Below are 917,615 nucleotides of genomic sequence, written 5' to 3'. Positions count from 1 at the left end.
ATCGTGGCCTGCATTGCCCGATATGCGCCAAGTACCTCCTGGAACTCGAACGCCTGGCGCCCGAGTTCGAAAAACGCGGCGTGCAGGTCGTCGCCATCAGCAGCGACGATGGCGAGCGCGCCCATGCCATGGCCGACAAGGTCAAGGCCGGTGCGCTGAAGATCGGCTATGGCTTGAGCCTCAAAAGTGCCCGCCAATGGGGGCTGTACATCAGCGCCTCGCGTGGCAAGACCTCCATCGGCATTGAAGAGCCGGCGCTGTTCAGCGAGCCGGGTGTCTTTCTCGTTCGTCCGGATGGCACGCTGTATTACGGTGCGGTGCAAACCATGCCCTTCGCTCGTCCGCAGTTTCAGGACGTGCTCGGCGCCATCGACTTTGCCATCGCCAATGACTACCCGGCACGCGGCGAATATGCCGGGAGCGTCTGAATCAAGGTCCCGATTCGCAGATTGCTACGGTCAACCGGAAAAAAGCAGCAAAATCAAAATGGCGCCGATCGGATCTGCGCCACTTTATCAAGCTAGACAGGGAACTTGCCCCGCCGGATGCCGCTCAGGCGAGGGCCGCCAGCCAGTCCTGCAGCTTGCTGGCGGCGTCAGACCATTGCGGGTCGAGCATCAGCATGTGGCCGGCCCCGTCGATGACCTGCGTTTTGGCATTCCACGAGGCGGCGGTGAAGTGAAGCATCGAGGCCGGGAAAACCTGGTCGGACGAACCACCCATGACCAGCGCCGGAATGCGGGCCCGGCCACGGGCCATGCGAAAGGGCGCGGTCAGCATTTCGGCAACCGCCTTTTCCGATTCCGGCTGGATCAGCGGCAGATATTCGACCGTTTCTTCCGGCGCCATGCTCGGCGAAAAATAAACCCGGGCCATCGTGAGCATGGTTTTTTCGCTGGCCGTGCCGTTGACCGCATTCGGCAATTCGGCAAAGAAATCCGGCATGGTCAGCGCCAGGCGGCTAGCCGTGCCCCCCGTCCCCGTCGGCGGCACCGGCGCCAGAAAAGCCACAGCACGCGCCGTACCCCGTTCAAGAAAACGCTGGCTGACCAAGCTGCCCATCGAATGGCCAATCAGCACCGGCGCCGCCGGCAGGCTGGCGACCGCTGCCGCCAGATCTGCGACGTAATCGTCGAGGCCGAAATCATCGAGATCTACCCGATCCGCCGGGCGGCTGCCATGGCCGGAAAGCTCAAGCGCGTAGCAGTCGTAACCCTGATCCTGGAAATACGGGATGAAGCGAACGCCCCATAGCGCGGCGTTGCTGTAACCGCCATGGACGAAAAGCAGCGGTGGATTGGTGCTTGGCTGACGGGCGGGGTGGTGGTGAATGACCGGGGGTTTTGCAGGCATCTGGAAATTCTTCGTTAAAAGGTGGGGCGGCGGAGGACGAGTTTAGAGTAATTCGGATTTTCAATTCACACGTGACCCACGGTTGTCGTTCGCGTGCTTTCGGTTAATTTCAAGCAATGCATGGCATGGAACTCATCATCATATGATGCTATTGTTAATGTGTATTAGAAAAGGAGAACACCATGCGCACGACGCTCGCCCTCGACGATGATTTGCTTGCCAAGGCCCATGCCCTGACAGGTGTTTCGGAAAAAACCGCCTTGATCCGCGAAGCCCTGCGCGCGCTGATCCAGCGCGAAAGCGCCAAGCGCCTGGCGCTGCTCGGGGGATCCGAGCCGCAACTCGAGGACGCACCAAGGCGCCAGACGGAGCCGGCATGATCTTGGTCGATACCTCGATCTGGATTGACCATTTACGCCAGCGTGACGAGCGCCTGAGCAAACTGCTCAATCAGGGCCAAGTGCTGGCCCATCCTTTCGTGATCGGCGAATTAGCCTTGGGTAGCCTGCAAAACCGCACGGCGATCCTCGGCGCCCTGCAGGATTTGCCGCAAGCCACGGTCGCCACGGAAGGCGAAGTACTGAGTTTCATCGAGCAAAATGCCCTCTACGGTATTGGCATCGGCTACATCGACGCGCATTTGCTCGCAGCAGTGCGCCTCTCGCCGGGCGCCACATTGTGGACGCGTGATAAACGGCTGCTGGCCGCCGGTACGGGCTTGGGGTTGGTGGAAAACGCGGTGCATTGAACGAAGGTTTTGTCGTTGTGGGCGCAAGCTAATGGTGCAGCCCCCTTCGATATTTCGTAAATGTCTCCGCCCCTTTGGTCGGCGTTATCTAGAGGCTGTTTCCTTCGAAGTAATCGGAATCTACTCTCTTGAGTTCAAATCTGCTTACTGGAGACACGCCCACATTGTGATCAACCATCAGGGAGACCAGTTGTTCGCCATCGATGAGGATGATTTTAGAAGAGATGATCGAGGCGTATTCCTCAGCTTCCCTTGAGAAATTTGATGTAGTGATGAACACACCTTTATTGGCACGTTGCCCTTGAAGAGCACCGGCAAATTTCTGAATCTCTGGGCGACCTACTGTGCCCTCCCAGCGCTTTGCTTGAATAAAAATTGCATCTAGACCAAGTTTGTCTTCTTTGATGATGCCATCGATGCCTCCATCGCCGCTTCTGCCAATCGCCTTTCCAGCATCGTGTCTGGAGCCCCCATATCCCATACCAACGAGTAAGTCGATAACCAAACGCTCAAAGAATGCTGGTGTAACTACCTTGACCTGCTCCAATAGTTCCGACTCGAGGTTGCTGCGTAGTCTTTGATATGCCTGAGAGAAAAGTTCTTCTGGAGTCGAGTCTGATTGTGTAGCGATTTGGAGAGGTGGCTCGTCTAGCGTTAGCAACTCCTGCGAATATTTAGGAGAGGATCTCTCTTCACCTCTACGTAATTTGAACGCAATAAATTCAGGATATCCCTCAAGAGTGCTGTTATCTATGCGAGCCGGATGAGTGGCCAGCAGTTCTTTGCCTCGAGCCGTAATATGGAAGAAGCCCCGTTTCCTAGACTCAATCAGACCAGCCTGTTTTAGGTAGGTTCGAGCCCAGCCCACTCGATTGTCAAACATGGGGGCTGTGCCGCTGGGAAGCATTACATTCCGCTCGTCGTCCGAGAGGCTAAATTCCACTGCCAATTTCTCAATTGCATCGCGGAAGCGATACTCAGAACCGTCTCCGGCAATCCGAAGGAATGGGAGCATCAAGGTTTGATAGTCTGGAATGGACATAACTGTTTTGGTGAGATGTGGGCAACGAGGGGCTAGAAAGTCCAGCCATACTCAGGTGGAAAGCAAACTATTGTATGACGATCGCAGTGAATGGGTCAGGGACATTCGGATTTTGAAATGCTAAACGTCATTCACGCGATTGGTCGCTGTAGGCGACGGGAAAAATTACGGTAATTGCTGTCCGCTGCCTAAATCCTCAACCGCGAATACCCAACCCCGCCGCCCTTTTCCACCCGAATCTGCGCCGGGATGCGCTCCTTCATACCTTCGACGTGGCTGATGACGCCGATCATCTTGCCGCTGGCGTTGAGGGTGTCGAGGGCGTTCAGGGCGATTTCCAGAGTGTCGGCGTCGAGGGTGCCGAAGCCTTCGTCGAGGAAGAGCGAGTCGATGCTGGTCTTGTGGCTGACCAGGTCGGAGAGGGCCAGGGCGAGTGCCAGGCTGACGAGGAAGCTTTCGCCGCCGGAGAGGGTGCGGGTGTCGCGGGCGACTTCGCCTTGCCAGCTGTCGACAATGTCGAGTTCGAGTTCGCCAGTGGTTTTGCGGCGCAGCAGGTAGCGGCCGTGCAGGCGGGCGAGGTGGGTGTTGGCGAGGTGGAGCAGGTGGTCGAGCGTCAGGCCCTGGGCGAACTTGCGGAATTTGTCGCCTCTGGCTGAGCCGATCAGGCTGTCGAGGCGTTGCCAGAGGTCGGATTCGGTTGTTTGGGCGGCGACCTGGGCGAAGAGGGTTTGCTGGTTTTGGCGGGCTTGTTGGTCGCGGGTTAGGAGGGCGCGTTGGGCGCCGAGTTGTTCGCTTAGGGTGCGGCGGTGGGTTTCGAGTTGGGTGAGGATTTCTTCTAGTTCGGCAAGCGGCGGAATGAACCCATCCCCACCCCGGCCCTCCCCTTGAAGGGGGGGGAACAAGGCGGGGGGCGGGGCAAGGTGTTTGTCTCCTCCCCCTTCAAGGGGGAGGCTGGGTGGGGGATGGGGCGAATCTGGCGGGTTGCTTTGCAAGCGCAGCAGTTTTTCGCTGGCGGCCTTGAGGACGGCGGCAGCTTGTTGCTGCGCCAGTTGCCGGGTTTCCTTGATTTGCTGCAGGCGCTGGCGTTCTTGTGGCGGTAGCAGCGCGGCGCTGTAGGCGGCGAGGTCGGCGAAGGGGCTGGTGGCGAGGGCTGTTTGCCAAGCGGTTGTGGCCTCGGCGAGGGTTTTTTGCTGTTGGGCGAGGTTGGCGTCGAGTTGGGTCTGGCGGCCTTGTTGGGCGGCGAGTTGGCGGGTCAGGTCGGCGATGGCGTCGGCGCAGCGGGCTAGGGCGGTTGCGGGATCGGCGGTGAACGATTCGGGATTTTGATTTTGGCCGATATTTCCGGTTGACCGTAGCAATTGAAGGTTGGCCAGTTGTTCTGACCAGTGCTTTGCTTGGGCCTGCGCGGCGTTGAATTGTTCCTGTTGTTTGACGAGGATTTCGGCCAGTTCGTGGCGGCGTTTCTGCGTTTGCTGCCAGTGTTGCCATTCGCCGTCGCGTTCCTGCAGCCAGGAGGCGGGTTCGGTCGGGATTTCGTAGCTGGCGGCGGTCAGCGTTGCGCCCAGTTTTTCGTCGAGTTCGGTCTGTTCCTGAACCAGTGCCTGCGCGGCTTTGGCCAATTCTGTCTGGCGTTGCTGGCCGGTTTGCGCGGTTTGTTGCAGCAGATCGAGCTGATTGCTGGCGTTGAGCAGGGTTTGGGCGGCTTCGGCGGCGGTTTTGCGGGCGGCGTTTAGGGCTTGTTCGCCCTGATCGGCGGCGTGCAGGCGCTGGGTGAGTCGGGCCAGCGCTTGTTCGGCGGTGCTGCGCGCGGCGGCAAGGGTTTCGGCTTCCTGCCATGCGCTGTCCGCCAGCGGCGTAGCGTTGGCGAGGCCAGCCAGCAGTTCGGACCATTCCGTTTGCAGGCGGCTTGTTTCCTGCGTGGTCTTGGCCTGCTGGGCCAGCCATTCTTTTTGCGTGGCCTGCGTCGCGGCTTGCTCGGCCCTGGCTTGCTGGCCTTTCTGGACAAGCGCGTCGAGCGCTGCCTGCTTTTCCTTGAGGGCGGTTTCGGTGGCGGAAATGTCGAGCGCGGCGTAGTCGGCAATGGCCGGGTGGTCGTGGGCGCCGCACAGCGGGCAGGCTTCGTCCGGTTGCAGTTGGCGGCGATGCGCTTCTAGGCTCTGGATGCGGCGTTCCTGGTCGAGCAGCTTTTGCTTGTCGGCGACCTGGGCGGCGAGTTCTTTGTGCTGTTCGCGCAGGGCGGTCAGGCCCTTTTCCTGCGCCGCGATCTTTTCCTGAATCTGCTGCAGTTGCGTGCTTTGCGTCGTTTGCAGCGCGGCCAGTTCGCGGCGGCGTTGGGCGAGGGTTTCGAGTTGTTGCCAGCGATTCAGGCCGGCTTGTTCGCCTTGCCAGTGCTGGCGCAGTTCGGCCAGGGTCTGGCCGGCGAGGCGCTGATTCTGCTCGGTCTGGGTTTTTTCCAGCGCGGCGTCGGCTTTGGTTTTTGCCTCTTTTTCCCGGTTGACCGTGGCAGTCTGTTTTTCGATCTGCTGCGCGGTTTCAGCGAGTTCCCGGGCGAGCTTTTGCTGCGCCTGCTGCTGGGCGGCGAGGTCGCGGACTAGTTTTGCCCGCTGCTCGAACTGCTGGCGCCAGACGCCGAGGCGTTCGCCGAGTTGGGCGCGTTGCGGCTGAGCGGCGCAGAAGTCGTCGAGTTCTTTGGCTTCGCGCTGGCTTTGTTGCAGGGCTTGCTGGGTCTGGGCGGCGAGCTGGGCGCTGAACTGGCTGGCGGCTTGGTGTTGGGCGAGTTGTTCGGCTTGCCGCGTTTCGCGTTCGGCGTGCAGGGCCTTGAGTTCGACTTCGCTTTGCTGACAGGCGGCACCGGCCTGTTGCCATTGCAAGTGCAGTGGTTTCAGGGCTTCGGCCGGCTCGCTGTCGGCGAGTTTTTTGAGGTCCGGGGCGGCGGCAGTCAGTGCGGTGTCGGCTTCAAGTAGCCTGCCTTCTGCGGTTTTGATTTCCTGCTCGCTCTGCGCCAGATCGAGGCGCCACTGGCGCTGGGCCTGGGTTTGCTGGTGGCGGCGCTGGACGTCGGTAAGTTGGCTGTCGAGGCGGGTGACTTCGAGTTGCATGGCGGCGCGTTGCTCGTCGCTGAGCAGTTCCATGCCGTCGGCGCGGGCTTTGAGTTGGTCGAGCTGACTTTTGGCCTCGCGCGCCTGCTCGAAAACCTTGCGCGAAATTTCGCCGTAAATCTCGGTGCCGGTCAGCTCTTCGAGCAGTTCGGCCCGCTCGTTGGCGCTGGCATTGAGAAAGGCCGCGAAGCCGCCCTGGGCGAGCAGCATGGACTTGGTGAAACGGGGGAAATCGAGGCCGGTGATTTCGGCGATGCGTTTGAGTTTGTCGTTGGTCTGCGTGCTCAGGATGGTGCCGTCACCAGTGGCCAATTCAACCTTGGGTGCCTGCAGCGCGCCGTCGATCTTGTCGCGGGCCCGGCGCTGGCTCCAGAAGGCGCTGTATACGGCGCCCTTCACTTCGAATTCAACCTCGGCCAGGCAGTCGGCGGTGTGCCGCGTCATGATGTCGTTGTCGGTGGCCGAGATGGTCTTCAGGCGCGGCGTCTGGTGGTAGAGGGCGAGGCAGATGGCGTCGAGTAGGGTCGATTTGCCGGCGCCGGTCGGGCCGGTGATGGCGAACAGGCAGTTGTCGGTGAAAGGCGGCTTGGTGAAGTCGATGGTCCATTCGCCTTTGAGCGAATTGAGGTTTTTCAGGCGCAGGGTGAGGATTTTCATGCTTCTTCCCCCTGCAGGCTGGCGACGACGGCGCGGTAGCGTTCGTTGAGGGCGGATTGCAGCTCGTCGCCGAGCTCTTCCTGCTGCAGGCGGCGGGCGAAGACGTCGTGCGGGCTGAGTTCGTCCAGGGTTTCTTTTGCTGCTGCCGCCAGGCTGGCGACCGCGTTGCCGCGCTGGCGGCGGATGCGCAGGACTTCGACCGGCCAGCCTTCGGTGAGCGCTTCGATGCGGGCCGGCAGGTCGGCCAAATAGTCGTCTTCGGCGACGGTGACTTCGAGCCAGGCCGGGCATTCGCGCGTGCCTTGGGCGGCGGCGGCACCGATGGCGCCGGCCAGCGTGTCGAGATTGCCGCTGACGGCGACGAGGGCCTGAAAGCTCGGCACGGGCAGGACGGTAACGGCTTTGAGGCCGTCGCTGTCGAGATCGACGAGCAGCATTTCCTTGGTTTGTTTCGCTTCGTCGAAGCCGAGCGGGATGGGCGAGCCGCAGTAGCGGATGTGGTCGAGGCCGCCGACTTTTTGCGGCCGGTGGATGTGGCCGAGGGCGATGTAGTCGGCTGGCGGGAAGGCTGCGGTCGGGAAGGCTTCGAGGGCGCCGACGTAGATTTCGCGGACCGATTCGCTGGTGCTGGCGCCGACTGTGGTCAGGTGGCCGGTGGCGATGATGGGTAGCGGACGGCCGAAATTCGGGCCGAGTTCGGCGGCAAGTGCGGTCTGGCGTTCGACGGCGGCAGCGAAGACAGTGGCGTAATGTTCATGGATGGCCGCTTGCAGCGACAACTGCTTGTCTTCGGCGCTTTGCCCGGCCTGGCTTTGCAGCACGTCGCGCGGGCGGATGAAGGGGATGGCGCAGACGATGCAGCCGGGTTCGCCGTTGCGTTGCGGGAGGACGATGACTTGCGTGGTGGGGTCGGCGTGCGTCGCGGCGATGACCGTGGTGCCAAGGTGGGCGAGCAGTTCGCGGCTTTCTCCCAGCGTGGCCGGCGAATCGTGGTTGCCGCCGAGAACCAGCAGCGGCACGCCGGCCTTGTACAGTTGCCCGACGAGCTGGTTGTACAGCTCGCGGGCGTAGCTGGGCGGCGTGCCGGTATCGAAAATGTCGCCGGCGACGAGCACCGCATCGACCGCCTGGGTTTCCACCTGTTCGAGCAGCCAGGCGATCAGCGCCTGATGCTCGGCCTGCCGGCTCTTGCCCATGAAGTGCTGGCCGAGGTGCCAGTCGGAGGTGTGAAGGACGCGCATGCGGGGCGGAGGAATTGGAAAGGCTGAAGTCTAAACGGTGAATATCGGGATTCGATGGCCGCCGGCGCATTTTGGGCTTAAGCGCGAATTCGCACAGACGGCGTTGGCGCCGCCGACTAGTCTTTGTTTCGCATCCCGGAACGCCCAACAGACATTCCGGTTGCCGCTCCCGATCTGCTTTGTGGTCGGGGCGGGCGCCGGGCAATTTCGCCCGGGGGCCGAATACAAGGAGTCGGATATGAGCTGGGATATTGATGCAGCAAGCTGGACGTCGGTTGGCGTGAAGATCAAGTCGCGCTGGGGCAAGATCAACAATGCCCGACTGGCTGTCATCGACAGCAAGCGCGAAGTTCTGGTCAGCCAGGTCCAGGAACTCTATGAAGTGACGCCTGAAGAAGCCGAAAATCAGGTCGCTGGCTTCGAAAAGCACACCAAGGAACTGCGTCCCAAAGTCGCCGCCTGATCGGCCTTGCTGGCCGGGCGACTGCGTTCGCCGTTGTTGTCCGGCCAAGCGCAGGTCAGTTGTCGTTAGGCGGTTTGGCGGCGGCGTCCTTGCCAAGCGGCAGGTCGTCAATGAACTGCCGATAGCGAATTTCCGAATGCTTGAGTGCCCGCAGCGCACTGTGCTGTTCGGTCATGTCCATGAGCACCATCCGGCATTCGGTACCGTCTTCATCCGGGACAGCTTCGACCCTGAGCGTTGATGCCGGGCGTTGCGCGCTGGCCGTCAGCGTAATTTCGCAGAAGCCGCTTTTTTTCTCGGCGAGGACTTTGTCGACGAACTCGGTGAAGGCCGCCTGACATTCGGGCGCCAGATAATTGATGAAGCGGTGCCGGCTTTTCTGCGAGCGCTTGAGCCCGAGCAGAATGGCGCCAGCCAGGTTGAGGTCGAGAATGTTGCCCTGGGCGTCGAGCGTGAAGTAGCCGATCGGCGCGAAATCGTAGATGTCGGCGTAGCGCTCGCTCAGCGCGTCGGCCTGGTCGTTGGCTTCGTGCAGCGCCTCGTTGTCGATTTCCAGTTCGATCTTGCGAATTTCCAGTTCATGCCGCAAATACGCGGCTTCGCTCGGGTCTTCCGGCGCGCTTTCGGGACGTTCACGCCAGCGGGCCTCGGCGCGATGGTGCAGGGTGAGGGGGTTGGGGCGCAAGCGGCTGGGCAAGTCGGCTGCCACGGTCGACCGGAAAAAACGCTCAAATTCCAAATGCACCACGTCATGGCATTCACAGCCGCGTGCCTCGAGCGCCGGCCGGTCGAGGACGTCAATCTGGCCGCGGGCGTAGCGGATCAGGCCGGCCGCCTGCAGCTTGCCGGCCGCGTCGGTGATCGCCTCACGGCGCAGGCCGAGCAGGCTGGCGATGCGCTCCTGGGTCATGGCGATCCGGTTGTCCAGCCGCCGATCCAGGCAGAGCAGCAGCCAGCGGCCCAGTTGCTGTTCGACGCTGTGGTGGCGGGTGCAGAGCAGGGCCTGTGCCGTCTGGACCATGAGGGCCTGGGCGTAACGCAGCGCCATTTGTTGCAGGCGGCCGCCTTCGGCCAGTTCCCAGCGCAGGGTTTCGGCTTTCAGACGATAGGCATGGCCGGCTCCTTGGACGACCAGCTTGTGGCTGGAGATTTCGTCACCGAGCACCGCTGAAATGCCGGCCAGCCCTTCGTTGCCGACCATGGCCAGTTCGGTGGCGGCGCCATCGCGCGTCGTGGCGATCAGTGAAATGACGCAACTGGTCGGGAAATAGACGTGGCTCAGCAACTCGCTGGCGTTTTGCAGGACGCTGCCTGCTTGCAGCGAAACGGGTTCCAGATCGTTGTGCAGCCGCGACTCTTCGGCCAGGCTCAGGCCGGCCAGAAGCTGGTTCTGGCGCTGTTCAGGCCGTGTTGCGGTGGGCATGGCGTTCCTTGGTGGGCTGCCGGCGGCAGTCGGGACAGCCTAACCGGAAAAGCGTCGGCCGGGGACAGTTGATTCTGGCGGAGTTTTGCCTTCGAAGATTGTCGCGAAGGCTACAAGTCAGGATGCCGGGATGCCAGAAATTCACGGCAAATAGCGGCTTTCAGCGATTCCGGCGGGTGGCATCGCTCTTGCATCGCAGGGTTTATCGCCTTTTACCGCCGCCAATCATGACCACCGTTGAAAAACCCGCTTTCCGCTGTATTTCCGCCAGTGAGGCCATCGTCTTGATCAGTGGCGAGCCGCCGGCCATCGTCTTCGACGTGCGCGACATGGCCAATTACCAGAAGGGGCATCTCGATGGTGCCGCGCATTTGTCCGAAGATCGCCTGCTGGCCTGGATGAAACGCCTGCCGAAGGAGGCGCCGGTGGTGATCTATTGCTACCACGGCAACGCCAGCAAGGTTTTCGCCCAGATGTTCATCGATTTCCGCTATTCAAATGTGTTCAGCGTCGATGGCGGCTACGAGGCGCTGGTCGCTGCCCAGGCCACGCCGGTCGCGGCATGACGGCAGCGCATGTCGCCGGCTGGGTGCAGGCGCATCCGCTGTCGCCGAGCGATGTCGATTGCGCCACCACGGTCATGCTCAAGATCATCGACGGCAAGTGCAAGATGGGGAGCGTCGACAAGATCGTCATGGAAGCGCTCTACGACGCCGTCAAGGACCGACCCGGTCAGCGTTTCGGCGACGAATTCCATGCCCTGATCGCGGAGGCCCGACGCGAGTCGAGCGAGGCGCTCAAAAATTTCATTTACGAAAAACGCGTGTTGGCTGAAACCGAACTCTCCCGCCCGGTGATGAAGGCCTTCAAGGCCATGATCCGCCAGGAAGGGTTGTTCGCCGGCCTGGCGCTTGAGGAAGAAGTCGAATGACCATGAAGTTCTACATGACGCCGGGTTCGTGCTCGACCGGCATCCATATCCTGCTCGAAGAATGCGGTCTGGTCTTCGAGGCCTATGTCGTCAACCTGCTGGCCGGCGACCAGTACAAAAAGGAATACGCCGCGATCAACCCCAAGGGCAGCATTCCGGCGCTGGTTCTCGATGACGGAACGGCACTTACCGAATTCTCGGCCATCGCCTGGTGGCTGGGGCGCAACTACCCGAAGCGCAAGCTGCTGCCGGAAGGCTTGAAGGACGAGGTGCAGGTGCTCAGCGTCATGAACTACGCCGTGCACACGCTGCACACGCAAGGCTTCGCCCGCATTTTCACCACCGAGCGCTTCGCGCCGAGCAGTTCCGACCACGAGTCGGTCAAGGCGCAGGGCCGGCAGATCATCGACAAGGCTTTCGCCATCGTCAATCGCGAACTGGCCGGGCGGCAATACGTCGTCGATCACTTCACGATTGCCGATGCGGCCTTGTTCTACGTCGAGTTCTGGGCCGATCGCATCGGCATTCCGTTGCCGGAAAACTGCGAGGCCCACTACCGGCGGATGCTGACCCGGCCGGCCGTGCGCCAGGTGCTGGCAGAAGAGGGCTACGCTTCGGTGCTGCGTTGAGGGCTGAAAGCCCTGTAACATTTGCAGGACTTTTCTGACCTGTACAAAAACGCTGCTACGAGAGATTCAATGATCGCCAACCCGGAACGCTTCACCAAAACCATCGCCCTGTTCGACGCCGCCAATGGGCAAGACCCCAATCAGGACGAAGGCCAGCCGAAAGAATTGCTTTACGCCCAGCGCATGACCAACATGATCGGCCGTTTCGCGCCCGAAGCCAGCGAAGTCGCCCAACTCGCCGTGCGCGCCCAGCACATTCAGCGGTGGACGGTGCCGCGCAGCAACTACCCGCTCGGCAAGCCCGGCTACTTTGCCTGGCGCACCGGGCTCTATCAATTCCACGCCGAGACGGCGGGCGAATTGATGCGCCAGGCCGGGTACAACGAGGCGATGATCGAGCAGGTCAAGGCCGCAATCGGCAAGGTCGGCCTCAAGACCAACCCCGATACGCAGATGCTGGAAGACGTCAGCTGCCTCGTCTTCATCGAGCACTACATGCTCGGCTTCGCCGGCCAGCAGCCTGATTACAGCGAAGAGAAATGGCTCGGCATCGTCCGCAAGACGTGGAAGAAAATGTCGGGCGCCGCTCAGGCTTTCGCAACAACCGGTGGTATCAAGCTGCCTGAGGCGCTGGTGCCGCTGATATTGAAAGCGGTTGCCGAGGGCTGATTGCTACGGTCAACCGGAAATAACGGCCAAAATTGAAATGGCTTTCCAGCCGCCGTGGCGGCTCCGCGAGCCCCTAGGCTCGACGGTCAACGCCCGGCCGTGGCTGGCTGCGGCGTTCCGGCCGGGAAGGGTCGCGCACACCGCGCCCCCGCATAACCAGCGCCGGCACCCCGATCAGAAATACCAGAATGAGTGCCGCGAGCAGGTAGTGATTCTGAAGAATTGCTTGTAACACTGAGCGCTCCGTTGGGCTTGTTGCGACTGCTGTCCTGGTTCGACATACGCCAGCGTCGAGTCATGCTGGCCTCTTTTCATTCTAGGTTATTGCTGCACGAATTACGTGTTCAGCCTGAAGCGTCCGGCGCTGTTGCGCGCCGCTTCGATCATCGCTGCCAGTTGCTCGGGTGAGGGCTGCAGTTCTTCCACGAATATCCCGGCAATGCGTTCGATGCTCGCCTCGGCTGCGGCCGCATCGTGAAAGAGGGCGCGGGTTCGGCGGGCCAGGATATCGTCGATTGTTCGCGCCGCTTCGTGGCGGATGGCGAAGCGGATCATGGCTTCGCTGTACGGCAGGTTCGGGTGGAGCAGCCGGTCGTGGCCGGGCAGGACGGCGAGTTGTGGGGCGTCGGTGCCGTAGGCGTCGTTGGCTGGTCCATCTGTGTAACCGTGCAATTTCAGGGTTCTGGTTGGGCAAGGCGCGGCGTTTAACCCGGCAACTTCGCTGGCCCGGTCGATGACCTGTTCGGCCATCAGCCGGTAGGTCGTCCATTTGCCGCCGGTGAGCGTGATCAGGCCGCTCGGGCTGACCAGCACGGCGTGTTCGCGTGACAGGGCGGCCGTGTTTTTCTCGTCGGTGTTGTCAGGATGGATGAGCGGGCGCAGGCCGGCGAAGGCGCTGCTGATGTCGGCCCGGGTCGGCGGCCGGGTCAGGACGCCGGCCGCCGTGCGCAGCAGGAAGTTGATTTCCTCTTCGAGCGGTTGCGGGTCGTTGAGTTGCTGCAATTCCGGGCGCGGCGTGTCGGTGGTGCCGAGCAGCACCTTGCCCTGCCAGGGAATGGCGAACATGACGCGGCCGTCTTCGGTTTTCGGGATCATGAGCGCCTGCTGGCCAGGCAGGAAATCGGCATCGACGACGAGGTGGATGCCCTGGCTGGGCGTCAGCAGCGGCTGGGCTTTTGCGTCATCCAACTGGCGAACGCTGTCGGCGTGAACGCCGCTGGCGTTGATGATGGCGCGGGCGGTGACCTCGAATTCCTCGCCGGTTTCGGCGTCGCGCAGGACGGCGCCGGTGACGCGGTCATTGGTTTTGCGCAGGCGGATGGCCGACAGGTAATTGAGGCAGGTGGCGCCGAGGTCGGTGGCCGTGCGCATCAACGTGATGGCCAGCCGGGCATCGTCGAACTGGCCATCCCAGTAGCGAATGCCGCCGCACAGGCCGGCGCTTTTCAGGCCGGGCAGGGCGGCGATGACTTCCTGCCGGTTCAGGCTCTGCGAGGAAGCCAGGTTGTGCCAGCCGGAGAGCAGGTCGTAGAGCTTGAGGCCACCGGCGAACATCAGGCGGTCGATCTGATTCCAGGCCGGGATGATGAAGGCGAGCGGATGGACGAGGTGCGGCGCGTTGCGGAGCAGGAAGGAGCGTTCGCGCAGCGCGTTGCGCACCATGCCGATATCGCCCTGACGCAGATAACGCACGCCGCCATGGATGAGCTTGGTGCTGCACATCGAGGTGCCGGAGGCGAAATCACGGGCTTCGACGAGGAGCGTGCGATAGCCGCGCGCTGCGGAATCGACCGCCGCGCCAAGGCCGCTGGCGCCGCCGCCGATTATCAGGACGTCCCAAGGATGTTGGTCGCGCAGGGTGGCGAGCTTGTCTTCGCGGGTCATGATTTTGCCCAGCCGAGGGTGCGCTGGATGGCGCGGCGCCAGTCGGCGAACAGGGCTTCGCGTTGGTCATCGGCCATCGACGGCTCGAAGCGGCGTTCGGCCTGCCACAGGGCGCTGAGTTCGGCTTCATCCTGCCAGAAGCCGACGGCCAGCCCGGCCAGATAAGCGGCACCGAGGGCTGTGGTTTCGGTGACTTTCGGGCGCACGACGGGCACGCCGAGCAGGTCGGCCTGGAACTGCATGAGCAGGTCGTTGCGGGCGGCGCCGCCGTCGACACGGACTTCCCGGATCGGCTGGCCGGCGTCGTTCTCCATGGCCTGCAGCACCTCGGCGCTCTGGAAGGCGATGGCTTCGAGGGCGGCGCGGGCAATGTGGGCGCGGGTGGTGCCGCGTGTCAGGCCGAACAGCGCGCCGCGCGCGGTCGGATCCCAGTAGGGCGCGCCGAGGCCGGTGTGGGCCGGCACGAGGTAGACGCCGCCGTTGTCGGGCACACTCGCGGCCAGCGTTTCGACCTCGCCGGCGCTGGCGATCAGCCCGAGGCCGTCGCGCAGCCATTGCACGGTGGCGCCGCCCATGAAGACGCTGCCTTCGAGCAGGTAGGTGGTTTTGCCGTTGCGCTGCCAGCCGACTGTCGTGAGCAGGCGATGCCGCGAGGCCATGGGCTGCTGGCCGGTATTCATGAGCAGGAAACAGCCGGTGCCGTAGGTGTTCTTGGCCATGCCGATGTCGAGGCAGGCTTGGCCGAAGGTGGCGGCCTGTTGGTCGCCGGCCATGCCAGCCAGCGGAATCGCGGCGCCCAGCCATTCGGCGTTGAGCGTCGCAATTTCGCCGCTGCTGGCGACGAGGCGCGGCAGCAGGGCGGCGGGAATGTCGAGCAGCGCCAGCAACTCGTCATCCCAGCATTGGCGGTGGATATCGAAAAGCAGGGTGCGCGAGGCGTTCGACGGGTCGGAGACGTGCTCGCCGGTCAGCTTCCAGGCCAGCCAGCTGTCGATGGTGCCGAAGGCCAGCTCGCCGCGCTCGGCCCGGATGCGGGCGCCGGGGATGTGGTCGAGCAGCCACTTGAGCTTGGTGCCGGAGAAATAGGCATCGAGGACGAGGCCGGTGCGCTGCTGGAAAAGGTCGGCGTGGCCGGCGGCGGTCAAGTCGTCGCAAATGCCGGCGGTGCGCCGGTCCTGCCAGACAATGGCGCGGTGCACCGGCTGGCCGGTGGCGCGATCCCAGAGGACGGTGGTTTCGCGCTGGTTGGTGATGCCGACGGCGGCGATCTGCGTCGCCAAGATGCCTTTGTCGCGCAGCACGGTGCGGGCGACGGCAAGCTGCGCCTGCCAGATTTCATCGGCGTCGTGCTCGACCCAGCCGGGTTGCGGGTAATGCTGGGTGATTTCCTGCTGGGCGAGGCCGTGGAGGTTGCCCTGACGGTCCAACAGGATGGCGCGCGCACTGGTCGTGCCCTGGTCCAGCGCGAGGACGAACTGCTCGGACGGTGCAGGCATGAAGAACTCCGGCAAGCGGGATACGGCCAGTATAGCTGGCTGGGAGATTGGTTGGCGGGCTTCTAAGAGGCTGTCCACGATCTTTTGAAAACCGAGAAGCCATTTCAATTGAAAAGACCGAAACCCCTCCCGGCCTCCCCTTGTCAGGGGAGGAGTACAACACAAACTGCGTGCGGACGGGCTCCCTCCCCTGACAAGGGGAGGGCTGGGGAGGGGTTTGAACGGCCTATCTGCGAAGCGCGGCTTACAGAATGGCCAGCACGTTTTCCGGCGGGCGGCCGAGGGCGGCGTGGTCGCCATTGACGACGATGGGCCGCTCGATCAGCTTGGGGTTAGCGACCATGGCGTCAATCAGCGCATCTTGCGAAAGCGACGGGTCGGCCAGATTGAGTTCCTTGTATTCGGCCTCGCCCTTGCGCATCAAGGCGCGGGCATCGGCGAAGCCGAGTTTCTTGAGCAGGCTGCGCAGCGTGGCGGCGTCGGGCGGGGTGTCGAGGTAGGCGACGATCTCGGGTTCGATGCCTTTTTCCTTGAGCAGGGCGAGGGTGTCGCGGGATTTGCCGCAGCGGTTGTTGTGGTAGATGGTGATGGTCATGTTTTGGGCGGTTCGGGGATTTCGATTTTGGGCAAAATTTCCGGTTGACCGTGGGAATGCGGGTTCAGGTGCCGCAGAAGGTCATGTAGCCGGTGGTGAATTCGGTCGGCGCCGGCTCGGCATATTCAGCGTCTTCCAGGCGCTCGTCGAACGGGGCGCGGATGACGGCGAGCAGGCGTTCGAAGGGGGCCAGGTCGTTGTGATCGACGGCGGCATCGAGGGCGGCTTCGACGCGATGGTTGCGCGGGATGTAGCACGGGTTGGCGTGTTGCATGGCGGTGAGCAGTTCGGGCGAACGGGTCTGTTGGCGGGACTGCCAGCGGGTTTGCCAGTCGGCGAAGTCGGTGGCTTCGGCCATTAGCGCGTTGAGGCGCGTGGCATCGCCGGCCGCCGCGTGGAACAGGGCGCGGAAGGCGACGGTGAAGTCGAGTCGGTTTTGCTTGAGGATGCGCAGGAAATCGTCGATCAGGGCGCGGTCGGCTTCGGCGTCGCCGGTTTCGTCGAGGCCGAGCTTGGCGCGGAAAACGCGCAGCCAGTGCACGGCCTGGCGCTCGGGCAGGGCGTCGATGACGGAGGTGGCGGCTTCAACCGCGCGTTGCGTGTCGGCGTCGATGAGCGGCAGCAGGGTTTCGGCCAGCCTTGCCAGATTCCAGCGGGCGATGCCGGCCTGCTTGCCGTAGGCGTAGCGCCCGGCGCTGTCGATGGAACTAAAGACGGTGCCCGGGCTGTAGGTTTCCATGAAGGCACACGGGCCGTAGTCGATGGTTTCGCCGGACAGCGTCATGTTGTCGGTGTTCATGACGCCGTGGATGAAGCCGACGCCGAGCCAGCGCGCGACCAGGTTGGCCTGCCGCTCGCCGACGGCGGCCAGCAGGTCGAGGTAGGGCTGCGGGCTGGCGGCCAGCGCCGGGTAATGGCGGGCGATGACGTAATCGGCCAGGCGCCTGACCTGTTCCGGCCCTTGGTGGGCGGCGAAGTACTGGAAGGTGCCGACGCGCACATGGCTGGCGGCGACACGGGTGAGCACGGCGCCGGGCTGGGCGCGGTCGCGGCGCACCATGTCGCCGGTTGCCACCACGGCCAGCGAACGGGTGGTCGGAATGCCCAGGGCGTGCATCGCCTCGCTGATGATGTATTCGCGCAGAGCCGGCCCGAGCGCGCATTTGCCGTCGCCATTGCGCGAAAACGGGGTGCGGCCGGAACCCTTGAAAGCAATGTCGCGGCGCTCGCCGTGGCGGTCGATCACCTCGCCGAGCAACAAGGCCCGCCCATCGCCCAGCTGCGGCGAAAACTGGCCGAACTGGTGGCCGGCGTATGCCTGGGCAATCGGCTCGGCACCTTCTGGCACCAGGCTCCCCGCCAAAATATCGATCCCCGCCGGCGATGCCAGCGCTTCCGGATCGGCCCCCAATTCGCGAGCCAGTTCATCGTTGAGGCGGATCAGGACCGGCTTGCTGGCCGGCGTCGGCTTCCAGAGAACGTAGAACTCCTCCAGATCGCGGACATAGGTGTTGTCAAAGGCAAAAAATTGGGGAGCTGGTGCGTTCATCGAAATGGGCTTTGTCGGTTTTCCATCGGCCACCGGCGATTTTGTCGTAAATCGCGGCACTGGCCGTGGTTGAAGCAATTTCGATGCTAAGCGACGGCTTTGGTTCCCTTGGGAGAGGCGCAAGGCGTCCATACGGAAATTTCAATTTTGGGCGAATTTTCCGGTTGACCGTGGGAGTGGTGGCCGGGGCTTGTTAGTGCCCTGGACAGGAAGGGCTCCGAAAAGGAAACCGTGGTCTAATATTGCATCGTCATCCTGCCGTCGAGGCAGCCAGCAGAACATCGACCTCTCGCCCAAGCCCTGAGCCTCCCACCACGCATTTGAAAGGACCGTAAATTGAAATCGCCAGTACAGATGTTTGCCGCCTCACAACAACGTAGAAGCACCGGGGCAAAGCTCAAGTTGTTGGCCGCAACGCTCAGCGGGGTCTTTCTTGCTGCCGCCTTCGGGCCGGTTGAGGCTGCCAACAAGTCGAAAGTCAGCGTCTACCAGCATGGAAAGCCCGTCGGTACGCTGCCCTGCGAGTCGAATCCTGGTTCCTTGCCGCGTAGCAACCCGCTGTTTTCGCGTACGGCGGTGCTGATCAGTTTCCTGGGGCGCACGATCGTCGAAAACAAAGCAGACAGCAGCGTGGCACAGGCCATCGGCGTCGATCAGGAAACAGCTTTGCTGCTGGAGTGTGAAGACATGTCCTGCTCGACACCGCCAGCAATCAAGGCTGTAAGCAACCCCAAAAGCTTTGGTGCGGCCTACATTCTCAAGCCTTCGGCAAATAGCAGCCTCACCGTGGAACCGGCAACGCCGCTGACGTTTACCAACGTCGAGGTGAAAAAGTTCCAGGCGAACAGCGCACCAACGACTTACAAGATCAACGTTAACAACGGCGTGATGACTTCAACGAATGCCAACGGTAGCGTCTATTGAGTTTGTGTGCCATTGCGGCGAACGGCAAAGCAGCGGACAGCAGATGCTGCTTTGCCGTCCTGTAGCCCGGCGCGGAGCCTGGCGTACTCGTTGCAGAAGTAGGCGATGGACTGGCGCTACGTCACATTCGAGCGCAGGCCGGGCGATGCGGATTTCAATTTAAGGTATTTTTTTCGGTTGACCGTCGGATAGGCTGGAAAGGTTTGTTTGTGCCACCGGCAGAGGGAGGAGGACGGTCTCGAACGGAGGTGGGGATGCGCGATCTGGAGCGTCTTACCGTCTATTCATCGATGACCCGCCGATAGTGCCTGGCGGGTAGCATGTCCCAAGGCGTGTATTCAAATTCGACGAGCGTGTCGCCCGCCAGAACCAGAAACCTAGCCCGGAGCGAGTCCGGCTCTTCCGCGCCGACGCATTGCATCAGCACCTGTTTATAGCGTTTCCTCACATCGAATGGCGCGATGACCTCGGGATGCGGGGCATGTGTCGGGCCGAGCAGGCTGCTCATCTCCTCGATTTCGCCATTGGCTTTGAGCTTGGGCAAGTACGTCGATCCGCCGCTGTAGCGAAGCGTGCATCCGGAAACGTCGATGAATGGGCCCGCTTCGCTCCCGGATGCGGTGTTGATGCGGACGAAGTCGCCGTCACGGTAGATATCGGCTTTACCTGCGCGGCGGCTCATCGATGACTTCCAGTCCGTCGTTTCCTTGACCAGCGCCCATTTACCCAGCCAGGCGGCATCGAGTTTGTGCGTGTTGCTTTGTGTCCCTTCCGGCACCCATTCATGGTGACCAACCCGATGCAGCAAGAAAACCCGCCAGCGCGGATCCTGTTGCAGGTAGCGATCGATGTTCGCGTCAATGTCAGCCAACAACGCTGCCCGTTCCTTGATGAATCGCGCATCACCCAGGCCGCCGACGGTCACATCACGGTACCCTCCGATGCTTTCCCGGATGATGCCTTTTCGCCAATAGTCGAAACCGGAGTAAACACCATTGCTACCATCGTGAAAGCGTGGCCCCTCAGTGAGTTGACCCGGCGTCGATGGTTTGCGCACCAATCGCAATTCACCCAAATAGGTCGCCGGGTTTGAGAAGGTAAATGCCCGCTGGACATCCTGCTGAACCGCTTCGAGCAGGACCGAGCGCCGCATGTTTTCAATCGGATGTGGCTCGGAAGGTTGGCTTCCCGGACCGCGCGCGATACTTCGGTCGTAGCCGAGCGCGCCGCCGCGCACCTTCTGCAGGATGGCCAACTGGCTGATTTCCTTTTGATTCGGCTTGGCGTTCGGGTTGGATTGATCCCTGGCGACCTGCTCTGAATTGTCGGTTGCCGGCAGGAAGCCAATGCTGTCCAGGCGCCGGATGGCGACGCGGCGCCGCTCGGGATTTACGTCGCACGTTGACTCAATGGCGCTGCGGTCGAGCACGATGGTCGTTTCGCATTGGCGCAGGATCACTTCGGCAACGCTATCGCCCTTGCGGACGGCCGCCAGCAATACCGGCCCCCAGGCCTGGTTGAGCTTCCGATATTCGCCGAGATAGCTTTGGTAAGCCGCCTCGTGCTGCCGCTGACATGCCGCTTCGGCGAGTTGCCGGCGAATGAGCTGTTGCGGGCTTAATGACTCGTCAGGATCGCCTCCACGGCTGCACGGATCGATATCTTCCCGGACATAAAGCGGTTCGACATGAGCGACGTCGGCACGCAATGCCCAAACGTCGATGTAGCCTCGAGCATCGACCTTGGGCGAGGGCGCCCAGGCGTTGGCGGGCGGCGGTGGGCTCGTGTCATTCGCCTCTGCGAGCAAGGTCGTGACGTAGAGCATGGTTGCAAACGTCAGGGCGCAACGCACCACGAACCTGGTTTTCATTTCCCCACCTTGTTATGTTCCGGAGCCGGAGGTATTCCGCTGGTCGCGGCCCAAAGCGTGCCGCTTAGCTGAGCTTTATCCCAAACGGCATTGCCGCAACGTTTTCGAATGACATGGAGATTATCCGAGGACTCTCTGCCTATCAATCAACAATCGCACGAACAAAGGAAAGGTCGCCTTTCTTTTTGAGCCGATATCGGGCCAAAACGCCTAATTTCTTAGTGTTTTGTCGAAACCCGTTTGGCAGTTCGCGGCTTCTTCTCGCCCTCGGTGTTTGCGGTTCGCCCGGCAGTAGGTTTCGTCGGGTCGGCATGGTCGAGCCAGATCAGCGTGTCGATGTAGCTCATGAAACCCTGCAGGTAGTCCGGGGCGATGTCGCGCATGCGTTCCAGGCTGCGCAGGACGAGGTGCTGGGAATTCATGGGGCCGGCGTTTTCGGGGGCCTGGGCGAGCGTTTGGGTGAGTTGTTGTTCGGTGCTGAGTTTTGACCACTCGTTGCGGAAGATGGCGACGGACTTGAGTTCGGGGCCTTGCTGGCGAGGGGTTGCCGAGGCGGATTTTGATTTTGGGCTAATTTTCCGGTTGACCGTGGGATTGTCGTGGGCGGGTTCGATGGTGCCCGGTTGGCCGTGGGCTTGTCCGCTGATGTAGGCGAGGAGGTCGGCGAGCGGGCTGGCAGGGCTTGTCTCCACAATCTCGGCGGGTATCGGAGCCGGGCGGCTGGCGAGTTCGTTGGCGGCGGCGCTGATTTTGGCGTTGAGCGACTGGCGGATGGCTTCCGGCTGCGTGGCGGCGCGGCGGCTGAGTGCTTCGAGGTAGGTGAAGCGGATGGGGTCGCGGTCGGCGGCGCCGCTGGCACGCAGGGCGTCGAGTTGGGCTTGCAGATCACCCGTTTCAGCCATTGGCTTCCTTGCCGTTGGTTCTGGACTTCGGCACCGGCGCCATTTCGACGCGGCGATTCCGGGCGCGGCCGTCGGCGTCGGCGTTGTCGGCGACTGGCTGCTGCGAACCGAAGGCGGCGGCGAAGATGGATGACGAGGGCACGCCGTCCTCGATCAGCGTTCTTGTGACAGTCAGGGCGCGCTGGGCGGAGAGTTCCCAGTTGTCGGCGAAACGGCTGTTGCTGCCGCGCACCGGCATGTCGTCGGTGAAGCCGCTGACCATGAGCATCTGTTCGCTGGCGCCGAGGTAGGCGGCGATGGGTTGCGACAGGCTCTTGAGGAGCTGTTTGCCTTCCGGTTGCAACTGGTCGGAGTTGAGCGCGAAGAGCACATTGCCGCTGATGCCGATCTTGCCGTTGTTGAGCGTCACGCGGCCGGAGGCGAGCGGGCCGGCGAGCGCTTTTTCGAGTGCTTCGCGGCGTTGTTCTTCCTGCTGGCGTTTCTGGATTTCGGCTTCGAGGCTAGTGACCAGTTCGAGCTGCACGCCGAGCACGCCGACCAGAATGAGCACGAAGGCGCCGAGCAGGCCGGCCATGAGGTCGCCGAAGACGGCCCAGACGGGCGTGCTGTGGTCGACGCTGGCGTCGATGTCTTCCATCGTTATGCCTCGCTAGCGGCGACGCGCTGCAGGTCGTCGACCATCTTTTTCTGCGACATGATGCTGAGGTCGATGATTTCGCGCGCCTGGGCGACGTAGTAGGCGAGCTGTTCGTCGCTGCGCGTCAGCGACTTGGTCAGCCCGCCTTCGATGCGTTGCAGGGCAGCCATCATCTTGTCGTTCGATTCGGTGAAGAGCTTGACCGCGACACCGAAAGCCTCGCCCAGGCTGGCCACTTCGAGGGCGCCGCCGGTGATGCTGGTGCCGATGTCGACCAACTTGCCCGCTTCGCTCTCGACCTTGGCGGCGAACTGGCTGCCAGCACGTTCAAGCAGGTCGGCCGACGAGGCGACCAGCGCGTCGATGGCGCTGCGCTGTTCGGTCGAAGCGTGGTTGATGGCATCGAGCAACGCGCCCAGGGTTTCCATGATGCGGCTGCGTTCTTCGAGCAGGCTGTTGTCGCGCGCCATGCTGGCCGACAGTTCGTGGCGCAATTGGCCGATGACTTCGGCCGCCGCCTTGGGCGCCTCGGCGGCGGTCTGCATCAGGCGGGTGACTTCGGCAATGGTCGCTTCGGCCTGGCGCTGGTGGGCGGCGACGAGGTCGCGAGCGGTGTCGCCGAGCGTTTGCGTGATCTTTTCCTGCTGCGCCAGTGTGGCGTCACCAGCCTGTTGCCATTGCGTTTCGAGCTTGCCGGCCATGGCGGTGAGGGCGTCGGTGAAGCTGGTCTGGCGGGTCTGTTCGCCGGTCGCCCATTCGGTTTGCCAGCTAGCCTGTGTTGCGCGCATGTCAGCGAGCAGGGCGGCGGTGCGCTGGGCGAAGGTCTCGGCGAGGCTGGTTTGCGTTTGTTCCAGCGCCTGGGTGAGGCGGTCGCTGGCCTGTTCGTGCATGGCGAGGGCGCCGGTCCAGGTGGCGGAGACAGTCTGCACGGTGCCGTCGAAACGCTGGGCGATGCCGTCGAGCTGGCTGGCGACCTGGTCGCTTATCGCCGACTGCTGGGCTTGCGTGGTCTGCGCGAAAGCAGCATGGCTGGCATCGATTGAGCAGAGCAGCGCCTGCGTGCGTTCGCCGAAGGTGTCGGCGACCTGGCTGACGGCCTGATCGAGGCGGGCGGTGACGCCATCAAACTGGCTGGCCAGCGTGGCGGCTAGTTGTTGCTGGCTGGCGGCGGTGGTTTCGGCCAATGCGGCGTGATGCTGCGCGGCGTCGGCCTGAAGTTTGGTTTGGGTGTTTTCGACCGAGGCGAGCAAGGCGGCCGAGCGTTGCTCGAAAGTGTCGGCGTAGGCGGTGAGGGCTGTTTGTAGTTGCTGGTGCTGGGTGCCGGTGGCCTGTTCGTGGTGGCTCAGGGCCTGTGTCCAGGTGTCGCTGACGGTAGTCACGGTCTGCGCAAACTGGCCGGCAATGCCGGCGAGCTGCGTTTCGACGGTGCCGAACAGCTTGTCGTGCAGGCCGCGCGTTTCGTTGGCGATACCGGCCATGGTGGCGGTGACGACCGGCTGGATGGTTTCGGCAGCGACCGTCGCGCTGTCCTTCAGGCTAGCCTTGAGCGACTGGTCGACGGATTGGGCGAGACCGGTGTACAGGCCCTTGGCTTCTTCGTGGAAGCGTTGCTGACCGGCTGCCAACTGCTCGCCAAGCAGGCGGCTCTGTTCGGCCATCTGGCTCATCATGGCGTCAAGCTTGCTGACCAATTCGGGCAGCGCCTGGGACTGGGCCTGCAGGGCCTTGAAGGTTTCCTGGCGCTGGTAGGTCAGCGAGAAATCGCGCAGCACGCTGGCGATCTTGCTGTCGAGGAGTTGGCCGACCTGCAGGCGGTCGCGCCGGCACAGCGCCGAGATCAGGCCGAGCATGGCCGAGGTGGCGACGCCGGCCACCGAGGTGCCGAAGGCGACGCCCAAGCCCTTGACCGGCGCGGCCAGCGCCGAACGGATGGTTTGCAGGTCGGTGGTGCTTTCCAGCGCCAGCACGGCGCCGTTCAGCGTGACGACCATGCCGAGGAAGGTGCCGAGCATGCCGAGCAGGACCAGCAGGCCGACGAGGTAGGGCGTGATGCCCGGGCCGGGGAGGGCGACACGTTCGCCTTCGATACGCAGGCGGACGGCGTTTTGCAGGGCGGCTGGCACCTGTTGCAGCCATTCGCCGAGGTGGCCGATGTCGTCCGGGATATTGCGCAGCGCCTTGGCCAGCGCCGTGGTGTTGTCGTGGAAACGCCGCATTTCAAGGGCGCCGGCGACATAGACGATGGCGATGATGCAGGACACCGTAAAGGCCAGCGTGTGGCCGCCGATGTAGCCGATGGCGACCCAGACGACGGCGAACAGGCCGAGGATGAAGGCGAAGAGACTGAGGTTGCGGTTCATTGGGGCTTTGTTTCCTTGTGTTCTGCAGCGCCGCCAAGCGCGGCGATCAGGCCGGCGACCGGCTTGAGGCGCAGTTCCAGTTCGGCGAGCAGCGCGGTCTGGGCGTCGTGGCAGAAGGCTTCGAGCCAGCTGCCCGGCTGCGTCCAGGTGGTCGGATCGTCGGCGGTGTTGTCGGCCAGGGCGGCGCGATGTTCGGCGTAGCGCTGGTCAAAGCGCTTGCCGAGCATGATCGGGATGTTCGACAGCAGATTGCGTTCGCGGGTGAACAGAAATTTCTCGAAAGAGGCGTCGAGGTCGGCCAGTTGCTTGCCCGCCGTCGAGTGGCCGGCCAGCGCCTTCCGGGCGTTGGCGCGCAGGGCCGTGATGGCAGCGTTCATGTCGCGCTGGTGGGCGAGGTAGTAGCGGTGGTAAGGCGAGAAATCGGCAGCGCTTTCCGGCGTAGCGTTGGGCAGCGGCGTCGGGAACGGAATGCGCGCCGGCTCGGTGCTGAAAACGCCGTCGTTGTGGATCGAATCGTTCAGATTGCGGCGAACGCGGGCCAGTTGGGCCGGCAGGTCGCTGTTGGCCGAAGCGATGGGCGTGCCGCTGCCGGCCTCGGTATTGAGGACCGAAAACAGCGTCAGCGCATCCGAAAAGTCCAGCCACTGCCCGAGCCGTTCGCCGAAATCGTATTTCGGATCAGGGACTTCCGGGAGGGTGTCGGACAGGACGCGGACGAGGGCAGAGCGATTGAAGGTGGCGCGTTGCAATTCACGCGTCATGATCATGACCTGGTTCGACGTCGAAAGGGGTCGCAAGGCTACTACAACTTTGCGACGCGGTCAGCGGTCCGCGTTTGTCCTTGTGCGAGCGGCGATGCCGGCGGAAGGTGTCGAGCATCCGCACGAGGCGCGCGATTTGGGTGGCATGGCGAATTTCAATTTTGGCCATTTTTTCCGGTTGACCGTGGAATTCCGGGGTTTTAACAGCCCCCGCAGTCGCGTTGCATTGCTGATTAGCCGCCGAGAGCAGGGCCGGGCTCGGGTATAATTTCGCCCTTTCCGCTACCGCCGAATTCATCCCATGGCCGACATTCTTTGCCTCAAGGGCGACGCCGCCTTTTCCGCCTTCCGTCTGCAACGCTTGACCAACCGCTTGACGGCAGCCGTCGCCGATATTGAAGCCGTGGTGGCCGATTACTGGCATGTCGTGGCGCAAAAGCGTGCGCTGAATGCCGACGAGCGTGCCAAGCTGGCGACGCTGCTGGAAGAGAAGGCGGCTGGCAGCGATGCCGGCGAGCTGTTCCTCGTCGCGCCGCGCATCGGCACCATTTCGCCGTGGTCGTCGAAGGCCACCGACATCGCCTGGAACTGCGACCTCGACGCCATCGAGCGCATCGAACGCGTCATCGCCTTTCATGTTGTCACCAAGAACAATCGCGCGCTGAGCGCCGATGAAAAGAAAACCGTCGCCGGCTTGCTGCATGACCGCATGACCGATTCCGTGCTGCCCGGCTTCGACGCTGCCGGCGAGCTGTTCCGCCATTTCGAGCCGAAGCCGCTCAACACCGTCGATGTGCTGGCCGGCGGCAAGGCTGCGCTGGTCGACGCCAACAGCTCGCTCGGGCTGGCCCTGTCCGACGACGAAATTGATTACCTGCTCGACGTCTTCACCAAGGCCGGCCGCAACCCGACCGACGTCGAACTCATGATGTTCGCCCAGGCCAACTCCGAGCACTGCCGCCACAAGATTTTCAACGCCTCCTGGGTAATCGACGGCCAGGCCAAGGACAAGACCCTGTTCGGCATGATCCGCGAAACGCATGCAGCCGCGCCGCAAGGCACGATCATGGCCTACGCCGATAACGCCTCGATTATCGAAGGCGCGACCATCCAGCGCTTCTACCCGGATGCCGACCGCGGCTACAGCTACAAGGAAGAGCTGACCCACATCCTGACCAAGGTCGAGACGCACAACCACCCGACCGCCATTTCGCCGTTCCCCGGCGCGTCGACCGGTTCCGGCGGCGAGATCCGCGACGAAGGCGCCACCGGCAAGGGTTCCAAGCCGAAAGCCGGCCTCTGCGGTTTCTCTGTCTCCAACCTGAATCTGCCCGATGCCCCGCAGCCCTGGGAACACGCCTACGGCCGTCCGTCGCGCATTGCTTCCGCACTCGACATCATGCTCGAAGGCCCGATTGGCGCGGCAGCATTCAACAACGAATTCGGTCGCCCGAACCTGACTGGCTATTTCCGCACCTATGAGCAGGATGTCGCTGGCACGGTGCGCGGCTACCACAAGCCGATCATGATCGCCGGCGGTCTGGGCAGCATCCAGGCCGAGCAGTCGTTCAAGGATGAAACCTTCCCGGTCGGTACCAAATTCGTGCAACTCGGTGGTCCCGGCATGTTGATCGGTCTGGGCGGCGGTGCCGCTTCGTCGATGACCGCTGGCTCGAATGCCGAAGACCTTGATTTCGCCTCCGTGCAGCGCGGCAACCCGGAAATCCAGCGCCGTGCGCAGGAAGTCATCGACCGCTGCTGGCAGATGGGCAAGAACAATCCGATTCTTTCCGTGCATGACGTCGGTGCCGGTGGCGTCTCCAACGCACTGCCGGAACTGGCCCATTCGGGCGGCGTCGGCGCCATTTTTGATCTGCGCAAGGTGCCGACCGAAGAGCCGGGCATGTCGCCGGCTGAAATATGGTCCAACGAATCGCAGGAACGCTACGTGCTGGCCATTCCGCCGAACCGCATCGCCGAATTCCAGGCCATGTGTGAGCGCGAGCGCTGCCCGTTTGCCGTGGTTGGCGAAGCGACCGGCGACGGCCACCTGACCGTCACCGATGCCCATTTCGGCGTCAATCCGGTCGACATGGAAATGGAAGCGCTGCTCGGCAAGCCGCCACGCATGACGCGCGACGTCAAGCATGAGCCGGAAACCTTCGTCTCCTTCGACGCCACCGCCATCGAACTCAAGGACGCGGCCTATCGCCTGATGCGTCTGCCGACCATCGCCGACAAGACCTTCCTGATCTCCATCGGCGACCGCTCGGTCGGCGGCATGACGGCGCGCGACCAGATGGTCGGACCGTGGCAGGTGCCGGTGGCCGACGTTGCCGTCACCACGATGGGTTACCAGGGTTACCTCGGCGAAGCCTTCGCCATGGGCGAGCGCACGCCGCTCGCCGTGTTCGACGCTCCGGCTTCCGGCCGTATGGCCATCGGCGAAGCGCTGACCAACCTGGCTGCCGCCGATGTCGGCGCACTGGCCAAGGTCAAGCTGTCGGCCAACTGGATGGCACCGTGCGGCGTCGCCGGCGAGGATGCCCGCCTGTTCGACACCGTCGAAGCCGTTTCTGACCTGTGCAAGGCCATCGGCGTGTCGATCCCGGTCGGCAAGGATTCGCTGTCGATGCGCACCGCCTGGGAAGATCAGGGCGTCAAGAAACAGGTCGTCTCGCCGCTATCTCTGGTTGTCACCTCGTTTGCTGCGGTCGACGACGTGCGCAAGACGAAAACCCCGCAACTGGCCGTCGATCAGGGCGAAACCGAACTGCTGCTGCTCGACCTCGGCCAGAGCCGCCTTGGCGGCTCCTGCTTGGCACAGGTCTACAACGCCACCGGCAGCGATGCGCCGGATGTTGACGATCCGGCCAAGCTCAAAGGTCTGTTCGACGCCGTGCAGAAACTCAATCGCGACGGCCTGTTGCTCGCCTACCACGACCGTTCCGACGGCGGCTTGTTCGTCGCGGCCTGCGAAATGGCCTTCGCCACGCGTCGCGGCGTCTCGCTCGATCTCGACGGCATCTGCTACGACGCCGGGGCCGGCGATGTCGATGGTTCCGAGAAACTGACCAACCTGCTGGCTGGCCGCGATTTCGAGAACATCGTCCGTGCCCTGTTCAACGAAGAACTCGGCGCCCTGATCCAGATCCGCCGCGCTGACCGCGAAAAGGTCACGCCGATATTGCGTGCCCTGCGCGTGCCCTACCATTTCGTCGGCACGATGAACGAGTGGGACGAAATCCGCGTCACCCGCAACGCCAAGCGCGTGCTGCGTGAAAAGCGCGTCGACCTGCAGCGCGCCTGGTCGGAGACCAGCTACCAGATGCAGGCCATGCGCGACAATCCGAGCTGCGCCCAGCAGGAATTCGACCGCATCCTCGACGTCGCCGATCCCGGCCTGACACCGAAGCTGACTTTCGATCCGCAGGACGACTTCACCAAGGTGTACCGCGAACTCGGCGCCAAGCCGCGCGTCGCCATCCTGCGCGAGCAGGGCGTCAACAGCCACTACGAAATGGCCGCCGCCTTCGACAAGGCCGGCTTTGCCTCGGTCGACGTCCATATGAGCGACATCCTGGCCGGCCGCGTCAGCCTCAAGGACTTCAAGGGCCTGGTCGCCTGCGGTGGCTTCTCGTATGGTGACGTGCTCGGCGCCGGCCTCGGCTGGGCGCGGACCATCCTGATGCACGACGGCTGCCGCGACGAATTTGCCGCCTTCTTCAATCGCCCAGATACCTTCGCGTTGGGCGTCTGCAACGGCTGCCAGATGATGAGCGCGCTCAAGGCTATCATCCCGGGTGCCGAAAACTGGCCGGCCTTCCGTCGCAACAAGGTCGAGCAGTTCGAAGCGCGTTTCGTGATGACCGAAATCCTCGATTCGCCGTCGATCTTCTTCGCCGGCATGGAGGGCTCGCAAGTGCCCATCGTCGTCTCGCACGGCGAGGGCAGGGCAGTCTTCGATAACGCCGACGACAAGGCCAAAGTCTTGTCAGCCGTGCGCTACGTCGACAACAAGGGCGAACCGACCGAGGTCTATCCGTACAACCCGAACGGTTCGCCGAACGGTCTGACCGCGGTGACCACGGCCGATGGCCGCTTCACGATCATGATGCCGCACCCGGAGCGCGTGTTCCGTACCGTGCAGATGTCGTGGCATCCGGAAAACTGGGGCGAGGACAGCCCGTGGATGCGCATGTTCCGCAACGCGCGGCGCTGGGTCGGTTAAGCGACCGGGAAAATCAGAAAAGGCGGCCTGCGGGTCGCCTTTCTTTTTTTCACAAACGTATATTGTTAAATTACAATATACGCAATCACTTATAAATAGTGGTTGCCAATTGAATTCCAATGGAGGAGCAAATAAATGATCAAAAAAGCTTTGCTGGGTGCGGCGATTCTCGCCGTGTCGATGGGGGCCATGGCGCAGGAGAAGGAACTGCTGCGCATCATCGGCGAGGATAAGCAGTTCGTCGTTCAGACCAAGAACGGGCCGTTCGTCATTACCCGTACGATGACGCCGTGCGCCAAGAACAAGGGCTGGCTGCAGCCGCTGATTCCGGTTCCGGGCGTGCATCCGGTCACCGAGATCGAAATGCTGCACGCGATGAATGACAAGGATTCGCTGATCGTCGACATGCGTGAGCCGGACGACCGGATCAAGGGCACCATCCCCAACTCGTATCACATCCCCTACACTCTGGTTTCCGGTCGCATGGATGAACTGGGTTGCGCCAAGACGGCCGGCAAGTGGGACTGCAGCAAGGCCAAGAAGGTCTATGCCTTCTGCAATGGCCCGGTCTGCCCACAAAGTCCGTCAGCCATCAACGCTATGGTTCGCGATGGTTTCCCGGCCGACAAGATTTATTACTACCGCGGCGGCATGCTCGACTGGGATGCGCTGGGCTTCCCCATCGTCAAGGACGATTTCTAAGCACATCCAGCTTCTTGGCTCGCTTGCTACCCGAACGGAACTCCACGGAGTTCCGTTTTCATTTTTGGCCATTTTTTCCGGTTGACCGTGGGATTGCCTGCTTTGAGCCTGCAGGGGTTCTCGCAACCGACTTCCACGGTCAACCGGAAATTTTGCCCAAATTTGAAACAGGGGCGCGTCCGCTGTCAGTGGATGACAACGCGCGGACTGCGTCGCCAGCAGGCCGGCATCTGCAATTGCTCGACGTCCGGGCCGGTGGCGCTGAAGATGGCCTTGGCCCGTTCCAGGCGTGCATGTTCATCGTGGGAAATGCCGGCGATCAGATCGAACCATTGTTGAAGACGTTTCATGATGGCGACTCCTTGTTAGTGACTGTATGAATACACAGTAGTGTGCGTTCGGGTGCAGAATAGCCGAAAGCTGTATGGATGTACAGTATTCGAGAAATCTTTTTTCCGCGGTAGGCTTTGGCCACCCGAAAGCATGAAAGGCCCCCAATGTCGCGCCCCAAGCCTGCCTGGTTGCCTCCCGCCGGAACGCTGGCGACCTACCGCGGCCGCACACGCAAGGCGACGCGCAATGTTCGCGTGGTGGCCGAGGCCTCAGCCGGGCGCATGGTGGTCGAAGCGATCGGCAAGCAGGGCGTGCCCGTTCGCCTGACCGTCAAGCGGGAAAACCTGTTGCCGATGGAACCGGATTTGTTCGACTGATTTCCGTCACCGACCCGGCCCGAACTTGAGGTGCCGGATTAGGCCACTGAGCCATCCGCCTGCTTGTCGCCTCTCCAGTTGAATGCTGCTGTTGTCTATCCGTTCAACAAGGCTCAGGCCATTGCGCGAAATCAGATAGCTTTGCCCGCTCGCGAGAAATACGTCGTCGGGCTCGTTGGCGACGGTAATCCAGATGGTGCCGTGCAGGCAGCGGACTCGGGTGCCGGCGGCGTCATTGAGGCGGACGGGGTGGCCCGGTTGCAGGCATATTTCCTCCGAAACCCGATGGCTGTTCATGGCGCTCTCCGCTTTGATTGTCGAGAAATTTTAGGTTCGGGATAGCGGGTGGTACAGTTGCAATGAATTAAAATTGTGACCAATACAGTTGCCGCGAATGCAAACTGTGCTGGTCATCACCAACACCAACTGTATGGGTGCCCATGGCTGAAGAACTGTTGCGCTACGAGCAACTGGCGGCGGAATTAAGCGGCATGATCGCCAGCGGCGTGTTGAATCACGGCGACCGCCTGCCATCGGTGCGGCGTTTGTCGAGCCAGCGCCGCCTTTCGGTGTCGACGGTGGTTCAGGCGCTGCGTCTGCTCGAGGATCGCGGCCTGGTCGAAGCACGGCCGCAGTCCGGGTTTTTCGTCCAGCGTGCCAAGGCCGCGCGCGCCGAGCCGGTGGTGCGCTCAACGCCGGAAGAGCCGAGCCCGGTCGATATTTCGCAACGGCTGGTCAGCGTCTTGCGCGCCGGGGCGAGAAATGGCATCGCGCCGCTCGCCGCTGCCTTGCCGGCGCCTGAATTGTTGCCGGTCGCCGCGCTGCAGCGCCTCTATGCTGGCATAGCAAGACGCCATCCCAAGTTGCTCGAAGGCGGCAGTCACATCAATACCGACGAGCCGGCGCTGGTTCGTCAGCTGGTGCGCCGCTCGCTGGCCTGGGGCGGGCCGCTGCCGGCCGAGGAATTCGTCATCACCAATTCCTGCACCGAAGCGCTCGGCTTGTGTTTGCGGGCGGTAACCAAACCCGGCGACACCGTGGCGGTCGAGTCTCCGGCCTATTATTTGATGCTGCAGTTGCTCGAAACGCTCGGCCTCAAGGCGCTGGAAATCCCGACCGATCCGCGCACCGGCATGTCGGTCGAAGCGCTCGACCTGGCAACGCGCAATGGTGGCATCGCCGCCTGCCTGATCGTCTCGAATGGCAGCAACCCGCTCGGCTGCGTCATGCCGGACGACAGAAAACGGTTGTTTTCGGCGTTGACCGCAGCAAGAGGCGTCGCGGTGATCGAAGACGACATCTACGGCGACCTTCACCTCGGCAACGAACGGCCGTGGCCGATCAAGGCCTTCGACAAGGTGGGCAACGTCATGCTCTGTTCGTCGTTCTCGAAAAGCCTGTCGCCCGCCTTGCGCATCGGCTTTGTCGCCGCCGGTCGCTACCACTCGGCGATTGCCTTGCAGAAAACCATCACCAGCGGCGGCACCAATCCGATCACCCAGCACGTGCTCGCTGAATACCTCGAATCCGGCGCCTATGAGCGTCATCTGCGCACCCTGCGCCGGGCCTACTCGCAGCAAGTCGAAGCGATGCGGCTGGCGGTCAGCCGTTATTTTCCGGCGGCGACGCGCATCACCCAGCCGCAGGGCGGCTACGTCCTGTGGGTCGAGTTGCCCGAAAACATCGACACCACGCGCCTCTACCAACGGGCTATCGGCGAAAACCTGGCCTACGTGCCGGGCGATCTGTTCTCGCCCAGCGGCATGTATCGCAATTGCCTGCGCCTCAATTGCGGCAACCCGCACACGCCGGCAATCGAAGACGCCGTGCGTCGCCTGGGAGCGATCTTTTCCAGCGCCTAAATCAACGGGAGGCCAGGGAAATTACGGTATCATTCGGCCTTTTGGGCAAGCTGCCTTTGCCTTTTTGAACGCATTCGAAGGATTTTTCTCCTCATGTTCGACGCAGTCCGCAACAACAAAAGAATCGTCCAGGTATTTCTCGCGCTGATCACGCTGCCGTTCGCCTTTTTCGGCGTTGATTCCTACATGCGCAGCGACGGCTCCGGCGGCGATGTCGCCACGATTGGCGACGTCAAGATTACCCAGCAACAGTTCCAGCAGACCCTGCGCGAACAACAGGAGCGCCTGCGCACCCAGATGGGCGCTCAGTTCGACCCGAAGATGCTGGAAAACCCAGAAGCCCGCAAGGCGATTCTTGACGACCTGATCAACCAGCGCCTGCTCGTTATCGAGGCTGGCAAGAAGAACATGGTGGCTGGCGACAACGCCATCCGCCAGGCCATTGGCGCAATCGAAGCCTTCAAGGTTGACGGCAAGTTCTCCGTCGAACGCTACGAAGCCGCGTTGCGTGCCCAGGGCATGTCGCCGGCCGGTTTCGAGGCGCAACTGCGTCAGGACCTGACCCTGCAGCAGCTTGCCGGCGCCATCGGCCAGTCCGGCGTGGTATCGCGCTCCGTCGCCGACCGCGTGCTCGCCCTGCAGACCGAGAAGCGCGAGGTCATGGAAGTTCGCCTGAGCCGCGACGCCTACCTCGGCAAGGTCAAGCTGGCCGACGATGCGGCCAAGAAGTTTTACGACGAGAACGCCAAGGAGTTCGAAGTTCCGGAGCAGGCCAAGGCCGAATACGTCGTACTCTCGATGGAATCCATCGCCGGCCAGCTGGCCGTTACCGATGCCGAGATCAAGGCTTGGTACGATGGTCACAAGGATCGTTTCCTGGTGCCGGAAGAGCGCCGCGCCAGCCACGTCCTGATCGCCTCGGAAAAGCTCGGCAAGGACAAGGCCAAAGCCAAGGCCGAAGCGCTGCTGGCTGATATCCGCAAGAATCCGGCAGCGTTTGCCGACCTCGCCAAAAAGAACTCCGACGATCCGGGTTCGGCCTCCAAGGGTGGCGATCTCGGCTTCTTCGGGCGCGGCATGATGGTCAAGTCCTTCGATGACGCGACGATGAGCCTCAAGGAAGGCGAAATTTCCGGCGTGGTCGAGTCGGACTTCGGCTTCCACATCATCAAGCTGACGGGCATCCACGCCGCCAAGGAAAAGCCGCTGGCCGAAGTGCGTGGCGAAATCGAGGCTGAGCTCAAGAAGGCTGCCGGTGCCCGCAAATTTGCCGAAGCCGCTGAAACCTTCAGCAATATGGTTTATGAACAGTCGGACAGCCTCAAGCCAGTGGCCGACAAGTTCAAGCTGGCCATCAAGTCCTCGGACTGGCTAGCCCGCCAGGCCAATCCGGCCAACGGCGCGCTCGGTAATGAAAAACTCATGGCTGCGCTGTTCTCGGAAGATTCCGTCAAGAACCGCCGCAACACCGAAGCCGTCGAAATCGCTACCAATACGCTGGTTGCGGCGCGTCTGGTCGATTACAAGGCGAAGGAATTGCAGCCGTTCGACGGCGTCAAGGCCAGCATCGAAACCCTGCTCAAGAACAAGGAAGCCCAGGTTCTGGCCAGCAAGGATGGCGAAGCACGGCTGGATGCCCTCAAGAAGGGCGATGACAAGCTGACCTGGGGCGCTGCCAGGAGCGTATCGCGCATGGACGCCCGCCAGCTTCCGCCGCCGGCCGCCCAATCGGTTTTCCGCATGGAAACCGGCAAGCTGCCTTCCTACACGGGGGGCGACCTGCCGGGTTCCGGCTACGCACTGTACAAGCTGACCAGGGTCGACGCCGGCGAAAAGCTCGACGATGCCCGCAAGCAGGCGATGCTCAAGCAACTGGACAATCTGGCCGCCCAGGAGGAAGTTCAGCTCTATCTGGCTGCCCTGCGCAGCCGTTACAAGGTGGAAATCAATCAGGCCGCACTGGAGTCGAAAGACAAATAAATAGTGGATTGGTCAATAAAAAGCGGGCTGCGGCCCGCTTTTTCATTTCCAGATGCCGTTTGACTGCAATCTCTGTAGGCACCCCATAAGGGGAATGCTATCCTCCTTGAAGTAGGTAGATGCTCAATGGAAGCGGGTTTTGCCGGCTTCATGGAGCGCGCACTCAGGAATGCAACTGCTCAGGAACGGGTATGACAGGTGATCCAGGCTTGATCGCGTCCACAAAGAGGCGGCATGGCTACATTCGGCTGCTGTGGCTGGGCGTCTGCTTGATTAACCTGTTCGTGATCGGCATGACTGTCCTGGTGATCGAGCGGAACCGTGCCGAAAAAGTCGCCCAGGCGGTTACCCTGACCGAAAATTACTCAAGAATTCTCGAAGAAAGCCTGTCCGGCTTTATCAGCAAGATCGACTTCTCGCTGCACATGCTCGGTGACGAGATATCCCGGCAAATAGCCAGCGGGGGAATCAAGCGGGAGGCTCTCGAGTCTTTCATGGCGCATCAGGATGCCCTGATTCCGGAAGCACTGGGTCTGCGTGTTGTCGACGCCGATGGCATCATTCGCTATGCGGTCAATGATGTGAAGGTGCGCAATGCCAGCATTGCCGATCGTCCCCAATTCATTCGTCTGCGCGACGACCCGGATGCCGGCCTGGTCTTTTCGGCGCCGATCATGGGACGGGCTGCCGAAAAATGGATGATCACCCTCGGGCGGCGCATCAACAACCCTGATGGTTCATTTGCCGGTGATGTTCATGTGGCGGTTTCTGTCGATAATTTTATTGCCATGTTTTCCAAGGTTGATCTTGGGGAACGTGGAAATGTCGGGCTGTGGGATAAAAGCAATCTGATCGCCCGCTACACGAAAGCGGATTCCCGGGGCGCTACTGTCGGTCGCAGCACGCCGTCTGCAGAGTTGCGGGCCCTGCTCAATTCGGATAAGCCTGCCGCCCAGTACCATACCCGTTCAGGGGTTGACGGGATTTCCAGAACCTTCCATTTTCGCCAGGTAGGTCAGTACCCGCTCTATTTGGTGGTCGGTCTGGCCGATGACGATTATCTCGAGGATTGGCGCAATGATTCACTGGGTATCAGCGCACTGAGCGGACTGTTTTTGCTGGTGACCCTGATTTCAACGATCTTGATCAGTCGCGGCTGGAAACGCAGTGAGTCCGACCAGGAAGCGCTCATTCGTCAGGATGCCGAATACACGGCCAAGCTGGAAGCGTCTAATCTCGCCACGGAGGCAGCGTGGCGGCAGAGCGAACTGATTCTTTCATCGGCAGCGGAAGGTATCTGCGGCGTCGATCTCGATGGCATGGTGGTTTTCGTCAATCCGGCAGCACAAAAAATGTTCGGCTGGAGCGCGGGGGAGGGCGTTGGCCTCGATCTGCATGCCTTGACGCATCACCACGATGCCGATGGCAATCCGGCGGCCATTGCAGATTGTGCCGTTTTCAAGACGCTGCACGATGGTCAGCGCCGACATGTCAGCGACAGCCTGTATTGGCGCATGGATGGCACCTCTTTTCCGGTCGAATTTACGGTTTCACCCGTTGAGCGTGATGGAAAAATCACCGGGGCGGTCAATGTCTTCAGGGACATCTCGGAGCGCAAGCAAATCGAGGCTGAACTGGAACAGCATCAGCGTCACCTTGAGGGGCTTGTTCAGCAGCGCACTTCCGAACTCATGCAGACCGAGGCACGCGCCAGCCACATCCTGCATTCCAGCGCCGATGGCCTCTACGGGATTGATTGCAATGGCGTCATCACGTTCATCAACCCCGCGGCCTGTGCGATCCTTGGCTATTCCACCGAGCAGGTGATTGGCCGCAAGGCGCATGCGCTTTTACATCATAGCCGGCCGGACGGTTCGCCGTACCCGGCCGCCGATTGCCCGAGCTACAACGCTTTGCGGGTTGGCCAGAATGTCCGCGTTGACGACGAGGTGTATTGGCATGCCGATGGCCATCCTATCCCGGTCATGTACGCGACTCACCCCATGCTTGAGAATGGGGTGATCGTTGGTGCTGTGACCAGTTTTGTTGATGTCAGCATTCAGCGCGCGGCTGCACATGCCAGGGAGCAAGCCCTGGTGGCAGCTGAGAATCTGGCCCGGGTGCGGAGCGAATTCCTCGCCAACATGAGTCATGAGATTCGCACGCCGCTCAATGGCGTGCTGGGTTTCGCCCAGATTGGTCACCGTAATTTCCAGAATGCCGAGAAGGCCCGGGACGCCTTTGCCAAGATCCAGCTTTCCGGCAATCGTCTGCTTGGCGTGATCAACGACATCCTCGACTTTTCGAAGATAGAGGCCGGCAAGCTGCGCATCGAACAGACGGAGGTCGTGCTTGCCGAACTTGTCGAGCATTCGCTCGATCTGCTGCGTGACCGGGCCGAGGCCAAGCAACTTGATCTTCAGGTCGAATTGGCGCCTGATCTTCCACGCACTTCTATCAGCGACCCATTGCGCATGGGCCAGGTGCTGCTCAATGTTCTTTCCAACGCGGTCAAATTTACCGCCGCGGGCCATGTCAGATTGTCGCTGTCACTCGAGAATGACTGGCTGGTGTTCAGAGTTGGCGATACGGGTATCGGCATGGACTCGGCGCAGCTCGCGGCGCTGTTTAACCCCTTCCAGCAGGCCGATGCTTCGGCCAGCCGAAAATTTGGCGGAACGGGGCTGGGCCTGGCCATCAGCAAACGTATCCTCGAATTGATGAATGGCGATATTCAGGTTACCAGCCAGCCCGGCACGGGGACCAGCGTTGAGTTTCGTTTTCCGTACATCAAGCCGGAAGTGAAAGACGAGGCAAACAGCACTGGGCCGGAGGGCGTGGCGCAGTTTGCCCGGAAATCACTGGCTGGAGTTTCCATCCTCGTCGCCGAGGACGAAAAGATCAATCAGCTGGTCCTGCAAGAGGCGCTCAAGGAATGCGGCGCTCTGGTCGTGATGGTCGATAACGGCCAGGCGGCAGTCGAACGCGTGCTGCGTGATGGCAGGGACGCTTACGATGTCGTGCTGATGGATCTGCAAATGCCGGAGATGGATGGTTACGAAGCGGCGAGCCGCATACTGGCGGCCTATCCCGGGCTTCCCGTGATCGCCCAGACCGCTCATGCCTTCAGCGAAGAGCGCGAAAAGTGTCTTGCCGCCGGCATGGTCGACCATGTCGCCAAACCGGTGGATATTGATACTTTGGCCAGAGTCGTCCGGCAGCATCTGGCAAGCAAACAGCCCAAATAAAAACGCCGACCGGAATTAACCGGGTCGGCGTTTTTGATTTTTGACGTTTTTTCCGGTTGACCGTAGAAGCGTCAGGCGCGATCGATCAGGCCGGCAGCGGGTCGGCGTTGCCCAGTGCGACGGTGTTCATGCCACCATCGACGTACATGATTTCGCCGGTGATGCCGCTGGCCAGATCGGACAACATGAAGGCAGCGGCGTTGCCGACTTCATCGATGGTCACGTTGCGACGCAGCGGGGCGTTGTGCGAGTTGTAGGCGAGCAGCTTGCCGAAGTTGCCGATGCCGGAAGCCGCCAGGGTCTTGATCGGACCGGCCGAAATGGCGTTGGCACGAATGCCTTCAGGGCCGAGGCAGAAAGCCAGGTAGCGCGTAGCCGCTTCGAGGCTGGCCTTGGCCAGGCCCATGGTGTTGTAGTTCGGCATGGTGCGCTCGGCGCCGAGGTAGGAGAGGGCGAGCGCGGCGCTCTTGCGGCCCTGCATCATCGGACGGGCAGCCTTGACCAGCGCCGGGTAGCTGTACGACGAGATTTCGTGGGCGATGCGGAAGGCGTCACGCGAGATACCGTTCAGGAAATCACCTTCGATGGCTTCGGTCGGCGCGTAGGCGATGGAATGAACCAGGCCATCGAGACCGTCCCAGTGCTTGGCCAGTTCGACAAACAGGTTGTCGATTTGCTCGTCGCTGGCGACGTCGACGGGAATGGTGATGTCGCTGCCGAACTCAGCGGCGAACTTCTTGATACGGTCTTCGAAACGCTCAGTCTGGTAGGTGAAAGCGAGTTGAGCGCCCTCACGGTGGCAGGCCTTGGCAATGCCATAGGCAATGGAATGCTTGGACAGCAGCCCGGTGATCAGAATTTTTTTGTCGGCGAGAAAGCCCATGTGTTGTTCTCCCTAAGGGGTTTAGCCGCAGGATTATAAACCGGGAAACCGTGATTCGCGTTATGCGAACACCGTTTCCCGGTCTGGGCTTACATATTCGGGTAAGTCGGGCCTTCGCCGCCTTGCGGCACCACCCAATTGATGTTCTGGGTCGGGTCCTTGATGTCGCAGGTCTTGCAATGCACGCAGTTTTGCGCGTTGATCTGCAGGCGTGGGTTGGCACCGCTCTCGTCGCGCAGGATTTCATAGACGCCAGCCGGACAGAAACGCTGTTCCGGCGCGTCATATTGCGCCAGGTTGACGGCAATCGGCACGCTGGCATCCTTCAATTGCAGGTGGCAGGGCTGGTCTTCCTCGTGGTTGGTGCTGGACAGGAAGACCGAGGACAGGCGGTCGAAGGTGATGACCCCATCCGGCTTCGGATACGTAATCGGTTGGCATTCGGAAGCCGGTTTGAGTTTGACGTGATCCGGCGTGCGATTGTGCAGCGTCCACGGTGCCTTGCCGCGTAGCACCACCTGGTCAATGCCGAACATGATGGAGCCGAGTGCCAGCCCCTTGTTCATCCACGGTTTGAAGTTACGTGTTTTATGAAGTTCATCGTATAACCAGCTGTTTTTAAATGATTCAGGATAGGATGTTAGTTCGTCGCGCTGGCGTTCGCTGGCCAGTGCTTCGAAGCAGGCTTCGGCCGCCAGCGAGCCGGTCTTGATGGCGCAGTGCGAGCCCTTGATGCGTGCCGCGTTGAGAAAACCGGCGTCGTCACCGATCAGCACACCGCCCGGGAAAGTCAGTTTGGGCAGCGATTGCAGGCCACCGGCGGTCAGCGCGCGGGCGCCGTAGGCGATGCGTTTGCCGCCTTCGAGGAACTTGCGGATTTCCGGATGCGTTTTGAAGCGCTGGAATTCCTCGTAGGGCGATAGATGCGGGTTGCTGTAGCCAAGGCCGACGACGAAGCCGACGGCGATCTGGTTGTTTTCCAGGTGATAGAGAAAGCCGCCGCCGTAGGTATCCGGCTGCATCGGCCAGCCGCCACTGTGGATGACGAGACCGAGCTGGTGCTTGTCCGGCTCGATTTCCCAGAGTTCCTTGAGGCCGATGCCGTAGGTTTGCGGATCGACGCCATCGCGCAAGTTGAATTTGGTTTCGAGTTGCTTGCCGAGATGGCCGCGACAACCTTCGGCGAAAAAGGTGTATTTGCCGTGCAGTTCCATGCCCATCTGGAAATTCGGCCCTTCCGAACCGTCATGCAAACGTCCCATGTCGCCGGTGGCGACGCCCTTGACGGCCCCATTCTCGTCAAACAGCACTTCGGCGCCGGCAAAGCCGGGGTAAATCTCGACGCCCAGCGCCTCGGCCTGTTCGCCGAGCCAGCGACAGACGTTGCCGAGCGAAATGACGTAATTGCCTTCATTGTGGAAGCAATTCGGCAGCAGGCTGTTCGGCACCTTGGTGGCACCGTTTTCGGAAAGGATGAAGAAACGGTCTTCGGATACCGGGGCGTTGAGCGGCGCGCCGTCTGTCTGCCAGTTGGGCAGCAACTCGCTCAGGGCGCGCGGGTCCATGACGGCGCCGGAAAGAATATGGGCGCCGATTTCGGCGCCTTTTTCGATCAGGCAGACGCCCAGATCGCTTCCTTTTTCTGCCGCCAGTTGTTTCAGGCGGATCGCCGCAGCCAGACCGGCCGGGCCGCCACCAACGATAACGACGTCGAATTCCATGGATTCGCGCTGCATGCTGTCTCCTGATTTTATTGTTGACTTGATTTCAATACGGTACAGTATGGAAATATTTTGATCAACACCACTCTAGTATTTGGGATTATGGAACACAAGAAAAAGCTCATTCACGTCACGAAGATGCCCATCCGCTGGGGCGACATGGATGCCTACGGGCATGTTAACAATACGGTTTATTTCCGTTACATGGAGCAGGCGCGGGTCGAGTGGGTGGAGGAAATGAATATCCCCGTCCGTTCGGGCGGCGCCGGGCCGGTGATCATCAACGCCAGCTGTACCTTCCTGATTCCGATGAATTATCCGGGAACCGTCGAGGTGCGCACCTTTGTCGGTGCCATCGGCCGTTCCAGTTGCGAGACCTACGTTGAAATGCGCATCGAAGGCGATGAGCGCATTTATGCCGAGGGGGCCGCCAAGGTTGTCTGGATGGACACGCAGACCGGAAAATCGGTGCCTTTGCCCGATCACGTGCGGGCTTTGCTCGAAGCGGAGTACGAAGGGGAGTAGACTCGCAGCCCATCGCATCGTCGAAACAAAAGAGTATGGGCAAACGCAAAGTCTGGGAAAAACTGCTGTCGAGCGAACGCCTGGGGGCCGGCAAGGCGCCCGGTACGGCGGAACGCACAGCCTTCCAGCAGGATTACGACCGCATCGTCTTCACCTCCGCCTTCCGGCGCATGAAGGACAAGACGCAGGTTTTCCCGCTCTCCAAGAGCGATTACGTTCGCACCCGCCTGACGCACAGCCTTGAAGTCAGTTGCGTCGGCCGCTCGCTGGGTGCCGTGGTCGGCCGCGAGATCATCGCCCGGCACGGCCTGCAGCACGTTGAGTCGGGCGATTTTGGCGCCATCGTTGCCGCTGCCTGCCTGGCCCACGATATCGGCAATCCGCCTTTCGGCCACGCTGGCGAGGACGCTATCCGCGAGTGGTTCCGCCATTCCGGCTTGCTTGATCGCCACCAATTCACATCAGCACAGAAAGCCGACTTCGAGCGCTACGAAGGCAATGCGCAGGGCTTTCGCATTGTCAGCCGGCTGCAAAGCCCGGCCAATCCCGGCGGCCTGCAACTGAGCAGCGCGGTGCTGGCGACTTTCACCAAATATCCGCGCCCGTCGCATATCGAGACCGAGCTGGATGGCAAGAGCGGCAAGAAATTCGGCTTCTTCCAGCAGGATGCCGATAATTTCCGGCGAGTCGCACGGTCAACCGGATTAATCGAGCGAATTCCAAATACCGCCTGGCACCGTCATCCGCTGGCTTTTCTCGTTGAAGTGGCGGACGACACCTGCTATTTGATCGTCGACCTCGAAGACGCCGCCCGGCTCGGCTTTGTGCCCTACAAGGATGCCGAATGCCTGCTTGCCGACCTGGCCGGCAACACCATCAATGGTGCTCGGCTACACCATCTGCACGACCCGAAGGAACGCCTCGAATACCTGCGCGCCAAGGCCATCGGCTGCCTGCTTGAAAGCGCCGCCGCCGTCTTCCTCGAAAACGAGGACGCCATCCTGAGCGGCAAGTTTGACGACGAACTGCTCGAAAGCTCACCCATCGCCCACCCGTTGCAGGCCATTCTCAAATTGGCCAAGGAAACGATCTACACCGCCCGCCCGGCGCTGGAGATCGAAACGGCCGGCTTCGAGGTCCTCGGCGCCTTGCTCGGCCTGTTCACCAATGCAGTCGAGGCGAGGGCAGGGCACGCCCGCTACACGACCCGCGAGCGCATGCTGCTCAAGCTGCTGCCGACGCAGTTCCTCGGCCACGGCGGCGAGCCGGATGCCGACCCGTACATTCGCCTGCTCCAGGTGGCCGATTTTGTCGCCGGGATGACCGACTCCTACGCCGTCGACATGTTCCGTAAATTGAAGGGTTTCGATCTGCCGACCTGAATTTTCGCTTGCCAAAAACAGATTACTGTACAAAAATACAGTCATTGGTTTTTAGCGGAGGCCGGCCATGAAACTCACGCCACGTCAGCAGGAAATTCTCGACTTCATCAAAAATACGCTGGAAGTGCTCGGCGCCCCACCGACGCGCATGGAAATCGCCAGCGCCTTCGGCTTCGCCTCGCCGAATGCGGCCGAAGATCACCTCAAGGCCCTGGCCAAAAAGGGTGCCATCACGCTCGAACCGGGTTCGGCGCGCGGCATCCGGCTGGTCGAGCAGCTTGGCCTGCCGCTGATTGGCAGCGTCGCCGCCGGTTCACCGATTCTCGCCGTCGAAAACGTCCAGGGGCGCTACGCCTTCGATGCCAGCATGTTCTCGCCCAAGGCCGATTTCCTGCTCAAGGTGCGCGGCACTTCGATGATCGATATCGGCATGTACGACGGTGACCTGCTCGCCGTGCACAAGACCAACCAGGCACGTGACGGGCAGATCGTCGTCGCCCGCATCGACGAGGAAGTCACCGTCAAGCGTCTGGAACGCAGCGGCGGTCAGATCAAATTGATCGCCGAAAATCCCGATTTCCAGCCCATCATCGTCAATCCCGAAGAGGTCGAGTTTGCCATCGAAGGCATCGCCGTCGGCCTCATTCGTGGAGCCGTTTCAAAACTGTCATGAACACCCAGCCGTTGCCGGTTGCCTTGGCGGATGTGCTGGCCCGAGGCGATGTCTGGCGCGGCGACACGCTGGCCTCGCTGCCGGAAAGCGCCATCCCGAGCGGCCATGCCGAACTTGATGCCGAATTGCCCGGTGGCGGCTGGCCACGGGGAAATTTGACCGAAATTCTCGTTGACCGTGGCAGTGTCGGTGAAATGAGCCTTCTGCTGCCGGCACTGGCCCACTTGTCGGCCGATGGCGGCTGGCTGGCACTGGTGGCGCCGCCGTGGTTGCCGCATGCCCCGGCCTGGGCGGCGGCCGGCGTGACGCTGGAACGGCTGGTCGTCGTCAAGGCAGGCAAGAGTGTTGGCTGGTGCGTTGAACAACTGCTGTCCAGCGGCGGCTTTGCTGGCGTGCTGGCCTGGCCGGAAGCAAACATCGATGCCCGGGCCTTGCGCCGCCTGCAGGTCGCCGCCGAGGGGCGTTCGGTTTTTGCCTGTTTATGGCGGTCGACCGCAGCAGCCGGGGTGCCGTCGCCGGCGCCGCTGCGTGTCATGTTGAACGCGGCAGACGGCGATAGCGCGTTGTCGGTGCGCATCATCAAGCGGCGTGGCCGGCCGGTTTCCCGGCCGCTCGCCTTGTCCATTCCTCGTCCTGTTGCCGGGAGACCTTCGCGTGCTGTGGCTGGCCCTGCACTTTCCCTTGTTGCCGATCGAGGCGCTGCCGCTGCGCCAGTCGCCTAGCGCGGTCGTCGCGCGCGGGCGGGTGCAGGTGGGCGATGCCGAGGCGGTGGCAGCGGGCGTTTGTGCCGGGCAGAAGCTGTCGACGGCGCTGGGCCTGCTGCCTGGCCTGAGTGTTTTCGAACGTGTCGAGGCGCGCGAAAAACAGGCGCTCGACAGCCTGGCCTGCTGGGCCGGTCGCTTTACGCCGACGATCAGTTTGGTGCCACCGGATGCGCTGCTGCTTGAAATCGGCGGCTGCCTGCGTTTGTTCGGCGGCGCCGAGGCGATCATTACGGCGGTGCTCGCTGGTTGCGTCGAACAGTCTTACTCGACCCGCTGGGCGGTGGCGCCAACGCCGCTCGGGGCTGGTTGGCTGGCACGGATGGGCGCCAGCCAGATTCATGTGGAACCGACAACCATGCACTCGGCCTTGGCCGCCTTGCCGTGTGCCGTTCCCGGCTGGCCTGATGACGTCACGAACCGGCTCGAATCATTCGGCCTGCGGCAACTGGGCGATCTGCGCAAGCTGCCCGGTGCCGGCTTGCGGCGGCGCATCGGCAACGGGCCGGTCGACGATCTGCTGCGCGCCTGGGGCGATCTGCCCGATCCACAAAAATCCTTCATTTTCCCGGAAAGCTTCGCCATCGATATCGCGCTGCCGTCGCGTGTCGAGCACGCCGAGGCGCTGGTTTTCGCTGGCCAGCGCCTGTTCGCGGCCTTGGCCGGCTGGCTGCATGGCCGGCAGTTGCTGGTCCGCCGTTGCTCCCTGCAACTGACGCACGACGACGGACCGCCAACGTCGCTGGCCCTCAATTTCGCCGAGCCGGCCGCTGACGAAGGGCGTTTCGTCCGCCTGCTGCGCGAGCATCTTTCCCGGCTGCACCTCTCAGCGCCGGTCGAAGCCTTGCGCTTGCAGGCCGATGAACTGGTAGCCAAGCCCGGCGCCAGCGCCCATCTGTTCGAGCAGGCAACGGCCGGTGAGGGGACGCTGGCCTGCCTGGAACGTCTGCGCGCGCGGCTCGGCGAAGGGGCGGTGCAGGCGCTCGGCGAGATGGCCGATCATCGGCCCGAGTGTGCGACGCAAGCGCATGAAGTCGATTTCAATTTTGGCCGTTTTTTCCGGTCGACCGTAGGAATGCAAAAAGCCGGCAAGGCGGCAGCCGAGAGCAAGCAATCCCGCCCGCTGTGGCTGCTGCCGACCCCGCAAGCGCTGGCCGAACGGGCCGGCAGCCCGCAATGGCACGGCCCGCTCAAGCTGCTGTCGCGCGCCGAGCGGCTGGAAAGCGGCTGGTGGGATGAAGGCGAGGGCGGGGCGACGGGCGATGTGCGGCGCGACTATTTCGTCGCGCGCAATCCGCTCGGCCAATGGGCCTGGGTGTTCAGGAACGCCGACGGCTGGTTTTTGCACGGCCTGTTCGCCTGATCGAACGCCGGTGACATCATGTCCTTGCCCGACTATGCCGAGCTGCATTGCCTCTCCAATTTCAGTTTTCTGCGCGGCGCTTCGCATCCGGCTGAACTGATCGAGCAGGCTGCGGCACAAGGCTATACAGCCTTGGCGCTGACCGACGAATGTTCGCTGGCCGGCATCGTGCGGGCGCATCAGGCGGCCAAGCAAGCCGGGTTGAAACTGATCGTCGGCAGCGAAATGACGACTGTCGATGGCCTCAAACTGGCTTTCCTGGCCAAAAACCGTGAGGGCTACGGAAACCTCTCTGCGCTGATTACGCTGGCTCGGCGGCGGGCGGAAAAGGGCGCTTACGCATTGCAACGGCACGACCTCAATGTCGTGTCGCCGAATGGCGCGGTGCCCGACTGCCTGGTCCTGTGGGTGCCGGGCGAGGCTGCCTCGGTCGACGATGGTCGCTGGCTGGCCGAGCGTTTTCCTGGCCGGGCGTGGATCGCCGTCGAACTCCACGCCGGGCCGGATGATGCGGCCAAGCTGGCCGATCTGCAATCGCTCGGCGCGGCTTGCGGTCTGCCGCTGGTGGCGGCAGGCGATGTCCATATGCACGTCAAGGCCCGGCGGCCGGTGCAGGATGTGCTGACCGCTCTGCGCCTCAAAACGACGGTTTTCGAGGCTGGTTACGCGCTGTTTCCCAACGCCGAGCGGCATGTGCGGACACGCCTGCGCCTGTCGCGCCTCTATCCGCCAGAACTGCTGGCGGAAACGCTGAAAATCGCCGATCTGTGCAGCTTCTCGCTCGATGAACTGCGCTACGAATATCCGGAGGAAATCGTCGAAACCGACCATACGCCAACCTCCTGGCTGCGCCATGAAACCGAGCGCGGCTTGCTGAATCGTTATCCGCAAGGCGTTCCGGATCAGGTTCGAAAGATCGTCGAGCATGAACTGGCCTTGATCGCCGAGCTCAAATACGAGGCCTATTTCCTGACGGTGTACGACATCGTCTGCTTCGCCCGCAGCGTCGATATCCTGTGCCAGGGGCGCGGCTCGGCGGCCAATTCGATTGTCTGCTTTGCGCTGGGCATCACCGAAGTCAGTCCGGATCGTTCCGGCATGCTGTTCGAGCGCTTCATTTCCAAGGAGCGCGGCGAGCCGCCGGACATCGACGTCGATTTCGAGCACGAACGCCGCCCCGAGGTCATCGCCTATATTTACAAAAAATACACCCGCGAGCGGACGGCGCTGGCCGCGGCGCTGATCACCTACCGGACCAAGGGCGCGCTGCGCGATGCGGGCAGAGTGCTCGGTTTCGAGACGGCGCGCATCGACGCCCTGACCGCCTCGCTGGCCTGGTGGGACAAACGTGAGCAACTGCCCGAGCGCTTCGCCGAGCAGGGTCTCGACCCAACCTCGCCACGCGTCGAGAAATGGCTGTGGATTGCCGGCCAGTTGCGCGGTTTTCCGCGCCACCTGACCCAGCACGTTGGTGGCTTCGTCATGTCACGCGGCCCGCTGGCCCGGCTGGTCCCGGTCGAAAACACGGCGATGCCCGAGCGCACGGTGATCCAGTGGGACAAGGATGATCTCGACGCCGTCGGCCTCATGAAAGTCGATGTGCTGGCCTTGGGAATGCTCTCGGCCATCCGCCGCATGCTTTCGATTTTGAGCCAAATTTCCGGTCGACCGTGGAAGATGGCCGACATCCCGGCCGAAGACCCGAAAACCTATGAAATGCTCTGCCACGCCGACAGCATGGGCGTCTTCCAGGTCGAATCGCGCGCCCAGATGGCCATGCTGCCCCGCCTGCGGCCAAGAAATTTCTACGATCTGGTCATCGAGGTATCGCTCGTCCGCCCCGGGCCGATCCAGGGAGACATGGTGCATCCCTACCTCAAGCGGCGGCAGGGCAGGGAACGTATCGAGAAAATCACGCCGGCCGTCGATGAGGTGCTCAAACGCACCTGCGGCGTGCCGATTTTCCAGGAGCAGGTCATGCAACTGGCCGTCGTCGCCGCCAATTTCACGCCCGGCGAGGCCGACCAGTTGCGCCGGGCGATGGCCGCCTGGAAGCGAAAGGGCGGCCTCGAACCCTTCGAACAGAAACTGCTTGCCGGCATGGCCGCCAACGATCTGCCGGAAAGCTTTGCCCGGCGCATCATCCAGCAAATTCAGGGCTTCGGCGAATACGGCTTTCCCGAATCGCACGCCGCCAGCTTCGCGCTGCTTGTTTACATCTCGGCCTGGCTCAAGCGCCACCATCCGGCCATCTTCCTGTGCGGCCTGCTCAACAGCCAGCCTATGGGTTTTTACTCGCCGTCGATGCTGATCCAGGACGCCCGGCGCCACGGCGTGACCGTTTTGCCGCCCGACGTTACGGTCAGCGACTGGGACAGCATCATCGATGAGCGCGGCGCCGTCCGTCTTGGCCTGCGCGAGATATCCGGCTTCTCGAAAGCGGTCGCCGAGCGCATTGCCACGGTCAACCGGAAAAATCACCCATTTTTGAATATTGCCGATCTCAGCGCACGGGCCGGTCTGCAACGCCGCGACCTCGATCAACTGGCCGCCGCCGATGCCTTGCAGAGTCTGGCCGGCCACCGTCGGCAAGCGGCTTGGGCGGCTGGCGTGGAAAAACCAGCGGCGGCGGTGCAGGGCGATCTCTTCGCCGGCACAACAATCAGCGAGCCGGATGCCGAACTGACTATGCCCAGCGAAGCCGAAAACCTCGTCGCCGATTACCGCAGCCTCGGCCTGACCCTGCGTCGTCACCCTCTGGCGCTGCTCCGCCAGCATCTGTTTGAGCGTCGATTCGTCACGGCAGCCGATCTCAAAAACGCCGGCCACCGCGCCCTGATCCGTGCCGCCGGCATCGTCGTCGGTCGCCAGCGACCGGGCACCGCAACCGGCATCGTGTTCGTCACGCTCGAAGATGAAAGTGGACTGGTCAATGTCGTCGTCCATCCGCAACAGGTCGAAAAGCAACGCCGCGAATTGCTCGGCGCGACACTGCTCGGTGTCTATGGACAATTGCAGATTGAAGGCGAAGTCGTTCATCTCGTCGCCAAGCGACTGGTTGACCTTTCCGCCTGGCTGGGCCGGCTCGAAACGTCGAGCCGGGATTTTCATTGATCTAGTCGATTCGACCCATCAAATTAGCGCATAATTTGTATTATGTTAAATAATGTAGCGAGAAGAAAAAGAGGATCAGTTCAGATCCTCATCCTTGGGCAGCGGCAAATTAAGAATCTGGATGCCCTCGTCCCTCAGCTCTTCGCATTCATCCTCGCTGGCGTGGCCGCGAATCGGGCGCTGAGGCGCTTCGTTGTAATGAATCTTGCGTGCCTCATCGGCAAACGAGTGACCAACATCCTCACTGTGACTGACGATGGTCTGGATGAGCTGGCGATAAAGCGCCATGGCTTGCGTCCCGACCGGCATCAAAGCGGTACTTGTCGGTGCTTTTGCGGCACTGACCGACGTCACCCCAACCGGCTCGGCATGATGCCCGGAAATGGCGACCGCCGACGGCACGCGAAGGACGTTGTGGCTATCGCATTGCGGACAGCAAACAAGCTTATCCTCCAACTGGGATTCAAAAGCGCCGGCATTCTGGAACCACCCTTCAAACCGGTGATTGTTCTCGCAGTTAAGGTCGTAGATGATCATGTGTTCATTCGTGGTGCCCGGGACGGGAATCGAACCCGTACACTCAAAGAGCGAGAGATTTTAAGTCTCTTGTGTCTACCAATTTCACCACCCGGGCTGGGTGCAATCATTATATCGGCGCCCGATATGAAAAAAGGGAAAGCGACCAGCGCTTTCCCTTTTCTATTTGGAGCGGCAGAAGAGTCTCGAACTCTCGACCTATACCTTGGCAAGGTATCGCTCTACCAACTGAGCTACTGCCGCAAAACCTTGGAGGCGCGAGCCGGAGTCGAACCGACCTACACGGATTTGCAATCCGGTGCATAACCGCTTTGCTATCGCGCCGTGCCTCTTTTACTACTAAAAACCGGACTAACCAAAATCCAATTTCAGAAAATCTGGAGCGGCAGAAGAGTCTCGAACTCTCGACCTATACCTTGGCAAGGTATCGCTCTACCAACTGAGCTACTGCCGCGCTGAAACAGAGCGCGCATTATAGGCGACACAAGGGAATTGTCAACATTGGCCCCCTACTTTTCTGCGGTTCTTTTTGCAATTTCTGGCCAGGCCATGCGCAGGTAGTAGCCCATTGACCAGAGCGTCAGCAAGGCGGCTATCCAGATCAACCAGTTACCGAGTCTTTGCGTATCAGCGCCAAACAGCGGCTGGTAATAAAGGAGGATGGGAATGGCGAGCATTTGTGCGGCTGTCTTGATCTTGCCGAGCATCGACACAGCGACACTTCTTGCTGCGCCAATCTTGGCCATCCATTCACGCAGTGCTGAAATGGTGATTTCTCGGCCGATGATGATCGTGGCGACGATGGCATCGGTTCTGCCTAGTTCGACGAGCACGATCAGCGCTGCAGCGACCATCAGTTTGTCGGCTACCGGGTCGAGAAAAGCACCAAAGGCCGATGTCTGGTCGAGCTTTCGCGCCAGATAGCCGTCGGCCCAATCGGTCAGGGCGGCAGCGACGAAAATGGAGGTTGCAGCGAGATCGCGTTCATGCGACGTCGCCCAGTCTGCCGGCAGGTAGTAAACAGTAATCAGCAGCGGTATCGCCACGATACGAAGCCAGGTCAGCAGGATGGGCAGATTGAAGGGCATGGTTCAGTGTAATGCGGAATGTATCTTTTCAGCCATATCCCGGCTGATGCCCGGCACTTCGGACAACTGTTCCGGGCTGGCGGCGAGTACGCCAGGCAGGCCGCCAAATCGGGCAACGAGTGCTTTTCGGCGGGCCGGACCAACGCCCGGCAGGCTTTCCAGTGTTGAGGTTTTTCGCGCCTTGCCACGTTGGGCACGATGGCCTGTGATGGCGAAGCGATGAGCTTCGTCGCGTATTTCCTGGATCAGGTGCAACGCGGGGTGTTCCGCCGGCAATTGTAATGGCTCGCGACCATCCGGGAAAATGAGTGATTCCAAGCCTGGTTTGCGTCCTTCGCCTTTGGCGACACCGATCATCGGCAAATGAGCCAGGCCAAGATCGGCAAGGGCGGAAAAGGCGGAAGCGACCTGCCCTTTTCCACCGTCGATCAGGATAAGGTCAGGTGCCGTACCCTCACCGGCAGCAATGCCATCGTAGCGACGACTGACGGCTTGGCGCATGGCTGCATAGTCGTCGCCGGGCGTGATGTCGCGAATATTGAAACGCCGGTAATCAGCGTTTTTCATGCGGTTTTCCTGGTAGACCACACATGAGGCTACGGTTGCTTCGCCCATCGTGTGACTGATGTCAAAGCATTCGATACGTACGACGGGTTCAGGTAGCTGCAAGGCTTCCTGCAGTGCTGCCAGACGTTTTTCCTGCTGCTCGGTTGCCTGACTGCGCGCCAGAATTGCCAATTTGGCGTTCTGCAATGCCATCTCGACCCAGGCTTTGTGCGAAAGGCTGCGCGCCTGCATGACAGGAACCAGGCGCCCGGCCAGTTCTGCCAGCACCGCTTCGCTCTCTCCTGGCTCATCTTCGGCCGGCCATGAGTTAACCAGCAAGCGTGAAGGGGCCGGGTGAATAGCGTAGTGCTGACGGATGAAAGCGGCGCAGGCGTCGGCCGGATCGGATTCGCCAGCATTGATCGGAAAGAACGGGCGGTCGCCGAGATGTCGGCCGCCCCGGACCATGGCCAGGTTGACGCACAACTGCCCTGCTTCCTTGTGGACGACCAGGATATCCATGTCCTCGCCCTTGTTGCTAGAGACAAACTGTTTTTCTTGTACGTGGCGCAGTGACTGAATCAAATCCCGATAGACCGCGGCCTGTTCAAAGGCGAGGCGTGCGGAAGCCGCTTCCATTGCTTGATTCAGGCGCTTTGAGACTTCCTGCTGTTTGCCGAGCAGGAACATCGAGGCCAGTTGAACATCCGTCGCATAATCTTCCGGCGTGATCAATCCGACACATGGTCCGCTACAGCGTTTGATCTGATACAGCAGGCATGGCCGCGAACGGTTTGCGAACACGGACTCTTCGCAGGTGCGCAGGCGGAACATTTTCTGCATCAGGTGGATGCTGTCGCGCACCGCCCAACTTGATGGATAGGGGCCAAAGTAGTCGGCCTTGCGATCGGGGTTGCCGCGAAAGAAGCCGAGCCGGGGGAATTTTCCTTTGGTCAGAACGATGTAGGGGTAGGACTTGTCGTCGCGGAAAAGGATGTTGTAGCGCGGCGAAAGCGACTTGATCAGGTTGTTTTCAAGCAACAGCGCCTCGGCCTCGGTGCGCGTTGCCGTGGTTTCCACGGTAGCGATCTGGCTGACCATGTGCGCTATGCGCGGGCTGGACACATTTTCCCGGAAATACGACGAAACCCGCTTCTTGAGGTTTTTGGCCTTGCCGACGTAAAGAACGGCGGCGTTGGCGTCCAGCATGCGATAGACGCCGGGTAATTCAGTCAGCGTAGCCAGAAAGGCTTTGGCATCGAAACTCATCGAGCGGGTTCAGGCGAGGTGGGTTTTGACCCCGGCAAACACCGCTTCGAAGCTTTCACGGGAAAGCCTGCCGGTGCGCCAGTTATAGCCACTGCAATGATAGCTGTCGACAAGTATTCGCCCGTCCGGCAAGGCGTGGCTGACATTGTGGCCGAAGGTGAATTCCTTGAGTTTGAGGCCGTATGCCCAGAGCAGCGCCTGGTGGGCGATTGCGCCAAGGGCGACGATGACTTTGAGTCGGGGCATCGCGGCCAGTTCGTCCTTCAAATGTCTGTTGCACTGGCGGATTTCAGCCGTTGTCGGCTTGTTCGCTGGGGGCAGGCAACGCACCGCATTGGTGATGCGGCAATTGCTCAGTTGCATGGCTGGATTGGCCCAATGGTCGGCCCCCAGCGGTTCAGGTTGGCTGGCAAAACCGAAGCGATGCAAAGCGGGGTACAGCAGTTCGCCGGCGACGTCACCGGTAAAGGGGCGACCGGTCCGGTTGGCCCCTTTTTCGCCAGGGCCGAGGCCGACGACAAGAAGTTCTGCATCAAGGGAGCCAAAGGCTGGAACCGGCAGGGCGTGCCAGTCGGGATCGCGCTGACGAATGTTGGAAAGGTGCTCGGCCAGTCGTGGGCAGGCTGTACAGCCGGTGGGATCTTGAAATCTTGACATGGCAGAGATGTTAGCATGGCGGCCATGCAGCTTCATTGGGACATTTTTTGCCGGGTTATCGACAACTTCGGCGACATCGGCGTTTGTTGGCGTCTTGCCAGGCAACTGGTGGCCGAGCACGGCCGTGAGGTACGTTTGTGGGTTGACGATCTGGCCAGCCTGCAACCCTTGTGTCCGTCGGTGGATCCGTCGAAAGCAAGGCAGTCGTATCAGGGCGTTGAAATTTGTCTCTGGGCTGAGGATGCTGCGGTCGACTGCTCGGCGGATGTCGTTATCGAAGCTTTCGCCTGCGACTTACCAACAGAGTATCTGGCGGCAATGAGCCAGTCTTCGCCAAAACCGTGCTGGATCAATCTTGAATACCTGAGCGCAGAATCCTGGGCTGAAGAGTGTCACGGCATGGCGTCGCCCCACCCCACCCTTCCCCTGATTAAATATTTCTTTTTCCCGGGGTTTTCTGCAAAGACCGGTGGATTGCTGCGGGAAAACGGCTTGTTTGCCGAGCGTGATCGCTGTATTGCGGCCACTCCGGCAAGCGACTCGCTTGAGGTCAGCCTGTTTTGCTATGACAAGGCACCTGTGGGCGCCTTGCTGGACGCATTCCGGGATTCGGCTACCCCCCTTGTTTGTCATGTGCCACCGGGTAAGCCATTGGCGGCAGTGCAGGCTCATTTGGGCGGAAGCGGGCCGTGGCAACTTGGCAACGCGCTGATTCAGCCGATCCCTTTCATGCCGATTGACGATTTCGATCGCTTGCTTTGGCGCTGCGACATCAATTTCGTGCGCGGCGAGGATTCATTTGTGCGTGCCCAGTGGGCCGGCAAGCCGTTTGTCTGGCACGTTTACCCGCAGGACGACGGGGCGCATCTGACCAAGCTGGAGGCGTTTCTCGGGTGCTATGGCGAAGGACTGGATGAGCAAATGAAAACAGTCGTCCGCAGGATGTTTGTCGCATGGAATCTGGGCCGCAATATCGCTTCAGCCTGGCAGGGCTTCGTTGACAGCAGGGTTGCCATTGCCCGCCACAACCGGCATTGGGCCGAAAGGCTGGCCGCGAACCCCGATTTGGCCACGGCACTCGTCAAATTCTGTGCGGCCAATGTATAATTTAACGTTTTTCCCTTTTCTGATCTTAGAGAATCCCGAATGAAAACCGCAATGGAACTCCGCTCCGGCAACGTCATTATGGTCGGTGCCGACCCGCTCGTCGTTCAGAAGAGCGAATACAACAAGTCCGGCCGCAACGCCGCTGTTGTCAAAATGAAACTCAAGAACCTGTTGACCGGTGCCGCTTCCGAAGCGGTTTACAAGGCCGATGACAAGTTCGAACAGGTCATTCTCGACAAAAAGGAAGTCACCTATTCCTACTTCGCTGATCCGATGTATGTGTTCATGGATGCCGACTACGAGCAGTTCGAAGTCGAAGCCGAGAACATGACTGACGCGCTGAAATATCTGGAAGATGGCCTAGCTTGCGAAGTCGTTTTCTACAACGGCAAGGCTATTTCCGTCGAACTGCCGAACAGCGTTGTGCGCGAGGTGATCTACACCGAGCCGGCCGTCAAGGGCGACACTTCCGGCAAGGTCATGAAGCCGGCCAAGCTGGCTACCGGCTTTGAACTGCCGGTTCCGGCTTTCGTCAGCATTGGCGACAAGATCGAAATCGACACCCGTACCGACGAATACAAGAACCGCGTCAAGTAATCCGCGGCTTCTTCAGTGTTTTATTCGGGCAGCTTCGGCTGCCCGAATGCATTTCAGGCCATCAGTTTTGCGATGGTCTGCTGGGCGGCGGTATACCCGCTATCAGATTGCAATGCCTGCCAGTCCTTGGCGGGCACATCGGGAATCAGTGCCTCGACTCGCTTGCCGCGCACCGGATCGATTTCCGGTTTCCAGTTTTCGAGTACTTCGCCGACGACATCCGGCGCGTTACATACCAGCAGCATGTCACAGCCTGCGTTGTAGGCTGTCTCGACGCGGTTGAGCATGCCACCGACCACACCGGCGCCGGCCATCGACAAATCGTCTGTAAAAACCACCCCATCAAACTTGATGTCATTTCTCAAATAACTTATCCATTTATTTGAAAATACGGCAGTATTACAATCTACGCAGTTGTAAATGACGTGTGCCGCCATGACGCCATCGAGTGGTAGTTTCCGGTAGGGAAGGATGTCTTCCTGCATGGCTTCCAGTGCCCGATCATCGACCGGCAATTCGACGTGCGAATCAGGAATGACGTAGCCGTGCCCCGGAAAATGCTTGCCGCAGCTGCCCATCCCGGCCAATCCCAGGCCTTCGCCAAGAGCGGCGGCCAAGGTGATGACGGCTGCCGGCTCGCGATGGAAGGCCCGGTCGCCGATGACGCGCGACGGGCCGTAGTCTAGGTCGAGGACCGGCGTGAAGGAGTAATCGACGCCGCGGGCACGCAGTTCGGCGGCCAGGACATAGCCTACCTGGCGGGCGGCGGCGAGTGCATCTTGAATATTTTCGTCCCACATTTTCCCCAGCGTAGCCATCGCCGGCAAACGGGTGAAACCGTCACGGAAGCGTTGCACCCTGCCCCCTTCGTGATCGACGGCAATCAGCAGCGCGGGTGTGCGCAGGGCGTGGATTGCCGCGGTCAAGACCGACAGTTGCTCGGGATCGGCATAGTTCCGGGAGAAGAGGATGATCCCGCCAACCAGCGGGTGGCAGAGCCGTTCGCGGTCGAGGTCAGTCAGTTCGGTGCCGGCGATGTCAATCATCAGCGGGCCGAGCGGCAAATGCGTCATGCGTGCTCCAGAATGACGTAGGCGACGGCGTATTCCGCTTCGTCGCTGATCGAAAGATGGGCGTTGAGGTTTTTGTTTTTGAGCATTTTTTCCAGTTGACCGTGGAAGATCAGTTCCGGCTTGCCCAGATCGTTATGACCGACCGCAATCGCCGTCAGCGTGGCCGGTGGGCGCACGCCGGTGCCCAGCGCCTTGCTGAAGGCTTCCTTGGCGGCAAAACGTTTGGCGAGAAAGCGACCTTTGTCGGCCGCCTTGGCAAATTCTTCCATTTCCTGCGGCGCCAATAGTTTCTCCAGCGCCTTGTCGCCATGCCGCTCCCACATGCCGCGCAGGCGGGCAACGGCGACGATGTCGGTGCCGATGCCGTAAATCATTCGGGGGAATTCGCTGCTTCGCGCATCAGGACTTCCATTTCGCGGACCGCCTCGCGCAGACCAACGAAAATGGCGCGGCTGATGATGGCGTGGCCGATGTGGAGCTCGCGTATTCCGGCCAATCGTGCAATTGGCTGGACGTTGTAGTAATTGAGCGCATGCCCGGCATTGAAACGCATGCCGAGTTGGCGTACAGCTTGCCCGGCCACCCGTACCTTGTCGAGTTCGGTGAGCACAGCCGGCGCTTCGGCATCGCGGCCTTTGTCGTAAAAGGCGTGTGCATAGGGGCCAGTGTGGATTTCGCAGACGCTAGCGCCAATCCGGGCGGCGGCTTCGATTTGCGCCACTTCGGCATCGATGAATACGCTGGTCACGATGCCGGCATCGGCCAGGCGCGAGATGACATCCTTTAGTCGAGCCTCCTGCGCCAGAATATCGAGGCCCCCTTCGGTCGTGACCTCGTGGCGTCCCTCGGGAACCAGCATGGCCATTTCCGGCTTGAGAGCGCAGGCAATGCCGACCATTTCGTCGGTCGCCGCCATTTCGAGATTGAGCTTGATCTGGGTAGTTTCACGCAGGCGACGAACATCTGCATCCTGAATATGACGGCGATCTTCGCGCAGATGCACGGTAATGCCATCGGCCCCGCCCAAGTGAGCTTCAACAGCGCCCCAGACCGGGTCTGGCTCGTAAGTCCGGCGGGCCTGGCGGATGGTCGCCACGTGGTCGATATTGACGCCAAGTTCGATCATAACTCCTGTAACTCCTTGAATATCTTGCGTGTTTCCAGTTCTTTTCCAGCTAGATAATAGGCCATCAGCGTGCGCATCAAGGCCTTGCTTTCATAGCGCGAACGCGGGTCGGAAAAGTCCTCAGCCTCGAGATCGAGCAAGGTCTTGCCAATAACGACCTGGGCCGCTGCCTCTTCGTGTTCAAGGCGCACCGGCCCTTGTTCCATGCGGTAAGTGTAAAACGCTTCGGGCTGGATCGGGCTGCCGGCGCTGTCGTGATTCAGCGTTAGGCCATAGCCCAGTTCCTGCAGGAGGGCTTTTTCGAAGCTGCGCAAGTCAGCCTCGCGGACTTTACCCGATGGATCTGCCGCCAGTCGCGCCAGCATTTTGGTGTAGTGGGCGAATAGCTGCTCATGCGCATCTTCGCGCGGCAACAGGTGCATCAGCAGTTCGTTGAGGTAATAGCCACAGAACAGTGCCTCGCCGGAGAGCAAGGGCTGCCCGCCCTGCCATTCGGCTTTCATCAGGGTCAGCACTTCGCCCTTGCCGGCCCAGCCGATTTCGATCGGCTGAAAGGCCATGAGCAGCCCACGGATCGCCGAACGAGGACGGCGCGCACCGCGTGCCAGCAAAGCCATCCGCCCGAAATCGCGGGAAAATACTTCAACAATGAGGCTGGTTTCCCGAAAGGGATAGCTGTGCAGAACATAAGCCGGCTGGCCGTCGACTTTGCTGCGCAGGTTCATTCGTAGCCGAGGCTCTTCAGCAGGCGCTCGTCATCGTTCCAGCCCGACTTTACCTTGACCCAGATTTCAAGATAAACCTTGCCGCCGAACAGGCGTTCCATATCCTGTCGCGCCTCAGAGGCAATACGTTTGAGCTGCTCGCCGCCCTTGCCGATCACGATGGCCTTGTGACCCTCACGGTCGACAACGATAGCGGCAAAAATCCGGCGCAAATCGCCTTCGGTTTCAAACCGCTCAATTTCGACTGCTGTGGCATACGGCAGTTCGTCGCCAAGCAGGCGAAAGACCTTTTCGCGGATGTATTCGGAAGCAAGGAAACGTTCGCTTTTGTCAGTCAGGTCATCTTCCGGGAACATCAGGCCATCGTTGGGCAGATGCTTCTTGGCCTCATTCAGCAGATCCTCGGTTTGCCGGCCCTTGGCGGCGCTGACCGGGATGATGGCCGCGTAATCGTGATCGGCTGCAACCTCGGCCAGGAATGGCAGCAAGGCTGCCCGATCCTTCTGTAAATCGGTCTTGTTGACGACCAGGATGACCGGTCGGTCTTTTGGCAGCAGGCGAACGACAGCCTTGTCCTTGGCATCATAACGGCCTGCCTCGACGACAAAAATCACGACGTCGACATCGCTCAGCGTTTGCGTCACGCCGCGATTCATCGCCCGATTCAGCGCATTGGAGTATTTAGTCTGAAAACCAGGCGTGTCGACAAAGACGAACTGTGCATCATCCTTGGTCAGAATGCCGGTGATGCGGTGCCGCGTAGTCTGCGCCTTGCGCGAGACGATGCTGATCTTTTCGCCGATTAGCTTGTTGAGCAGTGTCGATTTACCAACATTGGGACGACCGACGATGGCGATATATCCGGAACGGAATTTTTTCATGCAGTGAGTTCTTTCAGCGCCTTGTCGGCAGCAACCTGTTCGGCAATGCGCCGGCTTGAACCATGGCCGACAGTTCGCAATAAAGGGGATTCGATTTCGCAGGCTACCTCGAAGCGTTGCTCGTGGGCTGCCCCGGTAGCTTCGAGCAGTTGATAGCGTGGCAATGGCTTCTTACGCCCCTGCAACCATTCCTGCAAACGGGTTTTTGCATCTTTTTGAAACTCACCGGGCTTCAGCTTGGCAAGTAATGGCGCATAGAGTTTATCGATGACGGCCTGCGCCGCCAAAAAACCGGCATCGAGATAAATGGCGCCGAACAGGGCTTCCAGCGCATCGGCCAGAATGGATGGACGTAGCGCCCCACCACTTTTCAGCTCGCCCTCGCCAAGACGCAGGGCATCGCCGATATTCAGACCAACAGCCAGTTGGTGTAAGGCATCCTGATTGACCAGGTTGGCGCGTAATCGGGAAAGATCACCTTCCGGCAGGTCCGGGAAGCGATGGAACAAGGCTGCAGCGATGGCGCAGTCGAGAATACCGTCACCGAGAAACTCAAGGCGCTCGTTGTTTGGTATCCCGAAGCTACGATGGGTCAGCGCGGTCCGAAGAAGAAGCGGGTCGGAAAACGAGTGGCCGAGTTGACGGGCAACAGAGGATGCGGTCATGCCTTATCCAGCGGTCGACCCCTTGTAGTTAATCAACAAGCTGACGTTCCAGAAAAGCGGGATGCGTTTTTCATAGTCAAATGAAATGACGATCTTGCCATTATCCTTCGAAATATCGAGTTGATTGGCTTTGAAGTCCAGAGCATCAATATCGGCAAACTTGTCAAACGAATTACGGACGTCAGATACAGTCGAATCAGGCCCGGCTTTCGCCGCAGTCGCCTTGATATCCTTGAGAATTTTCTGGTATTCAATAAAAGTCGGGGTTACTTTCATGCCCAACACGGCAACCAGAATGAGAACGATGCTCCAGAACATCAGCCCGGACAGGGCAACGCCACGTTGATTTTTCATCATATCCTCTTACCTGAATGAACCGATCCGGCTGAAATCGCTGAAATTTAACCAGATAAAGAACGCCTTGCCGACGATGTTCGCCTCGGGTACGAACCCCCAGGCCCTGCTGTCACGGCTGTTGTCACGATTGTCACCCATCATGAAGTAGTGACCGGCTGGCACCTTGCAACTCACGCCTGCTGCATTGTAAGTGCAATTTTCACGGTACGGAAAGCGGGCAGCATCCGGAATAAAGGCAGGAGCATCAGCATCGTTCAGAGCAAGATGCTCGGCATCTCCAAACTTTTCGATAAACTGCTCTGAGTAATAAAGTCGCTCCGGATGCAGATAGTCCCCTGTCTTTTGCGTCGGGACAGCCTGACCATTGATGGTCAGTCGCTTGTTCTGATAGGTCACGGTGTCACCGGGCAAGCCAACAACACGCTTGATGTAATCGAGCGATGGATCTTCCGGATAACGGAAAACCATGACATCGCCCCGCTGCGGAGTGTTTATGTCGATAATTTTTTTGTTTATCACCGGCAGACGAATACCGTAGGTGAACTTGTTAACCAGAATAAAGTCACCAACCAGCAAAGTCGGAATCATCGAGCCCGAGGGAATCTTGAACGGCTCGAACAGAAAGGAGCGCAGAACGAAAACGATCAGGATGACGGGAAAGAAACCAGCCCCCCACTCCACCCAGAGAGGCTCCTTCGCATCTCTTGCCCGCAACTTTCGAAATTTGAGGACATCCACCGCATACAGCACACCGGTGACGACCAGCAGCACAAACAGAATCAGGGCAAAGTTCATCGCTATTCTCAGTTATCGACACGCAGCACGGCCAGAAAGGCTTCCTGCGGAATTTCGACGCTACCGACTTGCTTCATTCGTTTTTTGCCGGCTTTTTGTTTTTCCAGCAGCTTCTTCTTGCGAGAGATATCGCCGCCGTAGCACTTGGCCAGCACGTCCTTACGCATTGCCTTGACGTTCTCGCGCGAAATAATGTGTGAGCCGATAGCTGCCTGAATGGCTACGTCGTACATCTGACGGGGAATAAGCTCACGCATTTTGCTCGCCAACTCGCGACCGCGATACTGCGCATTGGCACGGTGCACAATCAGCGACAGGGCATCGACCTTTTCACTGTTGATCAGGATGTCCAGTTTCACAACATCGGCCGCGCGGTACTCCTTGAAATCGTAGTCAAGCGAGGCATAGCCCTTCGAGCAGGATTTCAGCTTGTCGAAGAAGTCCATCACGACTTCGGCCATCGGCATCTCATAGACCAGCTTTACTTGGCGGCCGTGATAGTGCATGTCGACCTGATTGCCACGTTTCTGGTTACATAGCGTGATGACATTACCCAGATAGTCCTGCGGCACGAAGATGGTGGCCGTGATGATCGGTTCGCGAACTTCTTCCGTTTTGGTGATATCCGGCAGTTTGGCCGGGTTCTCGACCTCGACGATCGAACCATCACGCATGACGACCTGATAGACCACCGTTGGCGCAGTGGTGATCAAATCCTGATCGAACTCACGCTCCAGACGTTCCTGGACGATCTCCATATGAAGCAAGCCAAGGAAGCCGCAGCGGAAACCAAAACCAAGCGCCTGGGAGACTTCTGGTTCGTAGTGCAGCGAAGCATCGTTGAGCTTCAGCTTCTCGAGCGATTCGCGCAGCGAGTCGTACTGGTTGGATTCGATGGGGTACAACCCGGCAAAGACTTGCGGCTTGATTTCCTTGAAACCAGGCAGCGCTTCGGTGGCCTTGCGGTCCATTCTGGTAATCGTATCGCCCACCTTGGCGGCCTGCAGTTCCTTGATGCCGGAAATCACGAAACCGACTTCACCTGCTCGCAGTGCTTCACGTGACTCGGACTTCGGGGCGAAAACGCCAACCAGCTCGCACAATTGCTGAGCCCCCGTCGCCATGAAGAGTATTTTGTCTTTGGGCCGCAAGACACCATCAACAACGCGTACCAGCATGACAACGCCGACGTAATTGTCGAACCACGAATCGATGATCAATGCCTTGAGTGGTGCTTCAGGATCACCCTTGGGCGGCGGGATGCGGGCGACAACGGCCTCCAGGATATCTTCGACACCCAGACCGGTCTTGGCGGAAGCAAGCACAGCTTCGGAGGCGTCAATCCCGATGACATCTTCAATTTCCTGGCGGGCATTTTCCGGATCGGCCGAAGGAAGGTCGATCTTGTTCAATACCGGCACAACCTCTACATCAAGCTCGAGCGCCGTGTAGCAGTTGGCCACAGTCTGTGCTTCGACACCCTGAGATGCATCAACGACCAGCAAGGCGCCTTCGCAGGCCGACAGGGAACGGGAGACTTCGTAGGAAAAGTCGACGTGTCCCGGTGTGTCAATCAGGTTCAGATTGTAAATCTTGCCATCACGCGCCTTGTAACTCAGGGCTGCTGTCTGGGCTTTGATAGTAATACCGCGCTCGCGCTCGATATCCATGGAGTCGAGCACCTGCGCTTCCATCTCGCGATCGGAAAGTCCGCCGCAGAGGTGAATGATACGATCGGCCAGCGTTGATTTGCCGTGGTCGATATGCGCAATGATCGAGAAGTTTCTAATATGATCCATTGGTGCCAGTAAAAAAGGGCGCTGTCCGGCGCCCTTCCCTTTTCAGAAGACCCTGAATTTTAGCGGATTCCAGCCAAATATTCACGGGTTTTGGCTTCATCCAGAAAGTAATGGCAAAGCTCGATCTCGCCATGTAGCAGCACCGGTACCAACTCGTCGTACCTGGCCTCAAGGACGGGGTCTGCATCGACATCAAGCACGGTGATTGAAGCACCAAACTCTTCCGCTAGCGGCTTCAGCGCCAACTCCATGTCGTGACAGAGGTGACAGTAGCCGCGACTCATGAGGGTTAGCTCAATTGGCGCCATTCAAACCTTTGATCGTAATGAAGGTCTGCAGTTCGCCGCGCCGGATCAGCAGCGTGACATTGCTTCCTTTCTCGAACTGGGCGAGAAGCTTGTTGAACTGATCGGTCGCCTTGACCTCGGTTGTCGCACCTTTGCTGATGACGGCAATGATGATATCGCCCGGCCGCAAGTCGGCTCGGGCGCCTGTGCCACGGACATCCTCGATCAGCAAACCGGAATTCATCTTCAATTCGCGTTTCTGTTCTGCAGTCAATTCGCTAACTACCAAGCCGAGACGATTTGCTGTCTGCTCAGCTGACTTGGTGCTACGTTGTGGTTTTGCACTAGCCAATTTGTCATCGGGCACCTCGCCAATGACGACACCGATTTCGCGAGTTGTCCCCTTCCGCCAGACCTGAACAGTCGAGCGTGTTCCGGGTTTGGTGATGCCCACCATGCGGGGTAGATCCGCCGAATTGTTGATGGTCTTTCCGTCGAATTTGAGGATGACGTCACCAGCCTCGATGCCCGCTTTTTCGGCCGGGCCATTGTTCTCTACTGAGTTAACCACGGCGCCCATTGGCTTTCCCAAGCCCAATGACTCGGCGAGTTCCTTGCTGACTTCCTGAATGACGACCCCCAGTCGACCTCGGCTGACCTTGCCAGAGGCGCGCAACTGGTTCTGGATTTCCATGGCCACATCGATCGGAATGGCAAAGGAAACGCCCATGTAACCGCCGCTACGACTGTAAATTTGAGAATTAATACCGACTACTTCACCGCGCATGTTGAATAGCGGCCCACCGGAGTTGCCGGGGTTGATCGCAACATCGGTCTGAATGAAAGGCACATAGTTTTCCTGCGGCAACGAGCGGCCTTTGGCCGAGACTATGCCAGCGGTTACCGAGTTATCGAAACCGAAGGGGGAGCCAATCGCCACAACCCACTCACCAACCCTCAGTTGCGCCGGATCACCTAGCTTGACAACCGGGAGACCGGTTGCACTGATCTTGAGCAACGCGACATCCGTCCGCTTGTCGGCCCCAATGGTCTTGGCCTTGAATTCGCGTTTGTCGGTCAGGCGCACCGTTACTTCGTCGGCACCATCGACAACGTGGGCGTTGGTCAAAATATAGCCATCACCGCTGACGATGAAGCCAGACCCAAGCGACTTGTTCTCAAAATCACGCGGCATGCCACCGCCAGGGTGACGGGGAACAAACCGCTTGAAAAACTCAAAGGCCGGATCGTTCTCATCGAACGGAAACGGCATTACCTGGGACTGTCCGCGCACGACGTGTGTCGTACTGATATTGACGACAGCCGGACCTTGTTTTTCAGCTAGTTCGGAAAAGTCTGGCAATCCTCGCATCTGAGCAAAGGCAAACGAACTGAGGAACCCAATGAGAAAAAAAGTAATCAGGCGCTTCATGGACGACATAACCTCCGAATTCGATCAGGAACGGGAAATGATATGAGGGCGTTCAGTAAGATTTCCAGTCTTGCCGTGCGAATGAGCTATGACATACAAGAATGCAATGCTCAGTCCAATGCCGGCTCCGATAATGGCGCTCAAGTCGCTACCGAATAATGCGCCCAGCGCTGCGCCGACGATTGTTACGGTCAACGGCAAAATATAGGCAAAATTCGCAGTGCGGCTCACACTACCTGCTGCGATTCCGATCGTTACCCGCTCACCGATATCGGCACCGATAGTATTTTCGACCCGGTAGGTTTTCTGTCCACCACAGAACATCTGAGTAAGCTGCTGGCCACCGCAGCCCCCTTCTTCATGGCAGCGTCCGCAGCCCCCATGCTCGACCTCGACGTTGGCAAACTTGCCATCCAGAGTGCGGACAATGGCTTTGATAGTAGTTTGTTCGGAAACCATGCTTACCAGCGCTTGTCTGAAGCGGTGTCGAGCAATGGACGCAGTTTCCCTGCTACCGCCTCACGAGCGCGAAAAATCCGGGAGCGCACCGTGCCAATCGGGCAATCCATGATGCCGGCAATTTCCTCGTAGGACATGCCGTCAATTTCACGAAGCACAATGGCCGTTCTCAACTCTTCAGGAAGCGCATCCATGGCTGCGTTGATTGTTTGGCCAATCTGCTTGGTCAGAAGCAGGCTTTCCGGCGTGTTGATATCGCGCAACTGCGACGCATCATCGAAAGTCTCAGCCTCGTCGTTGTCAAATTCGGTTGTTGTCGGTGCCCTGCGGCCCTGTGAAACAAGGTAATTTTTGGCGGTGTTTATGCCAATGCGATACAGCCAGGTATAAAAGGCACTATCGCCTCTAAATGACGGCAGGGCTCGATAGGCCTTGATGAATGCCTCCTGGGAAACGTCCTCAACTTCTGCCGGATCGCGAATGAAACGCGACAGCAAACGCCCCAGCTTGCGCTGGTATTTGCTCACCAACAGGTCGAAGGCGTGCTTATCTCCGCCTTGCGCCCGCTCGACCAGTATTTGATCGATCTCGCGCTCACTCATGGCTCTCGTTTTCCCTGGGGTTTGGTCGTTGCTTTCTTTATGGCACAAGTATAGCGCAGCCATTTTCACGAAGCCGATAGGTATTTATCCCTATTTGTGACTATCTGTAACCGGATGAATCGTTTTCTGCGTGCTATATTTGGCGCAAAATAACTCTTATAGAGAACAGCGTGCAGAAATTCGATGTCCTTATTATTGGTAGCGGGCTGGCGGGCCAATCCGCTGCCTTGCGACTGGCTTCATCCCATTGCAGTGTCGTTCTGGTCAGCAAACGCAGCCTTGAAGACTCTGCCTCCGGCTGGGCTCAGGGTGGAATTGCTGCGGTTCTCGACAGCCGTGATTCAATAGAAGCGCATATTCAGGACACGCTGATCGCGGGCGCATGGCTGAACGATGAAAAGGCAACGCGTTTCGTCGTCGAAAACGGCCGACATGCCATCGAATGGCTGATCGAGCAAGGTGTTCCCTTTACCAAAGACGATGCAGGCTATCACCTGACGCGCGAAGGCGGACATAGTGCCCGTCGCGTCATTCACGTAGCCGATGCCACCGGAATGGCAGTCCAGGACACCCTGACCAAAAAAGTCCGCGCCAACCCGAACATTACGGTGCTGGAAGACCACATCGCCATCGACCTGATTACTGGCGACAAATTGGGGACCGGTGAAAAACGCTGTTTTGGTGCGTATATCCTGAACAACCGCGACGGCGAGGTCGTCACCATCGGCGCAGCCAACACCCTGCTGGCGACCGGTGGCGCAGGAAAGGTTTATCTTTATACGACCAACCCGGATACCTCGACTGGCGATGGCATCGCGATGGCCTACCGTGCGGGTTGCCGAGTGTCCAACATGGAGTTCATTCAATTCCATCCAACCTGCCTGTATCACCCGCAGGCCAAGTCCTTCCTGATTTCAGAGGCGGTGCGTGGTGAAGGTGGCCTCCTCCGCCTGCCCGACGGCACCCGTTTCATGCCCGAACATGATGATCGCGCCGAATTGGCACCACGCGACATCGTCGCCCGGGCTATCGACTTCGAGATGAAGAAGCGCGGCCTTGATTGTGTGTTCCTCGATATTTCCCATAAGGGTGAGGACTTCATCCGCAATCACTTCCCCAATATTCATGCGCGCTGCCTGGAGCTGGGGATCGATATCGCGCAGGAACCGATCCCGGTCGTTCCAGCGGCGCACTATACGTGCGGCGGCATTGTCAGTGATTTGCGCGGTCGAACCGATGTTGCCGGGCTCTATGTCGCTGGAGAGGCATCGTGCACCGGGCTGCACGGCGCCAATCGTCTCGCCTCGAACTCCCTGCTCGAATGCCTTGTGTTCGCGGAAGCGGTCGTCCAGGATATTCTGGAGAAAAAAACTACGACCGTCCCTTCATTGCCACTGTGGGACGAAAGTCGGGTTACCGATGCCGACGAAGAAGTGGTTATTTCCCACAATTGGGATGAACTTCGCCGCTTTATGTGGGACTACGTCGGAATTGTCCGTACAACCAAGCGCCTGAAACGCGCCAAGCACCGCATTGGCCTGTTGATGCGCGAAATCGAAGAGTTCTACGCCAACTTCCGGGTCAGCCATGACCTGATCGAATTGCGTAATCTGGTCGTTACCGCGGATTTGATTGTTCGTTGCGCTATGCAGCGCAAAGAAAGCCGCGGGTTGCATTTTTCCCGGGACTTTCCGGAAATGGCTAGCAAGGCAAAAAATACGGTGCTCAGGCGTCGTCGTTCGGCCCGCTGAAATTCGCTTGCCAGCGTATAAACATCCGCAAGCGTCTTAAATTTTCGCTATTTTTCCGGTTGACCGTAGCAATCAGCGTTGAGGTTCGACCGTCCTCTGTCGTCAGACGGATGATGCTCAGCCAAGGGTGAATGGTTGCCCCTGGTTTGGGTATCGCCTGTACAAAATCACCTTCGCCGACCCGTGCGATCAAAATGTCTCCGTTGCGTTCGAGTCGGATTGCCTTGATGCTTGGCTTCAGGGCATACCAAGCCTGTATTCCCAAAACCAGGACGGCAATCAACAGACCCGCACGCATTGAGTCCGAACACTGAAAGCCCAGGATCGTTGCACTTGTCAGCATGGTGATAATCAGAAGCATCACATCCAGAATGCGCGAACGGTGCAGTCCGATGGTGATCGGAAACTGCACCGTTCGTTTTCCTGCAGAACTGGCTTAGATGCGCTTGAAGACCAGCGATCCGTTGGTTCCGCCGAAGCCGAAGTTGTTCTTCAGGCCATACTCAATATTCATCGGCCGTGCCGTATTGGCACAGTAATCAAGATCACATTCCGGATCCTGATTGAAGATATTGATCGTCGGCGGCGAGATCTGATTATGAATGGCCAAGACCGTAAACAAGGACTCGATACCACCGGCACCACCCAGCAGATGACCAGTCATCGACTTGGTTGAGTTAACCACCAGCTTGTAGGCGTGATCACCGAAAGCTGCCTTGACGGCGTCCGATTCGTTCTTGTCGCCAAGCGGCGTCGAAGTCCCATGGGCATTCAGGTACTGGACATCAGATGGAGAGATGCCGGCATTCTTCAACGCATTGACCATGGAACGGCGCGGGCCATCCATATTCGGCGCGGTGATGTGATAAGCATCGGCACTCATACCGTAACCGACCAGTTCGGCATAGATCTTGGCGCCACGAGCCTTGGCGTGCTCGTACTCTTCAAGCACCATGACGCCAGCACCCTCGCCCAGCACGAAACCGTCGCGATCCTTGTCCCATGGCCGGCTGGCCGTGGTCGGATCGTCATTGCGGGTCGATAGCGCACGAGCGGCGCAGAAGCCACCCATACCCAGCGGCGATACGGTTGATTCGGCACCGCCGGCAACCATGACATCCGCGTCGCCGTATTCGATGATACGTGCCGCGTCGCCAATGGAGTGCGTACCGGTCGTGCAGGCTGAAACCAAGGCGATATTCGGTCCCTTGAAGCCAAACTCGATCGACAAGTTGCCAGAGATCATGTTGATGATCGAACCCGGCACGAAGAATGGCGACACTTTACGTACGCCGCCGGCGGTATATTCTTCCTTGGTCGCTTCGATCAGTGGCAGGCCACCGATACCGGAACCGATGGCAACGCCAACGCGTTCGAGATCCACGACGTTTTCTTTGTCCAGGCCGGCGTCTCGAACGGCCTGAATGCCAGCAGCCAGGCCAAAATGGATAAAGTGATCCATCCGGCGTGCGTCTTTGGCGGAAATATATTGAGTAATGTCAAAGTTCTTGACCTCGCCGGCGAATTGCACCGGGAAGGTTGTGGTATCGAACTTGGTGACAGCGGCAATACCGGATTTGCCAGCAAGAATATTCTGCCAGGCTTCTTCGACGGTGTTTCCGACCGGGCTAACAATGCCCAGACCGGTAATTACGACTCTGCGACGTGCCAAGGTGCACTCCGAAAGCAAATGTAGCAAGGCCGGCCATGGGGGCCGGCCTTGCCTAAGTCAACGAGAATGAATTACTTCTTGTTGGCGAGGATGAAATCGACAGCCTGCTGGACCGTGGTGATCTTTTCAGCCTGGTCGTCAGGGATTTCGCACTCGAACTCTTCTTCGAGTGCCATGACCAGTTCAACGGTGTCCAGGGAATCCGCGCCCAGATCGTCCACAAAGGAGGACTCGTTCTTGATGTCCGCTTCGTTCACGCCCAGTTGTTCGGCGACGATCTTTTTGACGCGCTCTACGATGTTATCCATTAGAAAAACTCCTTCCCCTCAGGGGTACGAAAAAAAACGTTACTAGTTTACCAAAAGCCGGGGCTTCGGGAAATCAATCCATGAACATACCGCCATTCACATGCACTGTTGTGCCTGTGACATAGGCGGCAGCCGGGGATACGAGAAAGCCGACAGTGCCGGCAATATCTTCTGGCGTACCAGCGCGACCCAGTGGAATGGTCGCCAGCATGGCCTGCTTCTGTTCTTCGGTCAACGCATGCGTCATGTCGGTTGCTATAAAGCCCGGTGCAACACAGTTGACCGTGATGTTGCGACTACCAAGTTCCCGCGCCAGCGAACGGCTCATCCCTGCGACGCCAGCCTTGGCTGCGCAGTAATTGGCCTGGCCGGGATTGCCCGAATAGCCGACCACGGACGTAATGTTAACGATGCGCCCGAAGCGCGCTTTCATCATGCCGCGCATGACGCCCCGCGACAATCGAAAAACTGCTTTCAGATTGGTGTCGATAACCGCATCCCACTCATCGTCGCCCATGCGCATGGTCAGGTTGTCGCGGGTGATGCCGGCGTTATTGACCAGAATGGTGATGGCACCAAGTTCCTTGGCGATATCGGCAAGCGCCGAATCGGTCTGCGCAACATCACACACGTTAAGCGCAATGCCCTTCCCCTTGATACCAGCCTCGGCCAAATAGGCCGAAATTTTGGCAGCACCGTCATCGCTAGTTGCCGTGCCAATTACGGTGGCACCCTGCTTGCCCAGTTCTAGCGCAATGGCTCGGCCGATGCCGCGTGTGGCACCAGTGACCAGCGCGATTTTAGCGTTCAGCATCTATTACTCCAGGCCCAGGTTGGCGTCGATGGCTGTTGCATCAGCCAAGGCGACACCAACAATACCATCGGCGCAACGCTTGGTCAGGCCGGCCAGTACCTTGCCCGGGCCACATTCGGCTACGGTGGTAACGCCCAGCGCAGCCATCGACTGGATGGTCTCAACCCAGCGCACCGGATTATAAGCTTGGCGAATCAGGGCATCCTTGATACGTGCCGGTTCGTTTTCGATGGCGACATCGACGTTGTTGATCACCGGAATCTGCGGTGCTTGCAGCGTCAATTCGGCAAGGCGTGCAGCAAGCTTGTCAGCTGCCGGACGAATCAGCGAAGAGTGGAATGGTGCAGACACCGGAAGTGCCTTGGCCATCTTGGCGCCCCGAGCCTTGCAGGCTTCCATGGCACGTTCGACAGCCGCCTTGTGACCGGCAATCACGGTCTGACCATTGGCGTTGAAATTGACAGGTTCAACCACTTCACCCTGCGCCGCTTCAGCACAGGCAGCGGTGATCCCTGCATTGTCCAGTCCAAGGATGGCAGCCATGGCGCCGGTACCAACCGGCACGGCCTCCTGCATGGCAGCAGCACGCAGGCGAACCAGCGGTACGGCATCCTTGAGTTCAATCACGCCAGCAGCAACCAGTGCGGAATATTCGCCGAGGCTATGGCCGGCAACGACAGCAGGCTTCTTGCCTCCCTTGTCGAGCCACAAGCGCCAAGCAGCGATACCTGCAGTCAACATCACGGGCTGGGTATTGACCGTTTGGGTCAGCGTTTCAGCCGGCCCTTCGGCAACCATCGCCCACAGATCATCACCCAACGCTGCAGAGGCTTCATCAAAAGCTGTACGAACCACGGCTGAGTCGCCGTAGGCTGCCATCATGCCAACGCTCTGCGAGCCTTGGCCGGGAAATACGAATGCAAAAGACATCGTTTCGTCTCCTGGTTCAGAATTCGAGAAGGGCTGCGCCCCACGTAAAGCCACCACCAACGCCTTCAACCAGTACTTTCTGGCCACGCTGGATGCGTCCATCTCGCACAGCTTCGTCCAATGCAAGCGGCACGGATGCGGCAGATGTATTGCCATGGCGATCAACGGTTACGATCACTTTGTTGCGGTCAATACCCAGTTTTTTGCCAGTGGCGTCAATGATGCGAATATTGGCCTGATGCGGAATCAGCCAATCGACATCGCTCGTTTGGATACCAGCGATCTCGCAGACCTCCGCAGCAATGTCGGCCAGAACTCGTACGGCAAACTTGAAGACGGCCTGACCATCCATACGCAGGAACGGATCACCGGTGACCTGTCCGCCACATATCTGCCCAGGAACATTCAGGATGCCATTCTGGCTACCATCGGCATGCATTGCCGTGGCCAAAATCCCTGGCCTGTCTGACGCTTCCAGCACAACCGCACCGGCGCCATCGCCGAATAACACGCAGGTGCCGCGATCGTTCCAGTCAAGGATGCGCGAGAAAACTTCGGCACCAATCACCAGCGCTCTTTTGTGGCTGCCGGAACGGATAAATTTTTCCGCGATGCCCAGTGCGTAGGTAAACCCGGCACAAACTGCCTGCACGTCGAAAGCGGCAGCACCTTTGTTGCCCAGTTTGGACTGAATCAGGCAGGCAGTGCTCGGGAAAATAAAATCGGGGGTCGATGTCGCAACAATGATCAGATCGAGATCGGCAGCCGAAATGCCAGCCATTTCCAGCGCGCGTTGCGCGGCAATCAGGCCAAGTTCGCTGGATGTCGTGCCGGGACTCGCGAGATGGCGACTGCGAATGCCTGTGCGGGTAACGATCCACTCGTCGTTGGTGTCGATTCCTCGTGCAGCCAGATCGTCATTGCTGACAGGACTTCCCGGAAGGTAACTGCCGGTACCGATCAAGCGTGCGTACATTCAGACATTCTCCTCGACGACAGCCGGGATTGGCGTCATTTGTGCCAAGCGGCTGGTAATGCGCTCCACAACACGATTTTCAGCTGCATCGTAGGCCCGTGAAATGGCATTGCCAAAGGCCAGCACATCAGCCGAGCCGTGGCTCTTGACCGAAATACCCCTGAGACCAAGCAGGATCGCACCGTTGTAGCGGCGATGATCAAAGCGCTTTTTAAAGTTGTTGAGTACTGAAATTGCAATCAGCGCGGCAATCCTGGTCAGCCAGTTACGCTTGAATTCGGTGCGCAATGACGACGCCAGCATCTGGGCAAGGCCTTCCGAGGTCTTCAATGCAACGTTGCCGACAAAGCCATCGCAAACGATAACATCGGCTTCGCCTTTGTAGATGCCGTCTCCCTCAACATTGCCGATGAAATTGAGGCCCGAGGTACGGAGCAATCCGGCCGCGGCCTTGACCACTTCGTTCCCCTTTATATCCTCTTCGCCGATATTGAGAATGCCGACCGTCGGCTGATCCTTGTGCTCCATTGCTGAAATCAGCATGGCACCCATGATACCGAACTGAAGCAGATGCTCCGGTCCGCAATCGACATTGGCACCAAGATCCAGCATGTGCGTATGGCCATTGACCGTTGGCAGCGGCGCACAGATCGCCGGCCGATCGATACCCGGCAGCATCTTCAGGACAAAGCGGGAGATGGCCATCAGCGCACCGGTATTGCCGGCGGAAACGCAAGCATCAGCATCCCCGGACTTGACCTGGTTGATGGCAACCCGCATCGACGAATCTTTTTTGTTGCGCAGGGCAAGCGCCGGCGACTCGTCCATGCCAATTATTTCCGAGGCGTGAACAAGGCGAATGCGTGAATCGTTGACATGGTTGCCGAGCAACGGGCGCAACACATCTTCCTGACCGACCAGGACGAGATTGGCTGACGGATGCTCCGCAAGAAATTGAATGGCCGCGGGTACCGTCACCGACGGACCGTGGTCACCCCCCATGCAATCAATAGCAATGCGGGTTGTCATGGCAAAATAAAAGGCAGGCGGCTCATTACGAACCGCCTGCCCTTCATTGAACGATTACTCGCCCTTGCCCTTGACGACTTTTTTGCCGCGATAGAAGCCGGCCGGGGAAATGTGGTGACGCAGGTGTGCTTCGCCGGTGGTCGACTCGACGGCCAGCGGGGGGGCGGTCAGGAAGTCATGGGCACGGTGCATGCCACGCTTGGACGGGGACTTTTTGTTCTGTTGAACGGCCATTTTCTTACTCCAAAAAAATCAGTTCGGCTTGCCTTTTAGCCCGGACAATTTCGCGAACGGATTGATCCGCTCGCCAGCATCGGCCGCGCCAGGCAAACCACATTTTTCGTGCCGCGGCGCCACCGGCAGGGCGAGGAGGATTTCATCCTCAACCAACTCGACCACATCCAGTTCGCGTACCACCGGCAAGAAATCCCGGGTGTCGTCTTCCAGTTCATCTTGCGATAACTCGGTACCCTCTGGAACAAGTTCCAGCAGACTATCGACATCAAGATCGCAAGGTACGGCTTCCAGGCAGCGCTGACAGGCAAGCGAGAGTGTTCCCGAAACCTCCAGATGCAGCATGGATTCTCCGCTATCGCCCTTGTATCCTTGCAGACGGAAAGTTACCTCTCCATCGATCTCTGCCAGCAAATCATGCAGGCGATCAAGGTCCACGACGGCGAATGTTCCCTCGAGAACACGACCATCTCTGGCAAATGCGAAAGCGTCCGAAATCCTTTTCAATCTTGAGCTGTTGCGACTTAAACATTGAATGATATTATTTTTGGCTTTCCAAGTCAAAACAAAGTGCTGCTTGAAGTGTTCAACGCAAGGCTTTGTTGTAACGGATTTTTATGCCGCAGAATCTGATTCTCGCCTCAACCTCACCATTTCGCCGGGAGCTCCTTGGTCATCTTGGCATCCCCTTTGATGTTGCCAATCCACAAACCGATGAAAGCCCATTTCCTGGCGAAATGCCGGAACAGATTGCCTTGAGGCTTTCCGAAGCCAAGGCCAGAGCGGTCGCAGAGACATATCCCGATGCCCTGATTATCGGTAGCGACCAGGTTGCTACGGTCGACGGCAAAATTTACGGAAAACCGGGAACGCACGAGCGCGCTATCGAGCAGTTACGAGCCCTGTCTGGAAAGACTGTCAATTTCTTCACTGGCCTCTGTCTGCTGAATGCCAGAACGGGTGAGATGCAGGTTCGCGGGGTGCCAACGCTGGTCACGTTCCGGCAATTGAGCAATCAGGAAATCGAAAATTATCTTTGCCGGGAGCCGGCGTATAACTGCGCAGGCTCTGCCAAGTCGGAAGGTTTGGGGATTGCGTTGTTGAGCAGCATGCGTGGCGACGATCCGAATGCGCTGGTTGGCTTGCCGTTGATTGCACTGTGCGACATGTTGCGTAATCAGGGTGTGGCGGTTCTCTGATGGCCGGTATCCTCTATCTCATTCCCGTCCCCCTCGGTCCGACTGCGCCGCAAGAATCCCTGCCCGCCAACGTACTTGCCGCCATCCGGCCATTGACTCATTTTGTCGTCGAACAGGCCAAGACGGCACGCGCCTTCCTGAAGGCGGCAGGCACCGATTTGCCGCTGCAGGAATTACAGCTTCAGGAGCTGAACGAGCATACCAAGGCGAACGAACTTGACCGCTTGCTGGAACCGTTACGCGCCGGTCACGATGTTGGCTTGCTTTCAGAAGCCGGCTGCCCGGCGGTTGCCGACCCTGGCGCCAATTTGGTTGCACTGGCCCAAAAGGAAAGCATTCGCGTCGCGCCGCTCATTGGGCCCTCCTCGCTTTTGCTGGCCCTGATGGCCTCGGGACTGAACGGGCAACGTTTCGCTTTTCAGGGCTACCTGCCCGCCAAGGAAGTTGAGCGCACGAAAATGCTGCGCGACTTGGAAAGCGAATCGAAAAAACGCCAGCAGACCCAGATTTTCATAGAAACACCGTATCGCAACCGGGCAATGTTCGACGCCATTCTTCAGGCCTGTCAGCCGATGACCAGACTGACCGTGGCTACTGATCTAACCTTGCCGGGTGAATCAGTGCTGACGCGAACAATCCAGGCCTGGAAAAAACAAACGCCGCCCGAAATCGAGCGGCGTCCGACAGTTTTTCTGCTGCTGGCCTGAGCTTTAGCGAAGGCTGACGCCGGCAGCACTTTCCGAGAAGCCCTTCCAGAAACCGGCAAAGGTGCTGGCACCTAGGCGCTTGGCGAAGCGTTCGGCGATATTGTCCTTGACCGAATAATCGAGAACCTTTTCGGCCTTGATGACATCGCGGGCCACCGACTCGACGCTGCCAAAATCGTCAGCCAGCCCCAATTGAACACTCTGGGCGCCGGTCCACATCAGGCCGGAAAACATTTCCGGCGTTTCCTTGAGCCGCTTGCCACGCCCGGTTTTGACAACATCAATGAACTGCTGGTGAATATCATTGAGCAGCGTCTGGGCATGGGCCTTGTGCTGCGGCGCCTGTGGTGAGAACGGGTCAAGGAAACCCTTGTTTTCGCCGGCAGTCAGCAGGCGACGCTCAACACCCGCCTTGTCCATCGTGCCAGTGAAGCCGAAGCTGTCCATCAGCACGCCAATAGAGCCAACAATGCTGGCCTTGTTGACGTAGATACTGTCGGCTGCCGCAGCAACGTAATAACCACCCGAAGCACACATATCCTCGACCACAGCATACAGGAGCTTGTCCGGATATTTGCCACGCAGGCGGCGAATTTCATCGTTGATGATTCCTGCCTGAACCGGGCTGCCGCCCGGGCTGTTGATGCGCAGGATGATGCCAGCAACATTTTTTTCCTCGAAGGCGCTGTTCAGTGCGGCAACGAGGTTCTCCGCGTTGCTCTCCCCCTTGGCCTCAATGACGCCATTGAGGGTTACCAAAGCGGTATGGCGCTCCTGATGCTCAGCGCCAGCCCCCCAGTCAACGACCGCTATTAACACAACCAAGAGGTAGACAAAGCCAAGTGCCTTAAAGGCGATACCCCAGCGTCGGCGGGCCCGCTGCTCGTCAAGGGCGGCGAATACCAGTTTCTCAAGGGTTTTCCGCTCCCAGGCGGAGTCGTTGTTGGGCGGTTGGGGGCTATCCATGATTGTTTTCTTGCTCTAAAAATATCTGTCCATCGATCTCTTGCACCTTCAAGGATTTCAAACCTTTACCCTGACACCGGCCGCCGAGACATCTGCCAGACTCTGGAGCATAAAGTGCGCCATGAATCGAGCAAATCAAGTATAGCTTGGAATCGTCGAAGAATTGGCCTGGTAGCCAGTCGAGTTCAGCTGGAACGTGGCCGCATTCATTCAAATAGGCATGCACCTGCCCATGAAAGCGTATGACAAATGCCGGCGTCGTACGACCGTAGCGCTCCACAGTAAAACGAAACCCCGGCCCGGCATTCGCAACCTCACCGCTGGTGCAGATCAGGCGTAATCCTGTAACCACTGATCAAGCTCTTTCACGCTATGCAGACAGGTCACCGGCTTATGTTCCAACAGGTGGTCGTGCGGATGGGCACCATAGGTTACCGCCAGGCTGTCGACGCCGGCATTGGTCGCCATCAGCAGATCATGCGAGGTGTCGCCGATCATGATCGTCGACTCGGCGGAAATGCCAAACTCGGCCATCAGCTCCTGCAGCATCTGCGGATGCGGTTTTGAATGACACTCGTCGGCGCAACGAGAGGCCTGAAATAGCGGACGCAACCCCGAATGATCGAGCGCCCGTTCAAGTCCAAGCCGGCTTTTCCCGGTCGCCACGGTCAATATGTGCCCGGCTTCCTTCAGGCGTTGCAGCATCTCGGGCACGCCGTCGAACAAGGTGAGAGTCTTATCGCCAGACAGATAGTGAAAACGATAGCGCTCGACCATCGCCTGCGTACTTTCGGGAGGCAAATCCGGTACGGCATGGCGCAAAGCGTCAGCCAGCCCAAGTCCAATAACATGGCGAGCACGGGCATCATCCGGGACTGATAAGCCCAGATCGCGGCAAGACGCCTGGATGGCATGAACGATGGCGCCAGCCGAGTCGAGCAGCGTGCCATCCCAGTCAAAGACTACCAGTTCGTATTTCATCGTTTGTTCAATATCTCGTCCAGATTGTCGGATTTGAATTCCGGGTCTTTTTTCCGGTTGACCGTGGCAATGTAGCTACCGAAGCTATCCGGCAGTGGCGCAATACACTCAAGCGGAGTTGCCATCAGCGGGTGGCGAAAAGCCATCCGCCAGGCATGGAGCGCCATGCGTTTCAGGCCATCGCGTTTCAGATTCTTGTTCAACGCGAAATCACCGTACTTCTCGTCACCAAGGATAGGAAAGCCAAGATGCGCCAGATGAACTCGAATCTGGTGCGTGCGCCCGGTTTTCAGTTGCGCTTCAAGTAGGCTCATATCCGACCAGCGAGCCAGCAAACGGAAGATCGTATGTGAAGCCTTGCCCTCGGGATTTACCGAAACACGCCGCTCACCGCCCTCAGTCAGATATTTGTGCAGGGGCAACTTCACGTGCTGGGTGACGTTCATCCAACGCCCTTTGACCAGAACCAGATAGCGCTTGTCAGCCCCTGCCCCGTGTTCGCGAAACATGTCGTGCAACGCAGTCAGCGCCAGTCGCTTCTTGCCAACGAGCAGCACACCGGAGGTCTCGCGATCAAGTCGGTGCGCCAGCTCAAGAAACTTGGCTTGCGGTCGCTGTCGGCGCAAAGCCTCGATCACGCCAAAACTGACGCCGCTGCCACCATGGACGGCAATACCTTCCGGCTTGTCGATGACGAGCATTGCCTCGTCTTCGTAAATAATCGGCAGATCGACGCGCTCCTTGGCGACTTCGTCGACCTCGTTTTGCGGCCGCTCAGCAATGCGAATCGGCGGAATTCGCACATTATCGCCAGCGCAAAGACGATAAGTTGCATCAACCCGGCCGCTATTCACCCGTACTTCTCCGCTCCGCAAAATCCGGTAGATATGGCTCTTCGGAACCCCCTTGCAACGGCGAATCAAAAAGTTGTCGAGGCGCTGCCCCTCTTCTTCTTCGCCGATGACTGCGTGCGTGACTGAATTGTTACCTACCCCGGTCATTTTCTAATATACTGCCTGCGTTCTACGTCTCGGTTTGCAAGAGATGCCGAACCGTCAGACCGTTTGTGACCTTGCGCTAAATGCGCGACCGCCAAGCGGCAGGCTCGAAAGTCTCACCTGTGCCAACTGCCCAGGCCAGACCAACGTAAAACGACTGGTTAAGTTCACTCACCAAAAGTAGTGATGTTAATGGATAAGCCCACTGTAAGCACGCACGGATTGCCCGTTGCAGGAATTTTCAGGTCGCGCATTTCAATAAAAAGCACGCGGCCGTCTGTTGATCAGCACATTCACCATCGCCTTTGCCAACCATTTATGACGCAACCCGAAAACTGAAACTGTCGCTGCCTGCCCGGGCGTTTCGTTGCAGCGTGCTGCCGTGCGCTGGAGCCCGAAAATAATGAAACGCATGCTATTCAATGCGACACAGGCGGAAGAACTCCGTGTCGCCATTGTCGATGGTCAGAAACTGATTGATCTCGACATTGAATCCGCCGCCAAGGAACAACGTAAAAGCAACATCTACAAGGGTGTAATTACCCGCATCGAACCGTCGCTCGAGGCCTGCTTCGTCGACTACGGTGCCGACCGCCACGGATTTCTCCCCTTTAAGGAAGTCTCCCGCGCCTTCTTTCTGCCAGGCGCAGAAGCCGGCCGAGCCAGAATTCAGGATGCGCTGAAGGAAGGCCAGGAGCTGATCGTCCAGGTCGACAAGGACGAACGTGGCAACAAGGGCGCTGCCCTGACCACCTACGTTTCTCTGGCCGGCCGCTACTTAGTACTGATGCCGAACAATCCGCGCGGCGGTGGCGTTTCCCGTCGCGTTGACGGCGACGAGCGCGCTGAACTGCGTGACGTCATGGATCAGCTCGAAGTGCCCAACGGCATGAGCCTGATTGCCCGTACCGCAGCTATTGGCCGTCAAGCCGAAGAACTGCAATGGGACTTGAACTACCTGCTGCAACTGTGGACCGCCATCGACGGTGCCGCCCAGCAGCAGAGCGGCGCTTTCCTGATTTATCTGGAAGGCAGCCTGGTCATTCGTGCCATCCGCGATTACTTCCAGCCGGATATCGGTGAGATCCTCATCGATACCGACGAGGTTTACGAGCAAGCCCGCGCCTTCATGGGCACGGTCATGCCGGGCAACGTCAATCGCGTCAAACGCTACCGCGACGACGTACCGCTGTTCTCGCGCTTTCAGATCGAACACCAGATCGAGACCGCCTTCGCCCGTCAGGTCAATCTGCCATCCGGTGGCGCCATCGTCATTGACCACACAGAAGCACTGGTCGCTGTCGACGTAAACTCCGGTCGCTCGACCAAAGGAGCCGATATCGAAGAAACCGCGCTCAAGACCAACCAGGAAGCGGCCGACGAATTAGCCCGCCAACTGCGCTTGCGCGACCTTGGCGGCTTGATCGTCATCGACTTCATCGATATGGAAAGCCAGAAGAACCAGCGCGACGTCGAAAACCGCCTGCGCGACGGCCTTCGTTTTGACCGTGCCCGCGTTCAGATGGGCAAGATCAGCCGATTCGGCCTGATGGAACTGTCCCGTCAGCGCCTGCGCCCTGCATTGGCCGAAACCAGCTACATCCCCTGCCCGCGCTGCACCGGCACCGGACACATCCGCTCGACCGAATCCGCTGCGCTGCATATCCTGCGCATTCTGGAAGAGGAGTCGATGAAGGAAAACACCGGCGCCGTTCATGTTCAAGTTCCGGTCGATGTCGCCACCTTCCTGCTCAATGAAAAGCGTCCGGACATCCAGGCCATCGAGTTGCGCCACAAGGTCACCATCCTGCTCATCCCGAACATCCATCTCGAAACGCCGGCCCATACCATCACCCGCCTGCGCCACGACGACCTGAATCAGGATGACATCCGCGAGCCGTCCTACCGCATGGTTGATATGCCTCTTGAGGAAGCCATCAAACAGGCAACTCAGCAAGAGATAGTCAAACCCCGTCAGGAGGCGGCAATCAAGGGAATTTCGCCCGACCAGCCCGCGCCTAACCTCCCGGAGAAGACAGAGGCACCGGTTGCAGCACCAGTCCAGCCGGAAGCCGGTATTTTCTCCAAGCTTTTTTCGTGGTTCCGTACTCCGGCAAAGCCGGTCGAAACGGTTGTTGCGCCTGAACCGGCGAAGAAACCCCGCGAAGGTCGCGGTGATGGTCGTCGAGACCGCGACGGTCGTCGTGGCGGCCGTAACGCTAACAAGCGCGAAGAGGAACGTGGGGAACGCGGCGAACGTAACAAGGATCGCGGCAACCGCAATGAACGCGGCGCAGAAAAGGCACCTTCAGACGAGTCGACCGCAGGCAACACCGAACGTCAGGAACGCCGTCCGCGTGGTGAGCGCAAGGGGCGTGGTGAACGTCCGCAAGCAGAGGCGGCTGAAAACAAGCTGGCGCAACAGGCATCAGGTGCGGATTTGTCCGTATCAGTCACCCCGCTGACCGGCAATGAAGCGCAAGAAGCCAACGGCAGTGAAGAACAGGGCAATCGTCGTCGTGGCCGTCGTGGCGGACGCGGTCGTGGTGAGCGTCGCCCCGAAGCGGAGACAGTCATACCAGTCATCGAAACTGGCGAGATAGTCGCCCCGGCTCAGGAAACCGCAGAACCTGTCAGCCAGGAGCCGGTGATCGTTGTTATCCCGGCAGCCGAACCAGCTATTGCCCAAGCCACTGCACAGATGATTGAGCCGATCCCGGTAGTTAGTGAGCCAGAAATCGCCTCTCCTGACTCTGTTATCGAACTTGACCAAGCTGCACCGGAACCCTCATCGGCCCAAGCTGCAGCAATCGAAACTGCGGTGGTCGAGACTATTGCAGTCAGCGCCCCGCCAATCGCCGAAACCGTAGCCCAGCCGGTCGCTGTTGCTTCTGAACCGATCGACTTAACCTCGGCTTTGGCTGAAAGCGGATTGGTTCTGGTTCAGACAACAGCACCCGCTGCAGCTGTTGTCCCTGCTGAGCCTCCGGTCAAGCTAGGACGTCCGCGCAAGCAGAAGTCCATTGCCGAGCAAGCCGAAAACGAACCGCTGGTGATGGTTGAAACTGGCAAATAAGACGTCCATGACGTAATGCAGAAGGGGCTCCCATGGGAGCCCCTTCTTGTTTCTGGTAAAAAACAGTTCAGGAGTGTTCCAGTTTCTTTTTTATTTCCTCGACCAGCCCCAGTGAAGCATCCTCAACCATGTCGAGAACAAGATCAAAGCCATGACCCAATCCATAGTATGGATCGGGCACTTCGTCATCGTCGAAATTCTGCGAGTAGTCCATGAATAGCCCGATTCGTTTTTGCTGATCCGGCGTCGCCATGCGCATCAAGTTATCAAGGTTACTTTTATCCATGGCCAGAATGAGATCGAAATAATCAAGATCCTGGCGCGCGACCTTGCGAGCGCGTAGCTGGGAAAGGTTGTAACCCCGCGCCGCTGCCGCGCGTTGCGTCCGGGAATCGGGAGCTTCGCCGACATGGTAGCCGTGCGTTCCCGCAGAATCTACTTCAACTTTACTTCCAAGATTATTGATTTTTATGAAATATCTAAAAACACCTTCAGCTGTCGGCGATCTGCAGATATTGCCCATGCAGACAAGTAGCACGCGATAGCTCATTTTGTCTCTCCGTCAGGGTCGTGTCGCACCACGCCGAATATCTGCTCCTTAAGTCGGAACAATTCGTCGCGGGCAGCCGCCGCTTTTTCGAATTCCAGGTTTCTTGCGCACTCAAGCATCGCTTTCTCGAGTCGCTTGATCTCCCTGGCCACTGTCTTTTCATCCATGGCTTCGTATATTGCCAACTGCTGAGCGGCTTTCAGCTCTGTTTGCGCCGTTCCTGCATCATAAACGCCATCGATGATGTCCTTGATTTTCTTGGACACGCCGCGTGGTGTGATGCCGTGTGCCAGATTGAAGCTGATTTGCTTCTCCCGTCGCCGCCCCGTTTCGCCAATAGCCAGCTGCATGGACCGTGTAATCGTATCAGCATAGAGGATGGCTGTGCCATGGATATGGCGTGCGGCGCGACCGATTGTCTGTATTAGTGATCGCTCTGAACGCAGAAAGCCCTCCTTGTCCGCATCAAGGATCGCGACCAGTGAAACTTCCGGAATATCCAGTCCTTCACGCAGCAGATTGATGCCAACAAGAACGTCGAACTCACCCAGGCGCAGGTCGCGGATGATTTCGACACGCTCGACGGTATCGATGTCCGAGTGCAAATAGCGAACCTTGATACCGTTGTCAGCCAGAAAATCCGTCAGGTCTTCGGACATGCGCTTGGTCAGCGTCGTAACCAGCACCCGCTCACCTACGGCAATCCGCTTGCCAATTTCTGCCAACAGATCGTCCACTTGTGTCGATGCCGGCCGAACGATGACCTCCGGATCAATCAATCCGGTGGGACGAGCCACCTGCTCTACCACCTGACCGGCATGTTGCTGCTCATAGTCGGCCGGCGTAGCCGAAACAAAGATGGTCTGGCGCATGTGCGCCTCAAACTCATTGAATTGCAATGGCCGGTTGTCGAGCGCTGATGGTAGGCGGAAGCCGTAGTCAACCAGGTTTTCCTTGCGCGAACGGTCGCCTTTGTACATCCCGCCGACTTGTCCAATGCTGACATGCGATTCATCGATGAACATCAGCGCATCAGCTGGCAGGTAATCGATCAGCGTCGGCGGAGATTCGCCTGCCTTGCGCCCGGAAAAGTGTCTCGAGTAATTTTCGATACCCTTGCAGAAACCAATCTGGTCGAGCATTTCCAGATCGAATCGGGTGCGCTGTTCGATACGCTGAGCCTCAACCAACCGGTTGTTCCGGGCAAAAAAGTCGATACGCTCGCGCAGTTCATCCTTGATCGCTTCAATGGCACGCAGGACGGTGCCGCGCGGCGTCACGTAATGGGATGCGGGGAATACCGTAAAGCGGAGCGCCTTGTGCAGCAGATGGCCGGTCAGCGGATCGAAAAACTGCAGTGCTTCGAGCTCATCATCGAACAACGAAACGCGAATGGCGTGTTCGGCATGTTCCGCTGGAAAAATGTCGATGATATCGCCGCGAACGCGAAAGGTGCCACGATGGAAGTCCATCTCGTTGCGCTCATACTGCATGTCGGTCAACCGCTTGACTATGGCACGCTGATCAAGCCGGTCGCCAACGCGCATGGTCAGGATCATGTTGTGATATTCGTCGCGATCACCAATGCCGTAGATGCAGGATACAGTGGCGACGATGACCACATCTCGCCGTTCGATCAGACTCTTGGTCGCGGATAAGCGCATCTGTTCGATGTGCTCGTTGATCGAGCTGTCCTTCTCGATAAACAGGTCGCGGGATGGCACGTAGGCTTCCGGTTGGTAGTAGTCGTAGTAGGAAACAAAGTACTCAACAGCGTTCTCGGGGAAAAATTCCTTGAATTCGGAATACAACTGAGCCGCCAGCGTCTTGTTGGGCGCCAGAACCAGTGCAGGACGACCGGTGCGGGCGATGACGTTGGCCATCGTATAGGTCTTCCCTGAGCCGGTAACGCCGAGCAAGGTCTGGAATGACAGACCATCCTCCAGTCCCTCGACAAGTTGCCGGATCGCCTCAGGTTGGTCACCAGCCGGAGGAAACGGCTGGTGCAGTCGAAAGGGACTGCCGTCAAAGCTGACAACGGGAATGATGTTGTTGGTTTCGCTCATGCTAAAATTCTTCGATTTTTCGTCGCGCAGCAAATCGGTTGCGCGGACATTGTTTGTATTATTTCACGGAGTTCCTATGTCCTCTTCGATCTTCGCAGCGGTGGAAATGGCCCCGCGCGATCCTATCCTCGGCCTGAACGAAGCTTTCAACGCCGATGCGCGTACCACCAAGGTCAATCTCGGCGTTGGCGTGTATTTCGACGACAACGGAAAGATTCCGTTGCTGGCTGCCGTCAAGGCCGCAGAAGATGCTCGCGTGAAAGCTGCACTACCGCGTGGCTATCAGCCAATCGAAGGCTCCCCGGCCTACAATCAGGCAGTTCAAAATCTGTTGCTGGGCAAAGACTCCACGCTGATCGCCAATGGTCAGGTTATCACCGCTCAAGCCCTCGGTGGCACCGGCGCCCTGAAAATTGGTGCCGACTATCTGAAGCGCCTGAACCCCGATGCCAAGGTCTACATCAGCGACCCGTCCTGGGAAAATCACCGTGCCCTGTTCGAGTCAGCGGGTTTTGTCGTCGAAAATTATCCGTACTACGACGCAGCAACGCGTGGAGTTAACTTTGCCGGCATGAAAGCTTGCCTGAACGGGCTGCCTGCCGGCTCGATCATTCTGCTGCACGCCTGCTGCCACAACCCGACCGGCGCTGACCTGTCGGACGCCCAGTGGGGCGAAATCGTCGCCATCTGCCAGGAGCGCGGTCTGGTGCCCTTCCTCGACATGGCTTATCAGGGTTTTGCCGACGGTATAGACGCTGACGCCGTCGCGGTTCGTGCCTTCTCGGCTTCCGGCCTGCAGTTCTTCGCTTCCAGTTCTTTCTCCAAGAACTTTTCGCTGTACGGCGAGCGCGTCGGTGCCCTGTCCATCGTCACGTCCGGCAAGGAAGAGTCTGCCCGCGTCATGTCGCAAGTCAAACGCGTTATCCGTACCAACTATTCCAATCCGCCCACCCACGGCGGCGCCCTGGTGGCTGGTGTGCTGGCTTCTGCAGAACTGCGCCAGATGTGGGAAGCCGAACTGGCCGGCATGCGTGACCGCATTCGTGCCATGCGTACTGGCTTGGTCGACGCCATCAAGGCGCAAGGCGTGGCACAGGACTTCTCCTTCGTTGCCCAGCAGCGCGGCATGTTCTCCTACACCGGCCTCAGCGCTGCGCAGGTTGATCGCATGCGCGATGAGTTCGGTATCTATGCCGTGTCGACTGGCCGTATTTGCCTGGCGGCACTGAATACCAAGAATCTGGATTACGTAGCCAAAGCGATTGCGGCAGTCACCAAGGCCTGATCGAGTCAATACCCAAAAGCAGAATGGGCGGAACTTCGGTTCCGCCCTTTTTATTTCCGGGTCGTTGCGCTCAGGTCGGGCAAGACGCCATAAATCCGAACCGCCGCACTCTGGCTCGATACTGATGTTTGCATGGTGACGGCCATATTGCCTTCGATCTGTCTGTTGCGCGGAGAATTAAACTGACCGACTGCGGTCACCATCCCGGCATCCATTCTGACATCACGACCAATGACCTGTTTGGGGGTGATATTGATCGTAGAGCGCAGGCGATCGAATTTTGTTGACCCCGCCCGCACCTCGGATACGCCACTGCGGCGAACCGCCTCGCCGAGATCGACACCATGGAAGGCGCCGCGGGTTATTTCTGTACTCAATACCGCTTCAAGATTGCCCCACAGGCTCTCCCAGTCGCTTCCGCTGGAGCGTAAGCGCATTGTCCCGCTCATATCACCGTCGATTTTCAAGGATGGTGCGAAAGCTGCGCTGACCTTTCGGGTATCAAGTCTGCTCAGAATGCCGTCACCAGCCATCACCAAGCCATTGCTCCAATCGAGAAGCCAGTTCCCGCGCAGAATGCCGCCCAGAAAGGTGGTATCAATGTTCTGGATCAGCAACTTGTTTTTCTGCAACAAGCCTTGGGCTTGCAGGGAAGCGAATGAAATCTCTGTGCCAAATGGTACCCAAGCCCGGCCTTCCAGACTAAGAGCCAAACCCTGACTACCCGCTTGGGCATTGATGAGCATGCTGCGGTCAGCTGTTTCGAACATGGCTTTTTCGATTGATCCATCCTGTCGAAATGCTATCTCGCCAAAAAGGTCATTCAAAGTGAGGCTGTCACCGAACGTCAGTTGCAAATGGTCAATCAACATTTTCTGAATGATCACCTCGTGGCTGCCGGCCGCTTGACCAATGAACATCGGCAATGCCACAAGGCGGTTGGCGGCCAACGTAGCTCCCGATACTTCAACCCTTGCAACTTGATGTGGCGCACTCCCCAGCAGTGAGAGCAGCGAAGAAATACGCACTTCGGCAATCTTCCCATCCGCAGGTTCGCCAATTTTGACCCCAACCAATTTCAACGATGGGCTTGGAAAAAGTGTTACGCCAACCCGGTCTATTTTGACGGGTGCATTGAGCATTCGCGTTGCCGATGCCTCAAGGGCCGGCTTGAATTGCTCGTAGGGGTAGAAGATAACGGTAACGACCAGAATGGCCAGAAGTGCTGCTATCGCCAATAGCCCCTTGCGTCCTGCTGACATACCTTGCCGATAGGGACAATCTTCCGGTTCTCGCACGTCGGCGATAATGGCTGGCTGTACAGCCTCTGGAGCGATCTGAGATGGTGACGGAAGAATCGGCTTGCCAAACGAAGAAAAGCCAGTACCCGTGCTCTCACCTTTTTTCGACTCGGAAGCAGCCTGTGATTTAGGCCCGAAAGTGGAAAACTCCGACATCGGCGGCATTTGTTCCTGCTCAGCCTCCTGTTTGGCCGCCTTTATACTTTCTTCCCACACAGACACTGCATCCGCGGTTGGGGCAATAAAGCCACCCTCCTCAAGCTCGCGCAGTGCAGATTGAACCAGCCGAGGATTGCCGATCTTTGCGGTTAAGTCCTCAACACTCATTTTTCCGTCGACTTGCACCAAAACCATGCGCAGATTGCGCTGAACGACGCGTGTACTCTGGCGAACCGCCTCATCGCCAGTTGGCGTTTTTGCATAAACCAAATTGGAATCCATAACCCTGTTTTTTCTTCTTAAAAAACCACAAGATGCTTGACACGAGGGGATTCTACTCCTATAATGCCGATCTCTGTTCCTCGATAGCTCAGTTGGTAGAGCGCCGGACTGTTAATCCGTAGGTCCCTGGTTCGAGCCCAGGTCGGGGAGCCAGAAAAACACATCAGAAAGCCCAGCCAATTTGGTTGGGCTTTTTGTTTTGTTTTGGCATTTTCAACTCCTCCCTGCGTTTATTGCAATATGGCCTAGTGGCGTGACAAGTGATGATAGCATCATCCACACGGCATCTTCGGGGGTGGGCTTTTTCTTGGCCAAGCGGGTCTATTTCATTGTGGCAAGAAACTTTCTGTATTTTTGATGTCTCTACTTGTTTGAGGGCACGCTGCCATCGATAATCGCCGACCAGACAGCAGCCTCAATCTTTGTGGGCCATCAATGAAACATCCGCCATGCAAAATGAAACACTACGGCAGGAAGTAACGCCCGTCGGCCTTGCCGACTTCACGCCACGCATCGATCCCTCGTCAATGGGGTATCAGGAAGGCACGCTACTCGACAAGTACGGGCGGCGGATTTCCTATGTTCGCCTGTCGATTACCGATCGCTGCGATTTCCGCTGCACGTATTGCATGGCCGAGGAAATGACCTTTCTGCCACGGCAGGCGGTGATGAGCCTTGAGGAGTGCTTGCGCGTAGCGTCGGTGTTCGTTGGTCTGGGTGTTACCAAGCTGCGGATCACTGGCGGCGAGCCACTGGTGCGCAAGGATGCCATGTGGCTGATTGAACGCCTCGGCGCCCTGCCCGGCCTGGAAAATCTGGTGCTCACCACCAACGGTTCGCAGCTTGACCGGTTTGCCGCCCCGTTGCGGGCGGCCGGCGTCAAGCGCATCAATATCAGTCTCGACACCTTGAATCCGGAGCGCTTCAGGCAAATTACCCGGATCGGCGATCTGACCAAGGTTCTGCGCGGTATCGAAGCAGCGCGACAAGCCGGATTTCGGCGCACCAAGCTCAATGCCGTGATGATGCGCGGCACCAACGATGACGAATTCGTCGATCTCGTCAGGTTTGCCATCGAAAACGAACTGGATATTTCGTTTATCGAGGAAATGCCGCTGGGCGAAATTCACGGGCGCAGCAATACCTATATTTCGTCCGAGGAAACGCGGGAAATGCTGTCGCGCCATTTCGAGCTGATTCCATCGACGGAGGATTCCGGCGGACCGGCGCGTTATTGGCGCATTCCAGGCAGCGAATCACGCGTTGGATTCATTTCGCCGCACAGCCACAATTTCTGCGACAGCTGCAACCGGGTCCGGATTACCGCCAAGGGCGAACTCTACCCATGTCTCGGCCAGAATGATGCGGCCAATCTGCTGCCGACTTTACGGGCCGGAAATGATGATACGGCCCTGCGCCAGGCCATCATCGACAGCATGGGCATCAAGCCCTACGGGCACGACTTTACCAAACAGATGGATGCACCCCAAGTCGTCCGCTTCATGTCGATGACCGGCGGCTGATTTCGATTTTGGCCGTTTTTTCCGGTTGACCGTGGAATTTACGGATAAACCTTGCAGAAACCGATGGCGTTGATCGGCGTCGTAAATTGGCCGAGCAAGGTAAAGAAAAGCGACAACAAAAGTAAAAAGGCGACCCAACGGGCCGCCTTTTTGTGCTGTCCGACCCAGTTGCGACAGGGTTGGCAGAAACTCATGCTACATCCTTACAGACCGCGCACCGCGCGCTTGCGCTCGATTTCGGTCAGGTAGCGCTTGCGCAGACGAATCGACTTCGGCGTCAGTTCAACCAGTTCGTCTTCTTCGATGAACTCGACAGCTGCCTCCAGGCTGAGCTGGACGGCCGGCACCAGGCGAACCGCTTCGTCGGTACCGGAGGCACGAACGTTGGTCAGTTGCTTGCCCTTGATCGGGTTGACCACGAGGTCGTTTTCACGGCTGTGAATACCGATGATCATGCCTTCGTACAGCTTGTCGCCAGGCACCACGAACATGCGGCCGCGATCCTGCAGCTTCCACAGCGCGTATGCGACGGCTTCGCCGTTGTCCTGGGAGATCAGCACGCCGTTGCGACGCTCGGCAACCGTACCGTCCTTGACCGGGGCGTATTCGTCGAAAACGTGGCTCATCAGGCCGTTGCCGCGGGTCAGGTTCATGAATTCGCCCTGGAAACCGATCAGGCCACGGGCCGGGATGCGGTATTCGATACGGACGCGACCGCGACCGTCCGGCACCATATCCTGCAGGTCGCCGCGGCGCATGCCGAGGCTTTCCATGACGCCGCCCTGGGTGTCTTCTTCGACGTCAACCGTCAGCAGTTCATACGGCTCGCACTCGACGCCGTTGATCGTCTTCTTGACGACGCGCGGACGACCGACGGCCAGTTCATAGCCTTCGCGACGCATGTTTTCGAGCAGGATGCCGAGGTGCAGTTCGCCACGGCCAGCCACGTCGAACACATCGCCGTTACCGGTGTCATGAACGCGCAGTGCCATGTTGGTCAGCAGTTCTTTGTGCAGGCGATCACGGATCTGGCGGCTGGTAACGAACTTGCCTTCGGTACCGGCCAGCGGGCTGGTATTGACCATGAATTGCATGGACAGCGTCGGCTCGTCGATCTTGAGCAGCGGCAGGGATTCCGGCTGCTCCGGATCGGTCACGGTACAGCCAAGAACCAGGTCTTCAATACCGGTGATCTGGACGATGTCGCCAGCGTGGCCTTCTTCGAGCTCGATCTTGTTCAGGCCCTTGTAGCCGAAAACCTGGCCAATCTTGGCCTTGATCGGGGTGCGCTCGTGTTCGGCCGCTTCTTCTTCGGTACCGAACATGACCAGCACGTTCTGACCGGTCTTGACCTTGCCACGATTGATCTTGCCGACGCCGATTCGACCGACGTAGGACGAATAATCAAGGGCGGTAATCTGTAGTTGCAGCGGGGCTTCGATATCGGTATCCGGAGCCGGCACGTGACGCAGAATCGTGTCGAACAGCGGAATCATGTTTTCGCGCGGCTGATCCAGTTCCATGGCCGCCCAGCCATTGAGGCCGGAAGCATAAACGATCGGGAAATCGAGTTGTTCGTCGGTCGCGCCGAGCTTGTCGAACAGGTCGAAGGTCAGATTGACGGCTTGGTCAGGATCGGCGCCATCGCGGTCGACCTTGTTGACCAGCACGATCGGGCGCAGGCCGAGGGCCAGTGCCTTCTTGGTAACGAAACGGGTTTGCGGCATCGGGCCTTCGGCCGCATCGACCAGCAGGACCACGCCATCGACCATGCCCAGCACGCGCTCGACTTCACCACCGAAGTCCGCGTGTCCCGGCGTATCGACGATGTTGATGTGAACGCCCTGGTATTCAACCGCGGTGTTCTTGGAAAGAATCGTGATGCCACGTTCTTTTTCCAGGTCATTGGAGTCCATGACGCACTCGACCAGTTGCTGGTGAGCGGCGAAGGTGCCGGACTGGCGGAGCAGTTGGTCGACCAGGGTGGTTTTACCGTGGTCAACGTGCGCGATGATGGCGATGTTGCGGATCGGACGAGCGGACATGGGAAGGCCTGAAAAATCAAAGGCGTGATTCTATCACCGATGGTGCGCCGCAACATCCCCGGCCGAGTTTTTATCCTTCTTTATTGCGCATAAAGTCAGCAGTGTTGAAGAAATTGGTCAGCAACACCTTGCGAACATCTTCGCTCAGACCGACATCTTCCATCGCCAGCACCATGCAGGCGACCCACTGATCACGCTCCTTGGTGCCGATGGCAAAGGGCATGTGACGGGCGCGCAGCTTCGGATGGCCGAATTTCTCGACGAAAAGATCCGGACCGCCGAACCAGCCGGAAAGGAACATGAAGAGTTTGTCCCGGGAACCCGAAAGATCGGCCGGATGCATGGCCCGCAGTTCCGCAAAATGGGATGTCGTGTCCATCAATTCGTAAAACCGCGCGGTCAGCTTGGCAACGGTGGCTTCGCCACCGATTTTTTCGTAGGTCGTGGGCGTCTTGGCCTGGTCGGTCATGAATCAACTCTTAGGGAATCGTGGGAAATCCGGCAAGTGTAACGGAGGCGACGACGATTGCCGATAGCATGCCAGCTCCTCAGGAGGAGACGATTGCGCTTTCGGCATGCAGGATGCCGCCCCGTCCATTTTCCGACTTGCTGCGGTACATGGCCTTGTCGACCGAGGCGATGACAGACTCCAGATCGCGGCCATGCTCCGGATAGTTGCCGACACCAATCGAAACATTGAAGTCGATGGCGTTTTGTCTGGCCCAGTCATTGATTTCCTGCCGCACGCGCTGAGCAACGATTTCACCACCCTCACGCGAGGTTCTGGGCAGCACGAGCAGGAACTCATCACCGCCATAGCGCGCCACCAGATCGATATCGCGAACGTTGTCAAGGATGCGCTCAGCCACGGCAACCAGGACTTTGTCGCCTACATGATGGCCGTGCGTATCGTTCACGCTCTTGAAACCATCCAGATCGGCAAACAGCACAACAATTTTGCCGCCATGCGCCGCTGGCGACTGGAAAAGCTGGGCAGCCCGCTCAATCAGCGCCCGCCGGTTGAGCATGCCGGTCAGCGCATCGACATTTCTCTCGTGCGACAGCTTCTGGCGAGCCCGTTCTATCTTGGCTGTCAGCGAATACGAATAGAGAACGACGATGGCAAAAAACACCAGGAAAAAGATGGCGCTGACTGAGAAAATGGCGAGGTAGTCGGGCAAACGCAGCCAGACAATCAGAATCGAGGCCCCCAGGCTGCCGATCACGGCTTCGCCGAAAAGCCGGAGGCCATAACGCATTCCGTTGCCGAGAATGACCATCAGAAAAACGAGAAAGCCGGGGGAACTGAGCGTGGCGTCGGCCAAAGCAGCGAAAGCAGCCGCGCCGATATCCACCCACATGGTCAGTCGCTGCCGCCACGGAGCGTGCGGCACACGCGTCGCATGCCACATGAAAAACAGGATCTCTAGGCCATAAACCGTCATCACCAGATTGACGATGGGCAGACTTGCCCAAGGCCGAACCTGGGCATCGCCACCAAAATTGAAATACATCAGGGCCAGTACGCAGAACAACAGGCGCGTCCAGTACTGCCCTCTCTGGTCTTCCCATGACAGCCGATGTGGCGCCCCATCAAGCAAGTGGAGATCAAGATGCCGGGCGAAACCGGGCCGTCGATCGGTCACCCGTCGACCGTGGCACCCGCCCCGCTCGTGGTCTCGTCCTCTGTACATGTCTGCTCCGGCCATCCTATCTTGATGCCGCCCAAGCTGTCTGCTCCCGGTCTTATGACAACAAGAACGGGCGAATAGCTTTCAAAGCTACAGAAAATGCGGCGTTTTTTTAGAGTATCACCACTTCCCGCAGCCCCGTCAAACTCACAATGGATACTTATTTGTTCTTGGAACGCTGTTGCCGCTGCACGCCGGAGCGAGGCACCGGCGTACTCCGCCGAATATTTCCGGTGGATACGGCCGAGGTGCCGCCCGTACCGGCCGGTTGCCAGGCTGGAATGAGTTGTTTTTTGCCATTGCCAATCAGATCGGCGCGCCCCATTTCCTTGAGGGCTTCGCGCAACAACGGCCAGTTGGCCGGGTCGTGGTAGCGCAGAAAGGCTTTGTGCAACTTACGCTGGCGACCATTGCGCACGGTGTTCACATGCTCGCTACTACGCGTGACTTTGCGCAGCGGGTTACGTTCGCTGTGATACATCGTCGTCGCCATCGCCATTGGCGTCGGAATGAAGGTCTGCACCTGATCGAGGCGGAAGTTGTTCTTTTTGAGCCACAGCGCCAGGTTGAGCATGTCCTCATCTTCCGTTCCTGGGTGGGCGGCGATGAAGTACGGGATCAGGTACTGCTCCTTGCCGGCCTCGCGCGAGAAACGGTCGAACAGCTGCTTGAAGCGGTCGTAGGAACCGATACCCGGCTTCATCATCTTGGATAGCGGGCGTTCTTCGGTGTGTTCCGGAGCAATTTTCAGGTAGCCGCCAACGTGATGGGTGACCAGTTCCTTGATGTATTCCGGTGAGCGCACGGCGAGGTCGTAGCGCAGGCCGGAACCAATCAGCACTTTTTTGACGCCTTTCAGCGAACGCGCCTTGCGATACAGCGAAATCAGCTTGCTGTGATCGGTGTTCATGTTCTCGCAGATGTCCGGATAGACGCAGGACAGCCGACGGCAAGCCGACTCGATCTTCTCGTCCTTGCACTTGAGGTGGAACATGTTGGCGGTCGGCCCGCCGAGGTCGGAGACGATGCCGGTGAAGCCCGGTGTCTTGTCGCGCATTTCCTCGATTTCGCGGATCACCGAGTCTTCGGAACGACTCTGGATGATGCGCCCTTCGTGCTCGGTGATCGAGCAGAAGGTACAGCCGCCGAAACAGCCGCGCATGATGTTGACCGAGAAACGGATCATTTCCCAAGCCGGAATTTTGGCCTCACCGTAGCTCGGGTGCGGACGACGGGCGTAGGGCAACTCGTAAACCTGATCAAGCTCTTCGGTAGTCAGCGGGATCGGTGGCGGATTGAGCCAGACATCGCGTTCGCCGTGGCCCTGCACCAGCGCCCGGGCGTTGCCGGGGTTGGATTCGAGGTGAAAGGTACGCGAGGCGTGGGCGTAGAGCACCGGATCGTCCTTGACCTGCTCGTAGGACGGCAGGCGGATGGCGGTATGGGCGCGCCGGTCCTGGCGGGCCGCCAGCCGCTCGGTGCGCGAGACGATGCGGATTGGCTGGCCGACGTTTTGCGAGCCCGCTTGTGCGTCCATTCCCACGGTCGACCGGATATTTTGGCCATTTTTGGAATCGCCTTCCATGGCGTACGGGTCGGTGTGCTTGACCAGCGGCCCCGGTGTATCGACCGAGGACGAATCGACAGCTTCCCACTCCCCGGACGGCAACCAGCCGCGCGGCACCATGAAAGCCGTGCCGCGCAGATCGCGGATTTCACCGATTTTCTCGCCCTTGGCCAGACGATGGGCCAGTTCGACGATCGCCCGCTCGGCATTGCCAAAGACGAGCATGTCGGCCTTGGAGTCGGGCAGCACCGAACGGCGGACCTTGTCTGACCAGTAATCGTAATGTGCAATACGGCGCAGGCTGGCCTCGATCGAACCGACCACCACGTTGCAGCCAGGGAAAGCCTCGCGGCAACGCTGGGCATAGACCGTCACGGCATGATCCGGGCGCTTGTTCGGCTCGCCGTTCGGCGTGTAAGCATCATCGGAGCGAATCTTGCGGTCGGCCGTGTAGCGATTGACCATCGAGTCCATGTTGCCGGCCGTGACGCCGAAGAAAAGGTTCGGTTTTCCCAGTTTTTTGAAGTCGACCGCAGAATTCCAGTCCGGCTGGCAAATGATGCCGACGCGAAAACCCTGCGCTTCGAGCAAACGCCCGATCAAGGCCATGCCGAAGCTCGGATGGTCGATGTAGGCATCGCCGGTGACGAGAATGATGTCGCACGAATCCCAGCCCAAAGACTCCATCTCGGCGCGCGACATGGGCAGGAAGGGGGCAGGCCCGAAACGATGTGCCCAGAATTTGCGGTAAGCGAAGAGCGGGCGGGTGTTTTGCTGATTTGAATCCATGCAATATTTTACCTGAGAGCGCCTAGGGGCATGGCATACTTGCCCTTTGTCCAAGAGCCCAACCCCTACGCGATGATGAATCTTCCCACCCGCGAACAGGCCGGTGTCCTGATCGTTTCCGTCAGCGGACGCATAGACCACACAGCGAGCGAAGAGTTCACAAAAGCGCTCGATCCCCTGCTCGATCGTTGTGCCCAGGGCCATCCTTCCGTCCTCCTCGACTTTTCCGGGGTCGACTACATCAGCAGCGCCGGCCTGCGCGTCCTCATGATGGCCTCGCGTCGCGCCAAGGCGCAAAAAGGCGTCTTCGCCATCGCCGCACTGCAGCCTCTGGTTCAGGAAGTCTTTGCCATCAGCCGCTTCAATCTGATCGTGCCGTGCTATGTGAACGTCGAAACCGCCTGCAAGGTACTCGGCTCATGAATCAGGTCGTATTTTGGGGAACCCGCGGTTCGCTGCCGGTTTCGCTCTCGCACCGCGATATCCGGGAAAAAATCGTCGCCGCCCTGACCGCCGCCAACGGCAAGACCTTCAAGACCCGCACGGCCCTCGACGAATTCGTCGACAAGCTGCCCTTTTCCGTGGCCGGCACCTTTGGCGGCAATTCGTCGTGCGTCGAGATCGTTGGCGACAGCAACGATCATTTCATCTGCGACATGGGCAGCGGCGCCCGGCCGCTCGGTCAGGCAAAGATCGCCCGCTTCGGCGTGCCCAATCCGCAGACCTACCACATCTTCATTTCCCATCTGCACTGGGATCACCTCATGGGCTTCCCGTATTTCACGCCCATGTACATCCCGGGCAACCGCATCGTCGTCCATGGTTGCCACCCCGATCTCGAGCAGGCCGTCCGCCTGCAGATGCAGTCGCCCAACTTCCCCGTCGATTACTCGATGGCCGGCGCCAAGATCGAATTCGACGTCATGACGCCGGATCAGCCGCGTTATATCTCGGGCATCAACGTGACGCCCAAGCGCCAGATGCACGCCGGCGACTCCTACGGCTATCGCTTTGAAAGCCTGGATAAAACGGTCGTCTATTCGACCGACTCCGAGCACAAGCTGGAAAACCCCGACGAACACGCTGAATTCAGCCAGTTCTTCCGCAAGGCCGACCTCGTCATCTTCGATGCCATGTACTCGCTGGCCGAGGCCGTATCGGTCAAGGCCGACTGGGGGCATTCGAGCAACATCGTTGGCGTCGAGCTCTGCCAGGCGGCGGCCGTCAAGCGGCTGGCGCTGTTTCACCACGAACCGGTCCATGACGACAAGCAGCTCTCCCGTCTGGTCGCCGAAACGCGGCGGCTCGAGCAGATCACCCGGGGCAGCCGGGCGCCGCTCGAGATCATTTCCGCCTACGACGGCCTGACTATCGACCTGTGAGGCATCCGGCCGGACTGCTCCTCGCGGCGATCCAGGCCGGACGTGGTCGGGCCCTTCCCCTGCTGTTGCTCACGGTTGGCGCACTGGTTCTGAACGGTATTGACCGTACACCGCTACTCAACGTCCGCGAAGCCTTGTTCGACCAGTATCAGCGCCAGATGCCACGAGCGCGAGTCAACGAGCCGGTCATCGTCGTCGGCATCGACAGTCAAAGCCTGGTAAAACACGGCCAGTGGCCGTGGTCACGCGATCTGGTGGCCCAACTGGTGCGCAAAGTTCACGCCGGCAAGCCGCTGGCGCTGGGCATCGACATCGTTTTTGCCGAGCGCGACCGATATAGCCCCGAAATCCTGTCGGCCCGATTCCCCGACCTGTCGCCGGATGCGCTGGCCGCACTGCCCGATCCCGACCGGGAACTGGCCAGCGCCTTGAGCGGCCATCCGACCGCCCTCGCCGTCGTCGGCCTGAGCAAGGCCCTGCCCGGCTCGACACAACCGGCCCGCCCGTTGCCGGAGTTCAACCCGGGCGCCGGTCTCGAACAGCATCTGCCTCAATACGCCGGGGCGCTGGCCAGCCGCCCGCTCATCGAAAAGTCGGCTGCCGGCGAAGGCCTGATCAATGCCAGCCCGGGCCTGCTGCAAGCGAACAGCGAGCGCGGCGTACTGCGCCAGGTGCCGACCGTCGGCAGCATCAACCAGCTGCCCTTCCTTTCGCTGCCGCTCGAAATGGTCCGTCTGGCGCTTGGTGGCGGCGCCGTTGTTCCCGAAAGCGGGCCACAGGGCATGACGGCGATCCGCATCGGCGACTATCGGCTACCCACCCAGGCCAATGGCGAAGTACTGCTCCATTTCGGGCGCGCCAGCTCCAACTACTACCTGTCGGCCGCCGATGTGCTGGCCGGCGTGCATCCCCCGCACATTTTCGACGACCGTTTCGTCATCATCGGTTTCAACAGCACCGGGCTGCAGGACCGCATCATCACGCCGCTCGGCGAAAGTCTGCCCGGCATCGATATCCACGCCCAGGTCATCGAAAGCCTGCTCAGCGGCCAGGCCTTGCAGCGCCCGGTCTGGATGTCGCATCTGGAAACAGCCACGCTACTGCTTGGCGGCCTGCTGCTCATCGCGACGATTCCGGTGCTCCGGCCACGCTACGCCGTGACCAGCTTTACCGCCCTGGGCCTGCTGCTGATCGCCAGCGGCTACCTTGCCTTTTTCGGCGGACGCTGGTTGTTCGATGGCGTCTCGCAAGTGCTGCTGCTCGCCCCGGTGTTCATCCTGCTGCTTGGCAATACACTGGTTGTCGCCGACGGCCGGCGGCGCGATGCCGAATTGCAACTGCAACGCAGCCGCGAAGAGTCAGCTCGGGTAGCCGGCGAACTCGATGCCGCCCGGCGCATCCAGATGGGGCTGTTGCCGGACCCGGCGACGGTCTTCGCCGCTGAGCGACGATTTTCCATCGCCGCCCTCCTTGAACCAGCCGCGGCCGTGGGTGGCGATTATTACGACTGTTTCATGCTCGACGACCAACGGCTCTGCGTGGCAATCGGCGACGTTTCCGGCAAGGGTGTGCCGGCGAGTTTGTTCATGGCCATCTCGAAAACGCTGACCGGTGTCCTGACGCGGCGCCAGGCCGACCTTGGCCTGGCAGTGCGCGAACTGGAATGTGAGCTGAATCGCGAAAATGCCGAGTATCTGTTCGTCACAGCCTTTATCGCCGTGCTCGATCTGGCGTCAGGCGACATGGAATACGTTTGCGCCGGCCACGACGCGCCCATCCTGCAGCGCGCCGGCCAGCTGTCGCGGGTCGATACCTCCGTCATCGCCGGCCCGCCACTTTGTGCCGCTGGCGACTTCCCCTACCTTGCCGGTCGCATGCAATTGCTGCCGGGCGACCGGATTTGCCTGTTCACCGATGGCGTTACCGAGGCCAGTAATGGCCTGGAGATGTTTGGCCTGGGGCGTTTGCTGTCGGCCATCGAGGATTGCGCCGAGGCCGAACTGGGAATCACCGCGACGACGCTACGCGATGCCGTGCGCCGTTTCGAAGCCGGTCAGCCACCAGCAGACGATCTGACCTTGCTGCTCATGCAGTGGCACGGTCCGGCGGCTAGCGAACGCTGATTTCAACACGCCGGTTTTTCGGCTCGTCGACTTCGTCGTCGGTCGGCACCAGCGGGTCGCGTTCACCGCGACCGACCGCTTCCAGCTTGTCGGCAGCAACGCCAGATTCAATCAGCAAGTCACGAAGACCTTCGGCCCTGGTTTTCGACAAACGGTCGTTGCCGTCGACGCTGCCCACGCGGTCGGTATGGCCGATGACCATGACTTCGGAGGCCGGACGCTCGGCGATTTCCTTGCGGATATTGGCCAGCGCCGCCTGCGACTCTGCCGTCAAAACATTGCCGCCGGCTTCGAAATACAGCACGTAGCTATTCGGCCGTGGCGGCTGTGCCCCAAGCGCCTGCCCGAAGCGCTCCGTGACCTCTTCTGCTGACGACTGGTAGATGCTGTTGGCCCCCACGCTCCGCCTGACCGCCGCATAGGGTTTGTCGAGCACGATCTCGCCGCTGGTGTCGCGGACGACGATGGCGCTGGCCCGGCCATCGGCGGAGGGCATCAGGACGACGCGTTCGCTGACACAACCGGCCAAGGTCAACAGCGCGACCAATATCAGGGAAACAGTCGGCTTATTCATCGCGATCACCTTCGACTTCAATGACGAACTCGGTACCGCGCACGCCGAGAACCGAAGTCGGCGTATGGAAATCGACCGATTCCGGCGTCCGTTTGGCGATCTTGCCCGAGGCCACGGAGAGCGTTCCCTTGCGGATGCGAATCGACATGTTGCCGTCCTGGGTCGCGTTGTCGAAAGCGAATTTGTCGATGACGATCAGTGAGTTCGGCCCTGCCGAGAGCAGTGTGTTGTCGCGCAGCGTGACCCCAACCGAACCATCGGCGCCGGTCCGCACGCGGTCAGCGACTTCAATCGTGGCACCAACGGCGGCCGGCAATTTCTTGCCACTCCGTTCGATGCTGACCTGCCCCTTGGCAACCTTGACCATGCCGGCCGGGTCGGCAGCCTGGGCGGGCGAGCCGGACAACAGGGCGAGCAGCGCACAAAGCGCAGCCCAATGTGCTTTAATCATGGCGAAAACCTTGATGATTCGATGACTGCACATTTTACGGACATTTCCGTCAGCGCGCGCTATGACGAGCTTCCCGGGCTGATTGCCCGCATCGCTGAACAGGCGGCCGGGCTGGGCCTTGCCGCCGACGATTCGCTGCGCCTGCAACTGGTTGTCGAAGAGCTATTTACCAACACGATCGCCCATGGCCATCAAGGCGACAGCGAGCACCGGGTTAGCCTCGCCCTGGGCCGTAACGATGGCATCCTGACCCTGCGCTACGAAGACGATGCGCCGCCTTTTGACCATTCCAAATTTGGGCAAAATTTCCGGTTGACCGTGGAAGTCGGCGGCCAAGGTCTTGGCCTGATCCACGGCATGAGCAAAGCCATCCGCTACCAGCGGTCGGGGCAGCGCAACATCACCGAAATCGAGTTCTAGGCGCCGTTGCGCAATGCCAGCAAGGGCGGCGTGGCGATCAACTGGCGAATCGCCAGCCAGCCAATGACTACCGCCAGCAAGCCACCGCCGACGGTCGATAGCGCCGGCAACCAGAGACCGAACGACAAATCGAGCTGAAACGCCTGCTGGCCAACAATGCGCCCGAGCAACATGGCGCCGATCGCCGCCATCAGCCCGGCGACGCTGCCAATGACGCCCAGTTCAACGAGCATGGCCTGGCGCAGTTGCGCCCGTTGGGCACCGAGCGAGCGCATCACGGCCAGTTCATAGCGCCGCTCGTCGAAACTGGTCAGCAAGGCCGAATACAGAACAATGCCGCCGGCCAGCAAGGCAAAGACGAAAACGAACTGCACAGCGCCGGCCACCTGGCCGATGACCGCCTGCAACTGGTGCAGGATGGCGCCAACATCGATCATCGTCAGCCCGGGAAAACGCCGGACCAAATCAGACGCGGCATCGGCCCGTTCGGCCGGCAGATGGAAACTGGTGATGTAACTGGCCGGCGCGTCTTCAATAACGCCGGGCGGGGTCAGCACGAAGAAATTGACGCGCATCGAATCCCAGGACAGCTTGCGCAGATTGCTCGTTTTGACGCGTTTTTCTACGCCAGCAACCATGAACACCAGTTCATCACCGAGCTGGATGCCCAGCGTCTTGGCTAGCCCTTCCTCGACCGAGGCCAGCCCCTGCCCGGCATCCTCCGGCGCGAACCAGCGACCGGCCGTGACCCGGTTGCCGGCGGGCAGATCGCCACGCCACGACAGGTTGAATTCGCGTTCGATCAGACGCTGGGCACGTTCGTCTTCAGGAAAGCTCGCCGGGCTGACTTCCCTGCCGGCAATCCTGACCAGGCGGGCGCGAATCATCGGCAACAACTCAGCCTCGACGCCGCTGGCGCGCAGCATGTCAGCCACCGGCTGGCGCTGATCGGGCTGGATATTGATGACGAAACGGTTGGGGGCGTCGACGGGCACGGATTGTTGCCAGGCATCGAGCAATTCAGCGCGAATCACCGTCAGCAGGAGCATGGCCATCAAACCGATGGCCAGCGCGACGATCTGCACGGCGCTCGACGACGCGTGACGGGTCAGGCTGGCCAGTCCCTGCCGCCAGCCGAAGCCGGCCCCGCCCCGCAGGCGGGCGATAGCGGCAATGATCAGCCGGGCAATGACCCAGAAGCTGCCGAGGGCGACGACGAAGCCGCCGACGGCATAGGCGCCGAGCCGGATATCGCCAGCCACCCAGATGATCAGGCCAGCGAGCAGGGCCAGCCCAAGGGCGTAGCCGCTAAGCGATGAAGCCTGCGGCGGCCCGAGTTCGCGGCGCATGACACGCAGGGTCGGCACGCTGGCCAGTTGCATGAGCGGCGGGAAAGCGAAGCCGAAGAGCAAGACGCCAGCAACGCCGAGCCCACCGACCAGCGGCAACCAGCCCGGCACCGGCAATTCGAGCACGAGCAAGGCGGACAGCCAGTGGATCAGCACGAAATGGGCGGCATAGCCGACGATGCTGCCGACGACGGCAGCGAGCAAGGCCAGCCACAGGAACAGCCAGCCATGCAGGCGAAGCAGGCCGCCCTGCGTCATGCCCAGGCAGCGCATGACGGCGCAGGCATCGAGATGGCGCTGCATGTAACGGCGCGCCGCCATGGCCGCAGCAACAGCGGCCAGTACCACGGTCAACACGGTGGAAAGGCCCAAAAACCGCTCGGCCCTGTCCAGCGCGCCGCGGATTTCCGGCCGGGCATTGCGCGTGTCTTCAAGTCGTTCGCCTCGGTCCAGACGTCGCGTCAGCCAGGTTTGATAGCCAGCAACCGCTTTCGCCTCACCGGCCGCCAGCAAGCTGTAGCGAATGCGCGCGCCGGGCTGGATCAGGCCGGTGGCCGGAATATCGTCGACGTGCATCATGAGCCGTGGTGCCAGGCTGAAAAAATTGACGCCCCGATCCGGCTCGCGGGTCAGGATAGCGGCGACCTGCAGTGTTTGTGCGCCGACAGTTACCGATCCACCCGGCGCAACCTGCAGCGCCGCCGAGAGTCGTTCGTCGAGCCAGACCGAGCCCGTTGCCGGGCCACCTTCGGCGGGTGCGCCGGGCTGGTCTTCATCTGCACTTATTTCCACCCGGCCACGCAGAGGGTAGCCCGGGCTGACCGCCTTGATATCGGCCAGTTGCGCCTGTTCGGGGCCGATGACCATGCTCGGAAAAATCAGTGTTTCGGCCAGCTTGAGCCCGCGCCGCCGGGCTTCGGCGGCATAGGCTTCCGGCAAGGCATGATCGGCGATGAGGATCAGGTCGCCACCCATCATCTGCTGCGCCTCGCGTTCCAGCGCCAGGCGGACCCGGTCGGCAAAGAAGCCGACGGCGGTGACGGCAGCGACGGCGATGGCCAGTGCCGCGAAAAGCAGGCGCAGTTCGCCGGAGCGTAATTCGCGGCCGAGGGTGCGCCAGGCGTGTCCAGCAATCACTGGGGAACCGACCAGCGGGCGCGGAACTCCGCCGGCGCGACAGCTTTTCCGTGCAGATGGCCCTGCAGTTGTTCGCAGCCGAGCGCGGCCAGAAATTCAGATTGCTCGATCGTCTCGACGCCTTCGGCGATCACCTCGAAATCGAGGCTGCGCGCCAGCTCCATGACCGTCCGGATGATCGCCTCGTCACCCGAGTTCTTGCCGATGCCGTCGATGAAGGACTTGTCGATCTTGAGTTGCTGTACCGGCAGCATTTTCAGATAGCTCAGCGACGAATAGCCCGTCCCGAAATCGTCGAGCGACAGGCTGATGCCGAGGTCGCGCAGGCGTTCGAGCAGATCGAAGGTATCGCCGACGGCCATGACGACCGACTCGGTCAGCTCAAGCTTGAGGCTCGCCGCATCCATGCCGGTTTCGTCCAGGATAGTGCTGAGGACTTCGATGAATTCCGGGCGCTCGAGCTGCTTGGCGGACAGATTGACCGACACCTGCGGCAGGTCGAATCCGCTGGCGCGCCATTGCATGACCTGCCGGCAGGTTTCGCGCAGCACCCAGTTGCCGAGCCCGATGATCAACCCCGAATCCTCGGCCAGCGGAATGAAGCGCATCGGCATGACCAGGCCAAGTTCCGGGCTGTTCCAGCGGACCAGGGCTTCGGCACCGACCAGCCGGCCACTGCTGGTCTCGACCTGGGGCTGCAGGTGCACCGACAGTTCTCCGTTGTCGAGCGCCCGGCGCAGCAGGTTTTCCATGCGGATGCGTTCCTGCGCATCGCGCGTCATTTCCGGGGTGTAAAAGTGGAAATTGCCGCGCCCCAGCGCCTTGGCGCGATACATCGCCGTATCGGCATTGCGCATGAGATCGAGCACGCTGTTGCCGTCGCCGGGAGCAAGACAGATACCGACCGATGCACTCAGGAATAGCTCGTGGTCGTCCAGTTTGAACGGGAACTCGAAGGCGCCGATGATCTCGCCGGCGAGGATTTCGACGTCGCCTTCGCTGCGCACGCCTTCCATGAGGCAGATGAACTCGTCGCCGCCAAGCCGGGCCAGCATGTCGATCAACCGGACATGCTCGGACAGTCGCGCCGCGACCGCGATCAGTAGTTCGTCGCCGACGCCGTGGCCGAGCGAATCATTGACCTGCTTGAACTGGTCGAGGTCAATGAAGAGCACTGCCAGCCGCTCGTTGCGCCGGGCCGATTCGCGCAGGCTTTCTTCGAGCCGTTCGATGAAGCTGCGGCGGTTGGAGAGTCCGGTCAACGGATCGTGGTAGGCGAGATAGTTGAGTTTGCTCTGCGCCTGCCGGCGCTCGACGATTTCGCCTTCGAGCTGGGTATTGGTTCGTTTGAGTTCGTCAGTGCGCGCAGCGACCTGGATTTCCAGCGTATCGCGGGCGGCCGCGATACGCCCTTCCTGATCCTCCAGAATGCCCTGGGCGCGGCGGACGACGAGAAACTGCATGAGGTAGAGCGCGGCAAAGACGAGCGCCACGCCGCCGGTAACCAGCCACATGTTGCGATGCAACTGGGCAACATAGGGCGTGACGTTCTGGTTCAGCTCGAAAACGCCCTCAATCGAATTGTCCTTGGCGCGGATGGGGATGTAGCTGGCCAGAATATCGACCTCGGCCAGCGTCCCTTCAAAACTGTCGATGCTGTCCCGATGGGTCAGGTTGCTGGTAATCGTCCCGCTGATTGCCGAGCGAAAACCGGGATTGCTCAGGCGGCTCTCGCCGATTTGCCCGGCGTCGCTTGAAAAAACCGTGTTGCCGAGGCGGTTGTAGATCTTGATCTTGACGATGGCGGTATCGTGCATCAGGCCGAGAACGCTGACTTGGAGCCGACGGGCCTCGTCCGACTGGCGGAGAAATTCAAGCTCCCGGCCGACCGAATCGCTCATCAGCGTATCGAGCGAATTACGCAGGGCGTTCTGGAAAACCTGCGCCATGGCCAGATTGCGTCCTTCGGCCAGATCCTGCATTTGCTGCAGCGACAGCTTCTGGTAAAGCGGCCCGAGAACCCCGGCCGCCAGCACGATAAGAATGAAACTGACCGTCGAAAAGTAGCGCGAAAGATTGAACATGGTGGCCGAATGAATTATCCGGCCAGCTTATTCCAACTCGCGGATCCGCGCCACCGCCTCCTCGACGCGTTTGACAGCGATGACTTCCATGCCGGCAATCGCCTGTTTGGGCCGGTTCGCCTCAGGAATCAGGGCGCGCGTGAAACCGAGCTTGGCGGCTTCCTTCAAACGCTCCTGGCCGCGCGGTGCCGGGCGAATCTCACCGGCCAGACCAACTTCACCAAATACAATAAGTTTCGACGGCAATGGTTTGTTTTTTAACGATGATGTAATCGACAACAAGACTGCCAAATCGGCCGCAGGCTCGGTAATCTTGACGCCGCCGACGGCATTGACGAAAACATCCTGATCGAAGCAGACGATACCGGCATGACGATGCAAAACCGCCAGCAACATGGCCAGGCGTTGCGGATCCAGGCCGACCGTGAGCCGGCGCGGATTGCCGTGCGAGGTATCGACCAGCGCCTGGATTTCGACAAGCAGCGGCCGCGTGCCCTCCTGCGTCACCATCACACAAGAACCCGCCACGTCCTGCCCGTGCTGCGACAGGAACAGGGCTGAAGGATTGCTAACGCCTTTCAAGCCGGTTTCCGTCATGGCAAAAACGCCGATTTCATTGACCGCGCCAAAGCGGTTCTTGACGGCGCGCACGAGGCGGAAGCTCGAGTGCGTGTCGCCCTCGAAATAGAGCACGGTGTCCACGATGTGTTCGAGCACGCGCGGCCCGGCCAGGGCGCCCTCCTTTGTCACGTGACCGACCAGAATCACCGTGATGCCGGCCTGCTTGGCCAGCCGGGTCAGTTGTGCGGCGCATTCGCGCACCTGGGCGACTGAGCCGGGGGCGCTGGAAAGCTGGTCGGACCATAGCGTCTGGATCGAATCGATGACCGCAACGACCGGCTTTTCTGCCTGCAGCGTGGCGAGGATGCGTTCGAGGTTGATCTCGGCCATCAATTGCAAACGCCGGGTATCGAGGCCAAGACGGCGGGCGCGCAGGGCGACCTGTTCGCCGGATTCCTCACCGCTGACGTAGAGCACCTTGTTGTCGAGCGACAGGTGGGCCAACGCCTGCAGGAGCAAGGTGCTCTTGCCGATGCCGGGGTCGCCGCCGATCAGCACGACGGCGCCGTTGACCAGCCCGCCGCCGAGCGCCCGGTCGAATTCGCCGACACCGGTGGCGATGCGGTCGACTTCGCGCGCTTCGATTTCCGAGAGGTTCTGCAGCCGGGCGGTGGGCGCCAGCGATTCAAAGCGGCTGTTGGTCGGGGCTTTTTCAGCGACGGTTTCGACCAGCGTGTTCCAGTCGTTGCAGCCCGGGCACTGGCCTTGCCATTTCGGGCTGGTGGCGCCGCATTCAGTGCAGCTATAAATTGTTTTGATTTTGGCCATTATTTCCGGTTGACCGTAGCAGTCTCGTCCAGGCTGACCGGGACGCGGGGCGCCAGGGCGCAGAACAGTTCGTAGGCGATGGTGCCGGCGGCCGCAGCGACTTCGTCGGCCGGCACGCTGCCAGCAATGCCCTCGCCCCACAGCGTAACCGGCGCGCCGATGCCGGCTTCGGGAATATCGGTCAGGTCGCAGGCCATCATGTCCATCGAGACGCGGCCGACCGTCTGCGTGCGTTTCCCCATGACGGCAATCGGCGTGCCGCTAGTCGCGTGGCGCGGGTAGCCGTCGGCATAGCCGCAGGCAACGACACCAATGCGCATCGGTTTGTCGGCCGTGAAGGTGCCGCCGTAACCGACGCGGTCGCCGGCGACCAGATCCTGGACGCCGATGATGGCGCTCTCCAGGGTCATCACCGGCTGCAGGCCGAGCGACTCGGCGCTGATCTCGGCAAACGGGCTGGCGCCGTAAAGCATGATGCCCGGCCGCACCCAGTCGCCGTGCGTTGTCGGGTGGCGCAGGATGGCCGCCGAGTTGGCCAGGCTGACCGGACCGCGCCAGTCGCCAGCCATTCGGCGAAAGCGCTCAAGCTGTTCGCTGACGCCACGCTCGCCATCGGCTTCGGCAAAATGGGTCATCAGCGAGACGTCGACCTGCGGCAGTTGCTGGAGGATCGCCCAGGCCTTTCCCAAGGTTTCCGGCGTAAAACCAAGGCGGTTCATGCCGGTATTGAGCTTGAGGTAAAGCGCAACGGGTGCCGTAAACTGGCCGTTGCGCACGAGCAGTTCCAGTTGTTCGAGGCAATGGACAACGCAGGTCAGCCGGTGTTCGATGACGGCGCGCACATCGCGGGCGCTGAAGACGCCTTCGAGGAGCAGGATGGGCTGGGTGACGCCGGCTTCGCGCAGGGCGACAGCGTTTTCGCATTCGAGCAGGGCAAAACCGTCAGCTTCGCCGCGCAGGGCTTCGACCGCCCGCCATTGTCCGTGGCCGTAAGCGTTGGCCTTGACGACCGCCCATGCCTTGGCCTGCGGCGCATGACTTTTGGCCAGCCGGTAGTTGTGGAGAATCGCCGCCGGCGCGATGCGCGCGCGAATGGGACGCGAGGTTTTCATGAAGCCATTTCTTTCAGTTTGGAGCGGGTGAATTCAATGAAGGTGCCAGTCAGTCGGGACTGGAAGCGATCCTTCTGGAAGACGAGATAGAGGCTGCGCTTGAGCGGCGGCTTGAGCGGGATGGCGAGCAGTTCGCCGAGCTGGATTTCCTTGGCGACGACGGCCTTGGGCACGATGGCGAAGCCGAGGCCGGTCGCCACGACGCCTTTCAGCGCTTCCGGACTGCCCAGTTCCATTTGCGTCTTGAGGCTGGCCGGCGGCACCTTGTGGGCGAGAAAATAGGCGTCGGTGATTTCCCGCGTCCCCGAACCTGGTTCGCGCGAAATGTATTCGTATTCAGCCAGCGCTTTCGGCGTCACCGATGTCATGCCGGCCAGCGGGTAATCGGGCGCGCAGATGACGAGCAATTCGTCTTCGCAGCAGATCTGGCTGGTCAGGCCGCCGAGCTTGGCCGGGACTTCGATCAGCCCGACATCGAGCGTATGTTCGGCCACCCGGCTCTCGATGCTTTCCGAATTGGCAACAATCAAGCGGGCGCGCACCTGCGGATAGGCCGCGTTGAATTCGCCGAGGACGCGCGGCAGCATGAACTCGGCAATGGTCGTGCTGGCGCCGACGAGCAGCGGGCCGCGCATTTCGCCGGTCATTTCGGACAGCCGCGTCTCCATTTCATCGGACAGCGCGAGGATTCTATCGGCGTAGGAGAGCACCATCTCGCCGGCCGGCGTCAGCGAAATGCCGCCGTGCCGCCGCTCGAACAGGCGCGTGCCGTACTGTTCTTCCAGTTGCTTGATCTGGAAGGTGACGGCCGGCTGCGTCATGAACAAGGCGTCGGCCGCCCGCGTAAAGCTCAGATGTTTTGCGACGGCATGAAAGACCTGCAAGCGCCGGTCAGCCATGATTTCTCTCCTGGAGGGGTGCGGCCGATATTCAACCACATTCCGCCCTGCTTCCGGCGGCCAACTTCAATTTCGGGCCAAATTTCCGGTTGACCGTGGAGGTGTCGAAATAGCCGCCGCACGTTCGACATTGACCGACTGTCATCAAGCCTTAACCGGCGCTCCATACGCTTGATTGATTTGACCCGGGCTGGCGCAACGATGCATAACGGCGACGATCGCGCAAGCCTTGCGCCGAATCCTGAGCGTGGTATAAACCTCGCCCAAAGTCATATAAGAGACAAATATTTCGTGCCGTTCGGCTTCTACATCATCATGGCCGCGCAGTTTTTTTCCGCGCTGGCCGACAACGCCCTGCTCATTGCCGCCATCGCCGCGCTGCGCGAGATGCAGGCGCCGTCAGAGTACGAACCGCTCCTCAAGACCTTCTTCACCGTTTCCTATGTAGTCCTCGCCGCCTTCGTCGGCGCCTTCGCCGATTCGATGCCCAAGGGCCGGGTCATGCTGATCAGCAACGGTATCAAGATCATCGGCTGCAGCATGATGTTCTTCGGCGCCCATCCGCTACTCGCCTACGCCGTCGTCGGCCTCGGCGCCGCTGCCTACTCGCCGGCCAAGTACGGCATCCTGACCGAATACCTGCCGCACCGCCTGCTCGTCGTCGCCAACGGCTGGATCGAAGGCCTGACCGTCGGCGCCATCATCCTCGGCGTCGTCATCGGCGGCACCCTGATCCGCCCGGAGATCGCCCAGCACCTGCTGGCTTTCGACTTCCCGGTGATCGACACCGGGGTCGACAGCATCGGCGAAATGGCCCTCTCGGTCGTCGCCGTGCTCTACATCCTCGCTGCCGTCTTCAATCTGTACATTCCCGACACCGGCGTCGACCACAAGGCGCTCAAGAAGAATCCGATCTTCCTGATCCACGAATTCAATCACTGCCTGACGCTGCTCTGGCGCGACCGCCTCGGCCAGATTTCGCTGGCTGTCACCACGCTGTTCTGGGGCGCCGGTGCAACGCTGCAATTCATCGTCATCAAATGGTCGGAAACCGCGCTGGGCCTCGGTCTGTCCAAAGCCTCGATGCTCCAGGGCGTGGTCGCCGTCGGCGTCGCGGTCGGCGCCATCATGGCCGCCAAGTTCATCACCCTGCGCAAGTCGGTCCGGGTCATCCCGCTCGGCATCGCCATGGGCCTCATCGTGCTCATCATGAACTTCGTTCATGAAATATGGCTGGCCGTGCCGCTGCTCATCCTGATCGGCGGCCTGTCCGGCTTCTTCGTCGTGCCGATGAACGCCCTGCTCCAGCACCGCGGCCACATCCTGATGGGCGCCGGCCACTCGATCGCCGTGCAGAATTTCAACGAAAACATCTCCATCCTGATCATGACGGGGCTGTACTACCTCATGGTCAAGATGGACCTGTCGATCTACTGGGTCGTCACGCTGTTCGGGCTGTTCGTCAGCGGGCTCATGTATATGATCCGCCAGCGCCACCTCGCCAACCAAGCGCAGCAGGACGACGTCCAGCATCTGGACGACTCGTCACACCACTGAGGTCCGCCGTTCCCACGGTCAACCGGGAAAAACAGCCAAAAATGAAATCTGCTGTAGGCGCCTAGAACGGCAGTTCGGGTGCCGAGGCTTCGCGCAGCAGACGACGGGCGAAGAGCAAGTCTTCCCAGGCCTTCGCCTTGTCCGGCAAATTGCGCAGCAGATAGGCCGGGTGATAGGTCACCACCAGCGGAATCCCCGCGTATTCGTAACGCTTGCCGCGCAGCGAGGCCAGCGACTTGTCATCGTGCAGCACCGCATGGACGGCCGCCTTGCCGAGCAGGACGATGATCTTCGGCTTGAGCAGCGCGATCTGCCGTTCCAGGTAGGGCCAGCAGGCGGCCATTTCGGCCGCTTCCGGCGTCCGGTTGCCGGGCGGCCGGCACTTGACCGCGTTGGCGATATAAACCCGGTTGCCGCGCGCAATATCGAGCGAGGCGAGCATGGCGTCGAGCAGCTTGCCGGCCTGACCGACAAAAGGTTCGCCCTTGACGTCCTCCTCGGCGCCCGGCCCTTCGCCGATGAACAGCCAGTCCGGATTCAGATCGCCAACGCCAAGCACGGCCTGCTTGCGCTGCTCGCACAATGGGCAGGCACGACATTCGGCGACCTGCTTGGCCAATTCAGGCCAGTTCAGGTTATCGACCGGCGTCATCGGGCGCAGTGCCGCAGCGGGCGCTGGCCTGGCTACCGGGGCGGGCTCTTGAACGATCGCAGTTGCTTTTTCTGGCGTCGGCACACGGGCTTCCGGCTCGGCCGCGACCGCCTCGTACTCCTCAACGGCCGGTGCGCTTGGCTCGTTATCGCGCAACACCCAGATCGGCGTAATGCCCATCTCGACCAGCATCTGCTCGCGGCTCAGGCTCATGCCAATTCCTTATCAAAAACCAGCGCATCCTCGCGCCCGATCACCGCCGGATAATAGCCTTTGCGCAGGCCGATCTGGTGGAATCCGAAGTGGCGATAAAGTTCGACGGCCCGCTCGTTGGACGGCCGGACTTCGAGAAACAGCTTGCTGGCGCCACCGAGCCGGGCGCACTCCATGGCGTGGCGCAGCATCCGCGCACCGTAGCCCTGTCCCTGGTAACGCTTGCAGACGCCTATGGTCAGCAGATGCGCCTCGTCGATAACGCGCATGACCACCGAAAAACCGATCAACTCGCCGCCCACGCGCAACACCCAGACGCTATAGCCGGCCGTCAACGAATCGGCGAAATTGCCACGCGACCACGGAAAAGTCTGCAGGGTAGCTTCGAGCGCCGCCACCGCATCAAGGTCGCGCTCGTTCATCGGGAAAAACTCGGCCGGAATGCTCAAGGCGCTCAAGCCCGCCCGCCTTCACTGAGGCGTTCGGCCACCGTTTTGGCCACTTTGTCACGGATGTAAAGTGGTGCGGCCAGCGCGGCATCGATGCCTTCACCACGAGCGGCGCGTGGTGCCGCCAGACGTACCACGGTGGTGGCAGTCGGCAAGACATCCACTTGCACGGCGATGCCGGCGACGCTCAGGCGCTCAGCCAAAACCGGATAGGCAGCGATGGCATTGCCGCAGGCGATCCAGCCTGGCTCGGTAGGCAACGCGACCGCATCCGGCGCCGATACACGAATATCGCCCTGCAGAACGTATGCGCCGTCGATCAGTTGATAGCAGCCCGAATAGACCTCGCCCATGCGCGCATCGAGCAGGGCCAGGACGCGCTGGCCGCCGGCCTGCGCGGCCAGCGTTTCAAGACTGGTCACCGGAATCAGCGGCAGGTTGGCAGCCACCGCCAGACCCTGCGCTGCGCCACAGGCAACGCGCAAACCGGTAAAGGCGCCGGGACCGACACCGAAAGCAATTGCATCGAGTTGTCCGACCTTGACGCCGGCTTCGGCCAGCAGTTCGCGGACCAGCGGCAACAGCGTTTCGGAATGAGATTTCCCCGCCGGACAGATACGTTCGGCTACCACGCCATCGCGCCAGAGGGCGCAGGAGCCAAGTTCAGTTGAAGTTTCGAGTGCGAGGATCAGCATGGGCCGGCATTTTACCGGAGGCGCAGCCCAGTCGGGATTCAATCTCGGCGCCAGCCCCGGCCGTCACCCCGACGTTCACGTTGCTCACCCCAGCCGCGTTGCTCGCGCTGTTCGGCCCAGCTTCCTCGCTCACGCTCCTGCCAGGCGCGCTGCTCGCGCATGTCGTCGCGCAAGCGGCGGCGGTCTTCCGGCGGCACATCGCGCCAGCGCGGTGCACCTTCCTCGCGGCGGATTTCGCGTTCCTGCTGCCAGTGTTCACGCATCTGCTGACGCAACTGGCGCCGCTCATCCGGCGGCAGGTCGCGCCAGTAACCCTGCGCCCAGACGCCACCGGCCGAGCCCAGAAGGCTCAGCAGCAACAGGGAAAGGGCGAAAAGACGTTTCATGGCAGGCATTGCGGCAGGCGTTTCAGATGCCACCATTGTCCATCTGGCGGCGCCCGACAAACGCTTCAAAATGTAAGAATATGTTTCACGGCCCGCCCCGGCAAAAGCTTGTTACCATTTGCCGCGTTCCATTCACTGTCCGCCATTATCCTTGCCAGCATGAACGAACAACAACACCAACACATCCTTGTCGTCGACGACGACGCCCGTCTGCGTGACCTGCTCACCCGCTACCTCGGCGAACAGGGCTTCGAGGTCAAGGCTGCCGCCGACGGCCAGCAGATGGACAAGCTGCGCGCCCGCGAACATTACCACCTGATCGTCCTCGACCTCATGATGCCGGGCGAAGACGGCCTGACCATCTGCCGCCGCCTGCGCGGCCAGGGCGACCGCACGCCGATCATCATGCTGACCGCCAAGGGAGACGAGATCGACCGCATCGTCGGCCTCGAAATGGGCGCCGACGACTACCTGCCCAAACCCTTCAACCCGCGCGAACTGCTCGCCCGCATCCACGCCGTATTGCGCCGCCAAGGCAGCCGCCCGCCCGGCGCGCCGGAAGACGACCAGGAAAAAATCACTTTCGGCAACATCGAAGTCGATCTCGCCGCCCGCACGCTGACCCGCGACAATGAGCTGCAAGCCCTGACCACCGGCGAGTTCGCCGTGCTCAAGGTGCTGCTCCAGCACCCGCGCCAGCCGCTGTCGCGCGACAAGCTCATGACCCTGGCCCGTGGCCGCGAACAGGGCCCCTTCGACCGGGCCATCGACGTCCAGGTTTCCCGCCTGCGCAAACTCATCGAAGCCGACCCGGCCCAGCCGCGCTACCTGCAGACAGTCTGGGGCTTCGGCTACGTCTTCGTGCCGGACGGCGCTGCGAAGGAATAGTCCTGGTGCTGATGCCACGCACGCTGCTGGCGCGCACCTTTCTGTTGCTCGCCATGCTCGTGCTGCTGACCACGGCGGGCTGGCTCAGCCTGTTCCGTTACATCGATGCCGAACCGCGAGCGCGGGAAACGGCGCAACTGGCCGCTTCGGCAGTCAACCTGATCCGCGCCTCACTGTTTGCCGCAGCACCGGCGAAACGTCTCGGGCTGTTCAACGAATTCTCTACACGCGAAGGCATCCGCCTGCTGCCGGCCGAACCGGAAGACAAGATCGAGGCCATGCCAGATTCGCGCTTTTTCCGGCTCCTGCAACGCGAGCTGACGGCGCGCCTGGGCGACCACACGCGGATTGCCGCCAGCGTCGACGAGGTTTCCGGATTCTGGGTCAGCTTCCGCCTCGATGACGCCGATGACGAAGAATACTGGCTGGTCCTGCCGCGCGACCGTGCGGCCCGCGATTTCGCCAGCCACTGGCTGGCCTGGGGGCTGCTCGCCGTAGTCCTGGCCCTGGCGGTCGCCTGGCTCATCGCCTCGCGCATCAGCCGGCCGCTCAAGGCCATGGCCAGATCGGCCGAGGCGGTCGGCCGCGGCCAGACGCCGGCGCCGCTGCCGGAGGATGGCGCTGAGGAACTGAGTCGTCTGGCCGTCGCCTTCAACACCATGGCGGCCGACCTCGAACGGCATGAAAAGGATAGATCGGAGGTGCTGGCCGGCATCTCGCACGACCTGCGCACCCCGCTCACCCGGTTGCGTCTGGAGGCCGAAATGAGCGTCGCCGACAATGCCCGTCAGGCTGTGGTGGCCGACATCGAACAGATGGAAGCGGTGATTTCGCAGTTCATGGATTACGCCCGGACAGAATCCGGCGAGGCGGCAGTGGCGACCGATCTTGGCGCCCTGCTGTCGAGCATTGTCGAGCGCCAACGCTATGTTGGCCATGCCCTGACCACGGCAATTGAAGCCCTGCCCGAAACGACGCTGCGGCCAAAGGCGATCACCCGCGCCGTAACCAACCTGATCGACAATGCCGTCAAATACGGCGGCGGCGAGATCACTTTGTCGGCTGCTACGGTCAACGGGGAAATTTGGCTGGAAATCAAGGATCGCGGTCCCGGCGTGCCGGCAGACGAGATCGAACGCCTGAAACGCCCCTTCACCCGGCTCGAGAACGCCCGCACCGACGCCACCGGCACGGGGCTCGGACTGGCCATCGTCGAGCGTATCGCCCGTCTACATGAAGGACGGCTCGATCTGCTGCCCAATCCTGGCGGCGGCCTGCTCGTTCGCCTGGTCCTGCCGATCAGGCCCTGAGGCCCGTCGTCAGCGGGAATTCGTCGATGATCCGGTAGGACGAGCCGAGCGCCGACAGCGTCGAACAAACCAGCACGAAACGTTCGTTGCACCAGATGAAGGGTTCAATTGACGGAAGCGGGTGGCTTTCCGACGGCTCAGTTACCTCCGGTACGCGGCGGACCAGCGTGACATGGGGCACGAAATCCCGGCCTTCGCCCCCGACCCGGAATCCGGCCCGCGCCAGCGCCTGGCGCAACTGGCTTGATAGCGCGTCCAGATGAGCCGATGGTGCCTTGCACCCAGCCCACAGCAAATGGTTGTGCGCCCAAAAGCCGAGCTGATTCACGTTGATGGCGAATGGCTCGGCGCGAAGGCTGGTGACGGCCTTCGACAATTCAGGCAGACGCGCTTCGGGAACGTTGCCGAGAAAGGCCAGCGTCAGGTGGATGGTGTCGCGCCGGGTGGCGCGGCCGCCGAACGACAGGGCGGCGTTGTCGGCGATTGTGCCGAGGCGCTCGGCCACCTCAGGCGCTGGCCAGAGGGCGAAGAAAACTCTGGCCGTGGCCGGTTTGGGTTGTTTCTGGTTTCGCCGCTCAGCCAACACGTTCGACCAGCGCGATGGCCTGCGCTTCGATGGCTTCCTCGCGGCCGAGGTAGCCGAGGCGCTCGTTGGTCTTGCCCTTGATATTGACGCAGTCGGGCGCGATACCGAGGTCGGCGGCGACGTTGGCGACCATCGCCGCGGCGTGCGGGGCGAGTTTCGGCTGCTGGGCAATCAGCGTCGCATCGACATTGACCGGCCGCCAGCCGCGTTCGGCCAGCAGGGCGACGGCGGCGCGGAGCAGGACGCGGCTGTCGGCGCCCTTGTAGCGTGGATCGGTATCAGGAAAATGGCGGCCGATGTCGCCGAGGGCGACGGCGCCGAGCAGCGCATCGGTAATAGCGTGGAGCAGCGCATCGGCGTCGGAATGGCCAAGCAAGCCGGTCGAATGCGGTATATCGACGCCGCCGAGAATCAGTTTGCGGCCTTCGACCAGCTGGTGCACATCGTAGCCCTGCCCGACGCGGAAATTGATTGGCGTGCTCATTTGCGTGCTCTCAAGATCATCGCGGCCAAGGCGAGGTCGGCCGGATAGGTGACTTTCAGATTGGTCGAATCGCCGCGCACGAGTTTCGGCTTGAGGCCCATGGCCTCGATGGCACCGGCTTCGTCGGTGACGGCCATTTCATTTTTGAGCGATTTTTCCAGTTGACCGTAGCGAAACATCTGCGGCGTCTGTGCCTGCCACAAACCGTCGCGTGGCTCGGTGGCAGCAACGCGCTGCCCGGCATCGGCCCGCTTGATGGTGTCGGCGACCGGCACGGCGAGGATGCCGCCAACCGCATCGTCAGCCAACTCGTCGAACAGCGCCTCGAGCATGGCCGCCGACAGGCAGGGCCGCGCCGCGTCGTGCACGAGGATCCAGTCATCGTCGGCGGCAACCATCGCCGCCGCCCGCAATCCGTTGCTCACGCTCGCCGCCCGCGTCGCGCCGCCGCAGCGCACGGTTTCGAGCTTGGGGCCGAGCTCACTCCAATCGTAGCGCGGCCACCACGGGTCATCCGGAGCCAGCACGACCCATACCCGTTCGATGTCCGGGCAAGCCGTCAAGGCCTTCAAGGTATGGAAAATCAGCGGCCGACCGAGCAGGTCGAGATACTGCTTCGGCTTCTCGCTTCCGAAGCGGGAACCGCTGCCGGCAGCGGGAACGATTGCGTAATGGCGTGGCATGGCTTAATTTTACTTAAGAACCATCGTAAAAGAGGATTCGTATGACCTTCGTGGTCCCGGAACTGGCTGCCCCCGTCGAGGCTTTTGCCACCGCGCTCGGCATCGGCCTGCTCATCGGCATGGAGCGCGAACGGCGCCCGGACGCCGCGGCCGGCCTGCGCACCTTTGCCCTGGTCGCCATGCTCGGCTGCCTGTTTGCGCTGCTCGGCGAAAAAACCGGCGGTCCCTGGTTGCTGGTGACCGGGTTGCTCGTCATCTCGGGGAGCATGGTCGCCTCGAATTTTTCCGCCCAGCAGGAAGAGCAATATCGCGGCTTCACCTCCGAGGCGGCCATCATCGTCACCTATGGCCTGGGTGCCGCCGTCTGGTTCGGCTACTCGACGCTGGCCGTCATGCTCGCCATCACGACCACCGTGCTGCTCTACTTCAAGGCCGAACTGCGCCAGTTCAGCGAACGGACGACACCCAAGGACATCAACTCCATCCTGCAATTCGCCGTCCTCTCGCTGGTCATCCTGCCCATTCTGCCGAGCGAGGATTTCGGGCCGTACAACGCCATCAACCCGCGCCAGGTCTGGTACATGGTTGTGCTGATCTCTGGCCTCGCCCTGTCCGGCTACCTCGCCCTGCGCATCGTCGGCGCCCGCCACGGCGCGGCGCTGCTCGGCATTTTCGGCGGTCTGGCCTCGTCGACCGCAACGACCATGATGTTTTCCCGCCACGCCCGCGACCATGCCGACCTCATCCACATGTCGGCCATCGTCATCCTGATCGCCAACGTCATGGTCATGATCCGTTTGTGGCTGGTCGCCAGCGTCGTCGCGCCCAGCCTGGCAACCCAGATCGCCATCGTTTTCGCGTGCGGCATCGTCCCCGGCGTGGCAATGGCGCTGTATCGCTGGAAGGTACTCAGCGACGCCGGAGACTTGCCGATGCCGGAAGTCAAGAACCCGACCGAAATGCGTACCGCCGTTTCCTTCGGTCTGCTCTACGCCGTCGTGGTCCTCGCCTCGGCCTGGCTGCAGGACATTGCCGGCAGCAGCGGCCTGTACATCGTGGCGCTGGTGTCAGGCCTGACCGATGCCGACGCCAGCGTCCTGTCCACCTTGCGCATGTTCAACCTCGACAAGGTGGTCAGCGGCGATGCCGTCATTGCCGTCACGCTGGCCCTGCTCGCCAACCTGGTCTTCAAGATCGGGCTGGTCCTCAGCATCGGCGGCGGCAAGCTGGCCCGTCACGCCCTGCCCGGCCTGTTCGCCATCGGCGCTGGCATGGTGGCCGGGCTGATGATCATTTGAGGAGACGACCATGCTCAACACCCGTCCTCCCGCCGTCGCCGGTGCTTTTTACCCCGGCGATCCCGCCAAGCTGTCGGGCACCGTCGACCAACTGCTCGCCGAGGCCAACGCCACTCCGGTCAGCCAGCCCAAGGCCCTGATCGTGCCCCACGCCGGCTACGTCTATTCCGGTTCGACAGCCGCCACGGCCTACGCCGCGCTGGCCCCGTGGTCGAAGCATATTCATCGGGTGATCCTGCTCGGCCCGACCCACCGGGTGGCCGTCGACGGCATCGCCCTGCCCGAAGCCGAGGCGTTTTCGACGCCGCTCGGCACCATCCGGCTCGACGCCCAGGCCATCGCCGCCATCGCCGATCTGCCGCAGATCGTTTTCAGCGATCACGTTCATGCCTTCGAGCATTCGCTGGAGGTGCATCTGCCTTTCCTGCAGCGCGTGCTGGAGCATTTCACGCTCGTCCCGCTGGCCGTCGGCCACGCCACGCCGGAGGCCGTTGGCCAAATCCTTGACCGGCTCTGGGGCGGGCCGGAAACGCTGATCGTCGTCAGTTCCGACCTCTCGCATTTCCTGGGCTACGCCACCGCCCAGCAAGTCGATGCCGAGACCTGCCGGCACATCATGCAGCTCGATACCCACATCCATCCCGAACAGGCCTGCGGCGCCTACCCGATCAACGGCCTGCTGCTCGCCGCCCGCCAGCGCGGCCTGAAGCCGACACTGCTCGGCCTGTGCAATTCCGGTGATACGGCTGGCGACAAGGCCCGCGTTGTCGGTTACGCCGCCTTTTCCTTCACTGAGGCCGACGATCATGTCTGAGCTCGGCACAACCCTGCTGACCCTGGCCCGAAATGCCATTTCCGGCCGCTTCGGTCTCGGGCAAACCCCGACCAATGACTACCCGGAATTGCATCAACACGGCGCCACCTTCGTCACGCTGACCCAGCATGGCGACCTGCGCGGCTGCATCGGCAGCCTCGAAGCCTGGCGACCGCTGGCCCAGGATGTTCACGAAAATGCCCTGGCCGCCGCTTTTCGCGACCCGCGTTTCGAGCCGCTGACGGCCGACGAATTGCCCATCACCCGCGTCGAAGTCTCGCTGCTGACGCCGGCCGAGCCAATATTATTTACCAGCGAGGCCGATGCTCTGGACCAACTGCGCCCGGATATCGATGGCGTGATTTTCACTGCGGGCCGTCGTCGTTCGACTTTCTTGCCGCAAGTCTGGGAGCAACTGCCCGCCCCGGTCGTCTTCATGGCCCACCTCAAGCAGAAAGCCGGGCTGCCGGCCAATTACTGGGGCTCGGACGTCCGCCTCGAACGCTACGGTGTCAAGAAATGGAAGGAGGCCGCACCATGAGCGCCACCGAATCCCTGTTCCCCGGCCGCTGGTGGCACGCCCTGCCCGACGGCCGCGTGCAATGCGACCTCTGCCCGCGCGACTGCCAGTTGCACGAAGGCCAGCGCGGCGCCTGCTTCGTCCGCCAGATGGTCAATGGCGCCATGCAACTGACAACCTATGGCCGCTCGTCGGGCTTCTGCATCGATCCCGTCGAAAAAAAGCCGCTCAATCACTTTTATCCGGGCAGCAGCATCCTGTCCTTCGGCACCGCCGGCTGCAATCTGGCCTGCAAGTTCTGCCAGAACTGGGACATTTCCAAGTCGAAGGACATGGACCGCCTGATGGACACGGCCAGCCCGCAGATAATCGCCGCAGCCGCCCGCCGCTACAGCGCCGACGCCGTGGCCTACACTTACAACGACCCGGTCACCTTCGCCGAGTACGCCATCGACACGGCACTCGCCTGCCGCGAACAGGGCATTCGCAACGTCGCCGTTACCGCCGGCTACATCCACCCGGAACCGGCCCGCGAGCTGTTCGCCGTCATGGATGCCGCCAACGTAGACCTCAAGGCCTTTACCGAGAGCTTCTATCACAAGCTCTGCGTCGGCCATCTGCAGCCGGTGCTCGACACGCTGGCCTACATACACCACGAAACCGACTGCTGGCTGGAAATCACCACCCTGCTCATTCCCGGCCAGAACGACAGCGCCCAGGAGATCAACGAACTGGCCACTTGGGTCGCCCGCGAACTCGGGCCGGACGTGCCGCTGCACTTCTCCGCCTTTCACCCCGACTGGAAAATGGGCGACCTCCCGCCGACGCCACCGGCAACGCTCATCCAGGCCCGCCGCATCGCCCTCGACGCCGGGCTGCACCACGTTTTTACCGGCAACGTGCACGACCCGGAAGGCGGCACCACCTTCTGCCCAAGTTGCCACGCCGCGCTGATCGTCCGCGACTGGTACGACATCCAGCGCTACGACCTGACGCCGGAAGGCCGTTGCCCGCATTGCTTGACCGCCATCGCCGGCCGCTTCGGCAAGGTTCTCGGCCACGCCGGCAAAGCCTTCGGCCCGAACCGCATCGCTGTCCGACTATCCGAATGAACCGCTTCATCACCCTGCAAACTCCGCATGGCTCGCTGCATGGCCATCTGGAGTTCCCCGACAACCCCTGCGGCCTGATCCTGATCGCCCGCGCCCACCATGCGGCGGAAGACGCGGCCATTTCGTCATGCTTTGCCGAATTCGGCTGCGCCACCTTGACGATGGAACTGCTCACCGCCCAGGAGGTGCAGTTCCCCGATGCCACGCAAAACGTGCCACGCCTGACCCAGCGCCTGATCGACATCCTCGACATGACCCGCAAGGACGGCGACATGGAGGCCTTGCCACTCGCCATTTTCACCAGCGGCGACGTTGCGCCGGCCGCCATCCGCGCCGCCGCCCAGCGCGACACACTGGTCAAGGCCGTCGCCTGCCACGGTGGCCTGATCGACCGGGCCGGCGCCCAAGCACTCAAGCTGCTGGTCGCGCCGCTGCTCATGCTGTTCGACGCCGATGACTCCATCGGCAAAACCGCCTACCAGCGCGCCACATCACACCTTGGCGGCGTTCACGCCATGCAGCTTGTGGACATCGGCAAAGATCCGGCCGCCCCCGCCGCCATTTGGTTTTTGGGCCTTTTTTCCGGTTGACCGTGAGATTTATCACGGTCATGGCAAATAGCCGCATCGCGACTAGACTGAGTATGTAAACAACAATTCAGGAGACTCCGATGTCCTTCTTCGACTCCCCCCTCGCCCGTTGCGAAGCTGTCCGCCAAATGGTTCTGACCGATGAAACCCAGGCCGAATGTGCCCGCGAACACGACTGCCCGCCCGGCTTCAAATGCCCGCTATGCGGCTATTTCACCGAATCCAGCGGCCTTAGTGAAGAAGCCAGCCTGCAAGCCCTGGCCACGCCTCACCTGAAACACTGAGATCGGCCCCTGACGGCTTGGCATTCCACTCCCTGACGGGAGCCGCCGTACTCAGCCACGCCACGCCGCCATCCAGCCCCAGGTTGAACAGCCGACGCTCGATATTTACCCGACGATCATGCACGCCTGTCGGCGGCCCGCTGTCCGCCAGGCGTCGCTCCTGGCGATGACGGCGCTCCTGCTTCGCGTGGGTATCACTCATCGATTTCACTGTATTCAACGGGTTGGGGTTGGCAAAAAATGGCCGGGTTTCCCCGGCCCTCAGCTATCTCCCCGATTTCCGGGGAGTTCGCAAGCACTCGCAAGAACGGCTGGCGTTCAGGCGCGGATGCGCCGACGCCGGGCAACCGCCCCCAAAAGGCCCAGACCGGCCAGAAACATGGCGTAGCTTTCCGGCTCAGGCACCACGGTAGCCTGCGGCCCGGCAACGCCCTGAGCAAATAGGGTCGCAACCGCTGGAACGGAGCCAGTTCCATCTCTCAAATCGTAAGAAGCTGTCGAGGTTTTGACGAATTTTCCGGTCTTGTCCTGCGACCAGTAATCCAGCGTGACCTTGTCATAGGCAAAACTTCCTGCCAGATTGACAAAGCTGTCGTTGCTCGCCGAGAAATCCAGATCGGTTATGAATACGTTCTCAAAACTCAGGCGAAAATATGTCTGACTTTGTCCACTGCCAACCTGTGTTGTGAAATCGACGACGGCCGTCGCAATCGACTTGCCATTCCACAGCGCGGTGGACAACCCGCCAGCACTGCTATCGACCGGATCCTGAGTCCAGAAAAAATCCGAGAAAACAGCTTTCCCGGCGCCGCCACCAGAACCAATTGGGGGGCGGGCAATCGAGATTCCCCAGTTGAACGAATCGAATTCAATCGCTTTTTCGTGGCCTTTCTGAACGCTACTGCCGTCGATCCCATCAAACTTCAGAAAATAATCGTTCGCCGCGATGGCCGGCAAACTGCTGGCCAGCAAGATAACGCCGGCAAGAGCGGAAAACAGGAAGCGCTGGGGTTTTGAGTCGGTGTTCATGTGACCTCCGAAAAACTTCAATAGGCGTCAGGGGAAAAGCGTCGCGGCGACAACCGTGAATTCATATGGAATTATCGCAACGTCATTGTATTCAAGGGACGGATGAATACAAGCGCCGCCGCGAAATGGTCGGGGCGTATAACGCTATAATTCCTGCCCCGTAACGCTGCCTTCTCCCGAGTGTCCGCTCCCCAGCCCCTGCTTTCCCTTCCCGCCCTGCCCAAGGCAGGTAACCGCGTGGACCTGCCCCTGCTGGCCGGTTCCGCCGACGCCTTGGCGCTGGCCGAAATCGCCGGGCGTAACCCCGGCAAACTGCTCGCCGTCGTTACTGCCAGCGCGGCCGATGCCCAGCGCCTGCTCGATGAAGTTCCGTGGTTCGGACCGACGCTGCGCGTCCGTCTGCTGCCCGACTGGGAAACGCTGCCTTACGACCATTTCTCGCCACATCAGGATCTCGTCTCCGAGCGCCTGGCCACCTTGTGGGCGGCCACCCAGGGCGAAATCGACATCCTGCTCGTGCCGGCCTCGACGGCGGTTTACCGGATCGCCCCGCCGGCTTTCCTCGCCGCCTATACCTTCGCCTTCAAGAAGGGCCAGAAACTCGACGCCGAGAAGTTCCGCAGCCAGGTCACGCTGGCCGGCTACGCCCACGTCACACAAGTTGTGACACCCGGCGAGTATTCGATTCGCGGCGGCCTGATCGACCTCTTCCCGATGGGCTCGCAACTGCCCTACCGGCTCGACCTCTTCGACGATGAAATCGAAAGCATCAAGACCTTCGACGTCGATACCCAGCGCACCGTCTATCCGGTGCCGGAAGTCCGCCTGCTGCCGGCCCGCGAATTCCCGATGGACGACAAGGGCCGCACCCATTTCCGCCAGTGCTTCCGCGAGCGCTTCGAGGGCGACCCGGCCAAGTCGGGCATCTACAAGGATATTTCGACCGGCATCGCCAGTGCCGGCATCGAGTATTACCTGCCCTTGTTCTTCGACGAAACGGCAAGCATTTTCGATTACCTGCCCAAGGACGCCGTCTTCGTCACCCACGGCGACGCGCCGGCCGCCATCGCCGCCTTCTGGAACGATACCCGCTCGCGCTACAATATGCTGCAGGGCGACAAATCCCGGCCGCTACTGCCGCCCGATGAACTCTTCCTGTCGGACGAGGCCTTCTTCACGGCGGCCAAATCCTACGGTCGACTGGCATTTGAGGCCAAAAATGAAAACGCTTCGGGAAAACTGCCCAATATTGCCGTTGACCGCAGAAGCGAGGCGCCGCTCGGCGCCCTGAAAAATCATCTCGCCGGGTTTTCCGGCCGGGTTTTGCTGGTTGCCGAAACGGCGGGCCGCCGCGAAACCCTGGCGGCGATGTTCGCCGAGCATGGCCTGAAGCCCGAAGCCATTGCCGATCTGCCAACCTTCCTCTCGGGCAAGGCGCAACTGGCACTCGGCATCGGCCCCTTGCAGGCTGGCTTTGCGCTGGAAAAGCTCGCCTTCATCACCGAAACCGAACTGTTCGCCGGCAGTCCGCGGCGCACCCGGCGCGAAGCGCAGAAGAAAGCCACCTTCGACAACTGGCTGAAGGATCTCACCGAACTCAAGGTCGGCGACCCGGTGGTTCACGAAAGCCACGGCATTGGCCGTTATCAGGGCCTGGTTCGCATGGATCTCGGCCTCGGCGAGCAGGAGTTCCTTGAACTGCACTACGCCAACGAAGCCAAGCTGTTCGTCCCGGTCGCCCAGTTGCACGTCATTTCCCGCTATTCGGGCGCCGACCCGGAAAGCGCCCCGCTCCATACCCTCGGCTCCGGCCAGTGGGAGAAGGCCAAGCGCAAGGCCGCCGAGCAGGCGCACGACACCGCTGCCGAACTGCTCGCGCTGTACGCCGCCCGCGCTGCCCGCGAGGGCCATGCTTTCGATTTCAAGGAAACCGATTACGAAGCCTTCGCCGACGGTTTCGGCTTCGAGGAAACCAATGATCAGGCCACGGCCATCGCCGCTGTCATCGGCGACATGCGCTCCGGCAAGCCGATGGACCGCCTGGTGTGCGGCGACGTCGGCTTCGGCAAGACCGAAGTTGCCCTGCGTGCCGCCTTCTGCGCGGTGGCCGGTGGCAAACAGGTCGCCGTGTTGTGCCCGACCACCCTGCTCTGCGAACAGCATTACCAGACCTTCGCCGACCGCTTTGCCGACTGGCCGGTCAAGATCGCCGAAATCTCCCGCTTCAAGACCGCCAAGGAATCAGCGCAAGCCTTGCAGGAACTGGCCGAAGGCAAGATCGACATCATCATCGGTACGCACAAGCTGATCGGCAAGGACGTCAAATTCAAGCGCCTCGGGTTGGTCGTCATCGACGAGGAACACCGTTTCGGCGTGCGCCAGAAAGAAACGCTGAAGTCGATGCGCGCCGAGGTCGATGTCCTGACGCTCACCGCAACGCCGATCCCGCGCACGTTGGCGATGTCGATGGAAGGCCTGCGCGACTTCTCGGTGATCGCCACCGCGCCGCAAAAGCGCCTCGCCATCAAGACCTTCGTCAGCAATTTCTCCGACGGTATCATCCGCGAAGCCGTGCTGCGCGAACTGAAGCGCGGCGGCCAGGTGTACTTCCTGCACAACGAAGTCGACACCATCAACAACATGCAGGAAAAACTGGCCAAGCTGGTGCCGGAAGCGCGCATCGTCATCGGCCACGGCCAGATGAACGAGCGCGAGCTGGAACGCGTCATGCGCGACTTCACCGGCCAGCGCGCCAACGTGTTGCTGTGCACGACCATCATCGAAACCGGCATCGACAATCCGCACGCCAACACCATTCTGATCAACCGTTCCGAGAAATTCGGCCTTGCCCAGTTGCACCAATTGCGCGGCCGGGTCGGCCGTTCGCATCACCAGGCTTACGCCTACCTCTTGGTGCAGGACGAAAAAGCGTTGACCAAGCAGGCGAAAATGCGCCTCGAAGCCATCCAGGCCATGGAAGAACTCGGTTCCGGCTTCTTCCTCGCCATGCACGACCTGGAAATCCGTGGCGCCGGCGAGGTGCTGGGCGACAACCAGTCCGGCGAAATGCAGGAAGTCGGCTTCAACATGTACGCCGACATGCTCAATCGAGCCGTCGCTGCCCTCAAGCAGGGCAAGCATCTGGCCGCGGTCGATCTGACCCAGCCGCTCGGTATCGGCACCGAGATCAACCTGCGCACCCCTGCCCTGCTACCCGATGCCTACTGCCCCGACGTGCACGAACGCCTGACCCTCTACAAACGCCTGGCCAACGGTGAAAGCACCGAGGACATCGACACACTGCAGGAAGAGCTAATCGACCGCTTCGGGGAACTGCCGCTCCAGGCCCAATCGCTGCTCGCCACGCACCGCCTGCGTCTACTCGTCAAGCCGCTGCTCATCCAGAAGCTCGACGCGACCAACGACCAGATCACCATCCAGTTCAGCCCGGAATTCTCGAAGAATCCGCCAATCGAGCCGATCAAGATAATCAATTTGATTCAAAAAGACCGCAGCTATAAGCTGGCGGGACAGGATAAACTTTCCCTTTTACGCCACTGCCCGACCTTGAACGACAAGGTCGTAGCGGTGAAAGACATGATTCGCCAGCTGAGCAAATGACCATGACCACACACCACATCGACAACATCAACGTCACCGCCTTCGACGAAATGCCGACGCCGGAAGAAATCCACGCCAGCCTGCCGCTTTCCGAGAAAGCCGCCAAGACGGTCACCCATGGCCGGCATGTGCTGCGCAACATCCTGGATCGCAAGGACCATCGCCTGTTTGTCGTCGTTGGCCCCTGCTCCATCCACGACCCGGTGGCCGGCCTCGACTACGCCCGTCGCCTGAAGGCGCTGTCCGAAGAAGTCGGCGATACCCTGCAGCTGATCATGCGCGTCTATTTCGAAAAACCGCGCACGACCGTCGGCTGGAAGGGCTACATCAACGACCCGTTCATGGACGACAGCTTCCGCATCGACATCGGCATGGCCAAGGCCCGCGAATTCCTGCTCCAGGTTGCCGAAATCGGCATGCCGACCGGCACCGAGGCACTCGACCCGAACGCCCCGCAATACTACGGCGACCTCATCACGTGGACCGCCATCGGCGCCCGTACCACCGAATCACAGACCCACCGCGAGATGTCCTCCGGTCTCTCCACGCCGGTCGGCTTCAAGAACGGCACCAGCGGCGACCTCAGCGTTGCCGTCAACGCCGTCCTCTCCGCCTCCAAGCCGCATTCCTTCCTCGGCCTGACCAGCCAGGGCCGTGTCGCCGTCGTCCGTACCAAGGGCAACGGCTACGGCCACATCGTGCTGCGCGGTGGCGATGGTCGCCCGAACTACGATACCGTTTCCATCGCCATGGTCGAACAGGCGCTGGACAAGGCCAAGCTTCCGCACAACATCGTTGTCGACTGCTCGCACGCCAATAGCTTCAAGAAACCCGAACTGCAACCGCTGGTCATGGCCGACATCGTCAATCAGGTCCGTCTCGGCAACAAGTCGCTGCTCGGCGTCATGATCGAATCCAACATTGAAGCCGGCAACCAGTCGATTCCGGCCGATCTCAGCCAGCTCAAATACGGCTGCTCGGTCACCGATGGCTGCGTCGATTGGGCGACCACCGAAAAGATGATCCGCGACGCCGCCATCATGCTCCGCGACGTGCTGCCGGAACGGCTTTCCTGAGGTTTCCACGGGGATAACAGGCCGGGATGCCATTGGACAAATCGGCCTGGCGTAACGCGGGGTGACGCCTCAAGAGTTGCCACGGTCAACCGGAAATTTCGGCCAAAATTGAAATCGCCCGACACATAAATTTGAAGCCAAAAACCAGAAAACCGCGTCACGTTCCCCCTGGCAGCGAAAAAGGCATGGCGCTCGATTCCTTTTGCGCCATGGATGGCCAGATTCTGGTCCTCAATATTCTCGGCGAACCGAATGCCAAGCGCGATTCGATTGGCAAGCCGAAAGGCAAGCAGTTGCAGGTCAGCGTCACCGCGACACCGGTCGCCGGGCGAGCAACTGACCACATGGTGCGCTTCCTGGCCGGCGAGTTTGGCGTCACAGTGACCGACATTGAGGTCGTCTTCGGCCGCTACAATATCAACAAGAAGTTGCGCATCCGCTCGCCGCAGAATCTGCCAGCGGTGATCGCCAGACATCTGGCACACGAGAATCTGTCTCTAGACCTCTAACCCGGTTTTCTCACACAACATTTCGCCCATGAATACTCAATCTGAAGCTCCGACAACCGTTCATCCCTCCGTTCGCCGCTGGATTTACCTGCGGGGACTGTTGATCGGCCTGCTGGTCGCCGCCTGGTGGATTCTGTTTGCGCCCGATTCGCTCATGGAGCATGACCTGAAAATTGTGCTCGGGATTGCTGCCGGTCTGGTCGGCGCCGGCAGTTACCTGTTCAATCTGCGCAAGGCGCTCTTTCCGCCAAGCAAGGACTAGCCGGGGAACGCCTGCCATGCCCCTGATCGCAACAGCCACGCCCGCTGATTCGCTGGTCTCCTGCATCATCGGCGAATAGAATGCCGTTCCGTACCGGCAAAGCGACCGCCATCGCCACGCTACCGGCACAAGAATTCCTGCAATCCGACTTCCGAACCTGAACCATGAACCTGATCGTCCAGGGCGGCGCCCTGCCCACCTTCCTGCTTGAGCGCATCGTGGCTGCCACCGGCGCATCTGCCGTCGAACCACTGCCCCCCCAGGTCGTTCGCCTGAAGAACGCGACACGCACAGCCGACTTTGATGCGCTGATCCCGCTCATCGAAGCCGAGAAACTGGACTGGGCATTCTTTCCGGCGAACAAGAAGCTTTCCGACTATGGCCTGATCTGCTTCGACATGGATTCAACGCTGATCACCATCGAATGCATCGACGAACTGGCCGATTTTGCCGGCAAGAAGGAAGAGGTTTCGACCGTGACCGAAGCCGCCATGCGTGGCGAAATCGATTACCGCGAAAGCCTGCGCCGCCGACTGGCCCTGCTCGCCGGGCTGGATGCCCGCGTCCTGGCTCGTGTTTTCGGCGAACGCCTGCTGCTTTCACCGGGCGCCCGCGAACTGCTCGAAGCGGCACAGAACGCCGGCCTGCGCACCGCCATCCTGTCGGGCGGCTTCACCTATTTCACCGAGCGCCTGCGCATCGAACTCGGTTTCGATTTCGCCACCTCGAACGAGCTGGAAATTTCCGGTGGCAAGCTGACTGGTCGTGTCGTCGGCGACATCGTCGATGCCGCCGCCAAGGCCCACCACCTCGCCCGACTGGCTGACGAACTGGGTTTGACCAGGGAACAGGTCATCGCTTGCGGCGATGGCGCCAACGACCTGCTGATGATGGCCCAGGCAGGCTTATCGGTAGCCTACCGCGCCAAGCCGGCAACACGCGCCAAGGCCGATGTGGCGATCAATTTCGGCGGACTGGATGCACTGCTCAAGCTGTTCGCGGAAGAATAAGGGAGTCTAGATTTCCGGACACCACACCTCGGGTGGTGCCAGCTTTTCGTAGGCAGCATTGGCCGACAGGAAAACCTCGCCAGTCAGCGCCTTCCACAGCGAAGACTTCATCAGCCTGTCCTGCACCGGCCCTTTGACCTCGGCCAGGTGCAGCTTGATGCCACGCTCGGCAAGATCCTGATTGATTTCGCCGAAAACCTCGACCGCAGTTGTGTCGAGCAGGTTAACGCCGCTCATTACCAGGACCAGATCATGCGCACCAGCGACGCGTTCCAGCTCCTGAGTCAGGCGTTGCTCGACAGCGCCCAGGTTGCCGAAAAACAGGCGCTCATCAATGCGGACGAAAAGCACGCCAGGAAGTGTTTCGACCTCGTAACGGGCGACATTGCGAAAATGCTCGGTCCCGGGCACCCGCCCGACGACGGCAATATGGGGGACGCTCGTGCGATACAACAAGGTCGCCATCGACAACACGATACCCATGCCAATCCCTGCCTCCAGGCCAAAGAGCAGCACGCCACCGGCCGTGCACAACAAGGCCAGCGCATCGGCCCGGTCGTAGGACCAGGCCTGGCGGAGCGCCTGCAGGTCGATCATCGAGATTGCGGCCATCATGATGCTGGCCGCCAGCACGGCCAGCGGCAGGCGCTCGAACCACTGTGCCGCACCAGCCACGACGCCGATCATGGCCAGTGCCGACAGAATGCTGGCCAGCGGCGTCTGAGCCCCCGCCGCGACATTAATCGCCGAACGCGACAGGCCACCGCCGACCGGCATGCCACCGTAAAACCCCGCCACAACATTGGCCGCGCCGAGACCAACCAGTTCGGCATTCGGATCGATCCGCTCACGCCGCTTGATAGCCAGCGCCTGGGCCATGGTGATGCTCTGCACCATGCCGATCAGCATCATCACGAAGGCCGGCAACAGCAGGCGATGCACGGTGTCGAGGCCGGGAACGAAGAAGGTGAAGCCGGGCAGGCCCGCCACCACCGAACCAACGACCGCTACGCCCTGCCCGTGGTCAAGATTAAATTCGATAACGGCCAGCGTGCCGACAATGACCACGACCAGCGGCATCAGGCGCACGATGAAATCGGCCCCTGCCTTGCTCAGCCCCACCCTGACCAGCCAGTCGGCCAGCGCCAGGCGAACAATGGCAAGGATGCCGAAGGCGAGCAGTCCGATGGTCAGCGTCGGCAAATGCGCCTGTGGCAGTTTCTCAAGCAGGTCGAGCAGCAGTTCACCGCTGTTCGATCCGTGCGGCACGACGCCGGTCAGATATTTCAGCTGGCTGATGATGATCAGCACGGCCGAACCCGAGATGAAGCCGCTGATCACCGGTCGACTGAGCAGTTGTGACAAGAAACCTAGGCGCAGAGCGCCACAGGCCAGCAGCATCAACCCGGATAGCAGCGACAGTGCGGCAGCCAACGTGATGTAGAGCGACGAACCTGGCGGTGCAATCGGACTCAAGACTGAATAGGTCATGATCGCGGTAATGGCCACCGGCCCGACGGCCTGCACCATGCTGCTACCGAGCAGCGCGTAGGCAATGACCGGGAAAATGCTGACATACAAACCGAGTTGCGGCGGCAGGCCAGCCAGAAGCGCGTAGGCCAGACTCTGCGGAATGACCAGGATGGTGACGATGAGGCCGGCAGCGATATCCGCGCCCAGCTTGTCCTTCGGGTAATGGGCCAGCCAACCCGGGATCAGCCTAGCCATGTCATTCAGTTTTTCTTGACCAATTGACGGGCGAAAGCAGCGTCGTTCTTGGTAACGCGCGGCACGACCTGTGGGCCTTGCGCGTTCACAAAGCGAACAAAATCGTCGAGCGCCAGCGGCTCGGAAACTTCCTTATCGACACCCTCAACCCGCTCGCGCAAGACAAACAGGCTGTTGCTGGTGATCACCATCACGTAATGACGGCCTGCGCTGCGTTGATTCAGCCGCGCAACAGCAGCAGTGGCACGAGTCGAGCGCATTCTGGCTACTTGTACTTCTTGAAAACTGCCTTGGCGTCGAGATGGGCACGATCCAGCGTGCAGATCGATTCATCATCGTCATGGCCGGTAAAAAAATCGTCAGCCTGGGCGCGCATCACCATTTTTATCGCCGCATCGTCCGCGATGTCGTATTTTTCGGTGATGAGTGTCGTTACTTCGTCGAGATGTTCTTCGTAAGTCATGGCAGGTCAAACTCAGTAGAAACGTAGAGCGCCTCAACCTTTTCCCGCGCCCAAGGCGTGCGGCGCAGGAACTTCAGGCTGGAAGCAATGCTTGGATCGAGGTTGAAACAGCGAATGTCGATGATCTGACCCAGTTCGGCCCATCCATACCTGGCCACCAGCCTATTGAGAATCTTCTCCAAGGTCAGGCCGTGTAGTGGATTGTTGGCTTGTTTTTCTGACATGGGTGGCAACGTTTGGTTAGTGGAAAACTCAGGCCGGGGCGTAGAAAAGTTGCCGTTCGCGCTGGCAATCGCTGTCGCCCATTTCAAACACCCGGCAATTATCGGGTCGGCGATCATAAATTGTGCAACGCATGGTGTCACGATCAAGCGCTGCACACCAGCCGTCATCAAGGCGTCGCATGACCCAGCCACCCCAATCGTCCTGAGTGGAGAAGCGGCGAGGCACATCATCTCCGTCCATCAACATGACTTCAAGCTGGCAGCAACAGGCTGCGCATTGCTCGCAGGTAATGGAGGGCGATTCGACAGCCAGGATTACGCGACCTCGTCGATCCAGGCCTGCTGGATCGCTTCGAGAATCTTTTCACCGCAGTGTTTGGGGTCGTCGTTGAAATCGGGCAAAGCCATCACCCAGTCACGCAGATCGACGAAATTGACTGTCAGCGGATCCTTGTCCGGGTGGGTATCGGTCAGTTCGATGGCGATATCGTTGATGTCGGTCCATTTCATTTGCGATGCCCCTCCTTCGCCATGTTGATGCTGTATTTCGGAATTTCGACCGTTATTGGCGTTGACCGTACGATTGCCTGGCAGCCGAGACGGGAATTGGGTTCCAGGCCCCAAGCCTTGTCGAGAAGGTCTTCTTCAATGTCTTCAGCCGGCTCCAACGAGTCGAAGCCATCGCGCACGATGACGTGGCACGTCGTGCAGGCACAGGACATTTCGCAGGCATGATCGAGTTCGATCTCGTTGGCCAGCAGATTCTCACAAATCGATTTACCCTCTTCCGCTTCAATGACGGCGCCATCCGGGCAAAGTTCAAGATGTGGCAGGACGATCAATTGCGTCATGCGTCTTCTCCCATTTTGATGTCGTCCACGTTGCGGCCGGCCAACACCTTCTTGATGCTTTGGTCCATGCGGCGATGGGCAAAGGCCTGTGTCTCGAAACCCAAGTCGTCCATGGCAATATTGATCAGGCGCCGATTCTCGCCAGCGATGGTTTCGCGCAGCTTGGCGATGGTAGCGAAGATCTTGGCGGTTTCAGCCTCATTCAACAGATGCGGATCTTCCGCCATCGCGGCTTCGGTAGCCTCTATCATCCGTTGCGCTTCCACCTGTGCCTCCTTGAGGGCACGGCTCATTGCGTCGTCCTTAGCGTGCTCCATCGAATCCTTGAGCATGCCGGCGATCTCGTCATCCGTCAGGCCGTAGGACGGCTTGACGGTCACGCTGGACTCGATACCGGTCGTCTGTTCACGCGCCGCTACCGAAAGCAACCCGTCGGCATCGACCTGAAACGTCACGCGGATACGCGCTGCACCAGCCACCATCGGCGGAATACCGCGCAGCTCGAAGCACGCCAGCGAACGGCAGTCGCTCACCAGCTCCCGCTCACCTTGCACAACGTGAATCGCCATCGCCGTCTGGCCATCCTTGAATGTCGTGAATTCCTGGCCCCGTGCCGTCGGAATGGTGGAATTGCGCGGAATCACCTTTTCGGTCAGGCCGCCCATGGTCTCCAGGCCAAGCGACAGCGGAATGACGTCAAGCAGCAGCCAGTCATCCTTGCCGGTCTTGTTGCCGACCAACAAGTTGGCCTGGGTCGCCGCGCCGAGAGCAACGACCTTGTCCGGATCGAGATTGGTCAGCGGATCCTGGCGGAAGAAATCGCCAACAGCCTTCTGCACCTGCGGCATGCGCGTCGAGCCACCAACCATGACCACACCCTTGATGTCCTCAACGCGCAAGCCGGCATCACGCAGGGCCTTCTTGACCGGTTGCAGCGTCTTCGAGATCAGCGTCTGGGCAATCGCCGCGAAGGTTGGCACATCGAGCTTTATGTCGACCATTTCGCCCGAGGTCAGTCGAACCGTGATCTGCGCTTCCGGGTTGTTGGTCAGGTATTCCTTGGCCTCGCGGCAACGCATCATCAAATGACGGCCATCTTCCGGCGACAAAGGCTGCAGCTTGGCTTGTTCAATAACCCAGCAGAAGATGCGGTGGTCAAAGTCATCCCCGCCCAGCGCCGAATCGCCGCCAGTAGACATGACTTCGAAAACACCCTTGGTCAGTTTGAGAATGGAGATGTCAAAAGTACCACCGCCGAGGTCGTAGACCGCATAGACGCCTTCGGCAGCGTTATCGAGGCCATAAGCGATGGCTGCAGCCGTCGGCTCATTGAGCAGGCGCAGAACATTCAGACCGGCCAGACGCGCCGCATCCTTGGTGGCTTGGCGCTGTGCGTCGTCAAAATAGGCCGGTACGGTAATCACCGCCCCGACCAGATCGCCACCAAGCGCTGTCTCGGCACGCTCCTTGAGACTTTTCAACACTTCAGCCGAGACTTCCACCGGGCTTTTGATACCGGCAATCGTCCTGACCTTGACCATGCCCGGAGCTTCGATGAAGTCGTAAGGCATCGATTCAACGTGGGCAATATCCTTCAACCCGCGCCCCATGAAGCGTTTGACCGAAACGATGGTGTTGCGCGGATCGATCGCCTGCTTGGTCTGGGCGTCAAAACCGACTTCGGTGCTGTTGTCAGCATGGTAACGAACTACCGACGGCAGCAAGGGACGTCCCTGCTCATCGTTAAGGCAGACGGCCATACCACTACGAACCGTGGCAACCAAAGAGTTGGTCGTACCAAGGTCGATACCGATGGCAAGTTTGTGTTCATGAGGGGCTACCGACTCACCAGGCTCGGCAATTTGAAACAGGGCCATTTTTATTCTTCCAGCGACGCCAGCGCGTCGTCGATTTCGTACAAAAGTTTTTCCAGGAACATCAGCCGACGAACACGATCCGTGGCCAGCGCAAGCTCGCCCAGCTCGAATAGCTCGCCCAGTTCTTGATAACGCGAATTAATGTCGCCACGGAGGCGGTTGTGCAGGCGCTCCAGTTCGTGGTGATCACCACCATCGCGAGCCTCCATCACCGCTTCGCGCCATTCCATTTGCTCCATCAAAAAATCGGTGGGCATGGCGGTATTGCTCTCCGCCTGAATGTCGTGGCCAGCCAGATGGAGCATATATTTCGCCCGCTCGAGCGGCTTTTTTAGCGTCTGGTAGGCTTCATTGGCATGCGTGGCCCACTGCATCGAGAGGCGGCGGTCGGCATCACCAGCGTTGGCAAACCGATCCGGATGCACCTGCGCCTGAATATCGCGATAGCGGGAATCCAGGTCAGACAAATCGAGCCGGAAGCCCGGATTCAACCCAAACAGGGAGAAATGGTCGGCTCGGAAATCCATCAGACGTTAAAGGATTCGCCGCAACCGCACTGATCCTTGACGTTCGGATTGTTGAACTTGAAACCTTCGTTCAAGCCCTCGCGAGCGAAGTCCAGTTCCATTCCATCCAGATAAGGCAGGCTCTTGGCATCGACAATAACCTTGACGCCATTGTGTTCAAACACCATGTCATCAGGATTCACCTCGTCGACAAATTCCAGTTTGTACGCCATGCCGGAACAGCCACTGGTCCGCACGCCGAGACGCAGGCCAATGCCCTTGCCACGCTTGGTCAGGTAGTTGGCGACATGTTTTGCCGCCTTGTCGCTCAAGGTCACAGCCATGCTTATTCTCCGTGCTTTTTCTTGTAATCGGCCACAGCTGCCTTGATGGCATCCTCGGCCAGAATCGAACAGTGAATTTTAACCGGCGGCAAGGCCAATTCTTCGGCAATTTCCGTGTTTTTGATCGACAAGGCCTGATCGACCGTCTTACCCTTGACCCACTCGGTCACAAGTGAAGACGATGCGATGGCCGAACCGCAACCGTAGGTCTTGAACTTGGCATCCTCGATCACGCCGGCCTTGTTCACCTTGATCTGCAGTTTCATGACGTCGCCGCAAGCCGGTGCGCCGACCATGCCGGTACCTACGTCATCATCTTCCTTGCCGAAGGAACCAACGTTGCGCGGATTCTCATAATGATCAATGACTTTTATGCTGTAGCTCATGCTGTTTCTCCTTGAATTTCTTTAGTGTGCAGCCCATTGAACGGTACTCAGGTCAATGCCGTCCTTGAACATTTCCCACAACGGAGAAAGCTCTCGTAATTTACCAACTTTCGTATGCAATAATTTGATTGCATAGTCTATTTCTTCTTCTGTCGTGAAGCGGCCGATGCTGAAACGGATGGAGCTATGGGCCAATTCATCATCGCGCCCCAAGGCGCGCAGCACATAGGATGGTTCCAGACTGGCCGAGGTACAAGCCGAACCGGAAGAGACTGCCAGATCCTTGATGGCCATGATCATCGATTCGCCTTCAACGTAAGCGAAGCTGATATTGAGGTTGTGCGCCACCCGTTGAGTCAGGTCACCATTGACGAAGGTTTCCTCGATGTCCTGCAAACCTTTCAGCAACTTGTCGCGCAAGGCGCCGATGCGCTTGTTCTCTTCTGCCATTTCCTCACGAGCCAGACGGAAGCACTCGCCCATCCCGACGATCTGGTGCGTCGGCAGGGTGCCTGAGCGGAAACCGCGTTCGTGGCCACCACCATGCATTTGCGCCTCAAGACGAATACGCGGCTTGCGACGGACATACAGCGCGCCAATACCTTTCGGACCGTAGGTCTTGTGAGCACAGAAGCTCATCAGGTCGACCTTGAGCTTGCTCAGGTCAATATCCACCTTGCCGGTAGCCTGAGCAGCATCGACGTGAAAAATCACACCCTTCTCGCGGCAGATCTCACCCAGCTCGGCAATCGGTTGGATGACACCGACTTCGTTATTGACGAACATCACGGAGGCAAGGACGGTATCCGGTCGGATGGCGGCCTTGAAGACCTCCAGGTCGAGCAGGCCGTCTTCCTTGACATCAAGATAGGTCGCTTCGAATCCTTGGCGTTCCATTTCGCGCACAGTGTCGAGCACGGCCTTGTGCTCGGTCTTCACCGTGATGATGTGCTTGCCCTTGGTCCCTGCGTAGAAATTCGCAGCCCCCTTGATGGCGAGATTGTTGGACTCTGTTGCACCGGAGGTCCAGACGATTTCCTTGGGGTCCGCATTAACCAGTGCGGCCACCTGCTCGCGTGCTTCCTCAACCGCCGCATCGGCTACCCAGCCAAAGCTGTGCGAGCGCGAAGCGGGATTGCCGAAATGCTCGCACAAGTAGGGAATCATTTTTTCAGCGACACGCGGGTCGACCGGGGTAGTTGCCGAGTAATCCAGGTAAATAGGGAGTTTCATCGTCATTCTCGCTAAGTCGGGTTGTTCAGGCAGCCATCTTTTCAGCTAATGGCTGTCAGTCCTTGCAGTCGTCCGACTGTCACCTGCAAGGCGTTGATAAATTGTTCAATCTCAGCTTCCGTATTTGCCACACCGAGGCTAACTCGCACAGCCCCGCGAGCAATATCAGGGGCGATACCCATGGCGCGCAAAACATGCGATGACTCCGGATTGGCGCTTGAACATGCCGCACCACTGGCCACAGCGAATCCTTCGCGGTCCAGCTTACCGACGAGCGTTTCGCCATCAATATTCGGGAAGGCGAAATAGCTGGTATTCGGCAAACGCGTCACGTCCGTCGCAAAAATCCTGGCGCCTAATCCTGCCAGTCCAGATTCCAGCTTTACCTGCATAGCCCGCATCCGAGCAGGTAGTTCGGCAACGCGAACTGCGGCAAGTTCCGCAGCAACGCCGAATCCAACGATCGCCGGGATATTTTCGGTGCCCGAGCGCAGTCCGCGTTCATGACCGCCGCCGGCAATCAAGGGCTGCAATTCGACGCGCTTGTCAAGAACCAGCGCTGCCGCGCCCTTGGGGCCACCTGCCTTGTGCGCAGACAACGTCATGGCATGAACGCCAGCTCCGTTGAAAGCGCGAAAATCGATAGCCAGCTTGCCCAAAGCCTGTACGGCATCGGAATGAAACCAGGCCCCGGTGGGACTTGCAGCATTCGCTAACGCCGCAACATCCTGCACGACACCTGTTTCATTGTTAGCCAGCATGACAGAGAGCATTTTCGGCTTGTCGAGCAGTGCCTCGGCATAGTCTTCGATTTTTACCCTTCCAGTACCGTCGACCGCAAGACTCCTGACTTCCCAGCCCTGCCGGACCAGCTGAGCGGCCGGCTTGAGTACGCAGGGATGCTCTGTAGCGCTGACGGCAAGTATACCGGGCTTGAGGCAGGCCGCAGCTCCTTTGAGGAATAGGTTATTGGCTTCGCTGCCCCCGCTGGTAAAAATTACCTCTGTGGGGTGTGCATTAACCGCCACAGCAACTTTCTGGCGCGCCTCGTCGATAGCCTGTCGTGCCTGCCGACCATATTCATGGCGGCTCGACGCATTGCCATACTGGCTTTCCAGCCAAGGCAACATCGCAACCAGCACCACCGGGTCGAGCGGTGTCGTGGCATTGTGGTCGAGATAAATGGGCATCGACATGGTTTTCTCAGGCCGCAGCCGGCACCTTGTCGCGACCGCTACGGGGCCGGGGTTGCGGGCCAAGGCGCTTATCCTCAAGGACGATCATACCCACACCACGCTTTGCTTTTTCACGCCCGACAAGCTCAGCGAGCGTTACGGAAGCAAGGTAATCGAACATTTTGGCATTCAGCGTCGACCACAGATCATGTGTCATGCAACGGTGTTCGTCATGGCAGTTTTCGCGGCCACCGCATTGAGTGGCATCGAGTTGTTCATCGACTGCCCGAATGATGTCTGCCACCGCAACCTGATCGAAAGGTCGGGCTATACAATAACCGCCACCTGGGCCACGCACGCTATCGACCAGCTTGTGACGACGCAATTTGCCAAACAACTGCTCAAGATAGGACAGCGATATCTGCTGCCGCTCACTGATGCTGGCCAGCGCCACGGGCCCGCCCTCGCCCCGCATGGCGAGATCCATCATGGCCGTTACGGCGAAACGTCCTTTGGTTGTCAAACGCATTCCGAACCTCTATAAATAACCTAGTGTTGCAGTCAACTATATCCAAATCAGACAAAATTAGTCAACTATTTTACTCAGGTATTTCGGATCGAATATATCGGACTGATCGACGTCTTGATCACACTTGACGCCTTGTGCATCAAGCTCCTTGACCAGCGAGGCCAGCCTCCGATCAGTCTCGGCAGCGTGATCCAGCAATGCGTGGATCGCTTTGGCCAGCGGATCGTCCTGATCGCGCCCAACCGCATAGGCAGAAAAGCCCAATTTTTCGGCTTGAGCCTCCCGTTGGCGGGTTTGCTCAGTGTTATCGAGAATCCGTGCCGGGTTCCCAACCGCGGTTGCTCCGGCAGGTATGGGCTTTGTGACCACAGCATTTGAACCAACTTTAGCACCGGCACTAATAGTGATCGGCCCAAGCACCATTGCCCCAGCTCCGACAACCACACCATTTTCCAGAGTCGGATGACGCTTGCCCTTGTTCCAGGAAGTGCCACCGAGAGTAACCCCGTGGTAGAGCGTGACGTCATCTCCGATAACAGCCGTTTCTCCAATCACAACACCCATGCCATGATCAATGAAGAAACGGCGACCGATGGTTGCGCCAGGATGAATTTCGATGCCAGTCAGCATCCGTGACAAATGAGCCGTAAAGCGGCCCAACCAACGAAGACGATGCCCCCATAGCCAGTGGGCCAGGCGATGCATGATCAATGCATGAATGCCCGGGTAGCAGGTGAGTACCTCCCAGAATGAGCGGGCGGCCGGATCGCGGTCAAAGACCGCACGGATGTCCTCACGCAGATACCGGAACATGAAACCTGATCTCCCTGTTGAATGGAGGGCGATTTTAGAATACTCGACTGAATTTGTCAGCTATTTTCCCAACGAGCTGCGAGTCGTATAAGTTTATAATCCGAAATCCGCCGCAATTCGCTAGCTCTCCATGCCAAACCGCCTCGCATCGCTACTTGTTGCCATCATTTTGCTTGCCGGTTGCGCAACGCCACCACCGGTCGCAACAAGAAATACACGCGGCGATTACAGCCACACCCAAAAATACCTTTCATGGCTGATAGACCGTGAAATGGCGCAAAACGAGATTACCGGCATAAGCATCGCACTCGTCGATGACCAGAAAGTGATCTGGCAGCAAGGCTTTGGCTATGCCGACCTTGAAAATAAAATAGAGGCCACACCAGATACCGTCTATCGAGCCGGATCAATTGCCAAGGTCTTCACGGCCGCAGCAGCAATGCAACTAGCTGAACAAGGCAAGCTCGACATTGATCAGCCACTCTCTGCGGCACTGCCCGAATTCACGATAAAGACTCGATTTCCGAACGCAGCACCGGTGACGCCACGCAACATCATGTGCCATCACTCGGGACTGCCATCCAATTTCCTGCAAGGCCTGTTCGTTCGCGAGCCTGATCGTTTCGAGTCGGTTGTTGCCAATATCCGCGACGAATACCAGGCCTTTCCACCTAACTACGTTTTTTCCTATTCCAATCTCGGCATGGCGCTGCTTGGTGCCGCAATTCAGAAGGTTAGCGGCGAACCCTTTGACAGATACATGGATCGTCAATTCTTCCAGCCTCTAGGCATGCGCCATAGCAGTTTCGTACCACGTCCCATCGCCAAAGCTTACGACCGCAACAAGGAAATCGAGGTATTTTCTCTTCGTGATATGCCGGCCGCGAACTTGCTGAGTAACGTTGTTGACCTCGGCAATTTCATGAAAATGCAGTTCGCTGATGGCAAGGCTGGTGAAAACCGAATTCTTTCGGCTGCTTCAACCCATGAGATGGTGCGCATCCAGAACAAGAATTTCCCGATGACATTCGGGCAATACGTTGGCTTGGGCTGGATGATGAGTGGCATCGACGTGCCCGGTGGCGGCAGCGTTGCCAGCCACGGCGGTTCCCTGCCCGACTCTCACAGCATGATGGCCATCTTGCCTGAGCACAAACTGGGCGTCGTCATCCTCTCCAACTCATCCTCGTCCCACGTTGCGGTCTCCAAAATCGCCACCGAGGCCTTGCGCCTCATGCTTGAAGCAAAGACCGGAATTCGCCAGGATGCAACACCACCAGCACGAGCTGCAGAACGCGCACCAACTACCGAGGAATTGCGCCAGTTTGACGGCAACTTTGACACCATGGTTGGCTTGGCCAGAATCAGCACAAAAAATGGCCAGATTGACGTTGAGGCTGCGGGCCATCATTTCCGTCTGGTGCCGCACGAAGACGGCTTGCTGACTATCAAATATCGATTGTTTGGAATGATGGCTGTACGCGTCGGCGCATTCGAGGATATTCACTTGTCGATGGCCAATGTCGACGGTCGGCAAATCATCGTCGGCCGTATCGGCGCAGAATCGCTGATATTTGGCGAAAAACTGAAGCCAACGAAAATTCCTGAGCGCTTCTGGAACAATCTCGGCCACTACGAGATCATTGGAAAGATAGACGGCCCTACTCCTGACAGACTTCTGCTCAAGGAAGACAACGGGCTACTAGTCGGTGAAGCGCACTTTCCGGAGGTACCCGACCTCCTTTTGCAGATCGCCTTTCATGCAGTCTCCGACAACGAAGTGGTAACAGCCGGCTTGGGTACCGGTCGCGGAGACACGCTACGACTGATTGGCGCCGGAGACGAAGCCATGCTGGGCTTTTCCGGAATTCAACTACGCAAGAAATAAACTAGAAATGAACGATCTGCATCACGAATTGAAGGTATTCATCATAGAAACGATGAATCTTGAAGACATCACCCCTACCGACATTGGCGAAGGCACACTGCTCTTTGCCGATGATGGTTTGGGCTTGGATTCAATTGATGCACTCGAACTTGTACTGGCACTCAAGAAGAAGTATGGCGTTGTGCTTGAGGCCAATGACGAAACGGCACGCCAGCACCTAAGTTCAGTCGTAACGCTGGCAGCTCTGATCGAATCACAGCGCTGAAATCAAAACGGCACCAAAAGGTGCCGTTTTGATTTGACCATCTGTTTAGCGCCTCTTGCGCAAGCGAAGTAATCCAACCAATCCAATCCCCATCAATGCCAGCGAACCAGGCTCGGGAATTTTATTGTCATTAGATCCACAACCCGTCGTACAAACATTACCGCTTACTGATGAAAGTTTGATGTAGTCGTAGCCGGTATTTGACTTAACAGCGGTTTGATAATAATTCAACTCCCCCGTTCCCATATTTGGATTACCAACCGTAGGCCCACCAACCAACGGATTGTATGCACCGATCAGCCAATAAGACGAATAGACATTGGCATTTGCCGGAGTGTAAGTGATGCCTCGGTTAAATTCCCCTGATTTCTCGCCATTGTACGAATCTCCATCGTAGCTACCAATAACTGTCCACCCTGCCATGCTACTGGTAAACGTTTTACCTACGATAGATGCCGCACTCATCGTATCCGTCGGATTTCCTGACCCCGTATAGGCCATAACCGTATAGTCAGAGTCATACTTATACCAAGATAGCTCCAGTGAAGTCAGCTGCACCAGCGAATCGAAGCTAACCAATACCATATCGTAACGCTGATTGTTGTCCATCGCGTGCTCTGGATTACCACCTTCGTTTTGGTCACAACTCAATCCAGACGTACACTCTGCGTTAGTAACTCCGCCATATCCAGCATAGGATCCCACCCATTGGGCCGCCTGAATGGTTTGCGATGCACCGTTATTAGCCGACGAAGAAGCATCATCTACAGTGCTGCCAGTGTTGGCATACGCGTTGATAGCCGAAACACCCGCTGTTGGCGTTCCTATCAACTCCCACGTCGCAGCAGAAACCTGGCTCGCAAACACCAACGCTACTGAACAGAACGATGCCTTGAATTGAATTTTCATTTCCCACTCCTAACGCGACTCTTGCTTTGTAAGCTAGCAAATATCAAGCCAAATATAATTTATCTATTAATTCAATTTGTTAGATACAAACATTCGACGAACCAGAGTCTACTGTAAAAAATTCCGACACTCAATTTCAAAAAAATTAAAGCCCCAAATCTTTTTTCAGCAAACCAAGTGCCGCACCATCCAAAGCGACACGTGGATTCTCAAGAACAGCTTTCAACTCCTCACGAGCTTCGCTTTTTCTCCCAAGTTTGGCCAGTGCATACGCCAAGTGAAAGCGAATCTCTCCGTTATCCGGGCTACGTAGGCGAGCATCGCGCAAGTACCGCAAACCAGCCTCAGCCTGGCCTTTGCTAACAAGCACCCAGCCTAAAGTATCGGCATAGGCTGGATGTGTCGGCGAAAGTTTCAGTGCGCGCTCTGCCATTTCCTCCGCAGCTGGGTCATTGATCAGTAGAAGCAGGTTAGCGTAATTATTGAGTGACACAGCGTCGTTTGGCGTGGCAGCGATAACCTGCTGATAAGTCTTTTTCGCTGCAACTAGCTGGCTAGACTGGAACTGCGTTTCGGCCAGAGCTTTGAGTGCTCGCTTGTCCTTAGTGTGGTTTTTAGTCCAGCCTTCCAGAAAGGTAACAGCCTTAGCTAGCTCACCCGCCGCGAGCTGGGCCTCAACAAGCGCCAAAGCATTGGCGGTGCTTTCCTGGCGCGAGAGGAGCTTGCGATAACCAGCTATAGCCGCCGGGTATTTGCCGCGCGACATGGCTAGATCGGCGCTTGCCCTTGCTGCATCCAGGCTGGTGGGATGCTTTGCATTCAGCATTTTGAGTGCCTCATCGGCCTTGGCGGCATTACCACGTCGTGCCTCGACCTGCACAGCCAAAGACAATGCCGCAACGTCATCGGGATTACCCTGTAGTGCCTTGGATAGACTGTAGGCCGCACCATCCAGATTGGCGGCGGCTATTTGCAGGCGGGCGATGGTGACCTGCGAACGCGGCTCGAATTCGGCTAGACGGGTCGCGCCAGTCAATACTGCGCGCGCATTAGCAGCATCGCCAATTGCCAGATAGGTTTGCGCCAGTGCTAGTTGAACCTTGAGGTTGGCTGCAAACTTGCTGGCCAATAGCTTGGCGGCAGTCAGCGCCTGATCGCCTTGGCGCTGCTTCAGATAGATATCAATCAGCACTAGTGTCGGGCTGGGGTCGTTGCGCTGGACATCACCGGCCTTGGTCAGATGGCGAATGGCTTCCACCGGCCGCTCTGCACGTTGTTCGAGAATGCCGTACTCATACAAGACCCTGTAATCGTTACTGTCCTGCTTCAAAAGCATATCAAGACGGCGACGGGCCTCATCGAAACGCTTTTCACCCACATCGAGCCTAACCATGTTCAATGCGGAAGGCGCAAAACTTGGGTTCTTGGTCAGCACCTGCGTGTAAGCCGCTCGCGCACCGGCCTTGTCACCACTTGCCCCCTTGAGGGTACCAAGGAAATTCAGGGCAGTCAGATTCTCTGGATTGCGCTTGATCAGTGCTTCGGCAATCTTTAGTGCCTTGTCTTTTTTGGACTGTTGAATATAGATCGTCGCCAGCGCCATGCCGGCCCGGGCATCGTCAGGATTCGCCGCATATGCCTTTTCGAGGCTTGCCACGCCTTTGTCGGCCTGCCCCAGACCAAGCTGGCTGAAGCCGAGCGAGCGGGTCATTTCGGGCGCCCCGGTCCGCGCTGCCGCCTGTTCGAACAGATTGGAGGCCTGTGCATAGCGCCGTTGAGCAAGGTTGACCGAACCGAGCAGGAACATGACCTGCGGATCATCGGGCTTAACTCTTTGCAGCGATTCGAGCAGAGGTTGGGCTCGTCCAAATTCCTTGGTATCAACGTAAATCGATGCCAACAGTTTTTTTGCGCCGAAATTGTTCGGGCTGCGAGCGATCAGTGCATCCAGATATTCGCGGGATTTCTCGTGATTTCCTAGTCCGTAATGCGCCAGCGCTGCGGCCATCAATAGCTGCTCCCGACGCATCAGCCAAGCGGGTGGAAGGGTGTCGATGGTCCGGGTGACTTCCGTCAAGGCTTCGTTCGTCGCCTTGGCATCATTCTGCTGGCCGGCCATAACCGCGCGCAGATAGGCTGCCCGTGGTTCGTCGGAGGCGTTTATTTTCAGGTAATCAAGATCGCTGCGTGCCTCTCCATCGCGTTTGAGGTCGATCAACAGTGCGGCGCGCGCGATACGTGCATCAACATGATTGGGAGCAAGAGTAAGCGCCTTGCCATAGGCTACCAATGCACCGCTGGCATCAAACGAGGCATGCTGCACAGCGGCTTTGACGTTCCACGCAGAGGCATCGTTCGGCGCCAGTTCGACAGCCTTGTTGGCCTTATCCTTTGCCTGCTCGAGTCGCCCGGCGGCCAGCAACATCGGCACTTCGGCAACTAGAGGTGAAGCCGATTTCGGGTCGATGGCTCGTGCATTCTCAAAGCTCTCGACAGCGAGTGTATTTTTTCCTGATTCGATATAGGCGTTGCCGCGCATGGTAAGCACTTCAACCTGAAGTGCCGGCGACAACCCGGCGGCAGATATCCGTTCGATGACCATTTCCGGGCGCCCAAGGGCGAGATAGACTCGCCCCAGCGGAAGGGCGACCTCGCCCCTGTTGACGCCTTGTTTAAGCGCCTCCTCAAACGCCGCTTCGGCTCCTTTGAGATCACCATTCCGGAGCAATGCCTTGCCGAGCAGGAGATGGGCAGCAAGCATTTTAGAGTCCTGCTGCAGGGCATTCTTCAACTGAATAACCGCCGCCGGCATTTCATTTTTTTCGTATCTTTTCAGGGCATCTTCGTAATAGCTTGATGCCTTTTCCGGTGTTGCCAAGGCGCTCGCCGACAGTCCGATTCCCATGACAAATGCCAAGGAGACTCGCGTTACGAAATCAATACGCCACCGTGTCGAAGGCTGGTCAAATTGCTGACTAGAATGTGTTTGGAAACTCATTGTGGTCCGAGCGCCTGAGTGAATGGATTGGCTTAATGAGGAAATGACATGTGCAATACGTCAACTCCTATACTAGCGAGCTCCAATAAGCAGCGACTGTGCTTTTTTCACGAATTCCGGTTAATTTCTGGGCGACTCATGATGCATGGAGCACCAACCGGTCTTACCGAACCTCAATAGTGACTGTTTTCCCGGACTTTCCGCCGGCCTTGCGAATCAGCTCAGCAATATCCGTATTGTTGAAGCGAGATGCGATATCGAGAGCGGTTTCGCCGCTATCGACGGTACGGCCCAGGTCGGCCTTGCTGGCGATCAGGAATTGAACGACTTCGAGGTGCCCGCTACGTGATGCGGCAATCAACGGGGTAGTGCCATTCTCCGAGGCTAGATTGACGTCTGCGCCTGACTTGACGAGTAGCTTTGCAATTTCCAGATGGCCGCTGAATGCCGCATAGGCCAGAGGTGTCCAGCCCTGCATGTTGACTGCCGCGCCGCCGGCCAACAGCAACTCGACCACTGCCTTATGGCCGCGAAAGGCAGCCAGACGGAGCGCCGTGTCACCGGCCGAATTTCGGGCGTTGAGCTTGGCGCGGTTCCTGATCAGATAGTCCACCATTTCGGCATGCCCGTCGCGGGCTGCCAACATCAGCAGCGTGTTGCCATCAATATCGGTCGTATCGAGGGACGCACCCTTGGCAGCTAGCTGCGTGATTTCCTTGACGTCACCCATCTTGGCAGAGGTGATCAGGTCGTCGTAGGTGGCCGCGCCGACGATGGCCGGGACAGCCAAGGCAATTGCTACGGTCAACCGGAAATTTTGGCTAATTTTCATATCTGTTTTGCGCCTTTGAACAACGAAAAGAAATTATCGGTTGTCGCTTGGTGGACTTCATCAAGGCTAATCGAACGCAGTTTGGCGATTTCCTCGGCGACATAGCGCACGTAGGCCGGCTCGTTTGGTTTGCCACGATAAGGCACTGGCGCCAGATAGGGCGAGTCGGTTTCGACGAGAAGGCGGTCCAACGGACATTTCTGCGCCACCTCCTTGACGATGGCGGCGTTCTTGAAGGTGACGATTCCTGAAAATGAGAGATAGAAGCCAAGATCAAGCGCCAATCGGGCGATATCCCAGTTCTCGGTAAAACAATGCATGACACCGCCGACCGCATCGGCACCCTCTTCCTTCAGCACGCGCAAGGTATCAGCAGCGGAATCGCGGGTGTGCACCACCAGCGGTTTGCCGCAACGCTTGGCTGCCCGAATGTGAGTCCGAAAACGGTTCCGCTGCCACTCAGGCTGATCCTTCTGCCAGTAGTAGTCGAGCCCGGTTTCGCCGATGGCGATCACTTTCGGGTGCACGGCAAGTGTTAGAAGCCGCTCTTCATCGGGCTCTTCGACATCGGTATATTCGGGGTGCACGCCGACCGTGGCATAAAGCTGCTCATGCTGCTCGGCCAGCGCAAGCACCTGCGGAAAATCTTCAAGATTGACACCGATGCAGACAGCCAGGCCAACCTGATTCTCCTGCATGCGCAGCAGGACATCCAGCATGCGATTGGCCAGATCGGGAAAATCGAGGTGACAGTGGGAGTCGACCAGCATGCCGGCCAATCAGAGCGTATGCGTGGGACGGGCCGACTGCATGACACCGCCGAGCAGGCCTTCGATCTTGCGCCGGGCTTCCTGGCCGCTTTCGTCATTATTAAAATGCACGCCAATCCCCTGCGCCCGGCCATTCTGGGCACCCGCCGGGGTAATCCAGACGACGGTGCCGGCGATTGGCAGTTTGGCCGGATCGTCCATCAGCGACAGCAGCATGAAAACTTCATCGCCAATGGTGTAGCCGCGGGTCGTCGGAATGAAGATGCCGCCGCTGCGCAGATGGGGCATGAATGCGGCGTAAAGCGCAGATTTCGAATTGATGTTGAGCGAGAGGACGCTAGGGCGCTGCGGAGCTGGTTTTGCTTCACTCATCGTTGATCAATTGGCAAACAGGGCTCGATAATCCAGAAAAAGGCTTTCCAGGAAGAGGCGCGCATTGAGCGGCTGCTCGGCCTCCTGGCGACGTGTAATCAGGGCCCGATAGAACTGAATCAGGCGTGCAGGCGGAATCATATCAGCCAAGCCTGAAATAATGGCCTGTTGCGGCAGAAAATATCGAACAGACAGGCCATTCTTGGCCAGAGTCAGGTCAACCATCCATTTCTGCAAGGCTTCGGTGATGTGTTTCAAAGCCACCTTGCCCTTGCTGTCCTTGACGGCTTTTTCGAGTTCGGCAGCTGTTGCCAGAGGATCACCCTTGCGACCGGCGCCGAGTTGCGCGGTCAGCAACTCAAGCCAAGCGCCCTGCCCGGATGTTGCCAATTCCATCGCCAGCCCGGGCGAACCACCCGCCAGCGCCAGCCAGCGTTCGGCCTGGGCAATACCTTCGTCAGCCAGAACCTTTTCCGCAAGCTTCATCGAGGGCACCGGAACCGGCACTACCTGACAGCGGCTGCGTATGGTTGGTAGCAAGCGCATCGGCTCACTGGAAACCATTAAAAACAATGTGTCTGGAGCTGGTTCTTCAAGTGTTTTAAGAAGAGAATTTGCCGTGCTGCGATTCATTGCCTCGGTTGGATTGACCAGAATGATCCGCAATCCGCCGCGGTGAGTACCGACGTTAAAAAATTCGTCGAGCCCGCGCACCTGATCGATGGTGATCTGCTGGCTGGGCTTTTTCTTGCCGTCCTCGACCTCTGCCTCTTCGCCGAGCGCATCGGGCTGCAGCAAGCGAAAATCGGGATGATTGCCTTGCTCGAACCAGTTGCAGGCCAGGCACTTGCCGCAAGCCAGGCCGTCGATTGACGGTGACTCACAGAGCAGGCTGGCGGCGAAACGCCTTGCCAGCTCATATTTTCCCAAGCCTTTTTGGCCCACCAGCAACAGCGAATGCGGCAATTGCTTCCGCCTTGCCTGCAATCCAGCCCAGACCTTCGAATGAAGATCAATAACGTTCATAAACAAATCGATGCAATTATTTGTTCAAGTTGTTTGCGAATATCGGCAATGGTGTTGTCGGCGTTAACGACACGCATTCTGCTCGGACTGCCATGCGCTCTTTCCAGATAAGCCTGACGGACTCGCTCATGAAAATCGACCCGCTCCTGTTCGAACTTGTCGAGCACCCGATTGGCCAGCACGATGCGCTCGCGGGCAATATCAAGCGGCAGATCGAACAAAAGTGTCAGATCCGGTTGCAGGTGTTCATGCACCCAATGCTCCAGAATCAGGAACTTGGAACGATCCAGTCCGCGACCACCGCCCTGATAGGCGTAGGTCGCATCGCTGAAGCGGTCGCAGATCACCCATTCGCCGCGAGCCAATGCTGGCTCGATCAATTTGGCCAGGTGCTCGCGCCGGGCGGCGAACATGAGCAGCGTTTCGGTTTCCAGGTGCATGGGCTCGTTGAGCAATAATTCCCGCAACTTTTCACCCAGTTCGGTCCCGCCCGGTTCGCGCGTCACTTGCACGACTATGCCGCGTGCGCGCAGCAATTCGGCCAGCCACTCAACGTGACTGCTCTTGCCTGCACCATCTATGCCTTCGAAAGTGATGAATTTACCTTTCACTTCCCACCCCTTTGATATCGGTTAACTGCGTTGTTGTGTTCTTCCAGCGTCTGCGAAAACTGGCTGCTGCCATCGCCGCGTGCGACAAAATAGAGCGCATCGCTTTGAGCCGGGTTGAGTGCCGCACGCAGCGAAGCCTGCCCGGGCATGGAGATCGGCGTCGGCGGCAAGCCGGACCGGGTGTAGGTATTGTACGGGGTGTCGGTTTGCAGGTCGCGCTTGCGCAGATTTCCGTCGAAGTTCTCGCCCAGACCATAGATCACCGTCGGATCGGTTTGCAGAAGCATGCCCTTGCGCAGGCGATTGACGAACACTGCGGCGACGAGATTCCGATCCGCTTCGCGCCCGGTTTCCTTTTCGACAATCGAGGCCATGACCAGCGCCTCTCCAGGCGTATTGAAGGGCAACCCGGCCGCCCGCTGAGCCCACTCGGCATCGAGTTTGCGCTGCATGGCCCGATTGGCGCGCGCCAGTAGTTCCAAATCGCTCGACTGCTTGTCGAAAAGGTAGGTATCCGGAAATAGCAGACCTTCGAGGCTCCTGACATTGAGCCCCAGCTGGGCAATGATTTGTGCTTCGCTCAAGCCGCTAGTTTCGTGACTCAGATCGGGATGTTTATCCATTCGCCCGCGCCACTGGCGGAAAGTCCAGCCTTCAACCAGGGTCAGTTCGCCCTGCGTCACCTTGCCTTTGAGCAGCTTGTTGAGCAGTTGCATGGGGGTAACCCCTGTTTTGACCGCATAGCTCCCTGCCTTGATGGCCGTATCGGCCCGGTTAAGGCGGGCTAAGGTGGCGAGCAGCGTTGGCTCGACATTGATACCGGCCTCGCGCATCTGGGTGATCGCCGAGCGCAAGCTGCTGCCGGCCGTCACCCGAAAATCGAGCGGCGAACTACTCAATTGCAGGGGCTGATTGGCCCACCACCACAGGCCACCGGCTGCGGTCGCCAAAAGCAGAAATATCGGGAGGAAAATCCTGGGGAAGAAGCGCACGGGAACTCGAAGGGAGCAAGCAGGTCTTGCCCGTGTGGAACGAGCACGTTATAACGAGCGATATAATATCCGAAACCCCCTCAGGAGCCCTCATGAATCCCCACTGGCGCAGCTTTCTGGAATCGACCGAAGGTGTCTTCGACAACGATTCGACCGAGCTTCTCAACTTCGGCGATGCAGCCGGCGAATTGCTTGCCGCAACGCAGCAGACGGTCGTCGTTCCGCTGACTCACCTCGGCCTCATCGAAGCCACGGGTGAAGAGGCCAAAGCCTTCCTGCACAGCCAGTTCACCAGCGACATCAACCATCTGGCCGATGGCCAGGCCCAGCATGCCGGTTGGTGCACGGCCAAGGGGCGGATGCAGGCGAGTTTCGTCGTCTGGCGCCAGGGCGAGCGCTATCTCCTCGCGCTGGCCGCCGACCTCCAGGAAGCAACGCAAAAGCGCCTGCAAATGTTCGTCTTGCGGGCAAAAGTAAAACTGGCCGCGCAGACCGACAGTACCGTCATGCTCGGCCTCTCCGGGCCACAGGCCGAAGAAGCGCTGGTCGATGCCGGGCTGCCCTGCCCGGCTGAAGCAATGGCTACAGCCACCGCCGACGGCGCAACCGTCATTCGCCTCGATACCACGCGTTTCATGATCGTGGCGCCGGAATCGGCGATGGCTGTGCTGTGGCAAAAACTCACCGTCAAAGCCCGTCCGGCTGGCCTCCCTGCCTGGCGCTGGCTCGATATCCAGGCGGCCTTCCCGCTCGTCACCCTGGCCACCAAGGAAGAATTCGTGCCGCAAATGGCCGATTTCGAAAAGATTGGCGGCGTCAGTTTCCACAAGGGCTGTTATCCGGGTCAGGAAATCGTGGCCCGCACCCAGTACCTCGGCAAGGTAAAACGCCACCTGCATCGCGTGACCAGTGCGCAGGCGCTCAAGGCCGGCGATATCCTGCATTCGCCCGACAACCCGGATCAGTCCTGCGGTACTGTGATGACCGTTGCCCCGTCACCGGCTGGCGGCTACGAAGCCCTGGCCGTCATCCAGAGCAATTTTGCCGGTAATGTGCGTCTTGGTTCGCTGGAAGGCCCTTCTGTACAGGCTGCTGCGGTCAACCCGTAAAAACGGCCAAAAATGAAATGTGCCTGATCGTCGTCGGCTGGCGGGTTCATCCGGATTACCCGCTGGTCGTCGCGGCCAATCGTGATGAGTTCTACGCCCGCCCGACGGCGTCTTTAGCGCGCTGGTTCGATGCGCAGGAAGTCATCGGCGGACTCGATCTCGAAGCCGGCGGCACCTGGCTGGGCATCAGCGAATCCGGACGCTTTGCCGCAGTCACTAACGTGCGCGAACCCGGCATGGCCAAAGGCGCGCAATCCCGCGGCGCCCTGACACGGGGCTTCCTGACTGCCCGCTCATCGGCGGGCGACTACGCGGCGGGAATCGATGGCGACCAATACTCCGGCTACAACCTTTTGCTGGGTGACGGCGATGAGCTGGTCTATTGCTCGAATCGGGATGGCAATCCACGCCCACTGGCACCAGGCGTTTACGGCTTATCGAATCACCTGCTCGACAGCCCGTGGCCAAAGCTGCTGGCCGCCCGCCAGCGCTTTTCCGAAGCACTGCCCCGCCTGCCTGATGAGTCGGCATTTTTCGATCTGCTGACCGACCAGGCTATCGTCGCCGATGAAAACCTGCCAAGCACCGGTGTTCCCATCGAATGGGAACGCCTGTTATCGGCCATTTTCGTGAAATCGGAAAGCTATGGCACGCGAGCCTCAACGCTGATCTGGCAAGACGCTGGCGGTAACATCACGGTTCACGAAAACAGCTTCGGCCCGAACGGCCAGCTACTTCAGTCTTCGGTGATCTCAACTTCCGAATAGCAGGGCACGAGGTCGAACAATTCGACGATGTCGGCGTTGCGCATGCGCACACAGCCGTGCGAACCGGGCAAACCCATTTCCGCCGCATCCGGGCTGCCGTGGATGTAGATATAGCGGCGCATGGTATCGACGCAACCGAGCCGATTGCAGCCGGCTTCGCGTCCCGACAGCCAGAGAATGCGCGTCAGAATCCAGTCGCGGCCGGGAAATTCCTCGCCCAGCGCGGATGACCAGAGTTCGCCGGTCGGGCGACGACGAACGAAAACCGTATTTTCCGGCTGACCGGCGCCGATTTTGGCGCGAATGATGTGCCGCCCACGCGGCGTCTGATAGCTGCCAGAAACTTCGCCAACCCCGGCTTTGGCCGTCGAAACCGGGTACTCGCGCAGGATCTCACCGTGATCGTCGAAAACGGTCATCGCCTGACGCGCTACCGAAATGTGCAGTTTCATGATGATTTCTTGCGCCGGCCAGCGAAAAAGGCAGACAGCATTGCGCTGCACTCATCGGCCAGAACGCCGCCTTCGACGGTCGCGTGATGATTCAAACGCTCGACGCCGAACAGATCGACCACGCTGCCATGCACGCCGGTCTTGGCGTCACGCGCACCATAGATGACGCGGCTGATCCGCGCATGCATGATGGCACCGGCACACATGGCGCACGGTTCCAGCGTGACAAACAGTTCGCAGCCCGGCAGACGATAGTTGCCGAGCACCCGCGCCGCATCGCGCAAGGCAGCGATTTCGGCATGGGCCGTCGGATCGCTCTCGCCAATCGGCGAATTGAAGCCGCGACCAACAATGGCGCCATTGAGGACCACGACGGCGCCAACCGGCACCTCGCCGAGACACTCGGCAGCGCGGGCCAGCGACATCGCTTCGCGCATGAAAAACTCGTCGCTGAGACCGAGTGCGGCTTCGTCGCTCATGCCGACTCGCCTGGAAAAACCGGATCCATCATAAAAACATCGCCAGAAAATGGGTTGTCGGAAGGGCGGCAAGTATAGCGCCGCCGGGCTGGCTCGCTCTAGTTCCCCTGCAGCAACAGGCGGATGTCGGCAGCGATGTCATCAACGCTGCTCGTGTCCTTGACATAAAGCCGCAGACGGCCGGCCGGATCGAACGCATAGGCCCCCGTCGAATGGTCGATGACATAGCCCAGTTCGCCCTCCACAGGTTTACGCGCGGCGAAGACGCGGAACTCTTCGGTCGCGGCCCTGGTTTGCGCCGCATCGCCGCGCAGGCCAAGAAATGTCGGGTGGAACCACGGCACGAACGCTTTCAGCCTTTCCGCGCCGTCGCGCTCCGGATCGACCGTTACGAACAGCACCTGGACCCGCTCGGCATCGCTGCCCAGTGCCTTCATAACATCAGCCAGCTTGGCCAGCATGGTCGGACAAATATCCGGGCAGGAGGTATAGCCGAAGAAGACCACCGCCGCCTTGCCCTGAAAATCCGTCAGGGATCGCTGCTGACCGTGGTGGTCGACCAGCGTCAATTGGCGCCCGAAAGTGGCACCGGTCAGATCGGTATTGCGAAACGTCACCGGCTGCCGCTTGCATGACAGCAAGGCAGTAGCAGACAGCGCAAGAAAGAAGCGGCGATTCATCGTGAAAATTATTTCTGAACTATTTCAGGAACATTGATTCTCAACCCAGAGGTCGGTTCTCACAAGGGGAGGGAACGGAATGGCGAGTTGTACGCTTGAGACTCAGGCTGCGCAAAGCGCAGACGCAAATCTTGTTGCCCGGCTGCTACGCAGCCTTTTCCCTCCTTCCGCCCTGCTCTTGCCGGCTTTAGCCAGCGCTGAGTACAAGTTTAATTTCCCCGAGCCAGTCACGCCCATTGCCCGGGAAACGCTGCACATCCACAACGAGTTCATGCTGATCATCACCATCCTGTTCGTGGTGGTGTTCGCCATCATGATCTACTCGATGATCAAGCACCGGAAAAGTTCCGGCCACGCCCCGGCCAAGTTCACCGGGCCGACTGGCGCGCTGCAATGGTTCTGGGCGTTGATTCCGTTCGCCATCCTGCTTTTCATCGACTTCGTACTGATGGGTATCCCGGCCGTGCAGGCCATCATCAACATGGAAGACACCCAGACCAAGGCCGACATGGTGCTCAAGGTCACCGGCATGCAGTGGAAGTGGCAGTACGAGTACCCTGAATCCGGGGTCAAGTTCATCAGCACGCTGGCCACGCCGCGCGACCAGATCGCCAATGCCGAAGCCAAGGGCGAACATTACCTGCTGGAAGTCGACAAGCCAGTGGTGCTGCCGGTCGGCAAGAAAGTGCGCATCCTGCTCACCTCGACCGACGTTATCCATACCTGGTGGGTGCCGCAATTCGGCGTCAAGCGCGACGCTATACCCGGCTTCCTGCGCGAAACCTGGGTACTGATCGAAAAGCCCGGCATCTACCGCGGCCAGTGCGCCGAGTTGTGCGGCAAGGACCACGGTTTCATGCCGGTGGTCGTCCATGCCGTACCGGAGCCAGAGTATCTCGCCTGGGTGGAAGCACAAAAAGCCGAAGCCAAGGCCGCCGCGGGCGGTGCCGACCGGACCTGGAGCAAGGACGAACTGGTCGCCGAGGGCAAGGCGGTCTATGAAAAGGTTTGCGCCGCCTGTCACCAGCCCGACGGCAAGGGTTTGCCCCCGGCCTTCCCGGCACTGGCCGGCAGCAAGATCGTCAATGATCTGCTGCTCGACATGAACGGCAAGATCGTCAAGGACAGCCATGTCGACCGGGTCATGCACGGCAAGGCCGGCACGGCGATGCAGGCCTTCAGCGCCAGCCTGTCAGATGTCGAGCTGGCGGCTGTCATCACCTACGAACGCAACAGTTTCGGCAACCAGGCGGGCGACATGATCCAGCCAGCCCAGATCAAGTCACTGCGCTAGGAGACGAGCCATGAATACAGCCACTACCCACGCTGCAGAACATCATGGCGAATATCACCCCGGCGGCCTGATGCGCTGGCTGACGACGACGAATCACAAGGACATCGGCACGATGTACCTGACCTTCTCGCTGATCATGTTCTTTGTCGGCGGCCTGATGATCCTGGCGGTGCGGGCCGAGCTGTTCCAGCCCGGCCTGCAGCTCATGCAGCCGGAGTTCTTCAACCAGCTGATCGGCGTGCATGCGCTGGTGATGATCTTTGCGGCGCTGATGCCGGCCGCCACCGGCTTTGCCAACTGGATGCTGCCGCTGATGATCGGCGCCCCCGACATGGCGCTGCCCCGCCTCAACAACTGGGGTTTCTGGCTGCTGCCGCCCGCCGCCATCTTGCTCACTCTGCCTTTCACGCTGGCCCTATTCGGCATCGGCGATGGGGCGATCGCCACCGGCTGGACCTTCTACGCGCCGCTCTCGGTGCAGGGCGGCATGGGGGTCGATTTCGCCATCCTCGCCGTGCATATCCTGGGCATCTCGTCGATCATGGGCTCGATCAACATCATCGTCACCATCTTCAACATGCGCGCCCCCGGAATGACGATGATGAAGCTGCCGCTCTTTGCCTGGGGCTGGCTGATCACTGCCTTCCTGCTCATCGCCACCCTGCCGGTGCTGGCCGGCGCGGTGACCATGCTGCTCACCGACCGCCATTTCGGCACGCATTTTTTCGACGCAGCCGGTGGTGGCGACCCAATCCTCTTCCAGCATCTGTTCTGGTTCTTCGGCCACCCCGAGGTGTACATCCTCCTGCTGCCAGTCTGGGGCCTGATGCCGCATGTGCTGTCCACCTTCTCGCGCAAGCCAACCTACGGCTACAAGGCGCAGGTGTACAGCTTCATCGCCATCGGCCTGCTCTCGGTCGTCGTCTGGGCGCACCATTTCTTCACGGCCGGCATGCCGGTGCCGGCGCTGATTTACTTCATGTTCAGCACCATGGCTATTTCGCTGCCGCTGGCCGTGCTCTTTTTTTGCTGGATCGCCACCATGTGGAAGGGCGCGATGACTTTCGAGACGCCGATGCTGTTCGCCGTTGGCTTCATCGTCCTGTTCGGCATCGCCGGCCTCACCGGCCTGATCCTCGCCGACGTCGCGGCCGACGCCCAGTACCACCACAGCTATTTTGTCGTCGCCCACTTCCATTACGCGCTGTTCGCCGGCGGCATCATGGGCGTAATGACCGGGGTCTATTACTGGCTGCCGAAATGGACCGGCCACATGTATAGCGAAAAGCTCGGCAAGCTGCATTTCTGGCTGACCGTGGTCTCGTTCAACCTGACTTTCCTGCCACAGTTCTTCCTCGGTCTGGCCGGCATGCCGCGACGCATTCCCGACTATGCGTTGCAGTTCGCCGAATTCAATGCGATCTCGACCTTGGGCGCCTTTGTCCTGGGTTTCAGCCAGTTGCTCTTTGCTTGGAACATCTGGTCTTGTGTACGGGGCGGCCCGAAGGTCGAGAGCCGGGTCTGGGAGGGTGCGGAAGGGCTGGAATGGGAGCTGCCATCCCCACCGCCCCACCATACCTGGGAAATTCAGCCGGTGATCAAATGAGTGGGGAGCACATGACGCCGGCCTTCACCGATGCCGACCTCGCCCGCCGCCGCGCCGCGTCGCGCCGCCTTGGCTGGTTACTCGGCACCGTCGTTCTGGTCATTTACCTCATCGGCTTGTTCATCAAGCGTTAGCATCATGGAACAGGCCCAGCCCACCCCAGCCAGCCACAATCGTCTGATCGGCAAGCTGTTGCTGATGGTGGCCGGGGCCTTCGTTTTTGCCTTCGCACTGGTGCCGCTCTATGACGTGCTCTGCGCGGCCACCGGCTTCAATGGCAAGACGGCCGGCCCAGGCGTGATTCGCGACGGCTTCGGCGTCGGCGGCCTGCAAACCGCAGCAGCCCCGGCCTCGAAGGTCGATACCGGGCGCACCGTCCGCGTCGAATTCACCGGCACCGTGATGCCCGGCCTGCCCTGGGACATGCGGCCACTGACCATCAGCCTCGACATCCACCCGGGCGAGCTGCAGCAGGTCAGCTACCTGGTGCGCAATACCTCGGACCGGCCGATCACCGGTCAGGCCGTGCCGAGCGTAACGCCCGGCCAGGCCGCACAGCACTTCGAAAAGATCGAGTGCTTCTGCTTCTCGCAGCAAACGCTGGGGCCAGGCGAAGCGCGCGAGATGCCGCTGGCTTTTATCGTCAAACCCGAGGTCGACCGCAGCATTCGCCACATCACCCTGTCCTACGCCTTTTTCAGCATCGACGGACAACGCCAGACACTGACCAGCAGCAGGGAGGCCCGATGAAAACCAGTCCAGCTCACACCGCACACGCGGATCACTATTTCGTTCCGCAGCCCAGCCTGTACCCGGTCATCCTGTCCGCCGGCATGTTCCTGCTCGCTTTCGGCTTCATCCAGGTGATCAACAACTTCGGCCCCGGCAAATGGTTCATGTTCGGCGGCACGGCCGTCATCCTTTATGTCCTGTTCGGCTGGTTCGGCAAGGTCATCGGCGAATCGCAGAGCGGCGCCTACCGCGACTGGGAGGACCGTTCATTCCGCTACGGCATGATCTGGTTCATCGCCACCGAGGTGATGTTCTTTGCCGCCTTCTTCGGCGCGCTGTTCTACGTGCGAGTGATTTCGGTGCCTACCCTGGGTGGCATGGAAGGCGCCCACGGTTTCAGCCTGTGGCCGGAGTTCGCCGGCACCTGGCCGACCAGCGGGCCGAAAGGCGCCACCTTCACGCCGATGGGCGCCTGGGGCATTCCGGCGCTCAATACCGCCCTGCTGCTCAGTTCCGGCGCCACCGTCACCTGGGCGCACTGGGGGCTGTTGCGCAACAACCGCAGCCAACTGGCGCTCGGTCTGGCGGCAACGGTGCTGCTGGGCAGCACTTTCCTCGGCTTTCAGGCTTACGAATACCACCACGCCTACACTGAACTCGGCCTGACCATGGGCGCCGGCGCCTACGGGGCAACCTTCTTCATGCTGACAGGTTTCCACGGTTTCCACGTCACGCTCGGCACCATCATGCTGGCAGTGATCCTGCTGCGCAGCTTGAGCGGCCATTTCAGCGCCGACCGCCACTTCGCATTCGAGGCGGTGGCCTGGTACTGGCACTTCGTCGATGTGGTCTGGCTGATTCTGTTCGTCTTCGTTTACTGGGTGTAGCCGGGAATGAGACCGAACCTGAACCCGGCCAGCAGCACCAGGAAGAGCGCAATCGACAGCCCGATGCGCAGGGTCAGCGCCCGCACCGTCCGCTCGCCGGCTCCCCGGTCGCGGTAGAGATAGAAGAGCCCGGAGAACAGGCTGCCGACGATGGCCAACAACAGCAAAACAACCAGCAGCTTGAGCATGGACGACGCCTCCGCAGGGATTTCCGTGGCCCAGTATGCGCGCCGGCCGGGCCGAGCGGCAAGGGCCAGCCGCAAGCAGGCGGCGATCCTTGGCGCCCTGGTGCTGGCGGTGCTGCTCCCGGCTTTCATTTCGCTCGGCCTCTGGCAATGGCGCAAGGCCGAGAGCAAAACTGCGTTGCAGGTCGAACTCGACACCCGCAGCCACGATGCTGCCATCGCCATGCCAACCACGCTGGCCGATGTTGATTCCCTGCGCCATCACCGGGTCATCCTGCGCGGCACCTACGACGCCGCCCACCAGGTACTGATCGACAACCGCCTGCATCAGGAACAGGCTGGCTATCACGTCATCACGCCCCTGCAGCTGGCCGGATCGAACATGCATGTGCTGGTCAATCGCGGCTGGCTGGCCGCCCCGGCCGATCATCAGCAGCAGCCGATCGCCGAGGTGCCGACTGGTGAAGTCGAACTGACTGGCATCGCCGTACTGCCTACCCAGCGCTTCTTCAACCTGGCGCCGCAACCGACCAGCGGCTGGGCGCCGGTGTGGCAGAACCTCGACATCGAACGCTTCCGCTCGGCTGTGCCCTATCCCCTGCAAGGCCTGATCATCCAGCTCGACCCGACGGCACCGGGCGGCTATGTCCGTGAATGGCCGCGCCCGGACGAACGAGCCGACCGCCACCGCAGCTACGCCCTGCAATGGTTCGGATTCGCCGTGTCCAGCCTCGGCATCTGGGCCTATTTCCTGATCCGCCGGCCATGAACAGCGTCGCCATCGATCCGCTCCCCAACCAGAGCCAGGGCCGGCTCATGCTGGCGCTGATCGTCGGCCTGCTCGCCTTGCCCTTCATCATCGGCGCCGGCCTTTACTTCGGTGGCTGGCATCCATCCCGGATCGGACATCACGGCCACCTGCTCAACCCGCCACTGCAACTGCCTGAGCAGATTCCACGGTCAACCGGAAAAAATGCCGAAAAATGGAAACTCGTGCTCCACGTCCGCGGCCCCTGCGCCGCCGACTGCATGAGCCGTCTCGATGAAATGCGCCGCATCCACGTCGCCCTCTACAAAAACATGGGCCGCCTGAGCCGCGCCGTGCTGACCGACCAGCCAAACGATCCCGCCCTGATCGCCCTACACGCCAGCCAACCCGACCTGATTGTGCTGATCGCCCCGCCCAGTGCCCTGGCCGGAATCACCGATCCCCTGCTACTGGTCGATCCGCAGGGGCTCGTGATCATGACCTACCCCCCCGACGCCAGCCCGCAAGGCATGCGCGCCGACCTCGACCGCCTGCTCAAATACGCCTGGACCGGCTAGGAGAATCTCCATGCACACCGCGACAGTCCCCACCCTGAGCCTCGGCCAGCGCCTGGCCGCCTTCAGCCACCTGTGCAAGCCACGGGTCAACAGCCTGATCGTATTCACCGCGATGATCGGCATGTGCCTGGCGACGCCGGATTTCCCGCCGCTGCTCCGTTTCACGGTCGCCTCGCTCGGCATCGCCCTGGTCTCCTTCGCCGCCGCCGCATTGAACTGCCTGGTCGAACGCACCGTCGACGCCAAGATGGCGCGCACCAGCTGGCGCGCCACAGCCCGCGGCGACATCTCGCCGCTCGAAACGGTCACGCTGGCCACCGCCCTCGGCGCCACCGGCCTGTGGCTGCTCCACAACTTCATCAACGACCTGACCATGTGGCTGACGCTGGCCACCTTCGTCGGCTACACCGTCATCTACACGCTGATCCTCAAACCGGCGACGCCGATGAACATCGTCATCGGCGGTGCCTCCGGCGCCATGCCGCCGCTGCTCGGGTGGACGGCGATGACCGGCCATGTTTCGGCCGAACCGCTGGTCCTCTTCCTGATCATTTTCCTGTGGACGCCGCCACACTTCTGGGCCCTGGCCTGCTACCGGCGTGACGACTACGCCCGCTCCGGCCTGCCCATGCTACCGGTCACCCACGGCATCGCCTTCACCTGCCAGCACATCCTCTGGTACACCGTGATGCTCGCCGCTGCCAGCCTGATTCCGGTGTCGCTCGGCATGAGCGGGACGTTCTACCTGATCGCCATCAGCCTGCTCGACCTCGTCTTCCTCGGCTACGCCATCGCCCTCTGCCGCAACTACAGCGATGCCCTGGCCCGCCGCACCTTCCGCTACTCCATCCTCTACCTGACCCTGCTCTTTGCCGCCCTGTTCATCGACCGCCTGTTCTGATCCGCCCGCCGTGCCCCTGACTCGCCTCTACCACCGCCTGCTGCTCGTCGCCACCCTGCTCGCCTTCGCCGTCATCGCCCTCGGCGCCTACGTCCGCCTGTCCGACGCCGGCCTCGGCTGCCCCGACTGGCCCGGCTGCTACGGCCACTGGCTGGGCGTCCCCGAAGCACACCACGAACAGCAGGCCGCCGCGCAAGCCTACCCGGACCGGCCACTCGACACCGGCAAGGCGTGGAAGGAAATGCTCCACCGCTATCTCGCCGGCACCCTGGGCCTGCTCATCCTGGCGCTATGCATCCTCGCCTGGCGCAAGGAATCCCGCAGCCGCCAGTCGCCAGCATTGCCGACCGCACTGCTCGGCATTGTCGGCCTGCAGGCGGCGCTCGGCATGTGGACCGTCACCCTGTTGCTCAAGCCGGTCATCGTCACCCTGCATCTGATCGGTGGCATGACGACACTCTCCATCCTCGTCGGCATGGCCGTCGCCGGACGCGAAGCAAGACCTGACTCCGCTGTCAGTCCCGGCATGCGCCTGCTGGCGGCCGGTGCCTTGCTGGCAATTGCCATCCAGATCGCTCTCGGCGGCTGGGTCAGCAGCAACTACGCCGCTCTTGCCTGCCCGGATTTCCCGACCTGTCAGGGCCAATGGCAACCGGAGATGGACTTTGCCCACGCCTTCAGCCTGCACCGCGAACTGGGCGAGACGGCCAATGGCCAGTTACTGCCGCACACCGCCCTGACGGCGATTCACTGGAGCCACCGTCTGGGTGCTGCCTTGGTTTCAATGGTGGTCGCCATGCTCGCACTCACCCTGTTCAAAACCGGCAGGCTACATTGGCAAGTATGGGGCGGCTTACTGGCGCTGCTACTGCTGGCACAACTCAGTCTGGGCATTGCCAACGTCCTGCTCGGCCTGCCACTGGCTATCGCCGTCGCCCATAACCTCGGCGCCGCGCTGCTGCTGACGGCGACGCTGACGCTCAATATCAGCCTCTATCGCCAGCGCCTTCCGGCATCGAATGCATCAGCCCTGAGTGGCCCATCGAAAACCGCAGCCGGTTGAATGATCCCCGGCCGGAAAAAGACAAAGCCCGGAAAAACCGGGCTTTGTCTGTTCTGCCTGTGGCACTACCTCATTCCCACTCGATGGTCGCCGGCGGCTTCCCAGAAACGTCGTACACGACCCGGTTCAGACCACGGACTTCGTTGATGATCCGGTTCGAGACGCGACCGAGCAGTTCGTAGGGCAGATGCGCCCAGTGGGCGGTCATGAAATCGCTGGTCACCACTGCGCGCAAGGCAACCACGTTTTCGTAAGTGCGCCCGTCGCCCATCACGCCAACGCTCTTGACCGGCAGGAAGACGGCGAAGGCCTGGCTGGTCAGGTCATACCAGCTCTTGCCGATGTCGGCCGCAGTACAGGCACCAGCCGCGACATCGCGTTCGGTAGCGTGCGTGGCGCGTAGTTCTTCGATAAAAATGGCATCGGCACGTTGGAGTAGATGAGCGGCCTTCAGCGTAACTTCGCCAAGAATACGAACACCCAGGCCCGGCCCGGGGAACGGATGGCGATAGACCATCTCGCGCGGCAAACCGAGCGCGACGCCAAGTTCGCGGACCTCGTCCTTGAACAGTTCACGCAGCGGTTCGAGTAGCTTGAGATGCATGTCTTCCGGCAGGCCACCGACGTTGTGGTGACTCTTGATGGTATGGGCGCCCTTCTTGCCCTTGCCAGCCGATTCGATCACGTCCGGATAAATGGTGCCCTGGGCCAGCCACTTAGCTGCGGGCAATTTTTTGGATTCAGCCTGGAACACCTCCACGAATTCCTTGCCGATAATCTTGCGCTTCTGTTCCGGGTCGGAGACACCGGCCAGCTTGCCCATGAAGTCGTCGACCGCATCGACCCGGATGACCTTGACGCCGAGGTTGCGGGCGAACATGTCCATGACCATGTCGCCCTCGTTCAGGCGCAGCAGGCCGTGATCAACGAAGACGCAGGTCAGCTGGTCGCCGATCGCCTTGTGGATGAGCGCCGCAGCAACGCTGGAATCGACGCCGCCGGACAGGCCAAGGATGACTTCCTCGTCACCAACCTGACGCTGGATGGCATCGACGGCTTCGGCGATGTAGTCGCCCATGACCCAGTCGGTACCGCAACCGCAAATGCCATGCACGAAGCGTTCGAGAATGGCGCGGCCCTGCTGTGTATGCGTAACTTCCGGATGAAACTGGACGGCGTAGAACTTGCGACTCTCGTCGGCCATCGCGGCGATCGGGCAGGATGGCGTCGAAGCCATCTTGACGAAGCCGGCCGGCAGCTCCATCACCGAATCACCATGGCTCATCCAGACCTTGAGCATGCCGTGGCCTTCCGGGCTGTAGAAGTCGGCGATATCGTTGAGCAGCGCCGTGTGGCCGTGGGCGCGGACTTCCGAGTAGCCGAATTCGCGGGACTTGCCGGCCGCTTCGGCCGTCATCACCTTGCCACCCAGTTGCTGGGCCATGGTCTGCATGCCGTAGCAAATACCCAGCACCGGAACGCCCAGCTGGAAAACGATTTCCGGGGCACGCGGCGTATCGCCTTCGGTCACCGAACTCGGCCCGCCGGACAGGATGATGCCCTGGGCGCCGTAGCTGCGAATGAATTCGTCCGAAACGTCGTACGGATGGATTTCGCAGAACACCTTGGCTTCGCGCACGCGGCGGGCGATTAGCTGGGTAACCTGAGAACCGAAATCGAGGATGAGGATTTTCTGGTGAGCCATTTTCAAAACCTTGAATAAAAAGGGCGGCTCCCGGAGCCGCCCTCAGTAACACGGAAAAGATCAGTCGAGGTGGTAGTTCGGCGCTTCCTTGGTGATCTGCACGTCGTGGACGTGAGATTCACGGATGCCGGCCGAGGTGATTTCGACGAAACAGGCATTGTCATGCATGTGGGCGATGGTCGGGCTACCGAGATAACCCATCGACGAACGCAGGCCACCCATCAACTGGTGGATCACGGCAAGCACAGAGCCCTTGTAAGGAACGCGACCTTCGATACCTTCCGGCACGAACTTGTCGACATTCGAGGTGGCTTCCTGGAAGTAGCGATCGGACGAGCCAGCCTGCATGGCACCGAGCGAACCCATGCCACGGTAGGACTTGTAGGAACGTCCCTGGAACAGTTCGACCTCACCCGGCGCTTCTTCGGTACCGGCAAACAGACCACCGAGCATGACCGTATCGGCACCTGCGGCAATCGCCTTGGCGATGTCGCCGGAGTACCGGATACCACCGTCGGCAATCATCGGTACGCCAGTCCCCTTGAGCGAATCGGAAACGTTCTGGATAGCCGTGATTTGCGGCACGCCGACACCGGCAACAATGCGCGTCGTACAAATCGAACCCGGGCCGATGCCAACCTTGACGCCATCGGCACCCATATCGACGAGTGCCCGGGCGGCATCAGCAGTCGCGATGTTGCCACCAATGACTTCGATCTGCGGATAGTTCTTCTTGACCCACTGAACGCGGTCAAGGACGCCTTGCGAGTGACCATGGGCAGTATCGACCACGATGACGTCAACACCGGCTTCGGCCAGCAACTCGACACGCTCTTCGGTGCCAGCCCCGACGCCGACCGCCGCTCCGGCGCGCAGGCGTCCGGACGAATCCTTGTTGGCCAGCGGATGCTCGGTGGACTTCAGGATGTCCTTGACCGTGATCAGGCCACGCATATGCCATTCATCATCGATAACCAGCACGCGCTCCAGGCGATGCTTGCGGATCAGTTCCTTGGCATCCTCGACGCTGGCGCCTTCACGGACGGTAACCAGTCGCTTGCGCGGCGTCATGATGGCCTTGACCGGCTGATCGAGATTGGTCTCGAAGCGCAGGTCGCGATTGGTGACGATGCCAACCACCTTGCCCGCACGATCGATCACCGGCAAACCGGAAATCCGGTACTGGCGGGTGATCTCGATCACATCCCGCACGGTCATGGTCGGCGAAACGGTGATCGGATCCTTGAGGATGCCGGATTCAAAACGCTTCACCTTGGCCACTTCGGCCGCCTGGGCCTTGGGTGACAGATTCTTGTGAATGATGCCGATACCCCCCTCCTGGGCCATCGCGATGGCGAGGCGGCCTTCCGTCACGGTATCCATGGCGGCGGACAGCAAGGGCAGGTTCAGAGTAATGTTGCGGGTCAGCCGGGTAGCCAGGCTAACGTCGCGGGGGAGAATCTGGGAGTGTGCGGGGACGAGCAGTACGTCGTCGAAAGTCAGGGCTTTTTGCAGCAGTCGCATGGCCTTTAGCCTTTAATCCAAGGTCACAAAATCGTATTATACAGAAAAGCCAAGGAAACCCAGATGACCTCGAAATCCACCTTCATTTTTGCCCTGTTTTTCCCGTTGACCGTAGCAGCCATGTCAGCCCAGGCGGAAACCTACCAATGGAAGGACAGCAATGGCCAGACGGTTGTTTCGGACGTTCCACCACCGGCAACGGCCAAGGGACGGCGATCCATCGGCGGCGTAAAGCCTGCGGTCGTGTCGGAGGCCATTCCGGAAAAAACGGCTGATGCCCCAAAAGTTGCTGATGCGCCGAAGACCATCGCGGAAAAGGATCTCGACTTCAAGAAACGGCAGCAGGAATCCAGGGAGAAGGCCGACAAGCAGGCCAAGGAACAGGCGGCCGAAAAGGAAAAAAGTGAAAACTGCGACCGCGCCCGGCGCAACCTGGCAGCACTGGAAGCCAATCAGCCGCTCACTGTTTACGATGACAAGGGCGAACGCAAGCTGATGGACAGCACACTGCGCGAACAGGAAATCGAACGGGCTCGCAAATTCATGGCTGACTCCTGCAAATAAGCAGAAGGTTCAGCTTCAGCCCTCGGCGTCGGAATCCCCGGCGCCTTTTTTCATGACCTTGCCCTCGGCAGCCCGCTGTTTGCGAACCTCTTTCGGATCGGCGATCAGCGGCCGATAAATTTCGACGCGATCCAGATTGCGCAACACAGAGTCTGGCTTGGAAAGCTTGTTCCAGATACCGAACTTGTTTTTTTTCAGGTCGATTTCCGGATACTTTTCGAGCAACCCGGAGGCCTCGAGCGCCTGCTGCAGCGTCGCGCCTTCATTCAATTTGATGCGGACAAGCTCCTGCTTGTTTGACTGGGCATAGCAAACTTCGACACTCAACATTTCAGCCATTGCTGACTCCATAAACCTGCGCCGCACGGCGCACGAAGGCATCGACAAACGTGTTGGCAATATGGCTGAACACCGGGCCGATGACCTTCTCGAACAATTTGCTGGAAAACTCGTAGTGCAACTGGAATTCAATCTTGCAGGCGTTTTCGGCCAGCGCCTTGAAATGCCATGAACCTTCGAGGCGACGGAATGGCCCATCGACCAGGCGAATTTTCATCAGCCGGGGAAACTCCTTGTCGTTTTCCGTCGTAAAACAGGATTTCACCGAATGGTAGTTAATGTGCAGCGTCGCTGCAGTTTTCACCGCATCGCGAAATTTGAGCTCGGTATGACTGCACCAGGGCAGGAATGCGGGGTAATCCTCGCAACGGTCCACCAGTTCGAACATGCGTTCGGCGGATTGCTCGATCAAGACGGTCTTTTCAACGAGGGCCATGCAGCGGCAGTATTCCTGTTTCCTGTAGAATCGCGATTTTAAAGGAACAGCCGGTAGCATGAGCATTACGGTCAACAAAAAAGCCTTTCACGACTATTTTGTCGAAGAAAAGTACGAAGCTGGCATTGTCCTCGAAGGTTGGGAGGTCAAGGCCATTCGCGCCGGCCGAATGAACATCAAGGAATCCTACGTCATTATCAAGAGCGGCGAAATCTACTTGATCGGGATGCATATCAGCCCGCTGGCGACCGCCTCCACCCACAACCAGCACGACCCGATACGTACGCGAAAACTGCTCCTGCACGCCAACGAAATCGGCAAACTGATCGGCAAGGTTGAGCGCGCCGGATACACGCTGGTGCCCATCGACCTGCACTTCGTGCGCGGCCGGATCAAGCTTGAAATCGGCCTGGCCAAAGGCAAGAAACAGCACGACAAACGCGCCGACGCCCTGGACAAAGACTCGAAGCGAGAAGCCCAGCGCGCCATGAAAGAACGCCTCCACTAAAGCCGTCCAAGTTTCGCAGTAACATTTTTGTTCGTTGTATTGCCATACTCACAAATGACTATGTCGTTTAGTAACCCTGATTGTGGCTCTTTGGCATATCCTTGTGATAACCATGAAAACGATACGAATTGTTCTCGCGGATGACCAGTTACTGATACGCGCCGGCATCCGCGCCATTATCGAGACGCTTCCCGGATATCTGATCGAAGCCGAATGCGCTGATGGCCACGAAACCATTGCCGCCATTCGCAAGCTGCAACCCGACGTCGTTCTGCTTGATATCGCCATGCCTGGGCCTTCAGGCATCGAGGTGGCACGTACGATTCGCCAGTTCGACCGGGAAACGAGAATCCTCGTGCTGTCCAGCATCGACCGCCAGGAAATCGTCGAGCAGGCGCTGGCTGCTGGCGTCAATGGCTATTTGCTGAAAGACTTCGTGCTGGCTGAGCTAATTCAGGCCTTGGCCATGGTGCTCGAAGGTGAAAGCTTCCTGTCACCAAAACTCAGTGCGATGAACTTGCGCTCGGAGGCCGAATCCGACTCAGGCCAGATATCTCGATTGACCACACGGCAAACCGAGATTCTGCGCCACGTGGCCTCCGGCAGAACCACCAAGGAAATTGCCCGCGAACTCGGTATCAGCCCCAAAACGGTCGAGTTCCACCGCAGTCGCCTGATGGAAAAAATTGGTGTCCACGACGTAACCGGACTAACCCGATTTGCGCTTCACACTGGCATCGTCAGCTGCCCCTGAACGGATAGCGACTCAGCCTTCCCTTTCGACCAGAAAGCCCGCCAGTTCGGCTTCCATGCACTGTATGCAGAGGACCAAAGGAGCCGACATCGAAGGCCAGTCGGGTACTGACGTACCAATCGGGGTTTCGAGAAGATGTTCGCGGACAAGTTGTTCGATGTCGCGAGCCTGATCGAGACATCGGTTTCCGGAGAAGAGGACACAACTACTCCGAATGTCATGCAGTACGTCTCTCAGGGCCGGCAAATCGCCCTGTGCTGCTGCATTTTCCAATCGCCGACATAGCGTCGGGGCATTTTCAAGAAAAATGTGAATGAGCCGTTCTGCGGCGGCCTGGTTTCGTCCCAGATTTACCAGCAAATACTCCAGATTGCAGAAGTCGCCACCCTTACGATTGCTGCTGCTCTCAGACATTACCGAATACCTTGGCTTATTTGTATTATTCGGTCATAGCTTATGCCAGCGGAAAAATACAGGGAACCCGGTGTTACCCTAGGGAAGCGTCCCTGAAAACAGAAAAGCCCGAAAAGCAATAGCTTTCGGGCTTTACGGTAGTTGGCGGAGTGGACGGGACTCGAACCCGCGACCCCCGGCGTGACAGGCCGGTATTCTAACCAACTGAACTACCACTCCGCATCATGGCGCCCGCGGTTTTGGCGGGCGGCAACGAGCGGCGAATAATAGCACGGGGCTATGGTTCCGGGTGCCCGGCTACGACTACAATTTGACGTTTTCAGCCGTGCAACGGAAACGATGACCGATACCGGTACGCTCAATTTTTCCTGGTCGCAGGCCATGATCGCCGGCTTTGTCGCGGCGGGTGCCAGTGATGCTGTCATTTCCCCCGGCTCGCGCTCGACGCCGCTGGCGCTGGCCATGTTGCGCCAGCCCCGGCTGCGCTGCCATGTTGCGGTCGACGAGCGAAGTGCGGCATTTTTCGCGCTTGGCATCGCCAAGGCCAGCCGGCGGCCTGTACTGGTGCTGGCCACCTCCGGGACAGCGCCGGCCAACTGGCTGCCGGCCGTTATCGAGGCCAGCCAGTCCGGCGTACCTCTGCTCCTTATCTCGGCTGATCGCCCGCCGGAACTACAAGACTGTGGGGCCAATCAAACCGTCGTCCAGATCGGGCTTTTCGGCGCGCACGTCCGCGCCAGCCATGCGCTTGGCACTCCGCATGATGGATTTGATCCGGCTTACCTGCACCGCCTCGCGGCCCGCGCCTATGAGTTGGCGACCTGGCCCCACCCCGGCCCTGTCCATATCAACCAGCCGTTCCGCGAGCCACTGATGCCTTTGGCGGAGACTGCCGAAGCAGAAATTCCGGAATCCATCCGCGTCGCCCCCCCGACGTTACACCCGCCCCCAGAAGCTATTCGCGACTTCGCCGGCTACATCAGCGGACAGCCCGGCATCATCGTCTGCGGTGAAATGCCGGGACTTCGCGAAAACAGCAATGCCATTGCCGCCCTGGCCGAACGGCTCAACGCCCCGATCCTTGCCGAACCGCTGTCCGGACTGCGCTACGGTGATCATGATCGCTCGCATTTGTGCGTTCGTTACAACCACTGGCTGGCGGATCAGACCTTTGTGGAAAAGCAACAGCCAGAATGGGTGTTGCGCTTTGGCGCCTTCCCCGTCACCCGCAACCTGCAAAACTACGTGGGCGGAATTCGGCAGAACCATGCCGTAGTCGAACCATGGCCACGCTGGAATGATCCCGCGCATCGGCTGACCCATTTGTTCCGCGCCGAGCCGGCCGATGTCTGTATCGCCCTGCTGGCAGAATCGCTCGTCGCCGCCCCCGGTAGCTGGCGACAGGACTTTGCCGATCAGGATGCGGCGGCAGCGAAGGGGGCTGACGCTGGCCACATTGCTGCCATGCTCGAAGAAATCCCGGATGCCACGCCGTTCTTCATCGGCAATTCGCTGGCTATCCGCCAACTAGACAGCCTGTCCGGCAGCGGCGACAAAGCCATCCACTTTTACGGCAACCGCGGTGCCAGCGGCATCGACGGCAACATCTCGACAGCCATGGGGATTGCCGCATTTCATGGCAATGTCGTTGCCCTGCTCGGCGATCTGACCACCCAGCATGACCTTGGCGGACTAGCGCTGGCCCAGGGTCGAAATGCCGTGATTGTTGCGGTCAACAACGCCGGGGGCGGCATTTTCGATCACCTGCCCCAGCGCCATCTACCTGAATTCGAGCAAGGCTGGCGCACCCCGCAGCAAATCAATTTCGAACATGCGGCGCTGACTTTCGGTCTTGGCTTTGGCCGTGCCGACTCGATTGACGACTTCAGAAGGGTGCTGCGCGCGGCGCTCGCCGCCGGCGGCCCGCATCTGATCGAACTGCAGATGCCTTGAGGCCTTGCGGTAAAATCAGCCCCCATGAATTCGCCGATCAACACCGCCGACCCGAGCAGCGCCTCGCCCTTGGGCAAGGCCACCGAATACCAGAGCCACTACGCACCCGAGTTGCTCTACCCCATTCCGCGCCAGCTCAAGCGCAGCGAACTCGGCATTGCCGATGGCGCCCTGCCCTTTGTCGGCGAGGATTTGTGGAATGCCTATGAACTGTCATGGCTCAACCCGAAAGGCAAACCGGTCGTTGCCGTCGGCACCTTCAGCGTACCGGCCAACAGTCCGAACCTGATCGAATCCAAGTCCTTCAAGCTCTACCTGAATTCGTTCAACCAGAGCACTTTCGCCGATGTTGAAACCGTCTCGCAGACGCTAGCACGCGACCTCTCGGCTGCCGCCGGAAAGCCGCTCCGCGTCGGGATAGAACCACTTTCTGACCGCCCGCAAGCCGTGATCGCCATCCCGGAAGGCACCTGTCTCGACGATCTGGATATTGCCTGCGAGCGCTACCAGCCAGCACCGGAACTACTGACCACGCAAGCCGGCGAAGTCGTCGAAGAAACGCTGTTCTCCCACCTGCTCAAATCGAACTGTCTGGTCACCGGCCAGCCCGACTGGGCGATGGTCGTCATCCGCTACCGTGGCCGCCCCATCGACCGGGCTGGGCTGCTGCGCTACGTCGTCTCCTTCCGCAACCACAACGAATTCCACGAACAGTGCGTCGAGCGGATTTTCACCGACATCCAGAAGCATTGCGCGCCCGAGGCGCTGGCCGTCCACGCCCGCTACACCCGCCGCGGCGGCCTCGACATCAATCCCTTCCGCAGCAGCGGCGATTGCTACGGTCGACCGGAAAATATCCGCGAAATCCGCCAGTAATTTTCGCCCGCTCTCCAATAACAATAATCGACAAGCTCATGGTTAAAGACGCCGCGCCCGACCTTTCCAAACACACGCCGATGATGCGTCAATATCTGGCGCTCAAGGCCAGCCACCCGAACACGCTGCTGTTCTACCGGATGGGCGATTTCTACGAGCTTTTTCATGAAGACGCAGAAAAGGCAGCGCGCCTGCTCGACATCACGCTGACCACGCGCGGCCAGTCGGCTGGCGTGCCGATCAAGATGTGCGGCATCCCCTTCCATTCGCTGGAGCCTTACCTCGCCCGTCTGGTCAAGCTCGGCGAATCGGCCGTGATCTGCGAGCAGATCGGCGACCCGGCGACCAGCAAGGGGCCAGTCGAGCGCGCTGTGGCACGTATCGTCACGCCCGGCACGCTGACCGATGCGGCGCTGATCGACGACAAGCAGGACATCTGGCTGCTGGCTGTAACCACCATCCGCAACACCGCCGGTCTGGCCCGGCTCAACCTGGCCAGCGGCGAATTCGTGCTGCTCGAAGTCCCGACAGACCAGATTCCGGCTGCTTTGGAACGCATCCGCCCGGCCGAAATCCTTTACCCGGAAAGCTGGACGCCCAATTTCGGCCTCGACGTTGCCCGCACCCGGCAGCCAGACTGGTATTTCGAATTCGACTCGGCCCGCCGCCTGCTCTGCGATCAGTTTGAAGTCGCTTCGCTCGCCGGTTTCGGCGCCGAAGGGCTGAAGCCGGCCGTTGCCGCTGCCGGCGCCCTGCTCCAATACGCCCAGGCAACGCAGGCCGGAAAATTGACCCATTTACGCGGGTTGACCGTGGAAATCGAAGGCGCTTACCTCGGCCTCGACCTCGCCACGCGGCGCAATCTGGAATTGACCGAAACCCTGCGCGGCCAGCCATCGCCGACGCTGTTTTCACTGCTCGACAACTGCGTGACCAGCATGGGCTCGCGCCTGCTCCGTCACACGCTGCATCACCCGTTGCGCGAACGCGATCTGCCTGCCGCTCGCCACGGCGCTGTCGAATTCCTGCTCGACGATTACGGCCGCATCGCCGGCGAAATCCGTCGCGGCCTGCGCGGCATCGCCGACATTGAACGCATCGCCGGCCGTATCGCCCTGCGCAACGCCCGACCGCGTGACCTAGCCAGCCTGCGCGAATCGCTGGCCCGCCTCGATGGCCTGCGCGCCCCGCTGGCCGGCACTATCTCGCCCTTGGTCGCGCAACTATTCGGCGATCTCGACACACCGTTCGCCACGCTCGATCTGCTCATCCGTTCCATCGGCGCCGAACCATCCGCCCAGATTCGCGACGGTGGCGTCATCGCCCCGGGCTTCGATGCCGATCTCGACGAATACCGCTCGCTAAACGACAACTGCGGCGCCTATCTGGTCGACATGGAAGCCCGCGAACGCGAGCGCACCGGCATCAGCAGCCTCAAGGTCGAGTACAACAAGGTGCATGGCTTCTACATCGAAGTCACGCACGCCAATACCGAGAAAATCCCGGAAGACTACCGCCGCCGGCAAACGCTGAAGAATGCCGAGCGCTACATCACGCCGGAGCTCAAGGCTTTTGAGGACAAGGCACTGTCGGCCCAGGAACGCGCGCTGGCCCGCGAAAAGCTGCTCTACGAGGCCATTCTCGACGAACTCCAACCGGTCATCCCGACCCTGCAAGTCATCGCCCGCGCCGTTGCCCATCTCGACCTTCTGGCCGGCTTTGCTGAAACCGCCCTCAAGCGCAACTGGTGCAAGCCCGAATTTGCTGAAGAAATCGGGTTGACCGTGGAAGGCGGCCGTCACCCGGTGGTTGAGGGCGAACTGGCCAACAATGCCGAAACCTTCATCGCCAACGATTGCCTGCTCGCCGAAAACCGCCGCCTGCTGCTCATCACCGGCCCGAACATGGGCGGTAAATCGACCTACATGCGGCAAGTCGCGCTGATCGCCCTGCTCGCCCACATCGGCTGCTACACGCCGGCCGACCGCTGCGTGCTCGGCCCGCTCGACCGCATTTTCACCCGCATCGGCGCCTCCGACGATCTGGCTTCCGGCCGTTCGACTTTCATGGTCGAAATGACCGAAGCCGCCGCCATCCTGCACCACGCGACAGCCAACAGCCTCGTCCTGATGGACGAAATCGGCCGCGGCACGTCCACGTTCGACGGTATGGCCCTGGCCTTCGCCATCCTGCGCCATCTGATCGACAAGAATCGCTGCCTGACGCTGTTCGCCACGCACTATTTCGAGATGACCCGGCTGTCACACGAATACACCGAACTGGCCAACGTCCACCTCGGCGCCGTCGAGCACAACGACCGCATCGTCTTCATGCACGCCGTCGAGGAAGGCCCGGCCAACCAGAGCTACGGGATTCAGGTCGCCGCACTGGCCGGCATTCCGACCGCCGTCGTCCGCGCCGCCCGCAAGCAGCTCCGCGAATTCGAACAACGCGCCACGGTTGATCCGCTCCAGCCGGACCTTTTCGCCCAGGATTTTTCGCCAGAAGCGCCCGAGCCAGCCGAGCCTGAGCCACACCCGGCCCTCGACCACCTCGCCGCCATCGACCCGGACAGCCTGACGCCACGCGAGGCGCTCGATGCGCTCTATGCGTTGAAGGGTTTGCTTCGGTGATCGGGAAAATCGAGGCTTCCACGGTCAACCGGAAATTTTGGCCAAAATTGAAATGGGGTCTGCTGTTGATCGGCGCAATGGCCCAGGCCCATGCCGATGTCTGGCGTTTTGCCGTGATCGGCGACACGCCCTATTCCGACTACGAACGGGCCGAATTGCCCAAAATGCTCGAGGCCATTGCCAACAGTCAGGTCGAATTCGTCGCCCATATCGGCGATATCAAGTCAGGCAAGGATCGCTGCGACGACAGCCTTTTTGCTGATCGCCATAGCCTCTTCAACGCCTCCCGCGTGCCCTTCGTCTTTGTTCCGGGCGACAACGAATGGTCGGACTGTGATCGCGTGTCGAATGGCAGCTACCATCAGCACGAACGTCTTAACAAGCTGCGCAGCCTGTTCTGGCGTGATTCGCTATCGCTCGGCCAGAAAAAACTGACGCTTGAGCGCCAACCTGGAAACTATCCCGAACACGCCCGCTTCGGGCTCGGGCCAGTGCTTTTCGTCACGCTCAACGTGCCGGGCGGCAACAACAATTGGGGAATGACCAGCCAGCCCAGCCCGGAATTCCTCGCCCGCAACCCGGTTGCCCTCGCCTGGCTCAAGGAAAACTTCACCCTCGCCCGCCGCAAAAAACTGGCCGGCATCGTCTTGCTCTTCCAGGCCAACCCAGAATTCAAGCATTTCAATCAGGGCTTTGGCCACAATGGCTACCGCGATTTTCTGGAATTGCTGCGCGACGAAACGTTGCAATTCACCGGCCAGGTCGTCGCCGTCCATGGCGACTCCCATATCAGCCGCATCGATCATCCACTACGCGACAAACAGGGGAGTCCGATAATTAACTTTACACGCGTCGAAACCCACGGCTATCCGATGATGGGCTGGACACGCGGCATCATCGATAGTGAATCCCCCACCCTATTCCGGTTCGAAACTCATCCTTGGCCTACAAGACGCGATTGATGCGGCACTCTCGGAGCGAATACCGCCAGCCAGAAGATCGACTCATGCGGAGCGATTCAGCAAGCCAAATCGGCAGTTTTCAGGCGGCAGATTTGGTATCGACGGACTTTGCGCGCGCGCCCTGCCAGCCGCAAACCCAGGCAAGCACTAGCCACAGCCACAGAAAACGCGGTTCGTCGATCAGGGTGTTGAGGCTCCCCGAAACAAGAAAAGCCAACAGGCCGGCAAAGGCAGCAATGCCTTCAACTTGGCCGTAGCGCAGGGCCTTGAATCCACCGGCCACTGCAACGCTCATCAAAGCCAATGCGGCGGCAAGTCCGAGCCAGCCGAGATCGAACAGCAGAGCCACCGGCAGGCTGTGAATATGCCACGGCGGGTCAATGTCTGTAGCGAAGAACCAGTGGTCCATGCCCTTCTCGAAGGCGCCATTGCGAGTCAAGTAGTGATCCGTACCAGGAAGACGCAAGCTGATGTTATCGATGTCGATGGCCTGACCATTGGCAGGCGTGACCAAGGATATCTTGACCGGCACCAGTGCTGCCAGCCCGTTTGCTGGCTCGGGTAGCGGCGGTATGGTGGCGTACTGGTTCTGCCAGTACCCGGGAGCCTTGATGCCGGTCACTTCAACCTGCTCACATTCGTCGGCCGTGAGCAAGGTTTTCCGGCAAAGGGTCACCGCTAGCTTTGGGGGCGCACCGGCACTCCGCACATTGATGGACAGATCCAGTTCCTTGCCTGGCGGAGGAGAAATGATCTGTTCGATATAGATGGGAGCTCCAGGAGCAAGCCGCAGGAAAGCATTCCCACCACCGGGTTCGATACGGAAGGCGGCGGCGCGCTGTTCGGTACGGCTCCCCCAGAAATGGCTTTCCGGAAAACGGCCGAGACCTACTCCCAGCAAGGTGGTGGCGACGCCGTCGTCTCGCAGGTCAAGCGCGGAGCGCCAATGGGCGAGACGAGTTTCAAAATCGTGCTCGGACGCGCCCAGGCGCTCGCTGGCGTAGCCACCGCTCAGCGCCATGCCGCCAGCGACCGTGACCATGCCGATCGTCAACAGAGCCGGAAGCATCGCACCAGGCGAGCGGCGTCGCGTTTGCCAGGCGGTGAGAATACCGATCAACAGCGCACCGGCCAATGCAGCAAAGCCGTTGCGCGAATAAGTAACAAGAATCGCGTAGCCGGCCAGCACGAGTAGTGCTGATACGCCCCAAAACAGCAGCCGGTGGCGACAGGTGGCGAGTTCGATGATGACGAAGGCGCTAGCCACCGCCAGGAAACACTCAATGTAGGCACCGCCCTTGTTCATTACAGAGAAGGGGCCGGTTACCCGGTAGTCGGTCGTGAAGTCGAACAAACCAACCATCGCCATGCGCTCCCAAAGCACGACCAGGATGGTCAGCGCCAAGCCAACCGCAAAGCCCAGATGCAAGAGGCGGCCGACGGTGGGCTGACGACCAACCAGCGACCGATACATGGCGACAAACAGCCAAGCCCATACCACCCCCTTGAAGATACGCATACCGTTGAACGGGCTGAGGTAGCTGGAGAAGCTGTTCATATCGAGGGAAAAGCTGCCTCCCCAGGCCTTTAACGCACCGATGGCCAAACTGAGCATCATGGCGAGGAAGACCAGCGCCCGCCCGCTCAATCGCTTGCGGAAAATTTGCGGTCGCTCGCGCGCGAATCCGACGGCCAGACAGGCTGCGCAAAGGAGATCAAATTCATCAAGGAAGAAACGACCGGACCACGGGGCGAAATCGAAAACCGGCATAGCCGCCGGCAATATCACCAGCAAGCTAGCCGGCCGCCACCAGGTTGCTGCCGCGGCTGCAGCCACCACACCCAGCACAAACCAGGAATAGGCCGGCCAACCGGCCCCCATCCAGGCGATGGCCATAAGGAGAACTATCAGCCATGGCTTGTCAGGCAGGCTGAAACTTGTCTTTGGTATCGACTCAACTGCGGAAGAGGTTGCTGTATCAAGAGGAGCCGCCCGATCACCATGTTCAGGCGGAACATCAGCAGTGCGTTCTACTCGTCGTTGCTGCCGCTCCCAAAGGTTGATGCCGTTCATCAGCAACCAGACTGATGTACCAGCCAGCAGGACATTGGTCGGATCAGGATGTATCCCGTCCATGAACAGTTTTCCAGTCTCCAACACCAGCGCGACCATTGCCGCCAATACGGCGGTGCCTGCCGCTCCAGCCATGCTCGCCCACGCAATGATCGCCAGCGGTGCGTAGATCACCACTACGCTACCGAGGCTAACCAAGGCAGCCGCCTCGGTGGTGAAGTAGTGATAGTAGAATGGCAGAAACCTCAATTCGTCCCAGGACCGCAAAGCGTGCCCCCAGCCCAGCCAAGCGTGGCTGCCCCAACCGGAGGCGAAGCCAAGCAGGACAAGGTAGGCCAGCAACAACCAGCCCATGTGCTGGCTTAGCCAGCAGCGCAGGATATCGAGGCTGCCCTTTCGCCATCCGGCACCCAGCCACGCCCCCAGCCCGGCACCGGCCGCTCGGCTGAGCAGCGACGCCCCTTGGCTAACCCCGCTGGCGATGAAAATCTGACCGATCTCAAACAAAAATCCGATCATGGCGCCACCGAAGATACCCCGTCGAAGCGCCTGCTGCGACTTTAGCCCTGCACCGAGGCCAACACCGATAGGAATCGTCAACGCAGCTTCGACTACCAGAAGAAGAAGCGTGCGCAGCCACGACGTGAATGAAGCCTCGGGCAGAGCGAACACCCAGCCCCAGTTGCCAGAGTCCAGCTTGTTCAGGAACTCCTGGCGAGAAACCAGAAAATCGAAGGGAAAAAAGCAGAACAACAAGTAGCCAAGAGCATAAGCCTGCCAGGCCAGGCGGGCGATATTGGCTGAATCAGTCCTCCAGGCCTGCCACCAGCGGGCCAGCCATGGCCCCATACCACGAGCAGCGACAACCCCGACGAGGCTGCCGAGGCACTCGGCCAGCAAATCGTTCTGGGATACGGTCCGCGGCGGAAAACTTAGCTGCGCAAACTCGACAGTAAAGGCCAGCATGCCGGCGAACGCCAGGGATGCAAGCGTGGGCAGGAAGCGTGTTCCACCATCCAAGGCCCGGACGCCGAGGAAACCCAGTGGAAGGTAAAGGACACCATTGGCAATCCAGTCGGCGCGAGATTCGACCCCGAGTGTCAGGAAGGGGGTATGCCGGAAAGCCGCCCAAGCCTGGTCAAACGGAAGCGGGTGAAAGTCGAAGGGGATAAGACTGCCATAAACGACGAAGGTCGCATAAATGAGCCATGCCCACCTTGCGACCTTTGTTCCATCGGAATTTGACCTTATAGTCGCGATGGTTCGGTGCGTATGCAGCGGCACTCCGGAGGAAACTTGCTAGAAAACCACAAGCGTGGCCATGAGCTAGCAGCCACCCTTACCTGTTTTTACTGAAGCGCCAGTTACGTTTTTGGCTCCGCAGAAATGGTAAAGGGGATTTTGATCGCAAACCACATACGAATAGGAGCCACCCGTCCCATAGTTATAACTCACCATCGCGTTGGCTTCAGTACCAGACACAGACCAAGTTCCAACATTTTCACCATTGGAGTTGTTGCCGAGTTCATAGATTGAGCCACCGTTATGCCATTCCTGCCACTGCTCACTACCCAAAATCGCACAAACAGTATTGCCACCCAAAAGGCTACTAATTTGGGTGTCGCTCATACGAGTACCTCCACCGCATGGGCATGACTCCTGTGCTTGGGAAGTGGAGGCAAGCCCCAACAGCATGAAAACGATAAGGTTGCGTAGCATGTTGGCTCCTAAATTTCGTTAGTATTGGCGCATATTACATTACATGTGGCTAAGCAAGGCTTGCGCCAAACCAATTCACGCTCTTATCTTTCAAGCGCTTAGCAACATTCAAAACGGCTATTACCCTGACCACTGTAAAGTTTATCGACACCGCCGTCATCAAATGGCTGGCGCCGACAGACAATGATGGACCAAAAAAATACCCGCCGAAGCGGGCATTGCGGGGCGAGAAAGCAGCCGCCAGTTAGTGGCAGCCTTCCTCGTCATCATCGCCGCCATGCACATGGCCGTGTTCGATTTCTTCGGCACTGGCCGGGCGAATCGCCGTCACGGTGCAGGTAAAAATCAGGGCCATGCCGGCTAGCGGGTGATTGCCGTCGAGAACAACCTTGTCGTCGGCAATTTCAGTAACGCGATAGATCACGAAATCATCCTCGCCGCCCTCTTCCGGGCCGCCTTCGAACTGCATGCCAACCTCAAGTTCCTTCGGGAAATCCTTGCGCGGCTCGATCTGAACCATCTCGGCATCGTATTCACCAAACGCCTCGTCCGGCTGTAGCTTTACCTTGACCGACTCACCGATCTTCTTGCCCTGCAGGGCTTCCTCGATCAGCGGAAAAATATCGTCGTAACCACCATGCAGGTAAATCAGCGGCTCGCGGCCTTCATCGACCACTTCGCCATCGGGATCGGTAACGTGGTAATCGAGAGTAATGACGGAATTCTTGGCAACCTGCGTGTTCATGAATTTAGTTCCTTGACCAGGCGCAGCACTTCCAGTGCGTGGCCCTTGTAATTGACGTTGTAAAGCGCGTGGCGAATGATACCGCGGCGATCGATAATAAAGGTGGAGCGGCAAACGCCGAATTTCTTGTGGCCATCCACTTCCTTGGCCTGCCAGACACCGTATTGCTTGCAGACGGCACCTTCCTCATCCGACAGCAGTTCGATGCCGATACCTTCCTTGTCGCGAAATTCGGCATGCCTCATGCAGTCGTCGCGACTGACGCCGAATAGCACGCAATCCTGACGGAGAAATTCGTCCTCGTGATCCGAAAAATCCGTAACTTCCTTGGTGCAACAGGGGGTTCCATCCTTCGGGTAGAAGAATATAACGATGTGTTTCTGCCCCTGATATTTCGCCAGATCGATAGTCTCCATATCGGCATCCGGCAACGAGAATGATGGAGCCTTTTCGCCAACCTTGAGCAGCATGTTGTTCTCCTTGAGCGCTCTGCGTGGGGCACTGCTGAGAACGATTCTAACGGAGGCAAATGCTGGTGACTACTGCGGTCGACGCCTTTATTTCGCTTATTTTCCGGGAACCTTTTCCGGAATCTGCACGAAGGTTTCGTCCTGCCGAACCATGCCCAGCTCGAAGCGGGCGCGTTCCTCGATGGCGTCGTAACCCTGCTTCAGATCGCGGACCTCGGCGTCGAGGCCCGCGTTCCTGATTTCCAGCTTCTTGGTCACTTCCTTCTGCTGCTGCAATTGACGGTCGTATTCCCAGACTTTCAGCCAGCCCCCCTTGCCCACCCACAGTGGGAACTGGAGCAGGCCGATGGCTGCGAGAAGGCCGACCGTCAGCCAGCGCATGAGTGATTAGCGCAGGTTATAGAAGGTTTCGCGGCCCGGGTAGGAAGCGGTATCGCCCAGATCTTCCTCGATGCGGATGAGCTGGTTGTACTTGGCGATACGGTCGGAACGGGACAGCGAACCGGTCTTGATCTGGCCGGCATTGAGGCCAACGGCGATGTCGGCAATGGTGCTGTCTTCGGTCTCACCCGAGCGATGCGAAATCACGGCGGTGTAACCGGCGCGCTTGGCCATTTCGACAGCGGCGAAGGTTTCGGACAGGGTACCGATCTGGTTGATCTTGATCAGGATCGAATTGCCGATGCCCTTCTTGATGCCTTCCTTGAAAATCTTGGTGTTGGTCACGAACACGTCGTCGCCAACGATCTGCACGTTCTTCCCAAGGCGATCGGTCAGCAGCTTCCAGCCGTCCCAGTCGGCTTCGGACATGCCGTCTTCGATGGAGACGATCGGGAACTGGTCAGCCAGATTGGCCAGGTAATCGACAAACTGAGCCGAAGTCAGCTCAAGACCTTCACCAGCCAGCTTGTACTTGCCGTCCTTGTAGAACTCGGAAGCGGCACAGTCGAGCGCCAGCAGGACATCCTTGCCCGGCACGTAGCCGGCCAGCTCGATTGCCTGCATGATGATTTGCAACGCTTCGGCATGGCTGCCCAGATTCGGGGCGAAACCGCCTTCGTCACCGACGGCGGTGGAATGACCGGCCTTGTTGAGCAGCTTCTTCAGCGCGTGGAAGATTTCGGCGCCACAGCGGATGGCTTCGCGGATATTGGCTGCGCCAACCGGCATCACCATGAATTCCTGAATGTCCAGACTGTTGTTGGCGTGCTCGCCACCGTTGATGATGTTCATCATCGGCACCGGCATCTGCATCGGGCTCATGCCGCCAAAATAACGGTAGAGCGGCAGACCGGACTCTTCGGCTGCAGCCTTGGCAACGGCCATGGAGACAGCCAGGATAGCATTGGCGCCAAGACGCGACTTGTTGTCGGTGCCGTCGAGATCGATCATGGTCTGATCGATGAAAGCCTGCTCCTGAGCGTCCAGGCCGATGATGGCCTCGGAAATTTCGGTATTGATGTTCTCGACGGCCTGCAGCACGCCCTTACCAAGATAGCGCCCCTTGTCGCCATCGCGCAGCTCGATGGCTTCGCGGGAACCGGTAGAGGCGCCAGACGGAACTGCAGCGCGGCCCATGACGCCGGACTCAAGCAGAACGTCAGCTTCAACCGTGGGGTTACCACGGGAATCGAGAATTTCACGGGCTACAACATCAACGATTGAACTCATACTTCTTCCTTATTATCAGAAGGTTAAATTAAAAACTCAAACTAAATAATTAACAGGCGATTTACTTCAGTTCTTCGAAGCCAGCCGATTTGACAGCCTTATCCAGTGCAACCAACGTCGCCAGCAGACTTTCCATGCGATCCAACGGCCAGCTGTTCGGACCATCCGACCAGGCTTTTTCCGGGCACGGATGGGTTTCCATGAACAGGCCGGAGATACCGACGGCAACTGCGGCCCGAGCCAGCACCGGGACGAATTCGCGCTGACCACCCGACGTCGTACCCTGCCCGCCCGGCAACTGCACCGAATGGGTCGCATCGAAAACGACCGGGCAACCGGTTTCGCGCATGATGGCCAGGCTGCGCATGTCGGAAACGAGATTGTTGTAGCCAAAAGAAGCGCCACGCTCGCAGACCATGATGTTGTCGGCGCCGTTATTCACTTCGTGTGCCTTGTCGACGACATTCTTCATATCGCCCGGCGCAAGGAACTGGCCCTTCTTGATATTCACCGGCTTGCCGCAGGTTGCGACAGCATGGATGAAATCGGTCTGGCGGCAGAGGAAAGCTGGCGTTTGCAGGACATCGACAACGCTGGCAACAGCCGGAATGTCTTCAATGGTATGTACGTCGGTCAAAACCGGCACGCCAATCTGGCGCTGCACTTCCGAAAAGATGCGCAGACCTTCTTCAAGACCCAGGCCGCGCACCGATTTGCCGGAGCTGCGGTTGGCCTTGTCGTAGGAGGCTTTGAAAATGTACGGAATTCCCAGTCGACCGCAGACTTCCTTCATGTGGCCGGCAACATCCAGACAGAGTTGCTCGGATTCGGCAGTACACGGGCCGGCTATCAGGAAAAAAGGCTGGTCAAGACCAGCCTCGAAACCACAGAGTTTCATTTAGCCTTGACCTTTTGATTGGCCAGCGCAGCCTTTACGAACGACGTAAAGAGCGGATGGCCCTGACGCGGGTTGGAGGTGAATTCCGGGTGGAACTGACAACCGACGAACCACGGATGGACGTCAGCCGGCAATTCGACCATTTCGCACAGATCGGTACCGGGCGCACGGCCAGCGACGACCAAGCCCTTGGCTTCCAGTTGCGCCAGCAAGGTGTTATTGACTTCATAACGGTGGCGGTGACGTTCGGTAATCTCCGGAGCACCGTAAATAGTGCGCGCCAGCGAGCCTTCGGCCAGCTTGCAGACCTGACCGCCAAGGCGCATCGTGCCGCCGATGTCGGAGTCTTCGCTACGCTTTTCGACCTTGCCGGAGGCGTCGAGCCATTCGGTAATCAGGCCAATGACCGGATAAGGCGTGTCCTGCACGAATTCCGTGGAGTGCGCTTCGGCCATGCCGGCCACATCGCGGGCGAATTCGACGACAGCGAGCTGCATGCCGAGACAGATACCGAGGTAAGGCACCTTGTTTTCACGGGCATAGCGAATGGCAGCAATCTTGCCTTCTGTGCCACGACGGCCAAAACCGCCCGGCACAAGAATGGCATCGATGCCTTTGAGGACGCCGACACCGTTCTTTTCGAGATCTTCGGAGTCGAGATAAACAATATTGACCTGGCTGCGCGTATGGATACCGGCGTGCTTGATCGCCTCGATCAGCGACTTGTAGGACTCGGTCAGGTCGACATACTTGCCGACGAAAGCCACCGTCACTTCGTGCTGCGGATGCTCCAGCGCCACGATCAGGTTGCGCCAGACCGTCAGATCGGCGGCCTTGGCCAGAATATTCAGCTTGTGGCAGACAATTTCGTCAAGCATCTGGTCATGCAGCATGCCCGGGATCTTGTAGATCGAATCGGCATCGAGACACTCGATGACCGCTTCCGGCATGACGTTACAGAACAACGCGATCTTGCGCCGCTCTTCGACCGGAATCGAACGGTCGGCACGGCAGAGCAGGATGTCCGGCTGGATACCGATTTCGCGCAACTCCTTGACGGAGTGCTGGGTCGGCTTGGTCTTCAGTTCGCCGGCAGTCGGGATGTAGGGCAGCAGCGTCAGGTGCATGTAGCAGACGTTGTTACGGCCTTCTTCAAAACCGATCTGGCGAATGGCCTCGAGGAAGGGCAGCGACTCGATGTCGCCGACCGTACCGCCGACTTCTACGATGGCCACTTCGGCACCTTCGGCACCGGCCTTGATCTTGTTCTTGATCTCGTCGGTGATGTGCGGAATCACCTGTACGGTCTTGCCGAGATACTCGCCGCGACGCTCTTTCTTGAGCACCGTGTCGTAGATCTGGCCGGTCGTGAAGTTGTTGCGCTTGCCCATTTTGGCGCTCGTGAAGCGCTCGTAATGCCCGAGATCGAGATCGGTCTCGGCGCCGTCTTCGGTGACGAAAACCTCTCCGTGTTGGAAAGGACTCATCGTGCCGGGGTCGACGTTGATGTAGGGGTCAAGCTTGAGGTGGGTAACTTTGATGCCGCGGGATTCCAGAATGGCCCCGAGCGACGCGGCGGCGATGCCTTTGCCCAATGAGGACACGACACCACCCGTAACGAAAACAAATTTGGTCATGGAAAGACAGGCTGCGGGAAAGCAGAATCATAGCCGATAAGGGCCAAAAACCCCAAGCGTGTCGACCAAATTCGCCCTTGCGGATGGAATAACGCCCGATCTCTGTAAGAGCAAGCCGATTTGCTAGAATTACGGGTTAGCCAGCTTAGCGGATGCCTCTTGAAACGCGTTCTCGTCGTCAACTACTCCCAAACCGGACAGCTTTCGGACATTACCGAGCGAGTCATCGCCCCCTTGCGGGCAGCCGGTCACGACGTGCACCTCGAAACACTGATGCCGGAAACGCCCTTTCCATTTCCGTGGCCAATCGTCGATTTTTTCGATGCTTTCCCCGAGTGCGTGCAGCTTGATGCACCACCGTTGCGCCCGCTGGGCATCGCCGCCGATACACCGTTCGATCTGGTAATCCTGACCTACCAGGTCTGGTATCTCTCCCCTGCGCTGCCGATGACGGCCTTCCTGCAAAGCGCCGAAGGCCGGCAGCTGATCTGTGGCAAACCAGTCATCACGCTGGTCGCCTGCCGCAACATGTGGCTGTCGGCTCAGGAAACAATAAAGCAGTTGATTGCCGATGCCGGCGGCCGCCTGATCGACCACATGGCCTTTACCGACCAGGGCCATCCGCTGGCCACCTTCATCACCACGCCGCGCTGGGTGTGGACGGGCAAGAAGGACAGCTTTCTTGGCTTGCCACCGGCCGGCGTATCGCCGGAAGAAATACGTCAGGCGGCCCGCTTCGGGCTGGCCCTGGCCGACGGGCTGAATAATGACCAGGAAAAAACCGGCAGACCGATGCTGGCTGGCCTGCGTGCAGTCACCGTCAATCCGCGCCTGGCGATCAGCGAACGTGCCGGCCGGCGGGCTTTCGGCGTCTGGTCAAAACTCGTCAGGGCATTCGGCAAACGCGGCCAATGGCGGCGGCGCCCTGCTCTTTTATTGTTTGTCCTTTATCTGATTACGCTGATCGTCACCGTCGTTCCAATAAGCCTGTTGTTACAATGGCTATTTTCCCCGCTGCTCAGACCCAAGCTTGAGCGGCTCAAGGCCGAACTGGAGCAACCTTCCGGCTCGCAGGAATTCAACTTAGAAAAATATGCACCCTAGCGGCAAGGTTTATATCAACGGCACGTCGGCCTTCCTGCCCAATGCGCCGGTCGGCAACGACGACATCGAAAAAGTGCTGGGCATGATCGCCGGCAAGCCGTCGCGCGCCCGGCGCATCGTGCTGCGTAACAACGGTATCCGCCAGCGCCATTACGCCATTGATCCAGCAACCGGTGCCCCGACCCACACCAATGCCCAGTTGACGGCCGAAGCCGTGCGCGGCCTGGCCTGCGAACGTTTTTCCCCCGACGATATCGATTGCCTGGTCAGCGGCACGACCATTCCGGATCAGATCATGCCCAACCACGGCGTCATGGTGCATGGCGAACTGGGCATTCCGGCCTGCGAAGTGGTGTCGACCGCCGCCATCTGCGTGGCCGGCATCACGGCGCTCAAGTATGCCTACATGAGCGTCCTTTCCGGTCTGGCCCGCAACGCGGTGGCGACCGCCTCCGAACTTTCCTCCAGCATCCTGCATGCCCGCAATTTCGCCGCCGAATCCGAACACCGGGTGGCCGAACTGGAAACCAATCCGGAAATCGCTTTCGAGAAGGATTTCCTGCGCTGGATGCTGTCCGACGGCGCCGGCGCCTTTCTGCTCCAGGATCAGCCGCGCCCTGACGGATTGTCGCTGCGCATCGACTGGATCGACATCCTGTCGCAGGCCAATACGATGGAAGTCTGCATGTATGCCGGCGGCGAGAAGCTCGGCGACGGTTCGCTGCAGGGCTGGCAGCACTACTCTCAGGAACAGCGCGCGACGCTGTCCATTTTCTCGGTCAAGCAGGATGTCCGATTGCTCAATGCCGAGGTGACCTACCAGACCATCGGCAAGTCGCTGGAAAAAATGCAGCGCACGCGCGATGTAAAACCGGACGATATCGACTGGTTCCTGCCGCACATGTCCTCCGAGTATTTTCGCCAGCCGATGGCCGACTGCATGACCGTGGTCGGCTTCCCGATTGCCCAGGAAAAATGGTTCACCAATCTGCAAACGAAGGGCAACACCGGTTCGGCTTCGATCTACATCATGATCGATGAACTGCTCAAAAGCGGCCGCCTCAAACATGGCGACCGCCTGCTTTGTTTCATCCCGGAAAGTGGCCGTTTCACCGGCTCGCTGATGCACCTGACGGCCGTCGATCATGCTTGATAGCGAAGTCCCGCAGGAAGGCAACAGCACGCTGGGCGGCCAGCGCAAGGCAATGTATGCGCGCGGCGCCGACGGCAAGCTGCACATCGTCCAGTCGGCCGGCTGGGAGGTCGAGGAAATCGTCACCCGGCAAGCCGTTGAGGATCTCAACCGACTGGCCGAAGATGCCCGCCAGCGCGTCATCGCCGGCCAGACTTCGGCGCTCGAATACCACATGCACAAGGCGCGCATGGACGTGCCGTTGCTGTCGCAAGTCACTGGCCTGTGGCAGTGGCGCATCCGCCGTCATTTTCGGCCGGATATTTTTCAGGGCCTGTCGGCCGGACTGCTCCAGCGCTATGGCGATGCCATGGGCCTGACGGTCGAGCAACTCAAAAAGGCCGAATGATGGAATTCCAGCACAGCCACGCTTCCCATTGCGAAAGCGGCGTCATGTCGTCGATGCTGCGCCATCTCGGCCTGCCGATCTCGGAGGCGATGGCCTTCGGCCTGTCATCGGCACTCTCCTTCGCCTATCTGCCGATCATCAAGATCAACGGCCTGCCGCTGGTTGCTTACCGGATGCCGCCGAAATTCATCATCAAGGGCCTGCAGAAGCCGCTTGGCCTAAAGATGCGTTTCGAAACCTTCCGCAGCCCGGAAGCCGGCGAACAGCGCCTCAACGAACTGCTTGATGCCGGCCAACTCGTCGGGATGCAGACCTCGGTGTTCTGGCTGCCCTACATGCCGGAAGACCTGCGCTTTCACTTCAATGCCCACAATGTGCTGGCCTATGGCCGCGATGCGGCGAGCGGCGATTATCTATTGTCCGATCCGGTGGTCGAAACGACGGTGACCTGTGCCCCGGCCGACCTGCGCCGCGCCCGTTTCGCCAAGGGCGTGCTGGCACCGAAGGGGCTGCTTTACTACCCGGAAGGCAAACCGTCCGAGCCGGACTGGGCGAAAGTCCTGCCCAAGGCTATCAAGAAAACGACGCGCATACTGCTCGATTCGCCAATCCCGATCATCGGCGTTCGCGGCATCCGCCGGCTGGCCAATGCCATTCAGCGCCTCGATGCAGCCGGTAACCCGGCTGCGGCCAAGATGTTCATCGGCCAAGTCGTCCGCATGCAGGAAGAAATCGGTACGGGCGGCGGCGGTTTTCGCTTCATTTATGCCGCCTTCCTGCAAGAAGCATCTGAACGCCTCGCCCGCCCGGCGCTCAACGAACTGTCCGAATCGCTCGTCGACATCGGCGACGAATGGCGCGAATTCGCGCTATCAACGGCTCGCATGATCCGCGACCGCGAGCCGCTCAATCCGGCCAAGCTGGCCGACAAGCTGCGTGCCATCGCCGACCGCGAGCAGACCTTCTTCCGCGATCTGCGCCGCGCCGCCTGATGCTCAAGGTCGATGGCGTTTCCTACCGCTATCGCGATGCCGCCGCCCCGGCGTTGCAGGACGTATCGCTCAACATCCCGGCTGGCGGCGTTTATGGCCTGCTCGGCCCGAACGGCGCCGGCAAGACGACACTCATTTCGCTGCTCGCCGGGTTGTTGACCGTAGCCGATGGCCGCATTTCGCTCAATGGCCAGCCGCTAGCCGAAGCCCGTGCCGCCAACCCGCGCGCCATCGCACTGGTACCGCAGGATTACGCCTTCTACCCGATGCTGACGGTGGCCGAAAATCTGACCTTCTTCGCCGGCGCGCTTGGCCTGGCGCACGGCGAACGCCGGCAGCAAACCGACACCGCCATCGCCTTCGCCCGGCTCGAACAGGTCACCGGCAAACGCGCCGAACAACTCTCCGGCGGCCTGCGCCGGCGCCTCAACCTGGCCATCGGCCTGCTCGGCCGGCCGCAATTGCTGCTGCTCGACGAGCCCACCGTCGGCGTCGACCCGCAGTCACGCAGCTTCTTGCTCGAATCCATCGCCGCCCTGCCCGCCAGCGGCACGACGGTTCTCTACACCAGCCACTACATGGAAGAAGTCGAGGCCATCTGCCAGCGTGTCGCCATCCTCGACCAAGGCCGCGTCCTGAGCGAAGGCACGCTCGACGACCTGCTGGCCACGGCCGACAGCAGCGCCGAAATCGAACTCGACCAGCCGCTGCCGCCCGCCCTGGCCGAACGCTACTCGGCAACCGATCTCGGCCATTTCAAATTTGGCCTTTTTTTCCGGTCGACCGTGGAAGTCGCCCGTTTGCTCGACGAACTGGCCGAAGCCGGCTGCACCGTGCGCCAGTTGCACGTCGGACGGCAAAACCTCGAACAGCTTTTCATGCGCCTGACCCGGCGCTCACTTCGGGACTAGCCGAACATGACCCGCCTGCTTGCCCTATGGACCAAGGAAACCCTGGCCTTGCTGCGCGACCGGCACGGGCTGGCCGCCCTTTTCGTCATGCCCATCATCTTCATCCTGGTCATGACCATGGCGCTGCACGATGCCTTCATGCCCGGCGCGGCCATCGACGTGGCCTACGCCATCGTCGACCTCGATGGCAGCCCCCATTCGCAATCGCTGGCCCGCCGCCTGGACAAGACCGGCAGCTTCCGTCGCGTCGCCGATCCGGCAACGACCGACGCCGCCCGGGCCGACATCCGCGCCGGCCGCTACGCGCTGGCACTGGTCCTGCCCAAGGGCTTCGGCGAACGCCTGCTGACCCCGGCCGGGGCCGACGGCCAGGCCACCGAGTCACTGAGCCTGATGGTCGACCCGACGCTGAACCCGGCGCTGCAACTCGCCTTCCGCAACCAGACCAGCGCCGCGCTCGGCATGCTGCGGGCCGACGAACTGACGCACAGCGCCGGCAAGCTGTTCGGCCTGCCGACGGCCGCCCGGCCAACCGAACGCGACTGGCCCGACGAAATCGTCAGCACCGCCGTGCAGAACGACCGCAGCATCCGTCCGCCCTCGTCGGTGCAGCAAAACGTGCCGGCCTGGCTGGTATTCGCCATGTTCTTCGTCGTCATCCCGATTTCCGCCATCCTGATCACCGAACGCCAGCAAGGCACGCTCCAGCGCCTGGCCGCCATGGGCCTGCCTTTCCGCCTTGTCCTGCTCGGCAAGTTGCTGCCCTTCTTCGTCGTCAATCAAATTCAGGCCGTCCTGATGGTCGCCGTCGGCATCTGGGGCGTCCCGCTTTTTGGTGGTGAGGCGCTTGTCATGCCCACCGGCGCCGGGCTGTTCCATTGCTGGCTGGTCGCCGCCGCTGTCAGCCTGGCCGCCGTCGCCTGCGCCCTGCTCGTCGCCAGCCTGGCCCAGACGACGCAGCAATCGACGATCATCGGCGGCGTCGGCAACATCCTGATGGCCGCCATCGGCGGCATCATGGTCCCCAAATTCATGATGCCGGGCGCCATGCAGACTCTCGCCGAATGGTCGCCGATGGCCTGGGCGCTCAACGGCTTCCACACCGTCATGCTGCGCCACGGCGACTTTGCCGCCATCCTGCCCGACCTCGTCAAACTCCTTGCCTGCGCGGCCCTGGCCCTCGCCGCCGCGACCTGGCTCAACCGCCGCCAAGCAGCATGACTACCGACCTCCGCCTCGCCCTCAAAGCCCTGATCGTCGAAGCCTGCGACAAGGATTGCGATCCGGCCAGCATCACCGACGACGAAATTCTCTTCGGGCCGGAAGCGCCGCTCCAGCTCGATTCGCTCGACGCCCTGCAGGTCTCGATGGCGATCAAGAAAACCTACGGCCTGCGCCTGCCCGACAGCAAGGAAACCCGCCGCGTCCTGTCCAGCATCGCCAACATGGCCGAACATCTCGACGCCTGGCTGGCCAGCCGCGCATGACGCGTCCGGTCTTCATCAATAAAACCGCCCTGCTTTGCGCTCGTGGCAATTCGCCGGCCGTCGTCGCCAGCGCCTTGTGGAATGGCGAATGCAGCGCCGGTCAACGAAAACTGGGCGAGCGGGCTTTCCCCTATTTTGGGCTGCCGCTCGAAGAAACTGACTGGCTGATCCGCGCCGAACAAGCGCTCCATCAGGTCGCCGGCCAGCTTGGCCCCTTGCCACCCGAAACGCCGCTGTTGATCGCCTCGTCATCCTTCCAGATCGGCCATTTCGAACAGCTCGGTGCGCCTTTCGACCTGCCCGTCGCCAACGCCGCATTCAGCCGACAAATCGCCGAATGGCTGGGCCTGACCGGCCCCCGCACCAGCTTCTCGAACGCCTGCACCTCCGGCTTCTCAGCCCTCGATGCCGCCAGCAGCCTGATCGCCGCCGGCCTCATCGACGACGCCATCGTTCTCGGCGTCGAACTCGCCAACGACAGCACGCTGGCCGGTTTCGCCGCCATGGAATTGCTCTCGCGCACAGCAGGCCGCCCCTTCGACGCCCGGCGCGATGGCCTGGTCCTTGGCGAGGCAGTCGCCGCCGTGCACCTCAGCACCAATCCCGCCACCTGGCGCATCGCCGGGCTGCGTACCGGCCTCGACGGTTTTTCGACCACTGGCCCCAATCCGGATGGCTCGCGGATTGCCGATGTCACGGTCGACTGTCTAAATGACGCAAAATTGAAAGCCGCCGACATCGAGCTAATAAAGCTCCAGGCCGCCGGCTCGCCGGGTACCGATCTGGCTGAAGCCAACGCCCTGCGCAGCGTCTTTGGTCAAAACATGCCGCCGCTCTTCTCGCTTAAACCCGGCCTTGGCCACACGCTGGGCGCCAGCGGCCTGGCCGAACTCGCCGCCCTGCTCGCCTGCCTCAATGCCGACAAGATCCCCGCCACCGCCGGCTTTTCCAAGGTCGATCCGGAAATCGCCCTGTTCCCGATGGTCGAGCGCAGCACCGAACACATCGAACGCGCCCTGCTCAACCTGATCGGCTTTGGCGGCGGGCTGGCCAGCCTGATCGTGGAGCGCCACGGATGATCAGCCTGACCACCGTCCTCAGCCAAAGCTTCGCCCCGGCCGACCTTCCCGCCGCCGTCCGCGCCGCGCTGGGCAAACCGCTGCGCCGTGCCGCACCACTGACCCAGCTGGCGCTCGTCGGCGCCCTGGCCTGCCTGCCTGCCGAGCGCCGCGCACTGCCGACCACCCTGCTCTGGCAATCAACCAGTGGCCCGCGCCTCGAAACGCTGACCCTGCTAGACGAAGTCTGCTCTGGCAGCGCCGAGCCCATGCCCTACGATTTCCTCGCCACCCAGCCGGCCATCGCCGCCGCCCAGATCCAGACTTTCCTGCCCGGCCTGCAAACGGCCATGCACCTGCCGCTCGACAGCGAAGGGATGGCCAACTGGTCGCTGCTGCTCAGCCTGGCCATCGTCTGGCTCAACGAAGGCCGTTGCGCCCAGGTGCTGTGCGCCCAACTCGACCACACGGCCGATGTCGCCAGCGGCCACTGGCTGGCCTTGAGCTGCGCGCCTCTTGAAAACTCGCCGGCCAAGCTCCATTTAGCGGAAGGCGCAGCAAGCGAATCTCTGCCCGACACACCCGACTTCCCTGCCCGCCTCGCCGAATGGCTGGCTGGCAACGACGGCCCGACGCTTTCCCTGCATTCTCCCGTCGCCATGAAGCTGACGGTAGAATTCACCCGACTCTAATTTAAACAGGCCACGCCATGTCCGAATTTGCTTTTGACGTTTCCATCGAAGATTTCGAAACCAAGGTTCTCCAGCCGGCCGAAAGCGTGCCGGTGGTCGTCGATTTCTGGGCGCCCTGGTGCGAGCCGTGCAAGGTGCTCAAGCCCCTGCTCGAAAAGCTGGCAGAGGAATACAAGGGCCGCTTCCTGCTCGCCATGGTCAATGCCGACGAAAACCCCGAGCTTTCCCAGCACTTCGGCGTGCGCAGCATTCCATCGGTCAAGGTCCTGTTCCAGGGCCAGTTGGTCGATGAATTCAACGGTGCCCTGCCCGAAGGCCAAATCCGCGAATTCCTCGACCGCTTTGCCCTGCCCCCTGCTCCGGGCGGCGACCTGCGCGCCGAAGCCGCCGCGCTGGTCATCGAAGGCAAGCTTGAAGAAGCGCTCGCCAAGCTGGTCGAAGCCAGCAAGGCCAAGCCGGAAGACCAGGCCATCCAGCTTGATGCCGTCGACGTCATGATGCAGCTCGGCCGCAACGACGAAGCCGGCCAACTGCTCTCTGGCGACTACACCCAGGAAGCCGACCGCGCCAACGCCCTGCGCGCCCGCCTGGCGCTCTCCGCCGGTGCCGCCGATACAGCCGAACTCGAAGCCAAGCTGGCCGCCAACCCTGCCGACCACGCCGTTCGCCTCGACCTCTCCCGCGCCTACGCCGCGCAGGGCAACTTCCGCGCCGCGATGGAAGCCGCCCTCGAAGTCGTCACCCGCGACCGCGCCTTCGACGAAGGCGCCGGCCGCAAAGCTTTGCTGACCCTGTTCGAAGCCCTGGCCGGCAGCGACCAGTACGACGACCTGATCCGCGAATTCCGCCGCAAGATGTCGGCCGCCCTCAACTAGGCTTTTCCGCGAAGACATCGGCCGTGCGGCTGTTCTACACCGATGTCTTCGTTTTGCCTTTGCCGGCCGGGCATCGTTTTCCCATGGAAAAATATTCCCGGCTGCGCGAGGCGCTACTCGCCAGCGGCGAGTTCAGCCCGGCCGATTTTCATCTGCCGCACGCCGCCACCAACGAAGAACTGGCCCGCGCCCACGACCAGAAGTACATCGACGCCGTTTCCCACGGTCAACTTGAAAAAACGGCCGAAAAGCAAATCGGCTTTCCGTGGAGCGCCGGCATGGTCGAACGCTCCCGCCGCTCGGCCGGGGCCACCATCTGCGCCTGCCGCGCCGCGCTCGAAGACGGCGTTGCCGCCAACCTGGCCGGCGGCACGCACCACGCCTTTCGCGACCACGGCGAAGGCTTCTGCGTCTTCAACGATGCTGCCGTCGCCGCCCGCGCCATGCAGGCCGAAGGCCGGGTCGACCGCGTCCTGATCGTCGATTGCGACGTCCATCAGGGCAACGGCACGGCCAGCATCCTGCGAGGCGACGACAGCATCTTCACCTTCTCCATCCACGGTGCCCGCAACTATCCGTTCGACAAGGAAGAAAGCGACCTCGACATCGAACTGCCCGATGGCTGCAGCGACGAAGCCTACCTGCTGCAACTCGCCCACGGCCTCGATACCGCCTTCGACCTCGCCCGGCCCGAGCTGGTCATCTACCTGGCCGGCGCCGACCCCTATCACGACGACCGCCTCGGGCGCCTCGGACTGAGCTTCGAAGGCCTGGCCGAGCGCGACCGGATGGTTTTCAACAAAGCCCTGGCCCACCGCGCACCGGTCGCCATTGCCATGGCCGGCGGCTATGCCCGCCAGATAAACGATACCGTCAGCATTCATCGCCAAACCATCCTTCTGGCGAAATCCATCCGAACGCCGTAAGCTGTCGAAAAACGACAGAAACTCTAAAAACACGATGAAGAAACTGCTCGCACTGTTCGATTTGCGATCACTGCAGGTGCGCATCACCATCGGCGTTCTGCTGCTTGGTCTGTTCGTCCTGTGGAGTGCCGTTTTTTCCCTTGGTCACACCATGCGCCGCGACATGGAAACGACCATCTCGCGGCAGCAGTTCTCGACAGTCGCCCTGATTGCCAACGAACTCGACCGCTCCATTCGCGAACGGCAGCAGATTATCAAGATCATCGCCGACGGCTATCGGATCAGCCGGCTGGGCGACTCGCCGGAAGCCCAGGCCTCGCTTGAACGCCATCCGCTCCCCGAGAGCATTTTCAACTGGGGCGTACTCGTCGTTGATCGCCAGGGGATAGCGGTGGCGAGCATTCCGCGCCAACTCAACCGTACCGGCGTGAACTTTCTCGACTACCCGGGGATCAGGCATGTGCTGAGCGGTGCCGGGGCAACCATTACCGACCCGTTGTTCAGTGAACACAGCCAGCAACCGATCTTTGCCATCATGGCGCCGATCCATGACGCGCAAAAACAGGTGGTGGGCGTCGTCGTCGGCGTCACCAACCTGAACCAGCCGAACTTCCTCGATCAGATCGGCGCGACAAAATACGGCGTAACGGGCGATTTCCTGATCACTGCGCCCAAGACGCGCAGCTACGTCACCGCTTCGGACAAGCGCCGCTTGCTCAAGAGCGGCCCGCCGCGCGGCGTCAATGCGGTGTACGACCGTTATATCGACGGCTACGAAGGCTCCGGGCTGGCCCGCAGCTCGCGGGGCGTCCTCGAACTGTCGTCGAGCAAGGAAATACCGACGACCGGCTGGCTCATGCAATCGGTCCTGCCCGCAGCCGAAGCCTTCGCGCCGATCGACAGTGTCGAGCGACACCTGGTCATGGTCTCCTCCGGCCTGACGCTCGTCCTCGCCATCCTGTGCTGGTGGTGGCTGCGGCGGCAGTTCCAGCCGCTGGCCGAAACCTCGCAGTTGCTGACCCGGATGAGCCGCGGCGAAGTGCCGCGCCAGGCGCTGCCGGTGCACCGGAATGACGAAATCGGGCAATTGACCACGGCCTTCAACGGCTTGCACGAAGTCATCATCGCCGAAGAGGCCAAGGCGGCCGAACATTCTGCCAACAAGCGCCTGCGCCAGATCGTCTCGGAAGTGCCGGGCGTCGTCTTCCAGTACCGCCTGAACGCCGATGGCCACGGCAGTTTTCCGTTTGCCAGCGATGCGATCAAGGAACTTTATGGCGTCACGCCTGAGGAGGTCCGCGAAAGTACCGACAGTTTGCGCCGGATGGTCCATCCGGACGACTATCACCTCTTTATCGACTCACTGAACGCTGCCGCAAAAAACCTGATGCCCTGGCGGCACGAGTATCGCCTGTGCATGCCCGATGGGCAGATCAAATGGCTGCTCATCCGCGCCATCCCCGAGCCGAGCACGGACAACAGCATCATTTTCTGCGGCTTCGTGGCCGACATCAGCGACATCAAGGCGATGGAGACCGAACTGCGCAATGCACTCGACGAGCACCAGCGCAAGGATGCCGAGATCGCCCGTTACCGCGACCATCTCGAACAACTGGTCGAAGAACGCACGGCCGATCTCGAACTGGCGCGGGCCGATGCGATCCGGCTGGCCATGGCCAAGAGCGAATTCCTGGCCAAGATGAGCCATGAAATCCGCACACCGCTGCACGGCGTCCTCGGCATGACTCACATCGGCCTGCGCGCGACGGTAGATGGCAGCAAGGCGCATGACGCGCTGGTCAAGATCCAGCACTCCGGCAAGCTGCTGCTCGGCATCATCAATGACATCCTCGATTTTTCGAAGATGGAAGCCGGCATGCTCAAGATCGAGGACACGCCGGTCGACCTCCGTGTCGTTCTCGACGAAAGCGTCGAGATGATGCAGGAGCGGGCCACCGGCAAAGGCCTTGAATTCAGCCTGGTACGTGCCGACAACCTGCCCGCGGAGTGTCGCAGCGACGCCCTGCGCCTGCGCCAGATATTGCTCAATCTGCTCTCCAACGCCGTCAAGTTCACCAGCAACGGCAGCGTCAGCCTCGAAGCCGACCTTGACGGCGACGACCTGCGTTTCCGCATCACCGACACCGGCATCGGCATCTCGCCGGAGCAGATGGGCAATATCTTCAATCCCTTCGAGCAGGGCGACAATTCGACGACCCGGCGTTTCGGCGGCTCCGGCCTCGGGCTGGCCATCACCGATCACCTCGTTCGCCTGATGGGCGGCACGATCAGCGTCGACAGCACGCCCGACGTCGGTAGCTGCTTCACGGTGCGCCTGCCCTACACCCCCGTCCGCCGCCAAAGCCCGCCAACACCCGAAACCGTCGCGGCCAGCGCGGCGACGCCCAAAATCCTCAACGGGCTGCGCATTCTGGTCGCCGAAGACGTCGATATCAACCGCCTGATCATGAGCGAAATCCTTGCCGAGGTCGGCGCCGAAGCCAGCTTTGCCGAAGATGGCCAGCAGGCCGTTGACGCCGTTCGCACACACGGCGGGCCGGCCTACGATGTCGTGCTGATGGATATTCAGATGCCGGTCATGAACGGTTTCGAAGCCACCCGGGCCATCCATCAATTGGCTCCCGAGCTGCCGATCATCGGCCAGACAGCCCATGCCCTGGCCGAAGAACGGGACGCCTGCTTCGCTGCCGGGATGGTCGACCACATCTCGAAACCAATCGATCCGGACGCGCTGTTCGCGATGATTCTCAAGCATGCCAGACAGGCATCCGGCGCTAGAATCCCGTCATGAATCCGAACACGCTTTACCAGTCGCCGAGCCTGCGCCAGATCGAGAGCCGCCATGCCCATGAGGCGCTCATGCAACGCGCCGGAGCGGCCGCCGCCGACTGGGCAATCAGCCTCGCCGGCGAACGAAACCATCCCGTCCTCATCCTCGCCGGGCCGGGCAACAACGGCGGCGACGCTTTCGAGGTGGCGCGCCTGCTGCGCCAACGCTTCTTCGACGTGCGCCTTGTATTCGCCGGCGATGCGGTGAAACTCCCGGCCGATGCGTCCGCCGCCCGACAAGCCTTCAGCGCCGCCGGCGGTGTCACCACTACAGCGATTCCGGACGATGTCCGCTGGTCCTTGATCATCGACGGCCTGTTCGGCATCGGCCTGACCCGGGCGCCGGAGGGCAGCTACGCCCAGTGGATCACCACGGCCAATCGGCTGGCCGAACGCGACAACTGCCCGCTGCTGGCGCTCGACTGCCCATCCGGATTGAATGCCGACACCGGCGCCAGCTTTGCCCCGTGTATTCAGGCCAGCCACACGATCACTTTCATCGCCGGCAAGCCCGGGCTGCTCACCGCCGACGGCCCCGATTGCTGCGGCGAGATTCGCGTCGCCGACCTCGCCCTGAACCCGGCCGACGAAATCGAACCGGATGGCCATATCGTCACCCTGGCTGACTTCAGCACCCGCCTCAAACCACGTCGAAACAACACGCACAAGGGCAGCTTCGGCAGCGCCGGCATTCTCGGCGGCGGCAAATCGATGGTCGGCGCCGCCCTCCTGGCTGGCCGTGTGGCGCTCAAGCTGGGCGCCGGCCGCGTCTATCTCGGGCTGCTTGATGCCGACGCGCCGACCGTAGATCTGCTCCAACCGGAACTGATGATGCGCCGGGCCGACACGCTGCTCCAGGCCGACCTCCAAGCGCTCGCCTGCGGCCCCGGGCTAGGTCGTTCGTCGGAAGCCCTGCGCCTGCTCGAACAATCGCTCAAAGCCCCCGTCCAGCTCGTCCTCGATGCCGATGCGCTCAATCTGCTGGCCGAAGACGGCCGACTCGAAGGCAATCTCTACAACCGCGTCGGCCCGGCCATCATGACCCCGCACCCGGCTGAAGCGGCCCGTCTCCTCGGCTGCTCGGTGCGCGATGTGCAGACTGACCGGATCAAGGCCGCTGGCGAACTGGCCAGCCGCTATCGCTGCCATGTCGCCCTCAAGGGCTGCGGAACGGTGATTGCCACGGTCAACCGGAAAATTTGGCTAAATTCAACAGGCAATCCCGGCATGGCCACGGCCGGCATGGGTGACGTGCTGAGCGGCTTGATCGTCGCCCTGCTCGCCCAGAACTGGCCGCCCGAAATGGCGCTGCTGGCCGGCGTGCATCTGCACGGCGCAGCGGCTGATCGCCTCGTCGCCAACGGTATCGGGCCCGTTGGCCTGACTGCCGGCGAAGTCATCGACGCCGCGCGCAATCTCTTCAACGAATGGGTTGCCGACAACGGCAAGCTGTAAAATCGCGCCCTCCACCGCATTCAGAATCCCGCAATGACCATCGCCTTCGACTATCCGCTCGCCGCCGAAATTTCCCGCAATGTTGATGCTGCCCTGACCGAAGATGTCGGCGCCGGCGACTTGACCGCCAGCCTCGTCCCCGGCGAGCGCCAGGTCAAAGCCACGGTAATCTGCCGCGAACCGGGCGTACTCTGCGGCCGGGCCTGGTTCGACGAATGCGTCGCCCGCCTTGATCCGACCGCCCGCGTCACTTGGCATGCCGCCGATGGCGAGCGCATTGCGGCCAATCAACTGCTTTGCGAAATCGACGGCAACGGCCGCGCCCTGCTCACCGCTGAACGCAGCGCCCTCAATTTCCTGCAACTGCTCTCCGCCGTCGCCAGCAAGGCGCGCATCTATGCCGACGCCATCGCTGGCACCAGGGCACAGGTCGTCGATACCCGCAAAACCCTGCCCGGCCTGCGCATTGCGCAGAAATACGCGGTTCGCGCCGGCGGCGGCGGCAATCATCGCCTCGCCCTGTGGGATGCCATCCTGATCAAGGAAAACCATATTCACGCGGCCGGCGGCATTGCCCAGGCGATGGATGCAGCCAAGAAAGTGGCGGCCAGCGCAGCCGATCGCTGCAAATTCATACAGGTCGAAGTCGAGAACCTCGACGAACTGAACCAGGCGCTAAGCGCTGGCGCGACGATGATCCTGCTCGACAATTTCGCCAACGACCTGCTCCGTCAGGCTGTCGCCATCAACGCCGGCCGTGCCGTTCTGGAAGCCTCCGGCAACGTCACGCTGGAGACCATTCGCGGCATCGCCGAAACCGGCGTCGACCGGATTTCGGTCGGCGCGCTGACCAAGGACGTCAAGGCACTCGATCTCTCAATGCGCTTCGTCGGCTAGAATTCCGGACAGATTGTCGTCATAATCAGACGTCCGACAGTCAAAAAATAATCAGGGGAAATTCAGATGCTGTTTGCGCTGTTCTACGTCGTCGCCATTTTGATCCTGGTACTGCATTTCACGGGCTTTCTGGCCCGGCGCAACCTCGAGTGGCTGGTGCTGGTTCTGGCCGTAGCCGTCTTTCCGGCGGTCATCTACCTATAGCGGCTTGCGCGCAACAAGGTCGATCAGCGCCGAGCGGCCGATATGCGCCGAGCCTTCCTCAATCGTGTCCTCATGCTCATGGAGCAAGACGATTTCCCAGTCCGCGAAAATCTCACGCAACATCTCCGCGGTATAGAGATTTTCTACGGCTGACGGCCCGCCCGTCTTGAAGTCGAGCTGTTTTGGGGTATAGCCCTGCAGGAACAGCAAGCCACCCGCTTTGACCGCCTGCTTCATCCCGGCCAATTGACGCGGCCGCTCGGCCGGGGTGGCGAACTGGATGAAGATGCCGACCACGGCGTCGAATTCTTCCCGCGGCCAGTCCCAGTTCAAAATATCGGCCTGCACGAGGTCGACCGCAACATTCCGGCCACGGGCCAGTTTGGCTGCCTTCTCCAGGGCAACCGGCGAAATCTCGGTCGCGGTCACTTGGCAGCCCTGCTCGGCCACCCAGACGGCGTTGCGCCCCTCGCCGTCAGCGACCGAGAGCACGCGCATGCCGTCGCCGAAGCTACCCGCCTGCGACGCGAGAAACTTGTTGGGCGCGGTGCCGAACAGGTAGTCGTCGCCCACGCCGCGATAGCGGGCCGACCAGAAGGCTTCGTGATCAAAAGTCGTCATCGCGTTTCATCCTTGATTCCGGTTTGAAAATTGCTTGTGACACATCGGGCAACGCTGCCCGAGGCCACTGACAATAGCTCGTTATTGTGCAACAGCCTTCCTTCCAGGGGTCAACGGCGACACCGGACAAAACGTCTTCATACCAACAATGTCAGGACTGCGACAACATGAAAACACTGATCCGGGTTACCGAAATCTGGGTGCCCAACCAACAGCGCACTCACCTTGAGTTTTTCGATGGCCTCTATGGCGAACTGGGCGAGTTCAAGGGAGCCAGCCAAACGATGGCCTTCGCCTACGGCGAGGGAATGCCCGGCAAGGCCTGGGCGACAAGGCGACCGGTCATTCTGCACAGTTTCGACAATTCCTACTTTCTGCGCACCGAAGCCGCTAGCAAAGCCGGCCTGACGGCAGGTATCGCCCTGCCCATCTTCGCCGGCGACTATCTGCAGGCAGTCATTGTCTTCTTCATCGGCGACGACCTCGACAACGTCGGCGGCATCGAAATCTGGAGCAACACGCCAGCGGATTCTTTCGACATGGGCATGGACGACGGCTATTACGGCACGGCCGAGACCTTCGAATGGACTGCCCGCCACACCAAGTTCCGTCCCGGCTTCGGCCTGCCCGGGACCGTCTGGCAAAGCGGCATGCCGTGCATCATGCAGGATCTGCTCAGTTCGAAACGGACCTTGCGCCACGACAGCAACGTCCGGATCGGCATCAGCAAGGGCGTCGGCATTCCCTGTTCCTTCGACAGCAAGCAGGCGCTGGTGATGACTTTCCTGTCGGCACTCGGCACGCCCATCGCCCGACGCTTTGAAATCTGGGTACCCAACGAGGACGGCAGCGGCCTGCGTTTCGGGGCCGGCGATTGCGACCAGATGCCGCATCTTTCCGAATGCCATGGCGATGCGACCATTGCCCCATGGGAGGGCGCAATTGGCGAATCGTGGAAAAACGGCATCCCGACGGTGCGCGACAACCTGGTTTTCGAGCCCGGCCCGGCCGCGCGTGCCGCCACTTCAGCCGGCCTGACCTCGATGGTGGTCATACCGGTGATTCAGGATGGCCGTTTCAAGGCAGCCGTGACCTGGTATTTCTGAGCAAGAAAAAGGGCAGCCTCGGCTGCCCTCATGAGGTCAATACAACGCGATCAGACGCGTTCGACGAGATAGCGTTTGACCGCCTCGACATCCGGCGCCATGACCACGACGCGCTGCGGCAGATTTTCAATGCCGGCCAGATCGGCCGGGCGGACCGGCTCGGTGCCCAGCGCCTCGCGGATGGTTTCCTCGAACTTGGCCGGCTGCGCGGTTTCGAGGACGATCATCGGGATGTTCGGCAAACGATGTTCCAGCGCCACCTTCAGGCCATCAGCCGTGTGCGTATCAAGCATCACGTTGTAGCGGCCCTGAGCGAAACGGATGGTGTTGATGCGGTCGATGTGCGTGCTCTTGCCGGAAACGAATTTGAATTTTGGCAAGTTTTTCCAGTTGACCGTGGAAGACAGGTCGAAAGCCTCGCCCTTGTCGACCTTGGCCCACAATTCCTTGACGACAGCCGGATCGCGGCCGACCAGATCGAAAACGAAGCGTTCGAAGTTGGAGGCCTTGGAAATATCCATCGACGGGCTGGAGGTGATGCTGGTTTGGGCAGCGGTGCGCGGACGATAGACGCCGGTGCGGAAGAACTCGTCGAGCACGTCGTTTTCATTGGTCGCCAGCACCAAGCGGGCGATCGGCAAGCCCATCTGGTGAGCGATGTGGCCGGCGCAGATGTTGCCAAAGTTGCCTGAGGGCACGGCGAAGGCGACCTGCTCGTCGTTCGACTGGGTGGCCAGGAAATAGCCCTGGAAGTAATAGACGATCTGCGCCGCAACACGGGCCCAGTTGATCGAATTGACCGCGCCGATCTTGTGTTTGGCCTTGAAGGCGGCGTCGTTGGAGACGGCCTTGACGATGTCCTGCGCGTCGTCGAACAGGCCGGTGACGGCGATGTTGAAGATGTTGGCATCCTGCAGCGAGTACATCTGGGCGCGCTGGAAGGCGCTCATCTTGCCATCCGGCGAAAGCATGAAGACCTTGACGTTGTGCTTGCCGCGCATGGCGTATTCGGCCGCCGAACCGGTGTCGCCGGAGGTGGCGCCGAGGATGTTGATAGCCTCGTTACGCTTGTCGAGCACGTACTCGAACAGGTTGCCGAGCAACTGCATGGCCATGTCCTTGAAGGCCAGCGTCGGGCCGTTCGACAGTTCCTGCGTGTAGAGGCCGTCTTCTAGCTTGGTCAGCGGCGTGATCTGGGCAGCATCGCCACCGTTGCGCGTGTGGCAATAAACTTGGGCGGTGTAGGTCTTGGCAACCAGCGCCTTGAGGTCGGCCGCCGGGATGTCGGTGATGAATTTGGACAGGATTTCGTAGGCCAGATCGGCGTACGACAGCTTGCGCCAGGCATCCAGTTCGGCCCGGCTGATCTGCGGATAGCTTTCCGGCAGATAAAGGCCGCCATCGGGCGCCAGGCCACCGAGCAGAATGTCACAGAAGGACTGGGGCGCGGCGTGACCGCGGGTCGAAATGTAGCGCATGGCGAAAACCCGAAAGGCGAAAAACCGTGATTTTACCGCGTCGACCGTGAGACGCGCACAGCTTGCAGCACGGCGATGACGAAGAGAGCCAAGCCACATGCCGCGAGGGCAGCGCCGAGGACGTCGAGTCCGGCCAGCAAGGCCAGCGCCGAGGAGACGAACAACCCTGCCCGCACCGAGCCTGACGACGCCAGTTTCCGGCGCATCAGCAGGCGCTCCGGTGTCTGCGGGCCGGGCCAGCGCCAGACTGGCAGCAACTGGCTCAGCGCCCCGCTCACCAGAGGCAGCAGGAAACCGCTCGCCCAGGCCAGCAAGGACGGCCGGGTCGGAATAATCCCGGCACCGTGCAGCAACCCGGCGGCCAGGGTCAGCAGCAGCCCGATAACCGCCGCCAGCAGCGAAGCCGCAACCCCGTCGCTAACCAGCGGCCAGATACCGAAACGTCTCCCCCATTGCCCGAGCAAACCAAGGGCCGCAACCAGCATGAGCGCCGTACCGGGTGCGGCGAACGGCCAGGAGATGGCGGCGCCGGTCGCCACCATGAGGGCGCCGGAAGCGACCAGCCACAAACGCCGACGCAGCCAACCACCAGCCTCGGGATCGGCCATGCCCAGAGCCGTCGGCAGTAGTACCGGCAAAGTACCGAGGGCGGCCAGACCAACTAAACCAAGCGTATTGAGATGCAGGTGAAAAACCCGCAGGGCCTGCCAATAGGAGGGCCAGACCGGAATCAGCACAATGGCCAAGAGCGCCAGCATCAGGCAGACGAGCGCCGCTCCGTACCAGCGCCAGCCGGGATGCGGCGTTCCGAGCGCGGCCCGGGCGCGCAGGGCAATCCAGTTGAGCAAAATGGCAGCAAAAACGAGGTCGACCGCAGCAGCCAGGTAAACCACGCCATACGGCAGCCAGCCCTGCATGGCACCAACGGCCAGCAAGCCGATCGCTTGGGCGGCCGATGGCAGCTTTGCCAGGCGCTTGTCCGGCTCGCCGGTGCGGGTCAGCACCGGCACAAAATGCATCATCGCCGCAAAGATCAGGGGCACGATGCCGACGGCAAACGCCAGATGCGCTACCGCCAACGGCGAGCCCAACCCGCTCAGCGCCAGAATGGCGCTGCACACCAGTGAAAGCAGGGTCAGGCTCGCAGTCTGTATCACTCAGCCAACAACGGAAAAATCGATGACAATCGCGCCCGGTTCGCGCTGCTTGTATTCGATGGAGAGGTGAGCGCCATAGCGGGCCTGCAACTGGGCCAGCAATGGCAAGGGATCGTGGTCGTTGCAAAAGCGCATTGTTTCGCCGACCTGCAGCGCATCGAGCGCACCGAAAATTGCGGCATGGCGAAAACGCTTGGCGATACCGCGGGCATCGAACGGGTAGATGGCTTCGGCGGTAGGACGGTCGCAGGAATGGGCGGGGTGAATGGTTTGCATGTGAGCTCCAGAAAAGGCATGCCGGGATGGCATCAGGTGGCGATTCTGCCCGTCAGCCGCCACCATTTCCTTGATCCTGATCGGAATACCCCTTTCGCGATCAGGCCCTCCTGTCGCCATCACGGCCGCCATCATTTGTCCGCTCGAGATTGGCGCGCCTGCTCCAGCGCCTTCTGAATCTGCCCCCTATCCTTGGCCCGCAAACCCTCTACCATGGCACGAGATGCATCGCGCCGCTTTTCGGCATAACGCGTCACATGCTCGGCAGCCAGAGCCGAGGGCAAATTGGGGTCTTGGGGCAATGCGGAAAGCTCTTCAAAGCTATGTTCGTAGCGATCAGCCACCACCGACTCGATTACATCAGCCAGTTCTTCAAAAGAGGCGCCTTTTCTTTGGCCCTGCCGCATGATGCTCTCCCAGGCCCGGGTAATCGCCGCATCCTCCTGCATAAACTCGCCGATCTCCCTCTGAACCTGTTTTTCATCGCTCCAGCGGTAAGCCTGCTGTGGAATATTGGCGACCATGATGCCGACGAACGCGAGGGACACGAGGCCCGCCGTCAATTTCGCCCGCTGTAGCATGACCACGGCCCCAGCCTCCGGCTTGATCAAAACACCCATCAACAGACCGCCGATCAAGCCACCGATATGCGCAGCGTTATCGATCCCCGGAACCATCAGTCCAAAAACGATGCTGGCCACCGAGAAACCAATTGCGGCCCAGAACAGCCAGCGGAATTCGCCACGCTGGATTCGCGAACGCTCCAGCCAGAGATAGCTCAGCAAGGCCCCATAGAGGCCGAAGATGGCCCCTGAGGCTCCGCCTGACACGGCATGCCCCTGATGAACCACCAGTGACAACAGATTGCCAGCCAGGCCTGCCACAAAATAGATCGCCGCAAACCGGAAATGCCCGTACATGCGCTCGACCCATTGGCCGCCATCCCACAATGCCCACATGTTCAAAGCCAGATGCAACAAGCCAAAGTGCAGGAACATCGCGCTGCCCAGACGCCACCACTGACCATCCTGGGTCGCCGGTCCAAAATTGGCGCCCCATGCCAACTGGACACCATTCTGCGAATGCCACAACCCTGCGCCGCTCAGCATCATCGCCCCAAAAACCAGCACATTGGCCGCCATCAACAGAGGCGTAATGCGCAATTGAGGCATGCGCAGGCAAAGCAGATCGTTGAGAGACGACATGGTGCGGGAGGATTGATGATCAATGGCTTTCAAGACCGTGATTATGCGCGACAATCAGGTCACTGTTGAATTAGCGAATCGCCATGCCCGCCAAGCATCTACCCGTTTTCCTGCGCACACTGACCTTGAGCATCCTGCTCGGGGCTGTGCATGCCTATGCCGGCCCAACTATCCAGTTGCCGAGAACCGGCATTTCCGCCGATGAACTGGCGCTGCTGATCAACGACGATGACCCACTCTCCGGCGAGACCGGTGCTTATTACCAACGGGTGCGCAAATTACCGGAACAGAACGTCATTCATCTGCGCTTTCCCGCCGGAAAGACAACGCTGACCCCGCAGGAGTTCGAGCCGCTCAAGGCCGAAATCGACCGCCTCGCTCCGAAGCACATTCAAGCCTTTGCTGCAGCATGGACGCAGCCCTATCAGGTTGGCTGCATGTCGATGACCTCTGCCCTGGCCTTCGGCTACGATGAAAAATATTGCTCGACCAAATGCAGTCCAAGTAGCCCCAGCCGATATTTCGACACGGCCAGTACCTACCCCTTCAACGATTTCCAGATTCGCCCGGCCATGATGCTGGCTGGCCAGAATTTCGCTGACGTCAAGGCGCTGATCGATCGCGGCGTCGAGGCGGATCAGAGCTTCCCCGATGGCACAGCTTATCTGCTGAGCACGTCCGACAAAGCGCGCAGTGTTAGAACCAAGCTTTTCGGCATCACCAAAACTGTAATCGGCGCAATGGTCCCCATCGAGGAAATAGAAGCGGACTCGATCACAGGGCGCCAGGATGTGTTGTTTTATTTCACCGGGCTGGCTCAGGTACCGAATCTTGGGACGCTCAAACTCATGCCGGGTGCGCTGGCCGACCACCTGACCTCATTCGGCGGCCAGTTGACCGACTCTAAACAAATGAGCAGCCTGCGCTGGCTGGAGGCTGGTGCCACTGCAAGCTACGGCACGGTTACCGAACCCTGCAATCACCTGCAGAAGTTTCCAATGCCTGCCGTTGCAATGTTTCACTATTTGTCAGGCGCAACGGCTATCGAGGCCTACTGGAAAAGCGTGGCCTGGCCCGGTGAAGGTCTTTTCATCGGCGAACCTCTGGCCCGCCCGTTTGCGCCAAGCCTGACCAGGACCGACGACGAAATCTATCAGTTAAAGCTGATCTCGCCCAAAAAAGCCGTCTGGCGGGTCGAACAAGCCGATTCGATCATGGGGCCGTTTCAGCCCATTTCCCGAGGCCTGCCCGTCGTAGCTGGGAGAAACACCGTGCGCATCGCAGTCCCGCCAAGTACCAAGGCCTATCTTCGCCTGGTTCGTTAACCAAAAACGGGAGCTTGAAGCTCCCATTTTTGGTTTGCCTGGTCGGACTTACTGCAACTCCTCGAGGCGAATGCGCTTGACCTTGCCTTTTTGGGCAGACAGCGCTTCGATCTTGGCAATTGCGGCATCGGCAGCACTTTCCTTGCAGACGTGCGTCAGGATGATGATATCGGTCTCGCCTTCCCCCTCTTCCGGTTCGCGCTGCAGCATGGCATCGATGGAGATGCCCTGATCGGCCAAAATGCGCGTGACGTCGGCCAGCACACCCGGCTTGTCTTCAACGCGCAGACGCAGGTAATAACCGGTCTCGATCTCGCTCATCGGCAGGATCGGCAGGTTGGACATGGCATTCGGCTGGAAAGCCAGATGCGGCACGCGGTGCGCAGCATCAGCCGTAGCCAGGCGGGTGACATCGACCAGATCCGCAATCACGGCTGAAGCGGTCGGCTCGGCGCCGGCACCCTTGCCGTAGTACATCGTTGCGCCAACAGCATCGCCCTTGACGAGCACGGCATTCATCGCGCCTTCGACATTGGCAATCAGTCGCTTGGCCGGGATCAGGGTCGGATGGACACGCAGCTCAATGCCATTTTCGCGACGCTTGGCAATGCCAAGCAGCTTGATGCGGTAGCCGAGTTGCTCAGCGTACTTGATGTCGGAAGCTTCGAGCTTGGTGATGCCTTCCACATAAGCCTTGTCGAACTGCACCGGGATGCCGAAGGCGATCGAGGCAATCAGCGTAGCCTTGTGAGCAGCATCGACACCTTCGATATCGAAAGTCGGATCAGCCTCGGCGTAACCGAGACGCTGGGCTTCCTTGAGCACGTCGTCAAAAGACAGGCCCTTGTCGCGCATTTCGGAGAGAATGAAGTTGGTCGTGCCGTTGATGATGCCGGCCGCCCATTCGATACGGTTGGCGCTGAGGCCTTCGCGCAAGGCCTTGATGACCGGGATACCGCCGGCAACTGCTGCTTCGAAAGCAACCATGACGCCCTTGTCCTGGGCTGCGCTGAAAATTTCCGTGCCGTGTACGGCGAGCAGTGCCTTGTTGGCAGTAACGACATGCTTGCCATTGGCGATGGCCTGCATGACCACTTCCTTGGCCACGCCGTAGCCGCCGATCAGTTCGACAATGATGTCGATTTCCGGATCGTTTACCAGCGAGAAGGCATCGTCGGTGACACGTGCTGCGCCACCGGTGATTTCCTTGGCCAGTTCAACATTCTTGTCGGCCACGGCAGTAATCCGGATCGGACGGCCGGCACGGCGCGTAATTTCTTCTTCGTTGCGTTTGAGAACGGTCCATGTGCCACCGCCGACGGTGCCGATGCCGATAAGGCCAACATTGATAGGTTTCATGTGCAGTCTTTACTTGGTTTGGTTGGTGTTGTGACGCTTGCGATAGTTTTCGAGGAAGCGGGCGATACGCGCAATTGCCTCCCGCAAATCATCCTCATGCGGCAGAAATACAAGGCGGAAGTGATCCGGATGCGGCCAGTTGAAGCCGGTACCCTGGACGAGCAGCACTTTTTCTTCCTGGAGCAGTTCAGAGATAAATTGCTGGTCGTTCTTGATCGGATAAACCGTAGGATCAAGCTTCGGGAACATATACAACGCTGCCTTTGGCTTGACGCAGCTGACACCGGGAATGGCAGTTATCAATTCATGCGCAATGTCACGCTGGCGACGCAGGCGGCCGCCGTCCCTGACCAGGTCGTCAATGCTCTGATAGCCACCCAAGGCCGTCTGAATGCCATGTTGTCCCGGCGCGTTGGCGCACAAGCGCATGGACGCCAACATGTCGAGCCCTTCGATGTAATCCTTGGCGTGGCGTTTGTCGCCTGAAACCACCATCCAGCCGGCACGATACCCGCAGGAGCGATAGTTTTTCGACAAGCCATTGAACGTGATCATCAGCACATCTTCAGCCAGCGAAGCGATCGAAGTGTGCTTTTCAGCATCGTACAGCACCTTGTCATAAACCTCGTCGGCATAGATCGTCAGGTGATGCTGGCGGGCAATGTCGATGATTTCATGCAGCAGGTCGTCCGGGTAAAGCGCGCCAGTCGGGTTATTCGGGTTGATGATGACAATCGCCTTGGTATGGGCGTTGATCTTGCTGCGAATGTCGTCAAGGTCGGGCAACCAGCCCTTGCTCTCGTCGCACAGGTAATGCTTCGGCGTACCGCCGGAAAGGCTGATCGCTGCCGTCCATAGCGGATAATCCGGCGCCGGAACCAGTACTTCATCACCTGCATCGAGCAAGGCATTCATGGCCATGACGATCAGCTCTGATACGCCGTTGCCGACATAAATGTCATCCAGCGTCACGCCCTTGATACCTTTCTGCTGGGTGTAGTGCATGATCGCTTTGCGCGCCGCGAAAATGCCCTTGGAGTCGGTGTATCCCGCAGCATTAGGCAGATTGCGGATCATGTCCTGCTGGATTTCTTCCGGCGAGTCAAAACCGAACGCGGCCAGATTGCCGATATTCAGTTTGATGATCTTGTGGCCCTCTTCCTCCATCTGCTTGGCTTTCTGCAGCACGGGGCCGCGAATGTCGTAGCAGACGTTGGCGAGTTTGGCGGACTTCTTGACATGTTTCATGGGAATCTTCCGGCGTAACGGCTTATGGCCTAGAAGGGCCAAAGGTATAATCCTACTTTATCGTATGGTGCACCGCAATTTTGGCGGACTTTTCGGAATGATCGCGCAGTGAAACTTCACATCTCGAATACCGCAGGACTCAACCTGTTTACCGCCTATGGCGATGACTATGCTGCGGTCAACCACGAAAAACATGAAAAAAACCTGATTCTGCTTCCCGGATCGGTCATTCCCGCCTGGACTACGGCGACCGTCAACACCTTGAGCGAATCAGACATGAATATTCTGCTCGGACTGGATACCGAAATAGTCCTGCTCGGCACTGGCAGAAGCCTGCGCTTCCCGCCCGGCGCCCTGCTCCGCCCCTTTGCCTCGGCCGGAATTGGCATCGAAATCATGGACTTGAAAGCTGCCTGCCGAACCTACAACATCCTTGCCGCTGAAGGTCGCAAGGTTGCAGCAGCACTGCTCTTCGACTAAGTGCTCAGTCCAGCTTCTTCAAGTATTCCTTGGTAAAGATCTTGTCCGGCAGGTCTCGCAACTTCATGTCGCTATAGTCGAGAACCGACTTCTCGCCGTTGCGCAATGCATCTTCCATAACCAGTCGCGTGGGACGAACCCGTCCAGCCAGCGTCTGAAAATTCTCATAGCTGCATTTTTTCATCAGGCGATTCGACAGCGAATAAAACTCAGCCTTCAAAGGCCAGCCTGACTTCTCGTTGACCCAATAAACGACGCGCTGATAGGTAACGCTACGGTCAACGGCAATTAACTCAAGAATATGAAAAGAGTCGTTGCCGATTTTTTCGGTGCCGATGATTTTCGGATTGTAGTCACCGGAAAAATTGGCTCGCGCCAGATCGCCATTGGCCACCTGCCCCGTCAGACGCTGCGCCAGCGAAATTCGGACCGGCTGCGACACCTCTGGCATGAATACCCAGAGATCACGCCCCTTCATGAGAATGATCTGTCCACGCTCCGAAGCCGGCTCAGTAACCATCACTACTGCATTCTCATTTCCTTTGGAGAGAACGCGATATTTGTGGAGGTCAGCCTCCTTGTCCGGACGCACGCTGTTTATGACCACGTCAACCTGGAATGCCTCAGCCGGAAATCGAACTTTGTCCGCCTTTTCAACTATACTGCGTGCTAAAGCATCACTCGCAGAGGTTGCTCCTGTCTCGTCTGCCTTCAAAGGAAACGATAGGACTGCCATGAATATAGCTCCTACCAAAATCAATGCAGGATGTATCGAAAAACGCCTTTCGATTGTCGATTGCATGAGTAGCTCCATCCAGTTCAGACCTTTAATCAGTTGCCCATCTAATGCCATGAGCGTCGTTCGTATTGAACATGTTTACAAGGACTACCAGCTTGGCGATCAAACCGTTCAAGCCTTACATGATATTACATGGTCAATTGATGCAGGAGTATTCTTGGCAATATCCGGACCGTCGGGCAGCGGGAAGACGACCCTCCTCAACCTGATCGGTTGCATCGACAAACCGACCAGCGGCAAAATATTCATCAATGAAGAAGACGTGTCCGAAAAATCAGCCAACGAACTGGCTGATATCCGATCTCGTTCAATCGGATTTATCTTCCAGACCTTCAACCTATTGCCCGTTCTTTCAGCAGCAGAGAATGTGGAATACCCGCTACTGAGACGCTCCGACATTTCTGCTGAGGAGCGTAAAAACCGGGTTGCCTACTTCCTTAACATCGTAGGCCTGAGCAAATTTGCCGACCATCGCCCAAATCAACTGAGCGGCGGCCAGAGGCAGCGTGTCGCGATTGCGCGAGCACTGGCAATCAAGCCAAGCATCATTCTTGCCGATGAACCGACCGCCAATCTGGACAAGGCGACCGGCCGCGAGATTCTGCGACTGATGAAGCAGATCAATCGCCACCTTAAAACCACCTTCATTTTCTCGACGCACGACCAGAAAGTCATCGATCATGCCGACCGACTGGTTCAGGTTGAAGATGGCTACATCACCGCCTTTGGTATACGCACGCAGGGTGAAAAAACTTGGAATATTGCCCGCGTTCGTACCTTACCCGATGCTGACGACGAAGCTGACTCCGACTAACATCCTTTGCCTGAACATATCGTGATTACCCGCAAACACAAACTCCTGAAACTCTCTTTGGCCATTTCGGCCTGCTTTTCGCTGAATTGTCCGGCCGCAGATGGGGACCTCCTTGGTCATGACGCCCTTTTTGGCGACGATATCAAACCGGTAGTCACCAGCCCATCCGGGTCAAGCGGCGGCGTCAAAGGCTTCCTCCAGTTCGAAGGCGCCAGAACCATGTCATCTCCGGATCATTGGTCAAAACTTCGAACTCGCGCTGATCTCAATAGCAACGGAAAACTCGGAGAAGGCCTGAAATGGAAGCTAGGCGTTAGACTCGACTACGATTTCGTCTACGGCCTCAACGATTTCTACAACAGCACCGTCGAGCAAAACCAGCGCTTCGATGTTGCGCTACGCGAAAACTATCTGGACTACAGCGCCGGCAATTGGGACTTCCGTTTCGGACGGCAGCATGTTGTCTGGGGCGAGATGGTCGGACTTTTCTTTGCTGACGTTGTCTCCGCCCGAGACCAGCGCGAATTCATCCTGCCGGAATTCGACCAGATGCGCACTCCGCAGTGGGCTGCGCGCGCCGAATACTTCGTCGATGACACGCACGCCGAATTGCTCTGGATCCCCGTAGCCACCTACGACAATATCGGAAAGCCGGGAGCGGAGTATTTCCCCTACCAGCCACTCCCGCCCGGCGCCAATGTTCAATACCTTGCTGAACAGCGCCCCGACCGTAACGCCAACCATATGAACTATGGGGCCCGCCTCTCAACACTTAAGAACGGCTGGGATGTCTCCGGTTTCTATTACCGCAGCTCGGACACTAACCCCACGTTCTATCGAGAGATCGTACTCGGCCCAACACCGACCTACATCTACCAAGCTCGCCATGATCGCATTCACCAGTTTGGCGGAACGCTCGCCAAGGATTTTGGCGACGTAGTACTCAAAGCAGAAACCGTCTATACCCGCGACCGTCAATTCGCCGTGCTGAACATGACTGACCCGGATGGCCTGGTGAAACAGAACACCCTTGATTGGGCTGTCGGACTGGACTTCACACTTCCGGCAGAAAGTCGACTCAACGTCCAGTTCTTCCAGCGCCAGCACTTTGACCATAACCCGGAGATCATTTCTGATCGACTGGAAAACGGTTATAGCCTCTTCGCCAGCACAAAGCTCACGAATAAATGGGAAGCCCAGGCACTGCTCATTTCCAGCCTCAACCGATCCGACTGGCTATTCCGCCCACGCGTTACCTGGAACCTCCAGCGCAACTGGCGCCTGCTGGTCGGCGCCGACGTATTCAACGGCCCTCCTTTAGGGTTATTCGGTCGCTTCGATCAGCATGACCGAGTCTACTCGGAAATTAGGTACAGCTTCTGATTGACTTGCCAAGGCTGAGGCCACATCGAAACTCGAACCGTTCTGAATTGGACTCCTTCGGCACAATATCTGATGACCGATCGAAGGATATGCTGTGAGTTGGAGAGATCATAGAGCACTGGCCAAAAACATCGCCTAAAAATAAAAAACCCCACCCCTTCCGGGGTGAGGTTTCTCGGAAAGCAGGCTGAGAAGACTTAGTCGCGGCGGAGGCGGCGCTGCAGACCCAAGCCAAACAGACCAAGAGCAACCAAAGCCAAGGGCATCGGCTCTGGAATGCTGTTTCCGTTTATGGTGTTGGCACCCTGCATGCAAATGGGAGAATCGTTCACCGAAGAGAGACAGACAGGATCACCATCATCATTGGTGATTAGCTGGAACTGGGAAGTGAACAAGAAGTCAGCCGCCGTATTACCGGTATACGCAAAACCATACTTGTTCGTGTTGAAGTTAGATGCAGCAGAACCGCCAACCACGTCCAGATAGCCGGTACCGTTACCAGTGTTACCAACCTGAGGGGTCGGCGAGGAGATCAAGGTATAGCCGTTACCCATGGTATGGGCCGCCAAGGAGAGGAAGAGAATGCCATCACCATACGTAGTCGGGTCCGTAAAATCGGCATCCGGCGTTGAATCAACGTAAATGTTGATCGTGCCGCCAGTGAAGAAGTATTGGTCCGGGGTCACCAAGTCTGCCATTAATGTAACATTAGCCAATTGGTAGCCGGTGAATGTCATGGTCAATTCGCACCCGGGGCAGAAAACGGCAGAAGCGGTTCCGTTCAACTGTGTTACTAACGAGTAGCCGGACACGACATCACCAATGTTCGACACGATGGATTCATACATGGCGTCGGTGGCGGAGAAATCGTTCAATGCGTTGGGATTCCAAGTTACCCCATCAACAACAAGGGCCTGTGCGCTAGAGGCTGCGCCGATTGCAGCAATAGCCAAGGCAGACTTAATGTGCTTTGCGAGTTTCATTATCATTGCTCCTAATTTCAGTACTTCAATTTTGCACCGGCTATCGAGCCTTATTACTCCAGCCGTTTATTGCTACGTAACTTTTTTAGCAAGCAACGTGCCTGTTTTTACAAAACGACGCAACCAACTGATTAAAAATAAAAATTTCTACCGGTATCCGCTTCGCACCCAATGCAACGAGAACCATCTGTAAAATTTTCCGACAATCCTTCTTTGCAGTCGGTGCGTACCGCGTCGCCGGAGGAGATGATAAAGAACTGGGGATTGCAAGCCGTTAAGAGTTAATATCAAAATGCGTTTGACACACTTGATATCTGCATCCGCGGCGACAATTGTCTCAAAACAATCGCATATAGCGACGATGGAGCAATTACGATCAGAATGGCCCAAAATAGCACTAAACCACAACCGTTCTCAGCCGAACTTCCCTTGAAATGGTTTCAGCATCCTTAGCACTCACATCAATCGTAAGGCAGCTTCGGCGATCGCTGATGGCGATATTGGCCGTCGCCTGCGGGATAAGCGCTCTTCTGCTGGCTAGCGGCTTCATTGAATGGAATCTTCGCTACGGCCGAGAGTCGACTATCCATTCAGAACTAGGCCACATTCGCATTTTCAAACCGGGATACTTACTATCAGGCTCGGCAGCCCCATTCGACTACCTTCTGGATGCCGACACGAAGCTGGAAGAGGCTATCCTGAGTGCCCCTCACGTCGAACTTATCACCCCCCGCTTATCCTTTAACGGACTTGCCAGTTATGGCGAATCAACCCTTTCCTTTATAGGGGAAGGCGTAGACCCACTGAAAGAGGAGCGCCTGAGCAAGTCCTTGACGATTACTTCGGGACAATCGCTATCAGTTGAACACCCAAAGGGAATTATTGTCGGCCAAGGGCTTGCCGAAAACTTGGGAATTAAACCTGGCGATTCGATGGTGCTGATGGTCAATAGCGCCACTGGCGGGGTCAATGCGGCAGAAGTCACCGTACTTGGTCTTTTTGCAACGATCACCAAGGCCTACGATGACGCAGCTCTCCGCGTCCCGATTTCACTGGCCAGGCAACTGATCCGGGTCAAGGGATCGCACTCTTACGCACTCCTGCTCGACAAGACAGAAAATACTTCAATCACTCTGGATGGCCTAGAAACTAGCTTTGGCAAAAATGGATTTGAGTTCGTCCCATGGTATGACCTAGCGGATTTTTACAACAAGACAGCAGAACTTTTCTCGCGACAGGTCAGCGTTGTTCGCTTGATCATTGCGGTCATCATCGTGCTTAGCATATCGAACACGCTAATGATGAACGTCATGGAACGAACGGGTGAGATAGGCACGATCATGGCCATCGGCGTGAAGCGCAAAGAAGTGCTGACTCAATTCCTGGCCGAGGGGTTGATCCTAGGTATCGCCGGCGGAGCCCTAGGGCTTGCATTAGCCTATGCCCTCGGAGCAATCATATCAGCTATCGGGATACCGATGCCCGCACCACCAGGCATGTCATTTGGCTATACCGCCGAAATCCTAATCAAAGGACAGATGGCCTTTGAAGCCTATTTTCTGGCCATCATTACAACACTGGTGGCTAGCGTAATTCCGGCTATCAAGGCTTCGCGGATGGAAATCGTCAATGCATTACGACACAATCGCTGAACCATGATGTTCAAACTTGCATTTCGCAACATCTTCCGCCAACACGTTCGTACTGCAATCACTCTGGCAGCCATTGTTTTTGGCGTTGTCGGTCTGATTCTGGGCGGCGGCTTCGTTCGAGATATTTTCTTTCAACTCGGTGAAGCTTTGATCCATTCGCAATCTGGCCATCTGCAAGTAGTCAAGACTGGGTATTTCACTTACGGATCGCGGTCACCAGAGAAATTCTTGATCACCGATGCCCAGCCATTGAAACGTGAACTGGCAAAGATTCCTGAAATTCAAGAGGTACTCGAACGAGTCAGCTTTACGGGCCTTTTAAACAATGGGAAGACCGATTGGCCAATTGTGGCCGATGGCGTTGAACCGGATAGCGAAGCTCGGCTGGGCAGTTTCATGCAGATTGTCGAAGGCCGCCAGCTTTCCCAAAAAGACAATTTCGGAGTGACGGTTGGGCAAGGTGTTGCCAAGGCGCTGAATCTCAAGCCAGGCGACAGGGTGTCTCTGCTAGTCAACACACCAGAAGGCGCCCTGAATACGATGGAGCTCGACATCGTCGGTATTTTTCAGAGTTTTTCGAAAGACTACGATGCTCGTTTTATTCGCCTTCCCTTACCTGCAGCTCATGAACTATTAGGCTCGCAGGGTATCAACAGCTTGGTTATCTCATTAAAACAGACCTCCGACACAGAAGTTGTATCAGCGAAACTGAAGGCCACACTCAACCAAGAGCAATACGAAAGCCGCACATGGGTTCAGCTCAATGATTTCTATGAAAAGACAGTCGCACTCTATAAGCAACAATTCGGTTTTCTGCAATTAATCATTCTGATCATGGTTCTGCTGAGTGTTGCCAATAGTGTCAGCATGAGCATCTTCGAGCGTACAGGGGAGTTTGGAACAATAATGGCCACAGGTAGCCGTCCGCTTGATGTGATCAAAATGCTGGCCACTGAAAGCGCTATGCTAGGCCTGATCGGGTCTGTCTTGGGTGTTGTTTTCGGCATCGCTGCAGCGCTCCTAATATCGAAAATCGGAATTCCGATGCCACCACCTCCAAACGCCAACCTTGGTTACATGGCAACGATACAGCTCTCCGCGATCGATATTTTCATTTCGTTCATGATTGGGTTTGTGGCAACAACAGTTGCCTGCATTTGGCCAGGAATGCGTGTAACCAAGCTACCAGTCATCGACGCATTGAGACAGAATCAGATTTGAGAACCGACATACCTATCGTGCTCATCCAGAGATGAAACACCAATAAACCGGGAGACCAATAATGCGCAGTTTTGACTACAACACCGCATTTTCTCGAAACATCGGCTGGGTCACCGAAGAGGAACAGGAGCGTTTGAGAAATTGCCGCGTTGCCATTGGTGGGCTGGGCGGTGTTGGGGGAGTACATTTGCTGACCCTCGCCCGTCTGGGAATCGGAAGATTCAACGTCGCCGACTTCGACAAATTTGATCTTGTAAACTTCAATCGTCAGGTTGGCGCGACGATGAGTTCGATTGACCGACCAAAGATCGAAGTTCTCAAAGAAATGGCAAGAGATATCAATCCGGAACTGGAACTCCGACTCTTCTCCGAGGGTATATCCACAAAGAATCTCAATGAGTTTCTCGACGGAGTTGATGTCTATGTCGACGGTCTGGATTTTTTCGCATTCGATATTAGAAGAAAGACATTTGCAGCCTGCCAAACCAAAGGTATTCCGGTCGTCACAGCAGCACCTTTGGGTTTAGGCACAGCGGTCCTTATCTTCAGCCCAACCGGGATGACATGCGAAGACTACTTTGGTTTCGAGGGTTGCGACGAGTTTGAAATGGCAATTCGCTTCCTCGTAGGTCTTTCGCCTGCCATTTTACAGCGTGGATATGTTGCCGACATAAGCCGAATAAGTCTACATGAACGGCGCGGCCCCTCCTCTATTGCATCATGCGAACTGTGCGCAGGTGTCGCGGCTGTTGAGACGCTAAAACTTTTACTGAGGCGCGGCGAAATTCGGTACGCCCCTTGGGGTAGCCAATTTGATGCCTACCGGATGAAATATGTTCGTACTTGGCGCCCCGGCGGCCACAACAATCCACTACAACGCTTAATGTTTTTTCTTCTTCGTCAACAATTGAGAAACAAGACAAGCTAGGGAAACTCTGAAAAACCCAGTGAACGAATCGCATGGATGACTATCCAACGAGCATCCTGAACGCTGGAGAGAGAAGATGCAGCAGATGGGTCTGAGCGATAGTGGGTTTGTGAGGAAACCGAAGGTGACCCGGCGACAAGTGTTTCTCGACGAGATGGCGAAAGTTGTTCCGTGGTCGCGCCTGATGGCGCACATTGAGCCACACTACCCCAAGGCTGGGGCAAAAGGAGGTCGCCCGCCGAAGGTGCTGAGCGCGATGCTGCGCATCCACTTCATGCAGCAATGGTTCAACCTTTCCGACCCGGGCATGGAAGAGCCGCTCCACGATATGCCGGTCATGCGGCGCTTTGCCGGCATCGACGCAGGCGAAGAAGACATTCCGGACGAAACGACCATCCTCAAATTCCGGCGACTACTCGAAACCCACCAGTTGGCGGCGCGCCTATTAGCCGAGGTCAACGCCCTGCTAGAAGAGAAGGGCTTGCTGCTGCGCCAGGGCACGCTGGTCGATGCCACCCTGATCGCCGCGCCCAGTTCAACCAAGAACCGGGAGGGGGCTCGCGACCCCGAGATGCACCAGACCAAGAAAGGCAATCAGTGGCACTTCGGCATGAAGGCCCATATCGGCGCGGATGCTGACTCCGGTCTGGTATATACAGTCATTGGTACTGCCGCCAATGTCAACGACGTCACCCAGGCCCATGGGCTGCTGCACGGGAAAAAAAGGAAGCCTGCGGCGACGCCGATTATGCGGGCGTCGAAAAGCGACCGGAAGCGACCGAGGCGACAGCGAATGTTCGCTGGAAGGTCGCCATGCGACCCGGCAAGCGTCGCGCCCTGGATTTGAATCATCCCTTTCAGGCGTTGGCCAATCAGTTCGAGAAAGGGAAGGCCAGCATCCGTGCCAAGGTCGCCCCCCCTTCCGGATGGTCAAGCGGCAATTCGGCTTCATCAAGGTGCGTTACCGTGGTCTGACCAAGAACTCCGCGCAGTTGATGACTCTGTTTTCGCTCTCGAATCTCTGGATGGCGCGACGAGCGTTGATGCCGGTAGCGGGGGAGATGCGTTCATGAGACCGGAAATGAAAGCCAAAGAGGTCTGGAAACCCTCTGTTTCAGCGGCATCAGGGCAATCATCCGGGAAGGTTTCGGATTTCATTGCAATGTTTGCCTTTGGCGTGTCTGCTCCGCGCCTAATGTCGGTTGTTCAGAGTTTCCCTAGCAGTGAGCTTCCCCAGGCCATCAGGAAAAACTGGTAGCATGAAACACGCCCTTTGGCAGACGAAAAACCGAGGGAACCCCATCATCCTGATCAGGATTCCGTTATGATTATGTCCGTTGCTTACACCAAGCGCTTCTCAGCGATTTCATTGAGGAACTCACCATGCCCCGAATTTCCGATCAACTGCTTTCCAGCACAAAGTGGCTTGTTCTTGCAGCCACACTTGCTTTAGGTGCTTGCGCCTCACATCCTCAAGCCCCAACCAACGCCGCTACTACGGACTACAGCTATAAAATCGGCCCCGGCGATAACGTAAACATCGTGGTCTGGCGTAACCCCGAGTTATCGATGAGTGTTCCGGTTCGGCCTGATGGCAAAATTTCGTCACCACTGATCGATGACCTCCCGGCAATGGGCAAAGACCCGTCAGCTCTTGCTCGAGATATTGAGAAAGAACTCGGAAAATTCATTCGCGACCCTGTTGTAACGGTAATCGTGTCAGGATTTGTCGGCCCGTACAGCGAACAAATTCGTGTCATAGGTCAGGCAGCCAAACCACAGACCTTGCCATACAAGCAGAAGATGACAATTTTGGATGTCATGATTGCAGTTGGCGGAATTACTGATTTTGCTGATGGGAACCGTGCCACCATTCTGCGCACCTCGGAGAACAATGCTCAATACCGTGTTCGCCTGAAAGACCTTGTCAAAAATGGTGACGTTTCCGCAAATGTTGAAATGAAACCCGGTGACGTGGTCATCATTCCGCAAAGCTGGTTCTAAGTCCCTCGAAACAACCTACCGCTGCCGTAAATCTACGGCGGCGGTTTATTACTTGAGCTCATAGATGGAAGAAATTCTTCGGCAGGCCATTACCATCCTGCGCGCGACATGGAAACATAGGCATCTCGGCATGGTAGTCGCGTGGATTGTCGGGGCCATTGCTGCTGGTGTGATACTACGCATCCCGAATCAGTTCGAAGCATCTGCCCGGATCTATGTTGATACGCAGTCCATATTGCGGCCACTGATGTCAGGCCTTGCTGTTCAGCCCAATATCGAACAGCAGATCATGATGCTGAGTCGTACTCTGATCAGCCGGCCAAACATCGAAAAACTGATTCGAATGGCTGACTTGGATTTGAATATCAAGGACAAAGCCCAACAAGAAAATCTGATTGACTCTTTGACTAGCGATTTGAAAATTCAGGGAGTTGGTCGCGATAATCTTTACACGATCTCTTATCGCAACCCGGACCCGGCAAAGGCACAGCGTGTTGTACAAGCTCTCGTTTCAATTTTTGTAGAATCCAGTCTGGGTGACAAACGGCAAGATACCGATTCTGCGCGCAAGTTCTTGGAAGAACAAATCCGAAATTATGAGAAAAAACTGGAAGACGCAGAAAATCGACTTAAAGAATTCAAAATTCGGAACATCGAACTTTCATCCTCCGAAGGCAAGTCCGGCATTGACCGCCTGAGCGAACTATCCAACCAACTCAGCATTGCACGTCTTCAGCTAAGAGAGGCTGAACAATCGCGTGATGCGCTTAGGCGTCAAATTGTTGGTGAAGAACCTGTGCTCCTTCCTGATGCAAATAGTGGTGGCGACTCCAGCATCTCTTTGCCTGAAATAGATGGCCGAATTGATGTCCAAAAGCGAAACCTGGACACTTTGCTCCAGCGCTATACAGAGCAACACCCCGACATTATCGGCACAAGACGCTTGATCAAAGATCTTGAAGAGCAAAAACGCCAAGAGTTACTGGCGCGCAAGAAATTTGCCGCTGCAAACCCCGGCACGTCGGTTAGTAATAATCCAGTCTATCAGCAACTGAAGGTTTCTCTGGCCGAAGCAGAAGCCAATACTGCCTCACTCCGGGCCCGCGTCAGCGAATATGAAGAACGCTACAAACGCACCACGAGCGTCATGAAGAATCAGCCACAACTGGAAGCGGAATATGCACAGCTGAATCGTGACTACGAACTGGATAAGCGCAATTATGAACAACTGGTTTCGCGTCGAGACTCGGCAGAAATGTCGGGCAATCTGGATACGGCAGGTTCTATGGCTGACTTCCGGCTAATCGATCCGCCTCGCTCTTCATCCAAACCAGTGGCACCGAATCGCTTGCTTCTCTTCCCGCTGGGGCTGGTATTTGCCATTGCGGGCGGTCTGTTTGCCGCATTCGCGGCCAGCCAGATTCGACCCGTTTTTTTCGACAGCAAATCCTTGCGCGAAGCTACCGATCTCCCCATCCTTGGGATAGTTTCTCTTGTTCCAAATGAGGCACGTCGCCTCAAGGAACGCGCTAGTCTCCGCCGTTTTTCTATTGCCACAGGGGGTCTTGTATTAGCCTACGCGTTTGGTCTAGGACTTCTTACCTTCCTTTCCCAGCGGACCATCGGAGGTTAATCAATGAGTCTGATCGAGCAAGCAGCCAAGCGCCTTGAGCAACTCCGTCAAGCTGGCGTCGAACTTCCAGAAGAGTCGGTACTCGCTGCAAAAATAGTTGCCCCCTGCCCAGTCGAACCGCCTATTGCAAGCGCTGTGACACCGGCAGTCCCGGTTGCACAACCAAGCGAAGCGAAAATCAAACCCACATCGCCGTGCAGCCCCGAAGTCAAATTGGATCTAGAAGCCATATCAGCTTCTGGTCTGCTTGTACCTAATGCAACCCGCAGTCAATTGGCAGATGAGTTCCGCGTCATCAAACGTCCGCTGATCGCCAATGCCATGGGTCGAGGTGCAGCACCGATACCGAATGGCAATCTGGTTATGGTAACCAGTGCATTGCCTGGAGAAGGCAAGAGTTTTTCAGCGATCAATCTGGCAATCAGCATCGCCATGGAACTCGACAATACCGTCATGTTGGTCGACGCTGATGTTGCCCGCCCCTCCATACTCAATATGCTCGGCCTGCCTCCAAGCAAAGGGTTGCTTGACGTACTGCAGGATAATTCTGTCGACATTTCCGGTGTCCTGCTGCGAACAAATATTGAAAAGCTATCCATCCTTCCAAGTGGCACGGCCCACCCCCGTGCTACCGAGTTGCTGGCCAGCGATGCCATGATTCGGTTACTGGACGATATGGCAAATCGCTACAGCGACCGGATCATCGTATTCGATTCTCCACCCTTGCTACTTACTACCGAATCACGAGTTCTTGCCACCCACATGGGACAAGTGGTCATTGTCGTCAATGCTGAAAATACTGTGCAGTCGGCAGTTAAGCAGGCGATTTCAACCATTCAAGCCTGCCCGGTCAAATTGATGCTTCTCAATCAGGTTCGAGCAGCAAAAACCGATGGGTATGGGTACGGCTATGGGTACGGCTATGGGTACGGACATGAAAAATAGCACCCTGCGCCTGACTCGCACCACTGGATTGGTTATAGCTACCCTGTGGATAAACGCCGCGGTAGGCCAAGAGTCTGCTAACGCAAACACAGGAACACAAGGCCAAGCCTTCGTTATCAAGCCACGAATTACACTGATCGAGACTTGGACGGATAACGTCGCTGTCAGTGGCGGCCAAGGTAGCAAGGAGAGCGGTTTCATTACCCAGTTGGCCCCAGGCGTACGCATCGATGCGAAGACCGCTCGTCTCAAGGCTTATTTCGACTACGCATTGACCGGCACTTTCTACTCAACATCATCGGCCAATAGCAGTACGCAAAATTCCCTTAACACCTTCGGTACACTTGAAGCTGTATCAAACTGGATGTATCTGGACTTCAGCGGTCTCATAGCACAGCAGACGATATCGGCGTTCGGCGCACAATCACCCAGCAACGCCAATATCAATACGAATAGTTCGGAAACCTCGACCTATCGCCTTTCTCCGTATATTCGCGGACAAATAGCGGGGGTTGCCGACTACACCTTACGCTACAACTGGTCGACAACTCAATCCAACACATCGGCCGCCTCTGATATCGAACTTTCCGATTGGGCTGGGCTGTTACATGGAAGCACCCCATTCCAAAACCTGAAATGGTCTGTCAACGCAACCCAGCAAAATGCAAGCTACAGTCGCGGGCAAAGGACCGAGGCACAACGTCTGTATGCAATAGGGACCTATACCGTTGTTCCGCAATTCCGTGTTTCACTAAGCGGTGGCCAGGAGTCCAATAACTATGCGTCGCAGAATACTGAGAGCAAGCAGACCCATGGCTACGGCTTCGACTGGACACCAACTGAGCGCACGCAGATTTCTGCCTTCAAGGAACGTCGTTTTTTTGGCGATGGTCACCGCTATAGCCTGAGTCACCGTTTTCCGCTAAGCAGCATTCGCTATTCAGACACCAAGGATGTATCCGTAATGCCCCCCCAATCAACCGTGGTTGGCTTGGGAACACTATTCGATCTTGTTTCTGAATTATGCAGACAGCAATATATCAACGATACTGATCCCAATCAACTGGATCAGGTCGTATCTACTTGTGCCAACAACTGGTTTATCAATAGACCTGGATTCTCGCCAAATGCTTTGGCTTACAGTGGTTTCCTAAGCTCCAGAGCCACCATTCTACGCAGCCAACAATTGGCCTTGGCTCTGCAGGGGGTAAGAAATACCCTTACCCTGTTGTTCAATCGCAGCGAGAGCCAATCAACTCTCGCCTCATCGACTATCGGCGACGATTTCTCTTCGAATAACACGAACAATATTCGCCAACGTGGCATCAGCTTCAATCTCTCGCATAAATTGAGCGCTATTTCGAGCATCAACATAATGGCATCACGTCAGGAAAGCACCAGCACCGGCACCAGCGCACTTAAAGCCACGACCATGATGTACCAAGCCAATCTCACCTCCAAGCTAGGCGCAAAAACCACGGGGGGTCTCAGCATCCGCCGTACCGAGTTCGACAACTCGACCAACGCCTACACCGAAAACGCGCTCATCGGCACCCTCTCGGTCATTTTCTAGCGCCATGTACAAGTCCTTCTACGGCTTGACCAGCAAGCCATTTCAGCTGAATCCTGACCCGGCCTTTTATTTCGGGAGCAAGCAACACCTTCGTGCACAAGCTTACCTTGAGTACGGTATGCACCAGAACGAGGGATTCATCGTTATTACCGGCGAAGTTGGTGCGGGAAAAACGACCATTGTGCGCGGACTGCTGGATAGCCTCGACCCGGAAAAAGTGGTCGCTGCACAACTGGTCAGCACCCAGCTTGATGCCGACGACACGTTGCGCCTGGTTGGAGCAGCATTCGGCCTGCGGACCAAGGATGTCGCCAAATCCGATGTTCTGATGTCGTTGGAGGCCTTCCTGATCAGCATGACGGCAAAAGGCAAGCGCTGCCTGCTGGTCGTGGACGAGGCCCAGAACCTGACAGCGCGGGCAGTGGAAGAGTTGCGCATGCTCTCCAATTTCCAGTATGGCAATACTGCCCTGCTGCAAAGTTTCCTGATTGGGCAGCCCGAATTTCGCCAGATCTTGCAAAGTCCGCACATGATGCAGTTCCGGCAGAGGGTGATCGCTGCCTGCCATATCGGCCCGCTGGATGTCAGCGAAACCCAGGCCTATATCGAGCACCGCCTGCACCATGCCGGCGCAACGGATTCACCGAGTTTTACCAGCGCTGCCTATGAAGCCATTTTCAAGGCCAGCAGCGGCATCCCTCGGCGCATTAACTCAGTGTGCGATCGACTGTTATTGTTTGGCTTTCTCAATCAGCAGAAGAACTTCGATATGGCTGATGTCGAAGAGGTCGCCCGCGAAATTTTTGAGGAGACGATAGGCGGCTCGACGCAGGTTCAGATGCAATACGCCCTGAATGATGGCAGCGGGGTTTCAGCTCTATCTAACCCTTTGGCACCAGGAAGTCCTGGTGAGCATTCACGCCCGCCTCAAGAACTGCTAGCCGCACTGAACGCTGAGCATGTTGCCGAGCGCCTCGCCAGGCTCGAGTCAAGCCTGATTCAACTCGAGCGAATCAACGGTGCCACGTTGCAACTACTGCAGCAGGTCTTTGCCCAGCATAGCCCTGTAACCAGCTCTCAGAACAAGAATGAAAACTCAGATGCCTAACACTTGGCCAGCCGAACTCGGTCCTGTCATATGCGTGGTCGGCGCTCGCCCCAATTTCATGAAAATGGCGCCCATCCTGCGCGCCTTCGCCACGCACCAGCCAGCCATTCCGACTCTTCTGGTTCATACCGGTCAACATTACGACCGCGACATGAACGACAAATTGTTCGAGGACTTGCGGCTTCCGCACCCCGATATCAATCTCGAAGTTGGCTCGGGTAGCCACGCCGTTCAGACAGCCGAGGTGATGCGCCGCTTCGAGCCGGTCGTTGACGAAAAGAAACCCTCCTGCGTCCTGGTAGTCGGCGATGTCAATTCGACTCTTGCGTGCACGCTGGTAGCAGTCAAGAAAGGGATTCCGGTTGTTCACGTCGAAGCTGGCCTGCGCAGCTACGACCGCGGCATGCCCGAAGAAATAAACCGCGTCCTGACAGACCAGGTCGCCGACCTGCTCTACACCACGGAACGCAGCGCTGCCGATAATCTGGCGCGAGAAGGCATTGCTGCCGAACGTATTCGCTTTGTCGGCAATGTCATGATCGACTCACTTCTAAGCAACCGGGAATTTGCACGCAAACCGGCCGACTGTCTGAATGCATCGGGTATTGACCCGGCCCTGATCAAAGGGAAAGAGGGCTTCGGCATTGTTACCATGCACCGCCCTTCCAATGTTGACCATCAGGACGTGCTGGAATCCTTGCTTAATGTGCTACGCGAAATTTCGGAATCCATTCCGCTGGTCTTCGCGTTGCATCCGCGCACGAAGGCGAATATCGAACGCTTTGATTTGGGCCACTTGATCAACAGCGCGCGCATGATCATGCTTCCCCCCCAGGGCTATCTGGAAATGCACGGCTTGATGTCCAATGCACGAATCGTGCTGACCGACTCGGGTGGCCTGCAGGAAGAAACTACGGCCCTCGGCGTACCTTGCCTGACCATGCGCGAAAATACCGAACGCCCGATTACGGTCGAGCAAGGCACCAACACCATGGTCGGCCGGGATGTCGGCGCCATTCGTCATCACGCAGCCGAAGTTCTGGCTGGCCGGGGCAAAAGTGGGCGCGTGCCGGAGTTCTGGGATGGCCATACGGCCGAACGGATCGCCGCCGATCTCGCAGGCTGGCTGATCGAGAACCAAGGGCGACGTTAATTGCCGACGATGACGAAGCCGACCGTTGCTCCGTGCAATGCGCTGACCATTGACGTCGAGGATTATTTTCAGGTTTCGGCATTCGCACCGCATATCCCGCGCTCAGACTGGGCCATTCGTGAATGTCGCGTCGAGCGCAATGTAGATTGCATACTTGCCATGCTCGACAAGCATGACACCAAGGGCACTTTCTTCACGTTGGGATGGCTGGCTGAGCGTTACCCGCAGGTTGTCCGGCGCATTGTCGACAATGGCCATGAACTGGCGAGCCATGGCTACGGTCATGAACGGGCCAGCGACCAGACTCCGGAGAGTTTTTTTGCCGATATCAATCTGGCCAAGCTGATTCTCGAAGATATTTCCGGCCATGACGTAAAGGGCTATCGCGCGCCGAGTTTCTCAATCGGCGAGAAAAATCTGTGGGCCTTCGAGTGTCTGGAGCGAGCCGGCTACCGTTACAGCTCAAGCATCTATCCGATTCGTCACGACCACTATGGCATGCCGAACGCACCGCGCCACGCCCACACCATCGGCAGTCTCGTCGAGATACCGTGCACAACGCTGCGCTTTCTAAACCGGAACTGGCCCGCCAGTGGCGGCGGTTATTTCCGGCTGATGCCCTATAGCCTATCCCGCTGGATGATCGAACGGATCAACCGGGTCGACCAACTCCCGGCCGTGTTCTATTTTCACCCGTGGGAAGTCGACACCGGACAACCCAGAATCCCCGGAATCAGCGCCAAGACCCGCTTCCGTCATTACGTCAATATTCACCGGATGGAGCAACGGCTGAATCGCCTGCTTGCCGATTTTGAATGGGGCCGGATGGACGAGCTGTTTCTCGAGCCGCTTGGTAACACCAATGGAGATTAAGCAGCTCTCCCTGTCCGATATGGCAAACTCGGCGCGCTGGGAGGCATTCGTCCTCGCCTGTCCGGAAGCCACGTTTTTTCATCGCGCCGCCTGGCAAGGCGTTCTCCGCGATGTTTTCCGCCACCCAACCTACTTTCTCTATGCCGAACAGGATGGAGAAATCCTCGGGGTATTGCCGCTGGCCCACATCAAGAGCCGGCTCTTTGGCAATTCGCTGATCGCCCTGCCCTTTGCTGTCTACGGCGGCGTTGCAGCATCCAGCCCGGAAGCGGCTACCGCACTTGAACAAGAAGCACAGGCATTAGCGCGCAGGCTGGATGTCGATCATCTCGAATTTCGTAACACCAGCCTCCGTCATGCCGACTGGCCGACGCAGGATCTCTACGTCACTTTCCGTAAGGCAATCCTGCCCGAGGTCGAAGCCAACATGCTGGCCATTCCGCGCAAACAGCGGGCCATGGTCCGAAAAGGCATCAACAATGGCCTGACTTCCACGGTCGACCGGAAATCTGACCGATTTTTCAAATTGTTTGCCGACAACGTTCACCGGCACGGCACCCCGGCCCTACCCAAGCTCTATTTCGATACCCTGCTCCAGGTCTTTGGCGACGACTGCGAAATCCTCACCGTCACGACATCTGAAGGCGAACCGCTCAGCAGCGTCCTTTCCTTCTATTTCCGCGACGAAGTTCTACCCTACTACGCCGGCGACGACGAAGCGGCACGCAACTTTGCCGCCAACGACTTCAAATACTGGGAATTGATGCGCCGCAGTTGCGAACGCGGCATCAAGATTTTCGACTATGGCCGCAGCAAGGTCGGCACCGGCCCCTATTCGTTCAAGAAAAACTGGGGCTTCGAGCCACAACCGCTGCATTACGAATATTGCCTCTACAAACGCGACAGCATTCCGCAGAACAACCCGAACAACGCCAAGTACAAGCTGCTGATCGAAACCTGGCGGCGCATGCCGGTTAGTCTGGCCAATTTTATCGGCCCGCACATCGTGCGCAATCTGGGCTGAACATGGCGAACATTCTTTTCCTTGTCCATCGTCTGCCTTACCCGCCCAACAAGGGTGACAAGGTTCGCTCCTTCCACCTGCTCAAACATCTGGCTGCCAGGCACCGGGTTTTTCTCGGTACCTTCGTTGATGATCCGGACGACATGCAGCACGTCGAGACCGTTCACCACTTTTGCGCCGATCTGCACGTTGCCCGCCTGGAACCGAAATTTGCCAAGCTGCGCAGCCTTAACGCCCTCCTCGCCGACGATCCGCTGACCCTGCGCTACTACCGTGATGCCGGTCTGCAGGACTGGGTCGAGAAAACCTGCCGACACAAAAAAATCGACGCTGCGGTCATTTTCAGCTCGGCGATGGCCCAGTATGTCGAATCCATCCCCCGGCTACCGACCATCGTTGATTTTGTCGATGTCGATTCGGCCAAATGGACGCAATACGCGCCGAACCATCGCTGGCCGATGTCATGGCTATACCGGCGTGAAGGCAAGAAATTGCTGGCCTACGAGCGCGAAGTCGCAGCCCGTTCTGCCCGGTCCTTTTTCGTCACCGAAGCTGAAGTTAACCTTTTCACCCGGCTGGCCCCCGAATGCGTCGTGCGCGTCGAACCGGTTTGCAACGGTGTCGACGCCGATTACTTCGCCCCGGATGAAACCTGCACTACCCCCTACGCAGCCGATGAAACTCCGGTTGTTTTTACCGGCGCCATGGATTACCTACCGAATGTCGACGCAGTCCGCTGGTTTGTTGCCGATATGTTGCCGACACTGAGCGAACACTGGCCACAGCTACGCTTCTACATCGTCGGCCGCAGCCCGACACCGGAAGTACTGGCACTGGCTGGTGAAACCGTCACTGTCACCGGTACGGTTCCCGATGTTCGCCCCTACCTGCAACATGCGGCGGTCGTCGTTGCGCCCTTGCGCATTGCCCGCGGTATCCAGAACAAGATTCTCGAAGCGATGGCCATGGCCAAGCCCGTCGTCGCTTCCAGCGAATGCGCCGCTGCGGTCAACGCCATTTTTGGGCAGGAATTGAAAACGGCAACGACCCCGGCCGACTTCATCGCCGAAATCGACGCGCTACTGCGGAACCCGGAGTCGTGCCATAGAATTGGCAAGGCCGCCCGCCAGCGTGTCGTTACGAGATATAGCTGGGAAGCCCATCTCGCCAGTATCGATCAATATCTGCCCACCTCACAGGAAGTCAATCAGTGACGCCCCCCATGCAAAGCCAATTGCCCAACTGGAAGCCGACGCTGACGGCAATCGTGGGAATCCTGCTCTGGATCGGCTATTGGTACTGGGGCACGCTGGAAGCGATGGCACAAATATGGTGGCGATCAGAAACCTATACCCATGGGTTGATCGTGCCGCCGATTGCACTTTGGCTAATATGGCGGGACCGGCAGCAGCCGGCTGCCGCGCAACCCCAGGCAACCGGCTGGGCAGCCCTGCCGCTCATCGGGCTTATTTTCCTCTGGCTCCTGGGCGAACTCTCAGCCGTAAACGCGCTTACCCAGTTTGCTGTCATCGGCATCATCGTCATGGCGATCATGGCCTTGGTCGGCTGGCAAGTCAGCAAGCTTATCGCCTTCCCACTGCTCTTTCTTTTCTTTGCCGTCCCGATCGGTGACTTCCTGTTGCCACAGTTGATGGAATGGACCGCCGACTTTACTGTTCAAGCCTTGCGCCTGACCGGAATTCCCGTTTATCGGGAAGGCCAGAATTTCGTCATCCCGAGCAGTAACTGGTCCGTCGTTGAAGCTTGCAGTGGCGTTCGCTACCTGATCGCCTCATTGACGGTCGGCACGCTGTACGCCTATCTGACATACACTTCGCTTAAACGCCGACTGATTTTCATCCTCGTTTCACTGCTCGTCCCGATCCTCGCCAACTGGCTACGCGCCTACATCATCGTGATGCTCGGTCACCTTTCCGGTAACAAACTGGCGGCCGGTGTAGACCACCTGATTTACGGCTGGGTATTTTTCGGTGTAGTCATCGTCATCATGTTTGCCATTGGCGCTCGCTGGGCCGAGCCAATGGAACCGGCCCAGCAGCCCTGTCTAACGACCGGCAAGGCACCCCAGAAACAACCGTATTTCTGGGCGATCACGCTCCTTCTCGCGGTCCTCATTGCCGCCGGCCCGCTCTACGAAAAACATCTGCGGCAATCCAATATCGATGCAAGTGTCAGTCTTTTATTGCCCGCAACTGCCGGCTCCTGGCAGGTAGATGCCCCTGCCATTGACTGGAAACCGAGATTTGCCAACCCCTCGGCAGAACAGCACTCTGTTTATCGCAACCCGGACGGCTGGGTCGGTCTCTACATTGCTTACTACCAAAACCAGAACTACGAGCGCAAGTTGGTAACCTCAACCAACGTGCTTGTGACGTCGAGCGACCCACTCTGGCAAATCGTGGAAAATCATCAGGCAAATACGAACTTTGGCGGCAACCAAGTGGCCATTCGCGAGGCCGAACTGCTGAAGAAGCGTAGCTTGGCCGATGAACGCTACATCGTCTGGCAGGCGTACTGGGTCAACGGACATCTGACCACCAGCGACATCAAGGCAAAATGGCTGACTGCATGGGCTATGCTCACCGGGCACGGCGATGACAGCGCCGCCGTTATCATCTACACGCCTAAAGACTCGGCCGCCAAGGATTTGCCCACCTTCGTCAACGAGGCTGGCGGCGAAATCCTGCGCAGCCTCAGCGAAGCGCGGCCGAAATGAGCGATGGCCGCCCGCTGGTTGCTCACATCATGCACCGCTTCGATACCGGCGGTCTGGAAAATGGTGTCGTTAACCTGATCAACCACATGCCAGCTGATGCTTATCGGCATGCCATCATCTCACTCACCGAGATCACAGACTTCAAAAAACGCATCCAGCGTCCCGATGTCCAATTCTTTGCCCTGAACAAGAAACCGGGGCACGCCCTCTGGATCTACCCACAGTTGTACCGCCTATTCCGCCAACTCCGGCCCACGATCGTGCACACCCGCAACCTGGCTGCACTGGAAGCCTCCGTGCCAGCCTGGGCCGCTCGAGTGCCGGCTCGCATCCATGGCGAACACGGGCGCGATGTTGGCGACTTCGACGGTACCAACAAGAAGTGCCAATGGATTCGACGGATCTACAGCCCGTTCGTGAAACATTACATAGTTCTCTCCCAAGATCTCGCACACTATCTAATTAATCCTGTTGGCATTGGTGCAAAGCGCGTGACACAAATATATAACGGTGTGGACGCCGTCCGCTTCCATCCCGCCCCTGAGAGACAAGATATTCCCGGCTCCCCGTTTAACGAAGCCGGGCTCTGGCTCGTCGGTACCGCTGGCCGCATGCAGACCGTCAAGGATCAAACCAACCTGGCCCGTGCCTTCGTTTTGGCCATCAATACCAAGCCATCCCTGCGCCAGCACCTGCGTCTGGTCATGGTCGGCGACGGCCCATTACGCCACGAATCGCTCGCCATCCTCGAAACAGCCGGCCTAGCCGAACTCGCGTGGCTGCCCGGGGAACGTAATGACATCCCCGAGATTATGCGCGGACTTGACTGCTTCGTCCTGCCCTCGCTCGGCGAAGGCATCTCCAACACCATTCTCGAAGCCATGGCCAGCGGGCTACCAGTGATCGCCACAAAAGTTGGCGGCAACCCGGAACTGGTTCAGGAAGGGCGCACCGGCCATCTGGTCCCGGCGGCAGATCCCGGCGCCCTCGCCCGAGCCATCATCAACCTCGCCCAATCCCCGGAAAAATCCCGTGCCATGGGTTATGCCGGACGGAAGCGCATTGAGGCACAATTCAGCATGACGGCCATGATCGACAGCTACCAGCAGATTTACGACCGACTGCTTGGCAGAATGCTACGGTCAACCGGAAATTAACCCCAAAAATCAAATCACGAGAACCCCATGTGCGGCATCACAGGCATCTTTGACACCCGAGGCAAAAGCGACATCGATCGTGCGCTATTGAATCGCATGAACGAAGCGCAGTTCCATCGCGGCCCTGATGAAGGCGGCCTGCATGTCGAACCCGGCGTCGGGCTCGGCCACCGTCGCCTGTCGATCATCGACTTGTCTACGGGCCAGCAACCGCTCTACAACGAAGACCAGAGCGTCTGCGTCGTCTTCAACGGTGAAATCTACAACTATCAGGCGCTGATCCCGGAGTTGCAAGCGCTCGGCCATATTTTTCACACCCGCAGCGACACCGAAGTCATCGTGCACGCCTGGGAAGCCTGGGGCGAAAGCTGTGTCGACCGCTTTCGCGGCATGTTCGCCTTCGCCCTCTGGGACCGCAATCGCGAAACACTCTTTCTGGCTCGCGACCGTCTTGGCGTCAAGCCTCTCTACTACGCCCTGCTCGACGATGGCACCTTCCTCTTCGGTTCCGAACTCAAATCCATCCTCGCCCACGGTGGCCTCAAACGCGACATCGACCCCTGCGCCGTCGAGGAATACTTTGCCCTCGGGTACGTCGCCGAACCGCGCACCATCTTCAAGCAAGCCCAAAAGCTCCCGCCCGCCTGCACCCTGCTCCTGCGTCGCGGCCAGCCTGTCAGCGAACCCCGCGAATACTGGGACGTCCGCTTCACGCTCGATAACCCGATCAGCGATGCCGACGCCCGCGCCGAGCTGACCCACCGACTCGAAGAGTCGATCAAACTGCGCATGATCTCCGAAGTGCCACTCGGCGCCTTCCTCTCCGGCGGCGTCGACTCAAGCGCCGTCGTCGCCATCATGGCCGGCCTCTCACCAAACCCGGTCAACACCTGTTCCATCGGCTTTTCCGACCCCGCCTTCAATGAATCGGAATTCGCCAAAATGGTGGCCGACCGCTACCACACCAACCACCACCTCGACATCGTTGAAAGCGACGACTTCGACCTCATCGACACCCTGGCCAAACTCTACGACGAGCCCTACGCCGACAGTTCCGCCATCCCCACCTACCGCGTCTGCCAACTGGCCCGCAAGCACGTCACCGTCGCTCTTTCCGGCGATGGCGGCGATGAAAGCTTCGGCGGCTACCGCCGCTACAAACTACACCTGATGGAAGAAAAGATGCGCTCGGCCCTGCCGCTGAGCCTGCGCCGCCCGCTCTTCGGCGCTCTGGGCAGGCTCTACCCGAAAGCCGACTGGGCGCCACGCGTCTTCCGCGCAAAAACCACCTTCGAAGGAATCGCCCGCAGTTCGGTGGAAGCTTACTTCCACTCCGTTTCGATTCTGCGCGCCCCGATGCGCAACCAGCTGTTCAGCCAGAAATTCAAATCAGAACTCAGCGGCTACAACGCCATCGAAGTATTCAAGCAGCATGCAGCCAAAACCAACACCGACGACCCTCTAGCCCAGATCCAGTATCTCGACCTCAAAACCTACCTCGTCGGCGACATTAACACCAAGGTCGACCGGGCCAGCATGGCCCATTCGCTCGAAGTCCGCGAACCTCTGATGGACCACGAACTGATCGAATGGCTGGCCACGCTGAATTCCTCCCAGAAAATTCGCGGCCAGGAAACCAAATACCTGCTCAAAAAGTCGATGGAGCCCTTACTCCCCAACGACGTCCTCTATCGTCCGAAAATGGGCTTCTCGGTGCCGCTTGCCCGCTGGTTCCGTGGCCCGCTCAAACAGCGGGTCCAGGATGCGCTGCTCGGCCCGCGCCTGTCCGACACCGGCTGGTTCAATCGCGACTACCTGAAACACCTGGTCGACGCCCACAACAACGGCAGCCGCGACTACAGCGCCTCGATCTGGACCCTGCTGATGTTTGAAGCCTTCCTGCGCAACGTCATGGAACAAGGCCAAGCATGATTCGCGTCCTCCACGTCCTCGATCACTCCATCCCTCTGCACAGCGGCTACACTTTCCGCACCGTAGCGCTGCTCCGTGAACAACGCGCCCTAGGCTGGGAAACCTTCCACCTGACCTCGCCCAAGCAAGGCCAGACTAGCGCCCCCATCGAAGATATCGACGGCCTGCGTTTCTACCGTACGCAACCAGCCACCGGCCCCCTGGCCGGGCTGCCGGTCGGCCGCGAACTGTCCCTGATGAAGCACCTCGAGGCCCGCCTGGAAGAAGTTGCCCGCGACATCAAGCCGGACATCATCCATGCCCATTCGCCGGTGCTCAACGCGCTGCCGGCCATCAAGGTCGCCCGCCGCCTCGGGATCCCGGTCGTCTACGAAATCCGCGCCTTCTGGGAAGATGCTGCCGTCGACCATGGCAGCACCAGCGAAGGTAGCCTGCGCTACAGCGCCACGCGACGCCTGGAAACCCGCGCCATCCGGCTGGTTGATCACGTTTTCACCATCTGTGAAGGCCTGCGCGCCGACATCGTCACCCGCGGCATCCCCGCAGAAAAGGTCACCGTCATTCCCAATGCGGTCAACGTCGAATCCTTCCAACTCGCCAGCCCACCCGACCCACAGCTACAAGCGCAATGGGGCCTGACCGGCAAAACCGTAGTTGGCTTTATCGGCTCCTTCTACGCCTACGAAGGTCTCGACCTGCTGCTCGATGCCCTGCCCGAGCTCATCCGCCAGCGTCCCGACGTTTGCGTCCTGCTTGTTGGCGGCGGCCCCCAGGAAGCCAACCTACGCCAGCAAACAGAACGACTTGGCGTCAGCAACCACGTCATCTTCACCGGTCGCGTCCCGCACGAGGACGTCAATCGCTACTACAACCTGATCAATGTCCTCGCCTACCCACGCCACCGCATGCGCCTGACCGAACTGGTCACCCCGCTAAAGCCACTGGAAGCCATGGCGCAAGGGCAACTCTTCGTCGCCTCCGATGTTGGCGGCCACAAGGAACTGATCGATCACAACAAAACCGGCATCCTGTACAAGGCGGGCGACTGCGCTGCACTGACCGAAGCCTTGTTAACGCTGCTCAACGACCAGCAGCGCTGGCCCGAGCTCAAAGCCCATGGCCGTCACTTTGTTGAATCAAAGCGGAACTGGCGAAATAGCGTCGCCAACTATGTCGCCCCCTACCAGCGCCTTATCCGCCCAAAAACCTGAATGGGCCAAACCAAGCCGCCGAACATCGTGGTCCTGTCCAGCCTGTTTCCCAGCAGCGTGCAACCGGGAGCCGGCCTGTTCATTCGAGAACGCATGTTCCGCATTGGCCGAAAATTACCGTTGACCATAGTCGCGCCAACGCCGTGGTTTCCGCTGCAGAACCTGATTCGCCGCTTCAAGCCGCACTTTCGCCCCGGCGCACCTCGGCATGAAAACCAGTCGGGTATCGACGTCTGGTTTCCCCGCTTCTTCTCCGTGCCCGGCGTATTCAAGAAACTCGACGGCCCGATGATGGCCCTGTGCGCCCTGCCGCGCTTGCGCCGGCTCAAGGCTAGCGGCCAACTTGATATCATCGATGCCCACTTTGCCTACCCTGATGGTTACGCTGCAAGCCTCTTGAGCCGCTGGCTCAGCGTGCCGTTCACTATTACCCTACGCGGTACGGAAACGCGGCACGTCTCGGACCCGCGCTTCTCCGGCCCCCTCCTGCAAGCCATCAACCGGGCGGACCAAGTATTCTCAGTATCCGAATCGCTGCGCCAGTTGATGATCGCTCACGGTACCAAGCCGGAGAAAATTGAAGTTGTCGGCAACGGAGTGGACACCACCCGCTTCGCCCCACAAGACAAAGCCACATGCCGCCAGGCCCTCGACATCCCCGCCCAGGCAAAAGTCCTGATCTCCGTTGGCGGGTTAGTGCCACGCAAGGGCTTCCACCGCGTTATCGAGGTACTACCGTTCATCCGACAAACGCACCCTGACCTGATCTTCTTGGTCGTCGGCGGCGCCAGTACGGAAGGCAACAACCGCCAGCAACTCGAGCAACAAGTGAAGGCCCTCAAGCTGGAAGACTGCGTCCGAATTCTTGGCCCACGGCAACCGCATGAATTGTCTGCCATCCTGTCGGCGGCTGACGTTTTCGTTCTAGCCACCAGCAATGAAGGTTGGGCCAATGTATTCCTGGAGGCCATGGCCTGCGGCCTGCCAGTGGTAACCACAGATGTTGGTGGCAACAAGGAAGTCGTGTGTGATGACAAGCTTGGTATCGTTGTACCATTTGGCGATAGCGAGGCACTCTGCCAAGCCATTGCATCCTCGCTGAATCGTCGCTGGGATAACAAAAAAATTCGTCACTACGCAGAAGAAAATGCTTGGGATGAGCGTGTTAACCGGCTAAATGCTCATTTCCTGCGTATCACCAATAAAGCAAGGGGGCAAAATGGGTGATCTTTATACCAAACTGGTATCCTCCCTGATCTTCCCGCTCCACGAGCACCTCAAGCATCACACTACCGTAGCGGTCCGCAAGCACATGGAAGAATCCCAATGGTGGTCTTCGGAGCGCATTGCCGCCCTGCAACTCGAGCGCCTGCGTCTACTGCTAACGCGGGCTCAAGCTCATGTTCCCTACTACCGCCAGCTGTTTACCAGCCTGAATTTCAACGCGAGCCAAATTTCCTCTCTGGATAACCTTCAGCAGCTGCCCTTCCTGACCAAAACCATCATCCGGCAAAACCAGGAGCAGCTTAAAGCAGACAATGCCGAAAGATTGGCGCGCTTTAACACCGGCGGCTCATCCGGCGAGCCCCTGATTTTCTTCATCGGCAACGAACGCGTCAGCCACGACGTCGCCGCCAAATGGCGTGCAACGCGCTGGTGGAACGTCGATATCGGCGATCCAGAAATCGTCGTCTGGGGCAGCCCCATTGAGCTGACTTCACAAGACCGCGTCCGACAGATCCGCGACCGCCTGCTGCGCACCCGCCTGCTACCGGCCTTCGAAATGAACGAAGCCAATCTCGACAGTTTCGTCGACACCATACGTAGCACACGGCCGGCCATGCTGTTCGGCTATCCGTCATCGCTCTCCTTGATTGCATGCCATGCCGAAAAACGCGGCAAGAAAATGAATAATCTAGGCATCAAGGTCGCGTTCGTCACCTCCGAACGTCTCTACGAGCACCAGCGCGACGACATCGCCCGCATTTTCGGCTGCCCGGTGGCTAACGGCTACGGCGGCCGCGATGCCGGCTTCATCGCCCACCAGTGCCCGCAGGGCGGCATGCACCTGACAGCCGAAGACATCATCGTCGAAATCGTCGACAGGGCCGGCCGGCCGGTGCCCAAGGGCCAGGCCGGCGAAGTCGTCGTCACCCACCTGGCGACCGGCGAATTTCCCTTCATCCGCTACCGCACCGGTGACGTCGCTGTGCTGTCGCCCCGATCCTGCGCCTGCGGACGCGGCCTGCCGATGCTGGAGGAAATACAGGGGCGCACGACCGATTTTGTTGTTGCCGCAGACGGCACCATCATGCATGGCCTCGCCGTGGTCTATCCGATCCGAGACATCCCGGGCATTGACTCTTTCAAGGTAGTGCAGGAAACGCTGCACCGGGTTGTTGTCCAGATCGTGCAGGGGGAGAACTGTGCGCCTGACGTCGAAAAAAAGATATCAAGCGGTATAAAAGCGCGCTTGGGACAGAACGTTGAAGTCGAGGTATTGCGCGTTGGCGAAATTCCCCGGGAGAAGTCCGGAAAGTATCGCTATGTGCAAAGCTTGGTCGTCGGTAGTTAATGAATGACTCTCAGCGAACAAACATCTTTCGCACCATGACGAATCGGTACCCCAATGCGTGACCTTATCCTTGCTGGGATTGTTTTTGGCTCCATTCCTTTCATCTTACGCAATCCATTCATCGGATTGTTGATGTGGATTTGGCTAGGAATCATGAATCCACACAAGTTGACTTATGGATTCGCCTTTTTCATGCCATTCGCGCAGGTTGTAGCCTTGTCCACACTGGCAAGCATCCTGTTTCACGCAAAGAAGCTATACAGTTTTCCCAAAGACCGGGTTGCGATCCTATTGATTTTCTTCGTGCTCTGGCTAGGGGTTTCTCCACTATTCTCGTTTCACACTGAGCTAGAATTTGAAATGTGGCTCAAGCCGATCAAGGTACTTTTCATGTGCCTGGTCGCATTGTTGCTTGTTGGCAGTCGCGAGCAAGTCCATCAGGTGATTTGGATCCTGGCACTGTCTGTAGGTTTTTATGGAGTAAAAGGCGGTATTTTCACGATCTTGACCGCAGGGGCCCATCGTGTATGGGGGCCAGACGGGACTTTCATCGCGGATAACAACACATTGGCATTGGCGATCGTAATGACAGTGCCGTTATTCCGCTATTTGCAATTGCATAGTACTAACAAGTGGGTGCGGCTTGGCTGTCTCGCGGCAATCATCCTATGCGTAGTTTCCGCTTTTGGTTCGCAATCGCGCGGAGCTTTCCTCGCCTTGACGGCAATGGGTTCGTTTCTTTTCATCAAAAGCCGGAACAAAGGATTGATTGCGGTGCTGGTTTTGATAGCCATTCCGATGGTATTGATGTTCATGCCCGAATCGTGGTTTGCGCGAATGCAGACGATGAAAGAGTATGAGCAGGATCAGTCGGCCATGGGACGCATCAATGCATGGTGGATGGCTTGGAACCTAGCTGTCGACCGTTTCCCAATCGGTGGCGGATTCGCGGTTTACGCTCTGGATGTGTTTGCGCGCTATGCGCCTGATCCGTCTAACTTGAAAGTTGCGCACAGTATATATTTCCAGATTCTTGGTGAGCACGGCTTCGGTGGACTTGCGCTTTTTCTGTTGATATTTATCCTCTCTTGGTCGAACGGTGCCTGGGTTGTTCGCAACGCAAAAGGGGGGGGTGAGTTGCTCTGGGCTTACGACTTGGCTGCAATGTGCCAAGTGAGTCTAATCGGATATGCGGTCGGCGGTGCATTCCTGAGCCTGACTTATTTCGATCTGCCTTATTACATTGTGATCGTGCTCATTGTCCTTCGTGGCATGGTCAAGAGCGCTCTCAATAAAGAACCGGACATGAAAAAAACGGTGACAAATTGATCGCAGGGCTTCCATTTTTTGCATGGCCTACACAAGGGCAGATGCTCAGCATACTCATCTATCACCGGGTATTGGCTATACCCGACCCACTTAGACCGGGCGAAGTGGATGCTGCTGTTTTCGACACACAAATGCACCATCTTTCAAAGAACTGCGAGGTAATACCCCTCTTGGAAGCGACAACCCTTCTCAAGCAGGGAAAGTTGCCAAGACGCGCATGCTGCATCACCTTTGATGACGGATATGCCGACAACTTCACAGTTGCCCTGCCAATTTTGGAAAAGTATCGTCTGTCTGCAACCGTCTTTATTGCGACTGCCTATCTCGATGGCGGGAAAATGTTCAATGACACGGTGATCGACCTGATTGCAAATACGAAAGAAAAATCCCTCGATTTGAGAGATATCGGATTGGGGGATTTTGTTCTGGATTCCGATGCAAGCCGACGGGATGCTATCGCCGCTTTGCTGGCGAAATTGAGATATGTCCCGTTACAGGAAAGAGAGACACTGACTGCGCAAATCAGGAAGCTTGCCGGTAGCGAAGAAATGCCCATTGATACCATGCTCACAACAGAGCAGGTAAAAATGCTGCCGGGACGAGGTATCGAAGTCGGTGGTCATACAGATGCACATACGATATTGACAACGCTTGGAGCGGAACAATCGTATGCAGAAATCCAGCGAGGTAAATGTCGTCTGGAGGCTATTATCGAAAAGCCGATTCGTGCGTTTGCTTATCCGAATGGCTTTCCAAATCGAGACTATGCGGACGAGCACGTCAGGATAGTTAAAGAGCTAGGTTTCGAAGTTGCTGTTACCACCGCCGCTGGTATTGCACGAAGGGATAGTGATATATACCAGTTACCAAGGTTTACCCCTTGGGACAAAGGAATGCTCATGTGGTCTGCACGACTGGTCAAAAATGCATGGCTGAGGCGGCCTGCCGCAGTCATTTAAAGGATATCCGGGGAGTCGTTCAAGGAATGAGCAACAATCAAGGTCAGATGGAAGAACCGGAAAAAAAGTCCTGGGATACGGGTTCGCATGAGGACTTCTACAAGTACTACGAGCACCAGAGCCTGACGCCAGAAACACACGAGCGGTTCCGCTCCGTGCGCGACCTGATGTTACGTATGATGGATCATGCATCGCAAGCACGCGTGTTGGATGTGCTCGACGTAGGGTGTGGCGCAGGAACACAATCCCAATTCTGGGTCGAGCGAGGCCACCACTACTGGGGGTTGGACATCAACGAGCCACTCATATTGCTGGCTCGGCGGCGCGCGGAAGAAAATAGCGTGCCGGTACGTTTCGACGTTGGCACCGCCACTGCTTTACCATATCCGGACAGCAGCATCGACGTTTGCCTTCTGCCAGAATTGCTTGAACATGTGGCCGATTGGCAGGGATGTGTTGCCGAAGCGATTCGGGTTCTGCGCCCGGGAGGGATGATCTACATTAATACCAACAGCAAACTCTGTCCCAAGCAGCAGGAATTCAACCTTCCCCTTTACAGCTGGTATCCCGCATTTCTCAAACGCCATTACGAGAAAATGGCTGTTAGTGACCGCCCAGAACTGGTGAATTATGCGAAGTATCCGGCAGTCAACTGGTTCAGCAGCTACGAACTGATTGGTTACCTGCGTCCGAAGGGGTTCGATTGTCTGGATCGATTTGACATGATCGACACCAGCGTCAAGGGGGTACTTGTCCGATTGGCTATTAATGCCTTGCGTTCGCTACCGCCGTTAAGACTGCTGGGGCATATGCTCACCCCCTATACGCTCGTTGTTGCAATAAAACGAACTTATTGATCCGACCAGATGAAGTTTCAAGTTTCAAGTTTCAAGTTTCAAGTTTCAAGTTTCAAGTTTCAAGCGGCATATTATCTTGGAAGAAGCTTTTGACCCGCTCAGGTGATTGTTCGAGATTGACCATTTGCCGGTGGCGGCGAGTTTCAACTTCGCCTTGGTGCGCACCAGTACTTTCGTCCCGATGGCATGCTTGAGGTCGGCATTGAGACGCCTCCAGATTTGTAGCTACAGTTCGATCTTGTCTTGACGCTCAGCGGCCCATGCCTTGACCGGTTTCCGCAAATTGTCGAGGATCAAGACCACCTTCTTTCCGGCATCCTTGATCAGGGCTTAAAGAAACTGGTCAGTTTTCAAGGAGCGTCAACAATCCTGGGGGCAGATTTGAATATTTCAAGCATTATCGTGCCGTGTCAATAAGTACGCAGGTTATTTTTCCTGCCCTGCTGTTTTTTCGACAAAGAAATGAGGCCGGCGTTTAACCTCAAGGTAGATTTTGGCCAGATATTCGCCGATGATACCGATACACAGTAACTGAACCCCCCCGAGGAAATACATTGGGACGACTGTAGAGGTCCAGCCAGGCACGGCACTATCCGAAAAGAAGCGAATCCACAAGGCCCATGCAGCCACCATGAAGCTGCCTAACGAAAACAATAGCCCAATGCCAGTGATGGCACGTAACGGCGCCGCAGAGAAAGAGGTAATCCCCTGCCATGCAAAGGCCAGCATTTTCTTCAATGGGTATTTAGATTCGCCGGCAAACCTTTCGGCACGATCGTAGTAAACAATGGCAGAAGGAAAGCCGAGTTGCGGGATGATGCCACGCAGAAAGAGATTGCTTTCTTCAAACTTACGTAGTGACTCGATGGCACGCCGACTGAGCAAGCGATAATCCGCATGATTGAAAACGATTTCGACGCCAAGGCTATCCAGTAGACGGTAATATCCCTCGGCAGTGAAACGCTTAAAATATGTATCCGTATCGCGACGCTTCCTTACCCCATAGACGATATCCGCTCCAGCACGGTACGCAGAGATCATTTGCACCATGGCATTCAGATCATCCTGCAGATCGGCATCCACGCTGATGATCGCATCGCCTTCGGCAGACAGCAGCCCGGCAACCAGTGCAGTCTGGTGGCCGCGATTACGTGACAGTTTGATCCCCTTTATACTGGGATTCTCGACGGTAGCCTGCTCAATGATCGACCAAGTCTTGTCTTTGCTGCCATCGTCGACGAATAGAACGTGACTGCCCTCGGCAATGCTTTCCGCTCCGACCATTTCTACCAACAGAGCGTCCAAACGCTTGATTGCTTCAGGAAGAACCGCCTCTTCGTTATAGCAGGGTATGACAATCGCAAGCTTCATCGATATAAGTCCTTACAAAATGCTATCAGGGTGCCGCGCCAGAAAAAGTCCAAATCCGGTTCAGTGCGAAATTCCAGACCAGCGCGCCGCCAGTAACCAAAAATTGCGCCCACAGATAAAACAAGCCAGCCTGTTCATGCAATACCCATAACATGCCCCCATTCAGAAGAAGTCCCGTAGTGGCCACGATCATGAAACGTGGCAAGGCCTGAGCGTGTGCGCGTGATGATCGAAACGTCAGGCGGCGGTTCAACGCATAATTGAAAATAGCGCTGGTCGCAAATCCGATGCTGCTGGCAGCCACGGCACTGGCCCAGTTCGTCTGTACCAGAATGATCAGAATAAGATACTGCAAACCGGTAGCGAAGCCGCCCACCAACAGGAACCGGAAAAATTGAGCGCCGATAGTCATGAGGCAGTGCGGTCACCCATGGAAGTTGCCATCGCGCCGATCATGACGCAAAGCACCCATAGCATCGGTACATGATATTTCCCGGCGCTTTCAAAGACACTATGAATCACGAATAGATATAGCCAGAACCAAATGGGTGACATGGCCAACCGCGGTAGCGCAACAAGGCGCTTCGCCGCAACGAGCGAGAATGCACATAAGGCGCCCCATACTGCCAGCCACCAGACATTCGCCATAACCTTCAACAAGCCGTAAATGCGAGCGTCACTGCTTGCCTTGCCCACCTTAAGCGTATTGTAGACGCCAACGGCATCATCCCCCATGAACCTGACTTGTTTCTCCACGGCCAACCAGGCGAACGCCATGGGATTCTGTTGAATCCATTCGATCGCCAGACGCTTGCCGGTTTTGTCCTGTTCGATTTCACGCAGGCCGGATAATTCTACTTCGCCACGCAGCGTATAGCCGCCAGTTGCCATGGGATTGTTGGCACGATAGAAATTGTCACCGCCATTTGTCGAAACAAGAACGAAACGATCGAATAGCTGGTAGTTGCGCCAAGTCCAAGGCGAAACCACCAAAGCAGCCCCCAAACACAACAGTATTCCGGCACTCATTCCGGAACGCAGTGGCCGGATCATGACCATCAGAAAAATGCCACACACAAACGGCAAGAATTGCAGAGATGGTTGAACGAGGATCGCCGCACCCAGAGTGATACCTGCAATCAACGCCTGCCAATGACCGGATCTTTGGCTAATCGACAGAAGGATGAAAGAGGCAGTCCAGGGCAGGAGTGCCAGAACAAGCATTTCCTTCTCGGGCGTGCCGCTGCTAAAGACGAGGTTCGGCCATAGGGCAAACAAGGTCGCCGCGAATTTGCCGGAAATTGTCCCTGCGATGCATTGGCCGAGATGGTAGGTTCCGGTAAAGCCAATGAAGTAGAGGGCCAGGTTCGATACCAGATAGGCTACATTATTGCTCTCGAAGAGGGCAAGAAAACCCGAAAGAAACAATGGATAGCCAACGGGCCAGTATGCACGTGTGCCTGCAATCTCATATGAACCGCCACTTTGAAGGCGCTCGCCAAGCATGAGATATATCTGACCATCAGAACCCGGATCTGCAGGAAACAAGGCAATCCAGATGAGTCGGAGTGCAAGTCCGGTAACAGCAATTACCCAGAGCGGGACAGAACCGAGCCGTTGGCAAGCCCAAGACAGGAAATCAACAATGGTATGACGCAGCAGCCAAACGACGAGAGAAGCAAGAACCCCAACCGCCAATGCAGCTATGGCCATGACGCTTTCACTTCCCACGCCGCCAAACCGAATCATTTGTAACGAGGTGGAGGTAACAGCCAGGAATCCAAGCAGAATTACCACACACCCGAGCCATGGGCCGGCAAAAAATTTTTGATCGATCGAAGCAGAATTACTTAACAACTGGATCCTGCCATTGTCCGGCACGTATCAATTTGTCTTTTAACCCGGGAAACTGTGCGCCGAGTGCGTATGCTTTGTGTGCTGCCTTTAGCGCTTCTGGATATCGCTTGAGGTCCGTATAGGCCAAGCCCAAGTTGTAGTAAAGGGAGGGGCTTTCCTCACCCAATTCCTCGGCCTTGTCAAATTGCGTCAGCGCTTGTTCGACTTTGCCCAACTTAGTCAGATGAATTCCATAGATCACCCGCACCATTGCATCATCAGGTTTGAAATTGATGGCCTCCTGGAAATAGCAAAGCACGCTGCCACCCAATCCTTCCGGTCGATCTGTTTTATCCAGGAAACCAAGTCGCGAAAGCGCAAGCAGCGCCCGTGGATGATTTGGAAATACTCTCAGCGTATAGCCAATTTCGCCGCCGGGAACCATGATGTAGTGCCCGTTAGGTGAACGGGTATTTTTTCGTAAAGCTTCCACGTTTGCATGAAAATGTGGCCCTTCGACAAGGTCACGCTCGTCTTTAGTGGCAGTACGGTAGTCAAATGGTCCGTAACTATGCTTTATGGGGGGGCACCATACAAACCCGCCTTCCGTTGCATGCGCCACAGAAACTGCTAGTACAGCGATAAAACACACAAAAATGAACTTGAAGCACATCTGCTTAAGTATTTTCATGCTGTTGAGAAATAAATAACTCATCATCCAATTCACAGTAGGCTGCCCAGATATTTAATCCATGTCTTTGTTGAGTAGGGCTTGATCCGCAAGGCATGCCAAAATGATTGGCGTGCGATAGCAGAATTACCGGCAGCCATATGCTGCAAGCCATGATTGAAATACGCACGAAATTGCCTCCATTCGAGTTGATCCTCATCAGCACGAGTGCCATTCGGGCTGTCAAGACCATATGATTCAATCATTCTTTCGCGCAACATTGCTTCATGATTGATCCGATCCGTGCGCTGAGATGTTTGTTGGGGATGGACACGATAAAGTGCCAAAGGTTGCAGTAATCGCAAGTACTGAAAGTGTCGGGATGCACGTATGGCCAGATCCCAGTCATCTGCAGGCGGAAGCGTAATATCGAACAAGCCAATCTTGTCAAAAACATCACGGCGAAACATTGCTGTTGTCAGCAGAATCCAGTTGGTTTGCAATAGAACATGGTAAACCCACCCCGATCTCTCCCGATCAATCTTTGAAATATCAATTTCACGATCCGGGAATACTGGCGGATGGTGCGGATCCCAACGAATAAAGTCACTATAAACAATACTGAATGATGGGTTTGCCTCTAATGCTCGGACTTGGCTGCTCAATTTATTTGGATGCCAATAGTCGTCATGATCAAGGAAGGCGATCAGTTGCCCCTTTGCCTGTTGTATTCCTGTATTTCTGGCTGCGGCAATACCTGCATTGGCTTGGCGTATCAGAATAATACGCGGGTCAATACCTTGAACCAATTGCGCAGTATTATCGCTGGAGCCATCGTCAACAACAATAAGTTCCCAGAAAGGGTAGTCTTGGCTTACTACGCTGGATATCGTTTCAAGAATAAAACTGCGGCTATTGTATGCGGGCAGTATTATCGAAACAAATGATGAACGGTGCTCTTTCATTGCTGCATATGCTGCTTCAAATTATTCCTTCATTCGAAAGCATCGACTGAAAATGGTGCTGGAAAATTTCGAAAGAATGCTGGCGTATCATTTCCTCACGGCCACGATGTCCATTTAACAGCCTATTTTGATCGTCCTGAAGCAAATACGCAATTTGTTTGTCAAAGCGCTGTAACGATGACTCGTCGAGACCTTCTCCAGGAATCTCGCCGCTGTAATAAACGAAATCGGCAATCTCAATATCCGGCTTACAGCATGAAAGAATACACTTCCCATAGGACAAGGCTTCGAGGAAACTTACTGGTTCCGCTTCGTGAACGCTGGTATTCAGTAAGGCCCAACAGGAGCGTAGTAACCGATCTTTTCCCTCCCCATCGACATGACCAAGAAGTTTCAGATTGGGCAGGTGCCGATACTGTGTTAGCCACGTCTCCATCAACTCGGTATTGTGTACATAGCCTGCGACGAAAAAATCGATCTCTGGATGGCGACGAGCCAGTTCAAAAGCGATCCATGGACGCTTGACTGCATCCAGTCGGCCCAGATAGAGCAATGAGGGGCGTTCAGTTTGCTCAATGCTATCCAAAATCGGGATATCGATTGGTGTCGGCAGGTAATAGGCGTTACTCAGATTGACACCGTAAGTGCGCTCTGCACGTAGCACCAGTGATCGTGCTTTTACGGCAAAGATGATTTTTCTGGGTATATTTCGCTGCAACGCATAGAGGCGTTTGATCGAAAGCTCTTTTTTGTGTGCCAGCGCGACGAGTTCGGCGGGAGCCTCCACGCCTCGAAACCTCAGTTCATCCGGAACAGCGGCAATTTTTTCCCATTCTTTCCGATCGCGCGGATCCCGCACCCAGATAATCAGGGGCGTGTCTGGTAATGCATGAGCGGGCACCTCATAGCTTGGATGCCAGTCAATGGACATGATGACGCGGGGAAGCAAGTCATGCAACAGGCTGGCATAGCCACCTAATGTAGCCGCTGATGGCGGGTTTTCGTAAGGTCTCATGACAACAGGTACGCCATGGTATTCCCTGCATAACGATTGCTGGATGCTTGTTACTGCCGTAGGGTAGGCAAGCGCACACCTAAGTCCAGAAGGATATTTATTCAGATGGTCCGATACGTTTTTCGCCGCTCTCCCGAATCCTCCATAGCCACGCAAATCCGGATGAAAGAACTCTTCGCAAATTAAGATCAGATGCTGCACACCAAGTGCTGTACCTGCCTCTATAGATAACTGATGACTATTTTGTGCCAATAGTTTTAACTGTCGATATCTTTGACGTTCCCAGTGCTGTTGTTTGGCCTTGGTGAATAACTGCCGAAAATAGTTTGCCAAGTCCATAGTGTGACAAAACCAATTATGTTATCCGCGCGAAGCATAGAGATAGTCGCGTGTCCAATCCCGTTGGTCGCAGGGGTTTCGGTATGAAACCGCGTATCCGTAGCTTCTCAACATTTGATCAACCTCAGCTTTAGTGCGCGTCCAGCCATCGCCACCACGGTCTGCTAGAAAATCATGGCAACTGATCGCGAGCCGATGAATCTTGCTTGCTGCGCTGCCTATACCTCGTACACCTTGCCTTTCTGCACCTTCTATGTTCATTGAAAGAAAATCTACACGGTCAACGTGATACTCTGTAAGAATTTCTTCAAGCGATTTAGCTTGAACCTCGATGCCTCCAGGTGCATTGATCTGATTCAACATGTGATCGACATCATCAGTGATGTGCAGTAACTCGCTTCGGTCACTGATTGCCACCTTGATAGGCGTTACGTTTATTAGATGGCTCGCATCAATCCGGCGTTTAAGCCACAAGTAGGTTTTTGGATGGGCTTCAATTAAGAATACATGCCCATCGGGTCCAACCAATCGCGATAATAAGTTTGCCTCCCAGCCAGCACCTGCGCCAACGTGAACAACGACATCGCCTGCTTTGGGTTGATATAGGTGAAAGTAGGCTTCAATAGCTACTGCTTCTTTATCTCGATAGTGAGATGCGTCAGGGTTGTGTAATGGAATGACTGCATCCGCGTAGTGCATGAGCCAATAGCCATCCTTGTGCCAACGCACGGAAAGCGGGCTACGATGAAGCCACCAGTAGTTCGCCGATATTAATGCCCCGAGGATTGATCGCCCACCAGGACGATTCAACAATCGCTTAATGGCCTCATACCATAGCATGACGATATCTCCTCAGATTAATTCTGTGTTCATGATACAAGACAGATGTTTGACGAAGCTTTCGAAGGTGTGGTTGCGTAACATCTCGTCCCTGCCGCTTTGCCCTCTGTGTAGCCGTTCCTGGGTGCCCTGAAGGCAAAGATTAATTTGTTGGCTATAGCTCTGCAGGGCATGCTCATCAAGCCCTTCGCCCAATATTTCGCCTGTATAGTAACCAAAATTCGATACCGCATTGTCCGGGTCATGGCAAGCAATCACACACTTAGCATAAGAAAATGCCTCAAGAAAGCTGACCGGCTCAGCCTCGTGAACACTCGTGTTCAGCAATGCCCAACAGGTTCGCAGCAACCGGTCTTTCGCTTCACCATCGACGTGACCAAGCAATTTCAGGTTGGGTAGATGCTGGTAGCGCGCAAGCCAAGGCGCCATCAGCTCCGCGTTGTTTGCCTGCCCGGCAATCAGAAAGTCGACGTCGGGATGGCGGCGGGCCAGTTCGAATGCAATCCATGGGCGCTTGACGGCATCCAGCCTGCCCAGATAGAGCAAGGACGGCCGCTCGGTCTGTTCGACAGTATCGAGAGGGGGTATGTCGATCGGGTTCGGCAACCAGTGCGCATTTATCGGGCCAATGCCGTAGGTGCGCTCCGCGCGTGGTATCAACGAGCGGGCGGTCGTGGCAAAAGCAATTTTCCTTGGCAATTTGCGCTGTAATGCAAACAGACGCTTGATCGATTGCTCTTTTTCATGAGTCAGCGCAACGAGATCGGCTGCAGATGCCACACCTCGAAAGCGCAATTCATCGGGTACGGCTGCAATCCTTTCCCACTCCTCCCTGTCGCGTGGGTCGTGAATCCAGACGATCAGAGGGGTGTCGGGCAAGGCGTGTATGGGAACTTCATAACTTGGATACCAGTCAATGGACAACATGAGTCGTGGCTGTAACTCGACCAACAGATCTGCATAACGATTCAGGGTGGCTTCGCTTGGCGGATTTTCGTAAGGTCGCATAACGACCGGGGCGCCATGGTATTCCCTGCATTCAGGGGTTTGGATAGTAGTTACCGCGGGTGGATATGCAACTCCACCTTTCAGTTCATGACTGGGTGAATCCAGGTTATCCGTAATGTTCTTTACCGTTTTCCCGAATCCTCCAAAGCCCCTTAATTCGGGATGAAAGAACTCCTCGCAAAGAAAAATCAGATGCGGTGACCTAGTCACACATGCCCGCGAAGCTGATTGATAGCGTGTTTTTGCCCAGTGCTGCAGTTGCTGGTGCCTTTGGCGATCCCAACGGCAGTGCTGGATATTATTGGCGATTTCCTGAAAACGGCCCACTAGGTTCATGGGGATACCTTTGTATGAGTAGCATCAATGGGGTGAAGCAGATGTCTAGCGTTGCTCCATAGATCAATCAACTGGTGTGTGCATTCACGACGATCAAATTCACAGGTGACAGCTTCCCTGCCCGCTGCTCTGAATTGCTCAAGCAGCGAAGGGTTGTCGTGAATACGACAGAAAGCGTTGGCAAGATCATTCACGTTTTCAGGTTCGACCAGCAAACCACTAACGCCATCAATTATCAATTCGGGGATGCCAGTAATGCGGGTAGCAATCGTTGGCGTGCCTAGTGCCAAGGCTTCCATGCAGGCGACCGGTAGCCCTTCGGAGCGGGAGGGCAGGACGAAGACATGGGACTCGGCATGCATATTTCTAACGAATGCCTCTGGCTGAGCACCGTGAAAATGGACACGCTTTTCAATCCCCAATTTTCTGGACAATGCCTGCAGTTCTTCCAGCATCGGTCCCCCGCCGATGATGTCGAGTTGAAACAGGATACCTCGTTTTTCCACTTCAGCCAGAGCATGCAGCAGCACATCCTGTCCTTTTTCAGGGTATAGACGGCCGACGTTGAGCAGGCGAATTACTTGATGGGTTTTCAGCGGTGCATGCTCGGTGTATGCGAATCGATCCAGGTCGATGCCGCAATGAACGATTACAATGTCGTTGGTTGCAAGACCATAGGTATCGCACATGTATTTCCGGTTGTATTCGCTGATGGTTACAACTGCATTGGCTTGGTTAAATAGTTTCGAGGCTTGATCAATACCTAATGGATTTTCAAAAATATCGTATCGATGAGTCGTTACACCATAGGGAATCCCGCTCCAGGCAGACATCGCGGCAGCATACTGGAAATTGATATCGGCATAGTGCGCATGTAGAAAGTCGATTTTTTTCTGCTGGCACCACCATGCCGGAGCCAATGCCTGGAAATAGCACCAGCGTGCGGGGTGCCGGATGACCATGAGAAGCGTGCGCAGCGTTCGAACGGGTGAAACGACCGACCACCGTACTAGGAAAGCGAGCATGACAAGCATGCTAACAGGTTCAATCAGCCGAACCTGTGCCTTTTCAAGGAGGGTTTGGGCAGAAGGATGAATGATTGACTTGTTGCCTGCAAATAAATGCAATATACAAACCTTGATATCGCAAGCAAGTAACGAGACCGCTTCATCAGCGATAAAGGTTTCACTTGGCTCGGGGAAAGATCGTAGGACATAAGCGACCGTCTTGATCATGTATTTCTTCTTCCCAGGATCGATGACTTGAAATCTCTCAGGCGGAGCAACTCAAAATACATATCATGTTTCAAAATACTTATAGCGATTAACCAGGAGATTGCAGCCAGTAATCCTACAATGACTAACGAAACCGGTGAATTGAGTTGATTGGCATGGCAAACTTCTTGCGCCACAAACTGTGCAGCGACACAGACTACGGCGACAACCAGACTCTTGCCTGAACCGGCAAACAACTGGCTGATCCGACAGTTCATCAAACGCGGCAACAGTTTCAGATAGATGGACACGGAAACCAGGCTTGAAAGACCAAATGCGGCCGCAATAGCAACGGGTCCCCAGTGACTGGCAATCAACACAGCAATGATGTGCACCGGTGCGCTAATGAGTGTGAGTTTGAGGCGTTTTTTGACATGACCTGTTGCAGCAAGGAAGCTAGGTCCCAGGGTGGTGAGATTCCCAGGTAATCTGGTCAGCGCTAACACGCTGGCAATGGGTGCTGCAAACGCCCACTGGTGTCCGAACAGTACCGAGATGATGTCGTTGGCCATCAAGGCCACGTAGCCATAAAAGGGCCAGGCAATGACAGTAATCATGGCAGTGCTGGTCGCGTAGCGGGCGTGCAGATCGCCCCCAACGCGATGGTCGCTCGCAAAAATCGGGGTTGTTACTCTCAGGATCGCAGATGTGAAGTTTGTATAGAACAACTCAAGCAGGCCGAGTGCCCGGCTGAACAGGCCAACCGTTTCAAACCCCAGTTTCTTAGCTATGATGAACTCATGCGAATTATTGCTGATGGTTTCTATGACGCGCGAGGCAACATACATGCTGCCGTAGCGGAGGACCGATCTGGCCTCCTTGAGATTGGGCATGACAAACGAATCGCGCGGTCGCAGAAAGGCCAGAATGACGTTCTGACATGAAATGTTAACGACGGTGCCCCAGGCCAAGCTCATGAAACCGTGCCCAAGATAGGCTAGGGAGACCGAGGTAATCGCGCTTGCCAAGCCACTGATTGTCTGGACCGCATAGACCTTCCGAAATGCCAATTCGCGGTTGAGCAACGCAAAAGCTGGTGATCCAAAGGGCAATATGAAGAAATTGATGCACAATACAGCCAGTACTTCGCTGACGCCCGGTTCTGCATAATAGTTGGCGATTGCTGTACGGCAAAGCAGGATACCTGCGGCGATAGACCAAGCCGTAATCATGGCCAAAGCCATGGCCGCCTGCAGCTTTTCACGTGTCAGTTGCTTTTCCTGAATCAGATATTCGCTGATGCCGAAATCGCGCAGGATGCTTGCAACTGCCGCAACAGCGGCGCAGAGCGAAAACACGCCGACCTGTGCAGGCGTGAGCAAGCGTGCCAGGATCATCGTGCTGGCGACAGTCGCAATCAAGCTGGTATAGCGCTCAGCAAAGGACCAGAGCAGCGCCCCGCGAATGGATAGCCTATTACCTTCTTCCATTGCGAGTCACTCCCTTGGTTGGTGTTGAATGCACATTGCAATGCTTGGCAAATGGGTTATTGCCGCACAAGGCGCTTTGCAAGCATCAATAGCATTTTGCTGCTGGGCGGAACCTCTCTGTAAAAACGCCGGATCAATGGCCAATCAACAGGCTTGCGATGGCGCAGCCGATGGATAGCATCCTGCAGCATCAATACATGCAATTCGGTTATCCGGTGCCATAGCACGTTGCGCGTATCCGGCGCTTTTGCGTAGCGGTTGAAAACGGTGTAGCGGAAGCGCGCTTCGTCGAGAATCCGCTTTGCCAGTCCGTCCGTCCCCCAGCCACTGCCGTACCACATATTGATGCCACTTCCGCAACGAACTTCTGGCTGTGTTGAAAAAACAAACTTGGCACCATGCTGAATCAGATCCATCCAGTAGAGATAGTCGCCTCCCCCATGCCGATGGGCCATCGGGAAGCGGGCTGCCCCCAAAACCTTGGCATCGATGACCAAAGAGGGCATGAATATGATGTTGGCGGCCGAAATCTGGTGAATCATATCGCCATGATATTCGCGTAGCGTCGGGTCACCTATCACGATGGGGTGATCTGCGGGTCGTACCCGTTTGGCTTTTTCGAATTCCGCAATGTTGTCGCCCAAGTGATAGAGGTTGGCAAAATAGGCTGTGTAACCGGACGAGAGCGCTTTGATGGCTCGGGGAATATGTTCACCGATCCATTCATCGTCTGAATCAAGGTAGGCAACCAGGTCTGTATCCGGTTCCAGATTTTCGAGTCCTGTATTTCTCGCTTCATTAGGTCCGGAATTTTCCTTACGGATGACTTTGACGCGCAAACCGTCGGGAACCGGGTGAGCAACCAATTCACCTTCGGCGGATACCGGCGAACCATCATCAATAACGATGACATAGAGAGCTTCAGTGGGGTAGCCTTGGTTACTGATGGAAAGCAAGGAGCGCGCGAGTATGCCGCTTTCTCTTTGAAAGAACGGGATGATGACGGCTATCTTGGGCGTAGTCATGACAGAGAGGCGGAGACCATACTTTGGTCTTGTTTAGGCTTTGTGCGCCACTGATGGATTTGAGCCAGTACCTGCCAGCGGAAAATATTTGCGTGATATAGGGTGCGCGCGTTATGCGTCCAGCGCGTGTGCCATTCCAGGATCTTGCCGTAGAACTCGATGCGGCGTAGGTTGCGGGCTTCGAAAATCTGCTTGAATTGCTCGTAGCGCTGCAGCGTTGAGGGGGAGAGGGACTTGTAGGTTTCGTCGTAGGCGGTCTTGAGAATGACGATGGTGTCACCGGCCTGAACACAGAGATCCATCGCTACAGTTTTGTCATCGAATCGGTAGCGGTAGATGCGGCCCCTGCCTTCGGCGCAGAAGGTTTCCAGCATCTTGCGGTAAAAGCGCCCCTGAGCATTATCCGGATGGATAGCGGTGCGGCCTTCTGCTTTCCAGCCCGCATTTTCGAGAATGCCGTAATCGGACATCGCTGCGGCAATTTGCTCTGGTTGGACGATGCATTCAAGTGTTGCGGCGACCCCATCGGTTTCGAGCTTGGTGCGCTGCTTCCGAACGTTGGTACGCAGGTTTTTGCCACGGGCGTTCCAGTAAGTGTCGAAATCACCTTCGACATCTACCCAGGCCGTGTCGATGTAGTCGAGCGTATTCGTACCCACTGTAGCGGGTGGGCGAGTTACAAGGTTAGGGTCAATCTGGGTAATACCCACCCCGAGGGCAAAACCCGGCAAAGCCTTGATCAGTGACTGTGTCAGCGCGATCAGGTCGCAACCTGGCTGCGCAATCCATGGCCCAAGTGGGAGTTGCGATGGCTGGAATGTTTGCCAGATGCCTAGGCGAGCACGACACAAAATAGTGGCAGCCTGTATGTTTGTTCCAGTCCCTGAAATAGCCAGAATTTCGTTGCCGCTAGCGAATTCATCGAGGAGCGGTTGCAGGAAACCACTTTCGAGAAAAGGAACCGGGATAACCTTTGCGATCAGGTCATCCCAAACGTTGTGAAAATCTGGAAAGCGTGAGATGGGGTAGATTTGCCAGATCATTGATCGTCGTGTGAGTGTTTCATGCTGTTGAACAGGAGACTGCATTGAGCATTATAGCCAGCAAGGTTGCTCGTTCATGACGAGATGCTTGCCTCAGCATGTTGGTGGGAATGGGAGGTATCTGCCCACTACGGGCCTGCTGTAGAAATATCGCGAGTCGATCGGTAATGGCCGACGGTGAGTCGAGGGGTGCAATGTTATTGAGCCCAAACTTACGCATAGCTTCAGCCGTATCGCCTGCCGAATCGGTCAATGCGAGGATCGGCCTACCAGCACGGATATACTCGTAGAACTTGGCGGGAATCTGGTCGTTGCAGCCATCCGATTGCAGTACAAGAAGTCCGTCAGCCCTGATCATTTCGGCCAGAGCATCCTGATAGGGAACAGAAGGGAAAATTTCCACCAACTGTTCCAGTTGCAATTTTACAATTTGTTCTTTCAAGAACGCATCGTGGACCGGGGCCCGAAAGCGCAGGCGAAAGCTGGCGGGGTCAATTCTGCCGACGTCAAGGAGTTGCCGAATTGCTTGCAGCAGGTGAATCGGGTTGCGCCATTCCGGATAGACGATGCCGCTGTGAAGTAGAGTAAAGGCTCCAGGATTCAGTGGGGTATTGGTCAGATTGGTTTCGGCGGCAACAAAGTCGGCTTCGTCGTAGCCGTTTTCGATGACACGAATGCGGTCGGCTGCCCGTGGATAGCGCTTACGGTAAAGCTGGGCAGCACCTTCAGTTGCAAAGACACAGAGATTAGCGCGGGAAAAGACACGTTGCTCAACTTTCAGGAAACTCTGCCAGGCACGTTGATCAGGCGGGTAGCCTTCGTGTGCCATCGGATCGCGGAAATCGGCGACCCAAGGCAAGCCGCTCACTCGCGCGAGCCAATAACCAATCAGGTGTGCCGTTGCAATCGGATAGGTACTCCAGAGCACAGCCGGTTTGAGTTGGCAGATCATGGCAAGACCCGCAGGTATGGCGCCGAGCAGCCAAGTGACCCAGCGATCGGGAAGCGCCATGGAAAGCGGATAGCGGCCGAAAAACGCAAGATGGCGCGAGGTATCCAACGCAAAAGCGCGATGAACCTGAAGGCTGTCAGGCAAGCTACCCGGTTGCTCTGGTCTGGCTTGCTCGTAGGCACGAGGATGAGCGGATAGTATCGCAGGTTGCCAGCCTAGCGCAGGTAGAGCGCGAGCAAACCCCAGGGTGCGCTGGATGCCACTGCTACCGACCAATGGGGGAAAATGGTAGGCGATCATCATCACATTGCGTGGTGATGAACTCACCCCAAGAGCTCCCATAGATTGGCGACGATCAAATCAAGCTCTTCCTGACGCAAGTCCTGATGACAAACAAGTTGATATACATGATGGGACCAGGCTTTGCCCACGTCTCCGGGAATCACTGGCGTGCTATTCCACAAGCGGTCCCATCTAAAAATTGGGATACGACGTTCGCGCAGTATCAGGTATGCAGGATCAGGGTGTTCTACCCAAAGCGGGAATACGTAAGGCGCGCAATCGCGTGGCAATTGCCGCAGGAGCGGGCGAAAATGTGGCGAATTTGAAAGCGCCTCGGCCAAATATGCGTAGTTGTGGCGACGGTTGGAAACAATTCGTTGCCTTGCCGCATGGAGTGCAATCCATTGGCACGCGTAAGCCATCTGTGTATCTGCTAAGCGTGGGTTGATTGCGCCAAGGCGTTCTTTTTCCTCCATAAAATTACGAACTGTTGGATCTTCAGGCGTGCCCGAAGTCCTTCTTAAACGTCGTTTCAAGGCGAACAAGCCATTCACGAAATAATTCAATCCTGGCATCGCTACAAAGCGCGCCCCCTCTTCAATGATGTCCAATGCAGCCTTGATCTGACTGATAGTGCTGTGCTGCTGCAGAGCTATGAATCCAGGGGTCGTATGGTTGCAAATGAGGCATCCGCCTTCAGACACAGGCAAAAACTTCGTTAGGCTTGCGATAGCGAGGTCGCCCCACGCCCCGATATTGCGACTGCCAGCCTTTCCAAATAAGGCATGAGCGCAATCTTCGATTAGGGCGACTCCATTTTCATCGCACCATTGTCTCAATTTACCCATTGGCTGCGGCAGCCCAAAGAAGTGAGGCGCGATAATCGCCTTAGTGTCCGCTCTTGCGAGCTTCAATATTGAATCTACCGGAATATGGCCGCTAGAATCGATCGGGCAAAATATCGGTAAAGCGCCCAAGGCAACAATAGGCGCTACCATTGTTGGGCAATGGTAGGTCGGTACCAGTACAGAGGAAGCACTTGAGATATTGAGTGCTCTCAACGCCTGGAAAATCGACGCTCGCCCACTGGTCGTATATAAAACACATTTCGCATCCAGAACACTCGGCATAGCAGAGGCTTTTGTCCCGGAAAAGGTATCCCAACCGAAGACTGGCAGGCGAGGGATGGGACGATCAGGTTTGCTCAATTGCAGCATTTGGGGGTAACCACCACTTGGTAGCGCGTGTTAATTTCATCAACGCCATCGTAGCGAAGGAAACGGTAATAGAAATAAAGCAGCAATGCGTGATCAAAGCACAGGCGGGGTATGAGAGCCACTGCGCCCCCCTCCACCATTGGCCGTGGCGATAGCGTGTGACGGAAGGTGATGAAATACGCACCGGACAGAGCTGCAAGCACTATCTGAGAGGTGATGACTCTATATGACAAAAAAATCATTGCCCTATTTGGATCGCAACCACTGCTCAAGCATCGTCATGACCCAGACGAACTCACCGTAGAAGCCTGGATGGGACGGCAGGTGTTCGTTAAGCAGAGTGTGGACGAACTCTTGCCTGACGATGCCGCGGTCGCCGAGGCCGTGCAGCGAATCTCTGGCCAACTTGTTTAGGCCAGAGTGATTCACTGCCCAAGGACCGAAGGGTAGGCCGAAGCCATGCTTCTTCTTGGCAATGATCGCCTCGGGCAGAAAGTCGCGCAGCGCTTCCTTAAAGAACCAGCGCAATTTGAGGCCCTTGAGCTTGTAGGACGTCTGCAGCTTGAGCGAGAAGTCGACGACACGGTCGTCGAGAAATGGAAATCCCACGCCGACATTGGCGAGGGTGGCTGAACCAATCACTTTGGGCAAGTCGTTCTCAGCGAGCGTGTAGCGCCAGTCGTAGGCGAGCATCTTGTTGACCAGCGAGGCAGAATCTGGACAGGCGGCGTAGACGTCCCGCTGTTGGCGCTGCGGTTCGTCGATATCAATACTGGCAAGATAGTCGGGCGTGAAAATTTGGTCGAGGCCCAGCCTCATCAGTAGATTGTACGTCTGCATACGATCGGGCATCGGAACACGAGCCTGGCGCACATAGCTTGCACCTTTCTTGACTAGGGGGATGCGATCGAACAGTCCGGTGTCAATGATGGGCTCCATCACCCCCTTGCGCAGCAGGCTCGGCAGGCTGTCGTAGATACCGAATATGCGCTGCTTGGCGTAGCGAGTGTTGCCGCCGAACAACTCGTCACCGCCATCGCCGGCAAGCAATTTGTCGATGCCGTCCTGCTTCGCAAGGCGAGCGCAGTAGTAGGCCGGCACTGCCGACGAATTGCCGAAAGGCTGGTCGTAGCTGGCAGCAACCAAGGGTATGCCATTGACCAAGTCGTCTGGAGTAACGTAGTACTCGTGGTGATGGCTGCCGAAATGTCGTACAGCGATGCGCGCATATTCCATCTCGTCGTAGCCCGGCACATCGAAGCCGATCGAATAGGTCTCGGCCGGCTGACCAGTGACTTGAGCGACCATACCCGAAACTGTCGAACTGTCCGTGCCGCCGCTAAGGTAGCAGCCTGTACGATCAGGTTCGATACGACAGGCAATGGAGTTCTTCAGAATACCGAGGAACTCCTCGCGCAGGTCGGCAAACGATTCGCCTTGGCCTTCCTCGAACTGCGGCACCCAATACGGTCGGACAGTCAGCTTACCACCTTCAAATAGCGCGTAGTGTCCTGGCGGTAGCCGAAATACACCCTTGTATATGGTGCGCGGCGAGGGAATAGCGTGAAAGTAGAGATAGTCGAATATGGCCTGCGGATCGAGATTGCTTGCCCCTAGCCCGTCAGCACGTTGCGCGACGAGAAGTTCGCCGTTGACCACTCGATAGCAGAGTGTCTGAATGGCAAAACGGTCAATAGCGACGAAGCGCCCCCCTTCGCGCGTTTCCAGTACGACGGCGAAATCGCCAGCAACATGCGCAGGTGCCGCGGTACCATAGCGCGCATATGCCTCTTGCCAAGCAACAAGCGCACCATCACGTACTGCGAGCGCTGCTAGGGCGCCGTCCTTGAAGTGCGCAGTCCCCAAGGCGAGGCCTGATGCAGAAATCCGGAGCGATGTCTTATTCATAACGCATTAACCAATGAACAGTAGCATTTTCCACAGTTTCCCGCCAATACTGCGAAGAAAATGTATGATCGGCGCCCGCTGTGTCGTGGCGTGTCAAGCTACCGCTACAAAGAAAACCGCACCATACCTCGGAGTAAGCAGCATATTCGAGGAACTCCTTAGCAGTGTAATCGTTGCTGCTGAGAATTAGCAGCACTTGTCCGTTGAAGTTTTTCAGGCTTCGCTCCATGCGCTCTTGGAACACCGCTACCGGCTTGGCATTAACCTGTGTGGTAGCCAGACCAATCTTACTCGACAGTTCTGCCAACGCCCTGCCAATATTCAGGTGCCCGGACAGCAGTTTTTTCCAAAAATCAGCCTGAAAAAGCCGTTGGCCGTAGTAATGCTTGACATGCGTTTTGGCCAGACTGGCCTCGGAGCGGACCCAGGGATTCAGCAGAATCAGGCCGGCGACCCGCTGATCTGATGTCGCATCGAGATACAACAGCGACGCCGAAGCAGCATCACAAAGCCCCCAAAGCACGACCCGTTCAACGCCCGGAGAGCTTTCCAGAAAGGAATTGATCGCCGCTCCAATATCGACTGAAATATGCTCGAACCCCCTCAGATCACCGGTACTGTCGCCCATACCGCGATAGTCGAAGCGCATGACCGGATACCCCTGCGCGGCCAGCGCCCGGGATAACAGCAAAAATTGGCGATGGCTACCCACGCGATATTGGGGGCCACCGACCACGATGAGTACGCCGGTTTTGTTGGCCACTGCTGGTTGCGCAAGGATGCCAACCAGGCTTTCGCCAGAACACGAAAAGACGATGGCGGACTCAGAGTAGTTCATTGCCAGGATTCCACCGCCGCCAAGCTGGCCGCCAAAAGATTCGGTGCATCTTCAATTTCAGCGGTTTGCCAAAAGGCGGGGCCTTGAACAACCTGGCTGTTCACCTGCCAACCCAGTGATTGCCAATCAACAACCTTTCGCTGAGCAATCGGCGACAACTCCACCGACCCGCGAGTCGTGAGTTCCAGCAGTGCGATATTTCCCACGGCCAGTGTATCGAGTTGCATCTCGGCCGACTCAAGGCCCTGAGCAAGCGCAGGCGCCACAACATAACCGGCAACCTCAATCTTTTCGCCGGCGGACAATTGCTGGCGCAATGCCTCGGCAACCCCTTTTGCCTGACCAGATGCAATCTCGCTGGCCACTTTCAAACGAATGAATTGCGTCAAATATTGCTTTCCAGAAAAGGACGGTTGCCACAACAGCAAATTCACTTTTTCAGGCAGCACTTTCGCCGCCTCGACAGCCAATAGGCAACCCGTTCTCAACCCCCACAGCGTGATTGCTTGCTTGGTTCGCTGCCTTATCCAGTCGTAACCGAACTGGATATCATCGATCCAGTTCTGCCAACCAGCATCACCGAAATCCCCCGAGCTATCGCCGCAACCCAACAGGTCAATTTGCAATACTTCGAACCCGGCCTTGCAGAATACTTGCGCCTGTAGGGCTGCCATCCGGCGGGATTTATTCATTTCCTCGGCGAAAGGGTGCACATAGAGAATTGCCCCTCGCGCATCACCACCGAGCGCCGGATAGTGCATACAGAAACGATGGCCAGCCGGGCCCTCAAGGAAAAATGGCCGCACTATTGCTACTCGCCTCAGACTGCCAATTTGCGATCAACAAACTCGACCAGCGAGCCAACCGTGGCGAACGTTGCGCCATCGATTTCATCATCATCGACCCCAAAACCGAATCGTCCCTCAAGCTGCGTCAGCAAAGCAACCACGGCCATCGAATCCAGTTCTGGAATGGCGCCGAGCAAGGGTGTGTCCAGAGAGAATGCGGCCGAACGGCCGTTTAGACTGAGGATTTCATCCAGCAATGACAATATTTCTTTTTCGGTATTCAAGCCAAGCTCCTACGACATCAGAATCAGAGGCTGAATTATAGGGGGAGAATGCCATTTCGACTGTGAGATACTACACAGCGTCATATCCTGCTTCATGCCAGACTCCCAACCCATGCAAGACTCGACACTTCTACCCGACCTGATTTCCTGTGCCGCAGGACGCGAAGCTTCCGCTCCTGCTTTGACCTATGGAAAGACTACCCTGAATTATGGCGAACTGCAGGCCTCGGTTTCCCGTTTCGCCAGCGGCCTGATCGGACTCGGCCTCGCGCGTGGCGAGCGTGTTGCCATCTACCTCGAAAAGCGTTTTGAGACAGTAATCGCCAGCTTTGGCGCTCCCGCCGCCGGTGGCGTTTTCGTACCGCTCAATCCGCTGCTCAAGCCGGACCAGGTGGGCTACATCATGCGCGACTGCAATGTCCGTGTCCTCGTAACCTCGTCCGAGCGCCTGGCGCTGCTGCGTCACACGCTACCTACCAGCCACGACCTGCGTCATGTCGTGGTAGTTGATGGCACCGAGCCGCTGCCGGATCTGGAAGGGTTGAACCTTTTACGCTGGAGCGTAGTGCTAGACGCTGCCCCAACCAATGGCCACCGCGTGATCGATACTGATGTTGTCGGGATTCTTTACACCTCGGGCAGCACTGGCAAGCCCAAGGGCGTCGTTCTTTCGCACCGCAACATGGTGGCCGGCGCCAAGAGTGTCTCAAGCTACCTGGAAAACCATGCCGGCGACACCCTGCTGGCAGCCCTGCCGCTCTCCTTCGACGCTGGTTTCAGTCAGCTGACCACGGCCTTTCATGTCGGCGCCCGAGTTGTGCTACTCAACTATTTGCTGCCCCGCGATGTAATCAAGGCGCTTGAACGAGAAAAAGTTACCGGTCTTACAGCCGTGCCCCCCCTTTATATCCAGCTAACACAGTTAAACTGGCCCGAAGGCATTGCCGAACACCTCCGTTATTTCGCCAATACCGGCGGCAGAATGCCTCGCGAGACACTGGAGGCCTTGCGTCGTCATTTGCCGCAGAGCAAGCCCTTCCTGATGTATGGCCTCACCGAGGCCTTCCGTTCGACGTTTCTAGCACCTTCCGAGGTCGACAAGCGACCAGATTCAATTGGTAAAGCTATTCCCAATGCAGAAATTTTGGTACTGCGTGAAGATGGTTCACCATGTGCACCGAACGAACCGGGGGAACTGGTGCATCGGGGCGCCCTGGTCGGCATGGGGTACTGGAATGATCCAGAAAAGACTGCTGAGCGCTACAAGCCGCTACCGGTTCATGCGCCGTGTCGCGAAGCCGGGCTGGTGCTGCCGGAGATCGCCGTCTTCTCTGGTGACACGGTACGCATGGACGAAGAAGGTTTCCTATATTTCATCGGCCGTCGCGACGAAATGATGAAGACCTCGGGCTATCGCGTCAGTCCAACCGAAGTTGAGGAAATTCTCTACGCCACGAAACTGATAGGTGAATGCGTTGCCTTTGGTGTTGATGACGACCGCCTTGGTCAATCCATTCAGGTTATAGCCACCCCTCCAGCCGGCGGAACCTTGAACGTTGATGCTTTGCTCACCGAATGCCGTATTCGCATGCCAGCCTATATGGTTCCCAGCGGAATTGATGTTCGCGACGGCCCTCTGCCACGCAACCCGAATGGAAAAATTGATCGAAAAATGTTGTCGACTGTGTGGGTCGAGCAGAAAAGTCTGTAAACCACTGTCTTAATTATCTCAAGAATGAGTACAACAACACCCCCTGTCCATACGACCATGAACCAGTTTTCCGCTGCCGGAAACGAACTTCTGGTCGGTGGCTTACCGCTATCTCGACTGGCCGAACGAGTCGGGCAAACCCCTTTCTACGCCTACGACCGCAAACTGCTGCGTACGCGGGTTGCCGAATTGCATACCGCGCTGCCTGCAAATGTCAAACTGCACTTTGCCATGAAGGCCAATCCGATGCCGGCTATCGTTGGCTTCATGGCCTGCCTTGTCGATGGTATCGACGTAGCTTCTGCAGGAGAGTTGAAAATTGCTCTGGATGCAGGGGCAGACCCACATGAAATCAGCTTCGCCGGCCCTGGCAAGCGGGACAATGAACTCCGCCAGGCAGTTGCGGCTGGTGTTTTGATCAACGTCGAATCATTTCGCGAAGTCGAGCTTTTGGCAGGCATTTCGCAAGCGCTTGGGCTACCGGCCCGGATTGCCGTACGCGTCAATCCGGACTTCGAGCTCAAAGGCTCCGGCATGAAAATGGGCGGCGGCCCCAAACAGTTCGGTGTCGATGCCGAACAGGTGCCTGAGCTGCTGACCAAAATCGGCGAACGGAATCTGGCCTTCGAAGGCTTCCACCTATTTGCCGGCTCGCAAAATCTGAAAGCCGAATCGATTTGCGAGGCACAGCAAAAATCCTACGACCTGGCGCTCACGCTCTCTCGCCATACTCCCTCACCGATCAGTTTCTTAAACCTCGGCGGCGGATTCGGGATTCCCTACTTCCCAGGTGAAAAGCAGCTCGATCTGACAAGCATTGGTCAGAACCTTGAACAACTTTCCCAGCGAGCCAGCGTCGATTTTCCCGGCGCCTCGCTGGTCATCGAACTCGGCCGCTACTTAGTCGGCGAGGCGGGCATTTATGTTTCCCGAGTGGTTGACCGCAAGGTTTCGCGCGGGCAGACTTTTCTCGTTGTCGATGGTGGCCTGAACCACCATCTTTCGGCCTCGGGCAACTTCGGTCAGGTCATCCGAAAAAACTATCCAGTCGCCATCGGCAATCGCATGAATGCCGGAATCACCGAAATCGCTTCCGTAGTCGGTCCGTTATGTACGCCGCTGGACATCCTGGCTGATCGCATGACTCTCGCAGTGGCCGAACCGGGTGATCTGGTCGTGGTATTCCAGTCCGGCGCCTACGGGGCTAGCGCCAGCCCACAACGTTTCCTTGGACACCCGGAAGTCAACGAAATATTAGTTTGACAACATGTTAGTTTTCCGAAGCAATCAGCCAGGCCTGCGACGAGGCTCACCGCAGCTTCCCGGCATCGCCTCCAATTCTCAAACTGGCTACAATGCGCCTGATGCATCTGTTCTATATCTCGTTGCGCACCAAGGGAAAAGCCCCGTATAGTGCGTTTCCACCAGTCAAGGGAGCGATTTATCACTATTTTTATAATCATTAACGAATCGAACTCAATTTATCTGAATTTTGGCTTTTCTTGCATTAGATGACGACTACTTCCAATGAAACTTGTTGCATTGGTAAGTAGTCTCTGTGAAATAGTGCACAAGCAAAATATGCCAGAGTCCATACTATTTGCATTGCGCCAAACAAAACCGAGTGAGACTCCACACAGGCGCAAGCTGACGGCTCGGCAACAAATGTACCAAGGGGATGCAGGGGTATCATGATCAGGCTGTTTAATCACTGGTTTACTTGGCGAAGTATCGTGGGGGTGCTGTTTGACTTTTCGTTCCTGATTGTCAGCCTTGTGATTACGCTGATGTGGGTCAACAGCGGTCTTCCGGTCAACCTGATGCAGGTTGTGCTTTATGCCATGCTGTTTGGCCTGGTGATGCTTGCGATCAACGCCCTGCTCGGGCTCTATCAACGCGCCTCGATCCGTCCCGTCACGGAAACCCGGGCCCGAGCGGTGCTATCCATCTACTTGTCCATCCCGATTGCCTACGCACTTTACGCACTGCTCCCCGTTACTGCGGTCAACCGGGATTTGATTCATCTTTCTGCGATGTCTGCCGTATTCGGCATGCTGGTAACCCGTGTAAGCGCTGCCCAAGCCCCTGCCGCGAAAATCCTGAGCAGACGTATTCTAGTATTCGGCACTGGACAACAGGCACTTGCTGTCAAGCGCGCGCTCAATCACTCCGACCCTTCCGCCGAGATCATTGGCTTCTTCCCTGGCAGCAATGAAGATAAGCCTTTGGTTTCACCTACCATGATACTCAGCTGCGACCGCTCATTGACGGATACAGCTCGCAACCTCAAAGTCGATGAAATCGTCGTGGCACTTAGCGAACGCCGTGGCGGCTCCATGCCCATGCGAGAACTGCTCGACTGCAAGTTGCAAGGCATCAAGGTTATGGATCTGGCCAGCCATTTCGAACAGACGCTTGGGCAGATACGCCTGGATTCGCTTTATGCGGGCTGGCTGATTTTTGGCGACGGTTTCGGTCAAGGCGCATTCCGCACAATCGTCAAACGTCTTTTCGATATTGTCTGCGCCAGCATCTTGATCATATTGGCATTGCCTATAATGCTGGTGGCAGCCATTCTAATCGTTCTGGAAGATGGCTTTCCTCTGCTTTACCGACAAGAACGCGTTGGCGTCAACGGAAGGCTGTTCAACGTCATCAAGTTTCGCAGTATGCGACGTGATGCCGAAAAAGATGGGAAACCGATCTGGGCACAAGCCCAGGACAACCGTGCAACACGCGTCGGGCATGTCATCCGCAAACTACGCATCGACGAACTACCACAACTATTCAGCGTTCTTAAGGGTGACATGAGCCTCGTTGGTCCCCGCCCGGAACGCCCATTTTTTGTCGATCAGTTGACCAAGGAAATCCCCTTTTACGCCGTACGTCACAGCGTCAAACCCGGCGTCACAGGCTGGGCTCAAGTCCGCTATCACTACGGTGCAACAGTTGAAGACTCTGCAGAAAAGCTGCAGTACGATCTGTATTACGTCAAGAACCACTCCCTGTTTCTGGACATGGTGGTTCTTTTCGAAACCGTGGGTGTCGTGCTGACAGGCAAGGGCGCCCATTAAACCTTTGTCACGCTCATTCGTGACCTGAAAAGTCCACTGCATGGAAATCACAAGTGCCTCCCTGATTACCTGGAGCTTTGGGCTTGCCACCTTAGGCTACCTGGCACTTTGGATATACCTGATCTCGTTCGGCGCCGATTGGCGATCGGGTTTGCGCACCCGGAGTATGGTTTCCGTTACCATCATGTCGACTTTGTGGGCTTTTGCCGGCTTGCTCTATGCCTACAGCGGAAAAACTCTGGTGCTAATCGCAGCATCGCTTGCCGATGTCACCAAATACGGAGTCTGGTACCTCTTCCTGGTAACGCTGCTTGCCCCAACCGACAAGCAGGAGGGCAAGCCATTACTCCCGTCCTGGCTACCTGCAATCTGCTGGACTTTGGTTTTTGCGGGTATCGGTCTTCATTTTTTAGTCACGCTTCGCCTCGTATCGACAGAGGAATGGCTACGCCTCCTGTTTTTCCACGGACTCGCCGAAGCAGTGATCGGCCTGGTGCTTGTCGAGCAGCTATTTCGCACAGTCTCCGAGGATTCTCGCTGGAACATCAAGCCGCTCTGCCTGGCCCTTTTCTTCCAATTCGCCTTTGACGTCTATCTATTTTCCGAAGCCATGATGTTTAGCCGCATCGACAGGGATGCATTGGCCGTCAGGGGGTTTGTCCATGCGATAACCATCCCGCTGCTCATGATGGCCACCGAGCGAGCCAGAGACTGGACATCAAAGATCCGTCTTTCACAGAAGGCTGCATTCCATTCGGCCACCCTCCTTCTTGCCGGGCTATACCTCCTTTTCACGGCTGGCGTTGGCTATTACGTGCGCTATTTCGGCGGTGAATGGGGTCGTGCCTTCCAGTTGGCCCTGATATTTGCAGGACTTCTTCTACTGGGCGTACTACTGGTTTCCGGATCGATGCGCGCCAGGATGAAAGTTCTGGTCGGCAAACATTTTTTCCGCTATCGCTATGACTATCGTGAAGAGTGGCTGCGCTTTACCCAGACGTTGACTGAGCAGGAATCGCCGCAAGCCTTGGGGCAACAGGTCATTCGAGGTCTGGCCAACATGGTCGAAAGTCCCGCCGGCACCCTTTGGCTTCGGGAAACCGGCAGTGCAATCTATCGACAAAATGCACGCTGGAATCTTCCGGAATGCATTAACGAAGAGGCGCAAGACTCGTCGCTCTGCCGATTTCTTTTCGCCAGTGGATGGGTCGTCAACCTTGAGGAATACCGCAGCTACCCGGCTCGCTACAACAATCTGGAGATTCCAGCATGGCTATCCGACCTGCCGAACGCATGGCTGATCGTTCCCTTGATGGCCGGGAACGAAATGCAGGGGTTCGTCATTCTGGGCAGTTCGCGCACCCCGATCAATGTCAATTGGGAAGTCAACGATCTGCTGCGCGCCGCTGGTTGCCAGGCAGCCAGTTATCTTGCACGGATGCAGGCCACCGAGGCTCTGCTTGAGGTGCGCAAATTCGATGCCTTCAACAAGATGTCCGCCTTCGTAGTTCACGACCTTAAGAATATCGTGACGCAACTTTCGCTGATGCTCAAAAATGCCGAGCGCCACAGCGACAACCCGGAATTCCAGCAGGACATGCTGATGACCGTCGACCACGCCGTCGAACGCATGCGCCAGCTCATGATGCAGTTGCGGGAAGGCGCTACTCCCCCGGGTGGCATCTGTGGTGTTAATCTTGCAGATGTCATCCAGCGCATTCAAAAGGACAAAATGAATCAGGGAAGGGCCATCGAAACATACGTACAGGATCGATTGATAGCTCGCGGCCACGAGGAGCGACTCGAAAGGGTCATCGGTCATCTCGTCCAAAATGCCATCGATGCCTCACCCTCAGGTGCTCGCGTGTGGGCTTTGCTCGAACGCCGTAATGACAAGGCTGCCATTGAAGTTGGCGACAATGGGCATGGGATGACTCAGGAGTTCATCCGCGACCGCCTCTTCAAGCCCTTCCAGAGCACCAAGGATGCAGGCATGGGAATAGGCGCCTACGAAAGTGCGCAATACATCCGAGAGTTGGGTGGCGACATGCAGGTCGATAGCGAACCGGGCAAAGGAACGCGCATTACCGTCACGCTCCCGCTTTTCGTCATTCGCACCGAATCCGATCTTCGCGAGCAGGAAGCCGCATGAGTACGGAAAAAACACGCTCCCTTCTCATTGTTGAAGACGATCTCGCGTTGCAAAAGCAACTCCGCTGGTCTTTTGACCAGTTTGAGACGTTGACCGCAGCAGACCGTGAAAGCGCACTGACACAAATACACCGTCACTGCCCTGCCGTCGTCACCATGGACCTGGGCCTGCCGCCGGATGCAGACTCCGTTTCAGAAGGTTTCCGGTTGCTGGAGCAGATTCTGGCCACCGCTCCCGACACCAAGGTCATCGTTCTCACCGGACAGAATGACAGAGCCAACGCGCTACGCGCGATTGCCCTTGGCGCCTATGATTTTTTTGCCAAGCCCTTCGAGCCGGAATTGCTCGCGCTGACCATTGATCGCGCCTTTCGACTCCATGATCTGCAGCAGGAAAATCGTCGACTGCTGGCAACTCAACATCCACCAGCACTGGCCGGCCTGCTAACGCGTGATGCCGGTATGCAAAAGATTTGCCGGACCATAGAAAAGGTAGCCAGCAGCAATGCAACAGTGCTGCTCCTCGGCGAAAGCGGAACCGGCAAGGAATTGCTGGCACGGGGCCTGCATGAATCTTCGCCGCGCAGCAATGAGCGTTTTGTGGCCATCAATTGCGCCGCCATTCCGGATAATCTGCTGGAAAGTGAGCTTTTCGGCTACGAGAAGGGCGCGTTTACGGGCGCGGCAAAAACGACCCCCGGAAAAATCGAAACCGCCAATGGCGGCACTTTGATGCTCGATGAAATCGGCGACCTACCCATGCCGCTTCAGGCTAAGCTGTTACGTTTTCTTCAGGAGCGCGTCATTGAACGCCTCGGTGGACGTGCCGAGATCCCGGTGGACGTACGCATTGTCTGCGCTACCCATCAGGATCTGAAAACACATATCAGCAATGGCACCTTCCGTGAGGATCTGTATTACCGGCTCGCAGAAATAGTTGTCCAGATTCCCCCATTACGCGAACGCAGGGGGGATCCTGCGCTTATGGCTCATGCCTTCGCGCACTGCTTCGCGAACGAGCAAAAGAGAGGCAGTATGACGCTCAGTGAGGAAGCCGTTCGGGCGATAGAGACTCATCGCTGGCCCGGCAATGTTCGCGAACTGGAAAATTGCATCAAGCGCGCAGTAATCATGGCTGATGGATCCCGCATTACCCTTGAAGACATCGGCCTGGAGACCGAAGATTCTGGCGAGGTCGAATTCATCGATCTGCGCAGAGTACGTGATGAAGCCGAGCGTCAAGCCATTGTCACTGCACTTGGCCGCGCCAACGGAAATCTCCTGCGAACCTCCGAAATACTAGGCATCAGCCGGCCGACCTTGTACGACCTGATGCATCGCCTTGGCCTGAAGTAACCCGTTTCCAGAGAAGAAGACAACCATGAAAAAGTCGCGCTCACTTTTCCCAACCGTTATTGCAACGGCGCTTCTGACATTGATGCTGGGTGCCTGCGGAGGCGATTCACCGGAAAGCCTGATCTTGTCCAGCAAGGACTATCTGGCCAAGAACGATGCCAAGGCAGCCGTTATCCAGTTAAAAAATGCGCTGCAAAAAAACCCCAATCTTGCCGAGGCTCGTTTCCTGCTTGGTTCGGCGCTACTTGAAAGCGGTGACGTTGCCGGAGCGGAAGTCGAACTGCGCAAGGCACTGGAACTCAAGCACTCGCCCGACGCTACCGTTCCTCTGCTGGCTCGTGCCATCCTGGCTACGGGCAAGGCCCAAAAACTGGTGGATGAGTTTGGCAAAACCAAGCTAACAAACGGTCAATCTCTGGCGTCCCTTAACACGACCCTGAGTGCTGCATATGCATCTTTGGGAAAACGTGAGGTTGCCAGAGATCTGCTTGCTGAAGCGCTTGCCGCAAGTCCTGATTACGCACCCGCCCGTCTTGCCGACATCAGGGAAACTGTCGCAAACAAAGACATCGCCGGAGCTCGTTCGAAGCTGGACTCCCTATTGATCAAAGATCCGAACAATCCCGAAGCGCTCCTGATCAAGGGCAACCTTCTTGACTTCGATGGCGATGCAGCCGGTGCGCTGGCGCAATATCAAAGGGCTATAAGCGCGAAACCCAGTTTTCTCAATGCCCACTCGGCGGCTGTAGGATCGCTCCTCAAGGCAGGCAAGATCGATGAAGCCGCGAAGCAACTGGATTCATTGAAGAAAATATCCCAAAAGCATCCGCAAGTGTACCTGCTTGACGCCCAAATCAACTATCAACGCAAGGACTACAAAGCCGCCCGGGAATCTGCCCAGCAACTGTTGAGAATTTCCCCCAACAACCCGATCAGCCTCCAGATGGCTGGGGCCATCGAATACCAGTTGCGCTCATACCTTCAGGCAGAAACCTATCTTGCCAAGGCACTCCAGTCGGCACCCGGACTCCCGCTGGCCAGGCGCCTTCTGGTAGCCAGTCACTTGCGCACAGGACATTCAGGAAAGGCGCTTGAAACCCTCCAGCCCGTCCTTGGAAGAATTGATCAGGACTCAGCGCTACTGGCTCTGGCCGGGGAAGCCTATTTGCAACAGGGAGAACCGAACAAGGCTGCCGAATATTTTGCCAAGGCCAGCAAGCTGGAACCGGAAAACGCAGCCAAGAAAACATCCCTTGCCTTGGCGCATTTGGCCCAAGGCAACTCCGAAAGTGCATATCTGGAACTCGAGCAAATTTCAGTGGTAGACAAAGGCATAACGGCCGACCTCGCTCTTATTGCCGCCCATCTCCGTAACAACCAACTTGACAAGGCCCTGAAGGCAATTGATAGACTTGAGAAAAAACAGCCGAACAACCCCGCCACCCACAACCTCAAAGCCCGCGCTCTTCTAGCCAGGAAGGATATAACAGGTGCCCGCCAGAGCTTCGAGAAGGCAGTATCGATAAATCCAACATTCTTCCCGGCTGTGGCCAGCCTGGCCACCTTGGATCTGCTCGACAAGAAACCGAATGATGCACGCAAGCGTTTTGAGGCTATGATCAGCGCCGACCCGAAAAACATGCAAGCGCTGCTCGCACTGGCTGAACTCAAGGCTGCCAACGGCGGCACACCTGACGAAGTCTCTTCTCTGATCGGGAAAGCAATCAGCGCAGCCCCCAGCGAACCAACACCCAGACTCGCATTGATTCAGTACTACCTCAAGCTCAAGGAAAATAAGAAGGCCTTGACCGCTGCCAATGAGGCAGCCAGCGCCATCCAGGACAAACCAGAAATCCTTGATGCACTAGGCCGCACTCAGCAACTTGCTGGCGATTTGAATCAGGCCCAGACCACCTACGGGAAGCTTGCCTCCCTTCAACCGGCCTCTCCATCGCCATTGCTCCGCCTGGCCGAAATCCAGTTCGCGAACAAGAACAAGGAAGATGGAATCAAGAACCTCAAGAAAGCGCTTCAAATCAAGCCCGATATCGTCGATGCACAGCGCGCGCTGCTCCTGATAGCCATGGAAGGCAAGAACACGAAGAATGCGCTCGAAATCGCCCGGACAGTACAAAAGCAACGTCCCAAGGAAGCAGTTGGCTATGTACTGGAAGGGGACATTCACGCCTTTGGCAAAGTCTGGCCAGAGGCGATCAAGATTTTCCGAAGTGGCCTGAAACAGGTTGCAGCCCCAGAACTGGCCATCAAGCTTCATGAATCCTTGATTGCTTCTGAAAATTCCGCAGAAGCAGACAAGACGGCCGGTGCCTGGCTGAAGGACCATCCCAAAGATATCGCCTTCCGGGTGTATCTGGGCGACCGTGCTTCAGGACAAAGGAATTTTGCCCAAGCCGTGAATCATTACCAGGCCGCTTTGGAACTTCAGCCAAATAATGCATTGATCCTTAACAATCTCGCTTGGGCATCGGGCCAGTTGAAGTCTCCAAAAGCACTCGAGTATGCAGAAAAAGCCAACCAACTCGCACCGAATCAACCGGCATTCATGGACACCTTGGCCATGTTGCTGGCCGATAAAGGGGAGCCTGCCAAGGCTGTTGAGTTACTCCGCAAAGCTCTAACAGCCGCACCTCAGGCAAGTGCGATCCAGCTAAATCTGGCCAAGGTCCTTATAGCCTCAGGCAAGAAGGATGAGGCGCGCAAGGAACTGGAAGCGCTGTCAAAGTTGGGGGACAAATATTCGGGCCAGGGCGAAGTCAGCCTGTTGCTCAAATCCCTTTGAGATTCAATTTCGAGATATTTTTAGATAGATACAGGAATCAACATGACGACAATTGCTGTTGTAGGTCTGGGATATGTCGGGTTGCCGCTCGCTGTCGAATTCGGCAAGAAATTCCGGACGATCGGCTTTGACCTCTCACAGGCCAAAATTGACAGCTACAAACGCCACATCGACCCGACGGGAGAAGTTAGCAGCGAAGACCTCAACGCGGCGACACAACTCACCGTCTCCACCGATGCAAGCACACTACGTGAGGCAGATTTCATCATCGTAGCCGTACCGACACCGGTGGACGATGCGCACCAGCCGGATTTCAGCCCGCTCGTCAGCTCTTCAACCACGGTGGGTCGCAACCTGAAACAAGGCGCCATCGTGGTATATGAATCGACGGTCTACCCCGGAGCTACTGAAGAAGTCTGCATCCCGATTCTCGAAAAAGAATCCGGCAAGACCTGGAAAAAGGACTTCTTTGTCGGCTATTCGCCGGAACGCATCAATCCGGGCGACAAGGAACGTACCGTCACCAAGATCGTCAAAGTAGTATCCGGCGATACACCGGCAACCCTGGACAAGGTCAAGGAAATCTACGGCAGCGTAATCACTGCTGGCGTCTATCCCGCCTCGAACATCAAGGTAGCCGAAGCAGCCAAAGTCATCGAGAACACCCAACGGGACCTAAACATTGCGCTCATGAACGAACTCGCCATCATATTCGACAAAATCGGCATCGATACGCTCGAAGTGCTTCAGGCTGCCGGAACCAAGTGGAATTTTCTACCATTCCGTCCCGGCTTGGTTGGTGGCCATTGCATTGGCGTGGACCCCTACTATCTGACCCACAAGGCGCAAAAACTCGGTTATCACCCCGAAGTCATTCTTGCCGGCCGGCGTATCAACGACGGCATGGGAAAATTCGTGGCCGAGCAGACTATCAAGATGCTGGTTCGCGCTGGACACCCCGTCAAGGATCAGCCGATCATCGTGCTCGGCCTGACCTTCAAGGAAGATTGCCCTGATCTACGCAACTCCAGAGTAATTGATGTCATCCGTGAGCTCCAATCGTACGGAGCCAAGGTCGTGGTGCACGACCCCGTTGCAGATAAGGCCGAGGCGCAACATGAATATGGCGTCAATCTGGTTTCCTGGGACCGGTTACCCAAGGCAGGCGCCATCGTTGCGGCCGTCAATCACAAGCAATACAAAGCACTTCCGGTTAGCGAAATCATGTCTAAACTGAAAGAGAGTGGCATTGTGACAGACGTGAAGAGCATGTTGGACAGGAACGCGTTTGCCGGGACCGGCATATCGGTCTGGCGGCTATAGGGAGGAAGTGATGCAGCGCCAAGGCAAGTTATCGTCAACACACAGCTCTTTGGCGCTGCTCTATATGCTTGTCTTCGGCGGTTTGGCATGCAAACCGGCAATTGCCGCCCCTTCAGTGAATCAGCAGGAAAAAGCCGCCACGTTGCGCATGGAGGCAGAAGCTTTCGAGCATGGCGACGGCCGACTAAGAAATCCTGAAAAAGCCGTTGAACTCTACTGCGAGGCGGCCCGACTGGGCGACTCAGAAGCCCAATACAATCTTGGGTGGATGTACTCCATGGGGCGCGGAATCTCCCGTGATGATACTACCGCTGCCTATTTTTTTTCGATGGCTGCGAAACAGGGGGATGCGCTCGCTCAACGGATGTTACGACAGGTTGGCGACCCCATCGCCACTCCACCTACGTGCCTCACAGCGCCAACAGAACATGACATTGCCGGACACGACATTGTTGTCAAGGCATCACCAGAACACCGGAAGGTGATGGATCTGATCCAGAAACTAGCCCCGGAATATGGCGTCTACCCCAGGCTTGCAATGGCGGTCATTCGGGCTGAGTCCAATTTCAACCCGGGCGCCATTTCGCCAAAGAATGCTCAGGGTTTGATGCAGTTGATTCCGGAAACAGCTGAGCGATTCAATGTCAAAAAACCTTTTGACCCGGAACAGAACATTCGCGGCGGCCTCTCCTATCTGCGCTGGCTATTGGCCTATTTCCAGGGGAACATTTCTTTGGTTGCAGCGGCCTACAACGCGGGAGAAGGCGCTGTAAACCGCTACGCAGGTATTCCCCCTTACGCCGAGACACAAGGCTACGTAAAGCGGATTCGGGACGTCTTCAAACTTGAAGATCACCCGTTCGACGCGACCATCACCCAGCCCTCTCCTGAGCTGCCACGTATCAAAGCAGCAAAGCGAGTGATGTGAGGTGCTGTTGAACGCCTTCCGATATTTCATTTTTGGCCTTTTTTTCTGTCCACCGTAGCAATTGCAGATTTGCCGGCAACTGTCGATAAAGTAAAACCATCGATCGTTGCCATCGGTATCTACAAGAAAACCCAGAACCCTCCATTCATATTTCGCGGAACTGGCTTTGCTTTTGGCGCGGGAAACCAAGTAGCCACCAACGCCCACGTACTGCTGGAACCAAGAACTCCAGATGGCCCGGAACTGGCCATGCTCAGCCGATCACCCAACGGCGATGCGGCGATCCGTCCTGCAAGAGTCATCGCGCGCGACAACGCCCACGAACTCGCCATCATCGGATCGATGGCCCACCTCTACAGGCACTCGCTCTAGGCAACGCTTCTACAGTACGAGAAGGCTAAGGTATCGCCTTCACCGGTTTTCCAATTGGCGGAGTACTCGGGTTTCCTCCGACTACACATCGAGGGATCATTTCCGCCATCGCCCTCCCTGGCGGGCATTCGACGCAACTCAATGAGAAACTGATCAAGCAACTGAAGCGTGGCAGTTTCGATATCTTTCAGCTCGATGCAACAGCCTATCCCGGCAATAGCGGCAGCCCGGTTTTCGATCCGGAAAGCGGACATGTGATTGGCGTAATCAATATGGTCTTTGTAAAGGGCACGCGAGAGGCTGCCATTACGAACCCATCGGGAATTACTTACGCGATTCCGATCAATCACCTCAAAGCCCTGGCACAGCAATAGCCACAACCGACGCTATACGTTGGCGTCAGGTATTTTCTTTTCAGCCGAGCGAAAACCAATGATCGCTTTGCGCAACAAATGTGGAATCAGCATGCCCATAGGCATTCTCAACCAATGCGATCGGAGATAGATGAACCGTCGCATGATACCGCTACCCGGCACAACACAGGTCTCGTGATTCGGCCTGAACGCTCGCCGGTAACAAGCATCCATCACTGCCAAGGCAATCGGCGATGGCGAATATTTCTCGATTCGCTGAAGTGCACTCTCAGGAACCGGCGATCCGAGTTCGCTCCGGGCATAGCGAAGTGCATAGTACAAAAACCTGGAAGCCCCTGTCTCTTGACCTGAATCGAGCAATTCAGTCCAAAAATCCGGCATTACTCCGAATTCCCGTATCAAAGCGTCGATATCAAACAGATCGCGCAATCCATTGTCCAGCTCCCCCTCCTGGAAGAGGTGCGTCGCGCTATGGAGCACCATGAGCGCAGGCGAGAATGCGAAGAGGTTGTTGAAGTCAGCAAGCGGTCTCAAGTAATCGAACAGACGTACCGAATCAACCTTGATTCTGGCAGTTTCAGGAACGATCGAGTGATGTACGTCGATCGTCGTACCTCTCGTCACATGCGCCATGGGGGGAATTTCGTGCATCCACTGGCGATAGTATTTCTGATCATAGGGATCGGATTTTGCACTCTGCCACCCGTGAATCATCAAGGCAGACTCCGTACTCACGATATCCGCCTTCCGAACTAGGATATCGACATCGGAAAATATTCGGCCATGGCCCGCCTGTACACCCGAGACAACATACGCAGCCCCTTTGAGTACAACTGCAGACAGCTTTTCTGACGCCAGCGCCCGAGAAATGCACGCCAATTCCCAACGAACCGCACTCCCCTGACGACTCACCATCAATAGAGCAGACTCCAGATGACGCTTCGGCTCGAGCGGAACTGCCTCAAACAGGTCCTCCCGCACAAGCCTGGCAGCCAAGGTGCCGAGAAGATTGGCCCGGCGAGCTTGCCTGATTAATAAATCCCATTGCCGCTCCGATAGTGTCCGAACACCAGCGGGGGACAGCAGCACAGAAACCAGCAAAGGGGGGTAGAAATCGGTCACAGATTTTCGCTCAGGTCGTTTAGGAGACTGACAGCATCATCCAGGCGGCTGTAAGTCAGACTGAAACACTTCGCCGCTGCCACAAGTGACGAAAAGGTCTCAAACCCGCGCAGACCATGAACATGATAGTTAAAAGACTGTTCCGCCAGCAACATGCAAGTTCGTGCCTTGCTGTAGGGATCAAGTCGAATATCGGTTTCCGGAGAGTACTTTGGCAGGATGAAACAGCATGGTCGACCTGGCTCGCCTGCTCTCAAAACGCTTTCTGTAGGTGGTTGCATGAGAGCAATGGTTCCCTTTGTAGTATCAGGGACGACGGATGTAAACCTCACATCAGGCGCATATCTCTTGATGATCTCTATCGAATTGTTTTTCAGGTTGACCGCCCGAGCCATGCCCAGAACCGTCGATGTCTCCATGTCGATCAAGCCCAATTCGTCGGACAACAAACGCCAGCCCCGGTTTACCAAGGCAGCACAGAGCGTACTCTTCCCCGACCCCGGTGGCGCGGGGAAGACAAATGCGCGGCCATTTCGCTCTACAACCGCGGCGTGGACAATTAAATACTGATGCGCGTGCGCAGCAACGCACCAATTGAGTCCCCACTCAAGCATTGCAAACGCCTGATGCGCCGGCAACGGCGTAAACGAAGGACGACCGTCAAAGTAAAAACGAACAAGAGGGGAAATCCACTTCCGAATACCTGGCTCGTACGAAACCCTAACCTGAAAATCGGTAAAGGACTGCGCGTCTGCAAGCGGGAAATCGGAATACATTTCCCGAAGGCTATCCCGGATAACCGGGATATCGGACTGGATGCGCGCAACAAAAGGAGACATCCGAAGATAGACCCCATCAGCCATCAGCATCGCACCGACTTCGCCCTGGTCTAAATCGCCTAGCTTCAAGAACCCGCCGAAGCGATGAGTTGGCAAGAGCTCAACTCTTCAATAGAAACTCTCAACGAGGTTTCGACAGCGCTGGAATCTTCGTCCGGATACTTCACCAGAAAAGACTCAAGGAGATCAGATAGCGTTCTTTCTTTTACCGCCAACAACGAAAAAACGAGATATGAGAGATACCGGATCAAGTGCGTATCACCAGACAGGGAATCAAAGGCAATTACGAAATCGTCATCGTCAAAACAAACGAACCGAACTGCCGCATCACGTTCTGAACGCAGGCACCGCCAGACTATATTCGTCAAGACGTGCAGAAACTACCGAATAATATAGTTTAGGTAGAGGTAATCAACCACTTGGGTTTGACTCCAAAAATCACCACCGACGGAAGGCTTGAAATTGGTTACTGCCATCAGCTTTAGCTGATCGAGATTGACGCATTTTTCGTGGTTGAACGGGTCAATTAGGGGACTCAAGAGTTTAAAGTTCAACTGAGCCGCAAGCGTCGCCGCCCCAAAATTTTGACGCCCGTTGGCAAATACGCTAATAGCAGTAGATGCCACACTGACTCCTGTGGGTATTTGTATCGACAATGTAGTAGCAAGCATTCCCACAGTAACTTTAGTGTAGTCAAAGACGCCATTGGTTTTTGTGCTGCTATTCTCTATTCCTGGATATTTTGTCTTCAGATAGTTCCATGGCTTGCCAACACCAGACATTGCGCCGTTGTAGTTACTATTGTTTTTCCAATCACTGACATACCAACCTTCGTCGGCAACCTTTGGGTGTGCAGTATCGTTTTTCAGACTTGTCGTAGGGTTGAGCAATTCCGACCCCCAAGCAGACGTTGTTTTACAATGCCAAGCCAGCACCGGCCGGCTCGCCAGTGTCACACCGACAGCGACAGCACCTTTTCGAAACAGATCCCGACGGACAACACCCAACGCGCCTAACGAAGCGCTTTCGGCACTTTTAACGGATTCAGCCGTAGGCTGTTCAGAAATATCTACACGCTCATTCATCTCGGTAACTCCGCAGTGCGAGCATCGCAACAGAAGGTTAATACGCCATCAAGTCAAAAATGTGGCTAATTTCACAGACCATGATCGCTAGTCTACTAGCAATAAACAAACCATGACCAATCAACACGCAACAACCCACTGATTATGCATGAAATATATATCAGCCACCCATGCAGAATAGCGAAAAACAAAATCAGTGTAAAAAAATCCGACAATTTCCTTGCTGCTAAAAGGGGGGCTCCACCGGCAAGGGGTTATCTGAGACAGGGATAGCTATTGATGAACAAAGCCTGCGCACCAGGTGAAACACAATCCCCGACATGAAAATGGTGTGCCCGGAGGGACTCGAACCCCCGACCTGCTGCTTAGAAGGCAGCTGCTCTATCCAGTTGAGCTACGGGCACTTGAGGGTGAATCTAGAAAATTGGTCGGGGCGGTGGGATTCGAACTCACGACCCTCTGCTCCCAAAGCAGATGCGCTACCAGGCTGCGCTACGCCCCGACACGAGAGACGGCATTCTATCACCGTCCGGAAAACCGCACCAGATCAAGAGCCTATCTTTGTGCAATAAAGAATCCTTGCCCACAGGCTGTCTTCATGATATTTAATCGCTTTTTTCGTCACTAGGACGCACCAGAACATGGCAGAAGAACTGCTCCACAAACACTTCGCTCCGTACCAGCCGAAAACCGGCGAGGACTACATGAGTGCGAAGCAACTGACACATTTCCGCAAAATTCTCGAGACGCTCAAAAAGGAATTGGGCGAGGATATCGACCGCACTGTTCATACCATGCAGGACGAAGCAACGGTGTTTGCCGACCCGAACGATCGCGCCAGCCAGGAAACCGACATGGCGATCGAATTGCGCAACCGTGACCGCGAACGCAAGCTGATCAAGAAGATCGATGAGACCCTCGCCAGCATCGAAAGTGGCGATTATGGCTTCTGCAACAAGTGTGGTGTCGAGATCGGCATCAAGCGCCTGGAAGCCCGCCCTACGGCAACGCTGTGCATCGATTGCAAGACGCTGGACGAGCTCAAGGAAAAACAGATGGCGAAGTAATTCGCCTTTTTGGCATTGCTACGGTCAACCGGAAAAAATGCCGAAAAACAAAGGGCGCCGCAAGGCGCCCTTTGTGCATTCAGACTAAGCTGAAGTTTATTGCTGCTCTTGAGCTGCTTCGTTGGCAATCGGCTGGGCAGCCGCAGTGCCTTCTTCAGAAGCAGCAGCCTTCATCGACAGCTTGACGCGACCGCGGTCGTCGGTTTCGAGAACCTTGACGCGAACGATCTGGCCTTCCTTGACGTAGTCTTCGACCTTGTTGACACGTTCCTGAGCGATCTGGGAGATGTGCAGCAGACCATCCTTGCCCGGCAGGACGGAAACGATTGCACCGAAATCAAGAATCTTGAGCACGGTACCTTCGTAGATCTTGCCGATTTCGACTTCTGCCGTGATCGCATCGATACGGGCACGGGCAGCGGCGGCAGCTTCACCACTACTGGAAGCGATGGTGATGGTGCCATCATCCTGGATATCGATCGTGGTGCCGGTTTCTTCGGTCAGGGCGCGGATAACAGCGCCGCCCTTGCCAATGACGTCACGGATCTTTTCCGGATTGATTTTGAAGGTGTACAGACGCGGTGCGTAGGCCGACATTTCTTCACGCGGGCCAGCAGCAGCTTCCTGCATCAGATTCAGGATATGGATGCGAGCATCCTTGGCCTGGGCCAGGGCAACCTGCATGATTTCCTTGGTAATGCCCTGGATCTTGATGTCCATCTGCAGCGCGGTGATACCGCTGGTCGAACCAGCGACCTTGAAGTCCATGTCGCCAAGGTGATCCTCGTCGCCCAGGATATCGGTCAGCACGGCGAAACGGTTGCCGTCCTTGATCAGACCCATGGCGATACCGGCAACGTGCGCCTTGAGCGGTACGCCGGCGTCCAGCAGGGCTAGACAGCCACCGCAAACAGAGGCCATCGAGGACGAACCGTTGGATTCGGTGATTTCCGAAACCAGACGCATCGAGTAGGAGAAGTCTTCCGGCTTCGGCAGCACGGCGAGCAGCGCGCGCTTGGCCAGACGGCCGTGACCGATTTCGCGACGCTTCGGCGTACCGACACGACCGCATTCGCCGGTGGCGTACGGGGGCATGTTGTAATGCAGCATGAAGCGGTCACGGTACTCACCAGCCAGCGCGTCGATGATCTGCTCGTCGCGGTTGGTACCGAGCGTGGCAACAGCCAGCGCCTGGGTTTCGCCACGGGTGAACAGGGCCGAGCCGTGGGTCCGCGGCAGGACGCCGGAACGCATGGTGATCGGACGCACGGTGCGCGTGTCGCGACCGTCAATGCGCGGGGCACCGCTCAGGATGCGGCCGCGAACGATGGAAGCTTCAATTTCGTGGAACAGGTTGCCGACGGTATTTTCGTCAGGCGCGCCCTCGCCCTGGCACAGGGCGGCAATGGCTTCAGCACGGATGACCTTGACGGCCTGGCTACGCGTTTGCTTGACGGTGATGCTGTAGGCTTCTTCGAGCTTGGCGCTGACCAGCGCGAACAGGCTGGCAACCAGTGCTTCGTCCTTCGGGGCAGCTTGCCATTCCCATTCCGGCTTGCCGGCTTCTTCGACGAGTTCGTTGATGGCGTTGATCGCCTTCTGCATTTCGGTGTGACCGAAAACAACGGCGCCGAGCATGATTTCTTCGGACAGCTGGTCGGCTTCCGACTCAACCATCAGCACGGCAGCTTCGGTACCGGCGACGACGAGGTCGAGCTGGCTGCCCTTGAGCTGGCTCAAGGTCGGGCATAGGACGTACTGGCCGTCGATGTAACCAACGCGGGCAGCGCCGATCGGGCCGTTGAACGGCACGCCGGAAATAGCCAGGGCGGCGGAAGCGCCGATCAGGGCCGGGATATCGGAATCAACTTCCGGGTTCAGCGACATCACTGTAGCGATGACCTGGACTTCGTTGTAGAAGCCTTCCGGGAACAGCGGGCGGATCGGACGATCGATCAGGCGGCAGGTCAGCGTTTCCTTTTCGGAAGGACGGCCTTCGCGCTTGAAGAAGCCACCGGGAATACGGCCGGCAGCGTAGGTCTTTTCCTGGTAATCAACGGTCAGCGGGAAGAAATCCTGGCCCGGCTTGGCACTCTTGGCAGCCACAACGGTGACCAGAACCACGGTTTCTTCCATGGAAACGAGGACGGCACCGCCAGCCTGGCGGGCAACTTCACCGGTTTCGATGGTGACTTGATGGGCACCATAGGCGAATGTTTTTTTCACGACGTTAAACATATTTTCCTTTCACTCTCAACACAATAAACAACGATTTATCAACAACTTACAATAGACAACAACAAACAGTACTGCAAAAAATAAAAAAAGCGGCCGGGATAAACCGGGCCGCTCTTTCGTGGCGTCGATCTCGCTTACTTGCGCAGACCGAGCTTGGTAATCAGGGTGCGGTAAGAATCGATGTTCTTGCCCTTGAGGTAATCCAGCAACTTGCGACGCTGATTGACCATGCGCAGCAGACCACGACGGGAGTGGTGATCCTTCTTGTGCTCTTTGAAGTGCGGGGTCAGATCGTTGATGCGGGCGGTCAGCAAGGCAACCTGGACTTCCGGAGAACCGGTATCGCCCTTGGCGCGCTGGAATTCGGCGACGACGCCGGCTTTGACTTCAGTAGTGAATGCCATTTCAAACTCTCTTTCATGAAAACGACGCCGCCCCGGTTTGATAGAGCCAGCGCCAGTGGATAAAATTTTCCGTTGGCGACGGAAAGCGTTGGATTATATCAGTTAATCAGCGAGTTGAACCAGCCGTTTTGGCCACAAACGATCCCCGGAGCCCGGTTCGCCGATACCAATCAGCTTGCCATTCTCATAGACGCGGATCTTGCCACTCAGGCCGGGCGGCAAATCAACCGGATTACCGTGGCTGAAACGCTGCGCCGCCTCACCTTCGACAGTCAGGATGGGCAGCGTGAGCAACAGCGCATCGACCGGCTTGAGGCGCGTCATGCGCCCTGCTTCGTCCAGACCTTCCAGCTCGGCCAGGGTAACGGCGCCGTCCAGCTCAAGATCGCCAACCCGGGTCCGGCGCAGGGCCGTCAGATGTGCGCCGCAACCGAGTACTGCGCCGATGTCGGCGGCCAGAACACGGATGTAGGTGCCCTTGCTACACGCCACGCGAAGCGTCAGAGAGTCACCGGCAAAGTCGAGCAGATCAATGGCGTAAATCGTCACCGCCCTCGCCTCGCGCTCGACTTCTATCCCTTGGCGAGCCAGTTCATAGAGTGGCCGACCGTCACGCTTCAGGGCCGAATGCATCGGTGGAATCTGCTGAATATCGCCAGTGAATTGCGGCAGCAATTTCAAAATTGCGGCTTTTTCCGTGTTGACCGTGGAAGTCGCCGTCACCTTGCCTTCGGCGTCGCCGGAATCGGTGGTCACACCGAGTTTTAGGACAGCCTCGTAGGTCTTGTCCGCGTCGAGCAAATCAGCCGAGAATTTCGTCGCCTCGCCGAAACACAGCGGCAACAAGCCAGTCGCCAGCGGGTCGAGCGTGCCGGTATGGCCGCCCTTGGCCGCCGAGAACAAGCGGCGCGCCTTTTGCAGCGCGTCGTTGGAGGTCAATCCGATGGGTTTGTCGAGCAACAGCACACCATCGACCTGTTTCCAGGTCTTCTTGACTTGCATGGGGCGCTTATTCTTCCGGTGTCAGATCGCTCAGCGCGTTGGCCTGATCGATCAACAGAGACATGCTGGCACCGTGCTCGATGGAGTTGTCGTAAACGAAATGCAACTCCGGCAAGGTATGGATATGTATACGACGACCCAGTTCGCGACGGAGGAAACCGGACGCCCGCTTCAGGCCGCGCTCGATCTCTTCCAGATGCTCGGAATTGAGCGTCGCGTAAAACACCTTGGCATGGGCGTAATCCGGCGTCAGCTCGACAGCTGTCAGGCTAATCATGCCGACACGCGGATCCTTCAATTCTGTCCGAATCAGATCGGCAAGGTCGCGGCGTACCTGCTCCGCGACCCGGTCACTACGCTGAAATCCTTTTTTCTTCATTACAGCGAGCGTGCCACTTCCTGAATTTCGTAAGCTTCCAGCTGGTCGCCAACCTGAATGTCGTTATTGCCGCGCAGCGACAGACCACATTCGAAGTTGGAACGCACTTCCTTGACGTCGTCCTTGAAGCGCTTGAGCGAGTCTAGTTCGCCATCCCACTGAACCACGTGGTTGCGCAGCAGACGGACGCGGGAATTGCGCTTGACGAAGCCCTCCAGCACGTAACAGCCGGCGATGGCGCCAACCTTGGAAACCTGGAAGACCTGGCGAATTTCGACCATGCCGGTAATCTGTTCGCGCTTCTCCGGCGACAGCATGCCGGAAAGAGCTGCCTTGACCTCATCAACCGCGTCGTAAATCACGTTGTAGTAACGGATATCGACACCGAAGGTTTCGGCCAGCTTGCGCGAACCAGCATCAGCACGGATGTTGAAGCCGATGATGACGGCGCCGGAAGCCTGGGCCAGATTGACGTCGGATTCGCTGATCGCGCCGACGGCACCGTGGATGATCTGAACACGGACTTCGTCGTTCGACAGCTTGGACAGTGTCTGAACCAGCGCTTCCTGCGAACCTTGCACGTCGGCCTTGACGATCAGCGGCAGGGTCTTGACCTCGCCTTCCGTCATCTGGACGAACATGTTTTCAAGCTTGGCGGCCTGTTGCTTGGCCAGCTTGACGTCGCGGAACTTGCCCTGACGGAACAGCGCGATTTCACGCGCCTTCTTTTCGTCGGTAAGCACGATGGCTTCTTCACCAGCAGCCGGCACATCGGACAAGCCGAGAATTTCGACCGGGATGGACGGACCCGCTTCGTTGATCGGCTTGCCGTTCTCGTCGAGCATGGCACGAACGCGACCGAAGACCTGGCCGGCCAGCACGACATCGCCGCGCTTGAGCGTACCGGACTGAACAAGCATCGTTGCCACGGCACCACGCCCCTTGTCGAGACGCGCTTCGATGATCAGGCCCTTGGCCGGTGCATCCTTCTGCGCCTTCAATTCGAGGACTTCTGCCTGGAGCAGGACCTGTTCGAGCAGTTCGTCGATGCCGGTACCCTTCTTGGCCGACACCGAGATGAATGGCGAATCGCCGCCGTACTCTTCCGGAATGACGCCTTCGGCAACCAGTTCCTGCTTGACGCGATCGGCGTTGGCATCCGGCTTGTCGATCTTGTTGACCGCAACCACCAGCGGCACACCGGCCGCCTTGGCGTGGTGGATCGCTTCCTTGGTTTGCGGCATGACGCCGTCGTCGGCCGCCACGACCAGAATGACGATGTCGGTCGCCTTGGCACCGCGGGCTCGCATGGCCGTAAAGGCTTCGTGACCCGGGGTATCGAGGAAGGTAACCATGCCACGATCAGTTTCGACGTGGTAGGCGCCGATGTGCTGGGTAATGCCGCCGGCTTCGCCAGCCGCCACCTTGGCACGACGAATGTAGTCGAGCAGCGAGGTCTTGCCGTGATCGACGTGACCCATGACAGTCACCACCGGGGCGCGCGGCTCGAGCGGCACATCCTTGTGATCGGCCGACTCTTCGAGGAAGGCATCCGGATCGTCCAGCTTGGCGGCGAACGCCTTGTGGCCCATTTCCTCGACGACAATCATCGCCGTTTCCTGGTCCAGCACCTGGTTGATGGTGACCATCGAACCCATCTTCATCATGACCTTGATGATTTCGATAGCCTTGATGGCCATCTTGTGCGCCAGATCGGTGACGGAAATGGTTTCAGGAATATGTACTTCACGAATGACCTGCTCGGTCGGCGCCTGGAAGCTGCCCTGACCATCGTCATCCTTGTGCGACTTCTTGTGGCCGCCACGACCGCTCTTCCAGGAGTTGCCAATATCGGAACCACGGGTCTTCAGGCCACCCTTTTTCTTGCCGTCGTCGGCAACGCGCCCCTTGTCACCCTTCTTGCCCGGAGCATCCGGCTTCTTGTGCAAAGTGCCCTTGTCAGCAGCCGGCGCGGTGCCTTCGCCAGCCTTGGCGGCGGCGGCTGACTGCTGCTTGGCCAGCTCGGCAACCTTGGCGGCGGCTGCAGCAACCTCTGCCTGCTGACGCATGCGGACCAGCTCAGCTTCACGCGCCTGCTTCTCGCGCAGCTCTCGCTCCTGAATTTCGCGCAGTGTCGTGTAGCGACGGGACTCAACCTCGCGAGCCTTCAATTCCTTCTCGCCGATAATCGCAGCACGGTCCAAAATAACCGGACCCGGCTTCTCGACAACGGGTTCTACCACCGGCTCGACCGGTGCCTCAACCTTCACCTCGACCGGTACTTCGACCACCGGCTCAGGGATGACCTCAACCACCGGTTCCGGAATAGGCTCCGGTTCCGGGGCTAATTCGACCTCGGGCATCTCGGGCTCAAGTTCGAGCGCTTCGAGTTCTGCCTCCGGCACGTGCTCGCCGACTTCGCGTTTCATCAGAACGCGCTTCTTGCGCACCTCGACCTGAACGGTGCGGGCACGACCATGCGAATCGGTCGCCTTGATTTCGGAAGTCTGCTTGCGAGTCAGCGTAATCTTGGTCTTCGACTCGTCACCATGCGCGCGGCGCAGGTAATCGAGCAGCTTGGCCTTGTCTTGATCGTTCAACGCATCGTTAGCACTCTCCTTGCCCACACCAGCCTTGCTCAATTGCTCGAGCAGGGCCGTGACCGGCATTTTGAGTTCAACGGCAAATTGTGAAACTGTTGTTGCGGACATACTTTGCTACCTCCCGCTCACTCGAACCAGTGAGCCCGTGCCGTCAGAATGAGTACCTTGGCACGCTCGTCGTCGATGCCGGTCATTTCCGTCAATTCATCTACCGCCAGTTCCGCGAGATCATCGCGGGTCTTGACGTCGTGACCTGCCAGTTTCGCGGCCAATTCCTTGCTCATTCCCTCCAGACCCATGAGGTCATCGGAAACATTTTCCAGCTTTTCTTCGGTCGCAATCGCTTCCGTCAGCAGAACATTGCGGGCACGGTTGCGGAGTTCATTGACGATCCCCTCGTCCAGCCCTTCGATTTCGAGCATTTCAGCCAACGGTACATAAGCCACTTCTTCCAGCGACGAGAAGCCTTCCTCGATCAAAAGGTCAGCCAATTCTTCGTCGATGTCCAGCTTTTCCATGAAGGTGACGCGGGTCACGGCGTATTCAGCTTCGGACCTCTTGGCCGACTCGTCCTGGGTCATCAGATTGATGGTCCAGCCGGTCAGTTCGGAAGCCAGACGAACGTTCTGACCATTGCGACCAATGGCAATAGCCAAGTTGTCTTCGTCAACAACCACGTCCATGGCGTGCTTTTCCTCATCAACAACGATGGAAGAAACCTCGGCCGGCGACAACGCGCCGATCACGAACTGTGCCGGATCAGCCGACCACAGCACGATGTCAATATTTTCGCCGCCGATTTCGTTGCGTACGGCAGTGACGCGGGAACCGCGCAGACCGACGCAGGTTCCGATCGGATCAACGCGCGGGTCGTTGGATTTGACGGCGATCTTGGCGCGCAGACCGGGGTCGCGGGCACAGGCCTTCAATTCCATGAGGCCGTCGGCGATTTCTGGCACTTCCATGTCGAACAGCTTGATGACAAATTCCGGTGCAGTACGCGACAGGATGATCTGCGGGCCGCGGGCATTGCGGTCGATACGCAGCAGATAGGCGCGAATGCGGTCGCCGATGCGCAGATTTTCCTTGGGGATCATCTGGTCGCGCGGCAGCAGGGCTTCGATCTTGCCGGCTTCGACAATGGCGTTGCCACGCTCCATACGCTTGATGGTGCCGGAAACGACATGTTCCTTGCGGTCTAGGAAGTCAGACAGGATCTGCTCACGCTCGGCATCGCGAATTTTCTGCAGAATGACCTGCTTGGCTGCCTGAGCGCCGATGCGACCGAAATCGATCGGCTCGAGGCCTTCTTCGAGGGTGTCGCCGGATTCGATTTCCGGATCGTCCTTCTGGGCTTCCGACAGCGGAATTTCTACGTATTCGTTGACGTATTCGTTGTCCGGCACAACCTGCCAGCGACGGAAGGACTCGTAGCTACCCGTATTGCGGTCGATCGACACGCGCACTTCGGCCTCGTCGTTGATACGCTTCTTGGTAGCCGACGCAAGGGCCAGCTCAAGGGCGCCAAAAACGATTTCCTTGGCAACATTCTTTTCGCGGGCGAGTGCATCAACCAGCAGCAATATTTCACGGCTCATGGGCTAAAACCTCCTAGTCCTTCAGTCGAAACGAGGCACCAGACGTGCCTTCTCGATATTATTGAATTCCAGTTCCACATCATCTTTTGCAAGGCGCAGACCAACCTTGCCATCCTTGCAGCCCAGCAGTTCGCCCTGGAAGTTCCGGCGACCGCCATGCGGAATACGCAACTTGATCTGAATCTCCTGACCGGCAAAGCGCTCGAAGTCTTCGGCTTTCTTGACGACGCGATCAAGCCCCGGCGAAGAAATCTCAAGACGGTCGAAATCGAAGTTTTCCACCTCGAAAACGCGCGTCAATTGATTGGAGACCTTGGCGCAATCCTCGACGTCAATCCCCGTCGCCCGACCCGGCGCATCGATGAAGACACGAATCGTCCGCCCACGCGGCGACATCTCGACATCAACGAGTTCATAACCCAGACCGACAACCGTCGTTTCCAGCAGTGCGTTTAAATCCATAGCCACAAATAAAAAATGGGCGAAACGCCCACCTCATGAAAAAAAGATGCCCCGCCAAAAACGACGGGAGGAACAAACCCGTGAATTATAACGGATTTATTCCCCTTCGACAATCGATTTAGCTTCTCTCAGGGCCCTTTCGGGGCGCCGGCGCGTTGTTTTCAAGGTCGCGCAGCAGCATTTTGATTTCAACCTCTTTGAGCTCGCGCGCCATGCCGCGTTTCAATTGTGGCGGCAGAACAAACGGGCCGTAGCGTACACGGATCAATCGGCTGACCGTAACGCCGACCGCTTCGAACATGCGCCGCACTTCGCGATTGCGGCCTTCGAAAATCGTCACGCGATACCAGTGGTTGGCTCCCTCGCCGCCACCGTCGTGCAATGTCCCGAAATTGGCCCGGCCATCCTCAAGTTCGACGCCATGCAGCAATTGCTGTTGCGCTTCGAGCGTCAGTTCGCCAAGCACGCGAACAGCGTACTCGCGGACCAGTTCCGAACTCGGATGCATGAGTTTGTTGGCTAGGTCGCCAGAGGTCGTGAAAATCAGCAGGCCGGAGGTGTTGAAGTCGAGACGGCCGACGTTGATCCAGCGGCCGCCACGCATGCGAGGCAGCGCGGCGAATACCGACGGACGGCCATCCGGGTCGTCGCGCGAGACGATTTCGCCTTCCGGCTTGTGGTACATCAGGACGCGCGGCGGACGGGTGCTGCCGGTGAAGCGGATGTTGATCAACCGGCCGCCGATCTTGACCTTGTCGGTCGGCACGACGGACTGGCCGATGGTTGCAACGACACCATTGACAGTGACCTTGCCGGCCGAAATCCACTCTTCCATTTCGCGACGCGAACCAACGCCAGCCTGAGCCAGAATCTTCTGCAGACGCTCCGGTTTGGCTTCGACCACCGCCTTGCCATTGCGCGCAATGTTGCCCCGGCTGGCCCGTCCGGTTGCCGGCAGTGCAGCACGACGGCGCGGCTTGGGCGCCTCGACCACTTCTTCGGCTTCTGGCGCCTCATCGTGGGCATTGCGGGAGGTGCGGCCACGCGGGGCCGGATTGTTACGGTCAACCGGAAATTCCGGCCTTTTTTGAAATCCGCCCGGCTTGCTGGCGGAACGAAGGGGTGTGCGTTTATTGGTTTTCATAATTCAGCTCCAGTGTCTGGGCGATTTGTTCGAGCGGCGGCAGTTCGCTGACGCTACGCAATCCCAGATCATCGAGAAATTGCTTGGTGGTGGCAAACAGGGCCGGCCGTCCTGGTGTTTCGCGATGGCCGACAACGTCGATCCAGCCGCGCTCTTCGAGTGTTTTGACGACGTTGGTGTTGACTGCGACGCCGCGAATTTCCTCGATGTCACCGCGCGTCACCGGTTGACGATAGGCGATGATGGCCAAGGTTTCGAGGACGGCACGCGAGTATTTCGGCGGCCGCTCCGGATTCAGGCGCTCCAGATAAGGCAGGTATTCGGCCCGCGTCCGAAAGCGCCAGCCGGAGGCGAGCTGGATCAGTTCGACCGGACGTTCGGCCCATTCCTCGCGCAACTCATCGAGCAGCTTGCGCAGGGTATCGGTCGACAAATCCTCGTCGAACATCTTTTTCATTTCGCTGTGCGACATCGGCTCGCGCGCGGCGAGCAGCGCGGCCTCAAGCACTCTCTTGACCTGGCTCGGTTCCACCTTGATGCACTCGGACGTAAATGGGTTGAAAGGCTTCGGTCTGGGTGATTTCGATCAGTTTTTCACGGCCCAGTTCAAGCATGGCGATGAAATGGACGACCAACCCTTGCACGCCCATTTCCGGGTCGAACAGGGTTTCGAACTGGACGAAACCACCTTTGGCCTGCAAGGCGCGCAGGATGATGCCCATGTGCTCGCGCACCGACAATTCTTCGCGCCCGATCTGGTGATGCTTTTTCAGACCAGCCTGGCGGACGACCGCCATCCAGGCTTCCTTGAGGTCATCGACCGAGACTTCCGGCTGGCGGACCAGCAGCGATTTCTCGACCAGTGTCTCGACCCAGAAAAACTCCCGCTCGGCCTGTGGCATCGCGTTCAGATTCTGGCCGGCGAGCTTCATCTGCTCGTACTCCATGAGCCGGCGGACCAGTTCGGCGCGTGGATCTTCCGCCTCGTCGCCCTCGCCCAGCTTCGGCCGCGGCAGCAGCATACGCGACTTGATCTCGATGAGCATCGCCGCCATCACGAGGTAATCGGCAGCCAGTTCGAGATTGCTCGCCCGCATTGCCTCGACGTAATCGAGGTACTGTCGGGTGAGCGGCGCCATCGGGATATCCAGGATATCGATGTTGGCGCGGCGAATCATGTACAACAGGAGGTCAAGCGGCCCCTCGAAGGCATCGAGCATGATGGCCAGCGCATCCGGCGGGATGTAGAGGTCGAGCGGCATCTGCTCCAGCGGTTGCCCGTAAACGCGGGCTACCGGCTCAACTTCGCCAACCGCAAGCACTTCGAGGACGTCACTCATGCGATCAGGAGGCCGCAGCGCGGCCCTTGCCCTTGTAATGCAGATGCAGGTTGCGGAAGTAGATGATCAACCCGAGACCCTGCCCGAAAATGAAGACTGGGTCATTGCGGTGCACGGCATAGACGGTCAACACAACACCGCCAAGGATGCTGAAATACCAGAAAGCGACCGGCACGACGACCTGCTTGGCTTTCTCGCTCGACCACCACTGGACGACAAAACGCATCATGAACAGGCCCTGGCCACCAAAACCGATGGCGATCCAGATCAGGGTTTCCCAGTCGTAGCCGAACATCAGCGGTATTCCAGCCCCATCGCTTCGCGTACGTCGCGCATGGTCTCGCGGGCGTATTCCCGTGCCTTCTCGCAGCCATCGGCGATGATGTTCTTGACCAGGGTCGGATCGTCGAGATAGACCTGCGCCCGCTCGCGCATCGGCGCCTGTTCCTTGAGGATGGCGTCAATCACCGGCTGCTTGCACTCGATACAACCGATGCCAGCCGTGCGGCAACCTTGCTGGACCCACTCCTTGCAAGCATCGTTGGAATAGACCAGATGCAGTTGCCAGACCGGGCACTTGGCCGGATCGCCCGGATCGGTACGGCGCACGCGGGCCGGATCGGTCGGCATGCTCTTGACCTTCTTGGCGACCGATTCCTCGGATTCGCGCATGGTGATCGTGTTGTTGTACGACTTGGACATCTTCTGGCCATCCAGTCCCGGCATTTTGGAAGCCTCGGTCAGCAGGTAGCCCGGCTCGACCAGAATCATCTTGCCGGTCCCCTCAAGGTAGCCGAACAGTCTTTCGCGGTCGACCGCGGAAAGATGCTGAATTTCATTAAGAATGGCCTTGGCCTGTTCGACGGCTTCGCGGTCGCCATTCTGCTGGAAGCGGGTACGCATCTCTTCGTAGAAGCGCGCCTTCTTGCTGCCCAGTTTCTTGACGGCCTCGCGCGCCTTGTCCTCGAAGCCCGGTTCGCGGCCATACATGTGATTGAAACGACGGGCCAACTCACGGGTGAATTCAACGTGCGGAATCTGGTCTTCGCCAACCGGCACCTTGTCGGCGCGGTAAATCAGGATGTCGGCGCTCATCAGCAGCGGATAGCCGAGGAAGCCGTAGGTCGTCAGATCCTTACCAGCCAGCTTTTCCTGCTGATCCTTGTAGGTCGGCACACGCTCCAGCCAGCCGAGCGGCGTCATCATCGACATGAGCAGATGCAGCTCGGCGTGCTCGGGCACCTTGGACTGGATGAACAGCGTAGCCTGCTTGGGATCGACACCGGCCGCCAGCCAGTCGACGACCATGTCCATCGAGGCCTTCTCGATACCCTGCGGATTGTCGTACTGGGTGGTCAGGGCATGCCAATCGGCGACGAAGAACAGACAGGGATACTTGTGCTGGAGCTCGATCCAGTTTTTGAGAACGCCATGGTAGTGGCCAAGATGCAGCGACCCGGTCGGGCGCATGCCGGAGAGAACACGTTCTGCGTACATATTATTTAATAGAGACCGAAAATGAGTGCGATAAGCCCGGCTGACGTATTGACCAGCGGAGTCATGATTACGCCGAGGATACCGGTGAACAACAGCACCAGCAAAATGGGAAAGCCCCAGGGCTCAAGCCTGGCGAACTTCCATGCCAACGAATGCGGCAGCAGGCTGACGGCGATCCGCCCGCCATCAAGTGGCGGCAAGGGAAACAGATTGAGCACCATCAACACACAATTGATCTGGATACCCATTTCAGCCATGCGTGCCAGCGGCGTACTGAAAAACTGCGGCAGCAACCACGAAAGTTGGAAAGCCAGCGCCCACAGGCAGGCCATGAGCAGATTGGCACCCGGCCCGGCAGCGGCGACCCAGAACATGTCTTTTTTGGGATTGCGCAGACGGTTAAAATCGACCGGCACCGGCTTGGCATAGCCGAACAGGAAATTGCCGCCGGAAAAGAGCAGGATGCTGAGCGGGATCAGGATGGTGCCGACCGGATCTATATGGCGCAACGGGTTCAGGCTGATTCGCCCTTGCTGCCAGGCGGTCGGATCGCCGAAATATCGGGCAGCGTAGCCGTGGGCGGCTTCGTGCAGGGTGATGGCAAAAACCAGCGGCAGAGCAAGGATCGCAATGGTCTGGATGATGGCGTTGATATCCAGCATGTTTCAGGCCAATCCGAACAGTTCAAGCGGACCGCGACCAGCCCGAATCAGCTCCGGCGAAGCTCCGGTCAGGTCGATAACCGTCGTCGGTTCGGTGCCACAAGGACCGCAGTCGAGGATCAGTTCCAGCTGGTCATCGAGGCGATCCTGGATTTCCCAGCCTTCAGTCAGCGAAAACTCGTCGCCCGGCAATTGCAGGGTGGTCGTCAGCAGCGGCTCGTTCAGTTCTTCGAGCAAGGCCAGTGCCACCGGATGATCCGGCACGCGCAGGCCGATGGTCTTGCGTTTCGGGTGCATGACCCGGCGCGGCAATTCCTTGGACCCTTCGAGAATGAAGGTATAGCTGCCCGGCGTCGCCGCCTTGAGCAAACGATACTGGGCGTTGTCGACCCGGGCAAAATGGGCGATTTCGGAGAGATCGCGGACCATCAGCGTCAGGTGATGGCGCTCATCCATCTGGCGGATCAGGCGGATGCGATCGAGCGCTTCCTTGTCGCCGAGATGACAACCAAGGGCATAGCAGGAATCAGTCGGCAGGGCGACAATCGCACCCTTGCGAATGAAGTCGGCAGCCTGAACGAGCAGACGCTGCTGCGGCGATTCCGGATGAATATTGACGACGCGGGCCATGCTCAGACCACCAGACGCCAAACCGGCTTGAGATCTTCCGGCAGTTGCGGAAGCTTGCCGAGATCGACATAACTTTCGTCCGGCCCGTGAAAATCGGAGCCACGTGAGGCGTGAAACGCGTAGTGCCGGGCCAGACGGGCAAAATGCATGACATGGTCGGGTGAATGGCTGCCGCAGGTCACTTCGATGCCCTGCCCGCCTACATCCTTGAAATCATCAAGAAAATGACGCATGTCGGCGCCCGACATCTTGTAACGTGCCGGATGTGCGACAACCGCCACGCCGCCGGCACCGGTGATCCAGCCGACGGCTTCGTCGAGCGTTGCCCAGCGATGATCGACATACCCCGGTTTGCCCGACGCGAGGTAATGCTGGAATACGCCCGGCACATCGCGGGCGATGCCGATTGAGACCATATAGCGGGCAAAATGGGCGCGCGAGATCAGGCTCGGATTGGTCACAAAGCACAAGGCACCTTCATAGACACCAGGGATGCCGATAGCGGCAAGCGCGTCGCCCATGCGTCTGGCACGCTCGATACGTCCGACACGCAACTCGTCGAGGCCGCCGCTCAATGCGGGGTTGGCCGGATCGAAGCCAAGACCAACGACATGGATGGGCACGCCGCGCCATTCGATGGAGATTTCGACACCATTGACGAAGCCCATGCCTGCTTCTTCAGCCGCTACTCTGGCCTCTGCCAGACCGCCGAGATCGTCGTGATCGGTCAGCGCCCAAAGATCGACTCCATTCCCTGCTGCGCGCCCCGCCACGACCCGAGGCGGCAAAAACCCGTCGGAAACGATGGAGTGGCTATGAAAATCGAAATTGGCTGGCGTCACAGGTAAGCAGTTGAAGGCAAACGAAGATTCTAGCACGAACGAGGCCATGCCCTGAGCCCCTTGTGCGGTGCAGCAGGTTGATCAGACCGCAGCATCCCGTTATAGTGCCACCCGTTCCGTGGGAGAGCGCAGATCCGTCTGCCGCCGAAGGCGCAAATCCACCCGAAAACGCTCAGGCAAAAGGACCGCGGAACAAGGCATTGGTAGTCTGCTTCGCAATTGGCAAAACATGAAAGCTGGTCTTTGCGCCCCTGGCGTTGTTGCTCATCCTCGCGATAGCTGCGGCTATCGCTGCGGTTCGCGCCTAGCCAGGAACGCAAATCCGGCACTTTCATTCAGTTCCGCCAATTGCGAAGCAGACCACTAGCCAAAAAACTCTGGAGAGCGATGGAGACTACGGTCTACGTCCACCGATGGGGCAAATCTCTCAGGTATCGAGGACAGAGGGGTGAAACGAAAGGCCATTCTTTCGTTTCACCCTTTTTCCGTTTCTAGAACCGACGTTAACAAACGCTCGTAAAGGATTGATATGCTGAAGAAAACGGTTTTGAATGCCGCTCACCGCGCAATGAATGCCCGGATGGTCGATTTCGGTGGTTGGGACATGCCGGTGAACTACGGCTCGCAGATCGAGGAGCACAATGCGGTTCGCAACAACTGCGGCATGTTCGACGTTTCGCACATGTGCCCGGTCGATGTCGTCGGCGCCGATTGCCGCCCCTTCCTCTCCCGCCTCGTCGCCAACGATGTGGCCAAACTCAAGGTTTCCGGCAAGGCGCTCTACGCCGCCATGCTCAATGATGCCGGCGGCGTCATCGACGACCTGATCATCTATTTCCTGACCGACACGCGCTTCCGCATCGTCGTCAATGCCGGCACGGCCGAGAAGGATCTGGCCTGGATGCAGACCAAGGTCGCCGAATGGAAGCTCGACGTCACCATCACCCAACGCCGCGATGGCGCCAACAATCTCGGCATCATCGCCGTACAGGGCCCGAATGCCCGCGCCAAGGTCTGGGAAGTGCTGCCGCAAGCCAAGGCGGCAACCGAAGGTCTGAAGGCGTTTTTCGCCGCTGAAGTCGATCAGTATTTCATCGCCAGCACTGGCTACACCGGTGAAGACGGTTACGAAATCATGCTGCCTGCCGGCGAAGCCGAAGCGCTGTGGAACAAGCTCAACGCCGCCGGTGTCGCCCCTTGCGGCCTCGGTGCCCGCGACACGCTGCGCCTCGAAGCCGGCATGAATCTCTACGGTCAGGACATGGACGAGACGGTTTCGCCGCTCGACGCCGGTCTGGCGTGGACGGTTTCGCTCAACACCGACCGCGATTTCGTCGGCAAGCCTGCATTGCTCGCCAACGGCCAGCAGAAGCAGTTCCTCGGCCTCATCCTGCTCGACAAGGGCGTCCTGCGCGGCCATCAGAAGGTCATGACGGCCCACGGCGACGGTGAAATCACCTCCGGTTCGTTCTCGCCGACGCTCCAGCAGTCCATCGCCCTCGCCCGCCTGCCGCTCGGCGTGCAGATCGGTGATGAAGTCGAAGTCGATATCCGTGGCAAGGCGCTCAAGGCCAAGGTCACCAAACCCGTATTCGCCCGCAACGGCAAAGCAGTCATCTAATTCAACCCATTCAGGAGAAAACCATGTCCAACGTCCTCGCCAACCTCAAGTACACCGCCTCCCACGAATGGATGCTGCTCAACGCTGACGGCTCCGTCACCGTCGGCATTACCGACCACGCCCAGGAAGCCCTTGGCGACCTCGTTTTCGTCGAACTGCCGGAAGTCGGTGCCCATTTCGATGCCGAAAAGGAAATCGCCGTCGTTGAATCGGTCAAGGCTGCGGCTGACGTGTACGCGCCGATCGCCGGCACCGTGACCGAAGTGAACCAGGCCGCTGTCGATGCCCCGGAATCAGTCAATCAGGATGCCTACGCTGCCTGGCTGTTCAAGATGACCCCAGACAACGCCGCCGACCTCGACAAGATGCTCGACGCTGCCGCTTACCAGGCCGTCGCCGACGCCGCCTGAAAACTGCAGGTTGTTCCCGCATTGGCGGGAACCGAGAAAAAGTAAAACACGGGATCCCCGCCTGCGCGGGGATGACGTATTCAAGTATTTCCATGCAAGGATTCCCATGCCGTTGAATCTTCCCCTTTCCGCCCTCGAGCAGCACGACGAGTTCATCGGCCGCCACATCGGCCCGTGCTCGACTGAAATGGCTGCCATGCTGGCCGCCATCGGGGCCGACAGCCTCGAACAGCTGATCGACCAGACCGTCCCCGCCGCCATCCGCCTGCCGGCCGACCTGCCGCTGCCCGCGCCGCGCCGCGAACACGAAGCGCTGGCCGACCTCAAGGCCATCGCCAGCAAGAATGTCGTCAACAAGTCCTGCATCGGCATGGGCTATTACGACACGATGACACCCAAGGTCATCGTCCGCAACGTGCTCGAAAACCCGGGCTGGTACACCGCTTACACGCCCTATCAGGCTGAAATCGCCCAGGGCCGGCTCGAAGCGCTGATGAATTTCCAGCAGATGGTCGTCGACCTGACCGGCCTGGAAATCGCCAACGCCTCGCTGCTCGACGAAGCCACCGCCGCCGCCGAAGCGATGACCATGGCGCGTCGTGTTTCCAAGTCGAAATCCAACCGGTTCCTGGTCGATGCCAACTGTTTTCCGCAGACCATCGACGTCGTCAAGACCCGCGCCGGCTATTTCGGCTTCGAATTGGTCATTGCTACGGTCAACCCGGAAAATGGCCCAAAAATCGAAAGTGAAGATTTCTTCGGCGCCCTGCTCCAGTACCCGGGCGACAACGGCGAAGTCCGCGACCTGACCGCCACCATCGCCGCGCTGAAAGCCAAGGGCACGACCGTTGCCGTCGCTTCCGACCTGATGGCGCTGGTCCTGCTCAAGTCGCCGGGCGCCATGGGCGCCGACATCGCCCTCGGCTCCAGCCAGCGTTTCGGTATTCCGATGGGCTTCGGCGGCCCGCACGCTGCCTTCTTCGCCACCCGCGAAGCCTTCGTCCGCTCGATGCCGGGCCGCATCATCGGCCTGTCCAAGGATGCGCGCGGCAAGACCGCTTACCGCATGGCGCTGCAAACGCGCGAGCAGCATATCCGCCGCGAGAAGGCCAACTCCAACATCTGCACTTCGCAAGTCCTGTTGGCCAACATGGCCGGCATGTACGCCGTCTATCACGGCGCCGAAGGCCTGCGTACCATCGCCGGTCGCATCCATCGTTTGACCGCGATCCTTGCCGAGGGCCTCAAGCGCGCTGGCGTCAAGCTGCTGACCAAGCAGTTCTACGACACCGTACACCTCGACCTCGGCGCCCGCGCTGAAACCGTCTACCTCGACGCCCTCGCTGCCGGTTACAACCTGCGCCGTGTCTCGGCCGGTGTGCTCGGTATTTCGCTCGACGAAACGACGACACGCCACGATGTCGCCACGCTGTTCAAGCTGATCACCCAGGTCACGCTCGACATGGACACCATCGACGCCCAGGTCGCCGCCGCCGACTCTGCCCTGCCCGACGCACTGATCCGCAGTGACGCCGTTCTCCAGCACCCGGTGTTCAACACGCATCACACCGAACACGAGATGCTGCGCTACCTGAAGTCGCTGCAGAACAAGGATCTGGCCCTCGACCACTCGATGATCTCGCTCGGCTCCTGCACCATGAAGCTCAACGCGACCAGCGAGATGATCCCGGTCACCTGGCCGGAATTCGGCGGCCTGCACCCCTTCGCCCCGCGCGATCAGGCCGCTGGTTATCTGGAAATGATCGCCAGCCTGACCGAATGGCTGAAGACCGTCACTGGCTTCGACGCCATCTGCATGCAGCCGAACTCCGGCGCCCAGGGCGAATATGCCGGCATGGTGGCAATCGCCCGCTACCACGCCAGCCGCGGCGAAGCGCACCGCAACGTCTGCCTGATCCCCAGATCAGCCCACGGCACCAACCCGGCCACGGCACAGATGGCCAACATGAAGGTCGTCGTCGTCGATTGCGACGACAACGGCAACGTCGATGTCGCCGACCTCAAGGCCAAGGCCGAAGAGCACAAGGACGACCTGGCCTGCCTGATGATCACCTACCCGTCGACACATGGCGTGTTCGAGGAGGCGGTGCGCGACATCTGCGCCATCGTCCATGCCAACGGCGGCCAGGTTTACATGGACGGCGCCAACCTCAATGCCCAGGTCGGCCTGACTTCGCCCGGCTTCATCGGCGCCGACGTCAGCCACATGAATCTGCACAAGACCTTCGCCATCCCGCACGGCGGCGGCGGACCGGGCATGGGTCCGATCGGCCTCAAGGCCCATCTGGCACCGTTCATGGCCGACCACGCCGTGGCGGCGACTGGCCCGGCAGATCGTGTCAATGCCGGTCAGGGTGCGGTCTCCGCCGCCCCGTTCGGCTCGGCTTCGATCCTGACCATTTCGTGGATGTACCTCGCCATGCTCGGCGGTGAAGGCGTCAAGAAGGCCACGCAAGTCGCCATCCTCAACGCCAACTACGTCGCCCAGCAGTTGAAGGCGCACTATCCCGTGCTCTACGTTGGCAAGAACGGCCGCGTCGCCCACGAGTGCATCTTCGACATCCGCCCGCTCAAGGCAGCGACCGGGATCAGCGAAACCGACATCGCCAAGCGCCTGATGGACTATGGCTTCCACGCACCGACGGTATCCTTCCCGGTGGCCGGCACGATCATGGTCGAGCCGACCGAATCCGAATCGAAGGCCGAACTGGACCGCTTCATTGCAGCCCTGGTCAGCATTCGTGAGGAAATCCGCCAGATCGAGAATGGTGTGTGGACCGCTGACAACAATCCGCTCAAGAATGCCCCGCATTCGCAGGCGGACGTGATCGACGGCGACTGGAAGCACCCGTACAGCCGCGAACAGGCCGTTTTCCCGCTGCCCTGGGTGGCGGCCAACAAGTTCTGGCCGAGCGTCAATCGCATCGACGATGTGTACGGCGACCGCAACCTGAACTGCGCCTGCCCGCCGATGTCTGCCTACGAAGACTGATGGCCGTCGATCTCTCTGCCATCGCCAAGTGGCCCAACATCCCCGCCTGTTACGACTGGTTGTCGCTCGACCGGCGGGGCGACTGGCGATTGCAGGGAGAGCGCGTGACACACCGCGGCCTGATCGAGTTCATCAACCGGCAGTACGGTTGTGACGAGTCAGGCTGCTGGTTCTTGCAGAACGGCCCGCAACGGGTGTTCGTTGAACTCGCCTACACTCCGTGGGTGTTCCGCCGCGATGGCGAGGCCTTCGTCAGCCACACCGGCGAACCGGCCGGCGACATCAAAGCGATTTACCTCGACGAAGAAGGCAGCATCCTGCTCGAAACGAGTCTGGGCATCGGCCTGCTCAATGATCGCGATCTGGCGCAATTTCTCGCTGAATGCTGCGACGACAAGGGCCAGCCGGCGAGCGATGAGGCCCTTTCAAGCCTGATGGAAACGGCCACCGGCGATATCCGCTGGCAGAACCTGCCGCTACAGTCGATTGCTACGGTCGACACGAAAAAACGCTTTAATTTCAATCCGCATCCGCAACCCTGAGCGAGCTGCCTACTCAATCCCGTAAGCGGTTTTCCAATCGGCAATCTCCGGCAAGGCATCTGCCATGTCGTCGAGCAACGCCGCATTGGCCTGCAACAGCAGCTTGCGTTGCCGAGCATTGAGCTTGCTCGGAAAGACCGGTTCCAGGTCGACCACCAGATCGCCCGCGTGATTCTTGCCACGCCCCGGATAGCCCTTGCCGGCCAACCGTAGCTGCCTGCTCTCAGCGGCGCCGGCATCCAGCGAATGGCAGATCACACCAGCCAATGACGGTAAATCGACATCGCCACCGGCCATCATGGCCAGTGCGCTGACCGGCATCCGGAAGTGCAGGTCGCGGCCGCGCAACTGGAAAAGCGGATGCGAGCGGATGACGATCGTCAGGTAAAGATCGCCTGCCTGCAATTCCTCATCACCCGGTTCACCCTGCCCGGCCAGGCGCAATTCATCACCCGGCAACATGCCGTGCGGCACACGAATTTCCAGGCTGACGTCGGCCAGTTCGCGGCCGCTGCCGCCACAATCCTTGCAAATACGCTCGGTAAACAACCCACGCCCGCCACACTCCTCGCAACGCACGAGATTGCGCTTGGCGTCATGCACCCGGCCACTGCCATGGCAGGCGCCGCAAAAGCGCGTTCTGGCCATGCCGTGTTCGCCTGTACCCTCGCAGGTCGGGCAGGCATTGCCACGCGTGTAATGGATGGTCTTGCGGCAGCCGGCGGCAGCCTCTTCCAGGCTGACCTCAAGGTTGAGCCGAATATCCGCCGCCCTCGCCGCGCTCTCATCAGGCTCGGCCTGGGGCGCTTCAGCCTCTTCAACATCCTCGGCATCAACGGCAAGCAATTGCTCGTACGCCGCACTGATCTGCTTGAAACGCTCAGTCGCCTGCGGATGATCGCTCCGATCCGGATGCCAGCGCATGGCCAGCCGCCGATAGGCGCGTTTCAACTCAGCCGGCGCAGCCCCGGGCGAAACACCGAGAATTTCATGGGGATCGGAATTCATTGACTGCATTGACCAGGCAAGCCCCTCAGCAACGCCGTACCGCCGCTGCGCAAGAGGTCAAAATCCGGTGTCTGATTGCCATTCATGGGATACGGAAGGGCGCAATTATAAAAGACCTCACCACCATTCCGCCGACCGGACAAAAATACCGTCCCAAACCGCCGTCAGACGCCGAACAAAGCCTCAATACCGGCCGGTATTGACAAGGCGATACGGCGCCAGATCGTCAGTTGCAAGGCGCACACCATCCGTATAAAGGGTCGGCATGGGGATATCCAAACTCAGTTCCTTCCGGTAAGAGCGAAGAATCCCCTGAACATAGCCCTGCGTCTCCGGATACGGCGGAATCTTGTTGCCAAAGCGGCTCACCGCCCCTTCACCCGCGTTGTAGGCAGCCAGCGCCAACGGCACGTTGTCGAAACGATCGAGCAGATGCCGAAGATAGGTCGTGCCAGCCAGCAGATTGCGTTCCGGCACATCGAGATCGCTGACCCCGAAGCGCCGGCCGGTCGCCGGCATGACCTGCATCAGGCCGATCGCCCCCTTCGGCGACAGCGCATCGGGCCGATAGGCCGATTCGGCCCGAATGACGGCATGAACCAGCGCCGGATCGAGTCCCTTGGCATTGGCATGGCGCTCGATCATTGCCGAGAGCGCCGAGCCTTTTTTCTGAGGTGCCAGCGTTTCGGTCAGCGCCCCCGTATTCAGTCGATAATCCGAACGCTGAATCTCCAGGCGAAACGGGCTTGGTGCCACCGGGCGCTTGTCCAGCCGAAGCTGTACGCGCGCGTTATCGCGACGCGCAACCGTCTCTGCAGCAAGGCCAATTGCCGGGACAAGCAGGCCCAGCATCACCAAACCCGGCATACACCTTCGCCCGGAAGCCGAAAATGTCATCGGCCGGGCCTCAGTAGGCGCTCGCGTCCTTGAATACGAGCAGGACGGTACGAAGAATGATGTAAAGATCAAGATTCAGCGACCAGTTGCGCAGGTACTCGAGGTCGTAGTCGATACGCGCCTGCATCTTGTCCAGCGTTTCCGTTTCGCCGCGATAGCCATTGACCTGTGCCCAGCCGGTGATGCCCGGCTTGACCTTGTGGCGCACCATGTAGCCCTTGATCAGCTTGCGATACATCTCGTTGTGAGCAACAGCATGCGGCCGCGGGCCGACGATGCTCATGCGCCCCTGCAGAACGTTCACGAACTGCGGCAATTCATCGAGCGAAGTACGGCGAAGAATGCCGCCGATGCGCGTCACCCGGGCATCGCCCTTGCGCGCCTGGGCAACGTTAGGGCCATCTTCGCACACGCTCATCGAGCGGAATTTGTAGACCATGATCTCCTCGCCATCCAACCCATAGCGCCGCTGTTTGAAGATGATGGGACCAGGGGAACTCAGCTTGACCAGGCTGGCCACCACGAGCAGAACAGGCGAAATCAGGATCAGGATCAACAGCGAAAGAACAATGTCACTCAAACGCTTGACGATACCGTTCAAACCGGAAAATGGGGTGTCGCACACGGCAACCACCGGCATGCGGCCAACCGCATCCATGCGCGCCTGGATCAGGTCGGTGACGAAGATGTCCGGCACAAAATAAACCGAAGCCGTCGTGTCGTTGAGCGATTCGAGCAGCGAAAGAATCCGTGGCTGCGTTGCCATCGGCAAGGCGAGGTAGATCAGATCGATCTTGTTGGCCTTGACGTAGTCGGCAACGTCTGAAAACCGGCCAATCAGGCGGCCATGCCCCATGTCCAGGCGCTCGATGTCGCGATCATCGAAATAGCCGGTTAGCTTGATGCCCTGCATCGGGTGGCCATCAATCTCGGTTGCCAGATGGCGACCCAATTCGTTGCAACCAACCACAATGGCCCGTTTCGGAAAACCGTTCGCGGCAAGCACGGCGGGCATCGTGACCCGGAACAGGAAATGGCCAGCCAACTGGGCGGCAGGCGCCATCCATAGCCAATTAAACAGAACCTCTTCCGGAAAATGCTTATAAAGCCCGGTTGCCAGGCCAAAAAAGATCAACAGTGCGGCGACCCCCATCCAGCTGATAAGGACTTCGCGGATGCTGCCTCGCACCGTCTCCTGAATCAGGCTCTTGCCCGGGAAGGTCAGCGAAAACACAAGCACCCCGAGCACCGCATAATGGGCGTACTGGTCATCGCGAAACCACAGCATCAATCCAAACAGGGTAGCAAGGACAGAAACGGGATCAACCAGCGATTCAAAAAGCCGAAACAATGCGCCGCCGACCCGTTCCATGCCCAGAAATGGGCGATTCGAGGCAACACCACCGAAGCGTGAGGACGAAAGTATGTTCATAGCATCAAGCGTAAACTTCTTGAATATTTAACCAGGACAAATTGTATCCCAAGTGCAAGTACATGCCGCACTGCAACATTTTTATTATTCGTGAAATAGTCGACATTACAAAAAAAACGACCATCGCATAATGCGGACTCCAACCCATGGATACACACCAGTCACTATGGCATCCAGCCAGCCAAAATTCGATCCTGAACTGATAGTCCGGATCATGCATAACTCGTTGTCCATCCAGAGCCACTTTCAGCTCTTTCTATGGCTACAGGGTGACTTCCAGGAAGCCATACAGCATGACGTTCTCATCTGCTTCAGCGGCGCGATCGGTGGTGAGACCTACCACTGTGACATTGTTTCGGCCATCCCCGGAATACGTAGTGCTAAGCCTCTGCACAGCACCATTCGTGACTTCAGAAAAGGAGTTCACCAGCATTGGATCGCCGGATCCGGCCGGGTCACATCGGCCACTATATCGAGCATAAGTGACAGTAATATTGATGCAATATTTCTTAAATCAGAATTACATGAAATGAAACACATTTTATTCCATGCAATTCCGGACACCCGCTTCAAGGCGGATCATCTGTACATCCTGCTCAGGCGGGATGGCAGCTTTAGCGAGCAGGAAAGAAGACTCTTCGAATTGCTCCTTCCCCATGTTGACGCTGCCGTCCGGAAAACAGATGGCCTGCCGATCTATGAGCCCGAGCAGGTCACCGCTCCCACGCTGATCAATTCCCTGATCAAGTCCGGCCTCAGCACACGTGAAATCGAGATTCTGGAATGGGTACGCAGCGGCAAGACCAATATTGAAATCGGCATGATCCTCGACATCAGCTCATTCACGGTAAAAAACCACCTGCAACGGATTTTCAAGAAAATCAACGTCAGCAATCGCGCCCAGGCCGTCGGCAAACTTGAAGACATTACCAACAACGGACTGCCTGAAACCAACTACAACTTTGGCTAGGCCAAACTCGCTCGGTCAGCGGCGGAAATGACGCCAGCAGGCGGCCAGCACAACCCCGCACAAGCCTGCCCACCAATCAGCCAGACCCGGCTGGCGGCCCGGCAAGAAAAGCTGATGAAATTCATCGGCGGCTGAAATCAGCAAAGGAATCATCAAAACCAACCAGAGCGGCAATGCCAGCGCACTATCCAGCACCAGAAACAAAGCACCGAACACCAGCGCATGCGCCAGCTTGTCGAATGGCGAAGGGATAATCCCTACCGCGAAAGGTTGTGCCCCCAGAACGAACAGCGCAGACACGCCCAGCAACCCCACAGCCAGCCAGAAACGGCTGCGCACCAAAGCCTGTTTCGTCGTCGTGCGCTGTACATTCATATCATCCCCGAGATCACCCCCGCGAATCGCCCCAGCGCAATTTGCAGCGGTCATCGCCGACATAGGTTGTGTCACCGGCGCGGTCTACGCAATAGCGGGGCGAAACGATCATCTCGGAGAACTCCATGCCCTCGCCGATACGTGTGTACTCGAACAGCACGCTGCGAATCACCTTGGCACCTTGGCGCAGATGGCTGCCATGGCCGATCCAGGCCGGGCCGATAACCGAGCAGCCAGGCTCGATCCTGACACTTGAACCGATATAAACCGGCCCGACAATCTTCGAACTATCCCAATTGATCGAGACATTCGGGCCAACCCAGACACCCGGCATGATCTCCTTGCCCGGCATATCCATCTCGGCCACCTCGCCACGCAGCACGCGCTGCAGCACCGACCAGTAGTCGGTTACGCGACCGATGTCGATCCAGTTAAAAAACCGGCTCTGGGCGTAGAACGGGAAACCCTTTTCCGCCATGAGCGGGAACAACTGGCTGCCGATGTCGAACTCGACGCCCGACGGCACGAGATCCAGCACCTGCGGCTCGAAAATGTAGATGCCGGTACTCGCCAGGTTGGATTTAGCCTCAGCCGGCTTCGGCTTTTCCTGAAAGGATTCGATCTTCCCCTCGTCATCAGCCACCACGATGCCGTAGTTCTGCACCTGATCGTTAGGCACTTCCAGCGTCACCACGCTGGCCAGGGCGCCCTTGCTCTTGTGCTCGAACAACGCCGCGCCGATATCGAGATCGACGATGGCATCGCCACAGATCACCAAGGTCGTTTCGTCAAAAAAACCGCTGAAATCCTGAATCGCCTTCATGCCACCAGCCGAGCCCTTGGGCCGGGGGAGAATATCGCCGTGATCGCAGACGCCCTCGTAGGAATAGCCGATATTGGCGCCCCAGCGCCGGCCGTCGCCGAAATACTCTTCGATCTTTTTGTGGTGATACGCCACGTTGACCATGATATCGGTGATGCCATAACGCACCAGATGCTCGATCAGGTACGCCATTACCGGCTTGCCCAAAATCGGTACCATCGGCTTCGGCCAATCCTTGGTCAATGGACGAACCCGCGTTCCCTGGCCGGCAGCCAGAATCATTCCCTTTGCCACGTCATTACTCCCTATGGACGAAAAAAAGCCGCCCGAAGGCGGCATTCTGCAAGCTGAACGTTACGCTCAGATGTTCTTGCGGCGAACCATGGCACCGATGATGCCCAGACCAGCCAGGAACATCGCGTAGCTTTCCGGTTCCGGCACGGCAGTCAGCACGCGGATATTGTCGCCGGGGCTGGCACCGCGCCAGCTCAGGGTCAGCGTATTGCCAGAAACGCTGAGCGCATCGCTCGACTCAAGACCGGAGTTGGTCTTCCAGTCGTACGTCACACCCGGATTACTGAACAGGAAGTCGGTGCCGACCAACGCAACAGTCGTCGAAGCGACGTAGGCGATATTGCCGGAGAAGGTCACGGAACCAGCCATCGAACCACTAGACAGCGGATCGAACATCAGCAAGTAACTGTTGTAGCCAAGGTTGCTGCCTTCGTACATCCAGAACAGTGTGTTATTGGTATTGATGTCGTTGCTGCCAACGGTACTGCCGGTAAATTCGGCAAACGTTGCACCAGAGGTCGTCAACGAAGCGGACGGCGCAGGTGCAGCAAAGGCGGAAACAGCAGCGATGGCAAGAGCCATACCGGTAACGATTTTTTTCATGGGATACGCTTTCTGAAAATCAATAATTATTCAGGAAGAATAGTGAATTGAGGCAGCTTTTATGACAATAGTCCATTCAGACTACAAGTCTGAAGAACGCCCCTCAACTGCGCCCGTAAGTATCCTCAAAGCGCACGATATCGTCCTCGCCCAGGTAGCTTCCGGACTGCACCTCGATCATTTCGAGCGGCACGATGCCGGGGTTTTCCAGGCGGTGGGTGACGCCGAGCGGGATGTAGGTTGACTGGTTCTCGGAGACGAGGAAGGTTTCTTCGCCCTTGGTCACACGGGCCGTGCCGCTGACGACGATCCAGTGTTCGGCGCGGTGGTGGTGCATTTGCAGTGACAGGGTGCCGCCCGGTTTGACGCCGATGCGTTTGACCTGGAAGCGTTCGCCGGCATCGACGCCGTCGTACCAGCCCCAGGGGCGATAGACCTTGCGGTGCCATTGGGCGATGCTGCGTTTGTCGGCTTTGAGGCGGTCGACGATCTTTTTGACGTCTTGCGTGGCGTCGTGATGGACGACGAGGACAGCGTCGTCGGTTTCAACTACGACGAGGTTGCTGACGCCGATGCAGGCGACGAGGCGACCTTCCGAGACGACGAGGGTGTCGCGGCAGTTTTCGAGCATGACGTCACCGCGGGTGGCGTTGCCTTCACCACATTTGGGCAGGACTTTCCACAGGGCATCCCAGGCGCCGACGTCCGACCAGCCGGCGGTGAGCGGGATGACGGCGGCTTTGGGCAGGCCGGCGCCGCCGGTGGTGAGGCGTTCCATGACGGCGTAGTCGATGGAGTCGGAGGGGCAGGCTTTGAAGGCTTCAACATCAACGCGGACGAAGTCGCCGTCGGTCTTGCCACCAGCGAGCGCCTTTTGGCAGGCGGCGAGGATGTCCGGACGACAGAGGCCGAGGGCGGTGATCCAGACGGAGGCCTTCATGACGAAGATACCGCTGTTCCAAAGGTAGTCGCCGGAATCGAGATAGCTTTCGGCAGTCGGGCGGTCGGGTTTTTCGACGAAGCGGGCTAGCGCGAAGCCGCCGGAGCCGTCGGCCAGGGCCCGCCCGCGCTGGATGTAGCCGTAGCCGGTTTCCGGGCAGTCGGGGGTGATGCCGAAGGTGACGGTGACGCCGGTGGCGGCGAGCGTAACGGCGCGGCTGACGGCGTCACGGAAGGCGGCACCGTCGGCGATGTCGTGGTCGGCGGGCATGACGACGAGGACCGGGTCTTCGCCGTCGCGCACCGCCCACAGGGCAGCCAGGGCGAGGGCCGGGGCAGTGTTGCGGCCGAAGGGTTCAAGCAGGACGGAACCATGCAGACCGAGGGTGCGGACTTGTTCGGCGACGACGAAGCGATGCTCTTCGTTGCAGACGAGCAATGGCCCGGCCATGTCGGTCAGGCCACCGAGACGGGCTACCGTGGCTTGCAACATCGATTGTTCGCCGACCAGCGGCAACAACTGCTTAGGGTATTTCTCGCGGGACAGCGGCCACAGACGCGTGCCGGAACCACCGGAGAGTACGACGGGGAGAATCTGGGTCATGAAAATCCACACCTATAAAAAACGTTGATTGCTACGGTCAACCGGAAAATTTGGCTAAAAATCAAACCATTAAACTTATGTTGGGCAAAAGGATATTCAAACGCCAACCCAATTCTCAACCTGCAACGCCTTGACCCGGGAAAACTCCCGAAGGTTATTGCTCACCAGAGTCACCCCGAGCGACAGGGCATGCGCTGCAATTTGCGTATCCAGCGGGCCAATCGGTGTTCCGGCAAGCTCCAGTTGCTGCCTTACCGCGCCATATACCTGCGCCGCAGCCACATCGAAATCTGCGATCTCCAGCGGTTCCAGAAAATGTTGCAAGGCCAGACGATTTTTTCCCGAGCCACTTTTTTCGACACCGAAAAACAACTCGGCCACGGTAATACTTGACACACCGATACCGGCCGCCTCATGCGCCCGCAACGCCTGCAGCACCTCAGCCGGCCGGTTCTTGATCGCGTAAATGCAAATGTTGGTATCAAGCATGAAACGCATCTGAAACTCCGTTACCAGGATTCGCGCTGATCGGGCGCGGCAACCTGCTCGCGCTCCGGCATCGGATTCTCGCGATCAAACTCATCCAGCGCCGCAATCAACCCCTCAATGGAAGGCCGCGATGCCGGACTGAGTACGACCCGATCACCATCGCGCTCGATGCGAACCTCGCTCACCCCTTCAAAACGAAATGCCTTTGGCAACCGAACAGCTTGGCTACGGCCATTCTGGAATAATTTTGCAGTTTGCATTTGAGCACCTCCAACAACGATTGATATACCGAGTATATACCATCGAAAAATTATCCGTTTCCGGACGTATTACGGAAGAACCACCCAATCACTCCCCAACCGCATCCTTGAACCGTTGCCCCGCCGCATCCTTGGCCGACAGCAGGGGTTCGCCTTCAAGCTGCCAGTCAATCGCCAGATCGGGGTCGTTCCACGCGATGCAGCGCTCATGCGCCGGGGCGTAGTAATCGGTGGTCTTGTAGAGAAACTCGGCCGTTTCAGAGAGCACGACAAAACCGTGGGCCAGGCCGGGCGGAATCCACAGTTGGCGCTTGTTATCCGCCGACAGCAATTCACCAACCCACTGGCCGTAGGTTTTCGACCCTTTGCGGATGTCGACCGCGACATCGAAGACCTCGCCCTGCACCACGCGCACCAGCTTGCCCTGCGGATGTTGCACTTGATAGTGCAGGCCGCGCAGCACGTTGCGGGCGGATTTGGAGTGGTTGTCCTGAACGAAGGTCACATCCAGCCCGGTGGCCTCCTGAAAGACCTTCTGGTTGTAACTCTCATAGAAAAAGCCGCGGTCGTCGCCAAAAACCTTGGGATAAAGGGCGATCACATCGGGAATGGCCGTCGCTATCGCTCGCATCAGAACACCCGTTCCTTGAGCAAGCCCATCAGGTACTGGCCGTAAAGGTTCTTGATCATCGGCTGGGCGAGCTTTTCGAGCTGGCCGGCATCGACCCAACCCTTGCGGTAGGCGATTTCTTCCGGACACGCCACTTTGAGGCCCTGGCGCTTTTCGATGGTGGCGATGAACTGGCTGGCGTCGAGCAGGCTTTCATGGGTGCCGGTGTCGAGCCAGGCATGGCCGCGGCCCATGACCTGGACGTTCAACTGCTGGCGCTCGAGATAGACGCGATTGACGTCGGTGATTTCCAGCTCGCCACGCGGCGACGGCTTGAGGTCACGAGAGATGTCGAGCACCTGGTTGTCGTAGAAATAAAGGCCAGTCACCGCGTAATTGGACTTCGGCACCGTCGGCTTTTCTTCGAGGCTGATCGCCTGCCCGGCTTTGTCGAATTCGACCACGCCGTAACGCTCGGGATCATGCACGTGGTAGGCAAAAACCGTAGCGCCGCTGGTCTGGGCACCGGCCTCACCGAGGTCGTTGGCAAACTCGTGGCCGTAAAAAATGTTGTCACCGAGGACCAGCGCGCTGTCGCCATTGCCGACAAAGTCGCGACCGATGATGAAAGCCTGGGCCAGGCCGTCCGGGCTGGGCTGGATGGCGTATTGCAGATTGAGGCCCCACTGGCTGCCGTCGCCCAGCAACTGCTGAAAGCGCGGCGTGTCCTGCGGCGTCGAGATGATCAGGATGTCGCGAATCCCCGCCAGCATCAGCGTCGTCAGCGGATAGTAGATCATCGGCTTGTCGTGGATCGGCAGCAACTGCTTGGAAACGACCAAGGTGACCGGGTAGAGACGGGTGCCGGAACCGCCGGCCAGGATGATGCCTTTACGCATGATGAGTCCTCAAATCAAAAAATCTGTTGCAGTACATGGTCCAGCCCGCTGTGCCAATCAGGCAGTTCCAGCCCGAAGGTCTGGCGCAGGCGGCTCGTGTCGAGTCGGGAATTGCTTGGCCGGGGCGCCGGCAGCGGGTAATCGGCGGTGGTGATCGGCAGAATCTCGTCGGCCGTCAGCTTGAGCGGCTTGCCGGCGGCCTGCGCAGCGCGCACCACCGTCTGGGCGTATTCGTGCCACGTCGTGCAGCCCCCAGCAACCAGGTGATAAAGCCCGAACGGGAAGCCCACCCTGCCCTCACGCTGGTAGCGCCCGAGCACCTGCGCCGTCACGTCAGCCAGCAGCGCGGCCGACGTCGGCGCGCCGAACTGGTCGGCGACGATCTTCAAGCCATCGCGCTCGGCTGCCAGACGCAGCATGGTCTTGGCAAAATTGGCGCCGTGCGCGCCAAACACCCAGCTCGTGCGAAAGATCAGGCAATCCGCCCCGCTCGCCTGCAAAGCCTGCTCCCCAGCCAGCTTGGTCTGGCCATAAACGCTTTGCGGGTTGGGCGCATCGGTTTCCAGGTAAGCGCCGGGCTTGCTGCCGTCGAAGACATAGTCCGTCGAGTAATGGATGACCAGCGCGCCAAGACGCGCCGCCTCCTCACCGAAGACGCCGGGCGCCGTGCCGTTGATGGCCCGGGCCAGCGCCGGCTCGGATTCCGCCTTGTCCACGGCCGTGTAAGCCGCCGGATTGATGATCACCTGCGGCTTGACCTCGGCGACCAGCCGGCGAATGGCGTCAGGATCGGCCAAGTCGCACTCCTGGTGATCAACGGCAACCACCTCGCCGAGCGGCGCCAAAGCCCGCTGCAGTTCAAAGCCGACCTGGCCGTTCTTGCCTGTCAGAAGAATTTTCATGATCAGGCGCTGTACTGCTTGCCGACCCAGTTCTGGTAAGCGCCGCTGGTCACATTGGCCACCCAGGCCTGGTTATCGAGATACCACTGCACCGTCTTCTTGATGCCGGTTTCGAAAGTTTCGGCCGGCTTCCAGCCGAGTTCGCGCTCGATCTTGGTCGCATCAATCGCGTAGCGCCGATCATGGCCCGGGCGATCGGTGACGTAGGTGATCTGCTCGACGTAAGGCTTACCGTCGGCACGCGGGCTCAGTTCGTCGAGGATGGCGCACAGCGTATGCACGACATCGAGATTCGGCTTCTCGTTCCAGCCGCCGACGTTGTAGGTCTCGCCCACCCTGCCCGCTTCCAGCACGCGGCGAATCGCCGAGCAATGGTCTTTGACATACAGCCAGTCACGAATCTGCTGGCCGTCGCCGTAGATGGGCAGCGGCTTGCCGGCCAGCGCGTTGTGGATGACCAGCGGAATGAGCTTTTCCGGGAAGTGGTAGGGACCGTAATTGTTGGAGCAGTTGGTGGTCAGCACCGGCAGGCCGTAGGTATGGTGGTAGGCGCGGACCAGATGGTCGCTCGCTGCCTTGCTCGCCGAATACGGGCTGTTCGGCTCGTACTGGTGGTTTTCGGTGAAGGCCGGATCGTCCTTGGCCAACGAGCCATAGACTTCATCGGTCGACACATGGAGAAACCGGAATTCATTTTTGGCCGTTTTTTCCAGTTGACCGTGGAAAGCCCGCACGGCTTCGAGCAGGCGGAAAGTGCCGACGATATTGGTCTGAATGAAGTCTTCCGGGCCATGAATGCTGCGGTCGACGTGCGATTCGGCAGCAAAATTGACCACCGCCCGCGGCTGGTGCTCAGCCAGCAACTTCGAAACCAGATCAAAGTCGCCGATGCTGCCCTTGACGAAAATATGCCGCGCATCGCCATCGAGCGAAGCGAGGTTCTCAAGATTGCCCGCATAGGTCAGGTCATCGAGGTTGATGACCGGCTCATCGGACTGGGCCAGCCAGTCCAACACGAAATTACTGCCGATAAAACCTGCTGCACCGGTAACTAAAATCATGGCTGCTCCATCAAAAATTAATATTCATTTGGCAATTATTTCACGATCCTCCTGCCGATCGCCCACACCATCTCGCCCAATTCGCGCATCGCTCACTCATTCAGCTCATAACTGGTACTACGCCCACCCGCCGTCGACTTGCGCAAAACCCCGCGAGCCAGCAAATCATTGATGTCGCGCAGAGCTGTGTCAGGGGAACACTTGGCAATAGCCGCCCACTTGCTACTGTTGAGCTTGCCATCAAAGCCATCCAGCAGCCGATTGAGCAGCTTTACCTGACGCTCGTTCAAGGGTGTAGTCGCCCAGCGTTGCCAAAAGCGTGTCTTGACCAGAACAGCATCCAGCGTGTGCTGTGCGGCATTAACCGCCGTTGCCAGATTTTCCAGAAACCACTTGAGCCACGGCGTCACATCGAGCGAGCCCTTTTGCGTCTGCTCCAGGATGGCGTAGTAATCACGGCGCTCGCGCTGGATCTGCGCCGACAAACTGTAAAAACGCTGCGGACTTCCATCGGCACGCGCCAGCAACAAATCACCAATCGCCCGGGCGATGCGGCCATTGCCATCGTCGAACGGATGCAGCGTCACAAACCACAAGTGACCAAGACCAGCCTTCAGGATCGGATGATCTTTTGAGCTGCCATTCGCCCACGCGATAAAACGCGCCACCTCCACCGCCAATTGACCGGCCGGCGGCGCCTCGAAATGAACCCGCTGCCGGCCGATCGGGCCGGACACCACCAGCATGGGGCCATTGGTATCGTCGCGAAAGGCACCGACATCAATTTGCGATAGCCCGCTGTAGCCAGTGGGAAACAAGGCAGCGTGCCAGGCTAACAACCGGTCCATCGTCAGTGCGCTCTCACAACGCGCCGTCGCGTCCAGCACCAACTCGACCACACCCTCAACGTGGCGATCCATCGGGGCAAGCGCACCGATATCGACACCCAGACGACGGGCAATGGAAGAACGAACAGACTCGGCGTCGAGTCGTTCGCCCTCAATCTCGCTCGTCCTGAGCACATCCTCCGTCAACGCTGCCAGGCTCGCCTGATCGCGCAAGGCCATGCCAACGTCGGCCAAACGGCCAAGCAACAAGCCTTGGGCACGACTCACGTCAGCCAAAGGCTCAGCCAAGGCGGCCAGATCATAGCGCCATTCCGGCCAATCACCGGCCTGCCAGATGTAAGTGTTGTCGCCGCTAGTCATGTGCAGATTATGGAGCCCACTCTTCGTCAAGGCAAACCATTAACCGCAAAAAATGCGGAGAATAAACGAGCTATTCTCCGCACTGAACATCATGAACCCCGCATTTCAAAATTAGCCAAAATTTCCGGTTGACCGTGGCGGGTCCACTTATCGCCGCCAACCAACGCCTTTCTCAATACCCTTCTGGATTCCCTTCCTGCCAACGCCAGGAATCCCTGCACATGTCATCCAGATCGAACTCGGCTCTCCAGCCCAGCTTTTCAAACGCCACCGCGGGATCAGCAAAACAACTTGCGACATCCCCCGCACGTCGCGGCAAGATTTGATACGGAACCGGCTTTCCGCTCGCACGCTCGAACGCAGCAACCACATCCAGTACACTGTAACCACGCCCCGTACCCAGATTCACGGTAATCAGTTCTTCCGCCTTCACTAGCGCATCAAGCGCAGCCAAGTGACCACGGGCAAGGTCAACGACATGGATATAGTCCCGCACACCAGTTCCGTCCGGTGTCGGGTAGTCGTTGCCGAACACCCCAAGTTCGGCGCGACGCCCAACAGCAACCTGCGTCACATATGGCATGAGATTGTTAGGAATACCCTGCGGGTCCTCACCAATCAAGCCACTGGGATGCGCACCAACCGGGTTGAAATAACGGAGCAATGCAATCCGCCAAGTGGGGTCGGCACAACTGATATCACGCAGCATTTCCTCGATGTGCAACTTGGTGCGACCGTAAGGATTTGTCGCCTGCAGAGGAAAACTCTCACAAATCGGCACTGCATGAGGATCGCCATAAACGGTTGCCGATGAACTGAAGACCAAGGTTTTGACATTGGCTTCCGCCATGGCCTCAAACAAGCGAAGGGAACCGACGACATTGTTATCGAAATAACGAATCGGCTGCGCCACCGACTCGCCGACCGCTTTCAAGCCGGCAAAATGGATCACAGCATCAATCGGGTATTCAGAAAATATCCGCTTCAACAGAACCGGATCACGAATATCCCCGTCGATCACCTGCGGCCGACTTCCGGAAATCGCAAAAATCCGATCCAGAACCTTTGGTGAACTGTTGGAAAAATTATCAAGAATCACCAGATCGTGTCCGGCAGCAATCAACTGAACCACGGTATGTGAACCGATATAGCCGGCCCCGCCAGTTACCAAAATCATCATTCACCACTCAGAAAATTAGTTCTATGGGAAAAAGTTTGAAACGGTCCCTACCTCACTGCCACGCCATTGCTTCAATTCATTCTTTAACGCAGCAATGACCTATAAACCGCCGCGGTTTTTCGTGCTATCTCGTGCCAATTGAATCTTGAAGACACCCAAGCCCGTCGCTCATCGATCTTTTCCTGTGATCGCGGCTGCGATGCAAACGCACGCAACCGGTCCGCGAGCGCTTCGGTGTTTCCCAACGGAAAGTAATGCTCGTCGGAGAGCCCAACCTCAAGATTGGCCGGAATATCGCTGGCGATGACCGGCAATCCATACGACAGCGCCTCCAGAAGCGCTATGGGCAAGCCTTCGTGAGAAGACGGCAAGACAAACATCCCGGCATGGCCATACAACTCGCGCAAAGCATTTCCGGTTTGCAGGCCAGTGCATACGATATTCGCAGACACCTTGGCCCTTTCCAGCACCTCAAGCACATAAGCATCCGGATGGTCCGATGCACCAACAATCGCTAGCTTCCAACCCGGCAAGGCGGCCCGATTGAATGCCTCGATGAGATCAAGGTGGCGTTTTTCCGGCACCAAACGGCTCACCAGCACCACATACTTCCCTGCCTCAAGGTCAAAGCTATCGAGCGTACCGGTCAACGTAGGCATCTCAGGCAGCACAACACCATTCGGAATCAGGTCACTTCCCCGGTTATGCGACTGCAAAACGATATTGGCGATTACTTTTGAAATAACAATCCTGGCATTGGACCAGCGCATGCCAAAACGCTCACCCATGCGCAGGGCCAGCTTCGCAAAGCGCCCCCATTTTTGCCGGTCGTAATCCGGGCCGTGATGCGTAACGACCACGCGCAAGCCGAGCAGTCGGGCCAGCGGCGCCATCAATGCCGGGCCAATCGCCTGGATGTGCAACACATCCGGGCGGGAGATCAGCCCCGCATAAAGCACACCAAGAAAGGTGTGCACGATGGCTTCAAGACCTTTTGATTTTGGCGCCCAAATGTTCTTGAACCGAACATTTCGCCATTCAGTGATCTCTTTTGGCTGGTAGGTCGAACGCGCAATGACCTCGACCGAGCAGCCCAATTCTGCAAGCAAGGGGCAGAGGTTTTCGGCGTGAGTTTCCACTCCACCCTGGACCATGGGAAAACCTCGCAGGCCAAGCATCGATACCCGGAGGGGTCGCACTCCCGCACTCAAGATTTGAATACCTCAAGGATGTCGCCCGCCAACTTCGACCAACTGTAATCCGACTCCAGCAACGCTCGCCCGTTTCGCCCCATTTGAGCCGATTGCTTTGCATTCGAGAGCAAGGCCAAAGTCTTGTCCACCATCGCAACGAAGTCATTTGGCGATGCCAGCGACCCAGTCTCACCCTCAATCACTAGACCACGGTAGAAAAGGAAGTCCCAAACCACCACCGGCAGCTGCATCGACATCGCCTCCAAGCAAGTTCCCGGCAAGCCCTCGTAGTAAGACGTCGACGCATAAACCCGGCTACGGTTGTAGTAACCCACCATCTCCGAAAAAGGCAGCTTGCCGGTCAACACCACGTTTTGTGCGAATGGCGCCAAAGCCTCCGTCACCCAGGCATCGTCATCACCGTAACCGACGATGCAAATCCGCACATCCGACTTCCTGGCGATCAACTGTCGGCAATACTCCACCATCGCCCTGCTACCCTTGCGGAATTCGATGCGTCCGCAAAACAGCACATCGAACTCTTTAGCCGCTGACTCATCCGGAGTAAACAACTTCACGTCTGCGCCGTTCGGGATCACCGTTACCGGCCCCTTGAACCCGTAAGCCAGCACCTCCTGACGCCCCTGCTCGGTCAGCGTGATCACCTTGCTCGTCAGGCTGAAAATACGGCGCTCCATCCAGGACTTGATCGTCAGCGAAGCATTGCTCCACTGGCTCTCGAAATGCCGCGTTTCGTAAAAACGGCCTGACATACCTAGATATGTAGTGTGCGCCGTCAGCACCACCGGAATTTGCCGCGGCAGAAAAAGCCCGGGGATTAGCGGTGGAAAATGCAGATTGACCCACTGGATCTTCCTTTCGCCATGCAGGCGGATCAGCAGCTTGCGCGCCTGCAAACCCCAGATAAAAAGATTGAACCGGCTGGAACTGAAAGGGATATGGATAATTTCCACGCCGGGATAGCTGCGCTCGACTCGATGCTCGTCGCCAGTCACCAGATAGATTGGCGGATGACCAGACGGAAGGTTGGTCAGAAAGGAGTCGAGATAACGGGCTATGCCGCCGACGCCGTAGAACTGGGGGTAGACAATGGCAATCACAAGAATCTAACAATCTGGTGGACTGAAATTAACGAACGGAAGGTGTTAATCATTAGGCGTACCCTCGGCTTTTAACTAGTTGTCGACCAAAAACCACAGCAGTATTTTCGATTAAATTGAATGAAAGCTTGGCTACCATGTAACAAAGTATCGAACTAACAGCTATATAAATAAAAAAACCGTACACAGTCTCAGGCGAAATAAATTTCGCAACAAATGCAAAGCAGAGCATATGCATAAGGTAAAGCGAATAACTTATTTCACCCAAACCTGACACGATCCGACTGTTGAGTGATTTATATGCAATTGAAAATATAAATATAGCCACCGCTAAAATATAGGCATAAATCACCGCTTCAGGCGTAAACATCACAAACCCCTTTTCGATAGCTGCAGGAACGGGGAAAATAATCCCGGACGAAATTGGTACCGTCAGGAAATTTAGGAGAATATAGGCACAAGCAAACCACCCAGCTGTTTTGTTTTTCTGAACAAAAGCCAGCCTCAACAAATTTCCAGCAAAAAGAAAAGATAGGTGAAATAGAATAAATTGAACCGGCAACTGCAGTTGAAATATTTTGTTCAGCCCAATGGCAACGGGTGTGGTCAGATTCATGCTGATGGCGATAAGGCCAACCGCCCATGCCTTATCGAGTAATTTTAATCGAAATAATATTACACAGCACCCATAAAAAACCAACTCAATAAACAGGGTCCAAAAAACCCCACTCATCTCATTAATCCCAAATAATTTAGGCATCATTGTTGCGTTTGCAAATATATCAAAGTTCGAATACTGCCGCTGAGAGCTTTCAAAACTCGCCACTGAAATAAGAATCAGGAGCAAAGTTGCCCAATAAGCAGGGTAAAGTCGAAAAAAGCGACTAATAAAAAACTTTTTTAATGCCCCAGCACCTGGCTTTAGACTATTTGGAATTATAAATCCACTGATTAGGAAAAATAGAATAACGCCAAACCTCCCTAAATCGACGGATTCAGCAACGATAAATTTAACACTTGAATACATAGGGTGAGTAGAGTTATATGTGTGATAGACGTAACCAAGAATATGTTGGACGCAAACCGCTATAGCCGCCCAGCCGCGTAACACATCTAGATAATCCAATCTTGCATTATTTTTTGTATTCATTTCTAATTTAACGCCACACTATTTTTCAGTCGTTTAATATAATTTCTAATTCGATTACCAGTCGTTCCCAAGTATAGGCACGCATCACTTTTTCCCGACCACGCCGCTCCATTTCTGCTTTCTTCTCCGGATGAGCCAGCACGTCACAAACCGCGTCAGCCAAGCCATCAGGATCATCGGGCACCACCAAAATGCCATCCTCACCACTGACGACTACTTCTGGCACCCCACCCACCCGAGAAGCCACCAGACAACTTCCTGACGACAAGGACTCAAAAACCACCAAAGGACAAGGGTCTTGCCAGACTGAAGGGAGGCAGACAACATCCACTGCCGAATATAGATAACGCAACTTGTCGTGTGGCAGGAACCCGGTGAATACGATGGAATCGCTGACCGGTTCCGCCAGATTGACCAGCTTTTGCTCATACGCCGTCTTGGCGGCCCCCCCGAAAAATGACGAGCCGGTAATGATCAGGCGGGTATTCGGCATCCTGGCGTGGATTTTCTGAAACGCTTCGATCAGGACATGGACACCTTTGACCTCGGTCAGCCGCCCTACATAAAGCAGGTATCGGCAGGCCGGGTCAAGGGAGACCAGTCCGGCAAGCGCTTCCAGCGCTTCGTTGCCATAAGGACGAAAGATTTCCGGATCGGTCGAGTTGACGATGACGCTGAATTTGTCCGCATATTCAGGAAAAGACGCTACGGCGCAGCGACGGATATAGTCACTGACGCAGATAATCCGGTGAGCTTTGTTCAGGGCTCGCCGGTAAAACGGGCGAAAAAGCCGCGCGGAGAGATGATCGTTATGCATGTGCAACACAATCTTTTGGCCCGCCTTTTTATCGAGGAACAAAAGAATGTTGGGTTCGTTGTGCAGATAAACCACATCGAAATCACGCACGACTTTGGCTACCCGCCGGCCATACGAAAAGACATTCTGTATCTTGGCCAGATAGCGCAACGGGTTCTTCCAGGTCACGCGCTCCTTGATGTGGTGAAAGAACCGCTCCAGCGGTGTCCATGGAATACCGATGTACTCAATCGTACCGTGCCCTGCAATGCCGGCCGGTCGGGAAACCATCGCCAATCGGCGGTCTGGCGATGCCATGCGTCGCGCTGCTTCATCCACCCAATGCTCGACGGCACCGCCGCGTACGGGTGGGACCGGTAATAGCTCAGGAACAACAATTGCGATGGAATCCACGACTACTCCTGACTGACGATTTCAAAATAGGTTGTCGGCCCATGGCTCAGACTGGCCGTATCCAGCACAAAGCTGATGCCGTCGGCTTCCCAGGCTACCGGGATCGTATCGCCGCGTTGTCCACGCAGATTGTTCGAATACACCTTTAGCTGCGCCGCATTCCGGTTTCTGAGTTTCAGCTTGACCGTCACAGCCCGAATGAGCACTGGTTTCTTGCCTAAATCAAGCAGCGTGGTTTCAGCCGGATCAGAAAAACGCATCCCGCTGTTGCGCGCATCCGTTGCCAGAACAATCAACATTCGCTTGCTGGAGCTCAAAGGAAGGCCATCCATCGACGACACCGAAACTAGCGCCGGCCCGTCGGCCTCCTCAACCTTGAGATAGTTGAGTGCAATTGGCTCCGGCGTATCGAATACCACCGCTTCAGTATTCGGTGTCACCACAGTGAAACGCTTGTTCTGACTATCCAGGAGCAACTGTCCCGTGTCGCTTTGATATAAGCCCTTGACCTGATTGGTGCGATTGCTCGAATCGATCAACCCAGCCTTGCGTAAGGACTCCACCCGGCTCTTGAAACGGTCGTCAACGACCAGATTCGTCTTGTTGAATTGGGGCGCGAGGTTGCCTGCATAGTCACGCGCCAAGGTTTCAACACTGGCCACCAAGCTTTGCCCGCTCCGAATTGCCTTACCGGAAGCCTTGAGACTGCTGTTACCGGGTTCAATTTGAGCGTCGTATTTACTTGTAGCCTCCGCGCGCCCTTGCCAATCCAGCCCGATACCCGTCACGAAAGCCAGTCGTGAAATGTCGAGCGGTATATGGCTCAAAAATGCATTCTCGCCAAACACAAAGCCGGGGTTCAATTTAACCCCCAGCATGTACCGGGATGGCGCTACGTCACCGCGAAGAAAAAGCAATGCTGCCAGCGTTTCATTGGCACGCGCGATGGGATCCAGGCCAATAACAAAGGGATAAATCGCATCTTTTCGCCCGCCCGGTGCGGCGTAGCTGAGATCGATTGCTCCAGCATGCTGGGCGATCATGTCCCATCCCTGAAAACTCGCATACGCCGGCACAGCAAGGGCCGATTCGCGCCGATACTTGTTCCAGAAAACCTGCCCATATTCAGCAACCGAAAATGCCTTCCCAAGATGTCTGCCGGCAGCGAGTTCAGCGACATACTTGGCCCCACCCTCAAGCATGCTGTCCTGCCGCATGATCGAGCCAACTGTAGAAAATTTGGTGGGTTCAAAATAATAGTTATGGAGATCAATCCAAGCGAACTGCCCACGAGACACATTCGCGGCGGGCGAGAGCCAATTGTCATAAGCGGTCACCAAGCCTTTGTAACCCAACAGCCTGAGATATTGGGTCATCCAGTCGGCGGTATTTTTTTCCAACTCGACAAAAAATTGCTGAGTATCTGCCATACGCAGACTTGTCCAAGCGTTTGGTTTGGGAAAACCTACCGTATTGGTCTCTAGCGACTCACCTAACCTGAGTTCGCCTTTCCATGCATTAGCCAGCGCCGCCTGATTACCGTATTTTTTTCGTAGCCAATCAGCAAAAACCGGTCGTAGTTCCTTAGGGACGCCATGGCGTGTAACAAAGGCCAACCCACCTTCATTCACCATGATCAATCCGGCAAGCGCCGGATCAGTCAGCGTGCTAACCCCGGTATAAGGGTTAATCGAGCCAAGCATCCGGGCCATCAACTGTTTCCAGTGCGCCTGCGCCTCCGTATCGAAATAGACCCGTAACTTGGCATGACGTTGGTCAATCCAGCGTTCCTTGATGTTGCCGTAAGCAGCATTGTCGGAAGTGAGCCCATTCAGAATGTAGTAAATACCTTCCCGCTTTAGCGCGGAAAGCAAGTAATGGAAACGATCCAGTTGGTCCGGGTCAAAATCGAAATCGGCGCGACGTTGAGACATCAGGGTCGCTTCGACAAAATCGAGGCGCGCCATGTTATAGCCGTGCATGCGCAATTGCCTGGCATAAAGGTCGGCCATGGCGTGATCTGGGAAAGAGCCGGTAGCCACTCCAAAACCAAGTGAAGCCATCAAAAACCGTTGTGGTTGCGATGGCTTGTCTTGCAATGCAAACTGCCCTTTCAGGCTTACCACGACTGGACTCTGGACAGCCTTGCGCGGAGCAAGCAGACCGGAAAAATCGAGGATGCTGCCTGACTCCACGACAAGCGATACATCTTTGACTGGAAGCCATTGTTCCGCTGCCACACCCGCAAATGAAAACAACGCGAGTAAGAGAAATGTGAATATTTTCATTTGGCAGCCTCAAGCATAGGAGTTGTGCTTCTGCGAAGACTTAGATAGACCTCTGCCACCATCTCAGCAATGCAGTTGTATCCTCGTTTACCCGTAACATACTGATGTCCTTTTTCACCCATTGCTCGCCTCATTTCTGGCGCATTCAAGAGGCTAACCACAGCATCCCCAAAAGCATTGCTTTCCAAAGAGACGCACAACCCAGCTCCACTTTCTGCTATCACTTGCGCTTGATCTGGATTGTCATTGACGATCACTGGCACCCCCAGCGCCATGTACTCTACCGCTTTTGTGGGGGAACCCATGTCAAGCAAAAAACCTCGAGGACAAGGAGACAGGCCAACCTCCGCAGCTTTTACATAGCTCAAAGCCTTTGTTACAGGCAACCATCCGGTCCAGAGTACATATTCGGCCACACCAATACGTTCAGCTTCTCGCTTCAACCAGTCACGATGTGACGCGTCCTCAGTATCACCAACCAGAACCAAGAGAATGTTGGGAATCTGTTGTTTGACTAGGGCAAGCATCTGAAACAGGATTTCGATCCGCCTGACTCGATCAAGCGTTCCAAGATAAGCCACCACACGCTTGCCTGTGAGGCGCGCATCATCGGCTGGTTGAATACTCTCGGGGCTGGCGGTTTCAGTATCCACACCCATGGGGACCGGTGTCATCAGCAACATGGGGACACCCTGTTTTGCCAGATCCAATTGCATCTGATTGCTCTGCACAAAGACATGGTCAGCCCTCGGCAACACAATCCGATACAACAACCATTTGCCGAAGGTGCCCTGTATTAGCGGGAACCAGAAACGCATTCCGCCCTTTAGTCCACGGGCCTTGGCGCGATCGATCTGTCCTTCTGATTGCGGATACGACAACCAGTAGAAAAAGCGGATACCCTTCATCCTTGCTACGACAAGCCCAGCCAGCGCCGTAACCGACATATCGCGTACCTGAATCGCATCGTATTTTGTTGCATCTATCGAGATCAGCGCCCGCAGGTTGTGCCAGAACTTGACGACATACTGGCCAGCGCGATTGCGCGGGACATGGCATAACCGGGCTTGACCGCCCCCCCATGGCACATCCGGCAGACCTGTGCTGGCAATATCGCGCTCAGTCACCAAGTCCGATGTCACTCCGTGGCGAGGCAAATATTTTCCGAACAAAGCGACAACATCGGGGCGAAAAGTCGGCCACTGTTCTGCGGTGAGATAGAGCAAGTGCATACGCAGGCTGTCGGGCTTCATTGGGTCACCCGGGCGGCCAAAACAAGATCAGCCTTGTTTTGTCTCAACAGAAAAGCCAGGTACCCGATCACGGTGGCGACGATGAGTTCCATAGGCAACAAATTGACCTGGCTATCCGAATACAACGAAAAGAGAAAAAACGATGCAATGGCAGACTGGATGGCAAGCAAATCGGCTCGAACGACTTGAGATCGAGTGCTCTTCCAGAGTCGGTTGGCGGCACGCCAGGCCGCAACAAATACCGATGTGTACAACACAAAACCAAGCATGCCGACATCCCAAAGCAAGGTCGATATCGTTGTCAGTCCAATACCGTACATCGGATAACGTGCTGCAATATGGCCCGCGCTTCCGGAAATTCCATAGGAACTGCCCAAGCCATGACCGAAGAGGAATCCGAGAGGGTCATGCCAGCCCTGCATCGACCACCAGAAGCTCGCTACGGTCGAACGGTTGAGGTACAAGCTGCCGTAACCCTGAGTACCCGCGTTGTACTTCAATGTCGCTTTGATCACATCTGAAAACGTGCTGTCCAATATGAAAAAAACATAGACATAAGCCATTGCTACGGTCATCAGGCCAAGCACAATGAAAGCCGGCAAAAAACGGAATGGATTTGTATAGAACTCTCTGCGCAAAGCCACCACACCCATCAGCGGAATCATGACAACGACGATCTTGGTTTCGCCCAGAGTGAGCGGTGCAAGCAAGATCAGGCCTGCTACGGCGAATTTCCAGGTTGACAGCAGTCCCGCACGCCACCGCATCAGGACAAATACAAACGCCAGCAATACAAGTAGGGCCATTACTGAATTTGGGCTACCGCCCAGCAAATTCGCCCCCAGCGTTCCCGCTACGACGTCCATCGCCTCGGCACTCGCCCCGCGTTGGGGTACTAGAACAAAACGTTCGTATATGGCAAAGGGCAATTGCAGCAAGGCAATCCCCAGCAACAGTTTCAGCCAGCGCTGAAAATCGAGTGAGGTAATACTGAGCGTGGCAAAAGCCAACATCAAGCCAAGCATCTGAAAATAGCGTTTAAACCCGACAATGAATTCGCCGGCCGACGACCACTCAAGCAGCGTCGAAAAACTTGCCTGAAGGACAAAAACTAGCGCAAGCCAGACAAACAGGGGTACGTCCGGACTACGCAGCAGTTTCATTAATGCCGGTAGCCACAGCAGGAAAGCCATCAATGCTATCGCCCAGGACACTTTGTCGAGGCCTTGCCCACCAAGTGAAAGCAAGGCTCCGGATGAAAGCCCCAAAGAGAGCACCAACCAGATCGTAGCTTTCGGTGCCAACAACAGGAACACGCCGCCAACAAGGCCTACGCCAAGGCCGATCATGACCGGGTTGGCAGTACTTGCAAGCCAGCCAAACAATACTGCGCAAGTCAGCAGACCGGAGATCAATGGCAGATCACGGATATTGGTTTGGCTGGCGAGTTTCTTTCGGGAAAGAACACGCCAACTCATGCCGCCGCCTTTTAGACTGCCTTCAGTAATCAACGAAGACCTCCGGAGGATGGCGCATTTTCAGCGCGGCGCCATAACAGCCCATAGGCGCGGTAACGCCCGTCGTAGTGGTCACTATTGATATTCAACATCACGCGGTCTTTCGCATTTCTCGACAAGCTTAGTCAGGCGCCATGCATTACGAGAATCTGATCCACCGAGGGTCGATATGAACGCGCAACCCTAAACTCATCAGGGAGAATGCCCACGGCCAGCAGCATGATGATTTGTTCGGACGGCGGAATGGCTGCGGCGGCGCGCATCAATTTGTCGTCGCCCGACTCCTTTGACCAGTTAAGGCAGCAGCTTCCATATCCCAAATCATGCAAGGCAAGGCACAGGGACATTGCGAACATTCCACCGTCGATCCAGGGCTGATAACGCTCAGCAACCCCGAGGAAACTCCGCAGTTCCGAGGTAACGACCAGTACGACAGATGCCTGGTCACCAAAGCCCCGGCTGCCGTTCTGGATAGCAAGCAAACGTTCAATCTGCTTGGCATCAGAGAAGGCATGTACGCGCCAAGACTGACGATTACAAACCGATGGTGTTTTTTGTGCAGTTTCGACCGCGCTTCGAATATCTGATTCTGGGATTACCCCGCCGGCAAACTGCCGGACACTGTATCTGGATTCAAAGAAGCTTTTAAATCCAGCATTCCGCGCTGCCAGCAATCCGGCTCGACTAAGGGGCAAGACTCCGCCAGCCCAGGATTGAGACTGTTCTAAGGGAATATGGTACTTGTCGAAAATTACAGATAGTCGATTACGCACATAGTCCGCTGGATGCCCAATACGTTCGTGATAGTCAAGATAACCTTGCAAAGCTGATATCGCAGTAGTTGCAGGATCGGTAATGCCATATGCCCCCAGATAGGCATCCACATCATCCAGCAAGCCGGGAATGACGTTCATGCCAAAGCCCGCACGGGGCGAAGCAAGGCTCAATCCCTTCTCGACCTGATGGTAATAAAGCGTGATTCTGGCTGCGCGCTCCGACCGTGAATCGCGGCTCTTGTTCAAGCCGGAGTAAGCCAAGAACCGTCGATAGTCGTAGGCATGCCCTGGCAGCAGCTTGACTGCGAAATACATATCTCTTAGCAGCTTATGAAGCGCTGCCGGTGTATATCGAAGGACAAGGGTTTTATATGACATCAGGCAGCCCCTTCGGCCAACGCTAGTTTCAGAAAATCGAGCGATGTTTTCCGTAGGCCAAGCAAACGTTCATTGAAAACGTCGTAGGGTGCCGGCGTCGTTAATATCTGGTCCATGAGGGAGAGGTCATTGACGATTCTTGACCCCATGCCGAATTGATCCAATAGATAGCGCACCTTGTTGGCATTGCTGCCGAGCGGATTATCGTCTCTTACGAATGTCGCGAACTGCTTGGCATTTTTCATCGAAAAAATGCTGCCATGAAAAGTATCGGTCACAACAAACGCGGCATCCTTGAAGACTTTTAAAAGCTCAAAGGGCGAGACGACAATATTCTCATCGCACCATGCGTGATAGGAACCAGCTGAAACAATCTTCAATTTATGCTGGGCGGCAAAATCCTTGACTGCGCGGATTTCCTCTACCGAATCCATCCGTCCCTCGTACGCATAGACGAGGATGTAGTTACCTTCAACTACGCGCTCTTGCGGCATGACGTCGTCGAAGTCGAAAATCAGCGTCGGGTCTACAACTAGGGTAGGCGACTCACCTGTACAACGCTCGACCAGAAGTCGCGTATTTTCATCCCGAACTGAAACGTGCTTCATGCGACGTAAGCCAGCAGCGATTTCCTCCACCATGCCATCGGTGACCACATCTTTGGCATTAGCATAACCAGCTGACGGTGCATAACTGAGTATCAGGGGCGCATTGATGCCATGGCCAAACAAACATGGCACGTAGCCAAAAGCGTGGTTCTGGGTGTAATTGAACACTTCGTCACTGCCAATAACCACCGCGTCCGCAACGAGGCCATGGTTAGGCTCCTGTGGCACCTCAAGCAATCCCCAGCAAGTCTGTTTGAAGTAATTATTGAACTTTCGCCGGAAAGCACGTTTCTTCAGTGTTCCTTCGAGATCGGCGATTGCCTGAGGAATCTTGGCGACCTTGTCAAGAAAGCCGGGGGGACTGACTTTCTTGCCTTTGTGGCGCGGTTCGCCATTTTTGAAATCCCTGAATGTCACATGATGGCCGAAAGACTCGATCACGCTCTTCAGTGCGTACGCCTGCATAAATGAGCCATAGTTCAGCACTCTATGCATTGTCAAAATTCCAACTTCCATACGAAGAACCTTTCCTGTTATGCCTTTTCACCGATCAATTCGCGGGCAAAGCGTATCGTCGGTTTCAATTGAATTTTCAAGAACAAAAGACCAAAAACCATGAGCGTAACTAGTAGAGAAATACTCCAGTGAATCCCTGCGTACTGACAGAGCTTTCCTGCTAATACCGAAATCAGGAAGACCACTAACGACCAGCCAGTTCCAGCCCAATCGTGGGAATATCGAAAGCCCATGGAGGCAAGCCTATGGGCAGTCCAATAATTGGCAATCACAAGTGCTAGCAGATTCGCGATTGGAAATGCGACTGCCCCAAGCAAGGCATATCCGGCCACGCCACCAATTACCGACAGCGACAAGAAAAGATTTGTTGGAATCAATATTTCGTAGTGGTCAACCATTTGCGCCAGGACTTCAAGTACCAGTCGCTGCGTTTCAAGCCCAAGAAAAACGAGTAGCACGCATAACAGCACAACGCTGTGCTCCACGTACTTCCCCCCCGAAATGAGACCAAGCAATTCCTCGCCGCAAACCAGAAGTACTGCAAGCATTGCAGTCAGGATGACCAGATTGACTTGTAGCGATTGCTCACACAAACCGGCAGCAACAGAAAAGTTGCGTGTTGTCGTATAACGCGCTACGACAATTGGCCGAATAAGACCGATCAACAATTGGGTAGGCAGATACCGCTTTGCATACTCGTAGAGAGAGAGCGCAAAACCAAAACTTGCCATCATCACGCTGCCGAACATTGCGCCACCGACCAGTCGGTTCGTATTGCCCCCGAACGGCAAGGTCGCCAGATGCTGCAGGTACGCCGAAGTAGCAAACCGGATAACCTCGGTTCGATTGGTATTGTGCCAATCGTCATCCACATTCTCGTCGCCATTGGACTTTTTGGACCAAAGTGAATCAAAAATGCCGAACAACATTACACACATTGCTCCAGCCTCGCAGATAACCTCAAGCCAGATGACATCCGTCAACATGACTTGATTGCTATTCGTGAGCCACAACATGCCAACGCACCTGCCTACTGCTATAAGAGAAAATGCAGTTTGAGCAGTGCCTTGATGCAGCATGGATTCCAATATTTGGGATAGGAACTGATTGGTCGACCTGAGTGCCACGATGAGCAGAAAGGCCTCCAACGCGTGAATAGCGTTACCAACCCCGATCCAGGAACCAATGCTGTCGGAAAATAACCAAGCGACGCCTAGCGCACAAACGAGCACGATAGAACGTAGCCCAAAGGCGGCAAGAACAATAAATCGTAAAGCAGATGCCTGGTAACTTGCATACAACTCAGGCACGTATCGCAGGATGACGTGGGTAAGCCCAAGACCAGAGACTGCGGTAAAAACTTCAACCAGGGCAACCAGAATCGAATATGTCGCAAAATCGCCAATTGACAGGCCATGGACGACAAGCACCATAGCCAGCAATCCACCAACGGCAGAGACGCTCTTGCCGATGAAAAAATTCAGGAGACCCCGCTTGACTCGAACATTTCCAAAACGCGCAACCATCGTTTTATTTCTGACCAGCGTTCGCTGGCAAGCCAGTCAGTTTTAGCCTATCTTTTTCGGAAAGGCTAGTAATAAGCGCGCGAACGAAATCCTGCTGCATAGCGTAGGCGCTCTCTGTGTCCTGATTAATGCTTGAAACCCTAAATAGCAGGCCATCAGGAATTTGCCTCCTGAAACCGAATTTGAGCTGGGTCAACTTGGTGTTCAGTCCCCCTTGCACTAATTGGTCACCCAAGGTTGTCCAATAAGTGACAGGCTCAACTCTGCCTCCCAATTTGGTCAAAAGTCGTTTGACCAGGATGTTGCCCGAGTCCGTTTCCAAAACGCCAATTTCATTGGAAAGCACGACAAAACCTTGAGCGGGGTAACAAACCTCGGGATAGTGCAACTGAACGGAATCACGCTGATCTTCTCCATAGGCAATCGAGAGCATGACTCGGTTACCCAACTCATCGACAAATGTGCGAGAGAGTGTCTGGGTATAAATTTTCTGAAGCATTTCCTTTTGCTGTGGATCGATGATCTGCGTAGCAGGCTGCAGCTCTTCTTTCCAAACCCCAAATGCGCGCGGGATCATGGTTTCCAGTTCCACTTTTGGACCTTGGTCAGCGATCTTGTTCGTTGGCCGCATGGCGACGGCCAGGCCAGCACTGGCCAGCATGAGCACGAGCAGGATGATGTTGCGGAGCGGTAGGTTCATGCTTGCACCTTGTTCACGACAGCCTGTCCACGCCAGCGCTTTTCGCCGAGTTGCAGCAGCGAATCAACGCCCATGATGATCAGCAGCGCAGTGATGAACAGCACCATGCCGGCAAAGCCGTGCAGGAAGCCCTGCCCTGCTTCGTCGCCGAAGTGGTAGGTGATCAGCGTCAGCACCATGACGCGGATGACATTGGCGGTGAAGGAGATGGGAATGATGAGGATGGCCAGCGCGACGTTTCTGAAGAAGGAGTCGTGGCGAACGATGTTGAGGTAGAGCAGGCCAAGCGCTTCGAGCGTGAATAGCGTTTGCAGGCCGGCACAGGCGTCAGCGACGAGCAGTTTGTACTGGCCGATCTGCAGGATGACGCCGGTGCGCGAGATGGGGTAGCCCACCGAGTAGAGGACGTTTTCGGCGACGTAGGAGACAGCCATCTTCATGGGCAGCGTCAGTGCATCGACGAAGGCACCGGGCAGCGGGATCATGAAGAGCAGGAAGAAGAGCGGGAACCAGGCAGCGCCCAGGGCTGCCCAGCCGCGCAGGATGAGCAGCAGGCTGGCGATGACAATGATTTGCGAGCCGACTTCAAAGAGCAGGATGTCTTGCGAACGGCCGATGGCGTAGAGCAGCAAGCCGAAGATGAAGAGCGGCCAGCCGGCCTTTGAAGGCGCTACCGCCATCTCGTGAATCACGAGGCGCTGTTTCCAGAAAAACCACAGGGCGACGCTAAGGATGATGGGGCCGTGCGCCTGGGCTTCGGTGGCCCAGATGGTGCTGGAGAGATCGACCCAGGTGGGCACATAGAGTGCGATGAGGCCAATGAGAATTGGGAACCATTCGGCAATGGCCGGGCGGGATTGTACCGGGAGGGCCTGCCCGTTTTGTGCTGTGTGGTTCATTGCCAGACCTTTGACGGCTGATTGCTACGGTCAACCAGAAATATTGCCGAAAAATGAAATGTCATAGGCAGTGCATCTCGCAAAAACCGGGGATAACCCCCGGTGTTTTTGCTGTGCATATCGGAGGAGCGTCTGTTTCTACGGCGGAAACGCGCATCCGAAGAGCAAAGCGAGAAGGCACTGAACAGCATGCTGGCTACCCGTTGTTGAGCACGGCGCCGATGACGGCAACGCCGCTGTGCTGCAGCGAGGTAACGAAGGCTTGCAAGGCGGGCGCGGAGGAGATGTCCTTGCGAGCGACGACAACAGCACCGCGGGTGCGGGCGGCAATGGTCTGGCTGTCGGCAGTTTCTGCGCCGGCCGGGGTGTCGACAATCACGATGTCGTACTGACCGGCGGCGGTGGCCATCAGCGCGTTGAAGACGGGGCGGGCCAGCAGTTCCTGCGGGTTGGGCGGGGTGGCGCCGGCCGGCAGAACGGACAGATCGATGAGGCCGGGGATGCGGGTGACGGCTTCGGCCAGTTCGGCCCGGCCGGCCAGCAGGCTGGAAAGACCGAGCTTGTTTTCGAGGCGGAAGAGCTGGTGCTGGCTCGGGTTGCGCAGGTCGGCATCGATCAGCAGCGTGCGTTCGCCGAGTTGCGAGAAGACGACGGCGAGGTTGGCGGCAGTGAAGCTGCGGCCTTCTGCCCGGCCCGCGCTGACGACGGCGAGCGTCTTGTGGCCGACATCGGCGTCGAACCAGCGCAGCATGAGCTGGCTGCGCACGGCGCGCAGTTGTTCGACGATGGGGCTGAAGGGTTTGAAGGCGGCGACGACTTCTTCGCTGACGCGCTCGTCACCGGGCATCAGGTAGGGGTAGTCGTACTGGCGGGAGAGTGCCTGCTGGATGTCGGCCTCAGAGAGCAGGCCGAGCTGGATGGCGGCATCGCCAAAGCGCAGGCCCTGCTCTTTTTGCAGCTTGAGGATGCGCTCGGCTGCTTCCGGCGTCAGGCGGCCGTTGTCGATGAGAATGGCGCCAATGGAACGGCCGGCGCCGGTATCGAGTTTTTCGGTCATTGCGTTCATGTCTGATCAGGCCTTCGCTGTGGCTGGCTGATTGCCTGTATTGAGAGCGGGTTCGCGATTGCCACGGTCAACCGGATTTTTTGCCCAAAAACGAAATCCTCTTTTTGCCTTGGGCAGCGCGGAATCGAGCTCGGCCAGCACGGGCAGGTCGAGCGCCAGGGACAGGTCTTCGGCCGAACGGATGCGACGCTGGCTGAGTTCAAGTACCAGTGCGGCCCCGACGCCGAGCAGGGTGCCGAGGAAGATTGAAACCAGGACGTTGAGGAAAACCTTGGGGCGGGAATGCTGGGTCGGCTCGGTGGCCGGGCTGAGCACGAGCACGTTGGTTTGCTGCGACTGGCCTTCGAGGTTGCTTTGCGTCATGCGCTGGCCGACGGCCTCGTAGGCGCGGCGAGCTGTTTCAACGTCGTTGACCAGCACGGAGAGTTCATCGCGCTGCGAGCGCAGGTCGAGCACCCGTTTTTTCTGTTCTTCGATGGCCTTCTTGAGCTCGTCCTGCTTGACGGCGCCAAACTTGTTGGCGACAGCGGCGCCACCGGAGATGCGGCCGATTTCTTCACGCAGTTGCTGGCGCTGCTCAACGATCTGGGCTTCGAGTTGCTGAACTTGCGGGTGGTTCTTGCCAAAGTTGCTGCCGATTTGCGAAAGCTGTGATTCGGCCCGGGCGATTTCGGCCTTGAGCCCCTGGATCAGCGGATTCTGCAGGACTTCGAGCGAGAGTTCGCTGGTGCCACTCTTTTGCCGGCTGGAGGCGTCGGCACGCTGGGCCTGGGCGGCGGAAAGCTGCATGGTCAGGTCGTTGAGTCGTGCAGTCTCGTTGTCCATCATGCGGTCGTCGGTGACGACGATGCCTTTTTCCTGCTGGTAGGCGGAAAGGCGGGACTGGGCTTTTTCCAGGGCGGCGCGCAGGCCTTTCTGGCGTTCTTCAAACCAGGCGCTGTATTGGCGGGCCGGCTCGACGCGCATTTCGATGGAGGTGTCGATGTAGGCCTGGGCAAAGGCGTTGGCAACGGCTGCGGCAAACGTCGGGTCAGAGCCTGAGAAGTTGACGTTGATGACATTGCTCTCACGGGAGGGCTTGATGTCGAGCTTCTTTTGCAGGATTGCGGCGTAGTAGCTTTCCAGCGTGCCCTTGCCTTCGCTGGCCTCTTTCCACTTCTCGACGGCATCGGCACTCTTCTCGAAACCAAGCAGCTTGACGACGCGGGTGGCGACGCGGTCGCTATTGATGATGTCGATCTGCGTCGCCATGTAGCCGGGCGTTATCATGGCCTGCAAGAGCATCCCATTGATGGGGTCGGGCGATTTGACGTCAACCACCAGCGAGGTCGTGGCGGTGTATTCCTTGGGCAGCATCAGGCTGATAACCAGCGTGGTCAGCACCGTGACGCCAAAAATCGACAACGCCAGCTTGCGGCGCGCCCAGAGGATGAGGAGGAATTGCTGAAAAGTCATGCGGGGCTTTCAGTGATCTTCTTTTTAGAAGAAGCTTTCCTGGACGTAGAGAACGTCGTCGGCTTGAATGAGGTCGGACTTTTCCGGGGAGATGATTTGCACTTTGCCGTCCGCACCGCGACGGTGAATGCGCAGGCCGCGCTCGGTACCGCGAATGGTCGTTCCGGCGCTCTGGGCCAGGCCCTGCAGAACAGTCATGTTGCGCTCCAGGCGATAGGAGCCGCCGCGCTGGACTTCACCGTAGATGTAGAAAACCGGGGCGCGATGAACGTAGATGATGTCGCCGCCCATCACGGGCATGTCGAGATCGGTGTTGCCGCTGATGAACATGGCGGGAATGTCGATTTCCTGACGGTAGGCCTTGCCGTCACGCATGCCGGAAAGAATGATGACATCGGCGCCGCCTGAGGGAATGGCCCCGCCGGCCGTGGCCAGCATGTCGGTCAGGCGGGTGTTGCCGGTTTCGATGGGGTAACGGCCCGGGCGATTGACCATGCCGAGGATGGAAACCTGGTTGCCCTTGAATTGCATGAGCAGGATGTTGACCTGCGGCTTTTGCACAAAGCCGCCTTCGCGCAGCTTGTTGGCGATGGCCAGCTCGGCATCGGCAATCGACAGCCCGCCGAGTTGCACGGCACCGATCAGCGGATAGGTGACGGCGCCGCTTTCGGCAACGCGGGTTTCAACCGTGAGGTCGGGGTTCTGGAAGACGCTGATCTTGATCGCGTCGCCAGCCCCCAGGCGGTAGTCGACCTGCTTGCCCTGCGCCTGCGCGCCGGAGATCAGGCCAAAGGTGACGAGAATGCCGAGGAGAAGTCTGTTTAGGTAGCTCATGGATGCTTTGTTTCCGCTTTACTTGAGACCGGCAATGCCTTTGTTGACGGCTGCCTCGGTGGGGTTAGCCGCGGCCTTTTGCGGCGCTTCGGCTGGGGCTGCAGCAGGTGCGGCAGCAACGGCCGGTGCAGGTGCGACAAATTCGCCAACGTATTCGATCTTGGCCTTTTCGCGCAGCTCCTTCATGGTGCTGCGGGCGGCTTCGGATTTTTGCTTGTTGTTGATGAAGTTTTCGATGAAGGGCTGGGCCTTGATTTCATCCATCGGCTCGAGCTTGCTGGCGAGTACGGTAATGATGGCGACACGGCCCTGGTTTTCGATCATCTGGATCTGACCATCCTTGGCCTGGGACAGACGCGGCAGCAGTTCGAGGGCGAGTTGCTCGGCCGCCTTGACGGTGACGCCGCCGGCAACTTCAATACCCTTGGCCTTGAGGCCGCTGACCACTTCAGCGACGGAAGTCTTGCCACTGCCCAGTTGCGCCTTCACGCCGGCGATGATTTCAGGGCTGGCGGCAAAACCGACTTCTTCAAGGCGGTAGATTTTGCGGTTGGAAAACAATTCGGGGTGTTCGCCGTAGAACTTGCGGACTTCGTCGGTAGAGGGCTTGGCCTGCTTGGCAACCTTTTGCTCGATGAAGGCGCGAGCGAGAATTTCGCGGCGGGCGCTTTCGATGGCCTGCATGACATTCGGTGTGCGCTCGAGCTTGGCTTCCGTGGCCTGCTGCACGGCCAATTCCTGGTCGATCAGGCTTTCGAGCACCTGACGCTTGGCGGCCTCGGCCTTGGCGGCGGGAATGTTGGGTGTGCGCTGCAGCACGAAGTTGATCTGATGAACGGAAATCTCGCCGTCATTGACCTTTGCGGCAACCTGGCTGGCCGCTTTTTTCTCGGGCGGACGATCGCCGCAAGCGCCAAGTACCAGGGTGGAAAGAACGATGGCAGAGATGGTTTTGAGCTTGTTCACAGGGTCACCTTAAAATGGTTGCAGCGGATTCTTGAATGGCGTTGGTCACGTCAGTACTGGGCGCTGAGCGAGACAAAAGTGGTGCGGTCTTTGTAGTCGAAGCGGTCAACATTGGCGTTGCGCTTCTCGAAATTCATGCCGGCCTTTAGTTCAAGCCAGCGCACGGGCCGGTAACCGATGTCGAGGCCGGCCCGGGTAACGGTTTCTTGACGTTGCTCGACACCAGCCGGCAGCGGCGCTATTTCGCCGTGATAGCTGCGCTTGCCGTAGCCCAGGCGGGCACCGGAGGAGATTTTGTCAGTAGCGGCCCAGCGGGCGCCGAGGTTGAGTTCATCAAGCTCGTAGTAGCTGGAGGTCGATTGCTGAAAGGCGGCCAGGTCATGCTTGTAGCCGAAGGTAAGACTGCTCTTGCCGGTGGTGGCATAGACGAGATCAAGATTGCCGGCCCAGCCGCTGTAGTCGCGCGAGGCAAAGTGGTCGTGCTTGCGCTCAAGGTATTCGACCCGGCCGCGCAGTTGCGTCTTGCCGGTGAGCAACCAGCTGGCATCAAGCTCAACGCTATTATTCGAAAAACCGTTGTCGTATTGCGAAATGGAATTGAACTGGCGATTGGAGTAGCTGCCGTCCAGTTGTTTGACGCGCAGCGCAACGGTGTTGCCGGAAACGGGGCGGAAACGGATGCCGTAATTGAAGCCGCTGGCTTCGTAATCACTTTCGGCCAGGACTGCCTGCTCGTTGGTCACGCTGGTGCGCGACATGCCGAGAAAACCCGCCCAGCTGGTGTGAAACCAGTAGTTGGCGGTGAAACGCTCGTTCTCGATCAGGCGGACGTTACGCGCCCGATAGTTGTTGGTGGTGTAGTCGGCATAGGTGTTGAGCGATTCGGTGCGATCCAGCGAAAGTTCGCCTGTCCACCGGGTGCCAACAGCCCACAGCCACTTGCCGTCGTAGTTGAGGGCCAGGAAATCGAGGTAGTTGTTGCGCTTGTAGCTGGTGTCGATAAAACTAAGGTTGCCGATCAGCTGCTGCCGGCCAAGCGTCTTATTGAGATTGAGCCCCGCCGAGGTCATGGTGATGGTGTCGGATCGCCCATCCAGACCAAAGCTGGCGGGGTTAACCGATGGCGCAAGACGGAACATATTGTTGTCATGCATCATCGTTACCGCGGCACTCAGATTGACGACATCGCCCTCATTCGCCATCCCGAGAACGGGATGAAGGAGGGCAGAGGCCGCAAATGCAACAAGGATTTTTTGACATGACATCATTCTTGAAATGTTACCACATTGCACTGCAGCATTTTTATCCGGAATATCCAAGCACATCAATGAAGAGCCGGGATTTCATCCGGCCGGAACTGACAAGCCATTCAATATGCATGAACCGGCCGGGCGCGATTTTACTTCTCCCACAAGGACCGGCAACAGTCCATTCAGACTAATCCGTGATTATCTTCACAATTTGTCGCCCAAAATAAGAAACCTGCGCGTCATTTTGACGCAGCGGAGAGTGCAACAATATCCGAGGCGTGTTGCATTCCAATGACACTTGGCCGCTTGGGGAGGTGGGATGCAATAGCTCCTCCCCCTTCAAGGGGGAGGTTGGGAGGGGGATGGGTGCGAATGGTGCATATTGCGTGCCGTGCTCCTGGCAATTTTACCCATCCCCACCCCGCCCCTCCCCTTGAAGGGGAGGGAGCGACGGTCAAATGCTCAACGCCGGTCGTGCCAACCGACTACTTGTCACTGCCCGGCGGCAGCAATTCCCCGATCAGATCCGAGATCAGCCCGGCCGTTGTCCCGTGGCGGTCGCGGTCGGGGTTGTATTCAACGATTTCCAGCGCCTTCAGCCCGGGCAGGCCACCGATTCGGCGCATGGCCTCAACGGCATCGTGCACGACCAGGCCATCGGGCTCAGGGCTGCCGACGCCGGGGGCCAGGCGCGGGTCGATGGCGTCGAGGTCGAGCGTCACGCCAAAACCGGCCGGGGCGCTGGCGACGATGGCAATCGCTTCGTCGAGACAGGCGGCGAAGCCACGGCGGAGTATTTCGTCACTGTCGATGATGCGCACCTGCATGCGCTGCAGGAATTCGAGTTCTTCCGGTTCATAGCTGCGCGGCCCGAGGACCACGGTGTGGGCGGCGCTGATCTGGGTGCCTTCCAGCCCGATGTTGAGCAGGCGTTTGTCGCCGCGCCCGAGCAGGCAGGCCAGCGGCATGCCGTGGATGGCGCCGGAGTAGCTGGTTTCCGGGGTGTGGCTGTCGAGATGGGCGTCAATCCAGAGCAGGCCGATCGGCTCGGCAATGGCGCGGGCAACGCCGCTCCAGGTACCGATGGCGACGGAGTGGTCACCACCAATGACGACCGGAAATTCGCTGGCGCGCAGGGCGAGCGCGACTTCATCAGCGAGATTGCGGCACAGCGCGGCGATTCGTCCGGTGATCGAGGCACGATCGCCTTGCGGGGCGAACAGTGTCTTGCCCCAGTCAAGCAAGGGGTGATGTTCGAGTTCGTGCCAGGCTTGCGAACGATGGAAGGCAACCGGGCCATCTTCGCAGGCGCGATCCTGCGCCCCGATGCCGCTGGCGGCACCGATGATGCGAATGCGCTCGGAAGGGCGGTGATGGCGGGGTTTCATGCGCCGATTGCGGTTAGCCGGGTGCGCATTTCAGCCAGCTCGGTTTCAAGCGCGCTCACCCTCGCCTTCAACTCTTCGATTTCCTGGTTGGCCGATTGCGACGACTTTGCCGGCAGCATGGCTTCGATTTCCGGCTCGCCGCTGAGCAGGTGCATCCAACGGTTCTCGCGGGATCCGGGCAGGCGCGGCAGTTCGACAACCAGGGCGCCCGCTTCCCGGCTGGCCAGTTCTTCGAGGAAGGCTTCGACCGACGAGATGTCGGCAAATCGGTACAGGCGTTCGCAATTGAGGCGCAACTCGCCTGCCGTTTGCGGCCCGCGCAGCATGAGCACGGTGAGCAGCGCCGAGGCCTGGGTCGGTATGCCGAGTATCTTTTCGAGACGGTGTTCGAAGCGGCTAACCCGGCTGCCGCTGATTTCATTGACCAGCCAGAGGCCCTTCAGGACATCGATGGCCTGCACGACGTCGCTTTCGCTGGCTTCGATGACCGGATTCCGGCTGGTTTTCTGGTTGCAGCCGGCGAGCAGGGCATTGACCGAGAGCGGATAGGTGTCGGGCACAGTGCGCTGTTTTTCGACGAGAGTGCCGAGTACGCGGGTTTCCAGCAATGACAGCATGGGCAGTGGTTCAGCCATGATTTTTGTATCCTGAGCTTGTGGTTAGATTGCCGGGGCCGGCGCGGCTTGCGCCAGGCGCTCCGGGTCGCGCAGCCAGGCCCGGTAGATTTGCAGGGCGACATGCGCGTCGTTGGCAGCGTATAACAACTGGCGCTCGTTGAGGCGGGCACTGGCCCAGTTGCTGGTGCCGACTTTTTTCGATTTCTGGAATTTCTGACCGAAGTAGTGGGCGACGGCCACTTTGGCTCCGACCGTGCCACGATGCCCCGGCCCGCGCAGGGCTTCACCGAGGTCGAGGACATTGGCCAGCTCGATGCCGAGGCGCGAACGCAGGGCGCTGCGGTCGTTGCCGAGGCCGAAGCCGACCTTGAGGACGTTCTGGGCGGCGAGGATTTGCCGCAGCACATCATGGTTGGCGGCGACGACGACGGGAAAAAGATAGACGTGTTCGTCGGTGGCCAGTTGAACGAGGTGAGGCCCGGTCGAAATCTCGCCTTTCAGGAAGGTGGGTTTCGACTCGGTATCGAAACCGATGGCCGGCGCCGCCAGCAAGGCCGCCAGGGCCCGCTCGGCCAGAGCGGCATCGCTGACCAGCGTGATTCTGGCCATCGAAACGCCGTTGTAGATCGGCAGCTCGCTCGCGGCGAGCATGCTGCGGCTGATTGTCACTTCGCTCAAGTTTGTGCGCTCCTGGTCCGTTCGATCTTCGTTGCCAGCTGCATCCATGTATCCTTCAGCTTTTATCCAGAAGCAAGTGTATGGGATCACGCCGGCCGACGGGCCTTTTCTCGCGCATATGGGCGCTGTTTTTCGGCCGCCCCGCGCCGCTTTCCGACTACGCGCGGGCCCGCCAGTTGATCGCGGCGGTTGACCGCGGCGGCATCCCGCTCAATCCGGCCAAGGTCAATGCCATCGCCCGCGATCTCGGCCTCGACGTGCCCCGTCAGGCGCCGGTCGAGGCAACCATCGAGCGCATCCGCCACGCCCTGGCCCGCTCGACTGAAGCATGAGCAAGCCCTGGTTTCTGTACATGATCGAGTGCGTCGATGGCAGCATCTATACCGGCATCGCGGTCGACGTGGCCGGTCGCTACGCCGCCCATTGCGCCGGCACCGGCGCTCGCTATACGCGCTCGCATCCGCCGCTCCGGCTGCTTGGCTACGAAAACCATCCGGATCGTTCATCGGCCTCGAAGGCGGAATACCGGATCAAGCAGTTGTCGCCCGGCGAGAAGCGCCGGTATGCGGCGTCTCTGGGGCTTGGCCGGGCAGAAACTTGAACTGCGCGATCAGCCTTGCTGAATTGCCTCGGCAGCACGAAAGAAGCTTTGAAGCCGGACGACTGCCACCCTGCACCGGCCAATCGACTTTTTGAATTTTGGGCAGAATTTCCGGTTGACCGTGGCAAGCCCAGTGGCTGAAAACGGTCTCCGCCCCTGCCTTCAGAACCGCTTCTCCTTGAATGCCAGGGCGATTGTTCTATGCTTTTTGTATGGACATTCATTCGCAAAAGGCACGTCCTGCAGGATTGTTTCCTGGAGCAAGCTTGCCGCTTTGCAAATTTGTGCATCACTGAAAAGGAGCGTTTCTCATGCCCGACTTCACCAACAATGCGATCAAGCTCGGCGGCGTCATTTCACAGCGTCCTCCGTTTCGCCCGCCACCCAACCTCTGGCGAACGGTGACCATCACTTTCGACGACGTACCCAGTGGCACAGCCGTTGATTCAACCTACGCCGGCTCGGGCGTCACCTTGGCCAGCGTGACCTACCCGCCCCGCACATGGTCTGCCTTTGCCAAAGAGATGCCATGGGGTGGCGGCCAGAGTGGAAAGAATGTCCTGACCATCATCGAGGCCGATCCATCCTATCCCTGGTTCGATGCACGCTACGGCGCCCTCGAAGCGACTTTTTCCCAATTGCAGCAATCGGTCAGCGTCTGGGCCTATGCGATGAATTCTTCCGAAGGCGCGGGCAATGCCGACAACCGGCCATTCATGGAAGCCTACGACTCGACCGGCAAATATCTGGGCAAGGTACTGACGCAGTTGGGCGTTCACGATGCCAACTTCCTCGGCCACTGGCATCCGCTGAGCTTTTCGTCGACAAGCCGCAACATCGCCAAGGTCCGCCTCTCATCGCAAGCCAACGGCCTGCCCTGGACCTACGCCGCCTTCGATAACCTGACGTTCGACCGGAATATCCTGATCAGACCGTAGTCCTCGTTCCGGGCAAAAAATCCCGGACAACAAAAAGCGCCCGAAAGGCGCTTTTTGTTTGGTCGGAGGCCAGGAGAAAGCTGGTCTCACCGAATTCTTGGGGGCATGTCCGATTGCCCTGACGACGGTGGCGACAACGGCGTCGGCGGTGGCCACGACGGAGGTGGACTGGAGTAATCAGGAAGGATTGCCGGCATGGGCGCGGCGGCCCTGGCCCGCGCGTTTTCAGCGGCTTGCCGCTCGGTATAAGCCTTTTGTCGCTCAAGTTCTTTCTGGGCGGCAACCGGGTCTGATACCGACTCGCTCGGGCTTATCTTTTCGATTATCGATCCCTTGTCGCAAGGAACGTCGGAATAGACAACATCTCCGGATCGCGTGTGGCAGGTAAAGACGTCGGCCTGGGTTGCTGTGGATGCAAGCAGAAGTGCCAGAAGGATGGTGTAGCGCATGAATGTCTCCCTTCGAACGTTTTCTAATCTACGCTCCAAACAAAGATGCCACAAGATGCCCGCGCGCAGACCAATTGGTCGCCGAGAGTCTAGAAAACCAACTCGTACGGCACTATCTGCGAATCACTGGTCATACCAGTCGAAGTCATCTGACCGTTGATCCGTTTGAGCAACTCGGCCTGAGCCGACAAACTTCCGTTGGTGTGGCCCATACAGTAGATTTCATCGACGAACTCCATGAACTGGTGGAACGACAGCCGCCCAATCCGGAGGTCTGTGTATTTCTGCATGTAGTCGGGAACCATATTCATATCCTTCACATATTTTGTGCACTGCACAACAACGTACACACTCTAGGCCTGCGAAAGAAATATGTCTTCCCGTGTTTTGTAGCCGTTTGTGACTTCGGAGAAATGGTTTATCCAGTAAGTAATTTGGACCTGCGCCTGATTTAACAGAACACGAAGGCCAGCATGGCCGGATCATCCAGAAAATTCAGTCCCGCGTAGGTGCTTAGCCGATAAAAATGAACCTGCAATTGGGCAACCAGACCGAGATTCAAAGGCGGCTCTTCGACGACGGCTTGTATGACTGATTCCACCAGAATTTATCCTGCGCCCAAGCGTAAGGAGATTACCAACTCAAAAAAGCAAAAAGCCCCGAAAAATCGGGGCTTTAAGCAGCGTTGTATTATTTGGCGGACACGCAGTCCGTATAAATACGATATTACGACGTGCATCACTGTACCAATAATGTTTTATTTTTTAATTATTTTCAATGAGTTGAAAAAATTCTCGTACCACCAAGGATCATACCATCTGTTAAAATACTCAGCATAGGTGGTGGGCTAAGTGGTGGGCTAGGAGAAAACGATGGCGCTTACGGTTTTTGAGATCAAGTCCGCGAAGGAAGGCATGCACGCGGATGGTGGCGGCCTGTACTTGCGCGTCCAGACTAGTGGGGCGAAGTCCTGGATCTTCCGTTTTCAGTTGAACGGCAAGCGCCGCGAAATGGGCATCGGCACGCTGGCCGACAAGTCGCTCACCGATGCAAGGGGCGAGGCTAGTCAGCTTGCTACGGCTGTACGCTCCGGCATAGACCCAATCGAGGACCGCAAGCAGAAGGCTGCAACAGCCGAGGCAGCCAAGAAGCAATCCGAAGCCAACGCCACCACCTTCCGGGAGGTTGCAACAGAATACATTGCCAACCACAAAGCCGAATGGAAGAACGCGAAACACGCGGCTCAATGGAGCAGCACTCTTGAGACGTATGCTGGGCCTATCATCGGCGACAAGCCCGCCGGCGAAGTCGTTACTGAAGACATCCTGAAAATTCTCTCGCCAATCTGGACCACGAAGACCGAAACGGCAACGCGTCTACGCGGTCGGATTGAACTAGTGCTTACCTACGCGAAAGCCATGAAGTTGCGACAAGGAGAGAATCCAGCTCTGTGGCGCGGCCACTTAGAAGCCATGTTACCCAAGCCCACCAAACTGAAAAATGTGCGCCACCACCCCGCCCTGCCCTATGCTCGAGCGGCAGAGTTCATGGTCAAGTTGCGCGCCGCCGCGGGCTCTGGCGCTCGCGCGCTTGAATTCGCTATTCTTACCGCAGCCCGATCTGGAGAGGTACGCTTGGCTACCTGGGATGAAATCGACATGAACGGCAAGCTCTGGACCATCCCGGCCGAGAGAATGAAGGCAAAGCGTGAGCACTGGGTACCACTCTCAGAACCAGCCATTGCCATGCTGAAGGAACTACCTAAGATCGCCGGCAACGAATACCTTTTCCCTGGTGACCGCGACAAGAAGCCCCTTAGCGACATGACCTTGACGGCCATTATTCGCCGATTCAACGAGACGGAAGACCGCTCCCCGCCGGAATGGATCGATCCGAAATCCGGCGACCAGATCGTCCCGCATGGTTTCCGTTCAACGTTTCGCGACTGGGCTGCGGAGGTAAGCCACTATCCACGTGAAGTAGTGGAGCACGCCCTCGCCCATAGCCTCCCGGACAAGGTCGAAGCAGCCTACGCCCGGGGAACAATGATTGAACGGCGGCGCCCGCTGATGGAGGATTGGGCCGCGTATATGGCAGCAAAACCAGGTTCACTGCCCACCCCACAGGAGGGGCTTCTGTAGAGTGCGCTTTACCGGTGTCTATCGTGAGATTTCACCGGTAAGCAGCCGGGGCTGGGGAAGCCTCGAAATAGTTCCGAGGAGCACGGCGGAAGCGGCGGCGAATACCTAAACCTATCCATGGAAGGATCGCTACCGTGACCACCGCACAATTCGCCCGCGAAATGGGCATCACCGCCGAACATCTCCGAAAAGTAGTCCAGAAGATCGGCCACTACTACGGGATCACCCCCACCAAACTCCCGAGTGGCCATCTGCTCTGGCCGACGGACGCACCAGCCAAGCTGAAGGGTGGTGTGAAATGAGCGAGGTCGCCACCGCCTGGAGCTTCATGAATCGTGACCGCACCAAGCACCGGGCTGATGTAATTGGAAATTACTGCGGGGCGAAGATTCACAACAGCATCGTCTCCAAACATAGCATCGGTCACTACGAGCAACTTTGGTCAGGGACGTATCGCTCGAAGTCGGACTACTTTGACGGGCACGGGTGGTTCGACGACCTGATCGGGGATTTTGAATCCGAAGCAGCGGCAATCGCGGCGTTCGAGAAACTGAGGGACGCGATCCATGCGATGGATGAGCAGCCATCACAAATAAGCGATTGATATCAGGAGGGGCTTTTCTATCCTGATTGTGCTCAGGCAGCTCCTGGAAGGGCCATGACTGAGCAGGGACGGCGGCCTTCGGGTCGCCGTTTCTTTTTGCTAGTTGCCGTCGCGAACCAGATTCAACACATCAACGGGGATCTCGCGTCGGGCTGGATCGGTGCCCCATCAATCTACCAGCAGCGCCTTGTCGATGTCGCTCATTGGAATCCGGCCAACCATATTCAGCTTGAGAGTTCCGAACTTAACCATTCGGCTGACCGTTGCCCGGGAGATACCAAGCATCTCGGCGGCCTGCTCTTGGGTGACGTGACCGGGCCTGGGGTGGCTCTCTGCGTAAAGCTGAACGGCCTTCATAGCAATCTTCAGCGCAGCATCATCGTCATACCCGCCCTCACCTACGCGATTGCCTCGGCGACGCTCGACCTGGCCACGAGGTGGACCGATGTCCCGGCGCCGTCGGTCCAGCCCCGACCTACGATCCAAGCTCATGACCCATCTCCCGTTTCGACATGTTGAACACATTCTGGCCCTTCGACTCTGCCACTATTTATCGCAGAACTGACAGGATAAGCAGTCATGCCTTCGGCGCTGCACGGTCTAAGCAACAGCTTCAGCGCCTCGATGTCCTGGTTGCCAGGATCTAGCCAGGCGTCGTACTCCTCCGCCTCCAGGATCACCGGCATGCGGTCATGGATCGGCACCATGACCTCGTTGGGTGTTGTGGTGATGATGCAGGTTGTGACCAGCGTCTCGCCGCCAGGTGCCTTCCAGGCGGCGAGCAGACCGGCGAAGGCAAACATTCCATCGGTCGGGTGAATGTAGTACGGCCGCTTCTTGCCAGCCACCGTCTGCCACTCATAGAACCCACTGGCCGGAATCAGGCAGCGGTGCCTGGCAAAGCTGGTCTTGAAGGATGGTTTCTCGGAGACGGTCTCGCCCCGGGCGTTGTTCAGTTTGGCGCCGATGCTCGGGTCTTTAGCCCAGGATGGCACCAAGCCCCATTTCACCAATTGGCCGACGCGGCCAGTGTCAGGCTTGAAGCGGATGACCGGGATCTGGCTGGCCGGGGCGATGTTGTAGCGCAGGCCAAACTCTGGGCAGGAGAGTAGCTGGAAGTGCTCGATCAGCTCAGTGGCTGTGGTGTTGAGGGCGTAGCGTCCGCACATAGATCCCGAGTATTACTTTTGTCATATAGCAACAAGTAGGCGCGCACCGTATATTGGCTGAGTTTGTTCGTTCTCGTCCATTACCGTCTGCGGAGCCCACTTGAAATCCCTTCAGATCCTCGTCTGTTCTCTGCTCGCTGCGCCAGCGCTCGCATTCGGAGGGGTGGTTCAGGTTGCCTCCTCAGATTTCAACTCTGGAACCGAGGGCTGGACAACGACAGGGCTGACCCTGGCCTCAGGATATGAGCCTGCAGATGGGGCCCCCGGTGGATATTTCTTTGGCCGCTCCAAAGGTGTTGGCTCCGCTGACTTCATCAGCGAGCCATTCTATTTCGTAGCGCCCACTAGCTACTTGGCGAACGCTGCAGAGGCATACGGAAGTTTTCTTTCGTACGACATTAAGCGCTTCGTGGGCTATGAAAATGTATTGCTGGGTGGCTACCCTGAGCTGATTCTCAGCGGAGCCGGGTTGCGACTGGCTTACACCGATATGAACATCAACAACATCTGGACAAATCATGTTGTGCCACTTTACGAGACCGGCACTAGCCAAGAGCATGGATTGACGGCTTCTTGGGTTATTGAAGGAAGTGCCCTACAGCCCACAAAACAGCAGATGGTCGATGTTTTGGACTCTCTCGACGGCCTGTTCATCCGTGGCAGTTACAGCGCCTACGGCAACGAGAAGATCGGCATCGACAACGTGACGTTGTTCGCGGTTCCTGAGCCCGGTACGCCCCTGCTGGCTGCGCTCGGGCTTTTGGTGCTGGCTGCACGCCGACGGCATCAACGGTAAAGGAAAGCCTGGTCACCCCGGCTTTCTTCATTCCACGTTCGCAAACCGCCCCTCTGCCCTCAGATCCTGGCGGCGCTTCTGCAAAAAGACCCCATCCTTGATCATCGCCTGACTCCGCACCTTGGCCTGCAGGCTCCGATGTAGCGAATCCGCCGTCAGCCTAATGCTCGGATTGGCCTGACTGAACCTCTGCGCCGCCCCCATCGCTTCGACCTGCATATCCCGATCGCCGGCCAGAGCTGCGGCCACGAACATATTGGCGATCTCCTCGCGCCTGGCGGTCAGCTTGCCCTCCCTACCCTTGATAGCCGCCCTGCCCTCGTACATCTCAGCCAGTTGAGCCGGTTGGAAGCCCATCGCCGTGGCGAAGATGTCACCCCCATCAAGAGGCACGCCGAGGTCGTCACCGCTCCAGCTCTTCACGCCATCCGTCTCATATCGAGCAGCCTTGATCGGCGCAGCGATGAACTTGGGCAGCATGGCCTCGAACCCCCGGCCGACCTTGCCTTCATCGAAGGCCTTGGCTGCCGTGCCGATATTCCCCGCGTAGCCAGCCACCGGTCCCAGCAAGGTCAGCATCCAGGCCTCGACAGCATCGCGTCCCTCCTTGTCAGCCTGCGGCGCACGGACCCACAGATCGCCCAGCCCGACACGAGAAGCGAAGTCGACACCGGTGAGCGCCCGCAGCGGACCATGGGCGATGGCCTCACCCGCCTGCTTGCCGAACAGGTCGGCCAACATGTTGCGGAACTCGACTTGCCAGTCCCACGGCTCATCTTCTGAGCCCATGCCCATTGCTAGCAGGCCGAGCAGCGGCGTGACGCCGAACACGCCGAGCGGCATGCCCAGCGCTCCGGCCGCGGCGAAGTGCATCGTTGCCAGGCCGAGCAGCATCCGGCGGGCCTCGCGTTTCACCTCCGGGGATTCACCTTTCAACGACTGGTAGGCATTGCGCCAAAGCAGGTAAGTCATGTTCTGGCTGTACTGCTTGAACATGGTCACCACGCGAGTGAAGTTGCCGGCCATCCAGCGCGAACGATTTGAGCCGGAGTAATCGAAGTGGCTGCGGATCAATGCCTGGCGTGCCACCTCGACACCAGCTTCATGGCCCTGTCCTTTGTCGCGTGCCAGGCGATAGGCAGCCAGAGCCGAGACCTGGCGATTGAAAACCTCGGGAAGATGGAAGGTCCAGCCTACGATCTTCATGGCGCGGTTAATGGCGAAGGACTTGGCGCTCGAGGAGCTGTCGGTGTTCGCCGTGCCGGCCAGATCGTGGGCCTGTGTCAGGTTCACCAGGCCTGCGTCCTCGAGCTGCTGCAACGCACGCCGCTCGTCTGCGCTCAGTGCCTTGTTGTCCTTCAGCACGAAGCCGGACCATTTGTCCCACTTCCCGCCAAAATAGTCCTTGCTCGCTTTGGTCAGCGCTGCAGAGGCCTGGCCAAAACCGAACTTGGCACCAAGGAACGGGAAAGTGACCAGCGGTGTCTGGCTGAGGTTGGTCAGCCCCGAGGCAACACTGCCGCCTAGCGACATCACAAAACCGACCTGGCCAGCGAGTGCCGTCACCGGGTGGGTGTTCGGGTTCATCATCAGATCCAGGCGCTTGGCCAGCTCGTTGGCCACCTGCTGCTGTACGGTGGTATCGACGTCGCCGGCGGTCTCGGAAATACGTTTGTTCATGCCATCCAGGAGCAGCGTGAGCTCGTCGCCATGGAGCACACGGGCAACGTGGTGGCCAACGTGTTGCATCGAGCTGGCGAAAGCGCGCATGGCGTCCTGGCTGAAGCCAGCCGTGCCCTTGCGATGGGTGAAGTGGCGGCGATACGACTGGTCCGGCAGGGCGCTGATCGCCAACTGGTTGAGTGAATCCATCAGGCCAACCTTCTCCTTGGTCTCGATTTCCAGGCCATCGACCAACTTCAGGACATCACCGACGAACTCACCGGCCGGACCATCTTTGGCGGCACTGTAAGCTTTCTTGGCGGTCAGCTTGGTAGTCCAGCCCTGGACCCGCAGACCACGGGCGCGCTTCTCCCGTGCTGCAGAACTCTCGAAGGCCTCGACGATGCGCTGCCCAAATTTGTCGGCGATCAGGATGAAATCACCGAAGCGGGCGAGAGGGAAGTAAGGCCCTTCGGCCAAGTACTTGTCGAACTGCAGCCGGATCTCGGCGGCAATACGCTGGCCAGCGCTGCCGGCGCGCGCTGCCCTCTTGCTCAGGCCGTTGCGCAGCTTGGCCAGGGTGCCCGCGTACTGGTCGCGAACGTCGCGATAAAGCTGCTTGGCCTCATCCGGCAAGGCAGCCCAGTCCTTCAGGAGGATCGACTGCTCAGGGGTGGCTACATCGTCCCGGGTCTTGATGTCCGGGTCGAACTGCTCGAGCGTGGCACTGTGCATGATGCCGGCCAGGGTGTCTGCAGTCTTAATTGGTAGCTTGCGCCACCGTTCGATAATCGTATCGGCCTGCTCGGCGATGGTATTGCGAGCCTGATCCATGGCCTGCACGACCCGATCGAACTCTTTGACCTCTGGCATGCGGCCACCGTAGATGTCGGCCAGTTGGTCACGGGTGAGCGCGCCGAGCGCCCAGCTCCGCTGATTGGCAAATTGGTGGTTGATCCAGTCACGGGCGGTGAGACGATCTTCAACTGCCGCCTTCCCCTTGTTGAAGACGATCTCGCCAAGGTAATTCCGCAGAGGGGCGCTCTGGTTCTCCTTCATCAACCGGACACCGAGCTCGAGCGCCTTGCCCAGCGCCGTCTCCTGCTCGCGCGGCAGGCCAAGGATCATCCGAACGTTACTGACAAACCGTCCCCAGGCATCCTTGATTTTCCCCTTGATGCCACTCGGCTTTACCTGGATCGACTTCAAGGCAGACTGAAACTCCGGATTGCTGAAGGCCTCAGCAACGAACTCATGGACCGTGCTCAGGCCGTAATGGCTATCCAGGCCCAGATGGCCACGAACCTCGCGCAAGAGGGCACGCATGGCAGCCGAGGCCACCGATTTATTCGACAGCGCCTTGTAGGTCGCGGCGTGCATCAGCTCATGGAGAATCGTTGCCTCCGCCTCTTCCTCCTGCATAAGCGTGATCAAGTTGGCCTTCGGGTTGTAGCCGCCGGCGTGCTCCCCATCATGCGCTGCGGTCTTGATGGTCGTTTCGAGCTTCTGGTCCAGCAGCAAGGTGGCCAACTCCCGATTGAACGGTGTTGCCGAGCGCTGGCTGATAGCGATCAACACGTTGTCGAGGCTTGCCCCGAATGTGATGGCGCCAAAGAGCTGCCCATCGAAACTCGATGCCGATCCTCTCACCTGGTTGAAGAGCTGCACGCCCCTCTCAGTCACGCGGGTCTGCAGCGTTTCGAAAAGCTGGTCGAAGCCTTGGTTGATAGCTGCTCGCTCCGCACCCTCCGGGAACGGCCGGACATTGAAAATCCGATACTGAGGCATGCTGTTGTTGCTGCCATAGGACAGGAAGTCTGAGCGGCCGCCCTGCTCGCTGATCTTGTCCTCAACGTAGGCAGAAAACGCCCGGGCGGCCATCTCATGCTCAGTGGTCCAGTAGTCGGTCGCGCTGCCTTGGTCGATCCGCTTGGCGTCCATGGCATAGCTGGTGGGCACCTGCTTGATCTTCTCGTTGGAGCTGCGTGCATCCTCAAGCATCTTCACCCGGTCAGCGTAGCGGCGCATATCGCTGCGGATGCCATCGACAACACCGGTCTTCTCGGCATTCATGCCACTGCGTCCGCGCACGGACTTGAACAGGTTGCTCAGTGCATCAAGCACGTCATTCGAGAGGCGGATGTTGCCGAACCGCTGGCCACGCTTCGGCTCGGTGGATCTGACCTCGAGCTCGAAGGCTTTGCCGTCGATAATATCCGCGGCCAGGCGGTCGAACTCGGCGAGCTGCGCGGCGGTGGCCGGCTTGTTGTTGCGCTTCACCCAGTCCGGAACACTCTCCAATTGCTTGCGCATGCCAGTCAGGCTGCGAACCAGAGAATCCCGGCTGCTGCCTACAAATTTCTCCGCCTTGGCGGTGTCCTCGACGTACTTCTCTGCCTTCGTGAACATGGTCTGGAGCAGCGCCTGATATTTGGCTCGCACCTCCTCGCGCACACCGGAGTTGCGAACACGGAAACCGTGGCTGGCGTAATCGCTTGGGCCGTCGGTCGGATAGACCAGATCGCCTCGCTTGTTCTGCTCCTTGAAGCTCTTCGCTTTGCCATCCTGCCGGCCAAAGTAGTGATCGGCCGCATGGAACCACTCGTGAGCAAGTGCGCCAGCGCCCTGCATCTTGGTCAAATTGATCACGCCGTAGCTGCGCTCGTAGTGAGCGACGGCACCAGACAGGCCCTGGCCGCGCGCGCCGAACGCCAGTGCCAGATCGCCATTCAGGCTCAGCGCCTTGGGCGGCACGTCCAGAACGTCGGCGAGATCCAGCAAACCGTCGTAGGCGTGGTTCATCACCTCCTGGCGCTCATCCTGGTTGTTCCACAGGCCGAACTCGACACCACGGAAGCCAAAGGTCTTGGTGAAGTCCTCGGCGGTGGCCTTACCGGTACGGCGCTCAGATCCTTGGCGCATCACCTTTTCCGGCTTGGCGAACAGTTCCTCGCGGAAACTGGTCTTGGTCTCGACGATCTCGGCAGCATGCTCGGCCATGTATTTCATGGCGGCATCCCGGCTAGGGAAAACCTGGTCGACCACTTTGATCCGCTTGCGGTCGGTCACGTCGCGCATAATCTCGAAGCCCTCGCCGGTGCTGGTCACGCGGTGCTTCAGGGCGACAGCGATCATCGGGATTGCGTCCTTGGCCTCTTGCTCGGACTTGAACTCGGCACCGCGAACTGGCTTGCTGGTCTTTGTATCGAACAGGTTCCAGGTTGGCTCACTGCGCAGCATGTTCTGTACTGCAGAGAAGCGCCTGCGCCAGCCTGGCTCAGAGACGGCTGGCGCTACGGCCTTAGGCTTCGGGCCGAGCGGCTGAGCGATATCCTTGCGGGCACCGCCAACCTTCTCGCCGAAATCCTGGATGGCGGCTGGAGTAGATTTGAGTTCCTGGCCACGGGGGGCGGCGGCTGGTGCCTGTGTATTGCCGTTCTTCGCCCAGTCATTGAACTGCTCGGCGGTCATCCTGACCACCCCATGGCGGCGTTTCGGACCAGATCCATCACTGAAGTGATCATCGTAGGCCCTGATAGCAGCACCCTGGAACCGATATCCGACCATCGCCTTGTGTTCGTCAAACTTACCGGTAGCCGGATCGAACTGATCAATGACGAAGACTGGGCCGGTGTGATTGGTCGGCGTGCCGGCCTTCACGTAAACATCGACCTGATCCCCGTCTGCGCCCTCAGTCCGCTTCATGTAGCCATAGTGGTCCCGCATGGTGGTCTGCCAGCCGAGGCCGGCGCGGGTCGAGCCGACAGGGTTCTCAATGGCGATATCGAGCGCGCCCACCTTGATGTGGCCCTTCTGGTAATTGCCAGCTGTGATCTGCGCTTCACTGGGGGCGGTGTTGGCCTGGCTGGCGGCATGGTCGACTGACTTGCCGACTTCGGCCGGCGTTACGGAGAACGCGCCTTTGGCTTTCGCAGTCGTCTTGCCAGCATCTGGATTGATGGCCCCACCATTCAGCTTGTCCGGTGTGACATAGGCAACCGTCCGGGTATCGTCAAAATGCAGTGTGCCAGTCGTACCAGCCTTGGTTGTCACGCGATCGCCGGACTGAAAGCCTTCCCAGCCCCATGGGGCCGTGCCATTCGGTATACTAATTTGCTCCGGTTTTAGTAGAACATTGCTAGGTTGCAGAGCCCGGGTAGCCTGCACCTGGTCAGCGTTCAGCCATTCCCGAGGTGCGGCGATGAACCCACCTCCAGCCGGATGCTCGATCACGGCCAGGTGGTCGCTGCCGGCGTCTCGACTCTGCTGAACAAGGCGTTGTGCCTCGGACAGATCCACGGCCTCAACCTGGCTGGCGAACTCCTGCAGAGGGCCGGTTGATGCAGCCTGATCCACCGATACTAGATCAGCGAACGGGTCGCCTGTCTCCGGTACACCGACCAGGGGATCGAGCGCACTCGCAATGGGGGCGGCCGGTGCGAGGTCGCCGAAAAGGTCTTCAGTCGTCTGCGTGCGGCTAACATGCTCTGCTGCGGCCGCGCTGATCACGCCATTCGCCGGGTCAAGAGCAACGCTCCCCGTGCCATCTTGACGCGGCACAGTGACCGGCTGCGGACGGTGCGACAGGCCAGCCATTGGCCCGCCAACCACACCGCCCCCGATAGCGCCCATAGTCGCGCCAAAGGCGGTATCAGCGATGTTCTCCGGGGTGCGCGGGTCTTGGTAACTGGCGAGTTGCTCAATCGGGTTCTGGACCAGCTCCTCGGCGCCCTCGACGGTGGCACCCGTGCCGACACCCTTGGCGATGCTGCCGGTCAATGTCTTGGCTGCGAACTTCTCGGCCAACTGGTCACGCCCGCCTTTGGTCATGGCCGACAGCGCCCACTCCTGGGGGCCGAACTTGTTTTCGATCAGGCCCACCGTACCGGCGCCGAGTGCGGCGATGGCTTTATCTTCCGGGGTATCGCCGCCCTGGTTCTCTCGGATACTGCCGAAGCTGGGCAGTGCTGCAGCGGCGTAGGGGCCGAGCAACGAGATACCCTGGCCGACTGCCGCAACCACAGGGGCGGCCGGGCCGGTCAGCGGTGCCGCGGCCGTGATGCCCTGGCCAAGTAGGCGCGAGCCGACGATACCGGCCATCGAACCGGCCGCGTTGCCGGTGGCCTCCTTGACTGCAGTCAGCGGCTGGTCTGCAATGTCGGACAGGCTGTGCACCGCGGTCGGGTTGGCGTCGATCACCTCCTGACCGTAACGTTTCAGCACATTGTCCTGGCTGACACCGGGCAAGAAGTCAGCGCCGAACTGACCGGCGCCAAGGATGAGACTGCCGGCCGACTGCTTGGCCGAGGCAACAAAACCACCATCAGCTGGCTTTTCCCCACGCAGCTTGGCACCCGGTTCAAGATCTGCGAAGGCGTTATCGCCAATTGCTTGAGGGATCAGATCGTCGAAAGCACCCATCATTTCACCTCCGGAAAGCCCATCGCCTTCAGGCGGGCATTTACAGCTGCCCGATCTGCTCCACGGGCTATTGCTGCTTTCGCTTGGGACATCGGGTCGCTCGCCTGCTGTTGAGACTGCAGCGGCTTGAACTCCCCCGTCATCGGATTGAATGAGTGCGGTTGCTTGCGCATGCCAAGCAGGGGCTGCTTCTCATCGAGAGGAACCTCCAGGTCGTGCACCTGCAAGTTGGTGGGCCTATCGGCCTTGCCGTTGATCGCCTGCAGCGTCTGAATCATCCGCGAGCGCTCTTCCGGCGGCGTGTTCGGATCGAGCAGCTTGCTTCGCATCTCTGAACCAGTGCGAGCCTGGTTGATGTTTTCCTGTGCCAAGGCGCTGGTATCCGCCCCAGCTCGCCCTGCGTTCAGGATGACCAGGCCTTGCACGGCCTGGGCACGGACATTCGGGTCGGTAATCGTCGGGTCGGTCGCGTCGGAGGTCAGGCGCAAGCGCTGCATGTTCTCGAGCTGACGTGCCGGGTTGTAGGTGCTGTTCTTCTGGTCGATCAGGGCAGCGGCCGAGCTGTCGACTGCAACTACACCATCCGGCAGATTGCTGAACAGCTTGGCGCCAGGCACCCGAGCCGCCGGAGCGGGTGCCGTGGATGCACGACTGGCCGGAACAGTCACAGGATGCTGCTCAGGGGCGGTCACGGGAGCGGGGACTGAGCGGCCTTCGTTGCTGTAGCTGGCTTGCGGCGTCTTGCCGGTAGCGAGGTCGATCTTCGCGTTCGTCTCGGCGATCTTGTTTGACTGCCAGCCCTTGAAGTCCTTGACCAGGGAGGCGCCATCACCGGTGTACGGACCGTTATGGAGAGTCTCCTCTGTGGGTGCCATGCCGGTGGCAGCGGCGGCCTTACCTTGTCTCAGGGTCGGACCAACCGGCTTACCGGTGCCGCTCTCGAGCAATTGGTCGACTGTCTCGAAGCCCATCGCTTTGGCGATGCGCAGCAGCAGGTCATCCTGCTCCTTGGACAGAATGCGCTCCTCGGTCGAGACCAAAATATCTTCCCCGGTCTCCGGCACTTTGGCCGGGATGCTGTCGGAGGTCGGCGTGCCCGGGCCTTTGATCTTGCCGCCCCTGGCGTGAGCTTTGACCTTGACCGCTTGCTCGATCTCGGCATTTTGCTTTTGGCGGTGCTGGATTAGACGCCGACGATCGACTGCGTTGACTGACCGTTCAGCAAGTTGGTCGTCGTTGAGCTCACCGCCCCCGGCGTAACCGTTGATCGCTTTCTCGATCTGTTGCTTACGGCTCCCAAGGAGACCGGCGGCGCGCAGCAGCATGCCCCCTGGTTGGCGTTCAGGCTGTGCTTGAGGTTGCGGTGCTGGAGCTACCGCAGCGGGGGCCGGTGCTGCTTGCGTGTTACCGGCGACACCGTACTTGGCGTTGATGCGGGCCATCAGCTCATCCGCTGTTTCAGGCTTGCCACCCTCCGCGAAGCCGAAGAGCTTGCTGTACTCACTGGTCGCTGCATTGATGGCCGGAGCCATCGCGCGTCGGGAACGCGGGCCAGTAGCTTTCTCCTGCAGATCCTCAAGCGCCCAGCGCTTGGTCTTCTCGGCGTTGTTTCGTTCGTCCTCAGACATCGTGGCCAGAGAGGCAGCGTTGATCGGCTTTTCCTGCATGTGATCGGGCAGGATGGCGAGGCCGGTATTCTGCGCAACTCGATTGATGTCGCTCATTCGACTATTGAAGTCACCAAGCAGCTGCTGCTCACCGGCGTTCGGAGTGTATTTTGTATCCATGATGTTGTCCTCGGTTACATATCAAAAAGAATGTCGTCAATGAGTGCCTTCGCATCAGCAGAAAGAGGCTCATCCAGATGGCGCCATTGCCAAGGAAGCGCCTGCCATTTCTGGTGTCTGGCTGCCAGGTCTCGTGTGTCGTAGCCGGCACCCTTGAGAAGCTCGAGTTCGCACGCACGGATCTCGTACCGCAGCTGCGGATAGTCCAGCTTCACGTCCTGGACAATTGAGGCGTGAAATCGCTCGGCTAGGCCAGGTATCCGGTGGGGCATGTCCGGCGGCGGCGGCAACGCGGCTTCGCGTCGTTGCTCAGCGATGTGCTGCAGGTGGTGTGCGATCTTTTCCTTGGGAGGTAGCGCCGCCACACGGGCGGTCTCGGCCTCGATGTCGGCAACGATTTGGGCAAAATCGAGTGGCTCCCGCTCCTGGACGATCGCATGGGGCGGCGCCATGCTCGATTCCAGCTTGATCAGGCGTGCAAGGTACCGGCTCACTGACGAGACTCCAGAGCAGCGATCCGAGCCTCTAGCTCGTGATCAGCGATCACCCGGCCGACTTGCGACAGCATGTAAATCAATCGGCTTCCATCAGCCACGTCGAGCGTTCCGCGCCGAGATTCACAGTAAACCCTGCTCATCTCACGCCGAACATCGCGCAAAGTCTTCAGGGGGATACGCCTTGCCGGGGTACCCCTCGCTGGAAGGTGTTCCCCTTCAATAGCTTGAGAACGTTCAGCAGTCACGTTTTCAGCCTTTTAAGCAGCCCTGCGGTGGGCTTCTTCGAGCTTCAGGCGGTCGAGCACGCCGCGGAGATGCTCTTCCGCCGAGGTGCAGCTCGGACCGGACGTGCTCACCGCTCGTGCAGCCTCCTTAATACGCTGCTCGATCGTCGGCTTGGCTAGTTCGACCGCATCGGCGAACAGCTGGTGTCGCTCGAGCTGGGCTTGCAGATCCTTGTCGGGATTGAGATCAACCGATTGCCCCTGAAGCAGGAGATCAGCCAGCAGCCGAGTGCGCTTTTCGGTCATGCTGCGAATTTCGTGCAGCGCCTTCCCACGTTGCTCCTCAAGATCCTGAAGGCGCAGGCGATATGTCGAGACGCGATCGATGGTTGCCTGGTGCCGTGCCTCGGCCTCAGAGATGTTCTGGCGAGCGTCAAGGACATCGGGGTGCTCGTCGAATTCGGTGTCAGAAATAAGGCTGAAGTACTCGCGGATGTGGCGTGGTAGCTCGCGGTATTCGAGATCAGTCATGGGTGCAGCCTCCTCAGAGATATTTTGTGAAGCACGGCCGTGGATTCGCCGGCAGTGAAATGGGTTGATGGGGTGGACCACCGGCTCCAGCCATTGAGGTAGCCGCTGCCGCCAGGGCAATCCACCGTTTGGTTCGTAGCAAAACTCGTATCGGTCGCGCCTCCGAGACCTGGCAGACGTCCAGAACACGGTTCGCTGAACGAGCGCGCCAGCCCGTGCAAGTCGTATCCCGCACCGAGAGGCGACCTTCAGCGAGATATCGACGCACTCGGCGATTTCCTCGCTGGAGACCCACAGCCCAGGTAGCTCCTCGAGCAGCGCTGTGACGAGGCGGTCGACTTCTGCCAGACGTTGGGGGTTGGTCGCCATTGCTGAACTCAGGCACGTCGTTCGCCGACGAAAATATCCAGGCGATCACGACGGATTCGAACCTTCCGGCCAGCCCGAGTAATCAGGCGATTGAAGCCGTGGCTGCCCCGCTTTACCCAGCAACGCATGGTGTTTTCACAAAGCAGCCCGGGATATGCCGCGGCTGCCTGGCGGAGGCTTAAATACTCGGGATTTGAATTGGTCATTGGGTACTCTGTGGTGCAGGTAATGCGAGCACTTTAGAAAAGCCCCTCCTGCTAGCAGGCATGGTTTTTCTATGACCTTTGGCCGATTGTCTAAGCTGTGTCCCTAGCGCACACTTCGATCAGGTGTCATCCCTTGACATCAATCGGAGACACAAATGCGCCGTTGCCTGGCCACTTTTGCACTGTTACTGGCATCTAATTTTGCCCACTCATCGCTGATAACCACGACCAAGTCGGGCGACTTGATGTTTGAGTACCTTCGGGGAGAATCTGGCCCATCCGTGCAGGAGTTCGGTATCGGCACACCGAGTGCGGATTCCACGCTCGCTGACCGAAATGTGGTTTTCGTTATCGACTACAACCGCGCCGTTGTTCCGCCACCAGTGGTGAATAAGGGCTATTACTGGGCCGGGAGCTCACTGGATTTTTACAACCTGTCCAACTATATGGGCAATTTGTTCGCGTTCAGCAGCAACCTAGCGACCTCGCCCTCCACCGCAGATCAGGCTGTATTCACCGACACCGACAACAGCCTTGGCCGGGGAGGAAGCGTTATCGAGATAATTGGCGACAACGACTGGGTACTGCATCTCGACGATGCCTGGTCATATCGCTTCGATGATGACGATAACGAGCTGGTGCTTCGCGTCTGGGTTGATACCAGCGCTGCCGTCCCCCTTCCGGAGCCAGGGTCGCTGCTACTCATTGGCACAGGGCTGTTTCTTGCGTTGAGACGCCGCCAGTAAGTCGTTGTTTTCGCTAAAATGCCGTGCATGACTCGATCCGAACTCATCGCACAGCTGGCGCAACGCTTCCCCACCCTCGCCCGACAAGACGCTGAAGTCGCCGTAGCCGAGATCCTCGGCGCCGTTGGCGGTGCCTTGAAATCCGGCGGCCGCGTTGAGATCCGGGGCTTCGGAAGTTTTTCCTTGAACCATCGGCCGCCTCGCACCGCTAGGAATCCGAAGACCGGCGAGAAGGTCAGCGTGCCGGCCAAATGGACGCCTCACTTCAAGGCCGGCAAAGAACTTCGCGAACTGGTCGATGCCTGATCCCAGGCCGCGCTGCAACCGGTGCGAGCACTACCACGTTACTTTCGATCCGAACTTTCCCTATGGCTGCCGGGCTATGGGGTTCAAGAGCCGTCGTCTTCCGGAACGCGATGTAATTGCCTCTTCTGGCCAGCCTTGCCTCTACTTCGAACCTAAGCACCACAAAGCGGGGGAATAACGTGGGGGATTCGCCCCTATTGAACCTACCTACTTATTAAATAAATTTTTCGGACTCTTTCGATTCAATTATTTTTCTAAAAAGTAGCTCAATAGAAAACCCTCAAATCCCCCATGAAACTCCCCTCACTAAAATAAAAAGAGGAGCGATTTTGTCGCTCCCCAAAAAATCCCCCACCTTTTCCCCCACAAATCTCCCTCAGTCCTTAAAGTCCTCCTCAACCGTATCCGCTCGACCAAAAGTCCTGTTGAAAAGATCCATCGCTTCCCGCTCAGCTTTTCTCTCCGCTACCTCATCGGCAACGTAGTCGGCCGGCGCGTCGTCACCTGCCAAGGGGTTGATCGAGACTCCACGGACGACGAGCTGATTGTGCTGAGTAAAGAGGTTGAACCCTGCATTCTGCAAGGCGCTGATCAATGCCTGCTTTCCAAGTGCGGATGCCCTCGGCTCATGCTCTGCCATCCAGGACCGGTAAAACTGCTCAATGATGGTGAGTTTGATTGCCGGTGCGGCGGGATCACTGACCAACATCTGCCGGAAAAAGTTACCCGTGGTGTTCGCCGAGCGCATCCACGTATCTGCAGCTCTGGTCACTTCATCCGGACGCTGGTAGCGGCCACGCTGCAATACGCGCTGCCAGGCTTCGACCAGAAGATTCAGCACACCAGGCAGTTCATTGCGCATGATGTACTGCTTCAGATTGGGATCTTTCTCGCCCTCGGTGAGCTGGTGCTTGAATTCGATCACGTGTGCTCGCCGTGTCATACCGTGGCTCGTGTCTGCCGTGCGTGGCCAATGGTTAGCCAGCATGATCATGGTTGCCCGACTGGTGAATTGGAACGTCGAGCTGTTCTTGGGATTGGCGGTCAGAACCTTCTCCTCCGACAGCTTCTTCAACCAGTCGTCAGGAAGCAGAACCCCCTGCTTCACGTCGTCATCAATGAAGGCAAGTTTCCCGACCAATGACGAGGTGAAATGGTTGTCCTTCCCTGCTGCAGCATCGGCGATGCTCCCTTTCAGGCAGGCACCGCCACCCATCACTGCCTCGATGATATCGACGAGGAAAGTCTTCCCGTTCTCGCCTCTACCTTTCAGCAGCATCCACATGGCTTCAATTCGACGGGGCTGAATTACGGTCCCCATCAACTCAAGGAAATGCCGGCTCACCTCAGCAGGGGATTTGCACTCTTTGAAAACCAAACCCAGGGCTGCTTTGAATTTTGGGCAGTCTGCCGTGGGCTCGTAGCTAGTAGATAGCTGGAAAGTCAGCTTGTGGGCAGGGTCATGGTCAACGAATTCCACGTTGCCCTCTTCGTCGAACCAGAGTTCGCCATTTCGGCAGTTGATAACTGACTCAGGAAAACTCCCTTTCAAGTTGAGCGGATCACTGGCCTTGTCCTCCTTCGCACAGAACCTTCGGAGGTTTCCACAGACCGCGGTTGTCAGCGCGTTCAGGTAGTCCCCACGTTCCGACTCACGTAACAGTTTGGTCAAGCCCCTTACCTCTTTGCTTGCGCCGGCCAATATGCGCTGGATGCTCCGTTGCACCCTGTTCTCAACCAGGCTCGAATCCGTCTGCTTCCACACGCCGCCTCGATACAGCCACCAACTATCGCCAATGAAGGTCAGGTGCTTGCCGGAGGCAAACCAGTCATCGAGCACCTGCTTGACGAGCCCCATCTCCAGATCGAAGACCCGGGCGGTCTCGTCTTCCTCTGGCGCCAGCATTTCACGCAATGCCTTCGCTGGGAGCTTGGCTTTACTCGGGGAAAGTGCGGTAAATCGCTTAGCAATAGAGTTCTCCAGCTCTGCCTGCTCGTGCGGCTGAAATCCATTTTCAACCATCGCAGCCTTAATGGCCGGCACAACCTCTGCCATCAGCTTGAGAGGCGTTTCCGCGCCGGCAATAGCCTGGATCAGCGAAGCAACAACAGCGGCGCGCTCCTCATGTTCACGCAGGCTATCCTCGCGCGCCGCCTCCAGCAGCTCCGGCAACTTCCCCGCCCACTCCAGCATCGCCAGATTGGACGGCTTGGCATTGATTGGCAGGCTATCGATATCCTCCTGCTCGAAGGCATCATCCGACGCATCGAGATGGCCGAACTTGAATACGCGGACCAGATCCCACAGATTGGCAATGCCGTCGATCGGCCAGGTGTTGTGGCTCGAGCCGACGTGCATGCCGTCATCGTGCACCCACACACCCTCCGGCGTGCCGCCCCCGTTGTGCCAGGTGTAGCGGCGTTCGGAGACGGCCTCGAACTCGCCCTCGAGGTGGTTCAGCAGCACCTCCTCGGCGGTGAACACCTTGTTGTAGAGACCAACCAGGCCGGGCTTCTCGGACGGATCGACCAGTTTCATATCTGATCCACCCTCCCCGCTGCCCTGCTCCCGGGCCTGGGCCAGCGTGTCCTGGGCGATGACCAGATCTACATAGTCGGTCTCACCTTGATGCCAGCCCGAGCGGACCGGCACCGGGTCGGTGCGGCCCTCCTCGAAGATGGGGTCGGCCGTGTAGCGGATCTGGACCCGACGATAGACAGCCTTGTCGATAGCTGGCGTGTAAGCCTTGGCCCATTCGTACATCTGGGCAGTCGTGTAGGCCGTCTTCGACCACATCCACAGGTGACACTTGAGGATGCCCTCCTTGCCAGGCATGCCTGCCGAGCTCGAGAGGTGCCAGTAGAAACTGGCCGTCCGGAAGCAAGGCGGCAACTTCTCGGCAAGGAAGTCCAGCACCGCCAGCTCGGTCTCGAGTATCGGGTCGGCAAAGCCAGGCCGATAACCGTCGATGTCGATCACGAAGGAGTGCAGCGGCTGGTCGTCGAAGTTAGCATTGGTCCGCGTCACCGATCCCTGGACGTTGCCGGGCTGCATCTCGTCCTTCGGCGCTCCGGCAATCAGGCAACGCTTCTTGTTCTTGTGCAGCTTGCCGAGCAGCGTGGCCAGGGCGGGCAGGTCGGCCACCTCGACGGTCTTGACCTTGAAGCTGGCTGCGTCACCGTAAGCCTCGGTGGTGCCGTCAGACTTGTAGGTCTTGGTCAGGTGGGGACCGGTTGTTTCGAGAACGGTGAGCCGATCGATCCCCTCAGTAGTCTTTGCGGGACGCTCCACCAGCAGTAGAGCAACGGACTCGCTGCCAGCCCTAAAGTATCCATACTGGTTCTGGCTGGGCTCGACGGTGCCGTCCTCGAGCAAAGCGCCGGCTGTGGAGATCGGATACCCCGGCTTGCACGACGCTGGCTTGATTACGAGGCCGACAGACTCACGCCATTTATCCAGCTCGGACAGCTTCATAGGGCGTTCAAGCCAGAACACCAGGTGAGCTTTCAAGGCCCTCTTCCCAGTGTGCTCGCTCCTACGGCACATGCGCCAAACGAAACTGGCATCCTGAAACGGCTCAGGCAGGACACGATCGATGAACTGCAAGATCGCCTCTTCGGGTGCAGTGACCGGGTCGATCCCTTCGGTATCCCAGCCAACCTCAATAATCAGCAGTCGCGCAAGGCAGTCTTTGAAATTGGCTTTACTGGCTTCAATCAGGCCGTTGGCGGTATGTTTAGCTTTGCCGTCGCCGACGTAAGCGCCTTGAACGATGCATGACAGTGGCTCCCGATAGAGTTCGTCTAACAACTCGGCGACGTCGGAAAGGTTTTCAACTAGACACTTTCGAACCCTGGACGCGCCATTGAAGACGTTATTGGTGTGCCTCTCGCCGCCTCGAAAGAACGTCGTGAGCGGATCACCGACGGTTTCAAGGACTGTTATCTCGGCAGAAGATCTTACGGTAGAATCTGCGACGTGCGCAGTATCTGAGGTCGTGCCGGTGCCAGCCGGTGCGGCCTTTTTCACTTCTGAGGGGGTGCGCATATCGAGCCCTCTTAAGCGATGCTGTCGATCAGGGCACGAATATCCTCGACACGCCAAGCCGTGACACGTGGACCGAGCTTCACCGGCTGCGGAAAACGCCCTTCCCGCACACCACGCCACCACCAAGTAGGACTTCCGGGAATCAGACCAGGGGTTGCCGAGCGGGCCCTGCATGGGCGATTGTCGTTCTTGGGCTTAACGCCCTTTGCCAACGCCTCTGCGCGTAGAGCGGCGGCCGCTTCTCGGTTGCGCTGAGCCTCGGCTTCGGTCACTTCGCGTTGGGGGAGAATCTGCGCGAGTCGCAGGAATCCAGTTTCGGGGAGATTCATTATTGGGCCTCGTAGCGAGACCTGGGCCGAGTAGAAAGTATCGGACCAGGATAATCTGGTCGCTGATGGCTACTTGCCTACGGTCGCAACGGTTCCAAGCCTTTTTCCGGGTTCCACTTGCAGCGTGACTAGTGGCGGACCTCGGGAGGCTCCCTGAAGTTCAGGGCCCTACTTCTCTCGACCTGCTACTTACATCCGGGGCCGTAGGGTCGGGCCGTGTCCGGAAGCTGCTATAACAAAGTGTTCGTAGCTTAACGTGCTTTGCAGTTTTTGCAAATAGCAAGGGGACACCACTCAAGGGCGAACGAAGTGGTGGGCTGAGCGGTGGGCTATCGGCGCTCAAGAAACAAAAAAGCCCCTAGATTCAGGGGCTTAATTGCTGTTACTGGCGGACACGCAGGGATTCGAACCCTGGATCCAGGTTTTGCCCGGATGCACCCTTAGCAGGGGTGTGCCTTCGACCACTCGGCCACGTGTCCTTGCCTGCTACAACGAGGCGCGGATGATATAGGCTCCGCGCCTTTTGGTCAAACTTACTGATCGAGACCGAAAGTGCGGTGCAGGACGCGGACAGCCAGTTCCAGATACTTCTCGTCGAGGACGACGGAGATCTTGATCTCGGAGGTCGAGATCATCTGGATGTTGATGCCTTCGTCGGCCAGAGCCTTGAACATCTTGGAGGCAACACCCGGGTGGGAACGCATGCCGACGCCGACGGCCGAGACCTTGCAGATCTTGTTGTCACCGGTGATTTCGCGGGCGCCGAGCTTGGCCTTGACACCTTCGAGGATGCCCTGTGCCTTGGCGTAATCGCCACGGTTGACGGTGAAGGAGAAATCGGTGGTGCCATCGTGGCCGACGTTCTGGATGATCATGTCGACGTCAATGTTGGCGTCGGCGATGGAGCCCAGGATCTGGTAGGCGATGCCCGGGGTGTCGGGAACGCCGAGCATGGTGAGCTTGGCTTCGTCGCGGTTGAAAGCGATACCGGAAATGATCGGTTGTTCCATGTTCTTGTCTTCCTCAACAGTGATCAGCGTGCCTTCCCCTTCGTCCTGGAAGCTGGAAAGAACGCGCAGTTTGACCTTGTACTTGCCGGCGAATTCGACCGAGCGGATCTGCAACACCTTGGAGCCGAGGCTGGCCATTTCCAGCATCTCTTCGAAGGTGATGGTGTCGAGCTTCTTGGCTTCGGGCACGACGCGCGGGTCGGTGGTGTAGACGCCATCGACGTCGGTGTAGATCTGGCACTCGTCGGCCTTGAGCGCGGCAGCAAGCGCAACGCCGGAGGTGTCAGAACCGCCACGACCGAGTGTGGTGATATTGCCGTGCTCGTCGACACCCTGGAAGCCGGCGACGACAACAACGTGGCCGGCATCGAGATCGCGCCGCATGTTGGCTTCGTCGATCGACAGGATGCGCGCCTTGGTGTGCGTGCTATCAGTCAGCACCTTGACCTGGCCGCCGGTGTAGCTCTTGGCCTTGCAGCCGATGTCCATGAGCGCCATGGAGAGCAGGCCGGTAGTGACCTGTTCGCCGGTGGACATGATGGCATCCAGCTCGCGCGGATCGGGAGTGGCCTGAACTTCCTTGGCCAGAGCGATCAGCTTGTTGGTTTCGCCACTCATTGCGGAGACGACGACGACCACTTGATGGCCCTGTGCCTGGAACTTGGCAACGCGTTTGGCGACATTCTTGATGCGCTCGGGATTACCGACCGACGTACCGCCGTATTTTTGAACAATCAACGCCATGGATTTGTCCGGTTAAACGTTGGAAACATGAAAAAGAGGGCGGGATTTTACCCCAGCCAGCTCTTTTTCCGAAAGAAAACAGTGGCTAGAGATCGGCCAGCGAGCGCAGATGGGCGCCAACACTACGGGCCAGCGAGGTCATCACGTAGCCGCCTTCGAGCATCGAGACGATGCGCTTGTTGCACATTTCGGCGGCCAGCTGCTTGAGCTGATCGGTGACCCAGGCATAGTCCTTTTCGAGGAAGCGCAGGTTGCCCATGTCGTCCTCGAAGTGGGCGTCGAAGCCGGCCGAGATGAGGATCATCTGCGGCTTGAATTCACGCAGGCGCGGCATCCAGACCTGGCTGACGGCATCGCGAAACTCTTCGCCGCCACAACCGGAAGCGAGTGGCACGTTGCACATGTTGGCAGCCGGCTTGTCGGTACCGCTGTACGGGTAGAACGGGTGCTGGAAGATGGAGCACATGAGCACCTGCTCGTCACCGGCAAAGCAGTCTTCGGTGCCGTTACCGTGATGGACGTCGAAGTCGATGATTGCCACGCGCTCCAGGCCGTGGGCGACGAGGGCATGCTTGGCGGCAACGCCGACGTTGTTGAAGAAGCAAAAACCCATCGGGTTGGCTTTTTCGCAGTGATGACCGGGCGGTCGCACTGCACAGAAGCCGTTTTCGATTTCGCCCTTCATGACGAGGTCGACGGCCAGGCAGCCGGAGCCGGCGGCACGCAGCGCGGCCTGCCAGGTATGCGGATTCATCGCGGTATCGGGATCGAGGTGCACGACGCCCAGTTCCGGCGAGGCACGCTTGAGGCGTTCGAGATGCGAAGCAGGATGGACGCGCATCAGTTGTTCGAAAGTGGCGAGCGGCGCGTCGTAGTAGACGAAATAGGCGTCGATCCCCTGGGCGATCAGGTGATCATTGATGGCGGTCAGACGCTGCGGGCATTCCGGGTGATGCGAACCCATGTCGTGCAACTGGCAGTCACGATGGGTGATGATGGCAGTGGTCGTCACTTGTTCTCTCTCTGCGAAGCGGCGCACAAAACGGCGCACGTCGAATTGTCATTATCGTCCCATTCACCGCGCCGCTTCAAGCATTAGAATGGGTTTGGACAGACACTGCGGAATCATATGATGTTGAAAAGCACACTTTCCGGCCTCGCCGGTCGCCCGCGGGCATTCGATGACGTTCTCGAGCAGGCTGGCCGGATCATCCTCGGCAAGGATCACGAAATCCGGCTGGCCATCGCCTGCCTGCTGGCCAACGGCCATTTGCTCATCGAAGACCTGCCGGGCATGGGCAAGACGACGCTGGCCCACACGCTGGCCCGGCTGCTCGGGCTGCAGTTTTCGCGCATCCAGTTCACCAGTGATCTGCTGCCGGCCGACATCACCGGCGTTTCGGTCTTCGAGCGCGACCGGAGCGACTTCCGTTTCCTGCCCGGTCCGGTCTTCGCCCAACTGGTACTCGCCGACGAAATCAATCGCGCCACGCCGAAAACGCAGAGCGCCCTGCTCGAAGCCATGGAGGAAGGCCAGGTCACGGCCGAGGGCCAGACGCGGATGCTGCCGACACCCTTTTTCGTCATCGCGACGCAGAACCCGGCGCACCAGATCGGTACCTTTCCGCTACCCGAATCGCAGCTCGACCGCTTCCTCATGCGCCTCGAACTCGGCTACCCGGACCGCGCGGCCGAACGCGCCCTGCTCGCCGCCGGCGGCCAGCGTCGCCGAGTCGAGGAACTGACGCCATTGCTTACACCCGATGATCTGCCGGCCCTGCAGCAGGAAGCCTCAGCCATCCACGCGGCCGGCCCGCTCATCGATTACGTCCAGGCGCTGGTCGAGGCGACGCGGCAGAATCCCACCTTCCAGCACGGCCTGTCGCCACGCGCCGGCCTTGCCCTGCTTGCCGCCGCCCGCGCCTGGGCCTGGCTTGCCGGGCGTGACATGGTCCTGCCCGACGACGTCCAGGCCGTGCTCCCGGCCGTCGCCCGACACCGTCTGCGCTCGGCGCAAGGTGGCGGCTACGCGCAGGCCGAGGATATCGCCGCCCTGATCCGCAGCGTCGCCATTCCCTGAGTTCCGTGGGCATCGTCGCCACCCTGCAGCAAAAACTGTTTCGCTGGCACAGCGACGGCACGGCGCCGCTGCGCCTCGGCCAACGGCGCGTTTTCATCATCCCCTCGCGCGGCGGCCTGCTCTACGCCCTGGCACTCATCGTCATGCTGATCGGCGCCATCAACTACAACCTTGCGCTCGGCCATGCGCTGGTTTTCCTGCTGGTCGGGCTGGGCATCGTCGGCATGATCCACACCTTTCGCAACCTGCACGGGCTGGTCATCACGCCGGGACGTAGCGCGCCGGTTTTTGCTGGCGAAACGGCGCATTTCCAGATCACACTCGACAACGACCGCCCGACCCCGCGCCTCGGGCTCGAATTGGAAGCCGAAAGCGGCCACCCGGTGTTTGCCACGGTCAACCGGAAAAAAAGCACAAAATTGAACATTCCGGTCAGCGCCCGAAAGCGTGGCTGGCTGCCCCTACCACGCGTCCGCCTGTCGACGCGCTATCCGCTCGGCCTGTTTACCGCTTGGGCCTACCTGCAACCGGCCATGCGCTGCCTGGTCTATCCGCAGCCGATCGCCGCCCCGCTGCCTCTTGCCTCGCCAACACCAGTCGGCGGTGAGCGCACTGGCGACGGCGGCCAGGAGGACTTCGCCGGATTCCGCGCACGCCAGCCAGCCGACTCGCCGCGCCACGTCGCCTGGAAAGCCAGCGCCCGCAACGCCAACGGCCCGCTGCTGATCAAACAATTCGCCGGCGGTGCGCAGGTTGAACTGATGCTTGACTGGCAACTCACCGACGCCGGCCTGGCCAACGAAACCCGCATCGGCATCCTGACCGGCTGGGTGCTCGCCGCCGATGCCGCCGACGCCCATTACGGCCTGCGCCTGCCCGGCGTCGACATCCCGACCGGCAGCGGCGAGCGGCATCGCCAGCTTTGCCTCGAAGCCCTCGCCCTCTGCCAGCCATGAGCACGCCGGCCCACGAAGCCCTCGACCGCCACGCCACGCCCTGGCTCTTCGCCACGGCACTGGCCACCACGGCGCCGCACTTCATGCACCAGCCGCTCTGGCTCAGTTCGGTGGCCGGCGCCCTGCTGCTGTGGGCCGTCTGGCTGTGGTGGAAAGACCAGCGCCTGCCCGGCCGCTGGATATTGATTCCGCTGGTCGGCGCCGGCAGTGCCGGCATCCTGCTCGAATTCCACACCCTGTTCGGGCGCGACGCCGGGGTCGCCATGCTGGTCATGTTCATGACCATGAAGCTGCTCGAACTGAAATCGCGGCGCGACGCGATGGTCGTCGTCACCCTCGGCTACTTCCTGCTCCTCACCCACTACCTCTACTCGCAAAGCATCCCGACCGGTATCTGGCTACTCGCCGCGATGTGGCTCGTCACGGCGACGCTAATTCGCCTGCACGGCGGCCCGTCGAGCCGCCCACGCGAAACCCTGCGCTACGCCGGCGTACTCTGCCTGCAGGCCATCCCTTTCATGCTCGTGCTATTTCTGCTTTTCCCGCGCATCTCCGGGCCACTCTGGGGCTTGCCTTCGGATGCCTTCACCGGCAAAACCGGGCTGTCCGACACGATGACGCCGGGTAGCATCGCGCAACTGGTCCAAAACGGGGACATCGCCTTTCGTGTCCGCTTCGACGGACCGCTGCCCCCCAGGCAGAAGCTCTACTGGCGCGGCCCGGTCATGGAGCAATTCGATGGCACGACCTGGCACTTGTACAAAGGCCGCCAGCCCGCTGCTCAGCTCGAAAGCCTGTCGCCGCCCATCGGCTACGAAACCACGCTGGAAGCCCACAACCAGCGCTGGCTGCTGGCCCTCGACGCGCCCGTCGCGCTGCCAGCCGAAACCTACCTGAACGGAACGATGACCGCCACCAGGCAGAACGCGATCAACGAGCGAATACGCCTCCGCCTGTCCGCCAGCCTCGACTACCGCCTCAATACGAGCGAAGACCCGACGGTGCTGCGCCGCAACCTCGCCCTGCCGGCCAGCGGCAATCCGCAAACCCGCGCCCTGGCCACTCAGTGGCGCGCCGGCAATCCGCCCGAGGCCGTCATCGCCAAGGCCCTCGCCCTGTTCAATGCCGAATTCACCTACACGCTCCAGCCGCCACTCCTCGGCCAGCACGGCATCGACGATTTCCTCTTCCGGAGCAAACGCGGTTTCTGCGAACACTACGCCGCCGCGTTCGTCACCCTCATGCGCGCCGCCGGCATTCCGGCCCGCGTCGTCGGTGGCTATCAGGGCGGCGAATTCAATCCGCTCGATCAATACCTCGTAGTCCGCCAGTCCGACGCCCATGCCTGGGCTGAAGTCTGGCTGGCCGGCAAGGGCTGGGTTCGCATTGACCCAACCGCCGCCGTGTCGCCCAACCGTATCGAAACCGGCATCGCCGGTGCGCTAGGTTTCGGCGAGCCGTTGCCCATGCTCATCCAGCTGCGCGCCGACTGGATCAGGACACTGCGTTACCGCTGGGAAGCCATCAACAATGCCTGGAACCAGGGCGTGCTCGGCTACGACCCGCAACGCCAGCGGGAACTGCTGGCCCGCCTAGGTTTGTCCGATACCGACTGGCGCAGCCTGGCCATCGCGCTGGGCAGCACCTGCGGCCTGCTCGTCGCCGGCCTCATGGCCTGGGCGCTCTACAAACAGCCGGAACGCGACCCGGTCGTTCGCCTGTGGCACAAGGCACTGCGACATCTGGCGCGAACAAAGGTAGACTGCGCGCCGTGGGAAACGCCAATGGAACTGGCCCGACGCGTTCGCGAACAGCGCCCGGAACTGGCCGAAGCTTTCCAGCGCGTGGTCGACGCCTACCTGGTAGCGCGCTACGGCAACACCGACCAACACCTGAAAATACTGCGCGACGCCATCGCGCAATTGCGATGATGAACCTGAAACTGACGCTTGCCCCACTGCTCCTCGCAGCACTGACCTCGCTGGCCCATGCCGGCCCGAACTCCAAGACCAACACGCCAAGCTTCGCCGACGATCCGGCCGCCATCGAATTCGCCCGCGACCTCGAAAGCCGCCACGGTTTCAAGGCCGACGAGTTGATCAGCCAGTTCGCCCAGACCCGCCCGAACGCCACCGTCCTCAAGCTGATCCAGCCGCCCGCCTCGCCGCTGCAGCGCTCGTGGGAACGCTACCGGCCGCGCTTCCTGAACGAGCGGCGCATCGATGGCGGTGTCGCCTTCTGGCAGGAAAACGCCGGGCAACTGGCCAAGGCCTCGGCACTCTATGGCGTTCCCGAGGAAATCATCGTCGCCATCATCGGTGTCGAAACCGAATACGGCCGCAACACGGGCGGCTTCCGTGTCTTCGAGGCGCTGTCCACGCTGGCTTTCAATTACCCGCGGCGAGCCGAGTTTTTCCGCACCGAACTCGAACAATTTCTGCTGCTGGCCCGTGAAAACAATCTCGACCCAATGGCTGTCAAAGGCTCCTTTGCCGGCGCCATCGGCATCCCGCAATTCATGCCGGGCAGTCAGCGCCGCTACGCTGTCGATTTCGACGGCGATCAGCGCGTCGATCTCGGCAACAGCGTCGACGATGCCATCGGCAGCGTCGCCCGCTTTCTTGAGCAACATGGCTGGCAAGCGGGGCAGCCCATCACCGTGCCGGCCATGACGGCAGGGACGCCCGAGGCCGGGCTGATTCAGGCCGGCATCCGTCCCAGCCTCAAGGTCGCCGATCTGGCCGACCAAGGCATCCGCGCCAACATCGACCCGCAGACGACGGCGGCGCTGATCGACCTCGTCTCACCGGGGCGCGAGACGGAATACTGGTTGGGATTCGAGAATTTCTACGTCATCACGCGCTACAACCGATCGAGCTTCTACGCCATGTCGGTTTTCCAGCTGGCCGAAGAAATCCGCGGCCGGATGTGCGCGGCTACAACAGAGAATCGCGAGAGATATTGCCGCGCTTGATGATCTTGCGCAGGCGATCCAGACCTTCCATCTGAATCTGCCGGACCCGCTCGCGGGTCAGCGCCAGATCGTGGGCGATGACATCGAGCGTTGCCACATCGGCGCCATTCAAGCCATAGCGACGCTCGATGACCGAACGCTGGCGCTCGGTCAGTTGATCCAGCCAGTCGCCGACCAATGAACCGACTTCGCTCAATTGCAGCAATGACTCGGGATCGCCACCGCCATCGTCGGCAATGACTTCGGCGATGGTGTGGCTGGGATCGATGTCGAGCGGCGCATCGAGCGAGGCGATATGTTCGTTGAGCAACAGCGTGCGCCGCACGTCCTCGACCGGCCAGTCGATCAGCGCCGCAATCCGCTCGACCGTCGAATCCCGCTTGTCGGCCGACTCCAGATGACGCATGGCGCGCAGGACGACATTGATTTCCTTGATGATATGCACCGGCAAGCGAATGGTGCGCGACTGGTTCATGATGCCGCGCTCGATGTTCTGCCGTATCCACCAGGTGGCGTAGGTCGAGAAGCGGAAACCGCGTTCCGGATCGAATTTTTCCAGCGCGTGGATCAAACCGAGATTGCCTTCCTCGATCAGGTCGAGCAACGGAATGCCCCGATTCAGGTAGTGCTTGGCAATATTCACGACGAGCCGCAGGTTGTGCTCGATCATGCGCTGGCGGGCGGCGAAATCACCGGCACGAACGAGCCGCGTCGTGGCCAGTTCCTGTTCCGGGGTGAGCAGCGGCTTGGCCCCGATCTCGCTCAGGTAAAGCTGGGTAACGTCCTCGAGCAGCTCGATTTCCGGAATGGCGACTTCAGGCTCGGGTAGCTCGGGCTCTGGCAGCAGGACCGAGTCATCGGGCTGCTCCTCGAATTCATCATCCAAGCCCTCGCCGATATTGCTCATCTTTTCGGCAGATACAGCGCCGGGTCGACCGGCTTGCCCTGTTTGCGGATTTCAAAATGCAGCTTGACCGAGTCGGCATCGGTATTGCCCATCTCGGCAATCTTCTGGCCGCGGCTGACCTGCTGGCCTTCCTTGACGAGGATTTTGCGGTTGTGGGCGTAGGCCGACAGATAGGTGGCGTTGTGCTTGACGATGACCAGTTCGCCAAAGCCGCGCAGGCCGCTGCCGGCATAGACGACCTTGCCGTCGCCGGCAGCCAGGACGGGATCACCGGCCTTGCCGGCGAAGTCCAGGCCCTTGTTGCCGCCATCGCTATACGGTGCCGAGAGCCTGGCCGATGTCGGCCACATCCAGGGCACATCGTCGGGGCTGGTGGCAACGGCCGGGGCTGCCTCGGGCTTCACTTCTGGCTTGATTTCGGCCGGCTTGACGGTGTCGCCGCCGACCTTGTTCAGGCGGGCGTAGGCTTCATCCGAATACGGTTCCTTGCCGACACGCGGCTCACGCTTCAGTGCGCCATTTTGCTGGGCAACTGCGACACTGCCGGCCGGCTGATCGAGCGAGCGAGACTCGACTGCGGAGCCAACTTCAATCGGTTTGGTGACGGCACCATCAGCGACAGGTTCGGCAGCAGCACCCGGCGGTGCAACGCGCAGGATCTGGCCTTCCTTGATCGATGACGGGTTGGCGATATTGTTCCAACTGGCGACATCGCGATGATCCTGACCGTGCTCCAGTGCAATGCGGTACAGGGTGTCGCCGCGCTTGACCGTGTAATAGCCCGGACCGGCGGGCTGGACAGCGGCCTTGGAGGTCGAGCGATCGACCGCCGGTACCGGCTGCTGGGAAATACAGCCAGCCAAAAACAGTACGGGGAAAACGACGGCGACGATTCGAATCATTGCGTTCCTGAAAGTAGCGGGACGAAACGCACGGCATCAAGCCGGGTTTCGACATATCCCTGAGGCGTGTGTTCTATGAAGCTAAGATACTGCTCAGCAGCCCCCACTGGCAAGACCAGGCGCCCATCTGGCGCAAGTTGCTGGAGTAGCGCGGGCGGCACACTGGCCCCGGCTGCTGCCACGATGATACTGTCAAACGGCCCGGCCTCGGGCAAACCGAACTGGCCATCGGCGTGCTTAAGGCGAACATTGAACTGCTGCAGGGTGCGCATGTTTGCCTTGGCCTTTTCGAGCAAGGGCGCCAGTCGCTCGACGGCATAGACTTCGTTGGTCAGCTGGGCCAACACCGCAGCCTGGTAACCGCAGCCAGCACCGATCTCGAGTGTCTTGCCCAAGGTCTTGCGGCCGTTGAGGAGCAGTTCGATCATGCGTGCCACGACATAGGGCTGCGAAATGGTCTGCCCCATGCCAAGCGGCAGCGCAGTGTCTTCGTAGGCCCGCGAGGCCAGCGCCTCCTCGACGAAGACGTGGCGCGGAACGGCAGCCATCGCCTTGAGGACGGTTTCGTTGCGGATTCCCTTTTCGCGCAGGCGCTCGATCATCCGCGCCCGGGTGCGCTGCGACGTCATGCCGATACCGTTCAACACACCATGACTCACTTCATCCACTGACGAATCGAAGGAAGCTGGGCGGCGTGCGTCAGATCGATCTGCAACGGGGTAATCGACACAACGCCGCGCTCGATGGCATTGAAATCGGTACCCGGCCCGGCATCGGCAGCCGCGCCGGCCGCGCCGACCCAATAAACTGTTTCATTGCGCGGCGAGGTCATTTTCACCACCGGCTCGGCTTTATGGCGGCGGCCAAGACGGGTCACCTCCATGCCATTCAATTCAGCGTAGGGAATATCGGGGACATTCACATTCAATAAAACAGGTTCGCGAATAGGATCGCGAATAAAGCGCTCAACCAATTCGCGGGCCACACGGCCGGCTGTCGCAAAATTATTTCCCTCGAAGTTGGTCAGGGAAATGGCGATAGAGGGAATGCCGAGCAAATAACCTTCCGTTGCCGCAGCAACGGTACCCGAATAAATCGTGTCGTCGCCCATATTGGCACCATTATTAATTCCCGAAACGATAATATCCGGCAATTCATCGAGCATGCCGGTAACGGCCAAATGGACGCAATCGGTTGGCGTGCCATTTACAAAATGAAAGCCATTGGCCGCCTTTTTCAAAAACAATGGCCGATCCAGCGTCAGTGAATTACTGGCGCCGCTGCGATTCTGCTCGGGAGCAACGACGACCACCTCACCCAGGCCGTGCAGCGCCTCAGCCAGGGCAGCAAGCCCCGGCGCAAAATAGCCGTCGTCGTTACTCAGCAGAATACGCATGATCAGACCAGTAAATTATCCAGCGAACCGCCATTGGCCACCCAGGCTTCAACCCATTTCGGCTTGCGACCGCGACCGGTCCATTCGAGTTCGAGATTTTGCGGATGACGGTATTTAACCTTGACCTTATTACCGGTCGCCGTCTTCACCTTGACCTCCTTGCCCAGCAAATCCTCAATGGCATAACCACGGGTTTTGGCAAAAGCGCGCAATTCATTCAGGACATTAACCTTTTCCTGAGCTTCACGACGTTTAATTTCAGTTGGAATTTGCTGTTGCAGGTCGCGCAACTGAGCGACGGAAAGCGTGGAAAGATCCATGGTTATCTCCTTATTTAAATGAGTGGCGACAATTTAATTTGTTTGAAATTATTTATCAATGCCATCCATAAACAAAACTGACATAAGTCAACTTTTAATAGGTAGAACCGACCGCGCAATAAAACGCTCCGAGCAGACCAAGCTCCGCCAAATAAATCAAGGGCGACCCCCATGAACGAAAAAGGCCAATCCGAAGATTGGCCTGACTCGTTGATTCTCTTGGTCGGGGCGGCGGGATTCGAACTCGCGACCCCTTGCACCCCATGCAAGTGCGCTACCAGGCTGCGCTACGCCCCGACAAGCCCGCCATTATACTCAAAAAACGTGGAATTCATAGCTGCAACATCTCGATAATGGACTGTAGCTCGCCACGCAGGCCACCCGGCATTTTTCCCGTCTCGGGCAAATTAACCGCAACCACCTCAACTGCCCCACCCTCGTCAAGCCGATTGCGTGCACCGCTGATCGTAAAACCCTGATTATAAAGAAGCTCGCGAATACGCCGAACCAGCAACACTTCATGATGCTGATAATAACGACGATTGCCGCGCCGCTTTACCGGCTTGAGCTGGTTGAACTCCTGCTCCCAGTAACGCAGCACGTGCGGTTTGACGCCGCACAACTCGCTGACTTCACCGATCGTAAAGTAGCGTTTGGCGGGGATGGGCGGCAACTCTTCGCCGCCCGGGGTTTTATGCCGCGGTTCCATCGAAGGCAAGCTCAACGTCTGACTTCAGCTTTTGGCTGGCGTGAAAAGTCACAACGCGACGCGCCGTGATGGGAATTTCCTGTCCTGTTTTCGGATTCCGGCCCGGACGTTGCGGCTTGTCGCGCAACTGAAAATTGCCAAAACCGGAGAGCTTTACGCCATCACCGGTTTCCAGGGAATTTCGGATTTCTTCGAAAAAAGCTTCGACCATGTCTTTGGCCTCGCGCTTATTTAGACCTACTTTTTCGAAAAGCAGGTCCGCGAGCTCAGCTTTGGTTAGCGTCATCGTTATTATTTCCGTCAGGCACGCAGTTGAGCACCGAATGCCTGTTCGAAACAGGACACCAGTTGCTGCATTGCAGCATCAACTTCCGAATCTTGCAAAGTGCGTTGAGTATCTTGCATAACTATGCGGAAAGCAAGGCTTTTTTTGTTTTCAGGGATGCCCTTTCCGACGTAAACATCGAACAACTGGATGTCCTGAATGAGGTTCGAAACCTGCCCTTTCAAGCCGTCAAGCAAGGTCTGCAGAGCGACATCCTGATCAACGACAATGGCAAGATCACGAATCACCGGCGGGAACTTCGAAACCTCAGCATAAACCGGAACCTGCACTGCCTTGACGGCATCGAAATCAAGTTCGAAGACAACCGGCGCCAGAGGAAGATCGTATTTTTGAACCCATTCCGGATGCAGTTCACCCAAACAGCCGATTTCGCGGCCATCAAGAATTACACGGGCCGCTCGTCCCGGATGCAGTGCCGGATGGACAAGCTTTTCAAACCGCGGTTGGGCCGGCGCCAGCAAGGCTTCCAGATCGCCCTTCACGTCGAAGAAATCGACCTTGCGCGCAGCACTACCCCAGCCTTCGGGCAAAGCGCCACCATAGGCCAGCCCGGAGAGCCTCCAGGATTGGGCAAAGCCGTGAACCGGCGTTGCTGCGGCATTGCGCTCGAAGGCGCGGCCTGTTTCGAACAGGCGGACGCGGTTCTGCTTGCGCTTGAGATTGGTCACCAGATTAGAGATCAATCCGCCGAACAGCGTCGACCGCATGACGGCCATCTGGCTGGCAATCGGATTTGCCAGACGAATCAGGTCGGTATTGGCAGCAAAGTCAGCCTCCCAGGCTTCCTCGACAAAAGCAAAATTGACGACTTCCTGATAGCCGCGATCAACCAGCAATTGGCGAACACGGGCGGCAGGACGTTGCGCCTCTGGCTGCACCATCATTTTCATGTTGCCGCGCGGGGCCGGGGCCGGGATATTGTCGTAGCCGTGCAGACGGGCGATTTCCTCGATCAGGTCTTCCTCAATTTCGATGTCGAAGCGCCAGGTCGGCGGGGTAACCAGGAAATCATCACCTTCACGAACGAAGGGCAGGCCGAGGCCGTTGAACAAGCCAGCAATCTGCTCGGAAGAAAAGGCCATGCCGATCACGGCGCAGGCGCGTGCCGTGCGCAGACGCACAGGCTTGCGTGCCGGCATCTCGGCCCTGGCCTCGGTTACCGGACCAGCAGCACCACCACAAATATCGATTATCAGTTGCGTTGCACGCTCGATGGCGCGGCGAGTGCCGCCGAAATCGACGCCGCGCTCAAAACGATGCGATGCATCAGAGCCAAAACCATAACGACGGGCACGGCCAGCAATCGCCTTCAGTGCGAAGAAGGCGGATTCAAGGAACAGTTCGCTGGTTTCCTGCGTGATGCCACTCTCTTCGCCACCCATGATGCCGGCCATGGCCAGCGGTTTGGCGTCGTCGGCAATCATCAGGATGTCGGCGTCGATCGCAATGGTCTGCTCGTTCAGCAGCAACAGCTTTTCTTCCGGCTTCGCCATGCGGGCATGCACGGCACCTTCAAGCTTGGTATTGTCGAAAGCGTGCAGCGGCTGGCCAAGCTCAAGCATCACGTAATTGGTGACATCGACCAATGCCGAAATCGATCGTATGCCGCTGCGTTCGAGGCGGCGCTTCATCCATTCCGGCGTCGGTGCCTTGGCGTTAACGCCCTTGACCACGCGACCGAAATAAAGCGGACAGGCAACCGGTGCGTCAAGAACTACGGCGCGCTGATCGGCGATGGTTACTGCTACCTCCGGCACCTCGATTAGCTTGGCCCGGGCGCCGGCAATGGCCGCCACTTCGCGCGCTACACCGGTCAGGGACAGGCAGTCGGCACGGTTCGGGGTCAGTTTGAGTTCGAACTGGTTGTCGTCGAGATCGAGATACTCACGAATCGACTGGCCAACCGGCGCATCGGCCGGCAGGATCAACAGGCCGGAAGCCTCTTCGGCGATGCCGAGTTCCTTGGCCGAACAGAGCATGCCTGAAGACTCAATGCCGCGCACCTTGGCAACTTTGATAACGAAATCGCCGGGCAATTTGGCACCTGGCAAGGCGCACGGCACGCGCAGGCCGACAGCCACATTCGCCGCACCACAGACGATGGTCGTCGGTTCGCCACGGCCGGTATCGGCCTTGCAGACGTTCAGACGGTCAGCATCCGGGTGCTTGACGACTTCCAGTACGTGGGCGACGACGACATCGTTGAATTGGGGTGCGACCGGCTCCAGACCTTCGACTTCGAGGCCGGCCATGGTCAGCAGATGGGAAAGCTCCTCGCTCGACAGTTGGGTGTCGACAAGGGTACGCAGCCAGGATTCAGAGAATTTCATGCGAATTGCCTCAGGAAACGGAGGTCGCCTTCAAAGAAGAGGCGCAGGTCATTGACGCCGTAACGCAGCATGGTCAGGCGGTCCTGACCGAAGCCGAAGGCGAAGCCGGTGTATTTTTCCGGATCGATGCCGGCAATGCGCAGCACATCCGGATGCACCATGCCGCAACCGGCGATTTCCAGCCAACGACCTTTCAGCGCGCCGCTCATGAAAGCCACGTCGATTTCGGCCGACGGCTCGGTAAACGGGAAGAAGGAAGGACGGAAACGCACCGTCAGATCGTCGGTCTCGAAGAAGCTCTTCAGAAAATCGGCAATGACGCCCTTGAGATCGGCAAACGAAACGCCTTCACCGACCCACAGGCCTTCGACCTGGTTGAACATCGGCGAATGCGTCGCATCGGAATCGACACGATAGACGCGGCCCGGCGCGATGATTCTGATTTCGGGCATTTTTTCCAGTTGACCGTAGCGTTCGACGTGCTCCTTCATGTAGCGCGCCTGGATCGGACTGGTATGGGTCCGCAGCAGCACGTTGTCGGCAACGGTACCGTCCGGGTTCTGCAGGTAAAAGGTGTCATGCATCGAACGCGCCGGGTGATCCTCGGGCGTGTTCATGGCCGTGAAATTGAAAAAGTCTTCCTCGATTTCGGGGCCGTCGGCCACTTCGAAACCGATGGAGCGAAACAGTGCCTCGATCCGTTCCAGCGTACGCGTCACCGGGTGCAGGCCACCCCGCGCTTCAGCGCGACCGGGCAGCGTGACATCCAGTGCCTCTTCGGCCAGGCGCGCTTCGAGCGCTGCCTTACGAATGGCTTCGCGACGCTCGTTGAGCGCAGCTTCAACGGCCGTCTTGGCGACGTTGATCGCGGCACCGGCAGTTTTCTTCTCTTCCGGCGGCAGCTTGCCCAAACCTTTGAGAAGTTCGGTGATCTGCCCGCTCTTGCCGAGGAAACGGGCTTTTACCTGTTCCAGCGCATCGGGGTCAGAAATGGCAGCGAAAGCCGACTGGGCTTCGCTAACGATTTGATCGAGATTGTCCATAGACGTCCACCAACAAAACCACCAATAAAAAAGGAGGCTTGCGCCTCCTTTTTTTAATTACGCTTTCGCTCAGGCGCCGAGCTGTGCCTTGGCCTGGGCGGCCAGAGCGGCAAATGCCGGCTGATCGAAAACAGCCAGATCGGCCAGAACCTTGCGGTCGACTTCGATATTGGCCTTCTTCAGACCATTCATGAAGGTGCTGTACTTCATGCCCAGCTCACGAGAAGCGGCATTGATACGGGCAATCCACAAAGCACGGAACTGACGCTTGCGTTGACGACGGTCACGGTACTGGTATTGACCAGCCTTCATCACCGCCTGTTTGGCGACGCGATAGACGTTCTTGCGACGACCGCGGTAACCCTTGGCCTGAACGAGAATCTTCTTGTGACGCGCGCGCGCTGTTACACCACGTTTAACTCTAGGCATCTTCTATCTCCTTATGCGTAGGGCATCATGGCGCGGACGGATGCTGAATCGCGCGCGTTAACTTCGACGGAACCGCGCAGATGGCGTTTCACCTTGGTGGTCTTCTTGGTCAGAATGTGACGCTTGAAGGCTTGGCCGCGCTTGATGGAACCACCAGCGCGAACAGAGAAACGCTTTTTGGCGCTGCTCTTGGTCTTCATTTTGGGCATTTAATGCTCCTTAATGACATGCCGTCAGGTGGTTCCCACTACGGAAACGCTTTGACTACCCGAAAGCACTTATGTAACTACTTTTGCTGCTTCTTTGCCGGCCCGATGATCATGATCATCTGACGACCTTCCATCTTCGGCATCTGCTCGACTGCACCTACTTCATCGAGGTCTGCCTTGATCCGTTCCAGTTGGCGCATACCGAATTCCTGATGCGCCATTTCGCGGCCCCGGAAGCGCAGGGTCACTTTGACCTTGTCGCCCTCTTCCAGGAAACGCGTCATGTTCCTGAGCTTGATCTGGTAATCGTTTTCGTCGGTGCCCGGGCGCAGTTTAATTTCCTTGACCTGCACCTGCTTCTGCTTCAACTTGGCTTCGTGAGCGCGCTTCTGTTCCTGGTACTTGAACTTGCCGTAGTCCATGATGCGGCAGACTGGCGGCTTGGCGGTCGGAGCGATCTCGACCAGATCAGCACCGGCTTCTTCAGCCATGTGCAAAGCCTCGCGAATGCTGACAATGCCTAGCTGTTCACCTTCTGCACCCTGGAGACGAATCTCCGGAACCGTAATTTCTTCGTTGAGGCGATGCGCCTTGTTCTGAGCTATGGTGAAACCCCCGAAAACAACAAAAATTAAGCCGTGCCACTCCGCGCGGCAACTTCGCTCTGAAGATGCCTGATCAGGTCATCAATGGACATTTGTCCTAGATCCTGACCACCGCGAGTACGCACGGCCACCAGTCCGTCCGCTTTTTCCTTATCGCCCACAACGAGCTGATAAGGCAGCCGGTTCAAGCTATGTTCCCGAATTTTATAGGTAATTTTCTCGTTACGCAAATCCGACTCAGCCCGGAAGCCTGCCTGATGCAGCTTTTGCGCAACATCGGCGGCGTAATCAGCCTGCTTTTCGGAAATATTCAGGACAACCGCCTGAACCGGCGCCAGCCAAAGCGGCAGAGCACCTGAGAAATTTTCGATCAGAATGCCGATGAAGCGCTCAAGCGAGCCAAGGATCGCGCGGTGCAGCATGACCGGCACCTTGCGCGCGTCGTCGGCGCCAACATATTCGGCCCCGAGACGACCCGGCATCGAGAAGTCAACCTGCATGGTGCCACACTGCCACGAGCGGCCGATGGCATCGCGGATGTGGAATTCGATTTTCGGACCATAGAAAGCGCCCTCGCCCGGCAATTCCGTCCACTCCAGACCGGAAGCCCGCAGGCCCTGACGCAGCGCATCCTCTGCCTTGTCCCAGACTTCGTCGGAACCAACGCGACTATCCGGACGCAAAGCCAACTTGACGGCCACATCGTTGAAGCCGAAATCGGCATAAACCTTCTTGACCAGCGCATTGAAGGCCGTCACTTCGGACTCGATCTGGTCTTCGGTACAGAAGATGTGACCGTCATCCTGCACGAAGCCGCGCACGCGCATCAGGCCGTGCAAGGCGCCGGCCGGTTCGTTGCGATGGCAGGAGCCGAACTCGCCGTAACGCAGCGGCAGTTCGCGATAGGAACGCAAGCCGGCATTGAAAACCTGGACATGGCCTGGACAATTCATCGGCTTGACCGCGTAATCGCGATTTTCCGACGAGGTCGTGAACATGTTGTCCTTGTAGTGCTCCCAATGGCCCGACTTTTCCCACAATGCCTTGTCGAGAATCTGCGGGCAGCGCACTTCCTGATAACCGTTGTTGCGGTAGACAGCGCGCATGTAGCTTTCGATTTCCTGCCAGATCGCCCATCCCTTGGGGTGCCAGAAAACCAGACCCGGCGCTTCGTCCTGCATGTGGAACAAGTCAAATTGCTTGCCGAGGCGGCGGTGATCGCGCTTTTCAGCCTCTTCCAACATATGCAGATAGGCGTCGAGATCTTCCTTCTTAGCCCAGGCCGTTCCGTAGATACGCTGCAACTGTTCGTTGCGATGATCGCCACGCCAGTAGGCACCGGCCACCTTCATGAGCTTGAAGACTTTGAGCTTGGCCGTCGTCGGCACGTGCGGGCCGCGGCAAAGGTCGATGAAATCACCTTCGCGGTAGAGCGAAACCTGCTGGTCGGCCGGAATGGCGCTGATCAGCTCGGCCTTGTATTTTTCGCCAAGATCGAGGAAGAACTTGACCGCGTCATCGCGCGCCCAGACTTCACGGGTTACCGGAATATCCTTCTTGGCCAGTTCGGCCATGCGCTTCTCGATGGCCACCAGGTCTTCCGGGGTGAAAGGACGCTTGTAGGCGAAATCGTAGTAGAAACCGTTTTCAATGACTGGACCAATGGTGACCTGCGCCTCCGGGAACAGCTCCTTGACGGCAAAAGCCAGCAAGTGGGCGGTCGAATGGCGGATCAGTTCCAAACCTTCCGGATCACGCTCGGTGATGATGGCCAGATCGACATTTTTCTCGATCAGATACGAGGTATCGACCAGAGTGCCATCAACCTTGCCGCCCAATGCCGCGCGGGCCAGACCAGCGCCAATGCTGGCTGCGACTTCGGCGATTGTTACCGGCTGTTCAAAAGAGCGGATGGAACCATCAGGCAGTTTGATATCAGGCATGGCAAATCTCTAGGCGAAAAAAAAGTGCGGGAGTGAGCCGCACTTTTTTGGTCAAACGAAGGCTGACTCGATTAGCGTTTCTGAACTGCGGTGCAAGTTCGGAAAATCATCAATTCAGCTCCGTTAGGAATTTTGGTAGGCGGTATTGGAATCGAACCAACGACCTCCACGATGTCAACGTGGCGCTCTAACCAACTGAGCTAACCGCCTAAAGAAGCGCGCATTTTACAGACGTAAAAGCCGATGTCAACAGCCCTTCGCGATTTTTTGCGAAGCCAAGTACACTTGCCGCTTATGCAACGGAGAAAGCCATGAACGAAGGCTGGATAATTCTCGGGATCTGTCTGATTGTCGTGTTGGGTGGAGCCCTGCCGCTACTCCGGCCACCGCGCAACGACGCGCCCCCGCCGCCACCCAAGGAAACCCTGCGCGACTGGCGCAGCGAAGAATAAGGACTATTTGTGGAATCGCGCATTACCGAACTCGAAATCAAGATCAGCTATACCGAAGACCTCGTCGAGGAACTGAATCGCCTGGTTTTCCGCCAGCAGGAGCAGATCGATCTGCTCTTCCGTGAAATTCGCGCCTTGCGCGAACAGGCACAAAATGCCCAGCCGCAAGAACAGCGCAGCCTGCGCGATGACCTTCCGCCGCATTACTGAGCATGTCTGCTCAGCCTCCAGTTTTTGTTATTTACCACGCCGACTGCCTCGATGGCTTCGGCGCCGCTTATGCTGCCTGGTGCCAATTTGGCGATGCAGCCACCTATCGGCCGATGCATCACGGCGAGCCTTGGGTGCTGGACGCGATTTCCGGCCACGCGGTATTCATCCTCGATTTCTCGTTTCCGCCTGAGTTTCTGGAAACGATGGCTTCTGTAGCTGCCTCGGTCACCCAGATCGACCATCATGCTTCGGCGCAGAAGGCGTGGGGCGACAAGTTACTAGCGGGCGAGAACAGCCTGCGCAGTTATCAGCACCCAACGCTAGCCCTGCGCGTCATGTTCGACCTGGAAAAATCGGGCGCCCGACTGGCGTGGGAGCATTTTCACCCCGGCACGCCAACGCCGCTGGCGCTCCGGCACATTGAAGAGCAGGACATGTGGCGTTTTACCCCGGGCACGCGTCCCTTCTGTCGCGCCCTGCGCCTGCTGCCTTTCGACTTCCCGATCTGGCATCAACTTGTGCTCGACACACCCGATGAAAACGCCCCGCGCTACCTTGACATGCTTGTGCAAGGCGGAGCCATCGAGCAGTTTTACCAGCTGGAAATCGCGCGTCTGGCGCTCAGCGCACTGCGCATCCCGGCCCAACTGCGTGGCGAACCGGTTGACGCGCTACAGGCGCAGCGCCATGGCCAAGCTATCGTTACTCACGAAGACTACGCCTGGCTGGCCGTTTCCGGCATTGCCATCAACGCCAATGCGCTGTTCGCCTCGGAACTGGGCAATTCGCTGGCCGAGCAAAGCGGCAGCTTCGGGCTGATCTGGCAACTATCGGGAGATGGCGAGGTGAAGGCCTCGCTGCGTTCGAAGGGCAAAGCGCTTGATGTTTCGGTGATCGCCACGCGTTACGGTGGCGGCGGCCATCCGAATGCAGCCGGCTTTCGGATGCCAGCCGACCAGTTTTTCAGCGAAGTGCTGAAGATGGTGCCCAGGAAGGGACTCGAACCCCCACACCTTTCGGCGCCAGAACCTAAATCTGGTGCGTCTACCAATTTCGCCACCTGGGCAGGCGGGGCGAATTCTAGCACCGACTGAGCCGCAATCTCCAGAGCAGACCACGATGTCCGTTGATCATTACGAAAACTTTCCTGTTGCTTCGCTGCTGGTGCCGGCCAAATTGCGCCGGCCGATCGAGGTGATCTACCGCTTTGCACGCAGCGCTGACGATATTGCCGACGAAGGTGACGCGTCGCCCGACGAGCGCCTCGCCGGGTTGAACGCCTACCGGGCCGAGCTGGATCGGATCGAAGCCGGCAACGTGCCGCAGACGCCGCTGTTCGTCTCTTTGGCCGAAGTCATTGCCGCGTTCAAACTGCCCATCCAGCTCTTCCGCGACCTGCTGGATGCTTTCGCGCAGGACGTGGTGAAGACACGCTACGCTGATTACCCGGAACTGCTCGACTACTGCCGCCGTTCGGCCAATCCGGTTGGCCGGCTGGTCCTGCATCTGTTCGGCCGAACCGAGCCGGAACATCTCGAACAATCCGACTGCATCTGCACGGCCTTGCAGTTGATCAATTTTTGGCAGGATGTTGCGGTCGACTGGAAAAAAGACCGGATTTACATACCGCTGACCGACTTCCCGCACTTCCGCCTCACCGAGGACGACATCGCGAACAGCCGCTGGTCGGCCAACTGGGCGGCCCTCATGGATTTCGAGATTGACCGGGCAACGGCGCTCATGAAACGCGGCGCCCCGCTCGTCCACGCCCTGCCCGGCAGGCTTGGCTGGGAAATCCGGCTGACCATGCAGGGCGGCCTGCGCATTCTTGAACGCATCCGGCAGCTGCGCGGCGACGTTTTCACCCGCCGGCCGAAGCTTGGCAAATGGGACTGGCTGGTTCTGGCTGGTCGATCCATTAGAATGTGACCCCATGAATCCCGACCAATACTGCCAGGAGAAGTGCGCCAAAAGCGGCTCCTCCTTCTATTACAGCTTCCTGTTCCTGCCCCTGCCGCGCCGGCGCGCCATCATGGCGCTCTACGCCTTCTGCCGCGAAGTCGATGACGTCGTCGATGAATGCAACGATGTTTCCATCGCCTCGACCAAGCTCGCCTGGTGGCGCCAGGAAATCGAACGCGTCGCCGAAGGGCAGCCGCAGCATCCGGTCGGACAGGCGCTGGCCGGCCTCGACAAGAGCATCAACCTGGCGAAAGAGCAGTTGCTCGAGATCATCGACGGCATGGAGATGGACCTCACGCAGTCGCGCTTTCTCGACTTCAAGGGCCTGTCGCTCTACTGCTACCGCGTCGCCAGCGTTGTCGGTCTGCTTGCCGCCGAAATCTTCGGCTACACCGACCGCCAGACGCAGAAATACGCCCACGACCTGGGCATGGCTTTCCAGCTCACCAACATCATCCGCGACATCGGCGAAGATGCCCGACGCGGCCGCATCTACATCCCGATGGACGAGCTCAAGCAGTTCAACGTGCCGGCCGCGGACATCCTGAACGGCAAGTATTCGGACAATTTCACGGCCCTCATGCAGTTCCAGTACGAGCGTGCCGAGAAATACTACGAGCAGGCTTTTGCCCAGTTGCCGGCCGTCGACCGCAAGAGCCAGCGCCCGGGCCTGATCATGGCGGCGATTTACCGCACCGTGCTCGACGAGATCAAACGCGAGAATTTCCAGGTCCTGCACCAGCGCATTTCGCTGCCGCCGACGCGCAAGCTGTGGCTGGCCGCCAAGACCTGGATCAAGGGCTGATCCCTTGAAAATTGCCGTGATCGGTGGCGGCTGGGCGGGCATTGCAGCCGCCGTTGAACTGACTGCCGCCGGCGCTGAAACGACCCTGTTCGAAGCCGGCCGGGTGCTCGGGGGCCGAGCCAGGGCCGTCGACGTCGACGGCCACAAGCTCGACAACGGCCAGCACATCCTGCTCGGCGCCTACCGCGATACGCTGGCGCTGATGCGCCGGGTCGGCGCCGATCCTGACGAACTCTTCGACCGCCGCCCGCTGCAGGTCATCGACAACACCGGCTTTCGCCTTGCCCTGCCCCGCCTGCCCGCGCCGCTCAACGTCGCTTGGGGGCTATTGACCGCCCGCGGGGTCGGCCTTGGCGAAAAGCTGCGAACGGCGCTCTGGATGGATGGCATCAAGCGCCGGGGTTTCAAACTGCCCCGAGAAACGACGGTATCCCAATGGCTGGATGACGCCGGCCAAACCGGCGCCCTGCGTCGCCATTTGTGGGAGCCGCTCTGTCTCGCCGCTCTCAACCTGCCGGCCGAGCGCGCCTCGGCACAGTTGTTCGCCAACGTCCTGCGCGACAGCCTGGGCAGTTCGCGCCGCGCAGATACCGATCTGCTGCTGCCTCGTGTCGATCTCGGCCAATTGCTGCCGGAACCGGCCGGACAATGGCTGCAAGCGCACGGTGCGCAAATCTGCCTGAGCACGCGGGTCAGCCAGATCACGGAAGCTGAAAACGGCATCGCCATCGACGGTGAATCCTTCGCAGCGGCCATCATCGCCACCGCGCCACAGCATGTCGGCGCCCTGTGGCCGGCGGCGGCCACGGATTGCGCCTATGAGCCGATTGCCACGGTCTACCGGAATTTTGTGCCAAAAATGAAATCGCCTTTCCCGCTTAGCAACCGCCTCGGTGGCCATTGCCAGTGGGTTGTCGACCGCGGCCAGGGCCTTCTGGCGTGCGTATTGAGCGGACACGGCGACTGGGAAAAACTCGACGACGAAGCGCTGGCCGCCGCACTCGACGAAGAACTCGGCCTGGCGAACCCGACCGGCTGGCACAAGGTGATCCGCGAAAAACGCGCCACTTTTGCGGCCATTCCCGGCCTGCATCGTCCGGATTTCAAAACCTCAAACCCGCGCCTCTTCCTGGCTGGCGACTACACCTGGGCCGACTACCCGGCGACCCTAGAAGGCGCCGTGCGCAGCGGTCGGCGCGCCGGGCAATGGGCGATGCGTCGCGCTAACTAGTTACTTCTCGCGACTTGAGCGCGAGGTTTTGGCGCGAGCCGGTGACTTTGCCGGCGCCGGCTCTTCAACGGTTTCGGCCGGCACTTTCGCCAACTCGTTGATTTCGTCGAGAAGGGCTTTCTTGCGGGCGGCGAGTTCCATGTAGCGGGCGTGAGTCTGACTGATCTCGCGGTCGTAGGCATGCAGGCGGTCCTGCTTTTCGAGCTGGCGGCGAGCGTTTTCGTTGAAATCGATCGATACCTGGCCATCGGGGTTGCTACCCTGCGCCGAAAACCCCTGGACGGCCGGCGGCTGGCGCTCGCGCAGTTCGTTGCGACGCAACTCCTGGGCCATTTCGAACTGTTGGTACATCGATTGCTGTTCCTCATGCAATTGACTGTATTCGGCCTTCAGTTCGAGCAGGCGAGGATTCGTGTCTGCGAAGGCGCAAGCCGCACCGGACAACAGCAAGATCGAGAGCAAGTTTTTCAAGGTACTGCCTCCAGTTGAATCAAGGCGACGCAGCCAAATGTCCCCTGTTTCCGAGAGGCATACATTGCTCCGATATGATGACAGGAAGGCTATTTTTCAAGATCGCGACGAGATTTTTGTCGCAATCCCGATCAGGGTGTGAACCGCCCAAGCGCCGCAAAGGAGTCGACCAGCCCAAGTGTCGCCGTCTGCATTGCCGGAGCATAGGGATCGTGCCCGACAGCCTCGACCCAGGTGCAGTCCGCATTCGGTAGTTGCTCCAGCAAGACGGCCGTCGCGCTGGCCGGACAAACGTGGTCGGCCAGGCCCTGCACAACGTGGATTGGCACATTCACCGCCGCAATGCGTTCGGCGGCGGCCAGCAGGCCGCCTTCCGCAATGAAGCAGGCGTGCCGGAAATAATGGAGCTGCAGGCGGTAGCGCAGCTGCAACACATCGCTATCGGCCTGACTTAAAGACCGGCTGGGTATTTTGGCCAGGGCGCATTCCCAGACATACCAGGCGGCGACATGCGCCACCAACTCTGATGGCGGTGCGCAGCGGAAGCATTCACCCAGCCACGGCAACATGGCGCCCGGCGCTTCCGGCGCACCGAGCGCCGCCCAAAACCGCCACGCTTCAGGATGGCGTTGGCGGGCGCCGCCGAAGAACCAGTCGAGATCGGCCGCCCGCGCCAGAAAAGGGTTGCGCAGCAGCAGACCGCTGAGCTGCCCAGGATGTGCGGCGGCGTACAGAATGCCGAGCGTGGCGCCCCACGAGCCACCCACTACCAGCCAGCGGTCAATTCCCAGATGCCGGCGCAGCACCTCGATGTCGTCGATCAGCGCTGGCGTCGTGTTTTCCTCGCGGCATCCGGCCGGCAGGCTTTTTCCGGCACCGCGCTGGTCGAGCAGGATGACGCGATAGCGCTCGGGATCGAAGAAGCCAGCCATGACCGGCGAACAGCCGGAGCCCGGGCCACCGTGCAGGATCAGCGCGGGGATGCCTTCCGGCAAACCACGCTGTTCATAGTAAAGACGATGGCCGCCGGAGACCGGAAGCCAGCCGCTATCGAACGGTGGCGGCGAGGTATGCAAGGCGGTGGCAGACATGCCGGCCATTCTAACCATCGACAACGCCTCCCAGACAGGCGCCACCGGAATCTCATGAAAATCATGAGGACCAATTCATGATTCCCGCGGGGCGCCAAGTCGGCTACGGCGCGATAGTTCAATCCAGTCTGCCGCATCGCTGAAAACGGCGGACAACCGGCAGCAGGTGCCGCCGGACGTTCAATCCATAACGGAGACTATCTAAATGAAATGGGAAACCCCGACCGCTTGTGACTTCCGCTTCGGCTTCGAAATCACGATGTACATCGCCGCCCGCTAAGGGACGCGCCGTCATCGCGGCCCCGGCTGGCGATGGCGGCTCCAAACAATCATGAAACTGATCATTCTCGGCGCCTCCGCCGGCGGCGGCTTTCCGCAGTGGAACTGCAACTGCCGCAATTGCGCCGGCCTGCGCGACGGTAGCGTCCGCGCCAAACCGCGCACCCAGTCATCAATCTGCGTCAGCACCGACGATGGCCAGGACTGGGCCTTGCTCAACGCCTCGCCCGACATCCTGCAACAAATCAAGGCCACCCCCGAATTGCAGCCGAACCGCGCCCTGCGCGACACCGGCATCGGCGGCATCCTGCTCGTCGATGGCCAGATCGACCACGCTACCGGCCTCTTCATGCTGCGCGAGCAGAAATCGAAGATGCGACTGTGGTGCGCCGAGCCGGTCTACGAAGACCTGACCACCGGCAACCCGGTGCTCAAGGTGCTGGAACACTATTGCGGCGTTGACCGCCACGACATCCCGCTCGACGGCACGCCCTTCGCCATGCCCAAAGTACCCGGCCTCGAATTCTCCGTGCTGCCGCTGTCCAGCAAAGCGGCGCCCTACTCGCCGCACCGCGAGGCCTCGGTGGACGGCGACAACGTCGGCGTCAGCATCACCGACCAGCGCAGCGGCCACAAACTGTTCTACGCCCCAGGCCTCGGCGCCCGCACGCCGGAAGTCTTCGCCCGCATGGCCGAAGCCGACTGCGTGATGGTCGACGGCACATTCTGGACCGACGATGAAATGATCGTCGCCGGCCTGTCCACCAAGACCGCCCGCGACATCGGCCACCTGCCGCAATCCGGCCCCGGCGGCATGATGGACTGGCTGGACGAGCTGCCGAAACATGTGCGCAAGATACTCATCCACATCAACAACACCAATCCCATCCTCGACGAAAACTCGCCGCAGCGCGCCGAACTGACCCGGCGCGGCATTGAAGTCGCCGAAGACGGCACCCGCATCACCATTTAAACGAGAGACAACCATGATCCGAGCCGACATCCTTGCCGAATCCCACGACGCCGACGACGGCCGCCCGGCCTGGAGCCGCGAGGAGTTCGAGGCGCAGCTGCGCGAGAACGGCAAGGCCTATCACATCCACCATCCGTTCAACGTCATGCTCAACACCGGCCACGCCACACCCGAGCAGATTCGCGGCTGGGTCGCCAACCGCTACTACTACCAGATCGCCATTCCGGTGAAGGATGCGGCGATCATGGCCAACTGCCCGGACCGCGAAGTGCGCCGCGGCTGGGTGCAGCGCATCCTCGACCACGACGGCTTCGAATACGGCCTGCCCAATGGCGAAAAAATGGTCGACGCCGGCGGCATCGAAGCCTGGATACGCCTAGGCGAATCCGTCGGCCTGACCCGCGAGGAAATTGTCGACCTGCGCCACGTGCTGCCCGGCGTCCGCTTCGCCGTCGACGCCTACATCAACTTCGCCCGTCGCGCCCCGTGGCAGGAGGCTGTCTGCTCGTCGCTGACTGAACTGTTCGCCCCGGTCATCCACCTCCAGCGCCTGGCCACCTGGCCCGGGCACTACCCGTGGATCGAGTCGTCCGGCCTGCAGTATTTCCGCAACCGTACCAGCCAGGCGCCGCGTGACGTGATCCAGGGCCTCAATGTCACGCTCGACTACTTCCGCACCCGCGCCATGCAGGAACGCGCCGTGCAGATTCTCAAGTTCAAGCTCGACATCCTGTGGTCGATGAACGATGCCATGGGCCAGCACTACGGCACCAACGGGGTTACCGCCGAACGGAAAGTAGCCTGATGGACGGCACGCCGCGCCTCGGCCACGGCTTCCGCTTTCAGTGGGAGCCGGCGCAGGAATGCCACGTGCTGCTCTATCCGGAAGGGATGATCAAGCTCAACCAGAGCGGCGGCGAGATCCTCGCCCGCTGCGACGGCCAGCGCGATGTCGCGGCCATCGTCGCCGACCTTGAAGCGGCATTTTCAGCCAACGGCTTGCGCGGCGACGTCGAGGCCTTTCTCGCCATGGCCATCGAAAAACGCTGGCTGCGCCTTGAAACCGGAGCCACCGCATGAACGCCCCGGCCAAAATCGGCCCGCCGATGTGGCTGCTGGCCGAAGTCACCTACCGCTGCCCGCTGCACTGCGTGTTCTGCTACAACCCGGTCGATTTCGCCAAGCACGAAGCCGAACTGAGCACCGACGACTGGCTGCGCGTCCTGCGCGAAGGGCGCGAACTCGGCGCCGTGCAGTGCGGTTTTTCCGGCGGCGAACCGCTGCTGCGCGACGATTTAGAGATACTCATCGGCGAAGCCCGCCAGCTCGGCTACTACACCAACCTGATCACTTCCGGCGTCGGCCTCACCGAAGCCCGCCTCGACGCCTTCAAGGCAGCGGGCCTCGACCACATCCAGCTCTCCTTCCAGGATTCGAGCAAAGAGGTCAACGATTTCCTGACCCACACCCGCACCTTCGACCTCAAGCAAAAGGTCGGCGAAATGATCAAGGCGCGTGGCTGGCCAATGGTCATGAACGTCGTCATCCATCGCCTCAACATCGAGCACATCGGCCGCATCATCGAAATGGCCGACGCCCTCGGCGCCGAATACCTCGAACTGGCCAACGCCCAGTACTACTCCTGGGCGCTGCTCAACCGCGACCAGCTCATGCCGTCACGCGAACAACTGCGCCGCGCCGAAGCCGTCACCAACGAATGGAAGGAAAAGCTCGCCGAGCGCATGCGCATCCTTTTCGTCGTCCCCGACTACCACGAAGGCAAGCCCAAGAAATGCATGAACGGCTGGGGCAACGTCTTCCTGACCGTTACGCCCGACGGCACCGCCCTGCCCTGCCACACCGCCCGCATGCTACCCGGCCTGAGCTTCCCGAACGTCCGCGACAGCAGCCTGCGCGAAATCTGGCATGAATCGGAAGGCTTCAACCACTACCGCGGCACCGGTTGGATGAAAAAACCCTGCCGCGACTGCGACCACAAGGAAGAAGACCTTGGCGGCTGCCGCTGCCAGGCCTACCTGCTGGCCGGCGATGCAGACGCAGCCGACCCGGTCTGCCCGAAAAGCCCGCACCATGAAATCGTCAGCGCGGCGCTTGAAAACACCACGAACCCGGACCGCCAGACACAGCCGCTTATTTTTCGCGATCCCAAAGAAAGCCGGCGACTGATCGAGGAAGCGGAAGCGTCGGAATCAAGCGCCTGACTGGCTTGTTGGCCATTCCTACGGTCAACCGGAAAAAACGGGCAAATTTGAAATGGGGATTTCTCGGGGGCTCTAGGGCGAACAACGGCTTGTCTGCCTTTGCCGACATTGAGCCTGTGGTCCGACTCGGGCAGCAAAAGGCCGGTTACCCGCCGATCACTCAATAGGCGCCGGCACGGAGCAAGCCACGGGAGGGTCTTCTCAACGCCCGGTCACCCCGAATTAACCCGACCTCGAGGCTTTCAGTCGGCAGCCTGACAATCCACACCATAGGCGCGTAATAAGGATTCTCCGAAATTAACTCGACGCGGCGGCCCCGGCGCTTGAGATGTTTCATCGTCACCTTGACCACCAAGCGGGTGAGCAAATCTGTCCGCTGCGCGCCTCCGCGGTGCGGCGGACGGCCAGCCGATCGCCATCGAGAATCCTTACGCTGCTCATGCCCCTTTGGCTGTCAGCGTCATTGAAACATCGTCGCCTGTACGCAGCACGGCGAAACGGCGTAATTGCTAATTCTTTGAATCAAGCATAGCTACTTTCGCTGGACGTCGATGGCTGCCCGAAGCTGTAGAATAAAAGACGGCGGCCCGTGGCCGCCGACTAGGGTGCCTGGCTGATCAGGCTTTGCGACGGCGCATGGCGCCGAGACCAGCAAGGCCGATGCCGAGCAGCGCCAGCGATGCCGGTTCTGGGACCGCAGCAGCGCTGGTAAACGACAGATTGTCGATCCCCTCGATTAGGTCGATCGGAGTGCCGGTGGAGTTGCCATACCAAAAAATCGCACTGTCAAAGCTTGCCGCATTGCCACTGATGGACTGGTCGGTTAAATCGTTGCGGTTCATCACTACGCTGAACAGGCCTACCGAAGTCGCGCTGGAAAACAACTCAAGCCATGCGCGGTCGCCAACTGCCGTACAGCAGAAATCATCGTTGCCAAAGAAGAGCGACAGCGAATTCATTGCCGAATCGAAGTTAATTAGGATGCGGCTGGCATCGTCGTTGAAGGCATACAGCAGCCGGTTGCCTACAGCCTGGTCGGGTTGGACTTGAAGGTTGGTGCCGATGGTATCGGTGAAGTGCACTCCGGCGTCAGAAGCCGATGTAAACCCGTTAGCCTTGGTGCCAAGGGTATCAGCTTCGAAGTCGATGAACCCGGCGTGAGCGCTGGCGGCGCTGAAAGCAAGGGCGGCGGCAATCGTCGCCGTTTTGAGTGTCCGAGAAATTCGTTGTGTTTTCATGTAAGACCTCTTTTTTGAATCATTGAGATGAGATCTGGTGCAATGCCCATAGGCAATTACCGCACCATTTTTTACGCCGCATTAACATTCCTTAAGAAACAATCGGCTATGGGTGCATTTGCAAACTAGCAATGGTCCATAGTGGGGCGTGTGTAAAAATATTCGACATAATGGTTTCTCGGCACGCGGGCACCTGAACAAAGTCGCGTTGTTCAATCTGCCCAGTTACAGCCCTGAGTTGAATCCGGAAGAACGGCTCAATTGCGACCTCAGGCAAGCCCATTTTTCAAGGCACCTCACCCACCAAGGCTAAGCGCTGCAATGCTGCCTTAGGGTCTGAAATGGCTACTTCCGCTTTGGGTCGCCAGTTTTCCTTCGCCGAATCGATAAGCAGCGGCTCAAAGCGATATTCGACTGAACGGCAATTGACTGGCACATTGCCGCCCGACACTGCTCGTCAGGCCAACGGAAGGTCAGGCCGACGAACCGTCCGATGAGCATTTCCACGGTCAACAGGAAAAAACGCCCGAATTTGAAATGGCGATTCCACGGATCGCTTTGGTCGCGACGGTAGCGTTGCTCGCCTTCACGTCCGAACGGACTCCATTTCGCTCCCGCATGAGCACCATCATTGCGGATGCCGATGGCGCAGCGCAGAATCTCGTGGCATACCCCCTGCGGAATCTCCGATGAAGCCGGCGTTAATTCGAAAACTGTTTGCTGATGCGCGTACCGATACCGCATTCTCTTGGGCTGAGGTTGCTTGCGAACTTGGCATCGCCCCGGATGGCGAGATCAACATTGCTCAGTTGGCTGTCGACCGCCATGCCCATTCGGCCCGTGCAGGGAAAACTGCCTTCCGCTTTCTGGGCGCCGATGGCAGCGCCCGTGACGTCAGCTATAGGGAACTCGCCGAGCTGACTGACCGTTTCGGCAACGCGCTCAAGTCGCTGGGCGTGGCGAAAGGTGATTGCGTATTCGTGCTCTGCGGCCGCATCTGCGAGCTTTACGTCGCCGTGCTCGGTGCGCTCAAGATCGGCGCTGTCGTCTCACCGCTTTTTCAGTCTTTCGGCCCTGAGCCGATTCGCAGCCGCATCGCCCAGGCGGCCGGCAAGGTGCTGGTTACCACGGCCAGCGCCTATCAGCGCAAGGTCGCGGCACTTCGCCCGGAACTCCCTTCGCTCCAGCATGTGCTGCTGGTCGATGACCTCGGCGCCGGCGCATTTGCGGATACGCTGGACCTGCACGCCCTGCTCGCCGCCGCCCCCGACACTCCGGCGCTCGTGCCGACCGGCCCGGAAGACCCGGCCCTGCTGCATTTCACGAGCGGCACGACCGGCCTGCCGAAGGGGGCCATTCACGTGCACGGCGCCGTCCTGACCCACTACGCCACGGCGCGAACTGCGCTCGACCTGCAGCCGGACGACGTGTTCTGGTGCACGGCCGATCCGGGCTGGGTGACCGGCACCTCGTACGGGATCATCGCGCCGCTGGTGCTGGGCGTGACCAGCATTGTCGATGAGGCCGATTTCGACCCGCTGCGCTGGATTCACATTCTCGAAAACGAGCGGGTCAATGTCTGGTACACCGCGCCGACGGCGATCCGGCTGCTCATGAAAGCCGGACCCGAACTGTTTGCCGGCCACCGTTTTCCCGACCTGCGCTTCATCGCCAGCGTTGGCGAGGCGCTCAACCCGGAAGCGGTGTGCTGGGGCCTGGAAGCCTTCGGCCGGCCGATTCACGACAACTGGTGGCAGAGCGAAACCGGCGGCATCATGATCGCTAACACCGCCGCCCAGGACATCAAGCCCGGCTCGATGGGCCGCCCGCTGCCGGGCATTGCCGCCCATGTCGTCCGCCACCAGGCGGGCGAGCCGGTGACGGTGATCGAGACGCCTGAAACGGTCGGCGAACTGGCGCTGGAAACCGGCTGGCCGTCGATGTTTCGCGGCTATCTGAACCAACCCGAGCGCTACCGCGAGTGCTTTGCCGGCCATCTCTACCTGACCGGCGATCTGGTCCGGCGCGATGCCGATGGCTACTTTTGGTTCGTCGGCCGCAGCGACGATGTGATCAAGTCGTCCGGCCATCTGATCGGCTCGTTCGAGGTCGAGAGCGTGTTGATGGAACACCCGGCGGTCGCCGAGGCGGGCGTCATCGGCAAGCCGGATGCGCTGGCCGGCGAGGTGATCAAGGCCTTCGTCGTCCTCAAGCACCAGATCGCGCCGAGCGAAGAGCTACGCCTCGAATTGATGGGCCACGCCCGTCGGCGGCTCGGGGCAGCCGTGGCACCGAAGGAAATTGCATTCATGCCGGCGCTGCCACATACTCGAAGTGGAAAAATCATGCGCCGGCTCCTCAAGGCAAGGGAACTCGGACTGCCCGAAGGCGACAGTTCGACGCTGGAACAAGCCGAGGCGCAGCGGGAGAAAAAATGAGTCAGCAACAAGAACAAATCCGCACGGCCGTGCTCGCCATCGTCAAGCGCCTGGCCCCGGAAGTCGATCCGACGAAGATCATCCCCGACAAGCCCCTGCGCAGCCAGATCGATCTGGATTCGATGGACTGGCTCAACGTGCTGGCCGCCATCCACGAAAAGCTCGGCGTAGACATTCCCGAAACCGACTACGGCAAGGTCCAGACGCTGGATAGCATCGTCGCCTACCTCGCCGGAAAAATCCCTGCCGACTCGCTGGAGTAAGCCGTGGCCGACTATCCAGCCGAGCTCGTCCGCAACCGCTTCCTGTTCGATGGCAGCCCGGTCACCATCCGCCCCATCCGCGCCGATGACAAGCCGCTGGAACAGGATTTCATCCACCATCTTTCTGCCGACTCACGCTACAAGCGCTTCATGTCCACGCTCAACGAACTGGCGCCCGGCAAGCTCAAGTACCTGACCGAAATCGACTACGTCCGCCACCTGGCGCTGGTCGCCATCATCCAGCGCGACGGGCAGGACGTCGAGATCGGTGTGGCGCGCTATGTGGCCGGCCCGAATGGGGACGATTGCGAATTCGCCATCGCAATCGACGACGAATGGCAAGGCAGCGGCGTCGCCGGCATCCTGATGCTGACGCTGATCGACGCGGCAAAAGCGCGCGGCATGAAAAAGATGGAAGCCGTCATCCTGTCCTCGAACGACAAGATGATCAAATTCGCCCGTCAACTCGGCTTCGACGTCCGCCGCGACCCGGACGACCCGGGCATGATGCGCGCGGTGCGTTCGCTGTAAAAATCACCGCCAACCGTGATTGCCACGGTCAACCGGAAAAAACGGCCAAAAATGAAATTTGCTGGCCGCGGGAAAAGCCGCTGCCCGTCAGGGACGTCGGCCTTCAGCGAGTGCCTAGGCGTCAGTCTGCCCCTGGCGCCGCAGGACGACATGCGTAGCCTTCTCCGAGGCGACGAATTCAACGCATTCATAGCCCAGCGCCCGCAAATCAAGCCCTGCGTACAGCGATTCTCCCCGCCCGAGCAGGACCGGCGAGATGGCGATGTGCAGTTCGTCAATGAGGCCCTCACGAAGATACTGCCGGATTGTGTCCGGCCCGCCGCCGATCCGCACGTCCTTTCCGGCGGCGGCCTCGCGTGCACGGTCGAGCGCCTCGCGAATGCCTCCTGTTATGAAGTGGAAGGTCGTGCCGCCCTCCATCTCGATGGGGGGACGCGCATGATGGGTCAGGATGAAGACTGGAACGTGATACGGTGGATTGTCTCCCCACCAGCCTTTCCAGTTGCTGTCCGGCCAGTCTCCGCGAATGGGCCCGAACATGTTCCGCCCAAGAATCCAGGCCCCGACATTCTGAAAGCCGCGGTCGGCGAAATCATCGTCAACCCCGGTCGTCCCGCCGTCCTGGCCGAACAGGGTCCGCTGGATCGTGCGTGTCGGGAATAGCCACTGGTGCAGTTCCGTCCCGCCAATGCCGAGCGGATTGTCGATGTCCTGATTCGGACCCGCCCCATATCCGTCGAGCGAGATGGTGAAGCCTTCAACGCGAACTCGTGTCATCGTTTGCCTCCGTTTAGACGCCTTGTGACGTGGACAGCAAATCTGCATGATTTGCCGGAATTTTGCGAAATATTTTGGGCCAACGCCTCTTCAGCATTCCGCCTGAATTCTTCACCCACAAATCTGTCCACTGAGCATGGTTTCCCAACGGTGAATGGAGAATAGAGAGATGAAAAAGCACTGGCACTGGCTTCTCTGGGCCACCATCTTGCTATCAGGTGCCGCCTATGCCGAGGCGCCGCCGCAGCCAGGTTCGGTCGCACCGGCATTCGTCTTGCCCGACGGGAACGGGAAGTCGAGATCCCTCGCCGAGTGGCGGGGGAAATGGGTCGTCCTCTATTTCTATCCCAAGAACAACACGCCGGGCTGTACGACAGAAGCGATCAACTTCCGGGATAACCAGCCCCGATTTACGGAATTGAACGCCCAGGTGGTTGGCGTCAGCGTCGATACGGAAAGCTCCCACCGGGACTTTGCCGAGGAAAGGCGCCTTCCCTTCCCGCTTCTTTCCGATCAGAGCGGAAAGGTATCGCAGAGCTTTGGCGCCTATTCCAACTGGGGCGTGATCAAGTTCGCCAAACGCTACACTTTTCTCATTGATCCAGACGGCGTGGTCGCCAAGGCATACCTGCAGGTAGATGCGGGAAAACACGCCAGTGAAGTTATCGCCGACTTGAAATTCCTGGCGGCGAAATAGCCTTGACTGGACGTCGAAGCGCGACGCTAGCGCTACCCACCATCTAAACCAAAGTCTAATAGGCAGCCTGGACGTGCTTGCCTAACCTCCCGGCGAGCGTTTGAGCCGCATTTCGGCAAATTCATCAAAGGGGACGGTGTTGGTCGGTAGCAGCAGTGTGGGGATTTTTGGTGAGGGGCGATGGTCGCTGAAGCAGCGGTTTTCCATAGCGATTGGTACAGCGATCCTGGTCGCCCTGGTGACAATGTACGGCGTCCGGCTGATGGGAAAGGCGGCGACCTTTCACTTTCTCGAACGCAACCATATGGAGCTGGCGCTGCGCCTCGACGCTGCCTTGAATCGGGTCGAGCAAGCGGCGCGAAACGCTGCCGATACGCACATCGATACGATTTCCGGGCAACTCGGCGAGGCGCGCCAGTTGGCCGTTCGGGCCGACAACGAGGTCTTCGGTTTTGAGCAGCAACTGCTGCGCTTGCTGGGCTTTGGGCCGCTGATCGATCTGCCGCAAAAGGACATTGCCGACGTCGATGGCATGCTGGCGATTCTCGCGACTTTCCCCACCCGGAGCGGCGCCATGCCGGTCGAACTGGCGCAGCAACTGCGCCCGGGAATGGACGCGATGATGGCCAACTCGATGGCCTTCGCCCCGCTGACGGCCGATGCGGCGAGCTTCATCAAGATTTCCGTTTTTTCGGTTTCGGCCTTCTGTTCCCTGCTTTTGGTAGCGACCGCCTTTGCCCTGCGCCGACGTACCCTGGGCCCGCTGGCCATCGCCATCGAGGCCGCCCAACGGGTCGCCTCGGGCGATCTGACCGGAAAAATGGAGGCCGTCGGGCGCGACGAGGCGGCGGCGCTCATGAACGCGCTGCACAACATGAACGAGAGCCTGTCGCGGCTGGTGAACGATGCTCGGCAGGATTCGGGTCTGATCGCCGAGAGCGCGACGACGGTCCGCCAGCAGTCGGAAGCCGGTTCCGACAAGGTTCGCTACCAGAGCGACGCGGTGGCCGCGATTTCGAGCACCATCGAAGAGCTGGCGACGAGCATCGCCTCGGTCGCCGATCGCGCCGACGAGGTCCGCCTGCTGTCGGACGAGAGTCTGGCAGTGAGCCGCGATGGCTGGCGGAACATGGGGCTGCTCCGCGCCAACATCGAGGAAATTCAGGGTGCCGTTGAAGACATCCGGAAGACGACAGAAGCATTCATGCGCAACACCGGTTCAATTTCCGCGCTGACCCAGCAGGTCAAGGCGATTGCCGAACAGACCAATCTGCTGGCGCTCAACGCGGCCATCGAGGCGGCGCGGGCCGGCGAGTCGGGCCGGGGCTTCGCCGTGGTCGCCGACGAGGTGCGAAAACTGGCCGAACAGTCCGGTCGCTCCGGTGCCGATATCGAAAACCTGACCAAGCTGCTGGCTGACAACTCGCAGTCGGTGGCCAAATCGGTCGATCGCGGCGTCAATACCCTGCAGCACAGCCAGGAAAACATGGCCAACACGCTCGCCGCGCTGCAAACGACCATCGCCCGCGTCGAGGCGGCGAGTCTGGGCGTCGACGAGATCAGCCTGTCGGTGAAGGAACAGGCTTCAGCCAGCAACGACATTGCGCGCAACATGGAAGAAATCACCTCCGGCCTCGAAGCAACCTCGGCCAGTCTGGCGGTCAGCCTGAACGCTTCGCGCGGGCTCAATCAGCTGGCTGAGCGACTCAAGATGTCGGTGGGGTCGTTCAAGGTCTAGCGGCGCGGCGGCCGGCATTGCTACGGTCAACCGGAAAAACAGGCCAAAACTGAAATGTTCTAGCCGGCCAGTCGCCCGGACTGGATGCGCAGCACGCGGCCGCAGCGGGCGGCGATGGCTTCGTCGTGGGTGACGAGCAGCAAGGTCGTTCCCTGCCGGGCGTTGAGCTCGAACATCATGTCGATGACCTGTTGGCCAGTCGCTGCGTCGAGGTTGCCGGTCGGCTCGTCGGCCAGCACCAGTTGCGGATTGGGGGCGAAGGCGCGGGCCAGGGCGACGCGTTGCTGTTCGCCGCCGGACAGATGCTTCGGATAGTGTTTGAGGCGATGGCTCAGGCCGACGCGCTCCAGCCAGTCGCCAGCCGCCGTCCCTGCTCGCGAAACACCGGCCAGTTCGAGCGGCAGCATGACGTTCTCCAGCGCGTTGAGCGAGGGCAGTAGCTGGAAGGACTGGAAGACGAAGCCGAGCAGACGACCACGCAATTTGGCGCGCTGGTCTTCATCGAGCGAATTCAGGGAAATATCGTCGAGCCGCACCTCGCCGGCCGTCGGTGAATCGAGCCCGGCGAGCAGGCCGAGCAGCGTCGATTTGCCGGAACCGGAGGCGCCGACGATGGCCACGGTTTCACCCGGCATGACCGAAAAGGAAATATCCTGCAGAATCGTCAGCGGTTCGCCGCCGTTATCGACGGTTTTGCCCAGTCCCGACACTTCAATCACCGGTTTTCCTGCCATGCGCTTCGCTCTCTTCCTGTTTGCCCTGCTCTTCACCGCCACGCCCGCCCTCGCCGCCAAGACCATCCTGGTCATGGGCGACTCGCTGTCGGCCGGCTACGGCATCCGGCCCGATCAGGCCTGGCCGTCGCTGCTCGACAAACGTCTGGCCGAAAAGCATCTGGATTATAGCGTCGCCAACCTGTCGATCTCCGGCGAAACCACTGCCGGCGGACGCTCGCGCCTGGCCCAGGCGCTGATTACCCACAAGCCGACCATCGTCGTCATCGCGCTCGGCGCCAACGACGGCCTGCGCGGCCTGCCGCTCGGCCAGATGCGCGACAACCTCAACGCCATGGTTGACGCCTCGCGCGCCGTCGGCGCCCGGGTCGTGCTCGCCGGTATGCGCCTGCCGCCGAACTACGGGCCGTACGCGACCGACTTTTTCGCCAGTTTCAAAAGCATCGCCCAGGCCAAGAAGGCGCCACTAGTCGACTTTCTGCTCGAACCGCTCAACACCCAGCCGCAGCTATTCCAGGCTGACAACCTCCACCCGCTGGCCGCTGCCCAGCCGCTGATTCTCGACCACGTCTGGCCGACGCTGGCGCCGCTGTTAAAATAGCCGGATGAAGCCTGCCCGCCCCACCGTAGCCGATCTCGCGGCCTACGACGAAATCATCGACGTCCGCACCCCCGCCGAATTTGCCGAAGACCACATCCCCGGCGCCATCAACTGCCCGGTGCTCGACAACGAGCAGCGCATCCAGGTCGGCACGATCTACAAGCAGGTGTCGCCTTTCGAGGCGAAGAAAATCGGCGCCGCGCTGGTTTCCGAAAACATCGCCAAACATCTCAAAGAACGTTTCCTCGACCGGCCGAAAACCTGGAAGCCGCTGATCTACTGCTGGCGCGGCGGCGACCGCAGCGGTTCGATGACGACCGTTTTCAAGGCCATTGGCTGGCGGGCCGGGCAACTCGATGGCGGCTACAAGGCCTGGCGCAGCCATGTCATCGCGACGCTCGAAGCACGGCCGCAGGAATTCCGGTTCATCGTCATCTGCGGCGCCACCGGCAATGCCAAGACGCGCATCCTGCAAGCCATCGGCGAGCTCGGCGAACAGATTCTCGATCTCGAAAACCTGGCCAATCACAAGGGTTCGGTGCTCGGCGTCCTGCCTGACTCGCCGCAGCCTTCGCAAAAGGGTTTTGAAACCAATCTGATGCTGGCCATGGCCGCGCTCGATCCGGCCCGCCCGGTCTATGTCGAGGCGGAAAGCCGCAAGATCGGCAACCTGCACGTGCCGGAAGCAATGATCGCCCGCATCCGCAGCGGCGAATGCGTCGCCGTCGAAGCCACGCTTGATGCCCGCGTCGCCTTCCTGCTCAAGGATTACGACTACTTTCTGACGCGGCCCGAGTTTTTAGGCGACCGCCTCGATGTGCTGCGCTCGCTGCAAAGCCGGGAAACGATGGCGCGCTGGCAACAACTGATTGTCGATGCCGACTGGCCGACGCTGGTCCGCGAGCTGCTCGAACTGCATTACGACCCGCTCTACCGGCGCTCCCAGGATCACAACTATGCCGGCATTCAGGATTCGGGCAATTTCTCGACCGACGATTTGTCCGAAGACGGCATCAAGCGGCTGGCCGCCGCCATCGTTCACTCACGAACGGCGCAGATCGCCTGACGCATGGCCGGCTTCGGGCTGGCCGTGTAGCCTTCTTCGAAGGCGATTTCACGCAGCCCGGCGGCCTGCGCCAGCTCGCGCAACTCGCCTGGCCGGAGCAGAAAAGCCGGGCTCGACGGCTTGCCATAAGCCTCGTTGCCAAGCATGAAAGTCTCGTAGATCAGCACGCCGCCGGGTGCCAGCATGGCCAGCACATCGGGCAGGCGTGGTCGCCACAGGTAGTTGGTGACGACGATGCCGTCGAATGTCCGGCCGGCCAGCGGCCACTCGTCGCCTTCCAGATCAGCCTGCATCGCGGTGATTCCGGGCACCGCCGAAAATTTCAAAATTGCCTCAAAATTCCGGTCGACCGCAGCAACGGAGAATCCCAGCCCGGCCAGCAGTCGTGCGTGGCGGCCGCTACCGCAAGCCAGATCGAGCACCCGCCCACCCGGCGTAATCCGCCCGCAATGGCGCTCCACCCAGGACGATGGCGGTATGATTTGCGGCAATTCATTGAGGGAGTCGGTCATGTCAGGTGTTGTCGTCGCAGAAAATGGTCAGGGAAGATACCAGCAGGCAGTTACCGTCGGCCAGCATCACTTGATCGCCGACGAGCCGGTCAGCATGGGCGGCGGCGATGCCGGCCCGGCGCCTTTCGATTTGATCATGGCCGGCCTCGGTGCCTGCACCTCGATGACACTGCGCATGTATGCCGAACGCAAGGGCCTCGCGCTGACCCATGTCAGCGTCGCCCTGAGCCATGAAAAAATTACGCTCGACGGCGTTGCCCGCGACCGCATCGAACGCACCATCACGCTCGCCGGCGACCTGACGCCGGAGCAACGCCAGCGTCTGCTCGAAATCGCCAACAAGTGTCCCGTACACCGCGCCCTGACACAGTCTTTCGTCATTGAAAGCACGGTCACCATATAGGGAATAACCCTAGAAGCTCAATGACAATAGATGGGCGTTGTGCCAGAATTCTGCATTGCACAAAAAATAAACTGCCTAGGGGTTCACCATGTTGGAACAGCACTATTTAACCTCGCTTTTCGAACCGAAATCGGTCGCTGTCATCGGTGCATCGGACCGTGAAAACTCGGTCGGCAACATCATTTTCAAGAACATCCTGAGCTCGGGTTACAAGGGCCGCCTGTACGCCATCAACCCGAAGCACGACACCATTCAAGGCCAGCCATCCTACAAATCCATCGAGGAAATCGGCGCCCGCGTCGAAATGGCGGTCATCTGCACCCGCCCGCAGACTGTCCCGCAACTGATTGAGCAATGCGGACGCAGCGGCGTGCGCAACGCCATCGTCATCGCCTCCGGCTTCTCCGAAGCCGGCCACATCGGCGCCGCACTTGAGCGCAAGGTCATGGAAATCGCCCGTTCCTACAACGTGCGCATCCTCGGCCCCAACTGCCTGGGCATCATCCGCCCCGATCTCGGCCTCAACGCCACCTTCACCAAGATCACCGCCAAGCCGGGCAATCTTGCCCTCGTCTCGCAGTCCGGCGCCATGTGCTCGGCCGTGCTCGACTGGGCCAAGGCCAACGACGTCGGCTTCTCGTCGGTCATTTCCATCGGCATGACGGCCGACGTCGATTTCGGCGAAATCCTCGACTACCTGATCTACGACAGCCGCACGCACTACATCCTGATGTACGTCGAAGGCATCCGTAACGCCCGCCGCTTCATGAGCGCCCTGCGTTCCGCCGCCCGCATCAAGCCGATCATCCTGCTCAAGGCCGGTCGCCACGCTGCCGGCTCGGCTGCTGCCGCAACCCACTCGGGCATGGCCGCTGTTTCCGACACCGTTTTCGACGCCGCCGTGCGCCGCGCCGGTGTGGTCCGTGTGCAAAACGTCGGTCAGTTGTTCTACGCCGCCAAGGCGCTGGCTTCCAAGTTCCGCCCGATGGGCAACCGCCTCGCCATCATCACCAACGGCGGCGGGCCGGGCGCCATGGCCGCCGACCGCGCCGGCGACATGGGCATCCCGCTGGCCGAGCTGACCAACGAAACGATGGCCATGCTCAACAAGGCGTTGCCAACCAATTGGTCGCACAGCAACCCCATCGACATCGGTGGCGATGCAACGCCGGAGCGCTACCGCGACACCATCATGGCCGTCACCCACGACCCGGGCGTCGACAGCACGCTGGTCATGCTCTCGCCGCAGGCGATGACCGACCCGCTGGCCGTCGCCCAGGCGATCATCGAAGTCGCCGACAAGCTCAACCGTTCGCTGATCTGCTGCTGGATGGGCGAAGAGCAGGTCCGCGAGGCGCGTAATCTGCTTGAAAGCGCCGGTATCCCGGCCTTCCGCATGCCGGAAACGGCGATCGAGCTGTTCCACCACATTTCCAAGTACTACCGTAACCAGAAGCTGCTGCTCCAGACGCCGGAACCGACCCGCCAGCACGGCCGGCCGGAAGCCGAAGGCGCCAAGATGCTGATCGAGGCGCTGCTGGCCGAACGCCGCAAGGTGCTGTCGGAAATGGAATCGAAGGCCATCCTGCGCGCCTTCAAGGTGCCGGTCGCCCAGACCATGGTCGCCCGTACGGCGACCGAGGCGCTGCTGCTCGCCGAGCAGATCGGTTTCCCGATTGCCATGAAGGTTGATTCACCGGACCTGACGCACAAGTCCGATGCCGGCGGCGTCCGCCTCAACATCACCAATGCGCCGGCAGTCCGCAACGCCTATCACGACATCATCGACACCGTGCAGAAGCGGCATCCGAACGCCAAGATCAACGGCGTTTCGATCGAGCCCTTCCTGTCACGTCCGAATGGCCGCGAAGTGATGATCGGCGTTTTCCGCGATCCGATTTTCGGGCCGGTCATCACCTTCGGCGCCGGCGGTTTCGATGTCGAAATTTTCAGCGACCGCTCGGTCGCCTTGCCGCCACTCAACGAATTCCTGGCCAAGGATTTGATAGACTCGACGCGTGCTTCGCTGATTCTCGACCAGTTCCACAACATGCCACCGGTCGACCGCGCCGCGCTGAAAGAAGTGCTGCTGTGCATTTCGGAAATGGTCTGCGAACTGCCGTGGATCCAGGAACTCGATCTCAACCCGCTGATCGTCGATGAAAACGGCGCCATCGCCGCCGATGCCCGCATCGTCATCGACCACGCCGCCAACGCCTCGGGCGACCGCTACGCCCACATGTCGATCTACCCCTACCCGGTGCATCTGATCCAGGAATGGCAGATGAACGACGGCAAGGTCGTCACCATCCGCCCGATCCGCCCGGAAGATGCCGACATGGAGCAGGAATTCGTCAAGAACATGTCCGACGAGTCACGCTACTACCGCTTCATGGACACCCTGCGCGAACTGACCCAGACCATGCTCGTCCGCTTCACGCAGATCGACTATGACCGGGAAATGGCGCTCGTTGCCACCATCCCCAAGGACATTGAAGACAATATTGACGGAATCGAGCCACGGGAACATCAGATCGGCGTGGCCCGTTATGTCGTCAATCCGGATGGTGAGTCGGTGGAATTCGCGCTGGCCGTCGGCGACGATTGGCAGAAGTGCGGTGTCGGCCGCAAGCTCATGACGGCGCTGATCGAATGCGCCCGCCAGAAGGGCTACCGCGCCGTGGTCGGCGACGTGCTGTCGACCAACTCCAAGATGTTCCGCCTGATGACCAGCCTCGGCTTCACCATCCACCCGCATCCGGACGATACCGCCGTCAAGCGCGTCGTTCGCCCGCTCACGGGTTGATTGCCCTGCTCCGCGCCGGCTGGCCCGGCGCGCAGGCAAACAAAAAGCCGGTCATCGACCGGCTTTTTTAACGACTGAAATTCGGCGGCGACTATTCGCCGAAGAAGTTCACATCGTAGGGATAAGACTTCTGCGGCACCTTGGAGCCGGCATTGCGGGCCGTGGTGTCGGCATCCTGTTTCTTGTCCCACCACAGGGCGCGCCCGACCTTCTGGTCTTCGGCCCACTCGGGATTCTTTTCGAGTTGCTCATTCATCCAAGTCTGGTGATCGGACACGTAGCTCGTATTGACGTCAGCCATTTCGCTGTTTCCTCAAGATATTCAAGACAATGCCGCGATTCTAGCACGCCGCTCCTGACCGTTGAGGCGGACGGTCCATTCCCGGCCAGAGAAAACGCGGGATTTGATCTGGATCAGTTGTATTTTAGAATTTGCTTATATTCTTAACCAAAGTAATAGAAGCAAGCCTGCGAGCAATAAAACCACTGGTCCTGGGGAGGCCATCCATTCCGAGACAATTAGAGGAGGCAAGATAATGGATCATGTACGTAGGCTTATCGGGGCGGCCCTGCTGGGTTTCGCCCTGCTCGCGCAGGCGGCGGAAGGACCGGTGCCGCCAACCGCCGTCAGCAAGGTTGAAGTATCGAATTCCACCACCGACCACAGCAAGCTTGAAGCACTGAAGGGCCCCTTCAAGACCGGCCCCGAAGTGACCAAGGCTTGCCTGTCTTGCCACAACACGGCGGGACATCAGGTGATGAAGAGTCTCCACTGGACTTGGGAAACCAAGAGCCCGACCACCGGCAAGACCCTCGGCAAGAAATGGGCTGCCAATAACTTCTGCGGCTCGCCCCTTTCCAACGAGACGCGCTGCACCAGTTGCCACGCCGGTTACGGCTGGAACGACAAGAATTTCGACTTCACGAATCAGGACAACGTCGATTGCCTGGCCTGCCATGACAACACCGGCACCTACAAGAAATTCGGCACCGATGCCGGCCACCCGCTGTATGAAGACCGGGAGTTCGAGCCGATGGAAGGGCCGCCGGGCAAAAAAATGTTCAAGGCTCCCGACCTGACCAAGATCGCCCAGCACGTCGGCAAACCAGGCCGCTCAAACTGCGGCGCCTGCCACTTCAATGGCGGCGGCGGCGATGCGGTCAAGCACGGCGACCTGGATTCCTCGTTGAAAAATCCGTCGCGCGAACTCGACGTACACATGGCCAAGGATGGCGCCAATCTGGTCTGCGCCGACTGCCATACGTTCAATGCGCACCAGCCGTCCGGCAGCCGTTATGCGGCAACCGCCAAGGACAAGCATGGTTTCGACCTGCCCAAGGACGATCACAACCGCGCCACTTGCGAGTCCTGCCACGGCTTCACGCCGCACAAGGAAGCCAAGATCAACACCCACACCAACAAGGTGGCCTGCCAGACCTGCCATATCCCTGAATTTGCACGGGGCGGCATTGCCACCAAGACGCTGTGGGACTGGTCCACTGCCGGCAAGATGGGTCCGGATGGCAAACCGCTCTTCGTCAAGGACGACCATGGCCACCTGAAGTACTCGGCCGCCAAGGGTGATTTCGAATATGGCGAGAATGTCCGGCCCGACTACAAGTGGTACAACGGCATCGTCCACCCCGTCGCCATCACCGACAAGATCGATGACAGCAAAGTCCTCGAACTCAATCGTGTCGAAGGCTCGGCCAGCGATCCGAACGCGCGCATCTGGCCGTTCAAGGTCATGCGCGGCAAGCAGCCTTACGACACCGAGAACAAGACCCTGGTGGTCAACCATGTTTTCGGTGACGACGACACCTCGCTCTGGAAAAACTTCGACTATGCCAAGTCGATCAAGGCGGGGATGGACTATGCCGGCCTGCCCTACAGCGGCAAGTTCGGCTTCATCGAGACAAAGATGAACTGGTTCATTACCCACATGGTTGCGCCGAAAGAGAAGGCCGTGCCTTGCCAGGAGTGTCACACCCGGGCTGCCGACGGTCGCCTGAGCGCGATCACCGACATCTACCTGCCGGGCCGTGACAACAACAAACTGGTCGACCTTTTTGGCGGGCTGATGATCGCCGGCGCCATCGGTGGCGGCCTGCTCCACGGCATCGTCCGTATCCTCAGCCGCCGCAAGGAGAATGCAAAATGAGCGAACGCATCTACATCTACAAGCGCTACGAGCGTTTCTGGCACTGGTCGCAGGCACTGCTCATCATCGTCATGATGATCACCGGCTTCGAGGTGCATGGCAGCTACACCCTGGTCGGCTTCCAGAAGGCAGTGCAATTGCATAGCCTGGCCGCCTGGACGCTGCTCACCCTGTGGGCCTTCACCATCTTCTGGCAATTCACCACCGGCGAATGGCGGCAGTACCTGCCTTCGCTGAAAAATGTCGGGGCGATGATCAAGTACTACACGGTCGGCATTTTCACCAACGCACCGCATCCGTTCCACAAGACCGTGGTGCAAAAACACAACCCGCTGCAGCGCCTGGCCTACCTTGCCCTGCTCGCCTTCATTTCGCCGCTGATCTGGGGCACCGGGATCTTCTACCTGTTTTACGGCGACTGGGCGCGACTGGGTATTGATCAAACGCTGTCGCTGGAAACAGTGGCCGTGCTGCATACACTCGGCGCCTACATGATCACTGCCTTCTTCTTCATTCACGTCTATCTGACGACCACCGGCCACACGGTCTTCGCCCACATCAATGCGATGATTACCGGCTGGGAGGAAGTCGACGAAAAGCACTGAACTACCGCTTACCTTGCGTGATTTCGGGTGGGGGCAACCCCACCCGTTTTTTTGCGCCGCGGATTCCACCCCGGGTGACAGACAGGCCGCCATTTCAGATTTGGCCCGTTTTTCCGGTTGACCGTAGCAATCATCGATTGCCATATTTTGCTGCCATAAATGGCAATCCAGCCATCGAACAGTCCGCCAAGGCATGGCAAGGCCTTGATCCGTGGCAATAAACGGCCATCAGGCAGCTGGCACGCGTCTTGATTAGCGTTATCTGATATTTGAGCCAAACCGGCCATCGATATCCCCCAAGACCAGGAGAACAACATGTCCGAATGCCTTTGCCAGGGTGAGTCATTCACCATCTGCGACAGCCTGCCGCGCCGCCAGTGGATGATGGCGACCGCCGGCGCCGGTGGCGCGCTGGCCCTCACCGCCCTGACCCCTTTCGTCTCCAGCCTGCTCCCCTCCGAACGCGCCAAAGCGGCCGGCGCGCCGGTCGAGGTCGATATCGGCAAGCTGGCGCCGGGCGACATGATGATCGTCGAATGGCGCGGCAAGCCGGTGTGGATACTGAATCGCACGCCGGACATGATGGCGGCACTCAAAAAAGCCGAACCGATGCTCGTCGACCCCGCTTCGGAACGGCAGCAGCAACCGCCCTACGCCGCCAATGAAACCCGCTCGCGCAAGCCGGAAATGCTCATTGCCGTCGGCATCTGCACCCATCTCGGCTGCTCGCCCTCGCCGGCCTTCACGCCGGGCGATGCGGCCCTCGGCGCCGACTGGCCGGGTGGCTTCCTGTGCCCCTGCCACGGCTCGACCTTCGACTTTGCCGGCCGCGTCTTCAAGAACAAACCTGCCCCGACCAACCTCGAAATTCCGCCACACCAGTATCTGAGCGATAGCCGCGTGATCATCGGCAGCGACGAAACAGAGAAAGCCTGACATAAAAATCGGCATCGCCAGCCACTCCCCGACAACACCCATTGCCAAGGCCATGAACATCACCACTAAACCTCGTAACATCACCCCGCTTTTAAGCCGCCACTCGATCCCGCGCCTGCCCATTCAGGGCCTGCTGCTCGGCTGCCTGCTTGCCGCCGGCCATAGCCAGGCCGACGACAGCCGGCTGGTCGTCAACCTGCTTGGCGTGCGCGACGCCACCGGCAATCTGCGCGCCTCGCTGTACCGCGAACCGGACACCTTCCGCAAGGAAGACAAGGCCGTGCAAGTCGTTTCGCTGCCCGCCGCCAAGGGCGACGCCAAACTCGTCTTCACCGGCCTGCCACCCGGCCGCTACGCCGTCATGGCCTATCACGACGACAACATCGACCAGAAACTCAACCTGCGTTTCGGCATGTTCCCGACCGAAGGCTACGGCCTCTCCAACAACCCGAAAGTCATGGAACCGCCCAAATTCGCCGACAGCGCCTTCGACCTGACCGGGCCGGAAACCGCCATCAACATCAAGCTTGCTTATTAATCACCGCACAGGAAAAGCCATGAAACAGACCATGCTCCAGGAAAAATATCCCATCTTCGTCGCCGAGATCGCCAAGACCGAAACCACCTACAACACCGTCGATTCACTCGTCGCCTATTACAAAGGCAAAATTGCCGAGAACCCGAAAGTGCATTTCATCGACGTCTTTGACCACTACGCCCACACCAGCAAAATCGGCGGCCCCATTGTCGAAGGCATGAAGGCCGCAGTCGACATCATTTTCTGCTTCGGCTTCGCCATCCCGACCCCGCAAATGCTCGCCGTCCGCCCCCGCTCCATCGGCATCGCCGACATGGGCGACAAGTACGTCATCAGCTTCATGGAAGCGCCGATGCAACCGGCCAACGAAGCCATGGAAGCGTGGACCCTGGCCCTGCGCGACGCCTGAACAAACCCGCAAAAAACAAAACCCCGGCGCTGTCTGGCCGGGGTTTTGGCATTTCAATTTTGGGCATTTTTTCCGGTTGACCGTAGAAGCCGACAATCAGGTCTCACGTTCCAAGAAACCATCCGCCGATAGCGGCAAGGACAACCACGATGACTGGCGAAGCCTTGCCAAAGACCAGCAACCCGTATGCAGCCAAAGCCAGACAAAAGTCTGCTTTTGAATGAATGGCACTCGTCCACACCGGGTCATAAAGTGCCGCCCCGAGAACCCCGACGACGGCAGCATTGATGCCGCCCATTGCCCGCTGAACGCCATCCCGCTGGCGCAAGCTTTCCCAGTACGGCAGCGCCCCGGCGACCAGCAGGAACGAGGGAAGAAAGATGGCCAGCAACAGCACAATGCCGCCGAACCAGCCGCCCAGCGGCGACGGCATCGCCGCGCCGAGGAAAGCGGCAAACGTAAACAGCGGGCCGGGCACCGCTTGCGCTGCGCCGTAGCCGGCCAGAAAGGTATCGTTGCTGACCCAGGCTGGCGGAACGACGCTCGCCTGCAACAGCGGCAAGACGACATGCCCACCGCCAAAGACCAGCGAGCCGGCCTGATAAAAGCCCGAAATGGCCGAAACAAGCAGCGAGTCGGACAGCGCAGCCAGGGTTGGCAACCCGAGCAGCAACAGGCCGAACAGCGCCAGCAACAAGCTACCGGTCGTCCGGCTCACCCCGAAATCGCGGTGTTCAACAGTCGGCAGATGCAGGAGCGACAACAGACGCCAGCCGACCAGACCACCGAGCACGATTGCGGCAATCTGAATGAACGCCGATGAAAACATCAGCACCAGCATGGCGGCGCCGATGGCAATGCCACCCCGCAAGCGGTCGGGACAAAGTGATTTCGCCATGCCCCACACCGCCTGGGCCACCACGGCGACGGCCATCATTTTCAATCCATGAACGACGCCGGACTGTGCCAACCCGGCCCAGTTGGCCACGCCAAACGCAAACAGGATGAGCGCAATGGCCGATGGCAGCGTGAAGCCAATCCACGCCGCCAGCGCACCAAGCCAGCCGGCGCGGCCCAGCCCAAGAGCCATGCCGACCTGGCTGCTCGCCGGCCCCGGAAGGAACTGGCACAGGGCCACCAGATCCGCATAGCTTTTGTCGTCGAGCCACTGCCGGCGTTCGACAAACTCGGCACGGAAATAGCCCAGATGGGCAACCGGTCCGCCAAAAGAAGTCAGCCCGAGTTTGAGGAAGGCACCCAGGACCTCAATTGGGCTGCCCCTTTCGGGCTGGTTGGTGACAGGGGGTGATTGGATGTTGTTTTGCATGATCAGAAACGGCTATTCAATGACTGTAATCAGGCCACCGAAGGCTGCAGCGCAATCACCGCCATACCAACGAGAGCAATCCCTGCACCCAGCGCATCCCAGCGTGTCAGCGCGATACCATCGACGAAATGCAGCCAGAGCAGTGCGACAGCAATATACATCCCGCCGTACGCGGCATAAGTCCTCCCCGCCGCAGTCGGGTGCAGGGTCAGCAGCCAAGCGAAAACAGCCAGCGAAAGCCCCGCCGGAAGGAGCAAGAGAAAGCTCTTGCCTTGCTTCACGACCAGCCACGGCAGGTAACAACCAACGATTTCGGCAACAGCGGTAACGGCAAACAGCAGGCTCAGGCGTAACAGTTCCATGGATTATCTCGAATCAACAGAGTCCACCATACTGCCTCAAGTTACCGGCTGTTGTACCTGCATCCCGAAAGTCATGGCTCCGCAAAACATTGGCCAACAGCACCTTCGACCTGTCCGGGGTTTTTGCATTTCAATTTTGGGCGTTTTTTCCGGTTGACCGTAGCAAGCCCGGTTGACTGCAGAATCGCGATGGCTCGGCCATTCAAACGAATCGGCGACAAGCAGCAGAAATCACATCATTGACCTGCTTGTGTCGGGCGGCGGTTGTCGCCTCGTTGTTCTCGCTCGACACTTCCATTATTAACGTCTGTTCCTGGCCAAAAGCTGACTACAGCCGCTCACCCTTACGCCAATTGCAACTATTTGTTGCAACGCCGGATTTCTCTGTAATTGCGGCTATAACTGAAGTGACGAGATGGAAAAACACCTCGTCATGATGGTTGAAGGTATTTCATAGCCTTGATGAATTCGCCTTTTGGGAGAGCAAAATGACCAAGAACACCTTGAAAATCACCCTGTCTGCTATTGCGCTGGGTTTGATGGCTTCCTCAGCTTCCTTTGCCGCGGATGCCCCGATTTATGGCAGCCAATTGATGACCAATCAAGAACGCATTGAGCATCGCAGCAAGCTTCAGGCGGCCAAAACCGCTGAGGAGCGTGAGCAAGTCCGGCTGCAACATCACGAGCAGATGCAATTGCGTGCCAAGGAAAAAGGCGTGACCTTGCCGGATACGCCGCCTGCTCAAGGAGGCGGACAAGGTCGCGGCATGGGGCCAGGAGGTGGTATGGGGGGCATGGGTCCCGGTGGTGGTATGGGACCAGGGCGGAACCGCTAAGCGTTAACCAGGGGCATCGGTGGCAACCGGTGCCCCTGGTTTTTCATGTCTCAAGCCATCGGCCGTTGCGCCAGCAACCCAAAGTGGTAGGGCGCGCTTGGCCCCAGGTCCACATGAACCACCGAATCAAACCCAGTCTCGGATAGCCAGGAGGCACATTGTTCGGGCTTGGGCCGAATAGCCATTGGTGGCCCACGAGGCGTCTCAATGTCACTGCGCCAGTGAATAACCGAGAGAATGGCACCCGGTCGAAGCGTTCGATAGGCTTCACGCAGGAGGGCCAGCGGGTCTTCGATGTGCAGAAGATTGAAGACCATCGCGTGTCCCTGTGAGCCGTCAGGTACGCCTGTGCCATGCTCAACAAAGTCACGCAGCTCGGTTCGCACATTGAGCAGGCCATCAGCCTTGGCTCGTTCAGCCACCAATTCAACCATCACAAGTTCGATGTCCAGTGCTGTGACCATGCCACGCGTGCGCTTTGCCGCAGGGAGACTGAAGGTCCCATAGCCACAGCCGAATTCGACCAGGTTGTAGCAGCCACCTTGGGTAACCAGCAGTCGGTCGAGAATGCCTTCTGGCTGAAAAAACGAGTCCCAGTAGACCTCGTCCGGCATGCCGCTTTCACGTCCCTTCATGTTGCCCCTCAGTGCTTCGCCTGGCCGGTGGCCTTGGCAGCTGCATCAAGGCCGCCTTTGGCTTTCCACTCGGCAAAGCCACCTTGCAGGATGCGTAGATTATCGTAACCGGCGATGCGCAATGCGAAGCCAGCCTGAGCGGAAAGGCTGCCGGTGTTGCAGTAGATAAGCACCGGCTTGTCCTTCGGGATGCTGCTGCGTTTGGCCAGCACCTGGCGCCATTCGATGTTCACGGCACCGGGAATGTGTTCCTTGGCGTACTGGTCCTTGTCCCGGGCATCGATAACGTAGAAACGCTTCCAGTCCTCCTTGGGAATTTGTTCCGGGAAGATGGTGGCGCCGCCGTAATCGACGAAGTCCAGATACTCCTCCATGGCCTTGACCGCTTCCTCGTTGGCCATGGCCGGGGCCGTAACAACGGCGAGGGCCAAAACGGCAGCACGCATCAGTTTGAATGACATCTTGTCTCCTGTTGGGGTTGTTGTATTGCTTTGAGAAATCAGAACACCAGAACCTTGTCGGCGACTGCCGTCCATTCGGCGAGTTCCTTCAAGGTGCTGCGGCGTGCGCCTTCGACCACCTGGTCGATACCCATGCCGCGGGCGTCCATGCAAGTGCCGCAGAGACCCACCTCACCGCCGACCATCCGCACCATGTCTCCGGCGTTGTAATAGCCCTCAGGCACCTTTTGGCCGCTCTTGGCGCAGGCCACTGCGTCGCCCATCAGGAAGACGCGGACCGTCTCACCTTCCATCTTGCCGAGCTGGCGAGCCAGGCGCAGGGCGTTGTAGCTGCGTTCCGTTCCGTACGGGCCATCGTTGAGAATGAACAAGGTGTTCATGGTGGGCTCCCTGTTTGTTGTTGAAATAGCTACTTGCCGCCAGATTTGATGGTGGCCTTCAAAGCATCGAAATCCTTGCGAACGCCTTCCTGGAAGAGCAGGCCGGATTTAGCCTGTTTCGGCACGCTCTCCAAGTCGAGAACGTCGGCAACGATTTGGTAGCTGGCCGCACCGTTGAAATCCTTGCCGTCAGCAACGATGAGTTGGGTGCCGTAGAAGACGGCCGGAGCTGGTAGGCCTGGTGCTAGGGTGGACGGCAGTAGTTGAATCGGAACACGGTAGGTGTTGGCGACTTCAGCCGCGACCTGGAGGTTGCCGTTACAGCGCTGGCCCGGTGGGTCCTTGGCGATGAAGGTCAGTACCTTCTGGCCATTGGCAGTTTGGGCACCGGGAACGGCCATCGATACTTCGGCGGCCACGGCCGAGAAGGCCAGGGTGCCGCACAGGGCGAAGATGGATAGATGCTTCACGAGTTGTCTCCTCTGTTGTGGTTTGACTTCAGTTCTCGATGGGTTGCCCGCCAGCACGCCATTCGCTGACGCCATCGGTAATCTTGTGGGCGGTGTAGCCGCGCTGGCGCAGCAGCTTCACGGCTTCGTCGGACATCAGGCAGAAGGGGCCACGGCAGTAGGCAACGATTTCCTTGCCGGTCGGCAGGTCTGCCAGTCGCTTCTCCAATTCCGCGAGGGGGAGCGAACGGGCGAACGGCAGATGACCGGCGACGTATTCCGCTTCAGGGCGAACGTCGATGACCACGATGTCGCCGCTACGCGCTTTGGTCAGCAAGCTCTCACGGCTTTCTGACGACAGGGCGTCAGGAGATGCCGCCATCTGGTCGAGCGCTACCCGCAGTTCAACGAGGTGCTCCTCGGCCACTTCCCTTACATTGACCCACAACTGGGCGACATCCGGGCCGCTCAAGCGGTAGTGAATGAACTTGCCCTCGCGGCGGGTTTCGACCAGACGGGCTTCGCGGAGTGCGCGCAAATGAGCGCTGGCCAGACGCATGTCGATGCGGGCCTGTTCGGCCAGGGTTTCGACGGTCTTCTCCCCTTGGGCGAGCAGTTCGATGAGTTCCAGGCGCTTCGGGCTGGAAATCGCCTTGCCGATGCGGGCAACGTGTTCGTAAAGGTAGGACTTGGTAATGGTTGGTTTCATGATTACAATCTAACGATTATTGGATTGTTTGTAAACATCGATGCTCTGTTGGAATTTTTTTGCGGAATCAACCCTGCGCGATGCAGCCTGAAACGATGGAGTGCATATGAAGTTGGGCATCCCGCTCCTGCTGTCGCTGGTACTGCATGCCGTCCTGGTCGCTGGATGGCAATTCGACCTATTGCGCATCGCGAAGAACCCTGAACCGATTGAAATCCGGATTGCCACCCAAGTTCGAGAAGACGTTCAGGAAGCGCCAGCACCGCCTCTGCCTAAGCGTGCGAAACCCAGGGCATCTGCGCCGCGCACCGCGACACCTCGCCGTGAGGCAAATCCGGCACCGGCGCCGGAGGTGCTGGTCGCGCCATCAGCCAAGACCCCGGCCTCACTGGAAGCGCCGCCGCCACCGAGTGCGGAAGAGTGGCAATTGGCCTCCACCTATAAGCTCAAGAACAGCAAGCGTTATCGCAATAATTGGGGACAACTGGTGCGCAGCATGATGGGCACAGCGGTCGAAGGGCCCGGTCAGGGGATGGTGCGTTTCCGCATTGAGATTGCCCCGAATGGCACGCTCGCGAACGTCAAGGAGTTGTGGTCCACTTCCGAGAATGCTTCGAAACTGGCGTGGCAGGCCATCAAATCCTTGCCACCGCTACCACCAACCCCTACCGGGCAGCCCCTGATATTCGAGCGGACCATTTCTTTCCTGCCCTATGAGACCGGCTGGCCGCCGAGTTATACCCTGGACTGCCTGCCGGACCCGCCCGCGTTCAAGAATCCATTTGCCTGGGATGGCAAATCACCACAGGAACAGGTCAAGCATCGTGCGCCGAAGCGCGTTCCGGCCGATGCTTCCCAGGAAAAATGCGTAACGGACTCGACAGCCGACACCATTGAGCAGGAAGAAGGCGAAATGAAACGACAGACGGAAATCTATCGCTGGGGACGATGACTGCTACCTGACGGTTTGCAGTCATTTGCAGTAGGTAGGGAAAAGTCTGCACCTGGCCGACTGCTGCCTGATGCACCTTCCGGTCAGCTGATACTCGGTCGCGCGACTGCTTCCCCTCGGTTTTACCGGCAGCCTGCGACTTTTTGCTATCACATGACGGATGCGATGCTTTGGCAGGTTACTGATCGCAAAACTGCCGATTTCATCGTGAATTGAGATGGCCTGTGTTTGTCGAATCTACATTTCCTGCTTACGGAGCTGCGAGTCGATTCCGGAATGCGCGACGATTAGCGCCAGTGGCGATGGCAAGGGCAACGACAACCAGAGCTGCCGCGACGGCGAACGTTATCTGCATGCCAGTGGCAACGGCATCGGAGGACGCAGTAGCAATATCGCTCGAAGACGATCCGAATGCGAAGACGGCGCCCATGACGGATGCGCCGGTGATAAGCCCTAGGTTGCGCGACAGGTTAAGCATGCCGGAAATCGCGCCACGTTGCTCCGGACTGACATCAGTCATTACTGCCGTGTTGTTGGCCGTCTGGAAGAACGCATAGCTGGCGGTGATGACGACGATGGGTGCGAGGTAGCCGGAGATGCCGAAAGTCGTCGGCAAGATGGATAGCGTGATGGTGCCGGTCGCCATGCCGACGAGCCCGACTATGGTTACGCGTTGGGTGCCCAGGCGGTCTGCCAAGCGCCCGGCCGGCGCGGCGGTCAGTGCAGCTACCGCCGGGCCGACCGACAGGATGAGCCCCACCATTGCCGCGTCAAGCCCGAGCGAACGAGAGAGGTAGAACGGTCCGACCACCAGCGTCGCCATCATCACGGTCGACACGAGGGCACTGGTGGCCAGGCTCGCACTCAGTTGAAGCTGGCGAAACATCGTCATTTGAATCAAAGGTGATGTAGTTCTCGCTTCGGCAAACATAAAAAGACCGGCACCGATAATGGCAGCCGAAAGCAGCGCCATGTTGAGCTGACCGAAACTGCCGCGTCCGGTCGTCATCGCCAGCGCATAGGCGGCAAGCGTCAGGGCCAGGAGCAGCGTGCCGATCGTGTCGAAGCCGGCGCGCTCTGTTTTCGCTTTCCTTTGATCAATGGGCAGGTAATGATGAGCGAGATAAAGCGTCAGCACCCCCAGCGGCAGGTTGATGAAAAATATTGCCCGCCAACCAAGCCCGGCAATCAAGGCGCCACCAAGAGATGGGCCAAGCGCGGTGCCAATTGCCGACATCGTTCCCAGCAGGCCAATTGCACTGCCTGTTTTTTCCTTCGGCACCGTCTCGCCGACGAAGGCCATAGCGAGGGCCATCATGATCGCTGCGCCAAGCCCTTGCAGCGCCCGCGCAGCAATCAGCAGCCACAGGGTTGGCGCCATGCTGCACAGAAGCGAGGCCAGCGTGAACAACGAAACTCCGATCAACAGCAGCCTTCTGCGACCAACGATGTCGCCCAGCCGTCCGGCGCTGACGATAAGGGTGGTAATGGCGAGCAGATAGGCGATGACGATCCACTGAACTGCCTGGAAGGAGGCATTGAACGCCTCCGCCAGGCTCGGCAAAGCCACATTGGCAATACTCGTACCGAGTGATGACAGCAGTACTGAAAGCGCCAGGCTGGCCAGCGCCCAACGCACTGATGGCGTTGTTTCCATGCTTCGAGACTCCGCTTCAATGTGTCCTGCAACGATTGTTTTCACCGTGAACTCCTTTCAAGTATTTCGCTTCCGATGGGGCTATCTGAATCCTAGGCCCTTGCATGACATGGCGGAAGACGCAGCATTTGCAGGTTATGAATGCATATGACGCCACATATCAAATAAATACTGCTATCGTTGCCCCATGTCTCGACCCGATCTAAACCTGCTGTTCACCCTCGATGTCTTGCTCGCCGAAGGCAGCGTGGCACGCGCTGCCCGGCGGCTGCGGCTCAGCCCGTCGGCGATGAGCCGGGCGCTGGCGCGATTGCGCGAGACGACGGGCGATCCGTTGCTGGTCAGGGCCGGGCGCGGTCTCGTTCCGACGCCGCGCGCCATCGAACTGCGCGAGCGAGTTGGTCAACTGGTGCAGGATGGAGAGGCCGTTTTACGCCCGGCCGAAAAGCTCAATCTCAAACAGCTGGCGAGAACCTTCACACTGCGAACCAGCGAGGGTTTTGTCGAAAATTTCGGACCGGAGTTGATCGCCCGCGTCGGCGAGGAAGCACCCGGCGTGCGCCTGCGCTTCGTGCAGAAACCGGACAAGGACAGCAAGCCGCTGCGCGATGGGCTGGTCGATCTGGAAACCGGTGTTGTGGGGCAAACGACAGCGCCGGAACTACGTGTGCAGGCCTTGTTCCGGGACCGTTTTATTGGCGTCGTTCGCATGGGGCACCCGCTTAGCCAAGGGGAGGTCACGCCTGCCCGCTATGCGGCTGGACGGCATGTCTACGTCTCGCGTCAGGGTGTGGACAAGGGGCCGATTGATGAGGCTCTGGGCGCATTCGGGCTGGAACGCAAGATCGTCACCATCGTTGGCGGATTTTCGACAGCGCTGGCCCTGGCTCGGGCCTCGGACCTGATCGCCAGCGTTCCCGAACGACACACCGGAAACCTGCGCGCCGGCATGCATAGCTTCCCCATTCCGGTTTCCACGCCAGAGATCACCGTTTCATTGCTTTGGCACCCGAGACAGGATGCAGATCCTGCGCATCGATGGCTACGTAATCACATCAGAGATGTCTGTGCTGCGCTGAGATGATTGGTCTGCCATCGACGGCTGTATCTCGGAATCTGAATTATTTTGCAGTCATTCGCGAATGTCTCAGCTTGGCTGAGTGGTAACCGATAAACGGATCGGTAGTCAGTTATAAACTTTTCCCGTGGTCATCCGGGCTGCTATGCCGCAGATGACCACAGAACCTCGCCCTCAGCGGGCGCAGCATCAGCCCTGAACCGGCTTTTTCCCGAACAGCGCATCGGTCAGCTTGACGTACCAGGCCGCCGACTGGACCTGGATGATGTAGGCCAGCGTGATGACCAGGGCGGCGTCGGAGGCGGCGCTGCCGAAGGCGTTCATGGCTAGGGCCAGGGCGATCGACAGGTTGCGCATGACCGTGCCGTAGACCAGCGCGATGGCGTCGCCGCGCGGCAGCATGGCCTTGGCGACGAGGGTGCTGAGCAGGTAATTGACGCCGTAGAGGGCGAGTAGCGGGCCAACAAGTAGCAGCAGTTCGGCCGGCTGGGCAGCGAGTTGCTGGGCTTTGAGGGCCATGGCGACGAAGACGATGCCGAGCACGCCGAGGGTCGAGAAGGGCGGGAACTTCGGCCCCCATTCGGCCTGGAAAGCCTTCTGGCCGTGCTTCTTGAGCAGGTAGCTTTGGGTGAAATGGCCGGCCACCATGGGCAGGAAAACGATGAAGACGATCTGCGAAAACACTGCCCACAGATCGACCGGCACCGCCGCGCCCATCAGCCACTGAACGTAGAACGGGGTGGCCAGCGAGCCGAGGATCAGGCCAAGCACGGTCATCTTGACGGCTGCGCCGAGGTTGCCGCCGGCAAAACCGGTCCACGAAATGGTCATGCCCGAGGTTGGCAGCAGTGCGGCAAGCAGCAGGCCCATGGCGTAATAGGGCTGAGCCGGGAAGAAATACTGGCCAAGGCCGAAGGCAACAAAGGGGATGATGCCGAAATTGATCAGCTGGGCGAGCAGTTGCGCCTTGCTGTCGCCACCTTCGAGCACCTTGGTCAGCTTGAGCGTGACCATCATCGGATAGACCATCAGGAAGGTCAGCGGCACGATCAGCGACTTGAGCCAGCCGGTCGGCGCCAGCAGGCCAAAGCCGAAACCAAGCACCATCATGACCGGAATGGCGAGGATCAGATTCTTTGAAACAAAGGACAAAAACTTGAACACGATGTTCTCCAGAAGCCCCGCAATGGCTCTCGGTTACATAAGCAAACAATTATACGCCTCGGGTTTGCCGCCATTCGATTAACATCAGCGTTTGCTAATTTTTCTTCAGAAAAGCCCCGCCCGCCCATGACCAGCCTCCTCCGTTCCCGCCGCAGCCTGCTCGTCATAGCGGGCATTGCCATCGTGGCCTTGCTTGTCACCGGCTATGCCGGCTGGGGTGGCGAGCGCGTCGTGGTGGCCGTGGCCGAACGCGGCGAGTTGCGCCAGGCGGTGGTGGCCAGCGGCCGGGTGCGGACCCCGCAGCGCATCGAGGTGGCAGCGCAGATCAGCGCCCGCGTCGTCGCCGTCAAGGTGCGCGAAGGCGATGCCGTGACGGCTGGCCAGACGATGATCCAGCTCGACGACACCGAATGGCGGGCGAGCGCCGCCCAGGCCCGGGCCAGCCTGGCGCAGGCCGAAGCCAAACAGCGCCAGCTCGACCGCCTCGGCCGGCCGGTGGCCGAGCAAAGCGTGCAGCAGGCGGAAGCCAATGCCCTGCAGGCGAAGCGCCATTTCGAGCGGGTCGGCGAACTGGTCGCCAAGGGTTTCTACAGCACCGCCCAGCTCGACGATGCCCGGCGTAACGCGCAGGTCGCCGACAGCCAGTGGCAGGCGGCCAAATTGCAGCTGGTCAGCAACCAGCCGGGCGGCAGCGAGGCGCAGGTCGTGCGCAGCAATGTCGAACAGGCGCGCGCCGCGCTGGCCGTAGCCGAAGCGCGGCTGACCTACGCCACGCTGACGGCGCCGGGGGCCGGCCGGGTGCTGACGCGTAGCGTGGAAGCCGGCGACATGGTGCAGCCGGGCAAGGTTTTGCTGACGGTGGCGCCGCAGGGCGACACCGAACTGACGGCGCAGATCGACGAGAAAAACCTCGCCCTGCTCCAGCTTGGCCAGACGGCGCTGGCCTCGGCCGATGCCTATCCGGGCGAACACTTCAAGGCCGAGGTCACCTACATCGCCCCGGCCGTCGATGCCCAGCGCGGCTCGGTCGAAATCCGCCTGCGCGTTGCCGAACCGCCGGCTTATCTAAAACACGAAATGACCGTTTCCATCGATATCGCCTCGGCCCACCGCGCCGACACGCTGATCGTGCCGGCCGATGTCATCCGTGACCAGGCGTCCGGCCAGCCGTGGGTCATGGTGGTGCGCGATGGCGTGACGCAGCGCCAGCCGGTCAAGCTCGGCATCCGCGGTGCCGGTCGGGTGGAAATCCTCGATGGCGTCGTTGCCGGGGAAGCCTTGGCCGCGGCCAGCCAGAATCTGGCCGAGGGCCGCAAGGTTGCTACGGTCAACCGGAAATAACGGCCAAAAATGAAATCCTGGATGCCTTTCGAGTGGATCGCCGCCATCCGCTTCCTGCGTGAGGGGCGCATGCAGTCGCTGCTGATCATCGTCGGCGTCGGCGTTGGCGTCGCTGTCATCGTCTTCATGTCGGCCCTGCTTTCCGGTTTGCAGGGCAATCTGGTCAAACGCACGCTCAGTTCGCAGGCCCACATCGTCCTCCTGCCGCCCGAGGAAATCGCCCGGCCGCAATCGCCGGCGGCGGGCATTGCGCTCCGCCTGCAAAAACAGGCCCAGCGCCTGCGCTCGATCGACCAGTGGCAGCAGATTCAGGCCCGGCTGGAAGTCTTGCCGAACATCGCCGCCATCTCGCCGATAGCTTCCGGCCCGGCCTTCGTCGTGCGCGGCGACGCCAACAAGGCGATCACCCTGCTTGGCATCGACCCGGTGCGCTACAGCGGCGTCATCGCCCTGCCTGAACGCATGGTCGCCGGCCAGTTGCGCGTCGGCGCCGGCGAGGCGGTGATCGGCATCGAGCTAGCCAAGGATCTCGGCGCCGACATCGGCGACAAGATCCGCGTCACGACCGCCGGCGACGCCACCGAAACCTTCACCGTCACCGGCCTCTTCGACCTTGGCAACAAGGGCGTCAATGCCCGCAACGTCTATGTCAGCCTGCGCTCGGCGCAAAGCCTGCTCGATCTGGTCGGCGGCGTGTCGAGCATCGACATTTCGCTGCACGACATCGACGAGGCCGAACGGCTGGCCGGCAAAATTGCCGCCGAAACCGGGTTGACCGCCGACAGCTGGATCAAGACCAACGCCCAGTTCGTCACGGCGCTGACCTCGCAGCGCGTGTCGAGCAACGTCATCCGCTTCTTCATCGGCCTCTCGGTCGCCTTCGGCATTGCCAGCGTGCTCGTCGTTTCGGTCATCCAGCGCGCCCGCGAAATCGGCATCCTGCGCGCCATGGGCGCCTCGCAGGGGCAGATGCTGCGCATTTTCCTGCTGCAGGGCGGCATTGTCGGTTTCTTCGGTTCCCTGCTCGGCTCCGGCCTGGCCTGGACTTTCCTGATGCTCTGGCGGCTCATGGCGCGCAACGCGGACGGCACGCCGATGTTCATGATCGGCGTCGATCCGTGGCTGGTCGCCATCGCCGCCGGCGGCGCCAGCCTGGTCGGCATCCTCGCCGCCCTGCTGCCGGCCCGCCGGGCGGCGCGCCTTGATCCGGTGGTGGCAATCCGTGGCTGATCCCGTGACGACAACGCCCGTTCTTCAGCTCAGCGGCATCCGCAAATCCTACGGCAGCGGCGAAACGGAAAGCGAAATTCTGCACGGCATCGACCTGCGCCTCGAACGCGGCGAATTTGCTGCCCTGATCGGCCCCTCCGGTTCCGGCAAAAGTACCCTGCTCAACCTCATCGGCCTGCTCGACCGGCCAAGCGGCGGCCAGCTTTTCATCGACGGCCAGGAAACCGGCCAGCTCGACGACACCGGCCTGACCCGCCTGCGCGGCCAGCGCATCGGCTTCGTCTTCCAGCACCACCACCTGATTCCCGCCTTCACGGCGCTGGAAAACGTAGCCATGCCGCTGCTCGTCGCCCGCGGCCGCCCCGACGCCGAGATGTTCGAGCAGGCCGGCCGACTGCTCGACCAGGTCGGCCTCGCCGAGCGCAAGCAGAACCTCGCCAACCAGCTCTCCGGCGGCCAGCAACAGCGCGTCGCCATCGCCCGCGCCCTGGCCATGAGCCCCTCGCTGGTGCTCGCCGACGAACCGACCGGCAACCTCGACACTCACTCTGCCGACGACGTCTTCGCCCTGCTCCGCGAGGTCAATACCCGGCTCAACACCACCTTCCTGATCGTCACCCACGACCGCCGCCTCGCCGCCCGCTGCGACCGGATCATTGAAATGGTGGACGGCGACATCGTCGCCGACGACCGGGTTCACGATAAATTACCAGCCTGAATACGTCGTGAAGCAAACTTGCGGAGCATCTCCCGCCACGCCGATAGCCATGTTCTCCCGCCTCTTTTTCGCCTCTCTGTTCAGCCTGTGCCTGGCCTTCCCGGCCTGGGCGCAGGGCGAGGTTGATCTTTACCTGTTCTGGTCCTTGCGCTGCCCGCACTGCCTCGAGGCGCGGCCGCAGGTGCAGGCGCTGGCGGCAGAGCAGCCGTGGCTACGCCTGCATGACCACGAAATCACCCAGTCGCCGGAAAACCTCGAACGCTTCTTCACCATGGCGCGCCAGCTTGGCGAAGAGGCGCAATCCGTTCCGACGCTGATTTACTGCGGCCGCATGGAAGTCGGCTGGGATGACCGCCCGGAGGCCCAAGCGGCCCTGCTCGCCCGACTGGAAGCCTGCCGCGACGGTAGCGGCGAGACTGCGAAGCCGGTCGCCAGCCCGCCACTGAACCTGCCGCTGATTGGCGAAATCGACCCTGCGTCAGCCTCGCTCCCGTTATTGACCCTGCTGCTCGCCGGGCTCGATGCCTTCAATCCCTGCGCCTTTTTCGTGCTGCTCTTTTTGCTCTCGCTGCTCGTCCATCAGCATCAGCGCAGCCGGATGCTGCTTATCGGCGGCGTCTTCGTCGCCTTTTCCGGGCTGATGTATTTCGCCTTCATGGCGGCCTGGCTCAATCTGTTTCTCGTCGTCGGCAGCCTGCCCTGGGTCACCGCCGGCGCCGGGCTGGTTGCCTTGTTGATCGGGGCGTTCAACATCAAGGATTTCGTCGCTTTCAAGCACGGGCCTTCGTTGTCGATTTCGAAAGGACGCAAGGCCGATATTTTTCAGCGCGGCCGGCGCATCCTGGCTGCCGGCAGCCTGCCGGCCATGCTGGCGGCGACCGTCGTGCTGGCCATTGCCGCCAATTTCTACGAACTGCTGTGCACGGCCGGCTTCCCGATGGTTTTCACGCGCCTGCTCACCCTGCGCGAGCATGGCCTCGGCCAGCACTACCTGTACTTGGCGCTCTACAACGTGATTTACGTTTTGCCGCTGTTCGTCATCGTGCTCGCCTTCGTCCGCTCGATGGGCAGGCGCAAGCTCAGCGAACGCGATGGCCGACTGCTCAAATTACTCTCCGGGCTCATGATGGCCGGCCTCGGCGCCGTCCTGCTAGTGGCGCCGGAACGACTCGACCAGCCGGCGGTGGCGCTGGCCTTGCCGGCCGTGGCCGTGGCGCTGACCTGGCTAGCCAGGCGCTACGGTCGATTTTGATTTTGGCTGTTTTTTACGTTTCACGTAGTAAACCCGGTTGACCGTAGCAACCTGAAAAAACCGAAAAATCAGACTCAGATCTGTGCGAACTGCTCGCGCAAATCCTCGACAACAACGCTTGCGCCGCGAACCTTGAAGAAGGCGCCATCGTTGTCGGCCCGCTCTTCCAGCACCTCGCAGCTGGCGAAGATTTCCTTGCGCAGCTGCTGCGCCGACCAAGGCAGGAAAAGCTCGGCCTCGATATGATCGCTCTGGAAAAAGGCGATGATCTTGAGGCGTAGCGCGGCCACTTCCTCCGGACGGCGAGCGCTCATCACGACACAATCGGGATACTTGGCCCGTAGAGCCGCTTCGCACTCGGCCTGTGCCTCGGCGTCGCCAACGTGGTCGATCTTGTTGAAGATGCGCAGACGCGGCACGACATCGGCGCCGATTTCTTCGAGCACCTTGTCGGTCACTTCGAGCTGACGTTCGAAACCGGGGTCGCTGGCGTCGATGACGTGGAGCAACAACGAGGCATCAAGCGCCTCGTCGAGCGTTGACTTGAACGACGCCACCAGACCGTGTGGCAGGTTCTTGATGAAACCGACCGTATCGCTGACCAGCACGCGCGGCACGCTCTCCGGGTAGAGGGCGCGGACGGTGGTGTCGAGCGTCGCAAACAGCTTGTTGGCAACCAGCACTTCGCTGCCGGTCAGCGCCCGCATCAGCGTGGACTTGCCGGCATTGGTGTAGCCAACCAGCGCGACAGATGCCTGGCTCTGGCGCTCCTGACGCCGGGCGCGCTGCGTCTTGCGCTCGGCCTCCATGGCGAGGATTTCGAGCTGCAGTTCGGCGATGCGGTCGCGGATCTTGCGTTTATCGAGTTCGGTATGCGACTCGCCAGCCCCCCGGCCGCCGACACCGCTCCGTTGCCGACCCTGTGGTCCGGCCAGCTTGGCCGCCTCGCGCAGGCGCGGCGCCATATAGCCGAGGCGGGCAATTTCCACCTGCGCCTTGGCCGCCCGCGAGCGGGCGTTGCGATGGAAAATTTCGAGGATGACCATGGTCCGGTCCATGACCTCGCAACCGGCCTCGATTTCCAGATTGCGCGCCTGCGACGGCGAAATCTCGTGATCGACGAGAATGGCTTCGATCTCCGGCAGATTCGACTCGGCCAGCGACAGCACCTCATCGCCTGCTTCGTCAAAAATCGGCTCGCCATGGACGAAAGCGCGTATTTCCTGCCGCTTGCCAACGCCCAGATAACCCGTCGTATCGAAGCTGGTGCGCTTCTGCACGAAGGTATGGATGACCTTGAAACCCAGCGTTTTAGCCAGTTCGCGCAGCTCGGTCAACGACGCCTCGAACTCCATGTCGCTCACGTTCGGCAGTTGTACGGCCGCCGCAACGGCGATCCTGAGCTTTTGTTCTACTTCCGTCTGCATCCGAAATTGTTTCTCTTGATTTGGCGAAGGCAGATAGTAACCGGCAATGGATAGTCACCGACATTGCGGCGTCGGGCAGATACAACTATCTGCCCGGCTTCAGATCAATGGGCAATCAATTCAATTGACGCCTGAACGCTTGATCAGTGCCTGCAGTTCGCCAACGATACCGCGCCGGAAGCTGAGTACGCAGATCACGAAAATCACGCCCATGATCACCGTCACCCAGGAGCCGACAGAATCGGCGAGCTGAGTCTGCAGGGCGACGATGGTGGCGGCGCCGACGATCGGGCCGAGGATGGTGCCGAGGCCGCCGAGCAGGGTCATCAGCACGACTTCGCCCGAGGCATGCCAGTGCACATCGCTCAGCGAGGCAAGCTGGAAGACCAGGGTTTTGGTCGCGCCGGCCATGCCGGCCAGGGCGGCCGAAATGATGAAGGCGATCAGCTTGAATTTGGCGACGTCGTAGCCGAGCGAAATGGCGCGCGGCTCGTTCTCGCGGATGGCCTTGAGAATCTGGCCGAAGGGCGAATGGATGGTGCGGTAGATGATGAAGAAGCCGAAACAGAAGATGGCAAAGACCAGGTAATACATGGCGATGTTGTCGGAAAGATCGAGCAGGCCGAACAGGTGGCCGCGCGGCACGCCCTGCAGGCCGTCCTCGCCGCCGGTTTCCTTGATCTGGATGGCGAGGAAGAAAACCATCTGGGCCAGGGCCAGGGTAATCATCGCGAAGTAGATGCCGGTGCGCTTGATGGCCAGCGAGCCGAACAGCCAGCCGAGCAGCCCGGCCGCCACGGTACCGGCAAGGATGCCGACTTCCGGCGTGACGCCGACATCGCGCACCATCATGCCGCAGACGTAACCAGCCGTGCCGAGGAAAGCGGCGTGCCCGAAGGAAAGCAGGCCGGCAAAGCCGAGCAGCAGGTTGAAGGCGCAGGCGAACAGCGCGTAGCAGAGGATTTTCATCAGAAAAGTGGGGTAGACCGCAAAAGGTGCGATCAGGCCGATGACGAACAGCACGCCGAGGAGCAGCGGCAACTTCGATTCGGCAAACGAGACCGGCGCATTCATGAGGTTTTCCTTCGAGTTTTCACTTGTCGCGTTTCAGGACTTGCCGAACAGACCTGCCGGCCGCAGCAGCAGAACGATGACCATGATGACGAAAACCACCACGCTGGAGGCTTCCGGATAGAACACCCTGGTCAGGCCTTCGATCAGGCCGAGGCCGAGGCCGGTCAGGATGGAGCCCATGATCGAACCCATGCCGCCGATGACGACTACCGCAAAGACGACGATGATCAGGTTGGAGCCCATCAGCGGATTGACCTGGAAGATGGGCGCCGCCAGCACGCCGGCGAAGGCGGCGAGCGCGACGCCGTAGCCGTAGGTGAAGGTGATCAGCAGCGGCACGTTGATGCCCAGGGCCTGGACCATCGCCGAATTCTCGGTGCCGGCGCGCAGATAGGCGCCGAGCTTGGTCCGTTCGATCATGTACCAGGTGCCGAAACAGACGGTCAGCGAGGCGATGATGACCCAGCCGCGATAGATGGGCAGGAACATGAAGCCGAGATTGACCCCGCCGGAGAGTAGCTCGGGGACTTCGTAGCTCTCGCCGGAAATGCCGAACTGGTCGCGGAAAATGCCTTCGAAGATCAGTGCCAGACCGAAGGTGAGCAGCAATCCGTAGAGGTGGTCGAGCTTGTACAGGCGGCGCAGCATCAGGCGCTCGATCAGCACGCCGACGACGCCGACGATGAGCGGCGCGGCGATCAGGGCGACCCAGTAGTTGATGCCAAAGCGGGTCAGTGCAATCCAGGCGACGAAGGCGCCCATCATGTACTGCGCGCCGTGGCAGAAATTGATGATGTTGAGCAGGCCGAAGATGATCGCCAGCCCGAGGCTGAGAATGGCGTAGAACGAGCCATTGATCAGCCCGACCAGCAACTGGCTGCCGAGCAAGGCGGTCGAGATTCCGAAAATTTCCATGGAAGGCTCCAGTCCCGGCGCGAACCGTTGTCCGCACCGGGGATTGCGATGACTCTGCTTACTTCTTGATCAGCGGGCAGCGCGACTGGGCCAGCGGCTGGAAGGCCTCGGCCGCCGGAATGGTCGCCTTGATTGTGTAGTAATCCCACGGATATTTCGAGTCAGCCGGCTTCTTGACCTGAACCAGGTACATGTCATGGACCATGCGGCCGTCGTCGCGAATCTGGCCGTTCTTGGCGAAGAAGTCGTTGATCGGCGTCTTTTTCATCGCCGCCATGACCTTGCTCGTGTCATCGCTGCCGGCCGCCTTGACCGCCTTCAGGTAGTGGTAGATCGACGAGTACTGGCCGGCCTGGACCATGGTCGGCATCTTCTTCTGCTTGTCGAAGAAGCGCTTCGACCAGGCGCGGGTTTCTTCAGTGCGATCCCAGTAAAAACCGGTGGTCAGGAACATGCCCTGGGTCGGCTTGAGGCCGAGGGCGTGGACGTCGGTGATGAACATCAGCAGGCCGGCCAGCGACTGCTTGGGCGTGACGCCAAACTCGGCCGCCTGCTTGATGGCATTGGTGGTATCGGCACCGGCGTTGGCCAGGCCGATCACCTGCGCCCCTGAAGACTGGGCCTTGAGCAGGAAGGAGGAAAAGTCGGAGCCCGGGAAGGGGTGGCGCACTGCACCGAGCACCTTGCCGCCGTTGGCTGTGACGACGGCTGAGGAATCCTTTTCCAGCGCATGACCGAAGGCATAGTCGGCAGTCAGGAAGAACCAGCTCTTGCCGCCCTGCGTGGTCACCGCCTTGGCCGTGCCGTTGGCCAGCGCATAGGTGTCGTAGGTGTAGTGCACCGAAACGTCGTTGCACTGCTCGTTGGTGATCGGCGTCGAGGCCGGGCCGTTCATGATGACGACGCGGTCCTTTTCCTTGGCGACCTTCATCACGGCCAACGCGGTGGAGGTAGTGACCAGCTCGGTGACCGTATCGACGTTCTCGCGCTCGATCCATTCACGCGCCTTGTTCGAAGCAATGTCGGCCTTGTTCTGGTGGTCGGCAGTCACCACCTCGATTTTGAAGCTCGGCTTTTCATTGGCGATGAAGTCGTCAATGGCCATTCTGGTGGCCAAAATGGCACCCGAGCCGGCGAGGTCGGAATAGGTGCCGGACAGATCGGTCAGCACGCCGATTTTTACCGAGCCGCCCGAAATCTGCGCCTGGGCACCGAAAGAAAGCGCAGCCAGAGCGGCGGCGCAGGCAGTTCTTGCATATTTTCTGGATGACATGGGTGATTCCTCCTTATGGTTGTGGGCAAGCACGGCAAGTGTTGTGTTGCACGACACTAGACACCGAGCGTGTGATGCAGCCAGTCCATCTTGCCCGGGAGTTCGTCCCGGGTGATGGTGGCGATTATTTCTCCGTGTTCGAGCACGTAATGGCGGTCGGCCAGCGGTGCCGCGAAACGGAAATTTTGTTCGACAAGAATGATGGTGAAGCCGCGTATCTTCAGTTCGGTAATCACCTCGCCGAGCTTCTTGACGATGACAGGGGCGAGACCTTCGGTAATTTCGTCGAGCAATAGCAGCTTGGCCCCCGTGCGCAGAATGCGGGCCATCGCCAGCATCTGCTGCTCACCGCCGGAAAGCTTGCCGCCCGGGCTGGTGCGACGTTCGCCGAGATTCGGGAACATCGTATAAAGCTCATCGACCGACATGCCACCGCTCGAAACAATGGGCGCCAGGGTCAGGTTTTCCTCGGCACTGAGCGAGGTAAAGATGGCCCGCTCTTCCGGGCAATAGCCGACGCCGTGGTGGGCGATCTTGTGGGTCGGCACGTGGATGACCTCGTTGCCGTTGACCATGATCGAGCCGGTTCGCCGGCCGACCAGGCCCATGATCGACTTGAGCGTGGTCGTCCGGCCCGAGCCGTTGCGGCCGAGCAGCGTGATGCATTCGCCCTTGGCGACGCTGAGGTCCAACCCGTGCAGGATGTGCGACTCGCCGTAAAAAGCGTGCAGGTCGGTCAGGCGGAGATATTCGGGTTTTGGTTGAAAAGCGCTGGTCATGGTCGTTTTCCCGCCTAGTGATGCGCGTCGTTCATATTGTCGGAACCGACGTAGGCTTCGAGCACCTGCGGATTTTTCGAGACCTCTTCGTAAGTCCCTTCAGCCAGCACGCTGCCCCGGGTCAGCACGGTAATCCGGTCGCACAGGTTGGCGACCACCGACAGATTGTGTTCGACCATCAGGATGGTACGGTTGACCGAAACCTTGCGAATCAGTTCGACAACGCGGGCGATGTCCTCATGCCCCATGCCCTGCGTCGGTTCGTCGAGCAGCATCATGTCGGGTTCGAGTGCCAGCGTCGTGGCAATTTCCAGCGCCCGCTTGCGGCCATAGGGCATTTCGGCCGTCATCGTTTCGGCGAAGCTGCCGAGGTCGACTGCCTCGAGCAGCGCCATCGCTTCGTCGTTGAGCTTGTTGAGGCTCTTTTCCGATTTCCAGAAATGGAACTCGGTGCCCAGCTTGCGCTGCAGGCCGATGCGCACGTTTTCCATGACCGTCAGGTGCGGGAAGGTAGCGGAAATCTGGAAGGAGCGGACAAAGCCCCGGCGTGCCGTAACCGCCGGCGCTTCGTGCGTGATGTCCTCGCCCTTGAAGTGAATCGTGCCGGCGGTGGGCGGCAGGAATTTGGTGACCAGATTGAACACTGTCGTCTTGCCCGCGCCGTTCGGCCCGATCAGCGCGTGGATGGTGCCGCGCTGCACCTTGAGATTGACATCGGAAACAGCGGTAAAACCTTTGAATTCCTTGGTCAGACCGCGCGTTTCCAGAATGAAATCGCTCATTGCTTCTCCTGACGGCTTTGTCGTTGCTTGCGGCCGGCTATGGATGGCGAAGCGGGCACTAGGTCTGCTTGGTGCTGATCAGTCCAGAGATTGAATGTCACCACTGCCTCACCTCCGTCTTTGGTTGCCGATACTGCAACTGATTCATCTGTCGTTAATCATGGCACGACAATATGCCGAATTGCTTGCTGGAACAAGGCTGTTTGCATAGGGGTATACCCGCACGGAGAGCGACTTTCAGCAGTTTTCAACAGCACCTCATTGCTCACCGGTTTTTCAAATACCGTCGGGCATTTGGTCATCAACACGTAAAATGGCTGCCCGTTGGCTTGCCGGTTCGGACTTGCTACCCCCTAAGGAAACGAGATCGCCATGAATGACTCCCTCTACGACATTCCCCTCAACAGCCTCGATGGGCGCGCGCTGACGCTGGGCGAGTTCCGGGGACAAGTGTTGCTGGTCGTCAATGTCGCCTCGAAGTGCGGGCTGACGCCGCAGTACGCCGGGCTGGAGTGCCTGTTCAAGGAGTATCGCGGGCGCGGCCTGCAGGTGCTGGGCTTTCCCTGCAACGACTTTGCTGCACAGGAGCCGGGTTCGGCTGACGACATTCAGGATTTCTGCACGACGAACTACGGCGTCGATTTCCCGATGTTCGAGAAGCTCAATATCAACAGCGAACCGCGGCATCCGTTGTATACGTCTTTGATCGCCGCCCGGCCCGAGGCGGTGTTTCCGGCCGGCAGCGATTTCCGCGAGAAACTGGCCGGTTACGGCTGTTCGCCCAAGCAGCCTAGCGATGTACTGTGGAATTTCGAGAAATTCCTGGTCGGGCGTGATGGCCGGGTTTTGCAGCGTTTTTCGCCGGATACCACACCGGACGATCCGACCCTGCTCGCCGCAATTGAAGCGGCGCTCAGCTAAGCTTCACCCAGCAACCAAAAACAAGAAGACCGATGCCCCGCACCCGCAAACCCGATGTCTGCCAGCCGACCGGCTCGGCTGAACTGGCCATGCTCGACGTATACATGCCGATGATGAAGTCGTCGGCGATCATTTCGGCCGGCCGGCTGGGCCTTTTCGAGGCACTGGTCGACGGCCCGCTGACAGCGGAAGAACTCGCCGCGAAAATCGATTCGAGCCTGCGCGGCACTACGACGCTGGTCGACTTCCTGGTCGCCATCGGCTATCTGGAAAAGGACGACGACGCCTTTGCCAACACGGCGAGCACCCAGCGCTGGTTTACCAGCGCCGGCCAGGTCGATTACACGCCCGGCCTGCTGTGGACGCACGAGGCATGGGCGATGATGGGCAGCCTGGCCGAAACGGTGCGCAAGGGCGAACCGGAGCAGACACTCTGGGAGGCGATGATCGAAAAGCCGCATCTCGGCCCGCTGTTCTCGTCCTACATGGGCGCCTTTGCCGCCGACCTCGGCCCCGATCTGCTCAGGCACGTGCCGGTCTTGCCGGGCTATCGCCGCCTGCTCGACCTCGGCGGCTCCCATGGCCTGCATTCGATCCGCTTCTGCCAGCACTATCCGCAGCTCGCCGCCGTGATCGTCGACATGCCCAGTGCGCTGACCGAAACCGGGCCGGAGATCGAAAAAGCCGGACTGACCGGGCGCATTCAGCTCAGCCCCGGCACCTTGCAGGAGCACGACTGGGGCAGCGACAATGATCTGGTCTTCTATCTGTCGGTCGCCCACAACCATTCGGCCGAAGAGAATCGCCTGGCCATCTGGCAGATTGGCGAATCGATGAATCCGGGCGGCCTGCTGGTGATTCACGAATACCTGGCCGAAACCTCGCTCGACGCGCTCAACGCCGCTTTCCGCCTGACCCTGCTGCTGGAAACCGGCACCCAGACGCACCGCCATGAAGATTATTGCGCCTGGCTGACGGCAGCCGGATTTTCAGCGATTGAACGAATCGACCTCGAGCCGCGTGAAAAGGGTTCGCTGATTCTGGCCCGGCGCTAACCGCAAAGCCCATTTCAATTTTGGCCATCTTTTCCGGTTGACCGTAGCAATGGTCAAATCACGGATACAGCCCGCGCGTCGCCCGTGCTTCGAGCACCCGGCTGCAGCCGATGACGAAAGCGGCTGAACGCAGGGGCATTTTCCGCTCTTCGGCCATCTGCCAGATGGCGTTGAAGGCTTCCGCCATGATCCGTTCGAGGCGGGCGTTGATTTCATCCTCGGTCCAGAAGAAGCTCGAGAAATCCTGCACCCATTCGAAATAGCTGACGGTGACGCCGCCGGCATTGGCCAGCACGTCAGGCACGACGACGATGCCGCGCTCGGCGAGGATGGCGTCGGCTTCCGGCGTCGTCGGGCCGTTGGCGCCTTCGACGATGATGCGGGCGGCGATGTGCTCGGCGTTGAAGCGGTTGATCTGCGACTCCAGCGCGGCCGGCACGAGGAATTCGCAGGGCAGCGACCAGAAGTCGTCATTGCTTATCGTCTCGCAATCGGGCGCGCCGAGCAGCGTCTTGTTGTCGGCCAGATAGCGTTTGAGCGCCAGCACATCCAGCCCTGCCCCGTTGTATACCGTGCCGCTGACATCCTGCACGGCAACCACCCGGGCGCCGTGTTGAGCGAACATCCGGGCACTGGCCTCGCCGACATTGCCGAAGCCCTGGACGATCACCCGTGCCCCGTCGATGGATACACCCAACTTGCGCGCCGCTTCGCGGGCCGTGACGAAAACGCCGCGCCCGGTGGCATCCTGCCGGCCAAGCGAACCGCCGAGCGAAACCGGCTTGCCGGTCACCACACCGGTCACCGTCCGCCCCTCACCCATCGAATAGGTATCCATCATCCAGGCCATGACCTGGGCGTTGGTATTCATGTCCGGCGCCGGGATGTCCTTGTCCGGTCCGATCATCGAGCTGATCTCGCTGGTGTAGCGCCGGGTCAGCCCTTCCAGTTCGGACATCGACAACTGGCGCGGATCGACCCGCACGCCGCCCTTGGCACCACCGAAAGGCACATTGACCACGGCATTCTTGATCGTCATCCAGCCGGCCAGCGCCATCACTTCGGACAGCGTTACGTCCTGGTGGTAGCGCACGCCGCCCTTGCCCGGCCCGCGCGAGGTGTTGTGATGCACGCGATAGCCCTCGAAGTGCGTGATCTGGCCGTTGTCGAGGCGGATCGGCACATCGACGATGAGCGACCGCTTCGGCCGCCGCAGCGTATCAACCCAGGGCAGCAGGGACTTGTCGAGCAACGGCGCGACCTGTTCGACCTGCTGCAGATAGATGTGCCACGGACCAATGTTTTCCTTGGAAAGGTAGGAAGGTAGTTGCGGCGTGTTCAACATGGGAGTCCTTTACGCATCAAGCATCATCAAGGTGGTATTGCCGCCGGCCGCCGTCGTGTTCACGGTGAGCACGCGCTCGACCAGCATACGGTACAAGGGATAGTGTCCGCCATTGTCGGCCGGCTGGTAAGTGGCGATCAAGGCCCCCGGCTCCCGCGCCAGGCGCTGCCGAAGCGACGCATCCGGCTCGGACAACACACCGGCCAGGTCGCGATAGTCGTCGGGCTGCCGCCATTCGATCGCCGCCGCCAGATCGTCCGGCAGGCCGCCTATGGTTTTTCGCGTTTCCGGGCCGTCGACCGCAGCAGCCCGATTGCCGGTCGCCCAGACGGCGGCCAGTTGGTGCAGCAAGGCATGCTGGTTATCGGCCAGACAGAGCAAGGTTCCGCGCGGTGCGAAGCGCAGGGTGTTCTGTTCGCCGGTCGGTCCGGGCAGGTCGATCACCGCGTCGAGCAACGTCAGTTCAGCGTATTCGGCGCACAGCTCGGCCAACTCGTGATACCCGGAAAAGCAAGCCCACTCAGTCAGGCGCGCCAAGGCCGAAGCAGCGAGCGCCCCGCCCTCCCGCCGTGCACCGATTGCGCCAGGGCGAAGCTCGCCAGCTCCAGCCAGCCGAGGCAGATAGAGCGGCCCGCCGGCCTTCGGCCCGGTCCCCGAAAGCCCTTCGCCGCCGAATGGTTGGACGCCAACGACGGCACCGACCATGTTGCGATTGACGTAGATATTGCCGACCCGCGCCCGCCCGACGATGCGCTGAATGGTTTCGTCGATGCGGCTATGGATGCCCAGCGTCAGGCCGTAGCCGGTGGCGTTGATGGCGTCGATCAGGGCATCGAGCTGGCCGGCGGCGTAGCGCAGGACGTGGACGACTGGGCCGAACACTTCGCCCTGCAGTTCGGCCAGGGAATCGATCTCGATCAGGGTCGGCGGCACGTAGCTTCCCGCCGCACAGTCGGCCGGCAACGGCGACTGGAACACCGCCCTGCCCCGTGCCGCCTTATCGGCAATGTGAGCCAGCAGGGCGGACTGTGCCGGGCGATCGATGACCGGACCGATGTCGGTCGCCAGGTCGGCCGGATCGCCGATGCGCAGTTCGCCCATCGCCGCCTTCAGGAGGTCGAGCACGGTATCGGCAATCTCGTCTTGCAGGCAGAGGACGCGCAGGGCCGAACAACGCTGGCCGGCGCTGTCGAAGCCCGAGGCCAGCACATCCTGGACAACCTGTTCAGGCAGCGCCGAGGAATCGACGATCATTGCGTTCTGGCCGCCGGTTTCGGCGATCAACCGGGCCTCGTCGCGGCCGGCGATGCTCCGGTTGATGCGCCGCGCCACCTCGGCAGAACCGGTAAATACCACGCCGCGCACCCGCACATCGACGGTCAGCGCGGCGCCGACGATGTCGCCGGATCCGGGCAGCAATTGCAGCGCCGCAAGCGGCACCCCGGCCCGGTGCAACAGCTCGACCGCGAGAGCCGCAATCAACGGTGTCTGGGCGGCAGGCTTGGCCAGTACCGGGCTGCCGGCGGCTAGCGCCGCACTGACCTGGCCGATGAAAATAGCCAGTGGGAAATTCCACGGGCTGATGCAGGTGACCGGACCCGGTGCCACGTCGATTTCAATTTTGGCCAAAATTTCCGGTTGACCGTAGTAACGACAGAAATCAACCGCCTCGCGCACCTCGGCCAGCCCAGTGGGCCAGGTCTTGCCGGCTTCGCGGATGAGCAGGCTGACCAGTTCGGCCCGATGCGCCTGCAGCAGATCGGCCGCCCGCTGCAGAATGGCGGCGCGCTTGGCGGGCGGGGTCTGGAACCATGCTTCCGAAAAATCGGCCGCTGCGGCCAGCGCACTTTCGACCTGGGCGCTAGTGGCCTCGATCACGCTGCCGACCTGATCCTGAGCGTTGGCCGGGTTGATCACCGGTTTAGGCGCAGAACCAGCCGGCGATGGCGCCCCCGGCCCGGCCAGCAGCGGCCCGGCCCGCCAGGCTTTCCCGGCCAGCCCCTGCAATTCATCGGCCAGCCGGGCGAGCGTTGCCTCGTCGGCCAGATCGCTCCCGGCCGAATTGCGCCGTCCCGGGCCGTAAAGCTCGGGTGGCAGGGGAATTTTCGGATGCCGCGTGCCGCCATCCCGGCGCACGCTCGCCGCCGGGTCTTCCAGCAGCGCATCGACCGACACCCCGGCATCGACGATCCGGTTGACGAAAGAACTGTTGGCGCCATTTTCGAGCAGGCGGCGCACCAGATAGGGCAGCAAAGTCCGGTGCGTGCCGACCGGCGCGTAGATGCGGCACGGCTTGCCCAGCCCGGCCGAGCCGACCACCTGATCGTAAAGCGGCTCGCCCATGCCGTGCAGGCACTGGAACTCGTAGTCCTCGACACCGCGGGCCGCGGCCAGCTGAACCACCGTCGCCAGGGTCAGGGCGTTGTGCGTGGCGAACTGCGGATAGACCGCATCGGCCGCCCCCAGCAGGCGGCCGGCGCAAACGAGATAAGCCAGATCGGTATGCGCCTTGCGCGTGAACACGGGGTAGTCGCTCAGGCCATCGACCTGGGCGCGCTTGATTTCGCTGTCCCAGTAGGCGCCCTTGACCAGCCGCACCATGATCCGTCGGCGATTTTGCCGGGCCAATTCGACCAGCCAGTCGATGACGGCCGGGCTGCGCTTCTGATAAGCCTGGACGACAAAGCCGAGGCCATCCCAGCCGGCCAGTTCGGAGTCGCCAGCCAGCCTGGCGAAAATATCGAGCGACAGGTCCAGACGCTCGGCCTCCTCGGCATCGATATTGACGCCGATGGCGTAGTCCCTGGCCAGCCGCATGGGCCCCATCAGCCGCGGCCCCAGTTCGGCCAGCACCCGCCCCCGCTGGCTACGGACATAGCGCGGATGCAGGGCCGACAGCTTGATCGAAATCCCCGGCCCGTGGACCACCCCGCGCCCGGCACTGGCCGTGCCGATGGCGTGAATGGCCGTTTCGTAGGCGCGGTAGTAGCGTTCGGCATCGGCCGCAGTCAGGGCCGCTTCGCCGAGCATGTCGAAGGAGTGCCGGTAGCCGCGCGCTTCATTACTCCGGCTACGCACCAGCGCCGAAGCTATCGTCTCGCCCATGACGAAATGTTCGCCGAGCAGGCGCATGGCGAAGTCGATACTCTTGCGGATGAGCGGCTCACCACCCCGCGCCAGCAGCCGGGTCAGGGCATTGCCGAGGTCGCCGTGACTCTGGATGGCGACCAGCTTGCCGGTCAGCATCAGCCCCCAGGTCGCCGCATTGACGAACAGCGGGTGATCGCCGGCGAGGTGGGCCGACCAGTCGCCGCGGCCGATTTTGTCGCGAATCAGGCGGTCGACCGTGGCACTGTCCGGAATGCGCAGCAGCGCCTCAGCCAGGCACATCAGCGCGACGCCCTCCTGGCTGGACAAGGCAAACTCGTGCAGCAGGTGGTTGAAGCCCGCGCTTGCCGCGAAACGCTGGCGTTCGCCGCCGACCAGTTGGCGGGCCAGCCGCTGCGCCGCATCGCCGTCGCCAACCATGCAGTCGAATTCCGCCAGCAGCCGGCCGACGCATTCCGGCTCGGCGCGCCGGCAATCGGCCCGCAGGGCGCTACGCAATTCGGGCAATCCCATCGTCGCTCCTCCCTTGCCGGCCGCCACGCCGGCCATCAGTCAGACAAGATCAACACGCCGACAGTTTCGCACTCGCGTCAACCGATGACTAGCGCGCCATCACGCCTTGACGGTATGCTCTCGGCCACAACGCTCAACGGAGACCTCCTGTGCCCGCACTGCTGCCCCAACCCGATCCCGATGGCCTGCTCGAATATTCGGTGGTGTACACCGACCGCGCCCTGAACCACATGTCGCAACGCTTCCAGGGCGTCATGAAAGACATCTCGCGCCTGATCAAGAAGGCCTACAACGCCAAGGCTGCCATCATCGTGCCCGGCAGCGGCACTTTCGGCATGGAAGCCGTGGCCCGCCAGTTCGCGACCCATCGCAAGGTGCTGGTCATCCGCAACGGCTGGTTCAGTTTCCGCTGGACGCAGATTTTCGACATGGGCAAGATCCCGGCCGAAAGCATCGTCCTCAAGGCCCGACAAGTCGGTAGCGGGTCGCAGGCACCGTTCACCCCACCACCGATCGAGGAAGTCGTTGCCGCCATTCGCCAGCATCGGCCGGAAGTCGTTTTCGCACCGCACGTCGAAACCTCGTCGGGCATGATCCTGCCTGACGACTACATTCGCGCCGTTGGCGAGGCCGTGCGGGCGGTGGATGGCTATTTCGTGCTCGACTGCATCGCCTCCGGCACGGTCTGGGTGGACATGGTCGCCAACAATGTCGACATCCTGATCAGCGCCCCGCAGAAAGGCTGGAGCGCCTCGCCATGCTGCGCCATGGTCGCCCTCGGCGAACGCGCCCGCGCCCACATCGACGCGACGAGCAGCAGCAGCTTCGCCTGCGACCTCAAGAAATGGCTGCAGATCATGGAAGCCTTCGAAAATGGTGGTCACGCCTACCACGCGACGATGCCGACCGATGCCCTGGCCACCCTGCGCGACGTCATGCTCGAAACCGAAGCCTATGGCTTCGAAAAAGTTTGCCAGGAACAGATCGAACTCGGCCGCCGCATCCGCCAACTGATGGTGGCCAACGGCTTCCCCAGCGTCGCCGCCGAAGGTTTCCAGGCGCCCGGCGTAGTCGTCAGCTACACGTCCGACCCGGACATTCACAGCGGCAAGAAATTCATCGCCCAGGGCCTCCAGACCGCCGCCGGGGTGCCGCTGCAATGCGACGAACCGGCCGATTTCCGCACCTTCCGCATCGGCCTGTTCGGTCTGGAAAAGCTGCACAATCCGGCGCAGACGGTGGAAAACTTCGCCACCGCGCTGGCCGCAGCAACCGGGGCTTAGTGGAAACTAGCGCCCCGGAAACCTGATCAAAAGCGGTTCACGTCGACGGCAACCGAGTTCGCCATGCGTTCGAGGTTGTCGATGACGCCAACGCTACCCTGTTCCATGGCCTGAACATGCTTGAGCATGGCCTCGATATCGCCTGAGGCCTTGGCTTGCAGGGCGGCCTTGCCGTTGCTGTGCACAACGATGTGCGGGGCTTCCATCTCGCGATAACCGGGCAACTGGCTGAAGAGGTTTTTCCCTTCACCATCGTAGTACCACTTGCCGAGCCGGCATCCGGTATGCGACGCAACCCCGTCGGCCTCCATAGTTTCCAGGCCAAAAAGAGCCATGTAGATGCGGAACTTGAAGACCAGGTGATCGACCTTGGCGACTTCGACAAAACTGCTCAGGGCGCTGGCCGAAATGACCTGCTCCATTTGCTTCGACATGTCCATCAGGCGACGCATGTCTTCGGTCGACTTGGCGCCACGCTGGCTGAAATCATCGGCCGACGACGACAAAAGTTCCATCGCATCCTTGGCGTTCGTCGAGTTCTGACGGATATCGCTGACCAGCCCGCCGATATCCTTCGTTGCCTTTGAGGTGCGCTCGGCCAGTTTGCGCACTTCGTCGGCAACCACCGCAAAGCCGCGACCGGATTCACCGGCCCGGGCCGCCTCGATGGCCGCATTGAGGGCGAGCAGATTGGTCTGGTCGGCAATTTCACGAATCAACTGGACAATCGAACCGATCTTGTCGGCCTGCAGGGCAAGCGACTCAACCTCATGCGCCGTCTTCGCTGAATCTTGCGCCAACTGGTGCAGGTTGGAAGCAATTTCCGTCGTCGCCTGGCCACTCAGCAAAGCCACTTCGGCAGCCTCGACAGCCTGCATTTTCTCGTCATGCAACACGCTGGCCATCGTCCCCAGACTGCTTTGCGAGCCGGCCAAAGTCGCCGCGAAACTCGACAGGCTACGCACGACGTTTTTCAGCGTCTCGCATTCCCGGTCCTTTTCTACTGCCGCGTTCTGCTGATCACCCAAAACCCGCTTTGCCGTTTCCAGCTCCTGCATCAGGCCCTGCTCACGCTGTTGCAATCCTTCATACGCCTGCCGCAAGGCATCCAATTCTTTTTTTCCACCCCAGAACATCAGTCATCCCTTGTATTTATAGTGTTTTCCCCATGCCGCCCTACCGGCTCCCTTACTCGCGGATCGATATCTCCTTACCCGCGAGGGGGCGAATCATCGCATCTTTTTCCAACCATTCGAGAACCTCGGAAAAGAGCAGTTCAGGCGCAACCGGCTTAGGCAAAAAACCATTCATGCCAACCGAATAGCACAAGTCGCGATCATCGCTAAAGGCATTGGCGGTCATGGCCACGATGGGCAAATGCTCGCCGCCAGGAAGCTGGCGAATTCGCCCTGCTGCTTCAAGGCCACCCATCTTCGGCATCTGCAGATCCATCAGGACGATCCGATAGGTATTGCTCGCCAGTTTTTCCAGTGCCTCAAGCCCGTTGTTGGCGATATCGACAACCATCCCGACATCCTCGAGCATGTCCTGGGCGACCATCTGATTGATCGGCTCATCCTCGACCAGCAGGATTCGACTGCCCGCATGCAGGCGACGCAAGCGAGCCTCGACGGGTTCGGCAAGCGCCGCATCGGCGCTCCCCCGGTCGACATGTTTCAGCAGGCAGTGATGCAAGGCCAGGGTCGAGACCGGCTTGTGCAACACCTGGGAAAATCCGGCGCGCAGGCCTGCCCTGGCCAGATCCTCGTCATAGGACGCCGTGACCAGGAAACACACCGGCCTGCTCAGTATCGGCAAGGCCCGGACGCTGGCCAAAGTATCCAGTCCATCCAGGCCGGGCATGTACATATCGACCAGCAGGAAACCAAAGGGATCGCCGTCGGCATCTGCCGCCGATATGGCTTCAAGGGCATTCTCCCCGGAGGCGACCCCTTCCGCCCGCAGGCCAATCTGCCGTAGTTGATAGAGCAGCCCCATGCGGGTCATGGCGACATCTTCAACCACCAATGCCCGCACGCCATCCAGCCTGGCCTTTTCCCGCTCATCCACCGCCGGCTGACTCACCTTGCCGAGCCATGCCGTGAGCCAGAACAGGCTACCCACGCCCGGCGTGCTGCTGGCGCCGACCTCGCCGTCCATCAATCGGGCAAGATTGCGGCTGATGGCCAGGCCAAGACCGGTGCCGCCATACTGCCGCGTGATCGATTGGTCGGCCTGCTGAAATGGCTCGAAAAGCTTATGCAGGCAGCCCGCTTCGATGCCAATGCCGCTGTCCTCGACCTCGAAACGGACCAGCAGGTCATTTCCATTTTCCTCAACGACCTTTGCCCGCAAGCGGATCGTCCCCTGCTCAGTAAACTTGACGGCGTTGCCCAGATAGTTGAGCAATGCCTGCCCGAGCCGCGTCGCATCGCCATTCACCTGGCGTGGCACAGTGCCGACATCGACGACCAGTTCCAGGCCTTTGGCCCGCGCCCGGTCGATCACCAGACTGCAAATTCGGGTCAGCATCCCTTCCAGATCAAAAGGCTCGCGCTCAAGCACCAGCTTACCGGCATCGATTTTCGAGATGTCGAGAATGTCATTGATCACCGACAGCAGGTGATCGGCAGCATTGGCAATCTTTTCCAGCTTGCCGTCCTGGTCTTCCGTCGGATTCCGCTGCCGCAACAGGTGAGTGAAGCCGACAATGGCATTGAGCGGCGTCCGTATTTCGTGGCTCATGTTGGCCAGGAAGGTTCCCTTCGCTCGCACGGCAGCCTCCGCTTCCTCCTTGGCCTGGTGCAATTGCTCGGTGCGCTCGGCGACCAGTTCTTCCAGGCGGTGGCGATGCCGGTCCAGTTCTTCGGCATCGCGCTTTTTCGCGGTGATGTCTTCCTTGATGCACAGATAATGCGTAATCGTCCCGTCAGGCTGACGGATCGGCGAGAAAATCTCGTTTTCGGTAAATAACTCACCATTCTTCCGCCGATTGATGAACTCACCCTGCCAGGAACGCCCTTCGCACAAGGTTCGCCAGAGATCTTCAAAGACGGCAGGCGGTGTCAGGCCGGATTGCAGAATATTGGGATTCTTCCCCTTGACCTCATCCAGGCTGTAGCCGCTCATCCGCTCGAAAGCCGCGTTCACATATTCGATTTCGGCGGCTGTATTGGTGATGATGATGCTGTTGGGGTTCTGCTCGACAGCCAGTTGCAGCTTGCGGATCAAATCTTCCTCGCGCCAGCGCTCGATGGCTATCCCGGCAAGGCGCGTCACCATGTCGATGACGAGTTGATGAAACGGCTCCGGCATTCCGGGCTGGCGACCGTAAAGGACAAGAATGCCGAGCAGTTGGCCGCCGGCATCCGGTATTGGCGTCGACCAGGCCGCCCGAATATCGCAAGTCAGCGCCAGATCCCGGAAAGGCACCCACAACGGATCATTGAGAACATCCTCGGTCAGCACCTGGGATTTGCGCGCTGCCGCGGTTCCGCACGAGGCCATGCCGTCGAGAACCGCCAGGCCATCCAGTCCGTCATAAAAAGCCTCTGGCATCGAGGGGGCGGCCGCAACCCGCAGGCACTCAGCGCCGTCATCCATCGTCAGGATCGCCGCCCGGGCACCGGACACCATCGATTCAACCGTGCGCACCAACTCGCCAAACAGTCGGGGCAAGGGCAAGTTGGTGGCAACCATCTCGAGCAGACGACCATGGGCCTGCGTAATCGCCTCCAGCCGTCGCCGCTCGCTGACATCGCGGGCCACGGCAAAGCTCCCCTTGATATTTCCGTCGCTGTCGTGGATCGGGCCGCGCGTCACATGGAGAAGGACTTCACCGGCCGCACTCAGATACGGCTCGTCCTGCGTGACACTGCAATTGCCATCGATTACAACCTGATCGGCCGCCGCAAAAATCGCCGCCTGCGCCGCTGAAAACAGCTCGCCGTCACAACGCCCGAGAATCTCCTCTTCGCGCTTGCCGAACAGTGACAAGGCCGCTTCATTGACGAACAGGTAGCGCCCCTGCAGATCCTTGCCGAGTACGATGTTCTGGGAACCCCGGGCAATTGCTTCAAAAAGGTTCAGCCGCCGGTCGATGGAAAAATGGACGGACGGGAATCGACGCCCGTGAATACTGTTCATGATCGCCCCGGACAAGCGGGACAGATTGCTGCCCAGGACAAAATCGGCAATGCCCAGCCGGAACAGATCGGCAGTCAGCTCCTCACCGATCGGCCCGGAAACCAGAACCACCGGCAACAATGGGTGGCGGATGCGGATTCTCGACAACATTGTCTTGAATTCGACGTCCGGATTGGCGAAGCTGGCGACGATGGCATCCAGAGAGTCGTCGAGAACCGACTCAAGCGCTTCGGGGCTGGAAATATGACTGAGTTTGCCAACGATACCGGTAGAAAAAAGCGCTTCTTCAATCACGCCCGAATCATTCGGCTCGTCGACCACCAAGAGCAACTGCAGGGGTCGAACCCGGCATGGATCATCAAGCGACTTCATCTTCCTCCAATGCCCTCGGTATTTTTTCACCTGGTCGCACGGGGAGTGGCTTGCAGCATGTGGGCATCGTTAATTCTGCTCTGCGAGCACCATGGCAACCATCCGGAAGATATAACTGAATAATTACGAAATTCCTGAGCAAAACGGTGGTCCACCGGAAGCTGACATTGTCGGCAACCACTTGGTTCGGCAAAAACCCGCCTTGTCAGGTAAATCGCTGTCACCAGTTGCGCATTGTCTGATTGATTGCCCTGACCAAAGCTAGAGAATCGGGGGCCTTGCCAGAACACCATAAATCAATAACAGCGGAGACCGGTCAATGGTTTGCAAGACCAGAGACGAAACACCATTCAAAGGCCCTCATGCGGCCAGAGGGGGGGTGCTTTGTCCGGTCCTTGTTTATGCGCTCGTCGCTGGCACCTGGGTTATTCTGGCTGACTGGATTCTGGCGCGAATCGCCGGAAGCACGTTTCACTTTACCGCTCAGGATCTGAGCGAAGACCTGCTTTTCGTCGGCGTAACGACTGCCCTGCTCTACGTCATCCTGACTCGCCGTGCCCAGGCCCAGGCCGTGCATGACCAGACGTTCAGGATCATCAGTGAGCAGGCGAAGGACGGGGTAGTCCTGTGCGATCAGGCCTTGCGCATCATTTACGCCAACCCGGCAGCGCAGAAAATATCCGGCTACCGAGCCGAGGAACTGGTCGGGCATCCGATTGCCGATATCCTGTCCGAACGCTACGCCGCCCTGCTCGGCGCCCACGTCGCCGCACTTGAACGGCGCCCATTGATTCGGCAGGATTGGGACATCCGGCACAAGGATGGCTGGCGTGTGCATGTCGAAGTCACCACCCAGCGCCTGCCCGACGGCAGCTACCTGGCGATCGGATCGGACCTGACCGAAACGCGCCGAGCGCAAAAAAGTGCCGACATGGAACGCCAGCGCCTGCAGGCCCTGATTCGTTCGATCCCGGACCCGGTCTGGATGAAAGACACGACGGGAAGCTATATCGCCTGCAATCCGGCCTTCGAGAAACTGTTCAAGCTGCCGGCGGAGCAAATCCTCAATCGCACGGACAAGGACATCCGGCCGACGGCTGACACCGGGGCGTTTGTCGAATCCGGCCTGAAAGCAGGGGCAACCGCAGCATTGGTCACCAACCAGTCGTATCGCGACCCGGATGGCAAGCTCTCGCATTTTGAAATCACCAAGAGCCCGGTATTCGACATCCATGACGAACTGATCGGTGTCGTCGGCATTGCCCGCGACATCTCGGCGCAACAACTATCCGAGGAGGCTCTCCAGGCCAGCCTCGAATTCAATTGTGCCGTGCTCGATGCTTCAGCCACGCAAATGGCGGTGGTGGACAAATCCGGGATGATCGTCAGTGTCAATAACGCCTGGACCCGGTGCGTCTGCAACAATGCTTGCGTGCAGGCCGATTATGAGAAGGCGGGAGTCGGCAGCAATTTTTTCTCGGGCTGCCGCCATCGCGAGGGCTCCGACCCAGCTCAGGCCAAAGCCGCGCTGGCTGGCGTACAGGCGGTACTCGATGGAAAAACAGCGCGCTTTTCGATGGAGAGCGCCTGCGTCACCCCCGGCCAGGAGTTGTGGTTCATGATGAACGTGACGCCGTTAAAAGTGGGCTCCGGCGGTGCCGTCATTACCTACGTGGACATCACCAGCGTCAAGGATGCCCAGAAGCTGCAAGCGCAATACACCCGGCAACTGCAGGCCCTGGCCAGAATGCACCAGGATATCCAGGAAAGGGAGCGCCATCACCTTTCGATGGAATTGCACGATCAGATTGGTCAGTCACTGGCTGCCCTCAAAATTTCGCTGGCCGGCGCCAAACTGCATGTCGGCGATGCTCTGGCGACCAGCGCGGTGCTCGATACCGCGCAAGAAATTGTCGAAGGCATCGCGCAGACCACCGGCGATATTGCCCGCCGCCTGCGCCCTCCGCTGCTCGACGAACTGGGGATCGGCTCGGCCCTGGCCTGGCACATCAGGAATCTGTCGCTGCCGCCCGGCGTCGAGGTCCGCTTCGCCCAGGATATCGATGCCCTGCGTTTCTCCGAAGCGGTCGAACTGGCTGGCTTCCGCATTGTTCAGGAGGCGATCACCAATGCGCTGCGCCATGCCGAGGCCAGCGGGATCATTGTGCAGATTACCTGTATGCCCGATCAGATCTGCCTTTCCGTGGCTGACGATGGCAAGGGATTTGATATCGACAGCCCTCTCGACAAGGACAATGAGCGAATCTCGCTCGGCCTGATCGGGATACGCGAACGCGTCACCAGTCTCGGCGGCAAGTTCGAGATTGATTCCCAACCGAATACTGGAACGAGGGTAGCCGCATGCCTGCCACGAATAGCGCGAACCTGATGCCCATCCGAATTGTCCTGGCCGACGATCATCATCTGGTCCGCGCCGGGATTGCTTCCCTCTTGAACGGCCATCCGGAATTCGAGATTGTCGGCAGCACGGGATCGGGCGAAGAAGCCATTCAGCTCATTGCCGAAACCAAGCCCGATGTCGCCCTGCTCGATATCGCCATGCCGGGCGTCACGGGATTTCAGATACTTGCCCGAATCCGCGAGCAAGGCAGCCCGACCAAGGTGATCATGCTGTCAATGCATGCCGATCAGGAACATATCAATTCAGCCATGAGCCTTGGCGCCGATGGCTATGTCATCAAGACCTCCGCCCCCGAAGAACTTCTGCTCGCCATCCGAAAGGTTCTGCTCGGCGGGATGTGGCTTCCGCCGTCGATCTCCCGGCAGATGCTGGATCTCTATCTCGATCAAGTGCGCAAATCGCACGAACTGACCGCTCGCCAGTCCACCGTGCTGAAAATGACGGTGGATGGCATGCGCACCAAGGAAATTGCCTTTGCCCTCGACATCAGCGTCAAAACGGTGGAAACCTATCGCACGCAAATGATGCACAAGCTCGGGCTGCAAGACATTCCCAGCCTGGTTCGCTACGCCATCCGCAACGGGTTGGCCGAACTGTAATTGGCCTGTGCAGTCGCCGCTCAGGCCGGCTTGACCCACTTTTTTTCGCCGGCCGGCACGGCAAACGGCAGCCAGTTTTCCGGCGGCGGCAGCGGGCAGGTCGCAAACGAAGTGAATGCGCAAGGCGGGTTGTAGGCGCAATTGAAATTCAGGCGAATTTTCCGGTTGACCGTGGGAACGGCCTTGAGGAAACGGCCGGCGCCATAGGTTTCCTTGCCGCTCGTCCGATCCCGGAAAACGAAGAAAACTTCCTTGTCGCTGACTGACATCGGCAATAGCGTCACCGTCTGCCCGGCGACTTCAAACACGGCCTGATGGCTGACCTCGACGACTTTCAGCTCACCGCTGACGTTCGGCACTTCCATCTTGATCGGCGGCGACAACACCTGCCAATCGGCCTCGATCTGCCAGGCCGGATCGAAGTCGAAATAATCCAGTCCGTTGAATGGCTGGCTCTGCGCCCAGTCCCGGTCACGCAAACGGACCGCAATTCGATTCTCACGGTCAACCGGAAAAAACGACCAATTTTGAAAATCGACGACAGTCGGCTGGCCGGCAATATCGGTCTGCAACTCGCGCGTTTCGCCGTCTACCGGCTGCCAGATCACCCGTCCGTCGTGCCAGAGCAGATCACCGAGATGTGCCGGACCGCCGGGCAAAAGAACAACCGAGCCCGCGGCGCTGCCGACGCTGTTCATCCCCGGTTCCAGCCAGAACAGGCCGCGTATGCCCAGCCAGCTTTCCGGCCCGGCCAGTTCGGCATGGCGCCTGGCCTGCCAGTTTTTGAGGTCATCCCACATTTTTCAGATCCTTGTTGTTCACGCCAGCGTTAATCCGTTATAAGGTTTGAGATGTTCCATCCACGCTTGCTGAAAGGAAATAGCGCATGAAAAAAATTATTCTGGCAGCGCTGCTCGCCGCCTCCCCGCTTCTGGCCAACGCCGTCGATATCAATGTCAATCTCGGCAGCGTCCGGGTCGATGCACCGGGCGTCAGCGTCACCTTCGGTTCGCGTAACGACCGTGGCTATTACTGGGATGGCTACGACTGGCGCGAACCAGCCTACTGGAAGCAGCACGGCGGTCCGCGCGGCGAGCGTTATTACACCGGCCGCGGCAACAAGAACGGCCACCACAAGGATGGCGGCCACTGCCCGCCGGGTCAGGCCAAGAAGGGCAACTGTTGATCAGCGCTTGCTGCTCTCAATAACAAAGGGCGAGACCTTCCGGTCCCGCCCTTTTTCGTGAACCGCCCAACCCCTCAACCCTTGGCAAAACGCATGATGCCGCCCGTCGCCGGGTCGCAACTGACATGGATCACATCCTTGGCGGCGAACTTGCCTTCGAGGATGGCCTTGGCCAGCGGATTCTCGATCTGCTGCTGGATCGCCCGCTTGAGCGGCCGCGCGCCGAACACCGGGTCGAAGCCGGCCTGGGCCAGTTCGGCCAGGGCGCTGTCGTCGACGACAATGCCCATGTCGAGCTGAGCCAGCCGCTTTTCCAGATAGCCAAGTTGGATCCTGGCAATGCCGGCAATGTGTTTCTCGTCAAGCGCATGGAAGACGACGACTTCGTCGATCCGGTTGATGAACTCCGGCCGGAAGTAGTTCTTCACCTCGGCCATCACCGCCATCTTGATCACGCCGTAATCGTCACCCGACATCTGCTGGATCATCTGGCTGCCGAGGTTGGAGGTCATGACGATCACCGTGTTCTTGAAGTCGACGGTGCGCCCCTGACCATCGGTCATCCGCCCGTCGTCGAGCACCTGCAGCAGTACGTTGAAGACGTCCGGGTGCGCCTTCTCGACTTCATCGAGCAGGATCACCGAGTACGGCTTGCGGCGCACGGCCTCGGTCAGGTAGCCGCCTTCTTCGTAGCCGACATAGCCCGGTGGCGCGCCGATCAGGCGGGCAACCGAATGCTTCTCCATGAACTCGCTCATGTCGATGCGGATCAGGTGATCCTCGGCGTCGAACATGAATTCGGCCAGCGCCTTGCACAGCTCGGTCTTGCCAACGCCCGTCGGGCCAAGGAAGAGGAAGGAACCGTAAGGACGGTTCGGATCGGACAGTCCGGCGCGCGAACGACGAATCGCATCGCCGACCAAGCGCACTGCTTCATCCTGCCCAACGACCCGCTTGTGCAGCCGATCTTCCATATGCAGCAGCTTCTCGCGTTCGCCCTGCATCATTTTGCTGACCGGAATGCCGGTGGCGCGTGACACCACTTCAGCGATTTCCTCGGCGCCAACCTGCGTACGCAGCAGAATGTTCTTCTTGCCCTCGCCTTCGCCCGCCTTTTCGGCCGTCTTCAACTGGGCTTCGAGTTGCGGCAGCTTGCCGTATTGCAGCTCGGCCACCTTGTCGAGCTTGCCTTCGCGCTGCAGCTTGGTGACTTCAGCCTTGAGCTTGTCGATTTCTTCCTTGATGTGTGCCGATCCCTGAACCTGCGCCTTCTCGGCCTTCCAGATTTCTTCGAGATCGGAATATTCCTTGGCCAGCTTGGCAATTTCGTCCTCGATCAGGCCAAAGCGCTTCTTCGACGCTTCGTCCTTCTCGCGCTTGACCGCCTCACGCTCAATCTTGAGCTGGATGATGCGGCGGTCCAGCTTGTCCATGACTTCCGGCTTCGAGTCGATTTCCATCTTGATGCGCGCCGCTGCCTCGTCGATCAGGTCGATCGCCTTGTCAGGCAGGAAACGGTCGGTGATGTAACGGTGCGACAACTCGGCCGCAGCGACGATGGCCGGGTCTGTGATGTCGACACCGTGGTGCAGTTCGTACTTCTCCTGCAGACCGCGCAGGATAGCAATCGTCGACTCGACGCTCGGCTCATCGACCAGCACCTTCTGGAAGCGACGCTCGAGCGCGGCATCCTTCTCGATGTACTTGCGATATTCGTTGAGCGTCGTCGCGCCAATGCAGTGCAGCTCGCCGCGCGCCAGCGCCGGCTTGAGCATGTTGCCAGCATCGATGGCGCCTTCGGCCTTGCCGGCACCGACCATGGTGTGCAGCTCGTCGATGAACAGGATGATCTGCCCGGCCTCCTGCGACACTTCCTTGAGGACGGCCTTCAGCCGTTCCTCGAACTCGCCACGATACTTGGCGCCGGCCAACAGGCCGGCCATGTCGAGCACCAGCACCTTCTTGCCCTTGAGGGTTTCCGGCACTTCACCGTTGATGATGCGCTGGGCTAGCCCTTCGACGATGGCCGTCTTGCCGACACCCGGCTCTCCGATCAGTACCGGGTTGTTCTTGGTCCGGCGCTGCAAAATCTGGATGGCGCGGCGAATTTCATCATCGCGGCCGATAACCGGGTCGAGCTTGCCCTGCGCGGCGCGCTCGGTCAGGTCGATACAGTATTTCTTGAGCGACTCGCGCTGCCCTTCGGCTTCCTGCGAATCAACGCCCTGACCGCCGCGCACGGCCATGATCGCCGCCTCCAGCGCCTTGCGGCTCAGGCCGTGCTGCTTGGCCAGACGACCGGTTTCGTTCTTGTCCTCGCACACGGCGAGCAGGAACATTTCGCTGGCGATGAACTGGTCGCCACGCTTTTGCGCTTCCTTATCAGTCAGATTGAGCAGGTTGCCCAAGTCGCGACCGATGGAGACATCGCCACCATGGCCCTCAACCTTGGGCAGGCGAGTCAGCGCCTGTTCCAGATCCTTGCGCAGCCCCGCCACATTGGCGCCGGCCCGGCCGAGCAGCGAGGTCGTGCCACCGTCGTCCTGATTGAGCAGCGCGAGCAGCAGGTGCTGCGGTTCGATGAACTGCTGGTCACCGCCAATGGCCAGACTCTGGGCATCGGACAGGGCTTGCTGGAACTTGGTCGTGAATTTGTCGAGGCGCATTTCAATTCTCCCGGTGAGGATTTTCTGTTATCCGACAGATAAGGACTGATCTGGAAATTTCAACCCGCGGCCCTCAGGGTTTACCGCCTGAGCGCCTTCCAAAAACCCCCTTCACATAATGGGATTGTGCTAAATTTCAATTATCAAATTTGAAACTTTAGTTAAAAAATCAAGAAGCATGGAGGGATAGGGACATGTCCAATCAGGGAATGACACTACGGGGCAAACTGCTCGCCATGACGGCCATCACCGTTATCGCTCTGGCCGTCCTCTTCTCGGCGCTACTGATCAACGGCAAGAGTCAGATGCTCGAGGACCGCCAGGCCAAGGTACGCAATCTGGTCGAATCAACCCATGGCATCCTGACCTTCTACGAAAAACTGGCCCGCGACGGGCAAATGTCCGTTGAAGACGCCAAAAAATCCTCTGCTGCTGCAATTCGCACCCTGCGTTACGACAAGGTCGAGTACTTCTGGATCAACGATCTGCAGGACATCATGGTCATGCATCCTATCAAGCCCGAACTTGAGGGAAAGAAACTCGACCAGATCAAGGACAAGAACGGCAAGTTGCTGTTCGTCGAATTCAACAGCACGGTCAAGACCAAAGGCTCGGGCTTTGTCGATTATCTCTGGCCAAAACCGGGTTCGGAGGAAGGCGTGCCGAAAATTTCCTTCGTCATGGGTTTCGAGCCATGGGGCTGGGTGCTCGGTTCGGGTATCTACCTGGATGACGTCGATACCAAGTTCCGCAGCGATGCCATCAAGCTTTTGCTCTGGGGTCTGGGCATTGCCGGTTTCATCGGCATTTCGCTGCTCCTGCTTTCCAACAACATCATCAAAACCCTGGGCGGCGATCCGGCTATCGCCTCTGCCATCACCAAGCGCATCGCCGCCGGCGATCTGGCCACACCGGTCGACTGCCCGGCGGACGACAAGGACAGTCTGCTCGCCAACATCCGCACCATGCAGGAAACCCTGCGAGCGATGATCGCCAGCATTGTCTCCAATGCCGAACAGGTGGCCAGCGCCGCCGACCAGTTGCTCGGCGCCTCGGAACAGGTTGCCGTACGGGCCAGCCAGCAGAGCGATGCAGCCTCGTCAATGGCCGCCTCGGTCGAGGAAATGGCCGTCAGCATCGATCAGGTCAAGGAAAATGCCACCGAGGCACACAGCATTTCGCAAACAGCCGGTGAAATTTCCGAAGATGGTGCGGCCGTCATCCACAACGCCGCCAGCGAAATGCGCAAGATTTCCCAGGCCGTTCAGGCCTCGTCGGAGATTATCGAAGACCTCGGACACCAGTCCGACCAGATCACTTCCATCGTCAATACCATCAAGGAAATCGCCGACCAGACCAATCTGCTGGCCCTCAATGCCGCCATCGAGGCCGCCCGCGCCGGCGAACAAGGGCGCGGCTTTGCCGTCGTCGCCGACGAAGTTCGCAAGCTGGCCGAACGCACAGGCAACTCAACCAAGGAAATTGGCGAAATGGTGGCCAAGATCCAGAACGGCACACGCAGCGCGGTGAGCAGCATGCAGGATGGCGTCCGCCAGGTTGGCAACGGCGTCGAACTGGCCAACAAGGCGGGGGACTCCATTAACCTCATTCGCGATGGCGCCATGCGCGTCACTGTTGTGGTCAACGGCATTTCCGATTCGATTTCGGAACAAAGCATAGCCAGCAACGAGATCGCCCAGAAGTTGGAGGTCATCGCCCAGATGTCCGAGGAAAGCGCTGCCGCCGTTCGCCAGACTGCCGATGCTGCTCGCCAGCTACAGACGCTGTCGAACGCCTTGCATCAGACGGTGGCGCAGTTCAAGACCTGATCAGCGAACGGGATTTATCCGGGGAGCTTCGGCTCCCCTTTTTTATTTCTGCCAGCGCGCCGCCGCGCTATCGTCGGCATCGCGGGCATCGACCCAGCGACCGCCATCCGGCGTCGCTTCGCGCTTCCAGAAGGGAGCGCGGGTCTTCAGGTAATCCATGATGAATTCGCAGGCGGCGAAGGCTTCGCCGCGATGGGCGCTGGTCACGGCGACGAGCACGATCTGGTCGCAGGGCTTGAGCGGGCCGACTCGGTGGATGACCAGCGCGTCGTAGATATCCCAGCGGCCTTTGGCCTCGGCGACGATCGCCTCCAAGGCCTTTTCCGTCATGCCGGGGTAGTGCTCCAGCGTCATTTCAGCAACGCTGGCCCCATCGTTCATGTCGCGGACCAGCCCGAGAAAGCTGGCCAATGCGCCAACCCGGGCATCAGCCGCCCTCAGCGCCAGCAACTCGGCGCCAAGATCGAAATCGGCTTCCTGCACCCGGACGGTCATGCTCAGATTACCTCGCGTGCTTCCATGAAACGCAGCTTGGGATACTTCTCTTTGACCATGTTGAGATAAACATTGTTCGGCGCCAGATAGACCGGATCGTCGGCCCCGTCGAGCGCGACATTGGCGCTGTAGCGGTCGGAAATCTGCCGTAGTTCGTCGGCATCACCATGAATCCAGCGCGCCGTCGCGCAGTTGTACGACTCAAAAATGACCTGCACGCCGTATTCGTGTTCCAGGCGGCTGGCCACCACGTCGAACTGCAGCGTACCGACCGCGCCGAGAATCAGGTCGGTGCCCGACAACGGGCGGAACAACTGGGTCGCGCCCTCTTCCGCCAGTTGCTGCAAGCCCTTTTGCAGTTGCTTGATCTTGAGCGGATTGGCGATGCGGGCCAGACGGAAGTGTTCAGGTGCGAAGGATGGAATGCCAGTGAAGCGCAGCTCTTCGCCCTCGGTAAAGGTTTCGCCGAGACGGATGGTGCCGTGGTTCGGGATGCCAATGATGTCGCCCGGATAGGCTTCGTCGGTCGTGCTGCGGTCGCGCGCCATGAAAGTGATGGCGTTGTTGACCGACAGGAACTTGCCGGCGCCGCCCTGCTTGACCTTCATACCGCGTTCGAAGCGGCCGGAACAGACGCGCAGGAAGGCAATTCGGTCACGGTGCTTGGGGTCCATGTTGGCCTGGATCTTGAACACAAAGCCGGAGAATTTCGGCTCGTTCGGCGCCACTTCACGCGTCGTAGACGGCCGGGCAATCGGCGGCGGAGACAGGTCGACGACGGCATCGAGCAGGCTCTGCACGCCAAAGTTGTTGACCGCCGAGCCGAAGAATACGGGCGACTGCTTGCCGCTCAGGTAAGCCTCGGCGTCAAAAGCGTGCGAAGCACCGCGGACCAGTTCGATGTCCATGCGCAATTCGTCGGCCTGCGTGCCGATCAGCTCGTCGAGACGAGGGTTGTCGAGACCCTGGATGATCTCAGCCGTGCCCTTCTCGGCCTGCGGATCGAAGAAAGCGATGGCATCGTCGTAGAGGTGATAGACGCCACGAAAACGCTTGCCCATGCCGATTGGCCAGGTCATCGGCGCGCACTGGATACCGAGCACCGACTCGATTTCGTCGAGCAGGTCGATCGGCTCCTTGCCTTCGCGGTCGAGCTTGTTGATGAAGGTCAGAATCGGCGTGTCGCGCATGCGGCAGACGTTGAGGAGCTTGATCGTCTGCGCTTCGACACCATTCACCGAGTCGATCACCATGACGGCAGAGTCGACAGCCGTCAGCGTGCGATAGGTATCTTCCGAAAAGTCCTCGTGGCCCGGCGTGTCGAGCAGGTTGACCATGCATTCGCGGTAAGGAAACTGCATGACCGACGAAGTCACCGAAATGCCGCGCTGCTTTTCCAGCTCCATCCAGTCCGAAGTCGCGTGGCGCGAGGCCTTGCGGGCGCGGACTTCGCCGGCCACCTGAATGGCGCCGCCGAACCACAGCAGCTTTTCGGTCAGCGTCGTTTTACCGGCGTCGGGGTGGGAAATGATGGCGAAGGTACGCCGGCGGGCAATTTCAGTATCGAGGGGAGTCACGGCAGGGCTAGCAGATGCGGAAAGTCGGCCATTATACCCGCGCCGCCGGGCAAGCACCGGCGTTCAGGAAACGGGCAGCACTTGCCGATACACGGCCCTGCTGGCGTAGGCCATCCACGGCAGGGTCAGCGGTAGCAGCGGCAAAAGCAGGATGCTGCCGATTGTCACGGTCGACAGGAAAAAAGCCCAAAAAATGGAAGGAATGAAATTGGCGAAAACGATGCGCACGCTGAGTACGACCGCCTCGACCAGCCCAGCCCGGCGCTCGCAAAGCAGCGGTATGGAAAAGGCGGCGACGCAGTAGAGCAGCAGCGCAACGACCAGACCGGAAACGCCGGCCCAGCGCACAAAAGACAGCACGTTGGCGTTGGCCGGCAGCAGATTGCCGAGCCACACCGGCGTCGCCCCGACCATGTAGGCGTAAAGAATCGCCGCGTCGGTGACGAAGATCATGAAGAGCAGCGCGCAGACCAGCGCCAGCGCCCACAACGCCCGTGAGGCCCTGGCAAAACCGCTGACGATACTGGCCGGACCAACCGGCTCACCGGCTTCAAACGCGCCGGCGATGCCGAAAAATCCGGCCAGACTGACCGGGCCGATCAGCATGAAGGCGCCCGCCGTGGCGATGATGAAGGGCGTCCAGCCCTGAGCCAGCAGGCCGCCCATGATCGCCAGGCCACCGAGCGTAAAAATGAGGGCATAGCCGATGCTGATGCCGCGCGTCGCATTGGCCATGCGCCAGCCGTCAGCCAGAGCGCGTTGCAGGCCGCCAACGGTTAGGGGGGAAAGGGTCATCGCTCGTCCGGTCGAAAAACAGCCACCCCGGCGGGATGGCTGCGCTATTGACCGAGACTACCGAAAAGCCGCCCTACCCTGCCCTAATGCAAATCAAATTTGCCGGGCGGGATTAAAGTCGGCCGATCAAACAACGACCAGCGTCTGCCGCCCGTACCACTCCTCGCCGGCCGGCAGCGTGATCGGACGAGTCGCCGCCGCCTCGACGCAGAGCATGTGGCGCCAGCCGTTGGCCGGCATGTCCTTGAGCTCGGCACAGCGGTCGACAAACGGGTTCCACACGACCACATCCGGGAAACCCTGATTCTGCATGGCCAGGGTCTGCTTGCCGCTATGCAGCAGTTGCGGCCGCTTGGCGTTGAAGTAGACGCGGTCGACTTCGCGGTCGACGGTCAATTCGGGACGGGATTCAAGCGCATTTCGGTCGCCGTCGAGCGAATCGCAGTACTCCAGCCCTTTCACCCCTTCGAGCACCGCCTCCTCGACCTGCGCAACGCGCAGATAAGAGTGCAGCGCGCCGGTAAAGGAAAGCGGCGCGCCGCCGGTATTGGTGACGCCCAGCTCGATGTCGATGCGGTCGGCTTCGATCATCAGCGTCAGTTCGGCATGGAATGCATGCGGCCAGAGCGCCAGCGTGGACTCGTCGCTAGTGATTTCCATGGTCACCAGCGCGAAATCATCGCCCGTCCGCTCGCTACTGACCGACCATTCACGGGTCCGCACGAAGCCGTGCTTGGGCAAATCGCCGCGTTCGGCAAATTGCGGAAAACAGACGGGAACGCCGCCGCGAATGGCGACGCTGCCGTCAAAAATGGCCTTGTCGGACAAAAACAGGCGTTCCTTGCCATCAGGCGGAACCCAAGACAAAACCTGCGCCCCCAATTTGCTGATGACGGCGGTGGCGCCACGCGGGCCATTCAGGCGCAGGGCTTCGATGCCGTGAAAATCGATGGTTTCAATGGAGGGTTTCATGGGTATTCGGAATCACGTAAAGGTGGGGACGGACATGCAGGAATTCGACATCGTGGCCGAGCAGCGTAACGCTGCCGGAACGCCGGTCATTCCCGGTGTCGCTGTATTCGAAGGAGTAGACGCGGCGCAGCCTGAGCCGCCCGGCGTCGTCGCGAGCCAGGCGCACCGAGGTGCCAACAACGGTTTCATCGAGAAACTGCAGACCGTCGTCCTGACAGGCAGTACGGGCCGCATCGACGCCGATTTCACGCGTTTTCAGGCTATCCAGCCAGAACCAGACGCCGACGGCAGTCAGGGCAAGAAACAACACTTCGCTCAAATTCATGCCCCAAGTATACGTAAAGCGGAAATAACGCACAGAAATTCCAGCGAAATTACCGGATAATTCGCATGTCAAATTTTCCGCGGTAATCATGGAATCTCCTCTGCAACTGTTGCGCGAGCTGTTTCCGTTCGGCCAAGCCGGTGCCGAACAGAAAAGTGCAGCCGCAGTTCGCGGATTGCTCGATACCGTGACCGGCCTGTCGCCGCAGGAAACCATCGCCAAGCTGGCCGGTAGCGTTCTGCCCAGCATCAATGGGCAACCGAACCTGCACATGCGCTTCAAGTTGCTCGAAGATGTCAGGCTTGAAGCCGAAGAATCGCTGCCCGTTCTCGAAAAGCTCATAGCCCACGCCGTACTGCCGCTGCCACTCGATGCCGCAACCTCGGCCCTGCATGCCGACAATCTGCTCAAGGGCCTGGCCATGGCCTACGCCGGCATTGCCCGCAGCATCAACAAGGGCCATTTCAACGACGGACTGAGCCATCTGCTGCATCGCAGTGTGCAACGCGCAATGGCCATGATTGGCCGGCGCCAGTTGCTCGCCTACCGTGCCTACGCCGCCCCGTCGACGAGTTCGTGGCAAGCCCTGCACGAGCTTTACCAGATGGTGCGCGGTCAGCGTTCCAAGCCGCTCAACGGCGAAACGGCACCGGTCGAGCACGAATACCTCGGTGCCCTGCTCTTCGCCTACCTCGAACCGACCAAGCTACCTCGTGCCGAGCTCGAAATCATCAACACCAGCACCCGGCAACTGGCCGCCTACGCGCTGATTGGCGAAGTGACGCCGGAAATCTGCAACGGCAAGGCCGCCGACGCCTGTTTCATTGTTCGCCCTGATGAAGGCAATCCGGGCTATCCGATGATGCGCTTGCCTTCCGGCGCCTCGATTTTCGGCAGCCTGCTCATCGACTGCACCCAGGTCATCGCCGCCATTGACCGGAATATCACGCGCCGCCCCGGCAAGGCCATCGACCCCATTCTTGAGGCTTCTCCTGCCCTTTTGCAGGCCCTGCGTCTCGCCATCAGCGGCAAGAGCGCCCGCCGTTTCAGCCGGACCCGCTTTCGCCCGCGTGGCGACCTGGTCAGCGGTTTCGGTCCGGTTCTCAGCTTCCTCGACGGCAATACCTTTTCCCGCCGCTCGGTCGATTCGGCCTCACGCTACGATGGCCGCGATTACACGTCCAGCGAGTGGGCCATGGTCGACGAAAGTCCGGATGGTTTCCGCCTGCGTTTCATCAAGGGCGAGAAGCGTAACCTCGGTGCCGGCGACCTCGTCGCCCTGCAACCGCGTGAATCGAGCAAGATTCACGTCTGCCTGGTTCGCCGCATCTCGTCGTCGCAGATTCGGCTCGAAGTCGGTTTGCAGCTGATGTCGCCACAGGTCAGCGTGGTTGACATCGTGGCCGAAGAAACGCCGGATCAACGCGCCGTGTTCCTGCACAGCCTGCCGGCCTACGGCAAGTATTCCGGCCTGATCACGGCGCCCGGCGCCTTCCAGACCGGCCAGAAAATCATGGTCAAATTGCCGGGACGTTCTCTGCACCGGCTAATCGGGACATGCATGGAAGCCAATGAAGGGCTAGAATTCTTCGCCCTAGACCTGCTTCCGGATTAATCCCACTTTGCTCAGCTACCGCCACGCCTTTCACGCCGGCAACCACGCCGATGTGCTGAAACACCTCATCCTGATCGAGATCGCCCAATACATGGCCGAAAAGCCGGCGCCGTTCTGGATCATCGATACCCACGCCGGGGCCGGGCGTTATGCGCTGGACTCGGCGCACGCCACCAAGCTGAGCGAATACCGCGATGGCGTCGCCCGTCTCTGGGAGGCCAAGGGGCTGCCCAAGGCGGCGCTCAATTACCTCGATTTCGTCAAGATGCTGAACCCGGACGGCCAGTTGCGCCATTACCCCGGTTCGCCCTGGCTGGCCCGCCAGTTGCTGCGCGACAGCGACCGTCTGCGGCTCTATGAAATGCACAGCACCGACGGCAAGCTGCTCATGGAGTGCTTCAAGGGCAGTGGCCGCGAGGTGGCGATCACCGACGGCGACGGCTTTGCCGGCCTCAAGGCCATCCTGCCGCCACCACCGCGCCGGGCGCTCGTTCTCATCGATCCGTCCTACGAAACCAAGGGCGACTACACGGCTGTCGTCAAGACGCTACAGGATTCACTCAAACGTTTTTCGACCGGCACCTACGCGCTGTGGTATCCGATGCTCGGCAAACCCGAATCCCGCCAGTTGCCGGACAAGCTGAAACGGCTAGGTGCGGCCAACTGGCTGCACGCGACGCTGGAAGTCAAGGCACCATCCCGCGACGGCTACGGCATGCACGGCAGCGGGATGTTCATCATCAACCCGCCGTGGACGCTGGAAAAGACCTTGCACGACACGCTGCCGACGCTCGCTACCCTGCTCGCCCAGGACGCCGGCGCGAAGTACACGCTGGAAAGCGAATCAACCTAGCTCGGTGTATTTGGCCCGCGAGCCATAGGCTTTGTCGACCGGGTATTTTTCGGCGTTTTTAGCCAGTTTGGCGCGGGCCGCGGCGGCCAGATCGATGCCCGCCGTATCGGCGATCAGCAGCAGGTAAAGCAGGATATCGGCGCATTCGTCGCGCAGGGCTTCGGCAGTTTGTGGATCGGCCGGTAGCGCCTCGACTTCGGCGTCGCTTTTCCATTGGGTCAGCTCCAGCAACTCGGCCGCTTCGAGGTTGAGGGAAGTGATCAGATTGCGCAGCGTGTGAAACTGCTGCCAGTCGCGTTCATCGCGAAATGCCAGCAATGCTGCGGTCAACGCCGAAAAATCGCTCATTTTGAAATCCTCTCGATAGAACGGTGATCATGCCAGTCCGCCCCGGATGCGGCAATGCAAGCGGTTCCGAAGCGGGGAACCTTCACCCGCCCGGCGCAATCCAATTTCCTGTAGTTTTCGCGAACGTCGGCGCTGTAAACCGGAGTCCCTGGCTGGACGGAGGTATTGCGTGGTCACGGCTGATGCGGGTTTTTGAGAAAATTTTCGAAGCCGTTCCCGATGGCTTGCTGGTGGTTGATACAGCAGGCCTGATTCTGTATGCGAACGGCGCCTTGGAGAGTCTGTTCGGCTACGCGCCGGACGAACTGATCGGCCAGCCGGTCGAGCGACTGACACCACGCCATCTTGCATCGACGCATGCTGCTTATCGTGAGCAATACCAGGCAGCGCCAAAGACTCGCGCAATGGGTGCCAGCAACGACCTGCTCGGCTGCCGCAAGGATGGCAGCCTGTTTCCGGTCGACGTCATGCTCTCACCGCTGGACATTGGCGACCGGAAGCAAACGCTGTGCGTCGTGCGCGATGCCACGGTACGCAAGGAGATCGAGGAAAAGCTGACCATCGCCAACACGGTCTTCCAGTCGACGCAGGAAGGCATCGTGGTGACCGATGTGAATTGCCGCATCATCGCGGTCAATCCAGCCTTCGAGATGGCCACCGAATACTGCAAGAAGGAATTGCTTGGCCAGCACATGCGCGTGCTGCGTTCGGGGCGGCACGACGATTTTTTCTACCGCCGGATGTGGGACTCGATTCTCAACACAGGGGAATGGCAAGGGCCGATCTGGAATCGCCGGAAAAATGGCGAGGTTTATCACGAATGGCTGTCGATCAGCACGGTGCGGGATCGCGACGGCCGGCCCATCCAGTATGTCGGGATCACTACCGACATGGGCCGGATGAATCACGTCGAGACGGCCGTCGAACGGCTGGCGCATTACGACGCACTGACCGGGCTGCCCAACCGCCTGCTGCTCAATTCGCGCATCCAGAAAACCTGGGAGCGCGCCCACCGTGATGGCAAGCCTTTCGCCGTGATGTTCCTCGACCTCGATGGTTTCAAGGCGGTCAACGACACGCTCGGCCACCCGGTCGGCGACGAGCTGCTCAAGGTCGTCGCCTGCCGCCTGCGCGAAAACATGCGCGAAACGGACACCATCGCCCGGCTTGGCGGCGACGAGTTCCTGATCGTTCTCGAGGATGTCGGGCACGACGATATCGTCGCGGTTGCCGAGCAATTGATCGAACGAATCAGCGCGCCTTTCGACCTCGGCCTGGCCGAGCCGGTCTGCGTCGGCCTGAGCCTGGGCTGGAGCCATTACCCGGAACATGCCGACAACGTGCCGGCCCTGATCCGCCAGGCCGATGAAGCGCTGTATCAGGTCAAGCGTTCGGGCCGCGGAGCCTGGCGGGAGTATTGCGCTTAGTTCGCCGACGCCAGACAGGTAAAATGCCCAGCTCTGACGGTCAAACCGGGCTTGCCACGGTCAACCGGAAAAAATCCCCAAAATTGAAATATTGCAAGGAGCCCGCATGCCCCTCTTCCGCCTCGCTGACAAACAGCCCCAACTCGGCGACAACGCCTGGATCGCGCCCAACGCCACGGTCATCGGCGACGTCCGCCTCGGCGCCAACAGCTCGATCTGGTGGAACGCCACGCTGCGCGGCGACAACGACCCGATCCACATCGGCGACAACACCAATATCCAGGACGGCTCGGTGCTGCATACCGACGAAGGCGTCCCGATGCACATCGGCAATAACGTCACCGTCGGCCATCTTGTCATGCTGCACGGCTGCACGGTCGGCGATGGCAGCCTGATCGGCATTGGCTCGGTCATCCTCAACCGCGCGGTGATCGGCAAGGGCTGCATCGTCGGCGCCAACACGCTGATTCCGGAGGGCAAGGTCTTCCCGGATCGCGTGCTGATCGTCGGCTCGCCCGGCAAGGTCATCCGCGAACTGAGCGAGCAGGATGTCGCCAACCTGCAGAAATCGGCCGAACACTACGTCGCCAACGCCCAACGCTATCGCGACACGCTGCTGCCGCTGTAAGCCAGCCAGCCGATGCGCCTCCTGCTCATTCCGCCCCTGCTGCTGATCGCCAGCCCGAGTTGGGCCGACCCATGCGACGAGTTGCCGAAGCCATCGGTGACGATCAAGCGCATCGATGAGCGCCTCAGCTACAACACCGAGTACAGCTACAAGTCGCTGACCAACATCGGCGCCTCGCTGGCCCGCCCCGGCAAACAGGTGCTTGGCCTGACCCGCGGCAATGCGACGGTCAGTTTCGCCTCGAACACGCCGGGCATCATCGACCCGACCGGGCGCTGGGAATGCACCAGCCCGCAGATCACGCTGAGCTTCGGCTTCAGCCCGATGACCGTCTACGTCGCCCGCGAATTCCCCGAAGGCACTTGCGCCTACAAGGAAATCCACGAGCACGAGATGCGCCACGTCGAGGCCTACCGGACGCATATCGCCAGCATCGAGAAGGAACTGACCGAAACGCTGAACGCCCGTTTCGTCACCGGCGCCGTGTGGCGCGGCCCGGTCGGCCAGACCGCCAGCCGGCTCCGACAGGAACTCGACGCACGCTGGGCGCCCTACGTCCAGCGGCAGATCAAGCGCGTCGACGAAGCCCAGGCCAAAATCGATACTGCCGAAGAATACGAACGCGTCGCCAATGCCTGCGATGGCGAAATCCGCAAAGTGCTGCGCGGCAAATCATGAGCGACTTTGCAACCCAAATTCAACAAGCGCTAAAACCACTGACCGACGCCGAGAGAGCCAAGGCGATGGCCGCCTACATGAAAGGCCAATTCGCTTTCCTCGGCATCCAGACCCCGGCCCGACGCGTGGCCGCGTTCCCTCTCATGCGCGCCTTCGCCGGCAATCCGGTCGACGCCGCGCGCGAGCTCTGGGCCTTGTCCGAACGCGAATACCAGTACGTCGCCGTCGACCTGTTGCGCCGGCAAAACAAACGTCTGGCGGCCGCCGACCTGCCGGCACTGGAAGCGCTGGTCCAGGAAAAATCCTGGTGGGACACCGTCGACGGCCTGACCCCGACGATCGGCGCCATCGTAGCGCGCGAGCCGCAACTGGTCAGGCGAATGGACGCCCTGATCGAGTCCCCTGACTTCTGGCTGCGCCGCATCGCCTTGTTGCATCAACTCGACTGGAAAGAAAACACCGACGAAGCTCGGCTCTTCGCCTACTGCCTGCACTGCGCCGACGAACGGGAATTCTTCATCCGCAAGGCCATCGGCTGGGCGTTGCGCCAATACGCCCGCACCAACCCGGCCGCCGTGCGCCATTTTCTCGAGACAAATCGGGAAAAGCTGTCCGGACTATCTTTCCGGGAAGCGGCAAAACACCTGTAGCCCAGGCGCAAAAAAGCCACTGACAACAGACAGTGGCTTTTCGTGGAACTACCTGAACAGCCAGGCGCTTTAGACAGAGCTCGCCAGATTCGACAGCGTGATGTTCGGGCGCATGTTTTCCATGACCTTCTGCAAACCAACCCGTGCCCGGGTATTGATCAATAGCGGGGCGCGCAGGTTTGGCGTGATCGCCGCCTTGCCGCCTTCGTCCTGCTTGAACAGCACCTGCATAACCAACACATCCTCGGGAGCAGGCGACTGCAGCAGGGCATTTTCGGCGTCGCTCAACTCCAATTCATAATTGAAGCCGAGTGTCGTCGGGTCGACAATCTGGAAAGCCAGCATCGGATCATCCAGGGATTGCAGCGTAAAGGTGGCCGGGTGCTCCTTGCCTTCTTCATGGGCCAGCATGAAACGCTTGCTCTCCTCGAAGCCAACCAGGCCACTCGGGAAATTGATGACTTTTTCCGGGCTAACCTCAACAGCGCCAAACAAATAGGTTTCAATTTTCATTTTTGTTCTCCTCTCAAGTTGAATGCCAACAACATATCCTACACCAAGTGCCCACCAGCGGTGATGGTTGTATTTTCTACCACTATTGCGCATAGTGCACCCCCCAATTTTGCTGCACTGCCGCACCCATGCTGCCACCCATCGAACACCGCATTGCCGCCGAACTCGGCGTCCGCCCGGCCCAGGTCAACGCCGCCATCGCCTTGCTCGACGAAGGCGCCACCGTGCCTTTCATCTCGCGCTACCGCAAGGAAGCGACCGATGGCCTCGACGATACCCAGCTCCGTAACCTCGAAGAACGCCTTACCTACCTGCGCGACCTTGAAGAGCGGCGCACCGCGATCCTCGCCAGCATCGAGGAACAAGGCAAGCTGACGCCGGAACTCAAGGCCGAGATCAGCGATGCGGAAACGAAGCAGCGCCTCGAAGACCTCTACCTGCCGTACAAGCAAAAGCGCCGCACCAAGGCCCAGATCGCCCGCGAAGCCGGCATCGAGCCGCTGGCCCTCGGCCTGCTCGAAGACCCGAACCTGACGCCGGACGACGAAGCTGAAAAGTACCTCAACGCCGAGGCCGGTTTCGCCGATGCCCGCGCCGTCCTCGACGGCGCCCGCCAGATCCTCATGGAAAAGTTCGCCGAGGATGCCGAACTGCTCGGCGGCCTGCGCGCCTACCTCAGCGAGCACGGCCATGTGCGGTCGACCGTCGTCGAAGGCAAGGAAACCGAAGGCGCCAAGTTCCGCGACTGGTTCGACTTCGCCGAACCGATTGCCACCATGCCCTCGCACCGCGCCCTGGCCCTGCTCCGCGGCCGCAACGAAGGCATGCTGCAGGTGGCGCTGGTTCTCGACTCCGAACTCGATCCGGAGGCCGTCAAACCCGGCACGCAAAACCCCTGCGAACAGCGTATCGCCGTCCGTTTCGGCATCAAGCCGCAGGGCCGCCCGGCCGACAAATGGCTGGCCGACACCGTGCGCTGGACCTGGAAGGTCAAGGTTTATACCCACCTCGAACTCGAACTCATGAACGAGCTGCGCGAGCGCGCCGAGGAAGAAGCCATCCGCGTCTTCGGGCGCAACCTCAAAGACCTTCTGCTCGCCGCCCCGGCCGGCCAGCACGTCACGATGGGCGTCGACCCAGGCATCCGCACCGGCTGCAAGATCGCCATCGTCGACGCCACCGGCAAGATGCTCGACCACGCCACCATCTACCCGCATGAGCCGCGCTGCGACTGGGACGGCAGCATGTCCACCATCGCCCGCCTGGCCGCCAAGCATCAGGTCAGTCTGGTCGCCATCGGCAACGGCACGGCCAGCCGCGAGACCGACAAGCTCGTGCAGGACGTCATGAAGCGCTACCCGGAAGCCCGGCTGACGAAAATCGTCGTTTCGGAAGCCGGTGCCTCGGTCTATTCCGCCTCCGAATTCGCCGCCAAGGAATTCCCCGACCTCGACGTCTCGATCCGTGGCGCGGTGTCGATTGCCCGCCGCCTGCAAGACCCGCTGGCCGAACTGGTCAAGATCGACCCGAAATCCATCGGCGTCGGCCAGTACCAGCACGACGTCTCGCAGACCAAGCTGGCGCGCAACCTCGATGCGGTTGTTGAGGACTGCGTCAATGCCGTCGGCGTCGACGTCAATACCGCCTCGGTGCCGCTGCTCGCCCGCATTTCCGGCCTGACCGCCGGGCTCGCCGCCAACATCGTGAGCTACCGCGACGCCAACGGCGCCTTCCATTCGCGCGACGAACTCAAGAAGGTGCCTCGCCTCGGCGACAAGACTTTTGAACAAGCCGCCGGCTTCCTGCGCGTGCCGAACGGCGACAATCCGCTCGACAGCTCGTCGGTGCACCCGGAAGCCTACCCAGTCGTCGAAAAAATCATTGTCGACCTCAACAAGTCGATCAAGGAAATCCTCGGCGACAGCCGCGCCCTAAAGGGTTTGAACCCGGCGAAATACACCGACGAACGCTTCGGCCTGCCAACCGTCCAGGACATTTTCAAGGAACTGGAAAAACCCGGCCGCGACCCGCGCCCCGAGTTCAAGACGGCGACCTTCGCCGACGGCGTCGAAAAGGTCGGCGACCTGCGCCCGGGCATGATCCTCGAAGGCGTCGTGACCAACGTCGCCGCCTTCGGCGCCTTCGTCGACATCGGCGTCCATCAGGACGGCCTCGTCCACGTCTCAGCCCTGTCCAACACCTTCGTCAAGGACCCGCACAGCATCGTCAAGGCTGGCCAGGTGGTCAAAGTCAAGGTGCTCGAAGTCGACCTGCAACGCCAGCGCATCGCGCTGACCATGCGCATGGGCGACGAGCCGAGCCAGGCCAAACGGCACGACAACGCCCCGACCGGGCGCGGCAATGCGCCGAGCCGGCCACAGCAACGCAGCAGCGGCCCGGCCCCGGCCGGCAACGCAATGGCGTCGGCCTTCGCCAAGCTGCGCAAGTAATTGCCACGGTCAACCGGAAAAAAGGGCCAAAATCAAAAAACCGGTTTCATTTGCTTACAACCTGAAACAGCATACTGACAGCGGGATGGCGCCTGAGGACGTAGACTGACGTCATCAACTCGCCATTCCGCTGCCATCATGAAACGCCCCCTGCTCTACCTCGCCCTCATCCCCCTCGCCCTGTGGGGAATTTTCGCCCTGCCCGACGTCCTCGCCGCCAATCCCCCAGGCCCCTGGGCCTGGCGCAAACCACTGATCATCCTCTCGGGCCTGCTCGCCCTGTGGTGGATGAGCGCCGGCATGCTGCTCGCCACGCGTGCCCCCTGGCTCGAACAACGTTTCGGCGGCCTCGACAAGCTTTACCGCCTGCACAAAAACATCGGCATCGGCGCCGGCATCCTCGTCTTCACCCACTGGATGATCGAATGGCTGCCCAAAAACCTGTCCAAGGCTGGCCTGATCACCGGGCCACGCGGCCCGCGTGGACCACGTGGCGAACCCGACATGTGGATCGATCTGGCCAAGGATGTCGGCGAATGGGCCGGCTACATCCTCCTCGCCCTGGTCGTCATCGCCCTCGTCAAACGCATTCCCTACCGCTATTTCCGCTGGGTGCACAAGGCTTTTGGCGCTGTTTTCCTGGCTGGCGCCTTCCATGGCCTGATGCTCATGCCGACGACTTTCTGGCAAAGTCCGCTCGGCTGGCTGACCGCCGCCCTCGCCGCTGCCGGCGTTGTGCCCGCCCTGCTCTCGCTGACCAATCGCATCGGCCGCAAGCGCCAGCATCGCGCCGACATCGTTTCGCTCAGCCAGCACGACGGCAAGTTGCTTGAAATCATCTGCCGTCCCGAAAAGAACTGGCCCGGTCACCAGGCCGGACAATTCCTCTTCGCCAACTTCGGCTCGCGCGGCGAAGGTGCCCACCCGTTCACCATCGCCTCGGCATGGAACGCGCAGGATGGTACGCTGACCCTGGCCATCAAGGCGCTCGGTGATTTCACCGCCCAGCTCCCGGACTTGATCGAGGCCGGCCAAACGATCACCCTCGAAGGCCCCTACGGCGCATTTGATTTTTCGGCCAAAATTCCGGTTGACCGTGGGAATGCACCGCACCAGGTCTGGGTCGCCGGCGGCATCGGCATTACGCCCTTCCTCGCCCGCCTCGAGCAACTGGCCGCCGCCCCGGCGCCAACGAAAGCCACGGCCGATCTGTTCTACTGCACGCCAAACGCCGCTGCCGGCGATTTCCCCGAACATCTGGAAACCCTCTGCGACGCCGCCGGCGTCCGTCTGCATCGCCGTCAGACCGACAAAACCGGCCCGCTCACGCCGCAGGAAGTCGCCGCCACGCTCCAGCCCAACAGCACCGTCTGGTTCTGCGGCCCGGCCGCCTGGGGCAAGGCCCTCGGCCAGGCGCTACAGAGCAGCGGCCTGTCGCGCGCCGCCTTCCATCAGGAAGCCTTCGAGTTCCGCTAAGCCCCGCCTCGGCTGGTATCATGCGGCCTTCCCCACGAACCACATCCGCCGTCATGATCAAGGTCTTTGGCATCAAGAACTGCGACACCATGAAGAAGGCCATGAACTGGCTGACCGACAACGGTGTCGCCTATGAATTCATCGATTACAAGAAGGTCGGCGTCGCCGAGGCGAATCTGCCGGACTGGAACGCCCGGGCCGGTTGGGAAAAGCTGCTCAACACGCGCGGCCTGATGTGGAGAAAGCTCAGCGACGACGAACGTTCTGCGGTCGACGAGCCAAAAGCCCTCAAATTGATGGCGCAGTATCCGAGCCTGATCAAGCGACCGGTGCTCGACAACGGCAAACAACTCATCGTCGGCTTCACGCCGGAAAACTACGCGGAGCAGCTCAAATGAGCGACAGTTTCGTCCAGCGCTTCATCTTCGAAGGTCTCGACATTCGCGGTGCCGTCGTCTATCTCGGCGACGCCTGGCAGCAAATGCAGGCCGGCCGCGACTACCAGCCGACCGTCGCCCAGTTGCTCGGTGAAACAGCCGCCGTCACCGCCCTGATTGCCGGCCAGCTCAAGCAGCCCGGCCGCCTGACCCTGCAATTGCGCGGCAACGGCCCGATTCAGCTGCTGGTCATGGATTGCAACGAACAATTGCAGATGCGCGGCATGGCGCGCAGCAACCCGGTGGTGCTGCCGGCGCCGGTACCCGAACTGCTCGGCGCCCATCAGGGCGGCCAGCTCATGATGAGCCTCGACATGCCGGAAGCCCGCCAGCCCTACCAAAGCTACGTACCCATGGTCGGCGACAGCATTGCGACGATTTTCGAGCATTACCTTGAACAATCCGAACAACAACCGTCGCGCCTCTTTGCCACGGCCGCGCCCAAGGCCGCAGCCTGCCTGTTCCTGCAGAAACTGCCGGCAGCCGACCACCACGACCAGGATGGCTGGCAACGCATCACCCAGCTGGCCGCCACGGTCAAGCCGGCCGAGTTGCTCGAACTCGACACCGAAAGCCTGCTCGGCCGCCTCTTCCACGAAGACATGGCGGAACACGGCATCCGCCTCTACGATCCGCGCCCGGTGGCCTACCACTGCCCGGAAGACCGCAACAAGGTCGCCGACATGATCCGCAGCCTGGGCCATGCCGATGCCGAGGCTATCCTCGCCGAACACGGTGAAATCGTCATCCGGGACGACATCTGCAACCGCGACTATCACTTCAGCGCCGACGATGTCGCCGCGCTGTTCGCCATCAGCGAAGGCAAGGCACTGCATTGACGGAACCCTTCGTCCTCGGCCGAAGAGTCGAACTGCTCTATCGAAATGTCCTGCTCGGGCAGATCGTTTCGCTCATCAATGCCTCGATGCTGACCTGGGTTGCCACGTCTCTGATCGACAATACGACCATTTATGGCTGGTGGCTGGCGGCCATCGTGATAGCCGGAATACGGATCAACCAGGCCATCATCTACCGGCGAGAAACCCCGGCAAAAAGGGCGGCCGACGCCTTCAAGTGGCACCGGCGAGCCCGCCTGAGCGCAACCGCGGCGGGCATCGTCTGGGCCGGCGGCGCCCTGCTCCTCATGTCGCAAGGCAATACCCAGCTGCAACTGTTTGCCGGCTTCGTCATGTCCGGCATGATCGCCGGCGCCGTGCCCATCCTGGCCGCCGACCGGCTCATTTTCCGCAGCTACGCGTGGCCGGTCGCCCTTGCCGTGGCTTTCGGCGCCTTCGGCAGCGACCCGTTGCACATCGCATTCACCGTCATGTCGCTCCTGTTCCTGCTGGCCGTAACGCGCAGCGTCGACTTCTTCCACAGCACGCTGCACGACACCTTCCGGCTCGAGCATGAAAAAGATGGCCTGCTCGACAACCTCGACCATGCCCGCGAACTGGCCGAACGCTCCGACCGCGCCAAGACCGAGTTCCTGGCCAATATCAGCCACGAATTGCGTACACCGATGAACGGCATCATGGGCTTGTCGGAGCTGCTTGACCTTGAGCCGCTGACCGAGCCACAGCGTGAGCTGCTGACCCCGTTGCGCGAGTCAGCCAGCGATTTGCTATTGCTGATCAACGATCTGATTCAGCTTTCGGCGCTGGAGGCCGGGCACATCAAGCCAAATCCGACGCCTTTTGCCCTGAGCGATCTGGGCGCCAGCCTGCATGCCAACTACTTCAATGCCTGCACGACCAAAGGCCTGGACTTGCTGGAACAATTCGACGAGAACCTGCCGCAGGTCGTCAAGGGCGACATCTCGCTGCTGCTGCAGGCATTCGCGCAACTGGCCGACAATGCGATCAAATTCACGGAACGCGGCCACATCACGCTGACCGCCCGCATTCATGAGCAATCGACAAGCACGGTCAATATCGAGTTCGCCATCAGCGACACCGGCCCCGGCATCCCGGCCGAAAAAATCGCCGCACTCGATGGCCTTTTCGTTCAGGCGGACGGATCGGCTACCCGGCGCCATGGCGGCACCGGCATCGGCCTGCCGATCGCCCGCAAGCTGGTCGAATTGATGGGTGGCAAACTCAGGATAGAAAGCGAAGTCGGTATCGGCAGCCGCTTCAGTTTCGTCGTTCCCTTCGGGTTGAAGGACGTCTGAGCCGGCAGCCTCAGAGCACCTTGCCGGGATTCATGAGGCCGCGCGGATCGAGCGCCTGCTTGAGCGAACGCATGAGCGCGATCTCGACCTCGCTCTTGTAGCGCCGGATTTCCTCACGCTTGAGCTGGCCGATGCCATGCTCGGCCGAAATCGAGCCGTTCAACGCGTGCACCGTGTCATGAACGAGGCGATGCACCTCGGGCTCGCTGGCGAGGAAGGCTTCGTTGTCGTGGGCATCGGCCTTCGACAGGTTGTAATGCAGGTTGCCGTCGCCAACATGGCCGAAGGCAACCACGCGGATGCCGGGGAAGGCCCTGGCCAGCGCCGCATCAGCCGTCGCCAGAAACTCCGGGATACCCGATACCGGCACCGAAACGTCGTGCTTGATGCTGATGCCCTCGATTTTCTGCGCCTCGGAAATGTTTTCGCGCAACGCCCACAGCTTTTTCGCCTGCGTTTCCGATTGCGCGACGACGCCGTCGCTGACCTCGCCCGCCTCCAGACACCTGTCCAGCCAGGCTTCGACGGCGGCCAGATCGACCTCGGAGAACTCGGCCAGCACGTACCAAGGTGAGCCGGCACTTGGCCGGACGGTAGCGGGGATGTTCTTGAGAACCAGCCCGAGCGCCGTTTCCGAAACCAGCTCGAAGGCCGTCAGTTGGGCGTCGAAAGCGGTTTTTGCCGAATTCAGCAGGTCGACCGCAGCAGTCGGTGAAGCGACGTTCAGCCAGCAGGTGACCTGCGTTTTGGGCAGCGGAAAAAGCTTGAGCACGGCGCCGGTGATGATGCCCAGCGTGCCCTCGGCGCCGATGAATAACTGCTTGAGGTCATAGCCGGTGTTGTCCTTGCGCAGGCCGCGCATACCGTTCCAGATGTCGCCGTTGGCGAGAACAACTTCGAGGCCGAGCGTCAGTTCGCGGGTATTGCCGTAGCGCAGGACCTGGACGCCGCCAGCGTTGGTCGACAGGTTGCCGCCGATCTGGCACGTCCCTTCCGACGCCAGGGCCAACGGAAAGAGCCGGTCGGCAGCGCGTGCGGCCTCCTGGACGGCGGCCAGCGTGCAGCCGGCTTCTACTGAAATCGTGCTGTTTTTCCGGTCGACCGTGAGAATGCGGTTCAGGCGGCTCAAACTGACAACCACCGCCCCACCCGAGTCGTCCGGCGTTGCCGCGCCGCACAGGCTGGTGTTGCCGCCCTGCGGCACGATGGCCACGCCGGCTGCGACGCAGGCCTTGACGACCGCCGCCACCTCGGCAGTATTGCCGGGGCGGACGACGCATCGCGCCGCACCACGGTAACGGCCACGCCAGTCGGTGACGAAGGGTGCAATGTCGGCCGGCTCGGTCAGTACCTGGGCCGGGCCGACGAGAGCGGCGAGTTGATCGATCAGGGAATCACGCATGGCGTTTTCAATCGAGCAGCGAATGCAGGAGCGGCAGCATGTGTTCAGTGGCCTTGCGCCCGGCAGCAATGGCTTCGCCGGCACGATGGTAGTCGAGCAGGTTGAGCTGCCCGAGGCGCGGCGTGATCAGCACGTCGGCCGGCTCGCCAGCCAGGCGCGAACGCGAGATGCGGCCCTGCATGATGGCAATGCTGTTGCTCACCACGTCGGCGAGCGAAGGCTGAACCGGCCTCTCCTCACCACCACCAAACCAGCGACCGACGGCATTGCGCCAGCCCCCGCTGGCCATGACCGGCTTGCCGTTGCGCCGCTGCAGCGTGGTCAGGATGTCCATGCCAAGATCGACGGCGATCACCACTTCGGCGTCGAGCACCCGGCACAGCGAAACCGGCACCGGATTGACCAGGCCACCATCAACCAGGAAACGCCCGTCGAGCAATTGCGGCGAAAACAGGCCGGGCAGTGCGATTGAAGCACGTACCGCATCGGTCACCGAGCCCTCGCGCAACCAGATTTCGCGCCCCGTCGCCAAATCGGTGGCAACGCAGGCGAAGGGCCGGTCGAGATCGGCGAAAGTGTTATCAAGGAAGGAGGTCGAGGCAAAATCGAGCAGCTTTGCCCCCTTGATCAGCCCGCCGGTCAGGCTGACATCGAAGAAGCCGAGTACGTCGCTCCGGCTCAGTCCGCCGGCCCAGGCCTCAAGCTTGTCGAGATCGCCGGAGGCGTAGGCGGCGCCGACGAAGGCGCCGATCGAAGTGCCGCAGACGACATCAGGCTCGATGCCGGCGTCCTGCAGGGCGCGCAACACGCCGATATGCGCCCAGCCGCGCGCCGAGCCGGAACCAAGGGCGATGCCGAGACGCGGCCGGGCCACGACAGATCAGCCCGGCCCGACCGGCTGGGCGTAGAGGTCGTGGTGATCGGCGTCGATAACCTTGACCATCAGGAAGTCACCCGGCTCGGCATCGAAATGACCGTCGATGTAAACCACGCCATCGATTTCCGGGGCATCGGCCTTGGAGCGGGCAATCGTGCCTTCCTCATCGACGGCATCGACCAGCACCTGAATGACCGTATCGATCTTGGCTTCGAGCTTGGCGGCGGAAATGTCTTCCTGAACCTGCATGAGCCAGCGTCTACGGTCTTCGCGCACATCTTCCGGCGGCAGGCCTGCCAGTTCGTTGGCCTTGGCGCCTTCGACCGGCGAGTAGGCAAAGGCGCCGACACGATCGAGCTTGGCGTCTTCCAGGAACTGGATCAGCTGATCGAAATCCTCGTCCGTTTCGCCCGGGAAGCCGGTGATGAAGGTCGAGCGAATGACGATTTCCGGGCAGATTTCGCGCCACTTGGCGATGCGTTCGAGCGTATTTTCGGCCGAGGCCGGCCGCTTCATCGCCTTGAGAATGGTCGGGCTGGCGTGCTGGAAAGGCACATCGAGGTAAGGCAGGATCTTGCCTTCGGCCATGAGCGGGATGACGTCATCGACCGACGGATACGGGTAAACGTAGTGCAGGCGGACCCAGATACCGAAGCTGGCAAGCGCCTCGCACAACTCTTTCAACCGCGACTTGACCGGCTTGCCGCCCCAGAAAGCCGTGCGGTATTTGAGGTCGACGCCGTAGGCGGACGTATCCTGCGAAATGACGAGAATTTCCTTCACGCCAGCCCGGGCCAGGTTTTCAGCCTCGGCCAACACATCGCCAACCGGCCGCGAAACCAACGGGCCGCGCAGCGACGGGATGATGCAGAAGGTACAGCTATGGTTGCAGCCTTCGGAAATTTTCAGGTAAGCGAAGTGATCCGGCGTCAGGCGAACGCCCTGTGGCGGCACGAGGTCGGAATACGGGTCGTGCGGTTTCGGCAGATGGGCATGAACGTAGCTCATGACTTCGTCGGCCGCGTGCGGGCCGGTCACGGCGAGCACTGCCGGATGCGTCGATTGCACGATGTCGCCCTTGGCGCCGAGGCAGCCGGTGACGATGACCTTGCCGTTCTCGTTAAGGGCCTCGCCGATGGCATCGAGCGACTCTTCCACCGCGGCATCGATGAAGCCGCAGGTATTGACGATGACGAGATCGGAATTATCGTAGCTCGGTGAAATCTCGTAGCCTTCGGCGCGCAGCTTGGTCAGGATGCGCTCGGCATCCGAAGAAGCCTTCGGACAGCCGAGGGAAACGAAGCCGACGGTCGGCACTTTTTGCTGAATAGTCATGCGATGGAAACCTTATCCGGACTGGCCGGCGAACAAAGGGCGTATTTTACAGGCTCTCAGGACGGCAGGCGGGCAAGTGCCTGTTTCAGCGCGTCAAAACATTTCGCGTCGATGGCCGTGCCGACATTCTCGGCCATGATTTCGAGTGTCTTGGGAATCGGCACAGCGCCGCGATACGGGCGTTCGGCGGTGATCGCATCGAAAATATCGGCCGTCGTGATGATCCGCGTTTCGAGGCAGATATCTTTCGCCATTACGCCGCGCGGATAGCCCTTGCCGTCGAAGCGCTCGTGATGGGCGGCCGACACCTGCGCCAGTTCGGTAAAGGCATCGATGCGCGAGAGGATCGTTTCGGTGTACATGGCGTGCGCCTTGACCGCCTCCCACTCCTCGTCATCGAGCTTGCCGGGCTTGTCGAGCACACTGTTGCTGACGCCGAGCTTGCCGACATCGTGAAGCAGTGCGCCGCGCTTAAGCCAGCGCCGACGGTCCGCCGCCAGACCGAGCGTTTCGGCGATCAGGTCGGCATAGAGCGCAACCCGCGTGCTATGCCCGCTGGTGTAGGGGCTCTTCGAGTCGACAACCTGGCCGAAAGCGGCGGCAATGTCGTCGAGATAATCGTCGTCGAGCGCCACGACATGCCCGGCCGGCTCGAGCGCCAGCACCGCCGTCATGACCTCGGGCGAAGCCAGTGTTTTCCAGAAAGCGTCGTCGCCTGCCAGTTGCTCGAATGCCTGAACCAGAGCGGGATCGAACCAGCCACCGACGCGCTGGCGAACCTCGTCGAAAGCCGCCTGCGGGCCGCCCGAGGTATGAAAAACGTCAATCACCTGAGCCAGCAGCGCAATGCGCGAATAGAGCGGAATCGCTTCTCCAGCCAGCCCATGCGGCTTGCCCTGACCGTTGAAATGCTCGTCCAGGCTGTAGATGCCAGCCGACACGCTCTCAGGAAAACGCAGCAGGCGGGCGATTTCGGCACCCCGCTGGCAGCGCGTGGCGATCAACTCGGTGGCGATCTGTTCGCCATCGCGCATGATCGTCATGACGCTGCGGAAACGCTCGGCCAGCGGCGCCCTCAGTCCGGTATGGCTGAGCACGAACTGGAGCACCCTGGGCAGGCTGTCGCCGACCCTCTTGAAATCGCGTTTGAAGCTCAGGTCGTCGGTCAGGTACAGCTCGCAAATGCGCGCCGCGTTGCTGCTGCAGCCCAGATCCTTGAGCAGCAAGGTGTAGTAGAGAATCCACAGATCGTCGTCGCCGAGCCCGAGACGGCGGCCGATGTGCATGCCGATCCAGCAACAACGCACGCAATGGCCTTCCGGCTGCCCTTCGGTAATGTCGAGCGCATGACTGAGCGCCGAAATCAATTCGGAGAGCTTCAAGCCGGCCAGGGCGGGCAAGGTAAATTGAACAGGAGAATTTGCAGGCATCGGCTCGTAGATTACCAACAATCAACGTTTTTCTCTCGCTTGATGAAGAGATCAGAACGACTGGCTCAAACACAATAACAGCCTGAACGACCACGAAGATTTGCCGTAAAACAATCGCCATCATTCAGAACGCTGACGCAAAATACTTTATTCGTTATAATGCGCGCCCCAGCGTTCTTAGCTCAGTTGGTAGAGCGTCTGCCTTACACGCAGAATGTCGGCGGTTCGAGCCCGTCAGGACGCACCAAACACCTACTTCATGACAGATCATGAAGTACCAAAGCCCCGCTCTGGCGGGGCTTTTCATTTGTACATTCGCCCCGCGCCGTCTATATTCATCCCATGAAATACCGTCATTGGTGACGGTATCGGTGACGGTATACTCAGACGTTGACGGTATACATAGCAAAAACAGCCCCGAAATACACCATTTGGAGGGCATCATGGCGCTTTCTGATACTGCAATTCGCACAGCAAAACCGGCAGAAAAGCCGCGCAAACTAGCCGATGAAAAGGGAATGTACCTCCTGATTCAGCCCGGCGGGGCAAAACTTTGGCGCCTGGATTATCGGTTCGACAGCAAGCGAAAAACCCTGGCCCTTGGCTCCTACCCTGACACTGGCCTTGCCCTTGCGAGGGAGAAGCGCGATGCAGCCCGCAAGCTATTGGCGCAGGACATCGACCCGGCGGCCCAGCGCAAACAAGACAAACACGAACGCAAGGTGTCCCAAGAAAACACTTTCGAGGCGGTTGCACGCGACTGGATGAAGACCAAGGGGAAGGAGTGGACTGCCGGCTACGCCACCAAGACCCGGGCCTGCCTTGAGCATCACGCCCTTCCATCCTTGGGCAACAAGCCGATCACAGAGATCACCGCCCCCCAACTACTGACGATGCTGCGGGTGATTGAGAAACGCGGCACGGTCGACATGGCCCATCGTATTCAGCAACATTGCGGCGCAGTCTTTCGCTATGCCATTGCCACAGGTCTATTGTCGGCAGACCCCACTCCAAGCCTCCGGGGCGCGCTCTCAACGGTAAAGACAGAGCACTATGCTGCACTGACAGATCCGAAGGACTTCGCCGATTTGCTGCGAAGCATTGATGAATACCGCGGGGAGGTCACTACCAAAATAGCGATGCAATTGCTGGCCGGTACCTTCCAGCGGACCAAGGAGGTCCGCTTTGCTGAATGGTCACAGTTCGATTTCGATACGGCGCTGTGGCGCATTCCTGCCGAAGTCATGAAAATGCGCGAGGCCCATCTGGTTCCCCTAAGCACACAGATGCTCGCCCACCTCAAGGAATTGCAGGCACTGACCGGTGGCAACCGCCTGCTCTTCCCTTCGAGCACAAACAGGAATCGCCCAATCTCTGAGAATACCGTCACCTATGCCCTTGCCCGACTGGGCTTCAAAGGGCGTATGACCGGCCACGGTTTCCGCTCTATTGCCTCGACCATCCTCAACGAACAAGGCTATCGACACGACGTGATTGAACGACAGCTCGCCCACGCCGAGCGTAATCAGGTACGTGCTGCCTATAACCGCGCCGAGTATTTGTTCGAAAGAAAAGCGATGATGCAGGAGTGGGGAGATTATCTGGACAAACTGAAAGCAGGTGCCGCAGTTATCCAGTTACGTGGAGAAGCAGCGTAATCCAGATTCTGGCCATGTATTGAGTTCGACATTTGGTTTGGTGGGCGTTCGAGCTTCGCAAGAACTGCTCTATCAACAGAGGATGTTTAGCTTATGAGGATGTTTAGCTTATTGTTACGCCTCATCGGCCTGAATCTCCATCCTTCGCAACTTCTCCCTGAGCATCTTTCTGAAAATGCCAAGAGCTTCCGCTGTCTGCGTCATGTGCCAGTCATGTTTATCCAGCGCAACCTGAAAATAGTCACGCTCGCAAGCCATATGGTAGTGGGCTCACGATGGAGAAATCTTCCCCGCCGATTCACCACATTCCGGACTAACACCAAAAAATGCTTATGCCCCGAAAAATAGCTCAGAGGAGAGGATGCAAGCCGGTTCGACGGCGTGCTTGAGTTCACGGACATTGCCAGGCCAGAGATAACTGGTGAGAACCTGTTCCGTTCTAGTCTGCAAAGTAACTACAGACTAAAAGAACGCCCAGCGGATGAGTGCAAAGCACCCCAAATAAATTTACTGAGTGCTGTATGCGGATTTCCGGGTCACGCTATTTCACCCGGCGCAATACCGATTGCGCGGCCTCGCTGCCTTTCACGATTTCCAGTGCACGGTCGACCTGAGAACGTATAAGGCAGCGCTGGGCAAAGCGCACCGTCACCACCAGCGGCGGGTACAACAACGTGAGCGGCAAGCTGATCAGCAAGGCAGGCCACGCCGTCAATGTGAACGCAACGACACTGGCAACCAACAGCCCCGCTACAAGCACTGCATCGCAGCGTCGCCAAAGTAGTGGTGGATCGGCTCGAATAAAGTTTGCCTGCTTCCCCGTGGATGCGTTGTAAAGTCCGACCGGCCTTTCGCCGAGAAGCAGAACCGTCACCTGATGACCGCGTCGTGCCGGCATCTGGCGGGTGTGGACGACGAGCTTGATGTCGTTGCCGCTGGTCGTCGACAACCAGAGTTCGCGCCTTTCGCGCGCCGGGTATTGCTCGCACCAACGCATTGGTACGTTGATATAGCGTTGAACCTCGACCAGTTGGCCACTGACTGAATAGAGTTTTTCCATGCGTGACTCCTTGTGTGTCCGCTCAACGTCGCATGCGCACCCTTGAAATCAACCCTCATTCGCAGCAATGGTCGGCGAATCCAATGCCAGCATAGTGACACCCGGTAACGGTGTATCGAGACTGCAGTGTGGGTATTGCTCAGTCATGCAGCTCAGTCCGCCTGGCTCTATCTCTGTGGCAAGACCACATTCACGCTCTATCCGCCCGCCGAAGGGGCACTTAACTGTGACTTATGACCTCGTGATACCCACAATCCGTACCAGAGGCCATGATTATTCCCGTCAATCCCTGATACAGCTTGCCCGTCAGCGTCTAGCAGCAAATGGAGCCGCATCAAGCGCTGATACAACACCACCCGAAATGCCCTGAAAAACACGGCTGTTGCGTTGCCGGCGCCTTGACGGTGCGGAATGACGGGTGTCAACTGACGACTCCCGACGGCCCTCCTGATGGCCGGCTCCATGTGGAGCGAAAGGCGTTGCAGTCGTTACCTGCCTCTGAAGTTCCGATCCTCGAATCGGACTGGTCGCCGCCCCTGAGCTGGCGGCCTTGTAGAAATCATTCGTAGAGCCAATGTCTGCGACCTGCCGACGATTTTCGTCGGACGCTCCCGAAGCGTGTCGCAACCAGAGCTGATGTCGTGCCTGGCACCAGATGCCGGTGCACCTGTTCCCGCCATTCCTTCGAGCACCTGCCCTTCCTCCGTGAATGGCGAGGCCTGCGGTCGTGCTTGCCCCTGATGGGCTCCGCCGCGGGCCATTCCGCTCGATGACCTGACACCACCCCGGACTCTCGGTGAGGGGTGGGCCCATGCAGGTGGATGGCGCTACGAAGTAGAGAACTGATCCCTCGCAGGCAGCAGGCTCGACCTGTCTGCCGGTACCGCCTTGGCCCTTGAGGCCAGTGGCATCAAAACCCCCGTGTAGCGCGGAAACCCGCGCACGGGCCGGATCAACTCGTTTCATTTTTAAGGATGACCGAGTCAGCCCGTAGCGAGCCTTTCGCAAGGGCCGACACAACCCTGGGTAGGTGCAGCAACGCTGGGTCGCGTGCTGCACTGAATCTTCTGACCACTGCTTGGCCGGGCGACGGAATCCACCCCGCCAAGCATAACCACCGATTCCAACTACATCCCTTGCGCGCTATTCGGGCAGTGCGCGCCTTCTCCTGGAGAAAGCCATGTCTCATCTCGCCGCCGATTCGTCTCTCCCTCACCGACCACATTCTGCAGGCCGGGCGACCCATAAAGCTCAGAACCCACGCGACTGGTCGGGCCTGAATGCGCCGGATATTCTGGCTCGCTACCGGCCGGGCCACGCTGCCCCGATGAACGTGCTGGAGGTGCTGCTCAAGCTGTTCAACGAGCGGCATACCGCCCGGATGAAGACCGTGTCGCACAAGACCCGCCAGGAGCGTGCCGACTTCCTGCGGCGGTTTTTCCGCGACCTGCAGAGACGGGCGGGCTTCAAGACCTTGCCTGATCCGCGCAATCTCGGCCAGAAACATATTCAGGCCATGGTGCAGATATGGCGAGAGGACAAACTGAAGCCGGCCACCATTCAGACCTATCTCAGTTTCTTGCGTGGTCTGGCCAAGTGGCTGGGCAAGAACGGCTTCGTGCGTAGCCCGGCGCACTACGGACTGGAAATCGATGAGTACCAGCGCCACGAGGCGGCCGAGCGAGACAAGAGCTGGTCGGCACAAGGCGTGGATGTCGAGGCGTTGATCGACAAGGTCTGCGTATACGACCCATATGTCGGTGCGTCACTGCGACTGATCCGGGCGTTCGGTCTGCGGCGCAAGGAATCGGTAATGCTACGACCGAATGAGTGCATTGTGCCCTTCGAGTCTACAGGTCTGGCGGAGAGTGAGAAGCTAGCAGATCGGTATGTCTGGATCAGGCAGGGGGCCAAAAATGGCCGCCAGCGATTTGTGCCGCTGAGCACGCCGCAACGGGTGGCCGCCATCGAGTACGCGCAATCGGTAGTGTGGGGAACGGAAGCGCACATGGGCGACCCGGCCAACGACCTCAAGAGGAATCTGCGTCGCTTCGACTATGTGCTGGATAAATTTGGCATCACAGCGCGCGAGTTGGGTATTACCGCGCATGGTCTTCGACACGAAGCGCTGATCGACGAGTTTGTTGCGTGTTCAGGACAGCAGCCGCCCGTACGTGGTGGTGGCATCCTTGCGCCAGAGGTCGAAGCTGCGGCTCGCCGAGCCGTTGCCAGGCTAGCCGGTCATGAGCGCCAGCGCGCATCGAATGCCTATTGTGGAAAGCTCGCCCGACGCGCCAGATCATGTCCACCAACAGGTGACCCTGACATTGATACCTCGGACGAGACCTGATTGCAGAGCACCAAATATAGACTTCATGATCTGTAATGAAGTACCAAAGCCCCGATCCGGCGGGGCTTTTCATTTGTATATTCACCCCACGTCGTCTCGTCGTCTATATCTATCCAATGAAATACCGCCATTCCTGACGGTATCGGCGACGGAACACTCTGACACAGCAATTCGCACGGCAAAATCGAAAACAAGTGGCTCAAACTAGCCAGCAAAAAGGGGATATGTCTCCTGATTCAGCCCGCCGGGTCAATGCTTTAGCGCATGAAACACCGGTTCGACAGCGATCGGAAGACCCTGCATTCCCGCCCCTGTATCCGATCGCCAATGTCCGGATCAGGATTTATTCCACAGCCAAGCACAAACTCAGCGAGGAATTAGCGGATGAGGCGCCGCCTTCTCCTGTTTCTTGACTTGCTTGGCCAACTTCTTTTCCTTGAGGGTCAAGACAGCCGGCTTCTTGCCTTCCTTCGTTCCGTGTTTTTCCTTACCCATGGTCACTCTCCTTTTTAGTCAATTGGGAATTATTGAAATTAGTCAGAAATCAACTGTCTGTATGTTGGCGAGGCCACATATCGTTTCAGCTTTGTTCTGTATCATGCAAATTGGTTGGGGATTACATAAATGACTGGCGCCAAAGGCAGCCTGTCCTGAATTAGAGAAAGTAAGAAAACCCTGACACCGATCGACACCAGCAGGATGTGTCATCAAATTTCCGAGAAGTACCGAGCGGATAAAATAATGGAGGCGCGATGCCATCCGAATTGCTATTCAGCCCGAAACAGAACCGCATTCTTGGCTCACTGGCCACCAATGACTACTCTCGTCTGCAGGATGACCTTGAACTCGTCCATCTGGAACTAGGCCAGGTTCTCTATGAGTCAGGCGATACGCTTGGCTACATCTACTTCCCGATCACCTGCATCGTTTCCCTGATCTTCACCACCCAAAAAGGCGGCACGGCAGAACTGGCCATTACCGGCAACGATGGACTGGTCGGCATTCCGCTCGTTCTGGGCGGCGATACAACCACGCACCGGGTGGTTGTACAGAGCACCGGCGCCGCCTACCGACTCAAGGTCGAAGTCGTCCGCTGGGAACTCGATCAGGGCGGCGAATTGCAGCACCTTGCCCTGCGCTACACCCAGGCACTCATGACCCAGATGGCGCAGAGCATCGTCTGCAACCGATTCCACGCCGTCGAACAGCAGTTGTGCCGCTGGCTGCTGGTCAGCCTCGACCTGCTACCCGGCAATCAGCTCAACATGACGCAGGAACTCATCGCCAACATGCTCGGCGTGCGCCGTGAAGCAATCACCGAAGCCGCCGGAAAGCTCCAGGCTGCAGGCCTGATCGAGTACAGCCGCGGCCATATCACCGTCCTCGACCGCCCCGGCCTGGAAGCCCGGTCATGCGAATGCTACGCCGCCGTCAAAAGCGAATATGACCGGATATTCCGCCTGCAATCCGATGCCCGGGGCCCCGGCCGCCCTCGCCCAAATCCGGCCAGCGTACGCCATCGTGCCGAAGCCCGCTTGCAGCAATCACCGCATCCGGAGCCGAAAACAGCCTGGGACAACGCCCAGCTGGTGCACGAACTGCAAGTGCATCAGATCGAACTTGAAATGAGCAACGAAGAGCTCCGCCACGCCTATGAAGAAGCAGACGACTTGCGCGAACGTTATGCCGACATCTATGACTTCGCGCCGGTCGGCTATCTAACCCTGGATCCGCTCGGTGTCATCATCGACATGAATCTGGCCGGCGCCATGCTGCTCGGCACCAAGGGTTCCCAGAAAGGCCGGCATCGCTTTGCCGCTTTCCTTGAGCCCAACCATGCCGAGGCATTCAATCGCTTTGTCGACGACGTTCTCCACTCGAGAAAGAAGCTGCGCAGCGAATCCGTGCTTGCCGCCAATGTCCACCGCCCGGCAACCAACATCCGGATCGAGGCGGTTCCCGATGCCGATGGTCGTGAATGCCGGATGGTCGTCATCGATACCTCAGGCAACGCCACACGGTCCAAGCACCAATCGCGTCGCGACACCGACAACACCAACACAAAGGAGTGATCGCCATGCTTTTCACCTTCAAATCCGCCACCAATGCCGACCTGATCATGCACGAAAAGAGCGCCAAGGAAATTCTTGCCCTGCTCGGTAAAAGCCCGGACGAGGCACGCGGAATCATCACCGTCGAGCAGTTGCCGGAAGCCATAGCGACGCTGCAAAAAGCCATCGTGGCCGACAAAGCCAGGCCGCAGGAAACGGCTGCCAGCCCAAGCAAAAAGGAAGCTGACGACGAGCCGCCGGTCAGCCTCGCCCGACGCGCCGCGCCCTTCGTTGACATGCTCGAGCGCGCCGCAAAAGCCGGCGAGCCGGTCATCTGGGGGGTATGATCCGGCAATGCCGTCCAAAGGGAAGCGCGAGCGCATCCAGCCCACATCCTCCGCAGTAGCTGATGACCAGCGCTTTCCGATCATCGGTATAGGCGCGTCAGCCGGCGGACTGGAAGCCCTCGAGCAATTTCTCGGCGGCGTGCCGCCCATGAGCGGCATGGCTTTTGTCGTCGTCCAGCACCTCGACCCCAACCGCTACGGCATGCTGCCCGAACTCCTGCAACGCACCACTACGATGGTCGTCAAGCAGGCGGGCAACCGGATGAAGATCAAGCCGGATTGCGTATATGTCATCCCGCCCAACAAGGATCTGTCGATCCTCCACGACACGCTCTACCTGCTCGCCCCGGTAGCGGCCCGAGGATTGCGTTTGCCGATCAACTCATTTTTATCCAGCCTGGCCGAAGACCGGCGCGAACGGGCCATCGGCATCATTCTTTCCGGCATGGGCTCGGATGGAACGCTCGGCCTGCTGGCGATCAGCGAACATGGCGGCCTGTCACTTGTACAGGATCCGGCCACGGCCAAGTTCGATGCCATGCCGCGCAGCGCGATTGATGCCCGTCTGGCCGATATCGTCGCCCCGCCGGGCGATCTGGCGCGGCTGATTATCGACCGTCTGCAACACCCGCCTCGCCTTTTGCCCCTGGAGCCCTTTCTCGAGCCAGATAGCGACGCCAAGAGTTCGGCCTTCGAGAAAATCTGCATCCTGCTGCGCGCCCAGACCGGTCACGATTTCTCGCTATACAAGAAAAGCACCATCTATCGGCGGGTCGAGCGCCGGATGGGCATTCATCGGCTGGGCGGAATCGGCGATTACGTCGCCTTTCTCCAGAGCAACCCACAGGAAGTCGACCTGCTCTTCAAGGAATTGCTGATCGGTGTCACCAGCTTCTTCCGCGACCCTGCCGCCTGGGCCTATCTGCAGGAAGAAGTCCTGCCCGGAATGATTCGCACCAAAACACACGACAATCTGCTGCGCGCCTGGGTGGCCGGCTGCTCGAGCGGCGAAGAGGCCTACACACTGGCCATGGTCTTCTGCGAAGCAATGGACCATGCCAAACCCGCCAACCGGCTCGACCTGCAGATTTTCGCCACCGACCTCGATCCGGACGCCATCGCCAAGGCGCGGCAAGGAACCTATCCGTCCAGCATTGCCAGTGACGTTTCTGCGGAGCGTCTGGAGCGGTTTTTCGTTGAAGAGAATGGCCGTTTCCGGATCTGCCAGGAAATACGCCAGATGGTGGTGTTCGCGCCGCACAATGTCACGATGGACCCGCCTTTTACCCGGCTGGATATCCTGACCTGCCGGAACGTGCTGATTTATCTCGGCACCGACCTGCAAAAACGTTTGTTGCCGCTTTTTCACTACAGCCTGAAACCCGGCGGCACGCTTTTTCTCGGCTCGGCCGAAAGCATCGGCAGTTTTACCGAACTCTTTTCCCCGCTTGAGCCCAAGGCGCGAATCTATCGCCGGGAAGAAGCGAAGCGAAGAGCAATCGATATCGACTTCCCGACCCGCCATTTCGACGACTCCCCCAACCCCATTCTGATGCCATCACCGACCATGCAACCTGCCAACCTGCAAACCCTGGCCGACCAATTGCTGCTGCAGAAATTCTCGCCGGCCGCCGTGTTGACCAATGCTGAAGGGGACGTCCTTTTCATCAACGGGCGGACCGGAAAATATCTTGAGCCGGCAGCTGGCAAGGCCAACTGGAACATTCATGCCATGGCCCGCGACGGCTTGCGCCAGGAACTGATCCTTGCCCTGCCCAAAGCACTGCGCAGTGCCGAGGCGGTGGTCATCAAAGATCTGACGATCGAGGATGGCGGTGAAACTCAGCGCCTTGACCTGACCGTTTACCCCATCGAAGAACCCGCCGCTCTGCACGGCATGGTGATGATTGTTTTCGCCGATGTCGTGGCGGCAAAACCTCAGCCCAAACGGCGCTCGAGAAAGCAGCTTGCCGACCTCCGGGTTGCCGAACTCGAACAGGCCCTGCTCAAGGCAAGGGAAGAAGTTCAGAGCATTCGCGAAGAAATGCAGACCTCACACGAAGAACTCAAATCGGCCAACGAAGAACTGCAATCGACCAATGAAGAGCTGCAGTCGACCAACGAAGAGCTGACCACCTCCAAAGAGGAAATGCAGTCGCTCAACGAAGAGTTGCAGACGGTCAACGCCGAACTCCAGTCCAAAGTCGATGAATGGTCGGCTGCCAGCAGTGACATGAAGAACCTGCTCAACAGCACCGACATCGCCACGATTTTTCTCGACAACACGCTGCATTTGCGCCGCTTTACCAGCCAGGCGACCAAGATATTCAAGTTCATTCCAAGCGATATCGGACGACCGCTAGCCGATATCGTCCATAAGCTCGACTACCTCGAGTTGCAGCACGATGCCCAGGATGTGCTGCAAACACTGGCCTTTTCCGAAAAGCAGATCACCTGCAAGGATGGCTCTTGGTACATCGTCCGGATCATGCCCTACCGGACGCTGGAAAACGTGATCGATGGCGTGGTCATTACGCTCATCGACATCAGCGAAGCAAAACGTCTCGAAGCCGAGCTGCGGGCAGCCAGGTCAGCCGGTGATGCCCCGCCTGCCATCGAGGATCATTCATGACGCAGCTGCTAGCGATCACCCCGACCGAATTGCGGCGCCGGGCCGAAGACCGGCTTGGCGCCATACCAGGCGGCAAGCCCGCCACCATGCCGCATGGCGACCAGATGAAACTGGTGCAAGAACTTCAAATTCATGAGATCGAACTTGAAATGCAAAACCAGGTGTTGCGCGAAGCCCAGTCGGAAATTTCCCGAAACCTCGCACAACTGACCGATCTGTACGATCTTGCTCCCATTGCCTATTTCACCCTGGATCGCACCGGCTGCATTACCAAATCGAATGCCATGGCCAGAAAGCTGCTGGGTAGCCCGGTGCTGCCCCTGGATCGCTGCCATCTTTCACGATTTGTGGCGCAAGAAGCACTGCACAGATACAAGGAATTCTTCGAGCGGGTTTTTTCGCAGGGCCAGCTGGAATCCTGCAATCTCAAACTGGCCGGCCCGGCAGAATACCCTCCCGTCCATGTTTTCATGGAAGGCATTGCCGACGAGAGTCGTCTGGAATGCCGCCTGGTCGTCACCGATCTGAGCCGACAACATGCGTCGGATGAAGCCCTGGCTGCGCTGGCCATACGGACGGAAGAACTGGCTGCCGCCAAGACTGCTGCCGAAACGGCCAATCGAGCCAAAGCAACCTTTCTTGCCAACATGAGCCATGAAATCAGAACACCGCTGAGCGCCATTCTCGGCATGGCGCATCTGATGCGGCGCTCCGGTCTGAAATCCGATCAGGAAGCACAGCTCGGCAAGATCAACATCGCGGCCAGGCATCTGCTCGGGATCATCAACGATATCCTCGATCTGTCGAAAATTGATGCCGAACAGCTCACGCTGGAGCAGACACCATTCATGCTTGATACACTGCTGGCCGAAGTCAGCAGCCTGGTTATCGACAAGATGAAGGACAAGAATCTCGACTTCCGGCTGGACATGGCCCCGGCACTGCGCGAAAGCCAATTGATCGGCGACCCCTTGCACCTCAAACAGATCCTGCTCAACCTGTTGAGCAATGCCGTCAAATTTACCGAACACGGACAGATCGAGCTAAGGGCGAACGTGGATGCAGTGAACGACCAGGAAATGCAGGTCAGCTTCGCCGTCCAGGACACGGGTTGCGGCATTCCAGCCGATGCCCTGACTCGGGTCTTCACCCCGTTCGAGCAGGTCGACGCCTCGACAACCCGGCAATACGGGGGCACCGGGCTTGGTTTGAGTATTTCAAGACGCCTGGTACAACTGATGAACGGCGAACTCGGGGTAAGCAGCACACTGGGCAGCGGCAGTACCTTTTCTTTCGCCATCCGTCTGCCAAGGCACATCGATAGTTCAGTCACGGCTCACGCTGAAACAAACCCGTCGCATCCCGACGCTGGAAACCTCCTCAGATCAAAGTATCGCGACAAGCGCATCCTGCTCGTTGAGGACGACATCATCATTCAGGAAGTGGCGCTGGCACTGCTGCAGGAAGAGATCGGCCTGCACGTTGATGTAGCCGACAACGGCGCCCAGGCTGTCGATATTGCGGCCACAAACGATTACGACCTCATCCTGATGGACATACAGATGCCGGTCATGGACGGCCTGGCGGCAACCCGCGCCATCCGCCAACAAACAAAACACCTGACGACACCGATTCTGGCCATGACGGCCAATGCTTTTGACGACGACAATCAACGCTGCCGGGAAGCCGGCATGGACGACTTCATCGCCAAGCCGGTGGAACCCGAAAAGCTTTATGCCATGCTGGCCAAGTGGCTGGCGACCACGCCGCCGATCAATTAGGCTGGCCCTGATTGACGACAATCACGACCTGATGTTCGACCAGGTCGTCGACCAGTTGAATCACATTGTCCGCCTGTTCCAGGCCATCCACAGTGACGCTGCCTCGGGCATCGACGCTTGAGATGACGGCGATGCGATAGACCGTTGCCCGATAGCGGTAGCGAAGCTTGAATCCCGGCCAATCCGCCGGCAGGCAAGGCGACAGGTGCAATTTGTTGCCTTCCAGCCGCAAGCCAAGCAGCGACTCGACGAGTAGCCGGTACATCCAGCCAGCCGAACCGGTATACCAGGTCCAGCCACCGCGACCGGCGTGCGGGGCCAGCGCATAGACATCGGCGGCCATCACGTATGGCTCGGCCTTGTAGGTATCGACAGCGGTTACGGAATGGGTGTGGTTGATCGGGTTGATCATCGCCGCCAGTTCCCAGGCCCGTTCGCGGTCTCCCCTGGTGGCAAAGGCCATCGCCGCCCAGATCGCCGCGTGGGTGTATTGGCCGCCATTTTCCCGGACGCCCGGCACGTAGCCGCGGATGTAGCCGGTGTCGAGCCGCGATTTGTCGAAGGGCGGGTCGAGCAACTGGATCAGCCCGGCCTGCCGGCGCACGAGGTGTTCGTCGACGGCCTGCATGGCCATCTGCCCGCGCGTCGCACTGGCCACGCCGGAAAGCACGGCCCAGCTCTGCGAGATCGAGTCGATCCGGCATTCCGGACTGGTGCTGTCGCCGAGCGGCGTGCCGTCGTCGAAATAGGCGCGGCGATACCAGGCGCCGTCCCAGCCCTGCTCCTCGATGTTCTGGTGCAGTCGGGCGGCTTCGCCCTGACAAAATTCGGCAAAGGCCGGATCGCCATGAATTGTCGCCACACCGCTGAACTGCCGGAGCACTTCATGCAGGAAGAAGCCGAGCCAGACGCTCTCGCCACGACCCTCAATGCCGACCCGGCTCATGCCGTCGTTCCAGTCGCCGGAGCCGATCAGCGGCAGGCCGTGCGCGCCGAAACGCAGGCCATGGCGGATGGCGCGCACGCAGTGGTCGTAGAGGCTGGCCACCTCGCCCGAGCGGACCGGCAGATCGTAGTAGGAGTCGTCTTCCGGATTGACCGGGCGGCCTTCGAGGAAATTGCTGCGTTCATCGAGCACACCGGTGTCGGCGGTGGCCTGCACATAGCGGCAGACGGCCAGCGGCAGCCACAGGTAGTCGTCCGAACAGCGGGTGCGCACGCCGCGCCCGGCCGGCGGGTGCCACCAGTGCTGGACGTCGCCCTCGGCAAACTGGCGGCCGGCACAGAGCAGCAGATGTTCGCGGACCAGCGCCGGTTCGGTATGGACCAGCGCCATCATGTCCTGTAGCTGGTCGCGAAAGCCGAAGGCGCCACCCGACTGGTAATAGCCGCTGCGCGCCCAGACCCGGCAGGCCAGCGTCTGATAGACCAGCCAGCCGTTGGCCAGCACATCGAGCGCCGGGTCGGGCGTCTCGACCTGCACGGCGCCCAGTGACTGCGCCCAATACGCTTCAACCGCTTCGAGCGCCATGCGCGCCGCCAGCGGACCACGGAAACGCTGGATCAATTGATTGGCGTCATCCGTCGTTCGCCCAACGCCGAGACGGAAAACGAACTCATGTTCCTCACCATCGGCCAGATCCACCGCCATCTGGATGGCGCCGCAGGGGTCCAGCCCGGCGCCGAGCTTGCCGGAAAGGCGGGCCCGTTTGAGCGCCGAGGGCTCGCCCGGCGAACCGTTGCGGCCGATGAATTCGTTGCGGTCGCCGGTCAGCGTGCGGCTCACTTCATCGACATCGAAGAAGGCGACGCGTCCCGAGAACTCGGGGCTGTAGGGATTTCGCGCCAGCAGCGCGCCGCTACCGGTGGCGATCTCGGTGGTGACATGCATGGCCGTTTTGGCCCGCAAATCGCCGAGTACCCACTCGACATAGCCCGTCGCCGAGATCTTCCGCGGTCGACCGGAAATATTGGCCAATTTTAAAATCGAGAATTTGACCGGCGCGTCGATGGCGACATAGACCGTGAGCTCGGAGCGAATGCCGCCGACCGAGGTTTCAAAGGACGTGATGCCAAAACCGTGGCGAACCACGTAAGGCATGGCGCCGCGCACCGGCAAGGGGGTTGGCGACCAGACGTGGCCGGTTTCCTCGTCGCGCAGGTAGATGGCTTCGCCGCCACCATCGCTGACCGGGTCGTTATGCCACGGCGTCAGGCGGAATTCGTGGGCGTTGTCGCTCCAGGTATAGGCGCTGCCACTTTCCGAAATCACCGTGCCGAACTGCGGGTTGGCCAGCACATTGGCCCATGGCGCCGGCGTGGTGTGGCCGGCGGCCAGCGTGATGACGTATTCCCGGCCATCCGCCGCGAAGCCGCCCAGGCCGTTGTAAAACTGCAGATCAAGGCCGTTCACGGTGGCGGCCGGCGGCGCTTCCGGGCGATAGCGCCGGCTCGCCACCAGACGCGGCACGCGTGATTCGGGCGGGCTGCGCAGGTCGAGCTGTTCGGCCAGCGAGCCGCGACAATCGTTGATCACGGCGCGCGCCACCGATTGCAGCAGGATGCGGTCCTCGCTCGAAATCTGTTCGGCCAGCCGCACGAAAATGCCGCCCGGCTTGTCGATGACGCTGGCCTCGATGCCCGAGGCGATCAGTCCCATGATCTGGTCCTGCAGCCGCTGGCGGTAGCCGGCGTGGTCCTCGTTCCAGATCACCAGATCGACGACCAGCCCTTTGAGGCGCCAGTAGGCGTGGGCCTGAACCAGCTGGCGGACGAGGTCGATATTGGCCGCATCGCCAATCTGCAGCAGAACGATGGGCAGGTCGCCGGAAATGGCATAGCCCCAGAGGCCGGACTGGCCGCGCTGGTTGCGAATCAATACCGACGCATCGGCCCGCAGCGAGGCATTGGCATGGATGACCGAGCTGGCCAAGCGGGCGTAAAGCTGGGCGTCGGCCTCGCTGGCGTTGAGCTGGCGCAGGACGACCTGGCTATGCGTCCAGGTCAGTTCGAAGACGCGGTCGGCCAGATGGCGGTCCTGATATTTTTCGACCAGACCGAGCGCCAGAGCGCGGTTTTCGGTAATGCCGGTCACTACATCGATGGTCACCGACTGCTCGGGTTCGAGCACGATGCGATGGCGAATGGCGACAATGGGGTCGAGCACCGAACCCGCCGTGCCAGACAGTTTGCCGGCTTGCTCCATGGCCAGCGGATGGGCCGTGGAACAGGTGCGGCCGATGAAACGGGCACGATCGGTTTCGTAGGAAACGGCGCCTGAAACGGCGTCATGGACGGCCATCAGGTGCAGCATCCACGGCGCCTGTTCGGTGAGCGAACGCGGCCGCCGGGTGCACAGCACGGCGTTGCGCCCGTGCAGGATCTCCGTCTGCACAAACAGGTTGCTGAAGGCCGGGTGCAACTCGTCGGCCGCCGCCGGGGCGATAACCACCTCGGCGTAACTCGTTACCTCGATCTCGCGGCGCTGGCGCGAGCGGTTGGTGATGCGGGTCCGCCGGAGTTCGATGTCGTCCTCGGGCGAGACGACGATGTCGGTGTAGGTTTCGAACTCGCCGTCGTCGCCGTTGAGCGAATCGCGCCGGCGGAATTCGGCGCGTCCTTCGGAGAAGATCGCCTCGTAATGATCCGGCCGTTTGAGCGTCGGCTGATAAGCCGTCGACCAGACACTGCCGCTGGCCAGTTCGCGGATGTAGCAGAAGCTGCCCCAATTGTCGCGGGTGCCGTCTTCGCGCCAGCGGGTGACGGCCAGATCGTTCCAGCGGCTGTAGCCGCCGCCGGCATTGGTCACCATCACGTGGTAGCGGCCGTTCGACAGCAACTGGACTTCGGGCACCGGCGTGTCCGGGGTCGTAAAGACGCGGATCGGCGTTTCGTCGATGCTCGAAACCGAACGCGCGTCGGCCAGTTCGGCCGTGTGCGAGAAGAGCGTCGTGGCCTTGGGAATACGCTCCTGAAGCAGGAGCAGGATGGCCTGGAACAGACGGTCGGCAACAAAACGCCGCTGCATCGGCTGATTGAGCAGCAGGTAATCGAGCGCCAGCAGGCTCATGCCCTGGTGGTGGGCCATGAAGGAACGGACGACGACATGCGACTGGCCGCGCCGCTGGCGGGCAGTCGTGTAGTCGATGGCCTCGAAGAAGCCGTATTTGCCGACAAAACCCTCGTCGGCCATGCGCTGCAGGTTGAGGCAGGCCGCTTCCGGCGCCACCATCAGGGCCAGCGCCGAGGCATAGGGCGCGATGACCAGATCCTCGGCCAGCCCGCGCTTGAGGCCCAGTCCCGGCACGCCAAAGGCGCGGTACTGATAGTTGAGATGCAGATCGACCGTGTTGTAGCCCGATTCGGAAACGCCCCACGGCACGCCGCGCTGCTTGCCGTACTCGATCTGGCGCGCCACGGCGGCCTTGCAGGTCTGGTCGAGCAAGGTGTTTTCGTAATTGGGCATGACCAGCATCGGCATCAGGTACTCGAACATCGAGCCGCTCCACGACAGCAAGGCCGGCTCGCCGCCGGTGCCGGTGAGCAGCCGGCCGAGCGAGAACCAGCTTTCCTGCGGCAGTTGCCCCTGGGCGATGGCGACGAAATTGCACAGCCGGGCTTCGGAGGCGAGCAGATCGTAATAACTGGTATCGACGCGGCGTTCGCCGACGTTGTAGCCGATGGTCAACAGGTGGCGCGCCTTGTCGAACAGGAAGTCGTAATCCATCTGCGCCAGTTCGCCGGATTGCTCGGCGAGTGCGTCGATCAGGGCGATGCGCTGGGTGGCGACATTGCCGGCCAGCACAATCTTGCGGGATAGCTCGATCAGCCAGTTGCGTTGCTCGATGTTCAGGTCCATCGCCAGGTGCGTCTCGATATCCGGGCAGCGCTCGGTGGCCAGTCGGGCCAGACCGCGCAGGGTCGGCAAGGTGGCCTCGTTGGCGATCCGGGCAAAAACTTCCAGCCCGGCCGGGGCTGGTGGCAGTCTCAGCCAGGGGGCGAGATGTTCCAGTTCGGCCTGCGCTTCAGCCAGTTGCCTTACCAGTGCCCGGGCCCATTCGGCGGCCTCGTTTTCCGGCGTGCTTTCATCGACCACGACAAGGCTGGCTTCAACCTCGCTGAGCAATTCGCCGGCGCCCTCGCCGAGTTGGCGGATCAGCCGAGCCATGGCCGAAATGGTCGGCGGCGGATTCAGCATCGCCGTATCGAGCAGCTTGCGCCAGGCGCCCAGCGTGCCGGCGACGGCTTCTTCGGCGCTCTCGGCGAGCAGGCCGAGCGTGTCGTTGAGGCCGGCCAGCAAGCGTGGCTGCAATATCGGCGCGTCGGCCAGTTCGAGCAGGCCGCCGCGCAGGGTCAGCAGATGGCCGGCCAGATTGCCGCTGTCGACCGTCGACACGTAGAGCAGCGGCAGCGGTTGCAGGGTCTGGGTGTCGTACCAGTTGTAGAAATGGCTGCGATAACGCTCCAGACCGACCATGGTGCGCAGCGTGTTGGCCGTACGTTCGAGCAGCCTGCCGGTCGTGATGTAACCAAAATCCCAGGCGCCCAGGTTGGCCAGCAGGGCCAGGCCCATATTGGTCGGCGAGGTGCGGTGGGCGATGGCGGCGACCCGGTATTCCTGGAAATTATCCGGGGCCAGCCAGTGATCGTCCGGTCCAACGAAATGCTCGAAGAAGGCCCAGGTGCGGCGGGCAATGCGGCGCAGGAAAAAGCCCTGCTCGACCGTCAGGCGGACCTTGTGGGCAGCCAGTGGACGACTCAGCCACCAGGCAATGAACGGCGAGGTCAACCAGAGCAGGAGGACCGGCGTAGCGATGAGCATTTCTTCCTGACTGGCGAGCACCAGCCAGGCACCCAGCCCGCCGGCCAGCAGCGGGCCGATCCACATGCTGCGCAGGCAGGCGAGCAGCTCGCTACGGCGGCGCCCGGCTATCTGACGTTCGACTTCGCTCGACGGGTTCCATTCGAGCAGGCGGCGATGCGAAACCAGCACGCGCCAGGTAGTTCTCGCGATGGCGTCGAGGCTGAAAAAGGCTTCGTAAGGCAGACAGGCCAATTCAAAGCCAAGCTGCCGGAAATGGCGCCAGGCCGAGCCGGCCACCGCGGCGAGATGCTGGCGGACCAGGATTTCGTCGGGCTTGCGGCTGGCGTCGAGCAAGGCGGCAAAAATTGGCGGAACGAGCAGGATGCCGAGGATGGACATGGTCCACCAGGCAACGGGGGCGAGCACCGTCCAGCCGAGCACGAGCAGCACGCTCAGCGCAGCCGGGACGAGGCTGCGCCGCAGGTTGTCGAACAGCTTCCACTGCGACAGCGTCGACAGCGGATTCGTCTGCCGGCACATACCCTTGCCCGGCACGCGCCGGAACAGCCAGTCGGCCAGTTGCCAGTCGCCGCGCAGCCAGCGATGGCGGCGAATGACATCGGCCCGGTAGCTGGCCGGGCAATCCTCGTACAACTGCACATCGCTGAGCAGGCCGGCCCGGGCGTAGCAGCCTTCGAGCAGGTCGTGGCTGAGGATGCGGTTTTCCGGAAAACAGCCACCCAAGGCGCGTTCGAAGGCTTCGACGTCGTAGATGCCCTTGCCGATGAACGAGCCTTCGCCGAAGACGTCCTGATAAACATCGGAGACGGCACGGGTATAGGGGTCGATGCCTGGTTCGCCGCCGTAGAGCCGGGCGAGCCGCGAGCGATTGGTGCCGGGCAGGCTGACCGCGACGCGCGGCTGCAGGATGCCGTAGCCGCTGACCACGCGCTGGCGCATTTCGTCAAAACCTGGCCGGTTGAGCGGATGGGCCATCGCCCCGACAAACTGGCGCGCCGTATCGCGCGGCAACTGGGTGTCGGTGTCGAGGGTGATGACATAGCGCGTCCCGGCCAGCGCCGCGGTATCGCCGGCGATCAGCGAAAAGCCGTCGGGCGTGCCATTCATGAGCAGCGCATTGAGATCAGCCAGCTTGCCACGCTTGCGTTCGTAGCCCATCCAGACGCGTTCCTGCGGATTCCAGCGGCGCGGCCGGTGGAAGAGGAAAAAGATGCTTGCTACGGTCAACCCGATTTTTTGCCCGAATTTGAAATTCAGTTCGTCGATCTTTTGCGCCGCCAACTGCATCAGGGCAGCGTCTTCGGGCAGCGTTTCCTGCCCGGCGTCGAGAAAATCGGTGAGCAGCGCGAAGTGCAGGCAGGGATCGCGGTTGGCCAGGAAGCGGACTTCCAGCGCCTCGATCAGGCTGTCAATGCCGGCGGCGCTGGTCAGCATGGTCGGCACGACGACCAACGTTCGCGAGGCGGGCGGGATGCCCTCGGAGAAATCCATTTTCGGCAGCGGATGCGGAGCGACGAGCAAGCTGGCCGCCCAGTTCACCAGTGACACGGCCAGTTGGCTGGTCGCCAGCAGCGCCACCAGGCCGAGCAATATCATCGCCCACAGCGGCAAACCGGCCGGCATGGCGCGCATGACCAGGCTGCTGGCGAGCAGGCCGGCAATGACGGTAACGCCGCCCAGGTAGATGGTCAGCGGCATGCGACTCGCCGCCCGGCGAACGCTTTCGGGGAAAGTGTGACGAACCTCGATGGCGCTTTCGAGTTGCGCCAGACCGGGGCCAATCAGGTAATAACCGACGTGCGCCCCCGGCACGCCCGGCCCGCCCGGCCCGTCGTGCGCTGTGCGAGCCAGTTCGAGCACGCGGGCGGCAAGCAGCCCCTCGGACAGATCGCTCTTGCGGGCAATCGCTTCGGTGGCATGGCGATAGCGGTCGCGTGTCGCGAAATCCATCGCGCCATAAACGCCACCGGGGTCGCCGAGCAGCGTCTGCTCGACGATGCTCTGGGTTTCGACAAAGGTCTGCCAATCCATCGCGCCGATGATGCGCAGGCTGCCGATGCTGTTGCTGATCGACACCTGATCGGCCGCCTGCAACTGGTTCTCGGTCTGCACCATCTGGGCGATGGTCAGGCCCGATTCGGCCAGATGCTGCTCGATCCAGGTCAGCGGCAGCGCCAGCGCCGGGCCGCGCCCTTGTAGGCGACGGGCCAGTTCGGCGACGAAGGCGCTGACCATGGGCGGCTGTGAGCGCGCCATGTCGGCGATGGTCAGGATCAGGTTCTTCGGATCATGCTCGGCGGCCTCGATCATGCGGTCGGCCCACAACTCGGCCAGACCGCGCTCTTCCCAGCCAGCGGCGATGCTGACCCCGACCCGGCGCAGATTCTCGATGACGGCCAGACGCAGCATGATGGGGATCGCCCACAACTCGCCGAGGCGCAGGTCGGTGACGGTTTGGTAGGCGGCGACGAAACGGCTCAGGGTTTCCGGATCGACCCGCCCATCGCCGTGCGCGACCGTTTCCAGCGCAATGTCGTAAACGCGCGGATGGCCGGCCGATGGCCCGCTGGCCAGGCGCGGCAGTTCGCGGCTGTAGCCTTTGGGCAGGTGGCGCTTGGCCGTACGGATCTGCTCTTCGATGAGATAGAAATTGTCGAGCAACCATTCGCCGGCCGGTGTGATCCGGCGCTTTTCGGTAGCAACGGAAGTCAGTCGGCGACAGACATCAACCAGCGTATTTTCGTTGGCGGCCAGCCGGCCGAGCAGGCGGTCGGTGACGGTGCCGGCAGCGAGCCGGTGTGCCGCGGCCAGCGCCTTGCCGTGCTGCGCCATCTGGTCGGCGCTGTACAGGGCGGCGCGCAAGGGCGCCTCTTCGTTGGGCAGTGCAGCCGACCAGTCGCCATCCCGAAAGCGTCTTCCCAGTTGGCGAAAATACTCAAAAACCGATTGGCTGGATTTCAAATCGAATCGCCTTCCCATAAACAAAAAATCTCACGACGCATGGCGCATCGTGAGATTGACTACTTCAATCCGACAGCCCGGTGCCTGCGCACCGGACCGCAGGCTGATCGTCAATTACTTGATACGCATGTCGTTCTTGACCGAGCTCACGCCCTTGACCGCGCGGGCAAGTTCGACGGCCTTGCTGGCGGCGGCTTGCGAACTGACGAAGCCGCTGAGCTGGACGATGCCCTTGAAGGTTTCGACATTGATCTCGGCAGATTTCAGGGTCGATTCGCCGAGGATGGCGGCCTTGACCTTGCTGGTGATCACCGTGTCATCGATGTATTCGCCGGTGCCTTCCGACTTGGCGGTGGAAGCGCAGCCAACGGCGGTGAGCAGCGACAGGGCCAGAAATGCGGCGGACAGATATTTGCTGAATGTATTCATGATCGACTCTCCTGTTATGGGGAAACTGAATTCCCTGATCTCGGCATCGTTCCCTGATCGAGCTTCGACACCTGAGAAATGAAGAGTAGCCAGCCGGAATAATCGCGTCGGTGTGGTGGGACACATAGCTGGCTTCGCGCAGATGGGCAATCCCACGGTCAACCGGAAATATCGCCCGATTTTGAAATGCCCGATCTTCGCTTCTAGCCCGGCAATCCCTGCTCTTTGAGCAGGAGGCGCGCGAACTGCTCGGCCGGCAGGGGATGTCCGAACAGGAAGCCCTGCCCTTCGTCGCATTGCAGGGAGCGCAGGAAGGCGAGCTGCGACTCGGTTTCGACGCCTTCGGCGATCACCCGCTGCTTGAGGCTCTTGCCCATGCCGATCATGGCGCTGACGATGCTCGCGTCGTCCTCGTCGATGTCGATGTCCTGAACGAAAGACTGGTCGATCTTCAGGGTATTGATCGGAAAACGCTTGAGATAGCTCAGGCTGGAATAGCCGGTGCCGAAATCGTCGATGGCCAGATGCATGCCCATCGCCTTGAGCGATTCGAGTACCGACGCCGACGATTCGGCATCGTGCATGAGGATGCTTTCGGTCAGTTCCAGCTCAAGAAAACTCGGCAGCATCCCCGTTTCCCGGAGGATCGTCGCCACCCCTTCGAGGAAGTTCTTGTGGCGAAACTCGACGGCTGAAATATTCACCGAGACCGGCACGGCGAGCAGCCCGGCATCCTGCCAGGCGCAGACCTGCCGGCACGCTTCGCGCAGGACCCAGCTGCCAATCGGGATGATGAGACCGGATTCTTCGGCAATCGGCACGAACTGGTTCGGATAGACCACGCCGTGCTCGGGGTCCTGCCAGCGGATCAGCGCTTCGCTGCCGATCATGAGGCCGGTGGCCAGATCGATCTTGGGCTGGTAGTAGAGCATGAACTCGCCCTGCTTCAGGGCTCGGCGCAGATTGCCTTCGACAAACAGACGGCGGACGGCGCGCGTGTTCATCTCCGTCGTGAAAAACTGGTAGTTGTTCCGGCCGTTGGCCTTGGCGTGATACATCGCGGTATCGGCGTTCTTCATCACTTCATCGGCATCCAGCCCGTCATCCGGATAAATGGCGATACCGATGCTCAGCGTGACGTGAAGCTCATGCCCGCCGATCAGGCAGGGTTCGGCAAAGGCCGCCAGGAGCTTTTCGGCGACCGGCGCCGCATCTGGCGTATCTTCGATTTCGGTGAGCAGGATGACGAACTCGTCGCCACCCTGCCGGCAAACCGTGTCGGTATCGCGAATGCAGAGTTTCAGGCGCTCCGCCACTACCTGCAGCAGGAGGTCGCCTATCGTGTGCCCGAGCGAATCGTTGATGTGCTTGAAATAGTCGAGGTCGACGAACATCAGGGCAACCCGCTTGCCGTGCCGCCGGGCCTGCCCGATGGCACGGGACAGACGCTCGGTGAGCAGGAGCCGGTTGGGCAGCCCGGTCAGAAAATCGTGCTGGGCCAGATGCGCCATCTTGAGCGCCATGGCCCGCGACTCGCTGACATCGTGAAAGACGATGACGGCACCGGAAACCTTGCCATCCCGGTTGTGGATGGGGGCTGCCGAATCCTCGATGGCCGATTCGGTGCCGTCGCGACGGACGAGAAGGCTGTCAGCCGCCAGCCCGACGGTCCGGTTCTCGCTGATGGCCAACTGCGCCGGATTCGCCGCAGGCAGGTGCGTTGAACCATCGACGATGTTGAAAACCTCGGAAAGCGGATGCCCGAGGGCAGTCTCCCGCGACCAGCCGGTCATCGACTCAGCCACGAGGTTGAGGTAGGTCACGTTGCCTGGCAGGTTGGTCGTCAGCACCGCGTCACCAATCGAGTTGAGCGTCACCTGGGCGCGCTCTTTTTCCTCGAACAAGGCATCTTCGGCAAGCTTGCGTTCAGTGATGTCCTCGACGATCTGGACATGGCCGCGCGACAACTGGCCATCGAGCATGGCCGCCGCATTGAGCCGCGCCCAGACCATGCTGCCGTCAGCCCGCAAAAACCGTGCTTCCGACTTGAAGATGGCCTCGCCCTGCGCGGCAGCACGCCATTCGAGCAGGACACGCTGGCGGTCATCGGGATGAATCGCCATGCTCCAGTTGGTGCCCAGCGTCTGCTCCAGATTCAGCCCGGATATCGTGTGATAGGCCTCGTTGGTATAGACACATTCGCCATGGACATCAGAAACGAAGATGCCAAGCGGCGAGGCATCGCTCATGGCGCGAAAGCGCGCTTCGCTGAAGGTCAGGGCCTGCCGGGTGGTCTTGCACTCGATCAGATAGTTCAGGGTGCGTGGCAACCAGTGAGTATCGACCTGCTCCTTGACGAGATAATCGTCGGCGCCAGCCTGCACGGCTTGACGAGCAGTTTCCTCATCCGCCTCGGTACTCAGGATGATGATCAGGGCATCGGGCGCCGCGCTGTAGACCTGCTCGAAAACAGTAATGCCCTGGCCATCGGGCAAACCGAGGTCGAGCAGGATGATCTCGAAAGCTGACTTGGCGAGCGCACCCAAGGCTTCGGACAGGCAAGTCGCCCGTTCGATCCGATACGGTTTTCCACCCTTGCGGGCGAGCGCCGCTTCGATCAGCCGGGCCTCGCTGGAATCATCTTCAATCAGCAAGAGATGCAGCGCGGAATCGTTCAATATCTGCCCTCCTGCCAAAGTCACGGAATCAGCGACGGCTGATCAGGGCACCAATGAAGGCGCCTGTAGCCGCAGCAATCCCGATGATTTTCCAGGGGTTGGCGCGGACATAGGCATCGGTGGCAGTGGAGGCGGCGCAAGCATTTTCTGCAATGGCATGGCGCGTCGCGGAAAACTCTTCGGCCACTGAATGACCGGCATCCTTCAGAAGATGGTCTGCCTTGCCAACAATCCCCTTCAAATCCCTGCTCAATGTTTCCTTCAGACTTTCGGTCGTTCCTGGAATGGTGATGATTTCTGTTGTCATGATTTCTCCTGATATCTGCAAATGGGGGAAGGGAGAGGACGACGGGCTGCCGGGATGGCTGTCCGCTTCACTCCACTGATTCATATGCTGGTAGCAAGCCGATGCCGGGTCTGTGCGCTGGCGAACAGACCTTGGGCATGGCGTCCGTACCATGGCCACCACGGCATGCATCGTTGATGCCCTGCAACATTGAGGAGAAAAGAAATGTCCCTGGGAACCATTCTGCTGATCGTTCTGGTCCTGCTCTTGATCGGCGCCATTCCGAGCTGGCCGCATAGCAAGGGCTGGGGTTATGCCCCGAGCGGCGGCATCGGACTGGTGCTGCTGATCCTGCTCGTCCTGCTTCTGCTCGGCAAGATTTAGACAAAACCACACCGGAGAAATCACCACATGCAAAGCAAAACCACACTGATCACCATTTCACTGTTCCTTGCCCTTGGGCTGAGCGCTTGCGACAAACCCGGTCCAGCCGAACAGACCGGCAAGAAACTGGATCAAGCTGCCACCGACACCGGCAAGAAGGTCGGCGAAACCGTCGACAAGTTCGAAAACAAGATGACCGAGCAAGGCGCCAAAACCGCTCAATCCTGGGATGACACCGAAATCACCGCCAGGGTCAAAGCCGAATTCCTCGGTGAACCCGGCCTGAAATCGATGCAGATCAGCGTCGACACCATCAAGGGTGTGGTCACGCTGACCGGCACGGTCGATTCGAAAGCCAACAGCGACAAGGCCAAGGCCCGCGCAATGGCGATCAATGGCGTCCGGGACGTGGTTAACCAACTCGTCGTCACCTCGGCCAAATAAGGCCGAAGCACTCACCTGCATTGAAGGAGAAAATCATGGAGCTGCACAAGGAATACAAGGAAAAGATGGGCGCCCAACTCAAGGAATGGAGCGCCCAGGTCAATCTGCTCGAAGCCAAAATCGACAACTTCACGGCCGACATGAAAATCATGCGGGCGGAAGAAATTCAGGCCCTGCGCGGCAAGCAGCATGCCGCCGCCGACAAGATGAAAGAACTCGGCAAGGCCAGCGGCGAAGCCTGGGACCAGGTCAGGGTAACGGCCGACAAGATGTGGGACGACCTGAAAACCGGACTGACCGACGCCCAGTCGAAATTCAAGTAAGCACGCAATTCGGCGCCTTCGGGCGCTTTTTTATCGGCCAAAAGCGGGCAATGAACAACCTCGCCGGCGCCATCTTTTGCAACGGAGAAAGACCATGCGCAAACAACTGATTGTCCTGGGAATATTGCTCCAATTTGCCCTTCCAGCGCCGGCTCAGGTCAGCTTCGGCTTTGGTTTCCAGACCGACAACATCAGTATCAGCCTGTCGACCTATCCGAATCTGGTCCGCGTCCCCGGCTACCCGGTCTATTACGCCTCCGGCCTCAATTCGAACTATTTCTTCTACGACGGCATGTACTGGGTCTTCGAGACCGATCGCTGGTATTCGAGCTCCTGGTACAACGGGCCGTGGATGATGGTCGATCCCGAATTAATACCGCTCTACCTGCTGCGCGTACCGGTCCGCTATTACCGCAGCCCGCCAGCCTTCTTCGTCGGCTGGCAAGCCAATTCACCACCGCGTTGGGGCGACCACTGGGGCAACGACTGGGCGCAGCACAGAAGCGGCTGGGATCGCTGGAACCGCCGCGCCATGCCGGCACCCGCCCCGCTACCAACCTATCAGCGCAAGTATTCCGGGGATCGTTACCCATCCCGCGATCAGCAGCCGGTATTGCAGAAACGGAACTACCGCCACGAAGCCCGTGATCCGCTGGTTCGCCAGCAATCCAGGGTCGCGCCACCGACGAGGAGCCAGCCAGAACAGGCCCCGCGAGGAAGGGATGAGTCACCGCAAAGGAGAAATCCTGAACCGTCGGCAGCGCCACCGCGCCCCGCGCCTGCAGTACGCCAGGAAGCCCCGGCTACCCAGCGGCCCGAACGGGCAAGAGACAAGCCGGAAGCGCAGAGACAACCGCAGACTGCTCCCCGAACCGAAGAGCGCCAGGCCCCGCGCACCAACCCGCAGCCTCAGCGCGAGCCGAACATGCGCCAGCAGGCAGAACCGAACGAGCAACGTGCCCAACGACCAAGAGAGAACAAGTCCGGCCCTCGCCCGGCCGACTCAGGACAGCACTCGGGGCAACAACGGGAACGTGATAATTCTGACGAGCGCGGTCAGGGACGCGGGCGATAAGGCATGGATTGAAGCTTTTGGGGGCGCTTTAACGCCGGAATATCCGTTGATCGAGCGTTAAAGCCCCAGACCCTCTCGTTGCGAAATTTGATGCGCAATGCGTCCTTGGCTTAGCGGCCTTCGTGTTGGCGGGATAACGCGACCGCATCGGCACCAGCCGGAAAGCGCAGGCGATCCGAGGAATCGTTGGCCGCCTGCCACACTGCTTCTGCCACATTGATCGGTTGGGTTACGTCAACGACTTGGGAAAACCCTTCGAAGATGCGATTGGCGAACAAACCGTAAGGCTCGGTGATTAACCCTCGCATGCGCTCGGCGCCATTCTCGGTAAAGCGCGTATCGGGACAGTAGCCTGGTTCGATCAATTTCACGCGCACACCAAAATCGGCCAGTTCAAGCGCCAGCGATCCGGAGAAGCCCTCGATTGCCGTCTTGCTTGCGGTATAGGCCGCGACGAGCGGAAACGGAGCGAGCGTCGCACTCGATGTGACATTCACGATTGTCCCAGCCTTACGTTCACGGAACCGGGGAATGACTGCCTGGCACATGGCCATCATGCCGAAGGTGTTGGTCTCGAAAATATCCCGCACGGTCGTCATCGGGGTCGCTTCGAATGCGCCGAACAGGCCGACACCGGCGTTGTTGACGAGCACGTCGATGGGACCGGCGACATCCAGGGCGCGAGTAATGCTTTCGGGGCTGGTCACGTCGAGCGGCAGGACGTGAATATCGCCCGAAGCCGGGAACAAGTCGCGGTCGGGCCGGCGCATGGTGGCGATGACTTTCCAGCCCTTGGCGAGGAAGTGGCGGGCGGTCTCGAGGCCATAGCCGGACGAACAGCCGGTGATCAGTGCAGTTTTCATGGTGACTCCTTAGGGTAGATTGACTTCGAAACCACTTTAATCCATGGTTTCCGGATTATCGATAATCAAAAATCCAAACTAATTTAGCCGGAGTCCAATTGTGAGTGATCCATTATCCGAGGTCGTCAACCTCCTGCATCCGCGGGCCGCATTCGCCAATGTCATTAGCGGCAAAGGTGACTGGGCTATTCGTTACTCCGAGTATGGAAAACCGGGGTTTTGCATTGTCCTGGAAGGTAGCTGCCAACTGGCCATCGATGGCCATGAGCCTTTCGTGATCAGCGCGGGAGATTTCATCCTGTTGCCGAAGACTCCGGCGTTCACCATTTCCAGTTTCGACCCACCAGCGCCCATCCTTCTCGACCCCGACTCCTTGTCCAACGATGGCCGCGAGCTTCGCTATGGTGATCGGGAAGGAAGGCCTGACATGCGCTCCCTTGGCGGCGCCTTCCTGTTTGACAGCACCGATCCGGCACTACTGATCTCACTGCTTCCCCCTGTCGTGCATGTGCGCGGCTCGTCTCGCCTTTCGCAGTTGGTCCAGATGGTTTCGGAGGAGAGCACCAATCCTCGGCCAGGAGGCGAGTTCATACTGTCCCGGCTCGTCGAGTTGCTTCTGATCGAGGCTATGCGGTCGACAACGGCGGGAAGTGCACCGCCCGGACTGCTCAAGGGGCTTGGCGACGAAAGGCTGGCGATCGCCTTGAAACAAATGCACGCGCATATCGATCAGCACTGGACTGTCGCTCAGCTGGCGAAGGCTGCGGCGCTTTCAAGATCGACCTTTTTCGAGCGGTTCACGCGCGCGGTGGGTGTCGCCCCCATGGAGTATCTCCACGCATGGCGCATGGAAATTGCAAAAGACCTGCTTGGCCGAGGCAAACTGGGAACTGCCGAGATCGCGGAACGTGTCGGCTACGGATCAAGCAGTGCCTTCAGCGTTGCCTTCAGTCGATATGCCGGAAAACCTCCGAGCCGATATGCTCGGTTGAGCGAAAACCTCCCATAATCGACATCGGCGAAAAATTACCTAAAGAACCCTGCCGCCCCGGATTACGCGAAGCAGGATGGCGACGATGGCGATGACCAGCAGAATGTGGATGAGTCCGCCGGCGGTGTAGGCGGAGAGTAGCCCGAACAGCCACAGGATGATCAGGACAACGGCGATCGTATAGAGCATGGTATTTCTCCTTTTGTGACTGGTTTCGATAGCGCAAGACTTGGGCAAATTGCCGCTTGCTCTCTTCAGACTCCGGGAGCGGGCAAGCACTCGCCTGCCCTGTTCTTGGTTACGCCTGCGTTGTGCAGGCGTTCATGTACTCAGCGCTTGATGCGGCTGATCTTGGTGCCTTCGATACTCAGGCTGGCCATCAGGCCCTGCTGGTCGAAGATGAAGGCATAGGCGTCGTCCTTGAGTGTCGAGGTCGACAGGTTCTTGGCGACACCTTCGTTGACGACGACCACGCTGGGGCCAACACCGAATTCCCAGCCCTTGGATTTGTCGAGGTATTTGACGGCCTTGTCGCTCATCAGGAAGACGACGTAGCCGTAGGATTCAGCACCGGCTTGCCAGCCCCAGGAGGCCGACACGGAGTTGTAGTAGCCGGACTGCTTACCGCTCTTGGTCAGCACGCCTTCACCGTAGCTACCGCCAAAGACCAGGCCGGCTTTGAGTATCTTGGGGAAGACCAGGATGCCCTTGGCTTTCTTGGCAAGGCTTTCGGCGACCGGGTTGGTCTTGTAGAGCGATTGCAGGGCCTGGGCGGCATCCTGGTCGAGATCTTCCGCGCTGGCGGCGATTGCCTGGCTGCTCACTGTGCCAAATGAAAATGTGGCGGCGGTGATGAGAAGAAGGTTTTTCAAAAGGTGGCGTCTGGTGGTCATGATCTTGTCCTGTCCGTATTGATTTGATTGAGAATGAAGCGATCGACAGCGAGGCGCACAGCACAGCTCTCTCGGGCATGCCCCATGAATCGATACTTGAGCTTAGGAGCATGGCCGCCTCGATACCGTTCGCTGGCGCACATAGACGAGGCGGGCATGGGCTACACCGAAACTGGCCACCAAATGCATTGCCACAATGCGTGCGCCGGCGCCCGGAAAACCGGCCGTAAAGTGGCTAAATGTTGTGCTGCTGACCAGCGCCAGCGGGGTTTTCAATTCGCCTCTACCGTAACGGCAATCAAGCTGATGGAGGGCTGAAAAGCCGGGTCAGGCTTCTGCCCGCAGACCGCGCAATATTTTCTGGTAGGCCTCGGCAAACAGCCGCACGCCGTCCAGCTGCAGGCTATCTCCGACAGCGTTCAGGTCGATGCCCAGTTCGATCAGCGCCTGAATGTGGATCTGCGCTTCGTCCAGACCTTCCGTCAATTTGTTGGCGACCTGGCCGTGTTTCCGGAAAGCGGCCAGCGTCGCGTCGGGCAGCGTGTTGATGCTTTCCGGACCGATCAACGGTTCGACATAAAGCACGTCGCTGTACGCCAGATTCTTGCTGCCGGTACTCGCCCACAGCGGCGTCTGCGGCCGTATGCCGGCCAGGCGCAGCAGGGCGAAATCGGGCCCGTGAAAGATTTCCCGGTAACGGCCATGGCAGCATTTGGCCAAGGCGACACCGGATCGTCCGCTGAGTCGCGCGGCGTGCATGGTGCCAAGCGCATCGAGACGTTTATCGACCGCGGTATCGACGCGGCTCAGGAAAACGCTGGCCACGGAACGCAAGTGCCGGGCTTGCCCGCCGCTTTCCAGCCAGCGAATGGCCCCGCGCAGGTAGGCCTGGACCACAGCATCGTACTGGGCCAGCGAAAAGATCAGGGTGACGTTTACCGAGATGCCTTCTGCGGTCAACCGGAAAAAAGCCTCAATTCCGGAAGGCGTGGCCGGCACCTTGATCAGCACATTGTCCAGACCGACCTGTTGTAGCAGACGGCGCGCCGCGGCAACGGTGCCCACCGTATCGTTGGCCAGCGCCGGCGAGACTTCCAGGCTGACGTAACCAACCTCGCCACGGCTCTTCCGGAAAGCCGGCAGCAAGATGGAACAGGCGGCGCGGATGTCGGCGATGACCAGCGATTCGTAACAAGCCTCGGCATCGAGCCCGGCACCACGCAGGCGTTCGAGATCCTCGCGGTAATAGGTCCCGTTGGCGATGGCTTTCTCGAAAATGGACGGATTCGAGGTAACGCCATCGATGCCGTCCTCGTTGATCAGGCGCTGCAGGCCGCCCTCGCGGAGCAGTGTGCGCGACAGGTTGTCGAGCCAGATATGCTGGCCGATCGCCTTGAGTTCCAGTAGCGGATTCTTGCTCATATCTTTGCTCCCGACCACTGCCAATCGAGAATTTCCGGCATGTCTTCGCCGTGTTCGAGGATGTATTGGGCGTGCTCGTTGAGCTTGTCGCGCATGGCTTGCTTGATGTGCGGCGCCTGCGCCTGCAGCTTGGGTACCCGAGTGGCGACGTCCATGACCAGATGGAAACGGTCGAGGGTGTTGAGCACGACCATGTCGAACGGCGTCGTCGTCGTGCCCTCCTCCTTGTAGCCGCGGACGTGCAGGCGGGCGTGGTTGGTGCGGCGGTAGGTCAGCCGGTGGATCAGCCACGGATAGCCGTGGTAGGCGAAGATGATCGGCTTGTCGGCCGTGAACAGCGAGTCGAATTCGTCGCTCGACAGGCCGTGCGGGTGCTCTTCCTGCGGTTGCAGGGTCATCAGGTCGACGACGTTGATGAAGCGGATTTTCAGGGTCGGCGTCAGGCTATGCAGGATGTCGATGGCGGCGAGCATTTCGAGCGTCGGCACATCGCCGGCAGCAGCGAGCACGATGTCCGGCTCGCCCGGCTGGTCGTTGCAGGCCCATTCCCATAAACCAATGCCGGCGCTGGCGTGGTTGATCGCCGCTTCCATGTCCAGCCACTGCCAGTCCGGCTGCTTGCCGGCAACGATGACATTGACCAGGTTGCGGCTCTTCAGGCAGCGGTCGGTGACGTAGAGCAGCGTATTGGCATCGGGCGGCAGATAGACGCGAATGATGTCGGCCTTCTTGTTGACCACGTGGTCGATGAAGCCCGGGTCCTGATGCGAAAAGCCGTTGTGATCCTGGCGCCAGACGTGCGAGGTAAGGAGGATGTTGAGCGAGGCAATCGGCCGCCGCCAGGGAATCTCGCCGCACATCTTGAGCCACTTGGCGTGCTGGTTGAACATCGAATCGACGATGTGGATGAAGGCTTCGTAGCACGAGAACAGGCCGTGCCGGCCGGTCAGCAGATAGCCTTCGAGCCAGCCCTGGCAGGCGTGTTCGGACAGCACTTCCATGACCCGGCCGTCCGGCGCCAGATGGTCGTCGCCTTCGAAATGTTCGGCCATCCAGGTCCGGTTGGTGACCTCAAACAGCGCACCGAGACGGTTGGAAGCCGTTTCGTCCGGCCCGAAGACGCGGAAATTGTCGGGGTTCTGGCGCATCACGTCGCGCAGGAAGACGCCCATGGCGCGCGTCGCCTCGGCCACCGAACCACCTGGCGTCGGCACCGCCACGGCGTAGTCGCGATAATCCGGCAGACGCAAGTCACGCAGCAAAGCGCCACCATTGGCGTGCAGGTTGGCGCCCATGCGCCGTGGGCCGACCGGGGCCAGCGCGGCAATCTCAGGCATCAGGCGGCCCCCCTTGTCGAACAGTTCGGCCGGCTTGTAGGACGCCATCCATTCGCCCAGCAATTCGACGTGTTCCGGCTTGTCCATGTCGCTGAACGGCACCTGGTGCGAACGCCAGGAGCCCTCGCTTTGCTTGCCATCGACCGTTTTGGGCCCGGTCCACCCTTTCGGCGAACGCAGGATGATCATCGGCCAGCGTGGACGACTCTCATCGCCGCCTTCGCGCGCCTTGCGCTGGATGGCGGAAATGCTGGCCATGGCCGTGTCGACCGCAGCAGCCATCAACTGGTGCATGGTTTCCGGGTCTTCGCCTTCGACAAAGATCGGCTGGTAGCCGTAGCCGACGAACAGGCATTCCAGCTCGGTGTGGCTGATCCGGGCCAGGATGGTCGGGTTGGCAATCTTGTAGCCGTTGAGGTGGAGGATGGGCAGCACGGCGCCGTCGGTGCGCGGATTGAGGAACTTGTTCGAATGCCACGAGGTCGCCAGCGGCCCGGTTTCCGCCTCGCCGTCGCCGACGACACAGCAGGTGATCAGGTGCGGGTTGTCGAACACGGCACCGTAGGCATGGAACAGGGCGTAGCCCAGTTCGCCGCCTTCGTGGATCGATCCCGGCGTATCGGGCGAGGCGTGGCTGGGAATGCCGCCGGGGAAGGAAAACTGCTTGAACAGCCGGCGCATACCCTCCTCGTCCTGTGAAATATCCTGGTAAAACTCGCTGTAACTGCCTTCCAGCCAGGTATTCGCCACAACGCCCGGGCCACCGTGGCCGGGGCCGGCGATGAAAATCATGTCGAGGTCGTGCTGCCGGATCGCCCGGTTCATGTGCACGTAAATGAAGTTCAAACCCGGCGTCGTACCCCAGTGACCGAGCAGGCGCGGCTTGATGTGAGCCAAGGTGAGCGGCGTCTTGAGCAGCGGGTTGTCGAGCAGGTAGATCTGGCCGACCGACAGGTAGTTGGCGGCGCGCCACCAGGCGTTCATTTGGTCGAGTTCGTCGGCCGCCAGCGGCAGGTGGGTCGTGAGCATTTCGTTACCCTTGATTGAATTCATTGGTCGCCGGATTTCAAATTTGGCCGATTTTTCGGGTTGACCGTGGCATCCAGCATGTCCGACATATCCGGCACATCGGCGGCGAGAGGAACTATCGGCGCCCAATGGCAACAACCCGCTTGTGTGGCGAGGTGTCGAGCGGTTTTGTGGTCTTCTCGCTTTGGGTATTCCATTTCGTCATTCATCTGCGACCTCCGATACCAGAACAACCCGGTGCTGTGGCGATGACTATGCAGTCCGGATGCAAACATTTCCGTGCGCTAGCTAACATACACAAAGGGAATGGTGGCTGTGTGCGTTGGCGAACAGAATTCGTCGCCCCGCCGGCGCACCATCAGCGCATGCTGCTACCCGTGGACTCACGAAGAAAAGGACTTGGAGCGGCAGCCACTCAGGTCGATCTGGAACGCGTCGCCGATATTGCCAAACATGGCGCGGTATCAAAACTATTGAACGCTCCGATCACCCTGTCCGTCAAACCCGAAACCCAGTGAGGTAATCCCGTGAAAAAACTTGCCGTTGTGTTAGTTGCCCTTGCCACCCTCTTATCCGGCTGTGTGGTTTACGACCCGGCTTATCGGGATGGCGGACGCCGCGGGGATCGCGATGGCCAACCGAATCGCAGCCATGATCGTGACCGCGATGGCGTGCCGGATCGCCATGACACGCGTCCGAACAATCCGAACCGTTACTAGCCGATGAAAACCGTCGATCAGCTGGCCGCACTGTTCCCGCGCGAAAGCGACATCCCTGGCGACTGTCGCATCCTGGCGCCCATCCACCAGCGCGCCATCCTGATCAATGGCGAAATGCGCATCTGGAAGGGCGAGACGCGGACGGTGCATTCGCCGGTCTGCGTGGTGGCTGCCGACGGCACGCTGAGCCATGTCGAACTGGGGAGCGTGCCGGTCACCGGCACCGTCGAGGCCGATGCGGCCTTGGCTGCTGCCGTCGCCGCTTACGACCATGGCCGCGGCGACTGGCCGAACCTGTCGGTGGCCGAGCGCATCGCCTGCGTCGGCAACTTCACCAACCAGATCGTCGCCCGCCGCCGCGAGATCGTGAACCTGATCATGTGGGAAATCGGCAAGAGCCTGGCCGACTCGCAGAAGGAATTCGACCGCACCATCGACTACATCCGCGCCACAGTCGAGGAGCTCAAGCGGCTCGACAACAGCAATTCGCGCTTCGAGATCGTCGACGGCACCATCGCCCAGATCCGCCGCTCGCCGGTTGGCATCGCGCTGTGCATGGGGCCGTACAACTACCCGATGAACGAGACCTTCAGCACGCTGATCCCGGCGCTGATCATGGGCAATGTCGTGCTCTTCAAGCCGCCGCGCTTCGGCGTGCTGCTCTATTACCCGATGCTCGAAGCCTTCCGCAGCGCCTTCCCGCCGGGCGTCATCAACATCGTTTACGGCCAGGGCCATGTCGTTGTGCCGCACATCATGGGCTCCGGCCAGGTCAATGTGCTCGCCCTGATCGGCTCCTCCGAAGTAGCCGACCAGCTCAAGAAATCGCACCCGAAAACCAACCGCCTGCGCGCCATCCTCGGCCTCGGGGCCAAGAACGCGGCGATCATCATGGCCGACGCCGACATCGAGCTGACGGTCAAGGAATGCATCACCGGCTCGCTCTCCTTCAACGGCCAGCGGTGCACGGCAATCAAGATGATCCTGGTGCACCAGTCGATTGCTGAACAATTCCTGCGCCGCTTCTGCGAGGAAGTCGGCAAGCTGGCCATCGGCATGCCGTGGGAGGCGGGCGTCATGCTGACGCCGCTGCCCGAGATGGAAATGGTCGCCTACATGAACGAGTGCATCGCCGATGCCGTGGCCAAAGGCGCCAAGGTGATCAATCCCGGCGGCGGCAATACGGTCGAAACGCTGGTCTATCCGGCCGTGCTCTTTCCTGTCAAGGAAGGCATGAAACTCTACCGCGAGGAGCAGTTCGGCCCGATCATCCCGGTCGCCACCTTCGAGGATATCGAGACGCCGCTCGACTACGTGATCACCTCCGACCACGGCCAGCAGGTCAGCATCTTCGGCAGCGACCCGGGGCAGATCGCCTCGCTCGTCGATACCCTGGTCAATCAGGTGTGCCGGGTCAATATCAATTGCCAGTGCCAGCGCGGCCCCGACGTCTTCCCCTTCGTCGGGCGCAAGGATTCGGCCGAGGGCACGCTGTCCGTGCACGACGCACTGCGCGCCTTCTCGATCCGCACCATGGTCGCCGCCAAGCAGACCGAAGCCTCGAAAAAACTGCTCGACGCCATCGTGCTCGGCAACAAATCGAATTTCATCAATACCCACTTCATTCTTTGAGGCTTCCCACGGTCAACCGGGCTTGCTACGGTCAACCGGAAAAAACAGCCAAAATTGAAATGCCGGGGTCGAGCCTTGACGTCCGGCACAGGCCTGAACAGCTAGGGAAGTCACTCGAATCGATAGTCCTCGCCCGCATACAGCTTCCAGTCGCCATCGCCACTCAATTCCAGCACCTGCTGGTGATATTTGAGGATGGACGGCCGATGGCCGACGCTGACCAACGTTGTACTGGTCGCCGCCAACAGTCGATACAGGCTTTCTTCGTTGGCAATATCGAGGGCGCTGGTCGCTTCATCGAGGATGGCGTAGCGCGGCCCGATCAGCAGAACGCGGGCGAAGGCCACGCGTTGCTGTTCGCCGACCGACAGGACCTTGCCCCAATCCAGTTCGGCATCCAGACCATCAAAATGGGCGGCGATGTCCGGCAGGTTCACCTGCTTCAGTACCTCCAGCAACTCGGCATCGGTCAGGCCTTTCTCGACGTTCGGGTAAAGCAGCTGGTTGCGCAAGGTTCCCTGCACCATGTAGGGCCGTTGCGGCAGAAACAGCATTTCCGTGCTATCCGGCCCGATGATGCGGCCGTTTCCCGAGTGCCACAGTCCGGCGATGGCGCGCAGCAGCGAACTCTTGCCGCAGCCGCTCGGGCCAACGATCAGTACGCCCTGCCCCGGGCTGATTTTCAGCGACAGATTCTTGAGCAGGATGCGCTCATGGTTGGGCGTCCGTAGCGTGAGCTTTTCAATGGCCAGATCGGGGCCCGGCGCAAAGCGGATGACGCGTTCTTCCGATACGGGCGCGCCGTCAGTGGCGATGAGAAAATTTCGGAAAGTGTCGAGACGCTTGATCCCCGCCGCAAACTTGCTGAGGTTGTCGAAGTTGTCGATGATCACCGTCAGCGCACTCAGGATGGCGGCGAAGGCGCCGGCGGCCTGGACGGCACGGCCAACTTCAAGCTCGCCGGAAATGACCCGCTCGGCAATGATCGCACTGGGCATCACAACTGTCAGGAAGCTATAACCGAACTGAAACAGGTTGAGCTTCAGTTGTACCCGGATCAGCTTGCTGAGGTTCTCGAAAATGTCGTTGAAAAACCCACCAACCAGCGATGACTCTCGCGCCTCGCCGCGATAGAAGGCAATGGCTTCGGCGTTCTCGCGAATGCGGACCAGACTGAAGCGGAAATTGGCTTCGCGCTTGAGCTGGTAAAAGTTCAGCCCGATCAGGATTTTGCCGAAAACCAGCAGGGTTATTGCCGTGCCGGCGGCGGCATAGATGAGCAGAAAGGCAACCAGCTCTCGCGAGATGGCCCAGAGCACGCCGGAGAAAGCAATCAGCTGAAGTAGCGCCCCGAAAATAACCATCAGAAACTGCAGCGAGCGCTGGGTGAAGGTGTTGATGTCCTCGGCAATCCGTTGATCCGGATTGTCGATATCGGCGCTGGCATTCAGTTCGTAATAAGCCCGATTGCTGAAATATTCGCCGAGAAAATCCCGCGTCAGCCAGCGCCGCCAGTGCAGTGCGAGGCGGTCCCGGACATAGTAATAAAAACCGAAAACCGGCACCCCGACAACCAGGATGCCCAGGCTTATCTGAATGGAAAGCCAGAACCGGTCGATATCCTTGGCCGCCAGCGCCGAAGTGAATTCGCCCGTCTGCTCGTTGAACAGTACGGCAAATCCGGTCTGCCCGAGCAGCAACAAAATCAGCAGGACGAGCAGGCGTCTGGCTTGCCACTTTTCCTCGCCAAACCAATAAGGCGCGGCAATTTTGTGAAAGCGCAGCCAGAGGTGGCGATTAAAGCTGATCATGTTGTTTTGGGGCCTTTTCACCCCCTTTTCGGCCTGCGGCAATCTGCCGAAAGGCCGGTCGAACTGATTGAAGCCTTATTCGCCCTTGGCGACAAAGCGCACCTTGGTCGCCGGCCCCGAGGCTGAAGCCTGAACACGTCGGGTTTGCCAGGCGCCATCGATTTCAACGGCAATCTGATAGCGGCCGGCCGGCAGCTTGAGGTAAAGCAACGGCCCCTCGGTCACGCCGGAAACTGTAACCTGCCCGCTACGGCGACTGACCGTAAAGGGAATCCCGGCCAGATAATTGCCGCGCGGCCCGGTCAACATGAGGTGAACGTTATAGGCCGACGACACCTTGTGCATTTCCGTCATGGCTTCGTCGCCGACCCCACCGCTCAGCCAGGAAACGCCGGCCTGCGGGCTGCTTGCCACATTGCTTTTTGCCGCATCGTCGAGTTCAAAGGCAAGTGCCGGCACACATTGCAGAACCATTACCATGGCAATCAGGCCAAGTCGGCCGTAGCGCGTTTGTGCCTTGCCGGCGAGGACAGGTGTGAGATTAGTCATGGCAGGCCTCACCGATACTGGCCACGGTCGTTCCCGCGATGATCATCGCGGCGTCCATCATGACGATCATCCTGGCGGTGACGGTTGCGCTCCTGATAACGTGGGACGTACTGGTTGTTGTACCAGCGCTCGCGGACGAAATAGACCCGCTCGTCACAGGCGTTGTAGGCGCCGCAGTGCCGACGCCAGTTCTTGGCGTGGCCCGGGGGTACATGGAGGTAGATCGGCGGGCGGCCGGAAGCCCCGCGCCGGATCATGCGAGGTTGCGAATAGAGCAATTGCGGCCGCGGATAGTCACCGATGTCGATGCGGCCATAAAAACCCGGCTGACCGAGCGTAACCGACACCCCGACATCGGCAGCCTGTGCCGGTATCGAAGCACCGGCCAGAACAACTCCGAGCAGTAACAGGTTCAAGTTCATGGTGAAACTCCTTTGTCCATTGCCGTGCTTATTTCTTGTCACCCTGGGTCGCATCCTGAATCTTGTCGCCGGCCTTTTCGATTTCCTGACCGACCTTTTGGGTGGCCTCATCGACCTTCTTGCCAGCCTGCTCGACCGGCCCTTCCTTCTTCTGGCAACCACTCAGCGCGACGAGCAGCGCAGCCAACATGACCGCTGCGCCTAGTGTTTTTCCTGGTTTGATCATTTGCTTCTCCTTGATTACGCCATCAATGGATGCCCCGACCGATCCGGCCGGGCGCATCGCGTCTGATCACGCTCCCTTATTTGGCAACTTCGTGACCGATAACACCACCAACGACAGCGCCACCCACTGTTCCGGCAGCACTACCGCCGGTTAGTACGGCGCCACCGATGGCGCCGGCACCAGCGCCGATGGCGGTGCTCTGCCCTTGCGGCGACATGCCGGAACAGGCGCCCAGACCGAGCAAGGCGGCCACGACGACAGCGTTGAGCGAGACTCTCTGCATATTTTTCATGGAACAGACTCCTTGGAACGATCTTTTCTGACGCCTGAATTGGCGTCAGTAATTACTTGTTGAAACGTGCCTTGGCCTGGCTCAGGCAAGAATCCTTGGCGGTACCCGAATAGGTGTCGCACTTTTCCTTGGCCACGGCATAGTTGGCATCGCTCTTGTCTTCAGCGGCGTCCTTGCGGGCTTCAGTGCCCTTCTTGCTGGCGTCGCTACGCGCATCCACCGTCTTTTCAACGGCCTTGGTGTTGGCTTCGGCGGTCTTCATTTGTGCCTTGGCATCGGCCTTGGCTGTGGTTTCTGCTGCCTTGGCTTCCTTGACGCAGACATCCTTGGCGTTGCCGGCCAGGTCATCGCACTTTTCGATCGCCACGTCGTGATCGGCCTCAGCCTTGGCGACACGGGCTTCATAGCCATGCTTCTGCGTCGGCTCGTAAGCAGCCTTGAGTTCCGCTTCAGCGACCTTCTCCTTGCCCTTGGCTTCAGCCGTACAGATGTCCTTGGCATTGCCGGACAGCGAACCACAGGTGGTCTTGGCGGTCTTGTACTCAGCTGAAATCTTCTCTTTGGCGGCCTTGTAATCGGTTTTTGACATGCCTTCAGCCAAAGCGCCAGTGCTGAAGGCCAGAGCGACTGCGATTGCGACGACATTGATATTGAGCTTGTTCATGTTGTTCCTCGATGCGATTGATTATTTTCCCGCGGCAAGTAATGCCGCTGTCTTCACCAGAATCGCGCAGCGTGACTGCGGCGGCGACTCTCCGCAGAATTGACTGCGATGGGCTCGGATGGATTCAGCTTATGGGCTCGGTAGTGCCCCATCTGTCCGTTGGCGCACATAAGGAAAATCTGATCGCCTTTGCAGCGGAAACTCAGGCGCTGCCCCCAAACAAGGCGCCAACGCCGGCGGTAATCGCCATCGCCAGCGCGCCCCACAACGTCAACCGGAAGGTTGCGGAGAACACGGGTGCGCCGCCGGTCGCTCCGGCGATGGCGCCGAGCAGGGCGAGAAAGAGCAGCGCACTTCCGGTCACAGACCAAGCCAGCCAGGTGACCGGGGCGAGCAGCACGACCAATAATGGCAATGCAGCGCCCAGCGAAAACGTTGCTGCAGAGGTCAGCGCCGCCTGCAGGGGACGAGCCGTCGAGGTATCCGTAATTCCCAGCTCATCACGAGCATGGGTGCCCAGTGCATCGTGCGCCGTCAGTTGCCTGGCGACGACCTCGGCAAGGGCTGGATCGAGGCCCCGCTTGACGTAAATGGCGGCCATTTCTGCATGCTCACGGACCGGATCGGTCGCCAGTTCTTCGCTTTCGCGCGCCAGATCAGCGCGCTCGGTATCGGACTGGGAACTAACCGAAACATACTCGCCAGCCGCCATCGAAGAAGCACCCGCCACCAACCCGGCAACGCCAGCAATCAGGATGGCCTTGGCATCGGCTCCAGCGGCGGCGACACCGAGGATAAGGCTGGCCGTGGAGACGATGCCGTCATTGGCGCCAAGGACGGCCGCACGCAGCCAGCCGATGCGTGTGGTCCGGTGCATTTCAGGGTGCCGGCTTGGCGACCGGGCGCGCACTTTCGATCCCTTAAAACTGGAACAGCGTCAGCCCCAGCCCGAGGCTGGTCTGCCGATGGTTGTAGTCAAGCAGGGTCTCACCGTAGCCATGGAACAATTGCACATACCAGCGCAGGCCGGCAGGTTGATCGACGAACACCGGGTGAGTCCAGTCGAGCTGGAGCGACCCACGACTCAGCGAATCGTAATTGGTCCGCCAAGTCAGGCCGAGCGTAGAGGTTCCTGGCAACCAGGCCATGATGACTTCGCCGCGCCCGATGTGATCGACAAGATCGGGGTTGTCATCCTTGCCCTGCACGCGAATTCGTTGATTGTCACGGATCTGGAGGCTGAAGTCGCCATGCTCGAAACCGGCGCCCAGCGTAATCCGGTTCCAGCTCCGGGAAAGCGGGTCGGTCTGCCCATTCGACTGGTGGGCAAAGCCCACCTGCAGCATGCGCAGGTTCCAGCCCAGCGGCAGTTTTCCGAATTTCTCGGGAACGGGTACGACATAGATCATTTCCGGCTGGTAATCAGTGCTGCGAAATGGTGATGAATCCCCGGAGTCCCACAACTGCCACAGCGAATGCTGGGTATAGGCAGCCCACAGATCTGCTCCCGGCAGCAGCAGGTCTTCGGCAATTTTGGCACGCAGGGAAATTTGCAGCTTGGCCTCGACGCTGCGGTAGTCCTGGTTGCCCGCACTGGCCGGCTGCGTCGGACTGTGCGGAGTACGGTTCAGGTTCGAGGTGTAATGCATGGGCAGCAGGAAGTTGGGCAGGTAGGTGCGAACAACGAAGGTATTGCGCTTGTCCGTCGGGCCAAGCTCCCAGATTTTCGACATATTCGACGATTCGCGCTGGTTGTCGCTGGTGGCCACCTGTGCGTCGACCTGAGCATCACTGATCGGTTCGTTCCCGGCTTTCAGTCGCTTGTAGGCGTTGTCGTAGCAGGCCAGTCGCAGGCGGTCATCCGCTTCGTCGGCACATCCCGTCAATGGCTCGGCGGCCATCGCAGACCCCGCCAGCCAGGCCAGCACAAGGGCAGCCATCTTCTTGCTCATATTTTTCCCCGTTACCACACCTGCCCTTTCGGCAGTTGGCGTCAAGGCTACTCTGACCAAGGTCGACGTCTGTTGGCTCGCACACATACCGAGATGTCATTTTTCGACCAAACTCAGACGGCAATCTGGCAAGGAGCGAAGTGGCTCCTTGAAATAACTGCATTTAACCTGGCGAACGATACAAAGGCGCCGGGAATAGGTGTGAGTAATAGGCGTCCGTTGGAAACGCCCACGGAAACCATCCCTTAAGCAACATAGCGTTTCAAACATTAATTTTGCCAAACACGACGGCCACTACGCTGTTACAATGCGCCCCGCTTGAACGTGATCACCAGTCGCGTTACAGGTATCCGGAAATTATTTGGAGACCCAAGCGCATAGCAATTGACGGTATTTCTGACGGTATCCAAAAGATCGAATCAGAAGAAACGACGTAACCACGGCCTATACGGCGGTTACTTTGACCCCGTCAGGAGCACCAAATACCTACTCCATGACAAATCATGAAGTACCAAAACCCCGCTCTGGCGGGGTTTTTCATTTGTGACTCAGTTTTAAACCACCCCAGGTAGGGGAATTTCTGGGGAAAAACTCACTTGGTGGCTGTGCGAGCCGACCGCCATTCCAAGACCACGCCGGCCAGTTCGCTCAATTTCAATTCAGAGCCCTCTCCGCCTTTTTCTGCCTGATTATCCCAGACAAAATAGTTTGTTCGCCCGTCTGGCGCTCCGAATTGCCGATAGACTTCTGACATGATTGGAACGTGATCGCCATACCAGCAGAAACGAGCGTGGCGCGAATGCTGGATAAGGAATGCACGCATATCTCCGATCATCTGGTCTGCGTTACGAAGGTGGCGCAAATAGACCGTCAGATCGTCGCAACCGGTAGGCGGCTTCGCTGAATAGAGATCATCAATATCGTGTGCATCAGGTTTTTCCAGATGCAACGGCCCATGATTTTCCATGGTGATGACAAAAATGAAGATTGGCCCAACGACTGATTCCATCAACGACTTCACTTTTTCTGCCACCGCCTGATCGGACACGTATGGTCCAGACCGCTCCGCACCCTCGAAGCTTCGAATGTCAATGAACTCATCAAATCCGAGGAATGGATACACCCTCTCGCGGCCATAAAACGAGGCCGCATAAGGATGGATGCAGACCGTTCGGTATCCAGCTGCCTTCAGTTCCCCCGCCAGCGAATGAACATCCGCTTTCAGTATCTGACGATACGGATTGAATCGATGAACCCCCAGCATCGCTTCGGTCGCACCGCTCAAAAAGGCAAATTCGCTGCGAACCGTGTTGGCACCCCAGGCAGGTACCTGCAATTTACCGTGCAAAGTAGATTCAGCATTCAATCGGTCGAATTCAACCAGAACATCCGTTCGAATACCTGGAAAGTATGAGCGGGGATCAAAAAACGATTCGCTTTGCACAACCAGAAGATCAGGAAATTCAGGCGCCAGAGCGCCCGCATCGGGCAATTGATTCGGAATCTTCAACGGCGATTGCTCGGCCCAAGCATAGCGCCACAAGCCCCCCAAAAAACCAAGGCGCTTCGGATCTGTCTCCGGGTCGAAATCCAGTTCGGGGCCACCGTTGGAGATGATGAGCAACCCGGCAGCAATCAACAGGTGCAGCCCAACCTCTCCCAACTGGCCATCCAGTGAAAAACGAGCGGCTGGCGCGGCCTCAAGCCAAATGCCAACTGCCAGAGCAGCTGTGACCGCGACGACGATGAGCGCGAACTTCCACCAGCCGAGAAATGGAATGTAAAGCCGGGGATGCCGTATGGCATCTGTGAAGTACTCGAAATCCTGAAAGACAAACGGTTCGCGCAGAGAATGGAATTTGGCATTACTGACCTGGACCAGCAGCATCAGGAAAGCCAGGCCGACGGCCATTGCGAACCACGGACGGCCTAGCACCAGCACCAGCACGGCATGCAATATCAGCCACAGACCAGCGTGCAATGTGATGCCTTGCCATGCCCAGCGCCAGGGTGCCGGGACAGACGGCCGTAGCAGGGACACCATAAGAAACGACATGGCCAATCCCACGGTCAACGGGAAAAAAAGCCCAATTTCCAAATCAGCCCCGGTATCCGAGCCAAGCCAGAATGCGCAGCGAAACGGCGGCGGGCAGAATGGCGAGAAACCATGTGCCCAGATTGAGCGGGAACGGAAAACTGATCCGAGCCCTGTCAGCCGCCAAGCCGCGCTGAATGAACCTTGCAGCCCGAAGCGGCTGCCACAGGAAAGGCTTTGGCCCCGGCATCGCGTCGCACATCGGCGATTCGACATAGCCCGGCATAATCACGTTGACCCGGATACCCTCGGGCGCCAACCAGCCCCGCATGGCCTCGCCGTAAGCCTTGACGCCGGCCTTGCTGGCACAATAGGCCGGCGTGACCGGCAGGCCGAAATAGCCAGCTAGCGAACTGACTAGCGCGATCTGGCCGCAGCCCCGCCGACGCATGGCTGGCAGCACTTCGGAAGCGATGGCCATGCTCGCCTTGAGGTTGATGTCGATCAAGGCCTCAACTTCATCCCAGGGTTCGCCCTCGCCTGCCGGGCCAATATTTGTATTCATGCCGGCATTGATGATGACCAGATCAAGTGCCTGCGTCGCGCAAATGCTGGAAATCCAGCCCCGCAAGGCAGCCGTATCGCGAAGGTCAAATCGACTGGTCAGCACATTGGCGCCAAGTGCCGAGCAGCGTGCAGCAACTGACGCCAGCTTCGCCTCGTTACGCCCATGTAGATGGAGTTCGACGCCGGGCGCAGCGTAAACCTCGGCCAATGCACCACCGATAGCGCCTGTTGCACCGGTAATCAATACTCTTTGCATGTCCCTGCGCTCATATCAATGCTTCCAGCGGGGAGATCTCACCCTCCAGAATGGCACGGCTGTTTTGAACAGCCAACTCAATGCCCTTACGACAATAAAACCCGCCATTCACCTGGGTCGCATGAATCACCACCTTGCGGAAACGCTGGAACAACTCGCTATTAGGCGCCTCTCCCTCTTGCCAAAAATCGTCCAGAACGCCCTGAAAGGTCAGGCCCGGCAGATTGTAGATCGGATCGCTGAGCGTCACTGTCGGGCAATTGAGGCCAAGGGAGACGCTGCCGACCGTACTGTTCACGGTCACCAGCCCTCGCGCATGGCGGACCAGCAAATCGAGATCACCGGACTCCAGATAATCAACCCGGCCAACTACATCGTATTCCTTGGCGAGCCGCGAGATTACCTTTCCGTAGCCAGTCAGCCCCATGTCCAGCGGGTGATTCTTGATCACCAGACGACTTTGAACCAGCGCATGCCGGGCGAAAGACTCGATGACGAATTCGATGACCTCGGCCATGCTTTCGAATCGGGAATGATCGCGAATCTGGGCATCGCTGTTCAACTGCAAGGGTAGTACGTAATACGCAGCCTTGTTGGCAAGCAAATCTGCAATCAGTTCCGCATCCCATCGTTTCCACAAACGAAGCAACGAAAAGCGCCGGATGTAGCCAAGATACTCAACCGGTGCGCTGATTGGAGAATGCGTCCGATAGCGTGGAAACAGGAGCGGATTGGCCAACCCGGCCACATGGTAGGCGACATCATGTGCCGCCCGCACCGAGAAAGGCGAGGCAAAGGGAACAACCAACTCATCCGCGCCAAGTTCGCCACCAACTGCCCAGAACCATTCCGGATCGCGCGGCAATAGCGAATGGCCATTCACCCCTTCGCGTTCCAGCGTCACCCAGTGTGGCCGGAAATACCCCTCTTCAAAGACATGCGTACGAATTCCCAAAGCGTCTGCATGCTCGACGGCCGGGCGATGAATTGGCCTCTGGTCGCCAAACAAAACCTGGTCGGAAATTCCATGGCGATGGAAGAGCGCATCGAGGAAATCGCGCAAATCCTGCGGTCGACCACGAAAACTGATCGAATTTCCACCACTCCAGTAAGCCAGATCGCCAGCGTTGAAATTGACCTTCAAAACGTTATGGCCATCAGCCATTAAACGTTCTGCGAGACGCGAAAAAAATGGCGAGCAGACACCCTGTAGAAAAAGGAAATTCCGCTTGGTCATCGTTTATGGAACTGCAATACCAGCCGCAGGATTTTCCGCCACCACGGCAATGCACCACCCTGCCCGCGCCAAGCAATTAGTTCATCAAGCGCCCGCTCCGGCGTCGTCAATTCCCCGCTCATCCGGCTCACGTATTTGGGGTACTCGATCAATGCACCGGCGACTAGTTCATCCAGCGCCAGATGGCGGGTTCGGCGCTCTATGGGCGCCATGTCTGTCGTGAGGCCCCAGCCGGCATAAAACGGCTGGCCGTAGCAGGTCACTGATTTACCCCGCAAAAGTGCCTCAAAGCCAGCCAACGAAGTGATCACGTGAACCTCATCCACCATGCCGAGCAAGTCGCCCATGGATGCATCGATAACCTGTTCATCACACCACTGCAGCGCCGCATCTTCGTCGATGCCCTTTAGCCGCAAACCAGCCAGCACATCGGGATGTGGCTTATAAACCACCCATGCATCGGGGTTCGCCTCGCGAACCGCTCGCAGCAAATTCATGTTGCGGCGGATAGGACACACCTCTTCCGGCGCACCGTAGGTAATCGATGCATCGGTCTCGACCTGCCCTGGCACGAGAATCACGCGTCGGCTATCAGGGGGGCGCTGCCAGCCACCAGCACCAACGTTGTATTTGGTCAGTCCCGAAGCCACAATTTTCTGGCGCAAAGCCACAGCACGCTGTAACGAAATATCGTCAAACACAGTCTCTGCCAGAATATTTTCCAGTCGTGATGGGCGCGTCGCATCGAAATAGATGCCGAGATCATCGATCACCCACGACACCGGCCGGATCAGGTCTGCCCCCAACCCAACCGAACGAATAAAACCATCCTCAATCCGCAGCACCCGAACACCATCCGGGATGTCCTGAGCCGCATCGCGCATGCCCCAAACAATCAGCGTGGCCCCCGAAGGAGTGTCATTGACAGTAGCCACGAACCGAACCCGCCGCCCATGAAAGAACATACGCACATACGGCCGCTTCCAGAACGAAAAATCCAGTGCGTAAAAGGGCTGATCAGCCAGAGACATCAATCTCTCTCAGCAAATCCTCCACCACTGCGAAATGCTGCTCCCAGGTCGGCGGAGCATAACTTTCAATTCGCTCTATCTGCGTCTGGCGCTCGATACTGTCTGGCCGAACGAACTCCAGCACGGCCCGGCGCCAACCGGGTCCATCAAGCGGATCAAGATAAAGGGGAATATCTCCGGCAATTTCCCGGAATACAGGCAAATCACTGGCGATCACCGGCACGCCAAGCATGAGCGCCTCCACCAGCGGCATTCCGAAGCCCTCTATGAATGACGGAAATAGTAAGGCTTGGGCATGCGCCAGCCAGGTCGATAGTTCGCGATCCTCACAACGCGGCAACTCAATGACATGCCCTTGCAAAGCGGCACAACGATCCAGCAGATCAACCACCTGCTCACACTCCCAGCCCCGCTGGCCGATCACCACCAATTTCGGAGCAGCCTCGCCAAACTCGGCCACAAGCTGCCGCCAAAGATGCAGTAGAAGCGAGTGGTTCTTGCGTGGCTCGATAGTCCCGAGGATTACAAAATATGGCCTTTTTTCCGGTCGACCGTGGAAGGGGGCTGGCAAGCGGGCGGGCGCCAGGGAGGCAACAGCACACGGGGGTACATCAATTCCACGTTCCCTCGCATAGGCCATCAGTTCATCGCGGGTTGCCTGGGAATTGACAATCAGGCACTTGCCCGTCGAGAGCATGGTCTCCAGCCGGCGATGATGGCGGGCTGTTTCACCGGCACGACAATATTCAGGATGAGATATGGGAATCAGGTCATGCAGAAAAAATACGGGTTTGAGGCAACGCTTGACTACCTCGACGCCATAATCCGGGCGGTCTAGTCCACTATGACCTGTATTAAACAGCACCCCGCAATGGCGACTGCGCCAAGACAGCACATAAGCTTGTGCAACGCATCGCCGAATCACCGAGCCCTCGTCGCTCACTCCATCCAGCAACACCTCGAATACCCGGCGAGAATCCCGTCGATTCAATTCAACCCACCGCCCCGCAAAACGGATGAGCGCATAGGAACGGTCGATGAAACGTCGGAGATATCGCAAACTGACACGATCAACACCGGTTGGCAGTCGATTTTGCAGGAAACGGTCTGCCAGCCGGGTAATGTCAATTAGCACGGCAGGCATCTCCTGTCGCGGACACAACGCTCATGTCTCATCTAGTATCGAGAAACAGGCGAATCTCAGCAAGGCAATCCGACAACGAGTCATGATCCGTTTCCAAATGGATTTCAGGAGAAAACGGTATCTCATACGGACTATTGATACCCGTAAATTCCTTCAGTCCTCCTGAGCGAGCCAATGCATACAGCCCCTTCTTATCTCGCCGTTCACAAGCGGCCAACGACGCATCCACAAATACTTCAATGAACTCTCCTGGCTCGAACAAAGCCCGTGCAAAATCGCGCTCAGCACGAAACGGGGAAATGAAGGCAACGATGACAATCAGGCCTGCATCCACCATCAACCGTGCCACTTCAGCTACGCGCCGAATGTTTTCCCGACGGTCTTCCGGACTAAATCCCAAGTCCTTGTTGAGTCCATGGCGAACGTTGTCACCGTCAAGCACATAGACGAATCTACCCGCAACATGTAAATCCTCCTCCAGAGAACTAGCCAAAGTAGATTTACCTGCACCGGACAAGCCAGTCAGCCATATGCATCTTGGCTGCTGCTTCATGACTGTAGCTCTTCGAATCTTCCCTACACTGCTATGCTGCCAAAATAGATTCATCGGTGTTCTTTTCCAGCCCAATTTTGATCAATTATGATCGATAGTTAAGCCATCTGCTCAATTTCAACCAGTTACTCGAAAACCGGCCTATAGATCTTGGGCACTACCTGATAGCCCCTAAGCCTTGCGCCGTGAACACCACCGAAGTCAGGATATTCAGGAATTTTTGCAATTCCGCCGCTGGCGCATTGGATATGTACATCACATCTTTGTTGCGTATCGGAAACCCCTGCGCAACAAAGAAGCTGCGTGGATCCTTCAGGTCCACACGATAGATCACGGGCACCTTGCCATCAGGGGTCAAAGGGGGATTTTCGCCGGCTACGCCCAGCACCAAGGGTTCTTCATAACGAAAAATGAATACCCCTCTCGAATCGGCCCGGTTATCCTGCAACCCGCCCGAGCGAGCCAGCGCCTGAGCCAGCGTAATACCCTGCGCCTCAAAGAACACCTCTTCGTTTTTGCCTGTGGCTCCCAAGGCGGTAAAACTCAGCGGCTGGAACAAGGCCGTCACCACATCACCCGGCTGCAACACGATATTCTGCTTGGGGTCTTGGATCACGGTATCCAGCGCCATGGCCTGAACCACATCGCCACGCGTAACCTGAACTGTCATCTTGCCCACCGGTTGGCGAACGCCACCTGATGCTGCAATCGCATCCAGCAAACGTTCCCCTTTGGCTGTCAACGGCATACGGAGACTTTGCGTAACCTCGCCAACCACAGTCACGTTAGAAGTTGCATTACGGGTAATGCGCACCAACACCTGCGCCTGATTTGCCTTGCCATGCAGGCGACGGGCAATTTCAGACTCGATCTCCTGAGGAGACTTACCCGCCGCTGGCACCATACCGGCAAAAGGAATATTGATCGCCCCTTCGTAGGAAACCATCTGCTCAGGAAAAGTCGTCACTCGCGTCGTCGCAGCACCTGCCCGTGGATCGAGCACCGTCGAGCCAAACAAGGTTGCCGGTGGCGCCTCCCATATTGAAACCTCCACAACATCGCCGGCACCAACGCGATAGCCCATCCGCTTGTCATTGGTAAACACATCCGCAAAACGGATTCTTTTATCTGCCGCAAAAACCCGCCGGGCCGTCGCGTCATCGATATCGACCACTCTAATCGGCAATGACGAACTGATCTCAGGCTGCAATACCTGATTCTTATTTGCCCCAGAAGATGGAAGGCTTGAACACGCTGCCAACATCGATATGGCCAATGCAAACACCACGGTCGAAAGAGCCGGAACCCTGCTAAAAGACGAACAGTTCATAAAAGGAAAAAGACCCTTACAAAAACACATATTTAAATACATCTGAATCACGCGATGATCGCCGAAACGCAAGAAGATCGCCAACTTTTTCCTTGCCCACGAATGCGACCGAAGCTAAATTTTGTTCAGAGAATTTCTAGCTATTTGCTTCCTTGAACGCCAGCTATCGTCATCTCAATCGATTTGGCAGCCTGCACGAAATATTTTACCGGTGCCCCGACCAGCCGAAGTTGAGTCGCAACCTCATTAATCAACGCTGTACGTCCAGTGCTCTTACTACCAAGGGACCTTCTTCGCCCATTAGCCACTAGATGACGCATGGCAGACCAAGCCCTCTCAGCCACGCCACCCCAAGAAAAAAGCCCCACGCGCCCGCTCTGCTCAGCAATCAACCAATTTCGGTATTCCTTGTCCAGAATCACTTTACGAATCAGTTCGGACATTGACTGAAGTGACATGGGATCGAACAAAGCCTCCTGCACGCCAACAACCTCAGGAAACGCCGAGCAATTTGACGCAATGACCGGACACCCAGCCGCCATAGCCTCCAGGAGAGGCAACCCGAATCCCTCATGGAGCGAAGGAAATACCAAAGCCAAAGCATGGCGGTAAAACGCAATCAACGCGTCGTCGCTTACGTGCCCGGCAAAGATAAGCTGCCTACTGCCACGAGGAAGCGCCGATGCAATTTTCCCGAGCGCTTTTCTTTGCCCATTCGTGATGCGTCCGACAATGACGACAGACACATCACCAATCTCCGAAGATGGCAGGCTGCCAAAAGCCTGCAAAAAAGCGCCAAGGTTTTTTCTTGGATCCGCCGCACCAACATAAAGAAGATAACGCTCAGGAACCCCATATTTCTTGACGGTATCTTCCCAAGGTGCGCTTTCCCTGCCAAACATCTCGACATCAATACCTGATGAAATATTGGCTACTTGCTCTTCAGACACACCAAGATATTCCATAGCATCCCGACGCGATGCCTGCGAAATCGCCAACAACAAATCAGCGCACTTAAGATGCTGCAATTTTTCCGCATACCAGCCACGAAGCGAAGAGTTCGCAAGATATTGCTCAGGGTAGAGAAACGGAATCAAGTCATAAAACACAACCGCCGTGGGTGGCATATCACATGAAGGAATCGATGTAACCACATCATCCCCACAGCCCTCAAACAAACTGGAAATCAGCAGGCAATCCGGTGAGACCTGACGAATAGCCCATTCTCGGATCACCTGCGAAGTAAGCCGGCGAGCAATATTTCGCGCAGATCCCCATGAGGCCGGTGCAAGCGGATACCAGACCTTGAAGTTTTCTGCCTCGACCAACCCGGAGTATGTTGCTTTAACCTCTTTTTCACCGTCGATAAGTTGGCCGTTCAGTAACAGCACAATCTCATCGCCATCCACTTTTGTCGCAATCAAATGGGCCAGCAAGGCATTCACATAGCGCCCAATACCACGAAACCGGCTGTCGTTCTGAGCTCCCTGCACATCGATCAGAAGTCTCATCAAGACTCCAAATCGCTAGGCAAATCCGGACTGGAGCCCTCAAGCAAGGCCACATAAGATGCCTTCACCGAAGGCTCCATCTGGCCTTCGATTTCAATCAGTTCCTGAAGCATCCCCAACCGATGAATGCCGCCCCAGGGCGCAAATGGAAAATGCGCCCCCCCAACTCGCTCAAAGGTCGTTTTTGCCAGCAAATAAAGCTGATTTTCAATAATTCGCAAACGCCGTTCCGAGGGGGAGTCGCTAGGCAAGCCCAATAACCATCGAATCACGCTCCCGACAACAGGCCTGCATACCAAGCGATATTGACCCAAACGCCTATTGATGCCCGGCAACCTGCCAGCGCGAAAGTACTCTTTAGACTGATCGGCAATCTCAGCCAAAACGTGGTGCTTCGAAAATCCACTACGGAGTAGCAAGACAAATTGTGTCCGCTTATCAGCGGTCACGGGGCTTTCGACCAAAATGTTCAAAACTGCATCGACAAACGCCTCGTCTTCAAGCAACCAAAGACCATTAGCGTCATCGGCCAGACGCGTTTCAAACAATGTCGAAATCCCAACAACCAAGGTCAAGCCTCCAACATCCAGCGCAGAGTCTCTTCCAGCGGATAATCAGCCACAGAACCAATAGCTGCTTCCAGTCTGACTCTTGAACCACGCAGCACATGAACCTCATTGGCCCGCACAAAGGCAGGATTGACACGAACCTCCATCGAATGCCCGGTTATTTTCTCGGCCATCCGCAAGACATCCATCAGCGAATGGGCCCGGCCGCTACAAGTATTGAAAATACTGCCGACTGCGCCCTGTGTCTCGAGCAACCGGCGATAGCAGTTTGCCACCATGCGCACATCCGAGAAATCGCGCGCCACATCAAGATTGCCCAATTCGATAACCGAAGCACGCCGACGAAAATGATCAACAATCTTCGGCAACAGGAAGTTATCTGCCTGCCCAACCCCCGTGTAATTGAAAGGCCGAGTCACTATGATCGGCAAACGATCCGCATACAAACGCGCAACATACTCCATGGCCAACTTGCTAACAGCATAGTCATTTGCCGGAGAAGGAGATACCGACTCATCGATAACCTCGACAGATGCGTTCCCATAGATATTGGCAGTACTCGCCAGCAACACCCCTTTCGCCTTCACATCAGCATCGAGTAGAGCCTGCAAAAGATTGCGCGTGCCAACCACGTTCGTCCGGTAAATTTCATCCACGTTACCATGTGCAACAAAGGAAATCGCCGCCAGATGAACAACATAGTCCGGACGGACAGCCTGTATCACCGAAAGCAAACGAACCCTATCCAGCAAATTTGCCTCAAAAACCGAGTCGGCCTCAACCTCCGGATGCGACCGTTGCACTAGACCAACCACCTCTGCGCCCAATAGCTTGTATTCTCGGGCCAGAAACATGCCAGTAAAGCCATTGGCACCGGTAATCAATACTTTCATGAACAATCCTCATAAGGCAGGCAACGCAGATAGACATAGGAAAGGATCAATCGGCATATTCAATCTGGGTTCGGAGACACCGAGATGCAACCACATCTATGAATTAGACGTGATGAATACCACCAACTAAACACAGATACACAGCCGCAACCAAGTTCCTATATAAGCCACGCATTAATTGCCTAATCTGCGATTTTCGGCTAACGATAAAAAATTATCTGTCCCGAATATGCTGCACATTTCTTCATCAATAGGATCCTCCGTTTTGATTACGATAAAGATCCGCCTCAAGCATAATTTGACACATTTGCTCAAGCGTCACTTTGGGCTTCCAACCCAATTCTCTTTTTGCCTTTTCGGGATCGCCAATAAGCAACTCAACTTCGGCTGGGCGATAGAACCTTGGATTGACCTTGATTAAGGTCTTTCCAGATTTGATATCAACCCCCACCTCATCCTCAGCCATACCATTGAACGACAACTCGAAACCAGCTGCCTTAGCGGCCATACTGACAAAATCACGCACTGTCTCAGTCCGATTAGTCGCCAACACATACGTATCTGGCTGAGCAGCTTGCAACATGCGCCACATTCCTTCGACGTACTCCTCGGCATAGCCCCAATCTCTTTTTGCGTCGAGGTTACCTAACTCTAGAACATCCAGTTTACCAAGTCTGATCTTAGCAAATGAATCAGTAATCTTGCGAGTCACAAACTCCAATCCCCGTAAAGGAGACTCATGATTAAATAAAATACCGCTACAACCAAAAATATCGTAAGACTCTCGGTAATTTACGGTCATCCAATGTGCGTAAAGCTTTGCGACACCATAAGGACTACGGGGATAGAACGGAGTACTCTCAGTCTGAGGTATGGCTTGCACCTTTCCGAACATTTCCGAGGTGCTAGCCTGATAAAAACGAATTTTCCGATTCACGACACGAATCGCCTCAAGCAGATGAAGGGGACCTAACCCCGTAATATGTGCCGTAGTCATTGGCTGATCAAATGAAACAGCGACAAAACTTTGGGCCGCAAGATTATAAACTTCAGTAGCCTGGGTATTTTCAAGCAAACGAATACTTGCTCCTAAATCCGTCAAGTCATACTCAACCAAATTCAAATTCGCATGATTATCAATTCCCAATTCACGAATCCGCCAAAAATTAGTAGATGCGGTACGACGATAAGTACCAAAAACCTTATAGCCTTTCTGAAGCAGCAATGCTGCAAGATAAGCACCATCTTGACCAGTAACTCCAGTAATAATTGCGGTTCTCATAAGCCATCCAGTAATTCATTAAAAGTTAGGTTGGGTAGTAATTAAATAAAAATTAAAAAATGCAGCAACCAAAACCGTTATTTCATGATTGCAAAAAGTTTATCCAAAGAATTTGCAAAGCATAATGGAAGTGGCACTTGTAGAATTTTTTGATTAATAAAATAAGAACCAAGCAGTCCCCAGCACTAGACGTAGTTCTGCAGAAGCCACTGTGAATATTCAGCATAAGCCAATTGCTTAGATTTTATAGCCGTCGATTTCAACTTGGCCTGATTGATGTATTCTCCTGGCTCGATAAGTTGAAAATTGCACATCGCATGCACTCGGTTTAGCCATTCAACCTCATCAGCCATAAAATCCTCATAAAAACAATTGACAATCCGCGACTCAGAAATGGTAGACGCAAAAACTTGTAGGTAAATATCAGATAGGCTGATCATTTGCAGAGCGGAATTAATCTCTGCATTGCTAACGACAACACAATTATCAGGTGACTCGTCTGGATTACCGTAATAATGATAAGTTCCGGCCTTAATCGCTATAGCAAGACTAACAGCCTGCTTTATACGATCACGGCGTCTAATCACGAGCCAATATGCATTCTCGCCGAAGAAAGCCCGTTTGACATCTTGGTTACAACTTGCCAACCTGTGTATTACAGAGAGAGCCTTACACATTATTTTAGCCGGCGCAAAGCCTGAAGAGGGGTCAAGGTATAAGGTACGCCACGTCTCGATGACATCACCTGGTGAAGAGCTTTCGTCGAGGAACGAAAAAAGCTCTTCTGCGAGGGGCCACATGAAGTACCCAAAATTATTAGCTAGCTCATATGCCAGAGACTCAGCTACGTATGTTGAACCTGAGCGAACTTCGCTAGCGATAAAAAGACACTTTCGGTTTGAATCAATCAATGACATCTTCTAAGGTAATGGATAGCAAAATATATTAAAATGTAGTTGTATAAAAACCGCAATCCGACACTCAACGAACATATATGGCCTAAAATATTGAAAACCATAGCATACCCTAATCTTGGAGCGCCTATAGCACAGAGGAAATCTCACTTTCCGTTCTACATAAAATTAGCAATCTCCATAAATAAGCCTTGATATCCAATATATAGAAACAACTCCCCCTTCCATTGGCCAAGCAAAGCACACTTCAATAGGCAATTTTTGCAGCTTTAAAAACAATACCCGAACGAACGTGCACTGAGTAATTATGGACTTTGGTGCCTCAATATCGATAACTAGGCCTGCTATCCAATTTCAAATAGTCACTCCAAACACTTATTGAACCGCTCTTAATTCCCCAATAGGCTACAGCGGCTGCACCAGCACGAAGCTGATCATAAGATGTGTTATTTTCTATCTTCTGTAATATATTTTTAAGAGTATCCGCCTCATGGATAGAAAGTCCACCACCGCCACAGGAACGTAATATCCATGGCACGCTAAACGATAAATGCCCAAACCACTCTGACACGGAGACCGCAACTCCCGCATCTGCGAAGATAGCCTCAACACCCCAAGGAGTTGTATTGAAAAAATGATACGGAACCCCGTGTAGCGGTTGAAGGAAAGCTGACTCTATATACACCAGTCCTCCAGGCTTAGTAATACGAGCAATTTCCTTCGCAGCCCTAAAAGGATCCTTCATGTGCTCCATTACAGCTTGGCTGAATACAACGTCAAATGTATCATTGGCAAACGGCAAATCATGACCATCACAATAAACATCCGGGGCGGCAAAATCCATATACTCACAAGATAAGACCCTAGGATCTCCGAACTTTCGGTCCCCCGAACTGCAATCCAAAACAAGCGCGTCCTGGCACAAGTGATCCAAACACCACGAAAAAGCAGCCGGATAATGGTTACCTCTGTTGATCTGCTCGAAATTACCTTTACCTTCACTTAAGAAGCATGCATCAAATCCAAAAAACAGTATTTCATCACCGCGTGCCGCATTATGCGCATCACCAGCAGTAATTCGGATTACCTTAATCCCTGAACAGTTAGTGAATACAGGGATCGCAATAACTGCAGGATCTAATTCACAGTATAAATCGCAATCAACCTTATGGATGCCATTAACTTCGATCCCAACAGCTCCTCCCCAGGGGCTGGAAAGAAATCTAAGCGACAAATCCGTTGCGTCAGTGACAATTTCAATTGATGACACACCTGATTCGCTACTCCTTCTTTGACACCCCCTCTCTATTCGTTCCGTGTCAGTTGTATATGGATCAAATACAAAGCCTTCGTATTTGATCGCAGGGTCACTCCACGGAACACGTTTATACTGAAAAGGGGGAGAGACTACTTCCTCCTCTAGGTTTAATAATTTAGCTTCAGAAAACCGAAGGAAGTCAACTTTTCCAAACTTAATAGCTCCGACAATATCCCCGCAAACCTTACAGGCAAGGGCGCCATGCTTAATTACACCATCAGATGTGCGTGAGTGAGCGATAATATCCAGCGGAACCTTATGAACCGGGCAAGTTAAATATTTAATAAAATTATTCATAGAGAAATATTGTAGGTTATTAATCGTAGTTTATATACGCTTACAGCGAAGTTAAGTTTAATAAAAGCAAACACCAGATTAACTCCAATACACTACAAAATAAAATATATCCGCCATACCCAATATTTTGATAACCGTTATGAAAATAAAAATACTCCACTACACAGTCAAACTGCTAATATACTCTTAGCAAACCCTTTTGCAAATGCATCAATAGTGAAATTATCATTATAACGCTGATAACCTGCATTACCATATTTTTCGCGTAAAATCGGATCATCAACCAATAGTTGTACTGCATTCGAGATAGCCTCTGGATCATTAACCGAAACAAGAATTCCGGATTTACCATTAATAACCACCTCTGGAACCCCCCCCACATCGCAGCCAATACAAGGCTTTTTGTAGCGCATAGCCTCAACATAAATAAGACCAAAGCTCTCATAGCGGCTAGGCGCTACAAATACATCACAGTCCGCATAGGCTTTCTCAAGACTTTCATCATCGATAATCCCAGTAACTTCAACCCTATCAAACCACGCCTCACTAGAATACTTATTCGAGAACTCATCCCAATATGATAGCCCAATAAAACTTGGAATCGTATTATCTCCCACAAGTTTAAACTCAATATTTCTATTCCTCTTCAGCAATCCAGGTATAATCTCAAGTAACTCAATAATACCCTTCCGAACCTCAAAGCGACCGACAAAAAGGATTTGGACTCGCGATTTAATGCCTCGATCATCAAGCAACGCTAGATCTGGCGCTTTAATTCCAAACGGTTGAATGACAGTTTTTGCCTTATTTAGAGTTACATCGTAGAAATTTTCCACATCACGGTGTATCGCACGAGTACTAGCTAAAACTAGGTCAACTTCATCAAGCGCCCAATGTTCGGCTTCGATCATCTTTTGGATATGATTTTCAAAATAATGGGAATTCGATTTCCATTCAGGTTTACTCTCAAGCATCAATCCGTAGCTAGTGACAAGATACATACCAACACGATAGCGCTTAGAAGCAATAACCGCAGCGATATGCAAATCCCAAATGGTTCCGATAACCCATTCAACATTTCGATGTATCTGAACGCGATCGATTTCAGCAAGTACCTGTTCCGACATGGCCAAACTACTTTCTGGCATAAACGGTACTTCACTAGATACTCTATCAAAAGAACATGCGGCCAATCGATGAACCCAAACTCCATCCTCCATATCAACAGTATGAGGGCGATCTGGTTCTCCAAAGGTAATTACTGTTATTTCATGCCCGATAGCAGCAAGGTGCTTAGCGAGTTGATGCATGAATACAGCAATACCACCGCACGGCCGAGGGGGATATAAATCAGTAACAAATGCGATTTTCAATTGCCTCATCTGCGCAGGCATTAATCGACGAAACGGCAACCACGGCTGCGCAAATTGCTCAACAGAATTTTGGCAAATAAGCTTCCTCCACGGATGCGCAAAAGCATCCCTTACCCCCTCCTCCAACCCCTTATAAATTGAGAGCTTCAAGTCATTTGCTTCATCTGCAGTTAGACCACCGGTAGTTAATGCCCAATTAGTATTATTAATAAAATTATGTTTACTTCTATCTATATATTCAAAAACGCTTAATAGCGAATTGTATCCCGCGTTATTTCTTATGCAAAAATATGCCGTACTCCGGGCGATTGGCAACCAAGTTCGAGGGAGGCCTTTCTCGGACCTGATATGGCTTCTAGCATATTTATGGTGAACTTCAGCATCTTCAACAATTAATATCAAATAGCCGGCATCAACTAGCCGAGCCACGACATCAGTTTCATCCAAAAAATATTCATATTCAAGATCAAACCCACCAATTTCCAAAAGTGCATTTCGACGAAACGTAGAATTTACACCAATCATGCCGGGAAACTTATGCGATCCCGGTTTCACTTTTGGAACCAGTGAATGATCATCAATCAACACATCCGAATTACCATCCCGCTTAGATATAATATACTTTGTTTGAAACTCAACTCCAGTATGGTTTCTAACAAATCCTCCGACCGCCCCAACACCCACATCATCATATGCTGGCGCAATTTTATCAAGCCAATCGGGCTCTGGAATTCCATCATCATCAGTAAATGCAACTATTTCGCCCTGCGCAGCGAGAATGCCGATATTGCGAGACATGGAAAGATTAGCTTCAGGACACTGGAGAATTTTAAGTTTGCCTTGCCAATTCTTCTTGAGATAATCCATTGTACCGTCCGTGCTGGGGCCGTCCACGACAATTACTTCTAAGTCTGGATATCGCAACCTCTGCACAGCATCAAGAGCCTGCGGCAATGTATGAAGACGGTTATAAGTACTAATAACAAGTGAAATTTTCATTTTTTATAAAACCATATAGTTTATTTGCCGTGCGTTGCAACTATACTGGCCTGAACACCATCTAGCGCTGCTATGACTAAATCAAGTCTCTCTTCCAAAACACGCTGTCGATTTGGTAGTTTTTTTGCTTCATCAGTATTAACCAAATGCTTTAAAACAGAAACCTTACTATCACCCCGCTTAATATTATTATAAAAATATTCAAGACCATGCTGATCGGCCTCTCTTGCCAATATTGCAATATACGAAGCCTTCACGAACTCTTCACCTTCTAGTTTCATGATACTCTCAATACTCCAAGGCGCTCGCATTTTTGAACTCAAGTATATTTCGTCGACCTGCATACTGATCTGATCAAAACTAGAAAATAGACTTTGGATACGATTATCTTTATAAACATCATTATCCTCAGAAAGGTTCCTCCGCGACACTGAATCAACAAAGCCAATAGGAACTCGTGTTTGCAAGCCGGTATTTAACGACGCAAGTCTCACCAATTGATACTCCAATCGACGGCTTGCAGCAAAAAAATCAGCGATGGAATAATATATTCCAAATATCCAGTAAGCTCGTCTTTTTTCATGTTGTATTATTAATTTCAGACCTGGTATATCTTCAATGTCTGAAGTAAACTCATTTGACTTGGAGAGTTGCCAAATCAATTGAGACTTACGGCATCCGTTGCTTAGACGACCAAGATAATATTGCATTCCAGTATTATCCGGATCACGCTTTAGCAACAATTGATACAATGCCGTAACGAATTCTTCTCCATCAAGAAGAGCCAATCCATTTATATGATAAATTCTCTGCATCACCTTGCCACCATCCATTGTTATTTCAGATTTAGTATTTTGAAATATGGAATTTCCATACTTTTTCTTATGCCATTCTACTGCTCTCACTTCACCTGTTTTCAAATCGGTTTTAATATTGCTTTGTGATTCCCTTGACATATCAAACCGCCCTCCCCCTCCTGTTGGCAAAACCAATTTCTCTGCTGAGCACTGATTACAAAAAGGCTCCTTATCGCCAAAGATATGCGTTAAACGCCACCATCTACTTCGACGCATATTTGTGATAGCCGAACGAGCAAACATTAACTTAAGTCTCAGCCGAGATAACTGTATTGACTTCAAATTTAAGTCGATCTGAGCATTACAAAGCTGTTTCGTTAATGTACGCTCACGATGCAACAAATCTGCGTCAACTAGCTCTTTTGCCTTCCGAACTGCGGCCAACTCGGCTTGCAATTGCCGCTCCTGATCTGCTTGTTGTCGACTTTGTGCCTCCATCGCCAAATGCGCTTCATTTCGTGCTGTTGCTAAGTCTTTTGCAAAGGCGCGCTCACGATCCAACAAATCTGCCTCAACTAGCTCTTTTGCCTTCCGGGCTGCGGCCAACTCGGCTTGCAATTGCCGCTCTTGATCTGCTTGTTGTCGACTTTGTGCCTCCATCGCCAAATGCGCTTCATTTCGTGCTGTTGCTAAGTCTTTTGCAAAGGCGCGCTCACGATCCAACAAATCTGCCTCAACTAGCTCCTTTGCCTTCCGAATTGCCGCCAACTCGGCTTGCAATTGCCGCTCCTGATCCGCTTGTTGTCGACTTTGTGCCTCCATCGCCAAATGCGCTTCATTTCGTACTGTTGCTAAGTCTTTTGCAAAGGCGCGCTCACGATCAATCAGCTCCATCCACTGTGATTGACTCTCTGAGCGTGCTCTTTCTAAGGTACGGGTGGCTAGTACCAATAGCGCACGCTCACGTTTGGATGACTCTGTTTGCTGGGCTGAAGCTCGTACACGAGTATTTTCCAACTGGCACTCGACTGCGAGTTTTTGGTGATTCAATTCCGCCAGCTCTCTATTATTAGCCATCACAATGCGACTAGTATGTGATGTTGCGGAACCACTCAGCTGAAAGCCGTCAAAGACATTCGGCGGTCGATCAAAATGCGGCAATAGATCCAGATGCTTTTCACTTAGGTAATACCTGTTAAGGCCATCGCGGTAGACAAGCCTGTAGGCACGCTTTAGTAACAGATATTCCCACTTCTCAAATGTCTCAATCGGCGAATTTGGGTATGTTGCTTCAACAACGACAACCCAAGGATGACGTGGCGACAATTCCCAACCGGCAAGTACTTCTCTCTCAAACCCCTCTACGTCTATTTTTAGCCAATGAATGTCTTCTCCAGGAGCAAGAGCGAGTAGATCATCCAGTGTCACCGAAGTAACCAAGGTTTCCACTACTTTACAACCCAAGCTATGTAGATGCTCTTCAGCTATATCCTTACACGCCGTGGACAACCCGCCACCAGGGATTTCATAAAATTGAAGAACGCCCGGCCTTTCTGCGACAAGTGCCTGAACCACAATCTCATCAGAGCGATCGGCTCTTAAGCGATTTGCGAATTCAGCTGTTGGCTCGACATGGATGCCACGCCATCCCTGTTCATAGAAGGCTTTGCTTACGGAATCGACTATTGGATCCTGAGCCCCAATATCGATGTAGTTACCTTTCTCGACATGCCCAAGCGCGCGCCAAAGAATCACATCTTCAAAGTTCTGTGCGTAAGAAATGATGCCCATTATGCAAACTCTCCATACCGTTCAGCCGAATAGGAATCAGGCAACAACTGGCCGAGCAGGCTGTTCAAACTGGCTCGCCAGGTGGGAAGTAGAATTCGCTCGACGCTCCGCTCAAGCTTGCCAAGCTTGTTGGCATCGTCGAACCAAAGTTCGACAGCTGCGCCAATGGTTTCAGTATTGGCATCTGCTGCGAAGTAGCTGACCAATGGTGTGTGAAATTGACGAAAAACGGCCAAATCGCGTGCGAGTACCGATTTGCCTTGGCCAAGCGCCTCCAGTAGCGGCAGGCCGTAACCTTCGGCAAATGAGGCGGCAATAACGCCCGTGCAATTTTCGTAGAGCGCATTCAGCGCTTCGTCACTGGCATTATCAAACCAGAAGAGCCGGTCGTTGAGATACGGGTTTGCCGTGATTCTGCGTTGCAGACCATCCGTCATCCAGCCGGGTCTGCCGACAATAACGAGCTTATGGGAGCGGCCCTTGGCCCAGAGATGTTCGAAGGCATTGAGCATTTCCCCGTAGCCCTTGCGCGGTTCAACGGTGCCGACCATCAGCGCGGCCTTGCCTTGCATAATCAAGTTCAACGTGCCAGAAAAGCCCTCTGGCAGCCCGGCACTGGGCTTACTCGCCTTGATATCAGCCCCCATCGGAAAAACATTGGCCGGAATGGCTCCCGGTTGCAGGCCATATCGGCTTTGCATGAGGTTTTCGAAATCCTGTTTGACGGGCGGCGAAATGCAGAAGACCTGGTCTGCCAGAATGGCAACGGATTTGATCCAACGGCGAAAGGCACGAACCAGTTTGGCTGAGAACCACTGGGGGAATTGCAACGGTAGAAGGTCGTAGATCACAAAAGCGAGTTTTAGCCCGCGAGACTTCCATGCTGCCATCTGTTTTTGGTGGCGGGGAATAATGTGCGCCGAGAGATCGAGACCCAAAAAAACATCGCCGGCCTGTGGTTCAATTTTTGGGCATTTTTCCAGGTTGACCGTAGGAATCTGCCAGGGAACGGCACGATAGGGCTGCCGAGGTGTCGCCGCCACCGGCTGGATGCGCCAACCGGCTATCGACGAGACCTGCAGTTCCGCGAGCAGTGCGCGAACAACGCGTTGGATTCCGCTGCCGGCATCCCGCCGGCTGATGACGGATATATCAACCCATAGAGTCGATTCGGACGGGTTTGAGCCACCCCTGACTGGCTGGATGGCGTTTCGTGCCTTGGCTACCGAATGGCGCTCGATCACAGCCGGAATATGAGGTAGTTTTTTCAGGCTTTCCAGCCACGCAAGGAGCATTAGTTCGTTGCCTTTTGATACCAGGCGTAGGCACTATCGATATCGGAAAACTCATGCAACTTGCCTTGATGCAACACATAGGCTTTCGTACAGTGCTCGCGAATGTTGTGGGTTTCGTGCGAAACGATGATGAAGCCGCGGTCACTGCGCTTTTCAAATAGCTCGTGCTGACACTTGGCGTGAAAGCGCGCGTCGCCTACTGAAATAATTTCATCGATCAAAAAGCAGTCAAATTCAACCGCCATCGAAATGGCAAAGGCCAGACGGGCACGCATGCCGGACGAATAGGTTTTGACCGGCTCCCGCAGGTATTTTCCGAGTTCGGAAAACTCCTGCACATAGGGGACTTTGTCTTCGTGTGTCACCCCGTAAATCCGGCAGATGAACTTGAGGTTGTCCAAGCCAGTCAGGCTGCCCTGAAAGGCACCGCCAAATGCCAGCGGCCAGGAAAGACTCATGCCGCGCTTGATACTGCCGGATGTAGGCCGTTCGGCGCCACTCAGGATTCGGATCAGCGTGGACTTACCGGCCCCATTGCGACCGAGAATGCCAATTTTCTCCCCGGGTTGTATCCTGAAATTGAGGTTATCGAGGACAGTATTGTGCCCCCCACGCATGGGGTACACCTTGGTCAGATTGCAAACCTCGATCATTCCGGCGTCACCAGACGGCTGGCAACACGCTCTTGTGCCAAACCGAGTACCGTCAGAGTTAGGCAGCACGCAGCCATGTAGCCAAGGTCGTGATGCGTCTTGACAGCATCCCCGAAATAGCCTTCTCGAAGGTATTCGACGCCATGGACCATGGGCAACCACAGCACTGCGTTTTGGGCTGCGGTCGGCAACCAGTCGACCATATAGGCAGCCCCGGATAGCGGAAACATGAGATAAGCAGCGGGATGCCAGAATTTTTCGATTAATTCACTACGGCACGACAACGCACCTAAAAATATGGCAAGCGAGAAACCAAACCAGATAAGCATAAACCACCCAATCAGAATCTTCAGCACGTCATGGGGCATATTCATCCATCCCATGGCGGTTGCAACAGCCGCCAACGTCAGGAAGGAGATGGATGCCCCAAGCGCCTCGAGCAACAACCGAGACAGGAAGATATCGATCACTTTTACATTGCGGTGGTACATAAGGGACAAATTGGGCTCAATTGCATGCACTGTTCGAGCGGGCATATTGCGCCAGAGAAGCACCGACGAATACCCGGTAATCGCAAAGGCGACTATCGGGATAGGCGAGTTATGGTGCATATCCGCCAGTGACCAGAGAATGGTGATGCCGATGGTGAAAAGCATCGGTTCGGCAAACAGCCACATGAAACCAATGTTGTGCCGGCCGTAGCGGGTAATAACCTCCCGTAGCAGCAACGCGCCGACCACCCGGCACTGAACGCGAAACGCCTTAAGTGTCTCGTTCATACCTTAATCGAGATGTTCCCGCATACCGGCAAAAAGCATTGTCAACACGGCAAACATAACCAAACCAACCGCCAGTGTAGAAATGATGCCCCGCAAGCGGCGTGGCTCCATGGCCTGATCCGGTATATTTGGCGTGACAATACGCTCAAGATAAAGCTGCTTTCGCTGGGCGTCGTTCTTGGCCAGTTCAAGGGTACTCATCGCGCTGGCCAACATTTTGTCGGAAAACTCCTTTTCCAACGCGAGCCGCTGGAACTCTGCTGCCTTGCCGGCAAGGGAGCGTTCACCGCCTGTAACTCGCTTGGTTTCTGCTTCAATCTCCGCTTCAAGAAGCCCAACTCGCTGACGCAAAACAGGGAGTTGAGGATTGTCTTTGGCGAGTTTCTCGAGTTGCATGACTTGCGTTTTGGTCGCAATCAATTCGTCCTGCAACTTCGCTACTTGTTGCAGCGGGATGGTTGATTGCTTTTCCGGGTCGATTACACCTTTGGCGCTTCGATACTGAGATAAGGCGAGTGCAGCTGCTTTAGCCTTGACCTGGGCATCTGTTACTTCATCAGCGGCGAAGCGGACCATGTCCTGACGTCCCCGCTCGTTCAGCTTATTGACAAGGCTTTCAGCCAGCTCGACCAAGCGCTGATTGATGCTTTGTGCTCCTTCAGCAGTAAAGGCCCGAACAGTCAAGGTAGTGATGGAGGAGGTTGAGTCAAGTTGGACATTGACCTTTTTCTGGTAGTACTGATGAAAGGCCTCCAGGCTGTCATCCCAATCCGTACCTGCGAAGCGGCTGAATAAATCGATACTGGATGAGGAATATGCATCCTTGATCTTGAGCTCATCGTTAAGCGCCTTCAGGGCATCCCGAGACAACACGTAGTCCTGAACCGTGTATGAATCGTCCTGCGCCTTAGAGAAGCCGGCCCCCTTCAAAATAAGGCCCAAGGGTGAGGTTGATTGCCGCTCGGGGCTGCGTACGACGAAACGGGACTCGGAGATATATACATCCGATGCGATCAACCCAAAATATAGAATTGCCAACGCTGTCGGGATAATCGTGGTGACCAGCAGCAGCTTGTTCTGAAACAGCGTGGTTACATATTTCAATTTCATGCTCTTTCGTAGTTATTCCGAGGAAGAAGGCAAAAACATACCAAGCTTTGTCATATCCGATGACCATTTAGCATCTATAAAACAGAAGTGCTTGAAAACGAATAAAAATAGCGAAACATTATTGCTGCAAACAAAATGCAGCGAGCGCAGTATCAATTTGCGCATTGCTATGCATATAACTAATAAAGAAACGCAAGCGCGCAGCACGTTCCTCCACAGCCGGATGAATGATCGGCTGGACATTGACTCCCTGCTCGAACATGTACTGCGAGAGCTTGGTGGCCTTTAGCGAACTGCCGATGATCGCAGGAATGATTGCGTAGCCTTGTGACAGACCTATATCAACCCCTTTCCTGGCAGCTTGTTCCAGAAAATACGCACCCCGGGCACGTATACCGGCGACACGCTCAGGTTCATCCAACATGATGCGTATGGAGGCAAGCGATGCAGCAGCCATGTGAGGGGCAATGCCGACGCTGTACACAAACCCGGGAGCAGCATATTTGAGATATTCAACGAGCGCTTTTTCCCCTGCAATGTACCCACCACAGCCAGCAAACGCCTTGCTCAAGGTCCCCATCCAGATATCGACTGCACTGCCAGGCAAACCAAAGTGCTCACGTATTCCCCGCCCCGTTTCACCAAGAACACCGAGCGAATGAGCCTCGTCCACCATCAGAAACGCTTTATAGCGATTCTTGATATCGACAAAATGCGGCAGGTCAGGGATATCGCCATCCATGCTGTAGAGGCCTTCGATTACGATCAAGGTGCGTTCGAAGTTGCCGCGTAACTCAGTCAGAATGCTTTCCAGCGATTCCGGATTGTTGTGATTAAACGCCCGGCGGGTTGCACCGGAAAGTCTGATGCCTTCGAAGACGCTGTTATGAATCAGGCTGTCGTGGACGATCAGGTCCTTCGGGCCAAACAGGGTCGAGATCGTCGTGACATTGGTAGCATGGCCGCTGACGAAAACGACGCAATCCTCAACTTCATAGAGATCGGCAATGGTTTCTTCCAGCTCGCGCTGGATGGGGCGCTCGCCAGCGACCAGACGACTGGCGGAGGCTGAGGTGCCGTAGCGGTCGATTGCGTCCTTGGCGGCCTGATTGACTCGCGGATCACCGGATAGTCCGAGATAGTTATAACTGGAAAAATTGATATAGCTCTTGCCGCCGATTATTGTCGTGGCACCCGCTACGCCTTCGTGGGTTTTGAAGTAGGGGTTTTCTATACCCAACTTACGTGCAGCGGCCTGTGGAAGTGCAACCTTCTCGTAACCGGGAAATTTGTCGAAACGACAAAATTTATCGGGAATTTGGGCAAAATTTCCGGTTGACCGTAGCAATGTTGCCGCGGCATCTGGTTGGCTGTCGCGCCGGGCCAAAAATCGCTTGACCAACTGTTCCTTGGCATTCCCGACGAGTCCGAAGTTTTGTTTACTCATGAGCCCGCCTACCTTTTTTCAATTTCTGCAACAGCGGCATCAACGACTTCGCGCGAAACCAACTCACCATGTTGGACCGCCATGCCCAACGCCATTGTCGCGAGATCACTATTATCTTCCAACGATCCGTCGGCAGAAGCCAGACGTTCCATAATACGGGCAGTTACCCTCTCCACGGTAGGGCCCTCGTTAAGCATCATCGCCGGCACCTGGATGCCAAAGCGTTTTTCCAAACCCAGCGCTAGCTCGACGCCCATCAGCGAATCAAGGCCAAGGTCGTGCAGGGAACGTGCCGGATCGATACGTTCAGCACTGACAGCGAGAACCTGTGCCACTTCCTGCGTGACCAGCAGAGTTACCAAAGCTTGCACTTCTGCCGGCGATTTGCCTTCGATCAATGCACGAAAATCGTCGAGGTTTTCAGCCCCGCCAGCCACATCATCGCCATGATGGCGCAGGCTGGTGAAACGCGGTCCTTGTGCCGACGGCAGCAGGCGAGCCAAGGCAGAAAACTGAAAGTCGCCAATCGCCACATTCGGCTGCGGTGCCGCCAGCGCACGACCCAGCATGCGTAGCGCCCCCTTGGCGCTCAACGGCTCGGCGCCGAGTCGGCTAGCCAAACTATCTTTGACCGCCTGATTTCGCGTCAGGTAACCGGCGTCGCCAATAGGCCCCCAACCGATGCAGGTCACGGGCATGCCAAGAGTGCGACGCAACACGGCAAGACCTTCAAGCCAAGCATTCCCGGCCACGTAGCTGGCCTGACCAGGGTTGCCAATGTAGGTCGTCACCGACGAATAGAGCATGAAATGATCAAGCTGCATTGCACTGGTCAACTCGTGAAGGTTCCAGGCTCCCTTGATTTTTGGTTCCAGAACACGGAAGACCCGCTCGGCATCAAGGTTGTTTATCAACGCGTCGTCAATGACCATGGCAGCATGGAAGATGCCCTTGAGCGGCAGCATATCTTCATGGCAAAGCACCTTGGCAAGAGATTCCCGATCAGTAACGTCGCAGGCCAAAACTGTAACTTTGGCACCCAGTTCCTCAATGCTGGCAACGGCCTCTTCAACACCGGGTGTGGCGGCGCCGCGACGACTGAGCAGGACAAGTTGCCCGGCGCCGTTACTGGCTAGCCATCGGGCTGTTTCCAAACCGAAACCGGAAATGCCACCAGTGACCAAATACGCGCTCTTTCTGTCAAAGCGGATTTCCTGCCGTTGCGGCACCTGCGAACGTGGCGTGATGACGGCGCCATCGAAGCTGACCACGACCTTGCCGATCTGTCGCGCCTGCTGCATGTAGCGGAAGGCATCAACCACCTGCTCTGCCCGAAATGCGCGGACAGGCAACGGCGTCAGCACACCGCTACGGAATAGCGCCATGACTTCACGGAATATGCGGCCAGCCAGATCTGGCCGGGCGATCAGTAACTGGTCGGCATCAATGCCGAAATAGCTAATATTGTCCTTGAACGGACGCAGACCAATCGGCGTATTTTCAAAGAAATCGCGCTTGCCGAGTTCGAGGAAGCGGCCGAAGGGGCGCAGCACCTGCAGGTTGCGGCGTATCGCTTCACCGGCCAGCGAATTGAGCACGACATCGACGCCTTCGCCTGCGGTGGCGGTGAGTATCTGGTCGGCATAGGCCAGGCTACGCGAATCGAAGACGTGGTCGGCGCCAAGTAGCGCGACAAATTCGCGCTTTTCGTCGCTGCCGGCCGTGGCGAAGACCTCAGCACCAAGGTGGCGGGCCAGTTGAACGGCGGCTATGCCGACCCCGCCGGCCGCGCCGTGGATCAGTATCCGCTCGCCCGGTTGCAGGTTGGCAAGCTGCTTCAGGGCGTAATAGACGGTGAAGAAGACAGTCGGCACGGTCGCAGCCGCCTCGAAGGACCAGGCTTCCGGCTTCGGCGCGAGCGCGTTGGCGCGGGTCACGACATGGCTGGCAAAACAGGCCGCACCGAAGCCCATGACCGCATCGCCAGGCGCATATTCGTCGACCCGATGGCCGACACGGCTGACCACGCCAGAAAACTCCAGTCCCAGACTGGCGCCGGCAAAGCCGTGTTCGACCGCCTCATCGGGCAGCAGGCCCATGACATACATGACGTCGCGGAAATTCAGACCGGTAGCGACCGGGCGGACTTCGATCTCGTCCGCCGCCAGTTCGCGCTCTGGCTGCTCCAGCCACAACAGATTGCGCAGTTGCCCCGGCACGCGGAAATCGAGGCGATAGCGCTTGCCGCCCTGCCCTTGCCCGGCCGTAACCTGGAGCACGGTCCGCTGCATGCGCAGGACATGGCGAGCGGCAGCGTCCAGGACAACCTCGCTCTCGCCATCTGGATAAAGCAGTTCATCGACCAGCAGTTCAGCCAAAGCCGATGCCGAGCCCGGCTTCGGCAGGTCGATCAATTCGCAGGCCAAGCCAGGATATTCGTTCATCACCACGCGGCCGAAACCCCACAATGCGGCATGGGCCGGGTTGCAGGATTTGGCCTCGACGATGCCATCGACTGGCGCACCACCCCGGGTAATAAAGCCGAGTCTCGGCATCTGCGCCCCGGCGCTCAAGCCCTGAACGAGGTTCAGGGCATCGACCAGCAGCGTCATGTCGTCCGGCCCATAATCGCCGGCAATGAGCAGTACATGGTCGATGGAGCCGTCCAACTCCTTTTGCAGACGGCCCAGCAAGGCCACCGCCGATTCCCGGCAGCGCAGTTCTGCGCCGTATTCGATACCCACGGCAACCTGGCCGCGCGGCACCATGATCTGCTGCAGGGACAGGGCGATCCCGGCGGCCACTGCATCACCGGCCAGCAGCAGCCAGCGAGCGGCTTCCGGCAAGCTTTCGGCCTGCGCCGCTTCGCCACATTTGGCTAGCAACAGGTAAGCACCCACCTGACTACTCTCGCCGGCCGGTTCGCGGCAAATTTCGATGTCGTCGAAACCCAATGCAGCCAGTTCGGCTTGCCAGGTCTGCGGCGCCGCCAGTTGCTTGCCGCCCCAGACCAGATCGGTCGCTAGGTCGGCGTAGCGCTCGGCCAGCACCAGCAGACCGCCGCTAGCCAGACTGGCCCGGCCCCAAGCCAGCATGGTGCGGGGATCGGCCATCCCGTTCAGGGCATGGCGGAAAATCACGACATCGTAGCGGGCCGGCAGGCTGGTCTTGGCCTTGAGTATCGGCGGCCATGTTTCCAGCTCGGCAACGGTGATCCACTCATCGTCCTGATACTCGTGACGCAGATGGTCACAGGCTTCAGGATCACCATGGGCAAGCACATAGTCGACCGCCGTAGTGGCGATGCGTTGGCTGAGTTGCCGTGGGACTTCGCTGAGACCAGCGGAAATTTCGAGAATGCGCAGGCGGCGGTTCGCCGGCAGGTGCCTGGCCAGCGCTTCGAGCAGTTGCTCTACGGCGAAACGGTTACCGCGATAACTGATCGAGTCATCGAACAGGGTTTCCAGTTGATGGCTACGCCGCATATCAGCCGCCATCCTGACGGGGTCGAGTTGGCCAGCCAACAGCGCGATCAGCGCTCTGCCCATGCGCCCGACCAGGACCAGTTCGGGCATCCCATCAGGATATTCAGCGAGCAGGGTCCGCCAGATTTCGGCCGCCGATGGCATGTCGCTGTCAGCCAGCTGCCAGCCATTTGCGCCTCGGGCAAGCCAGGCCTGCTCGACCAGCAGATCCCGCACCCAGTGCAGCAAGTGGCGATAGTCGTCGTTGGCAGTGGCGCCGTCGTCAAGCCAGCCTTGCGCGGTTTCCGGCTGGGCGACCAGCATCGCCTGCATGGCGTCATAGGCGAAGGCACAGACCAGAGCGTCGAATAACGGCTGAGCCTCGTCGAAATAGGCAATGCGCTTAAGTTCGCCTTCCTCGTTGATGAACCATTCCTTGATCTGCTGCGCCAGCACACGCACGGCCGGCAAATCGCTGCGGCTACTGGCCTGCGTCCCGGGCTGGATGACCGGCACGATTTCCCAGCAGGCCGGATCGGTTTGCCGTTCTTGACGCAGCGAGGCGGCCCGGAAACGGCAGCCGGTCAAAATGGCCACTGTTTCGCCGTCGACCGTGAGCAGTTCGAATTCGGCGAGAACCGATCGCAGGCTGCGGCGCAGGATGCGAGTGCGAAAGCGGGCAATCGGCGCCTGGCGCAGCAGGCGCAAGCGGCCGATCTTGACTGGCAGCAACGGCAGGCCGACGCCGGCTTCGATTTCGCTGCGGAAAAAATCGAGCAACGACTGGAAGCAAACGTCGACGATGGCAGGGTGAAGCAGCCACGCCTCGGCATCCAGGCCGAGATCGACGCGCGAGGCGAAGCGACCTTCGAGCGTATCGCCAGCCACATGGGCTTTGGCCATGCCTTGGAAAACCGGGCCGTAGTCGAGACCGAGCGCATGCGCCAGGCAGTAATGGGTCTCGTGATCGAGCGTTTCGCCGGTTTCGGCCGGCGACGTGGCGCTCTCGACATAGCCGCTGACGGCGCCAAGCAGGCGGCCGGAAGCGTTGAGCACCCACTCGTCGTCACTCAGGCGCTGACGGCTACGAATCTGGAAACCGCCGTCGCGTGGATTGAAGTCGAGACGGATGCTGCGGCCATGTTCCCCGTCGAAGACCACCGGCGCAACGATGTCGAGCTCTTCGAGTTCCTGCGTCTCACCACCGAACGATTCACGGGCGGCAGCCAGCGCCATCTCGATATAGGCAGCGCCGGGCAGTACGACCGCCCCGCCGACACAGTGGTCGGCCAGCCACGGTTGTGTCCGCGGATCGAGGATGTTCTCCCAGCCCGCGACGGCATCCTTGAGCGGCCAACCAAGCAAGGGATGGATGCGCTGACGTTCGATCAGGCGATAGCCTTCACTGGTTGCCGGCAGCCAGTGGCGCTCGCGCTGCCAAGGGTAGGACGGCAGGTCGACGAAGCGACCGACGGCTGGGAAATACCCCTTCAAGGTATCGCGCACGGCCAGAAGATGCAGGCGTAGCACCAGTTCCTGAAGGCAGTCGATACCGTCGTCGTTTTTGCGCAGTGAGGACAGTATTCGGCCCTTGGCCTCGCCAGCCACCAGACATTCCTTCAGGTACCGCTGGAGGATGGCGTGCGGCGAGATTTCGACAAAGGTCCGGCAACCGAGTCCGATCAGCCGGTCGATCGCCGGCGCGAACAGCACCGGCTGGCGGACGTTATCCCACCAGTAGCCGGCATCGAGCGAGCCGTCAAAAACCTCGCCGGTGACCGTGGACACGAAGGTTGCGGTACGCGGATGGTGCGGCGCAAAGCCAGCCAGCGACAGGGCCAGCGATTCCTCGACCGGATCCATGCAACGGCTGTGGAAGGCGTAGTCGAGATCGAGCAGGCGGAAGACGATACCGCGCACCTTGGCGATGGCGGCCAGGGCTTCGAGTTGCTCCAGCGGCCCGGACAGGGTCAGGTTGCCGGGACTGTTGATGCCGGCGATTTCCAGATCCGGCCATAGCCCTTCGGCAAGCAGGATGCGCATATCAGCTTCCGGCATGCTGACGGCGGCCATACGGCCGGCACCGCGGGTCAGGCCCTGAGCGGCACTGCGGCTACATATGATGCTCACCGCTTCATCCAGCGTCAGTGCGCCAGCTGCCCAGGCGGCGGCGACTTCGCCGACGCTGTGGCCGGCCACAGCGTCGGGGACGATGCCCTGCTCGCGCAACGCTACGGTCAACGCTACCTGAAGGACGAAAAGCAGCGGCTGCGCGACGGTGGTGTCAGCCATGCGCGATACAGCGGTATCAGCCTGCAATTCGGCAATAACCGAGAACCCCGCCTGCCCCGCGATGCGCTGGTCAAGGTCTTCGATGACGCTACGGAAAGCATCTGATTCGGCGAGCAGCAACTGCCCCATACCGACCCACTGGGCGCCGTTGCCGGCGTAGATGAAGGCCAGCTTGCCGGCGTCAAGCGGTGCTTCGTCGACGATCAGGCCGGCCGGCTGATCACCGGCGGCAAAGCGCTGCAATTGCTCGCTTAGCGCGCCCGGGGAATCAGGGGCAAGGATCAGGCGCTTGTCGAGGCGTTCGCGGCGATAGGCGGCGGCATAAGCCAGATCGTAGTAATCGGGAGCCGCCGACGCCACCAGCAATTCGGCATAGCGCCCGGCCAGTTCGCGCAAGGCCGTCTCGCTGCGCGCCGAAAGGAGCAGTGGCGGCAGGGTGGCACCGGCAGCAAGGCTGTTGGCTACGGTCGACGCCGGAAATTCCTGCAAAAGCACATGGGCGTTGGCGCCACCGAAACCGAAGGAATTGACGCCAACGATGCGGGGCCGCTCAGCGCCGTCGGTCAACGGCAGGAACTCGGAAACCGGCAGCAGGTTCCAGTTGGCGAAATCGATTTTCGGGTTCGGCGTACCGAGATGTATCGACGGCGGCACTGCCCGGTACTTGAGGACGAGCAATGCCTTGACCAGACCGGCCATGCCGGAAGCCGGTTCGAGGTGCCCCAGGTTGGTCTTGACTGAGCCAATCGGCAAGGGACGCGACGCCGGACGCGCCTGGCCGTAAACAGCGCCGATAGCGGCCGTCTCGATCGGATCGCCAATCGCAGTGCCGGTGCCGTGCGCTTCAAGGTAATCGACATCCTCGGCGGCAATACCGGCGCGGGCCAGCACCGAACGCATCAACTCAATTTGCCCCTCGCCGCTCGGGATGGTCAGGCCGGTCTTACGCCCGCCGTCGGCATTGGCTCCGGAAGCGAGGATCACCGCATGGATGCGGTCACCATCGGCCTGCGCCTTGGCCAGCGGCTTGAGCAACATGACCGCCCCCCCCTCGGCCCGAACATAACCATCGCCCGCAGCATCGAAAGTGCGGCAGCGCCCCCCCGCCGACAGCATAGAGGCCTTGGAAAAGCCGATGAAGGGGTACGGGTGGGTCAGCATGTTTACGCCGCCGACCATGGCCATCGACGCATCGCCGGTACGCAAGGCGTTGCATGCCTGGTGCAGCGCGACCAACGATGACGAGCAGGCGGTGTCGATGGCCATCGACGGGCCGTGCAGGTCGAACACATAGGACAGGCGATTGGCGGCAATACTCAGCGTGTTGCCGGTCATTGTGTGGGCAGACATACTGGACAGGTCGTCGAGCCCACGAATGCCATAGTCCAGGCCGGATATACCAACATAGACGGCGCAGTCGCTACCAGCCAGACGCGATGGCGGCAAGCCACCGTTTTCCATCGCCTCCCAGGCCAGTTCAAGCAACAGGCGCTGCTGCGGGTCCAGCCATGCCGCTTCACGTGGCGAAATGCCGAAGAAATCGGCGTCGAACTGATCGATACGGGATAGCACCCCAGCCGAGAAAGTCACGCTACGGCCAGCCTCGCTGCGCTTCGGGTGCTGTAGCTCGTCGGTAGCCCAACGCGCCGGATCAACCTGAGTGACTAGATCCGCGCCATTGAGCAGAGCCCGCCAAAAATCCTTCTCGTCTTCCAGATCGCCAGGAAAACGGAAGGCAACACCTACGATTGCAATAGGTTCAACTTCGAAGGAGTTTGCTTTATTTGCCAAAATATATCAAAAATGGTACATAAAAAAGCAAAGTACCAAAAAAAATTAAATTTAATAATGAATTTTATCACCCCCCCCTCACGCGACAAATACCACCAAAGCCATAAAATCAAAGCTAATGCCGATTTAACAGGTCACTCAAAAACACAATGATGCGTTCGGCGATTCATAGCTGACGATGAGTAAATATCCGGGATATTCCCCGTGTGGCGCCTCGAAACTGGATTTCGGCCAGTTATTTAGACTCATTCGGCCCTGCTGCCTGCCTTTTCGCACACAGCGGGCGGATTTCGCCCTATGTCGCAATGTCTTCCGTGATAAGCCGCTCCCTGCTCTCCGTGAAGCAGGTCACCGCCCAAATACCTTCATCTGTCGACAGGCCAACAAGCCAGCCGTACGGCAGGTTGAACTCAATGTGCGGCACTGGTTGGCGCTCAGAGCGAATGGAGAACAGTATCTGAATAAAACTGGCTCGCAACAGACAAATCCCCGGACGGCCGGTGTGCCAGTACAGCGTCACAAACAGGCCGTTCATCGAACTGATGAATGCCATCAACCAGCGCACGCAATTAACGCAACGGATGATTGATCGGTATCCGTTCTTCCAGAATTCGGTAGCTGAACATCGTGTGTTGGTTCGTATCCGCCGTTCTCATTTTCTTCAATCTCAAGCTCACAATGCTGATTCGACGGATTCGTCCCCGGTAGCCGTGGCGCCATCGTTTCCACGCTCGCCCTGCCCATCATCCCGCGCTGGAGCTATCGTCCGCTGGAAACCTGAGCCAGCAAAGCCTCGACCCGACTAAACAAGTTCCGGGAAGAGCACGTCGGTAAAACCGAAACGTGCGAAATCGCGCATTCGTGACGGAAACAGCCGGCCGATCAGGTGATCGCACTCGTGCTGGACGACCCGGGCATGGAAGCCGTCGACCGTGCGGTCGACCGGATTCCCGTCCGGGTCAAAGCCCTGGTAGCGGATGCGCGAGTAACGCGGCACCTCGCCACGCAGACCTGGGACGGACAGGCAACCCTCCCAGCCCAGCACCTCATCGTCTCCGAGCGGCGTGATGACCGGGTTGATCAGGATGGTCTGCGGCACCGAGCCGACCTCCGGGTAGCGCTCGCTCTTGTCGAAGCCGAAAATCACCAGTTGCAGGCCAACGCCGATCTGCGGGGCGGCGAGGCCGACGCCGCCGGCGGCAGCCATGGTGTCGAACATGTCGGCTATCAGGTGCTTGAGTTCGTCCGTCCCGAATTCGCTGACGGGTTCAGCTACCTTGAACAACAGCGGTTCGCCCATGCGCAGTATTTGTCTGACAGCCATCGTGATTTGTTCCTGAAAGTCGCTTCAGCCAATGACACCACAGTTTGCCGGCACCGACAAACGCCGCTTATGCCGGCAACTGCATAGATCAAAATATAATAAGCATTTAAGAATTCATTCTTTTTGATTGTTAGGCAACTCCCTAAACTAGCCACATTGATCTTCTCTTGCGGAGTTTCCCCATGTTCAAATTTGGCCTGTTTTTCGGGTTGACCGTAGCAATCGGCCTGGGCAGCGCTTTTGGCCAGACCACCCTGCTCAACGTCTCCTATGACCCGACACGCGAGCTGTACAAGGACTTCAACGCCGCCTTCAACAAGCACTGGCAGGAAAAGACCGGTCAGTCCGTGCAGGTCCGCCAGTCGCACGGCGGTTCCGGCAAGCAGGCCCGCTCGGTGGCTGATGGCCTCGAAGCCGATGTCGTGACGCTGGCCCTCGGTTACGACATCGATGCCCTGGCCGAACGCAAGCTGATTCCGGCCGACTGGCAGAAGCGTTTCCCGAACAATTCCTCGCCCTACACCTCGACCATCGTTTTCCTCGTCCGCAAGGGCAACCCGAAGGCGATCAAGGATTGGGGCGATCTGGCCAAGCCGGGTATCGCTGTCATCACGCCGAATCCGAAGACTTCCGGCGGCGCCCGCTGGAACTATCTGGCGGCCTGGGCCTGGGCACTCAAGCAGCCGGGCGGCAATGAGCAGAAGGCCAAGGAACTGGTCACGGCCATTTTCAAGAACGTGCCGGTGCTCGACTCCGGGGCGCGCGGTTCGACCACCACCTTTGTTGAACGCGGCATCGGCGACGTGCTGATCGCCTGGGAAAACGAAGCCATCCTGGCCGTCAATGAACTGGGCAAGGACAAGTTCGAGATCGTCGCCCCCAGCCTGTCCATCCTTGCCGAGCCGCCAGTGGCCGTGGTCGACAAGGTGGTCGAGAAGCGTGGCACTCGGCTGACGGCGCAGGCTTATCTGGATTACCTGTATTCGGAGGAAGGCCAGAATATCGCCGCCCGGCACTACTACCGCCCGAGCAATGCCAAGGTCGCCGCCAAGTACGCGGCGAGCTTCCCGAAGATGAAGCTGGTGACTATCGATGACAGCTTCGGCGGCTGGCAGAAAGCGCAGAAAACTCACTTCGCCGATGGCGGCACCTTCGATCAGATCTATTTGAAAAAATAACATGGCCAACAACTGGAGCGAAAAGGAAATAGAGCTAACCGCCCACTGCTTCAAGGCGGTCGCTCATCCGCTCAGGCTGGCCATCGTCTGCCTGCTGGCGCAAGGCGAACGGACTGTCGGAGACATCTGCAGCGAAATGGGTACGACGCAGCCCAACATCTCGCAGCACCTCACCCAACTCCACAACCAGCACCTGCTCAAATCGCGCAAGGACGCCAACCGCGTTTACTACGCCATCGCCGACCAGCGGCTGAGTGTGATCATCGGCATGTTGCAGGAAATCTACTGCAACTGAGGCCATTGCCTGTTTGTTAGGCAAACGATGTAAAAGGTATCTGCAACAGCGCCTTAGGACATCAACCCCGTACCTGCCCCCAAGCTTATCCACAGGAAATGGGGATAAGCCCGCCCCCCCCCACCCCGACCGCCGGGAACCCGCATGACTCAAGACTTTCCGGCGCACACCGGAAATCGAGGTCAGGCCTCGCGTCGCATCACGCCATTTCGCCCTACGCAACAGAGATTGTCTACCCCGCTGCCTTTCACGATATCGAGTGCATAGCCTATCCCGGCACGCATACGGCTGCGCCGGGTAAAGCGCCAAACATTAAATTTGCCCAACACAGCGGCCGCTACGCTGTTACAATGCGCCCCGCTTGAACGTGATCACCAGTCGCGTTATCGGAATTCTGGATTTATTCAGAGCCCCAAGCGCATAGCAATTGACGGTATTTCTGGCGGCATCAACAAGATCGAACCAGAAAGAAACCAGGTAACCACGGCCTGTGCAGCGGTTACTTTGCCCCCGTCAGAGCACCAGGTTGCCCATGTGGCTCAGTGGTAGAGCACTCCCTTGGTAAGGGAGAGGTCGGCAGTTCGATCCTGCCCATGGGCACCACCCCGCTTGCCCTCGCCGCCCGGCGAACTTACTGCTTTGTAGTGGGTGAGCCAAACTGCTTGAGCGCTGAGAGAAACTCGCTGAAGTTTGCTTCGCGAACCGTGATGTTGCTCAAGGTATCGCGCAAATTGAATACCGACAGGTCGATCTCGCCAGCCTGCGCACTCCCCTTGCTGGCAACTTTGCTGCCAGTTTGTGATGGAGTTGCCTTGATGCTGGAGAGGGACATTTTCCTGCCTTTCTGAGTCGATGGATTCATTCTGCCTTGCGCGCCCTGCAGCGTCTGTGAACAAATTCACAGTGCATTACCAGCCAGAAAAATTTATTGCCTTCGCGCGCAAAACCCTTACGCGACAGGGGCTTTTGGCCGATCCGGCCGGCCACGGCATGACATTTCAAATTCGGGCGAAATTTCCGGTTGACCGTAGCAACAGCCCGAAAGGGGGCTGCCCCTCAAGTTCAGTGTGACTACATTCAGTCGGCCAGTTCGATCTGCCCGCTGACGTTGGTCGTCACCAGGCTCTCGCCAGCCTCCAGCGGCGCAGGTGCTGCTTCTGCCGCCATCATCACACCGCGGGCGGCGCGCATCATGGGCATTGGCCTGCCACCCCCCTGCTGGACGCTGAGCTGCTTGATCTTCCAGTTCTTGCCAAGTTGCCCGGCAATGACTGCGGCACGACTCTGGAAGGCCTGAATGGCCTCGCGCGTCGCTTCGTCCTCGACCTTGCGCCGGGTTTCCGGTGAGGGCTGCAGGCTGACGTCGCCGACGGCCAGGCGCATTTGCTGCAGCTTGCCGAGCAGTTCGGAAACGCTGCCTTGATCCTTGGATTCGAGCACCAGTTCGCTGCGCATGCGCCAGCCATCGATTTTCTGGCCCTGGCTGTAAACGGGATAGGTGGACTGCTGGCCGCTCTTGACCGAGATACCGGACTTGGTGCGAATGAGCTTGAGCGCTTCGGCGATGTCGGCATTGACGCGTTGTGCCAGTTCGGCCGGGCTCTTGCCGCTCGCTTCGCTGTAGACGCTGGCGCGCACCATGTCGTTGGCGGCTGGGCGGCTGGCCTCGGCGGCGAGATCGACGAGGGTGCCGGCGCGGGCCGTGGCGGCGAGAAAAACGCCGGCGAGCAGGGTTGCCAGGCGCCGGTTCATTTCGGGTTGCCGTCGCGCAAGCGGCCGTAAATGACCAGCAGGACGATGGCGACAACGACAGAGGCGACAAAACCGGCGCCTTCGCCGGCCCGATACCAGCCCATGGCCTGCCCGAGCACACCGGCCAGGAAAGAGCCGCCGATGCCGAGCAGGATGGTGGCGATAAAGCCCATGTTGTCCTTGCCGGGGTGCAGAAACTTGGCGATGACGCCGACGACGAGGCCGACCAGGATGGTCCACACGATTCCCATTTTTCGAAATCCTTTCAGTTCACTCAAGATGCCAGACGGCAATGACGGATTGCCATTCGAATATTAACGCGTGACGATAATGACGGTTGGCACGGATCGGTAAAGAATTGTGCCGTGATCGTTTATGGCAAGACCTGGCGCTCGGCCAGCGTATCCATCAAGACCCTGACCCGGTGGGGGACATGGCGATTACTGGGGAGCATGGCGTAGATGCCGAGTTCGGGCATCGGGAAGGCGGCAAGGATTTCCTCGACCCGGCCGCTGGCCAGATAGCTGTCGGCGATGAAGTCCGGCTGGCAGCTGATGCCCAGCCCCTGCGCCGTGGCTTCGGTCAGCACCTCACCGTTGTTGGCGTTGAGGCGGCTGCGGACATGGAAGCTTTCGAGTTGCCCGTCGACCATGAATTGCCAGAGCTGGCTGCTGCCGGCGTTGGTGTAGCCGAGGCAAACGTGGTTTATCAAATCGGCCGGTTTTTCCGGTCTACCGTGGCGATGGAGATACTCGGGCGCGGCGACGACCAACATGCGGCTTGAACCGATCTTGCGCGCTACGTCGCCGGATTCGAGCCGGCGGGTGATGCGGATCGACAGGTCGATGCCCTCCTCGATCAGGTTCACGCGCCGGTCGCTGTAATCCATGTCGAGCGAGACTTCCGGATAGCGTTGCGAGAAATCGAGCAGGATGGGCGCCAGCCGTTTCATGCCGTAACTGAGCGGCAGGCTAATGCGGATATTGCCGCGCGGCGTCAGGCGCTCCTCGGCGACGCCGGTTTCGGCCGCCTCGACGAGGTTTAGGATGACCCGGCATTTCTCCAGATAGGCCGTGCCGCCCGAGGTCAACGCCAGCCGGCGCGTGCTGCGCGCCATGAGCTTGACGCCGAGATGCGCCTCGAGCGCGGCGATCTGTCGCGTCACCACCGAGCGAGCGACACCCAGTTGCTGCGCCACGGCCGAAAAGCTGCCGAGTTCGGCGACTCGAACGAAGAGATGCATGGCATCGAGGCGATCCATTGTTGCAACTCCAGCAATAGTAATTTGCACATTGTCGGCTATTTCGATCCAAATAACAGGCCTACAGTGCATCCATCGACAGAGGAGTTGCCGCGATGACACAGATTCAACCCACCCTTTTTGTTCCGCACGGCGCGCCGACTTTCGCGCTGCGCCCGGGTGCGGCCGGCGCCGCCTTGTCGGCCATGGCCGGATCGCTGGCCCTGCCGCGCGCCATCGTCATCGTCAGCGCCCACTGGGATACGGCCGTGCCGACCGTCGGTTTCGCCGAACGTCCGGAAACCATCCACGACTTCTGGGGTTTCCCGGATGAACTGTACGAAATCCGCTACCCGGCTACCGGTTGCCGCGAGGCTTCCGAAGAGGTCGTCGCTGCGCTGAAGGCGGCCGGCCTGCCGGTCGCCAGCGATGCCGGCCGCGGCCTAGACCACGGCGCCTGGGTGCCGCTGCGCCTGATGTTCCCCGACGCCGAAGTGCCGGTCATTCCGCTCTCCATCCAGAGCCGCGGCGGCCCGGCCCAAGCCTACAAGCTGGGCCAGGCGCTGGCACCGCTTACGGCCAGGGGCTTTCTCGTCATCGCCTCGGGCAACCTCACCCACAATCTGCGCGACTACCAGATAGCCGCCCGCAGCGGCGGACAGACGCCAGCCTATGTGCGCCAGTTCACCAACTGGCTGGCCGACAATCTGTACGCTCACGACATCGACGCCTTGCTCGACTACCGGCGGCAAGCCCCCGGCGGTGCGCAAGCCCACCCGAGCGATGAACATTTGTTGCCCTTGTATGTCGCACTCGGTGCCGGTGGTGAAAACGCCGAGGCCACGCGCTTCCATGCCGGCATCGACGATTACGTCATCGCCATGGATGCTTATTCATTTTTGCCGAAAAAAGGAGGTTGACCGTGGCAACCCAACACTACACAAGCACCGCCAAGGCTCTGCACTGGCTCATGGCCATCCTGATCTTCGGCCTGCTGGCACTCGGTTTTTACATGCACGACCTGCCGCTGTCGCCGGACAAGCTGAAGCTCTATTCCTGGCACAAGTGGGCTGGCGTCACTGCCTTCCTGCTCGTCGGCTTCCGCCTGCTCTGGCGCGTCACGCATCGCCCACCAGCCCTGCCGGACAGCATGCCGAAGATCATGCAGTTCGCCGCCCACGCCGGCCACCTGGCGCTCTACGGGCTGATGCTGGCCATCCCGCTGTCCGGCTGGCTGATGAGTTCGGCCAAGGGTTTCCAGACCGTTTATTTCGGCGTCCTGCCCATCCCCGACCTGCTTGAGAAAAACAAGGAGCTCGGCGACCTGCTGCAAACCGTCCATATGAGCCTCAACCTGCTCTTCGTCGTCGTCCTCGCCGGCCACATCGGCGCTGCGTTGAAACATCACTTGATCGACAAGGACGACATCCTGACCCGCATCCTGCCCCGCCATTCCAAGGAGAACAGAACATGAAACGCCTCGCCTTCGCCCTTGCCTTCGCAACCTTGATTCCGGCTGCCAACGCCGTCGAATACACCCAGGTGCAAGCCGACAAAAGCGCCATCAACTTCGTCTACAAACAGATGGGCGTTACGGTCGACGGGAAATTCCGGAAGTTTTCCAGCCAGCTCAATTTCGACCCGGCCAAACCGACCGCCGCCAAGGCCAGCTTCGATGTCGACCTGGCCAGCGTCGACACCGGTGCCGCGGAAGGCGACGAGGAAGTCGCCGGCAAGCCATGGTTCAACACCAAAGCCTTCCCGACGGCCAAATTCGTTTCCGGCAACGTCAAGGCGCTCGGCGGCAACAAATATGAGGTTGCCGGGCAACTGACCATCAAGGGCAAGACGCAGGATGTCGTCGTCCCCGCCACCTTCACGGCACAAGGCAACAGCGGCGTCTTCGATGGCGCCTTCACCATCCGCCGCGCCGATTTTTCCATCGGCGAAGGCGCCTGGGCCAAGTTCGACATCGTCGCCAACGACGTCCAGATCAAGTTCCGCATCACCGCTGCAGCGAAATAACCCCCAACCCACCACAGGAGAATCACCATGAAGAAACAACTCGCCATCCTCGCTCTCACCATCGCCGCCGCCACCCCGGCCCTCGCCGCCCCGGAAACCTTTACGCTGGACGGCACGCACAGCTTCCCGCGCTTCTCGTACAGCCACTTCGGCTACACGGTCCAGATGAGCCGCTTCGACAAGACCACCGGCACCATCGTCCTCGACAAGGCCGCCAAGACCGCAGTCGTCGACATCGTCATCGATACCAAGTCGGTCAGCACCGGCTCGGCGACTTTCAACGAGCACATCCAGGGCGAGGATTTCCTCGACACCGCCAAGCACCCGACCGCCACTTTCAAGTCGACCAAGGTCGTCTTCGAAGGCGACAAGCCGGCCAGCATCGAAGGCAAGCTGACCCTCAAGGGCATCACCAAGCCGGTCGTCCTCAAGGTAACCGGCTACCAGGCCATGCCGCACCCGATGGTCAAGAAAGACGCCATCGGCGGCAACGCCACCGTCACCGTCAAACGCACCGATTTCAACATGGGCAAGTACGCGCCCTACGTCGGCGACGACGTGACCATCGACATCGCCATCGAAGCCATCAAGCAGTAATCCCGTCAGCAAGCCGTAAAAAAGCCGCCTCGGATCAGGCGGCTTTTTTGCGTTTGAACTGCAGGAAACGAACGACTAGAAAACCTCGTCACCCACACCGGCCAGCGCCGCATCGCCAGCCCTGACCGTTTCGCCGTAGGCCGTGGCCTGCGGCAACATCTGGTCAGCGTAGAACCGCGCCGTAGCGATCTTGGCGCGATAGAAGGCCAGATCGCCTTCGTTCTTGTCGAGATAGCCAGCTGCGGCGAGCGCTGCCTTGCCCATGAACCAGCCGCCGCACACGGTGACGGCCAAATGCAGGTAGGGGACTGCTGCGGTCAACACGCCTGAAAGGCCAGTTTTGGCGTTGGCGGCCAACCATTCGGTGGCTTCCGTCCAGGCCTTCAGCGCCACACCGAGGCGCTGGCCGATTGCTTGCAGTTCCGGCTTGCCGGAGGCACCGAGGGCTTTGGCGGTGGCGTAGACCTCGCCGAAGACGACCTTGGCCGTGGCGCCCTGATCGCGCATCAGTTTGCGGAACAGCAGGTCGTTGGCCTGGATGCCGGTGGTGCCTTCGTAGATCGTCGTGATGCGCGAGTCGCGCCAGTGCTGGGCGGCGCCGGTTTCTTCGATGAAGCCCATGCCGCCGTAGATCTGGATGCCGAGTGAGGTGACGTCGATACCCATTTCGGTACCGCCGCCCTTGACGATGGGGATCATGAATTCGGCGAGCCACAGTTGGCGCTTGCCTTCTTCGGTGTGCCCAGCCGCATGGGCGCGGTCGAGCAGGCCGGAGGTGTAGTAAGTCATGGCGCGGTTGGCTTCGACGCGGCACTTCATGAGCATCAGCATGCGGCGGATATCCGGATGCTTGTCGAGCGTAACCAAGGCCTCGCCGGTCAGCGCATCCCGCCCCTGCTTGCGTTCGCGGGCGAAAGCCAGGGCCTGCTGGTAGGCGCGCTCGCCCAGCGCAATGCCTTGAAGGCCGACGCCGAGGCGGGCTTCGTTCATCATGATGAACATGTATTCGAGTCCGCGATTGGCTTGGCCGAGCAGGTAGCCGACGGCACCGCCATTGTCGCCGTAGGCCATGACGCAGGTTGGGCTGGCGTGGATGCCTAGCTTGTGTTCGATGGAGACACAATGGGCGTCATTACGGGCGCCAAGCGAACCGTCGGCGTTCACGAGGAACTTGGGCACGAGGAACATCGAGATGCCCTTCACCCCAGCCGGTGCGTCGGGCAGGCGTGCGAGCACGAGATGGACGATGTTGTCCGTCATGTCGTGGTCGCCGTAGGTGATGAATATCTTCTGGCCGAAAACCCGGTAACTGCCGTCGGGCTGCGGCTCGGCGCGGCTGCGGATCAGCGCCAGATCAGAGCCGGCTTGCGGCTCGGTCAGGTTCATCGTGCCGGTCCATTCGCCGGTGATCATCTTTTCGAGGTAGATGGCCTTGAGCTCGTCGCTGGCGCAGGTCAGCAGCGCTTCGACGGCGCCGGTGGTGAGCAAGGGGCCGAGCGAGAACGACAGGTTGGCTGAGCAGACCATTTCCTTGACCGCAACGCCGAGTGTATCCGGCAGCCCCTGGCCGCCGAAATCGGCCGGCGATGAAATTCCGTTCCAGCCGGCTTCGCAGAAGGCCTTGTAGGCTTCCTTCCAGCCGGGTGGCGTGGTCACGCCATCGGGCGTGAGCTTGCATCCCTGCTGGTCGCCGATGCGGTTGAGCGGGGCGAGGACTTCGCCGGTGAACTTGGCGGCTTCGTCGAGAATGGCGTCGGCGAGGTCGGGGGTGGCGTCTTCGTAGCCGGCGATCTGGCTCAGTTCCCTGAAGCCGGCCAGTTCGTCCATGACGAAACGCATGTCTTTTACGGGGGCGCGGTAGTCGCTCATTTTGTTGGTCTCCTTTGTTGCAGATTAACGATTGCCCCATCCCCCCTCCTGCTCCCCCCTTGAAGGGGGGAGAGTATTTACACCCTCCCCTTCAAGGGGAGGGCTGGGGTGGGGATGGGTTGCTAAAACTGACTGCTGCACAAGGCCGTCTTCGCGGCGCGGTATTCCTGCTTGAGGCGGGCGATCAGTTCGGCCGTCGGCAGTACGTCGGCGATGGTACCGACGCCCTGGCCGGCGCCCCAGATGTCTTTCCACGCCTTGGCCGCGGTGGAGCCGCCGAAGCTCATCGCCGTCTTGTCCTTGACTGGCAGGTTGGCCGGATCGAGGCCGGCGGCTACGATGCTCTTGCTCAGGTAGTTGCCATGCACGCCGGTGAAGTAAGGCGTGTAGACCACATCCTTGGCATCCGAATCGACGATGGCCTGCTTGTAGGCTTCGGCGGCATGCGCTTCGTCGGTGGCGATGAAGCGTGTGCCGATGTAGGCAAAATCGGCGCCCATGGCCTGTGCAGCGAGAATCGCGCTGCCGTTGGTAATCGAACCTGAGAGGGCGATCGGGCCATCGTAGAACTTGCGAATTTCGCCGACCAGCGCAAACGGGCTCAGCGTGCCGGCATGGCCGCCGGCCCCGGCGCAAACCAGGATCAAGCCATCGACGCCGGCCTCCAGCGCCTTTTCCGCATGGCGGACGCTGATCACGTCGTGGAAGACCTTGCCGCCGTAGGCATGCACGGGCGGCACGATCTGCGTCGGCGCCGACAGGCTGGTGATGATGAGCGGCACCTCGTGCTTGATGCACAGCGCCATGTCGTGTTCCAGGCGCTCGTTCGAGGGGTGAATGATCTGGTTGACGGCGAACGGCGCGGCACTCGGATCGGCCGCCAGTTCAGCCTTGATGCGGGTCAGCCATTCGTCGAGCAACTCCATCGGCCGGGCATTGAGGGCCGGGAAGGAGCCGATCAGGCCGCTCTTGCACTGGGCGATGACGAGATCGGGGTTGGAGACGATGAACATCGGCGCGCAGATGACGGGCAACGCGAGGTTCTTGTTCAGTGATTCCGGGATCGGCATCAAGCACCCTCTTTCAGTGCGCGACGCAGGATCTTGCCGACATTGGTACGCGGCAGGTCGTCACGAAATTCGACATGTTTCGGAATTTTGTAGCCGGTGAGCAGGCCGCGGCAGTGCTCGATCAGCATGCGCTCGGTGACGGCCGGATCCTTGCGGACGACGAAGATCTTGACCGCTTCGCCGGAGTTCTCGTCGACCACGCCGATGGCCGCCACATCGCGCACGCCGGGGTGCATGGCAACGACTTCCTCGACTTCGTTCGGATAAACGTTGAAACCGGAGACGAGGATCATGTCCTTCTTGCGGTCGACCAGGAAAACGAAACCTTTTTTGTCGACGTAGCCCATGTCGCCGGTGCGCAGAAAACGGTCCGGATAAAAGGCGAAATCCGTCTCATCCTGCCGCTGCCAGTAGCCTTTCATGACCTGCGGACCGCGGATGCAGATTTCGCCGATCTGGCCTTGCGGCACCTCGTTGCCGTAGTCGTCGCGAATCGATACCTCGGTAGAGGAAATCGGCAGGCCGATGGAACCGTTGAAATCACCCATGTCGAGTGGATTGATCGTCGCCGCCGGCGAGGTTTCAGTCAGGCCGTAGGCTTGCAGCAACGGGGTACCGACCACTTTCTTCCACTTTTCGGCGACCGGTCCCTGTACCGCCATGCCACCACCCAGGGTAACGCGCATGGTCGAGAAATCCAGCTTGGCGAAATCGTCGTTATTGAGCAGGGCGTTGAACAGCGTGTTGACGCCAGTCACCACCGTCACCGGGTACTTTCCCCATTCCTTGACGAAGCCCGGGATGTCGCGCGGATTGGCGATGAGCAGGTTGCGCGCACCGATCATCAGGAAGGTCAGGCAGTTCGCCGTCAGGGCGAAGATGTGATAGAGCGGCAGCGCGGTGATGATGAATTCCTCGCCCTCACGCACTACCGGCTTGATCCAGCTGTAGGCCTGGGTCACGTTGGAGGCGATGTTGGCGTGGGTCAGCATCGCACCTTTCGAAACCCCCGTTGTGCCACCCGTGTATTGCAGGAAGGCGATGTCGTCCTGGTTCAGCGGCACGGGCTGCCAGCCGTGGCTGCGGCCCGTCGCCAGCGCACTGTTGAAACCGATGGAACCGGGCAGATTCCAGGCCGGCACCAGCTTTTTCACATGACGCACGACGAAATTGACGATGATGCCCTTGAGGCCGAGCATTTCGCCCATTGGTGTGACGATGACGTGCTTGATCGCCGTGTGGGCGACAACCTGATCGAGGGTGTGGGCAAAGTTCTCGACGATGACGATGGCTATCGCCCCGGAATCCTTGAGCTGGTGTTCGAGCTCGCGCGGCGTGTAGAGCGGGTTGCAATTGACCACGACGCAACCGGCGCGCAGGGTGCCGAAGAGCGCCACGGGGTATTGCAGCAGGTTGGGCATCATCAGCGCGACGCGGTCGCCCTTCTTCAGGCCTTTGGCCTGCAGCCAGCCGGCAAAGGCCTTGCTCTCTTCGTCGAGCTGGCGATAGGTCATCGCCTTGTCCATGCTGATGTAGGCGACCTTGTCGGCGAAGGTCGTGCAGGCCTTTTCAAACAGCGCGACGAGCGACGGGATGTGGTCGATGTCGATGTTAGCCGGCACGCCATTCGGATAGCTTTGTAGCCAGATTTTTTCCATGATTGTCTCCTCCTCCGTTGCCTACCTAAGACCCGAGCAGCGCCTTCTTCAACGAGGCGTCCACCGGCTTGTCACCGAGCCAGACCTTGAGCAGCGCTTTTGCGAAACCTGCGCCAGCCACTTTGCCACGCATCTCCCCGTTCAGGCTGACAGCGACGCCGTCGGCGGAGAAATCAATGCCAATGGTATCGCCTTCGCGGGCCTTGCCGATACCCTTCATGATGCCGCTCAACTGGTCGGCCTGCGGTTTCAGCTCGGCCAACTCGGCCGGGCTGTGATTGCTCTTCAGGCCATCGTCGAGGGCCGAGTTCAGCGTTTCGGCGTCGAGGTCGCGCATCATGCGCATGACCATGCGGCGCGGTTGCGGGCTGTCGAAGATTGCTGTCGGCGTTGTCGACTTTTGGCCAACGTAGAGCGCACCGACGTAAACCTTGATGAAAAGCTTGCTGCGCAGGCCGGCGCCGTTGAGCACCAGATCACTGCTGCCAACGCGGATAGTGTCGTCCACCTTCACCCCGGCGACTTCCGCGGCATGCAGCCCGGGAACCGCCAGCAAGGCGGCAATGAGCGCTGCCTTGCGAACGCTTGTCGATGTAATCATTTTTTGTCTCCTCCACCGCTCTTTTGTCGGTAGTAATGTTTGTCGGCAATGTAAACCGTGCGTTCGACGACGGTATGCACGATGCCGTGCTGGTCTTTCAATTCGACCTCATAAGTCCGCTCAAGCTCCGGATTTCTGGCCAGTTCGGCCCGGATTTTGGCCACTTCCTCGTCACTCAACACAAAATCGGCATACAGCGTCGAAAACCCGGGCTTGCGGTAACGAATGCTCGCTGCCTTGTCCCAGACGATATAACCGTCGCCGAGCGCCGCCATGAGCATCATCGGATGCGCCCCGTCGGTGATCGCGAACAGCGAGCCACCGTAGAGCGAACCGACGATATTCTTCGTCTTCCAGTTGAGCGGCAGGGAAACCCGGATGTGGCGCAAATCCTTGGCCACATGGGTCACCCTGCCCCCCGTACCGCGAAAGGCGGGATGGAAGTTGAAGCCGAGGCGCACCATGCGCGCCCGCCAGGTCGGAGAAAGTTTGGCCAGCCAGGCGGGTTTCATGGTTTCAATTTTGGTCTTTTTTTCGGGTTGACCGTGGGAATCAGAAATTCGCAGGAGTTAGCCAGATCCGAGGCGCCCAGCGCGCAACAAGCGAGACATACCTTGAGGTAGGCGAGCTTGTGAGCACTGCGCAACGACGGAGATGGCTTGCTCATGCGGATTTCCTTAAATCCGTTCGATGATGCCGGCGGCGCCCATCCCCGTCCCGATGCACATTGTCACCATGCCGTACTTGCCGCCGGTGCGCTTGAGGCCATGCGCGACGGTGGCGATACGGATGGCGCCAGTGGCGCCAAGCGGATGGCCGAGGGCGATGGCACCACCGAGCGGATTGACCTTGGTCGGATCGATGCCGAGTTCCTGCATGACGGCGATCGACTGCGCGGCGAAGGCTTCGTTGAGTTCGATCCAGTCGAGGTCATCCTGTTTGATACCGACCTGCGCCAGCACCTTTGGAATCGCCGCAACCGGGCCGATACCCATGATTTCCGGCGCCACGCCACCGACGGCGTAGCCGGCAAAGCGGGCCAGCGGCGTCAGGTTGTGTTGGCGCAGGATCTTCTCGGAAACCAGCATCACGGCACCGGCGCCATCGGACATCTGCGACGAATTGCCGGCCGTCACCGAACCACGCGCATGGAAGACCGGCTTCAGCTTGGCCAGCTTGTCGAGCGCCGAATCCGGACGCGGACCTTCGTCGGTATCGACGACGCGCTCGCGGATGCGGATCTCGCCGGAAGCCAGATCAGGCAGGCTTTCGCGAATCGTGTAGGGCGAAATTTCCGCCTTGAAATGGCCGGCGGCAATCGCCGCGCAGGCGCGGCGATGCGATTCGACGGCAAAGGCATCCTGCGCCTCGCGGCCGACCTTCCACTGGTTCGCCACCTTTTCGGCGGTGAGGCCCATGCCGTAGGCGATGCCGAGGTTTTCCTCTTTCGCGAAGATGGCCGGGTTCATCGACATCTTGTTGCCCATCATCTGCGGCATGACGCTCATCGACTCGGTGCCAGCGGCGATCATCACATCAGCCAGGCCGAGGCGGATCTGGTTGGCGGCATCGGCCACCGCCTGCACCCCGGAGGAGCAGAAACGGTTGATCGTGATGCCCGGCACGGTGATCGGCAGCCCGGCCAGCAACAGGCCGATGCGGGCAACGTTCATGCCCTGCTCGGCTTCCGGCATGGCACAGCCGACGATGACGTCGCCGATCAGCGCCGGATCGATGCCCGGCACCTGGGCGACCACCGATTTGATGACATGGGCCAACATGTCATCCGGCCGCACGTTCTTGAACATGCCGTTTTTCTTGGCCACCGGCAGGCGGGTGGCAGCGACGATGTAGGCGTCTTGAATTTGTTTGCTCATAATTTTTTCCTCAGCCCGATTAATTACGCAAAGGCTTGCCGGTTTCCAGCATGTGCTTGATCCGGGCCTGGGTTTCGGGGGTTTTCAGCAGTTCGACGAACAGCCGGCGTTCGACGGTAATCAGCCATTCCTCATCAACCAGGCTGCCCGTTTCAACCTCGCCGCCGCACAGGGCGATGGCGGCGAACTTGGCGACCTTGTAGTCGTGGGCGGAAATCATGCCGCCCTCCTTCATGTTCACCAGCATCATTTCCAGCGTCGCGATGCCGTTCTTGCCGGCCACCGGGATGGCCCGGGCCTTCGGCGGCGGCGCATAGCCAGACTCGGCCATGGCCCGCGCTTCGCGGATCGCCACGAAGAGTAGCTCATTGGCGTTGAACAGGATGGTGTCGGACGCCTTGGCGAAGCCGTAATCGACAGCCTCGACGGCGCTCTTCGCCACCTTGGCCATAGCAATGGTCATGAAGGCGTTTTGCAGGTAATTGAAAACTTCGCCCGGCACGTTCGACTGAGCAGCCCACTCGGCAGCGCGCAGGGCGAATTCCTTGCAGCCGCCACCGGCCGGGATCAGGCCGACACCGGCCTCGACCAGCCCGACATAGCTTTCGAGCGCCATGACGCGTTTGCCGGCATGCATGACGAATTCGCAACCGCCGCCCAGCGCCATGCCCTGCACCGCGGCAACGGTCGGGACTTGCGCGTACTTGAGCGTTTGCGAAGCGCGCTGGAATTTCTCGACGGTCTTTTCGAGCAGATCGAATTGGCCGGCGCCAATGGCTTCCGTCACCTGCGCCAGATTGGCGCCAACCGCGAACGGCGCTTCGTGCCAGATCACCACGCCGTCGAGCGTCGTTTCGGCCTGGCGCACGGCGGCGATGACACCGTCGAGCACCTCGTCGCCGATGGTGTGCATCTTCGACTTGATCGACAGGATACCGATGCCGGCATCGACCGCCGGCATTTTCCACAGGCGCACGCCGTCGTTCTCGTACAGCGTTTCGCCAGATTTTTCGGGCGTCGCAGCGGTCTCCCCGAGCACGCGTTCGGGGAACAGCTGGCGCTGATAAACCGGCAGCGTCGAGCGCGGCACGTAGGCGTTCTTGCTGGCCGAATACGAACCCTGCGCCGTATGCACACCGGTGCGCCCCGCTTCCAGCACCCAGGCCGGCAACGGCGTGGCGCTCATGGTCTTGCCGGCGGCGATATCGACGGCGATGGCTTTGGCAATGTCGCCCCAGCCAGCCGCCTGCCAGGTTTCGAACGGCCCTTGCGCCCAGCCGAAGCCCCAGCGCATGGCGAAATCGAGATCGCGGGCATTGTCGGCGACGTTTTCGAGTTGCACGGCGGCGTAATGGAAGATGTCGCGGAAGATGGCCCAGAGGAATTCGGCCTGCGGATGCGCCGAAGCACGCAAGGCGGCGAACTTTTCGGCCGGATTCTTGATCTTGAGGATGGCAGCGACCTCCTCGGCCACTTCGCCCTCAGACTTGCGGTAATCCTGCGCCTTCAGGTCTAGCACCTGGATTTCCTTGCCCTGCTTGCGGAAAATGCCGCAGCGCGTCTTCTGGCCGAGCGCGCCCTGCGCAATCAGCGCCTGCAGCCAGGCCGGGTTGGTGAAATAGGCGTGCCACGGGTCGTTGGGCAGCGTGTCCTGCATGGTCTTGACGACGTGAGCCAGGGTATCGAGGCCGACGACATCGGCGGTGCGATAGGTGGCGCTCTTCGGACGACCGATCTTCGGGCCGGTCAGCGCATCGACTTCATCGAAGCCAAGACCGAAAGCCTGCGTGTGATGCATGACAGCAAGAATCGACATGACGCCAATGCGGTTAGCGACGAAGTTCGGCGTATCGAGGGCGCGGATGACGCCCTTGCCGAGGCGGGAGGTCAGCCAGGTTTCGAGTGCGTCGAGCGTGCCGGCATCGGTGCTCTGCGTGCCGATGATCTCGACCAGATGCATGTAGCGCGGCGGGTTGAAAAAATGGATGCCGCAGAAGCGCGGACGGACTGCCGCGGGCAAACCCTGCGCCAGCGCATTCATCGACAGGCCGGAGGTGTTGGAAGCGATGATCGCGTTCGGCGCGAGGTGCGGCGCGATTTTGGCGTAGAGGTCGTTTTTCCAGTCCATGCGCTCGGCGATGGCCTCGATGACGAGGTCGCACTCAGAGAGCAGCGGCAGATGCTCGTCGTAGTTGGCGGCATCGATGAACTTCAGCTTGCCCTTGCTGGCCAGCGGCGCCGGGTCCAATTTCTTGAGGCCGTCGAGAGCCTTCTTGACGATACCGTTCTTGTCGCCCTCCTTCGCAGCCAGGTCGAACAACACGACCGGCACATTGGCGTTGGCCAGGTGCGCCGCAATCTGCGCCCCCATCACGCCAGCGCCCAGCACGGCCGCTTTCTTCACGATCAACTTGTTCAATTGCATCTCCTTTTAAGTCTCTTATTTTCCGCTTCGTCAACATAAAACGAACGTTTGAATTATAGAACAGGGACTTCCACGGTCAACCGGTTTTTTAGCCCAAAATTCAAAAAAAACCCCGGGCGGGCCGGGGATTTTTAAAGTAGTCAAAAGCAGGGCTCAGAAGTTGTAGTTCAGTTGCATGCCAAGGCTGTCGACGCTGGTCTTGAAATCGCCGCGAATAACCTGGCGAGGGGCACCTGCCGGGAACTCGACCACGCGCGCGGTATCGGCGTTGGCGAAGAAAATATGGGTATAACCCATGTCGATCGATGCCGCCTTGGAAAGCTGGTAACGCGCACCGATTGAGAGCCAGGTGCGATCCGAATCCGGCAGCGTCATGGTGCGATCAGCAGCCGATTTGACCGGCGACTTGTCGTAGGCGACCCCGAACTTCAGTTTCCAGGTTTCATTCAACTGATAATTACCGCCCAGACCAATGCGCCATGTGTCCTGGAAGTTATAGCTCAAAGCACTCAAATTTCCCCCGGTGACCTTGTTCTTTATTTGAATGCTGTTGATGACGCTCCAATTGGTCCAGGTGAAATCCGCCAGCACTTCAAGACGATCACCCACTTTCTGCGACAAGGCCAGCGATGCATTGGCCGGCGTCTTCAGGACAGCTTCAATTTCGACATTGGCCAGTAGCGGACTACCAAAACCGGTCACGGTGGTTCTTTGATCTCCCTGCAGGTTGAACTCGAGCTCGGAGCGATAGCTCAGGCCGATACGGGTCGTCGGTGTAACCTGGAGCATCAGGCCAAGGTTGTAACCAAAGGCCCAGTCATCGCCTTCGAGGTCAAGTTGATTGTTACCAGCAATCGCAGGCCCAGAAGCAAAAGCCAAGCCCTGCTTGAAGTGCGTTGCGTTGTACGCAACATTGACACCGCCACCCAGCGAAATCATGTCGTTGACCTTGTAGGCGACCGACGGGTTGAAATTGATCTGCTCGATGTTGGCGTAAAAGCCGGCATTGCGACCGATGAAGCTGAAATCGTATTCGGAGACATTTCCAAAGGTTGGCGAAATACCCATGCCGAGCCAGAGTTTGTCGCTCACCGAATAAGCCCAGTAGCCGAACGGGATCAACGACGTTCCCCCGGCATCGCCACCATCCGTTGTCCCGAGCGGAAAAGTTGTTGAGTCGACCGTAGTCGAGCCATTATTCGAAAACTTGATTGAACGATGCAGGATCGTTCCGCCCATGGCGATATTGTGCCCTTTCGGCAGATAGGTCATACCGGCCGGGTTCCACATTACGGTGCCAGCATCTTCCGCCGCTGCCGCAGCACCGGCAAACGCATTACCGTTCCCGGAACCCGTCTGGTTTTGCAACTGGAAACCAGCCGCTGCGGCGCTGCCGGAAAAGGCGATGGCGATGAGCGCCGGGATGAGGCGCAGATTGGTTTTGTTCATTGATTTGTCTCCTGTTTTGTTATGTTGGGAGGAATTCTCCCGTCACTGCCACTACGATTAAATATCAAACATGCGAGTGAAACATTGTTTGAATTGCACTATTTCAAACGTTCGTTGGAAATAAACAACACTGCTATGTCATCCCTTGCCGGAAGTGCATGGGCCCGCCGGTAAAAGGTGCGAAGCCGGTGCCAAATATTACGCCTGCATCTGCCAGTTCAGCATCGGCAACGACACCGTCGGCAACCAGTTTTTCGACGCGGTCGATGAGCGGCGATGCCAGCCGCTCGGCCAGGCCACCCGGTACGTTGCCCGCCACAGCCTTGGCGGCGCGGCCGGACGACCAGTCGTAGAAGCCCTGCCCGCTCTTCTTGCCAAGCTGGCCTTTTTCGACGCGCTCGATCAGGCAGCGCGGCGCGTCGGCACCACCGGCCAGTTGCTTGCCGGCGGCCATGGCGATGTCGAGGCCGACGGTGTCGACCAGTTCGATCGGCCCCATCGGCATGCCGAAAGCGAGCATCGCTTCGTCGACCGTTTCCGGCGCAATGCCCTCGTCTACCGCCCGCATCGCGGCCAGCATGTAGGGCGCGAGTACGGCGTTGACCAGGAAGCCGGGTTCGCTCCTGACCGGCAGCGGCAGCTTGTCGATCTGCTTCACGAAGGCGCAGGCGGCCTGCACGGCGGCCTGATCGGCGCCCTCGGCGGCTACGACTTCGACCAGCGGCATCATCGCCACCGGGTTGAAGAAATGGATGCCGACCAGACGCTGCGGTTGTTGCAGAACCGTGCGCAGGTCTTCGAGCCTGAGGCTGGAGGTGTTGGTGGCGAGCACGGCGCCCGGTTTCATTCTCGGTTCGAGCGCCTTGAACAACGCGTGTTTGGCCTCGACGTTCTCGAAGATGGCTTCGATGACGACATCGGCGTGGGCGACGCCATCGCCATTTGGGTCGGGGATCAGGCGGTCGAAGGCATCGCGAATCTTGAGCGACTCGCGCAGGCGCTTGGTGAACAGGGCGTGGGCGCGCTTGAGGGCCGGGGAAATGCGTTCCAGCGTCTGGTCCTGCAGCGTGACCGTCATGCCGCGCAGGGCGCACCAGGCGGCAATGTCGCCCCCCATGACACCGGCGCCGATGACGTGGACGCGAGTGGCCTTGAAGTCAGACGACTTGCCGAAGCCCTTGAGCCGTTCCTGCAGGTGATAGACACGAACCAGATTACGCGCCGTCGGCGAGGTGATGATGCGGTCGATGACCTCCGGCGCGGCCAGCGCGTTACCGTCGTGCTTGGCCCACAGGTCGATGATGGCGTAGGGCGCCGGATAGTGTTCCGGGCGCGCCTTTCTGGCCACCTGCTTGCGGGCGCCGTTGGCCACGACGCTTTTCAGCGGGCCGTTTAGCAGACGCTGCATGAAGGGTAACGGCCGGCGTGGTTGGCCCAAGAGCAGCAGTTGGCGGGCGGCCATTTCCATGACGCGCGGCGGCACGCAATCGTCGGCCAGGCCCATCTTTTTGGCTCGCTTGGCGTCGATGGTCTTGCCGGTCAGCATCATGTCGAGTGCCGCTGCCGGGCCGACGCGTTTCGGTAGCCGCAGCATGCCGCCCCAGCCGGGGAAGATGCCGAGCATGACTTCGGGCAGGCCCATTTTCGTACCGGTCTCATCGACTGCCAACAGGTAGCGGCAGGCCAGCGCCAGTTCGAGACCGCCGCCCAGGCAGTGGCCACGGACCAGCGCCAGCGTTGGGTATGGCACGGCGGCCAGCCGGTTGAACAGATTCCAGCCGCGCGTCACGAGCGCCCTGCCCTTCTCAGCGGAATCGAGTTGCGAGAATTCCTCGATGTCGGCGCCGGCGATGAAGCCCGCTTCCTTGCCGGAACGGACGATCAGGCCCTTGGGCGGCTGCTTGTCGAGCTGGTCGAGAATTTCGCCGAACTCGGCCATGGCTTCGGCTGACAGCGAATTCGCGGATTCGTGAGCTTTGTCGAAGACGGCGACGAAGATGCCATTTTCTTCCTTGATCAGTTGCCAGTGCTTCATGCGTTTTCCTTCTGCTGGCCGATTGCTACGGTCAACCGGAAAAAATGCCCAAAATTGAAATCGGTTTTCATAGCGCCTCCACGAGCATGGCGCCGCCAAGACCGCCACCAATGCAGATGGTCGCAATGCCGCGTTTCGCCTTGTTCCGGCGCAATACGTTGAGCAAATGCAACACGATGCGCGCCCCCGAGGCGCCGACCGGGTGGCCGATGGCGATGGCGCCGCCGTCGACGTTGAGCTTTTCCTCGTCCAGGCTGCCGAAGGCACCGGGCAGGTCGAGCTGCTCGCGGCAGTATTCGTCGGATTTCCACGCTGCCTGGCAGCCGAGCACCTGTGCAGCGAAGGCTTCGTTGAGTTCCCAGTAATCGACGTCGTTGAGGCCGAGGCCATGGCGTTGCAGGATGGGGGTTGCAGCATGCACCGGGCCGAGGCCCATCTGCGCCGGGTCGAGGCCGGCCCATTCGCTGTCGACAATCTTGCCGATCGGCTTGAGGCCCCATTTCTGCACCGCCTCTTCCGAAGCGAGGATCACCCAGGCGGCGCCGTCGGTGATCTGCGAGCTGTTGGCGGCCGTAATGTTGCCGTATTTTTTGTCGAAGAAAGGCTTGAGCTTGGCCATGCCGGCCATGCTGGCGTCGGCGCGCACGCCGTCGTCTTCGGCGAAAACCTTGCCCTGCGCATCGACGACCGGGACGATCTCACTGTAGTAGCCGGCAGCCCGCGCTGACATCGCCTTCAAATGGCTTTTGACGGCGAACTCGTCCATCTGCTGGCGGTTGATGCCGAATTTCCAGGCCAGGTTCTCGGCCGTCTGGCCCATGAGCAGGCCGACAACCGGGTCGGTCAGGCCCTTCATCAAACCGATGACCGGCTTGAGCAAATCAGCCAATGGCAATTTCAAAAAATGGCCAAATTTCTCGTTCACCGTGCGCATGGCCATCATGCCGGCGAACCAGCGCACCATCGCGTCGGAGTACAGCAGCGGCGCCCGCGACAGCGCATCGACGCCGCCGGCCAGCACGAGTTCGGAACGCCCGCACTGGATGTTGGCGATGGCCGAGTCGATGGCCTGCATGCCCGAGGCGCAGTTGCGCATCACCGTCCAGCCCGGCACCTTGTTGCCGCAGCCGAGACGCAGGGCGACCATGCGGCCAATGTTGGTTTCGTCCGGCGACGGTGCGGCGCAGCCGAGGATCACTTCGTCGAGATCGCTCGGTTCGAACGGCTGGCGCAGCAGCAAGGCCCGGCCAGCCTGGGTGGCGAGATCGGAGGCGGCAAAGACGCCGGGCCCTTTCTGGGCTTTGAGGAACGGCGAACGGGCGCCGTCGACGATGTAGATGGTTTTCATTGGAAGATCCACGGCAACCCCTCCCAACCTCCCCTTTTCAGGGGAGGGGTGCTCCGTCCGGAGCCAAGCGCTCCCCCCTGAGAAGGGGGGCTGGGGGGGTTCAGGTTTCTACGAAATACAAGCATCACGCCGCCATCCGGCATTCGGCCGGCTTGTTGGCCGTGGCGACGCCGTAGTCGAACGGGAAATCATCGACATGAACCACGATGTCGCGCAGGTGATTGCGCTGCTTCATGATTTCGTAATCGGCGGCGGAAATCACGCCGGCCTCGAAAGCGGCGATGGCGATGTCGCGCACATTGGCCAGCGGATTGTTGTCGAAACGGCCGGCCTTTTCGGCTTCGCGAATCCTTGCCTCGATCGGCTCGGCGAGCAGCGTCGCCTTCAAGGCCAGCTCGATGGCGCCGACCGGCTCGCTCTCGACCAGCGGCAGATAGCATTCGGCGGTCAGCCGGTCGCGGGTGGCCGACGGGGCGATCAAGGCCTTGGCGACTTGGTGGCCAACCTCGTCGGATGGCACGACATACGGATGTCCCCACGGGAAGATCGAGCGGTGCAGGAAGGCGGCGATGAAGCGCGCCGGGAAGTTGGCGATGACGCCGTCGAACGCCTGCTGCGCCTTGTACATGGCGTCCCAGATCGCCCAGTGGGCGAGCGGCGCGTCCGCAGCCTGCCGGCCTTCTTCCTCGTAACGCTTGAGGGTGCAGGAGATCAGGTACATCTGGGCCAGGATGTCGCCAAGACGGGCTGAGAGCTTTTCACGACGCTTGACGCTACCGCCGAGGACGAGCAGCGAGATGTCGGCCATGAAGGCGAAGGCTGCCGAGAAGCGCGTCAGTTGCTGGTAGTAACGCTTCATTTCCGGTGCCGTGTCGACGTTGACCGCCGCGAAGTGCGAGCCAGTCATACCCAGCCAAAGGGCGCGGAAACCGTTCTTGATGGTGAAACCGATATGCCCGAACAGCGCCTTGTCGAAATCGACCAGCCCCTGTTTCTGGTCCGGGTTCTGCGCCGCCTGCATTTCCGGCAGCAAATAAGGATGGCAGCGAATGGCGCCCTGGCCGAAGATGATCAGCGAGCGCGTCAAAATGTTGGCGCCTTCGACCGTGATGCCGATCGGCACCTGCTGGTAGGCACGGCCCATGAAATTCGACGGGCCAAGGCAGATGCCCTTGCCGCCGATGACATCCATGCCGTCATTGACTACTTGGCGGGCGCGTTCGGTGACATGGTATTTGGCAATGGCCGAAACGACCGACGGCTTCTCGCCGAGATCGACAGCGCCGGCCGTCATCTTGCGAACGGCGTCCATCATGTAGGTGTAGGCCCCGATGCGGGTCAGCGCTTCCTCGACGCCCTCGAACTTGCCGACGGCCATCTTGAATTGCGAACGGACGCGGGCGTAGCCACCGACGGCGCGGGCCGTCATCTGGGCCATGCCGGTATTGGAAGACGGCAGCGAAATCGACCGGCCGGCGGCCAGACATTCCATCAACATCCGCCAGCCATAGCCAGCCTTTTCCGGGCCGCCGATGATGAAGTCGAGCGGCATGAACACGTCCTTGCCGCGCGTCGGGCCATTCATGAACATGGCGTTGAGCGGGAAGTGACGGCGGCCGGTATCGACACCCGGATGGTCATAGGGAACCAGCGCGCAGGTGATGCCGATGTGCTTCTTGTCGCCGAGCAAACCGTCCGGGTCGTACAAATGGAAAGCCAGGCCGAAGACCGTGCACACCGGGGCCAGCGTGATGTAACGCTTGTCCCAACTGACGCGCATGCCGAGCACTTCCTTGCCTTGGTACATGCCCTTGCAGACGACGCCGCTGTCAGGAATCGACGCTGCGTCGGAACCGGCCCACGGGCTGGTCAGCGCGAAGGCCGGCACCTCGATACCCTTGGCCAGACGCGGCAGGTAGTGGTTCTTCTGTGCATCGGTGCCGTAGTGCAGCAGCAACTCTGCCGGGCCGAGCGAGTTGGGCACCATGACCGAGACCGACAGAGCGCTGGAACGTGTCGACAGCTTGGTCACCACCTGCGAATGGGCGTAGGCCGAAAACTCCAGCCCGCCATACTTCTTCGGAATGATCATGCCGAGGAAGCCCTTGTCCTTGATGTAGCGCCAGGCTTCGGTTGGCAAGTCGTAGAGTTCGTGCGTCACTTGCCAGTCATCGACCAGGCGGCAGGCTTCCTCACACTCGTTGTCGAGAAAGGACTGCTCGGCCGGCGTCAATTTCGGCTGCGGGTAGGCGTGCAGTTTCTGCCAGTCCGGCTGGCCGCGGAACAACTCGCCCTCCCACCAGACACTGCCGGCTTCGAGTGCGTCGCGCTCGGTATCCGACATCTGCGGCAGCACCTTGCGGTAGGTGGAAAAAATGGGCCGGGTGATGACGCTTCGGCGCAAGGGCCGAATCAGGATCAACCCGGCCAAAGCCACCAGGGCGACTGACCCGAGCAGAGGGATGAGGTTGTTGAACATGCTGTTGTCTCCTTTTATGTCTTTTTGATTTTGGTGTTTATTTCCGGTTGACCGTGGCAACCTAGAATTGAGGCAATGGGGCGCGCAAGCCGCCGAGCAGGAAGGACATCAGGCGTGGCACCAGACGATCCAGCCGATCTGTCGAGTCCTCGTCCTCGATCTGCCAGTCGGTAACCAGACGCAAGGCATCGGTACCGGCGATGGCGTAGGACGTCGCGCCGAGCATGAAGTGAAAACGCCAGACGATCTCGGCTTTGGGCACTTCGGGCAGCGCCCTGAACAGCGCCTCCTTGTAGCGGTCCATCACCGCCTGGTACTCGTGCGCCAAGAAGGCACGGATGAATTCGGATGGCTCGGTCAGTGTCCGGCCAAGCAGGCGCAGGAAAGTCATCCCGCCACGATTCTCGTCCCCCGCCATGCGCAAAAGGGTTCCGAAGAATGCATCGACAATCGCTGACGGCTTGACTGGCTGGCCAGCCGCTTCAACTTCCAGAGCGTCCAGGACGCGCATGCGTTCTTCGTTGAGCCAGTCAAGGCGACGCCGGAAAACCTCCTGCATCAACGACTCCTTCGAGCCGAAGTGATAATTGACTGCGGCCAGATTGACGCCAGCCTCGCCGGTAATCTGGCGCATCGACGTGCCCTCGTAGCCATGCGCCATGAACAGACGCTCGCCAGCGTCGAGGATGCGTTCGCGAGTATCGACAGTACGGGTTTCCATGGGGAGTCTCCTTGTTATTATGATTCATACGTTCGTTTTAATCATAATAACAAGGTTCGGCCAATGCAAGTCTTTTCTGACTTTCAGGAATTGTGCTGGCGAATGAAGGCAATCGCCTCGGCAGCAGGCACCGGGCGACTGAACAGATAACCCTGCACCAGATCGCAGCCACGGCTGCGCAGGTAGTCGAGCTGCTCGACAGTTTCGACGCCCTCCGCCACTACTTTCAAGCCGAGGTTGTGGGCCAGCCCGATGGTGGCATCGCAGATCACCGAACCATCGGTGTCCTCACCGATTTCCTCGACGAAGGAACGATCCAGCTTGAGGTGCTTGAGCGGGAACATGCGCAGGTAACCGAGCGACGAATAGCCCGTTCCGAAATCGTCGATGGCGACAACGATACCCATGCCGTGCAGGATATCGAGGATACGCACGGTCTCGAGCGGCTGCTCCATCGCCACCGACTCGGTGATTTCAAAAATGAGGTCGGCTGGATTGAGGTCGTAGGCCTCGATGATGCCGCGAGCCAGCACTGGCAGATTGCCATTGCGCATCTGGATGGCGGATATGTTGATACCCATCTTGATGCCGGAAAGTCCCGCCGCATGGAACTCGGCCAATTGTCGGCAGGCAGCCCACAAGACCCATTCGCCGAGCGGCTGGATCAGCCCGGTTTCCTCGGCGATGCCGATGAAACTGCCGGGCGCCAGCAGCCCTCTCTCCGGATGCTGCCAGCGCACCAGCGCCTCGACGGCCGCCACCTTGCCGCTGGCCATGTCGATGATTGGTTGGAAGTGCAGGCGAAACTCGTCGCGGGAAAGGGCATGACGCAGGCTGTGCTCGGTTTTCAGCCGGTCGAGCGCCACATCGTTCATCTTGGCATCGAAAAACTGGAAGTTGTTCCGACCGGCCGCCTTGGCGTGATACATGGCGGCATCGGCGTTTTTCATCAATGTTTCACCGTCGAGCCCATCGGTCGGAAAAATGGCAATGCCGATACTGGGTGAGGTATAGAGATCGTAGCCGCCGATCTGGTAGGAATGGCCGACGCTGAACACCAGTTTTTCGGCGATCAGGGCTATCGAGCTCGTGTGGTCGACACCGGAAAGCATGATGACGAACTCGTCGCCACCGAGCCGCGCCACCACGTCGCTGTCGCGCACGCTTTCACGCAGGCGCCTGGCGACCTCGATGAGCAGTTCATCACCCATGTGATGTCCGAGCGTATCGTTGATTACCTTGAAGCGATCGAGGTCGATGAACATCACGGCGACCCGCGAACCATCGCGCCGCGCCGTGGCCAGCGCCTGATCCATCCGCCCCTTGAGGCTCAGGCGGTTTAGCAGGCCGGTCAGGACGTCATGGTGGGCAATATGATGCAGGCGCTCTTCGGTCGCGCGCTCGGTCGACACATCGGTAAAGTGGGCAATGTGGTAGAGAATTTTCCCCTCTTCATCGCGAATAACCGATATTGAAATCCACTTCGGGTAGATGCCCCCATCCTTGCGCCGATCCCAGATTTCGCCTTGCCAGAAACCCCGTTCTGTTATGTCCTCCCACATCTTGGCGTATTCCTCGGGCGTCGTCCGCCCGGCTGAAAGAAAGCGCGGGTTGCGCCCCGCCGCTTCCTCTGCGGAATAACCCGTCAGGCGCGTAAACGCCGGGTTCACCGTAATGATGTTGTTGTGCACATCGGTAATCAGGATGGCCTCGCCACTATGCTGGACGGCACTGGCCAGCAACTGCATCTGCGCCTCGGTCTCGTGCTGGATGCTGACATCCTGCGAAGTGCCAATCAGCCGCAAGGGCTCGCCATCCTTGCCACGCTCGGTTTCCCAGCATTCCAGCACGTGCTTGATCCGGCCATCGGGCATTTCCAGCCGATGCTTCAGGCTGTCCGGCTCGCCCTGGGCCACCGACTCCTTGAGTGTCTTGTCGACGATGGCGCGATCTTCAGGATGAATGCGCACGAGAAAATCGTCGTACGGCGCCCCGCCCTCGACCCTGGGGATTTCAAAAATCCGGTAAAGCTCGTCCGAGCACCGGACCTGCATCGTCGCCAGATCGATCTCCCAGCTGCCAAGCTGGGCGATACGCTGGGCAGCATTGAGCCGTTCGCCGTTGCGCCGCAAATCGACTGCCGTCGCCAGCTCGCGCTGCCGGGCGCGGAACAATTCGTAGAGGACGAACAGCAGACAAGCCAGCAGCGCGGCGCCAAAAACGGCCACGATGAATGTCCGCTGTCGCCATGAGGCCATCACATCCGCTTCCGACAGGCCGGCCAGCACGTAGAAGGGATAGTGTTTGAGCATGCAGTACCCGTAAACGCGCTTCACACCATCGGACTGCACGGAAAACTCGAGAACGCCCTGACGTTTGCCTTGCGCGATCCATTGATGAAGCGGATGGGATGGATCGAGCGGCCGGTTTATTTCGTCCGGCACCGGCGGGTGGTGAAGCACCAGGGCATGGTTGTCGCTGCGCCGGATCGCCACGGCGCCGGAAACACCGAGACGGGAGGCATTGAACAGCCGTTCGAAATGGTCGATCTCGATGGCCGCGCTGACCATGCCGAGAAAGCGGCCATCGACGGTGCGAATCGCCCGGGCGACGGCAATCGCGTCCCGGCCGGTAATGCGTGACTTGATGACCTCGGAAAAAACGATCGCCCCATCCTTCCCGTCCCGCGACCGCTCGAAATAGGAACGATCGCGCAGATTCACGTACTCGCCACCGCCCGAGAGATAGAGCACGTCGCCGTCAGCGGAGACGATGCGTAAGCCGGCTATTTCGGGAAATGCACGTTGCAGGCGCTCAAGCTTTTTTTCGATTTCAGGACGAAAACGGGTAGCTGCATCGGCATCCAGCGAGTCTTTCGGAACATGCTCGGCCAGTTCGTTCAGCGTCATGTCGATGCGCCGCAAGGTGGCATCGAAGCGGGCATCGAGCAATTCGGACTGGCTGCTGGCCATTGACCGGGCCTCTGTCCAGACCTCCTGGTAGGCCGACCACAAAACGTAGGCAAGCAGGACGAAACCGCAGAGCGCCAAGGATATCAGGGCGATCCACAGGTGATTCCCGTTGCGGGCATTCTGTCCTGGCATTGTCTCCATGTCTCGCCGCCGCTCAGCCAAACTCGCGATAAGCCATTCTGCTCATACGGTATTGGAATTGCAATGCTGCGCTGGTAGCGGGCGCGGACAGGGCTGCCGGTATTGCAAAAAGCGGCAGACGACATCCTGATCGCTGTTGCGCTCGCGGAAAACCCTGTGCGATTCTTTCTCAATCGGCCATGCGTCGAGCGGAATCCCGCTCGGAAACTGGGCATCGCCGGTAAATGCCCGCTCGATTCGGGTCAGGTAGAAACGGTGACAGTAAGGCCAGGCCGCGGCATAGACCGAGGCGCCACCAATGACGAATACCGGCTTGCCGGTGGCCAGCGCCAGGCGCAGGCCCTCTTCCACCGACGCCACGCGCGTGCAGCCCGGGCGCAAGGCCAGATCGGGCTGAAGGCTGACGATGAAGGAATCGACCGGCACGACATCCATCGACTCGTAGGTCAGACGGCCGATGACAAGTGCCGCACCGGCCACCGTCTGCTCGAAATAGGCCAGCTCCTCCGGAATATCCCAGGGCAGCCAGCCATCGAGACCGATCATGCCGTTGCTGGCGACAGCCCCGATGGCCGAAATCACCGCTTGCTCTTGGCCCACTGCTCGCGCGTCAGGGAAAGTGAAATGGCCGGTGTTCCCTGGCCGTTATAGACATGCGGCTTGTGCATCGAGACATGCGCCGAACTGACGATGGCCATGCCGAAAATGGCGTCCATGACCTCGAGAATGCTCGACTCGAGACATTCACAGTGCGCGTTGCCCTCCAGCTTGCGGATGGCGAGGAAGATCACTTCGTAATCGACCACCTGGCGAATGTCGTGCGGATCGGCCACGGCATCCATCGGCGCCCAGGCATCGGCATGAACAATGACCGCCTGCGGCCCGTGTTTTTCCAACGGATTGCAGCCGGTACGCAGCTGAATGGTCGCATCGACGGAGGCGCACCAATGATTTTCGAGCACGAATCAGATTCCTTTATGTCATTCAATATGGGTAAGGCCGAACGATACCAAAGCTGGCGCCGAACCGCAGGCAAAAAAACAGGCGCCGCAGCGCCTCGTTACTGATCTGCAGGCTAAATAGATCAGGCCGTCACGTTGACCAGGGTTCCGGTCTGCTGCCCCGAGGTATTGACCACGGGCGCGGCCGTAGTACTCAGAATATCCGACTGCAGCACATCGGCAATTTGCGTTCTGAGATCACCCAGCTGGCTCTGAACCTCGCCCACCGAGTTCTGCGTCGCCAGATTCAGCCTTGCCTGACTGGCGTCGCCCTGCGCCTGTCGCGACTGGATCTGCAGAGAACGGGCATTCTCCTGTGCACGATCGGCAACACTCTGCGCTGACCGTGCCTGAGACTGCAAGGCCGCGGCCTGCTGCTCTGCCTGATCAGCATTTCGCCGCGCCTGTTGCAGCTGGAGTTGCGCCCAAAGCCCACCACTGGCCGATTGAGCGCCTGATGCCGACGTTACTGCCATTTCGTCACCAATCGCCTGTTACGAACCCGTTTGAGCCTAAGCCGTCACGTTGACCAATGTACCGGTCTCCTGACCCTGTGCATTCTTGACCGGACGCGGCGGCTCTTCCGTGCGCTCGACACGCTCTTCGGGACGCGGCTCACGCTTCTCGGCTTGTTGGACCTGCTGGGCCTGGCTCGCCTGAGTGCTCGAGTTTGTATAAGCACTGATACTGGAAGTTACTGATTGAATATCCATTTCTTCACCTCGACACGATAATTCCTGAACTAACTTTACACCATTCAGGGAAATATTCCAGAAGTATCCACTGCAGCCGATACTCAAAAAACAGCAAAAATAACAACGGATTTGACAGAGCATGGATTTGAGCCGGCGAGTTTCATTACCGGATAAGCCGCCCAGCGTATCACCCGCCAGCGCGCCACCAACTAAGCGAAAGACGGCATCGCCGCCTTCCTCGACAAGCGTCCACCGGCGTGGCTGGCAAGAGATTGCCCGATGCCTCAGAAAAAGCGAACTTCGCCCTGAATCCAAGTCAAATGTAATCGACGAATTGATCCCGCATGCGAGTCGTGTCAGTGGTCCACGTGGCTACCGGCGCAATACGGAGCGGCAAGGAGCGAACGATGAGCACACAAGAGACGAAGCAAGGGCAACTGGTTCTGCTGGTGGCGACCCGCAAGGGCGCCTGGCTTTTTCATGCCGACGCGGCGCGGCAGACGTGGAGGGTCGATGGCCCGCACTTTCTCGGCCAGATCATCAATCATCTGGTTCTCGACCCGCGCGACGGACGCACCCTTCTGGCGGCGGCAAAGACAGGTCATCTCGGGCCGACCGTCTTCCGCTCGACCGATCTCGGAAAAACCTGGCAGGAAGCCGCCAAACCGCCGGCCTTCGGTCCGGCAGTCAACGGGCTGGATGCCCGCGCCGTCGATCACACCTTCTGGCTGACGCCCGGCCACGCTGACCAGCCAGGCGTCTGGTACGCCGGCACCTCGCCACAGGGCTTGTTCCGCTCGGCAGATGGCGGCATGAACTGGGCACCGTTCTCATGCATCAATGACGACCCGCAGTACCGCCGGTGGTTCGGCACGGTGCAGGACGGCACGCCGGATGGTCCGAAGCTGCATTCGATCATCGTCGACCCGCGCGACGCGCAACATCTGTACTTCGCCATGTCGGGCGGCGGCGTGCATGAGTCGTACGATGGCGGGCTGAGCTTTACGCCGCTCGTCGACGGCATGGAAGTGGTCGAAGGTTTCGATCCAGCCGATACCAGTTTTCACGATCCACACTGCCTGCGCATGTGCCCGAGCAATCCGGACCGCCTCTATCAGCAGAATCACTGCGGCATCTACCGACTTGACCAGCCGGGCAGGCGCTGGCGACGCATCGGGCGCAACATGCCGAAGGATGTCGGCGACATCGGCTTCCCGATGGTGGTGCACCCGCACGACGACCGCAGGGCCTGGGCTTTCCCGATGGATGGCACCGAGGTTTGGCCACGGACCAGTCCTGACGGTCGTCCGGCTGTCTATGCCACGCGCGATGGCGGTGAGACCTGGCAGCGGCACAGCAACGGAATGCCGGCCGACCAGGCATGGTGGACGGTCAAGCGGCAGGCCATGACAGCCGACAAACAGGGCACGGTGGGTCTTTACTTTGGCACGACGAGCGGCGAATTGTGGAAGAGCCGCGACGAAGGCCAGCAGTGGGCATGCCTGGCGCGCCACCTGCCGGAGATTTATTCGGTCGAGGTGGGATATCCGCGTTGAGCCGCCAGACACAATGCGCGTACTGATTCCGAGCGCCCTGCACTCCTACACTACGCAGCCCTGGGTCGAAGCCGGGGGCGAGACAGTCGGCGAGGTGCTCGACGATCTTGAGCGGCAGTTTCCCGGCATCCGCTTTCGCATGGTCGACGAGCAGGGGCGCATCCGGCGGCACATCCGCCTGTTTTACCGGCGCGAGATGGTGTTCGATCTGGCCACGCCGCTGCCTGCGGACGGCGAACTGCTCATCGTCCAGGCGCTCAGCGGCGGCTAAAAAATTCCGGGGTGGCCAATCAGGCCGTCAGCGGGTCGAACTGAGAGAAACGCTCGGGCAGCATCGCGTCCTCGCCGGGAAAGCTGCCGTCGGACAGGCACAGCATCTTGTCGAGATGGCGACAGGAAAGGAGCTCCAGCCGCTTGTATAGTTCCTTGCACAGCGAGCGGGCGTGCTGGCCCGGCCAGTCGCCGGGCAGCAGGACTTCCGGCAATTCCGGATCGCGCAGCAGGAGGCGTCGATAGTCATGGATGAGCAGGATGCGGACGAGGAAGGCATCCTGCTCACTGACATTGGCCAGATGATCGCGCCGCAACTCGTCGAGAATCGGCTGGTAAACCGCCACGAACCCGCTATAAGCTTCAGCCAGCGCCCCGAGATCCCAGGCACGGCAGACCAGATCGGCATCGCTGGCCGATAGCGCCGAGCGGGAATCGGCGGCAAACAGGGGCAGCAAGGCGCCCAAGGCAGATGACAAACCTTCGGCGATAAGGGCATCGAGCACGCTGGACAGCTCGGCGCTCGGGTGTACAAAACAATCGCCACCCAGAACACCGAAACCCTGCCAGAACAAGGCGCGGCGAACCTGCTCACGGACCTTGGGCGCCAAGTCGCCGACGACCAGAATCAGGCGCCAGCGGCGATCCCAGAGCGGCGCGTGCGAGGCGTAAATGTGCCGCGATGCTTCCTCGAAACGGCGCCGACCGGACGGTGTCAGCACGTAGTCGGCACGCCGGCCTATCGTTTCCGTGCGTAGCCATTCTTCCTTGGCCAGCCGGAATACCGAGGTACGAATCAGGCGTTCGTTGAGTTCCAGCGGTTCGAGCAGACGAATCAGGCTACCCAGCCAGATCCGGCCGCCACGCGGCAGGATGGCGTCACCGAACACGGTGATGATGAGCGAACCGGCCTGAACCCGACGCTGCTGGCGGAATTCATCGAGACGGGACTGGATGGCGGTGCTCACAACGATCGGCTGGGTCGGAGGCGTTTGATTCGTTTAGCGGGGATGTAGCGCACAAAATACTACCCCATCCTGCGTATCATTTTTTGGTGCGTGCGAAATACAAGAACCCATTGGCGGCAGACATCCGCAGGTCAACATCGAGTATTGGCGATACAAATACAAATAGATGTAACAACAAAATGTAGCGCTTAAGTGCCCCATTCCCGGCAATTCGATCGCAAAACCTACAAAGGCAGTTCCGCCTGAATCGCTGACGGCGCGATTTCATCACCCCCTGCCTCCACCAAGCCACCGGCGCGAACACCAAGCAGGCGGATACGCTGATCGAGCGGCACACGCTTCAGGCACAGGCCGGCCGCCTGCCGAATCGCAGCGCCGTCGCTGACAGCGACCGGCAAGGTCACATCACGGGTAACCGCCTTGAAATCCGAATATCGGATCTTGATACCCACCGTCCGGCAGGCGTAGCCTTTTCGCACCAGGTCATCACCAACGCGCAGGCAGAGCGAGGTAAACACTTCGGACAATTCGGACCTGTCCGCTTTGGCGTGCAGATCCCGCTCGAAAGTCGTTTCCCGACTGATCGACTTCGGCTCCGACTCGGTGACCACGGGCCGGTCATCGATGCCATGCGCGATGCGATGCATCCACAGCCCGGTGCTCCGGCCAAACTTGCTGACCAGAAACTCCGGCGGCGTCGCCGCCAGTTCGCCGATGGTCCGAATACCGTGGCGCTCAAGACGTTCGCTGGCTTTCGGCCCGATCCCATTCACCTTTTTTGCCGCCAGCGGCCAGATCCGTGTCGGGACATCCTCCATCGACAAGATCGTCAGCCCATTCGGCTTCTCGAGGTCCGAGGCAATTTTGGAGAGCAGTTTGTTAGGCGTCACGCCTATCGAACAACTCAACCCGGTTGCGGCGAAAACCGCATCCTTGATGCGCTGAGCCAGGACGCGGGTTTCCTCCGGAATGTCGCTCAGATCGACGTAGATTTCGTCAATTCCACGGTCTTCGACATGCGGCGCAATTGCCCGGACAGCCGCCTTGAACAGGCGCGAATAGTGGCGATACGCCTCGAAATTGGCCGGCAGAAGAATGGCCTCCGGCGCCAGCTTCGCCGACTTCATGAGCCCCATGCCGGAAAACACGCCCAAGGCCCTGGCCTCATAAGTCGAGGTGGTAATCACACCTCGCCCCGTATATTCACGCAAACGGGAAAAATGCCTCGAGCCGTCGGCTTGCACCACCGGCTGATGAACACTCCGCCCACCGACCACGACGGCCTGCCCGCGCAACTCGGGATAGCGAAGCAACTCGACCGAGGCGAAGAAGGCATCCATGTCGAGATGGGCAATGCGGCGAATACTGTTCATATGAACAGTATATCAAAGCGTCTGTTGCTGACTATGTTCAAGACGAGCAGCTATGGAAAAAAAGAGCCCCGGAATTTCTTCCGGGGCTAACCGAGGTTGCTGCAGAGAGAGAGGTTCCTCCAGCCGCAGGCAGGGGCCTGATTTTGTCGACTTCACCTTGGCGTGCGAATCGCACTGCCCTCGGCTCGTCTTCGCGTCAATCCCCTGCCTACGACCGGAGCTGCCGTCAGGCGTAAGTCGGGGCGAAGGCGGCTTCGGGGTTGGTGGCCGGGCCCTTGTCGGTCCAGTACGGCGAAAGTTTGCGCAGTTGGGCGACGATGGGCGGCACGGCGGCAATGACGCGATCGATTTCTTCTTCGGTGTTGTAGACCGACAGCGAGAAGCGGATCGTGCCGTGCGCGGCGGTGTAGGGGATGCCCATGGCGCGCATGACGTGCGATGGTTCGAGCGAGCCGGAGGTACAGGCCGAGCCTGAGCTGCCGGCAATGCCAACCTTGTTGAGCAGCATCAGAATGCCTTCACCCTCGATGTATTCAAAGGCGATATTGCTGGTGTTGGGCAGACGATTGGATACATCACCGGTCGGGAAGCAATGCGTGATCTGGCTGAGCAGCCCCGTCTCCAGCTTGTCGCGCAGGCGGCGGACTTCGGTGTTTTCGAATTCCATTTTCTGCATGGCCAGTTCGCAGGCCATGCCGAGGCCGACGATGGACGCCGAGTTCTCGGTGCCAGCACGACGACCGCGTTCCTGATGACCGCCACGGAGCAGCGGACGGAAGCGGCAGCCGCGACGCAGGTAAAGTACGCCGATGCCCTTCGGGGCGTGCAATTTGTGACCGGACAGAGAGAGCATGTCGATCTTGGTGTTCTTGAGATCGATGGGAATCTTGCCGACAGCCTGCACGGCATCGGTGTGGAACATGATGCCCTTGGCAGCGGCCATTTCGGCCATCTCGACGACCGGGAAGATGGTGCCTGTCTCGTTGTTGGCCCACATCGCCGAGACGATGGCGACGCGGTCATGGAGCAGCGAACGGTACTCGTCCAGGTCGATACGGCCCTTCTTGTCCACTTTCAGCTTGTGAACAATGTAGCCTTCCTTCTCGAGCCAGTCGCAAAGCGTCAGGATGGCCGGATGCTCGACGTTGGTGGTGATCACCGTGTTGCGTTCCGGCTGTGCCTTGAGGGCGGAGAGGATGGCGGTCGAGTCGGATTCGGTGCCACACGACGTAAAGATGATTTCCGAGTCATGCTCGGCGCCGAGCAGCGCCTGAACCTGACTGCGGGCCTTCTTCAGCGCCTTGCCGACTTCACTGCCAAAGGCGTGAATCGACGAGGCGTTGCCGAAATGCTCCGTGAAGAACGGCAGCATGGCTTCGACCACAGCGGGATCGACCCGCGTCGTGGCGTTGTTGTCCAGATAGATCGGTTTCATGGCGCAGTCCTCGGGTTCTCTGTTGAGGTTGGGATGATTTCGAATTTGGCCGTTTTTTCCGGTTGACCGTAGCAGTCTCGATCAGGCCTCTACGGGCATGTGCGACGACGGCAGCACCTGGACCAACTCGCCCAGTGTTTCGATCATCTTCTGCTGGATGCCGCCGAGGGTGGCTGCTTCCATCATGCAACCGGAGCAGGCGCCCTTGAGGTGCACATAGATCTTCTTGCCCTGGACGTCGGCCAGTTCGACATCGCCGTGATCGCGCTGGAGCATCGGGCGAACCGATTCGAGCACTTCCTGGATCTTGGCAATCTTCTCGACAATCGACAGCTTCTTGGCCGGCGGCTTCGGCGCTTCCGGCGTCGCCGGGCAAGCGGGCGGCGGCGAGACTTCGCCCGGACCGGCACGCTCGGACATGACCTTGGCCAGAATTTCTTCAATACCTTCGTGGCAAGCAGCACAACCGCCGCCGGCCTTGGTGTAGAAGGTCACTTCCTCGACCGTGTTGAGGTTGTTAGCTTTGACCACGTCCTCGATCATCACGGCGTCGATGGCGAAACACTTGCAGATCAGCGCGCCTTCCTCGTGGTCATCGGACCACTCTTCGCCACGGTAGTTGGCGATGGCGGCCTGCAGGGCTTCGCGGCCCATGACCGAACAGTGCATCTTTTCCGGCGGCAGACCGTCGAGGTAATCGGCGATGTTCTGGTTGGAGACTTCGAGCGCCTGATCCAGCGTCATGCCCTTGACCATTTCGGTCAAAGCCGACGACGAGGCGATGGCGGAGCCGCAACCAAAGGTCTGGAAATGCGCGTCGAGAATGACCTCGGTTTCCGGCTCGACCTTGAGCATCAGGCGCAGCGCGTCGCCGCACTGGATGGAACCGACGTCACCGATACCGTTCGCTTCTTCCAGCGGGCCGGAATTGCGCGGGTTAAAGAAGTGTTCGCGAACCTTGTCTGAATATTCCCACATGACTATTGCTCCTTAGACCGAGAACGAAGAGCCGCAGGAACACTGGGCGCTGGCGTTGGGATTGTCGAACTTGAAACCGGTATGGGTCAGCGTATCGACGAAATCGACGGTGACGTTGTCGATCATCGGCATGGTCATTGCATCGACCAGCACCTTGACGCCTTCGACTTCCAGTTCCCAGTCGTCTTCAGCCTTCTCGGTTTCGAGCTTCATGCCGTATTGCAGGCCGGAGCAACCGCCACCGGAAATGGTCAGGCGCAGCCCGAGCACAGGTGTTTCAGAACCGCGGATAAAACGTTGAACAGCCTTAATGGCAGCGGGGGTCAGATTGATCATGGCGATTCTCCCAGAGTAGATGACCTGATCTTGCAAGGGCCGTGCCACGACAGAAATAAAAATATAAACACTTAATTTTCAGCGGCTTGGCTCAATCCGAAAGCCAAAACCGCCTTGTCAGGTTCACTACAATCCCTGACAGATACCCCACTCGAAGCCGACGGTGCGTGGCAAAACCGGGAACCAAAACCCGTTTTCACTGCTCCATCACTTGCCGAAAGCAAGGCGCTGCGGCATTCTCCGCGCCCAGCATCCGGCAAGGGCCGCCCTGGAAGCGTTTCCGGACGATGACAGGTACGGTCCGTGCTAATTGGTGTTCAGATCAACGACGACCTACAACAACATGACCGCCCCCTGGCAGAGAAGCTTCCTGGATTTCGCCGGCCCCGGCATCGACCGGCCGTCGGACACCCTGCGCGTGACCGATGACGAAGCGGCAGACATCCTGGCCAAGCTGGCCGCCCAGGCGTGGTCTACGCATTTACCGAGCAGCTCGCTACGCAACTCGGGCTACACCATCCGCCATGCCCGCGAAGGATTCACCACGGCGCTTTTCAGGGTGGGTCGCATCGTCGGCTTCTATGCCGGCTCCTACCTGTGGATTTCAGCGGAACATCGTGGCAAGGGATTGTCGACGCCGCTGATCCTCGCCGCCGCCGAACAGCGGGGCGGCAGCATCATGCCACCCGGCGTCGTCCTTCAGGGCTACACCCCGGCCGGCCTCGCCGCGCACCGGAAAGCGCACCGCCAGGCCCTACTCGACGCCACCGAACAAATTATCCCAGGACGTGCTCGTACGCACGGCGCAGCAGATTTCGTTCGACTTCGCTTAGCTGGCGCGACTCGGTAATTGCGATGAAACGGCCATGGATCCGGTCAGCCGCCGCGAAAGGTGGGTCAATGCTGGCAAAAGCGGCGAGCAGAACGGGCACATCGCCCTCCGGCGTATCGACCCAAGCCTGAAAATCAGCCACCGGCTCGACTGCACCCTCGGCCAACCCGAGGTGCACCTCGGCTTCGCGAACAACCGCCGTCGGATGAAACTGGACGGTCGGTGAAAAATCTTCATCGCGCAGCGCCGACAATGTCGGCAATGGCTTGAAGGCGACAACGCCTGAACTCAGGCAGAGAAAGCGGACACGGCCGCTGGTCCCATGCTTGTGAATGAACAATAAGCGGGGCGAAACGCTCATGGCCTACTTCGCGTATTCCGCCAGGACCGCATCGCCGCGAAATTTCTCCGGTCGGCCCCAGATTTCAACGGTATCGACGTAGAAATCGGCTTTGGCAGGGTGCGCCAGCAGCACCTGGTACTCGGCAAAAATGCGGCCGTCGGGAAAGAAGGTCGCCTTGCCGAAACGGGCCTTGCCGCGCCAATAGGCCAGCACGCTGACCTCCTGCGAATACGGGTCGGTCTCTTCCTCGAACACGACATCGGCCCACACCGGCTCGTCACCGATCGACAGGCCGAGCTTTTCCACCTGAGCACGCAAGGCGGCGCAGACGGCTTCGCCGGTGGCGTTATCGGGCAAGCTTGCTGTCATGGTCGAGGTATCGAGAGCGTGTGCACATCTCTGCCATTCCCGCAGGCGCGGAAATGACAGAGCTTTGTGCTTCAGGCCGGTGCGTAGGTGTAGCAGTCCTTCGGACAAACACGTCCGCAGGAGCCACAACCGATGCAGTCAGCCGGATTGGCCAGCGACATGACCATCATGTTGTCGTCTTCGTCATCATCGTCGTCATCCAGCTCTCGCTCAACGAGATCGAGCACATTGCGCGGGCAGACCTTGTAGCAGCGGCCGCAGCCGATGCACTTGGCCTGATCGAGGCTGGTGGCGAATTGCGGCGTCCATTCGGTGCCGCCCTTGGTGAGTCCGGTGATCATGCTGGTTGTCCTTTCTGCGCTGCTGCGAGTCGGGCACTGGCATCGGCCCACGCCTGGCAGGCATCGTAGGTGGATTGGGAAAGCGCGGGAATCTCGTGAAAGCCCGCCGGCAGGCGGTCTTCCACGAGGTCGTGCATCTGCGAAGCCCACTCGGAAGCAATCCGCTTGAGCTTCTTGACTTCCTTGTCGAGGGCGGCCAGTTCTTCGTCAGTCATGTTGCCCCCTGCCCTTACAGCCCGGCGACGTTCGGATACTGACCGATACGTTCCAGCGCGATACCGAGCATCTTGTCGGCGTCATCCTTCATCTTGGACAGGCTCGGGAAGCCGAAGCGATGCACGTCACGCAGGGTCTTTTCGACAGCAACCAGCTTGCCGACGGTGATGATGGCGCGGCCGAAACCTTCGTGGGTCAGGTGCACGAGCGGCACGGCGAGCAGCTTGCATTCCTTTTCGATGAGCACGGCGATGGCGTTGTAGAAGGCCTTGACGCGCGAGATGGTCTCGTCGTCCGGATCACCGATCATCGGGATGTTGGCCTTGCGTTCCTTGGTCAGGATGTAGGGATCGAGGATCTTTTCGACCGTCCAGCCGGCGTAGGTGCCGTAGGTATCGAGCGCGCGCATCTGGCGGGCCATCTCCTTGACGAAATCGGTTTCGAAGATGGGATCAGCAGCAATGGCTTCAGTCATGGTCATACTCCTTGGGAAATGGGTTGGATTGGTTGGAAACCGGAATGAGTTGTGGCGCCGGCATGAGGCCGGGCACCAGGCCGATGGCGATGCGCGCCACCGCCAGGGCGCCGAGAAAGCCGGCAATGGCGCCGAGGGCGGTAGCGCCATCGCTGCCATCGAGCAGCGAACCGAGCCAGGCGCCGAAAATCATGGCGAAGGCCGGGAAGAGATAGCCGAGCAAGGCCGAGAAAGTCAGGCGACTGGCCGGAAGCGCGATCATCACCATGTCGCCGGCCTTGATGTCGCCGGAAACCGGCAGGGTCAGCAAGGTAGCCGGACGGCCGCTGGCCATTTTGCCGATGCCGCAACTGCTGCCCTGCCCGCAGGACGAACAGCCAGCCGTTTCCATGGCGACGATGGCCTTGCCCGCCTCGACACTCTGGACGATGCCGCGGTGTTCGATCATGTTGGCGCTCATCCTTCCCACCCTTCCTCTTCCATGGAAGCGAAGCGATTCTCTTCCTTGGCCTTGGCCTGGGCGGCGATGGCGCGGTCAATCCAGACCACACCGCCTTCGCTCATTGCTTTCGAAATTTGCCCCAAAAGCTCGTCGACCGTGTCAACCTCATCGACGCGGATCGGCTGGATGCCCTTGGCCAGCAGCTTCTTGATCGCCGAAGCGCCAATCGCCATGACGTAGACCCCGGCGCAGCCTTCGAGGAAATCGACCTTGGCGCCGAGCTTGTCCTCGTTGCCATCCATCGCCTCTTCGGCGAATTCGGCAACACCGACCAGCGTTGCCTTATCCGGCGTCACTTCGTAGATCACGAAGCCCTCGGCCGAACCGAAGTGCTGATTGACCCGCGTCCGGTCAGTGGAAGCAAAAGCGACCTTGATCATGGCGTCCGGCTCCTGCCTAATGGACCAGACCAGCTGCAGCCGACGAGATGACATGTTGTTTGCTGACGCCATCGCGGTCGTCGGCCCAGTAGATTGATCGATAGGGTGCGAGTTCATGGTGTTGTCCCAGCATGAGGTTGGCTAGATCGAACAAGGCTTGCCGCGTACCGCGGTAGCCCACCCAGGTGCGGGCGTAACCGCCCACATGGTCGTATTGCGGAAAGCCGGCCCGAAGCAGCGGCAAGCCCAGCCGCGAAGCGGTGTCGGCGGCATGTGAATTGGCGACGATCAGTTGCGCGCCACCCAGCACGGCCTCTTTTTCCATATCCTCAAGGTCACCGACGATGACCTTGGCGATGGGCAGTCCAGCCAGGCTTTCATGCTTGTGCGTGGCAACGGCGCTGACAATCTCGGCCCCCATGCTGGTCAGGAAACGCACCTGCATGCCGACCAGATCGGGGTCGCCGGCCAGCGCAACGCGGGCGAAGCCGATCATGAAATGGCTGTCCACCATGGCGTCCTGCAACTGGGCGCGATGGCGTTCGATCTTCTCGGGCACCGGCTTGCCGGAAATCTCGGCCAGCGCCTGGGTGAAAGCGTCGCAGTCGTCGAGGCCCATCAGACCATCGAAACGGTAATCGGGCACACCGGTGCGCGTCTTCAGGATGTTCGCCGCCTTGAGCAGAGAGGGGCCGACCACAAGGGTCGCGGCCGACTCGCCCATGATCTCGATTTCCGAACGCGGCGTGCCGCCGATGGTCAGCGATGAAGTCTCGGCTTCGGTCAGATGGCCATCGAGCGAATCGCCAATATCCGGAACGACGATGGCACGCAGGCCAAAGGCTTCGACCCAGTCCTTGATCGCCTCGATATCGCCCGGCGTCAGCATGGCCGAGGCCAGCACATTGACCTGCTTGGGCCGCTTGCCAACGCAGGCGCTTTCCGGCACCAATGTTTCGATCAGCGCCTCGATGGCCAGCGCGTAACCGCTTTCCAGACAGCCGACGTAATCCGGCGTATTCACTGGGACCACGGCGACATGGTCAAATTCCGGGTGGGCCCGGCGGAAATCGCCGACACAGCGGCGAATGTCGGTGCCCTGCGTTTCCGACAGGCCGGTCGTCACGAGACCGATGATGTCCGGCTTGCTCTTGTCGGACAGCGTGCGTAGCGCCTCGATGACGTTGTCGTCGGCACCCATGATGCTCGACACCTGATCCATCGCCGTCGTCTGCAAGGGGATCGGCTCGCGGAAGTGGCGGACGAAGAACACCTTGCCGAAGGCCGTGCAGCCCTGCGAACCATGCATCAGCGGCAGGCTGCGGTTGAGACCGAGGAAAGCCAGCGAGGCGCCGATGGTCTGGCTGACCTTGAGCGGATTGACCGCCAGCGCTTTCTTGGAGTGGATGATTTCAGCCATGGTTTTTCCTTAAGCGGCCAGCACGGTGCCGGGACCGCTTTGCTTGGCCCACGGTGCCGGCTTGCGCACGGCAGCCCAGACCGGGCTTTCCATCGACAGCGCCAGTTGGCGGGCCAGTTCGCTCATGCCGGCGTAACCGGCGTAGCCGAATTCGCGTTCCTGGTTGATGTCGAGGAAGGGAATTCGTGCCTTGAGCGCCGTGTAGAGATTGCGCCCGCCGGCAATCAGGATGTCGGCCTTGTACTCGTGATAGGTCGACAACAGCGCCTTCGGGCTGCCGTCGTCGATCATCTTGGTGTCCTCGCCCATCAGTTCGCGGATGCGCGCCTTGTCCTCTTCGGTCGATTTCTTGGTGCCGGTCGCCACCACCTTCATGCCCAGATCCTGCAGGGCCGAGACGATGGACCACGATTTGACGCCGCCGGTGTAGAGCAGCACGCGCTTGTCCTTGAGGCGGGCACGCCAGGGTTCGAGTGCGGCATGGGCCTTGGCTTCCTCGCGGGCGATGACCACCTCGGTGCGCGCCGTCAGATCCGGGTCGCCGATCAGCCGGGCGAAATCGCGCAGCGCGTTGGAGACATCCTGGACACCGTAGAAACTGCCTTCGAAGAAGGGTTGACCGAAGGTGTCCTGCATCTTGCGGGCGACGTTGAGCAGCGCCTTGGCGCAGACCACCATATTCACCTTGGCGCGGTGCATGGTCTGCACTTCATGGAAGCGCGAGTCGCCGGACAGCGTGCAGAGAATGCGCAGGCCGAGCTCGTCGAAGAGCGGCGCGACATGCCAGAATTCGCCGGCAATGTTGTATTCGCCGATCAGGTTGACGTCATAGGTCGGCAGGCCGTCGGCGCGTGGCACGACGGGCGCCGGTTCGGCGGTGCCGATGACGTGCTTGAACATCGCTTCGCCGGCCAGCCGGTTGCCGAGATTCTTGGTGCCGTAGAAGCCGGCAGCATCGACCGGGACGACCGGGGTGCCCCAGCGTTCGGTCGCCGCTTTGCAGACGGCGCCGACATCATCGCCGATCAGGGCGGTGACGCAGGTGTTGTAAATGAAGACCGCTTTCGGCGAATAGCTATCGATGGCCTGCTTGATGGCATGAAACAGCCGCTTCTCGCCGCGCCCCATGACCACGTCGGTTTCCGACAGGTCGGTGGTCATGCCGATCTTGTACAGGGTCACGCCGGAAGAGCGCGTGCCGCGGTTGTCCCACGAGGAACCGGCACAGGCAATCGGCCCATGCACGATGTGGGCAACGTCAGCAATCGGCAGCAGCGCAATCTGCGCGCCGTCGAAGGAACAGCCGCCCGCCGTGGCACCAGGCTTGGGCTTGGCGCAGCCGGACTTTTCCTTGGTGTTATGGGTACAGGCTGGCTCGTCGAGCAAGGCCTGGATTTCGCTGGCTTTCATGCTGTTCTCCAGAGGTCTGGATAGCAATTAGCAAGACGGGTGCCACCTTTAATTCATTGATTTATATGGATTTAAAACCGCGTGAATTGTCGTCTTTGCGACAAGCCGGGCATCTATCGACAAAAACACGACGGCTTTGGCGATGCCGCTACCGAAATATGCCAGCACGCTCTACAGTTAAAGAAAGAGAGTGAAGAACCACCATAAACCAGGCAAAAGGAGATTCAAATGCGTTCCGTACTACTTCCTGTCGACGGCTCGAAACATGCCTTCGCCGCTACGCTCTATGTGATCGAGTTTGCCAAACTGCACGGTCCGCTCGAGGTGCATGTCGTCAACGTTGAGCCGGCACCAGTTGCTTGGCAAACCCATGGCATGGAAGAAGAGGCGATCCAGGGCCACCTGACGGCCCGTGCGCATATTGCGCTGAAGCCCGTCCTCAACGCCTTGAACGAGGCCGGCATTGGCCACAAGACCTACGTCCAGCAGGGTGACATTGCCGAAATCGTCGTCGGGCTGGCCGAAGAACTGGGCTGCGACAGCATCGTCATGGGCACCCGCGGTTTGGGCGGGCTGGCGGCACTGGCTTTGGGTTCGGTGACGCGCAAGGTGCTGCATCTGGCGACAAAACCGGTTGTCTGCGTCAAAGCCGAGAACGACTGAAACGAGTTCGCCCCGACCGTCACCGGCCGGGGCGAACATTTGGTGTCAGCTTAGATGGCGAGTTCGTCGCGCAGCTTGGCCAACAGCTTGGGGCCGACGCCCTTGACCTTGCCCAGATCGTCGAACGACGCATAGGGACGGCCGGCAATGATGGCTTTCACCAGAGTAGCGCTCAGGCCTTTGACGGCAAGCAGTTCTGCTTCGCTGGCGGCATTGACAGCAACGCCCTTGGCGACCGGGGCCTTGGCTGGCTTGGCGGCAGCCTTGCTCTCCTTGGCCACCGGCTTTGGCTCAGCCTTGGCCTTTGGCGCCTTTTCCTTCGCAGCTTTTTCCTTCACAACTTTTTCCTTCGGCGCTTCTTCCTTGGCGACGGCCTTCTTGGCAGCAGCCTTCGGCTTGGCCTTGGTCTTGGCCGGCGCTTCGAGCGACAGATTGCAGTAGTCACGCGTCACGTAACCAGCCGGACCCCATTCACGCAGCATCAGGGTCAGCACGCCCGGGCCTTCGGGGGCAGCGGCCGGCACGACAAAATTGCAGTCGGTCAGCGCATTGCCACCGCCCAGCACGCCGAGAATCATGCTGGCGACCGGGACGCCTTGCCAGCTACCGCCGGCATAGGGTTCGTCGAGGGCCCACAGTTCGAGGGCCAGGGTGCCGCTCAGATTGTCTTCGGCGCGCGGGTTTTCGATGGCATCGACGGTCAGCGTGGCCATGCCGTCAGCCAGGGCGCAGGTCACATTGCCCGACAGCTTGGGCTGGACGAAGCATTCGGCGACCGGATAGACGGCCAGATCGACGACCATCGGCAAGCCGTTGTCGCCCCAGCAAACCAGCGCCAGCGCCATGTCCAGCTCATCCGTACCGGCCGGCGGCATGGCAGCAACCGTGGCGGTCAGGCTCTGATAACCGGCGGCCGGATAAACGGCCAGCTCGGCAACCTTGACGCCAGCCAGTTGCTGATCCGGAAAGCCTGACACGCTGCTCCACAACTGCAGCGCCCATTGCGATGCGGCGCTCAGCGCGGCATCGGAAAAGATCAGTTCGGCATTGATCAGGACGGAGTCGCCATCAAAGCAGTAACCATGCGTTTCGCCAATGTTGGCCAGGGCGTTTCCGGAAATATCTTGCGTCATAAATTGATACCTGTTCTATCGATTCGGGAGGCGCATTATATGGCCGATTTTTTGTTTTTTATCATGTAGTTAGTATTGTTTTTCTGGCACCGGAATGGTGCGCAAAAAGAGGTGTTATTTGTCGCAAAGCCGACATGAAAAAAGGCGGCCGAAGCCGCCCTTGATTTCATTTTTAGTCGTTTTTTCCGGTTGACCGTAGCAATCCCGGTTGGCGACGAGATTACTGCGCCGGGGCCGGAATCGCTGCTGGCGCTTCGACAACGACCGGCTCAGCCACTTTCTTGTGACCGGTATCGGGATGCCAGCCGAGCACGACGAGCATGACCATGAAACCGGCGACGTAGGCGACGGCAACGTGCCAGCCATGCTTGAGCCACTGAACGGCCGACTTGGCTTCCGGGTACATGTTGGACAGCGCGACGCCGGCCGACGAACCGAACCACAGCATCGAACCACCGAAGCCGACGGCATAGGCCAGGAAGCCCCAGTCGAAGCCGCCCTGACGCAAAGCCAGCGCAGTCAGCGGAATGTTGTCGAAGACAGCGGAAACGAAGCCCAGCGTGAAGGCCGATTGCCACGAAGCCGGTGGCAGCGCTTCGACCGGCATCATCGAGGCGCAGAGCACCAGCGAAAGCAGGAAGATAGAACCCTTGATGGTTTCCGGCATCAGTTCCCAGTCGTGACGACGAACCGGGATGGTCAGGATGATCGCCACCCAGACGGCGACACCGATGAACGGGAAGTGTTCGGCCATTTCCGGGAACTTGATGTTGATGGTGATGTTGGTCGCCACGGCAAAAACCAGCATGGTGGCGACGATGAAAATGCGCCCCCAATCCACCTTGGTATGGGCGTGCGCATGCTTGATGATCGGCGAGTAGGCGTGCTGCTGCTTGGCGCCGAAGTAGCCGATGATGAGCAGCGCGACGCCGGCCGCGACGTAGGCGTCGAACACCTGGCCCGGGCTGATGCCGTCGATCCACATCATGGTCGTCGTCGTGTCGCCGACCACCGAACCAGAACCGCCGGCATTGGAGGCAGCGACGATGGCGGCCAGATAGCCGATATGAACCTTGCCCTTGAAGAGCTGGTGGGCCATGGCGCCGCCGATCAGCGCAGCAGCGATGTTGTCGAGGAAGCTGGAAATCACGAAGACCATGACCAGCATGACAAAGCCGCCCTTCCAGTCTTCCGGCAGATACTTGGGCAGAATCACCGGCACATGGCTCTTTTCAAAGTGGCGGGCGAGCAGCGCAAAGCCGGTAAGCAGGCAGAACAGGTTGGCCACCGTCACCCACTCGTGACCAAGGAGCCCCATGAAACCGGCAACGCCGGCACCGGTCTTGAAACCGGTGAAAATGATCTTGTACAGGCTGATGGTGAACAGACCGGTCAGCGCGACATAAAGGGTCACATGGTGGAACAGCGCGACGCCGAGCAGGGTCAGACCGAAGAGGATGAAATCGATGGGGATACCGCCAACGCTCGGCAAGGCGTCGGCCGCAAAAGCGGAAGCGGGTAGCAACAGGAGTGCGGGCAATAAACGATGCATGGCTGTTCTCGTGGATGATGAAATTCTGGTTATTTGTGCTGCAAAGCGCCCCGAAGAAAGGTTCTTCAGGATGCATCCTGACCGGCAAACGACGCCATTGTCGACTGCCCGGCTCGGTTTTTCAAATTCGGATTTTCCCGTAGGGGCTCAATCGTCGGCCATGTCCTTGCGCGGCACGGTTTCCGGATCGGCGATGATGCCCCGGTAGATCTCGACGCGATCGCCCGGTTTGAGGGCGGCATCGAGCTTGACCAGCCGCCCGAAGACGCCGACTTTCTGCGCCGTCAGGTCGATATGCGGGAACTGCTTGAGTATGCCCGACCGCTCGATACCCTCGGCTACGGTCGACTCGTCGGGAACCTCAATATTCAGCCAGATTTGCTGGCCCGGTTCGGAATAGGCAACACCGATCTGCATCGTTTTTCTCCTCAGGCCGTAGCCAGTTCAGCTTTTTCTGCCGCACGTTCGCCCATGCGCTGTTCCATCACCCGTTTGCCAGCCAGCAGGAAGCCGAGAATGGCAAAGCCGCCCGGCGGCAGGATCATGAGCAGCGCCCCACCGTAACCGGGCAGCTTCATTTCAAGAAAAGCGAAGGATGGCCCGAGCAGGTTGGATGCCTGGGCGAACAGCGTGCCCGAGCCAAGAAACTCGCGGATCAGGCCAATGAAGGTCAGCGCACCGGTAAAGCCCAGCCCCATGGCCAGCCCGTCGACCGCCGAGGCGACGACGCCGTTCTTGACGGCGAAGGCTTCGGCCCGGCCGAGAATGGCGCAATTGACCACGATCAGGGCGATGAACAGGCCGAGCACCTTGTAAAGATCGTGCATCCAGGCATTCATCGCCATATCGACGACTGTAACCAGCGTCGCGATGAGCACGACGAAAACCGGAATCCGCACCTGCGAGCTGACCGTGTGGCGAATCATCGACACGAGAATATTGGAAACGACGAGCACCGCCGTCGTTGCCAAGCCCATGCCAAGACCGTTGGTGCCGCTGGTGGTGACCGCCATGGTCGGACACATGGCCAGCAACTGGGCGAAAACGACATTGTTTTCCCACAGGCCATCCTTCATCAACTTGCCATAAGAATCGCTCATCATCCGCTCCTAGCCCGTGATTTCCGCTTTGTGGGCGGCGAAGAACTCCAGCCCGCCCTTGACCGCCTTGACCACGGCACGCGGCGTGATGGTCGCCCCGGCGAACTGGTCAAAGATGCCGCTATCCTTCTTGACGCCCCATTTTTCCGGGGTCGGATCGCCCAGCGACTTACCATCGAAATCCCTGATCCACTTGTCTTTCTTGACCTCGATCTTGTCGCCCAGTCCGGGCGTTTCGGCATGCTTGAGCACGCGGACGCCGAGCGTCTTGCCATCGCTATCAACCGCCATGAGCACCTGGATGTCGCCGGCATAGCCACGTTCGGCCACCTTGAACAGCGCCGCCTTGACCACCCCGCCCTGCCGGGCGCGGTAGATGGTTATCGTTTTTTCGCCTTTTTTCAGGTCGACCGTATCCTTCAGAAAATCGTTATCGGCCATGCCCTGCGGCAGCACTTCGGCCAGTGAATCGCGCAAGTCCTTGGCTTCGGCCGCAGCGATGGCATCGCTGGTAGCGCTTGACGCCCAGGCCAGGGCCCCGCTGGCGAGCAAAGCGAAGACGCCAAGCAGGATGGGCTGGTAGGCGATCTTTTCGCGGAAAGATTCAAAATTCATCTCAGGCCTCTTTCGTTTCCGGGATATCGAGCGGCTTGCCCTTGCGGTCGCGGCCGAGGACACGCGGCTTGATGAAGCGGTCGATGACCGGTGTCAGCGCGTTCATCAAGAGCACGGCAAAAGCCATCCCCTCCGGGTAGCCGCCGTAAGTCCGGATGACCCAGGTCATGAGACCGATGCCGAGGCCGAAGACTATCTGTCCGCTGACGGTATTCGGCGACGTCACGTAATCCGTCGCGATGAAGAAGGCGCCAAGCATCGCCGCCCCCGACAGCAGGTGGGCCGAGACGCTCAGGTAATGCGTCGGATCGACGCTGTGGCCGATGGCGGCAGGAATTGCCAGCCCGGCCAGCACGGCAGCCGGCGTATGCCAGCTGATGATGCCAACACCGATCAGATAAAGACCACCGCCCAGAATGAGCAGCGAGGCCGATTCGCCGAAACTGCCGGAACGGGCGCCGATCCACGACAGCACTGGTGCATGGTCGCCGGCCAGCGAATGCAGCAGGTCGATGCCGCGCGACAGTTCAGTCTTGGTGTAGCCGAGCAGCGAAGCGCTGGCCATGGCATCGGGCTGCGGCAAGCTGGTCAGGAAGATGCGCAGCCCATCGATGAAGTCCGGTGCGGCCAGCGAAGTCAGCGGCAGCGGTGACACCCACATGGTCAGCGGCACCGGAAAGGAAACGAGCAGCGCGACGCGGGCCACCATGGCCGGGTTGAAGACGTTCTGCCCCACCCCGCCGAAAACCTGCTTGCCGATCACGATGGCGATGAAACCGCCGACCACGGCGACCCACCACGGCGCCCAGGGCGGCAAGGTCATGGCCAGCAACCAGCCGGTAAGCAGCGCCGAGCCGTCGAACAGCGTCGCCTTGATGCGCGTGACGCCCATCATCTTGAGCGACAGGGCTTCGAAACCAAGACAGGAAAGGATGGTCAGCAGCCACAGGAAGAAAGCCGGCCAGCCGAACAGCCAGAAGCCGTAAAGCGTGGCAGGCACGAGCGCCATCTGGACGCGGAACATCGTGCGGGTAACCGAGTTGCCGCCATGGGCGTGCGGCGAGGCAACCGGCTGAGCAGTCAAGGCGGCCGTGTTCATGCTGATTCTCCCTGGGTTTCGGCTTTGGCAGCAGCTTCTGCCGCGGCTTTGGCGGCGGCGGCAGCTTCTCGTTCGGCCTTGCGCTTGGCATTGGCTTCGGCCTTTTCGCGGGCCTCACGCTCAAGACGTTCCTGCCGTTGCAGGGCCAGTTTCTTCGTTGCATCGCCGCGCAGCTTGGCGCGGTCCTGCGCCGCCAGTTCGCCCTTGGCATGGACAAAATACTGAACGAGCGGAATCTTTGACGGGCAGACATAAGCGCAGCAGCCACAGGCGATGCAGTCTTTCAGCCCGAGATCGATCGCTTCGCCGTAGGCTTCATTGCGGATGCGCGAACTCATTTCGAGCGGCAGCAGGCCCATCGGGCAAGCCTTGACGCACGAACCGCAGCGGATGCACGGGTTCGGCTCCTGCTCGGCGACCTCGACCGTATCGAAGGCCAGGATGCCGCTGGTGCCCTTGACCACCGGCACACGCCAGTGCGGAATCTGCATGCCCATCATCGGGCCGCCCATGACGCGGCGGGCCAGGCCGAGGCCGTCACCCTTGAGGCCGCCGGCGAAGGCAATGACTTCTTCGGCCAGCGTACCAACGCGCACCTCGATATTGCCCGGCTGGCTGGCGCAGTTGCCATTGACCGTAACCAGTCGCGAAATCAGCGGCTTGCCGTCGCGCACGGCCGTCCGCAAGGCGAGCGCCGTGCCGACGTTATGAACGATGACGCCGATGTCGGCCGGACGACCGTCGGCCGGCACTTCGATGCCGGTCAGGACTTGAATGAGTTGTTTCTCCGAACCCATCGGGTAACGGGCCGGCACCGGGCGAATCTGCACGCTGTCAAAACCGGCTGCCGCGGCCTGCATGGCGACGATGGCTTCCGGCTTGTTGTCTTCGATGCCGACCAGCGCCACCTTGGCGCCGGTGGCGTGGAGCATGATGCGGATGCCATCGACGATACCTGCGGCAGCATCGCGCATCAGGCGGTCATCACAGGAAAGATAGGGCTCGCACTCACCGCCGTTCATGACCAGCGTCGTGACCTTGGCCTTCGAAGCGCCGATCAGCTTGACGGCCGACGGGAAGGCAGCACCGCCCAGACCAACGACACCAGCCGAGGCAACCCGCTTGCCGATCTCGGCCGGGTCGAGGGCAAACGGATCGTCGCAGCCGTGCAGTTCGATCCACTCGTCGGCGCCATCGGCGTCGAGAATGATCGCCGGCAGCGTCAGGCCGGAGGGATGCGGTGCCGTAATTTCAGTGACGGCAGCGACCGTGCCGGAAGTCGGCGCGTGGATCGGGGCCGAAACCATGCCCTGCGCCTCGGCGATCAGCTCACCCTTTTTGACTTTCTGGCCGACCAGTACGATCGGGCGGGCCGGCCCGCCAAGGTGCTGCTGCAGTGGCAGGTACAGCCTGGCCGGTACCGGCATGACACGCACCGGCTGATCGGCGGCCGGCCGCTTGTGGTCGTCCGGATGCACACCCCAGTCATCGCCGAGGAAGTGCTTGAAGAGGTTCATGAATCCCATGTCAGATCTCACGCAGCGGCAGGTTTGGGCATCACCCAGTGTTGCAGGGTGACCGGCACCGGTTTCATCACCAGTGCCTCGGTCGGGCATTTTTCGATACAGCTCGAGCAGCCGGTGCAGGCTTCGCGGAAGACGTTATGCACCTGCTTGGCGGCGCCGATGATGGCGTCGGTTGGGCAAACCTTGCTGCAGCGGCAGCAGCCGATGCACAGTTCTTCGGAAACGACGGCGATTTTCGGACCATCGTCGGACATCGCCGAGAGATCGACGGTCAATCCGAGCTTGGCGGCGATGGCGGCGGCCAAGGACTTGCCACCCGGCGGGCAGCAGGTTGGCGCCGCGCTACCGTCGGCAATCGCCGTTGCTGCGCCGGAGCACCCGGGGAAACCGCACTGCCCGCAGTTGGAGCCGGGCATCATGGCAATCAGCTCGTCGACCAGTGGATTACCTTCGACCTGCAGGAACTTGTTGGCAACACCAAGAATGATGCCGAGCGCGGCACCGAGGATAGTCAGACTGAGGATGGCGGCGATCATTTGGGCATTCCTCCTTAAACGTTAAGACCAGAAAAGCCCATGAAGGCAAGGGCCAGCAGGCTGATGGTGACGAACGAAATTGGCGCGCCGGCGAAGGCGCCGGGCACGCGGGCCAGGGCAATCCGTTCGCGCAGCCCGGCGAAGATGAGCAGCACGATGGTGAAACCGAGCGCCGAGCCGAAACCGTAGAGCAGGCTCTTGAACAGGCTGAATTTCTGTTCGACGTTGAGCAGCGCGACGCCGAGCACGGCGCAGTTGGTGGTGATCAGCGGTAGGTAGATGCCGAGCGACTGGTAAAGCCCGGGGCTGGCCTTCTTGATGAACATCTCGGTGAATTGAACCACCGCTGCGATGACCAGAATGAAGGTCAGGATACGCAGGTAGCCGAGCCCGAGGGGCTGCAGCATCCAGTTGTCGAGCATCCACGAGGCGCCGGCGGCCAGGGTGATGACGAAGGTCGTCGCCAGCCCCATGCCGAGGGCACTATCCACGCTCTTTGAAACTCCCATCACCGGACAGAGTCCAAGGAACTTGATGAGCACCACGTTATTGACCAGCGCGGTGGAAAGCAGCAGTAGGAGAAATTCGCTCATGGTGGTGTGGTTCCAGTTTTTTTCACTGACCTCACTGCATAAGCCATGCCAATCCTTGCGCACCGCACAAAACCCCACGCTGATGCGCCATTCGCAGCCATTGCACCAATACGGTGCGCCAGTTCCAGGAAAAAATGTCGCAAAGGCGACAGAAATTCGTCGCATTTCCCCCGAAACCCGCGCTGCAAGCCCTCATCGGCCCTGAATTCAAAGTGCGGCACGGATTCTGCTAATAAATAAAAAACGATTTATTGAGGAGCCTTTCGATGTCGGCTACACCGCTTGCCCAAGCCCGCGCCACTGTCACGCCGGAAACTGCACTGCCGCCCGAAGCCTATAGCCAGGCAGTCGACCAGGCTGACCTGGCGATTTCAATCACTGACGCCAAGGCCAACATCCTGTTTGCCAACGAAGCCTTCACCCGCGTCACCGGCTACAGCAAGGACGAGATCGTCGGCAAGAACGAATCGACGCTGTCCAATCACACCACCCCGCCGGAGATATACAAGGCGATGTGGTCCGACCTTTCGGCGCAGAAGCCGTGGGCCGGCAAGCTGCTCAACAAGCGCAAGGATGGCGGGCTCTATCTGGCCGAACTGAGCATTTCCCCGGTGGTCGACGGCGACGGCAAGACCACCCATTTTGTCGGCATGCACCGGGACATTACCGAGATGCACCGCCTCGAACGCCTGGTCCGCAACCAGAAGCACCTGATCGAATCGGTCGTCGATGCCGCCCCGATGGCTTTCGCCCTGCTCGACCCGAGCGGCCGCGTCGTTCTCGACAACCAGGAATACAAGAAAATGGTCAGCGACCTGCGCCTCAAGGAGCCGGCCCACACCATTCTCGACAGCGTGCTGCCCAGTTGGCGCGACAACCTGGCCGAACGCCCGCAGGAATGCTTGGTCACCCAGCGCGAAGCCCGTGTCGACCGCGCCGCCGGCCGGCCACGCTGGCTGTCGGTCACCTCGTCGATCATCGACATGCACAGCGATTGCGCTGACAGCTACTTCTGCGCCGATGGCCAGCCCGGTCTGCTTGTGGTCATGTCCGACATCACCAGCCTGCGCGACGAGCAGGAGCGCGCCCGCGCCTCGGCCCTGCAAGCGGTTCTGGCCGAGGAAGAACGCACGGCGGCGATCCGCGAAGGCTTGTCGGCGGCAATCTTCCGCCTCGAAGAGCCGATGAACGTCATGACCTCGGCCATCTCGGTGCTCCAGCGCCGCGACCCGGCGAGTGCCGCGATGCTGCAGCAAGCCCTGAGCGGCAGCCGCGAGCACCTCGAAACGCTGCGCCAGGTCATCCCGCAAGGCCAGCATGAAATCGTCGTCGGCGTGAACATGAATGAAATCCTCCGTGACGTGCTTGAAGTCAGCACGCCGCGCCTGCTTTCGGCTGGCATCACCGTCGACTGGCAACCGGCCTCGACCCTGCCGCCCATGCTCGGTCGCCCGCTGCAGTTGCGCATGTTGTTCAAGGCGCTGGTCGACAACGCCATCGAGGCGATGAACATCAAGGGCTGGAAGCGGCGCGAGTTGTCGCTGATCAGCGCGCTGACCAACGAATGCATCGTCGTTTCCGTCATCGACAGCGGCCCTGGCATTCCACACGAATGGCGACACAAGGCTTTCGAGCCGTTCTTCACGGCCAAGGGCGGCAGCGGCAAGCACATCGGCACCGGCCTGTCGCGCGCCCAGCAGGTGGTCGCCGACCATGGCGGCATCATCGATCTCGATGACAGCCCGAGCGGCGGTTTGGCGGCGATCGTCGAATTCCGCGTCGATGGCGACCCCATCTAAGAAGAACAACAACGAGAACAGCATGCACGAACACATCATTCACTCCCTCTCAGACGAATGCCCGCCGCCCGGCGGTTTCTGCCGAACGCACGAGCTGAACATCCAGTTGCTGGCAGCGCTCTACGCCGTCAGCCGGGTGCTCAGCCGTTCGCTCGATTTCAACGAAACCCTGCGTGACGTCCTGCGCGTCCTGCACGACGAGGCCGGCCTGACGCGCGGCCTGATCAGCGTGCTTGATCCGGAAACCGGCAAGCTCAACATCCGCACCATCTACACGCCGGAAGGCCCGATCCTCGACGACAACCAGTACGGCCCGGGCGAAGGCATCATCGGCCTGATCCTCGAAAAGCCGCGCACCATCAAGCTCGTGCGCGTCGCCGACGAAGCCCGTTTCCTCAACCGCGCCCAAGTCTATTCGCCGGAACTGCCCTTCATCGCCGTGCCGATCAAGGTCGGCGGCGACCTCAAGGGCGTGTTGGCAGTTCAGCCGGAAGCGCCGGAGGACGGCCTGCTCGAGGAGCGCGCCCAGTTCGTCGAGATGGTCTCCAACCTGATCGGCCAGAGCCTCAGCCTGTCGATGGCCGTCGCCCAGGAAAAGTCATCGCTGCTCGAAGAGCGCGACCTGCTCCGGCGTACCGTCCGCCACCAGTTCGGTTTCGACAGCATGGTCGGCCGCTCGGCCGTCATGCGCCGGGTTTTCGACCAGGCGCGCATGGTCGCCAAATGGAACACGACGGTGTTGATCCGTGGCGAAACCGGCACTGGCAAGGAACTGATCGCCAACGCCATCCACTACAACTCGCCGCGCGCCCGCAATGCGCTGGTCAAGCTCAACTGTGCGGCGCTGCCGGAAAACCTGCTCGAATCCGAACTCTTCGGCCACGAACGCGGCGCCTTCACCGGTGCTGTCGAGGCGCGCAAGGGACGTTTCGAACAGGCCCACGGCGGCACGCTGTTCCTCGACGAAATCGGCGAAGTCTCGGCCGCCTTCCAGGCCAAGATGCTGCGCATCCTGCAGGAAGGCGAATTCGAGCGCGTCGGCGGTAGCAAGACCATCAAGGTCGATGTCCGCATCATCGCCGCGACGCACCGCGACCTCGAAACCGCCGTCGAAATGGGCGACTTCCGCGAAGACTTGTTCTATCGCCTCAACGTCATGCCGCTCTTTCTGCCGCCGTTGCGTGAGCGCATCGAGGACATCCCCGAAATCGCCCGCCACCTGCTCACCAAGATCGGCAACGACCAGAAACGCAAGCTCAAACTGACCGACATGGCCAACCGCCGGCTGGCCAATCACGAGTGGCCGGGCAATGTGCGCGAGCTGGAAAACTGCCTCGAACGCGCCGCCGTGCTCTCCGACGACGGCAACATCGACGTCGATCTGATCCGCTTCCCGAGCGTCCGCGAACGCACCAGCCCGCGTCCGATCCGCTCCGCTGCCAGCGCCCCGCCGGAAAACTACCATCGTCCTGCGGTCAACCCGAATTCCGGGGCAAATCCGGAAATCGACATCGATGATCCGAACCTGTCGGAAAAGGAACGCGTCATTGCCGCGCTGGAACAGGCCGGCTGGGTGCAGGCAAAGGCGGCGCGCATTCTGGGCATGACGCCGCGGCAGATTGCCTATCGGATTCAGACGCTGAATATTGAGGTGAAGCAGTTCTGATTCGGGTTTCTGGTTAATAGGCTTGGGGCTCCGGACAGGCTTGGGGTTCCGCCTTGCTGGCGGGCGTACTTTCTTTTGCTTCGCCAAAAGAAAGTAGCCAAAGAAAAGGCGACCCCGGGGGCGGCGCCCTTCGGGTTCCTTGCGCTACTCGGCAGACCGGGCGGCTTGCTAAACTCGCCTGCGGCTCAGACAACGCAAGCCGACTGCCCCCGGCCCGCCTGCGTTGCTCAGCGCCTTCCACGGGGACCCCAAAGGCGTCCGGGCTCAACCGATTTGCCCCAAGAATTGCATTCCTACGGTCAACCGGAAAAAAGGGCAAAAAATGAAATCGGCCATTCAGGCCCCCAAGCTCAAGTACAGGTCGTTTCACCGGCCCCCTTGAGAGGTGCCGAGCAACGCAGGAAGGCCGGGGGCTTTCGGCGAGGACTGTCTGAGGGGCGCAGCCCCGAGTTCCGCAGCCGCCCGGCCTGCCGAGTAGCACAGGGAACCGGCGCAGCCGGCACCGACCCAGGGTCGCCTTCTTTTTGCTTACTTTTTCTTGGCGAAGCAAGAAAAAGTAAGACGCCCAGCAAGGGCGGAACCTCCTGCCAATTGCCACACCAAAACCACACTTGTCGCAAACGCGACACAACAACACAACCCAAGCCATTGAATTAATTAACTTTAAAGCTGGCACTCCCCTTGCAATAGCAAAGCTATCAACCAGGAGAGCTCCATGCCAAAACCGAAGAAACACGTACTCGTCTGCGTCCAGGGACGCCCTGCCGGCCACCCGCGCGGCTCTTGTCAGGAAAAGGGCTGCGGCGCCACCTGGCAGGCGTTTTCCGATGAATTCACCGCCCGCAACCTGTGGGCCTCGGGCTTCGCGCTGACCAACACCGGCTGCCTCGGCCCCTGCCACCTCGGCCCGAGCGTGCTGGTCTACCCGGAAGGCATCATGTACACCGGCGTCAAGCCGGAAGACGTCGGCGTCATCATCGACGAGCACCTGATGTTCGATCAGCCGGTCGAGCGCCTGCTGGCGCCGCCTGACGTCTGGGCCTGAGATCATGGAAACGACCGTCCAGCAATATCACATCGGCGACATGGTCTTCGCGGCTGAAGACATCTTCAACGACGGCGGCATGCCCGGCTTCGAAGATGAAGAAGCCTTGATCGTTCCCTCCGGCCTGCGCGGCGTCGTCGTCCATTTTGGCGTCGCCGAAATGGACGAAACCAAGGAAATCTATCTGGTCCAGTTTGAAAACGGCCCGGATGGCAGCCTCGGCGCCCCCATCGGCTGCCTGCCGGAAGAGCTGACGCAGGATTCCACGGTCAACGCGTAAAAATGGCCAAAATTGGAATCTTCTTCGGCACCGACACCGGCCGCACCCGGCTGATCGCCAAGCAGATGGCGAAAAAGCTGGGTGACGTTGCCGATGCGCCGGTCAATATCGGCCGGACGACGCTAGCAGATTTCCTCGCCTACGATGCACTGATCGTCGGTAGCCCGACGCTCGGCGATGGCGAATTGCCCGGCCAGTCGGTCGGCCTAAGCCAGCCGAGTTGGGAGGAGTTCCTGCCGCAACTGGCTGGCGCCGACCTGTCCGGCAAGACCATCGCCATCTTCGGCCTCGGCGACCAGAAGAAATACGCCGAAGAATTTGTCGACGCCATTGGCCTCATCCACGACGCCGTGGTCGCCCGCGGCGCCCGTGTCGTTGGCCGTTGGCCGACCGCCGGCTACGACTTCACCACCTCGCAGGCGGTTGATGGCGACGACTTTCTCGGCCTGGCCCTCGATCAGCATCACCAGCCCCTGCTCACCGAAGAGCGCATCAACACCTGGCTGGCCCAAATCCAAGCGGAGCTCCTGCCATGAACGCCAATCCCTGGGCCGCCCCCAAATCCCGTGAGATCCGCCGCGTCCTCGTCTCGCTCGACGAGCGCATCGCCCAGGCCTGCGACATCGAGCCGGATGCCGGCGACGATCCGCACATCGTCACGCTGCGCCACGCCGAAATCGCCGCGCTGCGCGCTCATGTTTACCTGCACGGCCAGCGCAGCGGCACCTACGGCATTTTCTACGAATACCCACACCCGGTGCCGGGCATTCTCGAAAGCGAAGAAAACCTGCCCCTACCCAAGGTGCTGGCCAGCCTCGCCCTCCATTTCGACGCCTGATTGCCACAATCCGGCCAGCCCTAACCTATTCCTGCACCCACCCTCCGCCATGAACTCCTTGCCCGGAAACGCCAGCCCCAGCACCAGCAATTTGGTCAAAGAACCCGGCTGCAAAGGAGGCACCCCGGATGCGCGAATCTGGCAAGAAGATCTGCCCGCCGAATGGTTGAATGCCGTCGAAGCGCCGCTTTATTACGCCCACTACCGCGAATACGAAATCAGCGCCGAGCGTGCCGTTGGCTACGACGCCGACGACAAACCCTGCTTCACCTGCCATCGCTTTCTGCTCACCCAAACCAGCAGCGGAGAGACAATTCAGCCGGTGGTCACGTTCAGCGAACGGATGTCGGCCTGGCGCCTGCGTGACGATCGCTGGCTGGTCTTCCGGCGCAACAGCGCCAACCACGGCAGCGAACCGGCCAGCTTCTACGCCTTCAGCAGCACCATGCCGCGCTAAGGCGCCGCGCTTCCAACCTGACACCAGCCCCATTTCGCACGCGACAGTAGCCTCTGTCACATTCGCGACATCGTTGTATAGTTAACAACACAACGAATAGAAAAACCACACAAAACACCTGAAATACCCCTGCTTTTACGTGGCATGGCTTTTGCCATGACAAGAATACCGTTATATACATTCTTATATCTTGCCATGAAAACAGATCCCAGCACCGGTGCCGGAAAAGTCCACAGCCGGACTTGCAAAAGCCAGGGTAAAGGCCATCAGCCAAGCGAACCGGACTGGCTTGAGCACCTGCCAGCGGAATGGCGGGAGACCGTCGAGCCACCGCTCTATTTCGAGCAATACAGCGAATACGAAATTCGTGCGGAGCGCACCGTCGGCTACGACGCCGACGACCAACGCTGTTTTACCGCCCACCGCTACATGCTGACCAGCCTCGCTTCGGATGACGACGAGGAGTTCTACGAACTGGTCACCTACAGCGAAGAAATGGCCGCCTGGCGTCTGCGCGACGAGCGCTGGCTGGTCTATCGCCGTATCTCCACCAACAACTGCAACCAGTCCCGAAGCTTCTATGCCCTCAGCCCCGACATGCCCCGCTGAATCAGCCGGGGGCCTGCCCCTTGGCAAGTTGCGCCGTCAACTCGGGCTCTCGCAAATCGCCATGGCCGACCGTCTGCGGGTTTCGCAACCGAACATCGCGCAATTCGAAAACAAGGACGACATGCACCTGACCACGCTACGCCGCTATGTCGAGGCTCTGGGCGGACGCCTCGAAATCGTTGCCCGGTTTCCAGGCAGTAGCTTCGAAATCACCTTGCCCGAATCGACCCAAAAATCACCGCATCACCCATCCAGCCAGCCACAGTCAGGGAGGACTTCATGCTGAAAAACACCAAACCGTGCGGCCGCAGAAAACTGCTGGCCATCCTCGTTGCCAACCTGCTGCCCACCGGCTTCGCCATGGCGGCCGAACCCGTCTTTGAACTCGGCGCCATTCAGGTCATGGCCCAAAAGGACGAACTCGGCGAGATCGGCGCAGAGCAGGTTTCGTCGCTCATCACCAGCGAAGACATGAAGCAATTCAACCGCGACAACGTCGGCGATGCGGTCAATCTCCTTTCCGGCGTCACCATCGCCCTGGGCGGTCAGCGCAACGAAAGAACCATCAACATCCGCGGCTTCGACTCGCGTCAGACACCGCTCTTCATCGATGGCATCCCGGTCTACGTCCCCTACGATGGCAATGTCGACATCACCCGCTTCACCACGGCCGACCTGGCTGCCATTCAGGTCGCCAAGGGATTCAGTTCAGTTTCCTACGGCCCTAACACCATGGGCGGCGCAATCAACCTGATCTCGCGCAAACCGCAGGCCCCACTCGAAGGCGATGCCCGCCTCGGCTTCGGCTCGGGCAACGAACGCCAGACCTCGGTCAATGTCGGCTCGAATCAGGGCCTGTGGTACATCCAAGCTGGCGCCTCGTATCTGGAAAGCGACTACTTCCCGATGTCCAAGGATTACCAGCCGACCACCCGCGAAGACGGCGGCCATCGCGAAAACTCCTACCACAGCGACCAGAAATTTTCGCTCAAACTCGGCCTGACGCCCAATGCCAGCGATGAATACACCATCAGCTACACCAAGCAGAACGGTGAAAAAGGCCAGCCGCCATCGACCTACCCGAGCGTCAATCGCTTCTGGCAATGGCCGTACTGGGACAAGGAAAGCCTCTATTTCGTCTCGCGCACCGCCCTCAGCGAGCACGAAACGATCAAGGCCAGGCTCTACCAGGACAAGTTCAAGAATTCGCTGCACATTTTCTCGAACGGCACCTATTCGACCATCACCAACCCGGTCACCGACATCAGCGCCTACGACGACGAAACCTGGGGCGGATCGCTGGAATTGTCGTCCGTCCGCCTCAAAAACAACGAAATCAAGTTTGTCACTCACTACAAGGTCGACAAGCACCTCGCCACCGACGGCGCCGGCGCAGCGACCGAGTCTTTCCAGGACACGTTGTACTCCTTCGCAATCGAGGACAACCTGAAGATCACCCCCGACCTCCTGCTGTCGCTCGGAGTATCACACCACAGCCTGACCGCCGACAGCGTCTACAAATCAGGGGCAACAATCACCATCCCCGATGAGAAAAGCGCCACCAACGGGCAACTGGGCCTGTTCTACGACCTCACCGCAAATGCCCGGCTCTACGCCACGGTCGCCCAGAAAACCCGCCTGCCGACACTGAAAGACCGCTTCTCACTGCGATTCTCCACCTACATAGAAAATCCCGGGCTAGCGCCGGAAGAGTCGATCAATTACGAAATCGGCTACCAGGGCAGCCCGTGGCAGGGTGCCAAGACGGAGGTGGCGGTCTTCTACAGCGACATCAGCGACAAGATCCAGACTGTCTACCAGCCGGGCACGACAAGCTGTAGCGGTGCCAACCGCTGCCAGATGCAAAACGTCGGCAAGGTCCGCAGCACCGGTTTCGAACTCGGCCTGCGCACCCCGCTCGCCAGCTGGCTCGATGTCGGCGGCAACTACACCTTCATCAACATGGAGAACATCAGCAGCCCAGGCACCAGGCTGACCGATGTCCCCAGTGAGAAGCTGACCGTCTATGCCCTGATCCGCCCAATCGGCCAGCTCGAAATCATTCCCTTCTTCGAATCCGAAAGCAGCCGCTGGGCGTCGAATACGGTGAAGACCGGCGACCACACGACGATCAACCTCAAGGCAGCCTATCGCCCGATCAAGGACCTGACCCTCGAAGCCGGCGTCACCAATCTGACCGACGAGAACTACGCGCTGGCCGACGGTTTCCCGAACCCCGGGCGGATGTGGTTCGCCAACGCCAATTACCGGTTCTAGCCCTCGCCCATCACCCGCACGGAGGAATAGCATGAAAAACAGCCCGTCCTGCCACAGTTCCCGTCGTCGCCTTTTGCTCGGCCTCGGCGCCGCCGCATCGTTGGCAGCAAGCCCGTTGCGTGCCGCCACCCCGCGCGAACGCAAGCCCGTCGTTGTCCTGACCAGCTACAACGATGAAGTCTTCTCGCGTTTTGAAGCTGCCTTCGAAAAAGCCTGGCCGCAATACAAGCTGCAGCTGGTCTGGAAAATGCCACATGAAGCCCAGGCCGTGCTGCGCCAGCCGAGCCAGGGCGGCATCGACGTTTATTGGAGCGCCTCGCCGCGCAATTTCGCGGCACTCGCCAGCGACGGCGCCTGGCAGCCGCTCGGCATCGATCTCGCCGGCCTGCCCGAACGCATCGGCAAAGCCGGCCTACGCGACGCCGACGGTTTCTACACTGTCACCGAAATGGCCGGCTACGGTTTTATCGTCAATCCGAACGCCCTGGCCCGCCAGCAACTCAAGCCGCCAACCGACTGGACGGATCTGACCCAGCCCGGCTACGCCGGCAACATCGTGCTGCCCAACCCGGCTCGCGTCGGTTTCGCGCCGGTCATGGTCGACATCGTGCTACAAGCCTACGGCTGGGACAAAGGCTGGGCCGTGTGGAGCGCCATCGCCGGCAATGCCGGCAGCCTGACCGAACGCGGCTCGACCTTCGTCACCGACGAGGTGGCCAGCGGTCGCCAGGCCCTCGGGCTGACCATCGATTTCTTCGCCGCCTCGGCCATTGCCAATGGTGCGCCGTTGCGCTTCGCCTACCCGAAACACAGCGGCATCAACCCGGCCCACATCGCGATAACCAAACGCGCCACCAACCCGGCCGGCGCCCGCGCCTTTGCCAGCTTCGTGCTGTCCGAGACCGGACAGCGCATCATCACCCACGCCGACATTCACAAGATGCCGGTGCGCCCTGCGGTCTACGCCAAGCTGCCGGCTGATTACTTCAATCCCTTCCAGGCCGCCGAGCAGGGCGTTTTCGACTACGACGGCGAAGCGACACGCAACCGGCTCAACGTCGTTGCCGCGCTGTTCGAGCAAACGCTGATTCGCGACCACGCAGAGCTGGTCGGCCTGTGGCAACGCATCCACCGGGCCGAAGCTGCCGGCAAGGACGTCGGCGCTGCCAGACGACTGCTCGAAGCGCCGCTCATCTCGCAGGAAGAGGCCTCCGCCCCGGCGTTGCAACGCCCCTTCCGCACTCGCCTCGAAGGCGCCAACCCGGAAGCCGGCGATCTCGAACGACAATGGCAAGCCGCCAGCCAATCCCGCCGCGCCAGCGTCGTCAGATTGCTTGCCGCGCAGGGAGCCTGAGCATGCGATGCCAATTACTCGCCGCCTTGTTGCTGCTCGCCGGCATTTTGCCCACGCAGGCCGACGATGCCCTGCGCGAAGCCTATACCCAGCCGCTGCCTGGCCTTGCCGATACTGACCGCGAAGCCTTCTTCCGTGGCCGCAGCCTGTTCCGCCAGAGCTGGGTCGTTGCCCCGGCCGAGGATAGCGCCGCCGGCCTCGGCCCGCTCTACAACCGCCTGGCCTGCATCTCCTGCCACCAGAAAAACGGCCGCGGCCGCTCACCGGACGGCCCGGACGAACGCATGCTGTCGATGCTCGTCCGCCTGTCGGTTCCCGGCAAGGCGGCGGATGGCGGGCCAAAGGCGCATCCGGCCTATGGCGGCCAGCTCAACGAGGAAGGCATCGCCGGCGTCCCCGGCGAAGGTCGCGCAGCGCTGAGCTGGATCGAGACAAAACCGGTGACCCTGGCCGGTGGCGAAAAAGTCAGCCTGCGTCGGCCGCGCATCGATTTCGTGGACCTGGCCTACGGCCCGATTGGCAAGGTGCTGTTCTCGCCCCGCATCGGGCAGCCGGTCTACGGCCTCGGCCTGCTTGAGGCCGTCCCCGAAAAGACGCTCGTCGCCATGGCCGCTGAAGCCAAGGCCGACGGCGTGCGCGGCCGGCTCAACCGGGTCTGGGATGCCGCCGCAAAACAGACGGTCGTCGGCCGTTTCGGCTTCAAGTCGAACCAGCCCAACCTGCGTCAGCAGATCGCCGGCGCCATGGTCGGCGATCTCGGCATCACCACGACGCTGTTCCCCGACGAGAACTGCACGCCGGTGCAGAAAGCCTGCCAGAAAGCGCCTTCGGCCGGCCATCCGGAGATGAGCAATAGCGACCTCGATGCCATCGAGTTCTATCTCGCCAACATCGCGGCACCACCCCGGCGCAAGGCCGACGACCCGCAAGTCCGCGCCGGCGAACGGCAATTCGCCAGCCTCGGCTGCGCCAGTTGCCATCGGCACGAACTGCAGACCGGCCCGAGCCCGCGTTTCCCGCTCACCGCCAACCGCCAGATCGCGCCCTACACCGACCTGTTGATTCACGACATGGGCAAGGGCCTGGCCGACGACCGGCCGAATTTCCAGGCCAACGGCCGCGAATGGCGCACCCCGCCGCTCTGGGGCATCGGCCTCGTACCGCAGGTCAACGAGCACAGCCAGTACCTGCACGACGGCCGCGCCCGCAATCTGCAGGAAGCCATTCTCTGGCACGGCGGCGAGGCGCGCACTGCCCGCCAGCGCTATGTCGCGGCACCACCGGCGGCTCGCCGTGAGCTACTTGCCTTTCTTGAGTCGCTTTGAGCCTTCATTCGCCAGCAGAACGCTTGTGCGGAATCGCGCCAGCTTGACCGCCAAATCTCATTGACGTTGACCAGCCGAATTCTTCCTCTTGACCAAGTTTTGTCGCATAGCCTCCAAATGTCGATATATTGTCAACTTTATAACGCATCAAATACGGCAATCAAATCCACGCAATTGCGGTATCAAACCAAGGTGCAAATCCTGCAACAATCATTGCTATAAGGATATCAAATGAAACTTGACTACAAGCCGCCTCCCGAAATCGGATTAGACAATGCGTTATATATTGGCATATATATTGCGTTCCCTGAGTAGCGGGGAGTTATGACGAGCAGTTGGCGTCGCAACCCGGCACCATTTTTCTGACTTTTTAATTTTTTTTGAGGGTACGCGAATGAATCACGTAAAGAAGGTCGTTATCGCGACACTAGGGGCGCTGATACTCCCGATGGCCGCACACGCCGATACCACCGTATTGACGCATGTCAGTTCAAGCATCGGCGGCAGCGGGGGAGCCGGCGGATCCGGTACTTACTGGAGCGACATGGTCTTTCCCGTCTACACCACGGCGCAAGATGGCTGGGGTTGGGCGGGTGGCGCCGGTGGCGTCCAGGGCGGTCTGGCCATCAACAATACGGGGGGCTTCTCTACACCTTCTAACGAAGCTTTCCACTTTGACATTGGCAGTACGGTCGACTCGCTGAATGCCTCTTATGGCGCCGGCAACTGGACGGTTGATAACGTCACGCTGAGTTTTAGTTCCTCCTACGCCAGGCAGAACAACTCGCGCTTTGGTGTAGGTACGGGCACGTTCGACATCCTTTGGGTGGAGAACGACAACTGGTATCAATCCGCAGGCACGCCCACCGACAAACAACTGAATCCGATCTACGCGTCCAATCAGACGGATCTCGATGTTTGGGCAGGCACATCTTCCCTGCTAGGCTCGGAAACGTTTACCCGGGTTGGCACCACAGGCTACGTTGGGCTCAGCTACTCACTGAGTGAGCAAGGCAGCTTCGTACAAGACATCCTGAGTGCCTCCGCATCCGGCGACAAGGCGATCTCGCTCTACCTGATGGGCACCAGCGACACCCTCGGGATGATCATCTTCACCGGCGGCCAGGGGCAGGCACTCCCCACCCTCAGCTTCGACGTGGTCGCTGCCCCGGTACCCGAACCCGAAACCTACGCCATGTTCCTCGCCGGCCTCGGTCTGCTCGGTGCGGTTGCCCGGCGGCGTCGCCAGTCGGTATAAGGTTTGCGCCTGGTGGCCTGCGCGGCCATTCCAGGCCAAATTTGAAACGCCGTCTCTTCCCTCTCCATTTCCCCGCTTCGGCGGGGATTTTTGCGGTTTCGTCGGCGCGGGCGGCGATAACGAAGAGCGGTAGTGTCAGCCCCATTTTCTGTATGCCGAACAGGTGCGTCCCGCCCTTCGGCAGAGGAATCCCGTTCCATCTTCCGTTCATTCACTGCCATCCATCCAAGGAGATTCAATATGTGCCAAGGCCTGCCTGCGTCGCTAGATCCGGTGCCCAACGCCGTTCCTCATGTCTGTGGCTGTGGCGGCCACGGAGCCGCTATCAGTGCCAAGCCCGAGGTGGGGCGTCGTGTACCGGCCAGCCACGAAATGGAAATGCCAGAGGTGCCGTTTCCTTCCGCTCGCGTCCTATCCGTGGCCGGTCCGGGAGCGTTGCGCGAACTGGTACGTCATCATCACGCCTTGCTGCGGAAGAGTGAAATCGGCCACTTGTTTGCCGCTGACGACGCCGCCTTCACCAATCTGGTGGAACGGATCGCCGACTACGTGGTGGAAGTGTGCGGCGGCCCGGCGGCGTTTACGCCAGTCCACGGCAACACCTGCATGCGTACCCGTCACTTCCCCTTCAGCATCGACGAAGCTGCACGGGAGACCTGGCTGGCAAAACTGCTTCAGGCCATGGCTGAAACGGGCTTTCAGCAAGAACTGCATGAGGAATACTGGGCCTGGATGGAGGCTTTCACCGTGCGCATGATCAACCGCCGCACCACCAAGGCCCAGCCAGCCCACTTGCCTTACGCCATGGCGCGGGTGCGCTTTGGCGCCCCATTTCATTCCTAAAAAAAGAGGTTAGACCATGAAATTTTGGCGCAGCTATCTTGCCATCCTGTTGGCGATCGGTGTGGTGACGTGCGAGGCAGCGCAGGGCGAGGCCGGTGGGGCTCAGGTGAAAGTGGCCGTGGTGGGAGGGCTGGTGCTTTCGGGTGTCTGGCCCGCCCTCGCCGAGCGTGCCGGCAAGGCGACCGGCCTTAGGATCGAGACCGTGGCCGCCGCGCCCAAAGAAGGCGTGGTGCCAGTCTTTCGCAAAGGCGAGGCCGATCTGCTGCTGATTCATGGCAGCGACGAGACCTATGGCCTCCTAGCGGCCGGTCTGGCGGCGCCGCTGCGGGCCTGGGCCATGAATGAGCATGTGATCGTCGGGCCAAAAGATGATCCGGCCGGGGTGGCCGGTGCCCCGGGGGCCGCTGAGGCCCTGCGCCGCATCGTTGGCGCTGACGCGCCCCTGATCGGCTTCCGTGACGTCGGCAGCTTCGCCATCGTCCATGGCTTGTTCCGCACCCTCGGTTTGCGCCCGGGGCCGCGCCAGCAGTTGTACGACGATGCCGAGTCGCCGCAGCAGGTGTTGCGCTCGGCGGCTGACAAGGGTGGCTATGCGGTGGTCGGCCATATTCCGGTGGCCTTCGGGAAGATGCCGAGCGAGGGCATGGCGGTGCTGCTCAAGGGTGACCCGGCCATGCGTCGTGTCTATGTGGTGGTTGAGCCGGGGCCGCTGCATCCGGCGAGCCCTCTACGCCGCAAGCTCGCTCAGCGCCTTGCCAATTACCTCGTCAGCCCGCGTGGCCAGGCCGATCTGGCGACTGCCGACAAGGAAGCCGGCGGCCCCTGGGTGTTTCCGCTTCCGGTGCGGCCGTGAATTCCGTTCTGGTCTTCCAAACAGCGATGCTCTCCGCCACGCCGACCGGCAGATCCCCTAAGAGCGCATCGCACAGGCCATGGCCCAAGGCTCTCGCCTGGGACTGACGCGCATCGGCTTTGTTACCACACCCGAATAGATACCAAATACGCCTAGAGAGCACTTTCGTGAAACGCAATAAGCTTCGTTTTTTTTCGGGTCTGTTGGCTTCCACCGTTGCCTTGCCCGCCGTGGCGGAAGGCAACGTGGTTGCTGGTGATACGACGCTTGGCGAAGTCGTGGTCACCGGTGAAAGGATTAATCCGCTCAAAATTCCCGTGAAAATGACGGTTGTCACGGAGGCTGAAATCAAGGCCAAAGGGGCTCAAACCGTGGATGAGGCCTTGAAAGACGTGGCAGGCCTGTATGTGACCGGTAGCAATGTGAAGGGTAGGAAGGTTGCCCAGATTCGCGGCAGCGATGCCAACAGCACCAAGGTAATTATTGACGGCGTGATGCTTAACGGTGATGGCGACGCAAGAAGGGATTTATCGATAATACCCACCGACAATATCGAGAGGATTGAGATATTCAAGGGGCCTGTTCCCGTCATTTACGGTACGAATGCACCCGGTGGGGTGATATTCATCACCACGAAAAACCCTTCGGGGAAAACTTCCGGCGCGCTGGGCCTGTCCATGGGAAGTTGGGGTACGGAAACGTATTCTCTTTCGTTGGGCGGAAGCGTCGGAGATGTCAGCTACTACTTTGGCGCAAAGAAGAGCAATACGGATGGTTACAACGACAACCCAAACCATGTTGGCGGCTATAAGAAAAATACCGCCGAAGAAGCGCAATACTTCAATGGGAAGCTGGTATGGGATATCAATCCGGCAGCCACTCTTACCGTGTTTGGCTCGTATTCAGACACGACTAGACAACTACCGAATCGTTATAACGAAACGACCCGTTTGACATATCCTGGCGGGGGTAGCGGGCTTACCGCACAAAACAACTATTTTGGCGGCGGAGGGACAGGTTCCCCTGCTGCTGCTACTTATAACTGGGCATATGAGCCTATTAAGGAGTCATACCTTGGTTCCGTATATAACCACAATCTGAACGAAAATAACGATATCAGCTTGAAGGTTTATCGGTCCGAGTTGAAGAGTCTGCTGACAACACAAGGTTCTGCCCCTTTGTTCAATTTCCAAAGTGTGGATTGGGATGGCAGTACAAATGGCTATGAATTGCAGCATACGATTAGAACCGGCAAATCAGTAACCGTGACCTGGGGTTATTCCAATGAAACAAGAAGTTTAGTGGAGATAACCCCTCAGGATTCTTCCCTGACTAAATATGCACGTGGTGACTATAACTACTCCGGTAGCAGTTATTTTATGCAAGCCGTATTTAATCTCGGCAGCCAACTCGATGTAAGCGTGGGCTACAGGCATAACACGGTTAATGATCATCTCGTCGTAAAGAACGTAACATGGACCAAACCGGCCAGCCATGAGCAAATCGGCGAATATTCATCCAACGATCCGGTTCTGGCGTTGAATTTCAGGCCAATCGAAAATATTGCGCTGCGTGCATCAGTAGGAAAGAGCTTCAGAGCACCTACCGCTATGGAGAGATCTGCCCCACTAACGGCCTCGGTGGTTCAGCTACCGCTACCGTATTACGGTACAGAAGTCTTACCTGAACGCGGGCTTAACCGTGAATTGGGGCTGGAGGCCGCAACAAGCTTCGGGCTTGGCGTGGGTATCACCTGTTTCAACAGACATATTACCGACATGATTAAAGGCGCCGGCGCCGGCGGTGGGCACACCCAGTATTTCAATATTCCCGAGGTTGAAATGCGCGGCTTCGAGGCGGAAGTCAGCCAAAAAGTGGGGGAGAGTATCAAGGGATTCGTCAACTACTCTTATACGAATGCCTATGACAAATTGATGGGTACTCAGGTAAGCGATATTCCGCGTCGCAAGTTCTCTTACGGGCTCAATTTCACCAATAACGGCCTCACTGCAAACCTGACGGTAAACCATGTTGGGCCGGTGAGAAGCATGTACAGTCAGGGCAGTGGTAATGGCAGCAGCGATGGAAACTATAGCAACGTAATTGCTGGTGTCTCTACATATTGGGGAACCCGGGATTTACCGGGCTACTATCTCGTTGATTTGAAGATCAACAAAAAGCTCGGCAATAATGATTACTACGTTAAGGTTCAAAACCTGCTTAATCATCAATATTACCCAGCGGCATACCTTGCCGCGCCTGGTCGGTATGCGGAGGTTGGAGTCACGATCAGGTTTTAGATGTGCCTCTAGCAACCTGTCGGGCTTGAGCCGATGATTTACGCCAGATATTCGCTGGTTAGCGTCGATGAGAAACGATGGGTAATCGGATGATATTCCGCACCGCCCAGAACAGCTTTCGGATTCCTACGGTCTACCGGAAAAAATGGCCAAAATTGAAATCCGCCGTTCCAAACCGGACGCAACAAAAAGGCGGTCAAACGACCGCCTTTTTGCTGTCTGAGTCAGGCAATCAGGCCGGAATGCCCAGAATGACGTGGCTGGCCTTGATCAGGGCCGAGGCTTCGCTGCCCTCTTTCAGGCCCAGTTCCATGACCGCCTCGTTGGTCACCACGGAGTAGACCGTCGTGCCGCCCGGCAAGGTGACGGCCACCTCGGTATTCACGGCGCCTTTTTGCAGCTTGCCGACTTTTCCGGCCAGCTGATTGCGGGCCGAGAATTTCACGTTGGCCGGGCCGGCCAGCAGCATCACCCACGGCGCCTTGACGTAGGCGACCGCTTCCTTGCCGACCGCCAGACCGAGCGACTTGACGCTGCCTTCTGTCACGATTGCGACAATTTTGTCGCCACCCGGCATGGTGACTTCGACTTCGGCATTGACCGCACCGTCGACCAAAGCGGTGATTTTCCCCTTGAATACATTGCGTGCGCTGACATTCATGCTGTTCTCCTTGCTGAGTTGAGGTGACTGGCCCGCTTTTCGCTATATACATTAACAACTAACGCTTTTTCGTCGGGTTGCCTACACTCTAGCCCCTGCCGTCTTGTCATTACAACCACAACGGCAGACTATTTTACGGACATTTCAAGCACCACAACCTGAGTTATAGTAACCGCTATATAAACTTAAACATCACGAAATCATGGACACCATCCTGCACCGCCTGCGTGGCAAACTGGAAGTCGATACCGAATTCGGCACCTTTCTCGGCGACACTCGCATCCGCCTGCTTGAAGCCATCGACCAGCATGGTTCGATCTCCCAGGCAGCAAAAGCCGTACCCATCTCGTACAAGGCCGCCTGGGATGCCGTCGATGCCATGAACAACCTGGCCGACCAGCCGCTGGTCGTCCGCTCGACCGGCGGCAAGAACGGCGGAGGCACGCTACTCACCGAGCACGGTCGCAAGACCATCGCCCTCTACCGCGCGCTGGAGGCTGAATACCAGGCGGCGCTGGAACGCCTGCAAGCCAGCATGAACGACGGCGAAGCGAGCGATTTCAAGCAGTTCAGCAAGCTGCTCAAGCGCATGTCGATGAAAACCAGCGCCCGCAACCAGTTCGTCGGTCACGTCGTCGGCCTGCGCGAGGGGCATGTCGATTTCGAAGTGCGCATCAAGCTCGACGATGAAAACGAAATTGTCGCCGTCATTACCGGCGATTCAGCCGAGAACCTTGGCCTGACCATCGGCATGGAAATCAGCGCCCTGGTCAAGTCGTCGTCGGTGCTCCTGCTCAATGACCCGAGCGTCAAAACCAGCGCCCGCAATCACCTGTGGGGCGAAATTACCCGCATCCACGACGGCCCGGTCAATGCCGAAATAACGCTGAGCATGAAGAGCGGCAAATCGGTCTGCGCCGTCGTCACCCACGACAGCGTCGAAAAGCTCGGCCTGACTGTTGGCGAGCAGGCCTGCGCCGTGTTCAAGGCCTCGTCGGTCATTCTTTGCAAGTATTCCTAATCGCCTCTGGAGCCCCGTCATGAAACGCCTGAGCACCCTCATCCTCTCCCTGCTGTCCATCGCCACGGCCCACGCCGATGAAGTCCAGGTCGCCGTCGCCGCCAACTTCACCGGCCCGATGCAGGTCATTTCCGTGCTCTTCGAGCGCGACACTGGCCACAAGACCAATCTGTCCTTTGGCTCCACCGGCAAGTTCTACGCCCAGATCGCCAACGGTGCGCCGTTCCAGGTCCTGCTCGCCGCCGATGACGAAACGCCGGCCAAGCTGGTCAAGGAAGGCAACGCCGTGGCCGGCACACCCTTCACCTACGCCATCGGCAAACTGGTTCTGTGGTCGGCCGATGCCAAGCTGGTCGACGCCAAGGGCGAGGTACTCAAGAAGGGTGGCTTCAAGCACCTCTCGCTGGCCAACCCGAAAACAGCCCCCTACGGCGCGGCCGGCATGCAGGTCATGAGCAAGCTCGGCGTCGCCGACAACATCAAGCCGCTGATCGTCCAGGGCGAAAACATTTCGCAAACGCATCAGTTCATTTCGACGGGCGCCGCCGAGCTCGGCTTCGTCGCCTATTCGCAGGTCATCAAGAACGGCGCCGTCGGCTCGGGTTCGGGCTGGCTCGTTCCGGGCAACCTCTACGACCCGATCCGCCAGGATGCGGTGATTCTCGCCAAGGGCAAGGACAAGCCAGCCGCCATTGCGCTGATGAACTTCCTCAAGGGCGAGAAGGCTCAGGCGGTGATAAAGTCCTTCGGCTACGAACTGCGCTAATCCAACAAAACTCCGGGCACCATGCTGACAGACAGCGACCTCCAGGCCATCTGGCTGACCACGCGACTGGCCGGGATCACGACCCTGATCCTGCTCCTCGTCGGCACCCCCATCGCCTGGCTGCTGGCGCGCAGCCGTTCGAGGTGGAAGGGGCCGCTCGGCGCCGTCGTTGCCCTGCCACTGGTGCTGCCACCCTCGGTGCTCGGTTTCTATCTGCTGCTGGCCATGGGGCCGCACGGGCCGGTCGGCCAGCTGACCGCCTCGCTCGGCCTCGGCGTGTTGCCCTTCACCTTCTGGGGTCTGGTCGTCGCCTCGTCGTTTTACTCGTTGCCCTTCATGGTGCAGCCGCTACAAAACGCCTTTGAAGGCATCGGCGAGCGGCCGCTCGAAGTCGCTGCGACCTTGCGCGCTTCGCCGCTCGACACTTTCTTTTCGGTCGTCCTGCCGCTGGCTAAACCGGGTTTCATCACTGCTGGCGTGCTGACCTTTGCCCACACCGTCGGCGAATTCGGCGTCGTGCTCATGATCGGCGGCAACATTCCCGGCGTCACCCGCGTCGCCTCGGTGCAGATCTACGACCACGTCGAGGCCATGGAATACGCCGACGCCCACCGCCTGGCCGCCGTCATGCTGATTTTCTCCTTCACGGTGCTGCTCGCCATGTACGTCCGCCGTCCCAAGCCGGCGAAGGGAGACTGAGATGGACAGCATCAACGCCCGTTTCAAACTCGACTGGCCCGGCTTCACGCTCGATGTCGACCTCGCCCTGCCCGGCCGCGGCGTCACCGCACTGTTCGGCCATTCCGGCTCGGGAAAAACGACGCTTTTGCGCTGCCTGGCCGGGCTGGAAAGACCTTCCCACGGTCGACTCGAATTCAAGGGCAAAATCTGGCAGGACGAAAATACCTGGCTGCCGACGCATCAGCGGCCAATCGGCTACGTCTTCCAGGAAGCCAGCCTGTTCGCCCATCTCAATGTCCTCGGCAACCTGAATTTCGGCCTGAAACGCAGCGCCACGGCGCAGCGCGTCGGGCTGGAACAGGCCATCGAACTGCTCGGCATCGGCCACCTGCTAGCCCGCAAGCCGGACACGCTGTCCGGCGGCGAACGCCAGCGTGTCGGCATCGCCCGGGCGCTGGCCGTCGGTCCGGAAATCCTGCTCATGGACGAACCGCTGGCGGCGCTCGACCTCAAGCGCAAACAGGAAATCCTGCCCTATCTCGAACGCCTGCACGACGAACTGGCCATCCCCGTTATTTACGTCAGCCACTCGCCCGACGAAGTCGCCCGCCTGGCCGATCACATCGTCGCCATGGACGGCGGCCGGGTCGTCGCCGACGGACCGCTGGTCGAAACGCTGGCCCGCCTCGACCTGCCGATCCGGCTCGGCGAGGACGTCGGCGTCGTGCTTGATGCGACGGTCGGCGAGGTCGATGCCGAATGGCATCTGGCCCGCGTCGATTTCGCTGGCGGCAGCCTGTGGACGCGGGATCGCGGCGTTCCGACCGGCAAGCACGTACGCGTTCGTGTGCTGGCCCGCGACGTCAGTCTGGCCGTGCACCACCCGGAGCCAAGCAGCATCCAGAACGTCCTCGACGGCACGGTCGAATCGATGGCTGCCGACGACCATCCCGGCCTGCTGCTGGTCCGCGTCCAGATCGGCGCCAGCCAGCTGGTTGCCCGCCTGACCCGCCGTTCGGCCGCCCAGCTTGGCATCGCACCGGGCCTGCCGGTCAGTGTTCAAATCAAATCCGTGGCCCTGATGGAATGATGACTAATCCCTACACCCTGCCCGACAGCGAGCTCGAACGGCTGCTCGACGAAGACGTTCCCTGCGGCGACGCGACGACCTTTTCCCTCGGCATTGGCGACCAGCCCGGCCGCCTCGTCTTTCGCGCCCGCCAGGCCATTGTCGCCTGCGCCAGCGAAGAAGCCCGGCGCATGGGCGAACTGCACGGTCTGCGCAGCATCGGCAACGTCGTCGCCAGCGGTAGCCGGCTCGCTGCCGGCGAAACCATCCTAATGCTAGAAGGCCACGCTGCCGGCCTACACAAAGTGTGGAAAACGGCGCAGACCCTCATGGAATACCTGTCGGGCATCGCCAGCAGCACGGCCGAGATTGTCGCCGCCGCCCGCAGCGCCAACCCGGACATCGGCATTGCCTGCACGCGCAAGAACTTCCCTGGCACCAAGGCCGCCGCCATCAAGGCCATCCTGGCCGGCGGCGCCAGCCCGCATCGCCTGAGCCTGTCGGAAACGCTGCTCGTCTTCGCCGAACACCGGGCCTTTCTCGGCAACGAAGCGCCACGCGCCACCGTGCAACGCCTGCGCCGCGCCTGGCCGGAACGCGCCATCGTCGTCGAGGTCGGCGACGAGGCGGAAGCCTTGTGCTGGCAAGAGGCCGGTGCCGACATCCTGCAACTGGAAAAAATGCCGGTTGCCACGGTCAACCGGATAAAAGGGCTGATTCCGAAATCCTCGCACACGCGCATCGCGGCGGCAGGCGGCATAAATTCTGCTAATGCAGAAGATTATGCGCGGGCCGGGGCCGACATTCTGGTCACCTCCGCCCCGTACTTCTCGCCGCCACGCGACGTGGCGGTCACGCTGACAGCCCTGTAAAGACGCCGCTCGCCATGAAAATCGCCATCGCCACCAAGGACTTCGAAACCGTCAGCAGCCATGCGGGGCAAACCCGACAATGGCTGGTTTACGACCTGACCGATCACCGTTCCAACCAGTTGCTGCCCGCCCCGCGCCGGGTCAATCTGGAGAAAGAGCAAGTGCTCCACGTCTTCGAGGACAACGAAGCGCACCCGCTTGACGGCATCGACCTCATGGTAGCGGCCAGCGCCGGCGATGGCTTCATCCGGCACATGAAAAAACGCGGCACCGAAGTTCTGCTCACCGGCGAAACCGACCCTGCCCTCGCCATCACCCGCATCCTGGCCGGCGAAGCCCTGCCCGATCAGCGCTTCGACATCACGACGGCGCTGTGCAAGGTGCGCGATTTGTTTTCACGGCATTGAGAAAAGCCGCCGTCATTCCCGCGGAGGCGGGAATCCAGCTCCTCACTGGACTCCCGCCTCCGCGGGAGTGACGAATCTAAGCCTCAAACCAGCGCCCGCGCCAGCAACACAGCCACATGCACCGCATCCCGCCCAGTCCCATCCTTGATCTGATGCCGACACGAAAATCCATCCGCCACAATCGTCGCATCCACCGGCGCTGAGCGAACCGCAGGCAGAAGCGCCAGTTCGCCCATCTTCACCGAAGCCTCATAGTGTTCCGACTCCAGCCCGAAGCTGCCGGACATGCCGCAACAACTGGCATCGACGATCTCGAACTCGAATTCCGGTATCCAGCCGAGCACTTTTTTCATCGACTTCATCGCCCCGAAAGCCTTCTGGTGGCAATGGCCATGCACCACCGCCTTGCCGCCGGGAATCGGCTTGAGGTCGAGCTTCAAGCCCTTGTTGCCCTCGCGCATGAGGAATTCCTCGAACAGGAAAGCCTGCTTGCCGAGTTGCCCGACCTCCGGGCCGAGCGACAGGCTGTAGAACTCATCGCGCAAGGCCAGCAGACACGACGGCTCCAGCCCGACAATCGGCGTCCCGGCGGCCAGGGCGGGCGCCAGCGCGGCCATCACGCGCTGGCCTTCGAGCTTGGCGGCATCGACCATGCCTTGCGACAGATAGGTGCGGCCGCAGCACAAGGGGCGTTCCGGCTCGGCATCGTCGGTTGCCGGGCGCAGCACCTCGACGGCATAGCCGCCCGCCGTCAGCACGGCGGTGGCTGCCTCGGCCACTTCGGGCGTGTAGTAGTGGGTGAAGGTGTCGACAAAAAGGGCCACTTTTCCCCGTTGACCGTGGGATTCCGTGCTTTCGGCGAAAACCGGCTGGCTGACGATCTCGGGAATCGGCCGCTTGGCCGAAATCCCCAGCTTGCGCTCGACCAGCCCGGCCAGCCAGGGCGAGGCATTGCGCAGGCGAACCAAGGCAGCCAGCGGCCGACGATAACGATGCAGCCATTCCGGCAGGCCGCCGAACAGCTTCGCCCGACGCGGCACGCCGAGTTCGTCGTTGCGATGCGCCAGATATTCGGTCTTGATCAGCGTCATGTCGACCGAGCTCGGGCATTCCTTCTTGCAACCCTTGCAGGAGACGCAAAGGTCCATCGCCGCCGCCAAATCTCGATGGATGAACGGCTGCTCGCCGAATTCCCCATTCAGCGCCGCCTTGAAAGCCTTGACCCGCGCCCCGGTCGAATGCGCCGGATCGCCGGTGATCCGGTAGCTCGGGCACATGACGCCCTTGCCGTCGCGCTGACACTGGTGATTGTTCATGCAGACGGCAACCGCCTTGGCGTAATTGCCGCCGGTTGCCGGAATGCCGGCATAGGCGTCGCCCATGCCGTAGGTGTCGTAGGCCGACCAGTCGAGAAAGGTTTTCATGGTGGACATGAAGCAAAACCGGCGCCACGGCAATAGTCTTTAAAATCAAAGCATCGCGACTGTCAGTAATGCGACAACAAGGCCGAAACAGGGACAGTGATCGGTATAATCCCGGCCTTATTCCATGGTTAGGCAACAGCATGAACGACGAGATCAATTACCAGAACAATCCGCTGCACGGGCTCAGTTTAAAAAACCTGCTCGTTGAAATCGTCGATCACTACGGGTTCGAGATCCTGTTTGCCTATCTCAATATCAATTGCTTCAACAAAAACCCGAGCATCGATTCCGCCGTCAAGTACCTCAAAAAGACCGATTGGGCGCGCCAAAAGGTCGAAGCCTTCTATCTGTACAAGTTCAAAAGCCTTCCCCGCGCTTCTGACCAGCAGTTCGAACTACCGCCTCGGGACCGGATCGTGCCGCCGGACCAAATACCGGGCGCCCCCGCTGAATTGAGCCTCGAAGATGCCGAGCGATTGAGAGAAAAGCGCATCAAGAAAGCCGCCCAGCACGACCAGGAAAAAAGCCAGCGAGGCGCATCGGTCAAGAGAACGCCAAGCCGTGCAAACACCTCAGCCAGCGATTCGGACCCGTGGGCGAAGTGGAGAAAATGAATTCGGGGAATCGCGCGCAGCATCAATCCGTGATTGCTACGGTCAACCGGAAAAAACGACCAAAATTGAAATGACGCCAAGCGCTGCCTGATCGTATTAAAAGCGATGGGCGATCGGCTCAGTTGTGCCCTTTACAGCGGGTCAGCTTGCTCCGTAGCCGACGTTCGGCAAAAGAAGCCCCGCGCTTATTCATTCGACGATGACAGCTATAGAGAGCGGAAGGGTCGCTGGCGCAAACTATCTTTGGCATCAAAAGTTGAGAACGAACCTGGACAGGCATAGCATCACTAACGTCCAAACCTATCCGCGAGTTCTGTCATGTCGGCGAAAACCGCTCAGATTTGCCTCTTGCTTGCTACTTTTCTTTTCGCTGCGGCCACGGTTCAAGCCGACGACAACCGCTCTCCGCGGGACAAGCGCTGGTGGCAGGATGAGTGGAAGGCAGAATATTGGGATGGGCCTTGCCAGGTAAAATCGGAGTCGAAACGCAATGAATTCAAGCGCGAGATTAAATGCAAGGACGGCTTCGGCGCCCCCTGGCGAGGCGAGTGGAAATCCGAATTTCGTGACGGACCATGCCTCGTCAAGCAGGACGTAAAGCGCGATGAATTCAAGGAGGAGGTCAAGTGTGAACGACGCCGTTAGTCGTCGGCAACCCACCGGGCACGACAACGTGCAAGTGTCACAGATGCCCCCACGATGTCACGTTTTTAAGCAACAACTACAAACGGCCAAGGTGGGCCCAAGAAGCAAGCCTTCTACGAAGATTACTTGGTCGCGCCGACAGATTCCTTCTGACGGATTTTTTCGATGTTGTTCGTCCAATCTTCCATCGCTGCCTTGTCGTCCAGCAAATGAGCGACTGTTTTTTCGGCGACTTCCTGCTGCGATTGTGCAGAAATAACGGTGGAACGGGATGGGATACTTGACGTCTGAAGATTGTCCATTTGCTGCTCTCTCTAAGTGATGTTTGCCAACGACGAGCTACCAAAAATGGCTGACTTGTTCTTGTTTTGGCTTTTATGTTTTGAGAAATTCTACCGTGCTCTCGGCCGTGGAGCCAATCCGCGGGTTCCACAGAACGCCGGCCATTCACAAATTTGGTGCCGCAAGGTAGAGCCGAATTATGGCTTTCGATAGACTCCGCAGCATCCTGACTCCACGTGCAGCACCATGGCCACCGAAGTTGAACTGAAACTCTACTGCTCACCCGACGCTATTGCTGGCGTTGGCACTCACCCCCTCATTGCGGCTGGTGTCGAAACCGGCCCTGCCAAACGTCTCGAGAACACCTACTACGACACGCCAGACTTGGCGCTGCATCAGGAACGCATTGCGCTGCGGCTGCGCACGACGCCTACGGAACAACTGCAAACGGTCAAATGCGCCGCCAAGTCCGTCGCCGGCCTATCGGCCCGCCCCGAGTGGGAAACTCCATATACCGGCGCGTTCGATTTCAGCGCCGTCGATGCCCGCAAGGTTCGGGCTTTCCTGAGGGAGCGGGAGTCGAGCTTGGTTCCCGTGTTCACCACCTCGTTCGAGCGGCGAACCTGGCGCATCGATATTTCGAAGAAGATTGCCATCTGGGTCATGGTCGACTTCGGGCAAGTTTCCTCGGGCAACCGCTCCTTGCCGATTTCAGAAGTGGAACTCGAACTGGCGCAGGGGAATCCGGAAGACCTGCTCGATTTTGCAATAGCTTTATCGACGCACCTGCCCTTGGTGCCACATGATGTCAGCAAGGCCGAGCGTGGCTATCAGTTATTCCTGAACCAGGATTCCGGCCCTCAGAAAGCCTCCCCCAGCCCGCTTGGCGCCAAACAAAACTCGGCTGAGGCTTTCCGGTTCCTGGCCAGCCAGGGCATGCAGATGTGGCAAGCCAATCTCCTGGGCACCCTGACCTCGAAAGACCAGGAGTTCGTGCATCAATTTCGCGTTTCCCTGCGGCGCCTCAATAGCCTCCTCAAGGTCTTCAAGCCAGCCTTGCCTGGGCGCTATCACGCGCAATGGACGAAACGCGTCAAAGCGCTGTCACAAATCACCGGCGATGTCCGTGATCTGGATGTGATGCGCTCAGGCATCGTGGAACCGATGTTGCAGAGCGACGACCGGCAAATAGCCTTGCATGCCAAGGCCGCACTTGCCGCGTTGGATGTGGCAAAGAAGGAAGCCATCGAGCAGTTGGCACAACTCCAATACGGCGGCCCCGTCCTCTTGTTCGCGCGCGACTTGCAAGACCTGGATACCGATAATTTTCCGAAGAACCTGCCCCGGTTCGCCGAAAAGCAGCTCGCAGGCTTGCACCGCAACGCCGTCAAACGGCTCACCAAGACGCTCCAAGCGCCAACGCCGGAGCGGGCCCATCGATTCCGCATCGCGCTGAAGCATCTGCGCTACTCGTGCGAGTTCTTTGCGCCCCTGTTCGACAACGACGAGATGGTGGAATACGCCAAAGCGATTGCCGGCTTGCAGGACGCATTCGGATTCATCAACGACTTCCACGTGGCGCTTTCGAGAATGCAGGACTGGGTAGGGCAAGCGGCAATCCCGCGAGAAACCCGCGACGCCGTTGCCGCATGGCATACCCCGCAGGCGCAAGCGATGTTGGCCGATGTCCTGCATCTTGCCGAGTCGGTCATGAGCCGCTGTCAGCCTTGGTGTACCGAATGTGAGCGACGGGGCCTGACCGAGATTCGGCGTCGCATGCAGCATGAAATCAAGCTGCAAGTCGAATAGATGAGTGAGTCGTCCGCTTCGCCGCCCCCCGAATATCGCGCGCTGGATTTGCTGACTGCGCCAGTGTGGGTTGTCGTGGGCCGTGGCAATGAAGTTGTTTTTGCAAACCAGGCGGCGGAACGACTTTCCGCCGCGTCGGATCTGCACGAGCTGCGCCACGGTAGTCATTCAGCCCACGCCGAAGAACACCTTGCCGCCTATCTGCCGGCACTGCGCGCCCGTGAACCCATCATCGAAATCTGGACGCTGCATCGGAATAGAGAGGCCGTTCCGCTGAGTTGCCAATTGTCATTGCTTCACCAGAACCCGCAAAACGAGCGCATCCTCGTTGAAGGGATATTGTCCAGCCTGCCGTCGGCCCCTGTGTCTCAGCGTTACGACATTGCCGAACACGGTCTCTATGACCAGCTATTTCACGCAAATGGCGCCCCCATGCTACTTATCGACCCGGCGGCAGATGGCCTCATCGTCGATGCCAACCTGGCGGCATGCCGGTTTTACGGCTACACCCGGGAAGGCTTCTGCCGCAAACACACCTGGGAAATCAACGGGCTCGGCCGACAGGTACTGCCCATCATGAGCGAGGTGGCCAAATTGCCTGGTGGCCACCGACCGCTCAATTTCGTTCATCGCCTTGCGGATGGCAGCCTACGCGATGTGCAGACCTATGCCAGTCCGTTGGAAATGGATGGCAAGCGGCTCATGCTGTGCGTCGTTCACGATGTCACCGAGCAGAAACGTCTCAAGAATGAACTCGAATACGCGGCCTCGCGCGACCCGTTGACCGGCCTGTGGAATCGACGCCGCTTTCTCGATTCGCTGGACAAGGCCCGGCAGCAGAAGCGTCGCAATGATGTGGACTACAGCGTCTTGATTCTGGATGCCGACCATTTCAAGAATATCAATGACCAGTTTGGCCACGACAAGGGCGATGAGGTGCTCGTCTTGTTGGCAAGAACCCTTGAGAACCGGGTTCGCGAGACTGACTCAGTGTGTCGCTGGGGCGGGGAGGAGTTCATCATCCTGCTGCCGCAAACGGACATTGGCAATGCGACTCATCTTGCAGAATGCTTAAGGGAATCGGTCACCGAGATGCAGATTCCAACATTACCCCGCATCACGGTCAGTATCGGTGTCGCCCAGCATCAGCACGAAGAAACGACCGAAAGTCTTCTCAAGCGTGCGGATGCTGCGCTTTATCAGGCCAAAGCCTCAGGGCGAAACAGAGTAGTCGTCTGCTGAGACAACATCGGTAATCGTTGGGGCGGCTTCTTTGCACCAAGTCGCCCCGTTGAAGCGGTCGGCTTATTTCTTCGGGCGACCCGTCTTGATGCGTTCAACCAGGCCAATCGCCTTGACGAGTTCAGCATCATCCAGCTTGGCCAGAGCCACCACGGCTGCGCGCAAAATTTCGCCCTTTTTCACCTCGACGCCAGCGCTCAGCGCACGTTGCTTGAGGGTTGCAAACAGGGCGTAGTCGGCTTCCGGAATGGTGAAGCTGTCGCGCACCAGTTTCGGCTTCTTCGGTGCTTGCTTCTTCACCTTGGGTGCTTTTTCTGCCTTCGCTGCTTCGGCAACTTTTTCCTTGGCCGCCGCGGGAGCCTTCTTCACCGGCTTGGCCGGCGCCTTCGGGGCCGGAGCGGGAACCGGCTTTGCAGCCACTTCTTTCTTGGCTGGCTTCGCGGCAACTACCTTTTTTTCGACCTTGGGCTTGGCAGCTATTTTTTTGACGGCAGCGGCCGTGGCAACTTGCTTCTTGGGTTCAGGTGCCGCTGTTTGGGTGGTCACCGGCTCACTCTTTTCAACGACCGGGGTAGCGACTTCGGCTGCTTTGACTTCGTCTTTCGCGGACTGGACTACAGTTTCCTTGCTCATTTTGCTCTCCTGAACTGCCATCAAAGGTATAAACTATATAAACACTTTATACACTAAACGGAAGCAAAGCAATTCAGATGCGCAAAATCATGGTGGCCAACCCCAAAGGTGGGTGCGGCAAATCAACCCTGTCGGTTCATATCGCGAGCTGGTTTGCCCGGCACGATGAGATTGTCTATTTGGGCGACCTTGACCGGCAGCAATCAAGCCGGCATTGGCTGGAGGCTCGACCTGAAAACCTAGCCACCATCAAGCACTGGGAAATTTCCGCTGATGAATTCAAGCTACCGCCCAAGCACTGCAACGTTGCCATTCTGGATACGCCGGCAGGATTGCATGGGAAGCGTCTGAAAGAAGTCTTGAATGAGGTGGACAAGGTGGTCGTGCCGGTTTCATCGTCGCGTTTCGATATGCTGGCTACCCGCGAGTTTTTTGAGGAACTGGCCGCAACCAAAGCCGTACGCAAGGAACGGGTGGATATTGGTGTCGTCGGCATGCGGGTTGATGTTCGCACCCATGCCTATGCCCAATTGCTGGAATTCCTTCAGGAGTTTGACCTGCCTGTCGTGACCTGCATCGCGCAATCGCAACGCTACTTGCAGGCAGCGGACACCGGTGTCACGCTTTTTGACAATGACTTGAATTCAACGGTCGTGGACATCCAGTGGCGCCCGTTGTTGAATTGGCTGGTTAGCCGACACTGACCGTTCAGTTCGCCAGTATTACTTCAAAAACAACCAGGAGATAAACCGTCATGATGCCCATCGAAATTTTCTCTCACAACACGGCAAAAATTATGACTCAGGCAGGACAGGCGCTGTTCCGGGAAGGCGATGAGGGCAACCAGATGTACGTCCTAGAAACCGGCACCGCTGAGGTCATTGTTCAGAACCGTGTCGTCGAAACGCTGGAGCATGGCAGCATTGTCGGCGAGATGGGTTTGGTGTCGCCCGGACCGCATTCGGCCAGTGTGATTGCCAAGACCGATTGTGAGTTTGTCGCCGTCGATGAAAAGCGCTTTCAGTTTCTGGTACAACAAACGCCGTATTTCGCCATTCAGGTCATGCGACTGATGGCAGAGAGGCTACGGGCAACCAACAAGTTGCTGGTGACTTCTGCATAGACTTGGCTTTTTCGGCAGGGGGAACCAAAGGGTGGTTACGCCACTCAGTGGCAGGCCGCTTTCTCCAACAACCCCTTCTTGATGGCAATCGAGGTTGGCCCGTTAAACCGGGATGGTAACTGCTTGGCCGTAAACCAGCCGAAGTCGCTGTGCTCGCGATTGAGGCGTGGAGAAAACTCCCGGTCGGCTTTTATCACGAAGTAATGCATATCCCGCTCATCCTGTCCTGAGCGAAACCTTCGGGTGAGCGTATGCAGTTTTGCCAGGCGACGTGGCTTGATGGTCAAGCCAGTCTCTTCACCCAATTCGCGGACCAGTGCCTCCCTGGGGCGCTCGTTGTTATCGATACGCCCCCCAAACAGGTTCCATGCCCCACTTTTATTAACCTTGGAAGAGCGTTTCCCCATCAAAAATTTGCCGGTCGCCGCACAGTAAATGACGGCCCATGCGCCCGGTTGGCTGTATCCCTTGTCCATGTCTGATATTGGCGGCGACAGTTATCGATGAGTTGTTTCGAATAATGTAAACGATTTATACCGTTCCATTATTTCTGTTCGATGACAACGTTGTGAATTCCGTGTAGCTACGCCAGCAGCCGTTCATTCCTGGCCCCATTACCCCTGTCGCGAACGCTCACAGCCGGGGTCGATACCGACCATTAACGGCCACGAGTGCATCTTGCGCATCAAATTGGATAACCGCCTCGTCCAATGCCTGGTGACCGCCCGCAGCCCGACACCAACACCAGGCTCGGCCTATTTAAAACTCAAACTGACCGCGCAACAAAAAAGGAGCGCAAGGCGCAAGCCCTGGCTCCTTCTTTTCCGGCGGGGTTGCTTAACCCCGGCCGAAGATTCCTTACAGAGGCTTACTTGCCCATGTGCTGCAACACGGTGTGCAGGCGTTCGGCGGCGTAGGCGGCCTCCGGGTCGTTGTCGGTCAGTTTCAGGACGTCGGCCCAGTTGATGTAGCGATCAAGTCGAACCAGGGCATTGGCGCTGACTGCATCCAGGTCGACGTTCAGTTTAATGGCGTCGCCGCTACCGTCCAGCTTGTACTCAAACGTACCTCGCATGCTTCGTTCTCCAAATGGTCGTGGGATAGATGCGCGCAGTGTACAGACCGGCGCCGGTAAAAGGAATGCCGCACGGCGGCTGACGAGATATTTTCCCGGCCATGGCGGCCCGTCGCTTGTGCACTGCTGCGCTGTCGCATTTGCGACAAGGCGGCCAACACGCCTCTCGGCGTAAACATATATCCATATGATTTAAATGAAAAAACAGCTCTGGCACAGCGATTGCTGAATAGGCTTCGACTGCATTCGAGGAGCCGACATCGTGGAACTACCAGTTATCAGCAATTCTGCCCCTGCCGCTGAAGGCGGCGGTTGCGCATCCAGCGGCTGCGGTACGGCCCCGGACGCTTTGGGCCATCTGCCCGATCACATTCGTGCCAAGGTCCAGGACCACCCGTGCTATTCGGAAGAAGCGCATCACTACTTCGCCCGTATGCACGTTGCCGTGGCCCCGGCCTGCAACATTCAGTGCAATTACTGCAACCGCAAGTATGACTGCTCGAACGAATCCCGTCCGGGCGTCGTTTCCGAGGTATTGACGCCGAAACAGGCGATCAACAAGGTGCTCGCCGTCGCCGCCGAAATCCCGCAGATGACGGTACTGGGCATCGCCGGACCTGGCGACCCCTTGGCCAACCCGGCCCGTACCTTCGAGACTTTTGAAGAGCTCTCGGCGCGCGCCCCGGATATCAAGCTCTGCGTGTCGACCAACGGCCTCAACCTGCCGATGTATGTCGACCGTATTGCCCAGCACAACATCGACCACGTGACGATCACCATCAACTGCGTCGATCCGGAAGTGGGTGCCAAGATCTACCCGTGGATTTTCTGGGAGAACAAACGCATCTTCGGCGTCGAAGGCGCACGCATCCTGATCGAACAGCAGCAGCTCGGTCTGCAGATGCTGACCGACCGCGGCATCCTGGTGAAGGTCAACTCGGTGCTGATCCCGGGCGTCAATGACGAGCATCTCAAGGAAGTCTCGAAGATCGTCAAGGCCAAGGGCGCCTTCCTGCACAACGTCATGCCGCTGATTGCCGAAGCTGAACACGGCACCTACTACGGCATCATGGAGCAGCCGGAACCGACGCCTGAGCAACTGCAAGACCTGCAGGACGCCTGTGCCGGCGACATGGCGATGATGCGCCATTGCCGCCAGTGCCGTGCCGATGCGGTCGGCCTGCTCGGCGAAGATCGCGGCGACGAATTCACCATGGACAAGATCGACGTCATGGAGGTCGATTACGAAGCCGCCATGGTTCGTCGCAAGGTTGTCCACGACGAGATCATCGAGAAGCTCGACGCCAAGCGCGGCATCGTCAAGCCGAAAGCCGAAGAACTCGGCATCCCGGCTGATGCCCGCCCGGTACTCATGGCGGTGGCCGGCAAGAACGGCGTCGTCGCCGAACACTTCGGTCATGCCAAAGAGTTCCTGATCTACGAAGCTTCGCCGGAAGGCGTGCGCTTCATGAGCCATCGCAAGACCGAGCTCTACTGCGGCGGCATGGATGCCTGCGGTGACGGCGACGTGGCCGAGGCCGGCTCTACCGAATCGCTGCTCGACCGCAACATCCGCGTGCTCGAAGGCTGCGAAGTCGTGCTCTGCTCCAAGGTCGGTTTCGAGCCCTGGGCCAAGCTGGAAGCCGCCGGCATCGCGCCGAACGGCGAACACGCGATGGAGCCGATCGAGGAAGCCGTGATGGCGGTGTACAAGGAAATCGCGGCAACCGGCAAGTTGAGTCCGGCGGCAGAAACCCTGAAGGTGGCGTAAATGGCACTGCAAATCACCGAATCCTGTGTCAATTGCTGGGCCTGCGTCGATGTCTGCCCGAACGATGCGATCTACGAAGACAAGCCGCACTTCCTGATCGATGACGACAAATGCACCGAGTGCCTGGGCGATCACAGCGTGCCGCAATGCGCTGCGATCTGCCCGATCGAAATGGCCATCGTCGATGAACTCGGCGCTTTCCTGAACCCGCCGGGTTCGCTGACCGGCATCCCGATCGAGAAGCTCAAGCAATTCGGCTTGTGGAAGGACGCAGCGTAATGCAAGGCAACCCCTCCCGGCCTCCCCTTGTCAGGGGAGGGGCGTCGATCCGGAACCTGCCCCTCCCCCCTGAAAAGGGGGGCCGGGGGGGTTTGCCTTGGCTTGGCTTTATTCACCACCAAGGAATCAACTGATGGCTGTCGTCACGTTCTACGAAAAACCCGGCTGCAAGGGCAATCTTCGCCAGAAGACCCTGCTCGCTGCAGCCGGCCACACCGTCCAGGCCAAAAGTCTCAAGACCGAAGCCTGGACGGCTGATCGTCTGCTTGCCTTTCTTGGCAAGCTGCCGATCAGCGCCTGGTTCAATCCGGCAGCACCCGATATCAAGTCGGGCGAAATCGTCCCGGAAAACCTCGGCTTCGAGGATGCCTTGCATCTGCTGCTCGAAAACCCGCTGCTCATCCGCCGCCCGCTCATGGAAATCGGCGAGGAACGACAGGTCGGTTTCGACATTGCTGCGGTGGACGCCTGGATCGGGCTAAAGAATGTCGAGCTGCCGGAAGGCAATATCGAAGCCTGCGTGCATGGCCCGGAAGGCCACGGCAGTTGCGGCAGCCACGCACACGATCACGAGGAAGAGGAAAGCAGCCATGGTCGCTGCGGCACTCACTGACAACGCCGTAGAAATTGCGCCGGGCGTCCACTGGGTGGGCGCCCTCGACCCGCATCTGCGGAGTTTCGACATCATCCTCAAAACCGCCAACGGCACGAGCTACAACTCGTACGTCGTACGCGGCAAGAACGGCGTGGCGATCATCGACACAGTGAAGGAAAACTTCGCCGACGATTTTTTCCGTCGACTCGAATCGGTGGCCCGCTACGACGAAATCACCACCATCGTCCTCAACCATCTCGAGCCGGACCATAGCGGCGCCCTGCCCGAGTTGCTCAAGCGCGCTCCGCAGGCCAAGGTCTATCTGTCGAGCCGCGCCCAGATGATGTTGAAAGCGCTGCTCAAGCCCTCCGGCGAGAAGCCGCCCGAATATATCCCGGTCACCACCGACGACACCGTCGACCTCGGCGGCCGCACGCTGCGCTTCCTGCACACGCCCTACCTGCACTGGCCGGACACCCAGTGCACTTATCTTGAAGAAGACGGCCTGCTGTTCACCGGCGACATCTTCGGCTGCCATTTCTGCGACAACCGGCTGTTCAACGACCAGGTCGGCGACTTCCGCTTCTCGTTCGAGTACTACTACGCGCACATCATGCGGCCCTTCCGCGAGTACGTGCTCGATGCCGTGGCTTTGATCGAACCGCTCGAGATCAACCTGATCGCCCCGGCCCACGGCCCCATCCTGCGCCACGCACCGCGCGACTACGTGCACCGCTACCGTGAACTGGCCACGCCGCGCCTGTTCAACGAGGCACGCAGCGAAAAGACGCTGGTCGTCTTCTATATCTCGGCCTACGGCAACACCCGGCGGATGGCCGAATCGCTCGCCGCCGGCGCCGAATCCATCGGTGGCGTGCGCGTTTCGCTCTACGACCTCGAGGGCGGCGAGTCGGGCATTTTCACCGACCTCATCGAAGAGGCAGACGGCCTAGCCTTCGGCAGCCCGACGATCAATGCCGACGCGGTCAAACCGATCTGGGACGTGCTCTCGTCGCTGACCACGGTCAACGTCAAGGGAAAGCTGGGTGCCGCTTTCGGCTCGTATGGCTGGAGCGGCGAGGCGGTACGACTCATCGAGGACCGCCTGCGCGGCCTCAAGCTGCGCGTCCCGGTCGAAGGATTGCGTATCAAGCTGGTGCCGGACGCCGGCGAACTCGAGGAATGCCGGAATCTCGGTGAACAACTGGCCCGTCACCTGACCGGGCGGGTCGAGCATCGGGAAATCGACATGGCCGCTCTCGCATAACAAACAGGGGGAAAAAAATGCCAAAAGCAAAAGTTACATTTCAGGATATCGGCGTCTCGGTCACCGTACCGGCCGGCACCCGCCTCATCGAAGTTTCCGAAAAAGTCGGCGCCGGCATCACCTACGGCTGCCGCGAAGGCGAGTGCTGCACCTGCCTGACCAAGATCGTTTCCGGCGGCGAATTCCTCGCCCCGCCGAGCATCCTCGAAGACCAGGTGCTCAAGGACAACATGGCCCCGCGCGGCCATCGGCTGGCTTGCCAGGCGCAGATCATCGGCGGCGAGATCGTGGTTAAACCCGCGTAATTCCGCCACAGCAGAACAGGATTAAAAGCATCGTTAAAAAAATCGACCCAACCCCAAACAGAGAAATTCAAATCAACCCGATCTTCAGGAGAAGTTAAGAAATGGCCCTCATCACTTTCACCAGCCCGCTGCACAAGGACAAGACGGTTTACGCCGTTGCCGGCAGCCACACCCAGACCATCCTCGCGTTGGCCAAGGAACATCACATCCCGATCGACTTCGGTTGCCAGGAAGGCAACTGCGGCACCTGTCTGGTCAAGGTTTCGTCGGTTGACGGCAAGCGTGCGCCGATGGGCGGCCCGCTCAACGTCCGCGAAGTCGCTGCGCTGACCGAACTCGGCCACATCACCAAGGCCCAGATCGAGCAGATGTACGTTGACGACATCCCGCCGACCCAGTGGCGCCTGGCCTGCCAGATGATCGTCCGTGACGAAGACATCCTGGTCGAATACCCGAGCAAGTAAGCACCAGCCTTCAAGGATCAGGCCATGAACGGTCCGGATCGCCTGCCCACCCGGCTGTTGCTGGTCGGTGACCTGCTGGCTTCGCCAGCCGGTGGGCCGGCAGCGCGCGATCCGAACCGTTTGCTGCTGGCCAGCATCATTGCCGGCCAGGCCAGTGGCGAGGGTTGCCTTCCCCCTCACCTTGGCCTGGGCGCGGCGGCTTTCCGCTATCTGTGCGAGGCCTACTTTCCCGGCTGCGACATCTCGTCCTGCGCCCGTGAGGTTGAAGCCATCCCCGAATGGGAAGACCTGCAAAAGCTCCTGCTTGAGCATCGCGCCTGCGAATACCCGTCCGAACTGCTCATCGCCAACATCGTTGCCACCGCCTGTGCCGGTCGCGACCATCTCTGGCAGGATCTCGGCCTGGCCAATCGCGAAGAACTTTCCCGGCTGATGTGGGTCAATTTTCCGGCTCTCGCCCGCGACAACACCGGCGACATGAAGTGGAAGAAATTCCTCTATCGCCAGGTCTGTTCGCGCGAAGGCATCTACGTCTGCCCCGCCCCTTCGTGCGGGGTTTGTAAGGATTACGCCAAATGTTTTGGACCGGAGAACTGATCGCCAAGACTGCGCCGGTGCGCCGGCGCACCGGGCCGGCCTACGCGCCCCACGTCGACCGCGGCATGGCGGCCTATCTCGGCCTGGCCATTGGCGATGCGCTGGGCGCCACGGTCGAATTCCTGACCCCCAATGAAATCCGCCACCAGATCGGCCTGCACTGCGACATCACCGGCGGTGGCTGGCTGCGCCTGAAGGCTGGCAAGGTCACCGACGACACGACGATGTCGCTGGCCCTTGGCGAATCGATCATCGCCCGTGGCCGCGTCGACGCCCTGGCTGCGGCTGAAGCCTTCGACGCCTGGATGCGGGCCAAGCCGGTCGATATCGGCAATACCGTGCGCCGCAACCTGATCACCTTCCGCAAGACCGGCAAGCCGGAAGCCGAGGCCTCCGAGCACGACGCCGGCAACGGCGCCGCGATGCGAGTTTTGCCCGTGGCGCTGGCCTGCTACGGTCAACCGGAAAATTCGGTCAAAATCGCAAACGCCGCCCAGGCCCATGTCACGCACCACAACACGCTGTCCGATGCGGCCTGCGAAACGCTGATCCTGATGGTTCAGGATTTCCTCGCCGGCCGCAATCCCGTCGACGTCGAGCGCGAACGGGCCGGCCAGCTGGTCAGCGAATTCCCGGTTTTCGCCTACGACAAGCGCCAGCGCGAAAACCCGAGCGGTTTCGTCGTCGATACCGTGCAGGCCGTGTTTCAGTCCTTCTTCGCCACCGAAACCTTCGAGGACTGCCTGATCGACGTCGTCAATCGCGGCGGCGATGCCGACACCACGGGCGCCATTGCCGGCATGCTGGCCGGTGCCCGCTACGGCATGGAGAGCATCCCGAAGCGCTGGCTCAAGGCGCTCGACGAAAAGATTTCAACGCAATGCCCGGACCAGGCCCGCGCCCTGCTGGCCCTGTCCGGCCACCCATGAGCAGCATGCACCGAAGATGAGCATTCGCTGAAAATCAGCGCCGCATTGGTGCTGCCATTTTCACTTTAGTCAAAGCTTCACGTAAGGATTGCCTGTTACCCTCGCGGTCTGACAGCGCTTCGCTCGCCTTTGGCCTTTTTTGGCCGCTCACGGCATGTGTATTGCTTGATTTCAAATTCACCAATAAAAAAATAACAGCGTTTGTTCCATATCCGCCAACAGTTTCATCACGCGCAGCCAGCAGATGGCTCTTTCAGGGAAAAAAATATGACTATCGAACGCAAGGCAACACTGAGCATTGAAGGTCTGGCACCGGTCGATTTTTCGATCATGGCGCCGGTCCATGGCAACGACTGTGTCGACATTCGGACATTGGGCGCCAAAACCGGCCTGTTCACCTATGACTCCGGCTTCCTGTCCACGGCCAGCTGCAAGTCGCAAATCACCTTCATCGACGGCGATGTCGGCCAGCTGCTCTATCGCGGCTACCCCATCGAGCAACTCGCCGAGAACTGCAATTTCCTCGAAGTGGCCTATCTGCTGAAAAATGGCGAACTGCCGAATGCCGAGCAGAAAGCCGAGTTCGAGAAGGCTGTCACGCATCACACGATGGTGCACGAGCAACTCGCCAAGTTCTTCTCCGGTTTCCGCCGCGACGCCCATCCGATGGCTGTCATGACTGGCGTCGTTGGCGCCCTGTCGGCCTTCTATCACGACGCGATGGATTTCGCCGATGACGAGCATCGCAACACGAATTTCATCCACATCATCGCCAAGATGCCGACCATCGTTGCCATGGCCTACAAGTACAGCATCGGCATGCCTTTCATGCAGCCCGACAATGAGCTGAGCTACACCGCCAACTTCATGCGCATGATGTTCGGCAATCCGTGCGAGAAGTACGTGCCGAACCCGGTGCTGGTCCGCGCCCTCGACACCATCTTCACGCTGCACGCCGACCACGAGCAGAACGCATCGACCTCGACCGTCCGCCTGGCTGGTTCGTCGGGCGCCAATCCATTCGCCTGCATCGCCGCCGGTATCGCCTGCCTGTGGGGCCCGGCGCACGGTGGCGCCAATGAAGCCTGCCTGCAGATGCTCGAAGAAATCGGCGACGTCTCGCGCGTTCCCGAATTCATCGCCCGCGCCAAGGACAAGAACGATTCGTTCAAGCTCATGGGCTTCGGCCACCGCGTTTACAAGAACTTCGACCCGCGCGCCAAGCTCATGCGCCAGGTGTGCAACGAAGTGCTGACCGAACTCGGCCTCGAAAACGACCGCCTGTTCAAGCTGGCCATGGAACTCGAGCGCATCGCGCTGGAAGATCCGTACTTCGTCGAGAAGAAGCTCTACCCGAACGTCGACTTCTACTCGGGCATCGTCCAGAAGGCCATCGGCATCCCGACCGAAATGTTCACCTGCATCTTCGCCTTGGCCCGCACGGTCGGCTGGATGACGCAGTGGGAAGAAATGATCACCGATCCGGAATACAAAATCGGTCGTCCGCGCCAGCTCTACATTGGCGCCGCCAAGCGCGACGTCACACCGCTCGCCCAGCGCGGCTGATCAGCCAGCAGGCAAAGCCGGCCGGGGAAATCCTTCCCGGCCGGCTTTTTTCGTTCACGGGCGGCATTCCCACGGTCAACCGGAAATTTTGCCCAAAATTGAAATCTTCGCTCCGGAGTCGGCGCATGGAGCAGGACGCCATTTTTCCCGGTTCAGGGCTTGAAATTTCCGGCTAATTTCGCTTCCATTCAATCTGAAAATATTTCCAATATTTCATATTTACGACCCATTAACTGTGTAAATTAGAATTGTGTCCGTCGTGTTTAAGTACTAGCAGCCCTCCCCTTTCCGTGCCGCCCATCAGTAATTATTGACCCATCATAATCATGCACAGTCTTCCCAAGTCTGTCCTGGAATCCATCGATATTGCGCGGATACCTTCGCCGCCCGAGATTCTGTTGCGACTGGTGCGGACGGTCGAAGATGAGCAGGCGACGATGGGGGAACTGACCAGCATCGTCGAACAAGACCCCGGCCTGGCCAGCCGCATACTGAGCGTCGCCAACTCGCCCGCACTACGTCGAGGCAAAGAACTCAAGAATCTGGAAACCTGTCTCGTCGCGCTCGGGACGCGCCTCGTTCGCTCGCTGGCGACCTGTCTTTCGATCCAGCGGCTTTTTGACCGCAATCCCAATCTCGATAAATTCGACGTTGCCGACTATTGGAGCCATTCACTGCTGGTCGGAGAAATGGCCCGCGGCGTCGCCGAGCTGGCCGACTATCCGCATCCCGACGAAGCCTATCTGTCGGGGCTGTTGCACGATATCGGCGAACTGATCCTGCTCTCGGCAATCGGCGAGCCGTATCAGCGTTTCCTGGTCAATTCGACCGAAACCCCCAGACTCCAGACCGAAGAATCCCAATTGTTCGGGACCACCCATGCCGACGTCGGCGGCTGGCTGATCGACCACTGGGGACTGGACTCCGTGCTGGCCGATGGCGTGGCTTTCCATCACGCCTCGGCGACGCAGATCGTCACCGCCACCGCCCTGCCGCAAATCGTCTGGATCGCCCAAACGCTGAGCACCACGGCGGAGAGCACGCCGGAATTGGCCATCGTCGTCAATCGCAGCAGCCCCCGGCTTGAAATGGCGGCGCTGCTGGCGGTTCGCGAACGCGCCATCCAGCGCGCCCGCCAGATTGCCGAAGCCCTGGGCATTACCATCGCCGACGACTTTCCCGCACGCCGCACGACCGCGCCGGCCCCGCCACCGCGCCTGTCCGATCCGGCCAGCCCGGCCGACGAGGATATTGCCGCGCTGGTCGGCGGCATGGCGATGCTGCAGCCTTTGCAACAGGATCTGTTCCAACTCGGCAGCGACACCGAAGTCCTGCTCGCCTTGCGGGAATCCGCCCGCATCCTGTTTGATCTCCCGAAAGTCGCCATCCTGCTCGCCAACGAAAAAGGCGATGCGCTGTCCGGCGAAAAAGTTGGCGCCCAGCCGGAACTTTTCCGGCAACTTTCCATCCCACTGATCTCTTCCCGCTCGCTGGCCGCAGCAGCCGTCATTGGACGCCAGGTTCGAACAACATTTGATCAGACTGAACCTCTCGCCTTGCTTGACCTGCAACTCGCCCGTGCCCTGTCTGCCGACGGTCTGCTCTGCATCCCCATGCTGGCGCGCAATCGCGTCATCGGCGTGCTGCTGTGCGGCCTGTCGGAAAAGCAGTACGGTCGCCTGCAGCGCCGCGTTCCCTGGCTGGCCAATTTCGGCAAGATCGCGGCGATCAGTCTCGACGCCGTATTTGAAGCGGCGCAGCACCGCCAGCAAGTCGAAGCCGAACTGACCCAGCAATTCACCCGTCAGGCGCGCCAGATCGTGCACGAAGCCGGCAACCCGCTGGGTATCATCAAGAGTTACCTGAGCATTCTCGAACGCAAGCTGCCGGAGGATGGCGTTCGCCAGGAGCTGGCCGTGCTGACCGAAGAAATCGATCGCGTCGCCAACATCGTCGGCCACATGACGCAATCCCTCAAAGGCGGCGCGGATACCCGCAGCATCGATCTCGTCAGCGTCCTCAACGACTTCCTCGTGCTCTACGCCGACACCTTGTTCAACGCCAAGGGAATCCGCGTCGAAACTGCGCTGCCCCAGCTTGAGCTACTCGTTCCGGTCAACCGCGACAACCTCAAGCAGATCGTCCTCAACCTCTGGAAGAACGCGTCGGAGGCCCTGGGCGAAGGAAAGCTCATCAAGATTTCGGTCAGCGACAACATCATTCACGATGGTGCGAGCTATGTGCAGTTGCGCGTCGATGACAATGGCCCGGGCATGTCCGAGGAGACCGTCCAGGCGATCTACCGGCCAAAGCCCATCACCGACACGGCGCAACGCGGCATCGGCCTGTCCGTCGTCGGCAGTCTGGCCAAAAGGGAAGGCATCCTCATCACCTGCCGCAGCCAGATCGGCGCCGGCACCAGCATTGCCCTGCTCATTCCCAAGAACCGCACGGCCACCCCGGGTAGCGGCACATGAACGCCATCACCGCACTGTATGAGCTGGCCAGGGTTCCCGGCATCGTGTCGCGTCAGAACATCCTGATCGTCGACGATGAGCCGCACTTTCGCCACGCCTACAAGGAATTGCTGGCCGGCGAGCAACGTTCGATAGACGAGGCGAGCACCGGGCAGGAAGCGATTGCCAAACTCAGGGAAGGCAAGACGGACCTGGTCATCCTCGATCTGCGGCTGCCCGATATTTCCGGCTTCGAGATCATGGAGTGGATGACCTCGCACCACATCAACGCATCGGTCATCGTGTTCAGTGCCGACAAGTCGATCAACTCGGCGATTCATGCCCTGCGTCACCGGGCCTTCGAGTTCCTGCGCAAGGATTGCGATCCGAACGACATGATCCTGGCTGTCGACCGCGCCCTGGCCAACCGCCTGCGCGATCAGGAACTCGCCGTCGTCTCGGCCCAGCTTCAGCATTCCGAGCAACTGCACCGCTTCCTTGTCGAGCAGTCGCCCGACCTGATTTTCACGCTCGATCGTCTGGGCCGCTTTACCTTCATCAACGGGCGCGTCAGCACCCTGCTCGGCTATTCCCCGGACGAACTGGTCGGCCAAAACTACACCCGGATCGTCGATCCACGCGACCACGAGCATGTTCAATACGCCTTCAACGAAAGGCGGGTCGGCGAACGCGCGACGAGCAATCTCGAGGTGCGCTTCAAACGCAAGCCCTCCATGCCGCGCGCCGCGGGCGGTCCGGTCATGACCGCCATCCTGAGTTCACAGGGCGTCTATGAAAGCACGCCGGCCCTCTCCTCAGAGGCCTTCCTGGGCACCTCGGGCGTGGCGCGCGACATTTCGGAGCGCAAGAAAGCCGAAGAAACGATCACCTTCCAGGCATTTCACGACCTGCTGACCAAGCTGCCCAATCGCATCCTGTTTGTCGATCGCCTCGAGATGGCCATTGCCCAAGCATCGCGGCGCAAAGAGAAACTTGCCGTGATGTTTCTCGACATCGACCGCTTCAAGCTGGTCAACGACAGCTATGGTCACCAGATCGGCGACGAGCTGCTCCGCAAATTTGCGGCGCGCGTGCGCAGTTGTTTGCGCACAGGAGACACCCTGGCCCGCCAGGGGGGTGACGAATTTACGGCCTTGCTGCCCAACATCAGCAATAACGAAGATGCCCACGTCGTGGCCGAGAAAATCCTATCCGAGCTGCGCAAGCCCTTCGTGCTCGGCGAAACCCAGTTTTTGGCGACGACCAGCATCGGCATCGCCGTCTACCCGGATAACAGCACCAGCGCCGAAGACCTGATTCGCTGTGCCGACATGGCCATGTACAAAGTGAAGGATCAGGGGAAAAACGGCGCTCTGGCTTTCCAGCCGGATATGCACACGGCCCACCTCGATCGCCTGTCACTCGAAAACGACCTGCGCAAAGCGGTCAAGGAAGGCGATCAGTTCGAATTGCACTTCCAGCCACAGATCGATGCGGCACTGGGCAAGATTGTCGGGGTCGAGGCCCTGATTCGCTGGCACCATCCGAGCGCCGGCATGATCAGCCCGGACCTCTTCATTCCCATCGCCGAAGAGACGGGGCTGATCATCACCATCAGCGACTGGGTGCTGCGCGAAGCCTGCGCGCAACTCGCGCACCTCAAGCAGCAAGGATTCGGCGACCTCAGACTGGGCGTCAATCTTTCGGCCCGGGAATTCGATCGCATCGACCTCCTCGAGCGAATTCGCCTCCCGCTCGACGAATTCCGGATTGCGCCCGAATCGCTCGAGATCGAAATTACCGAAAGCCTGCTCATGAAGGACGCCGAAAACATCGTCGCGCGCGTCAAACATCTGCGCAGCACCGGCGTCCATATTTCGATCGACGATTTCGGCACCCGCTACTCGTCGCTCAATTACCTGCGCCGCTTCTCGGTCAGCCGGATCAAGATCGACCAGTCATTCGTCCGCGACCTGAGAACCTCGCACGACTCGTTCGCCATCATTCAGGCGATTGTCGGGATTGCCAAAAACTTCAATCTGCACGTCATCGTCGAAGGCGTTGAAACCGAGCAGCAGGTTGCCATCCTCCGCCAACTGGGCTGCAACGAAATGCAGGGCTATTTCTTCAGCCGGCCCCTGCCCTCCCGGCAGTTGATCGAGTTTTTGCAGGATTCGCAGGACCAGCAACCTTTTCAGGCAGCGCCACGGTCAACCGGAAATTTTGCCCAAATTTGAAATGAGCGCCCGGCTCAAAGCTGGCTGAGCAACTCCGCTTTCTTGGTCGTGAATTCCTGTTCGGTCAGGATGCCCTTCTTGAACAGATCGGCCAGACGCTCGATCTTGGCAAAGACATCGCCTTCCTGGGCGGATGGTGCCTGATAGGCCGGTGCCTCGTTGAATTGCTGAACCGGCGGCGCCATGAAGTTCTGCTGTTGCGGCTGTGGCTGATAGCCGTTGATGCTGACCACCGGCAGGCTGTTGACGGCGATCGTCCCGTACTGGCTGCTGAAAGTCATCGAATCGTTGCCGCCCTGCTGCTGCGAAACGCCGCCGATCTGGTTGTCCAGCGTGTCGTAGACCGTGACATTTCCACCGATATCGACGACCAGACGGCGCGAGCCGGGGAAAACGGCGTAGCGGACATTGTTCTGCCCGCCCGTAGACGACGGCGAACCGAGATCGCCCGGCCACCACTGCCCGGCCGCCGCGGCTGAAACGAACAGGTTGCCGCCGGAAGCATTGCCCGACGACTGGAACTGCGACTGGGCCGGCTGAAAATAGCCCGGCTGGTTCATCAACTGGTTGGAAATTTCCACACACAGGCCGTCAACCTTGGACTTCAGCCCGTAGTTGAACATGTCGCCAACCATCGTCATGCCGCCCATCATCCACTGCCCGGAACCGCCGAGCTCGGGATGGCTGAACTGCGCCATCGTGCCGTTGCCGTTCATCACCGCGTAGAGCATGGTGATCGCCGCATCGGTGCTGACGCCGTAACGCTGCGCCAAATCCTGAATGAATTGCTGCCCGTGGGCTGAAAGCTGTTGCATGACCGACTCCTGGCTGAAACGCCTAAATTTTGAAAAATCCGGCTGCCAGTCTACAGGGGTTTTCTTTCAGTCAGTCGAATGACAGGCAACTCCCTCCCCTTCAAGGGGGTGAAGGCGGGAGCTTGTCGGCCCGGCTACTCCCTCCCCTTCAAGGGGAGGGCTGGGGTGGGGATGGGTTAAGCGCAAGCAGGCTCAACACCCATCCCCCTCCCAACCTCCCCCTTGAAGGGGGAGGAGCCCTGCCCCTCAAGCCGCCTTGCGCAGCAACTTCAGACATTCCAGCGAGGCCGCCAGATCAAGGGCCGTCGAGTCATCGAAATTCTTCAATGTCGGATTGGCGCCTTTTTCCAGCAACAGTTTGACGAGGTCGGGCTTGCTGTTCGACGAGACGTACATCAGGGCGCTGGCGCCGTTGCCGTTTTGTTGGTCGATATTGACGCCGGCGGCGATCAGGCGCTCGATCAGTTCGTGGCTGCCGTTGTAGCAGGCCAGCCACAGGGCGTTGCAGCCGTCGGCGTTGAGGGCGTTGAGATCGACGCCGAGCGCCAGCAGTTCGTCGACGATGTCGAGCCGGCCGAGCTTGGCGGCGCGCATGAGCGGCGTGAAGCGGCCGTCGGCTTGCGGGGCGTTGATGTTGTCGGGCTGAAAGCCGTGTTCGGTGAGGAAGGCAGCGAGTTGGGGACTCATGGTTTTTCCTGTTGTCGTTGGGGGTAAGGCGGGTCGGTTTCGATGCGCGCGTCGGTGACGGGCGTGCCGACCGTGAAGTGATAGACGCTCTGGTAGCGCGGGCCGGAGAGGCCGACGAGTTGGTGCACCGGGTCGTCGAAGAAGCAGCCGATGCCGGTGCCGCGCACTTCGGCGGCTTCGGCTTCGAGGTAGAGCACCTGGCCGACCAGCCCGGCTTCGCGCAGCAGTTCGCGGTAGCCGTGGCCGGTGGCCGTCGCCGCTTCGAATTCGCCGAGCATGCCGAGCGAGAAGGCGCTGGTCGAGGCAATGTCCTGATGGCAGGACAGCGAGCGGGCTAGGCGCTGCATTTCCTGCAGGCCCATTTCGGCGAGCTGGATGAGGCCGAGGTGCGGTGGGCAATCGGGGTCGAACTCTGCCACCGGACGGCGGGTGGCGAAACGCTCGTCCGTGGGCACCAGCGCCGCCGGCAACTCGGAGAAGGCGGCTGGCGCGCGTGGCAGCAGGTAGAGGCCACTGGGCAGGCCGTCGACGCGCAGGACGAAGAGCAGCAGGTGAATGCGCGGCGGTGTGGTCTGGGCCAGCCACGGCAATTGCGGCCGGGGCAGCACGGCGTCGAGCATGCGGTAGAAGGCGGGCCTGAGCAGGGCATAGTGCGGGTCGAAACGCTGGCCGCTGCGGCGTTGGCGGATGATCTGAGCGGCGCCGGTCGTCGTCGGATGTGGAACGAGGGGCGGCAATGGCGCAAAGCCGATAGCTTCCGGCGCGCTGAGCGCTTCGCGGCTGGCCGCGGCAACCTGATCGATGGCCGGCCAGCGGTAGCCGGGCGACGGGTCGATGCGGGTCGGTTTGCCTTGCCAGTCGGCAGCATCCAGCCAGGCAGCCAGCGGTTCGGCCGACGGCGGCATAGCCAGGCCAGGTGCACGAATGGCGAGCAGGATTTCCGGCTCTTCGCTTTCGGTGAATGCATAGCGCGAGGGCGGAAAATCGTCCGGCCGGTCCAGCCCGAGGTAATGCTTCAGCACCTCAGCCGTGGCGCCGACCGGCACGACTTCCCAGCCGAGCAGCGCCGCAGCGTAGGCCAGTGCGCCGACGGCGTGGCCGATGTCGAGCTGGCAGTAGCGGAAGGCGCGTTCGCCGTATTTCCAGGCTTCGCGCCACATGACGCTGGTCAGGCCGATAGCCAGCCATGCCTCGCCCGCCGCCTGCGCGGTCAGGGCGCGGCCTTCCAGGGCGTGTTGCTCCGGGTCGTAGTGTTGCAGGCCGGCGCCGACACCGGGCAGCCCGGCGCTCAGCACCCAGGCTTCGACCGGGTGCAGGTTGCCGGACGACGGATTGCAGCGCAGGGCCCAGCGGCTCGGCCCCCAGGTCTTCCACGCCGACAGCCCGAACGACAGTTCAAGCAGCGCGCCGAGGCTGGCGAGGTCCGGCGCGATTTCATTTTCGGGCTTTTTTTCCAGTTGACCGTAGCAACGCTCGAAACTGTCCGCCGCCAGCGGCAATTCGAACACCGGCGCGCCCGGATAGTGGCGGAAGGCTGCCGGCTGGGCGTCCCAGTCCAGTTGGCCGGGGCCTTCGGCATAGGCTTCGAAACGATGCTTGGTCCGCGCGTGGTAGGCGCGTACGACTTCTTGTGAGGTATCCGACACGATGATGGGTTTTCCTTGGCGTTGGGTGGACTTCAGCAAGCCCCATGCCCGCGTGAAATCAGGCAGTTAGCCCATATTCACTGGCTGGCACCATCTCTGCAAGGGAATTGGAAAAAGCAAACCTAAAACCCAATCCCAACCCCAAGCAAAAACGGAGAATGTCATGGAAGAAGCCAGAAAACCGCCGGTCACCCGCGAAGCCGCGCTGCGCATCGCGCTGGCGTCGCGGGCCATGCCCAACGCCAGCCTGCCGGCGCTGATCCAATTGTTGCAACGCCAGCTCGGCGAGGACATCGACGAAGAAAAGCTGCGCCAGACGACGGTGACCATGCTGAAGACCGGCTTTGCCAGCGCCGACGGTGAGGAAGACGGCGAGGATATCGGCATCGGCCTCGAATCGATGAAACTGGCCGTGCGCATCATGTGGGGCGAAACGCAGGGCGACGACTCGCTGCCCAAGATCGAGTCTTATGAAGAAGGCGAAATGCCCGGCTCGGTGCGCATTGCCATTGCCTCCGACAAGGGCGACCTGCTCTCCGGCCACTTCGGCTCCTGCCTGCGCTTCCTGGTCTATCAGGTGTCGCCGACCGAAATCCGCCTGGTCGATATCCGCGACACCATGGACGCCGAGTTTTCCGAGGACAAGAACCTCTGGCGCGCCAAGCTGATCGGCGATTGTCACGTCTGCTACGTCGTCTCGATTGGCGGCCCGGCGGCGGCCAAGGTCATCCGCGCCGACATCTACCCGATCAAGATCCCCGATGGCGGGCCGGCGCTCGATATCCTCCAGCCCTTCCAGGTGGCCATGGTCGAATCGCCGCCGCCCTGGCTGCTCAAGATTCTCGGCGTCTCGGCCGAGAAGCGGCTGAAGAACTACAGCGCGGCGGAAATCGACGAATGAGTCGGTTAAAGGCGGCTCAGGCCGCCACCCTTTCCATCTGCCGCGGCGCCAAGCCAACCTGGGTCAGGATGGTGCCTTCGTCGCCGTTCCACCACAGCGCCACCCAGGCGGCGCCTTCGGCATCGATGCGCTCGATGTCGCAGATGGCGCCGACCATGTCGCGGAACATCTCCAGATCGTCCTCATCCAGCCCGGGATCGACGCTGACTTCGAGAACGCGGACCTTGTCGCCCATGCTGACGATCTGTCCCTTGCAATCAATGGTGGTGGCACTCATGGCGAACTCCGTTGGGGTTGGGTCTGCTGCCCTGTCGCAAAGTCGACGTCGGCAGCCTGCTTTCACCCATCTTCGCAACGGCCGTGCCAAGTCCGCGCCTTTCAACTTTCAAACCCCATCCAGGAAAAACCATGAATAAAATCGGAATGTTTTTTGGCACCGAAACCGGCACCACCCGCCTGATCGCCAAGAAAATGCAGAAACAACTCGGCGACGACGTCTGCGACAAGCCGGTCAACGTCAACCGCATCACCCCGGAAGACATGCTCAAATACGACGCGCTGATCCTCGGCACGCCGAGCTACGGCATCGGCGAAATCCCCGGCAAGGGAGCCTCATCCGGCTGCTTCGAGCCGAACTGGGAAGAATTCCTCGCCCTGCTCCCGGCCGATGTGGACTTCAGCGGCAAACGCATCGCCTTCTTCGGCCTCGGCGCGCAGGAACGCTACGCCGACCGCTTCTGCAGTTCGCTGTTCGCGCTGGTCGAGAAGTTCAAGGGCTGGGGCGCCGAAATCGTCGGCGACTGGCCAACCGACGGCTACACCTACGACCACTCCGCCGCCGAAGTCGATGGCCGTTTCATCGGACTGCTCATCGACCAGCGCACGCAAGGCATGTACACCGACGAGCGCATCACGACCTGGCTGGCCCAGGTCAAACCGCTGTTGCTGGAAAAGCTGACGGCGGAAGCTTGAGCGCGGAATATCAGCCGAGCTGACCGTCGTTCCTCATGGACGATGGTCAGCGAATATCTGGCGACCGAACAGCTCGGTACATTGACAATAAAAACGCTCATTGGATGGATATCGGCCAGAAGCGAACGTAGGGAAAACTGTTTCGAAGCAGACGTTGGCAAAAGCCTAGAAGCATGACAACCTGCTAAGCCATTGGCACAATCCGGCGGTCATAGCGCGAAGCAGCATATGACTGCCATCAATCCTTCCTTACAAAGTTAAACCGCACAATGTCAAAGACAACCCCACCGCCCCGAGTCTTCATCTCGTACTCATGGGAGAGCGACGCGCACAAAGATTGGGTGCGTCGCTTCGCGGAGCGTTTGACCCAAAACGGAGTCAACGTGCGGCTCGATCAATGGCACATCGGGCCCGGGCAAAGCTTGACGCAATTCATGGAAGCTGAGGTCTACGCTTCCGATTTCGTTCTCATAGTCTGCACAAAAGCCTATTGCAGAAAAGCCTTGGCGCGGGAGGGAGGGGTCGGCTACGAGCAGCAAATCATCACTGGGAATATCGTGGGAGGTAAGCCTCGGGAGCAGTTCATTCCGCTGGTACGCGACGGAGAGTTTGCCCCAGGCTCCGAGTGTTCGATTCCTGGTCAGTTCATGGGCATCTATGCAATTGACCTGCGAGACGGCGTAGATATGGACAAGGCGACAGAGACTCTTCTCAGGGCCGTATTCCGACAACCTGAATATAAGCAGCCTCCGATCGGAGCAAAACCTACTTTCTTGGACACCGGTGCCGTCGAGGCAGCAGAGACGGAGACGTCCGAGCAGGCTGAGCTCGAACCTCTTCGCCTTCCCGTGATGGAGATTGATGGATGGCACTTGAGGAGTGGGGTCGCAAGCCATCACCGATGGCCAGAGACATTCGAAATTCCAGATGAGAAGGAGCGCCGAGGGCTCCAGAAGGGCGACATTGTCAAACTTCAGTTTGACATCGCGATACCGCCTAGCGAGCAACTCGATGAGGTTAGTAGCGAGCGGATGTGGGTGATCGTTGAACGTCGGGCCGGTCCCTATTTCATTGGGAGCTTAGATAACGTTCCAGCATGCTCAGACGAACAAGATCACCTTCATGCGGGGGATCAAATCGTCTTCCTTCCTGAGCACGTCATCTCGATTTATACGGATGAGGGCCAAGAGGTAAAGATTGGCGATGACTCAGAGGCGACAGAAAGAGAAGCCAAAAATCTCGGGGATGCGGCCTAACGGGGCGTTCGACGCAGATACGCAGTTACGCCGCGACGCGAGCAGATCTACTTCAATGGAGAAGGTCAGCTTTTCCAGCTTCCGAAGGTCCTCTTAGGGTCCACGCCACCATTCGATTTGAGCCGGTCATGTTGGTGATTTAACAACCGGGGACAGACCACGGTTTCTTGCGCGGGCGCGACGCCCTTAATTGACGGGGACAACAATGGCGCTCACCCGAAAATCGGCAATACCGACTTCCCCGCCATCCTCGTAGCACTCAACGGCGCGTAGCCGCTCGCCTTCACACATGGCGCTGACTGAGGTGCCGGTTTGCGGGGTATAGACGATGCCGTGCATCGAGCAGCGCAGGTAGCGCCCGCTGTGGTCGAAAACCTGCGGCTCTTCGCCATCGAGCCGGCGCGGCATGTGCACGCAGAGGTTGATGTAGGCGTAGACCTGCCCTTCGAAGCGCAGGAGCAGGCATTCCTCCTCCCGCCCTTCGAAAGTCATGGTCAGTTTGCGGTACTCGCCGTCGGCCAGTTCGGCACTCGGGCAGACCACAAACCTGGGCGCGACGCGATCCGCCATCACGCCTTCTTCAAACACCCCGCCAGGGCCGAGTCCATCGTCGCAAGGTGACCGGCGAACCAGGTTGGCAGGTTGCGGACGTATTCACGTGCCGTCCCCAACCGACCGGCCGCCACGCCGCGGGCGAAGTGGGCCAGCTCACCGAGCACGCGCAGGTGCTCGCTGTTGTGCTCGCCGATGGCGGGAAAGCGGCAAGACTTCATGAGCTTGCCTTCGTGCTCGAAATGCTGGCGGGTGTGCTCGTGCAGGCGAACGTAGAGCGCCGGGAAGTCCTCGTCGGAAGCGACGAGCAAAGCGTAGGCTAGCTCGACGAATTCGCGATGGGTGTCGTCCATGGCGGGGACACCCAGTGCGTGACGGGACTCGTCCCAGGCCATCAGATCGCCCCGTGCGTCTCGCGCTTGGCGTTGTTGGTCGTCTTCAGGGCTTCGTCGACAGAGTTCTCGGCGAGCTTGAATTTGTAGCCCTTGAGTGCGTCAAAGACCGTCACGACCTTGTCGGCAGCGCTCAGGCCCTTGAAGTCGCCCTTGTCGAGCGCAACGAGATCGCTCAACTCGGTCCACACCATGCCCTGAACGAGCGGGATGAAGGCGACGGTTGCGCCGTTGGTGGTTGTCACGAAGCCCGTCGGAATGTTGACCGTGAAGAAGACGGCAATGGTTCCGGCATTGAATTCAGCGCCAAATTTTTCAACGACGAACGGGTATTGCTGCAGTTCGTCGAGCGAGCCGGAAATCAGCTTGAGGCCACCGGCATCGCCGAGCAGGACGGCCTGCTTGAGGACTTCCGTCGGCGGCTTGCGGCGGCCATTGGCATCGGCTACTTCGCCTTCCTTGAGGACGAGCTCGCCGCGATAGGCGACGAGGCCGCCGGAGGTGGCGGCTTCCTTGAAATTGGCGTTGAAGAAGAGGGGTTCGTAACGGTCAAGCGACATGTTGCTTCCTTGGTGGATTGAATGAATTAGGCTGCCTCTCAGGCCGCAATCGCGGCGCCGATCAAGTCGAAGATGTCGGCTTCGATCACTTCGAGTTTCTGCTTCTTGCAGAAGCGGCGTTCCTTGTCGGTCGGGTTGGCGATCAGCGCCCAGCCTGCCGGTTCGGCGGCGGCGTAGATGACATCGGACAACACCATGCGCTCGGTGTCGCGGTTCATGCGCAGGCCCATGAACAGGTATTGCTTGCCCTTGCGCAGTTCCTTGACTTCCGGCGGGATCGAGAAGCCGCCCATGAGTTCGGTGATGAAATCGACGTAATCGGCGTCAGAGGCGATGTAGTTGGCTTCCGGCTTCGGCGTGCCCATCGGCTTGTAGAGAATGGGCAGGGCGGCGTTGATGACTTCGGTCTTCTGGTAGGCGACGCCATCCCAGAAATACAGTTTGTAGCGGAAATCGGTGCCGCCGAGGCGGGCAATGCCGACGATCAGGTTGTGCGGGACGTCGGCGTAGGAGTCCTGCAACTGCGTGTCTCGGTTGATGTCGATGACGTAATGCGGGGCGATGCCCTTGAGCCAGTCATGCACGGCGCCACGCGTCCAGGCGGTTTCGCCGTAGGTGCGGTTGAGGAACTTGGTGACGGCGCTGCGGCCGCGCTTGAGTTCGACGTTCATCGCGGCACGCGGGAATTCGTACATGAGCTTCGGCGCCATCGGCTTGCCGTCGTTCATGGCGTAGATCAGCGAATCGCTGTCGGCCGGAATCGGCGCACCGGTCGCCACATTTTTCACATCAGCCAAAACGCCAGGGCCGAGGTAGGGAACAATGCTGCCATCCTTGAGGCCGGCCAGCAGTTTTTCGCGCAGTTCTGGGGTCATTTTTGTATGCTCTGAAAGGGGGTGTAGCCCTATTCAGCAAATTCCACGCCTGATGGCAGTTCGTGAGCTGGTGAGCGTTTCCGGGTGCAAGGGAAACGGATTGTCATGTTTGCGACAGTGTTTTTCGGGGGAGGACCTACACTGGTGAATCAGCGAACAACCCGGATTTCGTCACTCCCGCGCAGGCGGGAGTCCATGCGCACGATACAAACTGGATTCCCGCCTGCGCGGGAATGACGGGTTCAGACGTTCCCCAGAGCCCCCCGATTGGGTGATATGTTCTTCCTCCATCCGAATCAGCCTCACGCCAACATCATGCCAACCAACACTCAAACCTCATCCCGCGGCCCGCTGGCCGGCATCAAGGTCGTCGAATTCGCCGGCATCGGCCCCGGACCGTTCTGCGGCATGCTGCTCGCCGACATGGGCGCCGACGTCACGCTGCTCGAACGCGCCGGCGGCACATTCGCCTCGCAACTGTTCGGCGGCGGGCGCAAGGCGGTGGCCAATCGCGGCAAGAAATCGCTGTGCATCGACCTCAAGCACCCGGAAGCCAAGGCCCTCGTTTTCAAATTGATCGAAGGCACCGACGTGCTGATCGAAGGCTTCCGCCCCGGCGTCATGGAACGCCTCGGCTTCGGCCCGGACGAATGTCTCGCCCACAACCCGCGCCTGATCTACGGCCGCATGACCGGCTGGGGCCAGACCGGCCCGCTCGCCCCGCGCGCCGGGCACGACGCCAACTACGCGGCCATCGCCGGCGTGCTCGACACCGGCCGCCACCACGGCGGCGCTCCGTGGGCACCGCCGACACTGGTCGGCGACATGGGCGGCGGCGGCCTCATGCTGGCCTGGGGCATCGCCTGCGCCTTGATCGAAACGCAACGCTCGGGCAAAGGCCAGGTCATCGACGCCGCCATGTGCGAAGGTGCCGCCGTCCTCGCCCACGGCCTGTTCAACCTCGAATCGCTGGGCGAATGGAAAGGCCAGTGCGCCATCGACTCGAGCGCCCCGTTCTACGACGTCTATCAGTGTGCCGACGGCGAATGGATCAGCGTCTGCCCGCTCGAGCCGCAGTTCTACAAAACCTTCGTCGAACGCCTCGACCTCGTCGGCGACCCCGACTTCAGCGGCAAGCAGTACGACACGACGACCTGGCCGGCCATGAAGGATCGCCTGACCACCATTTTCAAAGCCCAGCCGCGCGACCACTGGACGGCGTTGTTCGACGACACCGACGACTGCGTCTGGCCCGTCCTCAGCATGGCCGATGCCCCGACCCACCCGCACAACCTCGCCCGCGAGGCCTTCGCCGATGTTGCCGGCGTCCGGCAGCCAACTCCCGCCCCCCGCCTGTCGCGCACCCCCGGCGCCATCCAAAGCCCGCCCCCACTGCTCGGCGAACACTCGCGCGAACGCCTCGCGGATCTGGGCCTGTCGGCAGAAGAGATTGAACGGCTGGCGATGGCTGGCGTGGTCAGTGATCCGGTAGTTTTGTGATTGCTACGGTCAACCGGAAAAAACGGCGAAAACTGAAATTACGTTTTGGCCGTAGCCGCCTGCTTCTGGCTCTTCAGCCCGCCGGTGCTTTCTTGCCGACGCTTTTCAGCAGCTGAATGGCCAGCGTCAGCTCGGCGACGGAGCGCAGGTTCATTTTGCTCATCACGTTGTGTTTGTGCACTTTGACGGTGCTTTCCGTCACCGACAAATCATAGGCAATGGCTTTGTTCTGCTTGCCTTGGGCAACGGCGAACATGATCTGTTTTTCGCGGGGCGTCAGGGCGTCGAAACGCTGGCATAAATCGGCCTGTTCGTTGCGTTCATTGACGGCGGCGCTGACCCGCGACAAGGCGACGGCGATGGCCTTCAGCAGGTCGGTGTCGTCGAATGGCTTGTTCAGGAAATCAATGGCGCCCGCCTTCATGGCGCGGACCGCCAGCGGCACATCACCGTGGCCGGTAATGAAGATGATCGGTATCTCGACGCCCAGCTCGGCGATTCTTTCCTGCAGCGCCAGACCGTCCAGGCCGGGCATGCGGACGTCGAGGACGAGGCAGGCGAAATCGCTGAGCTTGTCCTTGGCCAGAAAATCGAAGGGCGAGGCGAAAACCTCGACGGCCATGCCCGCCGAGCGGATCAGACTGCTCAGGGATTCACGAACGGAGGCGTCGTCATCGACGACATAGACGATAGGGATTTGCGAAGTCAGGCTGGCAGTCATTGGCTGATTGGAATGTTGAAGACGAATTTTGCCCCGGCGCCGGCCGTTTCCAGGCGAAGTCGGCCACCGTGGTTTTCGATGATCGAGCGGCTGATCGCCAGCCCCATGCCGAGACCGTCGCGTTTGGTCGAGAACAGGGCGTCGAAAATCTTCTCTTTCATCTCGGGCGGAATGCCCGGCCCGGTGTCGCTGAATTTGAACAGCGCCCCTTCCTGCTTGTTAGCCGTCACGGTAACGCTCAGAACACGCTCAGCTAGCGGCTGATCGCGCATGGCATCGACGGCATTGACGACCAGATTGAGCATGACCTGCTGCAACTGAACGAGATCGGCGTGCACGACCGGCAAGTCAGGCGCAATCGCGATGTCAACCTGGACGCCTGATTCGTGCAGCATGGTTTGCAGCATCTGCAGCAAGTTGTCGAGCATGCTTTTGACGTCGAGCACTTCGCGCTTGATGCCGCCCATGCGGAGGAAACTCCGGATGCGGGTGATGACCTCGCCGGCCAGGCTGGCATCGCGGTTGACCCGGCGAAGGGCGGCGACCACCTCGTCGAGGTCGGGCGTTTCCCGGGCCAGCCAGCGCAGCGCCGCCTGGCTATTGGTGGCGATGGCCGAAAGCGGTTGATTGACTTCGTGGGCGATGGAGGCGACCAATTCGCCCATGGTCGTGAAGCGCGCAACCCTGGCCAGCTCTGCCTGGGTGACGGCGAGCGAGGTCTCGGCCTGCTTGCGCGAGGTGACGTCTTCGACGATCACGGCGAGCCGCGGGCCTTCGCGGTCAACGGCGGGAATCAGCGATACGCTGACATTGACCCAGAGGAAGTCGCCATTCCTTTTTTCATAGCGTTTCTGCACGTGATAGTTGTCGATAACGCCGTCGAACAGGCCATCGACGTTTTGCTTGGTCATCGCCCGCTGGGATTCTTCGGAGATATCGACGAACGAGACGCCAACGATATCGGCCTCGTTGTAGCCGAGCATGCGTTGCAAGGCCGGGTTGGCCTTCAATATCCGCCCCTCCCTGTCGGCCAGCGCGATGCCGACCGCCGTGTTTTTGTACAGTCCCTGCCAGCGGCGCTCCGATATCTGCAAGGCGACCAGGCCATCCTGCAGGGATTTTCGACTGGAGACGAGACCGGCAGTCAATTCGCAAACGTCGGAAGCCTGTGAATTAAGTTCTTTCTGAAGGATGTCGACGGTGCGTTTGACCATGACCAGATTGCGGACGCGGGCCCGCAATTCCTGCGGCGAAAACGGTTTGGTCAGGTAATCCTGGACCAGTTCTTCGAGCAGCGTCTCGCGCAGCGCATCGTCGGCGCGGGCCGAGAGGACAAGCACGGGAATGTTCGGGAAACGCTCGCTGGCCCGGAGTTCCCTGACGAATTGCTCGCCGTCGAAATACGGCATCATGAGATCGGTGATGATCAGATCCGGCGGACTTTCCAGCGCCAACGACAGCGCGATTGCACCGTTCTCAGCCAGCGTGACGTTGTAGTCGTCGATCAGTACGTCATAGAGAAAATGGCGCAGGTCGGGGTTGTCCTCGACGACAAGAATCCGGCAAACGCCCGGCTTGTCATCCCGGGCCGGCTGACTCTGCGGATCGCCAAAATCGATGGGCTGGTAAGCGCCAAGGCCAGTCTCTTCACTGCTTTCACGGACAAAGACGCCTTTCGGGGCGCGCATCGGCATTTCGACCTGGAAGATCGCCCCGCCGCCCGGCGCATCGAGGGCCACCACTGTCCCAAAGTGCAGTTCGACGAATTCCTTGACGATGTTGAGCCCCAGGCCGCTGCCGCTCCCCGAAAGGCCATCCTGCCCTTGGGCAAAGCGGGAAAAAATCTGCTCCTTCATTTGCGGTGGCACACCTGGGCCGTTGTCCTGCACGCTGAGCAAAAAACGCCGATTCGCCACGCGCGTGATCGAACAGCAAATACGGCCACCGGCTGGCGTAAATTTGAAGGCATTGGAAAGCAGATTGGCCAGGACGCGAGCCAATTTTGCCCGGTCCACGTCGGCATACAGTTCGTCCGCCCCCTCGATCAGCAAGGTAATCGAACGCTCTTCGGCCGCCGCGGCAAAACTGGCCGCGACATCCCGCAGCATGGCGCTGACATTGGCGCAGACGTAGGCCAAAGGCATTTGCTGGGCGTCGATACGGGCCAGGTCGAGCAGATCGTTCACCTGATGCAGCAGGGACTGGGCATTGCGCTTGATGGTCGTCAGCCGGAAGCGTTCGCGCTCACCCAACTGCGTGGCTTCCTTGAGAAGCTGATCGACCGGCCCGAGAATCAGGGCCAGAGGCGTGCGCAGTTCGTGGCTGACATTGGCGAAGAACTTCGTTTTGAAACCATCGATCTCGCGCAACTTCTCAAGCGCCAACTGCAACTCGCCGTTCTTGCGCGTCAGTTCGGCTTCGATGGCGATCTTTTCGGTGATGTTTCGCCCTTCGGGAAGCAGGAATGCGACGCTCCCCTCGTCGTCGTAAATCGGGGTCAGCGAAAAATCGACGAAGATCGTTTTTTCTCCATGCAGATCGCCATAGACCTCGACATCACAGCGCACAAATTCGCCCCGCCTGGCCTGCTCGACCATCTCCCGAACACGCTTGCTCGAATCCTCGGAAACCGCCCACCAGCGGGCCTCCCAGAAAGGCTTCCCAACCACGTCATCAAGGCAGACGCCAGCCCCCTCCAGAGCCGCCTTGTTGATCTCCAGCACGGTGCCATTGACGTCAAGCAGCCCAAGAAACTGGTACATGGCATCGAGAATGATGCGCGCCAGCTTCTGCCGACGTACCTCGGTGCTGTCGTCAGCAGCCAGCATCACGCCCTTTACAGAGGCTTGCAGGCTCTCGTTCCGAGCCAGAAATTCAGTTCTCATCCACACTCCAGAATCCACGTTCACGGCCAGCGCGAGATAGTGCGCCCGGCCATTTCTCGACTATACGAGCAAAAAAGTCGGCGATGTCTTTCCATCACGGTTTCAGACCGAACAACAGCCTTGACCAGAAAGCAAAAAAGGCGAGTTAAAAACTCGCCAAAAACCATCGGAGGATGGGTGAAACGTTAGAAGCTGTAGCGGAAATTCAGGGTCGCGTTGTTCTGGGCATGCGTCACCTCAATCGGGGCAGAGGTATTCGGCAGACTCGTGTTGTCCATGGTTTCCTTGAAAGCGTGGGAATAGGCAAAATCAAGCTTGGCCTGTTTCGAGAACGCGTAGGTAAAGCCGGCCGAAAGATGCTTTCTCGGGGTCGCCGGGATGACCGCGAACAATGTACTGGAACGCAGAGCCTGAGAGGCAAAACGCAAGCCGCCGCGAAGCGTCAGGCTATCGTTCAAGGCATAGGCGGCGCCAAGAGAGAGGATGGTCTGATCCTTGTAATCCTGAGGAAGCAGAATGTTGAGATCACCTCCTGCATCAGCAACAAAGGCAACCTTGATATCCTTCATCACGTCTTTCCAGAAAACCCGTGACACGTCGGCGGCCACTGTCCATTGCGGCGTCAGGCGATGGCTGATACCCAGATCGAGATGGGAGGGCATCTGAAAATCCTGGATCTTGATTTTTCCGGTGAGCGGTATCTGACCACCGGCAGTAACGGCTGTCAGTGTGGCACCGCCTTCCATATCGTTCATCTGGCTCTTCAACGTATAGGAAGCGCCGAGCGTCGTATCCTGAGTCGCCTTGTAGAGCATGCCCAGCTTGCCGCCATAGCCCCAGGCATCGACGCCACTCGCCAGAAACTTGTCTTTGGTCAGGCTGAAGTGTGCACCGCTCAGACCAGGGATACCAGCCAGCACACCGACCAGTGATCCAGTAGCACGGTTGGCACCAATCAGACTCACGACCTGATCTGCTCCGAGCAACAAATCGAGGTTGAGGCCTTGCCACATGGCATCGACACTGCCGCCAACAGTCAATTTGTCATTGACCTGGAAACTTGCTGCGAATGGGATGTTCAGCACCAGCAAGCGACTTGAATTGTCGAGCCCGGTAGCGAGTCCGCCGGTGGCCCGGGACAGGAAACTGCCATTGCCGTACTCGGTACCCAGTCCACCCTGCGCGAAAGCACCTACACCCAACGACCAGGCACCAATCCGTTTGGTGAACGCCGCCTCGGGTGCGACATACGGGCCCCGGTTGTTGGAATGCGTGTCGGAGGAAACGCTTTCGCCGGTCGCCTTGTTCGTGACCTTGATATCGGTCGTCACCAGATCGAGGCCGATCATGGCCTGATCGCCGTCCGGCATCAGTGACAGCGTTGCCGGATTGGTCATCATGCCGGCCGGGCCGACATCATGGGCGACGGCAGTGCCGCCCATACCGCGCGATATGGCGCCGAAACCCTCGAGGCGAAATACATCAGTCGCCTGGGCCAGTTGAGTTCCACCTGCCAGCGCCGAAACCAGCGCCGATACAACGATTTTTCTTGTCGTCATCCCCGTCATCTCCTCTGTTGTTGGAATGTGAAACTTTGAATCTCCCGGTGTCACCGGGTTGAAGCGCACGTCAAAAGAAGCGGTCGAAATGAATCTGCTCGAAGGGCACCTTGTGGCCGACCATGAGCAGTTCCTGCAAGGCTTGCGTCATCGGCGGCGGTCCGGCGAAGTAGAATTCGTAGCTGGCCAGCTCAGCTGGCAGGGCCCGCGCCACAGCGTCATGCACAAAACCGGTCTCGCCATGCCAGTCGCCGTTGTCGCCGGGCAGCGATACGACCGGGATATAAACAATCCGGTCACCGAAGCCGGCGAGGACGCGCAGCATCTCCTCGCCGCAGACATCGCGTGGTGTTCGTGCGCCGTAGAAGAAATACAGTTTCCTGTCTCCCAGCAGCCCGGCCTCGACGGCCCCACGCGTCAGCGAAACCATCGGCGCCAATCCGGAGCCCCCCGCCACGCAGACCATGTCGCGCGGCGATTCGGTGCGCAGGTAGGCCACACCGTAGGGGCCATCGAGGCCAATTTCGTCGCCCTCGGCCAGCTTCTCGAAAAGTTCGTGCGTACCCTGTCCGTGCAGGACGCGACGAATCTGGAAATGCCACTCGCGCTTTTCATTGGCGGTGTTCGACAGGGAGTAGGCGCGCGAGGCGCTCAAGCCGGGGAGATCGAGCATGGCGAACTGGCCAGGCAGGAACTCGGCATCGTCCTCGGAACGAAAGCGGAACTCGCGGATGTCGTGCGTGATATCCCGCGTACCGATCAGGTGGGCGCGCTGTCGTTTGGGAAGAACCTTCGGCTGATATTCGGGCGCCGTCGCCGCCTTGATGGTTACCGGCCCCAAGGCCCGGCACTGGCAGGCCAGGTGGCGACCCCGTTTACGGTCACGCTCGGTGAGACCCGGTGCGTCTGCCCACAGCGTCTCGATCTCGCCCTCGACGAGCTCGAACTTGCAACCGCCGCAGCCGCCCGAGTTGCACTCGTACGACAAGCCCAGCCCGGCGCGCAAGGCTGCGCGCAGGATGGTGTCGCCATCCTGTTGTTCGCAGACGGAACCGTCTTTTTCATTCCGGATAGTTGGTTTGGTCATGGCAGTACAAATGTGAGGTCGAGTTTGGCCGGCACCTGCTGGCGCAGGCCAAACTCTGGTTGCTTGACGATTACAGGCCGAGCGAACGACGGAAGTCGCGCGTTGCCGCCTTGGCCGCTTCCGCACCGGATGCAACGTCGGGCAGGGTCGAGCAATAGGCCTCGATAGCCTTGTCGGCCAGCGGCTCCCATTTGGCGATCCAGCCCTGGATCAGCTCCAGATTGCCCGGGGTCTCCAGCGCCATCTTGACCATCGCCGAAATCCACCGACGATGGCGCGCCGCATCGAGCAACTGGGCATCGGTCAGCAGGCCGAGCAGGGTGTCGCCGTTGTGGCGGGCGGATTCGCCGAGCTTGCGCAGCACGGCTTCATCGATTGCCGGCTTGGCGACCAGGTTGAGGACGACAATTGCCTCGCCCCAATCCCACACGGTCATCGCCTTTTCCATGAGCTCGCGGAACCCCTGCCAGACCGGATCGGTTTCCCAGTAGGTGCGCTCGTCCACCGCAAAACCCTTGTCGGGGAAGGCGATTGACAGCTCCTTGGTGCGGTAGGCGGTGTGGCTGAGCCAGCGCAGGCTGTCGGCCATCTGGAAATAATGGCAGTTGGTGATGGTGCTGGCTGGCGAGACCTGTCCGACGTAGGCCGACGCCATCTGAATGGTGTGGAACAGGTAGCGGGAGGGCGTATAGAAACGCGCCAGAGTGCCCGCCCAGCGTGGATCGAACGCCTTGTCGTTCTCACGCTGGTTGAACTGGTCGAAGAGGCCGAAAACGTAGGTTTCCTGCCCATCCTGCATCATGTTGTAGGTGCGGTAGACGACTTCTTCCGGGTCGCGGAAGGCGTTCCAGTCCGGGTGCTTGAGGGCGGTACCGAAGGTGTTCTTCTTGTACCACTCGTTCATGAACATGGTAGGCGACAGCTCGTAGGGCGAGTCGGGGCGCTTGTCGTTGTAGTGCAGATTGGCGCTGACGATCTCGTATTCGCTCGGCTTGCGACGGCGGGCGGCGAGATGGCTCCAGGTCTTGAGCGGCTTCAGTACTTGAACTTCCGACATTCTTGTCTCCTTGACTTTTTGGTGTTGGCTGGCCGGTGTTGCGTTTGGCCTGCCCTTACATCTTTTTCGCAAAATAGAAGCGGATCGAGTTGTCACCGCTTTCGATCTGGCCGGCGAAGGAACTCAGATCGACTTCCAGGTCATTCATCTTGAACGGGCGGCCGAGCTCGTCCTCGATGGTGGCGCGGTGCAGCACCATCTCGTGATCGGTGTGGATGCGGATATAGGCGCGCTTGTCGTCGACAAAGACTTCCTTGCCCGGGTTGTCGATTTTGGCCGCCTCGATGACCGCCATGGCCAGGTCACCGGCGCGCATGACCGGCCCGACCAGATTGTTGTGATAGGCCTGCGCGGAACTTGTCGTGCTCATTTTTTTCTCCTCGATTTCTTTCAAGTCCGGCGCACCAATGCTGCTGGCCAGTCCGGAAGGGCAAGCCAGTTCCGGCTGCGCTTGTCCACCGCCCAGCAAGTTCCCCAGCCAATTCAAAATACCCATGCGATTCATCCTTTAATTAGTGAAGGAAGCCCGGTCAGGTATGGGCAAACAAAGGTTCGATGCCTTCCGTCTTGACCAGGACATCGTCCCCTTCCACCTTGACCGGATATTCGGCCAGGGCGCAGTCATCGGGATTGATGCCCTTGCCGTTGCAGGCGTTGAACTGCCAGAGGTGAGCCCGGCAAATGATCTTCTTGCCATCAAAGCTCCCTTCGCTCAGGGAAATATCCTGATGCGGGCACATACCCTGGAAAGCCTTGATGTCGCCCCCTTCGGCACAGACCAGCACGATTTCCTGGCCATTGACCTCGAAGGACTCCATTTCCCCTTCCCAGATGTCGTCGAGCGTGCATACCTTTGTGAAACCCATTCCTGACTCCTGATGATTCCTGTTTCGCGTGGCGACGCCGCAAGCACTCAGTGCTTGGGTGCCTCCCAGATGATTTCGACGGTCTCCGTCGGCTTCAGGCCGGATTCGGAAACCCGCATGGTGCGTGGCAGAAACTCCTCGCTACCCTGACGGCGGACCCGCATGAGGTAACCCGGACGTGCCCGGACACGCCGCCCAACCGAATGCACGGCTGCAGCAGAAGCCACTTCGTCCATGGTGTTTTCACTGTCGACCGCGACCAGTTGCAGCACGAAGTCGCCTTCGAAATTGGATGTAATTGGAAACAACGCCATTTCTTGAATCTCCTTTGTTCTCTGGAAGCGGCGTCCGCAGACGCCGGCTTGCATGGCAGCTACGATCAGCTGGCCTTCTTCTCTGCCCGCAGGGCGCGGTAAACCTCGGCCCAGGCATAGTTGTGGGCGTCGTCGCCGCACTCGCCCGGCGCCAGGTTCATGTAGGCGAGCGCACCGCCGAGGTCCATCGGCTGGATCATGCCGGCCAGGAAACGGTCGACGATGGAGAGGTGACCGGCGTAGCGCTCCGGCTCCTGCTCGAAGCACCAGCGGTCGACTTCGGAGCCGAAGTGATAGAGGCGGCCGTTGTATTCCAGCGGGTAATCCTTGACGTTCCAGCCCTTGCCCGGCGTGCCGAGAATCGGCAACTGACACATGTTGCAGACGTAAGGCAGGGTTTCCGGATAAGCCATGGCCATGTTGCCGTCGACGACGTTGTCGATGATGACGTCCCAGCACTGGCCCCAGGTGTCGTTCCAGCCGGGGTATTTCTCTTCGAGCCAGGCCCGCTCGTCCGGGGTGACACCGGCCGCAGGGTTCCACCATACGGTGGGGCGCCAGAAATAGGAGCCCATGTGCATGCCGTGGTGGGTTTCGCTCAATTCCTTGAGGAAGATGTCCCAGTACCAGGGCAGATCCAGACCCATGTCGGTCAGGGCGCGCTCGAACTGGGCGACGATCCATTCCTCCATGAATTCCTTGAAGGACTGTTTGCGATGCTCAAGCGGGGTGTAGTAGTCCATGATCGGACCGGTCAGCACCGAGAACAGCTTCCAGGCGCCCCAGACGGCGATGTCGACGCGCTTCTGGGCTTCAGCTTTCTGGCCGTTCTCGATCAGAATCTTGAGCGCCGGGCCGCCGATCTGGGCGTGGCGCGACTCGTCGGTCTGGATGCTGGAAATCAGGTTGGCAAAGGTGTGATCGCCAGCTTCGGCGGCATCGGCTGCCAAGCCGAGGAACTGCATGTTGGTGAAGCCGGTCTCGAAGCTGAAGGTCAGCATGATCGAGACGCTGATGGCGTCGCGCGTCATCATGATGTCGTCGAAGAAGTGACGCGCAGCGATCATGCCCCACTCGTTGGTGTCGTAGGCCTTGAAGGCCCAGTCCATCTGGCGGTCTTTCGAGACATGCTCGTGCGGGAAAAAGAGTTGCATCTGGGCATGACGGATTTCATCCAGGCAGCCCAGCGTCGACATGTTGCGCATGCCCGGTGCCTTGGAGAAACGCATCATGCGGGCCTCGGCACTGGCGGCGGCGTATTCGCCGCGGGCGATGGCGCCGTAGTGGGCCTTCATCACCGACTTCCAGCCCGGATCGGCGTTTTCGAAAATGCGGCTGCGTTCCAGCGCTGCCTTGACCGAATAAGCGCCAGCGTCCTTGTCACGCTGGACTTTGACGTATTCCGGATAGGTCTGTTTGTAAGGCTCGTCGTATTTTTCCCAGGCATCCTGGGGCAAGCCGAAATTACCTGACATCAGCGGCGGAAACAGCTCGTCTTCCGTCACATACGTGGGGGTCCAGTTCGTGGTCCTGGCCAGGTCATACCAGTCCATTCTGTTTAGTACAGCCATCAATGTCTCCTTCTTTGTAGCAGGATTGGGGATCCCGCACTTCCCGAATCAAAGCGATCTCTGTCGCCAGGGTCACGCGGCAAATTGAAAAATATCGAGATTCCGCATGTGACTAAAGTTACAAGGGAAGAAAGAGAGCGGCTATTAGACTTTGGTTTAGATGGGGTGCTTTTCAGCGTGCCGAGCGCGATCGATGGACAAGGCGGCACGCCATGACTGGCCTGCTCAGCGAGCGAATTTCGCTCCACAGCCGGCCCGGACAACTTCCACGGTCAACCGGAAAAAACGGCCAAAATTGAAATCTGCGGGAGGCGGTCAGTGCCTGGCTACAACGCCGTCAAAAAAGAACAGGCGCCTCGCGGCGCCTGTTTCTCTCTCTGCTTAGCGTCCGGAGAGGAGGTAGCCGACAACAGGCAAGGCGTCAAATTGTCGACAACGTGACATCGACAACACCACCAATCACCAGAAACTCATCCTCCCCCTGCAGCACCCCGGGCAGCAGGCCGCACTGGAAGAAGATCTTGGTCAGCGGAATATTGACTTCAAGTATGTAGTCGCCGAATTCGCAGGCGCGTTCGCGGCTGCAGGTGAATGAATTGAGGTTGTTGAGCAGGACGACATGCTGCCCGCCCTGCCCCTTGGCCAGTACCTCATGATCGGCCAGGCGATTGACGCCGCGATAGAGCGTGACATGCCGGGCGCCATGATGACGTTGCGCCAGTTCGAACTGGCTGAAGGTGTACAGCAGGTCGAGTTGGGCCTCGAGCGCGCTGGTGCCGTACAGGCCGTGCGAGCGCATTTCCTGGTAGCGCCGATAGCCGTCACCGGCCGGATCGCGCAGCGGCTGGCCGTGGTAGCGCGGCATTAGGCCGAAGCGCGACTCGACCCAACCTTTGAGCACGGCGCCCTCGCGGCTATCGGAATCGAAGCTCCAGCCGCGAATCATCCTGATGTAATTGGCCTTGGCCCGGCTTTTCTTGTGCCCGGTGAATCCCATCTCCTCCGGCCACTCGAGCTGGAAATGGATGGTCAGGTAATCGCGAAAGACATCGGCCCGCGCTTCTGGCGTTGCCGCATTCAGGCGCCGGAACAGATCGCTGTGCAGTTCGGCGACGCCGTCGATCAACAAGGGGCTGGGGTATTGCTGATAGGTCAGGCCGCCGAGGACGACGGCAGGCAGGTTGCAGCGATTGATCGGCAGACGGGCGTTGCGCGGCAGCGTCGCTTTGTCAGTTGCTCCGGCCTGAAGGCCGCCGCTGCCCCGCAATGAGTCAGATAGGAGACTGGCGTCTCCTGAGGGTGGTTTTGTCTCGCTTGGGCTCGACGCATTGTCGTCACCCCTACAAATCGTAGGGATATTGTCGGATGCATCCGACCCGACAATCACCGGCTCATTTTTTGTTTTCATTTAATAATCAATCGATTACGGTCTGCCAGTCGACCTGGCACGCTACGTGCAAAAGGTGAGGTGCGACTCTCAAAGATTCCTTCGCAAATCGACTGACAGACTAAGGAGATTACACCATGGCTAAACTGCGTCAATGCGCCATCTACGGCAAAGGCGGCATCGGCAAGTCCACCACCACTCAGAATCTGGTGGCTGCACTCGCTGAATCCGGCAAGAAAGTAATGATTGTTGGCTGCGATCCGAAAGCCGACTCAACCCGCCTGATCCTGCATAGCAAGGCTCAGACCACTGTTATGCACCTGGCTGCTGAAGCCGGTTCGGTGGAAGATCTGGAACTGGAAGACGTCCTCTCCGTCGGTTTCGGCGGCATCAAGTGCGTTGAATCCGGTGGCCCGGAACCCGGCGTCGGCTGTGCTGGCCGCGGCGTTATCACCGCCATCAACTTCCTTGAAGAAGAAGGCGCTTACGACGAAGACCTCGACTTCGTTTTCTACGACGTGCTGGGCGACGTGGTCTGCGGTGGCTTCGCCATGCCGATTCGCGAAAACAAGGCTCAGGAAATCTACATCGTTTGCTCCGGCGAAATGATGGCCATGTACGCTGCCAACAACATCGCCAAGGGTATCGTGAAGTACGCGAACTCCGGCTCTGTCCGTCTGGCCGGCCTGATCTGCAACAGCCGCAACACCGACCGCGAAGACGAACTGATCATGGCCCTGGCTTCCCGCCTTGGCACCACCATGATCCACTTCGTGCCGCGTGACAACGCTGTTCAGCACGCTGAAATCCGCCGCATGACCATGGTCGAATACGATCCGAAGCACAAGCAATCTGACGAATATCGCCAGCTCGCCAACAAGATCGTCAACAACACCAACTTCGTCATCCCGACTCCGATCGAGATGGAAGAGCTGGAAGAACTGCTGATGGAATTCGGCATCATGGAAGCGGAAGACGAGTCCATCGTCGGTCAGACCGCTGCCGAACTGGCTGCCTAAGCAAGACCCTGCAAGCTCCGGCGGGGGCTTCCCCCCGCCACTTTCAACCAGTACGTCGGCCACAGATTGGTGGCGACGTCAGGAGGAAAACATGACAACTCTGTCTCGCGAAGAAACCGACGCCCTCATTGCCGAGGTGCTTGAGGTTTATCCGGAAAAAGCTCAGAAGGATCGCGCCAAGCATCTCGCGACCAATGACCAAACCATTGAACAATCCAAGAAGTGCATCACTTCCAACCGCAAGTCCCTGCCGGGCGTCATGACCATTCGTGGTTGTGCCTACGCTGGCTCCAAGGGCGTGGTCTGGGGTCCGATCAAGGACATGATCCACATCTCGCACGGCCCTGTCGGCTGCGGTCAGTACTCCCGCGCCGGTCGCCGTAACTACTACGTCGGCACGACCGGCATCGACACCTTCGGCACGATGAACTTCACCTCCGACTTCCAGGAGAAGGACATCGTCTTCGGCGGCGACAAGAAGCTCGCCAAGCTGATCGAAGAAGTCGAACAACTGTTCCCGCTGCACAAGGGTATCTCGGTCCAGTCCGAATGCCCGATCGGCCTGATCGGTGACGACATCGAGTCCGTCTCCAAGAAGGCTGCCGCCGCCATCGACAAGCCGGTTGTCCCGGTTCGTTGCGAAGGCTTCCGCGGTGTTTCGCAGTCCCTCGGCCACCACATCGCCAACGACGCGATCCGTGACTGGGTTCTCGACAAGCGCGACGGCGCTGCCTACGAATCGACCCCCTACGATGTAGCCATCATCGGTGACTACAACATCGGCGGCGATGCCTGGGCAACCCGTATTCTTCTCGAAGAGATGGGCCTGCGTGTCGTGGCTCAGTGGTCCGGCGACGGCACCATTGCCGAAATGATGAACACGCCGAAGGTCAAGCTGAACCTGCTGCACTGCTACCGTTCGATGAACTACATCTCCCGTCACATGGAAGAGAAGTACGGCATTCCTTACCTGGAATACAACTTCTTCGGCCCGACGAAGATCATCGAATCGCTGCGCAAGATCGCTGCCTTCTTCGACGACACCGTCAAGGAAAAGACCGAAGCTGTCATCGCCCGCTACAAGCCGATGATGGACGAGATCATCGCCAAGTACAAACCGCGTCTCGAGGGCAAGAAGGTCATGCTCTACGTCGGCGGCCTGCGTCCGCGTCACGTTATCGGCGCCTACGAAGACCTCGGCATGGAAGTCATCGGCACCGGCTACGAATTCGGCCACAACGACGACTACGACCGCACGATCAAAGAAATGGGTGATGCCACCCTGCTCTACGACGACGTCACCGGTTTCGAGCTGGAAGAGTTCGTCAAGCGCCTGAAGCCCGACATGGTCGGCTCCGGCATCAAGGAAAAGTACATCTTCCAGAAGATGGGCATTCCTCTGCGCCAGATGCACTCCTGGGACTACTCGGGTCCTTACCACGGTTACGACGGTTTCGCGATCTTCGCCCGTGACATGGACATCGCCCTGTCCAACCCGACCTTCAAGAACCTGACGCCCCCGTGGAAGAAGGTTGCTGCTGAAGAAGTCAAGAAGGCTGCCTAAGTTTCAGGAATTGGGAAAAAGTAGCGGCGGCAGGTGATTGCGGACTTCGCGTCCTTCACCTGTCCCGCTGCCGGAAACCCTGATCATCAACCTTTCGCCTGGTATCGCAGATGAGCGGACCGGGCAAGGAGATAGCAATGCAAACCGCAGACAACATCAAGCCCTGTTACCCGCTGTTCCGCGACGACGACTACAAGAAGAACCTCGCTGAAAAGCGCGAACTCTTCGAAGAAGGCCATGGCCCGGAAAAGGTCTGGGAAACCTTCGTCTGGTCGACCACCAAGGAATACCAGGACCTCAACTTCAAGCGCGAAGCCCTGACCGTTGATCCGGCCAAGGCCTGCCAGCCGCTCGGCGCCGTCCTCTGCGCCTCCGGCTTCCACAAGACCCTGCCCTACGTGCATGGTTCGCAAGGTTGTGTCGCCTACTTCCGCACCTACTTCAACCGTCACTTCAAGGAACCGTGTTCCTGCGTGTCCGACTCGATGACCGAAGATGCAGCCGTGTTCGGTGGTCAGAAGAACATGATCGACGGTCTGGAAAACGCCAAGGCCATCTACAAGCCGGACATGATCGCTGTTTCCACCACCTGTATGGCGGAAGTTATCGGTGACGACTTGAATGCCTTCATCAACAACACCAAGAAGGCCGGCAACATTCCCCAGGAATACCCGGTTCCTTACGCCCATACCCCGTCCTTCGTCGGTTCGCACACGACCGGCTGGGACAACATGGAAGAAGGCATCCTCCGCTACTTCACGCTGAACTACATGGACGGCAAGAAGATCGGTTCGAACGGCAAGATCAACATCGTTCCGGGCTTCGAGACCTACCTCGGCAACTACCGCGTCATCAAGCGCATGCTGACCGAAATGGGCGTCGATTACACGATGCTGTCCGATCCTTCCGAAGTCTTCGACACCCCGGCTGACGGCGAATTCCGCATGTACTCGGGCGGCACGACGATGGACGAAGTCAAGGATGCACCGAACGGCATCACCACCGTCCTGCTGCAACCGGCCCAACTGGAAAAGACGAAGAAATTCGTCGAGAACACCTGGAACCACGACATTCCGAAGCTCAACATCCCGATGGGTGTCGAGTGGACCGACGAGTTCCTGATGAAGATCTCCGAAGTCACCGGCAAGCCGATCCCGGCCTCTCTGGAACTGGAACGTGGCCGCTGTATGGACCTGGTTTCCGACAGCCACGCCTGGTTGCACGGCAAGAAGTTCGCCATCTACGGTGACCCGGACTTCGTCATGGGCGTCGTCAAGATGCTGCTCGAAGTGGGCGCAGAACCGACCCACATCCTGGCTCACAACGGCAACAAGCGTTGGGCCAAGAGCATCGAGAAGCTCCTCGCCTCCAGCCCGTTCGGCGTCAATGGCAAGGTGTATGCCGGCAACGACCTGTGGCACATGCGCAGCCTGTGCTTCACGGACAAGCCGGACTTCCTGATCGGCAACTCCTACGGCAAGTACATCCAGCGCGACACCCGCCACCTCGGTGAAGAGTTCGAAGTACCGTTGATCCGCCTCGGCTTCCCGATCTTCGACCGTCACCACATGCACCGCGCCACGACCATGGGCTACGAAGGCATGATGTCTGTAGTTACCCAGCTGACCAACGCTGTCCTTGAGCAACTCGACAAGGAAACGATCGGCATGGGCACCACCGACTACAACTTCGACCTGGTTCGCTAATCGGTCTTCGCAATGCCCCGCTACCGGCAACGGTAGTGGGGCATACGCGCGAACCTTGGCGACAACATCATTAGGGAGCCGAAATGGCCAACATCATGATCCAGCAAGGCAGCAGCGGTGGGCTGGTGTTCTACCTTCCGAAGCGCGACCTGGAAGCGTCCATCGAATCCATCGAATTCGACACCGCCGAAAAATGGGGTGGCGAGCTCAAACTGGACAACGGTGGAACGTACTACATCGACCCGATCGCCAAACCGGCTCGCTTACCGATTTCGCTGAGAGCAAAGCGCCTCGGCGCTGCCGAAGACTAAGCCCGTTGAAACCTGCCCGCCCAGCCAGCAGATTAGCCAGCTAAAGCGGATTTTAAGGAGAGCATCATGGCAATGAAAATCGATCCCGACATGTGCACCGCCTGCGGCGATTGCAAACCTGTCTGCCCGACCAAGGCCATCAGTTCCGGCAAGATCTTCTTCAAGATCGATGCCGCCACCTGTACGGAATGCGACGGCCACAACGATTCACCGTTGTGCGTCGACGTTTGCCCGTCGGGTTGCATCAGCCCGGCCTGAGACTAAGAGTCTTGAGCCGAACGCCGGCGCAGCGAAACCTGCACCGGTGTTCCACTGAAGACCCTCTGTGGAGCACACCATGTCGAATACGCCAATTGCCTCTCGTGAAGCTGCTCTGCGCATTGCGCTGGCGGCTCGCGCCCTGAACGGTCTCGATGTTCGTGCCCTGGTCGGCGCGCTGATCGAGAAACTGGAAGCCCCGCTCACCGAAAGCAAGCTCGGCACGCTGACTGTCGAAGACCTGCGCGTCATCCTGGCCGGCGATTTCGCCGAACAAGGCTGCCACGTCGGCGTCGAAGGCGAGGCGCTCAAGGAGGCCGTCCGCCTGCTCTGGGGCCAGGGTGTCGAGAATAAGGATTTCCCGGCGGTCGACGCCTATACCGATGGCGACATGCCCGGCTCGCTGCGCGTCGCCATCGCGGCCAATCGCGGCGAAACGCTCGACGGCCATTTCGGCTCCTGCGAACGCTTCCTGGTTTATCAGATCAGCCAGGACGCCATCCGACTGATCGACATCCGCACGACGGTTGAAGCCGATACGGCCGAAGACAAGAATGCCGCCCGCTCGGCGCTGATCAACGACTGCCAGATCGTCTACGTGCAATCAATCGGCGGCCCGGCTGCAGCCAAGGTCGTGCGTGCCGGCGTCCATCCGGTCAAGAAGCCGGAAGGCGGCAAGGCCCGCGAAGTGCTGGTTGAGCTGCAGGCTCGCCTGGCCAGCCCGCCGCCCTGGCTGGCCCAGATCATGGGTGTGCCCTCCGCTTCGCTGGCGCGCTTCGAGGAAGATATGGAAGAAGAGGAATCGGCATGATCACCCCGACCACCCTCGCCCGGGTCGGCGAAGCCGCCTTGCTCGACGGCAGCGCCGCTGCGTTGCGCCAGCGCTTTCCCGAGCTGCACTTCACCGAATGCAGCGAAGACGACGTCTCGCCGCGTTATCGCCCGGCTTTCAGCATCGAAGGCTACGAACTTTTCTACATCTCCGGTGCCACCGGCCATTGCCTGGAAATCACCAACAACGCGGAAGCCGCTACCGGCATCCTGATTGCGTCCAAGGTCGATGACGAGTGAAAAGACCGCCGCCGATGCCGGCATCGGAAAACTGGGCCTGTGCTCAGGCTGCCGTTTCTTTCCGGAATACCTGAACGGCCGCCGCTGCACGCCCGGTGATGCCTGCATCCGCGCCCACAGCGGCCGGCAGATCGACCGCTTCCTGCGTAAAAATCCGGAACTGGCGCACGAGTACCTCAATGATATTTTCTGGGAGCGGCGGGCGATTGCCACCCGCTATGCCACGGTCGACCAGATTTTTTGCCTGAAATCAGACCCCGACGAAGTGGTCCGTCGCGTCGTCGCCATGCGTTTGCCGGCGGAACAGTTGATCGACATGGTCGGCGACCATGACCGCGAAGTCCGCCTTTCGGTCGCCGCCCGCCTGCCCGATACCCTGCTCATCCGCCTGATCAACGACCCAGACTACCTGATCCGGGCGACCGTCGCCCGCCGCCTGCCGCACGGCCAACTGGCCAAGCTGACCAAGGATCCGGAACGCGAAGTGCGCAAGGTCGTCGCCTCCCGCCTGCCCCCCTTCGCCCTGCACCTGCTGGCCGAAGACGACGAACCGGAAGTACGCGCCATCGTCGCCGAACGCGCCCTGCCCGGCCTGGCTGCTGCGATGCTGCAGGACGGCGAATGGTGGGTTCGTCTGGCGGCCGTCGGCAACGCCCCCATCGAATTTCTGCGGCCACTGACCACCGATCCGGAAGTTGAAGTCCGCGAAGCGGCGCAAGCTCGGCTGGCCGAGTCGGAAAACGCCTGAACCATAGGGAAAATCATGAAACAAAACCAGGGCTGGACTGAATACTGCAAATCACTGTCGCCGGCTATTGTCGAAACCTGCGCCAAGACCCCGGTCAGTGCCGGGCCGGCTGCGCTGGTCAAAGCCCTGAGCAACGCCCTGCCCGAATGGAAATTCCGCCACGCGCTGGGCCGTGGCGGCTGGTATCGCCTTGGCGGCATTGTCGATGGGGCTGGCCAACGGGTCAGCGACAGCCTTGAAAGCTGGGTCGAAACCGCCATTGACGAGCGCGACGGCGACATCACTAGACTGATCGACGACTTTGCCGGACAGCAACTCTACGCCACCCGCCTGGTCGGCCAGACCCACTACCTCGTCGCCTCGGCCGGCGAAGGCAGCGACGATTTCCTGCAACTGGAAATCGAAGACCTGCAGGAAATGCGCGTCCATCAGCTTTTCGTCAACGAACCGACGACACTCGAAGAACTGGTCGATCCACGTGGCGGCAACGATGCCCCGATCCCGGTCGGCCTGCCCTTCTACGCTTTCCGACGCATCCAGCACGTCGGCAATTTCCTCAAGCGCATGCTGGCGCAAAAGCCGGAACCGGCCTCGATTCACCGCCTGGTGGACGACTGGAGCAAAAGCAGCGCCTGCAGCGCCACGACCTTTTACAATCACTGGGTCATCGCCACCCGCGAACACCTCGACCGCTACCACCAGCCGGTCTTCCGCGCCCAGCCGATTGCCACATTGGCCGGTGAGCCACCTGAGTTCGAAGCCAGCGCCGGCACCAGCGGCCTGAGCCTGCAGGAAGCCCTGACCCGCTTCGACCGTGAAATCGGCTACCCGCTCGCCTGGTATTTCCACATGCTGACCACCAAGGCGGTTCCCCACTGGGTCGCCCAGACCGTCGTCGAGGATGCGCTAGCCGGCTTCGCCTACCTGCCGCAACGCGACGTCGATGTGGTGCGCGGCTGGCTGCACCGGCCGTATTCGATCTGAGGTTGGCGTTTCGCTTGCCAGTTCGGCAGCTGACTTGAGCCTTTAAAAGCTCAAGCCACTTCGGCCCGATTGCGTCCAGCGTCCTTGGCCTTGTAGAGCAGGTCGTCGGCCAGCCGGAAAAGGGTCTTGATCTGGCCCATGGCGTGTGGGAAGCAGGCCGCGCCGACAGAAATGGTCACCACCCCGTAGTCCCCGTTCTTTTCGTGGGGAACGCCCAGGCCATGGACGGCCTCGACGAGGCTGGCCGCCACTCCGGCGTGCACGCCGGGTGAGGCGTTGGGGATGATCACGGCGAATTCCTCACCACCATAGCGGGCAACGAAAGCGCCCGGAGCGGTACGGTCGTCGTTGATCAGCTGGATCTGCTCACCGAGACAGGTGGCAACAGCGCGCAGGCAATCGTCGCCGGCCTGGTGACCGTAGTGATCGTTGTATTTCTTGAAATTGTCGATATCGATCATCAACAGGCTGAACGGCTTGGCAGCTTGCCGTGCCAGTTCCCAGGCGATGTCGATCTGCATGTCCATGGCGCGGCGATTGAGCAAGCCGGTCAGGCCATCGCGATTGGCCTGATCCTGCAGCTTGTAGTTGGCCTGGCACAGGCGCGCGCGCATCGCGGCAATCCGGGACATGGCCTTCATCTTGGCCTGCAGGACATTTTCCGGCACGGTCTTCGACATGAAGTCATCGCCACCAGCTTCGATGGCCGTCACCAGATTGGTTTCGGTATCGGTTGCGGTGACGAAGATGATCGGCGTCCACGCCCATGGCTCGAGGCCTTCCTGGGCGCGAATCCGGGTGGTGACCTCGAAACCGTTCATGCCCGGCATTTCGATATCCATGAGGATCAGATCGAAATCTTCGGCCTGGAAAAATTCGAGCGCAATCTCGCCGTTGATGGCGTGCTTGACCTCATAACCAAAGGATTCAAGCCGGGCCCGCATAACCATGGCGATGGCCCGCGAATCGTCCACCAACAGAATTTTCATTCGAAACTCAACAATTCAAAAACAATTCGCGGAGTTTACATCCTATTCCGTAAGTCATAGCACTCCTGCCTTCGTTCACGTCAGTATTGGCTCGCATTTCGGCGTCAGAAAATAGACCTTGTGCTCAACCCTGATCGTCTGGCTGATCGCCGGATCAGGGTCGGGCTCGAAGAAGCTTTCGACATGGCTCAGTTCGATATCGAAGGCGCTGGTGTACAAGCTGGCGATTTCGTCGGCCACGGCGAACGGCTGCCCTTGCGTTTCGCCCTCGTCCGGCTCCTCGGTAGTCAGCAGCAGCATGCGGCAACCGGCGGGCAGAATGCGCCGGAGCTGCGCGATGTAGGCGCCGCGAATGTCATCGGGCAAGGCCGTCAGCGAAGCGCGGTCGAAAACGACAGAAATATCACCCAGATCGGCGGCCGTCAATTTGAAGAAATCGCCGCACAGAATCCCGATGCGCCCGTGTTCCCAGAGGGTGAACTTGCCGACTTTCCGGCGCGTCGGCTGCAACTTGTTTTCGCGAAAGAAGGCGCGCACGGCGAGCGGGCTGAGTTCGACGCCGATCACCTTGTGGCCTTGCTTGGCGAGCCAGAGCAGATCGAGGCTTTTGCCGCAAAGTGGGACAAAGACCCGGTCTTCCACGGTCAACCGGAAATTTGGCCAAAATTTGACAAGAAGTGGATTCACTGCCAGCTGGTGAAAGGCGATCTCATCGTCACGCCAGGATTGTTGCCAAAGTTCGTTGTCACGCCCGGTCATGGTGGATTCTTCCCATCAAATGCAGCGTTGTTGAATCAGGAAAATGTTCTGATCGAAAGACACAACGCTTCACAGGTGGTCTGCTTCGTCATTGGCGAAACAGACCACGAAAAGAGCCATGCAGGCCGAAAAGGCACTCGCGCGGTTGGGACAATTTACTTGCCCGGTGACAACTAGCCTATCACCGAAATTGCCCGCGCAACGCGACGAAACAATTTGTCGGATTCGCGACAACAACCCAACATCATCAGTTCCTCATAAAAATTTTTCTGTATTTTCAACAACTTGAAAATTGGCACCATCCTTGCTGAAAAGAAGCCGAGGAGATTGCCATGACCCACCCAGCTTTCGTCACCATCAACGACACCACCCTGCGCGACGGCGAACAGTCGGCTGGCGTGGCGTTCTCGCTGGCCGAAAAACTGGACATCGCCCGCCAGCTCGCCGCCATCGGCGTACCCGAACTGGAAGTCGGCATCCCGGCCATGGGCGACGAGGAGCGCGACTCCATCCGCGCCGTCGCCGACCTCAAGCTGGCCCCGCGTTTGATGGTGTGGAGCCGCATGCATCCGGCCGACATCGCCGCCTGCGCCGGACTCGGCGCCCACCTCATCGACATTTCGGTGCCTGCCTCCGACCAGCACCTGTCCTACAAACTCAAGCAGGACCGCGCCTGGCTGCTGCGCGAACTGCCCAAATTCATCGGCGCCGCACTGTCACTCGGCCTCGAAGTCGGCCTCGGCTGTGAAGATGCTTCGCGCGCCGACATGAATTTCCTCTGCGCCCTGGCCGAAACCGCCGAGCGCGCCGGCGCCCGCCGCCTGCGCTTCGCCGACACCCTGGGCATCCTTGAGCCCTTTGGCACCTTCGACCGCATTTCGACCTTGCGCCGCAACACCGGCCTCGAAATCGAGATGCACGCCCACGACGACATGGGCCTGGCCACCGCCAACACGCTCGCCGCCTGCAAGGCCGGTGCCACACACGTCAACACGACGGTCAACGGCCTCGGCGAACGCGCCGGCAACGCCCCGCTCGAAGAAGTCGTGCTCGGCCTGACCAAGCTCTACGGCATGGAAACTGGCGTCAGCCTCAAAGGCTTTCCCGCCCTCTCCAGCCAGGTTGCCAGCGCCTCGGGGCGCGCCGTGCCGTGGCAGAAAAGCATCGTCGGCGCCGGCGCCTTCACGCACGAAGCCGGCATCCACGTCGACGGCCTACTCAAGCACCCGGACAACTACCAAGGCTACGACCCGCAGGAAGTCGGCCAGTCGCACCGCATCGTGCTCGGCAAGCATTCCGGCTCGCGCGCCGTGCAGGTGGTCTATGCCGGCCTCGGCTTTGAACTCGGCGAGAGCGAAGCGCAGGCCATGCTGCCGCGTGTCCGCAACTTCGTCGCCGAACACAAACATCCGCCCGAAGTGTCCGATCTGCGCGACCTTCTGGCTTCCGCCCGGAGCCACCTCCATGTCTGAAGCGATGACCATGACAGCAACTGCAATGGCAGCCCCCGGCCTGTGGGCGACCCTCCGGGAAGACCTCGATTGCGTCTTCCAGCGCGACCCGGCCGCCCGCTCGACACTCGAAGTGCTGACCACTTATCCCGGCGTCCATGCCATCCTCACCCACCGCCTGTCGCACCGCCTGTGGCGGGCCGGCTGGCGTTTCCCGGCGCGCCTGCTGTCCTTCGTCGGACGGACGCTGACCAACGTCGATATCCACCCCGGCGCCACCATCGGCCGCCGCTTCTTCATCGACCACGGCGCCTGCGTCGTGATCGGCGAAACGGCTGAAGTCGGCAACGATGTCACCCTTTACCACGGCGTCACGCTCGGTGGCACCTCGTGGAACAAGGGCAAACGCCACCCGACGCTGGCCGACGGTGTCGTCGTCGGCGCCGGCGCCAAGATTCTCGGCCCGATCAGCATCGGCGAACGTGTTCGCGTCGGTGCCAACTCCGTGGTCGTCAAGGACGTGCCGGCCGACCGTACCGTCGTCGGAGTTCCCGGCCGGATCGTCGACACCCGGGTCGGTACGGCACGCCCGGCCAATGGCATCAGCCTCGATCACAATCTGATGCCTGACCCGGTCGCCAAGTCGATCGCCTGCCTGATCGAGCGCATCGAAATCCTCGAAAAGGAACTGGCGGAAGTCCGCCACGAGCCGCCAACCGACCACAGCGGCGAATGCAATACCTGTTCGGCCGGTGACTTGTGCTGCGAGCACGAGTCCATGCACATAGTGAACTGAACCCATGGACCTGCTCGATTTCTCCGACTGCAAGCTCTACTTCGAGGACGAACTGCCCGCCGAGGCCGAACGTCTGATCGCCCAGGCCGCTCAGGATTACGGCGACCCGGCGGCCGAACTCGCCCTGCTGCGCGCCCATCTGCTGGCTCCCGAACACCTGACCGTGCTGGTCAGCCTGTATCGCTACTATTTCTACCAGCATCGCCTCGACGAAGTGCTGATCGTCGCCGACCACGCCAAGCGCGTCTCGGCCCGCCACCTTGGCATCCCCAACGACTGGCGGCTGATCAATGAAGCCCAGCTCGGGTCGGCGGCGACCACCTCCTTCGGCCTGCTCCGTTTCTATTTGCTGGCGCTCAAGGCTGAAAGCGTTGTCCTGCTGCGCCTTGGCCGTATCGCCGAATCGCGCGACCGTCTGACCCGGCTTGCCACGCTGGACAGCCGCGACCACCTGGGCGCCGCCAAACTGCTCGAAGTCATCGACGAGTTCCAGAGCGAAAACCCGGCCCCGGCCGAAGAACTTTCACCAACCCTAGTTGCAGCCTGAGGAAACCATCATGGACGATACCCTGACCCTTGCCGAAGCCATGGAAGACCTGGTTTCTGCTGAAGACTTTCTCGACTATTTCGCGGTCCCCTACGACCCGGCCGTCGTTCATGTGAATCGCCTGCATATCCTGCAGCGCTTCCACGACTACCTGTCGAAACAGGCCCCCAACCTGCCGCCGGAAGAGGAAATGCAGCGCGGCATCTACCGCCTGTGGCTGGAACGCGCCTACCAGGACTTCGTGACCTCGGATTCGCTGACCGAAAAGGTCTTCGCCGTCTTCCAGACCGTTAGCAAGCCCGACGGCGGCATGAGTTCCTTCGTGTCCCTCGACAAGGTATTCCGCCAATGATGAACGCCAAATGGGAGTACGGTGAGGCCGTGCGCCTCACCCGCAACGTCCGCAACGACGGCACCTACCCCGGCCTCGACCCGGGCGACTTTCTCGTGCGCCGCGGCAGCATCGGCTACGTCGTCGATGTCGGAACCTTCTTGCAGGATCAGATCATCTACTCGGTCAACTTCCTCGAAGAAGGCAAGATCGTCGGTTGCCGCGAAGAGGAACTGATTGGAGGTGACGATGAATGGACCCCGTCACGCTTCGAGTTCCGCGAAAAAGTCCGCGCTGCCAAGCAGCTGTCGGTCGGCGGCACGGTTCTCGTCGAACTCGGTGCCGTTGGCGAAGTCATCAAGGTGCTCCGCAATGCCGAAAACGGCGTGACCTATCACATCCACTTCGACAGCCTGCCAGGGCGCGTCCTGCAGATTCCTGAAGCCATCCTCGAACCGCACAAAACCGCGGAGTAAACCAATGCTGAACGGCTACCTTGAACTGAAACTCGCCCACGAACTGTTCAAAAAGGCGCCCGATACGCTGAACGAAACCGAGCTCTCACGGCTCGGCGAAATTGCCGGCAAACAGGCCCGCCTTGAGCAACGTATCCTGGCCAGCGCGGCTGCAGCTCAGGTGGTCGTTCCGGCACCGACCATCGCCACCCGGCTTGAAGAAATCCGCCAGCGCTATGCCAGCCCTGACGACATGACGGCCGATCTCGAACGGATTGGCCTGGACGCCGAGAAACTGGCCGAGGCCGTCGAGCGCGACCTGCGCATCGAAGCCGTTCTCGACAAAGTCGCCTCGGCCGTTCCGCCAGTCACCGAAGTCGACGCGGAAATCTACTATCGCCTCCACCCGGAAGCCTTCGACCGCCCGGAAGCACGCCGCCTTCGCCACATCCTGATCACCTTCTCCAATCCGATAGAAAAGGCCATCGCCGCGAAAACGCTTGAAGACCTACGGTCAACCGGAAAAAACGTCGAAAACTTCAGTCAGGCTGCGCTCCGCCATTCGCAATGCCCGACCGCGATGGAAGGCGGCAAGCTCGGTACCGTCAAGCGCCAGCAGCTCTTCCCGGAACTGGAACCGGCCGCCTTTGAACTCGCCGTTGACGAAGTATCCGAAGTCCTCGAATCACCGATGGGCCTGCACATCCTGCGCTGCGACGAAATCCTGCCCTTCGGCATGATGCCTTTCACCGAAGCCAGCCCGCGCATCATCGAAAAACTCACCGAAAAACGCCGCCGCGAAGCCCAGCGCGACTGGATCAAGGAACAAGCTTAGCTGCGTAACGCAGCAGCATCGGAAAACCTGGGGGCCGGAAAGCATGAAGCCCATGCGTTTTAGACATGGGCTTCTCAGATCTTTGACCAAGGCACTCAAGGCCTAGGTGTTCGGCTATTTGCCGTTGGGGTGTTACTTAGTCTTTCTGTCAAACTGCGGCGGACTATCAACCATAAAGCCTCCAGTCTTCGAATAAAAACCCGGTTCCAACTGCGCTTGCAACTGCTTGGAACTCGATTTCAGAATACTCCTCTGATTCGGAAAGTCCAGCCCGTTTTGCAGATATTTTTCATGGCTGCAAACAGGCAGACAAAGCCGTTCGAAACCTAGGCCAGGCCACCTTCAGCGGCGAGTTGCCGGGGCACCAAAGTACGCTCCGAGACAATCAGTCGCTTCCTGAGCCCCGAGCCTATCTTGCGCTCGACTTCCCACATGGCCAAACCTTTGACCACTGCAACTTGTTCAATGGCTGTTACGACATCACCCAGTTTGGTGCAGAGATACTGAGCACCGCGTTCGATTGAAGACTTCACTTTCATTCGGCCAAATCTCCCGTATGGTTTTGCGTTAATGATCCTGCTGAAGTTACGTCGAGCTTGCTCTGGAGCCACAAAGCGAAACCCTGACTTTCCGGGCTTCGTGGGCATTGATGAAAACGCTTGATTGGCGCCCTTGGCGCTCCCCCTTGGTTTCATCAATTTGAAACATCTTCACACCAACCGGGCGCTGCGACTTTATATCCATTGCAACGCTTTGTATCAGTCTGTAGCAGCGGTTGGCAACGCTGAACTAGGAACTGGTTTTCAGGACTAGGTGCGCACATTTCTCACATGAATCCCAGGGCAAGCAATCGCAAACCTTGGGTAGCTCGACATAATCGGCACCAATATGCACTTTGCCGCTCCCCTGCTGCCTGAACGCTGAATTTTTTATTTGTGGCATGGTGTCGTCGCCAGCGCTGCTCTCATGTGCCGTCGGCGACCATTGGGCAAAAGGCGCCATATCGGGCTGCTGTTCGACGTACCAGATTTTTCGGGCAGCATCCCATCGCGCCCCCAGCTTCTTGGCTTGTTCCTTCTCGGCGAAGGGAACCTTCAAATTTATCCGCATGTCGTTGTCTGTTCATTCAGAAAGTTGGAAGAAGCGCCTTGGCTGCCTCGATCCTGTCGCGAAGGCTGGCCTGCGGATCGTTCATGACAGCCATCAGGAAGCTCTTGGGATCGGTGAAATGGCTGCCCAGACCGGGTGATGATGCCAACTGATCACCGCCAGAATTGACCGGCGCGGCCCGCATGATGGTCAATACCCGTTGGAAATCCTCAGCCTTGACAGGCTCGACCCCGGCGAGCATGGCAGCCTGCTGGTCGAGATCGGGGGCCATTTCCAGCCATGGCTCGTCGATGAACATGCTGCCCATGCTCGGGTCGATAAATGCCGACCAGCGCTCAGTCGGCTCGTTCGCGGTCGGCATCAAGGGCAGGACATTCAGCGAATGGGGGCTTTCACTACCGTCGGCACCTGGTCGGAATTTAAGCCGGGAGACAGGAATATCAGCCAGATACTTGAGTCGGAGCGTACTCAAAAATACTTGAGCCTGCTGCAGCGGCACCGGCTCAAGCAGCGAAAACCAGATTTGATAGCCATCTTCGACAGAAACCGAAATAGCCGGCGCCGGCAAGTCAAAATCCTCTTGAACGCCTTGATAGAGGGCCGCCAACTGCCCCCAATAGCTGCCTCTTGCAAAGCTGATGACCATGGTGCGGACCATTCCGTTCGGGCTGACGAGAGTGAATCCGACCTTGCTCCCGGTTGCCAGACGCTCGGCCAGGGCATCCGTTGTCAGTATTCCTTCCGCAACATAGGCTGGTTCACCGTCATGGTTCGGCTGCCAGGTTTGCCATTCCTGTCCGGGCAGTAAATAGAGCCGCGTCAGTTCTGCAATAAATCTATTCATGTATCTGTATCACCTGAAACAAAGTCTCGTGACTGAAGGGATAGTGCACATACCGCAAGGGTATTGATCCACACAAGCATTTGTATTGGACGGCATGCATAGCCACCTGCATAGTTGAACATTTTGCCGCCAAGCGTTCGGCAAGCTTAAGCAACCCCCCAAGTACATTCAGGGGGTAGGCGCTCACCAGCACCAACGGGACGACATTTTGTCATGGACATACCAAATAACAGCTTTAAAACTGATCTGCGCAAGGGCGAAACCTTGCTTGGCCTGTGGCTCGGGCTTGGTGAAACCTTCAGCGCCGAAATCTGTGCCGGTGCCGGTTTCGACTGGCTGCTGATCGACGGCGAGCACGGCCCCAATGACCTGCGCAGCATTCTGGCCCAACTCCAGGCCATCGAGCCTTATCCTTCACACGCGATCGTCCGCCCGCCGCAAGGCGACCATGTGCTGATCAAGCAACTGCTGGAAACCGGCGTCCAGACCCTGCTCATCCCGATGGTTGAGACAGCGGAGCAAGCCGCCGGACTGGTCCGCGCCATGCGCTATCCCCCGGAAGGCATCCGTGGCGTTGGCGCAGCGCTGGCTCGCGCCTCGCGTTGGGGACGAATCCAGGATTACAGCGCGCAGGCCAACGAGCAGATGTGCCTGTTGCTGCAGGTCGAAACCAAGCTCGGTTACGACAATCTTGACGAGATTCTTGCGGTCGACGGCGTCGACGGCATCTTTTTCGGCGCCGCCGACCTTGCCGCTTCGTATGGCCTGCTCGGCCAATCGAACCATCCGAGCATCGTCCAGGCCATCGAAAGCGGCCTGCAAAAGGCCTGCGCTGCCGGTAAGAGCGGCGGCGTCCTGTGTGGCGACAAAGCCATCGTTCAACGCTACTTCGAGGCCGGCGCCCGCTTCATTGCGGTCGGCGTCGATGCCCTGCTGCTGGCCGCGGCAACGACCAATCTGCGTCAGGAATACCGGCCGGAACCGGGCGGCAAAAGTGCCGCCAACTATTGATCCACGCGCGCGATAATCTGCACTTCGCATCCCGCTGCCGCAGGAACTCGCATGGACAACGGCCATAGATCAACGCTCGACAAAAGCATTCGCCTGCTGCGCCCGAGCGCCCACGACAAACATCGCCTGCCCGACATCGACGACCTCGCCGCGCGCCTGCGTTTCGTCCCGGCCAAGGGCGAAGTCTGGTTCGATGACCGGCGCATGGTGCTGCTCCACAACTCGTCGCTCGGCGCCATCCGCCGCGAACTGATCGAAACGGTCGGCATCGAGAAGGCACGCGGACTGATCACCCGCATGGGCTACCAGTCCGGTACGCGAGACGCCGAAATGGTCCGCCGCATCCGCCCGGACAGCAACGATTTCGATGCCTTCGCCGTCGGCCCGCAGATGCACGCGCTGGAAGGCTTCGTCTCGGTCGAAACGCTGGCCCTCGATGTCGATGTCGAAACCGGGCATTTCTACGGCGAATTCATCTGGCACAACTCGGCCGAGGCCGAGCAGCACATCGCCACCTTCGGCACCAGCAGCGCGCCCGTGTGCTGGCTGCAACAAGGCTACGCCAACGGCTACCTGAGCAGCTTCCTCGGTCGCCAGATGCTGGTCCGCGAAGTCGAGTGCAAGGCCATGGGCTTCCCGACCTGCAAGATCGTCGGCAAGGCGCTCGACCAGTGGGATGACCCGGACGCCGATTTTCGCTATTTGCAGGCGCAGGATTTCGTCCAAAGCCCGAGCAGCAAGAAATTCTCGTTTTCGCGCAGCGCTGCCAGCACCGGCGAGATCAGCGACAAGATTGATCTGGTCGGCGTTTCATCGGGTTTCAATACCGTCTGCCACATGATCCAGCGTGTCGCGCCGACGCGGGCAACGGTGCTCTTTCTCGGTGAAAGCGGTGTCGGCAAGGAGCAGTTCGCGCGCACCCTGCACAACATCAGCGACCGCGCCGAACAGCCCTTCATCGCCATCAACTGCGCCGCCATTCCCGAACAGCTCATCGAATCGGAGCTCTTCGGCGTCGAAAAAGGCGGTTTCAGCGGCGCCAGCCAGTCCCGCCCCGGCCGCTTCGAGCGGGCCGACGGCGGCACCCTCTTCCTCGACGAAATCGGCACGCTGAGCCTGGTCGCCCAGGGCAAGCTGCTACGGGCGCTGCAGGAAGGCGAAATCGAGCGCATTGGCGACACGCGGGTACGCCAGGTCGATGTCCGCGTCGTGGCTGCGACCAACGAAAACCTGCGCGATCTCGTCGAAGCCGGAAAATTCCGCGATGACCTGTTTTATCGGCTCAATGTCTTCCCGGTCAATATCCCGCCGCTGCGCGAGCGCAAGGAGGACATCCTGCTGCTCGTCGAACACTTTCTCAACCGCTACTGCGCCCTGCACAAGCGCAAGGTGACGGGCTTCACCGAGGCGGCGATCGAAGCGCTGCTGCTCTACTCTTGGCCTGGCAATATTCGCGAGCTGGAAAACCTGATCGAACGCGGCGTCATTCTTGCGCCGGAAGATGGGGGGATCGACATCTCGCACCTGTTTACCAGCGGGGAGAATATCCGGCGCGAGCCGGCACGGATCGAAGCTGATGCCCATTCGTTGGAACAGCCAGTCGAGGCAACCAACCTGTCAGCGCAGCTCCGGGAAGCGCTCGCCTCGGGCAAGCTTTCACTGGATAGTCTGGAGGAAGAGGCCATCGGGCAGGCTCTGCATCTGGCGCAGGGGAATGTTTCAGGGGCGGCCAAGATACTTGGTACGACGCGGGCGCGGGTGGCGTATCGGCTATCCGGCCGGAAAGTGGCGCATCCAGCGGGAGAGAAGGGATAGCTGCTGCTATCTTGCTGATTGCTAGGCAGTTGTCCGTTTAATGGGCTTGGGTTTCCGCCCTGCTGGCGGGCGTACTTTCTTCTTGCTTCGCCAAGAAGAAAGTAGCCAAAGAAGAAGGCGACCCTGGGTCGGTGCCGGCTGCGCCGGTTCCCTGTGCTACTCGGAGCTGGCGGGGGCTGCGGAACTCGGGCTTCGCCCTCAGACAGTCCTCGCCCTTTTCCCGCCAGCCCCTGCGTTGCTCGGCACCTCTCAAGGGGCCCGGTGAAACGACCCGGGGTGAAACTGGGTGCCTGAATGACGGATTTCATTTTTTGCCGTTTTTTCCGGTTGACCGTGGGAATCAGTTTTTTGCCCTACATCAGTCGATCCCGGACGCCTTTGGGGCCCCCGTGGAAGGCGCTGAGCAACGCAGGTAGGCCGGGGGGGGGGGGGGGGGGGGGGGGGGGCTTTCGGCGAGGACTGTTTGAGGGCGAAGCCCGAGTTCCGCAGCCGCCCGGCCTTCCGAGTAGCGCAAGGGACCGGCAAAGCCGGCGCCGCCCTCGGGGTCGCCTTTTCTTTGGCTACTTTCTTTTGGCGAAGCAGAAGAAAGTACGCCCGCCAGCAAGGCGGAACCCCATGCCAATTCAGCAGAAAGCCGAATAGCAAAAGCTAAATCAGCCCCTCCTCCCGCAGCGCCGTCTGCACCGCCGGCCGCGCCATAACCCGCTGATGAAAAGCCGCTAGCGTCGGCCAGGGGGCCAGATCGATCTTGACGAATTTGGTCCAGTTAACCACTGTAAAAAGGTAGGCATCGGCCACGCAGAAATTTGCCCCGGTCAGGTAGTCGCGACCGGCCAGCGCCTTTTCAACAAAACCAAACCGCCGTTCGATATTGCTCAAAGCTGCCGCTTTCCCCTCGGCCGAAGCATTCGGATTGAACAGCGGGCTGAAATTCTTGTGCAGTTCGGTGCCGATGAAGGTCAGCCACTCCTGCACCCTTGCCCGTTCGAGCGTTCCAGCTGGCGGCAGCAGCCCGGCCGACGGCTTCTGGTCGGCCAGATACTGGACGATGGCCGGGCCTTCGGTGAGCAGCTGGCCGTCGTCCAGCTCGAGGGCCGGCACGTAGCCCTTGGGATTAATCGCCGTGTAATCGCGGCCATCGGCGGTCAGGTGGGTGGACAATTCGACCCGGACCAATTCGTAGGGCAGGCCTAGTTCGTTGAGCACGATGTGCGGCGAAAGGGAGCAGGCTCCCGTAGCGTAATAAAGTTTCATGTCTTCTCCAGGATTGAGCTGCGCTCGTTGTTCTTGGGGTAAAGCCGGTCGTCGAAATCGTCCAGACGGGGAAAGCAGACAGGGGTGAGATCGTCGAGATGGAGCAGACGTTCCCGATAATCGTCAAGCATCGCCTGCCGCGCTTCGGGTGAAACGTAGGGTACGTGATAGGCGACGTAGGGTGGCAACACGGTGAAGCCGCAATAGGCCAGCGCGCCGCGCATGATGGGGCGCAGCAGGGTGTCCATTTCGCCGTGGATGGCCTCGGGCCCGAACATGTGCGGCTGGCCGCCGAGCGACAGCGCCAGCATGGCCCGCTTGCTGCGCATGCCGCCCTGGTCGTAGAAACGCTTGCCGCCGTAGAAGTGGCCGGAAACGAAAACGCGGTCGATCCAGCCTTTCAGAATGGCCGGCACCGAGAACCAGAAAATGGGGAAATTGAAGATCAGCAGGTCGCACCAGTCGACCTTGGCGATTTCGGCCTGAATATCCGGGGCGATGCTGCCTGACTCGAAGCCCTTGCGTTGTTCCAGCGCATAGACGCAATAGTCCGGATTGGTCGGCTCGGCGAAATCGGCCTGGGAGGCGACGGGGTTCCAGTTCATCGCATAGAGGTCGGAAACCCGGACCTCGTGGCCGGCCTCGGTCAGCGTTTTGACCGCCAAGTCTTTGAGCGCGCTGTTGAAGGACTTGGCCTCGTAGTGGGCGTGGACGATCAGTATTTTCATCAATATCTCCGTTATTACTTTGCTTCGGCAGTCAGGCGGCGCGCCTCGATTTCAGCCTGCCGCAACTCGCTGGCCAGTACGCCACCGATACTCCAGTCCGAAGGTGCGACCGGAACGATACCGCCGCGCACATTGGCGCGCGGCGCGCCGAGAATGTCGACGACGAGATCGGTGAAGCCGGCGAGTAGACGCTGGCGGTCGGCCTGAGAACGGCCCTCGAGGACGATGAAGGAAAAATACGGCGCGACCTGCGCGTGCCGGTTGACCAGTTGGCCACCGATGCAGACGTGCTGCGGCGGGTGTTCAGTGGCGAACACGCGGATGCGCTCGATCGGGCAAGCCAGCACTTCGGCAAACAGCGCGCTGGCTTTGAGCAACAGTGCTTCGACCTGAGCCGGCGCATGCTGCCCCTGGACGAGATGGAAGTTGAGAATCGGCATTTCGATTTTGGCCCTTTTTTACGGTAGACCGTGGCGACGGCCGGAATCGAGCATGAGCGACGAACCGGTCATTGCCGAGGCCTCCGGCGCCAGCAACATTTCGAGCGCCCAGGCTATCTGGCCCGGCTCGGTGAAAGCGCCAATCGACGACTCCGCGCGCATGCTGTCCATGACGGCTTCAACCGTCGTGCCAAGCATCTTGGCGCGATCCGCCGCTACCCGGCGCAAGCGCTCGGTATCGGCCGGGCCGGGCGCGACGAGGTGCGCCGTGATGCCGCGTGCCCCGTAGGCCAGGCTCATCTGGCGCACGACATTGACCAGCGCCGCATTACCGACGCCGGCCGCGGCGGCATAGGCCGTCGGCTCGAAACCGTAATGACCGCCGATGGCGACCAGTCGCGAATTGGGCAACAAATTCCGGTCGACCGCACGCACCAGCCGCAGGAAGCCGCCAACCTTTATATTGACCGCGTCGATCATGGCTTTTGTGTCGATGGTCAGCACGCCGCCCCCCACCGCCACGCCGGGGCCATGGACGACCATGCGCACAGGACCGGGCAACGCGGCCTTGATGACCTCGATGGCAGCATCATCCGAAATGTCGGCCGCACAAGGCACCAGCCCCGGATTCTTCGCGGCCAGATCGGCCAGCGACGAGGCGCTGCGCGCCACGGCGAGCACACCCAGGCCGCGGGCGAGAAAGCGTTCGACCATGACCGAGCCGAAAGCACCGGTGGCACCAACGACGACGACCCATTCCCTGGCTTCAGCCATTTTTCCCTCTCCTCTGTTACCCGCGCCAATCAGGCGGCGGCATCCTTGAGCAGCCCGCGCTCCTTGGCCATGGTCATCGCCGTATCGACGATCATGTCTTCCTGACCACCGATCATTTTCTTGCGGCCCAGTTCGACCAGAATGTCACGCGATGGCACGCCGAAACGCTCAGCAGCCCGCTTGGCGTGGAGCAGGAAGGTCGAATAGACACCGGCAAAGCCTAGCGTCAGGGAAGAGCGGTCGACACGAACCATGTGGTCCATCATCGGCACGATGATGTCCTCGGCCATGTCCATGAGCTTGAACAGGTCGCAACCGGTAACGATGCCCATGCGCTCGCACACCGCGGCAAAGACTTCGAGCGGCGTATTACCGGCCCCGGCTCCGAGCCCGGCCACGGAGGCGTCAATCCGACTGGCTCCTTCCTCAATCGCGGCGATGGAATTGGCAATACCCATACCCATGTTGTGGTGGCCATGGAAGCCGATTTCGGTTTCCGGCTTGAGCACCGCGCGCAGCGCCGCAACTCGCGCCTTGACGTCAGCCGGCAGCATGTAGCCGGCCGAGTCGGTGATGTACACCGTCTGCGCCCCGTAGGACTCCATGAGTTTGCCCTGCTGGGCCAGGCCTTCCGGCGTGTTGAGGTGGGCCATCATCAGGAAGCCGGTGGTGTCCATGCCCAGCTTGCGGGCGAAGGCGATGTGCTGCGGCGAGGTGTCGGCTTCGGTGCAGTGGGTGGCGACGTGCACGCTGCGCGCGCCGCAGTCGTAGGCCGACTTGAGTTCCTTCATCGTGCCGAGGCCGGGAATGAGAAGAACCGACACCACGGCCTGTTTCATCCGCGACGCCACAGCCATGATGTACTCCTCGTTGCTGTGCGGTGCGAAGCCGTGCTGCAACGAATTGCCGCCCATGCCGGCGCCGTGCGTAACCTGAATGTAGGGCACGCCGGCATCGTCGAGCGCCGTGGCGATGGTCACCATCTGCTCGATGCTCATCTGCTCGCGCTTGGCGTGCATGCCGTCGCGCAGGGACATGTCGTGGATGATGATCTTGCGACCCTTGAGATTTTGATCGGCGCTCATTACGCGACCTCCGGTGACTTGAGCTGGATGGTGCCAGCGATGATTTCCTGGGCGAACATTTCGGCCGTGCGCGTCGCGGCTGCGGTCATGATGTCGAGATTGCCGGCGTACTTGGGCAGGTAGTCGCCGAGGCCCGCGACTTCCATGAAGACCGTGACGCGCTTGCCGTCGAACAGCGGGCCGTTAACCAGCCGGTAGCCCGGCACGTACTTCTGCACTTCCTTGATCATCTCGAGCACCGACTCGGTGATCTTTGCTTGGTCGGGCTCGTCGTCGGTCAGACAGGAAATGGTGTTGCGCATCATCATCGGCGGCTCGGCCGGGTTGATGATGGCCAGCGCCTTGCCCTTGCGGGCGCCGCCGACGACTTCGATGGCATTCGAGGTGGTGTAGGTGAATTCATCGAGATTGGCGCGGGTGCCCGGGCCAATCGACTTCGAGGCCAGGCTGGCAACGATCTCGCCATAGCCGACGGCCTGAATGCGCGAGACGGCGAAGACGATGGGAATCGTCGCCTGGCCGGCGCACGAAATCATGTTCACGTTCATCTCGACCTTTTCGGCATGCGCCTTCAAGTTGACCGGCGGCACGCACAGGGGGCCGATGGCGGCCGGCGTCAGGTCGATCATCATGACGCCCAGCTCATTGAGCTTGCGCGAGTTTTCGGCGTGAACGTAGGCGCTGGTCGCATCGAAGGCGATCTGGATATTATCTTCCTGCACGTGCGGCAGCAGGCCATCGACACCGGCTGCGGTGGTTTTCAGGCCCATGTCGCGGGCGCGGGCGAGGCCTTCGGATTCCGGGTCGATACCGACCATCCATACCGGCTCAAGGAAGGGGCTGCGCTGGATCTTGTAGATCAGGTCGGTGCCGATGTTGCCGGAACCGATCAGCGCGCATCTGATTTTTTTCATCGTTTTCTCAATCACTTTTCAGGTGGTTTCGTTGCGCTGGCCGACCATCTGGCCACCAACCGCGAACTGTTCGTCGTTATGTTCGGTAATCAGGATGCGTACCTGGTCCGGCCTGACCTCCAACGTGTCAACCAAAGCGGCAGTCATGGCAGCAACGGCTTTGCGCTTTTTTTCCACGCTGCGGCCAGCCAGCAGGTGCATTTCGATGATGGGCATGTTGTGATCTCCTATTCAATAAAACGCATGGATACGCTGCCCAGCTCCTGGAAGCGCGCCACGATGCTGTCGCCCGGCTTGACCGGAATGGCTTCGGTGATGCCGCCGCTCATGACGAAGCTGCCAGCTGGCAATTCCTCGCCCAGTTCGGCGAGGATATTGACCAGCATGGCGATGGCTTCGGCCGGATGGCCGAGCACGGCGGCCGAGGCGCCAAGGGTGGCGATCTCGCCGTTCTTCTCCATCACGACGCCGAGCGTGCGCAGGTCGATATCGGCCGGATAACGGGCGCGGCCACCACCCACAAAGCGGGCCGAAGAACCGTTGTCGGCGACGACACTGGGCAGATCGAACTTGAAGCCGGAGAAGCGCGAGTCGATGATTTCGACCGCCGGCAGCACGTAGTCGGTGGCATCGAGCACATCCTGCCGCGTGCAGCCCGGGCCTTTGAGCCCCTTCTTCATGACAAAGGCGACTTCACACTCGACGCGCGGGTGGACCAGATCGGAGGTCTTGATGGCCGAGCTTTCCGGACGCGCCATGCGGTCAGTCAGGAAGCCGATGGATGGCACATTGACGCCCATCTGGATCATCTTGGCTTTCGAGGTCAGGCCGGCTTTCCAGCCGACCTGCCGGTGCCCCTGGGCGATGAAGCGGCGACGCAGTTCGAGCTGCACGGCGTAGCCGTCGCCGATGGTCATGTTCGGGTAGTCGTCGGTCAGCTTGGGAATGGCGTAGGCGCCCTGCTGCGCAGCCTCGACGCGATCGCACAGGCGGGCGATGGCGTCGCGGCCGAGTGTGAAGTCCATGCTCATGCTTTGCTCCTTCCGGCGAATTTGACCGAGCAGGTGCCGAGGCCGCCGACCGTGCACACCAGTTCGTCGCCATCGACGACCGGCACGAGGGCCGATTGCGAACCGGAGAGAATCACCTCGCCGGCCTTGAAGGGAATGCCCAACTCACCCAGCGTATTGGCCAACCAGGCAACGGCATTGGCCGGCGAGCCCTGCACGGCAGCGCCGACGCCGGTCGAGAACAGTTCGCCATTCTTCTCCAGCACCATGCCGGCCAGCGTGATGTCCAGCTTGCGCGGGTCACCCTTGGTTTTGCCCAGCACGTAAACACCGCAGGAAGCGTTGTCAGCGACGGTGTCCTGAATCTTGATCTTCCAGTCGGTGATGCGCGAATCGACGATCTCAAAACAGGGCAGCACGTAATCGGTGGCGCGGATGACATCCATCGCCGTGATGCCTGGGCCTTCCAGGTCTGCCTTAAGGACGAAGGCCAGTTCGGCCTCGGCCTTGGGCTGGATCAGCGTGGCGAGATCGATGGTGTCGCCTTCCTGATAGACCATGCCCGAGAGCAGCATGCCGAAGTCGGGCTGATAAACGCCGAGAAAATCCTGCACCGGCTTGCTGGTCGCCCCGATTTTCTTGCCGATGATCGTCTCGCCAGCCTGCACGCGGCGGGCAACGAAACGTTCCTGAATCTGGTAGGCGTCTTCAATCGTGATTTCCGGCTCGCGTTCGAGCAGCGGGCGCACCGGGCGGCAGGCGAGCCAAGCTTCGTAGAGCTCGTCGCCGTAGGCGGTTATCTTTTGTTGGTCCATATTTGGCCTCAGAGCTTCACGCAAATGTTTCTTGTCTCGGTGTAGAACTCGAGCGAGTGCACACCGCCTTCACGCCCGATGCCGGACTGCTTGGAGCCACCGAATGCTGTGCGCAAATCACGCAGGAACCAGCTATTGATCCACGTGATGCCGACTTCGATACGCGCCGCGACACGGTGGGCGCGGGCCAGGTTGGTCGTCCAGATCGTCGTCGCCAGACCGTAGTCGTTGGCGTTGGCCTTGTTGATGACTTCGTCTTCGCTGTCGAAGGGGCTGATGTGGCAGCACGGCCCGAAAACTTCTTCACGCACGACCGATGTCGTTTCCGGCAGGCCGGTCCAGATGGTCGGCTGCACCCAGTGGCCATCAGCCAGATCGGCCGGCATGGTCGGCACTCCCCCGCCGGTCACGACATTGGCGCCTTCGGCCGCCGCCTTGGCGTAGTAGGACATGACCTTCTGCTTGTGCTCGGCGCTGATCAGCGGGCCGTAGTTGGCATTCTTGTCATCCGGACGGCCGAACTTGACGGCTTCGGCCTTGAGCTTGAGCGCCTGGACAAAGCGCTCGAAAATCGGCCGCTCGACATAAACGCGCTCGGTGCCCAGGCAGACCTGCCCGGAATTGAGGAAAGCCGAGCGGAAAATGCCGTCGACCGCTGCATCGAAGTCAGCATCAGCGAAAACGATGCCGGCATTCTTGCCGCCGAGCTCGAAGGACACATCGCGCATGCCTTCGGCGGCGGCCTTCATGATCGCCGTGCCGGTGCGCGTTTCTCCGGTGAAGGTGATGGCATCGACCAGCGGATGCCGGGTCAAAAATTCGCCAGCCGAATTCGGGCCGAAACCCTGGATGACATTGAAGACACCTTTCGGAATACCAACGGTGTTCATCACTTCGCCGAGCAGCGTGGTGGTCAGCGGCGTTTCTTCGGACGGTTTGACGACGACGGTGTTGCCGCAGGCCAGCGCCGGGCCGACTTTCCAGGTCATCAGCAGGAAAGGCGCATTCCACGGGGAGATGACGCCAACCACGCCTTTCGGGACACGGATGGCGTAATTCAACGCACCGGCACCGTCCGGCGTCGCCATCTGGAAGGACTCGCTCGGGACGTTCTTGACGACGTCGGCGAAGACCTTGAAATTGGCCGCGCCGCGCGGAATGAAAACATGGCGCATGACATGGTTGGGCTGGCCGGTATCGGCCATTTCGGCGGCGACGAAGTCCTCGAAGCGGCGGGTGATTTCGTCGGCCACGCCGTAAAGCAGATCGACGCGCTGGTCGGTGGTCAGGCCACCCCAGACGCCATTGCGGGCAGCGTGGGCGGCGCGCACGGCGGCGTCGACGTCGGCCTTGCCGGCCTCGGAAACGTGCGCAATGACTTTGTTGTCGAGTGGAGAACGCTTCTCGAAGGTCTTGCCTTCGCTTCCCTCGACAAACTCACCGTTGATGAAATTCTTGATCAGCTGCACGGTCTCTCCTTGCTTGGCTGCCCGCCGTCGCGGCGAACAGGAATATTGTTCAGTCATCGGGCATGGCCGAGTGGAAATTAGTCTAGGGGTGGGGTGCTGATACCGTCCAATACCTTGTTTCTGGTTTATTGATACCGGTTAGGTATCATTTCCGGTTGACCGTGGGATCGGGGTTGGTTTTATCGGATGGCCTTCGTAATTGGCTTGGGGTTCCGCCCTTGCGGGGCGTCTCACTTTTTCTTGCTTCGCCAAGAAAAAGTAAGCAAAAAGAAGGCGACCCTGGGTCGGTGCCGGCTGCGCCGGTTCCCTGCGCTACTCGGGACAGGCGGGGGCTGCGGAACTCGGGCTTCGCCCTCAGACAGTCCTCGCCCTTTTTCCGCCAGCCCCTGCGTTGCTCGGCACCTCTCAAGGGGCCCGGTGAAACAATCCGTCTTTGAGCTTGGGTGCCTGAATGGCAAATTTCATTTTTGGGCTTTTTTCCCGGTTGACCGTGGAAGTCTGTTTTTTTGCAAAGCGCTTGATCCCGGACGCCTTTGGGGCACCCGTGGAAGGCGCTGAGCAACGCAGGTAGGCCGGGGGCAGTCGGCGAGGACTGTTTGAGGGCGAAGCCCGAGTTCCGCAGCCGCCCGGCCTGCCGAGTAGCGCAAGGGACCGGCAACGCCGGCGCCGCCCTCGGGGTCGCCTTTTCTTTGGCTACTTTCTTTTGGCGAAGCAAAAGAAAGTACGCCCGCCAACAAGGCGGAAACCCATGCCAATAAAACGGGAAATCCCCAAAAATGGGCCGAGCTCAATCCTTGGCAACAGCCGAATCAACAAACCCCATCAGCCCATGCGGCGTCCGCAATAAATCCGCCAACGTATAGCCATCCAGCACCAGAAACATGGCACTCAACGCCTCATTGAGAATACTCGGCAAGCCACAGCCCCCCTGAATCCGGCAGGCGGAATGGCCGGCAAAGCACTCAGCCAGCGCGAAATCGCCTTCGGACTGCCGGATCACTTTGCCAACAACGATCTCGCCGGGCGAACGGGCTAGCCGGATACCGCCGCCCTTGCCGCGCAAGGTCTCGATGTGGCCGTTCAGACCGAGCTGGTGCACCACTTTCATGAGGTGGGCTTTCGAGATGTCGTGGACCGCGGCAATCTCGGCGATGGTGACCAGCCGGTCGCTTTGCCCGCCGAGATACATCAGGACGCGCAGGCTGTAATCGGAAAAGGTACTCAGGCGCATGGCTGTTTATAAGATGTATTGAAAATATTGCTTAGGCCGGATTTGGTTGGTAGCATCAAGATTCATTTTATTTATATCTTATGCCTGCCTGCGGCGCAATCCGTTTGCATGGGCATCCCCGGAAAGACTATGGCCGAGCAGTCCCCGCGAAAAATCATCAACATCAAGCCCGTTGTCGATCCCGACGCCAAGGTTTACCCCCGTTCGATCAGCGGCCCCTACACCCGCTGGCGCTGGGTTTTCGTCTGGCTGACCCAGATCATTTTCTACGGCCTGTGCTGGCTGCCCTGGCACGGTCGGCAGGCCGTGCTGTTCGACATCGACACCCGCAAGTTCTATTTCTTCGACCTCGTTCTCTGGCCGCAGGACACGATTTATCTCGTCCTGCTCATGATCCTCGGCGCCTTCACGCTCTTCCTGTTTACCGCCGTGGCCGGGCGATTGTGGTGCGGCTATACCTGCCCGCAGACGGTCTATACCGAGATTTTCCTGTGGTTCGAGAAGATGATCGAGGGTGAGCGCCCACAACGCATCAAGCTCGATGCCGCGCCGTGGTCGGCCCGTAAAGTTGCCCTCAAGAGCGCCAAGCACGCGACGTGGCTGCTCTTTTCGCTATGGACCGGGATCACTTTCGTCGGCTATTTCATGCCGATCCGCGACCTGGTCAATGACCTGATCACGCTCTCGCCCGGTGCCTGGTCGGCCTTCTGGGTCGTCTTCTACGCCTTCGCCACTTATGGCAACGCCGGTTTCCTGCGCGACCAGATGTGCCGGCAGATCTGCCCCTACGCCCGCTTCCAGTTCGTCATGTTCGACCCCGACACGCTGATCATCGCCTACGACACGGCGCGCGGCGATGCACGCGGCCCGCGCGCCAAGGGGGCCGATCCGAAGGCCCTCGGGCTCGGCGACTGCGTCGATTGCGGCATCTGCGTCCAGGTCTGCCCGACCGGCATCGATATTCGCAACGGTCTGCAGAACGAGTGCATCGGCTGCGCCGCCTGCATTGATGCCTGCGATCAGGTGATGGACAAGATGAATTACCCACGAGGCCTGATCCGTTATTCGACCGAAAACGCCGTCACCATGCGCTACACGACGATGGAAATCATTCGCCGCGCCGCCCGGCCGCGGGTCATCATTTACACGGCGATCCTCGTCGCGCTGACCACGGCCATGGCCTGGTCGCTTGCCACGCGGATTCCGCTGAAAGTCAATGTCCTGAAAGACCGCAACGTACTGTCACGCGAAGCCGATGACGGCTCGATCGAAAACGCCTATCGCCTGCAGATCATGAATACCGGCGATCAGACGCGCAAATTCACGATCAGCATCGGCGGCATCGACGGCGCGCGACTGGCCAGCAACAGCGAAATCACCGTTCCGGGTGGCGAGATCGGCACCCAGACAGCCATCGTCAGCGCCGAGCCGGGGGCCACGCCGTCGGGCGCGGCGCCGATCACCTTCAGCGTGGCCGACGTGGCCGATCCGAAGGTCGCCGTCACGGAGAGTTCGAAATTCTGGATGCCTTGAGCCTAGAATGAAGCATCAATGATCAGATCTCCGAAAGGAAGCGCATCATGAATAACGAAAAGCTCAAGACGCTCATCACCTCGCCGCTACCGTTCTTTGGCGTCACCGAACAGGGTGACGTGCTGGCCCGCTACGTGCCGTATGGCCCGGTGTTTCGCTGGAGCTGGAACCAGATGATCCCGATGCCGGTGCAGGGCAGCGACCTGATCTGGCTGCTCCATGCGGCGCACGAGGAAGAGCATTCGATCACCGACACGGAAAAGCCCAAGAGCAGTAACAGCCAGTAAGCGGCGCGCGCTGGCTCAGGCCGGCTGGCGCATCTGCGCGGCGAGCCACTGGCCGATGGCCCAGACCTCTTCCAGACAGACCGAATGCGGCATCGGGTATTCGTGCCATTCGGGCGCATAGCCGCGGTCGATCAGCAAATCCCGGGCGGCCAGGCCAAGCGTTGGCGAAACAACATCGTCGGCCGTGCCATGAGCGGCGAAGATCGGGATATTGCGGTTGGCGCCGGCTGAGTCTTCACCAAGCAGCGCCGGCGACGGAATATAGGTCGACAAGGCGATGAGCCCGGCCAGTTTTTCCGGATGGGTCAGCGCCGTCGTGTAGGCCACCGCCCCGCCCTGCGAGAAGCCGGCGAGAAAGATACGGTCAACCGGAATTCCCCGGCTTTTTTCACGATCGATCAGGCGCCGCACGGCTTCGCGGGAGGTGATGATCCCCGCCTCGTCGATCCGCCGACTGGTGCTGTCGAGCGAAATGATGTCGTACCAGGCGCGCATGACGTAGCCGCCATTGCAGGTCACCGCCATGTAGGGCGCGTGGGGGAAGATGAAACGAACGGCCGGCGATGCGGCCAGACCGAGTTCGGGGACAACCGGCACGAAATCCGAGCCGTCGGCACCCAGACCATGCAGCCAGATCACCGCGTATTGGGGCTGGGCGGCGGTTTCGACCTCAAGCGGTGGCATGTCGATTTCCATGGGGCTCTCCTCGCGTTCGTCAGGCGGCCAGTATGCGGAAACTGGCGCGACATGACCAGCAAGTATCAGCCCGCGCCAGCCTCGTGCGGCAGACGCAGGTAAAACTCGGTGGCTTGTTCGCCAACACGCACAGCGATTTCGCCGCCATGGGCGAGCACGATGGAGCGGGCGATGGCTAGGCCGAGTCCGGTGCCCTCAGAACGTGAATCGAGCCGGACAAAGCGGTCAAAGACCCGGTGCAGCGCCTCGGCCGGGATCGGTTGCCCGGTGTTGGCAATGGATAGTTCCGCCATGCCGTCGACCGCCCCGACCTTGACGACAATCGAACCGCCAGCCGGCGTGTGATGAATGGCATTGACCAGCACATTGCCGATGGCCCGTTCCAGCATCAGGCGGTCGCCATTCACCGTGATGTCGTCGCCGACCAGTTGCAGGCTAACGTTCTCGGTGAGCAATCCGTAGTACTCGATCAGCCGTTCGCACAGCGGGCGTAGCGCCAGCGGCTCAGTCTGCGGCACGAGCAGGCCGTGGTCGGCCTTGGCCAGCAGCAGCATGTCGGCGATGATCCGCGCCAGGCGTTCATATTCCTCGAGGTTAGAGGCCAGCAGGTCGCGGTATTCATCGACATGGCGCGCCTTGCTCAGCGACACCTCGGTCTGCATGCGCAGGCTGTGGATCGGCGTGCGCAACTCGTGGGCGAGATCGGCCGAGAAATCCGACAGGCGTTTGAAGGAATCCTCGAGCCGGCCAAGCATGGCGTTGAAGGCGGTGACCAGTTCAGCCAGTTCCGGCGGCACATTCTGTTCCGGGATGCGTTCGGCCAACTGCCCGGCCGAAATGCGGCCGGCGGCGCGGGCGATGGCGCGCACGGGGTGCAAGCCGCGGCGCACGACCAACGCGCCGACAAGTGCGGTGAGCAGCGCGGCTGCCAGAATGGCGAAGCGGAAATCGCGCTGCAGCTCATCAAGAAAATCGGTGTGATGACGAATGTCGCGGGCGACGACGACATGCGCCGTTTCACCCCAGGCGGTCTCCATGTCGGCGGCGATCACGCGATATTCGGCATCGCCCAACGCCAGCCGGACCGGCGTCCGCCCCAGCGCGACATTCGCGGCGCTCAGCGGCTCGGCCAGTTCGGGCGTCGGCCATTTGAAAATTGGCCCTTTTTTCCGGTTGACCGTAACAATCACCCCATGCTCGCCGATCAGGGCGTCACCCAGGCGCGCGGCAAAAGCCTCAGGCGTTTTTTCCTGCGTGCCGACATGGCCGATCAGCGCCAGCTTGCCGAACAGGTCGTGGGCATCGAGTTCAGCCATGTGGGCATCGGCGGCGCGGCTGAAATAGACGCCAAGCGCCGCAAAAACCACCGTTGCCAGCAGCGCGAAGGCCAGCGACAGTCGCAGCGCAATCGAATGCCGCCAGTCGGCCACGATCAGCGGATTTCCATGACGTAACCCATGCCGCGCAGGGTGTGGATCAGCTTGGGCGAGAAATCGTCATCGACCTTGGCGCGCAGACGGCGGATGGCGACTTCTACGACGTTGGTGTCGGAATCGAAATTCATGTCCCAGACCTGCGAAGCGATGAAACTGCGCGCCAACACCTCGCCCTGCCGACGCAGGAAGAGCTCGAGCAGCGCGAACTCCTTGGCCGTCAGGTCGATGCGCTGGCCGGCCCGGGTAGCCCGGCGCTTCAGCACATCGAGTTCGAGATCGGCAATGCTCAGGCTCCCGGCCTCCCGGGCCCTACCCCGACGCAGCAACGTGCGGACGCGGGCAAGCAATTCCGAAAAGGCGAAAGGCTTGACCAGATAGTCGTCGGCGCCCAGTTCCAACCCCTTGACCCGATCCTCGACCTGATCACGAGCCGTCAGAAACAACACCGGCAAATCACGCCCCGCCGCGCGCAAGGTTTTCAACACCTGCCAGCCATCCAGCCCCGGCAGATTGACGTCAAGGATCAGCAGGTCGTAGTCGCCAGCCAGCCCCTCATGCATGCCATCCAGCCCGTTGCGCACCAGATCGGCCGTGAAACCAGCCTCGGAAAGCCCCTGTTTAAGGTAATCGCCAGTCTTCGCTTCGTCTTCGACGATGAGGATTTTCATGCCGGCATTTTGCCCGAGATGGCGGCGAGTTGTCTGGCGACGCGGGCGTCAAAAATTGGAGTGTTCGCAAAAGCGGGGGCTACCGGGCAAAAATGTGCCCAAAGCGGTAGTTGGCGAATTAGAAAAGCTGTCGTTCAGTAACTTGGAAATGAGTGGACTGCCCAGCTTTTTTCGCATATCCGCTCGACTGAGGGGCTAGGACACCTGGCTCTCTACCGTTGAAGCTGACCAATTAGTAAGTTCCAATAGCGCACAAAGTATGCGATGAGTTTGGCCTTCAAGGTGATGCTCGAAGAGAATGGAAATTGATTCATGTGTTTGATGGAATTTCTGTTGATATTCGTGCTTGCGTCCTTCTAGGACAACAGTAACGTACGGGCCATAGAGAACCTCCGTGATGACCTGGGGGTATAGCGGCCCACATGTTCCTCCGTCGTGGAGCGTAACGGTATGGTGCAGATAGCGATGCTGATATTTTCGGATGAATTCAGTCGCAGTCTTTGCCGACCATGATGACCAATAAAGCGAATGATCATTTTCTTGGGACCACAGTGTGTATTCGTTTCGTCCGATGGTGACAAACGCACGATTTCTTGCTTTTGCTGTTTCAACTTCATGCGAAGTGGCGTCGTAGCACAACGGGAGCCTTGAGACGGGAAACAGCGATCCAAGAATCATTGCTAAATGGGCACGCTGCATAGCCAAGTTAAACAAGTAGCAACGGAGACTCATATTGTCCTAACAATTAATAGGCAGCCCCGTGAGGCCGCCATGTCTTTTGTTTGCCAATTTACTTACGAAAAAGAAGACAGGTGACCAAGTATCTATTCGTTTTGGATTTATCTCAAGGCCAATGTCAGCTTCGCGCTTATGTACATGAAAGACCGCAATTGGCCGGATGCCGTCCAGTACCCCTCATAAATAGCCCCCAGCAGCAGAACCCAATCCTCCCGATTACAAACTTGTAATCCTGCCGTCAGGCGCCTGACGGCAGCCGCAGCGCACAATCGCCGCATCCATCCTCCAAGGAACCGCCATGCGCCTGCTGCTTGCCCTCATGCTCTCCCTCAGCCTCCCCGCTTTCGCCCAGCACGATCATGGCGCGCACAAGTCGGCTGCTGTTCAATCTGCGCCGTTGAGCGATGGCGTGGTCAAGAAGATCGATGCCAAGGCCGGTGAGGTCGTCATCCAGCATGGTCAGCTCGACAGCATCGGCATGCCGCCGATGACCATGGCTTTTGGCGTTGCCGACAAGGCGTGGCTGGGCAAGCTCAAGGCCGGTGACAAGATCAGGTTCGCGGCCGAGATGAAGGGCGGCAACGCCATTGTCAGCCGCTACGAGATGGCCAAGTAAGCGCATCGCCGATGCCTGACATCATCCCCAACTGGCACCCGGCAGTTGTTCATTTTCCGATAGCCCTTGCCGTCACGGCCACGCTGCTCTTGCTGCTTGGCCGGTTGCGGCCGGCCAATCCGACTTTTACGGCCAGCGGTCGCCTGCTGGTCCTTTTCGCCGCCCTGAGTGCCGTGCTGGCGGCGGCGCTCGGCTGGTATGCCTTCCAGACGGTTGAACACGACGGTGCCGGTCATCTGGTCATGCTCCGCCATCGCAACTGGGCGCTGACCGGCACGGCCGGGCTGATTGCGCTGGCCGTCTGGGATGGCCTGCGCCAACGCGCGGAACGCCCACCGCACGGGGCATTGCTGCCGATCATGCTGGTGCTTTCGGCCAGCTTGGGGGTGACCGGCTGGCTGGGCGGCGAAATGGTTTATCGGCATGGCATCGGCGTCTCGGCCTCGGCTTTCGCTGCGCCGGAAGTGGTGGCGCCGACGGTGGCAGAGCAGCCGGTGGCTACGCCTGAAACGGTTGCCGAAACGCCAGCCCCCGCCCCCGGCGAGCACATTCACAAGGATGGCAAACGCCATCGCCATTGAGGCTGCCCATGAAACGTCCGCTGCTTCTCGCCCTACTGCTCACCGCGCTGGCCGCCCAAGGCGCCGAGCCGCTGCCCGGCGCCAGCGTCGAATCGCTGCTTGCTGCCGCCCGTGAGCACAGCCCGGATATCCGCATGGTCCGCCTCGAGGCCGAAGCGGCGCGCGAGCGCATCCAGCCGGCCGGCGCCCTGCCCGACCCTGTCCTGCGCATCGAGCTGGAAAACATCACGCGCAACGGCAGCCAGAATGCGACGCTCGACCCGACGCGGACGGGTGACACCAAGTACACGTTGATGCAGCCGCTGCCTTTTTGGGGCAAGCGTGACCTCAAGCGTGACGTGGCCAGCGCCGAGGCAAGCCAGGCCGAAGGCCGCGCCACCGACACCTGGGCCGAAGTGGCCAGCCGCATCAAGAGTCTGTACGCACAATACTGGCTGACCGGCCAGTCGTTGCAACTGACCCGCGAGAACATCGAACTGACCCGCCGCCTCGAACAGATCGCTCAGGCCCGCTACGCCGGCGGTCTGGCGGCGCAGCAGGATGCCATCCGCGCCCAACTGGAGCGCAGCGCGATGGACGCCGAACTGGTCGGCATGGAAAGCGAGTTCCACCACCTGATGGTCTTCCTCAACGCCATGCTGGCCCGGCCAAGCGGCGCCGCACTGGCCGAACCGGCGGCGCTCCGGCCGATTCCCGCCCGCCTCGATGGCACGGCGTTGAACGACCGCCTGCTTGCCGCCAACCCGCAACTGGCCATCGAAACCGCCCGCGTCGGCGGCGCCGAAAAGAGCCGCGAGCTGGCCTACCGCAACCGCTATCCCGACCTGACGCTGGGCGTCGCGCCGATGCAGGTCGGCAACCGCGTCGATGCCTGGAGCCTGATGCTGGAAATGAACCTGCCGCTGCAACAAGGCACCCGGCGCAGCCAGGAGCGCGAAAGCGAGCGCATGCTCGAAGCGGCAGCGGCGCGCAAGGAAGCGCTCGGCCACCGGCTGCAGGGCGACCTCAATGCGGCGCTGAGCAACCTGGAAGGCGCTCGCACGACTGAACAGATCACCCGCACCCGCCTGCTGCCGCAGGCCGAACTGACTTTCAAATCGGCGCTGGCCGGCTACGAGAACGGCAAGGTCGATTTCGCCACCCTGCTCGACGCCCAGCGCCAGATCCGCAACGCCCGCCTCGCGATGCTGCGCGCCCAGGCCAGCCAGCAAATGCGACTGGCCGAGATCGAACGCCTGCTTGGAGAAGACCTGTGAAAAACGGCCCCCTGTTCATTTTCATCGCCGTCGCGCTGACCGTCGGCGGCTTTGCCGGCGGTTATCAGTTTGCCCAGCAAAAAACGGATGCTGTTGAGCAGACTTCCACGGTCAACGCGGAAAAAGGGCAAAAACCGAAATTGCTCTACTACCGCAACCCGATGGGCCTGCCCGACACCTCGCCAACGCCGAAAAAAGACCCGATGGGCATGGACTACATTCCGGTCTATGAGGGCGAGGACGAAGCGGCCGGCGACAGCGGCCTCAAGATCAGCGCCGAGAAAATCCAGAAAATGGGCGTCAAGGCCGAGCCGGCCAAGCTGCAGGTGCTCGACAAGAACGTCCGCGCCAGCGGCCGGGTCGAAATCGACGAAAGCCGGACCTACACGGTGACCGCCAAGTTCGAGGGCTACATCGAGCGCCTGCACGTCAACACCACCGGCCAGCCGGTCGGCCGCGGCCAGCCGCTGTTCGAGGTGTACAGCCCGGAACTGGTCTCGGCCCAGCGCGAATACGCCATCGCCGCACAGGGCGTCGGCCAGCTCAACGAAGCCGGCGGCGAGGCGCAATCGGCGATGAAGCAGCTGGCCGATTCCAGCCTGCAACGGCTCAGGAACTGGGATATTTCCGACGAGCAGATCAAGGCGCTGGCTCGGTCTGGCAACGCCAAACGCACCCTGACCTTCCGCGCGCCGGTGGCCGGCATCGTTACCGAGAAGAAGGCCGTCCAGGGTATGCGCTTCATGCCCGGCGAGATGCTCTACCAGATTGCTGACGTTTCCAGCATCTGGGTCCAGGCCGATGTCTTCGAGCAGGACATTGCGGCGGTGGTTGTTGGCCAGAAGGCGAGAATCCGGATCAACGCCTATCCTGGCGAGGTCTTCGCGGGGCGCATCGCCTACGTTTATCCGACGCTCAAGGCGGAAACGCGGACGGTACCGGTACGCATCGAACTGGCCAATCCGAAGGGTCGATTGAAGCCGGCGATGTTTGCTGAAGTCGATATTCCGGTGGCCGGCGCTTCGTCAGTCGTCACCGTGCCGAATTCGGCGGTGATCGATAGCGGCAGCAAGCAGGTGGTCATCGTGCAGTTGGCCGAAGGGCGGTTCGAGCCGCGAGTTGTGAAGCTGGGTGCGCGTGGCAGCGAATTTGTGCAGGTTCTTGATGGCGTCAAGGAAGGGGAGATGGTGGTTTCGTCGGCCAATTTCCTGATTGATGCGGAGAGCAATTTGAAGGCGGCGCTTGGCGGGATGCAGGCAGCCACGCCGGCAGTGGTTGGGCATAAGGCGGTCGGGGTTTTGAATGCCGTTGATGCGGCGGCGGGGACGGTGACGATTTCGCATGAGCCGGTGGCTAGTTTGAAGTGGCCTTCTATGAAGATGGATTTTGTTTTGGCGAATGCGGGGCTGGTTTCGGGTTTGAAGCCGGGGACGGCGGTGGAGTTTGAGTTTGTTGAGCGGGGGCCGGGGGAATGGGTGGTTACCTCTGTGGTGACGAAATGACGCTTTCCTTTGGCGGGCTTGGGTTTCCGCCTTGCTGGCGGGCGTACTTTCTTTTGCTTCGCCAAAAGAAAGTAGCCAAAGAAAAGGCGACCCCGGGGGCGGCGCCCTGCGGGTTCCTTGCGCTACTCGGCAGACCGGGCGGCTTGCTAAACTCGCCTGCGGCTCAGACAACGCAAGCCGACTGCCCCCGGCCAGCCTGCGTTGCTCAGCGCCTTCCACGGGGACCCCAAAGGCGTCTATGCTCGACCGTTTTTTCGGGAAGAATTGGTTTCCACGGTCAACCGGAAAAAACAGCCAAAAATAAAATCTGCCATTCAGGCACCCAAGCTCAACGACGGATCGTTTCACCGGGCCCCTTGAGAGGTGCCGAGCAACGCAGGAATGCCGGGGGCGTTCGGCGAGGACTGTTTGAGGGGCGCAGCCCCGAGTTCCGCAGCCGCCCGGCCTTCCGAGTAGCGCAGGGAACCGGCGCAGCCGGCACCGACCCAGGGTCGCCTTCTTTTTGCTTACTTTTTCTTGGCGAAGCAAGAAAAAGTGAGACGCCCCGCAAGGGCGGAACCCCAAGCCAATTAGCCGGAACCCACAGCAAAACAAGACCCCCCTGGATTCCCGCTTCCGCAGGAATGACCGAAGAGGGCCGCTCCCATGCTTAATGCCCTCATCAACTGGTCAGCCAGAAACCGCTTCCTCGTCCTGCTGGCAACGCTATTCATCGTAATAGCCGGCATCTGGTCGGTCCTCAAAACCCCCCTCGACGCCATCCCCGACCTTTCCGACGTCCAGGTCATCCTGTACACCGAATTCCCCGGCCAGGCGCCGCAGGTCGTCGAGGATCAGGTCACCTACCCGCTGACCACCGCCCTGCTCTCCGTGCCGAAATCCAAGGTAGTCCGCGGCTTCTCCTTCTTCGGCGCATCTTTCGTCTATGTCATCTTCGAAGACGGTACCGACATCTACTGGGCGCGCTCGCGCGTGCTGGAATACGTCAATTCCGTCTCCGGCAAGCTGCCCAAAGGAGTGAGCCCAACCCTCGGCCCGGATGCCACCGGCGTCGGCTGGGTCTACCAGTACGCCGTGCTGGCCAAGGACAAGACGCTGGCCGAACTGCGCACCCTACAGGACTGGTATCTGCGCTACCAGCTGGCGAAAGCGCCCGGCGTCGCCGAGGTGGCCAGCATCGGCGGCTTCGTGCAGCAGTATCAGGTCACGGTCGACCCAATCAAGCTGAAAACCTACGGCATCCCGCTCATGCGCGTCGCCGAGGTGATCCGCAATTCGAACCGCGACGTCGGTGGCCGCACGCTGGAAATGGCCGAAACCGAATACATGGTGCGTGGCCGCGGCTATCTGCGCGGCAAGGGCGACATCGAGAATCTGGTCTTAAAGGCGCAGAACGGCACGCCGGTCCGCGTCGCCGATATCGGCCGGGTCGAGCTGGTAGCCGACGAGCGGCGCGGCATCACCGAGTTGAACGGCGAAGGTGAAGTCGTTTCCGGCATCGTCATGTCACGCTTCGGCCAGAACGCGCTGGATGTCATCCACAACGTCAAGACCAAGATCGCCGAAGTCAGCGCCGGGCTCCCCGAGGGCGTCAGCATCCAGACCGTCTATGACCGCTCCGAACTGATCGAGCGCGCCATCGCCACGCTCAAGCGCACGCTGGCCGAAGAAAGCCTGATCGTCGCGCTGGTCTGCATCGTCTTCCTGCTCCACCTGCGCTCGGCGCTGGTCGCCATCATCATGCTGCCGGTTGGCATCCTGGCAGCCTTCATCGGCATGCGGGCGCTCGGCATCAATTCGAACATCATGAGTTTGGGGGGGATTGCGATTGCCGTTGGGGCGATGATCGATGCGGCGATTGTGATGATTGAGAATGCGCACAAGCATCTCGAACGCCTGCAACCGGGAGAGTCGCGCAGCGAGGCGATAATCGCGGCCTGCAAGGAAGTCGGCCCCGCCCTCTTCTTCAGCCTGCTCATCATCACCGTCTCCTTCCTCCCCGTCTTCACGCTCGAAGCCCAGGAAGGCCGACTGTTTGCCCCACTCGCCTGGACCAAGACCTTCGCCATGGCGGCCGCCGCCTTCCTGTCGGTGACGCTGGTGCCGGTGCTGATGCTGCTGTTCATCCGCGGCCACATCCGCCCGGAAGCCGAAAACCCGGTCAATCGTTTCCTGATCCGGATTTACCGCCCGATCATCGCCGCCGTCATGAACTGGAAGAAAACGACCATCACCCTCGCCCTGATCGCCATGGCCGTCAGCATCATCCCGGCCAGCCGGTTGGGCAGCGAATTCATGCCGACACTCAATGAAGGCACGCTGTTCTACATGCCGACCACCCTGCCCGGCCTGTCGGTGACCAAGGCGGCCGAGTTACTGCAGACGCAAAACAAGATCATCAAGAGTTTCCCGGAAGTCGCCTCGGTATTCGGCAAAGCCGGGCGCGCCCAGACCGCCACCGACCCGGCGCCGATGGAAATGTTCGAGACGGTCATCAACCTCAAGCCGGAATCGGAATGGCGCCCCGGCCTGACCACCGACAAACTGATCGCCGAACTCGACAAGGCGCTGCAATTCCCCGGCGTCGCCAATTCGTGGACGATGCCGATCAAGGCGCGCATCGACATGCTGTCCACCGGCATCCGCACCCCCATCGGCATCAAGGTTTTCGGCACCGACCTCGTCGAAATGGAACGCCTGGCCAAGGAAATCGAAAGCGTCGTCAAGGCTGTGCCCGGCACCAGCAGCGCCTTCGCCGAACGGATTACCGGCGGCTTTTACCTCGACATCGTGCCCGACCGCATCGCCCTGGCCCGCTACGGGCTGAGCGTCGGCGAGGTGATGGATGTCGTCGCTGCCGCCCTCGGTGGCGAAATGGTCACCACCACGGTCGAAGGCCGCGAGCGCTTCGGCGTCACCGTCCGCTACCCGCGCGACCTGCGCAGCGACCCGCAAGCCATCGCCCGCGAAGTGCTCGTTCCGGTACCGGCCGAAATGGGCGCCCCGGCGACCATGATCCCGCTCGGCCAGGTTGCCGAGATCAAGATCAGCACCGGCGCCCCGGCCATCCGCACCGAAAACGCCCTGCTCTCGGCCTACATCTACGTCGATATCCGCGACCGCGACATCGGTTCCTACGTCGCCGAAGCCCGCAAGGCAGTCAATGAAAAGGTCAAATTCACACCCGGCACCTACGTCACCTGGAGCGGCCAGTTCGAGTACATGGAGCGCGCCATCGAGAAACTGAAAGTCGTCGTGCCGGTGACGTTGCTCATCATCTTCCTGCTCCTCTACCTCAACTTCCGGCGCATCACCGAAACGCTCATCGTCATGCTCTCCGTGCCCTTCGCGCTGGTCGGCGGCATCTGGCTGATGTGGCTGCTCGGCTACAACCTGTCGGTCGCCGCGGCCATCGGCTTCATCGCGCTGGCCGGCGTGGCCGCCGAAACCGGCGTCGTCATGCTGATCTACCTCGACCACGCATGGACGGCAGTGCAACAAAAATGTGCCGCGGAAGGCCGTAGCCCGCAGGCTTCCGACCTCTACGCCGCGGTCATGGAAGGCGCCGTCGAACGCGTCCGCCCGAAGATGATGACGGTCACCGCCATCATGGCCGGCCTGCTGCCCATCCTGTGGGGGACCGGCACCGGCTCGGAAGTGATGAGCCGCATCGCCGCCCCGATGGTCGGCGGCATGATTTCTTCAACCATCCTGACCCTGGCCGTCATTCCGGCGATCTACGCGCTGGTCAAACATCGCCAGCAAAGGCTAAGCACCTAATAACGGCCGCGAGCCCGCTCGAAAACCTCGGCAGCCAGATCGAGTTGATCGGTATTGCCGGTTGCTTTGTTCACCGAGCCGAAAAATTTTGCGAAGTCATCGGCCGACAACTCGGCTTCCGCGGCTTCGGGGAGTCGGCGCTCAACCGTTCGCCGCCGGTCAAAACAACCGCTGGGCGGGCCGATGTCACGGCCGCGTCTCTCCGGGCGTCCTCTGCGCTCGTTGCTCATGGCTGGCTCCTCTGATTATGAAACCTGCATTTTCTCCTCGCGACAACGCTGGCGCAATCAGGCTAACGTCATACACCTGACGTTAGCATCCCTTTCTCCAGGGCACTCGCCAGCCAGGCTTCATAGCCGCCTTTCAGGGGCCGGACGGAGATGTAGCCGGCGTCGAGCAAGCGGCGCGCCGCCTGAATCGCCCCGGCATCTTCCGGGCAGGCGCACAGGGTGACGATGGGCCTATCTTTCGGCCATTCGCCGACGGCATCGAGCAGCAGGTCATGCTCCGCCACCGTCGCGCCGGCAATCGGCCCGGTTTCAGCGATCATGCTCTGACCGCGCAGGTCGAGGACCAGCGGCGGTTGCTCGCCCTCCATCGCGGCAATCAATTCAAGCGGCGTGATGTGCGGCACGGCCGACAATTGCCGGAAGCGGTATTTCTGCCAGAGTTTCCAGCCCAGCCAGAGTGAAATCATGGCGGCGAGAAGGACAAGTGCGCTCCCTGTGTGCTGGTCCAGTGCAGCGATGGCTGCGCTGACTTCGTTGCGCAACAGCCAGCCGGCGCCCAAAGCCAGCCCGGCCCACAATGCGGCCCCGGTGGCGGCGGCGAGCAGGAAACCGGGCAGCCGCATGCGTAGAGAGCCGGCGATGGGTGGCGCCACCGTCGAAAAACCGGGAATGAATTTGGCAAAGACCAAGGAGCCGAGCCCCCAGCGGACAAAGCGGGACTCAGTCTGGCTGACGCAGGAAGCAGGGTTGATCGACAGCTTGCACAGGCCGGCGAGCACGCGATAGCCAAATGCCCGGCCGGCCAGATACCAGACCCAGTCAGCGAGTACCGAGGCGACGATGGCGGCGGCCAGAACGCTGGCGAACTGCCCCGAGCCGACGATCAGGCTACCGGCCAGGAGCAGCGTCGGAACGGCCGGCACCGGCAGCCCGATCTGTTGCAGCAGGACGTTGAGGAAAACGACCCAGACGGCGTCACGCTGAAGTGCTTCGCTGAGCTGGGAGATTTCCACGGAGTCACCTTTCGTTAATGGTCGACCGGCCCGGCCATGTCGAGGAATGCATCATTCCGGTTCGACGATGGCCGGGCCCGTTGGTTCACAGCGATTGAACCGCCGTCGCCTCGAACTTGCCGGCCTGGTAATCGCGCATGGCCTGGTGAATCTGCTCGGCGGTGTTCATGACGAACGGGCCGTACTGGGCGATCGGCTCATTGAGCGGTTGGCCGGCGACGATCAACACGCGGGCATCCTCCACTGCTTCGATGCAGACAGCCGGTGCACCACTGTTGCTCAGGATGGCCATGTTCCGGTCGGCGACCGTCGTGCCGGCGATATTCACGCTGCCCCGGTAGGTGTAGGTGAAGGCATTGTGACCGGCGGCGATCGGCTGCTCAAAACGCGTGCCGGCCGGCAGATGGACGTCGAGATAAAGCGGCTCGGTGTCCGGACGGTGGACGGCGCCATCGACGCCGTGACTGGCCCCGGCGATGACGCGGACAACAACGCCGTTTTCATCGGTGAATTCCGGGATGGCCGCCGGCGGAATGTCGCGATAGCTCGGCGCGACCATCTTCTGGCTGGCCGGCAGGTTGAGCCAGAGCTGGAAACCTTCCATCAGGCCTTCTTCCTGTTCCGGCAGTTCGGAATGGATCAGCCCGCTGCCCGTCGTCATCCATTGGGCGCCGCCCGGCCCGAGCAGGCCGACGTTGCCGACGCTGTCGTGGTGGCGCATGCGGCCGGCGATCATGTAGGTGACCGTTTCGAAGCCGCGGTGCGGGTGATCGGGGAAGCCGCCGATGTAGTCGTCCGGATTCTCGTTGCGGAAGGCATCGAGCATCAGGAAGGGGTCGAGGCGACGCTGCAGGTTCTGGGTCAGGACCCGCGTCAGGCGCACGCCGGCGCCGTCGGAGGTCTGAACACCGGCAACGAGGCGCTCAACCGTTCTGTATTGATGGCTGGATGGTGCTGTGTTCATGATTTTCTCCAAAGGGCTCAGGGCGGCAGCGCGCATTTCCGAACGCCGCCGATCTTTGTTGTTAGGCAATCAATTCTTCAATCTGTGCTTCAGCGTCGGCAAAAGCCTTGCTCGCCGACTCGGCACCCAGCGCCAGACCTTCGGCGTAGATGAATTCGACGTCGGTCAGGCCGAGGAAGCCGAGAACGCTCTTCAGGTAAGGCACCTGCGAATCGGCCGGGGTATCGCGGTAGAGACCGCCGCGGGCCAGGGCGACATAAACCTTCTTGCCCTTGAGCAGGCCTTCCGGACCCTTCTCGGTGTAGCGGAAAGTGACGCCGGCCCGGGCGATGGCGTCGATCCAGGTTTTCAGCTGAACCGGCACGCCGAAGTTGTACATCGGCACGCCAAGGACGATGGCGTCGACCGATTGGACCTGGGCGATCAGCGCGTCGTCGAGGGCAACGCGGGCGGACTGTTCGGCCGTGCGTTGATCGGCCGGCGTGAACAAGGCGCCGAGGGCGGGCTCGTCGAGGACCGGGTGCGGGTGGCTGGCCAGATCGCGCAGTTCGACCGTGGCATTCGGATTTTGGGCGAGCAGGCGAGCCGTCAAGGTATCAGCCAGACGGGTCGAGTTGGCACCGGCAGAACGGGCGCTGGCGTTGATTTGCAGGATTTTCATGATCGTTATCTCCAAGGTGGGGTGGGGTTCGTGGTTCAAACCGCTGAAACCATGGAGTGAATTCTATTGGGCACAATAACGATCCGGAAGCCGTTGAAATGGGTATCATTGTTCCGTTAATGAAACAGTCAGGATAGCCATGAGTCTCGATGCCAACGATCTGATCCTCTTCGCCCAGGTCATGGAGGCCGGCAGTTTTTCCCGGGCGGCCGAGCACTGCGGGCTGCCCAAATCGACGCTGTCCCGGCGCATTACCCAGCTCGAAACCAAGCTTGGCGAACGCCTGCTGACGCGCAGCACGCGCCGTCTGGCCATCACCGAATTCGGCGAGCAGATTCTCGATCACGCCAAACGCCTGCTTGAGGAAACCGAGGCCGCTTCGGCCATGGCCCTGCACCGGCAAGGCACGCCACGCGGCGTACTGCGCGTTTCGCTGCCGCCCGATTTTGCCGAGCTCGATCTGACGCCCCTGCTCCTCCAGTACGCCAGCAGCTATCCCGAAGTGCGGCTCGAACTCGACCTCTCGCCACGCCGCGTCGACTTGCTGGCCGAGCGTTTCGATCTCGCCGTGCGCGCCGCCAGTCGCCTGCCCGACGACAGCACGCTGGTCGCCCGCCAGCTCTGCGAAATGCCGGGCAGCCTGTACGCCAGCCCGGCCTATCTGGCCCGCTATGGCACGCCGGAACAGCCAGCCGACCTGCTCGACCACGTTTGCCTCGGGGCGATCAGCGGCACCGGCGACATGCTCCCCTGGCAACTGGCGCGCGGCGCGGAGCGCTGGGAAGGCATGCCGAGCGGGCCGCTGGCCGCAAACTCGCGCAGCTTGCAACGCGACCTCGCGGCGCATGGCATGGGCATCGTCGGGCTGGCCGACCGCTTTGCCGCCAAATGGGTCGAACAAGGCCTGCTCAAACGCGTGCTGCCGGAATGGGCATTGCCGACGGTGACCATCTGGTGCGTGACACCGGGCCGGCGCCTGCTGCCGGTACGCACTACGGCCTTCATCGACCTGCTGCGAGTCGCCATGGAAGGCCGCTGATTTCAAAATTGGCCAGTATTTCCGGTTGACCGTGGCAATGCCAGCGCGCAGGCGTACACTGCGCCCCTTACTTTTCAGTCAGGACGCCCGATGCAACAAGAACACTTCATTCCGGGCAAAGACGCCTCGCTCGAACACTCGATTTCTTCGATGCAGGCCAAGCTGGCAGCCCGCGGTTTCGACATCGAGGAATGCTCCTGGCTCAACCCGGTCGACAACGTCTGGTCCGTGCATGTGCGCAACCGCGCCTGCCACCTGATGTTCACCAACGGCAAGGGAGCAACCAAGCTGGCCGCCCACGCCAGCGCCCTCGGCGAGTATTTCGAGCGCCTCTCCTGCAACTATTTCTGGAACCACTATTACCTCGGCGAAACCATTGCCAACCGCGCCTTCACACACTACCCGCGCGAACGCTGGTTCCCGCTGACGGCCCATGGCACCGACTGGCCGGCAGAACTGCTGACGCCCGAGCTGCAGGCCTTCTACAACCCGGAAGGCAATATCACCGCCGAAGTACTCGTGGACATGAACTCCGGCAACGAAGATCGCGGCATCTGCGCCATTCCCTACATCCGCCAGCGTGATGGCGCCGAGGTCTTCTTCCCGGTCAATGTCATCAGCAACCTCTACGTCAGCAACGGCATGTCGGCCGGCAACACCCAGGCCGAAGCGCGCGCCCAGGCGCTGTCGGAAATCCTCGAACGCCACGTCAAGTTCAAGGTCATCGCCGAAGGCCTCTGCTTGCCGGACGTGCCGGACGAAGTCATCGGCCGTTACCCGACCATCGCCGCCGGCATCAAGGGCCTGCGCGACGCCGGCTTCGGCATTCTGATCAAGGACGCCTCGCTCGGCGGCCTCTACCCGGTCATGTGCGTGACCATGCTCAACCCGCGCGACCAGGGCGTTTTCGCCAGTTTCGGCGCCCACCCGCGCTTTGAAATTGCCCTTGAACGCGCCCTGACCGAACTGCTCCAGGGCCGTGCCCTCGAAGCGCTCGATGGCTTCCCGCCGCCCGGCTTCGACCTCGACGAAATCGCCAGCGCGCCGAACATCGAAATCCACTTCGTCGATTCGAGCGGCATCATCAGCTGGGAATTCCTCGGTGAAGAGGCCGATTTTGAATTCGTCGACTGGAACTTCAACGACCTCGACAACGGCAAGACCGCCGACGACTACGCCTGGCTGGCCGGGCGCATCCACGCCGACGGCCACGACATCTACGTCGCCGACTTCGACCACCTCGGCGTTTACGCCTGCCGCATCCTGGTCCCCGGCATGTCGGAGATCTACCCGATCGACGACCTCGAATGGGAAAACAACAGCGACGGCAACGTCGTCCGCGCCGACATCCTGCGCCTGGCCGAACTCAATGACGACGAATGCTGCGAGCTGCTCGACACCCTCAACGAACTGAGCATCGCCGACGAACGCCCGGTTGCCGCGCTGATCGGCCTCGCCGCAGATCCCGGCTCGCTGTGGGCCGACCTCCGCGTCGGCGAACTGAAGACCATGCTCGCCCTGGCCGGTGGCGATCCCGACGCCCTGCGCGAAGGCCTCGAATGGGTGCGTCAGTTCGAACAACTCGACGCAAGCCGTCGCCGCATCTACGCCTGCCTGCAGACCATCATCGACATGGAAGACCCGGCCAACTACGAAGCCGCCATGCTCAGCCTCTACGGCGACGCCACGGTCGACCAGGCGATTGCCATGCTCGACGGCGATGTCCGCTTCTTCGGTCTGGTTTCGCCCGGCCTGGCCCTCGCCGGCTGCGATCTGCACCAGCGTCTGCTCAAGGAATACGAGAAAGCGCACGCCGCCTGATGGGAATTCACATTCCCACGGTCAACCGGAAAAAACGGCCAAAATTGAAATCGGGCGGCTACCCTGCCACCCGCCTCAGCCATTTGACCAGCATCGCGTACAGATGCTCCGGATCGACCGGCTTGGCGATGAAGTCGTTCATGCCGACCTCGAGGCAGCGCGCCTTGTCCTCGGCGAAGGCGTTGGCCGTCATGGCCAGGATGGGCACGCTGCCCCCTTGCGGCATGGCGCGAATCTTCCGCGTCGCCGTCAGGCCGTCCATGCGCGGCATCTGCATGTCCATCAGGATCAGGTCGTAGGCCTCGTCGCCCAGCAGGTGCAGGGCGGCCATGCCATCGTCGGCGGTATCGACCACCAGCCCGACATCATCGAGCATGGCCTGGGCAATGAGCTGGTTGATCGGCTCGTCATCAACGAGCAGGATGCGGCGCCCCGGGTAGTCGCGCCGCAATATTTCATCGGCGCCGGCGATTAATTCGCCATCCGTCGGCATCTCGTCAGCCTGCCCTTTTTTCAGGCGAGCCGTCAGCCAGAAGGTGCTGCCTTGCCCGGGCAGGCTGAAGGCGCCGGCATCGCCGCCCATCAGGTAAGCCAACTTGCGCGTGATGTCGAGGCCGAGCCCGGTGCCGCCATATTTTCGCGTGGTCGAATTGTCGGCCTGCTCGAAGGCACCGAAAAGCCTGGGCAGATCCTCCTCGGCAATGCCGATCCCGGTATCCTCGACTTCAAAACGCAGCATGACACTGTCGGCATCCTCGTCGACCTGGCTGGCACGCAGGGTAATGATCCCTTCGTCGGTGAACTTGATGGCATTGGTGACGTAGTTGAGCAAGGCCTGCTGCAGGCGTGTCACGTCGCCGAGCAGCGGCGGCAGGTGTGGCGCTGGCTCGGTGTTCAAGGTCAGATGTTTGGCCTGGACCCTATCGCGCAGCATCGCGGCGACATTGCCGAGAATGCTGTCAATCCGGAGCGGCACTGCTTCGAGCGTGAATTTCCCGGCCTCGATCTTGGACAGATCGAGGATGGCGTTGATGATGTCGAGCAGGTGTTCGCCGGCCAGTTCGAGCCGGTCGAGGCGTTTCATCTGCTCTGCCTCCAGTCCGCTGCGCCGGATCAGGTGCGTCATGCCGGTAATGGCGTTGAGCGGCGTCCGGATTTCGTGCGACATGTTGGCCAGGAAAGCGCTTTTCGCCACATTCGCCGCTTCGGCCGCTTCCTTGGCGACAGCCAGTTCGCCCGTGCGCCGGTCGACCAGTTCTTCAAGATGCAGCCGGTATTGCCGGAGCTCTTCTTCATTGCGCACGCGTTCCGAAATATCGCGACTGATGCCGAACAGGCCGACCACATGCAGGTCTTCGTCAAACAGCGGCCATTTGTTGGTTTCGACATAACCGAGCTGACCATCGACATCGTAATACGGCTCGATCTTGGCGAGCAGGGGCTTCCCCTCCGTGAACACCGGGCGCTCCTCTTCCTCGTAAAGACGAGCGGTGTCTGCTGGAAAGACTTCCCGGTCATGCTTGCCGATCATGTCGCGCCAGTGAGCGTGCCCGGTAATATCGGCCATGGTCTGGCTGCAGAAGCGGAAACGGCTTTCCGCGTCCTTGAAATAGATGAAATCGGTCGTCAGATTCAGAAAGGTTTCGAAATCGCGGTTGAAATCGGCCACCTTCTTTTCGGCCAGCTTGCGGTTGGTGATATCAACATCCATGCAGACCAGAATCCGGGCGGCCTCGTCGTCACCGGGGATAATGAAGGCGGTGGACTCGACCCAGCGCACCTCACCGTTCCGCGTCCGGGTGACAAATTCGGTCGGGCCAAGCGACTGACCGCTGGCTGCCACTTCCTCCAGCGCACTTCGGCAGCGCGCCGCCTCGTCATCGCTGAAAATCAGGCAGTCCAGAGTCTTGCCCCTGGCCTCGTCAGCGGACCAGCCGTAAAGCGCCTCCGAGGCAGTATTCCAATACATCACGCGGCCCTCGGTATCGAACCACTGGACGGCCACATTGGGCGTGTTCTCCAGGGTCGCCGAGAGCTGCCGGCGCGACGACTCGGCCCGCTCGGTCGCCCGCGAGGCCAGCATCAAGGCGCGCGCCAGGGTCAGGAAAGCGCCGGCCACCATGAGGGCAACCAGGGCGAATCCCAAACGCAGCGAACCCAGATTATCCGGCTCAGCCGCCCAGCCACCCCGCGGCGTCGCGGCAATCTGCCATGAACCCTGCGCGACCTGAATGGTCGCCAGGACTGGATTGGCCTCGAACAATTCCGGACGGCCGAAAAACACCTCGCCGTCGGCACCCTTGGCATCCCTGCCGCGAATGGCAATTTCAACGGGCAGCCTGGCATCGCCGAGGCCGCTGCTGGCAAACAGTTTGTCGGCATCAATCACCGCGCTGACCAGCCCCCAGAAATACTCGCCACCGTTGCTCTCCGGCAAATAGACCGGCATACGTGCTACCAACCCGACGCCGCCCTGAACCAGATTGAGCGGCCCGGCCAGGACAATCTGGCGCGATTCCCGGGCCTGCTCGGCCGTCACCAACTGCTCCGGTACCGTGCGGAAATCGAGGCCGACCGCCCTTTCGTTGCCCTGCAGCGGGTACATCACACGAATGACCATGTCCGGCGCCGCGGCAATGTTGCGCAACTGGGTGCGCCCCGAAAACAGCGAGCGGGCGGCCGTTTCGAAGCGCTCCTGATTGAGCCTGGGCTCCAGCGCAATGACGCCGATCATGCCTTTCACCAGCTGGATGTCGCCGTTGAGATTGCTTTCGAGCGCATCGCGGACCACCGTCAGGCCATGCAGCGCCTCGGCGCGTTCGGCCGAGGCAAACTGTTCGCGATTGATTTTTTCGGCAAAGTAAGCGGCCAGCGCCAGGCCGCAACAAACCAGCAAGGCGGAAGCGAGGTAGAGGGCGCGACGCTTCATGCCCGGCCTCCGGCTTCCCTGCCTCTGACTGACTGCGAAAGGCGACGACATATGGATTTCAAGCTGCGCTCCGGAAGTCTGCACTGCATGTTGCTGATGCCTGATTGTATCCCCGGGATGGCTCGGGCAAAGCAATTGCCGCCGAACTTCCCGGCCGTCAGCCACTCAAACAGGCAGGCCCCAAGCGCATGGCCAGAGCCCTGCGCGGCCAGCGAGGAGTCGGCCATGCCCCCAGTCATCCCCACCCGCCAGGAAAAAGACTCCTTCGGCAGCATCGAGGTGGCCGGTGATCGCCTGTGGGGCGCCCAAACCCAGCGCTCGCTGGAGCACTTTGCCATCTCCACCGAACGCATGCCGGAAGAGTTGATCCACGCGCTGGCCATGGTCAAGGCCACCTGCGCCAACGTCAACCGCGAGTTCGGCCTGCTCCCGGCGCCAATCGCAGCGGCCATCATCGTCGCCGCCAACGAGGTCACCAGCGGCCAGCACCCCGGCGAATTCCCGCTGTCGGTCTGGCAGACCGGCTCCGGCACGCAAACCAACATGAACATGAACGAGGTGCTGGCCAACCGCGCCTCGGAGCTGCTCGGCGGCCAGCGCGGCAACGCCCGCCTCGTTCACCCCAATGACGAAGTCAATCTCGGCCAATCGTCGAACGACATCTTTCCGACCGCCATGCACGTGGCGGCCGCCATTGGCATCCAGCGCAACCTGCTGCCGGCGCTCCGCCAACTGACCACGACGCTGGAAGAAAAATCGGCCGAGTTTGCCGACATCATCAAGATCGGCCGCACCCATTTGCAGGACGCAACGCCGCTCTCGCTCGGCCAGGAATTCTCCGGCTACGTCGCCCAGTTGCAGCACGCCGAAGGCCTGATCGCCGCCAGCCTGCCCTCGCTCACCCCGCTCGCCGTCGGCGGCACGGCCGTCGGCACGGGGCTCAACACCCACCCCGAATTCGGCGCCCGCGTTGCGGCCGAACTGGCCGACCGCAACGGCATTCCGTTCACCTCCGCCGCCAACAAGTTCGCCGCGCTGGCCGCCCACGACGGCCTGGTCGCCGCCCACGGCGCGCTCAAGACACTGGCCGTGGCGCTCATGAAAATCGCCAACGACATCCGCTGGCTGGCCTCCGGCCCACGCTCCGGCCTCGGCGAAATCGGCATTCCGGAAAACGAGCCGGGCAGCTCGATCATGCCCGGCAAGGTCAACCCGACCCAGTGCGAAGCCCTCACCATGCTCTGCTGCCAGGTCATGGGCAACGACGTCGCGACCACCATCGCCGGTGCCTCGGGCAATTTCGAGCTCAACGTCTTCAAGCCGGTCATCGCCCACAACTTCCTGCACAGCGTCCGCCTGCTCAGCGATGGCATGCAGAGCTTCGAACACCATTGCGTGCGCGGCATCACCGCCCACCACAAACGCATCGCCGAACTCATGGAACGCTCCCTCATGCTGGTCACCGCCCTGACCCCGCACATCGGCTACGACAAAGCCGCCGAAATCGCCAAACTGGCCAGCCACGACGGCACCACGCTAAAACAGGCGGCACTGGCCCTCGGCCATGTCTCGCTCGAAGACTACGACCGCTGGGTCGTGCCGGGCGAGATGATTCATCCGGGAAGTGGCTGAGAAATCGACTTCCACGGTCAACCGGAAAAATTGGCGAAATATCAAAAACCTGACTGTCGTATTTGATCTGTCTGAGCAGCGAATATCAGGCACCTGAACAGTTCGGCACAGCGATGACGTAATCGTCATCAGGCAGAGATCGGCCATGAGCGGTCTCTCAAGAAACTACTCCAAAGCGGACATCAGCTCTGACCGCAGGATTGTTGATTGATAAGGAGACCAGCATCGGATAATCTCCATGTCATTCAAACCCTTACAGGCGATTCAATCGTGTCCGTATTATTAGCAATAACCCGGACGTTTCTGCGTCTGAATAACTGTTAGCCATATTTTGAGCCCACTTACTAACGCCCTCAGAATGATCGTCGTTTTGACAGGCTCGCTGTTCTTGCTGGTACTTATAGCTTCAATCGGCGACCTGATGCTCAATCATATGTTTATGGGGTTTGGACTATTGTCATTCTTTGCCCTTGCGTTTTGCGCCCTAACAGCTTCAGGTCTTGAATCTTCCGAAGCCCCAGAAAGAGCAAAGAAATACTACCGGGCCACTAAAACTCTCGGCAACACCGCGATATTTTTTTTCGTGCTTTCTGAAGTTATCCATATCGTTAGAGACAACCCCAACCCGGCGATTCCGCTTTTGATATATCTGCCGCTGTTACTTTTCCTTGGTGTAACCATTGGCAAACAAGTATTCGCTCTTGATACCAAGTTGCACAGCCGCCAATGAGCGCTATGGCTAACATCCCGCTCCAGCCGACCGTCAAAAAGCTGCGCTTTTTGCCGTCGGCTGAGCTTGCACGTTAAGCATTGGGGGGATTCAATGCACGCCGATTTACACCGAAAGCTGATCTACCTCGACCGAGACTACATTGCAGATTTCTATGAGGTGACGACGGGAGTGTCGCCAAGCACAACCGTTACCAAGAACCAAAGCAAAAAGGCTGGTGCGACTATCCCTGTCTTTTCAGCGGAGGTCAGTGCCCAAGAGACTCGTTCCTACAAGGTCTCTACCCTCGAAATGCTCGCCCTGACATGGGACAAACTGAATGCTGAGCCAGACATTGATTCGACGAAGTTTGCTCCAGGAATGACTTCGCGATACGGATGGTTCGAAGGTGAACTCAGCGTGTATCAAGCCAAGTCATCAACTCAACGCGGCGGAGAGGTTCATGTAACAGCTGAGTCGGAACATTTTCATATTCGGCAGTCGCCAACTTCTGCGCTCTCATTGATTACAACTCCTGAGTACTTCTTGTCCGGACTTGGAACGCTGGTCAAGCTGCAAAAGACTGTACTCAAAGAGATGTCCATACCGATCCGGGCCTATGTCCGAGTAATGGCTGCTCATGACCACTTCAAGCAATGGATCGCCATTCCATTGGTGCTGCTAGAGCGGGAATCCAATGGTTAACCTTCCCAAGCCAACGGACCGTCAGCCTCCTACGCTGGCTGCCGCCCGGTGATTTAGCACGTTACTGAGCGACTGCAACCCCAACCGACTTACGCCTTGGAAGGTTAAGGGTTGTCCAAGCGCGCTCACCGGCCGTTCAACAAGTCCCAGTCAAGAGTGAGATTTCGCCTGATCATGGTTCATGAGATTTGCGGTCTAGCCAGCGCTATTCCGAACTGGTCAAATTTGAAATCCGTGCCAACAAGCTGCATCCCCGTTTGAACTTCCTGTCATATCAAATGTCATTAATCCTGTGAGTGGAATCACAGCAGGCTGAGACTCGTAGGCGTTGATGGGGAGAAAACGTATGAAACGTACTCTGCTGGCCGCTATTGCGGCATTCGTCACCCTTGCCGCTGGCATCGGGATATTCCAGAACCAGCACCACAGCATCGGCGAGGCCTTGGCTGAAAATGCGCCAGCCAGCGTGGCGGCGCCGCCCGGAAAACCCGTTCCCGAAATGTCGGCCGTGGATCAGGACGCGCCCTATATGGAAGCCTGCGCCCGTGAAGGCCTCAACGAATCCGAGTGCGTCGGGCGGCTGATCTGGTTCAAGGCGACGGCCGGCAACGAGCGCTTCCACACTTACACCTTCCAGCAGCGCATCGGCGTACTCGTCGACTGGTTCCGCGTCCTGCGTGCCGACCAGCGCGACGACCGGTTCTGGGCCTGGGGCATCATCAACGATCCGGCCTGCTGCAAGCCCGGCGACCCGGACTGCCCGGCCAAATCGGCCGAGGATACCTACGGCTTCGACTGGTGTCCGGGCGATGACGTGCTGCTCAAATACGTCGGCAAGCCCGGCTACGTCGACCCGGCCTGCGGCCTCAAGGATGCCGCGCTCGACCCGGACGACCCGCACAGCCAGGGCGGCAAGGCTGACCAGCGCCATTCGGCCTGCGATCTCAAGTTCGGCACTTCGACCGGGGCGCTCGGCCTGCGCAAGTTCCCCAACCCGCGTTTTGACGCCGCCAAGTGGCAGGCGCTCAATGGCGGCAACGCCAGCTGGGCCGGTTTCAATGCGACCAAGGCGGCGGCCACCGGCATCGAGTCCGACAGCCGTGTCTCGAAGCTGGCCGATGCCTCAGTCGAGCCGCCCTTCCTGATCGGCACGACCTGTGGCTCCTGCCACATCGCCTTCGACCCGCTCAATCCGCCGGCCGACCCGGCGCATCCGAAATGGGAAAACATCAAGGGCCTGATCGGCAACCAATACACGCGGATGTCCGAACTGCTCGGCTCCGGCATGCCGAAGAGCGCCCTCGAATACCAGATGTTCGCTCACGCCCGCCCCGGCGTCACCGACACTTCGGCCATTTCGCACGACCAGATCAACAATCCGGGCACGATCAACGCGTTGATCAACGTCGCCCAGCGCCCGGTGTTCAAGGGCGAGGTGATCAACAAATGGCGCAAGGCCACCACCTGCGGCGCCGAGAAGGACGAGGACAAATGCTGGTGCGAACCCGGCCGTAGCGGCAAGTGCTGGCTGAAGAGCACGCGCGACGACGACACGACGACCGTCTTCCTCGGCGGCCAGAAGGTCGCCCTGCCCGGCGTCCATCACATCCTGAAGGGTGGCGAGGACTCGACCGGCGCCCATGAGGCGATCCAGCGCGTCTATTTCAACATCGGCTCGTGTTCCGAGCAGTGCTGGGTCAATCACTTCTCCGACATGCGCCAGGTAGACCCGGAGCAGCGCGGGTTCGGCCAGACCTCGTTCAACGTCGGCCAGTGCCGGCGCGACTGCCCGAATTTCCGGGCCGTCGAGGACAGGCTGCAGAACGTGCTCGACTTCTTCGCCTCGGCCGAGTCGGACGAAACCAATCTGCAGGCCGCCCGCGCCAACAAGAAGGGTGGCGCCTATGCGCTGGCTGACCTCACCGCCGATCTCGAAAAGGAATTCGGCAAGGGCGCCGTCGGCCGGGGGCAGGCAGTCTTCGCCGACAACTGCGCGCGCTGCCATTCGAGCATCCCGGAAAGCACCGGCGGCGCCTTCAAGAACCGCGACTTCGCCGCCCCCAACGACGCCCACCCGCGCAAGGTGCGCGCCGATTTCCTGAGCAACGAGCAATCGACGCCGGTCACCGAAGTCGGCACCTTCCGCTGCCGCTCGCTGCACTCCAACCACCGCGCCGGCCATCTCTACATGGAATACGCCTCCGACACGCTGCGCAAACAGCAGGTCGTCGCCGACCTTCCCGAACGGCCGGAACTCAAGGACGGCGGCCGTGGCTACATGCGCAACATTTCGCTGGTCAATGTCTGGGCGACGGCGCCCTTCATGCACAACAACGCCATCGGCCCCGAGATTTGCGGCAAGCCGGCCAACCCGGACAACGATTTCCATCGTGCCCGCTACGTCGACCGCGACGGCAAGCTGCTCGCTGCCCAGCCCGACTGCCTGCGCTACGACCCGACGGTGGAAGGCCGTTTCGAGCTTTACAAGCGCTCGATGCATGAACTGCTCAACCCCAAGGAGCGCGGCAGCAAGCGCACTTTGACCAACGCCGACCTGATCATCGACGTCGGCATCCGCCCGCTCGAAGGCTCGACCGAGAAACCGCTGGGCGGCTTCGGCCAGGTCAGAATCCCGGCCGGAACCAGCGCCGGTTTCCTCAACGGACTGCAGCACAAGCAGTTGATCGGCGACCTCTTCCTCGCCAAGCGCCACCCGGACAAGCTCGAAGCCGCCGGCAAGAAGGCCCAGTTGGCCACCCTGCAGGCGATGGCCGACGACATCCTCAAGAGCCCGGCCCGCTTCGTCGACATCCTGCGCGAGAAGCGCGATTTCCTCAGCGCCAACTACGAAACCTGCACGCAGGAAATCGAAAACGAGGGCCACCGCTTCGGCGAGGACCTTTCCGAAGCCGACAAGAAGGCGCTGACCGCCTTCCTGGCCACGATGTGAGCAAGGGGGAGATGATCATGACACTGACGAAAACCGGTCTGCTCACCATCGCCGCCCTTGCCCTCTCTGCCTGCACCAAGCCGGAGCCGCCCAACATCGGCTACGCGCCCTACGACAAGGGCTACCAGTCGAAGATGGACCTCGCCCAGGTCGATTACAAATACCCGATCCCGCCGGCCGAACTGGCCAAGATCACCCCGGACTACCTGGCCAAACTCGATCAGGAACAGCTTGACCAGCTCTACGGCCGCCTCGCCGCTGGCCCCATCCCGGACGGCGCCTTCGACGGCCGCATCCTGCTGCCGCGCGGCGAAAGCGGCAAGTTCCGGCTCAGCGAACTGGTCGGCGGCTTTACCGGCACGCTGCTCCATCTCAAGGGTCTGGTCATCGAGGACGTCGGCGAAGCGCTGTGGCGCGGCAAGGTTTTCTTCCGCGACGAACGCGTGCTGCGCAACCGCATCGATGATCTGTCAGTGCTCAAGAAGATCGGCCTGGTCGAAGGCGAGCCGAAGAAGATGAACTACGGCGGCAAGGAAACCTGGCTGCTCTTCCCGGCCAAGCTTTACTGCGGCCAGAGCATGCTCGATGCCCGCCGTGAATCGATCATCATCGATTATTTTTTCACCGATGAAATCCCCGGCTATCAGGAAAGTCCGGACTACCTCGCCGGCCGCCGCGGCCTCAAGGTGCGCGACGAAATCCGCATGATCCGCCCCGGCCTCTACCTCGGCCGCGCCTACCTCGACAAGGCTTTCGCCCTCAACTTCACGCTCTACGACAAGGCCACCGACGACAAGGCGCGCGAGGAGTTCATCAAGACCGGCACGGTGCAGCAAGACTGCTGGCCGGGCACCCAGGCCCGACCCGTCGCCGTCACCGCCGCCAAACCGTGATCCGTGAGCTGGTCATGGAAGCCTGCCATGAACCTGCGCAACGCCCTGCTGGCCGGCCTGATCGGCTTGGCCTGCGGACCGGGAGCGGTGATGTGGGCGGCGGCTGAAACCACCCGCCCGGCACCGGCTTGGGTCGTCGACCCGGCTGTGCCCGGCGAAGATTTGCCACCTGTCGGTCGCTCGCTGTTCGACCAGCTTTTTGCCGTGGCACGCAATGGCCAGAGTGCCATCGAACTGCCCTTCCCATTCACCGCCCTGCTCGCCCGCCTTGATGCTCAGCTTATACCTGACCCCGGTAGCGCCCTGCCGCCGGCCAAGCGCGTCCTCATTCCGCTCGGCCGCTCGCTGCAACGGACAGCGGCTGCGCCGGACCATTTCGCCTTCCCGCGCGTCGTTGTCACGGTCGACTCGGAAAATGGCCCGAGTTCGAAATTCTTCCTGAAAGACCGCCTCTACCTCGGCTATCAGGAAAAATCGGCCGTCCTCGAAGTCATCAGCTACAACGAAGCGGCTGGCCGTTTCGAATTCCAACTCGTCAAGGACTACCGGGCGGGTGGTCAGCCGCAGGTCTTCTACGCCAACCGCAACCTCTGTTTCGCCTGCCACCAGAACGGCTCGCCCATTTTCTCGCGCGCCCTGTGGGATGAAACCAATGCCAATCCGCAGGTTGCCGCGCTGCTCGCTGCCAGCGGCAAACGCTTCTACGGCATCCCGGTCGACCGTGGCATCGACATTCCCTACGCCATCGACAACGCCACCGAGCGCGCCAACGGCTTCGCCCTGAGCCAGAAGCTGTGGCGCGAAGGCTGCGGTGAGAACGACGTGCCCGCCCGACGCTGCCGGGCCGGATTGTTCACCGCCGCACTACGCCATGCCCTGTCCGGTGGACAGAACTGGACGCCGGATGCGGATTTCAGCCAGACGGTAGTGGAACCGCTACGCCGCGAATCCCGCCGCCGCTGGCCCGGCGGGCTGGCCGTCGGCAACCCCGACATCCCCAACCGCAACCCGTTGCAGAACTTGGCTGAATGGCCCACCGAGCCGGCTGCCCGCATCGCCCACTCCCACGTCGCGGCCCGCTTCGAGCCCCTGACGCCACGCCCGCCTCGGGAAATCTGGCAAACCGAAGCACCGGGTGCCCTCGGCACGCTGATCACCGGCCTGGCCGAATTCGTTTCAGCGCCCGAGCGCCGCCAGATCGAGGCTGCCCTGGCCCGGCTCCCCGACATCGCCACGACCCAACTGAGCGCCCCCTGCCGGATCAGCACCAACGCGCCGGCCTCGCGCTGGTCGGTGAATTGCGCGTCGAACACCGGACCAAGCCTGGCCGGCACCATTAACCTGACGGCCAGCCGGCCGAGCAGCGGACAACTAACCCGCCTCACCCTGCCCGGCGGCACCGCCCTGAGCAATCTCGATCTGGTGCCAAGCGGCCCGGCGACGGTAAACACTGCGAGCTTCACCCTGCGTCTCGGGCAGCAAAGCCCGCGCAGCGCCGAGGGCCATGTGCTTGGCCGCCTGGTGCTCCGCCGCAGCGCCAGCGATCCCGCCGTGGGCGAGGTGGTGCTCGATATCCGCCAGGATTTCGCCGCCATCGAGCGCGCCCTGACGCGGCTGGCCGACGGCCCGCCAGGTGAGGTCTTGTTCGCCCCCCAAGCCATCCCCCGGGAAAACCTGCTGGCCGCGCTACTCACCGAACTCGGCGCTCCAGTTGCCAAGCCTTGCTGCCAACCCGCGCAGAACCTGCCCGCACCGCGCCTGGAAGTGCCATCGGCAGCGCTGGGCAACCTCGTAAACGCCCCGGTCGAACCGACATTGCAGGCCTTCTACCCCTACTGCGCCACCTGCCACCAGACAGCCGAAACCTTCCCGCCCAATTTCCTGAGCGGCAACGGCGCGCAGGTGGCAGCCCGTCTGCGCCAGTGCGCGCCGCGCCTTTACGTCCGGCTGGCCATGGCCGATCTGGCACCGGAACAGCGCGACAAGACGCCGATGCCGCCGGAAAGCATGCTCCCGGCCTTCGCCACCAACAGCGACCGCTGGCGCAATAGCGCCGCCCGCAAGACCCTGTTAGCACAAGTCAGCGACTGGCTGCGCGCTGAAAATGGCCGTCCGCCCAACCTCAACGAAATGCTGGCCGGTGGCTACGAAGCCCTGCGCCCCTGCCTGCCCACGCCACAGGGCAATCGCATGAAACGCTACTCCCTCCCCTTCAAGGGGAGGGTTGGGGTGGGGATGGGTCACTACAAGCCATGAAAAACCCCTCAACACCCATCCCCCTCCCAACCTCCCCCTTGAAGGGGGAGGAGATGATGCATCCCGCATTCATGCAATTGCCCTGGCTCACGCCATAACACCAACAAACCAAGGGGAGCACCATGAACGAAGAACTCGAACAGACCCCCAGCCCCTGGAAGCGCCGCTTCCTGATTCTCTTCACACTCACCGTCATCATCCCCGGCTTCATCGGCCTGCTGCTCCTCAAGCGCTTCGGCGAGGACATTCCGGTCGACTACGCCAGCCCGACCGAGCATTTTAAATACGGCTCGACCGGCGGCGAGCATGAGATGGGCTTTCCCTACTGGATCTGGAAGGCGCTGCCCGAGGTCTGCACGCAATACCTGCCGGGCAAGGGCTACCAATCGCTCGGCATGGTCTATGAGAAAAACCCCGACGGCAGCGACCGCGATCTGCCGGTCGGCACCTCGCAGCGGCGTTTCCAGGGCATTGACCGCGTTTTCGTCAATTGCGCCGTCTGCCATGTCAGCACCGTGCGTACCGCGGCCGACAAGCCGGCCACCATCGTCCTCGGCATGCCGGCCGCCACCTTCAACATGAAGGCCTTCGAGGAGTTCTTCTTCCGCTGCGCCGCCGATCCGAAGTTCTCGAAGGAATACATCCTGCCCGAGATCGAGAAACAGGGCGCCAACCTCGACCTGCTCGACCGCTACCTCGTCTACCCCATCGCCATCGCCATCATGCGCGACCGCGTTCTCGCGCTGGCCGGGCGTTTCGACTGGGTCTTCAAGCAGCACGAATGGGGGCCGGGCCGGGTCGATACCTTCAATTCGGCCAAGGTCATTTTCAACTGGCCGATGCATTTGCTCGACCCGAAGGAATTCGACGCCCCGGCCGACTTCCCGTCGATCTGGCGCCAGCGTCAGCGCATGGAGCCGAAGGAAATGCAGCTGCACTGGGACGGCAACAACACCACCGTCGAGGAGCGCAACAAGAGCGCCGCCTTCGGCACCGGCACGACGCCGCCGACCATCGACATCGAACGCATCAAGCGCGTCGAAGCGTGGATCATGGATGTCGAGCCACTTCAATTTTCGGCATTTTTTCCGGTTGACCGTGGCATTGCCGCCCAAGGCGCGCCGATCTACCAAAAATACTGTGCGGCCTGCCACGGCGCCTCGGGCAGCGACTTCAGCGGCCAGTACGTCGGCACCGTCGAGCCGCTGGCCAAAATCGGCACCGACCGCCGCCGGCTGGACTCCTACACCTACACGCTGGCAGTAAACCAGGCCACGCTTTATGCCGGCTACCCGTGGCGCTTCACGCATTTCCAGAAAACCCACGGCTACGCCAACATGCCGCTCGACGGTCTGTGGCTGCGCGCCCCCTACCTGCACAACGGCTCGGTGCCCAGTCTGCGCGACCTCCTCGAACCGGCCGCCAAACGCCCGAAAGCCTTCTACCGCGGCAACGACGTCTATGACCCGGAGAAAGTCGGTTTCGTCTCGAACATCAGCGAAGCCGGCGGCAAGAAATTCTTCCGCCTCGACACCACCGTGCCTGGCAACGGCAACGGCGGCCACGAGGGCAAGGCCTACGGCACCGAACTGAGCTCCGGCGAGAAAGCCGCGCTGGTCGAGTTCCTCAAGACATTCTGAGAGGCACCATCATGAGCAACTGTTCCTGCAAAACCTGGCTCAAATACGCCGCCCTCGGCCTCGCCACCCTCGCCGTCATCGGCGGCATGATCGGCTACGACCGCGGCTTGCGCGAATATCCACAACCGGACTGGGTGACCGCCACGCCGGACATGCGCTTCAAATACGGCTCGATCGGCGCCGAGCAGGACTCCGGCATCCCGTACTGGATTTTCTACGTGCTGCCGCGGGTCTTCCCCGAGAAATTCAAGGAAGACGGCAAGGTCGTCCCCGGCGGCTACGCGGCGCTCGGCGTGCCGTGGGAAATGGGCCGCGAACTGCCGGTCGGCTTCACCAAAACCACCATCGGCTTCCCGCGCGTCGCCAACAACTGCGCAGTCTGCCACACCACGACCTACCGCGTTTCGCCCGATTCCAACCCGGTCTTCGTTGTCGGCGGCTCAGGCCACACCACCAACGTCCAGGCCTTTTTCCGCCTGCTCATCAACTGCGCCAAGGACCCGCGTTTCAACGCCGACATCCTGATGGCCGAGATCAACCGCGTCACGCACCTCGACTGGATCGACCAGCTGCTCTACCGCTTCCTGATCATCCCGATCACCAAAAAGCGCCTGCTCGAACGCGAGGCGCAATTCGCCTGGCTCTACCGCCCGGACTTCCCCGAATGGGGCCGCGGCCGCGACGACGGCATGAACCTGACCCGGTATTTCATGATCAAGGCGCCGATGGACGACTACTTCGGCCCGGCCGACATGCCGGCCGTGTGGAACCTGAAAAAGTATGACCCGGCCAAGGGCAGCCGCCCGAACTACGCCGCCGACACCCACGATGTCCATTCCGTGGTCATCGATTCGGCGCTCGGCGTGCTCGGCGCCCCGCCCAAGAACAACGCCCGTTTCATGGAGCAGATCGAGTGGCTAAAAACCTACCTCTCCCAGCTCCAGCCACCAAACTACCCCTTCCCCATCGACCAGGCCAAGGCCGCCAGCGGCATAGTGCTGTTCAACACCCACTGCGCCGCCTGCCACGCCAGCGACAAGACCGGCACATCCCTGCCGCTCGCCGATGTCGGTACCGACCGCGGCCGCCTCGACACCTGGAACAAGGACGCCGCGATCAAGGCCAACAAGATCGTCACGGAAATGGGCCTCGAGCGCAAAGGACTGGTCGAGGAGGATTTGCCCGGCTACCACATCCCCTTCCTCGACGGCCTCTGGCTGCGCGCCCCCTACCTGCACAACGGCTCGGTGCCAACGCTGCGCGACCTGCTCGAACCCGCCGCCAAGCGCCCGAAAGTTTTCTGGCGCGGCTACGACGTTTATGACCAGAAGAACGTCGGCTTCGTCACCGACACGCCGGAAGCCCAACGCGTCGGCACCCGGCTCGACACCGCCAGCAAGGGCGGCGGCAATCAGGGGCACGAGTTCGGCACTGGCTTGTCAGGCAGCGAAAAGGATGCCCTGGTCGAGTATTTGAAAACGCTGTGAATCGCCCTTCCACGAGCGCCCTGCCGCACTGTAAAGAAAAGGAAGGTTTGCGATGAAAACCCGTCTCCTGATCGCCAGCACTCTCGTGGCCTTTGCCTGCACCGCCGCCCTCGGCGCGCCGGAAAAACTGTCGCCAGCCGACCAGGCTGCCGCCTTCAAGGCCGCCGGCTTCAAGCTCAAGGGCAAACGCTGGCAAGCCTGTGACGATCCGACTCCGACTTACAGCCCGGGCGCCATGGAAAATGTCCGCGACCTCAACGGCGACAGCCTGCCCGAAGCCATCATCACCGAGGGCGGCACCTACTGCTACGGCCATACCGGCGCCGGTTACAGCCTGGTCAGCAAACAGCCGAACGGCGGCTGGAAGCTGATGACCAACGGCACCGGCATGCTCAGCATTCTCAACACCAAAGGCGCCGGCGACTGGCCCGACCTCGAAATCGGCGGCCCCGGCTTCTGCTTCCCCGTCCAACGCTGGAACGGCCGGGAATACGCGGTTCATCGGCACCAATACGAAGGCAAGCCGTGCCGACGGAAATAGTCGGCTGAATTACCGGCAAAAGGCGATTGCTACGGTCAACCGGAAAATTTGGCCGAAATTGAAATCTCCGCAGCCTTGAATATGGACTCTGGCCTGACAGCGCAGGCAATTCTTGGTGCGCTATTTGCGTTCCCGTTGGTAACAGCGTTCAAACGGGCGATTCTTGTCGTGTTCCCTTCAATTCAACCCTCATCCCTTGCCACCTCGCACACCGCACTGGACAGCTGGCGCCCGCGGCCCTGTCGATACCGCGCCCCTCACGCCCGGGAGGCAAGGCATGCATGACACCTGTTCCGCTGCAGGTGACGACGAATGGGTCATCTGGAACGGTGGGCTCGGCGTGGTCACCACGGCCACGCTCGGCCGGGTCGAGGTCGGCCCCGGTGGCCGAACAGCATGGCTGGAAGAACCGTTCGACATGGTCGGGCCATTCGATTTCGACGAACTCGAGACCCACGGCCGAATAAGCTTTGCGGCCTGCATCGTCATGTCACGCCAACGCTGGCAGGACGACCAGGCGGCGTTGAAGCGGGAGTCAATCCACCTGCGCCGTGCCGCCCAGGAGCGAATTAACGACGAATTTGCCCGCTTCTTCGGCCGGCAAGGCAGACACCACGGCAAGCGCCAACCCGTGGACGAACGCGAACATCGCGAGGTACTGAATCTGCCGGCCAGCGGAAAACTCGAACGGCGCCAGGTCAACACCGCCTACAGACGGCTCGCCCAGAAGGCGCATCCCGACGTCGGGGGAAGTCATGAACAGTTCGTCCGCATCACCAAAGCGCGCACTGTCCTGCTCGAAACGATTTCGTGACTGGCCTGCATGATGTCCAGAGGCCTTTTTCTTGAATCAATGAATAGGTGAATTTACCCATGACCCGGATTATCGATTTTCCCGTTCAGAATAATCAGCGAAACCATGACTACGATGGCGACATTGAAGACATATTGGCATCCATCCCGCTGAGACCCCGAGAAAAGCTCAGGTTCGAGCTGATCAAGACAATTAATGGCTATGACGCCTATTTCACCCAATGGTCCCTGAGCTTTCCTGAATCCAGTGACGAAACAGTCAAAAAGCAAATCTACGACCTGGCGCATCAGGAACATGGCCGAAAAATACGCATGCTGAAAGACATCATGCTGCTCAAGGCAAAAGTCCTGGTTTCGGAGTTCCATCGATCGAAGTGATCTGTTTCCAACATGGCCATCCGACTTGTTGCGCTCCACTCTTGAGACCGCCGACAAATGCATTCTTTCTTTTCAGTGAAATCAAACCTCCGAATCTTTCAGAGGCCGCGAACCTCCGGGATCAAGTCGTGAAGTTAGGCATTTACTGTTGCCAGCCTGCTCAATGAAAGGCGGCGCTGTGTCGAGTAGTCACCAGAGCTGAAACTAAAAAGACGCCGACTGTCCAACAACCGCATTGCGGCAACGCTGCCGAACTGGCGGTCCCGGCCATTTCCGGTCCCTCAAGAAAGCGCCGCATAGCGGACGTTGGCTTTGTCCGTATGATTGCTGATTGATAAGGAGATCGGCATCGGATAATCTCCATGCCATTTAATACTTTTCAGGTGGTCCAATCGTGTCCGTATTATTAGTAGTGATCTGGACGTTTCTGCTCGTGAATAACTTTTAGAGCCAGCCATGGATAACACCGATTTAATCATCAAACTAGGTATTGGCATCGCATCTGGCTTCATTGGCTGGTTACTCGCTCAAGTCACGAGCCTAGTCAAAGACTGGGCAAAAGCGCGAAAAATCAAAGCGCTTCTGCTTGAAGAACTGCGGGACGTCGACCGAGAAATGGAAAGGGTGATGACGTCCAGCGCCAGAGATCTACAGATATACGGCGCAAAAGGCGTTGGAAATTCAGCCTGTATTGGCGTCTCAAACTATATTTTTTCAAACTATTATAAAGACGCACTTTTATCTTTAAATCAAAACCAAAGAATTTCGTATCAGCTCATACACTCCCTAATTCGCAGTCTAAACGAAGGGCTTGATAGCATTCGGAGCCTAACAACAGAGATACAGAAGCACCACCAAAAGAACGGCACAACCGAAGAAACTGTAGTATTTGGAAAAGAGTGGGGAGAAATGATCAAGGCGGAATACATAAATTCCGCAGCGATCAGATGGCATGTTCGTTATCACATCGACAACGAGTGCAACCCAGACCTATCTTCGATGACAGAAGGCCACAAAAACTACCTCAAGTTTCTTGCTGAAGTAGAGAGTGAAGCAAATAAGCTCATCAAGAGTGGAGAATCAATTGATAGAAAAAAATTCGAAGAAATCTATTCTCCTTCCTCTTTCGGAAATTAGCTCTAACATGGCGCTCAACAGGGGCACTCCAAAAGCTACGCTTTCGTCCTGCCTGTTAGCTCTACTACAAGAGCTTCCCTATTCTCATTAGGCGCAATGCTTATGAATGAAACCGCTGAACGTTTCTTCAAGAACAGGTGCATTTCTACGGAAATGGATCTAAATCCATATGTCGTTCAGGCTGCAGAGCTTATTGAATTGGCTGACGACGAGGTCAACAGGCTGGCCGAAAAAAATATTGATCGTCTACAACATGAGGTGGCTTGGTCCATCCTCCACGACATGTATAAGAAGTGCCACGAATTTACAAGTGGTGCTCTAGCCACGTTCCTGATAGCACATATCGGCTCTGCAGAGGCACTTTGCAGAACTGCCGTGGAGTCCGCCGTAAATCTACATTACGCCAGTTGTGGCGATGATGTCGGCAACGTAATCGCTTATTTTCGTAACTACATTGCTACAGAACGAGGCCAGAACAAAACCTAGCTCAAGAGTGTAGAGCGCTCAAATTACTCAAACGAAGCAAAGGCTTATCATCGGATAACTCATAGAAAACAAGGAACAAAGCCTAGACTTCTACGAGGAAGGACTCCGGAAATCCCTTGCCATCATCAATATTGACTACGATGCCTACCTTGGCTCCTGGCCCAGTATTTTTGATCGCTTTTCAAAGATTGGGAAAGAGGTCGATTACAGAACGATCTATGCCGCACTTTGCTCACAGGCACACAATGATCCTGAAGATATCCTTAACAACCTCATGACAAGAATTATTGAGGTGGAGGGGTATGCGGAATCAGTAGAGATAGAAAAATATATTTTTTCCTTAAACATGGTGCTGACTAGCATTTGCTTCTATATAGAAGCTTCTGCAATGTATTTAGCAAAATACAACATTAACGTTACCAAAACACTGGTTCCCATTTCGCAGAGAGCGACAGAATTGTTATCTGAATTGCAATCAAACTCCAGAGCACATACATCACGCCCCCTCAAGCGTTCCGCCTAACAATCAGGTCAAGGTCGGCAACAACCGATTTAGAGATGTCAGGCAGCCCCTCGGCATTTTCGATTACGCAGTGCTCTTGAACAAACACGCCCCTAACTCCTCCACTCCTTTTAATTGAACGGAATATTATTTCCGCGGTCGACTAGCTGAGGTTGGCCGGTTTGCTGGCGTCGAGTCCTTGGCTACCCGCCGATTGAGCGGCGTTGCGAATCGACGGGTTTTCCGGTTTTTCTGGCCTCATCGGGGAGAAGGAATGACCGATATATTCCTGAGCTATACCGAGCGTGACCGGGAGACGGCGCGGCGGGTTGCCGAGGCGCTTGGTTCGGCCGGCTGGAGCGTGTGGTGGGACCGGCGGATTCCGGCCGGGGAAACCTGGCGCAGCGTGCTTGAGCATGCGCTGGAAGACATGCGCTGCATGGTGGTTTTGTGGTCGGCCAAATCAATCGAAAGCGAATGGGTTTACGAGGAAGCCACCGAGGGGCGCCGGCACGGCAAGCTGGTGCCGGTGCTGATCGAGAATGTTCGCCCGCCGGCCGGTTTCCGCGAGATTCAGGCGGCCGATCTGACGGGTTGGGATGGCTCGCCCGATTTCGATGGCCTGCGCATGCTGCTGTCGGACCTTGAGCATCTGCTGGGCAAGCCGGTGGTGAGTGCCGTTGACAGTCCATCGTCGGCCAGCCTCCCGACCGGGAAAGCCGATGCAGCACACGATTCTGACCCGCCCTACAACACGACCGATTTACCCGGCCGGGCCAAGCCGGCGACGGATGGAACCAAAGCGCGCTGGCCACTTTGGGCGCTGGCTGGAGGCGTACTGCTGGCGGGTGCGGCTGCCTTCATCGGCCTGTCGTCGCGCCAGCAACCCGTTCCCGCGCCCCCGCTCCCGGAATCAGCCAGCCGGCAACCGGAGCGAAGCGCGCCGCCGGCTGCTCCCACCGTCGTTCCGGCCGCCCCTTCCCCGCCAACGGCAAGCGTCCGGCCGGAAGTTTCGCGTGACTCGCGCGCTGCGTTGGCATCCTCGACGGAGCCCCTGTCGCGCAGCAGAACCCAGCCTGAGCCTTCCACCGCCATCAAGCGGAGCGATTCGACCCGGCTGTCTAGCGCCCGCTGCGCCGATCTGCTGGCCCGCATCCAGCTCGGCGAAACGCTTTCCGAGGCCAGCCAATCCAGATTCGACAAGGAGTGCCGACAATGAACAATCAATCTCCCCGCCTCTCGCGTTCAGCCTTGTGCGCTGCGGTTTTCGCTGCCTTGCTGCTGATCGCCGGCTGCGACAGTCTCAAGGAATTCAGCGCTTCGCCGACGCCGTCTGCTACCGCCTCTTCCATGTCATCCCCGCCGGCCGCGGCCAGCCCGCCACCATCAGCCGCCGCGCCAGCCCCACCGCCGGCCCAGCCTTACGACCAGGCGGTATTGAGCGCCGCCACCGCCTTGTTCACCAATGCCAAACTGCCACCGGCCGGCACCCCGGCCCAGCAAAAATACGCGCTGGTGATCGACCCGCTGATCGACGGCATGACCGGCGCCCAGTCGGTAACGACGCGTTCGATGGGCCGGCGGCTGACCGATCTGATGCATGAGCGCTACCCGCAGTTCGACGTGCAGGCCTTTTCGTCGGCCAATGTGGCGCGCAGCCCGCTGGTCCTGATCGGCACCTTCACGGGGGTCAATGCCCAGCGCAAGACGGCGGGCGCCCGCGAGGCCTACCGCATCTGCTTCGCGCTGGCCGATCTGCGCACGGGCAAGCTGGTCAGCAAGGGCTTGGCCTTTGCCTTGCCGGAAGGCGTAGACCCGACACCGTTGGCCTTTTTCCGCGACGCTCCGGCCTGGTCGGAAGACCCGGCGACCGAGGGCTACATCAAGACCTGCCAGGGCACCAAGGCCGGCGACCCGATCAACCCGCTCTACCTCGACCGCATTCTGGCCGCCTCGGTCGTCGCCGAAGGCATCGAAGCCTACGAGGCCGGCCGCTACCGCGAAGCCCTCGACTTTTACACCAGCGCCCTGGCCATGCCGACCGGCGACCAGTTTCGCGTGCACAACGGCATCTATCTCGCCAACTGGAAACTCGGCCGCCGGCAGCCGGCTGAAGCGGCCTTTGCCAAGGTCGTCGACTACGGCCTCGAACACCAGCGGCTGGCCGTCAAGTTCCTGTTCCGCCCCGGCTCGACGGCTTTCATGGCGAATGCGGCGCTGAGCAGCAGCTATCCGAGCTGGCTGAAAACCATCGCCCGGCGCACCGGCGATAGCGGCAAGTGCCTGGAAATCACCGGCCACACCAGCCCGACGGGACCGGAACCCTTGAACGAGCGACTGTCGCTGCTCCGGGCCGAATTCATCAAGTCGCGGCTGGCCCAGACCTCGCCCGGACTCGACAAACGGATGATCGCCAACGGCGTCGGCTCGCGGCAAACCATGGTCGGCAACGGCCGTGACGATGCCAGCGATGCGCTGGATCGGCGGGTCGAGTTCAAGGTGATCGGGTGCTGATGATCCGCCAGGTAGCGGTTGCCACGGTCAACCGGAAATTTTGGCCAAAAATGAAATCCTGGCGATGCCCAGCGCGCTGCGATCACGCCGCAGGCGATGCGTTTTCCCCTGGTGCCGGCCGTCTGCTACTGGCTGCGGCGATCCGAATTCATTCGGCGTTCCGCACCGAGCCTTTGGTCCGCCTGTCCCGCGGGCGGGCCGTAGTCGATGGATCGCCTGTCGTTGCTGCGCCGGAGAGCATGATGATTGCGCAGCTCCGGACACAGACCAGGCAAATATGGCAGCTCGCCAACGCCCTCCGCATGCCCGGCATAGCGCAAGGCCTTTTCGTATTGATCCAGGGCATATTCGGCGATGCTGGCCGCCCGCTCGTCCTTCCCTCGAAGATATGAAATCGAGGTCAAGGCTTCGAGCAGGATTGTGAGTATTTTCTCGCCCGGGTTTTCTGCTTCCATCATCAGCTTCTCGCCTCCAGTTCGCCAGCATCCTCGGCTGCTACAAAGCCGGTTCTGGACACTTAGCAAACATGATGCCTGCGTCTGGAAAACCCACCAGCACAACGAAAAATGATGTTGGCAATTTTGGCCGTGTAAGTCTTTTCGACACATTTCGCAGCCATTGGCGCTTACTCAGCAAGCAACGGGCAGCGCGGGTCACTGTGAGCACGCCCCAACAACGCCCTGCACTGGCCGCAGCAAGCCCAAACCACACATTACCGGCCAATCTGCTGCCTGTATCCGGTTATTACGGTCAACCGGAAATTTTTGCCAAATTTGAAATTTTCAGCATCCGTCAGCGCGCTGCGATCACCCCGCAGGCGATGCGCTTGCCCGAATTGCCGGCCGGCTGCGACTTGTAGTCGTCCGGATCAGCATGGATCACGACGCTGCGCCCGACTACCCCGGTCGGGCCGCTCAGGGTCAGGCCACGGAGTTCCGCTGTGTATTTGGCCTCGCCCTGGGCGCTGGCGATCAGGTTGGGCATGTCGCCGCCGTGATGTTCTTCGCTGGCGTGGTGGCCGTGCGCCTTGCTCATCGGATTGAAATGGCCCTTGGCGCTGCTCGCGTCCGGTGCGCTGCAATCGCCTGCCTCGTGCACATGGAAACCATGCTCGCCCGGCGTCAGCCCGGCCACCTTGGCTTCAATGCGCAAACGGCCGTCCGTTTCGGAAAAATTGACGGTACCGCTGACCATGCTGCCCGAACGGGCGAGCAATTCGGCGCTGGCCGACGGGCCGGACATGGAGGTCGCACAGCCGCTCAGCACGGCAATGGACAAGGCACTCAAGGCGATAGCGGGGCGGAGCAGCATGGTTTTCTCCTGAATGGAAACGGGCAATGTCGTCTGACCCATATGCAAAACGGATGTTCCGTCAATATGCGCCCATCTTTATAACAATTTGCAATAACAAGATGCGCACTTGTTCTTAATCGAATATTAAGGACTTGCTACAATGGCGCTCATTCGACAATCCACGCGGATTACCCAAGCAATGACCCAACGCTCTACCCTCTCTCACCTCGACTGGCTCGAAGCCGAAGCCATCCACATCATGCGCGAAGTGGCCGGCCAGTGTTCCAACCCGGTTCTGCTGTTTTCTGGCGGCAAGGACTCGATCTGCATGCTGCGCCTGGCCGAAAAGGCCTTTCGCCCGGGCAAGTTCCCCTTCCCGCTGATGCACATCGACACCGGCCACAATTACAAGGAAGTCGTCGCCTTCCGCGACAAGCGTGCGGCCGAACTGGGCGAGCGGCTGATCGTGCGTTCGGTTGAAGACTCCATGGCCCGCGGCACCGTCGTCCTCAAGCATGAAGGCGAGTCGCGCAACAAGCACCAGTCGGTGACCCTGCTCGAAGCCATCGAGGAATTCGGTTTCGACGCCTGCATCGGCGGCGCCCGTCGCGATGAGGAAAAGGCCCGCGCCAAGGAACGCATCTTCAGTTTCCGCGACGAGTTCGGCCAATGGGACCCGAAGAACCAGCGCCCGGAACTGTGGAGCCTGTACAACGCCCGCAGCCACAAGGGCGAGAACATCCGCGCCTTCCCGATCTCGAACTGGACGGAAATGGACGTCTGGCAATACATCGAGCGCGAAGGTCTGGAACTGCCGAGCATCTATTTCGCTCATAAGCGTCCGGTCGTCATGCGCCAGGGTTCCATCGTGCCGGTCAATGTGCCGCTGGTCGGTGGCGGAGTCGCCAACCCGTCCAAGCCAGGTGAAGAGATCATCGACCTGCAGGTCCGCTTCCGCACCGTCGGCGACATTTCCTGCACGGCCCCGGTCGAATCGGACGCCGACGACGTCAGCAAGATCGTTTTCGAAACCGCCACCACCACCATCACCGAGCGCGGCGCTACCCGTCTGGACGACCAAACCAGCGACGCCTCCATGGAACAACGCAAGAAAGAGGGTTACTTCTGATGACCGCCCACGTAGAAGACCACGGCCTGCTACGCTTTTTGACCTGCGGCAGCGTCGATGACGGCAAGAGCACGCTGATCGGGCGGCTGCTGTTCGACACCAAGACCATCCTCGCCGATACGCTATCGGCCATCGCCAAGACTTCCGAAAAGCGCGGCATGGGCGCGGTTGACCTGTCGCTGCTCACCGACGGCCTGCAAGCCGAGCGCGAACAGGGCATCACCATCGATGTCGCCTACCGCTATTTCTCGACCGGCACGCGCAAGTACATCATCGCCGATGCACCGGGCCATGAGCAGTACACCCGCAACATGGTCACCGCCGCGTCGACCGCCAACCTCGCCATCATCCTGATCGATGCGCGCAAGGGCGTCCTGACCCAGACCCGCCGCCATTCGAAGCTGGCCTCGCTGGTCGGCATCCCGCACCTGATCGTCGCCATCAACAAGATGGACCTCGCCGATTACTCGCAGGAAACCTACGAGCGGATCAAGGGCGAATACCTCGAATTTGCTGCCAAGGTCGGCATCGAAGACATCCGCTTCATCCCGCTCTCGGCGCTCAACGGCGACATGATCGTGGACCGTGGCGACAACCTGAACTGGTACGAAGGCCCGACCCTGCTTGAAATGCTCGAAGTCGCCCCGGCCGCCCATACCGAGCACACCGAGAAGTTCCGCTTTCCGGTCCAGTACGTCTGCCGCCCGCAGGATTCGGCCAACCCGGAACTGCACGACTACCGCGGTTTCATGGGCCGTGTCGAAGCCGGCTCGATCAAGGTTGGCGATGCCGTCACCGTCCTGCCCTCCGGCCGCGAATCGACCGTAAAAGCCGTACAAATTGGCGGCGTCGATATCGGCGAAGCCTTCTGCGAACAATCCATCACCCTGCTGCTCGCCGACGAAATCGACACCTCGCGTGGCGACATGATCGTCAAGTCGAGCGAAGTCCCGGCCGCCGTCAAGCAGATCGAAGCCACCGTCTGCTGGATGGCCGAAGCGCCAATGGACCGCGCCCGCACCTACCTGATCCGCCACACGACGCGCGACTCGAAAGCCAAGCTGGCCGCCATCGACCATCGCCTCGACGTGAACACGCTGGAAAAAGTCCCGGCCGAAAAGCTGGCGATGAACGACATTGCGCAGGTCACCTTCAAGCTGGCCCAGCCGCTGTTCGCCGACCCCTACCTGGAAAACCGCGGCACCGGCGCTTTCATCATCATTGACGAGAGCAACAACAACACGGTCGGGGCCGGGATGATTCTCTGACCTCCCACGGTCAACCGGAAATATCGGCCAAAATTGAAAACGCCTCCGACCCGGAGGCGTTTTGATTTGTCTCTGTCCATTTCGCCCATTTCGCGGCTAACATAAGCGTCGCAAGCGATTTGACCGAATCGCCCGAAATCCGGACTCAACGAAACTGCTGGGAAGTTCTGAATGCGCATTCTGATTGTTGATGACAATGCCTCGATGCGAGACCTGCTGACCGCCCTGCTGTCCAGCCAGGGTTACACGGTGGTGGGTGCGCTGGAAGAGGGCAATGGCGTCATCGATGCCATCCGCAAGCTGGCGCCGGAACTTGTCTGTCTCGACTACCTGTTGCCGGGTCGGGATGGCCTCGACATCCTGCGCGAAATCAATTCGCTGTTTCCCGAAATCGACGTGCTCTTCATCACCGCCTCGGAAGCCCCGGGGCTTGAAGCCAAGGCCGCCGATGCCGGTGCCGCCGGTTTCCTGCGCAAGCCGTTCGGCCAGAAACAGGTAATCGACGAATTGCGCGCCGTCTGTGACACGCGCAATCGTGCTTCCGAAGCCAATGTGCCGGCCGAAACCAGAAAGGCGCCACTGCCCCAGCCGACGGCCGCTGGCGCCCCCAAAGCATCCGGCAAACAGCAGCCGACCGTCGTCATCGTTGACGACAACAGCTCGATCCGCCTGCTGCTCAAAGGCCTGCTCAGCGAACTCGGCCTCAATGTGGTCGCCCAGGCGGCCAATGGCGAGGAAGCCATCCGCGCCGCCAAGGCCCACCAGCCGACCGTGCTCTTTCTCGACGTCAACATGCCCATTCTCGGCGGCCTCGAAGCGCTGCCCCGGATTGTCGAAGCCAGCCCGAAAACGGCCGTCGTCATGGTCACCGGTGACACTTCGCGGGCCATCGTCCAGCAGGCGGCCGGTCTCGGCGCCCGCGGCTATGTCGTCAAGCCGGTGCGCCCGGCCTATGTCGAAAATTTCCTGAAACAGCTGTTCAACACCTGAGCCAAGAAAGGTTTACGACCATGACCTTGATGATCGACTTTCCCTTCCCGGGCGCCGCCCCCTGGGTCGATCACTTCAAGACCATCGAGGTCCCGGTCCTGCGCCATACGGTGCACCAACTTGACGAGCTGCGCGAAACGGCAAACACGATCAATACCCGCAAACTGGCTGCCGTCATCGGGCACGATCCGCTCATGACCCTGCGCCTTTTTCAATACATGCAGGCCAACCGCTCACGCCGCCAGTCGGCGGACATCACGACCATCGAGCGTTCGCTGGTGATGATCGGCACGCAGAATTTCTACAACAGCATCCAGGATCCGCCCATCCTCGAGCAGCAGCTCAAGGGCTACCCGAAGGCCATGCTCGGCCTGCTCAAGGTCATCGCCCGGTCCCGCGTCGCTGCCCAATGGGCCCGCGACTGGGCCTTGCTGCGCCAGAATGCCAGCTTCGATGAAATCACCATGGCGGCGCTGCTCCACGATCTGGTCGAAATCCTCATGTGGTGCTTCGCCCCCAACCTAGCCATCCGGGCCAAGGAAAGGCTGGCCAGCGAACCGGGCAGGCGCAGCAGTCAGATCCAGGAGGAGGTTTTTGGCGCCTCGCTCGACGACATCGCCGTCGAACTGATCACCCACTGGGGGTTGCCGCCCCTGCTCTGTACACTTCTGAACCCGGCCGATGCCGAAACGGCGAATGTCAGAAACGTCAAGCTCGCCGTCGATCTGGCCCGCCACTCGGCCAATGGCTGGAACGACCCCGCCCTGCCGGACGACTATCAAGCCATCGAAACGCTGCTGCACATCGGCCACAGCAATCTGCTCGAACGCATCGGCGCCCCCGAGGAACAGGTCGAGGCAGCCCGCCTGGCCGAGGCCGAAGGCGACCCGCTGGCCTCTTAGCGCGACTATCGCCAGATAGCGCCGCGCCAAAAACGACGGCGCAAAAACATCAGAGATCGACGTTGAGCTGGAACCAGTAGGTTCGGCCATCCATGCGCAGGGAGTCCTGCGCCAGGCCACTGTCGGGACGCCAGTCGAAGGGCGAAACGGCTTCGTACTCGCGGTCGAACAGGTTGCGAATGCTGAATGAGGCCGACAGGCCGTGCCACTTGCGCTCGCTCGAGAAGGTCAGGTTGGCCAGCCCGACGCCGGCCAGGCGCCGCCGTTCCAGCGTCAGCCGCGAACCGAGGTATTGCGCTTCGAGCCCGGTACGCAGTCTATTGTCGAACATGGGAAAGCTCAGATTGAACTTGCCCAGCACATGCGGCGAATTGACCGCTTCGGCCCCGTAAACGTCGCGCGCGTTTTGCCAGGCCAGGCTGCCACGCGAACGAATGCCGTTTTCCCACATACGCTCAAGCTCGACCTCCAGCCCCTGGGTGCGGCTGTTGCCTTCGGGCACATAGTCGCCGAGCGCATCGTTGTAGATCAGCAGGCTGCTTCGGTCGTAGTTGTACAACGAAGCCGTCAGGCGCATGTTGCGGGTGAATTCGTGCTGCAGCGCCAGTTCGCTGGCTGCTACATATTCGGGCACGGCGCTCCCGTCGTAGGAGAAACGCTCGTAGGCATGCGGCATGCGGAAGGCTTCGCTGTAGGAAGCCTTCAGGGTGGTCTGCACGGTCGGCTTGTAGATCACGGCCAGACGCGGGCTCCAGTTGCCGGCCAGATCGCTGGCATCGTCGTAGCGCGCCCCGACGTTGAGCGACCAGTGTTCGTTGATCCAGTACTCGTCGGTCAGGTAAAAACTGCCCGTGCGCCGTGACAGTGAATCGCTGAACACCTCGACGACGGCTTTCTCGGGCGACAAATACGTCCGCCGGAACTGCTGGCGATAATCGTTGCGGAATTCAAAGCCGAAGACCATCGTGTGGTCGATAAACCAGTTGCCGACAAATTTCTGGTCGATGCCCCACCATTGGCCATGGTATTCGCGCCGCCCGTACTTTTCGTTGTCGATGAGGTAGTCGGGAAACTCCCGCCATGTATCGTAGGCGTAGTGGCCGGAATAGAAGCGGGACTGCGAACTCAGCGTGGAAGCCAGCGTCGTTTGGTAGGCGAGATTGAGGAAAGCGTTTTCGTCGCGCACCGAAAATGGCGTGTTGAATGTCGTCGATTCGCTGGGGTTGGTCGGCAGCATCTTCTTGCGGTCGACATAGCCGCCTTCAACGGTCAGGCCCTGGTAGGAAAACTTGCCGAAAACCCGCTTGTTGGTCTCGCTATCGAGGTTGTCGGCGATGCCGTTGTTTGTGCCCGGCGTATCGTAGGCCGGGAAATACAGGTTGCGGCCCTTGATGTCGAGCGCCGAGACCGACAGCAGGAGATCGGCGCCGTTGTCGAAACGCTTGCCGTAAGTCGCCCGCTGCTTTTGCCCGCCATGGCTGGAGACCTCGCCGGACAACTGGGCAGCATTGAAATCGCGTCCCTTTTTGGTCACCACGTTAATGATGCCGAGCATGGCGTTGTTGCCGTAGGTGACCGAACCGGTGCCCGGGACGTATTCGACGCGTTCGACGAGTTCGAGGTCAAGCAGGCCTGATTCGTCGATATAAGCCTGGTTGAACAGGCTGTCCTGCGTCGCGTAGCCGTCGATCAACAGCATGATCCGCCCGGCGTAGTCCTCGGCAGCACCGAAACCGCGACCGCCCATGTATTGATAGCGACGATCATAGGTGGTGTAGAGACCGCGCATGCTGTTGATCACGTCAGCCAGCGTGCGATAGCCGTAGGCGCGAATATCGGCCGCGGTAACGATGCTGACGGCGGAAGGGGAATCGCTGATTTGCTGGGCAATTTGCGCCACCGGGGCGGCCTCGCGGAGCATCAGTTGCTCCAACGGCAGCTCAGTCAGATCAACGGCCGATTCGGCCAGCACCGCCCCGGCGAAAAAGGTCAGGCAAAGCGCAGCATTCAACTGTTTCAGCCTGCCCAAATTCATCCCGCCAATTTTCCTTGTATTGTTGCCAGCGCCTGCACATGCAAGCCGCATGTACAGGCTGGCATTTTAGCCGATTTTATTAAAAGCAAAAACCAGCCGCCACGCAAAACATTTTTGTCATTTTATTCAAATAATACAAATAAATAGCTGCATTGCATCAGCAAGGCAGAATACCGGCGGAGAGCCCTCGCCGCCACGCACCAGACGCATTTTTGGTGAATAATTGCACGATGTTGAGAATATTCATCGCCACCGCCGCCCTCATCTCGCTGACAGCCCCGGCCAGTGCGGAAATCTACAAATGCCGCCTGGCCAATGGCAAGACCGAGATAACCAACGTTCCCTGCCCGACAGGTAGCGGCACGGTAACCGTGCGACCGGACGAACCTGTTTCCGAAGCCTCGCGTCGGGCAGCCCAGCAGGATGTCGAGCGCATGCGCACTTACGTCGAGAAACGCGAAGCCGTGCAGCGCGCCGAAGAAGCGGCGGACCGGGAGGCGCGGGTTGTCAGCCAGCGCCAGCAAAACACGGCCAGTCGCGCCCCCCGTCAATATGGCAACACCGACGAATGCCTGCGCAACGTCGAGTCGATGGTTCTGGAAGCCAGCCAGCGCGCCCAGATGGAGGCGGAATGCCGCAATCTGACCAGCCCGCAGCCGGTTTACGCCCCCGTCGGCGTGCCGGTCTATCCGCAACGTCTCCACGTTCATCCGCAACCGGCGCCGGCCCCCAAGGCCGAACCGCCCAGCGGGCCGAAAATCTCGGTCCAACCCCTGAAAAAATAGCCGGACAAATTCACGGCCAGGTTTTTCCCGAATCCCACGGTCAACCGGAAATTTTGCCCAATTTTGAAATACCCGAGCGGCGTCAGCGTCGCCTCAACGCACCCAAGGTACGCCATGACCCAGCTTCTCCAACCCTACCCCGACACCGCAGCCGGCGAGGAAATCATTGCCAGCACGAAAGTCTGGCTGGAACGCGCCGTCATCGGCCTCAACCTGTGCCCCTTCGCCAAAAGCGTCTTCGTCAAAAAACAGGTCCGCTACGCTCTGACTGCGGCCAGTACGCCCGACGAGTTACTGGCCGAACTGGAGCATGAACTGGCGCTGATGGTCGAAACCGACCCGGCAAAACTCGACACGACGCTACTCATCCACCCGCTGGCGATGACCGATTTTCTCGACTTCCATTTCTTCCTCGGCGAAGTCGATGCGCTGATCCGGAACCTCGATTACGAAGGCGTTTTCCAGATCGCCAGCCTGCACCCGCAATACGAGTTTGCCGGCAGCGAGCCGGACGACATCGCCAATTTCACCAACCGCTCCCCCTACCCGACCCTGCACCTGCTCCGCGAAAGCAGCATCGACCGCGCCGTCGCAGCCTTCCCCGATGCCGAAGCGATTTTCGAGCGCAACATCGAGACGATGGAACGCCTCGGCCATGAGGGCTGGAAGAAGCTCTGGCTGAGTTGAGAAAACGGCAGTTTCTTGCATATTGTTGCCGTCTTTGCTGCCATCGGGTGATCTCGGTAGCAGCATAAGCAAAGTCGCAGATTGCTGACAGAGGCGTAGTTTTCTACGCAAAGAGCGTCAGCAGCCATCCGGTTTACCAAATCACCTGTCAGCTCACATCTGGCGCGACCATGCGTATCGGACGCGTACCGATCTTCGCCCCGGTGACTTCATCCACGGCTACCGCTTTAATTTCCGTTCCCGTTTCAGCGTCAAAAAACTGAACCAATTTGCCACCGCCCCGGTATTGACGTCCCCAGGCGCCAATCATGAAGAGCACCGGCAAAAAATCGCGACCGGCCGCGGTCAGCAGATACTCCTCGCGCGGCGGGTGCTCCGAGTAGCGCCGTTTCTCCAGTAATCCCTCTTCAGTCAGCGTCGCCAGCCGTCGGGTCAGCATCGTCGGGGCGATGCCCAGGCTTTTCCGAAATTGGTCGAAGCGCGTCAGGCCGGCATGGGCGTCGCGCAGGATCAACAGGCTCCAGGCGTCCCCCGCGAAACTCAGGCTGCGCGCTATCGGGCATGGCTCATTGCAATTATTTTCGTCGTTCATACTGTTCTGGTAGTGACTTACTTTCAAATTGGTAGTATCGTCCATTTCAATTTGATAGTAACACCTCGGCGACCAGCAAGCCACCCCGCATGGAGAATTGATTGATGAGCAATGTGACATGGAAAAATGTACCGACCCGCACGATAGCCGTGGGCGGGGTGCCTTTTGTCTATCGGGAACTTGGTCCCGATTCCGGCGTGCCGGTCATCTTCCTGCACCACTTGATGGCCGTGCTCGATGACTGGGACCCGCGAATTATCGATGGCATCGCCGCCCAGCGTCGGGTGATCGCCTTCGACAATCGCGGGGTCGGTGCCTCGGGCGGATCGGTGCCGGACACCATCGAGGAAATGGGGCGGGATGCCATCGCCTTCATTCGGGCCTTGGGATTCAAGCAGGTCGACCTTCTCGGCTTCTCCCTGGGCGGCGGCGTCGCACAAATGGTGGCTTTGCAGGCGCCTGATCTCGTGCGTCGGATGATCCTTGCCGGAACCGGGCCCAAAGGTGGCGGCGGGATTGACGAGATCAACAGAGTCGCCGCCGTTGCTTACCTCAAGGCCGCGCTCACATGGAGTGACCCGAGGAATTTCCTGTTCTTCCCCCGTACCCCGGAGGGCAAGCGCGCCGCGAAAGATTACTTCGCACGGCTCAAGGAGCGCACCGAGGGCCGTGACAAGCCAATTTCCCTGCAGGCCCGACGCGCCCAATTGCAGGCCATCAAAACGGCGGGGCTGAGCGCGCCCGACGATCTGTCGGTCATCAAGCAACCCGTTTTCGTTGCCAACGGCGACCGCGACCTCATGGTGGCCAGCAGTCTTTCGGCCGACATGGCGCGCCGTCTGCCGAATGCCCGGCTGACGATTTACCCAGATTCCGGACACGGCGGCGTCTTTCAGCATTACCGGGCCTTTGTGCCGGCGGTGCTGGACTTCCTTGCCGACTGAGTCGCTCAGATAAAAATGAAAGACCAAAAATGAAAACTCAAACCATGAAAGCACTCACCTTCAAACGCTATGGCAAGTCGCCCGATATCGGCTTCGCCGACGTGCCACGCCCGACGCTGAAGGCCGACGAAATGCTCGTAGAAGTCCACGCCGCGAGCGTGAACCCGATCGACAACATGATCGTGACGGGAATGTTCAAACCGGTCCTGCATTTCCAGCTTCCGGCCACCCTGGGCAGTGATCTGGCCGGCGTGGTGACCGAGGTCGGCAGCGGCGTGACCCGTTTCAAGCCGGGAGATGCCATCTTTGCCAACATCTTCGATCTGGGTACCGGCGCCATCGCCGAGTTTGCTGTGGTGCCGGAGCGCCTTGCCGCATTGAAACCGGCCAACCTGGATTTCGTGCAGGCGGCATCGATCCCGATGGTCGGGCTCACCTCCTGGCAGGCGCTGAAGGAGCGGGCCAATCTTCGGGCCGGCCAGAAAGTGTTCATCCCGGCAGGCTCCGGCGGCATTGGCACGTTTGCGATCCAGCTGGCCAAGTACCTCGGCGCCAGGGTGGGAACGACCACCAGCACGGGCAACGTCGACCTGGTGTTTAGCCTCGGCGCTGACGAGGTGGTCGACTACAAGAAACAGGCATTCGAGAAAGTGCTGCGCGACTACGACGCGGTGCTCGGCACGGTCAGGGGCGATGGGATCGAGAAATCACTCGGCATCCTCAAGCCGGGCGGCACTATCGTTTCCCTGGTCGGTCCGCTGGATGCCGCATTCGCTCGCGCTCGACGGCTCAACCTCATCCTGACCTTCGTCTTCGGCTTGATGAGCCGCAAGATCATGCGCCTGGCGAAAAAGCGGGATGTCGCTTACTCGTTTCTCTTTGCCCGTCCCGATGGCGCCCAACTCGGCGAAATCGGCAAACTCCTCGAGACGGAGCGCATCCGGCCGGTGATCGACAAGGTGTTCCCTTTCGCACAAGCCAAGGAAGCACTTGAGTACCTTTCCCTTGGGCATGCCAAGGGAAAAGTCGTCATCAAGATGCGATGAATTGGGCGTTGTTGATGGGCGCTCAAGCATGAAAACGCATTTAACCGGATCACACATTTAAAGGAGAGATAGATGCCCCTCGTTCGTATCGACATCAAAAGGAACCCGGACCCTTCTTACGCCAAAAAGCTGGGCAAGGTGGTCTACGACTCAATGAAGGCTGCGATTAACGTCCCCGATCACGATAACTTTCAGGTTCTGGCGGAGCACGACGACGACCACTTCGTCTATGACCCCACGTATCTCGGGATAAAACGAACCGACGGGTTGGTGTTTATCCAGATCACCCTTAATGAGGGACGTTCGGCGGATCAGAAGAGACTTCTCTATAAGACAATTGCCGACGGCCTCCACCGGGAAGCGGGTGTTCGGCTGGAAGATGTCTTCATCAATCTGGTCGAGGTCAAAAAGGAAAACTGGTCTTTCGGCAGTGGGGTTGCCCAGTACGCGACCTGATGCTCGACTACCCGACGGCAGTAATTCTTTTTCGTTGGCGTCAGGCGCGACATTGCGCACCTGCCACGGTCAACCCGGTTTACTACGTGAAACGTAAAAAACGGCCAAAAATGAAATCCTGATCAGGCCGTCTCGTGCCCGGCGCCGTCCTTGTCCTGGCGGCCCAGCGTCAGTTCGGTGTTTTCGCTGAGGGCGAAGAAGAAGGCTTCGACGGCTTTTGGCTCGCCGGAGGCGGCGAAGGTGGTCTGGCCGCAGTCACACTGGCCGACCCAGATCGCGTCGATGCCGCGCAGGCCGCGCGTGCTGACCGGGTTGATGCTCGTCACGTCGCCGCCGCAGCCGTTGCAGACCAGCTTTTCCGGGCGCGTCGACTCAAGTTTGGCTTGCGCCTGAGCGATGCGTTCTGCCTGTGAACCCCGATTTTTGGCCTGTCCCATGTCTGTTCCCCGCGATTTTGAATGGCTGGCAGGATACAGGAATTCAAACCCGGCCGGCCAGCTTACTGGGCTAACTGGTAACGCCGTTTCCCGGCCGCCTTGGCCCGGTACATCGACTGGTCGGCGCAGCGGATGATGGCTTCGGGCGTGCTTTCCAGCCCCATCTGGGGAAACAGGCAAATGCCGATGCTGGCGCTGATCGGGGGCATATCGGGGAGACCGGCGACCGGTTCCTCGATGATCCGGATGAGCTTTTCAGCAAGATGGGCGGCGGCGTCGCAGGAGCCGATGTCCTGCACGAGCAGGAAGAATTCATCGCCACCGAGGCGCGAAATGGTGTCCGTTTCACGCGTCGCGGCAACCAGGCGGCGGGCGATTTCCCGCAGTACCGTGTCGCCGACTTCGTGCCCGAGCGTGTCGTTCACACTCTTGAAGCCGTCGAGATCGACAAAAAACCCGGCGTGTCGCTCGGAATCCCGCCGGGCCAGCGCCAGCGCCTGATTCATCCGGTCGTCGAGCAGGTCACGATTGGGCAGGCCGGTCAGCCGGTCATGCAGCGAACGCTGGAGATGCAGGCGACGCTCCCGATCAAGTTGCACCTCGCGCAGAAAAAGCTGGCGCCGCTGGTATTCGACCAGATAGCCGGCGGCACCGCCGATCAGGTTGGCCGAGATCATGAAAAAATTCTGGCTGAGCAGCATCGGGTCGGGATAGGCGCTCACGAAACCGAACAGCAGGTTGTAGAGCAGCAGCACAAAAACGTTGATGCCGAGCGCCTGGATAAAGCGGGCGCCGATCAGGTTATAGGTATAAAACGTGGCCAGCATGAGCCCCGGGTAGTAGTAGGCGCTGCTGTCGACGGGCAAGTGCCAGAGCATGGCGATCAGGCCGAGCGAAGCCGACAGCCCGACCTGGGCGAGCAGGAACTGGTTGGCTTTCTCGAACCACGGCGTGAAGGTCAGCACGAGAACCCCCAGCGGCACTGCCAGGGCCAGCATGCGGATGACCCAGACCAGCCCGAGCTGATTGGGCGGCACGAAAAGGTGATCGAGCGCGCCATAGACAAAGTACACAAAAACGCCAACGACAATCGCCGCCCGGCCTTGCAGACGCAGGCGCGGCAATAGCTGCCGGAGGAAGGCACGCTCGGTTTCCGGATCATGGAAACGCAGGGTGAGCGGATGCATTCTGTTCATTGATGGACCGCCTTGAAAATGCTTCGCGTCGGCAAAATGAAACGGTTTTCGGACAATGTGGCCCGAATATGACTTTGAGCATAAATCAATGTTCCTGTCGCCGACAACAAGGGTTTACACAATGTCGCAAGCGCCATGGGCTATGGCAATATGCGCAGATGCATGCCCTGCCCCACCTTTCAGTGATCGACTGGATCTCGCTGGCCATCTTTTTCGCCAGTTGGGCCGGCTATGCCTGGTACTCAGAACACAGCCAGCGCGGCGCCAACGGCCTGATCCGCACGGCCCAGCGCTACCGCCTGGAATGGGCCTACCGCATGCTCGAGCGCGACCTGCGGGTGGCCGACTCGACGCTGATCGGCAACCTGGTGACCAGCGTTTCCTTTTACGCCAACACGACTATCTACATCATCGCCGGCCTCGTCGCGGCGCTCGGCGCCTCGGACAAGCTGCTCAGCTTCACCTCCGAACTGCCCTTCGGCGGCGCCGGCAACCGCGAGCTGCTCGAAATCAAGCTCATGCTGCTGCTCGCCTCCTTCGTCTTCGCCTATTTCAAATTCACCTGGTCGCTGCGCCAGTTCAACCTGCTGTCCATCCTCGTCGGCGCCGCGCCCCTGGGCAAGACCGGCGAACCGGGCATCGACACCTACGCCAGGCGCGTGGCCGGGGCCAACAACCTGGCCGGCGACGACTTCAACCGCGGCATCCGGGCCTACTACTTCGGCCTCGCCGCCTCCGGCTGGCTGCTCAACCCGGCCATCCTCGGCGCCTTTGCCGTCGTCGTGCTGGTCGTGCTCTTCCGCCGCGACTACCGCTCACCGGCCCTGCAACTGCTGCGCGACTAAGTTGGTGCAACCCAAACCGCAACTGGCCGGCATCGGCTTCGGCCTGCTCGCCTACGTCATCTGGGGCTGCTTTCCGATTTACTTCCGGCAACTGGCGGAAATCTCGCCGATGGACATCCTGTCCAACCGCACCGCCTGGGCTTTTGTCTTCGTTACCCTGTTGCTGACGCTGCGCCGGCGCTGGGACAAGGTCATCGCCATGTTCCGCACGCCGCATCACCTCGTTCGCCTGAGCATCGCTGCGCTGCTCCTCGGCAGCAACTGGCTCGGCTTCCTCTGGGCGCTCGACCAGCATCAACTCGTCGCGGCCAGCCTCGGCTATTTCCTGACACCCATGGTCAACGTGCTGCTTGGCCTGCTCGTCCTGAAAGAAAAACTCAATCGCAAGGAATGGCTAGCCATCGCACTGGCCGGCGTTGCCGTCGGCAACGAACTGCTGGCCCTTGGCACAGTGCCGTGGATTTCGCTGTTTCTCGCCGGCACCTTCGGCAGCTACGGCCTGTTGCGCAAACAGGTGCCGGTCGATGCGATCTCGGGCTTGTGGCTGGAAACCCTGGCCATGCTGCCCATCTGCCTGATCTACGCAGCCTGGCAGGCGCAACACGGGCACATGGTTTTCAGCCTTTTTTCGGGGTGGACCGCAGCCTTGCTGATCGGCTCCGGCATCATGACCGCCCTGCCCCTCATGGCCTTCGCCGCCGCCACCCAGCGCCTCGACCTGGCCACCGTCGGCATGCTCATGTACATCAACCCGACCATGCAGTTCGTCACCGCCATCTGGATTTTCGGCGAGCCATTGCAGATCGAGCGCCTGGTCAGTTTCGGGCTGATCTGGCTCGGGCTGGCTGTCTTCAGCGTCAGCATGTGGCAGAAGTTGCACCGCAACTGAACGGCAAAGGGGATAATTCCCTGACCGGATAACCCGAGGCACCGCATGTTCGAGAGCACCCTGATCATCCTGCTGCTGATCGCCGCCAGCGCCTTTTTCGCCACCTCGGAAATCGCCCTGGCCGCCGCCCGCAAGCTCAAGCTCCAACAACTGGCCGACGACGGCGAGGCGCGGGCGAGGCTGGCCCTGGCCCTGCAGGCCCAACCCGGCCATTTCTTCACGACCATCCAGATCGGCCTCAACGCCGTCGCCATCCTCGCCGGCATCCTCGGCGAAGGAGCCTACGCGCCGTACTTCACGACCCTGCTCATCCCGTACTTCGCCAGCCCGGAAACCGCCGATACGCTGGCCACGGTGCTTTCCTTCCTGCTCGTCACCTCGGTTTTCATCCTCTTCGCCGACCTCGTGCCGAAACGCATTGCCATCGTCGCCCCCGAGCGCATCGCGTTGCGCATCGCCGGCCCGATGACGCTGTGCATCCGTTTGCTGTCGCCGCTGATCTGGGCCTTCAACGGCATCGCCAGCCGCATCCTGTCGGCCCTTGGCCTGCCCCAGAAGCGCCCGGACGACGTCACCACCGAGGACATCGTCGCCCTCGCCCAGGCCGGGGCCGATGCCGGCGTGGTCGCCGAGCAGGAGCAGCAGATGATTGAGAACGTGCTCGAACTCGACACGCGGACGGCGCCATCGTCGATGACCACGCGCGACGCCATCGTCTGGCTCGATGTTGACGAGGAGGAGGCCAGCCTGCGCGCCAAGCTGGCGACCCGCCCGCACTCGAAATACCCGGTCTGCCGCGGCGAAATCGACCAGCCGCTCGGCTACGTCGACGCCAAGGACCTGCTCAGCCGCATCATCGCCGGCCAGCCGCTGGGGCTCGACACGCCGCTGCTCAATCCCGCCCTGATCCTGCCCGACACCCTGACGCTGTCGGAAATCCTCGGTCATTTCCGCGCCGGCCGCGAGGATTTTGCCCTGATCATCAACGAGTACGCGCTAATCGTCGGCCTGATCACCCTCAACGACCTGACCAGCACGCTGGTCGGCGACCCGCTGATCGACAGCGACGAAGCCCAGATCGTCCGTCGCGACGCCGATTCGTGGCTGATCGACGGCCTGACGCCGATTGGCGATGTCGAGACCGAACTCGACCTGCCGCCCTTCCCCGACGACAGCCAGTACGAAACCGTCGCCGGCTTCATGATGTACATGCTGCGCAAGCTGCCCAAACGCACCGACAGCGTGGTCCATGGCGGCCTCAAGTTCGAGGTCATCGACGTCGACCGTAACCGGATCGACCAGCTACTCGTCACGCGCCTGCCGCCGACCGCGTAAAACCTGCCGCCGCAGGCGATAATCGGGCGATGTCCCGTTTCCTGATCTACGCCATCGTCTTCATCGAAGGCTTCTGCTCGCTCGGCGCCGAAGTCATCGCGCTGCGCCGGCTGGTGCCGCACATCGGCAGCTCCATCGTCGTCACGGCGCCGACCATCGGCTTCTTCCTGCTCGCGCTGGCGCTCGGTTACGCCTCGGGCGCCAGGGTCGCCGGCAACTACCTCAACATCGTCGCCCGCAATTTCCTGATCGCCGCCGCGCTGGCCGGCATCGGGCTGGCCGGTATCAGCGTGGACTGGATGTTCGCCCACCTGCAGCCGGTGCTCGTCGCCTACCTCGTCTTCATCGGCGGCGTGCTTTGCCCGCTGGCCTGGCTGCTCGGCCAGACCGTGCCAATCCTGACCAACCTCATGAAAGCCGAACGCACCGGCGAGGCAAGCGGCCTGGCGCTCTACTGGTCCACCCTCGGTTCCTTCCTCGGTTCGATCAGCCTTTCGCTCATCGTCATGCAGTGGCTCGGCGTTTCGGCCGCCGTCTTCGCCTGCGCGCTGGGTCTGCTCATCGGCACCCTGCTGCTGGCCGGGAAAGATTTCAAATCTTGGCTTTTTTCCGGGTTGACCGTGGCAATGGCTGCCGGCTTCAACCTGCAGCACGACGTCACGGCCGACACGGCCTACGCCGAATATGTCATCGGCGCCGTCGATCTCCCGGGCCAAAATAACCCGCGCGCCTTTTGGGTCAACAAGTCCACCGCCTCGCTCATCGACAATTCATACCCGCCCAACTACACGCGTTACATCAAACACCTGCGCCAGATCCTGCTCGACGACCTCGGCTTCACGGGCAAGGACATCCTCGTCCTCGGCGCCGGCGGCTTCACGCTGTCGCACCACGAACCGCTCAACCGCTACACCTACGTCGATATCGACCCGGCGATCCGCGACATCGCCGAAAAGTATTTCCTGCGCGAACCGGCCCGCGGCGAATTCATCGCCGACGATGCCCGCCGTTTCGTGGCGACCAGTGAGCGCCGCTTCGATGCCGTCGTCGTCGATGTCTACAGCTCACACACCTCGATTCCCAGCCACCTCGTCACCCGCGAATTCTGGGCCAGCACGCGCCGCGTGCTCAAGCCGGACGGCGTGCTGCTCGCCAACCTGATTCTCGATGGCAAACTGGAAACGCCCTACGCCCGCAACCTGCTCGCCACCATCGACAGCGTTTTCGGCCGTTGCGCCGTGGACGTGCTGCACAAGGCCAAGGCGCTGGCCAACGTCGAAATCAGCTGCTTCGCCAGCAGCCGGCCGGGCGAAACGGGCATTTACGTCGACGAGAAAAACCGGGCCGACCTCGACCGGGCAAGGTAAATCTAGGCCTCGCCAGGCAACTTGGGTTTAGCGTCATCGGCCGGCACCAGCACGGCCCGTCGAGTCACGCCATTGCCGTGCCAGAACAGCAACGCCCAGATCAGCGAACCCAGGGGCAAGACCACGCCGACGCCGAAGAGGCCAATCTTGACCCGGCGCCCGAGCGATGAACGGGCCGCGAACATCATTCCCGTCGCTTGCGGCAACCGGCGCATCCAATTGGCGTAGGCGCGCAGCCATGCTGCGGCAGTTCGTGTCATGACGGGCATCCTCATCTGGTCGTGCCCGATTATCGAGGCCGCGCATTGCCGCCAGATGACCGTGCGCCGATTTGATGCGCCCGACCCGCAAATTTCTTTGGATACTAGCGGCCGTTATTCCGGGCTTGCCGCGCCATCCGGCTTTTTGCCCTGCAAGGGCAGCACGACCCGGAAGGTCGAGCCGACACCGACTTCGCTGCTCACCTCGATGCGGCCATCGTGTTTCCTGACGATGTCGTAGGACAGCGAAAGCCCCAGCCCGGTGCCCTTGCCGACCGGCTTGGTGGTGTAGAACGGCTCGAAAATGCGCTTCATGACGGCCGGCGTCATGCCCTTGCCGGTATCAGCCACCTCGATCCAGGCCCAGGTGTCATCGTGGCCGCTGCGCACCGTAATCGTGCCGTGGGTCTCGATGGCATGAACCGCATTGACCAGCAGATTCATCACCACCTGGTTGATCTGCGCCGCAACGCAAGGCACCGGCGGCAGGTCGCCGAGTTCGCGGACGACATCGGCCTTGTATTTCAGCTCGTTCCAGGCCACGTTGAGCGTGCTTTCGATGCCGCTGTTGAGGTCGGCATCCTGCCAGGCGGATTCGTCGATACGCGAATAATTCTTGAGATCGACGACGATCTTCTTGACGCGCTCCAGACCGTCGCGCGACTCCGTGAGCAGATCGCCCAGATCGTCCTTGAGATAATCGAAATCGATGGCCGCAAAATCGGCCTCGCTGGCCTGGCCGCTGCGGCAACGCTCGAGCAGGGCAATCATCTGCTCGCTGTAATTTTTCAGCGACCCGAGATTGGAATTGACGAAACCGACCGGATTGTTGATTTCATGGGCCACCCCGGCTGCCAACTGGCCAATCGAAGCCATTTTTTCCGACTGCAGCAACTGGCTCTGCGAGGCCTCCAGTTCATCGACCTTGTGCGCCAGCTCGAACCAGCGGCGGCGCAGGACTTCGAGCAGGAACCAGCCGGCCGCCACCACCAGCACGAAACCGATGCCGTAGGTAATCCGGGCCTCGCGCTCGCCGGCCGCAACCACCTCCTCGATCGGCTCGTAGCGCTGCGAAACGCTCAGGCCACCGCGCACATCGCCAACCTGATAACCCTGCCGGGCATGGCAGTCGAGGCAACTTTTCTTGACCGGCAGTGGCGCCATGTAGCGCAACATCGCCCCCTGCGGGCCGCGCTCGACGCCTGTGGTTTCCTTGATGCCCTGCTCGAAGGAGAGCAGTGCCTGCCGTTCCCAGGCATCCGGCTCGTTTCCGGGGCGGATCGGGCGCAGGCTGCTCAGGCGGAAAATGGCGCCGGACGAGGCTTCGGCCGTTTCGCCGATGAGGCGGGTCATATAAGCCGGATTGACCATGGTCATTTCGACCCCGTCGGTCGTCCGGACATCGCGACGCGGATGCACAAGGTAGGGATTCGGCTGCGTGTAAGGCGTCACCGGCACATAGATGCCGCCATGACTGGAGTTCCAGTTGCGGGTCAGCAACACCATCCGGAACATGTTGCGAGCGCCTTCGACAGCCACCTCGGTCGCTTGCTGGCGCGTCTGCTCGTTGTGGGATTGCAGCGACACCCCGACAACCGCGCCCCAGACTACAAGCAGGATCAGCCACCAGCGCCGCTCACGTACGACGCGGGGAACGACACGACCGGTAGCAGAGAGTACGTAAGCTTCCAAAAGACAAAAATCCAGAACTCGCAGGAGCCAACAATAACGCAGGAATGCCGTCAGTGCACCCGATCTGTATCAATGAAACCTTATCGTAAAACCTAAGCCCGTCGCCGCAACGCCATGTGCATGGTGATCATCGCCGGAATCCGCTTGTCGAGGTCGGAGCCTTTCTGGCAACCGAGCATCAGGTGCAGCAGGCCGCTGGTGAACGCCCAGGTATCGCGCGCCGTCGCCTCCGGGTCGAGACCCAGGCGCAAGGCGCCCTTGTCCGCTGCCTTGCGGTAGAAGCGTTCCATTTTTTCGAGGAATTCGTAGGCCGGGCGGCCGGCCTCTTCCTGGACGGCGGCGAATTCATCGACGTATTCGCAGCGTGAAATCATGATTTCGAAGACTTCGCGCACCACCGGGCAATCGTCGAGGACGCGGAAAAATTCTTTCAGCGAGGCTTCGATGGCGTCGAGCGGGTTATCGTAGGCTTCGGAAAAGAGCAGGGAGTCTGTCCTCTCGACCATAGGTGCGAAAACATCTTCGCGCATGGCGAAAAACAGCTCGGCCTTGTCCTTGAAATGCCAGTAGATGGCACCGCGCGTGACACCGGCCTCCTTGGCAATTTTTTCCAGCGTCGAACGGCTGACGCCGCATTCGTGAAACACCGTGCGCGCCGATCCGATAATGTCCTGACGGGTTTTTTCCGCGTCTTCCTTGGTTTTTCTGACCACTTTGTCCTCTCCCGGCCTGGCAACTTTCTGGCTTGGCCGTTGCCAATGTTAAGCCATCAACTTCGACACCGAAAATATTTTACATACATTCGTGTTTGTATATAATAGCCCAAACTTTTCTAAATTTGGAGTCCTTCCCCATGATTTCCGGAAATCTGCTGCGGCGTACGACGCTTTCGACCCTTCTCGGTGCAACGGTTCTTGGCACCGCCCTGCTCACCGGCTGCTCGGACAACAAGCCGGCCGGCGGCCCGCCGATGGGGCCGATGCCGGTCACCGTGCTGGAAGTTCAGCCGCAGAAGGTGCCCAGTTCGGTCGAGGTCATGGCGCAGACTGAAGGCGCCCGCGAAACCGAAGTACGCGCCCGCGTCGCCGGCATTCTGGTCAAGCGCCTGTATCAGGAAGGCGAGACGGTCAAGGCCGGCCAGCCGCTGTTCCAGATTGACCGCTCAAGCTACGAAATCGCCCTGGCCGAAGCCAAGGCCAAGGCCGAGCAGACCAGCCGCGAAATGAATCGCCTGAAAGGCCTGATCGAAGCCAAGGCGATCAGCCAGAAGGAATACGACGACTCCGCCTCGAATAACGCCATCGCCCAGGCCGCCCTGCGTCAGGCCGAGCTGAATCTGTCATGGACGACGGTCACCGCGCCGGTTTCCGGCACCACCGGCCGCGCCGCCAAATCCGAGGGCAACCTGATCACGGCCGGCGCCGACAGCCTGCTCACCTCGATCTACCAGAGCAACCCGATCTGGGTCCGCTTCAGCCTCGGCGACAGCGATCTGGCCAAGCTGGCCGGCGGGCGCGTGACCAACAAGAATGTCAGCGGGGTCGAGCTGATCCTGGCCGACGGCTCGGTCTATCCGAAGACCGGCAAGCTCAATTTCCTGGCCAGCAACATCGACACCACGCTCGGCACCCAGGCCCTGCGCGCCGAGTTCGACAACCACGACACCCAGTTGCTGCCCGGCCAGTTCGTCCGCATCCGCCTGCTCACCGGCGAACGCGATGGCGTTTTCCTGGTGCCGCAGTCGGCCGTCGTGCAAACCGAGCAAGGCCCGCTCGTCATGCTGGCCGGTGAAGGCGACAAGGTTACGCCGCGTCCGATCCAGGCTGGCGAATGGCGCGGCAAGGACTGGGTCATCCTCGGCGGCCTGAAGGCTGGCGACAAGGTCATTATCGACAACCTGATCAAGCTGCGCCCCGGCGCTCCGGTCGCCCCGCATGGCCCTGGCGAAAAGCCGGGTGCCCCGGCCCCGGCCAAGGAAGGCGCCCCCGCTGCAGCCAAGGAAGCTGCACCGGCACCGGCCAAGCAGGGTTAAGGAGCAGCCATGTCCAAATTCTTCATCAACCGGCCGATTTTTGCGTCGGTCATCTCGATCATCATCGTCATCGCCGGGCTGGTTGCCTCGCAGGTGCTGCCCATCGCGCAGTATCCGCAGATCGCCCCGCCGACCGTGCTGATCACCGCGACCTACCCGGGCGCTTCGGCTGAAACGCTGGCCAAGACGGTCGCCGCACCGATCGAGGAACAGTTGAACGGGGTCGAAAACCTCTCCTACTTCACCTCGTCGGCGGCCGCCAACGGCGTCGTCACCATCACTGCAACCTTCGATGTCGGCAGCAATGTCGACATCGCTGCGGTCAACGTCAATAACCGGGTAAAAGCGGCCGAACCGCGCTTGCCGGCCGAAGTACGGACCAACGGTGTGCTCGTCCAGAAACGCTCCAACGACATTCTGCAGGTCGTCGCCCTGGAGTCCGAAAAGGGCAAGTACAGCACCCTCTTCCTGTCCAACTACGCCAGCCTGAACATCGCCGACGAGTTGAAGCGGGTCAAGGGTGTCGGCGACGTGACCATCTTCGGCGCCCAGGATTACTCGATGCGCGTCTGGCTCAAGCCGGATCGCATGGCGCAACTGGGCCTGACGACCAACGACATTTCGACCGCTATCAAGGCCCAGAATGCCCAGAACGCGGCCGGCAAGATCGGCCAGGAGCCGGCGCCGAGCGACCAGCAACTGGTCTACACGGTGACCGCCAAGGGCCGCCTGCTGACGCCGGAGGAATTCGGCAACATCGTCATCAGAGCCAGCGGCCCAAGTGGCACCCTGCGCCTCAAGGACGTCGCCCGCATCGAGCTTGGCGCCTACAGCTACGAGCAGAGCGTGACGCTGGACGGCCAGCCGACCATCGCCATGGGCGTTTTCCTGCAGACCGGCGCCAACGCGCTGGAAGTGGCCGAAAAAGTGCGTCAAAAAATGGACGAGCTCAAGAAGAAGTTCCCGGAAGGCATGGGCTACGTCATCCCCTTCGACACGACGCGCTTCGTTTCCGCCTCGATCAATGAAGTGGTCAAGACGCTGATTGAAGCCATGATTCTGGTGCTGGCTGTTGTCTATATCTTCCTGCAAAGCTGGCGCGCTACCCTGATTCCGATGGTCGCCGTGCCGATTTCGCTGATCGGCACCTTCGCCGGCCTGTGGCTGTTCGGTTTCTCGATCAACACCCTGACGCTGTTTGCCATGGTGCTGGCCATCGGCATCGTCGTCGATGACGCCATCGTCGTGCTCGAGAACGTCGAGCGCCTGATGGCCGAAGAAAAGCTGTCGCCCAAGGATGCGGCGATCAAGGCCATGCAGCAGGTTCAGGGCGCGCTGATCGCCATCGTGCTCGTGCTGGTCTCGGTCTTCGTCCCGGTCGCCTTCCTAGGCGGCATTGCCGGCCAGCTTTACAAGCAGTTCGCCGTGACCGTCGCCGTCTCCGTGGTGCTTTCCGGTGTCGTCGCGCTGACCTTGACGCCGGCGCTGTGCGCCCTGCTGCTCAAGGCGCAGCACACCGAGCACAAGCTTTTCCGCCCTTTTAACCGGCTGTTCGAGAAATTCACCCGCTCCTACACGACGACGGTCGGCTTCACGCTCAAGCACGGCATCGTCGGCGGCCTGATTTTCGCGCTGGTCATCGGCATCACTGTCTTCTTCTTCCGCACCCTGCCGGGCAGTTTCGTGCCGGCTGAAGACCAGGGCTACCTGATTTCGGCCCTCATGCTGCCGGACGGCGCGACGCTCAAGCGGACGGCCGCTACCGGCGAGAACATGCGCCAGATGCTGAGCCACGACGAGGCGGTCAAGCACACCTTCGTCGTGTCCGGTTTCGACCTGATCGGCGGCGGCAGCAAGCCGAACGCCGGCACCATCTTCATTCCGCTCAAGGACTGGAGCGAACGCCAGGGCAAGGCGCAGGATCTGGCCGGCAAGTTCATGGGCATGGGCATGATGCAGGCGGATGGCATGGCGCTCGTTTTCAACCCGCCGCCGATCATGGGCCTGGGCACTGCCGGCGGTTTCGAGGTGTATTTGCAGAACCGCCTCGATGGCGACACCCGAAAGCTCAATGAAGTCACCCAGCTGTTCATCGCCGAACTGCAAAAGCACCCGGAATTCACGCGCATCAGCACCTTCTTCCGGCCGACCGTGCCGCAACTGTTCGTCGAAGTCGACGAGCCGAAGGCGCTGGCGCTCGGCATCCCGCTTGCCCACATCTACGAAACCCTGCAGAGCACGATGGGCGCCCTGTACGTCAATGACTTCAACAAGTCCGGCCGGGTCTATCGCGTCCAGCTACAAGCCGAGGCCAACTACCGGACCAAGCCGGAAGATCTCGGCAAGGTCTATGTGCGCAGTTCGACGACCAATGCCATGATCCCGCTGTCGGCGATCAGCAAGGTCAAGAACGTCGTCGGTCCGGAACAGGTCGAGCGCTTCAACGGCTTCGTCGCCGCCAAGGTGATGGGCGACAGCAAGCCGGGGATCAGCTCGGGCGATGCCATCAAGATTGTCGAGGAAGTTGCGGCAGCCACCCTGCCCAGCGGCTTCGAAATCTCCTGGACCGGCCAGGCCTTCCAGGAAAAGCGCAGTTCCGGCTCGTCGATGCAGGCTTTCGTCTTCGCCATCATCATGGTCTTCCTGATCCTCGCCGCCCAGTATGAAAAATGGTCGCTGCCGCTGGCCGTCGTCATGGCCGTGCCCTTCGCGTTGATGGGCGCCCTGACGGCGATCTGGCTGCGCGGCATGCCGAACGACATCTACTTCCAGATCGGCCTCGTCGTGCTCATTGGTCTGGCGTCGAAAAACGCCATCCTGATCGTCGAGTTCGCCGCCCAGAAGTACGCTGAAGGCATGAACGTGGTCGATGCCGCGATGGAAGCCGCCCGTTTGCGTCTGCGCCCCATCGTCATGACCTCGCTGGCCTTCGTGCTCGGCGTCTTCCCGCTCGTCAAGGCCACCGGGGCCGGCGCGGCGGCCCGGCAGTCGATGGGTACCGGCGTTTTTGCCGGCATGATCGCGGCGACCTTCATTGCCACCATTTTCATCCCGCTCTTCTTCAAGTGGCTGGAGCGCGGCAAGCAGATGCTGCCGGCCGGCGACGCAGACGACCACCAGTCGGAGGAAAAATAAGATGCATTCCCTGCTCCCGAAACGTTTCAAATTTGGCCCATTTTTCGGGTTGACCGTGGCAATCGCCCTGAGCGGCTGCGCCATCGGCCCGGACTACTTCCGCCCGGCTTCGACCCTGCCGGAAGCGGCGCCGGCCGTCGCCACGGCTCAAGTGCCGGTCAATCCGACGTGGTGGACGCTGTTCGGCGACGCCGACCTCAATGCGCTGGTCGACCAGACACTGGCCGCCAACCAGGACCTGCAAGCCGCCATCGCCCGCCTCGAAGCGGCTGAAGCGGCAGCCCGCGAAGCCGGCGCCGATTACCTGCCGCGCATCGGTCTGGAAGCCAGCACCGGGCGCAGCAAGAGTAGTGGCGAAACCTACAACGGCCGAAAAATGGGTGGCGCCACCTACGATAACAACCGGGTTGCCGCGACACTGAGCTACGAGCTCGACCTCTGGGGCCGCATTCGGCGCAACAACGAAGCGGTGCGTGCAGAAGCGCTGGCCAGCCGTTTCGGCCGCGACAGCTTGCGCCTGACGCTGGTCGGCCAGGTGACCAACGAGTACCTCAACCTGCGCAGCCTCGATGGCCAGATCGAAGTCACGGCGCAAACGCTCGAATCTCGCAAGCAGGCGCTCAAAATCGTCCAGGCCCGGCTCGATGCCGGCAGCGCCTCCGGCCTCGAACTGGCCCAGGCCGAAAGCGCGCTGAACGGCGCGCAAGCCCAATGGAGCCAGTTGCAACGGCTGCGCGCCCTGTCCGAAAGCCAGATCGGCCTGCTCAGCGGCCAGCCCGGCCTCAAGATCGCCGCCACCGGCCTCGACAAGCTGCCGTTGCCGCCAACCCCGCCGGCCGGGCTGCCCTCGGCCCTGCTCGAAGCCCGCCCGGACATCCGCCAAGCTGAGGAAAAGCTGGTTGCCGCCAACGCCCGAATCGGTGTCGCCAAGGCCGCCTACTACCCGACGATCAGCCTGACCGGCCTGTTCGGCAGCGAAAGCATGGCGCTATCCAATCTGTTCACCAGCGGCGCCGGCATCTGGTCAGCCGCCGCCGGCCTCGCCATGCCGATCTTCGACGCCGGCCGCACCGGCGCCCGGGTCGATCAGGCGACGGCCGTGCAGAAGGAAAGCCTGGCCAACTACCGGAAAACGGTGCAAACCGCCTTCAAGGAAGTGAACGACGCCATCGTCGGCCTGCGCGAATACAGCGAAGAAGAGGCCGCCTACTCGGCCCAGGTCGGTTCCTCGCAAAAGGCGCTCAATCTGGCCGAGAAGCGTTACGAGTCCGGCTATTCCGGCTACATGGATCTGCTCGACGCCCAGCGCACGCTGAACAGCGCCCAGTTGCAATATCTGGCCAGTCGCAAGAGCCGCCTCGGCGCGGCAGTCGATCTGTTCAAGGCATTGGGCGGCGGCTGGGTCGCCGGCTGATTCCGTCGTCCCCCCATCAGCAAGCTCAACCGGGCTTGCTACGGTCAACCGGAAAAAATGGCCAAAAATGAAATCGGGGCAGACCGCAAGGTCTGCCCCCTTTGACATGACCAAAGTCATCGCGTAAGTTTCTTCCCCCAACAGACCAGCCGATGATCAGGCCGGCGATACTCCCCCACGAGAACGCATTCTTATCCTCAGCAAGGAGAACTCGTTGGATTCCGGCAAGCCCACCTTTGGCAGCGACATCGACCACAGCATGGCGGTCCGCCTCATGCAGCATCTGGTCGTTCCCACCTTCGTCCTTGATGCCGAGCGCCGGGTGACCATCTGGAACCATGCCTGCGAACGTCTTACCGGCATCCCCGCAGCCGAAATAGTCGGCACCAACGAGCACTGGCGCGGCTTTTACAATGAGCCCCGCCACTGCCTGGCCGACCTCATCGCACTCGAAGAATACGACCAGCTCGCCGAGCTCTATGCCGCCCATACCAGCCCCGGCGAATTCGGCTTCGGCCTGCGCGCCGAGAATTGGTGCGTCATGCCGGTCAAGGGCGAGCGCCATTACCTGGCCGTCGATGCCGGGCCGATTTACGACGACCACGGGAAGCTGATTGCCATCGTCGAAACGCTGCGCGACATGACCGACCAGAAGCTGGCCGAAATGGCGCTGCAGAACCTGGCGACCAAGGACAGCCTGACCGGTCTGGCCAATCGCCGATCGCTCGACGACAAGCTGCAATTCGAATGGAAATGCGGCCGGCGCACGGCCACATCGCTGGCCTTCATTCTCGGTGACATCGATCACTTCAAGCACTACAACGATCACTACGGCCACCCGAAAGGTGACGAGTGCCTGCGTGCGGTGGCCGGCGCCATTGGCGCCGCCGTCTTTCGACCGGCCGACATGACGGCCCGTTATGGTGGCGAAGAGTTCGCCATTGTCATGCCCAACACCGATCAGGCCGGCGCCCACGCCGTGGCCGAACGCATCTGCCTGGCCGTTCGGGCTCTGGCGATCCCCCATGCAGCCTCGACGACGGCAGCGCATGTCACGATCAGCCTCGGCGTTTCAACCCTCTATCCGGATTCCGGCAACAGTCTCGAAACCCTCATCGCTGCAGCCGATGCAGCGCTCTACCGGGCCAAGGATGCGGGCCGCAACCGCACCGTCGTGGCCGAATCCATCTAGCCCAGACGCCGCCGCGCCTCGAACAGGCAGACACCGGCCGCTACGGAAACGTTGAGGCTTTCGACCGAGCCGTGCATCGGAATCTTGACCAGTTGGTCGCAATTTTCACGCGTCAGCCGACGCATTCCCTCGCCTTCGGCGCCGAGCACCCAGGCCGTCGCCTTCGGCCATTCGGCCGCATAAAGATCGCTCTCCGCCTCGCCGGCCGTGCCGACGACCCAGATTTCGCGTTCCTGCAACTCGCGCAGCGTGCGCGCCAGATTGGTGACCATCACGTAAGGCATCGTTTCGGCCGCCCCGCAGGCCGTCTTGGCCGCCACATCGGTCAGGCCGACGGCTCTATCCTTCGGCGCGATGACGGCATGCACGCCGGCCGCATCGGCCACGCGCAGGCAGGCGCCGAGATTGCGCGGGTCGGTGATGCCATCGAGTACAAGCAGAAAGGCCGGTTCTTCGAGCGTATCGAGCACATCGTCGAGATGCGCCAGCTTGCGATCACCTTCGATGCGGGCCAGTACGCCCTGATGTTTCGCCCCGGGCGCCATGCCGTCGAGCCGCTTGCCATCGGCCCCGATCACCTTGACGCCCTGCAATTCGGCGTGCGCCAGGAGGTCACGCGCCCGCGCATCGTGGCGGGTGGCGTCGATGACGATTTCCTTGACCGATTCCGGGTCGTGGCGAAGTTTGGCGGTAACGGCGTGAAAGCCGTAGATCAGGCGGGAAGACATGGCTGCTTTCGAAAAACTGAAGGACGAATTTTACCGCGCCGGCGCCACAGGCCGAAGATTCAACGGTCGTTCACAAATTCTTGAGCAGCGAATCCTCGCGGGAAATCCAGCGCGACAGAATCAGGTCGTGGAGCGCGATGTGATTGGTTTCCCACCGGGCGAGCAAGGCATCCAGTTCGCGGATTCGCGAAACGACATGATGCGAGTCGAGCGACGAAACGATTTGCTGCACGGTCGATGAAATCGCCGCATGATCTTCCATGTGCGCCTCGCAGACATCGCGGTCGACCATGAGCAGCAGCGAGTCACGCATGACCATTTCTTCCGTCTTGAAATGGTCGAGGATAAAAGCGAAAACATCACCGAGCATGGCAATCACGTCAGCCTCGCAACGCTGTTGCCGCTCATGGCTACAACCCGTGCAATCTTTCAGATTGACGTGATCGATGCACACCCGGCGCAGGTTGGCGATGGCGGCAATCAGGAAACGGTGCTCGGAATCGATCAACTTGTGACCGGTGAGCAGTTCAGCCGGCAGCTCGCCGGTCGTCAGCCAATAGGCCGTACTTTCGGACACGACATCGACAACAGGCCCTGCCTTGTGAGGATTGGGAACCACCCGCTGCTTCGTCATCCCTATTCCGAAAGTATTAGAAAACGCTATTTTACCGTCGTAATTTGCCTTCTTGCTACGGTAATTGTTAATTATGGTAATGATCCCCGATACCGTCGCCAGACGCCGACGCTGGTGCGCGCAAGGGATCAACTACGGTTTCTAGGATAATATTCAGTAGCAAACCATTGCACCAACCGGGGGAATCTCTTGCTGACAGAACACCAGAAACATTGGGGCGTTGATCAGTGGGCGGCCTACCTTAGCAGCCAGGATCTGCCCTGCATGCCGCGCTCAAAAGCGCGTCTGCTCGAACTCGAAGCTGATAAGGGCGAACGCCTGGCCGCCTGCGATCTGGCCGACATCGCCGCCGCCGACCCCTTTCTTTGCCTGCGCCTGCTGCGTGAAGCAGAAAGCCACCGCGCCCAGCGCCTCGGCCACGAAACCACCAGCCCGCTCGGCACCGTCATGCAACTGGGTACCGATGCCGTGCACAAGTTGATGCTCGAATGCCCCGAAACCGACGAATCGAACATCGGCCTCGCTGAATGCGAAGCCCGTGCCCACCTGGCCAGCCGACTTGCCCTGCGCTGGGGCGCGGCACGCGCCGACATTTCGCCCGATGAAGTCGCCATGGCCGCCCTGCTTTCGGAAATCGGCGAACTGCTCCTCTGGTCTTTCGCCGCAGAGTTGCCGCTGGCCGCCCTTGCAGCCCTGCATTCCGGCCGGTCACCACGCTCGCTGCAGGCGCAGGTGGACACCTGCGGTTTCCGCTTCAAGGATCTGACCCTCAAATGCGCCCTGATCTGGCACCTGCCATCGCTGCTGACGCAACTGATCCGCGGCATCGACAACAACCGCGCCAACCTCTCCCGTCTTTGTGTCGATACCGCCCGCCACATCAGCAGCGGGCCCGATGACCCAGCCCTCCCGGCCGACATTGCCGCGGCCAAGGAAATCATCCCCGGCGCTTCGCTGGAATGGCTGGCCGAACAACTGCCAGGCCTCGACGAAGAGCATGTTGCCGCCATCGCGCTCAAGGCGGCAGATCTGCTCGACCCGACCCACCACTGAGCGCAACGGCACCGGTCAGCGCTTTTTCGCCGCCGCTTTTTTTACCGGCTTGGCACCAGCGCTCTTGCTGCGTGGCGCGGCCGATTTTTTGACCGCCGGCTTTTTGGCTGCCGGCTTGGCCTCGCTCCTGACCGCCGGCTTCGTTGATTTTTTGGCTGCTGATTTTTTGACAACAGGCTTGGCCGCGGGTTTATCCAACTTCACCGGCGCCTTGGCAACCGGAGCCCTGGCGGCAACCGCCTTGGCTACGGGCCGCTGACTCACCGGCTTGACGGCCGTTTTCGGCACCGTTCTTCTCCCGGCGTAGGATTTCTCGCTACCTGCCAGAACAAAATCGATCCGGTTCGACTCAAGGTCGGCCCGCACCAGCTTGACCCGCACGCGGTCGCCGAGCCGGAAACGTTCGCCAGTCCGCTCGCCAAGCATCTGATGCTTGATGTTGTCGAACTGGAAGTAATCAGCCCCCAACTCTGAAACGTGCACCAGGCCTTCGATATAAACCGTGTCGAGGGCCACGAAAATGCCAAAGGCCGTGACCCCGGAAATCGTCCCGTCGAACTCTTCGCCAATACGCTCCTTCATGAAGAAGGTCTTCAGCCAGTTCTCAACATCGCGCGTCGCCTCGTCAGCCCGCCGCTCGGTGCTCGAACATTGCAAACCAATGTCATCCCAGCTACGGTCCGGCGTATAGGTTTCGCCGGCCAGTACGGCCTTGATGGCGCGATGCACGAGCAGGTCGGGGTAACGACGGATCGGCGAGGTGAAATGGGTGTAATGCTCGTAGGCCAGGCCGAAGTGGCCGACATTGTCCGGGCTGTACATGGCTTGACGCAGCGAACGCAGCATCACCGTCTGCAGTAATTGAAAGTCCGGACGCAGTTTGACCTTTTCGAGCAGGATGGCGTAATCCTTGGCGCGCGGATCTTCGCCGCCACCGAGCGCCAGACCGAACTCGCCGAGGAAGGCGCGCAGATTGGCCAGCTTTTCTTCCGACGGCGCGGCGTGGATGCGATAGAGACAGGTCTGCTTGTGCTCAGCAAGGAAATCCGAAGCGCAGACGTTGGCCGCCAGCATGCACTCCTCGATGATCCGGTGCGCATCGTTGCGGACGACCGGAACGATGTTCTCGATCTTGCCCTGCTCGTTGAACAACATCTGCGTTTCGGTCGTCTCGAAATCGATCGCCCCACGCTGGCCGCGCGCCTTGTGCAAAGCGGCAAACAGCTTGTAGAGATTCTGCACATGCGGCAAAACGCTGCGGTGGACGTCGGTTTCCGGCACTTTCTCGCCGGACAGCCACGACCAGACGAGGTTGTAGGTCAGGCGCGCGTGCGACTTGAACACCGCCGGATAGAATTTGTATTTGCCGATCTTGCCCGTCGAGCTGATTTCCATGTCGCAAACCATGGCCATGCGCTCGACATCCGGATTCAATGAACAGATGCCGTTCGACAATTTCTCCGGCAGCATCGGGATGACCCGGCGCGGGAAATAAACCGAGTTGCCACGCTCCACCGCCTCCTTGTCGAGCGCCATGCCCGGCTTGACGTAATGCGACACGTCGGCAATCGCCACGATCAGCCGCCAGCCACGGCCCTTCTTTTCGCAATAGACGGCATCATCGAAATCGCGCGCCGTCTCGCCGTCGATGGTGACCAGCGCAACATCGCGCAAATCGACGCGCCCTTTGAGGTCTGCCTTGGTTACCTTGTCCGGCAGCTCCTTGTTTTCCTCAAGCGCTGCCCGGGAAAACTCGAAGGGTAGATCGTGCTTACGCAGCGCGATCTCGATCTCCATGCCCGGATCGGCATAATTGCCCAGCACCTCGATAATCTTGCCGATTGGCTGCGAGAACTTGCTCGGCTGCTCGATGATTTCGACCATCACCACCTGGCCGGACTGCGGCTGGTTCTTCGCCTTGGGCTGCGGCGGCACCAGAATGTCCTGCGAAATGCGCTTGTTTTCCGGCGCCACGACAACCACGCCATGCTCGACAAACATCCGCCCGACAATCCGCGTATTGACCCGCTCGGTCACCTCGACAATGCCGCCCTCAGGACGCCCCTTGCGGTCTATGCCGGTAACCCGGACCAACGCCCGATCGCCATGCAGCACTTTCCCCATCTGATGCTGATCGAGAAAGATGTCGGCGCTGCCGTCATCGGGAATCAGGAAACCGTAGCCATCCGGATGTCCTTGAATACGCCCCGGCGTCAGGCTGGCCCGCTCGGGCAGGATGTAGGCGCCCTTGCGGTTGCGCATCAACTGCCCTTCACGCTCCATGGCTCCCAGGCGACGCTGGAACATTTCACGTTCGGTGTTGGTGATATCCAGCAACTCGGTCAGTTCATTGAATTCAACAGGCCGACCTTCGTCAGTCAGCACCTGCGAGACATATTCACGCGAAGGCAAAGGAAACTCGTAGCGCGCCAATTCACGCTCGAAGAAGGGATCAGCACGACGGATTTTTGATAGTTTTTTTCTTGACATCAGTTCTTCTTTCTCTATAATGGCGGCTCTTCGCACCTGTGCCCAGGTGGCGGAATTGGTAGACGCACTAGTTTCAGGTACTAGCGGGTAACTCCGTGGGGGTTCGAGTCCCTTCCTGGGCACCAGCGATTTTGATAGAAGGCCTTGTTAAAACAAGGCCTTTTTTCATTTCTGCCGCCGGGCTTTGATAAGCGGCCAACACGGCCGATTGCCAATCGCAATTGCATTGTCTCATAGCAGATGCTTCGCTGCACTGCAGTAACGATTGGTAACACTTGGGTACACAGCACGGGTCATCGGCCAGCCACATCCCGCGTTATTCGACTTGTCCAAACGACAAATACGAGTCGAAACCATGAAAAAAATTACCGCCCTTTTTATCGCTGCCACTCTAGCCATGACCGCCACCACATCGGCCCAAGCCGAATGGGGACATCGCCATGGCGGCCACGGTCATGGACACCATGGCCACCGAGGTGGCCATGGCTGGGTTGGGCCGGCTGCCGTGCTGGCTATCACCGGACTGGCCATTGGCGCAGCCGTGGCATCCCAAAACAGCTACGGCCCGGCTCCGGTCTATAGCGCCCCGCCCCGCCCGATGCCAAGAGCCGACTACGGCACTTGGTACTACTGCGGTTCGTCCGGCCAGTACTATCCGTACACCAACGCCTGTCCGGAAGGATGGCAGGCTGTACCAGCGCAATAAAAATGAAAACGGGCCGAAAAGGCCCGTTGAACATAGCAATCCGGCTTTCGCTCAGTTATTGAATGGGTGCTGCTTGAGGATGGTTTCATCGCGCTCCGGACCAGTCGACACGATGGCGATTGGCACTTCGCACAACACTTCCAGGCGATTGAGATAGGCGCGCGCTTCGGCCGGCAGGTCTTCCCAGCGCTTGACGCCGAACGTAGTCGCACTCCAGCCCGGCATCGTTTCGTAGATCGGCTCGCAACGGGCCACCTCATCGGCACCAATAGGCAGCAGGTCAATGACCTTGCCATCCAGCTTGTAGCCGGTGCAGATGCTCAGTTCCTTGAGCCCATCAAGCACATCCAGTTTCGTGATGCACAGCCCGGTCAGACCGTTGATACGGCCGGAACGACGCAGGGCTGCGGCATCGAACCAGCCACAACGACGCTTGCGGCCAGTAACAGTGCCAAACTCACGACCAACCTGCGACATCTGATAACCCGGTACGCCTTCGGTCTCGATATCCAGTTCACTAGGGAAGGGACCACCACCGACGCGAGTACAGTAGGCCTTGGTAATGCCCAGCACGTAATGCAGCATGCCCGGGCCAATGCCCGAACCCGCTGCAGCCTGGCCGGCAACGCAGTTCGACGAGGTAACAAACGGGTAGGTACCATGGTCGATGTCGAGCAAGGTACCCTGCGCACCTTCGAACAGCAGGTTAGAACCGGCTTTGTTGGCGGCGTAAAGCGCTGCAGAAACGTCAGTCACCATTGGCCGAATCTGCTCGGCATCAGCCATTGCCTGATCGTAAACCATCTGAAAATCAACGGCAGGTGCCTTGAAATACTGGGTCAGTACGAAGTTGTGATATTCCAGCACTTCCTTCAGTTTCTCGGCAAAACGTTCCGGATGGAACAGGTCATAGACGCGCAGACCACGGCGGGAAACCTTGTCCTCATAGGTCGGGCCAATACCCTTGCCGGTCGTGCCAATCTTCTTGTCATCCGACTTGGCGCCTTCGCGAGCCTGGTCGATAGCTGAGTGGTAGGGCAGAATCAGCGGACATCCCGGACTAATCTTCAGGCGCGAACGAACGTCAATGCCGCCCTTTTCCAGTTCGGCGATTTCCGACAGCAGATGATGAGTGTCAAGCACAACACCATTGCCGATATAGCATTCGACACCATCGCGGACAATGCCCGAAGGCACCAGATTCAGCTTGTAAACTTGTTCGCCGACGACCAGCGTGTGGCCGGCATTGTGACCGCCCTGAAAACGAACGACGCCCTTGGCGTGATCGGTCAGCCAGTCGACGATCTTGCCCTTACCCTCATCGCCCCACTGCGTACCCACCACGATGACATTCTTTGCCATTTTTTAGTCCTCTTGTATTGCTTCAATAATCCAGTGTTCGCCAACCAGCGCCAGCTTTCGGTCACAGACCGGACCTTCGCAGGCGGTTTCGCCTGGCAGCAACTGGACAACAACTTCGCCCTGTTCGCGTAGCGCGGCGATATGGGCAGTGAGACGTACATCGTGCCCGGCGTGCGGCGCCAGAATTGCACCGGACAGCTTGCCAGCAGGGGCCAAGCGCGCCACTTCGCGCAAATCCATCGAAAAGCCGGTGGCCGGACGAGCCCGACCAAAAGCCTTTCCGGCGCCATCGTAGCGGCCGCCCATAGCGATCGCCGCCGGGTAGCCCGGACAGTAGGCGGCGAAGACCACACCATTGTGATAGTGGTAGCCGCGCAGGTCGGAAAGGTCGATCGAAAAAGGCAACTCAGGCGCAGCGGCAAGTAGATGACGCAAACCGTTCAGAGCAGCAGAAATCGTTGGCAATGCTGGCAACTCTACATCTGCCCGATCCAGAACCTCGGCACCGCCGTACAGTAGCGGCAGGCGCAGCAGTGCTTCGCGATAGGGTGACGGAACATCGGCACAGGCCTCTTCCAAACCAGGTACGTCTTTAGCCTGTAGAAGACTAAGGACGGCATCCTCTGCTTCCTGGGGCAACCCGGCTGCCTCAGCAAGCGCCTGGAAAATACCAACGTGACCGAGATCAATACGGCTGACTGGAAGTTTTATCCGCTCGAGAGCACCGGCCATCAGGCGAATGACATCAAGGTCAGCCTCGATCCCCGCGTAACCGTAGAGTTCAGCACCAATCTGAAGCGGCTCACGACCAGCTGAAATCGTTGCTGGCAACGTATGCAACACGCTACCGCAATAGCACAACCGGGTAACGCCTTGGTGGTTGAGCAAGTGAGCATCGATACGCGCAGCCTGCGGCGTCATGTCGGCGCGAACGCCCATGGTCCGACCAGATAGTTGATCCACCAGCTTGAAGGTACGCAGTTTCAAATCCTGACCGGCACCAGTCAGCAGCGATTCCAGATATTCCAGCATCGGCGGCATGACCAGTTCGTAGCCACGGCTGCGAAAATGATCAAGAACGGTTCGGCGCAGATTCTCGATGCGAGCCGCTTCTGCAGGCAAAGCATCGGCAAGGTATTCAGGTAACAGCCAATTCATGACAAAACAATCAGTAGGATCAGGCCAATCAGCATCGATGTCAGGCCGACGAAGCGAATTTGCCCATCCGAAAATTGAACAAGGCGGCGGAAGGTTTCACGCCAGGCCGCCGGGGCAATAAAAGGCATGAGGCCTTCGAGCACCAACATCAGCGCGAAGGCCATCAGCAGAGTCGAGGTCATTTGCCTTTGTCAGCCCCACGTCCGCCACTCTTCATGTATTTGAAGAAGTCGGAACTGGGTTCGATAACCAGCAAATCGCTCTTGTTCTTGAAGCTGCCGCGATACGCCTCGAGACTGCGATAAAAAGCATAGAACTCGGGGTTCTGACCAAATGCCTGAGCGTAGGTATTGGTTGCCTTGGCATCGCCCTCACCCTTTATCTTCTGGGCATCGCGATAGGCTTCGGCAACAATGATTTCACGCTGACGATCGGCATCGGCGCGAATCTTTTCAGCTTCGGCCGAGCCTTCCGAACGTAATTCATTGGCTACTCGTTTGCGCTCTGCTTCCATTCGGCGATAAACAGCTTCGCTGACCTCAGTCGGCAGTTCCACCCGCTTTACCCGAACGTCAACAATCTGCACACCAATCTTGCGTGCATCGGTGTCTGCTTTTTCGCGCATCTGGTTCATGATCTTGTCGCGTTCACCAGAAACCACGTCATGCACTGTGCGCTTGCCGAACTCCTCGCGCAAACCGGCGTTGACCGTCTGATTCAGACGGGTCTTGGCGCGCGACTCGTCGCCGCCCACCGAGATGTAATAAAGCTGGGGATCGACAATGCGCCACTTGATGTATGAATCGACCAGGACGTTCTTCTTTTCGGAGGTAATGAAACGCTCAGGCTCGGCATTATCGAGCGTGATGATGCGCTTCTCGAAATAACGGACGTTCTGGACCATGGGAATCTTGAAATAGAGCCCCGGCTCGCTGATCGCCCGCTTGACCTCACCCAACTGGAAAACCACGGCGTACTGGCGCTGATCGACGGTAAAAATCGACATGGCCATAACCACCAGCACTGTGGCGAGAATAGCACCCAACAAATTGATACGCGGACTCATTAACGTCCCTCCCGATCACGCGAACGCAGCGAACCATCGCGCGAACTTGAAGAATACGAACCACCACCGACCTTCGGCGCACCTTCAAGCTGTGGCGGCGCATCGTTAGACAATGGCGCAGTCGGTCTGGCCGTCGATGGCGCCACGGAAGCCTCGGGTGCGGCCTGCGCAGCCGTCGTCGCGCTGGCCGCCTGCATCAGCTTGTCAAGCGGCAGATAGAGAAGATTGCCCTGCCCCTTGGTATCGACCATCACTTTGCTGGTATTGGCATAGATCTGCTGCATTGTTTCCAGATACAAGCGTTGACGCGTCACTTCTGGTGCCTTGGCATACTCGGTCAGCACCTGCTTGAAGCGCGACGCATCACCCTCGGCCGAGGAAATGACGCGCTGCTTGTAACCGTTGGCCTCTTCAAGCAGTCGTGCTGCCGTGCCCTTGGCCTTCGGAATCACGTCGTTGGCGTATGCCTGGCCTTCATTCTTTTGGCGCTCGCGATCCTGCCCTGCCTTCACGGCATCATCAAAAGCAGCCTGAACCTGCTCAGGTGGCTGCGCATTCTGCATGGTCACCTTGGAAATCATGATGCCACTTTGGTAGCGGTCAAGGATGTCCTGCATCAGCTTCGCTGCCTGGGTTGCAATCTGCTCGCGACCTTCGTAGAGCACATAGTCCATTTTGCTCTTGCCGACAATTTCGCGAACTGCCGTTTCCGCAGCCCCCATAACCGCTTCATCAGTCGAGCGGTTATTGAACAGATATTCAACAGGGTCTTTCAGAATGTACTGGACGGCAAACTGGATATTCACGATGTTCTCGTCATCAGTGAGCATCAGCGCTTCCTTGAGCACCTTGTTACGCTCGCTACCGCGGTAGCCGATTTCGATGGTCCGCACACCAGTCAGATTGACCAATTCGTGCGACTGGATCGGATACGGCAGGCGCCAGCGCAGACCAGGATCAGTCGCTTCCTTGAAACTGCCGAACTGGAGTACGAGGCCACGCTGCGAAGCATCGACAATGTAGAAGCCAGATGCCAGCCAGACGATAGCCACCAATCCGACAAGCAAACCGACACCGCCGCCAATGAATTTCGGATTGAAATCGATATTCGGCATACGGGGACCGTCACCACCGCCGTTGCCACCACCACCGCCTTTTTTACCGAACATACCGGTAAGTTTGCGATTGAAGTCGCGCCAGAGCTCTTCCAGATCAGGCGGGCCATCATTGGGTCGGCGAGGGCCGCTGCCGTTGGATTTATCACCATCACTGCCACCACGGTTGCCCCATTGTGGGTCATTGAGCGACATAAAAATACCTAGGGTCGGAATCATGGGTGTCGGGAATTCAGTAAATGTAATCGTGTTGTGCTTCATATTCAGCTTCAGCAATCGCCTTCTGACGGGCTTCAGCCTTTGCTCGGGCATATTCGGCCAGGGACTCACGCAGCAAATCCATGCCTTCTCCAGTACGCGCACTAACTCGAACGCGCGCGATATTATCATACTCGCCCCGCTCGATGCCCGGCATGGCTTCGGTCAGGTCTATCTTGTTCCAGGCAATCAATTGCCTGACACCGTCAGCGCCAATTTCCCTGAGCACCTTATTGACTTCGTCAATCTGCTCGTCGCGAGCGTGACTCGCACTATCCACCACGTGTAACAACAAATCCGCATGCGTTGCCACTTCCAGCGTTGCATGAAAAGCATCAACCAAAGAATGAGGCAGGTCACGAATAAAGCCGACGGTATCGGAAATAACAATGTTGCCAGCCCCTTCGATCCATAGTTTGCGCGAAGTCGTATCCAGCGTAGCAAATAACTGGTCGGCTGCGTAAACACCGGCATGTGTCAGTGCATTGAATAGAGTCGACTTTCCGGCGTTGGTGTAGCCCACCAGCGAAACATTCAGGACATCACCACGCATCCGTGCTTTACGCTGTACGCCACGCTGCCTTGAGAGCCGTCCAAGCTTTTCCTTCAATAACTTGACACGGTTGCCAAGCAAGCGGCGGTCCGTTTCCAGTTGTTTTTCGCCCGGGCCACGCATACCAATACCGCCGCGCTGCCGTTCGAGGTGAGTCCAGCCACGCACCAAGCGTGTCGACAAGTGCTCAAGTTGAGCCAACTCGACCTGCAGCTTGCCCTCCGCACTGGTAGCACGCAAAGCAAAAATATCGAGTATCAGACTGGTTCGGTCGATCACTCGGCACTTAAGCTCCCTTTCGAGATTGCGCTCCTGAGCGGGAGAAAGCTCGTGATTAAAAATCACCAGATCCGCCCCACCAGCCGCAACCATCGCACCGATTTCGTCAACCTTGCCTCTACCGGCAAATGTCTTGGGATCGGGACTCTGGCGCTTGCCAAAAACTTCAGAAACGACCACACCACCAGCCGACGCAGCCAGCAAGCGGACCTCTTCCAGTTGATCCTCGAGATCGGACCGGCCAAAATTGAGCTGAACGATCACCGCACGTTCTCCGGCGGCAGGTCGTTCAATCATGGGCAATTCCAGGAAGAAAAAGCGCGAACCCACCATGAAGGTGGGTTGCTGGACAGGATTGGATTATTCCGCAGCCTGTTCCTGTTGGAGGTTGACCGGACGCGCCGGAACAACCGTTGAGATGGCATGTTTGTAGACCATCTGCGTAACCGTGTTCTTGAGCAGTACAACGTACTGATCGAACGATTCTACCTGGCCCTGCAGTTTGATCCCATTCACCAGGTAAATTGAGACGGGAACATGCTCACGACGAAGAGCGTTGAGGAAGGGGTCTTGTAAAAGTTGCCCTTTGTTACTCATGGTGTGGACTCCATGTAATTGTTATGAGGGTCCTAATGTACCCAAATTTATAAAGTGCTGCCAAAGATTTTGTAGATTATTTCTTGTCTTTGTCGGCAAACGGATTTTTTGCGCTTACGCACTGGATGCGCAACGGCGTTCCCTGCAATTTGAAGGCTTCACGGAAAGTGTGTTCGAGGAAACGTCGATAGCTGTCCGTGATCTTGTCGACTGCGTTGCCATGGATGACGATGATCGGTGGATTCGAGCCCCCCTGGTGGGCATAGCGCGGCTTGGGCCGGAATAGCCCGTGCTTGGCCGGCGCCTGCTTGGCGACCGCATCAATCAGCACACGAGTCAGGCGCGGGGTGGTCATTTTGGCCATCGCTGCGGCATAGGCTGAGTCAACTGAGCGGAAGAGCGACTCCAGACCGATATTGTCGCGTGCCGAAATGAAATGGAACTTGGCAAAACTGAGGAATTGCAGCTTGCGTTGCAGGATCAGGCGAGTCTGTTCACGAACGTAGGAATCGAGACCATCCCATTTATTCACTGCAACCACCAGCGCCTTACCGGATTGGACGATAAAGTCGGCAATATGGGCATCCTGGTCGGACACATCAGCCTGGGCGTCGACCATCAGGATGACAACATTGGCGTCTTCGATGGCCTGCAGCGTCTTGACCACCGAGAATTTCTCGATCGATTCAAAAACCTTGCCGCGCTTGCGCATCCCTGCCGTATCGATCAGCACGTATTTTCGGCCGCCTCGCTCGAAATCGATTTCAATCGAGTCGCGTGTCGTTCCCGGCGCATCGAAGGCGATGACCCGCTCTTCACCGAGCAAGGTATTGATCAGGGTCGACTTGCCAACATTGGGGCGACCAACGATGGCAACGCGAATGGCGTCAGAATGCCATTCGTCATCTTCAGGTTCAGGGAAGCTCTCGAGCGCCAGTTCAACCAGACCACGCACCCCTTCACCATGGGCCGACGAGATGGCATTGGGCTCACCGAGGCCGAGTTCGTGGAACTCCGCCTCGACCATGCCGGAATTCATGCCTTCAGCCTTGTTGACCGCAACAATGACCGGACAGTCGACGCGGCGCAGTTTGTTGGCGATTTCCTTGTCGTGCGGCGTCAGGCCGGCACGACCATCAACAACGAAGATGATGGCATCGGCTTCGGCAATCGCCTGTTCCGTCTGGCGAGCCATTTCGTGCAGGATGCCTTCCTTGACCAGCGGCTCAAAACCGCCCGTATCAACCACCAGATGGGGCTTCTTGCCCAGTTTTCCGTGGCCGTAGTGACGGTCGCGAGTCAGCCCTGGCAAATCGGCGACGATAGCGTCGCGCGATTTGGTCAGGCGATTGAACAACGTGGATTTGCCGACATTGGGTCGGCCAACCAGAACGAGCGTAGGTTTCATTGAGCCTCGATTGCGCTCACGCTGCCGCCCGTGGTCTGAACCAGAACGGCGTTACCGAGCATCTGAAGTGGCGCGCGAACCGGCGTGCCATCGGTTTTCTGGCGCGCGGCAAAGCTGCCATCGTCACGGGAAAGGAAGTGAACAATGCCCTCAGCATCAGCCACGGCGACCAGCCCACGCTGCACGACAGGCGCAGAGAGGCGACGATTTTTGAGTTTATCCTGTTTCCACAGGCTGCTCCCGGACTGACGGTCGAGCGCATAGACGACGCCCTTGTCATCGGCGACGAATAGGTAGCGGCTGTCCATGGCCAGGCCAGCCACCGAAGACAGGTCACGCGACCAGACCATTGCCCCGCCCTGCCCCATGTCGAAACAGGCCACACGCCCCTGGAAGGCGACAGCGCAGATCAAACGACCATCGACAACCGGTGGCGCAACGATATCAGCCACCCGATCAAGTTCGGTCGCCCCCTTGGGCAAGGCAACAGCACCTTCCCAGACCGGAGCACCGTTTTGTACCGCCAGAGCGACGAGCTTGCCGCCGGGGTACCCAACAAAGATATAGCGGTCAGCAAACACCGGCGAACCCGCACTGCGCACAGACAATGAAGGCGTCGACCGTTGATAGACCCATTTGCGCCCACCATCGCCGGCGTCAAGCAGATGAATGCGGTTGTCACCACTCTTCACCGCCACGCCATCATCACCGATGACGGGGGCGGCGAGCACCTCGCTCGAAACCTTGGCCTGCCAAAGCGCTTTGCCATCGTCAGCAGAGAAGGCCAGTACATCACCTTTTGACGTACCAACGACCAGCAAGCGGCTATTTGCGCCGACGCCAGCCGACAGGGGTTGGCCGGCTTCGACTTTCCAGACAAGCTTGCCGTCTTCCAGCTTCGAAACCGTACCGCTCCGGCTCGCCACATAAGCAACGCTACCGACCACGGCTGGCGTGAACGTATAGTCACCGGCCTTGCCAACACTGACAGCCCACGCCGTACGGACTTCCGCTGTTGCGGTCAGCGGCCCTAGCGGAGCCATTTTCGGCCCGGCGGTGGCAAACGGATTGATCGAATCGATCGTATCCGACACAGTCGCACAGCCGCCAAGGAAGAGGCCGGCAGCGGCAAACAGGGCAGCAAGTTGTCGTGACATCAGACGGCCTCACCCAGGTTATCGAGTTTCTGTTGCAGCAATTCACGACCGGAACCCTGCTTGCCAGTCATTTTTTCCAGTGCAGCCTTGTAGGCCGTCCGCGCTTCAGCCTTCTTGCCTTGAGCCGAAAGCACATCACCCTTCAACTCCTGAAAGCGTGCATCAAATGCCGGGGCATGAGCGGCTTCAAGCTGCTTGAGCGCATCGTCGTAGGCCTGTTCGTCAATTTGAACAGCGGCCAGCCGCAGACGGGCCAGATCCCTGATCTCGTCCTTGCCATTTTCGGCCACCCAGCCAAACTGGCTCTTCGCGGTTTTCAGGTCGCCCGCTTCAAATGACTGCTTGCCAGCCAACAGCGCCCCCAGAGAGGCATAGCTGGTGCTGCCAAATTTCTCGGCCAGCTCGCCAGCCGCTGCTTTGACTTTCTGGGCGTCGCCGATGGCCGTCGCCTGCTCCAGTACGCCATAGATAGCTGCTGCTTGCGCCGATTGCCCGCGCTGGTACCAGTTCCAGCCTTGCCAACCGATAACCCCCAGCGAAGCAGCAACAACCACGCTCGTCACGAGGTTGCCATACATCTTCCACCAGGTCTTCAGGGTATCTATTTGTTCCTGTTCTTCGAGGTCGTAATGCGCCATGCTGCTTATTCCTCTTCATCCGAATCAATAATTTGGTCGATGATGGCTTCTGCCAACTCATCGACTTTCAGTTTACGTTGTTCAGTGCCGGGCTGACGCAGCGACTTCAACTGAGCTTCTCCGGTCGACGCTTCGTCATCGCCAATAATCACCGCGAAGGCTGCACCGCTGCCATCGGCTTTTTTCATCTGCGATTTGAAGCTGCCACCACCGCAGTGTTGTAGCACGTCGATCCCTTGGTCGCGCAAACCTTCAGCGACACGAAAGGCAAGGCGAGCTGCTTCTTCGCCCTGATGTACGAGGTAAACATCCGGCGTCGGCGCTGCCGGCTCGCCTCCGGAGTCCCTGATCAGGGCGATCAGGCGTTCGACACCCATGGCAAAACCGCAGGCTGGCGTCGGCTTGCCGCCGAGTTGCTCAACCAAGCCATCGTAACGGCCACCGGCGCAGACCGTACCCTGGGCGCCCAGTTTGTCGGTCACCCATTCGAAAACGGTAAGGTTGTAATAATCGAGACCACGGACCAGGCGAGGATTGATCTTGAAGGGGATGCCGGCATCACGCAAGACACGCTGCACGCCTTCGAAATGGGCCAGCGATTCGGCACCGAGGTAGTCGATAAGCTTCGGCGCAGCGGCGCACAGGTCCTGCATGGCCCGATTCTTGGTATCGAGAATCCGCAGCGGGTTGGTATGCAGGCGACGCTTGGCATCTTCGTCAAGCAAATCCGCGTTTTCCTCAAAGTAGGTAATCAAGGCGGCGCGATGCTGGGCGCGCTCCTCCGATTGACCAAGGCTGTTGAGCTGCAGCTCGATGCCATCCAGCCCGAGGTCGTTCCACAGACGAGCGCCCATCAGGATCATTTCGGCATCGATATCCGGGCCGAGCATACCGAAGGATTCGACCCCGACCTGATGAAACTGGCGATAGCGGCCCTTTTGCGGGCGCTCGTGGCGGAACATCTGGCCAATGTAGTAAAGGCGCTGAGTCTGCCGAGCGGCCAGATTGTGTTCTATGACGGCGCGCACGCAACCGGCCGTGCCTTCCGGGCGCAGGGTCAGCGCTTCGCCGTTGAGACCATCGATGAAGGAATACATTTCCTTCTCGACGATATCGGTCACTTCGCCGATGGCGCGCTTGAAAAGCGGCGTCGGCTCGACGATGGGCATGCGGATCGGGCGATAGCCGTAGCCCTTCAGCCACGACCGGATGGTGTCCTCGAACAGTTCCCAGAATGCGGCTTCGTCGGGCAGGATATCGTTCATCCCGCGGACGGCTTGCAAGGTTTGACTCATGACTTCAGTTTCTTGGTGTAGGTGCGCTCGACATAGCGCTCGATGATTTGCTTGAATTCGTTGGCAATGTTGTCGCCCTTGAGGGTGACGGTCTTCTGGCCATCCTCGTAGACTGGTGCCGATGGTGCCTCACCGGTCCCCGGCAGCGAAATGCCGATATTGGCGTGCTTCGATTCGCCAGGGCCATTGACGATGCAGCCCATCACGGCCAGTGTCATGTTCTCTGCGCCGTCGTAACGTAGCTTCCATTCTGGCATTTTGGCGCGGACAAAATCCTGCACCTCACCGGCCAGTTCCTGAAACAGGGTGCTGGTCGTCCGGCCGCAACCGGGACAAGCCGCGACCATCGGCGTAAAGGCGCGCAGACCCATGGTTTGCAGGATCTCTTGGCCAACGATGACTTCCTGCGTGCGCGAACCACCGGGTTCCGGCGTCAGCGAAATACGAATGGTGTCGCCGATGCCTTCCTGCAACAAAACGGACAACGCTGCGGTCGATGCGACGATTCCCTTCGAACCCATGCCCGCTTCGGTCAGACCAAGGTGCAGCGCATAGTCGGCACGCTTCGAAAGCTCGCGATAAATGGCGATCAGGTCCTGAACACTGGAGACCTTGCAGGACAGAATGATTTTTTCACCAGCCAAGCCAACCTCTTCGGCCTTGGCAGCAGATTCGAGAGCCGATGTCACCATTGCATGGCGCATGATCTCGGTCGCATCCAAAGGCTGCGGTCGACCGGAATTTTCGTCCATTATTCGAGCCAGCAGTTCCTGATCGAGGCTGCCCCAATTGACGCCAATGCGCACCGGCTTGTCGTACTTGCAGGCCAATTCAACCATCTGGGCGAACTGCTCGTCCTTCTTTTTGCCGAAACCGACGTTGCCCGGATTGATCCGATACTTGGCCAGCGCCTCGGCACAGGCCGGATGCTCGGTCAGCAGGCGATGACCGTTGTAATGAAAATCACCGATCAGCGGCACGTTGCAGTTCATCCGGTCAAGGTGCTCGCGGATTTTCGGCACGGCGGCAGCGGCTTCGGGCGAGTTCACCGTGATGCGCACCAGTTCGGAACCAGCCCGTGCCAGTTCGGCGGTTTGCAAAGCGGTGGCCAGATAGTCGGCGGTATCGGTGTTGGTCATCGACTGGATGACCGTCGGGGCATCGCCCCCCAGTTTCACATGCCCGACGAAACAGGACCGGGTCAAGCGTTTGGCAACTGCGCTCACGGCTTACTCCAGAACCAGACGGGCCACATCGCCACGCATATGCGGAGCCAGATCAACCGCCTGTCCATGCCAGAACACACGGACACCCGGCGCGTAGCCGATAGTAATGGAAAGTGGTCCCTGCCCGGATAGTGCCTGTTCTGTACCTGCCGTCAGCTTCTGGGAAAATACGACCTTGTTGTCGCGATCCCGAACTTCAAGCCAGGAGTCTTTCTCGAACAGGAAACGCATCTGCGGCGCATTGGCCGGCGCTACGCCAGACTCCCGCAATTCCGGGTTGGCCGGAGACGCAGATGAGGGCGTTTGCACCTCGGCGGGCGCAAGCACTTGCGGGTTCATGACCTGCTGTGGCGTCGCCCCAGGCGGAAAAACCGGCTCGACAGCAGTGGCAACTGGCGCAGCTGTCGATACTTCCGGCTCCTTGCGGGCCAGTGAGTCGAGCAAAGACTGCGTGCTTTCGCGCAGGGACGAAAGATCGCCGGGCATCAGGAAATACGCCAATGCTGCCAAGACGACCGATCCAGCCCCGATCAGCACGAACAGCTTGCTGCGCTGGGACCCGGCGCTGCCGGAATGCGGCATCGTAGCGGGCGTCATCTCCGAAACACCCAGGCTATTGACCGGCTTTTCCAGTACATCGTCCAGTTGCGCCATCAGAGGCACCGGATCAATCTGGATCAGGCGGGCATAATTGCGGACAAAACCACGAATGAAGGTATTGCCCGGCAGACCTTTCCAGTCGCCGCCCTCAAGCGCTTCAACCTGCCGCGGCCCGAGCTTGAGCGTCTGGGCGATATCCGCCACTTCCAACCCGCGCGCCTCGCGCGCCAAACGTAACTGCTCGCCGACTGGCGGCCCGGACATCACAACAACCTCCTCGGCGACGACGTCCTGAATATTCACCTGCTCACTCATTCAAAATTGCCTTTCAGGAATTCCTGATACTCCTGCGATGTCGGATAACGCCCGCGCAGTTGCGAGGCATAGCCAGCTTCACCTGCACGGTTACCCTGCTTGCGTTCGAGACGCAGACCAAGCCAAAGGGCATCAGCCGTTGGCGGCTCCATCATTTTCAGCGCTTCGGCCAGATAGATACGTGACTCTTCAAAATTTCCGCGCTTGTAAAAAATTTTGGCCAGTTGCAGGCGTGCCGGCACGGCCCCATCGCGCGAAAGCTGCAAGGCCTTGAGCAGGTAATCCTGCGCGCCATCGAAATCCCCCGCCTTGAAAGCACAAGCGCCGGCATTGGTGTAGGCCTTGTCCGGTGTCTCGTATAACGGGCTCTTTAACGCATTGAGAAAATAGGCGATGGACTGACGTTCCTTGCCCGTTTCGCAGAGGTACCAGCCGTAGTTGTTATTGACCTCGGGATCGTTCGGCGCAAGGTTCAGCGCCTGCCGAAAATCGTCTTCCGCCTTGTCGTACTCTTTCAACGAGAGGCGGACCAGCCCACGCACGCTATAAGCCTGAAAATAACCGGCGTCCGCACTCAGCGCGATGCGCAGCTCATCAAGCGCGACCCCCGGATTTCCGGCCTGAAAATACATTGACGCCAGTTCGGTATGAATCTTCGCCCGATTCCGGGGATCGCTCGGAACCGTCGACTGACCGGTTGCCGAGGGATTAAAGTCGTATTGGGCTTGAACAGGCAAAACGCAGAGCGCGCCCAGAAAAACACCGGCAACCCGGCTTTTCAGCGAAAAGAATTTCACGATCTTGCCTCCACTAAGGGAATCACTCGTCCGGCGGTACGCTTGGTTTTATCCAGCACTTGCCCGGCCAACTGGCCACAGGCGGCATCGATGTCGTCACCGCGCGTCTTGCGCGTCGTTGTCACAATACCGGCCTGCATCAGGATATCGGCAAAGCGGCGCACCCGCTCGGCCGGTGAACGCTTGAACGGCGAGCCTGGGAAGGGGTTGAAGGGAATCAGGTTGAACTTGCAATGGACCGACTTGACCAACGCCAGCAATTCGCGGGCGTGGGCGTCACTGTCATTGATGCTGTCGAGCATGATGTACTCGAAGGTAATGAAGTCGCGTGGCGCCTTGTCCAGATAACGCTGGCAGGCCGCCATCAGTTCTCTCAATGGATATTTCTGGTTGATCGGCACGATCTGGTCGCGCAGCTTGTCGTTCGGGGCGTGCAGCGAGACGGCCAGCGCCACCGGGCATTCGTTGCCGAGACGGTCCATGACCGGCACGAGGCCCGAGGTGGAGACGGTGACACGGCGGCGTGACAGACCGTAGGCGTTGTCGTCTAGCATCAGCTTCAAGGCGGCAACAGAATTTTCAAAATTGGCGAGCGGTTCGCCCATGCCCATCAGGACGACGTTGGAAATGACGCGTTCGTCGCCATGGACCGCACCGAGTGCGTGATTGGCCTGCCAGAGCTGGCCGATGATTTCCGCCACCGTCAGGTTGCGGTTGAAGCCTTGCTTGCCGGTCGAGCAGAAGGCGCAGTCGAGGGCGCAGCCAGCTTGCGTCGAAATGCACAGCGTACCGCGGTCGTCTTCGGGAATGAACACCGTTTCGACGGCATTGCCGTTGCCGACATCAATCAGGAACTTGCGCGTGCCATCATCCGACAGCTTGTCGGAGACGATGGCCGGCGGCGCCACGACCGCCTTCGCCTTGAGCTTCTCGCGAAGGCTCTTGGCGATGTCGGTCATGGCATCGAAGTCCGCCACGCCGGAACGATGGATCCAGCGCAAGACCTGCTTGGCGCGAAAGGGCTTTTCGCCCTGTTCGGCAAACCAGGCAGTCAGGCTTTCGCCATCGAAATCCAGCAGATTGACGGTCATTCGGTTTTGATTAGCGACCAGCGTAGACGTTCAGACCCGGGAAGAAGAAAGCAACTTCCACGGCGGCGGTTTCCGGGGCATCAGAGCCGTGCACGGCGTTGGCGTCGATCGATTCAGCGAAGTCGGCGCGGATGGTACCGGCGGCGGCTTCCTTCGGGTTGGTGGCGCCCATCAGTTCGCGGTTCTTGGCGATGGCGTTTTCGCCTTCGAGCACTTGAACCATGACCGGACCGGAGGTCATGAAAGAAACCAAATCCTTGAAGAAAGGACGGGCCTTGTGCACGGCGTAGAACTGGCCGGCTTCCTGTTCGGACAACCAGACCATCTTGGAGGCAACGATCTTCAGACCGTTGGTTTCGAAACGGGAGTAAATCTTGCCGATAACGTTCTTGGCAACAGCGTCAGGTTTGATAATGGAGAGGGCGAGTTCGATAGCCATTTAATTGCTCCGCAAAAGCTAGTCAGTTGAAAAACGGGCAATTTTAGCAGATTCAGAACACGAACGCCCGAATCACTGTGCTGGCGATTTCTCGCCTTCCGGCTTGTTCAGCGGCTCGCGCAACTCGGCGAAGTTGCGTGGCGCGACGTATTGCAACAGCTCCTTGCCATCGCCGTCGACCACCACATCAAGTCCTTTTTCCGGGTAAAGCAGATGGACCCGTTTCTCCGACACGGCCAGACGTTCGCCCGGCTGCCCGAAGCGCTGGATCACCGTCGCTTCATCAAGATTGACCGACGGAATGACACTGATCGCCTTCACTGGCATTTTTTCAATCGCAGCCAGGTCATCCGGGTTCAATGTGATTTTGCGCGTCGTGCTTTCCATGTGCTTGGCCTTCAGGGCACGCTCACGCATTTCCAAAATTAGCTCATTTTTCGCGTCGACCGTGACAATCACCTTGGCCAGCACAAAACCGAGCGCCACTTGCGAGTAATAACCTTCCAGCGTTCCCATTTCGTTCGGCTCGGCGATGATTGCCACATCCATCTCGCTACCGAACTTCTGGCGCACCTCGCCCACAGTACTGACACCCGGCCGCAGACCGAAGACCGAACTGCCCCCCTGAGCATCGACTTCGATTTGCCAGGGCAGGTTGGCATTGGGATCGACGCCTTCCTGCTTCCCCAGCCCCGGAACCAAAAAGGGAACTATCAAAGCAATGGCGATCAGCGCGATCATCGAGAGTGCGAATTTCATGATTTCCTAACGGACTTTCCGGGGACAGGATTGTGCCACACCCACCCCACAAAAAAACAAGCCCCGAACAGGGTCGGGGCTTGTCGATTGCGGGAGGGGCAGCCTTAAATCATACCCATCGTCCGCGGCAACCACAGCGAGAGGTCCGGCCAGTAAGTAACAACCATCAGGAAGCAGAGCATGGAGAGCAGCCACGGCCAGACAGCTACGGTCAACTCGGTAATACCCATCTTGGTTATCCCCGACGCGACATAGAGATTCAAGCCGACCGGCGGATGGCACATGCCAACCTCCATATTCACCACCATCAGGATACCGAAATGCACCGGATGGATGCCGAGCGCAATCGCCACCGGGAATAGAATCGGCGCGAAGATCAGGACAATCGAAGACGGCTCCATGAAATTACCGGCCAGCAGCAGAATCACGTTAACCGCGAGCAGGAAGGTAATGATGCCCAGCCCGTTACCCAGCATCCAGTCAGCCAGCGCTTGCGGGATGTTCTCGTTGGTCATGATGAACGAGAACAACACGGCGTTGGTGATGATGTAGAGCAGCATCGCCGACATGTTGGCCGAATTGAGCAACACCTTCGGCACATCCTTCAAGCCCAGATCCCTGTAGATGAAAACGGCACAAATAAATGCGTAGACCGCAGACATCGCCGCCGCTTCGGTCGGCGTGAAGATACCGGTGTAGATACCGCCCATCACGACGACGATCAGCAGCAAGCCCCAGACCGAAGCACGGAAGGCTTTCCAGCGCTCGCCCCAGGTTGCCTTCGGCTGACGCGGATAATCAAACTTCTTGGCGCGATACCAAGTGACGCCACCCAGCACGCCAGCCAAGGCCAACCCGGGAATCACCCCGGCCATGAACAAGGCACCGACCGAAGTATTGGTCGCCACCGAGTACATCACCATGACGATGGACGGCGGAATCAGGATACCAAGCGCCCCGGAAGTCGCAATCACGCCAGCCCCGAACTTGTTCGGGAAGCCCGCCTTGACCATCGCCGGCAGCAGGATGGAACCGATCGCCACGACCGTCGCCGGACTGGAGCCCGAAACGGCAGCAAACAGTGCGCAGGCCAGCACGCCAGCCAGACCGAGACCGCCATACCAATGACCCACCATTGACGTGGCGAAGTTGATCATCCGTTTCGCCACCCCGCCGTGAGTCAGGAAGTTGCCAGCGAGGATGAAGAACGGAATCGCCATGATTTCGAACTTCTCAATACCGGTAAATAGTTTGAGCGCGACCGACTCAAGCGGCACCTCGGTCATCGTGAACAGGAAGGTCAGTACCGTCAGGCCGAGCGAAATCGAGATCGGCATGCCGGTCAGCATGAGCACGGCCAGCAGGCCGAAAATTACCAGGGCGTTCATTGCTGGCCTCCTTTGTTGTCGTCGTTGGTGCGGCGTTCAGCGGTGCGACGCTCGTTTTCCGGTGCGTTCGCCTCACCCTGCCGACGATCTTCACCCGTGCGGCGCTCACCAATCATCGGGTGCTTGAGGTCGTGCATGTGGAGGTTGTCGTCCATGCCATAGAGATTGACATCGACTGGTGGCGTCTCATCTTCCAGACCATCGACGTGGCCATGGTCATGGTGCGGCAGTTCGCCGGTACGAATGAACGACAGACAAACTTGCAGGAAACGGAAGCACATCAGCGACGAACCGAGCGGAATGGCACTGTAGACAATCCAGGTTGGCCATTCGAGATCGGGCGTCGTCGGACCTTCATAGTTGTCGCCGGTATCGATACCGAGGAACTGGAAGATGGCGTAGTGCGCCCCGTTTTCCCAAACGAAATGACCGCCCAGCGTCGCCACGATGCCAGTAAACAAGGCTCCGGCCAGCAAGCCGAAAACAATGGCCTTGCCCCGAGCGCTGTCGTCGAGACGGTTGATCAGCACATCGACCCCGACGTGGATGCCGGTACGCACCCCGTAGGCCGCGCCGAACTTGGCCATCCAGACGAACATGATGATGCAGAGCTCTTGAGCCCAGCCGAAATCAAGCGTCAGCAACCAGTCCTGCAGGCCAGGAATATCCTGACCGGCCAGATAGCGATGCATGACGGAGACGAAAATAATGAGTGTGGCCGCTCCCATCAGGAAAGTGACCAGCAACTCTTCAAGATGATTCAACGCCTTGTTGATCATGACTAGTTCCCCGTTGTGACGCGGGGGCCGCAGCCCCCGCGTTCGTGTTGCTGCTGTTAGAGGCTATCCGGCTTGAACCCGGTGTCTTTGTAGACCGCCTGGATGACTTCCTTGCCAACGCGGCCTTCCATCTTCTGATGAACCGGGACCAGCGCCTTCTTGAAAGCCAGACGCTCTTCCTTGGTCGGCACATAGACCGTCGTCTTGCCACTCTTCTTCACAGCCTCCAGCGCGCTGTCGTTTTCAACCTTGGCGATCTGGTTGGCGTAACGGGTTGCCTGCTCCATGGCATCCGTCAATTGAGCCCGAACGTCAGCCGGCAGACCATCCCAGAACTTCTTGTTAACAATGACCGCATAACCCAGGTAACCGTGGTCGGTCAGGGTCAGATGCTTTTGCACTTCATGCATCTTCTGGGTGTAGAGATTGGAAATCGGATTTTCGGTACCATCGACCACGCCAGTCTGCAGTGCCTGATACACCTCGGAGAAAGCCATCACCTGGGGCAAACCACCCAGTGCGCGAATTTCTTCTTCAAGCACCTTCGACGACTGGATACGCAGCTTTTTGCCCTTGAGGTCAGCTGGCGACTTGATCGGAGAATTCAGCGAGAACGACTTGAACCCATTGTCCCAGTAGCCCAGACCACGGATACCCTTGGGCTCGAGCTTGGCCAGCAACTGCTTGCCGACTGCGCCGTTGGTTACCTTGCGCAAGCCATCGTAGTCACTGAAGATGAACGGCAGGTCGAATACTTCGAACTCCTTGACACCAAGCGGGCCAAATTTGGCCAGTGAGGGTGCCAGCATCTGAACGGCGCCCAGTTGCAGCGCTTCCATTTCTTCCTTGTCCTTGTACAAGGTCGAATTGGCATAGACCTCGACCTTGACCTTGCCCTTGGTCAGTTCGCCGGCCTTCTTGGCGAACATTTCGGCCGCCTTGCCTTTCGGCGTGTCGGCCGCCACCACGTGGCTGAATTTGATGACGATGGGGGCTTGGGCATAGGCGGCCAGCGACAGCGCGCCGGCAAACAGGGCAACCAACAGCTTGGATACTTTCATTGTTTTCTCCTCCGGATATGGAATAGCGAAATTTAAAAATTTCGGCTGAGTGAAATTATTACGAAAGATATAACCGCTGCGTATTGTGGTTTTCCACATACCGGTTGCCCATAAAAAAACCGCCGGACCAGCCGGCGGTTTGTTTGGAAACGCCAATCGCGATCAGTGATGCTCGACGATCGGCCGCGGCACGTGGGGAATGAACACGTCCGGCGCATCATCGAGAACCAGCTCCGGGTTTTCTGCCTCATCTGTTGTTTCGTTGTTGAGAACAGCATTCATCCGCGGGACATCGAGCGCATTGCACCATTTGGCGACCACCAGCGTAGCGACGCTATTGCCAATGAAGTTGGTCAGCGCACGGGCCTCCGACATGAAACGATCAATACCGAGAATCAGCGCCAGACCGGCCACCGGCACCGTACCGACGGCTGACAATGTCGCCGCCAGCACGATGAAGCCGCTGCCGGTGACGCCGGCTGCGCCCTTGGAGGTCAGCAACAAAATGAGCAGCAAGGTGATCTGCTGACCGAGATCCATCGGCGTATTGGTGGCTTGGGCGATGAACACGGCGGCCATGGTCAGGTAGATCGAGGTGCCATCAAGATTGAACGAATACCCCGTCGGCACGACCAGACCAACCACCGATTTCTGGGCGCCGGCGTTTTCCATCTTGGCCATCAGACGCGGCAGCGCCGATTCCGAAGACGAGGTACCAAGCACCAGGAACAGCTCTTCCTTGATGTACTTGATCAATTTAATGATGGAAAAGCCGTGGACCGCAGCAATGCTGCCCAGCACACCCAAAATGAAAATCACGCAGGTCAGGTAGAAAGCACCCATCAGACTGGCCAGCTGCGTCAAGCTACCGAGGCCATGCTTGCCGATGGTGTAAGCCATCGCACCAAAGGCGCCGATCGGGGCGACTTTCATGATCACGCCAACGATACCGAACAGCACATGCGACAACTTTTCAATCAGCTCGAAGACCGGCTTGCCGCGCTCGCCAAAGGCATGCATGGCGTAACCGAAGAGAATCGAGAAAAACAACACCTGCAGCATGTCGCCCTTGGCAAAGGCATCGACGACACTGGTCGGGATGATGTTGAGCAGAAAATCAACTGTGGACTGCATCTTGCCCGGCTCGGCATACTTGGCGATGCCCTTGGTATCGAGCGTCGCAACGTCAACGTTCATTCCGACACCAGGCGCCCAGAGATTGACAACGATGAGGCCGATGATCAGCGCAACGCTGCTCACCACCTCGAAATAAAGTACGGCCAGGCCACCGGTCTTGCCGACCTTTTTCATGTCTTCCATACCGGCGATGCCGACAACGATGGTGCAGAAGATGATCGGGGCGATGATCATCTTGATCAGCTTGATAAAGCCATCGCCGAGCGGCTTCATCGCCGCGCCGGTTTCGGGATAGAAATGACCGAGGGCAACGCCAATGATGATGGCGACGATCACCTGAAAATAGAGACTCTTGAATATCGTTCTTCTGGCCATGGAATTTGCGCTCCTCTGATGGCGGGTTCCGGAAAAGTCCGGAAAACGGGCGGCAGTATCTCCAAGCCGCCATCGCGCGACCATTGTGGATATCCGTGTTGTGGAAAACCACAATCAACCAGCCCGAAAAAACGTGGTGTACCATTTTGCAAATGAATCACACGCTTCCGAATACGTCTGGCAGTTCGCGCCGGCTACGCTGGCTGCTTGCCTTGCCCAAGCTGGGCATCGTGCTGCTGCTCGTTGCCGTACTCACCCTGATCTGGCTGCTGCACCGCAACGAAGCAGAGGAAGAGCGCTCGGCCTTGATCAAGGACGTGCTCTGGCTGGAACAGAATCTGCGCTTTCACCTTGATGGCAACGAAGAACAGATGCAGCAACTGGCGCTGGACATGGCCAATTCGGCGAATCGCCAGAAGCTGTTCCGGCTACGCGCCGAGCACATTTTGAAAAACTCGCCGGATATTGCCCAAGTGCTCTGGCTGGATACCGGCCGGCAGGTGCTTGACGCCTTGCCGACCACAACGCCGCCGGATAGCGAGATCGAATCATTCGGTCCCTCCGTGGCAGCCAAGGCTTTCGAATTAGCCAGCCGGCTGGGCAAACGGCAATACACCGAGCCCTTCTTTCTTGAAGGCAACCGCGCCTTCGTCGAACTGCTCGTTCCGGTCTTCAATGAGCGTCGCATAACAGGCATGCTCGTCCTCTTGTATCCACTGGATACACTCCTCGCCAACCAGGTTCCATGGTGGTTTACCGAGAAATACAAAGTCGAGATTGTCGACGACAACGATCTCCAATTCGCCACAAAAACTCATATTTCCGGCAACCGCAGCCAGAGCTACGAAATCCCCTTCGACCCCCCCGGATCCGGACTGTTGCTGCGGGTAACAAACTACAACGCCCCGGATAACTCACTACAACGCCTGCTGGTTGCCGCCATCATCTTGCTCGCTGCCGGGGTCTTCTGGAGCCTGTGGCTGGTTCGCGACCTGATGAAAAAACGTTCTCTTGCCGAAGATGCGCTTCGGGAAGAACATGCCTTCCGGGCCGCCATGGAAGACTCGCTGACCGTCGGCATGCGCGCTCGAGACCTGCTCGGACGCGTCATCTACGTTAATCCGGCCTTCTGCAGAATGACCGGATTCAATGCCGGCGAACTGGTCAACCAGGCGCCGCCGATGCCCTATTGGGCACCGGAGCAACTGGAAGAAACCTATGCCATGCACCAGACCGTACTGGCTGGCGAAGCACCAACAGACGGCTTTGAAATCACCTTCATGCGCAAGAACGGCGAGCGTTTCCACGCACTTGTCTACGAGGCCAAGCTCATCGATGGCAGCGGAAGACATACCGGCTGGATGGCCTCGGTACTCGACATCACTGAACGAAAACGAGCCGAAGAACTGGCACGCCAGCAACAGGAACAACTGCAATTCACTTCCCGCCTGGTCACCATGGGCGAAATGGCGTCGACGCTTGCCCACGAATTGAATCAGCCACTTGCTGCCATCGCCAGCTACAACACCGGTTGCCAGAATTTGCTTGGCAGCGGCAAGGCCACGCCACAAGATATTCTGCCGGTTCTGGAAAAAATCGGGGTGCAAGCCCAGCGCGCTGGCAAGATCATCCGCCGCGTCCACGACTTCGTCCGCAAGAGCGAACCCAAACGCGCGCCCTGCCTGCTCGGCGATGTCCTTGAAGATTGCCTGGGTTTCGTCGAAGCCGAGGCGCGCAAGCGACATGTCCGGATTGAATGCTCCATACCGCAACTCCCCCCCATCCCGGCTGACCGACTGATGCTGGAACAAGTCCTTCTGAACCTGATCAGGAATGGCATGGAAGCGATGTCCGCCAACGATGAACCCAATCGCACACTAAAAATTGCCACCGAAATCGTCGAAAACGAACTGCATGTCAGCGTCAGCGACTGTGGCAGTGGCATCGCTCCAGAAATCCGCGACAAGTTATTTACCGCCTTTTTTACGACCAAGCCCGAGGGCATGGGTATCGGCCTGTCGATCTGCCGCTCCATCATCGAATTTCACCGCGGCCGATTGTGGGTCGAAGACAATCTGCAGTCGCCAACCGGAAGCGGTACGATATTCATCTTCACCCTGCCGATGGAGACCGCATGAGCGCCCCCCAAGCCCACCTGGTCGATGACGACGATGCTATCCGTGACGCCCTGGCCTGGCTACTGACCTCGCGCGGCATTCCTTATGCCGCCTATGATTCGGCCGAAAGCTTTCTCGCTGCCTGGACTCCTGCCACCAGCGGCTGCGTCGTCCTCGACATGCGAATGACCGGCATCAGCGGCCTCGACTGCTTTGATCAATTGCTCGAAAGAAAATCGGCGTTGCCAGTAATTTTTCTGACTGGCCACGGCGATGTCCCGCTGGCAGTAAGCACGCTCAAGAAAGGCGCCTTCGATTTCTTCGAAAAGCCCCTCAACGACAACGATCTGGCCACGCGCATCGAGGAAGCGATGGCCCTCGACGCGCGCCAGCGTGCGGCCAATGCTACGGTCGACTCGGTAAAAGCACGAATTTCGACATTGACCACGCGCGAGCGGCAAATCATGGAACTCGTTTTACTCGGCAAATTCAACAAGGTCATCGCCGACGAATTGAACATCAGCATGCGCACCGTCGAGGTGCATCGAGCCAATCTTTTCGACAAAATGCAGGTAAAAACCGCGGTCGAACTAGCCAATCTGCTTAAACCCTGATGCCGATGCTTCCCCTGCGCTTCTTTTTTCGCTAGCATCACGCCACACTCACGTCGCCAATCCGGCGCAAACTTACCGATTCGTTTCACCCATCCCATGAGGCAACCATGAGCGAGCACATCCATTACGTAACCGACGACACATTTGAAGCGGAAGTGCTGCAATCGCAGCAGCCCGTTCTCGTCGACTACTGGGCCGAATGGTGTGGCCCCTGCAAGATGATCGCTCCGATCCTCGACGAAGTGGCCACCGAATATGCCGGCAAACTCAAGGTTGCCAAGGTCAATATCGATGACAACCAGGGCACCCCGGCGAAGTACGGCATCCGCGGCATTCCGACCTTGATGATTTTCAAGAACGGCAACATCGAAGCAACCAAGGTTGGCGCACTGTCCAAGTCCCAACTCGCTGCTTTTATTGACAGCAACCTGTAATCTCCGTAGTCTCCCGGCCTGAAGGTGCGTCCTGCACTTTCAGGCAGATGCCCCCGGCCAAGTGCCCGGACATCACTCCCCACCCAAAAGCTCCCAAGCTCTTGCGCCCCGGTCTCGGGCAGCAGCCCGGCCCATATTCGATTGGCGCCACACACTCCTACATGCAACTTTCCGAACTAAAAACACTACACGTCAGCAAACTGCTGGATATGGCTACCGAACTGGCCATCGAAAACGCCAACCGCATGCGCAAGATGGAGCTGATCTACGCCATCCTGAAAGCCAAGGCCAAAAACGGCGAAACCATCTACGGTGATGGCACACTGGAAGTACTGTCGGACGGCTTCGGATTCCTCCGCTCCTCCGACACCTCCTACCTCGCCAATCCGGACGACATTTACGTCTCTCCATCGCAAGTTCGCCGCTTCAACCTGCGCACCGGTGACACCGTCGAAGGCGAGATCCGCACGCCGAAGGAAGGCGAACGCTACGTTGCATTGACCAAGCTGGAGTCGATCAACGGCTTCCCGCCGGAAGCCAACAAGCACAAAATCATGTTCGAGAACCTGACGCCGCTGCATCCGACGCGTCACCTCAAGCTCGAGCGCGACATCAAGTCCGAAGAAAATATCACCAGCCGCGTCATCGACATGATTGCGCCGGTCGGTTGCGGTCAGCGCGGCCTGCTTGTCGCTCCGCCAAAGACCGGCAAGACGGTGATGCTGCAAAACATTGCCCACGCCATCACCGCCAACCACCCGGAAGTTATCCTGATCGTCCTGCTCATCGACGAGCGTCCGGAAGAAGTCACTGAAATGACCCGCACCGTCAAAGGTGAGGTCGTTGCCTCGACTTTTGACGAACCGGCTACCCGCCACGTCGCGGTTGCCGAAATGGTCATCGAGAAAGCCAAGCGCCTGGTCGAGCACAAGAAGGATGTCGTCATCCTGCTTGATTCGATCACCCGCCTCGCCCGCGCCTACAACACCGTCCAGCCGGCTTCCGGCAAGGTGCTGACCGGCGGCGTCGACGCAAATGCCCTGCAGAAGCCGAAGCGCTTCTTCGGTGCGGCGCGCAATATTGAAGAAGGCGGTTCGCTGACCATCCTCGCTACAGCCCTGATCGACACCGGCTCACGCATGGACGAAGTCATCTACGAAGAGTTCAAGGGTACCGGCAACTCCGAAATCCACCTCGACCGTCGCATGGCCGAGAAGCGGATGTACCCGGCGGTCAACGTCAATCGTTCGGGTACCCGTCGCGAAGAACTTCTGCTCAAGCCGGACGTCCTGCAAAAAATGTGGGTTCTGCGCAAACTCTGCTACCCGATGGACGATCTCGAAGCGATGGAATTCCTGCTCGACAAGGTCAAGTCCACCAAGGGCAACCAGGAGTTCTTTGACGCCATGCGTCGCGGCTAATATAAATATTGCAAGCCGGTGATTATTCAACGATAATGACCGGCTTACCAGATCGGCCACATCCGCCGGTCGCTTGACTTAAGGACTAAAGATGAAAGCCAATATCCATCCGGATTACAACGAGATTCAGGTGACCTGCTCCTGCGGCAGCACCTTCACGACCAAGTCGACCATGAAGAAGGCCCTTCACGTCGAAGTTTGTTCGCTCTGCCACCCGTTCTACACCGGCAAGCAGAAGATCGTCGACACCGCCGGCCGTGTTGAACGCTTCAACCAGAAATTCGGCGCCATGCGCGGCAAGGCTGCTGCCTGATCGGCACGAATTACGGTATAAAAGGCAGCCTTATGGCTGCCTTTTTCATTTCTGGCAAAGATTCTCTGACTCATGCCTGACTCGCTCACGCTGATTCGCGACACCTTGCGTCGGGGCATCCGCCTGCCGCCGGCCGGCTGGGTGCTCGCTGCCATCCTTGCCTTCTACGTGCTGGCCGGCCTGTTCGGCCGCGACCCGTGGAAGGGCGAGGACGCCATCCACATTGGCGCCGCCTGGCACATGCTGAACTACAGTGACTGGCTATCGCCCGACATCGCTGGCCGCCCCTTCCACGAACCGCCGCTCTACTACTGGAGCGCCGCACTGACCGGCATGCTGTTCGGCGGCCTGTTGCCGTTGCATGAAGCGATGCGTCTGGCCAGCGGCATCTGGGTGGCGCTGGCGCTCATGGGTCTTTATTACGCCGGCCGCGAACTGTATGGCGAGGACAATGCGGCAGCCAGCCCGCTGCTGCTCGCCGGCTGTGCCGGCCTGCTCTTCCACGCCCACGACGCACAGCCGATGCTCATCGCGCTCGCCGCCTATGCCGGCGGACTCGGCGGGCTCGCTGCCATCGGCCGCAAACCGCGCCTGACCGGCATTTTCTACGGCCTCGCCGTGGCTGGCTGCCTGCTCGGCACCGGCATCGCCCCGACCCTGCCCTTGCTGGCCATCGCGCCCGTCGCCTGGTGGTTGTCGCCGGACCGGCCGAAGGCCCTGCACACCCTGCTCATCGGCCTGGCCATCGCGACTGTGCTGATCCTGCCCTGGCCCTTGCTGCTGCTCAATCTGGAACCGGCTCGCTTCCACGGCTGGCTGGCCACCGAACTGACACCGTTGAAAACGCCATTTTCCCTTGATGGTGGTGGCCGTTTCATTGCCATGCTGCCGTGGTTCGCCTTCCCTGCCTTTCCCTTGGCAATATGGACGCTGCGCCTCAGGCGCAAGGAGATCAAGGCGCCGGCGCAGTTGCTGCCGCTTGTCTTTCTGTTGCTTACCTTGTTGCTGCTGGCCTGGGCCTACCGTCCGCGCCAGATTCCCGCCCTGCTTCTGTTGCCGCCGCTGGCGCTGCTCGCCACACCAGGGGCTTTGGCCTTGCGCCGTGGGGCAGCCAATGCCTTCGACTGGTTCGCGATGTCGACCTTCAGCCTGTTCATTGGCATCGTCTGGCTCGGCTGGTCCGCCATGGCCCTTGGCTGGCCGGGGCAAATGGCCAAGCGCGCCGTGGTGCTGCGCCCCGGCTTCGTCGGTCAATTCGATCTGCTGGCCCTGGTCGTCGGCCTGGCCGCAACCGCGTGGTGGATCTGGCTGATCGTCACCGCGCCGCGCTCGCCGTATCGCAGCTTGACGCACTGGACGCTGGGTTGCACGACGCTGTGGCTGCTGGCGACGACGCTGATCATGCCGTGGTTCGACTTCAACAAATCCTATCGCCCGGTCGCCCAGGCTATTGCTCAGACCTTGCCGGCTGATCACGGCTGCCTGGCCGAGCGTGGGCTGAATCAAACCCAGCTTGCCTCGCTGTCCTATTTCGTCGGCATCGAACCGACAAACGAAAACTCAAAGACCGGACAGGCTTGCAACTGGCTCCTGGTCGTCGGCGACACGCGCAGCGAACTGGCGGCACCGAACGGCAAGTGGACCAAGGTCTGGGAAGGCAACCGCCCCGGCGACCGCAAGGAAACTTTCCGTCTCTTCCGGCGCTGAGCGCGCACCCGGCAAAAAGCAAGCTTGGGGTGCAGCGGTTGCGGTGCGATTACCCCTTCAGGAAGTGCTCGCGGTAATACTTCATTTCATCGATTGATTCGTAAATATCGGCCAGCGCCGTGTGCTTGCTCTTTTTCTTGAAGCCTTTGTAGATCTCCGGCTGCCAGCGCTTGCAGAGCTCCTTGAGGGTGCTGACATCAAGATTCCGGTAATGGAAAAAGGCTTCCAGCGTCGGCATGTAGCGGGCCATGAAACGACGATCCTGGCCGATCGAGTTTCCACACATCGGCGAGTGGCCGGCCAGCGAATATTTCTTCAAAAACTCGAGCGCCTGGGCTTCGACTTCAGCCTCATTCATCGTCGATGCCTTGACCTTGTCGATCAGACCGGAACGACCGTGGGTTTTCTGGTTCCAATCATCCATGCCGGCGAGGATTTCGTCGGATTGATGGACAACCCAGGCGGGCGATTCGGCGACCATTTCGAGCTCCGAATTGGTGACGACCATGGCCATTTCGATAATGCGGTCGCCATCCGGGTTCAGACCGGTCATTTCCATGTCCAGCCAGACGAGGTTGTTTGCAGTGCCTGCCATATAATTGCCCGAATCCTTGAAAACCGCGATTTTCGCACAGCTTTGGTCCCCCATCCGTGACACCTGACTTCACTTTCATTTTTCTCCTTTTTTTCGGGTTGACCGTAGCAGTCCGCCTCTGGCTCAAACTGCGCCACATCCGTTTCGTCGCCGCCCATCGCAATGCCGTGCCGGCTGATTTCGCCGAACGCATTGCCCTGCCGGCGCATCAAAAAGCGGCTGATTACACCGTCGACCGCAGCAAGACGGCCATTGTCGGCACGCTGATTGAGGCTGTGCTGCTTCTGGCCTTTACCCTCGGTGGCGGTCTTGCTGTCCTGCACGATTTCTGGTCACTCCGCCTGGACGGCCTCGCCTACGGCCTGGCCATGATCTTCAGCGTCATGATCATTTCCGGCCTGATCGACCTGCCGCTGTCGCTCTACAGCCAGTTCGTCATCGAAGCCCGGCACGGCTTCAACCGCATGACCCTCGGCCTGTTCTTCGCCGACCTGCTCAAGCAAACCGTGCTCGGCATCGCCATCGGCGCCCCGGTCATCGCCGCCGTACTCTGGCTGATGGGCGCCATGGGCCAGTACTGGTGGCTTTACGTCTGGCTGTTCTGGAGCGGTTTCAACCTGCTCATCATGTTCGTTTACCCGACCTGGATCGCGCCGCTCTTCAACAAGTTCTCGCCACTTGAAGACGGCGAAATGAAATCACGCATCGAAGCCCTGCTCACCCGCTGCGGCTTCCGCTCCTCCGGCCTGTTCATCATGGACGGATCAAAGCGTTCGAGCCACGGCAACGCCTATTTCACCGGCTTCGGCAACACCAAGCGCATCGTCTTTTTCGATACCCTGCTCTCCCGCCTTGAACCACCGGAAGTCGAAGCCGTGCTGGCCCACGAACTCGGCCATTTCCGCAAAAAACACGTCGTCAAGCGCATGGTCCTGATGTTCGCCGGCTCGCTCGGCTTCCTCTGGCTGCTTGGCCAACTAATCGACGCCCCATGGTTCTACGCCGGGCTTGGCGTATCGGCGCAGAACACAACGCTTGCCCTCATCCTGTTCTTCCTGGTCATGCCGGTCTTCACCTTTTTGCTTACCCCACTGATGAGTCATTTGTCCCGTCGCCACGAATTCGAGGCCGACGCCTACGCGGCTCAACACGCCGCTGCCAGCGACCTTATCCGCGCCCTGGTCAAGCTCTATCAGGACAATGCTTCAACCCTGACGCCCGACCCGTTACACTCGTTGTTCAACGATTCCCACCCGCCGGCCGCGCAGCGCATCGCGCACCTGCAAATTCAGGAGAAACCCGCATGAAAACAGTCAACGCACTGCTTGCCAGCTCCCTGATCTCCTTCCCGGTACTGGCCGCCGAGCCGTGGGGCAATGCCGACCCCAAAGTCGGCAAGGAACACCACGACAAGGCCTGTGTCGCCTGCCATGTCCGCCTCTACGGCGGCGATGGCAGCAAGATGTACACCCGCGACGGGCGACTGCTATCGACCCAGCTCGATGTCCTGCAACGCGTCGCCACCTGCAACTCGCAGGTCAAGGCCGGCTGGTTCCCGGAAGAAGAAGCCGAAGTTGCCGCCTATCTGAACCAGCAGTACTACCACTTCAAAGACTGATGGAAGGCCGCGTCATTGCCGCCCACGGCCGCCAGTACGTCGTCGAACTGGCCGATGGCTCACGCCTGCCCTGCTTCCCGCGCGGCAAGAAAAGCGATGTCGCCTGCGGTGATCGCGTCGATATCAAGCAAACCTCAGACGACCAGGGCGTCATCGAAGCCATCCAGCCACGCACCAGCCTGCTCTACCGCTCCAACGAAATCCGCCAGAAACTGATCGCCGCCAATGTCGATCAACTGGTCATCGTCGTCGCCACCGAACCGGCCTTTTCCGACGAGCTGATTGCCCGTGCCCTCGTGGCGGCCGAAAGCGAGGAAATCGAGCCGCTCATCGTCCTCAACAAGTGCGACCTCGCCGACAAGCTGCCAGCCGCGCGCCAACGCCTGGCGGTGCTCGCCGACCTTGGTTACCGCGTCCTCGAACTGTCTGCCCTCGAACACGCCGAAGACCTGCGCCCCTACCTTGCCAACCAGACCAGCGTACTCGTTGGCCAATCCGGCATGGGCAAGTCGACGCTGGTCAATGCGCTGATCCCCGAAGCCCGAGCCGCCACCCGCGAAATATCGCAGGCACTCGACTCCGGCAAGCACACGACAACCCACGCCACGCTCTACCACCTCGATACCGACAGCCATCTGATCGATTCGCCCGGCTTGCAGGAATTCGGCCTGGGCCACCTCGACCGGCTGGAAATTGAACAATCCTTTCCGGAATTTCGCCCCTATCTCGGTCAGTGCCGTTTCCGTGACTGTCATCACAACCGCGAGCCGGACTGCGCCCTGATTGCTGCCGTCGACGCGGGAAAAATCGAAAACTCGCGCTTTTCCACCTATCACCGCATTGTTGGCAACCAACGCAATAGCTGACCACCAGGCCACATTGGCGCACGCTGACCTGTTTTGGCGCGCCAGCCAAGCCTTTGCATCATTCCTACGGTCAACCGGAAATTCTGGCCAAAATTGAAATCTGTTTTGGCTCACGTACGAACCGAAACTCCCCCCAGTAAGTCGTGGAGGGGTTTTCCGCCATAGCAATTTCCTGCCCACAAGGTGATAATTCTGTGAAATTCGCCATGATCGGCGACTGGAGACAGGAAATGGGTGCCAACCCGCCAACCATCCTCATCGTGGACGACACCCCGGAGAACCTCAGCGTTCTCGGTGAATTACTGCAACCCTCCTACCGGGTGCGTGCCGCCAACTCCGGCCGGCGAGCGCTGCAGATCGCGCTCGGCACGCCGACACCGGACCTCATCCTGCTCGATGTGATGATGCCGGAAATGGACGGCTACGCAGTCCTCGCCGAATTGCGCGCCGCCCCGGCGACGCGGAATATCCCGGTCATCTTCGTCACGGCCATGGACGGCACCGAGGATGAAGAGCGCGGTCTCGACCATGGCGCCGTCGATTACATCACCAAGCCGATCCGCCCCAGCATCGTCCTCGCCCGCATCCGCACCCAACTCGAACTCAAGCAGGCGCGCGACATCCTGCACGACCAGAACAGCTATCTCGAAGCCGAAGTCGTTCGCCGCATGGGCGAAAACCAGCTTATCCAGGAAGTCAGTATCCACGCCCTGGCCCGCCTGGCCGAGACGCGCGACCCGGAAACCGGCAAGCACCTGCGCCGAACGCAGGAATACGTCCTGACCCTGGCCAGGGCGCTGCGTGACAATCCGCGTTTCTCCGGCTATCTCGACGAGCGGACCATCAACGCCCTGGCCCAGTCCGCCCCCCTTCACGACATCGGCAAGGTCGGCATCCCCGACCACATCCTCCTCAAGCCCGGCAAACTGACGCCGGAAGAGTGGGAAATCATGAAAACCCATGCCGAACTGGGCAGCAACGCCATTGCCCAAGCCGAGGCCGATGCCGACAAGCCGGTCGAGTTTCTTGCCATCGCCAAGCTCATCGCCCGCTCCCACCACGAAAAATGGGATGGCAGCGGCTACCCGGACGGACTGGCCGGCGACAGTATCCCGATTGCCGCCCGCCTCATGGCGCTGGCCGATGTTTTCGACGCCCTGACCTGCAAACGCGTCTACAAGCCGGCTTTCTCCTTTGACGACGCCTACCGCATCATCGTCGACGGCCGCGCCAGCCATTTCGATCCCGACGTGGTCGACGCCTTCGTTCGTGAATACCCCGCCTTCATGAGCATCGCCAAGATGTACGCCGAATAGACGATGCCCAGCGCCCGTCGCCGCAGCCAGCAAAAAGAGCTACACCGGGCAATCGCCCAGGTGGTGCTGCCCTATATTGCCCTGGCTGCGCTGTGGATTCTGGTGTCTGACCAACTCCTGGCCTACCTCGTGCCCGATGCCGAGACAAGGCTCACGATCAGCATGCTCAAAGGCTGGTTTTTCATCGCCATTACGGCCGCACTCCTCAGCGCACTGCTCTATCGCCTGCTCCGTGACAGCCTGGCCCGCCGGACGGTTGCCGAGGATGCCAAGGCCGCTCTCGAACACGAACGCGGCCACCTGCGTGCCCTCTTCGACACCATGCCCGACCTCGTCTGGCTGAAAGACCCCGACGGGGTCTATATCAGTTGCAACAAACGCTTCGAACAGTTTTTCGGAGCCGACGAAGCCAGCATCCGGGGGAAAACCGACTTCGATTTCGTCGATCCCGAACTGGCCAGATTCTTCCGCGCCAACGATCTCGCCGCGCTGCTCGCCAAAGGACCTTGCCGCAACGACGAATGGGTGACCTTCGCCAGCGATGGCCATCGCGAACTGCTGGAAACCACCAAGGCGCCGATCCACGACAGCGCCGGGCATCTGATCGGCGTCCTCGGCATCGGCCGCGACATGACCCGGAACCACGAATTGCAGGAACGCTTTACTGTCGCCTTCAACGGCAGCCCGGCGGCCATTTCGTTGAGCACGCTGGACGACGGCACCTTCCTCGAGGTCAACCCGCGCTACCTGGACCTTCTCGGCTGGAAACGCGAGGAGCTGGTCGGCAAGAGTTCCCTGACCTTCAATTTGTGGCCGAACGCCGCGGCCAGGGAGAGCTGGCGCGCCAGGCTGATGGAAACGGGTCTGCTCCAGGACTATCAGACCGAGTGGCGGCGACGCGATGGAACGCCGCTCCAGATAAGCCTCTCCGCCGAAGTCGTGCACCTGGGTGGCAACCCGTATGTGCTCTCTTTTGTCCTCGACATTTCCGAGCGCAAACGGGCGGCGGAACAAATCGCCCAGTTGCAAGAGCGACTGGCCATCGCCTTCCGCGCCGCGCCGGTTGCCGCCTGCATCACCCGCGTCGCCGATGGAAAAATGATCGACGTCAACGAACAACTGCTCAGCGAATACAGTGCGACACGTGAAGATCTGCTCGGCAAAACGACCATCGAGGCCGGACTCTGGAAGGCCGAGGATCGAGCCCGGATGGTCGAGATACTCCGCCGCGATGGCTACGTCGTCGATTTTGAAAGCATCGCCACCGGCCGCGATGGTCGCCAGCGACGCATCAGCCTTTCTGCCGCCAGGATCGATGTAAACGGCGAACCGCATCTCGTCGTCTACATCATCGACGTCTCGGAACGCCGAGCCGCCGAACAAGCATTGCGCGAACGTGAAGAGATCTTCCGCAGCATCGTCACCCATGCCAACGACGGCATCTGCCTGATCGATCCCGAGACGCTGGGCTTCATAGAAATCAACGACGCCATCATCCACAACCTCGGCTACCTCCGCGCTGAATTTACCGGAATGAATCTGCTCGACCTGCAGGTGGAAACCACTGAGACCGAGCTTCGCGCCTTCCTGGCCGAAATCATTCGCCAGGGCAGCGCCACGTTCGAGCGCCGGCACCGCCGCCACGACGGCAGCGTCCAGGTCGCCCGTGTCGCTGCCTCGGCCGTCAGCGTCGGCGACAGCATCAAAATATCCGCCATCTGGCAGGACATCACCGAAGCCAAACGGACGGCAGCGGAACTCGAGCAGCATCGCGAGCATCTCAAAGAGCTAGTCGACGCGCGAACCACGGAACTGGAGGCAGCCAAGGAGGCAGCCGAACAGGCCAACCGCGCGAAAAGCGACTTCCTGGCCAACATGAGCCACGAAATCCGCACGCCGATGAATGCCATCATCGGGCTCACCCACCTTGCCGAGCACCACACCCAGGATGTCGAACAACTCGCGCGCCTGAACAAGGTGGCCGATGCGGCACGCCATCTGCTGGCGATCATCAACCAGATCCTCGACATCTCGAAGATCGAGGCCGGCAAGCTGGAACTCGCCCCGGTCGATTTTCTCCTCTCGCGCGTCCTCGACAATACCGCCGAACTGGTGCTCGACCGCCTGCAATCACGGGGCCTCCAGTACCTCCAGGAAATCGACCCGGCGCTGCCCCCCGTGCTGCGTGGCGACCCGCTGCGCATTGGCCAGGTTCTGCTCAATTACCTCGGCAACGCAGTCAAGTTTACCGAAAAGGGGAGCATTTCAGTCTCCGTCAATCTGGTCACGGCCGAGGCCGACAAGCTGCTCGTGCGTTTTGCCGTATCCGACACCGGCATCGGCATCCCGCCCGAACAGCAAGGCCGGCTTTTCAAAGCCTTCGAACAAGCCGACAACTCACCGACCCGACGTTTTGGCGGCACCGGACTCGGGCTGGCCATCGCCCACCGTCTCGCCCATCTGATGGGTGGCGAAGCCGGTGTGACGAGCACCCTCGGCCAGGGCAGCACCTTCTGGTTTACCGCCCGCCTGCAGGTCGGAACATCCGCTACCGACATCTCGACGCCACGCCTCTCGGCTGACGAAGCGGAACGGGTGATCAGCAGCGAATACGCCCATGCCCGCATTCTTCTCGTCGAAGACAACGCGATCAATCAGGAGGTAGCACTCGAGTTGCTGCGCGGGGTCGGCCTGCAGGCCGATCTTGCGGTCAACGGGAAAGAAGCCGTAAAAATGGCAGCCGAAACAGCCTACGATCTGATCCTGATGGATATCCAGATGCCGGTCATGGATGGCCTGACCGCCACCCGTCTGATTCGTGAGAATCCCGCTGGCCGCCGGGTGCCCATTCTGGCCATGACCGCCAATGCCTTCGGCGAGGACCGTCAGCGCTGCCTCGATGCCGGCATGAACGACCATGTCGCCAAACCGGTCAACCCGGGCAATCTCTACACCACGCTGATCAAATGGCTGACGCCGGTCGTCATCGAAACCGCCAACAGTCACGCTCCGGCGCCTGCTCTGCCGGCCTCATCCGATGCGGCGCAGACCACCATCGCCGCCCTCGAAAAAGTCCCCGGGCTCGATAGCGCCTACGGCCTGCAGGCTATGCGCGGCAAGCTGCCGAGTTATTTGCGCTTGCTCGGCATTTTCCTCGACACGCATGGCGACGACGGCGACAAAATCAGCGCCGCCCTGAACAGCGGCGACCTCGCGCAGGCCGGGCACATTGCCCACAGCCTCAAGGGCGTCTCGGGAACCCTTGGCCTGAACGGAATCTACGAAGCCGCGCAGGCCCTCAATGAAGCTTTGCGCCAATCCGCTGAGCGCCCTGAAATAGATCGCCTGGTCGTGACCCTGGGCGAACGCGTGCAGGAAACAGCGGGCGCCCTGTCGCCGATCATTGCTGCGACGAAAACGGAAGGTAAATGAGCGCAAATCCCGCGATCACGCTGCACGACATCATGAGCAGCCACGTGCATAGCCTGCCGCCGCACGCCACGCTGCGCGAAGCTGCGCAACTGATGGCCGGGGAACATATTTCCTGCCTGCTCGTCATGGACGCGGGAAAAGTGCTGGGTATCATCACCGAAAGCGGCATCCTGCGTACCCTGCATGCGCACCGTTCGGACGATGTCCGACTCGATGCCATCATGTCGCACCCGCTGATCTGCGCTCCGGCCGATCTCGACCTGGCCAGCGCCCGCCACTTCGGCGAGGAACACGGCATCCACCACCTCGTCGTTACCGATGCAGCCGGCCAGGTCTGCGGCATCGTCAGCGACACCGATTTTCGCCTGCGCCTGGGCAGCGACGCCTTTCGCCACCTGCGAACGGTTGAAGGCAGCATGGACAAGAACATCCCCAACCTGCCGCCCGCCGCGACACTTGGCGATGCCCTGGCCAGCATGATCGAGCATGCCGCCGACTACCTGATCATCGTCGAGGATGGCAAACCACTCGGCATCATTACCGAACGCGACATCCCGCGCCTGATCTGCACCTGTCAGCAACTCCACGCCACCACCTTGCGTGAAGCAATGAGCGCTCCCTTGCGTAGCGTCAATGTCGATGCGGCGGTGAGCACGGCCCTGGAAATGATGAATCGCTTCCGCCTTCGGCACATGGTCGTCCTCGCCCATGACGGCCGGATTCTTGGCGTCATCAGCCAGCGCCGGCTGTTCGAGCAGTTGGCGCAGGAACATCTGGAAGGCGCGATCTTCCAGACCCAGCAGGAACGCGAGCGGCTGCGCCTCGAAACCCACCTGCGTCTGGCGCTCGACGGCGCCGCCGCCGGCAGTTGGGAATACAGCCACAAGAGCGGCAGCCTGATCGCCAGCAATGGCCTGCTGGCCATGCTCGGCCATAGCCGCGCCAACGCGCCGCAGACGAAGGCCGAGTGGATGGAGTGGATACATCCCGATGACCGGCATTTGCTGGTTCCCACGGTCAACGACAAAAATCGCCCGAAAAATCATTCCCGGGTTCTCGAATACCGGATTCGCCACAACAACGGGCATTGGCTCTGGGTGGAGGATCGCAGCTGCATCGTCGAACATGGTGCCGACAATAGCCCCGTCGTGACAACGGGCGTAGTCAACGACATCACCGAACGCCAGGTGACCCGCCAGCAAATCACCAGTCAGAACCGCGCCCTGCGCATGATGAGCGGCGTCGCCCAGGCTCTGGTCCGCTACAACGATACCCAGCAGATGCTGACCGAGGTGTGCACCGTCCTGGTTGAAGTCGGTGGCTATCTGATGGCCTGGGTCGGCGAACTGACCCAGGATGACAAGAAAAGCATCGTGCCGAAAGCCAGTTCGGGGCTGAGCGAACAGTATCTGAGCAATCTGCAAGTCAGCTGGGACGATACGCCGGGCGGCCGTGGTCCGAGTGGCCGCGCCGCCCGCAGCGGCATCCCGGCCATCATCCGCAACATCGATGACGATCCGTCGTTCGCGCCATGGCGCTCGGCGGCGCGGGAGCAAGGATTTCGCGCGACGATTGCACTGCCGCTGCGCATTGACGGACAGGTCACCGGCATCCTGAATCTCTATTCGGCCACGGTCGACCCGTTTACCGACGAGGAAATCGCCCTGCTCGGCAACCTTGCCGGCGAACTCGGCCTCGGCATGAGCATGCAGCGCTCGCGGCAAACGCTGGCCCAAAGCGAAGCCATGCTGCTCCAGGCCCAACGTCTGGCACGGCTTGGCCACTTCACTTTCGACGCCGCGACCGACTGCCTGACCGGTTCGCCGACGCACAACGAAATATTCGGCATCGCGGCGGACGCGCTGCTCGACACCGAGGGCTGGCGGCAACTGATCCATCCCGAAGACCGGGCGCGCATGAGCGATTACTCGCGCGACCACGTCTTCCGCGGCGGCCAGGCATTCGACAACGAATACCGCCTGATCCGCCGCAATGATGGCCAGGAGCGCTGGATCCACACCGTCGGCCAGATTGCCTATGGCAGCAATGGCCGGGTCAGCCGGCTGTTCGGCACGAGCCAGGACATTACCGAGCGCAAGCAGTTCGAGCAGCGCCTGAGCCAGAGCGAGGCGGAACTGAAAGAGGCCCAGGCCGTCGCCCATCTCGGCAGCTGGACGCTGGACATCGTCAACGACAAACTCAACTGGAGCGCCGAGGTCTATCAGATATTCGCTCTCCCGCACGATCACCCGTTGCGGCTGGCCGACTTTCTCGAACGTATCCACCTTGATGACCGGGAACGCGTCCTGACCGACTGGCAGGCAGCCCTGGCCGGCGCCAGCTACGACAGCGAGCATCGTATCCTCGTCAATGGCGAACTGCGCTGGGTCCGTGAGCGGGCCAATGTCCGCTTTGACCCGTCCGGCCAGGCGGTATTCGCGGTGGGCACGGTGCAGGATGTCACCGAACGTCACCAGGCCGAGGAACAGTTGAGCAAGCTGTCGCTGGCCATCGAGCAAAGTCCGCACAGCATCGTCATCACCAACATCCGTGCCGAAATCGAGTACGTCAACGACGCCTTCGTCAGCAACACCGGCTACAGCCGCGAAGAAGTCATCGGCAAGAAACCAAGCCTGCTGCAGTCCACGGAAACGCCGGGGGAAACCTATACCAGCTTGTGGGCAACACTCGTTGAAGGAAAAACCTGGCGCGGTGAATTCATCAACCGGCGCAAGGATGGTTCCAGCTTCATCGAATTCGCCATCATCTCGCCGGTACGCCAGCAGGATGGGGTGATCACGCACTATCTCGCCATCAAGGAAGACATCACCGAGAAAAAGCGCATCCAGTCCGAACTCGAGAACTATCGTCATCACCTCGAGACGCTGGTCGCCGACCGTACCGAGCAACTGATCCAGGCCAAGGATGAAGCCGAGTCGGCCAGCCGGGCCAAGAGCGCCTTCCTGGCCAATATCAGCCATGAGATCCGGACGCCGATGAATGCCATCATCGGCCTTACCCACATCGCCCAGCGCAGTGCCGGCAACAGCGAGCAACAGGACAGGTTGGGCAAGGTCGCCGAGGCGGCCCAGCACCTGATGGGCATCATCAACGATGTGCTCGACCTATCGAAGATCGAAGCCGACAAGCTGCTCCTGGAACATACCGGTTTCTCGCTTGCCAACGTCTGCGCCACAACCTGCGAGATGGTGGCCGAACGCGCCCAGGCCAAGCACCTGCCGATCAATTGCGATGTTGACCCGGCCCTGCCGGCCACCCTGCTCGGCGACCCGCTGCGCGTCCAGCAGATCTTGCTCAACTTCCTCTCCAATGCGATCAAGTTCACCCACAGCGGAACGATCGCCGTCCGCATGCGCCTGCTCGGTCGCGCCGATGGCAACGCCATGATCCGCTGCGAGGTAACCGACACCGGTATCGGCATTCCCCCTGAAGGTCTGGCCAGGCTCTTCCGGCCCTTCGAACAGGGCGACACCTCGACCACCCGCCGCTATGGCGGCACCGGCCTGGGTCTGGCGATCAGCCGCCGGCTGGCCGAAGCGATGCACGGTGAAATCGGCGTAGACAGCCAGCCCGGCACGGGGAGCACCTTCTGGTTTACCGCCCGCCTTGGCGTGGCCGATGAAAAACAGCAAGCGCCGGCGACGGTGGTCGCCCCCTCGCCCAGCCACCAGCGCGGGGCGCATGTCCTGATGGCCGAAGACAATGCGATCAACGCCGAAGTCGCCAGCGAATTGCTGCACTCGGCCGGACTCAAGGTCGACCTCGCCGTCGATGGTAGCCAGGCCGTCAATCTGGCTCGCCGGCGGCATTACGATCTGGTCCTCATGGACATGCAGATGCCGGTCATGGATGGCCTCGAAGCCACCCGCCAGATTCGCGCCCTGCCCGGCTGGGGGAAAATCCCCATCCTGGCGATGACGGCCAATGCCTTCGACGAGGATCGCGACACCTGCCTGGCCGCCGGCATGAACGACCATGTCGCCAAACCGGTCGCCCCACAAGTTCTTTTCGCCGCCCTGGCCCGCTGGCTGCCGATCAAGGCCCCCATCCCGACGCTGGCCGACGGCAAGTCGGCCGCCAGCAACGAACTCTCCGGCATAGTCGGACTGGACAGCCGCTTCGGCCTGCAGTCGGTGCGCGGCCGGATGGACAGCTATCTGCGGCTGCTCACCAAGTTCTCGGAAAACCACAGCACCGATTTCGCCCGTATCCGCGACAATCTGGCCGCCGGCAACCGCGACGAAGCCCGGCGCCTCGCCCACTCGCTCAAAGGCGTCTCGGCCACCCTCGGTGCCGTGCTCATCAACAAGACTTCAGTGACGCTTGAAACGGCGATCAAACAAGGGCAAGACAGGATTGTCATTGAGCCGCTCATCGCCGCCGCCGAGCAAGCCTATGCCTCATTGCGCGAGCAATTGGCTGCCGTCGCCCAGCCCGCACAAACGGGCGAAGACGCAGGCGATGCGGCGGCAACGACGGCCCTGCTCGAACGCCTGCGGCACGAATTGCAACAGGGTGAAATGAGCGCCCAGGATCTCGTCCGCCGGCAGGCCAAAACGCTCAAGAAAGTTCTCGGCAGGGATTACCTGACCTTCGAAGAACTGGTTGCCTCTTTCGATTTCGAAGGCGCGCTGGCCTTCCTCAACGACACCGTCCAGCCCGACAGACAAGAAGCCTAGGCCCGACACTCCAGCCAGCGACCGGCGCCCAGCCCGGCCGCCCGACCGCTGGCGAAACAGGCGGTGAGCAGATAGCCGCCGGTTGGCGCTTCCCAGTCGAGCATCTCGCCGGCACAAAAGACGCCGGGCTGGCAGCGCAGCATGAGGTTTTCGTCGAGCCCTTCGAAAGTGACGCCGCCGGCCGTGCTGATCGCTTCGTCGAGCGGCCGGGTCGCCGTCACCGCCAGCGGCAAGGCCTTGATCGCCGCGGCGAGATCGCTCGCCACGTTGAAGGTCTCCGGCCGACAGAATTCACGGAGCAGCCCGGCCTTGACGCCTTCGATGCCGGCATGCCGGCGCAGATGGTTGGCCAGCGAATCGCGGCCACGCGGCCGGGAGAGGTCGGCGCTCAGTTTTTCCAGGCTGCGGCCAGGGGCCAGATCGAGATGCAGCACGGCGCGGCCATCGCGGGCCAGCGCCTCACGCAACGGGGCCGAGACGGCGTAGATCAGACCGCCTTCGATGCCGCTTGCCGTAATGTTGAATTCGCCCCTTTTTTCCGGTTGACCGTAGCAATGGGCGCTGACGGCCTTGACCGGCGCGCCGGCGAAGCGCGCGCTGAAATAGGGGCTCCACGCCACGTCGAAACCGCAGTTGGCGGGCTTGAGCGGCGCCACCTCGATGCCGCGGTCGGCCAGCGTGGGCACCCAGGCGCCATCCGAACCGAGCTTGGCCCAGCTGCCGCCGCCAAGGGCCAGAATGACCGCATCGGCCTCGACCGCGATCTCGCCGGCCGGCGTCGCAAAACGCAGGCTGCCATCGGCCGCCCAGCCGAGCCAGCGATGGCGCACATGAAACCCGACGCCCTGGCCGCGCAGGCGATGCAGCCAGGCGCGGAGTAGCGGCGCCGCTTTCATGTCGGTCGGAAAAACCCGGCCCGAGGTACCGACAAAGGTGTCGATGCCGAGACCGTGTATCCAATCACGCAGCTGGCTCGGGCCGAAGGCGTCGAGCAATGGCGCGATATGCCCGGCACGATCTCCGTAGCGCCCAATGAAATCGGTCAGCGGCTCGGAATGCGTGATGTTCATGCCGCCCTTGCCGGCCATCAGGAACTTGCGACCGACCGAGGGCATGGATTCGAAAATGTCGACTTTTTTCCGGTTGACCGTGGGAATCGCCGCCGCCAGCATTTCGGCCGCCATGAGCCCGGCCGGACCGCCGCCGATGATGGCGACGCGCTGCATCACTTGTCGTCCGCGTCGGCTTCCGGCGCCTCGGGCGTTTCGGCTGATTCGTCCTTTTCCGCCTCGAGCAGTTCTTCAGGAATCTCTTCCTCGTCGAGCGGAATCACCGTCACCGCGACGTCCGGCTCGGTGCCGCCGCCGCCGAGAATGATGCCGCGCAGCGGCGAAATGTCGGAGAAGTCGCGGCCGAAAGCCAGCGTGATGTGCTCGGTATTGGGCAGCAGATTGTTGGTCGGATCGAAATCCACCCAGTCATTGTCGCTGCCCGGCGCATAGACCGAAACCCAGGCGTGCGAGGCGTCGGCACCGATCAGGCGCGGTTTGCCGGGGGGCGGCCGGGTCAGCAGGTAGCCGCTGACATAACGAGCCGCCAAGCCGAGGGCGCGCAGGCAGGCGATCATCAGGTGGGCGAAGTCCTGGCAGACACCGCGTTTGTTTTCGAGCACTTCGAGGACCGGCGTCGACACCGTGGTCGCCTCGGGATCGAAAGTGAATTCACGGAAAATCTTGGCCATCAGGGCCTGCGCCCCGACCAGCACCGGCCTGTCGGGCGGAAAGCAGTCGGCGGCGTAGTCGGCCAGCTCGTGCTTGACGCGGACGTGCGGGCTTTCGAACAGGAAACGCGTTGCATCGAGGTCGGACGGGATCGGATCGGTCGAATCGTAAGCCAGCCGGTCGCGGACCTCCTCCCAGGGCAGCGAGGCCTCGAGATCCTTGGGCAGGTGCGGCATGACGGCGACGGTCATGGCCGAACTGATGAACAGCTCGTCATGCGGCGTGTGGAAGGCCATCCAGGTCACCGGGTTGCCGAAGGCGTCGCGGCCGTCGCGGCGCCAGGTCGGCACCGGCGTGATGTCGATGCGCTGCTCTTCGACCTGCTGCCAGTCGAGAACACGTGGCGACAGGTGGAGCTGCTGTTGCGACAGCGAAACATTGCTGCCGTAGTCGTAGCGGGTTTCGTGCAGGACGCGGTAGCGAACGGGTTCCATGATCAGACCGCCATCGTCTGCCGGCTGACATCGCCGACATGGGTGAAGTAGCGCATGCCGAGGGCCTCGGAGAGCTTGTTGGCGGCCGTATCGAGGCCTTGCAGCAGGTCGGCGAGTTCTTCACAGTGCGAATAATCGCGGGCACTGTCGAACTGGATGTTTTCCAGACGGTGCAGGTCGAAGGCCTGCAGACGGGCCAGCGCAGCGGCCAGACCGGCGCCGAAATCGTCGCCGAGTTCGCGCCCCATGCGCTCCAGGTAGTTGCCCAGCACATTGGCCTGAAAGACCACGCCGTGCGGGTTGCTCTCGTCGAAAACGAGCAGGTCGACAACCGGCAGCAGCTCGGGCTGACGCGAGTAGCGCGAGCGGTAGGTGATGATCGAGTCGGACAGCTCAAGCAGCCATTCGAGCGAGCCCTGGCTGCGCGCCGCCGGCATACGGAGAAAATGGGCGACCATCATGGCCAGGAAGGAAAGCCGTTCGAGCCGGCGGCCGATGAACAGGAAGCGCCAGCCATCGTCGCGCGTCATGTTGTCCATGGCGAAACCGGTCAGCGACGACGAGACGCCGAGCACGCGGTCGAGGAAGGCGATCGCTTCGGTCAGCGTCGGGTGCGTCTTGAGCGCCGCCTGTTGATCGCGCTGCAGGCGGTTGAGCGAATGCCAGTGATCGAGCGAAAGGCGCTCGCGGACATGCGTTGCCGACCACATCAGGGCGCGGATATTGCGGGCCAGACTGCCCGGCTGCTCGGGATCGTAGATCGCCTCGAGCAACTCGTGCTCGCCGCCCTCCTTGACTTCGGTGTCCTCGCCCGGCTCGGGCAGCACGCCCAGGCGTCGGGCCAATTCCATCGCCGCGATGACTACCGGCGTCTTCTGGCCGCCGCCGACGACGACGCGCGACAAGGCGACACGCAGCATGCGGGCGCTGTCGTCGAAGCGCTCTGAGTAGCGGCCGAGCCAGAACAGGTTTTCGACGACACGCGAAGTCAGGTTGGCGCCGGCGCGCACCAGATCACGCACGCCGACCGACGGCTTGAGCAGCGAGAACTGGCTGACCGGGCCATTAGTCAATACCCAGGCATCCTTCGAAGCCCCGCCGCGCTGCATCGAAATGATGCGTGTCCCGGCGGCGGTCGTCACCCGGGCCAGGCCGCCCGGCATCACCGAATAACCGTCCGGCGTCGTCACTGCGTAGGCGCGCAGGCCGACCGGCCGGGCCAGCAGGCGACGTTCATGCGCCCGGCTCCAGGTCGGTGCCTGCGACAGGTTGATCATTTCCTGGGCGACGTAGGCGTGTGGCCGTGCTTCGATCCGGCGCAGCATCTCGGCGCGCGCCTCGCCCTTCAATTCGTTGCCGAAAACCGGCTCCATGTTCTGGGTCGGATAGGCCGGCTTGATGACCAGATCGTCGAAGTTTTCCTTGACGTAATCAAGCGCCGGCTTCTCGCCGCACCACCATGTCGCCACCGACGGCATGGCCAGTTTTTCGCCGAGCAGATGCCGGCAGATGGCGGGCAGGAAGCCCATCAGGGCACCGGAAGCAAGCAGGCCGCTGCCCAGCGCATTGGCGATGACGACGCGCCCGGCACGGGCCACGTTGAGCAGGCCGGGAATACCGAGCGCCGACTCGCCGCGCAGTTCGAGCGGATCGCAATAGGCGTCGTCCTGACGGCGCAGGATGACGTGCACGCGCTTCAAACCGCGCAGGGTTTTGAGATAGACGGTTTCGCCGCGCACCGTGAGGTCCTGGCCCTCGACCAGCGGGAAACCCAGGTAGCGGGCCAGGTAGGCGTGTTCGAAATAGGTTTCGTTGTACGGCCCCGGGGTGAGCAGGACCATGTGCGGCTGCTCGTCGCCTTCGACCGGGGCCAACGCAGTCAGGCCGTCGAGCTGGTCGCGGAAGAAGTCGGCGACGTGCTGGACGCGCAGATCACGGAACATTTCCGGGAAAACCCGCGAAACGATGAGCCGGTTTTCCAGCGCATAGCCCGCCCCTGACGGGGCCTGCGTACGGTCGGCGATGACCCACCAGCGGCCGTTCGGCGAACGCGCCAGATCGACGGCGTAATTGTGCAGCCAGATGCCGCCCGGCGGCTTGACGCCGCGGCACGGCCACAGGTAGCCGTGCTGGCCATAGACCAGCGCCGGTGGCAGCAGGCCTTCGGCGAGCAGCGTCTGCTCGCCGTAGAGATCGTCGAGAATGGCGTTGAGCAAGGTGGCGCGCTGGGCGACCGCGGCCGACAGCTCGGCCCATTCGTCGGGCGGAATGATCAGCGGCAGCGGATCGAGCGCCCACGGCCGGTCGGCCCCGTTCGGATCGGCGTAGACGTTGTAGGTCACGCCGTTTTCCTGGATGCGCTGCTCGGAAAAATCGAGTCGACGGCGCATTTCCTCCGGCGTCACCGCATCGAGATGCGTCAGGAACTGATTCCAGTGCGGCCGGACAGACCCGTCCTTGGCCAGCATTTCATCGTAGCGGCGGGGACTGTGGGGGTAGATTGCGAGGAGGGTGCGCGCCATTTATCTTTGTTCTAGTAGAAAAAACAGGCCGTTTCCGGCCTGTTTCCACGGTCAACCCGATTTTTTGGTCAAAACCGACGCAAGTCTAGCGTAAACGGGTGCTCGGCGCTGACCTCCGGCGCCTTGACCTGCAGCTTGCCCGGGGTGTGGCCGAAGCGGAAGAAGCGGGCCAGACGACGGCTTTCAGCCTCGAAGGCATTGACCGGGAAGGTGTCGAAACTGCGCCCGCCCGGATGCGCCACGTGGTACTGGCAACCGCCCAGCGAACGCTGCATCCAGGTATCGACGATGTCGAAGACCAGCGGCGCATGGACGCCGATGGTCGGATGCAGGCAGGACGCCGGCTGCCAGGCACGGTAGCGCACGCCGGCAACGAATTCGCCGTTGATGCCGGTGTTCTGCAGCGGTACCGGAACGCCGTTGCAGGTCAGCACGTAACGGTCGGGCGCCATGCCCTTGATACGCACCTGGACGCGCTCGACCGAGGAATCGACGTAGCGCACAGTGCCGCCACCACCGCCCTCCTCGCCCATGACGTGCCAGGGCTCCAGCGCGTGACGCAGTTCGAACTCCATGCCCTTGACGGCGAAATCGCCGTATTTCGGGAAGCGGAATTCGAAGTGCGGGGCGAACCATTCAGCCTTGAAGGCGAAGCCAGCCTCGGCCATTTCCTGCATGACGTCCTTGAAATCCTGCTCGGCGTAGAACGGCAGCATGAAGCGGTCGTGCAGCTCGGTGCCCCAGCGGGCCAGGCGGGCCGGCTCGTAGGGCGTTTCCCAGAAGCGGGCGATCATGGCCCGGAGCAGCAGTTGCTGGGCCAGCGACATGCGGGCGTGCGGCGGCATTTCGAAGGCGCGCAGCTCGAGCAGGCCGAGGCGGCCGGTCGGGCCGTCCGGCGAGTAGAGCTTGTCGATGCAGAACTCGGAACGGTGCGTGTTGCCGGTGACGTCGGTGAGCAGGTTGCGCAGGATGCGGTCGATCAGCCACGGCGGGACGACGCCGCCCGGCTGCGGAATCTGCTTGAAGGCGATTTCGAGCTCGTAGAGGCTGTCGTTGCGCGCTTCATCGACGCGCGGCGCCTGGCTGGTCGGGCCGATGAACAGGCCGGAGAACAGGTAGGACAGGCTCGGATGGTTGTGCCAGTAGGCGACCAGGCTCTTGAGCAGGTCCGGCCGACGCAGGAAGGGCGAATCGTTCGGCGTGGCGCCGCCGAGGACGAAGTGATTGCCGCCGCCGGTGCCGGTGTGGCGACCATCGACCATGAACTTTTCGGTGGTCAGCCGCGAGTAGTGGGCCGCCTCATAGAGGTGGGTGGTCTGGTCGACCAGTTGATCCCAGCTGCGTGCCGGATGGACGTTGACCTCGATGACACCGGGGTCGGGGGTGACGCTGAAATGCGTCAGGCGCGGGTCGGACGGCGGCGTATAGCCTTCCATGATGACCGGCATTTTCATTTCTTCGGCCGTCGCTTCAACGGCGGCAACGATTTCGAGATAGTCGTCGAGCTTTTCGGTCGGCGGCATGAAGACGTAGAGACGGCCGTCGCGCGGCTCGGCACACATGGCCAGACGGGTGATCCAGCCGGCCGACTCCTTGAAGCGCGGCATCGTTTCAGTCGGCTTTTCCCACGGGCGGACCTTGCCGTCACCGGTCGCCGAGGCGGCGGCTGCACCAGCGCCGGCGGCGCCTGTGCCGGCACCTGCGCTGCCGGTGCGACTCTGCATCTGCGGCTCGCGAGCACCGGCTTCACCGCTCACGCGGTTACGCAGGGCGGCATAGCTGGCCAGCGGATCGGTGGCCATTTCGGCATCGGGCACATTGACGTAAGGGTAGTCGCTCGTTGCCGTCCATGGCTGCGAGTCGTAGGGCAGGCGGTAGCCCATGGCCGAATCGCCGGGGAACAGGTAGCAACGTTCGGCACGCAGGAACCACGGGCCGGTCTGCCACTGGTTCCAGACGTTTTTCATGATCGGCAGGACGTGGCCGACGGTGTAAGTCATGCCCTGGGTGAACACCTTCATGAGGCGTTCACGCTCCATGGCATCGTCGACGCGCGAATCGAAGGGATCGACATTGCCTGGCAAACGGCGCTCGCGCCACATGTGGTAATAGACGTCCTCGAAGGCCGGGAAGACGTAGTCGGAGGTCATGCCCAGGCGTTCGGCGACGCGCTTGAGGAAGCGTTGGGCGTGCTCGGCCGTGGCGCCGTAATCGACGCTTTCGTTTGCGTACAGTTCAGGCGCATTCCAGATCGGCTGGCCATCCTTGCGCCAGAAGCAGTTCAGGCTCCAGCGCGGCAGTTGTTCGCCGGGGTACCACTTGCCCTGACCGAAGTGCATAAGGCCGTTCGGGGCGTATTTTTCACGCAGGCGGTGGAAGAGGTCGGCGGCGAAAATGCGCTTTGTCGGGCCGAGGGCGGCGGTGTTCCATTCGGCGCCATCGGGGTCGTCGACGGCGACGAAAGTCGGTTCGCCGCCTTGCGTCAGGCGGACATCGAGCTTGCCGAGTGTGTCGTCGATCTGGTGGCCGAGGCCTTCGATTTCGAGCCACTGTTCATCGGTGTAGGGCTTGGTGACGCGCGGCGCTTCCCAGATGCGGGTGACCTGCATGTGGTGCGAGAACTCGGTTTCGCATTCGTCGAGGCCGCCAGTGACCGGCGCGGCGGAACCGGGTTCCGGCGTGCAGGCGAGTGGAATGTGGCCTTCGCCGGCGAACAGGCCGGACGTCGGGTCGAGGCCGATCCAGCCGGCGCCCGGCAGGTAGACTTCAGCCCAGGCGTGCAGGTCGGTAAAGTCGGCTTCCGGGCCGGAGGGGCCGTCAAGCGACTTGACGTCGGCGGTAAGCTGGATCAGGTAGCCGGAAACGAAACGGGCTGCCAGGCCGAGGTGGCGCAGGATCTGGACGAGCAGCCAGGCCGAGTCACGGCAGGAGCCGGTACGCTTGGTCAGCGTTTCTTCCGGCGTCTGGACGCCCGGTTCCATGCGGATGGTGTAGCCGATGGCCTTTTGCAGGTTGGCGTTCAGCGCAACGAGGAAATCGACGCTGCGCAGCGGCTCGCGCGAGATGCCGGCCAGGTACTTTTTGAGCTCGGGCGTTTCCGGCAGCTTGTGCAGGTAGGGCGTCAGTTCGTGGCGTTCCCAGGCCTCGTAGGCGAAGGGGATCTTCTCGGCGTGGTCTTCGAGGAAGAAGTCGAAGGGATTGATGACCGACATCTCGGCCACCATGTCGACCTCGATGCTGAATTCGCGGGTCTTCTCCGGGAAAACCAGGCGGGCCAGGTAGTTGCCCTGCGGGTCCTGCTGCCAGTTCACGAAATGCTTGTCCGGACCGATCTTCAGCGAGTAGGACAGGATGCGGGTCCGCGAATGCGGACAGGGGCGCAGGCGAACGACCTGCGGCCCGAGGTTGATCAGGCGATCGTAGTTATAACGGGTAACGTGATTCAGCGCGACATGGATCGACACGAGCTTGCTCCAGACAGAATGATTAACAGCTTAAAAGCAAGACGCGAACCACCTTGCAAGCCATTGTTTTTAAATAAACCAAATCTTCACACGCACCTCATGAAAGCCTGATGACAGGACGGGCGCACCAAAAACGTGCGGCACCACCCCGTGGTACCGCTAGAGAATTTATGGAAGTTTACCGAAACCTTCGGCATCGAGCGGCACGAAGGGGTTGAAGCAGACTTCCCAGAGGAAGCCGTCCGGGTCGGCGAAATAACCGCGAAAGCCGCCCCAGAACACCTTGTCGGCCGGACGGACGAGCGTCGCGCCGACGGCTACCGCTTCTTCCAGCGTGGCGATCACTGCCGCCTCTGAGGGCACGTTGTGAGCCAGCGTGAAACCGTGAAAACCGCTACCGGCCGACGGCACCGCCGCATCCTCGGCCAGCGCCTCGCGCTGGAACAGGGCAAAGGCGACCGACCCGGCCTGATAGAAGGCAATCGCCTCCTGGCTGGTAGATGATTCCTGCCAGCCCAGCGCCTTGTAGAAAGCCCGGCTACGGGCCAGATCGGACACGCCGAGGGTGATGAAGCTGATGGTCTGGTTCATGATTTCTGGCGCCTGATTGCAGACGGCAATTTTATGCGTATCGATTTCAAAATTGGCCAAATTTTCCGGTTGACCGTGGAAGTCTGTCCGGGCTGGCCGCTACACTCGAAAATCGCCGCAACTCAGCGTATCAAACGGGTCACTTGGCGCCATTTTCCCCGGCGGAATCCCCGGCAGCATAATCAACATGGCGCGGCAAAATGACCGTGAAGCGCGTGCCCTTGCCGACTTCGCTGCTCACTTCAATGCGGCCATGATGTTTCCTGACGATGCCGTAGGACAGCGAAAGCCCCAGCCCGGTGCCTTTGCCGACCGGTTTGGTGGTGAAGAATGGCTCGAAGATGCGACTGAGGTTTTCCGGCGGAATGCCGCGCCCGGTGTCTTCGATTTCGACACGTACTTCGTCCGCGCTGCTGGCCGTCCGGATGGTGATCTGACCGTGTTCTTCGATGGCCTGCGAGGCATTGACGAGCAGGTTCATGAAGACCTGGTTGAGCTGCGACGGCGCGCACATGATTTCCGGAATGGCAGCGTATTCCTTGACGACCTTGGCCTTGTACTTGAGTTCGTTCCAGACCACGTTGAGCGTGCTGTCTAGCCCCATTTCGAGGTTGGCCAGGACGATTTCGGAACTGCTGACGTGGGAGAAATTCTTGAGGTCGCGGACGATGTCCTGAACGCGCTGGACGCCGTCGTTGGTTTCGGCCAGCAGGACCTCGAGATCCTGCTGCAGGTAATCGAGGTCGAGTTCCTTTTTCAACTGCGTGACGTTGAGCTGAGAGGCTTCGCCGAGTTCGTGCTCGATTTCGGCGTAGGCGTTGAGGACCTTGCCGATGTCCGCGATATAGCGTTGCAGCGTACCGAGGTTGGATTTGACGAAGCCGACGGGATTGTTGATTTCGTGCGCCACGCCGGCCGCCAGCTGGCCGATGGAGGCCATCTTTTCGGACTGGATCAACTGGCTCTGCGCCTCTTCGAGACGGGCGATCAGCGCCGCCTGCTGTTCGCGCTCGGCCTGCAGATCGCTGTTAGCCGACTGCAGCTCGGCGGTGCGCTGCTCGACGCGCCGCTCGAGTTCGTCGCGCGATTCGCGCAGGGCGTCTTCGGCGGCAACCCGGCGGGTCACGTCGGCAAAGCTGAAAACACGGCCGACGATGTGTTCGCCGAGGTATTGCGGCCGCGACTTGCATTCGAAGACCCGGCCATCGGCCAGGTTGAAATGCTCGTCGCTCGCCTCGCTGTCCACGATGGCGCTCAGCCTTTCCCGGCAGGCCGCCTGCTCCTTGACGAGGCTAGAAACGTGGTCGATGACGGCGTCGTCCTTGTGCTGTTCGAGCAGTTCATCGGGAATCGCCCACATGGCCGAGAACATCCGGTTCATGCTGACGATACGGCCGTGCCAGTCGATGGCCAGAATGCCGTTGCCGGTGGCTTCGAGCGTGGCGCGCAGGCGGGACAGCGTCTGCTCGAGTTGCTCCTCGGTCTTGCGCTCCTGGCGGATATCGCGGGCCTGAACGAGGAGGTAGGTTTTGTCCTCATGCTGAATCAGCGAGATCGACTTGGAGACTTCAATAAGCTCGCCGTCGGCACCGCAGTAAAGCCCCTCCTGCCATTCGATTTCGGTAAAGCTGCCCGCCGCGACCTCCTCCCAGTAAAAGACATCCGGCAGCGAGCTTTCGATGTCGATGATCTTGCGCGCCAGCAGCTCCTCCACCGTGTAACCGAGCACCTGTCCGGCCAGGCGGTTGGCGCGGACGATCTGCAAGCCGTTGGGATCGACCAGCAGAACCATGCTGGCACTGTGATCGAGCATCTTTTGCTCGAGAGAGATCATTTCCTGGTCCCCTCCTGCGCCTGGCTGGCGTCGAAGTAGTAGCTGACCCGCTTGCGGGGGCTCAGGTAATTGTAGATATGGCGCGGCACCAGGGCCGGCTTGATCGCCTTGGCGATATTGAGGTCGGAATCCTGCGACAGGTCGATCAGGATCGCCTCGTCGCGGGGAACCGATTCGTCGTAAACAATGAGGATCGGCTTCATCGGCTGGCCGGTATTGACCGTCGCCACCATCGCCATGGCGCCATTCGACAGCTGCACCACGGTCCCCGGCGGATAAACGCCGAGCCGACGAATGAGCAGTTGCAGCAGCCGCGGGTCGAACTTGCCGCGCAATTTGGCGAACATGAGCGACAGGGCTTCGTGCGGCATCAGCGCGTTGGCGATGTTGACCGGGTTGCACAGCTCGTCGTAGTAGTTGGCCAGCCCGACAATGCGCGCCATCAGGTTGATGCTGTCGCCCTTGAGGTGCTGCGGGTAGCCCGAGCCGTCGAACATTTCGTGATGCTGGTGGATGATGGCGAGCACGGGCGGCGCAAAGCCGAGACGCTTGCCCAGCGTCACGCCGTAATCGCAATGCTGCTCGAAGAGATGTTGCTCGGCCTGCGTCAGGGGCTCGACCTTGAGCAGGATGCGGCTGGGAATTTCTGATCGCCCGAGGTCGTGGAACATGGCGCCCATGCCGAGTGCGGTGACCGCCTCCTGCGGCACGCCGAGGTCGCGGGCAAGCATGAGCGACAACATGGTGACGTTGAGCGAGTGAAAATACAGCTCCTCGCCGCCGGTCATGTCGCCCATGACGTGAATGGCCAGTTCCGGCGCGCTGAGGATGGATTCCGAAATCTGGTCGACCAGCTGATTGGCCGCTTTCACCGTCTCGGCCGGCTTGGTCAGGATGTTTTTTTCGACCTCGCGGATGGTGCTGGCGGTCACGATGAAGGCATTTTCGATGCGCGCTGCCGCAGCGCGCTGGACGCGAATGCGCTCGATCATCTGTTTCTTGGCCGCCAGCGCCTGGGCGATGACCGGGCTGACCTCATCCCTGGCCGGCGCGGCCGGCGGCGTTTGCTCCGGGCTCTCGCGGTCGCTCAGCTCCGGGCTGTAGCGCACGCGCTTGAGGCCCAGCCCGCGGATGGTCCGGATCTGTTCCTCATTCTTGATCTTGAAATGGCTGAGGGCAAACGGATGCTCGAACCAGCGCAGATCGAGATAGACGTACAGCCCTATCCGAAGTTCGCTGACATCAATGGTGGGATCGCTGTTCACGGTTTTTGCTAGCGGGTAGCCAACAGGCGGGGAATCGAATGGCCCATTCTATCCCTCTCCGGCACCAGGCCGGAAACCCGGCGTCGGCTTCACCGAATCGGCCATTCCACGGTCAACCGGAAAAAATGGCTAATTTTGCAATCGCCGGATACGCCGGTCTTGATGAATCCGACGTGCCGCTTCATCGTTTTATGCGGGCAGCTTCGAAAATGAAGAGGCACTCAGACCGGTTGATGCTTCTGCAGTTTTGGCACGCTGGGAATACGAATCCGCTTGCCTTCAACCACGATCAGGCCAAGCTCGCTCAGGTCATGCAGGATGCGCGAAAAATGCTCCTGGGTCAGATTGAGCCGGGAGGCAATCACGCCCTTGTTCGACGAAAGCTCAAGCACGGCGTTCTCGGCGCCATGCTCGCTTTCGGGCAGTTCGTGCATGAGGTAACCGATGACGCGCTGGGTTCCCGAATGCAATGAGTAGGATTCAACATCGGTCATTAGCTGATGCAGGCGCATGGCCATGCCGGCCATCATTTTTCGGACGAAAGCATGGTCGCTCTGCAACTCCTCATCAAGGGCCGCCTTTGAGACATGCAGGACGAGCGAGTCGCTCAGCGCCTGGGCAAAGACAAAATACGGCTTGTCCATGAGCATGATGGCTTCACCGAAGCTCTGCCCCGGCTGAATGATCTCGACCACCTTGTCGGTGCCCTGTGCCGAGGAAAGCGCCAGTTTTATCTGGCCATAGACCAAAACATGAAATCCCGTGCATGGATCGCCATGGCGAAACAGCATGTCACCCTTGACGAGTCGCAGTTCATGCGTCCCTTTTGCCATTCTGGCGAGCTCTTCCGGTGACAGCCCCTCGAACAGGGGAATACGACTTAAAAGGCTCTCGATTTGTACCGGCTGGAAATCCCGCATGCTGCCTCCTCGCTATTAATCGCGCTCAATGCTAATCCATTTGGCATTTATTGGCCGCATTGTGGCTTTTGATTTGAATCAATTCAAGCCATGATAACCGCAATCAATGCACGAGCACTTTTGAACCCGAGGCAGGCAAATTATTCTGCCCATTTGCCGCTTGTTTATTGCGGCACAGGCTTGGGCGAAGCCGTCAGCGCGGGCCGCCGTAGTCGTCGGCCAGCTGATCGTAATGGGCGTGCGCCTCGGTTTCGGTGAGCGCCGCGGCGTGCCATTCGAGCATCGCCGGATGGGCCAGCAGGGCGTCGCGGTAAGCGGCGGCGACGGGCGGCAGGGGCACGTTGTAGACGTTGAAGCGGCAGACGACAGGGGCAAACATGGCGTCGGCCACCGAGAATTCGCCGAACAGCCAAGGGCCGTTGCCGGTGGCAAACTGGCTGCGCGCTTCCGTCCAGATTTCGACGACGCGGTCAATGTCGCGCTGGACTTCCGGGGTCGCCGGCTTGCCCTTGAGTCTGAACTTGAGGTTCATCGGCATGGCGGTGCGCAGCTTGGCGAAGCCGGCGTGCATTTCGGCCGAGATGCTGCGCGCCCTGGCCCGTGCCCTGGCGTCGGCCGGCCACATCTGCGAATAGCGTTCGGCCAGGGTTTCGGCGATGGCGATGCTCTCCCAGACCTGAAAACCGTCTTCGTGCAGGCAGGGTACGCGGGCGTTGCCGGCCAGCGGCTTGAGCGCCGCGTTGTAATCGCGTCCGGCCACCGACACCATGTGCTCGGTAAAGGGGATGGCGAAATGCTTCATCAGCAGCCACGGCCGCAACGACCACGACGAGTAGTTTTTGTTGCCGATGTAGAGATCGAACATGGCGCGCTCCTTGGTTGGGACAAACTGGCCAAACTTTACCGCAAATCAATGGGGAAACAGAGGAAGGCAATTGCTACGGTCAACCGGAAAAAACGGCCAAATTTGAAATCGCAGATCACCGCTTTGCCGCGTTTGCCATGCAGCGTCGGACGCCCGCAGCCCGTATAATTCGCGCTCCCGGGCCCTGCCCTGTCATCGATCGCCAGCCATGTTCCAGCATTTGAAATTTCCCCTGTTTTTCCTGTTGACCGCAGCAATGCTTACCGCCTGCGGCGAGGTCGAGGACACGCGGCCGGGGCAGCCGGTCAAGCACCGGCAGGTGGCGTTCAAGGAGATCGTCAAGACTTTTGAGCCGATGGGCGTAATGCTGCGCAAGGAGACCTACAAGGCCGACAAGTTCCTGCCCATGGCCGAAGCCCTGCTCGCCAAGCGGGATGGTCCGTGGGACTATTTTGGGGCGGACACCAACTACCCGCCGACCAAGGCGACGGCCGAGGTCTGGAAGCAGCCGGAAGAATTCGAGAAGAACAAGAAAGCCTTCATCACCGCCACCGACGCCCTGCTCGTCGCCGCCCAGAGCAAGGACAAGGCGCAGGTCGAAAAGGCTTACGACGCCGTGCATGAAGCCTGCAAGACCTGCCACAAGCAGTTCAAGGAACGCTGAGATTCCGGGAAATTCCGCATGTTGAGACTGACCGAACTGAAGCTGCCGCTCGATCACGCGGCGGACGCGCTGCGCCCGGCGCTTTGCCAGCGGCTGGGGATTGCCGATGGCGAGCTGATCGACTTCACGATTTTCAAGCGCAGCTACGATGCGCGCAAAAAATCGGCGATCACGCTGATCTACACGCTCGACTTCAATGTTCGCGACGAGCCGGCTCTGCTCAAAAAACTGGCCGATGACCGCAACATCGGCCCGCGCCCGAACACCGACTACAAGTTCGTTGCCCAGGCGCCGGCCGAATTGAAGACCCGCCCGGTCATCATCGGCACCGGCCCCTGCGGCCTGCTCGCCGGGCTGATCCTCGCCCAGATGGGCTTCAAACCGATCATCCTCGAACGCGGCAAGGCCGTGCGCGAACGGACCAAGGACACCTGGGGCCTGTGGCGTAACAACAAGCTCAACCCGGAATCGAACGTCCAGTTCGGCGAAGGCGGTGCCGGTACCTTCTCGGACGGCAAGCTCTACAGCCAGATCAAGGACCCGCAGCACCATGGCCGCAAGGTGCTCGAAGAGTTCGTCAAGGCCGGCGCGCCGGAAGAGATCATGTACGTCAGCAAGCCGCACATCGGCACTTTCCGGCTGGTCAAAATGGTCGAGAACATCCGGGCGACGATCACCGATCTGGGCGGTGAAGTCCGTTTCGGCAGCAAGGTCGAGCGGCTGGTCATCGATGACCATCAGGTGCGCGGCGTGGTCTTGGCCGACGGCCAGACCATCGCCACCGACCATGTCGTCCTCGCCGTCGGCCACAGCGCCCGCGACACCTTTCAGACCCTGCACGAACAAGGCGTTTTCATCGAGGCCAAGCCCTTCTCCATCGGCTTCCGCATCGAACACCCACAGGCCATGATCGACAAGGCCCGTTTCGGCCCCAATGCCGGCAACGAAATCCTCGGCGCCGCCGACTACAAGCTGGTCCATCACTGCGGCAACGGCCGCGCCGCCTACAGTTTCTGCATGTGCCCGGGCGGCCAGGTCGTCGCCGCCACCTCGGAAGAAGGCCGCGTCGTGACCAACGGCATGAGCCAGTATTCGCGCGCCGAACGCAACGCCAACGCGGCGCTCGTCGTCGAAGTGAAGCCGGAAGATTTCCCCGGCGACTACAAGACCAATCCGTTGGCCGGCATCGAGTACCAGCGGCAATGGGAATCGGCCGCCTTCGTCGCCGGCGGCAGCAACTACGCCGCCCCGGCCCAGCGCGTCGGCGACTTCCTAGCCGGTCGGCCGTCTACACAATTAGGAGAAGTCGATCCGTCTTACCAGCCGGGCGTGCACATGACCGACCTGGCCAGTTGCGCCCCGGCCTACGTCATCGACGCCCTGCGCGAAGCCATCCCGGCCTTCGACAAGCAGATTCGCGGTTTCGCCATGGCCGACGCCATCCTGACCGGCGTCGAGACGCGTACCTCGTCACCGATCCGAATCAAACGCGGCGCCGATTACCAGAGTATCAACACCCGCGGCCTCTATCCGGCCGGCGAAGGCGCCGGTTACGCTGGCGGGATTCTGTCGGCGGGGGTGGATGGCATCAAGGTCGCCGAAGCGGTGGCGCTGTCGATGGCTGGACAGAGCTAGTCAGGCTTCAGGCAAACTGCCCGGCCACCCAGCCGGACGACCACGCCCACTGGAAGTTGTAGCCGCCCAGCCAGCCGGTGACGTCGACGACTTCGCCGATAAAGAACAAGCCCGGCGCCGCCTTGGCTTCCATGGTTTTCGACGACAGCGCATCGGTCGATACGCCGCCCAGCGTTACTTCGGCCTTGGCAAAACCCAGCGTACCGGCCGGCATGAGCGGCCAGGCGTTGAGCTTGCCGGCAATCATCTCGAGATCGCGGCGGCCCAGTTCGCCAATCGGCCGCGTCACGATTTTTTCGCCGCCGAGCAGCGCACACCATTCGTGGGCGAAGCGGCGGGGCAGACGTTCGGCCAGCAGATTGGGCAGATGCACCCGGCCCTGCCGGTGCTCCTCGAGCCAGGCACCGGCATCGAGGCCGGGCAGCAGGTCGATCTCGACGGGCTGCTTCTTGCCGCTGCGGTACTCCTGCATCTGCCAGTAGCTCGAAATTTGCAGGATGGCCGGGCCGGACAGGCCGCGGTGGGTGATCAACACGTTTTCGCGGAACTGCGCGCCGTCAAATTGGGCAACGGCGTCGAGCGTCGATCCGGCCAGCGGCTTGATCGGTTCGAGCACCTCGGGCCCCAGCGCCAGCGGCACGAGGGCCGGTTTGGGCGCGACGACGGGAATGCCGAACTGCTCGGCCAGGCGGTAGCCGAACGGGCTGGCGCCGATTTTTGGAATGGCCAGCCCACCGGTGGCGACGACTAGCGACTGGCAGGAAAAACGGCCATTTTCCGTGTCGACCGTGTAACGTCTGGCTGCCTCGCCTGGATGGCGTTCGATGTGCTGCACAGCACAAGGGAAGGCCCATTGGACGCCGGCGTCGTCGCAGGCATCGCGCAGCATGTCGATGATCTGCTCGGCCGAATCGTCGCAGAACAGTTGGCCATGTTCGCGCTCGTGATAGGCGATGCGCCGCTTGTCCATCATGGCGATGAAATCGAACTGCGAGAAGCGCGCCAGTGCCGAACGGCAGAAATGCGGATTCTGCGACAGGTAGTTGTCGGCACTGACTGTGCGATTGGTGAAATTGCAACGCCCGCCACCCGAGATGCGGATGCGCTCACCGAGCGTCGCGGCGTGATCGACGAGCAGCACGCGCCGGCCGCGCGCCCCGGCCTGGGCCGCACACATCATGCCGGCCGCGCCGGCGCCAATAACGATGATGTCGAAATGCATGGGGTCCGATCGGGAGAGATAGCTTGCACTGAAACGGGGCGGATTCTATCACCCGGGGCAACGCTGACCGGCTTGACCGCATTGCGGCACCAAATCGAGGCACATTTCGCCTAGCGGGGAAATCATTTGTTGTAAACGCAACAACCCAAATGCACATTCGTAATGCATAATCCTCAGACGCCGATCCGGCCGAAATACTGTTTCAGAAATCACACGGAATAACGATGGCAGAATGCTTTTCAGGCATTTTCACCAGAAAATTGCCGATTCTGAAATCACATTTATGCAATACGTTTGAAACAGATGTTTGTCACACTGGCCCGAAACTCTTTACCCAGGCCATACCGGCGACATTGCTGCATTGCAGCATTTTGTTAAAAACATTGTTACAATGCACCCCGCAGCAATTATTTACTTACCCATTTCAAGGAGCGTCCGATGTCCATCAATCCCGAGCAGTTCGCCGCCGCTAACAAAGCCGCCGTTGATTCCCTGTTGTCCGTCGCCAACACCGCCCTGGCTTCCGCCGAGCGCATCGCCAGCCTGAATCTTGAAACCGCCCGTTCCGTGCTGGAAGACTCCGTCTCCAACGCCAAGGCCCTGATGGGTGCCAAGGATCCGCAAGAAGCCCTGTCCATCCAGGCTTCCCTGGCCCAGCCGAGCGTCGAGAAGGCTGTTGCCTACTCCAAGTCGGTTTACGAAATCTCCACCGAAACCCAGGAACAACTGGCCAAGATGGTTGAAGCCCAATTCGGCGACTTCCAGAAGAACGTTGCTTCCATGCTCGAAAAGGCTGCCAAGTCTGCCCCGGCTGGTTCCGACGTTGCCGTTGCTGCCGTTCAGAGCGCCATCGCTGCCGCCAACTCGGCTTTCGACAACATGCGCAAGACCGCCAAGCAAGTGACCGAAATGGCCCAGACCAACATGGCTGCCGCTACCAGCGCCACCGCCAAGGCTGTCAAGAAGTCCAAGTAATTTTCAGCTCTCGCTGAACTGGAAAGGCCCGCATCGCTGCGGGCCTTTTTCTTTGGGACTCGCCTGAAAACTCAGGCGGCCAGCATGCGTCGCAAGCCGCGCATGAGCGTGCCGATGGCCGGCAGTTTCATGTACAACTCCTCGGCCGCATCCCAGTAGTCGCGGTGGTAGCAGACCTTGCCGTCGGCATCGAATTTGAGATGCGAGACGCCGCGCATGACCTGGGCCTCGCCCTTGCCCCACAGCTTCACGCGGTAATAAAACTCCCAGACCAGCATCGCGCCCTTATCGTCAGCGACCTTTTCGGTGACGACGAAACGCGGCTCGGCAACCTGTCCGAACATGTGGGTGAAGATGCGCTGGATGGCCGGCAGGCCGCGCACTTCATTGAACGGGTCCTTGAAATAGGCATCGTCGCTGTAAAACTCGGGAAAGCGGGCGACGCTGGCCGGGGCGAATTCGTTGTAGAAGACGATCAGTTCGTCGAGTGTCATGTCAGCCTCCGGTGAAGCGGCGAATGAGCGGGAAATACCAGCGGTAAGGCAGCAGGGCGAAAAGCTTCATGAGGCGGGTAAAGCGCTTTGGGAAATGGATTTCGAAATTCGCCGACTTAAAGCCGTCGACCGTGGCAATCGCTGCCTGTTCCGGCGTCAGCAGTGCTGGCATGGCGAAATCGTTTTTCGCTGTCAGTTGGGTTGAAACGAAGCCGGGGTTGATCACCCAGACGCCGATGCCTTTCGGTGCGAGATCGAGATGCAGCACTTCGGCGAAATGAATGAGCGCCGCCTTGCCCGGCCCGTAGCAAAGCGCCTTGGGCAGGCCGCGGTAGCCGGCGACGCTGGCGACGAAGGCGATGCCGCCGCCCGGTTTGAGGTCGCCGAGCACGGTTGCGGCAAGGCGCATGGCGGCATTGAAATTGACGGTGACCACCTTTTCAGCGACGGCCAGATCGAAGTTGTCGGCGCGCATCGGGACGTAGTCGCCGGCCAGATAGACAACGAGATCGATGCCGCCCCAGATTTCCAGAATTGATTGCCGGGCGTCCGCGAGGCTGGCGACATCAGTCGCATCACAGGGCAGCAGCAAGGCATCCGCGATGCCCAGTGCCAGAAGCTTGTCAGCACTGCGGGCCGACAGGGCCACCCGGGCGCCGCGCCCGGCCAATTCGCGGGCAATGGCGGCGCCGATGCCGCTCGATGCGCCGACGAGCCAGACGCACTTGCCCTTCCAGTCGGAGATGATCGGGTTGGAAGACATGGGCACCGCCCTAGCGCTTGACGAAGGTCAGCGTCACTTCGCCCAGGTTGAAGCCCCACTTCGACATGTAGGAGCGGTTCATCATGACCTTCTCGTCCATCAGGAACATCCAGTCGTCGAAATCGACGTTGTACACCTTGCCGTCGACCGGCAGCGCCAGCACGTAACGCCAGCGCAGGGCATTGCCGGAAACTTCGCCGATCGCCTCGCCGACAACATCGTCCGCCCGGCCGCGGAAAGTGCCGTCGGCCTGTTTGGTCAGCGTCCAGACGCGGCGCGAGGTGGTGCCGTCGGACCATTTGAAGTTCTCGTCGAGGACGCCGGTGTCGCCATTCCACTTGGCGTCGATGACGACATGGAAGCGTTTTTGCACCTCACCACCCCGGCCCTGGAAAACACCCCAAGCGTCGAGCGTACCGTTCAGATAAGTCTTGAGATCGAGAGCCGGCTGTTCGGCGCGGTATTGTTCGACGCCGGTCGAGGCGCAGCCGGCCAGGCCGAGGGTGAAGGCAGCAGCGAGCAAGAGTTTCATGATTCAGATCTCCAGAGAATGGCGCCAGCGCCAGAGCAGCCCGCCGGCCAGCGCCTTGAAGGCGAGCGGCAACAACGCGTAGGCAAAGGTCAGGGCAGGCAACCCGGCGCTACCGCCCGGCACATAGCCGAGCGCACCGAGCAGAGGTAGTGAAAGCCCGGCGGCGAGCGCCAGGTTGAGCTTGGCAACGAAATTCCACACACCGAAACAGGCCCCGGCCTGACCTTGGCGTTCGCCGAGGTCGGCGGCGATGGCGGCCGGCAGGGCCAAATCGGCACCGAGCGCCAGCCCGGAGGCGATGCAGATGATGGCAAATAGCCAGACATCGCCAGAACTAAGCAGACTGGCACCGGCGAAGGCGACGATGGAAACGCCCATCGCCAGCAGCCAGGCGAAGACGCGCCCGCGCCGGGCCGAGAGCATCACCCAGAGCGGTAGCGAAGCGGCGCCGGCAATGAAGTACAGGGCGAGCAGCGGGCCACTGGCCGATTCGGCCTGCAACACGTCAGCGACGAAGAACAGGAAAAGCGTGGCCGGTAGCGCGGCAGCGATGCCGTTGGCGACGAAGACGATGAGCAGGCGACGGAAGGCATCGTCCGCGAAGACGCGGCGCAAGCTGGGTAGCAAGGGTTGGCTGGCGGCGAGTACCGGCTTGCCGACGCCGACTCGGCTGAAGGTCGTGACCGCAGCGATCAGCAACAGCGGCGGCAGTATCCAGCTCAGGCGTGCAATCCCGTCACTCAAACTGGCTGCCAGCACGGCCGGCAATGCTGCGGCGAGGACGACACCGAGCAGACCGAAGCCTTCCCTTGCTGCGGTCAACCGGGTTCTCAGGGAGGAATCCTCGCCAATGTCCGCCCCCCAGGCCTGATAGGCGACGCTGGCGGCCGAGAAGCCGAGGTAGGTCAGCGCCAGCGAGCCGAGCAGCCAGAGTGCGGCGTGTTCGACCGGCGGGTTGAGCAGCGCGACGAAGCCGATGGCGAAGGGCAGCAAAGCCAGCGCCACCATGCGCGGGCGGGAAACACGGTCGGCCAGCCAGCCGAGCCAGGGGTCGATGCCGGCGTCGAGCAGGCGGGCACCGAGGAGGATGAAGCCGAGCAGCGCCAGCTCCATGCCGGTGGATTCGGCGTAGTAACGGGGAACGTGGACGTAGATGGGGAGCGCGGCGAAGGCCAGGGGGAGGCCTAGCAGGCCATAGGAGAGGATGCGGCCGTTGGTCATGGCTTGGTGCCTGACGATTGGCAGGTGGTTCCGCCCTTGCGGGGCGTCTCACTTTTTCTTGCTTCGCCAAGAAAAAGTAAGCAAAAAGAAGGCGACCCTGGGTCGGTGCCGGCTGCGCCGGTTCCCTGCGCTACTCGGTTCTGGCGGGGGCTGCGGAACTCGGGCTTCGCCCTCAGACAGTCCTCGCCCTTTATCCGCCAGCCCCTGCGTTGCTCGGCACCTCTCAAGGGGTTGAAAAGCAAACCCCCTCCCGGCCTCCCCCTTGTCAGGGGGAGGGGCAAGGCGGGCGGGCTGGAATAGGTGTCGATTTCATTTTTGGCCGTTTTTTCCGGTTGACCGTGGAAACCAGTTTTTTGCGCTACATCGGTCAATCCCGGACGCCTTTGGGGTCCCCGTGGAAGGCGCTGAGCAACGCAGGAAGGCCGGGGGCAGTCGGCGAGGACTGTTTGAGGGCGAAGCCCGAGTTCCGCAGCCGCCCGGCGTTTCGAGTAGCGCAAGGAACCGGCAACGCCGGCGCCGCCCTCGGGGTCGCCTTTTCTTTGGCTACTTTCTTTTGGCGAAGCAAAAGAAAGTACGCCCGCCAGCAAGGCGGAAACCCAAGCCTGCCCCGGAGGAACAAAAGTCATCAAACCCGCCTCAACAGCGCCGCCCGCAACCCCGGCGCACTGGTCTTCGCATCAAGCCAAATGCCAAAAAACGCCCGCGCAAAATCGGCGTCGGCAACTTCCCCAACCAAACGACCATTGAAATGAAAACGCGCAACACCAGGTTCGTATTGCCCAACGATGAAATCCCCTTCCTTCACGTCCGGGAAAATCCGCGTCATCAGCTCGCCCCAGCGCTTGAGGGAAGCCTCATCCGCCCCCAGCGCCCGCATTTCCTTGACACTCGCCTCGGCAATCGCCGCTCCGGCAAGCGTCCGCTTGTAATCAAGCCGCAACGCCAACGGCGGCCGTTGCGGATCATCCCCCGCCCACAGCGTCGCTTCATAAACGAGAAAGCCGAAGCGACGAAACTCGCCATTGCCCCAGCGCTTGAGGCCAGCCGTCGGATCGGCATTGGCAAACGCGGCGAACGGCGCCACGGCGAGCGCCAGCAAAAGCCGACGACGCAGCCCCGAGGCCATTTCATTTTTGGCCGCTTTTTCCGGTTGACCGTGGAACTCGCTGGCGCGAGCTCCCGGCGCCACCAGATCAACGATGCGTGAGTTCAAATTGGACGACATCGATATTCCCGGCCAGGAAACCGGCCTCGCAATAGCAAAGATACATGCGCCAGAGTCGGCGGAAGGGCTCGTCGAAACCGAGCTTCTGGATTTCCGGCCAGTTGGCTTCGAAGGCGTGGCGCCATTCGGCCAAGGTCTTGGCGTAGTCGTGACCGAAGGCGTATTCGTTGCGGACGATCAGGCCCTGTTTGGCAGCGGCCGCGCGGAAGGCTGCTCGCGAGGGCAGCATGCCGCCGGGGAAGATGTATTGCTGGATGAAATCGGTGCTGCGCCGGTATTCCGGGAAGATGTCGTCGCGGATGGTGATGCTCTGGACAACCGCCCTGCCCCCGGTCTTGAGCGCCTTGGCGACCGTCTTGAAGTAGGTCGGCCACCAGCGTTCGCCGACAGCTTCGAACATTTCGATGGAAACGACGTGGTCGAATTGGTCATCGAGATCGCGATAGTCCTGCAAACGCAGATCGGCGCTCGGCACGCGCTTTTGCGCCCAGGCGAGCTGGGCCGGCGAGAGGGTCAGGCCGGTGGTGCGCAAGCCTTCCTGCACAGCCATTTCAGCGAAGCCGCCCCAGCCGCAGCCGATTTCGAGCACGTTCTGGCCGGGTGTAGCTTTCAGGCAATTGAGGATACGGCGGTACTTGGCGTGTTGCGCCGTTTCGAGCGAGCCGTCGTCGGCTTCGCGATAGACGGCCGACGAGTAGCTCATGCTCGGGTCGAGCCACAGCTTGTAGAAATCGTTGCCGAGATCGTAGTGCGCCATGATGTTGCGCTTGCTGCCGCTGCGGCTGTTGCTGTTGAGCCAGTGACGGACGCGGGCGGCGATCAGGCTGCCCCACGAGCCATAGACGGCCTTCTTGAGCTGCTCACGATTGGCCGCCAACAGCCTCAATAGCCCCGTGATGTCGGGCGAATCCCACTGACCATCGAGATAGGCTTCGGCCAGACCGATGTCGCCGCGCGCCAGCACCTGGCCGAACATCGCTTCGTCATGGACCTGCATGGTGACACCATGTTCGCCGTCGCCGAACAGCGCACTGGCGCCGCCCGGCAGACGGATTTCGAGCATGCCGCCCTGCAGTTTTTCGAGCAGGTCGAAAACCAGGCGGGTGTCGCGGGCCAGTCTTTCGCTGCCGCGCAAAATCATCGTGTTGTTCATTTTGTCGAATCCCGGAGGGGTTGAGGAACGTGGGCGCCGCGGAACGGCACCCCTTTCAGCCACAGCTTCAAGGCTTGCCAGTGGATGCGGAACATCACACCGGCGGTGAGGAAAGGCATTTTGAGGAAGGCGCCGAGCAAGGCCGCCGTGGACCAGGCGCGCGGCTTGCCCGAGATGGAAGTGAGCAGCAGTTCGCCATCGGCGTCGTCGTAATCGATGCGGGCCAGCGGCACTGGGCGGTCGAGGTGGAAACGGAAACGGTAGCCGCCTTCGATTTCGTTGAACGGTGAGACGTGGAATTCCTTGGTCGCGCGCAGTTCCTGACCGTCGCGCAACGGCGAGCCGTCGGCGTTGTGCAGCAGGTAGCTGTAATGGCCGCCGAAGGTGTTGTTTACCTCGGCCAGCACGGCGATCAGAGCGCCCTCGACGTTGCGGCAGAACCAGAAGCTGACCGGATTGAAGACGAAACCAAAAACCCGCGGGAAGCATTGCAGCGTGATTTCGCCGTCGTCGGGCAGGCCGTGTTGGCGCAGTTGCGCCTGTATCCACGGCAACAAGGGGCTGCCGTCACGGGGGCCATGGTCTTTCTGGCGGAAGCTGAGCACGTTCCCACGGTCAACCGAAAAAATCGGGCAATTTGCCAAGGCTAGGTCGCGCACCGGCAACTGGACGTAGAAAACCGGATAGACAAAGGCATTGACCGCCGGCCGCAGGCGTCGGTGCATGACATGGCCGAGGAAGAGGCGCGGGCGGTTCATGGCCGGCTCAGACCGTTTCCAGCCCGGGCTTGACGACGGCCGCATCAACTTGCCACGGCGCCATGACACCGAGGCCATTGACGACACGCAGTGCCGATTTCAGCCCATCTTCGTGGAAACCGTAGCTGCCCCAGGCACCGGCCAGCCAGATGCCGTTCTCGCCTTGAACCTGCGCCAACCGTTGCTGGGCGGCAATGGCCGGCGCGTCGAAAATCGGGTGGGCGTACTCGAACTCGGCGAGCACTTTAGCCGGGTCCGGCTCGCGCGCCGGGTTGAGCGTGACGACAACCGGCGTCTCGAACGGCAGCGGCTGCAACTTGTTGATCAGGTAGGAGACGCCGACCGGCTGCTCCCCTGGCTCACCGCTGCCGGCAAAGTAATTCCACGCTGACCACAGCTTCTCGTCGCGCGGCAGCAGCGCGCGGTCGGTGTGCAATATGGCCCGGTTAGGCTGATAGCGGATGGCCGACAGCACCTCACGCTGGCCATCGGTCGCGGTAAAGCCGAGGATGGCCTGCGCCTGATCGCTGTGGCAGGCCATGACGACCTGATCGAAATGCTCGCTGCCGGTGACATGCATCACCTTGAGCCGATCACCTTCGCGGCTTACGGCGCTGACCGGGCAAGCAAGGTGGATTTCACCGCCATTGGCGATGAGGCAGTTGGCAATTTTTCGCACATAGGCACGACCGCCGCCCTGCACAGTCCGCCACAGCGGCCGGTTGAAGACCTGCAGCAAACCGTGGTTCTGGCAGAAGCGGATAAAGGTGGCGAGCGGCATGGCGCGCATCTGCCCGGTCGGGCATGACCAGATGGCAGCGGCCATCGGCAGCAGATACCAGTCGGCAAAGGCGCGCGAATAGCGGCCGTCGTCGAGGAAATCCTGGAGGCTGATTTCGCTCTCCGGATACTCCGCCAGCCACGCCGTGCTTTCACGGTTGAAGCGCAGGATGTCGCTCAGCATGGACCAGAACTGCGGGCGGAACAGATTGCGCCTTTGCCCGAAAACCGTCGCCAGATTGCTGCCCGCCCATTCGAGATCGGGGTTTTCCAGACTGACCGCGAAGGACATTTCGGTTTCGACGCTGTCGACGCCAAGCAACTCGAACATCGCGATCAGATTGGGGTAAGTCTTGTCATTGAAAACAAGGAATCCCGTATCAACCGGATGTGTTTTGCCCTCCAAAGTCACGTCGACGGTGTTGGTATGGCCGCCCAGATAAGTACCGGCTTCGAACAGCGTCACGTCATGCTCGCGGCTGAGCAGCCAGGCACTGGCCAGCCCGGAAATGCCGGCGCCAACGACAGCGATGCGTTTTCTTGTTGTCATGCTTGCCCCTACTTGCCGAGAAATTCGTCGATTTGCTTCAGCAGATCCTTGTCATCCGGCTTGGTGAAGCTGGTGTAGGCGACGACCTGGGTTGCATCGCGGCTGATCAAGTATTTGTGGAAATTCCACTTCGGCCGGCTCCCCGTCACTTGGGCCAGCTTCAGGTAGAAGGGGTTGGCGCCCTTGCCCTTGACCACCGTCTTGCCAACCATCGGGAACTCGACGCCGTAGGTCAGGCGGCAGAATTCGGCAATTTCCTTCTCGCTGCCCGGCTCCTGCTCGCCAAAATCGTTGGAAGGAAAGCCGAGGACAACCAGTCCCTTGTCGTTCAAACGCGTATAGAGCTTTTCCAGACCATCGTATTGCGATGTGAAACCGCAATAACTGGCGGTATTGACGACCAGGATCACCTTGCCGGCGTACTGGCAAAGCGGCATCGGCTTGCCATCCTGCAGGCTTGTGAAGTCGTGGTTGAGCAAGGCCGGGCACTCGCCAGCCGCTGCCGCCGGCAGAATGCCTGCCGACAGCAGCCCGGCGATACCGATCCAGCGTTTGAGACTTGAAAACATGTTCAGCTCCTTACTTGTTTTGTCCTAGACAAAATGGACGTTTGTTCGTAAGATAGCCACCAAAGAATCACTTGTCAACGTTTTGTCTAACATTTGTTCAGGACAACCATGAATGCCGTCACTTTTAATATTGCCGCCGTCGAGCGCGACACCGGGCTCTCCAAGGACGTCCTGCGCATGTGGGAACGTCGCTACGGCTTTCCCGTACCCAGCCGCGACAACAATGGTGAACGCTGCTATCCAGCCGAGCAGGTGGATCGTCTGCGCCAGATAAAACGCCTGATGGATCTCGGACACCGGCCCGGCAAGCTGATCGCCACGCCGCCGGAGGAACTGGGCGCGCTGACCTCGCGCCGAACAAAATCGGTGGCGGTCGATGTTTCTGCCGACGACGGCGATCTGGGCGAATTGCTCGCCCTGATCAAACAGCACGACACCGCCGCCTATCAGCAAGCCATGCAACAGCGTCTGGCCCGGCAGGGTTTGCAGCGCTTTGTCCAGGACACGGTTGCGCCGCTGACGCGGCAAGTCGGCGAAAAATGGGAAGACGGCAGCTTCGAGGTTTTTGAGGAGCACCTGTATACCGAGCTGACCAAGCGCCTGTTGCGCCAGGCCATCGCCACCCTGCCCGGCGGTCCGCGCGGCCCGCGTGTGCTACTGACCAGCGTGCCGGATGAACAGCACGTGCTTGGCCTGTTGATGGTCGAAGCCCTGTTCGCGCTGGAGGGCGCCGAGTGCATTCCGCTCGGCACGCAAATGCCGTTGCTCGAAATCGGCCGCGCCGCCGAGGCCCATCAGGCCGACATCGTCGCCCTCTCCTTCTCGCAGGCCTTCCCGCAACGGCAGATTCCCGGCCTGCTGCAACAATTGCGCCTGGTCCTGCCGGAGAAGACGGTGTTATGGGCAGGCGGCGGCGGCGTCGCCCGCATCAGCCGGACAGGCGATGCCGAACTGATCACGACGCTCGACGACGCGCTTGAGGCGCTGGCTACCTGGCGCCTTCAACACACCTGAAAGCAGCCCCCCAAAGCACTTCGGCGCCGGGTTGACCTGGCGCCGAAGCTGGCAGCTAACAACTGTCGACCCAATACCAGCCGTCAGGCCGCCTCTTCCATCGGCACCAGAAAATCCTTGCTGATGCCGTTTCCGAGCATGTAGATGCGATCCATGAAATCGGTCAGCCACTCATGCAGGCCGTGCTCAAGGACGTCCTCGATGCGCCCGTAACGTAGATGGGCGTGCAGCATCCCGGCCTGGCGCTGGGTTTCGCCGGAATTGCTGTTGGCGATCAGGTCAAGATTCTTGACCACGCTGTTCATGCAGAACTGCAGCGAACGCGGCATGTCCTGATTGAAGATGAGCAATTCGGCGACCCGCTCCGGCGTAATGACGTCGCGGTAAACCTTGCGATAGACCTCGAAGGCCGAGACGGAACGGAGCAGCGCGCCCCATTCGTAGAAATCGGTCGCCCCCTCGTCGTCATGCGGACGCAGGACATGGTATTTGACGTCGAGGATGCGCGCCGTGTTGTCAGCCCGTTCGAGCAAGGTGCCGAGGCGGATGAAGTGGTAAGCCTCGTCCTGCAGCAAGGTGCCCAGCGTCGTGCCGCGCGACAGCGAGGAACGCATCTTGACCCACTCGAAATAATCGCCGATGCCGGCGTTGAAGAGTTGGTCGAAGGTCTTTTCGCGTGCTTCGAGCCAGGTGGCGTTGAGCGTTTCCCACATTTCCGTGGTCAGGGTGCCACGCACGGCGTGAGCGTTTTCACGGGCCATGCGCAGGCAGCTGTGAATCGAGGCAAAATTGTCCGGGTCGCTGACCATGAATTTCAGGACATTTTCCCCGTTGACCGTGGAATACTTCTTGGCATAAGCCTCTTCGAGGCTGTTCAGGGCAATGATGGCGGCCCAACTCTGATTGATCGCATCGAGCGATTGCGGCACCAGCGACATTTGCCAGGTGACATCCAGCAGGCGGGCAAGGTTCTCGGCGCGCTCGATGTAGCGCGACATCCAGAACAGGTGATCGGCAGTTCGACTCAGCATGACTTAATCCTCCAGAACCCAGGTATCTTTGGTACCGCCGCCCTGCGACGAATTGACGACCAGCGACCCCTTGGTCAGCGCAACGCGGGTCAGACCGCCCGGCACCATGTCCACGCACTTGCCCGAGGACAGTACGAAGGGGCGCAGGTCGAGGTGACGCGGCGCGATGCCTTCTTCGACAAAAGTCGGACAATTCGACAGGGCCAGCGTCGGCTGGGCGATGTAACCGTCCGGCTTGGCGATCAGCAACTGGCGGAAGTGTTCGATCTGTTCCTTGGTCGAAGCCGGGCCGACCAGCATGCCGTAGCCGCCGGCCCCATGGACTTCCTTGACGACCAGTTTGGCCAGGTTGTCGAGCACGTACTTGAGTTCGTCCGGCTTGCGGCACATGTAGGTCGGCACGTTGTTGAGCGTCGGCTCCTCACCGAGGTAGAAACGGATCATGTCCGGTACATACGGGTAGATCGACTTGTCATCGGCAACGCCGGTGCCGATGGCATTGGACAGCGTGACGTTGCCGGCCTGGATGGCCTTCAAGATGCCCGGCACGCCGAGCGATGAATCGGCGCGGAAAGCCAGCGGGTCCATGTAATCGTCGTCAAGGCGGCGGTAGATGACATCGACGCGCTGCGGCCCTTGCGTCGTGCGCATGTAGACCACCTCGTCCTTGACGAAGAGGTCGCGGCCTTCGACCAGTTCCACACCCATCTGCTGGGCCAGGAAGGTGTGTTCGAAATAGGCGCTGTTATAGGCACCCGGGGTCAGCACGACGACAGTCGGATTCGAGACGCCCTTCGGTGCCACGGCGCGCAGCTTTTCAAGCAGCATGTCCGGGTAGTGCTGGACCGGTGCCACCTTGTGCTTGGCAAACAGCTCCGGGAAGAGGCGCATCATCATCTTGCGGTCTTCGAGCATGTACGAGACACCTGAGGGCACACGCAGGTTGTCTTCGAGCACATAGAACTCGCCCTCGCCGGCACGAACGATATCAACCCCGGCAATGTGCGCGTAGACGTTGCCCGGCAGATCGACGCCCATCATTTCCGGGCGGAACTGGGCATTGTTGAGCACCTGCTCGGCCGGAATCTTGCCGGCCTTGAGAATTTCCTGATCGTGATAGACGTCATGCAGGAACATGTTGAGCGCCTTGACGCGCTGGCGTAGTCCGGAACGCAGTGACTTCCATTCGGCCGATGGAATGACGCGGGGAATGATGTCGAAGGGAATCAGGCGCTCCTTGCCCGCTTCTTCGCCATAGACGGCAAAGGTGATGCCGACCCGATGAAAGGCCAGATCGGCCTCGGCCCGCTTGCGGGCGATTCGCTCGGGCGGGGTCGCCTTGAGCCATGAATCGTAACCCTGGTAATGAGCTCGGACGCCACCGTTGGCGTCCATCATTTCGTTGTAGAAATTCATATTGGACTCGTCGCTGAGGATGCTCTCAACGCTAATTCAGCAGGTTCCATGCCACGGAACAAAAGCGCACAAAATCAGCATATTACAATTTCATGGCGCAAGGTCATGCCCCAATACAGTGCGGGGCAATTTCAATCTGGTGCAAATAAAAAAACCCACCGGATCGCTCCGGTGGGTTTCTGTCCAACTGAAACGCCGCAGCGATCAGGCGCGTTCGAAGATGACCGCAATACCTTGGCCGCCACCGATACACATCGTAACCAGTGCGTATTTGCCGCCGATACGCTCAAGTTCGTAGAGAGCCTTGGTAGCAATGAAGGCACCGGAACAGCCGACCGGGTGGCCGAGGGCGATGGCACCGCCGTTCGGATTGGTCTTGGCCGGATCGAGACCGAGTACCTTGGAAACGGTCAGCGCCTGGGCGGCGAACGCTTCGTTGGATTCGATGACATCCATCTGGTCCAGGGTCAGGCCAGCCTTCTTGAGGGCCAGCTTGGTCGCCGGGATCGGGCCTTCGCCCATGACGTCGTTCGGCACGCCGGCAACGGCGTAACCGGCGATACGGGCTATGGCCTTTTGACCAGCCTTGGCAGCAACATCGGCCGCAGCCAGCACGAAGAAGGCAGCACCGTCGTTGATACCGGAAGCGTTACCGGCGGTAACGGTACCGTCCTTCTTGAAGGCCGGCTTCATCTTGGCCAGCGATTCCATGGTAGTGCCACGCTTCAGGTGCTCGTCGGTGTCGAACACGACCTCGCCCTTGCGGGTTTGCTTGACGATCGGCACGATCTGCGACTTGAAGTAACCGGCGTCGATGGCAGCAGCAGCACGACGCTGCGATTCGACAGCCAGCGCATCCTGGTCTTCACGGGTAAAGCCATGCTTGGTGGCCAGGTTTTCAGCGGTGATACCCATGTGACCAACGCCGAACGGGTCGGTCAGCACGGCAACCATCGAGTCGATGGCCTTGGTGTCACCCATGCGGGCGCCGGAACGCAGCGACGGCATCAGATAAGCAGCCTTGGACATGACTTCAACGCCACCACCGATACCGTAGTCGGCATCGTTCAGCATGATGTTCTGGGCGGTAGTGACGATGCCTTGCAGGCCGGAGGCGCACAGGCGGCTCACTTGCATGGCGACGGAATCCATCGACAGACCAGCCTGAATGGAGGCAACGCGGGAAACGTAAGCGTAGCGGGAATCAGTCGGCATCGTGGTGCCGACGGTGACGTAATTGATGGCTTGCGGATCGACATTGGAGCGGGCAATAGCTTCCTTCATGACGATGCCAGCAAGTTCGGTGCTTTCAAAGTCAGCCAGGGCACCACCAAACGCGCCGATAGGGGAACGAACTGCGCTTAGAACGACGACATCTCTGCTCATGTAAATCTCCTGTAAGAATTATTCAGCCCACCAAGGTGGCAAGCCCTAACAAAAACAGCAACAACATCCACAACACAGTAGCTCGCCAGACGAGGCCGACGGCACTCTGCATGAAATCCACATCGGCCGGATCGCCCAGCCCGAGTTCGGCCCGGTCGGACACCTCAACGCCATCCACTACCGGCCGGCCAAGTTGAACCCCCAATGCGCCGGCACCTGCTGCCAGGACGATGCCAAGATCGCGGTCCGGCCATTGCGCCGGCTGGGTACGCCAGCAATAAACCGCATCCTCGAAGTCTCCGACGATGGCGAAAGCCGCGGCCGTAGTCCTGGATGGCAACCAGTCGATCATACCGAAAACCAGCCGCGAGAATGTGGAAAAATCAGATTGCTGAACCATGTTTTTGGCATTCCAGCGGTCGCGAACAATGGCTGACAAGCGATAAAGTACGGCCCCGCAAGGCCCCGGCAGCAGGACGAACCAGAGCACTACAGCAAAGACATGGCGATGTGAGGCGGCGAGCGCGCCTTCGATCGAGAGCCGGGCGATATCTTCAGAGCCGAGGCCGTAGGTCGAAATACCTTGCCACTCGGCGAGCAGCTGGCGTGCCCGCTCAAGGTCGCCGAGACGCAGGGCCAGCTGAATTTCAGTGTAGTGGTGGCTGAACTGGCGGAAGCCCATGGTCAGGTAGAGCACGCCAACGTTGAGCGCCCAGCCGAAAAGCGGGTTCAGCGAATAGAGCAGGCCATAAGCAACGGCGACCAGCGCCACCGGCAACAGGACGGCCAGACACCAGGCCAGCACGCCGTGCCGATAGGCGCCGGCATTGAAGCGGGATTCGATGAAATCAGCCCATGCGCCAAGAGGGTCGGCGACGATGCGGCGATAATCAAGAGGTTGCAGTTGCTCGAGGAGGAAAACTGCAATGAGCGAGAGAAGACTCATGGGGTGCCGATGATTGCCGTATCCGGCTTATTTTCATTGAGTAAAGTGTCACGATACCACAAGCTCAAGTCCCTTGGAGAAGGCCAAGACGCTCGCTCAGCGAACGGATCATGCCGGCCGTGGCGCCCCAGATGAAATAGTCTCCGTAGGGCATGGCGAAGTAATTGCGCAGCGCGCCGCGATAATGCAGCGAATGCTGTTGATGATTGGCCGGATCGAGCAAGAAGGCGAGCGGCACTTCAAAGACCTCGGCTACCTCGAAGGGGTCGGGCTGCAACTCGAACGGCGGCTGAACCAGGGCGACAACGGGGGTCACGCGAAAGCCCGTACCGGTCCGGTATTCGGGCAGAAAGCCAAGGATTTCGATACGCTCGCGCGGCAGGCCGATTTCTTCCTCGGTTTCTCGCAGGGCGGTGTGCGACGGGGAAAGATCTTCAGCCTCGACTCGCCCACCGGGAAAACTGATCTGCCCGGCATGATCGCGGAGATGGGCAGTGCGCTGGGTAAGCAGCACTGTTTGGCCACCTTCACGCAAAACGATCGGAAACAGCACAGCCGCCGGGGTCAGTAGTTGGTCGTCGACACCGTCCTCCTGGACGAAATGTCCGCTCAGCGGCTCGGCTAACAGGCTGGCGCGCAGGCGCTCCAGATCAAGCGTCATGCGGCCTTGGAGTCTTCCTCGATTTCAGCGTTGACCGCAGCCAGCGCATCCTGAAGCGTTTCTTCGGAAAGGTCGTTGATGGTGGTTGCCACCAGATCGGCCGACTCGATGGCGCCGACCGGCAAACGTTTGCTGTCCATGCTGGCGATCATCACGGCTGCTGCACCGGCCACGCGCAGCAGCGCCTGCCGTTCGCTCATCAGCATCTCCAACTCATCGCGCAATAGCGCTATTTCCTGATCACGTTGCGGCATTTCTCTCTCCTAGAATCTTTTTTTCAGTGTCATGGTACTGCCATCGCGCTGCATTTCCATGCGGTTCAGAAAACTCATGCCAAGCAGGGCAATCGGCATTTCGGTGGGTAGCACCACCGCCTCGACATTGTGCATGGTGACACCGCCAATTCTGACCGTATCGAGCGGTATGCGCGTGACGACCACTGTTCCGTTCGCTGTGCTGGTCAGGCCGCGTTGTCCCTGCCGGAGGTCGAGGCCGATACGCCGTGCATCGTTCGGGCCGAGCGCAATCGAGGTGGCACCTGTATCGACGACAAAGCGCACTGAGGTGCCATTAACCGTGCCGGTCGTATAAAAATGTCCTTGAACATCAGCCGTCATGACGATCTTGTCCGAACCATCGCCACCGGAAACGCCGATGGCATGCTGACCGACGCGCAGTGGGCGTTTCTTGCCACCGATCTCGATGATTACCTGATCGTCCTGAACAGAGAGCAATTTGACCCCATCGACCGTCTTGCCAACGGGCACCGCCTGCGGCTCGCCACCGTTGATCATGAGCATTGCCTTGCTGCCCATGATCCCGGCCAGCCCGACATCCTGTGCCATTCCTGCAGACGGCAGCAGCAACGCCAACAAGGTAAGCAGCGTAAAATGAGGCCTCGCCATTCCGGACACCAATGCCGCCATGCTACCTGTCGCCATCTTTCGCCACTCCCCTACTGAAGGTCCGGGCTATTTTGCCATATTCCTTGAGCAGCAAGGGATTCCATGGACACTGATTGCTCTCGATGAAGGGGCCGCCGTACCAGCCAGCGTCGACGATTTTTCGGGGCTCTGTTTTATGGGAGGCCCGATGAGCGTCAACGATCCACTACCTTGGATAGAACCCGTCTGCGCGCTGATCCGCGAAGCGGTGGCGAAAAACACCCCGGTCATCGGCCATTGCCTCGGCGGACAGTTGATGAGCAAGGCGTTGGGCGGGCAAGTCACGCGCAACGCGGTCAAGGAAATCGGCTGGAGCGGCGCGCATGGCGAGGACAATGCCATCGCCCGCCACTGGCTGGGTGATTTCGCCGGCAAAACTGGCACGGTTTTTCAGTGGCACGGCGAGACCTTTAGCATCCCGAGCGGGGCCAACCGCCTGCTGACCAACGGTTACTGCGCCAACCAGATGTTCGTGATGGGTCCGCACCTCGGCATGCAGTGCCACGTCGAAATGACGCCGGAAATGATTGCCACGTGGTGCGAGCAGTGGGCCGATGAAGCTATTGCCGTCGCCGACCTGCCCAGCGCGCAGACGCCGGAAGCCATGCTGACGGAAATTTCCGCCAAGCTGCCGGTCATGCGCCAGCTCTCAGAGCAGCTTTACTCAGTGTGGATCAAGGGTCTGGGCCGCTAATCCGCCCAAGAAAAAAACCGGGCTGTTCGCACAGCCCGGTTTCATTTTTGCCCGTTTTTTCCGGTTGACCGTGGAAGGTCGCTTAATCCCGGAAATTACCGTATTTGATCGGAAAATCGGTAATCGACTTGGTAATCAGCGCGATGCAGCCCTGCAGATCATCCCGCTTGGCGCCCGTGACACGCACCGTTTCGCCCTGAATTGCCGCCTGGACCTTGAGCTTGCCATCCTTGACCAGCTTGACGATTTTCTTGGCCAGATCGCTGTCGATCCCGTCCTTGATCTTCATTTCCTGCTTCACCTTGTTGCCGGAAACACTGACGATCTTCTGGTGATCAAGACGCTTGACGCTTTCCTTCTCCTTCTTTTCCATGGCCGGGAAAAGCAGGTCCTTGATCTGGTCAAGCTGAAAGTCGGAATCGCCCCACAGGGTGATGACCTTGTCTTTCTCGTTCAGCTCGACCTTGGCGGTAGTGCCCTTGAAGTCGTAGCGATTGTCGATCTGGCGTGAGGTGACATCGATGGCGTTCTTCAACGCCACCATGTCCGCTTCGGAGGTGAAGTCAAAGCTCGGCATGGCGATTACCCGAAATGGCAGACGTAGTGGTAAGCGTCACCGGCAGCCACTTCAATTTCGAAGCTGGAATTGCCCGGCACATTGAAAGACTGGCCATCGCCATAAGTCTTCCATTCGCTCTCACCCTTGAGCTTGACGCTGCAAGAACCGCCGACGCCTTCCATGATTTCCGGCGCGCCGGTATTGAAGGTCAGGCTGGACGGCAGGATCACGCCCACCGTCTTCTTCGTGCCGTCGGCCAGTACCACGGTGTGGCTGACGCACTTGCCATCAAAATAAACATTGGCCTTCTTGACCACGGAAACGTTGTCGTATTGCGACATTTACATACCCCAGATTTTCTGAATGACTGATTTGGCGATGAAGCCGACCATGCCGAAAGCCAGCACAAAGAAGAGCACGAAAGTACCCGTCTTGCCCGCCTTCGACTTCCAGGCGATCTCGCCAATGATGAACAACATGAAGATGATGAAGGCGCCAACGCCCCAGGTCGAGAAGAAGTCTGCGATCTGTTCTTCGTTCAGCCCGAATACGGTGCCGCCTTCCATCGATTAACCCTTCTTCTTGGCAGCCGGCTTCTTGGCCGCTGCCTTGGCTGGTGCTTTGACGGCCTTGGCGACCACTGCCTTGGCTGCAACCGGTTTGACCAGCGGCTTGGCAGCAGCCTTGACCACGGGCTTCGCTGCAGGTTTCGCTACAGCCTTCTTGGCGGCTGGCTTGGCAGCCGGTTTGACAGCGGCCTTCGCTGCCGGCTTTGCAGCCTCAACCTTCTTGGCAGCCGTTTTTTTCACCGGTTTGCCCGCTTTTTTGGCGGCCAGATTGGCGGCGATACGCATGCGCAGCGCATTGAGCTTGATGAAGCCGCCCGCATCGCGCTGGTCGTAAGCACCGGCATCGTCCTCGAAGGTGGCGATGGTCGAATCGAACAGCGAATCGGTTGCCGAATCGCGGCCGACGACGATCACGTTGCCCTTGTACAGCTTGAGGCGAACCACGCCATTGACGCTTCCTTGCGTATGGTCGATCAGCACTTGGAGCGCCTTGCGCTCCGGACTCCACCAGTAGCCGTTGTACACCAGGCTGGCGTAGCGCGGCATCAGGTCGTCCTTGAGGTGAGCGACTTCGCGGTCAAGCGTGACCGACTCGATGGCGCGATGGGCGCGCAGCAGGATCGTACCGCCCGGGGTTTCATAGCAGCCACGCGACTTCATGCCGACGTAACGGTTCTCGACCAGGTCAAGGCGGCCAATACCGTGCTTGCCACCGATTTCGTTGAGCGTGCCAAGCACTTCATGCGCCTTCATCTTCTTGCCGTTTATCGCGACGACATCGCCCTTGGCAAATTCGAGGTCGAGGTATTCGGCCTTGTTCGGCGCCTTCTCCGGCGAAACACTCCACCGCCACATCGATTCCTCGGCTTCGGCCGCCGGGTTTTCGAGGTGACGGCCTTCGTAGGAAATGTGCAGCAGGTTGGCATCCATCGAATACGGCGAGCCGCCCTTCTTGTGCTTCATGTCAATTTCGATGCCATGCTTCTCGGCATAAGCCATGAGCTTCTCGCGCGACATCAGATCCCACTCGCGCCACGGCGCAATGACCTTGATACCCGGCTTCAGAGCGTAGGCACCCAGCTCGAAACGGACCTGGTCGTTGCCTTTGCCGGTCGCGCCGTGACAAATGGCGTCGGCACCGGTTTCATTGACAATTTCAATCAGGCGCTTGGCGATCAGCGGACGGGCGATCGAGGTACCGAGGAGGTACTCGCCTTCATAAACGGTGTTGGCACGGAACATCGGGAAGACGAAGTCGCGGACAAACTCCTCGCGCACGTCATCGATATAGATGTTCTTCGGCTTGATGCCAGCCTTCAGCGCCTTGGTGCGCGCCGGCTCAAGCTCTTCACCCTGACCGAGGTCAGCCGTGAAGGTGACCACTTCGCATTTATACACATCCTGCAGCCATTTGAGGATGACCGAGGTATCCAGACCGCCCGAATAGGCCAGCACAACCTTCTTGATGTCGCTCATTTCCGTTCCCTAGTTTCGTTTAACCCTGCCACTCAGCCCTGAATACGGCCCAACAGCAAATATTCCATCAATGCCTTCTGCACATGCAGACGGTTCTCTGCCTCATCCCAGACGACCGATTGCGGCCCGTCGATCACCTCGGAGGTAACCTCCTCGCCACGGTGCGCCGGCAAACAGTGCATGAACAGGGAGCCTTCATTTGCCACCCGCATCATGTCGCCATCAACGCACCAGTCGGCAAAAGCCTTGATCCGTTCTTCGTTTTCGGCTTCGAAGCCCATCGACGTCCATACGTCAGTCGTCACCAGATCGGCGCCCCGACAGGCATCCATCGGATCGGCAAAGACCTTGAAACGCGCCGGATCGATCTTGCCAACCAGATCGGCATTGATTTCGTAACCCGGCGGCGTCGACACGTGCACCTTGAAATCAAGCACCTCGGCCGCCTGCAGCCAGGTATTGCACATATTGTTCGCATCGCCAACCCAGGCCACGGTCTTGCCCTGAATGCAACCGCGATGCTCGATGAAGGTATAAATGTCAGCCAGGATCTGGCAGGGGTGATATTCGTTGGTCAGCCCGTTGATCACCGGCACGCGCGAGTTGGCGGCAAAACGCTCGATGATGTCCTGCTCGAAGGTGCGGATCATCACGATGTCGCTCATCCGCGAAATGACCTGCGCCGCGTCCTCCACAGGCTCGCCACGCCCCAGTTGCGAATCGCGCGTATTCAGGTAGATCGCTGAGCCACCCAACTGCTGCATGCCCGCCTCGAAGGACAGACGCGTCCGCGTACTCGCCTTCTCGAAAATCATGACCAGCGTCCGGTCGGAAAGAGGCCAGTACTTCTGGTAGGACTTGAACTGGTTCTTGATCCAGCGTGTCCGCTCAAAAACATACTCGAGCTCGTCGCGCGTGAAATCCTTGAACTGCAGAAAGTGTTTGATTGCCATGATTTAGGCCGCCAGAAATTCCTTGATGAGAGGGGCGCACCGGTCAACCAGTTCCCGGGCATCATTTTCACTAAAAATCAGCGGAGGGAGGAAGCGAACAACCTTTTCAGCCGTCACATTGATCAAAAGCCCGGCTGCCAGTGCCATGCCAACTAGTTGGCCACAAGGACGATCGAGCTCGATGCCGATCATCAGACCATGGCCGCGAATATCAACCAGCCCAGCCGTCCCGGCAAGAGCCTCGGCCATCAAGGAACGAATCAAGGCACCGATACGTTCGGCATTGGCCATCAAACCTTCCGCTTCGATGGCTTCAATAGTCGTCAGAGCAGCAGTGGAAACTAGCGGGTTGCCACCAAAAGTTGAACCGTGATTTCCCGGGCCGAACAAGCCGGCCGCCTTGCCTCCGGCCATACAAGCACCAATTGGCACACCCGAGCCCAGCCCCTTGGCCAGCGTCGCAATATCAGGCTGAATTCCGGCATGCTGATAACCGAACCACTTCCCGGTGCGCGCCATGCCGCACTGCACTTCATCACAGATCAACAACCAGCCATGCTCGTCGCACAACTGGCGCAACGCCTGCTGGTATTCAAGTGAAGCCAGGTGAATACCACCCTCGCCCTGAATAATTTCCAGCATGACCGCAACGATATTTTGATTGTGCTCGGCAACCGCCTTGATCGCCGCCAAATCATCATAGGGAACGCGGACAAAACCCGAAACCAGCGGCTCGAACCCTGCCTGCGCCTTGCGATTACCCGTTGCCGAAAGTGTCGCCATCGTCCGGCCATGGAACGCTTTTTCCATGACGATGATGGTCGGGTTTTCGATTCCCTTCTTGTGGCCGTAAAAACGAGCCAATTTGATGGCAGCCTCGTTGGCCTCGGCACCAGAATTGGAGAAGAAAATTTCCTGCATTCCGGAAATTTCGGCGAGCTTATCAGCCAGCAACTCCTGCTCGCGAATTCGATATAAATTGGACGTGTGCAACATGCGCCCGGCCTGTGCGGCAATCGCAGACACCAGCTTGGGATGGGCATGACCGAGCGTAGAAACAGCAATACCGGACAACGCATCCAGGTATTCCTTACCCTCTGTATCGGTAATCCGGCAACCCTGACCGTGGCTAAAAGCCACTGGTAACCGGGCATAGGTATTCATGACATGCGACATGAGACAACCCCAAAAAACGAAAACGGCGGACATCGCCGCCGGAAATGATCGCCACTTAACGGGCGAGCACCCCGCTAGAGCAACAGAGGCTTGAATTTTAGGTCAAAAGCAAAGCCTTGTATAGAACAGCAAAAACACCCGCGCACGCCTGTCCCGGCGCCCATGCGCCATAATTATGGAAAGGCTTCGGGCTTCTGCTAGAATTCGCCAACGCAAGGTCGCATCGCCCAACGCAGACTAGAACAATGACAACTTCAGACTCGACCCCATTCATCATTGTTGGCCTCACAAAGCAAGGCAAAAAATTTCGCCCCAGCGACTGGGCTGAACGCCTATGCGGCGTCATGTCCGCCTTTGGCGCCGAACGCAAGATGAAATACTCCCCCTACGTCGGCCCCGGTGACTACAACGGCGAAAAAGCTGTCTTCGTCGATGGCCGCCTCGGCGAAATTGAACCGATGGCCTACCGCTTCATGCTCAACTTTGCGCAGGACAACGACTTGCAGATCATTGACGGCGTTTGCTCACTGGAAAAATAACAATCAACAGCAAGCCAGGAAATAAAAAAGGCGCCCGAAGGCGCCATTTTTATTTGAGCGTCCGGCTTTATCAAGCAGCAGCGAGTGCCTTGATTTGAGCAGACAGACGGCTCTTGGTGCGGGAAGCCTTATTCTTATGAACAATCTTCTTGTCAGCAATGCGATCAAGCACTGCAACGGACTGCTGGAAGACGCCCTGAGCGGCGGCTTTATCACCAGCTTCGATCGCCTGACGAACGCGCTTGATTGCGGTACGCAGGGTCGAACGCAGGCTGGCGTTATGGGAACGCTGCCCGTCAGCTTGACGGGCGCGCTTGCGGGCTTGTGCGCTATTGGCCATTAAAGGTAATCCTGAACATCAAATAAAGAGCCGTCTATTTTATCAAACAATTTCCAGCACATCAATATTTATCACCAGCACCCCGAGGTTGTTGGCGACTTCGCGCCAGCGTTGTCCAGAGTAAGATTCCCACAATGATCTGACGACTGACCTCCTTGAGGCGTTGCAGTTAGGGTGAAAGTGTTCTGATCGGACACCACTGCCACCGAGTAGAAAGCTGTGCCACTGGTTGGAGACTGAGTAAATGGCAATGTTGGCGCAACACCACTACTTGTCTGATCATATCGCTGCGCCAACGAATAATTGCGCTCCATAAACTGTGCCAACTGCGCGAGTACAGCTTGAGCATCGGCACGCCGGGCCTTGCGGACGCTTTCTATGTAGGCTGGATAGGCAATACTAACCAAAATGCCGATCACAGCCACAACGACCATTAATTCAATTAGCGTGAATCCGGCCTGATCCCGTTTCTTTTCGCTCATAGCACACCCTTTCCCATCAAGCGTTACGGCGTCACTTCTCGCCAAGATATCCGACCAGTTCGACCTGCGCTTTCAGTTGTCTTCTCAACTTTTCCGGTCGAACTACTGGCATATTTGAACTCTTTTCCAGAACCCGACTTGCCCTTGATCACCGTAGGCGTCGTAATAACCCCACCATCAGCCGGCTTTTGCCCACTGACAATACAACTACTGCAATTGGACGAAAAGTTGACCAAATCCGTATCGCTACCGGAACCACTATTGAATTTACCATCTCCATTCACATCGAATGGCGTGACGTCGAGCCTGCGCCCGGTCAGCGCATCAAGCTCCATTAACCAGGAACTACCACCTGCCTGACAGGGTTGGGGAGACGGAATAAGCGTTGGAAATACGATTCTGTCAATCCGTACAATCCCGTTGAACGCGATCCGCTCCCCGGATGTCGGCAAATCCATGTACCATCCCTTCTGAGCACCAGTAGCGCTCCAATTGTCACTACAGACTACCGTGCTGGCGCCCGTGAGCGCATCCTTACCGGATTTTGTGCCTGAAGCACCAATGCAATAGTCAGTAGTCAATCGATAGCTAAACGTCCCCACATCTACCGTCGAAACAATCGTTTGTTGCAAGAGGGTGGAGCGATCCATGTTGACCGCCGTATTGGCTCCGTCATCCCAAACACCAAAATAGGTCTGCGACGCCGTTGAAGTCGTATCAGAACTTTCGAGATACTTGCCAGTACCGAATAGAACAACCGCACCTTTTGTCGGATGACGTACGACCTGTGGCGCCGTAGTGATTGCCTGACGTACTCCCGAAGAATTCTTGGCGACGAACAATGGCGTACAAGGACTGCCAACCGCACAGGTTACAGTGTTGTAGGCGACCTTCCAGTCGGCAGCAGTAACCGAACTGACATCGAACTTCCAGAGATTGCCATTCAGATCGCCGGCATATATCCAGTCGGCAATACCATCACCTCGTGCACTGAAGGGATAGGGGGTAGACAAACCGTTAAAGTTAGAGGGCGACTCAGCATCTGCCACTATCTTGATGTAATCCTGCCCCAACACCCAAGTCGAACTATATATCCCACCTGATCGTACGCGATCGAGGAAGAAAATGAACAAAGCCGCTTTGCCATCATCACTGTTGTAGCCGTTGCCAACAACTACCGCCCATTTCCCATTGCGCATTTTCACTATTTGCCGGGCTATCCCCTTAAAGGATGGATATGTCGGCTGATTATGCGTGTAACCAAGATCCGAATCGTTCGCATTGGAAAATTCCCACATCAGGATATTTCCGGCATTTGCTTCCGAGAAGGCCACGGAATCAGTCGAGGACGTATCGTCTGGATTGGTGATATCGAGCGCATAGTATGCGCGCCCCCCCCAATTCAAACCACCGACCAGAACGGTTTTCCACTTGTATGCAGTCCCGGAACCAACTTCTATGTCGTTGACCATAGGCGTTCCATCGACATAGAACTTGTGACTGTAGCCTTGATTGCTTAATTGGCTAAGGTTAGAGAGTGCCGCAGAATTGTTATAGAAAACCCCCGGCACGTAGGCAAGGCGCTCCACACCATCCTTGGCCTGGAAGGCATGCAACATACCGTCGTTGGCACCGGTATAAATCATCTCCTCTCTGGCGCCTTTGCTCAGCACGAAACTCGCGTATGCGGGATCGCCCCATCCAGCCTCCGGAACCCCCACATAGACCGGACTTGAATTTACGATATCCCCAAGTCGACTAGTCGGACGAGGCCGGAAATTAATAGCTGACTTGCCTTCGTTAGCTTGCGACCCCCTGAGATAAAGAACTCGACCTTCTCCTGCTGCATCAGCACTACCTAGTCCATTGCTATTGAGCGCATCTTTTTGTGTCGTGCCGTCGACCTGCCCGGTGATATCCGCCCACGTAAAAGGAATTCCCTTTTTTGAAGCCGTATCCAAGCCTATGGTAATGATCTGCCGGGATGTTTGGGTATTGATTACCTGCCCAGCATCCCACTTTGCAGGCTCAATTACGTTACCAGCGGTGGCATCGGCAGTATCCAACTCCAGCGCTCGCAACTGGCCGCTCCAATCGTTTGAATTATAACGAGCCTGGTATATGAAGCTTCCGGTTTGCAGTGATGTTGAGTTGGTCGCCACTGATGAGGAGGAGGACTGACCAAGCATCGCGACAAATGCCGAATCAAGTGCTTCTTCCAGATAATTCGGATTTGTTACCAGGAAGAAGTTATCCGGAACACCATCACACTTGGTACTTGTACAACTGGCAGTACCCCCATCAGCATTACGAACATCCCACTCGGTAGCCAAGTCGGGCTTGCCATTGTCGTTGCTATCCTTGAAACCACCATATTTTGCGGCATACCAGAGCGGATCCTTCAGCACTGTGTCTGCACTGGCACTACTGACCGAATAGGTGACAGAGGTCGGAGCATCGCCAAAAGTGCAACCAGAAGAGCCGCTACAGGAAGTAACTCCGGTTACATCTGTGAACTTAAAACCGTTAATTCCAGTATGGAAATGAGGGCCATCCTGGGTAGTCCCCGACATTGCGTATCCGAAACCAAAGACATATGGCGTGGATTGCGCGACCACGTCAGTCGTAATCTTGATACTGCTACTACTAACGATATCGTACTGCACGCGGCCCCACATATCCTGGTCATAGTCACCGCCCTGCTCGCTATCCTCTTCGTTCCAGTAGAAAGCCCCAGTCCCCTTGGAACTGCAGCGCCCCGCGCTCAATTTGGTCATTTGTGTGACGGTCGCATCGCTGGCATCCGCGGCAATTTCGCAGACGATCTTCCAGTCAACAATGGCTCCGCTGCCAAACCCACTTCGATCCAACCGACCTTGCGGAACAATAACAACCGGCTTGCCGCCAACCAAGACCCGGACCTTGGGGGTATTAGTAGCCAAGGCAATGCCGAAGGTAGAGACTTTTAGCGAACGCACATCGCTATTCGGCACTGTCAATGGCCCCGGAGCTCTGATCTGCTTGGTTCGAGCAAAATAAGCCAATCCACTCATCATGTAGGAACCTTCGGTACCCGCTCCTTCCGGACAAATGCCGTAGGGTGCGGAAAAATTACTCACGGTTTTTGTCGAACACAAATCCGCAGGCGTACTACCCGAACCATTGTTCCCCACGAACCAGGCTTGCCCTTGTATCCCCTCTTCCACGCCAACTTTATCGGTCCAGGTTGCCGCATCACATGTATTTCCGGAAGTACCGATATCGGAGCTCCCGCCCATCTGGCTATCATGCTCATTGCTATTGACAGCCGAATTGAAAACAAGAACATTCAGGGGTGCGCAATAATTAGTCGTTGACAGTGGATCCGTCCAAGTCGCCGAGCGCAAGCCGGAAATAGCATCATCGGTCGAGGTAGACATTGTAAAGGCGCTCGTTGGTGACTTACCTGCGAGGTAGCGAAGCGACTCCAAATAGAGCTCCGATATCGGGTTGCCCCACGATCGACAATTCCCTTGAGTAAAACTGGTTTGTCCAAACGTACATCCGCTACCGTAGGTACCATCACTGTACTGGTAGTCGACAATGCGCATCTTGTCGAGCGACTGAATGATCGAGCCAGATGAGGGTGCGGTAGTTTTGATCGTCCCATTTGTAAGGTCGATCTCATCAGAAATATTACTGATATTTTTGCGTAAGACTCCACCCGACTGGTTTTTCGTATAGGAGCCCGTCATCAACCCGAACATAAGCTGCCCGCTCTCTCCGTAGTACTGCAACAGCCCTATCGGCTTGTAAACAGAGCCATACTTAGCACACTTTTCGTTACCCAATTTGCTTGTGCTAGTGCTGGTGCCGACACATGCCTCGACCCGCACGTTATAGTCGGAACTGGTGCCAGCGACACCGTTGGCAACTCGACCGCTTGACGTAGTTGTCTTGTTTGGACTAATGGAACTAGCCCAGAGGCCACTCAGCGCTGCGCGGTTGCCAGAAGCGCCTGTTCCACCAAGCGAACCCGTATCTTCGCTGGGTAAACTTTCGCGCCAATGACACTGCCAGCGTTCGTTTGCCGACCAAAGCGAAAAATTACCAAGAGCTGCACGCATCAGCGGTACAGCCGTACTGGTTTGAGAGGTTTTTGGACTGACATCTGGCGTTGCATTGCAGAACGAGATACCCGTCTGGGTGTAATTATAGACACTCCAGGTCGTCGAACTCCCACTACCAACTTTATTCTCAACGACCACTTTGATCTGATTTGCCGCACAGCTCGATGCATTCGAGACAAGTCCATTGAACATATTGATGCCAGTGCCATTGACACAACTGACCACACCAATCATGTAGTTGCTGGCATCCTTTTCAACCAGAACCTGATCACCGTAGGAAAATTTCCCCGTATTGCCGGTCACGGTCAAAGTCACGGCTACTGGCGCAGCCTGCGTCCCGGCAATCGACACCGACGATCCAGTCGTACCAGAAATAGCACTCGGAGAAACGACGGGATCGAAAGGAGTCAGCTTATTGGTATCGGGAAAGCGACTGGAATCCCCGCCATTCATCTGACGCGTTATGTACGGGTTGTAATACTTTGCCCAAGCATGGGCATCCGTCGGAATATATGCGCGCTCAAGAACTGTTTTCAACGATGTATCGGTCGAACGATAGCCACCGTAGAGCAATTTACGCGTGGTATCCATGCGACTCATCGTCACCCAGTTCAAGAAATTTCCATGCCACTTGCCGGCACAGTCAGCGGGCTTGATGAATTTTTTTGTGGCGCTATCGAAAACAGCATCATCTGGCGAAAAAACACCGCTGGCATAGGAATAACACTTGTAGCTATCGAAATAACCGTAGTAATCGATAGTGTGATCGTATGTCGTGTCTGCGGAACCGTCCCCGTTCAGGTCGGTATAGTCGTCATAGGCCTTTTTGTAGAGATTCTGGTCTTTGGTGACATCAAGCATCACCAATGGCGCTACCGCGGCGCCAACATACAGCGGACCGGAGGGAATGGTAATTACGCCGGCCTGAGCCTGGGAACTCAAAGCCAATGCCCAAGTCAGGAAAACGCCTGTACGACGAATTATCTTGAAGCTGAGCATGGCAATTACTCCTTCTTATATATTTCTTGCAGGGTTACCTGCGTATCGGGATTCACCCCGTAACCACGAGCGGTGATGCGGTAATGATTTACTTCGTTAAGAATAAATGGCTCTATCAGGTATCTGGGCGGAAACGACAAACCTGTGAGCGCGGATGCCCCTGTGGCGTCACCATATTTAACGCTTGGAGCCGCCGATAGACTCTTGCTGCTATAAACAGGAGTTGAAGGCTCAACACAAGCCAATCCGCTCAAGTTGCAACAAAGCCCCTTCGTACAGGCTGCATCAGCCCCAGTCATACCCGAAATACAAGCGCTCCGCGGATCCGGTGGTGTGCCAAACTTTATACATTCGATATCCGCCTCTGCATCACGCAAGGCTGCTTCGGCAGCCTGAAACGCCAGACTCCGATCGCGTGAATTGCCTGACATGCGCTCTTCCATCGTTGCCACACGCATTGCGGTCAGACCCAATATGGTAAGAATAATCAGAAAAATAAGTGCAACGACAAGTGATGCGCCACACTCACGAGGCACCACCCTCACTACCCTCGGAATATTTCTTACCTGCAATTCCGGACGTTCAAATACTTCGGTTGTTGTCATGGCATCTGGTTCCGCAAAACGAACGTCATTCCTATTGCTCGACGAATATAACCATCTGATTTAATCACTGAAACAGTAGCCGCTGAACAATCATCGTCATAGGTCTGGCTTTGACCCGATTCAACAGCACGCTTGTTTCCATCCGCCTTGGCACGCAGAAGCAGGCAAATCCGAACGCTAGTGACGTTGGCCATATCCACCGAACTGGCAGGGTCATACGCCGTCTTGCCTTTCACACGGTATGTAACCTGCATCGACTCTACATCATCGAGAATCACTCCGACATTTCCTCCGGCAACACACTCGAGCTGACCAGAGGCATTCACCCGGAAAAGATTGCTTGGCTGCGTTGCCGCCTGCCCCAGACAATCCTTGCTACCGTCGAAACTCAAAGTAAGCGTATCTGAGCCACCACTAACTTCTGTCCCCGAAATGGCAGTTCCGGAGAACTTGGTACTGGGTGGCTTGGCAAACAGATCAGTAGCTGATAGAGGGCTGAAACTGGTAGCAGTATAGCCAGCCGAACGAATCTGGCGCCCGAACAATTCGGTTGCGTAACGAGCATTTTCCTGCAACCTCGAATTTGCATCCTGAGCCAGATAGGTCTGCCTGCTGTTCATAAACAAGGTTCCAACAACCAGCAGCACGATCAGGCCAATCACCAGGGCAACCATCAGTTCGACCAACGAAAATCCTTGCTCCAACCGAATAGTTTCAGCTGCAGGTTGAATGGGAATAGCGGATTTCATGGCAATAACTCCGTGTCGAAGCTCCGAGTTCCTGACCCAGAACAACCTGTTTCCAGACACCTCTCCGTCCAAGTGACACGAATTATGAATTGGTTACCCCCAGTAGGTTGGCTAACCCCAACCGATTCGCCCGGAAAGAGAACATTCTCACTCACCCAATCAGCCGCAGCAGTCTGTGCTTGAGAGAGAGTAACAGGCACGCGTTTATCCGGATCCATTCCCGCCCGAATTCGATCCGCCACTCCGTAAGCGTGCATGGTGGCCACCGATCGTTCATAGGCAACTTGATTGCTTTTTATCCCGGCAAGCTGGAGACCGGCAAGACCGAGCAAGCCAACGGAAAGCACGACAACGGAGATCATTGCCTCCAGAAGGGCCATACCGCCCTGGCGAACAGAGATGTGTGGAGCGATCATTTGATATCCCTCTAGGAGCACGCAGCTGCCGTAGCATCCACCTTGGCACGGCCGATGTTTGAAATAGAGACAATTCGTCCAATAACGCCACTACTACAAACCGTCACCGTTCCGGGTAGGTTTGAGCTAACTGAACCATCAGACAAATAGGAAAAAGAAGCAACTGTCGACGTAAGTACCAAGTTACTTACAGCACGACTGTTGCGTAGCACGTTGGTCGAATCCGTACCGTCGACTGCTCCCTGCGTGCCACCATCAAGGAATACCAGACGCCCTCCTGACCAGTCGGTCGATCCTGAACAGGAACTTCCATCGCTACTGGCGCAGACGGTAACCACAGTGGTGCCACCGCGCTTTGCCGCCTCGCTGCGAGCCAACGCCAGATCGGCAATCAGATCATTTGTATTGGCCACAATACGATTGTTGGCAATCATCGGTCGAAACGACGGCAAGGCAATCGATGCGAGGATCGCCAAAATTGCCGCCACAACCATCATTTCCACCAAAGTAAAACCCGATACCCGCCGCATATTTACCTCGCGCCTATATTGCGTTTGATTGAATCATCGCAGATGCCATTGCGATTTGGCCATCTGGTCTGCCAAGCGGATTAATTTTCACGACGGCCGGTCACGCCTAATAAACCAAGTAGTGCAAAAATATACTCTCTCTAATTTTCAGACATTTGCATTTTGGCACCACATTTCCCTAACCCGACTATCTGGCATCCATTCAGGGCTTTCAAACCCGCATTTTCTGATTGCTCCATAACCAATCAGAAACTGTGGAGCCCTTTGACATTCAGCCTTCTGGTGTCGCTGGCCGTACACGCGATTGTCGCGGGAAACTTGGCACCCCGCGTCGATAGCAGCAGGACAAACTCGGGGGAATTTCGCTCGACTCCCAGCATGGGTGCAAGTCTTGTTCTGGCTAAACCTCAGCCTGCCCCGAAGTTTGCATCACCAATCTCCAGGTCATTCGACAATGCAGCAGACAGACCTGAAGCACCTGGTTTCTTTGCTCCACCTTACGAGGAGATTGCTGAAGAATCTCCTTATGCCTCGCCAGATAGCATAGAACAAATGGCAGGCGTCATCGAACCGCTGGATCTGCCGTTGCCTTCGGAGTCATTTAGCCCTGAAGGCTTCATGCGCATAAAAGTGTTCGTCAACGAAGAAGGCTTCGCGGACAATGTGGAATTGCTTGAATCGAATTTCGCGGAAGACTACGCCTCTACGCTGGTTGGGCTATTCAAATCAGCGAAATTCAGCCCGGGAGTATCAGGGGGAAAAGCGATCAAGAGCTGGCGGATCCTTGAAATAGACTATTCGTCATCCTGATCATCTCGGTCAGCGGCAGAGATAAACTCAAGCGAGCTCTCTTGGCAACGGGAAGGAAACCCCCTCCTTTTCCCCATCGAACTGGACTACGGGTACAGGGTCAAGCCCCGACATTTTGATGCGGTCAACCACTTGAAGTACGAGAATTTCGGGAGCAGACGCTCCTGCAGTCACTCCAATCCGACTCTTTCCTGAAAACCATGCCTCATCGATTTCATCCGGGCCATCAATGAGAATTCCCTCTACACCCCGAGCGATCGCCACCTCCTTGAGCCGTCGTGAGTTCGAGCTATTCTGACTACCCACCACGATCACCAAGTCACATACATCCGCTAGTGCTTTGACTGCATCTTGCCGATTTTGTGTGGCGTAGCAGATGTCATCCTTTTTCGGCCCCTGAATTTCCGGAAAGCGTTGTTTCAGGGCATTGATGACAACAGTGGCGTCATCAACCGAAAGGGTAGTCTGGGTCACGAAGGAAAGGCTTTCCGGATTAAGAACCTCCAGAGTAGCCACATCCTCAACCGTTTCGACCAGATACATGCCACCGGTACTCTGCCCCATCGTCCCTTCGACTTCCGGGTGGCCCTTGTGGCCGATCATGACTACTTCGCGGGTCTGGTTGCGCATCTTGCCGACTTCGACGTGCACCTTGGTGACCAGTGGGCAGGTGGCGTCGAAAACTTTGAGGCCGCGCTCTTCGGCTTCGCTGCGCACCGCCTTCGACACGCCGTGGGCGCTGAAAATAACGGTGCTGCCTGACGGAACCTCGCTCAAATCCTCAATGAAAACAGCCCCCTTGGAGCGCAGGTCGTCGCAGACGAATTTGTTGTGCACGACTTCGTGGCGGACATAGATCGGCGCGCCGAATTTTTCCAGCGCGCGCTCGACGATGGCGATGGCGCGTTCGACGCCGGCACAGAAGCCGCGGGGGTTGGCGAGGATGACTTGCATTTACATGATTCCGATGATTTCCACCTCGAAGCGGATCGTTTTTCCGGCCATCGGGTGATTGAAGTCGAACAAGGCGTGCGTGGCATCAAGCTCGCGCAGGAAGCCGGCGAAGGTGCCGCCGTTGGGGGCGGTGAATTCGACGACGGAATTCTCCTTGAGTTCCATGTCGGCCGGCAATCCGCTGCGTGCGATACGCTCGACCAGACGATCATTGTGTTGCCCAAAGCCTTGTGCCGGTTCGAGTTCAAAGACAAAGCGCTCGTGCGCCGGGAGGCCGATGAGCACTGATTCGAGGTTTTCAGCCAGTTGTCCGCTGCCCATTTGCAGCGTGGCGGGGCTCATGTCGAAGGTAGAGAGAAACTCTTCACCATCCACCGTCGTAATTCGATAGTGCAGGGTCAAAAAACTGTCGGAACGGACGCTAGCGGTCATCGGGAAATCTCTTTTTTATTGCCGGTGGTCAACTGCTCGACAACGAGCAGAATGGCACCGATGGTGATGGCAGAATCGGCAACATTGAAGGCCGGCCAGTAGAAACCGGCGACATGCCATTGAACAAAATCGACCACGGCGCCGAAGCGGACACGGTCGATAACATTGCCCAGCGCGCCGCCCATGACCAGCGTCAAGGCCAGCGACAGCAGCCTTTGTTGCGGATGCTGGCGGAGCATGAAGGCAATCCAGCCGGAAACGCCGAGCGCCAGTGCCGTGAACAGCCAGCGTTGCCAGCCAGGCTGGTCGGCCAGGAAGCTGAAGGCAGCGCCGGGGTTGAAAGTCAGCACCCAGTTCCAGAACGGCGCGACGTAGATCGTTTCACCGAAGCCGATGTTCTCGAGCACCAACCACTTGCTGAGCTGGTCGAGCACAACGACCAGCCCGGCCAGCGCGTACCAGCGCCCGGCACTAGGCATACGCACGCGCCTCGCCGTCACCATGCAGGTTGCTGACGCAGCGACCACACAGCCCCGGATGCTCGGCGTGGGCACCGACATCTTCGCGGACGTGCCAGCAGCGCTCGCACTTGGCGTGGTCGAGCGGGGTGGCGATGACTTGTTCGTTTTCATCGCGGATTGCTACGGTCAACGAGCAAATAAGCACAAATTTCAAATCGTCGCCAAGCGAGGCTAGGGCATCGAACTTCTCGCCAGAACAATGGATTTCGACCGCCGCCTGCAGCGCCGAACCGATCTTGCCGGCTTCGCGCTGTTCTTCGAGCGCCTTGGTCACATCGGCACGGGCCGTGCGGATCAGCGCCCACTTGGCGAGCAGATCGCCCTCGCCGGATTGCGTCGGGAGTTCGTGCCAGAGCTGGAACATGACCGAGTCGTCAGCCTTGCCGGTCAGCACCTGCCAGACTTCTTCGGCCGTGAAGGCGGTGATCGGGGCCAGCAAACGGACAAACGCCTGCGTAATGTGCCACAGCGCCGACTGTGCAGAACGCCGGGCTACCGACTTCGGCGCCGTCGTGTACAGGCGGTCCTTGAGGATGTCGAGGTAGAAACCACCGAGATCTTCTGAACAGAACGTCTGCAGCGCCTGAACCACGCGGTGGAACTCGTACTTGTCGTAGTCGGCGCGGCAGCTATCCTGCAATTCGCGGGTCAGCGCCAGCGCGTAGCGATCGATTTCGAGCCATTGCTCAACCGGCAGCATGTCGGCGTTGGCGTCGAAATCGGAGACATTGGCCAACAGGAAGCGCAGCGTGTTGCGGATACGGCGGTAGCCTTCGACGACGCGCTTGAGGATTTCGTCGGAAATCGTCAGTTCGCCGGAATAGTCGGTTGAGGCTGTCCACAAACGCAGGATGTCGGCGCCCATCTTGTCGGACACCTGCTGCGGCGCGATGACGTTACCCTTGGACTTGGACATCTTGTGGCCCTTGCCATCGACCACGAAGCCGTGCGTCAGCAGCGCCTTGTACGGGGCGCGACCGTCGATCGCGCAACCGGAGAGCAGCGAAGACTGGAACCAGCCGCGATGCTGGTCGGAGCCTTCGAGATAGAGATCGGCCGGATAGCTGAGATCAGCTGCATGCGAGCCACGCATGACGTGCCAGTGGGTCGTACCCGAATCGAACCAGACGTCCAGCGTGTCCTTCATCTTGACGTACTGGTCGGCTTCTGCGCCCAGCAACTCGGCAGCGTCGAGGCTGAACCACGCTTCGATACCAGCCTTCTCGACGCGCTGGGCGACCTGTTCGATCAACTCGGCCGTACGCGGATGCGGCTGGCCGGTTTCCTTGTGCAAGAAGAAGGGAATCGGCACACCCCAGTTGCGCTGACGCGACACGCACCAGTCCGGCCGGGTCTTCATCATCGCTTCCAGACGAGCGCGGCCCCAGGCCGGGAAGAACTGCGTTTCATCAACGGCGCGCTCGGCGATCCAGCGCAGGGTCGACGCATCCTCGTTGGACTTGTTGTCCATGCCGATGAACCATTGCGTCGTGGCGCGGAAAATAATCGGGGTCTTGTGCCGCCAGCAATGCGGGTAGCTGTGTTTGATTTTCTCGTTTTTTAACAGTCGACCGTGGGATTCCAGTTCCTGCAACACCAGCGGATTGGCCTCCCAGACCGTCTTGCCGGCCAGTTCGCCAACCGAAAGCGCTGGCGTCGTACTGATGAAGCGGCCGTCGTTGCCGACCGGGTTGTTCACCGGCAGGCCGTATTTCTTGCCAATGTTGTAGTCATCGACGCCATGCGCCGGCGCCGTGTGCACCAGGCCGGTACCGGCCTCGGTCGTCACGTGCGTACCGCAGATGATCGCCACATCGCGCGGCTGGAACGGGTGCTTGAGAAGGATCTGATCAAGCTTGTCGCCCTTGCAGGAGGCAACGATTTCGGCCTCGAGACCGTAGCGCTGCAGGCTGGCTTCGGCGAGTTCATGCACGAGAATCAACGAGCCCTTGGCCGTCTCGTACAGATCGTATTGCAGCTCGGGATGCACGCTGACTGCCTCGTTGGCCGGCAACGTCCATGGCGTCGTCGTCCAGATCACGGCAAAGGCCGGACCACGCAGATGGGTCAGGCCGAAAGCATTGGCCAACTTCCCGGCATGGTTCTCGTGGACCTCGAAAGCGACGTCGATGGCCGGAGAGTTTTTGTCTTCATACTCGACTTCAGCCTCGGCCAGCGCCGAACCGCAGTCCAGACACCAGTTCACCGGTTTCAAGCCCTGATAGAGGTAACCCCGCTCGAGAATCTTACCCAGTGCACGGATTTCGCCAGCCTCGGCCGAAAAATTCATGGTCAGGTAGGGATTGCCCCAGTCGCCCAGCACACCGAGACGGATGAAATCCTTCTTCTGGCGCTCGACCTGCTCTGCTGCGTAGGCGCGCGACAGCTCGCGCACTTTGTCGGCGGGGATGTTCTTGCCGTGCTGCTTTTCGATCTGATGCTCGATGGGCAGGCCGTGGCAGTCCCAGCCCGGCACGTAGGGTGCATCGAAACCGGACAGCGTCTTCGAGCGGACGATGATGTCCTTCAAAACCTTGTTGACCGCATGGCCGATGTGGATATCACCGTTGGCGTAGGGCGGGCCATCGTGCAGCACGAAACGCGGACGCCCGGCGCTGATCTCGCGGATGCGCTGATAGAGTTTTTTCTCCTGCCACTGGGCGACCCATTGCGGTTCGCGCTTGGGCAGATCGCCGCGCATCGGGAAAGCCGTATCCGGCAGGTTCAGGGTGTCTTTGTAATCAGCCATTTTGCGTGCTCACAACTCGAAAAAAGCCCGGGCAGCCGCGGCATCGGCCGCGATCTGCGCCTTGAGGGCGTCAATATTGGGAAAACGTTGTTCGTCGCGCAACTTATGGACGAAACGCACCGAGATGTGCGCCCCATAAATATCACGATCGAAATCGAAGAGATGAACTTCCAACAAGGGCCGTGTTCCGCCCACCGTAGGCCGGACGCCAAGATTGGCGACGCCGGGAAGCGGCTTGTCACCCAGACCGCTAACCTCGACGGCGAAGACGCCAGTCATCGGCAGCGGATTGTGCTTGATGCGCAGATTGGCCGTCGCAAAACCGATCTGACGACCCAGCTTTTGGCCATGCGACACCTGGCCGTCGATGATATAGGGGCGACCGAGCAGGCGAGCCGCGTGCTCCATGTCGCCGGCCAGCAGCGCCCGGCGGACGGCCGAACTGGAGACGCGCTCGCCGTCGGCCAGCACGCTACCCATCGCCTCGACGGCAAAGCCAAAGCGTCGGCCGGCATCCTGCAGCAGGGCAAAGTCGCCGCTACGGCCGCGACCAAAGCGAAAATCGTCACCGATGATCAAGTGCTGGACCAGACAGCCACGGACCAGCACCTGCTCGACGAACTCGTCAGCCGACAGTGCGGCAAAAGCCGCATTGAACGGGCAAATAACGACCTGCCGCGCACCGCACTCACCGAGCAACTCAAGTTTTTCGCGTAGCGTGGTCAGACGGGCGGGGGCGGAATCCGGCGCAAAAAACTCGCGCGGATGCGGTTCGAAAGTCAGGACCGTGGGCGCCAGCTCGCGCTGCTCGGCCACGTAAGCCAGACGTTTTACCAGCGCGGCATGCCCGAGGTGGACGCCATCAAAATTGCCGATGGCGAGCACAACAGGAGCAGGAACGGGACGCGAATAACCGCGAAAAACGCGCATAAGTAAATTGTCGGGAAAAACGTTGAATTATAACGATTTAAGCCACCCGTCGGATACCGGCAGGTAGCTTTGCATCTGCCGGTGCCTGATACACGGCAAAACAGCGGAAACTCATTTTCGCTATAATCAATGAGTTTAACCAAATAACACCTCTACCCATTCCATGCTTGAACTGATCAGCCATGTAGTCCGAATTTCGGCGCGACGAGACCGCACCGAGATCAATTCGGCCATGGTTGATGCGCTGCTCGGCCTTTTTCACCCGCAGCGCCTGACCATCTACCGCTGTTACGCCGGTAACAAAAAGGCGATGGTCTTTGCCTGTGCCGGCTATGGCCCGAACGGTCAATTCCTGCGCAACGCCTACCTGCCGGACCACCGCTACTGCCAGCCGATCGAGCGCGACCCACTGCTCAACCGGTGCCGCAAGGAGCGCTCGGCTGTCATCGATTTTCTCGACGACGGCACGCATCGCATCGTTTTTCCGGTTATCCGTCTCGACGAACCGATCTATCTGATCGAACTGATTCTTGCCGACGAGTTTTCTGCCGACCACCGTGTGACGTTGATGGGCCTGATCGAATATTTCGGCAACCACATTTCGCTGCTCGATTACGGCGAGGCGGACACCCTGACCGGGCTGGCCAGCCGCAAGACTTTCGACAAACACCTCTTCGAACTGCTCGGCAAAGCCGCCAGCGACGAGATGCTCAGCGGCCCGGAAAGCCGGCGGCGCAGCACGCCCGGCAGCAGCCACTGGCTGGCTGTCTGCGACATTGATAATTTCAAGCAGGTCAATGACAACTTCGGCCACCTGATCGGCGACGAAGTACTGATCATGCTGGCCCAGGAAATGCGCCAGTCCTTCCGTTTCGACGATCAGTTGTTCCGTTTTGGTGGCGAGGAATTCATCGCCCTGCTGCAGCCGACGGAAGAGCAGTTCGCCCTGGCGACGCTTGAACGCTTCCGCGCGAACGTCGAAAAACAGCTGTTCAGCCGGGTCGGACGCATTACCGTCAGCATAGGTTTCAGCGCGTTGATGCCCAACGACACGCCGACGGATGTGATCGACCGCGCCGACGAGGCCTTGTATTTCGCCAAGCGGAACGGCCGAAACCGGGTCGACTGCTATGAAAAACTGGTTGCCTCAGGCGACGTGGCCGCCAGGGAAATCGCCAAGGGCGAAGTGGAGTTATTCTAGCCTAAGCAACAAAATACGCTCGTCATCTGCCCTGATGCCACTTCAGCAGATTGCCTTGCTTAGCAAGAATGATTCGACGAGAGCAGAGCCCTGCCTGACAACATCGCTTGGCAAATGGACAGATAAAAACTCCCCGACCATGAAGCGTCACCGCTTGTTCTGAATGACATCGCCCCCAAACGAAAATTTCCGCAAAGACATCAACGGCCTCAGGGCTCTGGCTGTTATTGCCGTCGTCTTCTATCACTTCCGTATTTCAGGGTTTCACGGCGGATTTATCGGCGTCGATATATTTTTCGTCATTTCCGGCTACCTAATGACGCGGATCATCTTGTCAGCATCCGAATCTGGGAAATTTTCGCTATCAGCCTTCTATCTTGCCCGTGCAAAGCGAATCGTCCCGGCGCTTCTGGTCATGTGCGTAACCCTATTGGCGGTCGGATGGTTCTTGCCTCTGACCGCATACGAGTACCAGCAACTGGCCAAGCATGTGCGCGATAGCGCCATCTTTGTCTCCAATCATACCTACGCACGTGAATCTGGCTATTTCGACACAGCCGCTCATGAAAAATGGCTTCTGCACACATGGTCACTATCCGTGGAATGGCAGTTCTACCTTGTGTTACCGCTGCTCCTTCTGGTATTTAAAAAGATTCGGCAAACAGCAAGTCCCCGCTATTTTTTAGTGCTGCTTTTGATTGCGTCGCTGGTTTCTTGTCTTTATGCAACGGCCACCAAACCTGAAAAAGCATTTTTCTTCCTCCCTTTCAGGGCATGGGAACTGCTGTCAGGCGGACTGATATACCTTTTCGCGGAGCAGAAAACCGTATCGAACCGGCTTGCCTCGCGACTCGCCACAACAAGTGTGTTCCTGCTATTTCTGTCCATCCTGTTTCTGTCACCTACCGACCCCTGGCCGGGATGGCGGGCAATTTTTCCGGTGCTCATATCAGGCCTGATCATTGCCGTACGCGATGACAAAAATCCGATTCTGACAAATCCGGCTGTGCAATGGATTGGCCTTCGCTCGTACTCGATCTACCTATGGCACTGGCCATTTGTGGTTGCTCTTGGCCTCTATGGGTGGCAGGAAAATGCGGAGGCCATATTTGCTGGGCTTATCGCCACGCTGATCATGGGCTTGCTCTCCTACCGGCATATCGAAACCCCCGCGCGGCAGCACTTGAAAAGCTACCAGACTCGCTCCTTGTGGCTGGTGTTCGCAGGCGTCATGATCGCCCTGACCTTTCCTGCTTCCTGGCTGAGCAAGCAGCACGTATTGCCGCAGCGGACGCAGGCCTATCTCGCGGCTGCACTTTTGGCCGACGAACCCCCTGTTGAAAACGCTTGGCGCCCTGAGTGTTTCAACGGCTCTCGTGAAGAGGGTTGCTTGTATGGAAAAGCTCCCGTTGGCGCCATGATGATCGGTGACAGCCATGCCAGCGTAACGGTTACCGCCCTGCAGCAAGCCTCCTCCGCATTTGGCCGGGGCGTCCAACTCTGGAGCAAAGGTGCATGCATGACCGTACTGGATATCCAGAGCATCGACAGGGCCGATGGCGCCCGCTGCAAGGCGTTCAACACGCATGCTCTCACCAGGACAACGGCGGCTGAACCAGGTGTGCCCGTCGTGATCGTCAATCGCGTATCGCTATACCCATTCGGGTTGTACCGCGTGGAGACCCATTTACCAGGCAGGCCACAAGCCATACTCCCCAATATCGCTCCAGATAACCAGATAGATTTTCTCGCCGACTATCGTCGCCGGCTGATCGAGACAGCCTGCTCTTACGCAAAAAGCAAACGGCCCGTTTACTACATGCTGCCCATTCCGGAATTTCACGTAAATGTTCCGAATGCGCTTGCCCGAAACATTATGCGGAAAGAGCCGAATTCACCCGATATCACGATAACGCTGGCGGATTACCACAAGCGCAACGACTTTGTCATAGGTGCCCTCAAGGAGGCGCGCGATATTTGTGGAGTTCGCCTTCTTGACCCAGTCCCCTATCTTTGCGAAGACGATAAGTGTTTTGGTTCCCGAAATGGTCGCCCACTTTTCTCTGACAACAACCATCTTAACGAACGCGGGCGACACTTGCTTGCCCCGATGTTCAAGGTCGTTCTCAACGAAAGTAAGGGCTGGAGTTCCACTTCGGGCAAGCCCGCAAGCGCTCCGTTCCTCGGGCGCGACTAACCGAGTGCAGCCAGCTTGGCCTTTGGTCCGGGCGGATGCTTGATGAAGTACTGCCGGATGCCGCGCACAATCGCCCCGGCCAGTTTTTCCTGGTAGGCATCGTCGTTGAGCCTAGCCTCTTCTTCCGGGTTGGAGATGAAAGCCGTTTCAATCAGGGCCGACGGGATATCCGGCGCCTTGAGCACGGCAAAGCCAGCCTGTTCGACATGGGCCTTGTGCAACGTATTGATCGAACCCAGTTCGCCGAGCAAGTATTTGCCCAGTTTCAAACTATCGTTGATCGTCCCGGTCTGCGACAGGTCGAGCAGCGTACGAGCGAGGAATAGGTCCTTGCTGCCGATATTGACGCCGCCGATCAAGTCGGCCTGGTTTTCCTTCTGCGCCAGCAGGCGGGCCTGCGTGCTTGAGGCCCCCTTTTCGGACAGCACGAAGACTGAAGAACCGCGCGCATCGGGCTTGATCCAGGCATCGGCATGAATCGACAGGAAGAGGTCGGACTGGATGCGCCGAGCCTTCTGGACGCGCATCTGCAGCGGCACGAAGTAATCGGAATCGCGGGTCAGCACGGCGCGCATGTTCGGTTCGGCCTCAATACGCGCCTTGAGGCGACGGGCGACTTCGAGCGTGACGTTCTTTTCGTAAGTTCCGGCCTTGCCGACCGCACCGGGGTCTTCGCCGCCGTGACCGGGGTCGAGCGTGATGGTGACCAAGCGGTCGACAATCGGCTTGCCGGATTTCTTGCTGGTCTGGATTTCCGGCGCTTCAATCGGTTTTTCGGGCTTCTTCGCGGCGCTTTCATCCGGCCGTTTTTCGGCAATCTGGAAATCCTGCTCGTTCTTGAGCGGCTCGACGCCATCCTTGCGGCCTTCGAGCAGCGCCATCATCGGGTCGGGCGGATTGACCGGGTAGACGTCGAGGACCAGACGACGGCCATATTCGCCGGCCGGCTCAAGCGTGAACACCTGCGGATTGACCTTGCCCTTGAGTTCCATGACCAAGCGCACGACGCCCGGCTTGAAGCGACCGGCGCGCAGCAGCTTGATGTTCGGGTCGTCGGTGGCGACCTTGCGTGCGAGGCTGTCGAGGACGCTGTTGAATTCGACGCCTTCGATGTCGACGACGAGGCGATCCGGATTTTCAACGGTAAAATGGGTGAATTTGAGCGGTGCGTCGGTTTCGAGCGTGACGCGGGTGTAATCGGCGGCCGGCCAGACGCGTACGGCGAGGACGGACGGCAGTCTGGCTGCGGCGCCGGCCAGCGGCGTCACGGAAAGGATCAGCGAGGCGCCGGCGTAGCGGAGGAGCTGGCGGCGGCCATGGCTGGGACGAGCGTGTTCAGACATGCCTGCCCTTTCGGTGAATCTGCCACGGCTTCGAGGATACGCCCGACACCTGCATGATGAATACGCAACCGCAAGTCTGGCGACGAAACGCAGCCAGCAGCCCTTTCCGGCCATTCGACCAGACAGATCGCAGTGTCATTAAAGTATTCATCAAAGCCCGCATCGAGAAACTCCTCTGGGGACTCGAAACGATAAAAATCAAAGTGATATAAGTATAAGCTCGAAACTACGTAAACTTCAACCAGTGAATAGGTAGGACTTTTGACCGGGCCGGTGTGACCAAGTGCCCGAATCATGGCGCGCGACAGGGTTGTCTTGCCCGCGCCGAGGTCACCTTCGAGGAAGATCACCATCCCCGGCTGCAGCAATGGCGCCAGCATTTCGCCCAGGCGCTGGGTGGCCGCCTCGTCGGGCAATTCGAAAACGGCGGTAACATCTGGGCTATGCACGATCAGGACTCCACGGTGGATTACGCAGCGCTCAAGGAAAAAATCCGCGACGCCGGCAAGGAACTCGGCTTTGCTGCCGTTGGCGTGGCGCGGGCCGAACCCGGCCCCGCCGTCGAAAAAATGCGGGAATGGCTGGCGGCGGGCTGCCACGGCGAGATGGATTATATGGCCCGCCATGCCGAATTGCGCGCCGACCCGCCGCAACTGCATCCGGGAACGATCACCGTGATCAGCGCGGCCATCGACTACCTGCCACACCGCGAAATCGCCGATCAGCCGGAGCAGGCGGCCATCTCTCGCTACGCTCAGGGACGCGACTACCACAAGCTGATTCGCACCCGACTGCAGAAGCTGGCCGACGCCATTGCCGCGCTGACCGGGCCGTTCGGCTACCGTGTCTTTTCCGACTCGGCGCCAGTCATGGAAGTCGAATTTGCCCGTCAGGCCGGCCTTGGCTGGCGTGGCAAGCACACGCTGCTGCTCTCGAAGGAAGGCTCCTGGCGCTTTCTCGGCGACATCTACACCGACCTCCCGCTACCGCCCGACGAACCGATCGAGGAACACTGTGGCACCTGCACGGCCTGCCTTGACGCCTGCCCGACCAAGGCCATCGTTGCGCCCTACCAGGTTGACGCCCGGCGCTGCATCAGCTATTTGACCATCGAGCTAGCCGGGCCCATTCCCGAAGAGTTCCGCCCGCTGATCGGCAACCGCATTTACGGCTGCGACGACTGCCAGTTGTGCTGCCCATGGAATCGCTTCGCCCAGCTTGGTGACCCCGAATTTTCGCCGCGTCACGGGCTCAATACGGCAACGCTGATCGAGCTGTTCAACTGGACGGAAGCGGAATTCAACGAGCGGCTGGCCGGCAACCCGATCCGCCGCATCGGGCATGAGCGCTGGCTGCGCAATATCGCCGTGGCGCTCGGCAACGGGACTTCCACGGTCAACCGGAAAAATGCGCTAAAAATGAAATTGGACCATCCGTCGGCGTTGGTCCGCGAGCACGTCGAATGGGCGCTTACTCGCTTGGAACCCTGAGACTGGCCGGCGCGTCGACAGGTGTTTCAGCAACCGGTTTTGCCGCTTCGACGGGCACCGCCGACGGCCTGAGCGTCCAGCCAAGGAAGGCGCCAGACGCCGTGGTGATAGCGACCAGCGCGAGAAGGATGAGGCCTGTCTTCGGACTTTCCATGTAGCGAACGACCCGCTCAGCGCGCCACCGGGCGCCCTGGATCGGCGCACCACTCGCTCCACGAGCCGGCATAGAGACGCGAACCCGGCAGGCCGGCGATTTCCATGGCGACCAGGTTGAGGCAGGCGGAAACACCTGAGCCACATTGATGGACAACCAGATCGGGCGGCGAACCGGCCAGGATGGCCAGCCACTCTGCACGTAGCTCGGCGGCCGGCTTGAAACGGCCATCGAGCAGCAGGTTGTCCTTGAAAAAACGATTGACGGCGCCGGGAATGTGGCCACCGACCGGATCGATGGTTTCGTTCTCGCCGCGGAAGCGGTCCGCACCGCGCCCGTCGACCAGATGCATGTGCGGCGTTTCGATGCGTTCGAGGACGTAATCGGCCTCGACCAGTTGGTCCTGCCTGAGCGGCACGAAAATGCGTGGTGACAGCGTCGGCACAAGGTCGGTCATTACCCCGCCAGCCGCCTGCCAAGCCTGCAGTCCACCGTCGAGCAGCGCCACGCTGTCATGGCCAAGCCAGCGCATCAGCCACCACAGGCGCCCGGCGATCATGCCCTGGGCATCGTCGTAGACGACGACTTGCGTCGTCGCACCGATGCCGATTTCGCCCAGCCGTTGCGCCAGTTTTTCCGGGTCGGGCAGCGGATGACGGCCATTGCAGCCGGTTATCGGCCCGGACAGATCGCGGTCGCAATGCAGGAAGACGGCGCCGGGAATGTGCCCCTCGGCGTAAACACGCTCGCCGTAGCCGGTATCGGCCAGCTGGTGGCGGACATCGACGACCAGCCAATTGGGGTCGTCGACATGGGCCTGCAGCGTCGCGACATCGACCAGCGTGGTAAAACTCATGCCGGATCAGCCCAGCCAGGCCTTGGCTTCGTCGACGTTCTCGAAGACTTCGACGTCGGCATTGACGAAGGTCTGCGACAGCCAGGCACTCCAGGTCACCCACTGGCTGTTAGTGACGACGGCAATGCGCTTGAAATCGTTGGCATGGGCGCGCGAGAACTTGATTTCCTCCCACGCCACATCGAGCGTCAGGCCGGCCATCTGGCTCAGGTCGAAACAGAGATCGACCGGACCTTCGAACTGGACCTTGAAATTGACGACTTCTTCGAATTCCTTGTAGTCGGCCAACGTGAATTCGCCGAAGACGGAAACCCCTACGCGGCTCGGTTGATGGTCGATGACAATCATGATGCGCTCCTCATTGTTGTTCTGATTCGGTTCCAGTGTAACCCGGAATCCGCCACCGGGGCGCCATTCGGGCAGCACGACACGACGGCGGAACTTTCCCGGGGCGCTGCCTTTCCAAGCCTTGCCGGTCGCCTTGTTCGGTGGCCGACAGCATCCTGGGGGAGTAGCTCTCCGCCGCGGCGTCGTCAATACGAACAGTTGCGCAAGCTGTTCCGGTGCCACGGGCAGTCCGCCCCGCGAACTGCGAGCCAGACCCTTGCCGCGCGGCAGGGTCTTGTCTCGCCAGCTTTTCCGGCCAGCGCCGGAAAATGCGGTGGGCAGGCGGAACAGGAAGGAGTCTCACCATGGAAACCATCGGCACTACCTGGATGTGGACCGGCTTTTTCGCCATCGTCCTCGTCATGCTGGCCATCGACCTGCTGGCAGTCGGCGGCGGCCGCCAGCACCGCGTCAGCATCCGCGAAGCGGCGGTCTGGTCGCTGATCTGGGTCACCGTCTCGCTGCTTTTCGCCGGGGCGCTGTGGCTGTACCTTGATGGCGCCGCCGGGCGCGAGGTCGCCAACCAGAAAGCACTCGAATTCGTCACCGGCTACCTGATCGAAAAATCGCTGGCGGTCGACAATGTTTTCGTCTGGCTCATGCTTTTCGGCTTTTTCGCCATTCCGCCCGAGCTGCAAAAGCGCGTGCTGATTTTCGGCGTGCTCGGCGCCATCGTGCTGCGCACGGTGATGATCTTTGCTGGCGTCTGGCTCATCGCGCAGTTTCACTGGCTGCTTTACGTCTTCGGCGCCTTCCTGCTGCTCACCGGCATCAAGATGTGGTGGTTCGCCGAAGCCAAGCCGGATCTGGCGCAAAACCCCGTCATCCGCTGGCTGCGCCGCCACCTGAAAGTGACCGATACGCTGCACGGCGAACGCTTTTTCGTCGGCATCAACGACGGCGGGCGCCTCGTCCGCCATGCCACGCCGCTGCTACTCGTTCTGGTGCTGGTCGAGCTCTCGGACATCATTTTCGCGGTCGACTCGATTCCCGCCATCTTCGCCATCACCACCGACCCGTTCATCGTGCTGACCTCCAACGTCTTCGCGATCCTCGGCCTGCGCGCCATGTACTTCCTGCTCGCCGACATGGCCGACCGCTTCGCTCTGCTCAAGTACGGGCTGGCCGTTGTGCTGGTCTTTATCGGCATCAAGATGCTGCTCATCGACCTCTACCCTATTCCGGTGCTCGTTTCGCTCGGCGTCGTCGCCAGCATCATCGGCACGGCGGTCGTGCTGTCGCTACGCCGGAGCTAATCGCCTTCTGCCGGGTTGGCGCGGGAAAAGTGGGTGGCGGCGATGCCGGACAGGATGATCAGGCCGATCGCCACCCATGCCGAGGCGTCCAGCACCTCGCCCCAGAAGGCCATGCCGAACAGGCTGGAGAAGATCACCGTGCTGTAGGCCAGCGCCGCCGACATCAGCGTCTTGCCGCGCGTGTAGGCGCGGGTCATGGCCAGTTGGGCGACCGTGGCGAAGCTGGCGACACCGAGCAAAAGCAGGCCGCTTTTGAGGTCGACCGCGTGAATGTCGCTGAACAGCAGCCAGGCGCCAGCGCCGACCGACGAGACCAGAGAGAAATAGAACACCGTGCGCATTTCCGGCTCGCCGCGCGCCCCGAGTTCGCGCACGCTGAAATAAGCCATGCCGGCCATGACGCCAGAGCCGAGGCCAATCAGGCCGCCGACCAGTTGATCGGCGTGCATGGTCGGTTTGAGCAGCACGACGACGCCGACCAGTCCAAGGACCAGCGCGCCCATGATGCCCTTGCGCAGTTGCATGCCGGCGAAACCGAGGTAAAGCGCCAGGAAGATGGCCGAGGTGTAGTTGAGCGTCACAGCCGTCGCCAGCGGCAGCAGCGTGATGGCGTAGAAATAGGCGAAAAGCGCGATGAAACCGACGGCGCCGCGCGTCACCTGCCAGCGCAGATGCGGCGTGGCGAGCGGCACGCCATTCAGGCGAACCAGCCCGAACATCAGGATCAGCGAGATGAAGCTGCGGTAAAAAGTGATCTCCACGGCCGAATGGGTCTGCGCGGCAAACTTGACGCAGACGCCCATGCAGGCGAAGAGAAAACTGGCGGCGATCATCCACAGGGATTGCATGAAGCGTGGGCTCTAAAAAATGACAAAGGCGGCGGATTTTACCCCGCCGCCTTCATTGCTACGGTCAACCGGAAAAAAGGCCCGAAATTGAAATGTCAGCGCGTCTCGATGGCAGTCTGCATGATCCGCCGATAGAACTCGTGGAAGTGCTGCATGCCGTCTTCCATCGGGCTTTGATACGGCCCGACCTCATTGCGACCTTCCTTCATCAGCGCGTAGCGACCACGGTCCATGCGTTCGCCGATGTCGTCGTCCTCGATCGCCGTTTCCATGTAGGCGGCGCGTTCGGCTTCGATGAAATCGCGCTCGAAATCGACGACGTCCTCCGGGTAATAGAACTCGACGACATTGAGCGTCTTGTTCACACCCTGCGGAATCAGCGTCGACACGACCAGCACGTGCGGATACCACTCGACCATGATGTTCGGGAAGTAGGTCAGCCAGATGGCGCCATGCTCCGGCGTCTTGCCTTCCGTCCCGTAGATGTCGCGAACCGCCTTCTGCCAGCGCTCGTAAGCCTTGGAGCCGGATTTCTGCAACGAAGTAATGCCGACGCGCTGCACCGAATACCAGTCGCCGAACTGCCAGGTCAGGTCGTCGCAGGTGACGAAATTGCCGAGGCCCGGGTGGTAAGGCGCGACGTGGTAATCCTCGAGGTAGACCTCGATGAAAGTCTTCCAGTTGTAGTTGCACTCGTGCATCTCGACGTGGTCGAGCTTGTAGCCGGTGAAATCGAGTTCCGGCGCGACCTTCATGCCGGCCAGGTCAGCCGTGGCCGAGCGCGGCCCCTTGAAAAGCAGCCCATTCCAGTTTTCCAGCTTCGCCTTGTTCAGGTTCAGGCAGGGGTTCTGCGGAAAATGCGGGGCGCCGATCAGGTCACCGCCCTGGTCGTAGGTCCACCGATGAATCGGGCAGACGATCGGCCCGTTCAGCGTACCCGACCCCTGCAGCATGATCGCCTGACGATGACGGCAGACGTTCGACATCTGCCAGTTGCCGGCATTCGGCCCTTCATTGCCGCCGTTGAGCAGCATCTGGCCGTGGTCCTTCCACTCGAGCGAACGGTAATCCCCCGCGTTCGGCACCATCAGTTGGTGACCGACATAGCCCGGACCGGCATCGAAGATGAGCTTTTTCTCCAGCTCAAAAATCTTCTCGTCGAAATACCAGTCCACCGGCAGTTGGGAAACTGCGGGGGCCAACCGGGACAGAGTCGCCATGTCGGTCATGCCAAGCCTTCAGCGGGGGTTAAAAAGGGGTAGATATTTTACCCCGATATTTGACCGGGCGCCCCTTGATAGAGTATTTTCGCGTGTTTCCTTGATCGCCTCAAACATGGCCACAAAGCCCATCGCCGACATGAAATTCGAGACGGCACTCGCCGAGCTCGAAAACATCGTCTCCAGCATGGAAGGCGGCAAACTCGAGCTCGAAGCCTCCATCGCCGCCTACAAGCGCGGCATGGAACTCATGAAGCACTGCCAGGGCCAGCTCGCCAACGCCGAAGAACAGATCCGCATCCTCGAAAACGGCGAATTCAAGGACGTCGACCGCAAGACGCTGGAGGCGCAATGAGCGCCACCCCGTTTGCCGAATGGATGGCCGTCACGCAAGACCGCGCCGAATCCGCCCTCGCCCGCTTCCTGCCAGGCAGCGACTGCATCCCCGCCCGCCTGCACGACGCCATGCGCTACGCCACGCTCGGTGGTGGCAAGCGCGTTCGCCCGTTGCTCGCCCACGCCGCCGGCCAACTGACCGGCGCCACGCCGGAAACGCTCGACATCGTCGCCAGCGCCGTCGAAATGATCCACGCCTATTCGCTGGTGCACGACGACCTGCCGTGCATGGACGACGACGTGCTGCGTCGCGGCCGGCCGACCTGCCACGTCGAATTCGACGAGCCGACCGCCCTGCTCGTCGGCGACAGCCTGCAGACGCTGGCCTTCGAACTGCTCGCCAGCCAGCCCATCGGCGAACCGAAACAGCAACTCGAAATGATCGCCCTGCTCGCCCACGCCAGCGGTTCGCGCGGCATGGCCGGTGGTCAGGCCATCGACCTCGCCTCGGTTGGCAAGTCGCTCAACCAGCCTGAGCTGGAACTCATGCACGCCCTGAAGACCGGTGCCCTGATCCGCGCCGCTGTGCTCCTCGGCGCCCTGGCCGGCAAGCCGCTTTCAACCGAGGAACGCGCCAATCTCGACCGTTTCGCCAAGCGCGCCGGCCTGCTCTTCCAGGTCGTCGACGACATCCTCGACTGCACCGCCAGCACCGCCACCCTCGGCAAGACTGCCGGCAAGGACGAAGCGGCCGACAAGCCGACCTACGTCAGCCTGCTCGGCCTCGAAGCCGCCCGCGCCTACGCCGACGAACTGCGCGCTGACGCCCTAGACGCCCTCTCCATTTTCGGTGAACGGGCAGCCCGGCTGACCCAACTGGCCGACTTCATCTGCCATCGGCAATTCTAATGACCGCTTCCCGCCTGCTTGAAAGCATCAACAGCCCGGCCGACCTGCGCCGGCTGGACCGCAAGCAATTGCCGCAACTGGCGACCGAACTGCGCGCCTTCCTCATCGACTCCGTCTCGAAAACCGGCGGCCACCTGTCGTCCAACCTCGGCACGGTCGAACTGACCATCGCCCTGCACGCCGTCTTCAACACGCCTGAAGACCGCCTGGTCTGGGACGTCGGCCACCAGTGCTACGCCCACAAGATCCTGACCGGCCGCCGCGAAGGAATGAGCACGCTGCGCATGCACGGCGGCGTTTCCGGCTTCCCGAAACGCGCCGAGAGCCCGTACGACACCTTCGGCGTCGGCCATTCGTCGACCTCGATCTCCGCCGCCCTCGGCATGGCGCTGGCCGCCAAACACAAGGGCGAGGACCGCAAGGCCATCGCCATCATCGGCGACGGCGCGATGTCGGCCGGCATGGCCTTCGAAGCCATGAACAACGCCGGCGTCGCCGATGCCGACATGCTGGTCATCCTCAACGACAACGAGATGTCGATCTCGCCGCCGGTCGGTGCGCTCAACAACATCCTGACCCGCCTGACCTCGAGCAAGACCTACAACGTCGCCCGCGAGGCCGGTCGCCACATGCTCGGCTTCGCCCCGCCGCTGCTCGAACTGGCGCGCCGCGCCGAAGAACACGTCAAGGGCATGATTGCCCCCGGCACGCTGTTCGAGGAGTTCGGCTTCCATTACTACGGCCCGATCGACGGCCACGACCTCGACGCCCTGATCCCGACGCTGGAAAACCTCAAGAAACTCAAGGGTCCGAAGTTCCTGCACGTCATCACCAAGAAGGGCCAAGGCTACAAGCTGGCCGAGAACGACCCGATTCTTTACCACGGCGTCGGCAAGTTCACCGCCTGCGACGGCATCCAGTCTGCCAAGGGCCCCGCCAAGCTGACCTACACGCAGGTTTTCGGCGACTGGCTGTGCGACATGGCCAAGGCCGATTCGCGGCTCGTCGCCATCACCCCGGCCATGCGCGAAGGCTCGGGCATGGTGCGCTTCTCGGCCGAACATGCCGACCGCTATTTTGATGTCGGTATCGCCGAACAGCACGCCGTCACCTTCGCCGCCGGTCTGGCCTGCGAGGGATTGAAGCCGGTCGTCGCCATCTACTCGACCTTCCTGCAGCGCGGCTATGACCAGTTGGTGCATGACGTCGCCCTGCAGAATCTGCCCGTCGTTTTCGCGGTCGACCGCGGCGGTCTGGTTGGCGCCGATGGCCCGACGCACCACGGCACCTTCGACCTCTCCTTCGTCACCTGCATCCCGAACATGGTCGTCATGGCGCCAGCCGATGAAGCCGAATGCCGCCAGATGCTATCCACCGCTTATGGGCTGGATGGCCCGAGCATGGTCCGTTACCCGCGCGGTGGCGGTACCGGCAAGGTTCCGGCATGCAATCTCGACACGCTGCCCGTTGGCAAGGGCGAAATTCGCCGCCGCGGCAAGGACGTCGCCTTGCTCGCTTTCGGCAGTCTCGTCCCGGCCGCGCTAGCCGCTGGCGAGGAACTTGATGCCACGGTCGCCAACATGCGCTTCGTCAAACCGCTCGATGTCGATCTGATTGTCGAACTGGCCGGGAACCATTCGCTGCTTGTCAGCGTCGAAGAAAACGCTGTGATCGGCGGCGCCGGCTCGGAAATCGAGCGCGTGCTGGCGGAACGCGGACTGAACGTGCCGGTGCTTCGCCTCGGCCTGCCCGACCGCTTCATCGACCACGGCGAACAAGGACAATTGCTGGCCGAACTCGGCCTCGACAAGGACGGCATCGTACGTGCAGTACGGGCCAGGACCACCCCACAATAATTCATTGAAGAACAGCCCATGAACACCCCGAACGCCCCTATCGCTGACGTCCAGAACACCGTCGACACGCGCCACATCGCCATCAACAAGGTCGGCATCAAGTCCATCCGCCACCCGATCAAGGTCCAGGACAAATCGACTGGCGTCCAGCACACCATCGCCATGTTCAACATGTACGTTGGCCTGCCGCACAACTTCAAGGGCACGCACATGTCGCGCTTCGTGGAGATCCTGAACAGCCACGAACGCGAAATCTCGGTCGAAAACTTTCCGGTCATGCTGCGCGACATGGTCGCCAAGCTCGAAGCCGAAACCGGGCACATCGAGATGAACTTCCCGTATTTCATCAACAAGACGGCGCCCATTTCCGGTGTCCAGAGCCTGATGGACTACGATGTCACCTTCATCGGCGACATCTGCCACGGTGAAATCGCCACCTCGGTCAAGGTCGTCGTGCCGGTGACCAGCCTGTGCCCCTGCTCGAAGAAAATCTCCGAGTACGGTGCCCACAACCAGCGCTCGCACGTCACCGTCACGGCCCGCACCAACGACTTCGTCTGGATCGAGGAAATCGTCCAGCTCGTCGAGCAGGAAGCCTCCTGCGAACTATTCGGCCTGCTCAAGCGCCCGGACGAAAAGTACGTCACCGAACGCGCCTACGACAATCCCAAGTTCGTCGAAGACATGGTCCGCGACGTCGCCGCCCGTCTCAATGCCGAAGTGCGTGTCGATGCCTACGTCGTCGAATCCGAGAATTTCGAGTCGATCCACAATCACTCGGCCTACGCCCTGATCGAGAACGACAAGAAGAACCCCAGCGCACACTGCGCGAGCTGATTTGGGACGATGGAGGTCACAAACGTGACTTCCACGGTCAACCGGGCTTGCTACGGTCTACCGTAAAAATTGACCAAAATCGAAATCAATAAAAAAGGGCGCCGAGGCGCCCTTTTTCAATCCGGAACAATCGCTTAAGCAGCAGCGACCGGCTTTTCCTTGCGGACCAGCTTTTCCTTGATACGTGCCGACTTGCCAGAACGCTCGCGCAGGTAGTACAGCTTGGCGCGGCGGACATCACCACGGCGCTTCACTTCGACCGAAGCGACCAGCGGGGAATAGGTCTGGAAAGTACGCTCGACGCCTTCACCAGACGATATCTTGCGCACGGTGAAAGCAGAGTTCAGGCCGCGGTTACGCTTGGCGATAACGACGCCTTCGTAAGCCTGCAGACGCTCGCGGTTACCTTCCTTGACCTTCACTTGCACGACGATGGTGTCGCCCGGTGCGAAATCAGGAATGGTCTTGCCCAGACGAGCAATTTCTTCTTTTTCCAACTGTTCAATCAGGTTCATGTGAGATCCTTTAATTTATAAACACTTACTCACCGCATTGCTCCTCTCCGGAAATTTCCGTGAGTAGTTGCGTTTCTTCCGCGGTCAAACTGCGGTGCGCCAGTAAATCCGGCCGGCGCTGCCGGGTTCGGGCCAGCGACTGTTTAAGCCGCCAGCGTCGAATTTTTTTGTGGTCTCCTGAAAGCAAAACCGCCGGCACCGCCTCGCCCTCATAAACCTCTGGGCGGGTGTAGTGCGGACAATCCAGCAAACCACCGACAAACGAATCTTCCAATGCCGAAGCGGCATCTCCGAGCACTCCCGGCAACTGGCGGACAACGGCGTCTATCAAGGCCATCGCCGGCAACTCGCCACCGGAAAGCACAAAATCCCCGATCGAAATTTCTTCATCGACACAGCGCTCGATCAGCCGCTCGTCAATTCCTTCATAACGACCGCAAAGAAGGATCAGCCCTTCATCGCCCGTCGCCAACTGCATCACCCGTTCGTGGGTGAGCGGCGCGCCCTGCGGCGAGAGGTAGATGACCCGGCTCTTCGCCAGCCCCGCCTCACGCTGCTGCGTCTTGGCTGCAGCAATCGCCTTCTCCAGCGGCCCCGGCTGCATCAGCATGCCCGGCCCACCGCCGAAAGGACGATCATCGACCCGTCGCCAGGTGTTCTCGGCGAAATCGCGAGGATTCCAGCCTTGCCACTGCCAGCGCAGCTCTTCCAGCGCCCGACGGGTAATGCCACTTTCCGTTACCGCCACGAACATCTCCGGAAAGAGGGTAATGCAGTCAAACCGGATCACCAGTCGCTGCCCCACTCCACTCGAATCTGTCCGGCTTCCTTCTCGACAGTCAGCACCACAGCCGAAACAAACGGCAAAAGGCGCTCGACCTGGTCATCGCCCATGACGCGCAAAACGGCATTGGCCCCGGTTTCGATCAACCCGACTACCTTGCCGAGCCGCTCGTCAGCGGTATTGATGACATCCAGACCAATCAGATCAGTCCAGTAAAACTCATTCTTGTCAGTCGTTGGCAGCGCTTCGCGCGGCGCCCCGACCAGAATACCCTTCATCGATTCAGCGGCAGAACGATCAGCAACGCCATCCAACAGCACCACTACACCGTTACCGTGAGCTTTCAGGCTTTTCAGCCTGCATTCGCGCCACGGCTCACCTTCTCGCGCAATCCACCAGACGGGCATCTCTGCCCAGGCCAGCGGATCATCCCCGAAGGGGTACAACCAAAGCCAGCCCTGAATCCCGTAGGGGTCGGCCAGCCGACCCAGTACGACGATATCGTTGCCGGTCAAAACAAAACTTAGGCGGCTTGCTGAGCAGCGTGCTGCTTGACCAGACGGGCAACAGTCGGGGACAGCTGGGCGCCATTGCTCTGCCAGTAGGCCAGACGATCGACGGAAATACGCAGCGACTCTGCATTGCCGGAAGCAACCGGGTTGTAGAAGCCGACACGCTCAACGAAACGACCGTCACGACGATTGCGGGAATCGGTAACAACCATGTTGTAGAACGGGCGCTTCTTGGCGCCACCACGGGCAAGACGGATAACAACCATGGGAATACTTTCGTTAGCTGGAAAAAAGACCCGGAATTATAGCGCTTTACCAAGGAAAAACAAGCCACTTAGGAATTGGAAAATACTGCCGGATAGCAGATCACTGTTCGTAAACGGAGGCACGCCAATGGCGAAAACGTAAATTTTTGTTATTCTGCGCAAGCCATGATCACTTCACCGGACACCCTTTCACCAGCCGCCCCCGACGCCAACATCAAGAGCATTCTTGAATGGCTGGCTCTGGCACATGGAAGAACCGGCTCTGACGACGCTGATCAACTCTATCGCCAGCTTCTGCTGCTGCGTGAGGCACCCGTTCCCAACTCCCAGCGCCTGAAATTGCTCGACCTGCTCTTTGGCCAGGCCGAACGCGTCGCCAACGGCGAATTGCCGCGCCTGAATGAGGTATCCCTGCCCATTTCCCGCAAGCAGCGTCAGCGTGTCCGCATTCTGCTCGATGTGCTCGAAACCCTGACGCAGGATTATTTCAACACCCTGGCCGAGCTGTTCGACCCAGAAGGACCGAGCTCGTCACGCGTACCCCATACATCCCTGCGGCGGGCAATGCACACGATAGGCTGGCAGGTCCGGATCACCCATTTGATTGCCGCCCCGCCGTCACCCGGCCTCTGGCAAGTGTTGCATTCGGCATTTTTCACGGCACGGCGCCTTGGCCTTGAAGACTTTCCCGGGCCACAAGGCACGCCGAGCATTCGCCAGATTTATACCGGCATTCTGCTGGCCGCAGCGGCGCAGCCAGCTTCATTCTCACCGCCAGAACTCGAATTCATCAACAAGTTCATCAGCGACTGCATCCCACCCATTGATCTTCTCGAAAGCCCGCCGCTCGACAGCGGTGGCATTTTCTGGGTCGATCTCGACAAGGACTTTCCGGCCCATGCACTGATCCGGCGGATCCCGACGCCGGATGCCAGGGTGCTCTATTTTTCCTGCGACGCCATTGCCGAAATTGCCCTGAAACAACGCACCGCACTCCTCCAGGGAATTCCCGCCGAGACACTGGGCCTGCCGCCATTCGCCGATACCAGCGTCGGTCCGAGTACGCTGTTGCGCCTGAACCGGCTCTGGGGACACCCCAGCAAGCGACGCTTCTCGCGTCGGCGCCAGTCCTATCGCGCCAACCTTTGTTCCGGCCTCGGCAATCTCTGGCACCTGATGAAGTCCCGGCAAACGCCAACGGAGCTGAGCGAATGGATGATCACCAACGAAAGCCCTGATGGCTTCTCGTTGATGCACATGTCGGGGCAAACCCAGTACCTGCGTGTTGGCGACATTGTTGCCCTGCAGGCCCTGGGTGACCACTCCGAGGTGACGCCGACGTGGCACGTCTGCATTATCCGCTGGGCCGTATCGGAGAACCCCGAACACATTGAACTGGGTTTGCAGATACTGGCCCCCCGGGCTACCGCCGTGGAAATCACCCATACCTACGCCCTGGAGTCGAGCAATATTGCCGCGCTCATCCTCCCTGCCACGCCACCATTGCGGCCGACGCAGTCACTGGTGGTCCCGGCTGGCCTGTTAAGAGAAAATACCCGGCGAATCATCGTCTTGATCGAGGCCGACAATCTGGAAGTTCGCGAAGTTCAGGCTACCAGTCTCGATGAGCAGACCAGCGCCATCGAAATTTTCAGCGTCTTGCCGGACGATTGAGGCTGGCGGCGACCAGGCCGCCAAAGAGGACCACCGCCCACGACAGGTGGAGCCAGACAAGGAATACCGGAAAGACGGCAAACGCGCCGTAGATGCTTTTGAGCATGGCCGAGCTGACCAGAAAGACTTCAAACACTTTTTGCATGACCGAGAAGGCCAGCGTGGCAAAAATACCGCCGGTCAACGCAGCGCGCCGCGTAACCTGGGCATTCGGAACTGCGTAATAAAGAAACGAGAAAAACAGGCCAAGCAGCACCACTGCGACAGCTTTCAGGGCAAAGCGCCGGAACCAGACCGGCTCGTCGAACCAGCCCAGCGATGTCGTCACGGCAAACGACATCGCACCGGCCACCGCCCCCAAAACGAAAGGCCAGACGGCCATCACGAAAGCGTACAAGCGCAAGCGAGCCAGCAAGGGCCGCGGCTGGACTTGCCAGAGGTGATTGAACGCCCGCTCGATGGTGTTCATGAGCAGGAATGCAGTGACGCTCAGCACCGCAATGCCGGCCAGCGTCAAGCGCTGCGCCTTGTGCGAAAACTTGCCAATGTTGCCGGCAATGGCCCCCGCTGCACCGGGTGGCAGCAAGGCCTCACGAATCAAAAGATCGAGCCGCGCCACCAGTGAATCAAGGAAAGGAATGGCCCCGGCCACCGAGAGCACGACTGCCACCAAGGGGACCAATGCCATCAGGGTCGTGAAGGCCAGAGCCGAGCTGGTCTGCATCATGTTCTCGCTATGAAAGCGTCGAAAAATGCCCACGCTCTTTGCCTGCTTCAGGCCGCCGCGACGAGATCGGGAGTGGTTTTGCATGGGGCCGTATAATAGCCGACCATGCAAGACATCCTCGTCCTCTATTACAGCCACCGTGGTTCGGTCCGCGCGTTAGCCGAACGTATCGCCTGCGGCATCGAATCCGTTCCTGGCATGCAGGCCCGCCTGCGTACCGTGCCCCGCGTTTCAACCACTTGTGAAGCGACCGAACCGGGCGTTCCGGACTCCGGCGCACCTTACGTCGAACTGTCTGACCTCGACGAGTGCATTGGTCTGGCGCTGGGTAGCCCGGTCCGCTTCGGCAACATGGCAGCCCCGATGAAGTATTTCTGGGACGGCACCATCGCCAGCTGGCTAAACGGCACACTGGCCGGCAAGCCGGCCTGCGTCTTCACCTCCAGCGGCAGCCAGCACGGCGGTAACGAAAGCACCCTGCTGTCGATGATGCTGCCCCTGCTCCATCACGGCATGCTGATCATGGGCCTGCCTTTCACCGAGCCCGAACTTTCTTCGACCAGCACCGGCGGCACGCCCTATGGCCCCAGCCATGTTGCCGGCGCCACTGGTAGCCCCATGTTGAGCGAAGCCGAAAGCCGGCTGGCCTTCGTCCAGGGGCAACGCATTTCAAATTTAGCCAAAAAATTGAGTTGACCGTGAGAATCGCCACCCGCTACCAGATTGCCGCCAGCGCCTGCCTCATCGCGCTGATTTTCCTCTGCCTGGCCTGGGAAGGCTGGCTGGCGCCGCTCAAGCCGGGCGGCTCATGGATGGTGCTCAAAGGTGCTTTCCTGCTCATTCCGCTGTTCGGCATCCTGCGCGGCAAACGCTACACCTACAAATGGCTGTCGCTGTTCATCCAGTTTTACCTCATGGAAGGACTGCTGCGCGCCACCAGCGACCACGGGTTGATCCAGCAGCTGGCCATCGCCGAAACAACGCTGGCTGCCGCTCTATTCGTCTTGACCATCCTCTTCGTCCGCGCCACCCGCGGCCCCAAAGAAGAAAAAGCCGCCCAGCAGAGCTGAAGCGGCTTTTGATTGGGTGCGGCGCTGGCGATCAGACGTCGCCTTGGGCCTTAACCTTATCGAGCGAAGAGTGTAGTTTGTTCAGGGCATTCAGATAGGAACGCGCTGAGGCGATGACGATATCGGTATCGGCGCCGTTGCCGTTAACCACGCGGTCAGCCTTGGTCAGACGCGTCGTCACTTCACCCTGGGCATCAGTACCGGTAGTGATCGCGTTGACCGAGTAAAGCATCAACTGCGCACCGCTATTGACGATGCTCTCGATTGCCTTGAAGGTCGCATCGACCGGACCACCACCCTCGGCTTCACCCTTCTGCTCGACCCCGCCAACGCTGAGGATCACCTTGGCATGGGGCATCTCGCCTGTTTCAGAACAGACATGCGAATAGAGCAGCTTGTAATGCTCTTGGTCAGGCGTCACCACCTCATCGGAAACCAGCGCGTGCAGGTCTTCATCGAAGATTTCGTGCTTACGGTCAGCCAATTCCTTGAAGCGGGCGAAGGCGGCGTTGACGGCTTCATCGCTCTCCAGCTCGATGCCCAGTTCCTGCAGGCGACTCTTGAAAGCATTGCGCCCGGAGTGCTTGCCAAGAACCAGTTTGTTCTGCGACCAGCCCACATCCTGGGCGCGCATGATTTCGTAGGTTTCGCGATGCTTGAGCACGCCATCCTGATGAATACCCGACTCGTGCGCAAAGGCATTGGCCCCCACAACAGCCTTGTTCGGCTGCACCGGGTAGCCGGTGATCTGCGAGATCAGCTTGGAAGCCGGGACGATCTGCGTTGTATCGATGCGCGTTTCGAGCTCGAAAATATCCGGACGGGTACGCACCGCCATGACAATTTCTTCAAGTGCCGCATTGCCGGCGCGCTCACCCAGACCATTGATCGTACATTCGACCTGACGCGCCCCGGCCAGCACGGCAGCCAGCGAATTGGAAACCGCCAACCCGAGGTCGTTGTGGCAGTGCACCGACCACACCACCTTGTCCGCATTCGGCACGCGCTCAATCAACTGGCGCATGGTTTCGGCGTACTGGAACGGAATGGCGTAACCAACCGTATCCGGCACGTTGATAGTCTTCGCCCCCGCCTTGATGACCGCTTCGAAAATGCGGCACAGGAAGTCGATTTCCGAACGCCCGGCATCCTCGGCCGAGAACTCGATGTCGTCGGTATATTGCCGCGCCCAGCCGATCGACTTGACCGCCTGCTCGACGACCTGATCCGGGGACATGCGCAGCTTCTTCTCCATATGGATAGGGGAGGTTGCAATGAAGGTGTGAATGCGGCCTGACTTCGCCTGCTTGATCGCCTCGCCAGCCCGGCTTATGTCGTTTTCGTTGGCGCGCGCCAGCGAACAAATCGTCGAATCCTTGATAGCGTGCGCGATGGCCTGGATGGATTCAAAATCCCCCGGCGAAGCGGCGGCAAAACCGGCCTCAATGACATCGACCCGCATCTTTTCGAGTTGGCGGGCAACACGGATCTTCTCTTCCCGCGTCATCGATGCGCCCGGACTCTGCTCGCCGTCACGCAGGGTCGTATCAAAAATAACCAGATGCTGTTTCATAAGTACTCCGAACTACGGGGCTTTCCGTTTGAGCAGGCCGATCGCAGCCTGAACATAGCCCGACAAACCATAAATGACGAAGAAGCCGAACAGGGCAATTTCGGGGCTATAGGCGACCAGAGCAAACCCCAAGGCAATCGCCGCAATCACGAAAAAAGGCACGCTTTTCTTGAGATTGATGTCCTTGAAGCTGTAAAAGCGAATATTGGAGACCATGGTCACGCCGGCAAACACCGTCAGCACACAGGCCAGCCAGCGTACATCGCTGCCGGCCACGCCGGTTTCAATGCATACCCATACCAGGCCAGCCACCAGCGCCGCCGCAGCCGGCGAGGGCAAACCCTGGAAATAACGCTTATCCATGACCTCCAGCGTGGTATTGAACCGCGCCAGGCGCAAGGCAGCCCCTGCGCAGTAAATAAACGCAGCAATCCAGCCCAGACGCCCCATATCGCGTAACGCCCATTCGTACATAACCAGCGCCGGTGCTGCGCCAAAGCTGACCATGTCGGACAACGAATCATATTCGGCACCAAAAGCCGACTGCGTATTGGTCAGGCGCGCCACTCGGCCATCCAGCCCGTCGAGGACCATGGCGATGAAGATCGCCATCGCCGCCCGCTCAAAGTCGCCCTGCATTGCCTGCACGATGGCAAAAAAGCCGGCAAACAAGGCCGCCGTAGTGAACAGGTTTGGCAACAGATAAATACCGCGCCGTTTCACTTCAGGATTGAACAGCGATTTACGGGGTTTGAGTTCGGTCATTGGCAAAAAGAATTATCCAGAATGGTGCAAGGATACACCTATCCCCCAAACAACTTGGGCGGTGAGGTTTCCCACACCGCCCAAAGCGAAGGTAGCGCTAGGCGCGCACGCCCAGACAGTACGTTAGTACGGCAAGCGTAAGCAACAACGCGCTACCGAGCCCGCGACTGGCCAATTAGTTCTTGGACTGATCGACCAGCTTATTCTTCTTGATCCACGGCATCATGTCGCGCAGCGTGGAACCAACCGTCTCGATCGGATGTTCAGCATTCAAACGACGGCGGGCCGTCATGGCCGGGTAATTGGTACGGCCTTCGAGAATGAACATCTTGGCATAGTCACCGTTCTGGATACGCTTCAGCGCATTGCGCATGGCGGCACGGGATTGCTCGTTGATAACTTCGCTACCGGTCACGTACTCACCGAACTCGGCGTTGTTGGAGATCGAGTAGTTCATGTTGGCGATGCCGCCTTCGTACATCAGGTCGACGATCAGCTTGAGTTCGTGCAGGCACTCGAAGTAGGCCATTTCCGGGGCGTAGCCGGCTTCGGTCAGGGTTTCGAAGCCCATTTTGACCAGCTCGACAGCGCCGCCGCAGAGAACAGCCTGCTCGCCGAACAGGTCGGTTTCGGTTTCTTCGCGGAAGTTGGTTTCAATGACGCCACCCTTGGTGCCGCCGTTGGCAGCAGCATACGACAAGGCAATATCCTTGGCCTTCTTGGTGACGTCCTGGTACACAGCGATCAGGGACGGCACGCCGCCACCCTTGAGGTACTCGGAACGCACGGTATGGCCGGGGCCCTTCGGGGCGACCATGATGACGTCCACGTCGGCGCGCGGCACGACCTGGTTGTAATGCACGTTGAAGCCGTGGGCGAAGGCCAGGGCAGCGCCCTTCTTCATGTTCGGGGCAACTTCTTCGTTATATACCTGCGGAATGTTCTCATCTGGCAACAGGATCATGACCACATCGGCGCCCTTGACGGCCTTGGCAATTTCTTCGACCTTCAGGCCGGCCGCTTCGGCCTTCTTCCAGGAAGCGCCTTCCTTGCGCAGGCCAACGGTGACCTTGACGCCGGAATCCCTGAGGTTCTGGGCGTGGGCATGGCCCTGCGAGCCGTAACCAACGATGGTGACCTTCTTGCCCTTGATGAGGGAGAGATCGGCGTCCTTGTCGTAATAAACTTTCATGAAATCCTCTTTATAGACAGATAGTTAAACTTTGAGAATACGATCACCGCGACCGATGCCACAGACGCCGGTACGGACGGTTTCGAGAATCAGGCCGGCATCAAGCGCGGCGATGAATGAGTCAAGCTTGGAACTGGCGCCAGTCAACTCGATGACATAGGTCGATTCCGTAACGTCGATGATGCGACCACGGAAAATATCGGCCATGCGCTTCATCTCTTCGCGGTCCTTGCCGGTGGCGCGAACCTTGATCAGCATCAGTTCGCGCTCGACATGAGCAGCTTCGGAGAGATCGACCACCTTGACCACGTCGATCAGCTTGTTGAGCTGTTTCGTGATCTGTTCAAGCACCTCGTCGGAGCCGGAAGTCAGGATGGTCATCCGGGACAGCGAGGGATCTTCCGTCGGTGCCACGGTCAGCGATTCAATGTTGTAGCCACGTGCTGAGAACAGCCCGGCCACGCGGGAAAGTGCACCCGCTTCGTTTTCAATCAGGATGGAAATGATGTGTCGCATTTTTCTTTTCCTCCCCCGCTCAGATATCTTCAGCGAGGATCATTTCAGTCAACCCCTTGCCGGCCGCAACCATCGGGAAGACGTTGGCACCCGGATCGATGATGAAGTCCATGAAGACCAGATCATTCTTGTGCTCGGTAAAGGCCTTGCGCAAGGCTGGCTCGACGTCTTCCGGCTTTTCGATCTTCATGCCGACGTGACCATATGCCTCGGCGAGTTTGACGAAATCCGGTAGCGAAGTGACATAGGACTGCGAGTAGCGCTTGGAATAGAACATTTCCTGCCACTGACGGACCATGCCCAGCATGCCGTTGTTCAGGTTGATGATCTTGATCGGGAAGCCGTACTGCTTGCAGGTCGACAGTTCCTGGATACACATCTGGATCGAGCCTTCGCCCGTAACGCAGGCGACCTGCGCATCCGGATTGGCCATCAGCACACCCATGCCATAGGGCAGGCCGACCCCCATGGTGCCCAGACCGCCGGAATTGATCCAGCGCCGCGGCCTGTCGAACTTGTAGTACTGGGCAGCAAACATCTGATGCTGGCCGACGTCAGAAGTCACGAAGGCATTGCCGCCCGTGACTTCGTACAGTTTTTCCATGACGAACTGCGGCATGATGTGCTCCGACTGCTTGTAACGCAGGGAATCACGGCCACGCCATTCGTCGATCTGTTTCCACCAGTTGGCAACTTCAGGATCGGTCTTGAAACCGTCATCCATCAACTTGACGATTTCGTCCAGAACATCCGGCACGTTGCCGACGATGGGCACATCGACCTTGACGCGCTTGGAAATCGACGACGGATCGATGTCGATATGGATGACACGGCGCTTCTCTTCACCGAAGTGTTCCGGGTTACCGATCACGCGATCGTCGAAACGGGCGCCGATGGCCAGAATCACGTCGGCGTAGTGCATCGCGTTATTGGCTTCGAAGGTGCCATGCATGCCTAGCATGCCGATGAATTGCTTGTCCGTCGCCGGATAACCGCCCAAACCCATCAGTGTATTGGTCACCGGGAAGTTCAGCTTACGAGCCAGCTTGGTCAACTGTTCGGCCGCATCGGAGAGAATCACCCCGCCGCCCGCATAGATGACCGGGCGTTTTGCTTCCTGAAGAATCTGCACAGCCTTCTTGATCTGCCCCAGATGCCCTTTGACCACAGGGTTGTAGGAACGCATCTGGATAGTCTTCGGGTAATCGAACTCGCACATCTGGGCGGTAATATCCTTGGGGATATCAACAACCACCGGACCAGGGCGACCGGTCGAGGCAATGTGGAATGCCTTCTTGATGGTTACTGCCAGATCCTTGACATCCTTGACCAGGAAATTGTGCTTGACGCAAGGGCGGGTAATACCGACCGTGTCGCACTCTTGGAAAGCATCCTGGCCGATGTAGAACGAAGGCACTTGCCCGGTCAACACCACCATCGGAATGGAATCCATGTAAGCCGTAGCGATACCGGTCACGGTATTCGTCACACCAGGCCCGGACGTCACGAGAGCGACGCCGACCCGCTGCGAGGAGCGTGAATAAGCATCCGCTGCGTGAACAGCTGCCTGTTCATGGCGAACAAGAATGTGTTTAACCTGATCCTGCTTGAAAAGGGCGTCGTAAATGTGCAGTACGGACCCACCGGGGTAACCGAAAACACAATCGACCTTTTCTTCTTGCAGGCACCTGATTACAATTTCTGCACCGCTGATCATCATTCTTGAGCCCAAAAAAGCTATCGCGTAAAAGGGCGTAACCTTAATCGACCGACCATTTTCGGTCAAGGTTTCCCGGCATTTCCCTATAATGCTCAAGAACTTTCGGAAGAGACGACCCTGTCATCCCCCCAACAACTTTCCAGCTTTCTTGAATCCATCGAGCGCCGCGCCTTCAAGCAGGCGATGTTCGCCGTTCACGATGAAGATGCTGCTCTGGACATCGTCCAAGACTCCATGCTCAAGCTGGCGGAAAAGTACGGCGACCGACCTGACGAAGAGTATCCGATGCTCTTCCAGCGAATTCTGCAGAACACCATTCGCGATTTTTACCGGCGGAGCAAGGTTCGCTCGATGTGGACAACGCTGCTCTCAGCCTTTTCCCCGGACGACGACGAGGACTACGACCCACTCGAAACACTGGCCGCCGATGAAGACGATGCCGGCCCGAGAACACCGGAAAGCAAGCTGCAACAGGCCCAGACGCTCAACCTGATTGATGACGAAATAAAAAAATTACCTGCCCGTCAACGCGAAGCCTTCCTCATGCGTTATTGGGAAGACATGGACGTCGCTGAGACCGCAGCGGCGATGGGCTGCTCAGAAGGCAGCGTCAAAACCCATTGCTCGCGCGCTACACACGCGTTGGCAGCCGCCCTGTCGGCAAGAGGTATAAAACTATGAACGAAGACCGTTACGCATATCGAGTTCGGCAAGCGCTTAACCTTGGCTTGAGCAATATTCCACCGGCAGCATCGCGGAGGCTGGAAGCCGCTCGCCATCAAGCTTTGGCACGACAGAAGCAGGCTGAGCCACAAATGGTGATGGCCAGCGCAGGCACTTCGTCATTCCGGACGGGCGCCTACATCCCGTATCTCAAACAGATTCTCGCTGTGCTAGCCTTGCTGCTCGGCATGTGGATGTCTTTTTATTGGCATAGCATTCAGTACATCGCTGAACAAGAAGATGTAGATAGCGCCTTGCTCACCGACGACCTTCCCCCCGATGCTTTTCTGGATAACGACTTCTTCGAATGGTTAAAAGACGACTCTTCGGAGGAATAATCTTCTGTTTGTGCCTGACTACCGTCGTTGCCGTCGAACCACCAACATCGGCGATCATAGGCACGCCGCCTCAACCCGAATGGATTCAGTTAAGTCCCCAGCAACGAGACATCCTCGCTCCGCTCGCCAGGGACTGGGACAGCATGGAGAACATCCGCAAGAAGAAATGGCTAGGTATCGCTGATCGCTATCCGAATATGAAGCAGGATGAGCAACAACGCATGCAATATCGAATGCGTGAATGGGCCAATCTAACGCCAGATCAACGAACCAAGGTTAGAAGTTCGTACAAGGACTTCAATCAATTACCGCCGGAACAAAAACAATTGGTCAAGCAAAAGTGGAATGCTTATACGAATTTGCCGCCTGAAGAGCAGCAGCGGCTCCGCGAAAAAAGCAAGTCATCCAAGTTGCTGGCACCGCCAACTGACCCAAGCAGCGCAGGGACAAACAGCACGGCCACCCCGTCCACAACGGGAGTCAGTACATCAAACAAGCCACCAGCCGTAGAAACAACAAAACATTGATGCCAACCCCAATCCCCGGCATCAGGCGCCGTCTAGTCTGCATGCTGTATGAAAGCCTTGTCGTTTTTTCAATCCTGCTGATTGGCTTTCTGCTACCGCAAATTGTCCTTTCGGGGTTCCATTTCGAGCTATCTCCCCGGATGCTCTGGCTCCACGTTTTGCTGTTGCTACTGATCTATTTTGCCTGGTGCTGGCTCAATGGCGGGCAAACCCTGCCGATGAAGACTTGGAAACTACGCATCGTCTCGGCAGAAGGAGCGACACTGCGGCCCTTGCAGGCAGTTCTTCGCTACCTGGCCGCGTGGCCGAGCATTCTGTTGTTCGGTATCGGAATCTTCTGGGCGCTATTCGATAAGGATAAGCAGTTCCTGCATGACAGAATTGCCGGAACCCGAATCGTCAGCACGAACTGATTAGCGACGCTCAACCCACCACAGCATACCCATCGCGGTCACCAGGAATAGGGCGGCAGGCGCCGTTGCACTGGCGACTGGCGGCCAGGAATTGATCACCCCGAGATTCGAAAAAAGGCCATTCAGGGCATAAAAGAGGATGCCCAGCATAACCCCGGCAAAAATCTTCAGGCTGACGCCACCGACCCGGTCATGTGAATAACCAAAGGGAAGTGCCAGGGCGACCATGACCAGCGCGGTCAAGGGATAGACAAGCTTTTTCCAAAGAGCAATCTGGTAGCGCTCGGCCTTCTGCTTGTTTTCCACCAAATGCCGGGTGTAGTTGTACAGGCCATAAAGTGACATCCGCTCAGGCGCGACGGTCAAAATTGCCAATAAATCCGGGTTGACCGCAGAATGCCAATCCGTCGAGTCGATGGATTCGACACGAGAGGTGTCCGCATCGAGAACCGTTCTGACCACCCCTTTCAAAAGCCATCGGTCAGGCAACTGGAAAGTCGCCTCACGGGCATCGGTCACGGATTCGAGCGTATTGTCTGCAGTAAATCGATATATCCGCACACCTTCCAAGGTGGCATCCGAATTGGCCTTGCGAATATTGATAAAGCTGCGTCCGTCCTTGATCCACAAGCCGCTTTCCAGACCACTGCGGGCGATGACCTTGCTGAGCGCCTTGGCCTTGATTTCCTGAGCCAGTCGTTCGCTAAAAGGCACCAGCACCTCGCCAAAAACAAAGGTCAACAAGGCCAGCAGGGCTGCTGCGCGAAACAAGGTCATCAGCAAATCGGATGTCGCCAAGCCGGAAGCCCGCAGGACCGTCAGTTCGGAATGCCTGGCCAGTGTAGACAAGGCGTACAAAGTGCCGATCAGGGCGGCAATCGGAATCAGCTCATAGACGAGCCCGGGCAGGCCGAGTGCCACAAACAACGCGGCACGCCCTGCTGTGTAGTCAGCCCGCCCAACGTTTCGCAGTTCATCAACGAAATTGAAAAAACTGAACAGGGCCAAAAAAGCAAGCAAGACGAGCAAGACTGCGGCGAGAACTTCCCGCATCAGGTAGCGTTGGTACGTATTTACCTTAAACACCGGATCTCCCCTGCCATGGCAGGCGCACAGCGATGCGCCGGTAAAACAGCAGCACCAGCGGCACCAGCATAATGGCGTGGATAACCCAAACGCCGATCCAGAACGACAGCTTGCCTTGAGCAACCCATGCCTGGGCAACCCATAACAGATTGCTGTAGATGGCATAGATGAGCACAGCAATCAACATATTGGCCGAGCGACCGGCACGCGGATTTACGTAGGAAAGAGGAATGGCAAGCAGCGCCAGAATGAGGGCCGAGACGGGAAGTCCGATACGCCACAAAAGTTCGCCGCGCGCCTTGTTACTGTCATCCTTGAGCAGTTCCGGCATCGACAGTCGATTGGGCAAGCGCTCCGTGGGCTTGGCTTCGGCGTCTTCAGTACGCACTCGATAGCGCTCGAATTCCATTACCCGAAACTCCGGCGACCCCGGCTCGACTTCGTATCGGCGCCCTTTTTCCAGAACGACAAAGCGGTCGCCGTTTTCCGCAAACTCCTGGTAACCCTGATCCGACACCACCACGCCCAGCTTGCCATCCTGAAAGCTTGCGACAAAGATATTTCCGAGCAGCGCCTCCCCTTCATCGAGTGCTTCGACAAAGAAAACACGCTTTCCGGCTCTGGACTCCTGAAAAACTCCAGGAGAGACCTGCGAAACATCGCTGCGTGCCGACAAAACCTGTCGATATTGCGCAGTGTTCAAATTGGCCCACGGGGAGAGAAAGCCGGCCAGCGCCGCAATGACCAGCACAAAAGGCAAGGCAAATTTGAGTACCGGCCGTAGCCAGGCCGTAAGCGGCAAGCCACAGGTACTCCAGACAACCATTTCGGAATCCCGGTAAGCGCGCGTCAGACTAAGCAGAATCGATACAAAAAGCATCAGACTTAGCACGAGCGGCATGAAATTCAACAAGGCGAAACCGAGCAACGAGGCTACCGCCTCGGGCACAATGCGCCCACCGACGGCCTCTTTGAGGAGGCGGATCAACAGTATGGAAGCCAGGATAGCCAGCAGGGCAACACTAATGCCAGCAGCAGCCTGAGCAAATTCGCGCCGGGCGGCACGTTCGAATATCATGCTTTGACGAAACCGAAAAAATACGAGGATAATCCCTCGAAAACTGATATTTCCCTGATCAGGAGCAGCTTGTGGAATTTAGCATAAAAAGTGGCAGCCCGGAGAAACAGCGCAGCGCCTGCGTCGTTGTCGGCGTGTATGAATCGAGGAAATTGACCCTTCCAGCCGAGCTGCTCGACAAGGCATCCGGAGGCCACATTGCCGACATCGTCCGGCGTGGCGACATGGAAGGCAAGTCTGGCAGCACCCTGTTGCTGCACAACGTGCCGGGGACGTTATGTGACCGCATCCTGCTCGTCGGCCTGGGCAAGGAAAAGGACTTTCGTGAAAAGGAATTTGGCAGCGCCATCAGCGCAACAGTCAAAGTGCTCAACGAAACAGGTGCTTTCGATGCTTCCATCTTCCTGACCGAACTCACCGTCAAAAAACGCAGCATTGGCTGGCGGATTCGCCAGGCAACGCTGGCCGCACTTGATGCAACCTATAAATTTGAGCAATTCAAGAGCAAGAAGGAAGATGTTCGGCGCCCATTACGCAAGCTGACGTTCAGCGTTGAAAGACGCAATGAACTCACACCAGCCGAGGAGGCACTGAACCAGGGACTCGCCATTGCCGAAGGCGTGGCGATGGCCAAGGATCTGGGCAACCTGCCCCCCAATATCTGCCATCCGACTTATCTGGCCGAACAGGCGCAGGCCATGGCCAAGGAGTTCAAGCTCGGCTGCGAAGTTCTGGATCGCGCCGACATGGAAAAACTCGGCATGCATTCCCTGCTCGCCGTTGCCCATGGTTCACACCAGCCGCCCAAGCTGATCGTTCTCAGCTACAAGGGCGGCAAAGCTGCTGAAAAACCGGTCGTGCTGGTGGGCAAGGGCGTCACTTTCGACACCGGCGGCATTTCGCTGAAGCCCGGCGCCGAAATGGACGAAATGAAATACGACATGTGTGGCGCCGCCAGTGTGCTCGGCACCATGCACGCCGTTGCCAAGATGGCTTTGCCGATCAATCTGACGGTTATCGTCCCGGCCACCGAAAACATGCCCGACGGCAAGGCGACACGCCCCGGCGACATCGTCACATCGATGTCCGGGCAGACCATCGAAATCCTCAACACCGATGCCGAGGGCCGCCTGATCCTGTGCGATGCGCTGACTTATGCCGAGCGTTTCGAACCGGACACGGTGATCGATGTCGCCACGCTGACCGGCGCCTGCGTCGTCGCCTTGGGTAGCATCGCCACTGGCCTGTTCGCCAACAAGGATGGCCTCGCCCGCGAACTGCTCGATGCCGGCGACGAGGCCTACGATCGTGCCTGGCACATGCCGCTGTGGGATGACTATCAGGAACTGTTGAAAAGTCCGTTTGCCGACATGGCTAACATCGGCGGTCGCTGGGGTGGCGCTATTTCGGCCGCCTGCTTCCTGTCGCGTTTCACCAAGAAATTTGACTGGGCGCACCTCGACATCGCTGGCACCGCCTGGAAATCCGGCGCGAACAAAGGTGCCACCGGCCGGCCCGTACCCTTATTGACGCATTACCTGCTACAACGCGCAGGCAAGCTCAATTGACGCAGGTTTTTTTCTATCACGGCGCGGCGGACAAGATCGCCGCGGCCTGCGCCTTGCTGAGCGGGGCCTATGCCAAGAAAAAGCCGATGCTGGTTTACGCCGTCGACAACTCGGTCGCCAGCGGCGTCGACCGCATGCTGTGGACGCATTCCGCGCTCAGCTTCGTACCGCATTGCCGAGCCGATTCGCCGCTGGCGGCCGAAACGCCAATCCTGATAACGGACAAGCTGGAAACTATCGCGCAGGACGAACGCCTGATGAACCTGAGCCAGGAAATCCCGCCCGGCTTTTCCCGCTTCGAGAGCCTGATCGAAGTCGTTGGTCAGGAAGAGAACGACCGCACCGCCGCCAGAGAGCGCGTCAAGTTCTACAAGGATCGCGGCTACGAAGTCCGCTACTTCGATCTCAGCGACCGCTAAGGAAACAGCGTGCCCAGCCCCATCATCGCCCGAGCCGATGCCCTGATGCATCGCCGGCGTCAGACCGACAGCGAATTTGACGATGTCCCGGTACTCACCGACAGCGTCGATGAATTTGACGACATTCCGGTTCTCACCGAAGTTGAGCCGATGCCGGAAATGGAAGCCGTGCCTGAACCAGTCGAAATCGACGTCGATGCTGTGGCCGACACGCCCCTGCAGATAGCGCCGGAAACGCCCTCGAGCATCGATCCGGGTTTGCGTGACGAGCTTATTCGCGAACTCACCGGCCGCATTGAGGACCGCATCAAGGCTGCCTTGCCCGAGATAATCAGTTCGACCATCAGGGACTTTCTGGCCGAACAGGAAATGATCGAGAACAGTTAGCCAGCACCTGATCGCGGCCCATCAGGCCGCCACGCAAATCCCCATGAACCAGAGCGATTCATTCGTTTCCGCCTCGACGGCGCCCCCCCGCTTTCCTTTCACGCAGTCCGGCGTCATGGTACTCGTTGCCATTTACGCCTCGATTCACGCACTGACCCGCTTGTTTTCGTCAGGCAACCTCGGCGAAGACGACCCACTCGACAACCTTATCGCCCAGACCCTCGCCCCGGGTTACAACGTCCAGCAAGGTCCGCTCTACGACTGGGCCATATGGTGTTTACAGCATATTTTCGGCACCGGCCTTTCGGGCTTTCTCTTCCTCAAGTACGCCCTGCTGGTCGCCATGGCCGGGTGCATTTTTCAAATCACGCGAAAAATTACGCAAAGCGCGCTGTGGGCATTCATTGCGGTCGAGTCGATGGCGACGGTGTACCAGATTTTTTGGCGTTTTCACGAAGGCTTCACCCATCGTGTCGGCGCCATGGTGCTGGCTGTCGCTACTGTCTGGGCGATCTTTCGGCTGATTGACCGCCCGAGTCGTGGCAATTACCTGCTGTTGGCCACGCTGATCGGGCTGGGCCTGCTCACCGAGCACATCTACGCCTTTGCCCTATTCGCCACGCTGCTCGCCGCCTGGCTGCAACCGTCCGTGCGGAAAACGGTTTTCTCGCTGCCGATGCTGGCATCGCTGCCGCTCACCTTGCTGGTCGTAGCGCCCTATGCACTCTGGCTGGCCGCCGATCCACTGCGCTTGACGGCCCTGAGCACAAACCTGCTGCCGGAAATTCCCGCTCACTCACTGCCCGGCATCGCCGCTGGCCTGCGCGATGCGTTCACGTTCCCGCTGCTCGTCCTGGCACCCTACATCGTGATCCTGCCCATGGTCTTTCCGGCCATCTTCCGGACGATCTTCAGGCAATCCAAGCTTCGCGCCATCGACCCGACCGTTTTCGATCCGAAACTGTATCTGCTCCACCTTCTGCTGATCGAACTGAGCGGACTCGTCCTCTTCAACGGCCTGCTCTATTCGCGCGCGAACTACGCCGTGCACAGCATTCTGCCGATGGTCGTCATCGCCATTCCCTGGCTGACCGAGAAGGCCCGCGAAACCAATCCCACCCCGCGCCGTGTGCAGATATTCATGGCCGTTCTGCTCGGCTTCACGATCACCGCCTATGCGGTGCGAAGCGGCAACCTGTTCGTGTACGAACCCTTTTGCTCACGATGCCGCTGGGCCGTGCCCTACCCCGAACTCGCCGATAAGCTACGCGAGAAGGGATTTGACCGGGGAACGATCATCGTCAACGACCCCCATGTCGGCGGCAACCTCCGCCGCTTTTTCTCCGACTCCCGCGTCGTAATGCACGGACTGCCCACCCCGGCCGGAGACGGCAACAAAATCGCCGTCGTCTGGCCCATATCGGACAAGAATGCCGAGATGCCAGCCAACTTGCGCAATGCCACTGCCACCGCCCATACGCTGGCCCCGCCGGGAATCGTCGAGTTGCCCTGGAAGCACCTGTGGAAACCGCTCGGCTACCGGACATCGAGCTGGGGCACGGCGATCATGGAGACATCCAACTAGCAGGCAAGGCAGGCTAACAATCGCGGGTATAATCATGGGTTTTCCCCTTTTCCGACAAGCCCATGGAACTCGCCAAAGCCTTTGAACCAGCCGATATCGAACGCCGCTGGTACCCCGAGTGGGAAGCCCAGAATTACTTCGCTGCCGGCGTTGACCGCAGCAAGGCACCAGACGAAAACTTCTGCATCCTGCTGCCACCGCCCAATGTGACCGGCACGCTGCACATGGGCCATGGCTTCAACCAGACGCTGATGGACGCCCTGACCCGCTACTACCGGATGCGCGGCCACAACACTCTGTGGCAACCGGGCACCGACCACGCCGGCATCGCGACGCAGATCGTCGTCGAGCGCCAACTGGACGCCCATGGCATTTCGCGCCACGACCTCGGCCGCGAGAAGTTCCTCGAAAAAGTCTGGGAATGGAAGGAATACTCCGGCAACACCATCACCAAGCAGATGCGCCGCATGGGCACCAGCCCGGACTGGAAGCGCGAGCGTTTCACAATGGATGCCGGCCTCAACAAGGTCGTCACCGAAACCTTCGTCCGGCTGTTCAACGAAGGCCTGATCTACCGCGGCAAGCGCCTGGTGAACTGGGACCCGAAGCTCAACACCGCCGTTTCCGACCTCGAAGTGGTCCAGGAAGAAGAAGACGGCTTCATGTGGCACATCCGCTATCCGCTGGCCGATGGCTCGGATAGCCTGGTCGTCGCCACGACGCGCCCGGAAACCATGCTCGGCGACACCGCCGTCATGGTTCATCCGGAAGATGAGCGCTACAAACACATGATCGGCAAGATGGTGAAATTACCGCTGACCGACCGCGAAATCCCGATCATCGCCGACAGCTACGTCGATCTCGAATTCGGCACCGGCTGCGTCAAGGTCACGCCGGCGCATGACTTCAACGACTATGCGGTTGGCCAGCGCCACGGCCTGCCGATGATCTCGATCCTGACCCTGGATGCCAAGATCAACGAAAACGCCCCGGAAAAATACCGTGGCCTCGACCGCTTCGACGCCCGCAAGGCCGTTGTCGCCGATCTCGAAGCCCTCGGCATCCTCGAAAAGACCGACAAGCACAAGCTCAAGGTGCCGCGCGGCGACCGGACCAATGTCGTCATCGAGCCAATGCTCACCGACCAGTGGTTCGTCGCCATGTCCAAGCCGGGCGATGACGGCAAGTCGATCACCGAAAAGGCACTCGACGTTGTCCATTCCGGCGAAATCAAGTTCTACCCGGAAAACTGGGTCAATACCTACAACCAGTGGCTCAATAACATCCAGGACTGGTGTATTTCCCGCCAACTGTGGTGGGGCCACCAGATTCCGGCCTGGTACGGTGACAACGGCCAGATTTTCGTCGCCCACAGCGAGGCAGAAGCCAAGGCCGAAGCCGCCAAACAGGGCTACACCGGCACCCTGAGCCGCGACGAGGACGTCCTCGACACCTGGTTCTCCTCCGCCCTGTGGCCATTCTCGACGCTGGACTGGACGGGCGACGAAGCCATCGACGCCGCCAATCCGATTTTGCAGCAATATTTGCCGTCGACCGTACTGGTCACCGGCTTCGACATCATTTTCTTCTGGGTCGCCCGCATGGTCATGATGACCAAGCAGATCACCGGCCATATCCCGTTCAAGCACGTCTATGTGCACGGCCTGATCCGTGACGGCGAAGGCCAGAAGATGTCGAAGTCGAAGGGCAACGTGCTCGACCCGATCGACCTGATCGACGGCATCGGCCTTGAGGCGCTGATCGAGAAGCGCACAACCGGCCTGATGAACCCCAAGCAGGCCGAGAGCATCGCCAAGAAGACGAAGAAGGAATTCCCGGAAGGCATCGCCTCCTTCGGCACCGACGCCCTGCGCTTCACTTTCGCTTCGCTCGCTTCGCCCGGCCGCGACATCAAGTTCGACCTCAACCGCTGCGATGGCTACCGCAACTTCTGCAACAAGCTGTGGAACGCGACGCGCTTCGTACTGATGAACGTTGAAGGCCATGACCTGGCCCTTGAACACCAGCAAAACGGCCCGGCCTGCGGCGGTTCCGCCCCGCTTGAATTCAGCTTCGCCGACCGCTGGATCGTCAGCCAGTTGCAGCGCGTCGAGAAGGAAGTCGAGCAGCACTTCACCGACTACCGTTTCGACCTGGTCGCCCAGGCCATCTACAAATTCATCTGGGACGAGTTCTGCGACTGGTATCTGGAAATCGCCAAGGTCGAGATCCAGACCGGCAACGATGCCCAGCAGCGTGGCGCCCGCCGGACGCTGGTCCGCACACTGGAAGCCGTGCTGCGCCTGGCCCATCCGCTCATTCCGTTCATCACCGAAGAGCTGTGGCAGACCGTCGCGCCGATCGCCGGGCGCAAAACGCACGAGTCGATCATGCTCGCCGCCTACCCGCGCGCCGAGGAATACAAGCTCGACCCGGCTTCGGAAGCCAAGGTCGAGCGCCTCAAGGCCCTGGCCTACGCGACCCGCAACCTGCGCGGTGAGATGAATGTCTCGCCGGCACTCCGAATGCCTTTGCTGGTCGCCGGTGGCGGCGCCGAGATTTCCGAGTTCGCAGCGATCCTGCAAGCTCTGGGTAAGCTCTCCGAGGTACAAATCGTTTCCGACATGCCGGCCGATGCCATGGCACCGGTTGCCGTGGTCGGCGAAACCCGTTTGATGCTCAAGGTGGAAATCGACGTTGCCGCCGAACGCGTGCGCCTCGCAAAGGAAATCGAGAAGCTCGAAAAGCAGATTTCGATTGCCCAGGGCAAGCTCGCCAACGAAGGCTTCGTCGCCCGCGCCCCGGCGGCGGTGATCGACCAGGAAAAGCAGCGAGTTGCCGATTTCACGGCGACGCTGGAACAACTCAAGCCCCAACTGGCCAAGTTGGGTAACTAAAAAGGATTCAAATGTCTCAAGACAAACGCGGCCTCCTCTCGCAGATCTTCATCGCCCTGATGATCTTCTCGGCGCTGGTTGGCGCCTGGAGCGTCGCCTTCATGATCTCGTGGCCGAAGGACAAGACCGATGTCTGGAAGCCTGAATTCCGCCTCGTCGCCATCTGCGCCAACACCGAACCCTGCGGCTTGGCCTACAAGGATCTGGCTGACGCCAAGGCCAAGGGCCTGTACACCACGCTGACGCCGACCGCGCCGGCCGGCGACATCCAGGAAGAAAACAACTGGCTCAAGTGGAAGATCGAAAACGGCGTTTTCGAGGTCAAGGCTTCGTCCTGGCATTTCCAGACGACGATCCGCTACACGGTCGAAAATGAAGTGCCGATCCTGCTCGATTATCAGGACGTTGATGTCCCCAAAGCCTTTTATTACGGCATCGCGGCAGCATTGTTCTCGATGCTCGGCCTTTATCTGCGCCGCTTGCGCGGCTGATAGCCGCCGTCAAGCATTCCCACGGTCAACCGGAAAATTGGCCCAAATTTCAAATTTGGCCGTTTTTCCCGGTTGACCGTAGCGATACCTGAACCAGCCCCCTGAGGGCATTCCCCAGCCAGAAACCATCGGCCAGATCTTCAGGCCACAAAACGGCTTCCCGTGCTCGCCCGGCAGCCAGCAGACTGGCGCGCAATACGCCAGGCAAGGCACCGCTCGCCAATGGCGGCGTCAGCAACACACCCTCGCGCTCGACAAAGATATTGGTGCGCGCGCCCTCTGCGACCTCGCCGCGCTCGTTCAGAAACACCAGATCGAAAACCGGAGAATCAGCCGGCAGGCTGCACAGCGCTGCATCATAGAGCGGCCGAACCGTTGTCTTGTGGCGACGCAGGACATCGCGCGAATCGATTGCCTGTTCAGCCAAGGCAGCGAGATGCATAGCGGGCGCCGCGCCATCGAAGGCCACCGCCTGTACATCGATGGCGCCAGCCTTGTCCAACGTCAGGCGAACACGCCAAGTCCCCTTGGTCGGCTGCCGCCCAAGCTCCCTGAACATCAATTGCTCGTCGAGAGGGAAGCCGAAATACGCTGCCGAACGTTTCAAACGGGCCAGATGCCCGGCCCACATCGGATAGACGCCGTCATCCCGGCGCAGGGTTTCGATCAATTTCAGGCCCGGATCGCAGTCACGCAGGAATCTGGACTTAAGCTGGCACTCCTGCCATTCGGCCTCCGGCTCCGAATCGGCAACGATGCCGCTGCCCAGACCGAGCTTGCCACGGCCGTCCGCCCCCAACGCCAGCGTACGGATCGCCACGTTAAGCCGAAAATCGCCATCCGGCGCCAACCAGCCGAGCGCGCCCGTATAAATGCCACGCTCGGCGTTTTCCAGTTCGGCCGCGATCTGCATGGCGCGAATCTTCGGCGCCCCGGTGATCGAACCGCAGGGAAACAGGGCGCGGAGGATGTCGCCGAAACTCCGCCCGCCAACATTGGCCGAAACCTCCGAGACCATTTGCCAGAGCGTCGGGTATTCCTCGATATCGAACAGCCGGTCGACAACGATGCTGCCCTTTTCGGCCACCCGACCAAGATCGTTGCGCAACAGGTCGACGATCATCAGGTTTTCCGCCCGGTCTTTTTCGGAATTGCGCAGTTGCTCAGGCGGTGCGCTACGCGGCGCCGTGCCTTTCATCGGTTTGGTCAGCAACCGGTCGCCGCGGCGCTCGAGAAACAGCTCGGGCGACAGTGAAAGCCAGCCGTGCCGGGCATCGCCGATGAAGCCGCCATAGCGAACCGGTTGCTGTTCGCGCAGTCGGGCATAGAGCGCCAGTGGCGAACCGAACCATTCAAAATCGAGCGGGAAGGTGAAATTGACCTGATAACAGTCACCTTCAAAAATCAGCCGTTTTATCCGGTTGACCGTGGCAACGTAGCTTTCTTCATCAATCGCCGGCTGCAAGCCGCCAATGCCGGCCACGCCGTCGCCGCGCAGCAGCAACCAGGCATCGGCATCTTGCGCGGCCAGCGAAATCCGCTCTGAAAAGCGCCAGAAGCGGGCCAGCGCTCGCCCATCCGGCTGCCAGCCAACAGGCGCCGACTTGGGTTCCAGCAGATAGCCTAGTTCATAGTCGAGCCCAACCACCGCCCACTGCTGATCATCCTGTAGCGTCTGCAAGACGGTTTCCAGCGAGGCTGCGTCGCAGACCTCAAGGCAATCGATCAGGCCATCGAAACGCCAAGCGGCGGGGTCGCCAGCCGGCGCCCGCCTGTCTTCGAAAAATGCGGTGAATTCAGGGCTTATTTGCGCTTCAGGTAAAACTCGAAAACGCGATTTTCTTCTTTTTGCTCAACCAGTTCGTTACCGGTTTGCTTGGCAAAAGCCGGAAAATCCTTGAGGGAACCTGGATCGGTCGCCAGCACGCGCAGGATCTGGCCTGACTCCATCTCGGCAAGCGTCTTCTTGGTACGCAGGATGGGCAACGGGCAGTTGAGCCCCTTAACGTCGAGATCGCGATTAAATTCCATGTTCATTCGGCCAAATGGATTAGAGGCACGATTTTACCTCGATTAATTCCGCTTTTCCTTGAGTTCATCGATCAGCCGCTGCTTCAACTCGCGCAAGCGCGCATCGATGGACGACATCTCGAAGAAATTGCCGTCGCCGGCCTTCTGCGCCTGCTGCAATTGCTCAACCGCCCCCGCCGTCTGGCCCTGCAAGGCGAAAGCCTCGGCCAGCGCCCGATGCTGCATCGCCTGCTTGCCCAGCCCGGCGTAACTTTCGGCCCGCATCTTGTGCAAGCGGACATCGTCCGGCGTGTTGCCCAGGCGAGCCTCAATGAAACGCAGCGCCTCATCGTAACGCCGTACGCTGAGCAAGGCCGCGCCATAACCGTAAAGCAGCCCCTGATTGAGCGGAAAACGCACCATCGCATCGCGATAAATCGACAGTCCCCCAACTACGTCGCCTTGGGCCATCCGGATATCCGCCCGCAAATGCTCCAGCATCGGGGCGGAAACCTTCAGGCCACGAATGCTTTCAATCTCCCGCTCAGCCCCAGGCCAATCGCGATTTCGATAGAGCGCGAAGGCCAGGCCGTAGCGAATGGCCGTTTCGGAAGCAAACTTCCGTTCGCGCAGCAAGCCAGCCATATCCTTCACCGCATCGACCGGCCGCCCCTGCATGGCCCGCACCTTGGCGCGCACCAGCTGGAAATCGACACTATCCGCCACCTGGCGATAGGGCACCGCCTGCTCGCGGTTCTGCATGTCGGTCAGGCGCTCGCCGCTCAGCGGGTGGGTACGCAGATAAGCCGTCGCGTTGTTCTCGTAGAGGCGAACCGATTTTTGCAGGCGCTCGAAAAACACACCCATGCCGCGCACGTCAAAGCCCGCCTTGCGCAGGATATCGAAACCCTGCCGGTCAGCCTCGCGCTCGAAATCCCGCGAAAAAGCCAGCTGGGCCGAAATCGCCCCGGCCTGCGTCGTGGCAATCGCCGCCCCGGCCATCTGCCCGCTAGAGCGGGCCGCGAGCAGAGCCAGCGCCATCGCCACCATCGACGCCATGCCGATCTGCTTCGACTGGAACACCTGACGCGCGATATGGCGCTGCGTCACATGCGAAATTTCGTGCCCGAGCACCCCGGCCAGTTCCGATTCCGTCTGGGCGGACACGATGAGGCCGGTATGCACCCCGATGTAACCGCCAGGCATGGCAAAGGCGTTGATATTCGGATCGTTGATCGGGAAAAAGTAAAAACCGAAACCGGGATCGTTGCTGACCGCCGCCAGTTGGCCGCCGAGTTGATTCAGATAGGCCTCGACATCGGCATCATCGAGATACGACGGCTCACGCCAGCGGATTTCATGCATGATCTGCTGGCCGATTTTCTTCTCGGTACTCAGCGACAAGTCGTTGCTCGCGGCATCACCCAACTCCGGCAGTTCGTCCGCCGCTACGGGCGGCAAAGCCAGCGTACAGGCGAGAAAGGCGGCGATCAAGCGTTGGCTCAGGTGCATGGTGCTATGATACCGCAGCCTCGAAACCGCCCTTCCGGCGCATCGTAACCAATCGTAAATCCCGTGACCCACCAGACCCTGACTCATTTCGACAACGCCGGCCAGGCCCACATGGTCGACGTTGGCGCCAAGGCTGAAACAGCCCGTGTCGCCCGCGCTGCCGGCAGCATTTTCATGAAGCCCGAAACCCTGGCGCTGATTCGCGCCGGTTCCGCCAAGAAAGGCGACGTCCTGGGCATCGCGCGCATTGCCGCGATTCAGGCCTCAAAGCGCACTGGTGACCTCATTCCCCTGTGCCATCCGATTGCCCTGACCCGCGTCACCGCCGACTTTTCCATCGACGAAACCCAAAACGCGGTTCATTGTGAAGTCGTCGCTGAATGTTTCGGCCGAACCGGTGTCGAAATGGAAGCACTGACCGCAACCTCGGTTGGCCTGCTGACCATTTACGACATGTGCAAGGCCGTCGACCGTGGCATGCGCATCGAAAATATCCGTCTGCTGGAGAAATCCGGCGGCAAATCCGGCCACTGGGTCGCCGAATAACGCATCCACAACAGAACATGTCAGAACTACGCAGAAAATTCCTCAAAGGCAGCGCCTCGGCCGCCCTGTTATCACCACTAATCGGTAGCGGGCTGCTCATGCCCACCCGGGTCCTGGCCGCCGAATGGAACAAGAACGCCTTCACGGCACGAACCGTGAATGATGCGATGAAGGCTTACGGCAGCGCCAATGCTCCCGAATCGCGCGACATCGTGATCAATGCCCCCGAAATAGCCGAAAACGGTGCCAAGGTCGAAGTCGAGATCACCTGCAATATCGCCAACACCCGCAGCCTGGCCATCTTCGCCGACAAGAACCCGATGCCGCTGTGCTCGGCCATCGAATTCTCCGGCCCTGTCCTGCCTTACGTCAGAGCCCAACTCAAAATGGCGGAAACCACGCGCGTCCGGGCCGTGGCCAAGACCGCCGACGGGAAGTCCTACGTTGCCTTTCGCGAGATCAAGGTAACGCTAGGCGGGTGCGGAGGCTGAACATGGCAGATCAAATCAAGATTCGCGCCCAGAACCAGGGTGAAATCACCGACATTCGCGTCCTCATGCAGCACCCGATGGAAACCGGGCAGCGCAAGGATGACAAAGGGCAAAGCTTTCCGATGCACTTTATCCAGACCTTCACGGTCAGCCTGAACGGAAAACCGATTATCGACGGACAACTCAATACGTCGATTTCCAGGAACCCGCTATTCACCTTCAAGGCGCGCGGCATCAAGGCCGGCGACAAATTATCGGTGGCCTGGACGGACAACAGCGGTGACCGACGCCAGGATGAAATCTCCGTCGCCTGAGTATTTCCGACCTACCAAAGAAAAAGCCCGTCTGAATTCAGACGGGCTTTTTAACGTGCTGTTATCCGAAGCTTAGGTGCTCTGGATATTGGAAGCCTGCTTGCCCTTGGGGCCTTGCACGACGTCGAAGGAAACTTTTTGACCTTCCTTCAGAGTCTTGAAACCATTCATGTTGATGGCGGAGAAATGTGCGAAGAGATCTTCGCTGCCATCATCAGGAGTGATAAAGCCAAAACCCTTGGAATCATTGAACCACTTGACAGTACCGATTGCCATGTTTGCAACTTTCTTACAAAAGACGAACAAATTTACGGGTCTCCCCGACTCCCTGTTTGAACTCAGTGACCCGGTGCATTGCAGCAACCTCGATACGCCTAGAAGCCAAACACGATTGCTTTCTACGCCAGTTGAATTTTATCGTCAACAAGTTTCGATGCGGCGCCGCAGCAAATCAGGGCTCGGCGAATCTTCGCCCCGATCTGGAAATCGGCCAATTCGCCCCAATGTTTTATATTGCGGATTAAGACGGACTGTATAAAATCGAACGCATGGCGACAAAGGCACAGGAAGGCGGACAACTCGCGGCACAGCGCAGCAAGCTGGGTCCGCCGAAGATGTACAAGGTGCTGCTGCTGAACGACGATTACACGCCTATGGATTTTGTAATCACCGTGCTGCAGCGGTTTTTTTCTCTGGATACTGAACAAGCAACGCAAATCATGCTCAAAGTTCACAACGAGGGTCGTGGCGTCTGCGGAATTTTCCCGCGGGACATTGCTGCAACCAAAGTTGAACAGGTCATTGCATTCGCACGCCAGCACCAACACCCGCTTGCCTGCATCATGGAGGAAAATTGATGATTGCCCAGGAACTCGAAGTCAGCCTGCACATGGCCTTCGTCGAGGCGCGTCAAAAACGCCACGAGTTCATTACCGTCGAACATCTGCTGCTGGCGCTGATCGACAATCCTTCTGCGGCTGAGGCCTTGCGCTCCTGTGGCGCCAAGACTGACACGCTACGCAAGGATCTGACCAATTTCATCGACGAGCACACGCCAACCGTTTCCGGCGAGGACGACATCGATACGCAACCAACGCTCGGTTTCCAGCGTGTCATTCAACGCGCCATCCTGCACGTCCAGTCTTCGGGCAAGAAGGAAGTCAACGGCGCCAACGTGCTGGTCGCCATCTATGGTGAGAAGGACTCACACGCCGTCTATTTCCTGCAAAAACAGGGCGTGACACGGCTCGACGTGGTGAATTACATCTCGCACGGCATCAGCAAGGTACCGCAGCAAGCCAAGGCAGCACCGGAAGGCGAAGTTGAAACCGATGGCGAAAAAGCTGAAGCCGGACCGCTGGAGCAATACACGATCAACCTCAATGCACTGGCACTGCAGGGTAAGATCGACCCGCTGATCGGCCGCGACAAGGAACTGGAGCGCGTTATCCAGACATTGTGCCGCCGGCGCAAGAACAACCCGCTGCTGGTCGGCGAAGCCGGCGTTGGCAAGACGGCCATCGCCGAAGGACTGGCCCGCAAAGTGGTCGAAGGCGATGTTCCGGAAATCTTGGCCAAGGCCAACATCTACTCGCTGGACATGGGTTCTCTGCTGGCCGGGACCAAGTACCGCGGCGATTTCGAACAGCGCCTGAAAGGTGTTCTCAAGGCCCTCCAGGACAACCCGCACGCCATCCTGTTCATTGACGAAATCCATACCCTGATCGGCGCCGGCTCGGCTTCCGGCGGCACGCTGGATGCGTCCAACCTGCTCAAGCCGGCACTTTCCTCCGGTCAGTTGAAGTGCATCGGGGCGACGACCTACACCGAGTTCCGCGGAATTTTTGAGAAGGACAGCGCCCTGTCCCGCCGCTTCCAGAAAATCGACGTCAATGAACCGTCCGTCGCTGAAACGGTGGAGATTCTCAAGGGATTGAAAGCGCGCTTCGAAGCCCACCATGGCATCAAGTATTCGGCCACGGCGATTTCGTCAGCGGTCGAACTGTCGGCCCGCTACATCACCGACCGCCACTTGCCTGACAAGGCAATCGATGTCATCGACGAGGCTGGTGCAGCGCAGCGTATCCTGCCGAAATCGAAGCAGAAAAAAGTCATCAACAAGACGGATATCGAGGAGATCGTCGCCAAGATCGCCCGTATCCCGTCGCAGCATGTCACGCTCGACGATCGCGGTGCGCTCAAGAACCTTGATCGCGACCTGAAGGCGGTCGTCTTTGGTCAGGACAAGGCGATCGACGCGCTGGCCAAGGCCATCAAGATGGCTCGTTCGGGGCTTGGCAATCCCGGCAAGCCGATCGGTTCCTTCCTGTTCAGCGGCCCGACCGGCGTTGGCAAGACGGAGGTGGCCAAGCAACTGGCCTACTGCCTTGGCGTTGAACTGCTCCGTTTCGACATGAGCGAATACATGGAACGCCACGCGGTTTCCCGCCTGATCGGCGCGCCACCGGGCTATGTCGGCTTTGAGCAGGGCGGCCTGCTCACAGAGGGCGTGACCAAGAAGCCGTATTGCGTGCTGCTTCTCGATGAAATCGAGAAGGCACATCCGGATATCTTCAACATCCTCTTGCAGGTCATGGATCACGGCACGCTGACCGACAACAACGGGCGCAAGGCCGATTTCCGCAACGTGGTGATCATCATGACCACCAATGCCGGCGCGGCTGATCTGCAGAAATCGAGCATGGGCTTTACTAGCTCGAAGCAGACCGGCGACGAGATGGTCGAAATCAAGCGTCTGTTCACGCCCGAGTTCCGCAATCGCCTCGATGCGACGATCTCCTTCGGCCCGCTCGATCACGAGGTCATCCTGCGTGTCGTCGACAAGTTCCTCATGCAGCTTGAGGAACAGTTGCACGAGAAGAAGGTGGAAGCCCATTTCACCGAGGCTGTGAAGGAACTGCTCGCCGAAAAGGGTTTCGATCCGCTCATGGGCGCCCGCCCGATGGCCCGGCTGATCCAGGACACGATCCGTTCGGCCCTGGCCGACGAGTTGCTGTTCGGCAAGCTGTCGAGCGGTGGCCGGGTCACGGTCGACCTCGACAAGGACGGCAAAATCAAACTCGACTTCGAGGAAGAAAAAGCCGAAGCCACCGTCTGAAGCATTGCCATCCACCCCGAAAGCCGTGCAACATTGCACGGCTTTTTTATTTCGAGGACTCCAGAATGACCTTCAAGACCCCTGACCTTTGCGATGAATTCGAATCCGAATTGGGCAAGACCGTGCGCGTCGTTGCCCCGATGTTCCAGCGCTATGGCGGCCGTACGAGCTTTTCCGGCGAGATCGTCACGCTCAAGATTTTCGAGGACAATTCGCTGGTCCGCGAAGCCTTTGCTGAGGATGGCAAGGGCAAGGTTCTCGTCATTGACGGCGGCGGCTCGCTGCGCTGTGCGTTGGTTGGCGACCAACTGGCCATCCTTGCGGCCAAGAACGGCTGGGCCGGGGTCGTTGTATACGGTTGCATCCGTGATTCTGGCGACATCAACGGCATCGATATCGGCGTCCGGGCGCTCAACACCCACCCGCAAAAGACGCTCAAGAAGGGCGTCGGCGACAAGAATATCGCCGTGACATTCGGCGGCGTAACCTTTACCCCCGGTGAATATCTGTACGCCGACGAGGATGGCGTTCTGGTCAGCAGCAAAACCTTGTGCTGACGCAGCGCAATTTCATTTCATAAAAACAAACAGCGTTTTGCATCGTGAAATATCGATCGTAATTCGCTGTTTTTATTAAAAAACAAAATGTCTTATGTCTTATATAAGACTGTTGCTGCCCCGCAAAAAAATCACTATACTTTCTTCCATCGGCACTGCACCATAGTCACTCGGTTCTTCGCCGAAACCCCCAAACCAAATTACCTGAGGAATTCACATGAGCACTCGCGAACAGCAAATCGCCGCCCTCGAAAAAGACTGGGCTGAAAACCCCCGCTGGAAGGGCATCAAGCGCGGCTACTCCGCTGCTGACGTCGTCCGTCTGCGCGGTTCCTTCCAGGTCGAGCACACCCTCGCTCGCCGTGGCGCCGAGAAGCTGTGGGATCTGGTCAACAACACCCCCTACGTCAACTGCCTGGGCGCCCTGACCGGCGGTCAAGCCGTTCAGCAAGCCAAGGCTGGCATCAAGGCCATCTACCTGTCCGGCTGGCAAGTTGCCGCCGACAACAACGAATACGCCGCCATGTATCCGGACCAGTCCCTGTACCCGGTTGACTCCGTGCCGAAGGTTGTCGAGCGCATCAACAATGCCTTCAACCGCGCCGACGAAATCCAGTGGTCGAAGAACATCAACGCCGGTGATGCTGGCCACGTCGAATACCACCTGCCGATCGTGGCTGACGCTGAAGCCGGTTTCGGCGGCGTGCTGAACGCCTACGAACTGATGAAGGCCATGATCCGCGCTGGCGCTGCCGGCGTGCATTGGGAAGACCAGCTGGCCTCCGTCAAGAAGTGCGGCCACATGGGCGGCAAGGTTCTGGTCCCGACCACCGAAGCCATCCAGAAGCTGATCGCTGCCCGTATGGCGTCTGACGTCTATGGCGTGCCGACCCTGGTTATCGCCCGTACCGATGCCGAAGCTGCTGACCTGCTGACCTCCGACTACGACGAGAACGACAAGCCGTTCCTGACCGGCGAGCGTACCGCTGAAGGCTTCTACAAGACCAAGAAGGGTCTGGACCAGGCCATCTCCCGCGCTATCGCTTACGCTGACTACGCCGATCTGGTGTGGTGCGAAACCGGCACGCCGGATCTGGAATTTGCCCGCAAGTTCGCCGAAGCTGTGCATAAGGTTCACCCGGGCAAGATGCTGGCCTACAACTGTTCGCCTTCCTTCAACTGGAAGAAGAACCTTGACGACGCCACCATTGCCAAGTTCCAGAAGGAACTGGGCGCCATGGGCTACAAGTACCAGTTCATCACCCTGGCTGGCATCCACAACATGTGGTACCACATGTTCGACCTGGCTCAGGACTACGCCAAGCGCGGCATGTCGGCCTACGTCGAGAAGGTTCAGGAGCCGGAATTCGCTGCTCGCGACCGTGGCTACACCTTCGTGTCGCACCAGCAGGAAGTCGGTACCGGTTACTTCGACGACGTCACCACCGTCATCCAGGGTGGCAAGTCCAGCGTTACCGCGCTGACCGGCTCGACCGAAGAAGAGCAGTTCCACTAAGAAGCCTACCGCTTTGAATTGCCGCCCGACCAGGCGGCAAACGAAGGCCGACACTCACAAGGTGCCGGCCTTTTTCTTTTCAATTTCCGTATTTTTATGCCCCCGGCCTATTACCTTTGGCATACAATGCAATTGCCAATACCAAAAATACCGGAAATATCATGAACAACATCTCCGTTCGTACCCGTCTTTTCGCACTTGTTCTCGGCATGGCTGCCTTGCTGGTCGTTGTCGGTGGCATGGGGTTTTACGCCACCGGCTCAGCCATTCACGATTTGCAGGAAACCTATGAGCAGCAAACGATTCCGATGCGCGAAGTGGCCCGCCTGCGACGCCTGATCGTGGAAAACGAGAGTCATGTATTTCGTGCTTTCCAGCACAATCCGGCATTCGATTACGCGAAGTTGCACAATCACCCGGTGACCGAGCATACCGACAACATCGAAAAGAACATCAAATGGGCCGACGAGACGTGGAAAGATTTGATTCCGCATCTTGACCCGGCCAGCCAGGAAGCCAAACTGGCCAAGGAAATTCAACCGCTGTACGAAAACTTCGTCAGCGAAGTCCTGCGCCCTGTTGCCGCTCGCCTGAAGGCCGGTGACTTCACGACTGAAAGCGTCGCCACCTTCCTGAAGGCCAATGCCACCTACGGTGCCAAAATGAACCAGGCTTTCCGCGAACTAGCCGAAGCTCAGCAAAGCGCCGTCAAAGAGCACTACGAGACCTCCCTGGCCAGCAGCACCAGTCTGCGCAACCTGTCGATCACGATCATGGTCATCGGTAGCGCCTTGGCGCTGCTGATTGCCTTCCTGACCATTCGTTCAATCGTCGGCCCGCTGAATCAGATGCGCACGGTCATCGATCGTGCCGCCAGCCAAAATGACTTTACTGGCAGCATCAATATTGAAGGCCACAACGAAATTGCCGATACGGCACACGCCTTCAACACCATGATGGCGACGCTGCGAACCAGCCTCACCGATCTCAAGCAAAACATGATCAGCGTCGATGACGCCCTGATGACCCTGGCCGCCTCATCCGACCAGGCCGCCAAGGCGTCGATGAGCACCAGCGAATCGGCTTCGGCCATGGCCGCCTCGGTCGAGGAAATGTCGGTCAGCATTTCCTCCGTTTCGGACAGCACCAACGAGGCCATGAACATTTCCGAATCGGCAGGACAAAGCGCTGAAACGGGCGGCAAGGTGATCGATAACACCGTCGCCGAGATCGAAAAAATCGCCCTGGTCATCGGTGAAGTCAGCACCACCATCAAGGCGTTGGGCGAAAGCTCCGATCGCATATCGTCGGTTGTTCAGGTAATCAAGGACGTTGCCGACCAGACCAACCTGCTCGCCCTCAACGCCGCCATCGAAGCGGCCCGCGCCGGCGAGGCTGGCCGCGGATTTGCCGTCGTCGCCGACGAAGTGCGCAAACTGGCCGAGCGAACCTCGAACGCAACGGGGGAAATCGCCGCCATGATCAACAATATCCAGAGCTGTTCGCGCTCGGCGGTCGACAACATGGAACACACCGTCGCGCAGGTCGGCAAGGGAACAGAACACGCGCAGGAAGCCGGACAGGCCATTGTTTCCATTCGGGAAGGCTCGGCCAAGGTCGTCCGCGTCGTTCACGACATTGCCGACGCCATGTCCGAACAGGGTGCCGCCAGCCAGGACATCGCGCGACGCGTCGAAAATGTCGCCCAGGCATCCGAAGAGAGCAACGCCAGCGTTCAGCAGGCGGCGATCGCCGTTCGCAACATCCGCGAAACCTCAGCCCGCATGCGGGCAACCGCCGAACGCTTCAAGGTATAAGCTGCCCGCCAGCCGACAAGGGCCGACACTCTGCGGAGGTCGGCCTTTTTTTCGTCCGAATGGTCATTGCCACGGTCAACCGGAAAAAATGGCCAAAATTGAAATGTTCAAACCGACGGCCGCGTCCACATCCAGCTCAACACCACGACTGCAACCGCCAGCGGCACGTAGCACCACGGTTCTGGCAGGCCAAACCAGCCGCCGATGGCACTGATCGCCATGAGGACCGTCGCCAGCCGCTTGGCAACGAGCGGAATGGCGCCATGATCGCGCCAGGCACGGATGGCCGGGCCGGCTGTCGGATGGGCCAGCAGCCTGGCCTCCCATTCCGGATGCGAACGAGCGAAGAAATAGGCGGCGAGGATCAGGAAAGGCGTTGTCGGCAGCAGGGGCAGCACGGCGCCAATCACGCCGAGCACGACACAAAGCACACCGAGGCCACGATAGACAGGAGTTTTCATGGCAACCTCAGCGCAATTCCCAGTAACTCGGCCGGCTGTAGGTTTCCTTGAGCAGGTCGATGAACAGCCGCACCCGCAGCGGCAGGTGCCGGCGTTGCGGAAAGACGGCGTAGATGCCCATGGGCGGCGCCTGCCAGGCGTCGAGCACCGAGGTCAGCGTGCCCTCTTTCAAATCCTGGCCGACTTCCCACAGCGAGCGCCAGGCCAGGCCGCGACCGGCCAGCGCCCATTCGTGCAGCACGGCGCCGTCGTTGCATTCAAAACTGCCGCCAACCTTGATGGTATCGACCTGCCCGCCTTCCGGATCGCGAAAGACCCAGCCGCGCTGCTGGCCGAGCGACAGGCATTCGTGCGTCACGAGATCGGCCGGTTCGCGCGGCACGCCGTGGGCGACCAGATAGGCCGGGCTGGCGACGACCATGCGGCGCATCTCGCCGAGGCGGACGCTGATCAGGCTCGAATCGGTCAATTCGCCGATGCGGATGGCGCAGTCGATGTTCTCGTTGACCAGATCGACCAGGCGGTCGCTGAGGTTCAGATTGACCCGGACTTCCGGGTTGGCCAGCATGAAATCGCCGACCAGCGGCGCCACGTGGCGCCGGCCGAAGCCGGAGGGCGCCGAGACGCGCAACTGGCCGCTGGCCCGCACGCTGCCCAGCGACACGGCTGCCTCGGCATTGGCCAGGTCGTTGAGCGTTTTCTGGCAGTCCTCGAGAAAAGCCTGGCCCTCGAAAGTAATGGTCAGCTTGCGCGTGGTGCGCAGCATTAATTTGACGCCGAGCCGTGTCTCTAGGGCATCGAGCCGCCGGCCGATGATGGCCGGGGTAACACCCTCGACCCGCGCTGCCGCGGACATACTGCCCCGAGTAGCGGCCGAAACGAAGGCTTCGATCTGTTTCAGGCGGTCCATTTGATACCTAAAGTAAAAGATGAATTGATTCTATCCGTCTTTCAAGTCTTATAGAAGAGTCATAGAATTCGCTGCAGCGCAACATCCATTCATCCTTCACTCAGGAGTTCCACATGGCCCTCAACCTGCCCCAAGGCGTGCAAATCACCGGCCCGATCAAGCCGGGTTACGAATCCGTCCTCACCTTCGAAGCCCTCGAACTTGTCGCCAAGCTGCACCGCGCCTTCGAAGCCCGTCGCCAGGAACTCCTGAAGGCCCGCGTTGCCCGCCAGGCCCGCATCGACGCCGGCGAAATGCCCGACTTCCTGCCGGAAACCAAGGCCATCCGCGAAGGCGACTGGAAGATCGCCCCGCTGCCCAAGGCCCTGGAGCGCCGCCGCACCGAAATCACCGGTCCGGTCGAAGCCAAGATGATCATCAACGCCTTCAACTCGGGCGCTGATTCCTACATGACCGACTTCGAGGACTCCAACTCCCCGAACTGGGACAACCAGATCGTCGGCCAGATGAACCTCTACAAGGCGATCCGCCGCGAACTGTCGTTCAAGAACGAGAACGGCAAGGAATACAAGCTCAACGACACCATCGCCACCCTGCAGATCCGTCCGCGCGGCTGGCACCTCGACGAAAAGCACGTGCTGGTCGATGGCCAGCGCGTCGGCGGCGGCATTTTCGACTTTGCCGTCGTCTTCTTCCATAACGCCAAGGAACAGATCGCCCGCGGCGCCGGCCCGTTCTACTACCTGCCGAAGATGGAAAGCCATCTCGAAGCCCGCCTGTGGAACGACGTTTTCGTCATGGCCCAGGACCACATCGGCCTGCCGCAAGGCACCATCAAGGCCACCGTGCTGATCGAAACCATCCTCGCCACTTTCGAGATGGAAGAAATCCTCTACGAACTGCGCAACCACTCGTCCGGCCTCAACGCCGGCCGCTGGGACTACATCTTCTCGTGCATCAAGAAGTTCAAGAAGAACAAGGACTTCTGCCTGGCCCAGCGCAGCGCCATCACCATGGAAGTGCCCTTTATGCGCGGCTACGCCCTGGCCCTGGTCCAGGCTTGCCACAAGCGAGGCGCCCCGGCCATGGGCGGCATGTCGGCCCTGATCCCGATCAAGAATGACCCGGTTGCCAACGAAAAGGCCCTGGCCGGCATCCGCCACGACAAGACCCGCGACGCCAACGACGGCTTTGACGGCGGCTGGGTGGCCCACCCGGGCCTCGTGCCGATCGCCATGGAAGAGTTCGTCAAGGTTCTTGGCGACAAGCCGAACCAGTGGGAAAAGCAGGTTGAAGGCAACTTCGGCCCGGCCCAGTGGCTCGATTTCCAGCCGGAACAGCCGATCACCGAAGCCGGCCTGCGCAACAACATCAACGTCGGCATCCACTACCTCGGCTCCTGGCTGGCCGGCAACGGCTGCGTGCCCATCCACAACCTGATGGAAGACGCCGCCACCGCCGAAATCTCCCGTTCGCAAGTGTGGCAGTGGGTCGTTTCGCCGAAGGGCATCCTTGACGACGGCCGCAAGGTCACCGTTGAAATGGTCCGCCCGATGATTGCCGAAGAGCTGAGCAAGGTGAAGGCATCCGTCAGCGCCCAGGGCGAAGACACGGCCACCTACGACCAGGCCGCCGTCATTTTCGACCAGATGTCGCTGACCCCGGAATACCCGGAGTTCCTGACCCTGCCGCTGTACGAAGCGATGGAATAAGCATCGCCTGTCGGCTGCGCCGGGGTATGCACGAAGCCCCGGCAAAACGAAAAACGGAACCCAAACGGGTTCCGTTTTTTATTGGGCCAGACATCGGCATCACATGCCGACCGGGAATGTCAGGCAACAAAAAACTCAATTGAGCACCCGTGGTATCCGCCGTAGGCTTTAGGTTCGATCGATGGAACGCCAAAACAGCCATGACCCCAACGCATACCAAGCCCTTGAAGATAGACATCCCTGCTGTCGATGGCTACCCCTTGCATGCCCATGCCTGGGTGCATGCGGTGGCCGATGGCGGCAACCTGCCGCCCGTCGTCATCATCAATCCGGCCACCTCGGTGCACAGCCGCTACTACAGTCGATTCGCCGACTTTCTTTATGCCCGCGGTTTCAACGTCATTACCTACGATTACCGCGGAATCGGTGGTTCCCGGCCGGAGAACATGCGCGGCTTCCAGGCCAGTTGGCTCGATTGGGGGAGCAAGGATTTCGAGGGTGTTCTGAGATTTGCCGCCCTCTGCTTCAAGGGGCACGACATCATGGTCGCCGCCCACAGCGTTGGCGGATTCCTGATCGGCATGGCACCGTCGAACCATCTCATCCGGCGGGTTTTCACGATGGGCTCTCAATTCGCCTACTGGCGGGACTATGCCCGGCACAAGCGGATGGCCATGTACCTGCGCTGGCATATCGTCATGCCTGTCCTGACGGCGCTGTTCGGCTACTTCCCGGGCAAGCGCCTGGGTTGGCTGGAGGACACACCAAGCGGCGTGGTGCGGGACTGGGTTTCACCGCAAGCGCGCTTCGAGGACATCTACAAATCCGGCCCGCAGGCGCTCCCGGAGGAGGAGCGCAAGAAGCTGGTCGACTCCTTTGCCGGGGTGACGGCGCCCACGCTGGCGCTCTCGATGAGCGACGACGAGTTCGGCACCATTCCGGCCATCCACCGCCTGCTCGGCTATTTCACGAACAGCCCGGCGACGCACCTGCGCGTCGAACCGGAATCCGTGGGGCATGCCTCCATCGGCCACTTCGCATTTTTCAATGCCCGCCATGCCGACACCTTGTGGCGCATCCCGCTGGCCTGGCTGCGCGATGGCAGCATTGTCGGGGATATTCCCGCTCTGCTGCTTACCCCGGAGCAGAATCGGTAAGCTGCGCCTCGCCGCAAATCCAGTCAATGAGCGTTTGGGTCTGGCTGCTGGGCAGGGTATCGCGTTGAATCAACGAATAAACCTTGTTTGACCGGGGGCCAGGAAGCGGCGTCGGCAAGGCGACGAGGCGACCGTCGGCCAGCATGGGACCGATGATCTGCCCGCGACCAAGGGCGATGCCCTGGCCGGCAACAGCGGCGTGAATCAACTGGTCGTAGAGGTTGAAGCGAAGAATCCCCTTTGGTTTCACCCCTGACCAGCCTTGCGACTCCAGCCAGACGTTCCACTGCCAGGCGGCCGTGGGGTCGCCCTCGAATTCGAGCAGGGTGGACTGTTCAATCAGTTCCGGGCTGTCCAGACGGGTCAGCCCCAGGCTCGGGTGGGCCACCGGGAAGATGGTTTCGCCGAACAGACGCGTCGCCCCCGCCGGCATTATCGCTTCCTGCCCATAGCGGATCGCGATGTCCAGGCCATCCTTGCGCAGGTCCACAATCTGGTTGTTCGCCGAGATGCGCACCTCGATCTCCGGGTGCTGCGCCTGAAATGCCCCCAGCCTCGGCAGCAGCCAGAGGCCGACAAAGCCGATGCTGGCGGTGATCGTCACCGGCCGCCCGCGCAGGTTGTCCTCGAGCACGCCCAGCGCATCCTGCAAAAGCTGCATCGCACTGTCGGCCGCGTTGAATAGCTGCTCACCCTCCGGCGTGAAGCGAATGGCGCGATGGGTCCGTTCGAACAGCCTGACGCCGAGCACCGTCTCCAGGCCATGAATCTGGCGGCTGACCGCCGACTGGGTCAGAAACAGATCGCCGGCGGCCAGGGTGATACTCATGCGCCGCCCGACCGCGACAAAGCCCCGGAGCAGGTCCGGCGAAGGAATTTTAGCGAGCGTGATTGACATTACACATCCTCATGCGAAGCGACGAATAACTCAATTGAGAAACAGCCGTCTATCCATTCTAATAGCCAAATCGAAATCTTTACTACCACGCAAAACATGAGCACAGCGCATGCTCAATCTTTCTGACTGAACACCATGTTCCACACCATTCGACGCCCCGACATCCTGACCGTAACCTTGGCTGCGGCCGGCATTCTCATGGTGACCATGGGCACGCGCCAGTCGTTCGGGCTCTTTGTCAGCCCCATCAACAGCGCGACCGGCATGGGCATCGCCACGATCAGCCTGGCGCTGGCCATCGGGCAGTTCACCTGGGGCGCCATCCAGCCCATCGCCGGCGCCGTCGCCGACCGCTACGGCCCGCGTCCGGTGTTGCTGGCGGCGCTGATAACGCTCGCCCTCGGTTGCGCCATCACGCCCTTCATCGAAAACGGTTTCGGCCTGGCCATTGCCTTGGGCATCCTCGCTTCCATCGGTTCCGGGGCCGGCAGCTTTTCCGTGCTCATCGGCGCTGCCGCGCAACGCTTGCCGATCGAAGCGCGCGGCACGGCTTCCGGGGTGATCAATGCCGGGGGCTCCTTCGGCCAATTCATCTTCGCCCCCCTCCTGCAAAAACTGATTCAGAGCGTCGGGTGGATGGGCGCCATGTGGGCGATGGCCTTGGCGACGCTGGCCGCCCTGCCGCTGGTCGGAAAACTGACCGGCGCGGGGGCAGCCGCACCGCAGCACGCCGACGATTCGCGACTCGGGCCTGCCGTCATGGAAGCGCTCAGGAATCCGAGTTACTGGTTGCTGCACGCCGGCTTCTTCACCTGCGGCTTTCATATTGCCTTCCTGGTGACCCACCTGCCGGGCGAGGTGAATCTGTGCGGCCTGCCGCCCAGCGTCGCCAGCTGGTCGCTCGCCATCATCGGCCTGGCCAACATCTTCGGCAGCCTGTATGCCGGCTCGTGCGTCGCCCGCTATCGCAGCAAGTACGTGCTGGCCGCCATGTATGGCTCGCGTGCCTTGCTGATAGTCTGGTATCTGTGGATGCCGCGCACCGAATGGACCTACTACCTGTTTGCCGCCGGCCTGGGCTTTACCTGGCTGGCCACCGTTCCGCCTACCGCGGCAATCGTCGGCAAGCTGTTCGGGACGCGCTATCTGGCGACCCTGTTCGGACTGACACTGCTGTCGCACCAGATCGGCGGCTTTCTGGGCGCCTGGCTGGGCGGCATCACCATTTCCCGGTTCGGCGACTTCTCCTGGATGTGGTACGCCGACATCTCCCTGGCCACCCTGGCCGCCCTGGTCAATTTGCCGATCAAGGAGGCGGCGATTTCGACGCCGCTGCCCAACCGCCCGGCGACGGCAGAAAGCTGACCGCAAACGATGCAAAAGGCGGTGCACGGCACTGCCACGGTCAACCGGAAAAAACGGCCAAAATTGAAATCCGGTTCATCATTTTTCGATGATATTCAAGCGCTTGGCAGCCCCCACAATTTCCCCAGGTTGACCTTGATCAAACAAGCTTTGATCTCCTAGTCAAAACGGCCTAGCCGGGATTGCCCCGGTTAGGCCGTAAGCCATAATCACGCACTGAAAAATTCCCTCTACGGAAAACATTGCCGTGAATCTCAACGCAAAAGTCACTTTCTTCTTCGTCAGTATTTTTGCCGGCCTGCTGGCGGTTCTGCTCGCCATCAGCCTGTACGCCTTCCGCAACTTTTCCATCGCCTCGGCGACCGATCACATCCGCACCGCCGGTGAAATAGTCCGCGTGCACCTGACCGAATCGATGATCAACGGCGTCATCGACAAGCGCGAGAGTTTTCTGCGCCGCCTCGTCGAAGTCCAGGGACTCAAATCGGCCCGGGTCATCCGTTCGCCGGAAGTCGAAAAGCAGTTCGGCAAAGGCCTGAGCCAGGAGGCGGCGGCCGACGATCTGGAACGACTGGTCCTCAAGGAAGGCAAGCCCCGTTTCGAGGTCATCAAACAGGGCGACGAAAACATCTTTCGCGGCATCATTCCCTACATTGCCACGGCCAGCGGCAATCCGAACTGCCTGCAATGCCACCAGGTCAGCGAAGGCGCCGTGCTCGGCGCCGTCAGCATGAGCATGTCGATCGAAGCGCTGCGCGACAAAGCGCTGTTCACCGTCGCCGGCATCGGCATCGCCGTGGCCTTTTTTGCCCTGCTCCTCGTCCTCCTGCTGCGCCGCCTGCTGCGCCCCATCTCGGACACCGCCATTGCTGTCGAAGAGGCTGTCCAGCGCGCCCTGCGCGGCGATTTCAAGGCGCATGTCGAAAAGAAGACCAACGATGAAATCGGCCAGATCGCGACCGACATGAACCGTTTGCTGACCTTCCTCGACGATGGTCTCAACCGCATCGGCACCAACGTCGCCCGCCTCACCGAGCGCACGCCCGCCCCCGGCGAAAACCTGCTGACGGCGACCATCGACATGGTCGACGGCCTGACCAAGGCGGCCCACTTCAAGCAGGCCATCGAGGAAGACGAAGTCAAGATCGAGATCTACCAGCGCCTCTCCGTCGCCTTGCAGCAGGAATTCAAGCTCGAGGAATTCTCGCTCTACGAAGTCAGCAGCAACAAGAAGCAGATGAAGGCCATCATGGTCGATGGCGAAATGGCCGACACCTGCCGCTGGTGCGACCCGCAGATTCTGATCCGCCCCGAAGCCTGCCGCGTCCGCCGCACCGGCCATCTCGTCGACAGCGTGAGCAGCCCGGACATCTGCAACTCGTTCCGCCCGCCGGCCGAACTCGGCGAACGGCGCCACGTCTGCTTCCCGGTCATCCAGTCCGGCGCCGTCGGCAGCGTCGTGCAATTGGTGACGACGCCAGAGAACGCTACCGAACTGCTCACCAAGGTGCCTTTCATCAACGTCTACCTGCGCGAAACGGCGCCGGTACTCGAAACCAAGCGGCTCATGGAAAACCTCCGCGACTCGACGCTGCGCGACCCGATGACCGGCCTCAACAACCGCCGCTTCCTCGAAGAATACGTCGAGACGCTGGTTTCCAGCGTGCAGCGCAAACGCACCCACGTCGCCATCCTGATGCTCGACCTCGACTACTTCAAGATGGTCAACGACACCTACGGCCACGACGCCGGCGATGCCGTCCTGAAAGAGCTATCCTCGCTACTCAAGCAGTCAGTGCGCGCCTCCGACCTGGTCATTCGCTACGGCGGTGAAGAATTCCTGATCATCCTGGTCGACAGCGAAGGCCAGGCCGCCGACAACGTCGCCGAAAAAATCCGCCTCGCCGTCGAAAGCCTCAAGGTCCAGATCGCCGGCATCACACTGCAAAAAACCATCTCGATCGGCATTGCCGATTTCCCGACCGACAGCGACACCTTCTGGCAGGCCGTCAAGTTTGCCGACGTCGCGATGTATCAGGCCAAGGAACAGGGGCGCAACCGGGTCGTCCGCTTCAATCCGGCAATGTGGAGCGACAACAAGGAATATTGAGCGCCCGATCTATTACCACAGGTACAAGATAAAGCGACTTTTATCCCGGTTATCAAAACTTAACTGAGCCAATACACTGGCAGCCTTCTGAACCTCCAAGAAGGCTGTCCATGCTTTCCGCCCTCTCCGCCCTGCTCGTTTTCCAGTTGATTGGCGAAGTTCTCGCCCGCTCGCTCGACCTGCCCATCCCCGGCCCGGTCATCGGCATGATTCTGCTTTTCGTCACGCTGCTCGTGCGCGGCGGCCCCGGCGAAGAACTGCAGACGACCAGCCAGAATCTGCTGCAACACCTCTCGCTGCTCTTCGTCCCGGCCGGCACCGGCATCATGGTCCATCTCCACCGCGTGTCCGACGAATGGCTGCCGCTGCTCGTTTCGCTGCTAGTCAGCACGCTGGCCACCCTGGTCGTCACCGCGCTGGTCATGAAGCTCTGCCAGCGCTCGCCAGCTGCCTCGGGAGAAACGCCATGACCCAGGAAATCACCCAGATCTGGGTCTACCTCTCGGCCTCGCCGCTGCTCGGGCTGACCATCACGCTGCTTGCCTATCAGGCCGCCTTCGCGCTCTACCGGCGGTCCGGCAACAATCCGCTGGCCAACCCGGTGCTCATCGCCGTTTTCATTTTGGTGCTGTTTTTGACGTTGACCGTGACATCGTATGAAACCTACTTCGCCGGCGCCCAGTTCGTGCATTTCCTGCTCGGCCCGGCCACCGTGGCGCTGGCCATCCCGCTGTATACCCAGTTCAAGCGCGTGCGTTCGATGCTGTTGCCGGTGCTTGCCGGGCTGCTCGCCGGCAGCCTGACCGCCATCGTCTCGGCCGTTCTGGTCGCCCGCCTGCTCGGCGCCAGCGCCTCGACCCAGCTTTCCCTCGCCCCCAAGTCGGTGACGACGCCGATTGCCATGGGCATCGCCGAACGCATTGGCGGCATTCCATCGCTGACGGCGGTGCTGGTCATCGTCACCGGCATCCTCGGCGCCGTCGGCGCACGCTTCGTGTTCGATGCCATGAAGGTGCGCGACCCGGCCATTCGCGGCTTTGCCATCGGCATCGCTTCGCACGGCATCGGCACCGCCCGCGCCTTTCAGGTCAACGAGCAAAGCGGCGCCTTTGCCGCCCTGGCCATGGGCATGAACGGGGCGCTCACCGCCCTGCTCGTGCCCTGGATCGCCGCTTATCTGATCAACATAGGGTAAGTACCTATGGCCGATGTGACACGGGGGGCTAAGAATTTGGCCATGCTCATGCGCCCTCCTCTTCCCCAGCCGAAACACACCCGACTATGGCTCGCGCCCTACGTTGCGATTGGCGTTTTCGCGCTGGCCATGCTCGTCCTCACCGCCTTGCTCCAGTGGCGCGAACTGGACACGGCGCGCTCGGCCCTGGAAGGCGACATGCACTGGGCGGAACGGACCATCGAAAACCGTCTGCACGCGCATCAGGATTTTCTCGGCGAACTCGGCCGCGAGCAGGAATTCAAGCAACTCACCTACGAAGCCTTCCAGGTCAAGGCCAGCCGCTACGCGCGCGAGGCGCCGGAAATCCAGGCCATCATCTGGGTTGATATCGATGGCAAGGTCGAGTGGGTTGCGCCCAATGAATCAACGGCTGTCTTCGTCGGCGAACAACTTGCCGGCGAGCGTCTGGCCGCCCTGCAGAAAGCCTTGCGCGTCCGCACCGAGGTCGTTTCTGCCGACTACCGCGATGCCACCCAGCGCCCGACGCACGACATCATCCTGCCGGTCCAGCGCGGCAGTGCCGACCTCGGTGCGTTCATCGCCATCGAGTCCATAGAAACCTTGCTGCGCACCACCCTGCCGACCGTGTTCACGACCCGCTACAGCCTGACCGTGGTCGATGCGCAGAATCGCGAAGTTCTCAGCAATTCGTCAGTCAAGCCGACCGACCGCCAGGTCTCCGGCCAGATCAGCCTCGACCTGCCCAACAACCGCCTCGGCCTCAATATCGTCGCCTACCGCGTCGGTGGCGCCTGGCTGCCCTTCGTGCCGGCGGCGTTGATCATCGTGCTGACGCTGATCGCCTCGGTGACGCTGATCCAGTTGCGCCGCCACGCCCAGCATCGCGCCCAGACCGAGGAAGAACTGCGCACCGCCTACGCCTTCCGTCAGGCCATGTCGCAATCGCTGATCACCGGCCTGCGCGCCATCGACCTCGAGGGCCGGATTACCTTCGTGAACGCCGCTTTCTGCCGGATGACCGGCTTCGACGAAAGCGAACTGGTCGGCATCAAGCCGCCCTACCCTTACTGGCCGCCGGAAGAGTTCGACCGCCTGCAGAACAACATCGACACCGCGCTGGCCGGCAAGGCGCCAGCCAGCGGCTTCGAGATGCGCATCATGCGGCGAAGCGGCGAGCGCTTCGATGTCCGCCTCTACTTTTCGCCACTGATCGGCACTGATGGCCAGCAGATCGGCTGGATGGCGTCGATGAACGACATCACCGAGCCAAAGCGCGTGCGCGTCGAACTCGAACGCGCCCACGAGCGTTTCGTCACGGTCATCGACGGTCTCGACTCGGCGGTGCACGTCGCCGACGTGCAGACCGGCGAAATCCTCTTCGCCAACCGCGCCTTCCAGAACATTTTCGGCTACGACGCCGTCGGCCAGAATTCGGCGCAGATCACCGCCGCCTGCCATCCGCCAAGTGAGCAACTGGCCCGCGACCCGCAGCACATCGGCGCCGATGAACTGCCCTGCGAACTGTTCGACGGCGAACTCCAGCACACCCTGTCCGGTCACTGGTATCACCTGCATGAACGCGCCATCCGCTGGGTCGACGGGCGCACCGTGCGCGTCCAGATCGGTGCCGACATCACCGACCGCAAGCATATCGACGAAGTCAATCTGCAGCAGCAAAAGCGGCTCGAGCAGACCTCGCGCCTGATCACCATGGGCGAAATGGCCTCGTCACTGGCCCACGAACTCAACCAGCCGCTGTCGGCCATCGCCAACTACTGCGCTGGTTGCGTCAAACGCATGCAGGCCGGTAACTATCGCATCGATGACATCCTCGCCGCCATGCAGAAAGCCTCCGACCAGGCCGAGCGGGCCGGCAAGATCATCCGCCGCATGCGCGACATGGTGAAGAAGGGCGACCCCAACCGGCAGCCCATCGCCCTCGAAGAACTGGTCGATGAAACACGCGCCTTCGCCGACATCGACGCCCAGCGCACCGGCACGCAGATCATTGTCGACCTGCCGGACAATTTGCCGAAAATCGTCGTCGACCGCATCATGATCGAGCAGGTGCTGCTCAACCTGATCAAGAATGCCATCGAGGCGATGAGCGACGTGCCGGTCGAACGCCGCCAGCTAAGTTTGCAGGCCGAGGTGGTGGACGAACGGATGCTGGAAATCACGGTCGCCGATCAGGGCCATGGTCTGGCCGAAGAAGATATCGAGAAAATCTTTGCCCCCTTCTACACGACCAAGGCGGAAGGCATGGGCATCGGCCTGGCCATCTGCCGCTCGATCATCGAGTTTCACCAGGGGCGGCTGTGGGTCGAGCCGCGGCGCGAGGGCGGTACCGTGTTCCACTTCACGGTACCGATCGAAGAATCAGGCGAGGAGAAAGGTGAGATGAGTGATGAATAATCCGACGCAAACGATTTATGTCGTCGATGACGACGAGGCCATGCGCGACTCGATGACCTGGCTGCTCGAAGGCGAAGGCTACGTCGTCGCCTGCTTCGACTCGGCCGAGAGCTTCCTCAAGGCGCGCCACGACGAGATGCGCGGCTGCCTGATTCTCGACGTACGGATGCCGGAAATGAGCGGCCTCGAACTGCATGAAAAGCTCGACGCCCTTGGCTCGGCATTGCCGGTCATCTTCGTCACCGGCCACGGCGACGTGCCGATGGCCGTCTCGGCCCTGCAGCGCGGCGCCTGCGATTTCATCGAAAAGCCCTTCCACAACGAGGACCTGCTCTCGCGCATCGTTCGCGCCCTGGAGCTGGACGCCCAGCTTTCGGCCCGCCGCCAGCGCAACGGAGCGATCAGCCACCGCCTCGATCAGCTGACCCAGCGCGAAAGCGAAGT

At 59.5% G+C, this 917,615-nt stretch carries 868 protein-coding genes, 15 tRNA genes, 5 pseudogenes and 2 riboswitches (2 of these 890 only partly in view); of the genes and pseudogenes, 376 read left to right on the top strand and 512 right to left on the bottom strand.

Features of this window, described 5'->3' with window-relative positions; all coding sequences use genetic code 11:
* Positions 1-428 carry the 3' portion of a peroxiredoxin-like family protein gene (locus tag KI610_RS11960; RefSeq protein ID WP_226495191.1) on the top strand. 121 nt of this gene lie to the left of the window's left edge, so only the last 428 of its 549 coding nucleotides appear in the window; its start codon lies beyond the left edge, outside the window; its stop codon occupies positions 426-428.
* A gap of 124 nt (positions 429-552) precedes the next feature.
* Here the strand turns inward: KI610_RS11960 and KI610_RS11955 are convergent, their stop codons facing one another.
* The gene (locus tag KI610_RS11955; RefSeq protein WP_226495190.1) at positions 553-1,353 is read right to left on the bottom strand and encodes an alpha/beta hydrolase; all 801 of its coding nucleotides are present in this window, start codon (positions 1,351-1,353) and stop codon (positions 553-555) included.
* A gap of 182 nt (positions 1,354-1,535) precedes the next feature.
* Between KI610_RS11955 and KI610_RS11950 the strand changes: the two genes are divergently transcribed.
* Positions 1,536-1,733, top strand: coding sequence for a type II toxin-antitoxin system VapB family antitoxin (locus tag KI610_RS11950; protein ID WP_226495189.1), 198 nt, complete (start codon positions 1,536-1,538; stop codon positions 1,731-1,733).
* Entirely contained in the window at positions 1,730-2,101 is a 372-nt protein-coding gene (locus KI610_RS11945; protein WP_226495188.1) for a type II toxin-antitoxin system VapC family toxin, read from the top strand. The genes KI610_RS11950 and KI610_RS11945 overlap by 4 nt, the downstream gene beginning before the upstream one ends.
* Before the next feature lie 88 nt (positions 2,102-2,189).
* Here the strand turns inward: KI610_RS11945 and KI610_RS11940 are convergent, their stop codons facing one another.
* The 3 genes from KI610_RS11940 to sbcD all read right to left on the bottom strand — a co-directional run bounded on the left by KI610_RS11940 (position 2,190) and on the right by sbcD (position 8,139).
* Positions 2,190-3,143, bottom strand: coding sequence for a restriction endonuclease (locus tag KI610_RS11940; RefSeq protein ID WP_226495187.1), 954 nt, complete (start codon positions 3,141-3,143; stop codon positions 2,190-2,192).
* Positions 3,144-3,331: 188 nt separating this feature from the next.
* Positions 3,332-6,898 carry an AAA family ATPase gene (locus tag KI610_RS11935; protein WP_226495186.1) on the bottom strand — a complete coding sequence of 1,189 codons (3,567 nt, stop codon included), beginning with the start codon at positions 6,896-6,898 and terminating at the stop codon, positions 3,332-3,334.
* Positions 6,895-8,139, bottom strand: coding sequence for an exonuclease subunit SbcD (sbcD, locus tag KI610_RS11930; RefSeq protein WP_226495185.1), 1,245 nt, complete (start codon positions 8,137-8,139; stop codon positions 6,895-6,897). Before sbcD ends, KI610_RS11935 begins: the two co-directional genes overlap by 4 nt.
* Before the next feature lie 238 nt (positions 8,140-8,377).
* Between sbcD and KI610_RS11925 the strand changes: the two genes are divergently transcribed.
* Positions 8,378-8,602 carry a CsbD family protein gene (locus KI610_RS11925; protein ID WP_226495184.1) on the top strand — a complete coding sequence of 75 codons (225 nt, stop codon included), beginning with the start codon at positions 8,378-8,380 and terminating at the stop codon, positions 8,600-8,602.
* A 55-nt stretch (positions 8,603-8,657) separates the two neighbouring features.
* Here the strand turns inward: KI610_RS11925 and KI610_RS11920 are convergent, their stop codons facing one another.
* The gene (locus KI610_RS11920; protein WP_226495183.1) at positions 8,658-10,025 is read right to left on the bottom strand and encodes a helix-turn-helix domain-containing protein; all 1,368 of its coding nucleotides are present in this window, start codon (positions 10,023-10,025) and stop codon (positions 8,658-8,660) included.
* Between the two features lie 227 nt (positions 10,026-10,252).
* Between KI610_RS11920 and KI610_RS11915 the strand changes: the two genes are divergently transcribed.
* The 4 genes from KI610_RS11915 (at position 10,253) to KI610_RS11900 (ending at position 12,254) form a co-directional block, all read left to right on the top strand.
* Complete coding sequence (locus KI610_RS11915) at positions 10,253-10,591, top strand: thiosulfate sulfurtransferase GlpE (RefSeq protein WP_226495182.1); 339 nt, start codon at positions 10,253-10,255, stop codon at positions 10,589-10,591.
* Positions 10,588-10,956: a hypothetical protein gene (locus KI610_RS11910; protein WP_226495181.1), complete on the top strand. Its 369-nt coding sequence runs from the start codon at positions 10,588-10,590 to the stop codon at positions 10,954-10,956. Before KI610_RS11915 ends, KI610_RS11910 begins: the two co-directional genes overlap by 4 nt.
* Entirely contained in the window at positions 10,953-11,585 is a 633-nt protein-coding gene (locus KI610_RS11905) for a glutathione S-transferase family protein (RefSeq protein ID WP_226495180.1), read from the top strand. Before KI610_RS11910 ends, KI610_RS11905 begins: the two co-directional genes overlap by 4 nt.
* 69 nt (positions 11,586-11,654) lie before the next feature.
* Complete coding sequence (locus tag KI610_RS11900; RefSeq protein ID WP_226495179.1) at positions 11,655-12,254, top strand: DUF4202 domain-containing protein; 600 nt, start codon at positions 11,655-11,657, stop codon at positions 12,252-12,254.
* Positions 12,255-12,590: 336 nt separating this feature from the next.
* Here the strand turns inward: KI610_RS11900 and KI610_RS11895 are convergent, their stop codons facing one another.
* From KI610_RS11895 to KI610_RS11880, 4 genes are all read right to left on the bottom strand, one after another.
* The gene (locus KI610_RS11895; RefSeq protein WP_226495178.1) at positions 12,591-14,138 is read right to left on the bottom strand and encodes a glycerol-3-phosphate dehydrogenase/oxidase; all 1,548 of its coding nucleotides are present in this window, start codon (positions 14,136-14,138) and stop codon (positions 12,591-12,593) included.
* On the bottom strand, positions 14,135-15,634 hold the full coding sequence (gene glpK, locus KI610_RS11890) for a glycerol kinase GlpK (RefSeq protein ID WP_226495177.1): 1,500 nt from the start codon (positions 15,632-15,634) through the stop codon (positions 14,135-14,137). The genes KI610_RS11895 and glpK overlap by 4 nt, the downstream gene beginning before the upstream one ends.
* 244 nt (positions 15,635-15,878) lie before the next feature.
* Positions 15,879-16,229: an arsenate reductase (glutaredoxin) gene (gene arsC, locus KI610_RS11885; protein WP_226495176.1), complete on the bottom strand. Its 351-nt coding sequence runs from the start codon at positions 16,227-16,229 to the stop codon at positions 15,879-15,881.
* Positions 16,230-16,293: 64 nt separating this feature from the next.
* Complete coding sequence (locus tag KI610_RS11880; protein ID WP_226495175.1) at positions 16,294-17,778, bottom strand: protein adenylyltransferase SelO; 1,485 nt, start codon at positions 17,776-17,778, stop codon at positions 16,294-16,296.
* A 336-nt stretch (positions 17,779-18,114) separates the two neighbouring features.
* Here KI610_RS11880 and KI610_RS11875 point away from each other — a divergent pair, with 336 nt between their 5' ends.
* Positions 18,115-18,702 carry a hypothetical protein gene (locus KI610_RS11875; RefSeq protein WP_226495174.1) on the top strand — a complete coding sequence of 196 codons (588 nt, stop codon included), beginning with the start codon at positions 18,115-18,117 and terminating at the stop codon, positions 18,700-18,702.
* Between the two features lie 280 nt (positions 18,703-18,982).
* On the opposite strand, the gene KI610_RS11870 is transcribed toward KI610_RS11875, so the two are convergent.
* The 6 genes from KI610_RS11870 to KI610_RS11845 all read right to left on the bottom strand — a co-directional run bounded on the left by KI610_RS11870 (position 18,983) and on the right by KI610_RS11845 (position 25,530).
* Positions 18,983-20,572 carry a hypothetical protein gene (locus tag KI610_RS11870; protein ID WP_226495173.1) on the bottom strand — a complete coding sequence of 530 codons (1,590 nt, stop codon included), beginning with the start codon at positions 20,570-20,572 and terminating at the stop codon, positions 18,983-18,985.
* Positions 20,573-20,790: 218 nt separating this feature from the next.
* Positions 20,791-21,474 (bottom strand): DUF2894 domain-containing protein, encoded by a 684-nt coding sequence (locus tag KI610_RS11865; protein WP_226495172.1) that lies wholly within the window; start codon positions 21,472-21,474, stop codon positions 20,791-20,793.
* A complete protein-coding gene (locus KI610_RS11860) occupies positions 21,467-22,111 on the bottom strand; it encodes an OmpA family protein (RefSeq protein WP_226495171.1) in 645 nt (214 codons plus the stop codon). The genes KI610_RS11865 and KI610_RS11860 overlap by 8 nt, the downstream gene beginning before the upstream one ends.
* 2 nt (positions 22,112-22,113) lie before the next feature.
* Positions 22,114-24,471, bottom strand: coding sequence for a DUF802 domain-containing protein (locus tag KI610_RS11855; RefSeq protein WP_226495170.1), 2,358 nt, complete (start codon positions 24,469-24,471; stop codon positions 22,114-22,116).
* Positions 24,468-25,238, bottom strand: a complete 771-nt coding sequence (locus KI610_RS11850; RefSeq protein ID WP_226495169.1) for a DUF3348 domain-containing protein — start codon at positions 25,236-25,238, stop codon at positions 24,468-24,470. The genes KI610_RS11855 and KI610_RS11850 overlap by 4 nt, the downstream gene beginning before the upstream one ends.
* Complete coding sequence (locus KI610_RS11845; protein ID WP_226495168.1) at positions 25,222-25,530, bottom strand: hypothetical protein; 309 nt, start codon at positions 25,528-25,530, stop codon at positions 25,222-25,224. Before KI610_RS11845 ends, KI610_RS11850 begins: the two co-directional genes overlap by 17 nt.
* Before the next feature lie 3 nt (positions 25,531-25,533).
* Between KI610_RS11845 and purL the strand changes: the two genes are divergently transcribed.
* Both purL and KI610_RS11835 read left to right on the top strand, forming a co-directional pair.
* Positions 25,534-29,463, top strand: coding sequence for a phosphoribosylformylglycinamidine synthase (gene purL, locus KI610_RS11840; protein WP_226495167.1), 3,930 nt, complete (start codon positions 25,534-25,536; stop codon positions 29,461-29,463).
* A 135-nt stretch (positions 29,464-29,598) separates the two neighbouring features.
* The gene (locus KI610_RS11835) at positions 29,599-30,165 is read left to right on the top strand and encodes a rhodanese-like domain-containing protein (RefSeq protein WP_226495166.1); all 567 of its coding nucleotides are present in this window, start codon (positions 29,599-29,601) and stop codon (positions 30,163-30,165) included.
* Positions 30,166-30,350: 185 nt separating this feature from the next.
* Here KI610_RS11835 and KI610_RS11830 read toward each other — a convergent pair whose 3' ends face one another.
* Positions 30,351-30,515 carry a hypothetical protein gene (locus KI610_RS11830; RefSeq protein WP_226495165.1) on the bottom strand — a complete coding sequence of 55 codons (165 nt, stop codon included), beginning with the start codon at positions 30,513-30,515 and terminating at the stop codon, positions 30,351-30,353.
* Positions 30,516-30,662: 147 nt separating this feature from the next.
* Between KI610_RS11830 and KI610_RS11825 the strand changes: the two genes are divergently transcribed.
* Complete coding sequence (locus tag KI610_RS11825; protein ID WP_226495164.1) at positions 30,663-30,875, top strand: hypothetical protein; 213 nt, start codon at positions 30,663-30,665, stop codon at positions 30,873-30,875.
* Positions 30,876-30,881: 6 nt separating this feature from the next.
* Here KI610_RS11825 and KI610_RS11820 read toward each other — a convergent pair whose 3' ends face one another.
* Positions 30,882-31,172 carry a DUF2917 domain-containing protein gene (locus KI610_RS11820; RefSeq protein ID WP_226495163.1) on the bottom strand — a complete coding sequence of 97 codons (291 nt, stop codon included), beginning with the start codon at positions 31,170-31,172 and terminating at the stop codon, positions 30,882-30,884.
* A gap of 143 nt (positions 31,173-31,315) precedes the next feature.
* Between KI610_RS11820 and KI610_RS11815 the strand changes: the two genes are divergently transcribed.
* The 3 genes from KI610_RS11815 (at position 31,316) to KI610_RS11805 (ending at position 37,965) form a co-directional block, all read left to right on the top strand.
* Entirely contained in the window at positions 31,316-32,737 is a 1,422-nt protein-coding gene (locus KI610_RS11815) for an aminotransferase-like domain-containing protein (RefSeq protein ID WP_226495162.1), read from the top strand.
* Between the two features lie 93 nt (positions 32,738-32,830).
* Positions 32,831-34,717: a SurA N-terminal domain-containing protein gene (locus KI610_RS11810; RefSeq protein WP_226495161.1), complete on the top strand. Its 1,887-nt coding sequence runs from the start codon at positions 32,831-32,833 to the stop codon at positions 34,715-34,717.
* A 119-nt stretch (positions 34,718-34,836) separates the two neighbouring features.
* Positions 34,837-37,965 (top strand): PAS domain S-box protein, encoded by a 3,129-nt coding sequence (locus KI610_RS11805; protein WP_226495160.1) that lies wholly within the window; start codon positions 34,837-34,839, stop codon positions 37,963-37,965.
* Between the two features lie 85 nt (positions 37,966-38,050).
* Here KI610_RS11805 and fabI read toward each other — a convergent pair whose 3' ends face one another.
* Entirely contained in the window at positions 38,051-38,848 is a 798-nt protein-coding gene (fabI, locus tag KI610_RS11800) for an enoyl-ACP reductase FabI (protein WP_226495159.1), read from the bottom strand.
* Between the two features lie 89 nt (positions 38,849-38,937).
* Complete coding sequence (locus KI610_RS11795) at positions 38,938-40,584, bottom strand: electron transfer flavoprotein-ubiquinone oxidoreductase (RefSeq protein ID WP_226495158.1); 1,647 nt, start codon at positions 40,582-40,584, stop codon at positions 38,938-38,940.
* Between the two features lie 87 nt (positions 40,585-40,671).
* Between KI610_RS11795 and KI610_RS11790 the strand changes: the two genes are divergently transcribed.
* The 6 genes from KI610_RS11790 to KI610_RS11765 all read left to right on the top strand — a co-directional run bounded on the left by KI610_RS11790 (position 40,672) and on the right by KI610_RS11765 (position 48,387).
* Positions 40,672-41,094 carry an acyl-CoA thioesterase gene (locus tag KI610_RS11790; RefSeq protein WP_226495157.1) on the top strand — a complete coding sequence of 141 codons (423 nt, stop codon included), beginning with the start codon at positions 40,672-40,674 and terminating at the stop codon, positions 41,092-41,094.
* A gap of 35 nt (positions 41,095-41,129) precedes the next feature.
* Positions 41,130-42,476: a deoxyguanosinetriphosphate triphosphohydrolase gene (locus KI610_RS11785; RefSeq protein ID WP_226495156.1), complete on the top strand. Its 1,347-nt coding sequence runs from the start codon at positions 41,130-41,132 to the stop codon at positions 42,474-42,476.
* Positions 42,477-42,543: 67 nt separating this feature from the next.
* Positions 42,544-43,149, top strand: coding sequence for a transcriptional repressor LexA (gene lexA, locus KI610_RS11780; protein WP_226495155.1), 606 nt, complete (start codon positions 42,544-42,546; stop codon positions 43,147-43,149).
* On the top strand, positions 43,146-43,871 hold the full coding sequence (gene imuA / locus KI610_RS11775; RefSeq protein ID WP_226495154.1) for a translesion DNA synthesis-associated protein ImuA: 726 nt from the start codon (positions 43,146-43,148) through the stop codon (positions 43,869-43,871). The genes lexA and imuA overlap by 4 nt, the downstream gene beginning before the upstream one ends.
* Positions 43,804-45,273 carry a Y-family DNA polymerase gene (locus KI610_RS11770; protein ID WP_226495153.1) on the top strand — a complete coding sequence of 490 codons (1,470 nt, stop codon included), beginning with the start codon at positions 43,804-43,806 and terminating at the stop codon, positions 45,271-45,273. The genes imuA and KI610_RS11770 overlap by 68 nt, the downstream gene beginning before the upstream one ends.
* An 18-nt stretch (positions 45,274-45,291) precedes the next feature.
* Entirely contained in the window at positions 45,292-48,387 is a 3,096-nt protein-coding gene (locus KI610_RS11765) for an error-prone DNA polymerase (RefSeq protein ID WP_226495152.1), read from the top strand.
* A gap of 75 nt (positions 48,388-48,462) precedes the next feature.
* Here the strand turns inward: KI610_RS11765 and KI610_RS11760 are convergent, their stop codons facing one another.
* The 8 genes from KI610_RS11760 to KI610_RS11725 form a co-directional block, all read right to left on the bottom strand.
* Entirely contained in the window at positions 48,463-48,924 is a 462-nt protein-coding gene (locus KI610_RS11760; RefSeq protein WP_226495151.1) for a DUF1178 family protein, read from the bottom strand.
* Between the two features lie 11 nt (positions 48,925-48,935).
* A tRNA-Leu gene (locus tag KI610_RS11755) sits at positions 48,936-49,021 on the bottom strand.
* Positions 49,022-49,091: 70 nt separating this feature from the next.
* Positions 49,092-49,167, bottom strand: a tRNA-Gly gene (locus KI610_RS11750).
* A 7-nt stretch (positions 49,168-49,174) separates the two neighbouring features.
* Positions 49,175-49,248 (bottom strand) — tRNA-Cys (locus KI610_RS11745).
* Between the two features lie 54 nt (positions 49,249-49,302).
* Positions 49,303-49,378, bottom strand: a tRNA-Gly gene (locus KI610_RS11740).
* Positions 49,379-49,433: 55 nt separating this feature from the next.
* Positions 49,434-50,012, bottom strand: a complete 579-nt coding sequence (gene pgsA, locus KI610_RS11735; RefSeq protein ID WP_226495150.1) for a CDP-diacylglycerol--glycerol-3-phosphate 3-phosphatidyltransferase — start codon at positions 50,010-50,012, stop codon at positions 49,434-49,436.
* A 3-nt stretch (positions 50,013-50,015) separates the two neighbouring features.
* Complete coding sequence (uvrC, locus tag KI610_RS11730) at positions 50,016-51,827, bottom strand: excinuclease ABC subunit UvrC (protein WP_226495149.1); 1,812 nt, start codon at positions 51,825-51,827, stop codon at positions 50,016-50,018.
* Between the two features lie 9 nt (positions 51,828-51,836).
* Positions 51,837-52,484: a uracil-DNA glycosylase gene (locus KI610_RS11725; protein WP_226495148.1), complete on the bottom strand. Its 648-nt coding sequence runs from the start codon at positions 52,482-52,484 to the stop codon at positions 51,837-51,839.
* A gap of 15 nt (positions 52,485-52,499) precedes the next feature.
* Here KI610_RS11725 and earP point away from each other — a divergent pair, with 15 nt between their 5' ends.
* Together earP and efp are read left to right on the top strand one after the other, a co-directional pair.
* Entirely contained in the window at positions 52,500-53,591 is a 1,092-nt protein-coding gene (gene earP / locus KI610_RS11720; RefSeq protein ID WP_226495147.1) for an elongation factor P maturation arginine rhamnosyltransferase EarP, read from the top strand.
* 39 nt (positions 53,592-53,630) lie between these two features.
* Positions 53,631-54,188: an elongation factor P gene (gene efp / locus KI610_RS11715; protein WP_226405584.1), complete on the top strand. Its 558-nt coding sequence runs from the start codon at positions 53,631-53,633 to the stop codon at positions 54,186-54,188.
* A 53-nt stretch (positions 54,189-54,241) separates the two neighbouring features.
* Here efp and nagZ read toward each other — a convergent pair whose 3' ends face one another.
* From nagZ to rpoE, 13 genes are read right to left on the bottom strand one after another with little or no spacing between them, the layout of a single operon-like run.
* On the bottom strand, positions 54,242-55,261 hold the full coding sequence (nagZ, locus tag KI610_RS11710; protein ID WP_226495146.1) for a beta-N-acetylhexosaminidase: 1,020 nt from the start codon (positions 55,259-55,261) through the stop codon (positions 54,242-54,244).
* Positions 55,258-55,635, bottom strand: coding sequence for a holo-ACP synthase (gene acpS / locus KI610_RS11705; protein WP_226495145.1), 378 nt, complete (start codon positions 55,633-55,635; stop codon positions 55,258-55,260). The genes nagZ and acpS overlap by 4 nt, the downstream gene beginning before the upstream one ends.
* Entirely contained in the window at positions 55,632-56,387 is a 756-nt protein-coding gene (locus tag KI610_RS11700; protein ID WP_226495144.1) for a pyridoxine 5'-phosphate synthase, read from the bottom strand. Before KI610_RS11700 ends, acpS begins: the two co-directional genes overlap by 4 nt.
* Complete coding sequence (gene recO, locus KI610_RS11695) at positions 56,384-57,112, bottom strand: DNA repair protein RecO (protein ID WP_226495143.1); 729 nt, start codon at positions 57,110-57,112, stop codon at positions 56,384-56,386. Before recO ends, KI610_RS11700 begins: the two co-directional genes overlap by 4 nt.
* On the bottom strand, positions 57,109-57,993 hold the full coding sequence (gene era / locus KI610_RS11690; RefSeq protein WP_226405559.1) for a GTPase Era: 885 nt from the start codon (positions 57,991-57,993) through the stop codon (positions 57,109-57,111). The genes recO and era overlap by 4 nt, the downstream gene beginning before the upstream one ends.
* Positions 57,990-58,658 carry a ribonuclease III gene (gene rnc, locus KI610_RS11685; RefSeq protein WP_226495142.1) on the bottom strand — a complete coding sequence of 223 codons (669 nt, stop codon included), beginning with the start codon at positions 58,656-58,658 and terminating at the stop codon, positions 57,990-57,992. Before rnc ends, era begins: the two co-directional genes overlap by 4 nt.
* A gap of 3 nt (positions 58,659-58,661) precedes the next feature.
* Positions 58,662-59,015, bottom strand: coding sequence for a DUF4845 domain-containing protein (locus KI610_RS11680; protein WP_226495141.1), 354 nt, complete (start codon positions 59,013-59,015; stop codon positions 58,662-58,664).
* A gap of 6 nt (positions 59,016-59,021) precedes the next feature.
* Complete coding sequence (lepB, locus tag KI610_RS11675; protein ID WP_226495140.1) at positions 59,022-59,810, bottom strand: signal peptidase I; 789 nt, start codon at positions 59,808-59,810, stop codon at positions 59,022-59,024.
* A gap of 8 nt (positions 59,811-59,818) precedes the next feature.
* On the bottom strand, positions 59,819-61,609 hold the full coding sequence (lepA, locus tag KI610_RS11670; RefSeq protein WP_226495139.1) for a translation elongation factor 4: 1,791 nt from the start codon (positions 61,607-61,609) through the stop codon (positions 59,819-59,821).
* A 59-nt stretch (positions 61,610-61,668) separates the two neighbouring features.
* Complete coding sequence (locus tag KI610_RS11665; RefSeq protein WP_264178835.1) at positions 61,669-61,893, bottom strand: glutaredoxin family protein; 225 nt, start codon at positions 61,891-61,893, stop codon at positions 61,669-61,671.
* A gap of 10 nt (positions 61,894-61,903) precedes the next feature.
* Positions 61,904-63,328, bottom strand: a complete 1,425-nt coding sequence (locus KI610_RS11660; protein ID WP_226495137.1) for a DegQ family serine endoprotease — start codon at positions 63,326-63,328, stop codon at positions 61,904-61,906.
* A 24-nt stretch (positions 63,329-63,352) separates the two neighbouring features.
* Positions 63,353-63,787 (bottom strand): SoxR reducing system RseC family protein, encoded by a 435-nt coding sequence (locus tag KI610_RS11655; RefSeq protein WP_226495136.1) that lies wholly within the window; start codon positions 63,785-63,787, stop codon positions 63,353-63,355.
* 2 nt (positions 63,788-63,789) lie between these two features.
* A complete protein-coding gene (gene rpoE, locus KI610_RS11650) occupies positions 63,790-64,389 on the bottom strand; it encodes an RNA polymerase sigma factor RpoE (protein WP_226495135.1) in 600 nt (199 codons plus the stop codon).
* 170 nt (positions 64,390-64,559) lie between these two features.
* Between rpoE and nadB the strand changes: the two genes are divergently transcribed.
* On the top strand, positions 64,560-66,140 hold the full coding sequence (gene nadB / locus KI610_RS11645; RefSeq protein WP_226495134.1) for an L-aspartate oxidase: 1,581 nt from the start codon (positions 64,560-64,562) through the stop codon (positions 66,138-66,140).
* On the opposite strand, the gene KI610_RS11640 is transcribed toward nadB, so the two are convergent.
* The 9 genes from KI610_RS11640 to KI610_RS11600 all read right to left on the bottom strand — a co-directional run bounded on the left by KI610_RS11640 (position 66,115) and on the right by KI610_RS11600 (position 72,667).
* Positions 66,115-66,552 (bottom strand): hypothetical protein, encoded by a 438-nt coding sequence (locus KI610_RS11640; RefSeq protein ID WP_226495133.1) that lies wholly within the window; start codon positions 66,550-66,552, stop codon positions 66,115-66,117. The genes nadB and KI610_RS11640 overlap by 26 nt on opposite strands.
* A 24-nt stretch (positions 66,553-66,576) precedes the next feature.
* The gene (gene fabF, locus KI610_RS11635; protein WP_226495132.1) at positions 66,577-67,812 is read right to left on the bottom strand and encodes a beta-ketoacyl-ACP synthase II; all 1,236 of its coding nucleotides are present in this window, start codon (positions 67,810-67,812) and stop codon (positions 66,577-66,579) included.
* Between the two features lie 71 nt (positions 67,813-67,883).
* Entirely contained in the window at positions 67,884-68,120 is a 237-nt protein-coding gene (gene acpP, locus KI610_RS11630) for an acyl carrier protein (protein ID WP_066883607.1), read from the bottom strand.
* A 73-nt stretch (positions 68,121-68,193) separates the two neighbouring features.
* Complete coding sequence (gene fabG / locus KI610_RS11625; RefSeq protein ID WP_226495131.1) at positions 68,194-68,934, bottom strand: 3-oxoacyl-ACP reductase FabG; 741 nt, start codon at positions 68,932-68,934, stop codon at positions 68,194-68,196.
* Positions 68,935-68,937: 3 nt separating this feature from the next.
* The gene (gene fabD / locus KI610_RS11620) at positions 68,938-69,864 is read right to left on the bottom strand and encodes an ACP S-malonyltransferase (RefSeq protein WP_226495130.1); all 927 of its coding nucleotides are present in this window, start codon (positions 69,862-69,864) and stop codon (positions 68,938-68,940) included.
* Between the two features lie 16 nt (positions 69,865-69,880).
* Entirely contained in the window at positions 69,881-70,840 is a 960-nt protein-coding gene (locus KI610_RS11615) for a beta-ketoacyl-ACP synthase III (protein WP_226495129.1), read from the bottom strand.
* Positions 70,841-71,869 carry a phosphate acyltransferase PlsX gene (gene plsX / locus KI610_RS11610; protein ID WP_226495128.1) on the bottom strand — a complete coding sequence of 343 codons (1,029 nt, stop codon included), beginning with the start codon at positions 71,867-71,869 and terminating at the stop codon, positions 70,841-70,843.
* Positions 71,870-71,923: 54 nt separating this feature from the next.
* Positions 71,924-72,103, bottom strand: a complete 180-nt coding sequence (gene rpmF / locus KI610_RS11605) for a 50S ribosomal protein L32 (RefSeq protein ID WP_226405540.1) — start codon at positions 72,101-72,103, stop codon at positions 71,924-71,926.
* A gap of 18 nt (positions 72,104-72,121) precedes the next feature.
* Positions 72,122-72,667 carry a YceD family protein gene (locus KI610_RS11600; protein WP_226495127.1) on the bottom strand — a complete coding sequence of 182 codons (546 nt, stop codon included), beginning with the start codon at positions 72,665-72,667 and terminating at the stop codon, positions 72,122-72,124.
* A 53-nt stretch (positions 72,668-72,720) separates the two neighbouring features.
* Here KI610_RS11600 and KI610_RS11595 point away from each other — a divergent pair, with 53 nt between their 5' ends.
* Together KI610_RS11595 and KI610_RS11590 are read left to right on the top strand one after the other, a co-directional pair.
* Positions 72,721-73,302, top strand: coding sequence for a Maf family protein (locus tag KI610_RS11595; protein ID WP_226495126.1), 582 nt, complete (start codon positions 72,721-72,723; stop codon positions 73,300-73,302).
* Positions 73,302-74,009 (top strand): SAM-dependent methyltransferase, encoded by a 708-nt coding sequence (locus KI610_RS11590; RefSeq protein ID WP_226495125.1) that lies wholly within the window; start codon positions 73,302-73,304, stop codon positions 74,007-74,009. The genes KI610_RS11595 and KI610_RS11590 overlap by 1 nt, the downstream gene beginning before the upstream one ends.
* 3 nt (positions 74,010-74,012) lie before the next feature.
* Here the strand turns inward: KI610_RS11590 and KI610_RS11585 are convergent, their stop codons facing one another.
* Genes KI610_RS11585 through KI610_RS11570 form a run of 4 tightly spaced genes read right to left on the bottom strand, consistent with a single transcriptional unit; the run spans position 74,013 to position 76,957 of the window.
* Complete coding sequence (locus KI610_RS11585) at positions 74,013-74,975, bottom strand: S49 family peptidase (protein WP_226495124.1); 963 nt, start codon at positions 74,973-74,975, stop codon at positions 74,013-74,015.
* The gene (locus KI610_RS11580) at positions 74,968-75,327 is read right to left on the bottom strand and encodes a Rieske (2Fe-2S) protein (RefSeq protein ID WP_226495123.1); all 360 of its coding nucleotides are present in this window, start codon (positions 75,325-75,327) and stop codon (positions 74,968-74,970) included. Before KI610_RS11580 ends, KI610_RS11585 begins: the two co-directional genes overlap by 8 nt.
* Positions 75,306-75,956 (bottom strand): HAD family hydrolase, encoded by a 651-nt coding sequence (locus tag KI610_RS11575; protein WP_226495122.1) that lies wholly within the window; start codon positions 75,954-75,956, stop codon positions 75,306-75,308. The genes KI610_RS11580 and KI610_RS11575 overlap by 22 nt, the downstream gene beginning before the upstream one ends.
* A complete protein-coding gene (locus tag KI610_RS11570; protein WP_226495121.1) occupies positions 75,953-76,957 on the bottom strand; it encodes an RluA family pseudouridine synthase in 1,005 nt (334 codons plus the stop codon). Before KI610_RS11570 ends, KI610_RS11575 begins: the two co-directional genes overlap by 4 nt.
* A 400-nt stretch (positions 76,958-77,357) precedes the next feature.
* Between KI610_RS11570 and KI610_RS11565 the strand changes: the two genes are divergently transcribed.
* Positions 77,358-80,030 carry a ribonuclease E/G gene (locus KI610_RS11565; protein ID WP_226495120.1) on the top strand — a complete coding sequence of 891 codons (2,673 nt, stop codon included), beginning with the start codon at positions 77,358-77,360 and terminating at the stop codon, positions 80,028-80,030.
* 67 nt (positions 80,031-80,097) lie between these two features.
* Here the strand turns inward: KI610_RS11565 and KI610_RS11560 are convergent, their stop codons facing one another.
* Positions 80,098-80,580: a low molecular weight protein-tyrosine-phosphatase gene (locus tag KI610_RS11560; RefSeq protein WP_226495119.1), complete on the bottom strand. Its 483-nt coding sequence runs from the start codon at positions 80,578-80,580 to the stop codon at positions 80,098-80,100.
* Positions 80,577-82,646: an excinuclease ABC subunit UvrB gene (uvrB, locus tag KI610_RS11555; protein ID WP_226498545.1), complete on the bottom strand. Its 2,070-nt coding sequence runs from the start codon at positions 82,644-82,646 to the stop codon at positions 80,577-80,579. Before uvrB ends, KI610_RS11560 begins: the two co-directional genes overlap by 4 nt.
* A 76-nt stretch (positions 82,647-82,722) precedes the next feature.
* Between uvrB and KI610_RS11550 the strand changes: the two genes are divergently transcribed.
* Positions 82,723-83,931 (top strand): amino acid aminotransferase, encoded by a 1,209-nt coding sequence (locus tag KI610_RS11550; RefSeq protein ID WP_226495118.1) that lies wholly within the window; start codon positions 82,723-82,725, stop codon positions 83,929-83,931.
* 50 nt (positions 83,932-83,981) lie between these two features.
* On the opposite strand, the gene KI610_RS11545 is transcribed toward KI610_RS11550, so the two are convergent.
* Positions 83,982-85,673: an AsmA-like C-terminal region-containing protein gene (locus KI610_RS11545; RefSeq protein ID WP_226495117.1), complete on the bottom strand. Its 1,692-nt coding sequence runs from the start codon at positions 85,671-85,673 to the stop codon at positions 83,982-83,984.
* Positions 85,674-85,750: 77 nt separating this feature from the next.
* Between KI610_RS11545 and KI610_RS11540 the strand changes: the two genes are divergently transcribed.
* A tRNA-Asn gene (locus KI610_RS11540) sits at positions 85,751-85,826 on the top strand.
* A 296-nt stretch (positions 85,827-86,122) separates the two neighbouring features.
* Positions 86,123-87,196, top strand: coding sequence for a GTP 3',8-cyclase MoaA (gene moaA / locus KI610_RS11535; RefSeq protein WP_226495116.1), 1,074 nt, complete (start codon positions 86,123-86,125; stop codon positions 87,194-87,196).
* Between the two features lie 38 nt (positions 87,197-87,234).
* Here moaA and KI610_RS11530 read toward each other — a convergent pair whose 3' ends face one another.
* The 5 genes from KI610_RS11530 to KI610_RS11510 form a co-directional block, all read right to left on the bottom strand.
* The gene (locus KI610_RS11530) at positions 87,235-87,390 is read right to left on the bottom strand and encodes a hypothetical protein (protein ID WP_226495115.1); all 156 of its coding nucleotides are present in this window, start codon (positions 87,388-87,390) and stop codon (positions 87,235-87,237) included.
* Positions 87,391-87,399: 9 nt separating this feature from the next.
* Positions 87,400-89,241, bottom strand: a complete 1,842-nt coding sequence (typA, locus tag KI610_RS11525; protein WP_226451612.1) for a translational GTPase TypA — start codon at positions 89,239-89,241, stop codon at positions 87,400-87,402.
* Between the two features lie 70 nt (positions 89,242-89,311).
* Entirely contained in the window at positions 89,312-89,710 is a 399-nt protein-coding gene (locus KI610_RS11520; RefSeq protein ID WP_226495114.1) for a group II truncated hemoglobin, read from the bottom strand.
* Positions 89,711-89,789: 79 nt separating this feature from the next.
* Positions 89,790-90,935, bottom strand: coding sequence for a GGDEF domain-containing protein (locus KI610_RS11515; RefSeq protein WP_226495113.1), 1,146 nt, complete (start codon positions 90,933-90,935; stop codon positions 89,790-89,792).
* A gap of 157 nt (positions 90,936-91,092) precedes the next feature.
* Positions 91,093-93,201 carry a YgiQ family radical SAM protein gene (locus KI610_RS11510; RefSeq protein ID WP_226498544.1) on the bottom strand — a complete coding sequence of 703 codons (2,109 nt, stop codon included), beginning with the start codon at positions 93,199-93,201 and terminating at the stop codon, positions 91,093-91,095.
* A gap of 159 nt (positions 93,202-93,360) precedes the next feature.
* Between KI610_RS11510 and KI610_RS11505 the strand changes: the two genes are divergently transcribed.
* From KI610_RS11505 to KI610_RS11495, 3 genes are read left to right on the top strand one after another with little or no spacing between them, the layout of a single operon-like run.
* Positions 93,361-93,711, top strand: coding sequence for an STAS domain-containing protein (locus tag KI610_RS11505; RefSeq protein ID WP_226495112.1), 351 nt, complete (start codon positions 93,361-93,363; stop codon positions 93,709-93,711).
* Entirely contained in the window at positions 93,708-94,670 is a 963-nt protein-coding gene (locus KI610_RS11500; protein ID WP_226495111.1) for an MBL fold metallo-hydrolase, read from the top strand. Before KI610_RS11505 ends, KI610_RS11500 begins: the two co-directional genes overlap by 4 nt.
* Positions 94,667-96,793, top strand: a complete 2,127-nt coding sequence (locus tag KI610_RS11495; RefSeq protein WP_226495110.1) for a CHASE2 domain-containing protein — start codon at positions 94,667-94,669, stop codon at positions 96,791-96,793. The genes KI610_RS11500 and KI610_RS11495 overlap by 4 nt, the downstream gene beginning before the upstream one ends.
* Here the strand turns inward: KI610_RS11495 and KI610_RS11490 are convergent.
* A complete protein-coding gene (locus tag KI610_RS11490) occupies positions 96,780-97,367 on the bottom strand; it encodes an OmpA family protein (protein ID WP_226495109.1) in 588 nt (195 codons plus the stop codon). The two genes, KI610_RS11495 and KI610_RS11490, sit on opposite strands and share 14 nt — an antisense overlap.
* Positions 97,360-97,818, bottom strand: a complete 459-nt coding sequence (locus KI610_RS11485; RefSeq protein ID WP_226495108.1) for a FecR family protein — start codon at positions 97,816-97,818, stop codon at positions 97,360-97,362. The genes KI610_RS11490 and KI610_RS11485 overlap by 8 nt, the downstream gene beginning before the upstream one ends.
* A 21-nt stretch (positions 97,819-97,839) precedes the next feature.
* On the opposite strand from KI610_RS11485, the gene KI610_RS11480 reads away from it, so the two are divergent.
* The gene (locus KI610_RS11480; RefSeq protein WP_226495107.1) at positions 97,840-98,238 is read left to right on the top strand and encodes an ATP-binding protein; all 399 of its coding nucleotides are present in this window, start codon (positions 97,840-97,842) and stop codon (positions 98,236-98,238) included.
* Here the strand turns inward: KI610_RS11480 and KI610_RS11475 are convergent.
* Genes KI610_RS11475 through KI610_RS11455 form a run of 5 tightly spaced genes read right to left on the bottom strand, consistent with a single transcriptional unit; the run spans position 98,235 to position 106,208 of the window.
* The gene (locus tag KI610_RS11475) at positions 98,235-100,724 is read right to left on the bottom strand and encodes an ABC transporter permease (RefSeq protein WP_226495106.1); all 2,490 of its coding nucleotides are present in this window, start codon (positions 100,722-100,724) and stop codon (positions 98,235-98,237) included. The genes KI610_RS11480 and KI610_RS11475 overlap by 4 nt on opposite strands.
* Positions 100,721-102,808 (bottom strand): putative bifunctional diguanylate cyclase/phosphodiesterase, encoded by a 2,088-nt coding sequence (locus tag KI610_RS11470; RefSeq protein WP_226495105.1) that lies wholly within the window; start codon positions 102,806-102,808, stop codon positions 100,721-100,723. Before KI610_RS11470 ends, KI610_RS11475 begins: the two co-directional genes overlap by 4 nt.
* Before the next feature lie 27 nt (positions 102,809-102,835).
* Positions 102,836-104,197: a DNA repair protein RadA gene (gene radA, locus KI610_RS11465; protein ID WP_226495104.1), complete on the bottom strand. Its 1,362-nt coding sequence runs from the start codon at positions 104,195-104,197 to the stop codon at positions 102,836-102,838.
* On the bottom strand, positions 104,197-105,309 hold the full coding sequence (gene alr / locus KI610_RS11460) for an alanine racemase (protein WP_226495103.1): 1,113 nt from the start codon (positions 105,307-105,309) through the stop codon (positions 104,197-104,199). Before alr ends, radA begins: the two co-directional genes overlap by 1 nt.
* On the bottom strand, positions 105,306-106,208 hold the full coding sequence (locus tag KI610_RS11455; protein ID WP_226495102.1) for a LysR family transcriptional regulator: 903 nt from the start codon (positions 106,206-106,208) through the stop codon (positions 105,306-105,308). The genes alr and KI610_RS11455 overlap by 4 nt, the downstream gene beginning before the upstream one ends.
* Before the next feature lie 291 nt (positions 106,209-106,499).
* Here KI610_RS11455 and lplT point away from each other — a divergent pair, with 291 nt between their 5' ends.
* The gene (lplT, locus tag KI610_RS11450; RefSeq protein WP_226495101.1) at positions 106,500-107,765 is read left to right on the top strand and encodes a lysophospholipid transporter LplT; all 1,266 of its coding nucleotides are present in this window, start codon (positions 106,500-106,502) and stop codon (positions 107,763-107,765) included.
* Between the two features lie 61 nt (positions 107,766-107,826).
* Here the strand turns inward: lplT and KI610_RS11445 are convergent, their stop codons facing one another.
* Genes KI610_RS11445 through KI610_RS11430 form a run of 4 tightly spaced genes read right to left on the bottom strand, consistent with a single transcriptional unit; the run spans position 107,827 to position 110,160 of the window.
* A complete protein-coding gene (locus tag KI610_RS11445) occupies positions 107,827-108,630 on the bottom strand; it encodes a uracil-DNA glycosylase (RefSeq protein WP_226495100.1) in 804 nt (267 codons plus the stop codon).
* Complete coding sequence (rimI, locus tag KI610_RS11440; protein WP_226495099.1) at positions 108,627-109,088, bottom strand: ribosomal protein S18-alanine N-acetyltransferase; 462 nt, start codon at positions 109,086-109,088, stop codon at positions 108,627-108,629. The genes KI610_RS11445 and rimI overlap by 4 nt, the downstream gene beginning before the upstream one ends.
* On the bottom strand, positions 109,085-109,774 hold the full coding sequence (gene tsaB / locus KI610_RS11435) for a tRNA (adenosine(37)-N6)-threonylcarbamoyltransferase complex dimerization subunit type 1 TsaB (RefSeq protein WP_226495098.1): 690 nt from the start codon (positions 109,772-109,774) through the stop codon (positions 109,085-109,087). Before tsaB ends, rimI begins: the two co-directional genes overlap by 4 nt.
* A gap of 38 nt (positions 109,775-109,812) precedes the next feature.
* Positions 109,813-110,160: a hypothetical protein gene (locus KI610_RS11430; RefSeq protein WP_226495097.1), complete on the bottom strand. Its 348-nt coding sequence runs from the start codon at positions 110,158-110,160 to the stop codon at positions 109,813-109,815.
* A 159-nt stretch (positions 110,161-110,319) separates the two neighbouring features.
* Between KI610_RS11430 and ompR the strand changes: the two genes are divergently transcribed.
* Both ompR and KI610_RS11420 read left to right on the top strand, forming a co-directional pair.
* A complete protein-coding gene (gene ompR / locus KI610_RS11425; protein ID WP_226495096.1) occupies positions 110,320-111,048 on the top strand; it encodes an osmolarity response regulator transcription factor OmpR in 729 nt (242 codons plus the stop codon).
* A gap of 11 nt (positions 111,049-111,059) precedes the next feature.
* Positions 111,060-112,358, top strand: a complete 1,299-nt coding sequence (locus KI610_RS11420) for an ATP-binding protein (RefSeq protein WP_226498543.1) — start codon at positions 111,060-111,062, stop codon at positions 112,356-112,358.
* On the opposite strand, the gene thpR is transcribed toward KI610_RS11420, so the two are convergent.
* The 3 genes from thpR to ispD form a co-directional block, all read right to left on the bottom strand.
* Positions 112,348-112,863, bottom strand: a complete 516-nt coding sequence (gene thpR, locus KI610_RS11415) for an RNA 2',3'-cyclic phosphodiesterase (RefSeq protein ID WP_404827400.1) — start codon at positions 112,861-112,863, stop codon at positions 112,348-112,350. The genes KI610_RS11420 and thpR overlap by 11 nt on opposite strands.
* A 70-nt stretch (positions 112,864-112,933) precedes the next feature.
* Positions 112,934-113,428 carry a 2-C-methyl-D-erythritol 2,4-cyclodiphosphate synthase gene (gene ispF / locus KI610_RS11410; RefSeq protein ID WP_226495094.1) on the bottom strand — a complete coding sequence of 165 codons (495 nt, stop codon included), beginning with the start codon at positions 113,426-113,428 and terminating at the stop codon, positions 112,934-112,936.
* Entirely contained in the window at positions 113,425-114,111 is a 687-nt protein-coding gene (ispD, locus tag KI610_RS11405; RefSeq protein ID WP_226495093.1) for a 2-C-methyl-D-erythritol 4-phosphate cytidylyltransferase, read from the bottom strand. The genes ispF and ispD overlap by 4 nt, the downstream gene beginning before the upstream one ends.
* 41 nt (positions 114,112-114,152) lie before the next feature.
* On the opposite strand from ispD, the gene KI610_RS11400 reads away from it, so the two are divergent.
* The 6 genes from KI610_RS11400 to KI610_RS11375 all read left to right on the top strand — a co-directional run bounded on the left by KI610_RS11400 (position 114,153) and on the right by KI610_RS11375 (position 118,729).
* The gene (locus KI610_RS11400) at positions 114,153-115,409 is read left to right on the top strand and encodes an MgtC/SapB family protein (RefSeq protein WP_226495092.1); all 1,257 of its coding nucleotides are present in this window, start codon (positions 114,153-114,155) and stop codon (positions 115,407-115,409) included.
* A 10-nt stretch (positions 115,410-115,419) separates the two neighbouring features.
* The gene (gene amrB / locus KI610_RS11395; protein WP_226495091.1) at positions 115,420-116,223 is read left to right on the top strand and encodes an AmmeMemoRadiSam system protein B; all 804 of its coding nucleotides are present in this window, start codon (positions 115,420-115,422) and stop codon (positions 116,221-116,223) included.
* On the top strand, positions 116,216-116,764 hold the full coding sequence (gene amrA / locus KI610_RS11390; protein ID WP_226495090.1) for an AmmeMemoRadiSam system protein A: 549 nt from the start codon (positions 116,216-116,218) through the stop codon (positions 116,762-116,764). Before amrB ends, amrA begins: the two co-directional genes overlap by 8 nt.
* The gene (amrS, locus tag KI610_RS11385) at positions 116,761-117,855 is read left to right on the top strand and encodes an AmmeMemoRadiSam system radical SAM enzyme (RefSeq protein WP_226495089.1); all 1,095 of its coding nucleotides are present in this window, start codon (positions 116,761-116,763) and stop codon (positions 117,853-117,855) included. The genes amrA and amrS overlap by 4 nt, the downstream gene beginning before the upstream one ends.
* A complete protein-coding gene (locus KI610_RS11380; protein ID WP_226495088.1) occupies positions 117,852-118,445 on the top strand; it encodes a hypothetical protein in 594 nt (197 codons plus the stop codon). The genes amrS and KI610_RS11380 overlap by 4 nt, the downstream gene beginning before the upstream one ends.
* Before the next feature lie 80 nt (positions 118,446-118,525).
* On the top strand, positions 118,526-118,729 hold the full coding sequence (locus tag KI610_RS11375; RefSeq protein WP_226495087.1) for a hypothetical protein: 204 nt from the start codon (positions 118,526-118,528) through the stop codon (positions 118,727-118,729).
* Between the two features lie 318 nt (positions 118,730-119,047).
* Here the strand turns inward: KI610_RS11375 and KI610_RS11370 are convergent, their stop codons facing one another.
* Positions 119,048-119,758 carry an Hcp family type VI secretion system effector gene (locus KI610_RS11370; RefSeq protein WP_226495086.1) on the bottom strand — a complete coding sequence of 237 codons (711 nt, stop codon included), beginning with the start codon at positions 119,756-119,758 and terminating at the stop codon, positions 119,048-119,050.
* 180 nt (positions 119,759-119,938) lie between these two features.
* On the opposite strand from KI610_RS11370, the gene mfd reads away from it, so the two are divergent.
* From mfd to serB, 5 genes are all read left to right on the top strand, one after another.
* On the top strand, positions 119,939-123,379 hold the full coding sequence (gene mfd / locus KI610_RS11365; RefSeq protein ID WP_226495085.1) for a transcription-repair coupling factor: 3,441 nt from the start codon (positions 119,939-119,941) through the stop codon (positions 123,377-123,379).
* Positions 123,380-123,381: 2 nt separating this feature from the next.
* A complete protein-coding gene (locus KI610_RS11360; protein WP_226495084.1) occupies positions 123,382-124,455 on the top strand; it encodes a 3-deoxy-7-phosphoheptulonate synthase in 1,074 nt (357 codons plus the stop codon).
* 185 nt (positions 124,456-124,640) lie between these two features.
* Positions 124,641-124,964, top strand: a complete 324-nt coding sequence (locus tag KI610_RS11355) for a DUF167 domain-containing protein (protein WP_226495083.1) — start codon at positions 124,641-124,643, stop codon at positions 124,962-124,964.
* Between the two features lie 28 nt (positions 124,965-124,992).
* The gene (locus KI610_RS11350; RefSeq protein ID WP_226495082.1) at positions 124,993-125,226 is read left to right on the top strand and encodes a hypothetical protein; all 234 of its coding nucleotides are present in this window, start codon (positions 124,993-124,995) and stop codon (positions 125,224-125,226) included.
* 164 nt (positions 125,227-125,390) lie between these two features.
* Positions 125,391-126,236, top strand: a complete 846-nt coding sequence (serB, locus tag KI610_RS11345; RefSeq protein ID WP_226495081.1) for a phosphoserine phosphatase SerB — start codon at positions 125,391-125,393, stop codon at positions 126,234-126,236.
* A gap of 6 nt (positions 126,237-126,242) precedes the next feature.
* On the opposite strand, the gene KI610_RS11340 is transcribed toward serB, so the two are convergent.
* The 15 genes from KI610_RS11340 to cysE (KI610_RS11270) all read right to left on the bottom strand — a co-directional run bounded on the left by KI610_RS11340 (position 126,243) and on the right by cysE (KI610_RS11270) (position 136,365).
* Positions 126,243-127,964 carry a SulP family inorganic anion transporter gene (locus tag KI610_RS11340; protein WP_226495080.1) on the bottom strand — a complete coding sequence of 574 codons (1,722 nt, stop codon included), beginning with the start codon at positions 127,962-127,964 and terminating at the stop codon, positions 126,243-126,245.
* A gap of 5 nt (positions 127,965-127,969) precedes the next feature.
* Positions 127,970-128,224 carry a hypothetical protein gene (locus tag KI610_RS11335; protein ID WP_226495079.1) on the bottom strand — a complete coding sequence of 85 codons (255 nt, stop codon included), beginning with the start codon at positions 128,222-128,224 and terminating at the stop codon, positions 127,970-127,972.
* A 5-nt stretch (positions 128,225-128,229) separates the two neighbouring features.
* Complete coding sequence (locus tag KI610_RS11330) at positions 128,230-128,427, bottom strand: hypothetical protein (RefSeq protein ID WP_226495078.1); 198 nt, start codon at positions 128,425-128,427, stop codon at positions 128,230-128,232.
* Positions 128,424-128,651 (bottom strand): VF530 family protein, encoded by a 228-nt coding sequence (locus KI610_RS11325; RefSeq protein WP_226498542.1) that lies wholly within the window; start codon positions 128,649-128,651, stop codon positions 128,424-128,426. The genes KI610_RS11330 and KI610_RS11325 overlap by 4 nt, the downstream gene beginning before the upstream one ends.
* A gap of 28 nt (positions 128,652-128,679) precedes the next feature.
* A complete protein-coding gene (locus KI610_RS11320) occupies positions 128,680-128,892 on the bottom strand; it encodes a YkgJ family cysteine cluster protein (protein WP_264178803.1) in 213 nt (70 codons plus the stop codon).
* 74 nt (positions 128,893-128,966) lie between these two features.
* The gene (gene iscX / locus KI610_RS11315) at positions 128,967-129,161 is read right to left on the bottom strand and encodes a Fe-S cluster assembly protein IscX (protein ID WP_226495077.1); all 195 of its coding nucleotides are present in this window, start codon (positions 129,159-129,161) and stop codon (positions 128,967-128,969) included.
* Positions 129,158-129,502 (bottom strand): ISC system 2Fe-2S type ferredoxin, encoded by a 345-nt coding sequence (gene fdx / locus KI610_RS11310; protein WP_226405460.1) that lies wholly within the window; start codon positions 129,500-129,502, stop codon positions 129,158-129,160. The genes iscX and fdx overlap by 4 nt, the downstream gene beginning before the upstream one ends.
* A complete protein-coding gene (gene hscA, locus KI610_RS11305) occupies positions 129,499-131,379 on the bottom strand; it encodes a Fe-S protein assembly chaperone HscA (RefSeq protein ID WP_226495076.1) in 1,881 nt (626 codons plus the stop codon). Before hscA ends, fdx begins: the two co-directional genes overlap by 4 nt.
* Before the next feature lie 2 nt (positions 131,380-131,381).
* Positions 131,382-131,906, bottom strand: a complete 525-nt coding sequence (hscB, locus tag KI610_RS11300) for a Fe-S protein assembly co-chaperone HscB (protein ID WP_226495075.1) — start codon at positions 131,904-131,906, stop codon at positions 131,382-131,384.
* Positions 131,906-132,229, bottom strand: a complete 324-nt coding sequence (gene iscA, locus KI610_RS11295; RefSeq protein WP_226495074.1) for an iron-sulfur cluster assembly protein IscA — start codon at positions 132,227-132,229, stop codon at positions 131,906-131,908. Before iscA ends, hscB begins: the two co-directional genes overlap by 1 nt.
* Before the next feature lie 2 nt (positions 132,230-132,231).
* Positions 132,232-132,615, bottom strand: coding sequence for a Fe-S cluster assembly scaffold IscU (iscU, locus tag KI610_RS11290; RefSeq protein WP_226405456.1), 384 nt, complete (start codon positions 132,613-132,615; stop codon positions 132,232-132,234).
* A gap of 21 nt (positions 132,616-132,636) precedes the next feature.
* Positions 132,637-133,848, bottom strand: coding sequence for an IscS subfamily cysteine desulfurase (locus KI610_RS11285; protein ID WP_226495073.1), 1,212 nt, complete (start codon positions 133,846-133,848; stop codon positions 132,637-132,639).
* 41 nt (positions 133,849-133,889) lie between these two features.
* Positions 133,890-135,044 (bottom strand): cysteine desulfurase family protein, encoded by a 1,155-nt coding sequence (locus KI610_RS11280; RefSeq protein ID WP_226495072.1) that lies wholly within the window; start codon positions 135,042-135,044, stop codon positions 133,890-133,892.
* A gap of 7 nt (positions 135,045-135,051) precedes the next feature.
* A complete protein-coding gene (iscR, locus tag KI610_RS11275; RefSeq protein ID WP_226495071.1) occupies positions 135,052-135,552 on the bottom strand; it encodes a Fe-S cluster assembly transcriptional regulator IscR in 501 nt (166 codons plus the stop codon).
* Positions 135,553-135,609: 57 nt separating this feature from the next.
* A complete protein-coding gene (gene cysE, locus KI610_RS11270; protein ID WP_226495070.1) occupies positions 135,610-136,365 on the bottom strand; it encodes a serine O-acetyltransferase in 756 nt (251 codons plus the stop codon).
* Between the two features lie 130 nt (positions 136,366-136,495).
* On the opposite strand from cysE (KI610_RS11270), the gene KI610_RS11265 reads away from it, so the two are divergent.
* Complete coding sequence (locus tag KI610_RS11265; RefSeq protein ID WP_226495069.1) at positions 136,496-138,253, top strand: serine hydrolase domain-containing protein; 1,758 nt, start codon at positions 136,496-136,498, stop codon at positions 138,251-138,253.
* 7 nt (positions 138,254-138,260) lie between these two features.
* On the top strand, positions 138,261-138,518 hold the full coding sequence (locus KI610_RS11260) for a phosphopantetheine-binding protein (protein ID WP_226495068.1): 258 nt from the start codon (positions 138,261-138,263) through the stop codon (positions 138,516-138,518).
* A gap of 45 nt (positions 138,519-138,563) precedes the next feature.
* Here KI610_RS11260 and xdp1 read toward each other — a convergent pair whose 3' ends face one another.
* The 8 genes from xdp1 to mltG form a co-directional block, all read right to left on the bottom strand.
* Complete coding sequence (gene xdp1, locus KI610_RS11255) at positions 138,564-139,427, bottom strand: exosortase-dependent surface protein XDP1 (RefSeq protein ID WP_226495067.1); 864 nt, start codon at positions 139,425-139,427, stop codon at positions 138,564-138,566.
* Between the two features lie 145 nt (positions 139,428-139,572).
* Positions 139,573-142,332 carry an XrtA/PEP-CTERM system TPR-repeat protein PrsT gene (prsT, locus tag KI610_RS11250; RefSeq protein ID WP_226495066.1) on the bottom strand — a complete coding sequence of 920 codons (2,760 nt, stop codon included), beginning with the start codon at positions 142,330-142,332 and terminating at the stop codon, positions 139,573-139,575.
* A gap of 256 nt (positions 142,333-142,588) precedes the next feature.
* Positions 142,589-143,257 carry an ankyrin repeat domain-containing protein gene (locus tag KI610_RS11245; RefSeq protein ID WP_226495065.1) on the bottom strand — a complete coding sequence of 223 codons (669 nt, stop codon included), beginning with the start codon at positions 143,255-143,257 and terminating at the stop codon, positions 142,589-142,591.
* On the bottom strand, positions 143,254-144,027 hold the full coding sequence (locus KI610_RS11240; RefSeq protein WP_226495064.1) for a TatD family hydrolase: 774 nt from the start codon (positions 144,025-144,027) through the stop codon (positions 143,254-143,256). Before KI610_RS11240 ends, KI610_RS11245 begins: the two co-directional genes overlap by 4 nt.
* A gap of 9 nt (positions 144,028-144,036) precedes the next feature.
* Positions 144,037-144,399, bottom strand: coding sequence for a PilZ domain-containing protein (locus KI610_RS11235; RefSeq protein WP_226495063.1), 363 nt, complete (start codon positions 144,397-144,399; stop codon positions 144,037-144,039).
* A gap of 6 nt (positions 144,400-144,405) precedes the next feature.
* Positions 144,406-145,425, bottom strand: a complete 1,020-nt coding sequence (holB, locus tag KI610_RS11230; RefSeq protein ID WP_226495062.1) for a DNA polymerase III subunit delta' — start codon at positions 145,423-145,425, stop codon at positions 144,406-144,408.
* Entirely contained in the window at positions 145,422-146,036 is a 615-nt protein-coding gene (tmk, locus tag KI610_RS11225; RefSeq protein ID WP_226495061.1) for a dTMP kinase, read from the bottom strand. Before tmk ends, holB begins: the two co-directional genes overlap by 4 nt.
* The gene (gene mltG, locus KI610_RS11220; protein ID WP_226495060.1) at positions 146,033-147,028 is read right to left on the bottom strand and encodes an endolytic transglycosylase MltG; all 996 of its coding nucleotides are present in this window, start codon (positions 147,026-147,028) and stop codon (positions 146,033-146,035) included. Before mltG ends, tmk begins: the two co-directional genes overlap by 4 nt.
* Before the next feature lie 92 nt (positions 147,029-147,120).
* On the opposite strand from mltG, the gene ygfZ reads away from it, so the two are divergent.
* Positions 147,121-148,137, top strand: a complete 1,017-nt coding sequence (gene ygfZ / locus KI610_RS11215; protein WP_226495059.1) for a CAF17-like 4Fe-4S cluster assembly/insertion protein YgfZ — start codon at positions 147,121-147,123, stop codon at positions 148,135-148,137.
* Positions 148,138-148,154: 17 nt separating this feature from the next.
* Positions 148,155-148,904 (top strand): NRDE family protein, encoded by a 750-nt coding sequence (locus tag KI610_RS11210; protein WP_226495058.1) that lies wholly within the window; start codon positions 148,155-148,157, stop codon positions 148,902-148,904.
* Here KI610_RS11210 and KI610_RS11205 read toward each other — a convergent pair.
* The 3 genes from KI610_RS11205 to KI610_RS11195 all read right to left on the bottom strand — a co-directional run bounded on the left by KI610_RS11205 (position 148,874) and on the right by KI610_RS11195 (position 150,515).
* A complete protein-coding gene (locus KI610_RS11205) occupies positions 148,874-149,356 on the bottom strand; it encodes a L,D-transpeptidase (RefSeq protein ID WP_226495057.1) in 483 nt (160 codons plus the stop codon). The two genes, KI610_RS11210 and KI610_RS11205, sit on opposite strands and share 31 nt — an antisense overlap.
* A complete protein-coding gene (tadA, locus tag KI610_RS11200) occupies positions 149,353-149,835 on the bottom strand; it encodes a tRNA adenosine(34) deaminase TadA (RefSeq protein WP_226495056.1) in 483 nt (160 codons plus the stop codon). Before tadA ends, KI610_RS11205 begins: the two co-directional genes overlap by 4 nt.
* A gap of 98 nt (positions 149,836-149,933) precedes the next feature.
* Positions 149,934-150,515 (bottom strand): SCO family protein, encoded by a 582-nt coding sequence (locus KI610_RS11195; RefSeq protein ID WP_226495055.1) that lies wholly within the window; start codon positions 150,513-150,515, stop codon positions 149,934-149,936.
* A 79-nt stretch (positions 150,516-150,594) separates the two neighbouring features.
* Here KI610_RS11195 and coxB point away from each other — a divergent pair, with 79 nt between their 5' ends.
* From coxB to KI610_RS11170, 5 genes are read left to right on the top strand one after another with little or no spacing between them, the layout of a single operon-like run.
* Entirely contained in the window at positions 150,595-151,809 is a 1,215-nt protein-coding gene (coxB, locus tag KI610_RS11190; RefSeq protein WP_226495054.1) for a cytochrome c oxidase subunit II, read from the top strand.
* Positions 151,810-151,819: 10 nt separating this feature from the next.
* Positions 151,820-153,415: a cytochrome c oxidase subunit I gene (gene ctaD, locus KI610_RS11185; protein WP_226495053.1), complete on the top strand. Its 1,596-nt coding sequence runs from the start codon at positions 151,820-151,822 to the stop codon at positions 153,413-153,415.
* Complete coding sequence (locus tag KI610_RS11180; protein ID WP_226495052.1) at positions 153,412-153,549, top strand: hypothetical protein; 138 nt, start codon at positions 153,412-153,414, stop codon at positions 153,547-153,549. The genes ctaD and KI610_RS11180 overlap by 4 nt, the downstream gene beginning before the upstream one ends.
* A gap of 4 nt (positions 153,550-153,553) precedes the next feature.
* A complete protein-coding gene (locus tag KI610_RS11175) occupies positions 153,554-154,165 on the top strand; it encodes a cytochrome c oxidase assembly protein (protein WP_226495051.1) in 612 nt (203 codons plus the stop codon).
* Positions 154,162-155,034 (top strand): cytochrome c oxidase subunit 3, encoded by an 873-nt coding sequence (locus tag KI610_RS11170; RefSeq protein WP_226495050.1) that lies wholly within the window; start codon positions 154,162-154,164, stop codon positions 155,032-155,034. Before KI610_RS11175 ends, KI610_RS11170 begins: the two co-directional genes overlap by 4 nt.
* Here KI610_RS11170 and KI610_RS11165 read toward each other — a convergent pair.
* Positions 155,022-155,222 (bottom strand): twin transmembrane helix small protein, encoded by a 201-nt coding sequence (locus KI610_RS11165; protein WP_226495049.1) that lies wholly within the window; start codon positions 155,220-155,222, stop codon positions 155,022-155,024. The two genes, KI610_RS11170 and KI610_RS11165, sit on opposite strands and share 13 nt — an antisense overlap.
* On the opposite strand from KI610_RS11165, the gene KI610_RS11160 reads away from it, so the two are divergent.
* The 4 genes from KI610_RS11160 to KI610_RS11145 are packed head-to-tail and all read left to right on the top strand — an operon-like array spanning position 155,221 to position 158,509.
* Positions 155,221-155,988, top strand: a complete 768-nt coding sequence (locus KI610_RS11160) for an SURF1 family protein (RefSeq protein WP_226495048.1) — start codon at positions 155,221-155,223, stop codon at positions 155,986-155,988. The two genes, KI610_RS11165 and KI610_RS11160, sit on opposite strands and share 2 nt — an antisense overlap.
* On the top strand, positions 155,985-156,545 hold the full coding sequence (locus tag KI610_RS11155) for a hypothetical protein (protein ID WP_226495047.1): 561 nt from the start codon (positions 155,985-155,987) through the stop codon (positions 156,543-156,545). Before KI610_RS11160 ends, KI610_RS11155 begins: the two co-directional genes overlap by 4 nt.
* A 10-nt stretch (positions 156,546-156,555) precedes the next feature.
* A complete protein-coding gene (gene cyoE, locus KI610_RS11150; protein WP_226495046.1) occupies positions 156,556-157,446 on the top strand; it encodes a heme o synthase in 891 nt (296 codons plus the stop codon).
* Positions 157,447-157,456: 10 nt separating this feature from the next.
* Positions 157,457-158,509: a COX15/CtaA family protein gene (locus KI610_RS11145; protein WP_226495045.1), complete on the top strand. Its 1,053-nt coding sequence runs from the start codon at positions 157,457-157,459 to the stop codon at positions 158,507-158,509.
* Positions 158,510-158,579: 70 nt separating this feature from the next.
* Here the strand turns inward: KI610_RS11145 and guaA are convergent, their stop codons facing one another.
* Together guaA and guaB are read right to left on the bottom strand one after the other, a co-directional pair.
* On the bottom strand, positions 158,580-160,214 hold the full coding sequence (gene guaA / locus KI610_RS11140) for a glutamine-hydrolyzing GMP synthase (RefSeq protein WP_226495044.1): 1,635 nt from the start codon (positions 160,212-160,214) through the stop codon (positions 158,580-158,582).
* A 60-nt stretch (positions 160,215-160,274) separates the two neighbouring features.
* Entirely contained in the window at positions 160,275-161,738 is a 1,464-nt protein-coding gene (gene guaB, locus KI610_RS11135; RefSeq protein WP_226495043.1) for an IMP dehydrogenase, read from the bottom strand.
* Between the two features lie 63 nt (positions 161,739-161,801).
* On the opposite strand from guaB, the gene KI610_RS11130 reads away from it, so the two are divergent.
* Positions 161,802-162,302 carry a DUF4124 domain-containing protein gene (locus KI610_RS11130; RefSeq protein ID WP_226495042.1) on the top strand — a complete coding sequence of 167 codons (501 nt, stop codon included), beginning with the start codon at positions 161,802-161,804 and terminating at the stop codon, positions 162,300-162,302.
* A 15-nt stretch (positions 162,303-162,317) separates the two neighbouring features.
* Here the strand turns inward: KI610_RS11130 and KI610_RS11125 are convergent, their stop codons facing one another.
* Entirely contained in the window at positions 162,318-162,641 is a 324-nt protein-coding gene (locus tag KI610_RS11125; RefSeq protein ID WP_226495041.1) for an RnfH family protein, read from the bottom strand.
* The gene (locus KI610_RS11120) at positions 162,634-163,077 is read right to left on the bottom strand and encodes a type II toxin-antitoxin system RatA family toxin (protein WP_226495040.1); all 444 of its coding nucleotides are present in this window, start codon (positions 163,075-163,077) and stop codon (positions 162,634-162,636) included. Before KI610_RS11120 ends, KI610_RS11125 begins: the two co-directional genes overlap by 8 nt.
* A 58-nt stretch (positions 163,078-163,135) precedes the next feature.
* On the opposite strand from KI610_RS11120, the gene smpB reads away from it, so the two are divergent.
* On the top strand, positions 163,136-163,585 hold the full coding sequence (gene smpB / locus KI610_RS11115) for an SsrA-binding protein SmpB (RefSeq protein ID WP_226495039.1): 450 nt from the start codon (positions 163,136-163,138) through the stop codon (positions 163,583-163,585).
* Positions 163,586-163,667: 82 nt separating this feature from the next.
* On the top strand, positions 163,668-164,339 hold the full coding sequence (locus KI610_RS11110; protein WP_226495038.1) for a response regulator: 672 nt from the start codon (positions 163,668-163,670) through the stop codon (positions 164,337-164,339).
* 12 nt (positions 164,340-164,351) lie between these two features.
* Here the strand turns inward: KI610_RS11110 and KI610_RS11105 are convergent, their stop codons facing one another.
* Both KI610_RS11105 and KI610_RS11100 read right to left on the bottom strand, forming a co-directional pair.
* Positions 164,352-164,753, bottom strand: coding sequence for an Hpt domain-containing protein (locus KI610_RS11105; protein ID WP_226495037.1), 402 nt, complete (start codon positions 164,751-164,753; stop codon positions 164,352-164,354).
* 142 nt (positions 164,754-164,895) lie between these two features.
* Positions 164,896-164,972: transfer RNA gene (locus tag KI610_RS11100), tRNA-Asp, on the bottom strand.
* 120 nt (positions 164,973-165,092) lie between these two features.
* On the opposite strand from KI610_RS11100, the gene menD reads away from it, so the two are divergent.
* From menD to KI610_RS11080, 4 genes are read left to right on the top strand one after another with little or no spacing between them, the layout of a single operon-like run.
* Positions 165,093-166,706: a 2-succinyl-5-enolpyruvyl-6-hydroxy-3-cyclohexene-1-carboxylic-acid synthase gene (menD, locus tag KI610_RS11095; protein ID WP_226495036.1), complete on the top strand. Its 1,614-nt coding sequence runs from the start codon at positions 165,093-165,095 to the stop codon at positions 166,704-166,706.
* A 24-nt stretch (positions 166,707-166,730) separates the two neighbouring features.
* Positions 166,731-167,582, top strand: coding sequence for an NADPH-dependent 7-cyano-7-deazaguanine reductase QueF (gene queF, locus KI610_RS11090; RefSeq protein WP_226495035.1), 852 nt, complete (start codon positions 166,731-166,733; stop codon positions 167,580-167,582).
* Between the two features lie 38 nt (positions 167,583-167,620).
* Positions 167,621-170,215 carry a DNA mismatch repair protein MutS gene (mutS, locus tag KI610_RS11085; protein ID WP_226495034.1) on the top strand — a complete coding sequence of 865 codons (2,595 nt, stop codon included), beginning with the start codon at positions 167,621-167,623 and terminating at the stop codon, positions 170,213-170,215.
* A gap of 47 nt (positions 170,216-170,262) precedes the next feature.
* Positions 170,263-171,177: a metallophosphoesterase gene (locus tag KI610_RS11080; protein WP_226495033.1), complete on the top strand. Its 915-nt coding sequence runs from the start codon at positions 170,263-170,265 to the stop codon at positions 171,175-171,177.
* Positions 171,178-171,256: 79 nt separating this feature from the next.
* Here the strand turns inward: KI610_RS11080 and KI610_RS11075 are convergent, their stop codons facing one another.
* From KI610_RS11075 to KI610_RS11040, 8 genes are all read right to left on the bottom strand, one after another.
* Positions 171,257-174,535 carry a VanZ family protein gene (locus KI610_RS11075; RefSeq protein WP_226495032.1) on the bottom strand — a complete coding sequence of 1,093 codons (3,279 nt, stop codon included), beginning with the start codon at positions 174,533-174,535 and terminating at the stop codon, positions 171,257-171,259.
* Between the two features lie 42 nt (positions 174,536-174,577).
* Positions 174,578-174,880 (bottom strand): hypothetical protein, encoded by a 303-nt coding sequence (locus KI610_RS11070; protein WP_226495031.1) that lies wholly within the window; start codon positions 174,878-174,880, stop codon positions 174,578-174,580.
* Between the two features lie 334 nt (positions 174,881-175,214).
* A complete protein-coding gene (locus tag KI610_RS11065) occupies positions 175,215-175,715 on the bottom strand; it encodes an FKBP-type peptidyl-prolyl cis-trans isomerase (RefSeq protein WP_226495030.1) in 501 nt (166 codons plus the stop codon).
* Positions 175,712-176,185 (bottom strand): peroxiredoxin, encoded by a 474-nt coding sequence (locus KI610_RS11060; RefSeq protein WP_404827399.1) that lies wholly within the window; start codon positions 176,183-176,185, stop codon positions 175,712-175,714. The genes KI610_RS11065 and KI610_RS11060 overlap by 4 nt, the downstream gene beginning before the upstream one ends.
* A 96-nt stretch (positions 176,186-176,281) precedes the next feature.
* Positions 176,282-176,566 (bottom strand): cell division protein FtsB, encoded by a 285-nt coding sequence (ftsB, locus tag KI610_RS11055; protein ID WP_226405391.1) that lies wholly within the window; start codon positions 176,564-176,566, stop codon positions 176,282-176,284.
* Between the two features lie 6 nt (positions 176,567-176,572).
* Positions 176,573-177,856 (bottom strand): phosphopyruvate hydratase, encoded by a 1,284-nt coding sequence (eno, locus tag KI610_RS11050; protein WP_226495029.1) that lies wholly within the window; start codon positions 177,854-177,856, stop codon positions 176,573-176,575.
* A gap of 61 nt (positions 177,857-177,917) precedes the next feature.
* A complete protein-coding gene (gene kdsA, locus KI610_RS11045) occupies positions 177,918-178,754 on the bottom strand; it encodes a 3-deoxy-8-phosphooctulonate synthase (RefSeq protein WP_226495028.1) in 837 nt (278 codons plus the stop codon).
* Positions 178,751-180,391 (bottom strand): CTP synthase, encoded by a 1,641-nt coding sequence (locus KI610_RS11040; protein ID WP_226495027.1) that lies wholly within the window; start codon positions 180,389-180,391, stop codon positions 178,751-178,753. Before KI610_RS11040 ends, kdsA begins: the two co-directional genes overlap by 4 nt.
* Positions 180,392-180,550: 159 nt before the next feature.
* Here KI610_RS11040 and KI610_RS11035 point away from each other — a divergent pair, with 159 nt between their 5' ends.
* The 15 genes from KI610_RS11035 to KI610_RS10965 all read left to right on the top strand — a co-directional run bounded on the left by KI610_RS11035 (position 180,551) and on the right by KI610_RS10965 (position 195,383).
* Positions 180,551-181,495, top strand: coding sequence for a dialkylrecorsinol condensing enzyme (locus KI610_RS11035; protein WP_226495026.1), 945 nt, complete (start codon positions 180,551-180,553; stop codon positions 181,493-181,495).
* On the top strand, positions 181,485-182,648 hold the full coding sequence (locus tag KI610_RS11030; RefSeq protein WP_226495025.1) for a beta-ketoacyl-ACP synthase III: 1,164 nt from the start codon (positions 181,485-181,487) through the stop codon (positions 182,646-182,648). The genes KI610_RS11035 and KI610_RS11030 overlap by 11 nt, the downstream gene beginning before the upstream one ends.
* A complete protein-coding gene (locus KI610_RS11025; RefSeq protein WP_226495024.1) occupies positions 182,641-183,036 on the top strand; it encodes a hypothetical protein in 396 nt (131 codons plus the stop codon). Before KI610_RS11030 ends, KI610_RS11025 begins: the two co-directional genes overlap by 8 nt.
* On the top strand, positions 183,033-184,028 hold the full coding sequence (locus KI610_RS11020) for a BtrH N-terminal domain-containing protein (RefSeq protein ID WP_226495023.1): 996 nt from the start codon (positions 183,033-183,035) through the stop codon (positions 184,026-184,028). Before KI610_RS11025 ends, KI610_RS11020 begins: the two co-directional genes overlap by 4 nt.
* A complete protein-coding gene (locus tag KI610_RS11015; protein WP_226495022.1) occupies positions 184,028-184,939 on the top strand; it encodes an ABC transporter ATP-binding protein in 912 nt (303 codons plus the stop codon). The genes KI610_RS11020 and KI610_RS11015 overlap by 1 nt, the downstream gene beginning before the upstream one ends.
* A 6-nt stretch (positions 184,940-184,945) precedes the next feature.
* Positions 184,946-186,160, top strand: a complete 1,215-nt coding sequence (locus KI610_RS11010; protein WP_226495021.1) for an ABC transporter permease — start codon at positions 184,946-184,948, stop codon at positions 186,158-186,160.
* Positions 186,157-186,426: an acyl carrier protein gene (locus tag KI610_RS11005; protein ID WP_226495020.1), complete on the top strand. Its 270-nt coding sequence runs from the start codon at positions 186,157-186,159 to the stop codon at positions 186,424-186,426. The genes KI610_RS11010 and KI610_RS11005 overlap by 4 nt, the downstream gene beginning before the upstream one ends.
* Positions 186,423-187,505: a beta-ketoacyl synthase N-terminal-like domain-containing protein gene (locus tag KI610_RS11000; RefSeq protein WP_226495019.1), complete on the top strand. Its 1,083-nt coding sequence runs from the start codon at positions 186,423-186,425 to the stop codon at positions 187,503-187,505. Before KI610_RS11005 ends, KI610_RS11000 begins: the two co-directional genes overlap by 4 nt.
* Positions 187,502-188,176, top strand: a complete 675-nt coding sequence (locus KI610_RS10995) for a hypothetical protein (protein ID WP_226495018.1) — start codon at positions 187,502-187,504, stop codon at positions 188,174-188,176. Before KI610_RS11000 ends, KI610_RS10995 begins: the two co-directional genes overlap by 4 nt.
* Positions 188,177-188,193: 17 nt before the next feature.
* The gene (locus tag KI610_RS10990) at positions 188,194-189,051 is read left to right on the top strand and encodes a tetratricopeptide repeat protein (protein WP_226495017.1); all 858 of its coding nucleotides are present in this window, start codon (positions 188,194-188,196) and stop codon (positions 189,049-189,051) included.
* 23 nt (positions 189,052-189,074) lie between these two features.
* On the top strand, positions 189,075-189,977 hold the full coding sequence (locus KI610_RS10985; RefSeq protein WP_226495016.1) for a histone deacetylase family protein: 903 nt from the start codon (positions 189,075-189,077) through the stop codon (positions 189,975-189,977).
* Between the two features lie 34 nt (positions 189,978-190,011).
* On the top strand, positions 190,012-192,789 hold the full coding sequence (locus KI610_RS10980) for an ATP-binding protein (RefSeq protein ID WP_226495015.1): 2,778 nt from the start codon (positions 190,012-190,014) through the stop codon (positions 192,787-192,789).
* Complete coding sequence (locus KI610_RS10975; RefSeq protein ID WP_226495014.1) at positions 192,786-194,282, top strand: NAD(P)H-hydrate dehydratase; 1,497 nt, start codon at positions 192,786-192,788, stop codon at positions 194,280-194,282. The genes KI610_RS10980 and KI610_RS10975 overlap by 4 nt, the downstream gene beginning before the upstream one ends.
* Before the next feature lie 33 nt (positions 194,283-194,315).
* Complete coding sequence (gene nadC, locus KI610_RS10970; RefSeq protein ID WP_226495013.1) at positions 194,316-195,179, top strand: carboxylating nicotinate-nucleotide diphosphorylase; 864 nt, start codon at positions 194,316-194,318, stop codon at positions 195,177-195,179.
* Between the two features lie 66 nt (positions 195,180-195,245).
* Positions 195,246-195,383, top strand: a complete 138-nt coding sequence (locus tag KI610_RS10965) for a hypothetical protein (protein ID WP_162888622.1) — start codon at positions 195,246-195,248, stop codon at positions 195,381-195,383.
* Here the strand turns inward: KI610_RS10965 and KI610_RS10960 are convergent.
* Positions 195,378-196,004, bottom strand: coding sequence for an SAM-dependent methyltransferase (locus tag KI610_RS10960; RefSeq protein WP_226495012.1), 627 nt, complete (start codon positions 196,002-196,004; stop codon positions 195,378-195,380). The genes KI610_RS10965 and KI610_RS10960 overlap by 6 nt on opposite strands.
* A 167-nt stretch (positions 196,005-196,171) precedes the next feature.
* Here KI610_RS10960 and KI610_RS10955 point away from each other — a divergent pair, with 167 nt between their 5' ends.
* On the top strand, positions 196,172-197,110 hold the full coding sequence (locus KI610_RS10955) for a GAF domain-containing protein (RefSeq protein WP_226495011.1): 939 nt from the start codon (positions 196,172-196,174) through the stop codon (positions 197,108-197,110).
* Between the two features lie 50 nt (positions 197,111-197,160).
* Here the strand turns inward: KI610_RS10955 and thrC are convergent, their stop codons facing one another.
* The 4 genes from thrC to KI610_RS10935 form a co-directional block, all read right to left on the bottom strand.
* Entirely contained in the window at positions 197,161-198,588 is a 1,428-nt protein-coding gene (thrC, locus tag KI610_RS10950; protein WP_226495010.1) for a threonine synthase, read from the bottom strand.
* Between the two features lie 32 nt (positions 198,589-198,620).
* On the bottom strand, positions 198,621-199,745 hold the full coding sequence (locus KI610_RS10945) for a hypothetical protein (protein WP_226495009.1): 1,125 nt from the start codon (positions 199,743-199,745) through the stop codon (positions 198,621-198,623).
* Positions 199,746-200,021, bottom strand: a complete 276-nt coding sequence (locus KI610_RS10940; protein ID WP_226495008.1) for a DUF2249 domain-containing protein — start codon at positions 200,019-200,021, stop codon at positions 199,746-199,748.
* Between the two features lie 131 nt (positions 200,022-200,152).
* Complete coding sequence (locus KI610_RS10935; RefSeq protein WP_226495007.1) at positions 200,153-201,259, bottom strand: rhomboid family intramembrane serine protease; 1,107 nt, start codon at positions 201,257-201,259, stop codon at positions 200,153-200,155.
* A gap of 50 nt (positions 201,260-201,309) precedes the next feature.
* Between KI610_RS10935 and KI610_RS10930 the strand changes: the two genes are divergently transcribed.
* Entirely contained in the window at positions 201,310-202,551 is a 1,242-nt protein-coding gene (locus KI610_RS10930; RefSeq protein WP_226495006.1) for a TIGR03790 family protein, read from the top strand.
* Between the two features lie 48 nt (positions 202,552-202,599).
* Here the strand turns inward: KI610_RS10930 and KI610_RS10925 are convergent, their stop codons facing one another.
* The gene (locus KI610_RS10925) at positions 202,600-203,910 is read right to left on the bottom strand and encodes a homoserine dehydrogenase (RefSeq protein ID WP_226495005.1); all 1,311 of its coding nucleotides are present in this window, start codon (positions 203,908-203,910) and stop codon (positions 202,600-202,602) included.
* Between the two features lie 9 nt (positions 203,911-203,919).
* Entirely contained in the window at positions 203,920-205,158 is a 1,239-nt protein-coding gene (locus tag KI610_RS10920; RefSeq protein WP_226495004.1) for a pyridoxal phosphate-dependent aminotransferase, read from the bottom strand.
* A gap of 108 nt (positions 205,159-205,266) precedes the next feature.
* Here KI610_RS10920 and KI610_RS10915 point away from each other — a divergent pair, with 108 nt between their 5' ends.
* The gene (locus KI610_RS10915; RefSeq protein ID WP_226495003.1) at positions 205,267-205,638 is read left to right on the top strand and encodes an Mth938-like domain-containing protein; all 372 of its coding nucleotides are present in this window, start codon (positions 205,267-205,269) and stop codon (positions 205,636-205,638) included.
* A 4-nt stretch (positions 205,639-205,642) separates the two neighbouring features.
* Here KI610_RS10915 and KI610_RS10910 read toward each other — a convergent pair whose 3' ends face one another.
* The gene (locus KI610_RS10910; RefSeq protein WP_226495002.1) at positions 205,643-206,440 is read right to left on the bottom strand and encodes an outer membrane lipoprotein-sorting protein; all 798 of its coding nucleotides are present in this window, start codon (positions 206,438-206,440) and stop codon (positions 205,643-205,645) included.
* A gap of 49 nt (positions 206,441-206,489) precedes the next feature.
* On the opposite strand from KI610_RS10910, the gene KI610_RS10905 reads away from it, so the two are divergent.
* Together KI610_RS10905 and KI610_RS10900 are read left to right on the top strand one after the other, a co-directional pair.
* Positions 206,490-207,251 carry an ABC transporter ATP-binding protein gene (locus tag KI610_RS10905; RefSeq protein ID WP_226495001.1) on the top strand — a complete coding sequence of 254 codons (762 nt, stop codon included), beginning with the start codon at positions 206,490-206,492 and terminating at the stop codon, positions 207,249-207,251.
* A 21-nt stretch (positions 207,252-207,272) separates the two neighbouring features.
* On the top strand, positions 207,273-208,634 hold the full coding sequence (locus KI610_RS10900; protein WP_226495000.1) for a DUF1302 family protein: 1,362 nt from the start codon (positions 207,273-207,275) through the stop codon (positions 208,632-208,634).
* A gap of 197 nt (positions 208,635-208,831) precedes the next feature.
* Here the strand turns inward: KI610_RS10900 and KI610_RS10895 are convergent, their stop codons facing one another.
* A complete protein-coding gene (locus KI610_RS10895; protein ID WP_226494999.1) occupies positions 208,832-209,617 on the bottom strand; it encodes a hypothetical protein in 786 nt (261 codons plus the stop codon).
* Between the two features lie 491 nt (positions 209,618-210,108).
* On the opposite strand from KI610_RS10895, the gene KI610_RS10890 reads away from it, so the two are divergent.
* From KI610_RS10890 to KI610_RS10785, 22 genes and pseudogenes are all read left to right on the top strand, one after another.
* Positions 210,109-211,269 carry an ABC transporter permease gene (locus KI610_RS10890; RefSeq protein WP_264178757.1) on the top strand — a complete coding sequence of 387 codons (1,161 nt, stop codon included), beginning with the start codon at positions 210,109-210,111 and terminating at the stop codon, positions 211,267-211,269.
* 3 nt (positions 211,270-211,272) lie between these two features.
* A complete protein-coding gene (locus KI610_RS10885; protein ID WP_226494997.1) occupies positions 211,273-212,490 on the top strand; it encodes an ABC transporter permease in 1,218 nt (405 codons plus the stop codon).
* Between the two features lie 61 nt (positions 212,491-212,551).
* Complete coding sequence (locus KI610_RS10880; protein ID WP_226494996.1) at positions 212,552-213,418, top strand: ThiF family adenylyltransferase; 867 nt, start codon at positions 212,552-212,554, stop codon at positions 213,416-213,418.
* Positions 213,419-213,494: 76 nt separating this feature from the next.
* Positions 213,495-214,491 (top strand): annotated as a pseudogene (locus tag KI610_RS10875) (hypothetical protein); the annotation flags it as partial.
* Between the two features lie 310 nt (positions 214,492-214,801).
* Positions 214,802-215,422, top strand: coding sequence for an XrtA/PEP-CTERM system exopolysaccharide export protein (locus KI610_RS10870; RefSeq protein WP_226494995.1), 621 nt, complete (start codon positions 214,802-214,804; stop codon positions 215,420-215,422).
* Between the two features lie 64 nt (positions 215,423-215,486).
* Positions 215,487-217,055, top strand: a complete 1,569-nt coding sequence (locus KI610_RS10865; protein WP_226494994.1) for an XrtA system polysaccharide chain length determinant — start codon at positions 215,487-215,489, stop codon at positions 217,053-217,055.
* 3 nt (positions 217,056-217,058) lie between these two features.
* Positions 217,059-218,000 carry an XrtA-associated tyrosine autokinase gene (locus KI610_RS10860; RefSeq protein ID WP_226494993.1) on the top strand — a complete coding sequence of 314 codons (942 nt, stop codon included), beginning with the start codon at positions 217,059-217,061 and terminating at the stop codon, positions 217,998-218,000.
* Complete coding sequence (locus tag KI610_RS10855; protein ID WP_226494992.1) at positions 217,990-219,573, top strand: TIGR03016 family PEP-CTERM system-associated outer membrane protein; 1,584 nt, start codon at positions 217,990-217,992, stop codon at positions 219,571-219,573. Before KI610_RS10860 ends, KI610_RS10855 begins: the two co-directional genes overlap by 11 nt.
* Before the next feature lie 4 nt (positions 219,574-219,577).
* Positions 219,578-220,681: an XrtA/PEP-CTERM system-associated ATPase gene (locus tag KI610_RS10850; protein WP_226494991.1), complete on the top strand. Its 1,104-nt coding sequence runs from the start codon at positions 219,578-219,580 to the stop codon at positions 220,679-220,681.
* Positions 220,674-221,834 carry a non-hydrolyzing UDP-N-acetylglucosamine 2-epimerase gene (gene wecB / locus KI610_RS10845; protein WP_226494990.1) on the top strand — a complete coding sequence of 387 codons (1,161 nt, stop codon included), beginning with the start codon at positions 220,674-220,676 and terminating at the stop codon, positions 221,832-221,834. Before KI610_RS10850 ends, wecB begins: the two co-directional genes overlap by 8 nt.
* A gap of 9 nt (positions 221,835-221,843) precedes the next feature.
* Positions 221,844-222,707: an XrtA system polysaccharide deacetylase gene (locus tag KI610_RS10840; RefSeq protein ID WP_226494989.1), complete on the top strand. Its 864-nt coding sequence runs from the start codon at positions 221,844-221,846 to the stop codon at positions 222,705-222,707.
* Positions 222,697-223,731 (top strand): FemAB family XrtA/PEP-CTERM system-associated protein, encoded by a 1,035-nt coding sequence (locus KI610_RS10835; protein WP_226494988.1) that lies wholly within the window; start codon positions 222,697-222,699, stop codon positions 223,729-223,731. The genes KI610_RS10840 and KI610_RS10835 overlap by 11 nt, the downstream gene beginning before the upstream one ends.
* A gap of 2 nt (positions 223,732-223,733) precedes the next feature.
* The gene (locus KI610_RS10830; protein ID WP_226494987.1) at positions 223,734-224,945 is read left to right on the top strand and encodes a TIGR03087 family PEP-CTERM/XrtA system glycosyltransferase; all 1,212 of its coding nucleotides are present in this window, start codon (positions 223,734-223,736) and stop codon (positions 224,943-224,945) included.
* 8 nt (positions 224,946-224,953) lie between these two features.
* Positions 224,954-226,468, top strand: coding sequence for an exosortase A (xrtA, locus tag KI610_RS10825; protein ID WP_226494986.1), 1,515 nt, complete (start codon positions 224,954-224,956; stop codon positions 226,466-226,468).
* The gene (locus KI610_RS10820) at positions 226,465-227,625 is read left to right on the top strand and encodes a TIGR03088 family PEP-CTERM/XrtA system glycosyltransferase (RefSeq protein ID WP_226494985.1); all 1,161 of its coding nucleotides are present in this window, start codon (positions 226,465-226,467) and stop codon (positions 227,623-227,625) included. The genes xrtA and KI610_RS10820 overlap by 4 nt, the downstream gene beginning before the upstream one ends.
* Before the next feature lie 27 nt (positions 227,626-227,652).
* Positions 227,653-229,557 (top strand): XrtA/PEP-CTERM system amidotransferase, encoded by a 1,905-nt coding sequence (locus tag KI610_RS10815; RefSeq protein WP_226494984.1) that lies wholly within the window; start codon positions 227,653-227,655, stop codon positions 229,555-229,557.
* Entirely contained in the window at positions 229,557-230,768 is a 1,212-nt protein-coding gene (locus KI610_RS10810; protein ID WP_226498539.1) for a TIGR04063 family PEP-CTERM/XrtA system glycosyltransferase, read from the top strand. The genes KI610_RS10815 and KI610_RS10810 overlap by 1 nt, the downstream gene beginning before the upstream one ends.
* Positions 230,769-231,995, top strand: coding sequence for a glycosyltransferase (locus KI610_RS10805; protein ID WP_226494983.1), 1,227 nt, complete (start codon positions 230,769-230,771; stop codon positions 231,993-231,995).
* Positions 231,988-233,343 (top strand): phenylacetate--CoA ligase family protein, encoded by a 1,356-nt coding sequence (locus KI610_RS10800; protein ID WP_226494982.1) that lies wholly within the window; start codon positions 231,988-231,990, stop codon positions 233,341-233,343. The genes KI610_RS10805 and KI610_RS10800 overlap by 8 nt, the downstream gene beginning before the upstream one ends.
* Positions 233,344-233,397: 54 nt before the next feature.
* Positions 233,398-234,672, top strand: coding sequence for a putative O-glycosylation ligase, exosortase A system-associated (locus tag KI610_RS10795; protein ID WP_226494981.1), 1,275 nt, complete (start codon positions 233,398-233,400; stop codon positions 234,670-234,672).
* Positions 234,669-235,631 (top strand): polysaccharide deacetylase family protein, encoded by a 963-nt coding sequence (locus KI610_RS10790; protein ID WP_226494980.1) that lies wholly within the window; start codon positions 234,669-234,671, stop codon positions 235,629-235,631. The genes KI610_RS10795 and KI610_RS10790 overlap by 4 nt, the downstream gene beginning before the upstream one ends.
* Positions 235,632-235,657: 26 nt before the next feature.
* Positions 235,658-236,488: a class I SAM-dependent methyltransferase gene (locus KI610_RS10785; protein WP_226494979.1), complete on the top strand. Its 831-nt coding sequence runs from the start codon at positions 235,658-235,660 to the stop codon at positions 236,486-236,488.
* A gap of 52 nt (positions 236,489-236,540) precedes the next feature.
* Here KI610_RS10785 and KI610_RS10780 read toward each other — a convergent pair.
* The 19 genes and pseudogenes from KI610_RS10780 to KI610_RS10690 form a co-directional block, all read right to left on the bottom strand.
* Positions 236,541-236,818, bottom strand: a pseudogene (locus KI610_RS10780) (IS630 family transposase); the annotation flags it as partial.
* Positions 236,819-236,914: 96 nt separating this feature from the next.
* Positions 236,915-237,859 carry a glycosyltransferase family 2 protein gene (locus tag KI610_RS10775; protein WP_226494978.1) on the bottom strand — a complete coding sequence of 315 codons (945 nt, stop codon included), beginning with the start codon at positions 237,857-237,859 and terminating at the stop codon, positions 236,915-236,917.
* A gap of 25 nt (positions 237,860-237,884) precedes the next feature.
* Positions 237,885-238,271 carry a GtrA family protein gene (locus tag KI610_RS10770; RefSeq protein ID WP_226494977.1) on the bottom strand — a complete coding sequence of 129 codons (387 nt, stop codon included), beginning with the start codon at positions 238,269-238,271 and terminating at the stop codon, positions 237,885-237,887.
* Entirely contained in the window at positions 238,268-239,740 is a 1,473-nt protein-coding gene (locus KI610_RS10765) for an ArnT family glycosyltransferase (RefSeq protein WP_226494976.1), read from the bottom strand. The genes KI610_RS10770 and KI610_RS10765 overlap by 4 nt, the downstream gene beginning before the upstream one ends.
* Positions 239,706-240,410, bottom strand: a complete 705-nt coding sequence (locus tag KI610_RS10760) for a tetratricopeptide repeat protein (RefSeq protein WP_226494975.1) — start codon at positions 240,408-240,410, stop codon at positions 239,706-239,708. Before KI610_RS10760 ends, KI610_RS10765 begins: the two co-directional genes overlap by 35 nt.
* An 8-nt stretch (positions 240,411-240,418) precedes the next feature.
* The gene (locus tag KI610_RS10755; RefSeq protein ID WP_226494974.1) at positions 240,419-241,330 is read right to left on the bottom strand and encodes a glycosyltransferase; all 912 of its coding nucleotides are present in this window, start codon (positions 241,328-241,330) and stop codon (positions 240,419-240,421) included.
* Positions 241,331-241,346: 16 nt separating this feature from the next.
* On the bottom strand, positions 241,347-242,684 hold the full coding sequence (locus KI610_RS10750; RefSeq protein WP_226494973.1) for a glycosyltransferase: 1,338 nt from the start codon (positions 242,682-242,684) through the stop codon (positions 241,347-241,349).
* Positions 242,685-242,705: 21 nt separating this feature from the next.
* On the bottom strand, positions 242,706-243,524 hold the full coding sequence (locus tag KI610_RS10745; protein WP_226494972.1) for an FkbM family methyltransferase: 819 nt from the start codon (positions 243,522-243,524) through the stop codon (positions 242,706-242,708).
* Positions 243,525-243,536: 12 nt separating this feature from the next.
* Positions 243,537-244,868 carry a glycosyltransferase family 4 protein gene (locus tag KI610_RS10740; RefSeq protein WP_226494971.1) on the bottom strand — a complete coding sequence of 444 codons (1,332 nt, stop codon included), beginning with the start codon at positions 244,866-244,868 and terminating at the stop codon, positions 243,537-243,539.
* The gene (locus KI610_RS10735; protein WP_226494970.1) at positions 244,865-246,103 is read right to left on the bottom strand and encodes a glycosyltransferase family 4 protein; all 1,239 of its coding nucleotides are present in this window, start codon (positions 246,101-246,103) and stop codon (positions 244,865-244,867) included. The genes KI610_RS10740 and KI610_RS10735 overlap by 4 nt, the downstream gene beginning before the upstream one ends.
* Positions 246,100-247,572 carry a lipopolysaccharide biosynthesis protein gene (locus KI610_RS10730; RefSeq protein ID WP_226494969.1) on the bottom strand — a complete coding sequence of 491 codons (1,473 nt, stop codon included), beginning with the start codon at positions 247,570-247,572 and terminating at the stop codon, positions 246,100-246,102. Before KI610_RS10730 ends, KI610_RS10735 begins: the two co-directional genes overlap by 4 nt.
* 56 nt (positions 247,573-247,628) lie before the next feature.
* Positions 247,629-248,597, bottom strand: coding sequence for a glycosyltransferase family 2 protein (locus KI610_RS10725; protein WP_226494968.1), 969 nt, complete (start codon positions 248,595-248,597; stop codon positions 247,629-247,631).
* Positions 248,594-249,640 carry a GNAT family N-acetyltransferase gene (locus KI610_RS10720; protein WP_226494967.1) on the bottom strand — a complete coding sequence of 349 codons (1,047 nt, stop codon included), beginning with the start codon at positions 249,638-249,640 and terminating at the stop codon, positions 248,594-248,596. The genes KI610_RS10725 and KI610_RS10720 overlap by 4 nt, the downstream gene beginning before the upstream one ends.
* 19 nt (positions 249,641-249,659) lie before the next feature.
* Entirely contained in the window at positions 249,660-250,895 is a 1,236-nt protein-coding gene (locus tag KI610_RS10715; protein WP_226494966.1) for a glycosyltransferase, read from the bottom strand.
* A 20-nt stretch (positions 250,896-250,915) separates the two neighbouring features.
* Positions 250,916-252,091 (bottom strand): DegT/DnrJ/EryC1/StrS family aminotransferase, encoded by a 1,176-nt coding sequence (locus KI610_RS10710; protein ID WP_226494965.1) that lies wholly within the window; start codon positions 252,089-252,091, stop codon positions 250,916-250,918.
* 246 nt (positions 252,092-252,337) lie between these two features.
* The gene (locus tag KI610_RS10705) at positions 252,338-253,999 is read right to left on the bottom strand and encodes an asparagine synthetase B family protein (protein ID WP_226494964.1); all 1,662 of its coding nucleotides are present in this window, start codon (positions 253,997-253,999) and stop codon (positions 252,338-252,340) included.
* Positions 253,992-254,837, bottom strand: coding sequence for a hydrolase 1, exosortase A system-associated (locus tag KI610_RS10700; RefSeq protein WP_226494963.1), 846 nt, complete (start codon positions 254,835-254,837; stop codon positions 253,992-253,994). The genes KI610_RS10705 and KI610_RS10700 overlap by 8 nt, the downstream gene beginning before the upstream one ends.
* Entirely contained in the window at positions 254,834-255,598 is a 765-nt protein-coding gene (locus KI610_RS10695) for a hydrolase 2, exosortase A system-associated (protein WP_404827398.1), read from the bottom strand. Before KI610_RS10695 ends, KI610_RS10700 begins: the two co-directional genes overlap by 4 nt.
* 59 nt (positions 255,599-255,657) lie before the next feature.
* On the bottom strand, positions 255,658-255,909 hold the full coding sequence (locus KI610_RS10690) for an acyl carrier protein (protein WP_226494961.1): 252 nt from the start codon (positions 255,907-255,909) through the stop codon (positions 255,658-255,660).
* A 112-nt stretch (positions 255,910-256,021) separates the two neighbouring features.
* Here KI610_RS10690 and KI610_RS10685 point away from each other — a divergent pair, with 112 nt between their 5' ends.
* From KI610_RS10685 to KI610_RS10640, 10 genes are all read left to right on the top strand, one after another.
* On the top strand, positions 256,022-257,620 hold the full coding sequence (locus tag KI610_RS10685) for an acyl-CoA ligase (AMP-forming), exosortase A system-associated (protein ID WP_226494960.1): 1,599 nt from the start codon (positions 256,022-256,024) through the stop codon (positions 257,618-257,620).
* A gap of 24 nt (positions 257,621-257,644) precedes the next feature.
* The gene (locus KI610_RS10680; RefSeq protein ID WP_226494959.1) at positions 257,645-258,883 is read left to right on the top strand and encodes a pyridoxal-dependent decarboxylase, exosortase A system-associated; all 1,239 of its coding nucleotides are present in this window, start codon (positions 257,645-257,647) and stop codon (positions 258,881-258,883) included.
* A 428-nt stretch (positions 258,884-259,311) separates the two neighbouring features.
* On the top strand, positions 259,312-260,694 hold the full coding sequence (locus tag KI610_RS10675; protein ID WP_226494958.1) for a TIGR03013 family XrtA/PEP-CTERM system glycosyltransferase: 1,383 nt from the start codon (positions 259,312-259,314) through the stop codon (positions 260,692-260,694).
* Positions 260,695-260,734: 40 nt separating this feature from the next.
* Positions 260,735-262,846, top strand: a complete 2,112-nt coding sequence (gene prsK / locus KI610_RS10670) for an XrtA/PEP-CTERM system histidine kinase PrsK (protein ID WP_226494957.1) — start codon at positions 260,735-260,737, stop codon at positions 262,844-262,846.
* Positions 262,843-264,201: a PEP-CTERM-box response regulator transcription factor gene (prsR, locus tag KI610_RS10665; protein ID WP_226494956.1), complete on the top strand. Its 1,359-nt coding sequence runs from the start codon at positions 262,843-262,845 to the stop codon at positions 264,199-264,201. The genes prsK and prsR overlap by 4 nt, the downstream gene beginning before the upstream one ends.
* Positions 264,202-264,226: 25 nt before the next feature.
* Positions 264,227-267,001: an XrtA/PEP-CTERM system TPR-repeat protein PrsT gene (gene prsT, locus KI610_RS10660; RefSeq protein WP_226494955.1), complete on the top strand. Its 2,775-nt coding sequence runs from the start codon at positions 264,227-264,229 to the stop codon at positions 266,999-267,001.
* A gap of 42 nt (positions 267,002-267,043) precedes the next feature.
* On the top strand, positions 267,044-268,324 hold the full coding sequence (locus KI610_RS10655; RefSeq protein WP_226494954.1) for a nucleotide sugar dehydrogenase: 1,281 nt from the start codon (positions 267,044-267,046) through the stop codon (positions 268,322-268,324).
* A 10-nt stretch (positions 268,325-268,334) separates the two neighbouring features.
* Positions 268,335-269,252, top strand: coding sequence for a transglycosylase SLT domain-containing protein (locus KI610_RS10650; RefSeq protein ID WP_226494953.1), 918 nt, complete (start codon positions 268,335-268,337; stop codon positions 269,250-269,252).
* Positions 269,253-269,321: 69 nt separating this feature from the next.
* Positions 269,322-269,624: a serine protease gene (locus KI610_RS10645; RefSeq protein WP_226494952.1), complete on the top strand. Its 303-nt coding sequence runs from the start codon at positions 269,322-269,324 to the stop codon at positions 269,622-269,624.
* 32 nt (positions 269,625-269,656) lie between these two features.
* Positions 269,657-269,998, top strand: coding sequence for a trypsin-like peptidase domain-containing protein (locus tag KI610_RS10640; protein ID WP_226498538.1), 342 nt, complete (start codon positions 269,657-269,659; stop codon positions 269,996-269,998).
* Positions 269,999-270,010: 12 nt separating this feature from the next.
* Here the strand turns inward: KI610_RS10640 and KI610_RS10635 are convergent, their stop codons facing one another.
* From KI610_RS10635 to KI610_RS10615, 5 genes are all read right to left on the bottom strand, one after another.
* Positions 270,011-271,120 carry a nucleotidyltransferase domain-containing protein gene (locus KI610_RS10635; RefSeq protein WP_226494951.1) on the bottom strand — a complete coding sequence of 370 codons (1,110 nt, stop codon included), beginning with the start codon at positions 271,118-271,120 and terminating at the stop codon, positions 270,011-270,013.
* Positions 271,117-272,028 carry an HprK-related kinase A gene (locus KI610_RS10630; RefSeq protein ID WP_226494950.1) on the bottom strand — a complete coding sequence of 304 codons (912 nt, stop codon included), beginning with the start codon at positions 272,026-272,028 and terminating at the stop codon, positions 271,117-271,119. The genes KI610_RS10635 and KI610_RS10630 overlap by 4 nt, the downstream gene beginning before the upstream one ends.
* 311 nt (positions 272,029-272,339) lie before the next feature.
* Positions 272,340-273,044 carry a hypothetical protein gene (locus tag KI610_RS10625; protein WP_226494949.1) on the bottom strand — a complete coding sequence of 235 codons (705 nt, stop codon included), beginning with the start codon at positions 273,042-273,044 and terminating at the stop codon, positions 272,340-272,342.
* A gap of 327 nt (positions 273,045-273,371) precedes the next feature.
* Positions 273,372-273,448 (bottom strand) — tRNA-Arg (locus KI610_RS10620).
* A gap of 21 nt (positions 273,449-273,469) precedes the next feature.
* Positions 273,470-273,546: transfer RNA gene (locus KI610_RS10615), tRNA-Pro, on the bottom strand.
* Between the two features lie 139 nt (positions 273,547-273,685).
* Between KI610_RS10615 and dksA the strand changes: the two genes are divergently transcribed.
* Positions 273,686-274,111 carry an RNA polymerase-binding protein DksA gene (dksA, locus tag KI610_RS10610; protein ID WP_226405255.1) on the top strand — a complete coding sequence of 142 codons (426 nt, stop codon included), beginning with the start codon at positions 273,686-273,688 and terminating at the stop codon, positions 274,109-274,111.
* A 96-nt stretch (positions 274,112-274,207) separates the two neighbouring features.
* Here dksA and pnp read toward each other — a convergent pair whose 3' ends face one another.
* The 15 genes from pnp to KI610_RS10535 form a co-directional block, all read right to left on the bottom strand.
* The gene (pnp, locus tag KI610_RS10605; RefSeq protein ID WP_226494948.1) at positions 274,208-276,349 is read right to left on the bottom strand and encodes a polyribonucleotide nucleotidyltransferase; all 2,142 of its coding nucleotides are present in this window, start codon (positions 276,347-276,349) and stop codon (positions 274,208-274,210) included.
* A 134-nt stretch (positions 276,350-276,483) separates the two neighbouring features.
* Complete coding sequence (rpsO, locus tag KI610_RS10600; RefSeq protein ID WP_226494947.1) at positions 276,484-276,753, bottom strand: 30S ribosomal protein S15; 270 nt, start codon at positions 276,751-276,753, stop codon at positions 276,484-276,486.
* A 102-nt stretch (positions 276,754-276,855) separates the two neighbouring features.
* Positions 276,856-277,755, bottom strand: a complete 900-nt coding sequence (truB, locus tag KI610_RS10595) for a tRNA pseudouridine(55) synthase TruB (RefSeq protein ID WP_226494946.1) — start codon at positions 277,753-277,755, stop codon at positions 276,856-276,858.
* A gap of 7 nt (positions 277,756-277,762) precedes the next feature.
* Complete coding sequence (rbfA, locus tag KI610_RS10590; protein ID WP_226494945.1) at positions 277,763-278,134, bottom strand: 30S ribosome-binding factor RbfA; 372 nt, start codon at positions 278,132-278,134, stop codon at positions 277,763-277,765.
* On the bottom strand, positions 278,134-280,845 hold the full coding sequence (gene infB / locus KI610_RS10585) for a translation initiation factor IF-2 (protein WP_226494944.1): 2,712 nt from the start codon (positions 280,843-280,845) through the stop codon (positions 278,134-278,136). The genes rbfA and infB overlap by 1 nt, the downstream gene beginning before the upstream one ends.
* A 17-nt stretch (positions 280,846-280,862) precedes the next feature.
* On the bottom strand, positions 280,863-282,335 hold the full coding sequence (nusA, locus tag KI610_RS10580) for a transcription termination factor NusA (RefSeq protein WP_226494943.1): 1,473 nt from the start codon (positions 282,333-282,335) through the stop codon (positions 280,863-280,865).
* 21 nt (positions 282,336-282,356) lie between these two features.
* Positions 282,357-282,797, bottom strand: a complete 441-nt coding sequence (rimP, locus tag KI610_RS10575) for a ribosome maturation factor RimP (protein ID WP_226494942.1) — start codon at positions 282,795-282,797, stop codon at positions 282,357-282,359.
* Between the two features lie 118 nt (positions 282,798-282,915).
* Positions 282,916-283,941, bottom strand: coding sequence for a 23S rRNA pseudouridine(2605) synthase RluB (gene rluB, locus KI610_RS10570; protein ID WP_226494941.1), 1,026 nt, complete (start codon positions 283,939-283,941; stop codon positions 282,916-282,918).
* Positions 283,928-284,413: an SMC-Scp complex subunit ScpB gene (gene scpB, locus KI610_RS10565; protein ID WP_449757748.1), complete on the bottom strand. Its 486-nt coding sequence runs from the start codon at positions 284,411-284,413 to the stop codon at positions 283,928-283,930. Before scpB ends, rluB begins: the two co-directional genes overlap by 14 nt.
* A 28-nt stretch (positions 284,414-284,441) precedes the next feature.
* The gene (locus KI610_RS10560) at positions 284,442-285,281 is read right to left on the bottom strand and encodes a segregation and condensation protein A (RefSeq protein ID WP_226494939.1); all 840 of its coding nucleotides are present in this window, start codon (positions 285,279-285,281) and stop codon (positions 284,442-284,444) included.
* A gap of 4 nt (positions 285,282-285,285) precedes the next feature.
* Complete coding sequence (locus KI610_RS10555) at positions 285,286-285,576, bottom strand: lipid-A-disaccharide synthase N-terminal domain-containing protein (protein WP_226494938.1); 291 nt, start codon at positions 285,574-285,576, stop codon at positions 285,286-285,288.
* A complete protein-coding gene (locus KI610_RS10550) occupies positions 285,576-286,778 on the bottom strand; it encodes a tryptophan--tRNA ligase (RefSeq protein ID WP_226494937.1) in 1,203 nt (400 codons plus the stop codon). The genes KI610_RS10555 and KI610_RS10550 overlap by 1 nt, the downstream gene beginning before the upstream one ends.
* A 5-nt stretch (positions 286,779-286,783) precedes the next feature.
* Entirely contained in the window at positions 286,784-287,431 is a 648-nt protein-coding gene (locus KI610_RS10545) for a site-2 protease family protein (protein WP_226498537.1), read from the bottom strand.
* 12 nt (positions 287,432-287,443) lie between these two features.
* Positions 287,444-288,070 carry an L-threonylcarbamoyladenylate synthase gene (locus KI610_RS10540; protein WP_226494936.1) on the bottom strand — a complete coding sequence of 209 codons (627 nt, stop codon included), beginning with the start codon at positions 288,068-288,070 and terminating at the stop codon, positions 287,444-287,446.
* Between the two features lie 2 nt (positions 288,071-288,072).
* On the bottom strand, positions 288,073-288,960 hold the full coding sequence (locus tag KI610_RS10535; RefSeq protein WP_226494935.1) for a 3',5'-nucleoside bisphosphate phosphatase: 888 nt from the start codon (positions 288,958-288,960) through the stop codon (positions 288,073-288,075).
* A gap of 61 nt (positions 288,961-289,021) precedes the next feature.
* A riboswitch (glycine riboswitch) is annotated at positions 289,022-289,110 on the top strand.
* A gap of 169 nt (positions 289,111-289,279) precedes the next feature.
* Positions 289,280-289,366: riboswitch (glycine riboswitch) on the top strand.
* A gap of 75 nt (positions 289,367-289,441) precedes the next feature.
* On the opposite strand from KI610_RS10535, the gene gcvT reads away from it, so the two are divergent.
* The 4 genes from gcvT to KI610_RS10515 all read left to right on the top strand — a co-directional run bounded on the left by gcvT (position 289,442) and on the right by KI610_RS10515 (position 294,498).
* Positions 289,442-290,533 carry a glycine cleavage system aminomethyltransferase GcvT gene (gcvT, locus tag KI610_RS10530; protein ID WP_226494934.1) on the top strand — a complete coding sequence of 364 codons (1,092 nt, stop codon included), beginning with the start codon at positions 289,442-289,444 and terminating at the stop codon, positions 290,531-290,533.
* Between the two features lie 23 nt (positions 290,534-290,556).
* A complete protein-coding gene (gene gcvH, locus KI610_RS10525) occupies positions 290,557-290,943 on the top strand; it encodes a glycine cleavage system protein GcvH (RefSeq protein WP_226494933.1) in 387 nt (128 codons plus the stop codon).
* Positions 290,944-291,049: 106 nt separating this feature from the next.
* The gene (gene gcvP / locus KI610_RS10520) at positions 291,050-293,956 is read left to right on the top strand and encodes an aminomethyl-transferring glycine dehydrogenase (RefSeq protein WP_226494932.1); all 2,907 of its coding nucleotides are present in this window, start codon (positions 291,050-291,052) and stop codon (positions 293,954-293,956) included.
* The gene (locus KI610_RS10515; RefSeq protein ID WP_226494931.1) at positions 293,956-294,498 is read left to right on the top strand and encodes a DUF2946 family protein; all 543 of its coding nucleotides are present in this window, start codon (positions 293,956-293,958) and stop codon (positions 294,496-294,498) included. Before gcvP ends, KI610_RS10515 begins: the two co-directional genes overlap by 1 nt.
* Positions 294,499-294,507: 9 nt before the next feature.
* Here the strand turns inward: KI610_RS10515 and KI610_RS10510 are convergent, their stop codons facing one another.
* The 3 genes from KI610_RS10510 to KI610_RS10500 form a co-directional block, all read right to left on the bottom strand.
* Positions 294,508-295,506 carry a DnaJ C-terminal domain-containing protein gene (locus KI610_RS10510; RefSeq protein ID WP_226494930.1) on the bottom strand — a complete coding sequence of 333 codons (999 nt, stop codon included), beginning with the start codon at positions 295,504-295,506 and terminating at the stop codon, positions 294,508-294,510.
* A 183-nt stretch (positions 295,507-295,689) separates the two neighbouring features.
* Positions 295,690-296,358, bottom strand: coding sequence for a lytic transglycosylase domain-containing protein (locus tag KI610_RS10505; RefSeq protein ID WP_226494929.1), 669 nt, complete (start codon positions 296,356-296,358; stop codon positions 295,690-295,692).
* A 55-nt stretch (positions 296,359-296,413) separates the two neighbouring features.
* Positions 296,414-297,835, bottom strand: coding sequence for an undecaprenyl-phosphate glucose phosphotransferase (locus tag KI610_RS10500; protein ID WP_226494928.1), 1,422 nt, complete (start codon positions 297,833-297,835; stop codon positions 296,414-296,416).
* A 166-nt stretch (positions 297,836-298,001) separates the two neighbouring features.
* Here KI610_RS10500 and epsA point away from each other — a divergent pair, with 166 nt between their 5' ends.
* Complete coding sequence (epsA, locus tag KI610_RS10495; protein ID WP_226494927.1) at positions 298,002-298,805, top strand: XrtB/PEP-CTERM-associated transcriptional regulator EpsA; 804 nt, start codon at positions 298,002-298,004, stop codon at positions 298,803-298,805.
* A 15-nt stretch (positions 298,806-298,820) separates the two neighbouring features.
* Here the strand turns inward: epsA and KI610_RS10490 are convergent, their stop codons facing one another.
* The 32 genes from KI610_RS10490 to KI610_RS10335 form a co-directional block, all read right to left on the bottom strand.
* Complete coding sequence (locus tag KI610_RS10490; RefSeq protein WP_226494926.1) at positions 298,821-299,180, bottom strand: VanZ family protein; 360 nt, start codon at positions 299,178-299,180, stop codon at positions 298,821-298,823.
* 13 nt (positions 299,181-299,193) lie between these two features.
* Positions 299,194-300,297: a sugar phosphate nucleotidyltransferase gene (locus KI610_RS10485; RefSeq protein WP_226494925.1), complete on the bottom strand. Its 1,104-nt coding sequence runs from the start codon at positions 300,295-300,297 to the stop codon at positions 299,194-299,196.
* A 66-nt stretch (positions 300,298-300,363) separates the two neighbouring features.
* Positions 300,364-300,900, bottom strand: a complete 537-nt coding sequence (locus KI610_RS10480; protein ID WP_226494924.1) for an FxDxF family PEP-CTERM protein — start codon at positions 300,898-300,900, stop codon at positions 300,364-300,366.
* Positions 300,901-301,003: 103 nt separating this feature from the next.
* Positions 301,004-302,443, bottom strand: coding sequence for a mannose-1-phosphate guanylyltransferase/mannose-6-phosphate isomerase (locus KI610_RS10475; protein ID WP_226494923.1), 1,440 nt, complete (start codon positions 302,441-302,443; stop codon positions 301,004-301,006).
* A 96-nt stretch (positions 302,444-302,539) separates the two neighbouring features.
* Positions 302,540-302,941 carry a type II toxin-antitoxin system tRNA(fMet)-specific endonuclease VapC gene (vapC, locus tag KI610_RS10470; protein WP_226494922.1) on the bottom strand — a complete coding sequence of 134 codons (402 nt, stop codon included), beginning with the start codon at positions 302,939-302,941 and terminating at the stop codon, positions 302,540-302,542.
* 11 nt (positions 302,942-302,952) lie between these two features.
* Positions 302,953-303,192 (bottom strand): antitoxin, encoded by a 240-nt coding sequence (locus KI610_RS10465; protein WP_226494921.1) that lies wholly within the window; start codon positions 303,190-303,192, stop codon positions 302,953-302,955.
* A gap of 88 nt (positions 303,193-303,280) precedes the next feature.
* On the bottom strand, positions 303,281-303,823 hold the full coding sequence (rfbC, locus tag KI610_RS10460) for a dTDP-4-dehydrorhamnose 3,5-epimerase (RefSeq protein WP_226494920.1): 543 nt from the start codon (positions 303,821-303,823) through the stop codon (positions 303,281-303,283).
* Positions 303,823-304,701, bottom strand: a complete 879-nt coding sequence (gene rfbA / locus KI610_RS10455) for a glucose-1-phosphate thymidylyltransferase RfbA (RefSeq protein ID WP_226494919.1) — start codon at positions 304,699-304,701, stop codon at positions 303,823-303,825. The genes rfbC and rfbA overlap by 1 nt, the downstream gene beginning before the upstream one ends.
* Before the next feature lie 14 nt (positions 304,702-304,715).
* Positions 304,716-305,603 (bottom strand): dTDP-4-dehydrorhamnose reductase, encoded by an 888-nt coding sequence (rfbD, locus tag KI610_RS10450; RefSeq protein WP_226494918.1) that lies wholly within the window; start codon positions 305,601-305,603, stop codon positions 304,716-304,718.
* Between the two features lie 2 nt (positions 305,604-305,605).
* Positions 305,606-306,664 carry a dTDP-glucose 4,6-dehydratase gene (gene rfbB, locus KI610_RS10445; RefSeq protein ID WP_226494917.1) on the bottom strand — a complete coding sequence of 353 codons (1,059 nt, stop codon included), beginning with the start codon at positions 306,662-306,664 and terminating at the stop codon, positions 305,606-305,608.
* Between the two features lie 92 nt (positions 306,665-306,756).
* On the bottom strand, positions 306,757-307,872 hold the full coding sequence (locus KI610_RS10440; protein ID WP_226494916.1) for a Fic family protein: 1,116 nt from the start codon (positions 307,870-307,872) through the stop codon (positions 306,757-306,759).
* A 172-nt stretch (positions 307,873-308,044) separates the two neighbouring features.
* Positions 308,045-309,052: a UDP-glucose 4-epimerase GalE gene (galE, locus tag KI610_RS10435; RefSeq protein WP_226494915.1), complete on the bottom strand. Its 1,008-nt coding sequence runs from the start codon at positions 309,050-309,052 to the stop codon at positions 308,045-308,047.
* A gap of 83 nt (positions 309,053-309,135) precedes the next feature.
* Positions 309,136-310,191 (bottom strand): glycosyltransferase family 4 protein, encoded by a 1,056-nt coding sequence (locus tag KI610_RS10430; protein ID WP_264178718.1) that lies wholly within the window; start codon positions 310,189-310,191, stop codon positions 309,136-309,138.
* A 68-nt stretch (positions 310,192-310,259) separates the two neighbouring features.
* Complete coding sequence (locus KI610_RS10425) at positions 310,260-311,366, bottom strand: glycosyltransferase family 4 protein (RefSeq protein WP_226494913.1); 1,107 nt, start codon at positions 311,364-311,366, stop codon at positions 310,260-310,262.
* A gap of 52 nt (positions 311,367-311,418) precedes the next feature.
* Positions 311,419-312,516 carry an acyltransferase family protein gene (locus KI610_RS10420; RefSeq protein ID WP_226494912.1) on the bottom strand — a complete coding sequence of 366 codons (1,098 nt, stop codon included), beginning with the start codon at positions 312,514-312,516 and terminating at the stop codon, positions 311,419-311,421.
* A gap of 25 nt (positions 312,517-312,541) precedes the next feature.
* Complete coding sequence (locus KI610_RS10415) at positions 312,542-313,726, bottom strand: glycosyltransferase family 4 protein (protein WP_226494911.1); 1,185 nt, start codon at positions 313,724-313,726, stop codon at positions 312,542-312,544.
* Between the two features lie 2 nt (positions 313,727-313,728).
* The gene (locus KI610_RS10410) at positions 313,729-316,014 is read right to left on the bottom strand and encodes a hypothetical protein (protein WP_226494910.1); all 2,286 of its coding nucleotides are present in this window, start codon (positions 316,012-316,014) and stop codon (positions 313,729-313,731) included.
* Positions 316,011-317,267 carry a glycosyltransferase gene (locus tag KI610_RS10405; RefSeq protein ID WP_226494909.1) on the bottom strand — a complete coding sequence of 419 codons (1,257 nt, stop codon included), beginning with the start codon at positions 317,265-317,267 and terminating at the stop codon, positions 316,011-316,013. Before KI610_RS10405 ends, KI610_RS10410 begins: the two co-directional genes overlap by 4 nt.
* A complete protein-coding gene (locus tag KI610_RS10400) occupies positions 317,264-318,778 on the bottom strand; it encodes a hypothetical protein (protein WP_226494908.1) in 1,515 nt (504 codons plus the stop codon). Before KI610_RS10400 ends, KI610_RS10405 begins: the two co-directional genes overlap by 4 nt.
* A gap of 131 nt (positions 318,779-318,909) precedes the next feature.
* Positions 318,910-319,875 carry a nitroreductase family protein gene (locus KI610_RS10395; protein ID WP_226494907.1) on the bottom strand — a complete coding sequence of 322 codons (966 nt, stop codon included), beginning with the start codon at positions 319,873-319,875 and terminating at the stop codon, positions 318,910-318,912.
* A 62-nt stretch (positions 319,876-319,937) separates the two neighbouring features.
* Positions 319,938-321,062, bottom strand: a complete 1,125-nt coding sequence (locus tag KI610_RS10390) for a polysaccharide pyruvyl transferase family protein (protein WP_226494906.1) — start codon at positions 321,060-321,062, stop codon at positions 319,938-319,940.
* A gap of 17 nt (positions 321,063-321,079) precedes the next feature.
* Positions 321,080-322,588: a polysaccharide biosynthesis protein gene (locus tag KI610_RS10385; protein WP_226494905.1), complete on the bottom strand. Its 1,509-nt coding sequence runs from the start codon at positions 322,586-322,588 to the stop codon at positions 321,080-321,082.
* Positions 322,589-322,592: 4 nt separating this feature from the next.
* Entirely contained in the window at positions 322,593-323,288 is a 696-nt protein-coding gene (gene epsI / locus KI610_RS10380; RefSeq protein ID WP_226494904.1) for an exosortase-associated protein EpsI, B-type, read from the bottom strand.
* Positions 323,285-324,187, bottom strand: coding sequence for an exosortase B (xrtB, locus tag KI610_RS10375; protein WP_226494903.1), 903 nt, complete (start codon positions 324,185-324,187; stop codon positions 323,285-323,287). The genes epsI and xrtB overlap by 4 nt, the downstream gene beginning before the upstream one ends.
* A gap of 196 nt (positions 324,188-324,383) precedes the next feature.
* Complete coding sequence (epsG, locus tag KI610_RS10370; RefSeq protein ID WP_226494902.1) at positions 324,384-325,253, bottom strand: chain length determinant protein tyrosine kinase EpsG; 870 nt, start codon at positions 325,251-325,253, stop codon at positions 324,384-324,386.
* A 6-nt stretch (positions 325,254-325,259) separates the two neighbouring features.
* Positions 325,260-326,708 (bottom strand): chain length determinant protein EpsF, encoded by a 1,449-nt coding sequence (epsF, locus tag KI610_RS10365; protein WP_226494901.1) that lies wholly within the window; start codon positions 326,706-326,708, stop codon positions 325,260-325,262.
* Between the two features lie 24 nt (positions 326,709-326,732).
* Entirely contained in the window at positions 326,733-327,542 is an 810-nt protein-coding gene (epsE, locus tag KI610_RS10360) for a polysaccharide export protein EpsE (protein WP_226494900.1), read from the bottom strand.
* Positions 327,543-327,560: 18 nt separating this feature from the next.
* Positions 327,561-328,508, bottom strand: a complete 948-nt coding sequence (locus tag KI610_RS10355; RefSeq protein ID WP_226494899.1) for an EpsD family peptidyl-prolyl cis-trans isomerase — start codon at positions 328,506-328,508, stop codon at positions 327,561-327,563.
* A gap of 50 nt (positions 328,509-328,558) precedes the next feature.
* Positions 328,559-329,710, bottom strand: coding sequence for an XrtB/PEP-CTERM-associated polysaccharide biosynthesis outer membrane protein EpsL (gene epsL / locus KI610_RS10350; protein ID WP_226494898.1), 1,152 nt, complete (start codon positions 329,708-329,710; stop codon positions 328,559-328,561).
* A gap of 533 nt (positions 329,711-330,243) precedes the next feature.
* The gene (locus tag KI610_RS10345) at positions 330,244-331,146 is read right to left on the bottom strand and encodes an arginase (RefSeq protein WP_226494897.1); all 903 of its coding nucleotides are present in this window, start codon (positions 331,144-331,146) and stop codon (positions 330,244-330,246) included.
* A complete protein-coding gene (locus tag KI610_RS10340) occupies positions 331,143-331,781 on the bottom strand; it encodes a YceH family protein (protein ID WP_226494896.1) in 639 nt (212 codons plus the stop codon). Before KI610_RS10340 ends, KI610_RS10345 begins: the two co-directional genes overlap by 4 nt.
* Positions 331,782-331,805: 24 nt before the next feature.
* A complete protein-coding gene (locus KI610_RS10335) occupies positions 331,806-332,432 on the bottom strand; it encodes a 3'-5' exonuclease (RefSeq protein ID WP_226498536.1) in 627 nt (208 codons plus the stop codon).
* A gap of 89 nt (positions 332,433-332,521) precedes the next feature.
* On the opposite strand from KI610_RS10335, the gene KI610_RS10330 reads away from it, so the two are divergent.
* The 3 genes from KI610_RS10330 (at position 332,522) to KI610_RS10320 (ending at position 333,980) form a co-directional block, all read left to right on the top strand.
* On the top strand, positions 332,522-332,773 hold the full coding sequence (locus KI610_RS10330) for a hypothetical protein (protein WP_226494895.1): 252 nt from the start codon (positions 332,522-332,524) through the stop codon (positions 332,771-332,773).
* Positions 332,770-333,042 (top strand): GIY-YIG nuclease family protein, encoded by a 273-nt coding sequence (locus tag KI610_RS10325; protein WP_226494894.1) that lies wholly within the window; start codon positions 332,770-332,772, stop codon positions 333,040-333,042. Before KI610_RS10330 ends, KI610_RS10325 begins: the two co-directional genes overlap by 4 nt.
* 311 nt (positions 333,043-333,353) lie before the next feature.
* Positions 333,354-333,980 (top strand): hypothetical protein, encoded by a 627-nt coding sequence (locus KI610_RS10320; RefSeq protein WP_226494893.1) that lies wholly within the window; start codon positions 333,354-333,356, stop codon positions 333,978-333,980.
* Between the two features lie 86 nt (positions 333,981-334,066).
* Here KI610_RS10320 and KI610_RS10315 read toward each other — a convergent pair whose 3' ends face one another.
* From KI610_RS10315 to KI610_RS10305, 3 genes are all read right to left on the bottom strand, one after another.
* Positions 334,067-334,429, bottom strand: a complete 363-nt coding sequence (locus KI610_RS10315; protein ID WP_226494892.1) for a DUF4124 domain-containing protein — start codon at positions 334,427-334,429, stop codon at positions 334,067-334,069.
* A gap of 89 nt (positions 334,430-334,518) precedes the next feature.
* Positions 334,519-334,734 carry a hypothetical protein gene (locus tag KI610_RS10310; protein WP_226494891.1) on the bottom strand — a complete coding sequence of 72 codons (216 nt, stop codon included), beginning with the start codon at positions 334,732-334,734 and terminating at the stop codon, positions 334,519-334,521.
* A 146-nt stretch (positions 334,735-334,880) separates the two neighbouring features.
* On the bottom strand, positions 334,881-335,030 hold the full coding sequence (locus tag KI610_RS10305) for a hypothetical protein (RefSeq protein ID WP_226494890.1): 150 nt from the start codon (positions 335,028-335,030) through the stop codon (positions 334,881-334,883).
* A 271-nt stretch (positions 335,031-335,301) separates the two neighbouring features.
* On the opposite strand from KI610_RS10305, the gene KI610_RS10300 reads away from it, so the two are divergent.
* The 3 genes from KI610_RS10300 (at position 335,302) to KI610_RS10290 (ending at position 337,174) form a co-directional block, all read left to right on the top strand.
* Positions 335,302-336,570 (top strand): tyrosine-type recombinase/integrase, encoded by a 1,269-nt coding sequence (locus KI610_RS10300; protein WP_226494889.1) that lies wholly within the window; start codon positions 335,302-335,304, stop codon positions 336,568-336,570.
* Between the two features lie 134 nt (positions 336,571-336,704).
* Positions 336,705-336,872, top strand: a complete 168-nt coding sequence (locus KI610_RS10295; RefSeq protein ID WP_226494888.1) for a DNA-binding protein — start codon at positions 336,705-336,707, stop codon at positions 336,870-336,872.
* Positions 336,869-337,174: a hypothetical protein gene (locus KI610_RS10290; protein ID WP_226494887.1), complete on the top strand. Its 306-nt coding sequence runs from the start codon at positions 336,869-336,871 to the stop codon at positions 337,172-337,174. The genes KI610_RS10295 and KI610_RS10290 overlap by 4 nt, the downstream gene beginning before the upstream one ends.
* A gap of 168 nt (positions 337,175-337,342) precedes the next feature.
* On the opposite strand, the gene KI610_RS10285 is transcribed toward KI610_RS10290, so the two are convergent.
* Positions 337,343-337,666, bottom strand: a complete 324-nt coding sequence (locus KI610_RS10285) for a helix-turn-helix domain-containing protein (RefSeq protein WP_226494886.1) — start codon at positions 337,664-337,666, stop codon at positions 337,343-337,345.
* Positions 337,663-338,343, bottom strand: coding sequence for an SOS response-associated peptidase (locus KI610_RS10280; protein WP_226494885.1), 681 nt, complete (start codon positions 338,341-338,343; stop codon positions 337,663-337,665). The genes KI610_RS10285 and KI610_RS10280 overlap by 4 nt, the downstream gene beginning before the upstream one ends.
* A gap of 100 nt (positions 338,344-338,443) precedes the next feature.
* On the opposite strand from KI610_RS10280, the gene KI610_RS10275 reads away from it, so the two are divergent.
* Complete coding sequence (locus tag KI610_RS10275) at positions 338,444-339,139, top strand: laminin B domain-containing protein (RefSeq protein ID WP_226494884.1); 696 nt, start codon at positions 338,444-338,446, stop codon at positions 339,137-339,139.
* Positions 339,140-339,166: 27 nt separating this feature from the next.
* Here the strand turns inward: KI610_RS10275 and KI610_RS10270 are convergent, their stop codons facing one another.
* The 4 genes from KI610_RS10270 to KI610_RS10255 form a co-directional block, all read right to left on the bottom strand.
* Positions 339,167-346,225 (bottom strand): PLxRFG domain-containing protein, encoded by a 7,059-nt coding sequence (locus KI610_RS10270; protein WP_226494883.1) that lies wholly within the window; start codon positions 346,223-346,225, stop codon positions 339,167-339,169.
* Positions 346,222-348,009 carry a hypothetical protein gene (locus KI610_RS10265; RefSeq protein ID WP_226494882.1) on the bottom strand — a complete coding sequence of 596 codons (1,788 nt, stop codon included), beginning with the start codon at positions 348,007-348,009 and terminating at the stop codon, positions 346,222-346,224. The genes KI610_RS10270 and KI610_RS10265 overlap by 4 nt, the downstream gene beginning before the upstream one ends.
* A gap of 14 nt (positions 348,010-348,023) precedes the next feature.
* Positions 348,024-348,503, bottom strand: coding sequence for a hypothetical protein (locus KI610_RS10260; RefSeq protein WP_226494881.1), 480 nt, complete (start codon positions 348,501-348,503; stop codon positions 348,024-348,026).
* Between the two features lie 260 nt (positions 348,504-348,763).
* Entirely contained in the window at positions 348,764-349,261 is a 498-nt protein-coding gene (locus KI610_RS10255; protein ID WP_226494880.1) for a hypothetical protein, read from the bottom strand.
* 730 nt (positions 349,262-349,991) lie between these two features.
* Between KI610_RS10255 and KI610_RS10250 the strand changes: the two genes are divergently transcribed.
* Both KI610_RS10250 and KI610_RS10245 read left to right on the top strand, forming a co-directional pair.
* Positions 349,992-350,582: a PEP-CTERM sorting domain-containing protein gene (locus KI610_RS10250; protein ID WP_226494879.1), complete on the top strand. Its 591-nt coding sequence runs from the start codon at positions 349,992-349,994 to the stop codon at positions 350,580-350,582.
* Positions 350,583-350,609: 27 nt separating this feature from the next.
* A complete protein-coding gene (locus KI610_RS10245) occupies positions 350,610-350,888 on the top strand; it encodes an integration host factor subunit beta (RefSeq protein WP_226494878.1) in 279 nt (92 codons plus the stop codon).
* Between the two features lie 376 nt (positions 350,889-351,264).
* On the opposite strand, the gene KI610_RS10240 is transcribed toward KI610_RS10245, so the two are convergent.
* The 5 genes from KI610_RS10240 to KI610_RS10220 form a co-directional block, all read right to left on the bottom strand.
* The gene (locus KI610_RS10240; protein WP_226494877.1) at positions 351,265-354,936 is read right to left on the bottom strand and encodes a DNA primase family protein; all 3,672 of its coding nucleotides are present in this window, start codon (positions 354,934-354,936) and stop codon (positions 351,265-351,267) included.
* Between the two features lie 11 nt (positions 354,937-354,947).
* Positions 354,948-355,265 carry a helix-turn-helix transcriptional regulator gene (locus KI610_RS10235; protein WP_226494876.1) on the bottom strand — a complete coding sequence of 106 codons (318 nt, stop codon included), beginning with the start codon at positions 355,263-355,265 and terminating at the stop codon, positions 354,948-354,950.
* Between the two features lie 386 nt (positions 355,266-355,651).
* Positions 355,652-355,744: transfer RNA gene (locus KI610_RS10230), tRNA-Ser, on the bottom strand.
* 54 nt (positions 355,745-355,798) lie between these two features.
* Entirely contained in the window at positions 355,799-357,019 is a 1,221-nt protein-coding gene (locus KI610_RS10225; protein WP_226494875.1) for an aspartate kinase, read from the bottom strand.
* An 85-nt stretch (positions 357,020-357,104) separates the two neighbouring features.
* Positions 357,105-358,031, bottom strand: coding sequence for a histone deacetylase family protein (locus KI610_RS10220; RefSeq protein WP_226494874.1), 927 nt, complete (start codon positions 358,029-358,031; stop codon positions 357,105-357,107).
* Between the two features lie 120 nt (positions 358,032-358,151).
* Between KI610_RS10220 and KI610_RS10215 the strand changes: the two genes are divergently transcribed.
* The 4 genes from KI610_RS10215 to mltB are packed head-to-tail and all read left to right on the top strand — an operon-like array spanning position 358,152 to position 363,029.
* The gene (locus KI610_RS10215) at positions 358,152-359,099 is read left to right on the top strand and encodes an AAA family ATPase (protein WP_226494873.1); all 948 of its coding nucleotides are present in this window, start codon (positions 358,152-358,154) and stop codon (positions 359,097-359,099) included.
* A 5-nt stretch (positions 359,100-359,104) separates the two neighbouring features.
* Positions 359,105-360,055, top strand: coding sequence for a DUF58 domain-containing protein (locus tag KI610_RS10210; protein ID WP_226494872.1), 951 nt, complete (start codon positions 359,105-359,107; stop codon positions 360,053-360,055).
* The gene (locus tag KI610_RS10205) at positions 360,052-361,986 is read left to right on the top strand and encodes a transglutaminase TgpA family protein (protein WP_226494871.1); all 1,935 of its coding nucleotides are present in this window, start codon (positions 360,052-360,054) and stop codon (positions 361,984-361,986) included. The genes KI610_RS10210 and KI610_RS10205 overlap by 4 nt, the downstream gene beginning before the upstream one ends.
* A complete protein-coding gene (mltB, locus tag KI610_RS10200) occupies positions 361,983-363,029 on the top strand; it encodes a lytic murein transglycosylase B (protein ID WP_226494870.1) in 1,047 nt (348 codons plus the stop codon). The genes KI610_RS10205 and mltB overlap by 4 nt, the downstream gene beginning before the upstream one ends.
* On the opposite strand, the gene rpoS is transcribed toward mltB, so the two are convergent.
* The 15 genes from rpoS to KI610_RS10125 all read right to left on the bottom strand — a co-directional run bounded on the left by rpoS (position 362,992) and on the right by KI610_RS10125 (position 374,378).
* The gene (gene rpoS, locus KI610_RS10195) at positions 362,992-363,936 is read right to left on the bottom strand and encodes an RNA polymerase sigma factor RpoS (RefSeq protein WP_226494869.1); all 945 of its coding nucleotides are present in this window, start codon (positions 363,934-363,936) and stop codon (positions 362,992-362,994) included. The genes mltB and rpoS overlap by 38 nt on opposite strands.
* The gene (locus tag KI610_RS10190; protein WP_226494868.1) at positions 363,933-364,838 is read right to left on the bottom strand and encodes a peptidoglycan DD-metalloendopeptidase family protein; all 906 of its coding nucleotides are present in this window, start codon (positions 364,836-364,838) and stop codon (positions 363,933-363,935) included. Before KI610_RS10190 ends, rpoS begins: the two co-directional genes overlap by 4 nt.
* Positions 364,835-365,467, bottom strand: a complete 633-nt coding sequence (locus tag KI610_RS10185; RefSeq protein WP_226498535.1) for a protein-L-isoaspartate(D-aspartate) O-methyltransferase — start codon at positions 365,465-365,467, stop codon at positions 364,835-364,837. The genes KI610_RS10190 and KI610_RS10185 overlap by 4 nt, the downstream gene beginning before the upstream one ends.
* A 26-nt stretch (positions 365,468-365,493) precedes the next feature.
* Positions 365,494-366,234, bottom strand: coding sequence for a 5'/3'-nucleotidase SurE (gene surE / locus KI610_RS10180; RefSeq protein ID WP_226494867.1), 741 nt, complete (start codon positions 366,232-366,234; stop codon positions 365,494-365,496).
* Between the two features lie 2 nt (positions 366,235-366,236).
* On the bottom strand, positions 366,237-366,554 hold the full coding sequence (locus KI610_RS10175; protein ID WP_226494866.1) for an H-NS histone family protein: 318 nt from the start codon (positions 366,552-366,554) through the stop codon (positions 366,237-366,239).
* A gap of 220 nt (positions 366,555-366,774) precedes the next feature.
* A tRNA-Pro gene (locus KI610_RS10170) sits at positions 366,775-366,851 on the bottom strand.
* Between the two features lie 34 nt (positions 366,852-366,885).
* Positions 366,886-367,263 carry a MerR family transcriptional regulator gene (locus tag KI610_RS10165; RefSeq protein ID WP_226494865.1) on the bottom strand — a complete coding sequence of 126 codons (378 nt, stop codon included), beginning with the start codon at positions 367,261-367,263 and terminating at the stop codon, positions 366,886-366,888.
* Positions 367,247-367,555 (bottom strand): integration host factor subunit alpha, encoded by a 309-nt coding sequence (locus KI610_RS10160; protein WP_226405729.1) that lies wholly within the window; start codon positions 367,553-367,555, stop codon positions 367,247-367,249. Before KI610_RS10160 ends, KI610_RS10165 begins: the two co-directional genes overlap by 17 nt.
* A gap of 8 nt (positions 367,556-367,563) precedes the next feature.
* A complete protein-coding gene (pheT, locus tag KI610_RS10155) occupies positions 367,564-369,939 on the bottom strand; it encodes a phenylalanine--tRNA ligase subunit beta (protein WP_226494864.1) in 2,376 nt (791 codons plus the stop codon).
* On the bottom strand, positions 369,936-370,982 hold the full coding sequence (gene pheS, locus KI610_RS10150; RefSeq protein WP_226494863.1) for a phenylalanine--tRNA ligase subunit alpha: 1,047 nt from the start codon (positions 370,980-370,982) through the stop codon (positions 369,936-369,938). The genes pheT and pheS overlap by 4 nt, the downstream gene beginning before the upstream one ends.
* 69 nt (positions 370,983-371,051) lie before the next feature.
* A complete protein-coding gene (gene rplT, locus KI610_RS10145; protein WP_226405131.1) occupies positions 371,052-371,411 on the bottom strand; it encodes a 50S ribosomal protein L20 in 360 nt (119 codons plus the stop codon).
* Positions 371,412-371,422: 11 nt separating this feature from the next.
* Positions 371,423-371,620 (bottom strand): 50S ribosomal protein L35, encoded by a 198-nt coding sequence (gene rpmI / locus KI610_RS10140; RefSeq protein ID WP_226405130.1) that lies wholly within the window; start codon positions 371,618-371,620, stop codon positions 371,423-371,425.
* A gap of 77 nt (positions 371,621-371,697) precedes the next feature.
* Positions 371,698-372,174, bottom strand: a complete 477-nt coding sequence (gene infC / locus KI610_RS10135; protein WP_449757747.1) for a translation initiation factor IF-3 — start codon at positions 372,172-372,174, stop codon at positions 371,698-371,700.
* Positions 372,175-372,251: 77 nt separating this feature from the next.
* Positions 372,252-374,168: a threonine--tRNA ligase gene (thrS, locus tag KI610_RS10130; protein WP_226494862.1), complete on the bottom strand. Its 1,917-nt coding sequence runs from the start codon at positions 374,166-374,168 to the stop codon at positions 372,252-372,254.
* 133 nt (positions 374,169-374,301) lie between these two features.
* Positions 374,302-374,378: transfer RNA gene (locus tag KI610_RS10125), tRNA-Val, on the bottom strand.
* 101 nt (positions 374,379-374,479) lie between these two features.
* Here KI610_RS10125 and KI610_RS10120 point away from each other — a divergent pair.
* Both KI610_RS10120 and KI610_RS10115 read left to right on the top strand, forming a co-directional pair.
* Entirely contained in the window at positions 374,480-374,620 is a 141-nt protein-coding gene (locus KI610_RS10120) for a hypothetical protein (protein ID WP_226494861.1), read from the top strand.
* A gap of 9 nt (positions 374,621-374,629) precedes the next feature.
* On the top strand, positions 374,630-374,830 hold the full coding sequence (locus KI610_RS10115; RefSeq protein WP_226494860.1) for a SlyX family protein: 201 nt from the start codon (positions 374,630-374,632) through the stop codon (positions 374,828-374,830).
* Here the strand turns inward: KI610_RS10115 and KI610_RS10110 are convergent.
* The gene (locus KI610_RS10110) at positions 374,824-375,078 is read right to left on the bottom strand and encodes a hypothetical protein (protein WP_226494859.1); all 255 of its coding nucleotides are present in this window, start codon (positions 375,076-375,078) and stop codon (positions 374,824-374,826) included. The genes KI610_RS10115 and KI610_RS10110 overlap by 7 nt on opposite strands.
* Here KI610_RS10110 and KI610_RS20085 point away from each other — a divergent pair.
* Positions 375,037-375,759 (top strand): annotated as a pseudogene (locus KI610_RS20085) (phosphoesterase); the annotation flags it as partial. The gene KI610_RS10110 and the pseudogene KI610_RS20085 sit on opposite strands and share 42 nt — an antisense overlap.
* Positions 375,760-375,814: 55 nt before the next feature.
* On the opposite strand, the gene KI610_RS10100 reads toward KI610_RS20085, so the two are convergent.
* A tRNA-Leu gene (locus KI610_RS10100) sits at positions 375,815-375,899 on the bottom strand.
* Between the two features lie 53 nt (positions 375,900-375,952).
* Between KI610_RS10100 and hpnC the strand changes: the two genes are divergently transcribed.
* The 3 genes from hpnC to hpnE are packed head-to-tail and all read left to right on the top strand — an operon-like array spanning position 375,953 to position 378,831.
* Entirely contained in the window at positions 375,953-376,762 is an 810-nt protein-coding gene (gene hpnC, locus KI610_RS10095) for a squalene synthase HpnC (protein ID WP_226494858.1), read from the top strand.
* Positions 376,763-376,766: 4 nt separating this feature from the next.
* A complete protein-coding gene (hpnD, locus tag KI610_RS10090; RefSeq protein WP_226494857.1) occupies positions 376,767-377,600 on the top strand; it encodes a presqualene diphosphate synthase HpnD in 834 nt (277 codons plus the stop codon).
* Between the two features lie 4 nt (positions 377,601-377,604).
* Entirely contained in the window at positions 377,605-378,831 is a 1,227-nt protein-coding gene (gene hpnE / locus KI610_RS10085) for a hydroxysqualene dehydroxylase HpnE (protein ID WP_226494856.1), read from the top strand.
* Here the strand turns inward: hpnE and KI610_RS10080 are convergent, their stop codons facing one another.
* Entirely contained in the window at positions 378,832-379,302 is a 471-nt protein-coding gene (locus KI610_RS10080; protein ID WP_226494855.1) for a hypothetical protein, read from the bottom strand.
* A 131-nt stretch (positions 379,303-379,433) separates the two neighbouring features.
* Entirely contained in the window at positions 379,434-380,438 is a 1,005-nt protein-coding gene (locus tag KI610_RS10075) for an alpha/beta fold hydrolase (RefSeq protein ID WP_226494854.1), read from the bottom strand.
* A gap of 160 nt (positions 380,439-380,598) precedes the next feature.
* Here KI610_RS10075 and pqqA point away from each other — a divergent pair, with 160 nt between their 5' ends.
* The 5 genes from pqqA to pqqE are packed head-to-tail and all read left to right on the top strand — an operon-like array spanning position 380,599 to position 383,867.
* Positions 380,599-380,673: a pyrroloquinoline quinone precursor peptide PqqA gene (gene pqqA, locus KI610_RS10070; protein ID WP_141353941.1), complete on the top strand. Its 75-nt coding sequence runs from the start codon at positions 380,599-380,601 to the stop codon at positions 380,671-380,673.
* Between the two features lie 51 nt (positions 380,674-380,724).
* Positions 380,725-381,645 (top strand): pyrroloquinoline quinone biosynthesis protein PqqB, encoded by a 921-nt coding sequence (gene pqqB / locus KI610_RS10065; RefSeq protein ID WP_226494853.1) that lies wholly within the window; start codon positions 380,725-380,727, stop codon positions 381,643-381,645.
* Between the two features lie 13 nt (positions 381,646-381,658).
* Positions 381,659-382,450 carry a pyrroloquinoline-quinone synthase PqqC gene (gene pqqC / locus KI610_RS10060; protein WP_226494852.1) on the top strand — a complete coding sequence of 264 codons (792 nt, stop codon included), beginning with the start codon at positions 381,659-381,661 and terminating at the stop codon, positions 382,448-382,450.
* A complete protein-coding gene (gene pqqD / locus KI610_RS10055) occupies positions 382,450-382,725 on the top strand; it encodes a pyrroloquinoline quinone biosynthesis peptide chaperone PqqD (RefSeq protein ID WP_226494851.1) in 276 nt (91 codons plus the stop codon). The genes pqqC and pqqD overlap by 1 nt, the downstream gene beginning before the upstream one ends.
* Positions 382,722-383,867: a pyrroloquinoline quinone biosynthesis protein PqqE gene (pqqE, locus tag KI610_RS10050; protein WP_226494850.1), complete on the top strand. Its 1,146-nt coding sequence runs from the start codon at positions 382,722-382,724 to the stop codon at positions 383,865-383,867. The genes pqqD and pqqE overlap by 4 nt, the downstream gene beginning before the upstream one ends.
* 617 nt (positions 383,868-384,484) lie before the next feature.
* Here the strand turns inward: pqqE and KI610_RS10045 are convergent.
* Entirely contained in the window at positions 384,485-385,105 is a 621-nt protein-coding gene (locus KI610_RS10045; RefSeq protein WP_226494849.1) for a PEP-CTERM sorting domain-containing protein, read from the bottom strand.
* Positions 385,106-385,794: 689 nt separating this feature from the next.
* Here KI610_RS10045 and acsA point away from each other — a divergent pair.
* Genes acsA through KI610_RS10030 form a run of 3 tightly spaced genes read left to right on the top strand, consistent with a single transcriptional unit; the run spans position 385,795 to position 388,337 of the window.
* The gene (acsA, locus tag KI610_RS10040) at positions 385,795-387,543 is read left to right on the top strand and encodes an acetate--CoA ligase (protein ID WP_226494848.1); all 1,749 of its coding nucleotides are present in this window, start codon (positions 385,795-385,797) and stop codon (positions 387,541-387,543) included.
* Positions 387,540-387,806 (top strand): acyl carrier protein, encoded by a 267-nt coding sequence (locus KI610_RS10035; protein WP_226494847.1) that lies wholly within the window; start codon positions 387,540-387,542, stop codon positions 387,804-387,806. The genes acsA and KI610_RS10035 overlap by 4 nt, the downstream gene beginning before the upstream one ends.
* A 3-nt stretch (positions 387,807-387,809) precedes the next feature.
* On the top strand, positions 387,810-388,337 hold the full coding sequence (locus tag KI610_RS10030; RefSeq protein WP_226494846.1) for a GNAT family N-acetyltransferase: 528 nt from the start codon (positions 387,810-387,812) through the stop codon (positions 388,335-388,337).
* 114 nt (positions 388,338-388,451) lie between these two features.
* On the opposite strand, the gene KI610_RS10025 is transcribed toward KI610_RS10030, so the two are convergent.
* Complete coding sequence (locus tag KI610_RS10025; RefSeq protein ID WP_226494845.1) at positions 388,452-389,114, bottom strand: dihydrofolate reductase family protein; 663 nt, start codon at positions 389,112-389,114, stop codon at positions 388,452-388,454.
* A gap of 169 nt (positions 389,115-389,283) precedes the next feature.
* Here KI610_RS10025 and KI610_RS10020 point away from each other — a divergent pair, with 169 nt between their 5' ends.
* Both KI610_RS10020 and KI610_RS10015 read left to right on the top strand, forming a co-directional pair.
* A complete protein-coding gene (locus tag KI610_RS10020; protein WP_226494844.1) occupies positions 389,284-389,811 on the top strand; it encodes a peroxiredoxin in 528 nt (175 codons plus the stop codon).
* A gap of 262 nt (positions 389,812-390,073) precedes the next feature.
* A complete protein-coding gene (locus tag KI610_RS10015) occupies positions 390,074-391,549 on the top strand; it encodes a methyl-accepting chemotaxis protein (RefSeq protein WP_226494843.1) in 1,476 nt (491 codons plus the stop codon).
* Positions 391,550-391,608: 59 nt separating this feature from the next.
* Here the strand turns inward: KI610_RS10015 and KI610_RS10010 are convergent, their stop codons facing one another.
* A complete protein-coding gene (locus tag KI610_RS10010) occupies positions 391,609-392,283 on the bottom strand; it encodes an ABC transporter ATP-binding protein (protein WP_226494842.1) in 675 nt (224 codons plus the stop codon).
* Here KI610_RS10010 and KI610_RS10005 point away from each other — a divergent pair.
* Together KI610_RS10005 and mnmH are read left to right on the top strand one after the other, a co-directional pair.
* Positions 392,282-392,884 (top strand): arylesterase, encoded by a 603-nt coding sequence (locus KI610_RS10005; protein WP_226494841.1) that lies wholly within the window; start codon positions 392,282-392,284, stop codon positions 392,882-392,884. The genes KI610_RS10010 and KI610_RS10005 overlap by 2 nt on opposite strands.
* Positions 392,885-392,888: 4 nt before the next feature.
* The gene (gene mnmH / locus KI610_RS10000) at positions 392,889-393,950 is read left to right on the top strand and encodes a tRNA 2-selenouridine(34) synthase MnmH (protein ID WP_226494840.1); all 1,062 of its coding nucleotides are present in this window, start codon (positions 392,889-392,891) and stop codon (positions 393,948-393,950) included.
* On the opposite strand, the gene KI610_RS09995 is transcribed toward mnmH, so the two are convergent.
* Positions 393,923-394,462, bottom strand: coding sequence for a class I SAM-dependent methyltransferase (locus tag KI610_RS09995; protein WP_226494839.1), 540 nt, complete (start codon positions 394,460-394,462; stop codon positions 393,923-393,925). The two genes, mnmH and KI610_RS09995, sit on opposite strands and share 28 nt — an antisense overlap.
* Between KI610_RS09995 and KI610_RS09990 the strand changes: the two genes are divergently transcribed.
* The gene (locus KI610_RS09990; RefSeq protein ID WP_226494838.1) at positions 394,461-394,865 is read left to right on the top strand and encodes an OsmC family protein; all 405 of its coding nucleotides are present in this window, start codon (positions 394,461-394,463) and stop codon (positions 394,863-394,865) included. The genes KI610_RS09995 and KI610_RS09990 overlap by 2 nt on opposite strands.
* An 88-nt stretch (positions 394,866-394,953) precedes the next feature.
* Positions 394,954-397,671 carry a bifunctional acetate--CoA ligase family protein/GNAT family N-acetyltransferase gene (locus tag KI610_RS09985; protein WP_226494837.1) on the top strand — a complete coding sequence of 906 codons (2,718 nt, stop codon included), beginning with the start codon at positions 394,954-394,956 and terminating at the stop codon, positions 397,669-397,671.
* A gap of 91 nt (positions 397,672-397,762) precedes the next feature.
* Here the strand turns inward: KI610_RS09985 and KI610_RS09980 are convergent, their stop codons facing one another.
* A complete protein-coding gene (locus KI610_RS09980; RefSeq protein ID WP_226494836.1) occupies positions 397,763-397,972 on the bottom strand; it encodes a DUF3460 family protein in 210 nt (69 codons plus the stop codon).
* A 235-nt stretch (positions 397,973-398,207) separates the two neighbouring features.
* On the opposite strand from KI610_RS09980, the gene KI610_RS09975 reads away from it, so the two are divergent.
* Positions 398,208-399,833, top strand: coding sequence for a tetrathionate reductase family octaheme c-type cytochrome (locus tag KI610_RS09975; protein WP_226494835.1), 1,626 nt, complete (start codon positions 398,208-398,210; stop codon positions 399,831-399,833).
* Entirely contained in the window at positions 399,830-400,438 is a 609-nt protein-coding gene (locus tag KI610_RS09970) for a cytochrome b/b6 domain-containing protein (RefSeq protein WP_226494834.1), read from the top strand. The genes KI610_RS09975 and KI610_RS09970 overlap by 4 nt, the downstream gene beginning before the upstream one ends.
* 8 nt (positions 400,439-400,446) lie before the next feature.
* Here the strand turns inward: KI610_RS09970 and KI610_RS09965 are convergent, their stop codons facing one another.
* Positions 400,447-400,755, bottom strand: coding sequence for a hypothetical protein (locus KI610_RS09965; protein WP_226494833.1), 309 nt, complete (start codon positions 400,753-400,755; stop codon positions 400,447-400,449).
* Here KI610_RS09965 and petA point away from each other — a divergent pair.
* Genes petA through KI610_RS09950 form a run of 3 tightly spaced genes read left to right on the top strand, consistent with a single transcriptional unit; the run spans position 400,754 to position 402,321 of the window.
* Entirely contained in the window at positions 400,754-401,374 is a 621-nt protein-coding gene (gene petA / locus KI610_RS09960; RefSeq protein WP_226494832.1) for a ubiquinol-cytochrome c reductase iron-sulfur subunit, read from the top strand. The two genes, KI610_RS09965 and petA, sit on opposite strands and share 2 nt — an antisense overlap.
* A gap of 52 nt (positions 401,375-401,426) precedes the next feature.
* A complete protein-coding gene (locus KI610_RS09955; protein ID WP_226494831.1) occupies positions 401,427-401,912 on the top strand; it encodes a DUF2141 domain-containing protein in 486 nt (161 codons plus the stop codon).
* A gap of 19 nt (positions 401,913-401,931) precedes the next feature.
* Complete coding sequence (locus tag KI610_RS09950; protein WP_226494830.1) at positions 401,932-402,321, top strand: DUF6858 family protein; 390 nt, start codon at positions 401,932-401,934, stop codon at positions 402,319-402,321.
* Between the two features lie 103 nt (positions 402,322-402,424).
* On the opposite strand, the gene chrA is transcribed toward KI610_RS09950, so the two are convergent.
* Positions 402,425-403,648 (bottom strand): chromate efflux transporter, encoded by a 1,224-nt coding sequence (chrA, locus tag KI610_RS09945; protein ID WP_226494829.1) that lies wholly within the window; start codon positions 403,646-403,648, stop codon positions 402,425-402,427.
* A gap of 29 nt (positions 403,649-403,677) precedes the next feature.
* Positions 403,678-404,010: a YnfA family protein gene (locus KI610_RS09940; RefSeq protein WP_226494828.1), complete on the bottom strand. Its 333-nt coding sequence runs from the start codon at positions 404,008-404,010 to the stop codon at positions 403,678-403,680.
* Positions 404,011-404,498: 488 nt separating this feature from the next.
* On the opposite strand from KI610_RS09940, the gene KI610_RS09935 reads away from it, so the two are divergent.
* A complete protein-coding gene (locus KI610_RS09935) occupies positions 404,499-404,846 on the top strand; it encodes a hypothetical protein (protein ID WP_226494827.1) in 348 nt (115 codons plus the stop codon).
* A 50-nt stretch (positions 404,847-404,896) separates the two neighbouring features.
* Here KI610_RS09935 and KI610_RS09930 read toward each other — a convergent pair whose 3' ends face one another.
* Genes KI610_RS09930 through KI610_RS09910 form a run of 5 tightly spaced genes read right to left on the bottom strand, consistent with a single transcriptional unit; the run spans position 404,897 to position 407,480 of the window.
* Positions 404,897-405,481, bottom strand: a complete 585-nt coding sequence (locus tag KI610_RS09930) for a class I SAM-dependent methyltransferase (RefSeq protein WP_226498485.1) — start codon at positions 405,479-405,481, stop codon at positions 404,897-404,899.
* Between the two features lie 8 nt (positions 405,482-405,489).
* The gene (locus KI610_RS09925; RefSeq protein WP_226498484.1) at positions 405,490-405,942 is read right to left on the bottom strand and encodes a rhodanese-like domain-containing protein; all 453 of its coding nucleotides are present in this window, start codon (positions 405,940-405,942) and stop codon (positions 405,490-405,492) included.
* A 38-nt stretch (positions 405,943-405,980) separates the two neighbouring features.
* Entirely contained in the window at positions 405,981-406,322 is a 342-nt protein-coding gene (locus KI610_RS09920) for a DsrE/DsrF/TusD sulfur relay family protein (RefSeq protein ID WP_226498483.1), read from the bottom strand.
* Positions 406,323-406,351: 29 nt separating this feature from the next.
* Positions 406,352-406,792 carry a hypothetical protein gene (locus KI610_RS09915; RefSeq protein WP_226498482.1) on the bottom strand — a complete coding sequence of 147 codons (441 nt, stop codon included), beginning with the start codon at positions 406,790-406,792 and terminating at the stop codon, positions 406,352-406,354.
* A 28-nt stretch (positions 406,793-406,820) separates the two neighbouring features.
* Positions 406,821-407,480 (bottom strand): metalloregulator ArsR/SmtB family transcription factor, encoded by a 660-nt coding sequence (locus tag KI610_RS09910; RefSeq protein WP_226498481.1) that lies wholly within the window; start codon positions 407,478-407,480, stop codon positions 406,821-406,823.
* Between the two features lie 106 nt (positions 407,481-407,586).
* Here KI610_RS09910 and KI610_RS09905 point away from each other — a divergent pair, with 106 nt between their 5' ends.
* Positions 407,587-408,432, top strand: coding sequence for a hypothetical protein (locus KI610_RS09905; protein ID WP_226498480.1), 846 nt, complete (start codon positions 407,587-407,589; stop codon positions 408,430-408,432).
* 250 nt (positions 408,433-408,682) lie between these two features.
* Here KI610_RS09905 and KI610_RS09900 read toward each other — a convergent pair whose 3' ends face one another.
* Positions 408,683-410,134, bottom strand: a complete 1,452-nt coding sequence (locus tag KI610_RS09900) for an MFS transporter (protein WP_226498479.1) — start codon at positions 410,132-410,134, stop codon at positions 408,683-408,685.
* Between the two features lie 142 nt (positions 410,135-410,276).
* Between KI610_RS09900 and KI610_RS09895 the strand changes: the two genes are divergently transcribed.
* Positions 410,277-411,173 (top strand): LysR family transcriptional regulator, encoded by an 897-nt coding sequence (locus tag KI610_RS09895; protein WP_226498478.1) that lies wholly within the window; start codon positions 410,277-410,279, stop codon positions 411,171-411,173.
* Positions 411,174-411,356: 183 nt separating this feature from the next.
* Here KI610_RS09895 and KI610_RS09890 read toward each other — a convergent pair whose 3' ends face one another.
* Positions 411,357-412,331, bottom strand: coding sequence for an arsenic resistance protein (locus tag KI610_RS09890; protein ID WP_226498477.1), 975 nt, complete (start codon positions 412,329-412,331; stop codon positions 411,357-411,359).
* Between the two features lie 126 nt (positions 412,332-412,457).
* On the opposite strand from KI610_RS09890, the gene KI610_RS09885 reads away from it, so the two are divergent.
* The 4 genes from KI610_RS09885 to KI610_RS09870 are packed head-to-tail and all read left to right on the top strand — an operon-like array spanning position 412,458 to position 416,872.
* On the top strand, positions 412,458-413,672 hold the full coding sequence (locus tag KI610_RS09885) for an efflux RND transporter periplasmic adaptor subunit (RefSeq protein ID WP_226498476.1): 1,215 nt from the start codon (positions 412,458-412,460) through the stop codon (positions 413,670-413,672).
* A 9-nt stretch (positions 413,673-413,681) separates the two neighbouring features.
* Positions 413,682-414,902 (top strand): ABC transporter permease, encoded by a 1,221-nt coding sequence (locus KI610_RS09880; RefSeq protein ID WP_226498475.1) that lies wholly within the window; start codon positions 413,682-413,684, stop codon positions 414,900-414,902.
* Positions 414,895-415,620: an ABC transporter ATP-binding protein gene (locus tag KI610_RS09875; RefSeq protein WP_226498474.1), complete on the top strand. Its 726-nt coding sequence runs from the start codon at positions 414,895-414,897 to the stop codon at positions 415,618-415,620. The genes KI610_RS09880 and KI610_RS09875 overlap by 8 nt, the downstream gene beginning before the upstream one ends.
* 49 nt (positions 415,621-415,669) lie before the next feature.
* Entirely contained in the window at positions 415,670-416,872 is a 1,203-nt protein-coding gene (locus tag KI610_RS09870) for a YbbN family protein (protein WP_226498473.1), read from the top strand.
* 74 nt (positions 416,873-416,946) lie between these two features.
* Here the strand turns inward: KI610_RS09870 and hflX (KI610_RS09865) are convergent, their stop codons facing one another.
* The 6 genes from hflX (KI610_RS09865) to KI610_RS09840 all read right to left on the bottom strand — a co-directional run bounded on the left by hflX (KI610_RS09865) (position 416,947) and on the right by KI610_RS09840 (position 423,122).
* On the bottom strand, positions 416,947-418,299 hold the full coding sequence (gene hflX, locus KI610_RS09865; protein WP_226498472.1) for a GTPase HflX: 1,353 nt from the start codon (positions 418,297-418,299) through the stop codon (positions 416,947-416,949).
* A 120-nt stretch (positions 418,300-418,419) separates the two neighbouring features.
* Complete coding sequence (locus KI610_RS09860) at positions 418,420-419,373, bottom strand: branched-chain amino acid ABC transporter permease (RefSeq protein ID WP_226498471.1); 954 nt, start codon at positions 419,371-419,373, stop codon at positions 418,420-418,422.
* Between the two features lie 33 nt (positions 419,374-419,406).
* On the bottom strand, positions 419,407-420,288 hold the full coding sequence (locus tag KI610_RS09855) for a branched-chain amino acid ABC transporter permease (RefSeq protein ID WP_226498470.1): 882 nt from the start codon (positions 420,286-420,288) through the stop codon (positions 419,407-419,409).
* A 58-nt stretch (positions 420,289-420,346) separates the two neighbouring features.
* Positions 420,347-421,561 (bottom strand): ABC transporter substrate-binding protein, encoded by a 1,215-nt coding sequence (locus KI610_RS09850; protein ID WP_226498469.1) that lies wholly within the window; start codon positions 421,559-421,561, stop codon positions 420,347-420,349.
* A gap of 56 nt (positions 421,562-421,617) precedes the next feature.
* On the bottom strand, positions 421,618-422,340 hold the full coding sequence (locus tag KI610_RS09845; protein ID WP_226498468.1) for an ABC transporter ATP-binding protein: 723 nt from the start codon (positions 422,338-422,340) through the stop codon (positions 421,618-421,620).
* Between the two features lie 14 nt (positions 422,341-422,354).
* The gene (locus tag KI610_RS09840) at positions 422,355-423,122 is read right to left on the bottom strand and encodes an ABC transporter ATP-binding protein (protein WP_226498467.1); all 768 of its coding nucleotides are present in this window, start codon (positions 423,120-423,122) and stop codon (positions 422,355-422,357) included.
* A gap of 372 nt (positions 423,123-423,494) precedes the next feature.
* Here KI610_RS09840 and KI610_RS09835 point away from each other — a divergent pair, with 372 nt between their 5' ends.
* Both KI610_RS09835 and KI610_RS09830 read left to right on the top strand, forming a co-directional pair.
* Complete coding sequence (locus KI610_RS09835) at positions 423,495-424,043, top strand: glutathione peroxidase (RefSeq protein ID WP_226498466.1); 549 nt, start codon at positions 423,495-423,497, stop codon at positions 424,041-424,043.
* Between the two features lie 32 nt (positions 424,044-424,075).
* Positions 424,076-425,098: an acetylserotonin O-methyltransferase gene (locus tag KI610_RS09830; RefSeq protein WP_226498465.1), complete on the top strand. Its 1,023-nt coding sequence runs from the start codon at positions 424,076-424,078 to the stop codon at positions 425,096-425,098.
* Positions 425,099-425,156: 58 nt separating this feature from the next.
* On the opposite strand, the gene KI610_RS09825 is transcribed toward KI610_RS09830, so the two are convergent.
* Positions 425,157-426,443: a Glu/Leu/Phe/Val family dehydrogenase gene (locus KI610_RS09825; RefSeq protein WP_226498464.1), complete on the bottom strand. Its 1,287-nt coding sequence runs from the start codon at positions 426,441-426,443 to the stop codon at positions 425,157-425,159.
* A 9-nt stretch (positions 426,444-426,452) separates the two neighbouring features.
* Positions 426,453-430,064, bottom strand: coding sequence for a bifunctional proline dehydrogenase/L-glutamate gamma-semialdehyde dehydrogenase PutA (gene putA, locus KI610_RS09820; RefSeq protein WP_226498463.1), 3,612 nt, complete (start codon positions 430,062-430,064; stop codon positions 426,453-426,455).
* 149 nt (positions 430,065-430,213) lie between these two features.
* On the opposite strand from putA, the gene KI610_RS09815 reads away from it, so the two are divergent.
* Entirely contained in the window at positions 430,214-431,347 is a 1,134-nt protein-coding gene (locus KI610_RS09815) for an aminotransferase class V-fold PLP-dependent enzyme (RefSeq protein ID WP_226498462.1), read from the top strand.
* Positions 431,348-431,373: 26 nt separating this feature from the next.
* Here KI610_RS09815 and KI610_RS20205 read toward each other — a convergent pair whose 3' ends face one another.
* The 3 genes and pseudogenes from KI610_RS20205 to KI610_RS09805 form a co-directional block, all read right to left on the bottom strand.
* The gene (locus KI610_RS20205) at positions 431,374-431,658 is read right to left on the bottom strand and encodes a CZB domain-containing protein (RefSeq protein ID WP_449757746.1); all 285 of its coding nucleotides are present in this window, start codon (positions 431,656-431,658) and stop codon (positions 431,374-431,376) included.
* Between the two features lie 138 nt (positions 431,659-431,796).
* A pseudogene (locus tag KI610_RS20200) lies at positions 431,797-432,225 on the bottom strand (methyl-accepting chemotaxis protein); the annotation flags it as partial.
* Between the two features lie 310 nt (positions 432,226-432,535).
* The gene (locus tag KI610_RS09805) at positions 432,536-435,865 is read right to left on the bottom strand and encodes a response regulator (protein WP_226498460.1); all 3,330 of its coding nucleotides are present in this window, start codon (positions 435,863-435,865) and stop codon (positions 432,536-432,538) included.
* Positions 435,866-436,244: 379 nt separating this feature from the next.
* Between KI610_RS09805 and KI610_RS09800 the strand changes: the two genes are divergently transcribed.
* Together KI610_RS09800 and KI610_RS09795 are read left to right on the top strand one after the other, a co-directional pair.
* Positions 436,245-438,254, top strand: coding sequence for a PAS domain-containing sensor histidine kinase (locus KI610_RS09800; protein ID WP_226498459.1), 2,010 nt, complete (start codon positions 436,245-436,247; stop codon positions 438,252-438,254).
* Positions 438,254-438,886 carry a response regulator transcription factor gene (locus KI610_RS09795; protein WP_226498458.1) on the top strand — a complete coding sequence of 211 codons (633 nt, stop codon included), beginning with the start codon at positions 438,254-438,256 and terminating at the stop codon, positions 438,884-438,886. Before KI610_RS09800 ends, KI610_RS09795 begins: the two co-directional genes overlap by 1 nt.
* Positions 438,887-438,906: 20 nt before the next feature.
* Here the strand turns inward: KI610_RS09795 and KI610_RS09790 are convergent, their stop codons facing one another.
* Complete coding sequence (locus KI610_RS09790) at positions 438,907-439,686, bottom strand: DUF1684 domain-containing protein (RefSeq protein ID WP_226498457.1); 780 nt, start codon at positions 439,684-439,686, stop codon at positions 438,907-438,909.
* Positions 439,687-439,772: 86 nt separating this feature from the next.
* Here KI610_RS09790 and KI610_RS09785 point away from each other — a divergent pair, with 86 nt between their 5' ends.
* Positions 439,773-440,072, top strand: coding sequence for a DUF2502 domain-containing protein (locus KI610_RS09785; protein WP_226498456.1), 300 nt, complete (start codon positions 439,773-439,775; stop codon positions 440,070-440,072).
* A gap of 74 nt (positions 440,073-440,146) precedes the next feature.
* Here KI610_RS09785 and clpB read toward each other — a convergent pair whose 3' ends face one another.
* Positions 440,147-442,738, bottom strand: a complete 2,592-nt coding sequence (gene clpB / locus KI610_RS09780; protein WP_226498455.1) for an ATP-dependent chaperone ClpB — start codon at positions 442,736-442,738, stop codon at positions 440,147-440,149.
* A 194-nt stretch (positions 442,739-442,932) separates the two neighbouring features.
* Here clpB and KI610_RS09775 point away from each other — a divergent pair, with 194 nt between their 5' ends.
* Positions 442,933-444,567 carry a methyl-accepting chemotaxis protein gene (locus KI610_RS09775; protein WP_319004220.1) on the top strand — a complete coding sequence of 545 codons (1,635 nt, stop codon included), beginning with the start codon at positions 442,933-442,935 and terminating at the stop codon, positions 444,565-444,567.
* 42 nt (positions 444,568-444,609) lie between these two features.
* On the opposite strand, the gene moaE is transcribed toward KI610_RS09775, so the two are convergent.
* From moaE to KI610_RS09750, 5 genes are all read right to left on the bottom strand, one after another.
* Positions 444,610-445,062 (bottom strand): molybdopterin synthase catalytic subunit MoaE, encoded by a 453-nt coding sequence (gene moaE, locus KI610_RS09770; RefSeq protein ID WP_226498454.1) that lies wholly within the window; start codon positions 445,060-445,062, stop codon positions 444,610-444,612.
* A gap of 2 nt (positions 445,063-445,064) precedes the next feature.
* Complete coding sequence (locus KI610_RS09765; protein ID WP_226498453.1) at positions 445,065-446,639, bottom strand: peptide chain release factor 3; 1,575 nt, start codon at positions 446,637-446,639, stop codon at positions 445,065-445,067.
* A 63-nt stretch (positions 446,640-446,702) separates the two neighbouring features.
* A complete protein-coding gene (locus KI610_RS09760; RefSeq protein ID WP_226498452.1) occupies positions 446,703-447,434 on the bottom strand; it encodes a DUF2189 domain-containing protein in 732 nt (243 codons plus the stop codon).
* 126 nt (positions 447,435-447,560) lie between these two features.
* A complete protein-coding gene (locus KI610_RS09755) occupies positions 447,561-448,406 on the bottom strand; it encodes a D-hexose-6-phosphate mutarotase (protein ID WP_226498451.1) in 846 nt (281 codons plus the stop codon).
* A complete protein-coding gene (locus tag KI610_RS09750) occupies positions 448,390-448,731 on the bottom strand; it encodes a DUF3301 domain-containing protein (RefSeq protein ID WP_226498450.1) in 342 nt (113 codons plus the stop codon). Before KI610_RS09750 ends, KI610_RS09755 begins: the two co-directional genes overlap by 17 nt.
* Before the next feature lie 88 nt (positions 448,732-448,819).
* Here KI610_RS09750 and KI610_RS09745 point away from each other — a divergent pair, with 88 nt between their 5' ends.
* Positions 448,820-450,346, top strand: coding sequence for a hypothetical protein (locus KI610_RS09745; RefSeq protein WP_226498449.1), 1,527 nt, complete (start codon positions 448,820-448,822; stop codon positions 450,344-450,346).
* Positions 450,347-450,353: 7 nt separating this feature from the next.
* Positions 450,354-451,199, top strand: coding sequence for a 23S rRNA (adenine(2030)-N(6))-methyltransferase RlmJ (locus KI610_RS09740; RefSeq protein WP_226498448.1), 846 nt, complete (start codon positions 450,354-450,356; stop codon positions 451,197-451,199).
* Here KI610_RS09740 and KI610_RS09735 read toward each other — a convergent pair.
* Positions 451,191-451,547, bottom strand: a complete 357-nt coding sequence (locus tag KI610_RS09735) for a nucleotide pyrophosphohydrolase (protein WP_226498447.1) — start codon at positions 451,545-451,547, stop codon at positions 451,191-451,193. The two genes, KI610_RS09740 and KI610_RS09735, sit on opposite strands and share 9 nt — an antisense overlap.
* 182 nt (positions 451,548-451,729) lie before the next feature.
* On the opposite strand from KI610_RS09735, the gene KI610_RS09730 reads away from it, so the two are divergent.
* The 4 genes from KI610_RS09730 to KI610_RS09715 all read left to right on the top strand — a co-directional run bounded on the left by KI610_RS09730 (position 451,730) and on the right by KI610_RS09715 (position 454,930).
* Positions 451,730-452,974, top strand: coding sequence for a diguanylate cyclase domain-containing protein (locus KI610_RS09730; protein WP_226498446.1), 1,245 nt, complete (start codon positions 451,730-451,732; stop codon positions 452,972-452,974).
* Positions 452,975-453,080: 106 nt separating this feature from the next.
* Positions 453,081-453,602 (top strand): gamma carbonic anhydrase family protein, encoded by a 522-nt coding sequence (locus KI610_RS09725; RefSeq protein ID WP_226498445.1) that lies wholly within the window; start codon positions 453,081-453,083, stop codon positions 453,600-453,602.
* Positions 453,603-453,614: 12 nt separating this feature from the next.
* Positions 453,615-454,280, top strand: coding sequence for a hypothetical protein (locus tag KI610_RS09720; RefSeq protein ID WP_226498444.1), 666 nt, complete (start codon positions 453,615-453,617; stop codon positions 454,278-454,280).
* Complete coding sequence (locus tag KI610_RS09715; RefSeq protein ID WP_226498443.1) at positions 454,277-454,930, top strand: DNA alkylation repair protein; 654 nt, start codon at positions 454,277-454,279, stop codon at positions 454,928-454,930. Before KI610_RS09720 ends, KI610_RS09715 begins: the two co-directional genes overlap by 4 nt.
* A gap of 69 nt (positions 454,931-454,999) precedes the next feature.
* Here KI610_RS09715 and fliW read toward each other — a convergent pair whose 3' ends face one another.
* The gene (gene fliW, locus KI610_RS09710) at positions 455,000-455,443 is read right to left on the bottom strand and encodes a flagellar assembly protein FliW (RefSeq protein WP_226498442.1); all 444 of its coding nucleotides are present in this window, start codon (positions 455,441-455,443) and stop codon (positions 455,000-455,002) included.
* A 128-nt stretch (positions 455,444-455,571) separates the two neighbouring features.
* Between fliW and KI610_RS09705 the strand changes: the two genes are divergently transcribed.
* From KI610_RS09705 to KI610_RS09685, 5 genes are all read left to right on the top strand, one after another.
* Positions 455,572-457,893, top strand: a complete 2,322-nt coding sequence (locus KI610_RS09705; RefSeq protein ID WP_226498441.1) for a Tex family protein — start codon at positions 455,572-455,574, stop codon at positions 457,891-457,893.
* Between the two features lie 138 nt (positions 457,894-458,031).
* On the top strand, positions 458,032-459,369 hold the full coding sequence (locus KI610_RS09700) for a ferredoxin reductase family protein (protein WP_226498440.1): 1,338 nt from the start codon (positions 458,032-458,034) through the stop codon (positions 459,367-459,369).
* Between the two features lie 53 nt (positions 459,370-459,422).
* Positions 459,423-459,767 (top strand): arsenate reductase, encoded by a 345-nt coding sequence (locus KI610_RS09695; RefSeq protein ID WP_226498439.1) that lies wholly within the window; start codon positions 459,423-459,425, stop codon positions 459,765-459,767.
* Positions 459,764-460,645, top strand: a complete 882-nt coding sequence (gene hslO, locus KI610_RS09690; protein ID WP_226498438.1) for an Hsp33 family molecular chaperone HslO — start codon at positions 459,764-459,766, stop codon at positions 460,643-460,645. The genes KI610_RS09695 and hslO overlap by 4 nt, the downstream gene beginning before the upstream one ends.
* Entirely contained in the window at positions 460,642-461,979 is a 1,338-nt protein-coding gene (locus KI610_RS09685; protein ID WP_226498437.1) for a sensor histidine kinase, read from the top strand. Before hslO ends, KI610_RS09685 begins: the two co-directional genes overlap by 4 nt.
* Before the next feature lie 10 nt (positions 461,980-461,989).
* Here KI610_RS09685 and KI610_RS09680 read toward each other — a convergent pair whose 3' ends face one another.
* The 4 genes from KI610_RS09680 to KI610_RS09665 are packed head-to-tail and all read right to left on the bottom strand — an operon-like array spanning position 461,990 to position 467,023.
* Positions 461,990-463,381 (bottom strand): FAD-binding oxidoreductase, encoded by a 1,392-nt coding sequence (locus tag KI610_RS09680; protein ID WP_226498436.1) that lies wholly within the window; start codon positions 463,379-463,381, stop codon positions 461,990-461,992.
* A gap of 7 nt (positions 463,382-463,388) precedes the next feature.
* Positions 463,389-464,255, bottom strand: a complete 867-nt coding sequence (locus tag KI610_RS09675; protein ID WP_226498435.1) for a patatin-like phospholipase family protein — start codon at positions 464,253-464,255, stop codon at positions 463,389-463,391.
* Between the two features lie 6 nt (positions 464,256-464,261).
* Positions 464,262-465,593, bottom strand: a complete 1,332-nt coding sequence (gene rimO, locus KI610_RS09670) for a 30S ribosomal protein S12 methylthiotransferase RimO (protein ID WP_226498434.1) — start codon at positions 465,591-465,593, stop codon at positions 464,262-464,264.
* Positions 465,594-465,649: 56 nt separating this feature from the next.
* Positions 465,650-467,023 (bottom strand): HD-GYP domain-containing protein, encoded by a 1,374-nt coding sequence (locus KI610_RS09665; RefSeq protein WP_226498433.1) that lies wholly within the window; start codon positions 467,021-467,023, stop codon positions 465,650-465,652.
* Positions 467,024-467,194: 171 nt separating this feature from the next.
* Here KI610_RS09665 and KI610_RS09660 point away from each other — a divergent pair.
* Positions 467,195-467,270: transfer RNA gene (locus tag KI610_RS09660), tRNA-Val, on the top strand.
* Between the two features lie 196 nt (positions 467,271-467,466).
* Positions 467,467-468,681, top strand: a complete 1,215-nt coding sequence (locus KI610_RS09655) for a tyrosine-type recombinase/integrase (RefSeq protein ID WP_226498432.1) — start codon at positions 467,467-467,469, stop codon at positions 468,679-468,681.
* A gap of 114 nt (positions 468,682-468,795) precedes the next feature.
* On the opposite strand, the gene KI610_RS20135 is transcribed toward KI610_RS09655, so the two are convergent.
* The 3 genes from KI610_RS20135 to KI610_RS09645 all read right to left on the bottom strand — a co-directional run bounded on the left by KI610_RS20135 (position 468,796) and on the right by KI610_RS09645 (position 469,741).
* Positions 468,796-468,885 carry a hypothetical protein gene (locus KI610_RS20135; RefSeq protein WP_404827505.1) on the bottom strand — a complete coding sequence of 30 codons (90 nt, stop codon included), beginning with the start codon at positions 468,883-468,885 and terminating at the stop codon, positions 468,796-468,798.
* A gap of 126 nt (positions 468,886-469,011) precedes the next feature.
* Positions 469,012-469,131, bottom strand: a complete 120-nt coding sequence (locus KI610_RS20195) for a hypothetical protein (RefSeq protein WP_449757744.1) — start codon at positions 469,129-469,131, stop codon at positions 469,012-469,014.
* Between the two features lie 91 nt (positions 469,132-469,222).
* Complete coding sequence (locus tag KI610_RS09645; RefSeq protein ID WP_226498430.1) at positions 469,223-469,741, bottom strand: hypothetical protein; 519 nt, start codon at positions 469,739-469,741, stop codon at positions 469,223-469,225.
* Between the two features lie 1,180 nt (positions 469,742-470,921).
* Here KI610_RS09645 and KI610_RS09640 point away from each other — a divergent pair.
* Positions 470,922-472,091, top strand: coding sequence for a phage integrase N-terminal domain-containing protein (locus KI610_RS09640; protein WP_226498429.1), 1,170 nt, complete (start codon positions 470,922-470,924; stop codon positions 472,089-472,091).
* Positions 472,092-472,457: 366 nt separating this feature from the next.
* On the opposite strand, the gene KI610_RS20030 is transcribed toward KI610_RS09640, so the two are convergent.
* Positions 472,458-472,586, bottom strand: a complete 129-nt coding sequence (locus KI610_RS20030; protein ID WP_264179230.1) for a hypothetical protein — start codon at positions 472,584-472,586, stop codon at positions 472,458-472,460.
* Between the two features lie 257 nt (positions 472,587-472,843).
* On the opposite strand from KI610_RS20030, the gene KI610_RS09635 reads away from it, so the two are divergent.
* From KI610_RS09635 to KI610_RS09620, 4 genes are read left to right on the top strand one after another with little or no spacing between them, the layout of a single operon-like run.
* Positions 472,844-474,163 carry a helix-turn-helix domain-containing protein gene (locus KI610_RS09635; protein ID WP_226498428.1) on the top strand — a complete coding sequence of 440 codons (1,320 nt, stop codon included), beginning with the start codon at positions 472,844-472,846 and terminating at the stop codon, positions 474,161-474,163.
* A 5-nt stretch (positions 474,164-474,168) separates the two neighbouring features.
* Positions 474,169-474,489: a DUF1840 domain-containing protein gene (locus KI610_RS09630; RefSeq protein ID WP_226498427.1), complete on the top strand. Its 321-nt coding sequence runs from the start codon at positions 474,169-474,171 to the stop codon at positions 474,487-474,489.
* A gap of 7 nt (positions 474,490-474,496) precedes the next feature.
* The gene (locus KI610_RS09625; protein ID WP_226498426.1) at positions 474,497-477,121 is read left to right on the top strand and encodes a CheR family methyltransferase; all 2,625 of its coding nucleotides are present in this window, start codon (positions 474,497-474,499) and stop codon (positions 477,119-477,121) included.
* Complete coding sequence (locus KI610_RS09620) at positions 477,118-478,902, top strand: ATP-binding protein (protein WP_226498425.1); 1,785 nt, start codon at positions 477,118-477,120, stop codon at positions 478,900-478,902. Before KI610_RS09625 ends, KI610_RS09620 begins: the two co-directional genes overlap by 4 nt.
* Here KI610_RS09620 and KI610_RS09615 read toward each other — a convergent pair.
* The 4 genes from KI610_RS09615 to KI610_RS09600 all read right to left on the bottom strand — a co-directional run bounded on the left by KI610_RS09615 (position 478,895) and on the right by KI610_RS09600 (position 491,101).
* Positions 478,895-487,687: a GH36-type glycosyl hydrolase domain-containing protein gene (locus KI610_RS09615; RefSeq protein ID WP_226498424.1), complete on the bottom strand. Its 8,793-nt coding sequence runs from the start codon at positions 487,685-487,687 to the stop codon at positions 478,895-478,897. The genes KI610_RS09620 and KI610_RS09615 overlap by 8 nt on opposite strands.
* Before the next feature lie 114 nt (positions 487,688-487,801).
* Positions 487,802-488,116, bottom strand: a complete 315-nt coding sequence (locus tag KI610_RS09610; RefSeq protein ID WP_226498423.1) for a BON domain-containing protein — start codon at positions 488,114-488,116, stop codon at positions 487,802-487,804.
* Between the two features lie 203 nt (positions 488,117-488,319).
* Positions 488,320-490,794: an EAL domain-containing response regulator gene (locus KI610_RS09605; protein ID WP_226498422.1), complete on the bottom strand. Its 2,475-nt coding sequence runs from the start codon at positions 490,792-490,794 to the stop codon at positions 488,320-488,322.
* A gap of 28 nt (positions 490,795-490,822) precedes the next feature.
* The gene (locus KI610_RS09600; RefSeq protein WP_226498421.1) at positions 490,823-491,101 is read right to left on the bottom strand and encodes a DUF883 family protein; all 279 of its coding nucleotides are present in this window, start codon (positions 491,099-491,101) and stop codon (positions 490,823-490,825) included.
* Between the two features lie 204 nt (positions 491,102-491,305).
* Here KI610_RS09600 and KI610_RS09595 point away from each other — a divergent pair, with 204 nt between their 5' ends.
* The 4 genes from KI610_RS09595 (at position 491,306) to KI610_RS09580 (ending at position 493,306) form a co-directional block, all read left to right on the top strand.
* Positions 491,306-491,464: a DUF3309 family protein gene (locus tag KI610_RS09595; RefSeq protein WP_226498420.1), complete on the top strand. Its 159-nt coding sequence runs from the start codon at positions 491,306-491,308 to the stop codon at positions 491,462-491,464.
* A 27-nt stretch (positions 491,465-491,491) separates the two neighbouring features.
* A complete protein-coding gene (locus KI610_RS09590) occupies positions 491,492-491,908 on the top strand; it encodes a BON domain-containing protein (RefSeq protein ID WP_226498419.1) in 417 nt (138 codons plus the stop codon).
* Between the two features lie 35 nt (positions 491,909-491,943).
* On the top strand, positions 491,944-492,231 hold the full coding sequence (locus KI610_RS09585) for a sll1863 family stress response protein (protein WP_226498418.1): 288 nt from the start codon (positions 491,944-491,946) through the stop codon (positions 492,229-492,231).
* A gap of 94 nt (positions 492,232-492,325) precedes the next feature.
* Positions 492,326-493,306, top strand: a complete 981-nt coding sequence (locus tag KI610_RS09580) for a hypothetical protein (protein WP_226498417.1) — start codon at positions 492,326-492,328, stop codon at positions 493,304-493,306.
* A 110-nt stretch (positions 493,307-493,416) separates the two neighbouring features.
* Here KI610_RS09580 and KI610_RS09575 read toward each other — a convergent pair whose 3' ends face one another.
* Positions 493,417-494,169: an SDR family oxidoreductase gene (locus tag KI610_RS09575; RefSeq protein WP_226498416.1), complete on the bottom strand. Its 753-nt coding sequence runs from the start codon at positions 494,167-494,169 to the stop codon at positions 493,417-493,419.
* A 100-nt stretch (positions 494,170-494,269) separates the two neighbouring features.
* On the opposite strand from KI610_RS09575, the gene KI610_RS09570 reads away from it, so the two are divergent.
* Entirely contained in the window at positions 494,270-495,178 is a 909-nt protein-coding gene (locus KI610_RS09570; RefSeq protein WP_226498415.1) for an AraC family transcriptional regulator, read from the top strand.
* 21 nt (positions 495,179-495,199) lie between these two features.
* On the opposite strand, the gene KI610_RS09565 is transcribed toward KI610_RS09570, so the two are convergent.
* The 4 genes from KI610_RS09565 to KI610_RS09550 all read right to left on the bottom strand — a co-directional run bounded on the left by KI610_RS09565 (position 495,200) and on the right by KI610_RS09550 (position 499,865).
* Positions 495,200-495,349: a lmo0937 family membrane protein gene (locus KI610_RS09565; protein ID WP_226498414.1), complete on the bottom strand. Its 150-nt coding sequence runs from the start codon at positions 495,347-495,349 to the stop codon at positions 495,200-495,202.
* Positions 495,350-495,489: 140 nt separating this feature from the next.
* Entirely contained in the window at positions 495,490-496,053 is a 564-nt protein-coding gene (locus KI610_RS09560; RefSeq protein ID WP_226498413.1) for a lipid-binding SYLF domain-containing protein, read from the bottom strand.
* A gap of 327 nt (positions 496,054-496,380) precedes the next feature.
* A complete protein-coding gene (tal, locus tag KI610_RS09555) occupies positions 496,381-497,475 on the bottom strand; it encodes a transaldolase (protein WP_226498412.1) in 1,095 nt (364 codons plus the stop codon).
* On the bottom strand, positions 497,472-499,865 hold the full coding sequence (locus KI610_RS09550) for a phosphoketolase family protein (protein WP_226498411.1): 2,394 nt from the start codon (positions 499,863-499,865) through the stop codon (positions 497,472-497,474). The genes tal and KI610_RS09550 overlap by 4 nt, the downstream gene beginning before the upstream one ends.
* 104 nt (positions 499,866-499,969) lie before the next feature.
* On the opposite strand from KI610_RS09550, the gene KI610_RS09545 reads away from it, so the two are divergent.
* The 3 genes from KI610_RS09545 to KI610_RS09535 are packed head-to-tail and all read left to right on the top strand — an operon-like array spanning position 499,970 to position 502,192.
* Positions 499,970-500,359, top strand: coding sequence for a hypothetical protein (locus KI610_RS09545; RefSeq protein ID WP_226498410.1), 390 nt, complete (start codon positions 499,970-499,972; stop codon positions 500,357-500,359).
* A gap of 9 nt (positions 500,360-500,368) precedes the next feature.
* Positions 500,369-500,560: a hypothetical protein gene (locus tag KI610_RS09540; protein ID WP_226498409.1), complete on the top strand. Its 192-nt coding sequence runs from the start codon at positions 500,369-500,371 to the stop codon at positions 500,558-500,560.
* A 3-nt stretch (positions 500,561-500,563) separates the two neighbouring features.
* Positions 500,564-502,192 (top strand): NADP-dependent glyceraldehyde-3-phosphate dehydrogenase, encoded by a 1,629-nt coding sequence (locus KI610_RS09535; RefSeq protein ID WP_226498408.1) that lies wholly within the window; start codon positions 500,564-500,566, stop codon positions 502,190-502,192.
* A 110-nt stretch (positions 502,193-502,302) separates the two neighbouring features.
* Here the strand turns inward: KI610_RS09535 and KI610_RS09530 are convergent, their stop codons facing one another.
* From KI610_RS09530 to def, 31 genes are all read right to left on the bottom strand, one after another.
* Positions 502,303-504,003, bottom strand: a complete 1,701-nt coding sequence (locus tag KI610_RS09530; protein WP_226498407.1) for an ABC transporter ATP-binding protein/permease — start codon at positions 504,001-504,003, stop codon at positions 502,303-502,305.
* Between the two features lie 75 nt (positions 504,004-504,078).
* Positions 504,079-504,552 carry a hypothetical protein gene (locus KI610_RS09525; RefSeq protein ID WP_226498406.1) on the bottom strand — a complete coding sequence of 158 codons (474 nt, stop codon included), beginning with the start codon at positions 504,550-504,552 and terminating at the stop codon, positions 504,079-504,081.
* 8 nt (positions 504,553-504,560) lie between these two features.
* Positions 504,561-504,974 (bottom strand): hypothetical protein, encoded by a 414-nt coding sequence (locus KI610_RS09520; protein ID WP_226498405.1) that lies wholly within the window; start codon positions 504,972-504,974, stop codon positions 504,561-504,563.
* A 28-nt stretch (positions 504,975-505,002) separates the two neighbouring features.
* A complete protein-coding gene (locus KI610_RS09515; protein ID WP_226498404.1) occupies positions 505,003-505,200 on the bottom strand; it encodes a hypothetical protein in 198 nt (65 codons plus the stop codon).
* Positions 505,201-505,276: 76 nt separating this feature from the next.
* Positions 505,277-505,492, bottom strand: a complete 216-nt coding sequence (locus KI610_RS09510) for a glycine zipper 2TM domain-containing protein (protein ID WP_226498403.1) — start codon at positions 505,490-505,492, stop codon at positions 505,277-505,279.
* A 52-nt stretch (positions 505,493-505,544) separates the two neighbouring features.
* The gene (locus KI610_RS09505; protein WP_226498402.1) at positions 505,545-506,156 is read right to left on the bottom strand and encodes a hypothetical protein; all 612 of its coding nucleotides are present in this window, start codon (positions 506,154-506,156) and stop codon (positions 505,545-505,547) included.
* 202 nt (positions 506,157-506,358) lie between these two features.
* On the bottom strand, positions 506,359-507,033 hold the full coding sequence (locus tag KI610_RS09500) for a VIT1/CCC1 transporter family protein (RefSeq protein WP_226498401.1): 675 nt from the start codon (positions 507,031-507,033) through the stop codon (positions 506,359-506,361).
* 43 nt (positions 507,034-507,076) lie between these two features.
* A complete protein-coding gene (locus KI610_RS09495) occupies positions 507,077-508,108 on the bottom strand; it encodes a phospholipase A (RefSeq protein WP_226498400.1) in 1,032 nt (343 codons plus the stop codon).
* Between the two features lie 592 nt (positions 508,109-508,700).
* Positions 508,701-510,164 (bottom strand): LTA synthase family protein, encoded by a 1,464-nt coding sequence (locus KI610_RS09490; RefSeq protein WP_226498399.1) that lies wholly within the window; start codon positions 510,162-510,164, stop codon positions 508,701-508,703.
* A gap of 43 nt (positions 510,165-510,207) precedes the next feature.
* On the bottom strand, positions 510,208-510,966 hold the full coding sequence (locus tag KI610_RS09485) for an SDR family NAD(P)-dependent oxidoreductase (protein WP_226498398.1): 759 nt from the start codon (positions 510,964-510,966) through the stop codon (positions 510,208-510,210).
* Between the two features lie 10 nt (positions 510,967-510,976).
* On the bottom strand, positions 510,977-512,131 hold the full coding sequence (locus KI610_RS09480) for a capsule biosynthesis protein (protein WP_226498397.1): 1,155 nt from the start codon (positions 512,129-512,131) through the stop codon (positions 510,977-510,979).
* Positions 512,132-512,199: 68 nt separating this feature from the next.
* Positions 512,200-513,234, bottom strand: coding sequence for a capsular polysaccharide export protein, LipB/KpsS family (locus KI610_RS09475; RefSeq protein WP_226498396.1), 1,035 nt, complete (start codon positions 513,232-513,234; stop codon positions 512,200-512,202).
* Positions 513,221-514,369: a glycosyltransferase family 4 protein gene (locus tag KI610_RS09470; RefSeq protein WP_226498395.1), complete on the bottom strand. Its 1,149-nt coding sequence runs from the start codon at positions 514,367-514,369 to the stop codon at positions 513,221-513,223. The genes KI610_RS09475 and KI610_RS09470 overlap by 14 nt, the downstream gene beginning before the upstream one ends.
* A 37-nt stretch (positions 514,370-514,406) precedes the next feature.
* Entirely contained in the window at positions 514,407-514,931 is a 525-nt protein-coding gene (gene cysC, locus KI610_RS09465; protein ID WP_404827494.1) for an adenylyl-sulfate kinase, read from the bottom strand.
* Between the two features lie 157 nt (positions 514,932-515,088).
* Complete coding sequence (locus KI610_RS09460) at positions 515,089-516,345, bottom strand: polysaccharide biosynthesis/export family protein (protein ID WP_226498394.1); 1,257 nt, start codon at positions 516,343-516,345, stop codon at positions 515,089-515,091.
* A 56-nt stretch (positions 516,346-516,401) separates the two neighbouring features.
* Complete coding sequence (locus KI610_RS09455) at positions 516,402-517,772, bottom strand: glycosyltransferase family 4 protein (protein ID WP_226498393.1); 1,371 nt, start codon at positions 517,770-517,772, stop codon at positions 516,402-516,404.
* A complete protein-coding gene (locus KI610_RS09450; protein WP_226498392.1) occupies positions 517,772-518,347 on the bottom strand; it encodes a hypothetical protein in 576 nt (191 codons plus the stop codon). Before KI610_RS09450 ends, KI610_RS09455 begins: the two co-directional genes overlap by 1 nt.
* Complete coding sequence (locus KI610_RS09445; protein ID WP_226498391.1) at positions 518,344-519,234, bottom strand: NAD-dependent epimerase/dehydratase family protein; 891 nt, start codon at positions 519,232-519,234, stop codon at positions 518,344-518,346. The genes KI610_RS09450 and KI610_RS09445 overlap by 4 nt, the downstream gene beginning before the upstream one ends.
* 247 nt (positions 519,235-519,481) lie before the next feature.
* Positions 519,482-520,516 (bottom strand): GDP-mannose 4,6-dehydratase, encoded by a 1,035-nt coding sequence (gene gmd, locus KI610_RS09440; RefSeq protein ID WP_226498390.1) that lies wholly within the window; start codon positions 520,514-520,516, stop codon positions 519,482-519,484.
* Positions 520,517-520,701: 185 nt separating this feature from the next.
* Positions 520,702-521,427, bottom strand: coding sequence for a hypothetical protein (locus KI610_RS09435; RefSeq protein WP_226498389.1), 726 nt, complete (start codon positions 521,425-521,427; stop codon positions 520,702-520,704).
* 325 nt (positions 521,428-521,752) lie between these two features.
* Positions 521,753-523,045, bottom strand: coding sequence for a class I SAM-dependent methyltransferase (locus KI610_RS09430; RefSeq protein WP_226498388.1), 1,293 nt, complete (start codon positions 523,043-523,045; stop codon positions 521,753-521,755).
* Between the two features lie 167 nt (positions 523,046-523,212).
* Entirely contained in the window at positions 523,213-525,417 is a 2,205-nt protein-coding gene (locus tag KI610_RS09425; RefSeq protein ID WP_226498387.1) for a glycosyltransferase, read from the bottom strand.
* Positions 525,418-525,437: 20 nt separating this feature from the next.
* Positions 525,438-528,005 (bottom strand): FkbM family methyltransferase, encoded by a 2,568-nt coding sequence (locus KI610_RS09420; RefSeq protein WP_226498386.1) that lies wholly within the window; start codon positions 528,003-528,005, stop codon positions 525,438-525,440.
* Entirely contained in the window at positions 528,005-529,300 is a 1,296-nt protein-coding gene (locus KI610_RS09415; protein ID WP_226498385.1) for a glycosyltransferase family 4 protein, read from the bottom strand. The genes KI610_RS09420 and KI610_RS09415 overlap by 1 nt, the downstream gene beginning before the upstream one ends.
* Positions 529,300-529,917 (bottom strand): ABC transporter ATP-binding protein, encoded by a 618-nt coding sequence (locus tag KI610_RS09410; RefSeq protein WP_319004222.1) that lies wholly within the window; start codon positions 529,915-529,917, stop codon positions 529,300-529,302. The genes KI610_RS09415 and KI610_RS09410 overlap by 1 nt, the downstream gene beginning before the upstream one ends.
* Before the next feature lie 32 nt (positions 529,918-529,949).
* The gene (locus KI610_RS09405) at positions 529,950-530,732 is read right to left on the bottom strand and encodes an ABC transporter permease (protein ID WP_226498384.1); all 783 of its coding nucleotides are present in this window, start codon (positions 530,730-530,732) and stop codon (positions 529,950-529,952) included.
* Positions 530,733-530,735: 3 nt separating this feature from the next.
* A complete protein-coding gene (locus KI610_RS09400) occupies positions 530,736-531,842 on the bottom strand; it encodes a hypothetical protein (protein ID WP_226498383.1) in 1,107 nt (368 codons plus the stop codon).
* A gap of 118 nt (positions 531,843-531,960) precedes the next feature.
* Positions 531,961-533,289 (bottom strand): aminotransferase class I/II-fold pyridoxal phosphate-dependent enzyme, encoded by a 1,329-nt coding sequence (locus KI610_RS09395; RefSeq protein WP_226498382.1) that lies wholly within the window; start codon positions 533,287-533,289, stop codon positions 531,961-531,963.
* Between the two features lie 8 nt (positions 533,290-533,297).
* The gene (locus tag KI610_RS09390; protein ID WP_226498381.1) at positions 533,298-540,836 is read right to left on the bottom strand and encodes a type I polyketide synthase; all 7,539 of its coding nucleotides are present in this window, start codon (positions 540,834-540,836) and stop codon (positions 533,298-533,300) included.
* Positions 540,837-541,131: 295 nt separating this feature from the next.
* Entirely contained in the window at positions 541,132-541,389 is a 258-nt protein-coding gene (locus KI610_RS09385; RefSeq protein ID WP_226498380.1) for a transposase, read from the bottom strand.
* Between the two features lie 249 nt (positions 541,390-541,638).
* The gene (def, locus tag KI610_RS09380) at positions 541,639-542,160 is read right to left on the bottom strand and encodes a peptide deformylase (protein ID WP_226498379.1); all 522 of its coding nucleotides are present in this window, start codon (positions 542,158-542,160) and stop codon (positions 541,639-541,641) included.
* Positions 542,161-542,342: 182 nt separating this feature from the next.
* Here def and KI610_RS09375 point away from each other — a divergent pair, with 182 nt between their 5' ends.
* From KI610_RS09375 to KI610_RS09365, 3 genes are all read left to right on the top strand, one after another.
* Entirely contained in the window at positions 542,343-543,338 is a 996-nt protein-coding gene (locus tag KI610_RS09375) for a sulfate ABC transporter substrate-binding protein (protein ID WP_226498378.1), read from the top strand.
* Between the two features lies 1 nt (position 543,339).
* Positions 543,340-543,633, top strand: a complete 294-nt coding sequence (locus KI610_RS09370; protein ID WP_226498377.1) for an ArsR/SmtB family transcription factor — start codon at positions 543,340-543,342, stop codon at positions 543,631-543,633.
* A 528-nt stretch (positions 543,634-544,161) separates the two neighbouring features.
* Positions 544,162-544,236, top strand: a tRNA-Thr gene (locus KI610_RS09365).
* A 28-nt stretch (positions 544,237-544,264) separates the two neighbouring features.
* Here KI610_RS09365 and KI610_RS09360 read toward each other — a convergent pair.
* The 4 genes from KI610_RS09360 to KI610_RS09345 all read right to left on the bottom strand — a co-directional run bounded on the left by KI610_RS09360 (position 544,265) and on the right by KI610_RS09345 (position 546,646).
* Positions 544,265-544,465: a hypothetical protein gene (locus tag KI610_RS09360; protein WP_226498376.1), complete on the bottom strand. Its 201-nt coding sequence runs from the start codon at positions 544,463-544,465 to the stop codon at positions 544,265-544,267.
* A 245-nt stretch (positions 544,466-544,710) separates the two neighbouring features.
* Positions 544,711-545,385: an SIMPL domain-containing protein gene (locus KI610_RS09355; RefSeq protein WP_226498375.1), complete on the bottom strand. Its 675-nt coding sequence runs from the start codon at positions 545,383-545,385 to the stop codon at positions 544,711-544,713.
* Positions 545,382-545,636, bottom strand: a complete 255-nt coding sequence (locus tag KI610_RS09350; RefSeq protein ID WP_226498374.1) for a GlsB/YeaQ/YmgE family stress response membrane protein — start codon at positions 545,634-545,636, stop codon at positions 545,382-545,384. Before KI610_RS09350 ends, KI610_RS09355 begins: the two co-directional genes overlap by 4 nt.
* Before the next feature lie 122 nt (positions 545,637-545,758).
* On the bottom strand, positions 545,759-546,646 hold the full coding sequence (locus KI610_RS09345; protein WP_226498373.1) for a LysR family transcriptional regulator: 888 nt from the start codon (positions 546,644-546,646) through the stop codon (positions 545,759-545,761).
* A gap of 95 nt (positions 546,647-546,741) precedes the next feature.
* Here KI610_RS09345 and KI610_RS09340 point away from each other — a divergent pair, with 95 nt between their 5' ends.
* From KI610_RS09340 to KI610_RS09325, 4 genes are read left to right on the top strand one after another with little or no spacing between them, the layout of a single operon-like run.
* A complete protein-coding gene (locus KI610_RS09340; protein ID WP_226498372.1) occupies positions 546,742-547,545 on the top strand; it encodes a DODA-type extradiol aromatic ring-opening family dioxygenase in 804 nt (267 codons plus the stop codon).
* A 50-nt stretch (positions 547,546-547,595) separates the two neighbouring features.
* Positions 547,596-548,099: a cytochrome b gene (locus KI610_RS09335; RefSeq protein ID WP_404827504.1), complete on the top strand. Its 504-nt coding sequence runs from the start codon at positions 547,596-547,598 to the stop codon at positions 548,097-548,099.
* Positions 548,096-548,650 (top strand): YceI family protein, encoded by a 555-nt coding sequence (locus KI610_RS09330; RefSeq protein ID WP_226498370.1) that lies wholly within the window; start codon positions 548,096-548,098, stop codon positions 548,648-548,650. The genes KI610_RS09335 and KI610_RS09330 overlap by 4 nt, the downstream gene beginning before the upstream one ends.
* Positions 548,651-548,677: 27 nt before the next feature.
* Entirely contained in the window at positions 548,678-549,247 is a 570-nt protein-coding gene (locus tag KI610_RS09325) for a YceI family protein (protein WP_226498369.1), read from the top strand.
* A 75-nt stretch (positions 549,248-549,322) separates the two neighbouring features.
* Here the strand turns inward: KI610_RS09325 and KI610_RS09320 are convergent, their stop codons facing one another.
* The 17 genes from KI610_RS09320 to KI610_RS09240 form a co-directional block, all read right to left on the bottom strand.
* Positions 549,323-551,116, bottom strand: coding sequence for an acyl-CoA dehydrogenase C-terminal domain-containing protein (locus KI610_RS09320; RefSeq protein WP_226498368.1), 1,794 nt, complete (start codon positions 551,114-551,116; stop codon positions 549,323-549,325).
* A 122-nt stretch (positions 551,117-551,238) separates the two neighbouring features.
* Positions 551,239-552,186 (bottom strand): NAD(P)H-dependent flavin oxidoreductase, encoded by a 948-nt coding sequence (locus tag KI610_RS09315; protein ID WP_226498367.1) that lies wholly within the window; start codon positions 552,184-552,186, stop codon positions 551,239-551,241.
* The gene (locus KI610_RS09310) at positions 552,186-553,844 is read right to left on the bottom strand and encodes a long-chain-fatty-acid--CoA ligase (RefSeq protein WP_226498366.1); all 1,659 of its coding nucleotides are present in this window, start codon (positions 553,842-553,844) and stop codon (positions 552,186-552,188) included. Before KI610_RS09310 ends, KI610_RS09315 begins: the two co-directional genes overlap by 1 nt.
* 25 nt (positions 553,845-553,869) lie before the next feature.
* Entirely contained in the window at positions 553,870-554,445 is a 576-nt protein-coding gene (locus KI610_RS09305; protein WP_226498365.1) for a chalcone isomerase family protein, read from the bottom strand.
* Positions 554,442-554,957, bottom strand: a complete 516-nt coding sequence (locus KI610_RS09300) for a DUF4442 domain-containing protein (RefSeq protein ID WP_226498364.1) — start codon at positions 554,955-554,957, stop codon at positions 554,442-554,444. Before KI610_RS09300 ends, KI610_RS09305 begins: the two co-directional genes overlap by 4 nt.
* Before the next feature lie 165 nt (positions 554,958-555,122).
* Positions 555,123-556,322, bottom strand: a complete 1,200-nt coding sequence (locus KI610_RS09295) for an acetyl-CoA C-acyltransferase (protein WP_226498363.1) — start codon at positions 556,320-556,322, stop codon at positions 555,123-555,125.
* A 19-nt stretch (positions 556,323-556,341) separates the two neighbouring features.
* The gene (locus KI610_RS09290) at positions 556,342-558,741 is read right to left on the bottom strand and encodes a 3-hydroxyacyl-CoA dehydrogenase/enoyl-CoA hydratase family protein (protein ID WP_226498362.1); all 2,400 of its coding nucleotides are present in this window, start codon (positions 558,739-558,741) and stop codon (positions 556,342-556,344) included.
* Between the two features lie 159 nt (positions 558,742-558,900).
* Positions 558,901-560,115: an OmpP1/FadL family transporter gene (locus KI610_RS09285; RefSeq protein ID WP_404827492.1), complete on the bottom strand. Its 1,215-nt coding sequence runs from the start codon at positions 560,113-560,115 to the stop codon at positions 558,901-558,903.
* 214 nt (positions 560,116-560,329) lie between these two features.
* A complete protein-coding gene (locus KI610_RS09280) occupies positions 560,330-562,231 on the bottom strand; it encodes a 3-hydroxyacyl-CoA dehydrogenase NAD-binding domain-containing protein (protein ID WP_226498360.1) in 1,902 nt (633 codons plus the stop codon).
* 67 nt (positions 562,232-562,298) lie between these two features.
* The gene (locus KI610_RS09275; RefSeq protein ID WP_226498359.1) at positions 562,299-563,579 is read right to left on the bottom strand and encodes an acetyl-CoA C-acetyltransferase; all 1,281 of its coding nucleotides are present in this window, start codon (positions 563,577-563,579) and stop codon (positions 562,299-562,301) included.
* A 124-nt stretch (positions 563,580-563,703) separates the two neighbouring features.
* Complete coding sequence (locus KI610_RS09270; protein WP_226498358.1) at positions 563,704-566,058, bottom strand: acyl-CoA dehydrogenase; 2,355 nt, start codon at positions 566,056-566,058, stop codon at positions 563,704-563,706.
* A 61-nt stretch (positions 566,059-566,119) separates the two neighbouring features.
* Positions 566,120-566,779, bottom strand: coding sequence for a TetR/AcrR family transcriptional regulator (locus KI610_RS09265; RefSeq protein WP_226498357.1), 660 nt, complete (start codon positions 566,777-566,779; stop codon positions 566,120-566,122).
* A gap of 83 nt (positions 566,780-566,862) precedes the next feature.
* The gene (locus KI610_RS09260) at positions 566,863-569,883 is read right to left on the bottom strand and encodes a bifunctional diguanylate cyclase/phosphodiesterase (RefSeq protein ID WP_226498356.1); all 3,021 of its coding nucleotides are present in this window, start codon (positions 569,881-569,883) and stop codon (positions 566,863-566,865) included.
* 51 nt (positions 569,884-569,934) lie between these two features.
* The gene (locus tag KI610_RS09255) at positions 569,935-570,474 is read right to left on the bottom strand and encodes a dihydrofolate reductase (RefSeq protein ID WP_226498355.1); all 540 of its coding nucleotides are present in this window, start codon (positions 570,472-570,474) and stop codon (positions 569,935-569,937) included.
* Positions 570,471-570,854 (bottom strand): dihydroneopterin aldolase, encoded by a 384-nt coding sequence (locus KI610_RS09250; RefSeq protein ID WP_226498354.1) that lies wholly within the window; start codon positions 570,852-570,854, stop codon positions 570,471-570,473. The genes KI610_RS09255 and KI610_RS09250 overlap by 4 nt, the downstream gene beginning before the upstream one ends.
* A 122-nt stretch (positions 570,855-570,976) precedes the next feature.
* Complete coding sequence (locus KI610_RS09245; protein ID WP_226498353.1) at positions 570,977-571,369, bottom strand: hypothetical protein; 393 nt, start codon at positions 571,367-571,369, stop codon at positions 570,977-570,979.
* A gap of 36 nt (positions 571,370-571,405) precedes the next feature.
* Complete coding sequence (locus tag KI610_RS09240) at positions 571,406-571,606, bottom strand: hypothetical protein (protein ID WP_226498352.1); 201 nt, start codon at positions 571,604-571,606, stop codon at positions 571,406-571,408.
* Between the two features lie 389 nt (positions 571,607-571,995).
* Between KI610_RS09240 and KI610_RS09235 the strand changes: the two genes are divergently transcribed.
* A complete protein-coding gene (locus KI610_RS09235) occupies positions 571,996-573,144 on the top strand; it encodes a WD40/YVTN/BNR-like repeat-containing protein (RefSeq protein WP_226498351.1) in 1,149 nt (382 codons plus the stop codon).
* Between the two features lie 13 nt (positions 573,145-573,157).
* On the top strand, positions 573,158-573,415 hold the full coding sequence (locus tag KI610_RS09230) for a MoaD/ThiS family protein (RefSeq protein ID WP_226498350.1): 258 nt from the start codon (positions 573,158-573,160) through the stop codon (positions 573,413-573,415).
* A gap of 19 nt (positions 573,416-573,434) precedes the next feature.
* Here KI610_RS09230 and paaX read toward each other — a convergent pair whose 3' ends face one another.
* The 5 genes from paaX to KI610_RS09205 form a co-directional block, all read right to left on the bottom strand.
* On the bottom strand, positions 573,435-574,382 hold the full coding sequence (paaX, locus tag KI610_RS09225; protein ID WP_226498349.1) for a phenylacetic acid degradation operon negative regulatory protein PaaX: 948 nt from the start codon (positions 574,380-574,382) through the stop codon (positions 573,435-573,437).
* A gap of 224 nt (positions 574,383-574,606) precedes the next feature.
* Positions 574,607-575,755: a DNA polymerase IV gene (gene dinB / locus KI610_RS09220; protein ID WP_226498348.1), complete on the bottom strand. Its 1,149-nt coding sequence runs from the start codon at positions 575,753-575,755 to the stop codon at positions 574,607-574,609.
* A gap of 226 nt (positions 575,756-575,981) precedes the next feature.
* Positions 575,982-577,190 carry a cysteine desulfurase NifS gene (gene nifS / locus KI610_RS09215; RefSeq protein WP_226498347.1) on the bottom strand — a complete coding sequence of 403 codons (1,209 nt, stop codon included), beginning with the start codon at positions 577,188-577,190 and terminating at the stop codon, positions 575,982-575,984.
* Positions 577,191-577,271: 81 nt separating this feature from the next.
* Positions 577,272-578,168, bottom strand: a complete 897-nt coding sequence (gene nifU / locus KI610_RS09210) for a Fe-S cluster assembly protein NifU (RefSeq protein ID WP_226498346.1) — start codon at positions 578,166-578,168, stop codon at positions 577,272-577,274.
* A 12-nt stretch (positions 578,169-578,180) separates the two neighbouring features.
* Positions 578,181-578,504, bottom strand: coding sequence for a HesB/IscA family protein (locus KI610_RS09205; protein ID WP_226404810.1), 324 nt, complete (start codon positions 578,502-578,504; stop codon positions 578,181-578,183).
* Between the two features lie 313 nt (positions 578,505-578,817).
* Here KI610_RS09205 and KI610_RS09200 point away from each other — a divergent pair, with 313 nt between their 5' ends.
* Positions 578,818-579,354 carry a hypothetical protein gene (locus tag KI610_RS09200; RefSeq protein ID WP_226498345.1) on the top strand — a complete coding sequence of 179 codons (537 nt, stop codon included), beginning with the start codon at positions 578,818-578,820 and terminating at the stop codon, positions 579,352-579,354.
* Here the strand turns inward: KI610_RS09200 and KI610_RS09195 are convergent.
* The 9 genes from KI610_RS09195 to nifE all read right to left on the bottom strand — a co-directional run bounded on the left by KI610_RS09195 (position 579,281) and on the right by nifE (position 584,792).
* Positions 579,281-579,697, bottom strand: a complete 417-nt coding sequence (locus KI610_RS09195; RefSeq protein ID WP_226498344.1) for a hypothetical protein — start codon at positions 579,695-579,697, stop codon at positions 579,281-579,283. The genes KI610_RS09200 and KI610_RS09195 overlap by 74 nt on opposite strands.
* Positions 579,698-579,700: 3 nt before the next feature.
* Positions 579,701-580,048 (bottom strand): hypothetical protein, encoded by a 348-nt coding sequence (locus tag KI610_RS09190; RefSeq protein ID WP_226498343.1) that lies wholly within the window; start codon positions 580,046-580,048, stop codon positions 579,701-579,703.
* Between the two features lie 71 nt (positions 580,049-580,119).
* Positions 580,120-580,389: a ferredoxin III, nif-specific gene (fdxB, locus tag KI610_RS09185; RefSeq protein ID WP_226404802.1), complete on the bottom strand. Its 270-nt coding sequence runs from the start codon at positions 580,387-580,389 to the stop codon at positions 580,120-580,122.
* A complete protein-coding gene (locus KI610_RS09180; RefSeq protein ID WP_226498342.1) occupies positions 580,386-580,604 on the bottom strand; it encodes a CCE_0567 family metalloprotein in 219 nt (72 codons plus the stop codon). Before KI610_RS09180 ends, fdxB begins: the two co-directional genes overlap by 4 nt.
* A 14-nt stretch (positions 580,605-580,618) precedes the next feature.
* Positions 580,619-581,080, bottom strand: a complete 462-nt coding sequence (locus KI610_RS09175; RefSeq protein ID WP_226404798.1) for a NifX-associated nitrogen fixation protein — start codon at positions 581,078-581,080, stop codon at positions 580,619-580,621.
* Positions 581,073-581,528, bottom strand: coding sequence for a SoxR reducing system RseC family protein (locus KI610_RS09170; RefSeq protein ID WP_226498341.1), 456 nt, complete (start codon positions 581,526-581,528; stop codon positions 581,073-581,075). Before KI610_RS09170 ends, KI610_RS09175 begins: the two co-directional genes overlap by 8 nt.
* 8 nt (positions 581,529-581,536) lie before the next feature.
* Positions 581,537-581,962: a NifB/NifX family molybdenum-iron cluster-binding protein gene (locus tag KI610_RS09165; protein WP_226498340.1), complete on the bottom strand. Its 426-nt coding sequence runs from the start codon at positions 581,960-581,962 to the stop codon at positions 581,537-581,539.
* Between the two features lie 16 nt (positions 581,963-581,978).
* Complete coding sequence (nifN, locus tag KI610_RS09160; protein WP_226498339.1) at positions 581,979-583,382, bottom strand: nitrogenase iron-molybdenum cofactor biosynthesis protein NifN; 1,404 nt, start codon at positions 583,380-583,382, stop codon at positions 581,979-581,981.
* A gap of 9 nt (positions 583,383-583,391) precedes the next feature.
* Entirely contained in the window at positions 583,392-584,792 is a 1,401-nt protein-coding gene (nifE, locus tag KI610_RS09155) for a nitrogenase iron-molybdenum cofactor biosynthesis protein NifE (RefSeq protein WP_226498338.1), read from the bottom strand.
* A 228-nt stretch (positions 584,793-585,020) separates the two neighbouring features.
* Here nifE and KI610_RS09150 point away from each other — a divergent pair, with 228 nt between their 5' ends.
* Positions 585,021-585,455 (top strand): universal stress protein, encoded by a 435-nt coding sequence (locus tag KI610_RS09150; RefSeq protein ID WP_226498337.1) that lies wholly within the window; start codon positions 585,021-585,023, stop codon positions 585,453-585,455.
* 50 nt (positions 585,456-585,505) lie between these two features.
* On the opposite strand, the gene KI610_RS09145 is transcribed toward KI610_RS09150, so the two are convergent.
* The 9 genes from KI610_RS09145 to rsxA form a co-directional block, all read right to left on the bottom strand.
* On the bottom strand, positions 585,506-586,588 hold the full coding sequence (locus KI610_RS09145; RefSeq protein WP_226498336.1) for a ComEA family DNA-binding protein: 1,083 nt from the start codon (positions 586,586-586,588) through the stop codon (positions 585,506-585,508).
* 220 nt (positions 586,589-586,808) lie between these two features.
* Positions 586,809-588,140: a citrate transporter gene (locus KI610_RS09140; protein WP_226498335.1), complete on the bottom strand. Its 1,332-nt coding sequence runs from the start codon at positions 588,138-588,140 to the stop codon at positions 586,809-586,811.
* A 147-nt stretch (positions 588,141-588,287) separates the two neighbouring features.
* On the bottom strand, positions 588,288-588,557 hold the full coding sequence (locus KI610_RS09135; RefSeq protein WP_226498334.1) for an RnfH family protein: 270 nt from the start codon (positions 588,555-588,557) through the stop codon (positions 588,288-588,290).
* An 11-nt stretch (positions 588,558-588,568) separates the two neighbouring features.
* Positions 588,569-589,240, bottom strand: coding sequence for an electron transport complex subunit E (locus KI610_RS09130; RefSeq protein WP_226498333.1), 672 nt, complete (start codon positions 589,238-589,240; stop codon positions 588,569-588,571).
* Between the two features lie 9 nt (positions 589,241-589,249).
* Positions 589,250-589,855 carry an electron transport complex subunit RsxG gene (gene rsxG / locus KI610_RS09125; protein ID WP_226498332.1) on the bottom strand — a complete coding sequence of 202 codons (606 nt, stop codon included), beginning with the start codon at positions 589,853-589,855 and terminating at the stop codon, positions 589,250-589,252.
* Between the two features lies 1 nt (position 589,856).
* Positions 589,857-590,954 (bottom strand): RnfABCDGE type electron transport complex subunit D, encoded by a 1,098-nt coding sequence (locus tag KI610_RS09120; protein ID WP_226498331.1) that lies wholly within the window; start codon positions 590,952-590,954, stop codon positions 589,857-589,859.
* Positions 590,951-592,480, bottom strand: coding sequence for an electron transport complex subunit RsxC (gene rsxC, locus KI610_RS09115; protein ID WP_226498330.1), 1,530 nt, complete (start codon positions 592,478-592,480; stop codon positions 590,951-590,953). Before rsxC ends, KI610_RS09120 begins: the two co-directional genes overlap by 4 nt.
* An 8-nt stretch (positions 592,481-592,488) precedes the next feature.
* Positions 592,489-593,016 carry an RnfABCDGE type electron transport complex subunit B gene (locus KI610_RS09110; protein ID WP_226498329.1) on the bottom strand — a complete coding sequence of 176 codons (528 nt, stop codon included), beginning with the start codon at positions 593,014-593,016 and terminating at the stop codon, positions 592,489-592,491.
* Between the two features lie 14 nt (positions 593,017-593,030).
* On the bottom strand, positions 593,031-593,609 hold the full coding sequence (rsxA, locus tag KI610_RS09105; protein WP_226498328.1) for an electron transport complex subunit RsxA: 579 nt from the start codon (positions 593,607-593,609) through the stop codon (positions 593,031-593,033).
* Positions 593,610-593,875: 266 nt separating this feature from the next.
* On the opposite strand from rsxA, the gene nifL reads away from it, so the two are divergent.
* The 12 genes from nifL to KI610_RS09045 all read left to right on the top strand — a co-directional run bounded on the left by nifL (position 593,876) and on the right by KI610_RS09045 (position 605,259).
* Positions 593,876-595,408: a nitrogen fixation negative regulator NifL gene (gene nifL, locus KI610_RS09100; protein WP_226498327.1), complete on the top strand. Its 1,533-nt coding sequence runs from the start codon at positions 593,876-593,878 to the stop codon at positions 595,406-595,408.
* A complete protein-coding gene (nifA, locus tag KI610_RS09095) occupies positions 595,392-597,074 on the top strand; it encodes a nif-specific transcriptional activator NifA (protein WP_226498326.1) in 1,683 nt (560 codons plus the stop codon). Before nifL ends, nifA begins: the two co-directional genes overlap by 17 nt.
* 715 nt (positions 597,075-597,789) lie before the next feature.
* Entirely contained in the window at positions 597,790-598,119 is a 330-nt protein-coding gene (locus KI610_RS09090; protein WP_226498325.1) for a (2Fe-2S) ferredoxin domain-containing protein, read from the top strand.
* Positions 598,120-598,123: 4 nt separating this feature from the next.
* Positions 598,124-598,399 (top strand): nitrogen fixation protein NifZ, encoded by a 276-nt coding sequence (locus KI610_RS09085; protein WP_226498324.1) that lies wholly within the window; start codon positions 598,124-598,126, stop codon positions 598,397-598,399.
* Between the two features lie 2 nt (positions 598,400-598,401).
* On the top strand, positions 598,402-598,935 hold the full coding sequence (locus KI610_RS09080; RefSeq protein WP_226498323.1) for a flavodoxin: 534 nt from the start codon (positions 598,402-598,404) through the stop codon (positions 598,933-598,935).
* Positions 598,932-599,237, top strand: a complete 306-nt coding sequence (locus KI610_RS09075; protein ID WP_226498322.1) for a hypothetical protein — start codon at positions 598,932-598,934, stop codon at positions 599,235-599,237. Before KI610_RS09080 ends, KI610_RS09075 begins: the two co-directional genes overlap by 4 nt.
* 91 nt (positions 599,238-599,328) lie before the next feature.
* Positions 599,329-599,694 (top strand): hypothetical protein, encoded by a 366-nt coding sequence (locus tag KI610_RS09070; protein ID WP_226498321.1) that lies wholly within the window; start codon positions 599,329-599,331, stop codon positions 599,692-599,694.
* Positions 599,695-599,889: 195 nt separating this feature from the next.
* A complete protein-coding gene (locus KI610_RS09065; protein WP_226498320.1) occupies positions 599,890-600,303 on the top strand; it encodes a hypothetical protein in 414 nt (137 codons plus the stop codon).
* A gap of 61 nt (positions 600,304-600,364) precedes the next feature.
* Complete coding sequence (locus KI610_RS09060; RefSeq protein WP_404827491.1) at positions 600,365-600,589, top strand: helix-turn-helix domain-containing protein; 225 nt, start codon at positions 600,365-600,367, stop codon at positions 600,587-600,589.
* Positions 600,583-602,580: a TonB-dependent receptor plug domain-containing protein gene (locus tag KI610_RS09055; protein ID WP_226498318.1), complete on the top strand. Its 1,998-nt coding sequence runs from the start codon at positions 600,583-600,585 to the stop codon at positions 602,578-602,580. The genes KI610_RS09060 and KI610_RS09055 overlap by 7 nt, the downstream gene beginning before the upstream one ends.
* Positions 602,581-602,611: 31 nt before the next feature.
* Positions 602,612-603,934, top strand: a complete 1,323-nt coding sequence (locus KI610_RS09050; protein ID WP_226498317.1) for an ABC transporter substrate-binding protein — start codon at positions 602,612-602,614, stop codon at positions 603,932-603,934.
* A 2-nt stretch (positions 603,935-603,936) separates the two neighbouring features.
* The gene (locus tag KI610_RS09045; protein WP_226498316.1) at positions 603,937-605,259 is read left to right on the top strand and encodes a di-heme oxidoreductase family protein; all 1,323 of its coding nucleotides are present in this window, start codon (positions 603,937-603,939) and stop codon (positions 605,257-605,259) included.
* A gap of 4 nt (positions 605,260-605,263) precedes the next feature.
* Here KI610_RS09045 and KI610_RS09040 read toward each other — a convergent pair whose 3' ends face one another.
* On the bottom strand, positions 605,264-605,407 hold the full coding sequence (locus KI610_RS09040) for a hypothetical protein (RefSeq protein ID WP_226498315.1): 144 nt from the start codon (positions 605,405-605,407) through the stop codon (positions 605,264-605,266).
* 246 nt (positions 605,408-605,653) lie between these two features.
* On the opposite strand from KI610_RS09040, the gene KI610_RS09035 reads away from it, so the two are divergent.
* From KI610_RS09035 to KI610_RS09020, 4 genes are all read left to right on the top strand, one after another.
* Positions 605,654-606,517 (top strand): PEP-CTERM sorting domain-containing protein, encoded by an 864-nt coding sequence (locus KI610_RS09035; protein WP_226498314.1) that lies wholly within the window; start codon positions 605,654-605,656, stop codon positions 606,515-606,517.
* Positions 606,518-606,757: 240 nt separating this feature from the next.
* Complete coding sequence (locus tag KI610_RS09030) at positions 606,758-607,360, top strand: globin domain-containing protein (protein ID WP_226498313.1); 603 nt, start codon at positions 606,758-606,760, stop codon at positions 607,358-607,360.
* 16 nt (positions 607,361-607,376) lie between these two features.
* The gene (locus KI610_RS09025) at positions 607,377-608,213 is read left to right on the top strand and encodes a tungsten ABC transporter permease (protein ID WP_226498312.1); all 837 of its coding nucleotides are present in this window, start codon (positions 607,377-607,379) and stop codon (positions 608,211-608,213) included.
* A gap of 167 nt (positions 608,214-608,380) precedes the next feature.
* Positions 608,381-610,513: a TonB-dependent receptor gene (locus KI610_RS09020; RefSeq protein WP_226498311.1), complete on the top strand. Its 2,133-nt coding sequence runs from the start codon at positions 608,381-608,383 to the stop codon at positions 610,511-610,513.
* Positions 610,514-610,745: 232 nt separating this feature from the next.
* Here the strand turns inward: KI610_RS09020 and KI610_RS09015 are convergent, their stop codons facing one another.
* Positions 610,746-611,174, bottom strand: a complete 429-nt coding sequence (locus tag KI610_RS09015; RefSeq protein WP_226498310.1) for a TOBE domain-containing protein — start codon at positions 611,172-611,174, stop codon at positions 610,746-610,748.
* Between the two features lie 202 nt (positions 611,175-611,376).
* On the opposite strand from KI610_RS09015, the gene KI610_RS09010 reads away from it, so the two are divergent.
* Genes KI610_RS09010 through KI610_RS08985 form a run of 6 tightly spaced genes read left to right on the top strand, consistent with a single transcriptional unit; the run spans position 611,377 to position 615,990 of the window.
* The gene (locus tag KI610_RS09010) at positions 611,377-612,195 is read left to right on the top strand and encodes a TOBE domain-containing protein (protein ID WP_226498309.1); all 819 of its coding nucleotides are present in this window, start codon (positions 611,377-611,379) and stop codon (positions 612,193-612,195) included.
* 19 nt (positions 612,196-612,214) lie between these two features.
* Entirely contained in the window at positions 612,215-612,961 is a 747-nt protein-coding gene (modA, locus tag KI610_RS09005) for a molybdate ABC transporter substrate-binding protein (RefSeq protein ID WP_226498308.1), read from the top strand.
* 21 nt (positions 612,962-612,982) lie between these two features.
* A complete protein-coding gene (gene modB / locus KI610_RS09000) occupies positions 612,983-613,660 on the top strand; it encodes a molybdate ABC transporter permease subunit (RefSeq protein WP_226498307.1) in 678 nt (225 codons plus the stop codon).
* Position 613,661: 1 nt separating this feature from the next.
* Positions 613,662-614,732 (top strand): molybdenum ABC transporter ATP-binding protein, encoded by a 1,071-nt coding sequence (gene modC, locus KI610_RS08995; RefSeq protein ID WP_226498306.1) that lies wholly within the window; start codon positions 613,662-613,664, stop codon positions 614,730-614,732.
* On the top strand, positions 614,729-615,583 hold the full coding sequence (gene modD, locus KI610_RS08990) for a ModD protein (protein ID WP_226498305.1): 855 nt from the start codon (positions 614,729-614,731) through the stop codon (positions 615,581-615,583). Before modC ends, modD begins: the two co-directional genes overlap by 4 nt.
* A 14-nt stretch (positions 615,584-615,597) precedes the next feature.
* Complete coding sequence (locus KI610_RS08985; RefSeq protein ID WP_226498304.1) at positions 615,598-615,990, top strand: NifB/NifX family molybdenum-iron cluster-binding protein; 393 nt, start codon at positions 615,598-615,600, stop codon at positions 615,988-615,990.
* Between the two features lie 83 nt (positions 615,991-616,073).
* Here KI610_RS08985 and KI610_RS08980 read toward each other — a convergent pair whose 3' ends face one another.
* Entirely contained in the window at positions 616,074-617,423 is a 1,350-nt protein-coding gene (locus KI610_RS08980; protein ID WP_226498303.1) for a (Fe-S)-binding protein, read from the bottom strand.
* Positions 617,424-617,554: 131 nt separating this feature from the next.
* On the opposite strand from KI610_RS08980, the gene KI610_RS08975 reads away from it, so the two are divergent.
* Together KI610_RS08975 and KI610_RS08970 are read left to right on the top strand one after the other, a co-directional pair.
* Complete coding sequence (locus KI610_RS08975) at positions 617,555-618,028, top strand: VF530 family protein (RefSeq protein WP_226498302.1); 474 nt, start codon at positions 617,555-617,557, stop codon at positions 618,026-618,028.
* Between the two features lie 318 nt (positions 618,029-618,346).
* The gene (locus KI610_RS08970) at positions 618,347-618,673 is read left to right on the top strand and encodes a hypothetical protein (protein ID WP_226498301.1); all 327 of its coding nucleotides are present in this window, start codon (positions 618,347-618,349) and stop codon (positions 618,671-618,673) included.
* A gap of 122 nt (positions 618,674-618,795) precedes the next feature.
* Here the strand turns inward: KI610_RS08970 and KI610_RS08965 are convergent, their stop codons facing one another.
* On the bottom strand, positions 618,796-618,975 hold the full coding sequence (locus KI610_RS08965) for a hypothetical protein (protein ID WP_226498300.1): 180 nt from the start codon (positions 618,973-618,975) through the stop codon (positions 618,796-618,798).
* Positions 618,976-619,201: 226 nt separating this feature from the next.
* On the opposite strand from KI610_RS08965, the gene KI610_RS08960 reads away from it, so the two are divergent.
* On the top strand, positions 619,202-620,764 hold the full coding sequence (locus KI610_RS08960; RefSeq protein ID WP_226498299.1) for a CYTH and CHAD domain-containing protein: 1,563 nt from the start codon (positions 619,202-619,204) through the stop codon (positions 620,762-620,764).
* Positions 620,765-622,006, top strand: a complete 1,242-nt coding sequence (locus KI610_RS08955; protein WP_226498298.1) for a sensor domain-containing diguanylate cyclase — start codon at positions 620,765-620,767, stop codon at positions 622,004-622,006. It abuts the gene before it with no gap.
* Between the two features lie 63 nt (positions 622,007-622,069).
* On the opposite strand, the gene KI610_RS08950 is transcribed toward KI610_RS08955, so the two are convergent.
* On the bottom strand, positions 622,070-622,639 hold the full coding sequence (locus KI610_RS08950; protein WP_226498297.1) for a hypothetical protein: 570 nt from the start codon (positions 622,637-622,639) through the stop codon (positions 622,070-622,072).
* A gap of 77 nt (positions 622,640-622,716) precedes the next feature.
* Between KI610_RS08950 and KI610_RS08945 the strand changes: the two genes are divergently transcribed.
* Together KI610_RS08945 and KI610_RS08940 are read left to right on the top strand one after the other, a co-directional pair.
* The gene (locus KI610_RS08945; RefSeq protein WP_226498296.1) at positions 622,717-623,343 is read left to right on the top strand and encodes a ParA family protein; all 627 of its coding nucleotides are present in this window, start codon (positions 622,717-622,719) and stop codon (positions 623,341-623,343) included.
* 50 nt (positions 623,344-623,393) lie between these two features.
* On the top strand, positions 623,394-623,762 hold the full coding sequence (locus tag KI610_RS08940; RefSeq protein ID WP_226498295.1) for a cyclic nucleotide-binding domain-containing protein: 369 nt from the start codon (positions 623,394-623,396) through the stop codon (positions 623,760-623,762).
* Between the two features lie 44 nt (positions 623,763-623,806).
* On the opposite strand, the gene KI610_RS08935 is transcribed toward KI610_RS08940, so the two are convergent.
* A complete protein-coding gene (locus KI610_RS08935; RefSeq protein WP_226498294.1) occupies positions 623,807-624,238 on the bottom strand; it encodes an NUDIX hydrolase in 432 nt (143 codons plus the stop codon).
* Positions 624,239-624,630: 392 nt separating this feature from the next.
* Complete coding sequence (locus tag KI610_RS08930) at positions 624,631-624,837, bottom strand: hypothetical protein (protein ID WP_226498293.1); 207 nt, start codon at positions 624,835-624,837, stop codon at positions 624,631-624,633.
* Between the two features lie 262 nt (positions 624,838-625,099).
* Between KI610_RS08930 and nifB the strand changes: the two genes are divergently transcribed.
* The 11 genes from nifB (at position 625,100) to KI610_RS08875 (ending at position 637,303) form a co-directional block, all read left to right on the top strand.
* Positions 625,100-626,608, top strand: coding sequence for a nitrogenase cofactor biosynthesis protein NifB (nifB, locus tag KI610_RS08925; RefSeq protein ID WP_226404735.1), 1,509 nt, complete (start codon positions 625,100-625,102; stop codon positions 626,606-626,608).
* Positions 626,609-626,887, top strand: a complete 279-nt coding sequence (locus tag KI610_RS08920; protein ID WP_226498292.1) for a 4Fe-4S binding protein — start codon at positions 626,609-626,611, stop codon at positions 626,885-626,887.
* 133 nt (positions 626,888-627,020) lie between these two features.
* Positions 627,021-627,500, top strand: a complete 480-nt coding sequence (locus KI610_RS08915) for an ArsC/Spx/MgsR family protein (RefSeq protein WP_226498291.1) — start codon at positions 627,021-627,023, stop codon at positions 627,498-627,500.
* On the top strand, positions 627,478-628,749 hold the full coding sequence (locus KI610_RS08910) for an FprA family A-type flavoprotein (RefSeq protein WP_226498290.1): 1,272 nt from the start codon (positions 627,478-627,480) through the stop codon (positions 628,747-628,749). Before KI610_RS08915 ends, KI610_RS08910 begins: the two co-directional genes overlap by 23 nt.
* A gap of 17 nt (positions 628,750-628,766) precedes the next feature.
* Positions 628,767-629,054 carry a 2Fe-2S iron-sulfur cluster-binding protein gene (locus KI610_RS08905; RefSeq protein WP_226498289.1) on the top strand — a complete coding sequence of 96 codons (288 nt, stop codon included), beginning with the start codon at positions 628,767-628,769 and terminating at the stop codon, positions 629,052-629,054.
* A gap of 101 nt (positions 629,055-629,155) precedes the next feature.
* Entirely contained in the window at positions 629,156-629,518 is a 363-nt protein-coding gene (locus KI610_RS08900; protein ID WP_226498288.1) for a 2Fe-2S iron-sulfur cluster-binding protein, read from the top strand.
* 24 nt (positions 629,519-629,542) lie between these two features.
* Positions 629,543-630,115, top strand: coding sequence for a nitrogen fixation protein NifQ (locus KI610_RS08895; RefSeq protein ID WP_226498287.1), 573 nt, complete (start codon positions 629,543-629,545; stop codon positions 630,113-630,115).
* Entirely contained in the window at positions 630,094-631,044 is a 951-nt protein-coding gene (gene draG / locus KI610_RS08890) for an ADP-ribosyl-[dinitrogen reductase] hydrolase (RefSeq protein WP_226498286.1), read from the top strand. The genes KI610_RS08895 and draG overlap by 22 nt, the downstream gene beginning before the upstream one ends.
* A gap of 267 nt (positions 631,045-631,311) precedes the next feature.
* Positions 631,312-632,610: a citrate synthase gene (locus KI610_RS08885; protein WP_226498285.1), complete on the top strand. Its 1,299-nt coding sequence runs from the start codon at positions 631,312-631,314 to the stop codon at positions 632,608-632,610.
* Positions 632,611-632,936: 326 nt separating this feature from the next.
* Complete coding sequence (locus tag KI610_RS08880; RefSeq protein WP_226498284.1) at positions 632,937-635,087, top strand: HDOD domain-containing protein; 2,151 nt, start codon at positions 632,937-632,939, stop codon at positions 635,085-635,087.
* Complete coding sequence (locus KI610_RS08875) at positions 635,084-637,303, top strand: putative bifunctional diguanylate cyclase/phosphodiesterase (RefSeq protein WP_226498283.1); 2,220 nt, start codon at positions 635,084-635,086, stop codon at positions 637,301-637,303. The genes KI610_RS08880 and KI610_RS08875 overlap by 4 nt, the downstream gene beginning before the upstream one ends.
* A 14-nt stretch (positions 637,304-637,317) precedes the next feature.
* Here KI610_RS08875 and KI610_RS08870 read toward each other — a convergent pair whose 3' ends face one another.
* The 3 genes from KI610_RS08870 to KI610_RS08860 all read right to left on the bottom strand — a co-directional run bounded on the left by KI610_RS08870 (position 637,318) and on the right by KI610_RS08860 (position 640,451).
* Positions 637,318-638,118 (bottom strand): SHOCT domain-containing protein, encoded by an 801-nt coding sequence (locus KI610_RS08870; protein ID WP_226498282.1) that lies wholly within the window; start codon positions 638,116-638,118, stop codon positions 637,318-637,320.
* A gap of 246 nt (positions 638,119-638,364) precedes the next feature.
* Entirely contained in the window at positions 638,365-638,805 is a 441-nt protein-coding gene (locus tag KI610_RS08865; protein WP_226498281.1) for an ankyrin repeat domain-containing protein, read from the bottom strand.
* Positions 638,802-640,451, bottom strand: coding sequence for a nitroreductase family protein (locus KI610_RS08860; protein ID WP_226498280.1), 1,650 nt, complete (start codon positions 640,449-640,451; stop codon positions 638,802-638,804). Before KI610_RS08860 ends, KI610_RS08865 begins: the two co-directional genes overlap by 4 nt.
* 163 nt (positions 640,452-640,614) lie before the next feature.
* Here KI610_RS08860 and KI610_RS08855 point away from each other — a divergent pair, with 163 nt between their 5' ends.
* Positions 640,615-641,352 carry a dinitrogenase iron-molybdenum cofactor biosynthesis protein gene (locus KI610_RS08855; protein ID WP_226498279.1) on the top strand — a complete coding sequence of 246 codons (738 nt, stop codon included), beginning with the start codon at positions 640,615-640,617 and terminating at the stop codon, positions 641,350-641,352.
* A 16-nt stretch (positions 641,353-641,368) separates the two neighbouring features.
* Here the strand turns inward: KI610_RS08855 and KI610_RS08850 are convergent, their stop codons facing one another.
* Positions 641,369-641,629 carry a hypothetical protein gene (locus tag KI610_RS08850; protein WP_226498278.1) on the bottom strand — a complete coding sequence of 87 codons (261 nt, stop codon included), beginning with the start codon at positions 641,627-641,629 and terminating at the stop codon, positions 641,369-641,371.
* Between the two features lie 131 nt (positions 641,630-641,760).
* Here KI610_RS08850 and KI610_RS08845 point away from each other — a divergent pair, with 131 nt between their 5' ends.
* Positions 641,761-642,324, top strand: a complete 564-nt coding sequence (locus KI610_RS08845) for a flavodoxin (RefSeq protein WP_226498277.1) — start codon at positions 641,761-641,763, stop codon at positions 642,322-642,324.
* 269 nt (positions 642,325-642,593) lie between these two features.
* Entirely contained in the window at positions 642,594-643,580 is a 987-nt protein-coding gene (locus tag KI610_RS08840) for a toll/interleukin-1 receptor domain-containing protein (RefSeq protein WP_226498276.1), read from the top strand.
* Positions 643,581-643,766: 186 nt separating this feature from the next.
* Here KI610_RS08840 and KI610_RS08835 read toward each other — a convergent pair whose 3' ends face one another.
* From KI610_RS08835 to KI610_RS08820, 4 genes are read right to left on the bottom strand one after another with little or no spacing between them, the layout of a single operon-like run.
* Positions 643,767-644,150, bottom strand: coding sequence for a Rieske (2Fe-2S) protein (locus KI610_RS08835; RefSeq protein WP_226498275.1), 384 nt, complete (start codon positions 644,148-644,150; stop codon positions 643,767-643,769).
* Positions 644,150-644,527 carry a bacteriohemerythrin gene (locus KI610_RS08830; RefSeq protein WP_226498274.1) on the bottom strand — a complete coding sequence of 126 codons (378 nt, stop codon included), beginning with the start codon at positions 644,525-644,527 and terminating at the stop codon, positions 644,150-644,152. Before KI610_RS08830 ends, KI610_RS08835 begins: the two co-directional genes overlap by 1 nt.
* Entirely contained in the window at positions 644,527-645,084 is a 558-nt protein-coding gene (locus KI610_RS08825; RefSeq protein WP_226498273.1) for a hypothetical protein, read from the bottom strand. Before KI610_RS08825 ends, KI610_RS08830 begins: the two co-directional genes overlap by 1 nt.
* Before the next feature lie 38 nt (positions 645,085-645,122).
* Positions 645,123-645,959, bottom strand: coding sequence for an SIR2 family protein (locus KI610_RS08820; RefSeq protein ID WP_226498272.1), 837 nt, complete (start codon positions 645,957-645,959; stop codon positions 645,123-645,125).
* A 315-nt stretch (positions 645,960-646,274) separates the two neighbouring features.
* Here KI610_RS08820 and KI610_RS08815 point away from each other — a divergent pair, with 315 nt between their 5' ends.
* Positions 646,275-647,459: a CaiB/BaiF CoA transferase family protein gene (locus KI610_RS08815; protein ID WP_226498271.1), complete on the top strand. Its 1,185-nt coding sequence runs from the start codon at positions 646,275-646,277 to the stop codon at positions 647,457-647,459.
* Positions 647,460-647,532: 73 nt separating this feature from the next.
* Here KI610_RS08815 and KI610_RS08810 read toward each other — a convergent pair whose 3' ends face one another.
* The 10 genes from KI610_RS08810 to KI610_RS08765 form a co-directional block, all read right to left on the bottom strand.
* Positions 647,533-648,180: a response regulator transcription factor gene (locus KI610_RS08810; protein ID WP_226498270.1), complete on the bottom strand. Its 648-nt coding sequence runs from the start codon at positions 648,178-648,180 to the stop codon at positions 647,533-647,535.
* Positions 648,177-651,065 carry an ATP-binding protein gene (locus KI610_RS08805; protein WP_226498269.1) on the bottom strand — a complete coding sequence of 963 codons (2,889 nt, stop codon included), beginning with the start codon at positions 651,063-651,065 and terminating at the stop codon, positions 648,177-648,179. Before KI610_RS08805 ends, KI610_RS08810 begins: the two co-directional genes overlap by 4 nt.
* 185 nt (positions 651,066-651,250) lie before the next feature.
* On the bottom strand, positions 651,251-652,624 hold the full coding sequence (locus KI610_RS08800) for an OmpP1/FadL family transporter (protein ID WP_226498268.1): 1,374 nt from the start codon (positions 652,622-652,624) through the stop codon (positions 651,251-651,253).
* A gap of 70 nt (positions 652,625-652,694) precedes the next feature.
* On the bottom strand, positions 652,695-653,711 hold the full coding sequence (locus KI610_RS08795) for a 2Fe-2S iron-sulfur cluster-binding protein (RefSeq protein ID WP_226498267.1): 1,017 nt from the start codon (positions 653,709-653,711) through the stop codon (positions 652,695-652,697).
* Positions 653,712-653,781: 70 nt separating this feature from the next.
* Positions 653,782-654,768 carry an aromatic/alkene monooxygenase hydroxylase subunit beta gene (locus KI610_RS08790; protein WP_226498266.1) on the bottom strand — a complete coding sequence of 329 codons (987 nt, stop codon included), beginning with the start codon at positions 654,766-654,768 and terminating at the stop codon, positions 653,782-653,784.
* Positions 654,769-654,823: 55 nt separating this feature from the next.
* Positions 654,824-655,264, bottom strand: coding sequence for an MmoB/DmpM family protein (locus KI610_RS08785; protein WP_226498265.1), 441 nt, complete (start codon positions 655,262-655,264; stop codon positions 654,824-654,826).
* Between the two features lie 34 nt (positions 655,265-655,298).
* On the bottom strand, positions 655,299-655,634 hold the full coding sequence (locus tag KI610_RS08780; RefSeq protein WP_226498264.1) for a Rieske 2Fe-2S domain-containing protein: 336 nt from the start codon (positions 655,632-655,634) through the stop codon (positions 655,299-655,301).
* A 47-nt stretch (positions 655,635-655,681) separates the two neighbouring features.
* On the bottom strand, positions 655,682-655,948 hold the full coding sequence (locus tag KI610_RS08775) for a toluene-4-monooxygenase system B family protein (protein ID WP_226498263.1): 267 nt from the start codon (positions 655,946-655,948) through the stop codon (positions 655,682-655,684).
* A 65-nt stretch (positions 655,949-656,013) separates the two neighbouring features.
* The gene (locus tag KI610_RS08770) at positions 656,014-657,519 is read right to left on the bottom strand and encodes an aromatic/alkene/methane monooxygenase hydroxylase/oxygenase subunit alpha (protein ID WP_226498262.1); all 1,506 of its coding nucleotides are present in this window, start codon (positions 657,517-657,519) and stop codon (positions 656,014-656,016) included.
* A gap of 421 nt (positions 657,520-657,940) precedes the next feature.
* Positions 657,941-658,786: an NAD(+)--dinitrogen-reductase ADP-D-ribosyltransferase gene (locus KI610_RS08765; protein ID WP_226498261.1), complete on the bottom strand. Its 846-nt coding sequence runs from the start codon at positions 658,784-658,786 to the stop codon at positions 657,941-657,943.
* A gap of 257 nt (positions 658,787-659,043) precedes the next feature.
* Between KI610_RS08765 and nifH the strand changes: the two genes are divergently transcribed.
* The 9 genes from nifH to KI610_RS08720 all read left to right on the top strand — a co-directional run bounded on the left by nifH (position 659,044) and on the right by KI610_RS08720 (position 666,567).
* Positions 659,044-659,925: a nitrogenase iron protein gene (gene nifH, locus KI610_RS08760; protein ID WP_226498260.1), complete on the top strand. Its 882-nt coding sequence runs from the start codon at positions 659,044-659,046 to the stop codon at positions 659,923-659,925.
* A 91-nt stretch (positions 659,926-660,016) separates the two neighbouring features.
* Complete coding sequence (nifD, locus tag KI610_RS08755; protein ID WP_226498259.1) at positions 660,017-661,489, top strand: nitrogenase molybdenum-iron protein alpha chain; 1,473 nt, start codon at positions 660,017-660,019, stop codon at positions 661,487-661,489.
* A gap of 137 nt (positions 661,490-661,626) precedes the next feature.
* Positions 661,627-663,195, top strand: coding sequence for a nitrogenase molybdenum-iron protein subunit beta (nifK, locus tag KI610_RS08750; protein ID WP_226498258.1), 1,569 nt, complete (start codon positions 661,627-661,629; stop codon positions 663,193-663,195).
* Positions 663,196-663,278: 83 nt separating this feature from the next.
* The gene (gene nifT / locus KI610_RS08745; protein WP_226498257.1) at positions 663,279-663,506 is read left to right on the top strand and encodes a putative nitrogen fixation protein NifT; all 228 of its coding nucleotides are present in this window, start codon (positions 663,279-663,281) and stop codon (positions 663,504-663,506) included.
* 66 nt (positions 663,507-663,572) lie between these two features.
* The gene (locus KI610_RS08740; RefSeq protein ID WP_226498256.1) at positions 663,573-663,764 is read left to right on the top strand and encodes a 4Fe-4S binding protein; all 192 of its coding nucleotides are present in this window, start codon (positions 663,573-663,575) and stop codon (positions 663,762-663,764) included.
* A gap of 79 nt (positions 663,765-663,843) precedes the next feature.
* Positions 663,844-664,575, top strand: a complete 732-nt coding sequence (locus KI610_RS08735) for a dinitrogenase iron-molybdenum cofactor biosynthesis protein (protein WP_226498255.1) — start codon at positions 663,844-663,846, stop codon at positions 664,573-664,575.
* Positions 664,572-664,835, top strand: a complete 264-nt coding sequence (locus KI610_RS08730) for a DUF6129 family protein (RefSeq protein WP_226498254.1) — start codon at positions 664,572-664,574, stop codon at positions 664,833-664,835. Before KI610_RS08735 ends, KI610_RS08730 begins: the two co-directional genes overlap by 4 nt.
* Positions 664,825-665,583, top strand: coding sequence for a 4Fe4S-binding leucine-rich repeat protein (locus KI610_RS08725; RefSeq protein WP_226498253.1), 759 nt, complete (start codon positions 664,825-664,827; stop codon positions 665,581-665,583). The genes KI610_RS08730 and KI610_RS08725 overlap by 11 nt, the downstream gene beginning before the upstream one ends.
* Before the next feature lie 15 nt (positions 665,584-665,598).
* A complete protein-coding gene (locus KI610_RS08720; protein ID WP_226498252.1) occupies positions 665,599-666,567 on the top strand; it encodes a hypothetical protein in 969 nt (322 codons plus the stop codon).
* A gap of 50 nt (positions 666,568-666,617) precedes the next feature.
* Here KI610_RS08720 and KI610_RS08715 read toward each other — a convergent pair whose 3' ends face one another.
* Complete coding sequence (locus tag KI610_RS08715) at positions 666,618-667,556, bottom strand: GGDEF domain-containing response regulator (protein WP_226498251.1); 939 nt, start codon at positions 667,554-667,556, stop codon at positions 666,618-666,620.
* Between the two features lie 75 nt (positions 667,557-667,631).
* On the bottom strand, positions 667,632-668,243 hold the full coding sequence (locus tag KI610_RS08710; protein WP_226498250.1) for a thiopurine S-methyltransferase: 612 nt from the start codon (positions 668,241-668,243) through the stop codon (positions 667,632-667,634).
* On the opposite strand from KI610_RS08710, the gene KI610_RS08705 reads away from it, so the two are divergent.
* From KI610_RS08705 to nifM, 7 genes are all read left to right on the top strand, one after another.
* On the top strand, positions 668,127-668,492 hold the full coding sequence (locus KI610_RS08705) for a hypothetical protein (protein ID WP_226498594.1): 366 nt from the start codon (positions 668,127-668,129) through the stop codon (positions 668,490-668,492). The genes KI610_RS08710 and KI610_RS08705 overlap by 117 nt on opposite strands.
* Positions 668,493-668,647: 155 nt before the next feature.
* On the top strand, positions 668,648-669,787 hold the full coding sequence (nifV, locus tag KI610_RS08700; protein WP_226498249.1) for a homocitrate synthase: 1,140 nt from the start codon (positions 668,648-668,650) through the stop codon (positions 669,785-669,787).
* A 10-nt stretch (positions 669,788-669,797) separates the two neighbouring features.
* Positions 669,798-670,562 (top strand): serine O-acetyltransferase, encoded by a 765-nt coding sequence (cysE, locus tag KI610_RS08695; protein ID WP_226498248.1) that lies wholly within the window; start codon positions 669,798-669,800, stop codon positions 670,560-670,562.
* A gap of 4 nt (positions 670,563-670,566) precedes the next feature.
* Positions 670,567-671,109 carry a hypothetical protein gene (locus KI610_RS08690; protein WP_226498247.1) on the top strand — a complete coding sequence of 181 codons (543 nt, stop codon included), beginning with the start codon at positions 670,567-670,569 and terminating at the stop codon, positions 671,107-671,109.
* Between the two features lie 10 nt (positions 671,110-671,119).
* Positions 671,120-671,461: a nitrogenase-stabilizing/protective protein NifW gene (nifW, locus tag KI610_RS08685; protein WP_226498246.1), complete on the top strand. Its 342-nt coding sequence runs from the start codon at positions 671,120-671,122 to the stop codon at positions 671,459-671,461.
* Positions 671,458-671,916, top strand: a complete 459-nt coding sequence (locus KI610_RS08680) for a nitrogen fixation protein NifZ (RefSeq protein WP_226498245.1) — start codon at positions 671,458-671,460, stop codon at positions 671,914-671,916. Before nifW ends, KI610_RS08680 begins: the two co-directional genes overlap by 4 nt.
* A 4-nt stretch (positions 671,917-671,920) precedes the next feature.
* A complete protein-coding gene (gene nifM, locus KI610_RS08675; protein ID WP_226498244.1) occupies positions 671,921-672,730 on the top strand; it encodes a nitrogen fixation protein NifM in 810 nt (269 codons plus the stop codon).
* A 326-nt stretch (positions 672,731-673,056) separates the two neighbouring features.
* On the opposite strand, the gene KI610_RS08670 is transcribed toward nifM, so the two are convergent.
* The 3 genes from KI610_RS08670 to KI610_RS08660 all read right to left on the bottom strand — a co-directional run bounded on the left by KI610_RS08670 (position 673,057) and on the right by KI610_RS08660 (position 674,684).
* Complete coding sequence (locus tag KI610_RS08670) at positions 673,057-673,269, bottom strand: hypothetical protein (RefSeq protein WP_226498243.1); 213 nt, start codon at positions 673,267-673,269, stop codon at positions 673,057-673,059.
* A gap of 250 nt (positions 673,270-673,519) precedes the next feature.
* Positions 673,520-673,828, bottom strand: coding sequence for a DUF5710 domain-containing protein (locus KI610_RS08665; RefSeq protein WP_319004219.1), 309 nt, complete (start codon positions 673,826-673,828; stop codon positions 673,520-673,522).
* A gap of 28 nt (positions 673,829-673,856) precedes the next feature.
* Positions 673,857-674,684 (bottom strand): hypothetical protein, encoded by an 828-nt coding sequence (locus KI610_RS08660; RefSeq protein ID WP_226498241.1) that lies wholly within the window; start codon positions 674,682-674,684, stop codon positions 673,857-673,859.
* A 213-nt stretch (positions 674,685-674,897) separates the two neighbouring features.
* Here KI610_RS08660 and KI610_RS08655 point away from each other — a divergent pair, with 213 nt between their 5' ends.
* Positions 674,898-675,695 (top strand): aldolase/citrate lyase family protein, encoded by a 798-nt coding sequence (locus tag KI610_RS08655; protein WP_226498240.1) that lies wholly within the window; start codon positions 674,898-674,900, stop codon positions 675,693-675,695.
* 51 nt (positions 675,696-675,746) lie between these two features.
* Entirely contained in the window at positions 675,747-677,510 is a 1,764-nt protein-coding gene (locus KI610_RS08650; protein ID WP_226498239.1) for a sigma-54-dependent Fis family transcriptional regulator, read from the top strand.
* A gap of 648 nt (positions 677,511-678,158) precedes the next feature.
* Here KI610_RS08650 and gstA read toward each other — a convergent pair.
* From gstA to KI610_RS08595, 11 genes are all read right to left on the bottom strand, one after another.
* Entirely contained in the window at positions 678,159-678,764 is a 606-nt protein-coding gene (gene gstA, locus KI610_RS08645) for a glutathione transferase GstA (protein WP_226498238.1), read from the bottom strand.
* On the bottom strand, positions 678,761-679,492 hold the full coding sequence (locus KI610_RS08640; RefSeq protein ID WP_226498237.1) for an NAD(P)H-dependent oxidoreductase: 732 nt from the start codon (positions 679,490-679,492) through the stop codon (positions 678,761-678,763). The genes gstA and KI610_RS08640 overlap by 4 nt, the downstream gene beginning before the upstream one ends.
* A gap of 14 nt (positions 679,493-679,506) precedes the next feature.
* On the bottom strand, positions 679,507-679,932 hold the full coding sequence (locus KI610_RS08635) for a tautomerase family protein (RefSeq protein ID WP_226498236.1): 426 nt from the start codon (positions 679,930-679,932) through the stop codon (positions 679,507-679,509).
* Between the two features lie 18 nt (positions 679,933-679,950).
* Entirely contained in the window at positions 679,951-680,706 is a 756-nt protein-coding gene (locus tag KI610_RS08630; protein ID WP_226498235.1) for an SDR family oxidoreductase, read from the bottom strand.
* A gap of 29 nt (positions 680,707-680,735) precedes the next feature.
* Positions 680,736-681,791: a 4-hydroxy-2-oxovalerate aldolase gene (gene dmpG / locus KI610_RS08625; protein ID WP_226498234.1), complete on the bottom strand. Its 1,056-nt coding sequence runs from the start codon at positions 681,789-681,791 to the stop codon at positions 680,736-680,738.
* A complete protein-coding gene (locus KI610_RS08620; protein WP_226498233.1) occupies positions 681,791-682,705 on the bottom strand; it encodes an acetaldehyde dehydrogenase (acetylating) in 915 nt (304 codons plus the stop codon). The genes dmpG and KI610_RS08620 overlap by 1 nt, the downstream gene beginning before the upstream one ends.
* Positions 682,706-682,723: 18 nt before the next feature.
* The gene (locus KI610_RS08615; RefSeq protein WP_226498232.1) at positions 682,724-682,921 is read right to left on the bottom strand and encodes a tautomerase family protein; all 198 of its coding nucleotides are present in this window, start codon (positions 682,919-682,921) and stop codon (positions 682,724-682,726) included.
* 11 nt (positions 682,922-682,932) lie between these two features.
* On the bottom strand, positions 682,933-683,736 hold the full coding sequence (gene dmpH / locus KI610_RS08610; protein WP_226498231.1) for a 2-oxo-3-hexenedioate decarboxylase: 804 nt from the start codon (positions 683,734-683,736) through the stop codon (positions 682,933-682,935).
* Positions 683,733-684,530, bottom strand: coding sequence for a 2-oxopent-4-enoate hydratase (dmpE, locus tag KI610_RS08605; RefSeq protein WP_226498230.1), 798 nt, complete (start codon positions 684,528-684,530; stop codon positions 683,733-683,735). Before dmpE ends, dmpH begins: the two co-directional genes overlap by 4 nt.
* Positions 684,531-684,538: 8 nt before the next feature.
* On the bottom strand, positions 684,539-685,999 hold the full coding sequence (locus KI610_RS08600) for a 2-hydroxymuconic semialdehyde dehydrogenase (protein ID WP_226498229.1): 1,461 nt from the start codon (positions 685,997-685,999) through the stop codon (positions 684,539-684,541).
* Between the two features lie 787 nt (positions 686,000-686,786).
* Positions 686,787-687,230, bottom strand: a complete 444-nt coding sequence (locus KI610_RS08595) for an RrF2 family transcriptional regulator (RefSeq protein ID WP_226498228.1) — start codon at positions 687,228-687,230, stop codon at positions 686,787-686,789.
* A 129-nt stretch (positions 687,231-687,359) separates the two neighbouring features.
* Here KI610_RS08595 and ccoG point away from each other — a divergent pair, with 129 nt between their 5' ends.
* Both ccoG and KI610_RS08585 read left to right on the top strand, forming a co-directional pair.
* Positions 687,360-688,763 (top strand): cytochrome c oxidase accessory protein CcoG, encoded by a 1,404-nt coding sequence (ccoG, locus tag KI610_RS08590; RefSeq protein WP_226498227.1) that lies wholly within the window; start codon positions 687,360-687,362, stop codon positions 688,761-688,763.
* A gap of 47 nt (positions 688,764-688,810) precedes the next feature.
* Entirely contained in the window at positions 688,811-689,050 is a 240-nt protein-coding gene (locus KI610_RS08585; RefSeq protein ID WP_226498226.1) for a hypothetical protein, read from the top strand.
* A 15-nt stretch (positions 689,051-689,065) separates the two neighbouring features.
* On the opposite strand, the gene KI610_RS08580 is transcribed toward KI610_RS08585, so the two are convergent.
* From KI610_RS08580 to KI610_RS08570, 3 genes are all read right to left on the bottom strand, one after another.
* Complete coding sequence (locus KI610_RS08580) at positions 689,066-689,746, bottom strand: alpha/beta hydrolase (protein WP_226498225.1); 681 nt, start codon at positions 689,744-689,746, stop codon at positions 689,066-689,068.
* Positions 689,747-689,811: 65 nt separating this feature from the next.
* The gene (locus KI610_RS08575; RefSeq protein WP_226498224.1) at positions 689,812-691,176 is read right to left on the bottom strand and encodes a heavy metal sensor histidine kinase; all 1,365 of its coding nucleotides are present in this window, start codon (positions 691,174-691,176) and stop codon (positions 689,812-689,814) included.
* A 2-nt stretch (positions 691,177-691,178) separates the two neighbouring features.
* Positions 691,179-691,850, bottom strand: coding sequence for a heavy metal response regulator transcription factor (locus tag KI610_RS08570; protein ID WP_226498223.1), 672 nt, complete (start codon positions 691,848-691,850; stop codon positions 691,179-691,181).
* A 1,036-nt stretch (positions 691,851-692,886) separates the two neighbouring features.
* Here KI610_RS08570 and KI610_RS08565 point away from each other — a divergent pair.
* From KI610_RS08565 to KI610_RS08545, 5 genes are all read left to right on the top strand, one after another.
* Positions 692,887-693,204 carry a copper-binding protein gene (locus KI610_RS08565; RefSeq protein ID WP_226498222.1) on the top strand — a complete coding sequence of 106 codons (318 nt, stop codon included), beginning with the start codon at positions 692,887-692,889 and terminating at the stop codon, positions 693,202-693,204.
* Between the two features lie 11 nt (positions 693,205-693,215).
* Positions 693,216-693,785 (top strand): DUF2231 domain-containing protein, encoded by a 570-nt coding sequence (locus tag KI610_RS08560; RefSeq protein WP_226498221.1) that lies wholly within the window; start codon positions 693,216-693,218, stop codon positions 693,783-693,785.
* Between the two features lie 8 nt (positions 693,786-693,793).
* Entirely contained in the window at positions 693,794-695,041 is a 1,248-nt protein-coding gene (locus KI610_RS08555) for a TolC family protein (protein WP_226498220.1), read from the top strand.
* A complete protein-coding gene (locus KI610_RS08550; RefSeq protein WP_226498219.1) occupies positions 695,038-696,543 on the top strand; it encodes an efflux RND transporter periplasmic adaptor subunit in 1,506 nt (501 codons plus the stop codon). Before KI610_RS08555 ends, KI610_RS08550 begins: the two co-directional genes overlap by 4 nt.
* A 645-nt stretch (positions 696,544-697,188) precedes the next feature.
* Positions 697,189-700,323 (top strand): efflux RND transporter permease subunit, encoded by a 3,135-nt coding sequence (locus KI610_RS08545; protein ID WP_226498218.1) that lies wholly within the window; start codon positions 697,189-697,191, stop codon positions 700,321-700,323.
* On the opposite strand, the gene KI610_RS08540 is transcribed toward KI610_RS08545, so the two are convergent.
* From KI610_RS08540 to KI610_RS08525, 4 genes are all read right to left on the bottom strand, one after another.
* Positions 700,320-700,553, bottom strand: coding sequence for a hypothetical protein (locus KI610_RS08540; protein WP_226498217.1), 234 nt, complete (start codon positions 700,551-700,553; stop codon positions 700,320-700,322). The two genes, KI610_RS08545 and KI610_RS08540, sit on opposite strands and share 4 nt — an antisense overlap.
* 68 nt (positions 700,554-700,621) lie before the next feature.
* Entirely contained in the window at positions 700,622-701,566 is a 945-nt protein-coding gene (locus KI610_RS08535) for a VTT domain-containing protein (protein ID WP_226498216.1), read from the bottom strand.
* 85 nt (positions 701,567-701,651) lie between these two features.
* A complete protein-coding gene (locus KI610_RS08530) occupies positions 701,652-702,530 on the bottom strand; it encodes a pirin family protein (RefSeq protein WP_226498215.1) in 879 nt (292 codons plus the stop codon).
* A 61-nt stretch (positions 702,531-702,591) separates the two neighbouring features.
* On the bottom strand, positions 702,592-703,191 hold the full coding sequence (locus KI610_RS08525; RefSeq protein WP_226498214.1) for an FMN-dependent NADH-azoreductase: 600 nt from the start codon (positions 703,189-703,191) through the stop codon (positions 702,592-702,594).
* A 139-nt stretch (positions 703,192-703,330) separates the two neighbouring features.
* On the opposite strand from KI610_RS08525, the gene KI610_RS08520 reads away from it, so the two are divergent.
* Both KI610_RS08520 and ycaO read left to right on the top strand, forming a co-directional pair.
* The gene (locus tag KI610_RS08520) at positions 703,331-704,230 is read left to right on the top strand and encodes a LysR family transcriptional regulator (protein ID WP_226498213.1); all 900 of its coding nucleotides are present in this window, start codon (positions 703,331-703,333) and stop codon (positions 704,228-704,230) included.
* A gap of 90 nt (positions 704,231-704,320) precedes the next feature.
* Complete coding sequence (gene ycaO, locus KI610_RS08515; protein WP_226498212.1) at positions 704,321-706,051, top strand: 30S ribosomal protein S12 methylthiotransferase accessory factor YcaO; 1,731 nt, start codon at positions 704,321-704,323, stop codon at positions 706,049-706,051.
* 58 nt (positions 706,052-706,109) lie between these two features.
* Here the strand turns inward: ycaO and KI610_RS08510 are convergent, their stop codons facing one another.
* Entirely contained in the window at positions 706,110-708,980 is a 2,871-nt protein-coding gene (locus KI610_RS08510) for a PAS domain-containing protein (protein WP_226498211.1), read from the bottom strand.
* A gap of 225 nt (positions 708,981-709,205) precedes the next feature.
* Between KI610_RS08510 and fumC the strand changes: the two genes are divergently transcribed.
* The 15 genes from fumC (at position 709,206) to KI610_RS08435 (ending at position 727,623) form a co-directional block, all read left to right on the top strand.
* On the top strand, positions 709,206-710,612 hold the full coding sequence (gene fumC / locus KI610_RS08505; RefSeq protein WP_226498210.1) for a class II fumarate hydratase: 1,407 nt from the start codon (positions 709,206-709,208) through the stop codon (positions 710,610-710,612).
* A gap of 358 nt (positions 710,613-710,970) precedes the next feature.
* A complete protein-coding gene (locus KI610_RS08500; RefSeq protein WP_226498209.1) occupies positions 710,971-711,342 on the top strand; it encodes a hypothetical protein in 372 nt (123 codons plus the stop codon).
* Positions 711,343-711,435: 93 nt separating this feature from the next.
* Positions 711,436-712,026, top strand: coding sequence for a hypothetical protein (locus tag KI610_RS08495; RefSeq protein ID WP_226498208.1), 591 nt, complete (start codon positions 711,436-711,438; stop codon positions 712,024-712,026).
* Positions 712,027-712,372: 346 nt separating this feature from the next.
* Positions 712,373-714,976 carry a cytochrome c gene (locus KI610_RS08490; RefSeq protein ID WP_226498207.1) on the top strand — a complete coding sequence of 868 codons (2,604 nt, stop codon included), beginning with the start codon at positions 712,373-712,375 and terminating at the stop codon, positions 714,974-714,976.
* Positions 714,977-714,993: 17 nt separating this feature from the next.
* On the top strand, positions 714,994-715,869 hold the full coding sequence (locus KI610_RS08485) for a hypothetical protein (RefSeq protein WP_226498206.1): 876 nt from the start codon (positions 714,994-714,996) through the stop codon (positions 715,867-715,869).
* A gap of 27 nt (positions 715,870-715,896) precedes the next feature.
* Complete coding sequence (locus tag KI610_RS08480) at positions 715,897-718,125, top strand: hypothetical protein (RefSeq protein ID WP_226498205.1); 2,229 nt, start codon at positions 715,897-715,899, stop codon at positions 718,123-718,125.
* Between the two features lie 122 nt (positions 718,126-718,247).
* Positions 718,248-719,765, top strand: a complete 1,518-nt coding sequence (locus KI610_RS08475) for a c-type cytochrome (protein ID WP_226498204.1) — start codon at positions 718,248-718,250, stop codon at positions 719,763-719,765.
* Between the two features lie 11 nt (positions 719,766-719,776).
* On the top strand, positions 719,777-721,252 hold the full coding sequence (locus tag KI610_RS08470; RefSeq protein ID WP_226498203.1) for a c-type cytochrome: 1,476 nt from the start codon (positions 719,777-719,779) through the stop codon (positions 721,250-721,252).
* A 52-nt stretch (positions 721,253-721,304) separates the two neighbouring features.
* Positions 721,305-721,793 (top strand): hypothetical protein, encoded by a 489-nt coding sequence (locus KI610_RS08465; protein ID WP_226498202.1) that lies wholly within the window; start codon positions 721,305-721,307, stop codon positions 721,791-721,793.
* A 277-nt stretch (positions 721,794-722,070) separates the two neighbouring features.
* On the top strand, positions 722,071-722,607 hold the full coding sequence (locus KI610_RS08460) for a J domain-containing protein (RefSeq protein WP_226498201.1): 537 nt from the start codon (positions 722,071-722,073) through the stop codon (positions 722,605-722,607).
* Positions 722,608-722,666: 59 nt separating this feature from the next.
* Positions 722,667-722,984, top strand: coding sequence for a hypothetical protein (locus tag KI610_RS08455; protein WP_226498200.1), 318 nt, complete (start codon positions 722,667-722,669; stop codon positions 722,982-722,984).
* A gap of 456 nt (positions 722,985-723,440) precedes the next feature.
* On the top strand, positions 723,441-724,121 hold the full coding sequence (locus KI610_RS08450; protein ID WP_226498199.1) for a hypothetical protein: 681 nt from the start codon (positions 723,441-723,443) through the stop codon (positions 724,119-724,121).
* 102 nt (positions 724,122-724,223) lie between these two features.
* Positions 724,224-724,607: a hypothetical protein gene (locus tag KI610_RS08445; RefSeq protein ID WP_226498198.1), complete on the top strand. Its 384-nt coding sequence runs from the start codon at positions 724,224-724,226 to the stop codon at positions 724,605-724,607.
* Between the two features lie 776 nt (positions 724,608-725,383).
* Positions 725,384-726,328: a toll/interleukin-1 receptor domain-containing protein gene (locus tag KI610_RS08440; RefSeq protein WP_226498197.1), complete on the top strand. Its 945-nt coding sequence runs from the start codon at positions 725,384-725,386 to the stop codon at positions 726,326-726,328.
* Positions 726,325-727,623: an OmpA family protein gene (locus tag KI610_RS08435; protein WP_226498196.1), complete on the top strand. Its 1,299-nt coding sequence runs from the start codon at positions 726,325-726,327 to the stop codon at positions 727,621-727,623. The genes KI610_RS08440 and KI610_RS08435 overlap by 4 nt, the downstream gene beginning before the upstream one ends.
* Before the next feature lie 125 nt (positions 727,624-727,748).
* On the opposite strand, the gene KI610_RS08430 is transcribed toward KI610_RS08435, so the two are convergent.
* On the bottom strand, positions 727,749-728,081 hold the full coding sequence (locus KI610_RS08430; protein WP_226498195.1) for a hypothetical protein: 333 nt from the start codon (positions 728,079-728,081) through the stop codon (positions 727,749-727,751).
* A gap of 334 nt (positions 728,082-728,415) precedes the next feature.
* On the bottom strand, positions 728,416-728,934 hold the full coding sequence (locus tag KI610_RS08425) for a superoxide dismutase family protein (protein WP_226498194.1): 519 nt from the start codon (positions 728,932-728,934) through the stop codon (positions 728,416-728,418).
* A 181-nt stretch (positions 728,935-729,115) separates the two neighbouring features.
* Between KI610_RS08425 and cysD the strand changes: the two genes are divergently transcribed.
* From cysD to KI610_RS08405, 4 genes are all read left to right on the top strand, one after another.
* A complete protein-coding gene (gene cysD / locus KI610_RS08420; protein WP_404827488.1) occupies positions 729,116-730,045 on the top strand; it encodes a sulfate adenylyltransferase subunit CysD in 930 nt (309 codons plus the stop codon).
* On the top strand, positions 730,045-731,313 hold the full coding sequence (locus KI610_RS08415; protein WP_226498192.1) for a sulfate adenylyltransferase subunit 1: 1,269 nt from the start codon (positions 730,045-730,047) through the stop codon (positions 731,311-731,313). The genes cysD and KI610_RS08415 overlap by 1 nt, the downstream gene beginning before the upstream one ends.
* A 171-nt stretch (positions 731,314-731,484) precedes the next feature.
* Complete coding sequence (locus KI610_RS08410) at positions 731,485-732,303, top strand: response regulator (RefSeq protein WP_226498191.1); 819 nt, start codon at positions 731,485-731,487, stop codon at positions 732,301-732,303.
* 20 nt (positions 732,304-732,323) lie between these two features.
* Positions 732,324-733,205 carry an HDOD domain-containing protein gene (locus KI610_RS08405; RefSeq protein WP_226498190.1) on the top strand — a complete coding sequence of 294 codons (882 nt, stop codon included), beginning with the start codon at positions 732,324-732,326 and terminating at the stop codon, positions 733,203-733,205.
* Positions 733,206-733,254: 49 nt separating this feature from the next.
* On the opposite strand, the gene KI610_RS08400 is transcribed toward KI610_RS08405, so the two are convergent.
* Positions 733,255-735,240: a TonB-dependent receptor plug domain-containing protein gene (locus KI610_RS08400; protein ID WP_226498189.1), complete on the bottom strand. Its 1,986-nt coding sequence runs from the start codon at positions 735,238-735,240 to the stop codon at positions 733,255-733,257.
* A gap of 230 nt (positions 735,241-735,470) precedes the next feature.
* On the opposite strand from KI610_RS08400, the gene KI610_RS08395 reads away from it, so the two are divergent.
* Together KI610_RS08395 and KI610_RS08390 are read left to right on the top strand one after the other, a co-directional pair.
* Positions 735,471-736,025 (top strand): DUF4124 domain-containing protein, encoded by a 555-nt coding sequence (locus KI610_RS08395; RefSeq protein WP_226498188.1) that lies wholly within the window; start codon positions 735,471-735,473, stop codon positions 736,023-736,025.
* Positions 736,026-736,139: 114 nt separating this feature from the next.
* Positions 736,140-736,712, top strand: a complete 573-nt coding sequence (locus KI610_RS08390; protein WP_226498187.1) for a DUF1415 domain-containing protein — start codon at positions 736,140-736,142, stop codon at positions 736,710-736,712.
* 148 nt (positions 736,713-736,860) lie between these two features.
* On the opposite strand, the gene KI610_RS08385 is transcribed toward KI610_RS08390, so the two are convergent.
* Positions 736,861-737,349, bottom strand: a complete 489-nt coding sequence (locus KI610_RS08385) for a winged helix-turn-helix transcriptional regulator (protein ID WP_226498186.1) — start codon at positions 737,347-737,349, stop codon at positions 736,861-736,863.
* Between the two features lie 59 nt (positions 737,350-737,408).
* On the opposite strand from KI610_RS08385, the gene KI610_RS08380 reads away from it, so the two are divergent.
* The 3 genes from KI610_RS08380 (at position 737,409) to KI610_RS08370 (ending at position 739,750) form a co-directional block, all read left to right on the top strand.
* Positions 737,409-738,248, top strand: a complete 840-nt coding sequence (locus KI610_RS08380) for an alpha/beta fold hydrolase (protein ID WP_226498185.1) — start codon at positions 737,409-737,411, stop codon at positions 738,246-738,248.
* A 29-nt stretch (positions 738,249-738,277) separates the two neighbouring features.
* Positions 738,278-739,294, top strand: a complete 1,017-nt coding sequence (locus KI610_RS08375; RefSeq protein ID WP_226498184.1) for an NADP-dependent oxidoreductase — start codon at positions 738,278-738,280, stop codon at positions 739,292-739,294.
* A 72-nt stretch (positions 739,295-739,366) separates the two neighbouring features.
* Positions 739,367-739,750 (top strand): tautomerase family protein, encoded by a 384-nt coding sequence (locus KI610_RS08370; protein ID WP_226498183.1) that lies wholly within the window; start codon positions 739,367-739,369, stop codon positions 739,748-739,750.
* A gap of 122 nt (positions 739,751-739,872) precedes the next feature.
* Here the strand turns inward: KI610_RS08370 and KI610_RS08365 are convergent, their stop codons facing one another.
* Together KI610_RS08365 and KI610_RS08360 are read right to left on the bottom strand one after the other, a co-directional pair.
* On the bottom strand, positions 739,873-740,187 hold the full coding sequence (locus tag KI610_RS08365) for a hypothetical protein (protein ID WP_226498182.1): 315 nt from the start codon (positions 740,185-740,187) through the stop codon (positions 739,873-739,875).
* 62 nt (positions 740,188-740,249) lie between these two features.
* The gene (locus KI610_RS08360; protein WP_226498181.1) at positions 740,250-741,383 is read right to left on the bottom strand and encodes a GGDEF domain-containing protein; all 1,134 of its coding nucleotides are present in this window, start codon (positions 741,381-741,383) and stop codon (positions 740,250-740,252) included.
* A gap of 158 nt (positions 741,384-741,541) precedes the next feature.
* On the opposite strand from KI610_RS08360, the gene KI610_RS08355 reads away from it, so the two are divergent.
* The 4 genes from KI610_RS08355 to KI610_RS08340 are packed head-to-tail and all read left to right on the top strand — an operon-like array spanning position 741,542 to position 745,819.
* Positions 741,542-742,228, top strand: coding sequence for a DUF599 domain-containing protein (locus KI610_RS08355; protein ID WP_226498180.1), 687 nt, complete (start codon positions 741,542-741,544; stop codon positions 742,226-742,228).
* A gap of 4 nt (positions 742,229-742,232) precedes the next feature.
* Positions 742,233-743,117: an EamA family transporter RarD gene (gene rarD, locus KI610_RS08350; RefSeq protein ID WP_226498179.1), complete on the top strand. Its 885-nt coding sequence runs from the start codon at positions 742,233-742,235 to the stop codon at positions 743,115-743,117.
* 45 nt (positions 743,118-743,162) lie between these two features.
* Positions 743,163-744,452: a hemolysin family protein gene (locus KI610_RS08345; RefSeq protein ID WP_226498178.1), complete on the top strand. Its 1,290-nt coding sequence runs from the start codon at positions 743,163-743,165 to the stop codon at positions 744,450-744,452.
* A 29-nt stretch (positions 744,453-744,481) separates the two neighbouring features.
* A complete protein-coding gene (locus tag KI610_RS08340; protein WP_226498177.1) occupies positions 744,482-745,819 on the top strand; it encodes a fused MFS/spermidine synthase in 1,338 nt (445 codons plus the stop codon).
* 2 nt (positions 745,820-745,821) lie between these two features.
* On the opposite strand, the gene KI610_RS08335 is transcribed toward KI610_RS08340, so the two are convergent.
* The 3 genes from KI610_RS08335 to KI610_RS08325 all read right to left on the bottom strand — a co-directional run bounded on the left by KI610_RS08335 (position 745,822) and on the right by KI610_RS08325 (position 748,484).
* The gene (locus KI610_RS08335) at positions 745,822-746,079 is read right to left on the bottom strand and encodes a hypothetical protein (protein WP_226498176.1); all 258 of its coding nucleotides are present in this window, start codon (positions 746,077-746,079) and stop codon (positions 745,822-745,824) included.
* 114 nt (positions 746,080-746,193) lie between these two features.
* A complete protein-coding gene (locus tag KI610_RS08330; protein WP_226498175.1) occupies positions 746,194-747,771 on the bottom strand; it encodes an ATP-binding protein in 1,578 nt (525 codons plus the stop codon).
* 92 nt (positions 747,772-747,863) lie between these two features.
* A complete protein-coding gene (locus KI610_RS08325) occupies positions 747,864-748,484 on the bottom strand; it encodes a TetR family transcriptional regulator (RefSeq protein ID WP_319004218.1) in 621 nt (206 codons plus the stop codon).
* Between the two features lie 140 nt (positions 748,485-748,624).
* On the opposite strand from KI610_RS08325, the gene KI610_RS08315 reads away from it, so the two are divergent.
* From KI610_RS08315 to KI610_RS08300, 4 genes are all read left to right on the top strand, one after another.
* Complete coding sequence (locus tag KI610_RS08315) at positions 748,625-749,803, top strand: efflux RND transporter periplasmic adaptor subunit (protein ID WP_226498174.1); 1,179 nt, start codon at positions 748,625-748,627, stop codon at positions 749,801-749,803.
* Between the two features lie 9 nt (positions 749,804-749,812).
* Positions 749,813-752,938 carry an efflux RND transporter permease subunit gene (locus tag KI610_RS08310; RefSeq protein ID WP_226498173.1) on the top strand — a complete coding sequence of 1,042 codons (3,126 nt, stop codon included), beginning with the start codon at positions 749,813-749,815 and terminating at the stop codon, positions 752,936-752,938.
* Position 752,939: 1 nt separating this feature from the next.
* Positions 752,940-754,352 (top strand): efflux transporter outer membrane subunit, encoded by a 1,413-nt coding sequence (locus KI610_RS08305; protein WP_226498172.1) that lies wholly within the window; start codon positions 752,940-752,942, stop codon positions 754,350-754,352.
* A gap of 214 nt (positions 754,353-754,566) precedes the next feature.
* On the top strand, positions 754,567-755,544 hold the full coding sequence (locus tag KI610_RS08300) for a sensor domain-containing diguanylate cyclase (RefSeq protein ID WP_226498171.1): 978 nt from the start codon (positions 754,567-754,569) through the stop codon (positions 755,542-755,544).
* On the opposite strand, the gene rlmB is transcribed toward KI610_RS08300, so the two are convergent.
* Together rlmB and KI610_RS08290 are read right to left on the bottom strand one after the other, a co-directional pair.
* On the bottom strand, positions 755,541-756,272 hold the full coding sequence (rlmB, locus tag KI610_RS08295; protein WP_226498170.1) for a 23S rRNA (guanosine(2251)-2'-O)-methyltransferase RlmB: 732 nt from the start codon (positions 756,270-756,272) through the stop codon (positions 755,541-755,543). The two genes, KI610_RS08300 and rlmB, sit on opposite strands and share 4 nt — an antisense overlap.
* A 70-nt stretch (positions 756,273-756,342) precedes the next feature.
* The gene (locus KI610_RS08290) at positions 756,343-756,906 is read right to left on the bottom strand and encodes a bacteriohemerythrin (protein ID WP_226498169.1); all 564 of its coding nucleotides are present in this window, start codon (positions 756,904-756,906) and stop codon (positions 756,343-756,345) included.
* A gap of 264 nt (positions 756,907-757,170) precedes the next feature.
* Here KI610_RS08290 and KI610_RS08285 point away from each other — a divergent pair, with 264 nt between their 5' ends.
* A complete protein-coding gene (locus tag KI610_RS08285; RefSeq protein ID WP_226498168.1) occupies positions 757,171-757,959 on the top strand; it encodes an HDOD domain-containing protein in 789 nt (262 codons plus the stop codon).
* Positions 757,960-757,974: 15 nt separating this feature from the next.
* Here the strand turns inward: KI610_RS08285 and rnr are convergent, their stop codons facing one another.
* Positions 757,975-760,449 (bottom strand): ribonuclease R, encoded by a 2,475-nt coding sequence (gene rnr, locus KI610_RS08280; RefSeq protein ID WP_226498167.1) that lies wholly within the window; start codon positions 760,447-760,449, stop codon positions 757,975-757,977.
* A 40-nt stretch (positions 760,450-760,489) separates the two neighbouring features.
* Here rnr and KI610_RS08275 point away from each other — a divergent pair.
* Both KI610_RS08275 and KI610_RS08270 read left to right on the top strand, forming a co-directional pair.
* A tRNA-Leu gene (locus tag KI610_RS08275) sits at positions 760,490-760,574 on the top strand.
* 230 nt (positions 760,575-760,804) lie between these two features.
* Complete coding sequence (locus tag KI610_RS08270) at positions 760,805-761,155, top strand: hypothetical protein (protein ID WP_226498166.1); 351 nt, start codon at positions 760,805-760,807, stop codon at positions 761,153-761,155.
* Positions 761,156-761,206: 51 nt separating this feature from the next.
* On the opposite strand, the gene KI610_RS08265 is transcribed toward KI610_RS08270, so the two are convergent.
* The 21 genes from KI610_RS08265 to KI610_RS08165 all read right to left on the bottom strand — a co-directional run bounded on the left by KI610_RS08265 (position 761,207) and on the right by KI610_RS08165 (position 782,008).
* On the bottom strand, positions 761,207-762,517 hold the full coding sequence (locus KI610_RS08265; protein WP_226498165.1) for an adenylosuccinate synthase: 1,311 nt from the start codon (positions 762,515-762,517) through the stop codon (positions 761,207-761,209).
* Positions 762,518-762,520: 3 nt separating this feature from the next.
* A complete protein-coding gene (locus tag KI610_RS08260) occupies positions 762,521-763,675 on the bottom strand; it encodes an ATP phosphoribosyltransferase regulatory subunit (protein WP_226498164.1) in 1,155 nt (384 codons plus the stop codon).
* On the bottom strand, positions 763,672-763,857 hold the full coding sequence (locus KI610_RS08255) for a DUF2065 domain-containing protein (RefSeq protein ID WP_226498163.1): 186 nt from the start codon (positions 763,855-763,857) through the stop codon (positions 763,672-763,674). The genes KI610_RS08260 and KI610_RS08255 overlap by 4 nt, the downstream gene beginning before the upstream one ends.
* Positions 763,854-764,741 carry a protease modulator HflC gene (gene hflC, locus KI610_RS08250; protein WP_226498162.1) on the bottom strand — a complete coding sequence of 296 codons (888 nt, stop codon included), beginning with the start codon at positions 764,739-764,741 and terminating at the stop codon, positions 763,854-763,856. Before hflC ends, KI610_RS08255 begins: the two co-directional genes overlap by 4 nt.
* Positions 764,741-766,051, bottom strand: coding sequence for an FtsH protease activity modulator HflK (gene hflK / locus KI610_RS08245; RefSeq protein WP_226498531.1), 1,311 nt, complete (start codon positions 766,049-766,051; stop codon positions 764,741-764,743). Before hflK ends, hflC begins: the two co-directional genes overlap by 1 nt.
* 37 nt (positions 766,052-766,088) lie before the next feature.
* Positions 766,089-767,243: a GTPase HflX gene (gene hflX, locus KI610_RS08240; RefSeq protein ID WP_226498161.1), complete on the bottom strand. Its 1,155-nt coding sequence runs from the start codon at positions 767,241-767,243 to the stop codon at positions 766,089-766,091.
* 63 nt (positions 767,244-767,306) lie between these two features.
* Positions 767,307-767,543, bottom strand: a complete 237-nt coding sequence (hfq, locus tag KI610_RS08235) for an RNA chaperone Hfq (RefSeq protein WP_011288708.1) — start codon at positions 767,541-767,543, stop codon at positions 767,307-767,309.
* Between the two features lie 76 nt (positions 767,544-767,619).
* Complete coding sequence (gene der, locus KI610_RS08230) at positions 767,620-768,951, bottom strand: ribosome biogenesis GTPase Der (protein WP_226498160.1); 1,332 nt, start codon at positions 768,949-768,951, stop codon at positions 767,620-767,622.
* Positions 768,948-770,108, bottom strand: coding sequence for an outer membrane protein assembly factor BamB (gene bamB, locus KI610_RS08225; protein WP_226498159.1), 1,161 nt, complete (start codon positions 770,106-770,108; stop codon positions 768,948-768,950). The genes der and bamB overlap by 4 nt, the downstream gene beginning before the upstream one ends.
* Positions 770,108-770,746, bottom strand: a complete 639-nt coding sequence (locus tag KI610_RS08220) for a YfgM family protein (RefSeq protein WP_226498158.1) — start codon at positions 770,744-770,746, stop codon at positions 770,108-770,110. The genes bamB and KI610_RS08220 overlap by 1 nt, the downstream gene beginning before the upstream one ends.
* A gap of 5 nt (positions 770,747-770,751) precedes the next feature.
* On the bottom strand, positions 770,752-772,041 hold the full coding sequence (hisS, locus tag KI610_RS08215) for a histidine--tRNA ligase (protein WP_226498157.1): 1,290 nt from the start codon (positions 772,039-772,041) through the stop codon (positions 770,752-770,754).
* The gene (gene ispG, locus KI610_RS08210) at positions 772,038-773,267 is read right to left on the bottom strand and encodes a flavodoxin-dependent (E)-4-hydroxy-3-methylbut-2-enyl-diphosphate synthase (protein WP_226498156.1); all 1,230 of its coding nucleotides are present in this window, start codon (positions 773,265-773,267) and stop codon (positions 772,038-772,040) included. The genes hisS and ispG overlap by 4 nt, the downstream gene beginning before the upstream one ends.
* Positions 773,268-773,270: 3 nt before the next feature.
* Positions 773,271-774,182, bottom strand: a complete 912-nt coding sequence (locus KI610_RS08205; protein WP_226498155.1) for a RodZ domain-containing protein — start codon at positions 774,180-774,182, stop codon at positions 773,271-773,273.
* A complete protein-coding gene (gene pilW / locus KI610_RS08200; RefSeq protein ID WP_226498154.1) occupies positions 774,179-774,979 on the bottom strand; it encodes a type IV pilus biogenesis/stability protein PilW in 801 nt (266 codons plus the stop codon). Before pilW ends, KI610_RS08205 begins: the two co-directional genes overlap by 4 nt.
* On the bottom strand, positions 774,976-776,070 hold the full coding sequence (gene rlmN, locus KI610_RS08195) for a 23S rRNA (adenine(2503)-C(2))-methyltransferase RlmN (protein ID WP_226498153.1): 1,095 nt from the start codon (positions 776,068-776,070) through the stop codon (positions 774,976-774,978). The genes pilW and rlmN overlap by 4 nt, the downstream gene beginning before the upstream one ends.
* A 10-nt stretch (positions 776,071-776,080) precedes the next feature.
* On the bottom strand, positions 776,081-776,509 hold the full coding sequence (gene ndk, locus KI610_RS08190; protein WP_226400694.1) for a nucleoside-diphosphate kinase: 429 nt from the start codon (positions 776,507-776,509) through the stop codon (positions 776,081-776,083).
* Positions 776,510-776,581: 72 nt separating this feature from the next.
* A complete protein-coding gene (locus tag KI610_RS08185) occupies positions 776,582-777,268 on the bottom strand; it encodes a hypothetical protein (RefSeq protein WP_226498152.1) in 687 nt (228 codons plus the stop codon).
* Between the two features lie 104 nt (positions 777,269-777,372).
* Entirely contained in the window at positions 777,373-778,656 is a 1,284-nt protein-coding gene (locus tag KI610_RS08180; protein WP_226498151.1) for a TRAP transporter large permease, read from the bottom strand.
* On the bottom strand, positions 778,653-779,432 hold the full coding sequence (locus KI610_RS08175) for a TRAP transporter small permease (RefSeq protein WP_226498530.1): 780 nt from the start codon (positions 779,430-779,432) through the stop codon (positions 778,653-778,655). The genes KI610_RS08180 and KI610_RS08175 overlap by 4 nt, the downstream gene beginning before the upstream one ends.
* 59 nt (positions 779,433-779,491) lie before the next feature.
* Complete coding sequence (locus tag KI610_RS08170) at positions 779,492-780,496, bottom strand: TRAP transporter substrate-binding protein (protein WP_226498150.1); 1,005 nt, start codon at positions 780,494-780,496, stop codon at positions 779,492-779,494.
* Positions 780,497-780,658: 162 nt separating this feature from the next.
* Positions 780,659-782,008 carry a dicarboxylate/amino acid:cation symporter gene (locus KI610_RS08165; RefSeq protein ID WP_226498149.1) on the bottom strand — a complete coding sequence of 450 codons (1,350 nt, stop codon included), beginning with the start codon at positions 782,006-782,008 and terminating at the stop codon, positions 780,659-780,661.
* Positions 782,009-782,160: 152 nt separating this feature from the next.
* On the opposite strand from KI610_RS08165, the gene KI610_RS08160 reads away from it, so the two are divergent.
* From KI610_RS08160 to KI610_RS08135, 6 genes are all read left to right on the top strand, one after another.
* On the top strand, positions 782,161-784,146 hold the full coding sequence (locus tag KI610_RS08160) for a sensor histidine kinase (protein WP_226498148.1): 1,986 nt from the start codon (positions 782,161-782,163) through the stop codon (positions 784,144-784,146).
* Entirely contained in the window at positions 784,143-784,739 is a 597-nt protein-coding gene (locus KI610_RS08155) for a response regulator transcription factor (RefSeq protein ID WP_226498147.1), read from the top strand. The genes KI610_RS08160 and KI610_RS08155 overlap by 4 nt, the downstream gene beginning before the upstream one ends.
* Positions 784,740-784,846: 107 nt before the next feature.
* On the top strand, positions 784,847-785,173 hold the full coding sequence (gene trxA / locus KI610_RS08150; RefSeq protein ID WP_226498146.1) for a thioredoxin TrxA: 327 nt from the start codon (positions 784,847-784,849) through the stop codon (positions 785,171-785,173).
* 161 nt (positions 785,174-785,334) lie between these two features.
* Positions 785,335-786,594, top strand: coding sequence for a transcription termination factor Rho (gene rho / locus KI610_RS08145; RefSeq protein ID WP_226498145.1), 1,260 nt, complete (start codon positions 785,335-785,337; stop codon positions 786,592-786,594).
* A gap of 91 nt (positions 786,595-786,685) precedes the next feature.
* Positions 786,686-786,907 carry a 50S ribosomal protein L31 gene (gene rpmE / locus KI610_RS08140; RefSeq protein WP_117608274.1) on the top strand — a complete coding sequence of 74 codons (222 nt, stop codon included), beginning with the start codon at positions 786,686-786,688 and terminating at the stop codon, positions 786,905-786,907.
* A 72-nt stretch (positions 786,908-786,979) separates the two neighbouring features.
* Positions 786,980-788,614 (top strand): ArnT family glycosyltransferase, encoded by a 1,635-nt coding sequence (locus KI610_RS08135; RefSeq protein WP_226498144.1) that lies wholly within the window; start codon positions 786,980-786,982, stop codon positions 788,612-788,614.
* Between the two features lie 49 nt (positions 788,615-788,663).
* Here KI610_RS08135 and orn read toward each other — a convergent pair whose 3' ends face one another.
* On the bottom strand, positions 788,664-789,209 hold the full coding sequence (gene orn / locus KI610_RS08130) for an oligoribonuclease (RefSeq protein ID WP_226498143.1): 546 nt from the start codon (positions 789,207-789,209) through the stop codon (positions 788,664-788,666).
* Positions 789,210-789,265: 56 nt separating this feature from the next.
* Here orn and KI610_RS08125 point away from each other — a divergent pair, with 56 nt between their 5' ends.
* The 6 genes from KI610_RS08125 to KI610_RS08100 all read left to right on the top strand — a co-directional run bounded on the left by KI610_RS08125 (position 789,266) and on the right by KI610_RS08100 (position 801,141).
* Positions 789,266-790,516 carry a M48 family metallopeptidase gene (locus KI610_RS08125; protein ID WP_226498142.1) on the top strand — a complete coding sequence of 417 codons (1,251 nt, stop codon included), beginning with the start codon at positions 789,266-789,268 and terminating at the stop codon, positions 790,514-790,516.
* Positions 790,513-790,827, top strand: coding sequence for a cytochrome c (locus KI610_RS08120; RefSeq protein ID WP_226498141.1), 315 nt, complete (start codon positions 790,513-790,515; stop codon positions 790,825-790,827). Before KI610_RS08125 ends, KI610_RS08120 begins: the two co-directional genes overlap by 4 nt.
* Positions 790,827-791,693 (top strand): ribosome small subunit-dependent GTPase A, encoded by an 867-nt coding sequence (gene rsgA / locus KI610_RS08115; RefSeq protein WP_226498140.1) that lies wholly within the window; start codon positions 790,827-790,829, stop codon positions 791,691-791,693. The genes KI610_RS08120 and rsgA overlap by 1 nt, the downstream gene beginning before the upstream one ends.
* 230 nt (positions 791,694-791,923) lie before the next feature.
* Positions 791,924-793,009, top strand: coding sequence for a response regulator (locus KI610_RS08110; RefSeq protein WP_226498529.1), 1,086 nt, complete (start codon positions 791,924-791,926; stop codon positions 793,007-793,009).
* 3 nt (positions 793,010-793,012) lie between these two features.
* A complete protein-coding gene (locus KI610_RS08105) occupies positions 793,013-796,441 on the top strand; it encodes a PAS domain-containing hybrid sensor histidine kinase/response regulator (RefSeq protein ID WP_226498139.1) in 3,429 nt (1,142 codons plus the stop codon).
* A complete protein-coding gene (locus KI610_RS08100; protein ID WP_226498138.1) occupies positions 796,438-801,141 on the top strand; it encodes a PAS domain-containing protein in 4,704 nt (1,567 codons plus the stop codon). Before KI610_RS08105 ends, KI610_RS08100 begins: the two co-directional genes overlap by 4 nt.
* Here the strand turns inward: KI610_RS08100 and KI610_RS08095 are convergent.
* From KI610_RS08095 to KI610_RS08055, 9 genes are all read right to left on the bottom strand, one after another.
* Entirely contained in the window at positions 801,138-802,367 is a 1,230-nt protein-coding gene (locus tag KI610_RS08095; RefSeq protein WP_226498137.1) for a TIGR03862 family flavoprotein, read from the bottom strand. The genes KI610_RS08100 and KI610_RS08095 overlap by 4 nt on opposite strands.
* Positions 802,367-803,356: a transglutaminase family protein gene (locus KI610_RS08090; protein ID WP_226498136.1), complete on the bottom strand. Its 990-nt coding sequence runs from the start codon at positions 803,354-803,356 to the stop codon at positions 802,367-802,369. Before KI610_RS08090 ends, KI610_RS08095 begins: the two co-directional genes overlap by 1 nt.
* A gap of 2 nt (positions 803,357-803,358) precedes the next feature.
* Entirely contained in the window at positions 803,359-805,878 is a 2,520-nt protein-coding gene (locus tag KI610_RS08085) for a circularly permuted type 2 ATP-grasp protein (RefSeq protein ID WP_226498135.1), read from the bottom strand.
* A 68-nt stretch (positions 805,879-805,946) separates the two neighbouring features.
* The gene (locus KI610_RS08080) at positions 805,947-809,342 is read right to left on the bottom strand and encodes a transglutaminase family protein (protein WP_226498134.1); all 3,396 of its coding nucleotides are present in this window, start codon (positions 809,340-809,342) and stop codon (positions 805,947-805,949) included.
* Between the two features lie 168 nt (positions 809,343-809,510).
* Positions 809,511-809,933, bottom strand: a complete 423-nt coding sequence (locus KI610_RS08075; RefSeq protein WP_226498133.1) for a VOC family protein — start codon at positions 809,931-809,933, stop codon at positions 809,511-809,513.
* Positions 809,934-810,072: 139 nt separating this feature from the next.
* A complete protein-coding gene (locus tag KI610_RS08070; protein ID WP_226498132.1) occupies positions 810,073-811,767 on the bottom strand; it encodes an ATP-binding protein in 1,695 nt (564 codons plus the stop codon).
* Positions 811,764-813,032 (bottom strand): HD-GYP domain-containing protein, encoded by a 1,269-nt coding sequence (locus KI610_RS08065; protein WP_226498131.1) that lies wholly within the window; start codon positions 813,030-813,032, stop codon positions 811,764-811,766. The genes KI610_RS08070 and KI610_RS08065 overlap by 4 nt, the downstream gene beginning before the upstream one ends.
* Before the next feature lie 221 nt (positions 813,033-813,253).
* Positions 813,254-813,952 (bottom strand): Crp/Fnr family transcriptional regulator, encoded by a 699-nt coding sequence (locus tag KI610_RS08060; RefSeq protein WP_226498130.1) that lies wholly within the window; start codon positions 813,950-813,952, stop codon positions 813,254-813,256.
* Positions 813,953-814,145: 193 nt separating this feature from the next.
* Positions 814,146-814,817, bottom strand: a complete 672-nt coding sequence (locus KI610_RS08055) for a glutathione S-transferase (RefSeq protein ID WP_226498129.1) — start codon at positions 814,815-814,817, stop codon at positions 814,146-814,148.
* Positions 814,818-815,025: 208 nt separating this feature from the next.
* Between KI610_RS08055 and KI610_RS08050 the strand changes: the two genes are divergently transcribed.
* Together KI610_RS08050 and KI610_RS08045 are read left to right on the top strand one after the other, a co-directional pair.
* Positions 815,026-815,481, top strand: a complete 456-nt coding sequence (locus tag KI610_RS08050; protein WP_226498128.1) for a c-type cytochrome — start codon at positions 815,026-815,028, stop codon at positions 815,479-815,481.
* 18 nt (positions 815,482-815,499) lie between these two features.
* A complete protein-coding gene (locus tag KI610_RS08045; RefSeq protein ID WP_226498127.1) occupies positions 815,500-817,116 on the top strand; it encodes an NAD(P)/FAD-dependent oxidoreductase in 1,617 nt (538 codons plus the stop codon).
* Between the two features lie 7 nt (positions 817,117-817,123).
* Here the strand turns inward: KI610_RS08045 and KI610_RS08040 are convergent, their stop codons facing one another.
* Positions 817,124-818,338, bottom strand: a complete 1,215-nt coding sequence (locus KI610_RS08040) for a BaiN/RdsA family NAD(P)/FAD-dependent oxidoreductase (protein WP_226498126.1) — start codon at positions 818,336-818,338, stop codon at positions 817,124-817,126.
* Positions 818,339-818,776: 438 nt separating this feature from the next.
* Between KI610_RS08040 and KI610_RS08035 the strand changes: the two genes are divergently transcribed.
* Positions 818,777-819,313: a phasin family protein gene (locus tag KI610_RS08035; protein ID WP_226498125.1), complete on the top strand. Its 537-nt coding sequence runs from the start codon at positions 818,777-818,779 to the stop codon at positions 819,311-819,313.
* Positions 819,314-819,384: 71 nt separating this feature from the next.
* Here KI610_RS08035 and KI610_RS08030 read toward each other — a convergent pair whose 3' ends face one another.
* From KI610_RS08030 to KI610_RS07990, 9 genes are all read right to left on the bottom strand, one after another.
* A complete protein-coding gene (locus KI610_RS08030) occupies positions 819,385-819,807 on the bottom strand; it encodes a nuclear transport factor 2 family protein (protein WP_226498124.1) in 423 nt (140 codons plus the stop codon).
* Position 819,808: 1 nt separating this feature from the next.
* A complete protein-coding gene (locus tag KI610_RS08025) occupies positions 819,809-820,570 on the bottom strand; it encodes an SDR family NAD(P)-dependent oxidoreductase (protein WP_226498123.1) in 762 nt (253 codons plus the stop codon).
* 10 nt (positions 820,571-820,580) lie between these two features.
* Positions 820,581-821,102: a DUF3833 domain-containing protein gene (locus tag KI610_RS08020; RefSeq protein WP_226498122.1), complete on the bottom strand. Its 522-nt coding sequence runs from the start codon at positions 821,100-821,102 to the stop codon at positions 820,581-820,583.
* Positions 821,103-821,105: 3 nt separating this feature from the next.
* Entirely contained in the window at positions 821,106-822,323 is a 1,218-nt protein-coding gene (locus KI610_RS08015) for an MFS transporter (RefSeq protein ID WP_226498121.1), read from the bottom strand.
* Between the two features lie 625 nt (positions 822,324-822,948).
* Positions 822,949-823,449, bottom strand: coding sequence for a chalcone isomerase family protein (locus tag KI610_RS08010; RefSeq protein WP_226498120.1), 501 nt, complete (start codon positions 823,447-823,449; stop codon positions 822,949-822,951).
* 67 nt (positions 823,450-823,516) lie between these two features.
* Positions 823,517-824,701, bottom strand: a complete 1,185-nt coding sequence (locus tag KI610_RS08005) for an SAM-dependent methyltransferase (RefSeq protein WP_226498119.1) — start codon at positions 824,699-824,701, stop codon at positions 823,517-823,519.
* The gene (locus KI610_RS08000) at positions 824,698-825,459 is read right to left on the bottom strand and encodes a DUF1365 domain-containing protein (RefSeq protein WP_226498118.1); all 762 of its coding nucleotides are present in this window, start codon (positions 825,457-825,459) and stop codon (positions 824,698-824,700) included. The genes KI610_RS08005 and KI610_RS08000 overlap by 4 nt, the downstream gene beginning before the upstream one ends.
* Positions 825,460-825,466: 7 nt before the next feature.
* Entirely contained in the window at positions 825,467-826,789 is a 1,323-nt protein-coding gene (locus KI610_RS07995) for an NAD(P)/FAD-dependent oxidoreductase (RefSeq protein ID WP_226498117.1), read from the bottom strand.
* An 8-nt stretch (positions 826,790-826,797) separates the two neighbouring features.
* Positions 826,798-827,358 (bottom strand): glutathione peroxidase, encoded by a 561-nt coding sequence (locus tag KI610_RS07990; protein WP_226498116.1) that lies wholly within the window; start codon positions 827,356-827,358, stop codon positions 826,798-826,800.
* Positions 827,359-827,466: 108 nt separating this feature from the next.
* Here KI610_RS07990 and KI610_RS07985 point away from each other — a divergent pair, with 108 nt between their 5' ends.
* On the top strand, positions 827,467-828,372 hold the full coding sequence (locus tag KI610_RS07985; protein ID WP_226498115.1) for a MerR family transcriptional regulator: 906 nt from the start codon (positions 827,467-827,469) through the stop codon (positions 828,370-828,372).
* Positions 828,373-828,455: 83 nt separating this feature from the next.
* On the opposite strand, the gene KI610_RS07980 is transcribed toward KI610_RS07985, so the two are convergent.
* The 7 genes from KI610_RS07980 to KI610_RS07950 form a co-directional block, all read right to left on the bottom strand.
* A complete protein-coding gene (locus tag KI610_RS07980; RefSeq protein ID WP_226498114.1) occupies positions 828,456-829,403 on the bottom strand; it encodes an alpha-E domain-containing protein in 948 nt (315 codons plus the stop codon).
* A 3-nt stretch (positions 829,404-829,406) separates the two neighbouring features.
* The gene (locus tag KI610_RS07975; protein WP_226498113.1) at positions 829,407-830,819 is read right to left on the bottom strand and encodes a circularly permuted type 2 ATP-grasp protein; all 1,413 of its coding nucleotides are present in this window, start codon (positions 830,817-830,819) and stop codon (positions 829,407-829,409) included.
* Positions 830,820-831,023: 204 nt separating this feature from the next.
* Entirely contained in the window at positions 831,024-832,205 is a 1,182-nt protein-coding gene (locus tag KI610_RS07970; protein WP_226498112.1) for an acetyl-CoA C-acyltransferase family protein, read from the bottom strand.
* Positions 832,206-832,227: 22 nt separating this feature from the next.
* A complete protein-coding gene (locus tag KI610_RS07965) occupies positions 832,228-833,151 on the bottom strand; it encodes a CobD/CbiB family protein (protein WP_226498111.1) in 924 nt (307 codons plus the stop codon).
* A 64-nt stretch (positions 833,152-833,215) separates the two neighbouring features.
* Positions 833,216-833,812 carry a CoA pyrophosphatase gene (locus KI610_RS07960; RefSeq protein ID WP_226498110.1) on the bottom strand — a complete coding sequence of 199 codons (597 nt, stop codon included), beginning with the start codon at positions 833,810-833,812 and terminating at the stop codon, positions 833,216-833,218.
* Positions 833,809-834,066 (bottom strand): hypothetical protein, encoded by a 258-nt coding sequence (locus KI610_RS07955; RefSeq protein WP_226498109.1) that lies wholly within the window; start codon positions 834,064-834,066, stop codon positions 833,809-833,811. The genes KI610_RS07960 and KI610_RS07955 overlap by 4 nt, the downstream gene beginning before the upstream one ends.
* A gap of 9 nt (positions 834,067-834,075) precedes the next feature.
* Positions 834,076-834,717: a retropepsin-like aspartic protease family protein gene (locus KI610_RS07950; RefSeq protein ID WP_226498108.1), complete on the bottom strand. Its 642-nt coding sequence runs from the start codon at positions 834,715-834,717 to the stop codon at positions 834,076-834,078.
* A gap of 187 nt (positions 834,718-834,904) precedes the next feature.
* On the opposite strand from KI610_RS07950, the gene KI610_RS07945 reads away from it, so the two are divergent.
* Complete coding sequence (locus KI610_RS07945) at positions 834,905-835,450, top strand: type 1 glutamine amidotransferase (protein ID WP_404827485.1); 546 nt, start codon at positions 834,905-834,907, stop codon at positions 835,448-835,450.
* An 82-nt stretch (positions 835,451-835,532) separates the two neighbouring features.
* Here the strand turns inward: KI610_RS07945 and KI610_RS07940 are convergent, their stop codons facing one another.
* The 6 genes and pseudogenes from KI610_RS07940 to KI610_RS07915 all read right to left on the bottom strand — a co-directional run bounded on the left by KI610_RS07940 (position 835,533) and on the right by KI610_RS07915 (position 840,183).
* On the bottom strand, positions 835,533-836,027 hold the full coding sequence (locus KI610_RS07940; RefSeq protein ID WP_226400792.1) for a YajQ family cyclic di-GMP-binding protein: 495 nt from the start codon (positions 836,025-836,027) through the stop codon (positions 835,533-835,535).
* 5 nt (positions 836,028-836,032) lie between these two features.
* On the bottom strand, positions 836,033-836,350 hold the full coding sequence (gene ppnP / locus KI610_RS07935; protein WP_226498106.1) for a pyrimidine/purine nucleoside phosphorylase: 318 nt from the start codon (positions 836,348-836,350) through the stop codon (positions 836,033-836,035).
* Positions 836,351-836,575, bottom strand: coding sequence for a DUF2788 domain-containing protein (locus KI610_RS07930; RefSeq protein ID WP_226498105.1), 225 nt, complete (start codon positions 836,573-836,575; stop codon positions 836,351-836,353).
* 255 nt (positions 836,576-836,830) lie between these two features.
* A pseudogene (locus tag KI610_RS07925) lies at positions 836,831-838,054 on the bottom strand (argininosuccinate synthase); the annotation flags it as partial.
* Between the two features lie 32 nt (positions 838,055-838,086).
* Positions 838,087-839,007, bottom strand: coding sequence for an ornithine carbamoyltransferase (gene argF / locus KI610_RS07920; RefSeq protein WP_226498104.1), 921 nt, complete (start codon positions 839,005-839,007; stop codon positions 838,087-838,089).
* 3 nt (positions 839,008-839,010) lie between these two features.
* Positions 839,011-840,183, bottom strand: a complete 1,173-nt coding sequence (locus tag KI610_RS07915) for an aspartate aminotransferase family protein (protein ID WP_226498103.1) — start codon at positions 840,181-840,183, stop codon at positions 839,011-839,013.
* Positions 840,184-840,428: 245 nt separating this feature from the next.
* Between KI610_RS07915 and KI610_RS07910 the strand changes: the two genes are divergently transcribed.
* Positions 840,429-840,722, top strand: coding sequence for a DUF3579 domain-containing protein (locus KI610_RS07910; protein WP_226498102.1), 294 nt, complete (start codon positions 840,429-840,431; stop codon positions 840,720-840,722).
* 70 nt (positions 840,723-840,792) lie between these two features.
* Here the strand turns inward: KI610_RS07910 and rpsT are convergent, their stop codons facing one another.
* The 7 genes from rpsT to KI610_RS07870 form a co-directional block, all read right to left on the bottom strand.
* Positions 840,793-841,062: a 30S ribosomal protein S20 gene (rpsT, locus tag KI610_RS07905; protein ID WP_011288763.1), complete on the bottom strand. Its 270-nt coding sequence runs from the start codon at positions 841,060-841,062 to the stop codon at positions 840,793-840,795.
* A 71-nt stretch (positions 841,063-841,133) separates the two neighbouring features.
* A complete protein-coding gene (locus KI610_RS07900) occupies positions 841,134-841,544 on the bottom strand; it encodes a type IV pilin protein (RefSeq protein ID WP_319004217.1) in 411 nt (136 codons plus the stop codon).
* Between the two features lie 23 nt (positions 841,545-841,567).
* Complete coding sequence (locus KI610_RS07890) at positions 841,568-846,652, bottom strand: pilus assembly protein (protein WP_226498101.1); 5,085 nt, start codon at positions 846,650-846,652, stop codon at positions 841,568-841,570.
* Between the two features lie 5 nt (positions 846,653-846,657).
* Complete coding sequence (locus KI610_RS07885) at positions 846,658-847,257, bottom strand: pilus assembly PilX family protein (protein ID WP_226498100.1); 600 nt, start codon at positions 847,255-847,257, stop codon at positions 846,658-846,660.
* Positions 847,254-848,006: a PilW family protein gene (locus KI610_RS07880; protein WP_226498099.1), complete on the bottom strand. Its 753-nt coding sequence runs from the start codon at positions 848,004-848,006 to the stop codon at positions 847,254-847,256. Before KI610_RS07880 ends, KI610_RS07885 begins: the two co-directional genes overlap by 4 nt.
* On the bottom strand, positions 848,003-848,422 hold the full coding sequence (pilV, locus tag KI610_RS07875) for a type IV pilus modification protein PilV (protein ID WP_226498098.1): 420 nt from the start codon (positions 848,420-848,422) through the stop codon (positions 848,003-848,005). Before pilV ends, KI610_RS07880 begins: the two co-directional genes overlap by 4 nt.
* A gap of 11 nt (positions 848,423-848,433) precedes the next feature.
* A complete protein-coding gene (locus tag KI610_RS07870) occupies positions 848,434-848,952 on the bottom strand; it encodes a GspH/FimT family pseudopilin (protein WP_319004216.1) in 519 nt (172 codons plus the stop codon).
* A 378-nt stretch (positions 848,953-849,330) separates the two neighbouring features.
* Between KI610_RS07870 and KI610_RS07860 the strand changes: the two genes are divergently transcribed.
* Positions 849,331-849,762, top strand: a complete 432-nt coding sequence (locus tag KI610_RS07860) for a hypothetical protein (RefSeq protein WP_226498097.1) — start codon at positions 849,331-849,333, stop codon at positions 849,760-849,762.
* A 27-nt stretch (positions 849,763-849,789) separates the two neighbouring features.
* On the opposite strand, the gene ispH is transcribed toward KI610_RS07860, so the two are convergent.
* From ispH to KI610_RS07835, 5 genes are read right to left on the bottom strand one after another with little or no spacing between them, the layout of a single operon-like run.
* Positions 849,790-850,716, bottom strand: a complete 927-nt coding sequence (gene ispH / locus KI610_RS07855; protein WP_226498096.1) for a 4-hydroxy-3-methylbut-2-enyl diphosphate reductase — start codon at positions 850,714-850,716, stop codon at positions 849,790-849,792.
* Positions 850,717-851,148, bottom strand: a complete 432-nt coding sequence (locus tag KI610_RS07850) for an FKBP-type peptidyl-prolyl cis-trans isomerase (protein ID WP_226498095.1) — start codon at positions 851,146-851,148, stop codon at positions 850,717-850,719. It abuts the gene before it with no gap.
* Complete coding sequence (lspA, locus tag KI610_RS07845; RefSeq protein ID WP_226498526.1) at positions 851,145-851,627, bottom strand: signal peptidase II; 483 nt, start codon at positions 851,625-851,627, stop codon at positions 851,145-851,147. The genes KI610_RS07850 and lspA overlap by 4 nt, the downstream gene beginning before the upstream one ends.
* Positions 851,620-854,418 (bottom strand): isoleucine--tRNA ligase, encoded by a 2,799-nt coding sequence (ileS, locus tag KI610_RS07840; protein ID WP_226498094.1) that lies wholly within the window; start codon positions 854,416-854,418, stop codon positions 851,620-851,622. The genes lspA and ileS overlap by 8 nt, the downstream gene beginning before the upstream one ends.
* A 9-nt stretch (positions 854,419-854,427) precedes the next feature.
* Complete coding sequence (locus tag KI610_RS07835) at positions 854,428-855,348, bottom strand: bifunctional riboflavin kinase/FAD synthetase (RefSeq protein WP_226498093.1); 921 nt, start codon at positions 855,346-855,348, stop codon at positions 854,428-854,430.
* A 163-nt stretch (positions 855,349-855,511) separates the two neighbouring features.
* Here KI610_RS07835 and KI610_RS07830 point away from each other — a divergent pair, with 163 nt between their 5' ends.
* Both KI610_RS07830 and KI610_RS07825 read left to right on the top strand, forming a co-directional pair.
* Entirely contained in the window at positions 855,512-856,549 is a 1,038-nt protein-coding gene (locus KI610_RS07830) for a GGDEF domain-containing protein (protein ID WP_226498092.1), read from the top strand.
* A gap of 163 nt (positions 856,550-856,712) precedes the next feature.
* On the top strand, positions 856,713-858,746 hold the full coding sequence (locus KI610_RS07825) for an acyltransferase family protein (protein WP_226498091.1): 2,034 nt from the start codon (positions 856,713-856,715) through the stop codon (positions 858,744-858,746).
* Here KI610_RS07825 and KI610_RS07820 read toward each other — a convergent pair.
* Both KI610_RS07820 and tsaE read right to left on the bottom strand, forming a co-directional pair.
* Positions 858,743-860,089 (bottom strand): N-acetylmuramoyl-L-alanine amidase, encoded by a 1,347-nt coding sequence (locus tag KI610_RS07820; RefSeq protein ID WP_226498090.1) that lies wholly within the window; start codon positions 860,087-860,089, stop codon positions 858,743-858,745. The two genes, KI610_RS07825 and KI610_RS07820, sit on opposite strands and share 4 nt — an antisense overlap.
* Complete coding sequence (gene tsaE / locus KI610_RS07815) at positions 860,023-860,538, bottom strand: tRNA (adenosine(37)-N6)-threonylcarbamoyltransferase complex ATPase subunit type 1 TsaE (protein ID WP_226498089.1); 516 nt, start codon at positions 860,536-860,538, stop codon at positions 860,023-860,025. The genes KI610_RS07820 and tsaE overlap by 67 nt, the downstream gene beginning before the upstream one ends.
* Here tsaE and queG point away from each other — a divergent pair.
* On the top strand, positions 860,533-861,579 hold the full coding sequence (queG, locus tag KI610_RS07810) for a tRNA epoxyqueuosine(34) reductase QueG (protein ID WP_226498088.1): 1,047 nt from the start codon (positions 860,533-860,535) through the stop codon (positions 861,577-861,579). The genes tsaE and queG overlap by 6 nt on opposite strands.
* Before the next feature lie 170 nt (positions 861,580-861,749).
* On the opposite strand, the gene KI610_RS07805 is transcribed toward queG, so the two are convergent.
* Together KI610_RS07805 and KI610_RS07800 are read right to left on the bottom strand one after the other, a co-directional pair.
* Positions 861,750-862,589: a sulfurtransferase gene (locus KI610_RS07805; RefSeq protein ID WP_226498087.1), complete on the bottom strand. Its 840-nt coding sequence runs from the start codon at positions 862,587-862,589 to the stop codon at positions 861,750-861,752.
* 6 nt (positions 862,590-862,595) lie between these two features.
* Positions 862,596-862,937 (bottom strand): SpoIIAA family protein, encoded by a 342-nt coding sequence (locus KI610_RS07800; RefSeq protein WP_226498086.1) that lies wholly within the window; start codon positions 862,935-862,937, stop codon positions 862,596-862,598.
* Between the two features lie 344 nt (positions 862,938-863,281).
* On the opposite strand from KI610_RS07800, the gene KI610_RS07795 reads away from it, so the two are divergent.
* Positions 863,282-864,232, top strand: coding sequence for a TerC family protein (locus KI610_RS07795; protein ID WP_226498085.1), 951 nt, complete (start codon positions 863,282-863,284; stop codon positions 864,230-864,232).
* Here the strand turns inward: KI610_RS07795 and KI610_RS07790 are convergent.
* Together KI610_RS07790 and KI610_RS07785 are read right to left on the bottom strand one after the other, a co-directional pair.
* Positions 864,229-865,080, bottom strand: coding sequence for a DMT family transporter (locus KI610_RS07790; protein WP_226498084.1), 852 nt, complete (start codon positions 865,078-865,080; stop codon positions 864,229-864,231). The genes KI610_RS07795 and KI610_RS07790 overlap by 4 nt on opposite strands.
* Positions 865,081-865,175: 95 nt before the next feature.
* Entirely contained in the window at positions 865,176-866,309 is a 1,134-nt protein-coding gene (locus KI610_RS07785) for an aromatic ring-hydroxylating oxygenase subunit alpha (protein WP_226498083.1), read from the bottom strand.
* Positions 866,310-866,415: 106 nt separating this feature from the next.
* On the opposite strand from KI610_RS07785, the gene xseB reads away from it, so the two are divergent.
* Genes xseB through folE2 form a run of 4 tightly spaced genes read left to right on the top strand, consistent with a single transcriptional unit; the run spans position 866,416 to position 870,238 of the window.
* Positions 866,416-866,655: an exodeoxyribonuclease VII small subunit gene (xseB, locus tag KI610_RS07780; RefSeq protein WP_226498082.1), complete on the top strand. Its 240-nt coding sequence runs from the start codon at positions 866,416-866,418 to the stop codon at positions 866,653-866,655.
* The gene (locus KI610_RS07775; RefSeq protein WP_226498081.1) at positions 866,652-867,545 is read left to right on the top strand and encodes a polyprenyl synthetase family protein; all 894 of its coding nucleotides are present in this window, start codon (positions 866,652-866,654) and stop codon (positions 867,543-867,545) included. The genes xseB and KI610_RS07775 overlap by 4 nt, the downstream gene beginning before the upstream one ends.
* Entirely contained in the window at positions 867,545-869,401 is a 1,857-nt protein-coding gene (gene dxs, locus KI610_RS07770) for a 1-deoxy-D-xylulose-5-phosphate synthase (RefSeq protein WP_226498080.1), read from the top strand. Before KI610_RS07775 ends, dxs begins: the two co-directional genes overlap by 1 nt.
* 18 nt (positions 869,402-869,419) lie before the next feature.
* Positions 869,420-870,238 carry a GTP cyclohydrolase FolE2 gene (gene folE2, locus KI610_RS07765; RefSeq protein WP_226498079.1) on the top strand — a complete coding sequence of 273 codons (819 nt, stop codon included), beginning with the start codon at positions 869,420-869,422 and terminating at the stop codon, positions 870,236-870,238.
* 134 nt (positions 870,239-870,372) lie between these two features.
* Here the strand turns inward: folE2 and rplS are convergent, their stop codons facing one another.
* Genes rplS through rpsP form a run of 4 tightly spaced genes read right to left on the bottom strand, consistent with a single transcriptional unit; the run spans position 870,373 to position 872,315 of the window.
* Entirely contained in the window at positions 870,373-870,753 is a 381-nt protein-coding gene (gene rplS, locus KI610_RS07760; protein WP_226498078.1) for a 50S ribosomal protein L19, read from the bottom strand.
* A gap of 25 nt (positions 870,754-870,778) precedes the next feature.
* A complete protein-coding gene (gene trmD / locus KI610_RS07755) occupies positions 870,779-871,543 on the bottom strand; it encodes a tRNA (guanosine(37)-N1)-methyltransferase TrmD (protein WP_226498077.1) in 765 nt (254 codons plus the stop codon).
* Entirely contained in the window at positions 871,540-872,052 is a 513-nt protein-coding gene (gene rimM / locus KI610_RS07750; RefSeq protein WP_226498076.1) for a ribosome maturation factor RimM, read from the bottom strand. Before rimM ends, trmD begins: the two co-directional genes overlap by 4 nt.
* 8 nt (positions 872,053-872,060) lie before the next feature.
* Complete coding sequence (gene rpsP, locus KI610_RS07745; protein ID WP_226400845.1) at positions 872,061-872,315, bottom strand: 30S ribosomal protein S16; 255 nt, start codon at positions 872,313-872,315, stop codon at positions 872,061-872,063.
* A gap of 165 nt (positions 872,316-872,480) precedes the next feature.
* Between rpsP and KI610_RS07740 the strand changes: the two genes are divergently transcribed.
* On the top strand, positions 872,481-873,989 hold the full coding sequence (locus KI610_RS07740) for a hypothetical protein (RefSeq protein WP_226498075.1): 1,509 nt from the start codon (positions 872,481-872,483) through the stop codon (positions 873,987-873,989).
* Here the strand turns inward: KI610_RS07740 and KI610_RS07735 are convergent.
* Positions 873,967-874,716 carry a YhjD/YihY/BrkB family envelope integrity protein gene (locus KI610_RS07735; protein ID WP_264179206.1) on the bottom strand — a complete coding sequence of 250 codons (750 nt, stop codon included), beginning with the start codon at positions 874,714-874,716 and terminating at the stop codon, positions 873,967-873,969. The two genes, KI610_RS07740 and KI610_RS07735, sit on opposite strands and share 23 nt — an antisense overlap.
* A gap of 105 nt (positions 874,717-874,821) precedes the next feature.
* On the opposite strand from KI610_RS07735, the gene wrbA reads away from it, so the two are divergent.
* Positions 874,822-875,412, top strand: coding sequence for an NAD(P)H:quinone oxidoreductase (gene wrbA, locus KI610_RS07730; RefSeq protein WP_226498073.1), 591 nt, complete (start codon positions 874,822-874,824; stop codon positions 875,410-875,412).
* Between the two features lie 2 nt (positions 875,413-875,414).
* Positions 875,415-875,786, top strand: a complete 372-nt coding sequence (locus KI610_RS07725) for a DUF2069 domain-containing protein (RefSeq protein ID WP_404827484.1) — start codon at positions 875,415-875,417, stop codon at positions 875,784-875,786.
* 31 nt (positions 875,787-875,817) lie between these two features.
* Here KI610_RS07725 and KI610_RS07720 read toward each other — a convergent pair whose 3' ends face one another.
* From KI610_RS07720 to ilvB, 5 genes are all read right to left on the bottom strand, one after another.
* Entirely contained in the window at positions 875,818-877,359 is a 1,542-nt protein-coding gene (locus KI610_RS07720; RefSeq protein ID WP_226498072.1) for a 2-isopropylmalate synthase, read from the bottom strand.
* A 12-nt stretch (positions 877,360-877,371) separates the two neighbouring features.
* Positions 877,372-878,124: a CDP-diacylglycerol--serine O-phosphatidyltransferase gene (gene pssA, locus KI610_RS07715; RefSeq protein WP_226498071.1), complete on the bottom strand. Its 753-nt coding sequence runs from the start codon at positions 878,122-878,124 to the stop codon at positions 877,372-877,374.
* A 175-nt stretch (positions 878,125-878,299) separates the two neighbouring features.
* Positions 878,300-879,316, bottom strand: coding sequence for a ketol-acid reductoisomerase (ilvC, locus tag KI610_RS07710; RefSeq protein ID WP_226498070.1), 1,017 nt, complete (start codon positions 879,314-879,316; stop codon positions 878,300-878,302).
* A 24-nt stretch (positions 879,317-879,340) separates the two neighbouring features.
* Positions 879,341-879,832, bottom strand: coding sequence for an acetolactate synthase small subunit (gene ilvN / locus KI610_RS07705; RefSeq protein WP_226498069.1), 492 nt, complete (start codon positions 879,830-879,832; stop codon positions 879,341-879,343).
* Between the two features lie 19 nt (positions 879,833-879,851).
* Positions 879,852-881,552: a biosynthetic-type acetolactate synthase large subunit gene (gene ilvB, locus KI610_RS07700; RefSeq protein ID WP_226498068.1), complete on the bottom strand. Its 1,701-nt coding sequence runs from the start codon at positions 881,550-881,552 to the stop codon at positions 879,852-879,854.
* Positions 881,553-881,606: 54 nt separating this feature from the next.
* On the opposite strand from ilvB, the gene KI610_RS07695 reads away from it, so the two are divergent.
* The 4 genes from KI610_RS07695 to KI610_RS07680 are packed head-to-tail and all read left to right on the top strand — an operon-like array spanning position 881,607 to position 883,553.
* Positions 881,607-882,233, top strand: a complete 627-nt coding sequence (locus KI610_RS07695; RefSeq protein ID WP_226498524.1) for an RNA polymerase sigma factor — start codon at positions 881,607-881,609, stop codon at positions 882,231-882,233.
* Entirely contained in the window at positions 882,230-882,613 is a 384-nt protein-coding gene (locus KI610_RS07690) for a DUF3619 family protein (protein WP_226498067.1), read from the top strand. The genes KI610_RS07695 and KI610_RS07690 overlap by 4 nt, the downstream gene beginning before the upstream one ends.
* Positions 882,614-882,621: 8 nt before the next feature.
* Entirely contained in the window at positions 882,622-883,140 is a 519-nt protein-coding gene (locus KI610_RS07685) for a DUF3106 domain-containing protein (RefSeq protein WP_226498066.1), read from the top strand.
* The gene (locus tag KI610_RS07680) at positions 883,140-883,553 is read left to right on the top strand and encodes an RDD family protein (protein WP_226498065.1); all 414 of its coding nucleotides are present in this window, start codon (positions 883,140-883,142) and stop codon (positions 883,551-883,553) included. Before KI610_RS07685 ends, KI610_RS07680 begins: the two co-directional genes overlap by 1 nt.
* Here the strand turns inward: KI610_RS07680 and lptG are convergent, their stop codons facing one another.
* Entirely contained in the window at positions 883,554-884,639 is a 1,086-nt protein-coding gene (gene lptG / locus KI610_RS07675; RefSeq protein WP_226498064.1) for an LPS export ABC transporter permease LptG, read from the bottom strand.
* Positions 884,632-885,717, bottom strand: a complete 1,086-nt coding sequence (gene lptF, locus KI610_RS07670) for an LPS export ABC transporter permease LptF (protein ID WP_226498063.1) — start codon at positions 885,715-885,717, stop codon at positions 884,632-884,634. The genes lptG and lptF overlap by 8 nt, the downstream gene beginning before the upstream one ends.
* Positions 885,718-885,788: 71 nt before the next feature.
* Between lptF and KI610_RS07665 the strand changes: the two genes are divergently transcribed.
* The 6 genes from KI610_RS07665 (at position 885,789) to KI610_RS07640 (ending at position 893,064) form a co-directional block, all read left to right on the top strand.
* Positions 885,789-887,285, top strand: a complete 1,497-nt coding sequence (locus KI610_RS07665) for a leucyl aminopeptidase (protein ID WP_226498062.1) — start codon at positions 885,789-885,791, stop codon at positions 887,283-887,285.
* Positions 887,282-887,704 (top strand): DNA polymerase III subunit chi, encoded by a 423-nt coding sequence (locus tag KI610_RS07660; RefSeq protein WP_226498061.1) that lies wholly within the window; start codon positions 887,282-887,284, stop codon positions 887,702-887,704. The genes KI610_RS07665 and KI610_RS07660 overlap by 4 nt, the downstream gene beginning before the upstream one ends.
* 9 nt (positions 887,705-887,713) lie before the next feature.
* Positions 887,714-888,091, top strand: a complete 378-nt coding sequence (locus KI610_RS07655) for a hypothetical protein (protein WP_226498060.1) — start codon at positions 887,714-887,716, stop codon at positions 888,089-888,091.
* 43 nt (positions 888,092-888,134) lie between these two features.
* Entirely contained in the window at positions 888,135-889,676 is a 1,542-nt protein-coding gene (locus tag KI610_RS07650; protein ID WP_226498059.1) for an ArnT family glycosyltransferase, read from the top strand.
* A 62-nt stretch (positions 889,677-889,738) separates the two neighbouring features.
* A complete protein-coding gene (locus tag KI610_RS07645) occupies positions 889,739-892,573 on the top strand; it encodes a valine--tRNA ligase (RefSeq protein ID WP_226498058.1) in 2,835 nt (944 codons plus the stop codon).
* An 11-nt stretch (positions 892,574-892,584) separates the two neighbouring features.
* Entirely contained in the window at positions 892,585-893,064 is a 480-nt protein-coding gene (locus KI610_RS07640) for a hypothetical protein (RefSeq protein ID WP_226498057.1), read from the top strand.
* A gap of 49 nt (positions 893,065-893,113) precedes the next feature.
* Here the strand turns inward: KI610_RS07640 and pabB are convergent, their stop codons facing one another.
* From pabB to KI610_RS07625, 3 genes are all read right to left on the bottom strand, one after another.
* Positions 893,114-894,745 (bottom strand): aminodeoxychorismate synthase component I, encoded by a 1,632-nt coding sequence (pabB, locus tag KI610_RS07635; RefSeq protein WP_226498056.1) that lies wholly within the window; start codon positions 894,743-894,745, stop codon positions 893,114-893,116.
* Positions 894,746-894,867: 122 nt separating this feature from the next.
* Positions 894,868-895,095 carry a sulfurtransferase TusA family protein gene (locus tag KI610_RS07630; protein ID WP_226400887.1) on the bottom strand — a complete coding sequence of 76 codons (228 nt, stop codon included), beginning with the start codon at positions 895,093-895,095 and terminating at the stop codon, positions 894,868-894,870.
* A 42-nt stretch (positions 895,096-895,137) separates the two neighbouring features.
* Positions 895,138-896,586 carry a beta-barrel assembly-enhancing protease gene (locus KI610_RS07625; RefSeq protein ID WP_226498055.1) on the bottom strand — a complete coding sequence of 483 codons (1,449 nt, stop codon included), beginning with the start codon at positions 896,584-896,586 and terminating at the stop codon, positions 895,138-895,140.
* 111 nt (positions 896,587-896,697) lie between these two features.
* Here KI610_RS07625 and moaC point away from each other — a divergent pair, with 111 nt between their 5' ends.
* The 3 genes from moaC to soxZ are packed head-to-tail and all read left to right on the top strand — an operon-like array spanning position 896,698 to position 897,937.
* Positions 896,698-897,132, top strand: coding sequence for a cyclic pyranopterin monophosphate synthase MoaC (moaC, locus tag KI610_RS07620; protein ID WP_404827502.1), 435 nt, complete (start codon positions 896,698-896,700; stop codon positions 897,130-897,132).
* Positions 897,133-897,149: 17 nt separating this feature from the next.
* On the top strand, positions 897,150-897,623 hold the full coding sequence (soxY, locus tag KI610_RS07615) for a thiosulfate oxidation carrier protein SoxY (protein ID WP_226498053.1): 474 nt from the start codon (positions 897,150-897,152) through the stop codon (positions 897,621-897,623).
* A 2-nt stretch (positions 897,624-897,625) separates the two neighbouring features.
* Positions 897,626-897,937 (top strand): thiosulfate oxidation carrier complex protein SoxZ, encoded by a 312-nt coding sequence (gene soxZ, locus KI610_RS07610; RefSeq protein ID WP_226498052.1) that lies wholly within the window; start codon positions 897,626-897,628, stop codon positions 897,935-897,937.
* A 72-nt stretch (positions 897,938-898,009) separates the two neighbouring features.
* Here the strand turns inward: soxZ and KI610_RS07605 are convergent, their stop codons facing one another.
* A complete protein-coding gene (locus tag KI610_RS07605) occupies positions 898,010-898,213 on the bottom strand; it encodes a cold-shock protein (protein ID WP_066880803.1) in 204 nt (67 codons plus the stop codon).
* Positions 898,214-898,485: 272 nt separating this feature from the next.
* Between KI610_RS07605 and clpS the strand changes: the two genes are divergently transcribed.
* The 5 genes from clpS to KI610_RS07580 all read left to right on the top strand — a co-directional run bounded on the left by clpS (position 898,486) and on the right by KI610_RS07580 (position 904,945).
* Positions 898,486-898,794 carry an ATP-dependent Clp protease adapter ClpS gene (clpS, locus tag KI610_RS07600; RefSeq protein WP_226498051.1) on the top strand — a complete coding sequence of 103 codons (309 nt, stop codon included), beginning with the start codon at positions 898,486-898,488 and terminating at the stop codon, positions 898,792-898,794.
* Positions 898,794-901,055 (top strand): ATP-dependent Clp protease ATP-binding subunit ClpA, encoded by a 2,262-nt coding sequence (gene clpA, locus KI610_RS07595; protein ID WP_226498050.1) that lies wholly within the window; start codon positions 898,794-898,796, stop codon positions 901,053-901,055. The genes clpS and clpA overlap by 1 nt, the downstream gene beginning before the upstream one ends.
* Positions 901,056-901,120: 65 nt before the next feature.
* Positions 901,121-901,612: a ribonuclease E activity regulator RraA gene (gene rraA, locus KI610_RS07590; protein WP_226498049.1), complete on the top strand. Its 492-nt coding sequence runs from the start codon at positions 901,121-901,123 to the stop codon at positions 901,610-901,612.
* A 217-nt stretch (positions 901,613-901,829) separates the two neighbouring features.
* The gene (gene aceA, locus KI610_RS07585) at positions 901,830-903,128 is read left to right on the top strand and encodes an isocitrate lyase (RefSeq protein ID WP_226400900.1); all 1,299 of its coding nucleotides are present in this window, start codon (positions 901,830-901,832) and stop codon (positions 903,126-903,128) included.
* A 161-nt stretch (positions 903,129-903,289) separates the two neighbouring features.
* Positions 903,290-904,945 (top strand): HAMP domain-containing methyl-accepting chemotaxis protein, encoded by a 1,656-nt coding sequence (locus tag KI610_RS07580; protein WP_226498048.1) that lies wholly within the window; start codon positions 903,290-903,292, stop codon positions 904,943-904,945.
* Between the two features lie 107 nt (positions 904,946-905,052).
* Here the strand turns inward: KI610_RS07580 and KI610_RS07575 are convergent, their stop codons facing one another.
* On the bottom strand, positions 905,053-905,406 hold the full coding sequence (locus KI610_RS07575) for a YbaN family protein (protein WP_226498047.1): 354 nt from the start codon (positions 905,404-905,406) through the stop codon (positions 905,053-905,055).
* A 7-nt stretch (positions 905,407-905,413) separates the two neighbouring features.
* Positions 905,414-906,316 carry a LysR family transcriptional regulator gene (locus KI610_RS07570; RefSeq protein ID WP_226498046.1) on the bottom strand — a complete coding sequence of 301 codons (903 nt, stop codon included), beginning with the start codon at positions 906,314-906,316 and terminating at the stop codon, positions 905,414-905,416.
* A gap of 113 nt (positions 906,317-906,429) precedes the next feature.
* Between KI610_RS07570 and aceB the strand changes: the two genes are divergently transcribed.
* Complete coding sequence (gene aceB / locus KI610_RS07565) at positions 906,430-908,028, top strand: malate synthase A (RefSeq protein ID WP_226498045.1); 1,599 nt, start codon at positions 906,430-906,432, stop codon at positions 908,026-908,028.
* 200 nt (positions 908,029-908,228) lie between these two features.
* Positions 908,229-909,185 carry an alpha/beta hydrolase family protein gene (locus KI610_RS07560; RefSeq protein ID WP_226498044.1) on the top strand — a complete coding sequence of 319 codons (957 nt, stop codon included), beginning with the start codon at positions 908,229-908,231 and terminating at the stop codon, positions 909,183-909,185.
* Here the strand turns inward: KI610_RS07560 and KI610_RS07555 are convergent.
* Positions 909,163-910,083: a LysR substrate-binding domain-containing protein gene (locus KI610_RS07555; RefSeq protein ID WP_226498043.1), complete on the bottom strand. Its 921-nt coding sequence runs from the start codon at positions 910,081-910,083 to the stop codon at positions 909,163-909,165. The two genes, KI610_RS07560 and KI610_RS07555, sit on opposite strands and share 23 nt — an antisense overlap.
* Positions 910,084-910,218: 135 nt before the next feature.
* Here KI610_RS07555 and KI610_RS07550 point away from each other — a divergent pair, with 135 nt between their 5' ends.
* From KI610_RS07550 to KI610_RS07525, 6 genes are all read left to right on the top strand, one after another.
* A complete protein-coding gene (locus KI610_RS07550; RefSeq protein WP_226498042.1) occupies positions 910,219-911,448 on the top strand; it encodes an MFS transporter in 1,230 nt (409 codons plus the stop codon).
* A gap of 247 nt (positions 911,449-911,695) precedes the next feature.
* On the top strand, positions 911,696-913,558 hold the full coding sequence (locus tag KI610_RS07545) for a sensor domain-containing diguanylate cyclase (RefSeq protein ID WP_226498041.1): 1,863 nt from the start codon (positions 911,696-911,698) through the stop codon (positions 913,556-913,558).
* Positions 913,559-913,668: 110 nt separating this feature from the next.
* The gene (locus tag KI610_RS07540; protein ID WP_226498040.1) at positions 913,669-914,028 is read left to right on the top strand and encodes a CidA/LrgA family protein; all 360 of its coding nucleotides are present in this window, start codon (positions 913,669-913,671) and stop codon (positions 914,026-914,028) included.
* Entirely contained in the window at positions 914,025-914,753 is a 729-nt protein-coding gene (locus KI610_RS07535) for an LrgB family protein (protein WP_226498039.1), read from the top strand. The genes KI610_RS07540 and KI610_RS07535 overlap by 4 nt, the downstream gene beginning before the upstream one ends.
* Positions 914,754-914,801: 48 nt before the next feature.
* The gene (locus KI610_RS07530) at positions 914,802-917,171 is read left to right on the top strand and encodes a PAS domain-containing sensor histidine kinase (protein WP_226498038.1); all 2,370 of its coding nucleotides are present in this window, start codon (positions 914,802-914,804) and stop codon (positions 917,169-917,171) included.
* Positions 917,164-917,615, top strand: the 5' portion of a protein-coding gene (locus KI610_RS07525) for a response regulator transcription factor (RefSeq protein ID WP_226498523.1). 157 nt of this gene lie beyond the right edge of the window; 452 of the gene's 609 nt are visible here — the first part of the coding sequence; it begins with the start codon at positions 917,164-917,166; the stop codon falls past the right edge of the window. Before KI610_RS07530 ends, KI610_RS07525 begins: the two co-directional genes overlap by 8 nt.

It is taken from the genome of Ferribacterium limneticum (assembly GCF_020510565.1).
In the GTDB taxonomy this organism is placed as follows: Bacteria; Pseudomonadota; Gammaproteobacteria; order Burkholderiales; family Rhodocyclaceae; genus Azonexus; species Azonexus limneticus_B.
The sequence above is the reverse complement of the archived record's forward strand: the minus strand, read 5'-3'. Positions and strand labels throughout refer to the sequence as shown.

What these genes read in the sequence shown, in the direction of transcription:
- KI610_RS11955 (WP_226495190.1), bottom strand. Translation starts at nt 1,353, where the DNA reads ATGCCTGCAAAACCCCCGGTCATTCACCACCACCCCGCCCGTCAGCCA.
- KI610_RS11950 (WP_226495189.1), top strand. Translation starts at nt 1,536, where the DNA reads ATGCGCACGACGCTCGCCCTCGACGATGATTTGCTTGCCAAGGCCCAT.
- KI610_RS11945 (WP_226495188.1), top strand. Translation starts at nt 1,730, where the DNA reads ATGATCTTGGTCGATACCTCGATCTGGATTGACCATTTACGCCAGCGT.
- KI610_RS11940 (WP_226495187.1), bottom strand. Translation starts at nt 3,143, where the DNA reads ATGTCCATTCCAGACTATCAAACCTTGATGCTCCCATTCCTTCGGATT.
- KI610_RS11935 (WP_226495186.1), bottom strand. Translation starts at nt 6,898, where the DNA reads ATGAAAATCCTCACCCTGCGCCTGAAAAACCTCAATTCGCTCAAAGGC.
- sbcD (WP_226495185.1), bottom strand. Translation starts at nt 8,139, where the DNA reads ATGCGCGTCCTTCACACCTCCGACTGGCACCTCGGCCAGCACTTCATG.
- KI610_RS11925 (WP_226495184.1), top strand. Translation starts at nt 8,378, where the DNA reads ATGAGCTGGGATATTGATGCAGCAAGCTGGACGTCGGTTGGCGTGAAG.
- KI610_RS11920 (WP_226495183.1), bottom strand. Translation starts at nt 10,025, where the DNA reads ATGCCCACCGCAACACGGCCTGAACAGCGCCAGAACCAGCTTCTGGCC.
- KI610_RS11915 (WP_226495182.1), top strand. Translation starts at nt 10,253, where the DNA reads ATGACCACCGTTGAAAAACCCGCTTTCCGCTGTATTTCCGCCAGTGAG.
- KI610_RS11910 (WP_226495181.1), top strand. Translation starts at nt 10,588, where the DNA reads ATGACGGCAGCGCATGTCGCCGGCTGGGTGCAGGCGCATCCGCTGTCG.
- KI610_RS11905 (WP_226495180.1), top strand. Translation starts at nt 10,953, where the DNA reads ATGACCATGAAGTTCTACATGACGCCGGGTTCGTGCTCGACCGGCATC.
- KI610_RS11900 (WP_226495179.1), top strand. Translation starts at nt 11,655, where the DNA reads ATGATCGCCAACCCGGAACGCTTCACCAAAACCATCGCCCTGTTCGAC.
- KI610_RS11895 (WP_226495178.1), bottom strand. Translation starts at nt 14,138, where the DNA reads ATGACCCGCGAAGACAAGCTCGCCACCCTGCGCGACCAACATCCTTGG.
- glpK (WP_226495177.1), bottom strand. Translation starts at nt 15,634, where the DNA reads ATGCCTGCACCGTCCGAGCAGTTCGTCCTCGCGCTGGACCAGGGCACG.
- arsC (WP_226495176.1), bottom strand. Translation starts at nt 16,229, where the DNA reads ATGACCATCACCATCTACCACAACAACCGCTGCGGCAAATCCCGCGAC.
- KI610_RS11880 (WP_226495175.1), bottom strand. Translation starts at nt 17,778, where the DNA reads ATGAACGCACCAGCTCCCCAATTTTTTGCCTTTGACAACACCTATGTC.
- KI610_RS11870 (WP_226495173.1), bottom strand. Translation starts at nt 20,572, where the DNA reads ATGAAAACCAGGTTCGTGGTGCGTTGCGCCCTGACGTTTGCAACCATG.
- KI610_RS11865 (WP_226495172.1), bottom strand. Translation starts at nt 21,474, where the DNA reads ATGGCTGAAACGGGTGATCTGCAAGCCCAACTCGACGCCCTGCGTGCC.
- KI610_RS11860 (WP_226495171.1), bottom strand. Translation starts at nt 22,111, where the DNA reads ATGGAAGACATCGACGCCAGCGTCGACCACAGCACGCCCGTCTGGGCC.
- KI610_RS11855 (WP_226495170.1), bottom strand. Translation starts at nt 24,471, where the DNA reads ATGAACCGCAACCTCAGTCTCTTCGCCTTCATCCTCGGCCTGTTCGCC.
- KI610_RS11850 (WP_226495169.1), bottom strand. Translation starts at nt 25,238, where the DNA reads ATGATCATGACGCGTGAATTGCAACGCGCCACCTTCAATCGCTCTGCC.
- KI610_RS11845 (WP_226495168.1), bottom strand. Translation starts at nt 25,530, where the DNA reads ATGAATTCGGCGGTAGCGGAAAGGGCGAAATTATACCCGAGCCCGGCC.
- purL (WP_226495167.1), top strand. Translation starts at nt 25,534, where the DNA reads ATGGCCGACATTCTTTGCCTCAAGGGCGACGCCGCCTTTTCCGCCTTC.
- KI610_RS11835 (WP_226495166.1), top strand. Translation starts at nt 29,599, where the DNA reads ATGATCAAAAAAGCTTTGCTGGGTGCGGCGATTCTCGCCGTGTCGATG.
- KI610_RS11830 (WP_226495165.1), bottom strand. Translation starts at nt 30,515, where the DNA reads ATGAAACGTCTTCAACAATGGTTCGATCTGATCGCCGGCATTTCCCAC.
- KI610_RS11825 (WP_226495164.1), top strand. Translation starts at nt 30,663, where the DNA reads ATGTCGCGCCCCAAGCCTGCCTGGTTGCCTCCCGCCGGAACGCTGGCG.
- KI610_RS11820 (WP_226495163.1), bottom strand. Translation starts at nt 31,172, where the DNA reads ATGAACAGCCATCGGGTTTCGGAGGAAATATGCCTGCAACCGGGCCAC.
- KI610_RS11815 (WP_226495162.1), top strand. Translation starts at nt 31,316, where the DNA reads ATGGCTGAAGAACTGTTGCGCTACGAGCAACTGGCGGCGGAATTAAGC.
- KI610_RS11810 (WP_226495161.1), top strand. Translation starts at nt 32,831, where the DNA reads ATGTTCGACGCAGTCCGCAACAACAAAAGAATCGTCCAGGTATTTCTC.
- KI610_RS11805 (WP_226495160.1), top strand. Translation starts at nt 34,837, where the DNA reads ATGCTCAATGGAAGCGGGTTTTGCCGGCTTCATGGAGCGCGCACTCAG.
- fabI (WP_226495159.1), bottom strand. Translation starts at nt 38,848, where the DNA reads ATGGGCTTTCTCGCCGACAAAAAAATTCTGATCACCGGGCTGCTGTCC.
- KI610_RS11795 (WP_226495158.1), bottom strand. Translation starts at nt 40,584, where the DNA reads ATGCAGCGCGAATCCATGGAATTCGACGTCGTTATCGTTGGTGGCGGC.
- KI610_RS11790 (WP_226495157.1), top strand. Translation starts at nt 40,672, where the DNA reads ATGGAACACAAGAAAAAGCTCATTCACGTCACGAAGATGCCCATCCGC.
- KI610_RS11785 (WP_226495156.1), top strand. Translation starts at nt 41,130, where the DNA reads ATGGGCAAACGCAAAGTCTGGGAAAAACTGCTGTCGAGCGAACGCCTG.
- lexA (WP_226495155.1), top strand. Translation starts at nt 42,544, where the DNA reads ATGAAACTCACGCCACGTCAGCAGGAAATTCTCGACTTCATCAAAAAT.
- imuA (WP_226495154.1), top strand. Translation starts at nt 43,146, where the DNA reads ATGAACACCCAGCCGTTGCCGGTTGCCTTGGCGGATGTGCTGGCCCGA.
- KI610_RS11765 (WP_226495152.1), top strand. Translation starts at nt 45,292, where the DNA reads ATGTCCTTGCCCGACTATGCCGAGCTGCATTGCCTCTCCAATTTCAGT.
- KI610_RS11760 (WP_226495151.1), bottom strand. Translation starts at nt 48,924, where the DNA reads ATGATCATCTACGACCTTAACTGCGAGAACAATCACCGGTTTGAAGGG.
- pgsA (WP_226495150.1), bottom strand. Translation starts at nt 50,012, where the DNA reads ATGCCCTTCAATCTGCCCATCCTGCTGACCTGGCTTCGTATCGTGGCG.
- uvrC (WP_226495149.1), bottom strand. Translation starts at nt 51,827, where the DNA reads ATGAGTTTCGATGCCAAAGCCTTTCTGGCTACGCTGACTGAATTACCC.
- KI610_RS11725 (WP_226495148.1), bottom strand. Translation starts at nt 52,484, where the DNA reads ATGTCAAGATTTCAAGATCCCACCGGCTGTACAGCCTGCCCACGACTG.
- earP (WP_226495147.1), top strand. Translation starts at nt 52,500, where the DNA reads ATGGCGGCCATGCAGCTTCATTGGGACATTTTTTGCCGGGTTATCGAC.
- efp (WP_226405584.1), top strand. Translation starts at nt 53,631, where the DNA reads ATGAAAACCGCAATGGAACTCCGCTCCGGCAACGTCATTATGGTCGGT.
- nagZ (WP_226495146.1), bottom strand. Translation starts at nt 55,261, where the DNA reads ATGACGCATTTGCCGCTCGGCCCGCTGATGATTGACATCGCCGGCACC.
- acpS (WP_226495145.1), bottom strand. Translation starts at nt 55,635, where the DNA reads ATGATTTACGGCATCGGCACCGACATCGTCGCCGTTGCCCGCCTGCGC.
- KI610_RS11700 (WP_226495144.1), bottom strand. Translation starts at nt 56,387, where the DNA reads ATGATCGAACTTGGCGTCAATATCGACCACGTGGCGACCATCCGCCAG.
- recO (WP_226495143.1), bottom strand. Translation starts at nt 57,112, where the DNA reads ATGAACCTGCGCAGCAAAGTCGACGGCCAGCCGGCTTATGTTCTGCAC.
- era (WP_226405559.1), bottom strand. Translation starts at nt 57,993, where the DNA reads ATGAAAAAATTCCGTTCCGGATATATCGCCATCGTCGGTCGTCCCAAT.
- rnc (WP_226495142.1), bottom strand. Translation starts at nt 58,658, where the DNA reads ATGACCGCATCCTCTGTTGCCCGTCAACTCGGCCACTCGTTTTCCGAC.
- KI610_RS11680 (WP_226495141.1), bottom strand. Translation starts at nt 59,015, where the DNA reads ATGATGAAAAATCAACGTGGCGTTGCCCTGTCCGGGCTGATGTTCTGG.
- lepB (WP_226495140.1), bottom strand. Translation starts at nt 59,810, where the DNA reads ATGAACTTTGCCCTGATTCTGTTTGTGCTGCTGGTCGTCACCGGTGTG.
- lepA (WP_226495139.1), bottom strand. Translation starts at nt 61,609, where the DNA reads ATGGATCATATTAGAAACTTCTCGATCATTGCGCATATCGACCACGGC.
- KI610_RS11665 (WP_264178835.1), bottom strand. Translation starts at nt 61,893, where the DNA reads ATGAGTCGCGGCTACTGTCACCTCTGTCACGACATGGAGTTGGCGCTG.
- KI610_RS11660 (WP_226495137.1), bottom strand. Translation starts at nt 63,328, where the DNA reads ATGAAGCGCCTGATTACTTTTTTTCTCATTGGGTTCCTCAGTTCGTTT.
- KI610_RS11655 (WP_226495136.1), bottom strand. Translation starts at nt 63,787, where the DNA reads ATGGTTTCCGAACAAACTACTATCAAAGCCATTGTCCGCACTCTGGAT.
- rpoE (WP_226495135.1), bottom strand. Translation starts at nt 64,389, where the DNA reads ATGAGTGAGCGCGAGATCGATCAAATACTGGTCGAGCGGGCGCAAGGC.
- acpP (WP_066883607.1), bottom strand. Translation starts at nt 68,120, where the DNA reads ATGGATAACATCGTAGAGCGCGTCAAAAAGATCGTCGCCGAACAACTG.
- fabG (WP_226495131.1), bottom strand. Translation starts at nt 68,934, where the DNA reads ATGCTGAACGCTAAAATCGCGCTGGTCACTGGTGCCACACGCGGCATC.
- fabD (WP_226495130.1), bottom strand. Translation starts at nt 69,864, where the DNA reads ATGTCTTTTGCATTCGTATTTCCCGGCCAAGGCTCGCAGAGCGTTGGC.
- KI610_RS11615 (WP_226495129.1), bottom strand. Translation starts at nt 70,840, where the DNA reads ATGTACGCACGCTTGATCGGTACCGGCAGTTACCTTCCGGGAAGTCCT.
- plsX (WP_226495128.1), bottom strand. Translation starts at nt 71,869, where the DNA reads ATGACAACCCGCATTGCTATTGATTGCATGGGGGGTGACCACGGTCCG.
- rpmF (WP_226405540.1), bottom strand. Translation starts at nt 72,103, where the DNA reads ATGGCCGTTCAACAGAACAAAAAGTCCCCGTCCAAGCGTGGCATGCAC.
- KI610_RS11595 (WP_226495126.1), top strand. Translation starts at nt 72,721, where the DNA reads ATGCCGCAGAATCTGATTCTCGCCTCAACCTCACCATTTCGCCGGGAG.
- KI610_RS11590 (WP_226495125.1), top strand. Translation starts at nt 73,302, where the DNA reads ATGGCCGGTATCCTCTATCTCATTCCCGTCCCCCTCGGTCCGACTGCG.
- KI610_RS11585 (WP_226495124.1), bottom strand. Translation starts at nt 74,975, where the DNA reads ATGGATAGCCCCCAACCGCCCAACAACGACTCCGCCTGGGAGCGGAAA.
- KI610_RS11575 (WP_226495122.1), bottom strand. Translation starts at nt 75,956, where the DNA reads ATGAAATACGAACTGGTAGTCTTTGACTGGGATGGCACGCTGCTCGAC.
- KI610_RS11570 (WP_226495121.1), bottom strand. Translation starts at nt 76,957, where the DNA reads ATGACCGGGGTAGGTAACAATTCAGTCACGCACGCAGTCATCGGCGAA.
- KI610_RS11565 (WP_226495120.1), top strand. Translation starts at nt 77,358, where the DNA reads ATGAAACGCATGCTATTCAATGCGACACAGGCGGAAGAACTCCGTGTC.
- KI610_RS11560 (WP_226495119.1), bottom strand. Translation starts at nt 80,580, where the DNA reads ATGAGCTATCGCGTGCTACTTGTCTGCATGGGCAATATCTGCAGATCG.
- uvrB (WP_226498545.1), bottom strand. Translation starts at nt 82,646, where the DNA reads ATGAGCGAAACCAACAACATCATTCCCGTTGTCAGCTTTGACGGCAGT.
- KI610_RS11550 (WP_226495118.1), top strand. Translation starts at nt 82,723, where the DNA reads ATGTCCTCTTCGATCTTCGCAGCGGTGGAAATGGCCCCGCGCGATCCT.
- KI610_RS11545 (WP_226495117.1), bottom strand. Translation starts at nt 85,673, where the DNA reads ATGGATTCCAATTTGGTTTATGCAAAAACGCCAACTGGCGATGAGGCG.
- moaA (WP_226495116.1), top strand. Translation starts at nt 86,123, where the DNA reads ATGCAAAATGAAACACTACGGCAGGAAGTAACGCCCGTCGGCCTTGCC.
- KI610_RS11530 (WP_226495115.1), bottom strand. Translation starts at nt 87,390, where the DNA reads ATGAGTTTCTGCCAACCCTGTCGCAACTGGGTCGGACAGCACAAAAAG.
- typA (WP_226451612.1), bottom strand. Translation starts at nt 89,241, where the DNA reads ATGTCCGCTCGTCCGATCCGCAACATCGCCATCATCGCGCACGTTGAC.
- KI610_RS11520 (WP_226495114.1), bottom strand. Translation starts at nt 89,710, where the DNA reads ATGACCGACCAGGCCAAGACGCCCACGACCTACGAAAAAATCGGTGGC.
- KI610_RS11515 (WP_226495113.1), bottom strand. Translation starts at nt 90,935, where the DNA reads ATGTACAGAGGACGAGACCACGAGCGGGGCGGGTGCCACGGTCGACGG.
- KI610_RS11510 (WP_226498544.1), bottom strand. Translation starts at nt 93,201, where the DNA reads ATGTCGCGCGCCGAGATGGAGTCTTTGGGCTGGGATTCGTGCGACATC.
- KI610_RS11505 (WP_226495112.1), top strand. Translation starts at nt 93,361, where the DNA reads ATGATGAATCTTCCCACCCGCGAACAGGCCGGTGTCCTGATCGTTTCC.
- KI610_RS11500 (WP_226495111.1), top strand. Translation starts at nt 93,708, where the DNA reads ATGAATCAGGTCGTATTTTGGGGAACCCGCGGTTCGCTGCCGGTTTCG.
- KI610_RS11490 (WP_226495109.1), bottom strand. Translation starts at nt 97,367, where the DNA reads ATGAATAAGCCGACTGTTTCCCTGATATTGGTCGCGCTGTTGACCTTG.
- KI610_RS11485 (WP_226495108.1), bottom strand. Translation starts at nt 97,818, where the DNA reads ATGATTAAAGCACATTGGGCTGCGCTTTGTGCGCTGCTCGCCCTGTTG.
- KI610_RS11480 (WP_226495107.1), top strand. Translation starts at nt 97,840, where the DNA reads ATGACTGCACATTTTACGGACATTTCCGTCAGCGCGCGCTATGACGAG.
- KI610_RS11470 (WP_226495105.1), bottom strand. Translation starts at nt 102,808, where the DNA reads ATGTTCAATCTTTCGCGCTACTTTTCGACGGTCAGTTTCATTCTTATC.
- radA (WP_226495104.1), bottom strand. Translation starts at nt 104,197, where the DNA reads ATGGCCAAAATCAAAACAATTTATAGCTGCACTGAATGCGGCGCCACC.
- alr (WP_226495103.1), bottom strand. Translation starts at nt 105,309, where the DNA reads ATGAAAACCTCGCGTCCCATTCGCGCGCGCATCGCGCCGGCGGCGATT.
- KI610_RS11455 (WP_226495102.1), bottom strand. Translation starts at nt 106,208, where the DNA reads ATGGCTGACCGGCGCTTGCAGGTCTTTCATGCCGTCGCAAAACATCTG.
- KI610_RS11445 (WP_226495100.1), bottom strand. Translation starts at nt 108,630, where the DNA reads ATGAGCCTGAGCCGCGAGCAGATGCTGGTCGAGATGGGCATTACGCCG.
- tsaB (WP_226495098.1), bottom strand. Translation starts at nt 109,774, where the DNA reads ATGCTGATCCTCGCACTCGAAACTTCAACTGAACTTGGCTCCTGCGCC.
- KI610_RS11430 (WP_226495097.1), bottom strand. Translation starts at nt 110,160, where the DNA reads ATGAAACGTCTTTTCGCCCTTTCCCTGTTGCTGCTGAGCCTTCTGGGC.
- ompR (WP_226495096.1), top strand. Translation starts at nt 110,320, where the DNA reads ATGAACGAACAACAACACCAACACATCCTTGTCGTCGACGACGACGCC.
- KI610_RS11420 (WP_226498543.1), top strand. Translation starts at nt 111,060, where the DNA reads ATGCCACGCACGCTGCTGGCGCGCACCTTTCTGTTGCTCGCCATGCTC.
- ispF (WP_226495094.1), bottom strand. Translation starts at nt 113,428, where the DNA reads ATGAGCACGCCAATCAATTTCCGCGTCGGGCAGGGCTACGATGTGCAC.
- ispD (WP_226495093.1), bottom strand. Translation starts at nt 114,111, where the DNA reads ATGCCACGCCATTACGCAATCGTTCCCGCTGCCGGCAGCGGTTCCCGC.
- KI610_RS11400 (WP_226495092.1), top strand. Translation starts at nt 114,153, where the DNA reads ATGACCTTCGTGGTCCCGGAACTGGCTGCCCCCGTCGAGGCTTTTGCC.
- amrB (WP_226495091.1), top strand. Translation starts at nt 115,420, where the DNA reads ATGCTCAACACCCGTCCTCCCGCCGTCGCCGGTGCTTTTTACCCCGGC.
- amrA (WP_226495090.1), top strand. Translation starts at nt 116,216, where the DNA reads ATGTCTGAGCTCGGCACAACCCTGCTGACCCTGGCCCGAAATGCCATT.
- amrS (WP_226495089.1), top strand. Translation starts at nt 116,761, where the DNA reads ATGAGCGCCACCGAATCCCTGTTCCCCGGCCGCTGGTGGCACGCCCTG.
- KI610_RS11380 (WP_226495088.1), top strand. Translation starts at nt 117,852, where the DNA reads ATGAACCGCTTCATCACCCTGCAAACTCCGCATGGCTCGCTGCATGGC.
- KI610_RS11375 (WP_226495087.1), top strand. Translation starts at nt 118,526, where the DNA reads ATGTCCTTCTTCGACTCCCCCCTCGCCCGTTGCGAAGCTGTCCGCCAA.
- KI610_RS11370 (WP_226495086.1), bottom strand. Translation starts at nt 119,758, where the DNA reads ATGAACACCGACTCAAAACCCCAGCGCTTCCTGTTTTCCGCTCTTGCC.
- KI610_RS11360 (WP_226495084.1), top strand. Translation starts at nt 123,382, where the DNA reads ATGACCACACACCACATCGACAACATCAACGTCACCGCCTTCGACGAA.
- KI610_RS11355 (WP_226495083.1), top strand. Translation starts at nt 124,641, where the DNA reads ATGGCGCTCGATTCCTTTTGCGCCATGGATGGCCAGATTCTGGTCCTC.
- KI610_RS11350 (WP_226495082.1), top strand. Translation starts at nt 124,993, where the DNA reads ATGAATACTCAATCTGAAGCTCCGACAACCGTTCATCCCTCCGTTCGC.
- serB (WP_226495081.1), top strand. Translation starts at nt 125,391, where the DNA reads ATGAACCTGATCGTCCAGGGCGGCGCCCTGCCCACCTTCCTGCTTGAG.
- KI610_RS11340 (WP_226495080.1), bottom strand. Translation starts at nt 127,964, where the DNA reads ATGGCTAGGCTGATCCCGGGTTGGCTGGCCCATTACCCGAAGGACAAG.
- KI610_RS11335 (WP_226495079.1), bottom strand. Translation starts at nt 128,224, where the DNA reads ATGCGCTCGACTCGTGCCACTGCTGCTGTTGCGCGGCTGAATCAACGC.
- KI610_RS11330 (WP_226495078.1), bottom strand. Translation starts at nt 128,427, where the DNA reads ATGACTTACGAAGAACATCTCGACGAAGTAACGACACTCATCACCGAA.
- KI610_RS11325 (WP_226498542.1), bottom strand. Translation starts at nt 128,651, where the DNA reads ATGTCAGAAAAACAAGCCAACAATCCACTACACGGCCTGACCTTGGAG.
- KI610_RS11320 (WP_264178803.1), bottom strand. Translation starts at nt 128,892, where the DNA reads ATGGACGGAGATGATGTGCCTCGCCGCTTCTCCACTCAGGACGATTGG.
- iscX (WP_226495077.1), bottom strand. Translation starts at nt 129,161, where the DNA reads ATGAAATGGACCGACATCAACGATATCGCCATCGAACTGACCGATACC.
- fdx (WP_226405460.1), bottom strand. Translation starts at nt 129,502, where the DNA reads ATGACGCAATTGATCGTCCTGCCACATCTTGAACTTTGCCCGGATGGC.
- hscA (WP_226495076.1), bottom strand. Translation starts at nt 131,379, where the DNA reads ATGGCCCTGTTTCAAATTGCCGAGCCTGGTGAGTCGGTAGCCCCTCAT.
- hscB (WP_226495075.1), bottom strand. Translation starts at nt 131,906, where the DNA reads ATGGATTTCCGAGCCGACCATTTCTCCCTGTTTGGGTTGAATCCGGGC.
- iscA (WP_226495074.1), bottom strand. Translation starts at nt 132,229, where the DNA reads ATGGCTGTGACCTTGAGCGACAAGGCGGCAAAACATGTCGCCAACTAC.
- iscU (WP_226405456.1), bottom strand. Translation starts at nt 132,615, where the DNA reads ATGAGCTACAGCATAAAAGTCATTGATCATTATGAGAATCCGCGCAAC.
- KI610_RS11285 (WP_226495073.1), bottom strand. Translation starts at nt 133,848, where the DNA reads ATGAAACTCCCTATTTACCTGGATTACTCGGCAACTACCCCGGTCGAC.
- KI610_RS11280 (WP_226495072.1), bottom strand. Translation starts at nt 135,044, where the DNA reads ATGTCGATGCCCATTTATCTCGACCACAATGCCACGACACCGCTCGAC.
- iscR (WP_226495071.1), bottom strand. Translation starts at nt 135,552, where the DNA reads ATGCGTTTGACAACCAAAGGACGTTTCGCCGTAACGGCCATGATGGAT.
- cysE (WP_226495070.1), bottom strand. Translation starts at nt 136,365, where the DNA reads ATGTTCCGGTATCTGCGTGAGGACATCCGTGCGGTCTTTGACCGCGAT.
- KI610_RS11265 (WP_226495069.1), top strand. Translation starts at nt 136,496, where the DNA reads ATGCCAAACCGCCTCGCATCGCTACTTGTTGCCATCATTTTGCTTGCC.
- KI610_RS11260 (WP_226495068.1), top strand. Translation starts at nt 138,261, where the DNA reads ATGAACGATCTGCATCACGAATTGAAGGTATTCATCATAGAAACGATG.
- xdp1 (WP_226495067.1), bottom strand. Translation starts at nt 139,427, where the DNA reads ATGAAAATTCAATTCAAGGCATCGTTCTGTTCAGTAGCGTTGGTGTTT.
- prsT (WP_226495066.1), bottom strand. Translation starts at nt 142,332, where the DNA reads ATGGGAATCGGACTGTCGGCGAGCGCCTTGGCAACACCGGAAAAGGCA.
- KI610_RS11245 (WP_226495065.1), bottom strand. Translation starts at nt 143,257, where the DNA reads ATGAAAATTAGCCAAAATTTCCGGTTGACCGTAGCAATTGCCTTGGCT.
- KI610_RS11240 (WP_226495064.1), bottom strand. Translation starts at nt 144,027, where the DNA reads ATGCTGGTCGACTCCCACTGTCACCTCGATTTTCCCGATCTGGCCAAT.
- KI610_RS11235 (WP_226495063.1), bottom strand. Translation starts at nt 144,399, where the DNA reads ATGAGTGAAGCAAAACCAGCTCCGCAGCGCCCTAGCGTCCTCTCGCTC.
- holB (WP_226495062.1), bottom strand. Translation starts at nt 145,425, where the DNA reads ATGAACGTTATTGATCTTCATTCGAAGGTCTGGGCTGGATTGCAGGCA.
- ygfZ (WP_226495059.1), top strand. Translation starts at nt 147,121, where the DNA reads ATGAATCCCCACTGGCGCAGCTTTCTGGAATCGACCGAAGGTGTCTTC.
- KI610_RS11210 (WP_226495058.1), top strand. Translation starts at nt 148,155, where the DNA reads ATGTGCCTGATCGTCGTCGGCTGGCGGGTTCATCCGGATTACCCGCTG.
- KI610_RS11205 (WP_226495057.1), bottom strand. Translation starts at nt 149,356, where the DNA reads ATGAAACTGCACATTTCGGTAGCGCGTCAGGCGATGACCGTTTTCGAC.
- tadA (WP_226495056.1), bottom strand. Translation starts at nt 149,835, where the DNA reads ATGAGCGACGAAGCCGCACTCGGTCTCAGCGACGAGTTTTTCATGCGC.
- KI610_RS11195 (WP_226495055.1), bottom strand. Translation starts at nt 150,515, where the DNA reads ATGAATCGCCGCTTCTTTCTTGCGCTGTCTGCTACTGCCTTGCTGTCA.
- coxB (WP_226495054.1), top strand. Translation starts at nt 150,595, where the DNA reads ATGGCGAGTTGTACGCTTGAGACTCAGGCTGCGCAAAGCGCAGACGCA.
- ctaD (WP_226495053.1), top strand. Translation starts at nt 151,820, where the DNA reads ATGAATACAGCCACTACCCACGCTGCAGAACATCATGGCGAATATCAC.
- KI610_RS11180 (WP_226495052.1), top strand. Translation starts at nt 153,412, where the DNA reads ATGAGTGGGGAGCACATGACGCCGGCCTTCACCGATGCCGACCTCGCC.
- KI610_RS11175 (WP_226495051.1), top strand. Translation starts at nt 153,554, where the DNA reads ATGGAACAGGCCCAGCCCACCCCAGCCAGCCACAATCGTCTGATCGGC.
- KI610_RS11170 (WP_226495050.1), top strand. Translation starts at nt 154,162, where the DNA reads ATGAAAACCAGTCCAGCTCACACCGCACACGCGGATCACTATTTCGTT.
- KI610_RS11160 (WP_226495048.1), top strand. Translation starts at nt 155,221, where the DNA reads ATGGACGACGCCTCCGCAGGGATTTCCGTGGCCCAGTATGCGCGCCGG.
- KI610_RS11165 (WP_226495049.1), bottom strand. Translation starts at nt 155,222, where the DNA reads ATGCTCAAGCTGCTGGTTGTTTTGCTGTTGTTGGCCATCGTCGGCAGC.
- KI610_RS11155 (WP_226495047.1), top strand. Translation starts at nt 155,985, where the DNA reads ATGAACAGCGTCGCCATCGATCCGCTCCCCAACCAGAGCCAGGGCCGG.
- cyoE (WP_226495046.1), top strand. Translation starts at nt 156,556, where the DNA reads ATGCACACCGCGACAGTCCCCACCCTGAGCCTCGGCCAGCGCCTGGCC.
- guaA (WP_226495044.1), bottom strand. Translation starts at nt 160,214, where the DNA reads ATGGCTCACCAGAAAATCCTCATCCTCGATTTCGGTTCTCAGGTTACC.
- guaB (WP_226495043.1), bottom strand. Translation starts at nt 161,738, where the DNA reads ATGCGACTGCTGCAAAAAGCCCTGACTTTCGACGACGTACTGCTCGTC.
- KI610_RS11130 (WP_226495042.1), top strand. Translation starts at nt 161,802, where the DNA reads ATGACCTCGAAATCCACCTTCATTTTTGCCCTGTTTTTCCCGTTGACC.
- KI610_RS11125 (WP_226495041.1), bottom strand. Translation starts at nt 162,641, where the DNA reads ATGGCTGAAATGTTGAGTGTCGAAGTTTGCTATGCCCAGTCAAACAAG.
- KI610_RS11120 (WP_226495040.1), bottom strand. Translation starts at nt 163,077, where the DNA reads ATGGCCCTCGTTGAAAAGACCGTCTTGATCGAGCAATCCGCCGAACGC.
- smpB (WP_226495039.1), top strand. Translation starts at nt 163,136, where the DNA reads ATGAGCATTACGGTCAACAAAAAAGCCTTTCACGACTATTTTGTCGAA.
- KI610_RS11105 (WP_226495037.1), bottom strand. Translation starts at nt 164,753, where the DNA reads ATGTCTGAGAGCAGCAGCAATCGTAAGGGTGGCGACTTCTGCAATCTG.
- menD (WP_226495036.1), top strand. Translation starts at nt 165,093, where the DNA reads ATGACCGATACCGGTACGCTCAATTTTTCCTGGTCGCAGGCCATGATC.
- queF (WP_226495035.1), top strand. Translation starts at nt 166,731, where the DNA reads ATGAATTCGCCGATCAACACCGCCGACCCGAGCAGCGCCTCGCCCTTG.
- mutS (WP_226495034.1), top strand. Translation starts at nt 167,621, where the DNA reads ATGGTTAAAGACGCCGCGCCCGACCTTTCCAAACACACGCCGATGATG.
- KI610_RS11070 (WP_226495031.1), bottom strand. Translation starts at nt 174,880, where the DNA reads ATGAGCGACACCCAAATTAGTAGCCTTTTGGGTGGCAATACTGTTTGT.
- KI610_RS11065 (WP_226495030.1), bottom strand. Translation starts at nt 175,715, where the DNA reads ATGAACACGCAGGTTGCCAAGAATTCCGTCATTACTCTCGATTACCAC.
- KI610_RS11060 (WP_404827399.1), bottom strand. Translation starts at nt 176,185, where the DNA reads ATGCTGCTCAAGGTTGGCGAAAAGGCTCCATCATTCTCGTTGCCGGAT.
- ftsB (WP_226405391.1), bottom strand. Translation starts at nt 176,566, where the DNA reads ATGCGCTGGCTGACGGTCGGCCTTCTCGCAGCCATCGGCCTGCTCCAG.
- eno (WP_226495029.1), bottom strand. Translation starts at nt 177,856, where the DNA reads ATGAGTTCAATCGTTGATGTTGTAGCCCGTGAAATTCTCGATTCCCGT.
- kdsA (WP_226495028.1), bottom strand. Translation starts at nt 178,754, where the DNA reads ATGAAACTCTGTGGTTTCGAGGCTGGTCTTGACCAGCCTTTTTTCCTG.
- KI610_RS11040 (WP_226495027.1), bottom strand. Translation starts at nt 180,391, where the DNA reads ATGACCAAATTTGTTTTCGTTACGGGTGGTGTCGTGTCCTCATTGGGC.
- KI610_RS11030 (WP_226495025.1), top strand. Translation starts at nt 181,485, where the DNA reads ATGCACCCTAGCGGCAAGGTTTATATCAACGGCACGTCGGCCTTCCTG.
- KI610_RS11025 (WP_226495024.1), top strand. Translation starts at nt 182,641, where the DNA reads ATGCTTGATAGCGAAGTCCCGCAGGAAGGCAACAGCACGCTGGGCGGC.
- KI610_RS11020 (WP_226495023.1), top strand. Translation starts at nt 183,033, where the DNA reads ATGATGGAATTCCAGCACAGCCACGCTTCCCATTGCGAAAGCGGCGTC.
- KI610_RS11015 (WP_226495022.1), top strand. Translation starts at nt 184,028, where the DNA reads ATGCTCAAGGTCGATGGCGTTTCCTACCGCTATCGCGATGCCGCCGCC.
- KI610_RS11010 (WP_226495021.1), top strand. Translation starts at nt 184,946, where the DNA reads ATGACCCGCCTGCTTGCCCTATGGACCAAGGAAACCCTGGCCTTGCTG.
- KI610_RS11005 (WP_226495020.1), top strand. Translation starts at nt 186,157, where the DNA reads ATGACTACCGACCTCCGCCTCGCCCTCAAAGCCCTGATCGTCGAAGCC.
- KI610_RS11000 (WP_226495019.1), top strand. Translation starts at nt 186,423, where the DNA reads ATGACGCGTCCGGTCTTCATCAATAAAACCGCCCTGCTTTGCGCTCGT.
- KI610_RS10995 (WP_226495018.1), top strand. Translation starts at nt 187,502, where the DNA reads ATGATCAGCCTGACCACCGTCCTCAGCCAAAGCTTCGCCCCGGCCGAC.
- KI610_RS10990 (WP_226495017.1), top strand. Translation starts at nt 188,194, where the DNA reads ATGTCCGAATTTGCTTTTGACGTTTCCATCGAAGATTTCGAAACCAAG.
- KI610_RS10980 (WP_226495015.1), top strand. Translation starts at nt 190,012, where the DNA reads ATGAAGAAACTGCTCGCACTGTTCGATTTGCGATCACTGCAGGTGCGC.
- KI610_RS10975 (WP_226495014.1), top strand. Translation starts at nt 192,786, where the DNA reads ATGAATCCGAACACGCTTTACCAGTCGCCGAGCCTGCGCCAGATCGAG.
- nadC (WP_226495013.1), top strand. Translation starts at nt 194,316, where the DNA reads ATGACCATCGCCTTCGACTATCCGCTCGCCGCCGAAATTTCCCGCAAT.
- KI610_RS10965 (WP_162888622.1), top strand. Translation starts at nt 195,246, where the DNA reads ATGCTGTTTGCGCTGTTCTACGTCGTCGCCATTTTGATCCTGGTACTG.
- KI610_RS10960 (WP_226495012.1), bottom strand. Translation starts at nt 196,004, where the DNA reads ATGACGACTTTTGATCACGAAGCCTTCTGGTCGGCCCGCTATCGCGGC.
- KI610_RS10955 (WP_226495011.1), top strand. Translation starts at nt 196,172, where the DNA reads ATGAAAACACTGATCCGGGTTACCGAAATCTGGGTGCCCAACCAACAG.
- thrC (WP_226495010.1), bottom strand. Translation starts at nt 198,588, where the DNA reads ATGCGCTACATTTCGACCCGCGGTCACGCCGCGCCCCAGTCCTTCTGT.
- KI610_RS10940 (WP_226495008.1), bottom strand. Translation starts at nt 200,021, where the DNA reads ATGCAAACCATTCACCCCGCCCATTCCTGCGACCGTCCTACCGCCGAA.
- KI610_RS10930 (WP_226495006.1), top strand. Translation starts at nt 201,310, where the DNA reads ATGCCCGCCAAGCATCTACCCGTTTTCCTGCGCACACTGACCTTGAGC.
- KI610_RS10925 (WP_226495005.1), bottom strand. Translation starts at nt 203,910, where the DNA reads ATGAAACCTATCAATGTTGGCCTTATCGGCATCGGCACCGTCGGCGGT.
- KI610_RS10920 (WP_226495004.1), bottom strand. Translation starts at nt 205,158, where the DNA reads ATGAAACATGTCAAGAAGTCCGCCAAACTCGCCAACGTCTGCTACGAC.
- KI610_RS10910 (WP_226495002.1), bottom strand. Translation starts at nt 206,440, where the DNA reads ATGCAATCGACAATCGAAAGGCGTTTTTCGATACATCCTGCATTGATT.
- KI610_RS10905 (WP_226495001.1), top strand. Translation starts at nt 206,490, where the DNA reads ATGAGCGTCGTTCGTATTGAACATGTTTACAAGGACTACCAGCTTGGC.
- KI610_RS10895 (WP_226494999.1), bottom strand. Translation starts at nt 209,617, where the DNA reads ATGAAACTCGCAAAGCACATTAAGTCTGCCTTGGCTATTGCTGCAATC.
- KI610_RS10890 (WP_264178757.1), top strand. Translation starts at nt 210,109, where the DNA reads ATGGCGATATTGGCCGTCGCCTGCGGGATAAGCGCTCTTCTGCTGGCT.
- KI610_RS10885 (WP_226494997.1), top strand. Translation starts at nt 211,273, where the DNA reads ATGATGTTCAAACTTGCATTTCGCAACATCTTCCGCCAACACGTTCGT.
- KI610_RS10880 (WP_226494996.1), top strand. Translation starts at nt 212,552, where the DNA reads ATGCGCAGTTTTGACTACAACACCGCATTTTCTCGAAACATCGGCTGG.
- KI610_RS10870 (WP_226494995.1), top strand. Translation starts at nt 214,802, where the DNA reads ATGCCCCGAATTTCCGATCAACTGCTTTCCAGCACAAAGTGGCTTGTT.
- KI610_RS10865 (WP_226494994.1), top strand. Translation starts at nt 215,487, where the DNA reads ATGGAAGAAATTCTTCGGCAGGCCATTACCATCCTGCGCGCGACATGG.
- KI610_RS10860 (WP_226494993.1), top strand. Translation starts at nt 217,059, where the DNA reads ATGAGTCTGATCGAGCAAGCAGCCAAGCGCCTTGAGCAACTCCGTCAA.
- KI610_RS10855 (WP_226494992.1), top strand. Translation starts at nt 217,990, where the DNA reads ATGAAAAATAGCACCCTGCGCCTGACTCGCACCACTGGATTGGTTATA.
- KI610_RS10850 (WP_226494991.1), top strand. Translation starts at nt 219,578, where the DNA reads ATGTACAAGTCCTTCTACGGCTTGACCAGCAAGCCATTTCAGCTGAAT.
- wecB (WP_226494990.1), top strand. Translation starts at nt 220,674, where the DNA reads ATGCCTAACACTTGGCCAGCCGAACTCGGTCCTGTCATATGCGTGGTC.
- KI610_RS10840 (WP_226494989.1), top strand. Translation starts at nt 221,844, where the DNA reads ATGACGAAGCCGACCGTTGCTCCGTGCAATGCGCTGACCATTGACGTC.
- KI610_RS10835 (WP_226494988.1), top strand. Translation starts at nt 222,697, where the DNA reads ATGGAGATTAAGCAGCTCTCCCTGTCCGATATGGCAAACTCGGCGCGC.
- KI610_RS10830 (WP_226494987.1), top strand. Translation starts at nt 223,734, where the DNA reads ATGGCGAACATTCTTTTCCTTGTCCATCGTCTGCCTTACCCGCCCAAC.
- xrtA (WP_226494986.1), top strand. Translation starts at nt 224,954, where the DNA reads ATGCAAAGCCAATTGCCCAACTGGAAGCCGACGCTGACGGCAATCGTG.
- KI610_RS10820 (WP_226494985.1), top strand. Translation starts at nt 226,465, where the DNA reads ATGAGCGATGGCCGCCCGCTGGTTGCTCACATCATGCACCGCTTCGAT.
- KI610_RS10815 (WP_226494984.1), top strand. Translation starts at nt 227,653, where the DNA reads ATGTGCGGCATCACAGGCATCTTTGACACCCGAGGCAAAAGCGACATC.
- KI610_RS10805 (WP_226494983.1), top strand. Translation starts at nt 230,769, where the DNA reads ATGGGCCAAACCAAGCCGCCGAACATCGTGGTCCTGTCCAGCCTGTTT.
- KI610_RS10800 (WP_226494982.1), top strand. Translation starts at nt 231,988, where the DNA reads ATGGGTGATCTTTATACCAAACTGGTATCCTCCCTGATCTTCCCGCTC.
- KI610_RS10795 (WP_226494981.1), top strand. Translation starts at nt 233,398, where the DNA reads ATGCGTGACCTTATCCTTGCTGGGATTGTTTTTGGCTCCATTCCTTTC.
- KI610_RS10785 (WP_226494979.1), top strand. Translation starts at nt 235,658, where the DNA reads ATGAGCAACAATCAAGGTCAGATGGAAGAACCGGAAAAAAAGTCCTGG.
- KI610_RS10775 (WP_226494978.1), bottom strand. Translation starts at nt 237,859, where the DNA reads ATGAAGCTTGCGATTGTCATACCCTGCTATAACGAAGAGGCGGTTCTT.
- KI610_RS10770 (WP_226494977.1), bottom strand. Translation starts at nt 238,271, where the DNA reads ATGACTATCGGCGCTCAATTTTTCCGGTTCCTGTTGGTGGGCGGCTTC.
- KI610_RS10760 (WP_226494975.1), bottom strand. Translation starts at nt 240,410, where the DNA reads ATGAGTTATTTATTTCTCAACAGCATGAAAATACTTAAGCAGATGTGC.
- KI610_RS10755 (WP_226494974.1), bottom strand. Translation starts at nt 241,330, where the DNA reads ATGAAAGAGCACCGTTCATCATTTGTTTCGATAATACTGCCCGCATAC.
- KI610_RS10750 (WP_226494973.1), bottom strand. Translation starts at nt 242,684, where the DNA reads ATGGACTTGGCAAACTATTTTCGGCAGTTATTCACCAAGGCCAAACAA.
- KI610_RS10745 (WP_226494972.1), bottom strand. Translation starts at nt 243,524, where the DNA reads ATGCTATGGTATGAGGCCATTAAGCGATTGTTGAATCGTCCTGGTGGG.
- KI610_RS10740 (WP_226494971.1), bottom strand. Translation starts at nt 244,868, where the DNA reads ATGAACCTAGTGGGCCGTTTTCAGGAAATCGCCAATAATATCCAGCAC.
- KI610_RS10735 (WP_226494970.1), bottom strand. Translation starts at nt 246,103, where the DNA reads ATGATCAAGACGGTCGCTTATGTCCTACGATCTTTCCCCGAGCCAAGT.
- KI610_RS10730 (WP_226494969.1), bottom strand. Translation starts at nt 247,572, where the DNA reads ATGGAAGAAGGTAATAGGCTATCCATTCGCGGGGCGCTGCTCTGGTCC.
- KI610_RS10725 (WP_226494968.1), bottom strand. Translation starts at nt 248,597, where the DNA reads ATGACTACGCCCAAGATAGCCGTCATCATCCCGTTCTTTCAAAGAGAA.
- KI610_RS10720 (WP_226494967.1), bottom strand. Translation starts at nt 249,640, where the DNA reads ATGATCTGGCAAATCTACCCCATCTCACGCTTTCCAGATTTTCACAAC.
- KI610_RS10715 (WP_226494966.1), bottom strand. Translation starts at nt 250,895, where the DNA reads ATGATGATCGCCTACCATTTTCCCCCATTGGTCGGTAGCAGTGGCATC.
- KI610_RS10710 (WP_226494965.1), bottom strand. Translation starts at nt 252,091, where the DNA reads ATGCTGCAATTGAGCAAACCTGATCGTCCCATCCCTCGCCTGCCAGTC.
- KI610_RS10705 (WP_226494964.1), bottom strand. Translation starts at nt 253,999, where the DNA reads ATGAATAAGACATCGCTCCGGATTTCTGCATCAGGCCTCGCCTTGGGG.
- KI610_RS10700 (WP_226494963.1), bottom strand. Translation starts at nt 254,837, where the DNA reads ATGAACTACTCTGAGTCCGCCATCGTCTTTTCGTGTTCTGGCGAAAGC.
- KI610_RS10695 (WP_404827398.1), bottom strand. Translation starts at nt 255,598, where the DNA reads ATGCACTATCCGGCGCTCGGTGGTGATGCGCGAGGGGCAATTCTCTAT.
- KI610_RS10685 (WP_226494960.1), top strand. Translation starts at nt 256,022, where the DNA reads ATGCAAGACTCGACACTTCTACCCGACCTGATTTCCTGTGCCGCAGGA.
- KI610_RS10680 (WP_226494959.1), top strand. Translation starts at nt 257,645, where the DNA reads ATGAGTACAACAACACCCCCTGTCCATACGACCATGAACCAGTTTTCC.
- KI610_RS10675 (WP_226494958.1), top strand. Translation starts at nt 259,312, where the DNA reads ATGATCAGGCTGTTTAATCACTGGTTTACTTGGCGAAGTATCGTGGGG.
- prsK (WP_226494957.1), top strand. Translation starts at nt 260,735, where the DNA reads ATGGAAATCACAAGTGCCTCCCTGATTACCTGGAGCTTTGGGCTTGCC.
- prsR (WP_226494956.1), top strand. Translation starts at nt 262,843, where the DNA reads ATGAGTACGGAAAAAACACGCTCCCTTCTCATTGTTGAAGACGATCTC.
- prsT (WP_226494955.1), top strand. Translation starts at nt 264,227, where the DNA reads ATGAAAAAGTCGCGCTCACTTTTCCCAACCGTTATTGCAACGGCGCTT.
- KI610_RS10655 (WP_226494954.1), top strand. Translation starts at nt 267,044, where the DNA reads ATGACGACAATTGCTGTTGTAGGTCTGGGATATGTCGGGTTGCCGCTC.
- KI610_RS10650 (WP_226494953.1), top strand. Translation starts at nt 268,335, where the DNA reads ATGCAGCGCCAAGGCAAGTTATCGTCAACACACAGCTCTTTGGCGCTG.
- KI610_RS10625 (WP_226494949.1), bottom strand. Translation starts at nt 273,044, where the DNA reads ATGAATGAGCGTGTAGATATTTCTGAACAGCCTACGGCTGAATCCGTT.
- dksA (WP_226405255.1), top strand. Translation starts at nt 273,686, where the DNA reads ATGGCAGAAGAACTGCTCCACAAACACTTCGCTCCGTACCAGCCGAAA.
- pnp (WP_226494948.1), bottom strand. Translation starts at nt 276,349, where the DNA reads ATGTTTAACGTCGTGAAAAAAACATTCGCCTATGGTGCCCATCAAGTC.
- rpsO (WP_226494947.1), bottom strand. Translation starts at nt 276,753, where the DNA reads ATGGCATTCACTACTGAAGTCAAAGCCGGCGTCGTCGCCGAATTCCAG.
- truB (WP_226494946.1), bottom strand. Translation starts at nt 277,755, where the DNA reads ATGCAAGTCAAGAAGACCTGGAAACAGGTCGATGGTGTGCTGTTGCTC.
- rbfA (WP_226494945.1), bottom strand. Translation starts at nt 278,134, where the DNA reads ATGAAGAAAAAAGGATTTCAGCGTAGTGACCGGGTCGCGGAGCAGGTA.
- infB (WP_226494944.1), bottom strand. Translation starts at nt 280,845, where the DNA reads ATGTCCGCAACAACAGTTTCACAATTTGCCGTTGAACTCAAAATGCCG.
- nusA (WP_226494943.1), bottom strand. Translation starts at nt 282,335, where the DNA reads ATGAGCCGTGAAATATTGCTGCTGGTTGATGCACTCGCCCGCGAAAAG.
- rimP (WP_226494942.1), bottom strand. Translation starts at nt 282,797, where the DNA reads ATGGATTTAAACGCACTGCTGGAAACGACGGTTGTCGGTCTGGGTTAT.
- rluB (WP_226494941.1), bottom strand. Translation starts at nt 283,941, where the DNA reads ATGAAAACCAATAAACGCACACCCCTTCGTTCCGCCAGCAAGCCGGGC.
- scpB (WP_449757748.1), bottom strand. Translation starts at nt 284,413, where the DNA reads ATGTCGCACAGCGAAATGAAAAAGATGTTCGACGAGGATTTGTCGACC.
- KI610_RS10560 (WP_226494939.1), bottom strand. Translation starts at nt 285,281, where the DNA reads ATGAGTGACGTCCTCGAAGTGCTTGCGGTTGGCGAAGTTGAGCCGGTA.
- KI610_RS10555 (WP_226494938.1), bottom strand. Translation starts at nt 285,576, where the DNA reads ATGTTCGGCTACGACTGGGAAACCCTGATCTGGATCGCCATCGGTTTT.
- KI610_RS10550 (WP_226494937.1), bottom strand. Translation starts at nt 286,778, where the DNA reads ATGTACGCAGAACGTGTTCTCTCCGGCATGCGCCCGACCGGGTCGCTG.
- KI610_RS10540 (WP_226494936.1), bottom strand. Translation starts at nt 288,070, where the DNA reads ATGGCCCGCGTCGTCAATATTCATCCGGAATCGCCGCAGCAGCGTCTG.
- KI610_RS10535 (WP_226494935.1), bottom strand. Translation starts at nt 288,960, where the DNA reads ATGGCCTCGTTCGTGCTAGAATCTTCGTTTGCCTTCAACTGCTTACCT.
- gcvT (WP_226494934.1), top strand. Translation starts at nt 289,442, where the DNA reads ATGCTGAAGAAAACGGTTTTGAATGCCGCTCACCGCGCAATGAATGCC.
- gcvH (WP_226494933.1), top strand. Translation starts at nt 290,557, where the DNA reads ATGTCCAACGTCCTCGCCAACCTCAAGTACACCGCCTCCCACGAATGG.
- gcvP (WP_226494932.1), top strand. Translation starts at nt 291,050, where the DNA reads ATGCCGTTGAATCTTCCCCTTTCCGCCCTCGAGCAGCACGACGAGTTC.
- KI610_RS10515 (WP_226494931.1), top strand. Translation starts at nt 293,956, where the DNA reads ATGGCCGTCGATCTCTCTGCCATCGCCAAGTGGCCCAACATCCCCGCC.
- KI610_RS10510 (WP_226494930.1), bottom strand. Translation starts at nt 295,506, where the DNA reads ATGAATTCCGATCCCCATGAAATTCTCGGTGTTTCGCCCGGGGCTGCG.
- KI610_RS10505 (WP_226494929.1), bottom strand. Translation starts at nt 296,358, where the DNA reads ATGCTGGGCCTGCTTGTCCCGGCAATTGGCCTTGCTGCAGAGACGGTT.
- KI610_RS10500 (WP_226494928.1), bottom strand. Translation starts at nt 297,835, where the DNA reads ATGAACATACTTTCGTCCTCACGCTTCGGTGGTGTTGCCTCGAATCGC.
- epsA (WP_226494927.1), top strand. Translation starts at nt 298,002, where the DNA reads ATGGCATCCAGCCAGCCAAAATTCGATCCTGAACTGATAGTCCGGATC.
- KI610_RS10490 (WP_226494926.1), bottom strand. Translation starts at nt 299,180, where the DNA reads ATGAATGTACAGCGCACGACGACGAAACAGGCTTTGGTGCGCAGCCGT.
- KI610_RS10480 (WP_226494924.1), bottom strand. Translation starts at nt 300,900, where the DNA reads ATGAAAAAAATCGTTACCGGTATGGCTCTTGCCATCGCTGCTGTTTCC.
- KI610_RS10475 (WP_226494923.1), bottom strand. Translation starts at nt 302,443, where the DNA reads ATGACCCAGATTCTCCCCGTCGTACTCTCCGGTGGTTCCGGCACGCGT.
- vapC (WP_226494922.1), bottom strand. Translation starts at nt 302,941, where the DNA reads ATGCGTTTCATGCTTGATACCAACATTTGCATTTACGCGATCAAGAAC.
- KI610_RS10465 (WP_226494921.1), bottom strand. Translation starts at nt 303,192, where the DNA reads ATGCAAACTGCAAAATTATTCCAGAATGGCCGTAGCCAAGCTGTTCGG.
- rfbC (WP_226494920.1), bottom strand. Translation starts at nt 303,823, where the DNA reads ATGCGAGCGATAGCGACGGCCATTCCCGATGTGATCGCCCTTTATCCC.
- rfbA (WP_226494919.1), bottom strand. Translation starts at nt 304,701, where the DNA reads ATGCGTAAAGGCATCATCCTGGCCGGCGGTTCCGGCACCCGTCTCTAC.
- rfbD (WP_226494918.1), bottom strand. Translation starts at nt 305,603, where the DNA reads ATGAAAATTCTTCTGACAGGCAAGAACGGCCAGGTCGGCTTTGAACTG.
- rfbB (WP_226494917.1), bottom strand. Translation starts at nt 306,664, where the DNA reads ATGATTTTAGTTACCGGTGCAGCAGGTTTTATCGGCAGTAATTTCGTG.
- KI610_RS10440 (WP_226494916.1), bottom strand. Translation starts at nt 307,872, where the DNA reads ATGACTAGCGGCGACAACACTTACATCTGGCAGGCCGGTGATTGGCCG.
- galE (WP_226494915.1), bottom strand. Translation starts at nt 309,052, where the DNA reads ATGATGATTTTGGTAACTGGCGGGGCCGGCTATATCGGTTCACATACC.
- KI610_RS10420 (WP_226494912.1), bottom strand. Translation starts at nt 312,516, where the DNA reads ATGAATACAAAAAATAATGCAAGATTGGATTATCTAGATGTGTTACGC.
- KI610_RS10410 (WP_226494910.1), bottom strand. Translation starts at nt 316,014, where the DNA reads ATGAAAATATTCACATTTCTCTTACTCGCGTTGTTTTCATTTGCGGGT.
- KI610_RS10405 (WP_226494909.1), bottom strand. Translation starts at nt 317,267, where the DNA reads ATGAAGCCCGACAGCCTGCGTATGCACTTGCTCTATCTCACCGCAGAA.
- KI610_RS10395 (WP_226494907.1), bottom strand. Translation starts at nt 319,875, where the DNA reads ATGTATTTCGCAGTCAAGCTGCTGCCAGGGCATGCCTACGACTATCGA.
- KI610_RS10390 (WP_226494906.1), bottom strand. Translation starts at nt 321,062, where the DNA reads ATGGAAGTTGGAATTTTGACAATGCATAGAGTGCTGAACTATGGCTCA.
- KI610_RS10385 (WP_226494905.1), bottom strand. Translation starts at nt 322,588, where the DNA reads ATGGTTGCGCGTTTTGGAAATGTTCGAGTCAAGCGGGGTCTCCTGAAT.
- epsI (WP_226494904.1), bottom strand. Translation starts at nt 323,288, where the DNA reads ATGAACCTACCGCTCCGCAACATCATCCTGCTCGTGCTCATGCTGGCC.
- xrtB (WP_226494903.1), bottom strand. Translation starts at nt 324,187, where the DNA reads ATGAACCACACAGCACAAAACGGGCAGGCCCTCCCGGTACAATCCCGC.
- epsG (WP_226494902.1), bottom strand. Translation starts at nt 325,253, where the DNA reads ATGAACGCAATGACCGAAAAACTCGATACCGGCGCCGGCCGTTCCATT.
- epsF (WP_226494901.1), bottom strand. Translation starts at nt 326,708, where the DNA reads ATGACTTTTCAGCAATTCCTCCTCATCCTCTGGGCGCGCCGCAAGCTG.
- epsE (WP_226494900.1), bottom strand. Translation starts at nt 327,542, where the DNA reads ATGAGCTACCTAAACAGACTTCTCCTCGGCATTCTCGTCACCTTTGGC.
- epsL (WP_226494898.1), bottom strand. Translation starts at nt 329,710, where the DNA reads ATGGCGAATGAGGGCGATGTCGTCAATCTGAGTGCCGCGGTAACGATG.
- KI610_RS10345 (WP_226494897.1), bottom strand. Translation starts at nt 331,146, where the DNA reads ATGAAACCCCGCCATCACCGCCCTTCCGAGCGCATTCGCATCATCGGT.
- KI610_RS10340 (WP_226494896.1), bottom strand. Translation starts at nt 331,781, where the DNA reads ATGGCTGAACCACTGCCCATGCTGTCATTGCTGGAAACCCGCGTACTC.
- KI610_RS10330 (WP_226494895.1), top strand. Translation starts at nt 332,522, where the DNA reads ATGGGATCACGCCGGCCGACGGGCCTTTTCTCGCGCATATGGGCGCTG.
- KI610_RS10325 (WP_226494894.1), top strand. Translation starts at nt 332,770, where the DNA reads ATGAGCAAGCCCTGGTTTCTGTACATGATCGAGTGCGTCGATGGCAGC.
- KI610_RS10320 (WP_226494893.1), top strand. Translation starts at nt 333,354, where the DNA reads ATGCCCGACTTCACCAACAATGCGATCAAGCTCGGCGGCGTCATTTCA.
- KI610_RS10315 (WP_226494892.1), bottom strand. Translation starts at nt 334,429, where the DNA reads ATGCGCTACACCATCCTTCTGGCACTTCTGCTTGCATCCACAGCAACC.
- KI610_RS10310 (WP_226494891.1), bottom strand. Translation starts at nt 334,734, where the DNA reads ATGGTTCCCGACTACATGCAGAAATACACAGACCTCCGGATTGGGCGG.
- KI610_RS10300 (WP_226494889.1), top strand. Translation starts at nt 335,302, where the DNA reads ATGGCGCTTACGGTTTTTGAGATCAAGTCCGCGAAGGAAGGCATGCAC.
- KI610_RS10290 (WP_226494887.1), top strand. Translation starts at nt 336,869, where the DNA reads ATGAGCGAGGTCGCCACCGCCTGGAGCTTCATGAATCGTGACCGCACC.
- KI610_RS10285 (WP_226494886.1), bottom strand. Translation starts at nt 337,666, where the DNA reads ATGAGCTTGGATCGTAGGTCGGGGCTGGACCGACGGCGCCGGGACATC.
- KI610_RS10280 (WP_226494885.1), bottom strand. Translation starts at nt 338,343, where the DNA reads ATGTGCGGACGCTACGCCCTCAACACCACAGCCACTGAGCTGATCGAG.
- KI610_RS10270 (WP_226494883.1), bottom strand. Translation starts at nt 346,225, where the DNA reads ATGATGGGTGCTTTCGACGATCTGATCCCTCAAGCAATTGGCGATAAC.
- KI610_RS10265 (WP_226494882.1), bottom strand. Translation starts at nt 348,009, where the DNA reads ATGGATACAAAATACACTCCGAACGCCGGTGAGCAGCAGCTGCTTGGT.
- KI610_RS10255 (WP_226494880.1), bottom strand. Translation starts at nt 349,261, where the DNA reads ATGACTGATCTCGAATACCGCGAGCTACCACGCCACATCCGCGAGTAC.
- KI610_RS10250 (WP_226494879.1), top strand. Translation starts at nt 349,992, where the DNA reads ATGCGCCGTTGCCTGGCCACTTTTGCACTGTTACTGGCATCTAATTTT.
- KI610_RS10245 (WP_226494878.1), top strand. Translation starts at nt 350,610, where the DNA reads ATGACTCGATCCGAACTCATCGCACAGCTGGCGCAACGCTTCCCCACC.
- KI610_RS10240 (WP_226494877.1), bottom strand. Translation starts at nt 354,936, where the DNA reads ATGCGCACCCCCTCAGAAGTGAAAAAGGCCGCACCGGCTGGCACCGGC.
- KI610_RS10235 (WP_226494876.1), bottom strand. Translation starts at nt 355,265, where the DNA reads ATGAATCTCCCCGAAACTGGATTCCTGCGACTCGCGCAGATTCTCCCC.
- KI610_RS10225 (WP_226494875.1), bottom strand. Translation starts at nt 357,019, where the DNA reads ATGGCGTTGATTGTTCAAAAATACGGCGGTACGTCGGTCGGTAATCCC.
- KI610_RS10215 (WP_226494873.1), top strand. Translation starts at nt 358,152, where the DNA reads ATGTTGAAAAGCACACTTTCCGGCCTCGCCGGTCGCCCGCGGGCATTC.
- KI610_RS10205 (WP_226494871.1), top strand. Translation starts at nt 360,052, where the DNA reads ATGAGCACGCCGGCCCACGAAGCCCTCGACCGCCACGCCACGCCCTGG.
- mltB (WP_226494870.1), top strand. Translation starts at nt 361,983, where the DNA reads ATGATGAACCTGAAACTGACGCTTGCCCCACTGCTCCTCGCAGCACTG.
- rpoS (WP_226494869.1), bottom strand. Translation starts at nt 363,936, where the DNA reads ATGAGCAATATCGGCGAGGGCTTGGATGATGAATTCGAGGAGCAGCCC.
- KI610_RS10190 (WP_226494868.1), bottom strand. Translation starts at nt 364,838, where the DNA reads ATGATTCGAATCGTCGCCGTCGTTTTCCCCGTACTGTTTTTGGCTGGC.
- KI610_RS10185 (WP_226498535.1), bottom strand. Translation starts at nt 365,467, where the DNA reads ATGACGTCGCAGCGCACCCGGGCGCGGATGATCGAGCGCCTGCGCGAA.
- surE (WP_226494867.1), bottom strand. Translation starts at nt 366,234, where the DNA reads ATGCGTATTCTGCTGAGTAACGACGACGGCTATTTTGCGCCGGGGCTT.
- KI610_RS10175 (WP_226494866.1), bottom strand. Translation starts at nt 366,554, where the DNA reads ATGGATCTTTCCACGCTTTCCGTCGCTCAGTTGCGCGACCTGCAACAG.
- KI610_RS10165 (WP_226494865.1), bottom strand. Translation starts at nt 367,263, where the DNA reads ATGGAACCGCGGCATAAAACCCCGGGCGGCGAAGAGTTGCCGCCCATC.
- pheT (WP_226494864.1), bottom strand. Translation starts at nt 369,939, where the DNA reads ATGAAATTCTCTGAATCCTGGCTGCGTACCCTTGTCGACACCCAACTG.
- pheS (WP_226494863.1), bottom strand. Translation starts at nt 370,982, where the DNA reads ATGGACAATCTCGATCAAATCGTTAGCGAAGCCCAGTCGGCTTTCGCT.
- rplT (WP_226405131.1), bottom strand. Translation starts at nt 371,411, where the DNA reads ATGCCTAGAGTTAAACGTGGTGTAACAGCGCGCGCGCGTCACAAGAAG.
- rpmI (WP_226405130.1), bottom strand. Translation starts at nt 371,620, where the DNA reads ATGCCCAAAATGAAGACCAAGAGCAGCGCCAAAAAGCGTTTCTCTGTT.
- thrS (WP_226494862.1), bottom strand. Translation starts at nt 374,168, where the DNA reads ATGCCTGATATCAAACTGCCTGATGGTTCCATCCGCTCTTTTGAACAG.
- KI610_RS10120 (WP_226494861.1), top strand. Translation starts at nt 374,480, where the DNA reads ATGAACGAAGGCTGGATAATTCTCGGGATCTGTCTGATTGTCGTGTTG.
- KI610_RS10110 (WP_226494859.1), bottom strand. Translation starts at nt 375,078, where the DNA reads ATGATGGTCGATCTGGGTGACCGAGGCAGCTACAGAAGCCATCGTTTC.
- hpnC (WP_226494858.1), top strand. Translation starts at nt 375,953, where the DNA reads ATGTCCGTTGATCATTACGAAAACTTTCCTGTTGCTTCGCTGCTGGTG.
- hpnD (WP_226494857.1), top strand. Translation starts at nt 376,767, where the DNA reads ATGAATCCCGACCAATACTGCCAGGAGAAGTGCGCCAAAAGCGGCTCC.
- pqqB (WP_226494853.1), top strand. Translation starts at nt 380,725, where the DNA reads ATGAAACTGATCATTCTCGGCGCCTCCGCCGGCGGCGGCTTTCCGCAG.
- pqqC (WP_226494852.1), top strand. Translation starts at nt 381,659, where the DNA reads ATGATCCGAGCCGACATCCTTGCCGAATCCCACGACGCCGACGACGGC.
- pqqD (WP_226494851.1), top strand. Translation starts at nt 382,450, where the DNA reads ATGGACGGCACGCCGCGCCTCGGCCACGGCTTCCGCTTTCAGTGGGAG.
- pqqE (WP_226494850.1), top strand. Translation starts at nt 382,722, where the DNA reads ATGAACGCCCCGGCCAAAATCGGCCCGCCGATGTGGCTGCTGGCCGAA.
- KI610_RS10045 (WP_226494849.1), bottom strand. Translation starts at nt 385,105, where the DNA reads ATGAAAACACAACGAATTTCTCGGACACTCAAAACGGCGACGATTGCC.
- acsA (WP_226494848.1), top strand. Translation starts at nt 385,795, where the DNA reads ATGAAGCCGGCGTTAATTCGAAAACTGTTTGCTGATGCGCGTACCGAT.
- KI610_RS10035 (WP_226494847.1), top strand. Translation starts at nt 387,540, where the DNA reads ATGAGTCAGCAACAAGAACAAATCCGCACGGCCGTGCTCGCCATCGTC.
- KI610_RS10025 (WP_226494845.1), bottom strand. Translation starts at nt 389,114, where the DNA reads ATGACACGAGTTCGCGTTGAAGGCTTCACCATCTCGCTCGACGGATAT.
- KI610_RS10020 (WP_226494844.1), top strand. Translation starts at nt 389,284, where the DNA reads ATGAAAAAGCACTGGCACTGGCTTCTCTGGGCCACCATCTTGCTATCA.
- KI610_RS10015 (WP_226494843.1), top strand. Translation starts at nt 390,074, where the DNA reads ATGGGAAAGGCGGCGACCTTTCACTTTCTCGAACGCAACCATATGGAG.
- KI610_RS10005 (WP_226494841.1), top strand. Translation starts at nt 392,282, where the DNA reads ATGCGCTTCGCTCTCTTCCTGTTTGCCCTGCTCTTCACCGCCACGCCC.
- KI610_RS10010 (WP_226494842.1), bottom strand. Translation starts at nt 392,283, where the DNA reads ATGGCAGGAAAACCGGTGATTGAAGTGTCGGGACTGGGCAAAACCGTC.
- mnmH (WP_226494840.1), top strand. Translation starts at nt 392,889, where the DNA reads ATGAAGCCTGCCCGCCCCACCGTAGCCGATCTCGCGGCCTACGACGAA.
- KI610_RS09990 (WP_226494838.1), top strand. Translation starts at nt 394,461, where the DNA reads ATGTCAGGTGTTGTCGTCGCAGAAAATGGTCAGGGAAGATACCAGCAG.
- KI610_RS09995 (WP_226494839.1), bottom strand. Translation starts at nt 394,462, where the DNA reads ATGACCGACTCCCTCAATGAATTGCCGCAAATCATACCGCCATCGTCC.
- KI610_RS09985 (WP_226494837.1), top strand. Translation starts at nt 394,954, where the DNA reads ATGTTGGAACAGCACTATTTAACCTCGCTTTTCGAACCGAAATCGGTC.
- KI610_RS09980 (WP_226494836.1), bottom strand. Translation starts at nt 397,972, where the DNA reads ATGGCTGACGTCAATACGAGCTACGTGTCCGATCACCAGACTTGGATG.
- KI610_RS09975 (WP_226494835.1), top strand. Translation starts at nt 398,208, where the DNA reads ATGGATCATGTACGTAGGCTTATCGGGGCGGCCCTGCTGGGTTTCGCC.
- KI610_RS09970 (WP_226494834.1), top strand. Translation starts at nt 399,830, where the DNA reads ATGAGCGAACGCATCTACATCTACAAGCGCTACGAGCGTTTCTGGCAC.
- petA (WP_226494832.1), top strand. Translation starts at nt 400,754, where the DNA reads ATGTCCGAATGCCTTTGCCAGGGTGAGTCATTCACCATCTGCGACAGC.
- KI610_RS09965 (WP_226494833.1), bottom strand. Translation starts at nt 400,755, where the DNA reads ATGTTGTTCTCCTGGTCTTGGGGGATATCGATGGCCGGTTTGGCTCAA.
- KI610_RS09955 (WP_226494831.1), top strand. Translation starts at nt 401,427, where the DNA reads ATGAACATCACCACTAAACCTCGTAACATCACCCCGCTTTTAAGCCGC.
- KI610_RS09950 (WP_226494830.1), top strand. Translation starts at nt 401,932, where the DNA reads ATGAAACAGACCATGCTCCAGGAAAAATATCCCATCTTCGTCGCCGAG.
- chrA (WP_226494829.1), bottom strand. Translation starts at nt 403,648, where the DNA reads ATGCAAAACAACATCCAATCACCCCCTGTCACCAACCAGCCCGAAAGG.
- KI610_RS09940 (WP_226494828.1), bottom strand. Translation starts at nt 404,010, where the DNA reads ATGGAACTGTTACGCCTGAGCCTGCTGTTTGCCGTTACCGCTGTTGCC.
- KI610_RS09935 (WP_226494827.1), top strand. Translation starts at nt 404,499, where the DNA reads ATGACCAAGAACACCTTGAAAATCACCCTGTCTGCTATTGCGCTGGGT.
- KI610_RS09930 (WP_226498485.1), bottom strand. Translation starts at nt 405,481, where the DNA reads ATGAAGGGACGTGAAAGCGGCATGCCGGACGAGGTCTACTGGGACTCG.
- KI610_RS09925 (WP_226498484.1), bottom strand. Translation starts at nt 405,942, where the DNA reads ATGTCATTCAAACTGATGCGTGCTGCCGTTTTGGCCCTCGCCGTTGTT.
- KI610_RS09920 (WP_226498483.1), bottom strand. Translation starts at nt 406,322, where the DNA reads ATGAACACCTTGTTCATTCTCAACGATGGCCCGTACGGAACGGAACGC.
- KI610_RS09910 (WP_226498481.1), bottom strand. Translation starts at nt 407,480, where the DNA reads ATGAAACCAACCATTACCAAGTCCTACCTTTACGAACACGTTGCCCGC.
- KI610_RS09905 (WP_226498480.1), top strand. Translation starts at nt 407,587, where the DNA reads ATGAAGTTGGGCATCCCGCTCCTGCTGTCGCTGGTACTGCATGCCGTC.
- KI610_RS09895 (WP_226498478.1), top strand. Translation starts at nt 410,277, where the DNA reads ATGTCTCGACCCGATCTAAACCTGCTGTTCACCCTCGATGTCTTGCTC.
- KI610_RS09885 (WP_226498476.1), top strand. Translation starts at nt 412,458, where the DNA reads ATGACCAGCCTCCTCCGTTCCCGCCGCAGCCTGCTCGTCATAGCGGGC.
- KI610_RS09880 (WP_226498475.1), top strand. Translation starts at nt 413,682, where the DNA reads ATGAAATCCTGGATGCCTTTCGAGTGGATCGCCGCCATCCGCTTCCTG.
- KI610_RS09870 (WP_226498473.1), top strand. Translation starts at nt 415,670, where the DNA reads ATGTTCTCCCGCCTCTTTTTCGCCTCTCTGTTCAGCCTGTGCCTGGCC.
- hflX (WP_226498472.1), bottom strand. Translation starts at nt 418,299, where the DNA reads ATGCAGACGGAAGTAGAACAAAAGCTCAGGATCGCCGTTGCGGCGGCC.
- KI610_RS09860 (WP_226498471.1), bottom strand. Translation starts at nt 419,373, where the DNA reads ATGAATGCGCCGGTCTCGTTTGCCGAATCGAAGTTGCCGCTGCTCCTC.
- KI610_RS09855 (WP_226498470.1), bottom strand. Translation starts at nt 420,288, where the DNA reads ATGGAAATTTTCGGAATCTCGACCGCCTTGCTCGGCAGCCAGTTGCTG.
- KI610_RS09850 (WP_226498469.1), bottom strand. Translation starts at nt 421,561, where the DNA reads ATGTCATCCAGAAAATATGCAAGAACTGCCTGCGCCGCCGCTCTGGCT.
- KI610_RS09845 (WP_226498468.1), bottom strand. Translation starts at nt 422,340, where the DNA reads ATGACCAGCGCTTTTCAACCAAAACCCGAATATCTCCGCCTGACCGAC.
- KI610_RS09840 (WP_226498467.1), bottom strand. Translation starts at nt 423,122, where the DNA reads ATGAGCGATTTCATTCTGGAAACGCGCGGTCTGACCAAGGAATTCAAA.
- KI610_RS09835 (WP_226498466.1), top strand. Translation starts at nt 423,495, where the DNA reads ATGAATGACTCCCTCTACGACATTCCCCTCAACAGCCTCGATGGGCGC.
- KI610_RS09830 (WP_226498465.1), top strand. Translation starts at nt 424,076, where the DNA reads ATGCCCCGCACCCGCAAACCCGATGTCTGCCAGCCGACCGGCTCGGCT.
- KI610_RS09825 (WP_226498464.1), bottom strand. Translation starts at nt 426,443, where the DNA reads ATGTTGAACACGCCGCAACTACCTTCCTACCTTTCCAAGGAAAACATT.
- putA (WP_226498463.1), bottom strand. Translation starts at nt 430,064, where the DNA reads ATGGGATTGCCCGAATTGCGTAGCGCCCTGCGGGCCGATTGCCGGCGC.
- KI610_RS20205 (WP_449757746.1), bottom strand. Translation starts at nt 431,658, where the DNA reads ATGGAGGCCGACGGGGTTGCGTCGCATACCGGATGCCGGCTCGGCAAG.
- KI610_RS09805 (WP_226498460.1), bottom strand. Translation starts at nt 435,865, where the DNA reads ATGAAGTCGCTTGATGATCCATGCCGGGTTCGACCCCTGCAGTTGCTC.
- KI610_RS09795 (WP_226498458.1), top strand. Translation starts at nt 438,254, where the DNA reads ATGCCCATCCGAATTGTCCTGGCCGACGATCATCATCTGGTCCGCGCC.
- KI610_RS09790 (WP_226498457.1), bottom strand. Translation starts at nt 439,686, where the DNA reads ATGTGGGATGACCTCAAAAACTGGCAGGCCAGGCGCCATGCCGAACTG.
- KI610_RS09785 (WP_226498456.1), top strand. Translation starts at nt 439,773, where the DNA reads ATGAAAAAAATTATTCTGGCAGCGCTGCTCGCCGCCTCCCCGCTTCTG.
- clpB (WP_226498455.1), bottom strand. Translation starts at nt 442,738, where the DNA reads ATGCGCCTCGACAAATTCACGACCAAGTTCCAGCAAGCCCTGTCCGAT.
- KI610_RS09775 (WP_319004220.1), top strand. Translation starts at nt 442,933, where the DNA reads ATGTCCAATCAGGGAATGACACTACGGGGCAAACTGCTCGCCATGACG.
- moaE (WP_226498454.1), bottom strand. Translation starts at nt 445,062, where the DNA reads ATGACCGTCCGGGTGCAGGAAGCCGATTTCGATCTTGGCGCCGAGTTG.
- KI610_RS09760 (WP_226498452.1), bottom strand. Translation starts at nt 447,434, where the DNA reads ATGACCCTTTCCCCCCTAACCGTTGGCGGCCTGCAACGCGCTCTGGCT.
- KI610_RS09755 (WP_226498451.1), bottom strand. Translation starts at nt 448,406, where the DNA reads ATGAAACCCTCCATTGAAACCATCGATTTTCACGGCATCGAAGCCCTG.
- KI610_RS09750 (WP_226498450.1), bottom strand. Translation starts at nt 448,731, where the DNA reads ATGAATTTGAGCGAAGTGTTGTTTCTTGCCCTGACTGCCGTCGGCGTC.
- KI610_RS09745 (WP_226498449.1), top strand. Translation starts at nt 448,820, where the DNA reads ATGGAATCTCCTCTGCAACTGTTGCGCGAGCTGTTTCCGTTCGGCCAA.
- KI610_RS09735 (WP_226498447.1), bottom strand. Translation starts at nt 451,547, where the DNA reads ATGAGCGATTTTTCGGCGTTGACCGCAGCATTGCTGGCATTTCGCGAT.
- KI610_RS09730 (WP_226498446.1), top strand. Translation starts at nt 451,730, where the DNA reads ATGCGGGTTTTTGAGAAAATTTTCGAAGCCGTTCCCGATGGCTTGCTG.
- KI610_RS09725 (WP_226498445.1), top strand. Translation starts at nt 453,081, where the DNA reads ATGCCCCTCTTCCGCCTCGCTGACAAACAGCCCCAACTCGGCGACAAC.
- KI610_RS09720 (WP_226498444.1), top strand. Translation starts at nt 453,615, where the DNA reads ATGCGCCTCCTGCTCATTCCGCCCCTGCTGCTGATCGCCAGCCCGAGT.
- KI610_RS09715 (WP_226498443.1), top strand. Translation starts at nt 454,277, where the DNA reads ATGAGCGACTTTGCAACCCAAATTCAACAAGCGCTAAAACCACTGACC.
- fliW (WP_226498442.1), bottom strand. Translation starts at nt 455,443, where the DNA reads ATGAAAATTGAAACCTATTTGTTTGGCGCTGTTGAGGTTAGCCCGGAA.
- KI610_RS09705 (WP_226498441.1), top strand. Translation starts at nt 455,572, where the DNA reads ATGCTGCCACCCATCGAACACCGCATTGCCGCCGAACTCGGCGTCCGC.
- KI610_RS09700 (WP_226498440.1), top strand. Translation starts at nt 458,032, where the DNA reads ATGAAACGCCCCCTGCTCTACCTCGCCCTCATCCCCCTCGCCCTGTGG.
- KI610_RS09695 (WP_226498439.1), top strand. Translation starts at nt 459,423, where the DNA reads ATGATCAAGGTCTTTGGCATCAAGAACTGCGACACCATGAAGAAGGCC.
- hslO (WP_226498438.1), top strand. Translation starts at nt 459,764, where the DNA reads ATGAGCGACAGTTTCGTCCAGCGCTTCATCTTCGAAGGTCTCGACATT.
- KI610_RS09680 (WP_226498436.1), bottom strand. Translation starts at nt 463,381, where the DNA reads ATGCGTGATTCCCTGATCGATCAACTCGCCGCTCTCGTCGGCCCGGCC.
- rimO (WP_226498434.1), bottom strand. Translation starts at nt 465,593, where the DNA reads ATGACTATTCAGCAAAAAGTGCCGACCGTCGGCTTCGTTTCCCTCGGC.
- KI610_RS09665 (WP_226498433.1), bottom strand. Translation starts at nt 467,023, where the DNA reads ATGCCTGCAAATTCTCCTGTTCAATTTACCTTGCCCGCCCTGGCCGGC.
- KI610_RS09655 (WP_226498432.1), top strand. Translation starts at nt 467,467, where the DNA reads ATGGCGCTTTCTGATACTGCAATTCGCACAGCAAAACCGGCAGAAAAG.
- KI610_RS20135 (WP_404827505.1), bottom strand. Translation starts at nt 468,885, where the DNA reads ATGACGCAGACAGCGGAAGCTCTTGGCATTTTCAGAAAGATGCTCAGG.
- KI610_RS09645 (WP_226498430.1), bottom strand. Translation starts at nt 469,741, where the DNA reads ATGGAAAAACTCTATTCAGTCAGTGGCCAACTGGTCGAGGTTCAACGC.
- KI610_RS09640 (WP_226498429.1), top strand. Translation starts at nt 470,922, where the DNA reads ATGTCTCATCTCGCCGCCGATTCGTCTCTCCCTCACCGACCACATTCT.
- KI610_RS20030 (WP_264179230.1), bottom strand. Translation starts at nt 472,586, where the DNA reads ATGGGTAAGGAAAAACACGGAACGAAGGAAGGCAAGAAGCCGGCTGTC.
- KI610_RS09635 (WP_226498428.1), top strand. Translation starts at nt 472,844, where the DNA reads ATGCCATCCGAATTGCTATTCAGCCCGAAACAGAACCGCATTCTTGGC.
- KI610_RS09630 (WP_226498427.1), top strand. Translation starts at nt 474,169, where the DNA reads ATGCTTTTCACCTTCAAATCCGCCACCAATGCCGACCTGATCATGCAC.
- KI610_RS09625 (WP_226498426.1), top strand. Translation starts at nt 474,497, where the DNA reads ATGCCGTCCAAAGGGAAGCGCGAGCGCATCCAGCCCACATCCTCCGCA.
- KI610_RS09620 (WP_226498425.1), top strand. Translation starts at nt 477,118, where the DNA reads ATGACGCAGCTGCTAGCGATCACCCCGACCGAATTGCGGCGCCGGGCC.
- KI610_RS09610 (WP_226498423.1), bottom strand. Translation starts at nt 488,116, where the DNA reads ATGAATACATTCAGCAAATATCTGTCCGCCGCATTTCTGGCCCTGTCG.
- KI610_RS09600 (WP_226498421.1), bottom strand. Translation starts at nt 491,101, where the DNA reads ATGACAACAGAAATCATCACCATTCCAGGAACGACCGAAAGTCTGAAG.
- KI610_RS09595 (WP_226498420.1), top strand. Translation starts at nt 491,306, where the DNA reads ATGTCCCTGGGAACCATTCTGCTGATCGTTCTGGTCCTGCTCTTGATC.
- KI610_RS09590 (WP_226498419.1), top strand. Translation starts at nt 491,492, where the DNA reads ATGCAAAGCAAAACCACACTGATCACCATTTCACTGTTCCTTGCCCTT.
- KI610_RS09585 (WP_226498418.1), top strand. Translation starts at nt 491,944, where the DNA reads ATGGAGCTGCACAAGGAATACAAGGAAAAGATGGGCGCCCAACTCAAG.
- KI610_RS09580 (WP_226498417.1), top strand. Translation starts at nt 492,326, where the DNA reads ATGCGCAAACAACTGATTGTCCTGGGAATATTGCTCCAATTTGCCCTT.
- KI610_RS09575 (WP_226498416.1), bottom strand. Translation starts at nt 494,169, where the DNA reads ATGAAAACTGCACTGATCACCGGCTGTTCGTCCGGCTATGGCCTCGAG.
- KI610_RS09565 (WP_226498414.1), bottom strand. Translation starts at nt 495,349, where the DNA reads ATGCTCTATACGATCGCCGTTGTCCTGATCATCCTGTGGCTGTTCGGG.
- KI610_RS09560 (WP_226498413.1), bottom strand. Translation starts at nt 496,053, where the DNA reads ATGACCACCAGACGCCACCTTTTGAAAAACCTTCTTCTCATCACCGCC.
- tal (WP_226498412.1), bottom strand. Translation starts at nt 497,475, where the DNA reads ATGAGCAAGAATCCGCTACTGGAACTCAAGGCGATCGGCCAGCATATC.
- KI610_RS09550 (WP_226498411.1), bottom strand. Translation starts at nt 499,865, where the DNA reads ATGAATTCAATCAAGGGTAACGAAATGCTCACGACCCACCTGCCGCTG.
- KI610_RS09545 (WP_226498410.1), top strand. Translation starts at nt 499,970, where the DNA reads ATGGCAACAACCCGCTTGTGTGGCGAGGTGTCGAGCGGTTTTGTGGTC.
- KI610_RS09535 (WP_226498408.1), top strand. Translation starts at nt 500,564, where the DNA reads ATGAAAACCGTCGATCAGCTGGCCGCACTGTTCCCGCGCGAAAGCGAC.
- KI610_RS09530 (WP_226498407.1), bottom strand. Translation starts at nt 504,003, where the DNA reads ATGATCAGCTTTAATCGCCACCTCTGGCTGCGCTTTCACAAAATTGCC.
- KI610_RS09525 (WP_226498406.1), bottom strand. Translation starts at nt 504,552, where the DNA reads ATGACTAATCTCACACCTGTCCTCGCCGGCAAGGCACAAACGCGCTAC.
- KI610_RS09520 (WP_226498405.1), bottom strand. Translation starts at nt 504,974, where the DNA reads ATGAACTTGAACCTGTTACTGCTCGGAGTTGTTCTGGCCGGTGCTTCG.
- KI610_RS09515 (WP_226498404.1), bottom strand. Translation starts at nt 505,200, where the DNA reads ATGATCAAACCAGGAAAAACACTAGGCGCAGCGGTCATGTTGGCTGCG.
- KI610_RS09510 (WP_226498403.1), bottom strand. Translation starts at nt 505,492, where the DNA reads ATGAAAAATATGCAGAGAGTCTCGCTCAACGCTGTCGTCGTGGCCGCC.
- KI610_RS09505 (WP_226498402.1), bottom strand. Translation starts at nt 506,156, where the DNA reads ATGAACAAGCTCAATATCAATGTCGTCGCAATCGCAGTCGCTCTGGCC.
- KI610_RS09500 (WP_226498401.1), bottom strand. Translation starts at nt 507,033, where the DNA reads ATGCACCGGACCACACGCATCGGCTGGCTGCGTGCGGCCGTCCTTGGC.
- KI610_RS09495 (WP_226498400.1), bottom strand. Translation starts at nt 508,108, where the DNA reads ATGAGCAAGAAGATGGCTGCCCTTGTGCTGGCCTGGCTGGCGGGGTCT.
- KI610_RS09490 (WP_226498399.1), bottom strand. Translation starts at nt 510,164, where the DNA reads ATGTCGTTTCTTATGGTGTCCCTGCTACGGCCGTCTGTCCCGGCACCC.
- KI610_RS09485 (WP_226498398.1), bottom strand. Translation starts at nt 510,966, where the DNA reads ATGCAAAGAGTATTGATTACCGGTGCAACAGGCGCTATCGGTGGTGCA.
- KI610_RS09480 (WP_226498397.1), bottom strand. Translation starts at nt 512,131, where the DNA reads ATGGCTGATGGCCATAACGTTTTGAAGGTCAATTTCAACGCTGGCGAT.
- KI610_RS09475 (WP_226498396.1), bottom strand. Translation starts at nt 513,234, where the DNA reads ATGTCTCTGGCTGATCAGCCCTTTTACGCACTGGATTTTTCGTTCTGG.
- cysC (WP_404827494.1), bottom strand. Translation starts at nt 514,931, where the DNA reads ATGAAGCAGCAGCCAAGATGCATATGGCTGACTGGCTTGTCCGGTGCA.
- KI610_RS09455 (WP_226498393.1), bottom strand. Translation starts at nt 517,772, where the DNA reads ATGAGACTTCTGATCGATGTGCAGGGAGCTCAGAACGACAGCCGGTTT.
- KI610_RS09445 (WP_226498391.1), bottom strand. Translation starts at nt 519,234, where the DNA reads ATGAAAGTATTGATTACCGGTGCCAATGGCTTTACTGGCATGTTTCTG.
- gmd (WP_226498390.1), bottom strand. Translation starts at nt 520,516, where the DNA reads ATGAGAACCGCAATTATTACTGGAGTTACTGGTCAAGATGGTGCTTAT.
- KI610_RS09430 (WP_226498388.1), bottom strand. Translation starts at nt 523,045, where the DNA reads ATGAATAATTTTATTAAATATTTAACTTGCCCGGTTCATAAGGTTCCG.
- KI610_RS09425 (WP_226498387.1), bottom strand. Translation starts at nt 525,417, where the DNA reads ATGAAAATTTCACTTGTTATTAGTACTTATAACCGTCTTCATACATTG.
- KI610_RS09420 (WP_226498386.1), bottom strand. Translation starts at nt 528,005, where the DNA reads ATGGGCATCATTTCTTACGCACAGAACTTTGAAGATGTGATTCTTTGG.
- KI610_RS09415 (WP_226498385.1), bottom strand. Translation starts at nt 529,300, where the DNA reads ATGCTCCTTGCGTGGCTGGAAAGCCTGAAAAAACTACCTCATATTCCG.
- KI610_RS09410 (WP_319004222.1), bottom strand. Translation starts at nt 529,917, where the DNA reads ATGCGTGGGGGGCACAATACTGTCCTCGATAACCTCAATTTCAGGATA.
- KI610_RS09405 (WP_226498384.1), bottom strand. Translation starts at nt 530,732, where the DNA reads ATGAACGAGACACTTAAGGCGTTTCGCGTTCAGTGCCGGGTGGTCGGC.
- KI610_RS09400 (WP_226498383.1), bottom strand. Translation starts at nt 531,842, where the DNA reads ATGAAATTGAAATATGTAACCACGCTGTTTCAGAACAAGCTGCTGCTG.
- KI610_RS09395 (WP_226498382.1), bottom strand. Translation starts at nt 533,289, where the DNA reads ATGAGTAAACAAAACTTCGGACTCGTCGGGAATGCCAAGGAACAGTTG.
- KI610_RS09385 (WP_226498380.1), bottom strand. Translation starts at nt 541,389, where the DNA reads ATGGCATTCATCAGTTCGATGAACGGCCTGTTTGTGACGCTGTACTGG.
- def (WP_226498379.1), bottom strand. Translation starts at nt 542,160, where the DNA reads ATGGCTGTCAGACAAATACTGCGCATGGGCGAACCGCTGTTGTTCAAG.
- KI610_RS09375 (WP_226498378.1), top strand. Translation starts at nt 542,343, where the DNA reads ATGTTCAAATTTGGCCTGTTTTTCGGGTTGACCGTAGCAATCGGCCTG.
- KI610_RS09370 (WP_226498377.1), top strand. Translation starts at nt 543,340, where the DNA reads ATGGCCAACAACTGGAGCGAAAAGGAAATAGAGCTAACCGCCCACTGC.
- KI610_RS09360 (WP_226498376.1), bottom strand. Translation starts at nt 544,465, where the DNA reads ATGTCCCTCTCCAGCATCAAGGCAACTCCATCACAAACTGGCAGCAAA.
- KI610_RS09355 (WP_226498375.1), bottom strand. Translation starts at nt 545,385, where the DNA reads ATGAACCGGCGCCTGGCAACCCTGCTCGCCGGCGTTTTTCTCGCCGCC.
- KI610_RS09350 (WP_226498374.1), bottom strand. Translation starts at nt 545,636, where the DNA reads ATGGGAATCGTGTGGACCATCCTGGTCGGCCTCGTCGTCGGCGTCATC.
- KI610_RS09345 (WP_226498373.1), bottom strand. Translation starts at nt 546,646, where the DNA reads ATGGATCGCCTCGATGCCATGCATCTCTTCGTTCGAGTCGCCGAACTC.
- KI610_RS09340 (WP_226498372.1), top strand. Translation starts at nt 546,742, where the DNA reads ATGACACAGATTCAACCCACCCTTTTTGTTCCGCACGGCGCGCCGACT.
- KI610_RS09335 (WP_404827504.1), top strand. Translation starts at nt 547,596, where the DNA reads ATGGCCATCCTGATCTTCGGCCTGCTGGCACTCGGTTTTTACATGCAC.
- KI610_RS09330 (WP_226498370.1), top strand. Translation starts at nt 548,096, where the DNA reads ATGAAACGCCTCGCCTTCGCCCTTGCCTTCGCAACCTTGATTCCGGCT.
- KI610_RS09325 (WP_226498369.1), top strand. Translation starts at nt 548,678, where the DNA reads ATGAAGAAACAACTCGCCATCCTCGCTCTCACCATCGCCGCCGCCACC.
- KI610_RS09320 (WP_226498368.1), bottom strand. Translation starts at nt 551,116, where the DNA reads ATGAGCGACTACCGCGCCCCCGTAAAAGACATGCGTTTCGTCATGGAC.
- KI610_RS09315 (WP_226498367.1), bottom strand. Translation starts at nt 552,186, where the DNA reads ATGCCGATCCCGGAATCACTGAACAAGAACCTCGCGTTGCCCGTCATC.
- KI610_RS09310 (WP_226498366.1), bottom strand. Translation starts at nt 553,844, where the DNA reads ATGGAAAAAATCTGGCTACAAAGCTATCCGAATGGCGTGCCGGCTAAC.
- KI610_RS09305 (WP_226498365.1), bottom strand. Translation starts at nt 554,445, where the DNA reads ATGATTACATCGACAAGCGTTCGCAAGGCAGCGCTCATTGCCGCCTTG.
- KI610_RS09300 (WP_226498364.1), bottom strand. Translation starts at nt 554,957, where the DNA reads ATGAAACCCGCCTGGCTGGCCAAACTTTCTCCGACCTGGCGGGCGCGC.
- KI610_RS09295 (WP_226498363.1), bottom strand. Translation starts at nt 556,322, where the DNA reads ATGAGCAAACAAATTCAAGACGCCTACATCGTCGCTGCCACCCGCCTG.
- KI610_RS09280 (WP_226498360.1), bottom strand. Translation starts at nt 562,231, where the DNA reads ATGAAGCACTGGCAACTGATCAAGGAAGAAAATGGCATCTTCGTCGCC.
- KI610_RS09275 (WP_226498359.1), bottom strand. Translation starts at nt 563,579, where the DNA reads ATGAAAACCATCTACATCGTCGACGGCGCCCGTTCGCCGTTCCTCAAA.
- KI610_RS09270 (WP_226498358.1), bottom strand. Translation starts at nt 566,058, where the DNA reads ATGTTCAACAACCTCATCCCTCTGCTCGGGTCAGTCGCCCTGGTGGCT.
- KI610_RS09265 (WP_226498357.1), bottom strand. Translation starts at nt 566,779, where the DNA reads ATGGAAACCCGTACTGTCGATACTCGCGAACGCATCCTCGACGCTGGC.
- KI610_RS09260 (WP_226498356.1), bottom strand. Translation starts at nt 569,883, where the DNA reads ATGCCAGGACAGAATGCCCGCAACGGGAATCACCTGTGGATCGCCCTG.
- KI610_RS09245 (WP_226498353.1), bottom strand. Translation starts at nt 571,369, where the DNA reads ATGGCAGTAACGTCGGCATCAGGCGCTCAATCGGCCAGTGGTGGGCTT.
- KI610_RS09240 (WP_226498352.1), bottom strand. Translation starts at nt 571,606, where the DNA reads ATGGATATTCAATCAGTAACTTCCAGTATCAGTGCTTATACAAACTCG.
- KI610_RS09235 (WP_226498351.1), top strand. Translation starts at nt 571,996, where the DNA reads ATGAGCACACAAGAGACGAAGCAAGGGCAACTGGTTCTGCTGGTGGCG.
- KI610_RS09230 (WP_226498350.1), top strand. Translation starts at nt 573,158, where the DNA reads ATGCGCGTACTGATTCCGAGCGCCCTGCACTCCTACACTACGCAGCCC.
- dinB (WP_226498348.1), bottom strand. Translation starts at nt 575,755, where the DNA reads ATGAACAGTATTCGCCGCATTGCCCATCTCGACATGGATGCCTTCTTC.
- nifS (WP_226498347.1), bottom strand. Translation starts at nt 577,190, where the DNA reads ATGAAACCGATCTATCTGGACAACAACGCCACGACGCGGGTCGATCCC.
- nifU (WP_226498346.1), bottom strand. Translation starts at nt 578,168, where the DNA reads ATGTGGGAATATTCAGACAAGGTTCGCGAACACTTCTTTAACCCGCGC.
- KI610_RS09205 (WP_226404810.1), bottom strand. Translation starts at nt 578,504, where the DNA reads ATGATCAATCTGACCCCCGCTGCCATTAAGGCTGTTCAACGTTTTATC.
- KI610_RS09195 (WP_226498344.1), bottom strand. Translation starts at nt 579,697, where the DNA reads ATGAGCGTTTCGCCCCGCTTATTGTTCATTCACAAGCATGGGACCAGC.
- KI610_RS09190 (WP_226498343.1), bottom strand. Translation starts at nt 580,048, where the DNA reads ATGACAGCAAGCTTGCCCGATAACGCCACCGGCGAAGCCGTCTGCGCC.
- fdxB (WP_226404802.1), bottom strand. Translation starts at nt 580,389, where the DNA reads ATGATCACCGGACTCACCAAGGGCGGCACCGAATGGACGCCGCAATTC.
- KI610_RS09180 (WP_226498342.1), bottom strand. Translation starts at nt 580,604, where the DNA reads ATGACTGACGAAGAACTGGCCGCCCTCGACAAGGAAGTCAAGAAGCTC.
- KI610_RS09175 (WP_226404798.1), bottom strand. Translation starts at nt 581,080, where the DNA reads ATGACTGAAGCCATTGCTGCTGATCCCATCTTCGAAACCGATTTCGTC.
- KI610_RS09170 (WP_226498341.1), bottom strand. Translation starts at nt 581,528, where the DNA reads ATGATCGAACACCGCGGCATCGTCCAGAGTGTCGAGGCGGGCAAGGCC.
- KI610_RS09165 (WP_226498340.1), bottom strand. Translation starts at nt 581,962, where the DNA reads ATGATCAAGGTCGCTTTTGCTTCCACTGACCGGACGCGGGTCAATCAG.
- nifN (WP_226498339.1), bottom strand. Translation starts at nt 583,382, where the DNA reads ATGGCTGAAATCATCCACTCCAAGAAAGCGCTGGCGGTCAATCCGCTC.
- nifE (WP_226498338.1), bottom strand. Translation starts at nt 584,792, where the DNA reads ATGAAAGCCAGCGAAATCCAGGCCTTGCTCGACGAGCCAGCCTGTACC.
- KI610_RS09150 (WP_226498337.1), top strand. Translation starts at nt 585,021, where the DNA reads ATGCGTTCCGTACTACTTCCTGTCGACGGCTCGAAACATGCCTTCGCC.
- KI610_RS09145 (WP_226498336.1), bottom strand. Translation starts at nt 586,588, where the DNA reads ATGACGCAAGATATTTCCGGAAACGCCCTGGCCAACATTGGCGAAACG.
- KI610_RS09140 (WP_226498335.1), bottom strand. Translation starts at nt 588,140, where the DNA reads ATGCATCGTTTATTGCCCGCACTCCTGTTGCTACCCGCTTCCGCTTTT.
- KI610_RS09135 (WP_226498334.1), bottom strand. Translation starts at nt 588,557, where the DNA reads ATGCAGATCGGTGTTGCCTATTCCGAACCGGGCCAGCAAATCTGGCTG.
- KI610_RS09130 (WP_226498333.1), bottom strand. Translation starts at nt 589,240, where the DNA reads ATGAGCGATTCTTATGGCAAGTTGATGAAGGATGGCCTGTGGGAAAAC.
- rsxG (WP_226498332.1), bottom strand. Translation starts at nt 589,855, where the DNA reads ATGAATTTTGAATCTTTCCGCGAAAAGATCGCCTACCAGCCCATCCTG.
- KI610_RS09120 (WP_226498331.1), bottom strand. Translation starts at nt 590,954, where the DNA reads ATGAACACGGCCGCCTTGACTGCTCAGCCGGTTGCCTCGCCGCACGCC.
- rsxC (WP_226498330.1), bottom strand. Translation starts at nt 592,480, where the DNA reads ATGGGATTCATGAACCTCTTCAAGCACTTCCTCGGCGATGACTGGGGT.
- KI610_RS09110 (WP_226498329.1), bottom strand. Translation starts at nt 593,016, where the DNA reads ATGATCGCCGCCATCCTCAGTCTGACTATCCTCGGTGCCGCGCTCGGC.
- rsxA (WP_226498328.1), bottom strand. Translation starts at nt 593,609, where the DNA reads ATGAGCGAATTTCTCCTACTGCTGCTTTCCACCGCGCTGGTCAATAAC.
- nifL (WP_226498327.1), top strand. Translation starts at nt 593,876, where the DNA reads ATGTCGGCTACACCGCTTGCCCAAGCCCGCGCCACTGTCACGCCGGAA.
- nifA (WP_226498326.1), top strand. Translation starts at nt 595,392, where the DNA reads ATGGCGACCCCATCTAAGAAGAACAACAACGAGAACAGCATGCACGAA.
- KI610_RS09090 (WP_226498325.1), top strand. Translation starts at nt 597,790, where the DNA reads ATGCCAAAACCGAAGAAACACGTACTCGTCTGCGTCCAGGGACGCCCT.
- KI610_RS09085 (WP_226498324.1), top strand. Translation starts at nt 598,124, where the DNA reads ATGGAAACGACCGTCCAGCAATATCACATCGGCGACATGGTCTTCGCG.
- KI610_RS09080 (WP_226498323.1), top strand. Translation starts at nt 598,402, where the DNA reads ATGGCCAAAATTGGAATCTTCTTCGGCACCGACACCGGCCGCACCCGG.
- KI610_RS09075 (WP_226498322.1), top strand. Translation starts at nt 598,932, where the DNA reads ATGAACGCCAATCCCTGGGCCGCCCCCAAATCCCGTGAGATCCGCCGC.
- KI610_RS09065 (WP_226498320.1), top strand. Translation starts at nt 599,890, where the DNA reads ATGAAAACAGATCCCAGCACCGGTGCCGGAAAAGTCCACAGCCGGACT.
- KI610_RS09060 (WP_404827491.1), top strand. Translation starts at nt 600,365, where the DNA reads ATGGCCGACCGTCTGCGGGTTTCGCAACCGAACATCGCGCAATTCGAA.
- KI610_RS09055 (WP_226498318.1), top strand. Translation starts at nt 600,583, where the DNA reads ATGCTGAAAAACACCAAACCGTGCGGCCGCAGAAAACTGCTGGCCATC.
- KI610_RS09050 (WP_226498317.1), top strand. Translation starts at nt 602,612, where the DNA reads ATGAAAAACAGCCCGTCCTGCCACAGTTCCCGTCGTCGCCTTTTGCTC.
- KI610_RS09045 (WP_226498316.1), top strand. Translation starts at nt 603,937, where the DNA reads ATGCGATGCCAATTACTCGCCGCCTTGTTGCTGCTCGCCGGCATTTTG.
- KI610_RS09040 (WP_226498315.1), bottom strand. Translation starts at nt 605,407, where the DNA reads ATGCGTTATAAAGTTGACAATATATCGACATTTGGAGGCTATGCGACA.
- KI610_RS09035 (WP_226498314.1), top strand. Translation starts at nt 605,654, where the DNA reads ATGAATCACGTAAAGAAGGTCGTTATCGCGACACTAGGGGCGCTGATA.
- KI610_RS09030 (WP_226498313.1), top strand. Translation starts at nt 606,758, where the DNA reads ATGTGCCAAGGCCTGCCTGCGTCGCTAGATCCGGTGCCCAACGCCGTT.
- KI610_RS09025 (WP_226498312.1), top strand. Translation starts at nt 607,377, where the DNA reads ATGAAATTTTGGCGCAGCTATCTTGCCATCCTGTTGGCGATCGGTGTG.
- KI610_RS09015 (WP_226498310.1), bottom strand. Translation starts at nt 611,174, where the DNA reads ATGAATGTCAGCGCACGCAATGTATTCAAGGGGAAAATCACCGCTTTG.
- KI610_RS09010 (WP_226498309.1), top strand. Translation starts at nt 611,377, where the DNA reads ATGGACACCATCCTGCACCGCCTGCGTGGCAAACTGGAAGTCGATACC.
- modA (WP_226498308.1), top strand. Translation starts at nt 612,215, where the DNA reads ATGAAACGCCTGAGCACCCTCATCCTCTCCCTGCTGTCCATCGCCACG.
- modB (WP_226498307.1), top strand. Translation starts at nt 612,983, where the DNA reads ATGCTGACAGACAGCGACCTCCAGGCCATCTGGCTGACCACGCGACTG.
- modC (WP_226498306.1), top strand. Translation starts at nt 613,662, where the DNA reads ATGGACAGCATCAACGCCCGTTTCAAACTCGACTGGCCCGGCTTCACG.
- modD (WP_226498305.1), top strand. Translation starts at nt 614,729, where the DNA reads ATGATGACTAATCCCTACACCCTGCCCGACAGCGAGCTCGAACGGCTG.
- KI610_RS08985 (WP_226498304.1), top strand. Translation starts at nt 615,598, where the DNA reads ATGAAAATCGCCATCGCCACCAAGGACTTCGAAACCGTCAGCAGCCAT.
- KI610_RS08980 (WP_226498303.1), bottom strand. Translation starts at nt 617,423, where the DNA reads ATGTCCACCATGAAAACCTTTCTCGACTGGTCGGCCTACGACACCTAC.
- KI610_RS08975 (WP_226498302.1), top strand. Translation starts at nt 617,555, where the DNA reads ATGAACGACGAGATCAATTACCAGAACAATCCGCTGCACGGGCTCAGT.
- KI610_RS08970 (WP_226498301.1), top strand. Translation starts at nt 618,347, where the DNA reads ATGTCGGCGAAAACCGCTCAGATTTGCCTCTTGCTTGCTACTTTTCTT.
- KI610_RS08965 (WP_226498300.1), bottom strand. Translation starts at nt 618,975, where the DNA reads ATGGACAATCTTCAGACGTCAAGTATCCCATCCCGTTCCACCGTTATT.
- KI610_RS08960 (WP_226498299.1), top strand. Translation starts at nt 619,202, where the DNA reads ATGGCCACCGAAGTTGAACTGAAACTCTACTGCTCACCCGACGCTATT.
- KI610_RS08955 (WP_226498298.1), top strand. Translation starts at nt 620,765, where the DNA reads ATGAGTGAGTCGTCCGCTTCGCCGCCCCCCGAATATCGCGCGCTGGAT.
- KI610_RS08950 (WP_226498297.1), bottom strand. Translation starts at nt 622,639, where the DNA reads ATGAGCAAGGAAACTGTAGTCCAGTCCGCGAAAGACGAAGTCAAAGCA.
- KI610_RS08945 (WP_226498296.1), top strand. Translation starts at nt 622,717, where the DNA reads ATGCGCAAAATCATGGTGGCCAACCCCAAAGGTGGGTGCGGCAAATCA.
- KI610_RS08940 (WP_226498295.1), top strand. Translation starts at nt 623,394, where the DNA reads ATGATGCCCATCGAAATTTTCTCTCACAACACGGCAAAAATTATGACT.
- KI610_RS08935 (WP_226498294.1), bottom strand. Translation starts at nt 624,238, where the DNA reads ATGGACAAGGGATACAGCCAACCGGGCGCATGGGCCGTCATTTACTGT.
- KI610_RS08930 (WP_226498293.1), bottom strand. Translation starts at nt 624,837, where the DNA reads ATGCGAGGTACGTTTGAGTACAAGCTGGACGGTAGCGGCGACGCCATT.
- KI610_RS08920 (WP_226498292.1), top strand. Translation starts at nt 626,609, where the DNA reads ATGGCACTGCAAATCACCGAATCCTGTGTCAATTGCTGGGCCTGCGTC.
- KI610_RS08915 (WP_226498291.1), top strand. Translation starts at nt 627,021, where the DNA reads ATGGCTGTCGTCACGTTCTACGAAAAACCCGGCTGCAAGGGCAATCTT.
- KI610_RS08910 (WP_226498290.1), top strand. Translation starts at nt 627,478, where the DNA reads ATGGTCGCTGCGGCACTCACTGACAACGCCGTAGAAATTGCGCCGGGC.
- KI610_RS08905 (WP_226498289.1), top strand. Translation starts at nt 628,767, where the DNA reads ATGCCAAAAGCAAAAGTTACATTTCAGGATATCGGCGTCTCGGTCACC.
- KI610_RS08900 (WP_226498288.1), top strand. Translation starts at nt 629,156, where the DNA reads ATGGCCCTCATCACTTTCACCAGCCCGCTGCACAAGGACAAGACGGTT.
- KI610_RS08895 (WP_226498287.1), top strand. Translation starts at nt 629,543, where the DNA reads ATGAACGGTCCGGATCGCCTGCCCACCCGGCTGTTGCTGGTCGGTGAC.
- draG (WP_226498286.1), top strand. Translation starts at nt 630,094, where the DNA reads ATGTTTTGGACCGGAGAACTGATCGCCAAGACTGCGCCGGTGCGCCGG.
- KI610_RS08885 (WP_226498285.1), top strand. Translation starts at nt 631,312, where the DNA reads ATGACTATCGAACGCAAGGCAACACTGAGCATTGAAGGTCTGGCACCG.
- KI610_RS08880 (WP_226498284.1), top strand. Translation starts at nt 632,937, where the DNA reads ATGCACAGTCTTCCCAAGTCTGTCCTGGAATCCATCGATATTGCGCGG.
- KI610_RS08875 (WP_226498283.1), top strand. Translation starts at nt 635,084, where the DNA reads ATGAACGCCATCACCGCACTGTATGAGCTGGCCAGGGTTCCCGGCATC.
- KI610_RS08870 (WP_226498282.1), bottom strand. Translation starts at nt 638,118, where the DNA reads ATGCAACAGCTTTCAGCCCACGGGCAGCAATTCATTCAGGATTTGGCG.
- KI610_RS08865 (WP_226498281.1), bottom strand. Translation starts at nt 638,805, where the DNA reads ATGAGTCCCCAACTCGCTGCCTTCCTCACCGAACACGGCTTTCAGCCC.
- KI610_RS08855 (WP_226498279.1), top strand. Translation starts at nt 640,615, where the DNA reads ATGGAAGAAGCCAGAAAACCGCCGGTCACCCGCGAAGCCGCGCTGCGC.
- KI610_RS08850 (WP_226498278.1), bottom strand. Translation starts at nt 641,629, where the DNA reads ATGAGTGCCACCACCATTGATTGCAAGGGACAGATCGTCAGCATGGGC.
- KI610_RS08845 (WP_226498277.1), top strand. Translation starts at nt 641,761, where the DNA reads ATGAATAAAATCGGAATGTTTTTTGGCACCGAAACCGGCACCACCCGC.
- KI610_RS08840 (WP_226498276.1), top strand. Translation starts at nt 642,594, where the DNA reads ATGTCAAAGACAACCCCACCGCCCCGAGTCTTCATCTCGTACTCATGG.
- KI610_RS08835 (WP_226498275.1), bottom strand. Translation starts at nt 644,150, where the DNA reads ATGGCGGATCGCGTCGCGCCCAGGTTTGTGGTCTGCCCGAGTGCCGAA.
- KI610_RS08830 (WP_226498274.1), bottom strand. Translation starts at nt 644,527, where the DNA reads ATGGCCTGGGACGAGTCCCGTCACGCACTGGGTGTCCCCGCCATGGAC.
- KI610_RS08825 (WP_226498273.1), bottom strand. Translation starts at nt 645,084, where the DNA reads ATGTCGCTTGACCGTTACGAACCCCTCTTCTTCAACGCCAATTTCAAG.
- KI610_RS08820 (WP_226498272.1), bottom strand. Translation starts at nt 645,959, where the DNA reads ATGACCCCAGAACTGCGCGAAAAACTGCTGGCCGGCCTCAAGGATGGC.
- KI610_RS08815 (WP_226498271.1), top strand. Translation starts at nt 646,275, where the DNA reads ATGCCAACCAACACTCAAACCTCATCCCGCGGCCCGCTGGCCGGCATC.
- KI610_RS08810 (WP_226498270.1), bottom strand. Translation starts at nt 648,180, where the DNA reads ATGACTGCCAGCCTGACTTCGCAAATCCCTATCGTCTATGTCGTCGAT.
- KI610_RS08805 (WP_226498269.1), bottom strand. Translation starts at nt 651,065, where the DNA reads ATGAGAACTGAATTTCTGGCTCGGAACGAGAGCCTGCAAGCCTCTGTA.
- KI610_RS08800 (WP_226498268.1), bottom strand. Translation starts at nt 652,624, where the DNA reads ATGACGACAAGAAAAATCGTTGTATCGGCGCTGGTTTCGGCGCTGGCA.
- KI610_RS08795 (WP_226498267.1), bottom strand. Translation starts at nt 653,711, where the DNA reads ATGACCAAACCAACTATCCGGAATGAAAAAGACGGTTCCGTCTGCGAA.
- KI610_RS08790 (WP_226498266.1), bottom strand. Translation starts at nt 654,768, where the DNA reads ATGTCGGAAGTTCAAGTACTGAAGCCGCTCAAGACCTGGAGCCATCTC.
- KI610_RS08785 (WP_226498265.1), bottom strand. Translation starts at nt 655,264, where the DNA reads ATGGGTATTTTGAATTGGCTGGGGAACTTGCTGGGCGGTGGACAAGCG.
- KI610_RS08780 (WP_226498264.1), bottom strand. Translation starts at nt 655,634, where the DNA reads ATGGGTTTCACAAAGGTATGCACGCTCGACGACATCTGGGAAGGGGAA.
- KI610_RS08775 (WP_226498263.1), bottom strand. Translation starts at nt 655,948, where the DNA reads ATGGCGTTGTTTCCAATTACATCCAATTTCGAAGGCGACTTCGTGCTG.
- KI610_RS08770 (WP_226498262.1), bottom strand. Translation starts at nt 657,519, where the DNA reads ATGGCTGTACTAAACAGAATGGACTGGTATGACCTGGCCAGGACCACG.
- nifH (WP_226498260.1), top strand. Translation starts at nt 659,044, where the DNA reads ATGGCTAAACTGCGTCAATGCGCCATCTACGGCAAAGGCGGCATCGGC.
- nifD (WP_226498259.1), top strand. Translation starts at nt 660,017, where the DNA reads ATGACAACTCTGTCTCGCGAAGAAACCGACGCCCTCATTGCCGAGGTG.
- nifK (WP_226498258.1), top strand. Translation starts at nt 661,627, where the DNA reads ATGCAAACCGCAGACAACATCAAGCCCTGTTACCCGCTGTTCCGCGAC.
- nifT (WP_226498257.1), top strand. Translation starts at nt 663,279, where the DNA reads ATGGCCAACATCATGATCCAGCAAGGCAGCAGCGGTGGGCTGGTGTTC.
- KI610_RS08740 (WP_226498256.1), top strand. Translation starts at nt 663,573, where the DNA reads ATGGCAATGAAAATCGATCCCGACATGTGCACCGCCTGCGGCGATTGC.
- KI610_RS08735 (WP_226498255.1), top strand. Translation starts at nt 663,844, where the DNA reads ATGTCGAATACGCCAATTGCCTCTCGTGAAGCTGCTCTGCGCATTGCG.
- KI610_RS08730 (WP_226498254.1), top strand. Translation starts at nt 664,572, where the DNA reads ATGATCACCCCGACCACCCTCGCCCGGGTCGGCGAAGCCGCCTTGCTC.
- KI610_RS08725 (WP_226498253.1), top strand. Translation starts at nt 664,825, where the DNA reads ATGACGAGTGAAAAGACCGCCGCCGATGCCGGCATCGGAAAACTGGGC.
- KI610_RS08720 (WP_226498252.1), top strand. Translation starts at nt 665,599, where the DNA reads ATGAAACAAAACCAGGGCTGGACTGAATACTGCAAATCACTGTCGCCG.
- KI610_RS08715 (WP_226498251.1), bottom strand. Translation starts at nt 667,556, where the DNA reads ATGAAAATTCTGTTGGTGGACGATTCGCGGGCCATCGCCATGGTTATG.
- nifV (WP_226498249.1), top strand. Translation starts at nt 668,648, where the DNA reads ATGACCCACCCAGCTTTCGTCACCATCAACGACACCACCCTGCGCGAC.
- cysE (WP_226498248.1), top strand. Translation starts at nt 669,798, where the DNA reads ATGACAGCAACTGCAATGGCAGCCCCCGGCCTGTGGGCGACCCTCCGG.
- KI610_RS08690 (WP_226498247.1), top strand. Translation starts at nt 670,567, where the DNA reads ATGGACCTGCTCGATTTCTCCGACTGCAAGCTCTACTTCGAGGACGAA.
- nifW (WP_226498246.1), top strand. Translation starts at nt 671,120, where the DNA reads ATGGACGATACCCTGACCCTTGCCGAAGCCATGGAAGACCTGGTTTCT.
- KI610_RS08680 (WP_226498245.1), top strand. Translation starts at nt 671,458, where the DNA reads ATGATGAACGCCAAATGGGAGTACGGTGAGGCCGTGCGCCTCACCCGC.
- nifM (WP_226498244.1), top strand. Translation starts at nt 671,921, where the DNA reads ATGCTGAACGGCTACCTTGAACTGAAACTCGCCCACGAACTGTTCAAA.
- KI610_RS08670 (WP_226498243.1), bottom strand. Translation starts at nt 673,269, where the DNA reads ATGAAAGTGAAGTCTTCAATCGAACGCGGTGCTCAGTATCTCTGCACC.
- KI610_RS08660 (WP_226498241.1), bottom strand. Translation starts at nt 674,684, where the DNA reads ATGAATAGATTTATTGCAGAACTGACGCGGCTCTATTTACTGCCCGGA.
- KI610_RS08655 (WP_226498240.1), top strand. Translation starts at nt 674,898, where the DNA reads ATGGACATACCAAATAACAGCTTTAAAACTGATCTGCGCAAGGGCGAA.
- KI610_RS08650 (WP_226498239.1), top strand. Translation starts at nt 675,747, where the DNA reads ATGGACAACGGCCATAGATCAACGCTCGACAAAAGCATTCGCCTGCTG.
- gstA (WP_226498238.1), bottom strand. Translation starts at nt 678,764, where the DNA reads ATGAAACTTTATTACGCTACGGGAGCCTGCTCCCTTTCGCCGCACATC.
- KI610_RS08640 (WP_226498237.1), bottom strand. Translation starts at nt 679,492, where the DNA reads ATGAAAATACTGATCGTCCACGCCCACTACGAGGCCAAGTCCTTCAAC.
- KI610_RS08635 (WP_226498236.1), bottom strand. Translation starts at nt 679,932, where the DNA reads ATGCCGATTCTCAACTTCCATCTCGTCCAGGGGCAGCATGCGCCGGCT.
- KI610_RS08630 (WP_226498235.1), bottom strand. Translation starts at nt 680,706, where the DNA reads ATGGCTGAAGCCAGGGAATGGGTCGTCGTCGTTGGTGCCACCGGTGCT.
- dmpG (WP_226498234.1), bottom strand. Translation starts at nt 681,791, where the DNA reads ATGAGCGCCGATCAAAATCTCAAGGGTCGCAAGATCATCATCCACGAC.
- KI610_RS08620 (WP_226498233.1), bottom strand. Translation starts at nt 682,705, where the DNA reads ATGAAAAAAATCAGATGCGCGCTGATCGGTTCCGGCAACATCGGCACC.
- KI610_RS08615 (WP_226498232.1), bottom strand. Translation starts at nt 682,921, where the DNA reads ATGCCCATCATCGAAATGCACCTGCTGGCTGGCCGCAGCGTGGAAAAA.
- dmpH (WP_226498231.1), bottom strand. Translation starts at nt 683,736, where the DNA reads ATGAGCATGGACTTCACACTCGGCCGCGACGCCATCGCCCGCCTGTGC.
- dmpE (WP_226498230.1), bottom strand. Translation starts at nt 684,530, where the DNA reads ATGGACCAACAAAAGATAACCGCCTACGGCGACGAGCTCTACGAAGCT.
- KI610_RS08595 (WP_226498228.1), bottom strand. Translation starts at nt 687,230, where the DNA reads ATGCGCCTGAGTACCTTTTCCGATTACAGCCTGCGCGTCCTGATGTAT.
- ccoG (WP_226498227.1), top strand. Translation starts at nt 687,360, where the DNA reads ATGGCCGAGCAGTCCCCGCGAAAAATCATCAACATCAAGCCCGTTGTC.
- KI610_RS08585 (WP_226498226.1), top strand. Translation starts at nt 688,811, where the DNA reads ATGAATAACGAAAAGCTCAAGACGCTCATCACCTCGCCGCTACCGTTC.
- KI610_RS08580 (WP_226498225.1), bottom strand. Translation starts at nt 689,746, where the DNA reads ATGGAAATCGACATGCCACCGCTTGAGGTCGAAACCGCCGCCCAGCCC.
- KI610_RS08570 (WP_226498223.1), bottom strand. Translation starts at nt 691,850, where the DNA reads ATGAAAATCCTCATCGTCGAAGACGAAGCGAAGACTGGCGATTACCTT.
- KI610_RS08565 (WP_226498222.1), top strand. Translation starts at nt 692,887, where the DNA reads ATGCGCCTGCTGCTTGCCCTCATGCTCTCCCTCAGCCTCCCCGCTTTC.
- KI610_RS08560 (WP_226498221.1), top strand. Translation starts at nt 693,216, where the DNA reads ATGCCTGACATCATCCCCAACTGGCACCCGGCAGTTGTTCATTTTCCG.
- KI610_RS08555 (WP_226498220.1), top strand. Translation starts at nt 693,794, where the DNA reads ATGAAACGTCCGCTGCTTCTCGCCCTACTGCTCACCGCGCTGGCCGCC.
- KI610_RS08545 (WP_226498218.1), top strand. Translation starts at nt 697,189, where the DNA reads ATGCTTAATGCCCTCATCAACTGGTCAGCCAGAAACCGCTTCCTCGTC.
- KI610_RS08540 (WP_226498217.1), bottom strand. Translation starts at nt 700,553, where the DNA reads ATGAGCAACGAGCGCAGAGGACGCCCGGAGAGACGCGGCCGTGACATC.
- KI610_RS08530 (WP_226498215.1), bottom strand. Translation starts at nt 702,530, where the DNA reads ATGAACACAGCACCATCCAGCCATCAATACAGAACGGTTGAGCGCCTC.
- KI610_RS08525 (WP_226498214.1), bottom strand. Translation starts at nt 703,191, where the DNA reads ATGAAAATCCTGCAAATCAACGCCAGCGCCCGTTCTGCCGGTGCCAAC.
- KI610_RS08520 (WP_226498213.1), top strand. Translation starts at nt 703,331, where the DNA reads ATGAGTCTCGATGCCAACGATCTGATCCTCTTCGCCCAGGTCATGGAG.
- ycaO (WP_226498212.1), top strand. Translation starts at nt 704,321, where the DNA reads ATGCAACAAGAACACTTCATTCCGGGCAAAGACGCCTCGCTCGAACAC.
- KI610_RS08510 (WP_226498211.1), bottom strand. Translation starts at nt 708,980, where the DNA reads ATGAAGCGTCGCGCCCTCTACCTCGCTTCCGCCTTGCTGGTTTGTTGC.
- fumC (WP_226498210.1), top strand. Translation starts at nt 709,206, where the DNA reads ATGCCCCCAGTCATCCCCACCCGCCAGGAAAAAGACTCCTTCGGCAGC.
- KI610_RS08500 (WP_226498209.1), top strand. Translation starts at nt 710,971, where the DNA reads ATGATCGTCGTTTTGACAGGCTCGCTGTTCTTGCTGGTACTTATAGCT.
- KI610_RS08495 (WP_226498208.1), top strand. Translation starts at nt 711,436, where the DNA reads ATGCACGCCGATTTACACCGAAAGCTGATCTACCTCGACCGAGACTAC.
- KI610_RS08490 (WP_226498207.1), top strand. Translation starts at nt 712,373, where the DNA reads ATGAAACGTACTCTGCTGGCCGCTATTGCGGCATTCGTCACCCTTGCC.
- KI610_RS08485 (WP_226498206.1), top strand. Translation starts at nt 714,994, where the DNA reads ATGACACTGACGAAAACCGGTCTGCTCACCATCGCCGCCCTTGCCCTC.
- KI610_RS08480 (WP_226498205.1), top strand. Translation starts at nt 715,897, where the DNA reads ATGAACCTGCGCAACGCCCTGCTGGCCGGCCTGATCGGCTTGGCCTGC.
- KI610_RS08475 (WP_226498204.1), top strand. Translation starts at nt 718,248, where the DNA reads ATGAACGAAGAACTCGAACAGACCCCCAGCCCCTGGAAGCGCCGCTTC.
- KI610_RS08470 (WP_226498203.1), top strand. Translation starts at nt 719,777, where the DNA reads ATGAGCAACTGTTCCTGCAAAACCTGGCTCAAATACGCCGCCCTCGGC.
- KI610_RS08465 (WP_226498202.1), top strand. Translation starts at nt 721,305, where the DNA reads ATGAAAACCCGTCTCCTGATCGCCAGCACTCTCGTGGCCTTTGCCTGC.
- KI610_RS08460 (WP_226498201.1), top strand. Translation starts at nt 722,071, where the DNA reads ATGCATGACACCTGTTCCGCTGCAGGTGACGACGAATGGGTCATCTGG.
- KI610_RS08455 (WP_226498200.1), top strand. Translation starts at nt 722,667, where the DNA reads ATGACCCGGATTATCGATTTTCCCGTTCAGAATAATCAGCGAAACCAT.
- KI610_RS08450 (WP_226498199.1), top strand. Translation starts at nt 723,441, where the DNA reads ATGGATAACACCGATTTAATCATCAAACTAGGTATTGGCATCGCATCT.
- KI610_RS08445 (WP_226498198.1), top strand. Translation starts at nt 724,224, where the DNA reads ATGAATGAAACCGCTGAACGTTTCTTCAAGAACAGGTGCATTTCTACG.
- KI610_RS08440 (WP_226498197.1), top strand. Translation starts at nt 725,384, where the DNA reads ATGACCGATATATTCCTGAGCTATACCGAGCGTGACCGGGAGACGGCG.
- KI610_RS08435 (WP_226498196.1), top strand. Translation starts at nt 726,325, where the DNA reads ATGAACAATCAATCTCCCCGCCTCTCGCGTTCAGCCTTGTGCGCTGCG.
- KI610_RS08430 (WP_226498195.1), bottom strand. Translation starts at nt 728,081, where the DNA reads ATGATGGAAGCAGAAAACCCGGGCGAGAAAATACTCACAATCCTGCTC.
- KI610_RS08425 (WP_226498194.1), bottom strand. Translation starts at nt 728,934, where the DNA reads ATGCTGCTCCGCCCCGCTATCGCCTTGAGTGCCTTGTCCATTGCCGTG.
- cysD (WP_404827488.1), top strand. Translation starts at nt 729,116, where the DNA reads ATGACCCAACGCTCTACCCTCTCTCACCTCGACTGGCTCGAAGCCGAA.
- KI610_RS08415 (WP_226498192.1), top strand. Translation starts at nt 730,045, where the DNA reads ATGACCGCCCACGTAGAAGACCACGGCCTGCTACGCTTTTTGACCTGC.
- KI610_RS08410 (WP_226498191.1), top strand. Translation starts at nt 731,485, where the DNA reads ATGCGCATTCTGATTGTTGATGACAATGCCTCGATGCGAGACCTGCTG.
- KI610_RS08405 (WP_226498190.1), top strand. Translation starts at nt 732,324, where the DNA reads ATGACCTTGATGATCGACTTTCCCTTCCCGGGCGCCGCCCCCTGGGTC.
- KI610_RS08400 (WP_226498189.1), bottom strand. Translation starts at nt 735,240, where the DNA reads ATGAATTTGGGCAGGCTGAAACAGTTGAATGCTGCGCTTTGCCTGACC.
- KI610_RS08395 (WP_226498188.1), top strand. Translation starts at nt 735,471, where the DNA reads ATGTTGAGAATATTCATCGCCACCGCCGCCCTCATCTCGCTGACAGCC.
- KI610_RS08390 (WP_226498187.1), top strand. Translation starts at nt 736,140, where the DNA reads ATGACCCAGCTTCTCCAACCCTACCCCGACACCGCAGCCGGCGAGGAA.
- KI610_RS08385 (WP_226498186.1), bottom strand. Translation starts at nt 737,349, where the DNA reads ATGGACGATACTACCAATTTGAAAGTAAGTCACTACCAGAACAGTATG.
- KI610_RS08380 (WP_226498185.1), top strand. Translation starts at nt 737,409, where the DNA reads ATGAGCAATGTGACATGGAAAAATGTACCGACCCGCACGATAGCCGTG.
- KI610_RS08375 (WP_226498184.1), top strand. Translation starts at nt 738,278, where the DNA reads ATGAAAACTCAAACCATGAAAGCACTCACCTTCAAACGCTATGGCAAG.
- KI610_RS08370 (WP_226498183.1), top strand. Translation starts at nt 739,367, where the DNA reads ATGCCCCTCGTTCGTATCGACATCAAAAGGAACCCGGACCCTTCTTAC.
- KI610_RS08365 (WP_226498182.1), bottom strand. Translation starts at nt 740,187, where the DNA reads ATGGGACAGGCCAAAAATCGGGGTTCACAGGCAGAACGCATCGCTCAG.
- KI610_RS08360 (WP_226498181.1), bottom strand. Translation starts at nt 741,383, where the DNA reads ATGAACAGAATGCATCCGCTCACCCTGCGTTTCCATGATCCGGAAACC.
- KI610_RS08355 (WP_226498180.1), top strand. Translation starts at nt 741,542, where the DNA reads ATGCATGCCCTGCCCCACCTTTCAGTGATCGACTGGATCTCGCTGGCC.
- KI610_RS08345 (WP_226498178.1), top strand. Translation starts at nt 743,163, where the DNA reads ATGTTCGAGAGCACCCTGATCATCCTGCTGCTGATCGCCGCCAGCGCC.
- KI610_RS08340 (WP_226498177.1), top strand. Translation starts at nt 744,482, where the DNA reads ATGTCCCGTTTCCTGATCTACGCCATCGTCTTCATCGAAGGCTTCTGC.
- KI610_RS08335 (WP_226498176.1), bottom strand. Translation starts at nt 746,079, where the DNA reads ATGACACGAACTGCCGCAGCATGGCTGCGCGCCTACGCCAATTGGATG.
- KI610_RS08315 (WP_226498174.1), top strand. Translation starts at nt 748,625, where the DNA reads ATGATTTCCGGAAATCTGCTGCGGCGTACGACGCTTTCGACCCTTCTC.
- KI610_RS08310 (WP_226498173.1), top strand. Translation starts at nt 749,813, where the DNA reads ATGTCCAAATTCTTCATCAACCGGCCGATTTTTGCGTCGGTCATCTCG.
- KI610_RS08305 (WP_226498172.1), top strand. Translation starts at nt 752,940, where the DNA reads ATGCATTCCCTGCTCCCGAAACGTTTCAAATTTGGCCCATTTTTCGGG.
- rlmB (WP_226498170.1), bottom strand. Translation starts at nt 756,272, where the DNA reads ATGTCTTCCCGCCTGATCTACGGCTTTCACGCCGTTACCGCCAAACTT.
- KI610_RS08290 (WP_226498169.1), bottom strand. Translation starts at nt 756,906, where the DNA reads ATGACGAAGCAGCGGGTGGTTCCCAATCCTCACAAGGCAGGGCCTGTT.
- KI610_RS08285 (WP_226498168.1), top strand. Translation starts at nt 757,171, where the DNA reads ATGCCGCGCTCAAAAGCGCGTCTGCTCGAACTCGAAGCTGATAAGGGC.
- rnr (WP_226498167.1), bottom strand. Translation starts at nt 760,449, where the DNA reads ATGTCAAGAAAAAAACTATCAAAAATCCGTCGTGCTGATCCCTTCTTC.
- KI610_RS08270 (WP_226498166.1), top strand. Translation starts at nt 760,805, where the DNA reads ATGAAAAAAATTACCGCCCTTTTTATCGCTGCCACTCTAGCCATGACC.
- KI610_RS08265 (WP_226498165.1), bottom strand. Translation starts at nt 762,517, where the DNA reads ATGGCAAAGAATGTCATCGTGGTGGGTACGCAGTGGGGCGATGAGGGT.
- KI610_RS08260 (WP_226498164.1), bottom strand. Translation starts at nt 763,675, where the DNA reads ATGAATTGGCTGTTACCTGAATACCTTGCCGATGCTTTGCCTGCAGAA.
- KI610_RS08255 (WP_226498163.1), bottom strand. Translation starts at nt 763,857, where the DNA reads ATGACCTCGACTCTGCTGATGGCCTTCGCGCTGATGTTGGTGCTCGAA.
- hflC (WP_226498162.1), bottom strand. Translation starts at nt 764,741, where the DNA reads ATGAGTCCGCGTATCAATTTGTTGGGTGCTATTCTCGCCACAGTGCTG.
- hflK (WP_226498531.1), bottom strand. Translation starts at nt 766,051, where the DNA reads ATGTCGCTCAATGACCCACAATGGGGCAACCGTGGTGGCAGTGATGGT.
- hflX (WP_226498161.1), bottom strand. Translation starts at nt 767,243, where the DNA reads ATGATTGAACGACCTGCCGCCGGAGAACGTGCGGTGATCGTTCAGCTC.
- hfq (WP_011288708.1), bottom strand. Translation starts at nt 767,543, where the DNA reads ATGAGTAACAAAGGGCAACTTTTACAAGACCCCTTCCTCAACGCTCTT.
- der (WP_226498160.1), bottom strand. Translation starts at nt 768,951, where the DNA reads ATGAAACCTACGCTCGTTCTGGTTGGCCGACCCAATGTCGGCAAATCC.
- bamB (WP_226498159.1), bottom strand. Translation starts at nt 770,108, where the DNA reads ATGTCACGACAACTTGCTGCCCTGTTTGCCGCTGCCGGCCTCTTCCTT.
- KI610_RS08220 (WP_226498158.1), bottom strand. Translation starts at nt 770,746, where the DNA reads ATGGCGCATTACGACCTCGAAGAACAGGAACAAATAGATACCCTGAAG.
- hisS (WP_226498157.1), bottom strand. Translation starts at nt 772,041, where the DNA reads ATGAGTCAAACCTTGCAAGCCGTCCGCGGGATGAACGATATCCTGCCC.
- KI610_RS08205 (WP_226498155.1), bottom strand. Translation starts at nt 774,182, where the DNA reads ATGAGTGAGCAGGTGAATATTCAGGACGTCGTCGCCGAGGAGGTTGTT.
- rlmN (WP_226498153.1), bottom strand. Translation starts at nt 776,070, where the DNA reads ATGACCGTCAATCTGCTGGATTTCGATGGCGAAAGCCTGACTGCCTGG.
- ndk (WP_226400694.1), bottom strand. Translation starts at nt 776,509, where the DNA reads ATGGCTATCGAACTCGCCCTCTCCATTATCAAACCTGACGCTGTTGCC.
- KI610_RS08185 (WP_226498152.1), bottom strand. Translation starts at nt 777,268, where the DNA reads ATGAAATTCGCACTCTCGATGATCGCGCTGATCGCCATTGCTTTGATA.
- KI610_RS08180 (WP_226498151.1), bottom strand. Translation starts at nt 778,656, where the DNA reads ATGAACGCCCTGGTAATTTTCGGCCTGCTGGCCGTGCTCATGCTGACC.
- KI610_RS08170 (WP_226498150.1), bottom strand. Translation starts at nt 780,496, where the DNA reads ATGAAAGTATCCAAGCTGTTGGTTGCCCTGTTTGCCGGCGCGCTGTCG.
- KI610_RS08165 (WP_226498149.1), bottom strand. Translation starts at nt 782,008, where the DNA reads ATGGCCAGAAGAACGATATTCAAGAGTCTCTATTTTCAGGTGATCGTC.
- KI610_RS08160 (WP_226498148.1), top strand. Translation starts at nt 782,161, where the DNA reads ATGAATCACACGCTTCCGAATACGTCTGGCAGTTCGCGCCGGCTACGC.
- KI610_RS08155 (WP_226498147.1), top strand. Translation starts at nt 784,143, where the DNA reads ATGAGCGCCCCCCAAGCCCACCTGGTCGATGACGACGATGCTATCCGT.
- trxA (WP_226498146.1), top strand. Translation starts at nt 784,847, where the DNA reads ATGAGCGAGCACATCCATTACGTAACCGACGACACATTTGAAGCGGAA.
- rho (WP_226498145.1), top strand. Translation starts at nt 785,335, where the DNA reads ATGCAACTTTCCGAACTAAAAACACTACACGTCAGCAAACTGCTGGAT.
- rpmE (WP_117608274.1), top strand. Translation starts at nt 786,686, where the DNA reads ATGAAAGCCAATATCCATCCGGATTACAACGAGATTCAGGTGACCTGC.
- KI610_RS08135 (WP_226498144.1), top strand. Translation starts at nt 786,980, where the DNA reads ATGCCTGACTCGCTCACGCTGATTCGCGACACCTTGCGTCGGGGCATC.
- orn (WP_226498143.1), bottom strand. Translation starts at nt 789,209, where the DNA reads ATGGCAGGCACTGCAAACAACCTCGTCTGGCTGGACATGGAAATGACC.
- KI610_RS08120 (WP_226498141.1), top strand. Translation starts at nt 790,513, where the DNA reads ATGAAAACAGTCAACGCACTGCTTGCCAGCTCCCTGATCTCCTTCCCG.
- rsgA (WP_226498140.1), top strand. Translation starts at nt 790,827, where the DNA reads ATGGAAGGCCGCGTCATTGCCGCCCACGGCCGCCAGTACGTCGTCGAA.
- KI610_RS08110 (WP_226498529.1), top strand. Translation starts at nt 791,924, where the DNA reads ATGGGTGCCAACCCGCCAACCATCCTCATCGTGGACGACACCCCGGAG.
- KI610_RS08105 (WP_226498139.1), top strand. Translation starts at nt 793,013, where the DNA reads ATGCCCAGCGCCCGTCGCCGCAGCCAGCAAAAAGAGCTACACCGGGCA.
- KI610_RS08100 (WP_226498138.1), top strand. Translation starts at nt 796,438, where the DNA reads ATGAGCGCAAATCCCGCGATCACGCTGCACGACATCATGAGCAGCCAC.
- KI610_RS08095 (WP_226498137.1), bottom strand. Translation starts at nt 802,367, where the DNA reads ATGCAGCGCGTCGCCATCATCGGCGGCGGTCCGGCCGGGCTCATGGCG.
- KI610_RS08090 (WP_226498136.1), bottom strand. Translation starts at nt 803,356, where the DNA reads ATGGAACCCGTTCGCTACCGCGTCCTGCACGAAACCCGCTACGACTAC.
- KI610_RS08085 (WP_226498135.1), bottom strand. Translation starts at nt 805,878, where the DNA reads ATGGCGCGCACCCTCCTCGCAATCTACCCCCACAGTCCCCGCCGCTAC.
- KI610_RS08075 (WP_226498133.1), bottom strand. Translation starts at nt 809,933, where the DNA reads ATGAACCAGACCATCAGCTTCATCACCCTCGGCGTGTCCGATCTGGCC.
- KI610_RS08070 (WP_226498132.1), bottom strand. Translation starts at nt 811,767, where the DNA reads ATGATCTCTCTCGAGCAAAAGATGCTCGATCACAGTGCCAGCATGGTT.
- KI610_RS08060 (WP_226498130.1), bottom strand. Translation starts at nt 813,952, where the DNA reads ATGCGGGATTTCCAGCCGGTACAAATCGAGAGCCTTTTAAGTCGTATT.
- KI610_RS08055 (WP_226498129.1), bottom strand. Translation starts at nt 814,817, where the DNA reads ATGTTCGATCTCTACATCGGCAACAAAAACTACTCGTCGTGGTCGTTG.
- KI610_RS08050 (WP_226498128.1), top strand. Translation starts at nt 815,026, where the DNA reads ATGTTCCAGCATTTGAAATTTCCCCTGTTTTTCCTGTTGACCGCAGCA.
- KI610_RS08045 (WP_226498127.1), top strand. Translation starts at nt 815,500, where the DNA reads ATGTTGAGACTGACCGAACTGAAGCTGCCGCTCGATCACGCGGCGGAC.
- KI610_RS08040 (WP_226498126.1), bottom strand. Translation starts at nt 818,338, where the DNA reads ATGCATTTCGACATCATCGTTATTGGCGCCGGCGCGGCCGGCATGATG.
- KI610_RS08035 (WP_226498125.1), top strand. Translation starts at nt 818,777, where the DNA reads ATGTCCATCAATCCCGAGCAGTTCGCCGCCGCTAACAAAGCCGCCGTT.
- KI610_RS08030 (WP_226498124.1), bottom strand. Translation starts at nt 819,807, where the DNA reads ATGACACTCGACGAACTGATCGTCTTCTACAACGAATTCGCCCCGGCC.
- KI610_RS08025 (WP_226498123.1), bottom strand. Translation starts at nt 820,570, where the DNA reads ATGTCTTCCAACCCGATCATCTCCGACTGGAAGGGCAAGTGCGTCTGG.
- KI610_RS08020 (WP_226498122.1), bottom strand. Translation starts at nt 821,102, where the DNA reads ATGAAACTCTTGCTCGCTGCTGCCTTCACCCTCGGCCTGGCCGGCTGC.
- KI610_RS08015 (WP_226498121.1), bottom strand. Translation starts at nt 822,323, where the DNA reads ATGACCAACGGCCGCATCCTCTCCTATGGCCTGCTAGGCCTCCCCCTG.
- KI610_RS08010 (WP_226498120.1), bottom strand. Translation starts at nt 823,449, where the DNA reads ATGGCCTCGGGGCTGCGTCGTCGGCTTTTGCTGGCGCTCGCCGTGGCG.
- KI610_RS08005 (WP_226498119.1), bottom strand. Translation starts at nt 824,701, where the DNA reads ATGAACAACACGATGATTTTGCGCGGCAGCGAAAGACTGGCCCGCGAC.
- KI610_RS08000 (WP_226498118.1), bottom strand. Translation starts at nt 825,459, where the DNA reads ATGAACCGCCCGCGCCTCTTCCTCGGCCATGTCATGCACCGACGCCTG.
- KI610_RS07995 (WP_226498117.1), bottom strand. Translation starts at nt 826,789, where the DNA reads ATGACAACAAGAAAACGCATCGCTGTCGTTGGCGCCGGCATTTCCGGG.
- KI610_RS07990 (WP_226498116.1), bottom strand. Translation starts at nt 827,358, where the DNA reads ATGTTTTCAAGTCTCAAACGCTGGATCGGTATCGCCGGGCTGCTGTCG.
- KI610_RS07985 (WP_226498115.1), top strand. Translation starts at nt 827,467, where the DNA reads ATGAATGCCGTCACTTTTAATATTGCCGCCGTCGAGCGCGACACCGGG.
- KI610_RS07980 (WP_226498114.1), bottom strand. Translation starts at nt 829,403, where the DNA reads ATGCTGAGTCGAACTGCCGATCACCTGTTCTGGATGTCGCGCTACATC.
- KI610_RS07975 (WP_226498113.1), bottom strand. Translation starts at nt 830,819, where the DNA reads ATGAATTTCTACAACGAAATGATGGACGCCAACGGTGGCGTCCGAGCT.
- KI610_RS07970 (WP_226498112.1), bottom strand. Translation starts at nt 832,205, where the DNA reads ATGAGCAGAGATGTCGTCGTTCTAAGCGCAGTTCGTTCCCCTATCGGC.
- KI610_RS07965 (WP_226498111.1), bottom strand. Translation starts at nt 833,151, where the DNA reads ATGAGTCTTCTCTCGCTCATTGCAGTTTTCCTCCTCGAGCAACTGCAA.
- KI610_RS07960 (WP_226498110.1), bottom strand. Translation starts at nt 833,812, where the DNA reads ATGACGCTTGATCTGGAGCGCCTGCGCGCCAGCCTGTTAGCCGAGCCG.
- KI610_RS07955 (WP_226498109.1), bottom strand. Translation starts at nt 834,066, where the DNA reads ATGCCGCAACGTGATCAGGAAATAGCGCTATTGCGCGATGAGTTGGAG.
- KI610_RS07950 (WP_226498108.1), bottom strand. Translation starts at nt 834,717, where the DNA reads ATGGCGAGGCCTCATTTTACGCTGCTTACCTTGTTGGCGTTGCTGCTG.
- KI610_RS07945 (WP_404827485.1), top strand. Translation starts at nt 834,905, where the DNA reads ATGAGCGTCAACGATCCACTACCTTGGATAGAACCCGTCTGCGCGCTG.
- KI610_RS07940 (WP_226400792.1), bottom strand. Translation starts at nt 836,027, where the DNA reads ATGCCGAGCTTTGACTTCACCTCCGAAGCGGACATGGTGGCGTTGAAG.
- ppnP (WP_226498106.1), bottom strand. Translation starts at nt 836,350, where the DNA reads ATGTCGCAATACGACAACGTTTCCGTGGTCAAGAAGGCCAATGTTTAT.
- KI610_RS07930 (WP_226498105.1), bottom strand. Translation starts at nt 836,575, where the DNA reads ATGGAAGGCGGCACCGTATTCGGGCTGAACGAAGAACAGATCGCAGAC.
- argF (WP_226498104.1), bottom strand. Translation starts at nt 839,007, where the DNA reads ATGGCAATCAAACACTTTCTGCAGTTCAAGGATTTCACGCGCGACGAG.
- KI610_RS07915 (WP_226498103.1), bottom strand. Translation starts at nt 840,183, where the DNA reads ATGTCGCATGTCATGAATACCTATGCCCGGTTACCAGTGGCTTTTAGC.
- KI610_RS07910 (WP_226498102.1), top strand. Translation starts at nt 840,429, where the DNA reads ATGACAACTTCAGACTCGACCCCATTCATCATTGTTGGCCTCACAAAG.
- rpsT (WP_011288763.1), bottom strand. Translation starts at nt 841,062, where the DNA reads ATGGCCAATAGCGCACAAGCCCGCAAGCGCGCCCGTCAAGCTGACGGG.
- KI610_RS07900 (WP_319004217.1), bottom strand. Translation starts at nt 841,544, where the DNA reads ATGAGCGAAAAGAAACGGGATCAGGCCGGATTCACGCTAATTGAATTA.
- KI610_RS07890 (WP_226498101.1), bottom strand. Translation starts at nt 846,652, where the DNA reads ATGCTCAGCTTCAAGATAATTCGTCGTACAGGCGTTTTCCTGACTTGG.
- KI610_RS07885 (WP_226498100.1), bottom strand. Translation starts at nt 847,257, where the DNA reads ATGACAACAACCGAAGTATTTGAACGTCCGGAATTGCAGGTAAGAAAT.
- KI610_RS07880 (WP_226498099.1), bottom strand. Translation starts at nt 848,006, where the DNA reads ATGAAATCCGCTATTCCCATTCAACCTGCAGCTGAAACTATTCGGTTG.
- pilV (WP_226498098.1), bottom strand. Translation starts at nt 848,422, where the DNA reads ATGATCGCTCCACACATCTCTGTTCGCCAGGGCGGTATGGCCCTTCTG.
- KI610_RS07870 (WP_319004216.1), bottom strand. Translation starts at nt 848,952, where the DNA reads ATGCGGCGGGTATCGGGTTTTACTTTGGTGGAAATGATGGTTGTGGCG.
- KI610_RS07860 (WP_226498097.1), top strand. Translation starts at nt 849,331, where the DNA reads ATGGGTGCAAGTCTTGTTCTGGCTAAACCTCAGCCTGCCCCGAAGTTT.
- ispH (WP_226498096.1), bottom strand. Translation starts at nt 850,716, where the DNA reads ATGCAAGTCATCCTCGCCAACCCCCGCGGCTTCTGTGCCGGCGTCGAA.
- KI610_RS07850 (WP_226498095.1), bottom strand. Translation starts at nt 851,148, where the DNA reads ATGACCGCTAGCGTCCGTTCCGACAGTTTTTTGACCCTGCACTATCGA.
- lspA (WP_226498526.1), bottom strand. Translation starts at nt 851,627, where the DNA reads ATGCCTAGTGCCGGGCGCTGGTACGCGCTGGCCGGGCTGGTCGTTGTG.
- ileS (WP_226498094.1), bottom strand. Translation starts at nt 854,418, where the DNA reads ATGGCTGATTACAAAGACACCCTGAACCTGCCGGATACGGCTTTCCCG.
- KI610_RS07835 (WP_226498093.1), bottom strand. Translation starts at nt 855,348, where the DNA reads ATGCGCGTTTTTCGCGGTTATTCGCGTCCCGTTCCTGCTCCTGTTGTG.
- KI610_RS07830 (WP_226498092.1), top strand. Translation starts at nt 855,512, where the DNA reads ATGCTTGAACTGATCAGCCATGTAGTCCGAATTTCGGCGCGACGAGAC.
- KI610_RS07825 (WP_226498091.1), top strand. Translation starts at nt 856,713, where the DNA reads ATGACATCGCCCCCAAACGAAAATTTCCGCAAAGACATCAACGGCCTC.
- KI610_RS07820 (WP_226498090.1), bottom strand. Translation starts at nt 860,089, where the DNA reads ATGTCTGAACACGCTCGTCCCAGCCATGGCCGCCGCCAGCTCCTCCGC.
- queG (WP_226498088.1), top strand. Translation starts at nt 860,533, where the DNA reads ATGCACGATCAGGACTCCACGGTGGATTACGCAGCGCTCAAGGAAAAA.
- KI610_RS07805 (WP_226498087.1), bottom strand. Translation starts at nt 862,589, where the DNA reads ATGAGTTTTACCACGCTGGTCGATGTCGCGACGCTGCAGGCCCATGTC.
- KI610_RS07800 (WP_226498086.1), bottom strand. Translation starts at nt 862,937, where the DNA reads ATGATTGTCATCGACCATCAACCGAGCCGCGTAGGGGTTTCCGTCTTC.
- KI610_RS07795 (WP_226498085.1), top strand. Translation starts at nt 863,282, where the DNA reads ATGGAAACCATCGGCACTACCTGGATGTGGACCGGCTTTTTCGCCATC.
- KI610_RS07790 (WP_226498084.1), bottom strand. Translation starts at nt 865,080, where the DNA reads ATGCAATCCCTGTGGATGATCGCCGCCAGTTTTCTCTTCGCCTGCATG.
- KI610_RS07785 (WP_226498083.1), bottom strand. Translation starts at nt 866,309, where the DNA reads ATGACCGACATGGCGACTCTGTCCCGGTTGGCCCCCGCAGTTTCCCAA.
- xseB (WP_226498082.1), top strand. Translation starts at nt 866,416, where the DNA reads ATGGCCACAAAGCCCATCGCCGACATGAAATTCGAGACGGCACTCGCC.
- KI610_RS07775 (WP_226498081.1), top strand. Translation starts at nt 866,652, where the DNA reads ATGAGCGCCACCCCGTTTGCCGAATGGATGGCCGTCACGCAAGACCGC.
- dxs (WP_226498080.1), top strand. Translation starts at nt 867,545, where the DNA reads ATGACCGCTTCCCGCCTGCTTGAAAGCATCAACAGCCCGGCCGACCTG.
- folE2 (WP_226498079.1), top strand. Translation starts at nt 869,420, where the DNA reads ATGAACACCCCGAACGCCCCTATCGCTGACGTCCAGAACACCGTCGAC.
- rplS (WP_226498078.1), bottom strand. Translation starts at nt 870,753, where the DNA reads ATGAACCTGATTGAACAGTTGGAAAAAGAAGAAATTGCTCGTCTGGGC.
- rpsP (WP_226400845.1), bottom strand. Translation starts at nt 872,315, where the DNA reads ATGGTTGTTATCCGTCTTGCCCGTGGTGGCGCCAAGAAGCGCCCGTTC.
- KI610_RS07740 (WP_226498075.1), top strand. Translation starts at nt 872,481, where the DNA reads ATGATCACTTCACCGGACACCCTTTCACCAGCCGCCCCCGACGCCAAC.
- KI610_RS07735 (WP_264179206.1), bottom strand. Translation starts at nt 874,716, where the DNA reads ATGATGCAGACCAGCTCGGCTCTGGCCTTCACGACCCTGATGGCATTG.
- wrbA (WP_226498073.1), top strand. Translation starts at nt 874,822, where the DNA reads ATGCAAGACATCCTCGTCCTCTATTACAGCCACCGTGGTTCGGTCCGC.
- KI610_RS07720 (WP_226498072.1), bottom strand. Translation starts at nt 877,359, where the DNA reads ATGAAACAGCATCTGGTTATTTTTGATACGACCCTGCGTGACGGCGAG.
- pssA (WP_226498071.1), bottom strand. Translation starts at nt 878,124, where the DNA reads ATGACCGAACTCAAACCCCGTAAATCGCTGTTCAATCCTGAAGTGAAA.
- ilvC (WP_226498070.1), bottom strand. Translation starts at nt 879,316, where the DNA reads ATGAAAGTTTATTACGACAAGGACGCCGATCTCTCCCTCATCAAGGGC.
- ilvN (WP_226498069.1), bottom strand. Translation starts at nt 879,832, where the DNA reads ATGCGACACATCATTTCCATCCTGATTGAAAACGAAGCGGGTGCACTT.
- ilvB (WP_226498068.1), bottom strand. Translation starts at nt 881,552, where the DNA reads ATGATGATCAGCGGTGCAGAAATTGTAATCAGGTGCCTGCAAGAAGAA.
- KI610_RS07690 (WP_226498067.1), top strand. Translation starts at nt 882,230, where the DNA reads ATGAACGAAGACCGTTACGCATATCGAGTTCGGCAAGCGCTTAACCTT.
- KI610_RS07680 (WP_226498065.1), top strand. Translation starts at nt 883,140, where the DNA reads ATGCCAACCCCAATCCCCGGCATCAGGCGCCGTCTAGTCTGCATGCTG.
- lptF (WP_226498063.1), bottom strand. Translation starts at nt 885,717, where the DNA reads ATGATATTCGAACGTGCCGCCCGGCGCGAATTTGCTCAGGCTGCTGCT.
- KI610_RS07650 (WP_226498059.1), top strand. Translation starts at nt 888,135, where the DNA reads ATGAACCAGAGCGATTCATTCGTTTCCGCCTCGACGGCGCCCCCCCGC.
- KI610_RS07645 (WP_226498058.1), top strand. Translation starts at nt 889,739, where the DNA reads ATGGAACTCGCCAAAGCCTTTGAACCAGCCGATATCGAACGCCGCTGG.
- KI610_RS07640 (WP_226498057.1), top strand. Translation starts at nt 892,585, where the DNA reads ATGTCTCAAGACAAACGCGGCCTCCTCTCGCAGATCTTCATCGCCCTG.
- KI610_RS07630 (WP_226400887.1), bottom strand. Translation starts at nt 895,095, where the DNA reads ATGGAATTTAATCGCGATCTCGACGTTAAGGGGCTCAACTGCCCGTTG.
- KI610_RS07625 (WP_226498055.1), bottom strand. Translation starts at nt 896,586, where the DNA reads ATGCACCTGAGCCAACGCTTGATCGCCGCCTTTCTCGCCTGTACGCTG.
- moaC (WP_404827502.1), top strand. Translation starts at nt 896,698, where the DNA reads ATGGTCGACGTTGGCGCCAAGGCTGAAACAGCCCGTGTCGCCCGCGCT.
- soxY (WP_226498053.1), top strand. Translation starts at nt 897,150, where the DNA reads ATGTCAGAACTACGCAGAAAATTCCTCAAAGGCAGCGCCTCGGCCGCC.
- soxZ (WP_226498052.1), top strand. Translation starts at nt 897,626, where the DNA reads ATGGCAGATCAAATCAAGATTCGCGCCCAGAACCAGGGTGAAATCACC.
- KI610_RS07605 (WP_066880803.1), bottom strand. Translation starts at nt 898,213, where the DNA reads ATGGCAATCGGTACTGTCAAGTGGTTCAATGATTCCAAGGGTTTTGGC.
- clpS (WP_226498051.1), top strand. Translation starts at nt 898,486, where the DNA reads ATGGCGACAAAGGCACAGGAAGGCGGACAACTCGCGGCACAGCGCAGC.
- clpA (WP_226498050.1), top strand. Translation starts at nt 898,794, where the DNA reads ATGATTGCCCAGGAACTCGAAGTCAGCCTGCACATGGCCTTCGTCGAG.
- rraA (WP_226498049.1), top strand. Translation starts at nt 901,121, where the DNA reads ATGACCTTCAAGACCCCTGACCTTTGCGATGAATTCGAATCCGAATTG.
- aceA (WP_226400900.1), top strand. Translation starts at nt 901,830, where the DNA reads ATGAGCACTCGCGAACAGCAAATCGCCGCCCTCGAAAAAGACTGGGCT.
- KI610_RS07580 (WP_226498048.1), top strand. Translation starts at nt 903,290, where the DNA reads ATGAACAACATCTCCGTTCGTACCCGTCTTTTCGCACTTGTTCTCGGC.
- KI610_RS07575 (WP_226498047.1), bottom strand. Translation starts at nt 905,406, where the DNA reads ATGAAAACTCCTGTCTATCGTGGCCTCGGTGTGCTTTGTGTCGTGCTC.
- KI610_RS07570 (WP_226498046.1), bottom strand. Translation starts at nt 906,316, where the DNA reads ATGGACCGCCTGAAACAGATCGAAGCCTTCGTTTCGGCCGCTACTCGG.
- aceB (WP_226498045.1), top strand. Translation starts at nt 906,430, where the DNA reads ATGGCCCTCAACCTGCCCCAAGGCGTGCAAATCACCGGCCCGATCAAG.
- KI610_RS07560 (WP_226498044.1), top strand. Translation starts at nt 908,229, where the DNA reads ATGACCCCAACGCATACCAAGCCCTTGAAGATAGACATCCCTGCTGTC.
- KI610_RS07555 (WP_226498043.1), bottom strand. Translation starts at nt 910,083, where the DNA reads ATGTCAATCACGCTCGCTAAAATTCCTTCGCCGGACCTGCTCCGGGGC.
- KI610_RS07550 (WP_226498042.1), top strand. Translation starts at nt 910,219, where the DNA reads ATGTTCCACACCATTCGACGCCCCGACATCCTGACCGTAACCTTGGCT.
- KI610_RS07540 (WP_226498040.1), top strand. Translation starts at nt 913,669, where the DNA reads ATGCTTTCCGCCCTCTCCGCCCTGCTCGTTTTCCAGTTGATTGGCGAA.
- KI610_RS07535 (WP_226498039.1), top strand. Translation starts at nt 914,025, where the DNA reads ATGACCCAGGAAATCACCCAGATCTGGGTCTACCTCTCGGCCTCGCCG.
- KI610_RS07530 (WP_226498038.1), top strand. Translation starts at nt 914,802, where the DNA reads ATGCGCCCTCCTCTTCCCCAGCCGAAACACACCCGACTATGGCTCGCG.